The organism is Paenibacillus sp. 19GGS1-52, assembly GCF_022369515.1.
Taxonomy (GTDB): Bacteria; Bacillota; Bacilli; order Paenibacillales; family Paenibacillaceae; genus Paenibacillus_AQ.
Map to the genome: position 1 here is coordinate 692,060 of NZ_CP059724.1, position 922,746 is coordinate 1,614,805.

General features: G+C 45.7%; 831 protein-coding genes, 33 tRNA genes, 9 rRNA genes, 15 pseudogenes, 7 riboswitches and 3 other annotated features (2 of these 898 only partly in view). Of the genes and pseudogenes, 713 read left to right on the forward strand and 175 right to left on the reverse strand.

Annotation, left to right across the window (positions count from 1 at the left end; genetic code table 11):
- The 4 genes from H1230_RS03170 to H1230_RS03185 all read left to right on the forward strand — a co-directional run.
- Positions 1-396 carry the 3' end of a molybdopterin-containing oxidoreductase family protein gene (locus tag H1230_RS03170; RefSeq protein WP_239714194.1) on the forward strand. The gene continues 1,671 nt to the left of window position 1, outside the view, so only the last 396 of its 2,067 coding nucleotides appear in the window; its start codon lies off the left edge, out of view; it ends in the stop codon at positions 394-396.
- A 112-nt stretch (positions 397-508) separates the two neighbouring features.
- A complete protein-coding gene (locus H1230_RS03175) occupies positions 509-1,741 on the forward strand; it encodes an MFS transporter (RefSeq protein WP_239714195.1) in 1,233 nt (410 codons plus the stop codon).
- Between the two features lie 37 nt (positions 1,742-1,778).
- Positions 1,779-2,309 carry a GNAT family N-acetyltransferase gene (locus H1230_RS03180; RefSeq protein WP_154119203.1) on the forward strand — a complete coding sequence of 177 codons (531 nt, stop codon included), beginning with the start codon at positions 1,779-1,781 and terminating at the stop codon, positions 2,307-2,309.
- Positions 2,290-2,934, forward strand: a complete 645-nt coding sequence (locus H1230_RS03185; RefSeq protein WP_239714196.1) for an MOSC domain-containing protein — start codon at positions 2,290-2,292, stop codon at positions 2,932-2,934. Before H1230_RS03180 ends, H1230_RS03185 begins: the two co-directional genes overlap by 20 nt.
- Positions 2,935-3,057: 123 nt before the next feature.
- Here H1230_RS03185 and H1230_RS03190 read toward each other — a convergent pair whose 3' ends face one another.
- The gene (locus H1230_RS03190) at positions 3,058-3,606 is read right to left on the reverse strand and encodes a GNAT family N-acetyltransferase (protein ID WP_239714197.1); all 549 of its coding nucleotides are present in this window, start codon (positions 3,604-3,606) and stop codon (positions 3,058-3,060) included.
- 36 nt (positions 3,607-3,642) lie between these two features.
- Positions 3,643-3,891, reverse strand: coding sequence for a DUF2164 domain-containing protein (locus H1230_RS03195; RefSeq protein ID WP_239714198.1), 249 nt, complete (start codon positions 3,889-3,891; stop codon positions 3,643-3,645).
- 226 nt (positions 3,892-4,117) lie between these two features.
- On the opposite strand from H1230_RS03195, the gene H1230_RS03200 reads away from it, so the two are divergent.
- Positions 4,118-5,827, forward strand: coding sequence for a glutamine--tRNA ligase/YqeY domain fusion protein (locus H1230_RS03200; RefSeq protein WP_239714199.1), 1,710 nt, complete (start codon positions 4,118-4,120; stop codon positions 5,825-5,827).
- A gap of 246 nt (positions 5,828-6,073) precedes the next feature.
- Here the strand turns inward: H1230_RS03200 and H1230_RS03205 are convergent, their stop codons facing one another.
- Positions 6,074-7,297: an MFS transporter gene (locus H1230_RS03205; RefSeq protein WP_239714200.1), complete on the reverse strand. Its 1,224-nt coding sequence runs from the start codon at positions 7,295-7,297 to the stop codon at positions 6,074-6,076.
- A gap of 143 nt (positions 7,298-7,440) precedes the next feature.
- Here H1230_RS03205 and mobA point away from each other — a divergent pair, with 143 nt between their 5' ends.
- The 4 genes from mobA (at position 7,441) to H1230_RS03225 (ending at position 11,716) form a co-directional block, all read left to right on the forward strand.
- Positions 7,441-8,079 carry a molybdenum cofactor guanylyltransferase gene (gene mobA / locus H1230_RS03210; protein ID WP_239714201.1) on the forward strand — a complete coding sequence of 213 codons (639 nt, stop codon included), beginning with the start codon at positions 7,441-7,443 and terminating at the stop codon, positions 8,077-8,079.
- A gap of 115 nt (positions 8,080-8,194) precedes the next feature.
- Entirely contained in the window at positions 8,195-10,060 is a 1,866-nt protein-coding gene (locus H1230_RS03215; protein ID WP_275591095.1) for an ABC transporter ATP-binding protein, read from the forward strand.
- Positions 9,990-10,670 (forward strand): response regulator transcription factor, encoded by a 681-nt coding sequence (locus H1230_RS03220; protein WP_239714202.1) that lies wholly within the window; start codon positions 9,990-9,992, stop codon positions 10,668-10,670. Before H1230_RS03215 ends, H1230_RS03220 begins: the two co-directional genes overlap by 71 nt.
- The gene (locus H1230_RS03225) at positions 10,667-11,716 is read left to right on the forward strand and encodes a sensor histidine kinase (RefSeq protein ID WP_239714203.1); all 1,050 of its coding nucleotides are present in this window, start codon (positions 10,667-10,669) and stop codon (positions 11,714-11,716) included. Before H1230_RS03220 ends, H1230_RS03225 begins: the two co-directional genes overlap by 4 nt.
- Positions 11,717-11,744: 28 nt before the next feature.
- Here the strand turns inward: H1230_RS03225 and H1230_RS03230 are convergent, their stop codons facing one another.
- Both H1230_RS03230 and H1230_RS03235 read right to left on the reverse strand, forming a co-directional pair.
- Complete coding sequence (locus tag H1230_RS03230; RefSeq protein WP_239714204.1) at positions 11,745-12,350, reverse strand: TetR/AcrR family transcriptional regulator; 606 nt, start codon at positions 12,348-12,350, stop codon at positions 11,745-11,747.
- Positions 12,351-12,417: 67 nt separating this feature from the next.
- Positions 12,418-13,887 carry an aminotransferase-like domain-containing protein gene (locus H1230_RS03235; protein ID WP_239714205.1) on the reverse strand — a complete coding sequence of 490 codons (1,470 nt, stop codon included), beginning with the start codon at positions 13,885-13,887 and terminating at the stop codon, positions 12,418-12,420.
- A 190-nt stretch (positions 13,888-14,077) separates the two neighbouring features.
- On the opposite strand from H1230_RS03235, the gene H1230_RS03240 reads away from it, so the two are divergent.
- Both H1230_RS03240 and H1230_RS03245 read left to right on the forward strand, forming a co-directional pair.
- Positions 14,078-14,689, forward strand: coding sequence for a LysE/ArgO family amino acid transporter (locus H1230_RS03240; RefSeq protein ID WP_239714206.1), 612 nt, complete (start codon positions 14,078-14,080; stop codon positions 14,687-14,689).
- Positions 14,690-14,907: 218 nt separating this feature from the next.
- A complete protein-coding gene (locus H1230_RS03245) occupies positions 14,908-15,600 on the forward strand; it encodes a TorD/DmsD family molecular chaperone (protein WP_239714207.1) in 693 nt (230 codons plus the stop codon).
- A gap of 98 nt (positions 15,601-15,698) precedes the next feature.
- Here H1230_RS03245 and H1230_RS03250 read toward each other — a convergent pair whose 3' ends face one another.
- Together H1230_RS03250 and H1230_RS03255 are read right to left on the reverse strand one after the other, a co-directional pair.
- Positions 15,699-18,833, reverse strand: a complete 3,135-nt coding sequence (locus H1230_RS03250) for an efflux RND transporter permease subunit (protein ID WP_239714208.1) — start codon at positions 18,831-18,833, stop codon at positions 15,699-15,701.
- A 121-nt stretch (positions 18,834-18,954) separates the two neighbouring features.
- Positions 18,955-19,869, reverse strand: coding sequence for a TetR/AcrR family transcriptional regulator (locus tag H1230_RS03255; RefSeq protein ID WP_239714209.1), 915 nt, complete (start codon positions 19,867-19,869; stop codon positions 18,955-18,957).
- A gap of 225 nt (positions 19,870-20,094) precedes the next feature.
- Here H1230_RS03255 and cls point away from each other — a divergent pair, with 225 nt between their 5' ends.
- Positions 20,095-21,612, forward strand: a complete 1,518-nt coding sequence (cls, locus tag H1230_RS03260; RefSeq protein WP_239714210.1) for a cardiolipin synthase — start codon at positions 20,095-20,097, stop codon at positions 21,610-21,612.
- 95 nt (positions 21,613-21,707) lie between these two features.
- On the opposite strand, the gene H1230_RS03265 is transcribed toward cls, so the two are convergent.
- The gene (locus H1230_RS03265; RefSeq protein WP_239714211.1) at positions 21,708-23,207 is read right to left on the reverse strand and encodes a phospholipase D family protein; all 1,500 of its coding nucleotides are present in this window, start codon (positions 23,205-23,207) and stop codon (positions 21,708-21,710) included.
- A gap of 225 nt (positions 23,208-23,432) precedes the next feature.
- On the opposite strand from H1230_RS03265, the gene H1230_RS03270 reads away from it, so the two are divergent.
- From H1230_RS03270 to murA, 37 genes are all read left to right on the forward strand, one after another.
- Positions 23,433-24,356, forward strand: a complete 924-nt coding sequence (locus tag H1230_RS03270) for a MerR family transcriptional regulator (protein WP_239714212.1) — start codon at positions 23,433-23,435, stop codon at positions 24,354-24,356.
- Between the two features lie 270 nt (positions 24,357-24,626).
- Positions 24,627-26,174: a phytoene desaturase family protein gene (locus tag H1230_RS03275; RefSeq protein WP_481857111.1), complete on the forward strand. Its 1,548-nt coding sequence runs from the start codon at positions 24,627-24,629 to the stop codon at positions 26,172-26,174.
- Positions 26,171-27,682 (forward strand): phytoene desaturase family protein, encoded by a 1,512-nt coding sequence (locus H1230_RS03280; protein WP_239714213.1) that lies wholly within the window; start codon positions 26,171-26,173, stop codon positions 27,680-27,682. The genes H1230_RS03275 and H1230_RS03280 overlap by 4 nt, the downstream gene beginning before the upstream one ends.
- Positions 27,654-28,526, forward strand: a complete 873-nt coding sequence (locus tag H1230_RS03285; RefSeq protein WP_239714214.1) for a phytoene/squalene synthase family protein — start codon at positions 27,654-27,656, stop codon at positions 28,524-28,526. The genes H1230_RS03280 and H1230_RS03285 overlap by 29 nt, the downstream gene beginning before the upstream one ends.
- Positions 28,526-29,302 carry a carotenoid biosynthesis protein gene (locus H1230_RS03290; protein WP_239714215.1) on the forward strand — a complete coding sequence of 259 codons (777 nt, stop codon included), beginning with the start codon at positions 28,526-28,528 and terminating at the stop codon, positions 29,300-29,302. The genes H1230_RS03285 and H1230_RS03290 overlap by 1 nt, the downstream gene beginning before the upstream one ends.
- Positions 29,271-30,008 (forward strand): lysophospholipid acyltransferase family protein, encoded by a 738-nt coding sequence (locus H1230_RS03295; RefSeq protein ID WP_239714216.1) that lies wholly within the window; start codon positions 29,271-29,273, stop codon positions 30,006-30,008. Before H1230_RS03290 ends, H1230_RS03295 begins: the two co-directional genes overlap by 32 nt.
- Positions 30,005-31,162, forward strand: a complete 1,158-nt coding sequence (locus H1230_RS03300) for a glycosyltransferase family 2 protein (protein ID WP_239714217.1) — start codon at positions 30,005-30,007, stop codon at positions 31,160-31,162. The genes H1230_RS03295 and H1230_RS03300 overlap by 4 nt, the downstream gene beginning before the upstream one ends.
- Positions 31,150-32,634 (forward strand): phytoene desaturase family protein, encoded by a 1,485-nt coding sequence (locus tag H1230_RS03305; protein WP_239717072.1) that lies wholly within the window; start codon positions 31,150-31,152, stop codon positions 32,632-32,634. The genes H1230_RS03300 and H1230_RS03305 overlap by 13 nt, the downstream gene beginning before the upstream one ends.
- A gap of 152 nt (positions 32,635-32,786) precedes the next feature.
- The gene (gene fni / locus H1230_RS03310) at positions 32,787-33,893 is read left to right on the forward strand and encodes a type 2 isopentenyl-diphosphate Delta-isomerase (RefSeq protein ID WP_239714218.1); all 1,107 of its coding nucleotides are present in this window, start codon (positions 32,787-32,789) and stop codon (positions 33,891-33,893) included.
- A 46-nt stretch (positions 33,894-33,939) separates the two neighbouring features.
- Positions 33,940-34,410, forward strand: coding sequence for a GNAT family N-acetyltransferase (locus H1230_RS03315; protein ID WP_239714219.1), 471 nt, complete (start codon positions 33,940-33,942; stop codon positions 34,408-34,410).
- A gap of 315 nt (positions 34,411-34,725) precedes the next feature.
- Complete coding sequence (locus tag H1230_RS03320; protein ID WP_239712073.1) at positions 34,726-35,946, forward strand: IS110 family RNA-guided transposase; 1,221 nt, start codon at positions 34,726-34,728, stop codon at positions 35,944-35,946.
- A 304-nt stretch (positions 35,947-36,250) separates the two neighbouring features.
- Complete coding sequence (gene ychF / locus H1230_RS03325) at positions 36,251-37,351, forward strand: redox-regulated ATPase YchF (protein WP_239714220.1); 1,101 nt, start codon at positions 36,251-36,253, stop codon at positions 37,349-37,351.
- Positions 37,352-37,596: 245 nt separating this feature from the next.
- Complete coding sequence (gene prfA, locus H1230_RS03330; protein WP_154119226.1) at positions 37,597-38,664, forward strand: peptide chain release factor 1; 1,068 nt, start codon at positions 37,597-37,599, stop codon at positions 38,662-38,664.
- 25 nt (positions 38,665-38,689) lie between these two features.
- The gene (gene prmC, locus H1230_RS03335) at positions 38,690-39,556 is read left to right on the forward strand and encodes a peptide chain release factor N(5)-glutamine methyltransferase (protein ID WP_481857161.1); all 867 of its coding nucleotides are present in this window, start codon (positions 38,690-38,692) and stop codon (positions 39,554-39,556) included.
- Positions 39,557-39,670: 114 nt separating this feature from the next.
- Positions 39,671-40,855 carry an FtsW/RodA/SpoVE family cell cycle protein gene (locus H1230_RS03340; RefSeq protein WP_239714222.1) on the forward strand — a complete coding sequence of 395 codons (1,185 nt, stop codon included), beginning with the start codon at positions 39,671-39,673 and terminating at the stop codon, positions 40,853-40,855.
- A 255-nt stretch (positions 40,856-41,110) separates the two neighbouring features.
- A complete protein-coding gene (locus tag H1230_RS03345) occupies positions 41,111-42,301 on the forward strand; it encodes an FtsW/RodA/SpoVE family cell cycle protein (protein ID WP_239714223.1) in 1,191 nt (396 codons plus the stop codon).
- A 92-nt stretch (positions 42,302-42,393) separates the two neighbouring features.
- Positions 42,394-43,158 (forward strand): stage II sporulation protein R, encoded by a 765-nt coding sequence (gene spoIIR / locus H1230_RS03350; protein WP_275591100.1) that lies wholly within the window; start codon positions 42,394-42,396, stop codon positions 43,156-43,158.
- A gap of 351 nt (positions 43,159-43,509) precedes the next feature.
- Positions 43,510-44,724 (forward strand): L-threonylcarbamoyladenylate synthase, encoded by a 1,215-nt coding sequence (locus tag H1230_RS03355; RefSeq protein WP_239717076.1) that lies wholly within the window; start codon positions 43,510-43,512, stop codon positions 44,722-44,724.
- Positions 44,725-44,882: 158 nt separating this feature from the next.
- On the forward strand, positions 44,883-45,455 hold the full coding sequence (locus H1230_RS03360) for a manganese efflux pump MntP (RefSeq protein WP_239714224.1): 573 nt from the start codon (positions 44,883-44,885) through the stop codon (positions 45,453-45,455).
- A 47-nt stretch (positions 45,456-45,502) separates the two neighbouring features.
- Positions 45,503-46,090: a low molecular weight protein arginine phosphatase gene (locus tag H1230_RS03365; protein ID WP_239714225.1), complete on the forward strand. Its 588-nt coding sequence runs from the start codon at positions 45,503-45,505 to the stop codon at positions 46,088-46,090.
- Positions 46,091-46,139: 49 nt separating this feature from the next.
- Positions 46,140-46,222, forward strand: a riboswitch (ZMP/ZTP riboswitch).
- 95 nt (positions 46,223-46,317) lie between these two features.
- Positions 46,318-46,971: a TIGR01440 family protein gene (locus H1230_RS03370; RefSeq protein ID WP_239714226.1), complete on the forward strand. Its 654-nt coding sequence runs from the start codon at positions 46,318-46,320 to the stop codon at positions 46,969-46,971.
- Between the two features lie 52 nt (positions 46,972-47,023).
- Positions 47,024-48,271: a serine hydroxymethyltransferase gene (locus H1230_RS03375; protein WP_239714227.1), complete on the forward strand. Its 1,248-nt coding sequence runs from the start codon at positions 47,024-47,026 to the stop codon at positions 48,269-48,271.
- A 295-nt stretch (positions 48,272-48,566) separates the two neighbouring features.
- The gene (locus H1230_RS03380) at positions 48,567-49,787 is read left to right on the forward strand and encodes an IS110 family RNA-guided transposase (RefSeq protein ID WP_239714228.1); all 1,221 of its coding nucleotides are present in this window, start codon (positions 48,567-48,569) and stop codon (positions 49,785-49,787) included.
- Between the two features lie 591 nt (positions 49,788-50,378).
- Complete coding sequence (upp, locus tag H1230_RS03385) at positions 50,379-51,008, forward strand: uracil phosphoribosyltransferase (protein WP_239714229.1); 630 nt, start codon at positions 50,379-50,381, stop codon at positions 51,006-51,008.
- A 61-nt stretch (positions 51,009-51,069) separates the two neighbouring features.
- Positions 51,070-52,224: a non-hydrolyzing UDP-N-acetylglucosamine 2-epimerase gene (gene wecB / locus H1230_RS03390; RefSeq protein WP_239714230.1), complete on the forward strand. Its 1,155-nt coding sequence runs from the start codon at positions 51,070-51,072 to the stop codon at positions 52,222-52,224.
- A 193-nt stretch (positions 52,225-52,417) separates the two neighbouring features.
- A complete protein-coding gene (locus H1230_RS03395) occupies positions 52,418-52,672 on the forward strand; it encodes an AtpZ/AtpI family protein (RefSeq protein WP_239714231.1) in 255 nt (84 codons plus the stop codon).
- Complete coding sequence (locus H1230_RS03400; RefSeq protein WP_239714232.1) at positions 52,665-53,042, forward strand: ATP synthase subunit I; 378 nt, start codon at positions 52,665-52,667, stop codon at positions 53,040-53,042. Before H1230_RS03395 ends, H1230_RS03400 begins: the two co-directional genes overlap by 8 nt.
- 29 nt (positions 53,043-53,071) lie before the next feature.
- A complete protein-coding gene (atpB, locus tag H1230_RS03405) occupies positions 53,072-53,866 on the forward strand; it encodes a F0F1 ATP synthase subunit A (protein WP_239714233.1) in 795 nt (264 codons plus the stop codon).
- An 87-nt stretch (positions 53,867-53,953) separates the two neighbouring features.
- A complete protein-coding gene (gene atpE, locus H1230_RS03410; RefSeq protein ID WP_239714234.1) occupies positions 53,954-54,178 on the forward strand; it encodes a F0F1 ATP synthase subunit C in 225 nt (74 codons plus the stop codon).
- 111 nt (positions 54,179-54,289) lie between these two features.
- Entirely contained in the window at positions 54,290-54,778 is a 489-nt protein-coding gene (gene atpF / locus H1230_RS03415; RefSeq protein ID WP_239714235.1) for a F0F1 ATP synthase subunit B, read from the forward strand.
- Positions 54,775-55,317: a F0F1 ATP synthase subunit delta gene (locus H1230_RS03420; protein ID WP_239714236.1), complete on the forward strand. Its 543-nt coding sequence runs from the start codon at positions 54,775-54,777 to the stop codon at positions 55,315-55,317. The genes atpF and H1230_RS03420 overlap by 4 nt, the downstream gene beginning before the upstream one ends.
- Positions 55,318-55,347: 30 nt before the next feature.
- Positions 55,348-56,859, forward strand: a complete 1,512-nt coding sequence (gene atpA / locus H1230_RS03425; RefSeq protein WP_239714237.1) for a F0F1 ATP synthase subunit alpha — start codon at positions 55,348-55,350, stop codon at positions 56,857-56,859.
- A gap of 69 nt (positions 56,860-56,928) precedes the next feature.
- Entirely contained in the window at positions 56,929-57,798 is an 870-nt protein-coding gene (gene atpG, locus H1230_RS03430) for an ATP synthase F1 subunit gamma (RefSeq protein WP_239714238.1), read from the forward strand.
- 163 nt (positions 57,799-57,961) lie between these two features.
- Positions 57,962-59,359, forward strand: a complete 1,398-nt coding sequence (gene atpD, locus H1230_RS03435; protein ID WP_239714239.1) for a F0F1 ATP synthase subunit beta — start codon at positions 57,962-57,964, stop codon at positions 59,357-59,359.
- 141 nt (positions 59,360-59,500) lie between these two features.
- Positions 59,501-59,917, forward strand: coding sequence for a F0F1 ATP synthase subunit epsilon (locus H1230_RS03440; protein WP_239714240.1), 417 nt, complete (start codon positions 59,501-59,503; stop codon positions 59,915-59,917).
- A 183-nt stretch (positions 59,918-60,100) separates the two neighbouring features.
- Entirely contained in the window at positions 60,101-60,340 is a 240-nt protein-coding gene (locus H1230_RS03445; RefSeq protein WP_154119246.1) for a DUF1146 family protein, read from the forward strand.
- A gap of 198 nt (positions 60,341-60,538) precedes the next feature.
- Entirely contained in the window at positions 60,539-61,915 is a 1,377-nt protein-coding gene (murA, locus tag H1230_RS03450; RefSeq protein WP_239714241.1) for a UDP-N-acetylglucosamine 1-carboxyvinyltransferase, read from the forward strand.
- 34 nt (positions 61,916-61,949) lie between these two features.
- Here murA and H1230_RS03455 read toward each other — a convergent pair whose 3' ends face one another.
- A complete protein-coding gene (locus H1230_RS03455; RefSeq protein WP_239714242.1) occupies positions 61,950-62,273 on the reverse strand; it encodes a hypothetical protein in 324 nt (107 codons plus the stop codon).
- Between H1230_RS03455 and spoIID the strand changes: the two genes are divergently transcribed.
- The 51 genes from spoIID (at position 62,254) to argH (ending at position 125,532) form a co-directional block, all read left to right on the forward strand.
- Positions 62,254-63,228, forward strand: a complete 975-nt coding sequence (gene spoIID / locus H1230_RS03460) for a stage II sporulation protein D (protein WP_239714243.1) — start codon at positions 62,254-62,256, stop codon at positions 63,226-63,228. The two genes, H1230_RS03455 and spoIID, sit on opposite strands and share 20 nt — an antisense overlap.
- 61 nt (positions 63,229-63,289) lie before the next feature.
- Positions 63,290-64,039 carry a M23 family metallopeptidase gene (locus tag H1230_RS03465; RefSeq protein WP_239714244.1) on the forward strand — a complete coding sequence of 250 codons (750 nt, stop codon included), beginning with the start codon at positions 63,290-63,292 and terminating at the stop codon, positions 64,037-64,039.
- A gap of 206 nt (positions 64,040-64,245) precedes the next feature.
- Positions 64,246-64,533 carry a sporulation transcriptional regulator SpoIIID gene (gene spoIIID / locus H1230_RS03470; RefSeq protein ID WP_239714245.1) on the forward strand — a complete coding sequence of 96 codons (288 nt, stop codon included), beginning with the start codon at positions 64,246-64,248 and terminating at the stop codon, positions 64,531-64,533.
- Between the two features lie 230 nt (positions 64,534-64,763).
- The gene (gene mreB, locus H1230_RS03475) at positions 64,764-65,762 is read left to right on the forward strand and encodes a rod shape-determining protein (protein ID WP_239714246.1); all 999 of its coding nucleotides are present in this window, start codon (positions 64,764-64,766) and stop codon (positions 65,760-65,762) included.
- Between the two features lie 51 nt (positions 65,763-65,813).
- A complete protein-coding gene (locus tag H1230_RS03480) occupies positions 65,814-66,692 on the forward strand; it encodes a flagellar hook-basal body protein (protein ID WP_239714247.1) in 879 nt (292 codons plus the stop codon).
- Positions 66,693-66,738: 46 nt separating this feature from the next.
- Positions 66,739-67,560 carry a flagellar hook-basal body protein gene (locus H1230_RS03485; protein WP_239714248.1) on the forward strand — a complete coding sequence of 274 codons (822 nt, stop codon included), beginning with the start codon at positions 66,739-66,741 and terminating at the stop codon, positions 67,558-67,560.
- An 8-nt stretch (positions 67,561-67,568) separates the two neighbouring features.
- Positions 67,569-67,796, forward strand: a complete 228-nt coding sequence (locus tag H1230_RS03490; RefSeq protein ID WP_239714249.1) for a DNA-directed RNA polymerase subunit beta — start codon at positions 67,569-67,571, stop codon at positions 67,794-67,796.
- A 291-nt stretch (positions 67,797-68,087) separates the two neighbouring features.
- Complete coding sequence (fabZ, locus tag H1230_RS03495; RefSeq protein ID WP_154119255.1) at positions 68,088-68,510, forward strand: 3-hydroxyacyl-ACP dehydratase FabZ; 423 nt, start codon at positions 68,088-68,090, stop codon at positions 68,508-68,510.
- Between the two features lie 42 nt (positions 68,511-68,552).
- Positions 68,553-70,271: a phospho-sugar mutase gene (locus tag H1230_RS03500; RefSeq protein WP_239714250.1), complete on the forward strand. Its 1,719-nt coding sequence runs from the start codon at positions 68,553-68,555 to the stop codon at positions 70,269-70,271.
- Positions 70,272-70,437: 166 nt separating this feature from the next.
- Positions 70,438-72,474, forward strand: coding sequence for a DUF5693 family protein (locus H1230_RS03505; RefSeq protein ID WP_239714251.1), 2,037 nt, complete (start codon positions 70,438-70,440; stop codon positions 72,472-72,474).
- Positions 72,450-73,595 (forward strand): polysaccharide pyruvyl transferase CsaB, encoded by a 1,146-nt coding sequence (gene csaB / locus H1230_RS03510; RefSeq protein WP_239714252.1) that lies wholly within the window; start codon positions 72,450-72,452, stop codon positions 73,593-73,595. Before H1230_RS03505 ends, csaB begins: the two co-directional genes overlap by 25 nt.
- A gap of 6 nt (positions 73,596-73,601) precedes the next feature.
- Positions 73,602-74,360, forward strand: coding sequence for a WecB/TagA/CpsF family glycosyltransferase (locus H1230_RS03515; protein WP_239714253.1), 759 nt, complete (start codon positions 73,602-73,604; stop codon positions 74,358-74,360).
- A 113-nt stretch (positions 74,361-74,473) separates the two neighbouring features.
- Complete coding sequence (locus tag H1230_RS03520) at positions 74,474-75,601, forward strand: glycosyltransferase family 4 protein (RefSeq protein ID WP_239714254.1); 1,128 nt, start codon at positions 74,474-74,476, stop codon at positions 75,599-75,601.
- 161 nt (positions 75,602-75,762) lie between these two features.
- Positions 75,763-79,671 (forward strand): S-layer homology domain-containing protein, encoded by a 3,909-nt coding sequence (locus H1230_RS03525; protein ID WP_239714255.1) that lies wholly within the window; start codon positions 75,763-75,765, stop codon positions 79,669-79,671.
- A 269-nt stretch (positions 79,672-79,940) separates the two neighbouring features.
- On the forward strand, positions 79,941-80,282 hold the full coding sequence (locus tag H1230_RS03530) for a hypothetical protein (RefSeq protein ID WP_239714256.1): 342 nt from the start codon (positions 79,941-79,943) through the stop codon (positions 80,280-80,282).
- A gap of 524 nt (positions 80,283-80,806) precedes the next feature.
- Positions 80,807-83,530 (forward strand): S-layer homology domain-containing protein, encoded by a 2,724-nt coding sequence (locus H1230_RS03535; RefSeq protein WP_239714257.1) that lies wholly within the window; start codon positions 80,807-80,809, stop codon positions 83,528-83,530.
- A gap of 83 nt (positions 83,531-83,613) precedes the next feature.
- Complete coding sequence (locus H1230_RS03540; protein WP_239714258.1) at positions 83,614-84,162, forward strand: hypothetical protein; 549 nt, start codon at positions 83,614-83,616, stop codon at positions 84,160-84,162.
- A gap of 183 nt (positions 84,163-84,345) precedes the next feature.
- Positions 84,346-84,618 carry an alpha/beta-type small acid-soluble spore protein gene (locus tag H1230_RS03545; RefSeq protein WP_239714259.1) on the forward strand — a complete coding sequence of 91 codons (273 nt, stop codon included), beginning with the start codon at positions 84,346-84,348 and terminating at the stop codon, positions 84,616-84,618.
- Between the two features lie 230 nt (positions 84,619-84,848).
- On the forward strand, positions 84,849-86,051 hold the full coding sequence (metK, locus tag H1230_RS03550) for a methionine adenosyltransferase (protein WP_239714260.1): 1,203 nt from the start codon (positions 84,849-84,851) through the stop codon (positions 86,049-86,051).
- Positions 86,052-86,286: 235 nt separating this feature from the next.
- Positions 86,287-90,330, forward strand: a complete 4,044-nt coding sequence (locus H1230_RS03555) for an Ig-like domain-containing protein (protein WP_239714261.1) — start codon at positions 86,287-86,289, stop codon at positions 90,328-90,330.
- Between the two features lie 202 nt (positions 90,331-90,532).
- The gene (locus H1230_RS03560) at positions 90,533-93,250 is read left to right on the forward strand and encodes a stalk domain-containing protein (RefSeq protein WP_239717078.1); all 2,718 of its coding nucleotides are present in this window, start codon (positions 90,533-90,535) and stop codon (positions 93,248-93,250) included.
- A gap of 57 nt (positions 93,251-93,307) precedes the next feature.
- Positions 93,308-94,468, forward strand: a complete 1,161-nt coding sequence (locus H1230_RS03565) for a sensor histidine kinase (RefSeq protein ID WP_239714262.1) — start codon at positions 93,308-93,310, stop codon at positions 94,466-94,468.
- 4 nt (positions 94,469-94,472) lie between these two features.
- Complete coding sequence (locus tag H1230_RS03570; RefSeq protein WP_239714263.1) at positions 94,473-95,195, forward strand: response regulator transcription factor; 723 nt, start codon at positions 94,473-94,475, stop codon at positions 95,193-95,195.
- A gap of 293 nt (positions 95,196-95,488) precedes the next feature.
- Entirely contained in the window at positions 95,489-95,932 is a 444-nt protein-coding gene (locus H1230_RS03575; protein WP_239714264.1) for a glycosyltransferase family A protein, read from the forward strand.
- A gap of 124 nt (positions 95,933-96,056) precedes the next feature.
- On the forward strand, positions 96,057-98,309 hold the full coding sequence (locus tag H1230_RS03580; protein ID WP_239714265.1) for an ATP-dependent helicase ComFA: 2,253 nt from the start codon (positions 96,057-96,059) through the stop codon (positions 98,307-98,309).
- Positions 98,306-99,166, forward strand: a complete 861-nt coding sequence (locus tag H1230_RS03585) for a ComFC family protein (RefSeq protein WP_239714266.1) — start codon at positions 98,306-98,308, stop codon at positions 99,164-99,166. The genes H1230_RS03580 and H1230_RS03585 overlap by 4 nt, the downstream gene beginning before the upstream one ends.
- A gap of 115 nt (positions 99,167-99,281) precedes the next feature.
- On the forward strand, positions 99,282-99,689 hold the full coding sequence (locus H1230_RS03590; protein ID WP_239714267.1) for a TIGR03826 family flagellar region protein: 408 nt from the start codon (positions 99,282-99,284) through the stop codon (positions 99,687-99,689).
- Positions 99,690-99,796: 107 nt separating this feature from the next.
- Positions 99,797-100,084, forward strand: coding sequence for a flagellar biosynthesis anti-sigma factor FlgM (gene flgM, locus H1230_RS03595; protein WP_239714268.1), 288 nt, complete (start codon positions 99,797-99,799; stop codon positions 100,082-100,084).
- Positions 100,085-100,096: 12 nt separating this feature from the next.
- Complete coding sequence (locus H1230_RS03600) at positions 100,097-100,597, forward strand: flagellar protein FlgN (protein WP_239714269.1); 501 nt, start codon at positions 100,097-100,099, stop codon at positions 100,595-100,597.
- Between the two features lie 47 nt (positions 100,598-100,644).
- A complete protein-coding gene (gene flgK / locus H1230_RS03605) occupies positions 100,645-102,255 on the forward strand; it encodes a flagellar hook-associated protein FlgK (protein WP_239714270.1) in 1,611 nt (536 codons plus the stop codon).
- A gap of 24 nt (positions 102,256-102,279) precedes the next feature.
- On the forward strand, positions 102,280-103,200 hold the full coding sequence (gene flgL, locus H1230_RS03610) for a flagellar hook-associated protein FlgL (protein ID WP_239714271.1): 921 nt from the start codon (positions 102,280-102,282) through the stop codon (positions 103,198-103,200).
- A 103-nt stretch (positions 103,201-103,303) separates the two neighbouring features.
- Positions 103,304-103,750: a flagellar assembly protein FliW gene (gene fliW / locus H1230_RS03615; RefSeq protein WP_239714272.1), complete on the forward strand. Its 447-nt coding sequence runs from the start codon at positions 103,304-103,306 to the stop codon at positions 103,748-103,750.
- Between the two features lies 1 nt (position 103,751).
- Positions 103,752-103,985: a carbon storage regulator CsrA gene (gene csrA, locus H1230_RS03620; RefSeq protein ID WP_239714273.1), complete on the forward strand. Its 234-nt coding sequence runs from the start codon at positions 103,752-103,754 to the stop codon at positions 103,983-103,985.
- A gap of 145 nt (positions 103,986-104,130) precedes the next feature.
- Entirely contained in the window at positions 104,131-105,453 is a 1,323-nt protein-coding gene (locus H1230_RS03625) for a flagellin N-terminal helical domain-containing protein (protein WP_239714274.1), read from the forward strand.
- Positions 105,454-105,732: 279 nt separating this feature from the next.
- Positions 105,733-106,131: a flagellar protein FlaG gene (locus H1230_RS03630; protein WP_239714275.1), complete on the forward strand. Its 399-nt coding sequence runs from the start codon at positions 105,733-105,735 to the stop codon at positions 106,129-106,131.
- A gap of 15 nt (positions 106,132-106,146) precedes the next feature.
- The gene (fliD, locus tag H1230_RS03635; protein WP_239714276.1) at positions 106,147-107,625 is read left to right on the forward strand and encodes a flagellar filament capping protein FliD; all 1,479 of its coding nucleotides are present in this window, start codon (positions 106,147-106,149) and stop codon (positions 107,623-107,625) included.
- A 19-nt stretch (positions 107,626-107,644) separates the two neighbouring features.
- A complete protein-coding gene (fliS, locus tag H1230_RS03640; protein ID WP_239714277.1) occupies positions 107,645-108,037 on the forward strand; it encodes a flagellar export chaperone FliS in 393 nt (130 codons plus the stop codon).
- A complete protein-coding gene (locus tag H1230_RS03645; RefSeq protein ID WP_481857112.1) occupies positions 108,030-108,365 on the forward strand; it encodes a flagellar protein FliT in 336 nt (111 codons plus the stop codon). Before fliS ends, H1230_RS03645 begins: the two co-directional genes overlap by 8 nt.
- Before the next feature lie 225 nt (positions 108,366-108,590).
- The gene (locus H1230_RS03650) at positions 108,591-108,788 is read left to right on the forward strand and encodes a cold shock domain-containing protein (RefSeq protein ID WP_036721237.1); all 198 of its coding nucleotides are present in this window, start codon (positions 108,591-108,593) and stop codon (positions 108,786-108,788) included.
- Between the two features lie 220 nt (positions 108,789-109,008).
- Positions 109,009-110,421 (forward strand): S-layer homology domain-containing protein, encoded by a 1,413-nt coding sequence (locus tag H1230_RS03655; RefSeq protein ID WP_239714279.1) that lies wholly within the window; start codon positions 109,009-109,011, stop codon positions 110,419-110,421.
- Between the two features lie 204 nt (positions 110,422-110,625).
- Positions 110,626-111,177, forward strand: coding sequence for a ribosome hibernation-promoting factor, HPF/YfiA family (gene hpf / locus H1230_RS03660; protein WP_239714280.1), 552 nt, complete (start codon positions 110,626-110,628; stop codon positions 111,175-111,177).
- 262 nt (positions 111,178-111,439) lie between these two features.
- Complete coding sequence (gene secA / locus H1230_RS03665; RefSeq protein WP_239714281.1) at positions 111,440-113,950, forward strand: preprotein translocase subunit SecA; 2,511 nt, start codon at positions 111,440-111,442, stop codon at positions 113,948-113,950.
- 336 nt (positions 113,951-114,286) lie between these two features.
- Positions 114,287-115,400, forward strand: a protein-coding gene (gene prfB / locus H1230_RS03670) for a peptide chain release factor 2 (RefSeq protein WP_239714282.1) whose coding sequence is annotated in 2 segments (ribosomal slippage) — positions 114,287-114,358 and positions 114,360-115,400 — 1,113 coding nt in all. Because the reading frame shifts where the segments join, the coding sequence is not laid out codon by codon here.
- A gap of 12 nt (positions 115,401-115,412) precedes the next feature.
- On the forward strand, positions 115,413-116,297 hold the full coding sequence (locus tag H1230_RS03675; protein WP_239714283.1) for a YitT family protein: 885 nt from the start codon (positions 115,413-115,415) through the stop codon (positions 116,295-116,297).
- A gap of 195 nt (positions 116,298-116,492) precedes the next feature.
- Complete coding sequence (argC, locus tag H1230_RS03680) at positions 116,493-117,548, forward strand: N-acetyl-gamma-glutamyl-phosphate reductase (RefSeq protein ID WP_481857113.1); 1,056 nt, start codon at positions 116,493-116,495, stop codon at positions 117,546-117,548.
- A 21-nt stretch (positions 117,549-117,569) separates the two neighbouring features.
- Entirely contained in the window at positions 117,570-118,802 is a 1,233-nt protein-coding gene (argJ, locus tag H1230_RS03685) for a bifunctional glutamate N-acetyltransferase/amino-acid acetyltransferase ArgJ (protein ID WP_239714284.1), read from the forward strand.
- 41 nt (positions 118,803-118,843) lie between these two features.
- Positions 118,844-119,674, forward strand: a complete 831-nt coding sequence (gene argB, locus H1230_RS03690; RefSeq protein WP_239714285.1) for an acetylglutamate kinase — start codon at positions 118,844-118,846, stop codon at positions 119,672-119,674.
- 417 nt (positions 119,675-120,091) lie between these two features.
- Positions 120,092-121,378: an aspartate aminotransferase family protein gene (locus H1230_RS03695; RefSeq protein ID WP_239714286.1), complete on the forward strand. Its 1,287-nt coding sequence runs from the start codon at positions 120,092-120,094 to the stop codon at positions 121,376-121,378.
- Complete coding sequence (gene argF, locus H1230_RS03700; RefSeq protein ID WP_239714287.1) at positions 121,375-122,343, forward strand: ornithine carbamoyltransferase; 969 nt, start codon at positions 121,375-121,377, stop codon at positions 122,341-122,343. Before H1230_RS03695 ends, argF begins: the two co-directional genes overlap by 4 nt.
- Positions 122,344-122,762: 419 nt before the next feature.
- Positions 122,763-123,998 carry an argininosuccinate synthase gene (locus H1230_RS03705; protein WP_239714288.1) on the forward strand — a complete coding sequence of 412 codons (1,236 nt, stop codon included), beginning with the start codon at positions 122,763-122,765 and terminating at the stop codon, positions 123,996-123,998.
- Between the two features lie 118 nt (positions 123,999-124,116).
- The gene (argH, locus tag H1230_RS03710; protein WP_239714289.1) at positions 124,117-125,532 is read left to right on the forward strand and encodes an argininosuccinate lyase; all 1,416 of its coding nucleotides are present in this window, start codon (positions 124,117-124,119) and stop codon (positions 125,530-125,532) included.
- A 110-nt stretch (positions 125,533-125,642) separates the two neighbouring features.
- Here argH and H1230_RS03715 read toward each other — a convergent pair whose 3' ends face one another.
- The gene (locus tag H1230_RS03715) at positions 125,643-126,110 is read right to left on the reverse strand and encodes a MarR family winged helix-turn-helix transcriptional regulator (RefSeq protein WP_239714290.1); all 468 of its coding nucleotides are present in this window, start codon (positions 126,108-126,110) and stop codon (positions 125,643-125,645) included.
- A gap of 137 nt (positions 126,111-126,247) precedes the next feature.
- Between H1230_RS03715 and H1230_RS03720 the strand changes: the two genes are divergently transcribed.
- Positions 126,248-127,147: an SDR family NAD(P)-dependent oxidoreductase gene (locus H1230_RS03720; protein WP_239714291.1), complete on the forward strand. Its 900-nt coding sequence runs from the start codon at positions 126,248-126,250 to the stop codon at positions 127,145-127,147.
- 86 nt (positions 127,148-127,233) lie between these two features.
- On the opposite strand, the gene H1230_RS03725 is transcribed toward H1230_RS03720, so the two are convergent.
- Positions 127,234-128,019 (reverse strand): alpha/beta hydrolase, encoded by a 786-nt coding sequence (locus tag H1230_RS03725; RefSeq protein ID WP_239714292.1) that lies wholly within the window; start codon positions 128,017-128,019, stop codon positions 127,234-127,236.
- 190 nt (positions 128,020-128,209) lie between these two features.
- Here H1230_RS03725 and H1230_RS03730 point away from each other — a divergent pair, with 190 nt between their 5' ends.
- The 3 genes from H1230_RS03730 to H1230_RS03740 are packed head-to-tail and all read left to right on the forward strand — an operon-like array spanning position 128,210 to position 131,061.
- The gene (locus H1230_RS03730; RefSeq protein WP_239714293.1) at positions 128,210-128,776 is read left to right on the forward strand and encodes a type IV pilus modification PilV family protein; all 567 of its coding nucleotides are present in this window, start codon (positions 128,210-128,212) and stop codon (positions 128,774-128,776) included.
- The gene (locus H1230_RS03735) at positions 128,760-129,308 is read left to right on the forward strand and encodes a PulJ/GspJ family protein (protein ID WP_239717083.1); all 549 of its coding nucleotides are present in this window, start codon (positions 128,760-128,762) and stop codon (positions 129,306-129,308) included. Before H1230_RS03730 ends, H1230_RS03735 begins: the two co-directional genes overlap by 17 nt.
- A gap of 13 nt (positions 129,309-129,321) precedes the next feature.
- On the forward strand, positions 129,322-131,061 hold the full coding sequence (locus H1230_RS03740) for a hypothetical protein (protein WP_239714294.1): 1,740 nt from the start codon (positions 129,322-129,324) through the stop codon (positions 131,059-131,061).
- Between the two features lie 91 nt (positions 131,062-131,152).
- Here H1230_RS03740 and H1230_RS03745 read toward each other — a convergent pair whose 3' ends face one another.
- Positions 131,153-135,613, reverse strand: coding sequence for a choice-of-anchor A family protein (locus H1230_RS03745; protein ID WP_239714295.1), 4,461 nt, complete (start codon positions 135,611-135,613; stop codon positions 131,153-131,155).
- Between the two features lie 224 nt (positions 135,614-135,837).
- Between H1230_RS03745 and H1230_RS03750 the strand changes: the two genes are divergently transcribed.
- The 8 genes from H1230_RS03750 to H1230_RS03785 all read left to right on the forward strand — a co-directional run bounded on the left by H1230_RS03750 (position 135,838) and on the right by H1230_RS03785 (position 144,301).
- Positions 135,838-137,502 carry a GspE/PulE family protein gene (locus H1230_RS03750; protein ID WP_239714296.1) on the forward strand — a complete coding sequence of 555 codons (1,665 nt, stop codon included), beginning with the start codon at positions 135,838-135,840 and terminating at the stop codon, positions 137,500-137,502.
- 26 nt (positions 137,503-137,528) lie between these two features.
- Complete coding sequence (locus H1230_RS03755; RefSeq protein WP_239714297.1) at positions 137,529-138,578, forward strand: type IV pilus twitching motility protein PilT; 1,050 nt, start codon at positions 137,529-137,531, stop codon at positions 138,576-138,578.
- Positions 138,578-139,783, forward strand: a complete 1,206-nt coding sequence (locus H1230_RS03760; RefSeq protein ID WP_239714298.1) for a type II secretion system F family protein — start codon at positions 138,578-138,580, stop codon at positions 139,781-139,783. Before H1230_RS03755 ends, H1230_RS03760 begins: the two co-directional genes overlap by 1 nt.
- A 95-nt stretch (positions 139,784-139,878) precedes the next feature.
- Positions 139,879-140,352, forward strand: a complete 474-nt coding sequence (locus tag H1230_RS03765) for a type II secretion system protein (RefSeq protein WP_239714299.1) — start codon at positions 139,879-139,881, stop codon at positions 140,350-140,352.
- A gap of 145 nt (positions 140,353-140,497) precedes the next feature.
- Positions 140,498-141,247, forward strand: coding sequence for a prepilin peptidase (locus tag H1230_RS03770; protein ID WP_239714300.1), 750 nt, complete (start codon positions 140,498-140,500; stop codon positions 141,245-141,247).
- Between the two features lie 14 nt (positions 141,248-141,261).
- A complete protein-coding gene (gene pilM / locus H1230_RS03775) occupies positions 141,262-142,899 on the forward strand; it encodes a pilus assembly protein PilM (RefSeq protein WP_239714301.1) in 1,638 nt (545 codons plus the stop codon).
- Entirely contained in the window at positions 142,883-143,488 is a 606-nt protein-coding gene (pilO, locus tag H1230_RS03780; RefSeq protein WP_239714302.1) for a type 4a pilus biogenesis protein PilO, read from the forward strand. The genes pilM and pilO overlap by 17 nt, the downstream gene beginning before the upstream one ends.
- 207 nt (positions 143,489-143,695) lie before the next feature.
- Entirely contained in the window at positions 143,696-144,301 is a 606-nt protein-coding gene (locus tag H1230_RS03785; protein WP_239714303.1) for an IseA DL-endopeptidase inhibitor family protein, read from the forward strand.
- A gap of 48 nt (positions 144,302-144,349) precedes the next feature.
- On the opposite strand, the gene H1230_RS03790 is transcribed toward H1230_RS03785, so the two are convergent.
- On the reverse strand, positions 144,350-144,757 hold the full coding sequence (locus H1230_RS03790; RefSeq protein WP_239714304.1) for a CBS domain-containing protein: 408 nt from the start codon (positions 144,755-144,757) through the stop codon (positions 144,350-144,352).
- A gap of 273 nt (positions 144,758-145,030) precedes the next feature.
- Positions 145,031-146,458 carry a VanW family protein gene (locus tag H1230_RS03795; RefSeq protein WP_239714305.1) on the reverse strand — a complete coding sequence of 476 codons (1,428 nt, stop codon included), beginning with the start codon at positions 146,456-146,458 and terminating at the stop codon, positions 145,031-145,033.
- 237 nt (positions 146,459-146,695) lie between these two features.
- On the opposite strand from H1230_RS03795, the gene ftsE reads away from it, so the two are divergent.
- The 5 genes from ftsE (at position 146,696) to H1230_RS03820 (ending at position 152,959) form a co-directional block, all read left to right on the forward strand.
- Positions 146,696-147,382, forward strand: coding sequence for a cell division ATP-binding protein FtsE (gene ftsE / locus H1230_RS03800; RefSeq protein ID WP_239714306.1), 687 nt, complete (start codon positions 146,696-146,698; stop codon positions 147,380-147,382).
- Complete coding sequence (gene ftsX / locus H1230_RS03805) at positions 147,372-148,286, forward strand: permease-like cell division protein FtsX (RefSeq protein WP_239714307.1); 915 nt, start codon at positions 147,372-147,374, stop codon at positions 148,284-148,286. Before ftsE ends, ftsX begins: the two co-directional genes overlap by 11 nt.
- A 54-nt stretch (positions 148,287-148,340) precedes the next feature.
- Positions 148,341-149,630, forward strand: a complete 1,290-nt coding sequence (locus H1230_RS03810) for a murein hydrolase activator EnvC family protein (RefSeq protein WP_239714308.1) — start codon at positions 148,341-148,343, stop codon at positions 149,628-149,630.
- A 121-nt stretch (positions 149,631-149,751) separates the two neighbouring features.
- Positions 149,752-151,218 (forward strand): S41 family peptidase, encoded by a 1,467-nt coding sequence (locus H1230_RS03815; RefSeq protein WP_239714309.1) that lies wholly within the window; start codon positions 149,752-149,754, stop codon positions 151,216-151,218.
- Between the two features lie 424 nt (positions 151,219-151,642).
- Positions 151,643-152,959, forward strand: a complete 1,317-nt coding sequence (locus H1230_RS03820; protein WP_239714310.1) for a PDZ domain-containing protein — start codon at positions 151,643-151,645, stop codon at positions 152,957-152,959.
- 98 nt (positions 152,960-153,057) lie between these two features.
- Here H1230_RS03820 and H1230_RS03825 read toward each other — a convergent pair whose 3' ends face one another.
- Both H1230_RS03825 and H1230_RS03830 read right to left on the reverse strand, forming a co-directional pair.
- Complete coding sequence (locus tag H1230_RS03825; protein WP_239714311.1) at positions 153,058-153,714, reverse strand: response regulator transcription factor; 657 nt, start codon at positions 153,712-153,714, stop codon at positions 153,058-153,060.
- A gap of 41 nt (positions 153,715-153,755) precedes the next feature.
- Positions 153,756-154,913: a sensor histidine kinase gene (locus H1230_RS03830; protein WP_239714312.1), complete on the reverse strand. Its 1,158-nt coding sequence runs from the start codon at positions 154,911-154,913 to the stop codon at positions 153,756-153,758.
- Between the two features lie 177 nt (positions 154,914-155,090).
- On the opposite strand from H1230_RS03830, the gene H1230_RS03835 reads away from it, so the two are divergent.
- From H1230_RS03835 to H1230_RS03875, 9 genes are all read left to right on the forward strand, one after another.
- Positions 155,091-156,026 (forward strand): ABC transporter ATP-binding protein, encoded by a 936-nt coding sequence (locus H1230_RS03835; RefSeq protein WP_239714313.1) that lies wholly within the window; start codon positions 155,091-155,093, stop codon positions 156,024-156,026.
- 20 nt (positions 156,027-156,046) lie between these two features.
- A complete protein-coding gene (locus tag H1230_RS03840; protein WP_239714314.1) occupies positions 156,047-157,216 on the forward strand; it encodes an ABC transporter permease in 1,170 nt (389 codons plus the stop codon).
- Positions 157,209-158,369, forward strand: coding sequence for an ABC transporter permease (locus tag H1230_RS03845; RefSeq protein WP_239714315.1), 1,161 nt, complete (start codon positions 157,209-157,211; stop codon positions 158,367-158,369). Before H1230_RS03840 ends, H1230_RS03845 begins: the two co-directional genes overlap by 8 nt.
- A gap of 230 nt (positions 158,370-158,599) precedes the next feature.
- Positions 158,600-158,866 (forward strand): hypothetical protein, encoded by a 267-nt coding sequence (locus H1230_RS03850; RefSeq protein WP_239714316.1) that lies wholly within the window; start codon positions 158,600-158,602, stop codon positions 158,864-158,866.
- Positions 158,867-158,992: 126 nt separating this feature from the next.
- Positions 158,993-159,316, forward strand: coding sequence for an L-rhamnose mutarotase (locus H1230_RS03855; protein ID WP_239714317.1), 324 nt, complete (start codon positions 158,993-158,995; stop codon positions 159,314-159,316).
- 162 nt (positions 159,317-159,478) lie between these two features.
- A complete protein-coding gene (locus H1230_RS03860) occupies positions 159,479-160,633 on the forward strand; it encodes a cation:proton antiporter (protein WP_239714318.1) in 1,155 nt (384 codons plus the stop codon).
- 122 nt (positions 160,634-160,755) lie between these two features.
- Positions 160,756-161,343 (forward strand): TetR/AcrR family transcriptional regulator, encoded by a 588-nt coding sequence (locus H1230_RS03865; protein WP_239714319.1) that lies wholly within the window; start codon positions 160,756-160,758, stop codon positions 161,341-161,343.
- 64 nt (positions 161,344-161,407) lie between these two features.
- Positions 161,408-162,541, forward strand: coding sequence for a glycosyltransferase family 2 protein (locus tag H1230_RS03870; protein ID WP_239714320.1), 1,134 nt, complete (start codon positions 161,408-161,410; stop codon positions 162,539-162,541).
- Positions 162,542-162,877: 336 nt separating this feature from the next.
- Complete coding sequence (locus H1230_RS03875) at positions 162,878-165,886, forward strand: efflux RND transporter permease subunit (protein ID WP_239714321.1); 3,009 nt, start codon at positions 162,878-162,880, stop codon at positions 165,884-165,886.
- Positions 165,887-165,974: 88 nt separating this feature from the next.
- Here the strand turns inward: H1230_RS03875 and H1230_RS03880 are convergent, their stop codons facing one another.
- From H1230_RS03880 to H1230_RS03940, 13 genes are all read right to left on the reverse strand, one after another.
- Entirely contained in the window at positions 165,975-167,714 is a 1,740-nt protein-coding gene (locus H1230_RS03880; RefSeq protein ID WP_239714322.1) for an ABC transporter substrate-binding protein, read from the reverse strand.
- 74 nt (positions 167,715-167,788) lie between these two features.
- A complete protein-coding gene (locus tag H1230_RS03885; protein ID WP_239714323.1) occupies positions 167,789-168,691 on the reverse strand; it encodes a carbohydrate ABC transporter permease in 903 nt (300 codons plus the stop codon).
- A 13-nt stretch (positions 168,692-168,704) separates the two neighbouring features.
- Positions 168,705-169,661 carry an ABC transporter permease gene (locus H1230_RS03890; protein ID WP_239714324.1) on the reverse strand — a complete coding sequence of 319 codons (957 nt, stop codon included), beginning with the start codon at positions 169,659-169,661 and terminating at the stop codon, positions 168,705-168,707.
- A gap of 166 nt (positions 169,662-169,827) precedes the next feature.
- The gene (locus tag H1230_RS03895; RefSeq protein WP_239714325.1) at positions 169,828-171,378 is read right to left on the reverse strand and encodes a response regulator transcription factor; all 1,551 of its coding nucleotides are present in this window, start codon (positions 171,376-171,378) and stop codon (positions 169,828-169,830) included.
- Positions 171,371-173,161 (reverse strand): sensor histidine kinase, encoded by a 1,791-nt coding sequence (locus H1230_RS03900; RefSeq protein WP_239714326.1) that lies wholly within the window; start codon positions 173,159-173,161, stop codon positions 171,371-171,373. The genes H1230_RS03895 and H1230_RS03900 overlap by 8 nt, the downstream gene beginning before the upstream one ends.
- 954 nt (positions 173,162-174,115) lie before the next feature.
- On the reverse strand, positions 174,116-174,994 hold the full coding sequence (locus H1230_RS03905; RefSeq protein ID WP_239714327.1) for an ABC transporter permease: 879 nt from the start codon (positions 174,992-174,994) through the stop codon (positions 174,116-174,118).
- Positions 174,931-175,731, reverse strand: coding sequence for an ABC transporter permease (locus H1230_RS03910; RefSeq protein WP_239714328.1), 801 nt, complete (start codon positions 175,729-175,731; stop codon positions 174,931-174,933). Before H1230_RS03910 ends, H1230_RS03905 begins: the two co-directional genes overlap by 64 nt.
- 5 nt (positions 175,732-175,736) lie before the next feature.
- Positions 175,737-176,765 carry an ABC transporter ATP-binding protein gene (locus H1230_RS03915; RefSeq protein ID WP_239714329.1) on the reverse strand — a complete coding sequence of 343 codons (1,029 nt, stop codon included), beginning with the start codon at positions 176,763-176,765 and terminating at the stop codon, positions 175,737-175,739.
- Positions 176,766-176,979: 214 nt separating this feature from the next.
- Complete coding sequence (locus tag H1230_RS03920; RefSeq protein WP_239714330.1) at positions 176,980-178,161, reverse strand: copper amine oxidase N-terminal domain-containing protein; 1,182 nt, start codon at positions 178,159-178,161, stop codon at positions 176,980-176,982.
- 135 nt (positions 178,162-178,296) lie between these two features.
- On the reverse strand, positions 178,297-179,580 hold the full coding sequence (locus H1230_RS03925) for a TolC family protein (RefSeq protein WP_239714331.1): 1,284 nt from the start codon (positions 179,578-179,580) through the stop codon (positions 178,297-178,299).
- Between the two features lie 18 nt (positions 179,581-179,598).
- Entirely contained in the window at positions 179,599-181,257 is a 1,659-nt protein-coding gene (locus H1230_RS03930) for a beta-barrel domain-containing protein (protein WP_239714332.1), read from the reverse strand.
- A gap of 4 nt (positions 181,258-181,261) precedes the next feature.
- Complete coding sequence (locus tag H1230_RS03935) at positions 181,262-183,472, reverse strand: peptidase domain-containing ABC transporter (RefSeq protein ID WP_239717085.1); 2,211 nt, start codon at positions 183,470-183,472, stop codon at positions 181,262-181,264.
- A 693-nt stretch (positions 183,473-184,165) separates the two neighbouring features.
- Positions 184,166-184,387, reverse strand: coding sequence for a hypothetical protein (locus H1230_RS03940; protein WP_239714333.1), 222 nt, complete (start codon positions 184,385-184,387; stop codon positions 184,166-184,168).
- A gap of 367 nt (positions 184,388-184,754) precedes the next feature.
- Here H1230_RS03940 and H1230_RS03945 point away from each other — a divergent pair, with 367 nt between their 5' ends.
- On the forward strand, positions 184,755-185,555 hold the full coding sequence (locus H1230_RS03945; RefSeq protein ID WP_239717087.1) for a LuxR C-terminal-related transcriptional regulator: 801 nt from the start codon (positions 184,755-184,757) through the stop codon (positions 185,553-185,555).
- A gap of 130 nt (positions 185,556-185,685) precedes the next feature.
- Here the strand turns inward: H1230_RS03945 and gcvPB are convergent, their stop codons facing one another.
- From gcvPB to gcvT, 3 genes are read right to left on the reverse strand one after another with little or no spacing between them, the layout of a single operon-like run.
- Complete coding sequence (gene gcvPB / locus H1230_RS03950) at positions 185,686-187,146, reverse strand: aminomethyl-transferring glycine dehydrogenase subunit GcvPB (protein ID WP_239714334.1); 1,461 nt, start codon at positions 187,144-187,146, stop codon at positions 185,686-185,688.
- Positions 187,143-188,495, reverse strand: coding sequence for an aminomethyl-transferring glycine dehydrogenase subunit GcvPA (gcvPA, locus tag H1230_RS03955; protein ID WP_239714335.1), 1,353 nt, complete (start codon positions 188,493-188,495; stop codon positions 187,143-187,145). The genes gcvPB and gcvPA overlap by 4 nt, the downstream gene beginning before the upstream one ends.
- A complete protein-coding gene (gene gcvT / locus H1230_RS03960; RefSeq protein ID WP_239714336.1) occupies positions 188,496-189,617 on the reverse strand; it encodes a glycine cleavage system aminomethyltransferase GcvT in 1,122 nt (373 codons plus the stop codon).
- A 192-nt stretch (positions 189,618-189,809) separates the two neighbouring features.
- Positions 189,810-189,908: riboswitch (glycine riboswitch) on the reverse strand.
- A 184-nt stretch (positions 189,909-190,092) separates the two neighbouring features.
- On the opposite strand from gcvT, the gene gcvH reads away from it, so the two are divergent.
- Positions 190,093-190,482, forward strand: coding sequence for a glycine cleavage system protein GcvH (gene gcvH / locus H1230_RS03965; protein WP_239714337.1), 390 nt, complete (start codon positions 190,093-190,095; stop codon positions 190,480-190,482).
- Between the two features lie 125 nt (positions 190,483-190,607).
- Here gcvH and H1230_RS03970 read toward each other — a convergent pair whose 3' ends face one another.
- Together H1230_RS03970 and H1230_RS03975 are read right to left on the reverse strand one after the other, a co-directional pair.
- A complete protein-coding gene (locus tag H1230_RS03970) occupies positions 190,608-191,483 on the reverse strand; it encodes a flagellar motor protein MotB (RefSeq protein ID WP_239714338.1) in 876 nt (291 codons plus the stop codon).
- A complete protein-coding gene (locus H1230_RS03975) occupies positions 191,480-192,262 on the reverse strand; it encodes a flagellar motor protein (protein ID WP_239714339.1) in 783 nt (260 codons plus the stop codon). Before H1230_RS03975 ends, H1230_RS03970 begins: the two co-directional genes overlap by 4 nt.
- Positions 192,263-192,441: 179 nt before the next feature.
- On the opposite strand from H1230_RS03975, the gene uvrB reads away from it, so the two are divergent.
- Positions 192,442-194,433, forward strand: a complete 1,992-nt coding sequence (uvrB, locus tag H1230_RS03980) for an excinuclease ABC subunit UvrB (protein ID WP_239714340.1) — start codon at positions 192,442-192,444, stop codon at positions 194,431-194,433.
- Between the two features lie 418 nt (positions 194,434-194,851).
- Positions 194,852-197,725, forward strand: a complete 2,874-nt coding sequence (gene uvrA, locus H1230_RS03985; RefSeq protein WP_239714341.1) for an excinuclease ABC subunit UvrA — start codon at positions 194,852-194,854, stop codon at positions 197,723-197,725.
- 165 nt (positions 197,726-197,890) lie between these two features.
- Here the strand turns inward: uvrA and H1230_RS03990 are convergent, their stop codons facing one another.
- On the reverse strand, positions 197,891-199,525 hold the full coding sequence (locus tag H1230_RS03990) for a nitrite/sulfite reductase (RefSeq protein WP_239714342.1): 1,635 nt from the start codon (positions 199,523-199,525) through the stop codon (positions 197,891-197,893).
- A 417-nt stretch (positions 199,526-199,942) separates the two neighbouring features.
- Here H1230_RS03990 and H1230_RS03995 point away from each other — a divergent pair, with 417 nt between their 5' ends.
- The 6 genes from H1230_RS03995 (at position 199,943) to galU (ending at position 208,516) form a co-directional block, all read left to right on the forward strand.
- Positions 199,943-200,152, forward strand: a complete 210-nt coding sequence (locus H1230_RS03995; protein WP_239714343.1) for a DUF2759 family protein — start codon at positions 199,943-199,945, stop codon at positions 200,150-200,152.
- A 168-nt stretch (positions 200,153-200,320) separates the two neighbouring features.
- On the forward strand, positions 200,321-201,490 hold the full coding sequence (locus H1230_RS04000; protein WP_239714344.1) for a S1C family serine protease: 1,170 nt from the start codon (positions 200,321-200,323) through the stop codon (positions 201,488-201,490).
- Positions 201,471-203,435 carry a copper amine oxidase N-terminal domain-containing protein gene (locus tag H1230_RS04005; RefSeq protein ID WP_239714345.1) on the forward strand — a complete coding sequence of 655 codons (1,965 nt, stop codon included), beginning with the start codon at positions 201,471-201,473 and terminating at the stop codon, positions 203,433-203,435. The genes H1230_RS04000 and H1230_RS04005 overlap by 20 nt, the downstream gene beginning before the upstream one ends.
- A gap of 176 nt (positions 203,436-203,611) precedes the next feature.
- Positions 203,612-204,283, forward strand: coding sequence for an endonuclease domain-containing protein (locus H1230_RS04010; protein ID WP_239714346.1), 672 nt, complete (start codon positions 203,612-203,614; stop codon positions 204,281-204,283).
- 627 nt (positions 204,284-204,910) lie between these two features.
- Positions 204,911-207,433 (forward strand): U32 family peptidase, encoded by a 2,523-nt coding sequence (locus tag H1230_RS04015; protein ID WP_239714347.1) that lies wholly within the window; start codon positions 204,911-204,913, stop codon positions 207,431-207,433.
- Between the two features lie 192 nt (positions 207,434-207,625).
- Positions 207,626-208,516, forward strand: coding sequence for a UTP--glucose-1-phosphate uridylyltransferase GalU (galU, locus tag H1230_RS04020; protein WP_239714348.1), 891 nt, complete (start codon positions 207,626-207,628; stop codon positions 208,514-208,516).
- Positions 208,517-208,641: 125 nt separating this feature from the next.
- Here the strand turns inward: galU and H1230_RS04025 are convergent, their stop codons facing one another.
- Positions 208,642-211,098, reverse strand: a complete 2,457-nt coding sequence (locus H1230_RS04025; protein ID WP_239714349.1) for an O-antigen ligase family protein — start codon at positions 211,096-211,098, stop codon at positions 208,642-208,644.
- Between the two features lie 172 nt (positions 211,099-211,270).
- Between H1230_RS04025 and H1230_RS04030 the strand changes: the two genes are divergently transcribed.
- The 26 genes and pseudogenes from H1230_RS04030 (at position 211,271) to ligA (ending at position 242,441) form a co-directional block, all read left to right on the forward strand.
- A complete protein-coding gene (locus tag H1230_RS04030; protein ID WP_239714350.1) occupies positions 211,271-212,563 on the forward strand; it encodes a glycosyltransferase in 1,293 nt (430 codons plus the stop codon).
- Between the two features lies 1 nt (position 212,564).
- Entirely contained in the window at positions 212,565-213,641 is a 1,077-nt protein-coding gene (locus tag H1230_RS04035) for a mannose-1-phosphate guanylyltransferase (RefSeq protein WP_239714351.1), read from the forward strand.
- Positions 213,642-213,686: 45 nt separating this feature from the next.
- Positions 213,687-214,679 (forward strand): GDP-mannose 4,6-dehydratase, encoded by a 993-nt coding sequence (gmd, locus tag H1230_RS04040; RefSeq protein ID WP_239714352.1) that lies wholly within the window; start codon positions 213,687-213,689, stop codon positions 214,677-214,679.
- Position 214,680: 1 nt separating this feature from the next.
- Positions 214,681-215,634, forward strand: a complete 954-nt coding sequence (locus H1230_RS04045) for a GDP-mannose 4,6-dehydratase (RefSeq protein ID WP_239714353.1) — start codon at positions 214,681-214,683, stop codon at positions 215,632-215,634.
- Between the two features lie 12 nt (positions 215,635-215,646).
- A complete protein-coding gene (locus H1230_RS04050) occupies positions 215,647-216,423 on the forward strand; it encodes an ABC transporter permease (RefSeq protein ID WP_239714354.1) in 777 nt (258 codons plus the stop codon).
- Positions 216,424-216,436: 13 nt separating this feature from the next.
- Positions 216,437-217,708: an ABC transporter ATP-binding protein gene (locus H1230_RS04055; RefSeq protein WP_239714355.1), complete on the forward strand. Its 1,272-nt coding sequence runs from the start codon at positions 216,437-216,439 to the stop codon at positions 217,706-217,708.
- A gap of 16 nt (positions 217,709-217,724) precedes the next feature.
- On the forward strand, positions 217,725-218,822 hold the full coding sequence (locus tag H1230_RS04060; RefSeq protein ID WP_239714356.1) for a class I SAM-dependent methyltransferase: 1,098 nt from the start codon (positions 217,725-217,727) through the stop codon (positions 218,820-218,822).
- A 15-nt stretch (positions 218,823-218,837) separates the two neighbouring features.
- Complete coding sequence (locus tag H1230_RS04065) at positions 218,838-220,043, forward strand: glycosyltransferase family 4 protein (RefSeq protein ID WP_239714357.1); 1,206 nt, start codon at positions 218,838-218,840, stop codon at positions 220,041-220,043.
- Positions 220,040-222,400 carry a glycosyltransferase gene (locus tag H1230_RS04070; RefSeq protein ID WP_239714358.1) on the forward strand — a complete coding sequence of 787 codons (2,361 nt, stop codon included), beginning with the start codon at positions 220,040-220,042 and terminating at the stop codon, positions 222,398-222,400. The genes H1230_RS04065 and H1230_RS04070 overlap by 4 nt, the downstream gene beginning before the upstream one ends.
- A 14-nt stretch (positions 222,401-222,414) precedes the next feature.
- Positions 222,415-224,538, forward strand: a complete 2,124-nt coding sequence (locus tag H1230_RS04075) for a hypothetical protein (protein WP_239714359.1) — start codon at positions 222,415-222,417, stop codon at positions 224,536-224,538.
- Positions 224,539-224,663: 125 nt separating this feature from the next.
- Positions 224,664-225,032 (forward strand): GtrA family protein, encoded by a 369-nt coding sequence (locus H1230_RS31575; RefSeq protein ID WP_481857162.1) that lies wholly within the window; start codon positions 224,664-224,666, stop codon positions 225,030-225,032.
- Between the two features lie 5 nt (positions 225,033-225,037).
- The gene (locus tag H1230_RS04080) at positions 225,038-226,177 is read left to right on the forward strand and encodes a glycosyltransferase family 4 protein (protein ID WP_239714360.1); all 1,140 of its coding nucleotides are present in this window, start codon (positions 225,038-225,040) and stop codon (positions 226,175-226,177) included.
- Positions 226,178-226,267: 90 nt separating this feature from the next.
- A pseudogene (locus tag H1230_RS04085) lies at positions 226,268-227,829 on the forward strand (IS3 family transposase).
- Positions 227,830-227,891: 62 nt separating this feature from the next.
- Positions 227,892-228,290 carry a divergent PAP2 family protein gene (locus H1230_RS04090; RefSeq protein WP_239714361.1) on the forward strand — a complete coding sequence of 133 codons (399 nt, stop codon included), beginning with the start codon at positions 227,892-227,894 and terminating at the stop codon, positions 228,288-228,290.
- 14 nt (positions 228,291-228,304) lie between these two features.
- Positions 228,305-229,201 (forward strand): decaprenyl-phosphate phosphoribosyltransferase, encoded by an 897-nt coding sequence (locus H1230_RS04095; protein WP_239714362.1) that lies wholly within the window; start codon positions 228,305-228,307, stop codon positions 229,199-229,201.
- Positions 229,202-229,252: 51 nt separating this feature from the next.
- On the forward strand, positions 229,253-229,996 hold the full coding sequence (locus H1230_RS04100) for a sugar phosphate nucleotidyltransferase (RefSeq protein WP_239714363.1): 744 nt from the start codon (positions 229,253-229,255) through the stop codon (positions 229,994-229,996).
- Positions 229,997-230,017: 21 nt separating this feature from the next.
- Positions 230,018-230,566: a dTDP-4-dehydrorhamnose 3,5-epimerase gene (gene rfbC, locus H1230_RS04105; RefSeq protein WP_239714364.1), complete on the forward strand. Its 549-nt coding sequence runs from the start codon at positions 230,018-230,020 to the stop codon at positions 230,564-230,566.
- Positions 230,567-230,601: 35 nt separating this feature from the next.
- Positions 230,602-231,624 (forward strand): dTDP-glucose 4,6-dehydratase, encoded by a 1,023-nt coding sequence (rfbB, locus tag H1230_RS04110; protein ID WP_239714365.1) that lies wholly within the window; start codon positions 230,602-230,604, stop codon positions 231,622-231,624.
- An 8-nt stretch (positions 231,625-231,632) separates the two neighbouring features.
- A complete protein-coding gene (gene rfbD, locus H1230_RS04115) occupies positions 231,633-232,496 on the forward strand; it encodes a dTDP-4-dehydrorhamnose reductase (RefSeq protein WP_239717089.1) in 864 nt (287 codons plus the stop codon).
- 131 nt (positions 232,497-232,627) lie between these two features.
- Positions 232,628-233,620, forward strand: a complete 993-nt coding sequence (locus H1230_RS04120) for a glycosyltransferase family 2 protein (RefSeq protein ID WP_239714366.1) — start codon at positions 232,628-232,630, stop codon at positions 233,618-233,620.
- A gap of 219 nt (positions 233,621-233,839) precedes the next feature.
- On the forward strand, positions 233,840-234,739 hold the full coding sequence (locus H1230_RS04125; RefSeq protein ID WP_239717092.1) for a glycosyltransferase family 2 protein: 900 nt from the start codon (positions 233,840-233,842) through the stop codon (positions 234,737-234,739).
- Positions 234,736-236,142, forward strand: a complete 1,407-nt coding sequence (locus H1230_RS04130) for an undecaprenyl-phosphate glucose phosphotransferase (protein ID WP_239714367.1) — start codon at positions 234,736-234,738, stop codon at positions 236,140-236,142. Before H1230_RS04125 ends, H1230_RS04130 begins: the two co-directional genes overlap by 4 nt.
- 85 nt (positions 236,143-236,227) lie before the next feature.
- Positions 236,228-237,088, forward strand: coding sequence for a phosphatidylinositol-specific phospholipase C/glycerophosphodiester phosphodiesterase family protein (locus H1230_RS04135; RefSeq protein WP_239714368.1), 861 nt, complete (start codon positions 236,228-236,230; stop codon positions 237,086-237,088).
- A 158-nt stretch (positions 237,089-237,246) separates the two neighbouring features.
- Positions 237,247-237,966 (forward strand): heptaprenylglyceryl phosphate synthase, encoded by a 720-nt coding sequence (pcrB, locus tag H1230_RS04140; RefSeq protein WP_239714369.1) that lies wholly within the window; start codon positions 237,247-237,249, stop codon positions 237,964-237,966.
- Positions 237,967-237,995: 29 nt separating this feature from the next.
- Positions 237,996-240,353 carry a DNA helicase PcrA gene (gene pcrA / locus H1230_RS04145; protein WP_239714370.1) on the forward strand — a complete coding sequence of 786 codons (2,358 nt, stop codon included), beginning with the start codon at positions 237,996-237,998 and terminating at the stop codon, positions 240,351-240,353.
- A 75-nt stretch (positions 240,354-240,428) separates the two neighbouring features.
- A complete protein-coding gene (gene ligA, locus H1230_RS04150) occupies positions 240,429-242,441 on the forward strand; it encodes an NAD-dependent DNA ligase LigA (RefSeq protein ID WP_239714371.1) in 2,013 nt (670 codons plus the stop codon).
- Positions 242,442-242,568: 127 nt separating this feature from the next.
- Here the strand turns inward: ligA and H1230_RS04155 are convergent, their stop codons facing one another.
- Both H1230_RS04155 and H1230_RS04160 read right to left on the reverse strand, forming a co-directional pair.
- Positions 242,569-243,840, reverse strand: a complete 1,272-nt coding sequence (locus H1230_RS04155) for a molybdopterin-dependent oxidoreductase (protein WP_239714372.1) — start codon at positions 243,838-243,840, stop codon at positions 242,569-242,571.
- Between the two features lie 93 nt (positions 243,841-243,933).
- Positions 243,934-245,190, reverse strand: a complete 1,257-nt coding sequence (locus H1230_RS04160) for an MFS transporter (RefSeq protein WP_239714373.1) — start codon at positions 245,188-245,190, stop codon at positions 243,934-243,936.
- A gap of 400 nt (positions 245,191-245,590) precedes the next feature.
- Here H1230_RS04160 and H1230_RS04165 point away from each other — a divergent pair.
- From H1230_RS04165 to pssA, 12 genes are all read left to right on the forward strand, one after another.
- Positions 245,591-247,148: ribosomal RNA gene (locus tag H1230_RS04165) — 16S ribosomal RNA — on the forward strand.
- A 100-nt stretch (positions 247,149-247,248) separates the two neighbouring features.
- Positions 247,249-247,324: transfer RNA gene (locus H1230_RS04170), tRNA-Ala, on the forward strand.
- A gap of 290 nt (positions 247,325-247,614) precedes the next feature.
- Positions 247,615-250,544, forward strand: a 23S ribosomal RNA gene (locus H1230_RS04175).
- 198 nt (positions 250,545-250,742) lie between these two features.
- Positions 250,743-250,859, forward strand: a 5S ribosomal RNA gene (rrf, locus tag H1230_RS04180).
- The 16S, 23S and 5S rRNA genes sit together here with 1 tRNA gene alongside, the layout of an rRNA operon.
- Before the next feature lie 420 nt (positions 250,860-251,279).
- On the forward strand, positions 251,280-252,452 hold the full coding sequence (locus tag H1230_RS04185; RefSeq protein WP_239714374.1) for a GNAT family N-acetyltransferase: 1,173 nt from the start codon (positions 251,280-251,282) through the stop codon (positions 252,450-252,452).
- 285 nt (positions 252,453-252,737) lie between these two features.
- Positions 252,738-253,199 (forward strand): CtsR family transcriptional regulator, encoded by a 462-nt coding sequence (locus H1230_RS04190; RefSeq protein ID WP_239714375.1) that lies wholly within the window; start codon positions 252,738-252,740, stop codon positions 253,197-253,199.
- A 29-nt stretch (positions 253,200-253,228) separates the two neighbouring features.
- Complete coding sequence (gene mcsA, locus H1230_RS04195) at positions 253,229-253,753, forward strand: protein-arginine kinase activator protein McsA (RefSeq protein WP_239714376.1); 525 nt, start codon at positions 253,229-253,231, stop codon at positions 253,751-253,753.
- Positions 253,754-253,783: 30 nt separating this feature from the next.
- Positions 253,784-254,848 (forward strand): protein-arginine kinase McsB, encoded by a 1,065-nt coding sequence (mcsB, locus tag H1230_RS04200; RefSeq protein ID WP_239714377.1) that lies wholly within the window; start codon positions 253,784-253,786, stop codon positions 254,846-254,848.
- A 35-nt stretch (positions 254,849-254,883) separates the two neighbouring features.
- The gene (gene clpC / locus H1230_RS04205; protein WP_239714378.1) at positions 254,884-257,352 is read left to right on the forward strand and encodes an ATP-dependent protease ATP-binding subunit ClpC; all 2,469 of its coding nucleotides are present in this window, start codon (positions 254,884-254,886) and stop codon (positions 257,350-257,352) included.
- 231 nt (positions 257,353-257,583) lie between these two features.
- Positions 257,584-258,951: a DNA repair protein RadA gene (radA, locus tag H1230_RS04210; protein ID WP_239714379.1), complete on the forward strand. Its 1,368-nt coding sequence runs from the start codon at positions 257,584-257,586 to the stop codon at positions 258,949-258,951.
- A gap of 12 nt (positions 258,952-258,963) precedes the next feature.
- Positions 258,964-260,040 carry a DNA integrity scanning diadenylate cyclase DisA gene (gene disA / locus H1230_RS04215; protein ID WP_239714380.1) on the forward strand — a complete coding sequence of 359 codons (1,077 nt, stop codon included), beginning with the start codon at positions 258,964-258,966 and terminating at the stop codon, positions 260,038-260,040.
- 65 nt (positions 260,041-260,105) lie between these two features.
- Positions 260,106-260,843: a CDP-diacylglycerol--serine O-phosphatidyltransferase gene (gene pssA / locus H1230_RS04220; protein ID WP_239714381.1), complete on the forward strand. Its 738-nt coding sequence runs from the start codon at positions 260,106-260,108 to the stop codon at positions 260,841-260,843.
- Between the two features lie 79 nt (positions 260,844-260,922).
- Here pssA and H1230_RS04225 read toward each other — a convergent pair whose 3' ends face one another.
- Positions 260,923-261,318 (reverse strand): nucleoside triphosphate pyrophosphohydrolase family protein, encoded by a 396-nt coding sequence (locus tag H1230_RS04225; protein ID WP_239714382.1) that lies wholly within the window; start codon positions 261,316-261,318, stop codon positions 260,923-260,925.
- A 212-nt stretch (positions 261,319-261,530) separates the two neighbouring features.
- Between H1230_RS04225 and H1230_RS04230 the strand changes: the two genes are divergently transcribed.
- The 64 genes from H1230_RS04230 (at position 261,531) to H1230_RS04545 (ending at position 310,916) form a co-directional block, all read left to right on the forward strand.
- Entirely contained in the window at positions 261,531-262,619 is a 1,089-nt protein-coding gene (locus H1230_RS04230; RefSeq protein ID WP_239714383.1) for a PIN/TRAM domain-containing protein, read from the forward strand.
- A gap of 94 nt (positions 262,620-262,713) precedes the next feature.
- The gene (gene ispD / locus H1230_RS04235) at positions 262,714-263,412 is read left to right on the forward strand and encodes a 2-C-methyl-D-erythritol 4-phosphate cytidylyltransferase (protein WP_239714384.1); all 699 of its coding nucleotides are present in this window, start codon (positions 262,714-262,716) and stop codon (positions 263,410-263,412) included.
- On the forward strand, positions 263,409-263,897 hold the full coding sequence (gene ispF, locus H1230_RS04240; RefSeq protein WP_239714385.1) for a 2-C-methyl-D-erythritol 2,4-cyclodiphosphate synthase: 489 nt from the start codon (positions 263,409-263,411) through the stop codon (positions 263,895-263,897). Before ispD ends, ispF begins: the two co-directional genes overlap by 4 nt.
- 51 nt (positions 263,898-263,948) lie before the next feature.
- Positions 263,949-265,412 carry a glutamate--tRNA ligase gene (gltX, locus tag H1230_RS04245; RefSeq protein WP_239714386.1) on the forward strand — a complete coding sequence of 488 codons (1,464 nt, stop codon included), beginning with the start codon at positions 263,949-263,951 and terminating at the stop codon, positions 265,410-265,412.
- A gap of 505 nt (positions 265,413-265,917) precedes the next feature.
- On the forward strand, positions 265,918-266,610 hold the full coding sequence (cysE, locus tag H1230_RS04250) for a serine O-acetyltransferase (protein WP_239714387.1): 693 nt from the start codon (positions 265,918-265,920) through the stop codon (positions 266,608-266,610).
- A 51-nt stretch (positions 266,611-266,661) separates the two neighbouring features.
- On the forward strand, positions 266,662-268,068 hold the full coding sequence (gene cysS / locus H1230_RS04255) for a cysteine--tRNA ligase (RefSeq protein WP_239714388.1): 1,407 nt from the start codon (positions 266,662-266,664) through the stop codon (positions 268,066-268,068).
- A complete protein-coding gene (locus tag H1230_RS04260; protein WP_239714389.1) occupies positions 268,065-268,502 on the forward strand; it encodes a Mini-ribonuclease 3 in 438 nt (145 codons plus the stop codon). Before cysS ends, H1230_RS04260 begins: the two co-directional genes overlap by 4 nt.
- Before the next feature lie 32 nt (positions 268,503-268,534).
- On the forward strand, positions 268,535-269,302 hold the full coding sequence (gene rlmB / locus H1230_RS04265; RefSeq protein ID WP_239714390.1) for a 23S rRNA (guanosine(2251)-2'-O)-methyltransferase RlmB: 768 nt from the start codon (positions 268,535-268,537) through the stop codon (positions 269,300-269,302).
- 2 nt (positions 269,303-269,304) lie between these two features.
- Entirely contained in the window at positions 269,305-269,823 is a 519-nt protein-coding gene (locus H1230_RS04270; RefSeq protein ID WP_239714391.1) for an NYN domain-containing protein, read from the forward strand.
- 161 nt (positions 269,824-269,984) lie between these two features.
- Positions 269,985-270,629: an RNA polymerase sporulation sigma factor SigH gene (gene sigH, locus H1230_RS04275; RefSeq protein ID WP_239714392.1), complete on the forward strand. Its 645-nt coding sequence runs from the start codon at positions 269,985-269,987 to the stop codon at positions 270,627-270,629.
- Between the two features lie 354 nt (positions 270,630-270,983).
- Positions 270,984-271,133, forward strand: coding sequence for a 50S ribosomal protein L33 (rpmG, locus tag H1230_RS04280; protein ID WP_154122616.1), 150 nt, complete (start codon positions 270,984-270,986; stop codon positions 271,131-271,133).
- 20 nt (positions 271,134-271,153) lie between these two features.
- Entirely contained in the window at positions 271,154-271,345 is a 192-nt protein-coding gene (gene secE, locus H1230_RS04285; protein WP_239714393.1) for a preprotein translocase subunit SecE, read from the forward strand.
- A 27-nt stretch (positions 271,346-271,372) separates the two neighbouring features.
- Positions 271,373-271,906, forward strand: coding sequence for a transcription termination/antitermination protein NusG (gene nusG, locus H1230_RS04290; protein WP_239717094.1), 534 nt, complete (start codon positions 271,373-271,375; stop codon positions 271,904-271,906).
- Positions 271,907-271,980: 74 nt separating this feature from the next.
- A complete protein-coding gene (gene rplK, locus H1230_RS04295) occupies positions 271,981-272,406 on the forward strand; it encodes a 50S ribosomal protein L11 (protein WP_239714394.1) in 426 nt (141 codons plus the stop codon).
- 79 nt (positions 272,407-272,485) lie between these two features.
- Positions 272,486-273,178, forward strand: a complete 693-nt coding sequence (rplA, locus tag H1230_RS04300; RefSeq protein WP_154122614.1) for a 50S ribosomal protein L1 — start codon at positions 272,486-272,488, stop codon at positions 273,176-273,178.
- Positions 273,179-273,245: 67 nt separating this feature from the next.
- Positions 273,246-273,399, forward strand: a sequence feature (ribosomal protein L10 leader region).
- A gap of 61 nt (positions 273,400-273,460) precedes the next feature.
- Positions 273,461-273,964 carry a 50S ribosomal protein L10 gene (gene rplJ / locus H1230_RS04305; protein ID WP_154122613.1) on the forward strand — a complete coding sequence of 168 codons (504 nt, stop codon included), beginning with the start codon at positions 273,461-273,463 and terminating at the stop codon, positions 273,962-273,964.
- A 66-nt stretch (positions 273,965-274,030) separates the two neighbouring features.
- The gene (gene rplL, locus H1230_RS04310) at positions 274,031-274,390 is read left to right on the forward strand and encodes a 50S ribosomal protein L7/L12 (RefSeq protein WP_154122612.1); all 360 of its coding nucleotides are present in this window, start codon (positions 274,031-274,033) and stop codon (positions 274,388-274,390) included.
- A gap of 148 nt (positions 274,391-274,538) precedes the next feature.
- Entirely contained in the window at positions 274,539-275,135 is a 597-nt protein-coding gene (locus H1230_RS04315; protein WP_239714395.1) for a class I SAM-dependent methyltransferase, read from the forward strand.
- Between the two features lie 424 nt (positions 275,136-275,559).
- Positions 275,560-279,105, forward strand: coding sequence for a DNA-directed RNA polymerase subunit beta (rpoB, locus tag H1230_RS04320; protein WP_154122610.1), 3,546 nt, complete (start codon positions 275,560-275,562; stop codon positions 279,103-279,105).
- 114 nt (positions 279,106-279,219) lie between these two features.
- Entirely contained in the window at positions 279,220-282,831 is a 3,612-nt protein-coding gene (gene rpoC / locus H1230_RS04325; protein ID WP_239714396.1) for a DNA-directed RNA polymerase subunit beta', read from the forward strand.
- A gap of 180 nt (positions 282,832-283,011) precedes the next feature.
- The gene (locus tag H1230_RS04330; RefSeq protein WP_239714397.1) at positions 283,012-283,263 is read left to right on the forward strand and encodes a ribosomal L7Ae/L30e/S12e/Gadd45 family protein; all 252 of its coding nucleotides are present in this window, start codon (positions 283,012-283,014) and stop codon (positions 283,261-283,263) included.
- A 139-nt stretch (positions 283,264-283,402) separates the two neighbouring features.
- Positions 283,403-283,822: a 30S ribosomal protein S12 gene (rpsL, locus tag H1230_RS04335; protein ID WP_154122607.1), complete on the forward strand. Its 420-nt coding sequence runs from the start codon at positions 283,403-283,405 to the stop codon at positions 283,820-283,822.
- A 44-nt stretch (positions 283,823-283,866) separates the two neighbouring features.
- Complete coding sequence (gene rpsG, locus H1230_RS04340) at positions 283,867-284,337, forward strand: 30S ribosomal protein S7 (RefSeq protein ID WP_154122606.1); 471 nt, start codon at positions 283,867-283,869, stop codon at positions 284,335-284,337.
- Positions 284,338-284,376: 39 nt separating this feature from the next.
- Positions 284,377-286,455: an elongation factor G gene (gene fusA / locus H1230_RS04345; RefSeq protein ID WP_239714398.1), complete on the forward strand. Its 2,079-nt coding sequence runs from the start codon at positions 284,377-284,379 to the stop codon at positions 286,453-286,455.
- Positions 286,456-286,562: 107 nt separating this feature from the next.
- Positions 286,563-287,753, forward strand: coding sequence for an elongation factor Tu (gene tuf / locus H1230_RS04350; protein WP_154122604.1), 1,191 nt, complete (start codon positions 286,563-286,565; stop codon positions 287,751-287,753).
- A 262-nt stretch (positions 287,754-288,015) separates the two neighbouring features.
- Positions 288,016-289,362 carry a globin-coupled sensor protein gene (locus H1230_RS04355; protein WP_239714399.1) on the forward strand — a complete coding sequence of 449 codons (1,347 nt, stop codon included), beginning with the start codon at positions 288,016-288,018 and terminating at the stop codon, positions 289,360-289,362.
- A gap of 225 nt (positions 289,363-289,587) precedes the next feature.
- Positions 289,588-289,896 carry a 30S ribosomal protein S10 gene (rpsJ, locus tag H1230_RS04360; RefSeq protein WP_036652923.1) on the forward strand — a complete coding sequence of 103 codons (309 nt, stop codon included), beginning with the start codon at positions 289,588-289,590 and terminating at the stop codon, positions 289,894-289,896.
- A gap of 43 nt (positions 289,897-289,939) precedes the next feature.
- The gene (gene rplC / locus H1230_RS04365; protein WP_154122602.1) at positions 289,940-290,563 is read left to right on the forward strand and encodes a 50S ribosomal protein L3; all 624 of its coding nucleotides are present in this window, start codon (positions 289,940-289,942) and stop codon (positions 290,561-290,563) included.
- 25 nt (positions 290,564-290,588) lie between these two features.
- Positions 290,589-291,212 (forward strand): 50S ribosomal protein L4, encoded by a 624-nt coding sequence (gene rplD / locus H1230_RS04370; protein ID WP_239714400.1) that lies wholly within the window; start codon positions 290,589-290,591, stop codon positions 291,210-291,212.
- Complete coding sequence (rplW, locus tag H1230_RS04375; protein WP_154122600.1) at positions 291,212-291,505, forward strand: 50S ribosomal protein L23; 294 nt, start codon at positions 291,212-291,214, stop codon at positions 291,503-291,505. The genes rplD and rplW overlap by 1 nt, the downstream gene beginning before the upstream one ends.
- A 27-nt stretch (positions 291,506-291,532) precedes the next feature.
- Complete coding sequence (rplB, locus tag H1230_RS04380; protein ID WP_239714401.1) at positions 291,533-292,363, forward strand: 50S ribosomal protein L2; 831 nt, start codon at positions 291,533-291,535, stop codon at positions 292,361-292,363.
- A gap of 76 nt (positions 292,364-292,439) precedes the next feature.
- Positions 292,440-292,718: a 30S ribosomal protein S19 gene (gene rpsS / locus H1230_RS04385; RefSeq protein WP_154122598.1), complete on the forward strand. Its 279-nt coding sequence runs from the start codon at positions 292,440-292,442 to the stop codon at positions 292,716-292,718.
- A gap of 33 nt (positions 292,719-292,751) precedes the next feature.
- Positions 292,752-293,084, forward strand: coding sequence for a 50S ribosomal protein L22 (rplV, locus tag H1230_RS04390; protein WP_036680546.1), 333 nt, complete (start codon positions 292,752-292,754; stop codon positions 293,082-293,084).
- A gap of 14 nt (positions 293,085-293,098) precedes the next feature.
- Complete coding sequence (gene rpsC / locus H1230_RS04395) at positions 293,099-293,764, forward strand: 30S ribosomal protein S3 (protein ID WP_239714402.1); 666 nt, start codon at positions 293,099-293,101, stop codon at positions 293,762-293,764.
- A gap of 2 nt (positions 293,765-293,766) precedes the next feature.
- Positions 293,767-294,201 (forward strand): 50S ribosomal protein L16, encoded by a 435-nt coding sequence (gene rplP, locus H1230_RS04400; protein ID WP_087918342.1) that lies wholly within the window; start codon positions 293,767-293,769, stop codon positions 294,199-294,201.
- The gene (rpmC, locus tag H1230_RS04405; RefSeq protein WP_019908232.1) at positions 294,191-294,388 is read left to right on the forward strand and encodes a 50S ribosomal protein L29; all 198 of its coding nucleotides are present in this window, start codon (positions 294,191-294,193) and stop codon (positions 294,386-294,388) included. The genes rplP and rpmC overlap by 11 nt, the downstream gene beginning before the upstream one ends.
- 43 nt (positions 294,389-294,431) lie before the next feature.
- Positions 294,432-294,698 (forward strand): 30S ribosomal protein S17, encoded by a 267-nt coding sequence (gene rpsQ / locus H1230_RS04410; protein WP_154122597.1) that lies wholly within the window; start codon positions 294,432-294,434, stop codon positions 294,696-294,698.
- Between the two features lie 39 nt (positions 294,699-294,737).
- Complete coding sequence (gene rplN, locus H1230_RS04415) at positions 294,738-295,106, forward strand: 50S ribosomal protein L14 (RefSeq protein ID WP_036680556.1); 369 nt, start codon at positions 294,738-294,740, stop codon at positions 295,104-295,106.
- Between the two features lie 50 nt (positions 295,107-295,156).
- Complete coding sequence (rplX, locus tag H1230_RS04420; RefSeq protein WP_229522524.1) at positions 295,157-295,510, forward strand: 50S ribosomal protein L24; 354 nt, start codon at positions 295,157-295,159, stop codon at positions 295,508-295,510.
- 31 nt (positions 295,511-295,541) lie between these two features.
- Positions 295,542-296,084 (forward strand): 50S ribosomal protein L5, encoded by a 543-nt coding sequence (gene rplE, locus H1230_RS04425; protein ID WP_239714403.1) that lies wholly within the window; start codon positions 295,542-295,544, stop codon positions 296,082-296,084.
- A gap of 51 nt (positions 296,085-296,135) precedes the next feature.
- Entirely contained in the window at positions 296,136-296,321 is a 186-nt protein-coding gene (locus H1230_RS04430) for a type Z 30S ribosomal protein S14 (protein ID WP_154122595.1), read from the forward strand.
- Between the two features lie 32 nt (positions 296,322-296,353).
- Positions 296,354-296,752, forward strand: coding sequence for a 30S ribosomal protein S8 (rpsH, locus tag H1230_RS04435; RefSeq protein WP_036652964.1), 399 nt, complete (start codon positions 296,354-296,356; stop codon positions 296,750-296,752).
- 30 nt (positions 296,753-296,782) lie between these two features.
- On the forward strand, positions 296,783-297,325 hold the full coding sequence (rplF, locus tag H1230_RS04440; protein ID WP_154122594.1) for a 50S ribosomal protein L6: 543 nt from the start codon (positions 296,783-296,785) through the stop codon (positions 297,323-297,325).
- A gap of 84 nt (positions 297,326-297,409) precedes the next feature.
- Positions 297,410-297,778: a 50S ribosomal protein L18 gene (gene rplR, locus H1230_RS04445; RefSeq protein ID WP_154122593.1), complete on the forward strand. Its 369-nt coding sequence runs from the start codon at positions 297,410-297,412 to the stop codon at positions 297,776-297,778.
- Positions 297,779-297,805: 27 nt separating this feature from the next.
- Positions 297,806-298,303 (forward strand): 30S ribosomal protein S5, encoded by a 498-nt coding sequence (rpsE, locus tag H1230_RS04450; protein ID WP_239714404.1) that lies wholly within the window; start codon positions 297,806-297,808, stop codon positions 298,301-298,303.
- Positions 298,304-298,317: 14 nt separating this feature from the next.
- Positions 298,318-298,503, forward strand: a complete 186-nt coding sequence (gene rpmD, locus H1230_RS04455) for a 50S ribosomal protein L30 (protein ID WP_154122591.1) — start codon at positions 298,318-298,320, stop codon at positions 298,501-298,503.
- A gap of 40 nt (positions 298,504-298,543) precedes the next feature.
- On the forward strand, positions 298,544-298,984 hold the full coding sequence (rplO, locus tag H1230_RS04460; protein ID WP_239714405.1) for a 50S ribosomal protein L15: 441 nt from the start codon (positions 298,544-298,546) through the stop codon (positions 298,982-298,984).
- Complete coding sequence (secY, locus tag H1230_RS04465; protein WP_239714406.1) at positions 298,984-300,282, forward strand: preprotein translocase subunit SecY; 1,299 nt, start codon at positions 298,984-298,986, stop codon at positions 300,280-300,282. Before rplO ends, secY begins: the two co-directional genes overlap by 1 nt.
- Positions 300,283-300,377: 95 nt before the next feature.
- Positions 300,378-301,022: an adenylate kinase gene (locus tag H1230_RS04470; protein ID WP_239714407.1), complete on the forward strand. Its 645-nt coding sequence runs from the start codon at positions 300,378-300,380 to the stop codon at positions 301,020-301,022.
- Between the two features lie 4 nt (positions 301,023-301,026).
- The gene (map, locus tag H1230_RS04475; RefSeq protein ID WP_239714408.1) at positions 301,027-301,779 is read left to right on the forward strand and encodes a type I methionyl aminopeptidase; all 753 of its coding nucleotides are present in this window, start codon (positions 301,027-301,029) and stop codon (positions 301,777-301,779) included.
- Between the two features lie 11 nt (positions 301,780-301,790).
- Entirely contained in the window at positions 301,791-302,099 is a 309-nt protein-coding gene (locus H1230_RS04480; protein WP_239714409.1) for a KOW domain-containing RNA-binding protein, read from the forward strand.
- Between the two features lie 2 nt (positions 302,100-302,101).
- Complete coding sequence (gene infA / locus H1230_RS04485; RefSeq protein ID WP_036652996.1) at positions 302,102-302,317, forward strand: translation initiation factor IF-1; 216 nt, start codon at positions 302,102-302,104, stop codon at positions 302,315-302,317.
- A gap of 53 nt (positions 302,318-302,370) precedes the next feature.
- On the forward strand, positions 302,371-302,484 hold the full coding sequence (rpmJ, locus tag H1230_RS04490) for a 50S ribosomal protein L36 (RefSeq protein WP_026688601.1): 114 nt from the start codon (positions 302,371-302,373) through the stop codon (positions 302,482-302,484).
- A gap of 19 nt (positions 302,485-302,503) precedes the next feature.
- On the forward strand, positions 302,504-302,872 hold the full coding sequence (gene rpsM / locus H1230_RS04495) for a 30S ribosomal protein S13 (protein ID WP_239714410.1): 369 nt from the start codon (positions 302,504-302,506) through the stop codon (positions 302,870-302,872).
- A 19-nt stretch (positions 302,873-302,891) separates the two neighbouring features.
- Positions 302,892-303,287: a 30S ribosomal protein S11 gene (gene rpsK, locus H1230_RS04500; protein WP_154122586.1), complete on the forward strand. Its 396-nt coding sequence runs from the start codon at positions 302,892-302,894 to the stop codon at positions 303,285-303,287.
- Positions 303,288-303,418: 131 nt separating this feature from the next.
- The gene (locus H1230_RS04505; protein ID WP_239714411.1) at positions 303,419-304,363 is read left to right on the forward strand and encodes a DNA-directed RNA polymerase subunit alpha; all 945 of its coding nucleotides are present in this window, start codon (positions 303,419-303,421) and stop codon (positions 304,361-304,363) included.
- A 33-nt stretch (positions 304,364-304,396) separates the two neighbouring features.
- On the forward strand, positions 304,397-304,762 hold the full coding sequence (gene rplQ / locus H1230_RS04510; protein ID WP_154122585.1) for a 50S ribosomal protein L17: 366 nt from the start codon (positions 304,397-304,399) through the stop codon (positions 304,760-304,762).
- A 211-nt stretch (positions 304,763-304,973) separates the two neighbouring features.
- Complete coding sequence (gene truA, locus H1230_RS04515; RefSeq protein ID WP_239714412.1) at positions 304,974-305,756, forward strand: tRNA pseudouridine(38-40) synthase TruA; 783 nt, start codon at positions 304,974-304,976, stop codon at positions 305,754-305,756.
- Between the two features lie 220 nt (positions 305,757-305,976).
- Positions 305,977-306,414 carry a 50S ribosomal protein L13 gene (gene rplM / locus H1230_RS04520; protein WP_239714413.1) on the forward strand — a complete coding sequence of 146 codons (438 nt, stop codon included), beginning with the start codon at positions 305,977-305,979 and terminating at the stop codon, positions 306,412-306,414.
- Positions 306,415-306,434: 20 nt separating this feature from the next.
- A complete protein-coding gene (rpsI, locus tag H1230_RS04525) occupies positions 306,435-306,827 on the forward strand; it encodes a 30S ribosomal protein S9 (RefSeq protein ID WP_154122582.1) in 393 nt (130 codons plus the stop codon).
- A gap of 163 nt (positions 306,828-306,990) precedes the next feature.
- On the forward strand, positions 306,991-307,683 hold the full coding sequence (locus tag H1230_RS04530; RefSeq protein WP_239714414.1) for a phosphoadenylyl-sulfate reductase: 693 nt from the start codon (positions 306,991-306,993) through the stop codon (positions 307,681-307,683).
- Between the two features lie 38 nt (positions 307,684-307,721).
- Positions 307,722-308,891 (forward strand): sulfate adenylyltransferase, encoded by a 1,170-nt coding sequence (gene sat, locus H1230_RS04535; protein ID WP_239714415.1) that lies wholly within the window; start codon positions 307,722-307,724, stop codon positions 308,889-308,891.
- A gap of 76 nt (positions 308,892-308,967) precedes the next feature.
- The gene (gene cwlD / locus H1230_RS04540) at positions 308,968-309,708 is read left to right on the forward strand and encodes an N-acetylmuramoyl-L-alanine amidase CwlD (RefSeq protein ID WP_239714416.1); all 741 of its coding nucleotides are present in this window, start codon (positions 308,968-308,970) and stop codon (positions 309,706-309,708) included.
- A 95-nt stretch (positions 309,709-309,803) separates the two neighbouring features.
- Positions 309,804-310,916 (forward strand): Mrp/NBP35 family ATP-binding protein, encoded by a 1,113-nt coding sequence (locus H1230_RS04545; RefSeq protein ID WP_239714417.1) that lies wholly within the window; start codon positions 309,804-309,806, stop codon positions 310,914-310,916.
- Between the two features lie 77 nt (positions 310,917-310,993).
- Here H1230_RS04545 and gerD read toward each other — a convergent pair whose 3' ends face one another.
- A complete protein-coding gene (gerD, locus tag H1230_RS04550) occupies positions 310,994-311,683 on the reverse strand; it encodes a spore germination lipoprotein GerD (RefSeq protein WP_239714418.1) in 690 nt (229 codons plus the stop codon).
- A gap of 125 nt (positions 311,684-311,808) precedes the next feature.
- On the opposite strand from gerD, the gene H1230_RS04555 reads away from it, so the two are divergent.
- Both H1230_RS04555 and H1230_RS04560 read left to right on the forward strand, forming a co-directional pair.
- The gene (locus H1230_RS04555; RefSeq protein ID WP_239717096.1) at positions 311,809-312,399 is read left to right on the forward strand and encodes a KinB-signaling pathway activation protein; all 591 of its coding nucleotides are present in this window, start codon (positions 311,809-311,811) and stop codon (positions 312,397-312,399) included.
- Positions 312,400-312,574: 175 nt separating this feature from the next.
- Positions 312,575-313,396: a PPK2 family polyphosphate kinase gene (locus H1230_RS04560; RefSeq protein WP_239714419.1), complete on the forward strand. Its 822-nt coding sequence runs from the start codon at positions 312,575-312,577 to the stop codon at positions 313,394-313,396.
- An 18-nt stretch (positions 313,397-313,414) separates the two neighbouring features.
- Here the strand turns inward: H1230_RS04560 and pdaB are convergent, their stop codons facing one another.
- A complete protein-coding gene (pdaB, locus tag H1230_RS04565; RefSeq protein WP_239714420.1) occupies positions 313,415-314,218 on the reverse strand; it encodes a polysaccharide deacetylase family sporulation protein PdaB in 804 nt (267 codons plus the stop codon).
- 114 nt (positions 314,219-314,332) lie between these two features.
- Here pdaB and H1230_RS04570 point away from each other — a divergent pair, with 114 nt between their 5' ends.
- From H1230_RS04570 to H1230_RS04665, 20 genes are all read left to right on the forward strand, one after another.
- Positions 314,333-314,944 (forward strand): stage II sporulation protein M, encoded by a 612-nt coding sequence (locus tag H1230_RS04570; RefSeq protein WP_239714421.1) that lies wholly within the window; start codon positions 314,333-314,335, stop codon positions 314,942-314,944.
- Positions 314,945-315,180: 236 nt separating this feature from the next.
- Positions 315,181-315,411, forward strand: coding sequence for a hypothetical protein (locus H1230_RS04575; RefSeq protein WP_154122573.1), 231 nt, complete (start codon positions 315,181-315,183; stop codon positions 315,409-315,411).
- Between the two features lie 395 nt (positions 315,412-315,806).
- Positions 315,807-317,364, forward strand: a 16S ribosomal RNA gene (locus H1230_RS04580).
- Between the two features lie 127 nt (positions 317,365-317,491).
- A 5S ribosomal RNA gene (gene rrf, locus H1230_RS04585) occupies positions 317,492-317,608 on the forward strand.
- 42 nt (positions 317,609-317,650) lie between these two features.
- Positions 317,651-317,727: transfer RNA gene (locus tag H1230_RS04590), tRNA-Ile, on the forward strand.
- Between the two features lie 23 nt (positions 317,728-317,750).
- A tRNA-Ala gene (locus H1230_RS04595) sits at positions 317,751-317,826 on the forward strand.
- A 235-nt stretch (positions 317,827-318,061) separates the two neighbouring features.
- A 23S ribosomal RNA gene (locus H1230_RS04600) occupies positions 318,062-320,991 on the forward strand.
- A gap of 124 nt (positions 320,992-321,115) precedes the next feature.
- Positions 321,116-321,232: ribosomal RNA gene (gene rrf, locus H1230_RS04605) — 5S ribosomal RNA — on the forward strand.
- A gap of 5 nt (positions 321,233-321,237) precedes the next feature.
- Positions 321,238-321,313: transfer RNA gene (locus H1230_RS04610), tRNA-Asn, on the forward strand.
- A gap of 1 nt (position 321,314) precedes the next feature.
- Positions 321,315-321,390, forward strand: a tRNA-Thr gene (locus H1230_RS04615).
- An 11-nt stretch (positions 321,391-321,401) separates the two neighbouring features.
- Positions 321,402-321,476, forward strand: a tRNA-Glu gene (locus H1230_RS04620).
- A gap of 42 nt (positions 321,477-321,518) precedes the next feature.
- Positions 321,519-321,594 (forward strand) — tRNA-Val (locus H1230_RS04625).
- Between the two features lie 51 nt (positions 321,595-321,645).
- Positions 321,646-321,719 (forward strand) — tRNA-Gln (locus tag H1230_RS04630).
- Between the two features lie 5 nt (positions 321,720-321,724).
- A tRNA-Lys gene (locus H1230_RS04635) sits at positions 321,725-321,800 on the forward strand.
- A 16-nt stretch (positions 321,801-321,816) separates the two neighbouring features.
- A tRNA-Leu gene (locus tag H1230_RS04640) sits at positions 321,817-321,900 on the forward strand.
- A 7-nt stretch (positions 321,901-321,907) separates the two neighbouring features.
- Positions 321,908-321,982, forward strand: a tRNA-Gly gene (locus tag H1230_RS04645).
- Between the two features lie 12 nt (positions 321,983-321,994).
- Positions 321,995-322,071 (forward strand) — tRNA-Arg (locus H1230_RS04650).
- A 31-nt stretch (positions 322,072-322,102) separates the two neighbouring features.
- Positions 322,103-322,176 (forward strand) — tRNA-Pro (locus H1230_RS04655).
- Positions 322,177-322,188: 12 nt separating this feature from the next.
- Positions 322,189-322,262 (forward strand) — tRNA-Gly (locus H1230_RS04660).
- 19 nt (positions 322,263-322,281) lie between these two features.
- A tRNA-Pro gene (locus H1230_RS04665) sits at positions 322,282-322,355 on the forward strand.
- Between the two features lie 79 nt (positions 322,356-322,434).
- Here H1230_RS04665 and H1230_RS04670 read toward each other — a convergent pair.
- Together H1230_RS04670 and H1230_RS04675 are read right to left on the reverse strand one after the other, a co-directional pair.
- Positions 322,435-322,848, reverse strand: a complete 414-nt coding sequence (locus tag H1230_RS04670; protein ID WP_239714422.1) for an ImmA/IrrE family metallo-endopeptidase — start codon at positions 322,846-322,848, stop codon at positions 322,435-322,437.
- A gap of 39 nt (positions 322,849-322,887) precedes the next feature.
- Positions 322,888-323,331 (reverse strand): helix-turn-helix domain-containing protein, encoded by a 444-nt coding sequence (locus tag H1230_RS04675; RefSeq protein WP_239714423.1) that lies wholly within the window; start codon positions 323,329-323,331, stop codon positions 322,888-322,890.
- A gap of 285 nt (positions 323,332-323,616) precedes the next feature.
- Between H1230_RS04675 and H1230_RS04680 the strand changes: the two genes are divergently transcribed.
- The 29 genes from H1230_RS04680 (at position 323,617) to glmS (ending at position 350,828) form a co-directional block, all read left to right on the forward strand.
- A complete protein-coding gene (locus tag H1230_RS04680) occupies positions 323,617-324,144 on the forward strand; it encodes an ArpU family phage packaging/lysis transcriptional regulator (protein ID WP_481857114.1) in 528 nt (175 codons plus the stop codon).
- A gap of 387 nt (positions 324,145-324,531) precedes the next feature.
- The gene (locus H1230_RS04685) at positions 324,532-324,918 is read left to right on the forward strand and encodes a phage tail terminator family protein (protein WP_345773430.1); all 387 of its coding nucleotides are present in this window, start codon (positions 324,532-324,534) and stop codon (positions 324,916-324,918) included.
- Positions 324,915-325,097 (forward strand): hypothetical protein, encoded by a 183-nt coding sequence (locus tag H1230_RS04690; RefSeq protein ID WP_239714425.1) that lies wholly within the window; start codon positions 324,915-324,917, stop codon positions 325,095-325,097. The genes H1230_RS04685 and H1230_RS04690 overlap by 4 nt, the downstream gene beginning before the upstream one ends.
- Positions 325,097-326,419, forward strand: a complete 1,323-nt coding sequence (locus tag H1230_RS04695; protein WP_239714426.1) for a phage tail sheath family protein — start codon at positions 325,097-325,099, stop codon at positions 326,417-326,419. Before H1230_RS04690 ends, H1230_RS04695 begins: the two co-directional genes overlap by 1 nt.
- Before the next feature lies 1 nt (position 326,420).
- Positions 326,421-326,891: a phage tail tube protein gene (locus tag H1230_RS04700; RefSeq protein WP_239714427.1), complete on the forward strand. Its 471-nt coding sequence runs from the start codon at positions 326,421-326,423 to the stop codon at positions 326,889-326,891.
- Positions 326,892-327,003: 112 nt separating this feature from the next.
- Positions 327,004-327,426 carry a phage tail assembly chaperone gene (locus H1230_RS04705; RefSeq protein ID WP_239714428.1) on the forward strand — a complete coding sequence of 141 codons (423 nt, stop codon included), beginning with the start codon at positions 327,004-327,006 and terminating at the stop codon, positions 327,424-327,426.
- A 195-nt stretch (positions 327,427-327,621) separates the two neighbouring features.
- Complete coding sequence (locus H1230_RS04710; RefSeq protein ID WP_239714429.1) at positions 327,622-329,661, forward strand: hypothetical protein; 2,040 nt, start codon at positions 327,622-327,624, stop codon at positions 329,659-329,661.
- Between the two features lies 1 nt (position 329,662).
- Positions 329,663-330,409, forward strand: coding sequence for a LysM peptidoglycan-binding domain-containing protein (locus tag H1230_RS04715; RefSeq protein WP_239714430.1), 747 nt, complete (start codon positions 329,663-329,665; stop codon positions 330,407-330,409).
- A gap of 11 nt (positions 330,410-330,420) precedes the next feature.
- On the forward strand, positions 330,421-331,383 hold the full coding sequence (locus tag H1230_RS04720) for an XkdQ/YqbQ family protein (protein ID WP_239714431.1): 963 nt from the start codon (positions 330,421-330,423) through the stop codon (positions 331,381-331,383).
- Between the two features lie 6 nt (positions 331,384-331,389).
- Complete coding sequence (locus H1230_RS04725) at positions 331,390-331,683, forward strand: DUF2577 domain-containing protein (protein WP_239717100.1); 294 nt, start codon at positions 331,390-331,392, stop codon at positions 331,681-331,683.
- A complete protein-coding gene (locus H1230_RS04730; RefSeq protein WP_239714432.1) occupies positions 331,680-332,111 on the forward strand; it encodes a DUF2634 domain-containing protein in 432 nt (143 codons plus the stop codon). Before H1230_RS04725 ends, H1230_RS04730 begins: the two co-directional genes overlap by 4 nt.
- Complete coding sequence (locus H1230_RS04735) at positions 332,104-333,162, forward strand: baseplate J/gp47 family protein (RefSeq protein WP_239714433.1); 1,059 nt, start codon at positions 332,104-332,106, stop codon at positions 333,160-333,162. Before H1230_RS04730 ends, H1230_RS04735 begins: the two co-directional genes overlap by 8 nt.
- A gap of 2 nt (positions 333,163-333,164) precedes the next feature.
- Positions 333,165-333,578, forward strand: coding sequence for a phosphoglucomutase (locus tag H1230_RS04740; RefSeq protein WP_239714434.1), 414 nt, complete (start codon positions 333,165-333,167; stop codon positions 333,576-333,578).
- A 2-nt stretch (positions 333,579-333,580) separates the two neighbouring features.
- Positions 333,581-334,603 (forward strand): DUF2793 domain-containing protein, encoded by a 1,023-nt coding sequence (locus tag H1230_RS04745; RefSeq protein WP_239714435.1) that lies wholly within the window; start codon positions 333,581-333,583, stop codon positions 334,601-334,603.
- Between the two features lie 12 nt (positions 334,604-334,615).
- Positions 334,616-334,954 (forward strand): hyaluronate lyase N-terminal domain-containing protein, encoded by a 339-nt coding sequence (locus H1230_RS04750; RefSeq protein ID WP_239714436.1) that lies wholly within the window; start codon positions 334,616-334,618, stop codon positions 334,952-334,954.
- 3 nt (positions 334,955-334,957) lie between these two features.
- Entirely contained in the window at positions 334,958-335,569 is a 612-nt protein-coding gene (locus H1230_RS04755; RefSeq protein ID WP_239714437.1) for a putative phage tail protein, read from the forward strand.
- A 12-nt stretch (positions 335,570-335,581) separates the two neighbouring features.
- A complete protein-coding gene (locus H1230_RS04760) occupies positions 335,582-337,075 on the forward strand; it encodes a hypothetical protein (RefSeq protein ID WP_239714438.1) in 1,494 nt (497 codons plus the stop codon).
- Positions 337,076-337,088: 13 nt separating this feature from the next.
- Positions 337,089-337,448, forward strand: coding sequence for an XkdW family protein (locus H1230_RS04765; protein ID WP_239714439.1), 360 nt, complete (start codon positions 337,089-337,091; stop codon positions 337,446-337,448).
- Positions 337,448-337,558 carry a CD1375 family protein gene (locus H1230_RS04770; RefSeq protein ID WP_239714440.1) on the forward strand — a complete coding sequence of 37 codons (111 nt, stop codon included), beginning with the start codon at positions 337,448-337,450 and terminating at the stop codon, positions 337,556-337,558. Before H1230_RS04765 ends, H1230_RS04770 begins: the two co-directional genes overlap by 1 nt.
- An 80-nt stretch (positions 337,559-337,638) precedes the next feature.
- A complete protein-coding gene (locus H1230_RS04775; RefSeq protein ID WP_239714441.1) occupies positions 337,639-338,091 on the forward strand; it encodes a phage holin family protein in 453 nt (150 codons plus the stop codon).
- A complete protein-coding gene (locus H1230_RS04780; protein ID WP_239714442.1) occupies positions 338,060-338,761 on the forward strand; it encodes a M15 family metallopeptidase in 702 nt (233 codons plus the stop codon). The genes H1230_RS04775 and H1230_RS04780 overlap by 32 nt, the downstream gene beginning before the upstream one ends.
- A 243-nt stretch (positions 338,762-339,004) precedes the next feature.
- Entirely contained in the window at positions 339,005-339,898 is an 894-nt protein-coding gene (locus tag H1230_RS04785; protein WP_239714443.1) for a LysR family transcriptional regulator, read from the forward strand.
- A 219-nt stretch (positions 339,899-340,117) separates the two neighbouring features.
- Complete coding sequence (ppc, locus tag H1230_RS04790; RefSeq protein ID WP_239714444.1) at positions 340,118-342,910, forward strand: phosphoenolpyruvate carboxylase; 2,793 nt, start codon at positions 340,118-340,120, stop codon at positions 342,908-342,910.
- 231 nt (positions 342,911-343,141) lie between these two features.
- The gene (gene sigW, locus H1230_RS04795; protein WP_239714445.1) at positions 343,142-343,708 is read left to right on the forward strand and encodes an RNA polymerase sigma factor SigW; all 567 of its coding nucleotides are present in this window, start codon (positions 343,142-343,144) and stop codon (positions 343,706-343,708) included.
- A 121-nt stretch (positions 343,709-343,829) separates the two neighbouring features.
- A complete protein-coding gene (locus tag H1230_RS04800) occupies positions 343,830-344,444 on the forward strand; it encodes a zf-HC2 domain-containing protein (RefSeq protein WP_154122543.1) in 615 nt (204 codons plus the stop codon).
- A 210-nt stretch (positions 344,445-344,654) separates the two neighbouring features.
- Positions 344,655-345,485, forward strand: coding sequence for a diadenylate cyclase CdaA (cdaA, locus tag H1230_RS04805; protein ID WP_239714446.1), 831 nt, complete (start codon positions 344,655-344,657; stop codon positions 345,483-345,485).
- Complete coding sequence (locus H1230_RS04810) at positions 345,478-346,944, forward strand: CdaR family protein (RefSeq protein WP_239714447.1); 1,467 nt, start codon at positions 345,478-345,480, stop codon at positions 346,942-346,944. Before cdaA ends, H1230_RS04810 begins: the two co-directional genes overlap by 8 nt.
- A 110-nt stretch (positions 346,945-347,054) precedes the next feature.
- Positions 347,055-348,395, forward strand: a complete 1,341-nt coding sequence (glmM, locus tag H1230_RS04815) for a phosphoglucosamine mutase (protein ID WP_239714448.1) — start codon at positions 347,055-347,057, stop codon at positions 348,393-348,395.
- Positions 348,396-348,995: 600 nt separating this feature from the next.
- Positions 348,996-350,828 (forward strand): glutamine--fructose-6-phosphate transaminase (isomerizing), encoded by a 1,833-nt coding sequence (glmS, locus tag H1230_RS04820; RefSeq protein ID WP_239714449.1) that lies wholly within the window; start codon positions 348,996-348,998, stop codon positions 350,826-350,828.
- A gap of 472 nt (positions 350,829-351,300) precedes the next feature.
- On the opposite strand, the gene H1230_RS04825 is transcribed toward glmS, so the two are convergent.
- A complete protein-coding gene (locus H1230_RS04825) occupies positions 351,301-352,356 on the reverse strand; it encodes an aldo/keto reductase (protein WP_239714450.1) in 1,056 nt (351 codons plus the stop codon).
- Entirely contained in the window at positions 352,353-353,423 is a 1,071-nt protein-coding gene (locus tag H1230_RS04830; protein ID WP_239714451.1) for an aldo/keto reductase, read from the reverse strand. Before H1230_RS04830 ends, H1230_RS04825 begins: the two co-directional genes overlap by 4 nt.
- Positions 353,424-353,571: 148 nt before the next feature.
- Here H1230_RS04830 and H1230_RS04835 point away from each other — a divergent pair, with 148 nt between their 5' ends.
- From H1230_RS04835 to H1230_RS04845, 3 genes and pseudogenes are all read left to right on the forward strand, one after another.
- Positions 353,572-354,231 (forward strand): TetR/AcrR family transcriptional regulator, encoded by a 660-nt coding sequence (locus H1230_RS04835; RefSeq protein WP_239714452.1) that lies wholly within the window; start codon positions 353,572-353,574, stop codon positions 354,229-354,231.
- A gap of 21 nt (positions 354,232-354,252) precedes the next feature.
- Positions 354,253-354,374 (forward strand): annotated as a pseudogene (locus H1230_RS31580) (aldo/keto reductase); the annotation flags it as partial.
- Between the two features lie 581 nt (positions 354,375-354,955).
- A pseudogene (locus H1230_RS04845) lies at positions 354,956-355,264 on the forward strand (tyrosine-type recombinase/integrase); the annotation flags it as partial.
- A 248-nt stretch (positions 355,265-355,512) separates the two neighbouring features.
- Here the strand turns inward: H1230_RS04845 and H1230_RS04850 are convergent.
- Positions 355,513-356,251: pseudogene (locus tag H1230_RS04850) on the reverse strand (SDR family oxidoreductase).
- A 159-nt stretch (positions 356,252-356,410) separates the two neighbouring features.
- Between H1230_RS04850 and H1230_RS04855 the strand changes: the two are divergent.
- The 3 genes and pseudogenes from H1230_RS04855 (at position 356,411) to H1230_RS31585 (ending at position 358,344) form a co-directional block, all read left to right on the forward strand.
- Complete coding sequence (locus H1230_RS04855) at positions 356,411-357,286, forward strand: AraC family transcriptional regulator (RefSeq protein WP_239714455.1); 876 nt, start codon at positions 356,411-356,413, stop codon at positions 357,284-357,286.
- Between the two features lie 380 nt (positions 357,287-357,666).
- Positions 357,667-357,978, forward strand: a pseudogene (locus H1230_RS04860) (IS3 family transposase); the annotation flags it as partial.
- A 30-nt stretch (positions 357,979-358,008) separates the two neighbouring features.
- Complete coding sequence (locus H1230_RS31585) at positions 358,009-358,344, forward strand: integrase core domain-containing protein (RefSeq protein WP_481857115.1); 336 nt, start codon at positions 358,009-358,011, stop codon at positions 358,342-358,344.
- 62 nt (positions 358,345-358,406) lie between these two features.
- On the opposite strand, the gene H1230_RS04870 is transcribed toward H1230_RS31585, so the two are convergent.
- From H1230_RS04870 to H1230_RS04885, 4 genes and pseudogenes are all read right to left on the reverse strand, one after another.
- The gene (locus H1230_RS04870; RefSeq protein ID WP_239714457.1) at positions 358,407-358,658 is read right to left on the reverse strand and encodes an Atu4866 domain-containing protein; all 252 of its coding nucleotides are present in this window, start codon (positions 358,656-358,658) and stop codon (positions 358,407-358,409) included.
- Positions 358,659-359,434: 776 nt separating this feature from the next.
- Positions 359,435-359,584 (reverse strand): annotated as a pseudogene (locus H1230_RS04875) (IS110 family RNA-guided transposase); the annotation flags it as partial.
- A 546-nt stretch (positions 359,585-360,130) separates the two neighbouring features.
- Positions 360,131-361,051, reverse strand: coding sequence for an AEC family transporter (locus H1230_RS04880; RefSeq protein ID WP_345773397.1), 921 nt, complete (start codon positions 361,049-361,051; stop codon positions 360,131-360,133).
- A gap of 27 nt (positions 361,052-361,078) precedes the next feature.
- A complete protein-coding gene (locus H1230_RS04885; protein WP_239714459.1) occupies positions 361,079-361,771 on the reverse strand; it encodes a metal-dependent hydrolase in 693 nt (230 codons plus the stop codon).
- A gap of 114 nt (positions 361,772-361,885) precedes the next feature.
- Between H1230_RS04885 and H1230_RS04890 the strand changes: the two genes are divergently transcribed.
- Together H1230_RS04890 and H1230_RS04895 are read left to right on the forward strand one after the other, a co-directional pair.
- Positions 361,886-362,686: a PaaX family transcriptional regulator C-terminal domain-containing protein gene (locus H1230_RS04890; RefSeq protein ID WP_239714460.1), complete on the forward strand. Its 801-nt coding sequence runs from the start codon at positions 361,886-361,888 to the stop codon at positions 362,684-362,686.
- 454 nt (positions 362,687-363,140) lie between these two features.
- Positions 363,141-363,599 carry an SAM-dependent methyltransferase gene (locus H1230_RS04895; RefSeq protein WP_239714461.1) on the forward strand — a complete coding sequence of 153 codons (459 nt, stop codon included), beginning with the start codon at positions 363,141-363,143 and terminating at the stop codon, positions 363,597-363,599.
- 652 nt (positions 363,600-364,251) lie between these two features.
- On the opposite strand, the gene H1230_RS04900 is transcribed toward H1230_RS04895, so the two are convergent.
- Positions 364,252-364,620, reverse strand: coding sequence for a VOC family protein (locus tag H1230_RS04900; protein ID WP_239714462.1), 369 nt, complete (start codon positions 364,618-364,620; stop codon positions 364,252-364,254).
- A gap of 679 nt (positions 364,621-365,299) precedes the next feature.
- Here H1230_RS04900 and H1230_RS04905 point away from each other — a divergent pair.
- The 9 genes from H1230_RS04905 to atzF all read left to right on the forward strand — a co-directional run bounded on the left by H1230_RS04905 (position 365,300) and on the right by atzF (position 375,669).
- Positions 365,300-367,039 (forward strand): ABC-F family ATP-binding cassette domain-containing protein, encoded by a 1,740-nt coding sequence (locus tag H1230_RS04905; protein WP_239714463.1) that lies wholly within the window; start codon positions 365,300-365,302, stop codon positions 367,037-367,039.
- Positions 367,040-367,469: 430 nt separating this feature from the next.
- Positions 367,470-368,183 carry a biuret amidohydrolase gene (gene biuH / locus H1230_RS04910; protein WP_239714464.1) on the forward strand — a complete coding sequence of 238 codons (714 nt, stop codon included), beginning with the start codon at positions 367,470-367,472 and terminating at the stop codon, positions 368,181-368,183.
- 2 nt (positions 368,184-368,185) lie between these two features.
- A complete protein-coding gene (locus tag H1230_RS04915; protein ID WP_239714465.1) occupies positions 368,186-369,220 on the forward strand; it encodes an ABC transporter substrate-binding protein in 1,035 nt (344 codons plus the stop codon).
- An 11-nt stretch (positions 369,221-369,231) separates the two neighbouring features.
- On the forward strand, positions 369,232-370,029 hold the full coding sequence (locus H1230_RS04920) for an ABC transporter ATP-binding protein (protein WP_239714466.1): 798 nt from the start codon (positions 369,232-369,234) through the stop codon (positions 370,027-370,029).
- Positions 370,026-370,778: an ABC transporter permease gene (locus tag H1230_RS04925; RefSeq protein WP_239714467.1), complete on the forward strand. Its 753-nt coding sequence runs from the start codon at positions 370,026-370,028 to the stop codon at positions 370,776-370,778. The genes H1230_RS04920 and H1230_RS04925 overlap by 4 nt, the downstream gene beginning before the upstream one ends.
- A complete protein-coding gene (gene atzD / locus H1230_RS04930; RefSeq protein WP_239714468.1) occupies positions 370,775-371,845 on the forward strand; it encodes a cyanuric acid amidohydrolase in 1,071 nt (356 codons plus the stop codon). The genes H1230_RS04925 and atzD overlap by 4 nt, the downstream gene beginning before the upstream one ends.
- Positions 371,842-372,279: a cupin domain-containing protein gene (locus tag H1230_RS04935; RefSeq protein WP_239714469.1), complete on the forward strand. Its 438-nt coding sequence runs from the start codon at positions 371,842-371,844 to the stop codon at positions 372,277-372,279. Before atzD ends, H1230_RS04935 begins: the two co-directional genes overlap by 4 nt.
- A gap of 4 nt (positions 372,280-372,283) precedes the next feature.
- Complete coding sequence (locus H1230_RS04940; RefSeq protein WP_239714470.1) at positions 372,284-373,900, forward strand: PucR family transcriptional regulator; 1,617 nt, start codon at positions 372,284-372,286, stop codon at positions 373,898-373,900.
- A gap of 23 nt (positions 373,901-373,923) precedes the next feature.
- A complete protein-coding gene (gene atzF, locus H1230_RS04945; protein ID WP_239714471.1) occupies positions 373,924-375,669 on the forward strand; it encodes an allophanate hydrolase in 1,746 nt (581 codons plus the stop codon).
- A gap of 228 nt (positions 375,670-375,897) precedes the next feature.
- Here atzF and H1230_RS04950 read toward each other — a convergent pair whose 3' ends face one another.
- Positions 375,898-376,518 carry a TetR/AcrR family transcriptional regulator gene (locus H1230_RS04950; protein WP_239714472.1) on the reverse strand — a complete coding sequence of 207 codons (621 nt, stop codon included), beginning with the start codon at positions 376,516-376,518 and terminating at the stop codon, positions 375,898-375,900.
- A 144-nt stretch (positions 376,519-376,662) separates the two neighbouring features.
- Here H1230_RS04950 and H1230_RS04955 point away from each other — a divergent pair, with 144 nt between their 5' ends.
- Both H1230_RS04955 and H1230_RS04960 read left to right on the forward strand, forming a co-directional pair.
- Positions 376,663-377,601: an MBL fold metallo-hydrolase gene (locus tag H1230_RS04955; RefSeq protein ID WP_239714473.1), complete on the forward strand. Its 939-nt coding sequence runs from the start codon at positions 376,663-376,665 to the stop codon at positions 377,599-377,601.
- Positions 377,591-378,541 (forward strand): SDR family NAD(P)-dependent oxidoreductase, encoded by a 951-nt coding sequence (locus tag H1230_RS04960; RefSeq protein WP_239717102.1) that lies wholly within the window; start codon positions 377,591-377,593, stop codon positions 378,539-378,541. Before H1230_RS04955 ends, H1230_RS04960 begins: the two co-directional genes overlap by 11 nt.
- A 96-nt stretch (positions 378,542-378,637) precedes the next feature.
- On the opposite strand, the gene H1230_RS04965 is transcribed toward H1230_RS04960, so the two are convergent.
- The 4 genes from H1230_RS04965 to H1230_RS04980 form a co-directional block, all read right to left on the reverse strand.
- Positions 378,638-378,847, reverse strand: a complete 210-nt coding sequence (locus tag H1230_RS04965) for an ATP-binding protein (protein WP_345773431.1) — start codon at positions 378,845-378,847, stop codon at positions 378,638-378,640.
- A gap of 187 nt (positions 378,848-379,034) precedes the next feature.
- Complete coding sequence (locus H1230_RS04970; protein ID WP_239714474.1) at positions 379,035-379,529, reverse strand: arsinothricin resistance N-acetyltransferase ArsN1 family A; 495 nt, start codon at positions 379,527-379,529, stop codon at positions 379,035-379,037.
- A gap of 19 nt (positions 379,530-379,548) precedes the next feature.
- A complete protein-coding gene (locus tag H1230_RS04975) occupies positions 379,549-380,385 on the reverse strand; it encodes an arsenite methyltransferase (RefSeq protein WP_239714475.1) in 837 nt (278 codons plus the stop codon).
- A 63-nt stretch (positions 380,386-380,448) separates the two neighbouring features.
- On the reverse strand, positions 380,449-380,898 hold the full coding sequence (locus H1230_RS04980) for a MarR family winged helix-turn-helix transcriptional regulator (RefSeq protein ID WP_239714476.1): 450 nt from the start codon (positions 380,896-380,898) through the stop codon (positions 380,449-380,451).
- 135 nt (positions 380,899-381,033) lie between these two features.
- On the opposite strand from H1230_RS04980, the gene H1230_RS04985 reads away from it, so the two are divergent.
- From H1230_RS04985 to H1230_RS05015, 7 genes are all read left to right on the forward strand, one after another.
- Positions 381,034-381,360 (forward strand): ArsR/SmtB family transcription factor, encoded by a 327-nt coding sequence (locus H1230_RS04985; RefSeq protein WP_239714477.1) that lies wholly within the window; start codon positions 381,034-381,036, stop codon positions 381,358-381,360.
- Between the two features lie 31 nt (positions 381,361-381,391).
- The gene (locus H1230_RS04990) at positions 381,392-382,681 is read left to right on the forward strand and encodes an arsenic transporter (protein WP_275591117.1); all 1,290 of its coding nucleotides are present in this window, start codon (positions 381,392-381,394) and stop codon (positions 382,679-382,681) included.
- Between the two features lie 20 nt (positions 382,682-382,701).
- Complete coding sequence (arsC, locus tag H1230_RS04995; protein ID WP_239714478.1) at positions 382,702-383,121, forward strand: arsenate reductase (thioredoxin); 420 nt, start codon at positions 382,702-382,704, stop codon at positions 383,119-383,121.
- The gene (locus tag H1230_RS05000) at positions 383,122-383,547 is read left to right on the forward strand and encodes a protein-tyrosine phosphatase family protein (RefSeq protein ID WP_239714479.1); all 426 of its coding nucleotides are present in this window, start codon (positions 383,122-383,124) and stop codon (positions 383,545-383,547) included.
- Between the two features lie 160 nt (positions 383,548-383,707).
- Positions 383,708-384,616, forward strand: a complete 909-nt coding sequence (locus H1230_RS05005; protein ID WP_239714480.1) for an SDR family oxidoreductase — start codon at positions 383,708-383,710, stop codon at positions 384,614-384,616.
- 19 nt (positions 384,617-384,635) lie between these two features.
- Positions 384,636-385,379 carry an SDR family oxidoreductase gene (locus H1230_RS05010; protein WP_239714481.1) on the forward strand — a complete coding sequence of 248 codons (744 nt, stop codon included), beginning with the start codon at positions 384,636-384,638 and terminating at the stop codon, positions 385,377-385,379.
- A 78-nt stretch (positions 385,380-385,457) separates the two neighbouring features.
- Positions 385,458-385,521: riboswitch (Fluoride riboswitch) on the forward strand.
- A gap of 106 nt (positions 385,522-385,627) precedes the next feature.
- Positions 385,628-386,962, forward strand: a complete 1,335-nt coding sequence (locus H1230_RS05015; protein WP_239714482.1) for a voltage-gated chloride channel family protein — start codon at positions 385,628-385,630, stop codon at positions 386,960-386,962.
- Between the two features lie 45 nt (positions 386,963-387,007).
- On the opposite strand, the pseudogene H1230_RS05020 reads toward H1230_RS05015, so the two are convergent.
- A pseudogene (locus tag H1230_RS05020) lies at positions 387,008-387,370 on the reverse strand (cupin domain-containing protein); the annotation flags it as partial.
- A 124-nt stretch (positions 387,371-387,494) separates the two neighbouring features.
- Between H1230_RS05020 and H1230_RS05025 the strand changes: the two are divergent.
- The 3 genes from H1230_RS05025 (at position 387,495) to H1230_RS05035 (ending at position 390,876) form a co-directional block, all read left to right on the forward strand.
- Complete coding sequence (locus H1230_RS05025) at positions 387,495-389,051, forward strand: SAM-dependent methyltransferase (RefSeq protein WP_239714483.1); 1,557 nt, start codon at positions 387,495-387,497, stop codon at positions 389,049-389,051.
- 87 nt (positions 389,052-389,138) lie between these two features.
- Positions 389,139-389,333 (forward strand): DUF2933 domain-containing protein, encoded by a 195-nt coding sequence (locus H1230_RS05030; protein WP_239714484.1) that lies wholly within the window; start codon positions 389,139-389,141, stop codon positions 389,331-389,333.
- Between the two features lie 235 nt (positions 389,334-389,568).
- On the forward strand, positions 389,569-390,876 hold the full coding sequence (locus tag H1230_RS05035; protein WP_481857116.1) for an Nramp family divalent metal transporter: 1,308 nt from the start codon (positions 389,569-389,571) through the stop codon (positions 390,874-390,876).
- Between the two features lie 76 nt (positions 390,877-390,952).
- Here H1230_RS05035 and H1230_RS05040 read toward each other — a convergent pair whose 3' ends face one another.
- The 3 genes from H1230_RS05040 to H1230_RS05050 all read right to left on the reverse strand — a co-directional run bounded on the left by H1230_RS05040 (position 390,953) and on the right by H1230_RS05050 (position 394,110).
- Positions 390,953-392,260: an ABC transporter substrate-binding protein gene (locus H1230_RS05040; RefSeq protein WP_239714485.1), complete on the reverse strand. Its 1,308-nt coding sequence runs from the start codon at positions 392,258-392,260 to the stop codon at positions 390,953-390,955.
- A 123-nt stretch (positions 392,261-392,383) separates the two neighbouring features.
- On the reverse strand, positions 392,384-393,220 hold the full coding sequence (locus tag H1230_RS05045) for a carbohydrate ABC transporter permease (protein WP_239714486.1): 837 nt from the start codon (positions 393,218-393,220) through the stop codon (positions 392,384-392,386).
- Positions 393,220-394,110, reverse strand: a complete 891-nt coding sequence (locus H1230_RS05050; RefSeq protein ID WP_239714487.1) for a carbohydrate ABC transporter permease — start codon at positions 394,108-394,110, stop codon at positions 393,220-393,222. Before H1230_RS05050 ends, H1230_RS05045 begins: the two co-directional genes overlap by 1 nt.
- Positions 394,111-394,290: 180 nt before the next feature.
- Here H1230_RS05050 and H1230_RS05055 point away from each other — a divergent pair, with 180 nt between their 5' ends.
- The 8 genes from H1230_RS05055 to H1230_RS05090 all read left to right on the forward strand — a co-directional run bounded on the left by H1230_RS05055 (position 394,291) and on the right by H1230_RS05090 (position 405,078).
- On the forward strand, positions 394,291-396,123 hold the full coding sequence (locus tag H1230_RS05055; protein WP_239714488.1) for a sensor histidine kinase: 1,833 nt from the start codon (positions 394,291-394,293) through the stop codon (positions 396,121-396,123).
- A gap of 12 nt (positions 396,124-396,135) precedes the next feature.
- Positions 396,136-397,713: a response regulator gene (locus tag H1230_RS05060; RefSeq protein ID WP_239714489.1), complete on the forward strand. Its 1,578-nt coding sequence runs from the start codon at positions 396,136-396,138 to the stop codon at positions 397,711-397,713.
- Positions 397,714-397,815: 102 nt separating this feature from the next.
- Entirely contained in the window at positions 397,816-398,172 is a 357-nt protein-coding gene (locus H1230_RS05065; protein WP_239714490.1) for a response regulator, read from the forward strand.
- Positions 398,173-398,192: 20 nt separating this feature from the next.
- Positions 398,193-398,654: a chemotaxis protein CheX gene (locus H1230_RS05070; RefSeq protein WP_239714491.1), complete on the forward strand. Its 462-nt coding sequence runs from the start codon at positions 398,193-398,195 to the stop codon at positions 398,652-398,654.
- A gap of 41 nt (positions 398,655-398,695) precedes the next feature.
- Positions 398,696-401,125 (forward strand): ATP-binding protein, encoded by a 2,430-nt coding sequence (locus tag H1230_RS05075; RefSeq protein WP_239714492.1) that lies wholly within the window; start codon positions 398,696-398,698, stop codon positions 401,123-401,125.
- The gene (locus H1230_RS05080) at positions 401,094-401,411 is read left to right on the forward strand and encodes an Hpt domain-containing protein (protein WP_239714493.1); all 318 of its coding nucleotides are present in this window, start codon (positions 401,094-401,096) and stop codon (positions 401,409-401,411) included. Before H1230_RS05075 ends, H1230_RS05080 begins: the two co-directional genes overlap by 32 nt.
- A gap of 166 nt (positions 401,412-401,577) precedes the next feature.
- Complete coding sequence (locus tag H1230_RS05085; protein ID WP_239714494.1) at positions 401,578-403,938, forward strand: ATP-binding protein; 2,361 nt, start codon at positions 401,578-401,580, stop codon at positions 403,936-403,938.
- 72 nt (positions 403,939-404,010) lie between these two features.
- Positions 404,011-405,078 (forward strand): HD domain-containing phosphohydrolase, encoded by a 1,068-nt coding sequence (locus H1230_RS05090; protein WP_239714495.1) that lies wholly within the window; start codon positions 404,011-404,013, stop codon positions 405,076-405,078.
- Between the two features lie 72 nt (positions 405,079-405,150).
- Here H1230_RS05090 and H1230_RS05095 read toward each other — a convergent pair whose 3' ends face one another.
- Positions 405,151-405,837, reverse strand: coding sequence for a response regulator transcription factor (locus H1230_RS05095; RefSeq protein ID WP_239714496.1), 687 nt, complete (start codon positions 405,835-405,837; stop codon positions 405,151-405,153).
- 274 nt (positions 405,838-406,111) lie between these two features.
- On the opposite strand from H1230_RS05095, the gene H1230_RS05100 reads away from it, so the two are divergent.
- From H1230_RS05100 to H1230_RS05125, 6 genes are all read left to right on the forward strand, one after another.
- Positions 406,112-406,906, forward strand: coding sequence for a CheR family methyltransferase (locus H1230_RS05100; protein WP_239714497.1), 795 nt, complete (start codon positions 406,112-406,114; stop codon positions 406,904-406,906).
- A 112-nt stretch (positions 406,907-407,018) separates the two neighbouring features.
- Positions 407,019-407,654: a TrkA C-terminal domain-containing protein gene (locus H1230_RS05105; protein WP_239714498.1), complete on the forward strand. Its 636-nt coding sequence runs from the start codon at positions 407,019-407,021 to the stop codon at positions 407,652-407,654.
- Positions 407,655-407,848: 194 nt separating this feature from the next.
- A complete protein-coding gene (locus H1230_RS05110; RefSeq protein ID WP_239714499.1) occupies positions 407,849-408,985 on the forward strand; it encodes a betaine/proline/choline family ABC transporter ATP-binding protein in 1,137 nt (378 codons plus the stop codon).
- Entirely contained in the window at positions 408,982-409,638 is a 657-nt protein-coding gene (locus H1230_RS05115) for an ABC transporter permease (protein ID WP_239714500.1), read from the forward strand. Before H1230_RS05110 ends, H1230_RS05115 begins: the two co-directional genes overlap by 4 nt.
- A gap of 38 nt (positions 409,639-409,676) precedes the next feature.
- Entirely contained in the window at positions 409,677-410,594 is a 918-nt protein-coding gene (locus H1230_RS05120; protein ID WP_239714501.1) for a glycine betaine ABC transporter substrate-binding protein, read from the forward strand.
- 176 nt (positions 410,595-410,770) lie between these two features.
- Positions 410,771-411,778: an HD-GYP domain-containing protein gene (locus H1230_RS05125; RefSeq protein WP_239714502.1), complete on the forward strand. Its 1,008-nt coding sequence runs from the start codon at positions 410,771-410,773 to the stop codon at positions 411,776-411,778.
- A gap of 54 nt (positions 411,779-411,832) precedes the next feature.
- On the opposite strand, the gene H1230_RS05130 is transcribed toward H1230_RS05125, so the two are convergent.
- The 5 genes from H1230_RS05130 to H1230_RS05150 form a co-directional block, all read right to left on the reverse strand.
- Positions 411,833-413,227, reverse strand: coding sequence for a sensor histidine kinase (locus H1230_RS05130; protein ID WP_239714503.1), 1,395 nt, complete (start codon positions 413,225-413,227; stop codon positions 411,833-411,835).
- Positions 413,224-413,919: a response regulator transcription factor gene (locus H1230_RS05135; RefSeq protein ID WP_239714504.1), complete on the reverse strand. Its 696-nt coding sequence runs from the start codon at positions 413,917-413,919 to the stop codon at positions 413,224-413,226. The genes H1230_RS05130 and H1230_RS05135 overlap by 4 nt, the downstream gene beginning before the upstream one ends.
- Positions 413,920-413,935: 16 nt before the next feature.
- Positions 413,936-415,405, reverse strand: coding sequence for an FG-GAP repeat domain-containing protein (locus tag H1230_RS05140; protein ID WP_239714505.1), 1,470 nt, complete (start codon positions 415,403-415,405; stop codon positions 413,936-413,938).
- A gap of 104 nt (positions 415,406-415,509) precedes the next feature.
- A complete protein-coding gene (locus tag H1230_RS05145; protein WP_239714506.1) occupies positions 415,510-416,619 on the reverse strand; it encodes an N-acetylmuramoyl-L-alanine amidase family protein in 1,110 nt (369 codons plus the stop codon).
- Between the two features lie 119 nt (positions 416,620-416,738).
- On the reverse strand, positions 416,739-417,836 hold the full coding sequence (locus H1230_RS05150; protein WP_481857117.1) for an LLM class flavin-dependent oxidoreductase: 1,098 nt from the start codon (positions 417,834-417,836) through the stop codon (positions 416,739-416,741).
- A 240-nt stretch (positions 417,837-418,076) separates the two neighbouring features.
- On the opposite strand from H1230_RS05150, the gene H1230_RS05155 reads away from it, so the two are divergent.
- The 3 genes from H1230_RS05155 (at position 418,077) to H1230_RS05165 (ending at position 422,560) form a co-directional block, all read left to right on the forward strand.
- Positions 418,077-419,363, forward strand: a complete 1,287-nt coding sequence (locus tag H1230_RS05155; protein WP_239717112.1) for an arsenic transporter — start codon at positions 418,077-418,079, stop codon at positions 419,361-419,363.
- A gap of 84 nt (positions 419,364-419,447) precedes the next feature.
- Positions 419,448-420,785, forward strand: coding sequence for an outer membrane protein assembly factor BamB family protein (locus tag H1230_RS05160; RefSeq protein ID WP_239714507.1), 1,338 nt, complete (start codon positions 419,448-419,450; stop codon positions 420,783-420,785).
- Between the two features lie 179 nt (positions 420,786-420,964).
- A complete protein-coding gene (locus H1230_RS05165; RefSeq protein WP_239714508.1) occupies positions 420,965-422,560 on the forward strand; it encodes a copper amine oxidase N-terminal domain-containing protein in 1,596 nt (531 codons plus the stop codon).
- Positions 422,561-422,694: 134 nt separating this feature from the next.
- Here H1230_RS05165 and H1230_RS05170 read toward each other — a convergent pair whose 3' ends face one another.
- On the reverse strand, positions 422,695-422,841 hold the full coding sequence (locus H1230_RS05170; RefSeq protein WP_239711185.1) for a hypothetical protein: 147 nt from the start codon (positions 422,839-422,841) through the stop codon (positions 422,695-422,697).
- Positions 422,842-423,209: 368 nt separating this feature from the next.
- Between H1230_RS05170 and ltrA the strand changes: the two genes are divergently transcribed.
- The 6 genes and pseudogenes from ltrA (at position 423,210) to H1230_RS05200 (ending at position 428,509) form a co-directional block, all read left to right on the forward strand.
- Positions 423,210-424,502, forward strand: a complete 1,293-nt coding sequence (gene ltrA, locus H1230_RS05175) for a group II intron reverse transcriptase/maturase (protein WP_239714509.1) — start codon at positions 423,210-423,212, stop codon at positions 424,500-424,502.
- Between the two features lie 182 nt (positions 424,503-424,684).
- Entirely contained in the window at positions 424,685-425,968 is a 1,284-nt protein-coding gene (locus H1230_RS05180) for an ArsB/NhaD family transporter (RefSeq protein WP_239714510.1), read from the forward strand.
- A 281-nt stretch (positions 425,969-426,249) separates the two neighbouring features.
- A pseudogene (locus H1230_RS05185) lies at positions 426,250-426,477 on the forward strand (ATP-binding cassette domain-containing protein); the annotation flags it as partial.
- Between the two features lie 53 nt (positions 426,478-426,530).
- Positions 426,531-427,070: pseudogene (locus tag H1230_RS05190) on the forward strand (pyridine nucleotide-disulfide oxidoreductase); the annotation flags it as partial.
- Complete coding sequence (locus H1230_RS05195) at positions 427,067-427,399, forward strand: 4Fe-4S dicluster domain-containing protein (protein ID WP_239714511.1); 333 nt, start codon at positions 427,067-427,069, stop codon at positions 427,397-427,399. The pseudogene H1230_RS05190 and the gene H1230_RS05195, both read left to right, overlap by 4 nt.
- A gap of 39 nt (positions 427,400-427,438) precedes the next feature.
- Positions 427,439-428,509 carry an ABC transporter substrate-binding protein gene (locus H1230_RS05200; protein ID WP_239714512.1) on the forward strand — a complete coding sequence of 357 codons (1,071 nt, stop codon included), beginning with the start codon at positions 427,439-427,441 and terminating at the stop codon, positions 428,507-428,509.
- Between the two features lie 176 nt (positions 428,510-428,685).
- Here the strand turns inward: H1230_RS05200 and H1230_RS05205 are convergent, their stop codons facing one another.
- Positions 428,686-429,228, reverse strand: coding sequence for a glutathione peroxidase (locus H1230_RS05205; RefSeq protein WP_239714513.1), 543 nt, complete (start codon positions 429,226-429,228; stop codon positions 428,686-428,688).
- 224 nt (positions 429,229-429,452) lie between these two features.
- Here H1230_RS05205 and H1230_RS05210 point away from each other — a divergent pair, with 224 nt between their 5' ends.
- The 12 genes from H1230_RS05210 (at position 429,453) to H1230_RS05265 (ending at position 447,606) form a co-directional block, all read left to right on the forward strand.
- Positions 429,453-431,729 carry a PAS domain-containing hybrid sensor histidine kinase/response regulator gene (locus H1230_RS05210; RefSeq protein WP_239714514.1) on the forward strand — a complete coding sequence of 759 codons (2,277 nt, stop codon included), beginning with the start codon at positions 429,453-429,455 and terminating at the stop codon, positions 431,727-431,729.
- A 467-nt stretch (positions 431,730-432,196) separates the two neighbouring features.
- Positions 432,197-433,273, forward strand: a complete 1,077-nt coding sequence (locus H1230_RS05215) for a bifunctional 3-deoxy-7-phosphoheptulonate synthase/chorismate mutase (RefSeq protein ID WP_239714515.1) — start codon at positions 432,197-432,199, stop codon at positions 433,271-433,273.
- Between the two features lie 169 nt (positions 433,274-433,442).
- Entirely contained in the window at positions 433,443-434,897 is a 1,455-nt protein-coding gene (locus H1230_RS05220; RefSeq protein WP_481857163.1) for a SulP family inorganic anion transporter, read from the forward strand.
- 205 nt (positions 434,898-435,102) lie between these two features.
- Positions 435,103-435,933 (forward strand): prohibitin family protein, encoded by an 831-nt coding sequence (locus H1230_RS05225; RefSeq protein WP_239714516.1) that lies wholly within the window; start codon positions 435,103-435,105, stop codon positions 435,931-435,933.
- A 120-nt stretch (positions 435,934-436,053) separates the two neighbouring features.
- Positions 436,054-436,731: a deoxyribose-phosphate aldolase gene (gene deoC, locus H1230_RS05230; protein WP_239714517.1), complete on the forward strand. Its 678-nt coding sequence runs from the start codon at positions 436,054-436,056 to the stop codon at positions 436,729-436,731.
- A 296-nt stretch (positions 436,732-437,027) separates the two neighbouring features.
- On the forward strand, positions 437,028-438,317 hold the full coding sequence (locus H1230_RS05235; protein WP_239714518.1) for a homocysteine synthase: 1,290 nt from the start codon (positions 437,028-437,030) through the stop codon (positions 438,315-438,317).
- Between the two features lie 214 nt (positions 438,318-438,531).
- Positions 438,532-439,590, forward strand: a complete 1,059-nt coding sequence (locus H1230_RS05240) for a hypothetical protein (RefSeq protein WP_239714519.1) — start codon at positions 438,532-438,534, stop codon at positions 439,588-439,590.
- Between the two features lie 594 nt (positions 439,591-440,184).
- Complete coding sequence (locus tag H1230_RS05245) at positions 440,185-441,897, forward strand: methyl-accepting chemotaxis protein (RefSeq protein WP_239714520.1); 1,713 nt, start codon at positions 440,185-440,187, stop codon at positions 441,895-441,897.
- Between the two features lie 209 nt (positions 441,898-442,106).
- Entirely contained in the window at positions 442,107-443,822 is a 1,716-nt protein-coding gene (locus tag H1230_RS05250) for a methyl-accepting chemotaxis protein (protein WP_239714521.1), read from the forward strand.
- 213 nt (positions 443,823-444,035) lie between these two features.
- A complete protein-coding gene (locus tag H1230_RS05255; RefSeq protein ID WP_239714522.1) occupies positions 444,036-446,003 on the forward strand; it encodes a heavy metal translocating P-type ATPase in 1,968 nt (655 codons plus the stop codon).
- A 187-nt stretch (positions 446,004-446,190) separates the two neighbouring features.
- On the forward strand, positions 446,191-447,132 hold the full coding sequence (trxB, locus tag H1230_RS05260; protein ID WP_239714523.1) for a thioredoxin-disulfide reductase: 942 nt from the start codon (positions 446,191-446,193) through the stop codon (positions 447,130-447,132).
- Between the two features lie 240 nt (positions 447,133-447,372).
- Positions 447,373-447,606, forward strand: a complete 234-nt coding sequence (locus H1230_RS05265) for a glutaredoxin family protein (RefSeq protein ID WP_239714524.1) — start codon at positions 447,373-447,375, stop codon at positions 447,604-447,606.
- A 79-nt stretch (positions 447,607-447,685) separates the two neighbouring features.
- Here H1230_RS05265 and H1230_RS05270 read toward each other — a convergent pair whose 3' ends face one another.
- Entirely contained in the window at positions 447,686-447,886 is a 201-nt protein-coding gene (locus H1230_RS05270) for a hypothetical protein (protein ID WP_239714525.1), read from the reverse strand.
- Between the two features lie 135 nt (positions 447,887-448,021).
- Positions 448,022-449,182, reverse strand: coding sequence for an ROK family transcriptional regulator (locus tag H1230_RS05275; RefSeq protein ID WP_239714526.1), 1,161 nt, complete (start codon positions 449,180-449,182; stop codon positions 448,022-448,024).
- A 396-nt stretch (positions 449,183-449,578) separates the two neighbouring features.
- Here H1230_RS05275 and xylA point away from each other — a divergent pair, with 396 nt between their 5' ends.
- From xylA to H1230_RS05295, 4 genes are all read left to right on the forward strand, one after another.
- The gene (gene xylA / locus H1230_RS05280) at positions 449,579-450,895 is read left to right on the forward strand and encodes a xylose isomerase (RefSeq protein WP_239714527.1); all 1,317 of its coding nucleotides are present in this window, start codon (positions 449,579-449,581) and stop codon (positions 450,893-450,895) included.
- A gap of 684 nt (positions 450,896-451,579) precedes the next feature.
- Entirely contained in the window at positions 451,580-453,076 is a 1,497-nt protein-coding gene (xylB, locus tag H1230_RS05285) for a xylulokinase (protein WP_239714528.1), read from the forward strand.
- A gap of 151 nt (positions 453,077-453,227) precedes the next feature.
- A complete protein-coding gene (locus tag H1230_RS05290) occupies positions 453,228-455,015 on the forward strand; it encodes a sensor histidine kinase (RefSeq protein WP_239714529.1) in 1,788 nt (595 codons plus the stop codon).
- Positions 455,012-456,562: a response regulator transcription factor gene (locus H1230_RS05295; protein ID WP_239714530.1), complete on the forward strand. Its 1,551-nt coding sequence runs from the start codon at positions 455,012-455,014 to the stop codon at positions 456,560-456,562. The genes H1230_RS05290 and H1230_RS05295 overlap by 4 nt, the downstream gene beginning before the upstream one ends.
- Before the next feature lie 72 nt (positions 456,563-456,634).
- Here H1230_RS05295 and H1230_RS05300 read toward each other — a convergent pair whose 3' ends face one another.
- The gene (locus H1230_RS05300) at positions 456,635-457,393 is read right to left on the reverse strand and encodes a creatininase family protein (RefSeq protein ID WP_239714531.1); all 759 of its coding nucleotides are present in this window, start codon (positions 457,391-457,393) and stop codon (positions 456,635-456,637) included.
- Positions 457,394-457,685: 292 nt separating this feature from the next.
- On the opposite strand from H1230_RS05300, the gene H1230_RS05305 reads away from it, so the two are divergent.
- The 5 genes from H1230_RS05305 (at position 457,686) to H1230_RS05325 (ending at position 465,358) form a co-directional block, all read left to right on the forward strand.
- A complete protein-coding gene (locus H1230_RS05305; RefSeq protein ID WP_239714532.1) occupies positions 457,686-458,666 on the forward strand; it encodes an ABC transporter permease in 981 nt (326 codons plus the stop codon).
- Between the two features lie 16 nt (positions 458,667-458,682).
- Positions 458,683-459,591: a carbohydrate ABC transporter permease gene (locus H1230_RS05310; protein WP_239714533.1), complete on the forward strand. Its 909-nt coding sequence runs from the start codon at positions 458,683-458,685 to the stop codon at positions 459,589-459,591.
- A 115-nt stretch (positions 459,592-459,706) separates the two neighbouring features.
- Positions 459,707-461,440: an ABC transporter substrate-binding protein gene (locus H1230_RS05315; protein ID WP_481857164.1), complete on the forward strand. Its 1,734-nt coding sequence runs from the start codon at positions 459,707-459,709 to the stop codon at positions 461,438-461,440.
- 91 nt (positions 461,441-461,531) lie between these two features.
- Positions 461,532-463,922: a glycoside hydrolase family 95 protein gene (locus tag H1230_RS05320; RefSeq protein ID WP_239714535.1), complete on the forward strand. Its 2,391-nt coding sequence runs from the start codon at positions 461,532-461,534 to the stop codon at positions 463,920-463,922.
- 296 nt (positions 463,923-464,218) lie between these two features.
- Positions 464,219-465,358, forward strand: a complete 1,140-nt coding sequence (locus H1230_RS05325; RefSeq protein WP_239714536.1) for a transglutaminase domain-containing protein — start codon at positions 464,219-464,221, stop codon at positions 465,356-465,358.
- Between the two features lie 86 nt (positions 465,359-465,444).
- Here H1230_RS05325 and H1230_RS05330 read toward each other — a convergent pair whose 3' ends face one another.
- The gene (locus H1230_RS05330; protein WP_239714537.1) at positions 465,445-466,926 is read right to left on the reverse strand and encodes an amino acid permease; all 1,482 of its coding nucleotides are present in this window, start codon (positions 466,924-466,926) and stop codon (positions 465,445-465,447) included.
- 167 nt (positions 466,927-467,093) lie between these two features.
- A riboswitch (Lysine riboswitch) is annotated at positions 467,094-467,303 on the reverse strand.
- Between the two features lie 101 nt (positions 467,304-467,404).
- Entirely contained in the window at positions 467,405-468,541 is a 1,137-nt protein-coding gene (locus H1230_RS05335; RefSeq protein ID WP_239714538.1) for a virulence factor, read from the reverse strand.
- Between the two features lie 409 nt (positions 468,542-468,950).
- Between H1230_RS05335 and H1230_RS05340 the strand changes: the two genes are divergently transcribed.
- Together H1230_RS05340 and H1230_RS05345 are read left to right on the forward strand one after the other, a co-directional pair.
- Positions 468,951-469,940, forward strand: coding sequence for an MBL fold metallo-hydrolase (locus H1230_RS05340; protein ID WP_239714539.1), 990 nt, complete (start codon positions 468,951-468,953; stop codon positions 469,938-469,940).
- Positions 469,941-470,055: 115 nt separating this feature from the next.
- Complete coding sequence (locus H1230_RS05345) at positions 470,056-471,681, forward strand: ABC-F family ATP-binding cassette domain-containing protein (RefSeq protein WP_239714540.1); 1,626 nt, start codon at positions 470,056-470,058, stop codon at positions 471,679-471,681.
- 511 nt (positions 471,682-472,192) lie between these two features.
- Here H1230_RS05345 and H1230_RS05350 read toward each other — a convergent pair.
- Positions 472,193-472,375 (reverse strand): hypothetical protein, encoded by a 183-nt coding sequence (locus H1230_RS05350; RefSeq protein WP_154122490.1) that lies wholly within the window; start codon positions 472,373-472,375, stop codon positions 472,193-472,195.
- A 141-nt stretch (positions 472,376-472,516) separates the two neighbouring features.
- Here H1230_RS05350 and H1230_RS05355 point away from each other — a divergent pair, with 141 nt between their 5' ends.
- A complete protein-coding gene (locus H1230_RS05355; RefSeq protein WP_239714541.1) occupies positions 472,517-473,398 on the forward strand; it encodes a cation diffusion facilitator family transporter in 882 nt (293 codons plus the stop codon).
- Positions 473,399-473,596: 198 nt separating this feature from the next.
- Positions 473,597-474,430 carry a C40 family peptidase gene (locus tag H1230_RS05360; RefSeq protein ID WP_239714542.1) on the forward strand — a complete coding sequence of 278 codons (834 nt, stop codon included), beginning with the start codon at positions 473,597-473,599 and terminating at the stop codon, positions 474,428-474,430.
- A gap of 326 nt (positions 474,431-474,756) precedes the next feature.
- On the opposite strand, the gene H1230_RS05365 is transcribed toward H1230_RS05360, so the two are convergent.
- Together H1230_RS05365 and H1230_RS05370 are read right to left on the reverse strand one after the other, a co-directional pair.
- Positions 474,757-475,143, reverse strand: coding sequence for a hypothetical protein (locus H1230_RS05365; protein WP_239714543.1), 387 nt, complete (start codon positions 475,141-475,143; stop codon positions 474,757-474,759).
- A gap of 128 nt (positions 475,144-475,271) precedes the next feature.
- The gene (locus H1230_RS05370) at positions 475,272-475,439 is read right to left on the reverse strand and encodes a DUF1328 domain-containing protein (RefSeq protein WP_239714544.1); all 168 of its coding nucleotides are present in this window, start codon (positions 475,437-475,439) and stop codon (positions 475,272-475,274) included.
- 200 nt (positions 475,440-475,639) lie between these two features.
- On the opposite strand from H1230_RS05370, the gene H1230_RS05375 reads away from it, so the two are divergent.
- From H1230_RS05375 to H1230_RS05420, 10 genes are all read left to right on the forward strand, one after another.
- A complete protein-coding gene (locus tag H1230_RS05375; protein WP_239714545.1) occupies positions 475,640-476,146 on the forward strand; it encodes a DUF948 domain-containing protein in 507 nt (168 codons plus the stop codon).
- A gap of 63 nt (positions 476,147-476,209) precedes the next feature.
- Positions 476,210-476,752, forward strand: coding sequence for a hypothetical protein (locus tag H1230_RS05380; RefSeq protein ID WP_239714546.1), 543 nt, complete (start codon positions 476,210-476,212; stop codon positions 476,750-476,752).
- Between the two features lie 90 nt (positions 476,753-476,842).
- Positions 476,843-477,190, forward strand: a complete 348-nt coding sequence (locus H1230_RS05385; protein ID WP_239714547.1) for a YflT domain-containing protein — start codon at positions 476,843-476,845, stop codon at positions 477,188-477,190.
- Positions 477,191-477,395: 205 nt separating this feature from the next.
- A complete protein-coding gene (locus H1230_RS05390) occupies positions 477,396-478,568 on the forward strand; it encodes a SpoIIE family protein phosphatase (protein ID WP_239714548.1) in 1,173 nt (390 codons plus the stop codon).
- Complete coding sequence (locus H1230_RS05395; RefSeq protein WP_239714549.1) at positions 478,565-482,239, forward strand: response regulator; 3,675 nt, start codon at positions 478,565-478,567, stop codon at positions 482,237-482,239. Before H1230_RS05390 ends, H1230_RS05395 begins: the two co-directional genes overlap by 4 nt.
- 84 nt (positions 482,240-482,323) lie before the next feature.
- Positions 482,324-483,193 carry a CheR family methyltransferase gene (locus H1230_RS05400; RefSeq protein WP_481857118.1) on the forward strand — a complete coding sequence of 290 codons (870 nt, stop codon included), beginning with the start codon at positions 482,324-482,326 and terminating at the stop codon, positions 483,191-483,193.
- A gap of 20 nt (positions 483,194-483,213) precedes the next feature.
- On the forward strand, positions 483,214-484,884 hold the full coding sequence (locus tag H1230_RS05405) for a response regulator (protein WP_239714550.1): 1,671 nt from the start codon (positions 483,214-483,216) through the stop codon (positions 484,882-484,884).
- Positions 484,885-484,977: 93 nt separating this feature from the next.
- Positions 484,978-485,316, forward strand: coding sequence for an STAS domain-containing protein (locus H1230_RS05410; RefSeq protein ID WP_239714551.1), 339 nt, complete (start codon positions 484,978-484,980; stop codon positions 485,314-485,316).
- Between the two features lie 18 nt (positions 485,317-485,334).
- Complete coding sequence (gene rsbW / locus H1230_RS05415; protein ID WP_239714552.1) at positions 485,335-485,787, forward strand: anti-sigma B factor RsbW; 453 nt, start codon at positions 485,335-485,337, stop codon at positions 485,785-485,787.
- Positions 485,784-486,554, forward strand: a complete 771-nt coding sequence (locus tag H1230_RS05420; RefSeq protein ID WP_239714553.1) for a sigma-70 family RNA polymerase sigma factor — start codon at positions 485,784-485,786, stop codon at positions 486,552-486,554. The genes rsbW and H1230_RS05420 overlap by 4 nt, the downstream gene beginning before the upstream one ends.
- A 69-nt stretch (positions 486,555-486,623) precedes the next feature.
- Here H1230_RS05420 and H1230_RS05425 read toward each other — a convergent pair whose 3' ends face one another.
- Both H1230_RS05425 and H1230_RS05430 read right to left on the reverse strand, forming a co-directional pair.
- The gene (locus tag H1230_RS05425) at positions 486,624-486,956 is read right to left on the reverse strand and encodes a DUF5665 domain-containing protein (RefSeq protein ID WP_154122475.1); all 333 of its coding nucleotides are present in this window, start codon (positions 486,954-486,956) and stop codon (positions 486,624-486,626) included.
- Positions 486,957-487,076: 120 nt separating this feature from the next.
- Positions 487,077-487,547, reverse strand: a complete 471-nt coding sequence (locus H1230_RS05430) for a YtxH domain-containing protein (protein ID WP_239714554.1) — start codon at positions 487,545-487,547, stop codon at positions 487,077-487,079.
- A 337-nt stretch (positions 487,548-487,884) separates the two neighbouring features.
- Between H1230_RS05430 and H1230_RS05435 the strand changes: the two genes are divergently transcribed.
- Positions 487,885-488,886 (forward strand): asparaginase, encoded by a 1,002-nt coding sequence (locus H1230_RS05435; RefSeq protein ID WP_239714555.1) that lies wholly within the window; start codon positions 487,885-487,887, stop codon positions 488,884-488,886.
- 118 nt (positions 488,887-489,004) lie between these two features.
- On the opposite strand, the gene H1230_RS05440 is transcribed toward H1230_RS05435, so the two are convergent.
- The gene (locus H1230_RS05440) at positions 489,005-489,229 is read right to left on the reverse strand and encodes a DUF1128 family protein (RefSeq protein ID WP_154122472.1); all 225 of its coding nucleotides are present in this window, start codon (positions 489,227-489,229) and stop codon (positions 489,005-489,007) included.
- A 151-nt stretch (positions 489,230-489,380) separates the two neighbouring features.
- Here H1230_RS05440 and yyaC point away from each other — a divergent pair, with 151 nt between their 5' ends.
- Both yyaC and H1230_RS05450 read left to right on the forward strand, forming a co-directional pair.
- Entirely contained in the window at positions 489,381-489,908 is a 528-nt protein-coding gene (yyaC, locus tag H1230_RS05445; protein ID WP_239714556.1) for a spore protease YyaC, read from the forward strand.
- Positions 489,909-489,979: 71 nt separating this feature from the next.
- Positions 489,980-490,774: an alpha/beta fold hydrolase gene (locus H1230_RS05450; protein ID WP_239714557.1), complete on the forward strand. Its 795-nt coding sequence runs from the start codon at positions 489,980-489,982 to the stop codon at positions 490,772-490,774.
- A gap of 90 nt (positions 490,775-490,864) precedes the next feature.
- Here H1230_RS05450 and H1230_RS05455 read toward each other — a convergent pair whose 3' ends face one another.
- Entirely contained in the window at positions 490,865-492,187 is a 1,323-nt protein-coding gene (locus H1230_RS05455; RefSeq protein WP_345773398.1) for an MFS transporter, read from the reverse strand.
- Positions 492,184-492,747 (reverse strand): winged helix-turn-helix domain-containing protein, encoded by a 564-nt coding sequence (locus H1230_RS05460; protein ID WP_239714558.1) that lies wholly within the window; start codon positions 492,745-492,747, stop codon positions 492,184-492,186. The genes H1230_RS05455 and H1230_RS05460 overlap by 4 nt, the downstream gene beginning before the upstream one ends.
- 222 nt (positions 492,748-492,969) lie before the next feature.
- Here H1230_RS05460 and H1230_RS05465 point away from each other — a divergent pair, with 222 nt between their 5' ends.
- From H1230_RS05465 to H1230_RS05570, 22 genes are all read left to right on the forward strand, one after another.
- Positions 492,970-493,644: a DUF6483 family protein gene (locus H1230_RS05465; RefSeq protein ID WP_239714559.1), complete on the forward strand. Its 675-nt coding sequence runs from the start codon at positions 492,970-492,972 to the stop codon at positions 493,642-493,644.
- A gap of 90 nt (positions 493,645-493,734) precedes the next feature.
- On the forward strand, positions 493,735-494,928 hold the full coding sequence (locus H1230_RS05470; protein WP_239714560.1) for a class I SAM-dependent methyltransferase: 1,194 nt from the start codon (positions 493,735-493,737) through the stop codon (positions 494,926-494,928).
- A gap of 129 nt (positions 494,929-495,057) precedes the next feature.
- Positions 495,058-497,244 carry an O-antigen ligase family protein gene (locus tag H1230_RS05475; protein WP_239714561.1) on the forward strand — a complete coding sequence of 729 codons (2,187 nt, stop codon included), beginning with the start codon at positions 495,058-495,060 and terminating at the stop codon, positions 497,242-497,244.
- Positions 497,245-497,496: 252 nt separating this feature from the next.
- Positions 497,497-498,111: an undecaprenyl phosphate transporter UptA gene (gene uptA / locus H1230_RS05480; RefSeq protein WP_239714562.1), complete on the forward strand. Its 615-nt coding sequence runs from the start codon at positions 497,497-497,499 to the stop codon at positions 498,109-498,111.
- The gene (locus tag H1230_RS05485) at positions 498,108-498,674 is read left to right on the forward strand and encodes a thioredoxin family protein (RefSeq protein WP_239714563.1); all 567 of its coding nucleotides are present in this window, start codon (positions 498,108-498,110) and stop codon (positions 498,672-498,674) included. Before uptA ends, H1230_RS05485 begins: the two co-directional genes overlap by 4 nt.
- A gap of 4 nt (positions 498,675-498,678) precedes the next feature.
- Positions 498,679-499,308, forward strand: coding sequence for an MBL fold metallo-hydrolase (locus H1230_RS05490; protein ID WP_239714564.1), 630 nt, complete (start codon positions 498,679-498,681; stop codon positions 499,306-499,308).
- Positions 499,309-499,459: 151 nt separating this feature from the next.
- Complete coding sequence (locus H1230_RS05495; protein ID WP_239714565.1) at positions 499,460-499,783, forward strand: hypothetical protein; 324 nt, start codon at positions 499,460-499,462, stop codon at positions 499,781-499,783.
- 83 nt (positions 499,784-499,866) lie between these two features.
- Positions 499,867-500,403, forward strand: coding sequence for an RNA polymerase sigma factor SigY (gene sigY, locus H1230_RS05500; RefSeq protein ID WP_239714566.1), 537 nt, complete (start codon positions 499,867-499,869; stop codon positions 500,401-500,403).
- Entirely contained in the window at positions 500,393-500,722 is a 330-nt protein-coding gene (locus H1230_RS05505; protein ID WP_239714567.1) for a YxlC family protein, read from the forward strand. Before sigY ends, H1230_RS05505 begins: the two co-directional genes overlap by 11 nt.
- Positions 500,723-500,985: 263 nt before the next feature.
- Complete coding sequence (locus H1230_RS05510) at positions 500,986-501,177, forward strand: PLD nuclease N-terminal domain-containing protein (protein WP_239714568.1); 192 nt, start codon at positions 500,986-500,988, stop codon at positions 501,175-501,177.
- A complete protein-coding gene (locus H1230_RS05515; RefSeq protein ID WP_239714569.1) occupies positions 501,177-502,091 on the forward strand; it encodes an ABC transporter ATP-binding protein in 915 nt (304 codons plus the stop codon). Before H1230_RS05510 ends, H1230_RS05515 begins: the two co-directional genes overlap by 1 nt.
- Entirely contained in the window at positions 502,088-502,861 is a 774-nt protein-coding gene (locus H1230_RS05520) for an ABC transporter permease (protein WP_239714570.1), read from the forward strand. The genes H1230_RS05515 and H1230_RS05520 overlap by 4 nt, the downstream gene beginning before the upstream one ends.
- 159 nt (positions 502,862-503,020) lie before the next feature.
- Positions 503,021-503,404, forward strand: a complete 384-nt coding sequence (locus H1230_RS05525) for an ATPase (RefSeq protein WP_239714571.1) — start codon at positions 503,021-503,023, stop codon at positions 503,402-503,404.
- A 184-nt stretch (positions 503,405-503,588) separates the two neighbouring features.
- A complete protein-coding gene (locus H1230_RS05530; RefSeq protein WP_239717120.1) occupies positions 503,589-504,086 on the forward strand; it encodes a sigma-70 family RNA polymerase sigma factor in 498 nt (165 codons plus the stop codon).
- 24 nt (positions 504,087-504,110) lie between these two features.
- On the forward strand, positions 504,111-505,358 hold the full coding sequence (locus H1230_RS05535) for a DUF4179 domain-containing protein (protein ID WP_239714572.1): 1,248 nt from the start codon (positions 504,111-504,113) through the stop codon (positions 505,356-505,358).
- Between the two features lie 127 nt (positions 505,359-505,485).
- On the forward strand, positions 505,486-505,773 hold the full coding sequence (gene gatC, locus H1230_RS05540) for an Asp-tRNA(Asn)/Glu-tRNA(Gln) amidotransferase subunit GatC (RefSeq protein WP_239714573.1): 288 nt from the start codon (positions 505,486-505,488) through the stop codon (positions 505,771-505,773).
- A gap of 28 nt (positions 505,774-505,801) precedes the next feature.
- On the forward strand, positions 505,802-507,259 hold the full coding sequence (gene gatA, locus H1230_RS05545) for an Asp-tRNA(Asn)/Glu-tRNA(Gln) amidotransferase subunit GatA (protein WP_239714574.1): 1,458 nt from the start codon (positions 505,802-505,804) through the stop codon (positions 507,257-507,259).
- Positions 507,260-507,290: 31 nt separating this feature from the next.
- Positions 507,291-508,724 (forward strand): Asp-tRNA(Asn)/Glu-tRNA(Gln) amidotransferase subunit GatB, encoded by a 1,434-nt coding sequence (gene gatB / locus H1230_RS05550; RefSeq protein WP_239714575.1) that lies wholly within the window; start codon positions 507,291-507,293, stop codon positions 508,722-508,724.
- 91 nt (positions 508,725-508,815) lie between these two features.
- A complete protein-coding gene (locus H1230_RS05555; RefSeq protein ID WP_239714576.1) occupies positions 508,816-509,286 on the forward strand; it encodes a GNAT family N-acetyltransferase in 471 nt (156 codons plus the stop codon).
- 44 nt (positions 509,287-509,330) lie between these two features.
- Entirely contained in the window at positions 509,331-511,241 is a 1,911-nt protein-coding gene (locus H1230_RS05560; RefSeq protein ID WP_239714577.1) for a DUF4097 family beta strand repeat-containing protein, read from the forward strand.
- Between the two features lie 126 nt (positions 511,242-511,367).
- Positions 511,368-511,799, forward strand: a complete 432-nt coding sequence (locus H1230_RS05565; RefSeq protein ID WP_239714578.1) for a Fur family transcriptional regulator — start codon at positions 511,368-511,370, stop codon at positions 511,797-511,799.
- A 260-nt stretch (positions 511,800-512,059) separates the two neighbouring features.
- Positions 512,060-513,781 (forward strand): glycosyl hydrolase family 18 protein, encoded by a 1,722-nt coding sequence (locus H1230_RS05570; RefSeq protein ID WP_239714579.1) that lies wholly within the window; start codon positions 512,060-512,062, stop codon positions 513,779-513,781.
- 68 nt (positions 513,782-513,849) lie between these two features.
- Here H1230_RS05570 and H1230_RS05575 read toward each other — a convergent pair whose 3' ends face one another.
- Positions 513,850-514,215 (reverse strand): YgzB family protein, encoded by a 366-nt coding sequence (locus H1230_RS05575; RefSeq protein WP_154122449.1) that lies wholly within the window; start codon positions 514,213-514,215, stop codon positions 513,850-513,852.
- Between the two features lie 127 nt (positions 514,216-514,342).
- Here H1230_RS05575 and H1230_RS05580 point away from each other — a divergent pair, with 127 nt between their 5' ends.
- The 21 genes from H1230_RS05580 (at position 514,343) to H1230_RS05680 (ending at position 524,839) form a co-directional block, all read left to right on the forward strand.
- Complete coding sequence (locus tag H1230_RS05580; protein WP_239714580.1) at positions 514,343-515,221, forward strand: nucleotidyltransferase-like protein; 879 nt, start codon at positions 514,343-514,345, stop codon at positions 515,219-515,221.
- A gap of 465 nt (positions 515,222-515,686) precedes the next feature.
- Positions 515,687-517,244 (forward strand): 16S ribosomal RNA (locus H1230_RS05585).
- 355 nt (positions 517,245-517,599) lie between these two features.
- Positions 517,600-520,529 (forward strand): 23S ribosomal RNA (locus tag H1230_RS05590).
- Between the two features lie 66 nt (positions 520,530-520,595).
- Positions 520,596-520,671 (forward strand) — tRNA-Asn (locus H1230_RS05595).
- Between the two features lie 5 nt (positions 520,672-520,676).
- A tRNA-Ser gene (locus tag H1230_RS05600) sits at positions 520,677-520,769 on the forward strand.
- A gap of 18 nt (positions 520,770-520,787) precedes the next feature.
- Positions 520,788-520,862: transfer RNA gene (locus H1230_RS05605), tRNA-Glu, on the forward strand.
- A gap of 55 nt (positions 520,863-520,917) precedes the next feature.
- Positions 520,918-520,993, forward strand: a tRNA-Val gene (locus H1230_RS05610).
- Between the two features lie 33 nt (positions 520,994-521,026).
- Positions 521,027-521,103, forward strand: a tRNA-Met gene (locus H1230_RS05615).
- A gap of 4 nt (positions 521,104-521,107) precedes the next feature.
- Positions 521,108-521,185, forward strand: a tRNA-Asp gene (locus H1230_RS05620).
- A 15-nt stretch (positions 521,186-521,200) separates the two neighbouring features.
- Positions 521,201-521,276 (forward strand) — tRNA-Phe (locus H1230_RS05625).
- Positions 521,277-521,295: 19 nt separating this feature from the next.
- A tRNA-Thr gene (locus tag H1230_RS05630) sits at positions 521,296-521,371 on the forward strand.
- 5 nt (positions 521,372-521,376) lie between these two features.
- Positions 521,377-521,462: transfer RNA gene (locus tag H1230_RS05635), tRNA-Tyr, on the forward strand.
- Between the two features lie 5 nt (positions 521,463-521,467).
- Positions 521,468-521,541: transfer RNA gene (locus tag H1230_RS05640), tRNA-Trp, on the forward strand.
- A 24-nt stretch (positions 521,542-521,565) separates the two neighbouring features.
- Positions 521,566-521,641: transfer RNA gene (locus tag H1230_RS05645), tRNA-His, on the forward strand.
- Positions 521,642-521,685: 44 nt separating this feature from the next.
- Positions 521,686-521,758 (forward strand) — tRNA-His (locus H1230_RS05650).
- A 22-nt stretch (positions 521,759-521,780) separates the two neighbouring features.
- Positions 521,781-521,854: transfer RNA gene (locus tag H1230_RS05655), tRNA-Gln, on the forward strand.
- Positions 521,855-521,862: 8 nt separating this feature from the next.
- A tRNA-Gly gene (locus H1230_RS05660) sits at positions 521,863-521,937 on the forward strand.
- 5 nt (positions 521,938-521,942) lie between these two features.
- Positions 521,943-522,016: transfer RNA gene (locus H1230_RS05665), tRNA-Cys, on the forward strand.
- A 20-nt stretch (positions 522,017-522,036) separates the two neighbouring features.
- Positions 522,037-522,115: transfer RNA gene (locus tag H1230_RS05670), tRNA-Leu, on the forward strand.
- Between the two features lie 478 nt (positions 522,116-522,593).
- A riboswitch (purine riboswitch) is annotated at positions 522,594-522,696 on the forward strand.
- Between the two features lie 117 nt (positions 522,697-522,813).
- A complete protein-coding gene (gene allB / locus H1230_RS05675) occupies positions 522,814-524,226 on the forward strand; it encodes an allantoinase AllB (RefSeq protein ID WP_239714581.1) in 1,413 nt (470 codons plus the stop codon).
- Between the two features lie 52 nt (positions 524,227-524,278).
- Positions 524,279-524,839, forward strand: a complete 561-nt coding sequence (locus tag H1230_RS05680; RefSeq protein WP_239714582.1) for a cysteine hydrolase family protein — start codon at positions 524,279-524,281, stop codon at positions 524,837-524,839.
- Between the two features lie 145 nt (positions 524,840-524,984).
- On the opposite strand, the gene H1230_RS05685 is transcribed toward H1230_RS05680, so the two are convergent.
- From H1230_RS05685 to H1230_RS05740, 12 genes are all read right to left on the reverse strand, one after another.
- Positions 524,985-525,602, reverse strand: coding sequence for a DUF1989 domain-containing protein (locus H1230_RS05685; protein WP_239714583.1), 618 nt, complete (start codon positions 525,600-525,602; stop codon positions 524,985-524,987).
- Between the two features lie 19 nt (positions 525,603-525,621).
- Positions 525,622-526,305, reverse strand: a complete 684-nt coding sequence (locus H1230_RS05690) for a cyclase family protein (protein WP_239714584.1) — start codon at positions 526,303-526,305, stop codon at positions 525,622-525,624.
- Positions 526,306-526,437: 132 nt separating this feature from the next.
- Positions 526,438-528,252, reverse strand: coding sequence for an adenine deaminase (ade, locus tag H1230_RS05695; protein WP_239714585.1), 1,815 nt, complete (start codon positions 528,250-528,252; stop codon positions 526,438-526,440).
- Between the two features lie 3 nt (positions 528,253-528,255).
- Positions 528,256-528,537 (reverse strand): EutN/CcmL family microcompartment protein, encoded by a 282-nt coding sequence (locus H1230_RS05700; RefSeq protein ID WP_239714586.1) that lies wholly within the window; start codon positions 528,535-528,537, stop codon positions 528,256-528,258.
- Positions 528,538-528,553: 16 nt separating this feature from the next.
- Positions 528,554-529,297 carry a hypothetical protein gene (locus tag H1230_RS05705; RefSeq protein ID WP_239714587.1) on the reverse strand — a complete coding sequence of 248 codons (744 nt, stop codon included), beginning with the start codon at positions 529,295-529,297 and terminating at the stop codon, positions 528,554-528,556.
- A gap of 14 nt (positions 529,298-529,311) precedes the next feature.
- A complete protein-coding gene (locus tag H1230_RS05710; RefSeq protein ID WP_019908484.1) occupies positions 529,312-529,593 on the reverse strand; it encodes a BMC domain-containing protein in 282 nt (93 codons plus the stop codon).
- Between the two features lie 19 nt (positions 529,594-529,612).
- On the reverse strand, positions 529,613-530,053 hold the full coding sequence (locus tag H1230_RS05715) for a BMC domain-containing protein (protein WP_239714588.1): 441 nt from the start codon (positions 530,051-530,053) through the stop codon (positions 529,613-529,615).
- 2 nt (positions 530,054-530,055) lie between these two features.
- Positions 530,056-531,072 carry a hypothetical protein gene (locus H1230_RS05720; RefSeq protein WP_239714589.1) on the reverse strand — a complete coding sequence of 339 codons (1,017 nt, stop codon included), beginning with the start codon at positions 531,070-531,072 and terminating at the stop codon, positions 530,056-530,058.
- A 40-nt stretch (positions 531,073-531,112) separates the two neighbouring features.
- Positions 531,113-531,379, reverse strand: a complete 267-nt coding sequence (locus tag H1230_RS05725) for a BMC domain-containing protein (RefSeq protein ID WP_239714590.1) — start codon at positions 531,377-531,379, stop codon at positions 531,113-531,115.
- A 517-nt stretch (positions 531,380-531,896) separates the two neighbouring features.
- Complete coding sequence (locus H1230_RS05730) at positions 531,897-533,240, reverse strand: UbiD family decarboxylase (protein ID WP_239714591.1); 1,344 nt, start codon at positions 533,238-533,240, stop codon at positions 531,897-531,899.
- Positions 533,241-533,242: 2 nt separating this feature from the next.
- The gene (locus tag H1230_RS05735) at positions 533,243-533,797 is read right to left on the reverse strand and encodes a UbiX family flavin prenyltransferase (RefSeq protein WP_239714592.1); all 555 of its coding nucleotides are present in this window, start codon (positions 533,795-533,797) and stop codon (positions 533,243-533,245) included.
- Between the two features lie 266 nt (positions 533,798-534,063).
- Positions 534,064-534,426, reverse strand: a complete 363-nt coding sequence (locus tag H1230_RS05740) for a Na-translocating system protein MpsC family protein (RefSeq protein WP_239714593.1) — start codon at positions 534,424-534,426, stop codon at positions 534,064-534,066.
- A 389-nt stretch (positions 534,427-534,815) separates the two neighbouring features.
- Here H1230_RS05740 and H1230_RS05745 point away from each other — a divergent pair, with 389 nt between their 5' ends.
- The 4 genes from H1230_RS05745 to H1230_RS05760 all read left to right on the forward strand — a co-directional run bounded on the left by H1230_RS05745 (position 534,816) and on the right by H1230_RS05760 (position 541,776).
- The gene (locus H1230_RS05745) at positions 534,816-535,577 is read left to right on the forward strand and encodes a methionine ABC transporter ATP-binding protein (protein ID WP_239717122.1); all 762 of its coding nucleotides are present in this window, start codon (positions 534,816-534,818) and stop codon (positions 535,575-535,577) included.
- Complete coding sequence (locus H1230_RS05750) at positions 535,570-536,232, forward strand: methionine ABC transporter permease (RefSeq protein WP_239714594.1); 663 nt, start codon at positions 535,570-535,572, stop codon at positions 536,230-536,232. The genes H1230_RS05745 and H1230_RS05750 overlap by 8 nt, the downstream gene beginning before the upstream one ends.
- 42 nt (positions 536,233-536,274) lie before the next feature.
- Positions 536,275-537,114, forward strand: coding sequence for a MetQ/NlpA family ABC transporter substrate-binding protein (locus tag H1230_RS05755; RefSeq protein ID WP_239714595.1), 840 nt, complete (start codon positions 536,275-536,277; stop codon positions 537,112-537,114).
- A gap of 375 nt (positions 537,115-537,489) precedes the next feature.
- A complete protein-coding gene (locus H1230_RS05760) occupies positions 537,490-541,776 on the forward strand; it encodes a glycosyl hydrolase (protein ID WP_239714596.1) in 4,287 nt (1,428 codons plus the stop codon).
- Between the two features lie 116 nt (positions 541,777-541,892).
- On the opposite strand, the gene H1230_RS05765 is transcribed toward H1230_RS05760, so the two are convergent.
- The 4 genes from H1230_RS05765 to H1230_RS05780 form a co-directional block, all read right to left on the reverse strand.
- Positions 541,893-544,415, reverse strand: a complete 2,523-nt coding sequence (locus tag H1230_RS05765; RefSeq protein ID WP_239714597.1) for an ABC transporter permease — start codon at positions 544,413-544,415, stop codon at positions 541,893-541,895.
- The gene (locus H1230_RS05770; protein ID WP_239714598.1) at positions 544,412-545,110 is read right to left on the reverse strand and encodes an ABC transporter ATP-binding protein; all 699 of its coding nucleotides are present in this window, start codon (positions 545,108-545,110) and stop codon (positions 544,412-544,414) included. The genes H1230_RS05765 and H1230_RS05770 overlap by 4 nt, the downstream gene beginning before the upstream one ends.
- Before the next feature lie 95 nt (positions 545,111-545,205).
- Complete coding sequence (locus H1230_RS05775) at positions 545,206-546,240, reverse strand: sensor histidine kinase (protein WP_239714599.1); 1,035 nt, start codon at positions 546,238-546,240, stop codon at positions 545,206-545,208.
- Positions 546,240-546,923: a response regulator transcription factor gene (locus H1230_RS05780; protein ID WP_239714600.1), complete on the reverse strand. Its 684-nt coding sequence runs from the start codon at positions 546,921-546,923 to the stop codon at positions 546,240-546,242. The genes H1230_RS05775 and H1230_RS05780 overlap by 1 nt, the downstream gene beginning before the upstream one ends.
- A gap of 233 nt (positions 546,924-547,156) precedes the next feature.
- Here H1230_RS05780 and H1230_RS05785 point away from each other — a divergent pair, with 233 nt between their 5' ends.
- The 10 genes from H1230_RS05785 to H1230_RS05830 all read left to right on the forward strand — a co-directional run bounded on the left by H1230_RS05785 (position 547,157) and on the right by H1230_RS05830 (position 556,886).
- Positions 547,157-547,459, forward strand: coding sequence for a LiaF transmembrane domain-containing protein (locus H1230_RS05785; RefSeq protein WP_239714601.1), 303 nt, complete (start codon positions 547,157-547,159; stop codon positions 547,457-547,459).
- Between the two features lie 57 nt (positions 547,460-547,516).
- Positions 547,517-548,194, forward strand: coding sequence for a PspA/IM30 family protein (locus tag H1230_RS05790; RefSeq protein WP_239714602.1), 678 nt, complete (start codon positions 547,517-547,519; stop codon positions 548,192-548,194).
- A 4-nt stretch (positions 548,195-548,198) separates the two neighbouring features.
- Positions 548,199-548,666, forward strand: a complete 468-nt coding sequence (locus H1230_RS05795; protein WP_239717124.1) for a PspC domain-containing protein — start codon at positions 548,199-548,201, stop codon at positions 548,664-548,666.
- A 3-nt stretch (positions 548,667-548,669) separates the two neighbouring features.
- The gene (locus H1230_RS05800) at positions 548,670-549,374 is read left to right on the forward strand and encodes a PspA/IM30 family protein (RefSeq protein ID WP_239714603.1); all 705 of its coding nucleotides are present in this window, start codon (positions 548,670-548,672) and stop codon (positions 549,372-549,374) included.
- Positions 549,375-549,922: 548 nt separating this feature from the next.
- Positions 549,923-550,570 (forward strand): cell wall-active antibiotics response protein LiaF, encoded by a 648-nt coding sequence (gene liaF, locus H1230_RS05805; protein ID WP_239714604.1) that lies wholly within the window; start codon positions 549,923-549,925, stop codon positions 550,568-550,570.
- 52 nt (positions 550,571-550,622) lie between these two features.
- The gene (locus tag H1230_RS05810; RefSeq protein WP_239717126.1) at positions 550,623-551,648 is read left to right on the forward strand and encodes a sensor histidine kinase; all 1,026 of its coding nucleotides are present in this window, start codon (positions 550,623-550,625) and stop codon (positions 551,646-551,648) included.
- A gap of 15 nt (positions 551,649-551,663) precedes the next feature.
- On the forward strand, positions 551,664-552,317 hold the full coding sequence (locus H1230_RS05815) for a response regulator (protein WP_195724480.1): 654 nt from the start codon (positions 551,664-551,666) through the stop codon (positions 552,315-552,317).
- A gap of 83 nt (positions 552,318-552,400) precedes the next feature.
- Complete coding sequence (locus tag H1230_RS05820) at positions 552,401-553,225, forward strand: YwmB family TATA-box binding protein (protein WP_239714605.1); 825 nt, start codon at positions 552,401-552,403, stop codon at positions 553,223-553,225.
- A 207-nt stretch (positions 553,226-553,432) separates the two neighbouring features.
- Positions 553,433-554,983, forward strand: coding sequence for a glucose-6-phosphate dehydrogenase (zwf, locus tag H1230_RS05825; RefSeq protein ID WP_239714606.1), 1,551 nt, complete (start codon positions 553,433-553,435; stop codon positions 554,981-554,983).
- Positions 554,984-555,296: 313 nt separating this feature from the next.
- Positions 555,297-556,886, forward strand: coding sequence for a peptide chain release factor 3 (locus H1230_RS05830; protein WP_154121952.1), 1,590 nt, complete (start codon positions 555,297-555,299; stop codon positions 556,884-556,886).
- Positions 556,887-557,018: 132 nt separating this feature from the next.
- Here H1230_RS05830 and H1230_RS05835 read toward each other — a convergent pair whose 3' ends face one another.
- On the reverse strand, positions 557,019-557,255 hold the full coding sequence (locus H1230_RS05835) for a small acid-soluble spore protein SspI (protein ID WP_239714607.1): 237 nt from the start codon (positions 557,253-557,255) through the stop codon (positions 557,019-557,021).
- A 141-nt stretch (positions 557,256-557,396) separates the two neighbouring features.
- Between H1230_RS05835 and H1230_RS05840 the strand changes: the two genes are divergently transcribed.
- The 3 genes from H1230_RS05840 to H1230_RS05850 all read left to right on the forward strand — a co-directional run bounded on the left by H1230_RS05840 (position 557,397) and on the right by H1230_RS05850 (position 560,435).
- A complete protein-coding gene (locus H1230_RS05840; RefSeq protein WP_239714608.1) occupies positions 557,397-558,056 on the forward strand; it encodes a potassium channel family protein in 660 nt (219 codons plus the stop codon).
- Between the two features lie 29 nt (positions 558,057-558,085).
- The gene (locus H1230_RS05845) at positions 558,086-558,880 is read left to right on the forward strand and encodes a TrmH family RNA methyltransferase (protein WP_239714609.1); all 795 of its coding nucleotides are present in this window, start codon (positions 558,086-558,088) and stop codon (positions 558,878-558,880) included.
- Between the two features lie 736 nt (positions 558,881-559,616).
- Positions 559,617-560,435 (forward strand): copper amine oxidase N-terminal domain-containing protein, encoded by an 819-nt coding sequence (locus tag H1230_RS05850; RefSeq protein ID WP_239717130.1) that lies wholly within the window; start codon positions 559,617-559,619, stop codon positions 560,433-560,435.
- Positions 560,436-560,717: 282 nt separating this feature from the next.
- Here H1230_RS05850 and H1230_RS05855 read toward each other — a convergent pair whose 3' ends face one another.
- Positions 560,718-561,269 carry a helix-turn-helix domain-containing protein gene (locus H1230_RS05855; RefSeq protein ID WP_239714610.1) on the reverse strand — a complete coding sequence of 184 codons (552 nt, stop codon included), beginning with the start codon at positions 561,267-561,269 and terminating at the stop codon, positions 560,718-560,720.
- A gap of 143 nt (positions 561,270-561,412) precedes the next feature.
- Here H1230_RS05855 and H1230_RS05860 point away from each other — a divergent pair, with 143 nt between their 5' ends.
- The 12 genes from H1230_RS05860 (at position 561,413) to H1230_RS05915 (ending at position 575,667) form a co-directional block, all read left to right on the forward strand.
- Positions 561,413-561,817 (forward strand): DoxX family protein, encoded by a 405-nt coding sequence (locus H1230_RS05860; protein ID WP_239714611.1) that lies wholly within the window; start codon positions 561,413-561,415, stop codon positions 561,815-561,817.
- Positions 561,818-561,841: 24 nt separating this feature from the next.
- On the forward strand, positions 561,842-562,492 hold the full coding sequence (locus tag H1230_RS05865; protein WP_239714612.1) for an alpha/beta hydrolase: 651 nt from the start codon (positions 561,842-561,844) through the stop codon (positions 562,490-562,492).
- Positions 562,493-562,505: 13 nt separating this feature from the next.
- Positions 562,506-563,276, forward strand: coding sequence for a DODA-type extradiol aromatic ring-opening family dioxygenase (locus H1230_RS05870; RefSeq protein WP_239714613.1), 771 nt, complete (start codon positions 562,506-562,508; stop codon positions 563,274-563,276).
- A 674-nt stretch (positions 563,277-563,950) separates the two neighbouring features.
- Entirely contained in the window at positions 563,951-564,991 is a 1,041-nt protein-coding gene (locus tag H1230_RS05875) for an ABC transporter substrate-binding protein (RefSeq protein WP_239714614.1), read from the forward strand.
- An 8-nt stretch (positions 564,992-564,999) separates the two neighbouring features.
- A complete protein-coding gene (locus H1230_RS05880) occupies positions 565,000-567,060 on the forward strand; it encodes an iron ABC transporter permease (protein WP_239714615.1) in 2,061 nt (686 codons plus the stop codon).
- A 494-nt stretch (positions 567,061-567,554) separates the two neighbouring features.
- Positions 567,555-567,842: a hypothetical protein gene (locus H1230_RS05885; RefSeq protein WP_239714616.1), complete on the forward strand. Its 288-nt coding sequence runs from the start codon at positions 567,555-567,557 to the stop codon at positions 567,840-567,842.
- A 24-nt stretch (positions 567,843-567,866) separates the two neighbouring features.
- A complete protein-coding gene (locus tag H1230_RS05890) occupies positions 567,867-568,568 on the forward strand; it encodes a metallophosphoesterase (protein WP_239714617.1) in 702 nt (233 codons plus the stop codon).
- Between the two features lie 29 nt (positions 568,569-568,597).
- A complete protein-coding gene (locus H1230_RS05895) occupies positions 568,598-568,984 on the forward strand; it encodes an iron chaperone (RefSeq protein ID WP_239714618.1) in 387 nt (128 codons plus the stop codon).
- Between the two features lie 290 nt (positions 568,985-569,274).
- A complete protein-coding gene (locus tag H1230_RS05900; protein ID WP_239714619.1) occupies positions 569,275-570,618 on the forward strand; it encodes an APC family permease in 1,344 nt (447 codons plus the stop codon).
- Between the two features lie 133 nt (positions 570,619-570,751).
- Positions 570,752-571,507 (forward strand): hypothetical protein, encoded by a 756-nt coding sequence (locus H1230_RS05905; protein WP_239714620.1) that lies wholly within the window; start codon positions 570,752-570,754, stop codon positions 571,505-571,507.
- A gap of 34 nt (positions 571,508-571,541) precedes the next feature.
- Entirely contained in the window at positions 571,542-572,798 is a 1,257-nt protein-coding gene (locus H1230_RS05910; protein ID WP_239714621.1) for an aminotransferase class III-fold pyridoxal phosphate-dependent enzyme, read from the forward strand.
- Between the two features lie 130 nt (positions 572,799-572,928).
- On the forward strand, positions 572,929-575,667 hold the full coding sequence (locus H1230_RS05915; protein WP_239714622.1) for an AfsR/SARP family transcriptional regulator: 2,739 nt from the start codon (positions 572,929-572,931) through the stop codon (positions 575,665-575,667).
- A 64-nt stretch (positions 575,668-575,731) separates the two neighbouring features.
- On the opposite strand, the gene H1230_RS05920 is transcribed toward H1230_RS05915, so the two are convergent.
- Positions 575,732-577,795: a methyl-accepting chemotaxis protein gene (locus tag H1230_RS05920; protein WP_239714623.1), complete on the reverse strand. Its 2,064-nt coding sequence runs from the start codon at positions 577,793-577,795 to the stop codon at positions 575,732-575,734.
- A 334-nt stretch (positions 577,796-578,129) separates the two neighbouring features.
- Here H1230_RS05920 and H1230_RS05925 point away from each other — a divergent pair, with 334 nt between their 5' ends.
- The 7 genes from H1230_RS05925 (at position 578,130) to H1230_RS05955 (ending at position 588,050) form a co-directional block, all read left to right on the forward strand.
- Positions 578,130-578,744 carry a pentapeptide repeat-containing protein gene (locus H1230_RS05925; RefSeq protein WP_239714624.1) on the forward strand — a complete coding sequence of 205 codons (615 nt, stop codon included), beginning with the start codon at positions 578,130-578,132 and terminating at the stop codon, positions 578,742-578,744.
- A 113-nt stretch (positions 578,745-578,857) separates the two neighbouring features.
- Positions 578,858-579,871 (forward strand): LacI family DNA-binding transcriptional regulator, encoded by a 1,014-nt coding sequence (locus H1230_RS05930; RefSeq protein WP_345773400.1) that lies wholly within the window; start codon positions 578,858-578,860, stop codon positions 579,869-579,871.
- A 14-nt stretch (positions 579,872-579,885) separates the two neighbouring features.
- Entirely contained in the window at positions 579,886-582,174 is a 2,289-nt protein-coding gene (locus H1230_RS05935; protein ID WP_239717134.1) for a helix-turn-helix domain-containing protein, read from the forward strand.
- 288 nt (positions 582,175-582,462) lie between these two features.
- Complete coding sequence (locus H1230_RS05940; protein ID WP_239717136.1) at positions 582,463-583,383, forward strand: ABC transporter permease; 921 nt, start codon at positions 582,463-582,465, stop codon at positions 583,381-583,383.
- Between the two features lie 14 nt (positions 583,384-583,397).
- On the forward strand, positions 583,398-584,336 hold the full coding sequence (locus tag H1230_RS05945) for a carbohydrate ABC transporter permease (protein ID WP_239714625.1): 939 nt from the start codon (positions 583,398-583,400) through the stop codon (positions 584,334-584,336).
- Positions 584,337-584,632: 296 nt separating this feature from the next.
- Positions 584,633-586,198: an extracellular solute-binding protein gene (locus H1230_RS05950; protein WP_239714626.1), complete on the forward strand. Its 1,566-nt coding sequence runs from the start codon at positions 584,633-584,635 to the stop codon at positions 586,196-586,198.
- A 448-nt stretch (positions 586,199-586,646) separates the two neighbouring features.
- Entirely contained in the window at positions 586,647-588,050 is a 1,404-nt protein-coding gene (locus tag H1230_RS05955; RefSeq protein WP_239714627.1) for a glycoside hydrolase family 30 protein, read from the forward strand.
- A gap of 95 nt (positions 588,051-588,145) precedes the next feature.
- Here H1230_RS05955 and H1230_RS05960 read toward each other — a convergent pair whose 3' ends face one another.
- From H1230_RS05960 to H1230_RS05970, 3 genes and pseudogenes are all read right to left on the reverse strand, one after another.
- The gene (locus H1230_RS05960) at positions 588,146-588,511 is read right to left on the reverse strand and encodes a hypothetical protein (RefSeq protein ID WP_239717138.1); all 366 of its coding nucleotides are present in this window, start codon (positions 588,509-588,511) and stop codon (positions 588,146-588,148) included.
- A gap of 36 nt (positions 588,512-588,547) precedes the next feature.
- A pseudogene (locus tag H1230_RS05965) lies at positions 588,548-589,081 on the reverse strand (guanylate kinase); the annotation flags it as partial.
- Positions 589,082-589,135: 54 nt separating this feature from the next.
- Positions 589,136-590,128, reverse strand: a complete 993-nt coding sequence (locus H1230_RS05970) for a LacI family DNA-binding transcriptional regulator (protein WP_239714628.1) — start codon at positions 590,126-590,128, stop codon at positions 589,136-589,138.
- Between the two features lie 179 nt (positions 590,129-590,307).
- Here H1230_RS05970 and gtfA point away from each other — a divergent pair, with 179 nt between their 5' ends.
- The gene (gtfA, locus tag H1230_RS05975) at positions 590,308-591,750 is read left to right on the forward strand and encodes a sucrose phosphorylase (RefSeq protein ID WP_239714629.1); all 1,443 of its coding nucleotides are present in this window, start codon (positions 590,308-590,310) and stop codon (positions 591,748-591,750) included.
- Between the two features lie 254 nt (positions 591,751-592,004).
- Here the strand turns inward: gtfA and H1230_RS05980 are convergent, their stop codons facing one another.
- Positions 592,005-592,868, reverse strand: a complete 864-nt coding sequence (locus H1230_RS05980; protein WP_239714630.1) for an AraC family transcriptional regulator — start codon at positions 592,866-592,868, stop codon at positions 592,005-592,007.
- Between the two features lie 160 nt (positions 592,869-593,028).
- Between H1230_RS05980 and H1230_RS05985 the strand changes: the two genes are divergently transcribed.
- The 5 genes from H1230_RS05985 (at position 593,029) to H1230_RS06005 (ending at position 598,416) form a co-directional block, all read left to right on the forward strand.
- The gene (locus tag H1230_RS05985) at positions 593,029-593,865 is read left to right on the forward strand and encodes an amidohydrolase family protein (protein ID WP_239714631.1); all 837 of its coding nucleotides are present in this window, start codon (positions 593,029-593,031) and stop codon (positions 593,863-593,865) included.
- Between the two features lie 24 nt (positions 593,866-593,889).
- Complete coding sequence (locus H1230_RS05990) at positions 593,890-595,431, forward strand: tagaturonate reductase (RefSeq protein ID WP_239714632.1); 1,542 nt, start codon at positions 593,890-593,892, stop codon at positions 595,429-595,431.
- Positions 595,432-595,502: 71 nt separating this feature from the next.
- On the forward strand, positions 595,503-596,435 hold the full coding sequence (locus H1230_RS05995; protein WP_239714633.1) for an aldo/keto reductase: 933 nt from the start codon (positions 595,503-595,505) through the stop codon (positions 596,433-596,435).
- Positions 596,436-596,470: 35 nt separating this feature from the next.
- Complete coding sequence (locus tag H1230_RS06000) at positions 596,471-597,484, forward strand: zinc-binding alcohol dehydrogenase family protein (RefSeq protein WP_239714634.1); 1,014 nt, start codon at positions 596,471-596,473, stop codon at positions 597,482-597,484.
- Positions 597,485-597,705: 221 nt separating this feature from the next.
- Positions 597,706-598,416, forward strand: coding sequence for a hypothetical protein (locus H1230_RS06005; protein WP_239714635.1), 711 nt, complete (start codon positions 597,706-597,708; stop codon positions 598,414-598,416).
- A 513-nt stretch (positions 598,417-598,929) separates the two neighbouring features.
- Here H1230_RS06005 and H1230_RS06010 read toward each other — a convergent pair.
- Positions 598,930-599,949, reverse strand: a complete 1,020-nt coding sequence (locus tag H1230_RS06010; RefSeq protein ID WP_239714636.1) for a LacI family DNA-binding transcriptional regulator — start codon at positions 599,947-599,949, stop codon at positions 598,930-598,932.
- Between the two features lie 370 nt (positions 599,950-600,319).
- Here H1230_RS06010 and H1230_RS06015 point away from each other — a divergent pair, with 370 nt between their 5' ends.
- From H1230_RS06015 to H1230_RS06045, 7 genes are all read left to right on the forward strand, one after another.
- Complete coding sequence (locus H1230_RS06015) at positions 600,320-601,585, forward strand: extracellular solute-binding protein (protein WP_239717139.1); 1,266 nt, start codon at positions 600,320-600,322, stop codon at positions 601,583-601,585.
- Positions 601,586-601,600: 15 nt separating this feature from the next.
- Positions 601,601-602,476 carry a carbohydrate ABC transporter permease gene (locus H1230_RS06020; RefSeq protein ID WP_239714637.1) on the forward strand — a complete coding sequence of 292 codons (876 nt, stop codon included), beginning with the start codon at positions 601,601-601,603 and terminating at the stop codon, positions 602,474-602,476.
- Positions 602,463-603,302, forward strand: coding sequence for a carbohydrate ABC transporter permease (locus tag H1230_RS06025; protein WP_239714638.1), 840 nt, complete (start codon positions 602,463-602,465; stop codon positions 603,300-603,302). Before H1230_RS06020 ends, H1230_RS06025 begins: the two co-directional genes overlap by 14 nt.
- A gap of 46 nt (positions 603,303-603,348) precedes the next feature.
- Positions 603,349-604,296, forward strand: coding sequence for a DUF1861 family protein (locus H1230_RS06030; RefSeq protein ID WP_239714639.1), 948 nt, complete (start codon positions 603,349-603,351; stop codon positions 604,294-604,296).
- A gap of 20 nt (positions 604,297-604,316) precedes the next feature.
- Positions 604,317-605,378, forward strand: a complete 1,062-nt coding sequence (locus H1230_RS06035) for a BtaManbiosPhlase (RefSeq protein ID WP_239714640.1) — start codon at positions 604,317-604,319, stop codon at positions 605,376-605,378.
- Between the two features lie 82 nt (positions 605,379-605,460).
- The gene (locus tag H1230_RS06040) at positions 605,461-608,016 is read left to right on the forward strand and encodes a beta-mannosidase (protein ID WP_239714641.1); all 2,556 of its coding nucleotides are present in this window, start codon (positions 605,461-605,463) and stop codon (positions 608,014-608,016) included.
- A gap of 130 nt (positions 608,017-608,146) precedes the next feature.
- Entirely contained in the window at positions 608,147-609,160 is a 1,014-nt protein-coding gene (locus H1230_RS06045) for a ketoacyl-ACP synthase III (RefSeq protein ID WP_239714642.1), read from the forward strand.
- A gap of 99 nt (positions 609,161-609,259) precedes the next feature.
- Here the strand turns inward: H1230_RS06045 and H1230_RS06050 are convergent, their stop codons facing one another.
- Entirely contained in the window at positions 609,260-610,288 is a 1,029-nt protein-coding gene (locus H1230_RS06050; RefSeq protein WP_239714643.1) for a LacI family DNA-binding transcriptional regulator, read from the reverse strand.
- Positions 610,289-610,943: 655 nt separating this feature from the next.
- Here H1230_RS06050 and H1230_RS06055 point away from each other — a divergent pair.
- The 4 genes from H1230_RS06055 (at position 610,944) to H1230_RS06070 (ending at position 616,704) form a co-directional block, all read left to right on the forward strand.
- On the forward strand, positions 610,944-611,555 hold the full coding sequence (locus H1230_RS06055; protein ID WP_239714644.1) for a TVP38/TMEM64 family protein: 612 nt from the start codon (positions 610,944-610,946) through the stop codon (positions 611,553-611,555).
- 157 nt (positions 611,556-611,712) lie between these two features.
- Positions 611,713-612,792 carry a sporulation protein YunB gene (gene yunB, locus H1230_RS06060; RefSeq protein WP_345773401.1) on the forward strand — a complete coding sequence of 360 codons (1,080 nt, stop codon included), beginning with the start codon at positions 611,713-611,715 and terminating at the stop codon, positions 612,790-612,792.
- A gap of 125 nt (positions 612,793-612,917) precedes the next feature.
- Positions 612,918-613,580, forward strand: a complete 663-nt coding sequence (locus H1230_RS06065) for an alpha/beta hydrolase (RefSeq protein ID WP_239714645.1) — start codon at positions 612,918-612,920, stop codon at positions 613,578-613,580.
- 178 nt (positions 613,581-613,758) lie between these two features.
- Positions 613,759-616,704: an alpha-amylase family glycosyl hydrolase gene (locus tag H1230_RS06070; RefSeq protein WP_239714646.1), complete on the forward strand. Its 2,946-nt coding sequence runs from the start codon at positions 613,759-613,761 to the stop codon at positions 616,702-616,704.
- Between the two features lie 123 nt (positions 616,705-616,827).
- Here the strand turns inward: H1230_RS06070 and H1230_RS06075 are convergent, their stop codons facing one another.
- On the reverse strand, positions 616,828-617,850 hold the full coding sequence (locus tag H1230_RS06075; protein WP_239714647.1) for a LacI family DNA-binding transcriptional regulator: 1,023 nt from the start codon (positions 617,848-617,850) through the stop codon (positions 616,828-616,830).
- A 119-nt stretch (positions 617,851-617,969) separates the two neighbouring features.
- On the opposite strand from H1230_RS06075, the gene H1230_RS06080 reads away from it, so the two are divergent.
- On the forward strand, positions 617,970-619,670 hold the full coding sequence (locus tag H1230_RS06080) for an alpha amylase N-terminal ig-like domain-containing protein (protein ID WP_239714648.1): 1,701 nt from the start codon (positions 617,970-617,972) through the stop codon (positions 619,668-619,670).
- 7 nt (positions 619,671-619,677) lie between these two features.
- On the opposite strand, the gene H1230_RS06085 is transcribed toward H1230_RS06080, so the two are convergent.
- Positions 619,678-620,760 carry a M23 family metallopeptidase gene (locus H1230_RS06085; protein WP_239714649.1) on the reverse strand — a complete coding sequence of 361 codons (1,083 nt, stop codon included), beginning with the start codon at positions 620,758-620,760 and terminating at the stop codon, positions 619,678-619,680.
- A 282-nt stretch (positions 620,761-621,042) separates the two neighbouring features.
- Between H1230_RS06085 and lipA the strand changes: the two genes are divergently transcribed.
- The gene (lipA, locus tag H1230_RS06090) at positions 621,043-621,951 is read left to right on the forward strand and encodes a lipoyl synthase (RefSeq protein WP_239714650.1); all 909 of its coding nucleotides are present in this window, start codon (positions 621,043-621,045) and stop codon (positions 621,949-621,951) included.
- A 345-nt stretch (positions 621,952-622,296) separates the two neighbouring features.
- Positions 622,297-622,947: a YutD-like domain-containing protein gene (locus H1230_RS06095; RefSeq protein ID WP_239714651.1), complete on the forward strand. Its 651-nt coding sequence runs from the start codon at positions 622,297-622,299 to the stop codon at positions 622,945-622,947.
- 84 nt (positions 622,948-623,031) lie between these two features.
- Here H1230_RS06095 and H1230_RS06100 read toward each other — a convergent pair whose 3' ends face one another.
- From H1230_RS06100 to ylbJ, 4 genes are all read right to left on the reverse strand, one after another.
- On the reverse strand, positions 623,032-624,468 hold the full coding sequence (locus tag H1230_RS06100) for a S41 family peptidase (RefSeq protein ID WP_239714652.1): 1,437 nt from the start codon (positions 624,466-624,468) through the stop codon (positions 623,032-623,034).
- Between the two features lie 22 nt (positions 624,469-624,490).
- A complete protein-coding gene (locus tag H1230_RS06105) occupies positions 624,491-625,669 on the reverse strand; it encodes a copper amine oxidase N-terminal domain-containing protein (RefSeq protein ID WP_239714653.1) in 1,179 nt (392 codons plus the stop codon).
- Positions 625,670-625,878: 209 nt separating this feature from the next.
- Entirely contained in the window at positions 625,879-626,676 is a 798-nt protein-coding gene (locus H1230_RS06110) for an NAD kinase (RefSeq protein ID WP_154121994.1), read from the reverse strand.
- Between the two features lie 119 nt (positions 626,677-626,795).
- A complete protein-coding gene (gene ylbJ / locus H1230_RS06115; protein ID WP_239714654.1) occupies positions 626,796-628,052 on the reverse strand; it encodes a sporulation integral membrane protein YlbJ in 1,257 nt (418 codons plus the stop codon).
- A gap of 442 nt (positions 628,053-628,494) precedes the next feature.
- Between ylbJ and H1230_RS06120 the strand changes: the two genes are divergently transcribed.
- Positions 628,495-628,878, forward strand: a complete 384-nt coding sequence (locus H1230_RS06120) for a globin domain-containing protein (protein ID WP_239714655.1) — start codon at positions 628,495-628,497, stop codon at positions 628,876-628,878.
- A 33-nt stretch (positions 628,879-628,911) separates the two neighbouring features.
- Complete coding sequence (locus tag H1230_RS06125) at positions 628,912-629,616, forward strand: DUF2225 domain-containing protein (protein WP_239714656.1); 705 nt, start codon at positions 628,912-628,914, stop codon at positions 629,614-629,616.
- A 98-nt stretch (positions 629,617-629,714) separates the two neighbouring features.
- Here the strand turns inward: H1230_RS06125 and H1230_RS06130 are convergent, their stop codons facing one another.
- A complete protein-coding gene (locus H1230_RS06130; RefSeq protein WP_239714657.1) occupies positions 629,715-629,945 on the reverse strand; it encodes a hypothetical protein in 231 nt (76 codons plus the stop codon).
- Positions 629,942-630,133 carry a YycC family protein gene (locus tag H1230_RS06135; protein WP_239714658.1) on the reverse strand — a complete coding sequence of 64 codons (192 nt, stop codon included), beginning with the start codon at positions 630,131-630,133 and terminating at the stop codon, positions 629,942-629,944. Before H1230_RS06135 ends, H1230_RS06130 begins: the two co-directional genes overlap by 4 nt.
- A gap of 150 nt (positions 630,134-630,283) precedes the next feature.
- Here H1230_RS06135 and H1230_RS06140 point away from each other — a divergent pair, with 150 nt between their 5' ends.
- Both H1230_RS06140 and H1230_RS06145 read left to right on the forward strand, forming a co-directional pair.
- Positions 630,284-632,083: a M3 family oligoendopeptidase gene (locus tag H1230_RS06140; protein WP_239714659.1), complete on the forward strand. Its 1,800-nt coding sequence runs from the start codon at positions 630,284-630,286 to the stop codon at positions 632,081-632,083.
- A 291-nt stretch (positions 632,084-632,374) separates the two neighbouring features.
- Complete coding sequence (locus tag H1230_RS06145; protein WP_239714660.1) at positions 632,375-632,785, forward strand: O-methyltransferase; 411 nt, start codon at positions 632,375-632,377, stop codon at positions 632,783-632,785.
- Between the two features lie 132 nt (positions 632,786-632,917).
- Here the strand turns inward: H1230_RS06145 and H1230_RS06150 are convergent, their stop codons facing one another.
- Positions 632,918-633,157 (reverse strand): alpha/beta-type small acid-soluble spore protein, encoded by a 240-nt coding sequence (locus tag H1230_RS06150; RefSeq protein ID WP_154122002.1) that lies wholly within the window; start codon positions 633,155-633,157, stop codon positions 632,918-632,920.
- 109 nt (positions 633,158-633,266) lie between these two features.
- Positions 633,267-634,241, reverse strand: a complete 975-nt coding sequence (locus H1230_RS06155; protein ID WP_239714661.1) for an aldose 1-epimerase — start codon at positions 634,239-634,241, stop codon at positions 633,267-633,269.
- Positions 634,242-634,374: 133 nt separating this feature from the next.
- Positions 634,375-634,615, forward strand: a binding site (T-box leader).
- A 61-nt stretch (positions 634,616-634,676) separates the two neighbouring features.
- Between H1230_RS06155 and trpS the strand changes: the two genes are divergently transcribed.
- Positions 634,677-635,666: a tryptophan--tRNA ligase gene (gene trpS, locus H1230_RS06160; RefSeq protein ID WP_239714662.1), complete on the forward strand. Its 990-nt coding sequence runs from the start codon at positions 634,677-634,679 to the stop codon at positions 635,664-635,666.
- Here the strand turns inward: trpS and H1230_RS06165 are convergent.
- Positions 635,663-635,854: a hypothetical protein gene (locus H1230_RS06165; RefSeq protein ID WP_239714663.1), complete on the reverse strand. Its 192-nt coding sequence runs from the start codon at positions 635,852-635,854 to the stop codon at positions 635,663-635,665. The two genes, trpS and H1230_RS06165, sit on opposite strands and share 4 nt — an antisense overlap.
- Before the next feature lie 194 nt (positions 635,855-636,048).
- Positions 636,049-637,053 carry a metal-dependent hydrolase gene (locus tag H1230_RS06170; RefSeq protein WP_239714664.1) on the reverse strand — a complete coding sequence of 335 codons (1,005 nt, stop codon included), beginning with the start codon at positions 637,051-637,053 and terminating at the stop codon, positions 636,049-636,051.
- 222 nt (positions 637,054-637,275) lie between these two features.
- On the opposite strand from H1230_RS06170, the gene cyoE reads away from it, so the two are divergent.
- Positions 637,276-638,208, forward strand: a complete 933-nt coding sequence (gene cyoE, locus H1230_RS06175) for a heme o synthase (protein WP_239714665.1) — start codon at positions 637,276-637,278, stop codon at positions 638,206-638,208.
- Between the two features lie 17 nt (positions 638,209-638,225).
- Positions 638,226-638,846, forward strand: coding sequence for an SCO family protein (locus H1230_RS06180; protein ID WP_239714666.1), 621 nt, complete (start codon positions 638,226-638,228; stop codon positions 638,844-638,846).
- Positions 638,847-638,917: 71 nt separating this feature from the next.
- On the opposite strand, the gene H1230_RS06185 is transcribed toward H1230_RS06180, so the two are convergent.
- Positions 638,918-639,265, reverse strand: coding sequence for a DNA primase (locus tag H1230_RS06185; RefSeq protein WP_239714667.1), 348 nt, complete (start codon positions 639,263-639,265; stop codon positions 638,918-638,920).
- A 165-nt stretch (positions 639,266-639,430) separates the two neighbouring features.
- A complete protein-coding gene (locus tag H1230_RS06190; RefSeq protein ID WP_239714668.1) occupies positions 639,431-640,627 on the reverse strand; it encodes an MFS transporter in 1,197 nt (398 codons plus the stop codon).
- A gap of 373 nt (positions 640,628-641,000) precedes the next feature.
- Here H1230_RS06190 and H1230_RS06195 point away from each other — a divergent pair, with 373 nt between their 5' ends.
- From H1230_RS06195 to H1230_RS06260, 14 genes are all read left to right on the forward strand, one after another.
- Complete coding sequence (locus tag H1230_RS06195; RefSeq protein WP_239714669.1) at positions 641,001-641,435, forward strand: hypothetical protein; 435 nt, start codon at positions 641,001-641,003, stop codon at positions 641,433-641,435.
- Positions 641,436-641,477: 42 nt separating this feature from the next.
- Positions 641,478-642,623 (forward strand): transglutaminase domain-containing protein, encoded by a 1,146-nt coding sequence (locus H1230_RS06200; protein WP_239714670.1) that lies wholly within the window; start codon positions 641,478-641,480, stop codon positions 642,621-642,623.
- A gap of 89 nt (positions 642,624-642,712) precedes the next feature.
- Positions 642,713-644,806, forward strand: coding sequence for a peptidoglycan D,D-transpeptidase FtsI family protein (locus tag H1230_RS06205; RefSeq protein WP_481857119.1), 2,094 nt, complete (start codon positions 642,713-642,715; stop codon positions 644,804-644,806).
- Between the two features lie 37 nt (positions 644,807-644,843).
- A complete protein-coding gene (locus H1230_RS06210) occupies positions 644,844-646,979 on the forward strand; it encodes a peptidoglycan D,D-transpeptidase FtsI family protein (RefSeq protein ID WP_239714672.1) in 2,136 nt (711 codons plus the stop codon).
- A 51-nt stretch (positions 646,980-647,030) separates the two neighbouring features.
- A complete protein-coding gene (locus tag H1230_RS06215) occupies positions 647,031-647,807 on the forward strand; it encodes a Cof-type HAD-IIB family hydrolase (RefSeq protein ID WP_239717143.1) in 777 nt (258 codons plus the stop codon).
- Positions 647,808-647,948: 141 nt separating this feature from the next.
- Positions 647,949-648,431 carry a DUF456 domain-containing protein gene (locus tag H1230_RS06220; RefSeq protein WP_481857120.1) on the forward strand — a complete coding sequence of 161 codons (483 nt, stop codon included), beginning with the start codon at positions 647,949-647,951 and terminating at the stop codon, positions 648,429-648,431.
- A gap of 26 nt (positions 648,432-648,457) precedes the next feature.
- Positions 648,458-650,086, forward strand: coding sequence for a putative polysaccharide biosynthesis protein (locus tag H1230_RS06225; RefSeq protein WP_239714674.1), 1,629 nt, complete (start codon positions 648,458-648,460; stop codon positions 650,084-650,086).
- A gap of 75 nt (positions 650,087-650,161) precedes the next feature.
- Positions 650,162-650,506: a thioredoxin family protein gene (locus tag H1230_RS06230; protein WP_239714675.1), complete on the forward strand. Its 345-nt coding sequence runs from the start codon at positions 650,162-650,164 to the stop codon at positions 650,504-650,506.
- Between the two features lie 213 nt (positions 650,507-650,719).
- Complete coding sequence (locus tag H1230_RS06235) at positions 650,720-651,649, forward strand: COX15/CtaA family protein (protein ID WP_239714676.1); 930 nt, start codon at positions 650,720-650,722, stop codon at positions 651,647-651,649.
- A gap of 76 nt (positions 651,650-651,725) precedes the next feature.
- The gene (locus tag H1230_RS06240; protein ID WP_239714677.1) at positions 651,726-653,510 is read left to right on the forward strand and encodes a UbiD family decarboxylase; all 1,785 of its coding nucleotides are present in this window, start codon (positions 651,726-651,728) and stop codon (positions 653,508-653,510) included.
- Positions 653,511-653,528: 18 nt separating this feature from the next.
- A complete protein-coding gene (locus H1230_RS06245) occupies positions 653,529-654,239 on the forward strand; it encodes a Cthe_2314 family HEPN domain-containing protein (RefSeq protein WP_239714678.1) in 711 nt (236 codons plus the stop codon).
- Between the two features lie 118 nt (positions 654,240-654,357).
- A riboswitch (SAM riboswitch) is annotated at positions 654,358-654,500 on the forward strand.
- A gap of 96 nt (positions 654,501-654,596) precedes the next feature.
- A complete protein-coding gene (locus tag H1230_RS06250) occupies positions 654,597-655,613 on the forward strand; it encodes a methionine ABC transporter ATP-binding protein (protein WP_239714679.1) in 1,017 nt (338 codons plus the stop codon).
- Entirely contained in the window at positions 655,613-656,281 is a 669-nt protein-coding gene (locus H1230_RS06255; RefSeq protein WP_239714680.1) for a methionine ABC transporter permease, read from the forward strand. The genes H1230_RS06250 and H1230_RS06255 overlap by 1 nt, the downstream gene beginning before the upstream one ends.
- Positions 656,282-656,341: 60 nt before the next feature.
- Positions 656,342-657,208: a MetQ/NlpA family ABC transporter substrate-binding protein gene (locus H1230_RS06260; protein WP_239714681.1), complete on the forward strand. Its 867-nt coding sequence runs from the start codon at positions 656,342-656,344 to the stop codon at positions 657,206-657,208.
- Between the two features lie 125 nt (positions 657,209-657,333).
- On the opposite strand, the pseudogene H1230_RS31590 reads toward H1230_RS06260, so the two are convergent.
- Positions 657,334-658,601, reverse strand: a pseudogene (locus H1230_RS31590) (transposase).
- Positions 658,602-658,730: 129 nt separating this feature from the next.
- Between H1230_RS31590 and H1230_RS06275 the strand changes: the two are divergent.
- A complete protein-coding gene (locus H1230_RS06275; RefSeq protein WP_239714683.1) occupies positions 658,731-658,940 on the forward strand; it encodes a hypothetical protein in 210 nt (69 codons plus the stop codon).
- 78 nt (positions 658,941-659,018) lie between these two features.
- Here H1230_RS06275 and H1230_RS06280 read toward each other — a convergent pair whose 3' ends face one another.
- Positions 659,019-659,267: a NifU family protein gene (locus tag H1230_RS06280; protein ID WP_154122020.1), complete on the reverse strand. Its 249-nt coding sequence runs from the start codon at positions 659,265-659,267 to the stop codon at positions 659,019-659,021.
- 81 nt (positions 659,268-659,348) lie between these two features.
- On the opposite strand from H1230_RS06280, the gene H1230_RS06285 reads away from it, so the two are divergent.
- Positions 659,349-659,603 (forward strand): YuzB family protein, encoded by a 255-nt coding sequence (locus H1230_RS06285; RefSeq protein WP_239714684.1) that lies wholly within the window; start codon positions 659,349-659,351, stop codon positions 659,601-659,603.
- A gap of 10 nt (positions 659,604-659,613) precedes the next feature.
- Here the strand turns inward: H1230_RS06285 and H1230_RS06290 are convergent, their stop codons facing one another.
- Together H1230_RS06290 and mqnE are read right to left on the reverse strand one after the other, a co-directional pair.
- Positions 659,614-660,675, reverse strand: coding sequence for an NAD(P)/FAD-dependent oxidoreductase (locus tag H1230_RS06290; protein WP_239714685.1), 1,062 nt, complete (start codon positions 660,673-660,675; stop codon positions 659,614-659,616).
- Positions 660,676-660,726: 51 nt separating this feature from the next.
- Positions 660,727-661,833 (reverse strand): aminofutalosine synthase MqnE, encoded by a 1,107-nt coding sequence (gene mqnE, locus H1230_RS06295; protein WP_239714686.1) that lies wholly within the window; start codon positions 661,831-661,833, stop codon positions 660,727-660,729.
- A gap of 280 nt (positions 661,834-662,113) precedes the next feature.
- On the opposite strand from mqnE, the gene H1230_RS06300 reads away from it, so the two are divergent.
- Positions 662,114-662,473, forward strand: coding sequence for a HesB/IscA family protein (locus H1230_RS06300; protein WP_239714687.1), 360 nt, complete (start codon positions 662,114-662,116; stop codon positions 662,471-662,473).
- 106 nt (positions 662,474-662,579) lie between these two features.
- Here H1230_RS06300 and H1230_RS06305 read toward each other — a convergent pair whose 3' ends face one another.
- Complete coding sequence (locus tag H1230_RS06305; RefSeq protein ID WP_239714688.1) at positions 662,580-662,789, reverse strand: hypothetical protein; 210 nt, start codon at positions 662,787-662,789, stop codon at positions 662,580-662,582.
- A 344-nt stretch (positions 662,790-663,133) separates the two neighbouring features.
- Here H1230_RS06305 and H1230_RS06310 point away from each other — a divergent pair, with 344 nt between their 5' ends.
- Together H1230_RS06310 and sda are read left to right on the forward strand one after the other, a co-directional pair.
- Complete coding sequence (locus H1230_RS06310; RefSeq protein ID WP_239714689.1) at positions 663,134-663,796, forward strand: YheC/YheD family protein; 663 nt, start codon at positions 663,134-663,136, stop codon at positions 663,794-663,796.
- Between the two features lie 312 nt (positions 663,797-664,108).
- Positions 664,109-664,252 carry a sporulation histidine kinase inhibitor Sda gene (gene sda, locus H1230_RS06315; RefSeq protein ID WP_154122027.1) on the forward strand — a complete coding sequence of 48 codons (144 nt, stop codon included), beginning with the start codon at positions 664,109-664,111 and terminating at the stop codon, positions 664,250-664,252.
- Positions 664,253-664,393: 141 nt separating this feature from the next.
- Here sda and H1230_RS06320 read toward each other — a convergent pair whose 3' ends face one another.
- Positions 664,394-665,395 (reverse strand): NAD(P)/FAD-dependent oxidoreductase, encoded by a 1,002-nt coding sequence (locus H1230_RS06320; RefSeq protein ID WP_275591134.1) that lies wholly within the window; start codon positions 665,393-665,395, stop codon positions 664,394-664,396.
- A gap of 291 nt (positions 665,396-665,686) precedes the next feature.
- Here H1230_RS06320 and H1230_RS06325 point away from each other — a divergent pair, with 291 nt between their 5' ends.
- Both H1230_RS06325 and H1230_RS06330 read left to right on the forward strand, forming a co-directional pair.
- Positions 665,687-666,880 (forward strand): NAD(P)/FAD-dependent oxidoreductase, encoded by a 1,194-nt coding sequence (locus H1230_RS06325; RefSeq protein ID WP_239714690.1) that lies wholly within the window; start codon positions 665,687-665,689, stop codon positions 666,878-666,880.
- A 1-nt stretch (position 666,881) separates the two neighbouring features.
- Positions 666,882-667,163 (forward strand): hypothetical protein, encoded by a 282-nt coding sequence (locus H1230_RS06330; RefSeq protein WP_239714691.1) that lies wholly within the window; start codon positions 666,882-666,884, stop codon positions 667,161-667,163.
- Between the two features lie 96 nt (positions 667,164-667,259).
- Here H1230_RS06330 and hemQ read toward each other — a convergent pair whose 3' ends face one another.
- A complete protein-coding gene (gene hemQ / locus H1230_RS06335; RefSeq protein WP_239714692.1) occupies positions 667,260-668,012 on the reverse strand; it encodes a hydrogen peroxide-dependent heme synthase in 753 nt (250 codons plus the stop codon).
- Positions 668,013-668,421: 409 nt separating this feature from the next.
- Here hemQ and H1230_RS06340 point away from each other — a divergent pair, with 409 nt between their 5' ends.
- The 3 genes from H1230_RS06340 (at position 668,422) to dnaI (ending at position 671,419) form a co-directional block, all read left to right on the forward strand.
- On the forward strand, positions 668,422-668,718 hold the full coding sequence (locus tag H1230_RS06340) for a YuiB family protein (protein ID WP_239717150.1): 297 nt from the start codon (positions 668,422-668,424) through the stop codon (positions 668,716-668,718).
- 187 nt (positions 668,719-668,905) lie between these two features.
- Positions 668,906-670,444, forward strand: a complete 1,539-nt coding sequence (locus H1230_RS06345; RefSeq protein WP_239714693.1) for a replication initiation and membrane attachment family protein — start codon at positions 668,906-668,908, stop codon at positions 670,442-670,444.
- A gap of 18 nt (positions 670,445-670,462) precedes the next feature.
- Positions 670,463-671,419 carry a primosomal protein DnaI gene (gene dnaI / locus H1230_RS06350; RefSeq protein ID WP_154122032.1) on the forward strand — a complete coding sequence of 319 codons (957 nt, stop codon included), beginning with the start codon at positions 670,463-670,465 and terminating at the stop codon, positions 671,417-671,419.
- Between the two features lie 112 nt (positions 671,420-671,531).
- Here dnaI and H1230_RS06355 read toward each other — a convergent pair whose 3' ends face one another.
- Positions 671,532-671,690, reverse strand: coding sequence for a YqzM family protein (locus H1230_RS06355; RefSeq protein ID WP_239714694.1), 159 nt, complete (start codon positions 671,688-671,690; stop codon positions 671,532-671,534).
- A gap of 331 nt (positions 671,691-672,021) precedes the next feature.
- Here H1230_RS06355 and trxA point away from each other — a divergent pair, with 331 nt between their 5' ends.
- A complete protein-coding gene (trxA, locus tag H1230_RS06360) occupies positions 672,022-672,339 on the forward strand; it encodes a thioredoxin (RefSeq protein WP_239714695.1) in 318 nt (105 codons plus the stop codon).
- A gap of 233 nt (positions 672,340-672,572) precedes the next feature.
- Positions 672,573-674,537: an excinuclease ABC subunit UvrC gene (gene uvrC, locus H1230_RS06365; RefSeq protein WP_239714696.1), complete on the forward strand. Its 1,965-nt coding sequence runs from the start codon at positions 672,573-672,575 to the stop codon at positions 674,535-674,537.
- A 59-nt stretch (positions 674,538-674,596) separates the two neighbouring features.
- On the opposite strand, the gene H1230_RS06370 is transcribed toward uvrC, so the two are convergent.
- On the reverse strand, positions 674,597-676,276 hold the full coding sequence (locus tag H1230_RS06370; RefSeq protein WP_239714697.1) for a CPBP family intramembrane glutamic endopeptidase: 1,680 nt from the start codon (positions 676,274-676,276) through the stop codon (positions 674,597-674,599).
- A 260-nt stretch (positions 676,277-676,536) separates the two neighbouring features.
- Here H1230_RS06370 and H1230_RS06375 point away from each other — a divergent pair, with 260 nt between their 5' ends.
- Together H1230_RS06375 and H1230_RS06380 are read left to right on the forward strand one after the other, a co-directional pair.
- Entirely contained in the window at positions 676,537-677,895 is a 1,359-nt protein-coding gene (locus H1230_RS06375) for a TrkH family potassium uptake protein (RefSeq protein ID WP_239714698.1), read from the forward strand.
- Positions 677,896-677,910: 15 nt separating this feature from the next.
- Positions 677,911-678,579: a potassium channel family protein gene (locus H1230_RS06380; RefSeq protein WP_239714699.1), complete on the forward strand. Its 669-nt coding sequence runs from the start codon at positions 677,911-677,913 to the stop codon at positions 678,577-678,579.
- A 91-nt stretch (positions 678,580-678,670) separates the two neighbouring features.
- Here H1230_RS06380 and H1230_RS06385 read toward each other — a convergent pair whose 3' ends face one another.
- The gene (locus H1230_RS06385; protein ID WP_239714700.1) at positions 678,671-679,570 is read right to left on the reverse strand and encodes a LysR family transcriptional regulator; all 900 of its coding nucleotides are present in this window, start codon (positions 679,568-679,570) and stop codon (positions 678,671-678,673) included.
- Between the two features lie 468 nt (positions 679,571-680,038).
- Here H1230_RS06385 and H1230_RS06390 point away from each other — a divergent pair, with 468 nt between their 5' ends.
- The 7 genes from H1230_RS06390 to H1230_RS06420 all read left to right on the forward strand — a co-directional run bounded on the left by H1230_RS06390 (position 680,039) and on the right by H1230_RS06420 (position 690,052).
- Entirely contained in the window at positions 680,039-680,713 is a 675-nt protein-coding gene (locus H1230_RS06390; protein WP_239714701.1) for a succinate dehydrogenase cytochrome b558 subunit, read from the forward strand.
- A gap of 80 nt (positions 680,714-680,793) precedes the next feature.
- Complete coding sequence (sdhA, locus tag H1230_RS06395; protein WP_239714702.1) at positions 680,794-682,536, forward strand: succinate dehydrogenase flavoprotein subunit; 1,743 nt, start codon at positions 680,794-680,796, stop codon at positions 682,534-682,536.
- Positions 682,537-682,598: 62 nt separating this feature from the next.
- Complete coding sequence (gene sdhB / locus H1230_RS06400) at positions 682,599-683,363, forward strand: succinate dehydrogenase iron-sulfur subunit (protein WP_239714703.1); 765 nt, start codon at positions 682,599-682,601, stop codon at positions 683,361-683,363.
- A 557-nt stretch (positions 683,364-683,920) separates the two neighbouring features.
- The gene (locus H1230_RS06405; RefSeq protein ID WP_239714704.1) at positions 683,921-684,844 is read left to right on the forward strand and encodes an ABC transporter permease; all 924 of its coding nucleotides are present in this window, start codon (positions 683,921-683,923) and stop codon (positions 684,842-684,844) included.
- A gap of 12 nt (positions 684,845-684,856) precedes the next feature.
- On the forward strand, positions 684,857-685,750 hold the full coding sequence (locus H1230_RS06410) for a carbohydrate ABC transporter permease (protein ID WP_239714705.1): 894 nt from the start codon (positions 684,857-684,859) through the stop codon (positions 685,748-685,750).
- A gap of 341 nt (positions 685,751-686,091) precedes the next feature.
- Positions 686,092-687,684 (forward strand): extracellular solute-binding protein, encoded by a 1,593-nt coding sequence (locus H1230_RS06415; protein WP_239714706.1) that lies wholly within the window; start codon positions 686,092-686,094, stop codon positions 687,682-687,684.
- 139 nt (positions 687,685-687,823) lie between these two features.
- The gene (locus tag H1230_RS06420; RefSeq protein ID WP_239714707.1) at positions 687,824-690,052 is read left to right on the forward strand and encodes an AraC family transcriptional regulator; all 2,229 of its coding nucleotides are present in this window, start codon (positions 687,824-687,826) and stop codon (positions 690,050-690,052) included.
- A 208-nt stretch (positions 690,053-690,260) separates the two neighbouring features.
- On the opposite strand, the gene H1230_RS06425 is transcribed toward H1230_RS06420, so the two are convergent.
- Positions 690,261-690,986 carry a hypothetical protein gene (locus H1230_RS06425; RefSeq protein WP_239714708.1) on the reverse strand — a complete coding sequence of 242 codons (726 nt, stop codon included), beginning with the start codon at positions 690,984-690,986 and terminating at the stop codon, positions 690,261-690,263.
- 227 nt (positions 690,987-691,213) lie between these two features.
- On the opposite strand from H1230_RS06425, the gene H1230_RS06430 reads away from it, so the two are divergent.
- The 4 genes from H1230_RS06430 to H1230_RS06445 are packed head-to-tail and all read left to right on the forward strand — an operon-like array spanning position 691,214 to position 694,224.
- A complete protein-coding gene (locus tag H1230_RS06430; protein WP_239714709.1) occupies positions 691,214-692,014 on the forward strand; it encodes a DUF3891 family protein in 801 nt (266 codons plus the stop codon).
- A 19-nt stretch (positions 692,015-692,033) separates the two neighbouring features.
- Positions 692,034-692,696 carry an ion channel gene (locus H1230_RS06435; RefSeq protein WP_239714710.1) on the forward strand — a complete coding sequence of 221 codons (663 nt, stop codon included), beginning with the start codon at positions 692,034-692,036 and terminating at the stop codon, positions 692,694-692,696.
- Between the two features lie 16 nt (positions 692,697-692,712).
- Complete coding sequence (locus H1230_RS06440; protein WP_239714711.1) at positions 692,713-693,648, forward strand: metallophosphoesterase; 936 nt, start codon at positions 692,713-692,715, stop codon at positions 693,646-693,648.
- 36 nt (positions 693,649-693,684) lie between these two features.
- Positions 693,685-694,224, forward strand: a complete 540-nt coding sequence (locus H1230_RS06445) for a GNAT family N-acetyltransferase (RefSeq protein WP_239714712.1) — start codon at positions 693,685-693,687, stop codon at positions 694,222-694,224.
- A 120-nt stretch (positions 694,225-694,344) separates the two neighbouring features.
- Here the strand turns inward: H1230_RS06445 and H1230_RS06450 are convergent, their stop codons facing one another.
- The gene (locus H1230_RS06450; RefSeq protein ID WP_239714713.1) at positions 694,345-695,157 is read right to left on the reverse strand and encodes a histidinol-phosphatase; all 813 of its coding nucleotides are present in this window, start codon (positions 695,155-695,157) and stop codon (positions 694,345-694,347) included.
- 35 nt (positions 695,158-695,192) lie between these two features.
- Positions 695,193-696,095 carry a LysR family transcriptional regulator gene (locus H1230_RS06455; RefSeq protein ID WP_239714714.1) on the reverse strand — a complete coding sequence of 301 codons (903 nt, stop codon included), beginning with the start codon at positions 696,093-696,095 and terminating at the stop codon, positions 695,193-695,195.
- 253 nt (positions 696,096-696,348) lie between these two features.
- On the opposite strand from H1230_RS06455, the gene H1230_RS06460 reads away from it, so the two are divergent.
- The 5 genes from H1230_RS06460 to H1230_RS06480 all read left to right on the forward strand — a co-directional run bounded on the left by H1230_RS06460 (position 696,349) and on the right by H1230_RS06480 (position 701,204).
- A complete protein-coding gene (locus tag H1230_RS06460; RefSeq protein WP_239714715.1) occupies positions 696,349-696,804 on the forward strand; it encodes a chemotaxis protein CheX in 456 nt (151 codons plus the stop codon).
- A 28-nt stretch (positions 696,805-696,832) separates the two neighbouring features.
- Positions 696,833-697,609, forward strand: coding sequence for an SDR family NAD(P)-dependent oxidoreductase (locus H1230_RS06465; protein ID WP_239714716.1), 777 nt, complete (start codon positions 696,833-696,835; stop codon positions 697,607-697,609).
- Positions 697,610-697,706: 97 nt separating this feature from the next.
- Positions 697,707-699,242, forward strand: coding sequence for a DEAD/DEAH box helicase (locus H1230_RS06470; protein ID WP_239714717.1), 1,536 nt, complete (start codon positions 697,707-697,709; stop codon positions 699,240-699,242).
- Entirely contained in the window at positions 699,239-699,985 is a 747-nt protein-coding gene (locus H1230_RS06475; protein WP_239714718.1) for an ABC transporter ATP-binding protein, read from the forward strand. The genes H1230_RS06470 and H1230_RS06475 overlap by 4 nt, the downstream gene beginning before the upstream one ends.
- 1 nt (position 699,986) lies before the next feature.
- The gene (locus H1230_RS06480; protein WP_239714719.1) at positions 699,987-701,204 is read left to right on the forward strand and encodes an ABC transporter permease; all 1,218 of its coding nucleotides are present in this window, start codon (positions 699,987-699,989) and stop codon (positions 701,202-701,204) included.
- A gap of 162 nt (positions 701,205-701,366) precedes the next feature.
- On the opposite strand, the gene H1230_RS06485 is transcribed toward H1230_RS06480, so the two are convergent.
- The 3 genes from H1230_RS06485 to H1230_RS06495 all read right to left on the reverse strand — a co-directional run bounded on the left by H1230_RS06485 (position 701,367) and on the right by H1230_RS06495 (position 703,716).
- Positions 701,367-701,480 carry a YjcZ family sporulation protein gene (locus H1230_RS06485; RefSeq protein ID WP_239714720.1) on the reverse strand — a complete coding sequence of 38 codons (114 nt, stop codon included), beginning with the start codon at positions 701,478-701,480 and terminating at the stop codon, positions 701,367-701,369.
- 157 nt (positions 701,481-701,637) lie between these two features.
- A complete protein-coding gene (locus H1230_RS06490) occupies positions 701,638-702,939 on the reverse strand; it encodes an aminotransferase class I/II-fold pyridoxal phosphate-dependent enzyme (RefSeq protein WP_239714721.1) in 1,302 nt (433 codons plus the stop codon).
- Positions 702,940-703,101: 162 nt separating this feature from the next.
- Entirely contained in the window at positions 703,102-703,716 is a 615-nt protein-coding gene (locus H1230_RS06495; protein ID WP_239714722.1) for a pyridoxamine 5'-phosphate oxidase family protein, read from the reverse strand.
- 108 nt (positions 703,717-703,824) lie between these two features.
- On the opposite strand from H1230_RS06495, the gene H1230_RS06500 reads away from it, so the two are divergent.
- The 3 genes from H1230_RS06500 (at position 703,825) to gpmA (ending at position 707,964) form a co-directional block, all read left to right on the forward strand.
- A complete protein-coding gene (locus H1230_RS06500) occupies positions 703,825-705,462 on the forward strand; it encodes an aminotransferase-like domain-containing protein (protein ID WP_239714723.1) in 1,638 nt (545 codons plus the stop codon).
- Between the two features lie 456 nt (positions 705,463-705,918).
- Positions 705,919-706,704, forward strand: coding sequence for a helix-turn-helix domain-containing protein (locus H1230_RS06505; protein WP_239714724.1), 786 nt, complete (start codon positions 705,919-705,921; stop codon positions 706,702-706,704).
- A gap of 510 nt (positions 706,705-707,214) precedes the next feature.
- Positions 707,215-707,964, forward strand: coding sequence for a 2,3-diphosphoglycerate-dependent phosphoglycerate mutase (gene gpmA, locus H1230_RS06510; RefSeq protein ID WP_239717152.1), 750 nt, complete (start codon positions 707,215-707,217; stop codon positions 707,962-707,964).
- 115 nt (positions 707,965-708,079) lie between these two features.
- On the opposite strand, the gene H1230_RS06515 is transcribed toward gpmA, so the two are convergent.
- The 3 genes from H1230_RS06515 to H1230_RS06525 form a co-directional block, all read right to left on the reverse strand.
- Entirely contained in the window at positions 708,080-708,997 is a 918-nt protein-coding gene (locus H1230_RS06515; RefSeq protein ID WP_239714725.1) for an AraC family transcriptional regulator, read from the reverse strand.
- A gap of 164 nt (positions 708,998-709,161) precedes the next feature.
- A complete protein-coding gene (asd, locus tag H1230_RS06520) occupies positions 709,162-709,953 on the reverse strand; it encodes an archaetidylserine decarboxylase (protein ID WP_239714726.1) in 792 nt (263 codons plus the stop codon).
- 103 nt (positions 709,954-710,056) lie between these two features.
- Positions 710,057-711,142 (reverse strand): YheC/YheD family endospore coat-associated protein, encoded by a 1,086-nt coding sequence (locus H1230_RS06525; RefSeq protein ID WP_239714727.1) that lies wholly within the window; start codon positions 711,140-711,142, stop codon positions 710,057-710,059.
- A gap of 276 nt (positions 711,143-711,418) precedes the next feature.
- Here H1230_RS06525 and H1230_RS06530 point away from each other — a divergent pair, with 276 nt between their 5' ends.
- From H1230_RS06530 to H1230_RS06555, 6 genes are all read left to right on the forward strand, one after another.
- A complete protein-coding gene (locus H1230_RS06530) occupies positions 711,419-717,007 on the forward strand; it encodes a WIAG-tail domain (RefSeq protein WP_239714728.1) in 5,589 nt (1,862 codons plus the stop codon).
- A gap of 179 nt (positions 717,008-717,186) precedes the next feature.
- A complete protein-coding gene (locus H1230_RS06535) occupies positions 717,187-718,041 on the forward strand; it encodes a glycosyltransferase family 2 protein (RefSeq protein ID WP_239714729.1) in 855 nt (284 codons plus the stop codon).
- Positions 718,041-718,532, forward strand: a complete 492-nt coding sequence (locus H1230_RS06540) for a glycosyltransferase family 2 protein (protein ID WP_239717156.1) — start codon at positions 718,041-718,043, stop codon at positions 718,530-718,532. The genes H1230_RS06535 and H1230_RS06540 overlap by 1 nt, the downstream gene beginning before the upstream one ends.
- Positions 718,487-718,987 carry a hypothetical protein gene (locus H1230_RS06545; protein ID WP_239714730.1) on the forward strand — a complete coding sequence of 167 codons (501 nt, stop codon included), beginning with the start codon at positions 718,487-718,489 and terminating at the stop codon, positions 718,985-718,987. Before H1230_RS06540 ends, H1230_RS06545 begins: the two co-directional genes overlap by 46 nt.
- A complete protein-coding gene (locus H1230_RS06550) occupies positions 718,984-719,721 on the forward strand; it encodes a glycosyltransferase family 2 protein (RefSeq protein ID WP_239714731.1) in 738 nt (245 codons plus the stop codon). Before H1230_RS06545 ends, H1230_RS06550 begins: the two co-directional genes overlap by 4 nt.
- Positions 719,722-719,769: 48 nt before the next feature.
- On the forward strand, positions 719,770-720,501 hold the full coding sequence (locus tag H1230_RS06555) for a sugar phosphate nucleotidyltransferase (RefSeq protein ID WP_239714732.1): 732 nt from the start codon (positions 719,770-719,772) through the stop codon (positions 720,499-720,501).
- On the opposite strand, the gene H1230_RS06560 is transcribed toward H1230_RS06555, so the two are convergent.
- A complete protein-coding gene (locus H1230_RS06560; RefSeq protein WP_239714733.1) occupies positions 720,498-721,016 on the reverse strand; it encodes a GNAT family N-acetyltransferase in 519 nt (172 codons plus the stop codon). The two genes, H1230_RS06555 and H1230_RS06560, sit on opposite strands and share 4 nt — an antisense overlap.
- Positions 721,017-721,175: 159 nt before the next feature.
- Between H1230_RS06560 and H1230_RS06565 the strand changes: the two genes are divergently transcribed.
- From H1230_RS06565 to H1230_RS06610, 10 genes are all read left to right on the forward strand, one after another.
- Entirely contained in the window at positions 721,176-721,469 is a 294-nt protein-coding gene (locus H1230_RS06565) for a nucleoside-diphosphate sugar epimerase (RefSeq protein WP_154121557.1), read from the forward strand.
- 23 nt (positions 721,470-721,492) lie between these two features.
- Positions 721,493-721,837: an alpha-helical endospore appendage domain-containing protein gene (locus H1230_RS06570; RefSeq protein WP_239714734.1), complete on the forward strand. Its 345-nt coding sequence runs from the start codon at positions 721,493-721,495 to the stop codon at positions 721,835-721,837.
- Positions 721,834-722,145 (forward strand): hypothetical protein, encoded by a 312-nt coding sequence (locus H1230_RS06575; RefSeq protein ID WP_239714735.1) that lies wholly within the window; start codon positions 721,834-721,836, stop codon positions 722,143-722,145. The genes H1230_RS06570 and H1230_RS06575 overlap by 4 nt, the downstream gene beginning before the upstream one ends.
- Entirely contained in the window at positions 722,142-722,567 is a 426-nt protein-coding gene (locus H1230_RS06580; protein WP_239714736.1) for a hypothetical protein, read from the forward strand. Before H1230_RS06575 ends, H1230_RS06580 begins: the two co-directional genes overlap by 4 nt.
- 177 nt (positions 722,568-722,744) lie before the next feature.
- Positions 722,745-723,284 carry a GNAT family N-acetyltransferase gene (locus H1230_RS06585; protein ID WP_239714737.1) on the forward strand — a complete coding sequence of 180 codons (540 nt, stop codon included), beginning with the start codon at positions 722,745-722,747 and terminating at the stop codon, positions 723,282-723,284.
- Between the two features lie 155 nt (positions 723,285-723,439).
- A riboswitch (purine riboswitch) is annotated at positions 723,440-723,538 on the forward strand.
- Between the two features lie 65 nt (positions 723,539-723,603).
- Complete coding sequence (locus H1230_RS06590; protein ID WP_239714738.1) at positions 723,604-724,941, forward strand: 5'-deoxyadenosine deaminase; 1,338 nt, start codon at positions 723,604-723,606, stop codon at positions 724,939-724,941.
- Positions 724,942-725,061: 120 nt separating this feature from the next.
- Positions 725,062-725,817 (forward strand): DeoR/GlpR family DNA-binding transcription regulator, encoded by a 756-nt coding sequence (locus H1230_RS06595; RefSeq protein WP_239714739.1) that lies wholly within the window; start codon positions 725,062-725,064, stop codon positions 725,815-725,817.
- A 186-nt stretch (positions 725,818-726,003) separates the two neighbouring features.
- Positions 726,004-727,902, forward strand: coding sequence for an LTA synthase family protein (locus H1230_RS06600; RefSeq protein WP_239714740.1), 1,899 nt, complete (start codon positions 726,004-726,006; stop codon positions 727,900-727,902).
- 9 nt (positions 727,903-727,911) lie between these two features.
- Positions 727,912-729,333, forward strand: a complete 1,422-nt coding sequence (gene wsfD / locus H1230_RS06605; RefSeq protein ID WP_239714741.1) for a glycan biosynthesis hexose transferase WsfD — start codon at positions 727,912-727,914, stop codon at positions 729,331-729,333.
- Between the two features lie 154 nt (positions 729,334-729,487).
- Positions 729,488-729,661, forward strand: a complete 174-nt coding sequence (locus H1230_RS06610; protein ID WP_154121564.1) for an aspartyl-phosphate phosphatase Spo0E family protein — start codon at positions 729,488-729,490, stop codon at positions 729,659-729,661.
- 150 nt (positions 729,662-729,811) lie between these two features.
- Here H1230_RS06610 and H1230_RS06615 read toward each other — a convergent pair whose 3' ends face one another.
- A complete protein-coding gene (locus H1230_RS06615; RefSeq protein WP_239714742.1) occupies positions 729,812-730,567 on the reverse strand; it encodes an AAA family ATPase in 756 nt (251 codons plus the stop codon).
- Between the two features lie 290 nt (positions 730,568-730,857).
- Here H1230_RS06615 and H1230_RS06620 point away from each other — a divergent pair, with 290 nt between their 5' ends.
- From H1230_RS06620 to H1230_RS06660, 9 genes are all read left to right on the forward strand, one after another.
- Positions 730,858-731,955: a CgeB family protein gene (locus H1230_RS06620; protein WP_481857121.1), complete on the forward strand. Its 1,098-nt coding sequence runs from the start codon at positions 730,858-730,860 to the stop codon at positions 731,953-731,955.
- A gap of 30 nt (positions 731,956-731,985) precedes the next feature.
- The gene (locus H1230_RS06625) at positions 731,986-733,119 is read left to right on the forward strand and encodes a CgeB family protein (protein WP_239714744.1); all 1,134 of its coding nucleotides are present in this window, start codon (positions 731,986-731,988) and stop codon (positions 733,117-733,119) included.
- Between the two features lie 386 nt (positions 733,120-733,505).
- Complete coding sequence (locus tag H1230_RS06630; RefSeq protein WP_239714745.1) at positions 733,506-735,053, forward strand: glycosyltransferase; 1,548 nt, start codon at positions 733,506-733,508, stop codon at positions 735,051-735,053.
- 588 nt (positions 735,054-735,641) lie between these two features.
- Positions 735,642-736,736 carry a non-hydrolyzing UDP-N-acetylglucosamine 2-epimerase gene (gene wecB / locus H1230_RS06635; RefSeq protein WP_239714746.1) on the forward strand — a complete coding sequence of 365 codons (1,095 nt, stop codon included), beginning with the start codon at positions 735,642-735,644 and terminating at the stop codon, positions 736,734-736,736.
- On the forward strand, positions 736,726-737,712 hold the full coding sequence (locus H1230_RS06640; protein WP_239714747.1) for a polysaccharide biosynthesis protein: 987 nt from the start codon (positions 736,726-736,728) through the stop codon (positions 737,710-737,712). The genes wecB (H1230_RS06635) and H1230_RS06640 overlap by 11 nt, the downstream gene beginning before the upstream one ends.
- Positions 737,709-738,548, forward strand: a complete 840-nt coding sequence (locus H1230_RS06645) for an SDR family oxidoreductase (RefSeq protein ID WP_239714748.1) — start codon at positions 737,709-737,711, stop codon at positions 738,546-738,548. Before H1230_RS06640 ends, H1230_RS06645 begins: the two co-directional genes overlap by 4 nt.
- Positions 738,545-739,576, forward strand: a complete 1,032-nt coding sequence (locus H1230_RS06650; RefSeq protein WP_239714749.1) for an NAD-dependent epimerase/dehydratase family protein — start codon at positions 738,545-738,547, stop codon at positions 739,574-739,576. The genes H1230_RS06645 and H1230_RS06650 overlap by 4 nt, the downstream gene beginning before the upstream one ends.
- On the forward strand, positions 739,573-740,289 hold the full coding sequence (locus H1230_RS06655) for a glycosyltransferase (RefSeq protein WP_239714750.1): 717 nt from the start codon (positions 739,573-739,575) through the stop codon (positions 740,287-740,289). The genes H1230_RS06650 and H1230_RS06655 overlap by 4 nt, the downstream gene beginning before the upstream one ends.
- Positions 740,290-740,403: 114 nt before the next feature.
- Positions 740,404-741,336 (forward strand): YhcN/YlaJ family sporulation lipoprotein, encoded by a 933-nt coding sequence (locus tag H1230_RS06660; RefSeq protein ID WP_239714751.1) that lies wholly within the window; start codon positions 740,404-740,406, stop codon positions 741,334-741,336.
- A gap of 113 nt (positions 741,337-741,449) precedes the next feature.
- Here H1230_RS06660 and nagA read toward each other — a convergent pair whose 3' ends face one another.
- From nagA to H1230_RS06675, 3 genes are read right to left on the reverse strand one after another with little or no spacing between them, the layout of a single operon-like run.
- Positions 741,450-742,664, reverse strand: coding sequence for an N-acetylglucosamine-6-phosphate deacetylase (gene nagA / locus H1230_RS06665; RefSeq protein ID WP_239714752.1), 1,215 nt, complete (start codon positions 742,662-742,664; stop codon positions 741,450-741,452).
- On the reverse strand, positions 742,652-743,380 hold the full coding sequence (gene nagB, locus H1230_RS06670; protein WP_239714753.1) for a glucosamine-6-phosphate deaminase: 729 nt from the start codon (positions 743,378-743,380) through the stop codon (positions 742,652-742,654). The genes nagA and nagB overlap by 13 nt, the downstream gene beginning before the upstream one ends.
- Entirely contained in the window at positions 743,381-744,253 is an 873-nt protein-coding gene (locus H1230_RS06675; RefSeq protein ID WP_239714754.1) for a MurR/RpiR family transcriptional regulator, read from the reverse strand.
- Positions 744,254-744,629: 376 nt separating this feature from the next.
- Here H1230_RS06675 and H1230_RS06685 point away from each other — a divergent pair.
- Positions 744,630-745,804 (forward strand): annotated as a pseudogene (locus tag H1230_RS06685) (IS3 family transposase).
- Positions 745,805-746,063: 259 nt separating this feature from the next.
- On the opposite strand, the gene H1230_RS06690 reads toward H1230_RS06685, so the two are convergent.
- The 4 genes from H1230_RS06690 to H1230_RS06705 form a co-directional block, all read right to left on the reverse strand.
- Positions 746,064-747,875: an FTR1 family iron permease gene (locus H1230_RS06690; RefSeq protein WP_239714756.1), complete on the reverse strand. Its 1,812-nt coding sequence runs from the start codon at positions 747,873-747,875 to the stop codon at positions 746,064-746,066.
- A gap of 87 nt (positions 747,876-747,962) precedes the next feature.
- Positions 747,963-749,234, reverse strand: a complete 1,272-nt coding sequence (efeB, locus tag H1230_RS06695; RefSeq protein ID WP_239714757.1) for an iron uptake transporter deferrochelatase/peroxidase subunit — start codon at positions 749,232-749,234, stop codon at positions 747,963-747,965.
- A 5-nt stretch (positions 749,235-749,239) separates the two neighbouring features.
- Positions 749,240-750,136, reverse strand: coding sequence for an iron uptake system protein EfeO (gene efeO, locus H1230_RS06700; protein ID WP_239714758.1), 897 nt, complete (start codon positions 750,134-750,136; stop codon positions 749,240-749,242).
- Positions 750,137-750,438: 302 nt separating this feature from the next.
- The gene (locus H1230_RS06705; RefSeq protein ID WP_239714759.1) at positions 750,439-751,416 is read right to left on the reverse strand and encodes a LacI family DNA-binding transcriptional regulator; all 978 of its coding nucleotides are present in this window, start codon (positions 751,414-751,416) and stop codon (positions 750,439-750,441) included.
- Positions 751,417-751,795: 379 nt separating this feature from the next.
- On the opposite strand from H1230_RS06705, the gene H1230_RS06710 reads away from it, so the two are divergent.
- From H1230_RS06710 to H1230_RS06745, 8 genes and pseudogenes are all read left to right on the forward strand, one after another.
- A complete protein-coding gene (locus tag H1230_RS06710) occupies positions 751,796-752,020 on the forward strand; it encodes a helix-turn-helix domain-containing protein (RefSeq protein WP_019908812.1) in 225 nt (74 codons plus the stop codon).
- Positions 752,021-752,183: 163 nt separating this feature from the next.
- Positions 752,184-752,549: a hypothetical protein gene (locus tag H1230_RS06715; protein WP_239714760.1), complete on the forward strand. Its 366-nt coding sequence runs from the start codon at positions 752,184-752,186 to the stop codon at positions 752,547-752,549.
- 146 nt (positions 752,550-752,695) lie between these two features.
- Positions 752,696-753,373: a hypothetical protein gene (locus H1230_RS06720; protein ID WP_239714761.1), complete on the forward strand. Its 678-nt coding sequence runs from the start codon at positions 752,696-752,698 to the stop codon at positions 753,371-753,373.
- Between the two features lie 166 nt (positions 753,374-753,539).
- The gene (locus H1230_RS06725; protein WP_102711449.1) at positions 753,540-753,962 is read left to right on the forward strand and encodes a GNAT family N-acetyltransferase; all 423 of its coding nucleotides are present in this window, start codon (positions 753,540-753,542) and stop codon (positions 753,960-753,962) included.
- A 555-nt stretch (positions 753,963-754,517) separates the two neighbouring features.
- Complete coding sequence (locus H1230_RS06730) at positions 754,518-755,744, forward strand: TolB family protein (protein ID WP_239714762.1); 1,227 nt, start codon at positions 754,518-754,520, stop codon at positions 755,742-755,744.
- Positions 755,745-756,010: 266 nt separating this feature from the next.
- Positions 756,011-756,772 (forward strand): SagB/ThcOx family dehydrogenase, encoded by a 762-nt coding sequence (locus H1230_RS06735; RefSeq protein ID WP_239714763.1) that lies wholly within the window; start codon positions 756,011-756,013, stop codon positions 756,770-756,772.
- Positions 756,773-757,079: 307 nt separating this feature from the next.
- Positions 757,080-757,463, forward strand: coding sequence for a PH domain-containing protein (locus H1230_RS06740; protein WP_239714764.1), 384 nt, complete (start codon positions 757,080-757,082; stop codon positions 757,461-757,463).
- 103 nt (positions 757,464-757,566) lie between these two features.
- Positions 757,567-759,128 (forward strand): annotated as a pseudogene (locus H1230_RS06745) (IS3 family transposase).
- A 112-nt stretch (positions 759,129-759,240) separates the two neighbouring features.
- Here H1230_RS06745 and H1230_RS06750 read toward each other — a convergent pair.
- The 3 genes from H1230_RS06750 to H1230_RS06765 all read right to left on the reverse strand — a co-directional run bounded on the left by H1230_RS06750 (position 759,241) and on the right by H1230_RS06765 (position 760,972).
- Positions 759,241-760,125, reverse strand: a complete 885-nt coding sequence (locus tag H1230_RS06750; protein ID WP_239714765.1) for an IS3 family transposase — start codon at positions 760,123-760,125, stop codon at positions 759,241-759,243.
- A 44-nt stretch (positions 760,126-760,169) separates the two neighbouring features.
- Positions 760,170-760,496 (reverse strand): transposase, encoded by a 327-nt coding sequence (locus tag H1230_RS31355; RefSeq protein WP_275591143.1) that lies wholly within the window; start codon positions 760,494-760,496, stop codon positions 760,170-760,172.
- 233 nt (positions 760,497-760,729) lie between these two features.
- Complete coding sequence (locus H1230_RS06765) at positions 760,730-760,972, reverse strand: hypothetical protein (RefSeq protein WP_239714766.1); 243 nt, start codon at positions 760,970-760,972, stop codon at positions 760,730-760,732.
- 791 nt (positions 760,973-761,763) lie between these two features.
- On the opposite strand from H1230_RS06765, the gene H1230_RS06770 reads away from it, so the two are divergent.
- The 33 genes from H1230_RS06770 to H1230_RS06920 all read left to right on the forward strand — a co-directional run bounded on the left by H1230_RS06770 (position 761,764) and on the right by H1230_RS06920 (position 784,358).
- Positions 761,764-761,934, forward strand: a complete 171-nt coding sequence (locus tag H1230_RS06770; protein ID WP_239714767.1) for a hypothetical protein — start codon at positions 761,764-761,766, stop codon at positions 761,932-761,934.
- Between the two features lie 96 nt (positions 761,935-762,030).
- Positions 762,031-762,321, forward strand: coding sequence for a tyrosine-type recombinase/integrase (locus tag H1230_RS31360; protein WP_275591242.1), 291 nt, complete (start codon positions 762,031-762,033; stop codon positions 762,319-762,321).
- Positions 762,322-762,388: 67 nt separating this feature from the next.
- Entirely contained in the window at positions 762,389-762,556 is a 168-nt protein-coding gene (locus H1230_RS31365) for a tyrosine-type recombinase/integrase (protein WP_345773433.1), read from the forward strand.
- A gap of 225 nt (positions 762,557-762,781) precedes the next feature.
- Complete coding sequence (locus H1230_RS06780; RefSeq protein WP_239714768.1) at positions 762,782-763,189, forward strand: hypothetical protein; 408 nt, start codon at positions 762,782-762,784, stop codon at positions 763,187-763,189.
- A 789-nt stretch (positions 763,190-763,978) separates the two neighbouring features.
- A complete protein-coding gene (locus H1230_RS06785; protein ID WP_239714769.1) occupies positions 763,979-764,311 on the forward strand; it encodes a hypothetical protein in 333 nt (110 codons plus the stop codon).
- The gene (locus tag H1230_RS06790; protein WP_239714770.1) at positions 764,301-764,609 is read left to right on the forward strand and encodes a hypothetical protein; all 309 of its coding nucleotides are present in this window, start codon (positions 764,301-764,303) and stop codon (positions 764,607-764,609) included. The genes H1230_RS06785 and H1230_RS06790 overlap by 11 nt, the downstream gene beginning before the upstream one ends.
- Before the next feature lie 149 nt (positions 764,610-764,758).
- On the forward strand, positions 764,759-765,088 hold the full coding sequence (locus H1230_RS06795; RefSeq protein WP_239714771.1) for a hypothetical protein: 330 nt from the start codon (positions 764,759-764,761) through the stop codon (positions 765,086-765,088).
- 166 nt (positions 765,089-765,254) lie between these two features.
- Positions 765,255-765,722 (forward strand): DUF2691 family protein, encoded by a 468-nt coding sequence (locus H1230_RS06800; protein ID WP_239714772.1) that lies wholly within the window; start codon positions 765,255-765,257, stop codon positions 765,720-765,722.
- Between the two features lie 76 nt (positions 765,723-765,798).
- Positions 765,799-766,329 (forward strand): hypothetical protein, encoded by a 531-nt coding sequence (locus tag H1230_RS06805; RefSeq protein ID WP_239714773.1) that lies wholly within the window; start codon positions 765,799-765,801, stop codon positions 766,327-766,329.
- 635 nt (positions 766,330-766,964) lie between these two features.
- Positions 766,965-767,495, forward strand: a complete 531-nt coding sequence (locus H1230_RS06810) for a hypothetical protein (RefSeq protein ID WP_239714774.1) — start codon at positions 766,965-766,967, stop codon at positions 767,493-767,495.
- 282 nt (positions 767,496-767,777) lie between these two features.
- The gene (locus H1230_RS06815) at positions 767,778-768,173 is read left to right on the forward strand and encodes a YxiJ-like family protein (RefSeq protein ID WP_239714775.1); all 396 of its coding nucleotides are present in this window, start codon (positions 767,778-767,780) and stop codon (positions 768,171-768,173) included.
- Positions 768,174-768,331: 158 nt separating this feature from the next.
- A complete protein-coding gene (locus H1230_RS06820) occupies positions 768,332-768,754 on the forward strand; it encodes a hypothetical protein (protein ID WP_239714776.1) in 423 nt (140 codons plus the stop codon).
- 243 nt (positions 768,755-768,997) lie between these two features.
- The gene (locus tag H1230_RS06825) at positions 768,998-769,267 is read left to right on the forward strand and encodes a hypothetical protein (RefSeq protein WP_239714777.1); all 270 of its coding nucleotides are present in this window, start codon (positions 768,998-769,000) and stop codon (positions 769,265-769,267) included.
- Positions 769,267-769,914 carry an NHL repeat-containing protein gene (locus H1230_RS06830; protein WP_239714778.1) on the forward strand — a complete coding sequence of 216 codons (648 nt, stop codon included), beginning with the start codon at positions 769,267-769,269 and terminating at the stop codon, positions 769,912-769,914. The genes H1230_RS06825 and H1230_RS06830 overlap by 1 nt, the downstream gene beginning before the upstream one ends.
- Before the next feature lie 159 nt (positions 769,915-770,073).
- On the forward strand, positions 770,074-770,571 hold the full coding sequence (locus tag H1230_RS06835) for a DUF2199 domain-containing protein (protein ID WP_239714779.1): 498 nt from the start codon (positions 770,074-770,076) through the stop codon (positions 770,569-770,571).
- 904 nt (positions 770,572-771,475) lie between these two features.
- A complete protein-coding gene (locus tag H1230_RS06840; protein WP_239714780.1) occupies positions 771,476-771,982 on the forward strand; it encodes an HIT family protein in 507 nt (168 codons plus the stop codon).
- Between the two features lie 265 nt (positions 771,983-772,247).
- Positions 772,248-772,487 carry a DUF3977 family protein gene (locus tag H1230_RS06845; RefSeq protein ID WP_239714781.1) on the forward strand — a complete coding sequence of 80 codons (240 nt, stop codon included), beginning with the start codon at positions 772,248-772,250 and terminating at the stop codon, positions 772,485-772,487.
- 301 nt (positions 772,488-772,788) lie between these two features.
- Entirely contained in the window at positions 772,789-773,688 is a 900-nt protein-coding gene (locus tag H1230_RS06850) for an ATP-grasp domain-containing protein (protein ID WP_239714782.1), read from the forward strand.
- A gap of 181 nt (positions 773,689-773,869) precedes the next feature.
- A complete protein-coding gene (locus H1230_RS06855) occupies positions 773,870-774,328 on the forward strand; it encodes a hypothetical protein (RefSeq protein ID WP_239714783.1) in 459 nt (152 codons plus the stop codon).
- Positions 774,329-774,540: 212 nt separating this feature from the next.
- Positions 774,541-775,035 (forward strand): CHAP domain-containing protein, encoded by a 495-nt coding sequence (locus tag H1230_RS06860; protein WP_239714784.1) that lies wholly within the window; start codon positions 774,541-774,543, stop codon positions 775,033-775,035.
- Between the two features lie 164 nt (positions 775,036-775,199).
- A complete protein-coding gene (locus H1230_RS06865; RefSeq protein ID WP_239714785.1) occupies positions 775,200-775,664 on the forward strand; it encodes an Imm50 family immunity protein in 465 nt (154 codons plus the stop codon).
- Positions 775,651-775,908, forward strand: a complete 258-nt coding sequence (locus tag H1230_RS06870) for a hypothetical protein (RefSeq protein ID WP_239714786.1) — start codon at positions 775,651-775,653, stop codon at positions 775,906-775,908. The genes H1230_RS06865 and H1230_RS06870 overlap by 14 nt, the downstream gene beginning before the upstream one ends.
- A 25-nt stretch (positions 775,909-775,933) precedes the next feature.
- Positions 775,934-776,473: a HEAT repeat domain-containing protein gene (locus H1230_RS06875; RefSeq protein WP_239714787.1), complete on the forward strand. Its 540-nt coding sequence runs from the start codon at positions 775,934-775,936 to the stop codon at positions 776,471-776,473.
- Between the two features lie 453 nt (positions 776,474-776,926).
- Positions 776,927-777,199 (forward strand): hypothetical protein, encoded by a 273-nt coding sequence (locus H1230_RS06880; RefSeq protein WP_239714788.1) that lies wholly within the window; start codon positions 776,927-776,929, stop codon positions 777,197-777,199.
- Positions 777,200-777,582: 383 nt separating this feature from the next.
- Complete coding sequence (locus tag H1230_RS31370; protein ID WP_275591145.1) at positions 777,583-777,711, forward strand: hypothetical protein; 129 nt, start codon at positions 777,583-777,585, stop codon at positions 777,709-777,711.
- A gap of 36 nt (positions 777,712-777,747) precedes the next feature.
- Positions 777,748-778,164, forward strand: a complete 417-nt coding sequence (locus H1230_RS06885; protein WP_275591244.1) for a Type 1 glutamine amidotransferase-like domain-containing protein — start codon at positions 777,748-777,750, stop codon at positions 778,162-778,164.
- 628 nt (positions 778,165-778,792) lie between these two features.
- Complete coding sequence (locus H1230_RS06890; RefSeq protein WP_239714790.1) at positions 778,793-779,287, forward strand: SF0329 family protein; 495 nt, start codon at positions 778,793-778,795, stop codon at positions 779,285-779,287.
- 215 nt (positions 779,288-779,502) lie between these two features.
- The gene (locus H1230_RS06895) at positions 779,503-779,949 is read left to right on the forward strand and encodes an oxidoreductase (RefSeq protein WP_239714791.1); all 447 of its coding nucleotides are present in this window, start codon (positions 779,503-779,505) and stop codon (positions 779,947-779,949) included.
- A gap of 253 nt (positions 779,950-780,202) precedes the next feature.
- Positions 780,203-780,520, forward strand: a complete 318-nt coding sequence (locus tag H1230_RS06900; protein WP_239714792.1) for a hypothetical protein — start codon at positions 780,203-780,205, stop codon at positions 780,518-780,520.
- A 299-nt stretch (positions 780,521-780,819) separates the two neighbouring features.
- Positions 780,820-781,308: a GNAT family N-acetyltransferase gene (locus H1230_RS06905; RefSeq protein WP_239714793.1), complete on the forward strand. Its 489-nt coding sequence runs from the start codon at positions 780,820-780,822 to the stop codon at positions 781,306-781,308.
- A 549-nt stretch (positions 781,309-781,857) separates the two neighbouring features.
- Positions 781,858-783,210 (forward strand): IS4 family transposase, encoded by a 1,353-nt coding sequence (locus tag H1230_RS06910; protein WP_239714794.1) that lies wholly within the window; start codon positions 781,858-781,860, stop codon positions 783,208-783,210.
- Positions 783,207-783,527, forward strand: coding sequence for a HEAT repeat domain-containing protein (locus tag H1230_RS06915; RefSeq protein ID WP_239714795.1), 321 nt, complete (start codon positions 783,207-783,209; stop codon positions 783,525-783,527). The genes H1230_RS06910 and H1230_RS06915 overlap by 4 nt, the downstream gene beginning before the upstream one ends.
- A gap of 159 nt (positions 783,528-783,686) precedes the next feature.
- The gene (locus H1230_RS06920; RefSeq protein WP_239714796.1) at positions 783,687-784,358 is read left to right on the forward strand and encodes a metallophosphoesterase family protein; all 672 of its coding nucleotides are present in this window, start codon (positions 783,687-783,689) and stop codon (positions 784,356-784,358) included.
- Positions 784,359-784,446: 88 nt separating this feature from the next.
- Here the strand turns inward: H1230_RS06920 and H1230_RS06925 are convergent, their stop codons facing one another.
- Entirely contained in the window at positions 784,447-785,331 is an 885-nt protein-coding gene (locus H1230_RS06925) for an IS3 family transposase (protein ID WP_239714765.1), read from the reverse strand.
- 44 nt (positions 785,332-785,375) lie between these two features.
- A complete protein-coding gene (locus H1230_RS31375) occupies positions 785,376-785,702 on the reverse strand; it encodes a transposase (protein ID WP_275591146.1) in 327 nt (108 codons plus the stop codon).
- A 393-nt stretch (positions 785,703-786,095) separates the two neighbouring features.
- Here H1230_RS31375 and H1230_RS06935 point away from each other — a divergent pair, with 393 nt between their 5' ends.
- From H1230_RS06935 to H1230_RS07065, 27 genes are all read left to right on the forward strand, one after another.
- Positions 786,096-786,845, forward strand: a complete 750-nt coding sequence (locus tag H1230_RS06935; protein ID WP_239714797.1) for a hypothetical protein — start codon at positions 786,096-786,098, stop codon at positions 786,843-786,845.
- A gap of 235 nt (positions 786,846-787,080) precedes the next feature.
- Positions 787,081-787,398, forward strand: coding sequence for a hypothetical protein (locus H1230_RS06940; RefSeq protein WP_239714798.1), 318 nt, complete (start codon positions 787,081-787,083; stop codon positions 787,396-787,398).
- A 294-nt stretch (positions 787,399-787,692) separates the two neighbouring features.
- Positions 787,693-787,929, forward strand: a complete 237-nt coding sequence (locus H1230_RS06945) for a hypothetical protein (protein ID WP_239717160.1) — start codon at positions 787,693-787,695, stop codon at positions 787,927-787,929.
- An 821-nt stretch (positions 787,930-788,750) separates the two neighbouring features.
- The gene (locus H1230_RS06950; protein ID WP_239714799.1) at positions 788,751-789,188 is read left to right on the forward strand and encodes a hypothetical protein; all 438 of its coding nucleotides are present in this window, start codon (positions 788,751-788,753) and stop codon (positions 789,186-789,188) included.
- 193 nt (positions 789,189-789,381) lie between these two features.
- Positions 789,382-789,714: a hypothetical protein gene (locus H1230_RS06955; RefSeq protein ID WP_239714800.1), complete on the forward strand. Its 333-nt coding sequence runs from the start codon at positions 789,382-789,384 to the stop codon at positions 789,712-789,714.
- Positions 789,715-789,962: 248 nt separating this feature from the next.
- Positions 789,963-790,337, forward strand: coding sequence for a hypothetical protein (locus H1230_RS06960; RefSeq protein WP_239714801.1), 375 nt, complete (start codon positions 789,963-789,965; stop codon positions 790,335-790,337).
- Between the two features lie 229 nt (positions 790,338-790,566).
- Positions 790,567-791,010, forward strand: a complete 444-nt coding sequence (locus tag H1230_RS06965) for a hypothetical protein (protein ID WP_239714802.1) — start codon at positions 790,567-790,569, stop codon at positions 791,008-791,010.
- Between the two features lie 10 nt (positions 791,011-791,020).
- Positions 791,021-791,185, forward strand: a complete 165-nt coding sequence (locus tag H1230_RS06970) for a hypothetical protein (protein WP_239714803.1) — start codon at positions 791,021-791,023, stop codon at positions 791,183-791,185.
- Between the two features lie 88 nt (positions 791,186-791,273).
- Positions 791,274-791,450, forward strand: coding sequence for a hypothetical protein (locus H1230_RS06975; RefSeq protein WP_239714804.1), 177 nt, complete (start codon positions 791,274-791,276; stop codon positions 791,448-791,450).
- A gap of 400 nt (positions 791,451-791,850) precedes the next feature.
- Positions 791,851-792,033, forward strand: coding sequence for a hypothetical protein (locus tag H1230_RS06980; RefSeq protein WP_239714805.1), 183 nt, complete (start codon positions 791,851-791,853; stop codon positions 792,031-792,033).
- Between the two features lie 325 nt (positions 792,034-792,358).
- Positions 792,359-792,886, forward strand: coding sequence for a hypothetical protein (locus H1230_RS06985; protein WP_239714806.1), 528 nt, complete (start codon positions 792,359-792,361; stop codon positions 792,884-792,886).
- Positions 792,887-793,601: 715 nt separating this feature from the next.
- A complete protein-coding gene (locus tag H1230_RS06990; RefSeq protein WP_239714807.1) occupies positions 793,602-793,883 on the forward strand; it encodes a hypothetical protein in 282 nt (93 codons plus the stop codon).
- Between the two features lie 124 nt (positions 793,884-794,007).
- Positions 794,008-794,436: an SF0329 family protein gene (locus H1230_RS06995; RefSeq protein WP_239714808.1), complete on the forward strand. Its 429-nt coding sequence runs from the start codon at positions 794,008-794,010 to the stop codon at positions 794,434-794,436.
- 134 nt (positions 794,437-794,570) lie between these two features.
- Complete coding sequence (locus tag H1230_RS07000; protein WP_239714809.1) at positions 794,571-794,945, forward strand: hypothetical protein; 375 nt, start codon at positions 794,571-794,573, stop codon at positions 794,943-794,945.
- Between the two features lie 453 nt (positions 794,946-795,398).
- Positions 795,399-795,860 (forward strand): GNAT family N-acetyltransferase, encoded by a 462-nt coding sequence (locus H1230_RS07005; RefSeq protein WP_239714810.1) that lies wholly within the window; start codon positions 795,399-795,401, stop codon positions 795,858-795,860.
- 445 nt (positions 795,861-796,305) lie between these two features.
- Positions 796,306-796,992: a HEAT repeat domain-containing protein gene (locus H1230_RS07010; protein ID WP_239714811.1), complete on the forward strand. Its 687-nt coding sequence runs from the start codon at positions 796,306-796,308 to the stop codon at positions 796,990-796,992.
- A 264-nt stretch (positions 796,993-797,256) separates the two neighbouring features.
- Positions 797,257-797,586, forward strand: a complete 330-nt coding sequence (locus tag H1230_RS07015; protein ID WP_239714812.1) for a hypothetical protein — start codon at positions 797,257-797,259, stop codon at positions 797,584-797,586.
- 220 nt (positions 797,587-797,806) lie between these two features.
- Positions 797,807-798,127 carry a hypothetical protein gene (locus tag H1230_RS07020; RefSeq protein ID WP_239714813.1) on the forward strand — a complete coding sequence of 107 codons (321 nt, stop codon included), beginning with the start codon at positions 797,807-797,809 and terminating at the stop codon, positions 798,125-798,127.
- Between the two features lie 819 nt (positions 798,128-798,946).
- Positions 798,947-799,372 (forward strand): YrzE family protein, encoded by a 426-nt coding sequence (locus H1230_RS07025; RefSeq protein WP_239714814.1) that lies wholly within the window; start codon positions 798,947-798,949, stop codon positions 799,370-799,372.
- A gap of 141 nt (positions 799,373-799,513) precedes the next feature.
- Complete coding sequence (locus H1230_RS07030; RefSeq protein WP_239714815.1) at positions 799,514-799,852, forward strand: ribonuclease E inhibitor RraB; 339 nt, start codon at positions 799,514-799,516, stop codon at positions 799,850-799,852.
- A 208-nt stretch (positions 799,853-800,060) separates the two neighbouring features.
- Complete coding sequence (locus tag H1230_RS07035; protein WP_239714816.1) at positions 800,061-800,246, forward strand: hypothetical protein; 186 nt, start codon at positions 800,061-800,063, stop codon at positions 800,244-800,246.
- A 175-nt stretch (positions 800,247-800,421) separates the two neighbouring features.
- Positions 800,422-800,967, forward strand: coding sequence for a DUF2716 domain-containing protein (locus H1230_RS07040; RefSeq protein ID WP_239714817.1), 546 nt, complete (start codon positions 800,422-800,424; stop codon positions 800,965-800,967).
- A 237-nt stretch (positions 800,968-801,204) separates the two neighbouring features.
- A complete protein-coding gene (locus H1230_RS07045; RefSeq protein ID WP_239714818.1) occupies positions 801,205-801,636 on the forward strand; it encodes a hypothetical protein in 432 nt (143 codons plus the stop codon).
- 311 nt (positions 801,637-801,947) lie between these two features.
- A complete protein-coding gene (locus H1230_RS07050; protein WP_239714819.1) occupies positions 801,948-802,397 on the forward strand; it encodes a hypothetical protein in 450 nt (149 codons plus the stop codon).
- Between the two features lie 260 nt (positions 802,398-802,657).
- A complete protein-coding gene (locus H1230_RS07055) occupies positions 802,658-803,086 on the forward strand; it encodes a hypothetical protein (RefSeq protein ID WP_239714820.1) in 429 nt (142 codons plus the stop codon).
- A gap of 331 nt (positions 803,087-803,417) precedes the next feature.
- Positions 803,418-804,047, forward strand: coding sequence for an SRPBCC family protein (locus tag H1230_RS07060; protein ID WP_345773402.1), 630 nt, complete (start codon positions 803,418-803,420; stop codon positions 804,045-804,047).
- A gap of 318 nt (positions 804,048-804,365) precedes the next feature.
- A complete protein-coding gene (locus tag H1230_RS07065) occupies positions 804,366-804,890 on the forward strand; it encodes a GNAT family N-acetyltransferase (RefSeq protein ID WP_239714821.1) in 525 nt (174 codons plus the stop codon).
- An 844-nt stretch (positions 804,891-805,734) separates the two neighbouring features.
- On the opposite strand, the gene H1230_RS07070 is transcribed toward H1230_RS07065, so the two are convergent.
- Positions 805,735-805,995, reverse strand: coding sequence for a hypothetical protein (locus tag H1230_RS07070; protein ID WP_239714822.1), 261 nt, complete (start codon positions 805,993-805,995; stop codon positions 805,735-805,737).
- 263 nt (positions 805,996-806,258) lie between these two features.
- Here H1230_RS07070 and H1230_RS07075 point away from each other — a divergent pair, with 263 nt between their 5' ends.
- From H1230_RS07075 to H1230_RS07165, 19 genes and pseudogenes are all read left to right on the forward strand, one after another.
- The gene (locus tag H1230_RS07075; protein WP_239714823.1) at positions 806,259-806,807 is read left to right on the forward strand and encodes a GNAT family N-acetyltransferase; all 549 of its coding nucleotides are present in this window, start codon (positions 806,259-806,261) and stop codon (positions 806,805-806,807) included.
- A 47-nt stretch (positions 806,808-806,854) separates the two neighbouring features.
- Positions 806,855-807,193: a hypothetical protein gene (locus H1230_RS07080; protein WP_239714824.1), complete on the forward strand. Its 339-nt coding sequence runs from the start codon at positions 806,855-806,857 to the stop codon at positions 807,191-807,193.
- A 41-nt stretch (positions 807,194-807,234) separates the two neighbouring features.
- Positions 807,235-808,796 (forward strand): annotated as a pseudogene (locus H1230_RS07085) (IS3 family transposase).
- 33 nt (positions 808,797-808,829) lie between these two features.
- Positions 808,830-809,045, forward strand: a complete 216-nt coding sequence (locus H1230_RS07090; protein ID WP_239714825.1) for a hypothetical protein — start codon at positions 808,830-808,832, stop codon at positions 809,043-809,045.
- A 207-nt stretch (positions 809,046-809,252) separates the two neighbouring features.
- Positions 809,253-809,897 (forward strand): DUF4253 domain-containing protein, encoded by a 645-nt coding sequence (locus H1230_RS07095; protein WP_239714826.1) that lies wholly within the window; start codon positions 809,253-809,255, stop codon positions 809,895-809,897.
- Positions 809,898-810,216: 319 nt separating this feature from the next.
- Positions 810,217-810,579: a hypothetical protein gene (locus H1230_RS07100; protein WP_239714827.1), complete on the forward strand. Its 363-nt coding sequence runs from the start codon at positions 810,217-810,219 to the stop codon at positions 810,577-810,579.
- Positions 810,580-810,785: 206 nt separating this feature from the next.
- The gene (locus H1230_RS07105) at positions 810,786-811,070 is read left to right on the forward strand and encodes a hypothetical protein (RefSeq protein ID WP_239714828.1); all 285 of its coding nucleotides are present in this window, start codon (positions 810,786-810,788) and stop codon (positions 811,068-811,070) included.
- A 171-nt stretch (positions 811,071-811,241) separates the two neighbouring features.
- Positions 811,242-811,640 (forward strand): DUF4279 domain-containing protein, encoded by a 399-nt coding sequence (locus H1230_RS07110; RefSeq protein ID WP_239714829.1) that lies wholly within the window; start codon positions 811,242-811,244, stop codon positions 811,638-811,640.
- Positions 811,641-811,711: 71 nt separating this feature from the next.
- Positions 811,712-812,302, forward strand: a complete 591-nt coding sequence (locus H1230_RS07115) for a DinB family protein (protein ID WP_239714830.1) — start codon at positions 811,712-811,714, stop codon at positions 812,300-812,302.
- Positions 812,303-812,539: 237 nt separating this feature from the next.
- Entirely contained in the window at positions 812,540-813,238 is a 699-nt protein-coding gene (locus tag H1230_RS07120; protein ID WP_345773403.1) for an aminoglycoside phosphotransferase family protein, read from the forward strand.
- Positions 813,239-813,433: 195 nt separating this feature from the next.
- Positions 813,434-813,799: a hypothetical protein gene (locus H1230_RS07125; protein ID WP_239714831.1), complete on the forward strand. Its 366-nt coding sequence runs from the start codon at positions 813,434-813,436 to the stop codon at positions 813,797-813,799.
- A gap of 435 nt (positions 813,800-814,234) precedes the next feature.
- The gene (locus H1230_RS07130) at positions 814,235-814,774 is read left to right on the forward strand and encodes a histidine phosphatase family protein (protein WP_239717166.1); all 540 of its coding nucleotides are present in this window, start codon (positions 814,235-814,237) and stop codon (positions 814,772-814,774) included.
- Between the two features lie 14 nt (positions 814,775-814,788).
- Complete coding sequence (locus tag H1230_RS07135) at positions 814,789-815,469, forward strand: spermine/spermidine synthase domain-containing protein (protein ID WP_239714832.1); 681 nt, start codon at positions 814,789-814,791, stop codon at positions 815,467-815,469.
- 113 nt (positions 815,470-815,582) lie between these two features.
- Positions 815,583-817,358, forward strand: coding sequence for a sensor histidine kinase (locus H1230_RS07140; protein WP_345773404.1), 1,776 nt, complete (start codon positions 815,583-815,585; stop codon positions 817,356-817,358).
- Positions 817,355-818,155 (forward strand): response regulator transcription factor, encoded by an 801-nt coding sequence (locus tag H1230_RS07145; RefSeq protein ID WP_239714833.1) that lies wholly within the window; start codon positions 817,355-817,357, stop codon positions 818,153-818,155. Before H1230_RS07140 ends, H1230_RS07145 begins: the two co-directional genes overlap by 4 nt.
- A gap of 202 nt (positions 818,156-818,357) precedes the next feature.
- Complete coding sequence (locus tag H1230_RS07150) at positions 818,358-819,770, forward strand: ABC transporter substrate-binding protein (protein WP_239714834.1); 1,413 nt, start codon at positions 818,358-818,360, stop codon at positions 819,768-819,770.
- Between the two features lie 62 nt (positions 819,771-819,832).
- Entirely contained in the window at positions 819,833-820,816 is a 984-nt protein-coding gene (locus H1230_RS07155; RefSeq protein ID WP_239714835.1) for a carbohydrate ABC transporter permease, read from the forward strand.
- Positions 820,806-821,660 (forward strand): carbohydrate ABC transporter permease, encoded by an 855-nt coding sequence (locus tag H1230_RS07160; protein WP_154121615.1) that lies wholly within the window; start codon positions 820,806-820,808, stop codon positions 821,658-821,660. The genes H1230_RS07155 and H1230_RS07160 overlap by 11 nt, the downstream gene beginning before the upstream one ends.
- A 172-nt stretch (positions 821,661-821,832) precedes the next feature.
- Entirely contained in the window at positions 821,833-822,528 is a 696-nt protein-coding gene (locus H1230_RS07165; protein ID WP_239714836.1) for a GNAT family N-acetyltransferase, read from the forward strand.
- A 7-nt stretch (positions 822,529-822,535) separates the two neighbouring features.
- On the opposite strand, the gene H1230_RS07170 is transcribed toward H1230_RS07165, so the two are convergent.
- A complete protein-coding gene (locus tag H1230_RS07170) occupies positions 822,536-823,450 on the reverse strand; it encodes an SDR family oxidoreductase (protein WP_345773405.1) in 915 nt (304 codons plus the stop codon).
- A 171-nt stretch (positions 823,451-823,621) separates the two neighbouring features.
- Here H1230_RS07170 and H1230_RS07175 point away from each other — a divergent pair, with 171 nt between their 5' ends.
- Positions 823,622-824,197, forward strand: coding sequence for a TetR/AcrR family transcriptional regulator (locus H1230_RS07175; RefSeq protein WP_239714838.1), 576 nt, complete (start codon positions 823,622-823,624; stop codon positions 824,195-824,197).
- 77 nt (positions 824,198-824,274) lie between these two features.
- On the opposite strand, the gene H1230_RS07180 is transcribed toward H1230_RS07175, so the two are convergent.
- On the reverse strand, positions 824,275-824,460 hold the full coding sequence (locus tag H1230_RS07180) for a hypothetical protein (RefSeq protein WP_239714839.1): 186 nt from the start codon (positions 824,458-824,460) through the stop codon (positions 824,275-824,277).
- 465 nt (positions 824,461-824,925) lie between these two features.
- Between H1230_RS07180 and H1230_RS07185 the strand changes: the two genes are divergently transcribed.
- Genes H1230_RS07185 through H1230_RS07195 form a run of 3 tightly spaced genes read left to right on the forward strand, consistent with a single transcriptional unit; the run spans position 824,926 to position 827,421 of the window.
- Complete coding sequence (locus tag H1230_RS07185; RefSeq protein WP_239714840.1) at positions 824,926-825,918, forward strand: ABC transporter substrate-binding protein; 993 nt, start codon at positions 824,926-824,928, stop codon at positions 825,916-825,918.
- Complete coding sequence (locus H1230_RS07190) at positions 825,899-826,675, forward strand: ABC transporter ATP-binding protein (RefSeq protein WP_239714841.1); 777 nt, start codon at positions 825,899-825,901, stop codon at positions 826,673-826,675. The genes H1230_RS07185 and H1230_RS07190 overlap by 20 nt, the downstream gene beginning before the upstream one ends.
- A 50-nt stretch (positions 826,676-826,725) precedes the next feature.
- Positions 826,726-827,421 carry an ABC transporter permease gene (locus tag H1230_RS07195; RefSeq protein WP_239714842.1) on the forward strand — a complete coding sequence of 232 codons (696 nt, stop codon included), beginning with the start codon at positions 826,726-826,728 and terminating at the stop codon, positions 827,419-827,421.
- Here H1230_RS07195 and H1230_RS07200 read toward each other — a convergent pair.
- The 3 genes from H1230_RS07200 to H1230_RS07210 all read right to left on the reverse strand — a co-directional run bounded on the left by H1230_RS07200 (position 827,418) and on the right by H1230_RS07210 (position 830,314).
- A complete protein-coding gene (locus tag H1230_RS07200; RefSeq protein WP_239714843.1) occupies positions 827,418-828,182 on the reverse strand; it encodes a hypothetical protein in 765 nt (254 codons plus the stop codon). The genes H1230_RS07195 and H1230_RS07200 overlap by 4 nt on opposite strands.
- A 107-nt stretch (positions 828,183-828,289) precedes the next feature.
- Positions 828,290-829,354, reverse strand: a complete 1,065-nt coding sequence (gene hisC / locus H1230_RS07205; protein WP_239714844.1) for a histidinol-phosphate transaminase — start codon at positions 829,352-829,354, stop codon at positions 828,290-828,292.
- Positions 829,355-829,357: 3 nt separating this feature from the next.
- Positions 829,358-830,314 (reverse strand): serine hydrolase domain-containing protein, encoded by a 957-nt coding sequence (locus tag H1230_RS07210; protein ID WP_239714845.1) that lies wholly within the window; start codon positions 830,312-830,314, stop codon positions 829,358-829,360.
- A gap of 189 nt (positions 830,315-830,503) precedes the next feature.
- On the opposite strand from H1230_RS07210, the gene H1230_RS07215 reads away from it, so the two are divergent.
- The 13 genes from H1230_RS07215 to H1230_RS07275 all read left to right on the forward strand — a co-directional run bounded on the left by H1230_RS07215 (position 830,504) and on the right by H1230_RS07275 (position 847,694).
- Positions 830,504-831,685 carry an ROK family transcriptional regulator gene (locus tag H1230_RS07215; RefSeq protein ID WP_239714846.1) on the forward strand — a complete coding sequence of 394 codons (1,182 nt, stop codon included), beginning with the start codon at positions 830,504-830,506 and terminating at the stop codon, positions 831,683-831,685.
- A 14-nt stretch (positions 831,686-831,699) separates the two neighbouring features.
- Positions 831,700-832,677: an ROK family protein gene (locus H1230_RS07220; protein WP_239714847.1), complete on the forward strand. Its 978-nt coding sequence runs from the start codon at positions 831,700-831,702 to the stop codon at positions 832,675-832,677.
- A gap of 14 nt (positions 832,678-832,691) precedes the next feature.
- Positions 832,692-833,870, forward strand: coding sequence for an MFS transporter (locus H1230_RS07225; protein ID WP_239714848.1), 1,179 nt, complete (start codon positions 832,692-832,694; stop codon positions 833,868-833,870).
- Positions 833,871-833,933: 63 nt separating this feature from the next.
- A complete protein-coding gene (locus tag H1230_RS07230) occupies positions 833,934-836,171 on the forward strand; it encodes a helix-turn-helix domain-containing protein (RefSeq protein ID WP_239714849.1) in 2,238 nt (745 codons plus the stop codon).
- Between the two features lie 368 nt (positions 836,172-836,539).
- Positions 836,540-838,144, forward strand: a complete 1,605-nt coding sequence (locus H1230_RS07235; RefSeq protein WP_239714850.1) for an extracellular solute-binding protein — start codon at positions 836,540-836,542, stop codon at positions 838,142-838,144.
- Positions 838,145-838,225: 81 nt separating this feature from the next.
- Complete coding sequence (locus tag H1230_RS07240; protein WP_239714851.1) at positions 838,226-839,128, forward strand: ABC transporter permease; 903 nt, start codon at positions 838,226-838,228, stop codon at positions 839,126-839,128.
- A 42-nt stretch (positions 839,129-839,170) separates the two neighbouring features.
- Positions 839,171-840,043 carry a carbohydrate ABC transporter permease gene (locus tag H1230_RS07245; RefSeq protein ID WP_239714852.1) on the forward strand — a complete coding sequence of 291 codons (873 nt, stop codon included), beginning with the start codon at positions 839,171-839,173 and terminating at the stop codon, positions 840,041-840,043.
- Positions 840,044-840,061: 18 nt separating this feature from the next.
- The gene (locus tag H1230_RS07250) at positions 840,062-841,759 is read left to right on the forward strand and encodes a hypothetical protein (protein WP_239714853.1); all 1,698 of its coding nucleotides are present in this window, start codon (positions 840,062-840,064) and stop codon (positions 841,757-841,759) included.
- Positions 841,760-841,831: 72 nt separating this feature from the next.
- Positions 841,832-842,113: an FAD/FMN-containing dehydrogenase gene (locus H1230_RS07255; protein WP_239714854.1), complete on the forward strand. Its 282-nt coding sequence runs from the start codon at positions 841,832-841,834 to the stop codon at positions 842,111-842,113.
- A gap of 62 nt (positions 842,114-842,175) precedes the next feature.
- A complete protein-coding gene (locus H1230_RS07260) occupies positions 842,176-842,892 on the forward strand; it encodes a response regulator transcription factor (protein WP_239714855.1) in 717 nt (238 codons plus the stop codon).
- Positions 842,879-844,219 carry a sensor histidine kinase gene (locus H1230_RS07265; RefSeq protein ID WP_239714856.1) on the forward strand — a complete coding sequence of 447 codons (1,341 nt, stop codon included), beginning with the start codon at positions 842,879-842,881 and terminating at the stop codon, positions 844,217-844,219. Before H1230_RS07260 ends, H1230_RS07265 begins: the two co-directional genes overlap by 14 nt.
- A 168-nt stretch (positions 844,220-844,387) precedes the next feature.
- Positions 844,388-846,742: a YcdB/YcdC domain-containing protein gene (locus tag H1230_RS07270; protein ID WP_239714857.1), complete on the forward strand. Its 2,355-nt coding sequence runs from the start codon at positions 844,388-844,390 to the stop codon at positions 846,740-846,742.
- A gap of 109 nt (positions 846,743-846,851) precedes the next feature.
- On the forward strand, positions 846,852-847,694 hold the full coding sequence (locus tag H1230_RS07275; RefSeq protein WP_239714858.1) for a methyl-accepting chemotaxis protein: 843 nt from the start codon (positions 846,852-846,854) through the stop codon (positions 847,692-847,694).
- 65 nt (positions 847,695-847,759) lie between these two features.
- Here the strand turns inward: H1230_RS07275 and H1230_RS07280 are convergent, their stop codons facing one another.
- The gene (locus H1230_RS07280) at positions 847,760-848,584 is read right to left on the reverse strand and encodes a TerC family protein (protein ID WP_239714859.1); all 825 of its coding nucleotides are present in this window, start codon (positions 848,582-848,584) and stop codon (positions 847,760-847,762) included.
- 738 nt (positions 848,585-849,322) lie between these two features.
- On the opposite strand from H1230_RS07280, the gene nifB reads away from it, so the two are divergent.
- The 10 genes from nifB to H1230_RS07330 all read left to right on the forward strand — a co-directional run bounded on the left by nifB (position 849,323) and on the right by H1230_RS07330 (position 860,507).
- Complete coding sequence (nifB, locus tag H1230_RS07285; protein ID WP_239714860.1) at positions 849,323-850,702, forward strand: nitrogenase cofactor biosynthesis protein NifB; 1,380 nt, start codon at positions 849,323-849,325, stop codon at positions 850,700-850,702.
- A 5-nt stretch (positions 850,703-850,707) separates the two neighbouring features.
- On the forward strand, positions 850,708-851,574 hold the full coding sequence (gene nifH, locus H1230_RS07290) for a nitrogenase iron protein (RefSeq protein ID WP_239714861.1): 867 nt from the start codon (positions 850,708-850,710) through the stop codon (positions 851,572-851,574).
- Positions 851,575-851,704: 130 nt separating this feature from the next.
- Complete coding sequence (gene nifD, locus H1230_RS07295) at positions 851,705-853,162, forward strand: nitrogenase molybdenum-iron protein alpha chain (RefSeq protein ID WP_154121641.1); 1,458 nt, start codon at positions 851,705-851,707, stop codon at positions 853,160-853,162.
- Positions 853,159-854,718 carry a nitrogenase molybdenum-iron protein subunit beta gene (gene nifK / locus H1230_RS07300; protein WP_239714862.1) on the forward strand — a complete coding sequence of 520 codons (1,560 nt, stop codon included), beginning with the start codon at positions 853,159-853,161 and terminating at the stop codon, positions 854,716-854,718. The genes nifD and nifK overlap by 4 nt, the downstream gene beginning before the upstream one ends.
- Before the next feature lie 256 nt (positions 854,719-854,974).
- Positions 854,975-856,336 (forward strand): nitrogenase iron-molybdenum cofactor biosynthesis protein NifE, encoded by a 1,362-nt coding sequence (gene nifE / locus H1230_RS07305; protein ID WP_239714863.1) that lies wholly within the window; start codon positions 854,975-854,977, stop codon positions 856,334-856,336.
- Positions 856,326-857,654 (forward strand): nitrogenase iron-molybdenum cofactor biosynthesis protein NifN, encoded by a 1,329-nt coding sequence (gene nifN / locus H1230_RS07310; protein WP_239714864.1) that lies wholly within the window; start codon positions 856,326-856,328, stop codon positions 857,652-857,654. Before nifE ends, nifN begins: the two co-directional genes overlap by 11 nt.
- The gene (gene nifX / locus H1230_RS07315) at positions 857,629-858,024 is read left to right on the forward strand and encodes a nitrogen fixation protein NifX (protein ID WP_239714865.1); all 396 of its coding nucleotides are present in this window, start codon (positions 857,629-857,631) and stop codon (positions 858,022-858,024) included. The genes nifN and nifX overlap by 26 nt, the downstream gene beginning before the upstream one ends.
- A complete protein-coding gene (locus H1230_RS07320) occupies positions 858,008-858,574 on the forward strand; it encodes a DUF269 domain-containing protein (protein WP_239714866.1) in 567 nt (188 codons plus the stop codon). The genes nifX and H1230_RS07320 overlap by 17 nt, the downstream gene beginning before the upstream one ends.
- Before the next feature lie 38 nt (positions 858,575-858,612).
- Positions 858,613-859,368, forward strand: coding sequence for a HesA/MoeB/ThiF family protein (locus H1230_RS07325; RefSeq protein WP_239714867.1), 756 nt, complete (start codon positions 858,613-858,615; stop codon positions 859,366-859,368).
- On the forward strand, positions 859,365-860,507 hold the full coding sequence (locus H1230_RS07330; protein ID WP_239714868.1) for a homocitrate synthase/isopropylmalate synthase family protein: 1,143 nt from the start codon (positions 859,365-859,367) through the stop codon (positions 860,505-860,507). Before H1230_RS07325 ends, H1230_RS07330 begins: the two co-directional genes overlap by 4 nt.
- A 54-nt stretch (positions 860,508-860,561) precedes the next feature.
- Here the strand turns inward: H1230_RS07330 and H1230_RS07335 are convergent.
- Positions 860,562-860,762 (reverse strand): annotated as a pseudogene (locus H1230_RS07335) (FMN-dependent NADH-azoreductase); the annotation flags it as partial.
- A 231-nt stretch (positions 860,763-860,993) separates the two neighbouring features.
- Between H1230_RS07335 and H1230_RS07340 the strand changes: the two are divergent.
- Complete coding sequence (locus tag H1230_RS07340; protein ID WP_239714869.1) at positions 860,994-862,682, forward strand: glycoside hydrolase family 13 protein; 1,689 nt, start codon at positions 860,994-860,996, stop codon at positions 862,680-862,682.
- 1 nt (position 862,683) lies between these two features.
- A complete protein-coding gene (locus tag H1230_RS07345; RefSeq protein WP_239714870.1) occupies positions 862,684-863,562 on the forward strand; it encodes a pentapeptide repeat-containing protein in 879 nt (292 codons plus the stop codon).
- 368 nt (positions 863,563-863,930) lie between these two features.
- Here the strand turns inward: H1230_RS07345 and H1230_RS07350 are convergent, their stop codons facing one another.
- Complete coding sequence (locus H1230_RS07350; protein ID WP_239714871.1) at positions 863,931-868,721, reverse strand: glycosyl hydrolase 53 family protein; 4,791 nt, start codon at positions 868,719-868,721, stop codon at positions 863,931-863,933.
- Positions 868,722-869,077: 356 nt separating this feature from the next.
- Between H1230_RS07350 and H1230_RS07355 the strand changes: the two genes are divergently transcribed.
- The 3 genes from H1230_RS07355 to H1230_RS07360 are packed head-to-tail and all read left to right on the forward strand — an operon-like array spanning position 869,078 to position 870,862.
- Positions 869,078-869,812 (forward strand): class I SAM-dependent methyltransferase, encoded by a 735-nt coding sequence (locus H1230_RS07355; RefSeq protein WP_239714872.1) that lies wholly within the window; start codon positions 869,078-869,080, stop codon positions 869,810-869,812.
- A gap of 39 nt (positions 869,813-869,851) precedes the next feature.
- Complete coding sequence (locus H1230_RS31510) at positions 869,852-870,031, forward strand: MBL fold metallo-hydrolase (RefSeq protein WP_345773406.1); 180 nt, start codon at positions 869,852-869,854, stop codon at positions 870,029-870,031.
- Positions 870,032-870,040: 9 nt separating this feature from the next.
- Entirely contained in the window at positions 870,041-870,862 is an 822-nt protein-coding gene (locus tag H1230_RS07360) for an MBL fold metallo-hydrolase (protein ID WP_345773407.1), read from the forward strand.
- A gap of 108 nt (positions 870,863-870,970) precedes the next feature.
- Here H1230_RS07360 and H1230_RS07365 read toward each other — a convergent pair whose 3' ends face one another.
- Positions 870,971-871,549: a phosphatidylglycerophosphatase A family protein gene (locus H1230_RS07365; protein WP_239714873.1), complete on the reverse strand. Its 579-nt coding sequence runs from the start codon at positions 871,547-871,549 to the stop codon at positions 870,971-870,973.
- Positions 871,550-871,662: 113 nt separating this feature from the next.
- Between H1230_RS07365 and H1230_RS07370 the strand changes: the two genes are divergently transcribed.
- From H1230_RS07370 to H1230_RS07400, 8 genes are all read left to right on the forward strand, one after another.
- Positions 871,663-872,784 carry a GerMN domain-containing protein gene (locus H1230_RS07370; RefSeq protein ID WP_239717171.1) on the forward strand — a complete coding sequence of 374 codons (1,122 nt, stop codon included), beginning with the start codon at positions 871,663-871,665 and terminating at the stop codon, positions 872,782-872,784.
- A 152-nt stretch (positions 872,785-872,936) separates the two neighbouring features.
- On the forward strand, positions 872,937-873,698 hold the full coding sequence (gene rph / locus H1230_RS07375; RefSeq protein ID WP_275591158.1) for a ribonuclease PH: 762 nt from the start codon (positions 872,937-872,939) through the stop codon (positions 873,696-873,698).
- Between the two features lies 1 nt (position 873,699).
- The gene (locus H1230_RS07380; RefSeq protein ID WP_239714874.1) at positions 873,700-874,350 is read left to right on the forward strand and encodes an XTP/dITP diphosphatase; all 651 of its coding nucleotides are present in this window, start codon (positions 873,700-873,702) and stop codon (positions 874,348-874,350) included.
- A 98-nt stretch (positions 874,351-874,448) separates the two neighbouring features.
- The gene (locus H1230_RS31515; protein WP_345773435.1) at positions 874,449-874,592 is read left to right on the forward strand and encodes a carbohydrate-binding protein; all 144 of its coding nucleotides are present in this window, start codon (positions 874,449-874,451) and stop codon (positions 874,590-874,592) included.
- Between the two features lie 240 nt (positions 874,593-874,832).
- A complete protein-coding gene (locus tag H1230_RS07385; protein WP_239714875.1) occupies positions 874,833-875,375 on the forward strand; it encodes an NfeD family protein in 543 nt (180 codons plus the stop codon).
- Positions 875,266-876,201 carry an SPFH domain-containing protein gene (locus H1230_RS07390; protein ID WP_481857122.1) on the forward strand — a complete coding sequence of 312 codons (936 nt, stop codon included), beginning with the start codon at positions 875,266-875,268 and terminating at the stop codon, positions 876,199-876,201. The genes H1230_RS07385 and H1230_RS07390 overlap by 110 nt, the downstream gene beginning before the upstream one ends.
- 142 nt (positions 876,202-876,343) lie before the next feature.
- Entirely contained in the window at positions 876,344-876,799 is a 456-nt protein-coding gene (locus tag H1230_RS07395) for a cupin domain-containing protein (protein ID WP_239714876.1), read from the forward strand.
- Positions 876,800-876,986: 187 nt separating this feature from the next.
- On the forward strand, positions 876,987-877,823 hold the full coding sequence (locus H1230_RS07400; protein ID WP_239714877.1) for an aldo/keto reductase: 837 nt from the start codon (positions 876,987-876,989) through the stop codon (positions 877,821-877,823).
- A 143-nt stretch (positions 877,824-877,966) separates the two neighbouring features.
- On the opposite strand, the gene asnB is transcribed toward H1230_RS07400, so the two are convergent.
- Positions 877,967-879,811, reverse strand: coding sequence for an asparagine synthase (glutamine-hydrolyzing) (asnB, locus tag H1230_RS07405; RefSeq protein ID WP_239714878.1), 1,845 nt, complete (start codon positions 879,809-879,811; stop codon positions 877,967-877,969).
- A gap of 144 nt (positions 879,812-879,955) precedes the next feature.
- On the opposite strand from asnB, the gene H1230_RS07410 reads away from it, so the two are divergent.
- Positions 879,956-880,315 (forward strand): hypothetical protein, encoded by a 360-nt coding sequence (locus H1230_RS07410; RefSeq protein WP_239714879.1) that lies wholly within the window; start codon positions 879,956-879,958, stop codon positions 880,313-880,315.
- A 194-nt stretch (positions 880,316-880,509) separates the two neighbouring features.
- A tRNA-Arg gene (locus H1230_RS07415) sits at positions 880,510-880,583 on the forward strand.
- Positions 880,584-880,680: 97 nt separating this feature from the next.
- On the opposite strand, the gene H1230_RS07420 is transcribed toward H1230_RS07415, so the two are convergent.
- Positions 880,681-882,543, reverse strand: a complete 1,863-nt coding sequence (locus tag H1230_RS07420; protein WP_239714880.1) for an arginine--tRNA ligase — start codon at positions 882,541-882,543, stop codon at positions 880,681-880,683.
- Between the two features lie 41 nt (positions 882,544-882,584).
- Positions 882,585-882,809, reverse strand: a binding site (T-box leader).
- Between the two features lie 151 nt (positions 882,810-882,960).
- Entirely contained in the window at positions 882,961-883,374 is a 414-nt protein-coding gene (locus H1230_RS07425) for a DUF4183 domain-containing protein (protein WP_239714881.1), read from the reverse strand.
- Between the two features lie 213 nt (positions 883,375-883,587).
- On the opposite strand from H1230_RS07425, the gene H1230_RS07430 reads away from it, so the two are divergent.
- Positions 883,588-884,337 (forward strand): DUF4183 domain-containing protein, encoded by a 750-nt coding sequence (locus H1230_RS07430; RefSeq protein WP_239714882.1) that lies wholly within the window; start codon positions 883,588-883,590, stop codon positions 884,335-884,337.
- A gap of 197 nt (positions 884,338-884,534) precedes the next feature.
- Positions 884,535-886,175, forward strand: a complete 1,641-nt coding sequence (locus H1230_RS07435; protein ID WP_239714883.1) for a glycosyltransferase family 4 protein — start codon at positions 884,535-884,537, stop codon at positions 886,173-886,175.
- 67 nt (positions 886,176-886,242) lie between these two features.
- Here the strand turns inward: H1230_RS07435 and H1230_RS07440 are convergent, their stop codons facing one another.
- The 6 genes from H1230_RS07440 to H1230_RS07465 form a co-directional block, all read right to left on the reverse strand.
- Positions 886,243-886,632 carry a hypothetical protein gene (locus H1230_RS07440; protein ID WP_239714884.1) on the reverse strand — a complete coding sequence of 130 codons (390 nt, stop codon included), beginning with the start codon at positions 886,630-886,632 and terminating at the stop codon, positions 886,243-886,245.
- A 194-nt stretch (positions 886,633-886,826) separates the two neighbouring features.
- Entirely contained in the window at positions 886,827-887,216 is a 390-nt protein-coding gene (locus tag H1230_RS07445; protein WP_239714885.1) for a hypothetical protein, read from the reverse strand.
- Positions 887,217-887,524: 308 nt separating this feature from the next.
- Positions 887,525-890,875 carry a DEAD/DEAH box helicase gene (locus H1230_RS07450; RefSeq protein WP_239714886.1) on the reverse strand — a complete coding sequence of 1,117 codons (3,351 nt, stop codon included), beginning with the start codon at positions 890,873-890,875 and terminating at the stop codon, positions 887,525-887,527.
- A 177-nt stretch (positions 890,876-891,052) separates the two neighbouring features.
- The gene (locus H1230_RS07455) at positions 891,053-891,742 is read right to left on the reverse strand and encodes a TetR/AcrR family transcriptional regulator (protein ID WP_239714887.1); all 690 of its coding nucleotides are present in this window, start codon (positions 891,740-891,742) and stop codon (positions 891,053-891,055) included.
- Positions 891,743-891,801: 59 nt separating this feature from the next.
- Positions 891,802-892,833 carry an ABC transporter permease gene (locus tag H1230_RS07460; RefSeq protein WP_239714888.1) on the reverse strand — a complete coding sequence of 344 codons (1,032 nt, stop codon included), beginning with the start codon at positions 892,831-892,833 and terminating at the stop codon, positions 891,802-891,804.
- Positions 892,830-893,561 (reverse strand): ABC transporter ATP-binding protein, encoded by a 732-nt coding sequence (locus H1230_RS07465; RefSeq protein ID WP_239714889.1) that lies wholly within the window; start codon positions 893,559-893,561, stop codon positions 892,830-892,832. Before H1230_RS07465 ends, H1230_RS07460 begins: the two co-directional genes overlap by 4 nt.
- Before the next feature lie 232 nt (positions 893,562-893,793).
- Between H1230_RS07465 and H1230_RS07470 the strand changes: the two genes are divergently transcribed.
- The 6 genes from H1230_RS07470 (at position 893,794) to H1230_RS07495 (ending at position 900,799) form a co-directional block, all read left to right on the forward strand.
- Positions 893,794-894,267 (forward strand): hypothetical protein, encoded by a 474-nt coding sequence (locus H1230_RS07470; RefSeq protein WP_239714890.1) that lies wholly within the window; start codon positions 893,794-893,796, stop codon positions 894,265-894,267.
- Between the two features lie 193 nt (positions 894,268-894,460).
- Complete coding sequence (locus tag H1230_RS07475) at positions 894,461-895,900, forward strand: TolB family protein (protein WP_239714891.1); 1,440 nt, start codon at positions 894,461-894,463, stop codon at positions 895,898-895,900.
- Positions 895,901-895,963: 63 nt separating this feature from the next.
- Positions 895,964-896,824 (forward strand): phosphate ABC transporter substrate-binding protein, encoded by an 861-nt coding sequence (locus tag H1230_RS07480; protein ID WP_239714892.1) that lies wholly within the window; start codon positions 895,964-895,966, stop codon positions 896,822-896,824.
- 83 nt (positions 896,825-896,907) lie between these two features.
- Positions 896,908-897,855, forward strand: coding sequence for a phosphate ABC transporter permease subunit PstC (gene pstC, locus H1230_RS07485; protein WP_239714893.1), 948 nt, complete (start codon positions 896,908-896,910; stop codon positions 897,853-897,855).
- Positions 897,852-898,733, forward strand: coding sequence for a phosphate ABC transporter permease PstA (pstA, locus tag H1230_RS07490; protein WP_239714894.1), 882 nt, complete (start codon positions 897,852-897,854; stop codon positions 898,731-898,733). The genes pstC and pstA overlap by 4 nt, the downstream gene beginning before the upstream one ends.
- A gap of 218 nt (positions 898,734-898,951) precedes the next feature.
- The gene (locus tag H1230_RS07495) at positions 898,952-900,799 is read left to right on the forward strand and encodes a FapA family protein (RefSeq protein WP_239714895.1); all 1,848 of its coding nucleotides are present in this window, start codon (positions 898,952-898,954) and stop codon (positions 900,797-900,799) included.
- A gap of 346 nt (positions 900,800-901,145) precedes the next feature.
- Here H1230_RS07495 and H1230_RS07500 read toward each other — a convergent pair.
- Positions 901,146-901,219, reverse strand: a tRNA-Arg gene (locus H1230_RS07500).
- A gap of 189 nt (positions 901,220-901,408) precedes the next feature.
- Here H1230_RS07500 and H1230_RS07505 point away from each other — a divergent pair.
- The 5 genes from H1230_RS07505 (at position 901,409) to ispG (ending at position 907,186) form a co-directional block, all read left to right on the forward strand.
- Positions 901,409-902,302, forward strand: coding sequence for a hypothetical protein (locus H1230_RS07505; protein WP_239714896.1), 894 nt, complete (start codon positions 901,409-901,411; stop codon positions 902,300-902,302).
- Between the two features lie 107 nt (positions 902,303-902,409).
- Positions 902,410-903,756, forward strand: a complete 1,347-nt coding sequence (gene tig / locus H1230_RS07510; protein ID WP_239714897.1) for a trigger factor — start codon at positions 902,410-902,412, stop codon at positions 903,754-903,756.
- Positions 903,757-904,072: 316 nt separating this feature from the next.
- Entirely contained in the window at positions 904,073-904,663 is a 591-nt protein-coding gene (gene clpP, locus H1230_RS07515; protein WP_239714898.1) for an ATP-dependent Clp endopeptidase proteolytic subunit ClpP, read from the forward strand.
- Between the two features lie 12 nt (positions 904,664-904,675).
- Positions 904,676-905,932, forward strand: coding sequence for an ATP-dependent protease ATP-binding subunit ClpX (gene clpX, locus H1230_RS07520; RefSeq protein ID WP_239714899.1), 1,257 nt, complete (start codon positions 904,676-904,678; stop codon positions 905,930-905,932).
- 111 nt (positions 905,933-906,043) lie between these two features.
- On the forward strand, positions 906,044-907,186 hold the full coding sequence (gene ispG, locus H1230_RS07525) for a flavodoxin-dependent (E)-4-hydroxy-3-methylbut-2-enyl-diphosphate synthase (protein WP_239714900.1): 1,143 nt from the start codon (positions 906,044-906,046) through the stop codon (positions 907,184-907,186).
- Positions 907,187-907,300: 114 nt separating this feature from the next.
- Here ispG and H1230_RS31380 read toward each other — a convergent pair whose 3' ends face one another.
- Entirely contained in the window at positions 907,301-907,432 is a 132-nt protein-coding gene (locus H1230_RS31380; protein ID WP_275591159.1) for a hypothetical protein, read from the reverse strand.
- Between the two features lie 431 nt (positions 907,433-907,863).
- On the opposite strand from H1230_RS31380, the gene H1230_RS07530 reads away from it, so the two are divergent.
- From H1230_RS07530 to H1230_RS07585, 13 genes are all read left to right on the forward strand, one after another.
- The gene (locus tag H1230_RS07530; RefSeq protein ID WP_239714901.1) at positions 907,864-908,535 is read left to right on the forward strand and encodes a hypothetical protein; all 672 of its coding nucleotides are present in this window, start codon (positions 907,864-907,866) and stop codon (positions 908,533-908,535) included.
- A 161-nt stretch (positions 908,536-908,696) separates the two neighbouring features.
- Positions 908,697-910,406 (forward strand): ATP-dependent protease LonB, encoded by a 1,710-nt coding sequence (gene lonB / locus H1230_RS07535; protein WP_239714902.1) that lies wholly within the window; start codon positions 908,697-908,699, stop codon positions 910,404-910,406.
- A gap of 373 nt (positions 910,407-910,779) precedes the next feature.
- Entirely contained in the window at positions 910,780-913,179 is a 2,400-nt protein-coding gene (gene lon, locus H1230_RS07540; RefSeq protein WP_239714903.1) for an endopeptidase La, read from the forward strand.
- Between the two features lie 12 nt (positions 913,180-913,191).
- Positions 913,192-913,848: a ribosome biogenesis GTP-binding protein YihA/YsxC gene (gene yihA, locus H1230_RS07545; protein ID WP_239714904.1), complete on the forward strand. Its 657-nt coding sequence runs from the start codon at positions 913,192-913,194 to the stop codon at positions 913,846-913,848.
- A 207-nt stretch (positions 913,849-914,055) separates the two neighbouring features.
- Positions 914,056-914,643, forward strand: a complete 588-nt coding sequence (locus H1230_RS07550; RefSeq protein ID WP_239714905.1) for a non-ribosomal peptide synthetase module — start codon at positions 914,056-914,058, stop codon at positions 914,641-914,643.
- A 106-nt stretch (positions 914,644-914,749) separates the two neighbouring features.
- Positions 914,750-915,532, forward strand: coding sequence for a tyrosine-protein phosphatase (locus tag H1230_RS07555; RefSeq protein WP_239714906.1), 783 nt, complete (start codon positions 914,750-914,752; stop codon positions 915,530-915,532).
- A gap of 158 nt (positions 915,533-915,690) precedes the next feature.
- The gene (locus H1230_RS07560; protein WP_239714907.1) at positions 915,691-917,694 is read left to right on the forward strand and encodes an S-layer homology domain-containing protein; all 2,004 of its coding nucleotides are present in this window, start codon (positions 915,691-915,693) and stop codon (positions 917,692-917,694) included.
- Positions 917,695-917,796: 102 nt separating this feature from the next.
- Positions 917,797-918,576, forward strand: a complete 780-nt coding sequence (locus H1230_RS07565) for a YveK family protein (RefSeq protein WP_239714908.1) — start codon at positions 917,797-917,799, stop codon at positions 918,574-918,576.
- Positions 918,557-919,243, forward strand: coding sequence for a CpsD/CapB family tyrosine-protein kinase (locus tag H1230_RS07570; protein WP_239714909.1), 687 nt, complete (start codon positions 918,557-918,559; stop codon positions 919,241-919,243). Before H1230_RS07565 ends, H1230_RS07570 begins: the two co-directional genes overlap by 20 nt.
- 42 nt (positions 919,244-919,285) lie before the next feature.
- Positions 919,286-919,456 carry a hypothetical protein gene (locus H1230_RS31520; RefSeq protein ID WP_345773408.1) on the forward strand — a complete coding sequence of 57 codons (171 nt, stop codon included), beginning with the start codon at positions 919,286-919,288 and terminating at the stop codon, positions 919,454-919,456.
- Positions 919,457-919,479: 23 nt separating this feature from the next.
- Positions 919,480-921,117 carry a polysaccharide biosynthesis protein gene (locus H1230_RS07575; RefSeq protein ID WP_345773409.1) on the forward strand — a complete coding sequence of 546 codons (1,638 nt, stop codon included), beginning with the start codon at positions 919,480-919,482 and terminating at the stop codon, positions 921,115-921,117.
- A 24-nt stretch (positions 921,118-921,141) separates the two neighbouring features.
- Positions 921,142-921,828, forward strand: a complete 687-nt coding sequence (locus tag H1230_RS07580) for a hypothetical protein (RefSeq protein WP_239714910.1) — start codon at positions 921,142-921,144, stop codon at positions 921,826-921,828.
- A gap of 2 nt (positions 921,829-921,830) precedes the next feature.
- Positions 921,831-922,746: the 5' portion of a copper amine oxidase N-terminal domain-containing protein gene (locus tag H1230_RS07585; RefSeq protein ID WP_239714911.1), read on the forward strand. It continues 110 nt past the right edge of the window; 916 of the gene's 1,026 nt are visible here — the first part of the coding sequence; the start codon lies at positions 921,831-921,833; its stop codon lies off the right edge, out of view.

Below are 922,746 nucleotides of genomic sequence, written 5' to 3' on the forward strand. Positions count from 1 at the left end.
GGTTATGATGGGGTGCGGAGACCGGAGGTGGGAACTCCCTATCCACTGATGTTTATCTCTCCACCGAATCATAATTTCTTGAATTCCACCTTCTCTAACTTGGAGAAGCATCAGAAATTGGAAAAGGGTCCCCTGCTGCAGATTCATCCAGAGGATGCGGCAGCGCGGGGCATAACCGATGGCGATGAAGTTACCCTATTCAATGATAGAGGTATCGTAGAACTTGCGGCTATGGTGACAGACAAGATGCTGCCCGGCACCGTCATCAGTCAGGGGCTGTGGTGGGAAGGAAAAGGTCGCAGGCAAAGAGTGAATGTACTAACTCCGGACCGGCTTAGCGATATGGGAAACGGAGCAACCTTTTTCTCAACGACAGTGGAAGTGAAACGACGGTGAAATTGCGTATTAATGCGATAAAGCGTCAATGTACAGGCTTGCCCTGAGCTCTGTTATCGGATAATACTGGATGGGATTAATGACATATATATAACAGGGGATGTACATTACAATGAAGTTTTTAGATGCTTATCCTAAAGAAGTAAAAGTATTTCTGATTGCCAGCCTTATAAACGCTATAGGCAGTGCGATCATGTGGCCGCTTGTGACGATGTATGTATTTGACGAGCTTGGCCGCAGTATGAAGGATGCCGGGCTCGTTATCGTTATCCAATCTATTGGCGGAATTGCAGGCCAATTGCTCGGCGGTTCACTTTATCATAAAATAGGCGTAAATAAGCTGATTGTTGGAGCGTTGGCGATGAATGCGTTGGCCCTGTTCACTTTACCGGCCGCAAGCACCAACTGGAACTTATTTATGGCAATGATGGGACTGGTAGGATTATTTAACTCACTCTCGCTGCCGGCCATACAGGCATTCATCGGCTTCCGATTCAGGGAGCAGCGCGGTGAGCTGTTCAATGTTATTTATGTCGCCAATAATATAGGAGTAGCCATCGGTACCGCGCTAAGCGGGTTCCTCGCAGACTTCTCCTATATGCTGAGTTTTGTGCTGAATGGCGTGTCCTCGGCTGTATTTGCGGTTTTTTTCTTTGTTTATTTGCGGAAGGTGGGTACAGAACCCTCATCTGAGACGATGGATCACAGAAGAGTCCAACCACGCACGGATTCCAACTGGAGGCTGATGGGTCATGCGCATATTTATTTATACATGGCTATTGGCTCGCTGTTCCTACTGATCGGTAATTCCATCTGGAATACAGGTGTATCACCATTTATTATTTCCGAAGGCTGGTCCAAAAGTATTTATGGCTTTCTCTGGACGCTGAATGGTGTGCTTATCTTCGTGGCACAGCCACTCGTCAGCCTGATTAAACGCTGGTTCGCATCGACGACAACAGCCCAAATGACAGCAAGTGCTGTATTTTACTTTAGCGGCTATGTCGTTATATTATTGCTGCCGAGTTACCCCGGTCTGCTGCTGGCGATGCTGCTGACTACGCTAGGCGAAATGCTTATCTCACCGGCGATGCCCTCCTTTATTTCGGAGCATGCAGACCGCAGCGCTCCATTTTATCTCGGATTAACGGGGGGGATTGGCGCAGTGGGTAGAGTCATTGGTCCTTTTTTCATGGGCAGTCTATTTGATAGTGGCGGCTTAGCCCCCACAGCTTGGTTGGCCTGCGCAATGGCAGTGCTGTCCATAGGGTCCTTCGTTTTACATGCGTTTGTCAACCGGCGAGGTCGTAAAGCTTGGACTAATAGTACGGAACAATCTGCTTAGAATGATTGAAGCAGTAACGCAAGGGGTGCAATAAGGAATGCAACACATCAATAGAGATACGCTTGATATTAGACCTTCTGAATTCAAGGATGCTCGTGAACTGATTACACTGGACAATATGATCTGGACGGAAGAGACTACACCGGGTCCTTTAATGTGGCGTTCACGTGAGGATTATCTGCTGCACGCTCCCCCGGGTTCTCAGCTCGTGGCTATGCAAGAGGGCCAGCTCTGCGGGTATGTCGGCTTTGGCTGTCCCAGTGGAATGGTAAGCAATAGACATGTGTGCGAGGTTAATATTGCCGTTCATCCGCGCTGCCAGCGAGTGGGCATTGGGCAGCAACTGATGGTAGCGATCAAACAGCATGCCGCAAACAATGGAATTCGCAAGCTTCGTCTGCGTGTATTATCCTGTAACACGCCGGCACTCTCCTTCTACCAAAAATGCGGGTTTCAGGAAGAGGGACGTTTGCGGGAGGAATTTTATCTGGGCGGTCGTTACGTGGATGAGGTATTTATGAGCTGTATGCTGACAGGAGGTCAGGAACATGGAAATCATCTCGCTTAACTTGGGTCAGCCGATAACGGTCGACTACCGCGGCAAACCAGTGGAGACAGGAATCTATAAAATGCCCGTGAAAGGCCCGGTACAGCTGTGCAGCAACGGCTTCGAGGGTGATGGACAGGCGGATCTGGTGAATCACGGCGGTCCCGACAAGGCGGTTTGTGTATACCCTATTGAGCATTATTCGTATTGGGAGAAATACTTAGGCAAAAAGTTGGAATTCTCCGCCTTTGGTGAGAATATAACGACAAGCGGGCTATTGGAGACAGAGGTCAACATTGGAGACATTTATGAAATAGGGTCGACGCTGCTACAGGTGAGTCAGCCGCGTTATCCTTGCTTCAAGCTCTCGCAAAAGCATGGTCCTGTTGATATGCCTGCCCAGGTGCTGCAAACGGGGTATAGTGGTTTCTACTTTCGCGTACTGCGTGAAGGCAAAATCTCTGCCGGCGACGTTATCCTGAAGAAGGAGAGCGGTGCGGGCGGTATAGCAGTGTCACGGGTATTGCATTCTATGGAGGTCGGACGTACGGACAAGACGGGCTTGGCCGAACTGCTGGAGCTTGAGAGCCTGGCTGAAGGAATCCGCACGAAGTTCCGCAATTGGCTGGAGCTGGCGGAGAGCTAGGTTTAACGAAGTAACAATGAAACGTGGTCGAAATGATCATGATCCGGCAAAACAACCCTGGCGGCATATCTACCCACCAGGGTTGTTTCACGTCTTATGCCCGTGAGTTCGAGGCTGGAGGCCTCAGCTCAGCAGTTTCCATTCGCTGCGCAGCAAGCCATACACAGCATGATTCACATAGCCGGCAGGCAGCTTTTCCGCCTGTCGGACAATACCTTCGAGTACGAACCCAAGCCGCTCGGGTATGGCTCGGCTGGGGGTATTGCCGGTGGCGCAACGAATTTCCACACGGTTTAGCTCTAATTCCAGCAGTGCGTAGTCCACAAGAACCCGGCAGGCACTGGTCATATAGCCTTTTCCTTCATAACCCTCACCCAGCCAGTAGCCGATGCCAACAGAACGGTTGCTCCAGTCGATTTCGTGATACCCGACAATGCCGGCAAGCTCACCGCGGACCCACAGTCCGGCGGTAAAGCCGCCGTTGTCAGCGCCTTGCTTAATCGCATTTTTGACAAAGCTGACGATGTGGGTCTGCTCCGTAACGGCATCTACCCAAGGTAACCATTGCCGCAGTCGAATCCGCGAGCGCTGCACCAGCGCAAACATTTGACGGGTATGCTCCAGCACCAGTGGCTTTAGCATAAGCTCTTCATCAATGAGATAATTGAACAAGCAGCAGCCTCCTCAGCGGCATAGGACTTGTTGTGCTTACTTGCGCTTCTTCCATTCCAGTGCGTAAATATCTTCCTCCAACGATTGCATTCGCTGTCCTACAAGGGTGCGGCAATCCCCTAACGCCCCATTATAAATGGAGGGTCCGAGTTCCTCTAAGAAGAACTCCAGCAGGCTGTCTGCTGCCAGGTGGCCAATGGTTTCCCCACGTTCGGACTCGAAGTAGGCGCGGATGTTCTCTACAATGTTTTCCCGCTGCTCCTTAGGCAGTTTAATTAACTTCACGGCTCTAAAGTCTCCCCTTTTGTGCAGATAAAAGCTAAAAGTCCCTATGTTCTTCATGCTACTCCATCGCCGGGAGAGAAGTCAAAGGATAGGGTGATTAACTTGGGATTAGTGGATGGCCTGTGTCTACTTTTATTGAACAATCGCTGTTTAACGGGTATATTAGTAGGAAACATGTTTATACAAGAAAAGTGATGTAATATTCCAGAACGAAAGGTTGATAACTGTGGAGAACCGTAGCACCCCCTCCAATTTCATTAAGAATGCCATTACCGAAGATCTACGCTCGGGTAAAGTAAAGGAAGTTGTTACCCGCTTTCCACCAGAGCCGAACGGTTATTTACATATCGGACATGCCAAGGCGATTTGGATTAACTTTACACTGGCTGATGAGTTTGGTGGGAAGACAAACCTGAGATTCGACGATACCAATCCTGCTAAAGAGGACACGGAATATGTGAATTCCATTCAAGAAGATGTGAAGTGGCTAGGCTACGAATGGGATGAGCTGCGCTTTGCTTCGGATTATTTCGAAGAGATGTACAAGCGGGCTGAACTGCTGGTGACCAAGGGCAAAGCTTATGTAGATGATCTTAGTGCTGATGAAATCCGTCAACTGCGGGGAACGCTGACGCAGCCAGGTCAGAACAGTCCGCATCGCGAACGCAGCGTAGAGGAGAATTTGGATTTATTCCGGCGTATGCATGCTGGCGATTTCAAGGACGGCGAGAAGGTGCTGCGCGCCAAAATCGATATGTCTTCCCCGAATATTAACCTGCGGGACCCGGTTCTTTATCGTATTTCTCATACGCATCATCATAATACAGGCGATAAGTGGTGTATCTATCCCATGTATGCTTTTGCCCATCCGTTGGAGGATGCTATCGAAGGTGTGACCCATTCTCTCTGTTCGCTGGAGTTCGAGGATCAACGACCGTTCTATGATTGGGTTGTAGCGGAATGTGAGATGCCGTCCGTGCCCCATCAATATGAATTTGGACGTCTTAATGTAGCTCAGACGATGACCAGCAAGCGCAAGCTGAAGTTGCTGGTAGACGAGGGGCATGTGGACGGCTGGGATGATCCGCGTATGCCAACGATTTCCGGCCTGCGTCGTCGTGGCTATACTCCGGAAGCTATTCGCAGCTTTGTCTACGAGGCAGGCATCTCCAAAAGCCAGGGTCTAGTGGACTTGCAAATGCTGGAGCACTTTATCCGTGAAGATCTTAAGCTTACCGTACCGCGTACCATGGCTGTACTGCGTCCGCTCAAGGTCGTTATCACGAACTATCCCGAGGGCCAAACCGAAATGTTTGAAGTGGAGAATAACATTGAGAATGAAGAAATGGGCACCCGCCAGGTTCTGTTCTCACGTGAGCTTTACATTGAACGCGACGACTTCATGGAGAATCCAGCGCATAAATATTTCCGGTTGTTCCCCGGCAATGAAGTTCGCCTGAAGAATGCCTACTTCATCAAATGCAATGAGTTCATCAAAGACGAACACGGTGAGGTTGTCGAGCTGCATTGCACGTATGACCCGGAAACCAAAAGCGGAAGCGGATTTACGGGCCGCAAAGTGAAGGGGACGTTGCACTGGGTAGAAGCAAGTCAGGCTGTACCTGCGGAATTCCGTCTGTACGAGCCGCTGATTTCTGCCGAGGCACCGGATGAGGTAGTGGCGGATCTGGAAGGTCTGGATGCTCCTGCTGAGAAGGCAGAGCCAAGTTTCCTCGATCAGATCAACCCGAAATCCATTGACATTCTGCAAGGATTCGTAGAGCCAGCGCTTAGAGAAAGTGTGGCGCAGGATAAATATCAATTTTTCCGGCATGGCTATTTCAATGTGGACAGCAAGTATTCCGCTCCAGGCCATCTTGTATTTAATCTCGTAGTTCCACTGAAAAGCTCATTTCAGCCGCCTAAGCAAGGCTAATTGGAGTGAAATGTAGGGAAGTGTTCTGGGCGGACGCTCCGCGAACGGAACGTTGCTTCAATCGCTGTGCGACCGCTGGCGCTTTTCCGCAATCGTTCCGTTCTCTCCGCTGCTTCCAGCGGGAACCGTTTCATAAGCAAGCACAATAAACCCAAAAAAAACTAGCAAGTCCCCAATGACCGGAGGCTTGCTAGTTTTTTAGCTTTATTGAATTTTAAGAAAGTTGCCTTAGCCTCAGCCAGATGATCACAGATCAATATCCGCATGCTCTTCTTCGACCTCAGAAGGGGGGCGATACCCACCACGAATGACGAAGAGCCACATGGAGCCGAAACCGAGAGCGCCTATCAGGGCTAGAAATACTCCAGACTGGTACATGCTTTGTGCACCGAGATTCTGAAACAGCCAGCCGCCAAGAACACCACCAAGAATGCCGGATATCCCGCTCCAAGTTAGCGTATAGAGGGCTTGTCCGGAAGAACGGTAAGCACGTGGAACTAACAGCATCGTCAGTTGGGTCCCAACATAGAAGAAGCCCCCGAACGTGACACAGTGCAGAATTTGAATAAGCGCAACCTGAAGTGCTGTTGTCGCATCAGCCATCAGCCACCAGCGCAGTGCGAATAAGGCACTGACGAACGCCAGCCAGCCTAGAAGCACCGAGATCTTACGTTTGAGAAACCGGTCACAGAGGATAAACACGCCTACTTCCAGAATGGAAGAGAGGAATACAGCGAGCCCGATCATTGATTTTGAGCCGCCAAGGTCCGTAATGTACAGCGACATAAATGTATTGTTCATTGTATTAGGAATAGAGACCAGAATGCCGAAGAGAATAAAACATAGGAAAAAGGGATTGTAGAAATTTCGACTGAACCCTTTAAATGGCAGTGGAGCCATTCCAATCGACTGGTCCAGCTTTGGCAGCGCAAGCAGGGCTATCATCGAGGCGCATAGCAGCGCTGTAAATAGATAAGACAATACAGACACTCCAGCCCAATTCAGAATTGGCCCGGCGATGACCGCAGTCAGCGCCCATCCCATGGAACCCCACAACCGAAAAGAGCCGAAACGGTGAGTCGTGCCGTTAATATAACTTAGAATCATCGTGTTGCTCTGGGCAAACAGAGGGCCTTGAAAGAAATAGAATAAAATAATGGAGACGTAGATCATCTCATATGTATTGGCCTGAAAAACAAGCTGGGATATCACAAGTGTTCCCGTCAGCATAAGCATTACGATTCGCCGAATATTCTGAGACCGGTCTGTCCATATGCCCCAGAATGGATTGGCGAAAATCGACACAAGCGCTCCTATGGACATTACACTGCCTATCTCCAACTTGTTCATCCCGGCATCCTGCAGGTATAGTTGGAAGAAGCTGGTGAAGAGGACTATAGTACCATATACAAAAAAGTTGAACCATTTCAAAGACGTGAAAGAAGGTTGCTTGTCAAGGTTTTCCCGCAAATTGGGCACTCCTTTCCCGCTAGATGCTTGGTAACAGCAGCGCGGCATTTAAGGCCGCTTCTATCACTGTAACACGTGTTGAAAAGGGATACAAACCAACTTTTGAGCGGTTTTCCAAATGTCTGGTAAAGAGGTGACTAAAGATGGAGATTACCGGAATCATTTTAGCTGGAGGGCACTCCCGACGAATGGGTACTGACAAAGCACTGTTAGAGTTGGGTGGAATTCCTCTCGTCGCACTCACGGCAGCCCGATTATCACAGGTAGCGGATACCGTTGTAATCGCTTGTGGTGAAGAGGAAAGGAAAGACTACCAGTTTCTTAGATTGCCCATGGTAATCGACCGTTATCCCGACCTCGGCCCACTTGCGGGCCTACATGCCACACTACGCATATCGCATACGGAATGGAGTGCTGCCGTGGCCTGTGATTTGCCCTTTGCAGGCGTAGAGCTTCTTAATTTCATGAAAGAGATTGCCTCAACTGAGTCATCTATTCAAGCGGTCGTCCCCGTGAATGCCGCGGGTAAAGCCCAGCCGCTATTGGCTTTCTATCATAGAAGCGTTCTCCCTAGTCTGGAGGAGTCGCTTATGCAGAAGCGTCTACGGGTGATGGAGTGGCTTGACAACCTAGCGGTTCGTTATGTTCAAGAGAAAGACTTCCCCCTTAGTATGAGTGACAGAGGTCAAGGCATGGAGCTGCTTAATATGAATACACCTGCTGAATATCTTGCTGCTGTGAAGCTTGCCTCATTTCTTTTTAAGGGCGACCATGAAGTTTAATCAGGCTTATTCAATCGTTTAACTTCAGTTTACATAGCAGGGTTATTGTAGATTTATCGCAGGATAGAAGCAGTAAGGCTCCTGCCATTTATCCAAGAAGAAAAGGGGAGCAATCATGAGCAGCATAACAACTAAGCGGGGGAAGGGAATCGCGATCAAGCCTTTCCTGACCTTGCTGAAGGATACCAAACCTTCCTATGGCCTACTGGCTATAGCGATTGGTCTTAGCATAATATCAACATTGGTGGGATTGGTAATTCCGATGTTCACCAAGAATCTAGTGGATGGTTTCTCACTGGCTTCTATCAGTAAACTGCAAATTGTCGGAATAGTAGGGGCCTTTATTGCCCAGACCATTGCCGCTGGAGTCTCCATTTATCTGCTGAATTATGCCGGACAAAAAATGGTTGCCGGTTTGCGGGACCGGCTGTGGCGCAAGTTCCTTGTTCTTCCGGTAGCCTATTATAATGAGAACCGGACCGGAGAAAGTGTCAGCCGTATGACTAACGATACGGGGATCATTAAGACCCTGATTTCTGAGCATTTAGCCAGCCTATTTACAGGAGTAATCTCCATTGTGGGCTCGATTGCTGTTCTGCTCTACCTGAACTGGAAAATGACCCTGGTCCTGTTCACCGTACTTCCGCTCTCTGCGCTCATTTTGGTACCGCTCGGGCGGCAGATGTACAAGATCTCAAAGGGGATGCAGGACGAAACGGCCTCTTTTACCGCGACACTCAGCGGGGTATTGTCAGAGATTAGACTGGTGAAATCCTCCGGGGCTGAAGAGCGTGAATATGTGGCCGGCAAGACTGGAATTATGAACCTGCTCTCCTTCGGTATCCGTGAGGGTAAGATCAGTGCAATGATTAGTCCATTAGTTTCGTTCGTGTTTATGCTGCTGCTGGTTGTCATTATTGGCTACGGTGGGATGCAGGTATCAGCGGGTGTTTTGACAGCGGGGGAACTGGTTGCTTTTATTCTCTACCTGATTCAGATTATCATGCCGCTTACCCAATTGACGACGTTTTTCACGCAAATGCAGAAGGCCAAGGGTGCGTCTGAGCGTATTATTGAAACGCTGGCTGAGGCAGAGGAAATCTATGAAGGGGAAGAGGAGGCGAGCGGAACAGAGGGTCCGATCTCGGTAGAAGACTTGAGCTTCGGCTACAAGAACGGCGAGAATGTGTTGAGCAATGTAAGCTTCCGTATGCACCCAGGTGAGGTGACCGCTATTGTAGGACCTAGTGGAGGCGGCAAAACAACCTTGTTCTCCCTGCTGGAGCGCTTCTATGAGCCGCAGACTGGCATGATCAGACTTGGTGAGAAGCCGGTAGCCGCGTTCTCGCTGCGTTCCTGGCGTAACCTGATCGGCTACGTATCCCAGGAGAGTCCTCTGCTGGCAGGTACGATTGCTGAGAATCTCAGCTATGGGCTGGAACGGGAAATCAGCAGTGATGAGATGCGCAGCGCAGCAGCAATGGCTTACGCAGATGGCTTTATCGACGAGCTGCCGAATGGATATAATACCGATGTCGGAGAACGTGGCGTGAAGCTGTCTGGCGGACAGCGGCAGCGGATTGCGATCGCCAGGGCGCTGCTGCGAAATCCGCGGATTCTGATGCTTGATGAGGCGACTTCCAGTCTGGACAGCCAATCCGAAGCTGTGGTGCAAAAGGCGCTCTCCAATCTGATGGAGGGCCGGACAACGATCGTGATTGCTCACCGCCTGGCGACAGTCGTGAACGCAGACCAGATTATTTTTATGGAAAAAGGCCGGATCACCGGCACGGGAACACATGCGGAACTGCTGCAGACTCATGAGCTTTATAAGGAATTCGCTACCCAGCAGCTGCAGCTGAATACACCAGAGATTCTCGCTGGCAGTGAAGAGGAGGTTGCAGTAGCAGATGACAAGAATACTGGTAGTGGACGACGATCCGCACATTCGCGAATTGGTGGAAGTCTTTCTGAGGGCTGAGGGGATCGATGAGGTGCAGGGAGCTTCTGATGGCTTGGAGGCTTTACATTATCTTGAAAGTGCCAGTGTAGACATGGCTATTCTTGATGTGATGATGCCGAATATGGACGGCTGGGAGCTGTGCCGACACTTGCGGAAGAGCTATGATTTTCCGATTCTGATGCTGACCGCCAAAGGCGAAGCCACACAAATTGTAAAAGGCTTTGAGCTCGGGACGGATGATTATTTGGTGAAGCCGTTTGAGCCGACGGTACTTATTGCGAGGGTTAAGGCGTTGCTCAAACGGTACCAGATCTCGGCTGCACAAAGTGTGACCATTGGTCTTTTGCACATGAACCGTAAGACATATGAGGCGTCCTCTGAACATGGGGAGATTACATTGCCGCTCAAGGAATATGAGCTACTGTTCAAGCTCGGCAGCTATCCGGGACAGACATTGACAAGAGACCGGCTGATTGAGGAGATCTGGGGTTATGATTTTGAGGGCAATGAGCGGACGCTGGATGTGCATATTAACCGCCTGCGTGAACGCTTTCCTCGGGAGAAGTATGGATTCGCCATCCGTACGATCCGCGGGCTGGGTTACCGGCTGGAGGGGGATATGGAATGAAAAAGTTCAGACTGACTGCTAAGATTATATTGGGCATATTGGGTGTTTCAACAGTGATTGCGGCCGCTTGGACAGGGGCCTATTTCGCGTCTAAACTGATTTTTCATAAATTTGGGGCGCCTTCTACGGAATATGTAACGCAACTGATTATTATGCTGCTTCAGTTTGTGTTTCTTTTTTGCCTGATGGCTATCATCAGCTTTGCTACCCGTGGACAAGAGAGAGTCTATATTCCGATTATTACCGCGATCCGGCAAATTTCCAAAGGTGATTTCAAGGTGGTATTGGATAATGATAGAAGATATGGTCAGTTTAACGGAATCGTCGAGGGGATCAATGAAATGGCCAGTGAGCTGAGCCGAATGGAGACGATGCGCCAGGACTTTATCTCCAATGTATCGCATGAGATTCAATCGCCGCTAACTTCTATTCGCGGATTTGCACGGGCACTGCGCAATGAGAGCTTGAGTTCCGGCAGCAGGAGTCATTATCTTGACATTATTGAAGCAGAGAGTACCCGTCTATCGGGTTTAAGTGAGAATCTGCTGAAGCTGTCGGCGCTGGAAGCAGACAGCTTTCCGTTCGAGCGCAAGGCCTACCGTCTGGACAAGCAACTGCGGGAAATGATTCTGGTCGCCGAGCCGCAGTGGCTCGGGAAAACTATAGAAGTTGAGGCTGAGCTGGAAGAAATCCATGTTTACGCGGTGGAAGATCTGATGAGTCAGGTCTGGACCAATCTGCTGCATAACAGCATCAAATTCACCCCGGAGGGTGGATGCATCCATATTCGGCTGTACTCCCTGGAGAAGACGATTGAGGTGGAGATCAAGGATAGCGGTATCGGGATTGCTGAAGAGGAACTGTCCCGTATCTTCGAACGCTTCTACAAAGTGGACCAAGCCAGAACAACCAGTGAAGGCGGTAGCGGGCTTGGTTTGTCACTCGTGAAGAAGATTGTTGAAATTCATGAAGGAAGTGTAGCTGTAAGGAGTCGTCCTGGTGAAGGAACGGTATTTGTGGTGAGTCTGCCGCTGCAGATAAAATAATTGCCATTTACGCTCAGGGGTTCCCTCGTTACTTAACGGGTGCAGTAAGTCCCTTCTCCAACAGGTACCATAATCCGCGGAATTCCTGCTCAATGTCTGTACTCAGCCACTGATAGGCATGAGCGGGGTGGTGGAAACGGGCAGTCGCATTAAAAATAGAACGTGCCAGGACTTCAGTCTGAACTGACGTATGAATGAGATTAGCCTCAACACCCCTAGCGATAAGGGTACTCATCTGCTCAATAATGCGCCCTACATGGGCGTCAATGAGATCAGCGGATTCTGCTGTGACGTCCGCATACATCTTGAACATCTCAGGGTCTTGCTCCGCGTATAGATGTTTCAGCTCTATTAACTTTAGTATATAACTCTTCAGTTGCTCCAAAGGACTCTCTACTGCAAGATTTACTATTTCTGTAAGGGGAACGATGATACTATCCTCCAGCCATCTTTCCGTTACAGCCTCTCTTAAAATCGCTTTGCTCGGAAAATGCCTGTATAGAGTGCCATGACTGACTCCCAGCAGCTTGGCCACATCGGTGACTGATGTCTTGTCAGGGCCGAACCGGCGCAGGGTTTGTTCAGCGGCATCCAAAATTTCGGTTTTACTCAAAAAAGTATTTGGTTTGATCATAATTCCTCTCTCCTCTCTGTGAATATAGCTTAGCACAAACATTCGAAATGACAACAATTATTATTTGTCATTTGATTTGTTCTTTTAGTATAGCGGATAGAGTAATCAACCCTGCCTCCAGCTCAGAGAGCGGTGCATACGCATAAGAAAGCCGCAGGTGCCTGCCATCGCGGCGATCGTAGAGATCGCCTGTGTTGAGCAGCAATCCTGCTTGCAGTGCCTTTTTGAAGAGTAGCTGCAGCGGTATTGGCTTGTGAAGGGACAGCCAAATATAGAAGCCTCCTGCTGGATTGTTCCATGAAGCCAGGTCAGTAAAATGAGTGCGAAGGATTTCCAGTACAGCAGAGCGTCGCTTGCGCAGCTCTTGACGTAAGGTATGACAGTGCAGTTCATGATAACCGCTCTCCAACCATTTTGCGGCAGCGAGCTGTGACAGAGAACTTGCACCATAATCACTCTGCATCTTGATGTCGGCCAGCCGCCGAACCACTGGCTCGGGACCGACTACCCAACCAATGCGCAGTCCTGGACTGGCTGATTTAGACAGCGTGCCGAGATAAAGAACACGGCCTTCGTTGTCCAGCGCTTTTAGCGGCAAGGGTGGTGGAGTATCCAGCCATAATTCCTGATAGGCAGCATCTTCGAGGATGGGCAGTCCAAGGCTGCTGGTGACCGCCATCAACTCCTGTCGTCGTCTTGCATCCATCAGAATCCCAGTAGGGTTGTGGAAGGTAGGAATGCTGTAGAGCATGGCGGCAGCGCTCCGCTGTACTTCAGGTGTAATGCTCTCTGTAAGCACTCCACGTTCATCCATGGGCAGACCGCTAAATTTCACACCTGCAGATTGAAACGAATGAATGGAGTACAGATAGGAAGGTTTCTCCAGTAGAATCGTTGAGCTGCGTGGCAGCAGCCCCAGAGCAATCAGTTGAAGGCCCTGCAGTGAGCCGGAGGTGATCAGAATAGAATCAGGTGCTGCATAAATCCCTATCTTGGACAATTGGTGGCTTATAGCTGTGCGCAACTGAAGACTGCCAAGCGGCTCTTCATAGGATAGAGGTAGGTGTGTTTGCTGTGCGAGATCAGCAAGAATGCTCTGCATCATGGCACTAGGCAGCAATTCAGGGGCCAGTTCACCGGTGCCAAGACGAATCAGCCCGCGTTCATATTCCAAGCGGTTGATGGACTGTATGGTGGGCAAATTGGGATAGTGGGTGCCTTCCTCGACATAATCGTTCCAATTGCCCGCTTGGCTTTCGAAGTCACCAGATTTCAGAAGTGCGACGAGGGTTCCGCCGCCCCGTTTACCCTCGATTAGACCCAAAGCCGTTAGCTGCCCCAGCGCAGTTACAATAGTACTACGGTTGACTCCAAACTGTCTGGCGAGCTCACGCTGTGGTGCGAGACGCATCCCTGTGGGCCAAGCGCCACTCCTGATCTTGCCCAAGAAGTAAGCGGAGATTTGGGCATGGAGAGGCAGCGGCGAAGAACGATCTAGCTTCCAGTTTTCTGTTATGGAGGCGGAGGGAACAGACACAGCATGACCTCCTTGTTTTTGCCTTGAGTATATCATAATTTGCTTGCTACTCTTTAGCTTGGTTGGGTATGCTGCGATCATTTGGATGGTTACGAAAGCTATGCTGGACAGTACTATCAGTGTTACGGCCATAAGTAGTGACTAGGCTGGTAAAGCTGACGTACATAGAATGCGTAGAGGAGAATCTAATATGATCGTAGCCATCATACATGGAGTTATATTGGCCTTGGGACTTATTTTACCGCTGGGAGTGCAAAATATATTCGTATTTAATCAGGGAGCTTTACACCCCAAATTCCGCAGCGTGCTGCCGGTTATTCTGACCGCCGCTATGTGTGATACGCTGCTTATTGCCGCCGCTGTGGGTGGTGTTTCGCTGGTTATCATTTCAGTGAGCTGGGTTAGGCCTGTTGTTTATGGGGCAGGGATTCTGTTTCTAGCCTTTATGGGCTGGAAAATTTGGAGAAGTGTTCCGGCAAAGAGAGAAACGAAGCTGCTTTCATTAAAAGGCCAGGTGGGATATGCATTGTCAGTATCACTGCTGAATCCGCATGCATTAATGGATACGGTAGGGGTTATCGGTACCAATTCCTTGCAATACACAGGTGGGGAACGCTGGGCGTTCGCCGTTGCCACAGCGGGAGTTTCCTGGATTTGGTTCATCGGTCTTGCCGCAGCAGGAAGAATGCTGGGGAAGGCTGATTCCACTGGAGAAGCTGTTCGGCTGCTGAATGTTATTTCTGCATTGCTAATCTGGGGTATCGCGTTTTATATGGGCATTCAACTGTTGGGAAGCCTCTAGCCGTGATTGATTAGCATGAATTTGACAGTAATACGACAATTATAGGGAATGGACATAGAATGCTCACGGAAAGCGCTTTGAATGTTCGTTATAATTTTGAGTGTAGAATATTACTTTCACTTTTGCGAAGAGCACAGCTACGATCTCGGAATGCGTTGCGGCGACCATGGCTCTACAGGCGCGGCGCCCGAGCAAACCAATTGAGGGGGATTTGCAGAATGACCAATCAAACAGTTCCATTACTTGCCGTGCCAGAGGCGCTTAGCCGGTGGCTGAAAAGCCGGGGATTAATATACCAACTGCTAGTAGATTTCTTTGGAAGAAAACCAACACTTTCACTGGTTGCCCAGTGGAGTCGTAAAGCACAAATGAGCGTTGCAGCAGAGATGACTGAAGGTGGACGGGAGCTCAAACGCTACCTCTGCAGCCAGGAGCCAGGTGAGCTGATGCACATCTGTGAGAAAGAGACGTTTGAATACAAGCGACTGATGAATGAGCGGGCCGCCATTGTCCCGCGTGAAGCTGCCCACATGGGCTGTGCGGATGAATTCTGTAACGTGCTGTCCGATGTCTACGCTTCAGCAGGAATTGTCTTTAAGAAATGCAATGGTGATGAATCCGATGATCATATTGCCATTGAACTGGAGTTCATGGCAGTGCTGCATGAACGTATGCTCTACAACAGCTTTTCCATTAGAAGTGCTATGGAACTGCTGGAAATTCAGGAAACCTTTCTGGAAGAGCATTTACTGAAGTGGACGCCGAAGTTCTGCGAAAGACTGAATGCTGCTACAGAAAGTCCATTGTATCTTGGACTCAGCCATATGCTTGAAGAATTTTTGCCTCAGGATCTGCAAATGCTGCGGATCTGGAAGGCTTCGCTGGAGAGCAGCGCAACTACAATGGCCTAGGCAAGTAGCAGATTCTGCTGCCTGTACCAGGTTCTAATTAGTAACAAAACAAATAAAGGCACCTTCCCTAATCGGAAAGGCGCCTTTTATTTGTTTTGTTATTCTTCTACTCGTTTGCTGCGGAATTTCATCAAGAATTCGTACACGACCGGTACAACAACTAGTGTCAGCAGCGTGGAGCTGATCAATCCGCCAATGACAGTTACACCAAGTCCTTTGGAGATGATCCCGGCACTGTTTTCAAGCCCCGTAACTAGCGGCAACAGAGCGCCTATAGTAGCAAGAGCTGTCATCAGAATTGGACGCAGGCGGGTTCCCCCAGCTTCAAGCAACGCTTGACGGGTGGATAGCCCTTCCTTCTCCTTATGAATAACACGGTCGATTAGCACGATCGCATTTGTGACGACAATACCAATTAGCATCAGCGCTCCCATAAGGGAGGAGACGTTCAGTGTTTCACCTGCCAGCAATAGAGCAACGAGTGCTCCGATCACGGTGAAGGGAAGCGAGAACAGAATGGCGAAGGGGGCCAGCCCGCCACCAAAGGTAACGACAAGCACGAAATATACAATGGCGATAGCGGCTGCCATGGCAATGCCCAGTTGGCCAAAGGTATCGTTGATTTGCTCGGTCACACCACCGAAGGTAATGGTTACACCATCGGGCAGATCCATAGCATCAATCTTATCTTTTACGCTGTTTGAAGCACTGTTGACGTCAGTTGCTATAATTTCAGCAGTAACGTCTACCTTCATTTTACCGTCCATACGAGTAATGGAGTCAGGGGAAGTACCATTTTTGATGGTTGCAACTTCTCCAATAGGTACTGTAAAGCCTAGTGGCGAAGTCAGTGTAGCATCCTCCATTTCCTGAATACTGCTGTACGTATCTTTATCAGTCTGGATGTATACATTATAGTTCTTGCCGTCCACGCTCACCTCGGTCAGAACAGGAAGCGCACCGGCAGGACTTAGCTTCATGGCGATTTGTCCAGCGGTTAAACCGAGAGCACTTAGCTTCTCTTGATTTGCTACAATCGTGTATTGATCATAAGATTCCTTGAGGCTTGTTTCCCCGTCTTTAAAGTTGGCTTTGTCGGCCTGGACGATTCCAGCGATCTCATCGGCAACCGGCTTCAACTGCTCCAGAGTGTCACCGAAGATATTTACGGTTAGTGTGCTGCCGCCAAGTCCTCCACCGGACGTACCGGACAGATCACCCCACACGCCTTCTGGAACTTCTTTAGTCAAGCCTTCGATTAATTTTTCTTTAACGGTATCAAAATCAGCAGTGTCACTATCATAAGCGACATAGAACAGGCCCGAATTGCCGGAGCCTATTCCGAACGGGCTGCTACCACCGATGGAATATTGCATTTTGTCCAAATGCTGTTGGGCCAATATATATTTCTCGGCCTTCAGTCCCTGTTCCTTCACGTCTTCCAGCCGTTGTCCAGCTTTCGGGGAGTAGGTCAGTGTAATATTCTTCTCTTCTTGGGAAGGCAGGAAGCTGACACCGATCGGTTTGATCAGGAGCAAGCTGCCGGCAAGCAGAAGTACGGCTACCCCGAGCGTAATCAGCTTATGAGAGAGACACCAGTTCAGAATTCTTTGGTAGCCGACGGCCATTCTTCCAGGTTTTTCACTGTGAATCTTCTTGCTGTTCTTAAGTCCATTGCGGAACAGCGTGTGAGCCAATGCTGGAACCAGCGTAATTGCAACTACCAGTGAAGCCAGCAGAGCAAATACCATAGTAAGGGCAAACGGCAGGAACAGTTCACCTACCATACCACTGACAAAAGCAAGTGGCAGGAACACGGCGATCGTTACAATCGTAGAGGATAGGATTGGCACGAACATTTCGCGTGTCGCCGCGCTAATCAATTCCCGACCACGCAGTTTCTCGCCGGATAGCGATAGCCGCCTGAATATATTCTCTATGACGACAATAGAGTCATCGACTACCCGCCCGATGGCTACGGTCATCGCCCCGAGCGTCATCATGTTAAGGGTAATATCCATCTGTCGCAAGCACAGAATAGCAATGAGGAGCGACAATGGAATGGAGATGATTGAAATAATGGTAGAACGGATATTTCTTAGGAAGACCAATATAATAATAACAGCGAACAGAGCTCCAAAAGCTGCTTTGGACAGCATCGTACTTACGGAATCCTCAATCGGCTTGCCTTGATCCAGAAGAACTGTCAGGTCAAGTCCCTTATACTGCTGCTTCAGTTCCTCCGTCTTGTCCTTGACGCTGTTTACAACGTCGACGGTGTTGGCATCATTGCCTTTGACGATTTGAATGCCGATGGATTCTTTACCGTTCGTGCGGGAGATGGATTCAGACTTTCCGGTAACCTTAATCGTGGCCAGCTCTCCGAGCTTAACGGTTGGCAGTCCCAGATTAGCTGAAGCACCAGTAGCTGTTCCAGCGACGTCGGTAGTATTAGCGACGCCAGCAGCGCCACTACCGGCAGCTTTTGGCACAATCGGGATACTTATATTTTTAAGATCCTCAACTGTAGTGATGTTGCCATCCACAACTACTGCTTTCTGGGCCTTCTCCATCTCGAACAGTCCAAGTGGAACGCGGATAGAGGAGCCTTGGACGATACCTTTAATAGTATCTTCTGTCAGCCCGTATTCCTTCAGCTTGTCTTGGTCGAACTTGAGTGTGACTTCCTTGACATATTGTCCGGCAATTTGCACGGAGGCTACACCTTCAAGATCTTCCAGGGCAGGGCGGATATCATTCTCGGCAATTTTCGTTAGTGCTTCAAGGTCCTGGGAGCCGTCAGTGGAAAGACTGAGCGAGATAACGGGCAATGAGCTCAGGCTGAAGCGGGTTATGGAAGGCTTCTGCGCATTCTCTGGCAGAGTGACCTCATTCAATGCCTCGCGCACGGCAGCTGTTGCGTTATCCAGATTGGTACCATAAGCGAATTCAATTGTAATGCTGGAGGCGTTCTCCAGTGAAGTGGAGGTCAGTGTCTTGACCCCATCCACATTGCGCAGCTTCTGCTCTAGCGGTTTGCTGACATCATTAACGACGCCCTCTGGTGCAGCACCCGGATAAATCGTTGTAATGCTGAGATAGGGTATATTAATATTAGGCAAGGTCTCTTGCTTCATGGTTAGGCCGCTGTATAAGCCAGCAAACACAATAATGATGGTCAGAAGCCAAATGGCGAATTTGTTTCTGAGTGAGAAATTAATTAAGCTTTTCATAAGTTACGTTTCTGCTCCTTTTAGACCTTCCGGATACGGAAAAGTCATTTTTTTTGGGTTGGCGTATGAAGCTCGCTATCTATGTTGAACTCTCTCTAAAAGTTCCTGCTGAATCCGTCCGTTAGTGAAATGCACATAAGTTATGCATATAAGGTGTAATCAGCTTCTGTAGCTCCTCCACTTCTTTGGCCAATTCAGGAAAGGTACGCAGATTGGACAGCATCCCTTGCATAATAGCTCTCCGAGGATGGGGCACTAGCATCTCTCCCTCCAAAATGGTGAGTGATTCCAGCATATCTTCCTTAGGTTGTGGCTGCATGGCAGTGGATGCACTCAATAAATCCTTTATCTCTTTGATCAACTGAAGTGGATTCCTGCGCTTGTTATCCTCGTGAACTTCCATCCAGCTTGACAGGATAGCAGAGGAGATGAGCGGGTCGGGATGGCGGGTGAGCAGACCCGACACAATGATATCCAATAGATCTACCAGATGATCAGCCATGCGGGCTATTGATATAGGACTCTCCTGATAAAACATAACACGCACATAGGAGCTGATCGTACCATGAGCTATCAGGCACAAGTCACCGGTGTACGGCAGAATTTCTTTTCCATACAGGCTCTCCAGCTTGGCCTGGAACCAGTTGAATAGAGTTAGGTTGCTATTGCGCAGCCATTCCGGTATCTCGGTTTGCTCTCTTCCGGACAGTTCCTGAATCTGTCGTTGTAGAAACTCTCGTAACTCATAGACGTGATGCAACAGGATTTCAATTTGATTGCGCAGCTTCTCTTGGGGGGTTCTCCGACTTTCCTGCTCCTCACGTAACAGGGGATCACGAATCATCCGGAAGCAATATATGTAAATGCTGCGTTTTAGCTCTTCCTTGGATTTGAACACCAGATAGAGACTGCCTTTGGACATCCCACATAGCTCGGCAATCTCCTGCATGGAGGTGGAGGAGGAGCCTTTTACGGCGAATAATTGCATTGCTGTCTTGATAATCTGTTCTTTTTTGTCCACGCTTCGCTCAGCCACTATGCTACTAGCTCCTTTTTGACTATTGAGTTCTGTAATTGACTAGTAAGTCAGATCGATTATATTATATTATTTGTAGCATTACAAATCTCCCACAGAAGAGGTTACAGTATTGACGCAATTCTATTTTGTAAGCTTTTCCGGTAGGAAGAAAGAGCTTCTTCAGGTAATATATAAATGTGTCGATTACGTGAGGATTGCTAGAAAGAGAAGGTAGGTTGGCAAATGAGAAGAGGATTACAGTCTACAGTCATTATTGGGGCTTTATTAGCATTTTATTACTTCGGTTTCGGGCTATTTGGCAGTACCGGAGGTACAATTATTAGTATTTTTTCTACATTAACGGTCATTTCCATTGGCTTGGCTATTTTTATGGAGAATCGTAATCCTTCTACAACGATGGCTTGGATTCTGCTGCTTGCCCTAATTCCGGTACTGGGACTTGTCTTCTATTTCCTGTTCGGACAAAATGTGTTCAAACGCCGTAAGTACGACAAAAAAGCCCAGCGCGACCTGATGGCTTACGAGCGGATCGAGAATGACGCGCTGCGAATGCATCAGGACTGGTCCATTTTTGATCCTTCACGCCAGAAGTTGCTCGGACTGGCTCAGAGATTGGCACGTACGCCTATATCGTTTACTTCGGAGACGCGTATATTGACCAACGGTGAAGAGACATTTGGTACCCTGCTGCTTGAGCTGCGCCAGGCTCAGCATCATATTCACATGGAATATTATATTTTTCGTGCAGACCATATCGGGACCCGTATTCAGCAGATTCTGATCGACAAGGCTCGTGCGGGTGTGGTCGTCCGATTTATGTATGATGCGGTCGGCAGCATTCAGCTTTCCAAAGCTTTTCTGAAGGAAATGAGTGATGCGGGGGTGCAGGTTGCGGCATACGGTAGTTCCAAATCCTTCTTCTCCTTTTTCTCCAGTCGTGTGAATTACCGGAATCACCGCAAGATTGTTGTTATTGATGGCGATGTTGGATTTATGGGCGGACTGAACGTGGGCGACGAATATCTGAGCCGCAGCAAGACTTACGGCTTCTGGCGGGATACGCATATGCTCGTTAGAGGTGAGGCAGTGCGTACGATGCAGATTATCTTTTTACAGGATTGGATGCATACAACGGGTGAGAAGATTCTGGAGCAGGATTATCTTTCACCGCAACTGCGGTTTATGTCAGGTGATGGAGCAGTGCAGATTATAGCGAGCGGACCGGATAATGAACGTCGGGCGCTCAAAAATATATTTTTCTCCATGATCACCTCTGCCGAGAAGTCGGTGTGGATTGCCAGCCCCTATTTCATTCCCGATGAGGATATTCTAACGGCGATCAGAGTTGCGGCGATGTCCGGGCTTGATGTGCGCCTGTTATTTCCGGCCAAGCCGGATAAATGGATTCCGTTTCTGGCCTCACATTCCTATTTCCCGTCTCTGCTGGAAGCAGGGGTGAAGATTTATGAATATGAGAAGGGCTTTATTCATTCCAAACTGCTGATTATTGACAGTGAGATAGCCACGATAGGCACGGCAAATATGGATATGCGCAGCTTCCACCTTAATTTTGAGGTCAATGCACTGCTGCTTAAGACAGAGAGTGTAGCCCGGATTGTAGCTGATTTTGAGCGGGATTTATTGTCTACCAGCCAGATAGAGCATACGGAGTTTATGAACAAGCGTTTGATAGAAAGGCTGCTGGAATCAGGAGCCAGACTGATGTCGCCGTTACTCTAACCAGAAATATAAACCGCCTGCTTAGAGGCACAATAAACACCACCGGGGAAAAAGGTTCCTCGGTGGTATTTTACTTTTACATTGTTCATTATGTCCTAAAATGTGGTGAAGCCCAAAGTGGTCTGCAACCGGAACAACAGGTATTTTAGCCATGTCACATCAGTTTGATAATCTTGAAGCGGCAAGCTGTATTCGGCACCTTCATTATTCCATAGCCGGTTGAAGTAGGCATTCATCTCGGTATAAAGCGGCTGGTCCTGTTTCACTGCTACCCACAAATCGTTCTCCAGATTGTAATCATCCAGATTCCGTGTCGTAAAATTAGTAGAGCCGCCAAGGATAATGGAATTGCCGCTTTGTTTAGCAATGAAGAGCAGTTTGGGGTGGAATTGCTCTTTGGTCGTATTGTACCAGCGGATGGCAATCTTTCCTGCGGATCGTCGGTTCAGGTCCATAGCTACCGGACGGTTGGGAATGCCGATTTTGTCCCGACCAAAGGCATTCTGGTTCGGGTCTAGCAGGAGATTGACTTTAGCACCACGGGCAGAGGCATCCAGAAGTGCGTCGATGATGCCGTCATCGGCAAGATAGAACATAGCCATCCATACAGTATCTCCCTTCTGGGCGCCACGAATTCCTTGCAGTGCATACTTGTATACTTTTCCCTCTGTCACATAGCGCACCTCCGCCAGCCCTGCTACTTCTCCCTTATCTTCCTGCGTGAATACAGGTTCTTTGCTCAGCAGAGGACCTGCCCCGGACAAATTGGCGGCTGCCTGCTCCGTTTGTAGAATATCCGCTAGTATAGGACCCTGTACCTCAAGGGCGATATTGGAATGATAGGAACTGGCATCATGGACGTTCCCGGAGGAGATCAGTGCTGTCTTCTCGCTGACAATCACTTTGCGGTGATTAGCCTTCACATTTAGCAGTTTCAGATAGGAACGTGCTGTGATATCAGGCCCTTTACTTGCCATAAGATTCGGAATCCAGCCGGTTCCCGCTTGTCCAAACCACTGAATGAAGGTACGCCAAACGGCCGAATAGGCAGGAGTAGAGTCGCGCAGTGGATCAACGTCAGTCATAATGACGTTGATGCCTGCAGCCTTCATTTCCTCAAGTAGAGCATTGGGAGCGGAACCGTAATTGGTGTTAACCTCGTCCGTAATGAAGACAATGTCCATCTTTGGATAAGCTAATTTTTGCGCGATAAGCTTAGTAGTTAGCGTTCTGCTGACTGGCGGAAACTGCTGGTCTTTATGAGTGTAGTCATTGAACAAAAACAGGTCGATCACCAAAAACTCCCTAGAGTCCTCAATAATCTGTAGGATCCTCGGTAAAATCTGACTCTCTTGTTTTCCTGTGGGGCTGCCATCCGAATACGTTAGGTCATGCCAGAAGGTCACATGATCCACCTGGTATAGAGGACTCTCGTAGGAAATTCCCGGAGGAAGAGGTTTATGTGTCTGATATATCATTACACCCGTTAGCCAGAGAATGAGCATAAGGGTTAATCGTAATATCCAGGTGCGGCGGCGTGAAGGGCGTTTCTTGTTATGGGATTTGGGCGGAATAGAGAAGTGGCCTAGTTTCATGGAAGTCCTCCTGTATGTGTAGGAGCATATACCTCCATCACGATAGGATGTGGTTATGCTCGGGAATTTATCAATTTCTATATAACACCCATAAGGAGAATTGAAGCAGCGAGGACCCCGGACTAACGTCTGATGACATTATACTTAGGCTTATGTATAATGAGTGTAAATAATTTGTATAAGGTTTGAGACATTAAAGGTATATAGCGGCAATTGGGAAAGTGAGTGAGTTACAACGTGTATTCCATCAAACAGGTCGTCGAAATGCTGGAGATTCCATCGGTTACGTTAAGAGCCTGGGAAAGCAGGTATCAGGCGGTGACCCCAGAGCGAACCGAGTCCGGATACAGGCTATACAGCCATGATAATGTTGAAGATCTGCGCTGGTTGAAGGAGCAGATTGAGCAACAGGGCATAAGTATTTCGCACGCTGTTCGATTGTTGAAGGCACAGAAAGAGAAACATCTGGAGGACAATATTGCCGTTAGTGGAACTACACAGGATGCCTTCGAGAAGATGAAAGAGCAAATTTATAATGCTCTACTTGAATTCCAAGGGGAGCGGGCCAATGCGCTAATTGATTTTGGTTTCTCCATGTATGGCTACGAAGCGATGTTCCATCAGGTATTGGTGCCAGTTCTGATCAAGGTCGGGGATGCATGGGAAGTAGGTACGGCGACTGTAGCGCAGGAGCATTATATGACCCATATGATTTCCAATCGATTTTATCAATTTTTTAATGTCTTTCCCGTTTATGCGCATTTGCCAAAGGTGCTGGCGTTTTGCCCAGCTGGTGAGCATCATCAGGTTGGATTACTATTATTTTCACTCTTTTTACGGAAGAATGGAGTGGAGGTTATCTATCTCGGTGCCAATACGCCTGAGGAGGGCATCCTGTCGATACTGGAGCAGCAAAAGCGTATTGGTGCCCTATGTCTGTCAGTTACAGATAAAGCGCTAATTCCATACTGTGAGGGCCTAATCAAGCATCTAAAGGGTGCTTGTCCAGAAGCAGAGTTCATTGTGGGTGGTAAGGCTTACGAAGCTTTTCCCAATTCTATCGGGGCGCGTTTCATTATGAATGAGCCGCCGGAGCACTGGCAATCGTGGTTTGACAAAATGTTTATTGGCATGAAAAGCAAGATTTAAAGGCCATCTGGCGTGGCTGATAATGAAATGAAGAGTCTGTAGTGTCACTTATTAGTGATGCTGGAGGCTCTTTTTTTGAATCCAAATAAAATTATTAAACAACTAGCAAACATATCCTATTGAAATAGTAAAAACTAGCTATATTGGCCTCAGGCTTTGCTGAATGAGATAGCTATAGTTGGTCATTTACATAAGCACATAATAATTGTATAATGTTTGTAAAGGATTTGTATAATGTTTATAGATTGTGGGATTTGAGGGGGAGTAGGCTTGATCAGTACAAAGAGTGCCGCAAAGGTTGCTGTTGTCGGAGCTGGACCAGGCGGACTTGCCGCTGCTATGCTGCTTGCTGCAGAGGGATATGATGTTGAGGTTTATGAGAAGCAGGAAGTAGTTGGAGGACGTTCGGGCGAGCTTCGACTGGGGAGTTATACCTTTGACCGCGGGGCTACATTTCTGATGATGCCGCATCTGCTGAGAGAGTTGTTTACCTCTGCAGGCCGCTCTTTAGATGATTATATTTCCTTGAAAGAGCTTGATCCGCTGTATTCACTACATTTCGGCGATACCGTATTCAAACCTTCTACAAATCAGAACCAAACCGCGAACGAGGTGGAGAGGTTGTTTCCAGGTAACGGTGAAGGCTACCGTCGATTCATGGCTGATGAAGGCGATAAGCTGGACAGAGTACAGCCTTTGTTACAGCGTCCGTTTCAATCTCTTGGTGATTATCTCAAAAAAGATGTTCTGCATGCACTTCCTAAGCTGCATGCTACAGATACTGTGTACAATCGTCTTTCTAAATATTTTTCGGATGAGCGCCTCCGGTTTGCCTTTGCCTTTCAGGCCAAATATTTGGGGATGTCGCCTTGGGAATGTCCAGGAACCTTCACAATTCTTTCCTACATGGAGCATCGTTACGGACTGTATCATCCGATTGGCGGAATCAATCAGGTTTTTCAGGCGATGGCGGATGTGATAAAGGAGCATGGCGGTAGGGTTCATACCTCCTGCGGGGTAAAGCGTGTGCTGCTTCATAACGGCCAGGCCACGGGGCTGTTGCTCGATAATGGAGACAAGGTAGAAGCGGACTATGTTGTGATTGGTGCTGATTTCGGTTCAGCCATGACGGAGATGTTTGAGCCTGGAGTATTGAAGAAATATACGCCGAAAAAGGTAGCTAATAAACGATATTCATGCTCTACAGCAATGCTGTATCTGGGAGTGGATGGTGCCGTTGATCTGGGCCATCATTCTGTGCATTTCGCAGAGGATTATCGGCGTAATGTGGAAGAAATCACGAAATTAGGTACCTTGTCTGCGGACGCTTCGATTTATGTGCATAATCCGTCCGTTCTCGATCCAACACTGGCACCAGCTGGCAAATCTTCGCTGTATGTGCTGATGCCAGTTCCTAACCTGACTGCAGACATCGACTGGAAGCAAGAAAGTGCACGGGTAGAGGAAGAAATGCTTGAGCGCTTGCAGCGTATTCCGGGACTCGCGAATTTATCTGGGCGGATCGAGGAGAAGCTGTTCTTCTCGCCGCTGGATTGGCAAGGCAAGCTGGACGTGTATAACGGCGCGACGTTTAATCTGGCCCATAATCTGGGCCAGATGATGTATCTGCGGCCTCATAATACCTTTGAGGAGGCGCGGGGGATATGGTTGGTCGGGGGCGGAACGCATCCCGGCAGCGGGTTGCCGACGATATTCGAGTCGGCCAAGATCAGTGTGCGGCTGCTGAAGGAGCATGACCGTGCAGCCCGTTCCAGAACGTTCAAGGCAGGAGTGGCTGGAACGGGGGCTTCGCTGTGAGCCGGGTCGCCATCGTTGGCGGCGGAATCGGCGGGCTTACGGCAGCGCTGCTGCTTAGCCGCAGCGGGCAGGAAGTTACGCTGTACGAACGCGCTTCACAGATCGGTGGGCGTGTAGCTTTTGAAGAGCATGGACCTTACCGGATAGACCGTGGACCTACGATTGTGCTGCTGCCAGATATGCTGCGGAGCATCCTTGAGGAAGGGGGTCTGCCGCCGGAAAGTGTAGAGCTGCTGCGCTGTGATCCACTTTACCGAGTTCACTTCAAGAGCGGACGGACCTTAACCAAGGTAAATGGAATTCAGGAGCAGGCTGCAGAGATCGAACGCTGTTTTCCCGGTGAAGGTAAGGGATTTATCCGCTTTATGCATGACATGTCGATCTTATATCCACTGGGTAAGGCTTCATTTCTTGAGCGGAGTTTTAAGAACCGTAGAGAGTTCTTTAGCTTTGGCAATCTGTCGCTGATGGCTCGGCTACAAGCTTACAAGAGTCTGAAAGATGCAGTTGGGCGCTATTTTCATAGTGAAGAGCTGAAGGATGCCTTCTCCCTACAAAGTTTATACATCGGCGGGGCTCCTTTCCGCACACCTGGAATCTACACCATGCTTCCTTATGCGGAGCAGGCCTTTGGCATCTGGATGTTGAAGGGGGGGTATGGTGAACTGCCGCAGATTATGCTCCGAGAGCTGGAGCGCCGTGGAGTTATTATTCATACTCATACTGAGGTTCAATCTCTGCTAGTAGAAGGCGGACAATGCCGAGGTGTAGTTATAGAGGGAGAAGCCATTCCATATGATGCCGTGTTATATAACGGGGACTTTCCACATTTGGAAGGACTCCTGCCGCAGGGGATTATTAAGAAAGCCCGTAACTCGCAAAAAGCTAGCCAGCCGGCCAGCAAGTTTCTCCCCTCATCCGGTTGTCTGCTTATCTACGTGGCCGCCACCAAAAGGTGGGAGGAATCGCTGACACACCAGTTTTTTCTGCCAGATAGTCTGAATGACAGCTTGCGGGAGGTATTTGATCAGCATACCATTCCCGATAAACCCTCCTATTATGTCTTCAATCCGGCGGCGCTGGATGAAAGTGCTGCTCCGCCAGGAGAAAGTATATTGTACTTTCTTGTTCCTGTTCCTACTTCCCAAGGCATCGACTGGAAAACTGCCGCTGGCCCGTTAGCCGACAAAGTGCTAGCGGATGCAGAGTCTCGCGGTTTTCCCGGACTTGCTGACAGTATGGTTTGGCGCAAAGTACGTACTCCTATGGACGCTGAGCAGGAAGGGATGTTCGGTGGAGGGAGCTTTGGGATTGCCCCAGTGCTGTCCCAGTCGGGGGTATTCCGACCTCAGCCGAAGCCTTATAAAATAGACGGATTGTATGCCGCCGGCGCTTCTGTGCACCCCGGGGGTGGGGTGCCGATTGTAATGCAGGGAGCGAGACTGGCCGTACATGAACTGATAAAGGAGCTGAATATAAATGAAGGAAGACGTATTGCAAAAGTGTGAGGAAATGATCAGAATTGGGTCCTCTTCGTTTTACAGGGCCTTTGACGGACTGCCTAGCCCGCGCCGTGAGGCGGTTCATGTTATTTATGCCTTTTGCCGCATCATTGACGATAGTGTTGATGAGCCGGAGAAGTCGCCCTTCACGATCCATGAGCTACGCAATCAGTTTCAGGACTTGGAGCAGGCAGATGGACACTTTATCTGGCCTGCGCTGCGCTGGCTGTTCCGCAGCTTCCCGCAGTTGGGGAAGGAACCGTTTCTATTGCAGATGGAAGGCCAGCTAACAGACCTCTCTTTCACCCATTATGAGACGATGGAGCAGCTCGAATCTTATTGTTATCTCGTAGCGGGTACCGTCGGAGAAATGCTGCTGCCTGTTCTTAGAGATGACGGCAGTGAAGAAGCGCAAGCCGCAGGTATTGCTCTTGGGATAGGGATGCAGTTTGTGAACATCATTCGTGATGTGGGCGAGGATCTGGAGCGTGGCCGCCGATATCTTCCACTTGAGGTGCTGAAGAAGCATGAGTATAGCCAGCAGGAGCTGGAAAAGGGCATAGTGAACAAGCCGTTTAAAGCGGTATTGCATGAGCTTAAAGAAAGTGCGCTATATTGGTTCGAAAAAGGGCTGGAAAATCTCGATACCTATCCACCAGAGAGTGGCATGGCAGTAGAATTAGCAGCAGCTTTCTATGCAGGTATACTCGATGCCGTGGCCGCGATTGATTATGATGTATTTCGTAGTCGGGCCTATGTCAGCGATGAGGCCAAGCTGCAAATGTACCGGCGCACAGCTGCACGTTATGCCGCAGGTTTTAACAGCAAGGGCAAGACGGCGGCATTTTAATGATCAGGTATTTATTCTGGGCTTGGTATTTTATAGGCGCGCTGCTCTTAATCGTGTTCAGCATACCGGAGAGCCTGCAATTCTCCAATGGCTTATTTCTAATTTTTTATGCAGCATATGCTCTGGATTTAACGAACAAGGGAATAGAGCAACCTTTCCTGTCCGACCAGTCAGTCAGCAGTTGGCGAGGTCTTCCAAGCTGGCTGTCCGCTATAGTGATTTGGTCGGGAGGCATGGGAGTAGAGTGGATTGGTGTTCATTCTGGCAGGTTGTTTGGCAGTTACGAATATTCTAATATTTTGGGACCGTTGTTATTTGGCGTCCCTGTCACTTTAGGTTTTGCCTGGATAGCTGTAGTCTGCGGTGCAGTCTTGATCAGTAATGATTTTGGCCTGACTGGTGTCCGTTTGTCTTTGGTCCGGGCTCTTCAGACAGGCTTTTGGAGCGTTTTATTGGATTTGGTCCTCGATCCTGTGGCACATGCCAAAGGTTTTTGGCATTGGGGCAGCAGTGGGGGACTGTATGGTGTTCCCTGGAGTAATTTTCTCGGCTGGTTCATCGTCAGTGCAGCTTTGTCGCTGTCCTTGCAGGTCTTTAAGATTTCCCGTCTGAGCGTGCGTCGGGGTACCCGATTGTATCAGGCAATTCTAATCATGTTCGGGCTTATGGCTGTGCGTGAGGGATTAATGCTCTGTGCTGGGATAGCGGGGCTGGGAGTTTTACTGGCAGAAGGGAGTTTGTATTATGCTGGAAGCCGTCAGATCAAAAAGCTTTGATAAGTTATTCTACCGTTACAATTATCATTATTTAATTCGTAGACATTTCCGGTATCTCGGGGTGGCCGGAGAGCTGCAGCCGCCTTCTATAGAGGGTAGACCGGTGCTGTATATTATGAATCACAGCTCATGGTGGGATGGACTGCTCGCATACCATGCGGCTAGGACGCTGACGAATCGGGAGCACTATTTCATGATGGAGGAAGAGCAACTGCGCAAGTATGCTTTTTTTCGCAAGTTGGGAGCGTATTCAATTAATCGGCATAGTACGGGAGACATCAGCACCTCGCTGCGTTATACCACGAGACTACTCCGGGCTGGAGGCGGTGTGTGGATGTATCCAGAGGGTGAAATCCAACCCTTAGAGCATCGCCCGATGGTATTGAAGGCGGGTGTTGGCCTTGTGCTGCGATTGTGTCCGGAAGCGGTCGTGGTGCCAGTAACGTTGTATCATGGCTTATTTCGGCATTCCAAGCCGGAGGCGACATTGTTGGCTGGGGTTCCGCTTGCCCATTCCTGGAAGGACATGAACCGCAACAGCATCGGGGAGGAGCTGCAGACTGTGCTGGAAGAACAATTGAATAACCACCGCCAAATGATCATCAATAATGGTGGGTTTATACCCGAACAATTCCAACCTCTGATGAAACAGAGTCGTTCCACCAATGAATGGTTTGATGCTGTGCTTGGCAGGCGAAGACGATGATTCTACTGCTGCAGATCATCAGCGGCTGTCTGCTGCTTCAACTGCTGTTCGCGCTATGGAACACTACACGGCTGCCGAAGCTTGGAGTGGTAGAGCGGGTAGTCCATTCAATTTCCGATAGCCCTCTGATTCAAGAGGGAGTTCCGCGCTTGTCCGTATTGATTCCGGCCCGTGACGAGGTGGATAATATTGCCGCTTGCCTGGCATCTGTGCTGGCCTGCCGAAGCGTGGGTTGGGACTTTGAGGTGCTCGTGCTGGATGACCGTTCCAGTGATGGAACTGGTGAACTTGCTGCCGCGACTGGAGATCACCGGGTTAAGGTGCTAGCCGGTCGGGAGCTGCCAGAGGGTTGGTTGGGCAAGTCCAATGCCTGCGATCAGCTAGCGGAAGCAGCGAGAGGGACTTGGTTGCTCTTCTTGGACGCAGATATCAGACTCCGTCCGGAGGCGCTGGAAGCGGCTATGCTGACAGCTAATGCTCAAGGAGACGGCTTGGTGACCGGCTTCCCCGGGCAGGTAACGAGGACATGGCTCGAAAAGCTGATTGTGCCGTTAATGAACTTCACCATCATCTGCCATCTGCCCATTCCACTGGTTCGCGGCGTAAGAGATCCCCGATTTGTAGCCGCGCATGGAGGATTTATGCTGATTCAGCGGGACAGTTATTCACGTAGTGGAGGCCATGCCTACATTCGTACCGAGCTTGTGGATGATATGGCTTTAGCCCGTGCAGTAAAGATTTCGGGAGATCCGGTGACACTGGCTAATGTTGTGGATTATACGGAAATGCGCATGTACCATAACGCAACAGAGGTGTGGAATGGCTATCGCAAGAACATTTACGCCGGTCTGGGTCGCCGTCCTCTTTTGCTGCTAGGTTTACTAATTGTCTATACACTAATGTATGTTCTGCCTATTGTGATACTTACTCTAGCTTGTCTGACAAATCAGGGAACACTGGCGTTATGGGCGCTTCTTGCAGCTCTGTTAGGTATGGCTATCAAACGGACTAGTGATGCATCTGCTAAACAGGCGGTTTGGTTATGTCTGCTGGTATCCGTAAGCATGCTCTGCTTGAGTGCTATTGCGATCAGCTCTTGGCGGGGCGCTCAGTCCGGGCAAGGCTATGAATGGAAAGGGAGATGGTACCGTTGAAATCGAAAGCTGTGATTATCGGTGCCGGGTTCGGTGGACTATCCTGTGCGGTAACACTTGCCTCCAAAGGATGGGATGTAACCGTGTTGGAACGCCAGCACCATCCCGGCGGCAAGCTGCAGCGTATTGAGACTGGAGGGTATACCTTTGACCGTGGACCCAGCACTATTACAATGCCTCAGGTTTTTCGCTCGCTTTATGAGCTTGCTGGAGTTGCAATGGAGGATTATGTCCAACTTTATGAACTAGAACCGCGTACGCGCAATGTTTTTGCAGATGGAAGAGTGGTAGATTTGTCTCGCGATGCCAGATATATGAAGGAACAAATTGCTGCATATAGCCCCGCTGATGCTGCACGTTACACGGATTTTATGACTGAAGCCGCTGTAATGTATCGCCTTAGTGAGAAGCGGTTTCTGAACAAGCTGTTACTCTCCTGGCGGGACAAAATTTCTCCGGCACTTGTGCGTGACCTGCTCCGTGTTCGGCCTTTTCTTAGCCTGCACGCCCTGCTGTTGCAGTACTTCAGCCACCCGCATACACTCGCAATGTTGGGACGTTATGCTACTTATGTTGGATCATCGCCTTACCGTTCTCCTGCTATCTTTGCCATGCTGGGGTATTTGGAGAGTGAAGAGGGCGTATTTGGTGTGAAGGGCGGTACATATAAGCTGGTGGAGGGTCTTGTGTCCCTGGCTGAAAGATTAGGTGTGAATATCGTAACGGATACGGAAGTAACAGCAATCTCGGTGGTGAATGGTGCGGTAGAAGGGGTGGAGACGGTACAAGGTTTCTACACTGCTAAGACGGTGATCGCCGGGGGCGATGTGCTTAGTATTAATCGGATGTTGCTGCCAGAGCGTAGTCGTCCGGCTATGAGCAATCGCAAAATCGCTGCCTATGAGCCCTCACTCTCAGGCCTGGTTACGCTCGCTGGTGTCCGGCAGAAGTATCCTGCACTGCTGCATCATACGGTATTTTTCCCGGAGCATTATGAGCCGGAGTTTAAGGATATTTTTGAACAGAAGCGCCCTCCGCTAGACCCCACCGTATATGTGTGTCACTCCGGTTATTCCGAGCCAAGTATGGCTCCTGAAGGTGGCAGCAATCTGTTCATACTCGCTAACGCGCCGTATGTGAATGAGGCCTGCGACTGGCGGGAAGAGACATCCACCTATGGAGCGCGAGTCTTATCAACACTAGCAGGACATGGTATTTCCGGTGTGGATCAAGGAGATGTTCTGCTGCATTACACGCCACAGGATATCGCCGATGATACGCTCTCGCATAAGGGAGCCATCTATGGGATTTCTTCGAACTCCATTCGCCAGACCTTCTCTAGACCAGGCAACCGCTCCAGTGATGTGAAAGGTCTTTGGTATGTAGGTGGCACCACACATCCCGGTGGCGGAACACCGATCGTATCATTGTCCGGACGGCTTGTAGGCGAACATATTGCCAATAAATCGTAGATTAGAAGTAAACAAGCGATATCCTCTAATTGTAAATTCAGACACACGGATGTGTTATAATGAAGCGTATTGCGCGGAAAAATAGTATGTAGATGGGCCAAGCGCCAACTACCGTACTTCAAATATAGGGTAAGGAACGGGAGGAAGATATCATGAATGATACGCCACAGGATGCCGTGCCGCAGGAAGTGAACGGGCAGCCTGGCGCGGATCATGGCGGTTCCTTGCTGCCAACCTCCAAGACAGGTGAGCGAAAGATTGAACATGTTCGTCTCTGCCTGAATGAGGAAGTGGGCGGCAGCGGGATTACTACAGGTTTTGAGCACTACCGGTTCCGGCATAACGCTCTTCCAGAACTGAATTTTGACAATATCTCGCTGCGCACGGTCTTTCTGGAACGCCAGTTGCGCACACCGCTATTAATCAGTTCCATGACGGGTGGCAGTGCAGCTACCGGGGCCATCAATGCCCGGTTGGCCGAGGCTGCTGAACGGCGGGGCTGGGCGCTTGGTGTAGGCTCTGTTCGGGCGGCGGTAGAGCGTTCTGAACTTGCTTCTTCCTTTCGTGTGCGAGACAAAGCACCAAGCATTCCTGTTATCGCAAATATCGGTGCTGTGCAGCTATCCTATGGCTTTGGTGTAGAGGAGTGCCGCCGGGCTGTAGAGATCGTCGGTGCAGATTATCTGGTACTGCATCTTAACGGACTGCAGGAGGTCTTTCAACCGGAAGGCAACACCGGATTTGCTTCCCTGCTGTCGCAGATTGAGCAGGTATGCCGCATGCTTGAAGTCCCGGTAGGTGTGAAGGAGGTTGGCTGGGGTATCGATGGCGAGACCGCAGCCAAGCTCTACAATGCCGGAGCGGCTTTCATCGATGTAGCTGGTGCAGGCGGCACCTCCTGGAGTCAGGTGGAGAAGTTCCGCAGCACGGACCCTGTTCGCCGCGCTGCGGCTGAGGCTTTTGCCGATTGGGGGATTCCCACTGCTGAATGCATCGCTGAGGTGCGGGCGGTGTCACCGAATGGTGCTTTGATTGGCAGCGGTGGATTAAAGCATGGTGTGGACGCGGCTAAGGCCTTGGCACTGGGTGCGAATCTCGCCGGTTTCGGTCGAAATCTGCTCGGTCCAGCTGTTCATTCGGAAGAAGCGCTGGATGCAGCGCTGGCTCAGATAGAGCTGGAGCTGCGAACGGCCATGTTCGGCATCGGTGCTCCCGATCTCGCAGCACTGCGCGGCACTTCTCGCCTTGTCCGCGGTTAGAAGCAAGAAGATGAATACACAGAAGTAAGGAAAGGGTCTAACAATCATGATCAAACTGGTCCAAATGGACGAAACAACATTCCAATTTTTTCTAGGTCATTCCACTCGCGATTATGCTGAAGGTAAGATGAAAGCAGGGGCTTGGGATGTAGTTAGCGCGCTGAAGCAATCCAAGGAAGAAATGACGCAATTTCTGCCTAAAGGTCTGAATACGGAAGGCGCTTATTTATATTCTGTAGTGGAGCTTGAAAGTGACACTCAGGCCGGATACATCTGGTTTAATGTCAATGAAGGACGCAGCGGGCTGGAAGCCTTCATTTATGATATTTATATTTTTGAACCCTTTCAGGGTAAGGGGTACGGCAAGCTAGCGATACTGGCGCTGGATGAAGAAGCTCGGGAGATGAATATCACCAAAATCGGCCTGCATGTCTTCGGCCAGAACAACCGTGCCTTTGAGCTGTACAAAAAAATGGGCTACCTCGTAACCGATATTACTATGTCCAAAGAGCTGTAAAAAGCTGTTGCTTGGCAGGCACTATATTATAGGAGGGCCTCTGGGATGAGGTCTTTTTTATTTTTTTGAAATATAAGACACCCATGCCGCTGCGCGGCATCACTGAGGAATGAAAATATTGTCTATACTGGTTACTGGGCTGGCGAAGGTAGGTCGGAAATTCTTGGTGTCACGAACCCGCATATAAGACGGACCCCAACGACCCGGTGCATCACAGATTGTTGCTCCCTACGGGGAAGCACGCAGGGCAGAATAACCTTAGCATTGGTCTTTGCACCAGCCTTAATTACCGCCAGCAGGCAGGAGACGCAAACCGTGGAAATACTCATTGAACGTTGCTGTGGATTGGATGTGCACAAGAAGAGTATCACAGCATGTATCATCACCTCGAAAGGAAAGGAGATTCGGAGTTTTGAAACATTGACTCGTCGGCTGATTGATCTGGTAGATTGGATCAAAAGCGAACGGTGCACCCATGTCGCGATGGAGAGTACCGGAGATTACTGGAAACCCATTTATAATCTGCTAGAAATGGAAGACCTTGAGCCACTGGTCGTAAACGCCCAGCATATCAAAGCCGTGCCAGGACGCAAAACGGACGTGAAAGATGCAGAATGGATAGCGAAATTACTCCGGCATGGGTTGGTGCAAGGCAGCTACATTCCGAATCGGGATCAACGAGAACTTCGGGAAATTATCCGTTATCGCCGAAGTATCATTGAAGAACGCACGCGTGAAGTGAACCGGCTGCAAAAGGTACTAGAAGGCGGCAATATCAAACTTTCGTCGGTAGCGTCTAATGTGCTAGGCGTGTCTGGACGAAACATGCTGGAAGCGATGATTCAAGGAGAAAGTGATCCGTCCATCCTGGCTGACTTTGCGCAAAAGAAGTTAAAGGCCAAGAAAGAGCAATTGAAACTTGCACTGGAGGGAAGCCTAGGTCCCCATCAATTATTAATGCTGGAAAAACAGTTGTCGCATATCGACCAATTGAATGAGTTAATCACGGAACTGGATGAAGAGATCGAGCGCCGAATGAGCCCTTTTGCTGAGGATCTGAAGTTGTTGGATACCATCCCCGGTGTCGGTAAGCGAACCGCTGAGCAAATTCTGGCGGAAATTGGGACAGACATGACACGGTTTCCAAGTGCAGGACATTTATGTTCCTGGGCAGGGATGACTCCAGGTCACGATGAAAGTGCGGGGAAGAAGAGATCCGCCAAAACCCGAAAAGGGAACAAAAAACTACGAAGTGCACTCGTAGAATCAGCGCGAGCCGCAGGACGAAAAAAGAACACCTACCTGTCGGCGCAATATCACCGAATCGCAGGCAGGCGAGGGAAAAACAGAGCGGCCGTGGCCGTTGGACACAGCATTTTAGCGATTGTATACATCTTGTTAACGCGAAGACAAGAATATAAGGAACTAGGATTTGACTACTTCGACCAACGAAACCACGATATGGTAATGAACCGTTCTATTAAACGTTTGGAATCCTTGGGATACCAAGTGAATCTGAGTGAGCAAACGGCCTGACGGCCGAAATTAAAAAAACAAAACATGGGGTTTGTTTTCGTATGCGTAATTTTAGTGTTCTAGAGCAATTTTATTTTCAGGGCAGAATTTATATGCTTCACGCAATAATGTATCCTTATATTTCTCGAAGAAACGGATGCCATCCCTAAAAGGACGGCAAAGCCGTTTCATCTTATTTCTTGATGATCCGTCACATCCGCTTGACATCCGGTGTTGCTGGAGCATATGTTCTAATATATAATGGTTTAGATCGTGTGGCTTGTTCGGATGATCAATCCAACTGAAAATAGGAGTTGTCATATAAATGGCTTTGAAAGCTGGAATCGTTGGACTTCCCAACGTCGGGAAATCTACATTGTTTAATGCTATAACGCAAGCAGGAGCAGAAGCTGCTAACTATCCGTTTTGCACCATTGACCCTAATGTGGGTGTCGTTGAAGTTCCGGACGAACGTCTGGTAAAGCTGACAGAATTGGTTCAGCCTAAGAAAGTGGTTCCGACCGCTTTTGAATTTGTAGATATTGCCGGGCTTGTGCGCGGTGCTAGTAAAGGTGAAGGTCTTGGCAACAAGTTTCTGGCTCATATCCGCGAAGTAGACGCTATCGTACATGTTGTGCGTTGTTTTGAAGACGAGAATGTTACACATGTTGATGGTAAAGTGAACCCGCTTAGCGACATTGAGACGATTAATCTGGAGTTGATCCTTGCGGATCTAGAGAGTATCGAGAAACGTATTGATCGTGCCCGCAAAAACCTCAAGGGCGGCGAGAAGAAAATCGTTCAGGAAGTCGAGCTGTTGGAGCGCATCAAGGAAGCTCTCTATAAAGACAAGCCCGCACGCAGCCTAGATTTGTCTGAAGAGGAACAACTTATCGTGCGCGATCTTCATCTGCTGACGCTGAAGCCGGTACTTTATGCGGCTAATGTGGGCGAAGATGAAGTGGCTGATGCCGACAATAATCCTTTTGTACAGCAGGTACGTGAGTTTGCGGCCTCTGAGAATGCGGAAGTTGTGCCAATCAGTGCCAAGATGGAGGCAGAAATTGCCGAGCTGGAAGGCGAAGACAAGGCGATGTTCCTGGAAGAGCTTGGACTACAGGAATCCGGTCTGAACCGTCTGATCAAAGTGGCTTACAAACAGCTGGGCTTGTACACCTATTTCACAGCAGGCGTACAGGAAGTACGCGCTTGGACGATCCACCGCGGGACCAAAGCGCCTGGAGCAGCTGGTGTCATTCACACCGACTTTGAGCGTGGTTTTATCCGTGCTGAAGTTGTGGCCTATGCGGATCTGCTGGCTGCCGGTTCGATGAACGGAGCCAAGGAACGTGGTCAATTGCGTCTGGAAGGTAAAGAATATTTGGTGCAGGACGGCGATGTTATGCATTTCCGGTTTAACGTATAAACTGCTATCAGCCATATAATATATAAAGACAAAAAGATCATCCCACGATTAGATAGAGCTCATGGGATGGTCTTTTTGTGTACGAAAGGATTTCCTTATAACAGCAGAAAAAACTTTACGATACCCACTGTAGCCAATTCATCATATCAGTGGTATAATATAAAGTCGTATATCTATTTTTATTAGATGACGATTTAAATACTTAATTTGTCAATATGAAATTGAAACAGGAGAGGTGAATTCCCTTGTTGGACCGATTGCAATCCCTGGCGGGCCGCTATGAGAAACTCAGTGAACTGCTTTGTGACCCGGATGTTGCAAGCGATAGTAAGAAACTGAGGGACTATTCCAAAGAACAATCAGACCTGCAGCCAGCCTATGAGGCGTATGCTGAATATAAAAATGTAATGGAAGAGCTTGAAGCCGCTAAAATTATGCAGGGCGAGAAGCTTGATGATGACATGAAGGAAATGGTCAAGATGGAGATAGATGACCTTTCTTCGCGTCAGGTGGAGCTGGAGGCTAAGATTCATCTGTTGCTGCTGCCTAAAGATCCAAATGATGACAAGAACGTGATCGTGGAAATCCGCGGCGCAGCTGGCGGAGACGAAGCGGCCTTGTTCGCGTCTGATCTCTACCGGATGTACACTCGTTTTGCCGATACTCAAGGCTGGCGCGTCGAGTTAATGGATGCGAACACGAATGATCTCGGCGGATTTAAAGAGGTGATCTTCCTCATCAACGGACGTGGTGCATACAGCAAGTTGAAATATGAAAGTGGCGCACATCGGGTACAGCGTATTCCAACGACTGAATCTGGTGGACGTATTCATACTTCTACTTCTACAGTATCGGTTATGCCGGAAGCGGAGGAATTTGAAATCGAAATTCACGATAAAGATATTCGTGTAGATACCTTCTGTTCCAGCGGCGCGGGCGGCCAGTCCGTTAATACAACCAAGTCTGCAGTGCGTGTAACCCATATCCCTACGGGTATCATGGCTACCTGTCAGGATGGCAAGTCGCAGAACTCCAATAAAGACAAAGCTCTGCAAGTGCTTCGGGCCCGGATCTCGGATATGAAGCGTCAAGAGGAAGAAGCAAAGTATGCCGGAGAACGGAAGAGCAAAGTCGGCACTGGTGACCGCAGTGAGCGTATTCGTACCTACAATTTTCCGCAGAGCCGGGTTACGGATCATCGGATCGGCCTTACCTTGCACCGTTTGGAGCAGGTCATGAATGGAGATATTGCCGATATTATCTCGGCACTGTCCATTGCAGAACAAGCAGATTTGATGGAAAAAGGAGAATAATGCTTTGAAACACGGCGCATATGTTATGTCGGAAGTGCAAAGCATTCGGGAAGCCTTTGCGGAGGCTTCTTCTTTTTTAAGCCGGAGTGGTGCAAATGAGCCGCAGCGGAGTGCTCAACTGCTGCTTGAGCATGTGCTTGGCTTGTCCGGCGCGGCGTATTACATGGCGCTGGCTGATCCATTTCCAGGCGCGGACCGGGAAGTGTGGGAAGCCATGGTGACCCGCCGCGGCGCAGGCGAACCTGTGCAATATATTATAGGCGAGCAAGAGTTCTACGGACGGGTCTTCGAAGTAACACCGGAGGTGTTGATTCCCCGTCCGGAGACTGAGCTGCTCGTCGAAGCTATTCTGCGCTACAGCGCGGAGCTGTGGCCCAAGGAGCAGTCGCTCAGCGCCGTCGACATCGGCGCCGGCAGCGGAGCGATCTCCGTCACGCTGGCGGCCGAAGCGCCGGCGTGGCGGGTCTGCGCCGGCGACATCTCGCCGGCGGCCCTAACCGTGGCTGCGCGCAACGCAGCGCGTCACGGCACAGCCGTGGACTTCCGGCTCGGCGACCTGCTCGAGCCGTTTGCGGGGCTGGAGACGGATATCCTCGTCTCCAATCCGCCCTACATTCCCGGCGCAGACATCGCCGGGCTGCAGCGTGAGGTGCGCGACCATGAGCCGCGCACGGCGCTGGATGGCGGCACGGACGGGCTGGACCCGTACCGCCGCATGATGGAGCAGCTGCCGCTCTTTCCGGCACCGCCACGGCTGGTCGGCTTCGAGCTCGGCTTCGGCCAGGCGGAGCAGGTGGCTGCGCTGCTTACAGCGACTGGTCACTGGAGCGAAATCATCACGATCCATGACCTCGCGGGGATTGCGCGGCATGTAATTGGCATAACGCGCTGAGGCTAGTCCTAGTAGCGCAGAAATTGCATTTTCACGGAACCTTCCTTTACAATAGAAATATCTATGCGCGAGATGCGTATCCGGATAGCCCACTCTAGAGCAAGGAGGCACAGCATGCTTCAGAAGATAAAAAAGATCGATGGCGTCATCATACTTATACTAGTATTACTGATGGTCGTCAGCATCTTCTCCATATACAGTGTCACCCATGGGAGAGACAAGCTGGATGGGTCCCATATCAAAATGATCAAATTTTATATCCTTGGCTTTATTGCCTTTTTTGTTCTGACTTTTGTAGATTATCGATTGATTGTTAAATATGCTCTCTATATATATGCATTTGGTATTGGAATGCTGGTGCTAGTCAGCTTCATCGGCAAGGAACAGAACGGTGCCCAAGGCTGGATTAAGTTCGGAGGACTGGGCCTACAGCCTGCTGAGCTGTTCAAGCTGATTCTGATTCTCTTTTTGGCAGCAGTGCTTGTCCGAAAAAACAAAAACAAACTCTTGTTCTGGCGTGACGTCTTTCCGCTTGGGTTGCTCACTATTGTCCCTTTTCTGCTTGTTATTTCCCAAAATGACTTAGGAAACGCACTCTCCTATATCGTGATTCTGGTCGGGCTGTTATGGATTGGGAATATCAAATTTACGCATGCGCTGATCGGGTTGCTTATTATTGGTTCCTCTGCGGCAGCCGGAATTATGAGCTATATCCATTATCATGATGAAATCGAAGGGTTTCTTGTAGATATCGGCCGCTCACACTGGGTGGAGCGCTTTGACCCTTGGCTTGTGCCGGACAAAGCGACAGCAAAAGCGAGCTATCATACGAAGAACGCCAAGCTGGCTATTGCCTCAGGTGGGATGAGCGGGGAGGGTTACATGCAAGGCAGTTCTGTGCAAACGGACCGTGTGCCGTATACTTATTCTGACTCTATCTTTGTGCAGATTGCCGAGGAGTTTGGATTTGTAGGTTCTGCGCTGGTATTGCTGCTGTATTTTATCCTCATTCACCGGATGATTCTGATCGCTCTGGAAAGTCGAGATAGGGGTGGGCCATTTCTGATTGTGGGTGTGGTTGCCATGATGCTGTACCAGATTTTTGAGAACATCGGCGCTTTCCTCGGACTCATGCCGTTAACAGGGATTACGTTGCCCTTCATCAGCTTCGGCGGTACGTCATTGCTTATCAATATGGCCAGTATCGGGCTGGTAATGAGTGTTCGCTTGCATGGCCAGGAAGTAGAGGATGACTTGCCGAAGTCTAGACTTTATTCCGCTCCAGCCAAACAGGGTTAAGCAGCTAGCGAGTAAACTAATTTAAACCAGGAGATTTCATCGATGTGGATGAGATCTCCTGGTTTTTTTGAAATATAATTTATATGCTTCACGCATAATTTATCCTTATATTTCTCGAAGAAACGGGTGCCGTCCATATAAAGGACGGCACCCGTTTCATCTTGTTTATTTATGGATATTATTCCTATACAATGTAAAGAGTGGCTATTCGATCGTTAGGGTAGTTGTAAATCTAGCAGAATAAGGAGTATCCATATGCTGCAAAAGCTTAAGAAAATTGATGGTGTAATTGTAATTGTGCTGATTATGCTAATGTGTGTCAGTATATTTTCTATATTCAGTGTAACTCATGGCAGGGAATTGGACGGCTTTCATCTGCGAATGCTCAAGTATTACATATTGGGTTTTGCTGTTTTTGTAGTGCTTGCCTTTGTTGATTACCGGATATTTATCAAATATGCCCTCTATTTATATCTATTAGGAATTGGACTATTGGTTCTGGTGAGCCTATTTGGCCAAGTACATAATGGGGCTCGAGGCTGGGTAGAGATAGGAGGATTAAGCCTGCAACCAGCTGAATTGTTCAAACTGGTGTTAATTCTTTTTCTTTCTTCTGTAATAGCCCGTAAACAAGGTTCCGCGCTTACCTTCTGGAAAGGGATTGTTCCCCTAGGTTTGTTGACGCTGATCCCCTTTGCAATAGTTATTGTACAGAATGATCTGGGTAACGCGCTCAGCTACATTGTTATTCTGTTAGGTTTATTATGGATAGGAAATATTAAATTTTCCCATGCCCTCATAGGCTTAATTATTGTAGGTGGACTGAGTCTGCTGTTCGTCTTCAGCTATATTCACTATCATGATCAAGTGGTGGATTTTATTGTGGAAACTACGGGACGGGATCATTTGATCGACCGGTTTGATCCGTGGCTTGTCCCGGATCTGGCAACTGCTGATGCAAGTTATCATACCCGGCATGCTAAGCTGGCTATTGCCTCGGGTGGGATGAGCGGTGAAGGATATATGCAGGGAAGCTCTGTACAGTCCAATCAGGTGCCCTATACCTATACTGATGCCATTTTTGTGCAGATTGCCGAAGAGTTTGGTTTTTTAGGGGCCGCACTTCTACTTCTGCTCTTCTTCATTCTGATTCACCGGATGATCCTGATTGCTCTGGAAAGTAAGGATCACAGCGGGTCGTTTCTGATCATCGGGATGGTAGCCATGCTGCTGTATCAGATTCTTGAGAATATCGGGGCCTTTATTGGACTGATGCCGTTGACGGGGATTACGCTGCCTTTTATCAGTTATGGAGGGACTTCAGTGCTGATTAATATGGCTAGTATGGGAATAGTGATGAGCGTACATCTGTATGGACAGGATATAGAAGATGAGCTGCCAAGAGCGATGGATTATGCGGTAAAGGTTAAAGGGCTAAAGGGCTAAAATCAACATTTAATAGATTGCTAGGTTTGCAGACTCTCCTCCCCGGGCATACTGACTCACATAAGAGTTCAGAGGGAGAGGGGCCGCTAAACATGGATATGAACCAACCGAATCACCGAGATTCGTTACAGGATTCCTTACGCGTGACTTTTAAGTATACTGCCATTTTAATTTGTTTCTTTATGGTAATCATGATGGCCTGGGAAGGGCAAAAAAGCGATGCAGCAGTAGCAGAGGTAGCAATTCCGAAGGATTCGATCCGGCTGCGCATTCTGGCTAATTCAGATGGGACGACGGATCAATTGGTCAAGCGGCAAATCCGCGACAAAATCGTTGAGCAAATGAACCAGTGGGTGTCCGGTCTTGCCGACCCGCAGAGCTTGGAGCAGGCACGAACCTTGATCAGAAGCCATCTGCCGGAGCTGAATGTGCTGGTTGGAGCGGAGCTTGCGAAACGGGGAATAGAGTATTCTTATAATGTGGAGTTAGGAGTCGTCCCTTTTCCGACAAAAATGTATGGGGGCACGGTGTACCCAGCTGGCGATTATGAAGCGGTACGCATCACCTTGGGTGCGGGCCAGGGACAAAATTGGTGGTGTGTATTATTTCCTCCATTATGCTTCATAGATGCAGGTTCAGGAGATGCGGCTGCGCCTGCATCTACCAAGGGGGCAAAGACAGTTGCTGCTTCCGCAGCAGATGATGGCAAAGTGCAACCAGCGACTGGCAAAGCGGTGCAGAAGGCTTCAGCAACTGGGGATGATTCAAATGCTGCGGGCAAGAAACCGAAAGTACGTTTCTTCTTCTGGGAGCTGCTGCAAAACATCTGGAGCTGGATCAGTGGATTATGGTCTTAAAGTAATAATGTAATTCACCATATACCAAGTTCTATAGTTTTGTTTCTGGATATGTTACTATTTTATAAGCAGATCACACAGCGGCTCCCCTCGTGGGGCCGTTTCTTCTTGAATACAGAAACCGAAAGTTTGTTAGAATTAGAGGGAATTCATCCCTCTAATTTTCAAGGATAGCTACTTTGCAGTGATATAGAGGGATTTCCTCCCGCTAATATGCCGGAATTCGTTCTGAATAGGGATATTCCCGGAATTTAGCGGGAGGAAATCCGCCTAATCCTTAATTTAAAGCCAAAAGTGATTAATTAAAGGGACTTTTTCCCGCTAACTTTTTCTAGAAAGCCTGTGATGAGTATGGAACAACCTGATGATTCTTTATTTGCTGTTCAGCGGCAGACTGGGGATATAAACACTACCGTATATTGGGAGCTACATTCAGCTGTGGAGGCTTCTTTATTAGTGCAGACGGAGGAAGACCGTTCAGTTATAGCGGAAGCAGCACAAATGCTACGCGCGGGGGGTACGGTGGCATTTCCCACCGAGACGGTTTACGGTCTGGGGGCAGACGCTCGGAATACAGCAGCTGTTGAAGCTGTATTCGCGGCAAAAGGACGCCCGTCCGACAATCCCTTGATTGTGCATATTGCCGATCGGAGTGCTCTGGACGGGCTTGTTACTACTGTGCACCCTATGGCTGAAGCACTAATTGATGCTTTTTGGCCCGGCCCGTTAACGCTGGTGCTGCCGGTCCGGTCGGGTGTTCTGTCGCCCCTCGTGACGGCAGGTCTGGATACAGTCGGCGTACGTATGCCTGACCATCCGGTGGCGTTGGCACTATTAAGTGCGGCAGCCTGTCCGGTTGCCGCACCAAGCGCCAACCGCTCCGGCCGGCCAAGTCCGACCTTGGCCTCGCACGTAATGGACGACCTGGCCGGCTATATTGGCGGTGTCCTGGACGGCGGCGCCGCTGGGGTTGGTCTGGAATCGACCGTCGTGCAGGTGCAGCCTGACGGCACGATCGCTGTGCTGCGCCCGGGTGGCATCACCACCGAGCAGCTCGCTGCTGTAGCGGGTGCGGATGCTGTTGATACCGCGCCTGCCGCTGTTGTGGAGCTAGCAGCTGTGGAAGCAGATGCTAGCTTTGCCTCCGGCCCGGACTTCGCGGCCGGGAACAGCAGCCCCGGCCCACGCGCGCCGGGCATGAAGTACACGCACTACGCGCCGCGCGGCTGGCTCGGCGTAGTGCGCGGCGTTTCGCCGCAGCGCGTGGCGGCGGAGGCCACGCTTCTGCTGCAGGCGGCGCAGCAGGACGGCGAAATCACGGGCCTGCTCCTCTTTACGGAGCATAAGGCCCTGTATCCCGCCGACGCTGCCGCCTGCGTTGTCTCTCTTGGCTCGTTATCCTCGCCAGAGGAGGGAGCCCGCTCCCTGTATGCCGCGCTGCGGCGCTTCGATGAAGCGGGAGCTACCTACATTCTGGCCGAGGCTTGTCCGGAGACCGGCCTCGGCGCAGCGATCATGAACCGGCTGATGAAAGCCGCCGGTGGATCAGTGATCGACGCGGGTTAACCCGCGTGTTCCGGAAGTTTTTTGGACTATCCCTTTCTTTACTAAAGGGTGTCTCCTAATCCTGCACTCTCCCTTCCCTCATTCCTCATACTGTCATGATTACCATCTTGTCCGCATATCGTTGTAGTACAAGATATAACAGACTTGGGGGTAGGGGAATGGGCATAGGGGAAGTATATGCCGGATGGGGGCAGACCCTAACAATTGCTATAATGGCAGTTGCGCTGGGCATGGATGCTTTTTCGCTCGGTGTAGGCATCGGGATGAAGGGCATTCGTCTGCTACATGTGCTACAAATGAGCCTGCTTATTGCCTTTTTCCATGTGCTTATGCCTCTTCTGGGCTTGTTTGCGGGAAGTTATGTTGGGCATTTGCTCGGTCAGGTGACAGCTTATGCGGCTGGAGGCCTGCTTGTCCTACTGGGGACGCATATGGTTTTCAACTCCTTTCGTCCGTTTTCCAGTGAGATGCGGGGGGCAAATCACCGGACATTTTGGGGCATGCTGCTCATTTCGTTAAGTGTAAGTGTAGATTCGTTTTCCGTTGGAGTATCACTAGGCATGTTTGTAAATAGCGTATTTTTGACTGTGCTGGCCTTTGGAATCTGCGGAGGATTAATGTCGACTATCGGCTTGCTGCTGGGGCGGCATGTTAGCCGCGGACTTGGTGAATACGGTGAAGCCTTGGGTGGGGCTATACTTTTGGCGTTTGGCTTACTGTTCATCTTCTGATACAATAACGGCGAAAGTATCTTTCAATATTCATGGGGGTGGAAAGCATGCTGCATATTTTATTCGTCTGCACCGGAAATACGTGCCGTAGTCCAATGGCCGAAGGGCTTCTACGGAAACTAGCAAAGGAACGCGGAATCGACCTGGAAGTGCGGTCTGCAGGTGTATCTGCCATTTCCGGTACTTCGATTTCACGACATGCCGCAGCTATTCTGCGGGATGAAGGCATTAATGATCCTATTCTTTCCTCGCAGCTAACGGGGCAAGCTGTTTCCTGGGCAGATCTTGTATTGACGCTGACCGGTGGGCATAAAAGGCATTTGCTGCAGTATTTCCCGGATGCGGTTACGAAGACTTACACACTGAAGGAATACGTACATGACGAAGATGCTGTAACTGAAGATATTCAAGAGCTGGATAGCCTATATGCTGATGCGGAGCTTAGCATGGCGCTTGGTGGAGAACCGAAAGCTGAAGATCTGCAGCGGATCATTGAAATCCGCCAACGTATTCCTAGCTTCGACATCTCAGATCCCTTTGGAGGGAATCGCGAAGATTACGAGCTAGCAGCTGCTGAGATTCGTACAGCATTGTTCGGTCTGCTGGATAAATTGGAATCCTTACGCCGTTTGTAATGAAGGTTGATTTTCAGCGGCCTTTGCATTAATATGAAAGAACAAATATCGGTTCCGGTGTAACTGGCGACAAGTGTGGATCAAACCACGATGGAGCATCGGAATAAACGGCCGGTCGCCTGGGCAAAAGAGCAAATCCGCAGCTACCTGCGGACTGCTCTTTTTTGTTTAAAATGAACAGGATTACATCAAAAGAAATCCTCACAATACTTATGGGAGGTAAGGCGATGGACGAAGTCGTGAAGCAGGACCCTTGGGAAGAACGTGTATTCAGTAATGTACCCGTAAGTACAGATTCTTCGGCGGAAGTAGAGCTTTCTTGGACTGCTGCAACTGCTACCGTAGTGCGCGAACTGGCAAATACGGGCAAGCTTGGGCCTGGCAAAGTTCTTGTTGTTGGAGTGAGCACTAGCGAGGTTGCGGGTGTTCGGATTGGCACTGGAGGCGCACTGGAAGTGGCAGAGCAACTGCTTGAAGGGGTGCGCCAAGTGGCTGAAGAATGGGGCTTTCATCCTGTATATCAATGTTGTGAACACTTGAATCGTGCACTTGTAATGGAACGTTCTTTGCTTGCGTCGCTTGGGCTGAAGGAAGTTGCTGCTGTACCTATACCCGGGGCCGGGGGTTCTATGGCTGCCGCTGCTTACCGTTCGATGACAGATCCTGTTCTGGCCGAAAGCGTACAAGCTCATGCCGGAATAGATATTGGAGAAACATTGATTGGTATGCATTTGCGCTCTGTGGCAGTCCCTTTCCGGCCCACACAACGCTATATTGGCGCCGCCAGAGTGAATGCAGCGTGGACTAGACCGGCATTGATCGGTGGTGAACGTGCAGTATACCGTACACCGGAAGTTAGTGGTTCTCAGCTCTGCGATTGACCTGCGAGCTTCAATAAAATATAAACACAAACACTAGGAGGAAATAAGAATCATGGAACAATTGCGTAAGAGTGACCCGGCAGTACTGGAAGCGATGGGACTGGAATTAAGACGTCAGCGTGCCAACATTGAGCTTATTGCCTCAGAAAATATCGTCAGTGAAGCCGTTATGGAAGCCATGGGCTCCGTGCTTACGAACAAGTATGCAGAGGGCTATCCCGGCAAAAGATATTATGGTGGTTGTGAAGATGTGGATATTGTGGAGAACCTGGCCCGTGATCGTGCCAAACAACTGTTTGGTGCCGAACATGTAAACGTGCAGCCGCATTCCGGTGCTCAGGCGAATATGGCAGTTTATCTGGCTGCACTTAACCCAGGGGATACTGTGCTGGGTATGAACCTGGCGCATGGTGGCCATTTAACGCACGGCAGTCCGGTCAATGCCTCTGGTTTGCTGTATAACTTTGTAGCCTATGGTGTTCAAGAGAATACATTCCTCATCGATTATGATGAAGTGCGCAAAGCAGCGTTTAAGCACCGTCCTAAATTGATTGTAGCTGGTGCGAGTGCTTACCCGCGTATCATTGATTTTGAAGCGCTAGGCTCTATCGCAAATGATGTCGGAGCTCTGTTTATGGTAGATATGGCGCATATCGCCGGATTGGTCGCGGCAGGCCTTCATCCAAGTCCGGTTCCCTATGCTCATTTTGTTACAACAACAACACACAAGACCTTGCGCGGTCCCCGCGGAGGCATGATTATGTGTAGACAGCCATGGGCGGCTGCAATCGATAAGGCGGTATTCCCTGGGTCTCAAGGTGGCCCACTGATGCATGTGATTGCATCCAAAGCTGTGGCATTCGGAGAAGCGCTGCAGCCATCCTTTAAGACTTATGCTGAGAATGTAGTGAAGAATGCTAAAATACTGGCAGAAACGCTTATAGGCGAAGGAGTGAACATCGTATCTGGCGGTACGGATAATCATTTGATGCTGCTGGATACCCGTAATCTCAATATCACTGGCAAAGTAGCGGAAAAAGTGCTGGATTCCGTCGGAATTACTGTGAATAAGAATGCAATACCGTTTGACCCTACAAGTCCGTTTGTAACGAGTGGCATCCGGATTGGTACACCTGCGGTGACCTCGCGTGGCATGGACGAGCAGGCAATGGTAATCATCGGCCGTATTATCGCCAACGTTCTGAAGAATCCAGAGGACGAAGCGAAATTGACTGAGGCTGCCCGCCAAGTAGCGGAACTTACGGAGCAATATCCACTTTACACTGACCTGAAATATTAATATTAGCTGCAGTGTCGTATGTGTGTATAATCGAGCTTATCTTTTTGCAAATATAAGACACCCATGCCGCTGCGCGGCATCACTGAGGAATGAAAATATTGTCTATACTGGTTACTGGGCTGGCGAAGGTAGGTCGGAAATTCTTGGTGTCACGAACCCGCATATAAGACGGACCCCAACGACCCGGTGCATCACAGATTGTTGCTCCCTACGGGGAAGCACGCAGGGCAGAATAACCTTAGCATTGGTCTTTGCACCAGCCTTAATTACCGCCAGCAGGCAGGAGACGCAAACCGTGGAAATACTCATTGAACGTTGCTGTGGATTGGATGTGCACAAGAAGAGTATCACAGCATGTATCATCACCTCGAAAGGAAAGGAGATTCGGAGTTTTGAAACATTGACTCGTCGGCTGATTGATCTGGTAGATTGGATCAAAAGCGAACGGTGCACCCATGTCGCGATGGAGAGTACCGGAGATTACTGGAAACCCATTTATAATCTGCTAGAAATGGAAGACCTTGAGCCACTGGTCGTAAACGCCCAGCATATCAAAGCCGTGCCAGGACGCAAAACGGACGTGAAAGATGCAGAATGGATAGCGAAATTACTCCGGCATGGGTTGGTGCAAGGCAGCTACATTCCGAATCGGGATCAACGAGAACTTCGGGAAATTATCCGTTATCGCCGAAGTATCATTGAAGAACGCACGCGTGAAGTGAACCGGCTGCAAAAGGTACTAGAAGGCGGCAATATCAAACTTTCGTCGGTAGCGTCTAATGTGCTAGGCGTGTCTGGACGAAACATGCTGGAAGCGATGATTCAAGGAGAAAGTGATCCGTCCATCCTGGCTGACTTTGCGCAAAAGAAGTTAAAGGCCAAGAAAGAGCAATTGAAACTTGCACTGGAGGGAAGCCTAGGTCCCCATCAATTATTAATGCTGGAAAAACAGTTGTCGCATATCGACCAATTGAATGAGTTAATCACGGAACTGGATGAAGAGATCGAGCGCCGAATGAGCCCTTTTGCTGAGGATCTGAAGTTATTGGATACCATCCCCGGTGTCGGTAAGCGAACCGCTGAGCAAATTCTGGCGGAAATTGGGACAGACATGACACGGTTTCCAAGTGCAGGACATTTATGTTCCTGGGCAGAGATGACTCCAGGTCACGATGAAAGTGCGGGGAAGAAGAGATCCGCCAAAACCCGAAAAGGGAACAAAAAACTACGAAGTGCACTCGTAGAATCAGCGCGAGCCGCAGGACGAAAAAAGAACACCTACCTGTCGGCGCAATATCACCGAATTACAGGCAGGCGAGGGAAAAACAGAGCGGCCGTGGCCGTTGGACACAGCATTTTAGCGATTGTATACATCTTGTTAACGCGAAGACAAGAATATAAGGAACTAGGATTTGACTACTTCGACCAACGAAACCACGATATGGTAATGAACCGTTCTATTAAACGTTTGGAATCCTTGGGATACCAAGTGAATCTGAGTGAGCAAACGGCCTGACGGCCGAAATTAAAAAAACAAAACATGGGGTTTGTTTTCGTATGCGTAATTTTAGTGTTCTAGAGCAATTTTATTTTCAGGGCAGAATTTATATGCTTCACACGATAACCTATCCTTATATTTCTCGAAGAAACGGGTGCCATCCTAAAATGACGGCAAAGCCGTTTCTTCTTGCTCCGCAAGGTCATTTTTTGACCTTTGCGGAGTTTTTTGTTGTTGCATAATGTTCACACTTAACATTAAAAATCTCAGCTTTCCTAAATGATTACGCTCATGAAAGTTCATGAAAATTTCATTAAATTAATGAAAATTAGTGAAAGAAATGTGAAAAGTATAAAAAACATGAATTCGTGCAAATTTAAACACGTTATATATCCAGCAAGTTGAGCAAACTCCTAATCTTTACCGAGTACCTACAGGGACTGCAGCAGATTGCTGCAAATAACAGTGTCAGCTTCTTAACTAAAAGTGTCAGTCCCTACATAGGTGAAAAGCAGTGAAGGGAATGCTATAATAGACAAGATTTAGCCGCAGAGAAGTATAAACGCTTTCTATGGCTATAAGACTCACAATTACCGGAGGGACAAGTTAATGGGAAAATTGGTGATTTGCGATCATCCTTTGATTCAGCACAAACTAACATTTATACGCGATGTGAGAACGAACACGAAAGAATTCAGAGAACATGTCGATGAAGTTGCTACCTTGATGGCTTATGAGATTACGCGTGATATTCCGCTCGAGACCATTACGGTGCAGACACCGGTTGCTGAGACACAGAGCAAAGTAATTTCTGGAAGGATGCTGGGCCTTATTCCGATTCTTCGGGCGGGACTGGGTATGCTTGAAGGCGTGCTGAAGCTTCTTCCTGCAGCTAAGGTAGGACATGTTGGATTGTTCCGCGATCCAGACACACTGCAACCGGTTGAGTATTATATTAAACTTCCTACTGATGTGCAAGAACGCGAACTGATCGTAATCGATCCGATGCTGGCTACTGGCGGCTCTGCAATTGCTGCTATTACAGCACTGAAGAAGCGGGGATGTACCCAGATCAAGATGATGAACCTGATTGCAGCTCCAGAAGGGGTTGCTGCTGTGCAAGCGGCTCATCCCGATGTTGATATTTATGTAGCTGCACTTGATGACCATTTGAATGAGCATGGTTATATCGTACCAGGACTCGGCGATGCCGGTGACCGCTTGTACGGAACGAAGTAATACACATAAGGTTCTTATTCAACAGGGAAACTTCGAAGGATTTAAAGAAAGGATAGGGGTTATGTCTAAAATTAAAGTAATGACGATTTTTGGTGTGCGCCCCGAGGCGATAAAGATGGCGCCCTTGGTGCTGGAACTGAAAAAACATTCCGAGCATATTGAAACGGTTGTATGTGTAACGGCCCAGCATCGCGAGCTACTCGATCAGGTATTGGAAGTGTTCAAGATCACTCCAGATTACGATCTGGATGTGATGAAGGACCGTCAGACACTGAATGAGATTACCATTCGTGTGCTGGAAGGACTGGAACCTGTACTGAAGGAGGCCAAACCTGATCTTGTGCTCGTGCATGGGGATACGCTGACAACATTTCTGGCCAGCTACGCTTCATTTCTGCAGCAAATTCAGGTAGGGCATGTAGAAGCAGGACTTCGGACCTGGAATAAGCTGTCTCCATATCCCGAGGAGATGAACCGTCAGCTGACAGGAGTGTTAGCCGATTTACATTTTGCTCCGACCGATCTTTCAGCTGATAACCTGAGACACGAGAACAAAAAAGAATCAAGTATTTATATCACAGGCAATACGGTAACCGATGTGTTTCAATATACCGTACAGCCGGACTATCGGCATCCTGTACTGGACTTTGCTTCAGGAAAAAGACTTATTTTAATGACGGCGCACCGCAGAGAATCACAAGGCGAACCGCACCGTCATATTTTCCGTGCTATCAGAAGAATCGCTGATGAATTTGAAGATGTGGCCATTGTTTATCCTGTGCATCCGAGCCCTGCGGTTAGGGAGCCGGCACATGAAATTTTAGGCGGACACCCGAGAATTAAGCTAATTGATCCGCTGGATGTCGTAGATCTGCACAATTTTTATCCGCATACCCACTTGATTTTAACCGATTCCGGCGGCCTGCAGGAGGAAGCTCCCTCTTATGGTATTCCTGTGCTTGTGCTGCGTGATACGACCGAGCGCCCGGAAGGGATAGAAGCCGGAACGCTGGAGCTGGTGGGAACGGACGAGGAGAAGGTGTATCAACGGACACATGCTCTGCTGACTGATCAAGCACTCTATCAGTCCATGAGCCGGGCCGCCAACCCGTATGGAGATGGTAAAGCCTCCGAAAGAATTGTCAATGCGATTTTGCACCATTTTGGAGTGATTCAAGAACGTCCAGAAGAATTTCACAGAATGTTCACAAAGTAGTCTAGTGACATTGAAAGCGATATTTTCAAAGACCAAATTTAACATACAGTGAAACTGTACGGTTTATATGGTTTTGGAATGTTTTGCTGTGATTATTTTCATATTTTCATCCGAAAAACCCGCGATTTTCGCTGGATTGACAAACTCTTGTAACATTCAGTAAAATGAATGGGACTTCTAAGGGTGGGATAAAATGAAAGAACCTGATCAATCCGATAAAAAGGGTCGAAATACAGGTAAACCGCTCCAAGCAATGGGTCTTGTTACCGCAATTGGGGTCGATCTGGCTGGCTGTACAGTGGGAGGATTTCTCTTGGGCAGATGGTTGGGCGGCATGTGGGGCAACCCAAGTCTGTGGATTGGTTTAGGTGTGCTCTTCGGCATGGTGTCAGGAGCGGCCAGTATTGCGGCTGTTATTAAATCAGTGATGAGGGATGGCGATGAATGAGGTTAACAAGTTAAACAAGCTGCTGATTTGGACCATTATAGGAACTATTATTGCTTGTTTTATCATCGCGGAGTTAATGCCCCATCGCCGTACTGTTTTCCACGGTATCGTACTTGGCGCTTCGGTCAGCTGTATCAATGTAATTTACATGGCCTACAAGGTGCGGAATATCGCAAAAGCTGCGGCGGGTGAGATTAAGAAAAGGGCCAGTCTCGGCTTTGGAGTAAGAATTGCGACCTCCATATTGGCGATAGTATTGGCCTTGGAGTATCCTCAATACTTTCACGAGCTCGCAGTGTGTGCCAGCCTTGTAGCCGGTCAATTCATGCTTTATATAATAGCGTTTATTATGGTGCTCAACGAGGATTGACGCTACAGCTGAGAAAGGGGTGAAAAAACATGCATGAATCACCAATTATTGAACTCCTGGGATTAAAAGTCGACCTGTCCATCGTACTGATGCTGCTGGTCACTTGTACCATTGTTTTTGTATTTGCACGACTAGCAACAAGAAATCTTTCCGTGGAGAATCCTGGGAAGTTGCAGAATTTCATGGAATGGGCGGTAGAATTTGTCCAGAACCTTATATCCGATAATATGGATATGAAAAAGGGCAAACCTTTCCTTTCTCTAGGGTTGACGCTTATCCTGTTCATCTTTGTAGGGAACATGTTAGGCCTTCCGTTCGGGATTGTTACGGAGTACCATGATGCCAGCAGCGCTCACATCTTCGGGAAAACAATTATTCCGGTGGTCGAACAGCTTAAGCTGCATGAAGAGGTGGGTGTGAGTTGGTGGAAATCACCGACAGCTGATCCTGCTGTAGCCATGGGACTGGCTGGAATGATCTTTGTTCTGGTTCATTTCTTGGGTATAACACGCAATACCAAAAATTATTTCAAACATTATTTCCAGCCGTTTTGGTTCTTCTTCCCAATTAATCTGATCGAACAATTCTCCAAGCTGCTGACACATGGCATGCGGTTGTTCGGTAACATTTTTGCGGGTGAGGTTCTGATCACCGTGCTGATTCAGCTAGGATCAACCGGGATCATTGGGGGTATTGCTTCTATACCGCTTCTGATGGTATGGCAGGCCTTCAGTATATTTATTGGCTCTATCCAGGCATTTGTATTTACAATCCTGGCGTTTGTATATATCTCACAAGCACTCGATACACATGAAGAACATTAGTTCTAAGCTGAATGCAGTACAATTGCATCTGGCTTTGATATAAACTAAAATTCACAATAATACAGATATCTAAGGAGGATTTCAGTAATGGGAGCTATGGCATTAATGGCAGCTGCGATTGCAGTAGGTTTGGGCGCACTTGGCGCAGGTATTGGTAATGGTTTGATCGTAAGTAAGACAGTAGAAGGTATCGCTCGTCAACCCGAAGCGAAATCCACACTGCAAACTACGATGTTTATCGGTGTAGGTCTGGTAGAAGCATTGCCGATCATCGGTGTAGTATTGGCCTTTATTTTCTACGGAAAAGCGTGATTTAAATTTGAATCTTTGGCGGGGAAGGCCATGGCCCTCCGCGCTTTCTTTTTTGGCCATGAATCCTTCTACATTGGATAAAGAATGTTTACCGGAAAGGAGTGACCCTAAGTGAATTTTTCAATTACGTCTCTCGTCTTGGCGCTGTTTGCTTTCCTTATTTTGTATTTCTTGCTTACCAAGTATGCTTTCGGGCCGCTATTCTCTGTGATGGAGAAACGCCGTGAGCTTGTGATGCAGCAAATGGATGAAGCAGCTAAAACTAGAGAGCAAGCCATCTCTTATGTAGATGAACAGAAACTGGCTCTTCAGACTGCACGTAAAGAAGCTTATGACATTATTGAGCAGTCCAGACAGACAAGCAGTAAGCAATCCGAACAGCTGCTGGATTTGACCAAGGCTGAAACCGCAAGAATCAAAGAAGAGGCTGTTCGCGACATCGAGAACGAGAAGAACAAGGCAGTAGAAGCACTGCGCAGTGAACTCGGAACTGCATCTGTTCGTATCGCGTCCAAGCTTCTTGAAAAAGAAGTTAAAGCTGATGGTGAACAAGAACAACTCGTTGATCAATACCTCAAAGAGGTAGGAGGCCGATCATGAGCCGCGATACGGTAGTTGCCAAACGTTATGCCAAAGCCTTGTACAGCGTAGCTGTGGAAAAGGGAATCACTCTTGAAGTGGAAGAACAGTTGAAGGCGGTTGTCGAAGTACTTCATTTTGACCAAGAGGTAAAACGGTTTATTCTTGCACCGCGCGTCTCGGAGTCCGACAAGCTGAATGTGCTGCGTTCAGTACTTCAAGACAAGGTATCCCCTACGGTAATGAACACTGTAGAACTGCTGGTAGAGCGGGGCAGAACCGATATTTTTGCAGAATTGCTGGAAACTTACATCAAAATAGAAGGAGACGCACTCGGCATCGGCGATGCGACTGTGTACTCCGCATATGCTCTGAATCAAGTGGAGCAAGACAGTGTAGCTGCTGAGTTCGGCCAGTTGGTGAAACGGACTATTCGTGTCACAAATGTGGTGGATACAAGCTTGTTGGGCGGACTTAAAGTCGTAATCGGCGATACGCTGTATGATGGCAGTCTATCCGGCAAATTGGAGCGTCTCGAGAAATCCTTTAACAAAAAGTAATGTTAAGTATAGAAGATAGGGGTGAGGATATTGGGCATCAGACCTGAAGAGATCAGCACTTTGATCAAAAGTCAAATTGAGCAATATAAATCCGATATCGAAGTTGCTGAAATTGGCACCGTCATTCAAGTCGGCGACGGTATCGCCCGTGTCTACGGTCTGGAAAACGCAATGGCAGGCGAACTGCTAGAGTTCTCCAACGGAGTAGTGGGTATGGCACTCAATCTGGAAGAAAGCAACGTCGGCGTTGTTATTCTGGGTGAGTACACAGCAATTCGTGAAGGCGATCAAGTAAAACGTACAGGACAAATTATGCAGGTTCCGGTTGGCGAAGCACTGCTGGGACGTGTAGTCAATGCACTTGGCCAGCCGCTTGACGGCAAAGGTCCAATCGTTACGAATGAATTCCGTCCGGTAGAGAACAATGCACCGGGTGTTATCGATCGTAAATCGGTTCATGAACCGATGCAGACAGGTCTTAAAGCGATTGACGCCATGGTGCCGATTGGTCGCGGACAACGCGAACTTATCATTGGTGACCGTCAAACAGGTAAAACAGCAATCGCGATTGATGCGATTATTAACCAAAAAGGCAACGGCATGAAATGTATCTATGTTGCCATCGGTCAAAAACAATCCACAGTAGCACAGGTTGTAGAAACTCTACGCAAGCATGGTGCTCTGGAATATACAATTATCGTAACTGCTTCGGCTTCTGAGCCATCTCCACTGTTGTATATTGCTCCATACGCAGGTTGTGCAATGGGTGAATACTTCATGTACAAGGGTGAGCATGTACTGATCATTTATGATGACCTTTCGAAGCAAGCGTCCGCTTATCGAGAATTATCCTTGCTGCTTCGTCGCCCACCGGGCCGGGAAGCTTTCCCTGGTGACGTGTTCTACTTGCACTCCCGTCTTCTAGAGCGTGCAGCTAAGCTTAGTGATGAGCTTGGTGGTGGTTCATTAACCGCTCTGCCATTTATCGAAACACAGGCCTCCGATGTATCGGCTTACATTCCTACGAACGTAATTTCGATTACAGATGGTCAAATTTTCCTTGAATCAGACCTTTTCTACTCTGGTCAACGTCCGGCTATTAACGTGGGTATCTCTGTATCACGTGTAGGTGGTTCGGCGCAGATTAAAGCGATGAAGAAGGTTGCCGGTTCACTCCGTCTGGATCTTGCCCAATACCGTGAACTTCAGGCGTTCTCACAATTCGGTTCCGATCTTGATAAATCTACACTAGCCCGTCTAAATCGTGGTGCCCGTATGATGGAAGTTCTGAAGCAAGGTGTGAATCAGCCATTGTCTGTTGAGCATCAGGTCATCAGCTTGTACACAGCTGTAAAAGGACATCTTGATGATATCCCTGTTAAGGACGTTAAACGTTTTGAGAAGGAATTCCTGGCATACATGGAGAGTAATTCATCTGAAGTCATTAAATCCATCACAGATACAAAGGATTTGACTGCAGATAATGAAGCTGCTCTGATTGCTGCTATTGATAAGTTTAAAAAAGGCTTCGCTACTAGCTAAGTATTAGTTGATGATTGAGAACTTATAAAGTTAGCTTTGACTTCGTCAAAGCTTTAAGGTGGTGAAATCATGGCAAGAAGCATGCGTGATATTAAACGTCAAATTAAGAGCGTTCAAAACACCCGACAGATCACAAAAGCGATGGAGATGGTAGCTGCCTCCAAGCTGAGAAAGGCACAGGAGAAAGCGGAAGCGGCCCGTCCTTACTCAGAGAAGCTCAAAGAGGTCGTAACGAGTATTGCTGGTAGCACTGAAGGCATTCAGCATCCAATGCTGGTCAGCCGCCCTGTGAAGAGAACAGCTTATTTCATTGTCACCTCAGATAGAGGGCTTGCGGGGGGATATAACGCTAATATTTTGCGTAAATTGACATTGCTCATCGCGGAGAAACACAAATCCAAAGACGAGTACGGCATATTTGTGATCGGCCGTAAGGGCCGTGATTTTCTACGCCGCCGTGAATATCCGATTGTAGAAGAGGTTACCGAACTTTCTGATACACCGAAGTTTGCCGATATCAAGTCGATTGCCTACTCTGCAGTACAGCAGTTTGAATCGGGCGTATTTGATGAGCTGTACCTTTGTTATAATCAATTCGTCAATGCAATGACTCAAGTGCCAACCGTTGACCGGCTTCTGCCGATGGAGACCGTTGGGAAGAAAGAACAGCATGGAGTAACTGCAATGTATGAATATGAGCCATCACCGGAAGGTGTATTGGAAGTATTGCTTCCTAAATATGCCGAAACTTTGATTTATAGCGCAATTCTGAATGGCAAGGCCAGCGAGCTGGGTGCGAAGATGACAGCGATGGGCAGTGCTACGAAGAACGCCTCGAAAATGATCGGAGAACTTACTCTTACGTACAACCGCGCACGTCAAGCGGCAATTACGCAGGAAATCACCGAGATTGTGGCCGGAGCGAACGCGCAGTCCTAAAGTACAAGAGAGGTAAAGCTGAGTGCATAACTTTGCCTTTTATTTTATGGGAAACGGGTGCCGTACAAGCGGATGCGCTGTAACTACCCTCGGGTGAGGATGCACCTAAAATACGGTACTGTAGTTTCTTCTTAAGTAACAGCTTTCAAGGAGGGAATTTAAGATGAATAAAGGACGCGTTGTAAGCATTATGGGTCCGGTTGTGGATATTGAATTCGAACGCGGCCAGCTGCCCGAGATATTCAACGCTATTAAAATTGAAACCAGCTTGGATAATGGCCGCAAGATTGATCTGACCCTTGAGGTTTCCAATCATCTGGGAGATAACGTGGTACGTTGTATTGCCATGTCTTCCACAGATGGACTGGTTCGCGGTCTAGATGCGTTTGATCAGGGAAGTCCAATTTCGGTTCCAGTGGGTGTCGCGACGTTAGGCCGGGTGTTTAACGTGCTGGGCAATCCAATTGATAACGGTGGCGAAGTTGTTGCTGATAGAAATCCAATTCACCGTCTTGCTCCGACATTCGATGAATTGTCGACCCAAGCGGAGATTCTGGAAACTGGAATAAAGGTAATCGATCTGCTCGCACCTTATGCCAAGGGTGGTAAGGTTGGCCTGTTCGGCGGTGCCGGTGTTGGTAAAACGGTAACCATTCAGGAGCTAATCAATAACATCGCTCAAGAACACGGCGGTATCTCCGTATTCGCAGGTGTTGGTGAACGTACGCGTGAAGGTAATGACTTGTATCATGAAATGACGGAGTCAGGCGTTATCAAGAAGACAGCAATGGTATTCGGACAAATGAATGAGCCTCCAGGTGCACGTCTGCGTGTAGCTCTGACAGGTCTGACTATGGCGGAATATTTCCGTGATGTAGAAGGCCGCGATACGCTGCTCTTTATCGATAATATATTCCGCTTTACCCAAGCGGGTTCCGAAGTATCCGCACTGCTTGGCCGTATGCCATCCGCAGTAGGTTATCAACCAACGTTGGCTACAGAAATGGGCCAATTGCAAGAACGTATTACCTCTACCAAAAAAGGTTCTGTTACTTCCATTCAGGCGATCTACGTACCGGCGGATGATTACACTGACCCCGCTCCGGCAACGGCGTTTGCCCACTTGGATGCTACCACCAACTTGGAACGTAAAATTTCTGAGAAGGGGATCTTCCCAGCGGTTGATCCACTGGCTTCCAGCTCGCGTTTGTTGGCTCCAGAAATTGTTGGCGAAGAGCATTATAATGTGGCACAAGGCGTTAAACAGCTGCTTCAGCGCTACACAGAGCTTCAGGACATCATTGCCATTTTGGGTATGGATGAATTGAGTGAAGAAGATAAGGTTATTGTGGCCCGCGCTCGTAAGGTTGAGCGTTTCCTTTCACAGCCTTTCCACGTAGCTGAGCAGTTCACCGGTTTCAAAGGTAAATATGTGCCGATTAAAGAAACCGTACGCAGCTTCAAGGAAATTTTAGAAGGTAAGCATGATGATCTTCCGGAAGTAGCTTTCCTTTTTGTGGGCGTTATTGAAGAAGCAGTTGAAAAAGCAAAAACGCTGTAACCTGAGCAAAGATGATGCTTTCGATGTAAGCTTTACTTCGTAAAGTTGAAATGATGCTTTCGATGTAAGTATTACTTCGTAAAGCTAAGACGATGCTTTCGATGCGAGCTTTACTTCGTAAAGCTTTAAGGAGGAATGGAAGTGAATACCTTTTTGTTGGAAATTGTCACGCCGGAGCATCTTGTCTACTCCAAGCAGGTTAATAGCTTGACGGTAAAGGGAGCCGATGGCGATTTGGGTATTTTGCCGGGACACATTCCGCTTGTGACTCCACTTCAGGTTGCTCCGATGTCCGTCAAAGCGGATGGTGTTACAATCACTGTTGCTGTTCATGGCGGTTTCGTTGAAGTGCACAAAGATAAGGTGACGGTACTGGCTGAAAGTGCTGAGCTGCCTAAAGATATCGACATTGAGCGTGCTGAAGCTGCTAAAGAACGGGCACAACGCCGTCTGCAGTCGCGGAGTAAACAGGATGATGTTGATCACCGCCGTGCAGAATTAGCGCTGCAACGCGCTGTTACACGGATTAAAGTTTCCACAGGAAAAGGACAACAGTAAAATACCTAACGGTCAAGCCTATGGCTTGGCTGTTTTTTTTACAAATATAAGTGTACATCTCGTGTTATCCTTGGATATTGCGGGTAAATTGTTTAAAAATGTGTAAAAGTACTGGATTCTTTTCCCCTACGCAAGTATGATGTAAGAGTCGATTTCCGAGTAATGCAGACACGGGGGGTTAACATGGAGTTGTTAAGCACAATCGGCAGCAGTGGTGTGGTCTCAATGACCGTATCTCTGTTCTGTGTGGCAATATCTTGGTGGGCTTTGCAGAACCTAAAGCTCGAGTTGGTCATAAGATATCCCAAGAGTCCTCAGGGGCGGCTGTTGCATTTGCTGCTGGCTATTGTCCTGGGCCATTTCGTGGCGGGGTTTCTGCTGGAGTACATGGGCTGGAGCGGACAGATCCGTAATATGTTTTAATGACTGCTGGTTTGGTTATATGTCTCATAGACCTATGATGCAAAAAGGTGTCGAATAATAATATTTTATTATGTCAACACTGAACTTTAAGGAATGTATTTGACTCATGACAGCAATATGCGATTATTTAGTAATTAATTTATTAACAGGGAATTCAACATTGTATTCGAGAATAATGAACGCGGAGGGAAACCGAAAATGAGTAAATTTATCGTCCGCGGTGGCAACAGATTGACCGGGACCGTGAAAGTTAGCGGCGCGAAAAATTCCGTACTACCGATCATAGCCGCCTCTTTATTGGCCGAAGAAGGAATAAGCATTATAGTGGACGCACCTCCGCTTGATGATGTAATGACGATTAGCAAGGTATTAGAGTCACTGGGTGCAGGTGTTACATACCACAATGATATTATTGAGGTCGATGCCAGAAATATTACCTCATGTGAAGCAGATTATGAATGGGTACGTAAGATGAGAGCTTCTTTTTTAGTAATGGGTCCTCTATTATCAAGATTTGGTCATACACGTATTTCCTTACCTGGCGGCTGTGCAATCGGCACACGACCTATTGACCAGCATTTAAAAGGATTTGAAGCGCTTGGTGCTGAGATCAGTCTTGGCCAGGGCTACATTGAAGCGAAAATTAACGGTCGGCTGCGTGGAGCTAAATTGTACTTGGATGTAGCGAGCGTAGGAGCGACTGAAAATATAATGATGGCGGCATCATTGGCTGAAGGCGTGACCGTAATAGAGAATGCTGCTAAAGAGCCGGAGATTGTTGATTTAGCAAATTATATTAACGGCATGGGCGGCATTGTCCGTGGTGCTGGCACAGGCGTTATTCGTATTGAAGGTGTTGAGCGGCTTCATGGCACAAGACATCATGTGATCCCGGACCGCATTGAGGCGGGTACCTATATGGTTGCTGCAGCAATTACGGGCGGCGATGTATACGTGGAAGGCGCGATTGCCGATCATTTAGGCCCAGTTATCTCCAAGATGGAAGAAATGGGTGTAACGATTATCCCTGACGAGAATGGTATTCGCGTAATTAGTGACAAGCCGCTTAAGGCTGTGGATTTGAAGACTTTGCCATATCCGGGTTTTCCTACAGATATGCAATCCCAAATGATGGCTTTGCTGCTTCGTTCGGAAGGTACCAGCGTGGTCACTGAAACGGTATTTGAGAATCGCTTTATGCATGTAGATGAATTTCATAACATGAATGCAGAGATCAAGATCGAAGGCCGCTCCGCCATTGTTACGGGGAATGCCAATTTGGTTGGGGCCAAGGTATGTGCTACAGACCTGCGTGCAGGCGCGGCACTTATTCTGGCTGGGCTTGTGGCCGACGGCACTACGGAAGTTAGCGGCACTCATCATATTGATCGCGGATATGTGCATTTGGCTGAGAAGTTGTCAGGAATTGGTGCTGATATTTGGCGTATTTCAATGGAAGAGACAGCAGTGCCTACTGTGAAAGAAGAAACTCTTAAAGTGGAAGCTGTCAAAAGTGAATCGTTCAAAAGTGAAGAGTCTAAGCTACGTTTTCAGATTCAACCGTCTTGGGTATAATATCAATTAATTTGTCGATCAGACCAAACTGCAATTATGCGGTTTGGTCTTTTTTTTCGTGTTTATACAGAGGTTCGCCCCACTCTCTTTCTCTTAGATGTGTTCTAGTAGTTGTTAGAAACTCATATCTATAAGAATCACCATTGAGCGAGGAAGGAGCCATAGAGATGAAAGATTCCCGCCATTTCCGGCGTAAAATGACACCGCCGTGGCATTCGCGCAGAGGCGCTCCCCGCTTCAGGCGGCTGCGAGTTGCTGCTTGGCTCGCAGCGCCTCTCCTGGCGGCGCTGCTGCTGCCGCTGGCGGTTGTCCCGCTACGCCACGGACGACCCGTGCCCGTGGCCGTGCCGGCCGCCACGGCCACCCCGGCGCAGCCGGGAACGGCTGCGGACGCCGCCGCGCAGCCGCAGGTCTCCGTCTATTTGTCGCAGAGCGGACAAATAGAGACGTTGCCGCTGGAGGACTACGTCAGCGGCGTGATTGCGGCCGAGATGCCGGCCGACTTTGAGCTCGAAGCGCTCAAAGCGCAGGCCGTAGCGGCCCGCACCTTTATCGTCCGCCGCCTGCGGGCAGGCGACGTCAGTGGCGTTCCCGTTCCGGGAGCGGATGTAACCGATACAATAAGCCATCAGGCTTATGTATCGGCGGCCACGCTGGAACGGGAGTGGGCGCACGGCGGCAAGAGCGCCGAGCTGGCAAAGCTTCGCCGCGCGGTCCTGGAGACGCGCGGGATCATAATGACCTATAAAGGAGAACCGATTACGGCATCCTTTTTCGCCTCCAGTGGCGGATACACCGAGAACTCGGAGGATTACTGGAATGCGGCTGTACCATACCTGCGCAGCGTGGCGAGCCCTTGGGAGAAAGGAATTACGCCCAATTATGCAGTCACTTATACATTTAGCACTTCAGAATTACTAAATAAACTGGGTGTAGCGGATAAGGCAGTCCCTGCCTCCAAGGATATTAACCACTCTGCCAAAGCACAGTCAGTTGCTTCATCGTCATCCGGAATAACCATAGAACTACTATCGCTCACTACTGGACACCGGATCAAGCAAATCTCGATCGGGGGGACTCTTTTCACTGGACGAGAGGTTCGCGAGAAGTTGGGACTAAGGTCCAGCCAGTTTACCTGGAAGCGTAAAGGCAATGAAATTTTCATTACCACATACGGTAATGGGCATGGAGTTGGCATGAGTCAGTGGGGGGCGAACGGGATGGCAAAAGAAGGCAGCACGGCAACTCAGATTCTCAAACACTACTATAGCGGAATATCATTTTGCCAAGTCTCAACTCTTCTGAAAAAATAACTTGGAAGATACGTATAAAAGACGAACACCCGGTAACACTGGTTACTGAGGTGATAAACATATGAATGAACAAGACAAAAACAAATCAAACCATGATGAATCTCTCAAAAAAGTGCAGGGAGATTTAGGCGCAAAGCCTTCTTCATGGAGCAGACTGTTATCCAAACGGTGGGTATTTCCGGCAGTCTACACGGCGGCAGCGGCAATTATACTAACCATGGTGTGGGTCTATCAGGATGATGCGGGCCAGAAGCCGTTGACTCCGGACACCGCCGCCGTCGTTTCACAAGATGCGGGAACTAACGCTGGAGAGACTGGTGCTGTGAGCAGCAATCCAGATGCTTTGGAGGTTGTTGCTTCAGCAGAAAGTATGGCTTGGCCGGTTGATAATCCCGGTGATGTAGAAGTGGTTAAGCCATTCTATGATGAGAATGGTACGGAAGAGAATCATGTTGAGGCCATGGTGCAATATAACGACACCTTCGTGCCGAATGTCGGTGTTGATATCGCTCGTGAAGACAATAAGACGTTTGACGTTAAGGCAGCGCTCAGCGGTGAGGTAACAAGGGTAGAGAAAGATGCCACAATTTTCGGAACAGTGATCGAAGTTACCCATCCAGGCAGTCTGAAGACGGTATATCAAAGTTTGGGTGATGCCAAGGTCAAGCAAGGTGATGTTGTAAAGCAGGGAGATACTCTTGCTACAGCTGGCCGTAATGAAATTGAGAAGAGCCTTGGAAATCATGTACACTTTGAGGTGTACGAGGATGGTAAGGTAGTAAATCCTACAGATTTGTTGCCGCAGCGTTAATGCAATATCCGCAGGAAGCGAAAGCTTCCTGTTTTTTTGCGTCCCAAATGACTAATTTACGATTTAAGCAGGCCTATTTAACCATTTTTATAGTTGTCCATTAAATAAAATGAGCCTCCCCCAGCTTGTCATGTCTTGAAAGCGTGAATATATAGGCCCGCCCCTCATATAATGTACCAAACTATCCACAGTTGGGAGGCGGGAGCGTGCACGATTACATCAAGGAACGTACGATCAAAATCGGACGCTGCATCGTGGAAACCAGGCACACGGTCCGGACCATAGCCAAGGAATTTGGTGTTTCAAAAAGCACGGTGCATAAAGATTTGACCGAGCGTCTGCCAGAGATCAACCCAGATCTGGCTGATCAGGTAAAGCACATTCTTGAATATCACAAATCAATCCGTCATCTTCGGGGGGGAGAAGCCACAAAAATTAAATATAAAAAAACGACAGGTAAAAAGCGCGAAGTTGCAGTAGCCTCAAAGCAGTAACATTTTCGGGAATTTTAAGCAATAATTCAGTTTTAATGCATTGTATACTTCCCCTAAAGTATGGTATTTTTAAATTTAGTACTATATATGATGAACTCAAGATTAAGGCAAGGCGTTTACGGATTTTTCTAAGCTAAATAGTGTCCCCAAACGCTAGGATTTAAATTCTTGAGTTCTGTCTATATAACTTCTGGCTTTATCTAAAATAACACTTTGGGGGCTCTTTCATTATGTTTAGCAAGGATATCGGAATCGATCTCGGCACGGCCAATGTGCTCATTCATGTTAAAGGGAGGGGAGTCGTTCTGGATGAACCCTCCGTGGTCACACTTGAAAGTGATACGAAGAGAGTCCTTGCGGTGGGAGAGCAGGCACGTCGCATGGTTGGACGCACACCTGGGAATATCATAACGATCCGTCCTCTTCGGGATGGCGTCATTGCAGATTTTGAAATCACGGAAATGATGCTGAAGTATTTCATCGACCGCGTTGGCGGCCGTACTTGGTATGCACGACCCCGTATTTTGATTTGTGCCCCTACGAATATTACATCTGTCGAACAGAAATCCATCCGGGAAGCGGCGGAACGCAGCGGAGCTAAGGAAGTCTTCTTGGAGGAAGAGCCTAAGGCCGCTGCGATCGGAGCAGGAATGGATATTTATCAGCCAAGCGGGAACATGGTCGTCGATATCGGCGGCGGAACGACGGATGTAGCCGTGTTGTCTATGGGCGACGTCGTTACCGCCTCCTCTATTAAAGTCGCAGGGGACAAGTTCGATGAGGCCATTTTAAGATATATCAAACAGAAGTATAAATTGTTAATTGGTGAACGCACCGCAGAGGATATCAAAGTTACAATCGGTTCTGTTCGCCCTGGCGGAATGCAGGCTGAAATGGACATTCGTGGTCGGGATATGGTTAGCGGACTTCCCCAGACACTTACCATTTCTTCTAGCGAGGTAAAAGAAGCGCTGTGGGACCCCATTTCTGCAATCGTGGCAGCAGCCAAATCCGTGTTGGAGCGGACTCCGCCAGAACTGTCGGCGGATATCATTGATCGTGGGGTAGTTCTGACTGGTGGTGGGGCATTGCTTAACGGGTTGGACGAGCTATTGTCTCAGGAATTGCGTGTTCCGGTTTGGGTGGCGGAAGATCCCATGCACTGTGTAGTAAAGGGAACCGGAATTATGTTGGATCATTTGGACAAGGTCATTAAGAAAAAGTTCTAAGCAGCCGATAATATAAGATATCAGAAGAATTAGGAAGGGGAATTGCCTTCAATGATAAGAGGATTATATACGGCCGCTGCTGGGATGATTACGCAACAGCGTAGACATGATACAGCAACTCAAAATATTGCCAATTTAAATACAACTGGCTACAAGCAAGTTGACAGCATAAGCCATGCTTTTCCGGATGTGCTGATCTCTGCTATGAATAGCAATGGTACAAGCAAACCTATCGGACGTCTGAATACAGGCGTATTCGCTGAACAATCGGTATCTCAGTATTTGCAGGGTGATTTGATTCAGAGCGGCAAATCTATTGATTTCGCTTTATCTACCGATTTGCAAGTGGCAGATCCTACTACGGGTGCCAATATGTCTTTTGATGGTTCAGGCAAGAATATAAATGCTAAAGGCGAGGTTACCTACCAGCCGCAGGCTTTTTTTACGGTTCAAGATAATGAGGGTAACAACCTGTATACACGAAACGGCAGCTTTTCAGTGAGTGCAACCGGTGATGTACTTAGTGCAGGAGGGTTCAAGGTCCTTGATGCTAACGGTAAACCGATAGTCTTGACAGAGCCACAGGACAACCTTAAAGTGGACGGACAGGGTAACCTGCTGAATTCGGCTACAGGGCTTCCCTCAGGGATTAAGCTAGGTGTAAGTGTAATCATGAAACCACAAGAGCTGGTGCGTGACGGTAACGGAGTATTCCATGCTGATGACGTTGCCGCTGCAGGTATCCGAAATTCAACTGCCACCGATAATATGCAGGTTCGTCAAGGATATCTGGAGAATTCCAACGTAGATGCTACTCAGGCTACCGTAGATTTAAATGCTGCGTACCGTGCGTATGAAGCGAACCAGAAGGTTATACAGTTTTATGATTCTAGCTTGCAGAAGGCTGTTAATGAAGTTGGCAAAGTATAGCTCACAAAGTGAGCTTTATTCGTTAAGCTTTGAGGAGGTTTGATCTATGAACAATTCGACGATCGGTGCAACAGTCTCTATGTCCAGTCTTCAGCAACGGCTTGATATTATTGCAGACAACATAGCCAATGTGAATACGAACGGCTATAAGAGCAAAGAAGGCTCGTTTGAAGATGTGCTAACCCGTGTACAGCAACAGTCGGCTGATTATGAGCAACCAGGCCGCAGCACGCCGCTCGGCTTTAATATTGGCTATGGTGTCCGTGTACCCACGGTTTCAAGCAACTGGGATGAGGGCCCACTGAAGGAAACGGGCAAACCGACCGATTTGGCGCTGCAGGGCAACGGTTTGTTCGGAGTTCAGGTCAATGGAGCTACCGCCTATACTCGCCAAGGTGATTTTCATTTTATTCCGGATACAACCAATGCTAAGAATATGGTGCTGGTAGATAATACGGGCAATAAGGTATTGAACACTGAAGGCAATCCATTAACGGTACCTGTGGGTGTAAGTGCGGCTATCGATGAGAGTGGACGGGTATTGACGAAGACAAACGAAAGTGATCCTGTTCAGGTGGCAGGTAGAATAATGATTGTAGAGCCGCTGAGCAAGAACGCTCTGCAGGCGGTAGATGGGAATTTCTATGTGCTCGCCGACGGAGTCACGGCACAGCAGGCTTTTATACAAAGAGCTGCAGGTGAGGCTTCGGCAGTCGGAGTGCGATCAGGATGGTTAGAGCAATCTAACGTCGATTTGAGTAAGGAAATGACCGAATTGATGCAGATCCAGCGCACATACCAGCTGGCGGCACGGGCACTTACCTCCAGTGACCAAATGGCTGGTCTGGCTAATAACTTGCGCGGGTAGGTGAAGGAATGAGTCGTCAGGAAAATGACAAACCGGAAGTTGACCAAGAGCCGGTGCGGAAACGCGGAATATCAAAATGGACTATTATCCAGTGGATTTTGATTCCTTTGCTGCTTGTAGCCGCTCTGGCAGGTGGGCTGGTGACCGGTTATGTTGTGCTCGGTAAGAGAGAATTTAGCGATGTGCTTCTATGGAGCACTTGGAAACATGTCTATGATTTAGTTTTTGCTCCATAAATATGGCGGATTCAGAACTCCCTTGTTGTATAAGGGAGTTTTCTTTTTTATACTGAAAAATGTATAATGATGGGGGACTTAGACCAAGCAAAAAGGGCCCTCTCCGCCAGGCTGCCGCGTGCGGTGGAGAAAGCCCCTTATCTCAACCTCCACTTCTGCAGGTGGTGAAGGATATATATAGTTTTTGCCGAAGCTGCCTATATTTATGCAGACCGGTATAGAATAACTGTAAGAAGTTGCAGCGGCAGTTTGTTCTAAGACGCGGTTACATCCGAAAGGAGTTTTGTTATAATGCTGGATATTAAACAAATTCAAGAAATCATCCCCCATCGGCCCCCATTTCTGCTGGTGGACAAAATCACCGAAATTGAGATGGGTAAAAGAGCTGTCGGGATCAAGAATGTAACAGTAAATGAACCCTTTTTTGCAGGTCATTTTCCGGGATATCCGGTAATGCCAGGTGTACTGATTACAGAAGCGCTGGCTCAGGTTGGGGCAGTTGCGATTCTGGGACTGGAAGCTAACCGGGGAAGAATCGGTTTTCTGGCAGGATTGGACGGCTTTCGATTCCGCGGTCAGGTAGTGCCAGGGGATACGCTTGTACTGGAAGTAGAGATTACCCGACTTAAAGGCAGCATCGGAAAAGGACAAGCTACAGCCAAGGTAGACGGTAAAGTTGTCGCTTCTGGAGAAATTATGTTTGCGCTTAGCTAAACCCATATTATTAAATCATACTTGGAGAAGGAGAGATTTCATATGACTCAATTAAGCCCAAAAGCCGCAGAGACGTTAGCACGCTGGCTGCAGGACCCTTCTGTTGATGCGAACACTAAGGCGGAGCTGCACGCTCTGGAGAATGAGCCTCAGGAGCTGGAGGAACGCTTTTACAGAGATTTGGAGTTTGGTACAGGCGGTTTGCGCGGTGTCATTGGTGCAGGTAGTAATCGCATCAACCGGTACACAGTAGGCCGGGCAACTCAAGGCTTCGCTAAGTATATTCTGGAGAAGCATACTGGAGAAGGCAGACCCTCTGTTGTGATTGCCCACGACTCCCGTCGCTTCTCACCGGAATTCACATTGGAAGCTGCTCTGGTACTGGCTGGTAATGGAATTGAAACTCACCTATTTCCTTCCTTACGCTCTACACCACAGCTGTCGTTCAGTGTTCGATATTTGAAGGCGACTGGTGGCATAGTAATTACCGCAAGCCATAATCCTCCTGAATATAATGGCTATAAGGTATACAATGCCGAAGGCGGACAGCTTGTGCCAGACGAAGCTGAGAAGGTCATTTCTTACATATTACAAGTCGATTCTTTCGATGCTGTGAAACGCATCTCTCAGGAAGAGGCTGAGAGACTGGGTATGCTGCACTGGCTGGATGAGAGGGAAGATGAAGCATTTACAGATACGGTGGCTGCAGTTAGTGTTGCTCACGAAGAGATTGCAGCTACTCTAGGCCGTGATTTCAAGATTGTCTATACTCCACTGCATGGTACGGGCAATCTTCCGGTCCGCCGTGTACTTAAGAAGATCGGCTTCACAGAGGTATATGTTGTTCCTGAACAAGAGCAGCCTGATTCCGAGTTCTCTACAGTGAAATCACCGAATCCCGAGGAGCGGGAGGCTTTTACACTAGGTATGAAGCTGGGCGAAGAACTGAATGCCGATCTTCTGATTGGTACCGATCCTGATGCAGACCGGATGGGCGCTGTAGTCCGCGATAACGAAGGCAAGTTTGTAGTTCTGTCTGGTAACCAATCTGGCGCGCTGATGATTCATTACTATCTAAGTCGTTTGCAGGAACAGGGCAAGCTGCCAAGTAACGGTGCGGTTGTGAAGACAATCGTGACCAGCGAGATGGGTGCTGCTGTAGCTGCGCATTATGGTGCTACTGTATTCAATACATTGACCGGTTTCAAATACATTGGGGAAAAGATGACCCAATTCGAACAGTCCGGTGAGTATACCTTTCTTTTTGGCTATGAAGAGAGCTATGGTTACCTTGCCGGTAACTATGCGCGAGATAAGGATGCTGTTCTAGCCGCTATGCTTATTTCTGAAGCAGGGGCTTATTACAAGGCGCAAGGAAAAACTTTATATGATGTTCTTCAAGAGCTGTACGAGCAGTTCGGCTATTTCCTGGAAAGCTTGGAATCCCGTACTTTAAAGGGCAAAGACGGAGTCGCACAAATCCAAGGAATCATGAATGATTGGCGTAGTAATCCACCGCAGGAAATGGCAGGTTCAGCCGTAAGCGAGATTTTGGATTATTCGTTAGGACTTAATGGGCTGCCGAAAGAGAATGTATTGAAATATTTGCTGGCTGACGGTTCGTGGTTCTGCTTGCGTCCTTCCGGTACCGAGCCGAAGATCAAGGTCTATTTTGCGGTACGTGGGGAATCTCTACAGAACGCCAAGGATAAGGTAGCCACGCTAGCACAGCAGGTTATGGCCCGTGTTGACGGGAACTAATATACAATAAATTAATCTTTTACCTAAAAAGTCTGGTGCTGATGTGGTGAAGCAGGGGGCCTGAGCTGAAGACACGACAATATGCTCATAACCTCTTGGTAGCTGCGCTCGGTACACCAGGCTTTTGCCCTGAATATAAACAATTTTCTAGAAGGAGGTACATTTGGTGCAACAAAAATGGAAACGTTGGAGTATATCTTCGCGGAAGTGGCTATGGATTATAGTCGTGGTGGGCTTAATAGCAGCCTTGCCTGTCGTCTATGACCGCCTGCAAACGGAGAAATCTTCCAAAACGGTTGAATTTGTATTTGATTATCGCGATCTGGTTGAAGTCGCCAGTTACCGCGCTAATCCACAGACTTATATTGCAGAGCAGCTTGTCCGTTTGAAGGATGCCGGCGTACAGAGTATGGCTATTTATGAGAGCACGCTTGATGATTTACGCAAGGCTCGTCGACTAATGCTCTGGGGTGCCACGGATATCGCTAACCTTACAGAGACTGTTATTCCGGAGAATGAGAACTATACATACGTCCTCTTTAGCAGTCCGGAGAATAATACGGCCTTGTCGCCGTTGATTCGTGAGGCATTTAGTTCTCTAGGTATTGCTACAAAAGATTGGACCTTTCGCGGACAGCAGGGGCTTATCATCGAGACTCCACTTGAAGATGCTACGCTGAAACCGCTGCAGCCAGATCCGTTCACACTGGAAATGCTGCATGACCAAGGATTCAATATCGTCCCTCGTCTGGTAGACTCACTGACGTACAATGAGGCCTCTGTAGAGAAGCTGTTGAATCGTTACGAGGAGCTGGGCGTCAAACGGATTCTGTTTGAAGGTGAATCTGTCAAGGGATATACAGATGACGAGGATTTGAACAGTGTGACCCAATTTGCAGACCTGCTTAAGCAGCATGGAATGGGAATTGCAGCCATTGAGAACATTAAGAAACAGCAAAAAGGTTTTAATAAGTTAGCTTATTTGCTGGACTATAATGTGACACGATTGTATTCACTTAGTGAAGGTGATTCCTCCTTGTCTCCTGAAGTGATTGCCGACCGCTTCGCACTTGCAACCAAGGATCGCAATATTCGGATGATCTATCTGAATACAATTCCTTCGCGTGATACTACGAAAGCACAGATTACAGACTCACTCGACAACCTGATTACAAGTCTTAGTGAACCAGGGGGAGCTGTTGAGCAAATAAAAGATAACGGCTTTAACTTAGGACAAGCTACTGCCTTTGAGGTTGTTGATTCATCCTTTCAGCGTTATTTCAAGCTAATTGCGGTTGTTGGTGCAGTGGCACTAGTAGCCTTGATGATTTCTTATTTCATTCCGTTGCTTACACTCCCGGCTTTTGTGTTGGGACTGCTTGGCGGTGCAGGGCTGATGGTATTGAAGCCAGACCTTTTTGCACAGGCCCTTGCCCTTGCTGCAGCGATTAGTGCACCAACAGTGGCTACCGTGCTTGCGATTCGTAAAATCAATGAAAATGGCCCTCCGCTGCGAAGCAACGCGCTCACCTATGTGGTTATGAGCCCACAGCGGCGATTAGCCCACAGTTTGGTGCTTTTTGTGAAGACAGCACTGATCTCACTGAGTGCAGTTCCCTTTGTGATAGCCCTGCTTAACAATATTACTTACAGTCTGGTGTTGGACCAGTTCCGTGGTGTGAGTCTATTGCATATAGCACCTATTGGTCTTGTTGCCTTGTATGTACTTTTGTACCGTGGTGAGTTTGCCTTTAATAAGACTGGTAAACTGCTGCGTACACCGATCACACTATCTTGGGTAATTGCTGCGGGAATTCTGGGAATTCTCGGTATGTACTATATAAGCCGTACTGGCAACGGAGGTAGCGTAAGTTCTTTGGAAATGTCATTCCGCACGTTCCTGGAGAATACCGTTGGCGTCCGACCGCGTAATAAGGAATTCCTGCTGGCACATCCGTTGTTTATACTTGGAGCATTTCTGGCCTATAAATACCGAAATGCCGCTTTCATCATGATTATCGCAGTGATTGGCCAGCTTTCTATGGTAGATACATTTGCGCATATTCATTCACCGGCGCTGATCTCCTTGGTCCGCGGATTATTGGGACTTGGACTCGGTCTAATCCTGGGTGTAATTGCAATAATTATTTGGCAAATGGCAGAAGGGTGTTGGAAAAGATGGTCGCCGCTCCTCAAAAGATAGTTATCTCTGGATATTACGGCTTCCGTAACAGTGGAGATGAGGCGGTATTGCAATCTATTTTGATTGCGCTGCAGAAACAGTCTCAAGCTGCGGGGATATCTATAACACCTGTAGTGTTGTCTATAGATCCTGAATGGACAACTGCAACTTATGGTGTCGAATCTGTGCACCGGATGAAGCTTGGTGAGGTTAGGCGGGCGATCTTGGAGAGTGTCGGTCTGATCAGCGGCGGTGGCAGTCTGCTGCAGGATGTGACGGGTAGCAAAAGTATTCCTTATTATCTGGGTGTTATCAAACTTGCGCAGTGGATGGGTAAACCGACCTTTATTTATGCTCAAGGAATAGGTCCGGTGAACCGGAAGTTGTTCCATCCTCTAATCAAAGCAGTGTTTCGCAAATGTACCTATGTATCCGTGCGGGATGAACAATCCCGCCAGCTTTTGCAATCCATGGGATTGCGGGAGGGGAAGATTGAGGTAGTACCCGATCCTGTAATGGGATTATCCCTGCCAGAGGATGAGGGAACAGATAAGACTCTGGAAGTTACTCCTCAAATTATCGATGCATTACCAGTAGTCGGGGTATCGGTTCGTTATTGGGAGCAGGACCGTAGAGAACTGGACAGCCTTGCTCAAGGCCTGCTAGAGGCATGCAGCGTGGCTCCTCTTCATTTGCGCTTTTTGCCGTTTCACCAGCCTATCGATAACGAAGCATCACGTTATGTGGTGGAGAAGCTGGAGAAAGGGATTGCACAGCATGGTGGTATCATCAGCATTTGTGAGGATTCACTCCATCCGCAGAAGATGCTGAGGGAGGTTGGTCGATGTGATGTGTTGATTGGGATGCGCCTCCACAGTCTGATCTACGCTGCTGGAAGGTATGTACCGCTCATTGGAATCTCTTATGATCCCAAAATTGATCATTTTCTGGACAGAATTCATTGTCGTCCTGTGGGTACAACTGTTGCGTTAGCAAGCGGTGATGTGGCTTCCGAGGTACTCCATCTTTTGCAAGCAGGAAGGGATTGGAGAAGTGAACGCGAGCTGCTCATTGCCGCTTTAATTCAAGAGGCAGAGGCTCCAGCACGGCAGATTGTTCAATATTTAGCGCATAAAGGGTGATATATAGTGAAAGCTGAAAGTGTGATTCCCACAGTTCCGATTTTTGGCATCCGGGTATCCAAAGTCGATATGGCGGCAACGGTCTCTTTTTTGACCGAGGCGGTTCATACGCGTGAGCCGCATCAAGTCATTACTGCAAATCCAATCATGGTTATGGCTGCATTGGAGAATCCGGCTTATATGGATATCATGAAGTCGGCAGAACTTGTTGTACCTGACGGTACTGGAGTGGTATGGGCAGCTGGTTATTGCCGTGAACCTGTGGCAGAACGTGTGGCAGGCTTTGATCTGTTACATGAATTGTTGCGGCAAGGAGAAAGATATAGCTGGAAGGTATATCTCCTTGGCTCAACGTCAGAAGTGATTCAGGAAACAGCACGTAGGTTACAACTACAATATCCAGGTATCATCATTGCCGGCTACCGCGACGGATTTTTCAGACCTGAGGAAGATGAGAAAGTCGTAGAGGGAATTGTTGCTGCCGGACCTGATCTGCTATTCGTGGCTAGAGGGGCGGATAGTCAGGAGCCTTGGATTGCAAAGTACAAATCTCAGCTCGCTGTACCGATCATGATGGGAGTCGGCGGCAGCTTTGATGTCATTTCAGGCAAGAGTCGTCGTGCTCCTAAATTGTTCCAAAGTTTGCGGGCGGAGTGGTTATATCGTCTATTGAAGGAACCTACTCGCTACAAAAGAATGCTTGCGCTGCCGAAATTCGCAGTAAAAGTGCTGCGAGAGAAAGATAAAGTAACAAAAGTAGGCTGAAATGCGGATATTCACTGAGAAAATCAAAGAAATAGCCTAGAAACCGAATTGGAATTTATTTTCCTAACAGCGTATAATTCAATGCGGTAGAGAAATGGGGGTCGACTGATCAAATGTTAATTATATACATCGCCGGATTTATCGTGTGCATGGGACTCGCACTGTGCTTGACGCCTTTGGTGAAGAGATTCGCTATTAAGATAGGTGCAACTGATGTGCCGAATGCCCGTAAGGTGCATACGAAGATTATGCCCCGCCTTGGCGGACTTGGTATTTTTCTGGCGTTTGTGTTAGGCCTGCTTGCCGTATTACCGATTATTCCTTATGAGTTTACTCCGCGGGAGGTCAACTTCATCAAAGCGCTGCTGTGTGGTGGCGGACTAATTGTTCTAATTGGTGCTCTGGATGACCGTTTTGAACTTTCAGCAAAAGTGAAGCTACTGGGCCAAATTGCCGCAGCTTGTATCGTTGTCTTTGGTTTTGGTATTACTGTTTCTTTCGTGAATATTCCATTTAATAATACGTATTCTTCATTGGAAAGCTGGATATCTATCCCGCTGACGATTTTCTGGATTGTTGGTGTGACGAATGCTGTGAATCTGATTGATGGATTGGACGGGCTTGCTGCTGGTGTATCGGGGATTGCAATTGCAACAATTGCTGTGATGGCTTTGCTGATGGGTAATACCATGGTAGCGCTCCTCTGTCTGTTGCTGCTAGGCAGCATCATAGGGTTTCTATTCTTCAACTTTCATCCTGCCAAAATCTTCATGGGTGATACCGGTTCCTTGTTCTTGGGCTTTTGCTTAGCGCTCTTGGCGCTCCTTGGGTTTAAGCAGATAGCGTTGGTATCCTTTATTACGCCGTTGCTTATTATCGGTGTGCCATTGTCAGATACATTCTTTGCTATTGTGCGCCGCAAGTTACAGAAGAAACCTATTTTCGCACCTGATAAAGGTCATCTCCATCACTGTCTCCGTGAACTTGGCTTTAGCCACCGTCAGACAGTACTCATTATTTACGGTATTGCTGGTTTCTTTGGTATTTTGGCTGTTATTCAATCATCTGCAGCACTTTATGAAGCTAACTGGGTTACTTTCGTTGTTATCTGCGTGATGTTGTTCTTCCTGCAGATAGGCGCGGAAATCACCGGCGTGATCAGCAAGACCAAACGTCCTCTGATTAACTTCTTTCTAAGAATGCGTATGAAGCTTGATCCGGAAAGAAGCTCTAAATCTTAAGTGACAAAGGTTTCAATTTTGTATTATTTTCCTTTATTAACAAAACTCATCCGAATTCGGGTGAGTTTTTTGCTGTCTTCTCTAAAAATATGTCTTCCTATGACCGATAAAGAACACAGTGAAGATTTACGAGAACCTAAACTCAAAGGAGAGATATACACATGCAACGCTTTAAGAGACCATTCGTTTGGCTGCTGCTAGCGGCTCTGATCGTTTCTATGTTTCCCGGCAACTACACTCCCCAGGCGGCGGCGGCCTCCACGACTTATTTCAGCCCGGATGATCTCACACTGCGGAATACAGTTGCTTTGAATCAGGATGTCGTAGCAACTACTGCCATTCCTAATCCAGCAGGTTTGATTAACCGAAGCAGCGTATATAAGACAAGTAATCAAAACCTATCAGTTACAGGGACCTACTCGCAGGTAACGGCATCGACGATGCAAGTGACGGTAGAGCAGCTTACCCAGAATAGTACAACGTTAAAATGGACAACAGATTCTACTCGATTGACTAATGGGACAGTTACGACTGATAGCAACAGTCCAAGCAATCGTTTCACTACTAGTGGTGTTGTTTTGTATACAGGTTTTAATAAAGTCACCTTTTCAGGTATGCAAGGAAATCTGAAACGCTCTGAATCTTTTTATGTTCTTTATGATAAGGTTCCTTATGTAAGCTCGCTGAAGGTATTGGGTGGGCCGACGGCTCTTAACCTGAATGAGGGTACGCAGGTTGTTGTGCCAGTAGCTTCAATCACAGTTCAAGGTACTGTTACAAATGCTACTAGTGTGAGTGTTTCGGTCAATGGTGGAGTTGCACTACAGACTTCGCTATTGGAAGACGGAACATTTTTTACGCCTGCATTGACCTTAAAGCCCGGGCTTAGTACGTTAAGAATTATTGTGAAGAATGCTTCGGATTCTATTACGATAGATCGCTCCGTATATTTCTTTGATACGAATCAACCCTATGCCTCACTAAATATTGTACATGATGGGACAGCCTACAATATTCTAGATAACATACCGACACTAACGGCGCCCGCTGTTACGAAAGCAGGCCTCTCGGGACAGATTCTGGTACCGTACAACTCGGCGCAATTTGCGACATCTGTCAATCCCTTGTCTGCAAAATTCACAATAAATAAAGGAAATACAAATGCTGTGCCGATTACACAAATTACGACTAGTCAAGAATTAACCATTCCAGGTGCTGATGGAGTAACAGCTGCATATAAGCTGGTAAGCTTTACAACAACGGTCGATCTACCTATTGCTGCGGGATCGAATGATTTTACACTGGCAATAGATTATGGTACCTACAGTAGTTCAATAGTATATTCTTATAAATATTTGCCTGGCGAAACAGTAATTACAAATGTGTATTATTTACCAGACTATACTGCTGGTGGTAGTTTATTAAATCTCTCAAAATTGCCTTTGAGTGGTCAGGAAATGGAAAAGGATAATTTCTATATTATGGTTAAGACGAATAGAGCGCCAAATGCAGGAGTTTCACTTACGGCTAATTATTTGCCTCTAAGTAACAAACCATTAACCTTATCGCCCCCCATTTCCGGTGCTGGAACAAATGAATATATTTACAGAATCACTGGATTCTCAAATGGACAGCAGAAGGTGCAATTCCGCTATGAATTGTCTCAGTCTTTCTACAATGCAGATATTTCTTATGTGTCCAAGAACTATATTTATGTAAGTAATTTGCAGGATGGACAAACGTATGAGTTTGATTCAGGCCAAACAAATAAGTTGGCAGTAGCTGGCGAATATATTGGTTTTGAAAATATCTCCAGTGCACAGGTGCAAATCAACGGGATTGATAGCCTGTCTTTGCCTAATAATGGATCGAATATCATTAAATTCGACATTACCGCTGCTCCAATATTCCCTAAATTCAGTTTTGACTTGCCCATTACCCAATCAGGCCCGCTTGTATATGGCGAGAACAAAATCGTGTTTTCCGGGGTCTCAATGGATTCAGCGGGGAATCAACGACTAATTACTAAAGAACTGCGAATCTATATCATTGATACTAATGTTTCTAATTTGACGCAGTTCCACCCTGCTCTAGGAGATGGCCGTACCCAATTCACAACCAATTCTCTGACAAACGAGACGGAACGGAATAAAATTCTGGCATTGCCGGCAGAGTTTGTATATAAAGACGAGAAGTATACAACCAATCAAGAGAAGTACGATTTAGTGCTTCGTGGCGGTGGTGCTACGATTCTGAATCTGTATAAGGGTTCGGATTTGGTGTTTAGCTCTGTAGGTCAGCCTGATATGCTAACCACCGATGATAATACTATAGGGCCAATTGTATACGCAGGTACTGGTAAATATTTTGATTACAAAGGTAGCAGTAAGGATTTCCTCTTGCGTATTCGTGATATTGAATTTGATGCGCCAGGGAGTCATGTCTATACGCTAGAGTTAATTAACAAGACCGGAGCAAGAACAACTCAAAGACTTGAAGTTGTTCGGGAAGTATCACCATACCGCATTCTATCGCCTGTAGCGACAGTGGGTGACCAGATTGTCGTAAACAAAAACTTTGTTCGATTTGATATTGAAGCAGAGGGTGCTACCAAGGTTATTATCGATAAGTACGAAGCTATACCTCGTACGGATCTGGCTAATCGTTTCACCTACGACTATGTGGGCTTGAAACCGGACAAGACAACAGCGATAAAAATCCAAATTGTTCGAGCGGGTTCAACATTAAGTGATACGATCAGTGTTTATTATGCGAGTGCAGTTCAGATTGACACGCAGTTTATGGCAGAAAAAGTTGCTACTAAGTATAGTGTATTTAATAAAGGACTTGAATTAACATTCCCGAAAGGTACCATCATGGAAGGCTATACCACTACTGGCGCTTCCAAATATTACCCGGATACTAAGATATTGTTCGGCATAGCAGATCCTGCTGATGGCGTAGTTGAACGGAAGAATGATTACGGGAATATCATAAATGTCAGTGCTGCAGATGCCAGAACACCTGAAGGAAAGAGTCCACTTGTTATTCCGCAGGATTTGGTACTGCGCTTTACTTCAACAGCTTCCACCAATAACTTTTCAAGGATTTCCGATGTGTACTGGGTTAATGGAGGCTTAGGAGAAATAGGAACCAAAGGAACAGCGAACTATACCCCTGCTACTAATGGGATTGCTCCTTATTCTATAGAAGGTTATTTTACTCAATACAGTCAGACTAGAAAGATTGTTCCTTCTCAGCGTGGGGAACTTACCCTTACTTTCAATACTAATGTTGTAGATGAGGTGGGTTCCTCAGTAACGGTTTTCCGTTATTCAGACGCAGGGAAATGGGAGAATATTGGTGGTGAAGTTAATACCAAGAATCACACAGTTACAGTTCCTTTCGATGAATTTGGTTATTACACCGTTATGAAGCTGCGTCGAGGCTACACAGATATCACCAATCATCCATGGGCTAGAAATATATTGAACGGTCTTTATTCCAAAGGAATTATGACTAACCTTCGTGCTGATACCTTCGGCGCAGACGATACAACAACTCGCGGTGAGTTTGCTACCCTGTTAGTCAAAGGATTGAATATTCCTTTAAACTACGATGCTAACAAACAAACGTTCTTCGATATTGTTCCAGAGGCAGTTTCGACAACCTGGAATTTCAAAAGTATAGAGACAGCAGCTAGAGCAGGGATTGTAACGGGACTAAGTGATGGATTCTTTGGCCCAGACCAACCACTTACACGTGAACAAGCAGCGGTGATGATTGCACGGGCGCTTAAGCTGAAGATGTCCACTAATGATGCCAAATTGTTAACCAGTCTTTCCAAATCCTTTGTAGACAGTGGCGGAATGGATTTCTATTCTCGCCCAGCTATTGAAGCAGTCGCCAAAGCGAAAATTATGGAAGGTAGTGCATTGACCATCACAGGGCAGACGAAGCCAGTATACAACTTCAATCCCAAAGGCAAGCTGACACGTGCTGAAGCCGGTAAGATTGCCGTAGAACTCCTGAAGAAGAGTACAGCTATTTTCCCAAAAACTTTTAACTAAGAATGCTGTATTGAAAAACGGCCAATCTCGTAGAAATTTATTTACGAGGTGGCCGTTTTAGTATTATATTGAAAGTGAATTAGTCATCGACAGCTTGGTATTGCAGGGTTAGATTATGAGACTGGATTATTATAATGAATTTCACATAAGATACAGTAGCATCCAAAAATAAAGCTTAAACTTACCAATGACATTAGTTTTGTAATCTGTTCGGGTTTACGTTACAATAACTTAAGAAGATAATATTTTCCGAAAGGTGAAAGCCATCGATGAAACCGATTTTATCAAAAGCACAACTGGATTACATGAAAGCAAAGAATACGTTTGAGAATAGAGCAAAAGTCATGGAGAAGGATATTGCGGCAAAGCGGGCTTTGCAGGAGATTACGCAGGAAGTAATGGAAGAGCTTGTACAAGCTACTGGCTTCCACGATGCCTACAATGATCTTGTTGTTGCCGAGAACGCATTGATCGAATGGTCGCATTCCACGATTAAGCATGAGAAGAGCTACCGAGAGAATCGGGGAGCGATTGATGCAATGTATGACAATGTGAATGCTACTCCTGAGAAGCGTCAGGAATTAATTCAGCTATCCATGAAGATTCGTTAGACCATATGCTATAGAAGCGAGCGCCGGCAACGGCGCTTTTTACTATGTATGGGATCTTTCTGAATTATGGTTACAGTATCTAATTCGTTTGAAAAAGTCGTATTGTGGGTATTAACTTAACATATATTGTTTAATGACGCTTGGTGGAAAGCTATGTTATACTATTTCCGTAGTCCCCCATCATTAACAATACTTAGTAGAATATACATATGTATCTTCTATGAGCTTAGGTAACTTAAGAAAATTAATTTTTTTTTAGGGAACCGCAACTTTTCCAAAGCATCTGCGTTTAAGGTGTAGAGTCATTTACACATGAGGTTGGAAATCAACATCATTAGTAAAGCTAATTGACCAATTGGAAAAATTAAGCTTTACGTGACTTGAGGCGCATTATATAATACTTAGGTGGAATTAGTAATCTAGTATTGTTATGCCTTGAATTCGTTTACCGGTTTCTGTGATACCCGTCACAGACATTATTTATACTTAATATGCTCAACTCGGGAAAGGGGGTGTGTATGCTAATGAGTAACATGAGCTACCCATCTAAAGAAGAAACTAAGTTTATGAACGTCCAAGGAGGAGAAAAAAAGGTTATGAAGAAAATTTTATCTGTAGCTTTATCTACAGCAATGGCATTCTCAATGTTTGCTTCTGTAGCGTTTGGTGAAACAGCAACAACTCCGCAAGCTAAATTTGATGCTTTGGCAGCTAAGGGTGTTCTTAATGGATATCCGGATGGTCAAGCTCACCTTGAAAAAGATCTTACACGCGCTGAATTCGCTAAGATCGTTACTAAATTGTTTAATCTTACTGAAGTAACTAACAAATTGTCTTACAAAGACAAAGGTTACACAGCAAGCAACTGGGCAGTTCCTTACATCGAAGCTGTTACTGCAGCTAACTTGATGCAAGGTAAAGATACTGTCAAAGGTATCTTCGACTACAATGGTAAAGTAACAGTTGAAGAAGTAGCAGCTGTATTGTTCCGCGCTTTGAAACTTGAAACACCTACTACAACAGATAACACTGCATCTGCATGGGCTAAAGGTTATGCTCAAGCAGTAATCAACAAGGGTCTGGTTGCTCAAAGCACTAACTTCAAAGGCAATGCTACACGCTCTTTAGTAGTAGAAACAGCTTATGCAGTTAGCCAATTGTCTGCATTCCCAGCCATTGCTTCTGCTGAAGCATTGAGCCCTACTAGCGTAGTTGTAACTTTCTCAGACAAAACTACAACAACAGTTACATTAACAACTGCACTTGTAGAAGGGGTAGCAACACCTGTTACTTTCACAAACAATGGTCATTCTTACACTACTACCGTAACGTTGACAGCTCCTAAGGTTGTTTCTGTAACTGTTCCAAATGCTAAACAGCTGGTTGTAACTTTCAACCGCGCAATTGATGATTCGACTTTGGCTTCCAGTGGTAAGCTGAAAGCTGGCGTAATCAAAGTAATTCCTTTGGGCAATCAAGCTGCCGTTACAACAGATGGAGCTGAAGTTAGCTTGAACGCTGCTGGAACAGAAGCAACAATTACTCTACCGAACCTTGAGTTCCTTAAAGGTCAATATACTGTAGTTGTAAGTGACAGCTTGAAGACAACTGCTGGAACAGCATTTACTGCTTACAGCGCTTTGGTAACTGTTGCTGATACTGTAGCTCCAACAGTTGTAACTGTGAATTCTGCTGCTAAAGCAACAACTAACAAAGTATATGTTAAATTCAGCGAGCCAGTTAAACCAGCTGGAATTATTGCTAGCGTGAACGGTGTATCTGCTACAGTAACTCGTGAAACTTACGATACTTTCAGTTTGACAGCAGGCACTTTGAATGCAGGCACTACTTATGATGTTTCCTTGCTGAATGTTACTGACTTCGCTGGTAACCTGGCAAACCCTAATCCTATCAAAACATCTGTAACAGTAACTTCGGATACTGCAGCTCCAGCAATCACTTCTGTTACACCTGTAGGTGATACAGCAATCACTGTTAAGTTCAGCAAAAAAGTAAGCTACGAATCCCTTATCGGTAACGTACGTTTGTTGAGTGCTTATGGTGATGCTCAAGGCACAATGGTCGTAGATGCAGACGCAGATAGCGATACTATCAAGTTCAAAGTTCCTGCAGGATTCAAACTGCCTGATTCCGGTACTTTCAACGGTTCTCTAGTATTTGGAGCAACAGTTAGAGATACACTGGGTAATACACTGGGTACACCGGTAACGCAGTCGATCACATTTGTAAAAGATGCTACAGCTCCTACAGTTGCTAGCGCAGTATTCAGTAGCGATAAAGGTTTGGTTGTAACATTCTCTGAAGCTGTTGCATGGGTAGGCGGAACACCAACACTAATTAAAGATTCTACTGGTAAAGTGTTGGATACAGCAAATTACAGTGGTCAAACAGTTGACGGTGCTAAGCTTACTTTCCCAAATGTGAAAGGTCTTGATGGATCTTACACCCTGCGTCTTCCTGCAGGTCTGGTAACTGACCTTGCTCTTGCTAAGAATAAAGTGGCTGCAACAACTGTTACTGTTACAGCGGCTGCAACAACAACAACTGATTCTGAAAGACCTGTAGTTACCAGCATCACTTACCTTGAACCTACTGGTGATGCTCCGGAGATTATCTTCACTATAACTGCTACAGATAACGTTGGTTTGAGTGTTGCATCATTGCGTGATGTGAACAGCTATACTCTGGGTAGCAGAGCGCTTCCAAGTGGTTCTTATACACAGGTAATCAGTTCCATTGGAACTGAAACTTCCCCTACTAAAGCAGTAGTTGAAGTGCGTGTTCCTAAAACTGCAATCAGCAAAACTGAAGTAGTTGAATTCATCGCATTTGGTGTTACTGATACTGCTGGAAGTGCATCAATTGCTAATTCCATTAAGCCTGAGCTGAAAGATCGTGTTAAACCAACACTAGATTCAGCAGCTGTTTCTACTGGAGATAGTTCGCTTCTGCAATTGACATTCTCCGAGGCTATCGAATTTGGTACCCTTAATGCTAGTGACTTCACAATTATTGTCAACAACAGTACTACAGCAGCAACAATTTCCGGTGGCTTTATCGCTGGTGTTGGTAACGATGCAGGTAAATTCTATGTTAGACTTGCAGGGTACCCTGACCTGAATGCTAACAATGTTAACAGTATCTCTGTTAAAGTTAACGCAGATGCAACTATTCAAGATAAAGCAGGTAACAGCGTCGTTGGAGATAAGACAGTATACGCTAAGTAATCTCCGATTACCGAAGCAAAGAATAGCCTCTTCGGAGGCTATTTTTTTTATAGCCATTTACCCCAATATGAGGAGGGATTTAGTTGAAAACAGCTTGGAAAATCGTGATGTCTGCGGTGTTATTGGCAGGTGGCGTATGGGCAGGCTCCCTGCTGAATGCTACGGCTGAAGGTGCAAGTATCGGTTCACAGCCGGGGACAGCAGATGATCCGGTAGTTACCAAAAGCTATGTGGATCAACAGATTCAGAAAGCATTACAAGGCGGAACGATTAGTACACCTACCCAAACCGCACCCATTGCACCTACCGCTATAGCAAGCCCTACAACTGCACCAACTCAAGATGCCGGCAATAAAGGAAATGCGATTGAGATTGTTGATGTGAAACCAGGTCAAACGTTAATCGCGGCTGCCGGTGCAGAATTTATTGTTCGCGCAGGTAAGGCTGTTATTTATTCTCAAGACAGTAATGGCGTTGCGGATTTAACAGATGGAAAAGATCTAACGAATGGACAGGCTGCACCATCGAATCATTTATTGTCTTTTCCCCGTGATGGACGTGGGATAGCAGTTCAGAGTGATCAAACGCTAGCACTTGTAGTTATGGTTCGTGGTGGATATACGTTAAAGTGACTTCTTGATTTAAGAATACCAATATAGATTAAGTTTGCCCTTTAGATTGGAAATCATACTATAATTGAAAAAAAGTGATATGCGGAACTCTTTTCCACACTTAACAAACATTGAGACGATTGAAGGCATCATAATCCGCGCACAATATTCCTGTATTCTTACAAAACTCAGGAGGTGCAGCTCATGGCACGTAATAATCGTGTGGTTATACCGGAAAGTCGGACAATGCTGAAACAGATGAAATATGAGATTGCTGCTGAATTTGGTTTATATGGGGCTAACTATGGAGGGGGAGCAGATACAGAATTTGCTTCCGAATTAGGAGCACTTGGGGACTCCAGTGGCTCTAGTCATAGTCCATATCTTGGACATCTTTCATCCAGAGATAACGGTTCTGTTGGCGGCGAAATAACGAAGAGACTTGTAAAGCAAGCAGAGCAAGCCCTTTTTCTATAATCTCTGAGAATTAATGTTGAAGCTGAGTTATTCTTTTATACAGCCTGCTAAAATTGACACCATCTCATAAATAAGATAATATGACTTTTGAGGAAAGCCATAAACCTTTTCCACTATGGGAAAGGTTCATTTTTTGCAGAAATTGCAGAAATATTAGCGAAGTGGCTACTGGAGAATCGAAGGAATTTGATTATACGTCATTATACTATCCATATAGGAGGTTGTTATACATGTCTATTACAGGGCGCCATTTATTCACTTCCGAGTCTGTAACGGAAGGGCATCCGGATAAAATTTGTGACCAGATCTCTGATGCGGTACTGGATGCATTTCTGGTTAATGATCCAAACGCACGTGTAGCCTGCGAAGTTGCAGTAGCAACGGGTCTTGTATTGGTTATCGGAGAGATTAGCACCAAGTCGGAATATGTTGATATTCCAGCGATTGTACGTAATACGATTAAAGAAATAGGTTATACCAATGCCACTTATGGCTTTGACTACAATACTTGTGCGGTATTAACTTCTCTTAATGAACAATCCGCTGATATTGCCCAGGGTGTAAATGCAGCACTGGAGAACCGCGATCCTGCACAGCTGGCTCAAGAAACGGCCAATATCGGAGCTGGTGATCAAGGCTTAATGTTTGGTTTTGCCACTAATGAGACTCCAGAATTGATGCCATTACCTATTGCTTTGTCTCATCGTATAGCGCGTCGTTTAGCAGAAGTACGTAAGAACGGAACTTTGGAATACCTACGTCCAGATGGCAAGACACAAGTAACTATTGAATATCTGAATGAAAAACCAGTTCGCGTAGATACCATCGTTGTATCCACACAGCATGCTGAAGAAATCACACTTGAGCAAATTCAAGCAGATATCAAAGAACATGTAATCTTGCCGGTTGTGCCAGCTGGACTGCTTGATGAGGATACTAAGTACTTTATTAATCCTACAGGTCGTTTTGTTATTGGTGGACCTCAAGGGGATGCTGGCTTAACGGGTCGTAAGATTATTGTGGACACGTATGGTGGTTATGCTCGTCATGGCGGCGGTGCATTTTCCGGTAAGGATCCAACTAAGGTGGACCGTTCGGCAGCCTATGCAGCCCGTTATGTGGCTAAGAACCTTGTAGCTGCTGGTCTTGCTGATAAATGTGAGATTCAATTGGCTTATGCCATTGGTGTTGCTAATCCCGTTTCAATTAGTGTAGATACATACGGAACAGGTAAGATCAGTGAAGAAAAGCTGGCTCAGATGATCAGCGAGAACTTTGATCTTCGTCCTGCCGGTATCATCTCTATGCTTGATTTGCGTAAACCGATTTATAAACAGACTGCTGCTTACGGCCATTTTGGACGTACAGATCTGGATCTGCCTTGGGAACGTATCGATAAAGCAGAACTTCTGAGAGCACAAGCAGGCCTTTAGTTCGAAGTGTGGAACCAGTTAGTTTTCATCAAGATGAATTACATTATGACCCGCAAGGAAGGCACTTCGGTAGAAGTACTTTACTTGCGGGTTATTTTTGTGTGCAGATAGGGAATTCAGCTTTGTGTTTTTTCTTCGGGATGAGATGATTACTAAACTTTGGAAGACGTTTAACCGAAATAAAAGAATATATACATAAAGACGACAGTATGGCTTGAGAGGAGTTTATCACGGCATGAAAAGAAAAATTTCAATATGGACGGTGCTCATTCTGGCTGGAGATTTGTTACTAGGGGCAGGAAGTGCTTCTGTCGGAATTGGCGCATCCGCAGTATATGCTGCAGCTGACTTTGGCATGGTAACCGCACCAACTGCAGGTGCAACCTATGTGAGTATAGGCTCATCTCTTAGATTGAGCTTTGATCGGCAGGTAAATCCGCAATCTGGGAATATTATTATTACCCCACAAGGCTCCAGTGATCCGTTTGTAACTATTCCTATTGGCACCTCGGGATTAATTGGCAGTTCCAAAGACTATGAAATTAAGTGGGATGCTAATCTGCATTTCACACCCAATATGACATATACCGTAACCGTACCGAAGGGCTTATTCAAGGATAGTGCAGGGGCTGATTCTGTATTCACAAGCTGGTCTTTTACTACCGCACCGGAGGTCAATACAGGAATAACAGCGAGTAATTTCATGCCTGCTAATAATGCCCGGGTAGATGCGGGAACTTTAGCTCAGCTCAGCTTGAAACTGAATAAACCTTTGCTAAAGGGCGGAGGTTCCATCCGACTTATTGCTTCTGCTGATAATTCTACTATTCAGGAATTTAAAATTAAAGATGGCGAGACTGGTGTTACTGTGTTGAGTGACGCGTCCTCAACAACCGTTACTTTGACTCCGACAAATAAATTAGCGACCGGAACTAATTATTATGTACTTATTGATTCATACGCCTTCAAGGGTACAGACAATAAGACCTTCTCAGGCATATCCAGTAGTAATGTGTGGAGCTTCTCCACTATAGGTGCAGCAGCTATCCCAATGACGGCAAATCCGGCAGCAGGAGCAGTAGGTGCATCTGTTACTGGAGCGTTACAGCTTAACTTTGATCGTCCTATGATGCCAGCAACAGGAAATATTACTGTATCACCAGGTACTGTAGATGATGGGAGGACACGATGGCTCAATGTGAATTCCACAGCAGTAACGGGTGGTGGGAGTAAGAATATTCTGCTGTCTCCGGCATCGACGGCAAACCCACTTCTCAGTAATACCTTATATACGGTTACTATTCCACAGGGGGCATTTTACGACCAGGATGGAAATGTGTTTCCTACTGCACCTTATTCGTGGAGCTTCACCACGGCGTCCTCGACGGGTCTTGGAATAACTACGTTGATGCCTGCAGACCGAAGTGAGTCCGTGGATATCAACAAAGCTTTTACCCTTACCTTTAACCGAGATGTAATTTATAATAGCTCTGTTGCAAAAAGCATTACACTCTACAAAAGCAGCGGGCTACAGCTTCCTGTAACCGTAACACAGAGTGGGACTGCGGCTGGAACAAAAGAATATACGATAAATCCTGACAATGCACTTGAATATAATACTACCTATTACATTGATATTGCTAAAGGCGCCTTCTCGGAAGCAAGTGATCCCACTTCTATTTATGGTGGACTAAGTGGTGCTAGTTCATGGAGCTTCCGTACAATGGCTCTAGATACAACAGCACCCTTACTCACAACAGCACAACTGGATAATAATAGGACGATACGCTTGAAATATAATGAAGCTCTTAATTCGTCGGTAGCGCTGCTGCCTTCAAGCTTTACGGTTACGGTGAACGATGAAGCTCGTGCCATTGATAGTAGTTACATTCAGGGAGATAGTGTCTTAGTGGTGCTAAGCACAGGTGTCGCGGTAGGTCAGAATATTAAAATCGGGTATTCAGGCGGTCTGCGAGTCATTAAGGATACTAGCGGTAATGCAGCAAGCACTTTTTCACTTCGACAGGTGACTAATTCTGTAGTGTCTGCACTTCCTGCTCCTATAGAGGGCAGAATTACTGGCAAGAACCTAGTCTTGAATTTCAATGATTCACTAAAAGCAGTCTCTCCATATGCGTTCAATCAATTCTCCGTGACGGCGGATGGTTATTCACTTGGGGTTAATTCTATTAGTTCCAGTGGAGGAACTGTTAATCTGGGATTAACGAGCGAAGCTGCGAGCGGACAGACTGTTCGAGTATCCTATTATGCAGGGTCCTATCCACTACAGGATGTTTTTAGCCAGAATATAGCCAACTTTAGCGCTTTCAATATTCGTAACAGCAATGATACGACTCCACCTGTTCTCCAATACGCGACCGGAACCGGAAGTACAATCGTATTATCTTATAATGAAGGAATGACTTCAGCTAATTTACCGATGAACAGTCAATTCTCTGTGCTTGTTGGAGGTACACCTAATTATGTTACTAGTGTAGCAGTGAGTGGTAGCGAGGTTACTTTATCCCTTCAAAGCGCCTTGACGGTGAGTCAAGTGGTTACTGTGTCCTATGTGCCAGGAGTTTATGGGCTTAGCGATCTGAATGGAAACCGTGCGGCATATATTAATCTGCAGCCAGTGTCAGTAACCGGAAGCAGCACAACTACAGTACCTAATATAAGCGGAGCAACAGTTACAGGTGATGAACTAACGGTAACATTCACCAAAAACATGCAGGCCACTTCTTCCTTATATGTTAATCAGTTTGGAGTTCGAGCGGATGGCAGCACTCTTGGCGTCCAGTCCTATTCTATTTCGGGTAGTGTACTGAAGATAATGCTATCTTCAGTAGTGAAGACGGGACAGAGTGTCGACTTGTCGTTTATGTCTGGTGGGGGAGTCATTCAGGATCTGAACGGCAATGCGCTGTCTTCTTTCACTGCACTTTATGTTCAGAATCTTACAGGATTAACTACAGGAACTGGTAGCCGGCCATCTTATTTGGGAACATTGGCAGTGAGTGAGTTTGGAGAAGGATATCCACTTTTAAAAAGTGATTCTTCGAGTGCAACAGATGATCGATCCGTATACAGCCAGTCTGTAAAAAAATATAACCTGACTGCTGATCGTTTAAGCTCCAGTTATGATTATCTATATAAAGTGGGTACATCCACATTAGCCTTTGAAGTGCCTTCCACAGAACTAGCGGCTTATGTGACTATACCGCTGAAACCACTACTTGATGCTGTAAATCGCAACAGCAAGGCTAAACTGGCAATACGCTATGGGGATAGCCTGTATAGTGTGGCTCTAGGTGATATCGATATGAATGGACTAGCCGCCAGTTTAATTGCGGACAGCAATAATATTTCGCTTGTATTCCGCATGGAAAAGGTTCCAACAGGGACCTTCACCCCACTGGAGCAAAAGCTGCAAGCGCAAGGCTTGCAGAGTGTGACTAGTCTTGTTGATTTTCGTCTGACAGCCATGATCACTGGGAACACTTCTAGTGCAAAAGTGCTGAGTGTACCTGGAGAGTATACCGTCCGCACTACTTCTACTTTGAATAGTCCGCAAACTTCAATTGCCCGGCTGGAGCTGACTTATAATGATGCAGCTTATCTTCCTACAAAAATCAGTACGCAAGGTAGCTATACTATACTACGCGCTCGTACGGTCGGAAATCAGGTCGTAGGATCATTTTTGTCAACGCGGACCTTTACAGATATGAGTAAACATTGGAGTAATACCATTGTTGCAGAGCTTGCCGCCAAGAATATTATTGATAGTAGTTATGGCAATACGTTCAAGCCAGAGCAAAAGATCACCCGAGCGGAGTTTGCTGTTATGCTCAGCCGAGGCCTCGGACTGCAAGGTGACCGTGATACTGCACAACGCTTCAGGGATATACAACCCTCAACGCAAACAGGGGATTACATTGGAGCGGCGGCCAAAGCGGGTATTATCACTGGGAATACAGATGCTACCTTCCGCCCCAATGAGAATATAACTCGTGAGCAACTGGCCATTATGATGATTCGGGCGATGGAATACACCAAAAATCCGATTACATTAAGTGGTACGTCAGCATCTGCACTAACAGCTTTCAAGGATAAATCCAAAATCCAGAGTCAGAGTGCTGAGTTTGTTGCCAAAGCTGTACAATCAGGTATTATTCTTGGCATGACAACGACAGAATTTCAACCACAAGGAAACGCCACCCGTGCTCAAGCTGCTGTTATGCTGCAAAGAATGTTAGACAAAGCAGATTATTTATAGATGATAATGTAACACCCGGCTTGTATAAGCTGGGTGTTTTTTGTGCTGCTATCCTCTCTAATCTGCAGTTTGTCGCAACTTTTTTGCTAGAATTCAGTCTATTAAAAGAGTAAAAGGAAAATAGAGTCCAGATTTCCAGACTTTGAAATTTACCAAATGAGTAAAGAGATGGGAGAGTTACGCCGAAATGAATGAAGATTTTATGGAGAAAAAGACTAGAGAAGTATTGCGGGAGATAAAAACAGTATCCGCGAAGAAGTGGGTTGCCGCCTCATTGGCGGGTGTGTTATGGATTATGCCGGTGATCGGCAGTGAGGGTATGATTCAATTCGGGCAAGGATCTTCACCAGTAGCCTCCGCGGCAGCCTCTGCTTTTACGGTAACCAAACTAGGCGAAGAAGTTATTACTTCAGGCGCCATGATGATGAAATATAAATATACAACTTCTCGTTCCGGCAAACAGGCTACCGGATTGGCAGACGTAATCCGTGTAGATCTGAATAATCCATATGTTTCCTTGGATGTTATGACCGGTAAAGGTGGCGATTTGACGACACGCCAGAGTACCGGGGGCATGGCTAAAGAAACCGGGGCAGTTGCTGCAGTAAACGGTGATTATTTTAATACAGGTGGCGAAGGGGTACCTATTGGAGGCCAGGTGTCTGCGGGGGTCGTTGTTTCTACTCCCTCACAGTTGGATGGAATGTATGCTTTTGCCGTAACCAAAGATCGACAGCCTGTTATTGATGAGTTTTCTTTTGAAGGGACGATAACGGCAGCGGACGGTGCTCAGTTTGCCCTTTCCGGGATCAACAAAGGTGCCTATATTCCAGAAGGTGGAACCTCTACGTATAGCCATGCTAACGCGATGTATATCTATACCGATGCCTGGACAGCGCTGGAGCGGCCCAAGAACAGCTCAACTACTCCTACTGAGGTGCTTGTTGAGAATGGAATAATCACCCAGATCTCTCCAAATGCTGCGTTGCCAATGGCTGTTCCTGAGGGCGCTTATATTCTGCGTACACACGGTCTTGCCGCTCAGTTTGTCATGGCACATCTTGCTGTTGGGCAAACGTTGACGAGTACGACTTCGCTGCGCTCCAAAACTACACAGCAAGCGCTGGACCCTGCTAGTCTGCAAATGATGATCGGGGGGCATACCATTCTGGTGAATAATGGAAAAGCGGCAACGTTCTCGCGTTCAACCAGCAGCATTGGCGGCTACCGTGCACGGACAGCACTTGGTTATTCACAGGATGGCCGGTATGTGTATGTTATAACCGCTGAGAAGAATAACAATAGCGCAGGGATGTCGCTGACCGAGCTACAATCCTTTATGACGAACATCGGTGTCTGGAAAGGTTTAAATCTGGATGGTGGCGGCTCTACTACGATGGTTGACCGGCCCCTCGCCGAGACGACCGCAACCCTCACCTTTAATACAGAGTATGGTACGGAACAGCGTAGTATTGTTAACGGACTTGGTGTCTATACATCTGCTCCGCAGGGTGAAGTTAAGGGGATTACAATCAGCGGGAATTCTGTACTTCTGATCGGTCAAAAGGCAACCTATTCATTAAAAGGCTATGATACTTACTATAATCCTATAGATGTAGCAGCGGGAAATCCGGCATGGGTTTCAAGTGGTGGCAGCGCGACTGTAAGCGCAGGGGAAGTGACAGGAGTGAAGCCTGGCACTGTGACTTTGACAGCCACCAGCGGCACGGCTAGCGCTTCGACAAAGGTTACTGTGCTTGGAGGAGATGATCTGAGCAGTATGGCAGTAGGTACAGCTACAGCGCCGTTGATAGCGGGTGCATCTGTCTCTGTTCCTGTAACAGCAGTTACAAAGAATGGGGCGAAGATTACTGTTCCAGATTCTGCACTGAAGTGGGAATTTGTTGGCTTTCAAGGCAATGTACAGGCTGGAAAGCTTACAGTTGACGCCGTGAATACAGGTGTAACGACTGGCTACGCTATTGCCCGTTATAACGGCTTCAGTACTGTGGTTGTTCTATCAGCGGTGGCCGCCACTCCTTGGGAAGATTTCGAGAATGTGAGTTATCCGGTCGCCTTTACTACTAATGTAGCTAGTGTACAAGGGACAGCCGCCATAACGGCTGGCAGTGCTGAACGTGCAGGTTCTAAAGTGCTGTCGCTCAGTTACGATATGACAGCTGGGAGCGGCAAAATGTATGCCTATGCCCAGTTTAATGGTACGACCGGTAAGTCCATTCCAGCAGCGGCTACTTCGATGTCGCTTGATGTGATGGGGGATATGAGTCTGAACTGGCTGCGGGCTGAGCTGGTAGACAGCAGCGGAGCCACCGTTTATGTTGATCTTGCCAAGATCATCGATTGGAACGGCTGGAAGAGTCTTAACCTTGATTTGTCAGGCTCTGGAATCAAATTTCCAGCAACCCTGAAGAGACTCTATGTTGTAAATGTAGAGGAAGGGCAGGATGAACGTGCCAAGACGGGAACGGTCGCCTTTGATAACATTTCATTTACAATGCCTTCCCTTTCCAGTGAAGCAGGGCTTCCAAAAGGCACAGCATCGATGGTCATTGGTTCCAAGTCAATCCTGGTTAATGGTACAAAGCAAGCTATAGACGTAGCGCCAATTGTCAAGAATGGCAGTACGTATGTGCCCATTCGTTACGTACTGGATGCTTTTGGCGGCAATGCAATTTGGAATCAGGCAACTAAGAAGATTATGGTACTGCGCGGAGCTAAAGCGTTGGATCTTACTGTAAACAAGAAGGAATATTTGTTGAATGGTAAGCTCCAAAGTGCAGAAGTAGCGCCTTTAATCCTACAAGGCAGGACTTTAGTACCGCTTAGATTGGTTTCAGAACAGCTAGGATTGATCGTAAAATGGGAACAGAAAACGAAGACCGTAACTATCGAATCGTGATATGTTAATATAAAGGTAAGCCTTTAATATGATCCGATAGAAATGGGGCAAGCATCCGTGGAATTTCAAGCCGATGCGATTGATCGCGTGATTAAAAACACCATCGAAGTGATGGTCAGCAGCAAGTATCAGATTTTCGAAATATTGCAGGTTGCACGCGATGAGCTTATCGCACTAACTAAAGAACTGCAGCGGGTTTTGGAAGAAACGGATGAAACAATACTAAAGGTTGACAAACTGGAGATGAACTATCACCGCTCCCGAATCCGGCTGACCGAAGTCAGCCGGGATTTTGTCCGCTTTTCGGAGAAGGATATCCGTATTGCTTATGAAAAGGCGACGGAGCTACAGCTTGAGCTCATGATGACGAGGGAGAGAGAAGTTTATCTTCGTAGCAGGCGTGATGAGTTGCAATTACGTGTACGCAGTGTAGAGAATTCGGTGGAACGTGCGGAATCGATAGGTTCGCAAATGAGTGTTGTTGTTGAATATTTATCTGGAGAACTGGGACAAGTGACGAGAATTGTTGAATCCGCCAAGAATCGACAAATGATTGGACTCAAGATAATCCTGGCTCAAGAGGAAGAACGTAAAAGAATTGCCCGGGAAATTCATGATGGTCCTGCTCAAATGCTGGCGAATCTAGTCCTTAGGACGGAAATTGTAGAAAGAATGCTGGTAAAGCAGGAATTTGGGCTAGTGCAGGCCGAAGTAGTAGACTTGAAAGGGCAAGTTCGTAACAGCCTGGAGGAAATGCGCAAGGTTATTTTTAATTTGCGTCCGATGGCACTCGACGATTTAGGACTGATTCCGACAATGCGGAAGTATGTGCATGACTATGAGGAGAAGACGAAGATCCGGACCACTTTTGAAACAAGGGGTAAGGAGCATAGGCTGTCGTCAGCAATGGAAGCGGCCGTATACCGTCTCATTCAGGAAGCACTATCCAATGCGGCGAAACATGCCTACCCGAGTTATGTATTGGTGGAAATAACATACCAAGCGCAGTTGATCAAGATCGTCGTCAAAGATAATGGTTTAGGCTTTAATGTGCAAAAAGTGAAGACTGACTCAGGCAATCGTGAGAGCTTCGGTCTTGTAGGGATGCGGGAGCGTGTGGAACTGCTTGAAGGAAGACTCGAAATTGAATCAGCCGAGAATCAAGGCACTACAATCGTAATCCATATTCCGACGAATGTGGAAATGGGAAAGGAGTAATGTAATGGAGAATCAAAGTTTAGGAAAATCGCCTATTAAAGTGCTTTTGGCTGATGATCATCAACTGTTTCGTGAAGGACTCAAACGCATTTTGAATATGGAGGATGATATTGAGGTCATCGGTGAGTGTGGCGACGGTATACAGGTACTGGAGTTCTGTAATGGGAATAAACCTGATATTGTTCTGATGGACATTAATATGCCTATTGAGAATGGTGTAGAGGCCACTCAAAAGCTCCGGGAAATGTTCCCCGATGTTAAAGTAATTATTTTGTCGATTCACGATGATGAGAGTTATGTCTTCGAAACACTGCGTAAAGGTGCTAATGGATATTTACTGAAGGACATGGAGGCGGAGTCACTCATCAATGCGATTCGTTCAGTCCATGAGGGACATGCTTTTATTCATCCTAAGGTTACCGGCAAGCTAATTAACCAGTTGCGGCGCATGACCTATCTTAACGAAACGGGTGCTATGACCGAGACTCCGGTTAAAGAAGCTGGTGTTAAATTCGTAGCGGGTGACAATAATCCTTTGACTCGCCGCGAAGCAGAGGTACTGCGGTTGATGGCGGAAGGCAAGAGCAACAAGATGATAGGCGAACACTTATTTATTAGTGAAAAAACCGTCAAGAACCATGTTAGCAGTATTTTGCAAAAAATGGAAGTGGACGATCGTACACAAGCTGTTATCAATTCTATCAAATTTGGCTGGGTAACCCTGTAAGATAGCATAATCTTTAACTGAGCGTTTTGGAGAATCCAAATCATCTGGGAATATGTTACATATATTCGATTACGATTTACGCATACATTCGAATTTTGCAAAATGCTGATTTAAATGATACATCAGGCGTATCTGCATGTAGAAGAGCACAAGCAATGATTTAGATCATGCAGTGTATTCGCCAGATTGAACAATAAGGGAGAGCGAAGGTTGTTTTCCCTTAGGAACGCTGGGCAGTCACCGACCTTTTGCAGCCGGCATATATTGTCGGTATACAGAGGAGGTGCATCTCTATGGTAGCCCAGTTGATATGGATTGCGGCTGTATATGCATCCGCGGTAGCCATTATTCATATGCTGCATAGCCGGGAGCAGACGCGGCAGACACCGCGAGCCAGAAAGTGGATTCATTATATTCTCATTACCCGTAATCATGAAAGTGTTGTGGAAGGCTATATCCGAGCACTGAATGTTTGTGCGTTGCTAACAGGAAAGCGATTGCGTATGACCTTTATGGATGATAGCTCAAGTGATGGGACTCTGGAGATTGTATCCAGAATGGCCCTCAACGGCAGCCCTATTGATCTGGCCAAATCCATGCCTACTCTTCAGGTGGATGAAGTCTTGATGCAGCAGGGAATTGTAGTTGACTTGCGATTGTCCGAGCAGCAGATCAAGCTGCCTTTTATGCGGACGACAGGAAGTAGGGGATACGGATCGAAGCGTGGCGGAAGGTAAGTAAATATGTAAGTAACGGGTGAAGCACACTCTCCATTTGGATGGGGGAGTGTGCTTTTTTGCGTTTTAAATATAGGGAAGCGAGAAGAAATAAAACCAAGGTAATAAGGAGGAGGAAGATTTTATGAGGGTAGCTGTATATGCTGTTCGAGGCAATCAAGGCTGGAGTTTGTGGATTTCATTAAATCTGGCTGTGGACAGGTTATGGTGGTCTGGAGCTTTAAGAGGAAGAGAAGGCTGGAACAGTAGGGCAGCGGTCAGTATGGTTATTCTTTCGACTTCTCTGCCACTCGGCTGGGCTGTGAAACTGCGGGATAGCTTTAGATCGAGGGCCTCTATGCAAGCATGGGGAAGTAACGAGTGGAGACATTATATTACTGGCACATTAGCACCAGAAATGCAGGAAGAGGCGGCTATAGGAGGGGGCTGGCCCATTAATGAAATTTCATTGTGGCAGCCAGTATGGAATGGCTGGACCTCTATAGAGGCGATAGGGGAAGGTCATGAACGACAGAAGAACAGAATTGCGGGCACGTTAGATTTTTTGCCGCATCAGGAGGAGCTGGCGAGGTTGAATCTCACCTTAGCTGCCGAACAATTGGCCGAAGCGTTAACCGGTCGTTCCTTGCTGCAGCCGGAATTGGAAGCACTGCTGGCAGAACAGATGCCGGAGCTATCAGGGGACTGGCGTAGCACGGCCCAGCTGGCGCATTTGCAGGGAAAGCTAATACTAACGGCCGGTATCACGGCTATAAGGGAGTGTAAGGATGGAAAGAGGAGCATGGGATTACGAGAATCGAGGGTGTGGAGTACGGGAGTGGATGAAGCTGGATTACGAGAATCGAGGGTGTGGAGTACGGGAGTGGATGAAGCAGAATTACGTGAATCGAGGGTGTGGAGTACGGGAGTGGATGAAGCGCAATTACGAGAATCAAGAGTACGGAACACGGGAGTGAATGATGCGGGAGTACGTGGAACGAAGGTGCTGATAGGCGCCCGCCAGCTCCCTGCGGGTGCTGGCGTAATGGCGCGCGCGGCGACAGCTTGGCTGTCACGCGTGGCCATGCCCTGGCGCGGCTTCGCCAAGCGCCGCGTACTCCCGCGCTGCCAGCGTTGCGGCAGCGTCGCCACAGGCCACACCGCTTGCGCCGCGTGTGGCCTCATGGGCTGCGCCTATTGCGAGGCCTGCCTCGCACTCGGGCGCAGCCGGGCTTGCGCGCTGCTGCTGCGTAGCGCAGCGCTTCCTGCCGTGCGATGCACGGCAGGTTCTACCCCCACCGCGGCCCGCCGGTGGGGGCTTAGCGCGGCGCAGGCGGGAGCCGTGAGCGCTGCGCTGGGCTTCTTGGCGGAGCCGCGCCAGCGCTCCGCGGTCCAGGGCCCAGAGCGGTTCCTGCTCTGGGCGGTGACGGGAGCGGGGAAGACAGAGATGGTCTTCCCGCTCCTGGAGGCTGTGCTCGCTGCCGGAGGGCGAGCGCTCGTAGCGACGCCACGGCGTGACGTCGTACTAGAGCTGGCGCCGCGGCTCGCCAGAGCATTCCCGGCGGAGAACCTCGCCGTGCTCTATGGTGGAAGCCCTGACCGTTGGGGAAGCGGCCGTTTAATACTCGCAACGACTCATCAGTTGCTGCGGTTCAACCAGGGATTTGATCTAGTAATCATTGACGAGCTGGATGCATATCCCTACCATAATGATCCTATGCTGGCCTACGCCGCTGGCCAAGTCTGCAAGCGGGATGGCTCCTTCATCTTTCTGTCGGCAACACCGCCCAAGGAAATGCAGCGGGAGGCTAATTCCGGCAGACTTCCTCACGCTAAAGTACCTGTCCGTTTCCACGGCCATCCCTTGCCGGTGCCACAGCATTTGACGATTGTACCTGTTCGTATATTCCTGAAGCATGGTGCTATACCAAAGTCGCTCATACAGATGCTGCGTAAGTCCCTAGCAAGGAAGGCTCAGATCTTTCTGTTTGTGTCACGTATTGTTCATATTGCTGGACTGATCCAGCTCCTCCGCCAGAGCTTTCCGGATGTCGCTATTGAGGGTACTTCCTCTCAAGATCCTGAGAGGGCAGAGAAAGTGGCTGCATTTCGCAGCAAGATCATCTCTTTGCTGGTGACAACTACGATTCTGGAACGGGGTGTGACCGTCCCGCACAGTGATGTGTTCATTCTGGATGCAGACAGCGGTCTTTTTGACGAAGCCTCGTTAGTGCAGATGGCGGGGCGCGCTGGACGCTCCACAGACGATCCCGCAGGGAGTGTCGTATTCGCCTCCTCCCAGTGGAGTCGATCACAGCGAGGGGCGATCTCCCAAATCCGGTCAATGAACGGTATTGCCCAGCGAAATGGTTATATCAGCACCAAGAGGCCTTTATGAGCACCCAATCTATATGGTTAAAAGGTTTCAAGTCGCTGTTTATCCCTTCTGTCCCCCTGTGTCTAACCTGCGGGAAGCACAGACAGCCTTCATCACAGTTGCCCGGTATATGTGTAAGCTGTGCAGCGGCCATTCCCTGGATCATGTCGCCTCGCTGTCTCAAATGCGGCCGTCATGTCGGCTGCCCTGACTGCAACCGTGGTGGGGAGACTTCACCGATCATCTGTAACCGGAGCGCAGTAGCCTATAATAGTGTGATGCGTGAAATGCTGGGCCAGTATAAATATCGCGGGAATGAACGTTATGCCACTGTACTCGGCTTAATGTTGGACAGAGCGTATTTGACTCTGAAGGAAGAACGAGAGAAGGAGAGACGGGTTGAACTATCCTCCGCTAGCTCAACTATAAGTTATTTTTTCCAAAATAAACGAGCTGCCTCGGGAATCCACTGGGAGGCTGACTTGTTAGTACCGGTTCCTGTCAGTGATTCCCGGCTGGAAGAACGTGGCTTCAATCAGGCAGAGAGACTTGCCGATGTCGTATCCCGGCGCAGGGGTATTCCACAACATCCACTGCTGATCCGCACGCATCATACGGGTAAGCAGAGCTTTAAAGGCCGAGCGGAACGGCTGACTGCTATGAAGCATGCTTTTGCCGCTAATCCCGCGATGATAGAACTATTTCCTGACTGGTTGGGCGCACTGAAGCCACTAAGCCGCCCCCCGCGAATTATTATTGTGGATGATATATATACAACAGGCAGTACCCTCCGTGCTTGTGCGGGAGTTATACAGCAAATGACAGAAGCCTGCGGATATGATGTGGAAATCTATAGCTTGACTTGGGCCCGTTCATGAATTGAGCCTAATCCGCTAATTTGCAAGCATAGACGAAATCCTTGCTATCATGTAATCTAGGAGCATACGAATACTATACGTTGCACAAAATGTAAGGGGAGGAGCCGCTGCTTTTATGAATCTAGATAATTGTCCAAGGTGCGGTCGGTTGTATGTAAAGAATATCATGGATTTATGCCAGCCTTGCATCAAAGAACTGGAGTATGAATATGAGACCTGCGTGAATTATTTGCGTGAGTTTAGAGGAACCACCATTCAGGAATTATCTGATGCCACGGAGATTTCCATTAAAGAAATCACCCGTTTTATTCGGGAAGGCCGCATTTCTATAGCAAATGCACCTAATATGATGTACCCCTGTGAGGTGTGCGGAACACTGATCCGCGACGGGCATATGTGCGACAATTGCCGTAACCGTCTAAGGAAGGATCTCACGAGTCTCACCAGGGAAATTACTGAAAAGGAACCCCCTAAAAAGACCTCCGAGGGTGCCTATCGTGCCCTTGACAAACGCAACGACTAATAAAATCTGCAAAAAAAACGTTTGCAGCTATAAAGAATGTTTCAATACAAGCCGATAAACTTATTAAAGATTATCGGTTTTTTTATATTAGAAGGAAGGTGGAAGTTATGAAAATTAACGAGACCGGACGAATTAACGCGATTAATCCGTACCAACGCAGCGCGGAATCGCAAAGGCAGGAACAGATGAAGAAGAGTACACGCAAGGATGAGGTATCTATCTCTGATGAGGCTCTTAAGCTGCAACAGGCACAGAACAGCGGCAAGATTGACACTGAACGTACACTTAAGATCGATAGCTTAAAGCAACAGGTCTCCGCAGGTACTTATCAAGTAGACGCAGCCCAACTCGCAGAGAAACTCGCCCCATATTTTAAGCAATCCTCCGAGAATTAGGTGAAACCATCCATGGCATTAACAACATTGTTAGAACTTCTTGAGCGGTTGGACGAAGCACATATTCAAATGCTGGATCTGGCCGCTAGCAAGAAACAGAGCATTATGGACAACAAAGTGGATGCTCTAATCGAAATCCTAAACCGTGAGTCTAAATTTATGAAGCTGATTGGACAGCTTGAGGAACAGCGTGCGCAGGCAGCTTATGCCTTCCTGCAAGGGGTTGGTATTCGTTCTAACCTTCAACTGAACCTAAGTGAGCTGTCCCGGCTTGTATTTGATCCCGATGACAAATCGCGACTGCTGCATATTCAGCAGAAGCTTTCAGGCACATTGCAGCAACTGAAAGCTGCTAACGAACTAAATCAGAAGCTGATCGAGCAGTCGCTTACGTTTATAGATTATTCCCTAGATCTGTTAGTCGGAAGACCCAACCAGGAGATCACGTACCATCATCCGTCCGACAAGGGCAGCAGCGCGAAACGGCCCGGCCTTTTTGACGCTCGCGGTTGATTGTTTAGTAATTTACCAGAGCACAATGCAAGGGAGGAACTAGTAACATGACATCTACTTTTCATGCTATGGAGACAGCACGACGCAGTCTCTTTACCCAGACCGCAGCGTTAAACACGACTGGACATAATATCGCTAACGCAAATACGGAAGGCTATACCCGCCAACGTGTTAACATGACTGCATCCAAACCTATTGAAGCCTACGGATTTAGTAATTCTACGGCTCCGGGTCAGCTTGGAACAGGCGTGGAATTCAGTTCTATAGAACGTATACGTGAGAATTTTCTGGATAACCAGTTCCGCGATGAGAACTCCGCTCTGGGAGGCTGGACTATTAAGTCGGATACCATGGACAAGCTGGAGGCAATTTTTAATGAGCCTTCGGATACAGGGATTAGCACCGTAATGGATAACTTCTGGAAGTCTTGGTCAGATTTAAGCAAGAATCCCGAAGATAGTACTTCTCGCAAAATCGTGGCACAGACTGCGCAATCCATGACCGATGCTTTGAACTATATGAGCAGACAATTGGACAATCTGGATAGTGACTTATCTTCCAATATTGCTGTAAAAGGTACAGAAATACAGACTTACCTCTCTTCCATTGCTAATCTGAATCAGTCCATTTATAAGATCGAAAGCATGGGCGACAAAGCGAATGATCTGCGCGATCAACGCGATCTCATCACAGATAAGCTTTCCAAGATTATAAATGTAAGTGTAGTAGAGACGGATAGCGGTTATAATGTCTCGTTGGGCAGCCAACAGCTTGTCCAAGGTAATGCGGTAACAGCGACTGTGGATAGTGCATTTTTGACAAGTGCCTACGGGGATGGCAGCACAGGTGATCTGAAATCTGGCGAGGTCTATGGTATGTTAGCCTCCAGCAAGGTTTATGTAGCCGATTTTAAGAAGCAGCTTGACAATATAGCTAATACTATTGCTACTGGTGAGGTTGGAATTACGCTGCCTAAAGGTTCTGTACCTCCAGCGGGAACTATTCTAACTAATGATGCTGCGGTGATCAATGCAGATGGAACGTCTTCAACAATAACAGCCGGAACGGCATTTCCTGCTGGCGCTACCTTGAACGCTGACGTGAAGACAACGGTAAAAGGATTAAATGGTCTTCATCAGTTGGGTTATACCATGGATGGAACGCTTAATCCCGGCAAGCCCTTGTTCACAATTACGGGAGATGGTTCTACTATTACAGCAGGTAATATTACTTTTAATCCTGAAATTGCCGGGGACACTAACCTTTTAGCCGCTTCTATTCGCACTACCGGAACTGGTACTTCTGAGAAGGTAGTTAACGGAAACAATACATTGGCCCTCTTACTAGCCACTCAGCAGGTAGGTTCTTTTAAATCCGCATCAACAGGGATTACGGCAACTCCGGGAACTTTCTACAAATCACTGGTCGGACAGTTAGGTGTGCAGTCTCAAGAAGCTACACGCCAGACCGACAACGCCAACTATTTAGTGGAACAGGTGGATGCGCGCCGTCAATCCGTAAGTGGAGTATCCCTCGACGAAGAGATGTCCAATATGCTGGTCTACCAGCATGCCTATAGCGCCGCAGCACGGTTTATGACTACTTATGATGAGTTGCTCGACAAATTAATTAACTCTACCGGAACCGTAGGCAGATAATATAAAGGGAAGGGGGAATGACCAATGTTGAGAGTTACCTCCAATATGATGAACTCACAGCTGCTGCTTAACCTGAACCGCAATGCCCGTACTATGAATCATACCCAGGTACAGTTGGCTACTGGCCGCAAGCTGAACACTCCATCCGATGATCCAGTAGGCATCACGTATTCACTGCGTTATCGTGCAGAGCTGTCAGCCAATGAGCAGTATCAGGATAATGTGGATGGCGCCGTTTCCTGGTTGGAATTTAATGATACAGTATTGACTCAGACAGGTTCTGTTATGCAACGCTTGCGTGAACTAACCGTTCAGGGAGCGAACGGAAGTAATCCGCAAACCGCGCTCAACAGTATCAATGAAGAGGTTAAACAGCTTAAAGAGCAGCTTGTCGATATTGGAAACAGTCAATTTAATGGGAAATATATCTTTAATGGCCAGCAATATGATGTGAAGCCTTTTGATTTTTCAACAGGCATAAATGGGGTCCTGGATACCTCCGGAGCTGCCCTTGTCACCACAGATGATGGACTAGTGAATTATTCAGTGGGAGAGAGCGTCCAACTGCCCATTAATAATACGGGAAATGAAGTTTTTGGTGGGACTGACGCTGATAATATCTTTAAAGTTATTGACAGGATATCTACTGCCTTGACTACTGGAGACACGGCTGGATTATCTAGTGAGTTGGCCAATATTGATACTCGTTCGAACAAAATGTTAACCGTACAGGCGAATATTGGGGCCAAGACAAATCGCATTCAACTAATGCAGAATCGTTTGAGCGATTTGGGTGTTAACCTGACAGACCTGCAGTCCAAGACCGAAGATGCGGATTATGCCGAGTTGGTTATGAATTCCAAAGTTCAGGAGAATGTATATAATGCGTCTCTAAGCGTGGGTGCCAAAATCATTCAAACATCCTTAGTTGATTTTATAAGATAACAAATTATCTAAACATATATATCTAAGCTATAGATTAGGTTGCTAGTGACCGAACGTCTATAGCTTTTTTGTTAGAACAAATGATAAAGGAGTGTTTGTGATAATGATTATAGAAACGTTGACTTGGGGAACGCTTGATATAAATGAGGATCAGGTTTACCATTTTTCCAAAGGAATCCCTGGTTTTGAGGAAGAAACAGAATTCGCCTTGATCATAGGGGAGGAGGGGCCGTTCTCTTATCTCCAATCATTAAATAACCAGAGCTTATCTTTTCTCTTAAGTGATCCCTTTGTCTTCTATCCATCCTATGAATTCCAATTGCCGGATAGTGATAAGGAAGAGTTGGAGCTCGAAGATGATGTTAGTGTTTGCTGTATTGTGACTATTAAAGATGAATTAGAGCAAGCAACATTGAATTTACTTGCTCCAATTGTGCTGAATCCGGTTAAACATACCGGTAAACAGGTAGTGCTACATAAATCGTCCTACGGGACTAAACACCGTTTGTGGAATGCTGTGGAAGAGGTACTTCAGAAGGGCGGCGAATGAGATGCTTGTACTTACTCGTAAAAAGGGCGAATCCATCATTATCCAGGATAATATTGAAATCACCATTCTAAGTGTGGACGGAGATAGTATCAGGGTAGGGATTTCTGCGCCGAAGCATGTCGATATCTTTCGCCAAGAAGTCTATTTATCAATCAAGGAATCTAACGAAGAATCTGCTACTTCAAGTACTACTAATCTGAGTGCACTCATGGATCGTTTGCGTGAGCAAAAATAAATTAAAGAAATTTCATAATAGCTATAAACAATCCGTGGCTGACGTCGATATATATAACAGGTGCTGATTCGAAAGGGACGGCCGGCCTTAACGGCAGCACTTACCACATGGATGTGGACAAACTATTTCAAGGAGGAATTTTATTATGATTATCAACCACAATATGGGCTCCATCAATGCTAACAGAAACATGAACATCAACGCAGGTAACGCCAGCAAATCAATGGAAAAATTGTCTTCAGGTCTTCGCATTAACAAAGCCGGCGACGATGCAGCAGGTCTTGCAATTTCCGAAAAAATGAGAGGCCAGATTCGTGGTCTTGATCAAGCTTCTAGTAACTCCCAAGATGCAATTTCCCTATTGCAAACTGGTGAAGGTGCATTGAACGAAACAACCTCCATTCTGCAAAGAATGAGAGAACTGGCAGTACAAGGTTCCAATGATACTTTGAACTCCAACGATAGAGGCCAAGTACAAAAAGAATTGGATCAGTTGACTTCCGAAATAGATAGAATTGGTAATAACACAGAGTTCAATACTAAGAAACTCCTTAATGGTGGAGCTAACGTAACTGGTACTTCTTCAGCTCCTGCGAATGCAGTGATCACAGGCGGAACTGGGGATACAGTAGTAGGTGGAGCTACGGTAGCAATAACTGCTTCTGTACTTGCAACAAAAGCGACGGACACAAGAACGGCTGCTTTTACAGCTGGAGTTACAGCTAGTACAGATGCTGACATGACTATAAATGGTACTCAGTTTAAATTTGCGGCTGGTACTACTGCTGCAGATACCATTAAAACCATTAATGATGCAGGTCTTGGGGTTAAGGCTTCAATATCAGGAAATGATTTAGTATTAACATCTACTGCAGCGGGTAGTGCTTCTAAGTTTACTTCAGATGCAGCTACGGCTGGAACTCAGGTACCTCAAGCTGGTACTGACGCTGTTGTAACTGGTGCAGGAAGTTACACAGCACAAGGTAATACAGTTACAATTACAGCTGGTGCTAATAAAGGGTTGCAATTTGAAGTAAAAGGTACTGGAGCTACAAATTTGGATGTAACGGGTAACGGAACTCTGAACTTCCAAATTGGTGCTAATGAAAACCAAATGATGAACGTTGGTATTGCTGACATGAGAGCAACGGCACTTGGTGTTCAAGGAATTCAAGTTACTGATTCTGCTACAGCAACTACAGCAATCACTACAATCCAAACAGCAATCGATGCAGTATCTTCCGAAAGATCCAAGCTTGGTGCATACACAAACAGACTTGAACACACCATTGCCAACTTGGGTACTGCTTCCGAGAACATGACTTCTGCTGAATCCCGTATCAGAGACGTTGACATGGCTAAAGAAATGTCTACATTCTCTAAGAACAACATTCTTTCGCAGGCTGCTCAAGCAATGTTGGCGCAAGCTAACCAACAGCCACAACAGGTTCTGCAGTTGTTGAGATAATTAGTTAGTAACGTACTAGCAATAGAATGGAGTCAGAGCGAAAGCTCTGGCTTTTTTTCGTATTATTCGGCATGTAGACCAAACGCCAGTAGCTGGAAAGTAGCTACTGGCATTTGTTTTTTTATCGAAGTTGGTGGAGACTTAACAAGAAACTGTTGGAAAGTTATAGTTCTAAGCATTTTTATCAATCTGCAGGATAATTCTTCCGCTGTATATTCATCTAACGCACCGAATAACCGATAAATAGAGTATGAATGAAAGCTATCGGGGGGATTCGGTATGGAGATTCGTCTTTCAGGTTCAGGGAACTATAGTAATAAATCAATAGATGCGGTGAGTGCACCCATTACATCCTCAAAGACCGAAGTTAAGGAAAACACTAGCTCGCTAGCGCAACTACCAAGCTATGTTGAAATCAAGGGGTTGGAGACTCAGGGTGTCTCTGTTTCTACGGCAGATGAACAGGTCGTCAAGGCACTTGATCGTGCGCTCAAGGCTTTGCAGGGGCCAACAGTGGATTTTGAAGTCAGCGTACACAAACCAACCAATACAATAATGATCAAAATGCGGAATAAGGATACCGGCGAGTTGATCAGAGAAATCCCTGCCGAGAAGACGCTTGATCTTGTGGCTAGTATGATGAAGATTGCAGGAATTCTAATTGATGAAAGAATATAAATAGGAGGGTATTATATGGTAACTCGAATCAGTGGGTTGGCTTCTGGTATGGATGTAGACACACTAGTGAAACAAATGATGACCGCAAAACGCGTGCCTTTGGACAAATTAGCTCAACAAAAACAGACGCTCACCTGGCAGAGAGACAATTATCGTGATATAAACAGTAAACTTGTCGATTTCCGTAACTCCAAGCTAATGACGTATAATAAATCTACGGAGTTGAATACTCAGACGGCTGTTGTAAGCGGAAATACAACTGCACTGAAGGCTGAAGCAACAGCCGATGCTAACGGGATTCCTATCTCAATGGAAATCACCCAACTTGCCAAGCCAGCTTCATGGGAGTCCGGGATTGTACCTGCTCCTTCGACGGGTACAGCCAAGACTACTTCACAATCCAGACTAAGTGCACTTACGGGCGCCGACGCTACAACTCAAACCTATAATATTGTAATCAATGGTAAAACCTTGGATTTTGACAAGGACCTGACCATAGGAGAAGTCGTTTCCAAGATTAATACAAGTGCAGCTAATGTGACGGCTACATTTGATGAAGTTTCAGGCAAGTTCTCCATCGCTTCGAAGACCTACGGTTCTGAAGGTAAGGTTGCAATCAGTGATCCAAGTACCCTGCTGACGGTACTCGGATCAACTGGGCCATACACTCAAGTTGATCCCCAGTCTGCACTGGTGAAGATCAATGGCAGTGCATCAACTACAAGCTTTGATAGTAACCGCTTTAGTCTGAATGGCGTACAGTTTACATTACTGACAGTTTCAGGTGGCAACGCTACAACAGTAACAACACAATCAGACCCCGCGAAGGCAATTGATACGATTACTAGTTTTGTGAAGGATTACAACGATTTGTTAGGTGCACTACAAACCAAGGTTGACGAAGCACGTTATAAGGATTTTCCTCCCCTTACGGATGAGCAGAAGAAAGACATGAGTGATAGTGATATTACACAATGGGAAGCCAAAGCAAAAAGTGGATTGCTGAAGAATGATGACATTCTGAAATCTACTATCTCTTCAATGCGTGAAGAACTAACGAAGAAAATTGGCGATCTTAGTGCCATTGGAATAACAGCAGGGCCTTATTACGAGAATGGGAAACTGCATATTGACCAAACCGTATTGAAAAAAGCAATACTGGACGATCCACAAAAAGTTATCTCTATCTTTCAAAGCTCTACAGGCGGCTCAGACGGATTATTTGATAAATTGACAACGAAAGTCGATGCTGCTCTGGACAAGATTGTAACCAAAGCAGGGACTTCGAAGTTCTCATCAGACATAACCATTGCGTACAAGAAGGACAGCTTGATAGGGAAAAGTTTATCAGATTATACTAATCGAATTAGCGCTTTTCAGGACAAACTAACCGATTTGGAGACAAGTTACTACAGGAAGTTCACATCCATGGAGACAGCTATGAATAAATACAATAACCAGTCCAGTATGATAACTAACTTCATGGCACAATAATTGATAGAGGTGAATTCACATGATGACTTCTCCATATGAGAAATATCGTCAATCTTCTGTTCAGACAGCAACACCTGCACAATTGCTAATTATGCTTTATGATGGAGCGATACGTTTTGCCAGAACGGCAATGGATGGAATCAACAAACAGGATTATGAGAAGTCCAACTTGAACCTTGGCAAGGCACAGAACATCGTAAAGGAACTAATGATTACTTTGGACCAGACTTACGAAGTTTCCAAGGGCCTTTATGCACTTTATGAATACATTAATTATTTGCTTGTCGAAGCAAATGTCCACAAGAGTCACGAGAAAGTCGAAGAAGCCATTGGCTATCTCACTGAACTTAGGGAAACTTGGCTGCAGGCATCCAAAATTGCTGCGAATCAGCCTGAAATTACCCATGGATGAACTCATACGGAGTTTAGGTCAGTTGACCCAGGGGATTATGGATCGCCTATATGAAGTCCCATACGAGGAGCTTGAGTCCTTCGTAGAGGAACGGCAGGATATTGTCGATTCTATCGGCGAGAAGGCAGCAATTTGTCAGCTTACTTCTATGCAGGAACAGGAAATAAATCGAATTTTGGAACATGATTCTGCAATTCTTGCCGCCATGAACGCGCATCGTCTTGAAGCGCAGGATTGGCTGCAGAAGCGTAATCAGGCCAAGGTACAACGTAACGCATACGATATGCATTATGCGCCGGATAGCATTTTAATGGACCGCAAAAAATAATATATTCTTCTTGATTCACCTCAGGAGCAGATGGGTTATATAAATCATCTGCTCTTTTTTCTGCTATTAAGCTGCTTTTTTATTCTTTTTATTGTTAAATTAATGAATGGTAATTTATTGCATGTAAACATTTACTATTCCAATTGACAATCGAGAAGTTGCGGTGGTATAGTCGATTTGTGAGCAAGACTCACGTTCATCTGATGACGAAGGGAATGTTTATCAATGGAAGGTAAAGTAAAGTGGTTTAATGCAGAAAAAGGTTATGGTTTTATCGAGACTTCAGACGGTGGCGACGTATTCGTACATTTCTCCGCAATTCAAACAGATGGTTTCAAGACATTGGATGAAGGTCAATCCGTAGAATTCGACATCGTTGAAGGCGCACGCGGACCACAAGCAGCTAACGTAATCAAATTATAATCATCCGGCGAAGCCGACCTACATATATGGTAGATGGTTAGCAATTGAGGACAACGCTAGCGAGGACTTTGGGACTATTCCCAAGGTCCTTTTTTCATAGGAAAATATCTTTTTTTATAATAAATGTTAACATCCGCTAAAATATGGGTAATAAAGAAGGTTGGGCTTTTTATCTTGCCTCGACGTACTCTAACTTTTGCACAGGAGGATGATTAGCAACATGAACAAGAAGTGGCGTGGTATTATGACCGGAATATTGGGGATCAGTATGTTATTGGGATCTCTCGGCAGTGTTTCCGCTGCACCAGTACCCAAGGATATCCAGGGTCATTGGGCACAAAGCCAGCTGCAGGAATGGCTGGATGCAGGTTACTTGCACGGGTATCAGGATGGTACCGTCAAACCCAACAAAGCTATTACTCGCGGGGAGTATGTAGCACTTGTAAACCGTCTGTTCGGTTTCACAGAAACAACGACTATTAGCTTTAAGGATCTTAAGAGCTCTAACTGGGCTTACACTGAAGTTGCCAAGGCTGTAAAAGCCGGGTATATCGGTGGGTATGAAAATAATACGTTCCGTTCGAACAATGCATTAACCCGACAGGAAGCAGCTGTCATTGTGGCAAAGGTGCTTGATTTAAATACAAGTTCAACGTCCACTAATTTCAAAGACAGTGCTCAGATTGCTTCGTGGAGCCGGGGCGCAGTGTCTGCGGCCGCAGCAAAGAAGATCATTAACGGATATCCGGACGGAACTTTCGGTCCGAAGAAAGCGCTAACACGCGCAGAAGCAGTAGGTATTATTAGCAACTCGGTAATCTATAAGCCAACAAACCCAGGTGGTGTAGTTACACCTACTCCAACTCCGACTGCAACACCAACAGCTAGCCCTACACCAACAGCAACAGCTACCCCAGGTAGTGGATCTGGTGGAGGCGGAGGAACAGTCACTACTCCGACAGTAAGCGGTGCAACCTACGGTAATGTTGGCGTCGTTACGGCGGATGTCTATCTAACTCCTTCCGTAACTGGCACAGTATATTATGTAGTAGCACCTTATAATAGTAGTGCTGCTGTTCCAAGTGTCCTGCAGGTGCGGGATGGATTGACGAGTGCCGGAACGCTAGGAGTGAATCACGGAAACAAGGCGACTTTAGCCAATACTTCAGTCTCGTTCTCCGTTTATGGATTGGTGGCTGGCACAGAGTATGCTACTTATGTGACAGTTGCTGATGCTTCTGGCAATTGGTCTACGGTTTCAACAGTACAATTTACGACTGTCTCAGGGACTGCAACCTCGATATCACAGTTTGAACCGGGGAATGTAGGCACCGTAACTGCAGATGTGTATGTTACTTATGGACAGATTAGCGGTTCTCCAGAGTCGTTAAGATATGTTGTGTTGCTTGATAGTGCTGTAGACCCTAGTGCAGCGCAGATAGCAGCCGGACAAAATAGTTCGGGAGTTGCTTTAACTTCTCCATGGACGGGAATGATCTTAGCCCTACCAGGAGTTGAACGCACTGTTACATTGAGTGGACTGGCTACCGATACTGGGTATAAGATTTATCTTATTAAGGGAACTGGCAGTACATGGTCACCCGTAGAAATCATTCGTATCCATACGAAATAAACAATAATTGTTAGTTAATGTGTCCGGGACAGGCGATTCTTATGCTAATTCCGGACATTTTTTCATGTTGTGGAGAGAACTATAACTAAATTGTCAGCTTTATGTCACCTTTTATTAACTAAATGTAAAGGCTGTCATCATTTGCTTTTTACTTAGCTCTAACAATTTGGTATACTAGATTTGTACAACAAAGGAGGAGTGCCCATGCAGTTCAGCATTCGAGGTCAACAAATTGAAGTGACCGAGGCTTTGAGAGAATATGTTGATAAGAAGCTCAGCAGACTTGAGAAGTATTTCGATGCACCCCCAACCTCAGAAGGAAATGTGACGCTTGGCGTCGTTCGTGGCCTTCATACGGTGGAAGTAACCATACCGCTTGCCGGAGTGACGCTTCGTGCCGAGGATCGTAGCGATGATATGTATGCATCTACAGACGCTGTAGTGGACAAGCTGGAACGCCAGATTCGTAAACACAAGACCAAACTTAATCGTAAGTTCCGCACGGAGGGAAGCCTGAAGACTTTGTTTGTGGAAGGTGTTAATGGCACTGTTTCTGTAGAAGAACAAGATTACGATGATTTGGAAGTGGTACGGAATAAGCGTTTTACTTTGAAGCCAATGGATGTGGAAGAAGCAATTCTGCAGATGAACATGGTTGGACATACATTCTTTGTTTTCTCTAACATTGACACTTCTGAAGTGAGCGTTGTTTATAAACGCAATGATGGTAAATATGGCTTAATTGAGCAGGACTAGGCCGAAGCGCCGCCAGTAATGCGGCGAATGGCAAAGGTAGATCAAGAAAATTAAACCGAGCCCCTATTCGCATGAAGCGAATAGGGCTCTTGTGCGTATATATAGAAGTTGTGAAAATAAAGCTTCATACTGCTTGTATTGCGGCATCTCTTACAAACTGTTACAATTTATGAAGCAGCGGAATCGAATTTATAAATGGCCCTTTCAATTTTATGAGGATGGGCTCGATTCCACCATCTGTGTTGCATGAAAGGGGTTAACCATGCTAGGACTTGTGAAGAAAATATTCGGCGACACCAACGAACGCGATGTCAAACGTCTAATGAAGACGGTCGATGTAATTAATGGATTGGAAGCGGAATTTGCAGTGCTCTCGGATGAAGCGCTGACGGCTAAAACAGACGAATTCCGTGCCCGTATTGAAAAAGGCGAAAAACTGGAGGAAATCCTTCCCGAAGCATTTGCTACCGTACGTGAAGCTTCCAAACGGACGCTGGGCATGCGGCATTTTGATGTACAGTTAGTCGGAGGTATAGCACTGCATGAAGGCAGAATCTCTGAGATGAAGACAGGTGAAGGTAAGACACTGGTAGGTACCTTGCCGGTTTATTTGAATGCGTTGCTCGGTAAAGGGGTACACGTTGTAACCGTTAATGATTATCTGGCTCAGCGTGATAGTGGGCAAATGGGACAAATCTATAACTTTCTGGGCATGACGGTTGGGGTGAACCTGAGCGGAATGGACCATGATGATAAACAAGCAGCGTATGCCTGCGATATTACGTATGGCACGAATAACGAATTTGGCTTTGATTACTTGCGTGACAACATGGTGCTCTATAAAGAGCAAATGGTACAACGTCCTTTGTATTTCTGTATTATTGATGAAGTGGATTCTATCCTTATTGATGAAGCGCGGACTCCTCTTATTATTTCAGGCCAGGCAGAGAAATCTACTGAACTGTATTTTGCAGCAGACCGTTTCGTGAAGAAACTGACTGCTGAAGAGGATTATACGGTGGATATTAAAGTGAAATCCATTGCTCTTACAGAGAAGGGCGTAGCTATTGCTGAACGCGCTTTTGGAATTGAGAACCTCTATGATCATAGTAATGTCACTCTGAATCATCATATTGTCCAAGCGCTCAAGGCGAACGTTATAATGCGCCGTGATGTGGATTATGTTGTGAATGAGGAAGAGGAAGTTGTTATTGTAGATGAATTTACAGGTCGCCTAATGGCCGGACGGCGTTACAGCGACGGGCTGCATCAGGCTATTGAAGCAAAGGAAGAGATTGAGGTACAGAATGAGAGCATGACGCTGGCCACAATAACCTTCCAGAACTACTTCCGGATGTATCGTAAGCTCGGTGGTATGACCGGTACTGCAAAGACGGAAGAAGAGGAATTAAAGAACATTTACGGCCTGGAAGTTCTACAGGTGCCGACGAATAAACCGAACAAGCGTCTGGATCATCCTGACGTGGTCTACAAGAGTGAGAACGGTAAGTTTAACGCTGTTGTAGAAGAAATTGTTGAACGGCATAAGAAGAATCAACCAGTGCTGGTTGGTACTGTTTCTATCGAGAACTCGGAGCGTGTCTCTGAAATGCTGAAACGCAAAGGCGTCAAACACCAAGTGCTTAACGCCAAGCATCATGCTGCGGAAGCAGAAATTATCTCCTACGCTGGGCAACCAGGTACAGTAACGATTGCGACTAATATGGCTGGACGTGGTACGGATATCGTTCTGGGTGAAGGTGTCACGGATCTTGGTGGCCTGCATATTATTGGCACAGAGCGCCATGAATCTCGGCGAATTGATAACCAGTTGCGCGGACGGGCGGGACGTCAAGGCGACCCAGGCTCCACACAATTCTACTTATCACTTGGTGATGTACTGATGAAACGTTTTGGTGCAGATAATGTGCTGAACATGATGGATCGCCTTGGCTTTGAGGAAGACCAGCCGATTGAGAGCCGGATGATTAGCCGTGCGGTTGAATCTGCACAGAAGCGGGTTGAAGGCAACAACTTTGATGTTCGTAAAGTTGTATTGCAATATGATGACGTTATGAACCAGCAGCGGGGAATTATTTATAAACAACGCCGCGAAATCCTGGAGTCTGACAATATCAAAGATGTTGTCATTGAAATGATTAAGCCGGTCATTGAACGTATTGTCAATGCACATTGCAGCGACGATATTCCTGAGAACTGGGAGCTGCAGGAGGTTGCTGATTACGTGAACAGCAAGCTGCTGGACGAAGGCTCCTTGACCCGTGACGATATGTGGGGCAAAGAAGTAGAAGAGATTATTGAATTTATCTTTGGACGCGTGCTGGAGAAATATGCTGCCCGTGAAGAACGTCTTGGCTCAGAGCTGGTACGCGAATTTGAGAAAGTAATCGTTCTGCGCTCCGTAGACAGCAAATGGATGGATCATATCGATGCAATGGATCAATTGCGTCAGGGGATTCACCTGCGTGCATACGGCGGTACAGATCCGCTGCGCGAATATCAATTTGAAGGCTTCGAAATGTTCAATGAGATGACTGCTACCATTCAAGAAGAAGTAGCGACTTATATTATGAAGGCGCACATTGAGACGAATCAGGAGCGGCAGTCGGTTGTGGAAGAAGATAAAATTTCCACAAATAGTGAGCCTGTTGAGAAACGTCCGGTACACATTGAGTCAACAGTTGGACGTAACGACCCATGTCCTTGTGGAAGTGGCAAGAAATATAAGAATTGCCACGGTCAGAACGCGTAAGACGAACTGCCCGATAAGTCTTGAGTATTAGTCTTGTGGGGGATAATGACAATAAGAGCGGCTGGGCCCGGGGTTACCCGTTTGCGGCCCAGCCGCTTTTTTGGGCTTTATGCATTTTGGTGATAATAGAGCGCAGCAGGCGGAATTGTTCTGGAGAAGCGTAGCGTTTGCCTTTATCCCCGGATTTCATTCATTGAATATTAATTCAAGAAATCAGGGGATAACAGCAATCGGAAGAATAATCCGCAAGCGGAGCGGCAATATATCACCTGTTCTTTTTAAGAGTCCAATAGCGAAAGACGCAACAACCTATTTTGAAAGGTGAAGTGAACTCCCATGATAGATCCGAATGTAAAGCACGACCTGCGTGAAATAGGCAAGAAACTAACTAATCTTAGGGGGTCACTTTGACTTAGACCTGAAGCAGGAGATGATTGCCAACTTCGAGGAGAAGATGGCGGCACCTGGTTTTTGGGATGATAGTGACAAGGCCCAGGGCGTAATTGCCGAGATGAATGCGGTGAAGCTATCCGTGGACCAATATGAGAAGCTGCAGCAAGAGTATGATGATGCCGAGATGATGACTGAGCTAGCGGATGACGAAGGTGACGAGGATCTGGCAGCCGAAACAGGTGCAGCGATCCGTGAACTGATGAAAAGACTGGATGAGTTCGAGCTACAACTGCTGTTAAATCAGCCTTACGATAAGCTTAATGCGATTCTAGAGTTGCATCCGGGTGCAGGAGGAACGGAATCTCAGGACTGGGGTCAAATGCTGCTGCGTATGTATACGCGTTGGGCAGAGAAGCATGGCTTTAAGGTTGAGGTTCTCGATTATCTTGCAGGTGATGAGGCCGGAATCAAGAGTGTAACTCTTCTTATCAAAGGCTTCAATGCTTACGGGTACCTGAAGACGGAAAAAGGTGTACACCGCTTAGTGCGTATTTCTCCATTTGATGGTTCTGGACGACGCCATACCTCATTTGTATCCTGTGATGTTGTGCCGGAAATTCTGGATGATGTAGAAGTGGAAATTCGGACGGAGGATTTGAAGATCGATACTTACCGTGCGACAGGAGCGGGCGGTCAGCATATCAATACAACCGACTCTGCGGTACGGATTACCCATCTTCCGTCAGGGATTGTTGTGACCTGCCAGAATGAACGCTCCCAGATTAAGAATAGGGAACAAGCAATGACGATGCTGCGCTCCAAGCTGTATGAACGTAAGCTGCAAGAGCAACAGGCGCATTTGGATGAGATTCGGGGCGAACAATCGGATATAGCCTGGGGCAGTCAGATTCGCTCCTATGTGTTCCATCCTTATAGTATGGTCAAAGATCACCGGACTTCCGTGGAAACAGGGAATGTAGGAGCGGTAATGGATGGCGATTTGGATGCATTTATCGATGGTTATTTGCGCAGCCAGATTAAGACAGAGGCAGAATAAGGAGATCCATGCATGCAAAAAATGAATTCGCGCAACAAGCCCCCGCTTATTCCCTTAAACGGACCGTTGCGTCATACCGCTGATATCACATTAATCCTGATTGGTTCGCTAATCACTGCACTTGCTTTTAATCTGTTTTTTCTGCCGAACCGTATTGCTTCAGGTGGTGTATCCGGTCTGTCGGTGTTGGCTGAGGCTTGGTTTGGAGCAGAACCGGCCTTTACCCAATGGGCGCTGAATATTCCTTTATTTGTGCTAGGGATACTGTTCCTTGGCAAACAATACGGAATTCGTTCTTTGCTGGGGAGTTTCGTGCTGCCATTGTTTATCTTTTTGACGAAAGACGGACCGATTCCAACGACCAATCCACTGCTCGCTTCTATTTATGGCGGAATTGGTGTGGGATTAGGACTTGGACTGGTATTCCGCGGGCGTGGCTCGACGGGCGGTCTGACGATTTTGGCGCAGATTATTCAAAAAATATCCGGTCTCAGCTTCTCCATGTCTGTAGTGCTGCTGGATGGAACGGTAATTACGCTGGCTGCTTTTGTACTAGGCATGGAACAGGCGCTGTATGCGCTAATCGGACTGTTCGTGACGGGCAGGGTCATTAATGCCTTGGAGGTTGGCTTCAGCAGTACAAAGGTTGCCTATATTATCTCGGATCAGACAGAGGAAATATCGCAGGCTATCTTGAATGATCTGGATCGTGGCTTAACGAAGCTGAACGCTCAAGGTGGCTATACGGGGGACGACCGTACGGTGCTGATGGTAGTGGTAGGCCAGAATGAGATTGCCAGACTTAAAGCGATTGTCCGATCGGTGGACCCGGGAGCATTCGTTATTATTACCGAGGCGCATGAAGTGCTGGGCGAAGGATTCAAAAGAGAAGCATAAATTCTCCATTAAGGAGGGGTTGTGCTTCTCTTTTTTTCTAGGAAAGTTGACTTAACGTGTTGTATTTATATTAATTCAGTCGTATAATAATACATATTTGCAGGATGGTATACAGGGTTAATTTCCGAGAATGAAGCTGCTTGGCAGCCTTTAGATAGATTCTAGTTTATGGTAAATTAGAAGTAGAAAGCGGGGATGACAGTGGAAGGCAAGCTGAGGGCGGCTATTGTAGGGTCAACGGGTTATGGGGGCGTGGAGCTGATTCGGCTGCTGCAAAACCATCCTAAGGTAGAGATTACTTCGGTAATTTCCTCGTCGAGTGCTGGTGTATCTATTGAGGAAGGTTTTCCACATTTGACCGGTGTTATAGAGCGTAATCTGGATGGTGTCGACCCAACTGAGATCGCAGGTAAGGCGGATGTGGTGTTTACGGCAACGCCGTCAGGAGTGAGCGCCAAATTGGTGCCGCAGCTGCTCGAAACTGGACTCAAGGTAGTGGATCTATCCGGCGATTTCCGGTTGAAGGATGGTGCCGAATATGAGCATTGGTATAAGCATCCTGCGCCAGCAGATGTCTATCTGCAACAGGCTGTATACGGACTGTGTGAGGTATTTGGAGAACGTGTGGCAGGTGTGGATTTCGTATCCAATCCTGGCTGTTATTCAACCGCTGCGCTGCTGGGATTAATTCCGGCTCTTCAGGCAGGCTGGATTAAGCATGATAGTATCATTATTGATGCTAAATCTGGAGTGTCCGGAGCAGGTCGGGGAACGAGCCTGACGGTCCATTTTGCCGAAATCAATGAGAATTTCAAAGCTTATAAAATGAACAAACACCAGCATATCCCAGAAATCGAACAGACGCTTACTGAGATCATTGGGGAAAAGGTTACAGTAACGTTCACCACCCATCTCGTGCCGATGAACCGCGGAATTATGAATACGATGTATGCAGGGATGAATAGCCATTATACCGAACAGGATTTTGTGGAATTATATCGTGAGTATTATGCAGGTCGCCCGTTTGTGCGCGTTCGGGATGTTGGTGTAGTTCCGGCGACGAAGGAAGTTAGCGGCTCTAATTATTGTGATATCGGTTTTGCAACAGATGCCCGTACAGGACGGGTTACGATTGTGTCCGTCATTGATAACCTCGTGAAGGGTGCAGCAGGGCAAGCGATACAGAACCTGAATTTGATGATGGGATGGGAGGAAACCCTTGGACTTGGCTACACACCTGTGTATCCATAAGGTTCAGTGGTAACGATAATTATGAGCGAGATTGATGTATATACCGTTGTCGAAGGCGGGAGTATTACAACACCCAAAGGCTTTACGTCCGGAGGTCTGCACTGCGGCTTGAAAAAAACAGAGCGCAACGATCTCGGTATGATTGTGTGCGAGGTTCCGGCAACGGCAGCGGCAGTGTATACGACGAATGTTTTTCAGGCGGCTCCGCTGAAGGTTACGCGAGAAAGCCTAGCTAACGGCACACTGCGTGCAGTTATTGTGAACAGCGGAAATGCCAATGCCTGCACAGGTGAACAGGGCGAACAGGATGCGTATGAGATGCGTGCTGAAGCTGCCCGTTTCTTGGGTGTAGCGGAAAGCGACGTTGCTGTGGCATCGACGGGCGTAATCGGCGAGCTGTTGAAGATGGACCGTGTTCGCAGTGGTATTGCCGGACTGCCGGAGAAATTAAACGGAGGCGCTAGCGGAGCAGATGATTTCTGCCAGGCGATCCTGACTACAGATTTGATCAAAAAAGAATGCTGCGTGAAGGTACTCATTGGCGGCGAGGAAGTTACGATTGCCGGGGCCGCCAAAGGCTCGGGAATGATTCATCCGAATATGGCGACCATGCTGGGCTTTATGACGACTGATGCGGTCATTGCAGCAGAAGATCTGCATAGCCTGTTGCGGGCAGCGACGAATGTTACTTTTAATATGATCACTGTAGATGGGGATACGAGCACCAATGATATGCTGGTTACGATGGCAAGTGGGCTTGCCGGCAATGAGACATTGACCAGGCTTCATCCGGATTGGGCTGCTTTTGCGGCTGCGTTCACGCATGTCTGCCAGAGTCTCGCTAAAGCGATTGCCCGTGATGGAGAAGGTGCGACTCATCTAATCGAGGTTCAAGTGAATGGTGCAGTGCATGACGATGCGGCGGCAGCTATTGCCAAGACGGTTGTCGGTTCTAGTCTTGTGAAGTCAGCCATATTCGGCGCGGATGCGAACTGGGGACGAATCATTGCTGCAGTTGGACGCGCGGGAGTTCCGGTATCTCCGGACCGGGTAGATATTTCGCTCGGCGATATTGAGGTGCTGCTGCAGTCGCGGCCGGTTGTTTTTGATGAAGAGAAGGCCTTGGTCTATTTACAAAAAAGTGAAACGGTGCTCATTACAGTAGATTTGCATGACGGAAGTGGAACGGCAACAGCTTGGGGCTGTGACCTCACTTATGATTATGTGCGTATCAATGCTGCATACCGTACCTGACGGATGGCTTATGTGAGCCATAGGGGAAGGATATCAATACTATGACGCAAAATACAACCAATGAAATTATAGAAAAGAAGGACACGTTGAGTTTATTCGTGATGAAATGCGGTGGCAGCACGCTGGCGGCACTGCCTGATTCATTCTTCGATGATTTGCGGGAACTGCAGCAAGCGGGCGTTCAGCCAGTCATTGTACACGGTGGAGGGCCGGCCATTTCTGAGAATCTAGCTAAGCTAGGTATTGAGAGCAGCTTCGTTAATGGTCTGCGGGTGACGACCGAGGCTATTCTGGATGTAGTAGAAATGACGCTCGCTGGAAGTATTAATAAAGCGATTGTACGGCGAATTCAAGGACGCGGGGGGAAAGCTCTGGGACTTTCGGGTGTCGATGGCAATCTTATTGTGGCTCGTCCGATAGCTAATAGTGCTGAGATAGGATTCGTTGGAGAGGTAGTTGGGGTACAGGCAGAGATTGTGACAGGTATCCTCGCTATGGGTTACATTCCTGTAATTGCACCTATTGGTGTGGATGCAGCAGGACAGCGCTATAATATTAATGCGGATACAGCAGCAGGGGCCGTAGCCTCATTTGTACAGTCTCCTAAAATGATCGTAGTCACGGATGTGCCGGGTATTATGCGTTCGGTAGAAGGCCGGAAAGAAGTGCTTCCGAGAGTGACGATACAGCAAATTGAAGACTTAATTGACAGCGGCGAAATCTACGGCGGGATGATTCCCAAGGTGCGTGCAGCGATGGATTGTATCCAAGGAAATGTCTCGGAGGTCGTCATTGTCGATGGCAAAGAGCCGCGGGTGCTTAGCCGGGTGCTGCAGGGTGAAGAGCTGGGCACGCGGATCGTGCGACGATAAAGCTAGACGGCAAGCGAGCGCGGGTGTATAGGAATAAATGTGAAACAGAGGCTCAACACCGTTCAAAGGTGAATAGAGCAACTTCCAACCGATGTAATGGAAGGTTGCCTATCGAAATAGAGGGAAATGGTCCCTCTAATTGCACTGTAATCAGGCTATTTTAGAGATTAGAGGGAAATGGTCCCTCTAAATTTATTCATTTGGGCTTAATAATGTGATTTGGCAGGAATTAGAGGGTGTTTTTCCCGCTAACTCCTTAAAAGTGAAGGTTATGGCGAGATTAGAGGGAGGAATTCCCTTTATCTCAAAAGTTCAAGCTCAGTTATCGAGGATTATGAATAGGGTTAGGCGAAAAAGGTAGAACAAATTATAAGCGCTGTCGGGTAACCGGATCAGCCGTTGGGAGAGTGACTTAGAATGAGTAAGCTTACGCAAGCAGAACAGGATTCCTTGATGGAAGCACAACAGACCCACACCGCAGAAGCGGGCAATCCGAATACAGCTAAGAAGAAGCTGAGTTCGATCTTCCCCTCTTACGCTAGATATGATCTTAGTTTGGTCAAAGGCAAAGGCAGCTGGGTATGGGATGACAAGGGCAATAAATATCTCGATTTTACCTGCGGATTGGCTGTAACCAGTCTAGGTCACGCTCCGGAAAAAGTGGGTGCGAAGCTGAAGGAGCAGATTGATACGCTATGGCATGTATCGAATCTATTTCACATCCCCGGACAGGATAAGGTTGCGGAACTGCTCACAGACAACAGCTGTGCTGATCAAGTATTCTTCTGCAACAGCGGAGCAGAGGCGAATGAGGCGGCAATTAAGCTGGCGCGCCGCTACCATCAGAAGGTGAAGGGCGCTGACCGTTATGAGGTCATTACGTTCGAACAATCCTTTCACGGCCGGACACTGGCTACACTGACGGCGACTGGACAGGCCAAAGTCAAGGAAGGTTTTTTGCCGCTTCCAGCAGGTTTCAAGACTGTGCCTCTCTATGATCTTCCAGCACTGGAAGCAGCCATTGGAGAGCATACAGCAGCAATTATGATCGAGATGATCTTGGCTGAAGGCGGCGTGCTTGTGGTGGAACCGGAATTTCTGCACGCTGTAGCTCAGCTGTGTAAGGATCATGGACTGCTGCTGATCGTAGATGAAGTGCAGACAGGCATGGGCCGTACAGGCAAGCTGTTCGCACATCAGCATTATGATCTGGAGCCGGATATCTTCACACTGGCTAAAGGGGTAGCCAGCGGCTTTCCGGCTGGTGTAATGTTGGGCAAGGGATATCTGCGCGAAGCCTTCTCGCCAGGCAGCCACGCGACCACCTTCGGCGGAACGCCGCTGGCGGCAGCGGTAATGGCGGCGACAATCGAGACGATGCTTGAAGATAAGCTGCCGCAGCGCGCGGCTGAAATGGGCGAATACCTGACCGGACTGCTGAAAGAGAAGCTGGCAGATTGTTCTTTTGTTATAGATATTCGTGGCAAAGGTCTACTGATCGGGATTGAATGCCAGACACCGGTAAGTGATATCGTGCTGGCAGGACAAAAACGGGGCTTGCTGTTCGTAAACGCAGGACCTAATGTTCTTCGTTTACTTCCTAATTTATATGTTAGCAAAGAGGAGATCGACCAAGCGGTGGACATCCTTTCGGAACTCATTCATACTTATGCTAAACAAGCAAACGGGGAGGCAAGTTCATGAGCCAGGGCGTACAGAGCGATCTGCAAAAGATTGCAAAGCAGCTGAAAGGCCGCGATTTACTGGAGCTGAACGACTACAGCACGGAAGAAATCACTTATTTGATTGAGCTGGCGATCGAACTGAAGCGTAAGCAGAAGAACGGTGAGGAATACCAGCCGCTGAAGGGGAAGACGATCGGACTTATTTTTGAGAAATCCTCCACACGTACACGTGTTTCATTCGAAGTTGGAATGTATCAACTCGGCGGACATGCGCTGTTCTTAAGCAGCAATGACATTCAACTCGGACGTGGGGAGACGATTGGTGATACAGCACAAGTAATGTCCCGTTATCTCGATGGAATCATGATCCGCACCTTCGGTCATGATAAAGTAGAGGAGCTTGCGCGTTTTTCCTCTGTTCCTGTAATCAATGGCCTTAGTGACCAAGCACATCCGTGCCAGGTACTGGCCGATTACCAGACAATCTATGAGCATAAGGGACAGCTTAAGGGCCTAAAGCTAGCATATATCGGGGACGGCAACAATATGGCGCATTCCCTCTTAATCGGCGGTGCCAAGTTGGGTGTGCATGTATCGATAGCTGGTCCGGAAGGTTATGAACCGGATGCTGCTGTTGTAGCAGAAGCTCGTGAGATCGCTAAGGAGACTGGTGCACTAATCGTGATCACCCGTAGTCCGCAGGAAGCGGTGCTGGATGCCGACATCATCTACACAGATGTATGGGCGAGCATGGGTTTTGAAGCAGAGCAGTTGGCGCGCGAAGCGGCGTTTAAGGATTATCAGGTCAATGAGGAGCTTGTAAAAGGCGCGAAGAGCGATTACCTGTTCCTGCATTGCCTGCCGGCCCACCGTGAGGAAGAAGTCAGCACAGGCATCATTGACGGTCCGAACTCGGTTATTTTTGATCAAGCTGAGAACCGCCTGCATGCCCAGAAAGCACTGATGGCCGCGTTGATGGGCTAAGGTGATCTGTACACCCAGTACAGCACAGTAACAGTGACAGTGACAGTATCTGCACCACCTTAAAGTGGCATTACTGGCTGTTAGCCAGGATTAGAGGGAATTTCTACCCTTATTCGAGCTGAAATAAGGCTGCAATCAAGAATAGAGGGAATTTCTCCCTCTAAATTTGCCCATTTGGCCTTCAATAAAAGATTTCTCCACAATTAGAGGGAGTTTTTCCCCCTAAAGCCTCAAAAGTAACGATTTTGACGAAAATAGAGGGAGAAATTCCCTCTAATTCACAAAGTACAGTCGTACTTTTTCGAAAACACTGCCGTTTCATCGAATACATTCGAATTTAGATGTGCTCCGGATATTCCGCGAATTACGCTAAGCTTTAAAATATTAGAACCTGACATACGAAAGGAAGTTGCTGATTCATGGCTAAAGAGAAAATTGTACTCGCCTATTCTGGAGGGTTGGATACGTCGGTCATTCTGAAATGGCTGAAAGAAACTTATGATGCGGAGATTATTGCCTTCACAGCCGATATCGGCCAGAAGGAAGAGCTGGACGGCTTGGAGGAAAAAGCGCTCGCTACCGGCGCGTCGAAGGTATATATCGACGACCTGCGCGATGAGTTCGCGAATGACTTCATCTACCCGATGTTCCAAGCGGGCGCACAGTATGAAGGTCAGTATCTGCTCGGCACTAGTATCGCGCGTCCGTTGATCGCCAAACGTATGGTTGAAATCGCCATCGCCGAAGGTGCAACAGCTATCGCGCATGGCGCGACTGGCAAAGGCAACGACCAAGTGCGTTTTGAGCTTGGCGCCGCGGCACTTGCTCCGAATATCAAGGTGATCGCACCTTGGCGTCTTGAGGAATTCCGCAATCAATTCCCAGGCCGTGCAGAAATGATCGCCTACGCGGAAGCGAACGGCATTCCGGTACAAGCCTCAGCGGCGAAGCCGTATTCGATGGACCGCAATCTGTTACATATCAGCTACGAGAGCGGCGTGCTGGAAGATCCTTGGTTTGATCCAAGCGCTCCGGAGAACAAAGAAATGTTCCTGCTGAGTAATGCCCCTGAGGATGCTCCGGATCAATCCGAATATTTGGAGCTGGATTTCCTGAAGGGCGATTGTGTAGCGCTGAATGGTATAGCTTTAACTCCGCTACAGGTGATGGAGAAATTGAATGAGCTGGGCGGCAAGCATGGTATTGGCCGGGTCGATATGGTGGAGAACCGTTTTGTCGGTATGAAGAGCCGCGGCGTGTATGAAACTCCGGGTGGAACGATCCTGTTCACAGCTCATCGCAAAATGGAGTCCATTACGATGGACCGTGAGGTAATGAACCTGCGCGACAGCTTGATTACCCGTTACAGTACCTTAGTGTATAATGGCTTCTGGTTCGCGCCTGAGCGTCTTGCACTGCAAGCTCTTGTAACAGAGAGCCAGAACAACGTAACCGGCACCGTGCGCCTAAAGCTGTACAAAGGCAACATCATTGGCGCTGGTGTAAAGAGTCCAGTCAGCCTGTATAACCCGGATATCGCCACCATGGAAGCTGATCCGACACAAGCCTATGACCAAGGCGATGCTACAGGCTTTATTCGCTTGAATGCACTGCGTCTTAAGGTTTCGGCAGGAGTTGCGGAGTCGGCAAAGTAGAACGAATATGAAGTTTCGACTGAACTAACCATACATTTAAACAGATACACTAGAGAAGGCCGTTCCTCCCGTCAGGATAGGAGCGGCCCTCTGGCGTCATAAGAGGAGGAAGCAACGGGTGAGCAAGCTGTGGGGTGGACGTTTTACGAAAGGCACGAACAAGCTGGTGGAGGAGTATACGGCTTCCATCGGATTTGATAAGGCTTTGGCCGAAGAAGATGTGCAGGGCAGTCTGGCACATGTCACGATGCTGGGCAAATGCGGCATCCTGCCGCAGGATGATGTGGAGATTATTAAGGATGGGCTGAATAAGGTGCTGGGCAAAGTACGCGCGGGCGAGGTTCTGTTCTCTGTAGCGGATGAAGACATTCATATGAATATCGAGAAACAGCTCATCGAAGAAATCGGCCCAGTCGGTGGCAAGCTGCACACAGGACGCAGTCGCAATGATCAGGTGGCGACCGATATGCATCTGTATTTGCGTAACCGAGTGGTAGAGCTGGTTGCTTTGTTGCATGAGCTGCAGGAAGCCTTAATCGAACAGGCCAAAGATAACGTGGAGACGATCATTCCGGGCTACACACATCTACAGCGTGCCCAGCCTATCCTGTTCGCCCATCACTTGTTAGCATATGTATCAATGTTCCGCCGCGACGCGGAGCGCCTGACGGACAGCTACAAGCGTATTAACGTACTGCCACTGGGGGCTGGAGCCCTTGCCGGAACAACGTTCCCGATCGACCGCCATTATGTGGCTGAGCTATTGGGCTTCGACAGTGTCTATGAGAACAGCCTGGATGCTGTCAGCGACCGCGACTTTATTGTCGAGTTTCTGGCGAATGCAGCGCTTGTAATGACTCATCTGTCCAGGTTCAGCGAAGAGCTGGTACTGTGGAGCAGCACGGAATTCAGCTTCGTTGAGCTGGATGATGCCTTCTGCACAGGCAGCAGCATTATGCCGCAGAAGAAGAATCCGGATGTGCCGGAGCTGGTTCGGGGCAAGACAGGACGTGTCTACGGCAACCTGATCGGTCTGTTGACCGTGCTGAAATCACTACCGCTGGCCTATAACAAGGATATGCAGGAAGACAAGGAAGGTATGTTCGATACGGTGGCGACGCTGACAGGCGCACTGCAGCTGTTTGCACCGATGATTACCACTATGAAGGTGAACAAGCTTCGCATGCGTGAGGCGGTCAATACGGACTTCTCCAACGCAACCGACATCGCCGACTTCTTGGTGGGCAAAGGCTTGCCTTTCCGTCAAGCACATGAAGTCATCGGTAAAACTGTGCTGTACTGCATCAACGAAGGGAAATTTCTGCTGGACTTGAAGCTTGAGGAGTTTAAGCAGTTCTCGCCGTTATTCGACGATAACATCTATGCTGTACTGCAGCCAGAAGCAGTAGTGAATGCACGTAACGTCTACGGCGGTACAGCTACTGTTCAAGTGAAAGCTGCAATTGAACGAGCCGAGGCAGCGCTGCGTGAGGCTAATGAATGGGTAGTGAAGCACGGGGATAAACTTCTGTAAGTGAAGTTGCTATAAAAGAAAACTGATAAAGAGAGCCTTAAATAGAAAGACTGTTTTTCCACCGCATCTTGGAGATGAGAGGGAAGACAGTCTTTTTTTTATGGATTCCTTCAGGAAGTTGTGTGAGTAAAGCCATTAAAGTGGCGAAGCATTTGCATGAAATCATTCAGCTCGGCATCGCTCCAAGTGGCAATCCGTTCGAAAAAGACAGAACCTTTCTCCTCAAGAGCTCTAATAATTTTTTGCTGTCCTGTCTCGGTCAAGGAAATCACTATGCCTCGACGATCCTCAGGGGCCACCTCTTTTTTCACATATCCCAAGGTTTCCAGCTGTTTGATAAGCCGGCTGATCGAACTGCGATCCATAGCGGTGGATTCCGCTAAAGTCGCAGCGCTTGTTGGTCCATAAGCGTAGAGCCAACGAACGATATGGAATGCAGCAGGCTGTAGGGAAGAATCAAACCGCGCTGAGGTTGTAACATTCAGTGCATGTGAAGCGCTGAGAAGTGCATTAAGCTGCTCACCTAGCGCTCTCTCCAACAGCTCTCTCCGGTTACTTTGGATGTCTTCATATTCCATCTTCATTCACCTTTCCGTGACTAAAATAAACCCTTTGAATATAGTTGACATATATCCATTAAACTATTATTGTTGACATATATCAATTATATACTTAAATCTCTATTAAAAATAGTATCACATAAAGGAGAATGATTATGAGTAAAAAATCAACTGTGGTTATCACTGGGGCCACCAGTGGTCTAGGGCAGCTTGTTGCAATAGAATTGGCGAAACGTGGTTTTGATCTTGTATTGACAGCCAGAAGCAAGGAACGTGCGGAGGCAACCAGACAAATAATACAAGCCAACAGCTCTTCGGTTAAGATTGACTTTTTCTTCGGGGATTTATCGCTAATGAAGGATGTACAACGTGTGGGTAAACAAATCGCGGCTGCATATCCGAAGATCGACGTGCTTTTGAATAATGCAGGTATTCATGCCTTTGAGCCACGTACCACTTCCGAAGGATTTCCAGAAATGATCGCTGTGAATTATTTAGCGCCATGGCTATTGTCACATACTCTGAAGCCTTCTCTACAGAACGCAGACGGCGCAAGAGTAGTAAATGTGGCCTCTCAGGCTTCACGCAATCATGGAGTGTTGAAATTGCCTGATGATCTAACAGATACAACACCCTTTACAGCTCGGGGTTCATCACCCCTCTATGGCAAAACCAAATTGTTAAATATTATGTTCACTGCCGAATTGGCTCGGCAATGGGAAGGAACCAAGATTAGCATCAATGCACTAAATCCGGGATTTAATGTGACTGGACTTGGACGTGAGCTTAGGTTTGCCTCCGTCATCGAACGTATTTTGAAATTTCTGCGTCTTGGAGATCCTCGTAGAGGCACGGATATTATTACTAGATTAATCGTGGAACCGAAATATGGAAAAGTGACTGGCGGGTACTTTAACGTGGGAACCGGAAATTCAATTGAACCGGTATCACCAGGCGGGGATACTGCGATGCAGAACAAATTGTGGGAAGCCACAAAGAATGTACTAGAGCAAAAGGGTTTTCTTGAGCATCAAAGTGTGAGGGGAACAGAGTAAATACAATGGATAACATATCCTTATAATTCTCGAAGAAACGGATACCATCCATAAAGGACGATACCCGTTTTTTTCTTGCTATCTCTTTATTTACTCAGAGGCAGCCAGTTCAGCACATCGCGGATTTTAGTATCCCAGTAGCCCCATTCATGTGAACCAGGCCCTTCTTCGTAGGTCAGTGATAGTGATGTTTCTAGACAGGCTTCGCGGAAAATCTGGTTGTCTGCATACAGGAAATCCTCTGTGCCACAGCATTGATAAAGCGCTGGTTTAGGTCCCTTGGAGCGGTCCAGTTCTTGTAGCAGCCATAATAGATCATCGTGTGTTCCAGCAATATCCTCTTTGCCAAAAATCTGCTCGTACTCTTTCGTCTTAGCGGTAGGATCTTCCCAGTTCATGAAATGATGCGCCATATCAAGTGCCCCAGACAGACTTGCAGCCGCCGCAAAAACCTTCGGTTTACGCAATCCCAGCTTGATCGCCCCGTATCCACCCATCGACAGTCCGGCTACGAAGTTATCCTCACGTTTAGGTGACAACGGAAAGAACGAACGTGCCAATGCTGGCAGTTCTTCGCTAATGAAGGTCCAGTACTTCCCACCTTCTTCCATATCCGTGTAAAAGCTGCGGTGTACCTGCGGCATCACGACCGCAATCCCCATTTCCGCAACATAACGTTCAATCGAAGTCCGGCGCAGCCAGATCGAATCATCATCAGATAAGCCATGCAGCAAGTACAGTGTAGGGTGAAGCTTTCCCCTCGTAACGTTGCTCATTCCAATCTGTGTGGTCGTTTTTTGCGGCAAAATGACGGTCATCGAAGTGCTAAGCCCCAACACCTCTGAATAAAATTTGCATTCTACTAATGCCATTCCCATTCATCCCCTCTCAGCACAAATGATAGCATAATCGAAAAGCGAGTGACATTGGATAAATCTCTAGAAATATTGTGAGTAGGAGGATTGCTGGAGCTGGATACGAAAGAATATAATGGAAGCAGGACAAACCGAACGAAACGTGCAAACATGAAAGTGATTAAGGTGTGAGAGGCGGAAAAGCAGGATGAAAGCGGGCCCTAAGCAGGAGCAAGGATTTACACTTATTGAAGTATTAGCGTCTATCATCATTTTGTCGATAGTCTCTCTAGTACTTACGTCATATTTCATCAACGCCATGTCCTACTCCAAATCGAACCAGAACAAGACGATTATGGTTAATCTGGCGCGGAACGCGCTTTTTTATGTGGAGAAACAGGACTTTGTGAAGATGCAGGAATATTTCATAACAGACAAGCATCCGATAATAGAAGCAAACAATTGCCTGTCCGCTATTTCATGCACCAGTTATAACACCTTGTTCTCGAATACGACAGCTTTAGCTGCTATTTTGAATCCGACAGTTAATAAAGTTGAATACCATATTAATATTATATATCAGGCACAGCTGCATCAGGATATGCTGGATGGAAAGCTCAGTGAGAGTGATGAAGCTGCACCGGATAATCGCAAAATCGAAATGGCTCCTTTTCTGATTCCCGTCCAGGTAGAAGTGAGTGGAGATGGGGGCCCTAGAGGACAAGCTTACACAACGGTGGTGGAGGGATATATAATTGATGAGAAAATTCGCTGACCGCCTGAGGTCTGAGCGGGGATTCACCTTGATTGAGATGATCGCGGCGATGACGCTATTTTCGATGATTGTTGGGATCATCTCTATGGTGATGATGTTCGGTTTCCGCAGCTATCATAAAATAACGATTGAAAATTCGCTGCGCGATGAAGCAGACCTCATTATGTCCTCTGTTATTAGTGAATTGTATACCTTCGCTCCGCAAAAGGTGGTGAATACCGCCGGAGGTATTCAGTTAATCAAAGAAGATAGCGAGGGGATAGTCTCCACACGGACGCTTGCGTTCGTTGAAGAAAATACCGATGGCCAATTATTCACAAGGATGGAAATTGATAATGCACCCAGTGATCCCCGGACCACGATTGAATCCGATCTCAGTGGTTCTACGGTAACTTCGACAAGTTCTAGTGACAGAGCGTGTACAGTACAAACGTCTTGTGAGAGCGGACTAATTAACATTAATCTGATACTGACCCAACATTATGACGGTAGGCCTTATGAAATGGAGTTAGAGAGCAAATTCGGATTTTAGGAGGTTACCCTCAGTGTCCATACATAGATTCAAGAGGCGATTTAAGCAAGAACAGGGATCAGCACTAGTATTAGTCATGTTTATCGTCCTGCTGCTTACCATTCTCGGGATAAGTGTACTCAGCGCTGCGGTGGGCGGTGCACAGCGGACGGAGACCCGCAAGAACGATGTACAAAGCCTGCATCTGGCCGAGAAAACGTTAGATGAAGCAGTCGCTTATATTACCTCTAGTTTGAATAAAAAAGTCAGCAGTAGCGTGGATTTAAGTCAAGATGAGCTGGATCAAGCCATTAAGCTGTTCTTAAATACTCTGACAACAGATCTCACTGCCAGTACAGACCTGAACCATGCCAGTGGTAGAATCGTTGACGTAAAGACCAGCACTATAGGCTCGCTCGATAGCGGTCAGTCAGTCAGCTATGAGCTCACCATTAAATCGGAGGCGGAGGTGAACGGGGTCACTCGTAATCTGACGCAAAAGGTAATTATTGATACGTTTCCGGACTTCCTGAAATACACTTTAGGCTCGGAAAAGAATCTTACAATTAACGGATCTCCATTCATTACTGGGAATATCTATGCTGGAGATACGCTGACTGTAAATGACAAAGTTCCGTATAGGTTTAAGGGGAATCATACCATGATATCCAAATCCTTTGAACTGAAGGGTGAAGCACATGTCCAATCACTGGATAAGCTAATCTATCTGGAGAATGGATTGGACGAATTAAAGGCCTCTGAGATTACAGATACAACCCCCATGACGGGTAAAATCGACCAAAGTAAGGTGAAGATCAGAAGCCACCGTAAGTTTGTAGAGGTGAATGTAGAGGAATCCTTTATTGATAAAGTAGCGGAAGCTTTAGGAACGACGAGTGCGAATGCAGGTACTTACCGCAGTGCGATCCGCAGTGAAATCGCAAAAGGTACCTTGGCTGAATACCTGCGTACTTCGGGGCTGTTCGATTATATGAATCCACCGATTAAACCAGTGCTTGCGGGAGACACCCCGGAGCAACTAGCCACGTATAACCAACAGCTGATTGATTATCAGGCACAGGTGACCAGGCTAACAGCTCCGCAGAAATCAGTCGTCGTCAAAGGGAATCTAGCATTAGACGGTACGGATCTACCCGGAATTATTTATTCGGAGTCAGTTAAGAACAGCACTTCCCTGCCTCGTAAGTGGTTTGTTGTTGATGGTGATTTAATTATTGATAATTACGGACAAGCCAACCCGATTCAGGTACGCGCCAATATTCTCGTCACTGGGAAAGTTGAGATTCGGGGCAATGTGCAATTTGATTCCACCCTATTTGTGCTAAAAAAACCCGCCACTATTAATGGGGAGCGGGAGAATACAACCCTTGTTGAGGATGCGGAGATTACAGGGCTAAACGGTAAAGAACTGGTTCTGATGTCACAGGGACCTATTCTGATTAATCGCTTAGCTGCATTCAGCAATGACAAGCCGGCTCCGCTTGATGCGTTCTTTTATACAGATTCGGATGCAGAGTTGTATGGAGTGGGTTCGATCTTTTCTTTGAGCGGTGGTTTTTTTGCCAAAGGAAATCTTACGATAAATGCGGTCCGAGGTACGGCAACGGCAGGAGTAGACGATATTGTTATTGTAGGTAGTAACCTGATTCGGTTTCAGGCAGCATACAATGATCAGATTTTCAAAGACCAGAATGCTGGACTGCCACGGGTAAATACCGTTAATATCCACATTGAAGAGATGCAATTGGAGTAAGTATTCTCTAGATAAATAGAATAACAAAAAACGATAGGCTAGGAGATGTACTCCTGGACCTATCGTTTTTTTTGCTTCTTAGTACATATAACTAGTATCGGTCTTCGTTTGATACACTAACCTCACTAGTATCTCTAATTAAAGGATTGTCGGCGTATACAACGGTAACGATTGCTTTACCTTTTTTGAGACCTGTTATTTGGCCATTCGCAGATACCGATACAATAGCAGTGTTGCTGCTACTCCAGATCAGCTTGCTAGACACATCAGCAAGGGTCATGTTCACCGGAAAGAGTCTAAGATCCAGATTCAACAAATCTCTAGTCTCATCAACGCTAATCCCGATCGATTCTGGCAACGTTACATTGGTTAGTTTGGCACCTACCGCAATATCAGCATAAGCGACGATATTAACTGCGGGTGCAGGCCAGTTCGTGGAAACCTTTATCCTCACGGATTCTGCTGCGATATGATCTCCCTGTAGGGTGATCGAGGAAGTATCAGTGCCTTTAATAATGGTGGCAAAAGAGCTGCCTGTTCCCTCTAGGCTCCAGGTGTATGGTGTTGTATCCGCATTACTCGCAGGCTGTACAACAGACACCCTTAGTGGGATTTGTTCCCCTACATTAACGTATCGCTCACCCTCAATTCGAATCTCGCGAACTGGGTTTGTGATTGTTATTGTATGCTCGCGGGTGAGGGCGCCATTTGGATTTAGGTCCGTCTTGACCGTGACTACTATCGTTACTGAACCAGACTTAGTGGCCTGGAGCGTTGACTTGCTTCCAATAGCAGGCGTTTCATCTTTGGTTAAGATTGCTCCGGCGGTATTGGCACCTGGCTTGATGGACCAGTCATAACCCGTTATGGCCTCTTCTGCAGTCATATAAACGGCCTCAAACGGAACCCGTTCGCCTACAGTGGCCTGATCTGCACCAATAATCGTCAGGTTTGGAGAAATAACCTCTACAGTTGCTGAAGTCTTTATCCCACTGCCATCAGTAGCAGTAATCACAATAGTCGCAAGTCCCTCTTTAATTCCCTTAATGACACCAGTGGTGCTGACCGTGACGATCTCAGGCTGCTCGGAAACCCAGGTTAATTCTTTGTTATTCGCATCATCAGGTGTGACTATAGGGATCAGCTTCAATTCAGTGCCTACTCGAATTCGGGAGCTGTCCAACTGAAGTCCACTGACCTTGACAAGGGCTTCAAAAGAGATCGGTGTAAAGTAAATGGTCTTTCGTTCCCGTGCTACAGGAGTAGGAGAAGGCATTACTATTGGTGATGCTGGCACTGTCCCTGTGAAAGTGTTTAAAAATACCTTGTGTCCCCCGCCAGTCATTGACTTACCGATCATTTGTCCGTGGATATCACCCTGGAAGGTTATATTGGCTTTGGGAGCAATCACTGTTCCCAGAACATCGATACTCTTGATATCTATGGAAGTAGCTTCATAAAAGTTATAAATTACATGCCGTGAGTCTACACCGCCAATAAGCTTCAAGCCATTACTGAATGTAGGGTTAATGCCGCTAACATTAACAACAACGGATGAGCCTGCAGGAGCACTGACGATGAGATTATTAGATTTACTTAGGTCATTACCTGAAACACTGAATACATTGAGAGCACTATTAGTACCTGTAAGCTCAATAGTGCAGGTTGGATTATTGTAATAGTTGGCCACAGTATCTGCTGTCTTCGTTAATGTAGCCAACGAGGAGCTGCGGGCGAGCCAGTATTGGCTAGCGGCTGCAAAGTCAAGGGGAGTTCCCTGTTTCACCTTTGACTTCATATAATCAGGAACAACAGCAGTACCACCATAGACGGCCCCACCATAATTGATAGTCCCGCCACCTAAAGTTAAGTTGCCCCCGGCAATTATGATATTGGTTCCAGTTGCGCTACTGCCAAGCTGAGCGCCCACATCATAATAAGAGAGAGCAATATTTCTTGCTGCGGCCATGCGGCCTTCATTAGAAAATCCTGATGAGGCTAGATTAATATCTTCCAGCATGAATACCGTGTAATCACTACTCATTGTATAGTCTTCACCAGGAAGCAATGTTGTTGTTGCCGAATGGATATCCTCAAAGCTCAGTTTGGAGTTATCCAGCAAATACGATTTCTTATCGTTAGGAATGGCGGTCAGATTAAAGGAGATATTCTGACCACTATCCGGTACGTAGGATCTCACCCCATTGGTCTCTGACAAATGGTACGTTATATTTCCAAGACTTCTAGTCAGTGTATAACCTTCACTCAAAGTCCCACTTTTCGTAGTTCCCTCAGGCAGTGTACTGAATTCAAGATTCGCTGGGAATTTCTCCTCATATTGGATATTCGAGATAATCAAAGAAGCTATTCCCTGCTCTCCAGAATCTACAGCCAGATAAGGAACGGCATTGGGAGTGATCGAATAGGAAATCACTATCGGCTTGCCTCTTTCGACTGTGTCAGAAGATAACGTACAATTAATAGAGAGATTAGAATCTATCCGCTGAACTGTTACATTTACCGTTTGGGTTGAAATGGCGCCAGCAATGTCACGGGCTGTAATCTCAATCTGCAGGTTTCCACCGGCTGGAAGAGGATTATTGAAAGTCTGGGTAACCGTCTGCCCGGAGAGAATAGCCTTCTCATCCATTTTGAAACCGGGTATATCAACGTTATCCTTTTTGAATTTAATACTGGTAAATAAATTCTTATCCTTTAAATCCCAGTCATCAACCGTATAGCTTACGACCAGTTTATCCTGATAAGAAGGCTTTACACTGTTATCCAGTGGCGTATGAACGGTAATGTCAGGCGCATGGTTGGCACCAGTAAAAGCACGGTACATCGTGTTTACGAACAATCTTTGTTCCCAGACCGGAAATTTCACACCCGATTCAGCAGAGAAAAAGTGGCCTGAGCCCGAGTAGGTTACATTGCCTTTGGAGTAGGTGTAATAGTGATTCCAGCTGTCTTCCACATCCCGCTTATCAGTGCTGGTGGATTCACTCTCAATGTTGTACCAGGAAATAACCTCCGGATCGTTCAAATCCAGCGTGAAATACTGGTCATGCGTTGTAGCTACGGTATTTAGCGTAATGTTATTAGCGGTATCACCGGCATAAAGATTCTTAAGATCAAAAGGATATTGTGTTAATAAGCCGTCATTTACCGACTTAACCCGAGTGGACTTATTCGGGGCATTTAATCCCATATTAGTCTCAGGTTGAATCTGCCCAGTAATGGTCTGAAAGCGACTTACCCAAAGGCTGCTGTTCTGATAAACCGTATCATGCGTGAACATAACGCTCTGCTTAGTATCTTTAATGAAATTTGTAACTGCATCAGCAGATAATGTACTAATAGGTGATTTATCGTTATAGACGTCCCGAAATCCGAAGATGATCATATCATAGGTACCATTTAAGCCATATCGTGGTGTCTTAGTATCATTGGCAGCTACATAGGCATTGAATTGATCCATGGTTTTGGTAGTTATTACAAGCTGATAGTCATCTTTGTTCAGGAAGCTTTGATCCATGTTGCTGGCTTTGAGCAAGCTGCTTTCGTCTCCGGTGTTGGGCAAAACTTGTAGAATATTAACAATTGTCTTTTTGCCGCGGAAGCGAATAGTTCCGGTGCTAAAGTCTTTTAAATTGCTTTGGTTCAGAGAATCTGAGATTTCCAACTTCCAATAAAGCAATCCTGAATAGGTCTTGGGGAGTTTGTAAATAATCTCGCCCGTAGAGCTTTGACTTAGACTTGCTGTGGCCACCACCTGGTCCTCAGTCATCTTAATGGCTTTATCTACACCGATGTAGAGCTTTACCAGAATCGGACGATTCTGAAAGCTAGTGACGTTAGAGACATTAAACTTGAAGCTGAGATCATCACCAGGAACATAGATCTTATCTTTGTTCTCGCTATAATCAATAATGGCTTCTTTATTCGTAATTTGCAGACGCGGGCGTTGCTGTAATCCAGCTAAATAGGCGGAAGACCCATTATTAAGGTTCGTGATCAATGTTGTTAATTCGGCATCATTGACGAACAGTACATTGGACTTAGGAGAGAGAACTCGGTACTTATTAAAGGTGGCGTAGAGAATTCGGCTTGAGCTTTCTTTCGGAGCATCAAAAGCAGCTTTATTAAAAATGACATAAAGGCCTTTATCAATGAAGGAATCCGTAATTTCTTTGGCTTTTAGAACGGTTATATCATTCATTACATTTTTGGTGTTATGGGTTTTACCTTGTACACCGATATTAGTATAGACTCCTTTGCCTATGTATACTGCATCGTACTTTCCATCGAGATCATCCCGCAAGGCGACAAAATGCTTCATGCTCATGGTGTCGATAGTGACACTGGACATGCCTGACTTCAGTGTCGCTAAATCGGTTGCACCAGATTCAGTAATCTCTAAGATACGGATCTGATAAATGACATCTGTTGCATTCACATTCATGATGAAGTTTCTTAACGGGAGAAACAGTAATAGCAGTATAATCAGGGCTGGAAATAAGTACAGTTTTTTATTCTTGGAAAACTTCATTTCAATCTCTCCCCGAATGTTAGATGTTAATAGAAGAATTATATTATCAGAGACCTTATAATGCTAAAATACGACAGGATAGCGGTCGATATCGTTGTAAATTTATCCAATCTATGTTATATATCATTTTAGGATAAATAGCATAGATAGGCAATGATAATATATGAGAATATACCTAAAAAATTGAGGTCTAGGACCTAAAATATTAATGGAGTTGATTAGAATTGGTCAGTGCGAAAAAGAGACTGGGCGATCTACTGGTAGAGAACGGTATTATTTCGCAGGAGCAGCTAATCGAAGCATTGGGTGAACAACGTAAAAGTAAAGGAAAACTCGGTGACCTTCTTATTTCGCAAGGCTATATTACGGAGCAGCAACTGATTGAGGTGCTGGAGTTTCAATTGGGAATTCCGCATGTCAGTCTCTTTAAATATCAGATTGATTCTGCCATCACACAGATTATTCCGGAGAGTATGGCGAAACGTTATCAGGTTCTTCCATTTAGGAAAGAAGGCGGCAAGCTGATGGTGGCTATGGCTGATCCCCTTGATTATTTTGCCATTGAGGACCTCCGTATGAGTACAGGCTTCCGAATTGAACCGGCGATTTGTACCCGAGATGAACTGCAGCGGGCGATAGCCCATCACTATGGTATGCGGGATTCTATGAGCCAGATGATGATAGAATTGCCAACGCAGGAAGAAATAGACGAGACAGAGATCACCGATGAGGATTCTCCAATTGTACGCCTGGTTAATCAGATGATTCAGCAAGCCATTGCGCTGCGTGCCTCTGATATACACGTCGATCCAGGTGAGAATAATCTTACAATACGTTATCGCATAGACGGCACATTACGTACAGAGCGTATCATACCTAAGCAGATGCAGGGTTTTATTACCGCCCGTATCAAAATCATGGCCCGCCTGAATATAGCTGAACGGCGTCTGCCGCAGGATGGCCGAATCAAGATGCAGTTTGATTATAAAATGGTCGATATTCGGGTATCCTCGTTGCCCACGATGCATGGGGAGAAAATCGTGCTTCGCCTGCTAGATTTAAGCACTGGTGTTAAGAGCGTGGATAATCTTGGCTTCAGCGATAGCAACGCTGAAAGATTCAAGGATATGATAGAACGGCCTTACGGCATTCTGCTGATTACAGGACCCACTGGTAGTGGGAAAACAACGACCTTATACGCTGCTCTTAATCAGCTCAATGTGGAGAGCACCAATATTATAACTGTTGAGGACCCCGTGGAGTACCAGCTTGAAGGTGTAAATCAGGTGCATGTAAATGCGGCTGTTGGACTGACCTTTGCTGCCGGACTTCGTTCGATTCTGCGTCAAGATCCGAATATTGTTATGGTCGGGGAAATTCGGGATACGGAGACGGCAGAAATGGCTGTTAGGGCATCACTGACAGGACATCTTGTATTGTCTACATTACATACAAACGATGCTGTGAGTACAATTTCACGATTGCGTGATATGGGGATTGAACCTTATTTGATCGCCTCCTCACTAATAGGAGTAGTAGCCCAGAGGCTTGTTCGTAAAATCTGCAACGAATGCAAGGAAACGTACAAACCGTCAGAGCAGGAAGCTATCCTGCTTAGCAATCAGGGTCTGACGACCACAGTGCTGCATCGAGGCCGGGGCTGCGGTAGCTGTAATAACACTGGCTATCGGGGGCGTATTGCGATCCATGAAGTCCTGACTATTGATGATCAATTACGTCATTTAATTATAAACTCTGCAAGTGTTGAAGAGCTTCGGACCGCCGGAGTAGAGCGTGGTTTAATTCAACTTATGGAGGATGGGCTGCTCAAGGTTAGTCAGGGCGTAACTACATTGCAGGAGGTTATGCGCGAGACGGTTTCACAATAGTAAATCTGGCAGGAGGAAAGAAGAGTATGTCGACATTCGCAAGGGATATAACACAGCTATTGCATATGACCTATTCCTCCAAAGCGTCAGACCTGCATATCTCTGTAGGTTCTCCACCAGTTATGCGCATTGACGGCAAATTGCATCCTATTGAAGGTGGTGTAATTGTACCGGAAGAAGCGTTGGAAATGGCTGAAGTGCTGATGGGTAGTCAGCGAAGCGAGGCTTTCCGTAGTGAAGGAGAGGTCGATTTCTCTTATCCGCTGGATAGCGGGGTACGATTTCGGGTGAATGTGTATCGTCAGCGAGGCGGAATAAGCATTGCTGCCCGAGCCATCCCGGCGGAGATTCCGAACTTGGAGCAGCTCTCTATGCCTCCGCTATTATCCACACTGGCGCTTAAACCGCAAGGTCTAATTCTGGTAACAGGTCCAACAGGGAGTGGGAAATCGTCCACCCTTGCAGCGATGCTGAATGATATTAACCGGACGCAGAGTAAGCATATTGTGACGCTTGAAGATCCGATTGAATTCTTACACAATCATGGTACCTGCCTGATTGATCAGCGCGAGATTGGCAGTGATACCGCAAGCTTCGCGATGGGGATAAGGGCAGCTTTGCGGCAAGATCCAGATGTAATAATGGTTGGCGAGATGCGTGATCTGGAGACAATTTCGGCAGCAGTTACAGCAGCAGAGACGGGACATCTCGTGTTGGCTACATTGCATACGACCGATGCGCCACAGACCATAGATCGAATTATTGATACATTTCCAGGGCATCAGCAGGGGCAGATTCGTTCGCAGCTGGCTTCCGTATTAATCGCGGTTATTAGCCAACGGCTGTTTCCTAGAGCAAGTGGTCGTGGCCGCCTAAGCGCGACCGAAGTGATGGTCAATACTCCGGCAGTAGCGAACCTGATTCGCACAGAGAAGACGCATCAGATCAAGAATGTAATGCAGACCGGACGATCGTTGGGCATGCACACTCTTGAGATGAATATTCGTGAGCTAGTACAGCAGGGACTTATTCATGCTTCGATTGCTAAGGCGTATCTGACGGAGGGGAGTAGCTGATGCCTCTTTTTGAATACCAGGTCAAGACATCTGCAGGTAAGCAGATTAAAGGAAAGCTTACAGCGACGGATAAACCGAGTGCAATGGAAGAGCTTCGGAAGCGGGGACTTACGGTGTTCTCGCTGATCGAGCGCAAGACCTCGATTTTGTCGATGGATATTTATATTGGTAATCCGGTGAAGACCATCCATTTTATTATTTACTGTCGACAGTTCGCGACCTTGATGCGTGCCGGAGTCTCCATTGTCGACGCCACGCGAATTCTGGCCGAACAGACAGATAGTAAACCTTTACGTAAAGCGCTGCAGGATGTGAACTCCAGCCTGCTGCGTGGTATAGCCTTTTCTCAAGCGGTTCAGGATCACAAGAAAATCTTCCCGCCGCTGTTCGTCAGCATGATACGAGCTGGTGAAGAATCAGGTGATTTGGAAGGGACGCTGGAGAGGTTAGCCGTATTTTTTGAGAAGCAGCACACCACTACGGAGAAGATTAAATCTGCACTTACCTATCCGATAACCGTTGGAGTTATGGCCATTGGTGCAGTGATATATCTGCTCTGGGCAATCGTTCCCCAGTTTGTGACGATGTTCGAATCAATGAATGCTGAGCTTCCAGCGATAACGAAGATGGTACTCGCTCTAAGCAAAAGTATTCAGGGTCAATGGTACATCTGGGTACTTGCAGTTGTGCTAATAATCGTGGCTTATCAGATAACTAAGCGTACCGAGAAGGGAGCTTACGCACTGGATTATGCCAAGCTGAAGGTGCCTGTCTTTGGCAAGCTGAATCAGAAGGGGTCCATTGCCCAGTTTACGCGCACCTTCTCCTCATTGTACGCCAGTTCAGTACCTATTCTACAGTCGCTAGCAATTGTGGAGGAAGTAGCGGGCAATAAAGTTATTGGGCGTTATATCCGCAGTGCCGCTGATTCTTTGCGCAAGGGCAATCCGCTCTCCGAGCCGCTGAAGAAGGCCTGGGTATTCCCGCCACTGGTTACCCAGATGATTGCTATAGGCGAAGAGACGGGTGCGCTGGACCAGATGTTATCTAAGGTAGCGGATTTCTATGAAATGGACGTAGAGAATACCGTTGACCGACTAAAATCATTGCTTGAACCGTTGCTAATCGCTTTTTTGGCTGGTGTCGTCGGGGTTATCGTAGCGGCTATTATGCTGCCGATGTTCAGTCTATATGGTAATATGTGAACCTTCTGGTTTCTCATAGATATTGTAGTTGCAGACGGATTCATTGAAAGAAGCATAGAACGATTAGTATCACACCATTCTAAGGGGGAAATAACATGTTAGCAGAAGCAGTTAAGAGAAGATTGGGCAAAGAGGAAAATCAGAAGGGCTTTACACTGATTGAGTTACTGGCGGTTATCGTTATTTTGGGTATTATTGCGGTTATTGCGATTCCTTTGATTGGGAATGTTATTTCGAATGCTAAAGAGGATTCTGACGTTGCTACTGCTCGTCAAATCTATGATGCTTCGAGATTATACATCGTTGGTGAAAGCAATGGGAAGTTTAATAGTACAACTCCAGTTACGGTAACTATTGCACAAATGCAAGACAAAGGTTATTTGGATAGTCCTTTGAGTCTCCCAAGTTCAAAAGTCACAATTTCCGCAGGAACAGTTTACTATACAGCGGAAGGACAATTGGATTATATAGTTATATCACCAAAACCAGAGGGTTCATCGGCTGTTACTGGAGACACTACTTCAGGGAAGTTTTCAGCTGAACAGGTTTTAAAATCTAAAGCAAAATAACAGTATTTCTTACACATTTAATTGCACTCTGAAAAAAATTAACTTGGAGAAAAACATGCAGTCTCTACTTTGCGTGTTTGAATTCATTAGGAATCGGAACTCCCGATTCCTTTTTTAAAATTCATAAAGCGAACAGGAACAGCCAATGACAATCTTCATCTCTATTTACATCACGCTACTCGGTGTAATTCTCGGTTCCTTCTATAACGTGGTGGCGCTGCGGGTGCCGGTAGGGGAATCACTGCTGCATCCACCGTCACATTGTCCGAACTGCAACACACGATTGAAGGCGCGCGACTTATTGCCGGTGATTAGCTATCTGCTGTCCGCAGGCAAGTGCCGCTATTGTGGCACCAAGGTGTCACCATTATATCCGCTGGGAGAAGCTGCGACAGGTTTGCTCTTTTTGTGGGTGTATTTGCAATTTGGTCTGACCGTGAATGGGTTCCTTGGGTTACTGCTTGTTAGTCTGGCGGTTATCGTGACGGTTGCTGATTTGAAGTATATGCTGATTCCGAATAAGGTTTTGTTGTTTTTTTTGCCACTGCTGCTTATTCTGGTTCTGTTCTTTCTAGAGGGTCCGTTATGGCAGCATTTACTTGGTGGAGCTATTGGGGGCGCGGTTATTTTACCCTTTGCACTGCTGGGCGGTATGGGTGTTGGGGATGTGAAGCTGTTTGCACTGTTGGGTCTGGTTATCGGCTTTCCTAATGTTATTCTGGCATTTTTGCTGGCTTGTCTGCTGGGAAGTGTTGTTGGTGGAATACTCATCCTGCTCGGAATTGTACAACGTAAACAGCCTGTTCCGTTTGGCCCGTGGCTGGCATTAGGCACGCTGATAGCTTACGGTTACGGTTCACATCTTATCGGCTTGTATCTCTCGTTCATCGGTTAGGAGGATTTTGAAGCATGCTTGGATTAGGCTCCAGAACGGCTGGTCTTGCCATTGAGCAAACCGGTATCCACTATATTAGTTTAAATAATAAATCCTGGGAAGTACGCAAGAAAAAGTTCCTTCCCTTGCCACCAGGTATGATCGTCGAAAACCAGGTTGCAGACAACCAGGCGCTTTTGGATTGGATCAAGCAGTGGGTAAAAAAGGAAGGCCTACGCGGTTCGCGGGTATCCCTATCCATTCCTCCCTCACAGGTCATTATTCGTAAGATGAGTATTGCTAGCATTATCGACAAGCAAGTAGAGCAACTCGTCAAGCTGGAAGTGGAGACAGGTCTATATCTGCCTTTTGAGAACCCTGTGTACGACTATGTTACAACTGAAGTAGATGAGAATGAGAGCCACCTGCTCGTGTTCGCCGCACCGCGCCAATGGATTCAGGACTATGTAGATGTGCTGGAGAATGCAGGGCTGAAGGTAAATAATGTTGAAGTATCTGCAACGGCATTAGCTCGAAGTATCGCAATGGGACATGGCGAGGATTTTACCGAAACGCTGCTTATTCAACTGGAGCAGTCTCTGCTGGATATTTACATGTTTCACGAGGGGAATCCCGTATTTATTCGGACGATTAACCTATATGATTTGAATCAGGGCAGTCCTGTCGTCGGGAATGACAATCTGGGTAACGTGGATTACATGGCTGAGGCAGCTGCCACAATGACCTTAGAAGAACATCCTGAAGAACATCTCTCACCTGAGCAGATGGTGGAGATTACAGCCGAAATCTCACGCATGCTAAACTTTTATCAATACAGTCTGCACGACGGATCAACACGGATTAAAAATGTGCTGATCACTGGCTCGCCGCAAGTGCGTAAACAGCTGAATGATGAGTTAGTGAAGTCACTGACTGATATAGAAATTATCCCAATCAGCCTGGATCAGCTTTCTGATTCCGCCGTACCTGATCCGGAGTTAAATCATTATCGTGTAGCGGCAGGGGCTGCCTTAAGAAGCGAAAGCACCAAGGCTATTGATCTTCTTCCAAAAGAAGACCGGGAGGCCTTGCTGTTTCCTTATGTAGCTATGGCTCTTGTTGGAATCTGGCTGCTGGCAAGCATTGGGACAGGCATTTATTATGCTGCCAATAAGGGTGAAATTTCGAATGGGAAAGAACAAATTCAAGGGCTGCAGGATCGTACGACTCTGATGCAGGTAGAACTAGCGAAGCTCACGAATGGCGGGACCGGGCAATTGGATCGGAACGCTGTTATCGAAGAGCTGTTGAAGCACAAGACGGATGCGGTCTCGATACTCGATGAACTGTTAAAGGGGCTGCCAAAGGGCGCCGTATTCCGCGATATCATGTATACGCAAGGAGCTTCTGTAGCTCTAACCGTTAATGTTGTAACGATGGAGGACGCCTCAAGCTATCTGAAGCAACTTCACGGCATGTCTTTTGTTAAGGGGGCTTCTATCCAGAAGTTGACTGAGGAAGGTATTGCAGTAGGTAACGGTAGCTCTGTAGAAATGACCTCTACAATCATGTATTCGGCCATTTATCAATTAGATTTGTCAGCAGTGCAGCAGCAGGATAATGCTGTGGCTGCAAGTCAAGGGGAGGTGGACAGCAATGGAACAGATCAATAAGTATCGTTCACACATCGTACTTGGAGTGCTCATAATGTTCCTGCTGCTCTTCGCTTTCTTCATGCTTAGTATACAGCCGGCGAATAAACAAATATCCACACAGCAAGCAGAGCTTGAGCGTCTTAATCAGGAAACTGCGATCTTCCAGAACAAAATTAATGAATTAAAAAGTAATAGTAATTCCGGTAATTCAGAGCAAGATAAACTTCTTGCAGCACTTCCGAAAGGCGATGACAGTGAAGGACTCATTCTTAATTTAAGCACAATAAGTTCGTCTGCACAGGTGCGATTAACGGATATTAGCTTTATAACGGATGAGCTCAACCCGTTTCAGGATACGACAGGTTCCACCGAAGTGCTATATCCTACAGTCAAACAGATGAAAATGGCTGCGGCAGTGCAGGGTACTTATACGAGCATTCGCAAATGGATGAGCGAACTGCAGGATATACCCCGTATCGTCAATATAGATTCATTCAGTTTCCAAGAGCCGTATGATCAGCCGGAAACGGGAAGTCCTGAAAGCATCCTAACCGCTAACATCACCTTCACAGCCTATTTTGAAACGACAGCAGCAGCTCAGCAATAGGCTATGCAAATAGGTCTTTTCTCAGTACTCTAATTTCAATCAGCAGGCTCCGCGTTCTCTTATAATAAGAGGGGTGGAGTTTTTTTTGTTGTATTTGGAAATGATCCCCTTTTCAATGTTCTGTGGATTGGGTACTTTTACTTACGGGGTATTGTAAGCACGTTATAGTGCCTAACGTCTGTACTTGGAAAGCAGGAGAAATTTAAGATGAATAAAAAGATAATGATAGGTTCTTTAGCACTTTCACTGGGTTTGGTATCTGCAGGGAGTGGAGCGATGGCCGCTTCAGCACCACTGGTAAACCCTACCGTGATAAAGACTGTAGCTGTATCCGTTCCAGGCAAGGAAGGTCCAGCCACCATTAATAATTTGACGGTGAAGAGTATTATTCCACTCGTAGTCCATGCAAAAGCGTTATATATTTATTCTAATCATGGTGGAAATGCATACAACCCAGAGACTTTTCAATATAACGGTGCAGAATACCGCTATCTGTCGAGTGACATTGGCACGAAGCAGAAGTTGATGAATTACATAAAACGGGGCTATACCTCCAATGCGGCAGCCTTTTATGTGCAAACACAGTATTTGGAGCGGAACGGGAGAATGGCGCAAGTCAATGTGGATTTAGGGAATTCTTTGGCCTATGAGAAGGCAACCGCAAAAATGGTCTCGAAGAATGCAACAGCAGCTGTGTTTGAGCTGACAGTTCCACATCAGGGAGGCCAAGGAGCAAGCGAGTTGGTTACGGTGAAGCTGAAGAAGGTTAGTGGGTTCTGGAGAATCGATGTGTCTCCGGATACCCTTTTATAAAAGAGTGCTAAAGGGAAGTTAGACTTGCGGGTGGATGAGGAAGAGGCTTTAGTGCTGGAAGCGGAGCAGATCTGAGGTATAGGCGACTCCGGCGAACTTGCCGTTTCGGGTGATAATGACGCAGTCATTCTTCAGGGGTTCAGGGCGTTTCTGGGCTTCGGCGAGTATAGATTCTGGTGAAGCGGAGATGTCAAAGATCAGTGGTTTTGTATTCATAAGCTTCATTACTGGCTCGCGGTAGAACAGATCTATCCCATTCCGTCCTGTAGCCCTCAGGAAAAACCGTTCGCTCATAAGTAGTCCAAGTGGTTCGTTAGTAGCATCGCATACAACGATACATTTGGATTCTGGATGCTGGAACATGACGCGTAATGTTTCCCGGCAAGTACGGGTGGCAAAAACGGCAGGAGCGCTGCGGATAATTCCAGCTAGTTCGTTTAGTTGAGCTGTAGTCATAAGGATCATCCTTTCTGATGTAAGTCTACTTCTACTGTACTCCTGGATCGTAAATTCTAACGGCCGCACAGGTAAGCTGTATGTAAAGTATGCGTTGAAATCTTTGCGCTAAAAAACGGTCAGACCTCTCAGCACATGAGGTCCGGCCGTTTTTTTTATGAAAATATAAGAATTTATATGCTTCACGCAATAATTTATCCTTATATTTCTCGAAGAAACGGGTACCGTCCATAAAAGGACGGCGAAGCTATTTCTTCTTGATAACAAAGATACTTATTCGCTGCGAATTCCATCTTCCACTAGCGGCTTTCTCAAATTATCCGGTGTTGCAGATTTGCTAATACCGGCACGATTTACAGCAATTATCTGTTTCTGCGCGGGATAGACATCGCGGGATAGCTTTTTCTTCTCAACGGCCTTGCCGTCAACGAATCGGGTAATGTAGGTTTCTACAACATACCCGGTCCTGCCGCTCTGTATCACCCGCGAGCTTCCAGGCGAGAGGGAAGAGTCACTAATGTATTTATCACTAGCAGGGAGTTCCTCAACCGTCTGTGAGTGTATTTGATAGCTGGTGTTCTGCGGAAATGTGCCAAACAGCTTCACGGTCAGTGACCGTCCCTGTACGGCGGCTTTGATGATGAGATATTTGCCGGTCGTATTGCGAAAGCGGAAGTTAATATACCCTTCTGCGAAGGTAGCATCCTGTCCTTTGGGCAGATAGCTGACCGGAAGAGAATGATTGTGCCGCTCGACGATTTCAAGTCCCGAACGCAGCGCGGCATTATACAGGGTGCTGGAAACCTGGCAGATCCCTCCGCCCATCCCTGGCTGCAGCTTTCCATTCACAATCACAGGTGCTTGGCGAAAACCGTATTTGGTCTTGGCTTTTTCAATAGCTTTGCCATAATCAAAAATGGCACCCGGTGGGAGGACGGTGCCGTTTACGGCTTTGGCGGCTGAATCGACATTGTATGTTCGCCCGGGTCCGCTTGCGCCGAGATTGGTGCTGAATTGTGCTATTTTTCGTTCAATCCCTTGTGCTTTCAATGCCTTTAAGGTTATATCCGGTGGCAGAACTGCTAAAGGAACCTCAAGGGTAATTCCCTTGCCCTGCAAGGCTTTCAGTCTACTTAATCTTGTGGGGATAGCAGCCCGCAGCGTTGTCTCAAGAGTGTTCCAATCCACCTCATATGAGGTAGTCTCAGGCGTATACACTACTCGGTCATCACTGGTAATCCGCCGCGTTGCATCCACGGGAATGCCGAATGTTTCTCTCTCCCAGGCTGGGCTGAGACTAGTCTGCAGCGCTTCGATTTCCAGGTGTGCCCCGAGACTCCAACTTACTTGGAAGCTGTGGCGTGCCTTCACCCGGTCCATAAGCCTGCCCTCATCGAGCTCTTTAAGACTCCGCAGAAAGTCCTCTGCCTCGAATGTCACTCCAGCCTGCTTCAATGTAAGGGTCAGCTCAGTATTCCCCTCTGCCTTCAGCACCAAGGGGAGTGATTGCATAGCCTTCAGCCGTTCATCGAGTCCGGCACGGACTTCAACAAAGCTCATTCCACTGATGTCCCAGCCTGCAAGATCTGTGTCTTCAGGCAATGTATTCTGACTGCCGTATAAATGAAGCCCTCCCAATACAAGTGAGCCGGCCAAGAGGAGGCCGATCATTCCAATGAGGGCGATGTGAATTTTTTTCATGAACAATCTCCTTATTGGGTCTGATTTGCGCTAAGGCAGGCGCAGCCCATGATTACATAGCAGAAAAGATGATATTTCTATGTATATGTACGGTCCTAGCAAAACTTTCGGGTACTCAAGCAGTTACGTATTTGTTACAATAGATACGGTGCGGTAATATTGAAGTTTATGGAAACCTGCGCTGGACCTTGTCGAAGGGCCAAGTAGCGGAGAATGTCAAACTCGGGAAGTGATAAAATGATTGAAATGCAGGATGTGTGGAAGACCTACGCAAATGGGACCCATGCTTTGCAAGGTGTATCTGTCAAAATCGATCGCAACGAATTCGTGTATATCGTCGGACCGTCCGGCGCAGGTAAATCAACTTTCATGAAATTAATTTATAGAGAAGAAGTTCCGACCAAGGGGCAAATTTCTGTAGGCGGCTTTAATATTGGTAAACTTAAGCCTCGTAAGATTCCTTATGTTCGCCGCAATATTGGCGTTGTCTTTCAGGATTTCAGGCTGTTGCCGAAGATGACGGCTTTTGAGAATATTGCCTTTGCCATGGAAGTTATCGAAGCGCCGAAGAAGGTCATCAAGAAGCGTGTGAATGAGGTGCTCGATCTCGTGGGTCTGCGGAGCAAGGCTAATCGCGAGCCCTCCCAGCTGTCCGGTGGAGAGCAGCAACGAATTGCTATCGCTAGGGCAATCGTCAATAGTCCTTCTGTAATTATTGCGGACGAGCCTACAGGCAACCTGGACCCGGAGACCTCATGGGGCATTATGCAGCTGCTTGATGAAATTAATTTTCGGGGGACAACGATCGTAATGGCAACCCACAACAGAGATATTGTGAACCGCATGCGCAAACGGGTGCTCGCCATTGAGAACGGAAACATTGTTAGAGACCAAGTGAGAGGGGATTACGGTTATGAGTTTTAAGACCTTCTTGCGGCATGTGCGGGAAGGCTTCAAAAACGTATTCCGCAACGGGTGGATGTCGATAGCGTCCATCACCTCCATTGTCGTGTCTCTGTTCGTGCTAGGAGTATTTATACTGCTTGTGCTCAATGTGAATGCTGTAGCTGATAAGGCGGACAGTCAGGTTCAGATCAATGTGCATTTGGCTCTGAATACCGATCAGAAGATGCGCGAGACGTTAGAGAACGAAATTGGCAGTATGCCGGAAGTCAGCAAGATTGAATTCATCTCCAAGGAGCAAGGGCTGAAGGATTTCCGTAAAGACATGGGCAAGGATGCGGCTGAGCTTCTGGAAGGGTTCGACACAGATAATAATCCGCTGCCGGACAAGCTGCTGGTAGAGGTTGTTGAGCCGACGACGGTTGCGTTTGTCTCTGAGAAGATTGAAGCGCTCAACAAAATTCACCCCGAGCAGCCGATATATAAAGTGAACTATGGTAAGGGCTCCATTGAGACATTATTTAAGGTCACGCGTGCCGTGCGCAACATCGGTTTTATTTTTGTAGCGGGACTGGCGCTGATGTCGATGTTTCTGATCTCGAATACCATTCGGGTTACGATTCTGGCCCGGCGCAAGGAGATTGGCATTATGAAGCTGGTAGGCGCAACAAACTATTTTATTCGCTGGCCCTTTTTTATAGAAGGCGCACTGATTGGGATGATTGGATCATTAGTCACCTCAGGTGCTTTGTATATCGGCTATACCAGCTTGGTAGCGTCCGTACAGGGAGATCCAATGCTTGGACTCGAATTAGTTCCCTTTAACCATATATGGATGCAGCTGTGCGGTTTGCTGGTAGGTCTCGGCGTGCTGATTGGTGTCTGGGGAAGTACCGTATCTATTCGCAAGTTTTTGAAAGTATAACAAGATCCAATTTGAAATGATCTATACTTATGAATAAAGGATGGGGAGTGCGAGTTGAAGAAGATTGCCGCCGGCTTAGCTGTATTGTTACTGGCTGTCACCATATTCCAACCCTCTGACGGTTATGCCAAGAAGACTAGTGTTACTGAGATCGACAAGCAGCTGAAGAAGCTGCAGCAAGAAGTACAGACTGCCAAGGCACAGCAGGAGAAAGCCGCTTCGCGCAATCAGGAAGCACAGCACTATAAGAACAAGACCAATCTCAATCTGCAGTATGTACTGGAGCAAGTGGATCTCGTAAAGGGTAAGATGACCGATATTTCCTCCAAGATCGCCAAGACGGAAGATTCATTGAACGTTACAGCTACCGAATTGGACGAAGCGGAGGCACGTGTAGCTTCAAGGGAGAAGCTGCTGGAGTCCCGTGTTCGGCTAATGTATACGGATGGTGCAGTGTCTTATCTGGATGTCTTGCTCTCATCCACGAGCTTTTCTGACTTTCTGGATCGAGCGGACTCTCTGAAGATGATTGTGGATCAGGATCAGGATCTGTTGGTGCAGCATAAGCTGGACAAGCAGACAGTTGTTGTCAAGAAGCAGCAGCTTGAAGGGCAATATGCGCAAGCTAAACAGCTGTATACAGATTTGGAATCCCAGCGCAGCATGCTGAAGGAGAAGGAAGACGAGAAGCAGGAGCTTATCGCTTACTACGACAAGGAAATTCAGGAGTCTGATGAAGTCAGCGAGGAGCAGAATGCCAAGCTGGTAGAGCTTGCAAGCAATCGTTCAGCCCTGGAGCAGCAAAAGGATAAGATAAAGGCTGAGGAAGCGGCCCGCAAAGCAGCGGCGGTCAAAGCGGCTGCGGCCAAAGCGGAAGCGGCTCGCCAGGCTAAAGCGAATTCTTCCAGTAGCGGAAGCAATAGTTCCAGTTCAGCCTATGAAGGTGGGAATGGACCTTTCCTGCTTCCTGTAGGGTCCGTCAGAATTTCGTCAGGCTTCGGCCCGCGGACACATCCGGTTACGGGTGAGGTAGGCAAGATGCATACCGGGGTTGACTTTGCAGTTCCACAGGGAACCGATATTCATGCGGCTGATGCCGGAACGGTACTTGTGGCTGAATGGTGGAGCGGTTATGGTTATTGTGTGATTGTTGACCATGGCGGAGGCGTGTGGACACTGTATGGACATATCCGTGAGGGCGGCATAAAGGTTAAGGTAGGGGATCACGTTGATCGCGGTCAGACAATTGCTGAATCTGGTGCGACAGGCCGTGTAACAGGCCCACATCTTCATTTCGAAGTACGGATTGATGGTAAGCCGGTTAATCCTATGCCTTATCTCTAATTTAAAGCATGCATAAATATTAATTGAAGCTGCGGCATATACTGGAAGAGATACCGTCCCTTCGTAGGATGGGGTTAGGTTGTAATGGTCAAGATGGACAAGAGGGGACGGTGGGAACATCATGTTAAAAAAAAGCACAGCGGCGTTTATGATAATCGCTGCCTTGCTATGCGGCAGCTTATTGACCCTGAGTGTGACTGGTTACAGTTCTGTTTTTGGACAAGCCGCAGGTGAAGGGATAACATCGGTTTTGCAGACTACTGGACTGCAGGATAAAGAATCCAAGAAGCTCGGAACTGCTCTGGATCTGATTGAGGGCAATTATTATAAGACTGTAGATCGCGACAAGCTGATAGATGGTGCTGTCAATGGGATGATGGAAGCATTGGGCGATCCGTATTCCAACTATATGGGTAAGGAAACAGCCGCACAGTTTGAGGAAAGTATTGAAGGTTCCTTTACAGGGATAGGAGCGGAAGTCTCCTCGGATAATGGCAAGGTAGTTGTGGTTTCACCGATTAAGGGCTCACCGGCTGAGACCTCCGGGATTCAAGCCAAAGATGTGATTCTGTCTGTTAATGGAGAATCGCTGGAAGGCCTGGAATTAAATGCTGCGGTGGCCAAGATACGTGGTCCTAAAGGCAGCAAGGCGACCTTGAAGATACAACGTGCTGGCGCTACAGAGCCGCTGCAATTTGTGATTACCCGGGATGACGTGAAGCTGGAAACCGTGTATGCCACTATGGAGAAGGATGGGGTTGGCGTCATCGAGGTCACCCAATTCTCCCTGAATACTGCGGAGCGTTTCAAAGAAGAGCTAGGTAAACTGGAGAAGCAGGGCATGAAGGGCCTCGTCATCGATGTTCGAAATGACCCAGGTGGTGTTCTTCCGATTGTCATTGAGATGGCAGAACAGTTCGTACCGTCAGGCAAAACAATCGTGCAGGTAGAGTATAAGACCAAAGAGCGTGAGGTCAGTACCTCCAAGGGTTCACGCAAAGCCTATCCAGTCGTTGTACTGATGAATAAAGGTAGCGCAAGCGCCTCGGAAATATTGGCAGGAGCTCTGCAGCAATCGGCAGGAGCTAAGCTGATCGGGGATAATTCATTCGGCAAAGGCACTGTACAGACCAGCTTTGACAAGCAACTGCAAGATGGTAGCTTACTGAAGATTACCATTGCCAAATGGTTAACACCTGATGGCACGTGGATTCACGGCAAAGGGATTAAACCCGATATTGCCGTTGCACAGCCAGATTACTTCTCGGTAGCACCGATTAACAAAAGTGTAATTCTGCAATATAACATGAATAGTGCAGATGTGAAGAGTGCACAAACGATGCTGGATGGTTTGGGATACAAGCCAGGGCGTAAAGATGGCTATTTCGATGTGGATACGAAGAATGCAGTCAAGAAATTCCAAAGCACAGCGAAGCTGAAAGTAACTGGAATAATTGACGCAAAAACAGCGGAGTCGCTTGAACTTTCATTGATCAAGGCTATTCAGGACCCTGTCAATGACAACCAGCGGAATAAGGGAATTGCAGAGATTCAGAAGGAAATCAAGGCGGCAGCGTCGAAAAAGTAAGAAGGCTGAGTTCAGCCTTCTTTTTTCTTTAGAATATAAGTACTTATATGTGGCTCCATACCATAAAGCCACTTCCAACCCATGTAACTAAGGTCAGTATACCGAAATAGAGGGAAATCCGCCCTCTAATTGCACTTAATTCAGGACATTTTAGAAATTAGAGGGAAATTATACCTTTAAATTTATTCGATTGGGCTTCATAACATGATTCGAGATGAATTAGCGTGTGATTTTCCCTCTAATTCCTTGAAAGTGAAGATTTCCATTAAATTAGAGGGACAAATTCCCTTTATCTCAAAATTTCGGGCTCATTTAAGGAAGGGTATGAAACATTACAAAAAATTAGTTTCATAATATTTCCTTCAGCTCTATACTTCTGTGGTCCACTTATTGATTTCATAGGCAAAGGAGTGTGACGAAAGGTTTGAATGGGATAGCGGAACTGTTGGGAAGCTTGGGTAATGCACTTTTACATTTACTGATTCAGCCATATTACTATATTGCTCTTGTATTCATAGCACTGTATTACCGCCGGCAGGTAGCTTTGGAACGAAAGTTAATTCATGTGAAGCTGCATAGCTGGGGCCAGGAGACATGGCGGACGGTATGGAGTGGTCTCGTTATGGGGCTTCTGGTTTCAATGGCTGCTGTTCTGCTAGGGATATCTTTATCCGGCACAGCTGTAGCCTGCATTTGGGTAGTCAGTTTACTGCTGCTGCTGATCCGAGTACGCTATTTATGTTTTGCCTATTCTATAGGTTTGCTTGGCATCATTCAATTTGTACTTTCTTTCTTTCCACATGCGTTGCAGAGTGGGGAAATAGGCACGATTGCTGCTGCACTAAGGGAGATGGATATCCCGGCGCTGCTGGTGCTGGCAGCCTTGCTGCACATGGCCGAAGCCTTGCTGGCCCGTTGGCAGGGGGCTAGGCTCGCCACGCCATTGTTCCTGAAAGGTAAGCGCGGCAAGGTCGTCGGCGGCTACCAGCTGCAGGCCTTCTGGCCGCTGCCGTTGTTCCTCCTGGTTCCTGCGGGAGCCGGAGCCGGGGATTTGCCATGGCAGACGCTGCTCGGCGGCGGGCTTGGCATCGTATCTCTGCCCGTCATCATCGGCTTCAGCGAGATGACGCAGAGCATGCTGCCAGGGCGCAAGGCGGCCCGCACGTCAGGACGTCTGCTGTTATACAGCATCGTCCTGTTGGGCTTAGGCCTACTTGCGTTCTGGTGGAGCCCGCTGACCGTGGTCGCGGCGCTCGCAGCAATGACGCTGCACGAAGGCTTAAGCTGGTACAGCGCTCTGGAGGAGCGCAGTGTCAGCCCCGTCTTCGTGCATCCGTTAGCCGGCCGCAAAGTGCTGGCCGTGCTGCCGGGCAGCCCCGCGCAGGATATGGGCATCCTGCCGGGCGAGATCCTGCTGAAGGTCAACGGGGTCCTGTTGACCAATGCCTCGCAGCTGCATGAGGCGCTGCGGATGAATCCGGCGTTCTGCAAGCTGGAGCTGCTGAACGCCGAAGGTGAGAGCAAGTACCTGCAGCGAGCCATCTATGATGGTGATCATCACCAGCTCGGCATCATTCTCGTGCCGGAGCAAGATGGGTATCTTACGGCGGAGACGAAACCCTCAAGTATCTTCAGCATTGTTATGATGAAGACGGGTACCCGCAACCGGAGTCTGCCCGTGAGCGAACTCAAACGGCCGACAAAAAGCGTAAAGACTAAGGCGGATTCAGCCGAGGTCTAACACTGCTATGATGGAAATTGACCTCTTTAACGAAAAGCCCGGACTCCACTGATCAGTGGGTCCGGGCTTTATATGTAATGTGAGTGAACCAACGTACCTTACTCCTGGCAGTTTTTTAAATAAAAAATAGCAATTTGTGTACGATCGCGCAGGCCCAGCTTGCTTAAGATATCGGTAATGTAATTTTTGATGGTCCCCTCGCTCAGGAACAGCTCTGCGGAAATTTCCTTATTAGAATGTCCCTCCGCTATGGAGGCAACAACGGCAATCTCTGCCTTGGTTAACCCGTAACTCTGAAGCGTCGGAGACACTTGCTCGGCTTCAGGACGGGAGGCAGGCTGCAGAAAGGTAGCCAGCTTCCGGGCAATGTCGGGATGGATCAGCATGTTGCCCTCATGTACGGTCTTGATGCCCTGTATAATACGGTCGGGTGGAATGTTCTTCAGTAAATAGCCGCTGGCTCCGTTTCGCAAGGCTTCAATAATATATTCGTCATCATCAAAGGTGGTCAGCATCAGCACAGATACCTGTGGAAATGACTTTTTGATGGCTAAGGTACCTTCAACTCCACCGCAGCCTGGCATGCGAATATCCATAAGCACCACATCTACCGCAAGACCCTCCTTAAGAAAGGCCAAAGCCTCGTTGCCATCACTAGCCGTTCCTGCGATTTCAATTTCAGAATCTAGGCCCATTAGCACCTTAAGGCTTTCGCGAATAAAAGAATCGTCGTCAACAATTAGAAGCTTAATCATCAGTTGGTTATACTCCTTTCGATACTTTCAAATCCTCTTGATTACCTAATCTCTCCCTGCCTATATACCGGCAATCTGGTCACTACTACGAACTGTGGTACCTGCCGCAGCTCAAGGGTTCCGCCGATCAACCGTGTTCGTTCTGTCATTCCTTTCAAGCCAGATCCGCCACTACACTGCAGTCTGTGCAGCGCTTCTCCTGTGGGAAGAACTCCATTGTTGCTAAGCTCCATTATAATCTCAGCTTCACTATAGGTTAGCTGAATCCATACTGCTGTAGCTCTTCCGTGACGTAGGGCATTGGTGATGGCTTCCTGGGCATTCTTGAAGAGGACAATCTGAATACTGGGATACAGCGGATAAGGTATGCCTTCTACAAGGTACGAGGTCTCAATTCCGGTATCGCGGCCGATCTCCTCTAGCAGTCGGTCCAGCGCATAGGCACCCTCCAATTGCGGGGCGTAGTTGATACGCTTCACAGCTGCGCGCATATCATCCATGCTGGCAGACACTTGGTCACGAATCTGAACCATCAGCTGCATTCCAGTTGCGGGTGCGGCAGGAAGCGTCTGAATCGCGGCCTCCATCATCATTTTGATGCGGATCAGGCGGTGGCCGATATCATCATGCAGTTGGCGGGAGATTCGCACCCGCTCCTCCGATTGGGCGGCAGTCTCTACTTGGGAGGTGAATTGCAGCAGTCGGCTACGGGCTTCCTCCAGCTCGAAATGTTTTTTGCGCAATTCATCATACACTAGTAACGTTTCCGCACGGCCTCGTCCAGCCCTCCGCAGAAGCTCGTTCAGGGAGTAGGTAAGCAGGAAGGCAATATTCATGTTGACCCACAGAAGCGGGATGGAGTGCTTGAAGGCAAGATTCAACGCAATCAGGTGAATCGTGGTGAACAAGACCGACACCGAAGGCGATTTCAGCCGAGAATAGCACAGCAATGCGGAGAGCGCTGGAAAGATCATCAGACTGCCATACTGGTAGCATAACCAAGCGGTGAACAGTATTTCTAAGGCGCTAGCCAGCGCGGATAGCGAATCAGGCAGCTTAGCACCAAGCGTTACCAGCAGCATAAGCAATAAAAAGTGCATGGTGAATAATTGGTAATCGGCATATTGGTAAATGTAAATGGTAATAGAAGCAGGAATAATAATGAGTCCGTAACGCAATAGGTTCAGTTCTCTGGTCACGCCGGTTCATCCTTTTTGTCGATAGACAGTTTTCTTAGCTTTTATCTTAGCATATTTACCCGCTGCTTCAGGAGATGACTTTAGTCACCTTCAGAAGATGACTTTTTGTACGTCCGATGGAGCTTCTTGTGAGCTACAATTTAGGATATAGAAGCACACAGACAGGAGCGAAACAATATGTCACTTGCGGTATTGACGGATGTAGTGAAACGCTATAATGACAAACTAACAGTGGATCATGTGAATGTTACGATTCAGGCAGGTGAAATCTTTGGTCTGCTGGGTCCGAATGGGGCGGGCAAGAGTACTACAATCAGCATGATTTGCGGCCTTCTTAAGATCGACGGTGGCGACATTAGGATTGACGGCCTGTCGGTATCTGCGAACTCGCTAGAGGTCAAGAAAAGAATTGGCCTGGTTCCCCAAGAGCTGGCACTGTACGATATGTTGACAGCGGAGGAGAATGCGACTTTTTTCGGCAGGTTATACGGCTTGCGCGGCAAGCTGCTGAAGGAGCGGGTAGCGGAAGCACTGGCGTTCACTGGTCTCAGCGACCGGGCCAAAGAGAAACCATCCACCTTCTCGGGAGGGATGAAAAGACGGCTGAACATCGCCTGCGCCATTATGCATCGTCCCAAGCTGATCATTATGGATGAGCCGACCGTAGGGATTGATCCCCAGTCACGCAATCATATTCTGGATTCGGTAAAGGCGCTGAATAAGCTCGGTTCAACAATCATCTACACAAGTCACTATATGGAGGAGGTCGCAGCCATTTGTGATCGGGTCGCCATTATGGATAAAGGTCATATTATTGCCTGCGGTACGGAAAAAGAATTGCGGGAACGAGTGGCCCAGGAAGAGAAAATTGTGATCAGAGCTACGCAGATTACTCCTGAGCTAATCCATGAGCTTAAGCTGCATCCGCGGATCAGTCGAGTGGAAGTGAAGGAGGGTGTGATAGAGCTTTATCTGCCTTCTTCGCAAGGGGAGCTGCAGGATATTCTATTTATTTTTGCCAAACATGAGGGGATTATTGGTTCCCTGCATATTGAGGAGCCGGATCTGGAGATGTTGTTCCTGAGCCTGACCGGACGGACCTTGCGCGATTAAAGGAGGAGGGAAAAGCGCTGATGAATACATGGACAATTATGAGCTATGAGCTGCGCAGGCTGCTCCGATCACGCTCGATGCTGCTGAATATGTTTCTGCTGCCGTTGGTATTAATCTTTCTGCTCGGTTCCTCGCTTTCAGGTGTCATGGGAAACGGTAAGGATTCTACTATAGCTCCAGTGAACGTAGGCATTGTCAGCCTATCTGGAGAGGGGCTCGCCAGCTCAGCAATAGTAGCAAGCTTTCTGAAGACACCGGAGATTTCGAAGATTATCGTTCCGCGGGAGGTAGAGAGTCGTAAGGTTGTGGAAAGCGGACTGCGCAGCGGGAAATATGGCTATGCCGTTGTCATTCCTGCTAACTTCGACAGCGAAGTGCAGAGCGGTGGGGCAGCAAAGCTTGAATATATTTTGGGCAAAGATCGTACGGACAATATGGTCGCCGGGACCGTATTTGATAATTTTTTGAGCAATATCAATGCTAAACAGGCCGTGGCGCTGATGCTTGGACCGGAAGCTTTAACGGCTGCGGCAACAACTTCTGGAGATCACGCGCTGGTTACACTAGGTAAGCTAAGTGAAGGAGGGGCGACGTATACGGCCTCGCAATTCTATGCGGTCTCGATGATGCTGATGTTTTTGCTGTATAGCGGGCTTACCGTAACTTCGTCTCTTTTTAACGAAAAAGAGAACCATACCCTCTTCCGAATCAACTCGATGCCGGTTAAAGGATCGCAGCTATTTATTGGAAAAATGCTCGGCGTAGGCATCGTTTCTATCTTCCAATGTGTTGCTATTATTCTCTTATCGCACTGGTTCTTCGGCGTGGATTGGGGCAATCGTCCTGGTCTGCTACTGCTGTTCTGTCTGATAATGATCATAGCCTCTATGACGTTATCCATCATTATTTCATTGTTTAGTAAAAATATGGCCGGTGCAAGAAGTGTAATCACAGTAATCACGGTAATCATGACCTTCATTAGTGGGGGGATGGCCCCGCTTCCAGATTCGTGGGTGAACTCTGTGGGAGCCTATACCTTGAATCATTGGGCAATGCAAGCCATTTTACGGATGATGCTCCATTCCGGACTGTCGGAGATTCTGCCAAATTTAGGGGTTCTGTCACTGATCTGTCTTGTGCTGTTCAGTGCGGCGTTTATCTCATACAAGAAGGTGGGTTATCATGAATAATATCCTTACGATTGGCTTGAATATGGTTAAGCGAATTATCGGTTCCCGGAGGGGTATCCTTACTTTTATTATTCTGCCCAGTATTGTATTGGCAGGAGTGGTATCCGTTACTGGAAGTATGGGCGAGAACCCCGCGATTGTGCTATATACGAATATGGACAACGGTGCTGGCGGTAAACACCTTCTTGCTGAATTGGAGAGTACCGGTGATTATAAGCTCGTGCAGAAGACGGATGAAGCGGTTCTGAAGGAGAGTATCATTGGGCAGACGGGGGAGGCCGGGGTCATGATTCCGGCTGGATATACCTCGGAGCTGTTGGCCGGAAAACAGCCGCAAATTAGCTTATATGAGCTCAAAACGACAGAAACTTCGATAATGGTCAAAATGAAAACAAATGCGATTGCTGATGAGATGCTGAGTACCGCCACACTTATTCGGTCTGCTGATGGAGGTTCCACCGACCCTGAAGCACAGTTCGCCGCTATATTGGCAAAAACGGAGCAGCATAGTGTCGGCAGCATCCGAACAGATTATAATTTATATCCCCGAGAAGGCTTGGGTGTCGTAGTCGGGTTAACGTTAATGTTTCTGATGGGGCTGGTGACCAGTTCCGTATCGATCATTATGGATGACCGGAAAGGGCGCACTATGATGCGGATGTTCAGTGCTCCTGTGCGCTCCTACGAAATTGCTTTAGGTAATTTTCTGGGGAGCTTTATGGTAGGCCTGATTCAAATTATCGTAGTTCTTGTCTTAGGCCGTTGGGTGCTGCACTATGATTATGAAATACCGCTTTATCTTTATTTCCTGGTGCTTGCAGCATTTATGCTGGTGTCCATGGGGATTGCCAGCACCATAGCTGGGTTGGTCCGCAACCCCAATAATGCCGGAATGCTGAATATGTTGATCCTGACTCCGACCTGTATGCTGGGCGGCTGTTTCTGGCCGCTAGCCATCATGCCGGACTATATGCAGAAGGCCGCTAACTTTGTCCCGCAAAAATGGGCGATTCAGGCGGTTGATATCGCCGCAACCGGCGGAGGCTGGAACGAGCTGTGGCTGCCCTTCGCCATACTGGGTTTGATGGCCGCAGTACTGCTGGCAATCGGCTCTGCTATTCTTCGCCCAAGTGAGGCAGGAATAAGCGCGTAAGTAGTGGATATTCCTACGAACTAGATTCATAACTGCCCCTTTAGTTCATCCATTGACGTAAGTTCCTTATATTTCTCGAAGAAACGGGTACCGTCCATAAAAGGACGGCGAAACCGTTTCTTCTTGTTCACTAGAGTATGGGAAATTAGGCATATTCAGGTTCAAGCTAAAATGATATGATCACTATAATTGAGTTTATTGGAAGCGATATCATTCCGGGGGGAACATGAATGACTTTTACAATTGATTACAATGCACGAAAGAATCGAATTGAGGTAATTACTAACGGAATTACCGAAGAGAATGCAAATGACTACAATGAACAATTTGCAGAAATTATGGAATTAGTAAAGCCAGGCTTTACTGGTATTACGGATGTACGTACATCCAAATCGGTATTATCTCCTGAGGTTGCTGCTTTATTGGCACCAACTGGGGAGATGGTTACTGTAGCCGGTGTAGCGGGTTGGGTATACATTGCAAATGCTCCTGTGTAGATCATGCAAATGAAGAGACTTTTTGGTAAATTTGCAGTACACTATAAAACTCGTGAAGAGGCTATTGCCTATCTGGATAGTCTTACTGTATAAATACATACAATTTATAACTAGGAGGACTAGAAGATGAGCAGCAACAAACTGGCTTGGACATGGAAGGTAAAGGAAGAATGTCTGGAAGAGTACGTGGCAATGCACTTGAACCCTTGGACAGAAATATTGGAGGAACACAGCAAAGCCGGGATTTCTAATTATTCCATCTTTCAGAATGGCAATCAATTTTTTTACTGCTTTGAATGTGAAGATACGGAAGCGGCTTTTGCTTACATCGCTCAGAGTGAGGCCTGCAACAGATGGAATGATATTACCTCGAAGATGGTCGAGGGCTCCTTTGATTTCAATGAGGAAACGCCTATGGTACCACTGCGTGAGGTATTTTATCTGAAGTAAAGGTAGTTATCATAGCGCCTTAGTTTACAACAATTCTAAATAAGGTTATAATTTAATTATATAATTTAACTGAATATTTATTTGTTTTTTGGAGGAGCCTGTCAACAAGGGCTCCTCTTTGTGTTTTTTAGGGAGAAGTTGAGGAAAAGGGAGTGGATGACCATGGAGTTTATTTTTTATCTTATGCTGATCTTGCTGTTCACCAAGCTTGCTGGAGATTTATCTGTACGGCTAGGACAGCCTGCGGTGTTGGGCAAGCTGATTGTCGGCATTGTGCTAGGACCGGCAGTGTTGGGTTGGATTCAAAACGGAGAGTTTATTCACTACATCTCAGAGATTGGTGTGCTGCTGCTGATGTTTATCGCCGGTCTGGAGACAGATCTGGATCAGCTGCGTAAGAACTGGAAATCAGCCTTTGCCGTAGCGGTTGGAGGTATCGTACTACCCTTTCTGGGAGGTTTAGCCATTGGGGAACTGTTTGGCTTTGCCTACTATAACGCTTTATTTATGGGTGTCCTGCTGAGTGCGACCTCTGTCAGTATATCCGTGCAGGTACTGAAGGATATGAACAAGCTCAACTCTCGTGAAGGCTCTACCATTCTGGGAGCCGCCGTGGTGGACGATATATTGGTAGTCATTTTGCTAGCTGTATTAATGAGCTTTTTCGGGACAGGAGCGGAAATATCTCTAGGTCTGCTCATCGGCAAAAAAGTGTTGTTCTTTGTAGTCGCCATTGCTGCTGGCTGGTTCCTTGTGCCTTGGGTGATGAAATGGCTGGCTCCGCTGAGGGTAACAGAAGCAACCATCACGGCGGCCTTGGTGATCTGTTTTACTTTTGCGTACTTCGCCGAACTGATGGGAATGGCCGGGATTATCGGTGCTTTTGCCGCGGGGATTGCCATCTCACAAACGTCTTTCAAGCATACCGTAGAAGAGAAGCTCGAACCGATCGCATATTCCATTTTTGTACCCGTATTTTTTGTGAGCATCGGACTCAGTGTTTCTTTTGCCGGCGTAGGAAGTCAGATCGGTTTCGTTATCGCGCTTACCCTTGTGGCAGTCGTGACCAAAATGCTGGGTGGCGGACTGGGTGCGCGGCTTACCGGCTTTAATAACCGCTCCTCGGCAATTATTGGCTCAGGAATGATCTCGCGGGGTGAAGTGGCTTTGATTATTGCTGCGACAGGGCTGCAGAGCGGACTATTGCTTCCGGAATATTTCACCTCCGTTATTATTGTAGTGATTGTAACTACACTGGTAACACCACCACTATTAAAGTATATGTTTCGCGAGCCTGCCAAGCAGGGTTCTGAATGAGTCGCTGAGAGATTAAAAGGATCTTGGAGGCAGCAATCTCAGATTATTATTGTAAAATAAAGGATATGCTGTATACTTATCATTAGTACAGTCGTTCTATTTAAGGGGAAAACTATTACTGGATGAATAAGAGAAGCTATGACAGTGAGCAAGTCCGGCAAGAGGTGCTGAGGGAAGCTGAAAGCCTGTTCTCCCTGAAGGGATATAACGCCACATCGATAGCGGATATTTCCAGGGCATCAGGTTATAGCAAGGGACATATTTATTATCATTTTAAAAGTAAGGAGGAACTGTTCGTCTCGTTGGCCCAACAGACCATGCGGCATTGGGGAGAACGCTGGTATGCGCAGGCTTCAGGATGTGCAACTCCAGCGGAGAAGCTGTACGCCATCGCCGAATTTGTGATCCACAACTATGAGCAGGACCTGTTGAGAGCAGGACAAGAGCTGGCAGCACTTCCGAATGTTCAACCCACCTCCGTTCAGGCGCTGTATGGCCTGGCGGTCACTCCGATAAAGGCCTATCGGGAGATTATTGAAGAAGGAATGGCAATAGGGACATTCAAACCAGGAGATGGGCAGAAGCTAAGTCTGCTGTTTGGAGCCTGGTTAGGCGGGCTAAATGCTTTTTCGAGTACAATGGATCATGAATCGTTGAGAGGGCTGTACCGGGATACGGTTTCTTTGTTTTTACAGGCGGTCTCTGTTTAGAGACCGTAGTTATTTAGAAACATTAGAACGATCGTACAAATTTGACGGAGGGCGGGAATTAGAGATGAACTGGATCTATTGGATTCTGGGCGGGTTGAATGTAGTCATGTGGGGAACGATTGCTATTATCTTTACAGGGAAGGCTGCCCAAATCGGCAAGCTATACCAAACAGAGGATAAGCTGAAGGATGAACCACCTTTGATCTCTGTAGTCATTGCCGCTAAGAATGAACAGAAAGCATTGGAGCGATGTGTTGAATCGTTGATCAAGCAGACCTATACCCGGCTTGAGATCATTCTGGTCAACGATCGTTCCGAAGATGAAACGGCGAATATTATGCAGCGGCTCTCAGATATGTACCCGAATGTGAATGGTCTGGATATTACGGAGCTGCCGGACAATTGGATGGGAAAGAGTCATGCCTTATTCCAAGGCAGCAAGAGGGCTAACGGTGAATGGTTGCTGTTTACGGATGCCGATATTCTTTTTCATCCAGAGTGTTTGAGTAAGGCTGTTGTGTATTCTCAAACGCATCAACTTGATCATCTAACTTTGATTCCCGAATTTCAGGGACCTGAAGTATTCTCCAAATGGTACGGGGCTTTTATCTTCATGAGCGCCGCTTCATTCGGTATGCTGTGGAAGGTCAAGGACCCGAAGGCTTCGCAATCTTTCGGGATTGGCGCTTTTAACTTGGTCAAGCGGGAGGTTTATGAAGGGATTGGCACACACGAGGGGTTCTCCTATATCTCTACAGATGATTTCACTCTAGGTAAGCTTATTAAACAGGCGGGTTACCGCCAGGATGTGCTATTCGGTACGAAAATGCTCGGCGTCTGGAACTGGTATGAGAGCTTGCCACAGCTTATTGGAAGTGTAGAGAAATCGGTATTTCGTTATCCGAACGCACTCATGACTACTACTTCCAGTCTACTGACCATGATTTATCCTTGGTTTGGCCTGTTCATGGGACCTCCTTCTGCAAGAATATTGTGTGCCATAAGTTTGTTATTTGTTTTCTGGCTTTATTATGTGTATTCACGGCATTCGGGCAGTGGTGCCTGGTACGGTATTGCTCACCCGATTATCGGAATGTGTCTGATCATTGGCGGTCAGCGCGGTGCCTTCCGCGCCTCCACTCGGGGTGGCATGACCTGGCGCGGAACAACGTATGACCGCAGAAATCTGAAATCTTAACTCGCGAATAAATATATGTACGCTGCTTAAGCTGTCTCTCTGTGTGGGGCAGCTTTTTGTTCAAATTTAAGAATTTATATGTTCACACGATAACTTATCCTTATATTTCTCGAAGAAACGGATGCCGTCCATATAATGAACGGCGAAGCCGTTTCTTCTTGTGACCTCAGTAGGGGGAGAATCCCCGACTTAAGGCTGAGAGCGAAACCCGCCGCCGGACCGTTTTGACACATGCCAAAAGACCTTAAACTAAAATCAAGGGATGGCGAATTATACATAAGTTAGCAGTCATACAATAGAAACCACAAATTAGAGCGTGGAAGGGGTAAAAAAGAAATGAATTGGTTAACCAAATGGTCGTTTGGAAACAAGGGTGCGGTAGGGTTGTTAGTCGTGATGGCGTTAATAGTGGGGGGATTAAGTTATACCTCGCTGCCGATGGAATTTATGCCGGAGGCGGATAATCCGCAGGTTACCGTAACTGTACTGGGGCCCGGACAGGATGCCCAATCGATGGAGACGAACGTCACTAAGCCGATTGAGGCGGCCACTGCATTGGTGAAGGGCAAGACAGAGCAGCAGTCGACTTCCGGAGATGGATATGCGAAGGTCGATATTTATTTTGAAGGTACAACCAATATGAAGGATGCTGCGCAGGAAGTTCAAAAAGCTGTTGATTCCTTACAATTCCCTGAGGGCGTGATGGACCCCTTCGTCCTGCAATTGAACACTTCGATGATTCCGATTTCCCAGGTGACTCTTTCGTTTGATGAAGGATTAACTAAGGATAACCTGGAGCTTGCGGAGAACAAGATTATTCCTGAGTTTCAGAAGATTAAAGGAGTATCCAATGTGGCTTTATACGGAAAAGTGGACCCGCAAGTCAAGGTTAAGCTTGATCCGAAATTAATGGCCGACAAAGGTGTATCTTCAACGCAGGTCATGGGCTTGCTCCAGGGGCGCAATGTATCGGCTTCGCTTGGAGAGCAGACGATCGGCGGGCAGACGGGTAATGTAAACGTGATTTCTACCATTGATAGTATCGATACCTTGAAAAAGCTTCCTGTAGTCCCTGGAGTTGCTTTGCAGGATATTGCTGCGGTGACCTTAAAGCAGGATCAGCAAAGCGTTAGCCGCTCGAACGGCAAAGATGTGCTGTTCGCAGTGATAACTAAAGAAGCTAATGCGAATGCGGTCGATGTCGGCGATGAAGTGCAGGCTACAGTGGACAAAATTAATGATACCGAAAAAAATGCAGAGGTAGCCGTAGTGTTCAGTACCTCAGACATGGTTGTCACTTCGGTGAATAGTATGATGCGAGAAGTATTGCTCGGTGCTTTATTTGCGACTATCGTAATTCTGTTATTCTTGCGCAACATACGGGCAACACTCATTACAGCAATATCCATCCCGCTGTCACTAGCTGTCACCTTGTACTTACTGAATATCTCTGGCATAACATTAAATATTATCACACTCGGGGGTGTAGCCGTTGCGGTTGGGCGTCTGGTTGATGATAGCATCGTGGTTATTGAGAATATATACCGCAGATTGCAGAAAGAACCCTTCTCTCGTGAAATGATAATTAGTGCTACTGGGGAAGTAGCCAGAGCCATTACTTCATCGACCATTGCAACGGTCGCCGTGTTCCTGCCCATGGGTCTTTTACGCGGTGGTTTACAGGACTTCCTGCTTCCGTTTGCGCTAACGGTTACCTACTCCTTGCTCACCTCGCTGGTGGTGGCGTTAACCGTTGTTCCTCTGCTAAGCGCAGTTCTGCTGCGGAAGTCTTCTATGAAAGAGCATGAGCCATCCAAGTGGTTTACCCGCTTCCTGAGTTGGAATCTTCAGCGTAAATGGGTAACGTTGTCTTTGGGGCTCATCTTGCTTATCGGTTCAATTGCTGCCTATGTATCAATGCCCAAGGCTGCACTGGATGCATCTGATGCCAGTTATGTATCGATTCAGCTGAACTACCCAAATGATGTTCCCGTTACTGAGGTTATGAAGAAAGGGAAGCAGCTGGAACAGGAGTTGATGCAGCAGCCACAGGCCGAAACCGTTCTGATGCAGTCCGGCAACAGTGCCGATTCGGCGAAGTGGGGAAGTGTTACCTCGGTGACGTTGGTTGACTTCACGGTTGTCATGAAAAAGGATGCAGATGCACAAGCCTTTATTGACTATGTCCGCGGTGCAGCGAAGTCTTATACTGGCGCTACCTTAACCGCTAACGAAGCCAGTATGATGGGCTCAGGCTCAACCAATGAATACATCGATATTGTCGGTGATGATCTGGCCGCTGTGACTTCGGTCGCCCAAGAGGTTGCGGCTAAAGTGAAGACAGTGAAAGGCGTTCAAAAGGTCAGCAGCAATATGGAGGATACCAAGCCTGTATTTGCTTTCAATGTTGACCCTACACAGGCTAACGCACAGGAAATCTCGATGCAGCTAGGCGGAATGTTAAGAGCTATTCCGCTGGGACAGATGGAGCTGGATGGATCGCCAACAACAGTGATATTAGACCCTCTTGTAGAGCCGAAGACACAGCAGGATTTAGAAGGAATTACACTGATGACCGCCAGTGGCCCGCAGCCATTGTCTCAATTGGCAACCCTGAAGGTTAGCAATGAGCCAGCTATGTTGTACCATAAAGACGGCAAGCCTTATGTCAGAATTACTGCAGATGTCGATCCGAAGAAGGTTTCGGAGATCGGTGCGGACATTGCCAAGCAAACAGATAGTATGAAACTTCCCGAAGGAGTAACTTTATATGCAGGTGGAGCCTCCGTCGATCAATCAGGCGACTTCAACGACCTGGGAATGACAGCACTGATCTCTATCGGTTTGGTCTACCTAATCATGGTGCTGACTTTCAAAACGCTGCGCGCACCACTGGCTATTATGTTCTCCCTGCCACTTGCAGCGATAGGGGCTATTGTTGGCTTGATCGTCTCAGGTGTTACACCAGACTTTACCGCATTGTTCGGAGCGCTAATGTTAATCGGGATCGTGGTCACGAATGCGATTGTGCTGGTAGACCGGATCAAGCATAACGAGGAGCGCATGAGTGTCCGTGAAGCGATTCTCGAAGCGGCGGGAACGCGGATGCGTCCGATCCTCATGACGGCTATTGCCACGATATGTGCCATGCTCCCATTGCTGTTCGGACATCCCGAGCAGGGCAGCATCGTTTCGCAAAGTCTGGCGATTGTAGTCATCGGCGGTTTAACCGCCGCAACGCTGTTGACGCTGATTGTCGTACCGGCTATATATGAACTGTTCTACTTCCGTAAATCGGCTAGAGAGCGCAAAGGAGTTGTTAAGGCAGAAGTTGAGGCGCTTTAGAAGAGCGGAAGACAGCGGTTGAAATCAATAAAAAGAGTGCCAGCCTTAATGGCTGGCACTCTTTTTGTTGAGAATTTATAGGTTTTTTTTATTTAGCAGTCCATAACGTAACTCGATCCTGTACGTATTTGGTGTAGCCCGCTTCCATTTTTTTCACGCCTGCTTTTTCCAGATCAGCCATGTACGCATCCCAAATCTTATCAAAGTCGGTTGGTTTGGCTAAGATGGCTTCCGGGATACGTTTCCAAGTAATATCTTTCATTTTGTTGCCCAAAATGGATACTTCATCTTCGCCTGGAATCGCGATATTCCATGCCGCACCGTAAGCTTTTTCTTTGAATTCTTCTTCTTTCGGGAATAGGTCCTTCCAAGTAGTTGCCTTGTAAGCGGCAAGAGTTTCTTTTTCAACATCGCTATAGCCCAATACCAATTGCTCAGGGAAATTCTTGGTATAATAATTGTCTGTTGAATCTTTGGCTCCATCACCATAATGCACCATCATATTCCAGTAGAAGCCGATTCCGGATTCCTTGGTGAAGGCGGTATTGTCATTGTTGATGCGATCCTGAATGGCTGCAGGCACTGTGCGTTTACCGTTCTCCACTGTATAATGTTTGCCTTCAATCCCCCAGTTGTTAAGAATCTGGCCCTCGTCAGAAGCAAGGTAATCTAAGAATTTAATAGTGCGAACAGGATCAGGATTCGTGCTGGAAATGGAGATTCCATAGCCGCCCATGAAGCCGGTTGGCCAGAAGCTTGTTTCTTTATATTCTGCTGACAGAGTTACAGGGAAGTGGCCGTAGGTCTGCTCGAATTTGCCTGCTGTCTTCAAAGCCTGCTGAGCATCATTGTAATCCCAGTCCTGGTCAATCAGACCAAGTACCCGGCCTGTGGCTACTTTTGCTTTGTATTGATCGTATTTTTGCACAAAGCTTTCTCTATCGAGTAGGCCAATATCGTTCATATGGTTGAGCCAACGGAAGTATTCTTTTTCTTCAGGACGGCGGAAATGGTATATAGCTTCATGCGTGTCCTGATTAACGAAATATTCACCATCATCAGATCCGCCTGTAGTCGCAACCGCAGGGTTAGTAACAGAGATGTACATATGCCAATCATCCGCATTTAAGGATACGCCGATATTCTTGTTTCCATTTTCATCGGTAGGATGCTTCTCCAGATAGGCTTTAATCACATTCTCATAATCTTGCACGGTACGAATCTCTGGATATCCAGCTTCTTTAAGCACACGATGCTGCAGCTCGAAACCCCCGCCAGCAACGAACTTCTTCTCATTTACGGCAGCCCAGGTAGGAATGGAATAGATGGACTGGTCTTCATTTGTATATTTGGCCCGGGCCAGATTGTCGCCAAGCACCTTCTTGATATTTGGGGCATATTTATCAATAAGGTCGGTAAGGTCGATTACCGCACCTGCATCCACAAGTTTCCCTATGTCGCCTTTGGCGGAAATAATATCAGGATATTCGCCACCAGCGGCAATCAAGGCAATCTTTTGCTGTGGATCGCCTACGGCGAATTCGGCATCCAACGTGACGCCTGTTTTCTCCGTAATGACTTTGCTGATGTCATCCTTCATATTATTCCAATTTGGATTCGGGTCTTCGGCGAAGAAGGAAAGTGTAAGTGGAGATAAATCCTCAGGCGCAGCCGTTGCTTCCGCCTGTGCTGTTGGTTCATTGGTACTTTTTCCGGCATTGCTTTCTTTATTCTCTGCATTATTTCCACCACCGCAGCCAGACAATAAGCTGAGAAGTAGAACGAACAGAAGAATTGCAACGTACGGTTTGAATGTCTTAGTCTTCATGAATATAAACCCTCCCTTTATGGACTGAATTAATATTGTATAAACAGGCATAACCTGCAGATACCGCAAGTGAACTAACTCTTAACCGAACCCAGGGTCATACCCTTCACGAAATAGCGCTGCAGGAATGGGTAGACGATCAGGATCGGAACCGTAACGACGATTGTAATCGCCATTTTGACGGATTCAGGCGAGATTTGAGCCATGACCTGTGTCATATTCCGGCCGCGGAAACTGTCTGCGTTCGTTGTCGTACTCTGAATGACCTTCATTAATTCATATTGCAGGGTGGTTAGAGAATCTTTGGAGCCGTTATACAGATAAGTATCGAACCAGGCATTCCATTGCCCTACGGCTAGAAATAAAGCGATCGTAGCCAGAGCCGGTTTGGTCAGTGGGAGAATGATTCGCCAATAAATCGTAAAGTCGTTCGCTCCATCGAGCTTGGCGGATTCCTGAAGAGCGTAAGGCAGGCCGTCAATAAAGGAACGGATGATAAACACGTTGAAAGCGCTGACAAGACTCGGTAAGACATATACTGCAAAGGTACCCATCATATCGAGATTTTTGATCAGAATATAAAAGGGGATTAGACCTCCCGAGACATACATCGTCAGTGCAAGAAAGGTGGAGACGAATTTGCGCGCCTGGAAGTCAACCCGGCTTAAGGTGAAAGCAAGCATGGATGCACTGATCAAGCCGAGTATAGTGCCAATTACCGTGCGCAGAATTGAAATCTTTAGTCCGGTCATTAGCCCAGAGAAGGCAAAGATGGTCTCATAATTCTTGAAGGTGAAGACACGGGGGAAGATAGTGATTCCGCCCTTGATACTGTCTGTCGAGTCATTGAAGGAAATAGCTAGCACATTGAGAAAGGGATACAGTGTGGCTATGGTGACTATAGTGATGGCTACATAGACAACGAGATCGAAGAGACGATCCTGCCAAGATGTGGTGGACAGTTTTTTGCTTAGCATAGAAGTACCTCCTTTAAATGATGCTTTCCTTCGTGATTTTCTTGAAGATACCGTTGGCTAGAAGAAGCAAGAACACACTGACAACGGAATTGAAGATGTTGATGGCTGTACCGAACGAGAAGCGTCCCATGCCAAGCCCGTAGTTCAGAGCGTATAAATCAAGAGTTTGTGAATAGTCGCGGACCAGATTGTTGCCAAGCAGAAACTGCTTCTCAAATCCGATGCTGATCAGATGCCCGATGGAGATAATCAGAAGGATAATGATTGTGGTCCGAATCCCGGGCAGTGTAATATTCCGCACCTGTTGCAGTCGGCTGGCGCCATCTACTCTGGCCGCTTCATAAAGCTCTGGACCAATTCCGGATATCGCGGCCAAATAGATGATCGTGTTCCAGCCGGTTTCCTTCCAGACATCAGAAGCGGTCACAATTCCCCAGAAGAAGTTTCCTTTGGCCATGAACTGGATCGGCTCACTGATCAGATGCAGGCTCATTAGCAGATCATTCACGGCGCCGTTGTCCGTAGACAACATCTTGGTAATAATGCCGGCGGCTACGACCCAGGAGACAAAGTGAGGCAGATAGGATACGGTTTGTACGAAACGTTTGAGAGTCTGAAGTCTGAGTTCATTGAGAAGTACGGCGAAGACGATAGGGATGATAAAGCCGGCTAGCAAGCCCATGATGCTCATGGCTAATGTATTTCGCAGCGCATTATAGAACTGCTCGTCATGGAACAGTTCGCGGAAATATTGCAGGCCAACCCACTTTTGTTCAAAAAAAGATTTTCCTGGTTTGTACTTTTGAAAAGCCATGGTCCAGCCCCATAAAGGTAAATAACTGAACACAAAAGCCCAGACTACAAAGGGCATAGCCATCATATAGAGATATTTTTGTTGTGAGAAAATAGGCCAGAAACGTGCTGCCGTTGGCTTCGGCTCCAGTTGATTTTTTTTGGTAATCGCTTTCATATATGTCCCTCCTCCTATATAAGCCAATCATAAATAAAAAGAAGGCAAGGAAACACCCGAAGATTTCATCTAAAAAACAGGGGAAAATTAGCTCTTTTCGTAAGCGCTTACAGAAAATGACGCAAAAAAAGACGCCCTAATAAAAAAGGCGCATTTTCTTAATCATTTATTTTTTTCGATACACAGAGGGGGAGATCCCTTCGTACTTTTTAAACTTTTCGCGAAAATAATCTACGTCGCTGAACCCAGTCTCCTTCGCAGCCTGATGAATCTTACAGCCTTCACTCAAGCGCTCTTTGGCCTTCTCGATGCGTACTTTATCCAAGTAGGTATTAAAGGAATAACCGGAAATGATTTTGAATAGTTTCCCTAAATAAGCACTGCTATAATTAAATACGTCTGCTAATGCTTCCAATTTTAAATTTTCAGAATAATGGCGGTTAATGAAATCAAACATTCTCTTCATTAAGACGTCCATATCATCACGGTTGATTTCGCTTGCATTTTGGTGAAGCAGTTGAATGATATGACGCTGTAATACGGATAGCGAGATATGTTTATAGATCTGTTGTACCTGTTCCTCCAAGAGGTTGTTCCCAGATTCCAGCTGTCTGTATTGAATCGATAGTTTATTGAATAGGCAGGTGACGATTCTCACATATCTGGATTTGATAGCCATTTCGGATAATCCAGCGGCAATCATGATGGCACCAGCTTCTCTAATCAAGGCAGGCAGAACTTCTGTATTGCCAACATCCATCGCGAAATAAAGTCTGTCTGTTACCGCCTCCAGCTTCGTCTCCAGCTCCCCAGCGTTTACTGGCAGCAGCTCTTTCAGCTTCAAGGAGTCTGGTCCAATAATCCCGGATTCGTCGTAGAAAAAATGATCCATCATCCGAACAAGTGCGGAATTGTAGGATAGGCTGAGGAGGTCAAAGCTTTCTACGGTATCCCCTGCGGTTATGATACATTCCAGTCCTTGCGCGGTTACCGCTTCTTGTACATCCTGATACATTAATTTACGAACCAGCTCCTTCTGGAAGGAAGGCTGAAACAATATGCCTAAATACGAATCCATAGAGAAGATAATGCCGCGGTCATGATCTTCAAAGCTCTTCGCCAGCCGCGCCTTAACAGCTGTAGACGGTCCGCTGTCTGCATAGTCCTGAAGCAGGAGTTTGATTAATACAATTTGATAGGAATCCCAGATCAGACCAGATTCAATGACGGATAATTCCAGAGAGGAGAGGGCCTGATTATTATTCTCCAGCAGTGCAGATTGGACCAGCATCTCCCGGCTCCACTCTTTAACAGCATCATTTTTTCGATGTGATGCGCTTCTACCCATAAGCTCTCCAGCAAGCTTAACTAAATATAGCTGCAGCTCATTCTCATCGACAGGCTTTAGTAAATAACAGTCGATACCATAGGCCATCGCACGTTTGGCATAGCCGAAATCAGCAAATCCACTAAGAATGATGATGTGGAGCTCCGCATCCCCAGCGCGTAGCTCTTCTATTAACTCTAAACCATCTTTACCGGGCATGCGGATATCTATAATCATTAAGTCAGGAGAATAGAGATCGTATTTCTGCTTAGCCTCTATGGCATTTGCCGCTGTATCAATCACCATGAAGCCGAGTGCTGCCCAATCCAATAAGCTACGGAGTCCTTCACGGATGGCTAGTTCATCATCGACAATTAATACACTATACAAATGAATCACTCCTCAGGGGAAGCGCAAAGCTAATTTGCGTTCCGAATCCGATTTGGCTGGCAATGCTCAGACCATAGTCGGGGCCATAGGTTAATTGGAGCCGCAAATGTACATTGCGAAGTCCGATATTATTCGTCTCAAAGTCATCCTTGCTCTCCAGCAACTGCTGGATTTCAGACATGCGCGGCTCGGATATGCCGGCTCCATTGTCGGAAACCTGCACTATAACCTGCTGTCCCTCTACCCGTACATCTACCCGTACAATTCCGCCTGTTATCTGTCGCTCCAAGCCATGAATGACAGAGTTCTCAACAAGTGGCTGGATGATCAGTGGAGGAATCGGTATATGTACAGCTCTTGGATCTACATGCAGCTCATAAGTAAGCCTGTCATCATAACGGAATTTCTGAATGACCAGATAACAGTTTACCGTCTCCATTTCGCGTTGCAGCTCGATTTTACCATTCCCGACCTCCAGATTATTGCGCATCATTTTACCTAGCAGACGGACGACCTGGGCAATATCTCCGTGTCCCCGCAAATGGATCTTCATGCGTATGGTCTCCAAGGCGTTGAAGAGAAAATGAGGATTGATCTGGCTGGCCATCATTTTAAATTTGATTTCATTCTGTCGAAGTTCAATCTCGCTCTTCTGACGGTTGGATTCCTGTACCTCGACCACCAATTCGTTGATATTACGGACCATATGATTAAACTGCCTGGCTAACTGGCCGATTTCGTCTTTGCCGTCAATGACAAGGGTAACCCCGAGGTTCCCAGAGGCAACTTTCGAGATATGCTTGCTAAGATGAAGCATTCTCTTAGCAAGCAATCGCGAGAAGTAGTAAATAAGCACAATGGCCATGACTAAAGCGGCTGAAATGACCGAAAACGCCAAGAGGATAATATGATTAGCTTCGCTTACAATACTTTCGACTGAAAAAATGGAGATGATCCGTAAGGAGTTCAAGCTTGCTCCGGGATGCCAATCATCAATCAGCATTTTCGAATGTTTACCTTCTATAGTAACGTCATAGGGTCCTTGCCCTGCAAAATGACTTACAGACTTTAAGTTAATATCAAGCAGGGTTTTGCCTAGCATATCTAGGCGGTTAGAAGCAACGATATTGTCATGCTCATCAACAATGATAGTTTCAAAAGCTTCCTGATTCAGGATTGAATTCAGCATATCCGTATTCACATTAATAATCAGAACACCGTGTGTCCGCTGCTCCAGAAAATCAATCTTTCGGATTAAACTGAGATAATATTTATTGTTTCGACTATCCCGAATATAATTCCAAGAGATCAACCCTCTCTGAGCGAGAGCCGTCGTATACCAGTCTTGTTGAGTCACGGCTTCATCCGGTTGCAGGAACTCCCAATTATCAATAATTGTCGGATTGTCTATATAGAGGCGGACACTGGATACTTCCCTATACAGCCGGACAAATTCCCGGAAGTCAGGGTAGTTCCAGTAGGCCTGAACCACATCATAGACCGTCTCATAACGGTGATTTGCCGCTTCCTCCAGCCGATTGTCATTGGAGAGGCGATAGGAAATATCGTAGGGCACATTAAGCATATCACCAGTTCTTTTCTTAACACGTTCAACATTTGCTGTGATTTGCTCCAGGGCATTATTCAGCGCCATATTTCGCAGCTCGCGGGTCAGGAACACGCCAACAATCAATACGGGGATAAGCACTACACAACCAAATGATAAGAATAGTTTTGTCCTGAGCTTCAGATCATTCATAAAACGGATGATATTGGTATACACAGCAGGACCATCCTTTGGCTTGATGGAATGGGTAATTTATTCGTTCGACGGATTGGACAATAACAAAATCTAACTAGACAATAAGAAATACCTCCTTTCCTCCAAAAGGTGATAACGCTTACAATGTATTATAACGTTAAACTCTATTTCTTGAAATATAGCCAAATATACATTCATTGTATTATTTTATCTTTTTTGTAATGGACGAGCATGCCTTATCGAGATAACATTCCTCTAACAATACTAAATGAACAAAAAAGAGTTGATAGAGACGGTCTGAATTACAACTCCGGTATCAACTCATCACCTGCTTGATTTCCTTGAATAACCAATGACCAGAGCTCTAATACTAATTCCGATGAGGAAAGGGAACACCAATTGGACGCTAATTCTCCAATTCACCGCATATAAATCGACTCCCATTATTTTTTTTAGAGGGATATATATGATGTTGTAGAGGGTGAAGAAGATATGGATCGTAAACAGAGGGATTAGATTTAAACTTTTTTTCCCTTTGAGAAATCTGTAGCCGAGCAGGAACAAGAGGGAATAGCTGGACATTACCAAGAAGGCGTAGTTTCCACCTAATAAAATATAAGAAAGAGCAGCAGTAATTATACTTAAAGCTACGAGTGAATAGCCGGTACGAAGCATTGTGCACCTCTTTCTTTGCGATCTAGTAAACAGTCACGGAGGCGGAAAACTTGAGTTAGCAGTACAGGGCACAAAAGGTAGATTGGACGACTTAGGCGGACACAGCAGACGCTATTTACTCCAAATACACCCTATTTCTATTTTGACGGACAGAGAAACCGCTATGGAGCCAAATTTGGTGCAAAAAGACGTTGTATCCACGTAATAGCGGAACCTCTGTCCGCAAGGGTAATGAAATAGGGGGTATTTATGAAAATAGTGGATTCTCAGTCCACCTATGAACTTCGATGCCCTATGTGCCTAATTTCCCGTACTCTCATAACGCGTAAGCCCGAACCGGAAAATGTTATAGGCTGCAGCAGCACTTCCAATAGCAACGACGGGGGCTAGCATCCACCAACCAGACCATCCGCTTTTCTCAAAAATATAGGTCGCAGGATAAAAGCTGATGAAGGCATAAGGAAGCACCGTGGAAATAAGGATGCGTACTCCCTGATTGAACAGGGTAACTGGATATTTAGCCAGATCAGCCATACTATGTACCATTAATGGGAAGGCGTTGCCGGCATTGCGAATCCAGAAGGCCGCCGAGTTGCCGACCAAATTGATGGATACCCGGATAATCACGGCGGACACCAGAAGCAATAAAGTAACAGCTATTTTGGCAAAAGACCAATGAATATGACTATGTATCAGCGATTGCCAGATAATCACACCACCAATAAGCAAATTGCCCAATCCATTGACGCCAATCCCCGTACAGAATACTTGGAGAACGATGGGCACAGGTCGAAGCAGATAACGATCCAGCTCGCCGCGGTTCACCAAACCACTTAATCTCCAAGTTCCCTCAAAAAATAATGAGCCAATTCCTTCGGTAAGAAAGATCATCGCGTACATAAACGAGACTTCCCAGAACTTCCAGCCGTTGATATCGGGTATTTGATTATAAATAACGCTTAAAAAAATAAATCCGAGCACCTGAGTTAATGCGGCTGAACACAATAAGATGTAGAAATCCTTGTTATATTCCATAATCGCTTTTAGCTGTTGGGCATACATTCTTTTATAGAGATAAATGACACGTGAAAGCTGCATTGTATAATTCCTCCCCTCTAACCCCCATGAATGGTCACTTGCCGAACCGCCCAGTTCCACATGCATTTTCCGGCGATCCACAAGGCAATCCCCCAGAAGCATTGGACACCAATCAACGCTAAACTCTCCCAGGCAGTAGCTTGCTCTAGAAAGATTACAGTAGGGGTGTGAATGATACTTTGAAATGGCAGCAGTAACGCCACCCGCTCTAACCAATCTGGGAAAAAAGCCAACGGAACCAATGCCCCAGATAATAGATTTGTGACGGCAATTCGCGCCCAGACAATACCCATAGAACCTGTGGACCAGAAGCATAATAAAGCGGCTAGATAAACAACGCCAAACTTCACGAGCATAGCCCCCAGTAGACTAATCGCAAATAGCACGTAGACCAAAGGCGAATGCGGAAAGTTCACGCCTGAAGTGAAGAGGATAAATATACCAATAAGGACTGTGCTCATGCCTCCTTCAAGCAGGCTTGTGCCTAACGTTTCAGCGAAGCGGGCACTTTGGAAATCGATCGGCTTTAGTAAATCGGCAGCGACACTTCCATCCAGAATCTTCGTGGAAATAGCGGTTTCGGAATACCAGGACAGAACAGAATTAGCGAGGAAGGTAATAAGCAAATAAGTCCTCATCTGATCCCACGTATATCCACCGACTGATGCCCGGCCATTAAAGATCCCTTGCCATAAGAAATAGATCGCCAGCAGGTTCACGAAATTGGATAAAAAGGTAATGACATAAGAGGTGCGGTAAGCCAGCACATTCTGTAACGAACGATTCGTAATACTGCTATACTTCTTGACTACGGACATGGAGATTAGGCTCCTTCCTGTGGTCTGCTATGCTTCAGATCCAAATTTCCGTCATAAACGGCTTTGATCACTTGCTCGATGTTGGCATCTTCCATTCGGAAGTCGAGGACCTCACCATGCTTCATGACCCGGCCTACAATTTCACTGGCGGTATATTCAAACCGGTCAAAGGATAGCGAGAATTCCAGTTCACTTTGAATTTCCAGCTTTATATCTGGAGCTTGCGCTAATTGCTTAAGCAGGGCAGGCAGTGGTGAGGCAACCTGGAAGAAAACGATGCGTTCTCTGGCGAAATTAGATTTTACTTCTTTCAGGCTTCCATCATAGATGATCGCTCCATGATCGATAATTATAAGCCGTTTGCATAAATCCTCAATGTCACCCAGATCGTGGGTAGTCAACATAACGGTAGTCTGCTGCTCTTGATTTATCTTTTTAATGAACTCGCGAATTTTCTGTTTGACGGATACATCTAGGCCGATAGTAGGTTCATCCAGATATAGAATCGGCGGATTATGTAATAAGGAAGCAGCGAGATCGGCGCGCATCCGTTGACCCAAGGAGAGCTTTCGTGCTGATAAGTGAATAAATTCACTCATGCCCAGCAGCTCAATAAACTGATCCATATTTGTCTTATAGACAGCCTCGGGAATTTGATAAATATCCTTAAGCAATGAAAAGGATTCTAGGATCGGAATGTCCCACCATAATTGTGTGCGTTGTCCGAAGACAGCCCCGATTTGGGCGGCATTCTCCATTCTTTTCTTATAAGGATTGATACCGTTTACAGAGATGGTGCCTGAAGAAGGTGTCAATATTCCGGTTAGCATTTTAATCGTGGTTGATTTGCCTGCACCATTGGGCCCTAAGTAGGCGACCGTTTCTCCAGCTTCAACAGTGAGGTCGAGCGGCTGAACCGCAATCTTCTCGATATGCCTAGGGGCAAATAGATGCTTGACCGCCCCCTGTAATCCAGGCTCCTTGACCGCTTGCCTAAAAGATTTAGATAGCTCTCTGGCTTCAATAATACTCAAAAAATACCCCTCCCTAATACTATTTATCCCAAAAAATGATCATTAAGTAAATATAGCACAGGCAAATTGTCGGAAACTAGCACTTTTTATCGACAGCATAAACATATTTACTTGACCATGACGAGTTCTGCAAACAAAAGCAGCTACTCACCAGATCTTTTTCAGACTGGGAATAGCTGCTCTTCGTTTATCTGTAAAGGTTATAGTTTAATTCTTAGAGTTTGTCAGTTTTTATGACAAAGCTTTGCTCGAGTTTCCACAAGCCATCTGCTGATTTCTTCAGTGTACTAACGATTATGGAACGATTATCTTGAAATTCGGGACCTTTAAGTTTCTTCGTTGTCTGAACAACATACACAGCCGCGGTATCCTCTGTATAATTAATGATTTTGGTGGATTCAGTGGTGAATAACAAATCGTAGGTGTTGAAAATTTGACTGTAGGCCTGTTTATTCTGTTCCTGGACGAGCGCTTCTCCATCAATTGTTGCTAATACACCATCCAGATTTTCTTCATTTGTATATTTCGTGTTGGCTGCAAGCATGGATAATATTTGGTTCTCCTCAGTCTTCGGAATGGAAATATCGGCGGATAATATTCCCTCAGGGAGCGTGTACTGGATCGCGTTAATTTGCAAATTGCTGATTTTCCAGCCAGTCCCACTTACATCTTTGGTTAGCCCATATACATAATCCGCTGTGTTGTCCAGCATGAAAGGGCCACTGATCCGTTTGGTAGTTTCAACAGTATGCACCGTTGCTTCCTTGGGTTGCAGGTCAATAATCTCTAATTGCTTTATCGACGAAGTGAGATCGAATGCCTCCATTTGACTCTTTATTTGCGGGCCAATCCCGGCAAGTGGAGATTGTGGATCAATAAGAGCCATGAATCCGTCGTAGTTCTCATTATTGGAATAGGTAATGTATTTTTCAAAAAAAGAATTGATTTCTTTCGGATCAACGCTGGCCTGCAACACATTAATAGCAACGGCTTGTTGCTTCGCATCCCAACTGATTTCGTTCCCCGTCGCTTCGCCCACAAATCGCAGGGGAATGTAAGTGGCATTATCAATCACTTTTGGAGCAAGGGTTAGCTGCTTAACGACACCATTGATGCTGGCCTGTTTGCTGCCAATTCGCAGTTTAATGACGAGGCCCGCTTTGGTACCTGTAATAGAGCCTGTTGCGGCATCCCAGGATACCTGTAAGCCCAGCTTCTCAAAAATAGGACGAAAGGGAACCATGACGGTGCCGTGATCATTTAGAGGTGTGTATTTTGATAAATCAAGCTTTTGCTGATTGATTTGGACGGAAATAGGCTGTCCTGCAGCAAAGGCGGGTAAACTTAGCATACTGGATAACACGAGGGTTGCTACTAAACCGGGTATTATTTTCATTCCTGGATAATCTCCTTTTTTGTGCGAATATGAACATATCTTCTAATCCTATAGACCGATTCCAGTATTGGGAATATCCAGTGTTGTATGTTCTTTGTTAATAGGAATTATGTTATGATAGTATGCTGTGCTTTTTTAGAGAATAATCCCGTTATTGGCTAGTTTTATTTTCTCCAGAAAAATAGCATAATCTGATTTTTGTTTATCTATTTTCTGGGCTAAGGTTATCAATTCCAGTTCGTTCTTATCTTTCTCAGCAACTGATATTAACCCTTTACTAAATAGTGTATTACTGTCCTCAACAGTCTGGAAAAGCTGTTCATGTTGTTCTTTAAGTTGTGAATATTGGGCATAGAATGCATTAGCCTCAGCTTTATACTCCGCCAGCTTCTGTTCACACTGTTGCTGCAAAATGTTTTTATTCCCGATCTGGCTGGACCAAAGAATTGTGTAGTAGGTTTTAAGTTCGGGTTCGGAGGATTTGACTATATCTAAATTTTCTTTGGCCAGCTTGATCTTGGCATCTGCCTCTTTTAAATCGAAATTATCCTCAAGTTTGAAGGCCATACTCCAGCTTCCGGGTTCCGGAATGTCTAGCAGGGGAACTTCTTCCAGAATTACTTCTTTGTACTCAGATAAGCCTAGTGCTTGTGTAAAGAAGTCTATTTGGGACTGGAAGCTACTGGTATCAAGTTCTAATGCTGCTTCTTGCTGGCGCTCTTTAACCTGGCTATCCTCTAATTCTTTTTTTGATATTAATCCGTTGCTGTACAATTTTAGAGCATCCTTAACTTGAGTACTCCAATATTGTTGTTCTTTCTTACCGTATTCAATAGTAGCTCTCAAAGAGGATAACTGGTAGTACTTCTGGATTGTATAGTAGCGAATAAGAGCCTGTGATTTCTGTAATTCTAATCTGCTTAACACTCTATCGGTTTCTAAAGATCGCAGTTGATCATTAAAGTCCTGAAGCTGACTTTCTTTTTGCTGCTGGTTATAGCTATTTTGGCTAGCGGTTTGGGCATTGATCAATTGATTCATGGAGGAATTAATCATAATTTGGATAGCAATAGATTGATTAATGGCCGCTTTATCTTCATCGCTCAATCGGTCATAGTTAGGAATACTATTTAAATAATACTCTGGAGCAGTGGGTAGGTTTCCACTTGTTACAGCTACGTCTTTCCCCTCTAATTTCCTCTTTTCCGAGTCTACATAAGAGAGCTGAGCATCACTTAGTACCACCTTCCAATTCGCCAACTGGATATCGGCATAGTTTGCGATTGATAACTGAACTGCTTCCTCTATGGAAAGAGCCTTTGTACTTTTTAGTTCCAGAGGGTCGGCAAATATTGTCATCGCCTGTGGTATAGAAAGAAGAAAGCAGGTTAGTAAAATAAGTACTGATTTTTTAATCATTTGGCCGTCATTCACCCCTTACTCTTTCAAATTGATTTTTTCGAGAATGAAATCAATAATTTTCTTGGAGTCCGTGATGATAGATGCATTTGCGGTCATACCTACCCGAAGCTCTCCTCGTTCTCCCCGGCGATTCTCAAGTGGAGTGTTTGGAATTGTCGCTTCTACAAGGTAATAGCTTAATCCGTTTTGCTGCACCATTGAATCTGTACTAATAGAGGTAATGGTTCCCCTTAGTGAACCGAAACTTTGTTTCGGGAAGGCCGCAAAGTTCAAATCCACTTGATTGCCTAGCGATATTTTTCCTGCTTCAGAATTGGGAACTGCGATGCTCATCTTATATTTGGACTCATTAGTCGGAATGATTGCCATTAAAGATTCGCCTGGCTGCACAATGTCACCGGCATTAGTCTCTTTTAGAATGTTAACGGTCCCTGTTATGGGAGCAACAAGGATTTTCTTCTCTTTTTCTACCTCAAGCTGCTTTACATTCTCAAGCAAAATATTCAGATTTTTCTGCTCATCTTCAATTACGGAATGAATCTGTACAATGCGATCAAGTTTCAGCTTTTCCAAGGTGGTTTCTTCGGATGTTGTACCAAGCTCTTTCTGTTGCAGCAGATCCGTTTGTTTCTCAGATAATTGTTTTTGCTGCAACTTCAGAGCTTCCCGCTCTGAGACAGAGGGATCTTTACCTTCTGTCAGAAAGGTTAAGCTGGCCTGCAACTCTTCTAACTGGCTGCTATAGTCAGTAATATTGCTCGCTGTACTTAATAGAGCTTCGTGCTGATATTGGCTAGTCTGTAGTAGAGCGGAATTATATTGCTGTTGATCTTCTTCAATTTGTGACTTTGATACCAGGCGTTCTCCTAAGCTGAGAGATCGGTCATAAATCGCTTTTTTTTCTGCAGATAGCTTTGTTAGCTGTACATACTTAATCTGGTATGTCTTATATTGCTCCGTTCGCTTGGTATCAAAGGGAGGTAGCAAATTCCGATTTTCGTTGATCGATTGTGCAAGCTGCTTCTCATTCGTTAACTCTGTCACCAGAATTTTCTTTTTCCTCTCTAGATCATTCTTATCCTGTAGTGATTTATTCTCACTTGAATGCAAGTTTCCAAGAATCGTTTCTTGTGATCCGGTATTCTCTTGGATGGCGCTTGCAAGCTGATTTTTGGTGGTTTCATAAATTTGTTGTTGTTGTTGGTATTCCAATAGAAATTGTTCTACCATATCGTAGTAGTATGCTTCATTCGCTTGGTGCGGCGAAAAAAGATTGTTCAGATCGTTAATGCTTTGCTTATACTGTTGGAGGTACTGAAGTTTCCGTGTTAGCTTATTTAATTCCGATTGTTGATTCAAGAGTTCAATATCCAAATCTTTATGCTCAAAGCTGATTAGCTTAGCTCCACGTTGCACCTGCATTCCTTCATGGATATAAACGTCCTCTACTTTCCCAATCAAGGAAGATTGGATAGTGCTAACCTTCTCGTTGGGTCTAACCACTGCTGAAGCTTTCGCTACTACATCCATCTGTCCATAGAAGGACCATGTGAAAGCAGCAGCCAATAGAATAAATACAATCAGTATGAACACAGAAATTACAGGATTGGTTTTGGACTCCATAATTTCTCTGCTGTCGGACATTTCCGAGAGATCACGAATCATTCCGTTCATGTTGTTATACCTCTATTCCCACAGCGTACTGCAGCTGATGTTCTTGCTTATGTTCAATTCCGGGAAGCTGATCTTTCCATAATCCATAGTATTTACCTCGATTACTTAGAAGCTGTTCATGTGTTCCATGCTCAATGATTCGCCCTTGATCCATTACATAGATTCGGTCACAACGCATAATGGTACTTAGCCGATGAGCAATAATAATAATCGTCATATCTTCAAAGGCGTTAATGGTCTCAGATACGGCCTTTTCCGTTGTAGAATCCAGATTGCTAGTGGCTTCGTCCATGATGAGGATGTCAGGCTGCTTGAGAACCGCTCTTGCTATAGCCAGCCGCTGTTTCTGCCCTCCGGAAATATTGGTGGCATTCTCTTCTAGCAGGGTGTTATAACGGAGCGGAAGCTGATTAATAAACTCATGGGCCTGGGCTGTCTGGCATGCCTGTATAACACGTTCCAACTCTATTTCATTCTCTATACCCAAGCAAAGGTTCTCTCGGATGGTTCCGCTAAAAAAGAAGGTATCCTGAGAGATATATGCAATCCGCTGCCTTAAACTATCGAGGTGAATGTCCTTGATGTTGTAGTCCTTAATTAGGATTTCGCCCTTCTCATGGCTATAAAACTGCATAATCAACTTAATCAGTGTTGTTTTACCTGAACCACTCTCGCCAACAAAGGCAATTTTCTCACCCTCTCTGAGGGTAAGATCTATATCTTGAAGCACGAGTGAGCGCGTTCCATAGCGGAAGCTGACATTGTTAAATTGAATATCACCCTTAAGGGAGGAAGGCTGGATTTTTTTATCTTCGTCCTCATGCTTCTCCGCTTCCAAATCAAGAATTTCTCCCAATCGGTCAGCAGCTACGACTGCCGTCTGTAGGGTGGGCTGAAGGTTGATCAGATTCTGTATGGGTTGCAGAAAGTAGGCAAGCAAGGAGTTATAGGTGATCAGTTGCCCCATTGTCATATTGCCCTTAATTACTTGATTAGCTCCGACCCACAGGATAGCTGCGCCTCCAACAAGTTGCACGAAGCTTTTGAGGGAAGCTTGAATATTGTTGAAAAGACCGAAACTGAATACCGACTTCAGGAATGAAATGAATTTCTGTTCGGTTTCAAAACCTACTTTTGCTTCTGCGTGATAGGCTTTTACAGTTTCAATACCATCTATCGATTCAACAATATATGAAGTGAGTTGGGCGTTTTTCTCCATTTGTTCCCGGTTCAAGCGATCAAAGGGTTTATGAAAACCCCATACTAATGCTAGATATAAAGGAACCATAACAATAGTCACCCCAAATAAAAGGGAGCTTTGCATATAAAGAATAATTCCCCCTGCGATAACCATAATAATATCGATCATCATGGTTAGTGTGGCGCTGGAGATCGCATCACGTACTTTCGAAGCATCCATAAGCCGCGAGATAATTTCCCCAGTCTTACGTGTGCCGAAAAAGTTCATGGGCAGTTTTAATACATGGTGGTAATAACCAAGGATGAGCGAAATATCGAGTTTTTGGCTCAAATTCAACAAAATATGACTACGAAAGGCATTCAGTAATATTTGAAAGGCATAAAGGATAATGACCCCTGCAGATATAATGTTAAGCGTTTTTTTTAATCCAAAAGGAAGGATTTCATCTAGAAGAAACTGAAAATAGAAGGCTGATAGTATACCCAACACTGTATATAGCATGGATGTAAAAAATATCCCCAGAAGCATTCTTTTTTGAGGGATAAGCAGTCCAAAAAAACGGGAGAACAAGCCCTTAGTAAGGTCGCCCTTTTTAAATTGTGGAGTGGGCACCATCAGAATAAGAACACCAGTCCAGATATTAAAGAAATCCTCAGGAGTGTATTTAACAATTCCTTTGGCTGGGTCGGCTACAAGGACTTCTTTCTTTGTTATTTTATGGATCACAACGTAGTGTAATAAGGATTGATCTATAATGACATGGGCAATGGCGGGGAGGGGGAACTTTTCGAAGAACACTTCTTGGTTCCCTTTTACAGCCTTTACTGTGAAACCCAGTTTTTCGGCAGCTTTTATTAAACCATAGGCATTTGTGCCTTGTTTATCGGTACCTGCTGCTTCACGGATTTTCGAGATCGGATATTTAAGCCCATATTGTTTGGATATTGTTGCAAGACAGGCAGCTCCGCAATCTTTTAAATCATACTGTTTAATGGATATGTATTTTTTAAACAGGAGAATCCCCACCTAAGTTATAATTAAATTCAAAGAAATCAGGTTTTAATCTTAAGCTTTTGATCATAAAAGAAGAAAAACCGCGATGTATAACCCACGGTTTAATTTAAATATATATTGTATAAAAGGTTATGTAGAGTTCATTGTCTAATGAGTAATCCTCTCCCGGTACATCGCCTGTTGCTGAAATGAGTATCCTTAATCCCTATCTAAATTACCAAACTTTTTTTCACATAAATAGACAACTACGATTAAGAAAGAAATTAAGATCCACGAATAGATTACAGATGAATTGGTAAATGGATTTTGTTCCGCATGAATCCCTTCAATTAAAGCAAATGAAACAAATAACAGATCCGTCCAACTTAATAAAATAATTATTCGGGTTAATTTCCGTACACTTTTTTCTCCATGTGTCAATTGTTGGGTATAAATAGACCGCGAAAAGAGAAAAAGCAATGAAGAGATAAAGAGAAGGACCAGAAGCGAACTCATAAAGTCTGCTTCTTTAGTGTAATCTTTAATAATGAAATTAATAAAAAGTATAATATTTGATAAAATTGAAAACAACGCTAATGAAAATATATAGGGTAAATTTCTTTTCATAACATGCACCTGATTTCACTTGGAGATAAGTTTTATAATATACTACACAATAGAAAGCGATAAGTACTACACAAGTCTAGCGTTTGTTTACTTCATTCCGTTATAGAAATAATCCCCAGCAGCGCCCAATCCGCTATAATATGCCAAGACAACTGGAACAGTTATTTCAGGTGCTGCTACTAATGCAGCTACAGAGCCAACTAAAGTGATAGCCCCAACAGCGACTTCAAACCAGTTCTTACCACCATCAATTGAATGCAGTTCATTAATATCGAGATCTGTAAAATTTGGACTCATTGTAAGTTCCATTTAAATTCCTCCTCTTTTTATAAACCAGACTTGTGTAGTATAGTATAAAACCAATTTCTTTAATTTCTTGCCTCCTCTAAAATTATTGATAATAAAAAAAGTATCAGCATGTCCCAATAAAGCATTCCACTTAGCAAACTTTATACTTTAATATTTAATCCAAGAATATCCTTTACCACATATTTACTATAAATCTTTAATATGATAGAATAAACATTTTCAAAAACCATTAATAAAAGTTTTGGTTCTACAAACGGACAACCTTTTAGTGACTATTTTTTCTGATATATGCAATTTGATTTCCCAGAAATAGGGTGATATATTCTTATTATGCAATTGATGGATTTCAGGAGGCGTGATTTTTTTGGTGACAATTGAAGGAAATGCAAAATTATGGTATTTATTAGATGACTTAGAAGAACAGCTATCCAGCTCCTTTAAACAAATAGAGTTTGCTGATTTGAAATTACATAGTTCCTTCAATGCATTTTCTGTGAATGAAAAAAAATCGGTCTATCATACAGCAATGATTCAAGCCATTCGCACTGAGATGATGAAAATTAGTGGGTACATATCTATTCCTTTTATAATCTTTCTGGCCGATGAATATGGTTATATTCTTGATCTAATAAGTTCTTCGCCAGACATGCAAGAGGATATGAATAAGGTTGGTCTAGATACAGGAGTATGTTTATCCAAGCAATATTCGGGTTTAAATGCTGTTTCGCTTGCGATGGAGATGGATTGTATTGGAGTTGTGAGAGGGGAAGAGCACTCAGATGCTACGTTTAAGGACTGGAACTGTGTATGTGCTCCGCTATATTTGGATGGAGCTGTACAAGGATACGTGGATATCTCCTTTAATAGAGGGCAACAGATCGAATTCGCTATTCCTTTTGTACAGCAGATAGCCGAGAATATTATGGAGAAATGGATGAATAAGAATTCAGATCTGCAACGCTACAGACTTGAGACTAGCTTTAACGATTATAAGCTGACTGCAAGAGAGAAAGAAGTAGCTCTTTTATGGTTAATGGAAAAAAGCGCACTCCACGCCTCGACTGAGTTAGGGATCAGTGAAGGCACTGTGCGAAATATGATCAAGAGTATTTATGCGAAGCTGAACGTTAGTGACAGATGGCAGTTCGCCAAGAAGCTTGCACATTAATTCAATCACAGTAACTAGTGCCACGGCTCATTTTAGTCATAAAAAAGCGGCTAATCCTCCATGTCTACTACTGACGTGGGGATTAGCCGCTTTATTTTATTTGTTCATCGGAACGAACCTCAGCTCAGTCTCAACCGCAAGAACAATTCAACACTGGCTTACGCGCTGCTTGTGTCTCATCCAAACGGCTGATCTCCGTGGTATGAGGTGCATTGATGACAATCTCCGGCGTTTCTTGGGCTTCCTTGACGATCTGGATCATCGTATCGATGAAGCCGTCGAGCGTTTCTTTGCTTTCCGTTTCGGTTGGCTCAATCATCATACATTCCTCCACCGTAATCGGGAAATAAATGGTTGGTGGGTGGTAGCCGAAGTCGAGCAACCGTTTAGCTACATCTAATGTGCGCACACCGTATTGCTTGAGGTTCCTGCCAGACATGACGAATTCATGCTTGCAGATGCCTGGAAAAGGAATTTCAAAATATGGCGCTAAACGGTGCATCATATAATTGGCGTTCAGCACAGCATTTTCGGACACTTCGCGCAGACCATCCGGACCGTAGGTGCGGATATAGGCATAGGCCCGGACCAGAATGCCGAAGTTGCCATAGAAAGCTTTAACACGGCCGATGGACTGCGGGCCACCAAAGTCGAGTGTGAAGCTGCCATTTTCTTTTTTCGCTACGGTTGGCTGTGGCAGGAAAGGAATAAGTCTAGCCTTCACGCCGACAGGTCCGGCTCCTGGACCCCCGCCACCATGCGGGGTGCTCATCGTCTTGTGCAGATTCAAATGCACCACGTCGAAGCCCATATCGCCGGGGCGGGTAATGCCCATAATGGCATTGGAGTTGGCTCCGTCGTAATAGAGCAAGCCGCCTGCTTCGTGCACGATTGTAGCAATCTCTACGATTTGCGTCTCGAATAATCCTAATGTACTTGGGTTAGTCAGCATCAGTGCAGCGGTGTCGCTGCCGACGGCGGCTCTGAGGGCTACAAGATCGACCATTCCCTTATCATTGGAAGGAATCGTTACCGTATCCAGTCCGGCAGCAGAGGCGCTGGCGGGGTTGGTACCGTGCGAGGAATCGGGCACGATAACCTTGGTACGGGTCTCGCCGCGGCTCTCGTGATAGGCGCGGATCATCATTAGGCCGGTCCATTCCCCGTGAGCACCTGCCGCAGGCTGCAGGGAGACGGCATCCATGCCGGTCAGCGCGGTCAGATCTTTTTGCAGAGTATACATAAGTTCAAGTGCACCCTGAATACTTTCTTCCGGCTGGTAAGGGTGGATCTTGGCCAGACCGGGGAAGCGGGCCACATCTTCATTGATCTTCGGATTGTATTTCATCGTACAAGAGCCGAGTGGATAGAAGCCGTTGTCGACCCCGAAGTTACGGCGGGAAAGGGCGGTGTAGTGGCGGATGACATCCACTTCGGACACTTCCGGCAGAACTACCGGCTGGCTGCGCAGCAGCCCTTCAGGAATCATGGAGGATATACTTTGTTCCTCAGGCACATCGCATAGAGGCAGGGAATAGGCCGAGCGGCCCAGGCGGCTTAATTCAAAGATCAGACTTTGTTCCGGTTTCATACACAGCCCTCCAGTACGCTAGCGAATTGGTCGATTTCAGTCTTGCTTCTCTTTTCTGTGACGGCAATCAACATATGTCCAGCAAGCTCAGGATAGTCGAGGCCCAGATCGTAGCCGCCGATATAACCTTCCTTAATCAGCTTGGAATTGATAGCTTTGACATTGCTTCCTTCAGGAAGCTTCAAGACAAATTCATTAAAGAACGGAGCAGTGAAGGTTAGCGTAGCACCTGTTAGCTCGCCGAGCTTGCCAGCGGCATAATGGCTTTTGCGAATGTTCAGCTCGCCTACCTCACGCATGCCTTCCTTGCCCATCACGGACAAGTAGACTGAAGCGCAAAGTGCCAGCAGCGCCTGATTGGAGCAGATGTTCGATGTCGCTTTCTCGCGCCGGATATGCTGCTCACGCGCCTGCAGGGTTAGCACGAAGCCGCGTTTACCGTTGCGATCAACGGTCTGGCCCACGATCCGGCCTGGTATGCGGCGCATCAGCGGTTCAGCTACGGCGAAGAAGCCGCAGGTTGGACCGCCGAGTGAAGCTGGAATACCAAGAGGCTGGGCATCGCCGACCACGATATCGGCGCCGAGCTTGCCTGGAGTTTCCAGTACACCGAGCGCAATTGGGTTGGCGCTGACAACGAACAGGCCTTTAACGGCGTGGATCAACGGCTCGACCGCGCGAAGATCCTCGATGCCGCCAAAGAAGTTCGGTGATTGCACCAGCACAGCGGCGGTATCGCCATCAATCGCGGCAGCCAGTTTAGCCAGATCGGTCACGCCATCTTTATAGTCAATTTCCACAACCTCAAGACCCCAAGCATTGGCAGAAGTGCGCAGTAATTGGCGAGCTTCTGGATGAACTGTACGGGAAACGATCAGTTTTTTACGTCTAGTCGCACCGGCCGCGAGAACTGCTGCTTCAGAGAAGGCGGTGGCGCCATCGTACATACTGGCATTGGCTACCTTCATACCCGTTAACTCGCAAATATAGGATTGGAATTCAAAAATCGCCTGCAGCTCACCTTGGCTGATTTCCGGCTGGTAAGGTGTATAGGCAGTATAGAATTCGGAACGGGAAATGACATGGTTGATCACAACCGGGATATGGTGATCGTAAAGTCCAGCCCCGAGAAAGCTGGCATGAGTATCAAAATCGGCATTCTTGTCAGCCAAAGCTTTCATATGGCGCAGCAGTGCGTATTCGTCCAGTGGTTCTGACATGGGCATAGTTCCCTTGTAGCGAACGGCCTCCGGAATATCGGAAAATAGCTCATCGATGGACTGAATCCCGACAACTTCCATCATTTCGCTGCGGTCTTGCTCGGTCATAGGCAGATAACGGTGCTTCATTTATGGGTTCACTCCTTGACTTTTTTTGTAAAAAGGGGCCTTGATCACGACAGCCTTAAGCTGCTTGCCGCGGATCTCTACGAGAATTTCTGTGCCTATTTCAGTATAGGCAGCATCCAGCAGCGCCAGTCCAAGATTGCGCTTCAGCGTAGGGGATTGGGTTCCAGTTGTAACTTCACCGATCTTCACACCATCGGCGTACACAGGATAGTGCGAACGGGCGATCCCGCGGTCGATCATCTCCAGGCCGACAAGACGGCGGGGAAGACCTGCTGCTTTTTGCTGCACAAGAGCCTCGCGGCCGATGAAGTCCACTTTGTCCAGCTTTACAAAAAACTGAACTCCGGCTTCAAGCGGCGTAATGTCTGCCGAAAGCTCCTGACCGTAGAGCGGCAGCTTCGCTTCAAAGCGCAGTGTGTCACGGGCGCCAAGACCTGTCGGTGTTAACCCGTACGGTGCACCGGCTGTCAGCAGACCATTCCATAGTGTTGCCGCAGTATCCAGCGGTGCGTAAAGCTCAAAGCCGTCTTCACCGGTATAGCCGGTACGGGAGAGCAGCACTTCAACGCCGCAGACTGTAGCATGTTCGATAAAATGAAAGGGCTTCAGCTCACCGATTGGAGCGTCGGTAACCGTAGCGAGAATCTTCTCTGCGAGTGGACCCTGTAGCGCCAGCAGCAGCGTATCGTCAGAGACATTGATAAGCGTGACGTCACCGAAGTCAGAGGATAGATGTTCTTGCAGCCATTGAAAGTCCTTGTCAATATTCGAGGCATTTACCACCAGCATGTAACGACCTTCAGCGAGGCGGTATACCAGCAAATCGTCAACTACACCTCCGGTCGGATAGCAGAGCAGCGTATATTGCGCCCCGCCGTCTTGGAGGCGGCTGACATCATTGGTCGTCATTTGCTGCAAAAAAGCTTCTGCGTCACTTCCTGTTACCATGAACTCACCCATATGTGATACATCAAACAGCCCAGCCTGCTGGCGGACCGCATCATGCTCCTTCACGATACCTGTAAACTGAACGGGCAGTTCCCAGCCACCGAAATCAATACACCTGGACTCGGGAAATTGCGCGTAGAGATCATAAAAAGGCGTTCTTTTCAAAGCATCCATGTTGTCACTCCCCTTGGTTGATTACAGACAAAAAAGGACAGGCGGAAGACAAATATGCTAACGCATATTTTAATCTTCCGCTCTGTCCTTTGTACCTGAGAGTTACCCTGCCGCAAGCCATAATTGGGGCAGGTTTCCCCGTTGGTGACCAGAGTACTACTGTGTGGCAGTACTTGATGCTCTCCAGAGATGCGTCCGGCAAAGGTCCTTTTGCCTGAGAGATTCACCCTTATCAGGCTTACTCCTTCGGCGCTGTCTTCTTATCGAGACAGTCTCTCCCTATGCCATCATTCGCAAACCGTATAATTTTCTACTGTCTCCATTAAACTTGGTATACAGTATCGCTGTCAACAAAAAAACGTCAAAAAGATGACAAATTTAAATTTCCTGTTAGTTATGTTGACATGTTGCAGGTCGATAACTTAGGCTATAACTAAATTTGTAACTCCACATTTACGAAAAGAGGCGGCTTGGAATGAGCGAAGTATTAGACAATCTGCTATACAGCGAAGAGCATGAATGGGCAGAGGGACAAGGACGGATTGTACGTGTAGGAATTACGGATCATGCTCAGCATTTATTAGGCGATATCGTATTTGTAGAATTCCCGGAGATCGGAGCAGCCATAACAGCTGGTGACAGCGTAGGCAGCATTGAATCTGTTAAGACTGTCTCTGAATTATATTCGCCTGTATCGGGCACAGTGACTAAGATTAATGACGCGCTGGAGGCCAGCCCGGAACTGATCAACGACCAGCCATACAGCGGGGGATGGATTTTTGAATTGGAGCTTGAGGGTGACTTTGCGGACGCTGCTTCGGGCTTACTTAATGCGGCTGCTTATCGTGAATTAGTCGGCGAATAATTAAATTTAGTAACTAAATTTCATTGAAAAAGACAACTCTCTCACATTGGATGTAACTAATGTTTGAGCGCTGTCTTTTTGTGTTTTGTATTCTACTAATTAAGGAATTTTGTCTTGGCTGCTGCTTATTCTTCTGCCTGCAACTGTCGCAGCACTGTGATGGCTACACGACGGTTTTTTTGTCGACCCGCTGGCGTATTATTGTTCGCCGTTGGTCGAGTATCCGCATATCCTGCATACTGAAAGTCAGCCGGATTCAGCCCTTCAGTGTCCAGAAAGAAGCGCAATACAGAAAGTGCACGGGCGCCGGACAGCTCCCAGTTATCGTTATAACGTGAACCCGCGGATACCGGTATATTATCGGTATGCCCTTCGATGCTGATTGTTGCACCAATCCCGTTGAACAGACCGCCCAGTTGATGGAGAACAGGTAAGGAGATGGGTTTCAGGTCCGCCTGACCGATATCAAACAGAAAGCGGTCGCTCAGTGTAATAGCGATGCCCTGCGGCTTGTCCGCTACGAAAATCTGGTCCCCCAGATTGTTATCCTTCACATACTTGGTGATGACACCCATCAGGTCAGCGAGTTTGGCCTCTTGCTCGCGAAAAGCTTGCTCACGTGCCGAAGGTGTACCCATATCAGTTTCAGAAGTAGCGCTTCCCGCTCCATTACCGATACTGCTTCCGGAAGTTGGTTTAGCTCCACTTGTACTTTCCGGCGTCTGGGTAGGCTTTACTCCATTGTTCACTCCGCTATTGTCTTTTCCTTGTCCGGCATCCAGAATCCCGTTGCTCCCATCTAAGATAGAACCACCAGCCTTAAAAGTATCTGATAGTGATCCCGTTACAATTTTATATTTCTCCGTGTCAAGGCTGCTCATGGCAAACATAATCACGAAAAAAATAAGTAAAAGTGTAATCAGATCAGCGTATGTGATCATCCAGCGGTCACGGCTTTCATGGCCGCTTGTTCGCCGCTTGCGCCGCTCTTTTCGTCTCATAAGAAGCCTCTTGCCACAGAACGCTCATCACTGGAAGATTCGGTCATGAAGGAACTCAGCTTCTTGCGCACCAAGTGCTGCGGATCTCCATTCTGCAGAGAAAGAATACCGACGAGCAGCATCTCCATACTATGGACTTGGCTTTGACTCTGCGCTCTGATCTTGGAAGCGATGGGAAGGAAGAGTAGATTGGCGCTTGCGACACCGTATAGTGTGGCTGTAAAGGCCACAGCGATCGAAGCCCCCAAGTTGGAAGGGTCAGAAAGATTGCTGAGTACACGTATAAGTCCCATAACCGTACCAATTATGCCCATTGTAGGCGCGTAACCACCGGCTGCTTCAAAAATTTTGGCGTAGCTTTCATGTTGTAGTTCCCTAGCGTCCATCTCCAGCTCCAAAATCTGCCGGACTTGATCAGGATCAGTACCGTCGATAATAAGCAGCAGTCCTTCGCGGGTGAAGGGATCGGGATGCGCCTCTGCTCTTTTTTCCAAGGCCAAAACACCACCGCGGCGGGTAATAGCTGCCATAGAGATGATTTCTTCGGCTTTCTCTTCATCATTATTGGGATTGCGGCCGAAGGCCAAACGTAATGCTGCAGGTATGGAGCGCAATCTGGAAGCGGTAAAGCTGATCATCACAGCGGCGAAGGTGCCTCCAAACACAATTAATGCAGCATTCAGCTGTAGCAGACCGGATAGGCTGCCGCCCTCCCAGATAAAACCGCCGATTAATGCAATTACGCCTGCTAATAAACCAATTATTGAAGTGATATCCATGATTCAAGCTCCTTAAATTTCTCTGTATTATGGTTTGCATCGATCTGGGCAACAATGTATAATGAACGGGAACACGTATTCCTATCTTCCATATTTTTCACTTTAGTATGGAGTGATAACATTCAGACAACAATTATAATATATTCATATATTTTAGACGATAGAGGGGAGACGGGCAAATGAACGATATTGTCGTTAGTACGAAGACTTTCGAATTGGAGTCCGAGTACACACCCCAGGGCGATCAGCCTCGTGCCATTGAGGAGTTATTAGAAGGCATCCGGCAGGGCAAGAGAGAACAGACGCTGCTGGGAGCAACGGGTACAGGCAAGACCTTTACCATCGCACAAGTGATTTCCAAGTTAAACCGTCCAACGCTGGTGATTGCACACAATAAGACCTTGGCTGCACAGCTAGCGAGTGAGTTCAAGGAATTTTTCCCGCATAATTCGGTAGATTACTTCGTCAGCTACTACGATTATTACCAGCCAGAAGCTTACATTCCCTCCTCTGATACTTACATCGAGAAAGACTCCAGCATAAACGAAGAGATTGATAAGCTGCGCCACTCCGCGACCAGTTCTTTATTTGAACGACGCGATGTGATCATAGTAGCCAGTGTATCATGTATTTACGGTCTTGGTTCTCCGGAGGAATACGGAAGCCTTCTATTGTCACTGCGAGTAGGGATGGAGAAGCCACGCGCTCAGATTCTGAGCCGGCTTGTGGATATTCAGTACCAGCGTAATGATATCAATTTTGTGCGCGGAACCTTCCGTGTGCGCGGTGACGTAGTTGAAATCTTCCCAGCTTCGCAAGGTGAGCATGCGATCCGAGTAGAACTGTTCGGGGATGAGGTAGAGCGGATTACCGAGATTGATGTTCTGACAGGTGAGCTAATTGCGGAACGTGATCATATCGCTATTTTTCCGGCTTCTCACTTTGTAACCAAAGAAGAAACGATGCGAGTGGCGCTCGTTAACATTGAGCGGGAACTGGAAGAAAGGTTGACAGTGCTCCGTGATGCCGGCAAGCTTCTGGAAGCTCAACGGTTGGAGCAGCGGACACGTTATGATATTGAGATGATGAACGAGGTAGGTTTCTGCTCTGGGATTGAGAACTATTCCGGCCCGCTCACCTTCCGTGAGCCTGGAGCAACTCCATTTACCTTAATGGACTATTTCCCTGATGACCTGCTGATTGTTGTGGATGAGTCCCATGTGACATTGCCGCAGATTCGCGGAATGTACAACGGTGACCGGGCGCGTAAGACGGTCTTGGTGGAGCATGGCTTCCGTCTCCCGTCTGCGCTTGATAATCGACCGCTCCAGTTTGAGGAATTCGAGAAAAAGGTGAAGCAGGTTATATATGTCTCCGCTACACCTGGACCCTATGAAATAGAGCACTGCGAGACGATGGTGCAGCAGATTATCCGACCGACGGGTCTCTTGGACCCGACGATAGAGGTTCGCCCTTCAGAAGGTCAGATCGATGATCTGATCAGTGAAATCCACGACCGGGTTGCACGTGATGAGCGTGTGCTGGTTACGACCTTGACGAAGAAGATGTCTGAGGATCTGACCGATTACTTTAAGGAAATTGGCATCAAGGTACGCTACATGCACTCTGATATCAAGACTCTGGAGCGGATGGCGATCCTGCGTGATCTCCGGCTCGGTACATTTCATGTGCTTGTGGGTATTAACTTGTTAAGAGAAGGATTAGACTTACCGGAAGTATCATTGGTTGCTATTCTGGATGCCGACAAAGAGGGCTTTCTTCGCTCAGAGCGTTCGCTAATCCAGACCATGGGCCGTGCTGCCCGTAACTCCGAGGGTCGCGTAATTATGTATGCAGACCGAATAACTGACTCTATGGAAAAGGCTATCGGTGAAACCACACGCCGCCGTATCATTCAGGCTGCTCATAATGAGGAGCATGGTATTACACCCACAACGATCAATAAGAAAGTACGCGATATTATCGAAGCCACAAAGGTTGCCGAAGCCAAAGCCGATTACCTCACAGGTGTCGGCGGCAAGATGAGCAAGAAGGATCGCCAGAGTCTGATAGTGCGTCTGGAAGCCGAGATGAAGAAAGCCGCCAAAGACCTACAATTCGAACGCGCAGCCGAGCTGCGCGATGCATTGCTGGAGTTGCGGGCAGAGTAATTATTTCTATTATTCCACCCGCGTTTGATGTAAAGCCCGAACGGCGCTGTCCAGGCCGTTCTTTTTAAATAATGATGACCTGTTCAAAATTTAGCGTTTTCCGCAGGGATAGCAATCTTGTGTACGTTACAGTTTTTAGAGCGTCACCGCGTCTGCGGTGAACAGTCGATTCCCGACGGGAGAGCCGCTCTTCGCACCGCACTTAACCGCGCCTAACGTTCAAGCGGTCCCGTAGGGACAAGCGTTCCAAGCACACAGTAACAAACAACGTTCCCACCATTCTCCTTCGCCAACCATGCGGGTGTCCAGAGGGCGCAGCCCTTGGGGCCCTCCCTTGGCTAAGGGAGGGTTTGGGAGGGATCGAAAATATTTCAGAAAATATCTTTTAATTTTTTTTAACTGAGGAGATGTTATACCGTTGGCGATCGAAAATATAGTAATTAAAGGCGCGAGGGCGCACAATCTCAAGAATATCGATGTGACGATTCCACGTGACCGCTTCGTCGTGCTGACGGGGCTGAGCGGTTCAGGCAAATCTTCACTCGCGTTCGATACCATTTATGCGGAAGGCCAACGGCGTTATGTCGAATCCTTGTCGTCTTATGCGCGCCAGTTTCTAGGTCAAATGGAGAAGCCGGATGTTGATTCTATAGAAGGTTTATCCCCGGCCATATCCATTGATCAGAAAACTACGAGCCGTAACCCACGTTCCACGGTAGGTACAGTGACGGAGATTTATGATTATTTGCGGCTGCTGTTTGCCCGGATTGGCCATCCTCATTGTCCGGACCACGGCATTGAGATAACCTCCCAGACCGTTGAACAGATGGTTGACCGGATTACGCAGTATCCTGAGAAGACGCGTCTGCAGATTCTGGCTCCGATTATTTCGGGGCGTAAAGGGGAGCACAAGGGTCTGTTTACCGATATTTCCAAGCAAGGGTTCGTCCGCGTTCGTGTGGATGGCGAGCTGCGTGATTTATCTGAGGATATTGAACTGGAGAAGAATAAGAAGCATACGATCGAAGTGGTTGTGGACCGTATTGTGATTAAGGATGATGTTGAGACACGTCTGACGGATTCGATCGAAACGGCGCTGAAGCTGTCGGGAGGCAGGATTCTTGTCGATATTATTGGCCAGGAGGAGCTGTTGTTCAGTTCCAATTTTGCTTGTCCGGTCTGCGGGTTCAGCATTGAAGAGCTGGCACCGCGTATGTTCTCTTTCAACAGTCCGTTCGGGGCTTGCACAGAGTGTGACGGTCTTGGAATGAAGATGGTAGTTGACCCGGATCTACTGATCCCGGATGCCGAGAAAAGCATCGCAGAAGGCGCATTTCTAGCCTGGACGGGCAGTACATCCAATTACTATCCGCAATTTCTGAAGTCGGTCTGTGAGCATTTCGAGATTCCACAGAACGTTCCGGTTAGCAGCCTGACCCCCGAGCAAATGACTAAGCTGCTGAACGGCACGGGCAGCGAGAAGATCCGTTTTCGTTATGAGAATGACTTTGGCCAGAAGAAGGATGCCATGGTTGCCTTTGAAGGTATTATTCCCAATCTGGAACGGCGTTACCGCGAGACCGCGTCCGACGGCATCCGTGAATTCATCGAAGGCTTTATGAGTGCCAAGCCTTGCCATGTCTGCAAAGGCAAACGTCTAAAGAAAGAGATATTAGCAGTGACGATCAACGATCAGAATGTTGCCGATGTGACGGATCTTTCTATTGGGGATTGCTTGGGATTTTTTGAAGAGATTATGCTGAGTGAAAAAGAGACAGCTATCGCTAACCTGATTCTCAAGGAAATTCGCAGTCGGCTCGGCTTCCTGGTAAATGTGGGGCTGGATTATTTATCGTTAAGTCGTGCAGCAGGTTCATTGTCTGGCGGTGAAGCACAGCGTATCCGCTTGGCTACCCAGATTGGTTCGAGTCTGATGGGAGTATTGTATATTCTGGATGAGCCTAGTATTGGCCTGCATCAACGGGATAATGAACGCCTTATCTCCACGCTGGCACATATGCGTGACCTTGGCAATACGCTGATCGTTGTGGAGCATGACGAGGATACGATGATGGCTGCTGATTATATTATAGATATCGGTCCAGGTGCTGGCATCCATGGCGGGCAGATTATTGCTCAAGGGACACCGGCAGAGATTATGAATGATCCGAATTCCTTGACTGGTGATTATTTAAGTGGACGCAAGTTCATCCCCGTCACCTCCAAACGGCGTCCTACCGATGATCGTTGGTTGGAAATCCGTGGTGCTAGAGAGAACAACCTGAAGAATGTGAATGTTAAGATCCCCCTTGGGGTATTTACCGCAGTGACAGGTGTATCCGGCTCCGGTAAATCCTCGCTCATTAACGAGATTCTGTATAAGAGTCTGGCACGGCAGCTGAACAAGGCAGTGAAGGTACGTCCGGGTCTCCATAAGGAAATCAGAGGGCTGGAGCATCTGGATAAGGTAATTGAGATTGACCAGTCGCCAATCGGACGCACACCACGCTCCAATCCGGCAACCTATACAGGGGTATTCGACGATATCCGTGATTTGTTCTCCAAGACCAATGAGGCCAAAATCCGCGGTTTTCAGAAGGGCCGGTTCAGCTTTAACGTGAAGGGCGGTCGTTGTGAAGCTTGCCGTGGAGACGGAATTATCAAGATCGAGATGCACTTTTTGCCGGATGTATACGTTCCTTGCGAAATCTGTAAAGGCAAACGTTATAACCGCGAAACGATGGAAGTGAAGTATAAAGGGAAAAATATTTCGGACGTCTTGGAAATGACGGTAGAGGATGCAGTAGACTTTTTTCAAAATATTCCACGTATTCACCGTAAAATGCAGACTCTGCTAGATGTCGGTCTCGGCTATATTAAGATTGGTCAATCGGGAACAACTCTGTCCGGCGGCGAAGCGCAGCGCGTGAAGCTTGCTTCCGAGTTATATCGCCGTAGCACTGGCAAGACACTCTACATTCTGGATGAACCAACAACAGGTCTGCATGTGGATGATATTGGTCGTCTGCTTGAGGTACTGCACCGCTTAGTAGACTCTGGCGAATCTGTGCTCGTGATTGAGCATAATCTGGATGTTATTAAGACAGCCGATTATATCATCGATATGGGACCAGAAGGTGGAAGTGGCGGGGGAACTGTACTGGCGGTAGGAACACCAGAGAAGATTATAACGGTTACGGAATCTTACACTGGCAAGTATTTGAAGCCAGTACTGATCCGCGATACGGAGCGGACTGAAGCTCTTATGCTGCAGACCTCGCAAACAGTCTGAGACGAGAGCCGCAGCACTAAGCGACTAATGTGGAAGCAGAGCCAGATTCAGTCACAGACAACTATAAACATAAATAGGGCCACGGCGAGATACCGTGGCCTTTAATATGCCGTACGTCTGAAAAGCTAGAAGATTTCCCCTTAGTGATGTTAGAGCAATCAGCTACTAGGAGGCCTCAGCCGCTAGAATTGCGGTCAGTTGCTCCTGAATAGCGGGGATGCCTACTCGTTCGGTAAACTCATGGAAGTTCTCATCAGGAATACGTTGTTCTTTATAGAAGGAGATTAGCTGCGCAAGTACGGGTGCCACACGGTCACCCTTTACACGCCCTTTTAGTGGACGGGCGAATTGGGCCGGAGGGCGCAGATCGCCACCCCCTAACGTACCGCCAACGGCGATGTCGAAGGCATCAATCATACCGTCAGGTGTCTTGATCAGTGAACCCTGAAGGCCAATGTCAGCTACCTGCTTTTGTCCGCAGGCATTAGGGCAGCCAATGAAATGAATGCGCAGCAACTCATCAAGCTCCACATGCTCATCGAGGTATTCGGCGACACTGACGGCACGTTTCTTCGTCTCAACGATAGCGAGACTGCAGAACTCGTTGCCGGTGCAGGATACCGTACGGCTGATGAAATTTGGCGGCGTTGGACTTAGGCGCTGCAGGACCGGCGCTTGCAGCAGGGCCACAAGCTTATCGTCTGCTATACCGCTAAGAATGATATTTTTCGACATGGTGGTGCGGAGTCTGCCGTCACCGTAAACTTCAGCCAGCTCTGCCAGTTGCAGCAGCTCTTCTGTATTTAAACGTCCGACCGGAACATTCAGGCCAACGTAGTTAAGCCCTTCTTGTCGCTGCGGATGGATACCATCGAAGTAGGCAGCTTGCCAGCCGACAGTCTTGTCCTCACCACGTGTCGGAAGCTCACCTACAAGCTTAATCAATTCTTCCTGGAATTTCTCCGCACCCCAGTCAGCAACAAGGAATTTCAGGCGAGCATGATGCCGTTTCTCACGATATCCATGATCCCGGAAGAGGGTAATGACGCCAATGGCGACCTTGAGTGTTTCCTCTGGCCGAACGAATACATCGAGCTTTTGGGCCAAATGCGGCTTGGCGGACAGTCCACCACCCACCATTAGATGGAAGCCGGCAACTTCGTTTCCGTCGATGATTTTGACAGCTGGAGTATAGGCAAGGTCATTGATCTCCGCTTGTGCGTTGTTATAAATATTGGCTGAGATGGACATTTTGAATTTGCGCGGCAGGTTAGAGAAGTCACGATTCAATACGAAAAAGCTATTGATCTCTTCCACAAGCTCCGTAGTGTCCATGAGTTCATGCTTGTCGATACCTGCCAGCGGGTTGCCCACGATCGTTCGCGGACAATCGCCGCAGGCTTCGTAGGAATAAAGAGAAACAGCTTCCAGACGTTTGAAAATATCCGGCAGGTTCTCAACTCTCAGCCAGTGGAACTGGATCGCTTGGCGGGTTGTGATGTCGATGAGCTCTCTGCCGTACAATCTGGCGATCTCGGCAAGTGCCCGCGCCTGCGCAGCGGTCATGATGCCTGTATTGATCCGCACCCGCATCATGAAGTGGCCATCTCTTGGTTTCTGCTGATAGACACCCGCCCACTTGAAACGGTCCATATCTTCAGCGGTGATGGAGTCATAGCCGTTTATTGCATATTCTTCGATAATGGTGCGAATAACGTCCAGACCGTCTTTTTCCAGTTTAACGAATTCAAACTTGCTCAGTTTATCTGGATTAGCCGTCCAAATCGGATCGTAAGCCATAGGTGAACCCTCCTCAAATCTAGCTTGAATCAATATAGTTGCTCTATATTTCTCAATGAAATCAGTAAGATAACATGTTCGATGGTAACATAATTAGGTTTTACCGTATGTGAAAGTTGTAGCAATGTCCATAACGATTCCTTATACCAAATTAAGGAATTTCTAATAAATGAAATAGGTATATCTGGGGCATGTCCGTAGTAAGATTCATAGAGAGACTTCGTTCCTTGAAAATTAGACTTTTATTCAACTCGTCAATGATTAATGTCATTATTGACGCTGAAAAAAATGCTCATAAGTATATTTTTGCGACAAAAAGATGTTTTTTTATGAATTAACTATTGCGTCACCGAAATGGTAGCGATAACATAGAAGGTAATATGGGGACTTTGACAAAACTTTCGAGGAGGTAATGCCATGCTGCTTGCAGAAGCTGCCGCGCAAGGACCGTCTAAATTTCATACCTTCGATGTATTCATGATTTTGTTCACCATTCTTATATTAGTCGGTGTCGTCCGGTTGTTGAAAGCCCCGCAGAAGAATAAATTTGCGATTGCCTTCGGAGCTGTAAGCTTGATTGTGTTTGTGATCTCCGATTACGCCATGGTTATGAACTGGGTAAGTTAACTTAAGAGCACCGCCTGTCTAGGCGGTAATAATTGCACAGTTTTCTACTAAAAGACACCTTTAGCGCCCTCGGCGGCAGTTGAAGGCGTCTTTTTAAAAATATAGAGAGTTATAGATTTCACACAAAAGATGTATCAGGGATTAAGAGAGAGGGTCCGGTGAAGGGTGATGGGGAGAGAGAAACGCAGGGGGAAGACAGGCTTAAGCTTATTGCTGTGCGGAATACTGTTGTCCGTAGGTTGGGGAGGAGATGCTTCAGCGCTTGGTTTCGCTTCTACAAATGGATTACAGCTCAGCGAAGGCATCTCAGGAAAGGTTATCAAAGAGTTTGGCGTTGCTGCATCAGTTAGCAAGTTGAAGAATCTAGTAAATTCTGAGGACCTAGTGCCACAAATTATAGAAGCTACTGCTCCATCAGTAGTTGGCATTATCGGTAAATCCGCGGGAGAACACTCTAGTGGACCCGATGACCGTTATAATCTAACCCATGGGTCTGGCATAATTGTCAAAAGCAATGGCTGGATTATAACCAACGCACATGTGATCAAGGATTTGCAGAATGTCGTAGTGGTGACCTCGGATGCCAAAAAGTACAGTATTACTGAGAGCTATGCAGATGAGTATAGCGATTTGGCGCTGATCAAGATCAATGCTAAGTCCCTGAAGCCAGCCAAATTTGCCGCAGCAGCAATCGATCCTCTGGTTGGAGAAAAGGTTATTGCTATTGGGACACCGATATCCTTTTCGCTAAGAAACTCGGCAACCGTAGGCGTTATTAGTGGACTTAATCGCAAAGTAGATGCAGCCTATCGGCTTATCCAGAGTGATACGGCGATTAATCCCGGCAATAGCGGGGGACCACTGCTTAATATGAAAGGTGAAGTGCTGGGAATTAACAGCCTGAAGTATTCTGCGGTTGGCGTGGAGAACATGGGCTTCGCTATCCCGGCTGCAACCGTGCAATATATTATGAATCAGCTGTTTAAGTATGGTGAGGTCAAACGCCCAAGTCTGGGTCTGGAGCTGGAGGAAAGCTGGTCCGCCATAGTGGGGATTCCTACGGGAGATCCATTGAAGGTAACCAAGGTGGATGCAGCATCGGCGCGAAAGGCAGGCATTACTGCGGGGGATGACCTGTACAGCATTGATGGTCACCGTGTCACCTCCTTGATTGATATTAACGAATTGTTCAAAAGCTACGTACCGGGCGCAACTGTCCGGTTGCTGATGCAGAGTGATGGCGATATCGTTGTCCGCAAGTTAGTGCTCGGTCAGGGTGATCCCCTGATGGGCGGAGAAGACTCTGGAGCGGATGGCGATGGGCAAAAAGATGAGTAAGGTGGATGCGGATCAGGGGGAATGGAAGATGGGAAGTAAAATCGCAGTGCGGGGGATGTCTATTCTGCTGGCTTTACTAATGTTGCTGACTCTGCTGCCTGCAAAGACAGTACAAGCGGCAGAAGTTGCTAAGCTCCAATTCAGTTTTAAGGTTGGCAGTACTGCGGCTACAGTAAATGGGAAAAAAATCGTGATCCAGCAGCCTTTTATAGAGAATGGAACCGTAATGGTCCCCCTTGGTGTTTTCAAAAAAGCATTTGGCAGCACAGTTTCCCTAGAAGAGGATAATGTAGTGAAAGTCATGTATGGCCCGCACACAGGGGCAATGACGATTGGCAGCTTAACCGCTTGGAAGGATGGAGTCAAGATTAAGCTGACCGCACCACCGCATATGGTTGGAGATGTGCTGATGGTGCCGCTGCGTTATGTGGCAGGAGTGCTGGGAGCGAGAATTTCTCCAGGGAACGGTGGAGAGCTTCGGGTTACTCTTGTTCCCGCTGAGAGCGATGAAGAGACTCCAGTCGAGAATGGAATAGACAGCGATGTAGGCAAGACTCGAATAGGGAACAGCTACTTCCAATGGAACATGAATTATCCTTCTGGACTTATTGTGGGTGACAGTGGCGGAAATGAGAGTGTAGCTACTTTTATGAGTGCGGAGAACCTTTATTATCTGGAGGTTCATGCAACGCTGCAGGAGGTTTCGGTAGAACCTGAGGAAATGCTGGAACAGCTGGTTCGTGATGCAGAGGAGGGCGGGGAAACAGTTCTTGACCGGGAGACATTCCCGCAAGGTCCCGTTCCGTATGCGCGAATTGTTAGTAAAGATACCAGTGGAGCCATATGGGAAAGCAGACAATACTACGCTGACGGGAGATTATATGAGATTTATCTGACGGATGATAAAGCCGTTAATTATAAAGATCTCGATAAATATAATGGACTACTGAACTCCTTCCAGCCTTCTTTTGACACCAAGGATAAGAAAATTCGTGATCTTTCCACCGTAGTGAATGGCCTGCGTCCAGCCTACAATGAAGATTATGGAATTTCCCTGCAAATTCCCGCCAACTGGAGCATGGATGAACAGCATCTGCTTTTTGAAAGTAACCAGGGCAGCCAGTTAAATGTGAAGGTAACGTCAGCGCCCTCTGGTTCTACTCTGAACACCTGGTCAGAGGAACTGGGAGCTAAGACTCGCGAGAGTTTTGTCCCAACTGCTTATGCACTAAAAGGAAGCACTATGGCCGATGTATCCGGTGTGCAGGCGCAGATCAATGAAATGCAGCTTAATTTCGGCAATGGCTGGGCAACAGAATATCAGGTGCTGCTGTTAAAGAATGGTTACCGCTATTATTTTCAATATATGACACCTGCGGGTGAGGAGGCCGATAAGGCTCGATTCGCAGATATTTTAGCTACTATTGATATTGATTTTGACCTTATTAAAAAGAACTTTGGGCGGCTGGACGTGGATGATTACACCGCACTCAAAAATAAATCAATCACCAAAATATCCAAAACCTACAGTTTCGTCGTAGATATTCCGCGTCTCTGGACCCCTTATCAGGATGCCTTTGAGATGCAGAATATAGAATATCGTTTCACCGGCGGGCGGTTCCAGATCTATGCGAACCCGGAGGGGTCCGTAGAATATGCCGTGAATCTGCTCAAGGATTACTATCAGAACAAAAACGCTGATCCCAAGGGTCCGCGAGTTGAAAGTGTAGTAGAGTCAACTTTTGCCGGTCAACCCGCTACGACCCTTATTGTGCATCAGAGCAAAAGCGGCATTCCTAGCCTTATCAAGCAAATAATTTTCAGTAAAAATGAAGTGGTCTACACGATCACTCTTTCGCTGGATGATGCCAATGCTACTGCGGAGCAGCAAGCCATCCTCGACCAAACGCTGCAATCGTTCCGGTTTACGGGGGATGGGAGCTAAGAGGCAAAACGGATGAAATACCGCAATTATTCTGCGATTGTGCATTGTCCATTGTGGTGACAATTGCCGCTCTAATATTCGAATGATATAATTTACTCAGACGAAGAACGTCCTTTCATGCCAAATTCGGCAGAGGGGCGTTCTTTTTTATGGATAAAAAGGAATAAATGAGGAGGATGACTGTGGAATTTGAAGAGGCGCATCAATTATTGCTGGATCGACACTTAACCCTTAGAACAGGGGAACGGAGAGGGCGTTTGCAGAGAGGACATTCGTATGCGGAAAAGCTATTTCTGCACAATGTCTGGTGGCCATTGTTCGGTAACTTCAATGATTTGCATCCGGAATATGAAGTGTACGATTGGAACCGGAAGTCGCAATTTATGGATTTTGCTTTCCTTCCGCCCTTTGGTCGCTTTGGGCTGGAGTGTGACGGGTTTCAAAGTCACATCAAGGACATGGATCGGGAGAGATTCAGTTACTCCTTAAACAGGGACACTTTTTTGGCGGGGATGGGCTGGAAAGTCATTCACTTCTCAGTCGATGATGTGCAGAACCGCCCCGAGATCTGCCGGATGCTGTTGCAGATGGTGGTTGGTCCTTCGCTGATGAGGAATAGTACTACAAATCCGGCTACTCCCATAGAGCATGAACTTATACGTCTGGCGTGGAATTTAGGGAAGTCCATCCGTCCCAAGGATGTCATAAATCGATATGAGGTGGACTTTCGTACAGCCCGCAAGTGGCTGCAGCGCATGGTTGTTAAGGGCATGTTACGACCGATTATCAAGAATAAATATATATGTGCCTATGAACCAGTGGAAGGACTCTCCTCGAAGTTTTTTTAAGAGGGGGAGTTAAGGATCTGAGGCAGGGGAAAAGGAAAAGGCAGAGCAGAGGGTGGCTGAGCATGATGGATGCTTCCGCAGAAATCCTGTATTTTTTACAACATTCACCGTGAAAAAAGCCGTGATTCAACGTATTGTTGTACTAAATACAGGATTCCTCTCTAACGATGCCATCGGAGAATGGAAATGTTGGATTTCGTACAGTATTTAATCGTTGTAGGCAGAATATGCCTCGCAAAGCTGGATTTTATACAACATTTTGAGGAAGGCTAGCTAAAAATCAGGTTACTTATAGGCTGGTTTATGAGATGCATAAGTCTGCGCTTCTAACGAGGGAGGCTAAGTGGCAACTATTCAGCGAGTGCTAAAGATATTGGGGGCATTTAGGAAACCTCAGGTGTGTGTATGCCTCTGGATTCGAAGATATACGGACATGCGATGTACGATGTTCAATGTGTAATGTGTGATGTGTACTTCTAGCAGCATATGTATACGGTTGATTGTGAATATCTCCACTTTTTCTATAAAAATGTGGTAAATACGTGGCGCGGAGGTGTGATATTTGATACAATCAATAAGTTAAACATCTAGAAATGACCCGCCTTGCGGCGGTTTGGGAGGATATAAATGAATAAGCAAGAAATACGCAGACAAGACGTGGAGCTGTTAGCTCCGGCAGGTGACTGGGAGTGCATGCGTGCAGCGGTGGCGAACGGGGCGGACGCGGTCTTTTTTGGCGTAGAGAAATTTAATGCACGGGCTAGAGCGAACAATTTCCGCTCAGACGAGTTGCCGGAAATTATGGCGTTCCTGCACAGTTATGGTGTGAAAGGGTTCCTGACCTTTAATATATTGGTGTTCGAGAATGAACTGCTTGAGGCAAAGGAACTGATTGATACCTGCGTAGATGCTGGTGTGGATGCAGTGATTGTACAGGATTTAGGTCTGGTCAAAATGATCCGTGAAATCTCACCGGATTTCCCGATTCATGGCTCGACGCAGATGACGATTACTTCGCCGGAGGCGGTGGAGTTTACGAAGCCGTTCTCGCTGGAGCGCGTGGTGCTGGGCCGCGAGAACAATCTGAAGCAGATCCGTACGATTGGAGAGCAAGCCCGCCTGCCCATGGAAGTATTCGTGCATGGTGCGCTATGCGTCTCTTATTCGGGTCAATGTCTGACCTCAGAGATGTGGGGTGGACGTTCCGCGAACCGTGGCGAATGCGCACAAGCCTGCCGCTTGCCGTATGACCTGATGGTGGACGGAGTGATTAAGCCAATGGGCGACGTGACTTATTTGCTCTCACCTAAGGATTTGGCCGCGATTGATCTTATGCCGGAGCTGATCGAGGCGGGAGTAACCTCCTTCAAAATCGAAGGCCGGCTCAAAAGCCCGGAATATGTAGCCAACGTGGTTAGCAAATACCGCAAGGCGATCGACCGTTATTTTGACGGAGTCTGGTCAGAGCCGTCCAAAGAAGAGATGCGCGAGCTGGAGCAGAGTTTCTCCCGTGGCTTCACGCATGGCTTCTTGGACGGAACGAACAATAAAATGCTGGTGGACGGCACCTTCCCGAAAAGTCGGGGTGTCTATATGGGAACCGTTGAGCAAATTCTACGCGATGGCGTAGTCTGCCGTATTCATGCCCCACTTAAGCGGGGGGATGGTATTGTTTTTGACGCAGGCGATCCGGCGAAAAAAGAAGAAGGCGGACGCGTCTACGATCTGCGCCGTAAAGGCGTGAAGCTGGAAGGCGAAGCCGGAGAAGGTTGGATCGTAGACATCGTGGCTGGCCGCAACGATGTGGATCTGCGTCGCCTGCATGTCGGCGACCGTATCTGGAAGACAAATGACCCTGCGCTCGACAAGGCGCTGCGTCAAACGTACGAGACCGAGAAGCCGTACCGGGTCTTCCCGGTTGATATTAAGGTCGAAGGTCGCGTCGGCGAACTGCTCGCGACCTGGTGGACGGACGTGCAGAAGAACACGACCGTCCGTGTGGACTCGGAGCTTGCGCTGGAATATGCGCAAAAGCGCCCGATGGACACAGCGCTGCTGGAAGAACAATTCGGCCGCCTCGGCGGGACCGTCTTCCAGCTTGGCGCGTTGGAGTCGCACCTGGAAGGCGACGTCATTGTGCCCATGCGCGAGCTGAACAGCATCCGCCGCCGCGCGGTGGAGCTGCTTGCGGGCGAGCGCCCGAAACCTCCCGTCTACGTGAAACGGGAGGTCGAGATCTACAGCGACGCTGCCCCTAGGGGCGTCGCGGGTGTCCCGCACGGTGAAGCGGAGCTCACCGTGCTGTGCCGCAGCCTGCCGCAGGTGCAGGCTGCACTCGACGCCGGCGTGCACAGCATTTACGCCGACTTCGAATTCATCAAGCAATTCCCGGCAGCAGTCGATGCTGTGCGGGCTGCGGGTGCCAGCATTACGCTGGCGACGCCACGCATTCATATGCCGGGCGAGAATGGCTACCACGCCAATATTCTCCGCCTGCAGCCGGATGCGGTGCTCGTTCGTAACACAGGCGCGCTGTATTATTATTTGCGCAGTCGCATGGAGCACCCGGATGTCGTTCATCCGCGCCTCATAGGCGACTTCTCACTGAACATCGCCAATCATAAGGCGGTAAGTCTGTTCCTGGAAGCAGGCTGTGATGTGGTAACTCCATCATATGACCTGAACATCCAACAGATGGTCGATCTGCTGGGCAACAGTGATACATCACGCATGGAGATTGTCATCCACCAGCATTTGCCAATGTTCCATACAGAGCATTGCGTATACTGTACATTTATGAGTGAAGGCACAGACTTTACGAACTGTGGCCGCCCTTGCGAAGAGCAACGGGCTTCGCTGCAAGACCGAATCGGGATGGCTCATCCAGTCCGTGTAGATGAAGGCTGCCGCAACACCGTGTTCAACGCTGTTGAACAGTCGGGTGCTGAATATCTGAGCAATTTCCGCGAGCATGGAGTCTCCTCCTTCCGTGTCGAGTTTCTGGAAGAGACACCGGAGCAGGTGGCGGAAGTCATCAGTCTATATAGCCGTGCGCTGCGTGGCGAAATCTCCGGCACACAGGTATGGAAGAGTCTGAAGGCGACCAACCAACTTGGGGTTACACGCGGGCAACTGGTGAACGCCAAGTAGTAATGAGTTAATAGATATAGAGTCAGGTGGACAAGCAGGAAGTTATTCCTGCTGATTCTATCTGGCTCTTTTTTTGTAACCATATCTAACAATCACCCTGCCAAATATCGGCTATAACTGCTATAATTAAAAGTAATATGCCATTATATGATATCTGAAGGGTTAAAGATCAAGTTAGAAGGAGCCTATGTCATGAAAATCCGTAAAGCTATAATTCCTGCTGCCGGGCTGGGCACGCGCTTTCTGCCCGCCACCAAAGCTATGCCTAAAGAAATGCTGCCTATTGTAGATAAACCGACGATCCAATATATTGTCGAAGAAGCGGTTGCTTCCGGAATTGAGGATATCATTATCGTAACAGGCAAGGGCAAACGAGCGATTGAAGACCATTTCGATACCTCCTTTGAGCTAGAGTTTGGTTTGGCGGAGAAGCAGAAGTGGGAGCTGCTTGAATCTGTCCGCAAATCGTCTGAAATGGCCGACATTCATTATATTCGCCAAAAAGAACCACGAGGCCTCGGACATGCGATCTGGTGCGCGCGCAAATTCATCGGCAATGAACCTTTTGCAGTACTGCTTGGCGATGATATTGTTGAAGCAGAAACGCCTTGTCTGAAGCAGATGATTGATATTTACGACCAATACAAATCTTCAATAGTCGGTGTTCAACCTGTACCTTGGGAAGAAGTGTCACGCTACGGTGTCGTAGACGGCACACTGTTGGCTGACCGTGTCTACAAGGCCAATCGGCTCGTGGAGAAACCGAAGAGAGAAGATGCGCCTTCCAATCTGGCCATATTGGGCCGCTACATATTGACTCCGCGCATCTTTGATCTACTCGGTGAGCAGCAGGTGGGAGTGGGCGGAGAAATTCAACTCACAGACGCCATAGCCCGCCTAAGCGAAGTAGAGCGAATTATTGCTTATGATTTCGTGGGTCAGCGTCATGATGTCGGCGAGAAAATGGGCTTCATCCAGACCAGCATTCATTACGCGCTTCAGCGTGAGGAGCTTAGAGATGGCTTGCTCCGTTATCTTAAAGAGGTCATTGACAGCGAAGCGGAGAAGGCTATTAACCAATAATACTTGTACCCAGAAACCTAAAAATAGCGACTCCCTGTGATGAACAGAGAGTCGCTATTTTTTAATGTGAGACCTTCATATAGACCACTGTTAGCTTGAGGTACTGTCAATGGCTTATAGAAGTCTTAGTACTTCGTCGCTACGATTGCATCAATCTGAGCTGCTTCCGTTGGATCGGCAGCGATCAAGAGATCATATGCTGCCTGATCCTGACCGCTATCTTTCTTCAGCGCAGCCAGATACCAGCGGGCAATTTCCCGATTCTGCACATCTGTATAATCCGTACTCAGACCCAGCTTCAAAGTTGCCGCTGCGGTTTTGATATCCCCTGACATAAACTGTATTTTTCCAGCATTTAGTGCAATAGCCGGAGTAACCGAGAACGGACGTCCCTGCATTTGTTCGGGAGGGAGTGTTTTTAGATGCTCCACACCGTCAACTACATGTTTGTAGGCTTCCAGTCCTGTTTTGAAATATTGTTGTTTCTTAGCATCGTCCTTTTGTACAAAGGCCGCATTTCCTAGTGTAAAGGAACGACTGATCAGAGTATTGTACCAATCAATATCCCAGTTGAACTTATCAGCATTGTCGAGGTATACGCCGTAAGCCAGGTCGCTTTGTCCTTTCAGATCATAATAACTTACTAATTGGGCCAAAAGACTCTTATTATAAGGCTCATCCTTTAGAGCGCGCGTTAATACACTGTAAGACTCGACAAGGTATTTTTCATCTTTAGTCTGGCTAAATACCTGCTGATCCAGCGATGATAGGTACATAGCCGATTCAGGATGATAAGGGCGATCCTTCAAAGCCTCAACCAGAGGCGCTTTGATCTCTTCGTAAGATTGACTGACACCCAGTAGGTTTTTCGCCTTCAGAGCCGCAGCACTAGAACTGATAGCTCCAATTGACAGAAAGAGCAGAAACACAGTTCCGATCGCAATGACAGCGAAGTAACTGTTACGCAGCCAAGATGTATTCCAATTTCGGCGGAGAGGTTTACTTTCCATGACAGCTGCCATACCAGCCAGGCCAAGAAAGACCAGAATACCCATAAACGCATAACTCATATTGAAATCCAGTAGACTGTGGATGAGAATAGACAACGCAATGATCAGATAAAAGAAACCATTATTGAACTCATCTTTATCCCGTTTTACATATCCACGAATATATTTATAGAAGATATAGAGGATAAAGCCCATAAACACGATAAATCCAAGAATACCGACCTCAATCAAGTATTGGAGGAAGAAGTTATGCACCTGACGGCTTGTATAAGGGTTGTTCTGATAATGCTCATACAATGAGGACCAGCCCCCGCCTCCGGTACCGAGAATTGGGTAATCTTTAATAACCTTTACGGCATCTTTATAAAAAGTAATCCGTTCGAGTACACTGTGCTGTTTGAAGTTGATATTCTCCAGACGAGTTTCCATATTCGCAGGCAATATCTTGCTTGCACTTGTGCCGATGAGCAGGAACGCAACAATTGCGACCAGTACAACCGATCCGAGCGGAATCCACAAGCCAGTCAGCTTACGCGAACCCCAGCTTCCCAACTTCTGTTGCAGCCAAGGGGCCACGAAACGCTGAATGACCCAGCCGATGCCAGCCACAATTAAGGAAGCTCCCAGCAGGTATCCCCAACCCTTGAGAGCAGCGGAAGTAGTATACTTTGTACTCAGCTCTAATCCCAGATCAGTTATTGGAGTTGTTATCGCCAGCGCAGCAACACCCGCTACTCCGAGCTGTAGGATCCACAGAAGCTGCTGTGCAGGCTTTAGGAATAATAGCAGCAAGATGAACACAACAGGCAGCAATACGAGTCCACCGCGTGAGAGCGTCAGCAGGATCGATACAATGATGGGTACAAGCATAAAGCCATGTGTCAGCGTTCCATACCATTTACGGGAGCGAACCAGCGCGAAGACAGCTACAAACAGAAAAGCCATTAGGAAGGCTGCATATGTATTCGCATATTGGAAGATAGAGGTGAGCCGCAGACCGTTAGAGTCAGTCATTACCGCATCCAAGTATTTACCACCCTGCACTGTGTTTGAGAACCAGCCCACTAAAGAACCGGCGAAACTCCAGCTACCTAGCCAATTCAGGAGTCCAAAACCCACAATAAAGTAAGCAATAGCAAGCAGAGCGTTCTGAATGACAAGATTTAGTTGCTTTTGCTTCAAGAGATATAAAGCTATAATGAATATTGCGACATACATGCTCTGGATAAACAGCATATTCATCGCCATATAATGCGAAACAGCGACAAACAGCGACAGGGCATACGTTAGAGGCAGCAACAGTGCGGACACCGCTACCAAGTCCCTCTGCTCTTCCAACTTGAACTTTTTGTAGTACAGGCCAACCCAGACCAGCAGCATAAACCCGCTTAGCAAGGCCGCTACATATATTGGCTTCTCAAAGTCCACCTGCTGCCCATTAAACAATCCTACTTGAAATGGGGTCCAGATCAAAAACAAAATTAAAGCAACAACCAACGCCCATATCGAGGCTGGGATTTTTTCAACAATTCTCGACTGAGCGGCATTTTTACCGTATACTGGTTTCGACACGTTATAATCTCCTTTTCCTGTAGGTACGAGAATATTTTAGCATATTGAATAATCATTGGGCTACTTTAATCCGATTCTATGATGTTATTAGTTATATGTAAATGGCTTAACTTACCAAGAAATCGCATGGAGGCTTTATAAATGAAATGTAATAATAACCTGGATGTTGTCTATGACTAATGCCAAATCTCTTATTTATAAAAGACTTTATAAAATTGCAGTTAGATTTAAACCTATAGCGGTGAGGATATTCTCTTTTGAGACTAGGCAGCGCGTTAAGCAAAGGCTGCTCAAGACGGCTTTTCCTATCCATAGGAGTGTTAAGTTGTCACCTACAAAGGATGAGCTTACTGGTGTAAACCTTGTGGGGTACTCCAGAGCTGAGATGGGAATTGGTGAGTCTTGCAGAATAGCAGCTAAAAGTATCAGCGCTGTTGATATCCCATTTGGTATTATAAATTTCACCGGCACGAATTCAGCAAGTATGAATGATGATACTTGGGTACATAAGGAAATACTAGAGCCTAAGTATAATCTTAATATCTTTCATATTAATGCGGAACAAATGATTGAAATCTATGCTCACTATGGAAACTCCATTTTTAAAGATCGTTATAACATCGGTTATTGGCATTGGGAGCTACCTGATTTTCCTGATGAGTGGAAAGAAAGCTTTAATTTAGTGGATGAGATCTGGGCACCTTCTACGTTTGTTGTGGACTCTATTGCTATGAAAAGCCCAGTTCCTGTTGTTAAGATACCACATAGCATCGAAGTGAGGATCAACATTAAGCGAAATCGTGCTTACTTTCAATTACCTGAACACACTTTTCTCTTTCTTTCTATGTATGACTTGAAAAGTTATCAGGACAGAAAAAATCCACAGGCGTCCATTAAAGCTTTCCAATTAGCTTTTCTACCTGAAGATGAGTCTGTAGGTCTAGTGATTAAAGTAAACAGTGCTCAGCAACAGCGATCGCCAGAATTGGATGAGCTTCATTCACTGATTGGTAATTACAAGAATATTTACTTGATAGAGAAGACGCTATCGAGAAATGACACCAATGCTTTGATTTCCGTAACAGACAGTTACATATCCCTTCATCGGAGTGAAGGCTTTGGTCTAGGATTAGCAGAAGCTATGTATCTTGGGAAACCCGCTATAGGTACTAACTGGTCATCAAACACTGATTTTATGAATCACAGTAATTCTTGCTTGGTGGATTATACTTTAGTACAGCTTAACCATGATCACGGTCCCTATAAATCTTATCAATACTGGGCCGATCCTGACGTAGAACATGCAAGCCGCTATATGCGTAAACTTTGTGACGACAGAAACTATTATAAAGAAATATCGTCAAAAGGTGAGGAACATATAAAGAAAAATTTCTCTCCACAAGCAATAGGTGAACTGATAAAGAGTAGACTGCATTATATTTCTTTGTGGAAATTTGGAGGATGAAATGACAATCACATGTGTAATCATGGCAGGTGGCAAAGGGGAACGATTTTGGCCTAAAAGCCGGACTAACCTCCCAAAACAGTTTCTAAATATCTCAGGCACGAAATCAATGATTCAACAGTCGATAGCGCGACTGGAGAAACTGATTGATATTAGCCAAATCTTCATTGTTACCAATGAACTGTATGCTGAATTGATCAAGGCGCAAATCCCGCATTTACCACTAGCAAATATTATTATTGAGCCAGTGGGACGCAATACTGCACCATGTATTGGACTTGCATCCATAATTATTGAAGACCGTTTTCCAGATAGCACAATGATCGTAATACCTTCAGATCATATTATTGAGAATGAAGAGGGTTTTGTGAGAATCTTGAAAACTGCAGTAGAGGTTGCACAGGATAATAGCAATTTGGTAACACTCGGTATTCAACCAACATACCCTGAAACTGGGTACGGCTATATTGAGAGCAGCGATCAATCGCAGCAAATTAATGAATTACCAGTTCATAAAGTTAATAAGTTCGTTGAAAAGCCTGATCTAGCAACAGCCCAGTCCTATCTGGAATCGGGTAATTTCTACTGGAATAGCGGAATTTTTATTTGGAAAATAGAGACAATTAGAGGTTACATAAAAGAACTTATGCCAGAAATGCATGATATATTAGAGACAATGAAGACCGTTCTTAAATCCAAGGACCGCGATGCAATCATTCGGTCGGAGTTTCTAAAAATGCCAGACCAGTCCATTGACTATGGAATTATGGAAAAGGTCAATAATATATATGTTATCCCTTGTGTATTTGGCTGGGATGATGTCGGGAGCTGGACCGCTCTAGAACGGATTAGCGACCTTGACGAAAATGGAAATGTCATTAAAGGTAATATTTTAAACCTCGATACTAAGCGCTGCATCATAGAGAGCAATGGAAAGTTGATTGCTACTCTTGGAATTGAGGATCTAATTATTGTAGATACTGAAGATGTTACTTTGATTTGTACTAAAGACAAAGCTCAAGAGGTTAAGTTATTGCTCAAAGAGTTGCGTATGCAAAAGCTTGAACAATATCTGTAAGCTATAGATATTCAATTATTTTTAATAATAAAGGGGAACTATGAAATGACTAAACACGCACTAATCACAGGAATCACAGGACAAGACGGTTCATATTTGGCAGAACTTTTGCTCTCTAAAGGATATAAGGTATTCGGTTTACGTCGCAGAACGAGTGTGCCGATTCTTGAGAATCTTGAACACCTGAAGAATGAAATAGAATTTATTGACGGTGACCTGCTAGATTTAGGCTCCCTAATTAATGCGGTACGTATTTCTAATCCTGATGAAGTATATAACTTGGCAGCTCAATCATTTGTAGCAACTTCATGGATTCAACCAGTCTCAACTGGACTGGCAACAGGTATTGGAGTAACAAATATGCTGGAGGCTGTACGCTTAACGAAACCCGATGCAAGATTCTACCAGGCCTCAAGCAGTGAAATGTTTGGTAAGGTAGTAGAAACACCACAAAAGGAAACAACACCTTTCTACCCCCGCAGCCCATACGGAGTTGCTAAAGTATATGGCCATTGGATAACTGTGAACTATAGAGAAAGCTACAATATGTATGCTTGCTCAGGTATCTTATTCAATCATGAGTCACCACGTCGTGGTATTGAATTCGTAACCCGTAAGGTTACTGATGCTGCAGTAAGAATCAAACTGGGAATGCAAACCGAGCTGCGTATGGGCAACTTGGATGCACAAAGAGACTGGGGTTTTGCCGGCGATTACGTAAAAGCTATGTGGCTTATGCTTCAGCAGGACAAACCAGAGGACTTCGTGATTTCAACTGGCGAAACCCACAGTATTGAAGAATTGGTGGAAATCGCATTTACTCATGTTGGCTTGAACTGGAGAGATTATGTTGTTGTTGATCAGAAGTTCGTAAGACCGGCTGAAGTGGATCTGTTACTTGGTGATTGCACCAATGCTAAAGAGAAACTGGGCTGGAAACTAGAAGTTGGATTTGAACAGTTGGTGAAGATGATGGTTGATAGTGATATGAAGAAGGTATCTTCAAATTATAAAAACGACATAAAATCGGGTCTCTAATATGCGTGCACTAATTACAGGGATAACGGGATTTGTAGGTGCTCATTTAGCTGAAGAACTACACAATCAGGGATATGAAGTGTTTGGGACAACTAGAAAAAGTTGTCCTAATGCTATGTTTGCAAACTCTGCAATTCAAATTATTCCGATGAATTATAATAGTGAAGAAGATATTTTAGAAATACTAAATAAAATAAAACCTCATGAAATATATCATTTAGCCGGACAAAGTTCAGTTAAAATGTCTTGGGAAAATAAAGTGGATACATTAGAAACCAACATAATTTTAACAGTTAAACTCCTAGAAGCTCTTCGTAAAAGTGATGTGGCTGATAGTGCGAAGTTGCTTATGATTGGATCTTCAGAAGAATATGGTTCCATTGACAATGAAAATACGCCTATCACTGAAGAAGCTGTTTTAAGGCCGATAAGTCCATACGGGGTATCGAAAGCCAGTACTTCATTGTTATTTCAGCAGTATGTTAAAGTATATGGCTTGAAGCTTCTTTATGCGAGACCCTTTAACCACATTGGACCAGGACAGGATATTGGTTTTGTTACTTCTGATTTTGCAAAGCAAATAGTAATGATAGAAAAAGGTATTCATTTACCGAATATTTCTGTGGGGAATTTAGAAGCACAGAGAGATTTTACAGATGTACGTGATATTGTAAGTGCCTATACGATGTTGGTTGAAAAAGGCCAAATCGGAGAAATATATAATATATGTTCTGGGAAACCTCACGCGATAAAATATATTTTAACTTATTTATTAGATTTGAGTTTCAATAAGAATATCCAAGTCAAACAGGATGAAAATAAAATGAGACCATCTGAGTTTCCAATTTACATAGGGGATTCAACAAAAATTCAAGAGCATATTGGTTGGGAAACTACTTACTCTATCGAAAAATCGTTACAAGATATTTTGAATTACTGGAGAATTATGATTTAAGGAGCTAGTTAAATGTTAAAAAAAATCAAGGAAATATATAATTATCGACAAATGCTTGAAAGTATGGTTTTAACAGATCTTAGAACCAGGTATAAAGGATCATTTTTAGGATTCTTTTGGACGCTTTTAAATCCATTGTTAATGCTCGCCGTGTATTCAATGATTTTTAAGTATGTCGTGCGAATATCCCTAGAGAACTACACGTCTTATCTTTTTATTGGGATTATTAGTTGGAACCTTCTAAGTCAATCTCTTACATCAGGAGCTACAGCTGTTGTTCGAAATGCCGGTTTAGTAAAAAAAATATACTTTCCTAAAGAGATACTTCCGCTGTCAGTTGTTATCGGTGGGATCATTAACTTTTTATTGAGTTTAATTGTTCTCTTTCCAGTCCTTCTATTCTCTCATATAGAAATGGGATGGCCTTTATTGTTTCTTCCCATACTCTTAGTGGTATTTTCTATATTCACACTAGCTTTAACAACATTGGTTTCTTGCTTAAATGTTTATTTTCGCGATTTAGAACATATTATAGGTGTTTTTATTATGGCATGGTTCTACTTAACACCAATTGTTTTCACATCAGATATGATTCCCGCAGGTTTGAAAACTGTATTTAATCTTAATCCGATGACCACTATAATGGAAGGCTTCCATGATGTGTTCTTTTACAACAAAGTACCTGATTTATCCATTTTGTCAGTAATAGCAGTTCTTTCAATAGGACTATTGATCATATGTTACGCTACATTTGCTAAGTTAAGTAGAAATTTTGCAGAAGAGATCTAAGGAGTGTGCTCTAATGGATGCAATTTCCATTAAAAATGTTACCAAATCTTTTAAAATATTCTCTGAAAGAAGTGCGACCTTAAAAGATAGAATTGTTAATCGAAGAAGGAATAACTTTCAACAGTTTTTTGCATTAAAAGATGTGTCATTGGATATTCAGAAAGGCCAGACCTTAGGGTTTGTTGGACGAAATGGTTCTGGTAAAAGTACCTTACTTAAGTTATTGACAGGAATACTGTATCCTGATAGTGGTGAAATAGAAGTGAAGGGGAAGGTTTCAAGTTTATTGGAGCTTGGAGCTGGTTTTCATCCCGATTTTACAGGGAGAGAAAATATTTTTATGAATGCCGCTATACTTGGGTTGAGTAAAAAAGAAATAAAAATGAAATTAGATAAAATAATTGCATTTTCAGAGCTGAAAGAGTACATTGACAATCCAGTTAGGAACTATTCATCTGGTATGTATATGAGACTCGCTTTTTCCGTGGCAATAATGGTCGAACCAGATGTCCTATTAATAGATGAAGTACTGGCCGTAGGAGATGCTGCATTTCAACAAAAATGTATGGATCAATTATTAAAAATGAAAACAAGAGGTGTAACAATAGTCTTTGTATCACATGACTTAGGTGCCATGGAAAAACTGTGTGATCGAGTAGTTTGGATTAATAAAGGCATTGTGTCGAGTGATGGCAAGCCAAAAAAAGTTATTGATCAGTATCTCTCCCATCTAGCTGCTGAGGAGAACAATCGATTGATTCAAGAAACTTCAACTGTTATGGATGAGAATAAAACAATAGAAGAAACTCAAACAGAAATTATTATAAGTGAGACAGAACAGAAGTCCGATCCACAAAGATGGGGGAATCGGTTCGTAGAGATCACTAATGTTTATTTCACTGATTACAATAATCAAAATAAGCTGAGTTTTTTATCAGAAGATGAAATGATTCTTAAGATTAGATATAAAGGTAATAAAAAGGTGGAAAATCCAATATTCGGACTAGCGATTCACACAATTGATCATATCCACTGTTATGGTACAAACACGTTTATTGACTATTATAAAATTAAAGATATTTATGCTAATGATGAAGGGGAGATTCACTTTAAAATCCCTACATTAAATTTAGGTTCAGGAACGTACCTAGTAACGACAGCAGTACATGATGAACATGGGAACCAGTATGATTTTCACGATAAGAGGTTTTCGTTTCAAGTCACTAGTCTTTCTAAAGATTTAGGGATTGTGAAAATAGCTCATACTTGGGAACAAAGTGTTTAAAAAGGAGGAGTCTAGGATGTCTGAAAATAAAATTACCCCTGCTAGTATAATGCATCAGATACGCTCAGGAGTTAGAAAACAAGAACTTCAATTGAGTTCAAATGATAAAATTAAAGAACTCATGATTGATACGATTACATTAGATAGTGATTTACACGAATCCCTTCATTTATTAAATTCCAAAATCAATAGATTAGTTCACCGAGTCACTCCAAACATGCCAGTAGCTTTTATGGAACCGCGGTTGGTATCGCGTTATAAAATTTTGAATAAATTCATTACACCACTAAGGAAATTTGGGAACAGATTATTCACGAAATGGTATGTCGATACAATAACAAATCAACAGAAATATTTGAATAATGATATATGGTTTGGATTGAACAATTCAATTGAAATTATTGTGGAGCAGAACAAATTAATTACACATTTAGTTGGACAAATTTCTGGTTTGGAAAAAAAAACTGATAATTTTCAAGAGTTTATAACTGAGTTTAATCAGAAGTACACGTTGAAAGATTTTCATTATTCGGATTTTGCAGAACGTTTCAGCGGATCTGGGGAAGAAGTGAAACGGATTTTCACGCAGTACTTACAATATTTTAAGATAACCGATACAATTATTGATATTGGATGCGGTAAGGGGTATTTTTTGGAATTATTGAAGGAAAATACCTTTAAAGGTATTGGAGTCGATACTGATTTGCGTTTAATTCAAGTATGTAAAGATAAAGGTTTAGAGGCCTATGTACATGAAGGTGGCGACTATCTTTTTGAACAAAATGATTCTAGTATTGATGCTGTATTCTTCGCTCATGTAATCGAACACTTGACCGTACCTCAAAAAATTGCTTTCTTAAATCTTTGTTATCAAAAATTAGTAGTTGGAGGAGTTTTAATAATTGAAACCCCAAACACAACCTCTAACTACGTAATGAATAACTTGTACTATTTAGATCCAACTCATGAAAAACCATTATTTCCTGAAGCACTAAAGCATTTAGCAGAGATGGCGGGATTTAATGTTATTAATTCTTATTTGAGTGAAAAAGTTGAAAATATAGAATCAGAAATACAATACTATAATTTCTCGTTAATATTGGAAAAAAATTAGGCAAGGGGATTCGGGATGAAGATAGCAATTGTAACTCCTTGGTTTACAGATAGTATTTCTGGAGGAGCGGAAAGATTTGCAGGCGGAATTGCAAAAAGTTTACATGATGCAGGTTGTAATGTTGAAATATTAACTACCTGCGGCAAAGATTCTTTTTGGGATTGGGATAAGAATTTCTTCGAAGAGGGGATCAATGAAATAAATGGATTGTCAGTTCGTAGATTTCCGCTTAGAAAAAGAAATAAAAAAAAATATGAAGAAATATTAGGTAAACTCCTTAATAAAGAAGAAATTAAATATTCTGAGGAAATGCAATTGTTTCATGAAACTGTAAATAGTGATGCAATGTATAGGTACATTACTGAAAATGAGGATGAATATATATTTCTCTTTATTCCGTATATTTTCGGTACTTCTTACTGGGGTAGCAAAATGGTTCCGGAAAGGAGTTTTTTAATTCCTTGTCTCCATGATGAAGATATGGCATATTTGGAATCTATAGGACATATGTTCGCTAGAGTGAAAGGGATTCTTTTTAATACAATCGAAGAGCAACAACTTACAGAAAAACTTCACAATATTGATATAGAGGATTCAGTTATTTCTGGAGGAGGAGTAGAACTCAATTATATTCCTGATAATACCGACTTCAGAAAAAAATATGGTATAGAAAGTGACTACTTCATATATGTAGGTAGACTAGTTGGTGGAAAAAACGTTCCTCAAATGCTTGAGTTTTTTAATAGATATCATAATGAGAATAGAAATGATGTAAAGCTTTTGGTGGTAGGAAAAGGCGAAGAACAGATAATAGAAACCATAAAACAATCCAAGGGTATCATTCATATGGGAGAATTAAATGATGGAGATAAATTTAATGCTATTGCAGGAAGTATAGCGTTAATACAACCTTCATTAATGGAGAGCTTTTCTATAGTTATTATGGAGAGCTGGCTCTGTGAAACTCCTGTAATTGTTCATGAAGGTTGTGCAGTAACCAAGGGACACTGTGACCGAAGTGAAGGTGGGTTTTACTACAAAGACTATGAATCGTTCAAGTCAGTGTTGAATATTTATCTATCATCAAAAGGAGATGCGGTGGAGATAGGAAAAAAGGGCAAGGAATATGTTGAGAAAGAATATACCTGGGAGCATACAGCTAAACGAATAATTGAATTTCTAAATAAAAAAGGGTTTAGCAAGGAGGATCTTTTATCTTGAGAATTTTAATAGATATTCAAACACTATTCACAGATGAAAAAAAAAGAGGGATTGGAATATATACGTATCATTGGCTTGAGACTTTAACCTGTCAGAGTGTAAATGATAGATTCTATTTAATGAAGAAGAAAGAGAATAAATGGTATTTTTGTTTCATTTCAAAATTTGTTGATTTTGATGTAAGGCTAATTGATGAGAGATATTGGTTTGAACAAGATTTAGAGGAATTCATAATACGAAAGGCTATTGATATTGTCCATTTTACTAGCCCTTATATGTTTGATGTGGATATTCCTAATATAAAGAATAGTAAAGTGAAAAAGTCATATTTGGTTTACGATCTTATTCCTCTAGCGTTGGAACGGGATTATTATTTGAAATGGCCTAAGAATGTGCAATCTCTCTATGATGAGAGATCACAGAAATTAAAAGAGGCAGATCTGATATTAACAATATCAGAGACATCAAAGCAAGATCTTATTAAGTTTTTAAAAATTGAATCAAAAAAGATTAATGTTATATATGCTTCCACTAATGAAATATTGTTTAATCCCAAAGAGAAATCTAAGCAGAAGGAATTATTGGAAGATGAATTAGGAATAACCACCCCCTTCATATACTCTTTAACTGGATATGATCCCCGCAAAAACAATAAAGGGCTTATAAGTGCTTTCTCGAATTTGTCACGAAATCATAGCAATTTGAAATTGGTCATCGGTGGGATAAAACAACCTATAGAACAGAAGGAATTTATTGATTTCGCAATTAGTAAGGGATTGAGTACGGATCGCTTACTATTATTAGGATATGTTTCTGAAGAGTCTTTGGTTGCACTGTATCAGGAATGTGAGATGTTCGTTTTTCCTTCCTTATATGAAGGATTTGGATTGCCAGTTTTGGAAGCAATGAGATGTGGTGCCCCAGTTATTACAAGTAATTGTTCTTCATTACCTGAAATAGTAGGTCAATCTGCTATACTTGTAGATCCTAGAAGCGAACAAGCTATAGAAAGTGCAATGGAAAATTTGCTTTCAGATAGTGTGATGCGAGACAAACTCATTGCACAGGGATATCAACAATCTCGCGATTTTTCTTGGGATTTTGTCGTTTCTAAGAGCTTATTAAATTTTAAAGAATTGGTATATGGGATAATTAATACAAAAGAGGATAATATTAATAAACCTAAATTAGCATACCTTAGTCCGTTTAACCCTCAAACATCAGGGATCTCCGATTATAGTGAAGAGTTGCTATTTTTTTTAAAAAATTATTACGAAATAACTATTTTCGTTAACGATTATACACCAAATAACAAATTTATTAGCGAGACATTTGAAATTATTGACATTAGTGTACATCAAGGGGCATTGGAGCATTTTGAAAAAAGGCTTTACCATGTGGGTAATAACGAATACCATAAATGGATCATTGAAGCACTAGAAAAGTATCCAGGCTATATTGTACTGCACGATTATAATTTATTCGGATTCTTTATGTATACTACTTACCTAAAAGGAAATACGGATGCGTTTGTTCATGAATTAATATATAATAGCGGAGCTGAAGGTGAAGCTGCGGCAAGATCATTATTAAATTCAAATACAATTCCTGAAAGTCAACAGTTTCCACTTAGCAACAGAGTTGTTGATTTAAGTAATGGTGTCATCGTTCATAGTAATTGGGTTAAGAAGTCAATACTTTTAAATAACAGCTATAATGGTGTAATCGAGGTGATTCCTCATGGTTTTACTTTAGAACCTCTTGAGGATGAAGATACTACAAAACCACGCAAATTGAAGAACACAAATGAGTTCACAATAGGTGTTTTTGGAAATGTTATCCCAAATAAAAGAATTGATGTTGTTATAAAAACGGTATCAAGACTTTTGGAAACGAATGAAGAAGTGCATCTATACATTATTGGTCATGCTGAAGAAAGCTATAAAAAAGAATTATTAAAACTAGTAGACGATTTAAAGCTTAAAAGAAAAGTCACATTTATAGATTCACCAGATATTGATAGTTTTAAAACACATATCAAAGAAAGTGACTTATGTATTAATTTGCGTTGGCCTTCAATGGGAGAAACCTCAGGTACTTTAATGAGATCATTAGGATATGGCATTCCTTGTATTGTATCTAACACTGGTTCATATATGGAATATCCTGATGAATGTGTTTGGAAAGTAGACATAGACGGGTATGAAGAGGAATTATTATTAGCTTACTTAATAGAGTTATGTAATAATCCTAGACTACGAAATGAAATGAGCTCAAATGCAACTAGATATGTAAAGGAAAAATGTGATTTTAGTATTACTGCAGGTTTATACGAGAATTTCATAAATTTTTCATAGTAAGGGGAATATAAATGCTATTTATTATTATTTTATTTTTGTTTTTTCTTACTATATCCTCTGCATATGGCAGCTTATTTAAAATACTTATAGAGAAAGGTTATATTAGCAATATTCAAGGGATATGTTTTTTGTATCCCTTCTTTGGTTTTTCCATCTTATCGGGTATCTCACAGTTTTTTGGAATTTTTATAGGAGCTAAATTTTTTAATCCATTTATTATTATTGGTGGAATTATTATTATGTTAATGAGATTTTTCAAGTACAGATTTAAAAATGAGTTGGTAATGGGAAAGGTAGCTAAACTAAATACTATTAATATTTTTATTTTCGGGGTCATCTTTTTAATATATTTATTTCCTAGTATTTATGTTGGCTTCCCTACATCTTTTGCAAGTATTAATAATGACCTTATTTTTTACTTATCTATACCGGAATGGCTAATCGACAAAGGATATTTCTCAACAGCTATATCTGACAATCTACATCCCTTTTTCTCAATAGCTGAACTACATTTTTCTAGATTCTCAAGAGTAGGAGCAGATTATTTTAATACTCTAGCTATGACTTTCTTCAATACTGATGCGGTTCACACCTTTAATGAAATTTCCTGCTTTTTTGTTCTTTTATTTTCACTTTCTGTATTTTACACATGTAAATATAGTTTTCAATTATCTAATTGGATTGTGCTAACAGCTGTTGCTTTATCAACAGTTAATACACTATTATTTTGGATGTTTACAACACAGTATATGCCACAAATTGGTGGTAATGCATTTTATGTATTATCGGCTGGGTTTATTTATCAGATTATTCATGAGAAAAAGATCCATTTAGTTATTCCCACAAGTTTATGCATCTCTGGTCTTATTGCTATTTATAGCGAATATACTTTGTATTTATTGATACCAACAATGATATTTTTAGGTATTTCGATTTTAAAAGATTTTAAGAATACTAAAATTTATATGAAAATATTACTCTATACTTTCTTGATCACTGCATTATTGAATCCAACAAGCACATTTTTAGCTATAAAATATAATATATTCGCTTATACAACTACTCAAAATGCAATTGGCATCGTGGAGTATATTCCTTTCTTTAACCAAATACTGATGGTGTTCGGGATTAAAACTCTTGACTATGCCATTCCACCGCTATTGCCTACTTTTGTTGGTTTATTATTGTTAGGTTTCGTTCTATTAGGATTATTCAAAGTGAAAAGAGGTTTAAGGGAATATTTATGTGTATATTTTTCCTTTATAATTATTCTATTATTGTATTTGAATTTTATTAATAAGTTTCCATATGGATATTATAAAACATTAATGTTTGCTCAACCATTTGTAATAGTATTATTTTCAATCGGTGTAAATTCATTCAAACTTAAATATAATTATTTCAGGTATTTTACATATGGGGCATTGGTCATAATTTTATTGTCTAATCTTCTCCAAATTGGAAAGTTAGAAAATATTATTCTTAATAAAGGGCTTCTAGTTACAAAAGAGTATACTGAGATGAGAGAAATAAATAAATTAATACCAGAAAATGAAGTGCTATCTATCGAAGATGTAACAAAAGATGAACAACATATACTTGCATTTTTCTTAAAGGAAACAAAAATATCATATAAAAATCCAAACTCTTACTTCACTCCATATACTGTTCCTGAACTGCAATCGATTTACACTTTAAAGGGCAGTCAAGATATATTGAATTATAATAATGCCTTGATTTGGCATAATGAAAAATTTCGTTTGTACAAAAACTTTAATATATCAATGATCGAAGGTTGGCATGGTTTGGAGGACTGGAATGGGGTCCCTACACGATGGACAAAATCCGAATTTATTCTTTCTGCAAAATCATTAAATACGAGTGAATTCTTTATTAGTTTCAATCCTATCTTCCCACCAAATGTTACAGAAAGAACTATTCAAATTTATATTAACGATAAACTTATTGAGGAGAAAAAAATAAAGAATAATAAGGTATTCACAACATCAAAGTTAAAAATTGAATTGAACATAATAAATAATATAAAGTTTGTAGTCAAAGAAGGAACGGTACGTGTCGGGCAAGATACTAGAGAATTGGGGATTGCATTGCAAAATGTGGAAATAATTAATTAGTGCTACTTAATGATAGTATGTTATAAACTTTAATATATTATAACGATAGTTGGTGTTTTATTTTGTCAAGGTCAACTCTTACCAGTGAGAAAAGAATTAAAAGGAGTAAGAATATTAAAGAATTTGTGAAATACAGCTTTTGGGGAGCTGTGACTACAGGCATTAACCTTTTACTGTTTTTTTTATTGGAGAGTTTGGGTTTATATTATATTATTGCGAATATAGTAAGTTATATATTTGCAGTTTTTGTAAACTACATTCTAAACAGAAGATTTGTCTTCAGTAACCATTCATCAGAGAATAATGGTAAACAATTCTTTAAATTTTTCATTGTGAGATTAGTATCTTTATTAATAGATAACAGTTTGTTTTATTTATTGGTATCAACTTTACATTATAATGTGAATATTTCTAGAGTGGTTCTTAGTTTGGGTATTATTATTGCGACTTTTGGTGTAAATAAATTTTTTGTATTCAGTATAAAGAAGAGGTGAACAAAATGAGATTAAAGATATTAATTGTTCTTAATTATTATTACCCATATATAAGTGGCCTCTCTGAATGTGCTAAATCATTGGCTGAGGAATTGGCAAAAGAACATGATGTTACAGTGCTGACGGCTAAACACGAGAAGAATCTTTTGGGATTTGAAATAATTAATGGAGTTAAAATAGAGCGTGCTGATTTATTATTTAAAATAAGTAAAGGTTATATAAGCTTGGATTTTTTGAGCAAGTTTTATAAGCATCAAAAAAATGCTGATATTGTAAATCTCCATCTACCAATGGCAGAGGCGGCTTTCATAAGTCATCTAACGAGCAAAGAAAAACTAATTCTAACCTATCAATGTGATGTGAATTTACCTCGATCTATGGCGAATTCAATTATAGTGAATCTAATGGATAAGTCCTCTCGATCTAGCTTTAAAAGGGCTAGGGGAATTGTAGTTAGTTCTTATGATTACGCACGAAGTTCCAGAGTTTTACCGAAATTTAAAGATAAATGGTTGGAGATACACCCTACTTCTTCATTCTACAAAGAATTTAACTCTTCTCATAACAGATCACAAAGAGAAGAAATATATGTGGGTTTTTGTGGTAGGATTGTTGAAGAAAAAGGCATAGATATTCTACTTCAAGCAGCTCCCATTGTTAAAAAGGCATTACCAAATGTTCGATTTTTAATAGCGGGTGATTTCAACAATGTAGCTGGCGGAAGTATTTACGAAAGTTTAAAGCTTAAAATTGGTTGGGATGAATCGTATGTGGAGTTTTTAGGAAGGTTGTCAACTCAACAATTGATTGATTTTTACTATTCTCTTGACTTATTTGTACTGCCTAGTACTAATTCTCTAGAAGCTTTTGGAATGGTGCAAATCGAAGCCATGCTTGCCGGAGTTCCTGTAGTTGCATCTCATCTGCCTGGTGTTAGGGAGATAACCAGAAGGACTGGCATGGGAGAAACAGCAAATCCTAAGGATGTTGAACAACTGGCTGAAGTAATAATTAAAGTTCTAAAAGACAGAGATCATTATATTAAGGAAAAGTCATTTATTAACGAAATATTTGGTGTAGAAAGTGCGGCGGCTAAATATAATGTTTGTTTTAAAGAAGTCTTAAATCTGAAAGCTAAAACTTAGCTTTCGCGAACACCCCCTGTGTCATGCTAGTTGTCGTACCTCTCAATAGTATGTAAAGTAGATTAAAAGAGAGACTGAGGTGGAGCGACAATGGCTAGATACAGTGACGAACTCAAACATAGGATTATGCAGCGGATGATGCCCCCAAACAATGAATCGGTGAGTCAGATCGCAAGGGACAGCGGCCTCGGGGAAGGCACCTTGTATAAGTGGCAGAAGGAAGCCCGGGCGACCGGTGGCGTTTTCCCTGGTGGTGAAAAGGAAACAGAGAAGTGGAGCACCCGAGACAAGTTCGCCATTGTTGTCGAGACAGCCACACTAAGTGAGATCGAATTGTCTGAGTACTGTCGAGCAAAAGGTCTGTTTGTTGAACAAATCGAAGCCTGGCGTGACGCCTGTATGCAAGCCAACGGAGGCGTTGCTGAACAAGCCACCCGGCTGCAAAAAGAACTACGTAACAAAGAACGAGAGAACAAGAACCTTGCCCGCGAGTTAAAACGAAAAGAGGCCGCCTTAGCCGAAACCGCTGCCTTACTGGTGCTTCGAAAAAAGGCCCGAGCGATTTGGGGGGACCCCGAGGACGAATGATTCCTGCCTCAGATCGTCAAATCGCCATCACCCTTATCGGGGAAGCCGTACAGGCAGGAGCAAGAGAAAGAAAGGCTTGTCTAGAGCTCTCTTTGACCCAACGAACGTTACAGCGCTGGCGTAGTGAGCGAACGCCGCTCGAAGATCAACGACCCCATGCCATTAAGCGAGCGCCTTCTCATCAACTCAGCGAACCCGAAGTACAGCAGATTGTTTCCGTAATCAATCAAGTGGAATTTAAGAGTTTACCACCCAGTCAGATTGTCCCTAGACTCGCAGATCAAGGGATCTATCTCGGTTCCGAGTCTACCTTTTATCGGGTCATGCACAAGTATCAGCAACAGCATCACCGTGGGCGTAGCCTAAAGCCTACCTCTAAACCTCTGACTAGCCACTGCGCCACCGCACCCAATCAAGTCTGGATGTGGGATATTAGCTGGTTGCAGGGTCCGATCAAAGGCGTGTTTTACTATCTCTATCTCGTGCTCGATTTATACAGTCGTAAAATCGTAGGCTGGGAGATTTGGGAAGAAGAATCCTCCGAATATGCCAGTCAGCTCATGCGGAGAACCGTGTTGAGTGAGCAATGTGCCGTTCGAAAAAGCCCGCTCATTCTGCATTCGGACAACGGTAGTCCTATGAAAGGCGCGACTCTGCTTGAAACGTTATACAGTTTGGGCATTATTCCATCCCGCAGCAGACCGCGAGTCAGCAATGACAATCCCTATGCGGAATCTATTTTCAGAACCTGTAAATACCGCCCAAACTACCCTCTCAAAGGCTTCGGATCAAGGGATGAGGCACGGGAATGGACCCTACGATTTGTCCGTTGGTACAACACCGAGCATCGCCACAGTGGGTTAAATTTCTTAACCCCCAATCAAAGACATTCAGGTCTTTCTGAAGAAATTTTTGAGAAGAGAAAGCACGTCTATGAGGCAGCAAAAGCGAAAAATCCTAGCCGTTGGTCTGGAGAGACACGCAACTGGAAACTGAATGAAAAAGTATGGCTCAATCCTGAAAAAGACGGAGTTATGGACACCGATGAAGAACAATTAAAATGACTACATACATTCTATGAAATCACGACAACTGTCTTGACAATTACCGAACAGGAGATACGATAATGTACTATTGTTTTGTTCCTTTTGTGGCTTGGTTCATTGCAGGCACTCTTAAATATCTAATTAATAAATTCAGGTTTGGCGAACAAGCAGCACAGCTCATTGGAAACGGGGGCTTTCCAAGTAACCATACGACAATTGTGACTACAACTACTTGGTTAATAGGATTAAGAGAAGGCTTTGAATCTCCAATGTTTGGTTTGGGAGTGGCTTTAGTGATGGTAGTTATTTTTGATGCGACAGGATTGAGAAGGTATGTTGGACAGCACGCTAAAAATATTAATATAATTAACTCAGAATCAACAATTAAACTTCGTGAAAGAATAGGACATACTAAAGTTGAAGTGATCGGCGGTATTTTGTTGGGTATGTTATTAGGGTATTTAATATATATTTTTTAGTAGGAGTGTATAAATTGAATCACAATCTTGCTTTGCCAAAGAAAAAAACTTTATTCACTATTATTTTAGATATATTGTATGAAATGCGCATAAAACAATGGACTAAAAATCTTCTCGTTTTTGCATCTGCTATTTTTTCTGGAGCAATTCTTAATCCCTCCACTTTAATTAATGCTTTCATAGCATTTATTTCCTTTTCATTTATGGCAAGTACAATTTATATAATTAATGATATTGTTGATGTTGAAAAAGATCGACTTCATCCTGAAAAACGCCATAGGCGAATTGCATCTGGTGCTATTAGTATTCCAGTAGCAATATCCATAGGGATTATTACTTTTTTAATTGCTGTAGGATTGGCTTATACTATTAATTACTATGTAATAATGGCCGTACTTGTTTATTTCGTGATGAATCTTTCCTATAGTCTATATTTAAAACATGTTGTGATAATCGATGTAATGATTATTGCAGCAGGATTTGTGCTGAGGGCTGTGACGGGAGCGTTGGCTGTAGACGGAGTTCTTACTTCATGGTTTATCCTATGTACGCTTGGACTTTCTTTATTTTTGGCACTTGGAAAGCGAAGACATGAATTATTATTATTTAAGGATGATCCCACTAACCAACGAAAAGTATTGACCTTCTATAGTGTGGAATTACTAGATCAACTAATAACTATTATCACTGGAGTTTTGATTATGTTTTATTCTATGTATGCCGCCTCAGAAAAGCCAGCCATGATGTTTACGATTCCCTTTGTACTTTACGGTATTTTTCGATATTTTTATTTGATTCATATGAAAAATGCTGGTGGAAAACCTGAGGAGATACTATTAAATGACAAACACATTTTGGTTACTGTCCTTCTTTTTTCTATTTTAGTAGTTGTTGTGAAAAAATTTGTATAACACAAATGAAGTATAAAGCTGAAGAACTAGTTAGATAAGGGGGCTATTTTAGTGAAAGGCATAATCCTAGCAGGCGGCACTGGATCACGGCTGTATCCTCTAACCAAAGTGACCAACAAACATCTTCTCCCTGTTGGGAAATACCCCATGATCTTTCATTCCATCTACAAACTCAACCAAGCCGGTATTCAAGACATTCTCATAGTCACTGGCAAAGAACATATGGGAGATGTGGTGAATCTGCTTGGAAGCGGAAAATCTATGGGCGTATCCTTTACTTATAAAGTGCAGGATGAAGCTGGCGGAATTGCTCAAGCTCTTGGATTAGCAGAGCAATTCGTTGGAGAAGACCAAAGTGTTGTTATTCTTGGTGATAACGTATTTGAGCTGAATATATTACCATATGTTAAGAACTTTGTGACTCAACGAACTGGTGCTAAGATTCTAATTCAAGAAGTATCTGATCCACAGCGTTTTGGTGTGCCTGAACTGCAAGAAGATAAGATCATTTCGATTGTGGAGAAGCCAGATTCTCCTAAAAGTGGATATGCTGTTACCGGCATTTACATGTTTGATAACAAAGTGTTCGAAATTATTAAGACGCTAACTCCCTCAAATCGTGGAGAATTGGAAATAACGGATGTAAACAATGCATATATTAAAAGAAATGAACTGACATATGATGTCCTTGGTGGTTGGTGGACGGACGCTGGAACACACGCCTCCCTAGCTAAAGCGAATGAACTAGCTAAGGATATTCTGTATAATGATGATTTTGGTAAATTAAAATTATAGGTATGAGGAGGAACTCCCAGTATGCATGTCACTCCTTTAAGGTTACAAGGCGCAAGCCTTCTGGAACCGGTGGTCCACGGCGATCATCGGGGTTTTTTCATGGAAAGCTATAACGAAGAAATAATGCATAAACTTGGAATTAACAATCATTTCATCCAAGATAACCAATCTCTCTCCGCAGAAGTGGGTGTACTGCGTGGTCTGCATTACCAGTTGAACCCTAAGGCTCAAACTAAATTAATCCGCGTATTATCGGGTGTTATTTACGATGTGATTGTGGATATCCGCCGGAACTCTCCAACGTTTGGACAATGGGTCGGTGTTATTCTTAGCGAATACAATAAGCGTCAACTGCTCGTGCCTAAAGGATTTGCCCACGGCTTCTGTACATTGGTTCCGAACACCCAAGTCTTGTATAAGGTGGACGAATACTATTCCCCAGAGCATGACCGCGGCATATTATGGAATGATCCAGCACTGGGTATTGATTGGCCGACTTCGAGTCCTGTATTATCGGACAAAGACCAACGTCATCCATTGCTGAAGGATGCAGAGTTGAACTTTGAATAGTAAATTATTTTAAAGAATAAAAGGTGGGTTTTCACATGAAATTGCTAGTTACCGGCGGAGCCGGGTTTATCGGCAGTAACTTTGTAATATATATGCTGCAGCAGCATCCGGAATATAAGATTCTCAATGTAGATGCGTTGACTTATGCTGGGAATTTGGAAAACCTGAAATCGGTTGAAGGAAACCCGAATTATACTTTTGCGAAGGCAGATATTACTGATGTACAGGCAATGGATGCACTATTTAGTCAGGGTGTAGATGTGGTTGTCAATTTTGCAGCTGAATCTCATGTGGATCGGAGTATTTTGGAGCCTGAGGTATTTGTGAAGACGAACGTACTTGGTACTCAAGTTCTCTTAGATGCGGCTAAAAAGTATAGTGTAACTAAATTCGTTCAGGTCTCTACGGATGAGGTTTATGGTTCGCTTGGAGCTACAGGTTTATTTACGGAAGCAACTCCGTTAACTCCGAACAGTCCATATTCCGCCAGTAAGGCCGGTGGAGATCTGCTCGTGCGTGCGTACCATGAAACATTTGGACTACCTGTTAATATCACTCGCTGCTCGAACAATTACGGTCCATACCAATTCCCTGAGAAACTGATTCCGCTGATGATCTCACGTGCACTTGTAGATCAAGCTTTGCCGGTCTATGGCGATGGGATGAATATCCGCGATTGGCTGTATGTTGAGGACCATTGCAGTGCGATTGATCTGGTTATTCATGAAGGTGTGAATGGTGAAGTCTATAATATCGGCGGCAATAACGAACGTACGAATGTGCATATTGTGAATACAGTGCTGCAGGAACTGGGCAAACCAGATTCTCTGATTACTTATGTTCAGGACCGTCCAGGTCATGACCTTCGTTATGGAATTGATCCAACCAAGATTACTAAAGAGCTGGGCTGGAAACCAAAGCATACGTTTGAGACGGGAATTAAAGAAACTATTCAATGGTATCTGAATAACAGAGACTGGTGGACCCGTATTCAATCTGGTGAATACCAGAAATATGCTGAGCTGCAATACGGCAGTCGTTTGGGAGATTCGTTATAATGCCTACGATGAAGGTGCTTGTTACTGGATCGGCTGGACAGTTAGGTCAGGATGTTGTTTTGATGCTGCAGCAGCAAGGTCATGAAGTTTTAGGCTGTGACCGGTTAGAGATGGATATTACTGATCTTGATGAGTGTGTCAAAGTCATTGGTGACTTTGGTCCTGAGGTTGTCATTCATTGTGCTGCCCACACTGCAGTAGACGCGGCAGAAAGTGACATTGATGCAGCTTATCTAATCAACGCTACAGGAACGCGCAACGTAGCACTAGCTGCAGAGAAGGCTGGAGCCAAGCTGGTGTATATCAGCACGGATTATGTTTTTGATGGTTTGGGTACACAGCCTTACCACGAATACGATAATACTGATCCGCAGAGCATATATGGCAAGTCGAAACGGGCCGGAGAAATAGTAGCCCAAAGCTTATCCTCCAAGTATTTTATTGTACGCACCTCTTGGGTTTACGGTAAATATGGAAATAACTTTGTGAAGACGATGTTGAAGCAGGGTCAGGAGAAGCCTTTACTGCAAGTGGTGGATGACCAGAAGGGTTCACCTACGTATACCGTAGATTTGACGAGATTCATTCTTGAACTAATCCAGACGGAGAAATACGGGGTCTACCATGCTTCTAACAGTGGAGCCTGCACGTGGTATGAGTTTACAGGTGCGATTTTTGCCGAGGCCGAAGATATACTGGGCTTGAGCTTTACAGCCAAGCTTGAACCTTGCGGTACGGAGCAGTTTCCACGGCCAGCGCCGCGTCCGCGCAATTCGGTAATGGAGCATTTGTCTATCCGGACAAACGGGTTCCAGGATATACGTCACTGGCGTGAGGGTCTTAGAGATTTTCTACTGGAACTAAAGGAATAGAAGAGTATCATGGACAACTCCCTATCGTTTATAACGGTACGGGAGTTTTTTGTTTATATTCGCTATAATAGAAAGAAACAGTCAGAGAATAATAGTTTCCGCTTTTGAAAAAATGAATTCGAGGATGAGTCATGAATAACAAAACAGTAAGCATACATATCGTTGCCTACAACAGCGCGGACGACATCATCGAATGTCTGACGGCAGTACTTGCACAGGATTATCCAATTGAACAAATTGTTGTGGTGGATAATGCATCGGGAGATGGATGTGCCGAGAATGTGAGAGCATTCTTCAGTAAGTCTGAGGTAACTTCTTCAGGAGTTAGTGAGGTAGCTTCCGCACCGAGTGTCGAAGTCAAACGTCCCAGCCTCCTCCTCCTGCCAAACCTAACCAACACCGGCTTCGCCCCTGCCCACAACCAGGCTATAGCCGCGTCGAAGTCAGACTATTGTCTTGTCCTTAATCCCGACCTGACGCTTGCCCCTGACTATGTGTCGAGACTCGTTGCGAGGATGGAGGCCAATCCGCTAATCGGAAGTGCTACAGGCAAGCTTCTATTGAAGGCTGATCCTCAGCTTGTCGATAGTACAGGACTACGGATGAATAAGGCTCGACGTGCTTTTGATCGTGGTGCTGGGGAACTGGCGGTTAATTGGCAGCAATCCGGGCCTGTATTCGGGGTGTCTGGGGCGGCGGCGATGTACTCCAGGCGAATGATCGATGATATTAGTGTCGACGGTGAGTTTTTTGACAGTGACTTTTTTGCCTATAAGGAAGATGTGGATGTAGCTTGGCGGGCGCAACTGCTGGGCTGGCAGGGATATTACGAGGCAGAAGCTATTGGGTATCATGAGCGCGGTTGGAAGACATCTGGGCGGGATAGCAAGCCGCTGTTCATCCGCCGGATTTCTTATATTAACCGCTATAAAATGATCTATAAAAATGAACGAGCGCGCACATGGCTGAAGACGCTAATCGTTTCGCTACCGTATGAGCTTGCAGCACACGGGTATATGCTAATTAAGGAGCCTCAGCTAATCAAGGCGTGGACATCCTTTTTCACCCAGCTGCCACAACTCAGAAAGAAACGACGAGCTATACAGGCTAGAGTATCCCGGTAGAGATCAGGCTAATTTAGAAGGATCACGCAGGAGATATAGCTGGTCAAGCTAACTAAACCCAATACACTTATGGAAAAACCTCCCTGAAAAGGCCTCTCCTTTCAAGGAGGTTTTGTGTTATAATATTTGTCGATAGATTACTATTTTTGTCAGGAGATTACCACAGTGAATGTAGATGTCAGTATACTAATTCTCAATTACAACACATGCCGGTTGACGATGGATTGTTTGAGGTCGGTGTATGACTCAGAAACAAATTTTTCCTATGAGATTATTTTGATAGATAACAACTCCCATGATGATTCAGTAGAAACGATATGTAGAGAATTTCCGAGTGTAATGTTGATAGCTAACCAAGAGAACATCGGTTTTGCCCGTGGGAATAACCAGGGAATTGAGGTGGCTTCCGGGCGTTATGTACTGCTGCTGAATTCGGATACGGTAGTGCGCAAGGATACGCTGGAAACGATGGTTGCCTTCATGGATAGCCGACCTGATCTTGGGGCATCTGGCTGCAAGGTGATTTTGCCGGATGGTTCGCTGGACAAGGCATGCAAGCGGGGTTTTCCTACTCCGTCCGCATCCTTCTATTATGCGTTTGGCTTTAGCAAGCTTTTTCCGGATCGTCCTAAGTTCAATGGTTATCAGCTGGGCTATCTGGACCCCGATCTCGATTATCCGGTAGATTGTCTCGTCGGTGCGTTTATGCTGCTGCGGCGGGAGACGATAGAACAGGTTGGTGGGCTGGATGAGGAATTTTTTATGTACGGTGAGGATCTCGACTGGTGCTACAGGATTAAAGAGGCAGGTTGGGGGATTCATTATTATCCGCAGACCTCCATCATCCATCTTAAGGGTGGAAGTGCCAGACGCAGACCTTTTAAGATCGTCTATGAATTCCATCGGGCCATGATTTTATTTCACCGTAAGCATTATAGCAAGCGATACAACAGTATGATAAATGGAGCAGTCTATGCAGGTGTCGGCTTGAAGTTTGCAGTGTCGCTGTTACGCAATGCACTGACCTTTCCAAGAACCGTTCCTCTACCTGCACAGAGCTTGTCTGCTTCTGCAGACACGGGTTCCCGCACTGAATCGAATACTGAGGTGAGATTATGATTCGCCGTAATCAGAGGTTTTTAACACAACTGTATATGGTTACTGACTTTATTGTCATCCAGCTGTCCTTTCTGGCGGCCTGGTGGCTGAAGTTCAAGAGCGGTTGGATGAATTTCGAGAATCCGCTGCCTGTGGAGTCCTACTCTTATTGGAGCCTTATTTATGGTGGTATTGCCGTGTTTATCGGTATTATAATGTCACTGTATTTACCGAAGCGTAAGAAACGTTTTGTCGATGAATTTCTGAAGATTTTCCAGGTGCATGTTTTAGGCATCTTTATCCTGCTGGGCGTGATGTTTTTTGTCAAAGAAATCGACATCTCCCGCGCTTATCTTACTATTTATATGGTTTTCAATTTACTTTCAATTATGCTGTACCGCTATGTGCTCAAGAAGATGCTGAAGTCTTTGCGTGAGAAAGGCTTTAACCGTCAGTTTGTACTTATTCTCGGTGCGGGTACACTTGGCAAAAGATTCTACAACAACTTGGAGCAGTATCCGGAGCTTGGATATGAGGCGATTGGTTTCCTGGATGATTATCATACCTGGGATGGTATTGAGGAACAGCGTTATAAGCCTATTCTCGGAACGGTGGATCAGCTGTCAGGAATGCTTGAGCTGCTGCCTGTGGATGAGGTCATTCTGGCGCTGCCACTGGATGCTCACTCCAAGTATCCTGCTATTATTGGAGCTTGTGAGCAAGCCGGAGTACGTACACTGATAATTCCGGACTTCTTCGATTATTTGCCGGCCCGTCCATATTTCGATAACTTTGCGGGTATGCCTATGATTAATGTGCGAGATATTCCGCTGGATATGGCAGGCAACCAGATGGCCAAGCGACTGTTTGATATTGTGTTCTCACTATTTGCGATTATTGTGATGTCGCCCGTGATTCTGATCGTTGCGCTGGGTGTACGTCTGACTTCTCCGGGCGCGGTAATATTCAGACAAGAACGGGTAGGCTTAAATCGACGCCATTTCTTAATGTATAAATTCAGATCGATGAAGATGCAGCAGGATGGGGAAGAAGATACGGGATGGAGTACACCGGAAGATCCTCGCAGAACCCGGTTCGGCACGTTTATCCGCAAGACGAGTCTGGATGAACTTCCGCAATTCTTTAATGTATTGATGGGACATATGAGTGTGGTAGGTCCACGGCCGGAACGCCCCTACTTTGTGGAGCAATTCCGTGACGAGATTCCCAAGTATATGGTGAAGCATCATGTGCGTCCTGGAATTACGGGCTGGGCTCAGAGCAATGGATTACGTGGTGACACCTCGATTGAAGAACGGATTAAACATGATATCTTTTATATCGAGAACTGGTCGCTGCTGTTCGATATTCGCATTATTTTCAAAACCATCCGCAATGGATTTACGAACAAGAATGCCTATTGAATTCTCACACTACTGCAATCATCGCTAATGTTTGATATAAATTCCCTGTTTTGCCTATGGCAGAGCGGGGTATTGTTCTTTTACTATGAAAAATAAAAAGATTATCTTATCTGTAGTCGTCATTTTGTCTCTTATACTCTTACTTATTGTTACTCTGGCAAAAGAAGATAAACAACCAGCCACCGGCTTCGCGGCTAGTCGAATCGTAGCTCATGCTATGGGCGGAATTGATGGTCATGCCTATACGAATGCTTTCGAGGCTTTTGTGGCTAACTACGAGAAGGGAACGCGGATATTTGAAACGGATTTGCTGTTCACCTCCGATGATAAGTTGGTGGCTCGCCATGAATGGACGGGCAATATGAGTAAAGAACTGGGACAACAGAAGGTTCTATCTGCCAAGGAGCAGGGGTCAGCGCTCGGGTATGCTGAATTCATGAACAGTCCGATCCTGGATATCTACTCGCCGCTGGATTTCGAGAAGATTCTTGATCTCCTGCAGCATTATCCTGATGCCTACATTGTTACGGACACGAAGGAATTCGATTCCGGTCTGGTGATGAAAGAGTTCAACAGGCTGACAGAAGCTGCCAAGCGTCGAGATCCGGAACTGCTGAATAGGATTGTTCCACAAATTTACAGTCGAGCTATGCTGGAGGAGTTGAAGGCAGTATATTCTTTTCCTACAGTGATTTACACGCTTTACCAATCGCAGGATACGGATGAACAGGTCATTGATTTTGTCCGCACGACAGGGGTGGATATTACAATGCCTGCCGAACGTGCCACAAGCAGCTTTGTGAATAAGCTGCAGCAGGCTGGAGCCCGTGTGTATGTGCATACTATTAATGCTGAAGAAGAAATTCAGAAGATGGATAAGTTGGGTGTGGACGGTTTCTATAGCGATTTTATCTCTGAGGATGATTTGGATTTAATATTTAAATAATTCACACTAATAATTCAAAAAAGGCGAAAAAACGTTCGCCTTTTTTTTCTGTTTAAATTGACACTCCCCTTTGTGCTGGCTTAGACTAGAGTTATATCTTTTGCGGGCAGCAAGGGAAATTTTGATCTGCCCATATTGAATAATGAGGATGGACGATCATGAAATTAGTGCAGCAAATGATAAAGCCTTGGCGGCACGTATTTAAGCTGGACCCAGACCGTGAGCTGGGGGATCAGGATCTGGAGGCCATCTGCCTTTCGGGAACAGATGCTCTGCTGATCGGTGGCTCAACGGGTGTAACCTATGTGAACACAGTGAAGCTATTGTCCAGAGTTAGGCATTATGAGCTGCCGTGCGCCTTGGAGGTATCTGATCTGGAAGCGGCTGTACCTGGGTTTGATCTATACTTGATCCCTATGGTACTGAATACGCCGGACCCGGATTGGATTGTAGGCCAGCATCGTAGAGCTATCGAACGTTATGGTTTCCTTATTCCGTGGGACCTGCTGCTGACAGAGGGCTACATTGTGCTGAATGGCGATTCCTCTGTCGCTCGCCGAACAAGTGCTGAAGCCTCACTTAGTGCTGCTGAAGCAGCTGCTTATGCGCAGGTTGCGGACAAGCTGATGTCGTTGCCGATCGTTTATCTGGAATACAGCGGGATGTTCGGGGATATGGATACAGTGCGGACGGTGCGTGAGACTGTAGAGTATGGTCAGCTTTTTTATGGAGGCGGAATTACTTCCGTGCATGAGGCTGAGCAGGCAGCTGCCCTGTGCGATACCGTAGTTGTTGGAAATATTATTTATCGTGATGTGCAGCAGGCGCTACTTACTGTTGAGGCTGTGCAGAAGACGCAGCAACTGAAATATGATTAGTAGTTTATTTAGAGAGGAGCATGGTACACATGCAACCTGTTAACATACAAGAGGCCGTAAGCCGGCTCAATCCCCCGCAGCGGCAAGCTGTCGAAGCCACCGAAGGTCCATTGCTAATTATGGCCGGAGCGGGCAGCGGCAAGACGAGAGTCCTAACCCACCGCATCGCTTGGTTGATCGCGAATCGAAAGGCACCACCGTGGGCGATTCTCGCGATTACATTTACGAATAAAGCAGCTCGGGAGATGCAGGAGCGTGTATCCAAGCTGGTCGGGCCTGAGGGCAGGGATATTTGGGTATCTACCTTCCACTCTATGTGCGTACGTATTTTGCGGAAGGATATCGAGCGGATCGGGTTTACCTCCAATTTCTCAATTCTGGATTCAACAGATCAGTTATCCGTTATCCGCAATTGTATGAAGGACCTGAATATCGATACGAAAAAATTTGAGCCAAAGGCTGTGCAGGCGGTTATCAGCGCATCCAAGAATGAGCTTATCACTCCGGCACAATATGAGCAGAAGGTCGGCGATTATTTTGAAGGCCTGATTGCCAAAGTGTACGCGCTATACCAAAAAAAGCTAAGATTCAACAATTCGCTGGATTTTGACGATCTGATTATGAAGACTATCCAATTGTTCGATGAAGTACCAGAAGTACTGGACTTCTATCAGAAGAAATTCAAATACATTCATGTCGATGAGTATCAGGATACGAATAGAGCCCAATATATGCTGTGCAAGATGCTGGCTGAAGGCCATCATCGTATTTGCGTCGTAGGCGATAGTGACCAGTCGATTTATCGCTGGCGCGGAGCGGATATTACGAACATACTTAATTTCGAACAGGATTATCCTGAAGCCAAGACCATTTTACTGGAGCAGAACTATCGTTCAACTTCCAATATTCTGAATGCGGCTAATGGGGTTATCGCGCTGAATACCGGCCGTAAGCCGAAGAAGCTGTGGACAGACTCTGAGGAAGGCCAGAAGATCAAGGTGTACCGGGCGGATTCGGAGCATGATGAAGGGTATTTTGTAACTGGAGAGATTAGTAAAAGTGTCAAAAAAGGCCAGGCCTATCAGAATCACGCGATTCTGTATCGTACTAATGCTCAGTCGCGCGTAATCGAGGAAATTCTGATCAAATCGGATATTCCCTACCAGATCGTGGGCGGCATCAAGTTCTACGATCGCAAAGAAATCAAGGACATTCTGGGTTACCTACGGTTGTTGTCCAATCCCGATGACGATATCAGCTTGACGCGCATTATCAATGTTCCTAAGCGGGGTCTTGGCGATACAACAGTTGGCAAGCTAGCCGCGGCGGCTGGTGAACGAGGCATTTCGATCTTCCGATTGCTGCAAACGGTGGATGATCTCGGTTTTGCGGGACGGACACGGAATACGCTGGTGGAGTTCTACGATATGATTGAAGCCTTGCACCGCATGGTGGAATTTCTGTCCGTGACCGAACTGACGGAGAAAATACTGGAGCTCTCCCAATATCGACTGGAGCTGCAAAATGAGAACACGCTCGAATCCCGTTCCCGGCTGGAGAATATCGATGAGTTTCTGTCCGTGACCATGGAATTCGAGAAAAATAATGAGGACAAGTCGCTGGTCTCCTTCCTTACAGATCTGGCGCTCATCGCCGACATCGACAGTGTGAACGACGATGAAGAGGATCGCAGCGATGCTGTAGTACTGATGACGATGCATAGTGCGAAGGGGCTGGAGTTCCCAACGGTATTTATCGTTGGGATGGAGGAAGGCGTGTTCCCGCACAGCCGCGCCTTTCAGGATAACGACGAGCTGGAGGAAGAGCGACGGCTCGCGTATGTGGGCATCACCCGCGCTGAGAAACAATTGTTTCTCTCTTGTGCAAGGGTGCGTACACTGTTCGGACGGACGAATGCCAATCCGCCGTCCCGTTTTCTGGAGGAGATTCCGGAGGAGCTGAAGGAAGATACCGACATGAAATCAGACCGCTTCCGGCGCGGAGGCGCGGAGGTAGGCGGTGCCTATGGCGGCCGCGGCTTCAGTGGCGGCGGCCGAGGGAACTTTGGCGGCCAAGGCGGGGCCGCAGGGGCAATGCCAGCAGGCGGCGTGCGCGCCGGTTCTGGCGGAAGCACCGCATCAGCGGCGCCGGGGCAGGGCCGCGTGGTCGTGACCACCGGTGCGCAGCGCGCTCCCGGTGCGGCGGATGCAGCAGCATCCGGCGAATACAAGGCCAGTGACAAGGTATCCCACGGCAAATGGGGCATTGGTACGGTAGTGTCCGTGAAAGGCAGCGGCAACGATACGGAGCTGCAGATTGCCTTTCCAGCACCTGTTGGTGTGAAGCGTCTCTTAGCGGGTTTTGCACCGATTACCAAAGTCGAATAATGGGTCTGCGATTACCGAATATGTTTTTGAAATATAATAACCGCAGGGAACTTATTGACGGAGGGATGTGGCTGTATGGATATTATGCATACAATGGAAGAGCTTGTTGCGGAACTGAATCAGTATAATTACCATTACTACACGCTGGATGCACCGCAAATCAGCGATAAAGAATACGATATTTTATACGACAAGCTTGTGGCACTGGAAGCGGAGAGTGGTTTTGTTTTGCCGGATTCGCCTACTCAGCGAGTAGGGGGCGAACTGCTGAAAGGCTTTACGCCACACCGGCATCTGGCACCGCTCTGGAGTCTGGACAAGGCACAGAATATTGAACAGTTGCGCAGCTGGAATACTCGGGTGCTTCGTTTGGTCAATGATTACAATAGCAAAAACCCCGAGAATCCTCTGCCCGAACCCTGTTATGCGGTAGAGCTGAAGTTCGATGGTCTGACGCTGAATCTGACTTACCGTGACGGAGTGCTTGTGCAGGCGGCGACACGGGGCAACGGGGTAACGGGTGAAGGTATACTGGCACAGGTGAAGACGATCCAATCGGTGCCGTTAACAATTCCTTATAAAGCGGGCATTATTGAAGTGCAAGGCGAGGGAATGATGAATCTGTCTGTGCTGGCCGACTACAATACACGGGCTGCTGAGCCATTGAAGAATGCACGTAACGGTGCAGCCGGTGCGCTGCGCAACCTTAATCCCAAGACGACAGCCAGTCGCCGGTTGACCGCATTTTTTTATAATGTAGGTTATGTGGAGGGGCAACAGTTCACAGATCATCAGGAAATGATGGCTTTTCTGCGGAATAATCGCTTTAAGGTGAATCCTTATCTTACCTACTATAATACCTTTGATGAAGTCACTGAGCAGTTGGCTGAGATCGAAGAGAGTCGCGCGGGTCTCGACTACCTTATTGATGGTGCAGTGATTAAGGTGACGGATTTCCGTATTCGTGAAGTCCTTGGCTACACAGATAAGTTCCCACGTTGGGCGGTTGCTTACAAATTTGAGTCTGAAGAAACAACGACCATACTAGAGTCCGTGAGCTGGAATGTAGGCCGTACGGGTAAAGTCACTCCGCTGGCCCGAGTTGAGGCGGTGGAGTTGGCGGGTGTGACTGTCCAGAATTGTACACTGAACAATGTTGGCGATATTGAACGTAAGAACCTGAAGCACGCGCTGGGAACACGGGTCTTCATTCGGCGTTCTAATGATGTTATCCCGGAAATTCTGGGCAAGGTAACCGAAGAGAGTGATGGGGAGGAGATTATTTTCCCTGAGAATTGCCCCTCCTGCGGGTTCCCGCTGGAAATGCGCGGCGCGCATCTCTTCTGCAATAACAAGCTGGACTGCAAGCCGCAGATCATTGGCCGGATCACTCATTTTGCTTCACGGGATGCGATGGATATTGAGACATTCAGCGACAAGACAGCTGGGCAACTGCATGAGGAATTGAATGTTCGTGAGCCTGCTGATCTATACGAGCTGAACTTTGAGCAACTGGTGAAGCTGGATCGTTTCGGGGAGAAGAAGGCGGATAACCTGCTGAAGGCCTTGGAGGATAGCAAAGGGCGGGATCTTGCCTCGTTCCTCTTTGCACTGGGAATTCCGAACACAGGCAAGGCTACGACCAAGATGCTGGCTGAACATTACCGTGATTTACACGCTGTGATGAATGCAAGTGCGGAAGAACTGGCCGGATTGCCGGACATCGGCGGTATTGTTGCTGAGAGCATTGTGAACTTCTTTGCAGATCCTTTTGTGGTAACAAGTATTAATCGGATGCTGGACTTGGGTGTGCAGGCGAAGGCGCCAGAGGCCCCGCGTCCGGTAAATACGAATTCTTTTTTCAGCGGCAAAACAGTCGTCTTAACCGGCTCCCTACAAAAGCTTACGCGCGAGGAAGCAGCAGAACGTCTGGAGGCGCTTGGTGCGAAGGTATCCGGCAGTGTCTCTAAGAAAACGGATCTGGTCATCGCCGGTGAGAAGGCAGGCAGCAAGCTGGCCAAAGCACAGCAGTTGGGCATTCAGGTCATAGAAGATGAGGATGAACTGCTTAGGTTGCTGGAAGGTTAAACAAACAAGGTATGGAATATTAAATATCGCAAGCAAAAAGCCCGTTCTCTTCGTCTATATGAAGAAGGCGGGCTTTTCATTTATTCTCAAATTTTAACGTCAAGTGGTTGTGACTGCAGATCTTCTGTTACACTTTATTTGCACCAGGTAACCAAGCATCTGTATCATAGCCCCGCTGCTCCCAATAACCGACATGCTCCTCTTGGATCAGTTCAATCCGGTTCAGCCATTTTACCGACTTATAAGCATACATTTGTGGGGTGACAAGACGTACTGGGCCGCCGAGTTGATTCGAGATTGGCTTGCCATCATGCATCACAGCAACCATAACATCTTCCATGCGAGCTTGAGCTATGGTTAGGGAGTCCGTATAGACTCCATCGCCGGAGTATAGCTTGACGGTTGCGGCTTGATTCTGAACACCTGCCATGTCCATCAGCTTGGAGAGAGGTATACCCTCCCATGTATTTTTGTAGACGGACCAGCCGGTGACACAGTGGAAATCACTTACTTGAACTTCGCGCTGTAATGCCACGAATTGCTCCCAATTCCAGCTTAGCTTCTTGTCGACTAGACCGTCGATGGTAAAGGACCAGTTGGAGTTATCAAAAGAAGGAATATCCGTTACAGTATATACCCTGAAGCTGCCTTCTGCGCCTCCGCCGATGGGTGGAGCAGACTGTGGTTGTGGGACAGGGTCGGGAAGCAGGGAGTTGGCATTGTTAGCTGCATATTCTTCCGTACTCGGAAGCTGAAAAGCTCTTCCCATCCAACGGACAAAGGTTGGTCCTAAAGTTACTGCTATTCCTGCTCCAACAGCGATTTTAATAAAGCCACGGCGTGAGTAGACAGGCTGGGGTCTGGAAGGTGGAGTGGAGTTTCCGTTTACACCTTTGAGGGTCTCTCCGGTGACATTCTTTTCGGAGGTGATAGACCGTTTTTGCGGCTCTTTCAGCCATTTGGTTCTGGTGATGGAGTGGTAGATGATAACAGGAAGTCCGACCCAAGTCAGAAGATCATGGACAAATAGCGCAGCGTTGGAAGCTCTTGGCCCGGTTAGTCTGAATTGCCAGAGCACAATGCCGGATACAATCCAACCTACCAGTAGTACAAGCACAAATATTACGTTGGCTTTTTGCGAAGTTTTCCCTTTTAGCCTGCGCCAGTGCTTGGCTGCCAGCAGCAGATAATAGACTACCGGAATAAGCAGAACTAGTCCAAAATAAATATGAGCCCATTTTAGCCATACCCGTCCTTCACCCAGCAGTTCACGCCAGAAGCCTCCCAACAGCAATAAACCACTTAAAGCCAGGAATAGAACTAGCCATGCATTCCACATATGAATAGAGACCAATTTTTTTCCATAGCCTCTACGGAGCCGCTCTAATCCTTTTTTCATCTGTTATTCCTCCTCTCCTACTCGAACTATGAAGATCATTTAAGTTTTAACTAATTGTACAGCAAAAATTGGCCGTTGAATAATATCTTCTAATTAATCAGCTGCCCAGCCCTCCAGCTTCTTGTCACTAGGAAGTCGCAGCGCAAGCAAGCCAAGAAGTGGGAGGAAGCCGCAGGCCACGAATACCTTCGAGATGCCAATGTAGTCAATGAGATTGCCGATGACCAGCGAACCAATCCCTCCAAGTCCAAAAGCCAGACCTGTAATAAGACCGGAAACGGTACCAATGTTACCGGGATAAAGCATCTGTGCGTAGATAACGGTAACTGAGAAGCTGGACAAAAGTACGAAACCACCGATCAGCAGTAGAACAGCAGCCCAGAATGGATTGACAAAAGGCAGAGCCAACGCGAACGGTACAGTACCCACCATGGAGATCAGGATGAGGTTTCGTCGTCCGAAACGGTCGGCAAGTGGGCCGCCAAAAAAAGTCCCCACAGCCCCCGCCGCCAGATACATGAAAATATAGATTTGGGCGTCATCCAGGTTCATGTTGTATTGATCCATTAAGTAGAAGCTATAATAACTTCCTATAGATGCGCCATACCAAGACCGCACAAAGACGAGAAAAACGAGAATAATAGTTGCACTCAGAATACTTTTGCTACGGGCAGCATCGAGTTTATGCGTAGTCGATTTTTTACGGAAGGTATAGCCCGAATCCAACATTTGACGATACCAGCGTGCGACATAGGTTTGAACAGCGATTCCGGCAGCAGCAACTAAAGTAAAGCCCAATGCCCCGATTTGTCCATAAGGAATGAAGATCCATTTCATCAGAAGGGGACCGAGGGATTGTCCAGCATTACCACCCACCTGAAAGATAGATTGAGAAAGTCCCTTCCGCAAGCCTGCAGCCATATGAGCGACACGCATACCTTCTGGATGGAAAGCAGCAGAGCCGAATCCGACAAGCATGACCGAGAAGATCACCAATATGTAATTGTCGGCAAAAGCCAAGAGCAGCACTCCCGCGAAGGTGCAACACATACCTAGTGGCAGTAAAATAGGACGGGGTTTGCGGTCTGCAGCATAACCGATCACAGGTTGGATCACTGAGGATGTCATATTTAGGGCAAAAGAAATCCACCCGATCTGGGCATAGCTGAGCAGCAGATTGTTTTTAAGAATAGGAAACATCGCGGGGATCAACGCCTGAATAGAATCATTAAATAGATGAACAAAACTTACTGCCAGCAAAATGCGATATATAGTAGTCTGCTGTAAATTACGCTGTTCCTGATCTACTCCACTTAAATGAGATGTAGTGGGGCTCGAATTATTTTTCATCTGAACTCCTCTCCGTACTGTTTATAGACTGCAATGAAATGAAATTACGATAAACTCTATATACCCATATGTAAGGGAATATGGGAATCAATTTGTGCTGTATCAAGACTGTTTATACACCATGATATTTAATTTCAGAAAAAGGTTGCAATCATCCAACCAACATGATATATTATCTCTTGTGCTTACGAGACATTGCATATACGAAACACAAGCAATGAAGAAATAAGTTGACAAGATATAAGTTAACATGATATGATCTAATTCCTGTGCAAGAAACAAAGCATTCATTTGCCGGGAGCAAGTTCTTTGAAAACTGAACAAATGGAACGCGTTAATTTTTAAAAGATTCATTTAATGAATCGTCAGTTTCAAAATGAGCAATCGCTCTTTTCAATACAAATTGGAGAGTTTGATCCTGGCTCAGGACGAACGCTGGCGGCATGCCTAATACATGCAAGTCGAGCGGAGTTTTGTTGAAAGCTTGCTTTCAACAGGATTTAGCGGCGGACGGGTGAGTAACACGTAGGCAACCTGCCCCATAGCCTGGGATAACTACCGGAAACGGTAGCTAATACCGGATAATTCCTTTTCCCACCTGGGAAGAGGATGAAAGACGGAGTAATCTGTCGCTGAGGGATGGGCCTGCGGCGCATTAGCTAGTTGGTGGGGTAACGGCTCACCAAGGCGACGATGCGTAGCCGACCTGAGAGGGTGAACGGCCACACTGGGACTGAGACACGGCCCAGACTCCTACGGGAGGCAGCAGTAGGGAATCTTCCGCAATGGGCGCAAGCCTGACGGAGCAATGCCGCGTGAGTGATGAAGGTTTTCGGATCGTAAAGCTCTGTTGCCAGGGAAGAACGTCTTATAGAGTAACTGCTATAAGAGTGACGGTACCTGAGAAGAAAGCCCCGGCTAACTACGTGCCAGCAGCCGCGGTAATACGTAGGGGGCAAGCGTTGTCCGGAATTATTGGGCGTAAAGCGCGCGCAGGCGGCTATTTAAGTCTGGTGTTTAAACCTTGGGCTCAACCTGAGGTCGCACTGGAAACTGGGTGGCTTGAGTACAGAAGAGGAAAGTGGAATTCCACGTGTAGCGGTGAAATGCGTAGATATGTGGAGGAACACCAGTGGCGAAGGCGACTTTCTGGGCTGTAACTGACGCTGAGGCGCGAAAGCGTGGGGAGCAAACAGGATTAGATACCCTGGTAGTCCACGCCGTAAACGATGAGTGCTAGGTGTTAGGGGTTTCGATACCCTTGGTGCCGAAGTTAACACAGTAAGCACTCCGCCTGGGGAGTACGGTCGCAAGACTGAAACTCAAAGGAATTGACGGGGACCCGCACAAGCAGTGGAGTATGTGGTTTAATTCGAAGCAACGCGAAGAACCTTACCAGGTCTTGACATCCCTCTGAATCCGCTAGAGATAGCGGCGGCCTTCGGGACAGAGGAGACAGGTGGTGCATGGTTGTCGTCAGCTCGTGTCGTGAGATGTTGGGTTAAGTCCCGCAACGAGCGCAACCCTTATGCTTAGTTGCCAGCACATTATGGTGGGCACTCTAAGCAGACTGCCGGTGACAAACCGGAGGAAGGTGGGGATGACGTCAAATCATCATGCCCCTTATGACCTGGGCTACACACGTACTACAATGGCCGGTACAAAGGGCTGCGAAACCGCGAGGTGGAGCGAATCCCAACAAAGCCGGTCTCAGTTCGGATTGCAGGCTGCAACTCGCCTGCATGAAGTCGGAATTGCTAGTAATCGCGGATCAGCATGCCGCGGTGAATACGTTCCCGGGTCTTGTACACACCGCCCGTCACACCACGAGAGTTTACAACACCCGAAGTCGGTGGGGTAACCCGCAAGGGAGCCAGCCGCCGAAGGTGGGGTAGATAATTGGGGTGAAGTCGTAACAAGGTAGCCGTATCGGAAGGTGCGGCTGGATCACCTCCTTTCTATGGAGAATCGTTTCCTGTAACGGAAACATTCGAACGGAAACGTAAGTTTCCAGATACACTAACGCGTATCCATTTGTTCGGTTTTGATGGAATTTGCGGGGCCATAGCTCAGCTGGGAGAGCGCCTGCCTTGCAAGCAGGAGGTCAGCGGTTCGATCCCGCTTGGCTCCACCAACAAACTTCATCAATTTAATATTTTTTTGACAACTTGCCAGAATATTTCCATCTCACATCCGTGATGTGGTTAATAATCTGAACCTTGATCCTTGAAAACTGGATACCGAAACGAATTTGCGTTTTAGAACATTTTATCTGTCGCTTGTGTAAACGAGCGAAAGTGTATTATGGCTTAGCGAAGGTTTTCGATGGTGAAGCGACTTTTGGCTTTGAATGACCTGCGAACGGAGTGATTCGGTAGCAACATTCAAAACAAGATGAGTGAACAAGCGAAACACCGGAGCATTGGTTAAGCTAATAAGAGCACACGGAGGATGCCTAGGCGCCAGGAGCCGACGAAGGACGTGGCGAACAACGAAACTGCCTCGGGGAGCTGTAAGCAAGCTTTGATCCGGGGGTGTCCGAATGGGGAAACCCAGCTGTGGTAATGCACAGTTACTCATACCTGAATACATAGGGTATGTAGAGGCAGACCAGGGGAACTGAAACATCTAAGTACCCTGAGGAAGAGAAAACAATAGTGATTCCGTCAGTAGCGGCGAGCGAACGCGGAACAGCCTAAACCTAAGAGCTTGCTCTTAGGGGTTGTGGGACGTCTCACATGGAGTTACAAAGGAATATGGTAGGCGAAGAGGTCTGGAAAGGCCCGCGATAGAGGTAAAAGCCCTGTAGCCTAAACTGTGTTCTCTCCGAGACGGATCCCGAGTAGTGCGGGGCACGTGAAACCCCGTATGAATCCAGCAGGACCATCTGCTAAGGCTAAATACTACCTGGCGACCGATAGTGAAACAGTACCGTGAGGGAAAGGTGAAAAGCACCCCGGAAGGGGAGTGAAATAGAACCTGAAACCGTGTGCTTACAAAAAGTCAGAGCCCGATCTATGGGTGATGGCGTGCCTTTTGTAGAATGAACCGGCGAGTTACGTTTACCATGCAAGGTTAAGGTGAGAAGCCGGAGCCGCAGCGAAAGCGAGTCTGAATAGGGCGACATAGTATGGGGGCGTAGACCCGAAACCGTGTGATCTACCCCTGTCCAGGGTGAAGGTGCGGTAACACGCACTGGAGGCCCGAACCCACGCATGTTGAAAAATGCGGGGATGAGGTGGGGGTAGCGGAGAAATTCCAATCGAACTCGGAGATAGCTGGTTCTCCCCGAAATAGCTTTAGGGCTAGCCTCGGTATGAGAGTAGTGGAGGTAGAGCACTGATTGGGTGCGGGGCCCGCAAGGGTTACCAAGCTCAGTCAAACTCCGAATGCCATATACTTATTACCGGGAGTCAGACAGTGAGTGCTAAGATCCATTGTCGAAAGGGAAACAGCCCAGACCATCAGCTAAGGTCCCCAAGTGTGTGTTAAGTGGGAAAGGATGTGGAGTTGCACAGACAACCAGGATGTTGGCTTAGAAGCAGCCACCATTGAAAGAGTGCGTAATAGCTCACTGGTCGAGTGACTCTGCGCCGAAAATGTAACGGGGCTAAACACACCACCGAAGCTATGGCTAGATACATTGTATCTGGGGTAGGGGAGCGTTGTATATACGTTGAAGGTATACCGTGAGGAGTGCTGGAGCGTATACAAGTGAGAATGCCGGTATGAGTAACGAAAAGATCAGTGAGAATCTGATCCGCCGAAAGCCCAAGGTTTCCTGAGGAAGGCTCGTCCGCTCAGGGTAAGTCGGGACCTAAGGCGAGGCCGAAAGGCGTAGTCGAAGGACAACAGTTTGAAATTACTGTACCACCGTAATCCGCTATGAGCGATGGGGTGACGCAGGAGGGTAGTGACGCGGACTGATGGAAGTGTCCGTCTAAGCAGTGAGGCTGATGTGTAGGCAAATCCGCACATCGTTAAGGCTGGGCTGTGATGGGGAGCGAAAATTGTAGTAGCGAAGGTCATGATCTCACACTGCCAAGAAAAGCCTCTAGCCAGGAGAAGGTGCCCGTACCGCAAACCGACACAGGTAGGCGAGAAGAGAATTCTAAGGCGCGCGGAAGAACTCTCGTTAAGGAACTCGGCAAAATGACCTCGTAACTTCGGGAGAAGAGGTGCCTCGGTAGGGTGAATAGCCCGAGGGGGCCGCAGTGAAAAGGCCCAAGCGACTGTTTAGCAAAAACACAGGTCTGTGCGAAGCCGTAAGGCGAAGTATACGGGCTGACGCCTGCCCGGTGCTGGAAGGTTAAGGGGAGCGGTTAGGGGTTAAACCCGAAGCTGTGAACCGAAGCCCCAGTAAACGGCGGCCGTAACTATAACGGTCCTAAGGTAGCGAAATTCCTTGTCAGGTAAATTCTGACCCGCACGAATGGCGTAACGACTTGGGCGCTGTCTCAACGAGAGATCCGGTGAAATTTTAATACCTGTGAAGATGCAGGTTACCCGCGACAAGACGGAAAGACCCCATGGAGCTTTACTGCAGCTTGATATTGAATTTGGGTACGATCTGTACAGGATAGGTGGGAGCCTAAGAAGCAGGAGCGCAAGCTTCTGCAGAGGCGACGTTGGGATACCACCCTGATCGTATCTAGGTTCTAACCTAGTGCCCTCATCGGGTACGGGGACCGTGTCAGGCGGGCAGTTTGACTGGGGCGGTCGCCTCCTAAAGAGTAACGGAGGCGTTCCAAGGTTCCCTCAGAATGGTTGGAAATCATTCGCAGAGTGCAAAGGCATAAGGGAGCTTGACTGCGAGACCTACAAGTCGAGCAGGGACGAAAGTCGGACTTAGTGATCCGGTGGTACCGCATGGAAGGGCCATCGCTCAACGGATAAAAGCTACCCTGGGGATAACAGGCTTATCTCCCCCAAGAGTCCACATCGACGGGGAGGTTTGGCACCTCGATGTCGGCTCATCGCATCCTGGGGCTGAAGTAGGTCCCAAGGGTTGGGCTGTTCGCCCATTAAAGCGGTACGCGAGCTGGGTTCAGAACGTCGTGAGACAGTTCGGTCCCTATCTGTCGTGGGCGCAGGAAATTTGAGAGGAGCTGTCCTTAGTACGAGAGGACCGGGATGGACGTACCGCTGGTGCATCAGTTGTTCCGCCAGGAGCATAGCTGAGTAGCTACGTACGGACGGGATAAGCGCTGAAAGCATCTAAGCGTGAAGCCCCCCTCGAGATGAGATTTCCCAATTAGTAAGACCCCTTGAAGACGACGAGGTAGATAGGTTGGAGGTGGAAGTGCAGCAATGCATGGAGCTGACCAATACTAATCGGTCGAGGGCTTATCCACAAACAAGCAAGAACGCAGATTCGATTCGGATTCAGTTTTCAGGCGATTCAAGCCTGTATGTCTTTTCTAGTGTTGGTTATTTTCCTGAAGAAATTCGGGGAGCTAAGCGACCGGAAAAAACCAATTGTTTTGAAATTCATTCACACAGTTGTGATGAACCAAATTTCAAAACGCCAGCGCTTGTTACACAAGCGCATGTTTGGTGGCGATAGCGGAGGGGTTCCACGCGTACCCATCCCGAACACGACCGTTAAGCCCTCCAGCGCCGATGGTACTTGGACCGAAGGGTCCTGGGAGAGTAGGACGTTGCCAAGCACTTAAGACCATTGTTGATCTTTCAACAGTGGTCTTTTTGCGTCTTTTATAACCTGTGGAAATGTTGTGGATAGTTTTCAAGAAAGTACAGAAAACTTACTAACATGTGGATACAATCAATAATCAAATATTCCTCCCGATTTATATGAACAGAGGACATGTTTAGGTGTGTATGTCAAGAGAAACCTAAGTAATACACGGGTTTATGTGGATAGATACTGAAAAATGTGGATACATTGCTGGAAACGTGGATAACTAATTATTATTAGAGAACTGACAAATTTAGTGTTTGAGGTTTCTGTGTAGAAGCTGTGGATAACTAAATAATATTTTGAAATTCAGTTATTGAATTAGCATACATGTACCCTCTCTTGTTATACTCACCTTAGGTTGATTTCTTAAATTGATGAGGTGAGTTTATTGGAGATTAGGCAGTTGAATTCTGAAGAATTCGAAACTAGTTTAAGCTTGTCCGAATATGCTTTTCAGTACAAGTTAGCAGGGGAGGATAAAGTCAAGGCCAAGAGTAGATTCAAGCCAGAACGAGTATGGGGTATTTTTGAGGATGGTCTTTTAGGTGCTAAGCTGACCCTGCTCCCACTGCAAGTATATATACAAGGGCGGGCAGTACTTATGGGGGGAATAGCCGGTGTAGCGACATGGCCAGAGAACCGCAGGCAAGGACTGGTAGCTAAGCTTCTATCCCATACACTGCAGACGATGAATGAAGCCGGACAGACGTTATCTTTTCTGCATCCCTTTCTTATTCCCTTTTATCGCAAGTTTGGGTGGGAGATTTATTGTGAATACAAGAAATATACGATTCCCATTGCTAAATTCCCATTAAAGGCAGAAATTGCAGGGAATATACGTCGTAATTTATTTGATATTGAAATATTGGATGAGCTATATAGTCATTTTGCAGCCCAATATAACGGTACGCTAAAACGTGATAAGGACTGGTGGGAGCATGTGGTTCTGAATCAGGACACGTTTAATGCTATTTTTTATTCACCGAAGGGCAATCCTGAAGGATACGTGCTGTATAAGATAGAGAAAAGTGAGTTAGTTATTAATGAATTTGTATTTATGAATGAGCAAGCTCGCCAAGGCTTATGGACGTTTCTTGCCAACCATGACTCCATGGTGACAGGAGCTTCTCTGAAGCGGGTTCCATCCGATGATATTTTGCCCTTTTTGTTGCCGGATCCGCGGATTTCGCAGGAGAGTCATCCATATTTTATGGCGCGTATTGTTAATGCCAAGGCATTTGTAGAGAATTTTTCTTTTGTGGTACAAGGTGCTCAGCAGAAGCAGATCATCAATATTGAAGACAAATACGCTCCATGGAATGATGGGTTGTGGGAGTGGAGTATAACCTTAGAGGGGACTCCTACATTAATAAAAATTGATGGCGACAATATTGAGGCAGATCTTTCTTGCGATATCGGTACATTAACAGTGTTGTTGCTCGGCTATAAACGCCCAGGTGAGCTGTCCCGCTTTGGGCGACTGACCGGAAATGAAGCTGCAGTGCAATGGCTGGAGGGAATCATTCCGCAGGCTCAAACAAGCTTATTTGATTTTTTCTAAAGGCTGGGGAGTTGTTTCATTCCGAATCCGAATACAATGAACATTAAAAGTAAAAAATAAGAGAACCCTCTTGGAATTGCTTGAGATTATGTTATACTATTAAATAAGTCAAAGAAAGTCAAAGTCAACGCAGCCTGAAGTCAGTGCTCTTTAGAACTATCCATTCCCAAACTATTCAGTGCGATTCGCTTTACTGCTCTTGGATTAAGTTCTTTTGAGATCACCGCCGGATGGACGTTAAACAGCATGCGGTATTATAAAGTTGTAAACACTGGAGGATAAGTGATGCGCAATATCTCCGATATTATTGAACAATATCTGAAGAATATTTTGCATGAAAGTCCCGAAGGTACGGTGGAGATTCAGCGTAATGACCTGGCGGATCAGTTCTCATGTGTACCGTCACAGATCAATTATGTCATTAGCACACGCTTTACTCTGGAAAAAGGCTACGTGGTGGAAAGTAAGCGCGGCGGCGGTGGATATATTCGTATTCAACGTTTTGAGTTGCCCCAAAATGTGGCTCTGTACGCGCATCTCAATCACACCATCGGAAGCGGAATTGATCAGAACACCGCTGAAGGGCTGATCTATCAGCTTGAAGAAGCCTGCTTTCTATCCAAGCGAGAAGCATGCCTCATGCGAGCCGCTGTTTCCCGGGATTGCTTGACGCTCAAGCTACCGTACCGGGATGAGATTCGTGCCAAGCTTATGAAAGCTATGCTGATCTCTTTGTTAGGCAAATAATTGTCAACCATAAGGGAGGGACTCCGCTTATGCTTTGCCAGGAATGCGGTGTCAAACCGGCAACGCTCCATTTTACCAAGATTGTGAGTGGAGAGAAGACGGAATTTCATATTTGTGAAAGCTGTGCCAGAGAGAAGGGGGAACTTATTCCCGGAACTGCTGGAGGGTTTTCAATTCACAGTTTGTTGTCAGGCTTGCTTGATCTTGAAGGAGCCGATAAAGAGAAGTCAGCTGCTACAAGAACTACGCAAAGCCTACAGTGTGAGAATTGCGGCATGACCTATTCGCAGTTCAGCAAGCTTGGGCGTTTTGGCTGCAGCTCCTGTTATAAGTATTTTAACAGTGCGCTGGACCCACTTTTTAAGCGGGTGCATGGCAGTACCACGCATGTAGGCAAAATTCCAAAACGAGCCGGAGCACAAATTGTGTTCAAACGGCAAATTGATGAATTGAAGCAGGAATTACAGCAAAGTATTACGCAAGAGGAGTTTGAGACCGCTGCTCAGTTACGGGATCAGATACGCCGACTTGAAAAAGAAATCGCACAAGAGTAAAGTCTTTCATATATAAAGGGGGGATAAGACATGTCAAGTCTCCGGTTTACCGAACAGGCGCTTAGTGATTGGATGCGTTGTGGCGGCAGTGATTCCGAGATTGTAATTAGCAGCCGTATGCGTATAGCCCGCAACTTACAAGATCTTCCTTTCCCCCTGCTGGCCTCTTTGGAGCAGTCGGAAGAAGTACTGGAACAGCTTACTCCTGTATTTCATGAAGAAGTCTCAGCGGAATACGGCTCTTTTCAAATGCTGAAGCTTGATGATTTAGATGAACTAGATAAAAAAGTACTGGTGGAGAAGCATCTCATCAGTCCCAATCTGGCGAATGATTCACGAGGTGGAGCTGTAATACTGAACGAGGACGAGTCGGTTAGTATTATGATTAATGAGGAAGACCATCTCCGGATTCAATGTCTGTTCCCTGGTCTTCAGGTTAGAGAAGCATGGATACGTGCGACAGCAATCGACGATATTTTCGAAGCTGCAGTCAACTATGCTTTTGATGATAAAAGAGGATATTTGACAAGTTGTCCCACCAATGTTGGAACAGGACTCCGTGCCTCAGTGATGCTGCATTTGCCGGCTTTGGTAATGACTCATCAAATTAACCGGATATTATCAGCAGTAAATCAGGTGGGATTAACTGTTAGAGGAATTTATGGTGAGGGCAGCGAAGCAGTAGGGAACATCTTTCAAATATCCAACCAGATCACACTGGGTCAGACCGAAAGTGAAATCATTGAGAATCTTCACAGTGTAGTTACTCAGATTATCGATCATGAACGAAATGCACGCGAGAGATTGCTTACCGATTCCGCTCTGCGAATTACCGATCGGGTGAAACGCTCCTACGGAATTTTATCTTATGCAGCAGTAATGGAGCTTAAAGAATCGGCACAACGCTTATCGGATATACGGCTTGGGGTTGACCTTGGAATTCTGGAAGGCCCCTCCATTTCCGTATTAAACGAGCTGAATGTTAAGACGCAGCCAGGCTTCCTTCAAAAAATGTTCGGCGACGAGATGAATGCCACCGAACGAGATATGTACCGGGCGAAGCTGCTCCGGGAGACACTGGGAACACAACATTAATATAGATATTTATTATTCATGGAGGTGCAGGAGATATGATGTTTGGAAGATTTACGGAACGGGCACAAAAAGTGCTGGCGCTGGCGCAGGAAGAAGCTGTTCGTTTAGGACACAACAATATCGGCACAGAACATATTTTGCTCGGACTTATTCGTGAAGGTGACGGCATTGCTGCTAAAGCATTAATCGGTTTGGGTTTAGGCCTGGAGAAAATTCAGGATGAAGTGGAAACACTGATTGGCAGAGGGCAAGAACAACCTACGAACATTGCTTATACTCCTCGCGCCAAAAAAGTTATCGAGCTGTCGATGGACGAAGCCCGCAAGCTGGGACATACTTACGTTGGCACAGAACATATCCTGCTCGGGCTCATCCGTGAAGGAGAAGGTGTAGCTGCACGTGTGCTCAATAACCTCGGCATTAGCTTGAATAAAGCCCGCCAACAGGTATTGCAACTATTGGGTAGCAGTGAGGCAGCGTCCAGTCACAGTGGTGCTCCAGTCAATGTCAGCACACCTACGCTGGATGGTCTTGCACGTGATTTGACCGCTTATGCCAAGGATGGCCATCTTGATCCGGTTATCGGCCGCAGCAAGGAAATAGAACGTGTTATACAGGTTCTGAGCCGCCGGACCAAGAACAACCCGGTGCTGATTGGTGAACCTGGTGTAGGTAAGACGGCTATTGCCGAAGGCTTGGCACAGAAGATTATCAATAATGAAATCCCTGAGACATTACGCGACAAACGTGTTATGACCCTCGATATGGGATCAGTTGTTGCTGGTACTAAATACCGCGGTGAGTTTGAAGACCGTCTGAAGAAAATTATGGATGAGATTCGTCAAGCGGGTAACATTATACTCTTCATTGATGAGCTGCATACGCTGATCGGTGCAGGTGGTGCTGAAGGTGCAATTGATGCTTCTAACATTCTGAAGCCGTCTTTGGCCCGTGGCGAACTGCAGTGCATAGGTGCAACAACGCTGGACGAATACCGCAAATATATTGAAAAAGACGCAGCCTTGGAGCGTCGCTTCCAACCCATTACGGTGGATCAGCCTTCCCCGGAAGAAACAGTACAAATTCTGTTCGGACTTCGTGACCGTTATGAAGCCCATCACCGTGTGAAGATTACGGATGAAGCCATCGTAGAAGCCGTGAAACTGTCTGACCGCTACATTCCAGATCGTTTCCTACCTGACAAAGCCATTGACTTGATTGATGAAGCCGGATCCAAAGTCAGACTGAACTCTTATACAATTCCACCGAATCTGAAGGAATTGGAAATGCGTTTAGACGATATCCGTAAGGAAAAGGATTCTGCAGTGCAAAGCCAGGAATTCGAGAAAGCGGCTGCGTTACGTGATACTGAACAAAAGATCCGTGAAGAACTCGATACCACTAAGAATCAGTGGAAAGAGAAGCAGGGCCGTACCGATTCCGAGGTTACACCTGACGATATTGCACAGATTGTAGCTAGTTGGACGGGCATTCCTGTTAGCAAGCTTAAAGAAGAGGAGACTGACCGTCTGCTCAATATGGAAGCGATACTGCATGAACGTGTAATTGGTCAGGACGAAGCCGTTAAGGCTGTCAGCCGGGCACTCCGTCGGGCGCGTGCGGGTCTGAAGGATCCGAAACGTCCAATGGGTTCATTTATCTTCCTCGGACCAACAGGTGTAGGTAAAACTGAGTTGGCTCGTGCACTTGCAGAAGCAATGTTTGGCGATGAGAATGCGGTGATCCGCATTGATATGTCAGAGTACATGGAGAAACACTCCACTTCTCGTCTGGTCGGAGCGCCTCCAGGGTATGTTGGATATGAGGAAGGCGGCCAATTAACGGAGAAGGTTCGCCGTAAACCGTATTCAGTAGTACTACTTGATGAAATTGAGAAGGCCCATCCCGAAGTATTCAACATCCTGCTGCAGGTACTTGAAGATGGACGTCTGACGGATTCCAAGGGACGTGTAGTGGATTTCCGAAATACGCTGATTATTCTGACCTCCAATGTAGGTGCACAAGCGATCAGAAAGAATTCGACGCTTGGGTTCACTGCTGTACAAGATGCGGGAGCAGATTATGGTAATATGAAGGGCAAGGTTATGGAAGAGTTGAAGAAAAGCTTCCGCCCAGAGTTCTTGAACCGGATCGATGAAATTATCGTCTTCCATTCACTGGACCAGGAACATATCGCCGAAATCGTCACGCTGATGTCCGAAGAGTTGCGCAAGCGACTGCGTGAACATGATGTGGACTTTGTCCTCACGGATGGAGCGAAGGCGTTTCTGGCCAAAGAAGGATATGATCCAGCCTTTGGTGCACGTCCGCTGCGTCGTGCCATTCAAAAGCACATTGAAGACCGTCTATCCGAGGAGTTGCTGAAAGGCAATATCCAGAAGGGTGATTCACTCAACATTGATGAAGTCAATGGTGAGCTTGTGGTCACAAAGATTGATGTGCCTGTAGCTGTATCTTTGGAAAAAGAAGTGGAAGCTGAATAAAGTAGAAACTTGTGACAAAACCGCCACTCCTCCGTATAAGAGGAGAAGGCGGTTTTTTTTATTGGGAATTGTTATTCTAGATGTTTATTTCACTGCAAATACAGGCAGGTTAAAGGTAGGAGTATTTAATTCAACTTCCGATTGACCTTTCGTTAAACGAGCAGAGATGGTAAACTTTGAATAACGAGAAATTTATCCGCAATTTTAGAAGTTCGGACGTAAGGAGAGCACATGGCTAAAGCAAAAACCAAATTTAACTGTATCGAATGTGGATACGAATCACCGAAATGGTTCGGTAAATGTCCGAGCTGCCAGGCTTGGAACTCCATGGTAGAGGAAACGGAAAGCGTAGTCAAAACACAGGGTATGAGTTCCCCTATTTTTCATAGTAAAGAAAAGGCACAATCCATCATAAGTATAGAAAGTGACAAAGAGCCGCGCATACTGACAGGCATCGGTGAACTTAATCGTGTTCTTGGCGGAGGTATCGTTCCCGGTTCGCTGGTGCTGGTAGGGGGAGACCCCGGTATTGGTAAATCCACATTACTGCTGCAGACCTCACATGCTCTGACGAAACAGGGATTACGTGTGCTATATATATCCGGGGAAGAATCGGTGAGGCAGACGAAGTTGCGCGCAGATCGCCTCGGTGCGTTGTCAGCAGAGCTATATGTACTTTGTGAGACGAATATGGAAAGTATCGAGGAAGCTATTGAACAAATTCAGCCCCAATTTCTCGTTATTGATTCCATTCAAACTGTTTATATGCCGGAGGTAGCAAGTGCACCCGGCAGTGTGACACAAGTACGGGAATGTACGACAAGATTTATGCGGATCGCCAAAATTCGCGGAATCGCTACTGTATTGGTAGGGCATGTCACCAAGGAAGGGGCTATCGCAGGACCACGGATGCTTGAGCATATGGTAGATTGTGTACTTTATTTTGAAGGAGAGCGGCATCATACGTACAGGCTACTGCGGGCTGTAAAGAATCGTTTTGGTTCCACCAATGAAATCGGCATCTTTGAAATGGGTGAAGTTGGGCTAACCGAGGTGGAAAATCCTTCAGAGCTCTTTTTGTCAGAGCGCCCTCTTGGTGTAGCTGGATCTACGGTCGTAGCAAGTATGGAGGGTACACGACCGGTTCTTGTAGAAATACAGGCGCTTATCGCTGCTACTCATTTCCCTTCTCCGCGGCGGATGTGCACAGGACTCGATCATCAGCGCATGGCGCTTATCATTGCTGTTCTTGAGAAACGGATGGGTATGTTCCTGCAGAATCAGGATGCATACCTGAATGTAGCTGGCGGAGTTAAGCTTGATGAACCGGCAATTGATCTAGCAGTTGCCATCAGCATTGCTTCCAGCTTTCGTGATATTTCAACAAAGCCTTATGATGTTTTCTTCGGTGAGGTAGGGCTTACCGGTGAAGTGAGGGGTGTTTCTCGCGCAGAGATGCGTGTCAAAGAGGCCGCAAAGCTGGGCTTCCGTCGAGTAATTATGCCTGAGAAGAGCATGAAGGGCTGGAAGCACCCACAGGATATCCAGATTATTGGCGTCAGCACCGTAGCAGATGCACTTGCGGTCGCGTTAGATTAGGGGGCACAGAATATGAAGGAACATAATCAATTAGAGAAAATGAATGATCTGCTCAGGATGGCCGCACCCGGAACACCTTTCCGTGATGGATTAGAGAATGTGCTACGCGCTAAGACGGGAGCGTTAATCGTTGTCGGATATAGTCCTGAGGTGATGGAAGTTGTCGATGGCGGATTCTCCATTAACTGTGATTTTTCACCCAATTATTTATATGAGCTAGCTAAGATGGACGGTGCGATTATTCTGAGTGAAGACTTAAAACGGATATTGTATGCCAATACGCAGCTTATTCCGAATTCCTCTATCTCATCGATTGAGACAGGTATTCGCCATCGTACGGCAGAGCGCGTTGCTAAGCAGACTGGGAAGTTGGTTGTTTCTATTTCTCAGCGCCGCAATATTATCACCTTATATCAAGGGAACATCCGGTATGCTTTGAAGGAAATTGGTGCTATTCTGGCTAAGGCTAATCAGGCGATACAAATGCTTGAGAAATACAAATCAGTACTTAATCAGGGTTTGACCAATCTCTCTGCTTCCGAATATGAGGGGATTGTAACTGTAGCTGAAGTGGTCGGAGTTATCCAACGTGTGGAAATGGTGCTGCGCATCAAGATGGAAATTAAACGATATATTAATGAATTGGGCAATGAAGGGCGCCTAATCAGCATGCAAATGGAAGAACTGGTCGGAAATACAGAGGAAGAAGCATGGCTTTTATACAGAGACTATGCAAGGGAAGAAGACGAAGACAAAATTCGCGATATTATTGCGGGGCTTAAACGGACGAGTGATGACGATCTGATGGATGATAATCATATTGCCCGTCTGCTGGGATTTTCCGCTACAGCCATTGTTTCCGAAGAAGTGGTAACACCGCGCGGCTATCGCCTGCTTAACAAAATTCCGCGGCTGCCGAATGTTATTATTCATAATCTTGTGGAGCGCTTTGAAATATTGCCTAATCTAATGCGGGCGACTATAGCTGAATTGGATGAGGTGGACGGAATCGGTGAAGTACGGGCACGCAATATCCAGGACGGACTTAAACGTCTGCAGAAGCAAGTTCTTATTGACAGACAAATGTAAATATCATACAATCACGTAATATTGGAGAACATTAAAGGCCAAAGTGAAGATATAGAGGTGAAGAAATGATACAAAAATCAATTCCAAGTCTGTTTACAATAGGTAACCTGATGCTTGGAATGTTTGGTATCATGATGGCGTTTGATGGAAAGCTTAACATGGCCGCCATCATGGTTATTATTGCGATGCTGTTAGACGGGCTTGATGGTCGGGTGGCGCGTGCCCTTAAATGTGAGAGTGAATTTGGCAAAGAACTGGACTCGTTGTCGGATGTCGTTTCTTTTGGAGTAGCGCCAGCACTAATTATGTACGTTACAAGCCTTCATGATTTAAATTCTGCACTGGGAATGACCGTTACTGCAATTTTCCCTGTGTTTGGAGCACTTCGCCTAGCCCGTTTCAATGTTCGCCCAGGAATTCCTGGTTATTTCGTTGGACTGCCAATCCCTGCAGCTGGTGGTGTTTTGGCCACATTGGCTCTTTTTCATAAAGATGTTTCTGCACCTTTTATGATTATTGCTACATTGCTCTTGTCTTATCTAATGGTCAGCACCGTTAAATATCCTAATTTCAAAAAAATTGGTTTGCCCAAGAAAGCAGTTATAGGAGCGCCGGTTGTTATTGTAGTTGCCGTAGCTTTAGCCGTTGTATTTCCTGAACAGATTGCTAAACTAATCTTTGCTCTGCTGGCGCTTTATGCTTTATATGGCTTTAAGCAAAATATTGACCGACTCACTGCCAGACGCCGTCATCGTCGCAGAAGACGTTCCGAGGAGAAAATTTATCACTCCAAGAACGGATAAATGTAATGATCATAGAAAAGGCTTTGCCGTCCCTATTGGGCAGCAAAGCCTTTTTTGCATTTGGGAATTTATTATTTATCTAGGATAAGTTAAACAAACCGAGTGTAGCGCATTTCTGTGACTCTTTGACTACGACCTCGTCCATGTTAATGTCAAGCAGGTTGCAGAGTGCGGACATATAGAACAGTTCACGACCTAGTTCAGAGCCGATTACCTCGCGGCAGTTCTCGCATAGCTGGCCCTCTACATGAGTTCCTGCAAGTTCCTTAGCATATTCGAGACCTGCACCGGGTTCGAAAACTTGCTTTGTTGCATGAAGCTGAATACAACCACATTCAGTAATTGCTTTGACGACGGCACGATTAACAGATGCGCTACTCTGTCCATTCTTGGACAGCACATCCAGAAGACTACGGTGACGGAGCAGCAGTTCGGAGACTTGATCCTGAAAGGCCTGTAAACTTGGTGCGCTCATTTTCCATTCACCCCTAGGTTCGTAATTGAGTTCATTATATGCTACGGCATTACCTATTTTCAACCGCTAAAGGGATATACATGTAGCTTTTCACTCCACTTGGGTTCCTCGTTTCCGAAAAAATAACTTCACCTACGATTATCGTCAACAAAATTGGAACATACTGGTGAGGAATAGATCAATTTAGATGAATAAAAGGAGGTGTGTAAGTTATGTGGAGAAAAATAATTTTGGGCTTTGCTTTAATTTGTGGAGCCTGGTCAGGTTATTCGTTATACTTTGCGGCTGAAAGAGGATTTCCTATAGGAATGGGGAAATTAGGAGATAACTTACCCGTGGAAGGAAGCATTTTGTTTGCGGTACTGGGAGCCATTATTTTTTTGTTTGCGGGAACTTTATGCGCGGAATGGGCAAGTGCGAAACTGCGTGAGGTGGTCTTGTTCTGTTCACGTATACCGATGAATGAATTGGCTGCAGGTGCTGCTGGGCTTACAGGTGGGCTGTTACTGTCTCTATTGCTATATCCAACCATGAGTTGGATGGGGAAGGCAGGACAGCTGCTGCAGGTAGCTGTTACGATAGCCTTAGGTTATACGGGACTACGGATTAGTTTGGAGAAGAAAGCGGAGCTGGCTTCACTGTGGACTTCCGGGCGCTTTGGGCAAACCGCAGAACCGGAAGGGCGTGGGCTGGAGGAGCATAAGATTCTCGATACGAGCGTCATCATTGACGGACGGATTGCTGATATTTGCAAGACCGGTTTTATTGAAGGAACTATTGTTATTCCAGAGTTTGTTTTGGAGGAACTCCAGCATATTGCAGATTCTTCAGATTTGCTGAAGAGAAATCGGGGGCGGCGTGGACTTGATATTCTCAACAAAATCCAGAAAGAGCTGGATGTGAAGGTATTGATCTACGAAGGAGATTTCGAGGAAATCTCCGAGGTAGATAGTAAACTAGTCAAGCTGGCCAAAGTTCTGCATGGTAAAGTCGTTACCAATGATTTTAATTTGAATAAGGTATGCGAGCTGCAGGGTGTGTCAGTACTAAATATTAACGATTTGGCAAATGCGGTTAAGCCGGTTGTACTGCCTGGAGAAGAGATCATTGTTCAGGTTATTAAGGATGGTAAGGAACATGGACAAGGTGTCGCTTATCTCGATGATGGAACAATGATTGTTGTAGAGGGTGGACGCGAATATATCGGCTCAACGATGGAAGTTCTGGTAACAAGTGTTCTGCAGACATCAGCTGGACGGATGATATTTGCCAAACCGAAGCTCTTGGAAAAAGCACAATAAGGATTTAAAGTATGTTGAAGCTGTCCTACGGGTTGGAAATGCCCGCCAAACACGTTATGATGGGAATATACGTGAAGGACAGGAGTCTGAAGTAATGTCAAACAGTGTGGGCGTCGTCATAGTGGCGGCAGGCAAAGGGACAAGAATGGGAACCACGGAGAGCAAGCAATATTTGCTGCTGCAAGGCAAACCGATTCTCGTTCATACGCTAGAGGTATTTCAGCAGCACGAACTTATCTCTGAAATCGTGCTGGTAACCGGCGAAGAGGATTTAGAGCGTTGCTGGGAATGGATACAGGTCTACAAGCTCGGCAAAGTGAAGGCTATTGTTCCTGGGGGTACTGAGCGCCAGCATTCAGTGTACAGTGGACTGATCAAACTGAACACACAGTGGGTAATGGTACATGACGGTGTCCGTCCGTTCGTACAGCCCAGTGAAATCTTGGCCTGTTATGAACGGGCCAAGGAGATCGGAGCAGCGGTGCTTGCTGTACCCGTTAAGGATACGATCAAGCAGGTAGACGTTGGAGGCAAGGTACTGTCTACGCCGGATCGGCGAAGTCTGTGGGCGATTCAAACCCCGCAGACTTTTCGTCTTTCTGATCTGCTTGTTGCTTATGAAGCGGCGGAGAGGGATGGTATTCTCGGAACTGACGATTCCAGTTTAGCTGAGCGAGCGGGTATTCCAGTTTCAGTGGTTGAGGGAAGCTACAGGAATATTAAGATTACGACACCGGACGATCTGGATTTTGCGGAATTCACAGTAAGAAACAGGGGAGAGAGACAATCATGATTGCTGTAGGACAAGGATTCGACGTACATCAGCTCGTAGAGGGAAGGCCTTGTATCATTGGTGGTGTTACTATTCCCTATGACAAGGGATTACTAGGGCACTCCGATGCAGATGTGCTGCTGCATGCTATAAGTGATGCTATTCTAGGTGCATTAGGATTAGGCGATATTGGCAGGCATTTTCCTGATACCGATCCGACCTTCAAGGATGCAGACAGTCTGAAGCTATTGGAGCAGGTCTGGGCGCTTGCCCGTGAGCGGGGTTATAAGCTTGGGAATATTGACTCTACCATAATTGCCCAGAAGCCTAAAATGGCTCCGTATATTCCGCAAATGACCGAGATTATCGCCCGTGCTTTGGGAGCGGAGACATCGAAGGTTAATGTGAAGGCAACTACTACTGAGCAGCTTGGCTTTGCGGGACGCGGCGAAGGAATTGCAGCACAATCTATTGTCTGTCTACTCCAAGATGTGATATCATCTTGAGATGGCTTTAAGTAGAATCTAATTATAACCATATGAAGCGGAGGGAATGAAATGGCGGATGAAGTCCGGGTGCGTTACGCACCGAGCCCTACGGGACACTTACATATCGGAAATGCCAGAACAGCGCTATTTAATTATCTATTTGCCCGTAACTTGGGCGGTAAATTCATTATTCGGATCGAAGATACAGATGTAAAACGCAATGTTGCCGGAGGCGAAGAAAGTCAGCTTAAATATTTGAAATGGTTGGGTATGGATTGGGATGAGAGCGTTGATGTGGGCGGAGAATATGGACCCTACCGCCAGACGGAGCGGCTGGACCTATATCGTATTTATTGGCAGGATTTGCTGGACCGCGGTCTAGCGTATCGCTGTTATTGTACGGAAGAAGAACTGGAGGCAGAACGTGAAGAACAGACTGCCCGCGGTGAGACACCTCATTACTCAGGCAAACATCGTAATTTGACAGAGGAACAGCGAGTGGCTTTTGAAGAAGAAGGTCGAGTGGCGAGCATTCGTTTCCTAGTACCAGAGGACCGTACGTTTACCTTCGATGATATCGTAAAGGGCAGTATTTCTTTTACTACCAAAGATATGGGCGATTTTGTTATTGTGAAGAAGGATGGGATTCCGACTTATAACTTTGCGGTAGCTGTCGATGATCATCTAATGGATATTACACATGTATTGCGTGGAGAAGATCATATTTCCAATACACCACGTCAGTTGATGATTTATGAGGCTCTTGACTGGACACCACCTTTATTTGGCCATATGACGCTCATTGTTGGGGATAACCATAAGAAGCTTAGCAAGCGTGATGAATCCGTTATTCAATTTATTGAGCAATATGACGATTTGGGGTATTTACCGGAGGCTATGCTTAATTTCATTTCTCTGCTCGGCTGGTCTCCTGAGGGAGAAGAGGAAATATTCAGCAAGGAAGAACTTATCTCTATTTTCACAGCTGACCGGTTATCCAAGAGCCCTGCTGTGTTTGATAAGAATAAACTGGCACATCTGAATAATCACTATATTAAACTTGCTGATCCAAAGCGTATCACTGCCTTGGCTATACCACATTTGCAGCAAGCGGGAAGATTGCCAACAGAATTGAGTGAAGAACAGCAGGCGTGGACAGAAAGCCTAGTTGCCTTGTATCAAGAACAAATGACGTCAGCTTCTGACATCGTGGAATTATCTGAGTTGTTCTTCCGCAGTCATCTTGAGATGGAGTCAGAAGGCTCCTTGGTTCTGGCCGAAAGCTCCGTATCTGTGGTTCTATCCGCATTTCTTGCCAAGGTTGAAGCTTGCGAAGAGTTCACTGCAAGTAATATGGCGGTCTTAATCAAAGAAGTGCAGAAAGAAACAGGACATAAAGGCAAAGCGTTGTTCATGCCGATTCGTGTTGCTTTGACTGGACAAACTCATGGGCGTGATCTCAATGCGACGATTGCTCTGCTTGGCCGCAACCGTGTCATTGAACGTTTGAAATCGCAGATCAAAGGAGCTTAACTCCTTATTTTCTCCTGTCGAACCCTCTTGTCAGTCTCTAATCTTTTCGCTAAGATAGAAGAATACTATTAATAGCTGTGATCAGGAAAAGTACGTGTATTAGACAATTGTCAGAGAGAATAACCACGAAAAGGTTTTCCTTTTCAGGCTGGGAGTTATTCATTTGTCTGCCGCGGAACATGCGCCTGTGAGCTGCACGGTTGAGCGTTCCTTCTAAGGTTCGTTAGGCCGCGCCGGGAACGTCGCCGTTAAAGATGCCAAGTGGGACAAGCATAATTTGTAGTTAGCAATAATTGCAGAGATAAGATGACTCGTCCAAGCAGAGTGGAACCGCGGTTAAACGTCTCTGCAGCTTTATGCTGCAGGGGCGTTTTTTGTTGAAATTTAGCAAAATATAACTTTCACGAGATCTTATTCTGTAGAATAGGATGATGGGCTGGAGACAATACCTTCTTTGCATTACCTGTAAACAGGAGGCAAAGAAGTCAAGAAGAGGGGAACCGCGATGTTCAAGCATATCAAATCAGACATTCGGGCAGTATTCGATAACGATCCCGCAGCCCGTAGCTGGTTCGAGGTTGTCTTCACTTATGCCGGGCTACATGCCATTTGGGGACATCGGATCGCCCACTCTTTTTTTAAACATCGCTGGTATACACTGGCTCGTATTGTTTCGCAGATCAGCAGATTCATGACTGGTGTTGAAATACATCCCGGAGCGGTCATCGGTAACAGACTATTTATTGATCATGGTATGGGGATCGTCATAGGTGAAACCTGTGAAATCGGTGATGATGTTATCATCTATCAAGGAGTTACACTCGGGGGAACCGGTAAGGAAAAAGGGAAACGCCATCCCACAGTTGGCAATAATGTTGTTATTGGCTCAGGTGCTAAGGTATTGGGATCGTTTCGGATTGGCGACAATTCTAATATAGGCTCAAATGCAGTTGTTCTGCGTGAAGTGCCTAATAATAGTACTGTTGTGGGTAACCCAGGCCGTGTCGTGAAACGCAATGGGGAGCGGGTATCAGACCGTCTGAATCATTCGCAGATGCCAGACCCACTTGTCGATTCACTCCGCTTTTTGCAGAAAGAGATCGAAGAGATTAGAGAGAAGCTGGGTACGGAAGACAAACAAAAGACGGAGCAGCGACGGATAGAGAGCCAGCAGTATATTGGTGATTATGAGATTTAAGCATACCGGGATTTCAGGAAATCTGGGTTAAGAGAAAGGATTGGGAACAGTATGGCCTTGCAAATATATAATACTATGACACGTAGTAAGGAACAGTTCGTACCTCTGGAGTCGGGCAAGGTAAAAATGTACGTATGTGGTCCGACTGTATACGGGTACATGCATATCGGGAATGCCAGACCTGTTATTGTTTTTGATATGATACGTACCTATTTGGAGCAGCTTGGTAATGAAGTGCGCTATATTACTAATTTCACAGATGTGGATGACAAATTGATCCGTAAAGCAGAAGAAATGAAGACTACAGTAGCAAAGGTGTCGGAAATATTTATTGATGCCTACCGCGAGGATATTGAAGGTCTTGGTGTAAAGCCGGCAACGATGAATCCACGGGTGACAGAAAGCATGGATCTCATCATCGAGTTCATTAAAGAGCTTGTGGATAAGGGTTTTGCTTACGAAAGTGGTGGGGATGTGTATTTCCACACTTCCAAATTTCCGGAGTATGGCAAGCTCTCTGGTCAGAATTTGGAGGAGCTGCAGTTCGGCATTCGTATTGACGTTGATTCGCGAAAAGAGAAGCCGGAGGATTTTGTACTTTGGAAAGCGGCCAAACCGGGCGAAATTCATTGGCACAGTCCTTGGGGAGAAGGGCGCCCAGGATGGCATATTGAGTGCTCCGCTATGGTTCGTGAGTTTCTGGGAGAAACTATCGATATTCATGGTGGTGGACAGGATCTGCAGTTCCCGCATCATGAATGCGAATGTGCACAGACAGAGGTACTGACCGGCAAGCCAATGTCGAACTATTGGATGCATAATGGATTTATCAACATCGGAGACGAAAAAATGTCGAAATCGCTCGGTAATGGCCTGTTGGTTAAAGATATCCGCCAGCGCTTTAAAGCGGGCACGATCCGGTATTTTATGCTCTCAACGCATTATCGCAACCCGCTGAACTTCACTCAAGATTCGTTGATCTCGGCTGAGAAAAGTGTAGAGCGTATCTCACTGGCTGAGAGTAATGTTAAGCACCGCCTTGAACTTGCGGAAGCGGGACCTCAAGGTGATGAAAGTCCGCAGATAAAAGAAAAGTTGTCGGCAATCATGGCTAATTTTCATGCCAAAATGCAAGATGACTTTAATACTCCTGATGCGATTACAGCCGTATTCGATTGGGTGAGTCTAACAAACCTGACACTTACGGATAATGCTGCAGCTCCTGGAGATCTTGCGGCACTGCTCGAAGCTTACGCTGAAATGAATGCGTTGCTTCGTTTGACTGATGAACAAGAGAAGGAAGTAGCAAGTGAAGAAATCGAACGGCTGATTGCGGAGAGAGTGGAAGCTCGTGCGAATAAGAATTGGAGCCGCTCCGATGAGATTCGTGATGAACTGAGCGGTATGGGCATATTGCTCGAGGATACTCCGCAAGGAATGCGGTGGCGGCGTAAATGAATGGGGATTCCAAAATAGACAGTCCGTGGTTTCCGTATGAACCCTCTAAGCCGATAAAGCTTCTTTCGCCTATTGTGCTTGCCTATGTGGGGGATGCTGTTTATGAAGTGGCTGTCCGCCAGTACATGGTGTCATTGCCGAATCTGCGCCCGAATCATTTGCATCGTTCGGCAACGGGGCTCGTATCCGCGAAAGCACAGAGTAAGATTCTTAGCTTTCTAGAGCCAATACTCACTGAAGAGGAAAAAGATATTGCCCGTCAGGGGCGTAATGCTAAATCGGGTTCGGTACCCAAAAATGCAGATGTGCTGGAATATCGTCATGCTACCGCATTTGAATGTCTGATAGGGTATCTATATTACACAGGGCAGCAGGCCAGGATGCAGGAGCTTGTGCATAACAGTATAGAGTTTATGATGAATCGGCCTTCATAAGGCTTTAAGAATATAGAACAGGAGGCATGAACATGGAAGAAGAAGATTTGCAGACAGAAGAGGAAATATTGGCCGGAAAGCATTCAGTGCTGGAAGCGCTTCGTGCCGGCCGGACCATTAATAAAATATGGATTGCTGAAACGGCGCAAAAACATTTAACAGCACCGATCGTGGCTGAAGCTCGTAAAGCGGGTATTGTCATCCAGCATGTAGACAAGCGTAAGCTTGATCAGCTAGCACCGGGAATTCAGCACCAAGGGGTTGTCGCACAGGCAGCACCTTACGCCTATGCCGAGGTAGACGATCTACTGGCAGCAGCGGAAGCTAAAGGAGAAATACCCTTTCTTATTTTGCTTGATGAGATAGAGGATCCACACAACCTGGGCTCCATCCTTCGGACTGCAGATTGTACCGGAGTGCATGGGGTAATCATACCTAAGCGCCGCTCTGCTCAGATTACCGCTGTCGTATCCAAAACCTCAGCTGGTGCAGTGGAATATGTTCCAGTGGCTAGAGTTACAAATTTGGGCCAGACGATTGACCGTCTAAAAGAGCTAGGTATTTGGGTCGTTGGAACAGACGTGGATACCGATCAAGATTTGTATCAATCGGATATTTTCACAGGACCGGTAGCTGTTGTAATTGGTAACGAGAATAAAGGAATGGGGCGCCTGATTCGGGAAAAATGCGATGTGTTGCTTAAACTTCCGATGCATGGGAAGATCAATTCGCTTAATGCCTCTGTAGCTGCCGGCGTTATAATGTATGAAGTGCTGCGCCGCCGGCGTCAGCAGGGATAGATATGACCGATGGGCGCGATCTGCTGCTAGTAGACGGATACAACATGATCGGTGGCTGGCCGGAACTCGCCGCGCTGTCATTGACCGGAATGCAGGCAGCTCGAGACCGGCTGTTGGATTTACTGGCGGATTATCAGGCTTATTCAGGACGGCGTGTAATTGCCGTTTTTGATGCATATCGTGTTCCAGGACTGGGGCGGTCGTTTGATCAAGGCAAGGTGCAGGTATTTTTCACCAAGGAAAAAGAAACAGCAGATGAGTGTATTGAAAGACTAGTACGAGAATTAACCCAGCGTCGTCGTCAAATATACGTGGCTACAAGTGACTCCACAGAGCAGCATGTTATTTTTGCACAAGGGGCGTTGAGAATTTCGGCTAGAGAATTGCGGTTGGAAGTTGAAGAGAATCAGAAACAAGTTAAAAAGGCCATTGAACCCGACAGTTTATCTTCACGCCACTCGTTAGAAGATAAACTGCCGCGTGATGTGCGTAACAAGTTGGAGGACTGGCGTCGGCAATGATTTAACAAAAACGTCTAAAGATTATCGGCAAATGCCATATTATGCTATTGATGATTTTTTTTGGACAAACTTCGGTTGACTGTGTAAGGTAACATAATATATACTGATCCTATATTTCGCAAGTAACGATGTGTCTAGCGTTGCAGCCGGGGGGATTCTTGGTGAGTGTCGACCTCAAGCAATTAATGCTGTCAGAGTATGATTTCCTAAGCGATGAAGATATTGTCGAGGTTTTCCGTGGTGGCGACAGTGGCGCATTGGAGTACTTGATTAACAAATACCGTAATTTTGTACGTGCTAAGGCTCGTTCTTATTTTCTGATTGGGGCGGATCGAGAAGATATTGTGCAGGAAGGTATGATTGGCCTATATAAGGCTATTCGTGATTTTAAAGGGGACAAGCTTTCCTCCTTCAAAGCATTTGCCGAACTGTGCATTACACGCCAGATCATTACTGCCATAAAGACAGCTACACGCCAGAAGCATATTCCACTCAATTCTTACGTTTCATTGGATAAGCCCATTTATGATGAAGATTCCGACCGGACACTTATGGATGTCATTTGTGGAACTCAGGTGCTTGACCCGGAAGAACTGATTATTAATCAGGAGGAATTCATTGGGCTTGAAGACAAGATGGCAGAGATCCTAAGTGATTTGGAACGCAAGGTTCTGATGCTGTATTTGGACGGACGATCCTATCAAGAGATTGCAGAAGACTTGAAGCGGCATGTGAAGTCGATCGATAATGCTCTTCAGCGAGTGAAGCGTAAATTGGAGAGATATCTGGAAGTGCGTGACAATTGATGATATAATGAACAGAAGAGACTCGGACAACGAGTCTTTTTTTAGTGGGTTTATGGTTCTGTAAATCACTTTTTAGTAGTTTGCGAAGACGTCAGGTTTATACACAGTCGGAATGTTCCATAATGATAAGTAAGACAGCGCAGTATGAGGAAGAGCAAGACACAAGCCAAGACAAGGGACACGGATATACTGAAATTCGGAATTACCTATTGCTGAGGCGAATTCTTTCGTTGACACAGACCTTGACACTATGCTAAAGTGTATTAGGTAGGCCTAAATTCACGGCTTTTTTAGTATTTAATATTGCGTCTTCTAATTTTACTGTTAGAAGGACGTCCTCGGGAGGTGCAGATCATGCGGGTAATTATCACTTTGGCTTGTACTAGTTGTAAACAAAGAAACTATGCTACAACCAAGAATAAACGAAATCACCCCGACCGCATGGAGATGAAGAAATTTTGCAAGTATTGTAACGAGCAAACTCCTCATCGCGAAACCAGATAGTCTTTGGAGGTGTAGTCGGCGTGAAACGTAGTTTCAAGTCCTTGTTTTCCTTTTTCACTGAGAGCTGGAGTGAACTCAAAAAAGTTCGCTGGCCTAGTCGGAAGGAATTGCGGAACTATACATTGATCGTTCTTGGTACAATTATAGTTATCGCTCTTTACTTCTGGGTTCTGGACATCGGTATTTCCGCTGTGATCGAAAGGATTATTTAGAGAGGTCCCAGGTGGCTTGGTATGGATATGGAAAAAAGATGGTATGTCGTTCATACCTATTCAGGGTATGAGAATAAGGTCAAAGCCAATTTGGAAAAGCGCGTTGAGTCCATGGGCATGGAAGACAAAATATTCCGCGTTCTTGTTCCTATGGAAGAAGAAATTGTAAACAAGGATGGCAAGAAAAAAACTGTCATGCGTAAAGTTTACCCGGGTTATGTTTTGGTGGAAATGGTTCAGACTGATGATTCCTGGTATGTTGTCCGTAATACACCGGGTGTTACTGGATTTGTTGGCTCAACAGGCTCGGGATCAAAGCCTACTGCTCTTCTTCCTGAAGAAGTAGAACAAATTCTGAAGCATATGGGTATGGTTGAACCTAAGACGAAGATTGATTTCGAAATTAAGGAATCAGTGCGTATTATGGTAGGTCCATTTGCGAATTTTGTAGGATCCGTCGAAGAAATTTTGGTGGACAAGAGTAAGATTAAGGTTCATGTTAACATGTTTGGACGGGAAACCCCGCTGGAGTTGGATTTCACTCAAGTGGAAAAGATATAACAAATGCAAGGGTTTCTTGTGGGAGAGCGCTAATGGCGTTCGAAGACCACTATTGATGCAAGGAGGTGTCACTCATGGCTAAAAAAGTTATTAAAATGGTGAAATTGCAGATTTCTGCAGGGAAAGCGAATCCAGCGCCTCCAGTAGGTCCGGCGTTAGGTCAAGCAGGTGTCAACATTATGGCATTCTGTAAGGAATTTAATGCTCGTACTGCCGACCAGGCTGGTCTGATCATTCCGGTTGAAATTACAGTATTTGAAGACCGTTCCTTTACATTCATCACCAAAACTCCACCGGCTGCTGTTCTGCTTCGCATTGCTGCTAAAGTAGAAAAGGGATCCGGAGAACCAAACAAGAAGAAAATAGCAAAGCTCGGCCGCGCAGCGGTTCGTGAAATTGCTGAACAAAAAATGCCCGATCTAAACGCTGCTTCTATCGAAGCTGCTATGCGTATGGTTGAAGGTACTGCTCGCAGTATGGGTATCACAATCGAAGATTAATACTTTTCGATGAATCGGTTATTTATGACCGTAATATGTGGGAGGAATTTCCGCTAACACCACAAAGGAGGAACATTTCATGGCTAAACATGGTAAGAAATACCAAGATGCTGCTAAACTGATTAACAGTGAAGCAACTTATGAGCCTTCAGAAGCTGTAGAGCTTGTGAAAAAGGCAGCAACTGCAAAATTCGACGAAACCGTTGAAGCAGCAGTTCGTTTGGGTGTAGACCCACGTAAACAAGACCAAGCAGTTCGCGGTGTAGTTGTCCTGCCACACGGCACAGGCAAAACGCAACGTGTGCTTGTATTTGCAAAAGGTGAAAAAGCGAAAGAGGCTGAAGCTGCTGGAGCGGATTTTGTCGGTGATGCTGACATGATTAATAAAATCCAACAAGGCTGGTTCGATTTCGACGTCTGCGTAGCTACACCTGATATGATGAGTGAAGTCGGTAAACTGGGTCGTCTGCTTGGTGGTAAAGGTCTTATGCCTAACCCTAAAGCTGGCACAGTTACATTTGATGTTACCAAGGCTGTGAATGAAATCAAAGCCGGTAAAATCGAATATCGTCTTGACAAAGCAGGTCAAATTCATGCGCCAATCGGCAAAGTGTCTTTTGATGCTGTCAAATTGAACGAAAACCTTAAATCTCTTATCGACGCTCTTAACCGTGCGAAACCGGCTGCTGCTAAAGGTATCTACCTTAAAGGCATCTCGATTTCCTCAACTATGGGACCGAGCGCACGTGTGAACACAACCGTATTCAAATAATTAGGGATTGACTCGATGAGTCATCTTTGATACTCTGTAACAGTTGTGATCTTAAGGTTCTAATTCTCGAACTTGAATATGCTTACCGTAGACAGTAGGTGCCGTAGGGCTTAATTTCCTACCGAGGTGTTATGATAGAAACAAGAAGTGCCGGGCCTTGCCTGTGTAACTAACGTTTTATCAAGCCTTCGTGATTCTGCGGAGGCTTTTCTAATGCCTGCGTAGGAACGGTGTGGAATCCTCGGAGAGATCACCGTCACATAAAATTAGGAGGTGTATACATTGGCAAATACAAAACTAATCCAAGCTAAACAGGATGCAGTTGATGTCGTTACCGGCAAATTGCAAAACAGTATTTCTACTGTTGTTGCAGATTACCGCGGATTGAACGTTGCCCAAGTGACCGAACTGCGCAAGCAGCTTCGTGAAGCTGGTGTTGATTTTCAAGTCTTGAAGAACACATTGCTTCGTCGTGCAACTGCTGCGGCTGAATTGACTGAGTTGGACTCTGTTCTAACAGGTCCTACAGCGATCGCATTCAGTGCAACTGATGCAGTGGTAGCAGCTAAAATTTTGAATGATTTCGCCAAAAAGAACGACGCTTTGAAATTAAAAGGCGGCGTTGTAGAAGGTCGTGTCATTGACGCGGATCAGTTGAAAGCATTGGCTGAGCTTCCATCCCGCGATGGATTGCTGTCCATGTTGCTTAGCGTGCTTCAAGCTCCAATGCGCAACTTTGCGCTTGTTGTTAAAGCAATTGCTGAAAAAGAAGAACAAAGCGCGTAAGCCTTTGATTTTCGCGATGTAATGAATAACACAAAAACAATTTAAATATAAAATGGAGGTTCAATCATGAGCAAAGAAACAATTTTGGAAGAAATTAAAGGCATGAGCGTATTGGAACTGAACGACCTGGTTAAAGCAATCGAAGAAGAATTTGGCGTAACTGCAGCAGCTCCAGTAGCAGCTGGCGGCGCAGTAGCAGCAGTAGAAGAAGAACAAACTGAATTTGATGTAATTTTGACAGGCGCTGGCGCTTCCAAAATCAACGTTATCAAAATCGTTCGCGAAATCACAGGTCTTGGCTTGAAAGAAGCTAAAGATGTAGTAGATAACGCACCAAAAGCAATCAAGGAAAAAGTGAGCAAAGAAGAAGCTGACGCTACTAAAGAAAAATTAGAAGCAGCAGGCGCAGCAGTAGAAGTGAAGTAATTCCCTTCTATTTCAACAAACCCCTTGAACTTGTTCAAGGGGTTTGTTTTATAGAGTCAACGCATGAAAATATTTAACTGACAAAGACGGTCTAGCTATTTGTAGATTCTTCTATCGAGTAGTATGACTTATGAAAGGGAGAATAGGGATGTCGCAGCATTATTACTCGCAGCAGCCGGATGCTCGTCATGACAGACGTACTATCAGCGCAGTTCTAAGAGGAAAGGATCTTCGCTTTACGAGCGATGCTGGTGTTTTCTCTAAGGGGGACATCGACTACGGAAGTCGAGTTCTGATTGAAGCTATGATCATTCCAGAGGGTTCAGCAGTGCTAGATGTGGGTTGCGGTTACGGACCGATTGGAATTAGCGCAGCTCTTCTAGCTCCCAAAGGACATGTTACGATGCTTGATATCAATAGCCGTGCGGTAGAACTGGCTCGTGAAAATGCTCTGCATAACGGAATCCGGAATGTTACAGTAATGGAAAGCGATGTGCTCAGTGCATTGGAAGGGCAGCAATTTGATGTGATCCTTACCAATCCTCCGATTCGTGCAGGTAAAGCTATTGTACATCAGATTTTTGAAGAGGCTTATGAACATTTAAAAGAGGGTGGAACGCTGTGGGTTGTTATTCAGAAGAAGCAAGGTGCTCCCTCTACTGCAGCTAAATTGGAAAGCTTGTTCCCGATAGTGGAAGAAGTGGGGAAAGACAAAGGCTATCGTATAATGAGAGCGAAAAAATAAAATCAATTAATCATTGACATGCGATATTGATAGTGGTATTATTATAAAATGTCAGTATTAAGATAGGCTCCATGTCTTTAGTTTGCTGAAATGTCAAGTGATATATTGTCGCTCGGTACGCGCATGCCGTACGGCAAGTTTTTGCGAATTTGGTTCCTAATACTCTGTCGCGACAAAGTTCGCCGGAGTAATAGTCATAGCGCATAAACTATTGCTTGCTGACGTATAATATGTACGTTTTGGGCAAATCTATTGGATAAGGAGTATTTTGGCCGTGGATAAGTGCGCTCTTTTTTCGGAAAATTTCGATCAAGGGCTTTTCTTTATTTATGGCTGAATCCTTGCGGTATGGTTCCATTATACGGGTCCAAACAAGGGTTCGCAATCAAATTTTTAAGTGAGTAGACATGAGGGGTGAGTAAAGTTGGCAGGACATCTTGTTCAGTATGGTCGACGCACTCGGCGAAGCTATGCGAGAATTAACGAGGTACTCGAGGTCCCGAACCTGATCGAGATCCAACAAAAATCTTATGACTGGTTTTTGGAGGAAGGATTGCGGGAAATGTTTCAGGACATCTCGCCGATCCAGGATTTCACAGGTAATTTGGTACTAGAGTTCATTGACTACAGCCTGGGTGAACCGAAATATACGGTTGACGACGCTAAAGAGCGGGACGTAACGTATGCGGCTCCTCTGCGTGTGAAGGTGCGGCTCATCAATAAAGAGACCGGTGAGGTCAAAGAGCAGGAAGTGTTCATGGGAGATTTCCCTCTGATGACGGAAACCGGCACTTTTATTATCAATGGTGCAGAACGGGTTATTGTCAGCCAGTTGGTTCGCTCTCCAAGCGTCTATTTCAGCACAAAAGTGGATAAGAACGGCAAAAAAACCTACACCGCCACAGTAATTCCAAATCGCGGAGCATGGTTGGAACTTGAGACTGACGCTAAGGACATCATGTATGTTCGTATCGACCGGACTCGTAAGATCCCAGTTACCGTACTTCTGCGTGCTCTCGGTTTCGGTAGTGATGCCGAAATTCTGGAATTGCTTGGCAATGATGAATATATTCGCAATACGCTGGATAAAGACAACACGGACTCTACGGAGAAGGCGCTTATTGAAATTTACGAGCGTCTGAGACCAGGCGAACCGCCGACACTAGACAATGCTAAAAGTTTGCTAGTCGCGCGCTTCTTTGATCCAAAACGTTACGATCTGGCTAACGTAGGTCGTTACAAAATCAACAAAAAGCTTCATATTAAGAATCGTCTGTTTAATCAACGTCTTGCCCAACCATTGATTGATGACTCTACAGGAGAAATTCTGGCAGAATCTGGCCAAATGGTTGACCGTCGTTTGCTTGATGAGTTGATTCCTTATTTCGAAAAGAATGTGGCTTTTAAAAGTTACCGTGTCAACGCTGGTGTTTTGGATAGCGACGATATTCCGCTGCAAGCAATTGATGTATTCTCACCAATTGAAGAAGGCCGGATTATTAAGCTGATTGCCAATGGCAATATCGATAAGTCAGTGAAACATATTACCCAGGCTGATATTATATCCTCAATCAGCTACTTTATTAATTTGCTGCACGGTATTGGCAACACGGATGATATCGATCACTTGGGTAACCGTCGTCTGCGTTCTGTAGGTGAACTTCTGCAGAATCAGTTCCGTATTGGTTTATCCCGTATGGAACGCGTTGTTCGTGAAAGAATGTCTATTCAGGATGCCAATGCGATTACACCGCAGGCGCTGATCAACATTCGTCCCGTTATTGCATCCATTAAAGAGTTCTTCGGTAGCTCACAGCTGTCCCAGTTTATGGATCAGACGAACCCGCTGGCTGAATTGACGCATAAACGTCGTCTGTCTGCACTAGGACCCGGTGGTTTGACTCGGGAACGTGCTGGCTTTGAAGTTCGTGACGTCCATCACAGTCACTACGGTCGGATGTGTCCAATTGAAACGCCGGAAGGTCCGAATATCGGTTTGATCAACTCCTTGTCTACTTTTGCTCGCATCAATGAGTACGGCTTTATTGAAGCACCGTATCGTTGGGTGGATCCAAAGACAGGTAAAGTGACTGAGCAGATTGATTACCTGACAGCGGATGAAGAAGATAATTATGTAGTAGCGCAAGCTAACGTCAAGCTGGAAGAAGACGGCTCCTTTAAGGAAGACATGGTTATCGTTCGTTACAACAAAGACTCAGATAACATTACAACGATGCCAAGTAATCGGGTCGATTACATGGACGTATCACCGAAGCAGGTTGTATCTGTTGCGACGGCGCTCATCCCGTTCCTTGAGAACGATGACTCCAACCGCGCACTGATGGGATCTAACATGCAACGTCAAGCCGTTCCACTTCTTATTCCGAAAGCTCCACTAGTTGGAACAGGAATGGAACACAAGTCTGCTAAAGACTCTGGCGTATGTATTGTTTCCAAGTACGACGGAATTATCGAACGCTCGTCTGCCAATGAAATTTGGTTGCGTCGCGTCGAAACTGTCGAAGGCAAGGAAGTTAAGGGCGACATCGTTAAATATAAATTACACAAATTTATGCGTTCGAATCAAGGTACCTGTATTAATCAGCGCCCGATTGCAAAAAGAGGCGAAGTAGTTAAGAAAGGTGATATTCTTGCAGACGGTCCTTCCACGGAATTGGGCGAGTTGGCTCTTGGCCGCAATGTAGTTGTTGCGTTCATGACTTGGGAAGGCTACAACTATGAGGATGCAATCCTGCTTAGTGAAAAACTGGTTAAAGAGGATGTTTACACTTCGATTCATATCGAGGAGTACGAATCCGAAGCTCGTGATACGAAGCTGGGGCCTGAAGAGATTACACGTGATATTCCAAACGTAGGTGAAGAGGCACTGCGCAATCTTGATGAGCGCGGTATCATCCGCATCGGTGCGGAAATTAGTGCTGGCGATATTCTCGTTGGTAAAGTTACTCCGAAGGGTGTAACTGAACTGACAGCTGAAGAGCGCTTGCTGCACGCAATCTTTGGAGAAAAAGCTCGTGAAGTTCGCGATACCTCTTTACGCGTACCTCATGGTAGTGATGGAATTATCGTTGACGTTAAAGTATTTACACGCGAGAACGGTGATGAATTGCCACCGGGTGTGAATCAACTGGTTCGTGTCTACATCGCTCAGAAACGTAAGATTTCTGAAGGTGACAAAATGGCCGGACGTCACGGTAATAAGGGTGTAGTTGCCCGTATCCTTCCTGAAGAAGATATGCCGTTCCTTCCTGATGGTACACCGGTCCAGGTTGTTCTCAACCCGCTGGGCGTTCCTTCACGTATGAACATCGGACAGGTGCTGGAGGTTCATATCGGTATGGCCGCTATGCGTCTCGGTATTCATGTAGCAACGCCAGTATTTGACGGAGCGCGTGAGTATGACGTATTTGATACGATGGAAGAAGCAGGCATGCAGCGTAATGGTAAGACCATACTGTACGATGGCCGGACAGGTGAACGCTTCGAACGTGAAGTTACTGTTGGTGTCATGCACATGATCAAACTGGCGCACATGGTTGACGATAAGATTCATGCTCGTTCTACAGGACCTTACTCACTCGTTACGCAGCAGCCACTTGGCGGTAAAGCTCAGTTTGGTGGACAGCGCTTCGGGGAAATGGAAGTGTGGGCTCTTGAAGCTTACGGTGCTGCATATACATTGCAAGAGATTTTGACTGTTAAATCCGATGACGTGGTTGGTCGCGTGAAGACGTATGAATCCATTGTCAAAGGTGAAAATGTACCAGAACCGGGTGTACCGGAATCGTTCAAGGTACTGATCAAGGAACTGCAGTCACTCGGTATGGATGTTAAGATCCTTGCGGGAGACGAGCAGGAGATTGAGATGAAAGAATTGGACGATGAGGATGAGACGTCAGGCGACAAGCTAAGCCTCAACCTTGAAGGCTCAGAAGTCGGAGTGGAATAAACACCCAAGAACACATTAATATCATTTAAAAAGGACCGTGCCCTCTTTTGATCTCACGATTGAAGGAGGGCAAATGCGGTACTAAATCAGGATTAGGTTAAGGAGGGTTGCTCCTTGTTGGACGTTAACAATTTTGAATTTATGAAAATCGGACTTGCTTCTCCGGAAAAAATTCGTTCTTGGTCCCGCGGAGAAGTTAAGAAGCCGGAAACCATTAACTATCGTACTTTGAAACCGGAAAAAGAAGGTCTTTTTTGCGAGCGTATCTTCGGACCGCAAAAAGACTGGGAATGCCATTGCGGTAAATACAAACGCGTCCGTTATAAGGGCGTTGTCTGTGATCGTTGCGGCGTGGAAGTTACACGCGCTAAGGTTCGTCGTGAACGTATGGGTCACATCGAGCTGGCAGCTCCGGTATCGCATATCTGGTATTTCAAGGGTATTCCAAGCCGTATGGGTCTAGCACTGGACATGTCTCCAAGATCTTTGGAAGAGATCATTTACTTCGCATCATACGTTGTAACTGATCCGGGTGAAACACCGCTTGAAAAGAAACAGTTGCTGTCCGAAAAAGAATACCGCAGTTACCGTGAAAAGTATGGCTACGGATTCCAGGCTGGCATGGGTGCTGAAGCAGTCAAAAAATTACTTCAGGATATCGACATTGATAAAGAGTTGGAATTCCTCAAGGAAGAACTGCGTACAGCCCAAGGCCAACGCCGTAACCGGGCGATCAAACGCTTGGAAGTCATTGAAGCATTCCGCAACTCCGGTAACAAGCCTGATTGGATGATCATGGATGTTCTCCCTGTTATTCCTCCTGAGCTTCGTCCAATGGTTCAATTGGATGGTGGACGTTTTGCTACGTCTGACTTGAATGACCTTTATCGCCGTGTTATCAACCGCAACAACCGTCTGAAAAGACTGCTTGATCTCGGTGCACCTGATATTATCGTGCAGAACGAAAAACGGATGCTGCAGGAAGCTGTCGATGCATTGATCGATAACGGCCGTCGTGGTCGTCCGGTAACGGGTCCTGGTAATCGTCCATTGAAATCGCTCAGCCATATGCTGAAAGGTAAACAAGGACGTTTCCGCCAGAACTTGCTCGGTAAACGGGTCGATTACTCCGGACGTTCCGTTATTGTCGTAGGCCCGTATCTTAAAATGTACCAATGCGGATTGCCGAAGAAAATGGCTCTGGAATTGTTCAAGCCGTTTGTCATGAAAGAATTGGTCAATAAAGGGCTTGCCCACAACATAAAGAGCGCGAAACGTAAAGTAGAGCGCGTAAGTCCTGAAGTATGGGATGTACTTGAAGAAGTTATTAGAGAGCACCCAGTTCTGTTGAACCGTGCCCCTACACTTCACCGTCTCGGTATTCAAGCATTTGAACCGATCTTGGTAGAAGGTCACGCTATCCGTCTTCACCCACTCGTATGTACGGCCTATAATGCCGACTTTGATGGTGACCAAATGGCGGTACACGTACCTCTATCAGCAGAGGCGCAAGCAGAGGCTCGTATTCTCATGCTGGCATCTGGTAACATCTTGAACCCTAAAGATGGTAAACCGGTTGTTACCCCTTCACAGGATATGGTTCTGGGTACTTTCTACCTGACCATGGACAACAATGAAGAAAAGGGAACAGGTATGATTCTGCGTACCGTGAATGAAGCTGTTTCAGCTTACCAACGCGGAACTGCAGGTCTGCATGCACGTGTGGCTATTCCAGTTAAAGCGCTTGGCAAAACCTGCTTTACAGAAGCACAACAGGGAGCCTTGTTGATTACTACAGTCGGTAAGATTATCTTTAACGAAATCTATCCGAGCAGTTTCCCGTACATCAATGAAGCGACCAAAACAAACCTGTTGCAGGGTACACCGGAGAAATACTTTATCTATGAAAAGGGTGCGGATATCCGTGCACTGATCATGGCTGCTCCGGAAGCGAGTGCTGTAGGTAAGGAATATTTGGGTCTGATTATCGCCCGTTGTTTCGAAACCTATCACACGACCAAAACATCTGTAATTTTGGATAAAATTAAACAACTCGGTTTTACCTATTCCACACGTTCCGGTGTAACAGTTGCTGTATCGGACGTAATCGTGCCTGAGGAAAAGGCAGGGATTTTGAAAGAGTCAGAAGATAAGGTCGATGTGGTTGCTAACCAATACCGTCGTGGACTGATCACTAATGAAGAACGGTACGACCGTGTCATTGAGATTTGGTCGAAGACTAAAGATGATCTTACTAATGTCCTTTTGAAATCGATGGACCGATTCAATTCCATCATGCTCATGGTAGATTCCAAAGCGCGTGGTAATAAATCGCAGATCACTCAGTTAGGTGGTATGCGCGGTTTGATGGCAACACCATCCGGCCGAATTTTCGAACTGCCGATTAAGGCGAATTTCCGCGAAGGACTAACCGTCCTTGAATACTTTATCTCCACTCACGGAGCGCGTAAAGGTCTTGCCGATACAGCGTTGCGTACAGCTGACTCAGGTTACTTGACACGTCGTCTAGTCGATGTGGCACAGGATGTAATCGTCCGCGAAGAAGATTGTGGAACAGATAAAGGATTCATGGTTAGCCGTATTCAGGATGGTAAAGAGGTTATCGAGGATCTGTACGACCGGATTGAAGGTCGCTATTGCTTCGAGACTGTTCGCCATCCAGAGACTGGTGAAATCCTTGTTCATCGCAACGATTTGATTGATTCTGACAAGGCGGAAGCGATTGTTGAATCTGGAATAACTAAATTGCAGATCCGTTCTGTATTGAGCTGCCGTGCCCGTCACGGTGTCTGCAAGAAGTGCTACGGACGCAATTTGGCTACTGGTAAGTATGTTGAGATCGGTGAAGCTGTAGGTATTATAGCTGCCCAATCCATCGGAGAACCAGGAACCCAGCTTACCATGCGTACGTTCCATACTGGGGGCGTAGCGGGTGATGATATCACTCAAGGTTTGCCGCGTATTCAAGAGCTGTTTGAAGCCCGTAACCCAAAAGGTCAGGCAACAATCAGTGAGATTGATGGTGTAATCAAGGAAATTCGTGAAACTAAAGACCGTCGAGAAATCGAGGTACAAGGTGAAGCTGAATCCAAAACTTACTCCATCACTTACGGATCACGGTTGCGTGTTACTGAAGGTCAAGAGATCGAAGCCGGCGATGAGCTGACTGATGGTTCAATTGATCCTAAAGAAATGCTGCGTATTAAAGGGATCCGTGGGGTACAGAACTACATTCTGCAAGAAGTGCAGCGTGTATACCGTAACCAAGGTGTTGAAATCAATGATAAGCACATTGAAGTAATGATTAAGCAAATGTTGCGCAAGATTCGTATCATTGACGCTGGTGACACAAGTCTCCTGCCAGGTGCATTTGCGGACATTCATGAATATGAAGCAGCTAACAAAGAAGCTATCCTTTCTGGTAAAGAGCCTGCCGTTGCCAAACCGGTACTGCTTGGTATCACCAAAGCTTCTCTTGAGACAGATTCTTTCCTGTCAGCTGCATCTTTCCAAGAAACTACGCGTGTTTTGACTGATGCTGCTATTAAAGGTAAAGTCGATAAGTTGCTTGGATTGAAAGAAAATGTTATTATCGGTAAGTTGATTCCTGCAGGAACAGGTATGAATCGTTACCGTACTGTTAAGCTAAGTGATCCGAATGCTGAAAGCAAAAGAGAGTCTTTAGAGACTGTCCCTGCTGAGTAGTTTAATTATCACTGTCAAGTGGCTAATCGCGTCACAACTACTTAGTAGTTGTGACGTGACTGCTTGCAGTGAATTATAATATTTTATTGCTTAAATTCTTGACATAATCCTATGATAATGCTAAAATATCTAAGGTGCGTGAGTAGCCATGCTATTCCTTGTTCATTGGAGGTATTGATAATGACTAATGATAGAGGACTACAGGATGCTCAGGTCAAGATCGGTACCAAGCAAACCGTCAAGGCGGTAGAGTTGGGCCATGCCGCAGAAGTCTATGTGGCGGAAGACGGAGATCAACGGCTTACTTCCAGGATTGTTATGCTTTGTAGCAAACATGGTGTCAAGGTCACATACGTAGATACGATGCTAAATTTGGGCAAGGCCTGCGGAATAGAAGTGGGCGCTGCGATGGCAGCCGTCTTAAAACAATAGCTAGAGAACTGTTTTTGTACCGGGGGTACACTTCGGAGGCAAGAGCTTTTCATTTGTCTTTTTATGAACCACCTGGGTCTGTGGACTTAATAATGGTGTTTGTAAATGGATTATTATATCAGGAAGGGGGTGGCACAACATGCCAACAATTAACCAATTGGTTCGTAAAGGCCGTCAAGCCAAAATCGAAAAATCTAAATCTCCCGCTCTTCAAAAAGGGTTCAACGCCCTTAAGCGTGAGGCTACAAATTTGAGCGCTCCGCAGAAACGCGGCGTGTGCACTCGTGTAGGCACAATGACTCCACGTAAACCAAACTCAGCACTTCGTAAATATGCTCGTGTTCGTTTGACTAACCGTCTGGAAGTTACAGCTTACATCCCGGGTATCGGACACAATCTTCAAGAGCACAGTGTAGTATTGATTCGCGGAGGTAAAGTAAAGGACCTTGCAGGGGTTCGTTACCATATCGTTCGTGGAGCACTTGATACTGCAGGCGTAGCTAACCGTATGCAATCTCGTTCTAAATACGGTGCGAAACGTCCTAAAGTGAAGAAGTAAGATAACGTATTCGAATAATAACAATATAAGAAAGGGGGATATCCATGCCACGCAAAGGTCCAGTTACTAAGAGAGACGTTTTGCCAGATCCATTGTATAATAGCAAGTTGGTTACTCGTTTGATCAACCGCATTATGCTGGGTGGTAAAAGAGGTGTCGCTCAAAGCATTTTGTACAATTCATTCAAGCTTATTGCAGAACGTACAGGTAAAGAACCGATGGAAGTTTTCGAAGCTGCCATCAAGAATATCATGCCAGTCTTGGAAGTTAAAGCTCGCCGTGTCGGCGGTGCCAACTACCAGGTACCTATTGAAGTTAAACCTGAAAGACGTACTGCTTTAGGATTACGTTGGCTTGTAAACTACTCACGCAACCGCGGTGAGAAGACTATGGAAGAGCGTTTGGCGGCTGAGATCATCGACGCTTCCAACAACACAGGCGCTTCTGTCAAGAAACGTGAAGATACACACAAAATGGCTGAAGCAAACAAAGCGTTTGCTCACTACCGTTGGTAGGATTTTAAATAACTTATATTTTGAAGGGAGATCCATTTCATGGCTAGAGAGTTCTCCTTATTTAATACACGTAATATTGGGATCATGGCACATATTGACGCTGGTAAAACTACAACCACGGAGCGGATTCTTTTCTACTCAGGCCGTACGCACAAAATCGGTGAAGTTCACGAGGGTGCTGCTACAATGGACTGGATGGAGCAAGAACAGGAGCGCGGAATTACTATTACTTCCGCTGCTACAACTGCTGCTTGGAAGGGCCACCGCATCAATATTATTGATACCCCGGGCCACGTTGACTTTACTGTTGAAGTTGAACGTTCCCTTCGTGTATTGGATGGAGCAGTAGGCGTTTTCAGTGCAAAAGAGGGCGTTGAACCTCAATCCGAGACTGTTTGGAGACAAGCTGACCGTTATAGTGTACCGCGGATCGCTTATGTCAACAAAATGGATATCATTGGTGCTGATTTTCTTAATGTAATTCAAGCTATGCGTGAGCGTCTAATGGCGAATGCAGTTGCTATTCAACTGCCAATCGGCGCAGAGAATGACTTCATTGGTATTATTGACCTGGTTGAGCAAAAAGCTCATATTTTCAAAGATGAAATGGGTCAAAATATTGAAGTGACAGAAATTCCTGCTGAATATTTGGCACAAGTTGAAGAGCTGCGTCTCGAGTTGATCGAGAAGGTTGCGGAACTTGACGAAGAGCTCACTATGAAGTATCTGGAAGGTGAAGAAATTACAGTTGCGGAAATCAAAGCAGCATTGCGCAAAGGCGTATGTGAAGTTAAGATTTTCCCTGTAATTGTCGGATCTTCCTATCGTAATAAAGGGGTTCAGCTTATGCTGGATGCTGTTGTGGATTACTTGCCTTCACCTCTTGATGTACCAGCTATTATTGGTCATCTTGATGATGGGACAGAGGGAGTTCGTCATTCTTCTGATGAAGAGCCATTCTCAGCTTTGGCATTTAAAATCATGACTGACCCTTATGTTGGTAAACTTACGTTCTTCCGTGTATACTCCGGTGTTCTGGAGTCCGGATCTTACGTTGTAAATGCTACCAAGAACAAACGTGAACGTATTGGACGTATTCTGCAAATGCATGCGAACAGCCGCCAAGAGATTTCTATTGTATACTCTGGTGACATCGCAGCAGCTGTAGGGTTGAAAGATACAAGCACTGGTGATACATTGTGTGATGAGAAGAATCCAATTATATTGGAATCAATGAACTTCCCTGATCCAGTTATCGAAATTGCAGTAGAACCTAAAACCAAAGCTGACCAAGATAAATTGGGTGTTGCTCTCGGTAAGTTGACCGAAGAGGATCCTACTCTTCGTGCTCATACGGATGAAGAAACAGGCCAAACTATTCTGGCAGGTATGGGTGAGCTTCACTTGGATATTATCATTGATCGTATGCGCCGTGAATTCCATGTTGAAACTAACGTTGGTAAACCACAAGTTGCATATCGTGAAACTTTCAAACAACCTGCTCGTGTCGAAGGTAAATTCGTTCGTCAATCAGGCGGACGTGGTCAGTATGGTCACGTATGGGTAGAATTCGAACCCCTTGAACCAGGTACAGGCAACCAATTCGAAAGTAAAGTAGTCGGCGGTTCTGTTCCTAGAGAATATGTCGCTCCTGCACTTGCGGGTATTGAAGAGGCTATGAAAAATGGTGTCATCGCAGGCTTCCCGCTTGTTGATGTTAAAGCCACTGTAGTAGATGGTTCTTATCATGATGTTGACTCCAATGAAATGGCATTTAAAGTTGCCGGATCTTTGGCGCTCAAGGCTGCTAAAGACAAGTGTAAACCTGTACTTCTTGAGCCAATCATGAAAGTAGAAGTAACTGTTCCTGAGGAATACATGGGTGATGTAATGGGGATGCTTAGTTCCCGTCGCGGCAAGATTGAAGGAATGGATTCTCGTGGTGGAGCTCAAATTATTCGGTCTAAGGTACCTCTTTCCGAAATGTTTGGTTATTCTACAACTCTTCGTTCCGGTACTCAAGGACGCGGTGTATTCTCGATGGAGCTTTCTCATTATGAAGAAGTTCCTAAATCCATTGCAGAAGAAATCTCTGCCAAGAATAAAGGCGGAGAATAATCATTGTTTTAACTCGTCGTCCGGGTATAACCGGTCAGTCATCTAAGATAACATACAACGGACGGCTCAAAATATTAGGAACCCCACATTAAGGAGGAACTGTTCAAATGGCAAAGGCAAAGTTTGAACGTAACAAACCGCACGTTAACATCGGTACTATTGGTCACGTCGATCATGGTAAAACGACTCTGACTGCTGCAATCACTACTGTATTGTCCAAAAAATACGGTGGCGCTGCTGTAGCATTCGACCAAATCGATAAAGCTCCTGAAGAACGCGAACGTGGTATCACTATCTCCACAGCTCACGTTGAGTATGAAACTCCTAACCGTCACTATGCACATGTAGACTGCCCTGGACATGCCGACTATGTTAAGAACATGATCACTGGCGCAGCACAAATGGATGGAGCAATTCTGGTTGTATCCGCAGCTGATGGCCCTATGCCACAAACTCGCGAACACATCCTGTTGTCCCGCCAAGTAGGCGTTCCTTACATCGTTGTATTCTTGAACAAATGCGACACTGTAGAAGACGAAGAGCTTTTGGAATTGGTTGAAATGGAAGTTCGCGATTTGCTGAACGAATATGATTTCCCAGGTGACGATACTCCAATCATCCGTGGATCTGCTCGTGAAGCTCTTGCAAACCCTGATGGCGAATATGCACAAAACATCATCGATATGTTCGAAACGATTGATGTATATATTCCGCTTCCAGAACGCGATACTGAAAAACCTTTCTTGATGCCTGTTGAGGATGTATTCTCCATCACTGGCCGCGGTACTGTGGCAACTGGTCGCGTTGAACGCGGAAAAGTTAAAATTGGTGAAGAAATCGAAATCGTTGGTATTCATGAAGAAAGTAGAAAATCAGTAGTTACGGGCGTTGAAATGTTCCGTAAACTGCTTGATTCTGCTCAAGCTGGCGATAACATCGGAGCATTGCTTCGTGGTGTTGACCGTACTATGGTTGAACGTGGTCAAGTATTGGCTAAACCAGGTTCCGTTAAACCACACACAGAATTCACAGCACAAATTTACGTTCTGACTAAAGAAGAAGGCGGACGTCACAAACCATTTTTCACTGGTTACCGTCCACAGTTCTACTTCCGTACAACTGACGTAACTGGCATCATCAACCTGCCAGAAGGTACTGAAATGGTTATGCCTGGTGACAACATCACCGTAACTGTTTCCCTGATCTCCCCAATCGCAATTGAAGAAGGCACTCGCTTCTCCATTCGTGAAGGCGGACGTACAGTTGGAGCCGGTACTGTAGCATCTATCCAAAAATAATTTTGGTTCTATCCATTATGGATAGTTACTGAAACAATAAGACAGGAGTACTTCTTATGAAGTGCTCCTGTTTTTTTGTTTTGGATATATGAATATCGCCTATATTTCGACATTAAATGACAATTTACAATATTTATATCATATATTTTCTACAAATTTCTACAAAATAATCACTATTTATATATACAATGATTAATGTCATAGAGTAGAATATTTTTATGAAGATATTGTAAATAATTAGGAATATAGGAGAGTGGCTTAATTGGGAAAATGTCCTTTTTCTTTTATGCATGGTGTAACTTCTCGAAATGATAATGTGGAATCTCCTGCAGCACAGCCCATGCAAGCAAATTTTATGAAATCTGCAGCAGACACTTTTCACACTCTAGATGGTCATGATGAACTCAATGAACAGATGCGAATGATAGATTTAACAGAAGAGGATCTGAAATTGCTACGCAGAACGAAGCCCATTGTAGAGCGGAATATCGACTATATAACGGATCAATTTTATAATTCGGTATTGGGTGTAGATAAATTAGAGGCAATTATACTCGAACACAGTACTATTGAGCGATTAAAAAAAACGCTGCATGAACATATCATTGAAATTTTTGACGGCAATGTTGATGATGCATATATCGCAAAGCGTCTTTTGATAGCAAATATTCATAAAAGAGTTGGGCTTGAACCTAAATGGTATCTATCTGCTTTTCAGAATCTGCAAAATGTGTTTATCCATGTTATTTATAATGAGACTACTAACGACGATGATCGTCTCCTAATAGTTCAGACTGTAACTAAGTTGCTTAATTTGGAACAGCAGCTTGTATTGGAAGCTTATGAGAAGGAGAATATTAAGGAGAAGGAACAGCAATATCAATCAGTCAAAAATGAATTAAAACAAAAAATTGCTGAATTCAGTGGTGAACTAATAGATCTAAGCATCGATACTAATGCTGCTGTAGAGCAGCTGGTGGCGAGCAGCAACGAAGTGAACAATACATTTCAACGCACAGCTTCTTCTGCACTAGAGTCTCAGGGGATGGCCAAGAATGGACGAGAACATCTCGACAATCTAACAGGTCAAATTAATCGTATATATGAGAGCACCAATGAAATGGAACTTTCAGTAAACGAGCTAAGTAACTCGTCTAAACAAATCCAAAAAATTGTTGCTGCTGTAAAGGATATTGCCGATCAGACTAAGATCCTTTCATTAAACGCTACAATAGAGGCAGCAAGAGCAGGAGAACATGGGAGAGGCTTCAGTGTGGTGGCACAGGAGGTCAGTCGTCTCGCGGAAGATACCAAAAGTACAGTAGTCCGTATTGGAGAATTGACACAGAAGTCAGGGGATCTTACAGGCCAGGTCGTAGAAGAGATCCGTAAAGTTCAGGAATTAACAAGGAGTGGCAAGCTTCAATCAATTGAGACTAGCAGACTGTTCACTGATATTGTGGATTCCATGCAAAGCAGTACACAGGAAATTGTTACTGTAGAGGAAGAGATTAAAATATTAATTCAAACTATTGAAGGAATAGGGTCGACAACAGCTCAAACAGCGGCTTCAGCCGAGTTCTTCAAATCTGCTACAGATGGTCTTTAAAGCTATATATAGGAAAAAAGAGCATATGAAATAAATCATGTCTTCTTTTTTATTTTCACTTGCAATTCCACCGTATATTATATATAATAATAAATGTTGTTCTGAGACGTTGCGATGATGTGAGAGGTTACTGACACACCCGGCCCCTTTGCCATGGGGACGAGGTCAGAAAATTTTCACGGAGTATGTCCGATACCAAATTGGGCGATAGAAGGAGGGACTAAAATGGCAAAGCAAAAAATTCGTATTCGCTTGAAAGCATACGACCACAGAATTCTTGATCAATCCGCAGAGAAAATCGTTGAAACAGCAAAACGTTCGGGTGCAAGTGTATCCGGGCCGATCCCGCTGCCAACTGAAAAACAAATCATTACTATTCTCCGTGCGGTACACAAGTACAAGGATTCCCGTGAGCAGTTTGAACAACGGACTCACAAACGTCTAATCGACATAGTGAATCCAACACCACAAACTGTGGATGCCTTGATGCGCTTGGACCTGCCGTCCGGTGTAGATATCGAAATCAAATTGTAATTCTATCATTAAGTAATTTAGGAAAAGAAAAGAGGTGTCAACATTGAAGGGTATCTTAGGAAAAAAACTCGGTATGACTCAAGTCTTTACTCCAGAAGGTAACGTAATCGCGGTTACGGTTATCGAAGCTGGCCCTTGTGTCGTTCTGCAAAAGAAAGACCTGAATATCGACGGATATGAAGCAGTGCAGTTGGGCTTTTCCGATAAGAAGGAAAGTCGCTCCAACAAGCCTGAACAAGGTCACGCCAAAAAGGCAAATGCAACACCTAAGCGCTACGTTCGAGAAATTCGCGGTATTGACCTCGCTTCATTCGAGGTTGGACAAGAGTTGAAGGCTGATGTCTTCGCTGCAGGCGAATTTGTTGACGTGACTGGTACATCAAAGGGTAAAGGTTTCCAAGGCGTTATCAAACGTTGGGGACAAAGCCGCGGACCAATGGCACACGGATCGCGTTACCACAGAAGACCGGGTTCAATGGGTTCTATCCAAGCTAACCGTGTTCCTAAAGGCAAACGCCTTCCAGGACATATGGGCCATCATGCTGTGACGGTTCAAAAGCTTGAAATTATCAGAGTAGACGTAGAACGTAACGTGTTGCTGATTAAAGGCGCTATTCCAGGTCCTAAAAACAGCTACGTGAAAGTTAAACAAACCGTTAAGAAATAATTCCTGAAGAAAGGAGGAACATGAAATGCCAAAAGTAACACTTTTTAATATCAGTGGCAACGAAGTGGGTGAAGTTGAGCTGAGCGATTCTGTATTCGGTATTGAACCGAATGAGCACGTTCTGCACGAAGCTGCACTTATGCAGAGAGCTTCCCTTCGTCGTGGTACACATAAAGTAAAAGGACGTTCTGAAGTGCGTGGCGGCGGACGTAAGCCTTGGAAACAAAAAGGTACAGGTCGTGCTCGTCAAGGCTCCATTCGTTCTCCACAATGGAAAGGCGGCGGCGTTGTCTTCGGACCAACACCACGCAGCTATTCTTGGAAATTGCCTAAGAAGGTTCGTCGTTTGGCCATCAAATCTGCGTTGTCATCGAAAGTACTCGATAATGACATTATCGTATTGGATAGCTTAACAATGAACGCTCCGAAAACGAAAGAATTCGCGGCAATCTTGAACAACCTGAAAGTTGATCGCAAAGCGTTGATCGTTTCTACAAACTATGACGATAACGTTGCACTATCTGCTCGAAACATCCCTGGGGTGAAGTTCGTAGTAGCTGACGGCATTAATGTTCTTGACGTACTGACGTACGACAAACTGATTATCACTAAAGAAGCAGTTCTGAAGGTAGAGGAGGTGTTCGCGTAATGAAAGATCCTCGTGATATTATTAAACGCCCGGTGATTACGGAACGCACATCCGAATACATGAGCGAATTGAAATACGCTTTTGAAGTCGATATCCGTGCTAACAAAACCGAAATCAAAAAAGCTGTCGAGGCTATTTTTAAAGTTAAAGTAATCAATGTGAACACAATGCGCGTACCTGGCAAATTGAAACGTTATGGTAAATATTCTGGTTATACTCCAGAGTGGAAAAAAGCCATCGTTAAACTTAGCCCGGACAGCAAACCGCTCGAATTCTTTGAAGCGGTAGAATAATACTCTTAAAGTAAGGAGGAAACTATAGTGCCAATTAAAAAGTACAAACCGACCTCTCCGGCAAGACGCAACATGTCTGTGTCTACGTTTGAAGAAATCACAACAAACCAGCCTGAGAAATCGTTGCTGTCGCCGCTATTTAAACATGCGGGACGCAACAACCAAGGTAAAATTACGGTTCGTCACCACGGCGGCGGACACAAACGTAAATACCGGATCATCGACTTCAAACGGACTAAAGACGGCATACCAGGTAGCGTTGCTACAATCGAGTATGACCCGAACCGTACTTCTAATATTGCTTTGATCCACTATGCTGATGGAGAGAAACGTTATATTATCGCTCCTAAGGGCCTTAAAGTTGGGGATAAGATTGAGTCCGGCCCTGCTGCGGACATCAAAATTGGTAACAGCCTTCCGCTGATCAATATCCCGGTAGGTACAGTTATCCACAACATCGAGTTGAAACCAGGTAAAGGCGGACAACTTGTGCGCGCTGCTGGTACAGAAGCTCAATTGCTTGGTAAAGAAGATAAATATGTTTCCGTTCGCTTGACATCTGGTGAAGTTCGTAGAATTCTTAGCGTGTGCCGTGCAACTATCGGTTCCGTTGGTAATGAAGATCACGAATTGATCAAGATCGGTAAAGCTGGACGTAGTCGCTGGCTTGGCCGTCGTCCTGAAGTACGCGGCGTAGTTATGAACCCGAACGATCACCCACATGGTGGTGGTGAAGGCCGTGCTCCAATCGGACGCAAATCGCCTATGTCTCCTTGGGGCAAACCAACCCTTGGTTACAAAACGCGTAAGAAAAATAAGGCTTCTGATAAATATATCGTTCGTCGCCGCACGAAATAAGACGCTTCTGGCAAGTTAGCTTAGCGCGAAGCGTCGATTCGCGGTTTAAAGAACTGAATGAAGGGAGGATTCACACATGGGTCGCAGTTTAAAAAAGGGGCCGTTTATTGATGGCTACCTGCTGAAAAAAGTTGAGGATTTGAACGAGACAGAAAAGAAAGTTGTAGTTAAGACTTGGTCCCGTCGCTCAACCATTTTCCCTCAGTTTATCGGACATACGTTTGGTGTATATGACGGACGCAAACACGTGCCTGTATACGTAACAGAAGATATGGTAGGTCACAAGTTGGGCGAGTTCGCGCCAACACGTACTTACAAAGGCCACGCGGGTGACGATAAGAAAACAAGAAGATAATTAAAAGGTCTTCGTTTGAGAGGAGGGAAAACAATGGAAGCAAAAGCACATGCAAGATCAGTGCGGATTTCCGCTCGTAAAGCGAAACTGGTTGTTGACTTGATTCGCGGTAAGCAAGTGGGGGAAGCAATTGCAATTCTTCGCCACACTCCGAAATCCGCTTCTCCAGTAGTTGAGAAGCTGCTTAACTCAGCGATTGCGAATGCTGAGCACAACTATTCTTTGGACGTGAACAGCTTGTTCGTTAGCGAAGTTTTCGTTAACCAAGGTCCAACGATGAAACGTTTCCGTCCGCGCGCCATGGGCCGCGCAAGCCGGATCAACAAACGCACCAGCCACATTACTTTGGTGGTATCTGAGAAATAAAGGAGGGATAACACGTGGGTCAAAAGGTAAATCCAGTCGGACTCCGAATCGGTATTATTCGCGATTGGGAATCTAAATGGTATGCAGGCAAAGATTTCGGGACTCTTTTAATGGAAGACGTTAAAATCCGGGAATACCTTAAAGGCAAATTGAAGGATTCCGCTGTTTCCCATATTGAAATTGAAAGAGCAGCAAGCCGCGTGAATGTTACAATTCACACAGCTAAGCCTGGTATGGTTATTGGTAAGGGCGGAGCTGAAGTAGAAGTACTTCGCAGCGCAGTTACTGCAATTGCCAAAGGCAAAAAAGTACACATCAACATCAATGAAATCAAACACCCTGAACTGGATGCAATTCTTGTTGCTGAAAGCATCGCACAACAATTGGAGCGTCGTGTATCGTTCCGTCGTGCGTTGAAACAAGCGATTCAAAGAACTATGCGCTCTGGTGCTAAAGGGATTAAAACTCAAGTAGGCGGTCGTCTTGGCGGCGCTGAGATAGCTCGTTCAGAAGGTTATAGCGAAGGAACAGTTCCACTTCATACGCTTCGTGCCGATATCGATTACGGTACAGCAGAAGCACATACAACTTATGGCCTTATCGGCGTAAAAGTATGGATCTATCGTGGAGAAGTTCTTCCCCCAGCTAAGAAACAAGCTGCTCAGGAAGGAGGCAACTAATCATGTTGGTACCAAAACGCGTTAAACACCGCAAGCAACAGCGCGGTCACATGAGGGGTATGGCAAAAGGCGGTACGGAACTAAACTTCGGCGAATTCGGCCTGCAAGCATTGGAACCGTCATGGATCACTAACCGTCAGATCGAAGCTGCCCGTATTGCAATGACACGTTATATCAAACGTGGAGGTCAAGTTTGGATCAAGATATTCCCTGATAAGCCAGTTACTCAGAAGCCTCTTGAGGTTCGTATGGGTAGTGGTAAAGGTAATGTTGAGAAATGGGTTGCTGTAGTTAAACCGGGCAAGATTATGTTCGAACTCGGAGGCGTGTCGGAAGAAATCGCGCGTGAAGCGATGCGTCTTGCCGCTCACAAGCTGCCTGTAAAAACTAAGTTTGTGAAACGTGAAGAATTGGGTGGTGAAGCAAATGAAAGCTAATGAACTTCGCAACTTAACCACTGCTGAGATTGAACAAAAGATCGCTGGTTTTAAAGAAGAACTTTTCAATCTCCGTTTTCAATTGGCAACTGGCCAACTGGACAACCCGACTCGGATACGTGACGTGCGCAAGGAAATAGCTCGTGCTAAAACCGTTATCCATCAAAGAGTACTTGGGATCAGTTAAGTGAGACGGATGTAATCATCCGTATTCAGGAAGGAGGCTAACTATGAGCGAAGAACGCAATGCACGTAAAGTGCTAGTCGGTAAAGTAGTCAGTGACAAAATGGACAAAACCATTGTAATCGCTGTTGAAACCTATAAGAAGCATAACCTGTACCATAAACGCATCAAGTCTACGAAGAAATTCAAAGCACATGATGAGGAAAATGTTGCAAAAATCGGTGATGTTGTAAAAGTCATGGAGACTCGTCCGTTGTCCAAGGATAAACGTTGGAGACTAATTGAAGTGATTGAAGCAGCGGTTATCCTTTAAGATAATCACAAGATTCCTGATCGGAAGGAGGAAATTAAAATGATTCAACCATTTACACGTTTGCATGTGGCTGACAACTCTGGTGCGAAGGAACTGATGTGTATCCGCGTACTGGGTGGTACTGGACGCCGTACAGCAGCAATCGGTGATCTGATCGTTTGTTCCGTTAAACAAGCAACACCAGGCGGCGTTGTCAAAAAGGGTGATGTTGTTAGAGCGGTTGTTGTTCGTACTAAACGTTCTGTCCGCCGTAAAGATGGATCTTACATCGCATTCGACGAAAATGCAGCTGTTGTTGTTAAAGACGACAGAAGCCCACGCGGAACACGTATCTTCGGACCAGTTGCTCGCGAACTTCGCGATAAAGACTACATGAAGATCGTTTCCTTGGCACCGGAAGTTATCTAATAAAAAAACGGCGATAATAAGCTGAAGGTTAGTCATAGGAGGTGTAATAAATGCCTAGAGTGAAAAAAGTTCTGGAATCCCACAACAATAAACTGCATGTAAAGAAAGATGACGTAGTTCTTGTGATCAGTGGAAAAGACAAAGGTAAGAAAGGCCGCGTTATCGCAGCTTATCCTCGTCAAAACCGCGTTCTTATAGAAGGCGTCAACATGATGAAAAAACACCAAAAGCCGAACCAGCTGAATCCACAAGGTGGAATCATTGAGCAGGAAGCTTCGATTCATGTGTCCAACGTAATGCACATTGATCCGAAGAGCGGTAAAGTAACCCGTATCGGTTACAAGGTATTGGAAAACGGTAAAAAGGTTCGGATAGCTAAAAGATCCGGAGAAATTATCGACTAATATAGCCTTAAAGAAAGGAGGTTAATTCCTCATGGCAGCAAGAATGAAAGAACGTTTTCTTAATGAAATCACACCTGCTTTGATGCAGAAGTTTAACTATACTACTGTTATGCAAGTACCTAAAATCGAGAAAATTGTTATCAACATGGGTGTTGGTGATGCAGTGCAAAACTCGAAGGTAATTGATTCCGCACTTAGCGACATGCAATTGATCGCTGGTCAAAAGCCAGTTATCACTAAAGCAAAAAAATCTATCGCCGGTTTCAAACTGCGCGAAAACATGCCGATCGGGGTTAAAGTAACACTACGCGGTGAGCGTATGTATTACTTCTTGGACAAATTGATCAACGTAACACTTCCACGTGTACGTGACTTCCGTGGTATTTCCGCTAATTCATTTGATGGACGCGGTAACTACACACTTGGTCTTAAAGAACAATTGATTTTCCCAGAAATCGAGTATGATAAAGTAGATAAAGTACGCGGTATGGATATCGTTATCGTAACAACTGCAAAGACGGACGAGGAATCCCGTGAGCTGCTAGGTCAGCTGGGAATGCCTTTCGTGAAATAAAGTACGTTTCATCCTTTTCTTTTGAAAATGTTTGGGAGGTGTCAGGCAAAAATGGCAAAGACTTCGATGGTAGTAAAACAACAACGCACACCAAAGTTTAAAGTGCGTGCATATACTCGTTGCGAGCGTTGTGGTCGTCCACATTCCGTATTGCAAAAGTTTAAAATTTGCAGAATTTGTTTCCGCGAATTAGCTTACAAAGGCCAGATCCCTGGCGTGAAAAAAGCAAGTTGGTAAGAAGTTTATAAACGGGAAGGAGGTTTACACACATGACTATGTCTGATCCTATTGCAGATATGCTTACACGTATTCGTAACGCCAATACTGTGCGTCACGAAACGGTAGAAATGCCTGCTTCGACTATGAAAAAACAAATCGCTGATATCTTGAAGCGTGAAGGCTTCATCCGTGATGCGGAATATGTTGAAGATAGTAAACAAGGGATTATCCGTATCTTCTTGAAATACGGCCCTAATCAAGAGCGTGTTATTACAGGCTTGAAAAGAATTAGTAAACCAGGCCTTCGCGTTTACACGAAGAGCAATGAAGTTCCTCGTGTACTCGGTGGCCTTGGTATCGCGATTGTCTCCACATCTAAGGGAGTTATGACCGATAAAGAAGCTCGTCAATCAAAATCGGGCGGAGAAGTTGTCTGCTACATTTGGTAATAAACGTCACAAGATAAGGAGGTGCAATACATGTCTCGTATTGGTCGCAAACCAATCGCAGTACCTAGTGGTGTAGATGTCACTTTGGACAACACTACTATTACAGTAAAAGGTCCTAAAGGCTCTTTGACTCGTGAGCTTCATAAAGACATGAAGGTTACAGTTGAAAATAACGAAATTACCGTTGTTCGTCCTTCGGACAATAAAATGCATCGTTCACTTCACGGTACTACTCGCTCCGTTGTTAACAACATGGTGAGTGGCGTAACTGAAGGGTTCACTAAATCTCTGGAACTAGTTGGGGTTGGATATCGTGCAAGTAAAAACGGTGATAAAATCGTTTTGAACGTTGGTTTCTCACACCCGGTTGAAATTTCACCAGAAGCAGGTATCGAGTTCGATGTTCCAGCTAACACCAAGATCATCGTTAGAGGGATTGACAAAGAACGCGTAGGCGCTTATGCTGCTAAAATTCGTTCCGTACGTGAACCAGAACCATATAAAGGTAAAGGTATCAAATATGAAGGCGAGCGTATCATCCGCAAAGAAGGTAAAGCCGGTAAGAAGAAGTAACCGGTTTGAACTTAATTGTAAGATACCCCGTGCATCTTAAAGTGAAGCTGTTTACGGCAAACTGAAGGGAGTGAAAGGGAAGTCATGATTACAAAAGAAGATAAAAATAAGGCTCGTCTCAAAAGACACCTGCGTGTTCGTAAAAAGATCCAGGGAACTACTGAGCGTCCCCGTTTGAACGTATTCCGTTCATCCAAACACATCTATGCTCAATTGATCGATGACGTGACAGGCGTTACTATCGTAGCTGCCTCGACACTAGATAAAGGTCTGAGTGCTGATATCGGCAATGGCGGCAGCGTTGAAGCTGCTCGCAAAGTAGGCCAATTGGTTGCTGAGCGTGCCAAAGAAAAAGGTTATGCTGTGGTTGTATTTGACCGCGGTGGATACTTGTACCATGGACGAATTCAAGCATTGGCTGATGCAGCTCGCGAAGCTGGTCTTGAATTCTAGAATATTTCTAAAAAGGAGGTTAACGACTTGCGTGTAGATCCGAACAGTTTAGAGCTGACAGAAAGAGTTGTGCACATTAACCGTGTTGCTAAAGTTGTAAAAGGCGGACGCCGTTTCAGCTTTAGTGCACTTGTTGTTGTGGGCGATGGCAATGGCTACGTCGGTGCTGGTATCGGTAAAGCCGGAGAAGTTCCGGATGCCATCCGTAAAGGCATTGAAGACGCTAAGAAAAACCTGATTCACATTCCGATCGTAGGAACTTCGATTCCTCATCTGGTTACTGGTCATTTCGGCGCAGGACTCGTCCTGTTGAAGCCAGCATCAGAAGGTACTGGCGTTATCGCTGGTGGTCCAGTTCGTGCAGTATTGGAATTGGCAGGCGTTGGCGACATTTTGACAAAATCTCTGGGTTCTTCGAATTCCATGAATATGGTCAATGCAACTTTGGAGGGTCTATCCCGTCTGAAACGCATTGAAGAGGTCGCGAAACTTCGCGGCAAATCTGTCGAAGAATTGCGCAGTTAAGGAGGGGAATGTCAATGGCAAAATTGCAAATTACCCTCGTACGCAGCATAATTGGACGTCCAGAAACACAACGTGTTACTGTTAAGACGCTCGGCTTGCGTAAACTCAACTCGTCCGTAACTCACAATGACAATCCTGCGATTCGCGGAATGATCAATAAAGTGAGTCACTTGATATCTGTAACAGAAATCGAAGGCTAAACGCCTCGTATAAATTAACAAACATAAGGAGGTGCAAACGATGAAGTTACATGAACTTGCTCCGGCACCTGGTTCCCGCAAAGAACGCAACCGCGTTGGTCGTGGTCCTAGTAGTGGGAACGGTAAAACTTCCGGCCGCGGTCATAAGGGTCAAAACTCCCGTTCCGGTGGTGGTGTTCGTCTAGGCTTCGAGGGTGGACAAAATCCGCTCTATCGTCGTCTGCCTAAACGTGGTTTTGTCAATCCTACCCGTAAAGAGTATGCGATTGTGAACCTGGATGATCTGAACAGCTTTGCAGAAGGAACTGAAATAACTCCTCAGCTGTTGCTTGAAACTGGTGTAGTCAAAAACTCCAAGAGTGGTATTAAGATTCTTGGTAACGGCGAATTAGCCGTTAAATTGACGGTACAAGCAAATAAGTTTTCTCAATCTGCGGTAGAGAAAATTGAGGCTGCCGGCGGTAAAACCGAGGTGATCTAATGTTCAAGACGCTTAAGAATATATGGCATATTGAAGATTTGCGCAAAAAGATCCTGTTTACTCTTTTCGTTCTGTTTATCTATCGTATCGGCTCATTTGTGCCGGTACCTGGTGTAAACAAGGCAGTTTTGGAATCAACGAATCAAAGTGGAGACGCTTTGATGGGTCTTTTAAACACCTTCTCGGGCGGAGCGCTCAAAAACTTCTCTATCTTTGCGATCAGTATTTACCCGTATATTACCGCATCCATCATCGTACAATTACTGTCGATGGATGTGGTACCTAAGTTTGCTGAATGGGCTAAACAAGGGGAACATGGTAAAAAGCAACTGGCGCAAATCACACGATATGGCACTGTAATATTAGGTATGATTCAGGCTTTTGCCACTTCAATCGGGTTTAACCGAATTTATGGTACTGAAATGATTCCTAATGCGACTTTTGCAGATTACCTGTTAATAGCCATTATATTGACGGCAGGTACATCTTTCCTGATGTGGCTTGGTGAACAAATCACAGAAAAGGGAATTGGTAACGGGATTTCGATCCTGATTTTTGCGGGTATCGTCGCTGCCATCCCGGGATATATCACGACTACGGCACAATCAAGTTTCATTCAGCCGGATCAGGTGTTCCTAAATATTCTTAAAGTTGTTATTGTACTGATTGTGATTGCAGCGATTATTACAGGAGTTATCTTCGTACAGCAAGGCATTCGGAAAATTCCTGTACAATATGCCAAGCGTGTCGTCGGTAACAAAATGTATGGTGGACAGAATACACACATTCCGATGAAAATCAATTCGGCTGGTGTAATTCCAGTTATCTTCGCCGTATCACTGCTTCAGTTTCCAATTGTAATATCCAGCTTCTGGGCTAGTCACGAATGGGCTAAATGGGTCACTGCTAATCTTTATTATGACAAGCCGCTCGGCATGCTCCTTTATGTGATCATGATCATCGGATTTACGTTCTTCTATACGTTTGTTCAGATGAACCCGCAGCAAATGGCTGAGAACATGAAGAAAAATGGTGGTTACATTCCAGGTATTCGTCCAGGTAAAGCTACAGAGAAATATTTGACTCGGGTGATGTCTCGTCTGACGATGTCTGGCGCGATATTCCTAGCACTTATTTCTGTACTGCCTGTATTCTTTGGTAATCTATCTGGTCTGCCCCGGTCTGTAAAGATTGGTGGTACTTCACTGCTGATCGTAATCGGTGTAGCATTGGATACAATGAAGCAGATCGAGAGCCAATTGATTAAACGCCATTACAAAGGCTTCATCAATAAATAGGCGATAGGTTCCGGCGAAGAATGACTCTCAGACTTCCCGGCACCTATTGTGCTGTTTCTTGCTTGGTGGCGAATTTTTGGGGGTAGAGAAGAAACGTGAACATTTTATTCATGGGCCCTCCTGGGGCAGGCAAGGGAACACAAGCTGCTGTGATTGTGAAAGAACTGGGAATTCCTCATATTTCTACTGGTGATGCTTTCCGCTTGGCAATCAAGCAGGAAACACCAGTTGGGTTAAAGGCCAAATCATTCATCGATCAAGGTTTGCTTGTACCGGATGATGTGACCATCGGAATTGTAGAAGAACGGCTGCAGCAGTCCGATTGCGAAAAAGGTTTTTTATTGGACGGCTTTCCAAGAACTCTTTCGCAAGCGGAAGCGCTGGAAGAAATTCTAAGCCGCTTAAACACTTCATTGGATCATGTAATCAACTTGAATGTAGACCGTGGCCTTCTGATGGCGCGTCTTACCGGACGTCGTATCTGTAGTGTTTGCGGAGCATCCTACCATTTAATATTCAATCCGCCGAAGCAAGAAGGAATTTGCGACATTGATGGCGGTGAATTGTATCAGCGTCCAGATGACAACGAAGAAAGTGTTGGCAAACGTCTGGATGAGTATGATAATAAGACAGCGCCTTTGCTTGCGTTTTATGATGAAAAAGGTATTTTGCATCAGATAAACGGAGAAAACGAAATCAATGTCGTTTCTTCCGAAATAGTATCTTTACTGCGAGGTTAGTGTAATGATCATTTGTAAGTCCGAACAGGAACTCTCATTTATGAGGGAAGCTGGTCGAATTGTTGCTGAGAGTCATCGTCTTATCAAACAGGCCATTGAGCCTGGAGTTACTACTGGTGAACTCGACAAAATCGCCGATCGTTACATTCGCAGTCAAGGTGCTATGCCATCTTTCAAAGGCTACAACGGTTTTCCTGCCAGCATTTGCGCTTCAGTTAACGAACAATTGGTGCATGGATTTCCAGGTAAACGCAAACTGATTGAAGGCGATATTATTACGCTGGACATTGGTGCAGAATACCGCGGTTATCACGGCGATTCCGCCTGGACCTACGGTGTGGGCAGCATTTCCGAAGAGGCTCAGCACTTGCTGGACGTAACGGAAGGCTCCTTATTCGCAGGACTGGCTTTGGTTAAGCCGGATGTGCGCTTGTTTACAATCTCCCATGCTATTCAGAAGTATATCGAGGAGGCTGGTTTCTCAGTCGTACGCGAGTATGTTGGTCATGGCATTGGGGCAGAACTGCATGAAGAACCGCAAATTCCGAATTATGGCATAGCTGAACGCGGACCACGCCTAAAGCCGGGCATGGTACTTGCGATTGAGCCGATGGTAAACGTCGGGAGCAGGTATGTCAGAACGCTGGAAGATAACTGGACAGTCGTTACGGTAGACGGCTCATTGTGTGCTCATTTTGAGCATACAGTAGCAGTTACTCCGGACGGCATGGAAATTTTCACAAAACTGAATGCGTAGGTGATCTTCACGTGAGTACTGAGAGCAGCCCGCAGGTTGGTCAATTGGTGAGAATTCTCAAAGGCAAGGATGCCGGAGAGGCTGCCGTTGTTATCGCAGTTATTGATAGCAGATTTGTATTCATTGCGGATGGGGACAAACGTAAGTTTGATGGACCGAAGAAGAAGAATGTTCTTCATCTGGAGTTCATACCCTTTATCAGCAGTGAGGTTGTAAACAGTTTGGAAGAATGCGGTCGGGTTACAAACGGAAAGCTGCGTTTTGCAGTTATGAAGTTATTGGAATCTGCCGACAAAAGCGCTGGTGAGAAAGGAGATTAACTGTGGCTAAAGAAGATGTTATTGAGGTAGAAGGTACGGTCCTTGAACCGTTGCCAAATGCAACGTTTAAGGTTGAACTAGAGAATGGTCATCAAATACTTGCCCATGTATCCGGTAAATTGCGGATGCACTTTATCCGTATATTGACCGGAGACAAAGTGGTCGTGCAGTTATCGCCTTATGATTTATCAAAAGGTCGTATAACTTACCGTAAATAGATGGGAACTACGAAGAAAGTTTTGCTCTGCAAAACTTTGAGGAGGTAATTAACATGAAGGTAAGACCTTCTGTAAAGCCCATGTGCGAAAAATGTAAAGTAATCCGTCGCAAAGGGACTGTTATGGTGATTTGCGAAAATCCGAAACACAAACAAAAACAAGGTTAAGAAGGGGGTGTAGCGTAAAATGGCACGTATAGCTGGAGTAGATTTGCCACGTGATAAACGCGTTGAGATCGCCTTGACTTATATTTTCGGAATCGGTAAAACGACTTCCCAGAAAATTCTTAATGATACAGGCATTGACGTTAACACACGTGTCCGTGATTTGACGGAAGATGAAGTCAGCAAACTGCGTGAAACTATCGATAAGTCGGTCAAGGTTGAAGGCGACCTGCGTCGTGAAGTTTCATTGAATATTAAACGTCTTACTGAGATTGGCTGTTACCGCGGTGTTCGTCACCGTCGTGGATTGCCTGTTCGCGGTCAACGTACTAAAACGAATGCCCGTACCCGTAAAGGCCCGCGCCGTACGGTAGCTAACAAGAAGAAATAATAAGGGGGGATAAGAGACAATGGCTAAACCGAAAAAAGTCGTACGTACCAAACGTCGCGACCGTAAAAATATCGAAACTGGCGTGGCACATATTCGTTCCACGTTCAATAACACTATCGTTACGATCACAGATCCTCACGGAAATGCAATTTCCTGGGCAAGCTCTGGCGGCCAAGGATTTAAGGGTTCCCGTAAATCGACCCCATTTGCAGCGCAATTGGCAGCTGAATCAGCAGCAAAAGCAGCTATGGAGCACGGCATGAAGTCTGTTGAAGTTATGGTTAAAGGACCAGGCGCGGGTCGCGAAGCAGCCATCCGTTCCCTTCAAGCCGCTGGCTTGGAAGTTAACCTCATTAAAGACGTAACTCCGGTTCCTCATAATGGATGCCGTCCACCGAAACGTCGTCGCGTGTAGTGAAATCAGTATTGTAATTGTGGTATAATTCTGACGCATCTGCTAATAATAGGTGTTTAGGCATACTACATGATGCACCTGATGGGGTGACAGTTTCATATAGGAGCGACGTTTGAAGGAGGGGTACACTCGTGATAGAAATCGAAAAGCCGAAGATTGAGACCGTAGAAGCCAATGATGAAGGAACCTATGGGAAATTCGTAGTTGAACCGCTGGAACGTGGATATGGCACGACTCTGGGGAACTCGCTTCGCCGGATACTGCTTTCCTCCCTTCCGGGAGCCGCAGTAACATCGGTCCAAATTGACGGCGTTCTGCATGAGTTCTCAACCGTTCCTGGCGTAATGGAAGATGTGACCGAAATCATTTTGAACCTGAAAGCTCTCTCTCTGAAGATTCATTCAGACGAAGAGAAAGTGTTCGAGATTGATGCTGAAGGAGAAGGCGTCGTAACCGCAGGTGATATCCGTGCGGACAGCGACGTTGAAATTCTGAACCCGGATCTTCATATTGCAACGCTAGGACCTGGTGCGAGACTTCATATGCGTATTTTTGCAGGCCGTGGTCGTGGCTACGTCCAAGCGGACCGAAACAAACGCGACGACCAACCAATCGGTGTTATTCCGGTTGATTCCATCTACACTCCAATTTCACGCGTTAATTACGGCATAGACAACACACGTGTGGGTCAAGTGACCAACTATGACAAGTTAACAATGGAAATTTGGACAGATGGCAGTATCAGACCAGAAGAGGCTGTAAGTCTCGGAGCCAAAATTTTGAACGAGCACCTCGTATTGTTCGTAGGACTTACGGATGAAGCGAAGGACGCCGAAATTATGGTTGAAAAAGAAGAAGACAAAAAAGAAAAAGTGCTTGAGATGACAATCGAAGAACTTGATCTTTCTGTTCGTTCTTATAACTGCCTCAAACGTGCCGGTATTAATACCGTGCAGGAGCTTACCACTAAAACTGAAGAGGATATGATGAAGGTGCGTAACCTTGGTCGTAAATCTTTGGAAGAGGTTCAGGAAAAGCTTGAGGAACTTGGTTTGGGACTTCGTACAGAAGAATAGTGTTCAGATTGCTAGAGTAAAGGAGGGAATAACATGGCATACCAAAAATTGGGCCGTGATTCCAGTGCGCGTAAAGCATTATTTCGCGACTTGGTGACGGATCTGTTCTTATATGAACGCATCCAGACAACGGAAGCCAAGGCGAAGGAAGTTCGTTCCATCGCTGAGAAATTGATTACAAAAGCAAAAAAAGGCGATCTTCATGCTCGTCGTCAAGTTGCAGCATTTGTTCGTCGGGAGACTATTGATGGTGAGCAAGATGCAATCCAAAAATTGTTTGCTGACATTGCTCCTCGTTACACAGAACGTCCAGGCGGATACACTCGTATCCTGAAACTCGGACCTCGCCGTGGCGACGCTGCGCCAATGGTTTACCTTGAATTGGTAGACCGCGCGTAGTAACTTGTGATTTTCAATGATCCCCTTAATTCCATTCTCTGAACAGGATGGATGAGGGTAAGATCAGCGTGATTATGCTGTAGTGCGTAAGCTCTGCCGTATAAATTACGTTGGGGATCAGCTAGCTTCAATAGAAGGAGCTCCCGCAGGGGCTCTTTTTTTTTGAAATAGAAGGCTCCATAAGCTTGAAAGGTTTGAAAAGGAGATCAGAATGCGTAATCTATTGATGAAGGTCAATTATGACGGAACAAATTATGATGGCTTTCAGACCCAGCCTAAGGGCAATACGATTCAGGACCGGCTGGAACATGCCATATTCCATTTAACGGGTGAAGAGCTCAAGATCATAGCTTCAGGCCGGACTGATGCGGGAGTACATGCTTATGGCCAGCCGTTCAACTTTGTGACCTCCTCTCAAATTCCGCTTGAGCGCTGGTGTTTAGCGCTTAATGCAAGGCTTCCGCAGGACATCGTGGTTACAGAGGCAAGGGAGGTACCGCTTTCGTTCCACTCTAGAAGAGGAGCTAAGCGTAAAACTTACCGATACACGATTAGCGCAAACAGATTTCCAGATCCATTTCAGCGGCGCTGGCAGCTGCATCATCCGGTGAAGCTTGATATTTCTGCAATGCAACAAGGGTTACTTCATATTCTGGGTACCCATGATTTTACATCATTCGCATCACGTAAATCTACGAAAACCTCACACGTTCGTACGATCTTTGAAGCTCATATGGAGATAGACCGCACCATGTGTCGTTCTGATTCTACTGATCAAGGAGTTATTCATACTTATATAACTGGCAGTGGATTTCTTCAGCATATGGTTCGCATAATTATGGGTACTTTGATTAATGTGGGGGAAGGTAAGTTTCAGGCAGATGAGGTTGCAGGAATATTGGCGGCATGTGATCGTGCAGCAGCAGGACCGACTGCAATGGCTAGTGGGCTGGCCCTGTGGAGTGTAGAATATGACGATCAGACGAATGGATGACCTTACTCTTGGAACATCATGAAAAAAACAGAGTGAATGTCTAAAAATCACTTGCACTTGTCATGTTTATACTGTAATATAAAAATTGTGTTTTCTTAATGGCTATCCCACAGCCCCGATTAAGAAAATGCCAAAAAATGCTTTACCTAACACACATAATCGTAATTCAATGAGAAACTAGATATACGAAACATCGTACGAGAACAAGGAGGAAACATTCATGCGTACCACTTATATGGCTAAGCCGAACGAAGTTGCTCGCAATTGGCACATTATTGATGCCGAAGGCAAAACACTTGGTCGTTTGGCCAGCGAAGCCGCAGCATTGATCCGTGGCAAGCACAAGGTTCAATTCACACCACATGTTGATACAGGGGATTTCGTAATTGTTATCAACGCTGAGAAGATTCACTTAACCGGTAAGAAAATGCAAAACAAGAAGTACTACCGTCACTCCATGCACCCAGGTGGCTTGAAAGTTACTGTTGCTGAAGATTTGATCAAAACTAGACCTGAACGCATGATTGAATTTGCTGTTCATGGTATGATTCCTAAGACTCGTCAAGGCGATCATATGAAGCTGAGATTGAAAGTCTATGCGGGCGCTGAGCATCCACATGAAGCACAAAAACCTGAAGTTTACGAACTTCGCGGATAAGAATAGAGGAGGACAGTTTCATGGCACAAGTACAATACTATGGGACAGGTCGTCGTAAACATTCGGTAGCACGTGTTCGCCTTATACCGGGTGAAGGACGCATTGTCATTAACAAACGTGAGATGGATGAATATTTTGGTGTTGAAACACTCAAGATGATTGTTAGACAACCATTAACACTGACTGAAACTTTAGGAAACTACGATGTACTCGTTATCGCTCATGGTGGCGGAACATCTGGTCAAGCTGGAGCAATTCGTCACGGTATCTCCCGTGCATTGCTGAAAGTAGATCCAGAATACCGTGGTTCCCTGAAAAAAGCTGGATTCCTGACTCGTGACCCACGCATGAAGGAACGTAAGAAATACGGCCTGAAAGCAGCACGTCGTGCTCCTCAGTTCTCGAAACGTTAAGATTCTATGTTCACGAATTCAACCCTTGGCCTTCATTGGTCAAGGGTTTTATTTATTTTGCCAAGTCAGTTGGAGGTTGAAATGGATTGACTTCCACTGTGAAAGCTTTATACTATTCCGTATAAGATTAGTTGGAATTGTAGTATTTAAGGGGGATAATATAATGAATTTGCTTGAGAAAGAAGACCTGATAAAGATTAAAGCAGAGGAACTAGAAAATGCTGCACCGGAGGAAATTATTCGCTGGGCGGTTGAAACATTTCCGAATATAACATTTGCCTGCAGCTTCGGTGCTGAAGATGTGGTGTTGGTTGATATGCTTCACAAAGTGAGTCCTTCTACTGATGTATTTTATTTGGATACAGACTTCCACTTTAAAGAGACCTATGAAACAAGAGATATGATGTCTGAAAAATATGGTTTGGAGTTCGTACGGGTGTCTCCGCAGATCACTCCGCAGGAGCAAGCACTTCAGTACGGTGATGCGCTATGGACAGTAGATCCTAACCAATGTTGTGGAATTCGTAAGGTAGAGCCGCTTACGCGTATATTGTCTCAATACGATGCTTGGATTACAGGAATTCGCCGTGATCAGGCACCTACTCGTGCCAACTCGAAAAAGGTTGAGTATGATTATAAATTTGGTTTGGTTAAGTTTAATCCGATCGCTCATTGGACAACAGAGGATGTATGGAACTACATTCGCGAGAATGATGTTATATACAATCCGCTTCACGATCGTAACTTCCCAAGTATCGGCTGTGAACAATGTACACGGGCGGTTATGCCTGGCGAAGATCCACGTGCTGGTCGTTGGGCTGGATCGGAAAAAACGGAATGCGGACTGCACAAATAAAGTCTAATAACGCGACAACACAGAAGGAGAGAATAGAAATGACGTCAATACTCCCACATGGTGGAACACTGGTTAATCGCGTATTGGGTGGGGAAGAGCGGGAACAATTGTTGCTGGACTCCAAGAATAATAAATCGTTAGCAATTAATACTTGGATATTATCTGACTTGGATCTTATTGCAGTTGGGGCATTTTCTCCACTTAGCGGTTTCTTGAATGAAGAAGACTATCACTCAGTAGTTAAGGATATGCGTTTATCAGATGGCACGGTCTGGAGTATACCTATTACCCTTGCTGTGGAAGATGAAATCGTATCAGGTCTAGCCGTTGGTGATAGAGTGTCATTGATTGGTGAAGAAGATGGTGTCGTATACGGATTACTGGATATTGAGAGTATTTATACTGTCGATCAAACACTGGAAGCAGAGAATGTATTTGGTACTACTGATCCTGAACACCCTGGGGTTAGTAAACTTCTGGCGCGCCCTACAACATATGTTGGGGGTCCTATTACAGTGTTGAATCGTCCGCAACCTGAGAAGTTTGGAAAATTTTATTTTGATCCCTCCGAGACACGTAAGATCTTTGCTGATAAGGGGTGGAGAACGGTTGTAGGCTTTCAGACGCGTAATCCTGTCCATCGGGCTCATGAATATATTCAGAAGTGTGCTATGGAGGTTGTAGACGCTCTTTTTCTGAATCCCTTAGTAGGTGAGACCAAATCGGATGATGTTCCAGCCAATGTACGCATGAAGAGCTATCTTGCTCTATTAGAGAACTACTATCCAGAAGACCGAGCATTTTTGGGAGTCTTTCCGGCTGCTATGAGGTATGCTGGACCTAGAGAAGCAATATTCCATGCTATGGTCCGTAAAAATTACGGCTGTACCCACTTTATTGTAGGGCGTGATCATGCAGGTGTAGGTGATTATTACGGCACTTACGAGGCACAAGAAATTTTCAGCAATTTTACCGCTGAGGAAATTGGCATTACTCCATTATTTTTTGAACATAGCTTCTTCTGTAAAAAATGTGGGAATATGGCTTCCAGCAAGACATGCCCTCACCCAAGCGAACATCATATGGCATTGTCTGGTACAAAGGTACGGGCGTTGCTGCGTGACGGGAAATGTCCGCCGCCAGAATTCACTCGTCCTGAAGTTGCGCAAATTCTGATTGAAGGAATGTCGCAGGAAGTAACAGCTTAATATAAGAACTAGTACTATTTGACCCTCTTGTCCCATATAGATGAGTAGAATCTATCGGGACGAGGGGGTCTTTGTTATGTCTGGCCGTAAGCAGAGTAAAGTCTCGGTCTGGATCTCATGGAGCAGCATCAAAAAGGGAATTCTGGGCATTGCCTTATTGGCTCTTATGATCGGTATTATAGCGTATGATATGCCAACTGCTAAAACGTTGAACTACTGGAGTCTACCGCTGTCCGGTCAGATCATCGCTATTGATGCTGGCCATGGAGGTCCCGATGGGGGAGCAGTTAGCCGTGAGGGCTTAATAGAGAAGGACATAAATCTGGCAGTGTCTCTTTATCTGCGTGATTATTTGCAGCAGGCAGGGGCTATTGTTGTCATGACTCGTGAAGCTGATAATGACCTGGCTCAAGCCGATACAAAGGGTTACTCCAAACGTAAGACAGAAGATCTTAAACAAAGGGTGAGAAGCATCGAGGAGAAAGGAGCCGAATTATTTGTAAGCATCCATATGAATAGTGTTCCCTCCAATCGCTGGAGTGGGGCACAGACCTTTTACTATCCGAATAACGAACATAATAAAACGCTGGCAGGATATGTACAGGGAGAGCTAAGAAGCACTTTGGAAAATACAGACCGTGTCGCTAAGACGGTAAATACAGTATACCTGCTGAAGGCACTGAAAATGCCTGCAGTACTAGTAGAAGTAGGGTTTCTTTCTCATCCCCAGGAGTCACTTCTACTAGGAGATGATGTTTATCAGCGCAAGGTTGCGACAAGTATATACCGTGGCATTCTCCGATATGCCTCAGAGTAGTGGACGCAGGACTATTCATCTGCAGAAAGGGAATGCTATAATAGACAGAAATACCGGGGATTTGCCCGACCGGAAGTGAAAAAGAGGTGCTTTCCATGCTGACCAGGGAACAAATTCAGAACTTATTGCAGTCGATCACAGACCCGGAATCGGGAAAAAGCCTAGTTGAGTTACAGCTGATTCGCGATATTATGATTAAAGAAGATCGTATATCATTGTCTATAGTTTGTCTTGATACGGATGAGCAGCTTCGTATGGATTTGGAGCAACGAGTGCGTGAGCTTCTGGATAAAGGTGGAGCCGGAAATGTACATATTCGGTTGCGCGATGCAACGGCGCATGAGCGCTCTCTTATACGCGGAGAGGGCGCTGATGTTGAGCAGCAAGCTGAACAAGGGACGAGCCTTAAAGGACACGCAGCGGGCCTTGAGGGCATTGATTTGATCAATGGGAGCTCTGGCGTCAACTTCATCGCTGTGGCCAGCGGTAAGGGTGGAGTTGGGAAGTCGACGGTCACCGTTAATCTGGCGGTGGCTCTTGCCAGAAAGGGTAAAAAGGTTGGACTGATCGATGCTGATATTTATGGTTTCAGCATACCCGATATGATGGGGATCGAAGAAGGACCGATTGTTGAAGAAGGAACGATAATCCCTGTAGAACGTTTCGGGGTGAAGGTCATGTCTATGGGTTTCTTTATCCGTGAAAATAGTCCTGTCATCTGGCGTGGTCCGATGCTCGGTAAAATGCTGCGACAATTTTTCAGTGATGTAGGCTGGGGAGAACTTGACTATATGCTGTTGGACTTACCACCTGGTACAGGTGACGTGGCTCTAGATTTGCATCAGATGTTGCCGCACAGCAAAGAAATCATCGTCACGACTCCTCATGCTACCGCGGCTTTTGTGGCAGCCAGGGCTGGTTCTATGGCTTTGCAGACAGATCATGAGATTATAGGGGTCATTGAGAACATGGCCTATTACGAATGTTCTGCATGCGGTAAAAAGGACTATATATTTGGCCGCGGAGGCGGAGCAAGATTGGCGGAGACGCTTCATACGGAATTGTTAGCTCAGATTCCCCTTGGAGCACCAGATAATCACATATCCGAAGTGGATTTTTCACCTTCAGTATACAAAGCGGAAACACCAACAGCACTTTTGTTTGCTGAAATCGCTGATAAGCTGATTACTAAATACGAGCAGCACTAAAATTAATATAGTAAAGAGGCCATCCTGCACCTACTAGTGGGATAAGGCCTCTTTTGTTTATAAAAGGATGTATTTTATTAGGAACCGGAGTTGTCTCCGCCGCCACCGCCTTCTTGTTTCTGGCTATCTCCGCCGCTACCCTGATTCTTTCCCCCTGTCTTCTGAACTTTGGGCTGTAGTTCCTCCTGTACAACCGTTTTAAGCAAGTCCAATACCTCCATACGGAATAAGGGATTTTGCATGGCTTCTTGCATAACGGTCATTGTCTGTTTGCGATAGTCTGATGATTTAGTAAGATCCAGGAACATTTTCATCATTTCAGGTGACTTCATAATTTCTTCAACCGATTTTTGATATGAAGGATCTTTAATTAATTGAAGGTGTAGCTCCTTGCTTTGCGAATTGATCGCTTTAGCGAAGTCTCCTGCAAATTTGGGGTCCGTCATTATCTTTTCGATTTCTTTCTGATATTCTGGAGCGGTGAGCGTATCCTTGACCGCCACTTTTATTTGTTCAGTGGTCTGGAGCGGCATCATTTTCATACTAATACCACTGCTGCTAGCGCCACCTTCAGAGCTGGGAGTTGATAATGCCTCTTCTACAGCTTTTTTTCCCTCTTCGCTTTTCAATATATCTACAACCATGGTCTTCATTTCTTTATATCCCCCTTGCCCGGAAGAGGAACTGCTCTGTTCGCCTCCGCAGGCCGTTAAGGCTAAAACGAAGCCTAATGCAAATCCGCCTGACCTCAAAACCCTCCATTTCATTGGCACTGCCCTCCTTTTAGGATTCCTGCTATGTAGTATGCCGCTTAAGAATACATTTATGTTGCTGCCGAATGGTTTTTTGCAGGTAACCTTGGTAAAATAAATCTGACACGGGGGTGGATAAGCTGAGTATAAGAAAATGGTTTTATTTATTTTGGACCACGCTTTTGATTGGCGCAGGAGGTGCGGTTATTGCCGGGCTTGCTTTGCAAACGGTGAATGGGCGAATCGATTTTAAAAGCGTTGCTGATTTCTGGCTATATCCACTTATTTTATTTGGTTACGGTATACTTGTAAGCGTCTATGCCCAGCTTGGATTCTTCGCATATCTGATTCTGAATTATATGGGGATTGGAGTGTTTCCGCGGAAGATTTGGCAGTACATTCAACTGGTGCTCGCCGTGCTCGCTCTGCTTGAATTAATTTTTTTGCGTACGTTTGTGGGTGGAGACAGAAATGTCATTTCCGATCTAATCTTGGGGATATTCATCTTGCTTACCGCCCTAATGGTGACTTATTTTAAAGTGAAAAGTACTAATGCATCTGCTTGGATTCCAACCTTTTTCTTTATGTCGGCAATTTCAATTGTCGAGATCATCGGCGTGCTTCGTATTGGCGTTGATAGTGCTACCGTATTTATTGTTGTTCCACTCGTTGCTTGCAATGCATTCCAAATTTTGATGCTGCACCGTGTTTTGAAACCGTCCACCGGTTGAGGGAAGGGACCAGCAACAGGAATAACCCCGCTCATCTGATATATCAGAAATGAACGGGGTTATTTATTAGATATTGAGTGCCGAAAAGATTAAAATCCGTCAAAGGAGGTTAATCCTAAGAGCAGCATACATATTAAGATATCTATACGAAGCCACTATTTTAGGAGGAGAATAAATGAACATCAAGCGTTATATGATAAAAGACACAAATGAAACTGAACTTAAGCATCTGGATCCGGATGAAAAAGGTGAATTTAAATCCAAAGAAGAAGCCAATGCAAAAATGGAGAAGCTTAAGGAACGGCTTATCGAGCTACAGGATATATTATTTGCCCAGAAAAAGCACTCACTGCTTGTTATCCTTCAAGGAATGGACTCAAGTGGTAAAGATGGGACAGTTAAACATATTTTCTCAGGTATTAATCCACAAGGGTTCATGGTCACCAGCTTCAAGAAACCTTCTTTAGAGGAGGAAGCTCACGAATTTTTGTGGAGAGTTCACCAGAAGACACCGCCTAAGGGCTATATCGCCGCCTTTAACCGTTCCCACTATGAAGATGTATTGGTACCACGCGTCCATGGTGGCCTGAAAAAGGACGATATGAAGCGCCGCTTTCGTTACATCCGCCAGTTTGAGGAAATGATGGTGGAAGAGGGCACCACGATCATTAAGCTCTTCTTGCATATCTCTAAGGATAAGCAACTCAAGAAAATTCAGGAGCGACTGGAAGATCCTAAGAAGCACTGGAAATTCGATGCTAGTGATCTTCAGGAGCGGGAATACTGGGATGAATATCAAGAAGCCTATGAAGATATTTTTAAAGAAACCAGCATTGAAAAAGCGCCTTGGTACTGGATCCCAGCCAATCATCAGTGGTACCGCAACTATTTGGCCCTGGCCATTGTTGTAAAGACATTGGAGGGTCTAGATCTGAGTTATCCGAAGCTGGATACCCCCACACCCGAAATTTCGGAGCTCATTTCTCCACGTCATTAATACTTTTAATAGTGGCCATTACAATCCGGCCGCATCCTCTAAGCTATCGTTCAGCCATGCAGAATCGCGGACTTCCTTACCGTCGGCACTGCTTTGGCTGAGCAATTCGGAGACCGTTACAAATTCATAACCCTGCTTGCGAAGCTCATCAATGATGAGTGGAAGGGCCTCGTGAGTCTGTTTACAGGAGTCGCTGGCGTGCAGAAGGACAATATCTCCTGGGTGAGCTTTGGTCGTAACCCGTTTCACAATATTATCTACCCCAATATTTTTCCAGTCCAAGGAATCCGTATCCCACTGAATAACCTTATACCCAAGGTCGTTGGCAATTTGGAGTACCCTTTTGTCAAAATCGCCATTAGGCATACGAATTAAATTTGGCTCTTTCCCGGTTAATTCAGTTAATACGGAGTGTGCAGTTGTAATCTGTGTACGGATTTCCTCATTGCTGAGTGTGCTGTAATTAACATGCTTATGACCATGGCTACCGATTTCAAAACCTGCATTTTTAATGCTTGTCACTATCTCTGGATGGGTTTTGCTCCATGGTGAAGACAGAAAGAAGGTGGCTTTATCCACTTTTTTGTCTTCAAGTACCTTTAAAATCGGTTCCGGCCGTTTCTCTCCCCAGCTAATATCGAATGTCAGGGCAATAAGCTTCTTCTCCGTCGGCACACTGTAAATCGCAGAAGGGGCGGCTTCAGAAAATACGGTAATGTTACCCCTCTCGACATAGACAACTCCAGCGGCCAGAAGCGCAGCGGCAAAGATGTAGATGAACCGTTTTATTTTTTTGCCACTGAATACATAAAAAGAATTCATAAATAACTGTGCTCCTCTCCCATGCTAATGCTTGTTTGTTTTAAATGTATGCTCGTACCGTCCGCTTATGACCCAAGATTAAGATATGGCAGATATCAATATCAGGAGGTATATATGTTATCGTTCTTCACTTTTATTAAGGATCTAACAACAATTCGCAAGGCGTTACTACTTTCACTTATTCTGTTTGCAGGGGGTGTGGTCATAGGTTGGATAGGAACTGATTCTCTGGAAAAATTGCTTGTGCAGCAGCTTCGGGGATTAAGTGAAATAAGCGGTAACCTTAGAGAGTCCTCCCATCCGCAATGGAGCTTCTTTGTGTTTATATTTATGAACAATAGTATCAAAGGCGTGCTCATTCTCTTTTTAGGGGCGTTGTTTGGGATACTGCCTGCTATATTTTTATTGATAAATGGAGCGGTTATCGGATACTTGGTCCATTACTCAGCATTGCAGGGACAAGATTTGTTTGCTTTGATAGTTAAAGGGCTGTTGCCACATGGAATTATTGAGATACCAGCTATCATCATCGCTAGTGCCTTCGGACTACAGTTCGGCGGTAAAGTTGCTTCAAGCCTATTTAGCTCGGCAGCACGAAAGAAGGAACGGGGAACAGACTGGTCGCTCTTTATGCGTCAGACTCTCACTGCATCCATATGGATTGTTCTCTTGCTATTTATTGCTGCCATTATAGAAAGCACAATTACATTTTCCCTTTTATCATAAAATTTAGGGGAATTGAGCATAACATTAAAGTCGTGCTCAGGGGGAAAGAAAAATAGATTGAGCATGGCTGTACCATATAGGGGATTTTACATAATTATGGTTATAGATGCGATCCTCCGGTTAATCTAATTAGACAGAGCAAAACGCAGCTTTCCCCATTTGGACTAACTTCTTTTGCACAAGAATTAGTAGTTGGAGCATTTGATCATTTCAATTTGATGAAGGAGGCCAAGCATATGCTGGGAATGTTGTTTAATGATAAGGAATGCAAAGAACTAGACTATGTTTTGCGTAAAGAGCTTGACGAAATGCTATTAGATTTGAGCGATCAACGCTTGGACCAAAATATTAGACATGCTATCGCCAACAGATATAAGACCGTATTTCGTATGTATGCACGCTTCGCTCCCCAGAAAGAGCTTTCTAAGTATGCATGGGGTGGACGTACCTCTCAGATCAAGCATTAATGCCGCAGGAATATGCCAAGGTCTTATGAGATTTACAATTACTTAACAAAATAGGTTGACTAAAAAGGTGGCGCCGTGATACATTATATCTCGCGCCCCTTTTCGTTGTATGAAAGGTGGATGCAAGCAAGTACTTTTAATAAAATGTTTTTCAAAAAAAAGCTTGCCAAATTATGATATGCTGTGATATATTATAAAGGTCGCCGCTGAGACGCGGTGAAGAGCTAAAACGAGAATTTGATCTTTGAAAACTGAACAACGAGTGAGTGGGATTTTACGAAAGTAAAATCCAAAAGAAGATGAGTTTCACGGCATTTATGCTGGAGTAAACTTGTCGGTTGAGAATGTAAATTCTCGTCAGAGGTTTCAAAATGAGCAATCGCTCTTTTCAATACAAATTGGAGAGTTTGATCCTGGCTCAGGACGAACGCTGGCGGCATGCCTAATACATGCAAGTCGAGCGGAGTTTTGTTGAAAGCTTGCTTTCAACAGGATTTAGCGGCGGACGGGTGAGTAACACGTAGGCAACCTGCCCCATAGTCTGGGATAACTACCGGAAACGGTAGCTAATACCGGATAATTCCTTTTTCCACCTGGGAAGAGGATGAAAGACGGAGTAATCTGTCGCTGAGGGATGGGCCTGCGGCGCATTAGCTAGTTGGTGGGGTAACGGCTCACCAAGGCGACGATGCGTAGCCGACCTGAGAGGGTGAACGGCCACACTGGGACTGAGACACGGCCCAGACTCCTACGGGAGGCAGCAGTAGGGAATCTTCCGCAATGGGCGCAAGCCTGACGGAGCAATGCCGCGTGAGTGATGAAGGTTTTCGGATCGTAAAGCTCTGTTGCCAGGGAAGAACGTCTTATAGAGTAACTGCTATAAGAGTGACGGTACCTGAGAAGAAAGCCCCGGCTAACTACGTGCCAGCAGCCGCGGTAATACGTAGGGGGCAAGCGTTGTCCGGAATTATTGGGCGTAAAGCGCGCGCAGGCGGCTATTTAAGTCTGGTGTTTAAACCTTGGGCTCAACCTGAGGTCGCACTGGAAACTGGGTGGCTTGAGTACAGAAGAGGAAAGTGGAATTCCACGTGTAGCGGTGAAATGCGTAGATATGTGGAGGAACACCAGTGGCGAAGGCGACTTTCTGGGCTGTAACTGACGCTGAGGCGCGAAAGCGTGGGGAGCAAACAGGATTAGATACCCTGGTAGTCCACGCCGTAAACGATGAGTGCTAGGTGTTAGGGGTTTCGATACCCTTGGTGCCGAAGTTAACACAGTAAGCACTCCGCCTGGGGAGTACGGTCGCAAGACTGAAACTCAAAGGAATTGACGGGGACCCGCACAAGCAGTGGAGTATGTGGTTTAATTCGAAGCAACGCGAAGAACCTTACCAGGTCTTGACATCCCTCTGAATCCGCTAGAGATAGCGGCGGCCTTCGGGACAGAGGAGACAGGTGGTGCATGGTTGTCGTCAGCTCGTGTCGTGAGATGTTGGGTTAAGTCCCGCAACGAGCGCAACCCTTATGCTTAGTTGCCAGCACATTATGGTGGGCACTCTAAGCAGACTGCCGGTGACAAACCGGAGGAAGGTGGGGATGACGTCAAATCATCATGCCCCTTATGACCTGGGCTACACACGTACTACAATGGCCGGTACAAAGGGCTGCGAAACCGCGAGGTGGAGCGAATCCCAACAAAGCCGGTCTCAGTTCGGATTGCAGGCTGCAACTCGCCTGCATGAAGTCGGAATTGCTAGTAATCGCGGATCAGCATGCCGCGGTGAATACGTTCCCGGGTCTTGTACACACCGCCCGTCACACCACGAGAGTTTACAACACCCGAAGTCGGTGGGGTAACCCGCAAGGGAGCCAGCCGCCGAAGGTGGGGTAGATAATTGGGGTGAAGTCGTAACAAGGTAGCCGTATCGGAAGGTGCGGCTGGATCACCTCCTTTCTATGGAGAATCGTTTCCTGTAACGGAAACATTCGAACAGAAGCCGCAAGGCTTCTAGTAAACCCTTAGGGTTTACACACACTCACTCGTTGCTCAGTTTTGAGAGAGCAAGTCTCTTTCGTATGCGTTTGGTGGCGATAGCGGAGGGGTTCCACACGTACCCATCCCGAACACGACCGTTAAGCCCTCCAGCGCCGATGGTACTTGGACCGAAGGGTCCTGGGAGAGTAGGACGTTGCCAAGCGCACCCTTATGATTAACTTCATGAGATGCATTGATTGAATAAGGGCCTTTAGCTCAGCTGGTTAGAGCGCACCCCTGATAAGGGTGAGGTCGGTGGTTCGAGTCCACTAAGGCCCACCATTCAAATTTCATAAACCTCTTATGGGGCCATAGCTCAGCTGGGAGAGCGCCTGCCTTGCAAGCAGGAGGTCAGCGGTTCGATCCCGCTTGGCTCCACCAAAACTTTTTAAAATGAATATGGTTTTAAACTTGATCCTTGAAAACTGGATACCGAAACGAATTTGCGTTTTAGAACATTTTATCTGTCGCTTGTGTAAACGAGCGAAAGTGTATTATGGCTTAGCGAAGGTTTTCGATGGTGAAGCGACTTTTGGCTTTGAATGACCTGCGAACGGAGTGATCCGGTAGCAACATTCAAAACAAGATGAGTGAACAAGCGAAACACCGGAGCATTGGTTAAGCTAATAAGAGCACACGGAGGATGCCTAGGCGCCAGGAGCCGACGAAGGACGTGGCGAACAACGAAACTGCCTCGGGGAGCTGTAAGCAAGCTTTGATCCGGGGGTGTCCGAATGGGGAAACCCAGCTGTGGTAATGCACAGTTACTCATACCTGAATACATAGGGTATGTAGAGGCAGACCAGGGGAACTGAAACATCTAAGTACCCTGAGGAAGAGAAAACAATAGTGATTCCGTCAGTAGCGGCGAGCGAACGCGGAACAGCCTAAACCTAAGAGCTTGCTCTTAGGGGTTGTGGGACGTCTCACATGGAGTTACAAAGGAATATGGTAGGCGAAGAGGTCTGGAAAGGCCCGCGATAGAGGTAAAAGCCCTGTAGCCTAAACTGTATTCTCTCCGAGACGGATCCCGAGTAGTGCGGGGCACGTGAAACCCCGTATGAATCCAGCAGGACCATCTGCTAAGGCTAAATACTACCTGGCGACCGATAGTGAAACAGTACCGTGAGGGAAAGGTGAAAAGCACCCCGGAAGGGGAGTGAAATAGAACCTGAAACCGTGTGCTTACAAAAAGTCAGAGCCCGATCTATGGGTGATGGCGTGCCTTTTGTAGAATGAACCGGCGAGTTACGTTTACCATGCAAGGTTAAGGTGAGAAGCCGGAGCCGCAGCGAAAGCGAGTCTGAATAGGGCGACATAGTATGGGGGCGTAGACCCGAAACCGTGTGATCTACCCCTGTCCAGGGTGAAGGTGCGGTAACACGCACTGGAGGCCCGAACCCACGCATGTTGAAAAATGCGGGGATGAGGTGGGGGTAGCGGAGAAATTCCAATCGAACTCGGAGATAGCTGGTTCTCCCCGAAATAGCTTTAGGGCTAGCCTCGGTATAAGAGTAGTGGAGGTAGAGCACTGATTGGGTGCGGGGCCCGCAAGGGTTACCAAGCTCAGTCAAACTCCGAATGCCATATACTTATTACCGGGAGTCAGACAGTGAGTGCTAAGATCCATTGTCGAAAGGGAAACAGCCCAGACCATCAGCTAAGGTCCCCAAGTGTGTGTTAAGTGGGAAAGGATGTGGAGTTGCACAGACAACCAGGATGTTGGCTTAGAAGCAGCCACCATTGAAAGAGTGCGTAATAGCTCACTGGTCGAGTGACTCTGCGCCGAAAATGTAACGGGGCTAAACACACCACCGAAGCTATGGCTAGATACATTGTATCTGGGGTAGGGGAGCGTTGTATATACGTTGAAGGTATACCGTGAGGAGTGCTGGAGCGTATACAAGTGAGAATGCCGGTATGAGTAACGAAAAGATCAGTGAGAATCTGATCCGCCGAAAGCCCAAGGTTTCCTGAGGAAGGCTCGTCCGCTCAGGGTAAGTCGGGACCTAAGGCGAGGCCGAAAGGCGTAGTCGAAGGACAACAGTTTGAAATTACTGTACCACCGTAATCCGCTATGAGCGATGGGGTGACGCAGGAGGGTAGTGACGCGGACTGATGGAAGTGTCCGTCTAAGCAGTGAGGCTGATGTGTAGGCAAATCCGCACATCGTTAAGGCTGGGCTGTGATGGGGAGCGAAAATTGTAGTAGCGAAGGTCATGATCTCACACTGCCAAGAAAAGCCTCTAGCCAGGAGAAGGTGCCCGTACCGCAAACCGACACAGGTAGGCGAGAAGAGAATTCTAAGGCGCGCGGAAGAACTCTCGTTAAGGAACTCGGCAAAATGACCTCGTAACTTCGGGAGAAGAGGTGCCTCGGTAGGGTGAATAGCCCGAGGGGGCCGCAGTGAAAAGGCCCAAGCGACTGTTTAGCAAAAACACAGGTCTGTGCGAAGCCGTAAGGCGAAGTATACGGGCTGACGCCTGCCCGGTGCTGGAAGGTTAAGGGGAGCGGTTAGGGGTTAAACCCGAAGCTGTGAACCGAAGCCCCAGTAAACGGCGGCCGTAACTATAACGGTCCTAAGGTAGCGAAATTCCTTGTCAGGTAAATTCTGACCCGCACGAATGGCGTAACGACTTGGGCGCTGTCTCAACGAGAGATCCGGTGAAATTTTAATACCTGTGAAGATGCAGGTTACCCGCGACAAGACGGAAAGACCCCATGGAGCTTTACTGCAGCTTGATATTGAATTTGGGTACGATCTGTACAGGATAGGTGGGAGCCAGAGAAGCAGGAGCGCAAGCTTCTGCAGAGGCGACGTTGGGATACCACCCTGATCGTATCTAGGTTCTAACCTAGTGCCCTTATCGGGTACGGGGACCGTGTCAGGCGGGCAGTTTGACTGGGGCGGTCGCCTCCTAAAGAGTAACGGAGGCGTTCCAAGGTTCCCTCAGAATGGTTGGAAATCATTCGCAGAGTGCAAAGGCATAAGGGAGCTTGACTGCGAGACCTACAAGTCGAGCAGGGACGAAAGTCGGACTTAGTGATCCGGTGGTACCGCATGGAAGGGCCATCGCTCAACGGATAAAAGCTACCCTGGGGATAACAGGCTTATCTCCCCCAAGAGTCCACATCGACGGGGAGGTTTGGCACCTCGATGTCGGCTCATCGCATCCTGGGGCTGAAGTAGGTCCCAAGGGTTGGGCTGTTCGCCCATTAAAGCGGTACGCGAGCTGGGTTCAGAACGTCGTGAGACAGTTCGGTCCCTATCTGTCGTGGGCGCAGGAAATTTGAGAGGAGCTGTCCTTAGTACGAGAGGACCGGGATGGACGTACCGCTGGTGCATCAGTTGTTCCGCCAGGAGCATGGCTGAGTAGCTACGTACGGACGGGATAAGCGCTGAAAGCATCTAAGCGTGAAGCCCCCCTCGAGATGAGATTTCCCAATTAGTAAGACCCCTTGAAGACGACGAGGTAGATAGGTTGGAGGTGGAAGTGCAGCAATGCATGGAGCTGACCAATACTAATCGGTCGAGGGCTTATCCACAAACAAGCAAGAACGCAGATTCGATTCGGATTCAGTTTTCAGGCGATTCAAGCCTGTATGTCTTTTCTAGTGTTGGTTATTTTCCTGAAGAAATTCGGGGAGCTAAGCGACCGGAAAAAACCCGTTTGGTGGCGATAGCGGAGGGGTTCCACGCGTACCCATCCCGAACACGACCGTTAAGCCCTCCAGCGCCGATGGTACTTGGACCGAAGGGTCCTGGGAGAGTAGGACGTTGCCAAGCGATTTTCCCTGATAGCTCAGTTGGTAGAGCACTCGACTGTTAATCGAGTTGTCACAGGTTCGAGCCCTGTTCGGGGAGCCATGCTCTCATAGCTCAGTAGGTAGAGTGCATCCATGGTAAGGATGAGGTCACCGGTTCGAATCCGGTTGAGAGCTCCACAGATTTATTAGGCCCGTTGGTCAAGGGGTTAAGACACCTCCCTTTCACGGAGGTAACATGGGTTCGAATCCCATACGGGTCACCAAATTTTCACTTATCGTTACCCTTTGAGGGTCACCATACATACGGAGGCTTAGCTCAGCTGGGAGAGCATCTGCCTTACAAGCAGAGGGTCGGGGGTTCGAACCCCTCAGCCTCCACCATTATCGTCATTATATTCTATGAGATTATGGGCAATATAAGGTATCCAACATTGGGGTTTAGCCAAGCGGTAAGGCAACGGACTTTGACTCCGTCATCATAGGTTCGATTCCTATATCCCCAGCCAAGTGAGAGCCATTAGCTCAGCTGGTAGAGCACCTGACTTTTAATCAGGGTGTCGAAGGTTCGAATCCTTCATGGCTCACCATTTTTATTTGTATTGTGCGCGTGTGGCGGAATTGGCAGACGCACTAGACTTAGGATCTAGCGTTTATGACGTGGGGGTTCAAGTCCCTCCACGCGCACCACTTATTTGCGGACGTGGCTCAGCGGTAGAGCATCGCCTTGCCAAGGCGAGGGTCGCGGGTTCGATTCCCGTCGTCCGCTCCAATAGTTTTATATGCGCCCTTAGCTCAGCTGGATAGAGCGTTTGACTACGAATCAAAAGGCCGGGGATTCGAATTCCTCAGGGCGCACCATTTTTTTGGAACAATCTTAACTTTATATTGTCGGGACGTAGCTCAGCTTGGTAGAGCACCTGGTTTGGGACCAGGGGGTCGCATGTTCAAATCGTGTCGTCCCGATTTTACACCTTTGCGGGTGTAGTTCAATGGTAGAACTTCAGCCTTCCAAGCTGATAGCGTGGGTTCGATTCCCATCACCCGCTCCATATTTTACTTTTATAGTTTCGGGACGTAGCTCAGCTTGGTAGAGCACCTGGTTTGGGACCAGGGGGTCGCATGTTCAAATCGTGTCGTCCCGATACACTTACAGTTCATAGCTGGCAAAGAACTCTTACTTAGGTAAGAGTTCTTTGTTGTTTATTTAGAAAGAAATATTCATTAGTCTTGTGTGTAAAATCTAACTTCCGGAGGAATTCCAATCCGTAAGTAATAGCTGTTCAATGACTCATCCTGATCGGGAAGACTGTTGGCAGATAGTAGCTTCAAGGCAAAGAGGTTGGCTTGACGTTCCAGCTTACCTGGTGAGAAGTAGGAACTCTCTTCCAGAAAAAAGCGGTTGATGCCTTTGTGGAGGCGATCATGTCCTAATTCATGTGCACAAACAAAGCGCTGCCACTCTATAGGTAGCTCATTATGAATGACAATAAATCTTCTTCTTAATTTTCTGTAATATAATCCCTTCGTAACTGCCCCCAGATTCATGAAACGAATGTGTATCCCCAGCGCTCTGGAAAGCTCAAATGGACAGTTGGTTTTATGTTTTTTAAGCAAATTATTGATCAATTCATCCATTTTCTTCACCTGCAGCATGTTAATGTAATAGTAATAGTGTTATTTACTGGACTCTGGATCATTCTTCTGTTGTTTTCTTTTGTTCATTTGCTTGGCCTCCCAGAACAAGCCAGTCAGCACATCCTTTATCCTCTGCTTGTCTTCCTGATCTAACGGTATCCCGTCAAACATTAGTTCTCCGTCATCCTCCAGCATCTTTCGAAAATCTCGCTTATCTTTGCTTGTAGCCCACTCTGGAACGACATTAAGGCTGGGTGGAGCCTGCTGCGGTAAATAACCGGCATGTTCCATAAGCTCCTCATAAGAGACTTCAATAGCTTGAGCAATTTTACGCAGTGTATCTGGCTTAGGAACGCCTCTTAGTCCATTTTCTATCCTTGAAATCTGTGACCCGCTGATACCGGCTGCTGTTGCCAAATGGTTAATAGTCAGTCCCTTTGCCTCCCGCAGCTGTTTTAGATAATCCCCAAATTCCGCTTTCATCTTGACCGACTCCTTATCTGCTATTGGCTATTGTTAATAATATAAGCCTTTTTTACCAAAAGGTAAATACGAAAAGAGCAGTATAATGCCAAAAGGCAAGATAAAATGGAGAAGTATAGCATATTTGGACTAAAACAGCCTTAAACGGCATTTTACGGGATTGGTAGATAAGTGGTATATTATATAAAAATACGAACACTATACGAACAAGAAGAATTCTACCATATTTCTCTAGAAATTTCTGCTAATTTAATTTCAATCCATTAATCACAAAGGAGTGCATACATGATGAACTTATCAACTTCAACGTTACCAGAACTGGATCGCCGCCAGACTCAAATTGCTATAGAGGGGCTGTTAGAGAAATACCGTATTTTTAAGACAGTCACTTTTGAGGCTAAGGAGGCTGGAATCACTTATTCATATACCGAGCGATTCCATGGTCCTACTAATACTATTACTGATCAGACCGCTGCGCTTGCTGCGCATAATGTAGATGTGCCTGCTGCTAGGAGAGCTTTTTGTACGGCGATTGATTCTGTTGTGGAAAGGCTGGAGACGAGAGAGCAGCAGTTAGTGCGTGAAAGGTATATGAAACGGGATGAGACATACGATTATACGGTCTATAATCATGTATTTGATCCGCCTGTCAGCAAGGACACCTATGTAAAGATACGCTCGAAGGCTTTTTATAAGATGGCATTGGCTTTAATGGATCTTGGACTGCTGTCTCTGAATTCATTAACAAAAGCAGCTCCTAAAACGCTGACGGAACAGAAAGAGTATATAGAGAGAATAGGCATCACTTCTTAACTAGAGGATGAAATCAGAAACATGATAAGGAAGGTTGGGTTTCAAAAATAGCAATCCTAGCTGTATTGTCCTAAAAGGATGATGCAGCTTTTTTTTCGGTGAAAAGGCGCTCTAAGTCATCCCTAATCTCTCCCAAATATCGCCGGATTACCGTCTCCAGGCGGAAGTTGAGGGGGTATGATTATAACATGGCAAATGAAGCAGAAGAACACCGCAAGAGCATGAATGCTCTACTAAAAACTATAGCGGTGAAAGATTCTTCTCAACAGCAGCCTAATCAAGAAGTGGATATTATCCTTAGCGGATGATATCCATTTTTAATTCCTAGTTCAAGAAGGAGGTTGAGTATTCATTAACAGGTCTGCACAACAACAACTGCGGGTTAACATCACAAATGCGCTTGAACGGTATTTTCCGGATACCCCCGTATATGTGGATGGAGAGAAACCGCTGGCAGCTTATTTTCATCCAGTAATGATCTCTGCAACCTTTGATCGGCAGCGTGAGGGAAGATATCTGGCTGTTTATCACTTCGGTATCCGCTATGAGCAGGGCAGCGTGCTAAGAGGTGAGGAAATGGCTGATGAGCTTCGAGAAGCGCTGGCAGTGATTGAGAAGGAGAACGTTTCTGTACGCAGTGTTAGGCATGCCTGGGAGGCAGGAACAGCTGAGCAGGGGCCGCTTTTTACGGTGGATTATATGCTTTATCTGCAAAGTGTTCAACCGGAAGCGGTGAAGATGGGCCAAATGACAGGAGGAGAACAACTGAAATGAGTACAAATGAGACAAGCAGTAACAGTAATGTATTCGGCAAAGGACAGATTCTGGAATCAACGCTTTTTTTACCAAAGGAAAAAGATGTGCTGAACGTTATTTTGCAAGATGAACAGAGCTATACGGTGGAAGATGCGAAAGAATTACTGGTGCTTTTTTTAAATAAGGAGGTTATTTAATGGCTGGAGGAACATGGACCACGCAAAATAAGGTGCGCCCCGGAGTTTACGTAAATGTAGCAACGAATCAAAGTGCCATCGGTAAAATGGGGGAACGTGGAATCACCGCACTGGCGCTTACACTGCCTTGGGGGCAATCGGGAGTGATTGTTAAGGTTACAGCGCAGGACGATGTGGCCAAGCTGCTGAGCTATGATCTGACCCATCCTACGCTGCTGTCGGTGCGTGAAGCGCTGAAGCGGGCAGGAACCTTGCTGCTGTACCGTCTGAATGTGGGTGTTAAAGCGGCGGCGACTAATAACGGACTGCAGATTACTGCAAAATACGGTGGCGCTCGCGGTAATGATATTTCTGTGGTCATTGAGAAAAACATTGAAAACAATGTGTTGTTCGATGTGTTGACGCTCCTTGATGGCACAGAGCAGGATAAACAAACGGTGGGCGCTGCTGATGCGCTGCTACCCAATGATTATGTACAATTTCAACCGAATGGTACGACTGGCTTATCGCTGACCGCAGGTTTGCCGCTAATAGGTGGAGCGAACGGTACAGTGACTAATCAGGAACATAGCGATTTTCTATCGGCTCTGGAGGTTCAGGACTTCCAAACGGTAGGGTTATTGTCTCAGGATAACTCGCTGAAGGCATTATATACCTCTTTTGTGAAGCGCCTGCGTGATGTCGAAGGGAAAAAGGTGCAAACAGTATTGTCGGATTATGCTACGGCTGGACATGTTGGGGTAATCAGCGTCAAGAATGGTGTGGTGCTAAGTGACGGCACAATCATTGACAAAATGGGTGCGGTTGCTTGGGTAGCCGGTGCTACCGCCGCTGCTGCGGTGAATGAGTCGCTGACTTATCAAGCCTATGATGATGCGGTTGACGTCGATGTACGTCTTAGCCATTCCGAGACGATAGCAGCCCTGTTAAACGGTGAACTTCTCTTTACTTACACCGGAGGTCGGGCTGTGGTGGAACAGGACATTAATACATTTACGGCTTATTCCCCGGATAAGGGCAAAGCCTTCTCCAAGAATCGCGTGTTGCGTGTGTTGGACGGGATCGCGAATGATATGAAGATTATTTTTGAGAGCTATTTTATTGGCAAGGTGGCTAATAATGAGGACGGCCGTGCGCTGTTCTGGTCGCAATGTGCGACTTACATGAATGATCTGCAAAATATCGGGGCCATTGAAGGCTTTAATTCGCAAACGGATATTGTGGTCGTGGCTGGTGTGGATAGTGACAGTATTGTGCTGGAGGTTGCTGTGAAGCCAGTGGACTCGGTTGAAAAAGTATATATGAAAGTGAAGGTGGTTTAAGATGGCGTTCTTGAAAGCTAGCGATACCATTTCCGGCCAAGAGGGCCGTGCTTATGCTGTAATTGGTACCCAAACGGAGGAAATGTTCTACGTGAAGACGCTGGAAGCGACCGTAGAGAAGCAAAAGGCTGAAGTGAAAACACTAGGCCGTCGGGGTGTTCAACATAAAGCGACTGGGTGGTCGGGCAGCGGGTCGATGACAATTTTCTACATGACCAGCCGTTTCCGTCAGATGATGCTGGATTATATGAATACAGGTGTTGATCAATATTTTGATATTGAAGTCACGAATGAAGATCCTTCATCCAGCGTTGGAGCGCAGCGGATTTTGCTGAAGGGTGTGAACCTCGATAGCGTCATTATGGCTTCTCTCGATACCGAGTCGGATGCGCTGGAAGAAGAAGTGAGCTTTACCTTTGAGGATGTGGAGATTGCACAGGCCTTTGGGGCAGCGGCAGGAACTGGTCTGTAAGCTGCTTAGGAATATCTATCGACATATAGATGTGAGTAAGAACGGCCCGAGTGTGAGGTTGGCAGCGGGCCTCTTCTCTATCTGTAATTAAATCAATTTAAGGAGGATAACAATGAGTGAATTGAGTTTATTTTTTGCACAAAATGTGGCATGTGATACGACGGAGGAGTATGTAGTCTCCCAGCGATTTAAAGATAAGGAAGGGGCCGCTGTTGCTTGGAAGCTGCGCAGTATGACCGAGGATGAGAATCAGGAATGCCGCAAAGCTGCTACACGTAAGGTGAAGGGGAAGAATGGAGCTTACACTCCTGAAATTGATCCCAATGATTATATGGCCAAGCTGATGACGTCTAGTGTTATGCATCCGGATCTGAAAAATGCCGAACTGCAGCGCTCTTACAGTGTTCTTGGTGCTGAAGCACTGCTGCGCAAAATGCTGCTGCCTGGTGAGTTCGCAGCGCTTGGTGAACGGGTACAGGCACTGAACGGCTTTGGTACTGACATGAATGAGCTGGTAGATGACGTAAAAAACTAATCAACGGGGGCGATAGTGAAGCCAATCTGGCGTACTACGCCCTCCACGAGCTGCATATTTTACCGCATGAGCTGATGAAGCTGTCTACACGTGAACGAGCGGCTATTTATGCGATGATCGTTGTTCGAGTAGATAAGGAGAAGAAGGAGCGGACGAAAAGTAAGGGGAAGAAGAAATAAGTGAGGAGGTGAATGAATGGCAGGTATACAGACTAATATGGCTGGAATACAGCAGGTCTCGAATCAATGGCTTACAGATATTACGAACCAGATTACAAATCAGGTTTCTGCGAATATATCGAATTCCTTTTCCGCCACACTGAACCGAATTAGCATGAAAGTAGTCAATAAACCGGTATATAACATTATTAATGATTACAGTTCTGCTTATACCAGGATAGAAACTTCAATTGGAGGAGCTGTCGAAGCTCAAAAAAGACTAAATGCTGCGGCGGGCAGCGGAGTCGGAGAGGCTCAAAAACAAGTGAGTGTATGGGAGAAGCTTACCGGAGCTTTTGATAAGGCTAAGGGTGTTGCGGAAAAAGTTAAAGGTGTAATGGAAAAGGTTCTTGAGCCAGCCGCGGAACAGCAAAAATGGGGAGACATGTTTAAAGCCAAAACCGGTGATTCTGCTGTCGGCTTGGCCATGTTTGATAAATTTAAAGAAAGAGCACTTGAGACCGGACAGGATGTAAGCAAGTCGATGGAGAGTGCCTTATCCTTTTATCCCAAAACCCAAAATACGGACCAATTGGACAAGTTAATGGACTACTCCACAAAAATGAGTATGTTATCTCCGGAAGGTAAGGACATCGGGGACACCTCATCAGCGATTAGTTCTGCTTTTGAGGGGGATTCCGGTGAGCTGGCTTCTATGCTGCAAGTCGATGAAGAAGATCTGGGCGGGCTGGATCTGGTAGCCAAGACGGGGAATATGGAAGCTTTCCTAAGTACCTTGGGCGATATCATGAGTACGGCGGGAATGACTAGCGCTGCGCTGCAAACAATGATGGATTCTCCTGTGAACCAATGGCAGACGCTGATGGGTAATTACAACAACTCTTTGGCTTCTATGGGACAGGGGGCTTTGCAAGCTTTTGCTCCGTTACTAAGTATTCTGAACGATGCTTTTTCGGATGGAACCTTTCAGCCGATCATCGATGGCATGGCAATTGGGCTGGCCCTATTGGCGCAAGGTTTCTCAGCAGTAGTGCAGGGAGCGCTATTCTTATGGAGCGTGCTCAGTACTACATTACCGTTTGTATTACCAATCATTCTAGGAATTGTTGCTGGTGTATTAGCCTACCAAATAGCCATGGGAGTAGCCGCCATTGCTACTAATATGGCTGCAATTGCCACAGGTATTGCAACGGTAGCACAAGGCATTTACAATGCCGTGATGAATGCTAATCCTATTGCGCTAGTAATCGGGCTAATTATTGCGCTGATTGTGGCTTTCTTGGGAATTGTTGCGGCTCTTCAACCGGTGAGAGATTTCCTGGCTAATCTGTTCCGGTCTATCGGGCAAATCGTAGCTGATTTTGTTGGATTTGTGATTGATATGTGGGCAGGGTTTATTAATGGTGTTATTGACGCTGCCAACTTTCTTATTGGTGGTATTAATAAAGTAGTTGGGGCTGTTGGGAAGTTCATCGGGATTGATACGGCGATTAATATACAGCTTGAGCATGTGGACAGCAGTGAGTTCAAGCAGGATATTCAGGCCAATATTGAGGGAACTTTTAATGCAGCTGCAGAGAATACCCAAGATTTCAATATGGATAATTTAAAGAAGAGTCTGAATATTGGAGGCAACAGCTCAAATAATGAGAGCACTACCAACCAGTGGAATTCTACCCATCCTGGGGATGTCTCCATCGTTCCGAAGACGCCACTTCCCCAAAGCATACCCGTCCCTAGCGTACCGGATGGTATGAAGAATTTCACGGGTAATCCGGGTCTGCCAGCAGCAGCACCGACAAATATTAACAACGTAAAGAGTGTAAACGAATTAGGCTCCATCAACGACACCGTAGACATTTCCAGTGATGATTTGAAAATGCTGCGTGAGCTGGCGGAGATTCAGGCCATTCAGAACTTTGTCGAGCTTACGCCGACGGTACAGGTGACGACTGGCAACATTAACAATGCTGGAGACATCGATGCCATTATTAACAAAATCGGGCAAAAGTTGAATGAGGAGTTTGTCTCTACGGCTCAGGGGGTGTATACGTAAAGTGGAAGAGTATGGTATTTTTCTGAGCTTTAACAATCAGGAGGATCTGTTCAGGCTGCCCGTCAATCCGGAAACGCTGGAAATAAAGGAGTCAGGGGAAGGGAAAAGTTACAGCATTATTGATTTGGGTGAAATCAATGCGATTGCTTATCCGAAGCTGACGGAGATCAGCATCGAAAGTATTTTTCCGGCGCAAAGGTATCCCTTCGTGCTTGTGCCGGATGCGGAACTGTGGAAGCCCTTCGACTACGTGGAGCTGATTAAGAAATGGATGGTGAGTCGCAGGCCGATCCGGTTTATTTTTTCCGGGGTAAAGATCCCGAAAATGGTAAAGGATGAGCAAAAGAATAAGGTACAGAATTGGCTTGAGGAATCCAAGCGTAGTGAGGATCAGTCCTTTGCGAATGATTTTGCGATTAATATGGCGGCCAGCATCGAAGGATTCACCTGGAAGCTTAGCGCAGGGACGTCGGGTGATATTGAATACACGCTATCCCTCAAGAAGTACGTATTCTACCAGGCCGTCGCTGTAAAAGTCGTCAATGGTAAAGTAAAGGCGGAGCAGAAAAGGGCAAGTGAAAAAAAAGCCCCCGCTACCTATACCTTGAAGGCTGGGGACAGCCTGTGGAGCATTGCCCAAAAGATCCTTGGTGATGGCAATAAGTATAAAACCATACAGAAGCTGAACGGCATTCCTGATAGTGAGCTGAAGAAGCTTCCAATCGGCAAAGTCATTAAGCTGCCGTAGGAGGGGGAGATATGGAGCTGCTTGTGAAGAACAAGGAGGGTAGGATCTGGGATATCTCCGGCATTGTGACGGACATCTCGCTTAAGACAGCGCGAACTGGCAAACCAGCAACGCTAGAACTAACATTGGTGGACAGCGGAGTGTACCAGCACCCGAAGTTCGGCATTAGTAACGGCGATATTGTCCAGTTCAGTAAAGATGGAATGGATGTATTTTATGGCTTTGTATTTAGCTTAGACACGGGTTCGGATGAGCAGATTAAGCTGACGGCGTATGATCAGATTCGCTATTTGCTGGGCAACGGCAGCTATGTACTGCAAGATGTAACCGCAAGCGAAGTCATTCAGAAAATCGCCAAGGATTATGGACTCAAGACCGGTCTGCTGGACCAGACGGAGTATCGTATCCCTTCACTGATCGAAGATGATAAAAAGTTGCTCGACATTATCATGGGAGCCATTGGCAGTGAACTCCAGTACAAGGGGAAGCTGATGGCTTTTTACGATGATTTCGGCAAGCTGACCCTGCATAAACCGGAGGCGATGCTGCTGAATCTGGTGCTGGGAGCGGGACACTACTTATACGACTATTCGCTAAAAAGAAGCATTGATGACGATACGTACAACACGATCTTTCTGTATAAGGACAATGAAGAGATCGGACAACGTGAATTTTTCCCGGTTAGTGATAAGGAAAATGTGAAGCGTTGGGGGATTCTACACCTGTATCAAAAAGCGGATGACAAGGCAAACGACGCACAGATCCGCGAGAAAGCGAACAATCTGTTAAAGCTGCATAATCGGGAAAAATTAAGTCTCTCCGTGCAGGCGATTGGCGATATGCGGGTAAGGGCAGGCAACTTCATTTATGTACTGGTTGCTGATTTTGAGACCCAGCTGTTCCTGGTGGACCAATGTACACATAAGATTTCTGGAGGGGAGCATACCATGTCCCTCGATATAAAGGTGGTGTAGCATTTGATGTTGGATATTATTAAAAAAGCGAGCCTCGGAGCCGTCGGCAGTACGAATCCGGTGGCTTTTTCCTATGGAACGGTAACCGCTGCATTTCCGCTGCAAATTCAGATTGACCAACGTTTCATTTTGTCAGGACCGGCGCTTGTTCTTCCCGAATCCGTAATGGAAAGCAAGCTTGAGCTAGATGGCAGAGAAATAGTGCTGCGGCGGGGTCTGGATTCTGGTGACCGTGTGTTATTGGTTCGCATGCAGGGCGGACAGAGCTATCTCGTATTAGATCGGTTGGTGAACCTATGATACCGGCGATTGGGGCGACAGGACCGATAACAACGCCTTTGGCAGGAGATTCGACGCTAGAGAGTGCCGAAGTTACGAGTCTTACGTATAGGATGGATTGGGATGGGAAAAGGATTCTGAGCCATGTGGATGCGCTTAAAGCAGTTGAACAAGCAGCAGTGAAAATTTTGCGAACCGATCGTTATGAGCATTTGATCTACAGCTCAAATTATGGAACAGAGTGGAATTTGGTGCTCGGAAAAGATCGGCTGCTGGCAAGATCTGAAATCAAGCGTATCGTTACCGAAGCTTTGCTGCAGGATGAACGAATAACTGCGCTCGAAGCGCTGGATGTTGCCTTTATCGGTGACACCCTGAGTATTTATTGTAATGTCATTACACGTTATGGCAATTTTCAGTTGAGAAAGGAGCTGAAGGAAAGTGTATGAGGATCAGACTTTTGAAGTCTTGCTGGAACGGATGTTGGACAGGGTTCCGGAAGGAATGGACAAGCGCGAAGGCAGCATTATTTATGATGCATTGTCTCCGGCGGCAGCTGAAATGGCTCAGATGTATATTGAGCTTGACGTGAATAATAATCTGAATTTTGCGGATACGGCTACCGGTGAGTATTTGGAACGTTGTATTGCGTGGTCAGGTATTCAGCGGCGTCCGGCAAGTAAAGCGCAACTGCGGGGATTATTTTATAACAGTGGTGGAGAATTGATAGATGTTCCTCTGGGCAGCCGATTTTCCCTGGAATTGTTGAATTATAACACCGTGGAGAAGCTGTCCCCAGGCACTTATCGTTTAGAGAGTGAAACCGCTGGTGCGGACGGGAATCGTTACTTTGGTGCGCTATTGCCGGTAGATTATATTCCCGAGCTGGCGCGTGGGGAGATAGCAGCATTGCTGATCCCTGGTGATGATGTAGAGGACGACGAAGCGCTGCGTCAGCGCTATTTCGATTCGGCTAGACGCCCAGCGACCAGCGGCAATAAATATCATTATATGGAGTGGGCGCTGCAGATTGCGGGTGTGGGGGGAACGCGTGTTTTTCCACTCTGGAATGGTCCCAAAACGGTGAAGGTAATTATTGTAGATAGTGAAATTCAGCCCGCTTCCGAGCTGCTGGTGTCCAAGGTTCAGCAATATATTGACCCGCTGCCTGGTGAAGGCGAAGGACAAGCCCCGGTTGGCGCAGTGGTGACCGTAGCCTCGGCAGTAGGGAAAAGTATCAACGTAAGCGCTAAGGTCACACTAGCTCCGGGTTATGCACTGCAGTCAGTCAATGATCAATTCAAGGCAATTCTGGAGAATTACCGCAAGCAGAAAGCTTTTGCAGCAACTTATGTTAGCCAGTCCGTAATCGGTGCTTTGTTGCTCTCTACGGAGGGCGTTGTTGACTATACAGAGTTGAAGTTAAATGGTGGGGTTGGGAATGTGCTGCTAAATGAAGCTGAAGTGCTGCTGTTCGGCATTGTTGCGCTGGAGGTGTAGCCATGGGGTACCCGGACCAGATCGATCTTTTTAAGGATAAGCTTAATAAAAAGGTGAGCGGCGGCAGCTATGTCATTGAAGAAAAACTGCTGCTTACGAATGGTGTATTCAGTGGCCCCCTTGCCCATGACAATATTAACAATCAGAGTATTAGCGTCTACACAGGGACAAAGTATAGCGGCGAGCAGCTGCGGAATTTCACCGTCTCTTTGCCCGACGAGATGCCCTGGCAGCGTATGATCAGAATTTTTGCCGAGGTGCCTGAGGTGTATGTTACTTACGAAACTCCGGGTGACACGATAGAAGCTGATGATATTAATGCACTGCAGTGGGGAATTACAGCTGTACAGAGCGAGCTGGAACGTTACAAGGCAACTGGACAAATTGACGGAGGATCTTTTAGAAGAGAGGCATGAAAATGGCACAAACGCTCCAAATCAAACGTGGAACTACAGCAGAGCTTTCAACCTACGGGGTTCTGAAAGCGGGCGAGCTTGGGTTCTGCACAGATTCTAAGGAAGTTTATATCGGTGATGGGTTGTCCAACTCCATGGTTGGCCGGGCTCTTTCCGGGCCAGAGGCTTCGCGTCCAGTAGCTGGAGCAGTGGGGCGTTTATATTATGTGACCAGCGGGACGAACGGCGGGTATCTGTATACAGACGACGGATCAGTTTGGAGACGGGTAAATACGCAGAAGCTGAGCGACCTGACAGGCACGGTAGATGATATTGCCGATGGCTCCACCTTTGCGAAAGTGCTGAAGGCGGATATTAGTGCGGGACATATCAACAAGGTGTCGGATGGCACCAATGTGAAGACGGCCGCTGAGATTAAAGTCCATATTGACGATGTTGCCAAGCATCGGTCGATCAATGATACGGGAGCCGCTATTACAGATCTATGGTCCGCACAGAAAATTAGGAATGAGATCGAATTGGCCAAGCATAACTTAGAGCCGCAAGCCTCAGTAAAAGATCAGAACCTGACAGCCCCACCGACCAGTCCAGTGGAGAGTGATCGTTATATTATACCGACGGGAGCTACCGGCGCCTGGTCAGGAAAAACAAATCAGATCGCGGAATACCAAACCTCCGCTTGGGTGTATTATATCCCAACTGTAGGCTGGACCGTCTATGTGGATGACGAGCAGAAGATCTACAGCTGGAATGGCAGCGCATGGGTCCGTACTGGGGGAGCTCTGCAGACTATTACGGCTGGGAACGGCCTGACTGGAGGCGGCCAAGCCGATACTGTGACACTGAGTATTGGCACGGGATACGGCATTAACGTAACAGCAGACGCTATTGCAGTTACTGCCAGCAAAGGGATTATCGTAGATGCGGCAGGAGTAGCTGTAAATGTGGATGGCAGCAGCATTATTTATGACGCTGCAAATGGTAATAAGCTGATGGTAGCCAGTATAGACGGCGGCACATTCTAGGGGGCGAAGATAATGGCTCTAAAGACATTAATTCAAATTCGTCGCGGGCTCGAAAGTGCATTGGGGACGCTTGCTGTCGGTGAGATGGGCTATTGTACAGATACAAGCAAGCTGTATATCGGGAACAGCAGCGGTAATATGCTGCTAGTGTCGGTGCAAGGTGTCGGCGATATGATCAAGAGTATTTATGACACGAATAACAACGGCAAGGTGGATTATGCACAAGCAGCGGACAGCGTGTCTTGGGCGGGAGTGGATGGCAAGCCGACGGTATTTCCTGCAGCGGCGCACACACATCCTGATTATTTGAGTAAAGGTCCGCTGACATGGAATCAACTCAAGGGGGTGTAACGAGTGAGTTATAGTTATTCTTTATACAGCTCCTTACTTTACTCAGCAGAGACGAACACTGCCGATCCGGGAGCAACTGAGGCATTGGATCTTATGCACTATCTGCCTGACTATTATCAGGGTATTCAGGAAATGGAGGAGCTGCAGGCAATACTCGGCACTGAGATCGGTGGTCTACAAACAGGTGCAATAGATGTACTGAATCAGGCATTTGTGGAAACGGCTACGTGGAGTCTTGGACGCTGGGAACTGGAGCTAGGCTTAAGCAGTGATCCCTCGAAGTCGCCAGTCAGTCGCCGGGAGATGATTAAAGCGAAGCTGCGGGGAAGCGGGACGACAACGCCGGAAATGATCCAGCGGACCGCATCGGCTTTTTCCGGAGGGGATGTAGAGGTTATCGAAGTCCCGGGAAAGTACAACTTTGAGATACGTTTTGTCGGAACTCTGGGCATCCCGCCGAACATGGCGGGACTGATTCAGATCATCGAAGAGATTAAGCCGGCGCATCTAGCCTATGAGTTTGTGTATAGCTATACCTGGTGGGCTACGCTCCAATTGATTCATTGGAATACTGCCCATGCTAAGACATGGAATGAATTAAGAACCTATAAATAGGAGAGTGAGATAATGCAAACAACAGGAAATTTGGGACTAAAGAAGCCAGAAGGAACAGATATTGTAGATATTACAGATTTAAACGGCAATATGGATATCCTGGATAGTTCCGTGAATGGAAAAGTGGATAAGATAGCGGGAAAACAGCTGTCCACAAACGATTACACTACAGCTGAAAAAACAAAGCTAACGGGGATTGCACCGGGTGCGAACAATTACACGCACCCGAATCACATCGGGGATGTAACCAGCGCTGGAGATGGCGTAACAGCTATAGCCGCCGGGGTTATTGTGGACGCTGATGTGAATGCGGCAGCAGGTATTGCTGCAACTAAGATCGGAACAGGTGTGGTATCCAACGCCGAATTTGGTTATCTGGATGGTGTGACAAGTGGAATTCAGGCGCAGCTCGCGGCGCGGCCGTTGCTGATAACTACGCCGCAGCAGACGACTGCGGCACTAACGTACTATGTGCGGACGGATGGGAACGACAGTAATACGGGGCTGGCGAATACGGCGGGTGGGGCTTTTAAGACAATAGGTAAAGTCATCGGTATGATTCCCCAGATTGTTAATCATGCCGTAATTATTAATATTTCAGCTGGGACTTATAATGAAAATGTTCTCATTTCTGGAATCATTGGTGGCGGTTATATTGATTTTGTTGGTACAAATGTTATTGTATTGTCATTTCAAGCAATGAGATGTAATCGCATCATCGTTCGAAATATAACAGCAACATCTACAATTTCTTCAGGTTTTGCGGCTTATGATGGTGGTTTTATATCAATATTAAGTTGCTCTTGTGTTGCAACAAGTACAAATGCTATAGGATTTGATATTCAAGCCCAGAGAGCCGATATTTCAACAAGCGTTGCGTCAAATCGTAGCATAGGTATATACGGGGTTGACGCAAATATCCAATTAACAAATAATTCTGGAACTGGAAATACCAGTGGTATAGTTGGTGGTTTGGGTGCTGTATTTACAAAATCCGGCACGCAGCCGACAGGTACAACGCCAGAGGCAGTATATGCTGCTATTATTACCAACGGGGTTATTAATCCATGGGGAGATAATACACAGAATTCACGCCCTGCTTCTAGAGCCTACGCATCAGGAACTGTTTCACAAGCGTTATCAACAGCGGTATGGACAAAGGTACAGTTTCCGCAAGAAAATATGGATATGCTAGGGAATTACGACCCTTCACTCCACCGTTTCACAGCACTACAAGCTGGCATATACCAAATAAATGCCACTGTAACTTTTTTGAATCCGACAGCAAATGCGGCCTGTGAATCATATTTATATATCAATGGTGGGGGATATAGACGGCTGGCCTATAGCCCTGCAAGTTCTGTCAGTAAGAGCATAGCGGTGTCGGGTTCTGCATCTGTTTTTCTCTATAAGGGTGACATTGTAGAAATATACGCAGTCTGTGAGAGTGCTTGCAACTTGTCTCAGGGTGTGGATAGTAACTTTGAGATTGTCAGAATAGCATAGGAGGAAAATAAAGATGAATATAGCACTATCAATCATGCATCTATACCCTGACTCTGACCCGATGAAAGACTTCATCGTACAAGACGATTCGGACGGTAACGGCCCCTACATCGCACTTTGGAATCTGGACAAGCCCCAACCAACTGAGTCCGAATTGCTGACAGCATGGGAAGCCTACCTGGAAGTGGAAGCCAACAAGCCTCCGGTGCTGACGGAGATCGAGCAGGTTCGGGAAGAGCTGGCACAGACAAAACTTGCTCTTACTGACAATTATGAGCAACTGTTGGCCACTCAGGATGAAGCTACCAGCGCGCAACTAGCTTTAACAGAAATGTACGAATGGGTTCTTACAAGGACTGGGGGTGAGGAGTAATGCCGAAGATTTATGCGAGCTTGATCCGTAAAGGACTAAAGACGATAGAAGAGGTTCCTACTGTAATCCGTGAGGAAGTTAAGTTGCTATTGGTTGATGTTCATAACTAACAACACCCATGGAGGTGTTTTGATTTTGCCCTCGGGATTGCCCGAGGGCTATTTTTGTCTTAGAGAAGGGGGGGAGCGATATGGATGAAAAGGGTCACATCGGAATAGCTGTAACTGCCGCAGTGGGGGCTGCTGTGTGGTACCTATTTGGAGGATGGACCATTATGCTACAGGCATTGCTTATTTTAGTATTCGTGGATTGGGTAACAGGTTGGGCGGCTGCATGGATACACGGGGAATTGCGGAGCATGAAAGGATTCATTGGAGTAGCCAAGAAGGTATCTATTTTTGTTTTTGTTACAGTAGCCCATGTCATTGATGCTGTGCTTGGAGATATGCACTACTTGCGTGATACAGTAGTGTTTTTTTATTTGGCTAATGAACTATTAAGTATCATTGAGAACGCTGGGAAAATGGGGGTGCCGATGCCTCCGATTTTTAAAGATGCATTGGCTCTACTTGAGAGTAAATCAGGCACTAAGCAGGAGAAGGGAGGCACTAATGATGTTAACGATGAACCAAGTGAAAAATAAATCAACCCCGCATTTACTCAATTTACATCCCGTAGTACTAATCGCTGCTACGTTGCTAATAGAACGCTGTTATAAGCGTGGGGTCCCGATTCTCATTACCCAAGGGCTGCGCACAATGACTGATCAGGATGCATTATACGCACAAGGTCGCACGAAGACCGGTTCAATTGTAACCAATGCTCGTGGGGGCTATAGCTACCACAATTATGGACTGGCTATAGATTTTGCTCTGCTACTGCCCGATGGGAAAAGCGTTTCATGGGACATGTGCCGGGATGGAAATGGGGACCTATATGCAGACTGGCAAGAGGTGGTGCGTGAGGGGAAGGCTGTGGGTTTGGAATGGGGAGGAGATTGGACCCGCTTCAAGGATTACTCGCATTTTCAACTGACGTTTGGACTAACAATTACACAGCTACGAGCTGGGTTTAGACCCTCTGCCTCTGCAGTAGAAGCAGCGAATAGGATCATCAATCAGAAGGAGGAGGACCCGGAAGTGGAGAAGGAGGTCATCGCAATTGTAAAAATTAATGGGGTTAAGATAGTGGATGGATTTCTGGATAATGGCATAACTTATGTGCCGGTACGCATCCTTGCAGAAGCACTGGGAGCACAGGTAGGCTACGACTCTACAACTAAAACGGTCGAGATTACAGCGCGAGCCAAGTAGGAATGCAGTAAGAGTCAAACGTATCTTTCGAAGTAGTTGAGCTGGATAAGTAGGTGAATAATTTCAGGGGCTTTTCTAAAGGTCTTGATTGGCCTAAGGAAAAAGCCCTATTTTACTCTAAATGAAGAATTCCCACTATATTTACGGGGTGTAATGCAGATATTAACTTTTTCAGCGATTTGTTTTAACATACATAGAATTTTTCAATGCTATCGTTTAGTTATTAGGCGGGGAGTGTTGAATGTGAATCTAAATTTAATTAAACTGCAGATCGTGGAGCTGCTGAATAAACATAAGAAAATAACGGCAGTGGCCGATGAACTCGGACTAAAGCAGCCTACGGTTACATATCACCTGAAGAATCTGGAGCAGCAGTTGGGTGGGAAATTATTTGAATCCAGAATGGACAAAATGATTCTGACGGAGAGCGGTAGAGCGTTTCTTCATTATGCAGTCAAGATTAATGCCCTCGCCGCAGAGGCGGAGCGGGTCGTTAAGGAATTTAGTAACGCAGGACGGGGAACACTTAAGATTGGTGCTAGTTATGTACCCGCTACTTATATCCTCCCAAGAATATTGAGCCAGTTTGGGGAACAGCATTCAGGGGTAACTATCTCTTTATCCGTTAAGTCGTCTCCTATCATTAAAGAGATGCTGGTGAGTCATGAGATTGATCTTGGTATTTTATCTACAGAATCCTTTTATCTGCCTAATCTGCATAATCAGGCGCTCTGCGAGGATGAGCTTGTGTTGGTGTTTGCTCCCAGTCATGAATTCGCTGCCCTCTCTGAACTCAGTCCGTTGAGTATTGCTTCGGCAAACTTCATTCTGCACGAAAAGGAATCAAGCACGCGCCAAATGACAGATAAATGGTTCGAGCAATGTACATTACAGCCAAAAGCCCCAATTCTGCTGGATTCTCTCGAGGCTATTAAACAAACCCTGCTGAGCGGGAAGCATGTCTCCTTCATTTCAAAACTGGCTGTAGAGGATGAAGTAGATAGGGGGATACTAATGATGAGGAACATTCCGGACTATAACTTCCACAGGCATATTTTTTATTCCTATAACCGTGATCGGCATTACTCTCCTTTAATTGGACTGTTTATAGATTTACTCCGCACATTTCGCCTGTAACTACATAAATAGTCTATTATGGAAGCTAGATAGCTAACAGACGTCGTTAAATATTTTTGACTGTATAAATACTCAAATAGGTGTATAATCTTAATTGCTGTAGCGCTTTACAGTGTAATATAGTTGGAGATTTCCGAGCGGTTTTATTGTATGATATGAGGAAAGCTTCAAATAGACAATGCTAAAAACATTGATCCGGAAGAGGATGGGGGGAGCAGAATGACCGAACTTACGACTACCGTTAGCAAAAGCAACTCCAACAATCTGCTGCGGCGGGACGTACGGTTCCTGGGGAATATTTTGGGCGAGGTCTTGGTTCACCAAGGTGGTAACGAACTGCTGGAGATTGTGGAGAAAATCCGCGAGACTAGTAAATCATTACGCTCATTGTTTTTGCCTGAACTGCACAGTGAATTTAAGGAGTTAATCAGTTCTCTGGACCCAGAGAATCGTCATCAGGTGATACGAGCATTCGCCATTTATTTTCAATTGGTGAATATTGCCGAACAGAATCACCGGATTCGCCGCAAACGTGACTATGAACGTTCAGCGGGGGAGACAGTACAGCCTGGTTCGATCGAAAGCGCGATTCAGGAACTCCGGGAACGTGACTTCTCCCAGGAGGATGTGCGTGAGATTATTAAAGGCATGTCGCTGGAGCTAGTTATGACGGCTCATCCAACAGAAGCCATGCGCCGAGCTATTCTTGATATTCATAAGCGGATAGCTGACGATGTGACGGGCCTCGATAACCCAACCTTAACCTTCCGGGAACGTGAGCAACTTCGGGAGAAGCTACTTAATGAAGTAATTACATTATGGCAAACGGATGAGCTTCGTGACCGCAAGCCTACGGTTCTAGATGAAGTTCGTAATGGAATGTATTATTTCCATGAGACGATCTTCCATGTTTTGCCGGATGTTTACCAAGAACTTGAACGATGTTTAAGTAAATATTATCCTGGGCAGAACTGGCATGTGCCAACCTATCTACGCTTTGGATCATGGATTGGCGGCGACCGTGACGGTAACCCTTCCGTAACTTCTTCCGTAACTCTGGAGACGCTCCGTATGCAACGTAAGCTGGCTATCCGAGAATATCAGCGTATCATGCGTGAATTGATGCAGTACCTAAGCTTTAGCACAAGTATTGTAAATGTAACACCGGAGCTGCTCGAATCCATTGAACTGAACCGGGGCATTCTCAATATCGATAAGGGTAAAATGTGGCATAATGACAATGAACCCTACCGAATTAAGCTTAGTTATATGATCGCCAAGACGCAGAACGTGCTGGATGATGAGAAAAAAGGCACGCTGGAGCGCTATGCATCACCTGAGGAGTTTATTGATGATTTGAATGTTATCGACCGCAGTCTCCGGCATCATTATGCCGATTATGTGGCCGACACTTATATAAAGAAGCTAATCCGTCAAGTAGAGCTGTTCGGTTTCCATACCGCAACCCTTGATGTTCGCCAGCACAGTCAGGAGCATGAAAATGCGATGACAGAGATTTTGGAGAAAATGAATATCACACCGGATTACTCCAAGCTGACAGAGAAGGAAAAGGTCGATCTTCTGGAGAATTTGCTTAATGATCCGCGGCCTTTAACTTCACCTTATCAGGCTTATAGCGAGAGTACGGAGGAGTGTCTGGGAGTGTACCGGACAATATTCAAGGCTCAGGATGAATATGGAAAACAATGTATTACGAGTTATCTCATTAGTATGGCTGAGGCTGCCAGTGACATTCTTGAGGTTATGGTATTCTCCAAAGAGGTTGGTTTATTCCGCAAGGATAACGATGGTACAGTCGTTTGCACCCTGCAGGCTGTGCCGCTCTTTGAAACTATTGAGGATCTACATGAAGCCCCGCAAATCATGCATACGCTGCTTAGTCTGCCTATCTACCGTGATGCAGTAAGAGCGATGAACGATCTGCAAGAAATTATGCTTGGCTATTCGGACAGTAATAAAGATGGCGGTGTGGTGACTGCTAACTGGGAGCTTCGTGTTGCTCTGCAGCAAATTACAGCTACAGCTGACGAGTTTGGCATCAAGCTGAAGTTCTTCCATGGACGCGGCGGAGCGCTTGGACGTGGTGGCATGCCGCTGAACCGCAGCATCTTGGCCCAGCCAGCTTCAACCATTGGTGGAGGCATTAAGATTACCGAACAGGGTGAGGTTATTTCCTCCCGTTATTCGATGCAGGGTATTGCCTATCGCAGTTTGGAACAGGCTACTTCAGCACTTGTGACGGCAGCAATTAATGCCAGAACGCCACAAACGGATCTGTATGAAGCCAAGTGGGATGAGATTGTCGCCAACATTTCCGAAGTCTCACTGAACAAATATCAGGATTTGATCTTCCGTGATCCGGACTTCCTCACCTACTTCAAAGAATCAACGCCACTGCCTGAGGTCGGAGAGCTGAATATTGGCTCACGTCCTTCCAAACGGAAGAACAGTGATCGTTTTGAGGATCTACGGGCTATTCCATGGGTATTTGCTTGGACGCAGAGCCGCTATTTGCTACCGGCTTGGTATGCCGCTGGAACAGGGCTGCAAAGCTTCTACCAGGGTAAGGAAGAGAATATGAAGATCATGCAGCATATGTATGAGAGCTTCTCCTTCTTCACTACTCTGATTGATACCCTGCAAATGGCTATTGCCAAAGCGGATTTAGTAATCGCTAAGGAATATGCCAGTATGGGTAAGAATGAAGAAGCACGTCTGCGGATCTTTGGACAGATTGAAGAGGAATTCAAGCTGACTTCAGAGCTGATTCTCAAAATTACTAGACAGCAGGATATTCTGGATAACGTACCTGTTATTCAGGAGTCGATCCGGCTGCGCAATCCGTACGTCGATCCGCTGAGCTATCTACAAGTTCAATTGCTATCCGAGCTTAGAGAACTGCGCGACGGTGACGGTGACGACCCAGATCTGCTGCGTGAGGTACTGCTTACAATTAACGGAATTGCTGCCGGCCTTCGGAATACGGGCTGATGTCCTGACCAAATAACCTATACCACAACCGTCCGCCCGAATTGGGCGGACGGTTGTTTGTATGTTGATGGATTTTGGCACATGATACTTAGAAGTAAATTAAATTGTATAGAAGGTAACAATACATGCCTTGATTTTTGCACAAACTTGAATTACGATTTAAGTGCTTGTTCTATGGATATTTTGTAAATGCTGGAATACCAAGGGCGGCAAGTCTGGGGGAGTTAACAGGTGGAGAATCCGGAAGGCAGATTGACAAAGCTCGCCTTGAAAGGCGACCAAAGGGCATTTGCCGAGCTTGTGGAACTATATAAAGACAAAATATATCATTTAGCTTACCGAATGCTGAACAACCGCCATGAGGCGGAGGACATTGTTCAGGAGACCTTTTTGCGTGTATATAGAAACTTGGATCGTTATGATGATAAACAGAAGTTCTCAACATGGATATATCGGATTGGCACAAATCTTTGTATCGATAGGTTGCGCAAGCGGAAACCAACTTTTTCTCTGGATGCCGAAATGAACGACCAGGAGGGCGTTGATGGCTATTCACTGATTCCAAGCGATAATGTGACGCCTGAGACGGAATTACTTCTCTCCGAGACACAGAGACTGATCTATGAGGCCATCGACAGCCTACCTGTTAAATATAGGTCGGTAATGATTCTGAGGTATCTACAGGATTTGTCGCTTCAGGAGATTAGTGACGTGATGGATATACCTGTAACAACGATTAAGACCCGTGTACATCGCGGTCGTGAATTTTTGCGCAAAAAATTAGGCCCCAAAATGTAAAAATAGATTTATTTTTGTGAAACGTCTTCCTAACAATGGCGTATGTAAGTTAAGCAAGTCTTATGTACCTGTCACTTTGTCTTAGGATAATTAAATAGCACTCATGAAAGGATTGGCTCCTATGGAATGCAAACTGGCCGTCTCTATGATGCATGATTACTTGGATGACGACTTGCCCGGACAGCAGCAGAGAGAATTGAAGGAGCATCTTCTATCCTGTACAGATTGCCGTGTGAAGTTCAAAGAATTGGAACAGACCGATATGCTGATGTTCTCCCTGATGCACCACAATCCTGTGGCCTCAGAGGATCTTGTAGACCGGATTATGAATTCAATACCGAAATCCAAGAAAGAAAGAGGCTTTGTCACCTGGATAAAGAGACATCCTGCGCTTACAGCAGCGTCCCTATTTCTTGTTGTCATGCTGATGAGCACAGTTACTCTTGGAAATTCGGACAGACAGCTAGTAGTCAGGGGTTCCGATCTTGATCAGGTCGTCATCAAAGGAGATACGGTTATTGTACCTTCCGGCAAAGTCATTTCTGGTGATCTTACGGTGGAGAACGGCAAAACTCAGGTATTCGGGGAAGTAAACGGCAATGTAACAGTCATCGACGGTTCTCTATATCAAGCATCAACGGCTCATATTTCCGGGCAAGTCAAAAGCATAGACCAAGCGGTAAGCTGGATCTGGTATAAAGTGACAAATATGTTCTCTGAAGTCGCCTACCGTTAATGAATGTCGGTTGCTTTAAGCAGGAATATCCTTTGCGCCTCTTTTTCCGGAAAGATGGCGCTTTTTTATGTCTGAAATGGCATATTTTATAAATGAGATTTGTGCTAAACTTGCAACCTAAGCGGGAACGTTATAACCTAGGTATAATACAGAGCTAACAGATATTTTACATAAACCCAGCTTATTATGAAATGACGGGGGTTTTAGGCAATGAGTTATTTTACAGACTTAACATGGAAAGAGTCCATTAAAGATATAATCGATATCCTGATCGTCAGCTATATTATTTATAAAGTGCTCAACATGGTGCGTGGTACCCGTGCAGTTCAGCTGCTGAAGGGTATTCTGGTGCTGGTTGTTATTTGGGCACTTAGCACCCTCTTAGATTTGTACACACTGAAATGGCTAATGAATCAGATGTTTACGTTTGGAGTGCTGGCGGTATTTATTATTTTTCAGCCGGAAATGCGAAGGGGGCTGGAGCAGCTGGGTCGAGGGAAGTTTTTCGGACGAGCTGTGGAGAATGATGAGGAAATTGGGAAGTTAATTGGCGAAGTTATTAAAGCTGTGAATTATTTAGCACAGCGAAAAATAGGGGCGTTAATTGTATTCGAGAGAGCCACGGGGCTTAATGAATATACAGAATCCGGTATCCCTATGCGTTCTTTGGTCAGCTCCGAGCTGCTGATTAATATTTTCATACCAAATACCCCTCTGCATGATGGGGCCCTTATTATGCAGGGTAACCAGATTGCGGCTGCCGCCTGTTATTTACCGCTATCGGAGAACCCATTTATCAGCAAAGAGCTGGGGACTCGGCATCGTGCGGCTATCGGGATTAGTGAAGTGGCAGATTCCGTGTCTGTGATTGTATCAGAGGAGACTGGACAGATTTCGCTGGCCATTAATGGTCAGATCGTGAGAGATATTAAAGAAGAATCGCTGATTTCCAAGCTGTATCAAGAGTTGCGTTCGAATTCTCCATTAAAGGATAAAAGTTCTGCTTTCTGGAAACGGAAGGGGGACAAGAACAATGGATAAGTGGATGAAGAACAACAATTTCAATAAAATCCTTGCACTTGCGTTCGGAATTATGCTCTGGGCCATGGTTCATGTCGATACCGCACCTGTTTCGCAGACGACAGTAAGTACGCAAACGAAGATTATTGAGAACGTGAAAATCAATGTTAGCGGCTTTGATGAAGATAAGTATGTTATGGATATGGATGTGGATAGCGTAAGAATGGAAGTTCAGGGCAAGCGCTCGGATATCACCTATAAAGTATCGGATGCTTATGAGGTGACGCTTGACCTAAGTGATATTCAACCGGGGGATACGACACTTCCGCTGCAGTATTCGCTACCTAAGGGTGTAGAACTTGTCAGAATGACACCTGAAGAAGTGAACGTGCATGTAGAACTGCGGAATACGAAATCTTTTCCGATAACGATGATTACTAAAGGTAAACCTGCGGATGGATATCAGCTCGGTACTCCTGTCCTTCAGCCGGTAGGTACGGCCGAGGTTACCCTTGCTGCCAGCGAACTGAGTAAAGTGGCGAAGGTGCAAGGAACAATCGAGCTGGATGGCGAAAGTGATACATTCAAAGAAAATAAAATGAAACTGTATGCCTACGACAGCAGTGGCAATGAAATTCCAAATGCAGTAATCGAGCCTTCAAGCGTATCTGTCGAAATACCGATAACCTTACCATTCAAAAGCTTGCCGCTGGAAATTGGCTATACGGGTCAGCTTCCGGATGCGCTGGTATTATCCAGAGTCACTCCGGAAATTGAGACGATCGTAGTGTATGGGCAGAAGGACGTTTTGGCAGCCTTATCTTCATATGAAGCTACAATTGATCTTAGTTCTATTGATGCCGCTGGAACAGTACAGCTAAAGGCGGAGCTAAAGCCTCCGGCCGGTATTGAGAAGATTGAGCCTGCAACGGTGAATGTAACGGTATCCACTTCTAAGATAGCAGAGCGGACTATTGAAGGCATTCCAATTAAACTGCAGGGTGTAAGCAGAGGACTAGAGGCGGTTATCACTACTCCTGAGAGCAAAGCAATTACACTTACGTTAGCTGGGGCGCCGACTTTATTGGACCAGCTGGATCAGGACAGTATTGGTGTAGTTGCTGATGTTAGCGGCCTTGCCGCTGGGATTCACGAAGTGGCTCTGCAGGTATCTCTGCCCCGGTTCATCGCACTTGGCAATTCTAGTGAACGTCTAACTGTGACTGTGCAAGTGCAATCACCAGCAACTCCAGTTCCCTCGAAAGCACCGGAAACGGGGAGTGGAGTCACTCCGGAGCCAAGCGCTGAACCTGCCGTAGGCAGTGGAGACGTTACAGAGGCGCCGACGCATAGCACTGGAGCTGTTGAAACGACAGCGCCGACCCCGAGCCCAGTTCAGTCTGATAGCGCTGGTGGGAACAGTGGAACAGCTAGCGGTAATGAGATTACAGGGAACGCCGCAAGTACAGGCGGAACGTAACTTTTTGGATAATTTCACGTCTATTTATGTGTTCTATTTGCACATAGAGCAGGTATTAAACCATACAATAATTCATTAAGCTAAAGCAGCATAATCAAAGGAGAAAAGACATGGGTAAGTATTTTGGAACTGACGGCGTGCGTGGAGTCGCAAACCGGGAATTGACTGCAGAAATGGCCTATAATATTGGCCGCTGTGGTGGATATGTACTAGCGGGTGACCTAGAGAAGCCCAAAGTAGTAATTGGAATGGACACACGTATCTCCGGCCCAATGCTGGAATCGGCACTTGTAGCTGGTCTGCTGTCTATTGGGGCAGATGTTATCCGTCTGGGAGTGGTAACTACACCTGCAGTTGCTTATATTACAAGACTATTGAAGGCTGATGCGGGAGTGATGATCTCAGCTTCGCATAATCCGGTTGAAGATAATGGTATTAAGTTCTTTGGCGGGGATGGCTTCAAGCTAACCGATGAAACTGAGCTTCGCATTGAAGAACTGATGGATGCTGAGATCGATGAACTGCCTCGTCCTATAGGCTCAGGGTTAGGAATACTGGCAGTTGATAATGATGCTAAGTATCTATATCTGGAATATTTAAAGACAACAATAACTCAAAGCTTCAAAGGCTTCAAAATCGTATTGGACTGTGCTCACGGTGCAGCTTACGAGCTTGCACCACGTTTGTTCAGAGAACTGGGCGCAGAGGTTATTGCCATTGGTTCAGAGCCCAATGGGCTGAACATTAATGACGGATTCGGCTCCACACATCCGGCTACATTGCGTGCGGAAGTATTGCGACACGGGGCAGATTTAGGACTTGCTTTTGACGGAGATGCCGATCGCCTGATTGCTATTGATGAAACGGGAGAAGAGGTCGATGGAGACTTTATCCTCTGTATTTGCGGAGACGCAATGAATCGTGCAGGCAAGCTTAAGGACGGTACGATTGTTTCGACCGTAATGAGCAATATTGGATTCTACAAGGCAACTGAGAAATTATCGCTTAACACGGCCAAAACAGCAGTTGGTGATCGGTACGTCATGGAAGAAATGCGCCGTGGCGGTTATAACCTGGGTGGAGAGCAATCTGGACATGTTATTTTCCTCGATTACAACACAACTGGAGACGGTATTCTGACGGCTATTCAACTGGTAGATACCATGAAGGCTTCAGGAAAGAAGCTAAGTGTACTGAAATCCATGATGACGAAATACCCACAGGTGCTAGTGAATGTTCGTGTGCTAGATAAGACTAACTATCCGAACAATGTGGCTATTGAAGCGGCAATTAATGAAGTTGAAGGTAAACTAGGCGACAATGGCCGAGTGTTGGTGCGTCCGTCGGGTACAGAACCACTGATCCGCGTAATGGCAGAAGGTCCTGACAAGGCCGAATTGGATCTATATGTAAGTCAGATTGTAGATGTAGTACAGCGTGAGCTGGTATAACTGCATATCTTCGTAAAGATTTTTGGCTGGTGAGTGGAGTGCTTTTGCTTCGCTGCACCGGCTCTTTAAATATATTCCTGAGGCACAGCATTGCCAAAGCAATGTAAGGTGCATATAATAGACTAAGTGTCATTCCAGAAGGAAAGCGGGGATTGTGAGGTTAGCATACAAGCGCCAGAGCTTGGTTTTGCGCGGGGGAGATGTGTTTGCCATTGTATGCCTAATATAGGCGAGGCAGGCACAAATCACGGCAGAACGTAAGTTGACGAGGTGGGGGTGTTCGAAATGTTCGGCGGGGACCTCCCGGTGATGCACCAGAGCCGTAAATGGAAGCGGAAAATGGAAGGGCGACCTTTCACACAACGCTTGTGTGGGTGCAATATAGAAATGTATGATTCGAGGGTATGTGCATCGGAAGGAAACATTGTAGTTCTGCCACGGTAGAGAAGAAGGCTGGACTTCATGAATATAAGATGACAGTTTATTTTGTTGAGCCATAGCTTGCAACAGAATATTTTCTTTTTCTCAAAAACATGCCGTGAGGTACGTTTCTTTCCGTATGCCGCCCACATTACGATAAATTGGACGGAGGAAAATAGTATGTGTGGTATTGTAGGATATATTGGTAATCAGAATTCGCAGGGTATCTTGGTTGAGGGTCTGAAGAAGTTGGAGTATCGTGGGTACGATTCCGCTGGTATTGCTGTATTTACCAAAGACGGACTGCAAATCGTAAAGGCACAGGGACGTCTGGTGAACTTGGAAACGAAGCTGGAAACCCATCCTCTTACAGGCAGTGCAGGAATTGGACATACACGCTGGGCTACGCACGGCAAACCTTCTGATGAGAATTCACATCCTCATACGGATGATAGCCAGAAATTCTCGGTAGTTCATAATGGTATTGTCGAAAACTACCTGGATCTCAAAGAAGAACTGATTGCTGGTGGATGCCACTTCACATCTGAAACGGATACTGAGGTTATTTCTCACCTGATCGCCCGTGAATATGATGGAGACATCGTAAAAGCTGTTCAAAAGGCAATTACTTTCATGCGCGGTGCGTTTGCACTGGGTGTTCTTACAGAATTGGAACCAGATAAATTGGTAGCAGTACGTCAGGCCAGTCCGCTGATTATCGGTCTTGGCGAAGGAGAAAACTTTATCGGGTCAGATATTCCTGCTCTGCTTGAATATACCCGTAACGTATATATTTTGAACGACGGCGAAATGGCTGTATTGACACGGGATGCTGTCGAATTGATGACGATTGAAGGCAACTTTATTTCTCGGGAAATGATTACTGTCGATTGGGATGCAGTTACCGCAGAAAAAGGCGGCTACGAGCATTTCATGTTGAAAGAAATCCATGAGCAGCCTAAGGCTTACCGCGATACAATGCGCGGCCGCATCAACGCTGAAGGAAACAAGGTTATTTTGCCTGAGCTTAATCTGACTGCTGAACAAATCAAAAATATCCGCAATATTCAGATCGTCGCTTGTGGTACTGCTTATAACGCAGGCCTTGTAGGACGTAACCTGATCGAGTCATTAGTACGTATTCCTGTCGAGAATGACATCGCCTCAGAATACCGTTACCGTTCACCTATCGTGACACCAGAAACTCTAGTGATCGTGGTCAGCCAATCCGGCGAAACTGCAGATACTCTGGCTGCTCTGCGTGAAGGTCAAGCGAATGGTGCGCATGTACTGGCCATCACCAACGTGGTAGGTAGCTCCATTGCTCGTGAAGCTAATGATGTATTGGTAACATTAGCTGGACCGGAAATTGCTGTAGCTTCGACTAAAGCTTATACTTCACAGCTGATCGTGTTCACTCTGTTGGGTCTATACATGGCTGAAATACGTGGTACGCAGTCTGAGGCACAGGTTGCTGAAATTCTGGCAGCGATGCAATCATTGCCTGAGCAAGTGGAAGAAGTTCTGACACAAAAAGAAGCCATTAAGAACTATGCAGAAGAAATTTCCAAGCATGAACACTTATTCTTCATCGGCCGCGGCGTAGATTATGCTGTAGCTCAAGAAGGTTCGCTGAAGCTGAAAGAGATCTCTTATATTCACTCCGAAGCTTATGCTGCAGGAGAGTTGAAACATGGTACGTTGGCTCTGATCCAAGAGGGTGTTCCGGTTATTGCCATGGCTACTCAGGAGTCCGTCCTTGAGAAAACCGTCAGCAACATCAAAGAAGTGAAAGCCCGCGGCGCGGACGTTATGGCTATCACGCACCAAGAGCATGTAACTGACCTGCTCAGATCGGTCGATCAAGTATTTGTTATCCCGAAAACCCTGCCGCTACTGACACCTGCTCTGTCCGTAGTAACCCTGCAATTGCTGGCGTATTACGCCTCGCTGGCTTTGGGCCATGATGTGGATAAACCACGGAATTTGGCGAAGAGTGTAACTGTGGAGTAGGTCTGTTATAACATTTAAACAATATTGAATGCGTTAAAAATTGTTTGTAACTGAAAAATAAATATTGTAACTGCTAAATAAAAACTGTAACTGAGTAATAAATTCTGTAACCAAATAGGCATTAATAAGAGGATAACCAAAGATTAATCGGTTGTCCTCTTTTTTTAAAGGGAGATAGCTACATGGCAGAGACCATTGGCCAGAAGATAAAAAAAGTAAGAATAGAGAAAAATTTGAATCAAATTGGGTTCTCATCAGAGCTTGGTGACTGATTACAATAAAGTGTTGTTCTGAACAATAAAGTGCAATTCTGACGAAAATTATTACAATAATGTACAGTTCTGATGAAGTTAGAAGATAAAGAAGTATTAAACTGAATAATAATAAGGTCTATCTGTTGGAGTATTCGAGGATGCTCCCCCATTAACACGATGGCTCCAGTAGCGTACTTATACCGGTTGAGTTGAATTGTTTACATCCAGCCCTGAACTGAGGAGCCAGCAAAAATTCCTCGGTTTATCTTGTCCGTATAGATCATGTAGGTGTGATCAAGTGCACTACTTTCGTCCAAAACCTGTAGTTGTTCCTTAGTGAGTTCAATGTCCAGAGATGCCAGATTATCTTGGAGCTGCTCCAGTTTACTCGCTCCCAGTATAAGCGAGCTTATACCAGGCTGGGCAGAAGCCCAAGCGAGTGCAACCTGTGCCATAGGTCGATTAACTTCTGCCGACACTGTCCGTAAAGCAGAGAGTGTATTCCAGTTTTCTCCTGTAATCTTTTGAAAACGATTGTTGCCACCCTTCAATGTGTCGAGCCGGCCTTCTCCAGCAACATTTTCACCCTCAAGCTGATATTTTCCAGCAAGTAAACCACCGGCTAGCGGGCTCCATGAGCAGACTCCAAGTCCACATTCTTTAGCAGCGGGCAGATGCTCACGTTCACAGCTGCGCTCTACTAGTGAATACTCAAGTTGAAGAGCGATTGGACCTGGAATGTTGTGTGCCGTTGCTAAGACGCTTCCTTTGGTAACGTACCATGCGGGCAAGTTTGAAAAGCCGAAGTAACGAATCTTTCCAGCGCGCACTAAATCACCTAGCGTTTGCAACACTTCTTCGATAGGTGTCACAAGATCCCAAACATGAAGCCAATATAGGTCAATATAATCGGTGCGTAATCGCCGAAGTGAACCTTCGAGTGCTCGATAAATGTTCTTGCGGCCATTGCCACCGCTGTTCACGTTTATTGGGTCTCCTCCTTGAAAGCCAAACTTGCTCGCAATTACAAGCTGATCACGTAAGCCACGGTCAGCAATATAACTGCCAAGCAGTTCTTCGCTTCGCCCCTTTGCATACACATCCGAGGTGTCGATGAAGTTACCACCTGAATGGATATATTCGTCAAATATAGCCTCGGATACATCATCTGGTGATCCCCATCGTGCATTACCAAAAGTCATGGTTCCCAAAGCGAGTGGACTTACAATTAAACCTGAGCGCCCTAAGGTGCGGAAGTTATTGGATTGACTCATGATTTACTTCCTCTATATGATCCAAAGCTACGAATGCTTTCTATTTGCTTAGCTCGTGCTTGGCTCCAATTATCTATCATCCAACCAGGATATTCAGCAGGAATCTGACTCACTTGATCGAGAATTTGTAGCTCTTCATCAGATAGTAGTACCTCAACAGCACCAATATTGTCGTTCAATTGCTCCAATCTTTTAGCTCCGATTATCACACTTGTAACGCGTGGTTGATGTAAGAGCCATGCAATAGCGAGCTGTGCCACTGTGACTTGCTTCTGCTCTGCCATCTCAATCAACACATCGATGATATTATAAGCACGCTCCATATTTACTGGTGGAAACGCCATTGCAGCTCTGCGACTTCCTTCTTCAGCTTTCTGCTCGCGAACAAACTTTCCACTCAATAGTCCTCCAGCTAAGGGACTCCATACCAATAGTCCAAGGTCTTCGCTTGTTAGCATGGGAATTATTTCGCGTTCTAGATCTCGGCCAGCTACAGTGTAGTAAGCTTGAAGTGATGCAAATTTTTCAAATCCATGTAAGCTGGAAATGCCAAGAGCTTTAGTAATTTGCCAAGCAGCCCAATTCGAAACGCCGATATATCGCACGTATCCTTGGTGGACTAAATCATTCAAAGCCCCAATAGTTTCCTCAATTGGAGTTGCAGGATCAAAGCCATGTAGTTGATATAAATCGATATAATCTAATTGCAGCCGTGCCAGGCTAGCTTTTACACCGTCCATAATATGACCGCGTGAAGAACCTCTTATATTCGGTCCTGAACCTACAACTTCACCAAATACCTTGGTCGCAACGACGATTTCATCCCGCTTAATCCCTAAATTCTTTAACGCCTGTCCGGTAATCCGCTCTGAATTGCCCTCAGAGTAAGTATCAGCAGTATCAATAAAGTTAATTCCTGCTTCAAACGCACGAGCCACTAGCGCATCTGCTTCTGCTTGCTGCACGTTACCCATGACGCTATAGGCCCCGTCACCGCCAAAAGTCATTGTGCCTAAGCAAAGCTCCGAGACGAATAGCCCTGTAGATCCTAATTTATTATAATGCATTATTATCATCCTCTTTCTTTTGTCTTTCATGGCAAATAATATATCATCAGATATATACAAAGTAAACAAAAATATGAATTTCGTATAGTTTGTATTATAATATTATGGATCATGATATACTAATGCTACACAAGATAGGAGGCTTTAGATGAATAGACCAAGTAATGTCGATAAATACTTTAATTTAATTCTTCCACATATCAGAAAGCATGGATTTAGCCATTTGAAAATAGAGGAAATTCTTAAATATATGAATATTAGCAAAGCTACCTTTTATAAGCATTTCACATCTAAGGACGATTTAATTAAACAATTGGTGAGCAATTATACTGCTTACGTCATTAATATAGATCCCTTAGTGTTAGATGAAACATTAACATTTGAATATCGTTTTGGTAAAATATTTTTGAAATCGGTATTAAGTATTATGATCATGACTGATGAATTCTATGAAGATATCAAACAATTTCAACCGTCACTAATTTCGCTGATAACCGCAGCCCATCAAAATCGATGTGAACTTTTACAGCGATTTTACTTCGCAGGCTTTGAAAAAGGGAGCTTTAACCCGATTAATCCTATCATATACTTTTATCAGGATGACGCAGTGATTCGTAGTTTAATGAATCCTATGCTCATAAATCACTATAATACTTCGCAGAAACAGCAGCTCATCGATTTCTATATACTAAAAAAATATACACTGTTCAAAGCAGATAGAATAGGCACAATGGATGATTCAGCAATGGAATTGGAGATCAGTCAAATTCTTCAGACCATTTCATTTGAATTACAGCCTCTGACCTAAAAAATTAGCAAATAAAGAGTAGAAGAAAAAGATGCGTTTAGAATTATGAATGCCGCCTTAGATGCGGGGATTAATTTTTTTGATGCCGCAAATGTATATGGTGAGTTGAGAAAAGCGGTTGGACAGAGGAAATCGTTGGACGGGACAGGTTTACGTAGTGTGCGTTCAAATCGCGTAGAAAAGCAACGCAGTCAATTAGATAACGGAAAGGGGTATGAGAACAATACTTTATTGTAATTGACTAAAGGGTAAATTTAAATAATAAAACCACACAGGACTGTACTTTAATGTAATTTAAATTTTGTGGATGGGTAATAAAACTCATTAGAATCAGGTGGTTGAAGAACTGCACTTTATTGTAATCTGTCAACTAAAACACTAGATGAGTTACCCTAAAAACAAACTAACGCTGGCGCGCATAACGGTGAATTAATGGTTAATCTTTCTGATGATACAGATTTAACGTCTAGCAACATTGGATTTTCACTGGGTGGGATGCACTTGGAGGTATAGATCAAGCGGAAAACCACTGGTGCTTGGTCCGTTTCGGAAGTTGCTAAAAGCTTATTTGTTCAAAAGACTAACCCGGCCGCTTTCGGCTCTCATTGACGGGATTATACAGCTGGCTCATAAAAACTATCAGGTGCAGTACTTGTGATTTTACGGTCGAGGAAATACGGAATTACGCAGAAATCATTGAACGAAAGTCGCACGGAAGGGCAACAAAGAGCAGTATGTGTATTTTAGTGAGCAGGCATTAATGGATTTAGATAATTATCTTGAAATTAGAGAATCAAGAGATAAACCTGATAAAACAGCAGCATATTTATTTTTGGCTCCGCCGGTAGGGCGTAAAGGAACTAATCGCCGCTTAAACCAAAGATCTATGGAGAAGCTCGTTGAAAAATATGCAATTGCTTTTGGCAATTCGGTTTTGACCTTGCATGCGTTAAGACACTCATTTGCAAACCGATTTCATAAAGAGAATAACGATGTCCCTAGGTTAAGAATTCAAAAGGGGCACCGACTTTGATATGATAAATCCATGAAATCTGGAAGCATTGGTAAAAGCCCGTCAACCTTAGCTGGTTGGCGGGCTTGTTTTTGGGTTATACAATAAACTCTGTAAAGACTTGAATCAGGGCAAACTACATTTGGCCGGTTATCATCTGGACCTTTGCTTGTAATTAGTACCGCTTTTGTTCGTCGCAGTCTCTAAGCGCAGTAACGGAAGTCACTTTTGGTAGCCGTCAAGTCTTATTTCCGAATCTACTTAGCGGTTTAAGCCGGATGCCCCATTGGGCGCACAATCAATTCATTTACATCCACTTTCTGCAGGTTGTTCAAGGGCATAGGCAATGGCGCGGGCAATACCGGAAGAGGGCAAAGGATTGGCCCGGAAGGATTTCATCATCTCGAGGGCTGACTCATCCGTGATGGTATCAGACAGTTCGGATTCGGTTACGCCTGGAGAAATAACCGTCGTACGGATTGTTGCACCCATCTCCTGACGTAGGCCCTCTGTAATCGCTCGGACCGCGAACTTGGTGGCACAATAAACCGATGATTTCGGAAAGACAGTATAGGCGCCAACGGAGGCGACATTGATGATATGGCCGAAATTCTGTTCCTTCATTACAGGAATAGCAGCTCCGATCCCGTGCAGCACTCCACGAATATTGACATCAATCATACGGTTCCACTCCTCGATCTTTAATGCATCAAGTGGCGATAACGGCATCACACCTGCGTTATTTACAAGGGCATCAAGGCGTCCAAATTGATTAACTGTAAATTGGACGATTGATTTCATTTGCTCAAAATCCGTTACGTCGAGGGGATGGTATTCAGCAATCCCTCCCACTTTTCTGATCTCCTCCACCAGCTTTTCTAGCCTGTCCGTCCGTCTTGCACCGAGTACCACCTGCGCTCCGCGCTTAGCGAGCCATTTGGCGGTCGCTTCTCCAATGCCGCTACTGGCACCGGTAATAAGCACTACTTTATCTTTTAATGTCCACATGTCATACCACTCCTTTTATGAATGAAATACGTTGGGTGTTACATGTTCATTATGCTGCCAACTTCAAAGCTTGAGGTAGCCGGAAACTGTAAAGGGATTGCCTAATCCTCCAAAATGCAATACAGTAAATTATAGAAGTCGCAGAATGGAGGAATTCGCTTGACTGAATTGACCGAACGAATCGAACGTATTGCCGTACAAAATGGGACCATCCTGACCGCCTATCCTGCACTTTCTTTTATTCGTTCTTCCGACGTATCCGCGCCAGTGCCTGCGGTATACAAACCATCCCTGTGTGTGATTGCTCAAGGTGCCAAGCGAGTACTGCTGGGACCGGAAAGCTATCTTTATAATCGCGGCAGCTATCTAGCCGCTTCCGTGCACCTGCCAATTACCGGACAAGTAATTGAAGCCTCTCCAGAGACCCCGTACTTGTCCCTGCAGCTACAGTTCGATATGGATCAGATTATGGATGTGATTCAACAATCCAATTTCACAGAAAACATAAGACAAGAATCTCCTCGCGCTTTGGTCATCAGCCGGATGAGCGATCCGCTTCATGAGGCTATCATGCGTCTAATCCGTTTGCTGGATACGCCGGATGACCTACCGGCGCTGGCTCCTTATGCAGTGCACGAGATTCTTTACCGTATGCTGCAGACTGAACAGGGGGACTCTATACGGCAGTTCGCTCTCTTGGGTAGCCGCGCCCATCAAATTGCCCACGTGATTGAATGGATGAATTTCTACTATGCGGAACCAATGCGGGTGGAGAAGCTCGCGAAAGCAGCCGGAATGAGCAAATCATCTTTTTTTACCTGTTTCAAAGAAGTGACGGCATTGACCCCCCTCCAGTATCAAAAACGCCTGCGGTTGACAGAAGCTCGGAAAATCCTCCTGGCGACAACGAGTGACGCGACAAGTGTCGCTTATCAGGTTGGCTATGAGAGCGCCACGCAGTTCAATCGTGAGTATGCGCGCTTATTCGGCCAGCCGCCTATTCGAGATGTACACCGATTCCGGGAAACGATATAGTTGCATCACAAAAAAAACCGCCAATTCTCCTTGAAGTGCACCCCTTAGAATAGGGCATTGGAAACCCCCTCTGGTTAATCCGATGAAATTCTAGGGGATGCATTTTAATTATGCCAGCGAAGAAAGGTCAGAAGTTTAAGCATTATCCTGAGTCTCTTAAGTTGGAGGCTAAACGGTTACATGTTGATGAGGGGTGGAGCTAAAGCAAGATCAGATCACCTAGAATTGCATGATAAGAATCGAGTAAAGGTCTGGATGAGGAAGTACCGGGAAAAGGGAGCAACGGCATTCGAGGATAGGCGTGGAGATCCACACAGGGTTGAAACTGAACAAGAACGTGAACTGCGTCGTCTATACCTGGAGGTAGAGGTCCTAAAAAAGTGGTTGCAAATCTTGATTCGGGAGGGTTGAAGAGCAAGCATACCGTCATTGATGAACTGAAGCCAAAGAGAACAGTAAAGGAACTTTGTAGCTATCTGGGTATCAGTCGAAGCGGTTACTGCGCCTATCTAAAGCGCAAGGATAACGATCCTGATGAGGAGTTAAAACTTAAGATCCGAGCAATCTATGAGCAACGTGACAAAACCGTAGGGTATCGCCTTATACAGGATGAACTGTACCGTCAGTACAGCCTTGTAGTAAATCGTAAGAAGGTTCGACGGTTAATGCAGCAACTTGGTATTAAAGCGATTACGCCGTAAGTACCGCCCGCAGAACAAGCTATGAAGCCGCTGTATCCCGGATACTATATCAGCAGACGCAACGACAACCCTCTTGTCTTAGAAACATTTAGAAAGGCATTTGAAACGCAAGGACGTGACTGGACTGATCGTTCACAGCGATCAGGGATACCACTACACGTGCCATGCATACCACGGCTGCCACAGGTTGGAGCCCAAATCAGCATGTCACGCCGAGGAAATTGTTATGACAACGCCTCAATTGAGAGCTTCTTCTCACATCTTAAAGTCGAAGCACTCTATCCTTATGATATACGAAGTCTCGATGAGGCAAAAAGAAGAATTGAGGAATATATACGTTTTTACAATATCTACTAAATGGGGTCTTGACCACACCTGAGAATGCGGTGTTTTTTTATTCCTGTTAAGTGGAAACTTATTTACTCCCGATACAAGACCATGCCTCCGTGATAGAGCACCGAATCGCGAAAATCACCATCGGCGGTGAAGCCAGTATCATCTATATATTCAATATGATCACCTGTAATAGAATAGCTTCCTTGATAAGCGCTTTTTCTGTTTCCACGTGCTTCATCATAGCGACTGTTAGGCAGCAATTCATGCCTTATATAACCATCTGTGGTCACCCACATCCCAATATAAGGATGGGAGGGCTTAATGTTATCTTCCATTATATATTCATCCTTTCTGTATTTAGTTCCGCATGTTTATTATCCTACTTCAATACAATGGGGTGGTAGCCCGATTCAATGAGATTGTTGCCTAATCCTCCATTTTAGAGATTGAGAACAAACATACTATGGGCTTACAATTTAAAACATTTAGAATTTATTGAAGACTACGTGAAAGCAATAAACATGAAATATTAGGATGGTATAATCAAGGGATTTTTAGTAGATTACCTAAATGGATTAAAGAAAAAAACAACAGAGAAGCAATATTAAAAACGATTAAAAAACTAAAAGAATCAATAAATTTAGAACTCAAAGAATAAGGATTCTGAGGTTTATCCAAGAGTCCAGGAACAGCGTATAACAATATATTCACGCTGCGGGTCATTCAGCCCTGGGTCAGCCAGTAGATAATTCGGGAAGCGGGATCAAGCAGACAACCCTACGGGTTCGTGAATACGGGAACGTTAGACGAAATTGCCTTAAAACATGAAATGAGGAATGATCAAGTGCTAATAATGAAAAACTATCATAGACTCATATTAAATTTTTACATAAAGGACTTTGAAGAAGCACTAATCTTGAAATGTTTCACAAATACAGAGAATTACTTGCTGTTTCCCTACTACGGGTTGGAGTATTATGAAACCGATCTGCACAGGTAGTGGATTACATCAAGTGCCGATCATTATATGTAGAGAATAACTTTATATATTGGTTTCATCCAAAAACTATTAATGAAGTTACGGCATTTATTAAAGATAACTGGCTTACTTATACTCGAGCGGCGATCCCAAAGCAATTCCCCGATAGCTCACTGTGCGAGCGACATGCATCTGCTGGGCAATATCTACACCCACAACTAGATGCAAAGAGGAAATATTTTCAATGAGTTTATTTTGCTTGTCCTGAGATTTAAACTTCATAGTAGAGCGACCTCCTAAATGGTGAGATTAAAAGGGCTGTAGACCCGTATCCAACTCCCATGTTACAGAGGCGCTCCTTTTTGTTCAAACTGCAAATTAATCAGTTTATAGGAATTCTAACGGGAAACACTAGTTTAATACAGCAGACAGATTAAATCCTCTCCTTAGAAGCAAACTAGATTTAATTGCTTCTAAAGGGAGGCCTTGTAGTGAACTTAAATGAGTTGTGGAGTTTGTATGAGGCTGACAAACGCATTCAAGGGTTCAGTCCAAAAATTAAAAGCATTCGCCTCACAGCACAAAATGTTAATGCTGGAGCTAGGCAATCTCGATGTCACAGAGATAACGTTAACCATACTGAAGGAGTACTTGGAAAAAGCAAACAGTAAATCTCATGTCAGTCACTCAGTAAAGGGCAGGATAACGTAACAAAACAAAAATGACCCCTAATTATCCGGGACCACTTTGTGCGGCGTTTTATCTAATAAGACATTATATAGTATCTGACTTGGACACACCCTTCACCAAGCCAACGTTGCAGTTTTTTCAGAAGATTTCCATAGCAAGATTAACGACAATGGTAAGAGTAATGCTGCTTAAAAGCATCGACACAAGAACTGCTTGTGCAGCGAAACCTGGCTCGTTGCCATATTCGAGAGCAAGGGCGGCACTATTACGCGATGTCGGGATTGCGCTGGCGATAAACAAGGCTTGCGCAGTAATACCATCAAGGTGCAGAAGCAGAATTAATCCATAGGCACAGATTGGTGATATGACGAGTCGTACGATACTGCTGAGTAGAACTGCCGAAGTATGCTGCTGCAATTTGGAGGAAGCGATCTGGGCCCCGATTGAGACGAGTGCAAAAGCGAACATTCCAGTGGAAATTTGATCCAAAGGGAGAAGAATCGGATCGGGAACATTTATTTGACAGAACCGTAATATCGTACCGATTAAAATGGCGTAAAGAACCGGCATTTTAGCAAATTGTGCTAGCGATCCTTTTAATCCCGAGACCGTTTTGCTCGCATTTAGAAGTCCGAATGTGAACGTAACGAAGAGCTCAAAGACCACCACGATGACTTGGATCGACATAGCCAAGGCATCCTGCTTGAAGGCTAAGGCGTTAACGGGTATTCCCACATTGCCGTTGTTTGTTAAGGAGACGCTGTTGGAAAAGCTTGCGGCTAGCGGCCTAGAATAGCCCATGATGCGGCTAATGGCATATCCGATTATAACAATGACTATAAATTGGATAATTAGAAATCCGAAAACTGACGCGATTAGTTTGATTGACAACTCCGCTTCATATATTTTAACGAATGCTAAAGCAGGCACATAGTAGTTTATAATGAGCTTTGAAAAACTTTTCAGGTCAAACTTGTATTGCCGATGAAGAAGGGCACCAATCCCAATTGGAATCAGGATAGGAAGCATGATGTGATAGAACGTATAAAGGATGGACATGTAACCACTCCGTTCGGGGATATTCGCTCAGTTGATCTCTATCATCTCGCCAGGTTGCATGGCGGTACCTGAAATGCCTTTTCGGGACAAATTTTCAATAAAGTGTACTCCGTCCTGCTGGATAAGAGGAAACGTTCCGTAATGAATAGGAACGACATGCCGAGGCTGAATCCACTCCGCAGCTAACAGTGCGTCTGAAGGTCCCATTGTAAAGCGGCCACCGATGGGAAGAAATGCGATATCGATATCGAATCGTTGGCCGATCCATTTCATATCGCTGAATAATCCCGAATCACCGGCATGATAGATAATCTTGCCCCCCATTTCAATTACATAGCCTACAGGAACACCTGCGTAAAGTCGTTGTCCATCAAGAGTCCGTACGGATGAAGTATGAAGGGCTGGTGTAAGATAGACTCGGCCGAAATCAAAAGTCCAATCGCCGCCCACATGCATGGCTTCTGTTTTTTTTACTCCTTGTGAAGCCATGTATTCCGCCAGCTCTTCTACAGCAATTATCGGAGCATCATTCTGCTTTGCAATGGGTACTGCATCGGTGATATGATCGTCATGACCATGCGTTAGCAAAATATAATCGGTTACAATGTCATTTGCTTTTACGACTGCTACGGGATTGGCGTCAATGTAAGGGTCAATAAGAATTGAATGAGAACTGCTAAATAGTTGGATACAAGAGTGTCCATGGAATAAAATTTTCATAAGATCTCCTTTTCATTTTATAATAATTTAATTACGTTCGTTGTTTTTTATATTATAATTATTTTATAACTGATGTCAATAGCTTTCATTTGATTTTTCGGGGGGATTTCTACCTTGTTATCGCTAGAAAAGCAAATTCTATTTCTGATCTCGTCTACGGAAGGTATCGAAGTCAAGCGGCTTGTCGAGATTTATGAAGCACGGGGAGTGGACCACCAAGTCATTCGAAATGCACTTCTCCGTATGAAAAAGGAAGGGTACCTATGTTCGAAGGAACGCTCGAAATACGAAATTACGGCTCAGGGCCTAGATTTTATAACGACAATAAATCAAAAGCCGATACTGATTGGAAAACCTTGGGACGGAAAATGGTTAACGGTTATGTTCGAGGTGCCTGAATCAGAGCGCAAAAAGCGGGATTCTTTGCGGAGCGATTTGCTGCAGCTGGGATTCGGGGCGTTGTACAAGAGTGTATATGTTTCCCCATGGGATTATGTTGAAGAGGTTCTACGTTTTGCTAAACAATATGACTTAGAGAATCGTTTGACCTTACTAAAGGGATCATTCATTCCACAAGAGCAACCACAGTTTTTGGTTAAGAAACTTTGGCCTTTGGATGACTTAAATGAAGTCTATGGATCCAAAATTAAATGGTTTCGTTCCGAGTTCTCTTCAGAAATTGAGCCATTAATACGTGCACCTTCTGATGGTCTTGCCTTGTTTGTCCGCTTTTTAGAACTGGGCGAACTGTTAGCGGATTTAACTCTCAAAGATCCTATGCTTCCTGAGGAGCTTCTGGATAAGAATTGGCTGGGAAAAGCGTGCATCCAAGAGATGCAACAATGTCTGCGACAGCTGGCGAATGCCATTCCTTTACAATCTCCGTATCGATCATTCGTTGACAGTTTTCTATAAGATCACGGGGATTCAACGGAACAAGTTAGTTCAATCAAAACATGACGGCAGACGGCCACATGATCGCTGCAGATGTGAAGTAACGGACAGTTACACGCAATTGTAATGCGAAACGAATCCTTACGGCTTTCCACTAAACTGTAGCGTTAAACAAGACACTACCTTGGGCAAGACGGTCAAACGATCGGTTGAATAAATCATTGATTAAGCTAACAGGAAACGATAGCACCATTACAATAGGCAGCCGAGATCATCGGCTGCCTATTCAGCTAACAGGCAGTTTTGTTGAATAATTTGAATTTTCACTGTATATTTGAAGTATATATCCCATCATTTCGAAACTATGTTTTATCTAGTGAAACAAATTAAAAAGAAAGCGATTCAAAGTATTATTTTGCGAACGTAGGAGACTGACATTGCTCTTTTTCTGCTATGAGAATAGGAGGATAACATTATGATTGACATGAAACCAATGGCTTATGTCAAAAACAGTAGAGAAACAACAGAAGATGATTATTGGGGTGAAATTATATCCTCTATTGAGCTTACAGATGGATATACTGAACAAAGTCTTTGGGGCATTGAGGATTTCTCACATGTGGAAGTCATCTTTTACTTTGACAAAGTAAAAGATGGAAAAATTGAAATTGATGCAAGACACCCACGAAATAACAAAGAGTATCCGAAGGTAGGAATCTTCGCCCAACGCGGTAAGAATAGACCCAACAAAATCGGACTAACTACAGTAGAATTAATAAAGCGTGAGGGCAAAAAGATTTATGTTAAAGGTCTTGATGCCATAAATGGGACACCAGTACTAGATTTAAAACCTGTAATGAAGGAATTTACTCCTCACGGGGAGATTAAACAACCGGTCTGGGTCTCAGACCTCATGAAAAATTACTGGGGGTAACCATTCGATCGGGTAAAGAACTTCATCTATTATCAGGGAAACTGACCATTTAAGGAGATTGAGGGTTTCAATAAGGATTATGATAGCTGCCGATTCCCAGCCGCGTCAGCCCTATTATGGTAATCCAGCTTTCTGATACGGATGTCATTATTACTCCAATCGGGAGTATTTTTCGAATCCTTATTATTGGCTGGCAAAGCATACGAGTAAATAAAACATCATTGCGCTAACGGGAAACTAGAGCTCATCGATGATACGATGTCTTCTTTGCGTTGAAGGGATGGAAGTAAGCAACAAGGGGAAGCCTAAGTTGAGTCATTTACTGAAATCAAATAAAGATGAAAAATTACCACGAATTATTACCAGGTGTTTCAGCAAAAGGTTATATTATGTATCGAAATCTATCCAAGGTACTGTATAAGATGACTTAAATAAACACGGCATTCAACGACTTGTGTAAATCGGGAAATTTAGCTTGATAATTCGTCGACATGAAAAAACTCCCCTCACAGTAACAGGGTTTATTATTTCACCTGTTTACCGTATGGGGAGCATATCACTTTTAGGAACACGGTCTTAATGTTGTAATAATCACTGGGCTCCGTGTGACAGAGGAGGTTATCACTATTATTAAGCTGGATACTTTTGCGTATTAGGCTTTACTGTGAAGAGTAACCAGGTAACCGTCTGGGTCGGCAAATGTAAAGGTTCGCCCGAATGGTCCATCTATTGGTGCGGATGTAATCTTTAGGCCTGCTGCAATAAGCTTGTCGTGGATTTCTTGCGTATCAGGGGCATGAAGCCACAGAGCGACACCAAGTCCAGGTTGAGTACCTGAACCGAGTTCTATTCCAGGCATTAGGTCACGAAGAGCAAATGCGATAGGCTTTGTTTCAAAGACTACAGCATGAGGTGGTCCCGCCTGTGAGCGGACCAGTCCTAGATAGTTCTGATAGAATTCCGCAGAGCCTTCAAGATTGCTCACTTGAAGTGAAATGAAGTCGGGTCCAATTACTGACATAATTAATGTCCTCCTTTGTATATGGGGGTGGATTTAGATACCTCGCTTGGTTATCTTTTTAAGGAAACCGCCAGTACACTACGCATGTCAATGGAAGCTGTTTTGCGACCATACGGCATTACCATAACGCACTATTCGTGTCTGAAGCTTTTGTCTCAAAGGCCAGAGCTCTCTAACTCATAACTCACTCGTGGGTTATTCGCCATCGCCTCAAAATAAGCATTTGCAATCTTTAGTGCACCATTCGTTTCATTATAAAGTCATGTAAATAACCTCACTTTCATTTTGTATGTCCTCATTATACAAGCCCCCTACTGCCAACAGGATGTCAGTAGCGTTCTTTCATTTTTTCGATTTCTTCTCTTACTCGGTTTTGATTTCAGAGGAGTTTAAACGGAGAAATATTCTCGATTGGGAGTATATATTCAGAAAAATTCTTCCAAACACTACGCCCGAGACTATAACCTGGATTTCTCAAGAGGATATTGTTTGTATAAAAAAAGTTAATGATTTTTCGATTTAAGGCACAGATCGAAGGCGATCTCTTACAAGTTATATGAAAGGATTGATGTTGGCTGTGAAAAGTGTTATTCTAAACTATTGACGGTAAACTCTAAATCTATGCTCTTCAATACAATTAATAATAGTCACTAATTTATTTATAAAGAAAGGTAATACTATGATAAAAGTTGATAACTTATCCTTCTCATTTCCGCAAAAAGAACTATATAAAAACATTTCATTTACGCTTGAAGAGGCACAACATTGCGCTTTTATAGGCACAAGTGGCAGTGGGAAAAGTACGCTGATTGATATACTGATGGATCCAGAACGATATTTGTTTGATGGCAGGTTAGAGATGGACCCCACTTGCAAAATTGGGTATGTAAGTCAGTTCTCACAGCCAGACAAAACTAAAGAAATAACTGTTTTCGAATATATTGGAGAAGAATTTATTAAGATTCAACATGAAATACAACTGATTTGCACCGAAATGGAAACATCATCAGATATTGATTCGTTACTTGAACAGTATCAATTAGCTTTAGATGCATTTGATTCAATGGATGGCGATGATTTTGAAAGCAACATTAATAAGAAACTAAATCTAGCAAACCTCATGAAGCGAAAAGATGTTAGGGTATCCGACCTGAGTGGTGGGGAATTCAAACTTGTTCAAGTGATGAAGGAAATGCTTAGAAGTCCTGACTTAATGATTATGGACGAACCAGATGTATTTCTAGACTTTGAAAACCTGAACTCGCTTAAAAATCTTATTAATTCGCACAAAGGAATACTGCTAGTTGTTACGCACAACCGATATTTATTGAATCATTGTTTCAACAAAATTATACACCTTGAAAATATGGAGCTCCAAGAGTTTGATGGGCGATATATTGATTATAACTTCTCATTACTTCAGACTAAAATTGAATCACAAGAACTTGCAATCGCTGAACATGAAGAAATTGAGAGAAACGAGATCGTAATCACTAATCTTAGAGCGATCGCAACTTATAATTCAGAAGCCTCTAGAGGGAGAGCATTAAAAGCTAGAGTTAAATTTCAAGAAAGATTGGAAACGCGTAGAATTAAAGCGCCATTCGTAGATATTAAACAACCGGATATCAGTTTTGGCATTGATCAAGAAATGGAAGACAGCATTGTTTTAAAGGTCAATAATTATAGTGTGGCCTTTGATGAGTTGCTGTTAGAAAATGTTAACTTTGAGATAAAATCTACGGATAAAGTAGCCCTTATCGGTGCAAACGGTACCGGGAAGACGACTTTACTTCGAGAAATTTTTAAAAATAATCATGATTCCATTGAAATCAATGCTGATGCTAAAGTGGCTTATTTATCTCAGCTTCAAGGCGAAATGTTAAAGGATTCTAATACAATACTAGAAGAATTTATTGAAGCTGGGTTTGCAACTTATGAAGAGATTAGATCATATATTTCAAACTATGGCTTTGAAGGAGAAATCCTTGATCAAAAGATAGAATTGCTATCAGGCGGAGAAAAAAACATGCTTCAATTGGCTAAAGTTTCTGCCAGTAAAGCAAACGTATTGCTTCTTGATGAACCGACAAGCCATTTAGACACCTATACACAAATAGCACTGGAGAAAGCCATCCAAGACTATAAAGGTGCGATCCTCATGATTTCTCATGATTTCTATTCTGTGGTCAATGGTATGGATTATGTATTAATCATTGACGATAAGACAATTAGAAAAATGAGTATACGAAAATTTAGAAAGATGATTTATGCAAGTCATTTTGACAGAGACTATTTAGAGACGGAACAAAAGAAAAAAGCAGTTGAAACGCAAATAGAATTGGCTTTAAAAGATACGGATTTTGTACTTGCAAAAGTATTGCTTGATGAGCTGGAAGAGCTGATTAAGTTGCTTTAAAGAGACCTGAACCATTTCCTGCACAAAAACAGGTGCCACCCATAACCGGGCGGCACCTGTTTTTGTTGTGCGCACAGCAGGAGCGCTATCTATAGGGTGGAAGTCCCGAATGGTGAAGGCAGTAGTAGCCATTAGCTTAAGACAAGGGTGTCCACCGTGAGGTGGAGTCTGCAGGAAGTCGGCAGCAACCTCCGGTTCGTGAAGTCAACATTTGATTTTCAGATAAAGGGAGTTAATTGGCTAGATATGTAATATAATATAACGTTAAATGATATGTTTATAAAAATTAACAAGTAAAACATTAAGATTTTCGTAAAAATCATAAAGACTTTCGCTTTTTTTTGTAATATACTTTAACACATGAACAACTAACTGAATTAATGTTATGTAATATAACATTGAATAATGAATGAAAGGGGAACGATTAATTATGAAAATTGAAGCTATTCCCTATCATTGGCCCTACGATGGTGTTATTGATCCTCGAAAGACAGCACTCATGATTATTGATATGCAGATTGATTTTTGTGGAAATGGTGGGTATGTCGAACAAATGGGTTATGATCTGTCGTTAACTTCTCAAGCGATTGCACCCATAAGAAAACTTTTAGCGCATGTTCGACAGATTGAGGGCTTTACGGTCATCCATACTAGAGAAGGGCATAAACCGGATCTTTCGGACTTGCCTGCGAATAAGAAATGGCGTAGTAAGCAAGTCGGGGCAGAAATCGGTTCCTTGGGCCCTGCGGGTCGGATTCTTGTGAGAGGTGAGCCCGGTTGGGGGATTATTGAAGAACTAACGCCGCTTGAAACAGAGCCTGTTATTGATAAGCCGGGTAAAGGCAGCTTTTATGCTACCGATTTGGATTTGATTCTAAAGAATAGAGGAATTACACATTTAATTCTAACGGGAATTACAACTGACGTATGCGTGCATACCACCATGCGGGAGGCGAACGACAGAGGATATGAATGTTTAATTCTCGAGGATTGCACGGGTGCTACAGATAAGGGTAACCATTTGGCCGCTTTAAAGATGGTGACAATGCAAGGTGGAGTCTTCGGAAGTGTCAGCAACTCCATCCATGTGATGAAGGCTTTACAACAGTTTCAGGAATTACCAATAAAATTAACGGAGGAATGAATATGTGGATCAAATCATCTAAGAAGTCATCGTTAGTCCTAGCAACCGTCCTTATGTTTCTTTTAACAGCATGCGGAGCGAATAATAACATCAACAGTGCATCGACGGATTCAGCAACTGCAAATTCGACGACAACGGAACCTGAAAGTTTGAAAAAAGTGGTGTTGCGACTAAAGTGGGTGCATCAAGCTCAATTTGCTGGATTTTATACGGCTGTGGAGAAAGGGTTTTATAAAGAAGCTGGTTTAGATGTGGAAATTAGACCAGGCGGATCTGACTTTCCTGCAGTACAAATGGTAGCTTCAGGTAGTGAGGAGTTTGGGGTTACTGGGGCAGATCAAATCATATCAGGACGTGAAAAAGGAGTGCCAGTCACCGCTATAGCTACTCTTTACCGCCAAACTCCTTTCGTGCTGTTTAGCTTGAAATCATCAAATATCACCACTATGAAGGATCTTGAAGGTCAAGAGGTGGGCGTGAAATTAGGCGGGAATGAAGAGCTAACTTATCGGGCTATGGTCCAAAGTTCCGGGATAGATGCTTCAACTATAAAGGAAATACCCGTGAAATTCGATTTGAGTCCATTGTTAAGCGGTCAAGTGAAGGTGTGGCCTGGATATTTAATTAATGAGGTTCTGGCTGTTGAAGAAGCGGGAGAAGAAGTAAATATTATCAAGCCAATAGATAGTGGCATTAACTTTTATGCAGATACTTTATTTACCACACAGGGACTAATCGATAAAGATCCGGCACTGGTCAAAAGCTTTGTGCAGGCATCCATGAAGGGCTGGGAGTACGCTATCAAGAACCCAGAGGAAGCCGCGGGCTTTGGATTGAAATATGGAGACTCGCTGAACCTTGAACATGAAGTCAATATGATGAAGGCCAGCATTCCTATGTTGCAGCCTGACAGTCCCCCTCTTGGAAAAATGGAACTCGAAGCATGGAGTACGTTGCAACAAAGTTTATTGGATTTAGATTTCCTGAAGAAGGAGCAAGACTTAAGTAAAGTATTTACAAATGAATTTGTGGAGTAGGAGGTGAGCATATGACAAATCTGAAGGAAATAAACGTATCTTCGGCACTTAAGCGTGAAGTGGCAGTTACTCTAAAGAATTGTTCGCTCTCCTTTGACACCGTACAGGTACTGGATAATGTGAACCTAGATGTTTATAAAAATGAATTCCTAACGATTCTAGGGCCAAGCGGATGTGGAAAATCAACCTTGCTGCGATTAATGCTCAATCAACTTCATCCGGATAAAGGAGGGGAGGTGACTTTTGCTTCGGATTCCACTTCGCTTGGAATGGTCTTTCAAAAACCGATATTAATGCCTTGGCTAACCGCCATAAAGAATATTGAGTTATCTCTAAGTTTAGGAACGAATAAAAAGATTTTCTCGAAGAAGGAAGCTCGAGAGAAAGCTGAAGGAGCTCTACAACTTGTGGGTTTGCAGGATTTCAAAGATCACTATCCGCATCAATTGAGCGGAGGCATGCAGCAGAGGATCGCGATTGCGCGAGCCTTGGCTGCCGACCCAACGGTATTGTTAATGGACGAGCCTTTTGGAGCTTTGGATGAATTCACACGAGAGAAACTGAATTTCGAACTTCTTCGTCTATGGGAAAGCTCTGAGACCAGCCTGAGTACAGTTGTTATGGTCACCCACTCTATTCATGAATCGGTGATGATGTCGGACAGAGTCGTCATGATGTCTCCACGGCCTACAGGAGTAGTGGATATTATTCCAGTACCTCTTCCGCGTCCGAGGGAAGTGGGGATGGAAGATCATCCCGAGTTTTCTCGGACGGTTCATGAACTAAGAAAGCAGGTCAAACACCTATGATAAATAAGATGAAAAACGGTATGTACCCTGTTGGTTTTGCTCTGGGATTTCTAATCTTGTGGGAGCTTGCTGTACAAATATTTGATATTCCCCTATACCTGCTACCTGCTCCTACGGCAATCATTTCCGTCATTGATCTGAAGCTAGGCTCACATATGCTGGTTACGCTATCGGAAGCTTTAACCGGGTTTATTCTTGCTAATATCCTTGGGTTTATCACCGCAATCCTCTTTGTCCATTCCAAAACGTTGGAGAAAGGCATGTTTCCGTTAGCGATTGCCTTGAAAACGACACCGCTTGTGGCTTTAGCTCCATTGCTGGTGGTATGGCTGGGCACTGGGTTTAGCTCGAAAGTGGTGGCCTCTATGTTGATTTGCTTTTTTCCGATTCTCGTAAACAGCGTTAAAGGATTAAAGGCGATAGAGTTTGAAGCTTGGGAGCTCTTCTCTACTTATAAAGGTACGAAGTGGGAAATTTTTTGGAAGCTGCGTTTACCGACTAGTCTGCCTTATGTGTTCTCTGCCTTGAAGATATCAACCTCGCTAGCAATTGTAGGTGCGATCGTTGGTGAATTCGTGGGTGCAAGTAAAGGATTGGGTTATGTCGTTCTGGTCTCTTCCTATCATATGGAAACTCCGCAAATGTTCTCGGCGATCATAGCTTCAGCGGTGTGTGGCCTGCTTCTATTCTGGTCCATTAGCTGGATAGAGAAGAAATTAATATTCTGGCAAAGGGCGGATGAAATATGAAATGTTCAGTCACACGTGTGCCTATTAACTCACCAAGTGATGTGTTGACGCTCAAAGAATATGTAGATCAGGCAGTAATCCATCCCGGTGAAGTCATTGCAGTATTGGGCAAAACTGAAGGGAATGGCTGTGTAAATGATTTTACACGTGGCTATGCAGTTCGTTCGGTACAGGATTTCTTTGCCGGCTATATTGGAGAGAAGGCTAAGCATATATCCTATGTAATGTCAGGTGGGACGGAAGGGATATTAAGCCCCCACCTAGCTGTTGTCAGTCGGAACCCGGTAAGTGAACATCTGAAGTATGACCGAAAGTCACTAGCTATAGGTGTGGCCAAGACGCCTGAATTCCTGCCGGAGGAGATTGGACGTTTAACGCAAGTAGAGCAGGTTGCTGCTGCCGTCAAACGAGCTATTTATGAAGCGGGGATTACAGATAACGCTGATGTTCATTTTGTGCAGGTGAAGTGCCCATTGTTGACTACAGAGCATCTACGGGATGCGAGCAGCAGATCGGTGACAGTGGTAACGGAAGATACTTATAAATCTATGGGGTATTCACGGGGAGCCTCTGCGCTCGGGGTAGCGATTGCCTTAGAAGAGATCGCTGCAGCAGATTTAAAGGAAGCAGATATTTGTCAGGACTGGGAACAATACAGCTTCGTGGCCTCGACCTCAGCCGGGAGTGAACTGAACTACTGTGAAGTGATTGTGTTTGGCAACTCGGATTGTGCCGAAGGCCCATTTTATATTGACCATGATGTCATGAAGGATTCGATTGACGCGGATGTTTTGAGGAAGCTTTTAGCTAAACATGAGGAGGATGAGTGGGTCCAAGTATTAGCCAAAGCAGAAGCGGACCCCACCGGATATGTTCGGAATCGCAGGCATACCATGTTAAATGATTCAGATATTAATCATACCCGACACGCACGTGCTGTCGTAGGTGGCGTTCTTGCTTCCGTATGTGGGGATCCAATGATTTACGTTTCAGGGGGAGCAGAACATCAAGGCCCGGCAGGCGGTGGTCCGGTGGCGGTTATTTTCAAAAGGGGGATGAAATCATGATCACAGCAAAAGAAACGAAGGTTCTCCTTGGTGAGGCAAATCCGTGGGCACTTATGCCCAATCATATTCACTTATACCATCGGGAGATCTTGTCAGCGGAAGAAGCGGACGGCATGGGTATTAGAGCGAGTTCTATTCTTTGGGAGCGAATTGATGTAGGTGGGCAAGTCCTCCCACATTATCATGATGTAGCTGAAATTATTCATATTACTGTAGGTAAGGTGAAGTTGTTATGCAATGATGAATGGAAATCCTACAAGGCGGGTGATACCTTTCATGTTCCTGCTGGAGTTATTCATTCCGTAGCTAATGACGATGAACAGCCGACGGAGCAAATAAGTATCTTCTTGCCTGCTGAGCAAGAGACAGCACCGCCTAATACATTCTTTAATACGAAGCTTGTGGAAGATATATATTCCATGAAATTGAAATGAAGCTATGACTAACAATAAGATCGGCTTTACCTGCGGGGATGTTCTATTAATACCCGACTTTAAGGATGCGCTGATTTTAGCGGGGGCGAATGGTATGCAGCGTACCATCACGCGGGTCAATGTAATGGAAGTACCTGATGTAATCGATTGGGTGAGGCCGGGTGAATTCTTAATCACTAGCGGATTTCCATTTCGAGATCAACCTGAGGCAATTTCTGATATTATTCCACAACTGGTGGAAAGAGGTGTAGCGGCATTAGGGATTAAAACGAAAAGGTATATTGATAAAATCCCACAGCGTGCGCTGGAATTGGCGAATCAGTTGGATTTTCCTATTTTCGAACTGCCCTTATCCGTCTCCTTCTCCGATGTTGTTAGAGATATTATGGAGAGGGTCTTAGTTCAAGAAGCTAGAGAATTATCCCTTTTGCAGAGTCGTTTTCAAAAGCTGTCCCAAAAGCTGCTCTATGGAAAAGGAATCGAAGAGTTCTTGCAGTCGCTTGATGCGATGGTGAATAATCCGATCATCCTGCTGGATGACTCGGATCATTTGTTTCTTTCTCCCCAAGCCGAGCAAGTAGTACAGTTGATGGATAATGCTCTTATTTGGTCTCAAATGCGTGACGATAGTAATTTAGGGATTAGCTTCATTACTATAGGTGAACGTCGAACTCGCGTTTATATCTCTGCAGTTAATGATAAACAATACAATAATTGTCTGCTTATTCTCTTAGAGTGGAATCAAGAGTCATCAGTTGTGGATCAATTGACCATTGATCGGGTAGGTGTTCTGGTAGGATTGGAAATGATTAATGCCCACGCCCGCCGGGAAGTGGAATCCAAATATATTGATCAATTTCTACAAGATTGGATATCTGGCCGAATGGTCACGATGGAGGACCTCAATATTCGAGCAGAGGCTTGTGGATGTCCCTTGGAGAAGGATCATCGACTTTATGTGGGATTAGTCCGCTGGTTGGACAACAAGCCAACAACGAAGGAACTGCTGCAGGCTGTCAAGAAAATTCGGATCAAGTCCTTTTGTCCAAATATTCAAGTAACCCTATTGGAAGGCGACTTGACCTTTGTTGTATCTCTCCCCCCGCAAAGTAATTTGAATACAACCTTAGATATGATTTTTGCGGACATCCAGGCACAATTTGGCACAGAGAAATATTCTATATGCTTGGGGAATGGGGTAGAGTATCCGGATAAATTGTTTAAAAGTTATAGCGATGTGAAGAAAATTCATCATATCAGTACGATTTGTGATTATAGAGAAGCTTACATTGATTATAAGAAGCTTGGTATATTTCAATTGCTGTATCTCTTGCCGGATGTTGAAGAAATAAATGATTACCGGGACCGATATATTGTCCCCATGTTGAATTATGATGCCAAGCATAATACCTTGCTATTCCATACTCTGAAGGTGTATCTGAAGCATAATAGAAATGCGAAGAAAACTTCTCTGGAGCTGTTTACTCACTATAATACGGTAACCTATAGAATTGAACGAGTGTGTGAGATTCTAGGTATAAGTTTAGATAGCGGGGATGATATGCTGCAGCTTCATTTTGCAGTGAAATTAAATGAGATGAGACCGGTAGAAATAGAATGAATTCCAAAGGGGAAGGTGTCGCTATGAACTCCATTGCTATCCCGCGTGTATTATCTATAAAGTGGTTACGGGACATGTATACAGCCCAATTGATCACGCCTGAAGAGATTATTCAAGAGATCATTAACCGTTCGATTGAAGATGCTGATATGAATATTTGGATTGTTCCGCCTACAATGGTTCAACTATCGTTCTATTTAGACCGACTGAAAACACTGGATCTTGCGACTTCTCCACTGTGGGGCATTCCGTTTGCAATCAAAGATAATATAGATTTGGAAGGGGTAGAGACAACAGCAGGTTGTCCCGAATTCTCTTATCTCCCCACTGAACATGCTGTAGTAGTGGATCGAATGATACAGGCCGGAGCGATACCTCTTGGCAAGACCAATCTGGATCAGTTTGCCACAGGTTTGGTGGGAACACGAAGTCCATATGGTGAAACAAATAATGCGTTGCGCAAAGAACTAATAAGCGGTGGGTCCAGTTCCGGCTCGGCGGTTGCTGTTGCGCGCGGCCAGGCGGCTTTTGCTTTTGGGACGGATACAGCAGGTTCTGGTCGAGTTCCAGCTGCGCTGAATAATCTAGTGGGCTATAAACCAAGTTTAGGTGCTTGGCCGACAAAAGGTGTAGTTCCGGCCTGTGCTAGCCTCGATTGCGTGACTGTATTTACCCACTCCATAGAGGAAGCTTTAGAGGTAGATGCCGCAGCACGCGGTATAGACAAGTCAGATCCCTGGTCCAAAGATTACCCACAACCCCACCTAAGACTTCCGAAAATGATGTATTTACCGAAGACAGCACTCGATTTCTATGGCCCCCATGCGAATGAGTATCGTAGTGCATGGAATGCTGCGATAAAGAACTTGCAAAAGATGAACCTGGTGATCGAATACATTGATTATGATATCTTCGCGCAAGCGGCTGCGATTCTTTATGAGGGTCCATGGGTCGCTGAACGTTGGGCCGATTTGGGCCCCTTTATAGATTCGCACAGAGGGATATCCAATCCTGTAACCGAGAAAGTATTACGTTCTGGTGCGGATGACAAACATACGGCTGCTTCTGTGTTTCAGGCCATGCATAAACTGCAAGAGATGAAGAGGATTACCAGAAATCTGATGAACAATGCTGTGATGATCATGCCTACTTGTGGTGGAACCTGGACCCGGGATCAGGTTCGGCAGGATCCGATAGGCACCAACAGTGATATGGGGCGGTATACGAATCATTGTAATCTATTGGATTTATGTGCAGTTGCTGTTCCAGCAGGTCATGCTGCGGAGGACACTCCGTTTGGGATCACGTTTTTTGCGCTTGCTGAGAACGAAGATTTAATTTGTGGCGCTGCGGATTTGTTTCAGGATATCTTACAACGCTTTAGCCCATTGCGGGTAGAAACAACTTTAGTGGCTGTATGTGGTTTACATATGCGAGGGTTTCCATTAGAGAAACAAATGCATGAATTTGGAGCACGATTTATCCGCGAAGAGCATACAGCGACCAAATATCAGATGGTTAAGCTACCGACGACCCCCTCTAAACCCGGTCTTATTAAGAAGGCAAGAGGGGGAGCTTCTATTCATTTGGAAGTATGGGAAATGCCTCTAGATCGATTTGGTTATTTTGCAGCTTTAATACCTGCTCCGTTGGGTATGGGTAAAGTTGAACTCCAAGATGGTTCGGAGATTCCTGGATTTGTCTGTGAAGCTTATGCAGAGACAGGGGCAGAGGATATCACTGCTGTCGGTAGTTGGAAAAATGTGTAGCTGTGGGCTAATATTTCAATTCTTGCAGGCCTTGCTTCATTAACTATAGGTGTTCATTATCTGGTGAAAAGGAGTCAGAAGGAGTCACGTAGTAAGCTAGCTCATAGCAAAAAAGGCTGCCGAATTCATTCGGCAGCCTTTTCGGGATATACAAGATATGTAGCGAACCCTACAATAACAAACAATCGACTAGCAATGTTCTAGGTCATAGGTTCGATTTCCCAGATCTTAGCTAGCTCCTAGACCCAGAATCAAGGAATCCATACAAACTTCGGTAATATGTTCAATTCCGTTAATTTGCATGGTAACGGGCTTTAGTTGGTTCTCGATAATTAATATGGCTGTGCCATGCATCATGGACCAAATGGCGCAGGTTAGCTCATTGCTGTCACTTTTTTTAATATTACCTGTCTCTTGTCCGATGATTACGACGGTTTCGATCATGTGAAACAGCTTTTTGGAGACGTCATAGAGAGAGGGATAAGCTTCACGCTCAATAGTTAATCCGCTGAACATTTCTCTTACCAGTGATGGGTTTGTGATCGCAAATTGAACATAGGCATGTCCCATACCTCTTAATTGTTCATGAGCACTGCTGTCCTTCAATGAGATAGCTTGTTCCATTTCTAGCGCTAGCAGGTTAAAGCCCTCTTCGCTGATTGCCGCAATTAAGGCCTTTTTATCAGCAAAATGCCGATATGGGGCGGCATGGCTTACTCCCGCCATACGGGCTACTTTGCGTAAATCAAGACTGGATGCACCACTCTCGGAAATTAATTCTATTCCTACATGAATCAGTGTTTGGCGAAGATCGCCGTGATGATAGTTTTTTTTATTTGGTGTATCCATAAGAAGACCGCCCTTATTATTTGTTGAATTAATGTTGACATTGTCTACATGTCAGGAGTATGATGTTTACAATGTAATCATACAATAGGCGAAGATGATATAGCAATTTGGGAATCTAACTAAAACTGAAGGTGGAATAACGAAATGCCCAAGAAGATTTATGAAAATGTAGACGGCGTCGCATTGGACAACTCTATGAAGCGGTTTCAGCAGTGGCGCAAGGAGCGGAGAACCAAGCAGAAAGATCTTTTTTATATTATTCCTCAAGTGAGTTCGCTAGATATTGAAGGGATGTTGAGTCAAAACTCGATGACTTGGATAGGGCATGCAACTTTTTTATTGCGATATTGTGGGTTAACCATCGTAACAGATCCCGTGTGGGCGAAGAGTATGGCCTTTAAGAAACGGCTGGCCGAACCAGGTATTCCGTTAGAAAGGATGCCTTCGGTAGATGTTGTACTCATCTCACATGGGCATTATGATCATTTGGATTTCCCGTCGCTAAGGGCTCTTAAGGGAGATCCCGTGATTCTCGTGCCAGAAGGACTCAAAGCGAAACTTCTACGCAAAGGTTTTCGAAAGGTTGAGGAGCTAGCCTGGTGGCAGAGTATAACCATCGCAGGTGTTCAGATCGATTTTGTACCGACGCAGCATTGGACGAGGCGTACGCTACGGGATACCAACCGCTCTCATTGGGGTGGATGGGTCATACAAGAGGAGAAAAGAGAGCTAGGAAGTGCGCCTTCAATCTATTTTGCCGGAGATAGTGGGTACTTTCGTGGATTCACAGAGATCGGCCAGCGTTACAATCTGGATTATGTGTTGATGCCAATTGGGGCGTACGAGCCAGAGTGGTTTATGTCTAAACAGCATGTAACACCAGAAGAGGCGATCCAAGCGTTCCTAGATTCAGGAGGTAAACATTTTATTCCAATGCATTACGGCGCATTTTTCCTAGCGGATGATACACCAAAGGAAGCGCTAGATAGGCTTTATGCGGAATGGGAGCGACGGCAATTGGATACGGCTGCATTAAATGTTCTAATCCATGGGGAGATGTTGAGGATTGAAAATGGAAAATGAAAGAACTTCAAGTGAAAAAACATTTATAATAACAGGCGGGAATACGGGATTAGGTTATGCATGTGCTAAAAATATTGCGAAAGATAATAAAAAAAATCAAATTGTCATAGCTTGCCGTAACGCAACGAAAGCACAAGAAGCAGTGAATTCGCTGATTAAAGAAACGGGAAATGACAACATCATTTCGTTAGAGCTTGATCTTTCCTCTATAGAATCTGTTAGAGATTTTGTGATCCGATTTTCAGATGCTAAATTGCCCCCTTTATATGCGATTGTATGTAATGCAGGAATTCAGGTCGTTAACAAAGCACAATATACAAAGGATGGATTCGAGCTAACGTTTGGGGTAAACCATCCGGGTCATTTTTTACTAGTAAATCTGCTGCTTGAAAATATATCGGATGCAGGAAGAATCGTTTTTGTTAGTAGTGGAACGCATGATCCGTTACAAAAAACTGGAATGCCTGAACCCAAATATGAAAATGCGAGATTACTGGCCTATCCTAAGGAAATGGGTTCAAAAGAAGAGACAGGTTCAATAGGAAGACGCAGCTATACGACTTCGAAATTATGTAATATTTACTGTACTTATGAATTAGCAGAAAGAATAACACAGCAAACAAATAAAAACATTACAGTAAATGCTTTTGACCCAGGATTGATGCCTGGAACGGGGCTTGCTCGAAGTTACTCTCCTTTTCTGAGATTTGTCTCGAAATATATTCTATCTTTATTAATTTTAGTTCATCCCAAGGTGCATACGATTGGCAAATCAGGCAAAGCATTAGCATCTCTAGTTACTAAACCTGAATTGGATACAACGACAGGGAAATATTTTGAAGGTACAAAGGAAATCAAATCTTCAGTCCTTTCTTATAACAAGGAGAATAGAAAAGATTTATGGAGAACCAGTGTGGAATTAACAGCGCTTAATCAATAGAACACTGCAGGTAATAAAAAGAAAGCAAAAATAATCACCTTATCCAAATCGTATCCACTATTCGGCAGATGGCTAGGTTTATAATTTTAGTAGTACTTAATATAATTGATCACGGCGTACCCATGGTAAAATAACCGTCACATTCGTTCCTATCCGTACTTCTGAATCGATCTGGATTCGTCCGCCATACATTTCGATCAGTTGTTTGCAAATCGACAATCCTATACCTGTCCCTTTTCCCTTTGTTGTAAAGAATGGATCAAATATACGGTTTAATGTATTCTTCGGGATTCCTTCTCCATCAATTCATTTTCGCCAAATTCCACTCTTATCCTCCCTCTCTGTTCTTTGTCAATATTTCTATATGAATGTTTAATTTTCTCCTATATAGACTGTTTGTTTTTGGGAGGAGATGACTGCTTTGACGACGAACAAGCCGAGTGGATCTCAGGTGGTTACTCCTGATTTTCACTCGGCTTTATTCCTGAAGGCGTTAAAGCATTTTCTCCATAATCATCACATCGATATATTGATGGTCCATCAGTCCTTGTTTTTCAAACACACCTACCTCGCGGTAGCCCATTCTCCGATACAAACCCTGACCAAGTACATTAAAAGGAAAGGTGAATAGTACGATTTTATGGAATTGTTCCTCTTTCGCTTTGGTTTCCAAGACTTGAAGCAGAGCAGATCCAACACCCTGCCCACGAACCTCGCGGTCAATATAAATAGAAAGGTCGGCTACACCGTTATAAGCACAGCGATGGGAGTAAGGATTCAGGGAAGCCCAACCGATAACCTTGCCGTTCGTTTCCACTACCATTGGACGATAGCGTCCTTGATGCTCCTGAAACCAAGCTTCCATATAAACCCGATCCTTGGGCTCCGTTTCGAGCGTGGCCACCCGATCCTCAATTCCCTGATTATAGATGCAGCGGATTTGCTCGATATCGTGGGAAGCTGCAAGTCGAAATGCTAATGTAGACATCCTATTCATCCCCCATAGCTCAGCTATAAGCTTTAGTTGCTTTAATAATCGCGGAGATGATGTAGTTGTCTATGTTAGCACCGGGAACCCAGTCTTTGATAAAAGACTTGGATTCATCTTTAGGCTCGATAGAAATGTTGGAGAAGCCGCTTTGCTGAAGCATAACCTTCACTTCGCTGATGGAGGATGCGCCCGAGATGCAGCCCGAATATAACTCATTCATATCATTTTTAATTTCCGGCGGCAGTTCAGCGGTAGTTACGATGTCGGAAATGGCGAGACGGCCACCTGGCTTAAGAACCCGGAAGGCTTCATGGAAGACCTGCTGTTTATCAGGGGAAAGGTTAATTACACAGTTGGAGATAATGGCATTCACTGTATTGTCGGCAACGGGGAGATGTTCGATCTCTCCCAACCGGAACTCTGTATTGCTAAAATGCCCCTTTATGGCATTATCGCGTGCACGGCTAATCATCTCCGGTGTCATATCGATTCCCAAAACATGACCGTCTGCACCGACCTGGCGAGAGGCCAGAAAACAATCAAACCCACCGCCGCTGCCTAAATCCAGCACGGTCTCACCGGCTTGCATATCGGCGATAGCACCGGGATTTCCACAGCCTAATCCCAAATTCGCCCCCTCGGGAACTGCCTGCAGTTCATCTGCAGAATAACCCAGCTTAGTAGAGATGGTATTAAAATCTGTGGGAGTACTGCAGCAGCTTCCGGAACGTTCTGCACTGTCTTCACTGTCTGTAAAACAGCGAGATGAGTTGGGTTCCACAGTTTGCACGGCAATTTGTTGATACCGGCTGCGGACCTTTTGACGGATTTGGTCATTTGTGAGCTTGTTCATACGTAATCACTCCTCCATAATATTGAAATATATTTGCAATTTGCAACTATATGATAAGAGAAATCACCCGGTGATGGGTGCACAACATCTGCTTGATTTCCCCATAGCCTCATTAAAAATCTGCACGGAACGCAGTACGGTTTCTTTCTCAAACTCGCTCATATACGAGAATACTTCATTCAGGTAATCATTCATCTGCTGATCAATGGTTGTGGCCACGAATTTACCCTGAACCGTGAGAGAGAGTGTGAATACTCTGCGGTCACTGGGATCAGCTGTTTTTTTGACCAGGTCCATCTTTATTAAGGATTGTACTTGCCGGCTAAAAGTTGTAATATCGATCGCCAAGGTTTCGGCAACCTGCTGCATGGAGGGATTTTGCCGTCGATCAATCTCATACAGCAGATGGCTTTGCGCTAAGGAGATATCGCAACCGCCAACGCTGCAGCAGTTCTTATTTAGCAGGCCGAAGCGCCGGGTCATGATCTGAAACAACTCGCGTGTGTTCTCCATTATGTGTCACCTCATACTTCAGTTATAACTCATATTATTGCAATGTGCAATTAATATTTTGCTTATTGATTTTTGGGAACACTCCCTTTAGTATATAATCAAACGCTTATATAAGGAATGGAAGGAGGACCAGGCATGGACCTATTGACGGAGATTGCGGATGACTTAAAGCTGCTGGGTGACAGGACACGGCTGACTATGCTTGCGCTGCTGAAAGAGCGGGAATGGTGTGTATGTGAATTTGTAGAAATTTTTGATATTTCGCAGCCCGCGATTAGCCAGCATTTAAGAAAGCTGAAGAGCCAAGGTATCGTAAAGGAGAGCAAACGTGGGCAGTGGGTACACTACTCTTTGAGTATTGAGAATAAGCCTTTTCTGCAGGCGGTTCTGAATCAGATGCCCGATTCCAAAGCTATCCTGTCTTTATTGAATAAAGAAGAGATTGTTGCTTCATGTAAATGATGAGATTAGAAAAAAAGTGGGGGTTTATACAGTGGTGTTTCTATCCTGCCTAATATTCGTAACAACCTTAATATTTGTCATCTGGCAGCCGAAGAATCTATCCATTGGCTGGTCCGCATGCGGCGGCGCGATATTGGCATTACTTGTTGGCGTAGTGAATTTCAGTGATGTTATCGATGTGACTCTGATTGTATGGAACGCTACATTAGCCTTTGTAGCCATTATCCTAATCTCCTTGATTCTGGACAAAATCGGCTTTTTCGAATGGGCTGCGTTACATATGGCCAGAGCCGCTCGCGGAAGCGGAACAAGAATGTTTATTTATGTCACCTTGCTGGGTGCGGTCGTCGCTGCTTTTTTTGCCAATGATGGAGCGGCGCTGATCCTGACTCCGATTGTGCTTGCCATGGTACGAGCCTTGAAATTTGATGAGAAAAAAGTCTTCCCGTTTATTATCGCCTGTGGATTTATTGCGGATACTACCTCATTGCCGCTAGTGGTCAGCAATTTGGTCAACATCGTATCGGCCGACTTCTTCGGACTGAGCTTTATGGAATACGCGGGCCATATGATTGTGCCAACACTGTTTTCCTTGGCTGCGAGTATTCTGGTACTTTATTTATTTTTCCGCAAAAGTATTCCAAGGCAGTTTGACAGCTCTCAGCTGAAGAATCCGTATGAGGCAATCAAGGACAAGCAGATGTTCAAGGTATCCTGGATTGTGCTGGCTGTGCTGCTAATAGGATATTTCGTCAGTGAATTCCTGAATATTCCAGTTTCAGCGGTAGCCGGAGTTATCGCGATCTTCTTTCTGCTTATGGCCAGAAGAAGTCCTTCCGTGAATACGAAGGAGGTGCTCAAAGGAGCACCTTGGGCCATCGTTTTCTTTTCCATCGGGATGTATGTCGTTGTGTACGGATTGCGCAATGCCGGGCTTACAGATATATTGGCTGATGTGATTCAGGCGACTGCTGAACATGGACTATTCGCCGCAACGATGGGGATGGGCTTTATTGCAGCTTTTATTTCATCGGTGATGAACAATATGCCTACGGTTATGATTGATGCGCTGGCTATCGATGCAACGCACACGTCAGGAATCGTTAGAGAAGCTTTAATTTATGCAAATGTGATTGGTTCCGACTTAGGGCCCAAAATAACCCCGATCGGTTCGCTTGCCACACTGCTGTGGCTGCATGTTCTCTCCACCAAAGGCGTGAAGATCTCCTGGGGCGCCTACTTTAAGACAGGGATTATCTTGACCATCCCGACGTTGTTTATTACCCTATTGGGACTTTATCTATGGCTGACCATCATTTAACTTAAAGGAGATAATCACACATGGACAAAAAAACTCTTTATTTCCTATGTACAGGCAACTCTTGCCGGAGCCAGATGGCTGAAGGCTGGGCCAAGCAATATTTGGGAGATAGCTGGAATGTATACAGCGCCGGTATTGAAGCGCATGGTCTGAATCCAAAGGCAGTGCAGGCGATGAATGAAGTGGGGATTGATATCTCCGCACATACATCCGATATTATCGACGCTACCCTTTTGAATCAGGCGGATTTAGTTGTAACCTTATGCGGAGATGCCGCAGATAAATGTCCGATTACACCGCCAAAGGTGAAGCGTGAGCATTGGGGCTTCGATGATCCAGCCAAAGCACAAGGAACGGATGCCGAGAAATGGGCGGTATTCCAGCGTGTTCGTGATCAGGTCGGCGAGCGTATTAAACAGTTCGCTGAAACGGGTGTGTAAATGGCTAATTATCATGAGTTAGTTGAAGGGAAAATATATATAGGCGGGGAGGCCGCTCTGCTGCAGGCATTACAGGAGCAGACGATCTCGGATGTCTATGATCTGCGAGATCAGGGAACTCAGGCAGAAGGCTTTCCCGCACATGTAACCCGCCATCATTATCCGATTGTAGAAGATGCCGCAGGGCAAGAAGCCTCGGTACAGGCTGCCATACTGGCTGTTACAGAGGCGGTGAATAGCGGTCGAACCGTATATTTTCATTGTTCGGGTGGACGCAATCGCACCGGTACTGTAGCTACGGGAGTGTTACTGGAATTGGGATTGGCGTCCAGCGTGGAGGAAGCGGAGCGTATAGCCAAAGAGAAACGTCCGGACATCAATATTAAACCGGAGATGCGCCAAGTATTGCTGAGTTTCTATCCATAGAAGTTGTCTGAGAAGTCCGCTCATTACGAGCGGGCTTTATTTGTCTTTTTGCTGGGTGAAATATTCGAAATTAAAATAATGACAATAATCAATATTTGTTACTTGATTATTGTCATTATCTGAATTATACTCAAATCAACAAGTAAAGGAGATGTTAATCATGAAGCAAAACGTGAACAATGTAGTGCTCATAACGGGTGCATCCACAGGGATTGGAAATCTGTCGGCTAGGGCAATGGCTGCAGCAGGACACACGGTTTATGCAACAATGCGGGATGTGGAGGGGCGGAATGCAATACGGGCGAAAGAACTTCATGATTACGCAGCAGACCATGGATTTCAGCTTAAGGCTTTGGAACTTGATGTGTTATCCCAAGAATCTGCTGACCAGGCGGTACAGACAATTGTAAGTGAGCAAGGGCGTCTGGATGTGGTCGTGCATAATGCAGGTCATTTGGTAGTGGGGGTGACGGAGGCCTTCACACCCGAGGAGATCGTTAAAGTGTTGGATACCAATGTACTCGGTACGCAACGGGTTAACCGGGCAGCGCTGCCGCAGATGAGAGCCCAACAAGCGGGATTGCTCTTGTGGATCAGCAGCACAACTGTGCGTGGAGGTTTCCCACCATTTCTTGGACCTTATGTAGCGGCGAAAGCGGCCATGGACTCCTTAGCGCAGACCATAGCTTATGAAGTTGCCCGATTCGGCATCGAAACGTCCTTCGTCGTACCTGGCGCCTTCACTAAAGGCACGGCACACTTTCCAAGTGCAGGTCATCCCGCAGACGAGCAGGTTACGAACGCCTATGCACGGATCAATCATCTGTTGGAGGAGGTCGGAGATCGACTGAGTGCACTCACTCCAGAGGAGGCCGACCCGCAAGCTGTTGCTGATGAGATTGCCCGAATTGTCAGTTTGCCACTTGGCACTCGACCAGCCCGTTCGGTCATTGATTATGTAGGTGATGGCGCAGCAGAAGTTACAGAGCTCTCGGAGAAAGTACGGATTGAATTCGTACAGCGGCTAGGTTTAGGAGATCTGCTTGTCCCACAGGCGTTTAACAATTAAATTCGAGGAGGAATAAATAATGGACAATAAATTAGCAGGTAAAGTAGCGTTGGTAACAGGTGCGTCGAGGGGGATGGGACGGAAGATTGCCGAGGAGCTGGCTCATCATGGAGCAAAGGTCATTGTTAATTATGCGAGTAATCCAGGTTTGGCCGAAGACGTGGTGAACGGAATTAAGCAGAGCGGTGGGGAAGCATTAGCTGTTCAAGCAGACATCAGCAAAGTAGCAGATCTGGAAGTGCTGTTTCAAAAAACGTTGGATGCCTATGGCCAGGTCGATATTCTCGTCAACAATGCCGGCATTATGATCACGAAACCCATTGTGAATATGACCGAAGAAGATTTCGACAGACAGTTTGCGATTAATGTGAAGGGGACCTTCTTTAGCTGCCAGCTAGCGGCTAAGCATATGAGCGAGAACGGTCGCATTATCAATTTCTCGACCTCTGTTACCGGCCAAATCTTCCCTACCTACAGTGCCTATGCCGGAACCAAAGGAGCAGTGGAACAAATCACCCGTCAGCTGGCCAAAGAGCTTGGACCGAAAGGGATCACCATTAATGCCGTCTCTCCTGGGCCCATAAATACAGAGTTGTTCACGGTTGGCAAGACTGCAGAGCAGATCGCAAGTGTTGGGAGTATGAACTCCTTCGGACGTTTGGGTGAACCTGAGGATATTGCGAATATTGTCCTATTCTTGGCCAGTCCCGAATCGCAGTGGGTTACGGGTCAGACGATTCGTGTTAACGGTGGGTTTATTTAAGAAGTAGCAGATATTCATTAAGCGCTAGTGTAGTTAAACTCTTTGACTTTTACCCCGTTCTTATCTAATATGGGTTTAGAGCAATTTGGCGATGGAGTTCGCCGTAACCGTCTTTCTAAAGACTAATGACTCCTACCAGTGAGCATGATGCTGGTAGGAGTCTGTTTTGTTTAAATATAAGAAAATTTATACGTTGCACACTATAACTAACCTTATATTTTTTATTTTAACAATAGGAGCTAAATGCGATGGGAAACTGGCAGAGACAATGGATCAATTTCGCTGAAGGGAGAATTCAGCTGGCGCTGTGGAGCACTTTTGTGAAATGGATTATTTTAGGTGGGATTGTGGGGATCTTAAGCGGCACCGCCTCAGCCTTTTTCCTGAAGAGCTTGGATTACGTCAGTGAGTTGCGGGTGAGCCATTCCTGGCTGCTGTACTTGTTGCCGCTGGGGGGAGCGGTAGTCAGTTATTTGTATATGCGCTTCGGGAAAAATAGCTCCAAAGGCAATAACCTCATCCTGGAGCAAATTGGCGAAGGGAACGAAACGATACCTTTGCGCATGGCTCCTCTGGTCTTAGTCGGAACGCTGATTACACACTTGTTCGGAGGATCAGCGGGTAGAGAGGGAACAGCTGTGCAAATGGGGGGGAGTCTCGCGGAATGGTTTGGCCGACTGATTAGAATCAACCCTATGGATCGTAAAATCTTGTTAATGTGCGGGATAAGCGGTGGTTTCGGCTCTATATTTGGGACCCCGCTGGCCGGAACCCTCTTTGGCCTTGAAGTGATTGCCATCGGATTAATTAGTCATAAGGCGCTCCTGCCTTGCTTTGCAGCCAGCTTTGTCGGGGATCAGGTCACTACCCGTTTCTGGGGTGTGCATCATATCCATTACCTTGTTGGTGAAGTTCCTGCGATGAGTTTTACAGTATTGATTAAGGTGATAATAGCCTCTATCTTGTTTGGTTTGGTGAGTATTCTATTCAGTGAACTGACGCATTTTCTGAAGCGGACCTTTACGGCCCTGTTTAAGAATCCTATGTTAAAAAGCGCCATAGGCGGCTTTATTATTATCGCCCTAGTATTCATCGTAGGCTCCCGGGACTATCTCGGACTGGGGATTCCGCTGATTCAGGATTCTTTTCAAACCGATGTCTCCCCATTCGCTTTCTTATGGAAGCTGATCTTTACCTCCTTTACGTTGGGAACCGGATTTCAAGGTGGAGAGGTAACACCTTTGTTTGCGATTGGAGCCACCTTAGGGAATGCACTGGCGGGCATATTGCATGTCTATGGTCCCTTTTTAGCATCGCTTGGCTTCATTGCCGTATTTTGCGGAGCCACCAATACTCCAATCGCCTGTTTTCTCATGGGGATTGAGCTATTTGGTTCGACGAGTGCTATTTATATGTTCATCGCCTGCTTGGTCAGTTATTTGTTCTCCGGCCATAGCGGAATCTATACGTCACAGCTGATAGGCATATCCAAAAGTCATCTGCTATCTATCCCTGAGGGTACCACACTTGCTTCTGCTCACAGCCTGCGTAAGAGAAAATCGGCAGATAAGGAGAAGCAATGAGATCGTCCTAGAGTGCAATCATTTGGATGGATGTCCGGGATATTTAATGAAGTTGCTGCCTTTCTGATCCACAGCAGTAATGCGGGCTCGGCCTAACAGCATGTAGGACCATTCTGCCTGCTGATGCCAATGCAGTTCACGCACTCCACCAGGGGTGAGACTCATATTGACGGCGGCAAGGGTGGTGGCGATGGGCAGTTCCCGGACGGTCACTTCGCGTGACCAGCCCCCATGATTCAGCTGAATGTGGGTATCGGAGAAAGAGAATTTTAGATTTGTAATCAGTCCGGAATCCGTAACCGGAGGGACGAACATATCCGGGTTCTCCCGATCCCGCATAACATCACGGGGACCTCTGTCTAGCGCACCTGTACCATCGCTTCTAATGGGTTGAGGAATAGAATCCATGGGTTTGCGCCTCCCTCTAGATATACTTAATAGCAATTAACCCAATGAGAATATATGCGGACTGCTTTTTTTTATGATAAGAGAGCAACATTAACAGATACAAGAGAGAGCGGGTTTAGCGTAAATGACAAGCCATGAACAACAGCAGTACCGCTTCAGTGAAGCGCCGATTTGGGAGCTGCAGCGCGCGTATTTTGAAGAACAGGGAATGAAGGCTTGGGAGAATGATCAGGTCCCGCAATATATAACGAGTAATCCGATGATCGCAACGGCTTATGCGGAGATGATCTTCGGATTTCTACAGGATCGAGCCGGGCTTGGGCGTACTTCTGAACCGGTTACTATTCTTGAGCTGGGGGCGGGAGCGGGACGATTAGCCTTTCATGTGCTGCAGAAGCTAGTCGAACTGAGGGATTATGCCGGTATTTCACTGCCTCCTTTTCGATATGTAATGAGTGATTTAGCTTTCAAAAATATTGCCAGCTGGCAGCAGAATCCTGGCTTACGTTCCTTTGTTGAGCAAGGAATACTGGATTTCGCCCGCTTTGATGCTGTCCATGATACCGAGCTAAAGCTGACAGAAGCTAATATCAGCGTTCGCTCAGGTGAGCTGCAGCAGCCACTGCTGATTATTGCCAACTATTTCTTTGATAGTATTCCGCAGGAATTAATCTATGTAGATGAAGGAAAGGTCTATGAGTGTGAGGTTTCACTGCATTTTCCGAATGAAGTTGAGGGCACAGAGCCAGCGAACAGACTAGAAACCGTCATTCCTGAATACCATTATGTACGAGCTACCCTATACGAAGAGGAAACATACCCTTATCACGATCTGATGGCGCTGTATCAGGAGAAGCTGGAGGACGCACATATTCTATTCCCGGTCGTAGGACTTACCTGTCTGGAGCGACTCAGCGGGCTGTCCCAAGCGGGCTTCCTGCTGCTCACCGCAGATAAAGGCGACCACCGGCTGGAGAATTGGGAATTTGCCGAACCGCCCCAGCTTATTCATCACGGAAGCTTTTCACTGACGGCGAACTATCATGCGCTACAATTTGTTTTTGAGCAAAAAGGTGCGTTGTCTCTATTCACGACACATCACTATAAAGACTTAAATGTAGGCAGTATTCTTATGCTGCAGTCGCCTATGCATTACGCGAATACCCGACTGGCGTACCGCCGATTTATAGACCGCTTCGGGCCGGATGATTTCTTCAGTATGAAGGAATGGATCGATCAGCATTTCGATATTATGGGTCTACAGCAGATTCTGGCCTTTTGGCGATTGGGTCGCTATGATGCGGAATTATTCATCCAAAGCGCTGAACGTATTTCAGACTTGCTGCAGGATGCCAGTGACGAAGAAATGCTCGATATTCAGAGCGGCATCCACTTGATGTGGAAAGGCCACTATGCCATGGAACAGAGCTACGATTTAGCGCTGGACTGTGGACTGCTGCTGTTCGAAATGGATAAGTTCGAGGATGCGCGGTTATTCCTGGAACGTTCATTGAGCGCTAATGAGGAAGAACCTTTATCAACGGTGCTCTTTAGTCTGGCCATCTGCAACTATGAGCTTGGCGCCGAAGCGGCTGCACTGGATTATACGCGTAAAGCATTAGTCCTCGAACCCGGGCATGAAGAGGCTTTGGAGTTACTGGCGGCACTAAACGAGCAATAGAATAGATAGCGCATCGCTTTCCACATATTTTCTCCACAAAGGTTCTTTATGATAAAGCTATGATTAAGAACCTTGAGGAGGCAGCTTATGAATTGGTCATGGTTAATAACTCTTGTCTGTCCGTTAATGATGATATTTATGATGTTCGGCATGCGCGGGTCCCATGGACATGGATCGAAGGGGCAGCATTCCCCGAGTAATGAAGACCTAGTGAAGCAATTGAATGAATTAAAGCTGCAGAATGAAAAAATGAGTAAAGATATCCAGAGTCTCACACCGTAAAGCAGTCAGAGTAACTGGATATATCAAAAAGAACCGGGCAGATACAGGGATTATTCCTGCATTCTGCCCGGTTTTTGGTTATATACAAGAGTAAGGATATCTGTACAAGCTATTGAAATATAAATGAAAAGATATTTACATTTTTCATTTCTCAGCATATAATTTAAATATAAGTTGCACTGAGGAAACTTTCGTGTGTATAGACAACTTTTTTCGGGCAAGAGGAGGGATTGAAATGATGGAGCAAAGTGTAGTGGAACAAGGCATAGTAGAACCTAAAATAATAAGAACTCATAGAAATTCGATATCCGCACAAGCTGTGTTAAATGGGGAAATTAAAGGTCTGAAAAGGATTCTTCCTTTCCTGGGTCCAGCCTTCATCGCCGCAGTCGCGTATCTCGATCCCGGTAATTTTGCCACTAATATTACAGCAGGCTCGAAATATGGCTATCTCTTATTGTGGGTAATTGCCGGATCTAATTTAATGGCTGTCCTAATACAATCTTTATCTGCGAAGCTGGGCATTGCTACAGGAAGGAACTTGCCTGAAGTAGCACGGGAACGATTTCCCAAGGGTGTATCCTTTTTCTTATGGATTCAAAGTGAACTGGTCATTATCGCCACGGATTTGGCGGAATTTATAGGAGCGGCTTTAGGGCTTTATCTACTGTTTAATATTCCCATGCTTCCTGCCGCACTGATCACAGTTGTTGGGTCCTTTGCCATTCTTGAGCTTCAGCGACGGGGATATCGCTCCTTGGAGGCTGGTATTGCCGCGATGGTGCTGATTGTGGTCTTAGCATTCGCCTTTCAGGTGATTGTGGCCCAGCCAGATATAGGTTCGGTTGCTGCCGGAATATTCACTCCAAGATTTGAAGGTGTAGACAGCATTCTTCTAGCCGCAGGAATTCTAGGTGCTACGGTGATGCCGCATGCGATTTATCTTCATTCTTCTCTGACACAGAGTCGTGTAGTCGGGGTTGATGAAGCGGAGAAGAAACAAATCTTCAAATTAGAATTCATTGATATTATGATCGCGATGATTATTGCAGGCGCAGTGAACATGGCCATGGTCATTGTAGCTGCCGCTTTGTTTTTCAAAAATGGTCTTGTCGTTGAAGACCTGGGAGTTGCCTTTACGCAATTCGGTCACTTGGCCGGTCCAGTTACAGCGATTTCGTTCGGATTAGCGTTATTGATTGCAGGTCTGTCAAGCTCTTCTGTAGGGACTATGGCTGGTGATGTGGTCATGCAGGGGTTTATCAACAAAAGGATTAATTTGTATCTACGGCGTGCTATTACCACACTTCCACCGTTAGTGATCATTTTCTTAGGAGTGAATCCAACGAAGGCGCTGGTTATGAGTCAGGTGATTCTATCCTTTGGGATTGCCTTTGCCTTAATTCCCTTGGTTATCTTCACCAGCAACCGTCAACTGATGGGCGGGTTAGTGAATCACCGGATTACAGCGGTTCTTGGCTGGATCGTCTCCGGTTTGGTTGTTTCGTTAAATCTGTTTCTCGTATTTGAAATGATTACTTAATAAGCAATAAAGAACCCAGCCCCCGAAATACACTCAGGCACATACCTGAAGTATTCCGGGGGCTGGGCTTTTATTATTATTGTTTTACAATATCCTGTACAGCTTTATCCAGCTTCTCTAACAATTGATCGTGGCTCAACTTGCCACCCAGATATTCCTGCATTGCTGCACCGAAACCTTGAGTTACGCCGTCAGGGAACATATCCCAGTTCCAACCAAGTGCAGCAGCTGATTTCTCTTGAACAGCAACCGCGACTTGACCGATATCTGCTGCTTTGGTTTCAATATTGGTCTCAGCTGGAATGAACTTGAATTCCTTGGTCAGGTACTGTTTACCTGTTTCTGAAGTTACCAGCCAGTTCAGAAAGGCTTTGGCTTCTTCAGGATGCTCGGACTTGCTATTGACTACATAGTTGTTAGGCACGCCGACCAGGATGGTACCTTCTTTATCGCTGATGGGAAGGGGTAGAATTCCCAAATTGAGCGCCGGATCAATCTTATCAATATCACCCTGCGTCCAGTTGCCCTGCAACATCATCGCCGCTTTGCCAGATGCAAAATCAGCAACCTGAGTGGCATAGTCAGTGGTCATTTTGTTATCCTGGGCATTGTCGAAAATCACGTCAACCAAATCCAGCCATTGCTTGAATACTGCATTGCCTTTAATGGTTTCTGTTCCTGCTTTAACATCTTCGATAAACTTCTTCGGATCAGGCTGATTCGCCAAGCCTACATTGACAAGGTGAATCCCCATGGACCACCATTCATTGGTCGCTTCAAAAGGGGTAATGCCAGCCGCCTTCAACTTCGCAGCAACTTCCTTAAGCTGTGGCAATGTCTTTGGCTCTTCGGTAATTCCAGCTTTTTCAAATAAGGCCTTGTTGTAAATCAATCCATAGCCTTCGACATTCATCGGCATACCATACAGCTTGCCGTCTACGGTAGCAGGGACTTTAGAGGTTGGAATCAGATCCTTAACCCATGCTTCCCCTGATAAATCCGTTGCCCGGTCCATATAAGGAACGAGGGCGGTATAACCACCGTTGTTGAATATTTCGGGTTCTGAGCCGGAGGCAATCTCAGCTTTGAGCAGAGCGCCGTAGTCTTCGCCACCGCCGTGCGTCTCCACCTCAACCTTTACGCCAGTTTCTTTTTCATATTCCTCAGCCAGGGCATTCAATTGCTCCGCAATTTCCACCTTGAACTGAAACATTTTGATCGTAACATTTTTTGCAGGTGCTGTGGTTGCTGCAGGAGCGGCTGTCTCTTTTTGCGTGTTGTTAGCGCTATCATTGACTGCTGAATTGTTATTGCCACCGTTGCCGCATCCTGCGATAATAAGTGTGCAAACGATTGCGAAAGTAAATGCAAGCCTTTTCTTCATAATATAACCTCCCTGGTTTTTTATTTCTACAACTTGATCGTAATGCAATTGGGAATGAACTTGAACTTAATATTTTGCTTGAAAAAGTGGATATTGTTGCAGCATAGATAAAGTGTTGTTGCACTATCCTTTAACAGACCCAGCGGTTACCCCCTCAACAATGTATCGCTGTAGCGACAGGAAGAAGATCAGAATAGGAGTGATAGCCATAACAAGACCCGGTAGGGCAAGATCCCATTTTTTCGTATATTGTCCAAAGAACTTGGTTACGGCAACTGGCAGTGTGGTCAGATCCTTATTGCCGCCGATGACAAGCACGGGTAAGAGATAGTCATTCCAAATCCATAAGGTATTCAGGATAACAACCGTCACTACAATCGGCATAAGCAGCGGGAAGACGATCCGGAAGAACACTCCATAGGGATTGGAACCATCGACCCGGGCAGCTTCTTCCAATTCAAAGGGAACGGTCTTGATAAAACCATGAAACAGAAATACTGACAGCGGCATCCCAAAGCCGAGGTAGCAGGCTACGATCCCATACAATTCTCCGCGCAGTTCCAGAATACTGGTTACCCGAACCAACTGCAACATCAGGGACTGGAAAGGAATGATCATCGCCGAGATCAACAGCAGAAATACAAATGAGTTGAAGCGCGAAGGCTGTCTCACAATCCGGTAGGCCGCCATGGCGCTGAACAGGACAATAAAGATTACGCTGAGTACTGTAATTTGCAGCGAGTTCCAGAAGGCTTGCGGGAAATCGATCGCTTTCCATACATCAGCATAATTTGTCCACTTAAAGACCTGGGGGAATGAGGCGGCATCCATCAGGATTTCCTTCAGGCCCTTCACCGAATTTGTCAGTACCAGGTAGAAGGGGGAGAGAAAGATAATCGCTAGCAGAACGGCGGCAATTTCCAGAATGAAGGTGCTAAGACGATATCTGCTGGTCTGCATTATGCCGACACCTCTTTTCGTTTGGTTAACCATACTTGGGTTATAGTGATCACAGATACAGCGAAGAAGAAGAGCAGTGCTTTGGCTGTACCCAGACCATAACGGTTATTGATGAGCGCTTCCGCATAGATGTTATAGGCAAGCGATTGGGTGGAGGTTCCCGGCCCGCCTTTGGTCAGCGAAAGGTTGAGATCGAACATTTTAAAGGCATTTGAGGTAGTCAAGAACAGACAAATTGTAATTGCAGGCATGATCAAAGGTACATAGACGCTTTTGAATAATTGGGGAGCACGGGCGCCGTCGATCTTTGCCGCTTCAATCAAATCCTTGGGAATTCCGGCAAGTGCGGCAATATAAATGACCATCATATAGCCGGCAGTCTGCCAAACAAACACAATGACAAGACCCCAGAATCCAGTGCTGGATGTACCCAGCCAAGGCAGCTGGAAGAAGGAGATGCCAGTGATTTCACCAATGGTGGCGAATCCCTTCGTGAAGATGAATTGCCAGATATACCCAAGCAGAATTCCGCCGATTACATTGGGCATAAAGAAGATGGTGCGAAGCAGCTTTTTGGTCTTCAAGGACGTCATCAGAATAAAGGCGAGTGAGAGCCCTAGAATGTTGGCAGCTACTACGGATACAACTGTGAAGCGGAGCGTAAAGGACAGCGAAGCCCAGAACTTATCATCATTAGTGAAGATACGTTTCCAGTTAGCAGCGCCAGTCCAGACGGCTTTGTTCAGATCCAGTCCATTCCAGTCGGTAGAGGAGTAATAGAAGCCGAGAATAAAAGGTGTGACCACAATGGCCAGAAAGAAGATGAGGCAGGGTCCCAGAAATACAATTTGCTGGCCCCAGCCTCTTTGCATGCGCAGAGCTTTTCTCATATGGAATCTCCTTTGTCTGTTTTCTTACAGGTTTACACCTTTATTATAGGAAGGACCGCTTGCCTTCAACACTCAATTTGATGATGATAAAGGTGGATTATATTGCGCGAATGCTTACGAAGTAGTTTTGCGAAGTAATCCATGTTGTCTATGCTGATATAACTTTTGGGAGGAATAGGAATGTTCAGAAACAGCATACGGACCCGACTCATGACACTTGTGCTCTTGGCTTCTGTCATTCCGTCAGGGATTTCCGTCACCTTCTCGTATCTATATACCAAGCAGTCCGTAACTGAGCAATCGGTGAAGCAAAATACGAAGCTGCTGACGCTGGGCGAGACCAATCTCAGCAACTATTTCAGTGGGATGAATCAGCGTGCCATGTCGCTATATAGCGGCATCAATGTCCCAGGCTCTTTTTATACGGCACTTCTCATCGCCAAGAGTCCGGACAAGGTCCCTGCTGGTTCTACGGTGTCGGATAACCGCGCAATCATCTCCACCCAGCTGTATAATATGTTTCTTTCCGATCAGAATACGTATCAGATCCACTTATTTGTTAAGGCTCCCAAACAATCCAACACGCTGCGCGGGGGATTATTTCGCCAAGAAATTAACAACCAATATACAGAGGCAGCCAATCCAAGTGGTACGAACCGACCTTTTGTCGAAGTCACGCATATGGATCATAAGTATGGGGTGAAATCCGGATTTCTGAATCTAAAGTCAGGCATAGTTCCAGTATTCACGGCGCATTTCCCCATCTATCGCACGCCAAGTGATGAGGTACTGGCAGACCTGGCGATTGATTTCCGATTAACAGAGCTAGAGGGGATCGCCAGATCCATGTACAATTCGGATACGGAGGAGCGACTGTATGTCCTGAATGAACAGGGGCAAGCCTTGTTTGCCTCTGATCCGCAGTGGATCGGTAAAACGTTCGCGGCAGGCTGGAGCAAGCTTCCGGCAGGGAAGGAACTCGGCCATTTCACCTGGACAAAGGATGGGTTTAAAGGCATCGTAATGTTTAGACATATAGATGATCCATTGTTCAAGGGCAGCATTATTAAGCTGGTTCCTTATGAGGATCTATATGGTGATGCCAGAATCATTACCAGAATCAATACCGGAATCGGGATTGTGTTCCTTATCCTTGGAGGCATTATGGCGGTTCTGATATCGATCGGTTTTACGAGACCGATAAAGAAATTGATCTCTTTTACACAGAAGGTTCAGATCGGGCAGTTGGACGCCTTTGTGGATGTGGAGCGGGAGGACGAATTCGGACTCTTAACCCGTAAAATCACCGGAATGACCCGGACGATCAACAATTTGATCGTTAAGGAGTACCGTTTGGAGATTGCCAATAAGACGAATCAGCTCAAGGCGCTACAAGCTCAGGTCAATCCGCACTTTTTGTATAATGCCCTGCAGTCTATCGGCAGCTCCTCTCTGCGCTATAATGCACCGCAGGTATATGAGCTCATCTATTCACTTGGCAGTATGATGAGATACTCTATGAATACTGAACGGACGCAGGTTCCGCTGCAGGATGAGATCGAGCATGTGGAGAATTATATGGTTCTGCAAACGGAACGGTTCGGAGAGGACAATCTGCGGCTCGATATCGATATAGAGGAAGCAGTGCGGGATGTAGTAGTACCCAAAATGATACTGCAGCCTATCGTGGAGAATATTTTTAAGCATGGCTTCGTCGATGGAATCAGCCAAGGGGTTATTTCTATAACCTGCTTCTTGGATGCTAACCATCGATTGGTTATTGTTATTCAGGATAACGGCAAAGGAATCACATCTGCACGGCTGGAAGAAATCGAAGCAAGCTTGGCAACTATTGATAAGACTGAGCAGGAGGAGATCGGATTACGCAACGTGCTAGCCAGACTGCGGCTGCAGATTAGTGGAGAGGCACAGCTATTACTGCAGGGAGATGCCGGTAAGGGAGTCGTTGTCACATTGATCATTCCACTGGCTGAAGATATTGGAGAATTGTAAAGGAGTGATGAAATGATGAAGGTGCTGATTGTAGATGATGAGAAGCATGTGCGTGAGGCTATCCGTTATTTTGTTCCATGGGAGAAGTATGGAATTTCTGATATCTGTGAAGCAACCAATGGCCAAGAGGCGATAGATATGATTATGGAGCAGCAGCCTGCGATTGTCTTCACTGACATGCGTATGCCTCTGGTAGACGGGGCGCAGTTGCTAGAGTGGCTGCATCAGCATTCTCCTAATACAAAAACAATTGTTATTAGCGGTTACCAGGATTTTAATTATGTGAAGCCCGCGATAGTCTATGGAGGCACGGATTATTTGCTCAAGCCGCTGAACAGCAAGCAATTGATCGCTGCCGCTGAGCATGCCTTTAAGCTATGGCAGGAGGAAGAACGGGAGCGGGAGCAGGCTTTTCGCCAGAATATGCAGTTGAATGTGCTGCGTCCGTTGTATTGGGACAAAGTGCTATCAGATCTACTCTCCTGCAATGCCTCCTTTCAGGAGCTGCAGCCTGCACTATCCGATGAACTCGGCATGTGTAGGGATGCGGAGAGCTGCAGCATTGCAGTCATTTCCTTACAGGCAGCCAACTGCCGTTTATTGCAGAGATTTCATGGTGATTTGCAGCTGACATCTTTTGTTCTGGCAAATGTCTGCAACGAAGTACTCTCTCCGCAGAGGAATGGGTTCGCTTTCCGTTACTGGCAGACAGGCGTCGATATAGTAATTCTGTTCTGGGATGATGCGTCAGAAGCGCACAAGTGGCTGCTACGCATTAATGAGGCTATTAGATTAGCGTACGGAGTAGAAGTGGATATGGGTTTAAGTCTAGTGAATTCCTTCCCGCAGCAGTTACACACTGCTTTTATGCAGGCACAACAAGGCTTAAGTGAGCGGAATCTTCTCCATAGAGCGGAACGGATTCATCTCTACAAGGATGAGCCCAGAGAGGGTGGGTCTGTAGAAGACCACGCTTTTCAAGCCTACATAGATAAGTTGAAGATAGCCGTCCTGTCCGGAGAAACCGATCGAATGAACCTAACTGTCGAGGATTGGACAGAGCAGCTTGCCGGGATGAGCATGCTCACGGAGAGCAACTTTCTGCGCATGCAGGAAGAGATCAGGGGAGTTCTTCTGCGCCTCCAGCATGAGGACAATACCCAATTTGAGCTTTGTTATGATGAAGAGGGATTGTTCTCTGTGGAAGGCTGGAGGGATCAATTAAAGGCACTTCTGCTGCGACTATCCAAAGAAAATAAGCTCTCCGAGACTTCTGACAGTCGGCTTGTGCTCGAAATCAGAGATTATCTGGATCAGAACTATCAACAGGACATGACACTTCAGCATATCGCCGAACGCTTTTTTATCAGCAGGGAGAATGTATCGCGCAAGTTCAAGCAGATCACCGGTGAGAACCTGTCCGATTATTTAACCAATCTAAGAATAGCCAAAGCTAAGTCTCTACTGCAGAATACGAACTTACGGCTATCTAAGATTTCAGAACTGGTGGGTTATGAGGATGAGAAATATTTCAGTCGGGTCTTTAAGAAAGCCACCGGACAGACGCCGAGGGAATACCGCAAGCAATAAATGTAGCATTTTTACTTTTTTATTTTTTATTCATAATTTCGTCATCTTCCCTATAGGAATGCCTACTAGAATGAAGTTATAAATCAGATGGGGAGTGCTAAAATGGCTAGAATATTAATTACAGACGATGCAGCTTTCATGCGGATGATGGTCCGTTCAGCACTAGAATCCAAAGGGCATGAAATTGTTGGTGAGGCAGCAAACGGTGAGGAAGCAATAAAAGCATATAAACAATGTAAACCAGATGTGGTTACCATGGACATTACAATGCCAGATATGGATGGTGTTACGGCGGTGCGGAGTATCATTGAATTCGATCCCAAAGCCAAAATTATTATGTGCAGTGCTATGGGGCAAACGGTAATGGTTATGGATGCTCTGAAGGCGGGAGCCAAGGATTTTGTTGTTAAGCCTTTTCAGCCTGATCGTTTACAGCAAGCTATCGATAAACAATTATAGAATTGAAAGGGGATGCCGATATGATTAATGTACAGGATACTCAAGTGAAGGCAGTTCTTACGGGTTTAGAGAAGGTATTGACAGGGTATTTAGGCCTTACTGTCAGCGTGGGTACTCCTTCGACTCAACAGCCATTTGTGAATACAGATAACGTTTCGGTTATGGTTGGTATGACTGGAGATATTCGCGGCGAGATCATTTTAAGTCTGGATTATGATGTTCTAAAGAATATTGTCAGCACGATGTGCGGTTTTAAGGTTGAAACGATTGATGAAATGGGCTGGAGTGCATTTGCCGAGTTTGGTAATTGGGTTGGAGCGGCCTGCTGTTCGGCATTTAATGATCTTCAACTAAATACGAATATCACCCCTCCGGTAATTCATGAAGGGAAAGGCAGTCTTAGAACAAGCAGCAAATTTATCAGCGTACCGGTTTATGCCAATGATCAAATCATCGTAGCACATCTCAGTTTAGGTGAATGATGGGCGCGCGCAAGGTACCGTATGAATGGGGAGAACTGTTCATGAATCATTTGAAAATGTTGCGTTTATATGTGGGACTGTCCTTAATAGCAATCTTTGTTATGGGCTTTCTGGCTACCTGGCTGAATCCGAAAGATCCCAATTTGGATGTTACAGAAATCGTCTTCCTATCAATCGGCGCACTTTTCCTGATGGCTACCTTCTTCTCAGAGAAGATAAAGCAAAATTCTGAACTTTTGTTGTTTGGATATCTCTGGATTATTTCTGCAGGAGCTTTCGTCTCTCTGATGCAGCAGCATTATAATTCGATGCTGTTGATTGGTGTACTTATGATGTATTTCATTATAAGTCAGATTCTCCCTTCCCTGAATCATCTGAAGATCTATATGGTAGCCATTGAGCTGGAATTGATTTTGTTTTTATTCATCTCGGCTGATTTTAAGGAAGCTGTATTTGCGCTCGTCATATTTATTTTGGCAAGTACCATTATCTACTTGTCCACAGGCAAGCGTTTACAGATGATTACGAAGTATCAGGAGACTGAGAATGCTCTGCGTGTAATGGTGCAGGAGAAGAATCTATATGAACGAGCTGTTCGTGATGTTGGAACAGGAGTTGTCATTGCGGATGCGTTAGTGTCTGGATTTCCAATCATTTACGTTAACGATGCCTTTACATCTATTACGGGCTATACGAGTGAAGAAGTTGTGGGACGTTCCTGCAAATTTCTGCAGGGCAAAGACACTAAAGAGGAGCACAGGGAACAAATCCGTGATGCTCTGAATTATCATTCCAAGGTAAAGCTGGAAATCTTGAATTACCGAAAGAATCATGAGCCGTTCTGGAATGAACTTGTAATTACTCCCCTCAAGGATGAGACAGGAATTACGACACATTTCATCGGACTTCAGACTGATGTAACGAAACGTCAGCAGTTAATGCAGAGTGAGCAGCAATCACGCGTTATGCTGGAGCGGGTGCTCCGAGATTTGAAAGATGCAGTCATCGTAATGCGTCCAGACCAGCTACAGCTCCAACCTGTCATGATGAATGCCGCTGCACAAGCGATTTTCAAATCTCTTGACAGTTCGATCCTCCCACAGCTGGATGCCTATAAAGAGCTGATCTACAGCCTAATGTCAGGGGACAAAGCAATTGAACAGGAAATACAGCTGCAGGTTGATGAAGGTATTCACTACTATCGTGTTGTGATAAGCAGACTTGATGAGTTAGTCATGCTCACGTTTAATGATATTACTATTCACAAGGAAAGCGAACATCAATTAGTCATGAATAAGATTGATTTGGAGCAGAGAAATCAAGCGAAGGATCAATTCATGAAAATGCTCAGTCAAGAGTTTCGTACCCCTTTGAATGCGATGAGAGACATCGCGCGGGAACAAGAACACGATATGTTTACTTCCGAGGAAAAACTTAAATTAAAGTACTCCTCCGAGCATCTGCTATCCTTAATCGATCGTTTCCTGGATTATTCCGCCATGGAGAATGGTGAGCTGCATATTGCTGCCCTTCCGTTCAACCTCCATGAACTTGTATTGGAAGTATCCGATAATTATCGCAGTGATATCGAAAATAAGTTGCTTGACTTTCGGGTGAAAGTTGAACAATTGCCAAACATACTGGTTCTCGGTGATTCCCAGAGAATCATGCAAATTGTGGAGACACTTCTTGACAATGCCGTGAAATTTACGCAACAAGGGTATATAGAAATCGTCGCGGCGGTTCGTCCACACCGGGAACTCGGTAAGTTATGGTTCATGCTTACAATTAAAGATACAGGCGTTGGTATTTCCGAAGAAATGGCTGATGATATTTTCCAACCCTTCTTCCAGTTGGATGCGGCGTCACCGAGAGAATATGAAGGTATGGGGTTTGGACTTGCTCTTTCTCGGAAGCTTTCGGAAACGCTTGGAGGAACGATTAGCTATCAAAGCAGGCTAGGGGAAGGTACAACATTTGTCATGAAGCTCCCGGTTACCCCCGCTTCGCCGGAGGATTCAAAGTTGCGTCTTGACCGGAAGTTAAGCATATTGCTGGCAGAGGATAATATAGACAATCAGAATTTATTTCTGGCCTTTGTGAAGAAAATGAATTGTTCGGTAGATGTTGCCGTTAACGGATTTGAAGTGGTGAAGGCATTTACCGAAGGCTCTTACGATATGGTCTTTATGGATATCCAAATGCCTTTAATGGATGGCTACGAAGCTACAAGACTGATCCGCGCTTGGGAATTAAGTGAAGGATTTGAGCCGACTGCGATTATTGCGCTTACTGCACACGCATTTGAGGAGCACCGCAGAGCCAGTTATGAAGCTGGATGTACGGACTTCCTGGAGAAACCAATCTTTATGGATCAATTGTTTCAAATGATCCGGCGATATGGTTTGGGCAGCGCTAGAGAGACTGGAGGCGAGCGGGATGTCTGGACAACCGATAGAGATTTGGATTGACGAGGATATAGCTGATCTTATTCCAGGGTACCTCGAACGACGTGAAGAGGATTTAGCTACAATTACTACAGCCTTTCAACAAGGTGATTTTGAGAAAATCCAGAATATCGGACATTCTTTAAAGGGGAGCGGTGGCGGATATGGATTGCAGATGATTTCAGTAATCGGGCGCCATTTGGAAGAATCCGCGGCTCTTGAAGATATTGACTGCATTCAATTATGCCGCTATCAATTACAGCATTATCTAAATAACCTGGTGATATTTATTAAACCATGCGCACGTTAGGAAACGGGGAAATGCAATGAGGAGAGATACGTCATTATCCTTATTTCAATGGATATGGAGAACGTATATAAAAACGGCTATCGTACCCTTAGTGTTAGTTGAAATAGTATTTATCAGCATATTTTTTGTGACAAATGAGTGGTCACGACAACGACAGATACAGAGTATGAAGAATGAAGTATTAAATGAGCTGCAGATTGTTGCCGGACAAGAGGCAGGTATGATTGGAAATCAGACACATCGGATATCTATACTAACCGATGTGTTCCGAGATTCTGTTTCTGATGCGTTGCACTCCGGACAGGCGATTTCTGCAGAAGATCGCGAGCGGCTGAAGCAGAATGCAAATGGTGCTTATTATTCAACAGCAAACAGTTCTACTGGTGGAGCTGCTGTATTTTATAGTGGCGTCACAAAAGTTGGAGTTGAAGAGAAGAACAAGGTGGGGCGTCTGTTATCGCTGCAGCCGGTTATGAAGTCGATGGTAACGCGCGAGCCGCTTGCGACAGCGATATACTTTAACACATTTGATTCCTTGAATATCATTTATCCATATATGGATGTTATTAATCAATATGCCCCCAAACAAAATATCCCTTCGTTTAATTTCTATTATGAAGCAGATGCCAAGCACAATCCGGAGCGAAATGCGGTCTGGACAGATGCCTATTTAGACCCTGCTGGAAACGGCTGGCTGGCCTCCTCTATTGCCCCAGTGTACAACAACAATGTACTAGAGGGTGTAGTAGGGATAGATGTTACAGTGGAGAACTTAAGAAAAGATGTTCTGGAGTTGGATATTCCCTGGAATGGTCTTGGCATATTAGTCGGCAAAAACGGTAAGGTACTGGCTATGCCTGAACAAATAGAGAAGTTGTTTGGCATCAAGGAGCTTACCTCTCATAATTATCGGAACCCCGTTCTTGAAGATACGTTCAAGCCTGACGAATTCAATCTATTTGCTCATAAAGATCTCAAGAGTATCGCTGCTAAACTTGCCTCGAATAAGAATGGATTGAGTGAAATAGAGATTGGCGGTAAGATGCAAATTTTGGCTTGGTCTACAGTAGATACTACTAATTGGAAATTCGTGGTATTATCTGAAGAGGATACTATATTTGCTGAGACGAACCGCCTGGAACTCAAACTGGATCAAATCGGAATGTATCTGATTTTTGGACTCGTTTTTTTCTACACTATATATTTTGCCATCCTGTACTGGCGCGCCCGGGTCATGAGCCGGAAAATGTCCAAGCCACTCCATATTATCAACAATATCGCTATTGGCATTGGAAATGGTAGATATGAACAGCTTATTCCTGATATTGAAGTCTATGAGATGAAAGAGACAGCTACTATACTGGCTGCAGTGGGTAGGAAGCTTGGAAATAGTAATAAGAATTTGCTCGAAGTAAGGAATGAACTCGAGGATCGGGAAGCAGATATGCAGGCTATGATTCATTCCCTCGATGATATTATTATGGAAATTGACGAGAAGGGACTAATAGAAAAGGTCTGGACTGTAGGCAAGATATTTAAAATAGAAACCGCTCGAAGTATGGAAGGAACCCACATTACTAACCTGTTCGATGAAGAAACCGCGAAGAGTTATTTGGATACATTACATAAAGTGCTCAGGACAGGGGAAACGTTAGGACTTGAATTTTCAGTACAAACCAGCATTGGTCTAAGGTGGATGCAGGTAAACATTACGCCTATTCACAAAAAGAATGAGATTTCACGAAAAGTTTGTATGATCGCGCGAGATATTACAGATAGAAGACAATATGAACATTCACTACGCCGCTCTAAAGAAATTGCTGAGAAAGCTAGTAAGGCGAAGTCTGAATTTCTATCCAATATGAGTCATGAATTACGTACGCCCATGAATGCAATACTTGGCTTTTCTCAGTTGCTTGAATATGATACGGCTGAGCCATTATCCCTCTCTCAGAAAGAGAGTGTAAGAGAAATCATTAAAGCAGGTAAACATTTGCTGCAATTAATTAGTGAAATCCTTGATCTTTCGAGAGTTGAATCCGGCCGTTCATCTGTCTATATGGAGAATGTACGTTTGGGGGATATTTTGGAGGAGTGCTTCTCTTGGGTTCAACCCATTTGTGATTTGAGTGGTATTCAACTCCATAATGATTCACGGGCCATGTATGAGGAATCTATTTCTTGTGATCGAGTTCGGATGAAACAGGTATTGCTGAATTTACTTTCGAATGCAATCAAATACAATAAGCCCAATGGTTCCGTCATCATCCGAGCAATGCTGGTGGAGGGTAATCAAGTAGCTATTATTATTGAGGATACAGGGATTGGAATACGATCCGAGGATTTGGTGCAGATTTTTGAACCGTTTCAACGCATCTATCAGGGTAAACAGGTTGAAGGTACGGGTATAGGCTTAACGGTATCCAGTAAGCTGTTGGAGATGATGGGTGGCAAGATTCAAGTGACAAGTATTTTTGGAGAAGGCAGCCTATTTAAAATTCTGATTCCTCTAAGCTCACTTGCCTGATGAAATCATACGCCGATGAAGGAATAGTGAATAGCGCTCAAATATATCTTTTAAAAGAGCGAGGGAATGCATATGTTAGAGATAGGACTGCATAGTATAGACAATTCGGCAAAAATTATGATTATTGATGATATCAGGGCCAATACCCTATTGCTGGAAAAGCTGTTTCGTATGGAGGGGCATGAGCAAATTTCTGTTATTAATGACTCTACAAAGGCACTAGAGGCAATAGAGAGGGAAGATCCGGATGTTCTTTTGCTTGATTTAAGCATGCCTATCGTAAGTGGATTTGATATTATGTTGGCGTTAAAAGCGCGTAATCATCCATTGCTGCATTCTATATTGGTCATTACAGCCTATCACGATACGGAACATCGGCATCGCGCCCTGCAGTTAGGTGCAAGCGATTTCCTGACCAAACCGTTTGATCCGCTGGAGGTCGCACTTAAGGTACGTCATTTACTGGAAACCATCCGTCAACGCAAGCTTCAGGAGAAGCAGAATTTGCGATTGGAGAATATGCTCATGGAGCATACTCTCCAAATTTCGGAACTCCAGGAGGAGTATGTTTTGCGGCTGATTCAGACGATGAAACATCGGGATAACGAAACTGGCCGACATTTAATGCGGATGAGTCAATATGTATATGAAGTAGCCAAGCAGTTGGGACTTGAAGAGGCTTTCTGTATTAAACTTAAGCATGCAAGTTCAATGCATGATATTGGTAAGGTGGCCATTCCGGATGAAATATTACTCAAAAAGGGGCGGCTAACTCCCGAAGAGTTTGAGATAATGAAGCAGCATACGATCATTGGTGCGGAATTGTTATCGAAAAGCAAACATGAGGTATTGATATTAGGTGAGAAGATCGCATTAAGCCATCATGAAAAGTGGGATGGAGGCGGCTATCCCAATCATCTACAAGGTGAAGAAATTCCACTTGAGGCAAGAATTGTTGCCGTATGTGATGTCTTCGATGCCCTGACTTCAGTAAGACCCTATAAACCCGCTTGGACTGTGGAGAAGGCTTTGGCAGAGATTCTGCAGCTAAGTGGAGTTCATTTTGATCCGACAATTGTTGAGGCTTTTTACGAGGTTTCTGCGAAAATCGTTAAGATAAGAAATATATGGGTAGACTGAAATGCGAAGAGCCAGCCCAAAAGCTATTCTTGATCCAAGGCCGGCTCTTTTATAAATCTAAATCTCCGCACTTCAAATTACGAATTTATACCCAATCCCCCAGATCGTGATAATCATTCGGTGGTCCGGATCAATTTTCTTGCGAATATTCTTCAAATAAACGGTTACTGTATTAATATCCCCGTTATCTTCAAATCCCCATACCGCGTTGTAGATCTGCTCTCTGCTCAATACGAGATTCCTGTTGCGTACTAGGTGGAGTAGAATTTCAAATTCTTTCCCGGATAAATGTACGGTTACCCCATCCACAGAAACCTCATACGTTTCTCCATTAATTATTATACCCTCAAATTGAAATACCTTCTGATTCGAAACAGGAGTACTGACGCTGCGCATTTCCCGCCTAAGATGCGATTTAATACGTGCAGTTAATTCGTCGATACTAAACGGTTTGGTAATATAATCATCCGCGCCTAGTTCCAGCCCCACCACCTTGTCAATCTCACGATCCTTTGCACTAAGCAACAGGATAGGTGCGCTGACGAGATTACGGATTGCCTTGCAGATATCTAACCCATTCATACTGGGCATGACAATATCAAGCACGATCAGAGCAAAGTTATTAAGCTTGACTTGTCTTATCACTTCCTCACCTTCAGAAACTGTAAAGACCTCGTAGCCTTCCATTTCTAGTCTTTTTCTCAAGAGTATAAGGATGTCGCGGTCATCATCTACAACAAGGATTTTAGGTTTCTCCATAACAAGGTGACCTCCAAAGGTATACATTTCTATTTATAATTTTACCACATATTGTACAAGAATTTTAATTTTAAAATCATTTATCGCTAGAAATGCTTGATATAACTAGATTGTAAGAACTATTGGATATCTCTCTAGGGCAACCACGATTTGGTGGAATCCGCAGTACAGCCCAATAAGTCATTGAAACGTTCCGGATTTCTTGAAATATTTCTTTACAGATCGAATCCAACAGATCAAACTGTTAGTTTATAGTCCACAGGAGGAAGCTCCATTGAATATACAAATCAATTCACTTTATAGCAATTTCATTCTTTGGTTTATGAAGAAATCAGGTATTGATCTATCGCTTTATAAGGAAGAGCAGATGAAAAGAAGAATTAGTTCATTCTATCAGAAATACGGTGCATCAGGCTTTCCAGATGCCAGTCGGATGATGGAGAACGATACAGAGATGTATAAGTCCTTTGTGGAACATATCACCATAAACGTGACTGAATTCTACCGCAGTCCTGAACAGTGGAAGCAACTCAGAAATTCTATCATTCCCGAGCTGATTCTAGATACTAAGAAAGTAAGCTGTTGGAGTGCAGCCTGCTCCAGCGGGGAAGAACCGTATTCACTTTCTATGGTATTCGCCTACAACTTTCCAGGTATCCAGGTAAGTATTCTAGCCACGGATCTAGATTCAGCCATTCTTGATCAAGCGCAATTGGCTGTCTATCCACAGGCGGTACTACGTAGACTGCCATTAACGCTTAAAGAGGGATACATGTACCCTCAAGGAATGGAGTGGAAAGTTGCAAACATGATCCGGGAGAAGGTTGAGTTCCGTAAGCATAATCTGCTGTCTGATCCCTTCGGCTCGAATCTCGATCTGATCCTGTGTCGAAACGTAATGATCTACTTCACAGAAGAGGCGAAGCATCAGATTTATGAACGATTCAGTGCTTCACTGAGAGTAGGCGGTTTTCTATTCGTTGGAGGAACGGAGCAGATCAATAATCCTGGACGGTATGCACTTGAGGCTGTTGGCAGCTTCTTTTACCGTAAGAAAAGGATCGAGTGAGGAACAAACGAGGGATATCCGCGTATCAACTGTTGACGCTTCTGCTTTACGAAATTATACTAGAGCAAAGTTTTAGATCAAATAAAATTTCCACCTGAGTAAGGGGTCGACAATGTCCATGCAGGAGATGGCCAGTTACAAATCAATAGCCCTTGATATTGCGCAAAGAATCGTATGTGGGGAATTCCCTGTAAACAGTAAGATTTCTGGGCGTTCTCTATTAGCAGGGCAGTACCATGTTTCTCCGGAGACCATTCGCAAAGCAATGGGTTTATTGAAGGATGAGAACATCATTTTTGTCTCACAGGGTAAAGAGATTATTGTCATCTCAGATCAAAAAGCGCATGAGTACATTACCAAAAATCATTATTTGAAATCAGCCTATTCACTGAAACAGGATTTGCAGCAATTATTGCTGGAGAAGAAAGAGATTGACCGGAAGTTTGAGAAGCTCTTGACCGAGATTGTAGAGGCGTCAGACCGACTTCAGAATCTAAAGCCATACCATCCGGGAGAAATAACTATCCATGAGGAATCTCATGTTGCCGGCAAAACGATTGGCGATCTGCAGTTCTGGCAGAATACAGGAGCTACAATAATTGCACTCCGTCGAGGAACAAGCATTTCCATTTCTCCAGGCCCTCATGTTATTTTGCGGGAAAATGATATATTGGTTGTCGTTGGGGATGACAAAATGTACCAAAGAACAGAACAGTTTATTAATCAAGGATACGGAAATAATATATAATATCAGGTTGAAAAAAGGTTATCCAATGGTACTTATACCTGGATAATCTTTTTTTATGCGGATAATTTCCAACATAATACATACAACCTAATTCTGTTTCACAAGTTGTATGTTAGGGTTATCTTTGTTATAGTGGGTTAATTAAGTCTCCTGTACGGCGATTTAGGAATGAAAATAAAGAGAAGGAGTATCCAATGCTAAAATTTGAAGGTGTAGGAAAAAAATATCCCAACGGTTTTGAAGCCGTGAAGAATATCAGCTTTGAAATAACAGCTGGTGAAATACTTGTCTTAATCGGTCCAAGTGGCTGTGGGAAAACAACGACAATGAAAATGATTAACCGTCTGGTGCCCCACACATCCGGTACAATTACTTTACATGGCAAAGATATAACGAAGGAAAACGTGGTTACCCTCCGCAAAAACATTGGTTATGTCATTCAACAGGTAGGCTTATTCCCCCATTACACCATCGAAGACAACGTAGGTCTGATTCCAGTGTTAAAGGGTTGGGATGTCAAAAGGAAAAAAGAACGAGTCCTTGAAATGCTTAAGTTGGTTGGACTAGATCCGACTGTATATGCTAAACGGTATCCAAAGCAATTGTCGGGTGGACAGCAGCAGCGTGTCGGTGTAGCGCGGGCATTGGCAGCAGACCCCGAAATCGTACTGATGGATGAGCCGTTTGGAGCGCTGGACCCGATCACACGGGAGCAATTGCAGGATGAATTACTTCGACTACAGCAGGAAGTTAAGAAAACGATTGTATTCGTAACACATGATATGGATGAAGCACTTAAGTTGGGTGACAAAATCGCCATTCTAAAAGATGGGGAGATCGTACAGTTAGATACGCCGTATGAGCTGCTCAGCCGGCCTGCTAATGATTTTGTAGAGTCCTTTATCGGAAAGAATCGCATCTATCAGAATCCTGAGTATATTCATGTAACTGAAGTTATGCGGGAGAATCCATCCACAAGCCTTCCCGGGCGTTCACTCGCAAAAGCACTCACGTTTATGCGCCAACGCAAAATTGAAACACTGCTCGTAGGCGACGAATCAGGTAAACTGCTCGGTATTGTCTCGGCTTATGATGTAGCCGCCAAAATTGAAGTAGTTCGTACAGTTGAGGAAATTATGACACCACCACAAGTGGTGCTGCAGGATACAGCTACAGCAAGAGATGCCCTTGGATTGATCACGCAAGCTCCGCACGGAATCATTCCAGTCGTTAACTCAGACGGTAAGATTACGGGTATCGTCACTAGAGGCAGTCTGTTAACGGCATTTGCCTCACAATGGGAAGGCGAAAAGGAGGAGACGGCGGAATGAAGGATCAATCCTTATGGCAACAACTGATGTATCAATTAGACATACGCAGAGACGAGCTGTTGCATTCTCTGGGAATTCATATTCAACTGGTGTTTTTATCCATGTTATTTGCCGTTATAGTTGGGATTGTACTGGGGATCATGATTACTCGACTACCCCCTTTAAAAGGAGTTACGCTCGGCACGGTTGGAATCCTGCAGACGATTCCCAGTCTGGCGATGTTAGGCTTTATGATTCCCTTGTTTGGGATAGGAATGAAGACGGCAGTCGTAGCATTGTTTCTTTATTCGCTTCTGCCGATTGTCCGTAATACGTATACGGGAATCACCGATGTGGATAAGTCTATTGTGGAAGCGGCCCGTGGGATGGGAATGAAGAGCTGGCAAATTCTGTTTCGGGTTCAGCTTCCGCTGGCATTAAGCGTCATTATGGCAGGCATTCGAACAGCTGCGGTCATTAATGTCGGTACGGCCACGCTTGCTGCCTTTATCGGAGCCGGGGGCTTGGGTGAATTTATTTTTCTCGGAATACAGCGGAATATTGATGCTCTAATCCTGTTAGGAGCAATTCCGGCTGCCTTACTGGCATTGGTTCTGGATTATTTATTAGGCTTGCTTGAAAAGGTAACTACCCCAAAAGGGTTGAAGGTATAATCGCGCACATTAGAAATAAAGGGGAGAAAATCATAGTTATGAAGATTAAGAAATTAACGACTTATCTATTATTTACAGTTATGTTAGGAACATTGCTTGCTGGATGCGGAAGTGGAAAGAATAATGAGGCTGCAGCGGGAAATGGCGGAGAAATCACTATTGGCTCCAAAAATTTCACGGAAAATGTATTGCTTGCCCATATGATGGCTGACCTGATCGAAGATAAGTCTGATATTAAAGTCAAACGTCAGGTCAATTTGGGCGGTTCTAACGTGGCTTGGACTGCGCTGGAGAATAATGATATTCAGCTGTACCCGGACTATACAGGTACAATTGTAGCGAATTACTATCAAGAGAAAACAGGGACTTCAGCGGAATCTCTCGCCAAAAGCAGAGAATTAATGAAAGCAGACGGCTTGGCATTTCTGGAGCCTATCGGCTTCAATAATACGTATACTTTGGCTGTTAGCAAAGAGACTGCGGCAAAATATAAACTCAAAACATTCAGCGATTTGGCTAAGGTATCAGCAGACATGGTCCTTGGAGTGGAATTTGAGTTTCTGGACCGTGAGGATGGCTATCCGGGCATCAAAAAGCTGTACGGGATGAACTTTAAAGAAGCAAAGGGTATGGATCATGGAATTATGTACCGTGCTATTGAAGATGGTGAAACGGATGTAACCAACGCCTATGCGACTGATGCGCAAATTAAAGTGCATAATCTGGTGATCCTGGAAGATGATAAACAGTTCTTCCCACCTTATGATGCAGGGCCGGTTATTCGCCAGGATACCTTGGATAAATATCCTGAGCTGGAAGCGATTTTGAATCAGATGAGTGGTTTGATTACTGCGGAAGAAATGCAGGCATTGAATGCTCAGGTAGATGTGGATGCACTGAAGGAACAGGATGTAGCTCATGATTTTCTAGTTAAAAAGGGATTAATTAAAGGTTAAACTCTATATATGCATAGAAAGAGCAGGTTGGGGGAAATTCCCTTAGCCTGCTCTTTTTATGTGAAGTGAATTTCAGGAAATATGCCTTTATGCCGATAAAGTAATTATAAATAGTCTTAGGATATTTAGGGCATACATAGTTCACATATTGAAGCGTTATCATTGGGAGGGCAGGCATGGACAGCTACTTAGGAAGGAAAATAAAGAATGACCTTATCAACTCGTACGGTGTAACGGTTGTCCCCGCTGGAAGCGTTCTTAACCATGAGCATATTCAATTACTGAAGAAGCACAAAATCGATTTCATGGATATTATATTCGTTTATGGAGAGGGATTCGAGGCTGTTTCCTGCAGTAAAACTGTTCATCAAGTGGTTAATGTAACGAAGGAATTATTTAATTCTTTCATGAATTCCCGCAAGATCCCCTTGCTGGATATTAGAACTGGGGTTATTCCAATTGTTCAGCAGGTCTCCACAAATCCGGATGTATTTCAACTGTTTGAAGCTGTCCGCGGTACGGATGATTATACACATCAGCATAATATTGCTGTAGGTGTAATATCTACGCTAATTGGCAGATGGATGAATTTGGAGGAATCTGAACTAGCCATTCTTTCACTTGCTGCTACTCTGCATGATGTAGGTAAGCTGAAGGTTCTTCCGGAGATATTGAATAAACCGGGCAAGCTAACCGAAGAGGAATTTACCGCAGTTAAAAAGCACGCTATCTATGGCTACGAAATGTTGAAGGAGACAGCGGGGGTAAACTCTCGCATTGCCCTTGTGGCACTTCAGCATCACGAGCGTAATGATGGCCAGGGTTATCCTTTTGGTTTAAAAGAGGATAAGATTGATCTATACAGCAAAATTGTTGCTGTTGCGGATGTTTTTCATGCCATGTCTTCCAAAAGGCCCTATCATGATCCACTTGCCTTCCATATCATTGTGGATCAAATGAGACGGGGGAGCTTTGGAGCACTTGATCCGCATATTGTCTCGCTCTTCCTAGAGAATATTGTGAAAAGAACTGTAGGTAGGGATGTAGTATTAACTGACGGACGAATAGGTCAAGTAGTATATTTAAATCCGCATGACATTGAAACTCCGTTAATAAAAATCGAAAATGAATATATTGACCTTAGCAAATGGAGCAACCTTAATATCAAAGAGATCAGTATTTAAGGCCACAGCAAACAGCAAGTCTCCCTAGGTATTGGAGGACTTGCTGTTTGTTGTTCAATAAATGGGATATAAGGGTAGCTCAACAATAACTGTGGTTCCCTTCATTGGCTCACTTTCAACTTTAAGCAGACCATTGTGCAGCTCGATAATCTCTTTACAAATCGCAAGACCCAGCCCACTTCCGGACTGGCGTGATCTTCCTTTGAAGAACTTTGTTCCAAGCTTCGCCAAGTCCTCAGCCTCAATCCCCTCGCCGTTATCGACGACCTTAACCACAATGTGCTTATTATCAATAACAGCCGTGAACCGGATGGTGCCTTCTACAGGGGTGAATTTAAAGGCATTATCCAGCAGATTAACAAAGACCTGCTTGAGACGGTTGAAATCACCGTTTACCGGCAGCGGCAATTCTGGAATATCAGCAATGAGTTGGATCTGTTTGGCTTGACCACGGTATCTAAATTGCAGAAGCAGTTCCTCAAGCAATCCACGCAGGTCATAAGGTTGCAGTACGAACTTCATTTCACCTGCCTGGAACTTGGAGAAGTCGAGCAGATCCTCCACGAGACCAATCAGGCGGTCCGTTTCTCCGGTCATGACTTCAAGCCCCTGCAGGGTCTCCTCCTTATCTGATAAATCACCGACCAGGAGTGTTTCACCCCAGCCTTTAATGGAGGTGAGGGGAGTTCGTAGCTCGTGAGTGACCGAGGAGATGAAATCGTATTTCATTTTTTCATTTTTGGCCAGTTCCTCTGACATAAAGTTTAACGTTACTGCCAGTGTGCCGATCTCATCATTATGCTGTTTGTTGGCCCGTATGGTGAAATTTCCGGTAGCCATCTCTTTGGCAATCTGGGTCAACTGATGAATCGGTCCAACAATACGTTTAGCAATAATAAGACTCAAGCCAAAACCGAAGAGGATGACGAGCAGCCCTACTCCGGCAGCATTAAGCGCAATTTTCATGATCACATTATATAAAGGCTCAGCAGAGACGGAGAAACGAAGAACACCTATGGTTGTGCCGAATTCCTGCAAGGGCACAGATACGGCCAATATTCGTTCGCCGTTAAGGGTCTTCATATTTTGATAGGTTCCGGTATGATTTCCTAGTGCCGACTTTACATCTGGAGTATCAATAGGCTCTGGACTGGAGAATCCAAAAGAGTTGATAATCACAGCCCCCTGCGAATTCAGCACTTCAACCTTGCTGCTCTCTTCACGAGACAGGTTCTCTAAGATATATCTAGCTCTTTCATTGATGGAGTAACCTTCCAAATATTTATTGAAAAAGGTAGCGGAGGTAGTAGCACGGGAAGTGAGGGTCTCCATTGCGGTACCTAAATAGTAGGAGTGCATAGCGCCAATAAATACGCCTTCCAGCAGCAGAACAATTAACAACAATACAAGGGTGATATAGACAATTAGCCGCGACTTAATTCCTTTCATGAATGCTGGACCCTCCATAGATAGCCAAATCCCCAGACCGTCTCCAAGTATTGTGGCCCCGCAGAATCCTGCCCGATTTTTTGGCGGATACGGCTAATATTTACATCTACAATCTTCAGCTCCCCCATAAAATATTGTCCCCACACGGAGCTCAGGATGACATCTCGACTAACGGCTTTATTGGGCTGTTCCATAAGCAGCTTCACAATGGAGAATTCCGTTGGGGTAAGCGGAATATCGTCCCCGCTCTTCAGTAATCTACGTTCATCAAGCATCAGTGTGAACGGAAGGCGCTCGATGGAGCTTTCTTGCGGGGGAATATCCCCCGGATACATGCGCCGAACCAGCGATCTGACTCGAGCGACCAGTTCAACCGGACTGAAGGGTTTCACCACATAATCGTCCGCGCCGCTTTCGAGCCCCATTACCTTATCCACTTCTTGACTCTTGGCTGTCAATATAATAATCCCAAGTCTAGGGAAATTCTTGCGTAGTCTTTCGCATACATGGAAGCCGCTAATACCGGGAAGCATTAGGTCCAGAATAGCAATATCGAAATCTTTCTGTTCCAAAGCGACGGATAATGCGTATTCACCAGTCTCTGCTTCTACGACATCAAAGCCTGCGCGCTTCAGATTCACTCGAATAAAGTCGCGAATAGGCTTCTCGTCCTCCAGTAACAGCACTTTCATGGATCGGTCCTCCTTGTTATTCTATGGGCTTCTGCGGTGTACCCGCCAGGTTCTGCACTTCGTCCAGCGTCAGCTGCAGTTGTTGATACTCTTGAAGCGCAGCTCCCGATAGCTTACTGGCTTCTTCTACTGCTGGCAGAACTGCAACGACAACATTTGTGGCTGTAATATCTTCCGTATTTGGCACCTCATACAGCATCTTATAGGAAGCGTGCTCCGCGCGCAGCTTACTTTCAGCTGCATTCCAATCCTTTTTGAGCAGCAGACGTAGCTTCAAGAGGGGGACAGGTTCACCGCTAGCTCCATTAGTGTAACTGAACTGAATACTTTCCCAAGGAGCTGGAGATTCTGTAGGAACCTCTAGTGTATACTTACCGGCCCAATTCTCTGGAATATGGAAGTTGAAGCCCCATCTGTCGAACTGCTCCTTTTTAAATTTCAGTTTGGAGCCGCCATCCCATTGATAATATTTGCTGATAAAAGGGGTGGCGAGTGGAGCCATGGACTCCATGCCGGCAGGAGGCACTAGAAATCCGACTTCGATAATCCCGTCACCGTTTATGTCTGTACTATATAACGGATAATCCTTAACAGCCATATTATGCTCACCAATAATGCCTGCTTGTGCAGTGTGTTGGGGACCGAGTTCAATATCCTTGCTGTTTGCCAACTCCAGGTGGTGGTAATCGTTTGCTGCCAGTTTATCCATAAAGGCACCATGATCCCAAGTCATTAGGGCGGTGTAAGAGGAATGTGCACCAATCGCGACATCCACAAACAGGCCGGAACCTGCAGGAGAAGCCTTGTCGAACAACACCTGTATCACTGTTCCGTCAATGCTCTGGCTGGACAAAATTTGTAGCTGGCCCCCACTTAAGTCAATAAGTTGGAGGTTAGACCCAGGCTGCGTGTCATTTGTGACACTGCTCTGGAACAGGGCGATTTCGCTCTTTCCTTCATTAGTGATATCCCCAACGACCATATAGTCATAAGGCTGCTTCAGAATTTCGGTAAGCTGTGAGTTCTTAAGGCTGTACACAGACAACTCCTTGCTTAGTCCTGTCCCGCCGCTAAACCCTAGCAGCATATCGGTGGAACCATCTGCAGTAACATCGATAAACTGCACATAATCCAGTTCACTGCCAACCCCGGTAATGGTCGTAAGTTTCTTCCATGCTCCGTCTTTTTGGGACAACACCAGGGCATTGACTTCATAATCTGTTTTGTCTGTCTTATAGAAGGCCAAAATTTCATCCTGTCCGTCCTGGTCTAAATCCTGCAATTGAATGGCACTGCCTGATTGTGATTGAACGGGCACGGTGAGGTGGGCGTTAGCAGGCAGAAAAGGGTTCACAATTCCTGAAATAGTTCCATCTGCAGTATCTTGCAACGGGGCGCGAAGTAAATCACTGGGAGTCTTCACAGCGCTGCAGCTTGTTGCAAGTACGGTCAATAATAGTAAGGCACTTAGCCGGGTTGTTTTCATAAGATAGGCTCCTTTGTTCGATCTTTGGCTAGTATATCCCACAAAGGTCCGCAAAGTAGTTTCAAAATGGTAAAGGCAGTTTACTTTTGTCTATCGCGACATCATTATCTCCTGAAATAGTCTGCCAGCCCATCTGCGATAGCCTTGGCTGCTTTCTTCTGATAGGAGGTTTTGCGAACAATGGCCTCATCGGTAGGATTAGTGAGAAATCCGAGCTCAATCAGTGCTGCAGGTAGACGATTTCCCCTCAGAACGCGGTAGTCGCCGAACGATAATCCATTGCTCTTAAGGCCTATGCCTTGTCCAAGTCGAGTCTCGATCGCTCGAGCCAGCAACAAATCATCTGCTTCTGAATAAAAAAAGGTCAGCGTACCCGATACCTTCTTCGGCGAGGAATTATAATGGATGCTTACAAATGCATCTGCACCGAGTGCTTCGCTGAACTGCACCCGCTGGGCAAGAGAAGGCTTTTGATTATTCCGCGTGCGTGTCATTTCGACACGAGCGCCCCTGGATTCCAAGTAATCTCGAACGTAAATAGCTGTCTGGAGATTCAGATCCTTCTCCATAGTGTTATAGGTAGTGCCGAGCATTCCCGGATCGCTGCCACCATGACCGGGATCAATAATGATCAGCTTGCCACTGAGGCCACCGCTTGATCGCACTATACTGCTCTTCGATGACCCGCTCCGTACATATTGCTCTGCCACCCAGCCGGTTCCACCATTCACCGTCCGAATCCGTATCCATCCGCTTTGTCGCTGGATAATCGTAACGGAATCAGGTGCTTGTAAAGATCCGAGTACGTTATAATGCGTTCCCGGGCCACTCCTGATGCGCAGGGAATTGGCGGTGACCGTTCCCTTTGTTGCAACGCTTCCAGAGTTGGAAACCATTACGTTAGTGGCAACGGAGCCAGATGCCTGACCCGAACCGTTAACCTTCTTGAGGTAATAACCCGCGACCCAGCCGGATGTGCTTCCAGCCCTCACCTTTAACCAGCCATGGTCTTCATCGGTAACCGTAACAAGCACACCATTCTTTAAGCTTCCCTTGATGGCCGAGCCCGCAGCCGGTTCACTACGTACATTTAAGGAATTGGCTTGTACTTTGGCTGAATAATTTCCCGCTGCGGCTGCACTTGCTGGTTGGATTGCTGCTAGCAGGATGAAGAAACCTGCAATAAATGCGGTGTAACTTGTTATTTTATTCATAGGAACCTCACTTCTAGGGTGTGTTTTCTGTAGCCAGCCGTTAAAGAGGCAGTACCTAGTTATTTACCCCATTCAGCGGGTTTAGAATAAATTAAGAGGATATATAAAGAAACTAGCTGTCAGCGTGAAGAGATACTTGTCTTCTTGGCGATCTCCTGCCGGACGACTGGGGCAACCTTGGTTGCCAGCAGTTCAATAGCTGCCGCGACTTTGGAGTAGGGGAGACCCCCGATATCAAGCTGGGTCATAAAGCGGCTATGGCCGAACAGCTCATGCTGGTAAAGAATTTTCTCGATGATCTGCTGTGGGCTGCCGACCGCCAATGTATTATCAGGGGAGACGAACTTTCCGAACTCGCTGCGTGATACGCTATATTCTTGAATGCGTTGTGGACTGATAGAGTTGCGGTAGCTATAGTAGTAAGGATAATATTCATCCAGCGCTTGGCTTGAAGTTTGGGCAATATAGCCGTGGCTCGTGATAGCGATCTTCAAAGCTTCGGGAGCATGACCGGCCTTGGCACCTGCATTTCGATAGATATCTGCGAGATGCTGGAGTGGTTCCGGGCTGCCATTCAGGATGGCGATAGCCATACCGATCCCTAGCGTACCTGCTTTTTCAGCACTTTCAGGAGAGCCGCCGATACCCACCCAGAGCGGGAGCTTATGCTGCAACGGACGCGGAGCAATTTCGGCATTCTTCAGTGAAGAACGGAACTCGCCATCCCAATTCATAATCTCATGCTTATTTAGCTCCAGCAGCAGGTTGAGGTTCTCGGAGAACAGTCGGTGATAATCCTCAAGCTCATACCCGAACAGCGGGAAAGACTCCACAAATGCTCCACGCCCGGCAATAATCTCGGCACGGCCATTTGAGAGCAGATCAAGTGTGGCAAAATCTTCGAATACCCGCACAGGGTCAATAGTGCTCAGTACAGTTGTGGCGCTGGTCAATTTGATTCTGCTAGTCACCTGAGAGATCGCTGCCAGAACGACAGGGACCGAGGAGATCACAAAATCAAGCCGATGGTGCTCACCCACACCAAACACATCAAGACCGGCCTCATCGGCAAGCTTGGCTGCAGCTATAACTTCATTCAGGCGTTGCCTTGGGCTGATCGTCTGTCCTGTATGGCAATCGGAGACGATATCCCCCAGTGTATAAATTCCAAATTCGAAGTCAGGTGCAATCTCTTTATTTGCTTCGTTTTCCATCATCAGAAACTCCTTGTTATTCATATTGTTTATGTACTTATTAAAGCTTGTCCAGCATACAGAGGATTGTGAACATTATATCATTTTTGCTTACTAAATGTAAGCTTGTGAATAATATTCATCTTTGTGCTGCTATTTATATTCATTATATACGTTTATTGTTTTATGATTAAATCAAGGGATAGAAATAATTGATATGGATGTAAGTTAGGCAGCAGATAGGAGAGTGGAACAGTAGTGTTAGTGGTGTGGGCTTGTATTATTTTTGTTGTAACCATAACGCTTGTGATTTGGCAGCCTAAGCAGTTATCGATTGGATATTCCGCTTGCGGCGGTGCATTGCTGGCATTAGTGCTGGGTGTCGTAAGTTTTCAGGACGTATTTGATGTTACGCTGATCGTGTGGAATGCCACGTTAGCTTTTGTAGCTATCATATTAATATCGCTTATATTAGACAAAATCGGCTTTTTTGAATGGGCGGCTCTACATATGGCTGCTGCTGCAAGAGGCAGTGGCGTTCGAATGTTTCTGTATGTGACCGTCTTCGGAGCGATTGTAACAGCACTTTTTACCAATGATGGCGGGGCGTTAATCTTAACTCCGATTGTATTGGCTATGGTTAGAGCTCTGAATTTCGATGAGAAAAAAGTATTTCCGTTCGTCATCGCCAGCGGCTTTATTGCCGATACTACCTCGCTGCCGCTTGTCGTCAGCAACTTGGTCAATATTGTGTCGGCGGACTTTTTTGGAATATCCTTCATGGAGTACGCGGGACATATGATCATTCCTGATCTATTCGCACTTCTTGCGAGCACGGCGGTATTGTATTTTTTCTTCCGGACCAGTATTCCGAAACGCTTCGATATTACACATTTGAAGTCTCCCGTCGAAGCGATCAAGGATCGTAAAATGTTTGTTCTCTCCTGGTATGTACTCGGTGCTTTACTTGCCGGATACCTGGTCAGTGAGTTCCTTCATATTCCGGTATCGGTCATTGCCGGTGTCATAGCTGTAGTATTCCTGATTATGGCAGGAAGAAGTCATGTCGTACCTGTTAAAGAAGTGGTTAAAGGTGCGCCGTGGGCGATCGTCTTTTTTTCCGTAGGTATGTATGTGGTAGTCTATGGCCTGCGGAATGCTGGACTGACGGAGTTGCTGGGTACCGTTATTCAGAATGCTGCTGAGCATGGGGTATTAGCTGCCACAATGGCCATGGGCTTTATTGCTGCCTTTCTCTCCTCGGTAATGAACAATTTACCAACAGTTCTTATTAATGCGCTCGCAATTCACACTACTAGTGTTGCCGATCCTGTTAAGGAAGCCTTAATTTATGCCAATGTGATTGGCTCTGATTTGGGGCCAAAGATCACACCTATTGGTTCACTGGCTACGCTGTTATGGTTGCATGTGCTTGCGGGCAAAGGAGTGAAGATCTCCTGGGGGACCTATTTCAAGACAGGAATCATTCTTACCGTTCCCACACTATTTATTACTTTATTAGGCTTGTACCTATGGTTAGCCCTTATCTAATTGACAACAATCCGGCACATGGAAAAATATTGAATAATGTGGAAAACAGGATATACTCAAGAAGGCAGAGGAGGCGTTCTAATCGTGAATAAAATAAGAATGAAATTCTTTATCTATGCTGCTGTAATTGGAGTTGGTGTAATGTTGCTTGCAGGCTCTGCCCAATCCGCCGCGGTTGATCCGCATAGCTCTTACATAGGCTCAAATACTGAGGACTACTATGTAAACATTCCTGCGGCTAAGGTGCAGTGGTCCAGCTCAATGGATATTCAGGCTGACAACTACCTTATGGGTAAAGGTGTTATCGCTGTTGGTGGAGGTCAGGTTTTTGCGCTTCAAAAAGGTCAGTTGGTCGCCTTTAATGTACAGTCGGGCAAATTGTTATGGAAGTACGGCTCTAAGCTAAAGTCACCCCTTCTCTATCAGGAGGGAATACTCTACGTCACTTCGGATGCGGGAACAATTTACGCTGTGAATGCAGGTACAGGCAAAAATAAATGGAGCTCCAGTGTGAAGACCCAAGGGGTGACACAGCTTACAGTGGATAAAGATCAGTTATTTGTGGCCAATGGAGATATTGGGGCTTACCGTCTTAAAGACGGTGTTTTTCAATGGCGCGACGATTACAGCGAAGGATTTTACGAACCGCTTATAGTTGAGGGTAATCTGGTATTGGCTGAAAATACGATCTCCGGAGCCTATATGTATGATGTTTTACATGCACTTGATCGGACAACAGGCAAACAGCTATGGGAGAGTAGTAATCATGCCCTGCCAATTGCAGCTACCAGCGGGACGCTTCTCTCTCAAAGGATGGCGAACTTAATGGATCTTCTTCCACTGACGACACTGGATAGCCTGGATGTGAAGACGGGCAAAATTGTGAAGACGGTAGAATACAATCCGAAATCTATCAATCCGAATAATCCGGAACCAGTGAATGGACTTATAAGCAGTGGTGGTAAAGCCTGGATCAATGGGAATCGAATTTATATTAATGAAGGGGCCACTATTTACGGGTATCCGGCAAATAGGGACCCCGCCACTGTAACACGGGACACCTATTCATCAACGGGAAGTGGACAATTATTAACTTATGCAGCCGGTCCTTATGATGGAAGGGTACTCTTCAGTAATGGTGAATCCATCTATGGTGTCAAGACTCTCAATAAGTCGTTAGTCTCTTACGGAGGACTGAGCAGACCGATTGCCCGCTTTGATCTGCTTGGTCACGGCATGTATGTAGCCCAGACGGATGGGAAGCTGGTCGCCATCAATTTACTTACAGCTGCTCTAGTAGTGCAGTTGCAAACGTCCGGTAGAGTATTTGGACCTACTATACTGGAGAACGGCATGATTATCGTACAGAGCAAAGGAAAGCTGACGGTGTTCAAGGAGCCGCAGATTCTAAGCATGAAATAAGATCATGGTTATATCAAACAAGCGGTGAGCCGGATTATCGGTGAGCCGTTTTTTTGTTATTCGGGGGCTGTGAATGCACCGTGATGATTTGGTTGAAATTTTTTTTTTAGATAAAGTGATCCAAGATCCGACTCTCTGCGTTTCATCACTGTAAGCAACAAAGAGGAGGATGAAAGATTATGAAATTCAGAAAATTACTAGCTCCAATGCTAAGCTTGACTCTATTGTTACCCACGCTGGCGAACGCGGCGGTGGTAGCCCCGCCGATGGCAACGGTCAATACACCAGCCGTTGAATTAAGAGCGGCACTCGACCATCTGTTGTCAGAACACTTTGTATTAGCGGTAGCGGCAATGACCAAAGCCTATGATGGTTCAGCAGATGCAGCAGCAGCCTATCAGGCTCTTGATCAGAACGCATTGGATATGCAGCCAGCGATCGCTTCCCTATATGGTGAGGCGGGCGGCGTAGAATTCGAACGAATCTTCCGTGCGCATAACCAGTTCACAGATGAAGTTGTCAAAGCAACCAAAGCGAAGGATACCGCTGCTCTTCAAAAAGCAAAGCAAGAGGTAGAAGGGTTCGTACAAGAATTCTCAGCTTTCCTAGGCTCAGCTACTGCTGGCAATCTTCCACAAGCTACTGCAATGCAAGTGCTGCGGAGTCATGAAGATCATGTGCAGCAGACGTTTGAACAATATGTTGCCGGAGATTATGCTGGAGCATACAGTACCTACCGCATCGGATATAAAGAAATGTTCACGATCAGCAAAGCCTTGTCTGTGGCAATCGTAAAGCAGATGCCGGATAAATTCGACAACACTAAGGCTGATACCAAGGCTGCAGATTTGCGGTCTGCACTGAATAGTGTAGCTGCTGAGCATTTTGCCTTGTCGGCTCTGGAAATGCAGAAACAATTCGATGGCAAAGCCGATTATATGGCTCTGATCAACGCTGAGGCCGGCAATACCGCTGACTTCAAAGCCGCAGTTGCCTCTGTTTATGGTGCTGCTGGTGGGGATGCCTTCGAGAAGGTCTGGGTAAGCGACCATATTAACGCACAAAGCGATTATGTTAAGGCCGTGAAGACTAACGATATGACTGCCAAAGCAGCTGTACTGGCCCGCATTGATGGATTTACACAAGAGCTAGGAACGTTCCTTGGTGCAGCCACGGCAGAGAAACTGCCAACAGCTGGAGCAATCACTGCTTTGAAGGCGCATGAAGCTCAGGTACAAAGCACCTTTGATCAATATGCAGCTGGTAATTACACAGCATCCTATACAACGAATCGCGAAGGCTACAAAACAATGTTCGGAGTAGGGCTGGCGTTATCCGGTGCAATTGTGGCCCAGTTCAACGATATGTTCAAGGAAGCGGCTGTTCCAAGCAGCATGACTACCGTGTGGATGAAGATTAACAGCAACCAGTTGAATATTAATGGTACGGTGACACCTATGGATACAACCCCCATGAACATGAATGGAACAACGTATATCCCGCTGCGTTACTTGAGTGAAGGTATTGGTGCTAACGTGAAATATGATAAGACCACTAGTACTGTTTGGGTAATGGCTGGTAATGACACCTTGAAATTCTGGATTGGTAAGAATGTTATGGAATTGAATAGTGTACAAAAATCGGTTGGCGCCAAAGTATTCATTAATAAAGATGGCAGAACAATGGTTCCACTGCGCTTTATTGCTGAATTGCTGCAATGGAATGTAGCCTGGAATCAAATGAATGGTACGATCACGCTGACCAAATCCATGTAACAGACAAGAAGATAAACTGAATGAATCATTCATACGAATAATCTATACCTGAAGATTCCTTACAAATATACATTTATGTATAACTTGTAAGGGGTCTTCAGGATTTTTTTATTCTGCGTGCCCAGAGGCACGCATTATCTAGTTGGTGAAAGTCCAACCCAAGGAGGGGCCAAGCCACCTTGGTAGCTAGGATGCTTGCGCATGGAGAAATCTGTGTGTAAAAGCGCATCGACAAAAGTACCTGTCAGAGACAGGGCGAGCGACAATCCAGGCCGCAACATGAAGTGAATCCTGCCGCGTCGTCAAAAAGGCCCTGCAAAGGGGAAAAGAGGGTGCCGAGTCTCGAGAATATAGACGAAGGCCATGGAAACTGTGCAGAACTTGGAGCAGCAGTGAAGAATCCTCCGGCGTATAGGGAACGGCATGGGTTTGAAAGATAATGCAGTGAACTGGGGAGACCCTCCCCCACACGAATTTTTTTTTTTTTAGGAATCCGTAAAGAGACGCTCTATAAGTCCAAAAGACGAAGTGAAACGTCTGTGGGAAGGGAGTCCGAGGGGCTCATAGTACCGAAGAACCTAAGGACAACATAACCTTAGGGAGGGAAGGAGCCCTGCTTTGTTTATGCTTTTGGAGGAGGTACGAGTGAGTGAATGCCAACCGGCTAACGACACCCAAGGAAAAAGTTCAACAACTCCAAGAAAAGCTAGGTCATGCGGCCAAGGCGAACAAAAAGCGTAAATTCCATGCATTGTATGACAAGATCTATCGGTGGGATGTACTGTGCGAAGCGTGGAAGCGAGTGAAAGCCAATAAGGGTGCCGCAGGAGTAGATGCCGTGACGCTAGCAGATATTGAGGAACAAGGAGAAATACCGTTTCTCAAGGCCTGTGAGCGAGAGCTTAAAGAAGGCAACTACCATCCGCAACCTGTACGGCGACACTATATCCCGAAGAAGGATGGCAAGCAAAGGCCATTAGGTATACCCACTGTGCGCGATCGAGTCCTACAGATGGCAACCAAACTAGTAATTGAGCCCATCTTTGAAGCCGACTTTGAGGAAGTATCCTTCGGTTTTCGCCCGAAACGAAGTGCTAAACAAGCGTTGGAACGTATTCGTAAAGCCTGCAACCGCAAAGGAAATTGGGTAGTCGACGTCGATATCCAAGGCTACTTCGACAACATTAATCAAGAAAAGCTTATGAAATTGGTGCAAATGCGTATCAATGACAGGCGGATACTGAAATTAATGAGGAAGTGGCTACAAGCGGGAGTTATGGAAGAAGGAACGGTAAGACGCTCGGATTTAGGGACTCCGCAAGGAGGCGTGATTTCACCGCTCCTTGCGAATATCTATCTAAATTACTTCGACCAATTGTGGGAGAAACACGGGAAAGGAGTAGGGGAGCTCACGAGGTATGCAGACGACTTTGTAGTGGTTTGCAAAACGAAAAAGGACGCCGAACATGCGTATGAGCTCATACGCAAAATCATGGAGCGTTTGGAGTTAACCCCACACCCGACCAAAACCCGCATTGTAGGATTATGGACGGGAGACGAAGGATTCGACTTCTTGGGGATGCATCACCGAAAAACGAGAGCAGAAACATCCCAAGGCAAGGTGTACTACACCACACAACAGTGGCTAACGAAAAAGGCAGAGGAACGCATTCGAGAGGTGGTCAAAGAAAGATTGGCTCCCCCGAGCATGCGCTCGAAATCGTTTGCGGAACAGGTGAAATGGCTCAATCCAAAGATCCAAGGATGGAGAAATTATTACTACACGAACTACAGCCAAAAGAGATTAGCCAAGTTGGACTGGTATATTTTGCAGCGATTAACCCGGTGGTATGCCAAGAAAAGACAACGTAGAAGATGGATGGGTTCACTGAAAGAGGTTAGATATATTGCCGTCCAGTATGGACTTAAAACGCTATTGTAAACTGTATGCCCATGAATGACGAACATCGGAAAGCCGTATGAGGGAAAACCTCACGTACGGTTTGATGAGGAGGGGCTGGTCAGGCCAGCCCTTTACTCTAGAGGAATGGATAATATTATTTCTATCTATTATTGGTATAATAAAACTCTGAGAAATTATAGAAAAAGTACGGGGGAGAAATAATGGAACAGCAAGCGATTTGGGCGATTGGTATTTTCCTGCTGACTTATGGGCTGATCATCTCCGAAAAGATTCACCGTACGATCCTGGCTATGGTTGGAGCAATACTCATGATAGGGCTGGGCATTCTCGACCAGGAAACCGCCTTGCGGCACATCGATTTCAATACGCTGGGGTTGCTGGTGGGGATGATGATGATTGTTGGCATTACTGCGGATACAGGTGTGTTTAAATACGTAGCGGTGAAAGCGGCCAAAGTGTCCAAAGGCAAGCCGGAAAGAATACTGATTGCACTAATGGTTATTACAGCTGTGGCCTCTGCCTTCTTGGATAACGTTACAACGGTGCTTCTTATCGTTCCCGTTACCTTCAGTATTACGAAGCAGCTGCGCATCAATCCGCTACCATTTCTGATCTCACAGATTATCGCTTCTAATGTTGGCGGCACGGCAACACTGATCGGCGACCCGCCTAACATTATGATCGGCAGTGCAGTGAAAGAGCTGACATTCATGTCATTTATCATGAATCTGGCACCGGTAATCATCATTATTGTTCTGGCGTACATTCCGGTATTCCTACTGCTGTTCCGCAAGCAAATCAGGTCGACACCTGAACTGCAGCAAAGCATTATGGAGATGGATGAGAAAGCGATGATTACCGATCATAAGCTGCTGAAAAAATGTCTGATCGTACTGGGCCTCACTATTTCCGGTTTCTTCCTGCATCAGAGTCTGCATTTGGAGTCAGCTACGGTTGCCTTGGCAGGTGCATTTCTACTGCTGTTGTTGACCGGAGGGGAGAACATGCTGGAGAAGGCTTTTTACAGTGCAGAATGGATCACAATATTTTTCTTTATCGGCTTGTTTGTTCTGGTAGGAGGTCTGGTGGAGACTGGTGTAGTTGCCAAGCTGGCAGCTAAGGCTGTTGAACTCACTGGCGGGAACCTGTTGGCCAGCTCCATGCTGATCCTGTGGATGAGTGCCATTACGTCTGCATTTCTGGATAATATTCCTTTTGTGGCTACGATGATTCCTTTGATTCAGGAAATGGGAAAGATGGGGATTACGAATCTAGAACCATTGTGGTGGAGTTTGTCCTTGGGTGCTTGTCTGGGTGGGAATGGAACACTGATTGGTGCAAGTGCAAACCTGATCGTTGCTGGCCTGGCTGCCAAAGAAGGTCATCCGATTACGTTTATGAAGTATTTGAAGGTCGGTTTTCCGTTGATGATTCTATCCATTGCCATATCGAGTGTGTACATCTATTTAAGATATTTGATCTGAGATGTGGATTTTTGTTGACAGATTTTTAGATAGATGATATTTTAAATATACAAATTCCAATTGATTTACTTTGAATTATATTTACCGACTGTTCAGACAGAGGTATTCGCGGGTGTTACATCGCGATGCCTCTGTTTTTTTTGTGAATATAAGAATTTATATGCTTCACGCAATAATATATCCTTATATTTCTCGAAGAAACGGATGCCGCCCATATAAAGGACGGCGAAGCCATTTCATCTTGATGCATTCAAGTCGTTTGGGTAGAAGGAGGAGTAGGGATGGGAGAAGCATTGCTTGCCATATCGAATCTGAATAAACATTTTGATACCACAAGCGGGCATATACAAGCCTTGCAAAATATTGACCTGCATGTGCAAGAGGGAGAATTCATCACGGTGATAGGACCCAGTGGTTGCGGAAAAAGCACGCTGCTGCGCATCGTGGCCGGCCTGGACAGTAACTATTCTGGCAGTGTTACGCTGGAAGGAGCGGAGATCCGTGGACCCGGAATTGACAAAGGCTTTATTTTTCAAGAGCATCGCCTCTTTCCTTGGCTTACGGTTTTACCGGTGGTGGCAGTCATAATGCGGCTTGGGCCATGTCCTCCGGCTCCTTTGCCGGAGAAGGTGCAGCCTCTTATGCGCAGCGCCTTGGCCAACATGCCGGATTGCGTGCACCTGTGGGGTTATCCTCATCACCGCTCGTTCATCAAGAGGTGAAGGCAGGTGCAGCGGAGAGAACGGCAGAGTATGTAGCTGCGGTGCAGGCTGAAGTCAAGCCCTATGACATTAACCTGTTCCGTACGGAGAAAGGACTGACTTCTTCATTGAGTCGTCTCGACGGACTATGGAAAGAGCAGCGCAGCCAGGAGATTCAGCGGACACCGGAAGGTGTCAAAGCGCGTGAAGCGGAAGCTATGACAGCCACCGCCCGTTGGATGTACAATTCCGCGCTGGCCCGCACGGAGACCAGAGGTATGCACAAACGTGAGGATTACAAAGAAATAGATAACGCTCAGCATCATCGCCTAATCAGCGGTGGACTGGATCAGGTCTGGGTGAAGACAGAGGAAGTGGCGAAGGAGAGTGTTCTGCTGTGATTGAAATCATCAGTGCTGACCGGTGTATCGAATGCAACCAATGTGTATCGGTCTGCCCAACTAATGTATTTGACCGGGTAGAGAACGGGATTCCTGTTATCGCCCGGCAGAGCGATTGCCAAACCTGCTTCATGTGTGAGCTGTATTGTCCTGCAGATACCTTGTATGTGGCGCCGGATTCGGAAGGCTTAACCGGTATAACCGAGGAAGAGCTGGAAGTGCAGGGATTGCTAGGCGGATATCGGGAAAAGGTCGGCTGGGGCAAAGGCGGACAGCCGGTGGCAAGTCATGATTTTATGTACAAATTAGCGGCGAGAGCCGGGTTCTAAACACACTGGATCAACACCTATTAAGGAGGAGCAATAACAATGAAAAAGGCAGACAGAGAGATTCAAGGGGGACGTTTGAAAAGGTTCAGGTTTGCACTTGTTGCAAGTGTAGTTATGGTAATGCTGGTGCTTCAGGCTTGCGGAAATAACGCAGGTACAGCAACTAATGGGGCAGCGAGCGCAGCAGGTGGGGCGAATACTGCAGAAGCAACAAGCACGGAGACGCCAAGCAACGTTCCGGCTGTGCTGAATTTTGGTTTTATCGGCTCCAATAAGCTGAACGTGCCGGGCGGCGCAGAGGGCTGGGGCTTATATAAAGGCATTATTCAAGAAGAATTGAAAAAGTACGGCATTACTGAAGTGAAGCTGACCGGCTTCCCGAATGGTCCGGATCAGACGGAATCCTTAATCAGCGGACGGTTGGATTTTGGAAGTCTCGGGGATACCCCGGCTATTATAGCCTATGCTTCCGGTGCGAAGACACGCCTTATTACACAGTCAATGACTAATAATATTGGTTATCTAATTGGCAAGAAGGATGGACCCAAAACGATAAAAGACCTGCAAGGCAAGGCTATCGCCATTCAGAAAGGTTCTTTTATGCATCGTTATATTGTCGGCTTGTTGCAGGAGGAGGGCGTGACGGATTATAAACTGGTTCATATGCTCACTCCTGACGGTACGGCCGCACTGGCACGGGGAGATATTGACGCTATGACCAATACAGGAATACCTGCGCTGAAGCAAATTAGTGAGGGATACACCCATCTGGATGATGCATCTACACATCCTACTTTACTAGGCAGCAGCGTAACCGTAGCTTCCGAGGAATATTTGGCTAAGTTCCCGGATTTCCCAAAAGTATGGAACGAAGCGCGGGAAAAAGCGCTGGCGGATCTGAAGCAGCATGAAGACGAATATTATCAGTTCCTTGCTGATATTGGAAATACCACCCCTGAACTGGCGAAGCAAGTGAGCCCGATCAGTGATATTAAGGATACTGCCTTTACGGAGGATGGACTGAAACTGCTGGATGGCACCAAAAATTTCCTGGTTGAAGAAAAGCTGGCGAAAAAAGACTTCAATATTAGCAATTGGCAGTTGCAATAAAATCTGACAAAAGGGAGAGTTCATTGAGCAAAGAGACGTTGGCGGAAAGAGATCCTACACCTTTTTTCGAAGTGTTCACTGGCTACACCGTGTTAAATGAAGTAGGTCACTATGGATTAAAAACAAAAACGAGCCAATCTCCAATAACCCGGAGACTGACTCGTTTTTGTTAGCTTTTACAGCAGTGCTTCAATATTAGGCTCAATATCCATAGGGTCAACGGGGGTTTCGAACCGATGCACTACATTGCCCTGACGATCAATCAGGAATTTAGTGAAATTCCATTTAATCTCGTCAGTAGCTAAAGTTGCAGGGTCCTGTGTTTCAAGCATATTTTGCAGCAGCTTTCCTGTAGATTGACTCACATCGAAGCCTTTAAAGCCAGCTTGCTCTGTTAGATAGTTAAATAGAGGATGTTTGTCGTCACCTTTCACATCAATCTTCTCGAATAGTGGGAAAGAAACACCATAGTTGATCTGACAAAATACATGTACTTCTTCGTTGGAGCCGGGCTCCTCTCCGAACTGATTGGAAGGGAAACCAAGAATGATCAGGCCACGATCCTGATATTTCTCATACAGCTTCTGCAAATCAGCATATTGTGAAGTGAAGCCGCATTTGCTGGCTGTATTCACGATCAGCAAGACTTTATCTCTATATTGTTCAAGATTGATTTCTGTACCACGAATGTTGCGGGCTGAATAATTATATACGCTCATTGCTGTTTCATTCCTCTCAGTATGCATAAAATATATTTATAATAATTAAATTGTACACAATGTAATATACGATGTCAAATATGCTAAAGGTAACCCTAGCTTATATAGCTGAAAAGAAGAGGATTTGCATTGACTTTCACTCGATTATGCAAGATATTTATTATAAATATTTAAAGTATATTCAAAGCAATCCTTATTCCACAAACGGGCGGTGGGTAACATTGTTGAAACAACCTATAGAGGGTGGTTCCCTGTTTGAACGTTTGTACAGAACGTCGAGCGTTGGAGTAGCTTTTCTTTCCTTGGAGCAGAAATGGACAAGTATTAATCCTACCGTATTAGCAGCACTAGGCTTCACTGAAGAGCAACTATTAGGTCATGATTTCAGAGAACTCTTGTATGGGGATTCTACACAGATACATACAGAGATGATGGAGGATCTTAGCAGAGGTGCGGTCCCTTTTGTTGATGGTGAATTGGAGTTGTTGAATGTCTGGGGCCTGCCTGTTCCGCTGCTGCTGCGAGTGATGCTTATTAACAATCCGTCTGCGGGATTTCCACTTTATTATGTTGTCCATATGATTGGACTTTCAGGTCAACAACCTAATCTTGAGAAAATGATGCCAATGGATGAACTCTACCAGCTGATTGCTTTCAAAATGAGGGATATCATTTATGTGGCTACGCCTGAACATATTTGTCGGTATTGTTCTCCGTCTATTCAAGAAGTACTTGGATATGAACCAGAGGAGCTGATTGGGTGTGATGTTCGGGGATTGATTCATCCGGAGGATCTTGTGGTATTGGGATTCCCGGAAGTGTCAGACATACCCAGTGTTCAGCTACGGATTCGTCATGCAGACGGAGATTATATATGGATAGAATTCACTTTTCGCATAGTTGAGACCAGCCGTGAAGAACGGAATATCATTGCGGTCGGACGTGACATCACAGAGCGCAAAGCAGTAGAGCAGAAACTGCAGGAATCTGTGGAGCGCTATACTTCCCTCAAAAAATATAACCATGATGCCATTATATCCCTTGATCGGCAAGGGAATATCATCAACGGCAACGAAAAAGCCTGCCAACTAACAGGCTATTCCATATCCGAACTGACAGGATTAAATGTGGAGCGGATTGTTGGTGCTGGACATTTTGCTACTATTATTGCCTACGCTAGGGAGGAAGGCTCTGAGGAACACAATATAAACTCCATCTGGCACAAGGATGGACATTCTGTTGAAGTAATGACCACGGTCGCTCCTATCATTATTAATGCCTCTAATGTAGGATTTTATATTATCGTGAAGGATATTACCGAACAGAAGAAGCTGTTGATCGCCAAGGAAACCGCAGAGAATACGAATCATGCCAAAAGTGAATTTTTGGCCATGATGAGCCATGAGATTCGTACGCCTTTGAACGGAGTTATTGGCATGACTGATCTGCTGCTGGAGATGAGTGAGCCGAATTCACAGCAGCGTGAATATTTGGAGATCATCCGGCAGAGCGGGGATACGCTGCTGTCAATCATCAATGATATTCTGGATTTTTCCAAGATTGAAGCTGGTAAAACCGCTCTGCACGAAGAGTCCTTTCAACTTAGAAACTGCATCGACTCCACGATTGATGTACTGAGCTATAAAGCAGAGACCAAGGGATTGGAGATTAAGGTTTCGTTAAGTCCCGATGTGCCGGAGAACCTGATGGGTGACGAAGAACGCTTGAAGCAGATTTTGCTTAATTTGGTTGGCAACGCGATTAAATTTACTTATGTTGGTGGTGTGAAGATTAAGGTAGGCCTTGCAGCGAGAGAACGAGACCAGGTTACCTTGCAGTTCTCCATTGCTGATACTGGAATAGGGATTCCCGAGAAGTTTCGAAGCCGTCTGTTTGAGCCTTTTTATCAACTGGATCATTACCTGAATGGGCGGCATGAGGGGACTGGCTTGGGATTAGCTATTACGAAGAAACTCGTCGAGCTGATGGGTGGACAGATTACACTTCAGGAGCGGGAGCCGGCTGAGGAAGCTGGGACTACTTTTGAATTCAGTATAGTTGTCAGGGAGGAAGTAGGTAGCGATTCATTAGCAGAAAAGGCAGGTGATTCTGGGTTAGAGATGGTCTCAGCTCGCCGCCTGCTGCGGATTCTGGTGGCTGAAGATAATGAAATTAATCAGATCGTGCTGCGCAAGATTCTGGAAAAATGGGGACATTCTGTGGATGTAGCCAATGACGGAATAGAGGTGGTACAGCGCGTAACCCATGAAGCTTTTGATCTTATTTTTATGGATGTACAGATGCCACGGATGAATGGAATAGATGCGACTAAGATTATCAAAGAGAATCTTCCAGCGGATCAGCTCCCGGTTATCATTGCTGTAACAGCCAATGCGCTGAAAGGTGACCGGGAGTTTTGTCTGGAGGCGGGCATGGATGAATATATCAGCAAGCCGGTGAAAAGGGAGACGCTTAAGAATATCATCGACAGTTTTTTTTGAAATATATTGCGCTGCGTTAATGCTAAGAAGCGTTGCACTGATATCTTGCATCGAGTATTGATTTTGTTTAAGATAACAGAAACCAGCCAGAAAGATTTGGTTGTGGATACATGTAAAGACAATGACGAAGAGAGTACGTGCTATAAGCGGATCTTAACAGGGAAGGTGTGCCAGAGACTGAGAGCACCCTCATGAGACGATTAGCACCGAAGTTCACTTCCGAGTCGGCACCTGAAGTGCTTTGCTGCAGTAGGCAGCAAGTATGAGTAGGGAGGCCCGCGCCCCGCGTTACCGGGTGAAAGACAGAGTTAATCTCTGGCAAGAGGAAATATAGTAGCTGTATTATTCCTCGTTGCCGGTTAGGGATTAATTCTAAATAAGGGTGGTACCACGGCTCCTCGTCCCTTGCGGCGGGGGGTCTTTTTGCGTCTGAATAATTACTAATGAAGAAGAGGGAGTGGAAGGTAATGAGTAATGAAGAATTGGATAAGCTTAGAGCTCGTCTGGACGAGATTAATGGACAATTGCTGGAGTTAGTATCTGAACGGGCGAAGGTTGTTCAGGAGATCGGAGTTGTTAAAGAGAAGCAGGGTGTGCCTAAATTCGATCCTGAACGTGAAAAGAAAATGCTTGATAAGCTGGTTGAGAGCAATAAAGGACCCTTCACGAGCGGAACGATACGCAGCCTCTTCAAGCAAATATTCGCAGCTTCACTGGATCTGCAGAGTGATGAACATAAGAAGTCACTGCTAGTGGCCCGTAAGAATCATAAGCAAGATACGGTTATAATCCTGCCTGGAGATGTTACAGTCGGTGGATTATCATCGTTAATGGTGGCAGGACCTTGCTCCGTGGAAAGTGAACTACAGACCCGTACTGTAGCTGCCGCATTGCAAAAGGCTGGCATTCGTGTAATGCGTGGCGGTGCCTTTAAACCTCGTACTTCGCCTTATGATTTCCAGGGGCTCGGTATGGATGGTCTAAGAATATTGCGGGAAGCTGCGACTGAATACGGTTTGCTGACCATCAGTGAAATTGTAGATCCTAGACACATTGATCAGGCCTTGGATTATGTAGATATCGTCCAGATTGGTGCCCGGAATATGCATAACTTCGAGCTGCTGAAGGCTGTCGGAGAATTGAATAAACCAGTATTGCTGAAGCGAGGACTCTCGGCTACGCTGGAGGAATTCCTGCATGCGGCTGAGTATATTATGTCCCGAGGCAATACTCAGGTTATGCTCATTGAACGAGGTATCCGTACTTACGAGAAATGGACCCGCAATACGCTTGATATCTCCGCTGTACCGATTCTGAAGCAGGAGAGCCATCTTCCAGTATTGGTCGATGTTACTCACTCCACAGGCCGCAAGGATATCCTTATCCCTTGTGCCAAAGCCGCATTGGCTGCGGGAGCCGACGGTATCATGGTTGAAGTTCATCCTGATCCGGCAACCGCGCTGTCAGATGCCGCACAACAGCTGAACATAGAGGAGTTCAATACCTTCTTCGACGAGGTAAAGGCTTCAGGCTTGTTCCGGTAATTTAAATATATCGAATTTGGACGAAATCTGCTGTAAACACTCGATAAGGATGTTAATAAGCGCTTACAATACTCTGTTTACTTTTTGTGAAGGCTGGGCTGGGTCATGTACAATTAGAAATATTGGCATTGTTCCGGACCCATGCCTTAACCGATCAGGAGGAAACACGATTTTGAAGCAGCTCACCTTAAACAATGGGTGGTTTTCTAACACCCGCAGCGATATTTTGTCGGGGATGACGGTGGCCGTTGCACTGATTCCCGAAGCGATCGCTTTCTCGATCCTTGCCGGAGTAAGTCCCATGGTGGGCTTATATGCCTCCTTTTGTATTGCCATTATAACAGCGTTTGCCGGTGGCAGACCGGGCATGATCTCGGCGGCAACGGGTGCTATGGCGCTGCTGGTTGGCAGCCTTGTGCTGCAGCATGGAATTGAGTATTTGTTCGCAGCTACTGTATTGGCTGGCCTCATTCAGATCCTGATGGGCACGCTGAAGCTGGGCAGATTTATCACGTTTTTGCCGCAGCCCGTCATGACTGGGTTTGTAAATGCGTTGGCGATTCTTATTTTCATGGCGCAGCTGACGCATTTTATAGGCCAAGGCTGGATCATGTACGCTCTTGTAGCGCTGACGTTGGCTATTATCTATACGGTTCCGCTGATTACCTCAGCAGTTCCTTCTGCACTAGTAGCCATTATTATAGTTTCAATACTTACTATTACTCTTCATCTAGATGTGCGAACTGTAGGCGACATGGGCTCGATTACGGCATCGCTGCCACTGTTTCATTTGCCACAGCTTCCCTTCACATGGGATACGCTGCTGATCATTTTGCCGTATTCGCTCTCACTAGCTGTAGTTGGGCTGCTGGAATCGCTGATGACGGCGACGCTGATCGATGATATTACGGGTACTGGAAGCGATAAGAACAGGGAGGCGAAAGGCCAGGGCTTAGCCAATGTGGTCACTGGATTCTTCGGAGGAATGGCTGGTTGTGCCATGATTGGCCAATCGATGGTTAATATGAAGTCTGGCGGACGGACTCGTCTGTCCACGTTCGTCTCAGGCATATTCCTGCTGTTCCTGATTCTTGTGCTTGGGGATGTAGTGAAACAGATTCCGATGGGCGCGCTCGTTGGAGTAATGTTTATGGTGTCTATCAGTACTTTTGACTGGAGCTCTCTGAGATCGATGCTCCGCATTCCGTTAAGCGACGTACTGGTTATGCTTGTTACGGTGGTCACCGTTGTTGCTACGGATAACCTGTCTATCGGTGTACTATTTGGCGTATTGCTGAGTGCCCTATCGTTTGCCTGGAAAATAGCTTCTATTCGCTTAACTGCGCAGGTAACGGGTAATTCAACAACCTATACCGTTACTGGCCAGCTGTTTTTCGGCACGACGAGCCACTTTTTTCATGAATTCGCCTATGATAGCGACCCGGAGCAGGTGATCATTGACTTCACCCATTCGCATGTGTGGGATCAGTCAGCGGTGAATGCGATTGCCAAGACGATTAGCAAGTACGCTCAACTCGACAAAAAAGTAACTATAACTGGGCTGAATGAAGAAAGCTCGCGCCTGGTTAAGCGGGTTGGGTTATCCTTATCAGGTGGACATTAATCTGGAATTATAATTGAGAGTTATATCATAAAGAGCAGCTCTTCCCTTATGGGCGGGTTGCTCTTTTTTTGGCATCGAGCCTGCCCTTCAGCAAGGACAATCCGTCTAAGAAAAAGGCGGTTTCTATGCGACCCTGAAACCCTGCCATCCGTATAAAAGGTTCATAAGGGAAATTATCTAAAATTGTGAAAGGGGTCAGAACCCAATGGAAATTAACCCGAATATGAAGCCTTTGCATCCCCGAAGAATAATTAGCTGGGTTGCGGCAGGGCTAATTGTATTGTTGATCGGAGGGAATTCATTCGCATCAGTAGAATACGGTCATATCGGATTGTACAAAACTTTCGGTAAGTTGAATAACAATATGTTATCTCCGGGCATTCATTTCAAAATACCGTTCTTCCAGTCTGTAATTCAGGTTAACACGCAGGTAACGAAGGCGGAGACAGACACATCAGCATCTTCGAAGGATTTGCAACCCGTCTCAACCCATGTGGCGGTCAATTATTCCGTTAATAAAGCCTCTGCTTATAATCTGATGAATAATATCGGAGGTAATTTCGATACGGTAATTATTAATCCAGCTACTCAGGAAATTGTGAAGGAAGTGACCGCTAAATACCCGGCGGAAGATTTGATTACGCGGCGTGATGTAGTGGCGGGTGAGATTAGTCAGCTTCTGACTGCCCGGCTGGCAAAATATGATCTGGTCGTGAATGATATTAACATTGTTAACTTTAAATTCTCGGAGGCCTTCAACCAGTCGATTGAAGCCAAACAGGTAGCCCAACAGCAAGCGCTCAAGGCGGAGAATGACCTGCGACGAATCGAAATTGAAGCCAAGCAAAAGGTCGCGCAAGCCCAGGCAGAAGCGGAATCACTAAGGCTCAAGAAGCAGGAGGTTACAGCAGAACTGATTCAGCTGAAGCAAATTGAGGTGCAGGAGAAAGCGCTGGAGAAATGGAACGGAGTGCTGCCGACAGTGACAGGTGGAGCCACTCCATTCGTGGATATTCAAGCGCTGACTCAGAAATAAAATAGGAATAGAGATGTTGTCTCAATAGATGCAGAACCCTGACTTTTCAAGTCAGGGTTCTATTGGTATGATTACAGAGAATGAAAGCAGAAACCAGCCCAAATTATGGAGGAATTAACAATGAGTGAAAATACACTATCCCGGAGTATTGACCATACGCTGCTTAAAGCGGATGCACGTAAAGAAGACATCATCAAATTGGCAGAAGAGGCCAAAACGTATAAATTTGCCTCTGTCTGTGTAAATCCGGCATGGGTGGCGGTTGCCTATGAAGTATTGAAGGATACCCCTGAAGTTAAGGTATGTACAGTGATTGGTTTCCCACTAGGCTCATCTACCACTGAAACAAAGGCGTTTGAAACAACCAATGCGATTGCTAACGGTGCAGGAGAAGTTGATATGGTTATTAACATCGGCGCTTTGAAGGATGGCAACAATGAACTGGTTAAAAGCGACATCGCTGCAGTTGTAGAAGCAGCCCGTGGTAAAGCACTGACAAAGGTCATTATTGAGACCTGTCTGCTGACTGAAGAAGAGAAGATTCGTGCCTGCAAGCTGTCAGTCGAAGCTGGCGCAGACTTTGTGAAGACTTCAACCGGTTTCTCTACAGGTGGTGCAACGAAAGAAGATATCGCCTTGATGCGTGCGACAGTGGGTCCTACTATCGGTGTTAAGGCTTCCGGTGGTGTACGCAGTGCAGAGGATGCACTGGTAATGATCGGGGCAGGTGCAAGCCGCATTGGGACAAGCGGTGGTGTAGCTATCGCCAAAGGTGAACAAAGCCAGAGCAGTTACTAAACAAAAATAAGTTAATCCGATGCGGTGGGGACGAATATGATGTTCCCACTGCTTTTTTTCTAAAAATAAAAGAACATAAAGGTTATAAGATATTCTAAATTCACACAATTACAGCCAATACTGTAAGCGCTTCAAATGTTTCTTGTTGTTCTGGCCTGCTTGTTTTAAATAAATATAACAATTCACACTGGAATAATGAGAATTTATCTTTCCAAATGGCCTAGTTTGTGAGAGAATGGTTACAATTCTTGGATGTCAAAGATTGCTATTATTCATAATTTGGGGAGGAAATACCTATGTCAGAAGACCGCAAGCTGTCGTTTGAAACATTGGCTATTCACGCAGGCCAGGAGATTGATCCCACTACTTTTGCTCGTGCAGTGCCGCTTTATCAGACAACCTCCTATGGTTTCCGCGATGCTGAGCATGCCGCTAACCTGTTTGGACTTAAAGAATTCGGCAATATCTATACCCGGCTGATGAATCCGACTACCGATGTATTCGAGCAGCGGCTTGCCGCACTTGAGGGTGGGGCGGGCGCACTTGCGACAGCTTCCGGGGCAGCGGCTATCTCCTTTTCCATTCTAAATATTGCCGGGGCCGGCGATGAAATTGTATCAGCAGCCAGTCTATATGGCGGTACCTATAATTTGTTCTCCACAACATTGCCTAAGCTTGGGATCAAAGTACATTTTGTTGATTCGGATAATCCGGAGAATTTCCGCAGTGCGATCACGGATAAGACGAAAGCGTTGTTCGCAGAAACGATTGGCAATCCTCAAGGTAATGTGCTGGATATCGAGGCAGTGGCCGCTATCGCTCATGAGTATGGGATTCCACTCATTGTGGACAACACATTCCCGAGTCCGTATCTGCTGCGTCCGATTGAACATGGGGCTGATATAGTAGTACATTCGGCAACCAAATTTATCGGTGGACATGGAACATCAATCGGCGGCATCATTGTGGACAGTGGCAAGTTCGACTGGAAGGCTAGTGGCAGGTTCCCTGGCTTGACGGAGCCAGACCCAAGCTATAATGGCATTGTGTATACGGAGGCAATGGGCCCGATTGCTTATATTATTAAAGCTCGTGTTCAATTGCTGCGTGACCTGGGAGCCGCCATTTCACCCTTTAACTCTTGGCTCTTATTGCAGGGTCTGGAAACACTCCATTTACGCCTGGAGCGGCATAGTCAGAATGCGCTGAAGGTGGCACAATATCTGGAAGCACATGAGGATGTGGAGTGGGTTAGCTATGCGGGTCTGCCAAGTCATCCGTCCTATAAGCTGGCGCAAAAGTATCTACCTAAAGGTCAGGGGGCAATTCTCACCTTCGGAATTAAAGGCGGAAGTGATGCCGGACGCCGCTTGATTGAGAATGTGAAGCTGTTCTCCCATTTGGCGAATGTCGGTGATTCGAAGTCGCTGATTATTCATCCAGCCAGCACTACCCATCAACAGCTTTCCGCTGAAGAACAAAGCTCAGCAGGTGTTACACCTGAGTTGCTGCGTTTGTCTATCGGTACGGAGTCGATTGACGACATTCTGTATGATCTGGAGCAGGCCATCGCTGCCAGTAAATAATAGAATCATAACATTGAGGAAAGGCATCTCTCGTTTGTGTGAAAGCGCAGCGGGGATGCCTTTTTGAGGTTAGAGCATCACTCATTTGATACCGCTTGCATATTTCTGCCGCAATCCCCGTATTTATAAACGAAGCTTTATAAATGCCGCTGACATTGTATTCTCTAAATGTAGCAGGCGGCAGGAATCCAAAGCCAAAAAGGTGGGTGCGGAGATGAAGGGTGAACGTCAGCAGGATGGTTTATGGGGCAATGAAGAGCGCTCGTTAAAGTATACCATTGGTGATCGGGCAGCAGGGGTGGAGTTGAGCCAATCTAGCTCAGTGGCTTCAGCCGCGGCAGAATTTATCATCACCGGAGGGCAATACTGGGAAGCAACGGGACAGATGAAACGTACTTATGTTAACCATGCCGCAGCGGAGCCGGCATTTCTGGTGCTGCGTGAAGGACGGGAAGACGGCCCTACCCCTCGGGCGGAGAGTGGATTCCCCGCTGGCCCTTGTCTGGTGCGAAGCGAGGAATGGCTGCGCACTCCAGAGCTTGCCACCCTTATGGAGAGCTGGTTAGCCAGTGAAGACGAAAGGCAGGCCGAACGGGTTCTGCAGCGGATTTATTATCGGCTGCGGGCTGAAGCAGCGGCGCTGCTTGAATCTCCGGAGGGTGACTGGGCAGTCGTCACCCTGCTGTTTACGCCGGAGCTGGCTGCGCAGCCGGCAAGGCTTGCTGCGCTTCAGGATGCACAGCTGGAAGCGCTGTTCACCGAGCTTACGGAGAGCCTGCGGCGTGGTGGCGACAGCCGCCTCGACCTGGTGGCTCCCTATCCCGCCAGCGCAGCCGAATTCGCGGATTCCCGCGAATTCATCGAAGAGGTGGCCGAACAGACGCTCGGCCACGCTTATGCGGCGACGTGCCGCATCGGGGCGCTGATCGCCCCCGATGTCCAGCACGCCACCGCCGGGGAAATCGCGCGCATCGCCGATTTCCTTGTGCTGGACGGCGCGGCGGGCGAGCCCGCGCCGGAGGACACCGCCGCAGAGGGCTTCGCCCAGGCGGCGGGCGATATCCTGGCCGCCGTGCGACGCGTGAAGCCGGCGGCGATCCTGCTCGCCGCGGGGGCACCGGCGGCAGTGGCTTTGGCCGATCTGTACCTCCTCGGCCTGAATGGGATCTTTTGCAGCGCCGCTCAGCGGACCGAAGCCCTGCTTAGAGCTGCTTGCCTGATCTGGATAGCCCGGCAGGATGGCGTGGATTCAGGCGCTAGCAGTAGACAATGACAGCTGCTTTTTGTAAGTTCTGCTATCGTTCTGCTATTCAATAATACTATCTATAGGTTTCACCCGATAACTTATGCTTATATTTCTCGAAGAAACGGATACCGTCCATAATAGGACGGTATCCGTTTCTTCTTGTATTCGGGAGTTGTCCAGCGGCACACCCATAAAGGCCTCAGTTGATGGCGGACCCCAGTTCTGTTATTTGTAATCGGTTATCCCTCTGAGGAGAATTGGCGGATTCCAGTTCCAATTTTCTATGAATAACGGATTCTCAGTCCGCGAAAACGCGAAATTCGAGAATTTCACGAAATCAGCGTCTGCTGTGTCCATCGCCAGCCTTTTTTATTTTTCTTACATAATTCTGTCATAATCCTGTCATAATTCAACTAGATTTCTATTCTAGACTGAATTTAGAAAGCAGACAGGAGCTTTGGTATGTCCAGAATTTTAATTGCGAACTAACGCTGCGGTCATGGATGGTAATAATATCGGGTAAGTTCAAAAATCGTTTCCGCGATAATCGTATTACGACGCTGTAAGAGGGCGTGGATCAGGATGATAGATAATTGATTTGAATTTGAGGAGTGGGAAAGTATGAAATGGTTCAATAATATGAAAATGATCCAAAAATTGTTGTCGTCTTTTCTTGTGGTTTCTCTGTTTATTGGTATCGTTGGAGTTATCGGGATCATTAATATGAAAAATATAAATAAGAGTACAGATGAAATTTATAATTTCGATTTGATAGGTGTTAAAAGTGCTACTAGCATTAAGGTCAATTTGTTAGAAATTAGAGGCAGCATGCTTTTAAGTATTGATCCTACCCAAAAAGCTGATTTACAAGCAAATAAAAAAAGTATTGAAGATATGCAACTTGGGATAGATTTGCTCATTAAAGAATATAAGACTACGATTACAACCGATTTAGATGAGCAACAATTTGCGGAATTCGAAAAATTACTTGTGTCTTATATTACAAGCAGAACAGAAATTATCAAACAAGTTGATGCCGGGGATTATGGTAAAGCAAATGAGCTATATCTAGCGATGTCAGATATTAGGGTTAAAATGATTGCGGTTCTGGACAAGGAGATTAAGCTATCCACTGATATGGCCAAAATCGATTTTGACGATAGTAATGTATCCTATAATAAAGCCTTTACGCAAATTGTAGTAATCATTGCTCTGGGATTAATGATTGCTATTGCCTTAGGCTTAGCTATCTCTATCACCATCTCGAAGTCGTTAAAGAAAGTGTTAATCGTTGCTGAAGCCCTTGAAGCAAATGATTTAACCCATACCGTGAATATTGATTCAAATGATGAGATTGGTAGTTTAGCGAAAGCTCTAAACAAATCTATAACGAGTCTGAAAAAAGTGATTGCAGAAATCGCAGACAGTGCTACTGATATTAGCGCCACAAGTGAAGAGTTATTTGCTACAACCGAAGAAATCTCGGCGAAGATGGAGATGGTAGATGATGCAGTAAGACAAGTATCTTTAGGAGCCGTGCAATTAAGTGCCACCACAGAGGAAGTCAATGCGACTACAGAAAGTATTGCCGAAAATGTGGCTAACGTAACAGAAAGAGCACGTAAAGGAAATGAGATTGCCAAAAATATCGAGGTCAATGCCAGACAAGTGAGAATAAATGCCGAAACCAGCTCTAAGACTGCAAATGAATTGTATTTTGAAAAGCAGGTCAGTATCCTAAAAGCAATTGAAGAAGGTGCGGTGGTTAACGAGGTTAAGATCATGGCCGATGAAATCGAAAATATCGCCAGTCAGACTAATCTGCTCGCCCTGAATGCAGCTATTGAAGCCGCAAGAGCAGGCGAACACGGTAGAGGATTCGCAGTCGTGGCTGATGAAGTTCGGAAATTAGCTGAAAAATCTTCTTCTACAGTCAAGAGTATCCAAGAGGTAACGGGACGAGTGCAGCAAGCCTTTAACAATCTTTCGAGTAATGCGCAGGATGTTTTAGGCTTTATTGATGATAAAGTTAAACCGGATTATGATGCCTTTGTAGATACAGGCAAGCAATATGGTGAGGACGCGGTAGAGTTCAATACACTATCCTCGGATATTGGGGATTCGATGCACACCGTCAATTTAACGATCAATGAAATTCAACATGCCATTGCGAATGTATCAGCGACAGCAGAGCAATCCGTGGCTAGCTCACAGGAGATATTGGCAAGTGTGAATGAATCGGTTATGGCCATTCAAGATATTACCAAGGCTTCACAGAGTCAAGCTATTCTTGCAGAGAATCTGAATACTATGGTTAAGCAGTTTAAATTGTGAATGTTGTTGGTGCTTTGCTTTTCAATCACTCCATCCGCCTGAACCCGTAATCGAGGTTCAGGCTTTTTTATTTTTCTTACATAAATCTATCATAATCCTACTAGGATTCTCTTCTAAACTAACTTTAGAAAGCAGATAGGGACGTTGAAATTAGAGATTTACAATTACTTTGGAAATTTCAGAATGATCTTAAACTTGAGGAGTGGAAAATGATGAAATGGTTTTATAATTTGAAAATGATCCAAAAATTATTGTCGGCGTTTATAGTTGTTTCCTTGTTTATTGGTATTGTTGGAGTAGTTGGGATTAATAATATGAAAAAGATAAATGGAAATACGGATAATATTTATAATATCGATTTGGTGGGTGTAGAAAAGCTTCTTAATATTAAGCTGAATCTGGCACAAATTAGAGCTGATATGCTGTTAACGATTGACCCTACCCATAAAGCCAACTTACAAGTAAACAAAGATGATATGATCACTCAGAGAGCGGAATTAGACCAGTATGTTAAGGATTATAAACCAACGATTACAACCGAACTGGATAAGACACAATTTGCTGAATTCGAAAGATTGCTTGAGGTTAATCGGGTAAGCAGAACGGAAATTATCAAACAGGTTGATGCCGGTAACTATGTTAAAGCAAATGAATTATTTCCAGCTTTCTCGAAACTTAGAACGGATATGATTGTAATTTTGGATAAAGAGATTAAGCTAGCCACTGATATGGCCAAAGCTGATTTTGATGCTAGTGATACATCATTTAGAAAGGCTTCTACGCAAATTATAGAAATTACTGCTCTGGGATTATTGGTTGCTATTGCCTTAGGTTTATTTATCTCGATCACAACCGCTAAGCAGATCAAGAAGGTTTTGGTTGTTGCTGAAGCCCTTGGAGCAAATGATTTAACTCATACCGTAGATATTGATACAAAGGATGAGATTGGTGGCTTAGCAAAAGCTTTAAATAAATCCATAATAAGTCTGAAAAAGGTAATTGGAGAAATTGCAGATAGTGCTACTGATATCAGCGCTACCAGTGAAGAGTTATTTGCTACAACCGAAGAAATTTCGGCAAAAATGGAGATCGTAGATGATGCAGTAAGACAAGTATCTTTAGGAGCCGTGCAATTAAGTGCCACCACAGAGGAAGTTAATGCGACTACAGAAAGTATTGCCGACAATGTGGCTAGCGTAACGGAAAGAACACGCAAAGGAAATGAAATTGCCAAAAATATCGAAGTTAATGCCAAACAAGTTAGAAGAAATGCCGAGACCAGTTCTACGACTGCGAATGAATTATATTTGGAAAAACAAACAAGCATCTTAAAAGCAATTGAAGAAGGTGCAGTGGTTAACGAGGTTAAGATCATGGCCGATGAAATCGAAAATATTGCCAGTCAGACCAATCTGCTCGCCCTGAATGCCGCTATTGAAGCAGCAAGAGCAGGAGAACACGGTAGAGGGTTTGCAGTTGTAGCTGATGAAGTTAGAAAATTGGCTGAGAAATCATCTTCTACAGTCAAGAGTATCCAAGAGGTAACGGGACGGGTGCAGCAAGCCTTTAATAATCTTTCGAGTAATGCTCAGGATGTACTAAGCTTTATTGATGATAAAGTAAAACCAGATTATGACTCCTTTGTAGATACTGGCAAGCAATATGGTGAGGATGCGGTCGAGTTTTCTTCAATCTCCTCGGATATTGGAGATTCAATGCACACTGTCAATATAACGATTAATGAAATTAAACAAGCTATTGAAAATGTATCAGCGACAGCAGAGCAATCCGTGGCTAGCTCACAGGAAATATTGGCAAGTGTGAATGAATCGGTTATGGCCATCCAAGATATTACCAAGGCTTCACAGAGTCAAGCTATTCTTGCAGAGAATCTGAATACTATGGTTAAGCTGTTTAAATTGTGAAGAGGGCTAATCCAAGGGTTTACATTTCGGTATTTGGTGTTATAGTATAAGTAGAAGTTGCATTAAGGAAAAATATTTGCACCATTGCAACAATGATTATCATTCTCACTACCTATATTCGTTTATCATGCTGTCCCGGCTAAGCCGGGGCAGCATGTGTCATTTTAGGGCTGTTAATAATGGCTCTCATTCTCACTAAGAAAGGTGATATTAATGCAAACATCATCCAGACAACTACCACATCACAAGGCTCTATCAGGAGGCAAACAGCAACCGCGTTCTCCGCAGCCACGCAGATTCGATCCGATCGCCATGCTGAGCAACTCTGAAATGCAGGCCGCGCTGGGCAGCGGTGCGCTTATGCTTATCGCTTGGGCGGTTGGTGGCTGGTCAGAAATCCTATCCATTGTGATATATGTGATTTCCTATACGCTAGGAGGTTGGAGCAAGGCGAAGGAAGGCGTAGAACTACTGGTCAAGGAACGTGATCTCGACGTGAACTTGCTGATGATCGCCGCCGCTTTGGGAGCTGCTACGATCGGTTATTGGAATGAAGGAGCTATGCTGATCTTTATCTTTGCGCTGAGTGGCGCACTGGAAAGCTATACGATGGAGCGCAGCAAAAAAGATATTTCTTCACTTATGGCGCTGAAGCCGGCAACGGCAGTGCGGATTGAAAAAGGGGCGATGAGTGAGGTTGCTATTGACCAGCTCGTCATCGGTGATCTGCTCCTCGTGCGTCCAGGCGAGTTAATTCCCGCTGATGGCAAGGTATGTCAGGGAGAGTCTTCTGTGGATCAGGCTTCCATCACTGGGGAATCACTGCCCGTAGAGAAATCAACAGGCAGCGAAGTTTTCGCAGGTACGGTCAATGGTGAGGGTCCGCTATATATTGAAGTAACAAAATCTGCTGCGAATACTCTTTTTGCCAAAATCATCAAAATGGTTGAAGAAGCAGAAACGGAATTGCCGGATTCGCAGCGCTTTATTAAACGTCTGGAGGCTATTTATGCCCGGGTAGTTGTAGCAGTTACACTGTTGCTTATCACACTGCCACCACTTCTAATGGACTGGAGCTGGAGTGCTACGTTCTACAAAGCAATGGTCTTTCTCGTTGTAGCTTCTCCATGTGCCTTAGTTTCTTCGATCATGCCAGCGATGCTGTCAGCCATTTCCAAAAGTGCGCGCAAAGGGATTCTCTTTAAAGGCGGAGTCCATTTGGAGAATATGGCCCGGACGTCAGTAGTCGCCTTTGATAAGACAGGTACGCTCACAGAGGGAACTCCCCAGGTAACAGACTTCATTGCAGGCGATGGTTATAACCGTAATGAACTGCTGGCGATCAGTGCCTCCATTGAGAATATGTCGCGCCATCCACTGGCGGAAGCGGTTGTGCGTAAGGCTGCGGAAGAAAATCTGGAGCTGCACGGTGTGCTGGAGAGCAAATCGATAACAGGCTGGGGGATTGAAGGGGAAATTGACGGACAACTCTGGAAGATTGGTAAATCGAATCTGCTGGATGAGTTGGTTAAGAGTACTGAAGGTGCTGGACTAGAGCACTGGAGATCTTTGCGGCAGCAACTGGAGAGCGAAGGTAAGACCGTCTCGATTATTCTGACTGACGATCAAGTTGCGGGGATGATTGCTCTACAGGATACTGTGCGTCCGCAAGCCGCAGCTGCTGTAAGGAAGTTGCAGGAGCTTGGGATCAAAGTGGCAATGCTTACGGGAGATAGAGTAGCTACGGCCCAAGTGATTGCTGGAAAGACAGGAGTCGACCTGGTATTTGCTGATCTTTTGCCGGAGGATAAAGTAATTCAAATTAAAGCACTGCGTGAACAGTATGGTCATGTGGTTATGGTTGGTGATGGCGTAAATGATGCTCCGGCACTAGCGACAGCGACTGTTGGTATAGGAATGGGAATGAAAGGTAGTGGGGCGGCGCTGGAGATCGCAGATGTCGTGTTAATGAATGATAATATCGAGGAGATTGCCTCGACTATATCGTTAGCCCGGCGTTCGCAACGCATTGTGAAGCAAAATATGATTTTTGCTGTATCAGTAATCACAGTGCTCATGATCAGCAACTTTGTCCAGGGGATCGCTCTTCCATTTGGTGTAATCGGTCATGAAGGCAGCACGATCCTCGTTATCCTGAATGGATTAAGACTTTTGCGCTAAAAAAAGAGGTCTAATCAATCCAGTATCGTTAATTAATTACTTGAAATTAAATTGTTCACAAAATAAATTAGTTTTTGGAGTCTGGCATATTGACATATTCGTCTTCTGTTATCATAATTAGTACTAGATTATAATTATTTTAAATAAGCAACGACGTCATTGCCGTCATTCCAAGGAGGATATCATTATGTATAAATCAATTATTGTTGGCACCGGGCCAGCCGGATTGACTGCAGCCATCTACTTAGCACGGGCTAATCTGAGCCCGTTGGTTATTGAAGGACCCCAACCAGGCGGTCAATTGACTACCACAACGGAAGTTGAGAATTTCCCAGGGTTCCCTGAGGGAATTATGGGCCCAGATTTGATGGATAATATGCGCAAGCAGGCGGAACGTTTTGGAGCGGTATTCCGTACGGGCTGGGTAAACAGCGTTGAATTGGGCGAGCGTCCGTTCAAGCTGACTGTTGAAGGGTTGGGTGTTCTTGAGACAGATACCCTGATTCTTTCAACGGGTGCTACAGCAAAATACCTGGGTATCCCTGGGGAGCAGGATAATGTGGGACGTGGTGTCAGCACTTGTGCTACCTGTGACGGATTCTTTTTCCGTGGCAAAGAGATCGTGGTCGTTGGCGGTGGAGATTCAGCGTTGGAGGAAGCAGGTTTCTTGACTCGGTTTGCTTCTAAAGTAACCTTAGTGCACCGTCGTGGTGAACTGCGTGCTTCCAAAATCATGCAGGATCGTGTACGCGATAATGCCAAAGTAGTCTGGGGCTTGAATCGTACGCCGCTGGAAGTAACCTCTGGTGACAAAGGCGTGAACGGACTTAAAGTGCTTAATAACGAGACTGGTCAAGAAGAGTTTATCGAAGCAAGCGGTGTGTTCGTGGCGATTGGTCATCATCCGAATACTGCATTTCTGGGCAGCCAGATAACAACAGATGAGAATGGCTATATCGTTACGAATCCAGGTAGCTCCGAGACGAACATTCCGGGCGTATTCGCTTGTGGCGACGTGCAGGATACCCGTTATAAACAAGCGATCACTGCAGCGGGCAGTGGTTGTATGGCTGCGATGGATGCTGAGAAATACATCGAGAGTCTGGAGCATAGCGCGGTAATCTTGTAATATAAGAAGTGAAGTTCCACAAAACTAAGCATAGGCTTACGAAGTAGTTTTGTTGCAAAGCTGTATTCGAAGAAGTGAAGTTCCACAAAACTAAGCCTATGCTTACGAAGTAGTTTTGTTGCAAAGTCGTATTCGAAGAAGTGAAGTTCCACAAAACTAAGCCTATGCTTACGAAGTAGTTTTGTTGCAAAGTCGTATTCGAAGAAGTGAAGTTCCACAAAACTTTTAGGAGGTAATAACATGGAAAACGTAATTGTGTATACATCGACTAATTGTCCGCATTGCCGTCAGGTAAAGAGCTTTTTGAGCGACAAGGGTGTAGCTTATGAAGAACGCAATATTGAGCAGAATGATGATTATGCACAGCAGGTATGGGATATGGGTATGAGAGCAGTGCCCATAACCGTAATCGGTGAATACAAAATCGTAGGCATGAACAAGACGCAGTTCGACAAGGCTCTTGCGACTGTATAATTCGTTTATTAAACTTTGCATTTATAGAAAAAAGGCTGCCCCCAATATGTCTCTGGAGGCGGCCTTTTTGTCGATTATCTCAAGCTTGAGTCAAGGAAGTAATGATCTGAAAAAAGATATACACGGCGATACCGCCGCCAATGAGCATGAATCCCGAATTTTTTCTGGATTGAAACAAACGCAGAACGCCAAGGCTAATCAGAGGAGCAATAATGAGTAGAAATAGCAGCACAGTGATGAACATCCGTGCCGAAATATCCGATGTATCCACATAGGTCATGAACGCTCTCTCCATTTCAGAAAAAGGTGTTTTGGTGATAAATGTCACACTGCTATGACCTTCATTATATAGGATTAGGAATCTTTTTGCTGCATCTTGCCACCCTCTAATTGCGGCGATTTATCGTCGATTTATTTATAGGGTTACCCGGATATTTCCGAGGAAGTGCATAACTGCCGAGAAGCCGGCACCAATCATTGTGCCGCGGCTACCCAGCCTGGAGAATGTAATCTCCAATTGCTGCTTGTGATAAGGAAGTGTACGCTCCGCGACCACTCTGCGCAGCGGCTCTCCCAACCATTCCTCAGCTTCCGATAAAGCCCCGCCGATGACAATCAGCTCCGGATTGAAGCTGTTAATCAGATTGGTTACCCCAATGCCCAGATACTCACCCATGAACGAGAAGTGGCGCAAGGCATCCTCCTGTCCATTGGCTGCATAGCGTACCAGCTCGGGAGTCGTGCGTGCAGGTAATGTAAGCCCAGGATTATCATAGGTTTTCTCTGAGGCATACAGCTCCCAGCAGCCGCGACTGCCACAGCTGCAAGGTTTGCCTTTGGACTCAATGCTCATATGTCCTGTCTCTCCCGCATACCCACGCGCGCCCTTATAGAGCTCTCCACCGATAATGATCCCAGAGCCGATCCCAGAACCCGCACTGATATACAGTAAATGTCGTACATCCCGAGCCGCCCCAAAGTTCAATTCACCTTGTGCACCAGCATTAGCTTCATTATCAATTGTGACCGGTACGGAGAACTCTTGCTCCAGAAGACCCCGCAGATTGACCATTTCCCAGCCAAGATTGGGGGCAAATAGCACGATCCCATGTTCGTCTACCATCCCTGGTACGCCAACACCGATACCAACGATGCCATAAGGTGTAGCAGGAGCTTTGGCAATTAGATCGGAGATAAGGATTTTCATCTGTTCCAGGACGTAGGGCAATTCATGGGCTTCGAGAGAGAAATCGCTTTCGTGAAGAATGCTGCCTCCCAAGTCGCAGAGAACAGCAGTTAACTGCTTCACCCGTAACTCTATGCCGATTACACTGCCAGCCATAGCGTTGAAATTCAAAATAAGCGGTTTACGACCACCGCTGGATTCTCCAGGTCCAACTTCTGTTACCAGTTCTAGTCCGCACAGCTCGGCTACCAGATTGGATACAGTGGCTTTATTAAGTCCGGTCATCTCCGATACTCTGGCACGAGAGAGCGGTGAGTATCTTCGGATAGTATGTAATATAATGGATTTGTTTATTTTTTTAACCAGCGCTTGATCCCCGGTAACCTTCACGAATGACACATCCTTCTTGGCAACGTTCTCATTTGTCGTTATGCCACTTAGTCTAGAGTGATGTGCCGAAAATTGCAATATGCCTGCGCATAGGCTAGGGAATTGCAGGGAATTGTATGCTAATAATAAATAGGGATTGGAGTGATGCAAAAACGATTATATTCTAAAATATAAGAATTTATAGGTTCCACACGATAATTTATTCTTATATTTCTCGAAGAAACGGCTACCGTCCATAAAAGGACGGCAAGTCTGTATCTTCTTGTTCAGAAGACAAGAAATAGACAAATAAAAGTTGTCCAAAACTTTGTTTAACCAATATACAAAGTTCGAAAGATATGTTAAGATGGTCCTGTAAACGCTTGCGGGCGAGCACAATATGAGGAGGATTACTCAATGGCTTATTTTGAAACAGTGAACAAGATCTCTTACGAGGGAAGCCGTTCCACAAACCCTTATGCCTTTAAATCTTACAACCCTAAGGAAATTATTGCTGGAAAAACAATGGAAGAGCACATGCGTTTTTCAATGGCTTATTGGCATACATTAACTGCTGGCGGTGCTGATCAATTCGGCGCTGAAACAGCAGTTCGCAGTTGGAATAATTTATCCGTTCTGGACAAGGCTAAGGCTCGTGCTGAAGCTGCTTTTGAATTCATGGAAAAAATGGATCTGCCATTCTACTGCTTCCACGATGTGGATATCGCACCTGAAGGCGCAAATTTGCGTGAGTTCTACAAAAACATTGATACCATCGTAGATATTCTCGCTCAAGGCATGAAGACTTCCGGCAAGAAATTGCTGTGGAATACAGCTAATATGTTCACCAATCCACGCTATGTGCATGGTGCAGGCTCCACTTGCAACGCAGATGTATTTGCTCATGCGGCTGCACAAGTGAAGAAAGGTCTGGATGTTGGTAAACTTCTTGGATCTGAGAACTATGTATTCTGGGGCGGACGTGAAGGCTACGAAACGCTGTTGAACACAGATATGGGATTGGAACAAGATAACATCGCTCGTCTGTTCCACCTGGCTATCGACTACGCGAAGGAAATTGGTTATGAAGGACAATTCCTGATTGAGCCGAAACCAAAGGAACCAACTAAACACCAATATGATTTCGATGCAGCTACCACTATTGCATTCTTGCAGAAATATAATCTCGACAAGCACTTCAAACTGAATCTTGAAGGTAACCACGCTACCCTTGCTGGTCATACGTTTGAACATGAGATTCGTGTAGCTCGTATCAATGGCATGTTGGGATCGCTTGATGCGAACCAAGGTGATCCGCTTCTGGGCTGGGATACAGATGAATTCCCAGTTAACATTTACGATGCAACCCTGGCAATGTATGAAGTATTGAAGAATGATGGCCTGGGCAAAGGCGGAATTAACTTTGACTCCAAAGTACGTCGCCCATCCTTCGAGCCTGAAGATCTGTTCTTGGGACACATCGCTGGTATGGATACTTATGCTAAAGGCTTGAAAGTAGCCGCTAAATTGATCGAAGATCGCGTATTCGAAAACTTTATCGACAAACGCTACAGCAGCTTTACTGAAGGTGTTGGCGCCGATATCGTATCCGGCAAAGCTACTCTGGCTTCATTGGCTGATTATGCCTTGAACAATGAGAACCCACGCCCTAATGAATCCGGCCGTCAAGAATACTTGAGAGCCGTTTTGAATCAATACATTTTCGCTGAGTAGGACTAGCACGATACAACCGCAACGGGGGTTGCTGAAGAGAGCATTCTTCGGCAACCCCTTTTTTCTGAAAGATAATAAATTTATAGGTTTTACATGATGACCTATGCTTGTATTTCTCGAAGAAACGGATGCCGTCCACAAAAGGACGGCGAAGCCGTTTCTTCTTGGGTGAATCCCATAAATAAATTCAAATGAAGTAGAAAGAATAAATTAACATGAATTTCTGCTGCTAATTGGAGTCTTATCTCGCGTAAGAGACACATTAACATGAATTTCCGCCTCTAATTCGGTACTTGAAAGCTGATTACCTAAATCTAGAGCGAATTAACGGCATAATTTGCTGTTAATTGCCTAAATGGGCCAGATTTCAGCGAATTAACGGCATGATTTGCCTTTAAATTTATTCAACATCTCGAATCTCGGCAAGCTCCAAAAAAAATAAGCGAATGCTTACGAAGTGATTTTTATGACGTAGTATTCCAAGTAGCTTAGCTCCATAAAAATTAAGTTGATGCTTACGAAGTAAGTTTTGTACGAATATAAGAATTTATAGGTTTCACATGATAACTTATCCTTATATTTCTCGAAGAAACGGGTACCGTCCATAAAAGGACGGCGAAGCCATTTCTTCTTGGAAGCTATTCAATGAAGATTATCCTAACAAAACTTTTTAGGAGGATTAATATGAAATATGTAATCGGTGTCGATCTGGGTACCAGTGCAGTGAAGACGGTTCTTGTAGACCCGCAGGGCAAGGTAGCTTTTGAGCATTCTGAGGCTTATCCACTTAGTAGACCCCAGCCAAACTGGAGTGAACAGAATCCTGAGGATTGGGTTAAAGGTACGATTGTCAGCCTGCGTCGTCTAATCGAGACTTCAGGAGTGGACCCTTCACAGGTAGACGGTCTAAGCTTCTCGGGACAAATGCACGGACTGGTGCTGGTAGATAAAGAGGGCAAGGTTCTACGCCCAGCGATTCTCTGGAATGATACTCGCACTACAGCACAATGCCGGAAAATTGAGCGCACGCTTGGACCGAAGCTGCTGGAGATTGCCAGAAACTCTGCGCTCGAAGGCTTCACACTGCCGAAGATTCTTTGGGTGCAGGAGAATGAGCCTGAAGTGTTGTCTCAGGCCGCTCTGTTCCTTCTGCCGAAGGATTATGTGCGTTACCGTTTAACCGGCGATTATGCGATGGATTATTCCGATGCTGCTGGCACGTTGTTGCTCGATGTTGGCTCCAAAGTATGGAGTGCTGAGATCGCTGAAGCCTTCTCATTGCCGCTTTCACTTTGTCCGAAACTGGTAGAGTCCTTTGATCTGACTGGCACGCTGCTGCCTGAGATTGCTGAGGCATCCGGACTTCTGCCTTCGACGAAGGTTTTTGCCGGCGGTGCCGATAATGCTTGCGGCGCACTGGGTGCAGGTATTCTGGGTGAAGGCCGCACCATGTGCAGTATTGGTACATCCGGTGTTGTGCTCTCCTACGAGACGAACAAGGATTTGGATTTAGAAGGGAAAGTCCATTTCTTTAATCACGGTGAGAAGGATGCCTATTACATTATGGGGGTTACACTTGCTGCAGGATATAGTCTTACCTGGTTTAAAGAAACCTTTGCTGCAGACAAAAGTTTTGATGAATTACTAAAAGGTGTAGATTCCATACCGGCAGGAAGTGGGGGTCTGCTCTTCACTCCTTATATTGTTGGGGAGCGTACTCCACATCCAGACCCGAATATCCGCGGAAGCTTCATCGGTATGGATTCCGGACATACGCTGTCCCATTTTACCCGTGCAGTCTTGGAGGGAATTACCTTTTCATTGCGTGAATCGATTGAAATCGTCCGGGTATCCGGCAAAGAAATCACTGAAATCGTTGCGATTGGTGGCGGGGCCAAGAATGAAGCTTGGCTGCAGATGCAGGCGGATGTTTTTAATGCTTCCATCGTGAAGCTGGAGAGCGAGCAAGGCCCGGCGATGGGAGCGGCAATGCTGGCAGCTTATGGCAGTGGCTGGTTCGCCTCACTTGGCGAATGTGCGGAAGCTTTTATCCGTCCTGCCGAAGTATTTACACCGAATCCACAGCAGGTAGCCATTTATAACGGTTTATTCGATCTCTATCAGGAAGTGTACGGCCAGACCCGTGAACTGAACAACAAACTGGCAGCATACCGTCAATAGAATGTTTGTTTCATCCCTCAATATGGAGAGCCTTTCGCTAATGGCGGAGGGCTCTGTTGCCGTTTTTATTGTTCTTATGTAAAGTAGGGGGTAATCTCTAGCCAGCAAATGCCTGTTTGAGAGATAGAGAAGGTTATGGGGGGGCTGAACTATGTTCCAGCGGTTGGTCAAGCTGCTGAATGATATCAAAATACGCAATAAGCTGCTGTTGGCCTTTTTACTAGTTACAATGCTGCCGGTGCTGCTTGTGGGTGGTTATCTTACGATCGAGATGAAGACAATGGCGTTTGAGAACGCGCTTGAACAGGCTTCAATTAACGTAGATCGGGTAAAAAAGAGAACAGAGGAAGTAGTAGACGTATCTCAGGATATTTCTTACCGCTTGAATAATGACGCTCGGCTGAAAAAATTGGCAATTCGTATCTATGAGAGTACCTATGATGTCGTGGAGGCCTATCAAGATTATCCGGATTTTCGCGAGTATCTTAGATTATATAAAGAAATATCGAATATACGGCTATATACTGACAATACTACCCTGCTTAACAACTGGGAACTGCTCAATCCCTCGACTGCTGTCAAGGAAAGCCAGTGGTATCAGAGAGCGCAGCGGTATGATAGTCTGGTGGGCTGGGAATATATTGAGGATGAGCGTGACCACCATAAATACCTAAGCCTTATCCGCAAGATTGAGCTGGAGGGCTCTAACAAAACAGGTGTGCTGATCATCAATGTGAATAGCAGTCAGCTGAATTCCATTCTGGGGCAAGAGTCCTTCGAAACGATGATTGTGGACGATAAGAATAATATTATTGCAGCTAACCGAAAGCAAAGGGCTGGCAAAACGCTGGCCGATATCTCTTTTGATACAAAGCTTATGGGTCAGGGCAGCGGCAGTTATGAAGCAGTAGTGGATGGTGAGGCTTCCAAAATAGTAATTGAGGAGCTAAAACCGCAGTCCAGCCGCAACGCGCTGCGGATTATCTCTGTTTTCTCTAACGAAAGTATTGTTAAGGAGCCGAATCGGATTATTAGGCTTGCTATTATGGTCATAGTCATAAGTGTTGTATTGGCCTTTTTATTAATATACAGCTTCTCCTCGTTGTTCTCACGCCGGATTCTGCATCTGAGCAAGCATATTAACCGGGTCGGTACAGGAGACTTTGATACCTCGCTCAAAATTGATGGTAATGATGAGATTGGTCTGCTGGCCCGCCAATTCAATGCCATGGTTCGCAGCATCAATGATTTGATGCTTGAGGTGCAGAATTCGAATGAACAGAACAGCCTGCTGGAGCAGAAACAGAATGATATTCGTTTTAAGATGCTGGCGAGCCAGATCAATCCACACTTTTTATTCAATGCGCTCGAATCTATTCGTATGGAAGCCCATATGAAGGGTCAGGTGGAAATTGCCCGAGTTGTGCGTCTGCTCGGCAAAATGATGCGTAGTAGTCTTGAGGTAGGCCGAAGCAAAACTCCACTGAAGCAGGAATTGGAAGTAGTCCGTTGTTATTTAGACATACAGCAATTCCGCTATGAGGAGCGGCTGAAATATCAGTTTATCGTAGATCCTGCTACGGAGTCGCTCTATATACCGCCACTTATTGTTCAGCCTCTTGTTGAGAATGCCGTTATCCATGGACTGGATAACAAGATGGAAGGAGCGTTTGTAACTGTGGAGATACAACAGGCTGGAGACTATGCCTTGTTTACGATCACTGATAACGGGGTCGGAATGACTCCGGAAAGGCTGGATATGCTGCGCAACAGGCTGGATATTCAGGAGGAACGTGAAGGTGAACGGATTGGGCTGCGTAATGTGCATGACCGCTTAAAGCTATCATACGGTGAAGAATACGGTCTGACGATAGATAGTCGTCCTGATGAAGGAACGATTATTTCCTTCCGTATTCCAATGGAGGACTTAAGTCTATGATAAAAGTATTGATCGTTGATGATGAGCCGAAGCTACGGGAGGGTCTGAGAACTCTTATACCCTGGGAGTCGCTCGGTTATACAGTGGTTGCTACGGCGGCTAACGGCTTGCAGGCACTAGAAAAATATCATACTTACTACCCGGAGCTTATAGTAGTAGATATTCGTATGCCTGGAATGGACGGGCTGGAGCTGATTGGTGAACTGCGGGAAGAAGGCTCTGGCAGTCATGTGCTTATTTTGAGCGGACATGCCGATTTCGAATATGCCAAACAGGCGATTGCCTATCGAATTGATGGATATTTACTAAAGCCGGTAGATGAAGAGGAAATGATAACCTATCTGGAGCAGCTGCGGGAAACGATTGACCAAGAGGATCGGTTTGCGCTCTGGAATCAGGCCGAACCCGCACGCAACAAGGAAACACTGCTTCGTGCATTGCTGCAGCCGTCTGCAGGAGATGAGGGGAATAACGATCCCAGTAAGTATACAACTGCACTTGGACTTGGGCCTGGTAGCTATGAGGTAATCTTAATAGAGCTGATAGAACCCGCTAAAGCTAGCGAAGAGGACACGCAGAGAATTAGAACGACAATGGAACAGCATTTCTGTGGGAGTGAGGAACAGCTATTCTTTACACTGCCGCCGTTTATGGGGTTGCTGCTGAAGGAACCTCTACAAGATAACAACAGCAGGGATAAGTTGTATAAGGAACTCTCAGCAATGATTCACGAGAACGAATATGACTTCATAGCAGCGGCAGGAGGATCTGTACTCCGTCCAGAAGAGGCTGCAAGTTCATTGATGATTGCCCGCGAACTGTTGCGTAAAGCATTCTTTTTTCAGAAGGGGATCATCCTTAGCACGGATGTTTCAGGAATGCTGCTCACGGGTGCAATAAAGACAAACGTGGAGGAGGGACAGGACGCGGAGAGTCTGCTGCTGCTCGCGGTCGAGACTGGAAGCCGTTCAGCAATTGGGCCTTTAGTGCAAGAAATTTGCACGGAGCTAGTGACGCTTGGCCGAGAAGAGCTGCTAATTAAAGAGACATTTGTACGAATACTTAGTACTGTATTAGCCCGGCTGGAACCCTCCTATCCAGAAATCCGCGCTTACGCGGCAGAGCATTCGCCTCCGATTGGAGAGCTTTACCAGAGCTTATATCTGAGTGATCTGCAGACGCAGTCCGTGTCCTTTCTGGAGGAGATCGCCGGGCAGATGACCAGTGGAGGGCGGGGTAATGAAGTCAAGAAGATAACTGAGCTGATTCACCGCCGTTACAACGAGAACCTGAAGCTGGAAACTTTGTCCGAGTTGTTTAACTATAACAGCGCTTATCTGGGTAAAATGTTCAAGAACACAACGGGTGAATATTTTAATACGTATGTGGATAAAGTGCGGATCGAGAAAGCCAAGCAGTTTCTGGCGCAAGGCATGAAAGTATATGAGGTAGCTGAAAAGGTTGGCTACATGAACCCGGATTATTTTAACGCCAAGTTTCGCAAATATGAGGGTGTTTCTCCGACCTCCTTCCGCAAAAACACCTAATCTGTAAGCCAATTGCTGCACAAACTCCAACTAATGTTAACAATGACGTGCAAACTGGCAACAGTTAACGCGTCATTTTTTTAATTCTACTTTTCGACGATAGCCCTCTTCCAAATATTCCTTTAATCCCTCACATTGTTTATGAATTAAAGTCATCCATAATGTTTCCCCCTTTTTAGCCAGTTCCTCAGAGGTGTATTGACCTTTCGTGTAATGTCCCCAATTTCCGTCTTTGGTGAGTTTATCCCAACCTATGTAATCGGCAAATCCCTTCAGTTCTTCCGGTATTTCCGAACCCATAGTCTCTAATTTTACAAGTTCAGGGCAAAGCCACATCGCTGTACATACTCCAGTTAAACCACCGTGCATATCATTTCGTCCGGTTAACCCGGCAGCCTTTACAGCTACCTCCCAGGCATCTGTTTGATATCCTGGAAAGATAACAATGATATCAGGGTACTTGTAGTTCATCTGTTTGATAAATGCGTTAAACCAATAGGCTCCACCATGGCCTGAGCATAGAAGGAATTTCTTGAAACCTTGTCTGTGGAGGTTAACTATAATTTCTTCCAAAAAAGCAGTTAGTATATTCGGACTGACCGTAACCGTACCTTTAAACCCGGCATGTTCTTCTGAAGTATTAAAGGGGAGTACAGGTAGAACATAAGCATTTATTGCTTTACCATATTCGTTCGCATACAGTTCTGCAATTAATGAATCGATATGCATAGGTAAATAGGGTCCGAATTGCTCCGTAGCCCCCACTGATATTACCGCCGTATCAATGTTGCTTTCTGCTAATTCTGCGGTTGTGTTTCTATAATCCAACATATCTGTCACCATTCCTCATTTGTAATTATTTACCTATCTTATAATACTACATAAAATCATGTTCACAAGATGCGCTGAGAAAAAAGTCATCTTATTATGTAGTGAATGATTTATGCAGTTAAATAAACACCTGCTTAAGTGAAAGGGTTGACCTTCAGGGGTCTTTTCAACAAATTGCATCATTCATCTCGCACGAAAATCTCTAATTTTCACCTGATTTTAGGTCGAATTTATAGGGTACTGCAATCGCTTACAGCCCATTAAAATATAGACATAGAGAGGAGGGGGCTTCATGAAAGCGGCAACAACCTTACAAGATATCCAGCCTGCTAACGACAAGCTAAATAAAAAGCCTGCTTCAGGGGGACGGTTTTGGAAAACCTTTAAAAATCAGAAATATTTGTACATGATGTCATTACCCTTCATTGTTTGGGTGTTCGTATTCAGTTACCTCCCGCTTTGGGGATGGACGATGGCTTTTCAGCAGTACAAGCCCGCAAAAGGATTCTTCGAACAGAAATGGGTTGGCTTAGAGCACTTCAAGACTCTTTTTGCAGACGATCAATTTCTCTTGGCGCTACGCAACACGCTAGCAATGAGCGGAATGGGCCTGGTGGCAGGCTTCATATTTCCGATAACGTTTGCAATTTTATTGAATGAGGTTCGCTTAAACTTTTTCAAACGTTTTGCACAGACGATTTCGTATCTGCCTCACTTTGTATCATGGGTTGTCGCTGCGGGCATTGTAACCAAAATGCTATCCGGCGAAAACGGTCTTGTAAACGATCTCTTAATGGGTGTCGGCTTTATTCACACACCTATCCAGTTCATGGCTCAGGGCCATCTATTCTGGGGAATTGTTACCTTTTCGGATGTTTGGAAAGAAACTGGATGGAACGCGATTATCTACCTTGCGGCCATTGCGGGAATTGGACCTGAACTTTACGAAGCAGCCCGTGTAGACGGTGCTAGTCGGTTGCGCCAAGTATGGCATATTACGATTCCGGGTATTCGCCCAACGATTACCGTTCTGCTGATCATGTCGATTGGGAATTTGCTTAATATCGGCTTTGAGAAGCAATTCCTGTTAGGAAATAACCTCGTTACCGACTATTCGCAGGTGCTTGATCTGTACTCTTTGAAATACGGACTAGGCATGGCGAGATATTCATACGGTACCGCGATCAATATATTTAACTCAGTGATTAGTGTAATCCTCTTGTTCACCATCAATGGAATATTCAAACGTACTACTAAAGAAAGTCTTCTGTAGAAAGGGGGGCATCATTTTGGGAAGTTCTACATTTGCTAATCGGAAATCTTGGTCTGACCGAATATTTGATATTATCATTTATGTTGTTGTGACCTTCGTTGTCATAGTTACCTTATATCCGTTTTTGAATGTACTCGCTATATCACTGAACGATTCGATCGACAGTGTGCGTGGTGGAATCACTATTTTCCCACGGGAGTTTACAATTGATAACTATATCAAAATATTTTCCTTTACCGGCCTGCTTACCGGTCTGAAGATATCGGCCTTACGTACGGTTATCGGAACGTTTCTCGGATTATTGACGGCCTCGATGCTGGCGTTTACGATCGCCCGTGTAGATTTCCAAGGTCGCAAATTCGTCTCTACATTTCTTGCTCTAACCATGTATGTATCGGGTGGATTAATTCCAACCTACATGCTGATGCGTGATTTGCATCTGATGAATACCTTCGCAGTCTATATTCTACCTGGTGCAGTCAGTGCCTTTAATGTATTCGTTATCCGTTCCTTTATCGATGGTATACCTTATGCGCTTCAGGAATCGGCTACACTGGATGGAGCTAATGACTTTACGATCTACTGGCGTATCATTCTGCCACTAGCCAAACCAGCGCTGGCAACTATTGCCTTGTTCTTGGCTGTGGGACAATGGAATGCTTGGTTCGATACTTATCTCTATAATGGCTCCAATGAAGCCTTAACTACCTTGCAATTCGAGCTGATGAAGGTGTTGCAGAGCACGACGGCAGGAAGTGGCGGAGACTACCGCTCCAATATTGTCAGTCAGGCTACCAATCAGGTCTCACCTGAATCTATCAAGATGGCAATTACCATTGTCGTTACAGTACCTATTCTGCTAGTATATCCCTTCTTGCAAAATTATTTTGTGAAGGGCATGACGCTTGGAGCCGTAAAAAGCTAGTATTACAACCTAGGTATTCCGTAGCAGAACTGCTACGGAAATACCTGAACATTTGGTATCTACAGGGGTTACTCCTGTTATACAATAGATAAATGAATCAAGGAGGGTTTACATGATGGCTAGCAATAGAAAAAAAGCTTCCGCATGGTTGTTGGTTTCGACATTAATGCTCGGTATGCTTGCCGGCTGCGGTGGAAATAACAATAATAATGCGGCAACCGAAGAGAACACAGGCAATACAGGCACGAATTCGGCCACTGCAACAGCTGCACCTGAAGATACAAGTCCTATGACATTCTCATTCTTCAGTGCTGATCCAAGTCCGAACTGGACAGGCATGCAAGATGAAACAGGTAAGATCCTTACCGAGAAAACAGGTGTAACGCTTGACGCAGAATTTGCCGTTGGTGATCCTGGGCAAAAAGTGGCTCTGATTGCTGCAAGTGGTGATTATCCAGATATCGTCGCTGCCAAGAATGATGTCAGTAAGCTAGTTGATGCAGGTGCGATGCTTGACCTTACTGATTTGATCGATAAATATGCTCCGAACATTAAAAAGGTACTTGGCGAAGAAAATATGAAGCGTGCCCGTTACAGTGATGATGATCATGCTATTTATGCGATTCCAACGAATGCTGGAGTGGACAACACTTATTTTAACGCAGGTGGCGGATTTGAATTGCAGCACCGTGCGGTAAAAGAAGCTGGTTACCCAGCAATCAAAACAGTTCAGGATTATGAAAACGTAATCAAAGCCTATTTGGAAAAACATCCTACTGATGAAAATGGTAATAAAAATATTGGGATGACACTGAATGCAGATGACTGGTATATGTACATCACAGTTACCAACCCTGCCTTCTTAACTACAGGCTCATCAGATGATGGAGAGTACGCAATCGATGTAGATACACAGAAGGTAACTTATCACTTCCGTCGTCCTGCAGAGAAAGAATACTTCCGCTGGTTGAACCACATGAACGATATTGGCTTGCTTGATCCAGAAAGCTTTGTACAAAAATATGACCAATACAAGGCTAAGATTGCAACCGGCCGCGTTGTCGGCCTGATTGACCAAGACTGGGGTTACGGCGATGCTGAAAAAGCGCTGAAAACTGCTGGTAAATTCGATCAAGGCTATGGTCACTATTCTGTAACCTTGTCTGAAGAATACAAAGATGCTTCTTTCTGGCCAACAGGTTTCATGGCTGGTTACGGTGTCGGTATCACTACATCATGTAAAGATCCGGTTCGTGCCATCAAGTTCCTGGATTACCTTGCTTCTGACGAAGGTCAAGTTCTGTTGAACTATGGTGTTGAAGGTAAAGATTATAAAGTTGAGAACGGCAAACGTGTCATTCCTGATGATGTAAATAATCGCATTGTAAATGATAATGCCAACTTCACCAAAGAAACTGGTATTGGCTTGTACAATACACTGGGCGTTCACTACGGCGACGGCGTTAAGGATCCTTCAGGCAACTACTACACTACGAAATTCCCTGAACAAATTACTGCCCAATTCAATGATGTTGAGAAGGAAACACTGGCTGCTTACCATGTAACCAACTGGAAAGAACTGTTCCCTAAAGAAAGCGAGTTCAAGGTTAAACCTTGGGGTGCTGCTTGGAATATCACAATCCCTGGAGACAGTGAAATCGTGGTATTGGATAATAAGCTGAAGGATATCACTTGGAAACGTATTCCAGAAGCAATCTTGTCCAAACCGGCTGAATTTGATAAAATCTGGGATGCTTATATGGCAGAACTGGATAAAGCTGGCGTAGCCAAAGCAGAAACATTGCGTGAAGAACTGGTTAAAAAACGTGTTAAACTGTGGACTGAATAAGCATCATTAATAATCTTAAATAAGTTCAATATGGCGGGGAGTCCGAATGAAAATTCGGGTTTCCCGCCGATTGATGTTCAGGGGGCAGAAAATGGGAGAAGACGTGCGAATGAAGGACAGCAATACTAATCACAAAATACTATGGTATAGCAAACCCGCAGCAGTATGGGAAGAGGCCTTGCCCATTGGTAACGGTCGTCTAGGTGGTATGGTATTTGGCGGAGTCGATGAGGAAGTTATACAACTGAACGAAGATACGTTATGGTCTGGATTTCCACGGGATACCGCCAATTATGAGGCACTGCGGCATGTAGCTCCAGCTAGAAAGCTGGTTGCAGAGGGTAGCTATACTGAGGCGGAGACATTAATCGAAGCTAAAATGCTGGGCAGACGTACGGAATCCTACCAGCCGCTTGGCGATCTGCGCATTAAGCTGCAGATGGACAGTCCTGCCGAGAATTACCGGCGGGAACTGAATTTGGATACTGGAATAGCTTCCGTATTCTACACTGTTGGCGCTGTAAGTATTGTACGTGAAGTATTTTCCAGCAGACCGGACGGCCTAATTGCCGTGAATATCCGAGTTGTAGGGGAGGATCCTGCCGTGATCCTGCCACAAATCACGGTTGAACTGACCTCACCGCATCCAAGTGATGTCCAGGTCATTAAGGGAAGCATACTCCTGCTAACAGGGCGTGCTCCATCTCATGTCGCCGACAATTATGTAGGCGATCATCCGAGAGCTGTACTGTATGAGGAGGACCGTGGGCTGAGCTTTGCCGCAGCTCTGGAAGTCCGTGCTGAGGGTGGAATGTTGAGCGCGGAAGACGGGCGCTTGATACTCACAGGTGCACACTCGGTCACATTCCTGCTTCCAGCCGCTACAGATTATGCTGGTTATGATCGTATGCCGGGAACCAGCGGCATTCTTCCTTCAGCGCTTTGCCTGGATCAATTATCAGTGGCTCCTGCTGCATATACAGAGCTGCGAGAGCGGCATGTTAGCGACCATCAATCATTGTTCCACCGTGTTGACCTTACGCTAAACTCTCCAGAACGTTCATTCACCGATGAACCAACAGATGTACGGCTGGAGCAATATCGCGGAGGACAGAGTGATCTTGAACTGGAGGCTTTACTGTTTCACTATGGGCGTTATCTGATGATCGCCGGTTCCAGACCGGGAACTCAGGCACTTAATCTGCAGGGAATCTGGAATCCCTCTATCCAACCACCCTGGAACAGTAATTATACGACCAATATCAACACCGAAATGAACTATTGGCCAGCAGAAATCTGCGCATTGGGCGAATGCCATGAGCCACTGATAGATTTAATTTCCGAGCTTAGTGTAACGGGAGGACGGACGGCAGCAATTCATTATGGTGCCCGTGGTTGGGTGGTTCATCACAATACCGACTTATGGAGGATGTCCTCGCCATCAGACGGCAGGGCTATGTGGGCCTTCTGGCCGATGGGTGGCGTCTGGCTCTCCCGGCATGTATGGGAGCGTTACGCATTCCGCCCTGATCACGATTACTTGCAGGACACGGCGTATCCTTTGCTTAAGGGAGCGGCGCTGTTCTGCCTTGACTGGCTGGTGGAGCTTCCGGATGGCAGACTGACTACGGGTCTTTCCACTTCACCAGAGAATGTATTTTTGACCGCTGACGGGGCACCTTGCAGTGTGTCTGCCGGATCGGCCATGGATTTGTCGCTCGTTGCCGAGTGTTTCCACCACTGCATTAAGGCTGCGGAAATTTTGCGGATTGATGCTGAATTGCGACAAGAGCTTATCCAGAAACGGGCGTTGCTGGCTCATCCCGGAATCGCACCGGATGGGCGGATGCGGGAATGGAACGAGGATTTTGCCGAAAAAGAACTAGGGCATCGTCATGTTTCCCATCTCTATGATTTATTTCCAGGAAACGAAATCAGTTCATCCAAGACGCCGGAGCTGGCACAGGCAGCTTCATTATCGCTTGCGCAGCGCTTGAAATCCGGTGGTGGACACACGGGCTGGAGCGCAGCTTGGCTGCTTAATCTTTATGCACGTCTGAATGAAGGCGAGAATGCCTACCAATGCTTGCGCCGTATTTTGCAGGATTCTAGCCTGCCTAATCTATTCGGCAATCATCCGCCTTTTCAGATCGACGGCAACTTTGGTGTGACAGCAGGCATTGCTGAAATGCTGCTGCAGAGTCATCAAGGACAACTTGAGTTATTGCCAGCCCTTCCGGAGGACTGGAGTGAAGGAAGCGTCAAAGGTTTGGTGGCACGTGGTGGTTTTGTTGTCGATATCGAATGGAGCGGAGGCCAGTTAACCAAAGCTGAACTTACTTCAACTCATGGCCAGCCGTGCAGAATAGATTATCATCAGCCGTTAAGTGTATTAAGTCAGGATGGGTTGCCAATAGACGCAGCGAGTGAATTTAGAACTGTGATAGGAGAAGTCTATAGGATTACACCAGGATTGAAGTAGCATTAACGAATAGAGAAGATTATATGGTGGATAATGGGCAAGACTGTCCCCCTGTGTAGAATCATCTGCACAGGGGACAGTCTTTTTTTATAAAGTATTTATATTTCTCTAAGAAACGGATTAGACCTTATTACCCAGTCATGGTGTGCCGATATTAATAATCAGAACGCTACAAACGTAAGCTTTGGAAATTTACAGTTGTGCAGATAAGGTTTAACGCATCTAATATATAGTAAGACTATTTAATGAACAAATTTAATAGGTATGATACTGACTGCAGGAGGCGCTAAACAGATATGAATAAGAAACGCTTCACGCTGATAAAAGCTGTTCTTGGAGGGATGATTATAGCCAGTGTAATTCCACCAATGATTTACTGGGGCTGGGGGCGTGCCTATGCCGCTTCTACTTCGGCAGCGCTTCATAGTGTAGGTGAAGTCGCGCAGAAGCTGACGGGCGCTATGAACAACCGTAGAGAGACGATAACCTTTACCTATGAAGGTAAAACTACGGGCCTGAAATCCAAACTGCAGTCGGCGCTTGATCAAGCCATGGAAAGCGACCCTTATCTGTATTACATTGTAGATAGCTACGGTTATTCTTATCGCGGAAGCGGAAGTTCTGCGAATGTTACGGTACAGGTTAAGTACCGTGAGTCGCTTGCACAGACTGCCGTTGTGAACGAGAAGGTGAAGGCTGTCTTAAAGAAAATCATTACACCAGGGATGAACAATCATGAGAAAGTAAGGGTTATCCATGATTGGGTCGTGCTGAATCTGAAATATGATAAGTCTTACCGTAAATATACGGCGTTTGAAGCCATTCAGAGCGGCAGTGCGGTATGCCAGGGATATTCTCTGTTGACTTATAAATTGTTGAAGGAAGCTGGGATCACCAATACCATTGTCGAGGGGACAGCGAGACAGAAGGGAGGAGTCCGGGAATCACATGCCTGGAATCTGGTACTGCTGGATGGGCGTTGGTATCATTTGGATACAACCTGGGATGATCCAACACCGGATCAGGCTGGAGTTGTCAGCTCTTCATATTACCTGAGGACGGATGCGCAGATGCGGGTGGATCATAACTGGACCAAGTTTTATCCGGCAGCCTCCATCGGCTATCACCAAACGTTAGCAGAGCTCGTTAAACTTGGGGGACAGAAAGTGGCCGTTTATCAGAAGCTGCAGAAGGAACTGGACTACAGTTTGTACGCAGAGGATCAGGTTATCCATTCTGCAGCAGAGCTTTCCCTGCTTGCCAATAAAGGAATTGCCTCCGGGAAGAAGTCCTTATTATTCCGTTACAGGGGTAGCGAGAGGATGCTGGAGAATGATCTGCAGGAGCTTTATAAGCTCGGGTTGGATCAATTATCATATTCCAGTTCTAGGTTTGATAATACAGGTGATCTTAAAGTGTATGTTACCTGGAAGTAATGCAGCAACTTACAGCTCTATATGTAAAGAAGGGATGCTCCAAAGCCAACATGGCTTGGAACATCCCTTCTTTGTTGATAAGCTGATTATTCAGCAGGTGTACTGAGATCGCATTGATCCAGTGGAATAATGCTGCTCTTTCTGAACCAACGGTAGCCAATCCAGGTTAAGGCGAAGATCGGCAGACTGACGTAGGAGACGAGAATGCCGTACCAGTCAATGCTTTTTCCGGAAAAAGCACCGAGATTCTGCCCAGCTATAGCTACCAGGCACAATGCGAAGGCAAAGAGTGGCCCGAACGGGAACCATTTGGCCCGGTAAGGCAGTTCATCCAGAGAATGACCTTGCGCTACAAAGGCGTGTCGGAAACGGTAGTGGCAGATGGCTATGCCAAGCCAGTTGATAAATCCGCACATTCCAGAGGCGTTAAGCAGCCAGTTGTAGACAACGCCGTCGCCAAAGAAGGAAGCCAGAAAGGCCAGCATGCCGACAGCTGTAGTGACCAGCAAGGCTGCGACAGGCACGCCGCGGCGATTCAATTTACCTAGTGCGCGCGGTGCCATGCCATCCTTAGCCATCGCATACAGGATACGAGTAGAGGCGTACATTCCGGAGTTTCCGGCTGAGAGCACGGAGCTGAGAATAACGGCATTCATCACAGATGCTGCAATAGCAAGGCCTGCTTTATTGAATACGATCGTGAACGGACTAACTCCGATAGCATCGATGCCGCCGCGCAGCAGATCCGGATTCGTATAAGGAATCAGCAGACCGATTACGAGAATGGCAAGGATATAAAAGATTAGAATGCGCCAGAATACTTGGCGGATGGCGAGCGGTACGTTACGGCGCGGATTCTCGCTCTCGCCAGCGGCAACACCGACCAGTTCGGTACCTTGGAAGGAGAAACCAGCAGCCATAAAGACGCCAACGAAGGCAAAGAAACCACCGTGGAAAGAGGTTCCGCCAAGTTGGAAATTGCTGAGGCCGACTGCTTTTCCACCCATGATGCCAAAGATCATCAGCACCCCAACAACCAGGAAGACGATGACGGTAATGATCTTGATAATAGCGAACCAATACTCCGATTCTCCGTATCCACGGGAAGAGAGGAAGTTAAGGCCAAACATCACCAGCAGGAACAGCAAGCTCCAGAGGATGGAAGGGCTGTCTGGAAACCAGTATTTAATAATAACTGTCGCGGCAGAAAGCTCTGCTGCAATGGTAACCGCCCAGTTATACCAGAAATTCCAACCAATGGCGAAACCGAAAGCGGGGCTCACGAAGCGGGTACCATAAGTACTAAATGACCCTGAATCAGGTAAATAGGTCGCTAGTTCTCCAAGACTGGTCATCAGAAAATAGACCATAATGCCGACAGCCGAGAAGGCCAATAGTGCCCCTCCGGGTCCGGAGGATGCAATGGCCCCACCGCTGGCGAGAAATAGCCCGGTCCCGATGGATCCACCGAGCGCAATCATAGTTAAATGTCTTGCTTTGAATGTCTTACGGAGTCCCGGACTGCTATTAGTGCTGACTTGTGTAATATTCTTTTGCTTGCCTTGCATGAATCTGACACTCCTTCTGTTGATCTCATGTTTCTGTTCATGAACGGGGAGTGCTGAGCGCCATAGATTATGTGGAATAGAGTGAACATATAATTTCTTATATTTGCACAAAAAAACCGCAGACTATAGCTGCGGTTTCTTATATTTCAGCTCCGCATCATACTCCCTGTGAAGATAGCGCAACACTGTGCAGCCTGCTGTTATTGACAGGCCAAGCACGGTGACAGTTCCGCACCTTTCGGTAACGGCCCCAGCCCGCGCCGCAGGAAGAGCGGCAACGCAGGCTTCGGCGGATATTCCTTTCAGCTACGCTTCATAGACGGCTCTTTAACGTCTCCACGTGCTTACTCTTTATATCCGCGACCTCTACCTCATCGTAGGTATGATGAGGCTATCTTTATTTCGTTTATAAACACAACAGACATTAGTATAGAACAACTTTTGTCCTCAAGCAATGACAAATTAAGGAAGGTGTGTGTCAGGTACGGCGGCGTTCCGACATTTGCTGCCAGACCGTTCCGGCAGCTTCCTCGCCGGAAGCGATGCGTTCCAGCGCCATCCGGGCCTGCAGGCCGACTTCGAATTCCGGGTCTTCTGCTGCGAGTGTCAGTGCATCCAGCGCATCGGCGGTGCCAACTTCGTATAGAAAGCGGGCTGCCCGCCAGCGGACGAGCTTGCTCTTATCCTGCAGCGCGGCCGTCATAACCGGTGTGGCCGCAGGATTGCCGATGTCGGACAGCGTATCGCCTGCGGTGCGGCGTACGGCCGGGGCGCTGTCTGCCATTGCCTCATAGAGCAGCTCCATCGCCTCGGGCGTGCGAAGATCGCCTAGATAGACCACCGCAAGCCTGCGAATATGCAGCTTGGGATCATGCAGCGCCGCCTCAAGCTCCGGCAGGAGCTCCGCCGTCGGCGCAAGATCCTCCAGCGCGGCGTAGCGCACGCGCCAATCTTCATTCTTCAGGTCTCGCAGCAGCTCGCCCTGATCCCGCGTTCGTCTCTGCTCGACGAACTCGCCGGCTGCCCCGTGCGCGATGGCCTGCTGCACGAGGGAGTCGAGGCGTTCCTGCGGATACGCCGCTTCCAGTTCCTGCTCCACCTCGCGCGCTATTTCCGCGGGCTCGCCGTAGCGCACGCCGTAATCGGTGAGCTTGCGCTCTTTGATCATCACGGCGCTTGCCACATCCATCACCGCTTTGGTGAAGCGTGTGGACAAGGAGATACGTTCTTCATTGGCGCCAGTCTTGACGCGAATCTGCATCGGGATTTCCCGGAACAATTGTACAAATACTTGTGCTTCCCCGAAATGGGACCCGGCATTCTCATCCGTCAGGCTCCAATCCGCTATTAACCCTTCACCGTTGCCGAAACGGTGCTGTACCTCACGAAGAATCGCTGCCCAGTCGGCACTACCTTTACGCTCCAAAGCCGCAAAGTCGGCGGCGTGATAGACACTGGTTACGCCTGGAATGGTTAGCATATCCCGCGCCCAAGCCGGTGCGGAACGCTGGCTTTCCGGTGTATAGGTTCGACGAATTCCAGGTTCCAGACTTTCGTCCAAATGAAGCTTCATCGTATTTGGACTTGGAGTCGGTTCAATAAATGTGATCTTCATACGTGTCTCCTCCTTGAACGGCTTGTACACCGCTGCCATTACCCGCATTTTACATCATAGAAGGTGGTGAACACAAAAGGACTATTTCCATAATCCGTTTAAGCCGATAAATAACTATATAAGTTGAACTTAAGATTTTGCTGAATCGGCTTTTATCGTAACGCGGTGAATGTTTGGGCTTCCGGAGACTGCCATGCCTCCGAAGCGAGCTTTCCTACAGAAAGCTTTCAGGCGATCGCTATCGCTCCTACAGTTCCAAAATTCCCCTCCGTTACTTTTGCCTTTTGCTAAGTTTTCTAGTTCAACTTATATAAGCAGTATTTTGCAATGAAGTCTGTAGAATCATATAGTTGAAGTATATTCGTTTAAGACCATTTTTGCCCGTCAGACCTTATAAGGAGAGATACCTATGGCAAAAACTCGTTATAACAACATTGATAATGTAAGTACCGATAAAACGCTGAAAGAATTTCGGCAATGGCGTGACGAGCGGCGCCGCAAGAAGAAGGATTATTCTTTTGTTGTGCCCAATGTTCCGCCAAAGCTGTCTTATCTCAAGGATAACAAGTTGGATACTACGATTACCTGGATCGGGCACTCGACATTCTTTCTGCAATATGAAGGACTGAATATTATTACTGATCCCATTTGGGCGCGCAGACTGGGCTTTGAGAAACGATTGGGAGAACCGGGAATTCCCGCCAGTGAGGTTCCGCCAATTGATCTGATTCTAATCTCCCATTCCCATTATGATCATCTGCACATCGCCTCTATTCGCAAATTGTACCGGACGGGAACGACGATTGTTGTTCCGGCGGGGCTTAAACGAAAAATGCTGCGCAAAGGGTTCCATAACTGTGTGGAAATGCAGTGGTGGCAGGAGATTACTCTTCAGGGAATAAAGCTAGCCTTTGTGCCAACCCAACATTGGACCCGACGGACTCCGTTTGATACGAATACTTCACATTGGGGTGGCTTTGTCCTGCAGCCTTCTCACCTTGAGAACAATCCTATAGATGAAGGGAGCGGAGAGAAGCAGATGCTGCCTCCGAACCTGTATTTCGCCGGTGACAGCGGTTATTTTCCCGGCTTTAAAGAGATTGGAAGCCGTTACAAGGTGGATGTCGCGCTCATGCCGATTGGTGCTTATGAACCGGAGTGGTTTATGACTTCTCAGCACGTGAATCCCGAGGAGGCCCTGCAGGCTTTTATAGATGTAGGCGCAGAGACGATGATTCCAATGCATTACGGGACCTTCAGACTTGCCGATGATACTGCAAGGGAAGCGCTGGACCGGATGGAAGGCGCCCGGGCAGCCCACGGGATAAGTGAAGAGCGAATCCAGACGCTTGGCTATGGCGAGACACTGGTGGTACATCCAAGGGGTGCGTGCTTCTAGACAATAATGTAAAAAGTGCAACAAGAGTAGAACAAACAGCGTACTTTACGGGATTTTTGCAATGAATTTATGATATAATGAGCCGGAAACCTAAGAAAAAGGATGGTAATGCTTAATGATTAGCACAAGCGGTGTAACACTCCGCTACGGAAAACGCGCACTTTTTGAGGATGTAAACATAAAATTCACACCTGGTAACTGCTACGGTCTGATTGGTGCCAATGGCGCCGGTAAATCAACCTTTTTGAAGATTTTGTCTGGCGAGATTGAATCAAACTCGGGTGATGTTCATATTACCCCGGGTGAACGTCTAGCTATTCTCAAGCAGAACCATTTCGAGTACGATGAATTTCCGGTACTTGAAACGGTTATTATGGGGCACACACGGCTTTATGAGATTATGAAGGAAAAAGATGCGCTATACGCCAAAACCGATTTCTCGGAAGCGGATGGCCTGCGTGCGGGTGAACTCGAAGGTGAATTTGCCGATGTAAATGGCTGGGATGCCGAGCCTGATGCAGCTGCCATGCTGATCGGTCTGGGTATTGTACGTGATCTGCATGACAAGAAAATGATGGAGCTTAGCGGCAATGAGAAGGTACGTGTCCTCTTGGCCCAAGCATTGTTCGGCCGTCCGCACAACCTGCTGCTGGATGAGCCTACCAACCATTTGGATCTTGAATCCATTGGCTGGCTGGAGAACTTCCTCATGGACTATGAAGGTACTGTTATCGTCGTATCTCATGACCGTCACTTTCTGAATAAAGTATGTACGCATATTGCGGATATTGATTTTGGCAAAATCCAGATGTATGTCGGCAACTACGATTTCTGGTACGAGTCCAGTCAGCTTGCCCAGGCATTGCAGCGCGATTCGAACAAGAAGAAGGAAGATAAGATTAAGGAGCTACAGGCGTTTATTCAACGCTTCTCCGCCAATGCTTCCAAATCCAAACAGGCAACATCGCGTAAGAAGACACTCGATAAGATTACTCTGGACGATATTCGTCCTTCGAACCGTAAATATCCATTCCTCAACTTCAAGCCTGAACGCGAAGCCGGCAAGCAGTTGCTGACAATCAGCGGAGTAACCAAAGCCGTTGATGGCGAGAAGGTACTGGATGAGATCAGCTTTGTAGTGAATAAAGGGGATAAGATCGCGTTCGTAGGTCCGTACTCTCAGCCTAAATCAATGCTGTTTGATGTCCTAATGGGCGAGAAGGAATTAGACGCCGGAGAATTTGCATGGGGGATTACAACAACCCAAGCGTATTTCCCGAAAGATAACTCCAACTATTTTGACGGCGTAGAGATGAATCTCGTAGAATGGCTTCGCCAGTATTCAAAGGATCAGGATGAAACATTCCTGCGCGGATTCTTGGGCCGGATGCTGTTCGCCGGAGAAGAAGCATTGAAGAAAGCAAGCGTGCTGTCCGGTGGCGAGAAAGTTCGCTGTATGCTGGCTAAAATGATGCTCAATGGCGCGAACGTGCTGATATTCGATGAACCTACCAATCACTTGGATCTGGAGTCGATCACAGCACTGAACAATGGTCTGGCCGATTTTGATGGCACGATTCTGTTCACCTCCCATGACCATCAGTTTATTCAGACTATCGCTAACCGAATCATTGAGATTACACCAGCTGGCGTAATCGACCGCGTGATGAGCTACGACGAGTATTTGGAGAACCCGGAGATCAAGGAAATGCGTCAGCGCATGTATCCTGTAGAAGTATAATTTTCAAAAATATAAGAATTTATATGTTCACATGATAACTTATCCTTATATTTCTCGAAGAAGCGGGTACCGTCCATAAAAGGACGGCAAAGCCGTTTCTTCTTGTATAAAAAGAGAAGAGTTAGCAGACAGCGGCTTGTCCACTCCCCAGGGAATGGACGGCTGCTTTTTAAAAATATAAGAATTTATAGCTTTTAGGCGATAACTTATCCTTATATTTTCTCGAAGAAGCGGGTGCTGTTCATACAGAGGTCGGCAAAGCCGTTTCTACTTGATATTTATCAAGAGGTTGGAATCATTCTAAACGAACAACGGCTGCGTCTTCCCCTGAGGGATTACGCAGCCGTTTATCTCAAAATATAAGAATTTATATGTTTCACGCAATAATTTATCCTTATATTTCTCGAAGAAACGGGTGCCGTCCATATAAAGGACGGCGAAGCCGTTTCATCTTGTTGCTGTTTCTTCGTGTAACCAACTTGCGGTTAATGCTCTCTGCCTTGGAAGCTAATTATGAACCGCCGGCACGGCGGCGCTGTTTGTTAGGCATTTTGTTATTCTGTGATTTCAATGGTTTAGCAGAACCAGCCTGAAATGAAGATTCGGGTTTGAAGCCTTGTTGCTTCTTCTGTTCAAGCTTTTGGCGGATTGCATCTGCCAAATTGATTTTTCCTTTTTCATTGCTTTCGCTCATTTTATTGACCTCCTTCGAAGCAAATCCCTAACTCTATTCTAATTGTTTTTAAATGCTGCCACAAGGGCAAGAATAATTGAAGGAATTCTTTACTTCCAGAAATATTGTAATTAAAAGGCTACATAGAGGAGGTGAAGGGAAATGAATGATATTTACGAAGATATACGTAAGGGCGAACGAGGGGCCTGGGTAAGCATAGCAGCTTACCTCATCCTATCGACCTTCAAGTTAATTTGTGGTTATTTGTTTGCATCGAGCGCGCTGCTGGCGGACGGCTTTAATAACCTCACAGATATTGTTGCTTCTGTAGCGGTGTTGGTGGGTCTGCGTATATCACAGAAACCGCCGGACTCCGATCATCACTATGGACACTTTCGTGCGGAGACGGTAGCTGCGCTGTTGGCTTCCTTTATTATGGCGATGGTAGGCATTCAGGTTATTGTGGAAGCGATACGTTCTTTATTCGCAGGAGCAAAGGAAACACCACAACTCTGGTCGGCGGGTGTGGCTATTGTGTGCGCGGTGGCGATGATGGGTGTATATATTTACAATAAGAAGCTTGCCATACAAATTAATAATGGGGCACTTATGGCTGCTGCCAAAGATAACTTCTCTGATGCTATAGTTAGTGTTGGTGCTGCGATAGGCATTGTTGGGGCACAATTTGGACTGCCGTGGATTGATTCTGCTGCTGCAGTCGGGGTCGGATTGCTTATCTCCAAGACGGCTTGGGATATTTTTCGTGACTCTACCTACCGGCTCACGGATGGCTTCGATGAGCACAAACTGATGGATCTGCGCAGCACCATTGCGCGCACTCCAGGGGTAGAAGGCATTAAGGATGTGAAAGCTCGTGTTCACGGGAATCATGTGCTGGTGGATGTCGTTGTGGAGGTGGACGCAAACATTACTGTTCTTGAAGGTCATAAGATCAGCGACTCCATCGAAGAGCGGATGAGTAAATTACATAACATCATGAATGTGCAGATTCATGTTGAACCCAAAGGCATAACTAAGATGTGATTTCTATTATTATACAATGATAGACATTTTCAAGGAGGATTCAAGACTATAGACCTGTATATTACCATAAAGTGGAAATCTAATTTGTGAAATTTGGAGCATGTTCCAAATCCCGGGTAGGCCTATAATGAGGGCAGAAAGCAATAAATGTTGTGCGCACCTTTGTTGTATTTCTCAATTTGTTATTCGGGGGAACGTATGATCAAGTCACATAAGCACCTTACAGCATCGCTTTTGGTCTCAGCCGCACTTGCCGTATGCTTAGGCGTTATCAGTCCTCAGCTGGCAGTTGCAGCTTCTCTTTCTTCCAGTTCTTCTTTAACGGCTTCTGCCGTAACGGGGATCATTGAGTCAAGTGTCCGTTTGCGTATTACTCCTTCTACAAGTGGAACTGTATTGTCCTACTTGAAAGAGGGTGAAATAGTAACGATCCTGGAGAAAACGAATAGCTACTGGTACAAAGTGAGAACTGCAACAGGCACCGTTGGATATACCAGCTCCGGAGAACAGTACATCTCTCTTGTGGCTGCCAACCCTGGAGGTTCAGGAACGGTAACGCCAGTACCGACAGCGCCGTCCACTCCGCCGCAAGGGACTACTATCGAGAGAGTGATTACGGCTGGCATGAAGTATCTCGGAACCCCGTATGAGTTCGGCTCCAGCCGTAGTAATACCAATACCTTTGACTGCTCCGATTTCATTCGGCAAGTGTTTTTGGATGCAGCGAATTTGCAATTGCCTGCAGATTCACGGCAGCAAGGTGATTGGGTGAAGCAGAATGGTACGGCGGTCACGAATATTTCTGCTTTAAAGCGCGGCGATTTAATGTTCTTTATGGATTATAAAGGCAGTTCAGTCTCTGCATATGCAGGAATCGATAAGTCTACAGCAAGAATCTCGCATGTAGCGATGTATCTAGGAAATGGACAGATTCTGCATACATATTCCATATCTTCTGGCGGGGTAAGAGTAGATAATTTAAGCGCTTCTTGGATGAATCGTTTTCTCTTCGGAGGTTCGGTCATCCGCTAAACATACAGGTTTCAAATGTTGCAGGAAGCGAAAGCATCGCATGTTTGTGACGGGTGAACTAGGGCGGGTGTAATCGTGAGGTCATCCTTTCAGTGGAATTGCTGAAGGGCTGGCCTTTCCTTATTTAAAATATAAGAATTTATATGCTTCAAGTGCATAATGAAACGGCTGGCCAAGACCTTTAAGAAGGTCCTGATCAGCCGTTTTATTTTATGTACGCCTTGGAGGGCGTATTTACTTATAAAGAAAAGCCCTTAGATTCCCGCCGTGGTGTTAAAATAAACGATATAGACGGGAACTATTTGTGTAGCTAAGTTGTGGAGTGATTACATAGATGGATTGATTACATAAGCGGAGGCAGGAACTTTAATCCATGCTTTTCCAAGCCAAGTATAGATTTCTCTCCATTCATTACCCCATTTATCAGTCATGATTTGACCTGTAGTATCGATCGTTTGAGCACCAAGCCAACCTGCTGGGGTAGTTGTACTGCCAACAGTGAAGTGGAATGCTGTCGTTTTGGTCAGGATAATCATTGGTGTAGCCGGATGAATATCCGCTGGTGTGATAATAGTCTCAAATTGATTTGTATAAGTTGCTCCTGTTACTGTTGCTGAACCTGAAGTAGTACTTGTTACGTCTGCGGCGGAAGCTGTGGCTGCTATGCAAGCCATAAGTCCGACGGCTACTGTAAAGCTGGCGATTTTTTTCATGTGTAGTTCCTCCTGTTAATGGGTTTTGGCTTTGGCGTTTTTTTCCATGCACGCTGTTTGCTATTAAGCTAATAAACATAAACTGGGTACGATGAACCAAAGAGAAATATATATTTATTTTTCCATGTCTACATCGATCTGCCCCTGCGCCCTGTGAAGAGCGATATTATAAATACCACCAGAAAGATATAGAACAATACTTTGGCAATTCCTGCAGCCGCAGCCACAATACTAAAGAAACCAAAGATTCCGGCAATTAAAGCAATTACAAGTAGTATAATAGATACTTTTAGCATTAGATGTCACCCTTTCTTTTTAACTTGATTACTTGAGGTAGATATATTTTAAACGACACTTTTGGAATTGAAACAAGCTAGAAGGGAGGACTGAAGAGGTTCGATTAGTTGTTTCGGCCCATTAGTGAAGGGGTAACTATGCAGTATTAGGGCGGTTCATTTTTAGCCAGCCATTTATGATTTGGAAGGGGTTATTGGATATGATCATTCAACTTAGCGTAGCGCTTGCAGCTGTCGCATTCACAGTACTCGTTTTCTTTTTAATTACAACCTTGAAATCAGCAAAGGGATCTCTCGACAAAGTTAGTCAAACGTTGCAGGAAGTACAGAAGACTATGGATGAGCTAACTTATGAAGTGAAAACTACAGTCAGACACGCTAACGATATTACGTTAGATGTGCAGGGCAAAATTCAAAAAATTGATCCCATTATGGATTCCGTGCAGAATTTGGGTGATGTTATGAATGAATTAACACTGACCGTTAAGCAAGTATCCGTAACAGCCATTGAGAAGTATCGTAAATCGCGTGAGCTGAAGGCAAAAGCCAAAGCTGTTTCCTTATCGAATGAGATAATGACACCCTCTGAAGAACGTACAGTAAATTCCTATGAAACGGTGTATGCCAAGAAAAAAACAGGGAAAATAGGTACAGTCCTGAAGAGTGTAGATTTAGCAGCAACCGTCTGGCAGAAATTCCGCCATTAGGACAAGAAGGGCTTACACTTTGGTATTGGTAATGGATGCAGATCAGAAGGGTGGGACAACAACATGAACATTTTAATTCTTTTGCTAAGTCTCCTTTCTCCATACTTTAATGCACCGCCAACTCAGAGTGAGCCGATTCCTGTCGTTTCCTTTGCGCTGCAGCCTTCGATTGCCTTGGCTTTTCAACATGATCTCAGCTCCAGTTCAAATGCCTACATAAACAGCTTTGATTCTTTGGCAGGCGTCCCCCTTTATGCGACCAAGGAAGAACTTATACAGACTAAAGGCAAGCCGCTTAATATTGTGAATGAACTCTGGGAGGACTGTCTAGAGTATCAATACGCGGATATGTCTGCTGGGGTCTCTAACGGGGTTGTGATCTATGTTCATGTCACTCCATTGCAGGCACAGCAGTATGGTATGCAGCTTAGTGGAGTTGAGATTGACCCTGGCAAGGGCAAGCTTTCGGAGCTACTGGGGAGCCCTGATTTTATCGCTGAGGATGGCGATGTATATATGAGGGGAAGTACAGCTCTCAAGATTTATCGTAATTTGGATACAGGTGAATGGGATGGAATTGATTTATTTGATGGTATTTCTTCCTAAGCTGTTTCAACCTCATCCTTTATGGTTATAAAAGATCAGTTATCTTTTTGTCGCACTGGCCCTTTATATAACCTAAGGAGAGTGAACTCTATGGATTCAATCAACGCACAGTCTTATGCAACAGTGCTGGAAAATGGCGTTCAGGCTATTGAGGAAGTGAAGCGGCTTGGCAGCAGTGGCTATAGCAAATCGGAGATTTATGTAATTAGTCATGATGTGGATCGTGAAGGCCGGATTGTTGATGCCGCAAAGATTAATGAGGTCGGTTTGCACGAAGAAGGATTATTTGGGGCCATAGCCAATCTTTTTCGTTCACGGGGGGAGGCACTCCGCTCCAAGATCACATCATTAGGATTTAGTGGAGCAGAAGCAGCCTTTTACGAGAAAGAGCTTGATTCGGGTAAGGTTCTGGTGATCGCCAAAAAACCGCTATTCTAAGCATGAATTGCAGCAAATATATGCCCATACTTCAATAGCGTAACCTCTAGAACCACTGTGTGTTTAGTGGAGCTGGAGGTTACTTTGTTGAAGAACGAAGAGAAGAATGACTTTATTTAACAATCGTTTGTAAATGGCCACAGACTACTTGAATATGTATGATAGAGATAATGCAATACTACATAATTAATGCGAGGTGAGAACGATGAGAATATTAATTGTAGATGACAATCCAACTAACGTAATTATTATCCGTGAAATTCTGAAAAAGGAAGATTACCGGAATTTTATAACCGCATCGTCTGCAAAAGAGATGCTAGAGCTACTCGGCATTCGTTCCCATAATGAAACAGGGCGTACTCGAATGTCTGACGTGGATCTGATTCTGCTGGATATGATGATGCCAGAGATGGATGGAATTGAAGCTTGTCGAGTTGTACAACAATACGAGCATCTGAAGGATATTCCGATTATTATGGTAACCGCTGTAGGTGATTCCAAAAAATTGGCGGAGGCCCTTGATGCTGGTGCCGTGGATTATGTCACAAAGCCAATCAACAAGGTGGAGCTCATGGCCAGAATCCGGCTGGCGCTTCGGTTGAAACGTGAGAAGGATTGGCATAAAGAACGGGATCAGCGGCTTCAGGATGAGTTGAAGCTGGCTGCTCTTGTACAGAACGCAGTGCTGAGTCTACCGCTAGAAGAGGAATTTTTTGAAGTGCATGCAATCTATCAGCCCTCCGCAGAACTGGCCGGTGACTTATATGCTTGGTACTCACTTGGTGACGACCGTTATGGAGTTATTCTGCTGGATATGATGGGGCACGGAATTTCGTCCTCACTGTTCTGCATGTTTCTGGCTTCAGTGCTGAAGGACACCGTGACTACCTATGTGGAGCCGGAAAAAGTCATACAGGAGCTGAATCGGCGATTTAACCAGCTCTATATTGAGAAGAAGTTGGTTCAGTACTATTTCACAGCTATTTACCTTGTAATCGATACTCGCCTGAAGCGAATTGATTATGTAAATGCAGGACACCCGCCAGGAATGCTCTTTGAGGGTGCAAACACGAAGCCGGTACTGCTTGAGAGCAACTGCCATCCAGTAGGCCTGTTTGATCGGATCGATATTCAGCCGCAGACCCTGAACTATGAGGACGATGGGCATCTAGTATTGTACACAGATGGCCTGTTGGAACTGGTTGATGGTGGACAGCAGCAGCAGCTTAACTTTATGGTTCAGCATTTGAAAGGTGAGCATAAGTGGCAGGAAGAGCTTGTATATGCTTCTTTTTTTAATAAGAAAGCTGTTGAAGAACGAGATGATGATAAATGCTTAGTATGGATATCACTGATGAAGGGATCAGATAGAGGATGAAGATTAAAGCCAAGCTGCTGATCGGCTTTAGTGCGATGCTAGCAATTATGCTTGCGCTAACAATGATTGGATATGATCGACTGAATTATATGCATAACCAGCTGGATGGCTTTCAAGATAGATATATGAAGGGGCGCGCTTCTTCGGGAATGCGTGGCGAAGTGAATGATATGGCGCGGATACTGACCACATCCATGCTGAATGCCGATGCGCTGACCGTGGAGTCCCAGAAAAGTGAAATTAGTAAAAAGGTCACCAAAGCAGAAGATTATTTTGCTGACATAAAGTCTTCAATGGCCAATGCGGAAGAAATGGAAATCGTCAATCGGATCGAAAGTGCCTATACGGCTTATTTAGATTATCAGAATAAGGAGCTGGAGCTGCTCTCGGCCGGGTTATTTCAGAATGCCAATACCTACCGGAATGCCAAGGGACAGGATATTCAGAATGAGGTGTTGAACAGCTTAAACAGTCTCTCTGATTACAACGTCTTCATGATGAATGAAGAAAGTACCCAAGCGAAGACAGCTTATGAAAGCTCCATTCAGACGGTGACCTTAATTATGATCTTGGGCCTGCTGCTTGGGCTTGGGGTTATATTATGGGTGATACCAAGTATTACGCGTGGTTTGAATGTTGTATCGATGATGATCAGCAGCTTTGGCAATGGAAAAATAAGAGCCATTCGACGAATAAAGGTTACTTCTAAAGATGAAATCGGTGATGTTGCACGTGTCTTCAAGGAGATGGCTGAGGATATCGAACAGAAGCAGCAGATGGAGAAAGCTTACGCTCAGGCGCAAAGTGACCAGTCTTGGTTAAATGCTAATGTAGCTAGGGTAACTGAGCTGCTGCGCGGAGTGAGTTCACTGGATCAGATCGCTCAGACCTTTATCAATGAATTTACTCCGGTGCTCAGCGCTCAATACGGCGCAGTCTATTTAAAGGATATTCATAACCCGGAATTGCTCAGAAGCAGTGGGTTTTATGCTGCTGATGGTGATAAATTGCCGAAGGATGGCTTTATAATCGGTCAAGGACTTGTGGGGCAGAGTGCACTCGACAAGATGCCTATCAGACTTAATAAGGCACCTGAGGATTACATTTCAGTTTCTTCCGGATTAGGAAACTCACAACCAGAAAACATTTCAATTTATCCACTTTTGTTCGAAGATGAGCTTTTGGGGGTTATCGAGTTTGCTTCGTTTACTCCTTTTAGCAGCCTGCATAATGAGTTGCTGCATCAGCTAGCAAAGAATCTGGGAGTGGTGCTTAACAACATTAACCGCCGACTCAACGTGGAGGAACTGCTTCGGGAATCTCAGGCACTCACGGAGGAACTGCAGTGTCAGTCGGAAGAAATGCAGACACAGCAGGAAGAACTTCGTCGTTCCAATGAGAATCTGGAGGAGCAGACGGATGCGCTTCGGCGTTCCGAAGAAATGCTGCAGCGCCAGCAGGAAGAACTGGAGCATTATAATACTGAGCTTGTCTCCAAAACTCGTGCCTTAGAGGAACAGGTACAGGAGGTTGAGGAGAAAAAGGATGAGATTGAACATGCGCGCAGTCAGTTAGAGAAGCAGGCTCTGCAACTGGCCGTTACCAGTAAATATAAATCGGAATTTTTGGCAAACATGTCCCATGAATTGCGGACACCGCTTAATAGTCTGCTTATCCTGTCTCAATTGCTTACAGAGAATAAAGATGGCAACTTGACCGAGAAACAGGTAGAGTTCGCACATACAATCTATATGTCCGGTGCTGATCTTCTGAAGATGATTGATGAAATTTTGGATCTGTCCAAAGTCGATGCAGGCAAAATGAGCCTGAATTATGAAGAGGTGCGGTTAACTGAACTGAAAAGCTTCGTAAAACAAAATTTTGCTCCTCTAGCTAATAAAAAAGGCCTAACGTTGCTCCTCTCCTTTGCAGATACGCTGCCAGAGATTTTATATGCTGACAACCACCGACTGAAGCAGATCTTGCGTAATTTATTATCTAACGCATTCAAGTTTACAAGTGAAGGATTCGTTGAATTCTCTGTAAGCCTTGCCGACAGCGAACATCTCCCGTATGGACTGCCACGCGAGGTAGCATTTATGGCCCTTGTCGTGAAAGATAGCGGTATTGGTATTCCAGCAGATAAAATGGATATTGTGTTCGAAGCCTTCCAACAGGTGGATGGTACTACCAGCCGCAAATATGGCGGTACCGGGCTCGGACTTTCGATAAGTCGAGAATTAGCACGTCTAATGGGTGGGGCTATTGTGCTGGAATCCCTTGAGGGAGAAGGCAGCAGCTTCACTTTATATTTACCGGTTAAAGCCGATTATAGTGTGCTGCCGGGATCTGCTGAGGTTGCTGCTGTCCAAGAGGCCGCTACTTTGAAAGAGTATGTCGAAGATAGGCTACCTCATACCATGGCTGGGACTTTCCCGCTGCCTTTATCTCAGGTACAGACAGTGATAGCAGATGACCGGAACGAGTTGACCTCAAAGGATAAGATTCTGTTAATCATTGAAGATGATGAGAGCTTTGCCAAAATATTACTCGATATGGCCCGCAGTCGTGGCTTCAGGGGACTGGTGGCTCTACAGGGAGATATAGGATTGCAGATGGCTAAAGCCTATTTGCCAGATGCGATCATTCTTGACATTCAACTGCCAGTGATAGATGGCTGGTCGATTCTTAGCGAGCTGAAGGGCGCGGCACAAACCCGTCATATTCCAATTCATGTCATCTCCGTTAGTGATGAAGTGAAGCAAGGACTTATGATGGGTGCGATGGCGTTCTTAAGAAAACCTTCGTCGAGAGAAGCACTGGAACGGGCCTTCTCGCAGATTGAGAGCTATACATCCAGTACTTTGAAACAACTGCTGATTGTAGAGGATGACGAGATTCAGCGCCGTTCGATTATGGAGCTGATCGGTCATGATGATGTTGCAATTACTGCTGTTTCCTCGGGCCGTGAGGCACTGGAAGAACTGCGTAAGCAGAAATATGATTGTATGGTGCTTGATTTGATGCTAGACGATATGAATGGCTTTGAACTGCTGGATCAGATTCGGGATGATGAGAAACTGAACGATCTGCCGATCATTATATATACCGGTAAAGATCTGGATGCCAAAGAAGAGACACAGCTACGCAAGTACGCTGAGTCGATTATTATAAAGGATGTACGTTCGCCGGAAAGACTGCTTGACGAGACCACGCTGTTCCTCCATCGTGTAGAAGCAAATCTGCCGGAGGACAAGCGTAAAATACTGCAGAAGCTTCATAATAAAGAAGAATTATTTGACGGCAAAAAAATATTACTTGTCGATGATGATATCCGTAATGTATTTGCACTTTCTAGTGTGCTGGAAGGATATCATATGGAAGTGAAATTTGCGGAGAATGGCCGTGAAGCGTTGGAAATGCTAATAGAGCACGAGAATTTCGATCTTGTACTCATGGACATGATGATGCCGGAAATGGACGGATACGAGGCCATGCGCCGCATTCGCCAGATGCCGCAATATCAAAAGCTGCCGATTATTGCCCTTACGGCCAAAGCCATGAAGGAGGACCGCGCCAAGTGTATTGAAGCCGGAGCCTCTGATTATATGAAAAAACCGATCGCCACGGATCAGCTTCTTTCCTTAATGCGTGTTTGGCTGTATTCGTAACTCTAATTTTGGGGTAATGAACTCATAACACTACAAACAGCCAGTCTAAGAAGATATGGCAGGTGGCAAGGGAGTAGGATCACAATGGGAGCAATGAAACCTGAATATGAGGAAAAGACTAGTATAACGGATGTCAAAAACGAATTGGAGCAGATCGAAATTGAACTGCTGCTTAACGGGGTACATCGTTTATATGGGTATGATTTCAGGAATTATGCGTTGCCCTCCTTGAAACGGCGTATCTGGCATCATGTTCATGCGGAGAATGTAAATAACATATCCGCACTGCAAGAGAAGGTGCTGCACGATCGTGCCTGCTTCGAACGTTTTATTTATAGCCTTTCTATACCTGTAACGGAGATGTTTAGAGATCCGGGATTGTTTCTAACGTTTCGACAAAAAGTAATCCCGTTGCTGCGTACCTATCCTTACATTCGAATATGGCATGCAGGCTGCTCCACAGGCGAAGAAGTTTATTCCATGGCTATTCTGTTGCATGAAGAAGGACTGTATGACAAAGCACGCATTTATGCCACAGATATGAACGAACGCTCTTTACAGCAGGCTAAAGAGGGTGTGTACGATATTAGTAAGATGAAACAGTATACCAAGAACTATCTGGAGGCGGGTGGAACACGCGCGTTCTCAGAATACTATACAGCAAAGTATAATTCGGTGATTTTACAGCCTTATTTACGCAAAAACATTATTTTTGCAGAGCATAATCTAGCCACTGATACTTCATTTAATGAATTTAATGTGATCTTATGCCGTAATGTAATGATCTATTTCAATGATGAGCTTAGGGATCATGTCCATGGCTTGTTCAATGAAAGCCTGAGTCGTTTCGGAGTACTCGTGCTCGGTTCTAAAGAATCAATTCATTTCACTGGGTACAGCGATAGCTACGAACCCCTGGACAGAGTGGAGAAAATCTATCGGAAGATTAAATAGCAGCTTTGAGGGAGGGTCCTATGGGGTTTCAAGAACCGGTTCATATACTACTGGTAGACGACCGTCCGGAAAATTTGCTGGCGCTGGAGGCAGTGCTTGAGAATCAGCAATATAAGCTAATAAAAGCCATCTCCGGCGAAGAAGCGCTGCGATGTCTATTGAGATATGAGTTTGCAGTGATCGTACTGGACGTACAGATGCCGGATATGGATGGAATAGAAACCGCCAAATTGATTAAGGCCAGAGACAAAACGAAAGATATTCCGATTATTTTCATTTCGGCTAATAGCAAGGATGCGGAGCATCTATTCGCAGGTTATTCAGCAGGAGCCATTGATTATATGGTCAAACCCTTCATTCCACAAATTCTGAACTCTAAAATTGAAGGTTTTGTGCAAATGTATCTGACGAGCAAAAAACATCAAACCCAATCCATGCTGCTGCAGCAAAAAACACAGGAACTGGAAAGAATTAATGGTGAACTGGTCAAGGCTAAGGAAGATGCGGAAATTGCCGCCAAAGCCAAGACAGAATTCTTGGCCATGATGAGCCATGAGATTCGCACACCTATGAACGGTGTAGTAGGAATGACTGATTTGTTAATGGAGACTGAGCTTGCCCCAGAGCAGAAGGAATATACGGAAATTATTCGGAAAAGTGCCGATACACTCATTGCCGTAATTAATGATATTCTGGATTTCACGAAGATGGAATCGGGAAAAATGGAAATGGAAGAGCAGCTATTTGAACTTCGTTCCTGCATTCAGGAGGTATTTAATCTCTTCTCTGTGGAAGCAAGCAAGAAGAATTTAGAGCTTATCTTTTTTATCGATCAGAAGCTGCCAAAGCTTTTATATGGAGATATGGCCCGTCTACGTCAGGTATTAATTAATCTGGTTGCTAATGCAGTTAAATTTACCAACCAGGGCGGTGTCTATTTAGTTGCTTCAAATTCACAAACAGCGGATAATAAGATGGTATTAGAATTTACTGTTAAAGATACTGGCATTGGTATTTCCCCAGAAAAATGCGATCGTCTGTTTAAACCGTTCTCCCAGATTGATTCCTCTATGACACGGAAATATGGAGGGACTGGCCTTGGACTTGCTATCTGCAAATCTCTTGTCGAAATTATGGGTGGTGATATCCGGGTAGAATCAATGGAAGAAAAAGGGGCAACCTTTGTTTTTACCATTCAAGTGTCTGCGCCTGAGGAAGAACTGGTAGGGATTAACCAGGAAGAGGAACCTGTTGAGATTTTATCTAGTGGGAATGAACAAAGCAAAGCACTGATTGTGGATGACCACCCCATCAACCAGAGATTAATGGCTAGTATGCTGCAAAAGCTAGGTCTTAAGGCAGAGATTGCCGAAGATGGCGCTCAAGCGGTTGCGATGGCACTTACACATGCTTATGATTTCATCTTTATGGATCTGCAAATGCCTGTAATGGATGGTCTGGAGGCTACTACACAGATTCGTCTCAGTGGGGGCCTATCGGCCCAGAATGCTGTGATCATTGCGATGACGGCTAATGTGATGGATGGAATTCAGAGTCGATGTATAGCCTCAGGGATGGATGACTATATTAGCAAGCCGCTCAAATTGAGCAGCATTAAGCAGATTATCACCCGTTATTCCCCTAAGAATAAATTGTTTCCCGAGCGCAATACGTCTATTTATAATGCCTGACCTAATTTATACTAGTACTAGCAGAATGATTTGTTTCAAGAGTAGGACTTTAGGGTTATTGGTAAAGAAAACACTTATCAGGAGAGATTGTATATGAATACACATAAAAGCGAAAAGTTCCAGGCAATAACCGAAACAGAAGGTAGTGTATGTACAGTTTTTCTGATTGGAGAACTTGATTTGTCAGTTGCTCCCGATTTCCGGCTAGTTATGGAGCCGTTGGTAGGTGATAAGGGACTTGATCTTGTCATTAATCTTAAGGAATTAAGATACATCGATAGCACAGGTATTGGAATTTTGTTGTCAATACTGAAAGCAAGGCACGGACTGGAAGTGAAATTTACAGTGGTCGAAGTTCCTTCGCAAATACAGAAGCTGTTTGATATGACTGGTATTTCCAAATTTTTCGCCCCCCAAGAGGACTCCCACTAGGAAAGGATCGAACTTAGAATGAGTGATGATGGACAAAAAGTGATTCTACAGTTACCTGCCAGCGCAGAATATGTCGATATTGTCAGATTGAACTTATATGGTATTGCCTCAAAGATGGGTTTTACATATGAGGATATTGAAGATATGAAGGTAGCGGTATCAGAAGCTTGTAATAATTCTGTATTATATGCTTACGGTCAGAAAGATGGAGTAGTGGATGTCATTTTTGAAGTTGGAGCAAAGTCTTTATCCATAACTGTCAAAGATGAGGGGGAGAGCTTTGATGGAATGGATTCGTCCGAAGAGCGTTTGACGCTGCACGATAAAGAGCTGAGTGACGTTCAAGTCGGAGGGCTGGGGTTCTATTTGATGCAGGCACTCATGGATGATGTTAGCGTCGTGAGTGAAACAGGGAAAGGAACAGTTGTTACCTTGACCAAGCGACTTCATTTCACCGAGGAGAAAGTATGAACGAAAAGGTGACTCCCCCAGAGTCCATGAATGAAGCAGTAAGCCTTATTTGGGAGTACCAGCAAACAAAGGATAATGATATTGCTACAGTACTGATCAAGAAGTATGAGCCTATGGTTAAGATGGCTTCTGGCAAAATTGCCCGTAATCGTCCTGACCTATATGAGGATTTGTATCAGGTGGGTCAGATGGCGCTCATAAGGCTGCTGCAGCAGTATGATATCAGTATGGGTATTCCTTTTGAACCGTATGCCATGAAGAGTATGATTGGACATATGAAGAATTACCTGCGTGATAAATCCTGGTACATACAGGTTCCGAGACGGATCAAAGAAAAAGGGGCTCTAGTTCAGCAGGCGATCGATGAATTAACAATTAGGTTAGAACGTTCTCCTGCAGTAGAAGAAATCGCTCATTATCTTGAACTATCTGTTGAGGAAACTGTAGAGATACTGGCAGGTAGGGAGTGCTATCACTACGTATCACTGGATTCACCTATCTCGCAAGAAGAGACCGGCGCTACGCTTGGTGAGCTTATCAGTTCAGATGCCAATGATTATGAATCGCTTGAGAAACGGATGGATCTCCAGCAAGCCCTTGGACAACTCAAGGAACAGGAGCAGCAGGTGCTGTTGTTGGCTTTCCAGGATGGCGAATCACAGCGAGCTATCGCACAGAAGCTGGGTGTTTCACAAATGAGCGTATCACGGATTCAGAAGCGGGCTACCGAGAAGCTTAAACAGATTATGTCGAATTCTTCCTATTAAATTACCAGTAACGACTATGGGCATGCTTTTTCTCCTTAGAGGAGAAGAGCATGCCCTTTATTTTTAAACCTAACTGTTAGCATCAATATACTTTTTGATCTCACCAAGATATTCCCCAATAATTGGTACATTAAGAAATAGACTCAGGATATAACCCAGCAAACCGAGAATGACGAAGGTGCCAATAGAAAGACCTAAACCGCGGGAAATTCCAGCCATAAGATTCGTAATGATTCGCTTTTTGGGATCTGTATAGTTCTCAAGAATGTCTTTGAATTCAGACTTTTCCAGTGAATCTGCAATTTTATCTAGACGAGCATTTAACCTTTTCAGCTCATGCCGCAGCTCAAAGGGATGCTCCTCGACTTCGTAAACCTTGGTTCTATTTTCCAGATCTCCCATAAGTATTCCCTACTTTCTGTAGCCCGAAGGGCTTATGATCAATCTTTATTACGCACCAATAGCCAGCTACGGTCAGCTGGCTATCGGCAGGGTAGAGCGTAGCTTGTGTATTAAGGTAACTTAATAGTTTGTTTTATAGGTATCTTTGACTTGTTCTTTGGCATCGGATGCTTCATCAGCTACATCTTTGGAGGCATCAGTTACATCAGCAGCTATACTTGCCGAAGCGTCACTTACCGTTTCGCCGATCTTCTTACCAGTATCGTGTAAAGTAGCAGCAATTTGCTGTTTACTATCACTGACAGTAGTGTAGATATCGGAGGCCTTAGCGGACACCGTACTCGCCAAATCACTTGCTTTTTCTCCAACAGTAGTAGCGATCGATATCGTTTTGTCAGTCACTGCACCGGCAACCTCTTTGGTCTTGTCAGTCGCAAGTGCAAGCTTGTCGGATAAATCATCGCGCAATTCACGACCTGGTTTTGGTGCAAACAGCAGGGCTGCTGCAGCCCCAATTAAACTACCTATAAAGATTCCTTTTAGTAAAGTACTTCCGCTTTGTACCGGGTATTCTGTTTCTGCTTTATTCATCACAAATCACTCCTTAAGAGAATATTGTATTCCAAAATCAGTCGGCGGGCCGAAACGGCGTTTCGAGTTTCTGTAACGGTGCCTTCTTCATTTAGATATCAGGATAACCTGAAGTTCTTACTTCGTATATAAACGTTAGTATGTAAGCTGAAACATTAGAAGCGCAAGAGAAAGATTTCTGGAGTAAGGAGAAGGATGTTCGAAATAACAAGGCATTATCACCTTGAAACAGTCCGTTTTGGGACTTTACAAACTACCTTACATGAAGGAAAGATTATAGAGTTTTCTATTATTAATCATCTAGGATCGGCTATATAGAGAAAAGAGGAGAGACATCATGGAAACTGTGTTAGTGCGGGAATATCGGTCGGATTTGCTAGAGTGTGTTCATAGCGGGCATATCGCGATTGTAGGAGAAGGCGGACTGTTAAAGGGTTATGCTGGAGACCCCGGCTTTGTATCCTTTACCCGTTCTGCGGCTAAGCCGCTGCAGGCGATTCCAGGTATTCGAGGGGGGATTGCCGAGCAATATGGACTTACTTCAGCCGAAATCGCTCTGATGACTGCTTCTCACCGTGGGGAGAGCTATCATATTGATACATTGGAAAGTATTTCATCCAAAATTGGTATTGAGGAATCTCAAATGATTTGCGCAACAAGTTATCCGCTGGATCTGAATAGCCATGAACAGGCTATACGCGGCTTTGGCAAAAGAAGATTTTATCATAATTGCTCAGGCAAACATATGGGGATTCTGTCCTATAGCAAACTGAAGGGTCTGCCGCTCGACGAGTATTCACAACCAGAGCATCCTGTGCAGCGTGAGATCCTTAGCACGATTGCTTATATGGCTGATGTTGCTCCGGAAAGTATTGGCCTCGGCACGGACGGCTGCGGCTTGCCGGTATTTGCGCTACCTCTGACAGCGCTGGCGAATGCTTATTTGAAGCTGGCCTGTCCTGATTTGATCAGTGATGAGCCAACGCGTAAAGCGGTTAAAGTGATTACTTCTGCGATGAACACCCATCCAGAGATGGTTTCTGGACACGGACGGTTGGATTCCATTCTGTTAGAGGATGGGAATATCATTGCCAAAGGTGGTTTCAAGGGTGTCTATTGTTTCGGCTTGCGCCAGGAACGGCTCGGGATTTCCTTTAAAATTCTAGACGGTTCGGAAGAAGAGTGGGGTCTTATTGTACAGAGTATTCTGGAGCAGTTGGGATATAGCCAGAAGAACACTCTGGAAAAGCTCCGTTCCGCCTTTTCAGGGGTTATTTATAATGATGGAGGTAGACAGGTGGGTCATGCCGCTCCAGAATTCCAGCTGGAGCTAATCTAGTTAGAGAAGCTGTCCTGTCCTGACGTAACAAAGTGCACAGCAAAGGAGCCCCTTACCCTGCTAATCCACCGACTTGGATGGAAGCAGAGCGAGGGGCTCCTTTGCAAAAAAGCTTGATTTATTTTTGCCGCAGACGTCCGAGCTCGGACACGAGCGCTTCCACCTGGGAAATGCTGAGTCTGTCACTGCCCATAGTTACTTCGTAAACATCAAGAATATCCTCATAGTTATTCACCGAGAATGCGGATGCCTGCATAGCTGCGGCACTGGCCATCTTAAGTTTGGTTTTGATGCCTTCAATCATATATTCAACATTTTCCTGACTAGGCTTTGTTAAATCCATTGGGTTACTAACATCCTCTCTGCTCGGTGTATTCATCTTTTATTTTATCATGTTTGGGTGCTATACCACCATTTTTTTGTGAGGTCAGCTGAAATCATGTAAAATTAAAGATAATTTAAGGTGGTTATTCACATCGGAGGGAGCGAAGGCATTGGCGATTAGGGAGCAGGGGAGCGGAAAACGAAGTAGGCTGAAAGCTGAAGAGCTAAGTTCCTTCTTTCGTAAAATCTCGGAACAACATACGGTAGAGCAAATCACCTTTCTTTGTATTGGAACGGACCGTTCTACAGGGGATGCTCTGGGTCCGCTGACGGGCAGTAAATTACTGGAGTACGGCTTTCCAAATGTGGTCGGTACGCTTCCGTCTCCGTGTGATGCTGATAATCTGGTGGCCCGTATAGGTGGTATACCTGCTGGGCATATTGTGATAGCAGTTGATGCCTGTTTAGGACCTCCGCTTGCGCTTGGCTTCTTTTTTGCCTCTCATGAGCCATTGCAGCCAGCCCAATCGGTCGGACTACATCTACCGGCTGTAGGGCATTATAGTCTCGCCGCCATTGTTGATATTAACGGTCCCAAGCCCTATCGGACATTACAGACGACCCCGCTGTACAGAGTCATGCTTATGGCTGAACAGATTGCCGATGCGGCAGCAGCAGGATTCGGGCGGGTACGTTAAGAAAGTTTCAAGGAGACTGTATTAGCTTAATAATAGATATCACTTTTTACATAGAAAGAAGGAATCATCTAATGGAAATAGTTCATTCAAACGGAAGTAATATTGGCTACAGTGATCAAGGGGAAGGCGAAGTTATCGTATTGCTGCATGGTTTTTGTGGAAGCGCTGATTATTGGGAGAAGGTCATTCCCGCCTTAAGCGGCAGTTACCGCATCATTGCCCTTGATTTGCGAGGTCATGGCACTTCGGATGCTCCGCTTGGAGCTTACAGCGTTGAACAGATGGCAGATGATGTGTTATCCGTATTGGATGCCCTGGAGATTCCGCAGTTCACTTTGCTGGGCCACTCACTTGGCGGTTACATAACATTGTCTTTTGCACAGCGTTATGCCGCCCGGTTGCGGGGTTTTGGACTAATTCATTCCACTGGATATCCAGATAGTGAAGAGGCTAAAGAGAAACGTCTGAAAAGCGTCAGCACGATTCAAAATGAGGGGATTACCGCTTTTGTAGATGCGCTGGTACCTGGACTATTCGCTCCAACAACCGCTGAAGCCGCTCCACAGCTGTTGGAGCGTGCGAAGGAGATTGGTTACAGAACGCCTCCACAGGGTGCAGCAGGAGCAGCGCTGGCTATGCGTGAGCGTCCGGACCGCCGTGATGTGATCTCAGCCAGTGTGCTTCCGATATTGCTCGTTGCCGGAGAAAAGGACACACATGTACCTCCTGAAAAAATCTTTACTTCGGACAAACCCAATGTAACGCAAGCGACGATTCCTGGGGTGGGCCATATGAGCCTGTTTGAAGCGCCCGAGCAATTAGCTGGCATCATAAGGGACTTTGTGCAAGCTGCTACTCAGAAATAGCAGTTGTGGAATTCGATTAATAGTTACACTTAAGAAAGAGGCAGCCCCCGCTGGATTTGGCGAGTGCTGCCTCTTTCTGCTCCTAACTAGCTATTGAAACTTGCGGATGGCTGGGATGCATAGAACCAGCGCAATGCAGGTCATGCCGGCTCCGGCAAAAATAGCAATAGTAGCGACGCCGCCTATGAGGTCGGCCAGCCATCCAACAAGAACATACCCCACTGGCAGCAAGGCGAAGGAGCCAAGCATATCCAGACTGGCTACACGTCCGAAGGCCTCCTGCGGGACAAGCTCCTGCAGGCTGACCTCCCAGATGAGGCCGAAGATCATAAGGCCAAAGCCTTCTAGGGCGAATAGGGTGATTGCCCCTGCTGCAGTAGGGACAAAGGGCAGTAGCAAAAGCGCCAATCCACTTAGAAAAGCTCCCCCATAAGCCATAAGACCCCGATGATTCCATTGTGGCCTCATGCCGTACAGCAGTCCTCCAACGATAGCGCCCACACCAGAGAAGGTGACAGCAAGGCCGTAAAGGTAAGGCTCCCACCCATGATGAATCTTAAAGAGCCAAGGAATAAGAATACTTGTAATTCCCGCGTAACAAATATTGATAAACGAAAAAGCCAAAATTGTAATCCACAGCCAGGGATTGCTCCGCAGCACTGCTACTCCTTCTTTGAAGTCTGCCTTCCAGTTCGGTGCGGATGGAACTTCAGGTGATGCCGTAGGAGACTGAGACTGGTTGCTGAGCGAAGATGGGGTAGAGAGTTCAGGCCTTAATCTGACGATCAGGAATTTGCGCAAATAGATAAGGCAGAGAAAGGATAATAAATAAGTTAAGGCATCCATGCCGAAGCCGAAACCTGCGGACAGATGAGTGATCAGTAATCCGCCGAGCGCTGGGCCGATCAGCCGTACCGTTTGCGTGGTCATTTGTGTTAGTGAATTGGCTGCATTTCGAATGTCAGGGGTGAATACGGTAGCGCGGACCGCGGCATAAGCGGGTTGAAATAATCCGTCAAGCAGACCATAGAAGCCCACTAATACGAAGAGCAGCGGAATACTGAGCAGTCCAGATAACGAGAGGACCGCTGTTGTCAGCATGATGACACTGCGGGCGATATCCGCCAGCATCATAATCCTTACCCGGTCATACCGGTCTACAATGTGTCCAGAGATCGGGAGCATGAGCACATTTGGCAGCATATAAGCAGCCATGACGAAGCCCATGATAGTTGTAGAGCCAGTCATTGAATAGACTAATACTGGGAGAATAACCATCGTTATTGAACTGCCCAGAAAAGAGATAAGGTGACCGAGCCATAGATAAAGGAAGGCCCGTGAGCTCGCAAAAGGAGCGGCAAATCCTCGTAGCGGATTATTGCTGGCTTTTTCAGGCGTGCTGACTGGTATCATTTCAAGGATTCACCGCCTAAGCTTGGAGTAGAATCGGTATTTAAGCGTCCAATGACGATATCCACACCGTACTCTTCACCATGGGTGATTTTGGATTCCCAAATGGAGATAAACTGTTTCAATTCCTGCTGAAAGTTCTCCAATTCGCGTTCGGATAACGTCAGTCTTGTGGTGAAATGTTCGACAGTGTCCTCCTTCTGAAACTGAAAGCCGCTAAAATTTGCTGAGCGGAACCAAGTAGCTTTGGAGCGATAGAACTTCTGGACAATTCCTCCGGTCACTTCGGTACGGACGAGATCAAGCAATCCGCCTTCAAACAGCTTGATGATATGGTAATGGATGTTTCCTGGTGTCTTCTGTAGATCTTCAGCAACTTGTTTGGAAGTAAGAGGTTCTCCAGCAAGAGCATGCATAATCTTAATTCGTAATGCACTTTCCAATAATTTATCCTGCTCAGGTGTAACCGGCAGTGGAGTGGGAGTGTTACTATCTTGCAGCTGGATTTGCGGTTGAAGGTTATCATTATCCGCTTCTTCTTGTCCATGGGTGTTATTGTTCATGGTTGTTTCCTCCTGTTGAACGATAAATTGGAACGATCGCCATACGATCTGTTTAATAGTTCGATCTGTAATGCAGATCGAAGCTGGATCTAGTGTATTATAGCGATTGTTTTTCTGTCAAGGTCTTAGAATTTCCGTCTATAGAATGGCATAGTACTCGGGAATGGTTTAAGATTAATTAGAGAGATTTACAGCCAAAGTAACCAAAAAGGGGTGTGCAGCATGTTTCGAAGAGATTATATTGTCCGGATGATTGAGGACATGACGGCGATGGTAGCCAAGGTAATGACTCTGAAACAGGAGCGGAAGACGACGGAAGCGTTATGGGAAGTCGATGAGCTGCTGAACCGGCACTTCCGGCTGAACTCCCGACTTTTGAATTCACTGTCCGTGGAGGACATTATAGATATGTATCGTCTGGGCGGTGTGATCGAATCCGACAAATTGCAAGGAGTGGCCCGGCTGCTGAAGGAAGAGGGCAGCATTTATGCCGGGAACAACAATAAGGAAGCAGCGCTATTCAGAGGCATGCGGGCGTTGCATTTATATTTGTACGCGGATCTGAATGGTGCTGACCGCGGACTGCTGAGTATGACGCAAGATATCAATGAGCTTCTGCAGGAAGTGCAGGCTTACCGGCTGCCGGTCAAGACGGAGCGGCTGTTGCTGGCTTATATGGAATCGGTTGGACGTTTCGGCAAAGCCGAGGATAGCCTTTACAGGCTGTGGGAACAGGGTGAAGATATGTCAGTGGCGGGAGCGGAGCTGTACGAGCGGCTGCTGCTCATATCTCCTGTCGAATTGGAACAAGGTAATCTTCCCTTAGAGGAAGTGAAACAGGGAATATCAGAATGGAGCAGGCTTAACATGATACATGCCGAGTCGAATATTCTTTAAATACGCCGATACCAATATTTATGAAGCTAAGTGCTCTCTTGGTAGAGCATGATATAATGTGTTAATCGAATTTTAAATCAGGAAAGTGAGATGTGCGTTGTGGAATCTTTAAAAGCTCTTATTGAACAACTAATTAGGGACCGAACTTTGATTACGGCGACCTTAAGTCAATTGCGTAATAAAGGAGAGGCCTCCTACACGAAGGTGCAGGTTAAACCTGTTGAATTAAAGGGCAAGCTGCATCATCAGTTTGCCTATTATATTGGAGCAAAGGTTGAGCATCGCAATGTACCCGTGGAGTTAGCGGCGGAGGAACTGACACTGTTACTGAGAGAGACGTTTCGTCAAGGCCTGATCTGTACGGTAGAGGCTGATTACCAGGTATTGGTTAGCAAAAAATACAAAGTCTCGATACTCACTAAATCCCCAAGTAAGCAAGAAGTACCGGATTTGGCTCACAATCGTCGCAAGCGTTATGTATTGGAGGATGGGCAGCCGGTTCCGTTTCTGGTAGAGCTGGGCATTATGAATCTGGAAGGCAAAGTGCTGGCCAAGAAATACGATAAGTTCCGGCAGATCAATCGCTTTCTGGAGATGGTGGAAGATGTGCTTGCTGATCTGCCAACGGGCCGACCGTTGACCATTGTTGATTTTGGCTGCGGTAAATCCTATTTAACGTTTGCGCTTTATCATTATTTAGCAGTCCGTGAGAAACGGGAGCTGAATATTGTGGGTCTGGATCTGAAAGCGGATGTCATTGAACACTGCGCGCAACTTGCTGCAAGGCTGGGTTACGACAAGCTTCATTTCCTTGTTGGCGATATTGCCGAATATAATGAACTGGAGCAGGTGGATATGGTCGTAACCCTTCACGCCTGTGATACCGCAACAGACGCAGCCTTGGAAAAGGCTGTACGCTGGGGTGCCTCAGTCATTCTGTCCGTGCCCTGCTGCCAGCATGAATTATTCAACCAAGTCGAGAGTAACGTGCTCAGCCCCTTGCTGTCACACGGCATACTGAAGGAGCGCTTCTCAGCTCTGGCTACCGATGCAATCCGTGCCAAGCTGCTGGACCTGATGGGTTACCGCAGCCAGTTGCTAGAATTCATCGACATGGAACATACACCAAAGAACATCCTGATTCGTGCGGTCAAAAGCTCAGGTGGCGATAATGCTGCTAAATGGCGCGAATACAGCGCATTCCGCGATTTCCTGGGCGCGAAGCCTTATCTTGAACGGGTATGTGCCGATCTGCTTCCCACTGAAATTCCAGTGCAGGGATAAATAATTGTAATTTGTAATTATACCTTTTTGCAACCAAAACGGGCTACTTCCTTACAGGAGGTAGCCCGTTTTGGTTGTGGACAAATATGGGCAGAATAGAGATAACTTAAGCAAACAGGGGAAATTAAAATGTGGCGTGGAAGAATAGAGTATGGTTTGGAACCCGTAGTGAATTATATTGCTGCAACTGCAGTTATAGTGGCCGGAGCAGCTGCTTGTTGGCTGCGCGGATTCTTTTTTGCTGAGGAGATGTACGCTTTCTTAGCAGTATGGTTTGTCTTGTGTGCCGTAATTATAGCTCTTAAATTCTTTGTTGCTGGCAGGAGAGGGAATAAAGCGGCGTCCAGAAATGTATTTGCGTGGGAAAGTGCAGTGGAGAGCAACAGCAGTATACGAAGAACTCAGAGAGCAGGATTGGTGATGCTGAGCGGTTCTGTTTTGATTCTCGCACTCTATGCCATCCATTGGCTGCGGGGTTCTATATCAGTCCAAGGCACATTGAACGAACTGTTACGTTGGGGGCTTTATGCCAGCTTTGCTGTTGTGGCCTACACCTGTGCAGGAAATCGGCGAGTGGGTCGATTACTCATCGCCGCTTGGCACGGAGTAGGAATGACGTTATGCCTTACTGCTTTATTGGCTGTCTGCGGAATTGTTCCGCTCCCATTTGCGGTAGCCTACAGTGATGCACTGGGAGTTAGTGTTACTGGGGCTAGATTGGGCGGACTGCTTGAATATCCCAATACATTTGGTGCTGTAATGGCTGTTTTTCTGCTGGAGCGGTTGTTCGCCACCTTAGGCGATGCCTATTCAGCAAAGGACAGCACGGCAGTTGCGCTGCTGCGCCAGCTGCCGCTATTCCCTTACGCCGCCGCGCTGCTGCTCAGCGAGTCGCGCGGCGCTTGGCTGGCGGCGGCCTGCGCCGCAGCCGCCGTACTGCCCTGGAAGCGGCGGCTCCTTGCGCCGCTTCTTACCGCTGGCGCCGCGCCCGTGGCCGCAGCGGCGCTGCTCTACCGCCAACTGGCCCGTGCCGGGTTGGCGGTAGAGCCCTTGCCCGGCCTGCTGGCGCTGGCCGGGCTCTGGGCCGGCGCGCTGCTAGCCGGCCTATGGCTGTGCCGCCGCGAGCGCTGCGCGGCGGCGGGCTGGACCCGCGCCGCCGTGCTGGCACCGGCAGCGGCAGGCTGGACGGCGGCGGGCACCGCCGTCCTCTTGCACGTGCACGCGCGCATCACCGGACCGTCGTCGACGGTATCCGCGCGCGGGCTTTTTTACCGCGACGCTTGGAAACTCGCGGCAGAGGCGCCCTGGCTGGGTCGCGGAGGCGAGACCTGGGCGAGTACATACCTCGCCATTCAGTCCCACCCCTATGTAGGCAGCCAGGTGCATAACGGTTATCTCGACATCCTGTTAAACCTAGGTATTGTCGGCTTGACAGCTACTGCTCTGCTACTGTTGGCGACAGGCTGGCTGCTGACCCTGGCAGCACCACAGCTGTTGCCGCCATTTCTGGTCTTGATTTTGCACAGTGCCGTTGACTTTGATTGGAGCTACGGGTTGGTCTGGTTATTGCTGCTCTGGCTGCCCGCGCTTGCTGTGGCTTGCGCGGGCCAAACGGCTAGTGCTACTGCCCAGCTCAAGCCTGTCAATCAGTCAGCTTTTATAGATATAAGCCGTATCAACTGCCAAACTGCTCTGCGTGGATTTCGCTATCCGGGCCAAGTCATGGCTACTGTAGCCTGCTGTGCTTGTTTAAGTCTGGGCCTGTTGTCTTTGCATGCTTATAAAGGTATAGATTTATACAAGCAAGCCGGCAAACAAGCCCTAACCTTCACGGAAAGAGCAGAACTGCTGCAGCAATCCTTGGACTGGGGTCCGTATGTGCCCAGAACGGCTGTGGCTTTATCGCGAATGCTACCGACGGAACAAGCGGCCCGCTTATTGCAGAGCAGTTTGAATTATTCTCCGAGTTCTACCGTTTTAAGCTGGGAACTAACGGAACGCATGACGAGGGAAGACAATCCTGGAGTTGCGCTGTATTGGATACGCCAAAGTCTACAATTGGATGTCTACAACTACGTCAAACGGGTGAGAGTTATTGAAGATCTGCTGGCGATGGGCCAGCGTAGGCTCGCGGCAGGGGATATAGGAGAGGCGAAGAGCAGTGCTGCTGCAGGGATGGGGCTTCTCCGGCAATACCGTTTGCTGGTGGAGCAGGAGAACAGAAGTGGGGGGCAACATAATGACCGCCATTTCAGAGTTGCCAAAGAAGCCGACAGCTTAAACTGGCAACTGAGAGGGTTGCTGCTTGCTCATTAATGCTAATGGTGGTGTAAATGATGGGGACGGTTCGCTTGAATTGTATTCCCTGAATTTTTGTATTGGAACTTATTTACTTATCCTTTTAGATTAAGAGAATAGGAGAGGCCTTTTACAGAAGTAGAAGTCGTAAGCTTTCCTATGCTAGAATAGGCTAAGAGAAACTGGCGACATAGAGCAGGAGCGGAAATGTTGTAATTAACCATGCAGCAATGACGTATTTTGCCAAGAAACGGGAGGAGGAACTTAAGAATGCATTTTATTTCTGATCTGATCTCGCAATTATTTGAATGGATCCAGAATCTAGGTTATTTCGGGATTATGATCGGACTAATGATTGAAGTCATTCCTAGTGAAATTGTTTTGGCTTATGGTGGTTATCTGGTCTGGTCTGGGGATATTAATTTCTTTGGCGCGGTTCTGTTCGGTACAATAGGCGGCGTTATTGCCCAAATCTTTGTTTACTGGATTGGCCGCTATGGTGGCAGACCTGTACTGGAGAAATACGGCAAGTATATTTTTATTAAAAAGAAGCATATCGATCATTCCGAAGTATGGTTCGAAAAATACGGCACAGGCGTAATTTTCACGGCCCGTTTTATCCCGATTGTGCGTCATGCTATTTCGGTTCCGGCAGGCATATCCCGTATGCCGCTGGGTAAGTTCACATTGCTAACTACGCTTGCTGTTATTCCTTGGAGTACATTATTTGTTTTTTTAGGATACAAATTGGGTGACCAATGGGAGAATATCGATGAGAAAGCTGCTCCCTACACGAAAGAGATTATTCTAGTGGCACTTGCCGTCATTATCATTTACTTCCTGTTCAAGTGGTATAAATCCAAAAAGAAAGGTAGTGCGATATGAAACAGAATGTAGCCCCTAAATATGGTCAAGGTCTGACGCCCCGTCAATTTGTAGAAGGAATGACCCGTAATCAGCAGGCGTTCGAAACCTGGTATGAGAAATTCACTTGGGAAGATGAGAGCGACCATGAATATTTTGAAAGTCTGAACCATCGTGACGATTTGCGTGTGCTCATTCTTGCGGCAGATTGGTGCGGCGATGTAGTGCGTAATGTTCCAGTTGTCTTCCGTATTCTGGAGACAGCGGGTATTAAGACAGAAGTATTGATTCTGGAAGAACATCCAGAAGTAATGGATGACTATCTGACTATGGGCGGCAGAGCCGTGCCGATCGTAATTTTTGCAGATTCAGGCGGATATGTGCTGGGCCATTGGGGTCCTCGTCCGGAGCATGTGCAGAGTCTAATGAATGCGTTCAAACGGGAGAATCCCGACCGTGAAGCCGCCGATTATGAGAGCAAAATCACGGAAGTACGCAAGGCGATGGGTCAAGCCTACGGGGAAGGAACGGAATCACATGCTGTTATTGTTAAAGAGCTGCGTGCGCTGATCTCCGGATTCTAAATACATGTTGAATATTCGCTCATTTAATCTTGGGCCTCTTCAGACGAATGCCTATCTACTGACTGGAGCAGATCCTGCCAAGGGAATTATTATCGACCCCGGTATGAATCCAGCTGCGCTGGTGCGGAGTATTGAAGGCATGGAAATTGAGGCTATTTTGCTGACGCATGCCCATTTTGATCATATGGGTGGTGTGGATGAGATCCGTAAGCTTAAGAAATGTCCTGTATATTTGCATGCGCTAGAAAGTGAATGGCTGACCAGTGCCAAGCTGAACGGTTCACTGCTGTGGCCGGATGTTGCACCACCCTTAACTACAGATCCGGCAGAATATGATCTTGCAGAAGGCCAAACCCTGAAGATGATTGGACATACCTTCCGTGTATTTCATACACCTGGCCATTCCCCAGGCAGTGTAAGCTTCCTGTGCGGTGATGATCTCTTTTCTGGCGATGTGCTGTTCAAGTTGGGTGTCGGACGCACTGATCTGCCCGGCGGCAGAGAACGGGATTTATTCGACTCTCTCCGTGGGAAGTTATATAAACTGGATGAAGAAGTCAAAGTGTATCCAGGACATGGCCCGCGGACAACGATTGGTTTTGAACGAGTTCGCAATCCTTACGTAACGTTGTAATTTATGGATAGACAAAAGGATACAAACTTGATACAATATTGTTAATTAAATGTAACATTTACCTCGCGAAGCACGCAGACTGTGGAATAATCCCGGTTTGCGTTCTTTTTTTTTGTCTACATATAGCTTTAAATGTATGGGAGGAAGTAGATTGAAGAACGATATACGTTACCGCATGGACTATGGGCAGTATAATGCAGCAGCTGAATCGGATAACTTTTGCATTGCAAATTGCCGTTTTTTTTCGGATTGTCCGGGAAAAGGCGGCTTCTGTTCGTTTATTGAGCGAAGAGAACTGCTGCCAGAACAAGAGGCGCTGAGCAATTCATTGCTTCAGGAAAGTGGGGAAGGGGGCAAGTATGCCCGGATGGTTTCCGCTACACCGGCATTGACATCATTTTGGAGTTTCCCTACAGGTAGAGGGGCTGTCCAGCCTTGGCGGCGCAAGCTATGGGAGCTCAAAAATAAATTATAAGTGGAATTGAACGATTCGGCATACTCAATCGTATTACAGAGGTCAAGAAGAAACGGCTAACAAAATCGTAGATGGAGAGGCAGATGAGTGACCAGGTGCAGGAGCAGATCAGACAAGCGCAGCAAGGCGATGCTTCGGCGCTGGCTGGGCTACTGCGTGAACACTATACTTTTTTGTACAAATATTTAGTCAAGGTCACCATGGACCCCTTGCTTGCAGAAGAAATCGTCCAGGATACGATGGTTCGGTGTATGGAAAGAATCAGTACCTATAATGGGTCTTCCGCCTTCTCATCATGGTTGATTACGATTGCGACTAGGCTTTATATCGACCGGAAGCGGCGTTGGAAGCGGGAAGCGGAGTGGAAGCAGCAGGAGGAGCAAGGTGCTCGTTCCATCCGTTGGCGGTTTGAGAGCCGAGGTGAGGAGTGGAGTGTAGTGCTGGATGCTCTCTCTCGACTGCCAACTGCCCAGCGGGTGGCTCTACTGCTGAAGCATTATTACGGATACAGTTATGATGAGATCGGAGCGATATTGCAAATTCCATCCGGGACGGTCAAATCACGGGTTGCCTATGGGATAAGCCAAATGAGAAAGGAGTTGAATGAGGATGGAGAATGAGCAGGATCAGGAGTTGTTTTTGCAGAAGCTGACAGGGGAACTTCACCGCCTGGATGCACAATTTGATGACATCAACGCACCTTCACTACAGGAACTTGAGCGCTTCCTTGTCGCGGAAACTGTCCGGAGCAATCGCCAAGCTCGTAAAGAATTGCTGTTATTCTGGCTGATATCATTAATTCTCCTCAGTTCATGTCTGGCTGTCCTTAGCTCTGCACCAGCTATATATTGGGTTGTTCAAGCACTTATACCTGTTGTGGGGTTGAGTGGACTGGCGGGTGCCTATATAAGACGAAGAAGAGAGGGTGCAGAAGATTGAAAGAGCTGCAGGAACTCCCTCTATGGTTATGGATTTGTTTAGCAGCCGGCTTAATGCTGCAGGGAACATGGTTGTTTCAGAATGCGAGGAGTAGAGGCAGGAGAGCGTGGTTTTGGGGGTTATGGGGGATTACAACAATGCCTACACCAACGGTTGTATACCTACTCTTTGTCATTTTTCCAGAGAAACGCAGACAGAGGACTAAATCCTGAATAGATACAATAAGGTACTCCTAAATAAACTATGGAGAGGATGAGGCAAGCATGGATAGTGTGAATTGGGGATTGATCATGCCGTTGCTGATATTGCAGGCATTGCTGGCGATCATTGGTTTGATCTCATTGGCCAAAGCAGAGCATACACGCGGTCCGAAGTGGCTATGGTTAATTATTATTATTTTCGGCAACATTCTGGGCAGTATTGTCTATTTTACGGTAGGAAGGAAAGATTTCTGATGCCGCTGCTTCAGGTCAATAAATTATGCAAAAGCTATGGCAAGCATACATCTGTCGATGGCATCAGCTTTGAAATAGAGCAAGGGAGGTGTGTTGCTTTGCTGGGTCCCAATGGAGCAGGCAAAACAACCACACTGCGTATGCTTGCCGGATTGCTGCAGCCTACTGCGGGGGCCATTTCTTTTGATGGCAGCCCTCCTGGAATGGATTACCGCAGGGCACTGGGATATTTGCCGCAGGCTCCAGCTTTTTATGGCTGGATGAGCGGCATGGAGTATGTTACCTTCGCCGCTAAACTTAGCGGCAGCGGATCAAAGGAAGCAGCCAGCATGGCAGCAGTGGCTATTGAGCGCGTAGGTCTCGCTCAAGATGCCCGCCGGCGGATCGGCGGTTATTCTGGAGGAATGAAGCAGCGGCTTGGTCTTGCACAGGCGCTAGTGCATCGACCTCGTTTACTGCTGCTTGACGAACCGGTATCAGCGCTTGATCCACTGGGCCGCCGGGAGGTCATGGAGCTGCTGCGAGATATTCGTGAAGAGACGACCGTGCTGTTCTCTACACATGTGCTGCATGATGCTGAAGAAATATGTGATGACATTATTTTGATGAACCGTGGACTAATTGCGGAACAGGGAGCCTTATCCCAGCTTCGCTCGAAATACAGTCTTCCAGTTATTCGTATGCGCACGGAGAAGAATGACGTTGCGTTGCAGTGGCTGGAAACTTTGGCTTCGAAGCCCTTTATAGTAGAGGCCCGTATATCAGGCGATGGAGCAGTTTTTAATGTTAGCGATGTAGAAATTGCGCGCCGGAGTATTTTACAGGAAGCGGCAAGTCTGGATATCCCATTGCTGCAATTTGAAGCAGGTTCTTCTACGCTTGAAGATCTGTTCATGAAAGTGGTGGGAGCATGAGGAGTGCTTGGATATTTTATCAAAAAGAAATGCTGGAATCACTGCGCAGCTATAAGCTGCTCTGGATACCCGTAGTGTTCATAATATTAGGCATTATGCAGCCGCTAACGACCTATTACATGCCGGAAATTCTGAAAGCCTCCGGAAATGTACCGCCAGGGCTTCTGGAAGGTTATGTTATCCCGGGTGCGGCTACTGTTATGGCGCAAGCGCTTGGTCAGTATGGTTCTATAGGTATGCTGGTATTGGCGCTGGCAACAATGAATAGTCTTTCTGGTGAACGGCATAGCGGGACTGTGGAGATGGTGCTAGTAAGACCGCTGACTCCTATAGCTTTAGTCATTGCCAAATGGGCAGCTCTGTTGACTTTGCTTATGATTGCGCTTGGATTGGGAGCTGTTGCTGCTGGGTATTACATAGAGCAGCTGATTGGTTCTTTGTCATGGAGCACCGTTTTGGCTGCTGCGTCTATATATGGACTCTGGCTGCTGTGTGCGGTTTCTATGACATTGCTGTTTAGTGCTTTTCTGCGCGCACCCGTCGCTGCTTTTCTGGGCCTCTTATTAACAGCGGGGTTGGCGTTGGCTCATGGTTTGTTGCCATCATGGTTGGACTGGACGCCCGCGGCACTTCCTGACTTATCCGCCCAGGTTCTTTTACAAGCTGGTAGTGTATCTTTGATGGGTCCTTGCCTATCTGCAGCGGTTTTGATCCTGATTTGTATTGCCGGAGCTTCGCTCATGATCCGTAGGAATATATTGCCGAATTAAGACGGGAATAGAGCGGCAGCCCTCTTTCTATCTATAAAAGTGAATATATTGGAAAAATATTTGAATTGGCTCTCCTCCTGCTGGACAGCACTATCTTTTTTTAGTAGACTGTTGAAACAAGCAAAACCATTAATAGATTTTGGGGCAGGAGGTAGGACGATGCTGCATTTAGGAGAGAAGATTGTCATAGTCGCGGACGCTTTCGAGCAGAGTCTTCCTATCGGAGACTACGGCTATCTGATTGCTTACGATCGCAATCCGGATAACGCGTTTGATTATGTCATTCGCGTACCTCAAGCAAACCGGAACTTTTATGTTACGGCAGAGGATGTTGAGGCCGAAGAGAATCTGCTGGTAGTAGAGGCTGAGAGAGCTACGCACGAAGCGTTAATCGATTATGCTTTGTCCACGTATAATGAGAAGCTGTTTCATCATTTGATGAACGGTGAAGATATGGAAACAGAAGAGACGGAAACTACGTCAAAAGAAGGTCTGTCTCAAGCGGAATTTATCAAACAAGTAAATCTCCGAGCTTGGATTTAAGTGAAGCTGGCGCAAGTCGGATTTTTGTTGAATTAATAGACATCTGCTAGGAAAGGTATCCCTTGCCAATTTGGCTTGAGGGATACCTTTTTTTATTTATTTTCTAGGAAATACAACCGTTTACCTATTTTAGGTATCTAAACTATTGTGAGCCATATCACTTAAAGGAGAACCCTATGTGAAGATGATAACAGCTGTACAACAAGCGCAGAGCGGCGATAGCGAGGTCTTTATTCAGCTGTGCCGGCAAATTGAACCTGAAATGTACGGCATGGCCCGTTCTATTCTGAACAGGGATGAGGATTGTGCCGATGTCATGCAGGAAGCTACACTCAAGGCCTATCAAGCTATCCGGAGTTTACGTCAGCCAGAGTTCTTCAAAACATGGATGCTGCGCATCCTCATTAATGAATGTCGCCAGCATCTGCGCAGGCAGAAAAATATAGTTGAGGCAGATGCAGTTGTAACTCAGCTAGAATCTCACACCACAAGTGCCGAATATGAAAAGATTGAGCTGCGTGAAGCAGTAGAGAGGTTGGATGATCCGCTGCGAACCGTAGTTTTGCTTCATTATTTTCAGGATATGCCTATTCGGCAAGTTGCGGAAGTTCTGAACATATCCGAGACGGCAGTGAAGTCGCGACTCTTCAGGGCACGGAAAAGTCTGCTGAGTGGAATGTGAAAGAATCTGGAAAGGACGAAAAAAATGAAACGTAGAGAATTGGAACAATTGGAGCAACGGTTGAAAAGTATCGAAATTCCTATGCTTGATGAGCTTCCCCAGATGATTCGTCAGCGTCAGGACCAAACCTATGCCATGCTGGACCACTTAAAGATAAAGACTCCTCAACATAGACAGCAAATGCTTAAGCAGACTCTGAAAGGTTTTATAGCAGCTATTATCTTTGGAATTATTTTACTCGGAAGCAGCTTCGTTTCTCCGGCAATGGCTAATACGCTGGGACGTATTCCTTTCGTAAATAGCATTTTTGAAATGGCGGGAGATTTGGGACTCAGGCTGGCGAGCCAAAAAGGCTTAACTACAGCAGTTAACGTTAGTGATCAGATTGATGAGATCAAGATTGCCGCAAACGAGGTTATTTATGATGGGACACGGCTATCCGTGGCGTTGAAACGATCCGGCGGAGAGTTTACGGGATCGTTTCAGGGCTTGCGCCTGAATTCAGATGGGACATCAAAGACCGCTGCGGACGGCAAACCCATTTTTAATACAATTGAGGATACTGGTGAAAGCTATGATCTTCAAATATTCATTGACGGCAAACCGCTTAACCCGGACGATAACGAAGAAGATTCCTTCAAGCACAGTATTTCACCTATAATAATGTCTGGTTCTGATGAACAATCTATGCTTGTGCTTTTTGCGGAGAAAACCTATGTGGAGGGCGGCTTAATTCTGCCGGATCAGTTTCAATTGACGATAAAGACCAAATTGACCGGGATGCCTGATGACGAGTTTATATTAGACATTCCCGTGAAAAAGGATACCAGCCACAATGTTGTGCTGCAGCCCAAGCAGAGCCGCACTTACAATAGGGTAACGACCACGGTCCAGAAGGTAACTTTGGCGCCATCCACCACTCAGATTAGGATTAATGACCAAGCCGTGGCAGGCTTCCCCACTTCCTATTTACAAGGACAAAATCTGGGACTGAACCATGAAATATGCGATGATAAAGGCAAGCGGCTAGAAATGGTTAATGGAGGGGGCGGCTGGTCTGAGTCGGTTAACAAAGACAACACGGTCAAGTACAGCCTTGTATCAGATGTCAATGTTGCGCCATTGGAGCATGATGTGAAATTCATTATCGTCAAAACGTATCTTTACAAATATGTTGGCACTGGCAGGGAGAAGCGAAATTTGCTGGACAGTAGCGGATTTCCGGTAGTGGAATACATTCCACAGCTAGAAATGACAATTCCTGTCCATTGATTGAATGCATTCGGAGTCATCCGGATTTATCCTGAATTCAAGCCATCATTGAATTGTCGAGGCTTCTACAATATAATTAGAAACGTTATCCGGGCACTTTAGCCCTTTACACTGGAGGGATATATTGATGAGTATTACCACAAAAGATGTGCAGCATGTGGCCAAGCTGGCCCGCCTGCAATTAAGCCCGGAAGAAGAGGCTACTTTTACAGAACAAATGAATGCTATTTTACAATATGCCGAGAAATTAAATGAACTGGACACCGACAATGTGAAACCAACTACGCAAGTATTGCAGGTTAGCAACGTCATGCGTGACGATGTCGTGAAGGAGAGCCTTTCCCAAGAGGATGCATTGCTTAACGCACCAGAACATGAAGATGGGCATTTCAAGGTTCCTGCTGTACTGGAATAATTAATATCAATTGAGAGGAGGAAGAATTTTGAGCTTGTTTCAATATCGCTTACCTGAAATACATAACATGCTGCATAACAAAGAGATATCTGTCAGCGAGCTGACTGAAGAATCATTTGCTGTCATTGCACAGCGGGACGAGAAGGTCCATGCATTTTTGACGCTAAATGAAGAGGGGGCTCGGGCTACGGCCCGTGCCTTGGATGAGAAGCTGGCTTCCGGAGGCGCGCGTGGGTTGTTGTTTGGTCTTCCTGCCGGGATTAAAGATAATATTGTTACCAAGGGACTACGCACGACTTGTGCCAGCCAATTCTTGAAGAACTTCCAGCCAGTATATGATGCTACTGTTGCCAGCAAGCTGCAGCAGGCCGATGCAGTAACCATTGGCAAGCTGAATATGGATGAGTTTGCTATGGGTGGCTCCAACGAGAACTCCAGCTTCGGACCTGTTCGCAATCCGTGGGATCTGCAGCGTGTTCCAGGCGGCTCCAGTGGTGGATCGGCTGCGGCAGTTGCTGCCGGTGAAGTGCTATTTGCCCTAGGCTCTGATACGGGCGGTTCGATCCGTCAGCCTGCTTCTTACTGCGGTGTTGTTGGCCTCAAGCCGACTTACGGACTAGTATCACGCTACGGTCTGGTAGCTTTTGCTTCCTCACTTGATCAGATTGGCCCGGTTACGCGTAATGTAGAAGATTCTGCTTATGTGCTGCAAGCCATTGCCGGATACGATGCCCAGGACTCCACCTCGGCTAAAGTAAATATTCCTGATTATTTGAGTGCGCTCACCGGTGATGTCTCCGGGCTGCGCATCGCTGTGCCGAAAGAATACTTGGGCGAGGGAGTAGACTCTTCCGTTCGTGAGACCGTACTGTCTGCACTTAAAGTACTGGAAGGTCTTGGCGCAGTCTGGGAGGAAGTCTCCCTGCCTCATACCGAATATGCGGTAGCGGCGTATTATTTACTCTCTTCTTCGGAAGCTTCCTCCAATCTGGCTCGCTTTGACGGCGTACGCTACGGTGTACGTGCAGATGATGGTGGTGGCCTGCTTGATTTATACCATAACTCTCGCAGCCAAGGTTTTGGACCCGAGGTTAAGCGCCGCATTATGTTGGGTACTTATGCGCTCAGCTCCGGTTACTATGATGCTTATTATTTGAAAGCGCAGAAGGTGCGGACTTTAATTAAGCAGGATTTTGATGAAGTATTCAAGAAATATGATGTAGTTATCGGTCCAACCGCGCCAACAACAGCCTTCAAGCTGGGTTCGCAGACTGAAGATCCGCTAACCATGTATTTGAACGATATTCTTACTATTCCAGTCAGCCTGGCTGGTATCCCTGCCGTTAGTGTTCCTTGCGGATTTGCTGAAGGTTTGCCTGTCGGTCTGCAAATTATCGGTAAGGAATTTGATGAGAGCACGGTTCTGCGCGTCGCGCATGCCTTTGAACAAAATACAGATCACCACAAGCAGCGTCCACAGCTGTAATAAGCTATTGAAGGAGGGACTGGAATTACTTATGTCTAAATACGAAACGGTCATCGGACTGGAAGTTCATGTGGAGCTTCATACGAAGTCCAAAATTTTTTGCGGCTGCTCCACTGAATTTGGCGCTCCGCCTAATACACACACCTGTCCTGTCTGTCTGGGACATCCCGGCGTCCTACCGGTGCTGAACCGCCAGGCGGTAGAATATGCGATGAAAGCAGCAATGGCGCTGAATTGTACTATCGGTGATGTCAGTAAATTCGACCGCAAAAATTACTTTTATCCTGATTCACCGAAGGCTTATCAAATTTCGCAGTATGATCAACCAATCGGCCTGAATGGCTGGATTGATATTGAAGTGAACGGAGAAATCAAACGAATCGGTATCACACGTCTTCATTTGGAGGAAGATGCCGGTAAGCTGACCCATGTTGATGGCGGGTTTGCTTCGCTCGTCGATTTCAACCGGGTTGGAACTCCACTCATTGAGATCGTATCCGAGCCTGATTTGCGCTCCCCGGAGGAAGCACGTGCCTATTTGGAGAAGATTCGGGCTATTATGCAGTACTGTGACGTATCCGATGTCAAGATGGAAGAGGGTTCGATGCGCTGCGATGCGAACATCAGCCTGCGTCCCGAAGGACGGGAAGAGTTCGGTATTCGTGCAGAACTTAAGAATATGAATTCATTCCGTGGAGTACTGCGCGGTTTAGAATATGAACAGATCCGCCAAGCCGAAATATTGGATGATGGCGGAATTGTTATACAAGAAACACGCCGCTGGGATGAAGCTGGAGGCCAAACCTTATCCATGCGCGGTAAGGAAGAGGCTCATGACTATCGTTATTTCCCGGACCCGGATCTGATTGTACTGCATATTGAAGATACATGGAAGGAATCAATCCGCGCTACCATTCCAGAACTTCCTGATGCACGCCAGGTTCGTTACAGTGAGGAATATGGCCTCACAGCATATGATGCTGGTGTAATAACATCCTCCAAGCTGCTCGCAGATTTCTTTGAGGGAAGTCTTGCCTACACGCAGGATGCCAAAGCTGTGGTTAACTGGATTACAGGTGAACTGCTGGCCTATCTGAATAGCAACAATCTGGAACTTTCGCAAGTAAAGATTACTCCCCAAGGAATGGGTGAGATGATTGGTCTGATTGCAAGCGGAACTATCAGTAACAAAATTGCCAAGATTGTCTTCAAGGAGATGCTGGAGAACGGGAATTTGCCAGGGGCAATCGTAGAGGATAAGGGATTGGTTCAGATCAGCGATGAGGGTGCGATCAAAGGGATTGTAGAAGCGGTCGTAGCGGCCAATCCGCAATCTGTAGAAGATTATAAGGCTGGGAAACAGAAAGCGATTGGTTTCCTTGTTGGACAGGTTATGAAAGAAAGTAAAGGAAAAGCTAACCCGGGCCTCGCGAATAAGTTGCTGGCTGAGGTGCTAAACAGCTAATTCTTAATTTTAGGGTATATACTTTAGTAACATAAGCTTAGGGCTTGTCGGCAACGGCAGGCTCTTCGTAGTATATAAGGGGAATGTGCGGATGAATACAATTGTGAAACTAAACTTGCAGGATGATAGTACTGTTAACGAGCTGTGGAGCCTTCAGCATAAGGCCTACCGTCTGGAAGCGGAGCTTATAGGATTCCATGAGATACCGCCGCTGCTGGAGACCAGAGACATGCTGAGACACGTTAAAGAGGAATTCTATGGCTGTTTCGATAGTAACGGCGAACTGATGGGAGCTGTTGCCACAGAGGAAGAGTCGCCGGGGAAACTGACCATTACCCGGATGATGGTTGGGCCGGACCATTTTCGCAAAGGAGTGGCAGGCAATCTCTTAGAATATGTCTTCAAGCACTATGACGAAATGGAGCAGTTTATAGTATCTACTGGCAAACTGAATATCCCGGCAGTTACTTTATACACCAAACACGGATTTGTTGCCGTTGGACTGGAGGAAGTGGCTCCTGGGGTGGAATTAATTGAATTTCATCGGAGTGGTACACATTGAACAACGAGGCTTATACCCCCATTTATGAAAGGAGGAGTCCTAAAATGAAAGATGAACCCACAATGCTACCAATAGAGGAAGACCAGCATGATCCTGTCGAGCCGGAGTCTAGAGATCCCGAATCTCAAACTCAACTAATACCGCCGCGTCTGAAGAGACGTACCCGCAAACGCAAATTTATTGCCGGATTACTGGCAGCGATCATTCCTGGCAGTGGGCATCTATATTTCGGGCTTCTTCGCAAAGGGATTTCATTTATTTTTCTTATTCTGCTGGATATCGCAGCATTACTCTATTTCTCCTCAATAGGGATGCAGATTAATGTTCCATTGCTTATTTTACTTGCACTGCTGATTCCGGCACTATATTTCTACAATGTGTTCGACGTGCTGCAATCCGCAGACCGGATTCTTCGTTTCCCTGAGGATCAAGATTCTGAAATTCTGATAGTAAATAAGACGGATATAAAACGGCATAGATTGGTTAGCGAACCGGGCATTTCGTTTGGGCTGATGCTGCTACTAGGAGGAGTTCTGCTCTTTCTTTTTCGAACAAAGCCAGAATGGCTGCAGTTCTTTATTGAGCATTATGCAGAAGCGGCAACTGCAGCAGCTTTAGTGTGCTTTGGCTTATTGCTTGGAGCTAGAGAGATTGCTAGAGGATTTCTCCGGCGTAAGAACGCCGAACGTCGTAACCGTCGAGTCGGTAGATTTACGGCGTCCCTGCTGCTTATTGGTGTCGGAGTTCCCTTGTATCTGGATTGGCGAGAGGGAACTGATCTTACGCTTCTGCTTCTGAAGTGGTGGCCGATTATACCAGTGCTATGGGGAATTGAGTACCTGCTAATATTCTTTTTCAACCGTCGCCGTTCGAATTCGAGCGTAACAGGAGCCAGAACCAGACTGGATTTGCGCGGATTACTGTCTGCCATATTATTAGCAGCTAGCATATTTATCGTAGCCGAGCAAGAACATTACTTGCATTTGTGGAATCGAGTCAGTCTTAACCTGACTGCAGCAGCAGTTGACTACGGTGAGGCAGAAGGCAGCAAGTTTCAGAAAGCGCCATTAATTATTCCTGTTGAACTGGATACGGCCAAAATATCGATCGATGGCATCAACGGTGATATTTTAGTACATCGTGCTCCGGTAGAGGATATTGAGATCGTGACTACAGTCTGGGTCGATCAACTAAAGGGAGTTATGGCTGAAGCGATCTCGGACCAGTCCTTTGTTGATGTTACACCAGGATCAACCATCAAGATTACCCCCCAGGGCAAGGCATACGGGGATTCCGGCAAACGCCAGCCACGCATGAATTTGGATATTTCTCTTCCGGAGGACCGTCGATTTAATCTGGAAATTAGGACCATGAATGGTGGTATTACCTTGCAAAACGTGGAAGCAATTGAGAATATCTCACTGGAAACCGGAAATGGGCAGCTTATTCTGCATCGCATATTAGGTGAGGTTAAAGGAAAAACACTAAACGGGGCTGTGCGGGCTAGAGGGGTTCAAGGAAGTGTTGACCTTTCAACGAGTGGCGGCGATATGAATGCCTGGGATGTAACGGGCGCCCTCAAGTTGTCGACAGCTGTTGGTAATGTAAGTGCAATCAATAATGGGGATAAAGTGGATATTTCCAGTAAGAATGGAAATTTGAAGGTCGATGGAGCCAGAACGAATCTGCAAGCAGAATCGCTGAATGGCGGAATTAATGTGCGCTCGGATTTACTTGGAGGAGATTGGGATATTTACAGTGCGGTTGGCGATATCAGCGTCTTTTTACCTTTGGTTGGAGATTATAAGGTGGAAGGTTCCAGTGGATATGGCGATATCGTTTCTGATTACCCAGGACTGCTTATTGATAAAAAGACGATCTCTGGGGAAGCTGGAAATGGAGAGCACAAAGTCCATATTGAAGGAAACAGTAGTTTAAATGTGATGAAATATTGAAATAAGTAATTTTTATTATATAATAATGAATATAATGTACGGACCTCGTTGACAACGTTCAAAGACCGGTCTTACAATTAAAAGTAGAGTTAATATTATGTTTTCTAAAAGAAGGCGGTGGCATTGATGGGTAGTGGCGTACAACATGCTTTGGAACAATTGAAGACAACCGGTGTCCGTATTACGCCCCAGCGTCATGCGATTCTTACGTATTTAATGGAAGCTATGAATCATCCTACGGCGGATGATATTTACCGGGCGTTAGAGCCGAAGTTTCCGAGTATGAGCGTAGCAACCGTATATAACAATCTAAAAATGTTCATGGAAGCCGGTATGGTCCGCGAGTTGACCTACGGTGATAACTCCAGCCGTTTCGACGCCAATGTGTCTGATCATTATCATGTGATCTGCCAGGTATGCGGTAAGATTGAAGATTTCAGCTATCCATCACTTCATGATGTGGAGCTTCGTGCGGAGCAAGCTACAGGCTTTAAGATTAATGGATTACGGATGGAACTTTACGGAATATGTAAGTCTTGCAGAGATAAGCAGCATTAAGAGGGACAGAATAACAGAATGGCGTAGGTCCTGTTGCACCGTGTATTCTGTCTATAGGACATATTGTTCAACTATTAATAACGTGCGGAATCCGAAGACGGAGGACTCACGTTATTTATTTTTAAATCACAGCTGTTTCTGAGCGTTAACTGCCAATTATTTGGGTTATGCGAAACCAAACAGGTTATACAAGCGTATATTTAAGGTCGGCAAATACCCTTTCTATTTTAAATTCAGCTACGATCTGGAGGATATATATCTTGAACAGAAGACAGAGACAAAGACGTGTCAACAAGCGCGGACGTCTTTTTCGCCGCCTGCTTGGACTTTTGATCGTTGCAGCCGCAGCTTACTGGATTGTCTTTTACGTATTGCCAAACCGACTGCATATTGACCCTGATTGGAAAGGTTTGGAACATCCTATCTTTGTAAAAGGGGAACTTACTGGTTTTTCAGCCTCGGGTACAGGTGATAGCTTGCTTTTGCCACTTCCGCTATTGCAGAAATATGTAGATTCATCTATTCGTTATGAAGAGGAAACCAAGTCTGTCATTCTATCAACAGATACCAGTCTTTTGTATATGCAGGAGGATTCGAAAGATGCGAGCCTGAACAATAAACCGCTGCAACTGCGTCTTGCTCCTGAAGAAAAGGGCACGGTAACGTATCTTCCTGCAGACACCTTGCAGGACCTGTATGGGTTCGAGGTACAAGAAGATACAGAAACAGGTGCTGTTCTCTTAATGACCGCTGGAGAGTCTGTACCGCTTGGTAAGGTAAAGGGAGAGAAGGGCGACAAGGCGAAGGCTTTGCGCAGTGAGGCATCGATCCATGCGCCAATTGTAGCTAATATGTCTCCGGGTGCAGTTGTGAGAGTCTGGAACGGGGATAATAAGGACTGGTTGTATGTTCAGATGAGCAATGGCTATACAGGCTATGTCAAGGCAAGCTCGATAGCCCTTGATGGTCAAAAGACTGTGGAACAGAAGCCTTCCACTCCAACGCGGGCTGAACGGAGCTGGAAGGGGAAGGCGGTTAACCTGTTCTTCGAGGCTGTCTATGAACGCAAGCCTGATCCGGATTCAATAGGGAAGCTGCCGGGAGTGAATGTCGTTAGCCCAACCTGGTTTAGCATTATTGATGTTAAGGGGAATGTACGGAGTAAGGGCGATACTACCTATGTAAAATGGGCTCATAACCAAGGTATGGAGGTCTGGGGCTTACTGAGCAATAGTTTTGAATCCGATTTGACTACTGGTGCGTTATCCAGCTATGAGAATCGGATGAACACCATTGTACAGATGCTGAAGTACGCTGATTTATACGAACTGGACGGAATTAATATTGATTTTGAGAATGTGTACACCAAAGATGGAGAGAATGTCACGCAATTTATGCGGGAACTGAAACCCATGGCTCAAGCGAAGAATTTGATCGTCTCAATGGATGTTACACCTAAATCCAATAGTGAGATGTGGTCCTTATTTCTTGACCGGAGAGCACTAGCAACAGTGACTGATTTTCTAATTGTCATGGCCTACGATGAACACTGGGCATCCAGTCCTATTGCGGGCTCAGTTGCTTCACTACCTTGGGTGGAAAGCTCCCTCAGCCGTATTATAGAAGAAGACGGTGTAGCGCCTGAGAAGCTGATTCTCGGTGTCCCATTGTATACACGCATCTGGTCGGAGACTGAGGCGAAGGGCAAGACGAAGGTAAGCTCCAAGGCTGTCGGCATGAAGGCTGTCCAAGAAATCCTTACTGATAAGAAGCTTAAGCCAACACTTGATAAGGATACAGGGCAGAATTATATAGAGTATAAGGAAGATGGTATTCTACGTAAAATATGGATAGAGGATAAGGTATCTCTTAAGGCGAGAGTTGAGTTGGCCCAGTCTTTAGGACTTGGAGGGATCGGAGCCTGGAACCGCAACTTCGCCATTCAGGATGCTTGGGAAGCTTTGAAAGAAATTCAGAAATAATATATTCACATACACAAAACTAAGGGGCTCCCATCGTGGGAGCCCCTTAGTTTTAGACTGATATTGTATTAATGCTTCAGTTGCTGTTTTTCAAGCTGCTCAGCTGTAATATTTGCCTGCGCAGGATCAAGAGTGAGAATGGTATGACAGAACATACAGCGGTCGGTTTTACCGAGTATTTTGGTCAGCTTATGACATTCAGGACACTCTACTTGTACAGCACTGGTTGATAACATGCCAGCCCAGAAATAAATGGCAAGACTGGCCATCATAGTGATTAGACCGATAACGAGTCCAATCGCGGCAAATACTTTGCCTGCGGAACCCCAAAATACGATACCTGCAGTCCCAAAAATCATAAGGCCCATTCCAAACATTGTAAGCAGTAATCCCCATGTACGGAAAGCATTGATTTTGGCCGATTTAAACTTCATGAGTATTTACTCCTAACTAAATATAGTTGGATTTACCAGAAGGAATTTGTATCAATTTGTAGAATAATATTATTAAGTGAATTATAACTGAATGGACGCAAAATCGCCAAATTTGATGGAGGGAAGCATGGAACTGTCCAATATGACCTTATTAAGTGGAGAAACGTTTGATGAGAATGTTCTAGGGGCTGTCGCTTTACGGCGGAATGGTAACGCACCATACCAAAGCGTGCTTCTTCATGAATTTGATATGGTGGTATTGGTGCTGCACGCGGAGTTGGAGCAGCAACACATTGTCACTCACACCATTGCTGGTGCGAAGCGCACTCAAACGCTGCATGTGGGCCTTTCCGCTTTGGAGCGGGCTGTTATGGCAGGTGATAATAATGAACTCATAACCAGTCTGATGGCGGGCGAATTAATTTGGGACCCTAAAGAAATACTGAAGGATATGCGGCAGGAGATCTTACACTTTGACGGGCCGCTTAAAGAACGGGTGCTTTTTATGGAATTTGCCCGTTTTTTGCATATGTACGTGAAATCCAAACGATATCTAGATGCAGGCTGCATTATGGATGCTTATAACTGTATATTAATGGCTTTATACCATTGGGCCCGTATTGAAGTGGGTGAAGGTGGGCGCTTTCCGGATCCGGCGGTATGGGAGCAATTAAAGAGTCTCAATACTTCAGTTCATAAATTGTATGAAGAATTAACGATTAGTACAGAAACGCTGGAGCAAAGAGTAGAACTTGTGTTGCTGGCTTGCGAATTTGCAATTATGTCCAAAATGGCTGATTGCTGTACAATGCTTCTTAAGCTTCTAAACGGACGTAAAGAGCCATGGAGTATAAAAGAGTTGCTGCAACACTCGGGCCTGAGCCACCTGGAAGCGGAATTGCCACTGGTCTTACGCAAGCTGGTGTCCCGTTCGCTAGTCCGAGAAATAACATTTTGGGCCGATTCTGCGGATGAAGATGGACATACTATTCGTTATACATTGTAGTTACATGCTTTAAATAAATAGAATAAAATAGAGATAAAATGTTTAGGATAGGGAGAGTCTGAGCACTCTCTTTTTTTGTTTATACCTTATAAAAGTGAGCTATAGAATTTGTAGCGAATATTATAGTTGACTCATTCCTAGATGATGTGTTAAATTATAACTCGTGCCTCTGAAACGACGAATTGCTTCAAAAGCAATGGGAAGTTAACCGAAAAAAAGGAATTAAAAAAAGGTTGACTAAAACAAAGGTGCTGTGATATATTATAAAGGTCGCTGCTGAGACGCAGCAATGACATGAAGAGAGAACTTGATCTTTGAAAACTGAACAACAAGTGAGTGGGATTTTACGAAAGTGAAATCCAAAAGAAGATGAGTTTCACGGCATTTATGCTGGAGTAAACTTGTCGGTTGAGAATGTAAATTCTCGTCAGAGGTTTCAAAATGAGCAATCGCTCTTTTCAATACAAATTGGAGAGTTTGATCCTGGCTCAGGACGAACGCTGGCGGCATGCCTAATACATGCAAGTCGAGCGGAGTTTTGTTGAAAGCTTGCTTTCAACAGGATTTAGCGGCGGACGGGTGAGTAACACGTAGGCAACCTGCCCCATAGTCTGGGATAACTACCGGAAACGGTAGCTAATACCGGATAATTCCTTTTCCCACCTGGGAAGAGGATGAAAGACGGAGTAATCTGTCGCTGAGGGATGGGCCTGCGGCGCATTAGCTAGTTGGTGGGGTAACGGCTCACCAAGGCGACGATGCGTAGCCGACCTGAGAGGGTGAACGGCCACACTGGGACTGAGACACGGCCCAGACTCCTACGGGAGGCAGCAGTAGGGAATCTTCCGCAATGGGCGCAAGCCTGACGGAGCAATGCCGCGTGAGTGATGAAGGTTTTCGGATCGTAAAGCTCTGTTGCCAGGGAAGAACGTCTTATAGAGTAACTGCTATAAGAGTGACGGTACCTGAGAAGAAAGCCCCGGCTAACTACGTGCCAGCAGCCGCGGTAATACGTAGGGGGCAAGCGTTGTCCGGAATTATTGGGCGTAAAGCGCGCGCAGGCGGCTATTTAAGTCTGGTGTTTAAACCTTGGGCTCAACCTGAGGTCGCACTGGAAACTGGGTGGCTTGAGTACAGAAGAGGAAAGTGGAATTCCACGTGTAGCGGTGAAATGCGTAGATATGTGGAGGAACACCAGTGGCGAAGGCGACTTTCTGGGCTGTAACTGACGCTGAGGCGCGAAAGCGTGGGGAGCAAACAGGATTAGATACCCTGGTAGTCCACGCCGTAAACGATGAGTGCTAGGTGTTAGGGGTTTCGATACCCTTGGTGCCGAAGTTAACACAGTAAGCACTCCGCCTGGGGAGTACGGTCGCAAGACTGAAACTCAAAGGAATTGACGGGGACCCGCACAAGCAGTGGAGTATGTGGTTTAATTCGAAGCAACGCGAAGAACCTTACCAGGTCTTGACATCCCTCTGAATCCGCTAGAGATAGCGGCGGCCTTCGGGACAGAGGAGACAGGTGGTGCATGGTTGTCGTCAGCTCGTGTCGTGAGATGTTGGGTTAAGTCCCGCAACGAGCGCAACCCTTATGCTTAGTTGCCAGCACATTATGGTGGGCACTCTAAGCAGACTGCCGGTGACAAACCGGAGGAAGGTGGGGATGACGTCAAATCATCATGCCCCTTATGACCTGGGCTACACACGTACTACAATGGCCGGTACAAAGGGCTGCGAAACCGCGAGGTGGAGCGAATCCCAACAAAGCCGGTCTCAGTTCGGATTGCAGGCTGCAACTCGCCTGCATGAAGTCGGAATTGCTAGTAATCGCGGATCAGCATGCCGCGGTGAATACGTTCCCGGGTCTTGTACACACCGCCCGTCACACCACGAGAGTTTACAACACCCGAAGTCGGTGGGGTAACCCGCAAGGGAGCCAGCCGCCGAAGGTGGGGTAGATAATTGGGGTGAAGTCGTAACAAGGTAGCCGTATCGGAAGGTGCGGCTGGATCACCTCCTTTCTATGGAGAATCGTTTCCTGTAACGGAAACATTCGAACAGAAGCCGCAAGGCTTCTAGTGAACCCTTAGGGTTTGCACACACTCACTCGTTGCTCAGTTTTGAGAGTTGAAGCTCTCAATTTTGTTTTGTCTGTAAGGACGAACAAAACCTTGATCCTTGAAAACTGGATACCGAAACGAATTTGCGTTTTAGAACATTTTATCTGTCGCTTGTGTAAACGAGCGAAAGTGTATTATGGCTTAGCGAAGGTTTTCGATGGTGAAACGACTTTTGGCTTTGAATGATCTGCGAACGGAGTGATCCGGTAGCAACATTCAAAACAAGATGAGTGAACAAGCGAAACACTGGAGCATTGGTTAAGCTAATAAGAGCACACGGAGGATGCCTAGGCGCCAGGAGCCGACGAAGGACGTGGCGAACAACGAAACTGCCTCGGGGAGCTGTAAGCAAGCTTTGATCCGGGGGTGTCCGAATGGGGAAACCCAGCTGTGGTAATGCACAGTTACTCATACCTGAATACATAGGGTATGTAGAGGCAGACCAGGGGAACTGAAACATCTAAGTACCCTGAGGAAGAGAAAACAATAGTGATTCCGTCAGTAGCGGCGAGCGAACGCGGAACAGCCTAAACCTAAGAGCTTGCTCTTAGGGGTTGTGGGACGTCTCACATGGAGTTACAAAGGAATATGGTAGGCGAAGAGGTCTGGAAAGGCCCGCGATAGAGGTAAAAGCCCTGTAGCCTAAACTGTGTTCTCTCCGAGACGGATCCCGAGTAGTGCGGGGCACGTGAAACCCCGTATGAATCCAGCAGGACCATCTGCTAAGGCTAAATACTACCTGGCGACCGATAGTGAAACAGTACCGTGAGGGAAAGGTGAAAAGCACCCCGGAAGGGGAGTGAAATAGAACCTGAAACCGTGTGCTTACAAAAAGTCAGAGCCCGATCTATGGGTGATGGCGTGCCTTTTGTAGAATGAACCGGCGAGTTACGTTTACCATGCAAGGTTAAGGTGAGAAGCCGGAGCCGCAGCGAAAGCGAGTCTGAATAGGGCGATAGAGTATGGGGGCGTAGACCCGAAACCGTGTGATCTACCCCTGTCCAGGGTGAAGGTGCGGTAACACGCACTGGAGGCCCGAACCCACGCATGTTGAAAAATGCGGGGATGAGGTGGGGGTAGCGGAGAAATTCCAATCGAACTCGGAGATAGCTGGTTCTCCCCGAAATAGCTTTAGGGCTAGCCTCGGTATAAGAGTAGTGGAGGTAGAGCACTGATTGGGTGCGGGGCCCGCAAGGGTTACCAAGCTCAGTCAAACTCCGAATGCCATATACTTATTACCGGGAGTCAGACAGTGAGTGCTAAGATCCATTGTCGAAAGGGAAACAGCCCAGACCATCAGCTAAGGTCCCCAAGTGTGTGTTAAGTGGGAAAGGATGTGGAGTTGCACAGACAACCAGGATGTTGGCTTAGAAGCAGCCACCATTGAAAGAGTGCGTAATAGCTCACTGGTCGAGTGACTCTGCGCCGAAAATGTAACGGGGCTAAACACACCACCGAAGCTATGGCTAGATACATTGTATCTGGGGTAGGGGAGCGTTGTATATACGTTGAAGGTATACCGTGAGGAGTGCTGGAGCGTATACAAGTGAGAATGCCGGTATGAGTAACGAAAAGATCAGTGAGAATCTGATCCGCCGAAAGCCCAAGGTTTCCTGAGGAAGGCTCGTCCGCTCAGGGTAAGTCGGGACCTAAGGCGAGGCCGAAAGGCGTAGTCGAAGGACAACAGTTTGAAATTACTGTACCACCGTAATCCGCTATGAGCGATGGGGTGACGCAGGAGGGTAGTGACGCGGACTGATGGAAGTGTCCGTCTAAGCAGTGAGGCTGATGTGTAGGCAAATCCGCACATCGTTAAGGCTGGGCTGTGATGGGGAGCGAAAATTGTAGTAGCGAAGGTCATGATCTCACACTGCCAAGAAAAGCCTCTAGCCAGGAGAAGGTGCCCGTACCGCAAACCGACACAGGTAGGCGAGAAGAGAATTCTAAGGCGCGCGGAAGAACTCTCGTTAAGGAACTCGGCAAAATGACCTCGTAACTTCGGGAGAAGAGGTGCCTCGGTAGGGTGAATAGCCCGAGGGGGCCGCAGTGAAAAGGCCCAAGCGACTGTTTAGCAAAAACACAGGTCTGTGCGAAGCCGTAAGGCGAAGTATACGGGCTGACGCCTGCCCGGTGCTGGAAGGTTAAGGGGAGCGGTTAGGGGTTAAACCCGAAGCTGTGAACCGAAGCCCCAGTAAACGGCGGCCGTAACTATAACGGTCCTAAGGTAGCGAAATTCCTTGTCAGGTAAATTCTGACCCGCACGAATGGCGTAACGACTTGGGCGCTGTCTCAACGAGAGATCCGGTGAAATTTTAATACCTGTGAAGATGCAGGTTACCCGCGACAAGACGGAAAGACCCCATGGAGCTTTACTGCAGCTTGATATTGAATTTGGGTACGATCTGTACAGGATAGGTGGGAGCCAGAGAAGCAGGAGCGCAAGCTTCTGCAGAGGCGACGTTGGGATACCACCCTGATCGTATCTAGGTTCTAACCTAGTACCCTCATCGGGTACGGGGACCGTGTCAGGCGGGCAGTTTGACTGGGGCGGTCGCCTCCTAAAGAGTAACGGAGGCGTTCCAAGGTTCCCTCAGAATGGTTGGAAATCATTCGTAGAGTGCAAAGGCATAAGGGAGCTTGACTGCGAGACCTACAAGTCGAGCAGGGACGAAAGTCGGACTTAGTGATCCGGTGGTACCGCATGGAAGGGCCATCGCTCAACGGATAAAAGCTACCCTGGGGATAACAGGCTTATCTCCCCCAAGAGTCCACATCGACGGGGAGGTTTGGCACCTCGATGTCGGCTCATCGCATCCTGGGGCTGAAGTAGGTCCCAAGGGTTGGGCTGTTCGCCCATTAAAGCGGTACGCGAGCTGGGTTCAGAACGTCGTGAGACAGTTCGGTCCCTATCTGTCGTGGGCGCAGGAAATTTGAGAGGAGCTGTCCTTAGTACGAGAGGACCGGGATGGACGTACCGCTGGTGCATCAGTTGTTCCGCCAGGAGCATGGCTGAGTAGCTACGTACGGACGGGATAAGCGCTGAAAGCATCTAAGCGTGAAGCCCCCCTCGAGATGAGATTTCCCAATTAGTAAGACCCCTTGAAGACGACGAGGTAGATAGGTTGGAGGTGGAAGTGCAGCAATGCATGGAGCTGACCAATACTAATCGGTCGAGGGCTTATCCACAAACAAGCAAGAAACGCAGATTCGATTCGGATTCAGTTTTCAGGCGATTCAAGCCTGTATGAATTTTCCCTGATAGCTCAGTTGGTAGAGCACTCGACTGTTAATCGAGTTGTCACAGGTTCGAGCCCTGTTCGGGGAGCCACATATGGAGAGGTGTCCGAGTTTGGCCGAAGGAGCACGATTGGAAATCGTGTAGGCGCCACAAGCGTCTCGAGGGTTCGAATCCCTCTCTCTCCGCCATATATTTATTAAGACTAAGGCCCGTTGGTCAAGGGGTTAAGACACCTCCCTTTCACGGAGGTAACATGGGTTCGAATCCCATACGGGTCACCATTTTTCACTTGATTTTACTTCGTGAAATTTGGTATGATAACAATTGTTCTATTATGGAGGCTTAGCTCAGCTGGGAGAGCATCTGCCTTACAAGCAGAGGGTCGGGGGTTCGAACCCCTCAGCCTCCACCATATTATTACACAATCTAGCTGTATAGCTAATGACGCGGGGTGGAGCAGCCCGGTAGCTCGTCGGGCTCATAACCCGAAGGCCGCAGGTTCAAATCCTGCCCCCGCAACCAATTTGGAACCGTGGTGTAGTTGGCCTAACATGCCTGCCTGTCACGCAGGAGATCGCGGGTTCGAATCCCGTCGGTTCCGCCATTTTTAATTGTATATGGCTCGGTAGCTCAGTCGGTAGAGCAGAGGACTGAAAATCCTCGTGTCAGCGGTTCGATTCCGTTCCGAGCCACCATATTTTTACACAGCAATACGCCGGTGTAGCTCAACTGGTAGAGCAACTGACTTGTAATCAGTAGGTTGGGGGTTCAAGTCCTCTCGCCGGCACCATCCTTGGAGGATTAGCGAAGTGGCCAAACGCATCAGACTGTAAATCTGCTCACGTGAGTGTTCGGTGGTTCGAATCCATCATCCTCCACCAGTTTTAGGGGCATAGTTTAAGGGTAGAACAACGGTCTCCAAAACCGTTGGTGTGGGTTCAATTCCTGCTGCCCCTGCCAATACAATTTTTGAAGTTAAATATGGCGGTCGTGGCGAAGTGGTTAACGCACCGGATTGTGGTTCCGGCATTCGTGGGTTCGAGACCCATCGGTCGCCCCATTTTCTTTAAAATGAACTATTGGAGATTGATTAAGTATTGTATGGCGGTCGTGGCGAAGTGGTTAACGCACCGGATTGTGGTTCCGGCATTCGTGGGTTCGAGACCCATCGGTCGCCCTTTTTACTTTTAAATTTACATTGGGGTTTAGCCAAGCGGTAAGGCAACGGACTTTGACTCCGTCATCATAGGTTCGATTCCTATATCCCCAGCCATTTTTTTTGCGGACGTGGCTCAGCGGTAGAGCATCGCCTTGCCAAGGCGAGGGTCGCGGGTTCGATTCCCGTCGTCCGCTCCATTTGTGGCGCCATAGCCAAGCGGTAAGGCAAAGCTCTGCAAAAGCTTTATCCCCAGTTCGATTCTGGGTGGCGCCTCCAAGTTATTTTTATGTATATATGCCGGCGTGGCGGAATGGCAGACGCGCTCGACTCAAAATCGAGTGGGAGACCGTGGAGGTTCGAGTCCTCTCGCCGGTATCATGAAAAAGGTGTAAAAGATTTGCTTGTAAAAGCGATCTTTTACACCTTTTTCTCATTTCAGGCTTTTTGAGAAGCTCTATTTAGATAATTAATTGAAGGCGTGGAAGTGACTATTGTCGCTGCAGATCGATAAATATTTTAATGAATAAGTAATATCTCGTACATCAAAGTTGTTCTAGATTACAAAATTTCTAACTAAGCAGAAGAATTGGAAGCGAATTTTGTTGCTGCATCAATGATTTGTGTTCTGAATTAATATTTTAATAATAACTTAATAGAAGAGACCGCTCTCTCAATTAATGCTGCACGGAAAATTGAGTTATATTACATAACATCAATTTCGACTTTTCTTTGACAATACAGTTTTCAATATTGACGTTAGACCTTGAGATGGTATGATATAGGTATTGAAGGAGTTTTATCCTTTAGATTGTGTCAATAAACATTACATTAAACTTATTTACTCCCGAGTAAATGGGTTAACAAAATAGGCTCTTGTATAAGCTCATTGATTGGTTTGAGCGTTTCGACCAGGCGACCGTAAATTGCCCCAGGCTACAAGAGGTATAGGCTTGAGATTGCTGTTCACCGTGCAGAATTGTGCTTGGGAACGTATATTTCTATCGTATACCTTTTGTGACCCGGGGTTTTTTGTTGTGCTTAAAATTACAATATAAAAGAAGAGGTGTGTATCGATGAGTTATAAATTGATAATTAAGAATGCAAGTATTCCCCAAGGTGACAGACAGGTATTGACTGATATTCTGGTGGATAAAGGGATTATCGTTGGGTTTGCCAAAGATATTGACGCTGGGAATGCAGAGGTTATTGACGCTAAAGGAATGCTGGTGCTGCCGGGTGTTATTGACTCACATACACATTTTAATGACCCTGGATTTACTCATCGCGAAGACTTCGTTACTGGAACAAGCAGCGCAGCGGCGGGAGGAGTTACACTCATTATCGACATGCCTTGCTGTAGCGTGCCTTCGGTCCGTTCGGTAGATAATTTGCACAATAAGCTTAACGCCTTGGAAGGTAAGGGAGTTATCGACTATGCGATGTGGGGAGGAGTTACCGGCGAAGATGTGCGGAACGATGTTTTGAACATCGTTAAAGAGCAGGCGGCAGAGGGTGTCGTAGCCTTTAAGGTGTATATGACCCCGTCTGTTCCCACCTATCCGCGTGTAACTGACCCGGAAATGCTGGAAGCCTTCTATGCTGTGGCTGAAACAGGAATGCCGATCGGTATTCATGCCGAGAATTTTGCGATTTGTGATTTCTACACGAACAAGTTGAAAAAAGAAGGACGCATGGATTATCCCGCATGGGCGGAAGCACGTAAGATTTTGGCGGAAAAAGCTGCAATTCAGCTTGGTATAAGCTTCTCTGAGGAGTCAGGAGCCCGTCTGCATATTGTGCACATGAGTACTGCTGCAGGTAATGAACTGATTAAGGCAGCAAAGATTAAAGGGCTTAAAGTGACAGCGGAAACTTGCCCGCATTACTTGACGCTGAACGCTGTTGACTCGATGACTGAGTTCGAGGCATTTGCGAAGATTGCTCCTCCTTTGCGCCGTACAGAAGACAATGAAGCCTTGTGGCAAGGTCTGGTTGATGGAACCGTTGATTTCATGGCCACTGACCATGCACCTTATGAGATCGCCACTGAAAAGGATGCTCCAGGAATGGATGTCTGGACCTCTTTTCCAGGGATACCAGGTGTTGAAACATTGGTTCCAATCATGATCAGCGAAGGCTTTAATAAAGGCAGATTAAGCCTTTCACGGCTGGTAGAGGTGCTGTGCACCAATCCGGCAGTTCATTATGGTCTGTACCCCAAAAAAGGGGCTATCGAAATTGGAGCAGACGCCGATTTTACAATCGTAGATTTGGAGAAGGAATGGACGCTTGATAAGGACAAAATGCACTGTAAACCGAAATATACTCCTTTTCACGGCATGAAGCTTAAAGGTAAAGTTGACAAGACGATTGTCAGAGGCACGTTGGTTTATGATGATGAACTGGGTGTGGTAGGTAAACCTGGATACGGTGAGTTCGTGAAACGCCAGACCATTAGTGAACTTCCGCGCTTGTTAAAATATTAAGCAGATCTTGCTGGAACATTAATGAGATACACTTGAGAGGAACGTGACTGCTATGGGCAAACACGCCGTAGTTATTATTGATATGTTAAATGATTTTATCAGCCCGGAAGGTGCACTCTGTTGCCCAAATGGCGAGAAGATTGTGCCGGCGCTGCAGGAATTAATCGAATTCAGCCGTGAGAATGATATCCAGATCATCTTTGTACAGGAAGCTCATCGAAAGAACGATGCGGATTTCAGAGTAAGACCGATTCATGCGATCAAAGGAACCTGGGGTTCCGACTTCATACCGAGTCTGACTCCGCAGATCGACAAAGGCGATTATATTGTGCAAAAAAGACGACATAGCGCCTTTAGCTACACGGATATGGACCTATTCCTTCGTGAAGAGGGCATTGATACTGTAGTAGTTACTGGCGTATGGACAAATGTATGCGTCCGGTCTACAGCATCAGACGCGATGTATCATACGTATAAGGTGATGTGTATCAGCGACTGCTGCGCTTCAAAGGATGAAGATATGCATGTATCTGGCCTGCGGGATATCGGTATATTTGGAGAAGTCCTAACACTTGAGGAATATAAAGCAAGGAACACTGTTGTGAGAGGCTAAGGAATTCAGATTGCGTATGAGGGTTTAGAGAAAGCTCCTGTGGCGACGGATTATCCCGGCGGTGCAGGAGCTTTTTCCTAATTATAAGAAAGTTGCCAATTGTTCATATAGCTTAACGCCGACGGAACGTGCTACAATACCCGAGTTATACGGGCTTTGATTCTGTGATCTGCATTTTGAGCGCGGTTACGTTGTAGGCATTAACAGGCGCGAGGTCCTGTGAACAGGAGGAGAGGGCTACGATCACATCTGTGAGGGCAAGCAAGGCGACATAATCACCCGGCTTGGACAAAGGTTCTTCAATCACATAATCCAAGTTCTCGTCGAGGGAGTTATTCATGAACCAGTTGATGGGGTCAGGGATTTCTTTATGGCCAAGCTGGTATTTACCGAGCGCTTTTTGTAAATTGTCATGACAGTTGGGATGCTCCTCCAATCCAAAATCAACCTTATAGCGATAATAGTCGCAGGCTGGAAAAAAGAAGTCATGCCGACCAACGGTATCTTTGGTCATCTGCATAAGGGGTCTGCGGTAATTGCTGTAAAGGCCGTCACCTTCTTTGAGTCTGATGCTGCTGAGCGACGATCTCATATGAACTGGCGACACATGCTCCTCTGGATTCTCCGCATTAAAGCAGACAAAATCACCTACCTGCTTGCCTTCCACATCTATGATATAGAGCGTCTGCCCTTTGCGTACCCGCGCACTTCTTCCTTCATACGCAGGTACGATGATTTCCTCAACTACAATTTCGTTTCTCACTGTTATTCACCCAATTTCTTTATTCTATGAACACGGCCACAGCTCGGATAGGGGAACCAGTGCCTTTGCGGATTTTGAGCGGAAGCCCAAAATACAGAAAGCGTTTCTGCGCTATTTTATCGAGGTTGCATAAATTTTCGGTATTGGTCATTGCGTATTCCCGACAGATTAAATGTCCAGAGAAACGTGGATCATTCGGATTATCGATGGAAGGGGCATCTACGCCGATATTTACGATACCTTGCTTGGCTAACCATTCCGCTGCCTCATAATCTAATCCTGTGTAGCGGGTCAACCATTCCTCTGTCCCGTAAGCGCGGTTATAATGACCGGTGTACAGCAGCACGATATCCCCTTTGTCGAGATGGAGATAACCTTTTTGTAAGGCCTGTTCCAGATCCTGGCGGGTAATGTAGCTATCCGGCGAGATATGGGAGACATCCAAACAGATGGCCGGTCCATAAAAATATTCCAGCGGCATTTCATCGATCGTCTGTCCCTGTGGATCATATTCGTAGATGGCATCGCTATGGGTGGGACCGTGCTCATTAATGAGCAGATTATTGGTAGCAAATTCGAAGCCGAGTTTGTGTTTACTCTCTGCATGACTCATATTGGGGAAGATCATGGTCTTCTGATGCGGAGGGAAGACCGGCATCCCCTGATAGATTTCCTGTGAGAGATCTACAACCTGAATGCCCATTTCGTCACCTCTTAAAAGTTTTATGGAGCGCTGCTACCTGAGAATCTTCGCAATAAAACTACTTCGGAAGCATAGGCTTAGTTTTGATAGCAAAAGCTTCCTAGATCGCAAAACTAGTTCAGTAACCTAGCCTTAAGCGAGTGTTGGCAGCACGGTGAAGGCATCGGCATCAATCAGGCCGATATCGGTTATTTTCCACGCCGGGCTGGTGACTAGTGAGAGGAAAGAAAGATGCATAAATGGTACATGCAGGCTGCATCCTAGCTCCTCACGGGCTAGCTGATGCAGCTCGGTAATCCGACTGCTCATCTGCTTGCCTGTCAGTTCGTCAGTCATTAGCCCACCAATGCGCAGCGGCAGATCCCCTACAACTTTGCCCCCTGCAATCATGGCGATGCCTCCGTCCATGGCAATAACCCGATTCACGGCGGTTACCATATCTGCATAGTTAGTGCCTGTGACAATGATGTTATGCGTATCATGGGCTACGCTCTCGGCGATCGCTCCTACTTTAAGCGTCATACCGCGAACAAAGGTTTTACCGATCTTGCCGCTGCGTCCATGACGTTCGACTACGAGCAGGGGAAGAAGGTCGTCTGCGACCGAAGGCAAGACGACATTATCCTTGACGGAAGCGATATAGATTCCGGCTCCGGTCAGGTTTTGATCTGGAATAACCTCGATGGTCCGGATCTGAACGGTGTTATGAGCGCCTTCAGCAGAAATTTGCAGGTCCTCCAGTTTGACGGGTTTACGCTTAACGGAATTTTTGACAGAAGCGGGATAAATATAGGAGGGGATATCCCGGGTGAGCTCGCCGTTCTCGGCGATTTTGACTCCGCTTATATAGACTTGAGCGATCTTCATCTGGGTTAAATCGCTGATTACGGCGATATCGGCTTTTTTACCTGGGGCGAGCAGGCCGATATCATCGAAGCCAAAATGTGTAGCCGGGTTAATGGTGACCATTTGGATGGCCTCTACTGGATCTATACCTACGGCAATGGTTCTGCGGACAATATCATTCATATGCCCGTATTTCAGCAGATCCTCAGGAACCATATCATCGGAGACGAGGATGGCTCGTCGTGAATCCATTCCCTCCTCAGTAATGGCCCGGATGCATTCAGCCATATTGCGCTGGGAAGAGCCTTCGCGCATAAATACACTGACCCCGTAACGCAGCTTCTCCATCATTTCTTCCTTCGTCGTTGTCTCATGGCAGGAGACATGGCCACCTCCACATATGATATGGGCGGCAAGCTCGCGGCCAAATAAGCCGGGGGCGTTGCCTTCAATGCTTTTGCCAATAGCTTTGGCGTAAGAAACAGAGGCAAGCAGATCATCAATAAGATAGGGGGCATTGCGGTATACCGGATGAACATTGCTGAAGCCCTGCAGTTCTCCGATTCCCTGTACATGATCATCATTCAGCAGTTCCTGCATATCCTTCGAGCTAATATCAGCACCAGCAGTTTCTAGACCAGGCACATCCGGCGTGAGACAGGGTACGGTGAAAAGAACACGGTTCGGTAAGGTTTTGGCTTCCTCGATCATCGCTTTCATTCCCGGCACTCCCAGAACATTGCCTATTTCATGCGGATCTGCTACTAATGTTGTGGTTCCCGTTGGAATGGATAATTTGGAAAATTCGGTTACAGTAAGCATCGCGCTTTCGAAATGCATATGTGAATCAATAAAGCCCGGACTTATGAATTTGCCGCGCATCTCTTCAATGACGGTAGAGGGACCAATCAGCTTATCCGCTTGGCCTACAAGTAGAATGCGATCCCCTTTTATAGCTACATCGCCTTCGTAAATTTCCCGGGTAACTACATTAATGATATAGCCGCCTTTAAGTACAAGGTCGGCGTGAACAGTGTCGGAGAGCAGCACATCAATCATCCGCCGCCGCTGAATCGCATCTTTGATATCTGTCGTTAGCATATGTTATGAACCTCCCGCCTTGGCGCAATCCACGCTGTCTACAATACCGACAATAGCGGCATCTATAGGGGCATTCGGATGTAACGTCGCTCGTGAAGCCACGCTGCCGACTACGAAGATGATCGTTTCGCCAATTCCGGCTCCCACCGTATCGACCGCAACGATCGTTGCTCCAGAAGGTGTATTGTCCGGGTGAATCGGCTGAACGATCAGTAGTTTGGCACCAACCAGAGTCTCATCCTTTCTAGTTGCAACGACGTATCCGATAATTAGTCCCAGCTGCATGTGATTGTCACCTCTTCTATTTAAATTGAAGCTCTATTCTATATTCTCTGGCCATATCTGCGGCAAGCGGAGTGATTACGGCATGTCTGCTCAATACAATGATTGTTCTATCCAGCTTCCGTGCTGAGCGGATATCCTCGGCGGTTAGTATCTGTTTCTTGAGTGGTGCTTCCGCAGAGGACAGCCAGTTCCCCACTTTATCCGGTTCTAGCAGCTTAATGCCGAAGCCTTCTATTGTACTAACCATAGCCAACATCTGCTCTTTCAAAAGCGGACTGGCCTGCGAGAGACCCTGCTCACCCCAACGATAATGATCTGGTTCTGCCCCTAGCGTTAAAGCGGCGACCGGTTTTCCTGCACAAAGAGCCAATACTATTAATTGTACGAATGGATGTCCGGTATCCAATTGAGTTAGACGGGACAACAGGGATAGTGAAAGTACGGGTATGAATAGGGCATCTGCTTCGGAGGGAGAGGGGGGCAGGGAGTTGGCGGGAAGTATAATATCGTCAACTCCGGACTGCGCTACTATCTCTTCGAGGGCCATTGTGTTGAACAGATTCTCCTCTACCCATATCCGTAATCTAACGTTGCTTGCCCCCAGCTTCCGAATAGCCGCGAACCCATCCTCCATACCGATAAAATGATTGGCCAGCAGTGTTAAGACTCGGGGATAGTCTTTATTTAACTCTGCTGCTCTGGAGCCGTAAGACATCTCCAGTAGGATATTTGCAGCAACCGTGCTATGCCGGCTGTCCATGGTGACTATTGTTCCTATTCAATGCCTTTGGATAACAAGGCCCGTTCAACTTCACTATGTGGTCTTGGGATGACATGTACCGAAACCAGTTCTCCGACCCGTTTGGCTGCTGCTGCCCCTGCATCGGTTGCTGCCTTTACAGCACCTACATCCCCACGAACCATAACTGTTACGAGACCAAAGCCGATTTTTTCATAACCGCAGATTTCTACGTTTGCCGCTTTCACCATTGCATCCGCAGCTTCAATTGCCCCTACAAGACCTTTTGTTTCGATTAATCCCAGTGATTCTCCCATTATAAAAACCTCCATCAATTTAGTTTGGTTTGTCGTCTGAATCGGTTGATTCGGTTGAATCTGTAGGGCCAGGTGAAGCTGGTAAAGTATCCGACTTCAGCTTGTTAGTCTTTGTGAGCGGGTCAGTAGCAGAGGAGATAGTAACAGATGCGGGAGCGGCGTTTTCTTTTTCCAGTAAATATTTCGACAATATCTTGTGAGTCACATCCTCGTGAGCTTTTGCGATGACATGGGCAGAGATTACCTTGCCGACTCGTTGTGCTTCTGCCTTTCCAGCCTCAACGGAGGCGTTGACTGCAGCAACATCCCCGCTTAGATGAATAGTCACACCCAATGAACCGCCAACACCGATAACCTTCTCTACGGCCACTAGTCGCACATCTGCTGCCTTAAGTGCAGCATCTGCTGCTGAAACGGCGGTTGTGAACCCAAGAGTCTCAATTAATCCCAGCGCTTGCATGTTCAGTCCTCCCTCATCATGGTCTTAAGCTCTGCCTCTACAGCTGTTATCTGAGCAGAAGTTCCGGTTATTGTTACATAGCTGTGCTCCGCCCTAATTTTCAGTTCAGGATGGGGACAACGGTAGAGCAGTTGCTGTACCAGTCCGATGCTGTTCCAGCGTGAAGCGGCATCTACAACCGCAATGGATTCTTGCTGCCCTGCCCCCAAATGTTGGCGGAGGAGCGGGGTGGGGCTCAGGCTGACGAACAACTGCACTCTGCGAGTAGAAGCGACCTGTAAAAGATCAACTATTTCCTTCAGCTTGATGGCTACTTTGTGAAAATGATTGCTGAACAGCTTAAGCTCGAAACGAGGATCAGCTTCTCCCCAGTAAATCTCGGCTTCCAGCGTAGGGTCATCTGCTAGAATCTTCTCTGCAGCAAATAGCTGTCCCGGATGGCAGGATCGTGTACTGATGACACCAGCTGCACTGTAATTTCGGCTGGTGATTCCCAGTAGAGGACGAAGCGCGGTAGAGATATCCGGGAAGAGCCAGGCGTCCATATCCCTCGCAGTTGAGAGACGGAAAGGCTCAGAGGTCTCAGGTGTATGGAGTTGAGCCTTTATGTGTGAATTTCCAGGTGAACTAACCTCCACATTCTTGTGCGATAAGGTGCGCAGAAGCAGTGGAGATAAACAATGCTCGACAAAATGTTGAGTATGGAGTGCTCCACTAGTGGAGCTAATGGTGCCGCCAGAGTGGGTAGAAAGAGTATTGCTACCGCTGCCAATGGAGTTGCCCAAGCTACTGGAATTGCCAGAGTTGTTGGAAAGGTTGGAGCTGCTGGAGCTTGATGCAGCAGCACCGGCAATTAGGGCCAGCCGTTTGGCAGCTTGTTCCTTCTGGTAATTAGTCCTCTTGACTGGCGGCTGTGGCTTGCTATAATCCTCCGGATGGGCGGGAGTGACACCGGAAAAAGGAATAGCATGGTTTCTTTGCAATACCTCTGAAACAACATTTCTCATAAAATCGGACAAATGTAATCACCTCCTTTAAGAAACTTTTGTTTTATCTTGTTTAGTAGAGCATTGTGGCTAAATCCGGATGCGGGCGCGGAATGACATTTGACGAAATGAGCTCACCGCCGGTTCGTGCATAAGCAGCAACGCCAGCCTCAACCGCTGCTGTGACAGAGGCGACATCGCCTTCGACGATAACCGTCACCAAGCCGGAGCCGATCCGCTTGAAGTCCACCAGCTTAACATTTGCTGCTTTGCACATGGCGTCGAGCGCTTCTAATGCTGGTGTCAGCCCTCGTGTCTCAATCAATCCGATTGCTTGCATAATCCACCTCCTTAAAGTTTTGCGGAACTTTACATCTTCGAGTATGACTGTGCAGCAAAACTACGTCGAAAGCATAAGCTTAAAGTTTTGATAGCAAAACTACATCGAAAGCATAAGCTTAGATTTGCGCATCCACGCTGAAATCAGTGTTCGCCAGAACATAACTGGTTAAATCGCATGTACAGCCTCGGTAGCGGATGAGGAGAAAGGTTAGCACAGAGATTAGCAGGAATTTCTCCCTCTAAAAATGCATCCTAGTAGGCTATTAATAGATTAGCGGGAAAAACTCCTGCTATATTTGCCCCTTTGGACTGCAACAGCCGAAATGCCAATATTTAGAGGGAATATTTCCCTCTAAATCCTCTAAATAAATGATTTTACCAAAATTAGCGGGAGGAAATCCCTTTAGTTTCAGAAACGGATCTCAATTACCGAAGAAAAGTAGAGTCATTCGGTGTCTGTTCAACGGCAAGTGCTGAGTGTGAAGTAGAGAAGAGTCCTAGAACCCTCTATACCTCTATAAATAGTTCGCCAGCTCAATCTCATCCTGTCCAGGAATATGAGTTCTGAGATAATGCTCCGCTTGCGATAACGGGTACGTAGCATCGATGCCCATCTTAGCAGTGACCCCGCGAAGATTGTGGGAAGGTTCCAGCGGAGAACCCTTGGCGCCAGGGACAATGAACAGATCCAGATCGGCTTGAACCCGGGTGGCAATGGCCCACTCCACATCAAGCGGATTCAAGAGGTCAACATCTTCATCGACGACAACCACATGCTTCAAGTCCTTGTCACCGGCAAAGGCAGCTAGCAGAGTAGTTTTGCCGTCACCCTCGCTTACTTTGCGAATCCTAACGACTGCATGATACCGTCCTACGCCACCCATTGTGATATGAACGTCTTGAACGGTAGGCACAACCTGCCGGATGGAGCTGATTAAGGCTACTTCACGGGCAATAGCCATAGGCAGCTTCTCTTCATAGCTAGCTGGGAGAATAGTCTGCCAAATGGGATGGTTCCGGTAAGTTACGGCGGAGAACTCTACCACTGGCTGTTCTGAACGTGGTCCATAATATCCGCCGAGCTCTCCGAATGGTCCTTCGGGTACGCGAATCCCAGGAAGAATCCGCCCCTCAAAGACAACCTCAGCTTCAGCCAGAACCTCAAGATTAACGCTCTTGCAGGGAACTACTGCAAGTGCCTCGCCGAGTAGGGCAGAGGCAACATCCAGCTTATCTACATGAAACAGATGTGTGCTGACCTGTGAAGCCAGAACAACAGCCGGGACGATGCCAAACATAAACGCGACTTCCAGCGGCTCATCACGCTCTTCAAACTCTTTGTATTGTTGAAATAATTCTGGTGAAGAGATTAAAATACTGGTCCGGTTGCCATCCAGCAGCTGCATCCGCCGGATGGAAGTATAACGTGTATGTCCGTCCCGGCCCTTAACGACCATGACTCCTGAGACGTAATATGCTCCGCTGTCCAAAGCATGATAAGTGCATACAGGAAAGTAATCTTTCAAGTTAAGCAGGCCGGTAATAACGTTGTCATGGACCGAAGCGTGCTCCACTTTGCGGGTCGCAAGCGGATGCACGAGGGCCTCGATAAGGCGAGGAAGCATGTCGCCAGGCTGCATATCCATACTTTCAGCCATCAGCGCTTTGGAGCCGCCAAGCCCAACAGTCATGTGTACGTTATACCCTTTGATCTTCTCGAAGAGTATGGGTTGCGCACCCTTTACCGCTTTAACTACTGCTCCGAGCTCGAAGCGGGGGTCAACTTCTCTACGTATCCGCAGCAGCTTGCCGTTCCTCTCCCAATGCTCCAGTAATTGTCTAATATTCAGCGCTGCCATCTTTAAGCCTCACCCCATCTTTTCATTAATTGATGTTCAATCCCCAAAGCATCGAGGACACGGGCATTCATAAAATTAACCAGCTCCCAGATCTCTGTGGGATGATTGTAGAATCCTGGTGAGGCAGGCATAATGTCTGCTCCCGCGCGGGCAACCCTAAGCATATTCTCCAAATGAATGAGATGGAGTGGCGTCTCGCGGGGCACGATAATGAGCCTGCGTTTTTCCTTCAGCACCACACTGGCCGCACGGCTCAGCAGAGTATCTCCCAGCCCATTGGCGATAGCACCCAGTGTGTTCATGGAACAGGGGATAATGACCATTCCGTCAGTTTTGAATGAGCCGCTGGCTACAGGTGCGAACAAATCACTGTTTGGCAGCACCGTCGCATATTCCGCGATCTCAGCCATGTCGATGCCACATTCATATTGGAGCACATTCTCTCCGGCGCTAGTGGCGATAACATAGGTGTCTATGCCTAATTGATGCAGGCTGCGGATCAGGGAGTAGCCGTATATGGCTCCGCTTGCTCCTGTAAGAGCGACTATAATTTTCATGATTGGAGTTCTCCTTTAGAAAGGGTACTGGCTGGGATTCTGTATAAAAAAACAAAAGGAAGCCGTTGACATAGAGATGTTCTCTAATCAACGGCTTCCTTCAGTCTGTAAACAGAATTCGGGCAAACCTTATTTATGTGGCAGCTCATCAGGATGAAATCGAGATAAGCCGACTATGCGGAATAACAATTACTTGCTGGTTATAGGCAGATTAACATGACGAGAAGTAGGCTATATTAAAATCCGCGAGATAAATCCCGTTTCATTTATCCTTTCTCGGCATCCGTGATAACTACAGTACAAGCCCATGCAGTTTGTGGCTCATAATCCCGTAATACGCCAGTGACGGCCAGCTTCATTTCTTCGGCCAGCTTCTTCTGGATTCTACGTTTGAATTCCTGATGCAGCGCAGCATCAACAGACTGCTTCAACTCTGGATAATGTTCTTCTAGGGCACGAAGTGCGGTAACCCGCTGATGCTTCACCAGAAACATAATCATCGTATCATTTACGGCATCAATCTTAAGCTGTGTAACACCAACACCATACAACTCTTTGTGTACTTCATTATAACAGCGGGACAGCTTCTTCTTAAATTCATTCGATGAGAGAAGTAAGGTTACCGACAAGGAGATCACTTCCCTATGCTGAAATCATTGATCTAACTATAATTATGTTACTAATCATTACATATCGTGGAGATCATGATGGAACTAAGTTATAAACATCAAGTTTAGACTCAATTATAAGCATAATATTCGAAAAGTAAATGATATATGTTACATTATATAACTTTGCTGTGGATATGGAAGAAGTGTGGAGAAATGCCGATCTCACATTTGAACCTATTGTAGAATTGGACATCACTCTTGTTATAATTTGAGAAAAATAGTGACACAGTAAAGGAAATACCTTATTATTTAAAGAGATTTTTAATAAAACAGTTTTTAAATAATTATGATACAATAATCATCCCAAATAGGGCTCATTGCAGTCAGGACTGGAAGGGGGGCTTGGCATCCTAGAACTGAGACGGGTAAGTAAAAAATTTAAGCTGAAGAATGGCATATATCAGGCGGTTGACGATGTATCGCTTGAGGTTAAGGCAGGAGCTATCTATGGCATTATTGGCGCAAGTGGTGCCGGAAAGTCTACGCTGCTGCGTATGATCAATCTACTGGAGGTACCAGATTCGGGTACGGTTACTGTAGACGGACACCTTCTGACAAGTATGTCAGACAAACAGCGGCGAAAGGAGCGGCAAAAGATCGGGATGATCTTTCAGCAATTTAACCTTGTATATAACGTGACAGTCAGCAGTAATGTCGCCATTCCGCTTGAACTAGCTGGTCTACCAAAACGTGAACGGATCAATCGAGTGCAGGAATGCCTCGACTTCGTCGGCCTTACGGATAAGGCAGAACAATATCCTGCCCAACTGAGTGGAGGCCAACGGCAGAGAGTAGCTATAGCCCGCGCGTTAGCGAATAGTCCAAAGTTGCTGCTCTGTGATGAGCCAACCTCATCGCTCGATCCGGTGACTACGGCAGATATATTGAGTGTATTGAGACATATTAATGAAAGCCTCGGTGTAACGATCGTGATTGTCACACATGAGATGGATGTAGTCAAAACCTTATGCGGTCATGTATCTGTAATGGAAAGAGGAATGATCATTGATTCATTCTCCCGAGAAGACGGTGACTTCCAGCCTGCTGCGACTAGCTCAGGCTCGTATCGGAATCAGATTCTTGGCAAAACGGAGGAAGTCCATGTTTGAGAGTGCAATTAAATACCAAGCACAAATGTGGCAAGCCATTGGTGAGACCTTTGTGATGGTGGGAATGTCGGTTGGAGCTGCGCTGCTGCTGGGACTTCCGCTTGGGACGCTGCTGTTTTTTTGCCGGAAAGGCCAGCTCTATGAGAATAGGATGATGTCCTTGGTGCTCAACAGTATCGTCAATATTGTCCGTTCCTTTCCGTTCCTGCTGTTGGTCGTAGCGCTGATTCCGGTGACCCGATTTATCGTGGGGACGGCGATTGGCACAATGGCTGCAACAGTTCCACTATGTATTGTGGCGATCGCGTATTACTCACGTCTGGTGGAGCAATCTTTGCTGGAGGTTCCCAAAGGAACGATTGAGGCAGCTTTATCAATGGGAGCTTCGAAGCTGGGGCTTGTCTTTAAATTCTTATATGTGGAAGCTCGTTCGGGACTAGTGCTCGGACTGACAACTTCTACGATCAGCTTTATTTCCTTCTCAACCGTGATGGGGGTCGTCGGTGGGGGCGGAGTTGGCGATTTCGCTATCCGCTATGGTTATCAACGCTTTGAGACTGAGGTAATGGCATATGCCATTGTTGTGATGATTGTGCTGGTGCAGCTTGTGCAGTTCACAGGAGGCACCTTGTCCAGACTGTTGGATAAACGATAAGCAGAAAATTTATATAATCTATAATGGGGGTTAATTGTATTTATGAAAAAATCAATGATACTGCTACTGACATTAATGGTAATCCTCATTGCAGGCTGTGGAGCAAACACGGCATCAGATACGAATGCAGCAAACAGTTCAGCTGAGAATAGCGGGGAGCCTATCAAACTAAAGGTAGCCACACTTATTCCGCCTATGACGGATATTCTGGATATTGTGAAACCATTGTTGAAGGAAGACGGTATCGAGCTTGAAGTCGTGGTGCTATCTGACAATGTGCAGCCAAATGAAGCTTTGGCGAATAAGGAAGTGGACGCTAACTTTTTTCAGCATGTGCCTTATATGGAGCAATTTAATGCCAGTAAGGGTTCAGAGCTTGTAGCGGTTCAGCCCGTTTATAATGCCATTTACGGTGGGTATTCCAAACGTTTCAAAGACATTGCCGAGCTGCCGGATGGAGCCACACTGGTGATGGCGAATGATCCGTCGAACATTGGGCGTTCGCTGGAGATGTTCGAAGCAGCTGGATTGATTACTTTGAAGGAGGGCGTAGGCATTAAGGCTACGCAGGCAGACATTACTGCTAATCCAAGAAAATTTAAATTTGCGGAAGTCGATTTGCTGATGCTGGCCCGTATGCTGGATGATGCTGACCTGGTGGCGATGACGCCTGCTTATGCTAGTCCGCTTGGGCTAACGCCTAAGAAAGATGCCTTGATTACGGAATCCGAGGATGCCAAATTCGCGATTACATTGGTTGCCCGCAGCGATAACAAGGATTCCGCAGCTATTAAAAAGCTGGCTGAGCGGATCAGTGGTCCAGAAGTGAAAAAATTCCTGGAGGATAATTACGCGGATATCGCGCTGCCGGCCTTTAAATAAAGGTATAAATAACAGCTAGTCAGGCGCTATATATTAGAACAAGCAAGCTTTCCGATTCATGGGGAGCTTGTTTTTTCTTTTTAGAGGATGAAAAATCCAATGAAAAAATAATTTTGTCGTATTTTGTTTGTTTATTTTACTAAAATATATATAACAAAAACACAAGCGAGGACTATAAAAGTAAATAGGGAGCATATTCATATGATTTTTTGCTCTGTATAATATATAATTAAGCGCTTACATTTTAATTAATTGGTATCTGTCACTGTTTTACTACAATTATTACTAAAAAATCGAAGAGAGAAGGTGATAACAAAATATATATTTGTTATTTAGGACGAATAAACACATTAAAATATATTTGGGAGGTTATTCATGAAAGTTTCAACAAAATGGCTGGCTTCATTTATGGCTGCGGCAATGATTGGAACCTCGTTGGCTCCGGCCTATGCGGCAACAAGCGGAACATATAACATCACCTCTTCTGTTTCAGATCTGCAGGGTCACTGGGCTGCTGCTGATATTAGCAAATGGATGAATAACGGTGTCATTAACGGATACCCGGACGGGACCTTTCAGCCTAATAAGAGTATTAACCGCGCAGAATTCGTAACGATAGTAAATCAGATATTTGGTTTCACAGCTGCAGCGCCTGTCAATTTCACAGATGTCTCAGCGAACAGCTGGTATGCACAGCAATTCGCTATTGCGAAGGAAGCTGGCTATTACCAGGGCTTTGAGAAGGGTCAGGCACGAGCAACGACAGAGATTTCCCGTCAGGATGCAGTAACTTTGCTTGCACGGGCATTTAGCTTGGCGAGTGGAGAGAATACCTCTTTTGCCTCGTCATTTAAAGATTCAGCTGATATTCAGAAGTATGCGTTGGATGCCGTGAATGCCTTCGCGGGTAAGATCAGTGGCTATCCGGATGGTTCATTCAAACCCAAAGGTGAAATGACACGTGCTGAAGTCGTTACGCTGCTGGACCAGCTAGTAGCAGGCTATTATACAACAACAGGCAGTAATGAAGCCGCAACGATTGATGGAAGCGTCATCATCAATAAGGATGGGGCAAACCTGAAGGGGGCGACTATCAACGGCAACCTGTATCTCGCTCCTGGTATTGGCAACGGAGAGGTCAAGCTTGATGGGATTACGGTCAAAGGAACCACGTTCGTATGGGGGGGCGGAGAGCATACGATTGTTTTTAATAACGCCACTCTCGGTAAAGTACAAGTTAATCGTCCGGATGGTTTGGTCCGTGTGCTGACCACTGGTGCAACGCAGATTGACAGTATCTCCATTGAGAGCAAATCGCGCCTAGAGCTTGGTACAGGCACAAAGGTGGATGAGGTCTTAGCAAATAACACAGTCGCTTTGGTTATCGCAGATGGGGCCTCAATTTCAAACTTGATGGTCAACCAAGAGGCAACGGGTACGACGATCGCCGGTCAAGGCGATATTACGAACGCAATCCTTAAGGCTGCGGGCATTACCGTAAACGGTGCAGCTGTATCTGTTGGAACGATTGCTGTGGTCAATGGCGTTTCGGCGCCGGTTACGACGGGCATGCAAACAACAACGCCAACGACGAATAACGGCTCAGGGGCAGTAACGCCGACACCGACACCGACACCTTCGGTGGATAACGGCTCTGGAACTGTAACTCCGGCACCAACTCCTATCGTCGACTTCGTCGATATGAATGCTACAGCCGAGACTAGATCTCTTTTTGCTTATCTCGAGGATATCCGTGGGAAGCATATTTTATTTGGACAGCAGCATGCTACGACAGAAGGGATGTCGATCACAGAAAAGAATGGCACCCAGTCTGATGCGTATAATGCTGTTGGTGCTTATCCTGCCGTTTTCGGTTGGGATACGCTCAGTCTCGAAGGGTATGAGAAGCCAGGAGTGTCTGGTAACTTTGAGCAAAGCCGCGATAATCTGATCGATGTTATGAAAAAGGCATATGCCCAAAATGGTGTACTGAACCTGAGTTCGCATATGCCAAACTTTGTAACGGGTGGAGATTTCTACGATCTTAAAGGAAGCGTAGTTTCGACTATTCTGCCAGGTGGCTCCAATAACGAGAAGTTTAATCTCTTTTTAGACAACATTGCGGATTTCGCAAATCATCTTAAGACTGATGCGGGTCAGCCGATTCCGGTTATTTTCCGTCCGTTCCATGAGCAGAGCGGTAGCTGGTTCTGGTGGGGTGCTGCTTTCACGACCAAAGACCAATACAAAGAACTCTACCGATATACCGTGGAATACCTGCGTGATCAAAAAGGTGTTCACAACTTCCTGTATGCCTACTCGCCAGGGGGCGGCTTCGGAGATAATGAAGAGAAATATCTGGAGACTTATCCAGGTGATGATTATGTAGATATACTTGGCTTCGACAGCTACTACAACGGCGAAGGCCAAGGTTGGTTCGACAGCGTAGTTAAGGAAACCAAGCTTGTCTCCAACATAGCTGATCAGAAAAATAAAGTTGCAGCGCTCACCGAGTTCGGATATCAGAAGATGCAGGTAAGCGGCAATACAACGCCTGACTTCTATACCCGCTTAGCGGCTGCCTTGAAGAGCGACCCAGACTCCAAACGTATGGCTTATATGCTGACTTGGGCAAACTTTGGTGCGGACTCCATCTATGTGCCATATCCAACGGGTGACCCTACGAAGGAACATGAAATGCTGGCGGATTTCAAAGCATATTATAATGATGATTATTCGCTGTTCAGCGACGGTGTAATCGGCGCCTACAACCGCAATGTGAATGCGGCAGTCGAAAAACCATTCATGCACATCGCTTCACCTACGAACCAAGGCACGATCAGTACGAATACCACGAAGGTTCGGGCACGTGTTTTGCATGAAACACCGGCGAGTGTTGTGTACACTGTGTATGGCTCTACAACCGAAACCCCAATGACGCTCGATGCGAATGGCTTCTACTATACGGCAGACTGGTCGCCGGCAGCTAGCTTGAATGGGAAAATGACCACGATTACCGTAAAAGTGTATGATGCTAACCATACGGTTCTGCAGGAGCAAACCAATACGGTTTTTGTGAAAATCGCTGAAGTATTGCTGCATTCCTATACGTTTGACGATGATATTGCAGGTATCCAGAATAATGGAGGTTATCAAGCGAATATTTCCTCTATCGCTCACCAGACACTGGATGGCAATGGCGTGCTTGCTTTAAGTGTTACCAATGCCGTTTACAGTGACACCTGGCAGGAAATGAAGCTGGAGCTGACCAACGTCAAATCTGTCGTCAACAACGACATGCTCACGGATGTTTCCCGCGTTAAATTTGATGCATGGGTTCCGGTATCTGCGGGCAGTACAGAAGCAACCCCAAGCTTACGTACTGTAATTCAGCTACCCCCAGATTGGGATGCTAAATACGGAATGGAATCACAGGTTGCTTTCTCAGCTATGCCGAAAGTGACGATTAACGGCGTGGAGTATGTGAAATACTCATCAATTATCGATTTGCCGGATGCTGCCAAACGCGAAGCGGCGAGTGATATTGCACTCTCTCTGGTAGGGAGTGGACTCGACAGTGGTAATACTTCCTTTCCTATATATATTGATAACATTCAACTCTATAGCACGTATGTAGAAGCTAGCTCTGATCCAGCTATCGTTGATAATTTCGAAGATTATTTGGGCAGTACGCTTGCGCTTCAGACCAAGTTTGTTCATGCTGGTGGCGATATTGCTGCGGCTTCGCTGGATGCGGGTCATAAATATAGCGGAAGCTATGGCATGAAATACACGTACACACTGGGTGGTAATGGATATACGGGTATTACCAAATCCATGGGTGGTGCAGACTGGTCCGGATTCAATGCCCTTCAGTTCTGGTACCAACCGGATGCTCTAGGTCAGAAGCTGGTGATTCAGATCAACGCCAACGGCAAAACCTATGAGTATTACCCTGATACTACGACAACAACGACACAATTCGTAACCGCCAAATTCAGTGATTTTAAACCGGCTAACGGTGCCACAGGCACTTTAACCAAGTTGAACCTGAATGCTATTCAAGCGTTCTCGATTTATACGAATGCCGTACCAAGCGGCACTACACTGACGTCAGAAATGTATTTTGACGATATCAAAGCAGTAAATGATCCTAATGCTGGAACTGTACCGAACGGCAGCGCTGGCGGTGGAATTGCCCTTGGCACGCTGTTTAACTTTGACGATTCCCTGCAGGATTGGGCATTTGGCCAAAACACTGTGGGGGCAACAAACCTTGCCAACTCTACAGATGGCAGCAGCAAGGTGCTCAGCGTTGATTTTCCGAACACTTTTATAGCGGATGCCAACTTTGAGCTGAATTACATCGGCAATAAAGATCTGAGCAGCGGGAATACACTGAAGCTGAAAGTCCGAATTGCAGCCGGCTCAGCTAAGGCTAAGTTGTTCATCAAAACGGGTGGCAGCTGGGCATGGGCTGATTCAGGTGAGTTTGCGCTGACGACTGATTATCAGTGGATTACCCTTAATTTGAACGGCATGGACGTCAACGGGAACACGATCGACAAAACGTTGATTCAAGCGATGGGGCTTCAAATCTCTGCGCCGAGTGGAAGTAGCTCCCCACTTACGGTTTATGTGGATGATATAAGCTTAGAGTAGGGCTTGTGAATTTCGAAGATTGATTTAAAATAGCTTGAATACAAAAAGGACAGGCCCCGAATTATCGCGGGCTTGTCCTTTTGTGTATTCAATGTAACTTTAGCTTAAGAGATATGCTATTCGACTTCTCTAAGTCTCTCGACAATGGTGGCTTTGTTCAACGTCTTGTAGGCGCTCAGGGTTACCGTGTAAGCAATGACTAATAGAATAGGTATGACTAGGATAAACGGCAGCCAGCTCATATGAAATACCGTAAAAGCCATGATCCCTGTTATATTTTTAGAAATGCTATAGGTAATTAGCACGCCCAAGGTAGAAGTGATAGCCACAGTCAAGAGTACATTATACAGTCCTTCGTATACCAGCATTTTTTTAAGTTGTTTCTTGGTCATGCCGATACTCTCCAGTATGGCAAATTCATTTCTGCGGGAGATGACTCCGGTTAGTACAGTATTAATATAATTCAGCACACCGATGAGCGCGATCACGAAACTGAGACCGTAACCTACCGTTTGAAAAATACGGATGAATCCACCGAGTTCCTGCTTGTAATCTTCTCTGGATTTGAAACTTAGCTCATCGATAGGGGCAGTAAGAGCTTTGGCTGCTTCTTCCACCTCGCTCAGCTTGGTCGGATCAGCGTGGATCGTGGCCGAGAGGATCCTGGAAGGATTGTTCCCCATAGGTAGCATCTTGTTCAGTTCAGAAGAAGGAAGAAAGACATTATAACCGTTTGATGAAAAAGATTTTGTAGTTGCAGCATATAGGCCATCATAAGGTAACACTGCCATTACTTCATAGCTTTTACCTAAGGTTTCGTAGGTGATTTTGTCGCCAGGATGATAATAGGTTGCATTACTATCCTCTGCTAAAATGCTTTCGGTAATAATTGCGTAATCTCCAGACATAAATTTTTGCTTGTCGAATGTGCCTTCGAGGATGTCCTTCTTCACCCAGTCTAGCCAACCTGTATCTAGTCCATAAAGATTAATGAAAATAGCTCCGTTTTTTAATGTATAGATAAGACCAGGATCTGGTGAAGCAACAAAGGGTTGTAACACAGAGCGAATAGCCTCATCTAAAGGATAGAATTCGTAATTGAAATATACCTTATCAACACTCTTTACATTGGGTATCTTGCTTAGGCTGCTGCAGAATGGTTCGGAGAGGGCCAGCGGATCGCCTCGTTCTCCTTCATGGAGGATCATCGCCTCATTGTTCACTACAAAATCCCCAGATATAAATGAACTTAAGTACTTGTTAACATCCAATGAGGAGATCACCGTAAAGATAATGCTGAACAAGACAATACTTAGCGAGAGAGAGGACAGCATAAGCAGCAGCTTTTTTTTGTTTCTAAAAAGGTTGGAGAACGCCATGCTGTATATTCTGGCTCCGTGTTTGGACTGTTTCGTAATCTTCCTGCCGCTGTGCCTTATCCCAGCGAACTTTACAGCCTCCACTGGGGAGATCCGCGCGGCGATCCTGCTCGGCTTACTGGCAGCAATCCATACTGTAAGGTAAGAGAAGAGGGCTGCCCCTAGGAAAATGAATGGACTGGCTGAATACGAAGTTTCTACAGTCTCACTGGACATCGAGTTTGCCATGGGGGTAATCAACTGTCCGATGGCATAGCCAATGGCCATTCCGAACGGGAGGGCAATTACGTATAACATTTTGGCCTGAATAGATATAATTCTCTTCAGCTGTCGTGGCGTGGTTCCAATCGTCTTCAGTAAGCCATAGAACTTTACGTCCCGTACTACAGAGATATAAAAAATATTATAAATGAGTAAATAACCACTAAGCATAATGATAAAGACTACAGCCGCATAAGGGATCAGGTTCATGATATTGTCGGATAAATAGGCAGTAGAATAGGCCCAATTTACTCCAATGGGGGCATCTAATCCCGTATCAGCCAACACTTTGTTCAGCTTCTTCTCAATATTGATGGAATTGTTAAACATCACACTTAAATCTGAGGTATTAATATAAGTAGCGTCGGTCTTGGAAATGAGCGGATCGATTTGGGCTAAGTTTTTCTTAGCAAAAGCCTCAGAGACGAAAGCCATCCCCGCTAGAGCCAAATGCTCATCCGCTTCGTAGTACCCCGACAGTATAAAGTCCTGACTTATGGTCTGCTTCCCAATCTCAATCTCCAAATTTAGCCGCTGGCCCAGTTTATGCTTCAGGCCTAGTTTATCCAACTCCCAAGTGTTCAAGGCGATCTCATTTTCTCCGGAAGGCAGGCCACCTGCAATGAAATTAACAAATGAATGTTTAGCATAGCTTTTATCAATCTGATGAACTTCTATCCGAGTATCCTTGAAGGCAGGGTTGCTTATCGTTCCAACATTGAGAGAAATCCCGTATTGCCGGATAGAGGGGTGTTTCTTCAGTGTCGCTACCTCAGATGGAGTTAGATATTTGAATCCTCCATGAAAATCAGTTCCTACGGTTCTCATCTGAGTATATTCCGACGATTTGCTGAGGCTGAAGGATAAAGTGAACATACTGGTAATTAAAAGCGTAGTCAGCACGATGGCACAAACAATAGCGAGACTACGCGTCTGATTGGCCTTTAGGCTTTTGAAGGCAAGGCGCCGCACGATCTTACGGTTATTCGTTCCGATCATAATGGGGGTACCTCAGTGGCTAGCGCGTTGCCGGAAACAATCTTTCCGTCCTCAATCCGGATAATCCGGTCTGCACTCTGTGCAATACTCTCGTTATGCGTGATCATTACAATGGTCTGATTGAATTTCTCACTCATCTGCTTCAATAGAATAAGTACTTCCTGGCTGGTCTTGTTGTCCAGATTGCCTGTGGGTTCATCCGCCAGGATAATGGACGGTTTAGTAGCCAAGGCTCTGGCTATCGCTACCCGCTGCTGCTGTCCTCCCGAGAGGTTGGAAGGCAGGTTATGTACTTTTTCTTGAAGACCCAAGGTTCGAATAACTGTATCGAGATACTCCTTGTCTATCTTGCCTCCGTCCAGTTCGATGGGAAGGACAATATTCTCCCGTACATTTAGTATTGGAACCAGATTGTAGCTCTGAAACACGAATCCGACCGATCTGCGCCTGAAAATGGTTAACTTCTCATCGCTCATCGTATAAATATCATGCTCATCCACATATACCTTGCCTTCTGTAGCCCGATCGAGACCGCCGAGCATATGCAAAAGTGTACTTTTCCCACTGCCGCTGGTGCCGACAATAGCCAGAAATTCACCCTTCTTCACCGAGAGCGACACGTCATCCAGGGCTTTAACCGTCTGTTCACCTTTCCCATAATACTTCTTCAGATTTTCTACTCTTAAAATAGGCATAAGCTTTTCCCTCCAATGATGGTACCTTATTTACCATTAAAGGTAGCAAATAAAACTGACAGGATCATGTCTGAAATCTGACGGTATAGTCACATTCAGATGTTGGACAAGTAAATCGAGAATACGGTGCCCTTGCCAAGCACAGAGTCGACTTTAATGTGGCCGCCTTGTGCGGTGACAATCTCCCGAGCCAGAAATAAACCAATACCGATACCGTCGATTTCACCTACGTTATTTCCCCTGTAAAACCGTTTGAATATATGTTTGAGCTCCTCAGGCTCAATTCCTATGCCCGTATCCGAGATATCAATGCGTGTGAACATTTCGTTTCTCTCAGCCGAGAGATGAATGTTGCCGCCTTGCTGTGTGTATTTCACTGCATTCTCCAGTACATTGAATAGCGCTTCACTTGTCCATTTAAGATCATAACAGGCTGATATTAGAGTGTTACAGGTTATGCTAATGTCGATACGTTTGCTTTCTGCTTGACTAAAAACTTGGGCTACACTCTTTGTAATCATCTGAATTACAGGATGTAAAGCAATTTCAAGTGAAATCATACCCGTCTCCAGACGGGAGAGCTTAATCAAGGACGCAATCAGCCAATCTAGCTTTTGGGATTGAGCTTGAATACTGTTTATAAAATGCCTGTTTTCCTCATCTAGTCCAGGTTTCTCCGCTAAGAGCTGGCTGTATACCATAATATTGGACAGAGGTGTTTTGGTCTGATGGGAAATGTCGGAGATGAGTCCTTTGATTTTGTTCTTTTCAATGATTATGTTCTGTTCGTTGGACCGTGAAATGTCTATGTAACGCATTAGTTTATGTTCCATTAAGGACAGGCTGGTCTCTTCATAATGGCTTTTTAGTTTCCGGCCATTGACAGCACTGTCAACCAATTCATTCATACTCTCCGTGAAGGCAGTAATCTGTCGTCTGAGTGACCAGACCCATGCGACTCCAACTGCTATCATACAAGCTATAAACAGGGAGGATATCCATAAAATTGTGAGATCGAATCCTTTTAGAATAATGATAGTGCTCGTATAAACGAAGATAAGCATAATCAAAAGCAGCGAAAATATAATGTTCACCTGTTTGGAGTGACGTACTTGGCCATCTTTGTTCATTAACTCTGCCCCTCTGCCCACATATAACCTAAGCCATAGATGGTTTTTATATATTTTGGAGAAGAAGGTTCGTCTTCAATTTTAGCCCGCAGCCGTTTAATGGCTACTGTCAGGGCATTCTCATCCACAAATTCAGCCTCTTGGCTCCAGATCTTGTCGATTAGTTGTTCTCTAGTTAGGATGTTTCCGGAGTTAATCACCAGAATCTTTAGCAGCTTCTGCTCGGTTCTGCTCAGTACTAACTGGCGGTTGTGCTTGTAATATTCCATCTTCGCGAAGTCAAAGGTTAGAGGACCTATCGTAGCTTTATTCTCACTATGCAGATCTGTTCTTTTGAGAACAGCCAATACTCTGGCGCGTAGGACCATCAGGCTGAACGGTTTAGTGATATAATCATCACCCCCTAGTTCAAAACCCATGACAATATCCGACTCCATATCATTAGCGGTCAGAAAAATAATCGGTATCCTTGATGTTTTGCGGATAGTCTCGCAGTAATCTAAACCACTTCCGTCAGGAAGATTGATATCCAGAATGATTAAATCAATCTTAATGGAAGCGAGGAGTTGCTCTGCCATAGCTAAAGAATAAGCTTGTTCTATAACTAGATCATTCTGAGAAAGCGTTAAGGCGATTCCCTTATTCAAACTGCGGTCGTCTTCAACGATCAGTATTGTCTTCATAGGCGACTCTCCTTAATAATGCTCAAACCTAATAGCATCAGATATCTAAAGTAAGTATACACTTCCAGATATTCCTTCGGAAATGCTATTTATAGCCCCCAAGTGGTCTGCAGTCTCATAGCCTCCCCGACTAAGGTCCAGTACTAAAAACCGTCTGTGGTCTGTTTTGAAAATCAATGGATTGCCCTAGAATAAGGTTATAAGGTTGAGGACAACGAAAGGCGGTGAGAAAAATGCAAAGAAGAAATGGAAACGGATTGGCGATTGTGCTGATTGCTATCGGAGCGATTATGTTGTTGGGAGTATTACCTCATCTGATTCACGGAATCTTCGGAATCCTGTTCCCGGTATTGATGGTGGCTCTTGGATATTACGGAATTAAGAGCGGACACAAGATAATCGGCTGGGTGGTGCTGTTCATTGGTGTGATGACTCTGATCGCGAAGCTTTCCTGGATCATCGGACCACTGCTCGGTATAGCGCTGGTGGTTTGGGGGATCTCAGTATTGAAGGGCAAGAGACGCGGTACTTATTAAGATGATTAATGATGTAGAAATTTACTTAACTTAGAAGCAGGGAGGGAGCAGGAAATCATGAGTGTTTTTCGCCGCATGAGGGATATTACCGTAGCTAATCTAAATGAACGTCTGGAACAAAGCCAAGACCCCGTAAAGCTGATTGATCAGTTTCTCCATTCAACCCGTGAGGAAATTGGTGAGGCTGAGAGATTGTATCAGCAATACGCTTCCCATACGAAGCAATTGCAGCAGCAGGTGAATCAGGCGACAGCCATGAGAAATAAACGTGAAGAGCAGGCACTGCTAGCATTGAAGGCCGGTGAGGATAATCTGGCGAAGCTGGCCTTGCAGGAAAAGATCATTCACGAGGAAAAGCTGGAGCAGTACAGCGGGCTTCTGGAACAGAGTCAACAATCACTGTTTGATCTTGAAGGTCAGCTGAATGAGCTGAAAATAGAGTATCAGACGGTGTACAGCAAACGTCAGTATTACGCGGCACGGATGGAGTCGTTGCGATTGCAGCAGCGCATGAATCAAAGAGCTACAGCATACGGCAACAGCGGTGACGTTCCCAAAATGTTCGGTAGGCTGGAAGACAGGCTGACTGACTGGGAGCTTGAAGCGAAAAGTCTGAGCGACCTGCGTCGGATGGGGCAGGAATATGTAGTGCAGGCTGGAGAAACAGTTGCAACTATACTCGAAAGAGAAATGGCTCGCCTAAAGGAGAAATTGAACAATGGCGGAAAGGAGTAGCACAATGACCCGATTGTATCGTTCTACCCGTAACCGGGTAATGACAGGGCTGGCTGGAGGATTATCAGAAACGTTAGGGATTGATTCAACGCTGTTCCGGATTCTGTTGTTGGTCAGCATCCCTTTTACAGGTGGTACCACAATCTTCGTGTACCTTATCGCAGCGCTTATTATTCCCAAAGAGCCTACTCAGTATAATCCCTTCGGTCCTGGTCCTGGTGCGCCAGGCGGCCCTTATGGCGGTCATTTCTCCGGCAGATCTGAGCATGGACGCGGACCGCAGGGACATGGAGGATACGGCCCATATGGACGTCAGCCTAACCAGAATCCCGGTTTTGACCCGAACAACGCATATTCAGCTCCAGACTCCGGCCTGGATGCCATGATGAAGGATATTGAGAAAAAAGCATTGCAAAAAGAAGTAGAACAGCTCAAACAAAAACTGTCTAAATACGAGAAGGGAGAAGTGTAAATCATGGGAGTATTTCAGAGAATTAAGGATATGACTAAAGCGTCAGTAAATGACTTGTTGGATAAAGTAGAGGACCCAATCGTAATGCTGAACCAATATCTGCGCGATATGGAGGCCGAAATTCACGAAGCGGAAGTAACTGTAGCGAAGCAAATGGCGAACGAACGCCGGATGAAGCAGCGTGTAGATGAGGCTGCCAAGGTATCCGGACAACGTGCAGCACAAGCCGAATTGGCGCTGAAGAACGGTCAAGAGGAAGTTACGCGCAAGCTGCTGGAGGAAAAAATCTACTTCGACCAAAAGCATGCGGAGTACAGCGAGCTGCACGGCCAAGCCGAAGCGCAAGCTAAGGAACTGGTAGCTCAGTTGCATGAAATGAAAGATGAGTTCTACAAGCTGCGCAACAAGCGCAATGAGCTTGTGTCCCGTGCCCAAATGGCCAAAGCCAAGAAACAAATGTCGCAAATCAGCAGTGTGCATGCTATTGAGAGCGGTAGTGCATCACTAGGCTTCCATCGTATGGAAGAAAAGATCATGCAGCTTGAAGCAGAAGCTGATGTTATGCGTGCCCCTTACAGCCCTTCGGCTGCTGCCTACAGCAAACCGATTGATGCTGAGAAGCAGTTGAAAGTGGAAGAACAACTCGCTGCACTCAAAAGCAAGCTGAATGATAGTGCTGCAGCACCTTCTCTGAACAAAGAAGAATAGTAATTGCTTGTTTCTAAAACTTAAGCGAATATGATATGCTAAATAAGGTAAAGCCATACGGTAGGGGATTCCCATACCGGTATGGCTTTTCCAGCGGTATAGGATGGTGGGATAGATCCGATTCCGTGCAATTTCTCCATGAGGAATAGTATTCTATACTGGCGGATGTTTTTTTGAGAATAAAGGGAATTCATCCCGCTAATTCTCTCTAAAAGTTCATTTTTTATGAATTAAAGGGAAATGTTCCCTCTAATAGTTAGGAAATCAGTTATAAAAGCCCAAAAGAGCAATTATAGAGGGATGAATTCCCGCTAATCTACGTAATAGTCTAGTTGACGTGTATTTAGAGGGAGGTTTTCCCGCTAATCGTGCGCGCTGATCTTCCCCACCCGTAGAGGAGAATCTACAAGCGGCTTGAATGCTTACGAAGTTAGTTTTGCTCTGCAAAACTCAAAGTTAATGCTTACGAAGATAGTTTAGCTACGCAAAACTCAAGGTTAATGCTTACGAAGTCAGTTTTGCTACGCAAAACTTTCAGGAGGTGCGAAATGGATAAACGAAACCGTTTGATTGCCATCGGACTAATTGGGATTGGCTGCGTGATGATTTTTGGTAAATGGATCGGCTCTTTCTCCATTATCGCGCTTCTGTTCCTGCTGCTGGGGATTTACCGTACGACGTCAGGCAAAGTGAAGCAAGGGTATAAGCTGCTTGGTATTGGTGCAGTACTGCTCCTGCTGGATCATTTACTGCTCGTGCTCGGAATTTGCTTAATCTCATTGGGAATGTTTTTTACCAAATCCAAAAGAGTGCAGCGCAGAGAAGGGTTTATGCAGAAGCAAAACTTCTCGTCCAGGTTTGACTGGGACCGCGCACCTTGGGTGATGCACAGTCTCAGCGCATGGCATGTGCTTGGTGAAGCTAATCTTGATCTTTCGTTGGCTATGGCGGAGGATAAGGAGACAGTGATGCTGTTTCAGGGAATATTTGGTGATATGGATATCCATCTATCTGACGAGTATGCTGTGGAGATAGAGGCATTTGTCCTATTTGGTTCGATCGAATTTGGCAACCAACGCGATACAGGCATGCTGAATCGGTTGAATTGGAAATCAGCCAATTATGATAGCTGCGAACAGAAATTGAAAATAAGCATCTCTTATCTGATGGGAGATTTGGATCTGCGGTTGTCCTAAATCGCGTAATATATGAAGGGTGGGCCCCCGGGTGGAAAAAAAGCATGCGAATATGGTAGCGCGCAGCATGGGTGAGGGGGCTCTTTTCTCTTTAGTCATGCTGCTCGTAATATTGTACATCATGTATACATATGGTTATTTGCAGCCCTTTGAGGACTGGAAAATAGGAGTTCGTACGGCAGTCACGTTAATTCTGCTGCCCATGGCTTTTGGGATTGGTTTTGGATTCCATCAGAGCTTTCGTATCAAGCTAAAGCTGGAAAGGCTGCGGGAAACACTGGTACTGTGGGAAAAGGGCAATCTGACGTTATCTATGCCGGAGCTTGGTAACGATGAGCTGGGTCGACTGGGAGAGCAGTTGGGCCGGATCAGTGAGAAATGGGAGAATCAAGTGTCAACACTGCAGCGGTTGTCTACGAATAACGCGAAGCTCGCCGAGCAGGCGCGGGTTACGGCCATCATGGAGGAACGGCAGCGGCTGGCCCGTGAGTTGCATGATGCTGTCTCTCAACAGCTGTTCGCCATCTCCATGACCGCAACAGCGGTAGGACGGACACTCGATAAGGATTTCGATAAAGCCCAGCGGCAGATTGCGCTTATTGAGGAAATGTCCGCTGTAGCCCAGTCAGAGATGAGGGCGCTGCTGCTGCATTTAAGACCGGTATATCTGGAAGGCAAGGGGCTAGCGCAAGGACTGCAAGAGTTGATAAAGGAGCTGAAGGTTAAGGTTCCGATTGAAATTGTGTTTGAGATGGACCCTGACGTGCAGATGTTAAAAGGCATCGAGAACCATTTGTTCCGAATTGTGCAGGAGGCGATTTCCAATACGCTCCGGCATGCCAAGGCAGAGAAGATGGAAATCCGCTTGCATCGTCGAGGGGATACCGTTCGGTTAACGCTGCGTGATGATGGGATCGGCTTTGAAATGGACGATAGCAAACAGACTTCCTATGGGTTATCGAACATGAAGGAGCGTATTACTGAAACCGGAGGCTCGATTCAGTTTATTACTGCTCCAGGTAAAGGGATGCGGATTGAGATAACCGTTCCGCTAGTGAATGAATTAATCAATGAATAGGAGGAAAGGGCAATCATGGGGATGGAAGGACCGATTAAAGTGCTGCTGGTAGATGATCACGAAATGGTGCGGATCGGATTGGCTGCAGTCCTCGGTACCGAGGACGGAATTGAAGTGGTGGGCGAAGCAGGAAGCGGAGAAGAAGGCATTCGACTGGCTAAGGAATATAATCCTGATGTTGTGCTGATGGATCTCGTGATGGATGGGATGGACGGAATTGAAACAACGAGACAGCTGATGAAGCTGTACCCGGAATGCCGAGTGATTGTGCTGACCAGTTATTTGGATGATGAAAAGATGTATCCAGTCATTGAAGCTGGCGCCTTCAGCTATCTCCTGAAGACCTCACGCGCGATTGAAGTTGCAGATGCGATCCGTGCTGCGGCTAGAGGACAATCTGTGCTTGAATCCCAGGTAGCTTCCAAAATGATGAATCGCTTCCGCACGAATGCTAATGGCGAGACACCTGCATATAAAGAGCTTACTGAGCGTGAGATGGAAGTGCTAAAACTGCTCGCAAAGGGCAAATCCAATCAGGATATCGCCGATCAATTAATCATTGGTATCAAAACAGTGAAATTCCACGTGACGAATATTCTCGCCAAGCTGGGTGTGGATGACCGGACCCAAGCGGCAATTTATGCATATAAAAATGGACTGGCTGAATAATTCGTAAGTGTAAGGTTTAAAATCTCTCTCGTAGGACATCCTGTTTAGTAGATTACTAGACCGGATTGAGAGGGAGATTAATAGTGAGAGAGAGAAATAGAACTAGAACTAGAACTAGAACAGGTGCTAAAGGGAAACTGCTTATGTGGATGTGCATCACAATAGCCATGTTGGTAGGATTCCGCTACGCTGCCGGTACATCGACCACAGTAGCTGCCGCGAATGCTTCTCTAGCTGCTAATGCTGGACTTAACGAATCGCTTCTGTTATTAAGCTCTCTGGGCCAGGAGGTTACAATGTCTGGAACCCCACTCCGTCTGGTTATGAAATGGCAGGGAGAATTCATTCAGGTTAACCCTGATACTGCAGAAGCTGCACAAAAGCTGTCAGCGGAGCTCGGACTTGGAGAGGTCAGTCAGGCCGAAGAGGATGGACATATGACCTATCGCGCTGTCGCTGCTCCGAATTCATCCTATCGGACTTCAATGTTCTGGAGTGAGCTTGGGAATGGCAGCAGTTATGTTATCGTAACTTTGGAGACTGCAGATTTGCTCAAGGCAACCGGGCTTCAGAATACGGCAGAAGAAGCTGGAGTAATTATGCACAAGGCTGGCATTACAGCCGAATGGAACGTTTCCCTACAAGGTATTGCCAAAGCGCAAGGAACTCCCCAAACAGCTTTGAATCATTCGGAGGAGTCCATGGTCGGTCATTTGTCAGGAATCATGGCAGTAGAAAGCTACGAAGATGAGACTACCTATAGCAGATCTTATGCTGTACCTGGCTTTGAACGATACGTTAGCAGCGGTGATCATGCCATCGCCTTACAGGCAGCTATTCATAAGAATGGCAATGATGAGCGTAACCGGATCACACTTGGTTTTCCTTTAATAACCATCGAATACTAGCACGAAGTGCTTAATATAAGCTTAGATATGGTTTCTAATAAGAAAGAGTAATCAAACTTTACGAAATCCCGAGAGTATTTGTCAGGAATGTGATAGCATCCTTTTTATGAATATGATAAAATGACATAACGTCGTCGTACATTTTTATGATGCAGTCGACGCTGAGAATAAACGACAACTATATTACATAGAGAAAGATGAGGAGCCATGGCTGAAAATCAAACCCTTGATACACTGCATACACCCGGTGCTGTATTTTTTATCTTTGGGGCAACCGGAGATTTAGCCCGGCGTAAGCTTTTCCCGGCGATTTACAGCTTGTACCGTGAAGGTAAGCTGACACAAGATTTTGCGGTAATTGGCGTGGCGCGACGCCCGCGTACTCAAGAAGAGTTCAGAATTGATGTGAAGGAATCCATCCTGGAGTTCTGTCGTTATCAGGCAGGGGACGAGAGTGAATGGAATGAATTCGTACAGCATTTTGAATATAAGTCGCTGGACATCAACAATATTGACGGTTTCCGTGAGCTGAGAGCTCAAACGGAGGCGCTTGAAGAGAAGTTCCATATTCCAGGCAACCGTATGTTCTACCTTGCTCTTGCTCCTGAATTGTTCGGCAGTGTTTCGTTCAACCTTAAGGCTGGTGGCATGCTGGATAGTCAAGGCTGGAACCGCCTCGTTATAGAGAAACCCTTCGGATATAATCTGGAGTCAGCGGAGACGTTGAACGGACAAATTCGTGAGGTGTTCAAGGAAGAGGAAGTCTACCGGATCGACCATTATCTGGGTAAGGAAATGGTGCAGAACATTGAAGTTATCCGGTTTGCGAATGCCTTCTTCGAGCCGCTCTGGAACAATAAGCATATTGCCAATATTCAGATTACACTTGGTGAAACTGTAGGTGTAGAAGAGCGCGGGGGCTACTACGATAATGCCGGTGCTCTGCGGGATATGGGACAGAACCATATTTTGCAGCTGCTGACGATGATTGCAATGGAGCCGCCTAGCCGTCTGTTGGCTGAAGATATTCGTGATGAGAAGGTGAAGGTATTACGCTCGTTGCGTCCATACGCTTCACCGGATGAAGTTCGTAGCCATGTAGTGCGCGGACAATATACTCAAGGAATACACAAAGGCAAGACCCTTCCGGCGTACCGCCAGGAGGAGAAAGTGAATCCGGAATCCAATACGGAGACCTATTTTACTGCACGTGTATTTGTGGACAATTTCCGCTGGGCAGGCGTTCCTTTCTACATTCGTACCGGCAAGCGTCTTCCCGTGAAGACGACGGAAGTGGTTGTAGAATTTAAGGGTATGCCAACCAATGTCTATTTGGGACAAAAGCATAAACTGGAGCCGAACCTGCTCGTCATTCGCGTCAATCCGATGGAAGGCATCTACGTTAAGATTAACGCCAAGAAGCCGGGCTCGGAATCGGAAATTCAGCCGTTAGCGATGGATTTCTGCCAGAGTTGTATGGTAGGCATTAACTCGCCGGAAGCTTATGAACGCTTGCTGCATGATGCAGCACGAGGCGATTCCACTTATTTTACCCGTTGGGATGAGGTATCCTCAGCTTGGTCGTTCGTGGACCGTATTGCCAAGGCTTGGAAGGAAGAATCCAGTGATTTGGCTTCTTATCCGGCTGGTTCATGGGGTCCGGTTGAAGCGGATCAATTGCTCGCTCAGGATGGCTTCCATTGGTGGCCAGTAAACGGCCAGGAAGAAGACAATGTAGTATGGCAGGTTAATAGCTAATACTAATCAGCACACGTGAATACCACTCCCTGCAGCGTCTGCAGGGAGTATTTTTTTAGAAATAAGGGAGCCAAAAGGCCAAAATGACGTATTGCCGATATTAAATTTTTACACTGCGGGCTTTTTTGTAGATAATGCTTGCCGGATTTTGGTATACTTTAAAGGATGCACTTGAAGCGGCCTGTAGCGAAATTTAAAATAGATATTAATTCAGCAATGAAGGGATATGTACAATGAGCAAAGCGCCGATTTGATGAGAACTGTAGTCTAATTGAAGCAGAAGCAGGAATCTATAGATGAAGGGATATGTGTAATGAACAAAGCACCGGATCAGAAACTGCAGATGGAAGTGGATCGACGCAGAACCTTTGCGATCATTTCTCACCCGGATGCGGGTAAAACAACTTTGACGGAAAAGCTGCTGCTGTTCGGCGGGGCCATCCGGCTCGCGGGTTCGGTTAAAGCCCGTAAGGCAAGCAAACATGCGACCAGTGACTGGATGGAAATTGAGAAGCAGCGCGGGATCTCCGTTACTTCCTCAGTGATGCAGTTCGACTATCTGGACCATAGAGTTAATATTTTGGATACACCAGGTCACCAGGATTTCAGTGAGGATACCTACCGTACGTTAACTGCTGCGGATAGCGCCGTCATGCTGATTGACGTGGCAAAGGGTGTGGAAACACAGACGATCAAGTTATTTCAGGTCTGCGCCAAGCGGGGCATTCCAATCTTCACTTTCATTAACAAGCTGGACCGCGAAGGTCGCAGCCCGTTTGATCTGATGGAAGAGCTGGAACAGGTGCTGGGTATTCGTGCGGTGCCGATGAACTGGCCGATAGGTGGAGGCCGTGAGCTATGCGGCGTATATGATCGGATGAAGAGTCAGGTAGAGCTGTTCCAGGGAGATGATCACTCAGTGATCAAAGTCCAGAAGGTTGAGGGCTACCGCGATCCGATTATTCGCGAAATGGCTGGAGATTACCTGCATGACCAGCTATGCCAGGATTTAGAGCTGCTTGACGTAGCTGGAGATCCTTTTGACTATGAGAAAGTGCTGCGGGGAGAGATCACACCGGTGTTCTTCGGCAGTGCGATCAACAATTTTGGCGTACAGACTTTCTTGGACAATTTCCTGGAGCTTGCTCCGAAGCCGGAGCCACGCCGCAGTTCTGCGGGTACGATCGAGCCGACGAATGAGAAGTTCACCGGTTATGTGTTCAAGATTCAAGCCAACATGAACCCCGCTCACCGTGACCGGATTGCGTTCCTGCGTATTGTATCGGGTAAGTTCGAGCGCGGAATGAGTGTTAAGCACGTCCGTATTGGCAAGGACATCAAGCTGTCCCAACCCCAGCAGTTTCTGGCTCAGGACCGCGACATCGTTGAGGAAGCCTATCCAGGCGACATTATTGGTCTGTTCGATCCAGGGATTTTCCGCATTGGAGATTCGCTGAGTCAAGCTGGAGATATTCAGTTCGATGAGCTGCCAACCTTCTCACCGGAGATTTTTGCCAAGGTAACTGTTAAGAATGCCCTGAAGCAAAAGCAGTATCAGAAGGGGATTGACCAACTGACCGAGGAAGGCACGATTCAGGTGTTCCGTACGACCAGCTTTGATGATACGATTCTGGGTGTAGTTGGACAGCTGCAATTCGAGGTGTTCGAATACCGCATGAAGGGTGAATATGGCGTGGATGTTCAACTGCAACGGATGACCTACCAGTTCGCACGCTGGATTGTAGATGATGTGAATAAGCCTGATCCAGGTAAGTTCCGCATTAACTCGACGCTGGTGACGGATAAGAAGGGCAACTACGTTGTACTGTTTGAGAACGAATATGCCATGCGCACCGCGATGGAGAAGAATCCGACGGCTAAGTTCCTGGAGACGGCTCCTTGAGCAGGGCTGGCTAGGGTAGCTGCAATTTAGAATAAAATCAAGCTCAAACGTTTGCTTACTACCAAAAACCTCCGCCTCGTGTGTGCAGCTGCACCTTGAGTTACGGAGGTTTTGTGCTGATTTTATTGCATGCTAGGATGTTATGGAGCCTAAAGGAATCGTCTTCAGGTGCTCATGCAGCAAAGTAACCAGGTTATCCTGCTTGGCGGTGTCGAGGTTCTTCCACATGATTTCAAACACAGCCCCAAGCCCTGGAAGCGCTGCTTCTGGCCCATCTACGGAGCCTTCAATCATATGCCGCAGATCGGCCTCAGACTGACCATGCACTTTATGAATGATCGCCTGGCGTAAATCAATTGTAACTGGCATTACACACCTCCCTGAAATTTTGTTAAGCTGTTCAAGCACTTCGTTATAATATGTCCTGGAGAAGATCGGAAAATTCAAGTTTTTCAGACCTTATGATATACTTGTTGGAGTTATAGAATTGCTTTCGGGAGGTACATAGACATGGCTAAAAAACAATATGCCGTCATTGGAATGGGGCGTTTCGGGTCCAGTGTAGCTAAAGCGCTCAGCGGCATGGGGTTTGATGTCTTAGCGATTGATACAGATGAGCAGCGTACACAGGAAATATCGAACATAGTAACCCACGCCGTATCCGCAGATTCAACGGATGAAGAAGCGCTGCGCGCACTGGGCATCCGCAATTTTGACGTAGTGGTAGTAGCCATCGGTGAGGACATTCAAGCGAGTATTTTAACGACCCTTATATTGAAGGATCTTGGAGTACCCTCGATTATCGTCAAGGCCAAAAGTGAACTGCATGGTAAAGTACTAAGCAAGATTGGCGCAGATAAGGTGATTTATCCTGAACGTGATATGGGACTGCGGGTCGCCCATCATCTGGCCTCACCTAATATTCTTGATTATATTGAGTTGTCACCGGATTACAGTATTCTGGATATGAAAGTGTCCGGTTCCATGCTGGGCAAGAATCTGCAGGAGCTCGACATCCGGGCAAAGTATGGCTGCAACGTAATGGCTATTCGGAAGGATGAGCAGATGAACATCTCTCCTCGAGCTGAGGATCGTCTGGTTGATGGGGATATCCTCGTTATCGTTGGGCATAAGGACAATTTAACCAAGCTTGAACGGGCATATCAATAAATAGACAAGAGATGATGAGAGGATACCTTATGGAAATTATATCTCCGCAAAATTCGCGGGTTAAAGAATGGGCTGGGCTGCAGGAGAAGAAACATCGCGACAAAGCCCAAAAATATATTCTCGAAGGAGTTCATCTGGTACAGGAAGCATTACTTGCCGAGGCTGAGGTAGAATGTCTGGCTTATGACCTGGAAAGAGGAATGCCTAGTGAACTAAAAAAACTGCTGCAGTCGGTTCAGGGGATGGAGGTTATCGGGGTCTCGGCGGCGGTAATTTCCAAGTGCAGCAGCACGAATACGCCGCAGCCGGTCTTTGCTATTGTGCGTAAAGAGCAGCAGGGAGCAGAAGCCATCTTGTCGAAAAAAGATTCCCTGGTCGTTGTTCTGGACGGAGTCCAGGACCCCGGTAATGTCGGCACCATCATCCGCAGTGCGGATGCCGCGGGTGCGGACGGAGTGATTCTCGGTCTTGGCTGCGCCGACCTCTATAATCCGAAGACCATCCGCTCCACGATGGGCTCGATGTTCCACCTCCCCGTAGTGGAGGGGAATTTAAGTGAAATCCTACCGCAGGCACGCGAACGCGGTGCGCTGCTGGTCAGTACCTCGCTGCATGGAGAAGAAACATGCTACAGCCATGATTTTCATGGCAGCCAGTGGCTGCTTATCGGCAGCGAAGGTAAGGGTATCTCGCCAGAAACGGCCCGACTCGTCGACAAGAGCATCATTATCCCGATGGCCGGCCGCGCCGAGTCGCTGAACGCGGCGATGGCGGCGACGATTTTATTGTTTGAAGGGATGCGGCAGCGGGGCTTTAAACAATAAATAATTCCTGTCCAATTTCAATAAAACTGTCCAGGAATAAAAATTAGTATCCACAAGAAGACCAAAGACTGGAGAAGATCGATCCTTTCCTCGATCCATTTCCCAGTCTTTTTGTCGTTGCGGTAGAACATAATGGAGGATTTCTCAATCTTTTCCCGAATAATTACTCCATCAGAAACCCAAGCAGCTCAAGGGTTCAGAGGTTGTGAGAGGTCTTTACTTAAGCTTTTACTCAAGCCATTGCCCTGGTTTATAAGAACCTGATCCCAGTTTTCTGCTCTTGTAACCTGACATGACGGGACACGAATTATTATCTCGAAAATGAAGGGGAAGGTTTGTGGGGCAAGGGATTGGGGCATGTTGGAGAGGGGCAAAATTTGAGACAAAATTTTTTATGTTTTTACAGGGGCTGTTAAACAACAATAACTCCTACTGTGAGTTGTAATTCAGTTTGGTATTGATTTGGAACGTAGTTTTGGACCAACGAAGTCAGTCCTGATGATCAAGAAGATCTTGATGTATCAGGACTTTTTTTTATCCTTAATCTTTTCAAGTACTGAATTTGAGGTTCGGAATTCCTGTAAGGACAATTGGCACAAAGCGTGCTCGGAGGTGGTTGTTATTAACGATATTGGACAAATATCAAACGTTTACGAAAGCTGCATAACCTTAATCAAGCTGAATTTGCTAAGATAGTGAACAAAGATAGTTATGTAAAGGATGGTGCACTGGATTGATGAAGAAAATGCGTTATTTGCTTGGTCTATTAGTCGTATTAGTTTCTGTTCCTGCTTTATCTGTTTCAGCCGCCAATACCCCATCTCAATCAACAGTACTTTTAAAACTCAATCAATTTTATGTGATCTATACTGCTCCTATGGCGCCTTATGTCGATAAAGAGAACCGATTAATGGTTCCTTTGCGCAGCCTTTCGAATTTATTATCGGCGGATGTAACCTATAATGCAGACAGCAAAACGGCACTCATTTCAAGAAAAAATTATGGGAAGATCAGCGACAAATTCTATACGATAAAGATGACCATAGGCTCCCCAAAAGTTGAGATCAATGGGGTTTCATCCGAAATGGATACACTTCCCACTTTGTATAAAGGAAGTATGTTTGTTCCTTTGAGTATTATTTCAACCTCATTCCACATCGATACGGGTTGGGATCAATCCAAGAGAATCGTAACCCTAAAGGTTGATCCGGCTTATTTGCCATCTGGAGTTGTCAGCGATGAATTGCATTTTTTATCAGATAAACTGAACAAGGATATCAGGCCCCTTAAAGCTTCTGTTACTACACACACTAATTCAAGTGGAATAAATGTAACAAACGTCCAACTGACTGCTGTAAATGAAGGGGAATCGGCTGTTTTGAACGACCAACTGTACCTGCACTTTTATGTACAAGATCCCAGTTTTCATATCATTGACATCTCTAACCTACCCGGAAAGATAGAGCCGGGAGGGACATTTACAGTAGAAACGGCACCTTATTCAATTCTATCAGATTCCCTTCAATATATTCTTGTTGGAGCTTATAACAATTAATAAGAAGCACCGAATAATTACTCAATCTGAAACCCAAGCAGTTCAAGGGAACCAACGGGATCGTATCGATCAACCTAAAGACGAGGAAGATCAATTGGTCCATAACGATAAATCCCAAAATGGAGAGCCCAGCAATCATCGGCAAAGACGGAACAATAGATGGGTGAGGCCAGAAGCTATTTGCTTACGGCACCTATAAACATCTTGAATTCTCTCTACAATGGTTTTAAAAGATATTGAAAAGCCCGCACTCAGCCTAACTGCTGATTGTGGGCTTTTGTCTTAGATGAGGTCCTGTCCGTTCTCATTCTCTGTATAGATGGAGATTAGCACGATTGCCGTATCTTCACCAATATTTCTTACTAAATGGGGCGTGCAAGCATTCCAGCTAAAAGAATCTCCTTCACCAAATTCAGCCCCGTCTTCCCCTTGTTCCGCATATATTCTCCCTTTAAGAACCACATGTACCTCCTGTCCTTCATGTGCATGGGGAGCATCTCCAATCATAGCACCAGGAGGAAACTCTACTATTGTCATCCGTACGTTCTTTGTGGAACTCAAGTGTTCTACTTTTAGATGGGCTGAACCGCTAGTTGTGATTGTCCGTTCGTCTTTTCGAACAATTCGCATACGCTCTTCTTTCTTTAACAGCAAATAGGCTAGTGGTACTTTCAGAGCTTGGGCTATGTTTTCCAGCGTTGAAATGGACGGTGAGGTCTTATTCGTTTCAACCTGACTCATAAAGCCTTGGGACAGGCCGGTCATTTCGCATATTTGAGCGATAGTGATATTTTTTCGTTTCCGGATTGCTCGTATAGTAGAGCCAATATCCATCTGATCACACCTCCGGAATATTTGTAATACAAAACTTAATTTTATATTATCAATTTTTGTATTGACAAGTCAATGTGATTCGCGTTAAATTACACATATAGAAAATATATTCTTATTACTAATATTTTAGGGGCGAGAAATGAATGAATAGAACAACTGTTGTTTCCATTATTATGCGTGTGGTGCTGGGCATCATATTTGTATTCCATGCTGTAGATAAGTTTCAAATGGGTCTTGGCAATGTAGAAGCATGGTTTACCTCATTAGGTATTCCGGGATTTGTAGCTTATGTTGTGGTGGTGATTGAACTTGTCGGCGGTATTATGCTTATATTGGGATTATTTACTCGTTATGTATCAGCATTGTTTGTGATTGTGCTCATCGGTGCCATTATGACTGCTAAATTATCAGTAGGACTTCTGGGCAATGGTCAGATGGCAGGTTATGAGCTGGACCTCGGATTTATCTTGATCTCGTTGTATCTGATTGTTGCCGATCGAACACCGCTATCTGTTGACCATCTTGTTATGGGCAAGCGCAGCAGATAACTTTCAACTAAGGAGGGAACGAAGATGAATCCTATTTATCAATATGACGTTCATTTACCGGTTAATCTGGCGCAAGGCAAGAAATATCCAACGATTTTCACCTTCCACGGCAAAGGATCGAATGAACAAAATATGTTCGGCTTGGTCGCTCCATTGGCTAAAGATTTCATTATCATCGGGGTTCGCGGTAACTTGCCGCTTGGTGCGGGGTACCAGTATTACGATTTAAAAAGCTTGGGAAACCCCATTCGGGAGATGTTTGACCAAGCAGCTATAGATCTTGAAGCATTCATTCATTACGCAACGGAGAAGTATCCAATCGATTCTGACAAACGTTATTTGCTTGGTTTCAGTCAAGGTGCAATTCTGTCCATGACACTTGCGCTTACGATGGGAGAACAATTAAAGGGAATCGTAGCGCTGAGCGGATATATTCCTGTATTTGTGAAAACAGAATACTCCCTTCGCAGTATTAAAGATGTTTCCGTATTTGCCTCACATGGTGAATACGATTCTGTATTTCCGGTTCGTATCGGGCACGAGACAGCGGCCTATTTAAAAGAACAAACGGAGCACTTAACTTTCAAACTATATCCGACCGACCACGGCGTATCTGAAGAAAACCAACTCGATTTGGTGAATTGGTTGAAGCAGGATGCCGAATTAAGCAAATAAGGAGTGAAAACACATGATACCATCCTATTTTTTCGCACACGGCGCACCCTCAATCGTGCTCGAGGATAACGAATATACCAAGCTGCTTAAGGAGTTTAAAGACCACACGCCAAAGCCAAAAGCGATTGTGCTCTTCTCCGCTCATTGGGAGGAATCGGTACAGACGATTGGTGCCGCTGCAACGTATGAAACCATTTATGATTTTGGCGGATTCCAGGACGAGCTGTACCAGATGACGTATCCGGCTCAAACTGACCTACCGCTTGTGGAACAGATTCAAAGCTTGTTTACAAAGTATGGTATTGAGAACAATCGAAATGAACAAAGAGGTTTGGACCACGGGGCATGGGCCATTCTAAAACTCTTATATCCAGATGCAGATATCCCAGTCGTAGCGCTATCCGTAAATCGGTATTTATCTAATGAGCAGCAGTATCAGATTGGCAAGGCATTGGCGGAGCTTCGCGAGCAGGATGTGCTTATTATCGGAAGCGGAGGAACCGTTCATAATTTAAGGAAATTGAACTGGCGGTCCGAGGGCATTGACAATTGGGCGGAGCAATTCGACAACTGGATTCAAAGTAAGGTGGAGTCATGGGATACGAAAGCCTTGTTTCAATACCATGAGCTTGCTCCCCATGCAGGGGAGGCCGTCCCGACGAGTGAACATTTCATTCCACTTCTACTTGCCATGGGAACAGGTGACGCTAACCGGGAAGCGAAGCTGCTGCACCGCAGCTATCAATACGGCAATCTGAGTTTGAGTTGCTGGCAGTTTAATTAAGGTAAAATGAAAGAGGGCCGATCAGGAGGTATTGATCAAATGCTTAATTACACATACCTAAAGCCTAAGTCGTTAAGACTAGGCTTTTTTCTCATGGGCTATGGTCTATTAAGCAAACGAAAAATGTTATTATATCTAACAAAATGTGAAGGGGAATTCTCTCGTGTACGACTAGAACAGTTTCCAAACCCTACCCGAATTTTCAGAGGCAGCATGTGCGGTCTCATAATCCGTTTTGAAAATCCCCTCAAATTTGGATTCAAATATCTCATAATTCAAAAGTTCAATATCTTGTGTGGTTTGTGTACCATTCTCTAACCTTTGCCATGCCTGAGCAATTTCATAGTCAGGGTCCAACCTTCCGTTTCCGCTTGACTTGATATGCTAAGCTCTCCGTTTTTTTTGTATCTTCTCTGATCTCTAAATAGCGTAAGAGATATATACAATTAGTTAGGATTGTGAAGGCCAGTGTTAGTATTCTACATTTCTTGTTTATGAAGTTTGTTTCGCAGCTGTTTCTCTCAGCGCAGAGTTCTTTAAATTTTAACTTTGACTTTTGAGGAAATCGAATATATTATAGCTAATAGAGTTAATAATGATAATCATTATCAGTTTAGAGATAATGATTATCATACGAATTAATTTAGTTAATACATAATAGGGGGATATACAAAGTGAACAAAAGGTTAATGGGTTTAATTATGGTTATCGTTGTAATGCTGATTGCAGCAGGCTGTGGATCTAACAACACGAATAATTCGGCCGCTAACGGAGAAGCAGCTAGCAACGCAACTCCTGCTGCAAATGCAACGGCTACAAATGCGGGCACTGAAGCGGCGAGCGGTCCTATTATACTAAAGGATGCTAAAGGCGAGGTTAAGTTGGATAAGCCTGCGCTAAAGGTTGTAGTACTGGAGTGGACCTTTACGGAAGATGTTATTGCGCTCGGTGTACAGCCGGTGGGCAATGCCGATAACGAAAACTATAAGCTGTATGTGACTTCTGAAGCATCACTTGATGCAGGCGTGACTGATGTTGGTGCTCGCGACGAGCCGAATCTGGAGACGATTGCTTCTTTAAAGCCAGATCTGATTATTGCCAATACCGATAGCCACGAAGCAATATATGATAAATTGAAAAGTATTGCGCCAACGCTGATTTTTAGTCTGTATCCGCTTGAAGGAAAAGGCGATCAATATACTCAAATGGAAGATACTTTCAAAACGATTGCAGCTGCTGTTGGTAAAACTGCTGAAGGCGACAAGGTCCTTGCTGATTTGGATACGCATTATACGGATGCGAAAGCGAAGCTGGCCGCAGCAGGCAAGGAAGGCCTGAATTATGTACTGACGCAAGCATATAGCTATCAGAATGCAGCGACGATGCGTCTTTTTACCAACAACTCACTGGCAGTACAAACGTTGGATCGGATTGGCCTGAAGAACGATTGGAACCCTGAAAAATTCGAGATTTACGGATTTAGTACATCAACCGTTGAATCCTTGCCTGCGGTTCAGGATACTAATCTGCTCTATATCGTCCAGAAGGATGATAATATTTTCACGAAAGAACTAAAGGATAACTCTGTTTGGAACGGTCTTAACTTCGTTAAGGAGAAACGCACCTTCGGATTAGATAGCGCGACTTGGGTGTTCGGCGGTCCAATCTCCTCCAAAGTTATCGTTGATGAAGTTGTGAAAACATTAACGAAATGAGTACTTTGATGATCGACAAGAGTAAAAAAGAAGCCTCGATAGGAATGACCTGGCGGCTAATTGGAATATTTGGGGGCGGCCTTGCCGTCCTCTTTGTTCTATTCATTCTAAGCCTCTGTTTCGGAGAGGCCAAGATCCCGGCAGTCACCGTATTGGAGGGGTTACTTCACCGCCGCCAAGATGTGATGGAGCATAATCTGTTGTGGGATATCCGCATGCCCCGCACGGTTATTGGCATTCTGGCCGGGGCTGCTCTTGCTGCGGCTGGCGCCTTACTGCAAACGATAACGAAGAACCCGCTCGCTTCCTCAGATACACTGGGGATCAATGCTGGGGCTTATTTTATGGTTGTTTTTGGCATGGTTGCTTTCCCGGCTATGCAGCATCAGTACCCCTTGTTGCTGGCCGCAGCAGGAGGATTGCTGGCTGCACTAGCTGCCTATTTCCTGAGCGGAGGCAAGACCGCCACACCTGTGCGACTGGCTTTATCGGGTATGATCGTGTCCATGGTGCTTGGTGCGTTTACATCGGCCCTTCATATTTTCTATAAAACAGAAACGCAAAATTTATTCTTATGGGGTGCGGGTTCCCTAATTCAGCTTGACTGGGACGGCGTTAAATATGCTTGGCCTTTCGTCGTTGCACTCCTTGGGGTAGCAGTGTTCGCAGGAAGGCAATTCGATGCGCTGGAGCTTGATGAGTCAACCTCCCGCTCACTCGGACAGCGCGTAGGTTTAACTCGGGCGGTGGGCCTTGGCATATCGGTGTTAATGGCTGCGGTCGTGGTCAGCGTAGTTGGACCGATCGGCTTCGTGGGTCTGGTCGCTCCCCATCTTGTCCGGCTCAGTGGTATCCGCAAACACCGTCTGCTTATTCCCGCGAGCGCGTTATGGGGAGCGTTGCTTATTACGGCAGCGGATACGCTTGCGCGTATGGTGCGGAGCAATGTGGGAGAGATGCCGGTCGGCGCGGTCATGGCGATTATTGGCGCGCCTTGGCTCATTTGGCTGGTGCTCACTAAGATGAAAAATATATCCGGTTCAGGCGCTGGGCAGTCCTCCATGAGTATAGGAGGAGCAGCGTTGCGACTGCGCTTTGTTCCAACGGCGATATGTATGACTGTACTGCTCATCGTTATTATCCTTGTAAGCTTGTCGCTTGGGGGGACGAGAATACCGATTGCCGATTTGCTGGGCAGTCTAGTCCACGGGGGAGATCAATCGTATTCCGTTCTGCTGAATTTGCGGCTTCCGCGTACACTCGTTGCGGCTGAAGGTGGTATTGCACTTGCCATCAGCGGTGTCTTAATTCAAAGCGCTGTCCGAAATCCCTTGGCTGACGCCTCCATTATAGGCGTGACCTCGGGTGCCGGGTTTGGCGCGATGATTGTGCTGGTCGCATGGCCGGGGTTAACGATATTCGCACTTCCGTTTGCCGCGATTGCGGGTGGAGTTGTCGCAGCGGCCTTTGTATTTTTTCTAGCCTGGCGCAAATCCTTGAATCCGTCTGTGCTCATCCTGCTCGGAATCGCAATATCGGCAATCTTCTCTGCGGGCATACAGGTCATGATCGTCAAGGCTAGTCTATGGAGCAGCAGTTCCTTTATTTGGTTAACAGGTTCGACCTATGGCCGGGGCTGGGATCAATTTAATAGTCTTTTTATATTTCTACTTATACTGGTGCCGACTGCTTACTATTTGGGTAAGAAATTCGATTTGCTGGCGTTTGGCGACGAGAGTTCCACAGGTTTTGGCTTACCGGTTCGGAGAACCCGGCTCTGGGCGATGATTCTCGGCGTTTTGCTTGCAGCGGGAGCTGTTGCCAGTGTAGGAACCATTGGTTTTCTTGGACTGATGGCGCCGCACGCAGTGCGGATCATGATTGGGCATAATACGAGACGCTCTATTATTTTGTCAGGACTGCTTGGCGGATTGCTGCTCGTCATTGCTGATACAATTGGCAGAACCATCATGGCGCCGACAGAAATTCCGTCAGGCCTGATTATTATGCTGATCGGAGCTCCGTATTTCCTATTTCTCATGTACCGCTCGTTGGTTCGTAAGGGGTAAAACGTTTCTGAGACTGATACTTAGTGCATAGTTAAGGCAAAGCAAAAACTCAAGACAAATGAATGAGCATTTCACAAAAGACTGGTATATGATGATCGGCCTTCTACCGATCTATTATCCAGTCTTTTTTCTTTTCCTAAGCTCTCCAGTGATATTTAGTTGCTCAACATCTTCGAAGCACTTAGCTGCACTCTGTACACTTATTCTGGGGAAATGAACCGTTAAAGTGCCTTTAGTTGTATTTCGTGCAGCTAAATCTCGACAAAATCCTGTTTCACGCCTTTGCCAATGAATATAACTGCAGATAATGCAGTTAAAGCGTCCGTTCTTGGGAAAGGCGATGTTTTAAGTGTACAAACTACAACTATTCCTCTCATAGCAAAGGTGTACACTTTCCCATCCAGTGTAACAATTAAAGAAGAGATCAAGAGTATTGGCAGCTCGGAGATGTTAGACTTAGTAAGGTATCCTAAAGCTCAATTAATTACTTTGATATGCTTATCGCAGGAAAATGGAAAGCACCATCCCTTCAAACATTACAAACTGATTTAAAGACATTTAACGAAGATCAAATAAGTATTATGAGAAGGGCTTTAGTTTCTAGTATCGATACAGGCATCCATGATTTTTTATTTAAATTACAACAGCAAGATGAGGAAGGAATAACAATAGTAGTCAATGGGAAGAACCTAGCAGAAATAAGTGATGGTTTGCATGGAGAGCTCTTTACGGAAGACGGATGGTATCAAAGATTTAGCGAATATGGTGAAAATCAAGAATAATGCGGATTTCGATGGAGGGATTCAATGAGAAAGTTCTTCATGACTGACATTCACGGGGATTATTTGGGTTTGGATCTTCTTCTGAATCATGCAGAGGTCGATCTTAATCACGATCAAATGGTTTTTGGTGGGGATATGATTAATCGGGGGGAGAACTCTGCAGGAGTAGTTAAGCGGATCAAAGCCTTGGCCGAAAAGTATCCGAACACAGTCCATGCTCTAGTCGGGAATCATGAAGAGATGATGGGGGACTATATGAAGCACGGTGATCGGACTTGGCTGAGTCACGGTGGATATGAGACGCTCCAAAGCTTCACAACTATGTTCCCAGATGAAAAAAGCCGGCAGGAGCATATGGAGTGGGCATGTGCTTTGCCTCTTTATTTCGAAGATGCGGAGTACGTGTACACTCATGCTGGACTTGATCCAGTGGAATCCCTGGTCAATCAAAGCCGGGACATCCTCTGGATGTCGGAGTTCGACTTCTATAGTATCCCAAGAGATAAACTGCTCGCCTTAACGAATGGTAAAGCCATTGTGCATGGGCACACTCCGGTCGAGAGGATTTTTCATGATGGAGTTCGAATAAACTGTGATATGGGTTCAAATACGTATTCAGTCGTAGAAGAAAGAGGTTTAGGAATTATAAATCTGAGTGAACAGATATATTACGTGTTCAAGCCAGCTACTAATAAGATTGAGCAGCGGAGAATTAGTCGATTCTAAAAAATTCTGGAACATCGAAAGGAGATCTCATGGAAGAAAACAAAATAACCTTTGAATCCATCGATGAGTACATTTCACAATTCGCTCCTGAGGTTCAGGACAAACTAAAGATGATAAGAACCGTTATAAAAGAGGCGGCCCCAGAGGCAGAAGAAAAGATAAGCTATCAGATGCCTACTTTTGCTTTGCATGGGAATCTGGTGCACTTCGCGGTGTTTAAGAAGCACATCGGATTTTATCCGGCTCCTCGGGGAATCGAGGCTTTTCAAGAAGAATTATCTGTATATAAAGGGGCAAAAGGGTCCGTGCAGTTTCCTTTGGATCAGCCGCTTCCCTTTGAATTAATTAGCAGGATCGTTCAATTTAGAGTGGCTGAGAATATCAAGAAAGCAGAAGCCAAATCGAAAAAGAAGTAGTCGTATATTCGAAGAAAAGAGACTGGTACCTGTGGGGGATACTCCTCACTGGGTTACTGGTCTTTTTTTGTTTTTTGATGATGTGGAGTATTCCATTTAATTTCATGTTATATATACGAACATGAATAATGATTTTGAGACCTATCGTGTAAGGTATATGTGAAAAATGAATATATGATTCCATGTTACGAGCTTATTTTGTAAGGTTCCAGTAAGGTTTACTCTGTATTATAATTATCATGTTAACATTAATGACATTAAACTATCTCGTTGAAGAGGAGTGATACCGTTTGGAGAAGGCAGAAGAAGCGAGGGTTCCACTTAGAGTCATGACGCAAGGCAAACAAATCATCTTTGGCATTTCTTTGATGGCGCCGATCGCCATCTTTGGGACGTATGGGATTGCCACCGAAATCTCCAAAGGGATGCTGCCTACCGCTTATTTGTTAGCTTTTCTAGTCATGCTGATTACGGCTTTCAGTTATGGAAAAATGGTCAAGGTATACCCGACCTCGGGTTCTGCCTATGGTTATGTTCAAAAGACGATCCACCCCTATGCCGGATTTTTAGTGGGCTGGATGCTGTTGCTTGATTATGCTTTTGTACCGATGTTATCGGTCTTGTTCCTGGGATTGGCTCTGCATGAGATGATTCCGGCGATACCGATAGTGGTCTGGGTTGCTCTATTTATTGCGCTTAGCACCTTTATTAACATCAGAGGCATGCAAATGGCGATTAAGGTCAATCAGGTTATGGTTGGTTTGCAGTTTTCCGTGATACTGGTATTTTTCGGCGTATGTATGTATAAGATTGTCAATCATTCAGCAGCAGGTGCTTTAATCTCAGCCACTCCTTTTTGGAATTCAGATTTCACTTTAATCAGCGTAATTGCCGGTACCGCTTTGGTCTGCCAATCCTTTCTCGGCTTTGATGCAGTGACTACCATTGCTGAAGAATCGGTGAAACCGGAGAAGACCATCCCTCGCACGCTGATCATCGTGACGCTGCTGAACGGTATTGTGTTTATATTGATTGCTTATTTAGGCGGGCTTGCGTACCAGGGCCATGCTTTTACCACTTCGGAGACGGCAGCGCTGGAGTTGGTTGGATTTCTGGGCGGGTCGGTCTTTCAAACCCTGTTTCTGGTAGTTACTGCAGCTTCTATCTTTACACTTATCGTCTCGCAACAAGCCGGAATCTCACGCCTATTGTTTGTGATGGGCAGAGATCGTGTCTTCCCGCAGAAGCTATTCTGTTATATGCATCCACGATATGTAACCCCTGTAGGTGGGATTGTATTCATCGGCGTGTTGACCGTTGTTGCTTCAATGCTGTTCGATTTAGTCACACTGGCTTCGCTGGTTAACCTTGGCGCATTTGTGGCTTTTGCTTTTGTGAATTTATCCGTTATCGTTCATTACTATTTCAAAAACAAGCTTCGTTCACCAAAGGCCACGCTACTGAATCTGCTGCTACCCCTTTGCGGAATCCTCTGCAACGCCTGGCTGCTCGCTAACCTGAGCCATCAAGCGTTCCTGGTAGGCGGGATATGGTTCGGTGCGGGACTGCTCTTCTTGGTCGTCAAGACCCGCGTGTTCACACAGGTTCCGGAATGGGGCTATTTGGAAATATAAGAATTTGTTTGTTTCACACCATAAATTAGGCTTATATTTTTCGAAGAAACGGATACCGTCCATTAAAGGACGGCGAAGCCGTTTCATCTTGATACCTCGTTATAAAATATGGGTTGAAAAGGGAGGAATCTTTGTGTCGGTCAGCTACACCAAAGCAGCAATCAATCTTTATGCGGTTCTAAGAAACCTTGAGGAATTATGCCGCTTAGATCCGCAATCCATATCTCTTATTCGTGGCAAACAGCTTTCTATCCAATTTGTAATCCAGGGTGGGCCGTCGGTATATCTACTGTTTGCGGATGGAACCTGCAAGATGAGTGAAACCGCCGGAGTTCGTCCGATCAAGCTGTATTTTCGCTCCACCGAGCATTTCAATCGCATGATTGACGGCCAGGCAACTCCGGTCCCTTTACAAGGCTTCACCAGACTCAGCTTCCTCACTAAAGAGTTCACTGCGCTTACGAAACGGCTGGAATACTATTTGAAGCCCAGTGATGAACGGCTGAAGGACCCGGAATATTTTGATATTCATACCCGATTGCTGCTCAATACAGCAGCTTTCGCTGTCGCGTGTATTGGGAATTATGATGCGATCGGACAAAAGATTGCGCAGAGAATCCCGGATGGGGTGATCTCCATCTCGATTCAGGAGAGCGGCCAACAGGTCTTCCTGCTCTGTGAGCATGGGGTGCTGAAAGCGATGACTAGCACTTCGTTAACCCCGCGCGCTTACATGATTTTCGATACAATTCAAGCGGCCAATGACGTATTAAGTGAGAAGGTAAACGTTCATGAGCTGATTGTCAAAGAGAATCTGCTGTTAAGAGGCATGCTGCCGATGATCCAGCACATGAATGATATTTTGGCTAAAGTACCTGCATTTGTATAAATTCCCCCGGATAAATGAAAAGAGGAGAGAAGATATGGAAACCTACACGTACGCCAATAGCAGAAAGCTCTTTGAAAGGGCAATGAAAGTGATTCCCGCAGGTGTATACGGACATCTGGGTCCCGTTGAGGGCAGTATGGTTCCGCCGAGTGCCTTTCCGTTCTTCTCGAGCCATGCGGAGGGTGCCCATCTCTGGGACGTTGACGGCAATCGTTTTATTGATTATATGTGTGCATACGGACCCAACATTCTGGGCTATCGCGATGAGGATGTCGATCATGCAGCCAGAGAACAAGCCCAATTGAGCGACTGTGTAACACTGCCTTCGGCAACAATGGTCGAATTCGCGGAGCAGCTTGTCGACACCGTGGACAGTGCGGATTGGGCTTTTTTCGCTAAAAATGGTGGGGATGTGACAAGCTTTGCTTTGATGATTGCTCGTGCCGCAACGGGTCGAACCAAAGCGGTTTTTGTGAATAAGGGCTATCACGGTGTCGCTGCCTGGACGAAGCTGCCCGGAAATCCCGGTATCGCTGAAGCCGAACTTTCGAACAATTTATATGTCGATTGGAATAACTATCAACAGCTTGAAGAGCTGGTCAGCCGTTATCCCGGGCAAATTGCCTGCTTCATGGCAAGTCCCTATTTCCAGGGCAATTTTGTGGATAATGAGCTGCCGGAAGCGGAGTATTGGAGCAAGGTGCGGGCGCTCTGTACGAAACATGGCATTGTGCTGGTGATTGATGATGTACGCTGCGGTTTCCGGCTGGATCTGGCGGGCTCCGACTATCATTATGGCTTCAAGGCCGATTTGATCTGTTTCTGCAAAGCGCTCGCTAATGGCTATAATGTTTCGGCACTCTGCGGGATCGATGCTCTAAAAAGCGCCGCCTCATCAGTCTTCTATACTGGCAGCTATTGGTTCTCGGCCGTCCCGTTTGCGGCTGGAATCGCAACACTGAAGAAACTGAAAGAGATCGATGCGCCCAAGCGCTTATATGAAATTGGCAAAAAGCTGACGGATGGTTTGGTTGATGTAGCCAGAACGCATAGCTTTAATCTGAACATCAGCGGAGAGCTGCCGATGTGGTATATGAGAATCACCGATGATGAGAGCCAGATCATACACCAGGATTGGATTGCGGCCTGTGTGCAGCGTGGGGTCTTCTTCACCAATCACCATAACCATTTTATTAATGCCGCTTTAACGGATGAAGACATTCTCTATACCTTGAACGTTGCAGACGACGCCTTTAAGGCCGTAAGAAAATTGCATCCCCAATTCGTATAATCCAGTCCAGAAGCGAATGGATGTCTTAGCAAATTCAACCCTCACAAATGATTCTTATCCCTCGGCGGCCCTGCAAAGGTTATTGGTGGGGCCATGTCGAATTAGGCAAGAACAGTGAGGTGATTGATGCTTGGATATTCATTCCTTTTATTTGCCCCGAAATCGTCTTTATGAACTTCTGGATCAGCAGCAGCAGGTGAAGCTGCTGACGGTAGTCAGTGAACCTGGTTATGGCAAAACAACCTTAATCTCCAGTTACATTCTGGAGCGGAGTTTACCTGCCATTTGGGTTCAGCTGCGTGAAAGCGACCGTTTTGCCCATACTTTTATCACGCATTTGCAGGTGGCCCTCTGTAAACACATGAATCTTCCAGAGCCCAAGCCGGTTCTGCCGGAAACGATTCAAGAGGAATTGGCCGGGATTATTGTGAGGTTAGGGAATTGGCCAGGTAAGCTGCACCTTGTGTTTGACGATGTACAAGTTATCCAGCCTATTAAAGATATTCTCGATATTATAGAAAGCTTGCTGTGTGAGACTTCTCCGAACATTAACTTCATATTTATCGGCCAGAAACTACCGACTTTGCCTTACGCAGCTTACAAAGTACGCCGGAATTATGCGGCAATTACGAATCTGGAGCTTGCCTTTACGCAGGATGAAATCGGCGCTTTCTTTCAGGAGTTGAACGGTCCCCCATTAGAAGACTATGAAATTGAGCTTATTTATCATAAGACGGAGGGCTGGCCAGCTAGCCTGGAGCTTATTCGCGATGCGATTCAAGAGCGAGATAAAGAGGACCGTGTGCGTATTTGGAGTCGCTTTCCGGTGATTCCGCATCTTTATGATTATCTGGCGAGTGAAGTATTGGATCTGCAGCAGCCGGAAATCAAGCGATTTCTGCTGAAGACAAGCATCCTGAGAGAGCTGGACACGGTAATTATTCAGCAGTATTTGGAACCCATTAAGCAGGACGTTCCAGAATTTCTGACCAAACGTTTCATGTTCATCTATAAGAACAAGGAAGGTTTATTTAGATACCATAAATTATTCCGTTCTTTTCTATTCGAACAGTATCGTAAAGAAACCAGCCGCAGCGAAAGAGATCAGGATCATCGTAAACTTAGTGTGATCTATGAGCAGGGCTATCAGTTCTTCCCTGCTTTTGCGCATGCGATCTTAGGCCGAGATTTCGTGAATGCTGGACGATTGATGAAAATTCTGGAAATTCGCTACCAGCCACAGCAGTTTATAGTCTTAATTGAAAATTGGCTGGAGGAATTTTTTGCCTACCAATCGATTGCTTCTTCCATCTTTCTGTACCGCTGTATCCCGCTTTCGATCCTGCAAAATCTGATTCAGCCGCTGCAGCAAAGTCTGGCCAATCTGGAGAGCAAACAGCAGCATATCTGGCTGGCAATGGTGCAGCAGCAACTAGCTGGCATCTATATGCTGCTTGGTGATCTGGAGCGAGCCCGGCAATTATTCGAGGCAGCGCTACGCATCTTTGAGCGGGTGCAAGACCGGCATATGGTCATGTTGAACTTAAATATTCTGGCGGATGTTCTGCTGAATATGAATCGGATTACGGAGGCCAAAGCTTGCGCTCAGCGCTGCTTATTTCTGGCGGAGTCGGAAGGTACGGAGCATTTCCATCTTTACGCCTTGAGCGGGATGGCAGATGTTCTAATCGAAGAGGGTGCTTCACAGGCTGTCGAATATCTGGACAAAGCTTTTGAAGGCGGGTCGCGCAATGATGATACGCTCAATTTGTTTCTTTATTGCAGTAAAAGTAAATTCTATAGTCTGAATGATGATCCAGCGGCAGCGATTCATTGCGCGCAACAAGCGGTGGCCATTGCCGAAGAGTTTGGTTTTGTCTATGATATCGGCTTCGCCAACCTGCATTTGGCAAGAGCTTATATGCGGGACGGACAGTGGGAGACTGCGGCGCATAGTCTCGAAAAGGCTTATCAGGCTTCGCAATCCTATAAGTTTCATTTAACACAAGTTGTAGCCGCTCAGTACGAGTTGTTGCTGCATAAGCAAGCTTTGGAAGCCGCGCAGCTTAAATGGCTTGAAATGACCGAGCTGTGCCAACAGAATCATTATCCCTGGATAATGGAGCGCTATAAGCAAGAACAACGACAGCGGAATATTACGATTGTTGAGCCGGATGTCTTACCCCTGCTTAGTATCGAGGCGCTCGGTCCACTCAAGATTATTTTTAATCAGCAGCCAATTCTGATCAAACGTAAAGCAAGCTTGAGACTGCTGCTCTTTCTGCTCGTGAATCATAGCGGGAGAATCCCCCAGGATCTGCTGATTGAGGAGCTCTTCAAGGATCAAGCGCTCGAGGCGGCGCAGAATCAATTATATGTAGCCTTATCTGTGCTCAGGAGCACGCTTGAACCGGGTCGCGAATCCGGGCGTAATTCCACTTATATAGGGCATACCGAAGGTCTTTATTATCTTCATAACACTCGGATAAACCTTGATTTCATTACCTTTTTGGAATTATGCCGTGAAAGTGAGCGGAATGACAATGGAGTTCAGGAGCTTATTCGTGCAGAGCAATGTTATAAAGGTGATTTACTGGAGGAATACAGGTATGAACCTTTTATTGAAGTTGAACGTGAGCACATTCGTCTGAAGTATTTGCAGATTCTCAACCGCTTAGCGGATTATTTCGCCACACAGGGCGATTATTATCGAAGCATTGAATATTATGAGTTGCTCTGCGCGAAAGATCCCTATAACCAGAAGAATTATCAGGCGTATATCGACATGTTAGAGCGGTTTAATATGCGGTCACATGCGTTAGCTGTTGCGGAGCGTATGCGGAAAGGGTCGGTGGAATGGATAGAATAACCTTTTTTATACAGAAAAGAGGCCATTCTCCTTTGTACAGAGTAATGGCCTCTTGGTGTATACGTTATTCCACTTTGAATTTTGCTGCCGCTTCCCCAAGCTCTTTAGTCAGATGATCAATCGTCTCAACCATATCAGCCAGCTGTTGGACAGTTGCGGATTGCTCCATCATCGTAGCGGTGACTTCCTCAATTGATGCAGATACTTCTTCTCCTGAAGCCGAAAGGCTTTGTGCCGACTCCAGAACCTCATTTTTATCTTTCTCCATATGGGCGACCTCGTTTGCCATCGCTTTAATTTGATCCGTAATTTCCGTAATTTTTTCCAAAATGATTCTGAATGCAGCTTGGGTTTGACCCACAAGCTCATTCTGCTGAATGGAGATGTTGTTGATTTCCGTTACACTTTGGTTATTCTCAGCTACAAACGAAAGATTCTGTTGGATAATCGAGTTAATCTCATTCGATTGCTTCGAACTTTGTTCTGCAAGCTTCCGAATTTCAGAAGCAACAACAGCAAATCCTCTGCCGTATTCACCTGCTCTCGCTGCCTCGATAGAAGCATTAAGGGCAAGTAAATTGGTTTGGTTTGCAATTTCACTAATGGCTCCTGTAATCGTGCTAATGCTGTTTGAACTTTCTTGAAGTTTGAGTGTGATTTCCGAGATTTTGTGAACTTCCTGTTCATTCTTATCATTAATTTGAATAAGGTCCTCAACGACTTGATTGCTTGTATGGAATACCTCGACAATTTCTTCTGCTCGATTCCTAACCAATTGGGAATTGCCGTTCATCGCAACAAATTTCTCGCCAAATCCATGGAACTTATCTACTATTTGCTCTGTATCATTGGATTGAGATTCCATGGCCCTGGCAATTTCCATTGAGGTAACCGAAGTTTCGTTGATAGATTGAGCAGTCTGCTTAGAAGACTCCTCAAGCTCATTCGTGCTGGCATTGAGTACCGCAATAGATTTGTTCATATTGGTAATTAAATCCCTATTTTGGGCCACCATACCATTAAAGCTGTCGGCTAAGTCTTTGAACTCACTATCATATTTCCCGCTAGCTGTAACGGTTAAATCGCCCTTAGCTAATTGTTTGAACAGCGTAGTTAAGCTCAGAATCGGATTAGTAATATAACGGGAAAGCAGTAATCCAAATCCTATCGCCACAATAATAGCTACAAGAGTAACTATTAACATCTTCGTAAACATATCATGAATAGGACGGTTGATATCATCGTATGAATCAATAACTGAAATGATCAGGTCAGCATTTGGGATTTTATTTATTCGCAGATAGTCATTACCGATCTCAGTGGTTTGTATTTTAATCTCTCCGAGTGCTCGATCGGCTAGGAAAGCTATAATTTCCGGACTGTCTCCGAGGCTTTGTCCATTTCTGGATGGATCAGTACTGTTATATAGTATAATTCCACCACGACTCAGTATCTCAATCTTCCCTTGACCATTAATTTTGATTTCACCTAATTTTTCTACAAAAAAAGTGCTATTTACTGTCATGGCAAAGACGCCCAGTACTTTTCCCTCTTTATCTTTGATGGGCTGGGAAAAAGCCAATAATAGTTCTGTGCTACTTTTAGATACAATAGCATCACTGATAAATGATTTCCCTTTTAAAGCTTCAGTAAAGTATTCGCGATCTGATCGGGATAAACCGATATTCTCAGTTTTTGTTCCGGCAATAATCGTTCCTTTGGCATCTAGCACCAACATGGACTCATTTCCTCTTGTTCCTTCTAAACTTTTGAGGAGAAGTTCATTTGATTTGTTGAAATACGGATTGCTAGAAGATAAAAAGTCTGATTCAGACATTGTACCTTGTGCTCTTAATAGTAATAATTGTTGGAATGTATTATGAACTGAAATCAAATAAGCTGTCTGTTCTTGCAACTGCATCGCAGTGTAAAGACCTTCAGCTATACGGTCAGCACTTGCATTGATTTCATCTTTACTCTTTTTCAGTAATAAATCGGATGAGAACATGTAAGTTGTAATGGATGTTGCTAGAAGAACCACAGCAACTAGTAAGCTGATTAAAGCTGGGAGCTTTACCCGTAAAGAAATATTTCTTAATTTGTGAAATAACTCTGTCTTTTTCCCCATGATGTCTAATCTCTCCTATTTTCATTTTCCACTGACCCTTTCTAAAGAAGGTCACTTATCTTTATCGGTTGCGAGTCTTGCTAATGAAGGGCGAATAATTTGAAAATTTATCCAATTAACGCTTTTGTGAAATTAATTAATATTTAAAATCGATTTCATTAACATTTTTCTGGTAATTAGTATTGACATTCATGTGATACAATTAAATTTAGAGTGAATGTTAATAGAGAAATATATGGGTGAAGAATAGTCACATTGTTCGGAGGAATCAGTTACACCAGTAACTATTTTTGGGGAAGAGTTGGGGGAAATATTACTTATGTCGGAGGAAACTATGTATCAACACAAGGATAAGGAATTTGTAGATATCCATTTTGATGGGCAGGATTTGCGCTATGGAGAAATAATACACTGTGTTTTTAAAAATTGTACATTTATGAATACATCAATGGAAGAAATAGATACAAGCAATTGCCGATTTATTGAATGTGATTTTAAAGGTGCTTCGTTAAATGCCTCTATTCACACGGAATCAGCCTTTGAGAATTGCAAATTTAGTGGTGCCAATCTCTTCGTCTCCAAGTTCATCTCTTGTAAAATGACCGGGTCAGACTTCTCCGGGGCGCAAATGGATGGAATTACGCTGAGAGATGGCGACTGGTCTTATACGAATCTGCGGCATACCAAATTAGGCAAGCAGGATTTGAGAGGGATTCGATTCTATGAAGCTGATTTTACGGACTCTGATTTGGCGAAAGCTGACTTAAGGGACTGTGACCTGACTGGAGTGATTTTTAGCAGAACCAAACTGATGAGTGCTGATCTGCGAGGTGCCAATCTGGATGCGGTTGATTTGAAATCGCTGGATATTAAAGATATAAAAGGTGCGCGAATGGACAGAGAACAAGCGGTCCTTTTTCTACGCTCCTATGGTGCCAAGGTAGATTGAAATCAGAGCGCATCCCACTTCCAGCGAAGTATGGGATGTTTTTTTATTATTTTGTTTGAAATCGATTTCATTCACATTTATAATAGTTTTATCCAACGATGAAAGCGTGTGAAATGATGAAGGACAGCAAGATTATCGATGTTGCTCAGCAAGCTAGGGTATCTCCGGCCACTGTATCCCGGGTATTGAACGGAAGTACGCTGGTCACAGAAGAGACGAAGAAGAAAGTGCTGCAGGCTGTTCAGGAACTGAATTATACACCTAATGCCATGGGGAAACAGCTGCGCTCCCGGAGAACGATGACTCTGGCTGTTGTTGTGACTGATATCGGAGTGTCTTATAATGCGGAAATCATCAAAGGCATTGAGAACACGGCCAACATGCTCAAATACAAAATTCTGATCTGCGATTCGCAGAACAAGAAAGGGAAAGAATTGGAGTTTCTCTCACTCCTACAGAATCGTACGGTTGACGGTTTAATTCTGGTTACACCCCAGTTAACCGACGAGGAGATTATCTCGTTCGCGGACGAGGATTATGCCATTGGGTTAATCGGGCGTAGACTTGAACATCATGGCATTCCTTGTTCTTATACGGACAACCAAAGGATTGGACATGAGGTGGTGGAGCATCTGGTGGAGAGGGGACATCGTCGGATTGCTTTTCTCAGCGGATATGATCAGGCGGTTGACAGCATGGGGCGACTGCAGGGCTATCGAGCTGGACTTGAGGCAGCGGGCTTGCCGATACTATCCGAGCTGATCGACAATGGGGATTTCTGTGAAGAGGGCGGATATGAAGCGTTCAAGCGGCTGTGGGAAATGAATGGAGATTTTACGGCTGTATTTACGGCAAATGATGAAATGGCACTGGGTGTGTACAAGGCTTGTGCGGAGCTCGGCATTGCTATTCCGGGGGATATGGCCGTTGTTGGCGTGGACAATATCCGGATCACCAACTACGTTAAGCCGAAGATTAGCTCCGTGGAACAGCCGCTTTATGATATGGGAGCTTTGCTTGCAGATCGGCTTATTGATCAAATGAACGGTAATGTCCGGACACAGAAACAGTTAATCAAGATTCATTCCACGCTGATAGTCAAAGGGTCCTCGGGGAAGGAGGGATAACAATCGTGTCTAAAATGCCGCGCGAAAAAGATAACAAATACTATGGGAAATTTTTCTCCGTGATGACGATTACGATTTTTCTTACGATTTCTATTTTGTCAGGTATTTTGTATCTGAATTTTGAGCGGATTGCCCTGAACCAGTCGTATGATCAGACGATGGATAGCTTAGCCCAGACCACGCAGGAAGCCTCGGTGATGGCGGTCACTGCGGCAACCTTTGCCAAACAGATTCACAGTGACCAGAATGTGGCCAATCTGCTCAATTTTGCGAATGTAAGTGCAATAGATATCTCTTCGGCAGTGAAGCAACTATCAAATTACCGGGAGACGTCTCCCTTCATCGACTCCATTTATGTCTATAATGCGGAAGCGCGTACATTTTACGTCAGTTCGGACATGAGTGTACCTTCAGTCTTCAGTGAATCTGAATTTTATGACCTGGAAATGAAGGGGATGCTGCAGCATATTGAGGACTATGAGACGTTGATGCCAATTCCCCGCAAGCTGCGGATCGAGGGGCTGGTCGGCAATATAGCGGAGAAGGAACGTGATACGTACACCTTTTTGCTGTATGACACACTGACGAAAAGCAAACGCAGAAACGCTGTCATTGTAAATATCAAAGAAACGCAGCTGCATAAGCATATCGACGGTTCACTGACTAGTGACCCCGCGAATACGTTTCTAATCGACAAGAACGGCATTCTAGTCTCCAATAGCTGGACGACTCCAATGCTGACCGACATGAAAGGTACTGCTTATATTGATTGTATTCTGCAGGATGGGCTATCTTCTGGTTATTTCGCCACGCGTGTTGACGGCATCAAGTCCCTCGTCACCTATAGTGAACCCGATTATCTGGGCTGGCGGTATATCCGCATCGTTCCTTACGCGCTGATTAGCGAACGTATTGACAATATGCGTACCAAAACCTTTTTAATTGCCGGTACGATTCTACTTGCTGGCTTGGCGCTCTCTTATCTCATATCGCGGCGCTTGTTCTCAGGTCTCAACCATAAGCTCTCCCGACTTGGCAATCTGGAATCTGAACAACGGGAGAGTCTGCAAGCTATGCGTTCGGATTATTTGCGGGGCTTGCTGAACGGGTATACGCAAACTGATTCCGAGCGGGCAAAAGCTATGTTCCAGCGCTATGGAATTCAACTGGACCCAGCGCGGCCGTTTCGTCTGCTCCTGATTACGGTGGATGATTACCGTTCGCTAATTGATCTATATTCGACGGAAGACCGCAAGCTGCTGCGGTACGGCATTCTGAATATTGCCCAGGAGCTGCTGCACGGCGAGGGACTGTCTGCGGCAGCCGCTGATCTGGAGGAGGACCGCGTGGCGATCATAATACAAGCTAAGAAAGAAGAAGTGGCAGAGAATGGCGCTTACCGATATTATTCAGGTCTGATCCAAGAGGCAGTTTCCCAGTATTTAAAGCTGTCCATAACCATTTCGGCGAGCATGAACGGAACGGGCGTACAGTCGTTGCATAGCTTATTTCAGCAGGCGGCAGAAGCTTCCTTCAGTCGTGTATTTAGCGGAGCTGGCAGCTATATTGAAGCCGAAACCATTGAACAGAACAAAGCAAAGCACTATGAATACCCGCTGCACCTAGAGAAACAGCTGATTGACGAGCTTATGCTCGGGCGCATCCAGGAAGTGAAACGGCTATTCAACGATATTATTGGGGACACAGCCAACTATTCATATATCTCGTATCAGCTGGCTGTTTCGCATGTAACCTTTGCACTGCAGAACGCGATTCGTACGATCAGGCAGCATTCGTCTTCTTCCGGAGAACTGTCTATTCCATCACTCCAGCTGTATATGCATTCACAAGTAGAAACGCTTGAAGAGCTTACGGAACGTTATGTGACCTTGTTCGAGCTGCTGGAGAAGCATATGGAGGAGCGAAGAAAGAACAGACAGGATGATATGCCTGGCCGTATTAAGCGAATTCTCGATGAGCGGTATGCGGACCCGAATCTTTCTCTTGAAATGCTTGCGGATGAACTTGGCATGTCGGCCACCTACATTGGGCGCCTATTTAAACAGCATACATTCCAGACCATTCTTAGCTATATACAGGAGGTACGAATGAATAAGGTCCGTGAGCTGCTCATCCACAGTGATTGTTCCATCGGGGAAATTGCGGAGCAGACAGGATTTGCGAATAATCCGTATTTCTTTAAAGCCTTTAAGAAGTATAACGGTGTGACGCCAGCAGAGTATCGGAAGAATGGCAGACAACAACAGAATGCAGTAAACGGAGATAGTGTTATTTCAAATTGATACCGCTTACATTAGTGTGAGAGGAAGGCTGGGGGCGGTTACCCTGACCTTCCTTTTGTTGTTCAGCATGCACTGCAAGGTACAAGAACCCTTGGTATGACTGGGCTGTATCGGAAAAGGAGAGTGAGTTCGCAAAAGAGTAGTCCCGGTTGCGGGTAAAAAGTGACTTATATCGGGTATGGTTAGTTGCCCGTTTCTCAGCTCTCTCCTAATATGAAGCTTGCAGCCGGATACAGATAACGGCGGCATTATCCTATTGAGATGAAGGTTGAGGGAGGCTGTGAAGTGATGTCTGGAAAAAGCGGAATTCTCCGCGAGTTGAATCGAAATAAAGTGTTGTTCCTAATGATTGCGCCAACACTGCTGTTTTTTATTATCTTCAGCTACATTCCAATGGTCGGCGTATATTACGCCTTTACGAAATTTGATTTCGACGGTGGACTGTTCGGGAGTGAGTTTATCGGGCTGAAGAACTTCGAGTTTCTGTATAAGTCGGGTATCCTCTGGAATCTGACGAAGAATACCGTGCTCTATAATCTGGCTTTCATTCTTCTCGGCAATATCATGCAGATCATATGCGCGATATTCCTGGCGCAGCTTTCCAGTAAGTTTTTTAAAAAAACCGCGCAATCGCTGATGTTTCTACCTTATTTCCTTTCCTGGGTATTGGTTGGCGCCTTCGTGTTCAACCTGTTCTCAGACCTCGGGGTGGTCAATACGATGCTGAAGCAATTTGGACTGCAGCCCTACGATTTCTACCTTCAGACGGCACCGTGGAAATACATTATTGTGTTCTTCAATATCTGGAAAGGCATCGGTTACGGCACCGTCATTTATTTGGCAGCCATTATGAGCATTAGTGACGAGTATTATGAAGCCGCCAAAATTGATGGAGCCAACATTTTTCAGCAGATTCGCCGCATTACGATGCCGCTGCTAATGCCTACCTTCATTCTGCTCATTCTGTTTAGTCTTGGTGGGATTCTAAAAGGCCAGTTCGATCTCTTTTATCAGATCATTGGGAATAACGGCATGCTGTACGACGCCACGGATATCATTGATACCTATGTGTTCCGTTCGCTCACGGTCAATTTCGACATTGGCATGGGAACGGCGGCGGGCCTGTACCAGTCCTTCTTCGGCTTTGCGCTGATCATGCTGGTTAACTACGTTATCAAGAAGACACGCGAAGAATACGCACTGTTCTAAAGGGGGGGATAAGGATGAGTACCGAAGCACAAAAGCTAGTAACTGTACGTGGAAAAAGAAAAAGCACAAAGATTAAGGAAGATAAAGAGACTGTCATCTTTAACATTATCGGCTATACCCTGCTGACCCTTATTTCATTAATCTGTCTGATTCCGTTCTGGCTAATCGTAGTGGGTTCGTTCACGGATGAATTGGAGATTATCTCCGAGGGCTTCAAGCTGTTCCCGAGCGCCATATCATTTGAAGCCTACAAGTCGGTGTTCAGCACACCGGAGCAAATTTACCATGCCTACGGTGTAACCATTGGAGTTACGGTAGTGGGCTCCTTACTGGGGCTTTTTCTGACCTCGATGGCTGGTTATGTCCTGTCCCGCAAGGATTTTGCCTACCGCAACAGCTTATCCTTCTTCATCTACTTCACCACTCTGTTCAGTGGCGGACTGATTCCCTGGTATATCATGATGACGAAATACTTGGACCTTAAGGACAGCTATTGGGCTCTAATCCTGCCGCCCTTGCTCAGTGCCTGGAATATCATTCTGATGCGCAGCTTCATGAAATCTATTCCGGAGTCCATTGTGGAGTCCGCAAAAATAGACGGAGCCGGAGACTTCCGGGTGTATTGGAAGCTGATCCTGCCTTTGTCCACACCAGGTCTGGCTACAATTGGACTGTTCCTCGCCCTTGGCTATTGGAACGATTGGTTTAACGCCAATATGTTTATTACGTCCGACGAGAGGTTTCCTTTACAGTTCCTGCTCTACAAAATCCTGTCCAGCGCCGCGGTGCTGCAGACAAATAACGGCTCTTATCTGGCCGCGAACGTTGTGCCGCCCACCGAAACACTCAAGATGGCTGTTGCTGTTGTAGCCACAGGACCGGTTATTCTACTCTATCCGTTCGTCCAGCGTTTTTTCGTAAAGGGACTTACGGTTGGAGCTGTCAAAGGTTAGAACCGGGTGACCGGCTAACAATAGCATCATTATTTTATAGCTTATTCAACACAAGCGTATGAAACAGGAAGCAGATGCTAACAAAACACAAGCGTATGCTTTCGAAGCAGTTTTGTACGAAGCTGAAACAGGAAGTAGATGCTAACAAAACACAAGCGTATGCTTCCGAAGCAGTTTTGTACGAAGCTGAAACAGGAAGTAGATGCTAACAAAACACAAGCGTATGCTTTCGAAGCAGTTTTGTACGAAGCTGAGTCAGGAAGTAGATGCTAACAAAACTTTTAGGAGGAGTCAATGTGAAAAGGGGAACAAAGAGGTTAACGCTCGTGCTGCTAATGTCTTTACTGATTTCGCTGGTAGCGGGCTGTGGAGGCGGAAATAACAACGCGGCCCAGGAAAACGGAGTGAAAGAAAATGCGACTGCCGTTCAAGGTGAACCGACTGCAGAGCCGCTGAAGAAAGTGAAGCTGACCTGGTATCTGGTTGGTGATGCGCATAAAGATCAAGATAAGATCATTGCGGAATGGAACAAAATGCTGGAGAAAGACCTGAACACCACCATTGATGTGAAGTTTACGACGTGGAACGACTGGTTGACTAAATATAATCTGCTGCTGACCTCCGGTGAGAAGATTGATATGATCTTCGCCTCCAATTGGGCTGATTTCTACAAGCTGTCTAAACAGGGAGCTTTTCTGGATCTGAAGGAATTATTGCCAACTTATGCTCCTGTAACCTGGGGGAATGTACCGAAGCAGGACTGGGAATCAGTAACGGTAGCTGGTGGAATCTTCGCGGTACCGAATACCAATTCAGAGTATACACCTGACGGCTACGTATATCGTGCAGACTGGCTTAAAGAATTCGGTTTGCCGGAATTCACGGATCTGGCTTCCATTGAAGCTTATATGGATGCAGTGAAAACCAAAAAGAACGTAACTCCAATTAACGGCGCAGCTTATGAGAATGTTAACCGCCTGTTCCGTTTCTCGAGTGATTTCCAAATGATTAGCGGCGAGATTATTGGCGCAACATCGTATGATAATCCGCGCGATATTCAGATTGTACCGTTCACCGACGAGTACGAGGCTTGGGTGAAGAAGATGAAGGAGTGGGAGGAAAAAGGCTATTGGAACAAAAACTCTCTTTCCTCGAAGCAGGAAGCTGGCGATTTCATTAAGACTGGACAAGGCGCTCTTTACTGGCGGAACCCGTCTAGTGCGGGTGGGTTTATTAATGAAGTGAAGGCCAAGGGATTGAAGATGGACATCGGGTATTTCCCGTTTACTCGTTTCCACAACTATGTAATCCCGACACTTCCAATTGCCAACGGCATGGCTGTACCAAAGAGTGCAGAGAACCCGGAGCGTTCGCTCATGGTGCTCGACAAGCTGCGTAACGATCCGGCATATTTCAACCTCATGACTTATGGAATCGAGGGCACGCACTGGGCTAAAGGCGAGGACGACAAGACCATTGTCATTCCGGCACCTGGTGTGGATCTGAACGTAACACCACGATATGACATCGCAAGCTGGGGCTGGCGGTACGAACCCAACATGAAGAAAGAAAAAGGAGGCTGGGATGGGCTAGACGCATTGAAAGAAGAGTTCAAGCCGATCAGTAAACCGGATATTTTTGGACCGATCTATCTGGACTACGAGCCGGTGAAGACAGAGTTGGCTGCAGTCAATCAAGTCTTTGAGCAATATGGCAAACCGCTGATGCTGGGCTTGACTCAGGATGTAGATGCTTCCTTAACAACCTACCGCGAAAAGCTGAAGTCAGCCGGAGTGGAGAAGCTGCTGGCGTATGTGAAAGAGGAATCCACGAAATATTTTGATGAAAAGGGAATTCAATAGATTTGGATTTAGTGGAAGCGGCGAGGTTTATTTCGCCGCTTTCTTTGAATTATAGGAGAAACGGAAGTTTACGCTCCAATTCACAGGTGAAGCCAGTGCTGGTTTTTCAATAGAAAACAGAGTTTACTGTAAGATTTTTTAGTAAGTGAGGTGTACTTTTGAATTTAGAGGGAAAACCTCCCGCTATTTCAGCGAAAATCTATGATTTTTGGGGATTAACGGGAAAAGCTCCCGCTAATTATAGACATATCGTTAATTTATCCTCAAATAGGTGAAATTAGAGGGAGAAATTCCCACTAATCTTCATAATAGCTAGATAATCGTATATTTAGAGGGAGAAATTCCCGCTAATCTGCTGAAATGTTCTATATTCCCATCCGTTGGAGAAGGCTGTACGGCGATTTAATGAAGGGACGAAGGTTCAGTATAAAAGGAGAGATTACTCACGATGAAAAGCACAATGAATAGCAGGGACAACACACCACGCCAAGTAGAGGTTTGGCTTAGTTCCGAATCCATGCCTGGACGTAACTCTTGGTTTCAAGGACCGCAGGAACTGCCCCATCAGCTGAGCCAGCAAGCTGCTCTGAATTGGAGTCTTCCGCAGGTGTCAGAGCTAACAACTCTCCATGTGACGCCTGAGCAGACCTATCAGGAAATTCTGGGGATTGGGAGTTCGCTGGAAGAGACGACGGTACATAATCTGTCTCGAATGAAGGCTTCGGAACAGCTGGATATCCTGAAGCAATTAACGAATCCACAGCTCGGCATTGGACTGAATTTATTTCGTATTACGCTGGGCACCTCAGACTTCACCGCGCAGCCCTTCTATACCTATGATGATCTTGAAGCTGGAGAGACGGATTTCCAACTCAAGGATTTCTCAATTCAAAAAGATATCGATCTGGCGATCATCGCGACCCTTCGGCAGCTACTAGATGTTGCTCCCAACACTATTTTTTTCGCTTCTCCTTGGAGTCCTCCGGCCTGGATGAAGACAGGTAACAGTCTAAAAAAAGGCCGTCTAAAAGAGGGCCAGGAATACACCGCGGCCTTGGCCAAATATTATCGTTTGGCGATTCAGGCCTATCAAGAGCAGGGGATTCCTATCCATGCTATGACTCTGCAGAATGAGCCGCTGCTGGAAACCGATTATCCCAGCTGTTATATGCCTCCGGAAGTGCAGCAGGAACTGGCTGTGGCGTTGAAGAAAGAGCTTATTGAGCACGGATTGCCTACGAAAATCTGGATGTTTGATCATAACTTCAGCGATGTCTGGTCATATATTACCCCGATCCTAAATGCTGAAGACGGGTACGCTGTGGTCGATGGAATTGCGCTTCACGATTACGAAGGAGAACCTGAGGTCATGAGTGAAATCCATGCAGCCTACCCGGATAAACCGCTCTATTTGACGGAGAGATCATTATGGGGCACACAGGGGGCGGATCGGATGGCGCGATATTTCCGGAATTATGCCAGCAGCTACAACGCCTGGGTCACCATGCTCGACAGCAATATCGGAACCCATCAATGGCCCGGAACGCCGGGTCCAACGATGCTTATCCAAGATGCGTCACAAGTGGATCTGTATTGGAAGACTCCTGAATTCTATCTGCTGGGACAATATAGCCGATTTGTTGAACGGGGAGCGGTAAGAATCGGCAGTTCTTATGGTTCGGTGGATACGGTAACCAATGTAGCCTTCCGAAATCCTGACGGTGGTCTTGTTATGGTAGTTATCAATCAGACTGAAGTGGAGCAGAGCTTTCGGATTATATGCGAGGGCAGCCAATTCACGGCTGCGTTGTCGGCCAAAACAGTCGGAACCTACTGCTGGCAAGGCCTCTGAGTAGAATTTGAGGCTGAAAAAACGAATGATGCTAAGTCCCCGAGAGTTCTTCGCAAAGGAGCTCAGCATTATTAGGGAATTTGTAGAGAGAATAGTTATTCATTGGAAAGATCATCAATCGCTTGAATAGCAAGTTCAAATGCTTTAATTCTTCTTTCTAAAAGCGTTCTTTGAGGACTACCTGCCTTTGACTTAGCGTAAGTGCTCTCAATTGAAGGGAATAAACCAGTAAGAACATTGTGAGTTTCTGCTAAATCTTCCTCGGTGTAATGATGGGGTCTTTGATTCCAAATGTTTTCTAGCATGGTTAAGCCGATGTGAAGAGCTTTGAGTCGTTTTATTAATAAAGTAGTATTTGCGCCTTTCTCAGTCATCTGAGCCAAGGCCTTTTCGGATTTACGGATTGTCGACTGGAATGATTTTATTGATTCCAATTTATCTACACTGGATACATTTTCCATGTTGGTGCTCATCCCTCGAACAGCAATAATCTTCTTCACCTGACTTAACGTTTCGGCAAAATCAGTGTCGTCGTTGTTCCAAACAACTGCGTTAGCGGCTTCCATATAACGACTGTTCAGCTCTTCTTCCTCTGCTTTTCGGAGTCTGGCGGCGACTTCAGCGAGGTCGCTGCCTCTCTCCGCAAGCCGGCGGCTTAAGCTGGAAAGATCAGCTCCAATATAAATGGCGGTAATATGCTGCGCATAATATTTTTGCAGCGCCAGCACGCCAGAAAGATCCAAGATAATGTTGGCATTATGCGGCCCGGATATGACCTCCTCAATGCTCGAACGCAACGTTCCGTAATATTGTCCGTTATAATTTGTCCATTCGACTAGCGCATTCTGCTCCATTTTGTCCAGAAACTGCTGGTTGTCCAGAAACCAATAATGAACACCATCAACCTCACCTGCTCTTGGCTCCCTGGTCGTTGCTGTAATGATTTTGGGGAGCTGCGGACTGGTCAGTTGTTGTTGAATCTGTGTTTTGCCGGATGCAGAAGGCCCATACAATACAACAATTTGTCCCACTTATGATTTCTCCTTCTTCAACGCCCTAGGTCAGCGTGATCTTCTAAACCCAATTCAAGTGGTATCCCCTTGTATCAGCGTTACATCCACCGTGATGTTGTTCATTAACTCTCCGCTCTTGTGCTCAATCATTTGAATCAATGTGCTGGTTAACGTCTTGCCGATCCGCTCACTAGGCTGCATGATGGTCGTTAATTTAGGGTTTTGCAGCATACGTGTAAAGCTATGATAGTCATAACCGATAATTTTCAGTTGCTCTGGTACCCGAATCCCCTGTTGCTCGGCATAAATAAATAAGGCATAAGCGGCGATATCATTACTGCAAAATACACCGTCATAGGTATGGAGTTTATCTGGAGAAAGGTTCTCCGTGATAAAGGACCAGAAATAATCAAAGGTCAGCTTATTGTGAGCACCCTCGATAATATCGTAGTCTAGGCCATGTTTCATACAGGTAATAACAAAAGCATCCCGCCGCCGATTGGATAGAACATCCAGATTCAGTGGACCAGAGATATGCAGCAATCGTTTACAGCCATGCTGTATAAGGTGCTCGGTGGCAAGCTCGCCTCCGCGGTAATTATCTGAACCCACACACGGAATATGGGCAGCAATGAATCGGTCAAAAGAGACGATCGGCAAGTTAACCTTCTGATAGCTTTCAATATTCATCGTATGGCTGCACATGATAATACCATCGACTTGATTCTGGCGCAACATGCTAATATAATGGGCTTCCTTCTGAGGGTCCTCCAGAGCATTGCAGATCAACAGCTTATAGTTCTGCTCATTGGCGCTCATTTCTACATACTTGATTAGGTCGGAAAAGAAGGGGTGGTTGGAATCAGGCACAATGATGCCGATGAAGAAGGTTTGATTCTTCTGCAGCGCTCTGGCAATTTGATTGGGATGATAATCAAGTGTCTCAATGGCTTTCTCTACTTTTTTGCGGACCTCTTTACTGAGATATCCCCGGTTATTCATCACTCTGGACACGGTAGTCACTGAAACTCCTGCCTCTTTGGCCACATCCTTAATACTAGCCATATCCTCATCCTCGTTTCATAAAACTGTACATGAACTTCAATCCTAATATAATAACGTTACCATAAAAATGTTTATTCACAAAATTAATTGATGAATATTCCCTTTTATATATGATATGATTCGTATGAAAACGTTTGACATACAATGAGTGAATAATGCAAGTAGAGAGGAACTTCAACATGCAGATCAAGAATGAAGCCATGCTGATCACCTATGCAGACAGCCTAGGCGCAAACCTACAAGAATTAAACGAAGTGCTGGATAAGCATTTGCAGGGTGTAGTAGGGGGGGTTCATCTATTGCCTTTTTACCCTTCTTCAGGTGATCGGGGATTTGCGCCGATGGATTATACCCAAGTAGAACCTGCCTTTGGCGACTGGACGGAAGTGGAAGCGATGAGCCAGAAGTTCTACATGATGTATGATTTCATGATCAATCACATTTCCCGGCAGTCTCCCTATGTGCAGAATTTTCTTGAGCTGAAGGATGCTTCCCCCTATGCTGATTTATTCATACGATATAAAGATTTCTGGCCTGGCGGCGAACCGACGCAGGAGGATGTGGATCTGATCTATAAACGCAAGCCGCGTGCCCCTTACGCCGAGCTTACTTTTAAAGATGGCACTAGTGAAAAGGTCTGGTGCACCTTTGATGAGCAGCAAATTGATCTGGATGTAACCACAGACACGACCAAGAAATTTGTCAAAGACAATCTGACCTTTCTTGCGGACAAAGGAGCTTCGATTATCCGTCTGGATGCTTTTGCCTACGCCAACAAAAAAATCGGCACCAATTGCTTCTTCGTGGAACCGGAGATCTGGGACATGCTGAAATATTCCGCAGCGGTTGTTGCGCCTTATGGCGTCACGGTTCTCCCGGAAATTCATGAACATTATAGTATCCAGCTGAAAATTGCCGACCAGAATTATTACGTCTATGATTTTGCGTTACCTATGCTAGTCTTACATGCCTTGTATAGTGGACAAGTGCACCGGCTGGTGCATTGGCTGGAGATCTGTCCAAGACAGCAGTTCACTACGCTAGATACCCATGATGGGATTGGTGTGGTCGATGTCAAGGATCTGTTATCCGATGAAGAGGCAGAGATGACGCGGGAAAGCCTGTATAACCAGGGAGCCAATGTGAAGAAGATATATAGCACAGAAGCATACAACAATCTCGATATCTATCAAATTAACTGCACGTATTATTCCGCACTGGGCAATGACGATCAGGCTTATCTGTTGGCGCGGGCGATTCAATGCTTTGCACCGGGAATTCCACAGATTTATTATGTGGGCCTGTTGGCAGGTGAGAATGATATTGAGCTGCTGGAGAGTTCAAAAGAGGGGCGGAATATCAACCGCCATTATTATACGCAAGAGGAAATTGAGGCCGAGGTCGAACGTCCGGTTGTGCAGCGTCTGTTCCAATTGCTGAAATTCAGAAACAGCTGTCCGGCTTTTAATGGGGACATCACGATTGAACAGATCAATACCCATGAGCTGATCATCACTTGGAAGAATGAAGGCGACGAAGCGAAGCTGGAAGCTAACCTGTTGACCAAACAATTCGCGATCTTTGCGGCGGCGGATGCAGCCGATTTCAAAAAGGTCTTCTAAAGGTTTTTTGGCTCAAAGCCCAAATCAGCGGCTGACCTGTTGTGAGTAGAGCTGCTACGGTTCGGAGGGTTCTTACGATCGCTGTTAAAGCCCGATTTCCTGATTGAACAATGAATATAGGGTTTCTCCAGAATCCCTCCGACCCTCCGCTCAATCCGCACGTTTTCATCTGATATCAATAGACTCAAAAGATAAGACCGGAGCAGTCTTAGATGATCCAAGGCTGCCCCGGTCTTATTGCTGTTCACCCACCCTTACCCCTGCTGTTTCTTATATTCCGTAGGGGTTGCCCGGGTAATCTTCTTGAACACCCGGTAGAAATGCGGCAGGCTCTCAAAGCCGCAGCTCATGGCTATGCTGCTTACGCTGCTGTCGCTTTCGCGGAGCAGCTCTTTGGCATGAATAATTCGTTTGGTCGTGATATAGCTGGTCACATTCATGCCTGTTAATTGCTTGAAGACGCGGCTGAAATGTGCGGCGCTTACCGCCGCCTGTTTCGCCAGCACCGCCAGACCGATATCCTCGAACAAGCGCATATCAATATCCCGCAACGTTTCCTGCATCCATAAAGGACCGTAATGGGAACCAGCCAGCTCCGGCTGATGCTCCGGTTCCGTTTCCCTGATCAGTCCAAACAAAATATACTGGAGATGCAGCACAATGGCTTGCCGGTAGCTGCTGCGTTTGGTCAGCATTTCCTCGTAGATTTGCTCCAGATACTGCTCTAAATGCGTCTGAAAGGAAGGAGGGCAGGCGAATTTATAGCTTTTGCGCTTCTTGCTCTGCTCAAAGGGGTGCAGGTATGAGAAGGGATCGCCGATTAAAGACGGCCTTACGAACACAGGATTAAAGAAAATCGCCGTTGAGGTGACTGGATTAGCTGCATCCGGAAAGGCCCGATGGATCGTATCTTCGGGGATGATGAACAGATCTCCGGCGTGCATATCATAAAGAGTCTGATCTATAAAAAAGCTTCCCGTACCGCTGTATACATAAATCAGCTCGCACCATTCATGAAGATGATGCGGGAGCTCGTCATGGGATTGCTTGGTGTCCCTGTAAACGATATCAAAAGGAAAGGTCGCATCGGAATGAAACTGCTTACGAATAGGTTCCATAACTATAATCCTTTCGTGGTTTTCTTGAAAATAGCATAACAAATATCAAAAAAGAGTACAATCCTGCATAAATAAGTTATTTTAATATTTATTATTGCTGCTAATATAAAGTACATAGAGACTCATTGCAGGATAGCATTATGAAGGAGGCTAAGCCAAAATGCGCATTGATTCACATCAGCATTTCTGGAAGATTGAACGGGGTGACTACGGCTGGATCACACCTGAACTGCCGCTGTTATATCGGGATTACCTGCCGGAGCATTTACTCCCCCATTTGGAGATGCATGAAATAGACGGGAGCATCGTCGTTCAAGCGGCGCCAACATTGGCGGAAACAGAATATATCCTTTCCCTTAGCGATCAGTCGGAGCGCGTCCTTGGAGTTGTGGGTTGGCTGGATCTGACAGATCCTGCTTATCGGGAGCATTATATGAGGTTCAGCAAGCATCCCAAGTTTCTGGGAGTTCGCCTCATGATTCAGGAGCTGGTGGATGCGAATGTGATCCTTGAACCAGCATATATGGAAGCGGTTAAATGGTTGGCAGATCGGAATAGTTGTGTGGATTTGCTGGTGACCGCAGACCAATTAGGCCCGGTGCTGAAGCTGCTGGAACAGGTTCCACATCTGCGCTGCGTAATTGATCATATAGCCAAACCGCAGATTGCGAATAGCGTATTGGAACCGTGGAGCAGTCAGCTTAGTGAAATATCCACTTACTCCAATGTCTATTGCAAGCTCTCTGGTATGGTGACTGAAGCTAATCCGCATACTTGGCAGACGGCAGATTTTCTGCCTTATATCCGACATGTGCTGCACTGCTTTGGGTCTGAGCGGGTGATGTTTGGCAGTGACTGGCCAGTATGTCTGCTGTCCGCAGGCTATGATGAAGTGATGGAAGTGCTGGAGAGAGGTCTGCCTGAAGGGTTCACGCAAGAGGAACGAGAGAATCTATTCGGGCGGAATGCGGCTGATTTCTATAGATTACCATTATAGCTAGCGCGAATTGGAGCTGAAGGAATGGGAATGGATGTCGCAGAGCAGAGATTGAAGCTGTCCTGCTTGCAGAGCACGGATCGCCAAGGAGCCGAAGAAATCAGGCGTATGCCAGTGAAAATACTGCAAATCGGCGAAGGGAACTTTTTACGCGGTTTCTTCGACTGGATGATTAACGAGTGTCGCAAGCAGGGGAATTTCGAAGGCAGTGTGGCTATAAGCCAGCCTCGGTCTTCAGGAAGTTCAAAACTTGAGACGCTCAAGACGCAGGACGGACTATATACCTTGATCATTCGCGGTCTGGAGCAAGGGAAAGCAGTGGAGAAGTTGGAGATTATTCCAGTGCTGTCCAGAATGATTGATCCCTATCAGGAATGGGTGGACTTTCTGAGTATTGGTCAAAGTCCAGAGCTGGAGATTATTGTATCGAATACAACGGAGGCAGGTTTGATCTACCGTCCTGAGGTGCTTGTGGATGGGACACCTATTGAGTCGTACCCCGGAAAGCTGGCGTATTTGCTGCATAAGCGCTTTACGGCTTTTGCGGGCGATCCCGTTAAAGGTCTGCTGATCCTACCGCTGGAATTGCTGGAGCGAGGTGGCGATGAATTAAAGCGCTGTGTGCTGCAGTACAGTCAGGATTGGGGCTTTTCCACAGCTTTTATGGAATGGGTAGAACGGGATAATCGCTTCCTGAACAGCCTGGTAGATCGAATTGTAACCGGCTACCCCGCGAGTGAGGCAGAGGCTTGGTTTGCCAAACTGGGTTACCGTGATGAGTTGCTGAATGTGGCGGAGCCTTATCATTTCTGGGCTATTGAAGGCGAAGTTGAGCTGGAGCAGCAACTGCCACTGCAGAAATCCGGGCTGAATGTGCATTGGGTGCAGGATCTCCGGCCTTATCATCAGCGAAAGGTGCGTATTCTGAACGGCGCACATACCTTAATGACTCCGCTGGCTCTGCTGCATGGCTTGAGTCATGTAAGAGAGGTTATGGAGCATGCTGAATTTGGTGTTTATGTAGCGGCTGCGGTAGAGCAGGAGATTATTCCGTCGATGTCCAGGACAACGTCAATGGAACCCTCTGAGCTGCTTTTGTATGCGGATAGTGTCTATGAGCGCTTCAGTAATCCCTTTATCCAGCATAATCTTGCTGATATCGCGCTGAACAGCCTCGTGAAATTCAAGGTTCGGCTGCTGCCTTCGATCGTGGCTTATGTGGAACTGGGCTGCGGACTGCCTGAACGTTTGATTCAAGGGTTTGCGGGTCTGCTGCGCTATTATAAGGTGCAAGAGACAACGACGGGGTTCCAAGGGATAACCTTGTTGGGTGAACAGTACCCACTGCGTGATGATCCGGCACTTCTCTCAATCCTCGCGGGGATTTGGTACGGTGCAGAGGATAGAGCGCTGGTCGATACGACAGCTATGATATTGGATAATCAGGACCTGTGGGGCAGCAGCTTATGCCGGATTGAAGGATTGTTGGAAGCGATTACTTACTACCTAGAAGAACTGGAGGGAAGTTCCTCTGAAGCAGTGGATTTTTTTGCGCGAAAAAAATGATGTCATTATGTAATTCTGTAATTCTATAATTCTATAATTCTGTAATTCTATCTTAAGGAGTGTGTGAACGAATGAAATACAGACCGCTGGGTACAACCGGATTGGACGTTTCCGTCTTAAGCTTTGGAGCTTCCTCGCTGGGCTCGGTATTCAGAGACATTAACGAAGAGGAAGGCATTCGCACCGTCCATACGGCAGTGGAGCAGGGCATTAACTATATTGATGTGTCTCCTTATTATGGATTGACCAAGGCAGAAACCGTACTGGGCAAAGCGATAAAAGGCTTATCCCGGGATCAATTCCTCTTGTCCACCAAAGCAGGCCGGATCGGCGCGGAGGAATTTAATTATACAGCAGCGCATATCACAGCCAGCTTAGAAGCTAGTCTGAAGCGGTTGGAGACGGATTATGTAGATATTTTGCTGCTGCATGATATGGAGTTTGTACCTTTTGAACAGGTGATCGAAGAGGCAATTCCGGCATTGTATCGGTTAAAGGAGCAGGGAAAGGCTCGGTTTGTCGGTGTATCAGGCTTGCCGCTGCATGTATTTGAGCATACCTTGGCTAAGGCTGATCTGGACGTGATTCTCTCCTATTGCCATTATTCGCTGAATGATACTTCCTTGCTTCATATACTGCCGCTGCTGCAGGAAAAAGGGGTTGGACTTGTGAGTGCTTCACCTATCTCGATGGGTCTGCTCAGCACAAGACCTGTAGCCGATTGGCATCCTGCCCCTGAAGAGTTGAAACGGGTCTGCAAGCTGGCTGCTGCGCATTGTGCGGCCAAAGGAGAGGATTTAGCCAAGCTGGCTGTCCAATTCTCGGTGGCGAATGAGCAAATACCGACCACTTTGGTCAGTACGGGCAGTGTAGTGAATATCACTAATAACATCGCTTGGACGGATGAGCCTATGAATGAAGAGCTTCTGCAAGAGGTGCTGGAGATTCTGCAGCCGATTCATAATCTTACCTGGCCGAGCGGAAGAACGGAATATAATCTGTAGCTGAAATTATCCTAAACAGAGCGGAGTGGTGAAACGTGAAAAGTATTGTGTGTGAGCAGCCGGATCTATTTATATTCAAGGAGATGGAGGAACCTAAGCTCACTCAGGGGTCTGCGCTGGTGCGCATTCAGCGCATTGGCATTTGTGGAACTGACCTGCATGCCTACAAAGGCAAGCAGCCCTTCTTTACATATCCGCGAATTTTGGGCCATGAGCTGGCTGGCATTATTGAGGAGATCGGAGACAACGAACTGGGCCTGCAGGCAGGCGACCAGGTCAGTATTATTCCATATATGCACTGCGGGAAATGCATCGCCTGCCGCAATGGTAAAACCAACTGCTGCACGGATATGCAGGTGTTCGGAGTGCATATTGACGGCGGCATGAGAGAACGGGTATCCGTGCCGCTAAGCCATCTCATCCAGACCAACGGCTTGACGCTGGATCAAAGCGCTCTGCTTGAGCCGTTCAGCATTGGCATGCATGCAGTACGCAGATCCGAGCTGCGCGCCGGCGAGGTTGTGCTTGTTATTGGAGCGGGGCCGATTGGCCTCGGGGTGATGGCTTTTGCCAAGCAAAAAGGGGCGACGGTGATTGCCATGGATCTCAATGAGGAGCGGCTGGACTTTTGCCGGAAATGGGCGAAGGTTGATTATACCGTCAACGCAGGGCAGAATCCAACTGAGCAAATCGCTAGTATTACAGGCGGGGACTACCCTACAATTGTATTCGATGCTACCGGGAATCAACGTTCGATGACGGATGCGTTCCGATACGTAGGGCATGGCGGCAAGCTGGTGTATGTCGGGCTGGTTCGTGAGGAGATTACCTTCAATGATCCGGAGTTTCATAAGCGGGAAATGACGGTCATGGGCAGCCGGAACGCAACGCTGGAGGATTTCGATCAGGTGATGGCAGCGCTGAAGAGCGGAAGCATTCATGTGGAGCCATACATTACGCACCGCGTGCCGTTTGGGGAGATGATCGCTCATTTCGACAGCTGGCTGCTGCCGGAAGAGAAGGTCATCAAGGCTATGGTAGAGTTGTAGTGGAGCTATAGAAGCAGGGCAGCATTTAGCTGGAATAGTATCGCCAGACGAGAGAGTTTCCGCGGGTAGTGAGGCGGAGGCTCTCTTTTTGTTGTTCAGGATAGAATTTCATAGGGATAGGAGTCTCAGGAAGCACGTGTTATAATCTTGCAATATAAACATCATGACATAATGGAGTATTAATAGAGAAATTTTGCTGCTAGGAATAGGAGGAAGTAGTCTTGCACAAAAGATTGTTATGGCTCATTATAGGGCTGCTCTCCATGCTCCTTCTGTTATCGGGCTGCGCCAAAGGTACGGCTCATGTCACGGTGAACAAGAATGGAAGTATTGATGTTGCGGTCAAGCTCCGGTTGGATGCCAGTACACAAGCGCTGTTAAGCGGGAAGATGGAAGATTCGCTGGTCAGCAAGCTGCAGGCAGCAGGCATTCCGCTACAGAAGATTCAGGATGGCAAAGCCACAGAATATCAATTTCTGAAATCCTATGCTTCCGTTGAGGAAATGAAGTCATTCTCAGGGAAATGGGAAGGTGTCGATACGAAGGTAAGTACGCAGAATAGATGGTTGTATACCAAATATAACGTTGAGGCCCAGCCTCAAATGAATGTTTATATGGATAAAGCTATGGATAATATAGGCACTCTTGGCATACCAAAGTCTCTGGCCCGGCTACTCCTGAAAAGTTTTGCTATTGATTTCAAATTAACCTTGCCAGTAGATCTGTTTGGGGATAATAATGCGACTGTTCAGGAAGGCAGGACTCTGACCTGGCATATTACGCTGGCAGATACTGAGCCCATTCAAATGGAAGTGTACGTACCCAATATCAAGAATATTGTAATCGCTGCAAGCGTTGTAGCCTTGATATTGGTCGTGCTCGTTGTTCTTTGGTTCAGAAGAAGAAAAAGAAGAACCTTGCGGAAGTCATAATCTATTAACCTCCGAGGGAAGGCTTGATGCTGAATCCTATGTATAACGCAGGAACCTTTTGATTGCAGAAAGTGCAATTGAATGATCTGATTTCATCTTAAAAAGACATTACGTTGTATTTCGTACAGTAGATTTTCGGCAAATAGACGTAAAGCGATGTATTTCCTCTTTTTGAATGTACAAAGTGCAATCAAATCCAAATTCTCCTCCGCCTAGATGAATTCTATTGTACAAAGTACATTAGAATAGGCTAGGGTGACGATCCCTTCATTAATTGCGGTATTCATACTTTAATTTTGGTGTTGAACCTGAATAATGGTGTTGAACCTGAATAATGGTGTTGAACCTGAATAACTAGCAAGTCTCCGATATGGAGGCTTGCTAGTTTCTGTTTTCAGCCTATTACGTGCGGTTTGAGTAGTGATCAATGGTGCGAAAACCCGGAGGTTAACAATCAGCCAACCAACCAACCAGCCAATAATCTTTTATCAACTCTTGGGGCAATCCCCCACTTTACTCCGGAGCAGGACCAGTCGACTGGCGGACCAACAGCTTCGTTGGCAATAACAGCTCTGTGAAGGGTTCGTTTGGGTGATCGATGCGCCACATCAGCTGTTCGACCGCCTTATGTCCGTATAGTTTTAAATTAACGTCCATGGTAGTAATAGTAGGCGTAGAGATCTGAGAGAGATAGCCATTGTCGAAGCTGACGATAGATACCTGTTCAGGGACTCGGACTCCTAACTGCTGAAGTGTAGAACATAACAGGAAGCCTAAGCCATCATTCATGCAAAACCAAGCACTAGGTTGTTCTTTCAGCGATTGTATGGATTTCAATATGTAGCCTGCGCTTTCTTCGGCATCTTTAAGAATCCATTCCTCCCGAACAGGAAGACCGAATTCATTCATCGCTAACTGGAAGCCTTCGGAACGCTCATAGTAGCTGGGTGAGAGAGAAGTATTGCCAAGCATTCCGATCTTGCGATGACCTAACTGAGCCAAATGATGAATAGCCTCAAAAGCGCTGAATCGGTTGTTGGTCAGGATCGAGTCTGCTTGAATGTAGGGGTGGTGATGGTCGATCAGCACGGTAGGCTTGCCTGTTGCAATAATGGAATTAATATAGTCGGTTGTGATGTGGGATAAGATCAACACCCCCTCAACGGACGGATTCTGCAAAATCCCAGGGATTAATAATTGCTCTGCCGCCTTCTGGCTAATGGATTGAATTTGCAGATTCATGCCCCGGGCGGTTGCCTCTTGTTCAACCGTTAAGTAAATTTCCCCGAAAAAACTCTTCATAGAAAAGGCGAAATCCGAAGCGATTAGCGCAATAGTTCCGTTTCTCTGGGCCGCTGGGGCTGGGCTTCTGAGAGAGGATGAATATACATATCCCATCTGATTTGCGGTTTCCACGATCAATTTGCGAGTGTCCTCGCTTACTCCATCTTTGCCAGACAAAGCCTGAGAAACAGAGTTCTTGGAAAGGTTCAGACGTTCGGCAATATCCTGCATCGTTACTTTATCTTTCATGGAGAACACCTCATGGTTTCAAGTTCTATTATCATTCAAAGTTAGTGCAGATCAGTATAAAAAAATGCTAGCTGCAGAAACTACAGGAAAGGAAAAGAGTACTATTAGATTACAACATTTTTTGTAACGTTACAAGATAATCTTATTAAATAGGGTATTCTATAATGCTATTAAGGTTGACAAATAGATTGTAATGCTCAATAATAAAGTTATTCAAGCGCTTTCAGAGTTTCAGTAATCTCAATTTGTAACGTTACAAACTCTGGGCATATCATTATAAAGGCTTTTGCTTTTAACAGAAAGAATGAGGAGGTCTACAATCGTGAAAAGAAATATTTGCGGACTGTTTGCCATCATTATGGTATTCTCCATGCTGGCCGCATGCGGATCGAAGAAAGACAATGCAGCCACAACCGTTGACGGAGTTACCACAATCGAATTCTGGGCGGCATCGAACCCCACACAGCAGGCATATTGGCAGGAAATGGCCACAGCGTATGAGAAGACTAATGCAAAGGTCAAGATTAATGTTAGTGTCATTAAAGAATCCCCAAGCTCAGAGGCTACTATTCAGGCAGCAATTGCCGGAGGAAGTGCTCCAACTCTTTCAGAGAATATTAACCGTGGCTTCGCTGCTCAATTATCAGCGAGTAAAGCATTAGTACCTCTGGATACGTTAACTGGCTTTAGCGATATCATCACTACACGTAAAATGACAAGTACCATCGAACCATGGAAATTTGCCGATGGTCATCAATATGTACTTCCGATCTACTCCAATGCCATGCTGTTCGGCTGGAGATTGGATCTTCTGAAAGAACTTGGCTACGATGCGCCACCACAGACTTACATTGAAATTCTGGAATTGAATACTAAATTGAAGGCGAAATACCCGGACAAGTTCATCTGGGCCAAGGCTGATCTAGCCGATCCGACCGCTTGGAAGAGATGGTTCGACTTCTTCATGATCTACGATGCCGCTTCAAACGGCAACAAATTCATTGAAGGTGATAAATTCGTTGGCGATGACAAGGCAGGCATAGCTACACTTCAATTTATCGATGATCTCCGCAAGAACAAAGGAATTCTGGCCGAAAATGTGGCCGATCCTTTTGAGACAGGTACCAGCTTATTCATTGACTTGGGACCTTGGACGTTTAAGAACTGGGTTGAGAAGTTCCCTGATATGAAATACAACGAGAACTACACATTGTCGATGCCTCCAGTGCCTGATGGCGTAGATCCGAAAACATCGAAAACTTTTGCGGATACCAAAGGCTTAGTTATTTATGCTTCTGCTACCAAGGAACAGCAAGCGGCAGCCTTGGAATTCATCAAATGGGTCTATTCCGACCCAAATAACGATGCGAAATGGTTCGAACAAACCAATCTGCCACCTGCTCGTGATGACCTATCCACCAATGAATCCTTTAAAGCTATTCTGGATAAGAGTCCGGAACTGAAGCCTTATGCAGAGAACGTTCCTAATGCTGTTCCTCCGATGGACAATGCCAAGTTCAATGATCTTCAGACTATTCTTGGACAAGAAGCGTGGACGAAAGTCGTCCGTGGTGAACTTGATCCTGAGACCGCTTGGGCCAATATGAAAACAGCGATTGAAGGGGCACTAAAATAAGGGGGACTCTTCAATATGAAAGAAAATAACAATCGGTTGGGCTGGTTATTCACCAGTCCTTACCTTCTGTATTCCATCGTTTTTTTCTTTATTCCGTTGATCTGGTCCTTCTATCTGTCCTTTACCAACTGGGACTTGATCGCACCAGACTTTCAATTTGTCGGTTTTGATAATTTTGCGAAAGCTTTACAATCACCAAGCGTCCATGCCGCATTCTGGGTGACCTATAAATTTATGCTGGTATTCGTGCCATTAGTCTCTGTAATGGCCTTGATTGTATCCGTGTTGGTTCATAGTCTTCCCAAGTACAAAAGTCTGTTTCTAGTGGGCTTCTTCTTGCCTTATTTGTCTTCCGGTGTGGTTTCTGCCTTGATTGTTAAGGGCTTTCTATCCTATAACAGCCCTTTAAACATGAGCCTTCGGAAGATCGGAATTCGCATTGACTGGTTAGGTACCTCTTGGTCCGCATTATTCATCGTCGGACTGATTATGGCTTGGAAATTCACGGGTTATTACGCCCTTATCTTAACCGCTTCTCTGGAGAGCATAGATCATGAAGTGTATGAAGCCGCTGCTATTGATGGTGTGAACAGCAAGCAGCGTTTCTGGAGAATTACTCTGCCGTTATTGTATCCGGGTTTCTATACAACGCTAATCCTGGCGTTTGGTGTGACCTTCGGGATATTCACCGAGGTCTACCAGCTGACCGGCGGCGGACCGAACTTTGCGACAAATACATGGCAGATGGAAATTTTCAGCCAAGCCTTCAAGAACCTGCAGGCAGGTTATGCTTCAGCGGTGGCGCTGTTAGCTTCTATAGCTACCTTTGTTTCGATCTATATCATCAGAAAACTGCTTGAAAAGTGGGGTGCGCGAAATGGTTGGGTCTAAAGATCATAGAAGAACCAGGCTAATCCTGCTCTATTCCCTAGCGACTGTTCTTCTGTTCGTTATGGTATACCCGTACTTGTATATGGTGCTTAATTCATTTGCGGATTGGGGTCAGGTTGACCGCAAGTTAATTCCAACTTCATATTCTTTGAAATCCTACTCCTGGTTGTTTACAGGTGGAGAATCCGGCGTATCCCGTCCGTGGCTGGGGGCATTTCTTAACAGCGTGATCGTTTCGATCGGCTCCACGGTGCTGATGATGCTGTTTGCAGTGATGGTGGCTTATGCGCTTTCCAAGCTTCGATTCCGGGGACGCGATACCGTCAATAACTTTATTCTGTTTCACATGTTTTTTCCGTCCATTATCCTGCTGATTCCGAGCTTCCTGATCATTCAGAAGCTGGGTTGGTATGACACCTACTGGGCGCTGATCATTCCCAAAGGGATGAGCTTATGGGCGATCTTTATGTACACGAATTTCTTCAAGGCCGTTCCGACCGTGTTCATTGAAGCAGCCAAGCTGGATGGAGCCAAGGATTTTCAGATTCTGTACAGAATTATGATCCCCATGTCCAAATCCATCACGAGCGTCATTTTCCTGTTCTTGCTAATGGAACGTTGGACGGAATTGTTATGGGATATGATCATGGTTCGCAGCGATAACATGCTGACACTGAACGTATTATTATCACAAATGTTCGGCCCTTACGGTACGTACCCGGGTCCATTATATGCTGGTTCTGTACTGCTATCCCTACCGATAATTATCCTCTTTATTATATTCGGTAAGAACTTCCAACAAGGGATGCAGGTCAGTTTGAAGTAATCAACTGTACGAATAAATAACAATCCCAAGGGAGGGGAAGTTTGCCATGTTTCAACATCGGCCAAGTTTGAAATCAGTCGAAGAACTCTTACAGGAGTTCATGTCGAAAGATTTCAATATTATGAATGCTGCGAAACTGTCTTTTACCGGAATAGGTGATAAAGACGTATACAATATTTCCGCTCCTTTTGAAGATGCAGGGGAGTTCGTCATTGCCGGGCGAGTCGAGTCAAGAGATAGTGAACATTCTGAAGTATACTTTTTTGTGGAAAAAGAAGGGCAATGGCTACCCCGCGAAGATGCCCCAGTGTTGAGACTGCAGGACCCCTTCCATACGCGGATCGGTCAGGAACTCATAGTGGGTGGTGTACAGACATTCCCTCATCCCAAGAAAGCAAATCGGCTGATGTGGAGAACGGTTTTCTACAAAGGTACAGAACTTGCTAACCTGAATCTTTTCTTTGTCGGACCCGATGGAATGAAGGATCTCCGGTTGGTCGAACTCCATGACGGAGAGATTGGCGTATTTACTCGCCCGCAATGGAAGGGGAAGAAGGGTGGACGCGGCAAGATAGGCTTCTTCCAAGTGTCCTCTTGGGAGGAATTAACGATGAGTACCATCGTGGAAGCTCCACTGTTGGATCAGCTGTTCTATGATTCAGAGTGGGGAGGAGCCAATGAGGCCCACCGCTTACGGGGCGGCAAGATCGGTGTGCTGGGTCATATCGCCCGTTATGACAAACGGGGGCGCAGCTATTACCCGATGGTATTCACCTTGGACCCTAAGACGGGTGAACGCACGGATGTGGAACTTATTGCTGTCCGAGCTCATTTTGTTCCGGGACCGTCCAAACGTCCGGATCTGGAGGATGTAGTGTTCAGCGGAGGACTCCTTCGTCATGAAGATGGCACCGCCACTCTATATGCGGGAACAGGCGATGCTGAAGCGCAGCGGATTACGATTGATGATCCTTTTATCAAATATGAAACTTGACCTCTGAGGAGTTTACACTAATGAATATACACAGATATGCGGAGAACCCGCTGATTACACCTGCGGATGTGTTTCCACACCGGGCAGATTTTGAAGTGATTGGAGCGTTCAACGCAGGGATAACCACCTATAAAGATGAAGTGCTGATGCTGCTGCGAGTAGCGGAGCGTCCAATCAGTCTAGATCCCAATATTATAAAAGCACCCGTGTATAACCCGGACACCCACGAATTGGAGCTGCTCGAATTTCGCAAGGATGATGATCGTTATGATTTCAGTGATCCGCGTGTGATTCGCAATAAGTATAAGAGTGGGACCTTTGAATATTTGACGTCCTTGTCCTATATTCGAATTGCCAGAAGTACAGATGGTCACCAATTTACGGTGGATGAGTCCCCTTTCATCTATCCGTCTAACCTTCAGGAAGTATTCGGAATCGAAGATCCGCGGGTTACGCAGATCGGCGATACGTATTATATATACTACTCGGTAGTTTCACCAGTCGGGATCGGAGAATCGATGGTTTCGACAACAGACTTCATAACCTTGAAGCCGCATGGAATGATTTTTGGACCGGACAATAAGGATGTGCTCATCTTCCCTGAGCCAATCAACGGCAAGTATTACGCCCTGCACCGACCTACGATGAAGAGCATTGGTGAGCCGAATATCTGGATCGCTGAATCGGATAATCTGCTGTATTGGGGCAACCATAAGCATCTTCTGGGACTTCGGGAGGGCATGTGGGACAGTGGCAGAATCGGCGGCGGTGCCGTTCCTTTCAAGACGGAGAAGGGCTGGCTGGAATTGTATCACGGAGCCACGCTGGATCACCGTTATTGCATGGGGGCTGTATTGCTCGATTTGCATGATCCAACAAAGGTGCTCGCCCGCTCGAATAAGCCTGTTATGGAACCGGAAGCGGACTATGAGAAGAATGGATTCTTCGGCGATGTGGTCTTCTCCTGTGGAGCGATTGTGGAAGGCGATATCGTCAAAATGTATTACGGCGTCGCTGATACGTCAATGGCTTGTGCAGAGCTGAGTCTGCAAGAAATTCTAGACAGTCTGGACTACCTGTAGTCTATAGAATAGCCAAAAAGAACGCCAAAACAATGTGAATCTGTTTTGGCGTTCTTTTTAAATTAGGGAAGGGAGTACGCAAATGAGAATACAAGAGCACTGGAAGCTGCGTGATTTTGATCTAGGAGAAACTAATGACCTGGAAGTGGCAGCACCCCAATATGATGATTACTTCTGGATGGCTGCGGAAGTGCCGGGAGATGTTCATTCAACACTTAAAGAGCATGGACTCATTGAGGACCCCTTCTTCGGACATAACGACCAGAAATGCCGCTGGGTGGAGGAGAAGGTATGGTGGTATCGGACGGTATTTCAATATAGTGGAGACTTGATTCCCGGCGAGAAAATAGCGCTTATCTTTGAGGGCTTGGATACATTTGCCACCGCTTATTTGAATGGGGTCGAGCTTGGGTCCACGGAGAATATGTTTATCGCTTTTTCTTTTGAGGTCACCAGAGAATTGCAGGCCGGAGCTAATACCCTTGCTGTGAAATTTGATCCGGTACATTATCGGGTGGGAAGCCAGGCTGTGTCGAGCTATTGGTCCGGTTACAGCAAGGAGCGTGTGTGGACACGGAAAAATCAGAGTCATTTTGGCTGGGATTGGGGGCCGCGTCTGGTTACAGCAGGTATTTGGAAAGAGGTACGCTTAGAGAAACGGCGATATGCGAAGCTGGACAATGTCTATGCACGAACGGTAAATTTGAATGAAGGGCAGGCCGACATTGAGATATCTATGGATCTGCTGGTCTGGGAGCGGAATAAAACATATAAGGCCCTTATTGAGTTGAAGGCTGAGGGAGAGACCGTCAAGAATAGTATATTGCCTATAGAGATGAGCCAAGGCTTCCACTCGGACGGTGCGATTATGGGCACTCTTCTTCATGGCACTACCAACATGGTGATCGAAGAGGCTAAGCTATGGTGGACTCATGATCTGGGAACTCCTTATCTCTACGATTTAGTGGTTACGGTGTTGGCGGATGACGAGGCCATAGATACGTATAAACAGCCCTTTGGACTTCGCCTGATCGAGCTTAAGCAAAGTGATGAGAACGGGGAACCCGCGTTTACTTTTTTCCTAAACGGAGTCAAAGTGTTCGCCAAAGGAGCCAACTGGATTCCAATCGACAGCTTTGTCGCAACGGTACCGGAGCAGCGCTATAAGCACTTGATCGCCATGTCAAAGGACGCCCATATGAACATGCTCCGCGTATGGGGCGGGGGCATTTACGAAAGAGACATCTTTTATGATGAGTGCGACCGGTTAGGCATCTTGGTCTGGCAGGATTTCATGTTCGCTTGTGCGCTATACCCCGATTACAATCGAAATTTCATGGATATGGTGCGCCGTGAAGTGGAGCAGGTGACCAAACGGCTGCGGAACCGGACTTGCCTGGCCTTATGGTGTGGCAATAATGAGAATGATTGGCTCTATGAAGCGCTTCACAGTAACGGAGCGATCCCCCATCCCTACTATGGAGAGAAAATCAACCATGAGCTTATGCCTGCTCTTCTGCAGCAGTTGGATTTATCGCGGACCTTCTGGCCGAGCTCACCGTATGGAGGGAACGACCATAACTCCAGACAAGTGGGAGATTCTCATAACTGGCAGGTATGGCATGGCAACAGAGAGCCGCGTATTTTTGGTGAGCCACAAGTGCAGGATTATAGCGTAGAAGGCTTGTCCTTCAAAAAGTTTAAAGAGGACGATACTAAATTTGCCAGTGAGTTCGGGATGCATGCCTCAGCTAATCGGTACACTTTACAGCGAAACGTCCCTGATTCCAAGCTGATCTGGGGCAGTAAGGAAATGATGAACCGCAACAAGGATATTAACCATCTTAAAGGGATGATGATAATGGAAGGTTATACAGGTGTTCCGGCAGACTTGGAGGAGTACATCAATTATTCCATGCTTACCCAAGCGGAAGGTTTAAAATACGGAATCGAGCACTACCGCCGACATAAACCGGAGACAAGCGGGGCCTTGTTCTGGCAGTTAAATGACTGCTGGCCGGGTACTAGCTGGTCGGTCATCGATTACTACGGTTTACCGAAGGCAGCTTATCATTATGCCCGGAAATTCTTCCATCCGGTGCTGCTTACCGCCGAATATACCCCAGGTGATCAAGAGATTATGCTGTGGGCTCTGAACGATACACGAGTAAGATTCGTGGATACTGCACATTTGGAAGTCTTCAATATGCTGGGACAAAGCTTGTTTCATACGTCATATGCAGTTTCTGTAGAAGCTGTGGGCAAATGCCAGCTTGTCCTTTTGAAAGTGGAGGATTTACTTCAAGGATACGCAGCCTCCGAGGTAGTCTGTACTTTGCGCTGGGCAAGTGGAACGGGGGAGGAGCAATTCTTTTATTTGCTGGATTATAAGGAGATGCAGTATGAGCCTGCTCATGTTGAAGCTACAGTGAATGAAGCAGAGCAGACCGTTACTGTGACCACGGATCGGGTGGCCCGGATGGTGAGGCTGGAAATCGCCCAGGAGTGGTTGCAGTGGGAAGATAATTTCTTCGACCTGATCCCTGGCAGTTCGCGCACGATTAGGGTTAAGCAGGCGGATGGACAGACGATTCCCTGGAATACTCTGAGCATTTCGGCAATGAATAGCCAACGCTAAGATAGCCAATCTGTATTTTTTATTAAACGTAGAGTGAATTTCCCTGTTAAACATTTTGCTTTTTTAGCTTCAGCATCATATAATTAGTACCAAGTACTAATATCTGATACTAAGTTGAGGGGTGAAGCTATTGATAGGCGCAAGAATTACAGCTATTGGTTCTTATGTTCCGGCCAAAAGACTGACTAATGCCGATCTGGAGCGTATGGTTGAGACTAACGATGAGTGGATTGTCCAGCGGACCGGAATCCGGGAACGCAGAATCAGCCGTGAGGATGAATATACCAGTGATTTATGTACGGCTGCCGTTCAGGATCTGATGAAGCGTTATGGAAAAAGCGTTCAGGATGTGGACATGATCCTTGTGGCTACCAGTACACCTGACTTTTCTTCTTTTCCTTCAGTAGCCTCATTAATTCAACATCGCTTAAATATTCCACTAACTGCAGGGGCTATGGATTTGAGTGCGGCTTGCGCAGGTTTCGTATATGCATTGCATACTGCCCACAGCTATGTAGCTTCCGGAATGCACCGCAAGGTGCTGGTTATTGGCGCGGATACGATCTCCAAGATTACAGATTATACAGATCGTAGTACATGTATCCTATTTGGCGATGGGGCTGGGGCTGTACTTGTAGAAAGTGATGAGCAGTCTACGAGCTTTATGGGCTTCAATTTGGGCAGCGATGGCAGCGGTGCGCAACATGTATACCGTACAGGCCTATCCCGCACCCTGCAAGATATCGAGCTGATCGATTCACAGCTGCTTGTGCAGAATGGGAGAGAGGTTTTTCGGTGGGCGGTAAGAACCGTACCCCAGGGTGTTCAGCAGTTGCTTCATCAGGCAGGGGTTGACCTAGCAGAAGTGGACTGGTTTATTCCGCACAGCGCGAATATGCGGATGATTGAGCCGATCTGCGAAAGAATGAATTATCCTATAGAGCAGGTGCTGCATAGCCTTGTGAATTATGGCAATACTTCTGCAGCTACGATTCCCTTGGCACTTGATTTAGGTATCCGTGAAGGCAAGGTTCAGAATGGCCAGCGGATTCTAATGTACGGCTTTGGAGCAGGACTGACCCATGCCGGACAGCTGGTCCAACTCGATCTGGACGAACAGAAGTCCCAGCCTACTCAAGGATAATTACAGCGAATAATTTCGCACCTTCCTTAAAGAGACAATAAAGGACACCTCTCGAAGGCTTGATGGAGGTGTCCTTTCTATATTTGCCAGTTATAAGATTTATTGCGGGAAGTAATTACTTAAGCTGCTGCCGCAGGATTCGCGGACGATCAGTGCAGGTTCAACTACGAAAGAGCCACCCTCTGACTGATTATTAATGAGGTCAAACAGCATGTGGGCGGCGAGAACACCAAGCCGTTGTTTGTTCTGGCGGATGGTAGTCAGCGTAGGACTTGTATATTTGCAGGCTTCAATATCATCACAGCCGATAACGGCCATATCCTCAGGAATACGGAGGCCGTGTTCCTTCAAGGCGCGAATAGCTCCCAGTGCCAATAAATCTGAGGCGGCGAAGATTGCTTTGGGCAGACTGCCGGATTGAATTAACTGCTGCATAGCAGTATAGCCGCTGGGCTCAAAAAAATCGTCGCCATGCACAAACCACTTCTCATTGACATTCAGGCCAAAACCTTCGATAGCCTTGATATAACCTGCTTCCCGCTGGTTGGAGATATCTGAATCTGAGGTACTGCCGATAAAACCCAGTTCTCTGTAGCCAAGCAAATAGAAATGCTCTACGACCTTGGAGGAGATCTGGAAATTATCGGACATCACATAACCCGACTTCTTGCCTTTAAGCTCAAGATCAACGCCAATACAAGGAATGCTGCTCATGTCGAGGTCACGGATCGCGGTTTCCATCTTCTGCCCGGAGATAATTACGCAGCCATCCACATGGAAATGAAGACACCTGGAGAAATAATCCCCACCACTAATAAACTTCTCGTTCGAAAAGAAAATGAGATCGTACCCCAGTACACCCATCTGCTTCTTGAAGGAATTGAGGACCTCTACAAAAAAAGGATGCGTAAAATCAACATTAAACTCACCGGCAAAAATAACACCGATCAGATTCGACTTTCTGGTAGCCAGTGTTTTGGCCGAGTTGGAAGGCGAATAACCAGTCTGTTCGATGATCTCCAGCACTCTTTGTTTTGTCTTTTCGGAAACATCCGTATAATTATTCATAATCTTCGAAACTGTGGAGACAGAAACGCCCGCCATTTCGGCAATTTTTTTAATATTCAATTGCAACGCACAGCCACCTTCCGGCTAGAAATCAATTACAATTAAGTTTATTCGTAAAGGTAAAACAAGTCAATTGGCTAACGACGATACTATTTTCGAAAATAATTTCGTCTTTAATACTTATCCTATAAGCTTAACGAAAACCACGAAACATGAATATGTCTCTGCATGGAGTAATGCTATTTGCATAAGATAGTAATGGATGCAGAGAATAATCGCATTCCCTTTTCAAGTTTATTAAAAAAATAATAATTTATAGGTTTCACACGATAATTTATCCTTATATTTCTCGAAGAAACGGGTGCAGTCCATATAAAGGATGGCGAAGCCGTTTCATCTTGTTTTACAGCTTATTATGAAATATGCTATGATGAGTGGATAATTAGGCTACAAAAATGTAACTTGTACGCTAACTACTGTTCTTTATATACACATCATAAGGAAGCTCATTTAACAAACACCCCGTGAGGGGTGTTTTTCTTGAAATATAATAATTTATAGGTTTCACATTATAAATTATCTTTATATTTCTCGAAGAAACGGATACCATCCCTAAAAGGACGGTGAAGCCGTTTCATCTTGAAATATAATAACTTATGCTTTGTCGTAAATCAGGAAGCAGCTGCTGCAAGGAGTCAAGAGAGGAGACTGCTTCATGACAGAGTCTATAAATGCCTGGATTGATTGGCTGCTGCAAACATTAGGGCTCTCGGGGCCGTCCATTTTGTTCGCGACCCTTCCGCTCGCATTGCTGCAAAGTTTGTTTGGATTTTTCCCATTCGCGATTCTGATTGTCTTGCATGTCTCCGTATTTAACGTAATCGGGGGCATGCTGATCAGCTGGCTGGCCTGCAATGTAGGCGCGGTGCTGGTGTACTTCCTTTTCCGGCGTTACTTGTATAGCTGGTTTGACAAGAAGTGGGGCTCGAAGCTGAAGCGGTATGATAAATGGCAGCGTTATTTAGACCGGTATGGCATATGGACCTTGGTATTGCTGCGGACAGTTCCAATTATCCCGAACAATGTTATTAACTTTATGGCGGCAGTATCGCCGATTAAAGCTTCGGCCTTTATTTGGGGAACGGTGCTGGGCAATATGTCATACATCTGGCTGTTCGGAACGATCAGTTCTACCCTCATTGTGCCGCGGGAAGAGTGGAATGGCTTTCTAACCTGGTACGCTGTGTTCATGGTGATTCTTATCGGCATCTTTATCCGGAGACACTGGGGCCATCTGCAGGAAGATAAACGGAGCAGAATGAACTGAATGCAGCAGTATTAATATCATGATAATGGCTAAGAAGAATGTTTCCCTAGTGAGTTCTTACGCGGGGTTACGTTCTTCTTTTTTGTCTTCTTTCTGAATACCTTATACCAATGTAGGCGGCTTGACCGCCTTGTAAGGCGGGAGGGATAAGGGAGCAATGGGCAGAACAAAAAAATGGGGGAGCCGAAGGCTGAGAATACCCGATCTTGGCCGCCTAAGGCTGCCGAAAATGAGCTGGGACGGCATACCAAGACCTGCAGGGAGAAGCCCGGCGTTTAAGGCGAGACCCAGCAAGGCAGGGATTTGGCCAACGGGGACACGCTTTGAAGCTAAGCGGGGGCGGAATAGGGTGAAATTGACCGGTAGGGAAGAAAGAAAACAAGCAACTTCCAGCGGAATACAGAAGATACGTAAGCCACGTAGCCGTCGTAAGTTCTGGTTGATCATCTCTCTATTGCTGATAGTAGTTGTACTGCAGAGCCTGCGCTATGTTGAGCTGCATTTGAAGCCGCCCATCTTGTATTTGGCGCAGATTCGTGTGAAGCAAATCGCCACGGAGTCGATTAATAAGGCGATTTCCTCTCAGGTCGCGAGTGGAGGCAATGCCGAGGAGCTGATTGACTGGAAGACCGATAAGAATGGGAAAATATCGGGTTTTATGCTTAACTACGCGGAGCATATGCGTATTACTTCCAAAGCGGCAGAAGTGATTCAGTCTACATTGCAGCAGCTCCATAATCAGACAGAGTATATTCCACTCGGTCAGGCGCTGGGCAGTCCGTTGATCGCTTCTTTTGGACCGGATATCCCGATCAAGATTCAGCCGCAGGGTGCGGTTAAGGTTGAACTCAACACCCGTCAGCAAAATGCCGGAATCAATATGATTCTGGTCGAGGTCTTTATTCATATCGTGACCGAAGTCGCGGTGGTGATTCCCTTTGATATGGAGCCACAGGTTGTCGATACAGAAATTCCCGTATCCTATCTGATGGTGGTTGGTGATGTGCCGATGTATTATTACGATAACCAAGGCCAGCCTGTGGGTACAAATGGAAGCAGTGCACCTGGCATTGCGATTCCGACCCCTTCGCTAAACGGGAATAATTCAGGGACATCGGAAAGTTCAACTAATAAAGAGGGGAATAGCACCACCAATCAGAGTAGCGGTGTAGTAGCAGTTCCAGAGACCGATGTGAATAACACGGGTAATAGTAATGCTGGGACGGTTACGCCATAGAGTGTGAAAAGTACTGTAGCGTGAGCACTCCCGGAGCATGTAGTGGCTTCCGGGAGTTTTGTGATATATTGGATAATAAGTATTTTATATAGAAATGATACCTGAATAATGAAAAGAGGGACATCATGGATAGCTGTTTATTTATTCACGGCTTCACCGGTGGCGAATACGAAATCTCTCCGTTGTCCGAGTATATGGAGCAGCATCATTACCGTTCGATAACCTTTACACTGAAAGGACATGGTGGAAGCAGGCAAGATTTGCTGCATTCCGACAGACATGATTGGCAGCGGAGTGCTGAGAATGAATTGACCAAGCTATTAAAGACGAATGAAGCAGTTCATCTCATTGGCTTTTCCACCGGAGCACTGATTGCCTCCCAGCTATCTGTACAGTATAAACCACGGATTAAATCGCTCACTTTATTGTCTACCCCTGTTTTCCCGCTGAATCCAATCGAACTGCTCAAGACCTTTGCCAGCCTCTCCATGCTTAGAAATTATATTAGCAAATTTGGTTCCACCCCTGCTAAGGCGACCAGAGAGTTTCAACGTCTAGTCCGTGAGAGCTTTGATGTGTATCCACAGATTGAAACTCCGACCTTGATTGTACAGGGTAAACGTGACCACCTTGTAAAGTCCAAAAGTGCTAATTACTTGCAGCAAGTAATCCCGACTAGTCACAAACAGGTACTAATGGTGGACAATAGCGGTCATATGGTTTGTCATTGCGAGGACAAGGACTGGATCATGAATGAAGTGCTGAAGTTTATCCAGCGAGTAGGGTAGTTGAAGAAATTCTTCTATTTTCCCAAGAAACGGATACTGTCCCTAAATGGATGGTGTCCGTTTCTTTTTGGTTGTGCAGCAAATATTTTTAAGCTTGACAACGCATACATACGCATGGTAATTTCTAGTAGGGAAACCGGTTTCCCTATGACGTTCTAATATGAGAGGGAGATGAGGAATGAAACGCAAGTTATGGTTTATACCTATTCTGATTACGTCCATGATTCTTTCTATTGTCATTAATTTATTCGTCGTATCACCGGTTAAGGTGAGTGCAGCCAGCATAGGTACAGTTACCGAGAATGACACTATTTACCAGATTATGGTTGACCGCTTCAACGATGGAGACTCTTCCAACAATGCGACCGGCACAGCTATTCGCTACGGTGAAACCTCGGAAGATGACTTCCGATATATGAAAGGCGGCGACTGGCAAGGGATTATTGACAAGCTGTCCTATATCAAAAATATGGGTTATACAGCCATTTGGATTTCCCCAGTAGCCGAGCCGCAGATGACCAACCGGGATAACAATGGAACCGGAAAAAACACAGCTTATCACGGGTATAACGTGAAGGACCCTAACGCAGCAAATCCCTACTTTGGAACGAAGGAGAAGCTGAAGGAACTGGTTGATTCGGCACATGCACTCGGCATCAAGGTAGTTATTGATGTGGTTCCGAATCATATCGGGGATTATATGCTCGGCAGCCAGGCGTATTATGATATTCCTACACTACAACCGGTAGCCCCTTTTAACAATCCGGCCTGGTATCATCACAATGGGGATATTAACTGGTCGCTTACAGACGGAAGATATGATCAGTGGGCGCAGGATTATTTGGAGAATCACGACCTGGGCGGGTTGGATGATATCGACTTTGATGTTCCTGCAGCCAAGGAGGCTGTATTCAATTCCATCAAAGGGTGGTTTGACTATACGGGAGCCGATGGAGCTCGTGTTGATGCTGCCAAGCTGATAAAACCAACGGATATTGGGGCCTTGCAAAATCTGCTTGGTGTCAACACGTTTGGCGAGAATTTTGACGGTAATGCCGAATTTGTCTCACGCTGGGTTGGCAGCGGGAAGGAATGGGGAATGCTGGATTTTCCGCTGTTCTTCTCAGTTCTTAACAGCTTTGCCTACGGACAATCCTTTGATTCCAATATCAAAAGTACGTTGGCACTAGACTCCTACTACAATGGAAATGCCAACCATATGGTTACCTTTATCGACAATCATGACCGCAACCGTTTTCTGACGGAAGCCGGGGGAAGCGTAGAGAAGATGCAGAATGCCTTAACCTTCATCTTTACGGTACGAGGCACCCCAGTTGTTTTTCAGGGAACGGAGCAGAACAAAGGGAATGGCAACAGCCAGATTATGACGGGGGGAATTGCCGATACTTGGAACCGCTGGTCGATGGTGAAGCGGGATGCTAGTGGCAATGTTATTGAGAATTATTTTAATGAGAATACAAGCACTTATAAGTATGTAGCCAAGCTGAACGAAATCCGTAAAAACAATCCGGCCCTGCGTACAGGCACACAACGTGAAATGTGGTCGGCCCAGAATCTCTATGCCTTCTCACGGCGTATAGACAGCGGAAGCAATCTAGGTCAGGAGGCCATCTCCGTATTTAGCAACGCTGCCAGCGGTTCACAGACCGCAACGATTCCACTGCGTGCTGAGAGTACGCTCTCGGTAGGAACCGTACTGATTAACCAGTTGAATACTTCGGATACAGTTACTGTGCAAGCTGGAGGTGCAACCGGCAAACAGATTACAGTGACTGTCGGAGCCAATGCTGCGAAGATCTATGCTAAACAGCAGCAGCCAGTAGATACAGTGGCTCCTACTGTCCCAACGGGCGTGAATGCCACAGTGCAGAGCGCTTCAAGCGTTCAAGTAAGCTGGACGGCATCCACTGATGTTGTGGGTGTAACTGGCTATGAAATTTACCGCAATGGTGTAAAGGTTGGGACCTCTGCAACAACCTCTTATACGGATACTGGGTTATCTGCGAACACGACCTACACCTATACTGTAAAAGCTTTTGATGCCGCAGCCAATCTATCGGTGCTAAGCGCAATTGCAACAGTGACGACTCCTGTGGGGAACAACGTTACCATTTATTATAAGCAGGGCTATACTACACCGTATATTCATTACCGTCCTGTGGGAGGAACCTGGACGACATCGCCGGGTGTGGCTATACCGGCCTCGGAAGTGAGCGGATATAACAAAATCACGATCAATATCGGCTCCGCAGCCCAGCTTGAAGCCTGCTTCAACAATGGCTCCGGCACCTGGGATAGCAACGGTGGCAGCAATTACCTGTTCGGCACCGGAACATGGACCTATACGCCGACTGGAACGATTGTATCGGGCGGACCAGCGGTCCCTACCGCGACGCCGACAGCTACACCAACCCCAACGGTGACACCGACAGCAACACCAACACCGACGCCAACCGTGGCGCCAACACCAACGGTCACACCAACACCGACAGCTACGCCAATAGGAAACACCGTGAAGGTCTACTATAAGAATGTTGCCTTTAGTAATTCTTATATCCATTACAAGCTAGATGGCTCAACAGTCTGGACGACGGCTCCAGGCGTACAGATGACAACTTCCGGCTTTGCGGGTTATGCAACAGCGGATATCCCACTGGGCACCTCAGTCGGGCTGACGGCAGCCTTCAATAATGGCAGTGGAACGTGGGACAGCAACGGCGGCAGCAATTATCATTTTGCCGCAGGAACCTGGAGCCTCGTGAATGGCAGTATTGCAGCCGGTGAGCCACAGGCGGACAGCGTCACCTTCCGTGTAAGCGTTCCGGCAACTACACCAGCCAGCGGGCCGATCTATCTCACGGGTTCGTTCAACAGCTGGAATGCGGCAGATGCGGCTTACCAGCTAACCAAAGGCAGCGATGGGGTATATTCGATTAAGCTGAGTCTCCCCGCTGGAACTGCAGTGCAGTATAAGCTCACGCGGGGAACGTGGGCAACCGTGGAGACTGCAACGGGTGGTGGAGATATCGCCAACCGGGCGCTGACACCATCCGGTGGCGCACAAACAGTAACACTGACGGTGCAGCGCTGGAAGGATCAATAAATTTAAAGGTGTACTAAAAGCCAAGGAGCGGCTCCCGTGGGGAGCCGCTCCTTGGAAATTCCTGTATTTTTTACAATAATGACAGACAGTATTTTATCCAGCGTTTCCACGAGTGCCCACAACTTAGCAAGAAGAATTTCTCAGGGTTGATTCACGTGGTATAAGCTCCGGCTCTAGCAGCAGATAACGGGAAGGCAAATCGCTGTTGCGGATTCGGTCCATCAGCAAATGGCCTGAAGAGACACCTAGACTGAACGTATCAATATTTAATGAAGTTAAGGGTGGGGTTGTATAACGGGATAGAGGATATTCGTCGAAAGCAGCTATCCCCAGCTGTGTGGGCACGTGTATTCCTAATTCCTTGGCTGCCTGAAGCACTCCGAAAGCAACGTAACTGCTCATACACACGATGGAGTCCGGCCGTTCTTCGCTCTGCAGAAGCTTTAGCGCTGCCTGATAGCCACCATGCTCGTCGGATTGTCCATTTACGATCCAGTTGCTGTTAACGGTAATTCCTGCCTGCTGAAGCGCCTGCCGGAAGCCATTGCAGCGATGGGTAAAGATGGTTTCGAACTGCTGGCCGCCGATAAAGGCAATAGCGGAATAGCCCTGTTCCAGCAAATGGCCAGTTAACATTCTTCCACCTAATACATTGTCAAAATCTACCCAGCTTGCAGGAGGAATGATCTCGCCAATGGAGATATAAGGGAACTGAAGCCGGTTCAGTTCTATAGACAGTTCCTCAGTCAGCACTGAGTTGTTGGCAATGAGGCCATCCACACGTTTGCTCCGCACAAGCCTGTTCAGAAAATGTCCCTCCGGATGGTCATGCTGTACATTGGAGAGGGTTAATTCGTAATTCAGGGGACCGATGACGCTCTCGATTCCACCGATGATGTTGTAGAAGAATTGATTCAAGAATTCACTTTCTTTGGACATGTCAACCAGTAAGCCGATATTTAGGCTGCTTTGTCTGGCTAGACCTGTGGCGATGCTGCTAGGTATGTAGTTCATCTGCTGCATGATATCCTTGACTTTGCGCTTCGTATCCTGAGATATTTTGGGTGAATCGTTCAGCACCTTGGATACAGTGGATTTGGCTACATTAGCTGCTTTGGCAATATCCGAAATCGTAACCTTCATCATTTTCCCTCTTGACCTGAATCGATATTTGTAACCATAATAACACAAATTTAGCAGGCCCTCTAATCATACTGCCTCAGATAAATATAACGTAAACAAGGATAGAAGGAGTGTAATATTTTATGTCTCAGAGATGGTTTTTGTATCATGCCAGTGAAGATCCGTTTGCCTTTCCCGTCGGCCCAGGAGCTTTGAAGCTGCGATTATTTGTACAGAGTGGACAGCACTTATCCTGCACCGTGGTCCATTCGGATAGATATGATTCGCCGGGCAGTGAAGTCCCTATGCCAATGGAAAGAATCGGTTCAGCAGGTGCCTACGATATTCATGAAGCGATTATAATGACAGATACCAAAAGAAGCAGATATTTGTTCCATGTGGGAAATCCGGCCGGTGATTACCTCTGGTACGGGGAGAGAGGGATGTCGGAGAACCGCGAACGTGCTGGTACTTTTCAATATGCCTATATTCATCGCTCACTAGCGATGGAAGTGCCTACATGGAGTGCAGATGCGGTAGCTTATCAGATTTATCCCAGCAGCTTCAATCAAGGAACCCTACAAGGAATTTCTGACAAAATGCCTTACTTACAGGAGCTAGGCGTAAGCGCCATTTATATGACGCCAGTATTTGAGTCACCTTCCGAGCACAAATATAATACCTCGGATTATTATAAGGTTGATCCGGCATTCGGGGATATGAACGGCTTGAAGGAGCTTGTGAGGGACGCCCATCAGCGGGGGATCAAAGTGATTTTGGATGCCGTGTTTAATCATGCGGGCGATACTTTTTTTGCCTTCAAGGATGTATTGGAACAAGGTGAAGCCTCACTATATAAGGATTGGTTCTTCATTCACTCTTATCCAGTTGAACAGTCTCCCCTACTTAATTATGAAACGTTTGCCAAAGCTGAAGCTACGATGCCCAAGCTGAATATGGATAATTCGGATGCTGCTGATTATATGATAGCTGTTGCTAAGCATTGGGTGCGTGAAGCGGGAATTGATGGCTGGCGCCTGGATGTAGCGAATGAAGTGAATCCGTCATTCTGGTCCCGTTTTCGGCGAGAGCTGAAGTCTGAATATCCTGAATTGCTGCTGATCGGTGAGATCATGCATGCTTCTGGACCTTGGCTAAGAGGCGATCAGTTCGATGGTGGCATGAACTATTTGCTGCGGGAGGCGATGCTGGAATTTTACGCTCAGCAATCGACGGGACCCGTGCGCTTTATGGAGCAGTTGCTGCATCTGGAGGCGCTGTATAACGATCAGGCCAATCAAGCGATGTTCCAGCTCATTGGCAGCCATGATACGCTGCGCTTCTTGACAGCCTGTAAGCAGGGTGGACGCGGCTGGGACCGGGAGAGCACCGCTGAGCAGCGGATGAAGCTGGCCGTTTTTTTTCAGATGACCTATATCGGTATTCCAATGATCTATTATGGCGATGAGATTGGGATGGAGGGAGCCACCGATCCTCACTGCAGAAAACCGATGATTTGGCTGGAGCAGGAGCAGAATACAGTACTGCATAATTGGTATAAACAACTGATTTCTTTAAGAATGGAGCATGACGTCCTGCGAAAGGGTTCATTCCGTCCCTGGTTTACGGATGAAGTCCGTAATGTGCTCGGATATCTTCGGAGCAGTGGGCAAGAGAAAATGGGCTTAATCATCAACAATTCTCCAAATTCATATCAACTAGAGCTGTGCCGCTTCCGTTCCGATAAGAACGTGCTGACCGATCTATTGTCCGGAATGACCATCAGGAACTCTGACCGATTAATCGTCGAGGTTGAACCATTTGGCTGTCTGATGCTTCATTAAAATTCGATTAATGTACGTTCTTTTTGTTTGTGAGCGCCCTATACTCCTTATTCTCCCATTGTTTAAGCAAGGGGTAGGGGTCGAAAGCCCATTCAATAATGCCTCGATCTCGATATATTCCATAATGGAGATGCGGGGGGAATTTGCCCTGCGTACCGGGATTTCCATAGCCGGAGCTGCCGACCCAGCCAATGGTCTGCCCTGGTGTAACAATATCTCCACGTGAGACGGATTTGTCATAGCCAGCCAGATGAGCGTAATAATGGTAGCGGTTCTCGATATCCCGAATACCGATCCTCCAACCTCCGTAGCGGTTCCAGCCTTTAGTCTCCACTATGCCGTAACAGGTGCTGCGTACAGTCATGCCTTGTGGTGCAAACAGATCTGTACCTTCGTGGATACGAGCCCCTCCCCAGCTTCGGCCCGTGCCCCAGGTGCTTCGGTATGAATACAGAGTTCCGAGCGGCAGCGGGAACGCATTACCAGACAGATCAAGCCGTCCGAAATGCTCAAAAAGCTTGGCAAATTGATTAATCCGCTGCGCAGCACGGCCGTTATGATAGTATTCCCAAATGGCAATGCTGAAATCACTAGCGGAATCTCCGTATTGCAGCAAATGGTTGGCTACACTATATAGAACATCAGCATCATTCTCGGGATCAGCGAGACCGTCTCCCGAGCCGTCGCGGCCGAAGCCGCCGAAGAAGCTGATAGATGCCGGTGAAGTATCTTCTTGATCGGGGTTGAGCGGACCAGACCATACGGCTGGAGCTATGGTAATTCCGGTAAGACGGGTTGCAGCAGGACTGTCTGTTTTGCTCTTTTTTGTAATCGTACGTTCATATTGATCTACGGCTGCGAACCTGAACCAAGGAATTCCAGTTGCCGCGCTCATTTGCTCATAAAGTTCTTTACGGGCAGCTCCAATGTTTTCTGAACTGTTATAGGAATTAACACTGCTGTTTTTCAACGCTGGGAGACCTTGGGCAATTGTGAGGTCGGGTATTCCATAACTTCCCCATAGGATCACGGTTGCACACAGACACAGCATAGTTCTGCGGACTATAAGATTCTGAAACAGGGAGAACATGATAATAACCTCCTATTATTAGGCGTACGACTACTGAGTGAAGTAATCTTTTCAAAAGACATCGGGTAGGCCATTTATTATAGATTGAAGCAAAAGGGTGTTTTTTATCCGTTCTTGCCTAAAGGAACCATTCTGCTCGGAGCTTCCTCGCTGATGAGTCTGTTGTTTTTCTGCTTTGCCTTTTTCACAAAAACAGGCAATTGCGATCTGCACATGCTATAATATGAGGCAACAACTTTTAACTACAGATATTACATTCAGGGGAAAGCGGGGTTTACCACTTTGACTAATAGGACAGCCAAACAACCCAAGCCGGACTGGATTAAGATCAAGCTAACCACCGGCGATAGCTACCAGGAAATCAAAAGTATGATGCGTTCCAAAACTTTACATACCGTATGCGAGGAAGCCCGCTGCCCGAATATTTACGAATGCTGGGCAAGTCGTACGGCTACCTTTATGATTCTTGGTGATATCTGCACACGCGCTTGTCGTTTTTGTGCTGTGAATACCGGATTGCCGACTGAACTGGATCTGCTGGAGCCTGAACGTGTAGCAGAAGCAGCGGAGGGTATGAACCTTCGTCACTGTGTGGTGACAAGCGTAGCTCGTGATGATCTTAAGGATGGGGGTTCAACGATCTTTGCCGAGACGGTGGCTGCAATTCGTAAGCGCCTTCCTTTATGTACCGTAGAAGTACTTATTCCCGACTTTCTGGGAGAGCGGGACAGCTTGCAAATCGTTATGAACAGCAATCCTGATATTCTTAACCATAACATTGAGACTGTTGAGCGGATGTCGGACCGTGTGCGGGCCAGAGCCAAATATCGTCGTTCCTTAGAGCTGCTGCGCAGAGCCAAAGAGATGAAGCCTGATATTCCTACCAAGTCGAGCATTATGCTTGGGGTGGGTGAGGAGTGGGACGAGATCCTGCAGGCGATGGATGATTTACGAGCAGTGGATTGCGACATTTTGACTTTAGGTCAATATCTGCAGCCTTCACCAAAGCATCTAGACGTTGAGAAATACTATCCACCTGAGGAATTCGCTATACTGAAAGAAGAGGGAATGAAGCGAGGCTTCAGCCACGTGGAATCAGGCCCGCTTGTCCGCAGTTCTTATCGCGCACATGAGCAAGTGAAATCAGCTGCAGATGCACGTGAGAAGAAACGCAGTGTAGTTTCTGGTTAATACAAGTTATTGAGGTAACGAACGAAATCACAAATTTTTATGATTTTGGTTTGGAGAGAGTTTAAGAAGCGTTCAGTTTTGATGAACGCTTCGGGTTTATTCTTTTAACCCTGTTGATAAAGTCATGGAGAGAAATCTTGGAACTGTAGGAGCGAAAGCGTTCGCCCGAAAGCTTTCCGGAGGAAAGCTCGCATCGGAAGCATATGCTGTTGTATGATTTTAACCGCAGACAGCGGAATAAATTCAAAAATATTAGATATCAACAGCGGCCGAAAGTCCAAGATTTCTCGTAATGACGCTTCATCAACACCTATCCCATCATTTTGAAAGGCAGGCGACATTGGCTTGATCGTTATAGGCGGAAAAGGCTACGAGCTTATGTTGGATCATAAGGACGGTTGGAATCCGGAGGCGTTTCGCGGCAGGTACAGCGAGGTGCTGGATCGATATGATTATATTATCGGTGACTGGGGTTACAGCCAATTGCGATTAAAGGGCTTCTACCGGGATAATCACCCTAAGGTGAACCGGGATACAGCAATTTCAAGCATGGTGGACTATATTAATGAATATTGTAATTTTGGCTGCGCTTATTTCGTACTGCATAAATTAAAAGAAGCGCCGATAGAAGGAACCTTCAGGGATATTCTGATCAAAGAAATCCCTGAACCTGGTACGGAAGAAGCTTTGGAGGAAGAGTCTGCAGCACTTCTGGCGGCTGCCCCAGCGAAGGAGAGTTCTAGCAGGGAAGCAACAGGGAAGCAGAACTCGCATCAGGGTTCTCCAAGCAAGGATGCTTCGGCTAAAGACAATATCGTGAAGGACAGACCTGTGAGAGAACACCAGAGCAAGAACCATCGAAGCAAGGACGCGCAGGGTAAGAAATCTAACAGAGAATTTCAGGCCAGACCGCCGCAAGGCCAGCCTCAGAACTCTCAGAATTCACAGCCTGCACAACCTCAGCCCGTTCAACCTCCACAGCCACCTCAGGCGTAAAATGAATTCTTCAAAAAAGGGAGTATCTCTTAGCCATTTGCATGGCTGCTGAGATACTCCCTTATTTTTTTGTGGAATTTAGAATTATTTTACGGATAATTTCAATTGATTTGAAGCGGCATTATAGCTCCATACCAGCGAAGGGAATTTCTTCTTGAACGCATTTAATTCTATGAAAGTCTCACCGTTCTGAGAAAGCGCCTCTTTAGAAGATAATGAGAAGCCGGATGTCTTGCCGGCTCCGTTCGTGACAAGCACCTTCTTGTTCTTGGCATCCCAGGTAACATCGCTCTCCAAGAGAGCAGACAATACTCGTGAAGAAGCATAAATTGCATTGCCCTGCTTCACTAGGCCTACATTGCCAGCAAATGAGCTTCCGTTGATATTCAGAATATGATTGTCACCGGAGGCTTCAAAGCTGGTCATACCAGCAATCTGCAGGGCAGTAATTAGCTGGGCACTCTTACCTTGAATTTCAATATCGGGAGAAAGCCCAATATGGTTGAAGTCCTCTTTGTTTGGTGTTAAATATTTCTGAGTCGTCAGCTTCAGCATATCTCCATTGGACATCGGCAGAAGGCTTTGTATGCGTGCTTTACCAAATGATCGGGTGCCAACAACAGTAGCGAGTTTATTATCGCGTAGTGCGCCTGTCAAGGCTTCGGAAGCACTGGCAGTATATTCATTCGTCAGGATAACGACTGGCACATTAATTTTGCTGCCATCCGTGATGGTGACTGGTGTCAATGTGCCACTTTGATCAGAGGTATACATCATGATTCCTTTATCAATAAAGTTAGAGGCAATATTGTAAGCAGAATCCATATAACCACCCAAATTGTCTCTTAAATCAAGCACCATAGATTGCATGCCTGCTGCGCGCATATTCTTAAGTACCGCTGCAAACTCTTCATCAGAGGTCTGTGTGAAGCCGCTAAGTGTAATATAGGCGATCTTCGGTCCGATGATTTTGCCGGTAACAGAAGTAGAGGCGATATCATTTCTGGTTACGCTGTAGGATTTGGTAACTCCATTTCTGAGGATTAGCAGCGTGACTTTTGTCCCTGCAGCTCCGCTCAGTTCATCTCCCTCGGTATCATCAATGGCTAAACCATTGATTTTGACAATGGTATCACCACGCTTCAGGCCCGCTTGCTCTGCTGGTGAACCAGGAATGATTTCTTCAATATACAGCTCTTTACCAGTATATTGGAGTTTGATTCCGATACCGACATATTCGAGATCGACTTGATTCTCGAAATCAGCGGCTTCTGCCTTGTCGAAATATTGACTGTACGGGTCATCAAGAGTGTTCACCATGCCGTCAATGGCACCGCGAATTAGGGTATCCTTGTCGATTCCCGACAGGTTATAAGTCTCCAAATAATTCATAACCTCATTAATCAGGTCGCTATTCGAAGAAGCCTGAGCCTCATCTGCAGCGAAAGCGGATGGAGCAATAACGATGGATAATGCCAGGCAGCTGCTGAGAAGAGCGGTCATTATTTTACTGGATTTCATGGGTTCATACATCCTTTTATATTTATTTAGAAAGCTCATAAGAAACATTGTAAGTATCATTGATAGTCCACGAACCATTATCTGCTTTGGATAGAATAAAGATATTTCCTTGCTCGTAAGTCTCTGCTTCACTAGCTTCTTTATCCTTGCTTTCTACATAAATGGCTGCTTCGCCAGCACCGTAGTAGTAGATGTTGGAGATTCCAGGAGTATAGGTAATATTGTAAGAAGTGAAGAACTCATTAAGATTTGCTTTGACGGAGGCGTTATATTCCTCTCCGTATGAAGTCATGGTGGAGATTACACCCTCCGTATTCTCTGCATTTAAATATTGATAATATTTATTGATATTGTCCTTAATTGCTGTACTGTCAGCCTGAGGAACATCGGCGGCGATTAGCGCTTGGTCACGTGTCAGCAGCACTGTGGAGTTCTGCGATTTAAAATCCGAAATTTTCCAGACTCCATTTTTGCGGACAAGTGTATACAAATATTCAATTTGTTGATCTGGCATGTAATAGCCACCCGTGCGCACCGAATGCTCTATCGTATAGACTGTAGCTTCATTGGCCTTCAGACTAAGAATCTCCAGATTGTCAATGGTATTCTTAAGGTCATATTGCTCGAAGGTTGTATTCAGATCAGAGACAGACTCTGTGTAAGAGGATTCCGAATCCATCAAGGAGTAGAAGCTAATGGCTTTTTCCTCGTTATAATATTGGTTAGATAAGTTGATTAATGCTGTTATGGCAGCTTCATCCGCTGTTTTGGAGACAGCCGTATCAATCTGTACACTTCTGTTAGCGGGATTCCAGACTGCCGTTCCACCGGTTGCTTCGGCAATGAAGCGTAAAGGTATGTAGGTTGTACCGCTCTGAGAGACGGGCGCTAGAGTCAGTTTTTTGACTGTTCCGTTAACGGTTGCGCGGTTGCTGCCCACTTTAAGGCTGATTACCAGATCCGCACTTTTACCTGTTACCGTTTGGGTCTTGGCATCCCAGAGTACCTGTAGTCCAAGCTTCTCAAAAACGACCCGGAAAGGTACGAGTACTGAATTGTTCTGCAAAAACGGTGATCCTGCGGTAAAGGTAACTTTACTGCCGTTAATATACACATCAATTGGTTTTGCAGCGGCAAAAGCCGGAACTGCAAGCACCAGAGCCAGCAGGCTGATGCTTAAGAGGGACAATAATTTCTTCAACAATATTCTCTCCTTTTATATACATCTCTTTGTAAAATAGCCTCATTATACCATTTGATTTCTCTCTATGTCTATCCAATCATGTTAGCTGTAATGCTGTATTTTGTTAATGTGCTGCAGCGCAAAAACAGGCCGGAGAGAAGGCTTCTCCGGCCTGTTTCAATTTCTTGCTGGTTGAGGATCGTCCCATGATATACAGAGTGAAGTTTCTAGATTAGAAAAGCATCGCGGACACGATTCCAGAACGGAAACGGACGGTATCTGGCAAAACTGATCTTCTTGTCCGAGACTTGGCAGCGTACGGAAATGAGGTCATCCACTGGGATATTATTATGGTCAATGGTAAGCAGTAGACGCTGGTCTTTACGCGAGAAAATATCGCAGTGATGATGCTTCGGCAGCAGCAGCGGTGAACCCATAGTTCGAAATACACGATTGTTAATAGAGGCAATTTCAGAAATCTGCAAGGCTTCGATTGAAGGATGCACCATAGCGCCCCCAAGGCTTTTGTTATAAGCCGTGCTGCCGGAGGGAGTAGATATACACAGGCCGTCACCCCGGAACATTTCGAAAGTAACGTCATTAATGTCCATCTGAATCACAACGGTTCCGTCAACACCCTTAAGGGTGAATTCGTTAAGTGCAATGTGGGACGAAGAACCTGATTTCTTATGGATTTCCAGCTCCAACAACGGGTATTGTACCATACGTGCCTTGGTCGGTTTGGACTCACCACACATATAATCAATTAAGGTCGGCAATTCTTCTGCCTGCCAGTCTGCATAGAAGCCAAGATGACCGGTATGCACGCCTACGAAGGCCAGATTCGGGATCTGATCGATAAAAGTATGAAAAGCGTGCAGCATGGTACCGTCTCCGCCAATCGATACAACGATTTCTGGAGACTCGGCATCCAGTTGCAGGTTCCGTTCCGCCGCTAGCTTGTGAAATTGCTCCGCAAGATTCGTAGACAGTTGGTCACCGCGGTCCAGAACATAATATCTCAAGATGTACAGGCTCCTTTGTTTTACTCAGTCATACAAAGATCATAATCAATCTTGACGCGGAACACAATATTTGCAGGTGTAAAAAATTGCGGATATAGGAAAGTATGGCTTACCGATGTTCATCCATTCCGCCGGATCATTCTAATTATCGCGCCGAAAGCCGGGATAAGCAGTGATAATAGCAGTCCGATAGCCAATAATATACTTAGTAGCCCAAGACTTGCAGCGATGCCGGAAGCAGAAGGGGCAAAGGCAGTGGCGGCAGGCAGGGAGCTCCAGGCACTGGACAGCCCTGTACCCATTACGGGGCGCCAGAGCAATAGCGCCAATCCAGCTGCAAGCACAGCATGAATCAGCCTTGCAGTCATGAAAGGCAGGTAACGCAGTCCGGTACCGTTCAGAATACTGGAGACTTGGGCATGCACAGACAGGCCACCCCAGGAAAGAATAAAGGCAGCAGTGGCAACCTTGAAATGAAGCGGTAGTGAAGCGGCTGCTTCACCGGCGGAGCGAGCACCGAGGGTAACTTCGAAGAAGCCATTTCCCAAAGCTCCTGCCAGCTCCGGGGGGAATCCGCCTAGAGAAAGTAGCAGACCCATGAAGCGGAAGAGGTAAGACATGATTCCGGCGCGGGCGAGCAATTCCATAAGCACATTGAAGAATACAACCAGGCCACCTACGATAATAATAAGCTGTAGTGAGGATTGAATGGCGCCTTTCATAAGCTCGCCAAGGCTTCGCCCGTCCTTACGCCTAGCTTCGGCCATGGAGATTAATGCAGTCCGCAGTCTAGGCCCACTCTGAAGTGCTGGAGTCTGTTCTCCAGGAACAGTTGAATCTGGAGTGGAGATAGCCTCTTCGCGTCTTCCGTGAAAAGACATTAACAGTCCGACGAGTAAACCGGCCCCATAGTGGGAGAGGGCCAGAATCAGCCCTAAAGAGGCATCATGAAAGAAGCCGACCGATACCGCACCAAGTAGAAATATGGGATCGGAGGAGGTGGTGAAAGCTACCAACCGCTCCCCTTCAATTCGACTAATCAGATTCTGCTCCCGCAGTTTGGCGGTTAATTTTGCGCCAACGGGATATCCTGATACATATCCCATAGCAGCAACGAAACCACCGCTGCCCGGAATCCCGAATAGAGGGCGCATAAGCGGATCAAGCAGTGTGCCGAAGAGATGAACAACGCCGAAGCCCAGCATGACTTCGGAAATGACGAAGAAAGGAAATAGTGACGGGAAGAGCACGTCCCACCATACGGTTAATCCGCGCAGTGCTGCGCTGAGAGATGCTTCTGGGTGAATAAGCAGCAGCAGCATACAACCCGCCAGCCCCAAAGCCAGTAGCGGGCCGTGAATTTTTTTAACGTTCATGATTTCCGCCTCCTGATCTATGGTAAGATGTATGCGAAAATAGGGACAAACAGCACAAAAAAATAGAGAAAGCGATTACAGTAGGCGGTGCATTTTCGCTGAAATTATGATATTATAAAATTAATTAATGCACACCTCTGTTACGTCTATAAATAGGGATGGAGTGATGGTGATGAGTATAGTTGCCGGAGTTCTCGTTTGTGCTTTTGTTTATGTAATCCGGGTCTCTCTTGTCGCTCCCGGTGATGAGGAATTTCGGACCTATTAAAAATATGCTTGAAAAATACTAAGGGCGCTAAACAATTGTTTAGCGTTTTTTTCTTGAAATATAACAACTTAGTCTTAGATTCAGGGACACTGTGGAAGAAATCCCTGTAGCACTTTTTTTTTGGTATAATAAATAGACCGTTACATTAATATGGCAGAAAGTTGGTAACCTCCAATGAACCCAAATGACAGTATATACGATAATCTGGGGGGCGCTAAGGGACTTCACCATCTGGTGGAACTGTTCTATGATAAAGTAAAGCAACATCCCCAGCTAAGCTTGTTATTCCCTGCAGACATTGCTCCTGTACTGGAGAAGCAGTATCAATTCCTTAGTCAATTCTTTGGTGGTCCAGGTCTTTATTCGGAACTTCATGGTCACCCCATGATGAGAGCAAGACATATGCACATTCCCATTACACCGGAGCGTGCGGTGGAATGGCTGCAGTGCATGAAGGAAGCATTGGAAGAAACGAATGTACAGGAACCACTGCGTTCACTTGTAATGGATCGCTTGGCGGGACCTGCGAATCATTTTGTCAACATGCCCGAGGAATAAATGCGAGGATGATTGTGAAAGGAATGAGGGTATTTGTCAGAATTAATACCGTTGTACTCCATTAAGGTTAAGTGCTGCAACTGTGAACATGAATTTTCAACCTCTAGGGTACGGCCAAGTCTTAAGAAGGCCACTCGCCGCGATGCTGATTTCTGCTCCTATTACAAGGATGAGAACCCAGACTATTATGTTGTGCGTGTCTGCCCGAACTGTGGATTTGCTTCTACGGAGAATTCAGCGGACAAGCTGGCCGACTGGCAGCGCAAAGCCTTCGATGAACAGATAAGAAAACGCTGGAAGAGCCGAGACTTCGGTGAGCAGCGAAGTTGGGATATTGCCCTTGAAACATACAAGCTATCGTTAATTTGCGCCCAGTGTATTAATGACAAGGATCGGATCATTGCCAGTCTGCTGCATCATATTGCCTGGTTATATCGTTATCAGGGAGATAGTGTGCAGGAGCAGCGCTTTTTGCGATTCTCGCTGGAAGCCTATATTAAGGTTTATGAAACGGATGGGGTTGGGGGTAATGACGCCCGCCTTATGTATCTGATCGGTGAGTTGAACCGGAGAATAGGCGAGTTCTCCACTGCAGTAAAGTGGTTCTCGCGTCTGGTGAATGATCAGAGGATTGTGGATGCGGCAATGATTCGGGCAGCACGTGAGCAATGGGCTGTTTTGCGTGAGCAAATGCGGGGAGAAGGGCTGGATGCCGATGGGCTGCCTTCAGCTACTTAGTCATTGAGAAATAAATAGCGCAGAGAGGAGAATCATTCTCTCTGCGCTTCGCAGGTACCCATTGTGATGATTCTGCTACACTAGTGTGTTCTCCATACCTAACGGACAGCCCGGTCAAACAGCAGGTAATCTCCATCCGTATCCACCACAGTGGGGCTGGTATGGCAGCAGGGGAAGACAAGCAGCTTCTTCTTGCCATCCCGTATGATTTGCAGTTCCTTAGGCTTCATGGGGAGAAGCACATTCTCCCCATTGCAGAACGGGCAGTACTGTACATACATATCACCTAGAATAATGTCATAGGGCCAGGTATGACTGAAGGGGATCATTCCCTATCCTGCTCAGATTGAGGAACTTCAGTTTCGCCACCGGATTCTGGGCTGCTCTGCTTCTTGGATAATTCAGCTATTTTCTGCAATAGAATATGTTGAGGCATATGCATTAGGTGTTCCAGTGGAACGCCAAGTTGTTTGGATAACGTAATAGCCGTTTCCGGCGAAATTTGCAGCGGCTTCATAATGATACCCTCCTAAAATTTTGTGAGCCTCGAAAGCATAAGCTTAAGTTTTGTTATATCGAATATATCGGTATCGTTATTCACTTTACCATGGCCTTAAGCCAATTACAAAGAAAACTATCAATGAAAGCAAAGGAATGGTGAGAACTGATGAAACAACCTTTATCGCTAAATTGGGAACTGGAGTCTATCTTTCCGGGAGGCTCTTCATCTCCGGAATTTGCAGGCTTCTTAGCAACGCTGGAGGTGGATATTGAGAGCTTGGGTCAGCATGTCAAAGATGCCGTATCACCAACCGATATCCACTCTACCAAGGATCTGGACATCGTTATAGAACTGCTGCAAAGCTGCTCAGGGCGTCTTGTACAGGCTTCCGAATTCGTTGGCTGCTTAGGTGCACAGAATCAGCAGGATAAGGGAGCAATACGGCTGTCAGGCAAGGTAACGGGAATGCGTGCCGGTTTCGAGGGAATAGGCTCGCAATTCGATAATGTGCTGCGGGAAACCTCAGATGAGGTTTGGGCTGCGTGGATGCTCCGCCCCGAGATTGCCCCACTTACCTTCGTGTTGAGTGAAAGCCGGGATTTAGCCCGGGAGAAAATGAGTCCCGAGCTGGAAAGTCTGGCTTTGGAGCTGGCCGTTGATGGTTATCATGGCTGGAGTGAGCATTACGAGACGATCGTTAGCTCGATAAAGATCCCTTTCGAGGATCAGGATGGAAGCAAACTGCTGTCTGCAGGCCAAGCTTTTAACAAGCTGGACGATCCTGATCCTTTGGTTCGTGAAGTGATGTTCCACAAGTGGGAAGAAGCATGGAGCGGGGCAGCGGACTATTGTGCGGATGCCTTGAATCACTTGGGCGGTTTCCGCCTGAAGCTTTATAAAGGCCGGGGCTGGGAAGACGTATTAAAGGAGCCGCTAAGCATAAACCGCATGTCGCATGAAACACTCAATGTGATGTGGGATGTCATTACCAATAGCAAGCCGGCCCTGGTTGCCTACCTTCAGCGCAAAGCAAAGCTGCTCGGTTTGGATTCTCTGACTTGGACCGATGTCGAAGCTCCGGTTGGTAAATCGACGCTTAAGATCCCTTACGAGACTGCGGCAAAAGACATCGTTACACAATTTCGCAAATTTAGCCCGAAGCTGGCGGAATTTGCCGAGCATGCTTTTGACAACAACTGGATTGAAGTTGAGGATCGTTCTGGCAAACGGCCGGGTGGATTCTGTGTCTCTTTCCCGGAGAGTAAAGAATCGCGGATATTTATGACCTACAGCGGTACGCCATCCAATGTCTCGACATTGGCACACGAACTGGGCCATGCGTATCATTCCTATCTATTGGATGATCTGCCGTTGTTCAATCAGAACTATGCCATGAATGTAGCTGAGACTGCCTCAACCTTCGCCGAGGTCATTGTATCGGATGCCCAGGTAAAGGCAGCAAGCAATGATGCAGAAAAGCTGGTATTGCTAGAAGCAAAAATACAGAATAGTGTGGCTTTTTTCATGAATATCCACGCCCGCTTCTTATTTGAAACCCGCTTTTATGAGAAACGCAAGGAAGGTCTGGTGAACGCGGAGGAATTGTCGGCGTTGATGGAAGAAGCACAGAAGGAAGCCTTCTGCGGCGTACTTTCCGAATATCACCCTCACTTCTGGGCCTCCAAGCTACATTTTTATATTACGGATGTACCCTTCTACAATTTCCCGTATACGGTTGGCTACATGTTCAGTACAGGCTTGTATCGTCTTGCTTTGCAAGAGGGTGCAACATTTGCCGATAAATACGATAATCTGCTGCGGGATACAGGCGTGATGACCCTGGAGGATCTGGTGGCTAAGCATTTAGATGTTGACCTGAAGAAGCCAGATTTCTGGCAGGGAGCAACAGATTTGATTATGGCTGATATTACCGAGTTTTTGGAGATGACGAAGCATTTAGCATAATATTTTGTCGGAAAATTGACAAATGACAGCTGATGAATAGATTAAATAAATAACTAATAAAATGTATGAACACGCAAAGATCCCTGTAAAGGGGTCTTTTTTTGGATGGATAATGTCGAAAAAACTCGATTTTCAGAAAGCTATACACAATTAAATAATGAATTTTGCGCATTTATAGGGATAATCACCCAATTATGTTGAATAATGTTGAAGGACGAGAAGTAGTATCCTATAATGAGCCTTAAGCCTTATATTAGGCAAGCTAGAACGATTATTTAAGGAGGAAGGCGTATGCTCAAGACGGAACAACTTTCACTGGTAAGACAGATGGATATAGTGTTTAAGGAACTGCAGGAGGAATTATCAGCCTTGTCTTCAGGCACTGTATTTGTGCAAATACGAAATAATGTCATTGGGAAGTTTGGCATTCGACACAATCCTCTATCTGGACGGAACGGGGTATTTACAGCAGAGAATGAAGGGTTGACAGCAGTACAGCAGTCGTCCTTTCGATTAATGGCACTGGAAAGTCTGAAGTATAAACGGCGTTGGACACATGGTGAGATAAGTTATGAATTCGCAATTAGGCAGGGAATAGTCGTTGTGGATGCTACACTGGAGTCCAATTACAATATGGCCAACCTATTGATCCGATATCCGCGAAATGCCCACACTGAAAGCTCAGATCAATCGTACGGTTGAGAATAGTACATAAACTATATACATTCAAAAGCCCTCTTACGCTTCGACGAGAAGCGTAAGAGGGCTGAAAAGCTGTCCGGCATTAGGCGATTACATGCCTAACCGGTTAAGGCCACTAAAGATAAGGCTGCACTAGTTCGAACGACCGGACAATTGTTGCTCTGCCAGTTGTACGAGACGTTTGGTGATGTATCCTCCTAAAGAACCGGTTTCGCGGGAAGTATAGTTCCCGTAATACCCGTCCGCTGGGATGGTTACACCCAACTCTTGTGCTGCTTCATATTTCAATTGTTGCAGAGCTGCATTTGCTTGAGGAACGACCAGATTATTGGAACGGCTGCTACGACCTTGGCTTTGACCTGCTTGACCCATGTTTGTCACCTCCTTCGCCCGTTGTGAAGATAGTATGGGCGTTAGGAGGTTAATTCATGCACCATTTCAGAAGGTTTTAAGGATGGTAATTATTAGTTGATTAACAATGTTATTGATTAGGGTAAATCATCTCCAGAGTAGTGTACAACTCCAGACTCTGCCCAGGTTCAAGCGTTAGCAAGCCTGTGAAAGAAGCATCTTTGGGAATGTTAGGTGCATCCGGCAGCCAAGTATAAGGTTCTATACATAGAAATTGCTCTGCCATTCCTTTCGTATATACAACCCAGTGGCGGAAGAGATTCTTATCAGCAGTATAACGAAGACCATATCCGTCATCACGCAGTAGCAATGCCTCTACAGGCTGCTGGTCTCCAATCCGCAGCGCAGTGTCAAAGTTAGTTCCTTGAAGGTTCATTCCTTGGTTAAGGGAATCCAGATGGCCGAGAGGAAGCACTTCACCGCTCGGTAGCAACTCATTATTCAGCTCGTAGATACTTTCTACAGGTAGGGAGAGTTTCCAACGCTCAGGTTCTCCGTCAATCATAAACCAGGTGTGATAACCGATTCCAAAAGGAATGCGATGCTCACCCAGATGCGTAACCTTCAGCGTTTGTCTTAGCCGTGCTCCCTCCAGCCGATACGTCATTTCGAATTTAAGTGGAACGGGAAATTGCTCCATCCAGTGAGCATCATCTACTGTGCGGAACTCTGTTGTTACCGCGCAGCCTTCCTCGTCTTCTTCAATATCGCTGACACACCATGCTTGGGTTCGGTGCAGACCATGGATGTGATTATCACCGGCAGTATTCTGGTCGAACTGATAGTTTATGCCCTCAAACTTAAATTGCCCTTTGCGTATGCGGCCGGGTGGAACCAAGAGTGGAATGCCAAAATGATACGGTTTTTGCATAAAAAAGGTTTGGTCACTTTCATCAGGTTGTCGCAGAATTTGCCGTTCTTCCTTACGATCCCATAAAGAAATTACGCTATTTCCTAGTCGCGGCAAAAGCGTGACTTCCAGTTCGCTGCTATGCAAAATATAGGTATCATAGCCGCCCCACTGCCCTTTGGTCACCTGTTTCATGAGATATGCTCCTTTGTACGTAACTGTTATCTAATTAAACACGGATAACCTTATCATAGCAGATAATGTTCCTATGGTTAAGGGATTTGACAACTTCCCTGCATAGTTCTATGATGAAGGCATTATGAAGATGGTCAATGTGATGACGGGGATAAGTAGACAGGAGAGGTGCTTTCAGAAAGCCGGTGGTTGATGTGAACCGGTAGTACCCTCCTGCTGAATGGACCCCTGAGCGCCGTGCTTGAACGGGAGAGTTAGTGTCCTCAGTAGACCGGACGGTTCTTCCCCGTTAACGGAAGTTTAAGGCTGCTTGCTTATGTTTGCAAGTTATGAAGCAGCGAATAAGGGTGGCACCACGGTCTCACGTCCCTTGCGGACGGGGGGGCCTTTTTGCGTTCTCAGAAATACAGAAACCAGATGATGGAGGGGTATATCATGGTCAAGAAAGTATTATCAGGCATACAGCCAAGTGGGAAGCTCACGCTTGGAAACTACATTGGTGCTATTAAGAATTATGTGAAATTGCAGCATGAGAATGAATGTTATTTCATGGTGGTTGATCTACATGCGGTTACCGTTTCCCAAGAACCAGCAGCATTGCGGGAGCAGTCAGAGTCCGTAGCTGCGCTTTATATTGCCGCAGGAATAGATCCTGCCCATGCGAATGTGTTCATGCAATCGCATGTGCCGCAGCATGCAGAGCTGGGATGGTTAATGACTACACTCACTTCAATGGGTGAGTTGGAACGGATGACACAATTCAAGGATAAATCTTCAGGTAAAGATTCCGTTGGCGCAGGGCTCTTCGTATATCCATCGCTGATGGCGGCTGATATTCTTATCTATAACGCAGACCTTGTTCCTGTCGGAGAAGACCAGAAGCAGCACCTGGAGTTGACCCGTGATTTGGCTGGACGTTTCAATCATCGATACGGTGAATTTTTCACTATTCCAGAGCCGTTTATTCCAGAAGTGGGCGCACGTATCATGTCGCTTGATGATGGTTCCAAAAAAATGAGCAAAAGTAGTCCGAATCCGGGCAGTTTCATAGCGCTTTTGGATCCGCCGGATGTGATCCGTAAAAAAATCAGCCGAGCCACGACTGATTCTGGTAGCGAGGTTCGTTATGATCCATCCGCGAAACCAGAGGTTAGCAATCTGATGGTTATCTATGCTGAATGTGCGGGAATGACTCTGCAGCAAGTAGCAGATCGTTATGAGGGACAAATGTATGGTGGCTTCAAGAAGGATTTAGCCGGAGCTGTGGTGGCCATGCTAGAACCGCTGCAAGAGAAATATCATGAGATTCGCAGTTCAGGCACCATCACAGATATATTGGCCGAAGGTGCGGCAAAAGCCCGTATCGTAGCAACTGAGACGCTAACAGGTGTTAAAGAACGAATGGGCTTTCTGCCCTATCGTTAAAGGATTTCTTGTTTAGCTTCCTGCTGACGTCGCAAACGAGCTTTGAGAATAAAGCCCCAGCCAATATTCATCACACATAAGAAGCCAAGCAAAAGCGCTAGCCAGATGTTGTAGCTGATCATGATCGAGGCTACCGTGAGGAGCAGAATAGAAGAACAAGCGAACCATAGAGAGAGTCCCTTACCCATAGTACACAACCTTCCTTTCATACTGATAAAGTTCTCCCGGAGCAATTTATGCTCCGGGATTTTTTTGAAATATAAAAATTTATAGGTTTCACACGATAACTTATCCTTATATTTCTCGAAGAAACGGATGCCATCCCTAAAAGGACGGCAAAGCCGTTTCTTCTTGTGAATATAAGACTTTACTGTGAAACAGTCTATAACTTCATGGAGCCGGGGTCAATGGCAAACCGTTCATCCAGCTTCTCACTGCTGAGCCAGCCCACATAGGTATTAAGAGGGTGATACTGGTTATCCATTACTAATACGGCAACGAACGGGAATTGCTTGCGGTGTAAATAACGTACATCACCCCAGCGTACAATATAACCTGACGGCAGTACCTCCACCTCTGCTACAGCATAGGAAGTGAAATACAGAAAGGCTTGAATATCGGGATGGGACTTGGAATGATCAACAGCCGGATGCTGTGAGCAGACCGCATGCTTAAACCATTCCAGACGACCGTTGTTCAGTTGGCCTACATCATAGCTCTTATCCGTTTTGGCCTTGACTACATTCCAGCGTCTTGGTGAGATGGTGGGGATAACAAAATAACGGTCGCCAGCATCATGTTTTATGTCCTTCTTTTTGATATTGCGGGTAATACGGGAATGGACAACAGTTCTCCAGATGTAATAAAGCGCGGTACAGACATAAAGTGTAATAAATAAAGGTGCTGGTGGAACAATCCCGCTGATCCAGAGGATAATCGCCGCCGTATGGCTGCCAAATATAAACGGATCGAAAATGTGGATAATGTTCCAAGCAATCCATTTCTCGGTGAACGGACGGGCCGCTTGAGTACCATATGTGTTAAAAAGATCAGAAAACACATGAACGGACACACCGATGAAGCTCCAAAGCGCTATATGGCTCAGGGCCTGCCAATCCGTAAACCCAAAGATGGGTCCCAGAACAAGCGTGATCAACGCAGGCCATAATAGCAGAAAGGGCAAAGAATGGGTAATCCCCCGGTGATTACGAATATAAAGCGCGTTATCTTTAAGGCGAAGCGCAGTATCGGCATCCGGGGCCTGTGAGCCAAGTATGGTGGCAAGCATCACAGCTCCAGCCAGTACAGGATCTGAGGCAATAGCGGGGTCCACGAAGGAAAGTCCGGCCAATCCGAGGCCCATAACAAAATGTGTAGCAGTATCCATAGGTAAGTTCTCCTTTGTGCAGATTTCTCTATTAATAATTACCCAATTTCTTGTCCAGTTATTAATGAGTACAAAATAAATGTTGTCACGAAATTGTCGAATTCATGAACATCATGGTCAATGATTGTCAAAGTCTTTAACGGTTTGTTATGATAAAGTTAATAGCGGAGCTTTTTACTCCGGCGGAAACGTTAGAGTACCTTAGAAGGAGGATCATTAAACGTGGATAATCAATTGAGATATGAAGCTTCTTCCGATTCCGCAGCCATGTCTGCTAAATCGCCCCCTGAAGGTGCTAGCTGGCGTGATTTTGTAACTGTTACGAAGCCTGGAATTATACGGTCCAACCTGATCGCTGCATTTGCGGGTTACTGGGTGGCCTCAGGCTGGGATGTTCAATACGGCAGATTAATTCTGACCTTGATGGGTACAATGCTGGTCATGGCTTCTGCTTGTGTTTTTAATAACTTTTTTGACCGGGATCTGGATATGAAAATGGAACGAACCCGTGATCGCGGATTGCCTACAGGGCGGCTGAAACCAACAACAGTGCTGCTGTATGCTATTGGACTCGGCATTTTGGGTTTGTTCGTGCTCTTTGCTTTTTCTGGAATACTTGCTGGGTTGTTCGGCATTGTTGGAATGTTCGTCTATGTTGTAGTATACACCCTATGGCTGAAGCGGACATCAACCTGGAGTACTTCGGTCGGTGCCATTTCCGGGGCGATGCCTCCTGTAATCGGTTACGTAGCCGTAACTGGTAGGGTTGATTTGGGTGCTTGGCTGTTATTCGCTATGCTGTTTCTATGGCAGCCTCCACATTTTTGGGCGCTTGGGATTCGGCGTAAAGAAGAATACCGGGCAGCAGGTTTTCCACTCCTGCCGGTAGTTAAGGGAACGCGACGCACACAGTTTCAGATGATACCTTACGTAGTGCTATTGATACCCATCCCCTTTATAATGTACGCGTATGATTATGCAGGGATCTTTTACCTCATTATATCTGCTGGTTTGTCCATTGCCTGGTTAATCCTGAACTTGAGAGGGTTCCAAGCGAAGGATGAAGAAGCTTGGGCCAAAAAAAGCTTTTTCTTCTCCATTAATTACTTAACGATCAGTTTGATCGTGCTGGTGCTGAATACGATACATGGTTGAGGGGGAGCGGGTATGTATTGAACACCTTGAAGCGTTATAAATGGACATGGATGCTGCTCCTGCTTGCTTTGATCATGGCTGGTTATTTAGCCGCCAATTCTTTAACCTTCGGCAAGAAAGAGCTGCCGGTTATCGGGGAAGTGCAGAATTTCTCTCTTGAGAATGTGAACGGAGATCAGGTTACGCTGGCTGATACACAGGGGAAGGTACGTCTGGTGTATTTCTTTTTTACAGAATGTCCGGATGTATGTCCCATTACTACCTTCATGTTGTCAAAGACGCAGGATTTGCTTATCAAGGATGGCAGCTTCGGCAAGGATGTAGGATTTGTCTCCATTTCCTTCGATCCGGAGAATGATACACGTGAGGCTATCAAAGAATTTGCCGATCGGTTTCATGCCGATTATGCTGGCTGGTATTTCTTGCGGGGAGATCAGGAAGAGATTCGAAATCTGGCGGCCAAGTCCTTTAAGGTACTAATCGCCGGGAATAATAAGGATAATTTCGCTCATGCCAATCTGATTGGACTGGTGGATCGCGATAATCGCCTTCGGGCACTGTATGACGCCGGAGATACTGAGAATGTGACACCGGAATTCCTTGCCGATACTGTGAAGGCATTAGCTGCGGATAAATAATTATTATATGAAGAAGAACAGGAGCCACCTCTAAAGTCATGAACATGGCTTTGGAGGTGGCTCCTATTCTTTCAGAAGGGTAAGGGTTCAGGATAGACAATAAATTCCTCAAGACCCGCCTTTTCGAGCTGGCTGATATTATATTCATCAGGAGTGCCCTCAACTCCGGCATATCCCCGACGGGTATAAATATGACTGGCGTCTGGAAAAGCATCACGCAGAACACCACGGATTTTTTTGCCGGAGCTGTCGTTGTCCATGTACAGGTAGACTTCTCCGTCTCCCACCTTACGCCGCAAGGACTCCAGCTTGAGTGAGTTGAGTGTGCCAAAAGTACAGAGGATTTCAATTTCCGGTACTAATAGCCGCCGTAATCTGCTGCGGTCATTCTTGCCCTCAACAATAATTATAATGGACATTATCGGATAGTCACCTCCGGAGAAATAAGCCTAGTGCAGGTTGTGGTTTTATTCTACCTAAGGTTCGCCATTTTTAACAGAGGTTCGTCCATTATGTGTTCATTCCCCGGGAAATGTCGTAAAAAGAAATAAACACCCGAGGCTCGGGTGTTTATATGTTGTGTCTTAGGCGGGACGTCCATTCCAATCGGGCTGTAATGCAGGTTGTTTGCCAGTATTTCTGGGCGGGAGCAGCAGGAGCGCTGTCATGAGCAGCAGAAAAGCAATGAAATAAGGAGAGACGAATGTCCGTAACTGCCCAGCTGCTACCGGACCCGCAAAAGCACCAAGTGACATGGCAATCGACTGCAGCGAGAACGTTCTGCCCATCCGGCCTGGACCACCAAGACTGATAAACAATGAGGCCATCGCCGGGAAAAGCACTCCTTTGGCTGCACCAAGCAGAAAGAGGATAGCTGCAGCGGGAACGCTGTGAAATGAAGCGAGCATGAAGAAACAGAGCGCCATGCCTAAGAGGGCGGAGGCTATTCTTCCAGCTGGTGTTAGACGATTCAGAAAAAACATACTGAGTGTTAACAAAGCGCCCAGACTTAGAAGCGATAGCAGTATGCCTGTCGAAACCATACTCCTGCTCCCGGTCTGTGTCAGAGGAAGCTCGAAGAAGAGTACTCCCTGTGAACAGGAAACGAAGAAGGGCAGAAGATAATATCGTCTGGACACTTTAAAGGTGGGAGTTATTAGACTATTGGAGATGGAGTTCTCCTTTGGCGATAGTGGTATTGGAGTATTAGAAGTTGCACCAACTTTGCTGTGCTTAGGTACACTGAAGTAAGCCATTACTCCAGTGAATATCAGCAGATAACCAAGACTTCGGAAGGTGACGGAAAACCCGGCTTCAGCAACGATAAAAGCGCCAGCGGCCGGAGATACAACGGAAGCTAGTGTATGGACGATGCCGTGGCCGGACATGTATTTGCCCTGAACTGCCGCATCAGACGATAGTGAAGCAAGCAACGTCATGCAAGCCGGAGAGAGGAAGGCCAAGGCAAAGCCGCTGGCCGCCCGCAACATCAGCAGATGCCAGGGAAGCTGTGCATGAGCCTGCAGCAGCAGGATTACACCTGCTGTAATCAGGCTGAAGACAATGTAACGGCGGCTGCCATTACGATCGACCAGCACACCTGCGAGCAGATTTCCGGGAAGGTGTGTCAAGGAGTACATGCCCATCATCCAGCCGATAAAAGCGGGGCCTGCGCCAAGAGAAAGAGCAAAGGGAGTCAGGATAGGATATTGGGCATGTAAATCGAAGAATGCCAGAAAGAGAAACAGATACAGCCACAGTGCGGTTTTTACAGGGAACACCTCCGTAAGCTTAGCCCCAGCAAGGTCAGAAAGGCACAGGGCTGCTGTTATATGAATTGTGTATTCAGTGACCAGGAAAAGCAGCTACTTGTACTTTACGTGGGACGGGAAGGGCTTATACCGTTTTTTAAAAATGTAAGAATTTATAGGTTTCACCCAATAACTTATCCTTATATTTCTCGAAGAAACGGATGCCGCCTCTTTCAGACGGCAAAGCCGTTTCATCTTGACATCATTAGATAGCCTTCTGTCCACCCGGCTGTGCAATCATGAATTATGAGGTTCTATCATGTATAATAATTAATATTGAGATAATGCCTACGGGATAACTCATCCTGTGGGACGAAATTAGCGATTGGGGTGTTGTGGGTTGATGGATCCAGAGGTATGGTCACAGTTCATAAGAGAGAATTGGTTAGTGATTGTTATTGCGCTTGTTGTACTATTTGCGGTAATTAATCTGGTTAAAACTGTTCTGAAATGGGCGATTGTCATTGTTATTGTTGTTGGTTTATTCATTTATGGTGGGGTTACTATGGATCAAATTGGCAACGCTGTGAATAAGGTGGCGGATGGTACAGTAAGCACACTGAAGAGTGAAGCGCAGGAAGTCATGCTTAAAGAGGCACAAGACGCCAAGTATACTTCTGGCGAAGATGGGACGTTTACGATCACAACCCCGAATATTGAGATGAAGGGCAAGGCTGGCGAGGATAAAGTAGAGGTTACTTTCCGCGGGGTAAGCCTTGGGAAATGGAGCGTTACCGATACGACAAAAACATTTATTGAAGCAGCAAAGAACAATTAGAACACTGCGGAGAATGCATAAAAATGAAAGGAGAGGGCTGATATGCTGAACGGGTGGATCGAAAGTCTGAGTGATGCTAATGTCATCTCAATCACCCTTCTGCTGGTTGTAGTCTTCTCGCTGCTGCAAGGCTGGAGCAGAGGATTCTCACGCTCGACTGGAAGATTATTTGGACTTTTGGGTACTGGATTATTTACTATTGCAGCATTGATATTGGCGATTCCAGCCACTGTTTATCTCTCGCCTTATGTTAAGGACTGGGCTTCGGGAGTTGTTCTTCCCGTTTCCGAGCTCAAGCAGTGGCAACAAATTTATTATACTGCAGTGTCGGTGCTGGCAGGCTCGCCTTTGGTGCGATTTCTGCTGCTGTTGTTGTTCACGTATAGCTTGATTCGTATATTGTTGGGACTGTTAACATTCCTGCTTCCATTTCGTCTCCCTCGGCATACAGCGAGATTTGCGGACAGAAAGCTTACGCAGATAAGCCGCTTAGGCGGAGCTGCTATAGGATGTGTAATTGGATTAGTACGGAGCCTAGTGCTTGTAATTGCTCTCTTTATTGCCATCGGACTGAATCCGGATAGCAACTTTAGTCGTTATGTGGAGTCATCCCCCGTCTACAGCCAGAGTGCTGCTGCAGTTATTGAGCCCTTTGCAGGTGAGGCTATGCAGAACAAGCTGCCTATTCTGACTAAGGCTGTTGCTGCGGAAATGAATGATATCCTTCGCCGGAAATACGAGGTTATTGATCATGACATTTCGCCGGATATTGTTGTAGCTGCCTCAGATATTGCGGGTCAAGCAAAGGGTGATGAGAAGAAGGCCAGACTGTTATACGACTGGGTGGGCTCGCGAATAGCCTATGATTATGCCAAGGCTGCTAACTATGAGCAGAACAGAATTTGGCATGAGCAGACCCCTCAGAACACATTCGATACCCGCTTGGGTGTCTGTATCGATTATGCCCGTCTCTATGCGGTAATGGCTCGTTCACAGGGGCTGCAGGTGAGGGTAGTCACCGGTCAGGGGTATGATGGTCAAGGAGGACATGGACCTCATGCTTGGAATGAAGTCTATATTAGTGATCGGAAAGCGTGGATTCCACTTGATTCTACATGGGCCAGTAGTGGCGATTGGTTCGACTCCAAGGACTTTGCTGACACACATATCACGGAAAGCGTGCTCTGACCAAAGGCGCGTGGGACATTAGATGTATGGTACAATACCAACATATTTAAAGATAAGGCTGAGGGGGATTGTCAGCCTAGTTTCATCCTATGAATAACGAGGAGAGAACAGCTGTGAAGAGGTTCGGTAAATTGGGCTCGCAACCCGACAGAACTCTTACAACCACCCTAGATCTGCGGATTAATCTATTTTTCTTCAGTACATTTTTTATATTTTGCGTTATTATTGTACGTTTGGCTGGACTACAGTTCGTTGAAGGCCCTACACTAACGGAGGTAGAGACCAACAGGGAGACCAAGAATGCTCCACTTGCTGCTATGCGAGGGATCATCTACGCTGCCGGAGGTGAGAAGATTGCTTATTCTACTCCTGTTCAATCGCTTTATATTACGCTAACTAATGAATATACAGCGAAGTCTACCGATAAAGAAACAGGCAAGGTTGCTTTTACTGAGGCAGCTATGATCAAAGCTAATGCGCTGGCAGATAGACTGGTAACTGATTTTTCTAAATATGGCGACCCTAATGCACCAAAACTTACCCGTCAGGAAGTCAAAGCATCACTGGACTTGGAGTTTAAGAAATATCTTGGCTATATCCCTCGCCGAATAAAGGCAGGTTTGACTTCTCAAGAAGTAGCCTATTTCATGGAACATAAGAATCAATATCCAGGACTTTCTATCGTTGAAGAAAGCTTGCGCCATTACGATAAGAATACTGTAGCGGTGCAGACTGTGGGTTTTATCAAGCCCTTTAAATCAACTGAGGATTTGGCTGTTTATCAGAATATTCGCAGTGCTATGAAGAAAATCAATTCTTCTCCCGGCTTATCCTATAAAGTTGATGAATTTGTTGGATTCGATGGTCTTGAACTGCAGTATCAAAGAGAACTGCGGGGAGAAAATGGCTATCAGGTCGTATCTGTTACTCCACAGAACATGGCAGAGAAGGTAGAGAAAGTGGTTGCCCCTGTAAAGGGTAAAGATATCTGGATGACCATTAACATGAATATACAACTGAAGACAGAGCAGGCGATTACCGAACAGATTAAATGGCTGCATACTAATGCTGTTCAAGGGAAGACCCATCCAGATGCCTTGACAGGGTATGCCGTAGCCATGGAAGTCGATACGGGTAATGTTATCACGATGGCCAGTATGCCGGATTATGATACGAATGTATGGATCGCAGACTCTTTTCCAACCGAAATCTGGAACAAAATTATAAATAATTACCAGAATGGTACAATAACCTCAATTCAATCCGGCAGTTCAGGCCATGATATCAGATCCGTGCCGTTTCTTGGCTCCACGATCAAGCCGTTAAGTGTGCTGATTGGTTTAAATGAGGGCTTTTTCACAACATCGACTACGTATAAGGATAAGGGAATTGCTTATTTCGGTAAAGATGATAAATCATCCGTGCGAAATTCATCTGGTCACGTTTATGGCCCCATGGACCCCGCCAAAGCGATTGAGAACTCCTCTAATGTTTTTATGGTGGATATGGTTGGCAAGCAGCTGTACTTGAAATATCAGGATAAAGGTGTCGAAGTCTGGGACAAGTATATGAAGGATTTTGGTCTGGGTGTATCCACACAAAGCGGTCTGCCTAAGGAAGCAGCAGGTATAATTGGCTATAAAGATATAACGGCTGCAGGCAGTTCACAGGCTGCGCTAGTCTATGCTTCCTTCGGCCAACAAGCTGGATATACAACACTGCAACTGGCCCAATATGCTTCAACGCTTGCCAATGAAGGAATACGTATTAAGCCGCAGCTAGTTAGTAAGATAACAGATGCGCAAGGCAATGTAGTGAAAGAATTCCAACGTGAAGTGCTGAATAAAGTCACGTTTGCCCCTTCCTATTGGAAAGAGGTTAAACAAGGCATGAACAGTAAAGTCAGTGCCTTTGATGACTTTCCGTATGATTTTGCCCGTAAGACGGGTACTTCACAACAGATGGCGGATCGTGAGCTACGTGACAATGGAGTCTTTATTGCATATGCTCCACGTGATAAACCTAAGCTGGCCGTAGCGGTTATAATACCAGAGGGAGGCTTCGGCTCTAACAGTGCAGCCCCCGTAGCCCGTAAAATATTCGATGCCTATGACTGGGAATATGGTCTGGATGGCGTGCCAAAGAAGAATCTTCAACCTGCAGTAAACGTAATTAAGGAATAATAAATATATTATTTTAGAGTTAAAGGAGAGAAAAACTGTGAGTGTTTTCCGAAAGCAGGCCTCACCTCCAGACGAGTCTGACAACAAAAGTTCCCTTGGCCTGCGGATCAACGTGTTTTTCTTCAGCACGTTTGTTATATTCTGTGTCATTATTATACGCCTTGCAGTGCTTCAATTCGTAGAAGGGCCTACGCTAACTGATGTTGAGACTAGTCGTGACACCAAAAATGTACCGCTGGCCTCTATGCGTGGTGTGATTTATGCAGCCGGTGGTGAGAAATTAGCGTATTCGACACCTGTTCAGTCGCTATACATTACCTTGACCAAAGAATATACAGCAAAGGTCACTGATAAGAATACGGGTGTAACTACCCTTTCGCCAGATGCTAAAGCTAAGTCAGAGGCACTGGCAGCCAGTCTGGTAGCCGACTTTAATAAGTATGGCGATCCAAACGCGAAGAAGTTGACCAAAGAAGATATCATCGAAACGATGGATTTGGATTTTCGTAAATCTCTGGGTTATATGGCTCGGCGGATTAAGGCGGGTCTGACCTCCAAAGAAGTGGCCTATTTCATGGAGCATAAGGATGACTATCCGGGACTTGAGATTGTGGAGGAAAGCACCCGCCATTATGATACAGATACGGTTGCAGTACAGACCGTTGGTTATATCAAGCCTTTTAAATCCTCCAGCAGTTTGGATATTTATCAGAATATTATTAATGCGATGAAGAACACTCAGGACCCAGGTCTAACCTACAAAGATGATGAATTTGTTGGGTTTGACGGTCTGGAACTGCAATATCAAAGAGATCTTCGTGGACAGAATGGCTATCAGGAAATCTCTGTTAATCCGCAGAACATGGCGGAGAAGATCGAGAAGGTAGTTCCACCTGTAAAGGGCAACGATGTCTGGACGACGATTAATAAGAATATTCAACTCAAGACGGAGCAAGCAATAACGGAGCAGATTAGTTGGCTCCATTCGCATGCTGTACAGGGCAAGACTCATCCGGATGCTTTGACTGGCTATGCAGTAGCAATGGAAGTGGATACAGGTAATATAGTAGCTATGGCAAGTATGCCGGACTATGATACAAACATTTGGACCACTGGTTCATTGCCGACAGACGTCTGGAACGATATTATTAACAATTACCAGAACGGAACGATTAATCCTATTTCTTCGGGAACTTCAGGAAATGGCTTGAGATCCGTACTGTTGATGGGTTCAACCATTAAACCGCTCAGCGTGCTTGTTGGATTAAATGAAGGTTTCTTTACGACCACCAGCGGGTATTCAGATAAAGGATTCGCCACTTTCGGTAAAGCGGGACATGAGACGAAGGTGAGAAATTCTTCAGGACATGTATATGGATATTTGGATCCGGCTAAAGCCATTGAGAAGTCCTCAAATGTGTTTATGGTTGATATGGTTGGCAAGAAGCTTTATGAGAAATATCAGGATAAGGGTATTGATGTCTGGGATAAATATATGAAAGAGTTCGGTCTTGGCGTATCTACACAAAGTGGTCTGCCCAATGAATTCTTGGGACAGATTAACTATACCAATATTAAGGCTGCCGGTAGTTCACAGGCTGCACTCGTCTATGCTTCTTTTGGACAACAAGGTAGTTATACGGCGATGCAGCTTGCTCAGTATGCTTCTACACTTGCCAATGAAGGACAACGGATCAAACCGCAGCTGGTTAGTAAGATTACGGATGCGAATGGGAATGTAGTTCAGAAGTTCGATCGCGAAGTACTCGATGAGGTAACTACCTTTGATAAATCCTTCTGGAAAGAGATCAAGCAGGGCATGAACAGTGATGTTACTGCATTTGCCGATTTCCCTTATGACTTTGCCCGTAAAACGGGGACCTCACAGCAGCTGGCGAAAGGTCAATTACGCGATAACGGTGTCTTCATAGCCTTTGCTCCGCGTAATCATCCGAAGCTGGCAGTAGCGGTAGTTATTCCTGAGGGTGGTTTCGGTTCCAACAGCGCTGCGCCAGTAGCGCGTAAAATATTTGATGCTTATGATTGGGAATATGGGCTGGATGGTGTACCCAAGAAGAATCTTCAGCCTGCTACTAACGCAAATGGTGATGCTACTACTAAGAAGGGAGATAGCACGACTACAAATGCTGCCGATACTACTAGTACTCATTAAAAATAAATAGCTACTCATAATGGAGAGCATACAAGAATGGAGGGGTGGCAAATGATTGCCAAATACCGCCTGCTTGCATTGGATATGGATGGAACATTACTGAATGATGAACAGCTGATTACCCCCGAAACGGAAAAATGGATCAAAAAGGCTGTGGAGGCAGGCGTTCATGTCTGTCTGTCTACAGGACGTGCGTTCAGAAGTGCATTACCTTATGCAGAGCAGCTTGGCTTGCAGACACCAATGGTCACCGTAAACGGCAGTGAAGTGTGGCGGGCGCCGCACGAGTTATACCGCCGTTCCCTGATGGACCCGGAGTTAGTTACACAGATGTATGAAATTGCTCAGCAATATGATATCTGGTTCTGGGCGTATTCTTTGGATGAAGTTCATAAAAGGGATAATTGGGATGGGAATGTGGAAGGCAGGGAATGGCTGAAGTTTGGTTATCAAACGGAAGATGATGATATCCGCCATAAGCTGCTGCTGCAGCTTCAGGATATGGGGGGACTGGAAATTACAAATTCCTCCCCGTATAATCTGGAGATTAATCCACAGGGTGTGAATAAAGCGGCAGGAATACGGGAAGTCTGTCGTCTGCTGGGAATAGATATGTCTCAGGTCGTTGCTGTTGGTGATAGTCTGAATGATCTCTCGGTAATTCAGCAGGTGGGATTAGGCGTTGCTATGGGCAATGCTCAGAAGACCGTTAAGCAAGAGGCCGATGTTGTAGTGGCCTCCAACAATGAAGACGGAATTGCCGAAGTGATCCAAAAGTATATTTTGACGGAAGCAAAGATCACTGCGGCTACTGTTACAGTGAAATAGTGTCTTAACAATCCTTACAATGCAAAACTGGCTTATGTTCGTGAAGCCAGTTTTGCTGTGAAATGTGCTAACAAAACTGCTATCAAAACTTAGTGTATGCTGTAGCTTATGCTATCAAAACTTTAGGAGTTGAGGGAATTGATGATCCTGGGTTGGGTTCTGATTATCGCATTATTTGCGGTAGGTCTGGTCGGAGCAGTATATCCGATATTACCGGGCGCATTGGCGATTTATCTGGCTTTTTTCGTATATGGCTGGTTCTTTTCCTTTCAATCCTTCGGAGTATGGTTCTGGATCATTCAGACGCTGATTGTTGTAGCACTCTTTGTATCTGATTATGTCGTAGGAGCATGGGGTATCAAAAAGTTCGGTGGCTCGCGTGCTTCGGTCATTGGCAGTACAATTGGCTTGATCTTCGGTCCGTTCGTCATTCCGGCGTTTGGACTGATTCTCGGTCCGTTTATAGGTGCTTTTGTGGGTGAGTTACTAGCGGGTTCTAATCCAGGTAAAGCTGCTAAGGTGAGTGTAGGCTCATTGTTGGGTTTGTTTAGCAGTACCGTAGTCAAAATCGTGCTGCAGGTAGTGATGGTCGTTCTCTTCTTTATCTGGATCGGCCGGTATTAAATTTACAGTGAAGAAGGCGAAATAGCTTGTCCAAGAAAGAATCTTTTGTAAAAGGTACGCTTATTCTGGCTGCCGCAGCTTTAGTAGCACGCGTACTCGGGCTTGCCCAGCGTGTTCCGCTGGATCATATATTCAACGATATTGGGAGAGCCTCGTTTGGGGTATCCAACAATATTTATTTGATGCTGCTAACTGTAGCGACAGCAGGCATACCCAGCACCCTTAGTAAAATGGTATCTGAGCGTTATGCATTGGACCGTCCCGAAGAGGCAAGACAGGTGTATCATGCTGCGCTGCTGTTTTCGGTAGCAGCCGGGGTTTTCATGACTGCCTTACTGTACTTTGGAGCTCCATTCTATGCAACCCATATCGCTGATGTTCCTGAATCGGCAATGGCAGTTAGAGCCATTGCACCTGCACTACTGCTGTTTCCCGCCATTGCAATGATGCGCGGCTATTTTCAGGGTCGCAATAATATGATGGCTGGTGGTATATCACAGATCGTGGAGCAAGTTGCCCGCGTATTTACTGCCATTCTTATTGCTTTCATTTTGCTGCAGCAGGGCTATAGTAATACGACTCTTGCGGCTGGTGCATCTTTTGGTAGTGTACTAGGCAGTATTGCAGCCTTTGGTGTGATGATTTATTTTGCAGTAAAACTGCGTCGGCAAGATAAGGAACAAGGGTTAAATTATGATTCTGCACAAAAAATGCCCATGTGGTCTATTTACAAAGATATCTTCACTCTATCTATTCCGATCGTACTCTCATCTCTTACGATTCCTGTAGTGAATGTTATTGATACCTCGCTGGCAGTTCCGCTGCTAATCGACCAGATTGGGCGGGCTGATGCAACGGCAGCGCTTGGTATACTAACCACTCGCGCTCAGAGTGTGGCGGGTATCCCTCCTGTTCTGGCTATTGCGCTTGGCACTTCGCTGATTCCGATAATTTCAGCTGCCTTTGCCCGTCGTGACGAGGTTCATCTCAAACGACAAATCACACTGGCCTTACGCATCTCTATCTTGACAGGAATGCCGATTGTAATTGCACTGTCTGTGGCTGCATACTCTGTCAATGGTCTCCTGTTTAGTGGATTGGGAGGCAGCGGCATTGTAGCCATGCTAACGATTGGAACTATATTCCAGATCACGATGATGACAACCAACTCGATCCTCTTGGGTATGGGAAAGTCACGCATTTCCATGTTTTATGTGCTAGCCGGTATTATTGTTAAACTTATAGCGAGTTTTTTCCTAAGCAAGGTGTTTGGTATTTACGGAATTATTGGAGCGACCGCTCTGTGCTTCGTAGTCATTACCTTACTTAATTTACGTATGCTGAAATCGATCGTGCCCTTTGAGATTATGGGTAAGCGCTGGGGCGGTTTTGCTGTTGCGGTACTGGCGTCTGGCGGGATTGGTTATGGCCTTAACGAAGCTGGTATTATGATGACACAGCTGATGCCTGCACGCGTGGCGTTTCTCATTACTTGTCTTGTGGTGGGAGTGGCGGTTGTGGTTATCTATCTGGTGCTGCTCATCGTGCTGGGTGTGCTTAGCAGACAAGAGGTTGCCAGCTATCCACGTGCGCTCCAAAAGCTGTTGAAACCCCTTATGAAGCTGCAGCCTGAACGTGTTCGGGCGCGAGAATAAGTTGACTTCCGTTGTACATTTTGCTTCACTTAAGAGGACAGGAAATAGACTGCTGAAGAAGGGACTGGATAATGCATGGATAAGATTAGTTCTCCCGCTGAATTTCAGGTAGCTACTCAATCCCCCCGTCTAACGGTGGCGGTATTTAAGGCGGATTGGTGCTCCGATTGTAAATTTATTGATCCCTTTATGCCTGAGCTTGAACAGAATTACACAGGCCGGCTTACCTTGGTTGAAGTTGATGTTGACGCTGTTGGAGATGTCAGCCAGAAACAGAATATTCTGGGTATTCCCAGTTTTGTAGCCTATACAGACGGGCGGGAGCTTGTCAGGTTCGTCAACAAGCTACGCAAATCCCGTGAAGAGATTGAGAATTTCCTGAACACTGCGCTTGATGTTTACCAGAGCATTCACAAATAAATTTCATTACACCGCTTTCGCCCGTTAGAGCAGAAACGGTGTTTTTTTTGGAATATAAGAATTTATATGCTTCACGCAATAATTTATCCTTATATTTCTCGAAGAAACGGGTACCGTCCATATAAAGGACGGCGAAGCCGTTTCATTTTGAACCACAGCTCGTGCCTGTTTCGGTTATAATAGGAACAAATCATGATACAGCGGGTGATAACAATGACAATGAATCAGTTAAAATGGCTTAGTTACACAACCTGTCTTATCATGTTCCTGGCTCTGCTGGGAGGAGCGATTGTAACAAAGACGGGTTCAGGATTGGAATGTGGAAATGAATGGCCACTTTGTCACGGAAAGCTGGTTCCGGCTTACACCTTAGGTTCAATGATTGAATACACACACCGCTTGTTCAGTGGGCTGGCAGGTTTATTGTCTCTTGCTTCTGCAGTTGCCTTTTGGCGTTATGCGCGTAAGCGGCGTGATTTACGGGTCTATTCCGTTCTGACTTTGTTATTTGTAGTAGTCCAGGCAGGTATGGGAGCGCTTGCAGTGGTCAAATCCCAATCAGCTGCTGTAATGGCGTTGCATATGGGGTTTTCTCTGATTGCTTTTGCGAGTGCGCTGATGCTGGCGCTTGGAACGAAAAGAATGCAGGAAGCGGGAGAACACGATAATCGGCTCACCAGAGTGCCAGTAAGTCCTGCTTTCCGCAACTTAACGTGGATCACGGCGTTATATTCTTATATCGTCGTTTATATTGGGGCCTATGTAAGCCATACAAGTTCACAGGGTGGGTGCACCGGTTGGCCTCTATGTAACGGAGAGTGGATACCGGAGCTTTCTGGTGGGGTTGGTATTGTATTTATGCACCGGATTGCAGCCCTGCTCTTATTCGTTCTGATCGCGGTGCTTGGGCATCTAGCTTTCTGGAAACATAAGGATCATCCAGAACTGAGAACTTTAGGCGTCTGTGCCGTTCTGTTATGTCTGATGCAGGTACTTAGCGGTGCCGCTGTTGTCTATACCTTATATAACGAGCAATTGTATATTTTTGCGGCCTTGGCTCATATTTTGCTCATTGCCGGATTATTCGGAGTTCTATGTTATATGAGCGTTCGGGTATGGCAGTTGGGTAGAAGTGAGCAATAATCTTATTGATCAAGATAGGCCGACAGCCCCTTTTGGATAGGCCGTGGATAGAGTCGGTTGGAGGAGGAACAATAGTTTGGGATACGGTAATTTACGTCAATGGATAGAACAACTACGGAAGGATAAAGATCTTGCTGTGATCGACACACCAGTTGATCCTTATCTGGAGCTGGCGGAGATTCATCGGCGTGTGATACAGGAAGAAGGACCTGCCCTGTTGTTCACCAATGTAAAAGGGACACCCTTTCCCGTTGTGACTAATTTATTCGGAACGGCTCGCAGAGTAAATCAAGCGTTCGGGTCCCGTCCAGAACAGCTGATACAATCGATGATGGGCGCGGTAGAAACACTTCTGCCACCTTCATTCAGCGGAGTCTGGAAAGAAAAAGGAATGCTCATTGATCTGCTAAAGATTGGGGTGAGACAGGTTCCACAGGGTGAAGCGCCTGTACTTGGTATATGTCGCAGTACGGACCCATTGAAGGAGCTCCCGCGAGTAACGAGCTGGCAGAAGGATGGCGGACCGTTTATTACCCTTCCGCTTGTATTCACGGAGAGTACCTCCAATCCGAAGGATAATAATCTGGGGATGTACCGGATTCAAATTTATGATGATAGTACTACCGGTATTCATTGGCAAATACATAAGGGGGGCGGATTCCACCACCATGAAGCTGAATTACGCGGAGAGCCGTTGCCGGTTTCTGTCTTTATCGGCGGTCCTCCAGCCTTAATTGCGTCAGCTATCGCCCCCGTACCTGAACGTATGTCTGAATTGCTGTTGGCCTCCATGCTGCTGGGCGGCAAGCTGCCGATGGTTAAGGACCCGATGGGCGGACATCATATTCCCGCCGAGGTCGAATTTGCCATTCGTGGACTGGTTCCCCCGCATGAGCGGCGTATGGAAGGACCTTTCGGCGATCATTACGGCTATTATTCATTACAGCATGATTTTCCTGTAATGCATGTGCAACGAATGTGGCATCGCAAAGATGCAATCTATCCAGCGACTATCGTCGGCAAGCCACGCCAGGAGGATTATTATTTAGGTGATTTCTTGCAACGTCTGCTCGCACCAGCGTTTCCGTTGGTAATGCCATCCGTCCGCTCCTTGTGGGCATACTCGGAATCAGGCTCGCATACGTTGGCCGCGGCAGTTGTACGCGAAAGTTACTCGCGTGAAGCGCTGGTATCGGCCTTCCGTATTCTTGGTGAAGGCCAGCTCTCGTTAACCAAATTCCTGTTATTGACCAATGAGCCGGTCGATCTTACGGATTTCCCTAAATTGTTGGAGACGGTGCTGGAGCGGTTCAATCCTGCAGTCGATCTGTTTGTATTCAACCAGACCTCGCAAGATACACTAGATTATACAGGTCAGCAAATGAATCGCGGTAGCAAAGGCGTATTGATGGGAATCGGCAGCCCGATTCGGGATTTACCCCGCAGCTATGAAGAGGGGCTCCTTTCTGGAATCCAGAATGCAATTCCGTATTGCGGTGGTTGTTTAACTGTTTCTGGTGCATCCTATGAAGAGGACCCACAGTTGCCTTCGCGGCTTGTAGCTTCGCTGCGCGAGGCGGATACCGTCTGGCCCCTGGTCATTCTGGTGGACAACGCTGCAGAAACGGTTCGCACGCAGACCACCTTTCTCTGGAGCGTGTTCACTCGCTTCAACCCGGCCACAGATATTTATGCCGAATCTGAGGTGAAGAATCACCATATCGGCTATAAACTTCCAATTGTAATCGATGCCCGCATGAAGCCGGGATATCCGGACGAGCTGTTCCCACGCGAGGATATCGTGGAGCAGGTTGACCGCAATTGGAAACACTACTTCAGCGGGAGTGTAAACTCCATATAACTTCTAGGAGGATGGGCTATGCTGCGAATATTACTCGGGGAGCCGCCCCGCAAGAACAGTGGTGTGCTTGCTGAAGCTATGGACAACATGGCCAAAATTGCGGCACTATTGCGTAAGGAAATGAGCATGCATGAGGATCGTGACCATGAATTCCGCAAGCTGGAGGTTTGGACACGAGGGCTGATCTCTTCTCTGGATGAACTGGAGCAAAGCTGGTTCGCAGCGGCTTTTTATCGAAAATTAGTAATTGCGGGATATATGGACGATATGTCGACTATGGAGCAGGGCGAATATGCGCGGTATGTTTATTTTTATAAAAATGGGTTTATCCGTGTATTCTCTCTGCTGGACAAGTTCGGAACGGTGCTGAATAGTCTGTATGACCTTAATACCTCTAAAGTTAAAGCACATTTCTCCTATTTTACGGTGCTGCGGCAATTTCATTCGCTGAAAGAGCACTCTGTACTTGCCGATCAGCTCGAGAATATTAAGAATAATTATCGGGAACCGCTGGAGAACCTGCGCAAGCGCCGAAATGCGGAAATTCATTATATGAATGCCGAAATGCAGGATGATCTGTGGCAACGGCACCAAGGATTACATGACAAAATACACCTTGAGGATCTGGATAGCCATCTTGAGGATTTGCGGCAAGGGCTGGAGATGGTCTGTAAATCCTTAAGTGTGGCTTTCAGGTACAGCAATGAGCAATGGCATAAGAATCGGTAAAGTCTGAGATCAAGACCCTGTTACTCACAGGAAGTTCTCTTTGACAAAAATCCTTAAACTTACTATACTTATGGTTGCATTGTAACTTCACATTCGATGACATCAATTTCATATCTATATCTTATCGAGAGCGGCGGAGGGATAGGCCCGATGAAGCCCGGCAACCGATTTATATTCAGTCTGTTTACTCGGCTCTATATAAATGTCATGGTGCTAATTCCTACAATAGCCGCTACTTTTGCGGTCATTGGCAGATGAGAAGGCATTGTCTATACACGCACAGGGCCTCTTGCGATCTGCATCCGATCGTACGAGGTCTTTTTCTATGCAGCTACAAACTTTTAGGAGGGTGACAGATTGATAGAGATCAGAGGTCTAACAAAGGTATATGGAAAAGGTGATAAGGCTGCCACGGCACTTTCCGGACTGAACCTGTCCATCCAAAAAGGTGAAATATTCGGAGTAATCGGACATTCCGGCGCAGGAAAAAGCACATTGATCCGCTGCATCAATCTGCTGGAGCGACCAACGGAAGGAGAAATCTGGGTTGATGGCGTGGAATTAACCAAGCTTAACCGCGGACAGCTGCAGGAGCAGCGGCGTAAGATTGGGATGATCTTTCAACACTTTAATCTGCTGTCTTCAGCGACCGTTTATGATAATATTGCCTTTCCACTGCGGCTTACCGGATCTGCAAGGGCAGATATTGATCTTAAGGTTAAGGAGCTGCTAGCCTTGGTAGGGCTTGAAGAACATAGTAATAAGTATCCTGCTCAATTATCGGGTGGGCAAAAACAGCGGGTAGGCGTAGCCCGGGCGTTAGCCAGTGATCCGGATGTACTACTCTGTGATGAAGCTACCTCAGCGCTTGACCCACAGACGACAGATTCCATTTTGCGACTGCTGCTCGACATCAATAAGAGGTTCCATCTGACAATTGTACTGATTACGCACGAAATGCACGTCATTCAGAGTATTTGTGATCGGGTAGCTGTTATTCATGGTGGTGGAATTGTTGAACAGGGCGAAGTCACAGAGGTATTCCTGAAGCCGAAGCATGAGATCACACGTGATTTTATTCGTAGTGAAACGCAAAATGACGGGCCGCTGCGGGCAGCCATTGACGCCAAGCCAGGGGAGTATTCCCAAGCCGTCAAGATTACCTTCCTCGGGCAAAAAACATATGACTCTACCCTTTCACAGGTAGCTCGTGAGACAGGGGTTAACTTTGCGATTCTGCAAGGAACCATCTCGACACTCAAAGATGTACCCTATGGTCAGCTGATTGTGCGATTCGAGGGACCTGCTGCAGCCATCGAGATAACGATAGCAGAATTAACAGCCCAAGGTCTTGATGTGGAGGTGATTTCTTAATGGGCAGCTTAAACTTTGCAGATCTGAATTGGCAAGAAATGCTGGATGCAACGCTTGCAACAATAAAAATGTTAGCTTATTCCGGATTGTTCACAATTATTCTTGGTTTACCACTTGGAATTGTGTTATATTTATGGGGCAGATCAAATAGTTCAGTTATCAGAGCGATTTACTCGGTATTATCTTTTGTAGTGAACATTCTCCGATCAGTACCGTTTATCATTCTGATGGTGGCCCTAATTCCCTTTAGCAAGTCGATCGTAGGAACATCCATTGGTGTACTGGGTACGATTCCTGCACTGGTGATTGGTGCTTCGCCTTTCTTAGCCCGTCTTGTAGAGACGGCACTGCGCGAAGTTGATCGTGGTGTGATTGAGGCAGCTCAAGGTATGGGGGCATCGACAAGTCAGATCGTAACACGCGTGCTGCTGCCGGAGGCTCGTCCAGGTCTGTTTGCAGCAGCGACAATCACATTAGTAACTTTAGTCTCCTATACAGCTATGTCTGGTATGGTGGGCGGCGGCGGACTGGGCGATCTTGCGATCCGTTATGGGTATTATCGCTATCAGAAGGAAGTTATGATTATCTCTGTAGCCCTGATGGTATTGCTAGTACAGTTATTGCAAATGGCCGGTGATCGGCTCGTAAAACATTTTACCCGGAAATAAGGTACATCCATATAGAACCTTATTCATACAAAATCATACTGAACTGAGGGGGATTTACAAATGAAGAAAGTATTATTAACCTTTTTTAGCCTGACACTGGTGTTGGTGCTTGCGGCTTGCGGCAACAATAATACAACCAATAATGCAGCTAACTCAGCTGCAACAAATGCACCAGCAGCAGAGGCCACAACTGAACCGGCGGCAGAACCAATAACACTGGTAATCGGCGCTTCGCCTGTACCGCATGCAGAAATATTGAAGGCTATTGCTCCACTGCTTGAAGCACAGGGCATTAAACTTGAAATCAAAGAATTCACTGACTATATTCAACCCAACGTACAACTTGCTGAGAAGCAGCTGGATGCCAACTTTTTCCAACACCAGCCTTACCTGGATCAACAGAATAAAGATAACGGCACGGACCTGGTAGCTGTTACTGCAGTTCACGTTGAACCCTTCGGTGCCTATTCCAAAAAAATCAAAGATATCGCCGAGCTTGCTGACGGCGCAAAGGTTGCTATTCCGAATGATGCTACTAACGGTGGACGTGCATTGATCCTGTTGGCCAAAAATGGCCTGATTAAGCTGAAGGATGATACGAATATTACCTCCACCAAAGCAGATATTACAGAAAACAAGAAAAACCTTGATATTATCGAGCTGGATGCAGCTATGCTGCCTCGCCAACTGGATGAAGTTGACCTCGCTCTGATCAACACTAACTACGCACTTGAAGCGGGTCTTGTTCCAACCAAAGATGCTTTGTTCATCGAAGGAACGGATTCCCCTTATGCTAACATTCTGGTAGCACGCCCGGACAACAAAGATTCCGATGCGATCCAGAAGCTGGCGGCTGCGCTGAATTCTCCGGAGGCTAAAGCTTTCATTGAAGAGAAATACCAAGGTTCCATCATTCCTGCATTTTAAGGTGAAGGACCACTGCTTGTCAGCTTACAGAACAAAGGGCTGTCCCATAAATAGATTTTCTATGACGGGAGATAGTTCTCTTCATTCTTAAAACCATAAAAAACAGCAAAGCAGCGATTCACCCGTTAATGGGGAATCGCTGCTTTTCGTTTTTGGTCATTGGTTGCTTGCTCCAGCAGATTGTGAGCAAGCGAAAGCCACCCGATCTCAAGCGTCACTTTCTCCATGCCACGAAGCAGAAATCGCCGGAAGCCCTTGTTGTTCATCAGTTGTCCAAACACACTCTCCGGTTCCGTCATTCTTCGCACGGCCAAGGCGTAACCTTCCTCACTCCGTAGAATTTCTCGAGCCTGTTTCTGGTATCGCAGTCGTTCCAAACTAATGACCACTTCCCGATTTCCTGCCGCTTTTGTACAACCTTCCCTCAATGGGCAACTTTCGCTGCGGTAATGACGTTTTCGAATTTCATATCCACTCTCTACAATTTCCTTGCTTTCTTTGCGGAAATGCAGCGTTTGTCCGGCTGGGCACGTCCATGTATCCTCGGTTTCAGTGTACGTCCAGTTCTCAATCTTTTCGACATTCTCTTTCCAAGCTTTACTCTATTCTTTGTGATAGCTGCCGTATTTCACTATCGCTTGAATCTCTTTCTTTTCCAGATAGGCGTAGTTTTTTCACTCCCGTAGCCTGCATCCGCAATCACCGTCTGCGGGAGTTTCCCCAAGATCTGCCTTGCTTTTTCCATATGCGGCTGTAAACAACGGGTATCAGTAGGTCTCGGATGTAGACTGTAGGTTAAAATAAACTGGTTTTCGGTTCGGATCTGTACATTGTATCCCGGTTTGAACTGACCGTTTCGCATGTGATCTTCCTTCATCCGCATAAACGTTGCCTCCGGGTCTGCCTTGCTGAAGCTGTTCCGGTCACCGAGCAGCACTTGGTACTGTTCGTACTTCAACAGCCTGGGCAGCAAATCCTTGCGAAGCTTCCGAACGACTTTCTTCAGGGGCTTGTTTTTGGGTTTCTCCAATAACTGGGCTTTAAGCTTCTGTGTTACTTGTTCGAGTTTCTCGCTGCTCAGTTTGGAAGACTCCCCGAGTTCAGGGAGGTCTCTACCGAGGCACTCGTGTTCTTCTCGAAGGGAATGTTTTCGCGTACCGCTGGCGATTTGTCGAGAGGAGTAGATTCGCTGAGTATAGGCGTAAATGATGATTTTGGTGAGCATTTTGGGGTGGTAGCTGTCGCGGCCACCGCCGGGATAGGCAGCGTCAAAGATGGCGTCGTCCAGCCGATGGACGGCTTCGTTAACGACACGAACGAGGTGGTTTTCTGGAATATCTTCTTCCAGATCCATTGGCAAGCAAAATGGGTCCATGGTATATTGAATGTACAAAAGAAACCTCTCCTTGATTTAAAATGGTTGGTCGCACTTCCATTTTACCAAAGAAAGGTTTCTTTTTTTATGATTTTTAGAAGGATTGTAGATACGATTCCCGCTTAAACAGCGGAGAGGACGGAACGATTGTGGAAAAGCGATAGCGTTCGCCTTTGTCTCCGGATTTTCACCGCTAAGGGGAATGAAAAAAATCTGGAGACCACAGCGATTGGAACAACGGTCCGTTCGCGAAGCGTCCTCACAAGCGCAACCGTCTATCTGACTCCAAAAAAAGAGCTGTCCCAAGCAGCCATTTCATGGCTTATGGGACAGCCCTTTGTATTGCGTATGTTGTAGGAGGAGGACAAATCCTCTATAATGAAAAAACCCCGGTTCCTCTGCAAGCAGAAGAACCGGGATAATTATAGAACGGGATTAGAATACTTGAATAACTTCTTCGACGCCTTCTACTTCTTCAAGAAGAGCGCGTTCGATCCCGGCTTTCAAGGTGATCGTGGAGCTAGGGCAGCTGCCACAAGCACCCATGAGTTTCAGTTTAACGATGCCGTCTTCAACATCAATCAGTTCCACGTCGCCGCCATCGCGTTGCAGGAACGGACGAAGTTTATCGAGTACTTCCAGCACTTCATCATACATGGTAGGGCTTTGTACATTCTCACTCATTTCTCAATCACTCCTTTCGTATGTTTATTATAGTACAATTCCTTCAAAAATAAAATGGTTAGCACAGAAAAGGAGATCATCATGAGACCAATTATTGAATTTTGTGCCAGTAACCTCGGACATGGCACAGAACAGCTAATGAATAAACTGGAGCAGAACCTCGAATATGATGTTATGGAATACGGCTGCCTGAACAATTGCGGACAATGTTACTTGTCCCCATTCGCTATGGTGAACGGAGAGATTATTGAAGCCGATTCTCCAATAGAACTAGAAGCTGCCATCGACAACAAGATTAAAGAGCTGGAAGCATGGGATAATCTGGAGATCGATTAAGGGCTTAGCCCTAACCGAAGTGGCGTTTAGACATCCAGAGCACACCGCTCTTCAAGAGACGCGGTACCCGCCCCATGACGGAACGATGTCCCATAAGTCCAAAACCTGTATTTTTGCCTAGGGAACCTAGAGTTCCTTTTAAGCGGATGGCTTGGAGCTTGGGTGTCTCATTCCGCCATAGGGCTTGTATAATATGAGCGACTTGCTCCCCTTGGGCTCCTGCCGCCTGTGCACTGGGTGCGAATGGCAGACTGGCGCAATCCCCAATCACATATACCTCTGGGTAATCAGGGACATGATAGAATTCTCCCAGAATGATTCGTCCTCCGCGATCCTTTGGCAGATTCAAATCCTGAACAACCTTTACCGGTTGAATCCCCCCGGTCCATACCGTTACGTCAGACGGGATAGCCTGCATTCCATTATAGATGGCATCCTTCTCCACATGGGACACAGCGATACGCCCTAATGTCTCCACCTGATGTTCACTGAACCATTCCTCTACAAATTGGGACAGCTTGGCCGGAAAAGTAGATAGTACACGTTCTCCACGATCAAGAATGGAGATGTTTAGATCAGGTCGGCTTTCACGCAACTCTGCCGCTAACTCCACCCCACTTAAGCCGCCTCCCACGATATTGACAGTCCCATAAGGCTTCACATCATTGAGACGACGATAAGTTTCCCGGGTATCTGAGAAGGTCTGGATACCGCAGGTATATTGCTCTGCCCCAGGAATGTTATGGTAATTATCCGTAGAGCCTAGGGCAATCGCCAGAATATCATAGGAAATCGGCTCACCGCTGTCCATAAATACAAGTTTGTTCTCCAGTTCAATAGAGCCTACCTCGCCATAACGTACACTTAGGCGGGGATGCACTGGAAATTGAATACGCAGATGATAATCGGTAACAGTACCGGCGGCAAGTGCATAATATTCCGTCTTAATTCCCTGATAAGGCATCCGGTCGATCAAAATAATTTCCACATCATGGGGGAGATGGTTATCGAGTAATTTTTGTATAAGGGCTAGGCCGCCATAACCGCCGCCCAGGACTAATAGTGTTCTCATGCTTCCCGATCTTCCTTTCAAATATGGACTTAACGGATTTCCTGACGCTTATTATTCGTAAACCTTAATCTCGTTGTAGAACGTATCACGTTCAACGGGAATCCGCCCTGCACCTTTTACCAGCCAGATTAGCTCGTCCCGGGTCAGACCTTCCGGTGTCAATGCTCCTGCAGCGTGGCTAATGCGTTCTTTCAGAATCGTACCATGCACATCAGAGGCTCCAAAGCTGAGCGCAACTTGGGTTAGCTGAGCGCCGATATTAATGAAGTAAGCTTTAATATGATCGAAATTATCCAGCATTAGTCGGCTGACAGCAATCGTCTTAAGATCCTCATACGCGGAGTTACGGCGCATAATCCCTGCATTCTTATTCTTCGGTTGCATCGATAAGGGAATGAATACCATGAAACCATTGGTTTCGTCCTGCAGGTCGCGAATTTGCAACATATGTTTAATGCGGTCTTCGCGCGACTCAATAGAGCCATATAACATCGTTGTATGGGTCTTCATACCAAGCTTATGTGCGGTCCGGTGGACCTCAAGATATTCTTCGACATTTGCTTTATCTACACGCATTTTTTTGCGATATTGGTCGGACAAAATTTCTGCACCGCCGCCGGTAAGTGTCTTGAGCCCTGCTGCACGCAGCTGTTCCAGCACTTCGGTAATGCTCAGTCCGCTAATCCGGGTGAAAAAGTCAATTTCAGCCGCTGTATATGCCTTTAAAGTAACCTCAGGAAAACGTTCATTCAGAGCTTTTAAAGAATCAACGTAGTACTGAAAGGGTACCTTATCATTATGTCCACCCACGATGTGGAACTCGCGTACTCCCGGATGAATATGTTGTTCGACGTATTTCACCATTTCCTGACCAGATAGTGTATATGCGCCTTCTTCACCGTCATCTTTGCGGAAATTGCAGAATGCGCAATAGGATTCGCAGACATTGGTGAAATATAGACTCATGTTTTCGATAAAATATACCTTATTCCCGTTCTTTCGCAGATTGACCTCGTTTGCTAACTGGCCAACCGTAAGCAGATCATTGCTTTCATATAAATAAACGCCATCTTCCAAGTTTAATCTTTCACCGCCGCGAACCTTTTCAATAATGTTCGCCATGCGGGCATCCGTGTGTGGTGTGATAAGAGTAGACATATAATTTCCTCCTGAATGTATTAAGTGACAAAATTCCGAATTTTTATTGCCTGTGCTTTCCTATTATAAACCTCTCTCAGAGGGGGAGCAACCGCTTGAGATCAATCGTGTATTCAGGAATAAATGACCCATAAGGGAGTAGGTATAACTTGAGGGAGAAGAGATAGTGGAGTATACTTAATTTTATCTATAGAAATAACATTGATGCAAAATTAAACTAGTCCCCTGACTACCAATGGAGGACAATAGATAGTCAACACACTTTTAGGAGGTTATGATCATGATTAATATCAGCGAAACAGCGGCAGGACAACTGAAGACGATGCTGGCTGAACAAGAAGTGCCGAACATGTTCCTCCGCCTTGGAGTGACGCCTGGTGGCTGTAGTGGGTTCTCGTATGCCATGGGCTTCGATGATAATGAAAGCGATCAGGACGTCTACATGGACGTTGAAGGCTTGAAGGTTGTAGTGGAGAAAGAGAATATTCAATACCTTGATGGTCTTGAAATCGACTTCGAGGAATCCGGCATGACTGGCGGCTTCACCATAAACAATCCGAACGCGTCTGCAACATGCGGCTGTGGTTCAAGCTTCAGAACGGCTACGGCTGCGGGCAAGCCGAATGAGGAGCCTTGTTAAACAATTGATGCTTTAAATTTACAAATTCTCTCCCGAAGGTGTATGAACCTATACACTGTTCGGGAGTTTTTTTATGTTGAATGATTCGATTTGTAACCGCATACAGTTAAGCCGGAATAATAAACTTATAGTTAATCATGAACACGATCAAAGCTGCAGCTCCAAGGGAGAAGGCGATACAGCCTGTACCCAGCACCCTGCGGCGATCCTTAATGAACTTGAAGCCAAGGGCACAGACAAGTATAGTGGTTCCCGCTAATACAACAGACATGCCCACCATGGCCACCCAATACAATACCTCGAAAAATTGTGCCAATGTGATCCCTCCCCAGCTGGATATAGTACGGAATATAAAAGTAGCAGTGACAAAGGTAATATACAATGATTTTGATAATTATTCTACAATAATGTGATAAATTCCTTTTTATCTATTCTCAGCAACTGTCGAATTCCCCCAGTAGAAGAATCAGCAAATTCTGCTCTAGCTGTTTATTATGCTGCAACTGCTGTCGATGAATCGGATTCGTCGGATTTTGGCGCCGAGTGAAAGGCCCTTTTTTGCTGTGAGCGCCTTCTTACACGGACAATCATACAAGAGGGCGGGACCTCTGCTGAGTAATCTATAAGGTAGGTTGCGAAAGCGAAAGGAGAGGGAGGACGATGGCAGGAAGACAACTGGCCAGCAAGTGGCTGAAAACCGAAGCGCTGCTTAGCGATGCACGGGTTGCCGGTTACATTCCGAGAACGAGGGAATATAGTGCTGCAGGATTGCTGGCGATGCTGGGGAGATATGGGAACGTCGTGATTAAACCCATAGTAGGCGGTGGGGGTTATGGCGTCATTAAGGTATTCCGAAATCAGCGCGGTTATGGCTTTACGTATATGGACAGAACCCGTGTGTATGCTGATTTCGGGTCGATGAGACATGCTCTGGATAGGGTCAAAGTAAGACGTAAATATTTAATCCAGCAGGGTATTTCCTTAGCACGTATTGCAGGGCGTCCGATCGATTACCGCGTCAAAGTTGTTAAGAATGGAGAGGTTTGGGAGTTTCGTTCCATGGTCGGAAGGCTTGCCCGGCCGGGTCTGTTTGTTACTAACTTATGTAAAGGTGGCACCATGCTCAGTTGCCGTAAGGGTCTTGGGAAATCATTGCCCAGGATCAAATCGTCAGCTAAGCAAGCGGAGATGCGGCGACTTACTCATGTATGCATAGAACTGCTGGAGCGACATTTTCCGGGAATAGGAGAACTGGGCTTTGATTATGCAGTAGATCATTCAGGAAAGATATGGATTTTGGAAGTGAATACAAGACCTCAATAATTAAACAATTTTTAAGAATTGACGATAATAGAGTAGTAGGCTAAAATAGCGTTTAGTGTGCTCCTTAATGGTAATAAATTCCTGAGAATATGACAAAATGCAAAATTTTTTTGCTAAATATTAGGTGGTATTATCCTGTGTATAACTATTATCCCCAATTTCCACTGCGTGGTTATAGCCTGCGTATCCCTTACGCACATCTTATACACAGGATCTCCACATGCACTTGTGGATACAGAGAACACTTGTTCGAAAAATGATAGTTTGCTATGATAGATTCAGATCCGGAAAAAGGAAAGGTAGGTGGACGTTATGGTTGAATTGTCTGATGAGATGCTGCTTGATTCATACCAAAGAGCAATAGAGCTGCAACTAGAGCATGATTTCATTGCTCTTTTACTTGTGGAAATTCGCAAACGAAACTTACACTCTCCATTACATGCGGTCCTGCATTAAGGCTCAAAGTAAAACTTTGCAGCAAGCTACATAAATTAAACCGCGAGCTACACCAAATAGGGTATCCGTATAGGTTGACGATAAATCAGCCTGTTTGGATACCCTTTTATTTTTCTATATTGTGGTAATACATCAGGAGACTTAGAGCTTGAGGTTACTGCTGTGTCCTGGGGACAGCTTCGCTTCAGGATCGATGTAGACTTTGGCGTTATTCACTGCAGTTGGAGCTTCTCCAAATCCTACAGCAATCAGCTTTAGTTTACCAGGGTAGGTAGTGATATCACCAGCTGCAAATATTCCAGGAATACTCGATTCCATCCGGGAATCAACCACAATGGAATTGATATCAATCTCCATGCCCCATTCAGCAATCGGACCTAGTGAAGACACGAAACCAAAATTGATGATAACGCTATCTACTTCGATCTCCTGGGTTTCCTTGGTCTTGATATGCGACAAGGTAACTTTGGTAATGAATTCCTCACCATGCAACTCGGTAATCTCTGAAGGTGTGATTACATTGACCTTAGAGGCCATCAAGTTCTCTACACTATGCTCATGTGCGCGGAATTTATCCCGGCGATGAATTAGCGTTACTTGCTCAGCAATCGGTTCGAGCATCAACGCCCAGTCAACTGCGGAATCTCCGCCGCCGCTAATCAGTACTTTTTTATCTTTAAAGGCATTTAAATCGTTTATGAAATAATGCAGATTGGCTTTCTCAAAGTGCTTTGCTTCCGGCAGCTCCAAACGCCGGGGTTCAAAGGCGCCTACACCAGCGGTGATGATGATTGCCTTGCTGTGATATTCCGCTTTATCGGTTGTAACGACAAAATGACGCTCGTCCCGTTTTTGGACGGAAACGACTTTCTCATCCAAGCGGATATCCGACTTGAACAGTTCCATTTGACGGGAAAGATTGTCAACCAGCTCTTGAGCGGTTATTTTTGGGAAACCTGCCACATCGTAAATATATTTTTCGGGATAAAGCGCGGCAAGCTGTCCGCCCAGTTGGGGCATACTTTCAATAAGTGTTACCGATGCCTGGCGCATTCCACCGTAAAATGCGGTAAACATGCCGGTCGGACCGCCGCCTATGATTAATAGGTCGCTAATAGGAACGCCGGGTTGCTCTAGTGTCACAGGATATTACACCTCCGAGTTGATAGTTTCAATTTGCCATACTTGTGTTACCTTCTCATTATAAACATAGTATCGGTGACCTGCAAAGGCTTTGAAGTTCCAGAAAAGTGTGACTTTTTTTTGTATTATTATATTTGATTAAAATGAAACTAAGGTTTACAATGGATATGATTATTTTAGAAATCCTTTAAGTTTAATTGGAAATTCATCCAAACTTAAGTGTATAAATTCACAAAAAGATTCACAAAAAATAACACATAGACAGATTCGCCTGTTGGAAGGAGCCGGAACATGAGCAGTATTCCCAAAATCGTAATCCTAGGAGCGGGGTACGGAGGTATTTTGACCGCCCAGAGGTTACAAAAAGCTTTAAATTATAATGAGGCAGATGTGACACTGGTGAACCGCCATGAGTACCATTACTTTACAACCCACCTGCATATGCCAGCTGCGGGAACAGACAGTATTGAGCATACGCGGGTATCTATTTCTAAATTGATTGATGAATTCAAAATTGATCTCGTTAAATCATCTGTACAGGAAATTCGAACTCAGCAAAAGAAGGTTATTCTGGAGGACGGAACGCTTTCCTATGATTACCTTGTTATCGCTCTGGGCGGTGAACCCGAAACGTTTGGTATTCCAGGACTGGATAAATATGCACTGACGATTCGCAGCATCAATTCTGTGCGCCTGATTCGTGAGCATATTGAGTATCAATTCGCCAAGTATAAGAATGAGAATAATGCACAGGAGCACATCAATTTTGTAGTTGGCGGCGCCGGGTTTAGCGGGATTGAATTTGTAGCTGAATTGGCTGATCGTATCCCGGGCTTGTGTAAAGAATATGATGTTGATCCAAGTATGGTTAATATTTATAATATTGAAGCTGCTCCTACAGCACTGCCGGGCTTTGCTCCTGAACTAGTCGAGCATGCGATGACTGTCCTTACGAAGAAAGGTGTTACCTTTAAGATTGGCGTCGCTATTAAGGAATGTTTGCCAAACGGGGTTATCCTCGCAACCGGTGAAGAAATCAAGGCATCCACCATTGTCTGGACTGGCGGTATTCGCGGCAATCATCTGATTGAGGCAGCAGGCTTTGAAGCAATGCGCGGACGGGTGAAGGTGGATGAATATCTACGTGCACCAGGACATGAGAACATCTTCATTATTGGCGATGGCTCTCTGATGATTAATCCTGAAGGACGTCCTTATCCGCCGACTGCTCAAATTGCCATGCAGCAGGGAGAATGTTGTGCACATAATCTCGTGGCTTCTATACGCAGCCAGCAGCCGAAGAAATTCGCCTTCAGCAACAAAGGAACAGTAGCTTCCCTCGGCAAGGGACAAGGTATTGCTGTAGTAGGAGACAAGACATACAAAGGCTGGAAAGCGGCACAATTAAAAAAAGTAGTTGATATGCGTTACCTGCTTATTATCGGGGGCATTCCACTAGTGCTCAAAAAAGGTAGATTCCTATAGGATGCGCCATTGCAGCGTTCAAGTACGGGGACTCCTGACACGTGAAGAGTTGGACCGTTATAACAGTCTTATAGAGGTGGGTTCCTTTCTGGAGGATCAGAGCCAGTACGATTTGGCCTACATCATCCAGAAGGAAATTGATCTGCTAATTCTTCCGGCAATAGAACGGCTCAAAGATAAAGGTCGCGCACGTGACCGGGCTACGGCCGAATATCTGAAAAGTCTGCAGGAGGATAACGATAGCGAGGATGAAGAGGATGAAGAAGGTCCTTCGTCGGTATGAAGCAGGATCAAACAGAAATTTCCAAGAAGAAACACAAAAGGGTGTGCCTCTGCAAAACAATGGAGGCGCACCCTTTTTGTATTGTATATTGTGTAATTATAGCTTGAGCATTTCTTCGAAGGTCTCTGGTGTAAGCAGATTACCAACATAAAAGGAACCAAATTCTCCATAGCGGGCGGTGACTTCATCAAAGCGCATTTCGTAGATCAGCTTCTTAAATTGAAGTGCATCCTCAGCGAATAAGGTGACGCCCCATTCCCAATCATCAAAACCGACAGAGCCGGTAATGATCTGTTTCACTTTACCAGCGTAGCTGCGCCCAATCAATCCGTGCGAATGCATGAGCTCCCGGCGTTTATCCATCTCCAGCATATACCAGTTGTCGGCGAGATCGCGTTTCTTGCTCATGGGATAGAAGCAGAAATGCTTGGCTTTTGGCAAAATAGGCTTCAGGCGCGAGATTACATGTGGATTCAACATGGGATCACTTCCGTCGCCTCCGCCTGCAGCATAGTTGCTTAGTTCAACAATGCTGACATAGGAATAAGCTTTGGTCGTATATTGGGCAAAGGCGATTTTATTGAAGGCAGTCTCCAGTTGATTCAGCTCTTCCAGACTTTCACGCAAATGCATCAGCACGAAATCGGCTTTCTGGCCGACAATGGCATAAACTGTGGAGCTTCCAGTATTAGAGGCTTCAACAGCGTCCCATTCATGTATAAAAGCATGTAACTCTTCCAGAGCTACGGCGCGTTCCTCATCATCTGCAGCCGTCCAGGCGGTCCAGTTCAGCGAGCGAAAGTCATGTAGTGCGTACCAGCCTTCCAGTGTCAAAGCGGCTTCGTTCATTATCTCACTCCTTAAAAGTTTTACGAAGCATAAGCTCCGTTAGATTCCACAACACGTAAAACTTGCTTCGAAAGCATATGCTTAGTTTTACGAAGCATAAGCTCCGTTAGATTCCACAACACGTAAAACTTGCTTCGAAAGCATATGCTTAGTTTTACGAAGCATAAGCTCCGTTAGATTCTACAACACGTAAAACTTGCTTCGAAAGTATACGCTGTATGTATGATCCATTTGATCTATTTGCATTGTAGCGCATGCAACCTGCCAAGAGCAAACGAAGAGACTGTAATTCAAAGCGTCTGCGCTGCGAACAGTAATAAGTTCATTGCTTCGTTACATTTTTTCTAGTAAACTTACTAATATCTGTTGATAGATGTGCGGTTCTTTATAGAGAGGGGTGAAGAAGCAGGTGGGATTTATTCCTGTATTTGTTCTTGCCGTGTTGTTCTTTGTGATGATGTTCGGTATTGGCTTTATCCTTAACATGTTAATGAAGACTACCTGGTTTCCCGCTTATCTGTTTGTGATTGTTATTTTACCGGTCGTGGTCTATTCCATCTGGGACAGAAATGCTATGACGCTCTGGGAACATCTCTCTACCTTCCACGTGGTTGACTATCTGACAGGTATTGCCGGACTCATCGGTGCGTTGCTCAGCGGCTGGACGATCCAGAAGTTGCGTATTGGCGGCTATAAGATGTTTTAATCCATAAGTTGTGAATTAAGGCGGCTCCCGTAACTGCGTGAGCTGTTTTTTTATGATCATAAAGAATTCTTATCCTACTGCGAAAAGAGTCGAATTTGGACCTTTTTTTACATTTCGGGCTGTGTTTTTTGTGATAGAATAGAAATCTATATGAATTCGTCAAGACAAAGGGGGAGTTATCAAGCAGATGCGTATGAGTCATTTACATCATTTTACAGAACATCATCGGTACTGCGTTTCCCGCGAATTCGGTCTTAGTGTGATGGACGGTCGCATGCTGGGCTCTGTGTATCAGCCAATGGTTGGGGCATTCGCCATCAGTCTTTATCGGCTGTTATTTGAGCATGTCCCAGCTGAGAGTATTGGCTACTCTGGAGTGGAGCAGCAGCGCAGGCTGTTTATGACGCTTGGGATTGAACCCAACGAGAAAGGCCGCAAATATTTAATTGATCAGTCCTCTCGGCTGGAGGCAGTGGGGCTATTGCAGACCTGCCGCATCTATGTGCCGGAAACGGATGACTATATGTATGAGTACGAGCTGATGCCACCACTGTCACCGGCTGATTTTTTTGCAACCCAGCATCTGACGCTGCTCTTGCGTGATAAAATCGGCAAATTCGCCGTTCTGTCACTGCGGGAACAGTTCTGGAATCGGGAGCCGGAGGAATGGAGCCGCAGATCGATCGGCAAAGAGAATATATCCCTGCCTTTTTATGATATTTTTCAGCTGAATACCCATGTAATTGACTACGAGCTGGAGCAGGCGTTGGCAGAGGTTGCTACTGTTCGTCAACCAGGCATGCGTGAAACGGGTGAACCGGCTATCGGCTATAGTGACATTATTTTGCGTTTCCCCCGGGAATCGGCTAATCGGGGCCATGTGGAGAAGCTGCGCTTTGATCATGCCCAGATGGGAATCATCAATTATGTAGCACATAAGTATGAGCTTAACCCGCAGGATTTGTGCCGCTTGCTGGATGAGGATGGAGTCTTCTCGCCAGAAGGCGAGGTCATTCTGGATGCGCTGCAGTACAAGGCGAGCCAGCATTTCCGTCAGGATATGAAACGTCAGGAGAAGCGGGAAGTTGCCGCTGCCAAGGTTGTAGCCATTCGCCCCAGTAGCAATGAACAGAGTGATGATTCGACAGCTCCGGTAGAGCAGTCCGTCGAGATGGAGTATTACGTAGAGGTACCTCCGCAATTTATGACTAAGTGTGATATTCATCAATATAATATGATGCTGCGTAATGAGCCTTATACACGATTGCTGCAGACTTTTTTTCCAGGGGCTGTTCCAACGCAGTTGATGGATATGTTCGAAAGAATTGATCTGAACTACAAGCTGTCCGGAGAAGTGATCAATGTACTCATTCATTATTTGATGACCATGGTAGCCTCTGGTGGGGATCAGCGTATGAATCGCAATTTCGTGGAGGCGATTGCCAGTAATATGCTGGTAAAGCAAATTAATACGTACGAGAAGGCGGTGCATTATATCCGCGATCAGTCCAAGGTTAAGGGCAAGGGGGCTGCTGCAAGTACGGCAGGGGCCCGTCCGCGTCCTTACGCTGCCAAGAATGGTGGCCGCTCCGGCAAGCAGGAGATTCCGATTGCCGTTGATGACGGAAGCGTTGGAACCGTATCGGATGAAGAATTCGCGGCGATGATGAAGATGGCTGCTGATATTAAGGCAGGCAAAAAAAAGGGCGTATCTGACGCCACGTAACGAAAAGAAGGTGTGAGAATGGAGTCGATGGGCGAAGTGCTGCGCTCGATGAATAATTCGGCTTTGCGCCAGCGTTCCCGGGATTTAGAGCAGAATCTGCTGAATAATCCTTTGGTGAAGCAGTTGCAGGCCGAGCATCCTGAATTGGACGAATCGCGGCTGCGGCTTCATTTAAGCCGCCTGTATCAATATGTCGAGGAAAGCCGCCACTGTGCCAATTGTCCCGGCCTTGAGAAGTGTCCGAATGATTTCCCCGGACATTACAGCAAGCTTACTGTAGAAACCGTTAACGGTTCAACAGATCTGTATGAACGCAAGACGGCTTGCAACCTTAAGGTTGCCAAGGATAATCAGGATAGTATCCGCAAACGCATCCGCAGCTTTTATGTAGATGAGCGGGTTCTAAATGAGGGTTATGATGAGATTGATATTATGGGAAAAGACCCGCGCCGGGCTCCAGCTGTCAATCAGCTGTTCCGTTATATAGAGAATACTAAGGAGAATGGTCTTACCTCCCGTGGGCTCTATTTATATGGCACCTTCGGAACAGGCAAGACCTTTCTGATGTGTTATTTGCTTCATGAGCTTGCGGTTGCCGGGCATAGCGGAGTAATTGTGTATATGCCGGATTTCATCGAGGACTTGAAGTCGATTATGATGGATGGGCAGAAGCTGAAAGAAACTGTGGACGCCATGAAGAACTGTGATTTGCTTATTTTCGACGATATCGGTGCTGAGAATTTGAATCCATGGGCCCGTGATCATGTGTTGGGAGCCATCCTAAATTACCGTATGAATCGCAAGCCAACCTTCTATACTTCAAATTATCCGCTGGATGGGCTAGAGAAGCATCTTAGCTTTACGAGCAAGGATGGCGAAGAAATGTATAAAGGCCAACGTCTGATGGACCGGATCGCTCCATTTGTTGATGTTATTCCTTTGCATGGAGAGAATCAACGAGGGACTAACAGATAAATTGGTATCCTCATTTCGGCCATGACAAACACAGAAGCCCGGGCTCTTCCTAAGGAAGGACCGGGCTTCTGTATATTCATAAGAGGCAGGAAACAGATAAGCGGAAGGATGCTTAATCTGAAAGCATAAACTTGACGATGACCATCCCAAAGAACACAACTGTCATAAAAGCCGTCATTCCGAAAAAACCGTTCATCAAATCGCCTAAATCGTTGCGGGGTTCTTCATTGACATGATCCCGCGGGTCCCGTGCTTGCGCGTTGACATCCATAGTTCCGCCTCCTTGCAGGTAGAATTTCTGTATTGTTAAATAAGTCATTGACAAATAATGCGCTTTCCTTGAGTATACGAAAGCTTTGAACTGTTGTAAAGATAAGAGTTATTCATAAAAAATGCCTTTGACACAATATAATCGCACAATATATTTCACAAATGTACTTTAAATATGTTATAATAACAGTGTGTTGGTAATTGGTAATTTGGTTATCATATTACAGGTTACAATTTATCTCTCTATAATTACGAAGTTGCTTCGCCAGACCCAAGTCATTAGGCTTGAGAAGCGGGTGTCGCTTCGCAAAACTTAAAGGAGGAACAATATCATGGCTATCGTTAACGTGTCTGACCAATCCTTCGGTAACGAAGTGGAAGGTCAAGGTACTGTAGTAGTAGATTTCTGGGCACCTTGGTGCGGACCTTGTAAAATGCTTGCTCCTATTCTCGAAGAATTGTCTGCAGAGCTTGGAGACGGAGTGAAGATTGCGAAATTGAACGTGGATGAGAACCCGGAAACGGCTTCCCGTTTTGGAGTGATGAGTATTCCAACCCTAATCTTCTTTAAAGACGGTCAACCCGTTGATAAAGTTGTAGGATTGAACTCCAAGGAATCCCTGAAGAATATCGTAGCTAAACATCAATAATTTCTATAGTGAATGCTACTGACAAGGCCTTAGGCCCTGCCAACTTAGCGCCTTCGGTGTATGCCGGAGGCGTTTTGTGTGCTGAATACTGAACTTATATGCTTGTGTTAGAACACCTGTTCCGTTACAATTAATTCAATCCGCAGCTCTCCTTTTGGTAAGCCAGTTCAGGCGTTCAAGAGGTGATGCCCCGGGGTCCTCCCCAGGGAGAGGATTTAGTTGGGGGAGAAATTATGGACTACATGGATAATATCCGCAATAAATTGGCATTGTTGCCGGACTTGCCCGGGTGCTACCTGATGAAGAATGAAGAGGGGACCATTATTTATGTGGGCAAAGCAAAAGTGCTCAAGAATCGGGTCCGTTCTTATTTCACCGGCAGTCACGACGGCAAAACTCAGCGGCTTGTCGCTAATATTGTAGACTTTGAATATATTGTTACCGCTAGTAATATGGAAGCACTCATTCTTGAATGCAATCTGATCAAGAAACATATGCCGCGCTATAACGTTCTACTGAAAGACGACAAGACATTTCCGTATATCAAAATAACGAATGAAGCTCACCCGCGTCTGGAAGTTACACGCCGGGTGATTAAGGATAAAGCGAAATACTTTGGCCCCTATCCGAATGCTTATGCCGCTCATCAGACGAAGAAGCTCCTGGACCGCATGTACCCGCTGCGCAAATGTGGTGTGATGCCCAAGGAGGTCTGCCTTTATTATCACATGGGCCAGTGCCTGGCACCCTGTGAGAAAGAGGTGCCGAAGACTGCATATGAAGAAATTACGTCAAACATTGCTGCTTTTCTGGGTGGAGGTCATGACGCGGTTAAGAAAGATTTGCAGAAGAAGATGCATGAAGCGGCTGAGGAACTATATTTCGAGCGGGCCAAGGAGCTGCGGGATCAGATTATTCATATTGATGCCTTGATGGAGAAACAGAACATCAACACCCCGGATACCAAGAACCGCGACGTATTTGGTTATGCTGTAGATAAGGGCTGGATGTGTGTACAGATTCTGTACATGAGACAAGGGAAAATGATTCAGCGACATTCCTCCGTATTCCCCTTCTACGGGGAAGCCTACAGTGACTTTATGTCCTATGTGACGCAATATTACAGTGATAATCCAGCGCTGCCGCAGGAAATTTTGCTTCCAGATGCTTGGCGGGAAGAGGCTGCCCCCGATAAGGAGGCAAAATCGGGGATTAGCGTGGCTATGGCAGCCGGCAAAGTAGAATTGCCAAACGAGGAAGAAACACCGGAATCTGCTGAGGATGCTGCGTTACGGGAAGCAGCGTCAGCGGAAGCCTTAGCAGCGGGAACGGTTGACGCGCTCGGTGGTGCCGCTGCCCTGCAGGAGTGGTTGAGTACTAAGGTGCTTGTACCCCAACGTGGTCTTAAGAAGCAGATGGTGGGCATGGCTTGTCAGAATGGGCGGGTAGCCCTTGATGAGAAGTTCCGCCTGATCGAAAGGGACGAGGAGCGTACCTCTGGGGCCGCTGCCAGCCTGGGCGAGAGTTTGGGGCTTAAGAACTTAAGCCGGATTGAGGCGTTCGATAACTCGAATATTCAGGGCACCAATCCGGTATCGGCGATGGTTGTCTTCATTGACGGCAAACCGGTGCGGAAAGAATACCGTAAGTATATAGTCCGCACAGTAGTGGGGCCGGATGATTATGGAACCATGCGTGAGGTGATTCGGCGGCGTTACGAACGGGTGCTGAAAGAGAATTTGCCGATGCCTGATCTTATTGTGGTAGATGGCGGTAAGGGGCAAATTTCTTCAGCTATCGATATTCTGGAGAATGAGCTGGGTCTGTTCATTCCGGTCTGCGGCCTCGTCAAGGACGAGAAGCATAAGACGGCTCAACTGTTAGTCGGTGATCCGCCGGAGCCAATCGTTCTGGCCCGGGATAGCCAGGAATTCTATTTACTGCAGCGCATCCAGGATGAGGTTCATCGATTTGCGATTACCTTTCACCGCGAGCAGCGCGGCAAGTCAATGGTTACGTCGAAGCTGGACTCCATTCCGGGTATCGGCGATAAGCGCCGGAAGCTGCTGCTTAAGCATTTCGGCTCGCTCAAGAAGATAAAGGAGGCATCGATCGAGGATTTCCGTCCATTATCCATTGGCGACAAGCTCGCCGGACAAATCCTTGAGGCACTGAAGGATGAGGAGATCTCTTTATAGTTGTTATTCTCATAGTAAAAGGCTAACCCGATCGTGCGGGTTAGCCTTTCTTTGACAGTTTAAACTAAGGGATTTGATGGATCTGTCTGCGGCGGCTTCTGCGAACGGTTAAACAGGTACACGATGTAGCCGACTAGGAATGGCATGACAATCGCGAAGATCCCGGCACCGATATTAACACTCTCTTTCATGAAGATCAGCGTAGCGCCCATCAGGATGCTGTCAAACACGACATGGCTGAACATAACAGCTATAAAGCCGTAGCGAAGAAAAATATAACTGAATAACAACCCAATTACGGTTAGCTCGATGGGGCGGGAGCTGACAGGGTAAATCGGGTATAACGTATGGCCGAACGCCCAGATGAGTGTGGTAATCAAGGAGGCGGCGAAGGTGTTGCGTACGATTTTCTTGAGCATTCGAATGCCGAACAAACGGTAGATGGCCTCCTCGGACAGACCGGCAAGCCAAGCCACGATCGGCAGCAGCCAAGCATATCTCATATTGTAAGGAGACTGGCTGGCATCTGTGGTAGACCAGTTATTCAGTGTGTACGATAAAATGATGAACATAATCGTCTGTACTCCAAGCAGTATGAACGCCCAGACATAGCCAACCCGGATGCTGTCCAGCACATATTTGGCGTAACCGGGTTCTTTGGCGCGGGGCCATGGATTCAGACCTTCCTCTTGACGCCACAGCCCATTGCCGCCAACCAAGGAGAAGTAGAGCAGAGAAGACATCAGCAGACTGTATAGAGCGTAAATGATAAACATGACGACAGCGGTGATCCGCGCTTCAACGCTATTTCCGGTGGTTTCGGGCAGCATATTATAGGTGCTGACCATCATGATCACAAAGTGGGCCGAGCTTAAGAATATGCCGCGGGTGAAGGAGGTCTTCCCTCTTCTCAAGATGCTATAGATGAGGGCTAGAATACCGAGCGCCAGCGTAGGTATGCCATAACCGTACAGAGTAAGCTTGGTGGCTAGAGAAGTCTGGTCTTCCACATAAGAGATGTGCCAGCTGGGGGCAGAGAACCCTGCCTTTAAGGATGAAACGTCCCCTTCGGAAAACATGAAATCATAATGCAGCAGTGCTTCCCCTACCTTTACTGATTTGTCCATATAGACCAGTCCGTAGTCTTCTGCGTTGGGTTCAATCTGCAGTTGGGCAGGATTGACTCCCCACTCCTCTAGCCACGGTAAAGCGAGCTTCTCCTTCTGCTCCAGAGTCAGTGAAGTGTCGCTGCTGGCTTTAACAGCTGTTGTGGCACTTCCGGCTGCCTGTCCGGAGTCTGTTTCGGCTCCACGTGCGAAGGCCACTATCTCACCTGTATACATATTGAGGTCTACGGACAGGCTGCTGTCCTTCGCTTCTGAAGAATAAAGCGCTGCCTGATAGACGTCAAATGGATAACGCTGATCCAGTTTGTTCTTCGTGTAGTCATCCAGGAGTTTTTTTCGGGACATATAGCCATAGAAGGAGGAGTCTGTCTTATAGACAACCTGCCAATTCTCATCAGCTGACTCTGTGTAGCCGAGTTTTTGTGTTGCGAACGTCACTGCCTTCTCACGGGCCTCAGCCTTGCTGATTACCGTGGTATCTTCCTCTGCAGAGCTGGCCAGCAAAGATGGATATACCTGGAACATAATAAATAGAATGAGACCGATGATGCCAAAGAGCAGAAGCCCTCTGGAGAGAGCACGCTGCTGTAAGGGCTGGCCGACGGAATTCATGAAACGCCTCCTTGAAATGATCTGAACTGGCAATGTTATGCTCCATTATAATACTAGTGCCTTGGCAGTTACAAAAATTGTTGTATTATCCTTTTACGTGGAACAGGCTGTTCTTATGCTTTTTTTGTGCATTCTCTCTATAATACATTCTTATAAACAAATAATCTTAAATAATGTCTTTGTGAAGTCAGGTAATAACGTTTATAATTTGTATGCAATTGCCTACTTGGAAAAATGATTAAAGTGAGAGGGTGAGAAGTTTGGCTTCACAGTTTCCCAAGATTTCTGAATTCAGGTTTCTTAAGCTCTCCCCACCCCAGATTCTAGTACTCGGTTTTGCTTCTATTATTCTGATCGGTGCCTTACTATTAATGCTGCCCATTTCCAGTACATCGGGTCAATCCATACCCTTCATTGATGCGCTGTTTACCTCGACCTCGGCCACCTGTGTGACAGGTTTAGTGGTGATGGACACGGGGACGTCATTTACGATCTTCGGTAAAATTGTCATTATGGTGCTCATTCAAATTGGCGGGTTAGGTTTTATGACGATGGCGACTTTATTTGCCTTGGTGTTGAAACGCAAAATTTCACTGCGGGACAGACTTATTCTACAGGAAGCCATGAATCAGAACACAATGGAAGGGATCGTAAGGCTAATTCGGCGGATGCTGATTTATTCATTGGTCATTGAGGGAACTGCTGCAGCATTGCTGTCGTTCCGCTGGGCCTTTGATATGCCGCTCGGCAGAGCTATTTTTTTCGGGATGTTCCACGCGGTGTCCATGTTCAATAATGCCGGTTTTGATATCTTTGGTGATTATCGCAGTTTGACCGGATATGTCTCAGACCCGCTCGTGAATATTGTTGTAATGTTCCTGATCATTTCGGGGGGGATTGGATTTATCGTTATGGTAGATCTCGTAGAGTATCGCCAGAAGCGCAGACTCTCCCTGCATAGTAAGGTTGTATTGTCTATGACTGCAGCCCTTATCCTGATTGGTACACTGGTTATATTTATATTCGAATTCACAAATCCGCAAACGCTGGGTCCATTAAATTTTGGCAGCAAAATATTAGCGTCCTTCTTCCAGTCGGTCACTCCCCGTACCGCAGGGGCCAATACGGTGGACATTGCCGGCCTGCGTCAGGCTTCACAGTTTTTTATAGTTATTCTAATGTTTATTGGTGCTTCACCAGGCTCTACCGGCGGCGGGATCAAAACAACTACCTTTACCATAATGATCGGTGCTGTTATTGCCATGCTGCGCGGACGTGATGATATTGTATTGTTCCGTTATCGGCTGGCGCAGGAGCGTATCTTTAAGGCGTTGACCGTAACGCTGCTTGCCCTGCTGCTGATCGTCTCTGTATCGATGGTGCTCTCCACCACAGAGGACCGCAATTTTCTCATGATTTTATTTGAGACGACTTCAGCCTTTGCAACGGTGGGACTTAGTATGGGACTCACTCCTGAGCTGTCGCTCATCGGTAAAATTCTGATCTGTCTGACGATGTTCGCCGGACGTCTGGGCTTGTTGACATTGGCGTATGCACTGGGGCCAAAACAGGGTAAACCATTGTATAAATACCCTGAAGGTAAAATCATTATTGGATAAGGAGTTAACCGGAAAATGAAAGCACAGCAATTTGTAGTCATTGGGCTGGGCCGTTTCGGTTCTAGTCTCGCGCTTGAGCTGATGGAAATGGGCTACGAGGTGCTGGGCATTGACCACCAGGAGGATCGGGTGGAGGAAATGAGCAATCATCTGACACATTCAGTAATGGCGGATGCTACAGATGAGGAAACGATGCGCTCGCTAGGTGTGCGGAACTTTGACTGTGGAATTGTAGCCATCGGCGACAATATGGAGCGCAGTATTCTGGCAGCCATTACACTCAAAGAGCTGGGCGTAAAGAAAGTAGTCGCCAAGGCGATTACGATACTTCATGGGCGGGCATTGTCCAAGCTGGGTGTGGATCGGGTTATTTTTCCAGAAAGAGATATGGGGGTTCGTGTGGCGCATCAGCTGGTCAGACCCCATCTACTGGATTATATTGAAATCTCCAAGGACTTCAAAATTGTTGAGCTGACCGTGCCCGCCTGTATGGATGGCAAAAGCCTGTCAGAGCTCAATACACGTGCCAAATACGGCTGCAGCATTATTGCCCTCAATAGGGATAGTGGAATGATTGTCGCTCCGACAGCACTTGATTATTTGCATAATGGCGATATTATGGTAGTCATCGGCTCTAATGAGAGCATTGCACGCTTTGAGGATGAGGCCGTGAATCTGGATTAGTGTTTAGTTCTGGTTATGGCAAAATAACCTCGCGTTCTTCGATGATGAAGGACGCGAGTTTTTTTATTTTGGAATGGAGCGTGTCACAGACTTACTCCCGATCCGGCAGAAATACCTCTTCCGTGACCTGAACGAGACTGCGGGCTGCCGTACTCAGCCCACCATCGTCGCGGAAGATGAGGCAGGTGGTTCGCTGAGTCTGCTCCAGCTCCTTAATATGCAAGGAGACAAGCCCGCCACCGTTCAGCAGCTCCGGGCGCAGATAAGACTTTGGCAGCAGCGCTGCGGCTTTGATCGTTGGCAGCAGCCGGACGATAGCTTCGAAGGAATCGATTTCGAGGCGCACATCGGGATCAATGTTGCAGCGCTGGAACAGGTCATCGGTCAGACGGCGGTACCAGGTGCCTTTGGAGAAGAGAATCATCGGCAGGTGCGAGAGATGCTCCATAGTCAGCTTTGGGAACTGTGTCAAAGGGTGATGCTCGGAGACAACCAGCCGCAATTGGTCCTCGAACAGCGGAATGCAGCGCAGACCTGGCTCCTGTATGGAGGAAGCGATAATTCCGACATCTGACTTCCCTTCACTGACCGAAGAGACGATCTCGTGCGTTCTGCCGGTGATCAGCTTCAACTCAGCTAAAGGGAATTTCTCCATGTAGGCGTTCACAAGTGGCGGCAGGGTAGTCTGCAGGGTAGTAAGACTGGCTCCAAGTGTTACAAGGAGCGGTTCGCCCTCCTTAAAGATGGAAAGCGCCTCCAGAAACTTGGAGCGCTGCTGCCGTTGTTCCAGCGCATAAGTATAGGTGAGTCGTCCGACTTCGGTTAGCTCCAGGCGTTTGCCGTGACGGGTGAACAGAGCAACGCCTAGCCGTTCTTCCAGCTTGGAGATTTTGCGGGATAGGGCGGGCTGGGACAGGTTGAGCTGGCGAGATGCCCGATTGAGACTGGAATGCTCCACAACCGCTGCAAAAATATCCAAATCGTCAAACATATCAGGTTCCTCCTTCGTATAGAACTACTTTTAAAGCAGACGCTTAATTACACAGATGGATGGGTAATAGTATTCGGCTGTATTTTGAACATTAAATACGTGATGGAGATCATAGCTAAGCCTGATGGTTTTTCTTGATACCTAAAGGAAACGGAGCATTAAATAACGTTTTACCCTAGGTAAATGAGAATTATTATCACATGAAATTTATTCTTATGCGTTTATTGTATAACGATTAATAATTATATTGCAATTCCCTTATAAGCAAAAAAAGAGTAACATGAAAAGTGACACAAGATATTCACATATTGTGAATAATAAAGCAAAGTCCGGGAAAACATGGAATAGCGGTTAAAATGGACACCCAGCCATCTAAAAATAGCTGAAGTTAGCTATTTCAACTGTAGCCCCGGCAGTGTATGCTCAATAATGAAAACGCTGTTTTAATTGGAAAGGGGACACCGCAGTATGAGAGGATTTTATTCCAGAAAGATTCATTCCTTGCTTGGCGTTATCCCGCTTGGGGGATTCTTCCTCGAGCATATGCTGACGAATTTCTCGGCAGTAGAGGGTGGCGCTTCCGGTTTCAATGACAGTGTGCTGTGGCTGAATAGCCTGCCGCTTGTCTTCTTCCTGGAATTGTTCGGTATATGGCTGCCCTTGTTGTACCATGGGGTTTATGGGCTGTATATTGCCTATCAATCGAAACCGAACCTGAACCGGTATAATCTGGAGCGAAACTGGCGTTATACCTTGCAGCGTGTGACCGGAATTGTGACCTTCATCTTTATTGTCTGGCATGTATTTGAAACCCGGTTTCAGGTGGCGCTTGGCAATGTGAAGCATGAACAGCTAGGTGGCGTTATGCATGACATTGTTACCCAGCCCTTGCTGCTGGCGTTCTATGTCATCGGTATAGTATCGGCTTCCTTCCACTTCTCTAATGGTCTCTGGTCATTCCTGATCAGTTGGGGAATTACCGTGGGACCGCGGTCGCAGAAAGCTTCCTCTATTCTGTGCCTTGGCCTCTTCGTGCTTGTTACTTTAATGTTCCTTGTTTCGCTGGTCACTTTCCGTGACAGTGAATTCCAATCTGCAGCATCCGCAGCATCTATTGTACAGTCTTTAAGCACTGCAATATAAGCGTGAGCTTTCGAAGCGAGTTTTGTACGAGGCTTCTTGTTGCAGCTTATGCTGACGAAACTTTTAGGGAGTGAACTATCATGGCAACAGCCGATATCATTATCGTGGGCGGCGGCCTGGCCGGTCTGATGGCTACCATCAAAGCGGCAGAGTCCGGTGCGCATGTTCATTTATTCTCGTTAGTCCCTGTCAAAAGATCACATTCGGTCTGTGCGCAGGGCGGCATCAACGGGGCCGTTAATACCAAAGGCGAGGGTGACTCGCCTTGGGAGCATTTTGATGACACCGTCTATGGCGGTGACTTTCTGGCCAATCAGCCGCCGGTTAAGGCGATGTGTGAAGCTGCTCCAGGGATCATCCATCTGATGGACCGGATGGGTGTTATGTTTAACCGGACGCCGGAAGGGCTGCTCGACTTCCGCCGGTTCGGTGGAACGAAACGGCACCGTACGGCATTTGCCGGGGCGACGACCGGCCAGCAGTTGCTCTATGCGCTTGACGAGCAGGTACGGCGCTGGGAATCCGAAGGTCTCGTGACCAAAAGCGAAAATTGGGAGTTCCTGGCCTTAATCATCGATGATGAAGGTGCCTGCCGCGGCATAAGCGCCCAGAATCTGAAGACGATGGAGATCGAGACGTTCCCTGCAGATGCTGTTATTCTGGCCAGCGGGGGACCTGGTATTATTTTTGGCAAGACGACCAACTCCGTTATCAACACAGGTACAGCAGCAAGCGCTGCCTACCAACAGGGTGTGCATTACGCCAATGGAGAATTCATTCAGATTCACCCCACGGCTATTCCTGGTGATGACAAGCTACGCCTGATGTCCGAATCGGCACGCGGCGAGGGCGGACGGATCTGGACCTATAAAGATGGTAAACCATGGTATTTCCTTGAAGAGAAATATCCAGCTTACGGCAACTTGGTGCCGCGCGATATTGCTACCCGTGAGATTTTTAACGTCTGTGTGGAACAAGGATTAGGCATTAACGGCGAGAACATGGTGTATCTGGATCTTTCCCATAAGGACCCGAAGGAGCTTGACGTCAAGCTGGGCGGAATTATTGAGATTTATGAGAAATTTATGGGCGATGATCCCCGTAAAATACCGATGAAAATCTTCCCGGCCGTTCATTATTCCATGGGTGGCATGTGGGTGGACTATAATCAGATGACGAACATCCCGGGCCTCTTCGCAGCGGGAGAGTGTGAATACCAATATCATGGGGCGAACCGCCTCGGCGCCAACTCCTTGGTATCGGCCATTTATGGTGGCATGATTTCCGGGCCGAAGGCCGTAGAATACATTAAAGGTCTGAAGAAATCGGTGCAGGATATCTCCTCCACCGTGTTCGACAGTTTCCATAAGAAGCAGGTTGATAAATACGAGTCCCTGCTGTCCATGTCCGGAACGGAGAATGCTTACGTGATCCACAAGGAGCTGGGCGAGTGGATGACGGCTAACATGACCGTGGTGCGCAACAACGTCAAGCTTGAGGCAACCATCGGTAAGATCAAAGAGCTTAAGGAACGCTACCGCGGCATTAACATGAACGATACTTCGCGCTGGAACAACCAGGGCGTAGCTTTCACCCGTCAGCTGTGGAACATGCTGGAATTGTCCGAGGCGATGACACTGGGTGCGCTGTTGCGGAACGAAAGCCGTGGTGCACATTACAAGCCGGAGTTCCCGGAACGCAATGACGCAGAATTTCTCAAGACTACTAAAGCTACCTGGAGTGCGGAGGGTCCGCAAATTTCTTACGAGGCCGTTGATGTCTCACTGATTCCTCCGCGGATACGCGATTATTCGAAGGATTGAGGAAACTTAGGTTAGAGTGCGTATCAGAAGAAGAGTTGCCAATTAATGAGGAGGGAATCAAGATGGCGGAAACAGCTGCAACTCCCAAAATCGTAAAATTTATCATCACTCGCCAGGACGATCCGCAAAGCTCGTCGTATGCGGAGGAATTTGATCTTGCTTACCGTCCGGGAATGAATGTGATCAGCGCTTTAATGGAAATCCAGCGTAATCCGGTGAATGCCAAGGGCGACCATACGGTACCGGTATGCTGGGATTCCAACTGTCTGGAAGAAGTATGTGGTGCCTGCTCTATGGTGATTAACGGGAAACCTCGCCAAGCCTGTGCAGCACTTATAGATAATCTGGAACAGCCTGTCCATATTGAGCCAATGAAGACTTTTCCTGTGGTACGTGATCTCGTCATTGATCGCAGTCGGATGTTCAATGCGCTCAAACAAGTGAAAGCCTGGATTCCAATCGACGGCACGTATGATCTGGGACCGGGACCACGGATGCCGGAGAAGAAACGGCAGTGGGCTTATGAACTATCCAAATGTATGACTTGCGGTGTCTGTCTGGAGGCTTGTCCGAATGTTAACGAGAAGACTAATTTCATCGGACCGGCAGCGATTTCTCAAGTGCGGCTCTTCAATGCGCATCCAACAGGAGAAATGAATGCTGATGAGCGGCTGGAAGCACTGATGGAGGACGGCGGTATCGATGGCTGCGGCAATTCGCAGAACTGTGTACGCGCCTGTCCGAAGGGTATTCCATTGACTACCTCTATCGCTGAAATTAACAAGCAGACCACGAAGCATATGTTCAAGCGGTGGCTGGGCGTTTAAGGATTAGGATTGAAGAGTATAGTTACACAAAAAGAGCTTAGCCAACCTAGTTGGCTAAGCTCTTTTTGTGCGATTACTAATTATGTTTTTGTATTTACATCAGGCACTATCGGAAACAACAAATTAATTCTATTGCAAAAAGTGCAATAGATTATGTTTGATGAGGCCCTAAAAGATATTCTAGTGTATTTCGTACAGTCAAATTCTTGATTATTGACCTAAAAGCAGCTTTTAAGAAGATTTTAATGTACAAAATGCAATAGATTTCAAAAAGGATGATTTCTCAGAACAATCTATTGTACAAAGTGCAATGAAGGGCAGCATGACTAAGCAGAAGCAACTTATTGGAGTAGTTCATAGGTGACTACCTACCCATCCAGCTACAGTCAACTGCCTCTTTTTCCAAATAACTTCACCAATCACGAATTTGTTCACTATGAAATTGCGTAAATCGTTCACTCTAGGCTCAATCTTGCTCTATCTGGGAGGTATTCTCGGAACGTACACTAATTTCGAACCCACCCTAATAGAGAAATATAAGGAGGAGACAGTAACGCATGACGCCCCGTAGAGGATTGATTCGTGAGCTTGTTGCTAACCGGATCATGTTTTTAATGCTTTTGCCTGTAGTTGTATTCTTCATTATTAATTCGTACGCCCCGATGGTTGGTATCTATTATGCCTTTACCCGCTTCGACTTCACGAGGAGCCTGTTCAACAGTGAATTTGTCGGCATGGAGAATTTTAAGTTTCTATGGAATTCCGGGATTCTTACGAAGCTTACAATGAACACACTGGGATATAACGCGGCCTTTATTTTTTTCGGAAATACGCTGGCGATATTCTGCGCAATCCTGCTCAGTGAGATCAAGCTGAAATGGTTTAAAAAGCTCACACAATCCATCATGTTTCTCCCCTATTTTATTTCATTTGTCATTCTCAGTGTCGTCGTGTACAACCTGTTCAATTATGACAGCGGCTTTCTGAACACGATGCTGAAGTCGCTCCATATGAATCCTGTAGATGTGTACAATACCCCTTGGGTATGGATTCCGTTGATCATTATTTTTTATCTGTGGAAAAATCTAGGGTACAGCATGGTCATTTATCTCGCAGCCATAACGGGAATCAGCGACGAATACTATGAAGCGGCCAAAATCGATGGAGCGAATATTTTTCACCGGGTCTGGTACATTACAATTCCCATGCTCAAAAATACATTTGTGGTCCTGCTGCTCTTTGCACTCGGCAGTATTATGAAAGGCCAGTTTGATCTGTTCTATCAGTTAATCGGCAATAACGGCGTCCTATATAATGCTACGGATATTCTGGATACGTATGTCTACCGCTCACTCAAGGTGACCTTTGATATTGGGCTTGCGACCTCGGCCGGTCTTTACCAGTCCCTGTTTGGCTTCATTCTGGTGATGACGGTCAACACGATTATCCGCAAAATTAATGATGATTACGCGCTATTCTAGGAGGCGACGCTGATGAAGATCAAGGATGAGAAATTCACACTGTTATTCAAGGTGATCGCTTATACCGTTACGATCATGGCCACGGTGATCTGCCTGTTCCCCTTTTTGTTAATTGTATCCGCTTCCTTTACACCCAATGACGTGATCGTCCGCGAAGGCTTCCATCTGATTCCGTCCCAGTTCTCGCTGGAGGGATATAGAATGGTATTCCGTTTTCCAGAAACGGTGCTGCGGGCTTATTGGGTCACTACGTATACGACTGTAGTTGGTACGGCGCTGGGGCTGTTTTTTATAACCATGTCCGGTTATGTGCTGCAGCGCAAGGATTTCAAATACCGCAACTACTTCTCTTTCTTCATCTACTTCACAACCCTGTTCGGCGGGGGGCTGGTGCCTTGGTACATCCTGATGACCCGTTACCTGAACCTGATGGATACGTATACGGTGTTGATTTTTCCCGGCTTGATGACGCCCTTTCTCATTATTCTGATGAAGAACTTTATCCGTTCCGCCGTGCCGGAGGAAATCTTCGAATCGGCCAAGATCGATGGAGCCAACGATTTCAAAATCTATTACCGGATCGTGCTGCAGCTGTCTATGCCAGGAATAGCTACGGTGGGGTTGTTTCTAGCTCTTGCTTACTGGAACGACTGGTTTCTATCTTCATTATTCATCAACGACCAGAGTATGTACCAGCTGCAATTCTATCTCTACAACATTATTAACAGCATCGAGTTCATCTCACAGATGGGCGCCGGAACTGGGGTGTCGCTTGGAACCGATCTCCCAACCGAATCGACCAAGATGGCGATGGCTATTATTGTGACAGGACCGATTCTGTTCCTGTACCCCTTTGTGCAGCGTTATTTTGTCAAAGGCCTGACGATCGGCGCAGTAAAAGGTTAAGACCGAAGGCAGGACCGGAAGTTATTGTATTTCTTTGGCTATATATGATGAACTAAAGAAAAGAGCAAAGTCTATGAAGGTGAGATAGTAACGGTGGGGAATTTGGAACTGGAGGAGCGATAGTGACCGCCCGAAAGCTTTCCGTAGGAAAGCTCGCATCGGAAGCACAGGCTGTCCCCGGATTTCATCCGCAAAAGGCGGTAAAATTAAAGAAATCTGGGGACAACAGCGGCCGGAAGTCCAAATATCCCCGTAGCTACACTATCACCCAATAATCTTTCGTTAGAATCTTTAGTTCAATCAATATAACATATACATTTAGAAGATAAGGGAGGATTCAGATGAGAAAGAAAGGGAAAATGTTTGGAGCAATGTTAGCGGGCTGTATGATGATTTCAGCAATGGCGGGGTGTTCCGGTTCTAACAATAACAACAAGACGGCAGATGCCGGCAATGCAGGTAAGGCCAGTAACACACCGACTACCGAGGCTACTGCTGCACCTGCAACCGGAATTGATACCTCGAAGAAGGTTGAATTGCAGTTCTACATGCTGGGGGACGCGCCAAAGGACTTATCCATTATCCAAGCAGAAATCAATAAGTTAGCCGAGAAAGATCTAAATGCTACCGTGAAATTTAACTATACGAGCTGGACGGACTGGGATCAGAAATATAAGCTCCTGCTCTCTTCAGGGCAGCCGATCGACCTGATCTTTACTGCAGACTGGACCCAGTATCAGGCTTACGCGAAGAGTGGTGCTTTCTTGGCACTGGATGATCTTCTTCCGACGGCAGCTCCTGCATTGCAGAAGTTCGTACCTGCAGACATGTGGGAAGCGGTCAAAATCAATGATAAAATCTACACAGTTCCAGCTACCTATAAGGAGTACGTAAACAACGGTTTTGTATACCGTGATGATCTGCGCGAGAAATATAATTTACCGGTTCCAACAGACATTGCTACTTTTGAGCAGTATCTCGATGGAATTAAGGCAAATGAGCCTGAGATGCAGCCTTTATCTGCGAATTCCGATGTGAAGACGAATCTCATGGATGTATTCCGGGAGATCAGTGACGATACGATAGGTGGCCCACTGCCTTACGGAATTGGTATTAAATACAGCAAACCTGGTGAAGTGTATTCCTACTGGGGTTCGGATGAACAGAAGGCGGACCTGAAGACACTGAAGCGTTGGGCTGATAAAGGATTTTTTGCGAAAAATGTGCTGAACGTCAAGGATACGATGCAGGCTCCGCTTGTAAGCGGCAAGGTCGCTTCCATACTGGGAGATAATCCGACACGGTACAATGATTCACAGCTCAAGATGCAGTCCACTCATCCAGAGTGGAAGCTTGGATATACGTCTTTTGCGGAAACACGTGGATTTGCTACCCCGGTGCATCCGATTCATAACGGCTTTGCAATTCCAAGAAGCAGCAAGAATCCTGAGCGTGCGCTTGCTTTCTATGAGAAACTTGTGACGGATAAAAGCTACAATCAATTGACGCAATACGGCATTGAAGGCAAGAACTATGAAGTGCAGGATGGATATTATAAAATGATCGGTGACAGCACCTCCAACGGCTTTGCACGGGAGGGGATGAACGGCTGGGCTTGGCGGAATCCCGAATATATGCTGTTTGATAAGAACTTTGACGGGGTGAAAGCTATTTTTGCCGAGCTGGACAAAGTGGCCAAACCGGATATTTTCACCGGCTTTGCCGAGGATTATTCTACGTATCAGTCTGAACGAGCCGCACTGGAGCAGGTGGAGAAGCAGTATTTCTATCCCTTGTACGCAGGGTTGATCGACAATGTTGATGAAGGTATTGCAACGGCGATGGCTAAAGCCAAACAAGCGGGCCTGGAGAAGGTTCAAGCTGCTTACAAGCAGCAATGGGAGGCTTATATTGCGGAGAATGGCATTCAATAAATATCGCTGATTACAGCACATAATCATTATTAAGTTATGCCGGACTTTCTGGAAGTGGAAGGTCCGGCAATTGTTCTTGTTGCATGTGTTGGTATGTATTATTATCGAATAATACGAAGCTATCAGGAGGGAACAAGCCTTGCGTCTAAATGATGAGAAAAAATGGGGAGTTTACGCAAAGCTGCTGCTTGGAATTGTATTATGTACGGTGCTGACAATAACGATCTCCTCAACCATTCTTTTTATTTATTTTGACCGAATTGCGCTACAGCAGGATTATAAGTCCGATCTCAGAGATCTAACCCAAACCAGTCGCGAGGTTATCCATATGACCGACAGTGCGCAGTCGCTTACCTTTCAGCTGTATCGCAACATGAATATAACCAAGCTGATGTTTTATCCAGAGCCGAGCATCTACGATAGTATCGCAGCCATGAATGAGCTGACGAATTATTTGAGCTCTATGCCTTATATCGAATCCATCTATGTGTATAATCCAGACTCCAAATATGTATATATCGCTGCGGATAGCGGGCAGAATGGCCTGCTGACCAAGCAGGAGTTGAGTGATAAAGGGATTCTGGATTTGCTTGAACATTATCGGGAATATACACCGTTTACTCCAATCCCGCGAACATATAAAAGCAATGATGAAAGCGGAACCAAAAGTGTTTATACCTATCTTTGCTACGATGGTATTGGCAGGAGAGAAACCTTGAATTCCGCTATCATTGTTAATATCTCCGTTTCCTGGATCAACAAGGAGATGGCTGATGGAAATCAGGGACAGGGCCGCTCGTTCATCATAGATAATCGTGGGGAGCTGCTTTCTGGCGATGATCTCTCCCCGGTTCCCTTTACTGCTGAAGGTGAAAAAATACTTCGAAGCATTACGGACAACGGAGTGGAAGGGTATTCTTTAAGCCGCATTGACGGCCGAAAGTATCTGGTCTCCTACACCAAACCGGATGCACTGGATTGGCGATATGTCCGGGTGACCCCCTATGAACTGGTCACGCGGAATATCAGAGGGATTCGTACAACAACGATTCTGATTACGCTGGCTATTCTGGCAGCGGGTATTCTTGTTTCCTGGCTGCTCTCCCGGAAGCTGTATGTGCCGTATGGCCTGATCGCTTCCCGCATGCAGACATTGGAGACGGCAAACCGGAATAATGTATATACTCTTCGCCAGCACCTGCTCCGGGAATTGGTTATGGGAAACGAACCAATAAACCTAAAATCTCTGCGGGCCAAGCTCAGCCATATGAATATCAGCTTTGAATTTCAGAAGCCGTACCGACTGGTGTTGCTCAGAATTGATCAGTTCCAGCAATTCTCCAGCCTCAGGGGGGCTGATCTGAAGGCTTACCGATATGCCATGATGAATATAGCCTCTGAGCTCGGGATGAAGTTCTACAGTGTAGAGACGATAGAAATGGAGGAGGATACTATTCTGTTGCTTTTCGGAGATTCGGATACGCTCGATATGGAGGATGAAACGGCCCTCATGCTGCTGCTGCGGCAGATTCAACAAGCGATTAGAGAGCATTTGCATATTGAAATCTCGATGACTTATTCAGCACTGGAACAGCAGGTGCTGCACCTGAAGGCTCTTTATAATCAAGTGATTTCTGCTTCTGGTCATCGTTTCTTTCATGGATTAGGGGCTGTCATCAAAGCTCAGGAAGTCGTTAGGCCAGATTCCAAGGCTTATGTGTTCCCGGTTGATAAGGAGAAGCGGATGGTTGATGCTTTGATGGCAGGGAAGACAGAGGAGGCTGTAGTCTGTGTGAAGGCAATTATGGAAGGAACGAAAGCTTATCCAATCGGGGCTGTGCAGTCTGCCATAGCACGTCTTACCCTCACGCTGAACAACGTGTTGTACACCTTCCACAAGAACAGATTGATCGACGCTGATTCCGTTCCTGTTCTTGTTACCTCAGCTGTTGAGGAGTTAGAAACAATGGAGGAAGTGAACGTTGCCTTTCAGACGGCCATTGAATATTTGCAAGGGTTGGTTCTGGAGAAACGGAGTACGAAGCAGGAAGATCTAATCCGTAGAATCAATGCTATTGTAGATGAAAAGTATTGCGATCCTAACCTGTCCCTGAACGCCATCGCTTATGAACTAGACTTGACTCCAAGTCATCTCGGGCGTATCTATAAGCAGATGACGCTGGAGACACTGGTGGACGTGATTAACCGAACCCGTGTGGAGAAATCGGCGGAGCTGCTGAACCGGACTCATGAGCCGGTCTCCGAAATTGCCGAGAAGACCGGCTTTACGAACACGTCGTATTTCTACCGCATGTTCAAAAAATATTACGGCCTAACCCCAAATGACTACAGGAAGAATTTAATGTAGTTTTTAAGCTTTATAATGATCTGTCTGGCTGCGCGCCTGTCCGAAGGGGATTCCACCACTTACTATATCAATCGCTGAAATTACAAGCAGACCACGATGCATCAGATGTTCAAACGGTGGCTGGGCGTTTAATTGGAGCTCTTATGACAATTTCTAAATATACTGAAAGAAGCCTTGGAGTTAATTCCTCCAAGGCTTCTTTCAGTATTTACTTTACTAATAATAAATCCAGTTGATGTTGCAGTTGTTTATTTGCGGGATCTTTTTCTAAAGCGCTGATTATCTTTTCAATTTGATCCATATCTTTAAAGTTTTCATTATGAACGAATTTTTCGTGTACCCGTGTTTCAAGAGTATAACCGTAATCAAATTCCAGAGTGGAGAAAGTTGAAAGGGCAGCGATTTTGCTAGCCTGTTCTACTGCAAGAATGCTTGGTGTCGGATTATGTGCTAATTCTAATCTTAAACTGTCTAATTCAGATAGTAAATTACTGTCCAGTCTATGAACAACTCTATTATTGCTTACAGTATTACTGAGTTGAACCAAATTTGCTGTTAACAATAAAGCAACTAGAAGTAAAAATAAGATAAGCATTTTTTTATTTTTCATCATTTTTTCTCCTACCATTGAATACTTGAATTTATCCGCTGGAGTAACCCTTACACTGCCTCCTCCAGGAAAGGAAACAGAAGGTGTAACCGATAAGGTGGATTCGGCATGTGCATATAATGAATAGGTGTCTGCCACAGTAAGAGTACTTACGTTAGGTTGGAAGCTGAATTTCATATAACCTGCATTGTATAAGCTATTGCTAGTTTTTGTCAAACTCATGTTATAAGAAATACCAGCTGAAGCATCGGGTTTGGGCTGTGTATAATCAATTTGATCTGTTACAAGGGTACCTGAACTAGTGTAAAAGGTGTATTTATACAAGGCTGGAACTTCCAGGGATAACGCTTGAGTTAGCATTTAATCCCAGAGATAGAGCATCAGTATCCGGAATAATGGGGAGGTAAGACGGGTCACTATATTGGAAAAAGGGTAACTATTAGCACTATGAGTTACTCAGCCTCCACAGAAGAATTACAAGACCCAAATATGATATAATCTCCATAGTTATTGTAAGATTCGGGTAGAGGAACATTTAGGGAGGAATTACAGTGATTTGTCGGGAGCAGACGAAAGCGTTCGTAATGGTGAAGCAGCATGATCATGGGCTGCTGTCTGGAAAGCTTGCCGTGAAGTTTAAGGCAGAGCATGTGCCGGCAGAAGGCCGCAGGGATGAGGTATTGCGGGCGGTAAGCAATCATGACCGCGGCTGGATCGATCTGGATGCTACTCCCTTCTGGAACGATGCGGAGCAGGCGCCTTACAGTTTTATCGATTTTCCGGTTGTGCCGAAGCTGACTTTCTATAGTCGGGGGCTAGATGAGATAGAAGCGGATACGCCGTATGGAGCATTGTTATGCAGTCTGCATTTCGAGCGTCTAATTGAAACCTCGGGTGAGGATTGCCCCGAGTTAACGGTATATCAGGAGCAGGAAGAAGAGCGTAGGGCCCGTATCCGCCGTGAACTCGAACAATCAAGCCCGCTAGGTGAAGACGAGCTGTATTATGATGCTCGGCTTCTGCAATTTAGTGATGACCTGTCGCTATACATGGCATTAAATGAGCCGGGGAGTCCGAAATCTGAGGAGCATCCATGGTGGGTAGATGGCTTCTCCGGTACTGAGGATTTCAGCTTTACATCCGGTCGACGGATTACAGCCGAATGGAAGGACTCAACAACATTGATGCTGGACCCTTTCCCATTCACTGAGACCTTCGAGGTATCGTTCATGTTGCGCAAGGTGCTTAAATCAGCAGTTGCAGCAAAAGGTCTTGCTCGCGCATACAGCGAAACGCCTGAAGATGAATGCAGAATTTTGGTGTCAGATCGTCGTGGAGGAAGCATAGAATAAGGACAGGGATGTGGAGGCCATGGCTTGGTGGATGTGGACCCTGAATGTTTCAGTAGTGATACTGCTGGTATTTTTATCCTATCGGATGAAGTATAAGTGGCTGGGCAAAGGAATGTTGCTGGCTCCGATACTGATCTATGTGCTTTTTTCGGTGGAGGATTTGCTGAACTGGATTGATTTGGGTACTCTCTTGACAGGTAGCAGAGGCATGCGTGGTCTGATCTTAATCTTCTGTCTGGTCTCAGTCCTGTTTTATATTATTTTCATTTTTAATGAAATTAAGGAATCCAACAGTAAGGAAGTTAAGCTGCAGCAGACGCTGGTCCGTATCAGTGTGGCTGCCTTCACCTGTATTATTTTTTTTACTATTGTATATACATCTATCTATAAGCTGTTTGGACAATCCTCGTTTCAGGGAAAAGGTCTAGGAGAAGATTTGCTTAGCCAACTCATCACATTTCTGTACTTTAGCGTAGCTACCTTTGCAACGGTTGGGTACGGAGATATTGCCCCGATAGACAATACTTCGCGGCTCGTAGTGATTATGCAGATTAGCTTTAGTTTTATTACCGTTGCCTATGCGCTGTCCATGCTGGGCTTGTTCCGTAAAATTCTGGGACCACACTCGGAAGAAGCGGTAGAGGCAGAAATCGAGGTTAAACTCGATACGGAGTTGAAATAAGAAAGGAGAAATCCCTATGAATAAAAGAAAGCCTGGGGCTTCTCCCAATAATGATCCTGATTTAGCTACGGGGGGCAGCCCATATCCTTCCCGTACTCCAGGAAACGGTGACAAACGGAAGATCTCGCGTCGTCAGTTTCTGGCCCGAGGAGCGGCTACCGTAATTGGCGCCGGCTTGTTCACAAGTGGATATGCCTGGCAGGGAGAACCACGCTGGCTTGATGTCACAAGGATGGAATTGCCACTGCGCGGTCTTCCCACTGCATTTGCTGGAATCAAAGTGGTTCATTTCAGTGACACTCATCTTGGTTTCAACAAAGGTGTCCATGATTTGGCTAAGCTGGTTGCTCATATCAAAGAGGCTGAGCCGGATCTGATTTGCTTCACCGGTGATATTGTAGACAGTAACCCTGAGGATCTTGTGGATTCGGTGTCAATTCTTGCAGAATTAACTGCTCCTTTAGGGAAATTTGCAATTCTGGGCAACCATGACTACAAGAATACCGCAAGTGTCACCGAAATGCTGCAGTCAGCGGGTTTTAAGGTACTAAGGAACGAATCATATGTGCTTAAGCGGGGCGGAGAAGTTATGGCGGTTACCGGATTGGATGATCTGCTAAAAGGCATGCCGGACCCTGAGGCTGCACTGTCTGGTGTTCCAGCGGGAACGTTCACACTGCTGCTGATGCATGAGCCGGATTATGCCGATACAGCGGAGGCTTATCCATTTCATCTGCAGTTATCAGGACACAGTCATGGCGGACAAATTCGCCTGCCCATTGCCGGTCCAATGTACACTCCAAACGGAGCACTAAAATACATAGCAGGACTGTATTATACGGAGCATAAGGCGATGCCTGTTTATGTTAATAGAGGTTTTGGTGAGACTTATTTGCCCTTTCGCTTGCTATGTAGACCGGAATTGACGGTTATTACCTTGCGGCGGGCATAACATGAAGAATGGTAAGCTACAGGAAGGGGCAAGAAAATGAGTACCTACGGAGTAGAATGGTTCCAGCCACAGCAAGGAATAGCGGTTGAGCTAAGGCCAATGCTGCGCGAGGATACTTATCTATTGCGAACACTGCTCTCTCGACCGGAAGTACAGCCGCATATTATGATGCGCAGTGGAGCAGGGACACAAGCCTACCTGGACAAACTTGTACAGCAGATGTTATCCTGCTTCGATCCTGGTGCACTGCATATAGGCATCTATATAAATGGGCAGCGGGAGCTGATCGGAACCGTCTCTTTACAGAATTGGAACCGCCGAGAAGGGTCGGCAATACTTGGCTACGTTATTGATCCGGCATGGTGGGGGCACGGGTTTGCGACTGAAGCGGTCGGACTATTGCTGAATTACAGCATTCAAGAGCTTGGAGTGAAGAAGGTGGAGGGGCGCTGCCGAGGAGATAACTTCAGGTCAGAACGGGTGATGGTGAAGAATGGAATGACCCTGGAACGAATCTTGCCGCGGGCGGGTTCTCTAGTGGATGTAATGAAAGTATTCACATTGTTACACAAATGAAATAATGTCGTTATCAAACTCTAACAGGCCTAGGCTATACTAAACCCATGACCCCCTTTTAAAATATATATACTTTGGGACCCGTTGATTCGGGTCCATTTTTTTGTCTATTCTGATCCGCTATTCTAACGGAACGGTTATCTTCTCGCGTTGTTTGTAGTACACCCATTCGGTATAGCCAATTTCTTTCAAACGTGTCGCCACCAATTCCCGTTCATCTGCCACTCGGGAAGGCTTATGGGCATCAGATCCGAAGGTGACCTCCACTCCCCAAAAGAGCGCCCGCTCCAGAATGGCATCGGAGGGATACCAGCCCCCACATAGTTTAGTGCCCCCAGATGTATTAATCTCAATAGAAACACCACATTCTCCGATAACACGGAGACACTCATCAATCGGTCCAGGGGTAGGAATGTCCGAAAAAGGAGGGTAATTCCCCTTCATAGCGTCAATGTGGCCGAGAATTTGAAACATACCACTGCGAGCCGATTCTGCGATCATCTGGTAATATTCAGTTTTGTCAGCGATTTGTTCTTGAGGCGTGCGGTTTTTCCAGCGATTTTTGTTAAAAATACTGATCCCCTTAACATTATGTACCGAGCCGATTACATAATCAAAAGGATATGCAGAGAGAATCTTCCGATAAACTTCAGCATACTCGGCAAAATAATCAGATTCGATGCCTAACAGAACATCGATAGTGCCTTCATACTCCTTTTTTAAGGAGAGCACTTCATCTACGTAATGAGTAAGTTCTGATTTGCCCATGGCTATGAGGGGGAAAGCTTGCTCAGATGGGCTTCCAAAATACGGAGAATGGTCAGAAATACCTATAGCGCCTAGTCCAGCAGCGAGTCCGGCTTCAATATAATCCCGAATATTCCCGTCAGCATGACCGCAGCGGAAATGATGTGTATGCAGATCGAATTTCATGGATAATCATCTCCTTTGAGCCTAATGATCTATTGTTATTCTGAACCGATAAACTGTGTTTCCGGCATGCCTTTGAGGTCGCTCAGGAATTGCCGCATAGCTGAGTTGACGTATTTGCCAGACTTCGTAATGACACCTACAGGATGAGTAACCTCAAGCTCCATAATGGGAACGATTTTGAGGGAGCCGGCTCGGACCTCTGCGGTAACCGATAATTTGGAGATGATGGCAGCGCCAAGATCCAGCTCTACCATTCGTTTCACTTCCTCACTGCTGGTCAGCTCCATGATGACCTGCGGTTGGATGCCATGTTTGACAAACACCTCGTCTGCAAATCTGCGGCCCACCGTGTCGGGTGAGAGCAGGATTAGCGGGGTTCTCCCCAAAGCCTCAATTCCGGCTGATTTGACCAATGCGAGAGGATGCCGCGGAGAGACCACTAGCTCGAACGTATCGTAATACAGAGTTGAGGTAGTCATAGTGGGACTGCGCCCGATCAAATAACCTATCCCTACATCTACTATTCCACTCTCCACTTGCTGATAAATCTGGGATGAAGACATCGATGAGATGGATGTTTTGATGTGAGGGAACTGGTCCTGAAAATAGGAAAGGATACGCGGTAAAATTTGAATAGCGATGGATGTAGTGGTACCCAGAATAATATGCCCTTGAGGATTCTCATCGAGATCCGCAAGGCGCTGCTTAAGCTCATCGACAATATTCACAATTTGCACCGCATGCTCGAGAAAGACCGTCCCTCTGTCGGTAAGCGTTACCGGCTGGTTCCGGTCAACCAATTGTGTTTTGAACTCCTCTTCGAGGCTTTTGATTTGTGCTGAGACTGCAGGTTGGGTCAGGTTAAGCAGTTCTCCTGCTTTGCGAAAGCTCATTGTTTTGGAGATCGTGATCAGCGTCTCCAGCTGGCTGATGTTCATGGACTACCTCCCTTAGGTCAACCGTTTGTGAGTGCCGATTATTTATATATCTTACGCTCAATGTTGGCATTTGATTAAATTATAGGAGATTACTCCCGGTAGGGCAATGTTAAGCAAAAACTATCTTGGGATTTCGATCGACAAGACCCTTAATTTTTGGTGAATTGTGCCGATATATAAAGTATAATGAATCAATATTGCTTGGGACTTTTGATATAGTCTTAAAGCCCGGTAAAGGGGGGACAACACTTTCATGAAAGCAGAAGTAATTAATCCGTTTTTAGAGTCTGCACGTATTGTAATTGAACAGGTGATTCAGATCTCACCATCCACTGGTATTCCGGGTATCAAAGAAATTGAGCTGATCGACAATCATATATGGATTCAAGTCGGAATGTCAGGTCAGTTAACTGGAAATATTATCTTTGGTATCGCCGAACAAGTAGCACTTAAGATTGTGTCAGCGATGATGGGCGGCTATCTCATCACTGAAATGGACGAGATGGGAAAAAGTGCGATTTCAGAGCTGGGCAATATGATCAGCGGCAACGCCAGTACAATTTTATCGAACCAGGGAGTGTTGGTGGATATTACCCCGCCTAAGCTAATGCATATGGAAAGCATGTCCATTTTACCCCGCAGAGCGCTAAGCATCCCATTGCTGATGGAAGGAATCGGAGAATTGGATATTCAGGTGATGATCTCTTAATAGATACTGGGGAGCTGAAATACAGTCCATGATATTAAAAGATAAGGTTGTTGTTATCACAGGGGCATCAAGCGGTATTGGTGCTCTTACGGCACAAATGCTCGGTAAGCGTGGCGCAATTCCTATTCTTGTAGCCCGCTCTACAGACAAGCTGAAAGAAACAGCGGCCGGCATTCCGGGCGTTTTTGGTATGTATTCCTGCGATGTAAGAGATGAAGCAGCAGTCAAGGGGACTTTTGCACAGATCTTATCCACATATGGCCAAATTGATATTTTACTCAATAACGCCGGATATGGAAAATTCGCATTTTTTACCGACATGGAAGTTCAGGAATTTGATGACATGATGGACGTCAACTATATGGGGATTGTCCGCTGTACGAAGGCTGTTCTACCATCTATGCTGGAACGGGGAAGCGGTCAGATTGTCAATGTGGCCTCCATGGCAGGCAAGATTGGCACAGCCAAATCGGTTGCCTATACAGCTACCAAGCATGCTGTATTAGGCTTTACGAATGCGCTGCGCCAAGAGCTGCGGGGAAGTGGAATTACCATATCGGCTGTAAATCCCGGCCCGATAGCGACTGATTTCTTCAAAACCGCTGACCCTTCCGGTAAATATGAGAAAAGTATGGCCCGAATTATCATGACACCAGAGCACGTCTCTTCCAAGATTGTAAAGCTCATGGAGAAGGGCAAGGAAGAAGTTGATCTTCCAGGTCTGGCGGGGTTCGGCATAAGGTTGTACGGTCTGTTTCCCCGCCTGGCAGATAAGCTTACCTACAAGGCGATGAACAGGAAATAGAATGTTGCATCGGATTAAGCGGCCTTCCATTTGGTGGAGAGGCCTTTTTGGCATATAATAAAGATATTATCTCAATCGAAAAGGATGAATTACAATTATGAATAAAGCTTCTTTTGCGGCTATCGGCATTCAGGAAGACCTCATTGCCAGATTGTCAGAATTCGGCATTAACGAACCATCCCCGGTACAAGAGCAGAGTATTCCCCTTCTGCTGGAGGGTAGAGATGTTCTTGCTGCATCACAGACAGGAACAGGCAAGACGCTGGCATACCTGCTGCCGCTGCTCCAAAATATTAATCCGGAGCAGAGAGCCGTGCAGAAGATGGTATTGGCGCCTACTCAGGAACTGGCGATGCAAATCGTACGCGAGGCAGAGCGTTATGGGGCACACCGTGGTATCCGAGTGCTGGGTCTCATCGGCGGAGCGGCCATGAAGCGCCAAATTGATAAGCTGCGCGATCATCCTCAGTTGGTTGTAGGTACTCCCGGGCGTATACGGGAACTGATTGGTATGCGTAAGCTGAAGATGCATGATGTCAGCACGATTGTGATTGACGAAGCAGACCAAATGTTTCAGCTAAGCGGTGCAGGTGAAGTAACCAAGATCGTCAGCAGTGCACAGCGTACGCGTCAGTTGGTGATGCTGTCCGCGACGATTGGTCTTGAGACTAAAGCGATGGCTTTTAAGGAAATGAAGGATATGGCTGAGATTGGTATCGACCCTGGCGTAATGACAACTCAGAGCTTGGAGCATCATTATGTAGTCGCTGAGGAACGCAACAAGATTGACATGCTGCGCCGTGTGATTCGTCATTATAATCCCGACCGGGCACTGGTATTCGTGAATACTAATGATGACATTTCAGATATAGTGGGCAAACTGAACCACTTAGGGCTGACTGCAGCCTCTATCTCTGGGGATGCAGACAAGGTAACACGCAGCAATGTGTTAGCTGGTTTCCGGGGTGGGAAATTCCGTGTGCTGGTGGCCAGTGACGTAGCTGCAAGAGGGTTGGATATTGAGAATCTTGCGCTTGTAGTCAGCTTTGATCCAGCATTTGATTCCGAGCATTATGTGCATCGGGCTGGACGTACAGGGCGTATGGGACGCAAAGGCTTGTCGGTAAGCATCGTGACCGAGCAACAGACCTTTATTATGCGTAAATTTGCCAAGGAGCTGGATATTTCACTAGAGGAGCGTGAAATGTTCGCAGGTAAGGTATTCGCTGCCGACGAAGCCCGTGGGTCTGCCCGCAGCGAAGGAAATGGACCCCGCCGCGAAGGAACGGCTGCGCGTAGTGAGGGAACTCCGGCCCGCCGCGAAGGAATAACTGGACGCAGTGAAGGAACACCTGCCCGCCGCGAAGGAATTACAGCGCGTAGTGCCAAGCCGCCAGTACGGACTGCTGGCGTAGAACTGGATGCAGGCACTGTGAAGCGCGACGAGCCTATGATGCCAGAGAAGACGATTGCGCCTTCAGGCGGAGAACTGCGGCGCGACCCACAGCGCAAGGTGAATCCAGCCGCGCCTGCGGGCAAGCGCAGCAGCAATGCAGAGCGTGAGCGCGAACGCAAGAACAAGGGCGCGCCAAAGTGGCTGAAGAACAAAACCCCGAGAGGTGACGGTCAATGAATCAAACTCCCGTATTGCAAATTACGGGCTTAAGCGGAGGATATAGTCTGAATAAGCCGGTGCTGCATGATATTGCGCTACAGGTACAGCCTGGCGAAATGGTCGGACTAATTGGTTTAAACGGAGCTGGAAAAAGCACGACCATGAAGCATATTCTCGGCCTGATGTCCCCTCAGAAGGGGGAAATCACCGTACAGGGCAAGACCCGCAATGAAGACCCGAAAGGGTATCATAGTGCGTTGTCTTTTGTACCCGAGTCTCCTCTGTTATATGAAGAAATGACGGTGCGCGAGCATATTGAGTTTACAGCCAGAGCTTATGGTGTAGATCGTAACGATTATGAGACCCGCAGCAGACATCTGTCCGAGCTGTTTCATATGGATGACAAAATGGACACCCTTTCATCGCATCTGTCCAAAGGCATGAAGCAGAAGGTGATGATTATGTGTGCATTCGTCGCACGTCCGGCACTATATGTGATTGATGAGCCCTTTCTCGGTCTGGACCCATTGGGGATTCGCTCTCTGCTTGATTTCATGCTGGAGCTGAAGAAGACAGGCGCTTCAATCCTGCTCAGCTCCCATATTCTTTCTACCATTGAGAACTATTGCGATCGCTTTATAGTGCTGCATCAAGGCAAGGTCATTGCTGAAGGCACGCTGGCGGAAATCGCAGCAGCATCCGGTCACCCGGGACTGCCTTTGGAACAGCTGTTCTATGAGCTGGTTCAGGGGGGGAAATAATATGGATTTGAAGGAGCTGCGCCGACAGCGGCGTGGCCGTTTCATGGGAAGCATGCTGCCTTATATGGGTTATATTATTCAGAGCGGTGTGGCGATGATGTTCCTCTTCGTATTAATCATATTCTCTGCTTGGTATACTTCGCTGCTGCGGGATGTTCCGACGGGAATTCCGATCCGCTGGATCATGCTTGCCCTTCTGGGACCAGCAGCGGTGCATAGCGGCTTTCGGACGTATTTGCAGAGTCCGGATACAGTATTCCTGCTGCCTCAGGGTCACCGGATGAGGGAATATTTTGCTCCTACCTGGGTAAGCGGGAACGTGTGGAAGATTCTGCGGATGTTATTTGTATTGATTACACTTTGGCCGTTGTACATACGTACCGATGTTTCCCCTAAGCAGCTCTTGGTAACGGCATTGCTGCTGATAGGCGTGAAGCTGCTGGCGAGCTATGGTTTATGGCGCGAGATTGCGATGCTGTCACGCCCAGCTGCAATGGCTTATGCCCTGTTGCGCTGGGCTGTAGGGGGTCTGATGGTTGCTGCTTGGCTGTGGCAGCCATCCGGACGGGGTCTGATCTTCATTGTACTCTTGGCCGCAGCATATCTAGCAGCGCTTACCGTCCCTGGACGTCACTCTGTACCGTGGGAGAGACTCATCGCTGTGGAGAAGAATCAGGGAGGCCGTGCACTGATGGTTCTGGGCTGGTTCGTAGATGTGCCTGGCCGTGAACAGCGGGTATATACCCGCCGCTACCTCTCTAAATGGGGCAGTCGCATCTTGTGGTTGCCAGATACAGCTTACCGCTACCTGTTGACCAAAAGCTTTGCCCGAGGCGATATCTTCGGTATTATTATGCGAGTTACCGTTTTAGGCTTGCTGCTGAGCTGGTGGAACCATGGCAGCTACCTTGGCAGTGGTATTTATTTGTTCTTCCTATTCATCATAGGTGTGCAGCTATCCGCGCTGCGTAAACTGCATAGCGAATCGTTCTGGCTCACGGTCTATCCTTTGCCGGAAGGCAGTAAAGGAAGGAATACCACACAATTTGTATTTCGCGCTCATCTGGTCCTGGCTGTGCTGATCGCTCTTCCTTTTCTGGCCTCAGTAGGAGAGCGTCCGCTGCCAGTAGCCGGAACCTTCGTTGCCGGCGTCTTGCTGGCCTTTCTGTTCAAGGGCTACTTGTCCCGTAAAGAGGCACACTTGGATGACGATATATAAGGATAAGTTTTCGTGAGAAACCTATAAATTCCTATCTCTTAAGAATACGGCTCCGCCGTCCTTTCATGGACAGCGGAGCCGTTTATTCTTAAGATCAGGGAATGTCTGACTAAGGGAAGTGGGAGAGAGCATGGAGCTCCCTCCCCAGAATGTCATTCCCGTTTAGACAAAGAGTGAACGGCTGATGATGACCAACAGGATAAAGAGAACCAGGATAGCACCAGTGCTTGTAAAAGGGACAGGGTGTACGTATCCGCCTCTAACTTCTTCGCTCATGTTCATTCCCCTTTCGTGCGATGAGTTGTTGTACTTGTGTACATCGTATTGTATGTGCGGGGGGCAATTCGTGTATGGGCCAATGACTTGAAAGGCAAATAAAAAAAGTCAACCCCGATTAATCGGGGTTGACTTTGGAAAGTAAAGACTTGAAGGATCAGGCTTTTTCCAGATCGCGGATTCCCGCATATACAAGGTCGAACAGATCTTCAAGCTGCTCCTCTTCAATACAGGAGAAGGCAATACGCAGATCCGATTCACCTAGAGCGATAGTGCCGAGACCGTAATTATGGATCAAATGCAGCCGTAAGTCTTCAGCCGGAACGGTATGCAGCTTCAGACACATGAAGTAGCCGGAGTTAAAGGGATAATAGGTCCATACTTTATCTCCGTATTTGCCGCTATCGAGTAATGCCTTCACTTTATTCGCGCGGCCTTTCATGATCTGGAACTTCTCTTCTTTCTGTTCGGTGAATTCCGGTGCCTTCAGTGCATCGAGCACGAAGGTCTGGGACGGATGCGGTCCACTAGAAATGGTGGCGCGGATGATACCCATTGTTTTTTGTTCCAGAGCCGCTAATAACTCTTTGCTATCCGATGCGTAGGTGATGAAGCCGACCCGGAAACCCCAGACGAACTCTTCTTTGGTGGCTCCGTCAATCTTAATCGCCAGTATACGCGGATGCAGATTGGCCAGCTTGCCGAATAAGGATTCCTTGAGCGATTCCTCGAAAAAGAGTCCAAAGTACGCATCATCGCTGACAACTACAACATTGATGCCTTCTTCGGCAGCACGGAGGATAGCCGCAACGATTGCTTCTCCTTCTTTAACGCCAGGAGTATAACCTGTAGGGTTGTTCGGGAAATTCAGCAATACGATCGCTTTACCGCGTTCCTTCTGAGCCAGCAGCGCTTCTAGCAAGCCAGCACTGTTAAAGTTCATATCTTCCGTGAATAGCGGATAGTTAACGGTTTCCCCATGACGGCGAATGCCGAAGGTTAGCTCGTAGTTTTCCCAGTTCTTGTCGGGGTAAATGATGGCATCGCCTGATTCTGCGAACAGATCGGCAACAATGCTAAGCCCGTGCGTCAGGGCATTGGTAACGATAGGATTGCTAAACGATTTGCCAACGAGCGCAGGGTTCTCGCGCAGCATCTTCTCCCGCCATACCGTACGCAGCTCCGGTTTGCCTGCCGGTGGGGCATAGCCATACAGGTCTTTGGGACTAAAGGCGGAAAGCTTCTCTTGGATTACGGCAAGGTGCATAGGCATGCCACCTTCGGTAGCGATACCGATGGTTGCGTTGTATTTCTTGGCATGAGCGGTAGCCTCAGCGGATTGGCTCAGGATGCCTTCTTTCGGGAAATAAATCTCTTTGCCGAGAGTGGAGAGCATATCGTATACATGCTCATTTCCCGTTTTGATACTTTCGTTCAATTGTCCAGCCATTGAATTCATCAGTTTCATCCTTCCAGGGTTCTTGGGGATACATACTGCTAACATTGCCTAACATTATATCACCGTGGCCTGCAACCGTCACTGTAGAAAGCAGCGGTTTTAGCAATACTTTAAGAACAATTCTGGTGGTTTTCACAGGTAAGGATGAAGTTGAGGAGAAACTCAGCGGTGATAGGGACAATATTTTTCCATCATTTCTATGGTTTCGGCATCACGTGCCCCGTTTCTTTCGGACAGACCGTCGATGACATTCGCTCGTGCCTCTTCTTTCAGATTCTGACCAAACTTGAATTTCGCCGTAATTTCTTCAGGCGTTATGCGTATAACGGCGACCCCCTTCAAGCGGGATTGGTACTGGGGATCTGCTGCGTCAATAGGATCATAGCCGCCCTCCGGTTGGAGCTTGTTCATGAATAAAGAGAATATGATGGCTTTTTCCGAAGAGTCTTCGACAGCTTCAGCCTTACCGTAGGCTGTTACACTTTTGAAATAAGCAGTCGCAGGGCAAGCCAACTGGGGATCGCTAAAATAGGATGGGATGAGCGCATACTCATCAGCTACCGTGAAGCAGACGTTCTGCTGGCTGCGGATGGCCTCCATTTTGCCACCTGCATGACTGCCGTGGAAATAAAAGCAGCCCTTTGCATACACGAAATTCAGCGGCGTAACCCGCGGGTGCCCCTGTTCATCACTTGTTCCAAGAAAGCCGAAGCTCATCCCGCTCAAAAAAGTCTCTAATTCCTCTTCCTGATCTATCTGAAATTCTTTTCTGCGCATAACAATCCATCTCCCTTTTCAAAATAGAATAGAGGATTGCTTGACAATAAAAAAGGACCCATTTAGATTATTATTTATGGTCCACTTGGTGGAGAAGGGGGTGGGGGTGTGGATATTACATTGGCATACGACCAGTATCTGGCTGTGCACCGCTATAAATATTTAGCATTATATCACGCCCTCCGCGCAGCAATATTGGAGGGGACGCTTCCGGGAGGAACAAGGCTACCGTCTACGCGACGGTTGGCTGTTCTCTATGATCTATCGCGAGGATCGGCGTCGCAGGTGTATGACATGCTGTTGGCTGATGGTTATATTAAGGCGAAGACAGGCCAGGGGACTTATGTCTCCGATGACAGCTTTGCTGATTCTAGCGGAAACGGTGAAAGGTCGTTAGCGATGCGGCACATCGACGGAGGAAGGGCAAATACGACTGTAAATGAGTTTGCAGGAGAGGCGAGAAGTGGGGCAAATGCTAAGGATACGGCCAGTCTGGACGAGGCTGGGTTGAATGCAGGTGGAGCAAACGGGGCTGTTGTAAATGCGGCGGTAGAGGTCAGCGGAAGGGATAGTCAATATGCCACTATCCCACTCTCTGCATGGGGGGAACGCTTGATCAAGCGGCAAGTGTCGCTATACGACAACACCCCAGAGGACTTTGTCAGCTTCCGCAGCAGTGGGGTGCTGATGGAGCACTTTCCCTACGCTGAATGGCGGAGTGCTCTGGCCTATGCTGGGGGCAAAGGCGGCGGACGCCTGGAAAATGTCTGCCCACCCCAAGGTGATGAGGGCTTACGGCGGGCACTTGCCGCCCATTTGCGGATTACCCGCGGCATTCATGCCGAAGCGGAGCATATCGTACTGTTCAGCGGCTCGATGCAAGGAATTGTCCTTCTGACCCAGTTGCTGCTGGAAGTGGGGAGTCCGGCTGTCGTGGAGGACCCTGGCTTTCATGGAATTCGCAGAGCCATCGAGACTACGGGCGGCCGCTTGCTTACCGGGAAGTTAGATAGCAGCGGGCTGCAGCCGGAGGATTGGGACGCACAGCTGCTGTTTGTAACGCCAAGCCGCCAGTTTCCTACCGGAGCGGTGCTGCCTTTGGAGCGGCGGCGGACACTGCTGGAATGGGCGCAGCGGCATGATGCGGTAATTGTGGAAGACGATTATGACAGTGAATTTCGTTGGGCTGGACGTCCCATCGAACCCTTGAAAGCACTCGACCGGGGAGAGCGGGTCGTGTATGTCGGTTCTTTCTCCAATAGCATGTTCAGGGGACTGCGGATTGGTTTTGCCGTGCTGCCCTCGTCGCTGGTGCAGCCGGTTATCGCTGCCAAGGCGCTCTATGAGCCGCTCCCGGCCGGGCTGCTGGAGCAGCGGGCATTGGCGCGGTTCATGAATACCGGCGGCTACAGCCGGCATCTGCGGCGTATGACGCGCCTATACGGCGAGCGTAGCCGCAGCTTCCGCGCACTACTGGCCGAGCGCCTCGGCGGCCTGTTCGCACCGCTGCCCGGCGACGCGGGCTTGCACATCTACGCCCGCTGGCTGCGCAGCAGCGAGGAGTTCGCTGCTTTCCAGTCGGCGGCACGCAGGCGTGGGACGGACTTTAGGGACGCGGCGCTATACCGGATTATGCCGGGCGGGCCTGCGGCCTGCTTTTATTTTTCCCATCTGAATGAGCATGCACAGAAGGAGGGAATAACTCGCTTGCTTCTGGCGTGGAAGGATATGCAAAATACCACATGACAAGGTATTATGGAAAGTAGGGAAACGGTGTGACACGGGGGTTGTAAGGAAGCGTCCATTTTTTGAATAAGGTCATGACAGAACTGAACAAGATGTGCTAAAAATAGAAGCATTTTCTGACGTTAATCAGCTGGATTTCACGTTCAGAAACGACTTAGCAGCATTCACTGCCTCTAAATCTGCACTGGGTAGCTAATTTTCGGGAATCCAGTTGGAATAACGGCATTATTTACTGCTAATTAGAGAAATGAGTTTAAATCCTGCGATTTAACAGCATAAACTATCGTTAAATAAGTTGAGGCGACTCTCCTGATCTCCTAGGGGGGACGCGTTATGCTTACGAAGTAGTTCAATGAAGTATATGCTAACAAAACTTAAGCGTATGCTTACGAAGTAAGTTTTGCGAAGTGACTACACAGAAGTATATGCTAACAAAACTTTTTAGGAGGGAACGTTATGCTGCATGCATCGCCGTCCTCATTTGTCATCCTGCCGGCTTTGGCGAAGATTGTATGCGAACCGGGCTGGAAATGGCAAAAAAGAGAGAAGCCGCTGCAAAATTATGATTTGTTTTATGTGTGGAGTGGGGAAGGCACGGTTGTGTGCAAAGGTGAGCCCTTTCAAGTTGGCAAAGGTAGCTGTTTCCTGTTTCGGCCGGGAGAACATACTAGTGCCACACATAATCCGCAAAAACCGCTCGTACTTACATATATCCACTTCGATGTTATTGGAGAGGTGACGGATATCCCGCAGCCTTACCGTGAGCTTACGGAAACTGTGGAATTCGAGCATCTGCTCGCTCGGTATGTTCGGCTATTTCTGGTGAAGACTTACGCTGCGGAGGAAGAGGGGCAACTGATTCTCAAGCAGTTGATGATCCATTTGCTGCGGGAGGATCAAGTCATGCCTGTGGAGCGCCACGTGAGCAATCAGCTGGCTGAGGTTATCCACGAGATTGCCAATTACGTGAGCCAGCACCCTGGCGCTTCACATCGGGTGGAGGATTTGGCGGCACGAGCGGGCTTGTCGCCACGTTATTTTTCGATCAAATTCAAGGAGCTTACAGGCTCCTCTGTCCAATCCTATGTTATTCGTGCCCGGATTGAACGAGCCCAGCATTTGCTGTTATATGCCGGGATGAACGTCACGGAGGTGGCGGATGCGCTTGGCTATCGGGACATTTTCTTTTTCAGCCGCCAGTTCAAGCAGCACACCGGAAAAAGCCCGTCCGAGATCCGCTGATTCCTTCGTCTTTGTTTCAGTTATTTCCTACTTGGGTAATACGTTTCAGCCTAGTTTACAGAGAATTTACATAACAGCTTGGAAGGGGAGACACTAGGAATGATGCTCAGACGCCGGATATGCAATACAGAATGTAAAGGTGGAGGCGGCGGAATTTTTAGAAACCGCTTAAGCAGATTGAAACGGTCCAGTGGAATTATCGCCAACTCCTGGTTCTAAGCATAGCGTATAAAGAAGAACCGGGGCCCTATAGGGTGTCGGTTCTTCTTAAAAATATAAGAATTTATGCGCTTCACGCAATAACTTATCCTTATATTTCTCGAAGAAACGGATGCCGCCTCTTTCAGAGGACAGCGAAGCCGTTTCTTCTTGCTTACTGAGGAGTCTCATTTGTATCCGAATACGAGGCTACATTTGCTTTATGAGCACAGGAAGTTGATAGTACTAATTAGATGAGGTAGAATCCGTTAATCCAGGTTGCAAGCTATAAGTCCAAAGGAGAGTGAAATGATGTACGAGGTAGTATTGATACGGCATGGAGAGAGTGAGTATAACCGCCAGAATCTGTTTACAGGCTGGAGCGATCCCGATTTGACGGAGAAGGGTGTTCAAGAAGCGAAGGCAGCGGGGAAGCTTCTAAAAGAAGCGGGATATACCTTCGATCTGGCTTTTGCATCTGTACTTAAACGTTCGATCAAAACGCTCAATTATGTGTTGGACGAGATGGATCTGTTGTGGATTCCCGTACAGAAATCATGGAAGCTGAATGAGCGTCACTATGGTGCCTTGCAGGGACTAAGCAAGAGTGAAACGGCCGTGAAATACGGGGAAGAGCAGCTGCATATCTGGCGGCGGAGCCTATCGGTCCGCCCGCCACAGCTGGAGCCGGATGATCCACGGTACGCCAGAAATGATATCCGCTATAAAGAGGTTCGAGCCGGAGATATTCCGCGGGGCGAGAGCCTCGAAGATACGGTTCACCGTGTCGGCGATTTTTGGGTCAACCGTATTGTGCCGCTCATTCGCAAAAAGGAACGGGTGCTTATTTCTGCACATGGGAATACCCTGCGGGCGCTGATCAAATATATGGAGAATATCGACGAGGCAGCGTTGCTGGATCTTAATATCCCGACAGGTGTTCCACTGGTCTATAAGCTGGATGAGAATGTGAAGCCGATCAGCCGCTTTTACCTCGGGGTACCGGAGGAAGTGCAGGCGAAGGCTCTAGAAGTAGCCAATCAGAGTAAGGTGACGGAATAAATTACAAGTGAATGTGCCTATTACATTAAAAAAACTCACAGCTCTGTGGAGAAATCTGCAGGGCTGTGAGCATTTTAGGAGACGGGAGCAGCAAGCTCTCGCCTAGTATATTACTTTACTTTTTTGCAAGAACGGGGACGTAAATCTCCATCACTGTATCCGGGCGGAAGTGGCAGCGCTCATCATAAAACTCAAAGTCCAGCTTACTCTCATCGTACTCATAGCCGCTAGTTGCAAACCACTCCTCAAAAATGTACTTCCACGTCTGGCCAATTACCTTTGGGAAATCCTCTTCATTCGGTTGACCGTCTTTTCCTATGGCTGTTACATCCACGGGGGGAGTAGTGAATACTGCGTAAGTCGCTTCAGGAACTTCAAGCGTAATCATCTCAGGCGTCACTTTATCAAAATTGTCCACAATGACACCCAGCAAATAGATCAGGTTTCCGCTGTCTTTAGAGTCGGGCACACAAATGCCAACTTCACCATGCTTCGGTGGCTGGAGCTGTGCATACATTTTATTCTCCCAACCATTAGTATCGTAATTGTTCCAGAAGGCGGAGACATCCTTGGTATAGCTGCCATCGGCAATAGTAGTCTTGATTCCATAACCTGCAATTTTAAACGATGATTTTGTAATCATGCTTGGCTTCATCAAATAACCTCCAAATTCAATTGTGAAGTGTTCCCCAGCTAAATAATCTCGGACACCAGCCATTCTTGCGGTATATTGTGTCGGGTTGTAGCCATATTCCTTGCGAAAGGCTTTAGTAAATCCACTTTGGGTCACGAATCCATAGTCTGCTGCAATATCAATAATTTTTCTGCCTTTAAAAAACTCAACTGCGGCAAGGGACAAACGTCTTTTACGGATATACTCCATGATCGGCATTTCCATACAGGCTTGAAATACTCGGCAAAAATGGTACAGAGAATAGCCTGCAAGAGAAGCAATATTTTCGGGTATTAATTCTTCCTTGATGTTGGCTTCAATAAATTCGATACAACGTTCTATATCAGATCTATAGTTCAAACATTCACTTTCCTTTCCCCGTACGGTTAATTACATTGTATCAAGATCATGTATGAATGATTGTTCCTGCGTTGCTGTTATGTAAAATACGAAAAGGTATCCTCGCTTCAGCTTTATGCCTGCGGGATACCTTTATATGTTCATCCGTATATGAAATTCATCCTCTAAAGAGGACGGTGGAGCGTTCCCAGCCATTCGCCCATCTTGACCTTTGTATCCGTCCCTAATCCGGGGCGCGGAGTAAAGGTACCGCTCTCGGTAAGCAGCACAACCGTCGAACCGAACTCGAAATAGGCCAGATCGCCGCCCGCCTGCCATTCTTTAGCGTTGTCATCGGTGTAGCGGATACTGCTGACGTTCATCGCCCCTACCTTAACAACTGCAGTTTGGCCGCAGTCTCCGGCAATATAAGTAATGAGACGTTCGTTGCGGCTCAGCACACTTGTCATTTGTCTCATGCCGAAATCATTGACAGGATAGGCCCGCCCGCGAATATGCTCGCTCTCTACCTTGTGTCCGGTAATAGGAGCGTGGATTCGGTGATAATCAGTAGGACTCAGATAGAGCACGAAGAAAAAGCCCTTCTTGTACAGCTCTAGATGCGGAGAGTGATTAAGCAGCTCTTCCAGCTTATAATCTTGACCTTTTACATTCATAATCGTTCCACAGGAAATATCGCCCATAGCGGTAATGGTAGCGTCAACTGGGCTAACCACGACGTTGGCTCCAGTGGCGATTGGCCGCATGCCCGGCCGCAACTGACGGCTGAAAAATTCATTAAGCGTACGGTATTCTCCAGGATTCTTCTCCGCCTCAGCGGCAGGAATATGGTAACTCCGAATAAATGCCGGAATAAGAAAACGGCTGAGTCTGCTATGGGAAAAAGAACCCATTAACCGGGAAAGCCATCTGTGCGAGGATAGCTCGGTCATCAGCCGCAGCAATTGTTTAACCATGCCCATCTCCCTTCCATAGTGCAGCAGTAAGGTCTCGCATGGAAGCCAGACCTTTTCCGCTCTGCATTATATTGACATAGAATAGAGGACAAATCAATAACAGTTATCCTAGGGACCCGTTCTCCAGCAGAAAACGGGCATAGCTCATGGGCCGGCGGTAGCTGTCTTTCCAGATCTCTGTGAGCCCGGCTTTATGAAACCCATAACGCTGGTCGCGGCCATTGCATTCAATGAAAAAAAGCTGCCCATCCTTGGTGATGCCAATATCCAGCCCAATATCAGCCAGGCCGGGGAGGCTAAGCTCCAGCCAACGTGCTACGGCAAGACTTAATGTCCCCACGGACATACGGATATTTGCCGCCTCCGCGCCTGTAAATACCTGCTCCAAGGCATAGGAAGAACTGAGAGCTACACCGCCCCGAGCGAGGTTGGAGACGAAGCCGCCTGGGGCTGCGAGCTTGGCGAACAGGCCAGTGGTCTGCCACTCTCCACCCCAACCTCGCTGAACGGTGACGCGTAAATCAAAGGGACGGCCGCCAATCTCGGCCAAAGGGATTCGTTCTTGTACCAAGTAGGGCATAGCTGCCAGACGCGCCCGCAGCATACCTGACAATCCCTCCTGTTCAACAGGAACGCTTATCCAGCGCCGTGCACTGGGCGACAGGTAGAATAAGATCCATCTCTGTTCGCCTATGTGAACCATTCGCATGATGCCTTTGCCTATACTTCCCCGACAGGGTTTGAGAATGAGATCCGGATAAAGGGTCATCATTTTTTTTAGCCCAGACAGACCTGTAGCGCTTGCTGGCAGAAAAGACTTCAGCTCCGAGCTTTGCTCCAGCAGTCGATGAATTTCATTCTTGCCGTAACGGTTACAGGTATTGAACACCAGTGGACCCTGCTGGATCAGTCGCTCCATGCTTGCGTTATTCTGCTCATAAATCGCCCGGTTATGGATAACCTCAGGTGTCGGGATCACAGCATATCTATATCCCTGAGCTCCTTTTATATAGGCGGCACTGTAGCCTGAGTCTGGATCAATATCAGCGAGCTTCAGGAAGCAGGGGGTTATTCCGTATGCTGCCGCGGCCTCCTCATAGTTATTAAGAGACTCCTGTCCCGTTTTGTGTCGGGGAACGCCCCGGTGCATAGCGGAATTCAGCAGTATTCCAACGTGCTTTTGCCCCATGTTCGTTCCTCCCGTTATGTTGAGTAACTTTATTTCGCTGTTCTCTTCTTCTGTCAGTGTATGTTTGTACGCGCCTGTCAGGATGGACGAATGCGCGGCGGCAAAAGCCCTTTTTTTGAAAAATAAGAATGTATAGGTTTCATACGATAACTTATCGTTAGAAAACGGCTTTTCAGACATTACTCCTTTCCGCAAGCTTTGCTCTAAGGGTGTCATCAGCCCAGTCCGCTGCATATGATGCCTACGAGAAACAATAGTTGGAAGGAGGAGACTCTTATGAGGAGCTCCAAAAGAAAGCAGCCGCGCATTCCGAAAAAACGACTCTATTATGTGGATAACCCCAATACAGAGGAACTGAGCATGCTGGTAAGCGGTCCGAAATTCACAGGAAATGTTGAGATCGTCAGCAGTGAATCAGGGCTATTGCCAGTTCAGGCCATGCAGGTAAGCGGGGTCGGGGCAGGTGTAGCAGAACTAGAAGAGGTAACACCGCATTCAGCAAGTATTGTGCCGCCAGAGCCTAGTGTGGAAGCAGAGCTTCAGGAACAGGCGGATCATTTATCCGCAGCTCCATTATCCGTTCCCGAGAAGGAACGCCTGCAGCCGGTGTATACGGATGATCTGTCCGATGGAGCTGTTACCGGAACTAAGATCGCTCCCCGTACCATCGACGGGTCAAGGCTGAAATTCGGGATCATCGGTACACCTTGGTTGCAGGATTACGCAGTGCAGAGCATTAATATCGCGGACAAGGCAGTGACTTCCTCCAAAATCGCCCCGGAATCCATTTCGGGCGAGCATTTAGCGGAAGGCAGTGTTAGCGGAGGCAAGCTGCTGGACCATTCGATCGGTGGTGAGAAGCTGAAGAATGGCAGTATCGGTCCGGAGAAGCTGGCTGATCGAATCATCGGCGGGAGCCAAATCGGGGATAAATCGATAGAGAGCCGCCATCTGAGCGAGTTTATTATTACGGCTGATTTACTGGAGGACGGTGCAGTTACCGGCGACAAAATACAGAGCAGCAGCCTATCAGGCCGTCACTTGGCCAACGGAAGTATTGACCGTTCCAAGCTGGCAGATGAAGCGATATCCGGCGACAAAATCGCTGATGGTGAAATCAGCGGCGCAAAGCTGGGTGATGCCGTCATTGAGAGTCGCCACCTTAGTGACCATGTCATCAAGTCACAGCATCTGGCGCCGGGGGCCATTGGACGGGAGCAGCTTGCTATCCGGTTGATTGGCAAGGAGCAGCTTCAGCCCGGTGTGATAGAGAGTACGCATCTGGCAGAAGGGGCGGTAGGTTCTAGACAACTCGGGATGGAAGCTGTCCGAAGCGTACATTTGAGTTCGGAAAGTGTGACCGGCGGCCACATTGCTGATGGGGAGATACTCAGCCGTCATCTAGCCGACCGTAGTATTTCTTTTGTGAAGCTGGCAGAGGGAGCTGTGGGTACCGCACAGATTATCGAGCAAGCTGTCACCTCTTCGAAGATCGCCGACCAGAGTATACTGGCCCATAAATTGGCAGATGAAGCCGTGACTACCCGGCATATCGCCAAATCTGCGGTGCGCAGTCCGCAGATTGCTATGCAGGCCATATCCTCTGTTCATCTGCAACGGGAATCCGTGGACAATTCTCATTTAACAGCAGAATCGGTGGGATCTGAACAACTGCAGGATGAAGTCATTTACACCCGTCACCTGTCCTCAGGGGCAGTCACTGGCGAAGTACTGGCTTGGGATTCGGTGACAGGAGAACATCTCCATTCATCCAGTGTTACTACCACCAAATTGGCAGATGGGTCCGTGAGCTCAACAAAGCTGGCAGCGGGTGCGGTTGTCGGCAATGCTATCGCTCGTGAAACCGTGAGCGGGGAACATATTGCTATTTGTGCAGTGGAGGAGAAACATCTGGCCGATGCCAGTGTCAGCGGGCGAGTTCTGCAGGAAGCCGTAGTGGATGCTGAGCATTTGGCCCCGGGCGCCGTGGAACGAAGACATCTTGGAGAGAATAGCGTGACCTCTGCAGCTCTTCAGTCTGGCGCAGTGTCCGGAGATAAGCTGGCTTCCGGTTCGGTTAGGGAGATTCATCTTGCCGCTGGAGCGGTCCAACCGCACCATCTGGCAGATCATGCCGTGACCTCGCTGAAGCTATCGCCGGAAAGCATATCAACGGATAAAATTAACGACTTGTCGGTCACCTCTGCCAAGCTCGCAGATGGTAGTGTGGATTCCGTCAAGCTAGCTGTCTCAGCTGTTCAAACTGAACACTTGTCGTCGGGAGCGGTCGTCGGAAATTCGATTAGTGATAGTGCTGTGCAAGGTAGGCACTTGGCTCCGGCGAGTATTGGCGGAGTGCATGTCCGCCCGTTATCCATCGGCAATGGGCATATCACCCCGAACGCGATTTCTTCTATACAGATACAGAACGGAAGTATTGATAGCGGGAAGCTGGCGAACCATTCCGTGAATTCCCTTCATCTGGCTGCAGACAGTGTGGGAAGCAATCAACTGATCCTTAAGTCTATTGAAGGCCGCCACATTCGTTCAGGTGAAATTACACTTCAGCATTTGGCGGAAGAGGTTAAGAGCGCCAATCTGCTGCCTGATGGCAGCGTCTCAGGGAATAAACTGGCAGAAGGCTCTATTCACGCACATCATCTGGCACCGGACAGTGTATATGGCACTCACTTGGCTATGGAGACAATTGAAAGCCGGCACCTTACTCCGGGAAGTATCACAATGGAACACCTTGCGGAAGAGGTACGAACTTCCGAGTTGCTGCCAGATAGCAGTATTACTGGAGAAAAGCTGGCGAAGGGTTCGGTCGGCTCCATTCATATGTTACCTGGAAGTATACATGGCAGTCACATAGCGAGGGGGAGTATAGATAGTCGGCATATGATTCCTGGCAGCATCAAGTTGGAGCATCTTGCAGAAGAGGTGCGAACCTCAGAACTGCTGCCAGACGGTAGTATTACTGGTGAAAAGCTGGCGGAGTGCTCGGTGGGTTCGCTTCATTTGGCGCCGGGCAGTGTATATGGCGCTCATCTGGCTGGGGAGATGGTGGAAAGTCATCACATCCGTACCGGCAGTATTACGCTGAAACATCTTGCAGAAGAGGTACATGGCACCGAGCTGCTGCCAGACGGCAGCATTACTGGAGAGAAGCTGGCGGAAGGTTCGGTGGGTTCACTTCATCTGGCGCCGGGCAGTGTATATGGCGCTCATCTAGCTGGGGAGATAGTGGAAAGTCATCATATCCGTACCGGCAGTATTACGCTGAAACATCTTGCAGAAGAGGTACATGGCACCGAGCTGCTGCCAGACGGAAGCATTACTGGAGAGAAGCTGGCGGAAGGTTCGGTGGGTTCACTTCATCTGGCACCGGGCAGTGTATATGGCGCTCATCTGGCTGGGGAGATGGTGGAAAGTCATCACATCCGTACTGGCAGTATCACGCTGAAACATCTTGCAGAAGAGGTACATGGCACCGAGCTGCTGCCAGACGGCAGCATTACTGGAGAGAAGCTGGCGGAAGGTTCGGTGGGTTCGCTTCATCTGGCACCGGGCAGTGTATATGGTGATCACTTGGCTGAGGAGACGATAGAGAGTCGGCACCTAACTCCGGGAAGTATTACTTTGGAACACCTTGCAGAAGAGGTTTATGGCACCGAGCTGCTGCCGGACGGCAGCATTACTGGAGAGAAGCTGGCGGAAGGTTCGGTGGGTTCACTTCATCTGGCACCGGGCAGTGTAAATGGCACTCATCTAGCTGGGGAGACGATAGAGAGTCGGCACCTAACACCGGGAAGTATTACCCTGGAACACCTTGCAGAAGAGGTTTATGGCACCGAGCTGCTGCCAGACGGCAGCATTACTGGAGAGAAGCTGGCAGGAGGTTCGGTGGGTTCGCTTCATCTGGCACCGGGCAGTGTAAATGGTGCTCACTTGGCTGAGGAGACGATAGAGAGTCGGCACCTAACTCCGGGAAGTATTACAATGGAACACCTTGCAGAGGAAGTGCGAACTTCCGAGCTGCTGCCAGCCGGCAGCATTACTGGAGAGAAGCTGGCGGAAGGTTCGGTGGGTTCACTTCATCTGGCACCGGGCAGTGTAAATGGCGCTCATCTAGCTGGGGAGACGATAGAGAGCCGGCACCTAACACCGGGGAGTATTACAATGGAACACCTTGCAGAAGAAGTGCGAACTTCTGAGCTGCTGCCAGACGGCAGCATTACTGGAGAGAAGCTGGCGGAAGGCTCGGTGGGCTCGCTTCATCTGGCACCGGGCAGTGTATATGGCGATCACTTGGCTGAGGAGACGATAGAGAGTCGGCACCTAACTCCGGGAAGTATTACCCTGGAACACCTTGCAGAAGAAGTGCGAACTTCCGAGCTGCTGCCAGATGGCAGCATTACTGGAGAGAAGCTGGCGGAAGGCTCGGTGGGTTCGCTTCATCTGGCACCGGGCAGTGTAAATGGTGATCACTTGGCTGAGGAGACGATAGAGAGTCGGCACCTAACTCAGGGAAGTATTACCCTGGAACACCTTGCAGAAGAGGTTTATGGCACCGAGCTGCTGCCAGACGGCAGCATTACTGGAGAGAAGCTGGCGGAAGGTTCGGTGGGTTCGCTTCATCTGGCACCGGGCAGTGTAAATGGTGCTCACTTGGCTGTGAATATCGTGGAAAGCCGACATATCCGTCCCGGAAGCATCAAGTTGGAGCAATTGGCAGAAGAGGTGCGAACCTCTGAGCTGCTGCCAGACGGCAGTATTACTGGTGCTAAGCTGGCAGAAGGCACGGTTAATTCTTTCAATCTCGCACCAGCCAGTGTATATGGCGGTCATATAGCTGTAAACACGGTAGAGAGCCGTCACATTCGTTCCGGCAGCCTTAAATTGGAGCATTTGGCCGAAGAAGTACGGACAGCTGAACTGCTGCCAGACGGCAGCATTACCAGTGCTAAGCTGGCGGAAGGTTCGATCCAATCGTTTCACGTAGCGCCAGGTAGTATATATGGGGGTCACTTAACCAGAGATTCAGTAGAGAGCCGTCATATCCGTTCTGGCAGCATTACCTTGGAGCATCTAGCTGAAGATACCCGGACCTCCGAGCTGCTGCCAGACGGTAGTATTACTGGAGAGAAGCTAGCCGAGGGAGCAGTGAATTCTCTGCATTTACAGCCGAATAGCGTATTCGGTGAACATCTTGCTGACGAAAGCTTGGAAGAGCGGCATTTGCGACCTGGCATCGTTAGGCTGGAGCATCTTGCCGAAGATACCCGGACTGTGGAGCTGCTGCCCGATGGCAGCATTACCGGCGCGAAACTGCAAACGGGGAGTGTGGGTACAACTCATCTATTAGCAGGTGCGGTAGGTGTGACGGAAATTCAGGACGAAGCTATAGATTCCTCCAAAATTGCTTCATTCGCTGTTCAATCCCGTCATCTGGAGGAAGAGAGTGTGCAGGGCTACCATATTGCCCCTGGTGCAGTAAGCGGGGAGCATCTGGCAAACGGGACGGTGAATACAGAACATCTGTCTTTTAGTCCTGTACAGAGTGCCGGGAAACGAGAGACGCTCCAGCAGTTCGGGATGACGGCGTTCATGTTCAATGGAGACGCAGAAAGCGTAGAAGTGACCGTATCATTCGATGAGAGCTTTGGCCATACTGGCTATGTGCTGGTTGCCATGACGAATCAAGCTTACTTCTATGCTTCCTTGAAGAGCCGGGCAATCGGAGAAGCTGTGATCCAAGTGGTTCGACTGCGCGAGACCCCACATTTCTATGGTGTGATCTCCTGGATCGCCATCGGTGCACCTTTAGCAAAACCGCTGTTTGATGATCGGTTATTTGACTAGTACAAAATGCGAGCGCAGCCTATGGCTGCGCTTTTGTTGTATCTAGATTAAGTCGGTGCAGGAAGCCTTTTGTCCTCTTTTCTATGTGCAGGGTGACATTGGCCGTTACCCTGTGAAGCGTATTACATAAACTGTGTTGTACCCTAAAGCCCGATGAAGAAGCCCTGTAAGGAAGGTGGATGAGCTTGAAGCCAAAAAGAACTTCAGCCCGCCGCACGGGGCGGCGGGTTTCACCAATAATACGAACGCGGCGATCTTCCCGTCCGGTACGGCCAACCGCTGCATTGCCTGCAGCTAATCACCCGGAACCTTATGTATCGGTTGTTATTCCAGCTATGAATGAAGCTCGGACTATTGCCAGAGTGATAGCCGGAGCGAGAGGTGTTCATTCGCGCTGTGAGGTTATTGTGGTAGTCAACGGTTCCGTCGACAACACGGCAGAGGTTGCCCTTTCGTCAGGTGCACGTGTCATTTTCTTTGAACAGCCGCTTGGACACGACGTTGGCCGCAGCGTCGGAGCAGAAGCAGCGAAAGGTGAGATTGTGTTATTTACAGATGGAGATCTGGTCATTCCCGCTTCACAGCTGCGCCCCTTTGTGACGGCGGTTAGCCGTGGTGCAGACATAGCTCTCAATAATTATTCCGGACCGGTTCGTAACGTTGTGCCCCATCCAGTGGTGCTTGCCAAGTATTCGTTGAATATTCTGCTAGGTCGCTCAGATCTGAACGGCTGTTCAATGACAGCTGTTCCGCATGCGATGAGCCGCAAGGCGCTTGAAGTTCTAGGAAGCGCATTGTTATCCCGTCCGCCCCTGGCACATGCCCGTGCAATCATGGACGGTCTACGGATTGAGACTGTGCACAAAGTGCCTGTAGGGAAATTAAACACCGTTCGTCGTAAGGCAGGCAGTTATGATCCCTTGCAGCAGGTTATCATCGGGGATCATCTGGAGGCTGTGTCCATGCTGTTGCAGCGACAGAGGGACAGAGCGGGGTTTAGTGACGGGAGCCGACGCCGGGAGATGGTGAGGTGATGGTATTGATGCCTAGAGCTAAGCTGGGTAAGAAGTCACGGCGGCGAAGTGGCTCATCAGCCACATCCAAATCCACTGTCCGCCGGGCTGTGGCAGGCACAGCGACAATCAGTAAGTCGGTCGCCCGCCGCCCGCCTCAATCTCTGGTGCTGACAGTGGGTAAGACATCACAGGCACTTCCCGTATTCCACGGAACGTTATCGGTAATTATCTCAGCGCGGAATGAGGAAGAGACCCTGCAGCGCCTGCTGAAGCAGGTTGCGCGTCTGAAGCCCACGGAAATAATTGTTGTGCTAAACGGGTGTAGGGATAGCAGCTTTGAGCGAGCTCGGTTATCCAGGCAAGCTATTGTTGTACACTGCCCGGACTCTGCCGGGCATGATGTAGGGCGGGCGATTGGTGCGAAGCTGAGCAGGGGGATATTCTGCTGTTTCTGGATGGGGATATGGTTATTCCTGCTCCACAATTGGCCTCATTCGCAGCCGCTGTAGACGGCGGAGTAGATGTTGCGCTTAATGATCTGGACTCGCTGCTCCCTCCGTTTGGATCTAGTGATGATGTGATACGCTGCAAGCTATTCTTAAATTTCGTGCTGGGCCGGAGTGATCTCGGGGTCAGCTCAATGACGGCTGTTCCTCATGCGCTTTCCCGACACGCCCTAGAGAGCATTGGCTATCGTGAATTAATGGTTCCTCCCAAAGCGCAGGCCATCGCCATACTGAATAAGCTGCGGGTGGAAAAGACACGTTTGGTAAACGTCATCAAGCATAATCGGCTGCGCCCGGCGAATACGGGGGTTGGCAACCCTGTGGAAAAGCTAATTGTCGGTGACCATGCTGAAGCATTGTTTACGGTTCTTTCACAGCGGGCTACGAGTAATTTCCTGCATGGTGAGAGTCTTCAAGAGCAGCGTCGGCAATTGGCCCTCTGGAGGAACGGATTATGACGCTGACGAGTATTATTATTCCTACCTATAACGGTCTCGATCTGCTGCGTCGCTGTGTGGAAGCGATCAGAGCCCATACGGCGACGCCTTATGAAATTATCGTTGTGGACAATGCCTCACAGGATGGGACGGACGCTTTCTGCCGTCTGGAAAAGATTACATTTATCTCCCTGCCTGACAATCGCGGATTCCCCTCGGCCTGCAATCTCGGTCTGCTACTGGCCCGCGGTGATGAATTGCTGCTGTTGAATAATGACGTAACGGTCTCCGAGGGCTGGTTAAACAATCTCAAGGCTGTGTTATACAGTGCGCCTGATATTGGTATTGTGGGACCTGTAACGAACTACGCCAGCGGACCGCAGCAAGTAAAGACCCATTATGAAGGACTTGCGGAATTTCATGAAGCTGCGAAGAGAGCGAATATCCCTAACCCGTTCAAGTGGAAGGAGACGCGGCGGCTGATAGGATTATGCTTTTTGTTAAAAAGAGAAGTGCTGGAAGCTGTGGGTTTGTTGGATGAGAGGTTTTCACCGGGACATTACGAGGATGATGATTATTGCTTGCGTGCCCGAATGCAGGGTTACCGGTTGCTAATTGCCGGGGATTGCCTGGTGCATCATGAAGGAAGTGCCAGCTTCAAAGAGGTATATCATTCCGGCTGGCAGGAGCTGGTAGAGCGAAATCGCAAGATTTTTATGGATAAGTGGGGCGTGGACCCTGCAATGTTCATCTAAAATGCAGACCTGGGTAGCTAAAGACGTAGACAAAGAGGAGGAAAGTAAGTGAAAGGAGTCATACTGGCGGGCGGAACAGGATCAAGACTTCATCCGCTGACCCGGCTTATGAACAAACATTTGCTTCCGGTCGGCAAATATCCTATGGTGTGTTACGGCATTGACCGACTGCGCCGAGGAGGTATAAACGATATCCTTCTGGTCATCAGCAAGCAGTCTGCAGGGCTGTACACGGATTTTCTGGGCAGCGGTGCTTCCTTTGGTGTATCTCTGACTTACAAAATCCAAGAGGCCGCTGGAGGCATTGCAGAAGCACTGGAGCTTGCGAAAGGATTCATTCCCAAAGGTGAACGGTTTGTTGTACTGCTGGGTGACAATCTTTTTATGGATGATCTGACTCCTTATGTGGAGAGCTATCTCCGGCAACCGTCAGGCACAGCTAAAGTGCTGTTGAAACCGGTAGAGGATGCGCGCAGATATGGCGTTCCTGTATTTGACAGTCAGGATTCAGCATGGATTGCCTACATTGAAGAGAAGCCGCAGCACCCTAAGAGCAAATACTGCGTTACCGGTATATATATGTATGACGAGGCCGTGTTCGACTTGATCCGGCAAATATCTCCTTCCAAAAGGGGGGAACTGGAAATTACCGATGTGAACAATATTTATGCTGCTGATCGCAAGCTTAGCTACGATGTGCTTAAAGAATGGTGGAGTGATGCAGGTACGTTCCAGTCCCTGAGTGAAGCAGGGGAGAAGCTTAAAGACGCGCTGCCTTAAGGGCGGCGCTTTTTTTTGGCGATACGCCACCAGAAAAGATCCTCGGTTTCCCGATACTGCTGTGCGCCCAAATGTTTCAGAACTTGATGTGAGGCCACATTATCCTTCTCGGTATCGGCAATTACAGATTGTGTTCCGGGATGGCTGAACATCCATTGTATGAGGGTCTGCAGCGCCTCTGTAGCATATCCCTTTCTTCGATATTCTTCATCTACCACGTAGCCTACGATGACTTCACCCTGTTCATTCGGGCGTCCCTTCAGGATGATGAAGCCAATGATACACTGATCTTCCTGCTGAATAATCGCCCAATTGGTCAACCACAGGTAATTCTCCTGATCCTGCAGTACTTTGCTATGCCTTACTCTCATTGCATATAACATCTCTTCGTCTAAAGGTGTACTGAGGGTTCTGAGGCCTAGTTGGCGCTGAAGTTCTTCATAATCATTAACAGCTAGAGAGAGCTCGGCTGCTGTTAATGGCGCTAAATCGAGGCGAAGGCTGTGCAACTTCATACAATTCACTCCATTTCTGTGTAAAAAAATCCCAATATATTGCTTCCATATTTTAAACCTGTTGGAGGCTAACGGCAATCCAGAACTTACCGACTTTCCGTAGCACCGTCAGGGCTTCTGCCGCATATGCTGTATTCAGGGCGTTTGAGCAAAGGAGACATGAAGGTGCAGAGTAAAATAACTAAGGTCCTGCAGCACATGGCCCATACGCACGAACAGATGGCACGGATTCTCGACGCTGAACGCCACGTGGCCGTCCGTATGTCGCAAATTGTCCACGATCTGCCTGATGCGGACCCTGATTTTGGTGATTTCAGCGGGTTGGTCGAAAGCTCGAGTCAAGTAAACAAGAATATCATTGCCTACTTGAACGCGCTTGCTGATCTGGAAGAAGCGATGGCTGAAGGGGTAGGAAGAGTCATTAAGGAATTGAACGGACAGGAAGAAGAGTAACGCTAAAGAGCAGGAGGCGGAAGATGAGCAGAGAAAAGGCTTATCTGCAAATGCTGGAGTCGACCGCAACCATCCAGTGGAACATCGCGATGATTCTGGAAGCCAAGGCGGTGGAAGCGGAAAAGGTGAAGCAGTGGACACAGCATCATATCCACGCTAGAGCGTTCGACTCCCATGAAGAGCAACTGAAGGAATCTCTCTCCATTCACGAAGTGATCGTGGAGCTGGTGGAGGGTCTGACCAAGCTTGAGAACGGGCTGTACAGTAATTTAAAAGCAGTGCTGGGCAGCGGTGAGGATGACGCTGGAGGTGAAGGCTTTGGTGGCGGCTCGAGTGATGGATTTGGCTTTGGAGATGACAGTAAATGAGCGGCAACAAGCTATCGGAACATGCGGTTAAGCTGGAGATGATCCGCTCCATAGCTCGCAGTCAGGCCGCTTTGGCAGCTATATTGGAGAGCATCGCTGAGCTTACAGGTCAATCCGAGCTGACGGCTCGCAAGCTGAGCGACAATATCAGAATCCTAAGCCAATATCAAAGTGCCATGTGCCGGATGATGTCCGGTATTTCGCTGCACCGGCCGAAACAGGGAATTCCTGCTGCGCCATGGCTGAACCCTAACATGCGCCAGAGGAACCTCCACAGCACACGGAGTACAGGAGGAGTAGAAAAATGAAGAAAATAGGACTGCGTTCGGGCAAAACGACCCGCAGACGCACATTGTTACTGTCACGGAGGGCTAAAGTTCGTAGAGGCCCCGTCCGCAAAGGTCTTGTCCGTAAAACCCGCAGACGGATTATCCATAAAGTCGTCCGTTATGGAAAGAGCAAGAAAACGCTGCTGCCACGCAAGAAGAGAAGAACTCGCCGCCGGGTCATTCGGAGTATACAAGTGATCCAGCCACCGATCCAGATCATACCCGTTGTTGAGGCGCAACAGGCCCCGCAGGTCATTCCACTCCCCCCGGATCTTGGCGTCCCTCCGGAAACGCCACCGGGAGACGCCTATCAGCAGGGCTACACCGAAGCATACAACGTGGGGTTCGACGCCGGTTTCGCCAAGGGCTTCGAGGACGGGAATAAGCTGGAGTTAAAGTGAGGCGGGCAAAAAGATAACGGGAGAGGGAACCCAGAGACGCAAGTCCAGAGGAGCAATTGTTCTTCACGGGTTCCCCAACACCACGAATATCTAAGTTTCGAATTTCTTCCCCATATGATAGACTTCATTACAGAATCTTGCTGGGTTCAAATGTCGATATGAAAGTGGGGATTAGGAGTGGGTAATGAGATTCGGAATGCGCATAAGGAAGAGATTGCAGAGATTATGGACCTGATTTCCAGATGTGTACAAGTCATGCAGGACGGCGGGAGCGATCAATGGGACGCACTCTATCCAAACAAAGAGATTATCGCTCTGGATATTGAACGCGCTACTTTATTTGTCTGTGAGCATAATAACGCTGTTGCTGGCATTATTGTGCTAGATGAGAATCAAGCAGAAGAGTATAAGAGCATCCAGTGGGTACACAATGAAGGGCCACATCTGATTATGCACCGCTTGGCTGTTGATCCCCAGGTTCAGGGAAAGGGGATTGCCCGGAGGCTGATTGTTTTTGCTGAGGATTATGCAGCGCGTAACGGGTATAGAAGTATTCGCCTTGATACATATACTAAGAATGCCAGAGCGCTGGAGCTATATTCCCGTTTGGGCTACGACCGCAGAGGAGAAGTGAATTTCCCGGGCCGTACAGCTAGTTTCCCTGTGTTCGAGAAGGTATTGAATATAGGTAACGGACAAGAAGTAGCCCCGAACTAAACGAAATAGTGGATTCATGTCATATTATATCACCTGTTAAAAGCTAATTTTATATAAAACGTCGAATATTTGTGTTTAAATAATCTTTGTGTCATTTTAACTAACTTATGTTGACAATAAAGCTGTCTCTAATTTATGATTGGATTATTCAGATTGAATTGAATAATCCTTTTTTTCGTATATCCTTAATAATTGGTTTAAGGGTCTCTACCGGGAACCGTAAATTTCTGGCTACGAAAATATGCTTTGGCATATTTTTGTGGCCTTTTTGTGTTACTTGCAGCTATAAACTGATCGACGATTAAGGGGGATTAAGGCTATGGGGAACATATTGATCAAGAATGCGGAGATCGTTACGATGAATAAGCAGGAGGAAATTCTGCACGGAGACATAAGAATCAAGGATAGCCTTATTGTGGAGATCGGCACGGGTCTGGTCCCTCAGAGTGATGAAACGATCATCGATGCCACCAATCGCACAGTCATCCCCGGGTTTGTACAGACCCATATTCATTTATGTCAGACGCTCTTTCGTGGCAAGGGGGATGACTTGGAGCTGATGGATTGGCTGCGTAACCGGATCTGGCCGCTTGAAGCGGCACATGATGAAGAGTCGCTTTATTATTCGGCTATGCTTGGCATAGGCGAGCTAATCTCCAGCGGGACGACAACGATTGTTGATATGGAGACGGTGCATCATACAGATTTTGCATTTCAGGCTATTGCCAAAAGCGGCATCCGGGCCTTATCCGGCAAGGTGATGATGGATCAGAAGGGTGGAGATGTTCCTGCGGCTCTGCAAGAGGATACGAATTCGTCTCTACAAGAGAGCGTAGATCTGCTGGAGAAATGGAATGGGTATGGAGAAGGTCGGATTCAGTACGCGTTCTCACCACGTTTTGTCATTTCCTGCACGGAACAACTGCTAATGGAGGTACGTGATCTGTCAGCGCATTATGGGGTGAAGGTGCATACCCACGCTTCTGAGAATTTGGGGGAAATTGAAATTGTGCAGGCGATGACCGGCATGCGCAATATTGTCTATCTGGATCATTTGGGCCTGGCTAATGACCGGCTGATCCTGGCACATTGTGTGTGGCTGGATGCAGAGGAACGACGGATATTGCGCGATCGTGGTGTACATGTCAGCCATTGTCCCGGCTCCAATCTGAAACTGGCTTCCGGGGTTGCGGATACACCAGGTATGCTGCACGAGCATATCAATTTAAGCCTTGGAGCGGATGGAGCACCTTGCAACAATAATCTGGATATGTTCAACGAGATGCGGTTGGCAGCAATTATTCAGAAGCCGCAACACGGGCCGACCACGATGGACGCCCGCAGTGTATTCCGGATGGCGACCATAGGCGGGGCGAGAGCGGTCGGGATGGAAGACAAGATTGGCAGTATTGAAGTAGGTAAAAAAGCCGATCTGGCTATTCTCAATCTGTATAACTTTCACACTTTTCCATCCTATGATGTAGATCCCATCTCCCGAATTGTCTATTCCGCTACTCGGGCTGATGTAGAGACGACGATTATTGACGGTGTAATTGTGATGGATAAAGGCCTTATGAAGACCGTTGATAAGGAGATTGTACTACATGAGGCCAATCGTTCTATAAAAAGACTGCTGCTGCACACTCCCCTGACGTAATTATTGACTAACGTTAATCTACGTGCGCTATAATTTACGTAGACAAATGCTGGGCTGTCGGGAGCCATCGCATTGTTATACACTTCGCCCGTGAGGACGATGAACGAGGGGTCTTTACCTGTGCTGAAAGAAGAACGGCAGCAACTTATTATGGGGATACTTGCTAAAGAGGGGAAATTGGTCGCAGCGGAGCTCGGTAGCCGCCTGCGCGTATCGGAAGATACGGTACGTCGTGATTTGCGGGAGATGGATTCCGGGGGGCGGCTACACCGGGTGCATGGTGGTGCTTTGCCGTCATCACCTACACTGGTCAGCTTCGGAGATCGGGAGCGACTCTCTGCTGAGGAGAAACGTTCGCTTGCCCAAAGCGCTATTGCGTTAATCCGCAGCGGTCAAGTCATTCTGATGGATGGCAGTACATCTTCGCTGCAGGTTGCAAGATTAATTCCACATAACATTACGGCAACGGTAATTACCAATAGTCCTCCAGTAGCTGTGTCGCTCGCGGTCCATCCCGGTATTGAAGTGGTTATGCTCGGTGGGAAATTATTTAAGGATTCCTTAGTCAATCTAGGTCCTTCCACGATTGAGGAACTGAAATATATTCGTGCAGATCTGTGTTTTCTAGGGGTGTACAGTATTCATCCTGAGATCGGCATCACTCTGCCGAATGGTGAGGAGGCTTATGTCAAACGAGCGATGATTGCTAACTCGTCAGAGATAGTCGCGCTGGTGACTTCTAATAAGCTTGGAACCTCTGCCCCCTTTGTTGTTGCGCCTGCTTCTATATTGACCTATATGGTGACTACGCCAGACGTTTCCGAAGAGGTGCTTGCTCCATATAGGAAGTTGGGTATCACTGTTATTCAGCATTGATCATCAAAAAAAACACCAGTAGATGGAAACAAAAAGATCCTAGCGACAATACGCTGAGGATCTTTTTGTATGTAGAAATAACATGCAATATCAATTATAAATATGCATGTATGATTAGGGTTATTTTTGATAAAGCAGTCAAGTATTGTTATACTAGGGAGATCTGATATTTTATGAGGTGAAAATATGAACAAGAAAAAATACGGGCCTGTAAGAGCTCCCTTCTATATTGTATTGGGTCTGCTGTGTTTGAAGCTGCTGCTGCTGAGATTCCTGTTCTTTGATATGATCGCCTGGGAATGGATTGGGGCGGAGATCGCACCAGTGCTCCTGTTGATGGGGATATTGGCTGTCATTACACCTGCCAGGATCAAAACGGCTGTCTACTGGATCTTTAATGGGGTGCTAACGCTATTGCTGTTCGCGGCAAGTGTCTATTACAATCATTTTGGTTCGGTGCCGACTTATCAGGCTTTGACAGAGCTTGACCAGGTATTTCAGGTGAAGGAGAGTGTGAAATCGACGATTCAAAGAATTGATTATTTGTTCTTCATTGATTTCGTAGCTCTTATCATTGTGCTTGCTGTACGCAGATGGAAACGAGGACCGGCCGTTTCACGTGAGCGATATATTTCACCGCGAGCGCGGAGAACCCATTTAATTGTCATTCTGGTGGCTATTATTGGGGGTTCCTCGCTCTCGGCATACACGATCCATGCTTCCCAAGGGATTACGAACGAGCTTGTGCAAGCGGAAAGCAGTGGATTTCTGAACTATGAGGTAGTGGCGGCGATTAGAGCCAATGAAGATAGAGGTTTGATAGGCACAGGGGATATTAAGGAAACGATAGCGAAGGTTAACGAACTTGAAGCCACCTATTCGTATAGTGCTAAACCAGTGGGCACAACCCCGGATTATTTTGGCTCGCAAAAGGGTAAAAATGTAATAGTAATTCAAATGGAAGCTTTTCAGAACTTTCCGTTGCACCAATCACTAGATGGTCAGGAGCTGACACCTGTGCTGAATAAGCTTGCTGGAGAGGGTTTTTATTTCCCGCATGTGTTCCAGCAGATTGGTCCAGGCAATACGTCTGACGCTGAATTTATGAGCAATACATCGATTTATCCGATCGCGACGCTGGCTATGTCATCGGGGTTTGGGGACAGGGAGCTACCCAGCCTGCCGCGGTTGCTGCGGGATAAGGGCTATGAGGCATATACCTTTCATGTGAACAAGGTGAGCTTCTGGAATCGCAACGAGCTATATCCAGCACTTGATTTCAACGGTTATTATGACAAGGATTACTATAAGAATGACCATTTTAATGCCTTTGGCGCTTCCGACGAGCAGCTGTATATTACAGGTGTGGAGAAGCTCGCGGAGCAGCAGAAGAAGGGCATACCTTTTTATGCGCAGATGGTCACAGCTTCCAGCCATCATCCTTTTAAAATTCCAGATTCCTTCAAAAAAATAACGATGCCCGATGATTTGAAAGATACCATGCTGGGTGATTATCTGACAGCTATTAATTACACGGATTATGCTATCGGTACGTTAATCGATGGACTGAAGAAAAACGGCCTGTGGGACAATACAGTGCTGGTAATGTACGGTGATCATTTTGGCCTGCAGCCTAAGGATGTTCCGCCGGAGCAGGTGGAGAAAGCACTTGGTATCCAGTATGATGCACGGATTAGCCGCTTTAATATTCCGCTGATTGTACATGTGCCGGGAATGGTGGAAGGGAAAGTAGTGAACAGAACGGGTGGACAACTGGATGTTCTCCCTACTATTGCCAACCTGTTGGGTGTATCCTTACAAGGGGAAGGTTTTACAGCGTTTGGGCATGACTTGCTCAATATTGATCGTAATGTAGTAGGGATGCGTTATTATTCGCCGACGGGCACCTTTTTCAACGATGACATTATGTTTGTGCCCGGCAAAGAGTTCCAGGATGGTGAGGCGGTCTCGCTTACTACATTGGCACCGGTGGCCGATTTCAGTAAATATAAAAATGATTACGATTATATATTGAAGCTAATGAAGTTGTCTGATGAATATGTAAAGCTGCTTCCGCAGCGGTAAGGGGAGAGCATGAAAAGACTGGTTAAACCGCAAAATCTCATAGTCCTTGCTGGCTGTGGGCTCATTATTTATCTGCTGTTCTTCCGGCCTTTTATTGGAGTCGCCGATAACGGGGATTTCCTGCGTATGATGAACACGATCGGACTGAACTATTACGATGCAGCTGAGACATATGCTGACCGCTTTTTCAGCTTCAGCCATTCCCGTTTTTCCTATGAGAATTTGTTTAAGGGATTCTATCCTTCCTCACAGATTCTGCTAGTGCTGGTGCCAAGACTGATTGGCGGGTTATTCCACGGCAGCTATTTTGATATCCGTCTGCTAGGAACAGTCTACGCGCTGCTGCTGCTGGCGGCTACCTGGCTGCTCGTTAAGCATAATGCCCGCGGCTCCTATATCACAGGTCTGCTGCTAGGTGCTGCCCTATTGTTCGTATTCTATGATATTGGCTATTTGACCTATTTTAACTCCCTGTTTGGAGAACCCGTGTCGATGGTATTTATGCTGCTGACGTTTGCGCTCGGCTTGAGACTTACAAGCCAGGAGAAGCCAACAACCAAGGGGTTGACGTTGTTCTTCATAGCGGTGCTCTTTCTAATTTGCTCCAAAATTCAGAACGCGCCAATTGGTATTGCTTTTGCTCTGATCTTCCTGCGGTTTGCGACGCTTAAAGGTGCGGGTAATTGGAGAAAGCTGGCACTGCGGTTCTCTGTAGCCGTGTGTCTGGTCTCTGTTATTATGTACGTGGCCGCGCCTAAAGAGCTGAAGCATATTAACCTCTATCAGACGGTATTCTTTGGTATTCTAAACGAATCGCCAGATGTTCGGGGAGATCTGCAGGATCTGGGGTTGCCGGAGCGGCTGGAGGTTCTGGCGGGAACGAATTATTTTCAGAGTGATACAGTAATCAAGCAAAATGATCCTTCACTAGAGCCAGATTTCTATGACCGGGTTTCGCATAAGGACGTATTGTTCTTCTATTTGAAGCATCCGAATCGCTTAATAAATAATATGAAATATGCAGCAAGCAATAGCATGTCCATTCGTCCTTATTATCTTGGCAACTATGAGTTGGGGGAGCATAAACCGGTAGGGGCATTATCCTATACGTACAGTGCTTGGAGCCAGTTTAAAAATAATCATATCCCACATACACTTGGCTTTTTAGTCATTTTTTACTTGGTGTATTTTGCCGGGGCGTTATTCCAGTATTTCCGCAGTAAAGAGCTTCGCGGACGGATTGCAGGTGAGCTGCTGATGTTGCTCGGGCTAATCGGAATATTCTCCTTTTTGGTACCGATCCTTGGGGACGGTCGAGCTGATATCGGCAAGCATTTATTCTTGTTCAATGTATGTTTTGATATGATGGTCGTGGTTATATTTGGTTTTATTTTACAAAAAATGGTTGGAATAGGAAAGCACAGATCCTAAGAATGATAGGTTTCACAATATCCTTTATTCTTATGTGCTTTCGGTAGTTTTATCAATTGACCACTCTTCAATAATAGAATACAATGTTGTTTGGAACTTTAGTAAATAAATAGAAAATGACTTTAAAAGAGTCTCATTCTATAAGGAGACCGCTATGAGTACTGATGATCATCGGGATAAAATTGAGCAGGCCCGGCGGGAGCTCAATAGATTAGCATTAGAGTTTGGAATGAGTGATTCAAGAGTGCTTCGCCAATCTATAAAACTAGATGCTCTCATAAATGAGTATATTGATGTCAGCACAGATAAGGATAGCCAACTGTTTTAGAGAAGGACGTTGTACATAGGTCGAGCTAGCATGGCAAGTCAAAGGGAATGAAGGCGGACAATAGAACGGAAGCTTGAAACAGCCAGTCTCCAAGTAACAGGGGGACTGGCTGTTTTTCTAACTTTTAGAGTTATAAGAATAGAAATCTCGTCACTCTTCTCCCAGTAGCTCGTGCAGCATATTCTCTCGGTTATTCATGAACGCTTTGGTCACGGTATAATGCTCTGTTTCCTCCAAAGCGACGGAACGGATACTCTCTCCTTCCAGTAGGAAGATTTCTGCACCGGGGTAGGACATTAGAATGGGCGAATGGGTAGCAATGATAAATTGCGAATGCTGCTGCACGAGCTCATGCATGCGCACGAGTAGCGACATTTGCCGCAGAGGGGATAAAGCTGCCTCTGGTTCATCGAGAATGTAGAGGCCACGGCCCCCAAAGCGGTGTAAGAACGCTGCGAAAAAGGACTCACCATGGGACTGCTCGTGCAGAGACTTGCCGCCGTAGGAGTTTCTGAGGGGCGGATAGGAACCGGGCTCCGCATCCAATTGATCAATATAAGTGGCTACATTATAATAGCTCTCCGCACGTAGGAAGAAGCCATCTCTCGGACGTTTGACCCCCCTGGCAATTCTGAAAAACTCATATAACCCCGAATGCGAGGATTTCGTATTAAAGGAGAAATTAAGTGTCCCTCCCTCAGGGTTAAACCCCCAGGCTGCAGCGACTCCTTCAAGTAAGGTGGACTTCCCCGTGCCATTCTCTCCTACAAAAAAGGTAACCTGTTTCTCAAACATAAGCCGCTCCAGAGAACGAATCACAGGCAAATTAAATGGATAATCGTGAAACGAAGGAACCTTATCACGAAGCAGTTCTGCATGGCGCAGGTACAGCAAGCTGTTATTCATTGCTTCCTCCTCATCACTTCGGATAATTATTTCGGGTACCGTCCATTAAAGGAAGGCGAAGCCGTTTCTTTTTAATGATAACAGAATTTGTAAACTTTCTGAAAGGGTTATCTCCTACTTCCAGAATAATAATCCACTAGACTTCCGTGGATAGATTCTAGAAAGGTTCGGGCAAGCCGGGCGTAAGACAGGGGACATCAGCCAATTTCGGTCAGTTACAGACAGATGTCCATGAGGCGGATGCTGACTCCGCATATAGTTATACTGTCTTGAGAATATGACGGGGCAGGGTGAAGGCCGTGAGAGTAAAGAAGAGAGAAAAACGTCCACGGGAATACCGTGACGGTTATCAGGATGGATATCATCTAGGCAGGTGCGAAGCAGTGCAGCGGACGAATTCCATGAATGTGGAGGCATGCCGGACACTGAAGCTGATGTATGTTCCTCAAGGGTTTGAGGCCATTGACGCAGGTGTAGCAGAGGCTTTGCGGCAGCTCGTAAGCGAGCTTGTAATTAGCACTCCGGAAGATATGCTGGAAATCGCAGCGCGGGAGTTGCCGGATGCTGTACTGGTCATGAATGGGCTGCATGTGTTCCCGGAGAACCATTTAGATCAGATTTCGGAAATGCGTAAGCTGGGGATTAGAACGGCAATTTGGTTTGTAGATGATCCCTATTTTACAGAGTTTACTTCAGTCATTTGCAAGCATTACGATTACGTATTCACGCATGAACTGGGTTGTGTAGATTGGTATCGATCCCTTGGAGTGGTGTCCGTTCATTACTTGCCGCTGTGTGTTAATCCCAAAATGTTCTATCCGCGACGCACAGGACCCCAATATAAATACGACATTGTGTTTATCGGAAATGCTTTTCGTAACCGGACGGAGTTGTTTGATAAGCTTGCCCCTTTTCTTAGCAGTAAAAAAGTGCTTATCGCCGGAGGATTCTGGGAACGACTGGCGACTTATGACCAATTGTCTCCCTTTATCAGCAACGGCTTTATTCCGCCGGAGGAGACAGCCAATTACTACAGCGGTGCCAAGTTAGTCATCAATATTCACCGTCCGTGGGGGGCGGGACAGGATAACCGGAACTCGTTCGATCTTCCCTCGCGTTCTATTAATCCTCGCACTTATGAGATCAGTGCTTGCGGTACCATGCAGCTTACGGACGTCCGGGACGATCTGGGGAACTATTACCGGCCTGGCTATGATCTAGACACTTTTGGCTCTGCAGAGGAGCTGCAGTCCAAAATTGAATACTATCTGGAGCATGAAAAAGAGCGCCGTCTGTTCGCTTTACGGGGGTTGCGTACGACGCTGCTGCATCATACATTTACCGCGCGTCTACCTCATTTGCTGAATGTTATAACTGCACATGAATGAAATTTAATACGAGATAAAGGAGCGATACGTATGGAAAACCAATTTATATTACCTACTCCCCCGCTGCCTCTGACAACTGCAGAAGAAGAAAAGCTGCGGGGACGGTTAACTGGCTTTAAGGGTGGATATGATGAAGGCTATTTGCGGGGAAGGTTGGCTATTTTGGATGGGCGGCCAGAAGCACCACTACCAGTACGTAATATTCACGTCATGTATGTTGCCTCGGGAAAAGGGTATCCCTATTCACCGCTGGATGACGCAGTTCTCTTTGCAATTCAGAGGTTGGCAGCTCAGGTCACGATCACCGATGTGCGTCAGAATTTAGTGGAACTTGCTGCGGCGCAGCGACCAGATTTAGTGCTGGTTCTAGACGGTATGGATTTACCACTTGAACAAATTGCATCATTGCGAGCTTCGGGCATCAAGACAGCGATTTGGCTGACGGATGATCCCTACTATACCGACTTCACTATGAAAATTGTCATGCACTACGATTATGTGTTTACACTTGAACGCAATTGTATTGATTTCTACAAGGGGCTGGGCTGTTCCGAAGTGCATTATTTGCCCTTTGCTGCTCATCGGGAGCATTACCGTCCAACCACGACCCGCTCACCTATAAATCGGGATGTCAGCTTTATCGGTTCTGCTTACTGGAATCGGGTAAACTTCTTCCGCGAGATTCTGCCGGAGCTGATGAGCTACAACACTGTGATTAACGGAATTTGGTGGGATCGCCTGCCGGAGGCCCCGCTGTATGGTGAACGCATAGAGATTGGCAAGTGGATGTCACCGCAAGAGACGGCCGTAACCTACAGTGGCTCCAAAATTGTCATTAACCTGCACCGTTCCCATATTGACGAGGTCGCCAATAACAATAGCCTGTTAATACCTGCGGTTTCACCGAATCCGCGCACCTTTGAAATTGCGGCAAGTGGCACGCTGCAGCTGTGCGATGCGAGAGATGATATGGGTTCCTTCTATAAACCGGGTGAAGAAATTGAGACGTTTGCCAGCCCGAAGGAAATGATGGATAAAATCAGTTACTATCTGACGCATGAGGAGGAACGCCGGGCCATTGTACTGCGTGCCTATGAGCGCACTCTGAAGGATCATACGTATATCAAACGCCTGGATCAATTGTTTTCCATTATTTACGGTTAGTCCAGTTGTGGAGAATGGGCAAAAAAGGAATTGTGCGCTTAACGGGGGACAGGTGTCGTGCCGCATCTGCACACACTCAATATACTGAAGTACCGGATTCACGGCACTTGCCTGTTCGTTCCAAGGCTTCGTAAAACTAAGCGCATGCTTTCGAAGCAAGTTTTACTGCGAAGTAGCACAGAGCAGGTTGGCTTCGTAAAACTAAGGGTATGCTTTCGAAGCAAGTTTTACTGCGAAGTAACACAGAGCAGGTTGGCTTCGTAAAACTAAGGGTATGCTTTCGAAGCAAGTTTTACTGCGAAGTAACACAGAGCAGGTTGGCTTCGTAAAACTTTTAAGGAGGTGAATGGCTGCTCCAGATCCTTGTAAAGGAGCGCCAAGACGCCATGGCCGACAAAGCAACAATTGTCCTCTTTTCCCATGTTTCTAATACACACAGCATTACTGGCGCGGAGAAGCTGCTGCTGTTCTTTGCCCGGGAGCTATCCCTATATTTCAACTGTATTCTTGTGGCTCCCCAGGAAGGTAAACTGACACGCCAGGCCCGCAAATTCGGCTTGAATATTCAGCTGATGTCAATTCCACTTGTGTATGGAATTTACACTCCTTATGCAGGACTGGAGGCGGATGTGCGTAAGTTCCAGGAAAGCAAGGAGTATCACGAACTGACAGATTGGTTGGCAGTTATGCGTCCAGCGTTCATTATTACTAGCACCTGTGTGCATTTACTGCCGGCACTAGCGGCAAAGTTGCTTCATATTCCGGTGGTATGGAAAATATCAGAGACGATTACGGAGAATGAGTATACCTCAATAAGTGTGGATTTGATTCATCGCAATAGCGACGAGATTCTTGCTATTTCGCAGACAACTGCAGCCTGTTTTCCAGAGTATATACGGGAGAGTAAGGTTACTCAAATTCCCCCTTCCTGGAATGATCAAGAGATGATGGTTGAGGCATGGAGCAAGCTGCGGGGCGAGCGGCGGAGGGAGCTGAAGGTACGGCCGGAGGAGCCGCTTATCGGATATATATCTTCCTTCATCAATAAGGAAAAGGGCTTGGAGCATTTCGTGAAAATGGCAGTCTTCGTGTCAGCCGTTCATCCGAAGTCTAAATATCTTGTTATCGGTACACCCGGTGACAAGAGTTATTATGAACGCTGTGTGCGTAAGGTGAAGCTGGAAGGACTAACCTCCCGTTTCAAGTTTGTTGGATATGAAGAGTGTCTTCCGGCTGCTTATTGTGCCATGGATGTGCTGGTCGTACCCAGCCTCATTCGCGAAGGTTTCGGCATGACTGCCATGGAAGGTATGTCCTTCGGCAAGCCTGTAGTGGCTTATGATTCCGGTGGGTTGCGCGAAATTTTGCATACTGTAGGCTGTGGCGATTATCTTGTGCCTGCAGAGAATATTGAAATGCTGGCCGAAAGGGTAAATACCCTGCTGGCCGCACCGGGACTGGCGGCGGCCATAGGTGCTCAGGCCCGCGAGTACGTCAATCTTATCTACGGGCCGGTGGCTTACCGGGCCCGCATGCTTGGTCTGGCGGAGCGGTGGAGCCTCCGCTACTGCACTGCACTGCCCCAGCTTGCGGGTCCCCCCGCAGCGGTGGCAGTGCCAGACCCGCCCGTTGGCGAAGCCACGGGCGAGAGCAAGCCCGCAGCACCGGCGGCACCGCAGCCGCGCAAGGGCAGTGCACGCCGCGCCGCCCGGCTGCGGCGCGGCAAGCTCCGGCGCGGCAAGCTCCGGCGCGGCAGGCTGCGCCGCGCCAAGTCTCGGGCGCGCCGGGGCGAGCGCCCGAGGGCTGTGCGCCGCGCGGCGCGCAAGCGGCGCAGCGCGGTTGCAGCCCGGCGGCGGGGCACCGCCAGGGGCAAACGGGCGCGCGGCGGCGTTCGCCGGGGGCGCCGCGCCGGAAGCCGCCGCAAGGCGGCTTAAGCTCCGCTGGTCCAGCGGAAGCAACACGAACTTCATGATGCGTTGCGAGTTCAGTTAGAGCTGAGCGGACAAATTTATTATAAAGTGTACATTCGTCAATATAGACTCCAATACTCTTACTCAGTTACTCACAATTCCCATTTCGATCCAATGCTCAAACTTGTCACCCGCACCCGCACCCGCACCCGCACCCGCACCCGCACCCGCACCCGCACCCTTGGTTCATCCCAAATAGCGTAGAAATATGCTGTTAATTAGATCTGAAACCCCCTAGTGAACAATATTAAATGACATTTATGCCTCTAATATCGACATTTATACCGATTAGGGGACAAAAAGCTGAATTTAACAGCACTAAATGCTGCTAAATCAGTCTAATAACCAAATTTACGACTATTAACAGCACTAAATGCTGCTAAATCAGCGGATTAAACTAAATTATTGTCCAGTATCAGCATATTTTGAAATATAACTCACCATGAAATGAAGGTTATCCTGTTAGACGTACTCCTGACGATTAGCATATTTAACATTTATTAATAAATTTCAGCCAGCCCATAAACAACGAAGAGAGGGGAGAGTGAATTCATGAAGATCATGACGATTTTGGGCACACGTCCCGAAATCATCCGCTTAAGCGTGATCATTCCGCTTCTCGACAAGTATGCCGAGCGTCATGTGCTAGTGCATACAGGGCAGAACTTTACAGCCAGTCTCAGCGGCATTTTCTTCGCTGAATTGGGGCTGCGGGCCCCGGATTATGTGCTGCAGGATAAGCAGGCCGGTCTAGGCGGTCAGCTTGCCGCCATGTTCAGCAGCTTGGAAAACATCCTGTTGCAAGAACAGCCGGATCGGGTTCTGCTCCTAGGCGATACGAATAGTGCATTATGTGCGATCTTGGCTGAGCGGATGGGCATTCCGGTAGTGCATATGGAAGCGGGCAACCGCTGCTTCGATTTGAAAGTGCCGGAGGAGAAAAACCGCCGTGTCATAGATGCCGTCTCAACCATAAATATGCCATATACACAGCAGAGCAAAAGACATCTGATCAGCGAGGGTTTTCCAAGTGCGCGTATTGTGTTAACTGGAAATCCGATTCATGAGGTTATGACTCATTATGCTCAGAGAATCGAAGCTTCTGATATTCTGAACCGTCTGAAGCTGTTGCCAAAGCAATATTTTCTCGTGACCGCACATCGGGCAGAGAATGTAGATGATCCTGATTCTTTGCAGCAAATTATGTCTGGTTTGAATGCCGTCGCTGAGCATTTTGGAATCCGTCTGATCTGCAGCATACATCCCCGCACTCGCTCCAGACTAACGGAGCAATCCTACCTTCCTATGCACCCACTTGTTGAGTTTCACGAGCCCTTCGGATTTTTTGATTTTGTCCAATTGGAGCAGCAGGCCTTATGTGCTATTTCGGACAGTGGAACAGTTCAGGAGGAATGCTGTCTGATGGGAGTACCTACCGTAACGATCCGCAGGACGACAGAACGTCCGGAAACAGTGGATTGCGGCAGTAATATCGTGTCAGGTGTGAAGCAGGATAGCATTTTTCGTTGCGTCAAAGTAATGACGGCGCTGAATCGAAATTGGGAAGCGCCGGAAGGGTATCGGACACCGGATGTCTCAATCAAGGTAGTCAAATTTTTGCTTGGAGGGAACCTGCATGTTCAATAATAAACGAATTATGGTCACAGGTGGCACCGGTTCCTGGGGGCATGAACTGATTAGACAGTTACTGCCGCAACAACCGAAAGAAATTATTATCTTCTCTCGCAGTGAGTCCGCTCAGGTAGCGATGAACCGCGAGTATGAAGATAGCCGCCTCAATTTTATTATTGGCGATATCCGCGACAAAGATGCGCTAATTGCTGCATGTCGCGGTGTTGATTATATTTTCCATCTGGCGGCGCTTAAGCATGTTCCTGTCTGCGAAGACCAGCCTTATGAAGCACTTAAGACAAACGTCATAGGTACTCAGAATGTTATTGAAGCGGCAATTGTGAACGGTGTGGAGAAAGCCATCTATATTTCTACTGACAAAGCCGCCAACCCATCCAACTTCTACGGCATGACCAAAGCCATCGGCGAAAAGCTATTCGTATATGCCAACCTGCTCGGTTCCAGTACCCGGTTCGTCACGGTACGCGGCGGCAATGTGCTCGGAACCAACGGCAGTGTCATTCATTTGTTTATGAAGCAGATCCAGGATAAGGGTCAGGTACGCATTACCGATATGAAAATGACTCGATTCTTCTTCACGCTGCGCGATGCGATTACGCTGTTGTTCAAAGCCACCGAGGTTAGCATTGGCGGTGAAATCTTCGTCATGACGATGCCGACCTGTCGGATTATTGATCTGGCCGAGGTGCTGATTAAAGCTTCCGGGAAGCCGAACGTAACGATTCTTGAAGCAGGTATTCGCCCTGGTGAGAAAATTCATGAAATTCTGATGAGCGATTTCGAGAGCCAGACGACGGTTGTATACGACGAGCAGTATCTGGTTATTCTTCCAACGCTGGATATGCCTGAGCTAAAGACCCACTACAACGACTATCCTCATGTTTCCTTTAGCAGCTTCAGCTCGGAGAACAATCTGATGAATCAGCAAGAGATCAAGAGTATCCTCGTTCGGGGAGGTTTTCTGCAATGAAGCTGCTTATTCTCGGCGGAAACGGTATGGCGGGACATATGCTGGTGGATTATTTTCACCGTCTGGGCAAGCATCACGTCTTCTATACAACCCGGGATAAGCGAGATCTCGGCGGGCTGTATATAGATGCCGATGATATAGCTGGAGTGGAGAAGCTGGTCGACATCGTCTCCCCCCACTGCATAATTAATGCGATGGGAGTGCTCAACCAATTTGCGGAGTCTGACAAAATAGAGGCTTATCATGTGAATGGCTTCTTTCCTCATCGGCTGCGGCGTGCGGCGGACAATATTCATGCCCGACTCATTCATATTAGTACCGACTGCGTGTTCGAAGGCACACGCGGTAGTTATATGGAAGAGGATATTCCTGATGGAACCTCCGTCTATGCCATTTCCAAAAGTCTTGGAGAGGTCCGGCAGCCAGGGCATCTGACCATTCGCACTTCCATTATAGGGCCGGAAATTCGCACAGGCGGGATCGGTCTGATGGAATGGTTTCTGGCGCAGAGAGGACAAATATCCGGCTACCGGCGGGTAATGTGGAACGGAGTAACTACCCTGGAATTAGCCAAAGCTATAGATTCTCTGCTGGATTCCACCGTGTCGGGTCTGATCCATTTGGCACATCCAACGCCAGTAAGTAAATATGAGCTGCTTCAACATATTCAGGCGATTTTTAATAAAAAAGATATCGAAATCATTCCAGACGACCTGCATATTCAAGACCGTACTCTGGTAAGTACGAGAGAGGATGTTACCATACAGCTGCCGACATATCCTGAAATGCTTGCAGAACTGGCTGACTGGATGATGCACTCAGGACAGTCCTCATGACAGGTCGGAGATTGTTGATTACCGGGGCGGCTGGTTTTACTGGACGTCATGCTGTTAACTATTTTTCGGCTGCGGGTGCAGAAGTTATAGCGGTAGTGCGCTGTGCAACAAACGTATCTTTCTCTGCTGCCTCTTCTACCGCAGGGATTTCAGCTGTCTCCGCGGCTTTTTCAGATGACGTGCAGGTATATAATTGTGATTTAAGTGACCGACAGGCGGTAGACCAGATGATTAAGGAAATGGCACCAGAGGAGGTGCTTCATCTGGCAGGCAAAAATTCAGTACCGGAGTCATGGAACAATCCATTGCTCTATATGGAGACGAACGTAATGGCTACGCTGTACTTGCTTGAGGCGATGCGGAGTTTGCCAGCCAGCCGAATTCTGGTGGCTGGCTCCCGCCTGAAGTACAGACCAGGTCTTGCAGCAGGACCGCCGCATCCCTATAGTCTCAGCAAGACGCTGGAGGAGCTAATATCGCTGGCTTGGGGAACAATGTTTCAACAGAAGGTTCTGCTGGCAGAGCCTTGCAACCTGATTGGTCCCGGACCTTCTACCGGTTTTTGCTCATTATTAGCTCAGCATATAGTGCGTAGTGAAGCTGTAGCTGTCCTTGACTCTAGCTCAGATTCAGTCATAAGCGCGATGTTATCTCCGTTCAGGCTGTCCTCCCGCTCCGCGCTACGGGACTTCCTTGATGTTCGCGATTGTATCAGAGCTTATGATTATATATTGCGCAAGGGGGAGAACGGAACGATCTATCGAATTGATTCTGGAACGCAACGACAGCTGGGGGAAATTGCGGAACAGCTGCTAACACAATCCATTGCAGCAGTCCCGATGGATTGGGGGCAGGACTCTGGGGATCAGCTTGCTGAGAATCCGGTTAAACCTGCTGCTTTGCCATCGGCAACTACACCTGAAGCTGATGTAGCAGTCCTAGGGTGGACACCGGAAATCAAACTTACCCAGTCCCTTACTGATATTTTGGAGTATTACCGCGCAAGCAAGGAAGGGAGGCCAATATGACTCCGAAAGTTTCAGTAATCATACCGTTTTACAATTGTCCCTATATCGAACAGGCGCTGCAAAGCGTCTTCTCTCAATCCAGAAAAGCTCATGAAATTATCGTTGTCGATGATGGATCAACCATGCATGCTGACCGAATAACACCTTATCGTTCCCGAATTCATTATTTGGGCAAAAGCAACGGTGGTACCGCTTCTGCACTAAATCATGGCATTACCTTCGCCTCAGGTGATTATATCGTCTGGTTAAGCTCAGACGATATGCTCTATCGTGACAAGATTAACAATCAGCTCCAGTTCATGGAACAGAACCAGCTTTTAATTTCCTATACCAACTTCAATTATATTAATGGGCAATCCCAGCTGCTTCAGCTGAATGCCCTTGACCCTTTTCCGAATCAGCTGGAATATCTACGCAGTTTTCTGTACGGTAATCCCATCAATGGCTGTACAGTTATGATCAAGAAAGAGCTATTCGGAGCCATTGGTTTGTTTGACGAGTCACTGCCTTACACGCACGACTATGATTTATGGTTTCGGGCACTGCTGAACGGATATCCACCAGTCTTTCTGAATCAGTCATTGACCGCCTACAGAAAACATGACGGGATGGGAACTATAAAGTATTCCGATGCTGTGGCAGCAGAGGCAGCAGCAACCAATAACCGTTATAAGGTCCAGCTCAGAAGTCTGCTCACCTCCATGGGAGGTTGACCTGTTCGCGAGAGCATTATGCCAAATCCTTTCAGGATAGCTTGATCTTAAGAAGGCCATTCTAATGATTGTTACGTTGCACACATAACAACATTAGAGATGGAGGATGAATTCATGTTGCGATCAAAGATCAGCTGGTCAGTTTCTGCCGCATTGCTTCTCGGCATGGTAAGTATTACGGGCTGTGGAACTAACAATGCGGCGAATACTGGTGTTCAGACCAAGAGTGTAAAGGGGATACATGACGGTCGTATCGGCATGAAATCCGTAGATGGTGGAATGATTCGGACGAAGACTACAGATAAGATGGAAATAAGCCGAGACTTGGCTGACCGCATAGCGGCATTGCCGGATGTTCGATCAGCGAACGTTGTACTGCTCGGCAAAAGCGCTTATGTCGCCGTAATACTCGATGAAGCTGCAGCTGGACCTCATGCCAAGAGTACAACACGCTATAATGCCCGTTCTTATTCCACACCGAATACTTATGGAACTGGAAATGGGCCTACTGGAATGTTGCCCGGTACGGGCAGATCAGTGACAGGTACCGATAGAACCATGGGAAGCACAGGTGTAATGCCGGGAACATTGGGAACAACAGGAACAACAGGTACTACAGGAACTACAGGCATTACAGGAACAACAGGAACTACAGGAACAACAGGGATTACAGGTACTACAGGTACTACAGGTAATAGAACCACAGATGTTATGGATGGCCGCGGAATGAAGCGTGAAATCGATAGAGGCATAGGCAAAGGAGTAGGTACAGGATTGGGAATGGGAACCAGAAGTACCACTCCGGGCTATAACATGACGGCAACGAAAGCCGATACCGTGACCAAGGAAATGAAGGACAAAATTGCTGCTGAAGTCAAGAAACACGCGCCGCAGATTAATGCTGTGTACGTCTCAGCCAATGCGGACTTTGTACAACGTGTCAATGTCTATGCCGAAGAGGCCCGCGCGGGTCATCCACTGAAAGGCTTTGCTGATGAATTCCGCATAATGGTTGATCGCATCTTTCCGACTCGAAGTGGTAGATAATCTGGCCATAAGATAATTCTAATATTCATGTAAGGGACAGCAATAAGCGCAGCAACTTCTCCGGATGACTGGGAGAGTTTGCTGCGCTTTGTTGTTAAGTAATAAGCTATTCCTTAATTTACATCAGTAGGCGTAATTCTGCGGCCGCCAATCCATACATTCTGCAGATTAAGCTCAGCATCAAGCAGCAGGATATTGCCCCGCTTCCCGGCTTCCAAGGAACCGATACTGCGCTGCATGCCAAGCGATAAGGCGGGAGTTAGACTGGCAGCGCGTGAGGCTTCCTCCAGACTGAGTCCAACTTCCTGTATTAGGTACCGGAATCCACGAATCATAGTTAGTGTGCTTCCAGCCAGAGCAGCAGGATTATCTCTTAGGGTGGCTATACCTTCACGGACCACAACAGGTAAATCACCGATCATATATTCACCATCACTGAGGCCAGTTGCAGACATGGCATCTGTGATGAGCAATAGATTATTTTCACTCTTGAGGCGAGCCATTATATTAATCGCTGAAGGATGAACATGAATCCCGTCAGCGATAATTTCCGCGCGTATCCGCTGATCATACATTATAGCGCCTACAGTCCCTGGTTTACGGTGATGCAGGGGTGTCATGGCATTAAACATATGCACAGCTTGATTTAAGCCAGCGTCAGCGGCATTAATAACTTCCTCATAAGACGCATCGGTGTGACCGAGGGCTGCAGTTATGCTGTGTTTGCGAAGCCAGGTAATGGCCTGCAGTGCGCCTTCACGTTCCGGAGCCAAGGTTACTTGCCGGATTAGTCCTGGATATTGCGCTTCCCATTGTTCAAGCCACTCGATGTTGGCAGGGACAATATGCTCAGGATTCTGGGCACCAGACCATTTCGGACTGATGAAGGGTCCTTCCAGATGCAGGCCAGCAATTTGAGCAAAAAGCATGTTGCCTGCGGTGCGGAATGTATGGACCTCTGACAGCACGCGGTCAATTGCGGACTTTGCTGCAGTCATGGTGGTAGCAAGCATGGTGGTTGTTCCGTGTGAGCTATGGAACTTGGTAATAGCCTCCAGAGATTCTGCATCACAGTTCATGAAATCGTGGCCAGCTCCACCATGAACATGCACATCTACGAAACCTGGAATGAATAGGCCTTCTGCCTTTTGTACGCTGACCGGCCAATGTGCATAACATTCAGGCAACCAAGCTGCTTCACCGACATAATGAATCTCATCGGTGGATACCGCGATTACACCCGTTGTAACCAGACCAAGGGGAGTTAGTACTTTGCCGAAGAGCAGTTCGCCTGTACCAACGGTGGTTTCCGTATTTATTTCAACCATTTTCCTGCTCCTTCGTCCAGCAGAACAACTATGTTCGGATGGCTTTGCAGCAAGGAGGCTGGACATTGTGTGGTGATTGGACCTTCCAGCGCATTGCGGACAGCCTCCGCTTTCTCTTCACCGCGCACTAATAGTACAATTTGGCGCGCCTTCAGAATGCCGCCAATGCCCATGGTTACGGCTTGGCGAGGAACATCTTCAAGCTTGTCAAAGAAACGGGCATTGGCTTCCAGTGTCTCTTCCAGCAGATCGACCACATGTGTGCCGCTGCTCAGGTTAGCATCCGGTTCATTGAACCCGATATGACCATTGCTGCCAATGCCAAGGATTTGCAGGTCCACTGGACCGTTGTCTTCGAGCATCTTGTCATAAGCGAGACATTCAGCGTCGAGATCCGCAGCATTTCCGTTAGGGACATGCGTGCGGGCTAGGTCGATGTCCACGTGGTTGAACAGATGCTCATTCATAAAGCTCCGGTAGCTCTGCGGATGGTCGACAGGCAAACCTACATACTCATCAAGATTATAAGAAGCGGCTTTGGAGAAGCTGACCAGCCCTTTATTATGCATTTCAACTAATTTGGCATACACTCCAACCGGAGAACTGCCTGTTGCCAGACCTAGTACGGCCTTGGGGTTGCTCTGCAGCAGACTGACAATAAGATTGGCGCCTGTCTGTATGAAATCCTCGTCATTGTGGAACTTTAAAATATTCATTTAAGATTGACCTCCTCGTTTATGGCGATAATGTTGGACGTTGAGATAAGACTGCTCCAGCTTGGGAATAAAATCTCCAAAACGGGTGCTGACCATTCCTGTAAACAAAATATCAATAATATGCAGCTGGGCGATACGTGAAGCCATGTCACCACGCCGCATTCCCTGCTCCAGCGATGAAGAGAACAAAGGGATGTCGGCTAAGGTAGCTAATCTGCTGCTGCCGTAGGAAGTTAAGGCAATTGTGCTGGCCCCACTGGCCCCGGCGCAGGTTAGCGCATCAATCGTTTCCGGCGTTTCCCCAGAATAGGATATCGCAAATGCGACATCTCCTGCGGAGAGCGTCGAAGCAGAGGTAATCTGCATATGGGAATCAGCAAAAGCGGTACAGTTCACGCCGATGCGAATCAGCTTCTGGTAGAAGTCCTGAGCAACAATAGATGAAGTTGCCATCCCGTATAGATCGACACGCCGTGCCCGGCATAATAAATCCACCGCCGCCTGTAGCCGATCAATATCCAAGAGCGAGGTTGTATCCCGGATGGAAGCCAGATGATTGGCCTGCATGGCCTCCACGATAACCGATAATGGATTCCCGGCCACGATATCCTGGTAGGAACCATCTTGTGGCGTTGCATCACTGTGAGCGATTTCGGAGGCTAGCTTTACTTTGAAATCTGGGAAACCCTTGAAATGGAAGGCTTTGCAAAAGCGTGTGACTGTTGCCGGACTAATACCGCATTGCTCCGCCAGCTCCGTAATGCCCATATGGACAATTTCGCTAGGAGAGGAAAGAATCCGTTCGGCCAGCTTTCGTTCCATCTGGGATAGCTTGGGACTCTCATGCTCTAGGGCATGCAGGATTGGGGACATAAATTCACCTCTTCTTCTAATGGGTGATTGAAATTATTTTTATTATTATACATATATACAAGAAAATTATTTTCATATTTAGAATAATGCAAAATGCTGCCGGATGCAATAGTGACTTTTGTAAATGGATATAGCATTTGAAGGGAAGGAGTCATATTGGGCAATATATAGCGGCTAGGCGGACATAGAAGGCGTTATGTAATGGAAATTCACGAAATTCTTGTGTTTGCGGACAGAGAAGCCGCTATTCAACATATCTAGTGCCCAAAAAGCTGGTTTCTCTAAGATTAACGGAACGTCTGACCTAGACTAAGAAGTGGACACGGAAAGTAGAACCCATGGATAATAGAATAATACTCCAGAAGAGGTGATTGCCGTGACCGAACGTCAACGTTATAACAAAGAATTTATAGAACAAACAGTAAAATATGTCCAAGAACAGCAGAAGTCCATTACCGACATTGCGGAAGAATTGAACATTCCTAAAGGAACTTTGAAAAATTGGATGGTGAAGTACCGGCAGTTCCCCAACGAACCGTTTGTAGGCAGTGGAAAGCTACGTATCCAGGAACAGCAGATCCACGATTTGGAACAAAAGAATAAGGATCTGGAAGAGGAGGTCGCTATTTTAAAAAAAGCGATGCACATCTTCAGCAAAGACCGGAGTTAAAGTTCCGATTTATTGAGGAGCATCGCTCCGAATTCCGGATTGAGAAGATGTGCAGCCTATTAGAAGTATCTAGAAGTGGCTATTACAAGTGGCGACTCTCCCCTCCCAGTGACCGAAAAATGCATCGTGAACGGCTCTTAAAGCGCATTGAATATCACTTTTACGACAATGATGAAATTTACGGCAGCCCCAAAATCACAAAGAAATTGCAGGAAGAAGGATTCGTCGTCGGTGAGAAAACGGTAGGCCGAATCATGCGTGAGAACAAGCTTCGCTCCCAAGCAACCGGCAAATTCAAAGTCCAGACGACCGATTCTAACCACGACTTTCCTATTGCCCCCAACTGGCTAAACCAGCATTTCGACGTGTGTACGATGCCGAATCAAGTATGGGTAACGGACATTACCTACATTCACACACGCCAAGGTGTGTTGTATTTAGCGAGCGTTTTGGATTTGTACACACGTAAGATTGTCGGTTGGGAGCTTGGAAACCGTATGAAGGTAGACCTCGTTTCAGCAGCTCTGGAAAAGGCCTACAAGTCGCAGCAACCCGAAAAAGGGCTCATTCACCATTCGGACCGAGGCAGTCAATATGCCTCCACAGATTACCGAAAAAAACTAAAAGAATACCATATGATCCGAAGCATGAGTCGCCGAGGGAATTGCTATGACAATGCCTGCATCGAATCGTTCCACAGCATCCTCAAACGAGAACTCGTTTACCGCAGAAGGTTCTTAACGAAAGAAGAAGCAAAGAATCACTTGTTTAGGTATATCGAGTTTTTCTACAACCGGAAAAGAATACACAGTAAATTGGACTACCTCTCACCGGATCGTTTTGAATCGCTGTATTACAAGAACCTAAAGTTTGCCAACTGACCCTTTTACCGTGTCCACTCTATTGACAGAAGGTCAGTCAGTCCGCTGAAGCTACTTATGAAGCCATTCGTACGACAATAAGGGATTTACAGTCCGTTCGCCCTTCTGCGCCTGTTCCGTCGACTTGAGTCTCAGAAATTGGATTACTGCGGAGGAAGCATGAGAGTTTGGAGGTCAAATAAAAACGGCTCTCTTCGCAGATGCTGCGGAAGAGAGCCGGGTGGATTTTATTTTGGTGACCGATACAATGTCCTTTGTTCTATTCCGCTATCCGTGAAACGCGCGAGGTTTTGCGGTGCAGCAGCTCCCAGAGAATAAAAGCGAGAACCAGCAACTGAGGGAGCAGCGTTTCCCAGGTCGGGTACAAGCCGAGCCAGCTTACCGAGGGCAATCCTTCCTGTACATGTGCAGGTATCTTACCGGCTACCTGGAGAGAGTGAATACTCTCGCCGAGAAAGCGGAAGACAAAATAATAGATGAGCACTGTAGCTGTGCGGAAGAAAGCGGCAATCGGCAGCCGAGCACTTAATGCAATGATTGCGTAACCGAAAATTACGAGAATGACCAACGCGCTCCCGATGCCAAGCAGTAGCTGGGAAGTATGTATAGAGGGGGCCATGCCTACATAAAATATAGTGGTTTCCGCACCTTCACGCAAAATGGCCAGGGCGGCAATGGAGAACAGTGACCAAAGATTACCTTTGGCCAGCGCACCGTCTACCTGCCGTCCCACATAGTTAGTCCAAGCCGTTGCACTAGATTTGCTGTGCAGCCAGCGCCCGATGGTCAGCATCATGATGACCGCAACCAGGCCAGTAATACCTTCGATCATTTCCCGGGCTCCCCCGGAGGCCGCTCGTGAAATTGTATAGGTGAGCAGGACGGCTAAGCCGATACTGCCCACGAGACCAGCAGCTGCGCCAGACCAGACCCATTTCTGAGTATTCGCAGTACCGTCGCGCTTCAGATAAGCAAGCAGGGCAGCCAATACAAGAATGGCTTCTAAGCCTTCACGCAGCAAGATCAGGGCAGCATCCCAAGCATTGTAGCTAGTCTCTCCAGCTAATGGGGTCAGTTCGGAAAGCATATTGTCCATAACTGCCATCGCTTCAGTAAGCTTAGGTGGAGCGGATAATAGATAGCCAGTTACAGCAGCACTCTCATTCTCGATATTGTTATAGACCGCTGGTGAGGCAATCTGTACTTGACCTTCGGCAGAGGGCCAGGCGACAATAAACTGCTCCATAATCACTGCGGCTCCAGCACTGTCTCCGCCTGTAGCTGCGTTGGAGGCTTTCTTCAGGTAGTTAATCAGTCCTTCAATAGATGCTGGCTCACCGGAAGCATTCCCGGTGTCGATTGCTTTGCCCTCACTGTAATCGGCCAATAGCTGGTACAGCGCTGCGGCCTCCGATTTCGCCGACTCTGCGCGGAGCGGCTCTGCCTGCAGTGCGATGCGCAGCAGGCTCATCTTCGTCTCCAGCAGGCTGTAGACGGCGGGATTATCCCCACGGATGTCGCGCTCCGCTGGCTTCCAGCCGTCTACGATGGCGCGGTAAGCCTCCGCTGCCGTCGTCCAATCGGCGCTTTGCGCCGCTGCCCGCGCGCGCTCCGCCGCGGGCAACAGCTTCGCCGCAGCTTCGCGTCCGGCGAGACCCGTGTCACCGCCTTCGCCAGCGGCGGCGGTGATGTACGCGTCCACGGCTCTGGCGAGCGTGGACAGCGCGGTCTTGGCGGGCGTGCCGCCGCCCGCCTGTAGGGCAGACGCCGCATCTGCGAGTGCGGCGTCTACAGCAGCAGCCGGACCGGCGAGTGCCGGGTCCGGCGTGCCCGCGTTCGCGGTGCGCCACAGCGCGGCGAACGCTGCAACATCGCCGGCCGCCGCGTCCCAGCGGCTCTGGCCGGCTTCGACGAGCGCGCTGCCGATCGGCGGCAGCAGCTCATCATGCTGCGGCGTTGCACCCGCCGCGGCCAAAGCTGCTGCTGGCTGGCAGAGCAGCAGCACACAGAGGAAGCTGAGCAGCGCGGCTGCCTTCAGCGCCTGCCATTTATGATGCATAAGAGAGAACATCGGGATAATCCCCTTTCAATAATAGACACTCATAAGAGCAGCTTAAGATCTGCTCCATATCTTTCTTGTTCGTGCAGCAAGCTGCACTCAGCCGAGCAGAGATTCACCGATAGTCCCGCCTTCACGAATGCCGGGGAAACAGGCGAATACCGCGCTGCCGGTGTGAACCATATATTCATTCAGTCGGTCATTCTTCGAGAGCCGCTCCTGGATCGATACGAACTGCTTCACCAAATCCCGCTGGAAGCTGATGAATAACAGGCCTGCATCCAGCTGTCCGGTCGTAAGATCCATTCCGCTGGAGTAAGAATAGGAGCGACGCAGCATTTTGACCGTACCGTCACCATGTGCCAATGCGGAATGCGAATCGGGCGGGACAATCGGTTTGCCGGAGTCGTCCGCTGCTTTCAGATTCAGCTCATCGAATTCGTCCTTGGCGCCAATGGGAGCGCCGCTATGGCGATAACGTCCAAAGGTCGATTCCTGATCATTCAGTGTGGAGCGATCCCAGATCTCAATACGCAGGCGTACCCGGCGTACAGCCATATAAGTGCCGCCGTTCATCCAGGCGGGTCCGTCACCGCTGCTGTTCCAGACAATCTTCTGCATCTCAGCGGCGTTGGTAACATCGGGATTGCCTGTGCCGTCTTTGAAGCCCAGCAGATTGCGTGGTGTTGTTCCCTTGGGATCGGCTCCGCCCGTCCGCTGAAACCCTTCCTGCGTCCAGCGCAGAACGGCCGTGCCACGAGCTATTCGCGCCAAATTACGGATGGCGTGAAAGGCTACCTGCAGGTCGTCAGCGCAGGCTTGGACACATAGATCACCCCCGGACCATTTTGGCTCCAAGTCGTCTCCTTTGAACGAAGGAAGATCAGCCAGCGTTGCCGGACGCTTCGAGGCCAGTCCGAATCTCCCATCGAAAAAGGATGGCCCCACCCCGAACGTAAGCGTGCAACGTGCAGGCGTCAACCCTGCGGCTTCACCCGTATCGGAAGGTGGCAGATGAGGATTGTCATTTACGTTGCCAATGAGGCTGCCAGAAGTCAGCGCGGCTGCGGCGGTAGTCCACGACTCTAGCAGCTTTTTAACATCTGCTAGTTTGGTCGTAGTCAGATCAAACGTTGCAAAATACAGGAAGTTTTGCGCTGGAGTAAGAATTCCAGCCTGATGGCTTCCGTAGAACGGGATAGAGTCATCGTTTGGTGCTACAGCTGGAGCTTGGGCTGCTGCACCACGTGTTGCCATAATTCCACCTATCCCTCCACCACCTAGCAGCAGGCCAAGACCGCCGACGCCGGTGAGCCGCAGCATATCGCGGCGGCTCAGCTTTTTACCTAATAAGGGGTCACTCTTCTTCATACCGGTCACACTCCTAGAATAGTTCCCATATTGGACAATGGCTCAGCCAATGCGTCCAGGTTCTGGCTCAATGTACGAATTTCATCTTCCTTCAGCGCCTCGTAGGAAACATAACCCTCCCCTGATTTAAAAGGAGCCAGCTCAGCTTGCAGGGCTGCAAACTTTTCGCCGATCGTTTGTTCTAGTGCTGGATCTTTTTTCGCCAATTCCGGCTTTAACAGTTCATATATTTTTTGGGCCCCTTCGACGTTAGCGACGAAATCATACAGGTCCGTATGGGAATAACGTTCTTCTTCTCCGGTTACTTTCGAGGAGGAAACCTCGTTCAGCAATTCAACAGCACCGGTAACGAGTAGATTGGCATCAATCTCGGCCGTCTCAACTTTGGCACGCAGCAGTTGGGCATCCTGTAATAGTCGGTCTGCTACTTCTGCTGTACCTTCAGTTGTTTTGGCCTCCCAGAGTGATTTCTCAATCTTATGGAAGCCACGCCAATCCGCTGCATCTACATCATTCTCACGAGCATCTATGTTGGGGTCCAGATCACCAAGCGCTTCGGCAATCGGCTCAATCCGCTCATAGTACATACGGGCTGGAGCATACAATGCCTTTGCTTCTTCAAGCTTGCCCGCTTTAACTGCATTCGTAAATGTTTCCGTTTCCTTCACAAACTGATCGCATTGCTCGATTACATAAGCGCGGTACTGCTCAATGGCTGATGTGAAATCCACAGCCTCCACGTTAGTAGCGGGTTCAGCAGAAGCTACAGGCACGTTCAAAGCCGTATTGTTGCTTGCTGCAGCAGCTTCATTTCCAGTGCCGTTGTTATCATTATTGGAACATCCAGCAAACAGAATGGAGGCTGCGAGCAAACCTGCAGGAACTACATAATTAAACTTCAATTCAAACACCCCTTTTTAAAAATTTATGTATTTATGTGGTTTACACTATAAATCATCCTTTTATTTTCCTCGCTGAAATGAATACCGTCCCTTAAAGGGCGGCACACCGATTTCACTTGTATGAAAATGATAATCGTTATCAATCATACTTGGTTTATCATAAATCCCTACACAAGGACTGTCAATATAAAATTGTGATATTTATCATAGCTACAATTAAAAACAAAAAATCCCCCGACTGAACTTGAGACTACTGCTTCAAGTACTTTCGGGGGATTGATAGAATTCTTATGGATCAAACGTTAAACAGTTAATCGCTCTATTATGCTGTACTGGAGCTTAAGGTGTACCGGAGGTCCACCGTCGCCATTGATCTGGTCATGGATGATCCGAAAGGCGCAAGCGCCCATCTCAAAAAGCTGATTATCGATCGTTGTTATTCCCAGCAATCTGCCGATGGGCTGATTATCGAACCCGATGATTGCCAAATCCGCAGGGATACGGAGATTGTGCTTTTGAGCTTCAATCATGAGACCAGCAGCGACATGATCTCCGGAAATAATGAGGGCGTCAGGACGCTTGGTCATATTCAGCAAGCGGTGCAATACTGCTGCACCATCCTCTTCAGTTATACAATCAAAGATCATCCACTCCTCTATAAAAGGGAGCCCTGTTTCTGCGAGGAAATCCCTGTAGGCAGATAGTCTGATGGAGCTGCTGCTGCCATGCTTTCTTCCCTCACAGTAGCCGATATTGCGGTATCCCTTGGCGGCTAAATATTCGAGACCGTGCCGAAAAGCGGAATAATGCTCAATATATACGGAAGAGAAGCGACGTTCACCGCTATCCTGGCAGGTTACAATGGGGCCATATGCTGTGTATTCTTCGATGACCTCAGGCTGCAGAGCTGTAGATACAATGATAATGCCATCAATCTCCTTATTGCGCAGCATATCCAATACCTTTAGCTCCTCCTCCGGACGGTAATCGGTCTGGCACAGGATCAGCCGGTATTGAGCCAGCAGTGCTTCTCGAGCTAGACCTTCCACAATGACAGAGAAATAAAAAAAATGGATATAAGGCAGAATCACAGCGATAGCCTTCGTACGGCCGGTAATCAGATGTACCGCATTCATGTTCCGAGTATAGTTCAATTGCTCAATAGTCTGCAGGACTGCGGCTCTTTTTTCCTTGCTGACATAAGGATGATTATTGAGTACGCGCGATACGGTAGTTATGGAAACGCCAGCGACACGGGCGATTTCTTTAATATTAGCCATCTGTAGGAGCAGCCTCCCTGAAGTGCGAAATGATAATGCTTTTATTTTAGCACATTGTCCACATGGCCTTGCGAAAAAAAGACTTGCTGTGAAATCCATTCCATATTTTATACTGAGATTGCAGTAGCCTGCCGGACTAAACCAGCGTGACCGCAAGGGCGTGATGGACCGGATAGGTATCATACGATAACTTATCCTTATATTTCTCCAAGAAACGGGTACATCTCTAAAAGGATGGTATCCGTTTCTTCTTGATTCCGCTAATGCCCATTTTTAGACCGCTAACGTCACCATTAACATTGCCATAACATAATATATTTTGACTGTATCCCTTTACCTTGTTATACCAAACAAACCCGAGCAAGGAGGGGTGACACCATTGAAAGGGAACGAACATCACAGTAAATTTCTCTTAACTCATCGTGAACGCGAAGTCTTTGAGCTTCTCGTGCAGGACAAAACGACACGCGATATTGCAGGCCTGTTATTCATCAGCGAAAAAACAGTCCGCAACCACATCTCCAACGTCATGCAAAAACTAAACGTAAAAGGCCGTTCGCAAGCGGTTGTCGAGCTGATCAAGCTTGGGGAGCTGAAAATATAGCTGCCGTGCTTCTGCAGTGAAGAATGCGTTTAAGCCTTCTTTTGCCTTAGGGTGAGGGGAGGTTTTTTGTTGTGTAGGTGAATATGGGAGTTACAAATAATGCCTGCAAATTGAGACTACAACTAACGAAAGCAAAGATAGAATTCTGAAAAGAAAGTCATCTATGGAGATGGATAGGGAGTTTAAAAAGTTAGAGAAGACTATGCAGGGGAACCGTAAGTTGCTGTTCGAACTGAGGAAGCAAAACATGCTTGGAGAAATCGAGGAAGACAGTATCAGTACGAAAAAACAACAATATGAACATGAAATTGCTTCACTACAATCACAGCTAACAAAGTCATCTCAGAACAAGGAAGAACAAATCAATTTGGACAAAGTTTACGATGAGATTAGAGCAGCATTGGAACATCTTGTTGATCTGGATTTCACTCATTTAGACGAAATGAGACTAGTCTTAATTGAGAAGTTGGTTGTGAGTGTAGATGGGGAAGTGGAGATTTATACACCTTTGGGTCAGTTAGATTCGTAAAGTCATTCACAACGACCTTATCTGTTTAAATTTTGATCCAGTTAAATCCCATTGTTTATCTTGATGTTGAGCTAACGGGCAGGTTAGTCGAATAAGCCGATGTGGTAAAATATAAAAATAAATTGAATTTTAAGGATGATTAGCACATGGACTTCTGGAGAAATAATACTATTTGGTTTGACGAAGTTCCCATCAAGCTGTTTCGTAACATCGATTTAAAAGATGAAAAGATAACTGAAATCACACATTTAGATTTAGAGTATTTAATTTTATGGCATTACAAACATAGTAAATTAGGCAATTTTGCGAATATTCCTGAAGGTCTCCGTTATTTAGAGCTTAACAGTTCTAATATTCAGAACTTCATTGGACTAGAGCGATTAGGTAAGTTAAATCGAATGGAATTGCACTATTGTACCAAATTACAAAACGATGACGGTCTATCAAAAGTAGCTAATACCTTGGAGTATTTGCATATTAATCAATCGAAAAAGTTCGTACCAACGAAAGAATTATTTTCGCTAAAAAATCTTCGTGTACTTTGCCTTAATTCTTGTGGTGATCTTGAAAGTCTTAAATTTCTAAATGAGTTCCCTAATTTGATTGACTTTCGATTTGTTAACACTAATGTAATCGATGGTGACTTATCTCCAATAATTGAACACCCAACAATTAGAACCGTGGGTTTCCTAAATAAAAGACATTACAACATCAGTGAAAAGGAAATGGATACTAAGTTATCTGAAAAGAATCATGGTGAAGAATTTAAAATAAAAATTAATAAACAGGGTACGGAATTTTCTACTTTCAGATATAAATATTAAACCTACGAATGTTCAACTAACGAGGAACGATAGCGTAAAGAGCAGACTGCTGATACAATCTGCTTTTTATATTGCAGTAACGGGCAGGATAGTTGGGTATTAATGGTGAATATTTGAAAAAGGGGCATATATCATATTAAAACTTACGTGCAGAGGGAGTGAGCAATTGAATATTAGAGAGGCTCATGAAGGGGATTACCCTGAACTAAGAAAGCTGTATCTCGAATCACGGCACAATACCTTCGTATGGGACAATATTATTGAAATGACTTTGGAGGATTTCGACAAGCATACGGAGGATGAATTCATCATCGTAGCAGAAGAGGCCGGTATCCTTAGGGGCTTTACCTCCTTGTATTTGCCGGATAACTTCATTCATAATCTTTTTGTTCACCCGGATTTCTCAGGGAAAGGAGTCGGCAGTCGTTTGCTGCAAGCAGCTGACGTTAAAATGACTAAACCGATGCGACTAAAATGCGTATCTAAAAATCAAAAGGCATTGACATTTTATGAACGCAACGGATGGAAGAAGGTTGTTGAGGAAGGCCGTCCGGGAGAAGAAAAGTACTGGGTTATGGAATATAAATAAAACAAGGAACCACATTTGGTTCCTTGTCAGGCTGTCGAGAAAGTCTCGACAGCCATTCTTTTTGCTTAATATTTTTATACGACAAGATAACAGGCAACCTCAAAGAGTTTCATTATGTTTATACCTCCGATAACCGACTTTATAGTGACCAAACAGTGCATTTCGTTCAACTAACGGGTAACCATAGCGTAAAGAGCAGACTGCTAATGCAATCTGCTTTTAATATTGAAGTATCGGGCAGGTAAATGTGACATTAGGGGTCACATCACGAAAATGGGGAAAACGTACATTATCGGCGACCTGTCAGATTGAGTCCTAAGAAGTTGTCATGAAATCGTCAGATAAATCATAAATCAACTCTAATCAGACGCTATTGTTCCCTACAGCAGACGTCCAGTTGAAGTACAGTTTATTATGACACATAGAGTGTGGCTGAGTTGCATTTCTCTACTCTACATAGAAAGTCCAGTTCACGACTCTTTATTTAAAGGGTCTTTTTTTAATGGATATATAGATCAATTTTGGGGAATATAACATTGAATTGGAGGTGGTGAGGTGAAGAGATTTTTATTGATCCTGATTTTTCTATTTTGTTTCCAGGGATCACTCATTGCTCATGCAGAAAGTACATTGAAAGCTGCTTTTATCCGCGGAGGCAATCTTTGGTTGAAAGTCTATAAAGTCGAAAAACAAATAACAAATGAGTCCCGTGTTGATTCACCTGTTTGGTCATATGATGGGAAATGGATTGCTTATACGAAAAAGGATGGGATATGGGTTTATGATACCCTGGGCAAGAAAAGCTACCAAGTGTATCACGAGGGAGGATCAAACTGTCAATGGGCACCAGATAAGAATGTTCTTGCGTTCCAAGATCGTAGCATCCTGGACATTTCCGACATTTGTTCGGAAAAACCTAAAAGTTTTACGAATGTAGCCCTAGGTGTCAGTAGCTTCTCATGGATGCCAGATGGAAAAGGCTTTTTGGTTTCATCAAGTGCAAATCTTCTTCCAAATGGATGGACAAACCCTATACTTTTTAAGGTTCCCTTAGGAAAGGACCTAAAAGTTGAAGACTTAACTAAAAATGTTCAGCAATTTTTCACCATCCCTGGGAATTTGAAGGAAGGTAATATTGAAATATTGGCAATAGGTACGTCTAGTTTCGAATGGTCTGCTGATAAAAAATGGATTGCTTTTATTGTCCATCCAACTGCTTCATGGTCTATGGATAGCAATATGCTTTGCGTGTTATCTTCGGATGGAAAGAAGTTTGAACCGCTCGATGAGATGGCTTCGGGGTTTGTATTTAATTGGGCACCCACCAGCAATTTATTGGGATACATTCAAGGTGGCGGTAGGATGATCTTTGGATTTAAGAACAAAAATTTGAAAGTAAAAGAACTCCCTGCTTTGCAATCTCCTATTTTGACACCCAAAAATTTTGTTGATCTAAGTTTTACATGGCAGAGCGATAAGAATGTAATTGTTTCCAGATCACCTGAAATAGAATGGTCAAATATACCCTCCAAAAGGGCACTGCCGATTTTATTTAGTATTGATATTCAAAACAAAGATCAAAAGCAAATAAGTTTCCCTCCTATCGGGTATGGTGATTTTAACCCTAAATTTCTGTATCTAAATCAAAAATTAACTTGGACTCGATCGAATTGGGAAAATAATGATGTTTGGATTTCCGAGCCAGACGGAAAGTCGGCAAAAAAATGGATCGAAAACGTAGATTATCAACATTCAGTAAGTTGGTATGCTCCAATGGAGTGAATAGCATAATATTTAACCGTCGGGTAGTCTTGGCGGTTTTTATTTTAATTGGTCAGGGTTACTCCAAATGAACTGCGGAGAGCCTTCTTTTGCCTTAGGGTGAGGGGAGGTTTTTTGTTGTGTTCATTTTGTTAAAGGGACAATAACACAGACTGTAATAACGTTTTTGTGTACTCATTAAAACAACTGAATAGTGAGTCAGATCACAATCTATTTTTGATGACATGATAAATTGAAGCTATTAAGGTAATCCAGGAGGATTTGTTATGACAAGATACGAACAACAAAGGCACTTTCTAAAATCTAATTTTCATGAATTTAAACATATAAAAACAGATAAGATCAAAGGATTTGCACAACCGCCAATTGTTAAGCCCGCCCATTCGGATTCAATAATTATTGATTTGCCAAAGGTCAGCAAAGACGTTGTGTGTAAAGAAAACATTTTTGATTGTATAAATCAAAGAAGGAGTACGAGGTTTTATTCTGCGGAAACTTTAAGTCTGGATGAGTTATCATATTTATTATGGGCTACCCAAGGGATCACAAGTATTAATAAGAATGGACTTACGCTGCGAACTGTACCATGCAGTGGTGCGACACACACATTTGAAACTTATTTAATTATTATGCGGGTAGAAGGCATTCAACAAGGAATCTACAGATACCTTCCTGTCGAACATAAGCTATTATTTATGTTTGAATTAGATGAACTTGAACATAAAATTGATGCTATTACTTTAGATCAGCCATTTGTCCCTAACTTTGCAAAAAAGGCTTCTGTACTGTTTGCATGGAGTACAACACCATATCGCTCCGAATGGAAGTATGATATTTCAGCTCACAAAAAAATCCTTATCGATATTGGACATGTATGCCAAAACCTTTATTTATCCAGTGAATCTATCGGTGCAGGTGCTTGCGCAATTGGAATCTATGATCAAAAGTTGATTGATGAGATTTTAGAATTAGACGGTGATGAAGAATTTGTTATCTATCTTGGCGCAGTTGGGAAGAAACGAGAATAGCTACTCGAAAATGGCCCACCCATCAACACAATTGTTGCATATTTCAAAACACAGTACGAATTATCATGCAAAAAATAAACGTAAAAGAGCTGATCAAACTTGGGGAGCTGAAAATATAGCTGCCGTGCTTTTGCAGTGAACAATGCGTTTAAGCCTTCTTTTGCCTCAGGTGAGGGAGGTTTTTTGTTTTATGTTGAAAGATTCAGAAAAATAATATTATTTTTTGATTTGTAAACATGATAAATATCGCATAATAATGGTAATTAAGTTATTATATTAAATTCATTAAATTATTGGAGGTGAATTTATGTTAATAAGAGTCCAGAAAAATCCGATTTTTTTAATTATTCTAATAGCTGCATCCACTGAGGTTTTCTTAACAATGTCACCATTTAAAGCAGATATTTATATCCTTTGTTTTACTGCTATCATCCTGATAATTTTCGCTTTGCTTATTTTCACTTATTTTCGGAGCTACTTTAAATTAGAAAGGGAACATTTTATTTATGTATTTGGATTTTCCAAAAAAGCTATTCCATATAGTTCAATACAGAAGGTGAATCTGTCTGATAATTTAACAGCATCTCCAGCATGGACTTTAAAACGTCTGGAAATTGTTACTTATGAACGTTCATATTTGTTGTCCCTTCCATTACAAAAAGATAAATCTAAATTAATTGAAACCGGTTGAACACCCTTATGCTGGACACTGCACCCCCCCTGTGTCATGCTAGTTGTCGTACCTCTCAATAGTATGTAAAGTAGATTAAAAGAGAGACTGAGGTGGAGCGACAATGGCTAGATACAGTGACGAACTCAAACATAGGATTATGCAGCGGATGATGCCCCCAAACAATGAATCGGTGAGTCAGATCGCAAGGGACAGCGGCCTCGGGGAAGGCACCTTGTATAAGTGGCAGAAGGAAGCCCGGGCGACCGGTGGCGTTTTCCCTGGTGGTGAAAAGGAAACAGAGAAGTGGAGCACCCGAGACAAGTTCGCCATTGTTGTCGAGACAGCCACACTAAGTGAGATCGAATTGTCTGAGTACTGTCGAGCAAAAGGTCTGTTTGTTGAACAAATCGAAGCCTGGCGTGACGCCTGTATGCAAGCCAACGGAGGCGTTGCTGAACAAGCCACCCGGCTGCAAAAAGAACTACGTAACAAAGAACGAGAGAACAAGAACCTTGCCCGCGAGTTAAAACGAAAAGAGGCCGCCTTAGCCGAAACCGCTGCCTTACTGGTGCTTCGAAAAAAGGCCCGAGCGATTTGGGGGGACCCCGAGGACGAATGATTCCTGCCTCAGATCGTCAAATCGCCATCACCCTTATCGGGGAAGCCGTACAGGCAGGAGCAAGAGAAAGAAAGGCTTGTCTAGAGCTCTCTTTGACCCAACGAACGTTACAGCGCTGGCGTAGTGAGCGAACGCCGCTCGAAGATCAACGACCCCATGCCATTAAGCGAGCGCCTTCTCATCAACTCAGCGAACCCGAAGTACAGCAGATTGTTTCCGTAATCAATCAAGTGGAATTTAAGAGTTTACCACCCAGTCAGATTGTCCCTAGACTCGCAGATCAAGGGATCTATCTCGGTTCCGAGTCTACCTTTTATCGGGTCATGCACAAGTATCAGCAACAGCATCACCGTGGGCGTAGCCTAAAGCCTACCTCTAAACCTCTGACTAGCCACTGCGCCACCGCACCCAATCAAGTCTGGATGTGGGATATTAGCTGGTTGCAGGGTCCGATCAAAGGCGTGTTTTACTATCTCTATCTCGTGCTCGATTTATACAGTCGTAAAATCGTAGGCTGGGAGATTTGGGAAGAAGAATCCTCCGAATATGCCAGTCAGCTCATGCGGAGAACCGTGTTGAGTGAGCAATGTGCCGTTCGAAAAAGCCCGCTCATTCTGCATTCGGACAACGGTAGTCCTATGAAAGGCGCGACTCTGCTTGAAACGTTATACAGTTTGGGCATTATTCCATCCCGCAGCAGACCGCGAGTCAGCAATGACAATCCCTATGCGGAATCTATTTTCAGAACCTGTAAATACCGCCCAAACTACCCTCTCAAAGGCTTCGGATCAAGGGATGAGGCACGGGAATGGACCCTACGATTTGTCCGTTGGTACAACACCGAGCATCGCCACAGTGGGTTAAATTTCTTAACCCCCAATCAAAGACATTCAGGTCTTTCTGAAGAAATTTTTGAGAAGAGAAAGCACGTCTATGAGGCAGCAAAAGCGAAAAATCCTAGCCGTTGGTCTGGAGAGACACGCAACTGGAAACTGAATGAAAAAGTATGGCTCAATCCTGAAAAAGACGGAGTTATGGACACCGATGAAGAACAATTAAAATGACTACATACATTCTATGAAATCACGACAACTGTCTTGACAATTACCGACCCCTTAACCAGATGCTTTCATAAAATAACTCGAATTTGCTCTTCTTTCCTTCGATTTCTGCATTTTAGACCTTGATTTCTTTAGGTTTTACCAAGTTTTTCTGTAGGGCATCGATATATTCGTAGGGAGATAGGTCGTAAATACTCCCATGAATCCGTTGCTGATTATAGTCCTGAATAAACTGCGTAACGATCTCGTAGGTCTCAGGATACGACTCGAATTCATGCCTTTGATAACATTCCGCCTCCAAAATAGAATGGAAAGATTCGATGTGCGCATTCTTATTTGGCGTTCGTGGAGGAATTCGTTCATGAGTGATTCCAAACGTTTCACAAGCTTCTTCAAACCGGTGACTGATGAACTGTGGACCATTATCAGAGCGGATGAACGGCTTCTCTTCCTTGGGCTTATCAAATAGCTGACGCTTCATCAGGGCTTCCTGTGTAATCTGAACCAGATGCCTCGCTTCACAAGTTAAGCCGAGGTGATACGAAATAATGGCACGATCGAATACGTCTAAGATGCACATTATGAAGAAAAACCGACGCTCACCCGCCATCCAGCCATACTTTATATCCGTCTCCCACAACTGATTAGAGCCCGTAATCACACGGTTGTTTGCGAGTCTTCGGGGATGTTTCAGTTTCAACTCACGCTGCGGACGCAAGACATTCAACTGCGTACACAGCCTGTAGATTTTCTTCTTGTTAATCACAAGTTGGTGGCGTCTTTTTAGAAGAACGGTCAGCTTGCGGTACCCAAACGAGGCTCCCTCACCCGCCAAGAACTCCATAAGCCATTCACAGATTTCTTCGTCGCTCACGCGAGTTCCAGTGGTGGTATACGAGTATCCGGGTGCAGGACGCCCTACCCTTTGAATCGGATTCTGTGCCGTTTCTTTGACATGGGCATAGTACGTTGAGCGTTCGACTTCGAGTACACGGAGCACCAGGCTAATTGAATGTCCTTTATCGATATATTTACGAGCAATTTCTATTTTATCCGTAAGTTTGGGTTCGTTTTTTTTAGTAGGTCTTTGAGAATTTCCCTTTCGAGGGCTTGTTCCGCGAGTAGCTTCTTCAGTTTTTCATTCTCATGCTCAAGCTGTTTAAAATCTTCAGCCGTGGGGATAAACTGGGCTTGTCTTTTGCTCGTACCGTCTAACTGATCTACATCTTTACGATTCAGATCTCTTGCCCATCGTAATACCATCTTGGGATCTAGTTCATGCTGTCTAGCAACCGCTGTAAAGTTCCCAATCTCTTTCCCTTTTCGAACGATTTCCCGCTTGAAATTCAGATCATATTGTACACGCTTCATAACGTTCCCCTCCGTCTACTATTGTATTTGAATAAGGGGTGTACTGTCCAAATCTTCTAGGGGGCTAAATAGAAACCTTAAAGGGAAAGTGCCCCAACACTCCAATTGAAATGGACCAACTGTAAGGAGATTCTTTTGTTGTGGATTTGGTTTTCGATATTTCACTTTTATAATCAAAACAAGCGATTGCCTTGTGCGACATCGCTTGTTTTTGAGGATGTTAAGTTTGTATCTCAGACTTCCATAAGCTGTTCCTGACAGTTAGTTATCCTGACCAGCTCTGATTTGGGATAGCCCAGACGTTTAGTCTTTTTGCAGCACCACCAGCAGGAACAATGGATTTTTCCTTTGGCAAAGCTGCCGTCGTGTTTGTAGGCCCAACCCCACTGTGCCAGCTTTCGCTTTTTGCGCTTGATAATTCGCTGTCTGTAGTGCCGAATATAGGCTTGATTTCGATTTGTTCGGTAAGGTTTCATGACCATCACGCTCCCTTGGGATAAGGCTCAGCCCGCAGGAGTTCCAAGGGTGAAAGGATTCTACGGGCAGAGCATGATGGGAATCTTCTCTATATTCAAATGTATATACACCACCTATTGGGAAGAATTAAGGTTAAGCTGTGTAAAGAATCAGCATCGTTTCAAAGTCGGCGTTTAATTTTGTTTTCATCATAGAATCAATATGAATGCCTATTTAAGCAAGTACATCAGTATCAAACATGGTTGTTGATCTGCTATGTTCTAATATATCATAAACATTTAGTGGTAAGGAATTGGAAGAACCATGTAATCAAACTTGGGGAGCTGAAAATATAGCTACCGTGCTTTTGCAGTGAACAATGCGTTTAAGCCTTCTTTTGCCTTAGGGTGAGGGGAGGTTTTTTGTTGTGTGAATAAGCTCACAATATGCTATCCAGGGAGAACTAGAAATTAATGATGTTATTATTGATACGGGTTCGTCGCTTCAAATTGTAATCGATGCATTAAGGATTGACAATGTGGAGATTGATGAGGGTATACTTCCGAAGTCGCTTAAAGGCTTACTCGGTTTGGACATTTTAAAAACATATGGATTTATCGTGGATATGGAGAAACTGGAGTTGCACTATCCGCACAGCCATGCTACGCCTTTTCGAAATAGATTTCTGAATACATTGACAGCTTAATAGATGACTCCAAAAGCATTGGAGCCTTTGAGGTTGAACAACCTCGAGGGCTCCTTTTTAATTCCCAATATTTAGAATAGTTGATATACTAGAGGAGGAAATGAGATGCAAATCCAGCTGAGTATGCGTGACGAGAGAACCATTGCCATAAAGCTTGAGAAATTCAGTCCAGAGCATATTGCGAGAATAAAGAATATACCTAATATGCCTGCGATGACTTTTCCAGACAAGTGGTTTAGGTTTGATGATAAGCAGAAACAAATCTTGAGGGGATGACACATCCTATTCAGGGTTATGCGCTTTTTCTGTTGCAGCAGGGCTATTCTCATGCATACGTAAATCAGGCCGAAAAAAGAAAATAAATTGCCTAATGTGCTGTCACTTGAAGAAGTAATGCTTGTTCTCAAGACTGTGAATAATCTGAAGCATCAGGCACTACTTTACTTAACTTATTCTTCCGGTTTACGAGTCGGAGAAGTGGTTCGGCTTCGGATTGGGGACTGTGACCATTCACGGGAAATACTGCTCGTACGGCAAGGTAAGGGAAGAAAAGACCAGATTACACTGCTATCCGATGCTCTTATTCTATTGTGCGTAAATATATTGAGCAGCAGAAACTTGATCCATGGTTATTTCCCGGGCAAAGCCTTGGCCGGCACCTGACTGAACGTACTGTACAAAAGGTGTTTGAGAAGCTTTATCCACCTCTGGTGTTACACAGAAGGTTAGCATTCACGCACTCCGGCACTCTTTTGCAACTCATCTGCTTGAAAGTGGGATTGATCTCCGCTATATCCAGGAACTGCTCGGACACCAAAGCTCCCGTACTACAGAACGATATACGCATGTGAGCGTGAAAGACATCCGCAGGATCCAGAGCCCTTTGGATCAGAAGTGAAGAAGTAAAACAAGGGCAAGTGCAATGGAGAAGGGATGCAAGGGAAAACGCGGGCCGTTTCGTAGAAAACCTTGCAAGAGTGTAGCCACGAGGTTCAGAAACGCCCGGAATAAGTTGGGTTTACGAAGTTCGTGTAATAACATTCGTAAATATGACGTTATCGAAAATCCCCGAAACAATTAATCGAACAATGAATTACCAATGACAAAATCAAAGAGGTATGAAATGTCTAAGCGCACTAAGCTTATTTTAAGGACAATAATTGCCTTGATAGGCATCGTAGTTCTCGTTACGCTAAGATATATTTTTTTAGCAAATTTGAACCTAAGCTATGAAGGAACAACTCAAAGAAACGATAAATTTACACCTGAGTATACTTGGATAGAGATAACTTCTGAAAGTCAAAAACAATATTATCTAGATGAATATCAATTGAAACTTCCCATTATAGATTTTAATAAGAATTATATGATTATTTCTAAATATAAAATTTATAAAGCGTATTATACAAAGCACGAATGTATATGTGAAGGAGCACCAGAGGGCTTGGCCATTTTTAATTATTTTTCCTCACAGAAAAATTACTACATATATAGAATACCCAAAATATTAATAAGTCAAGGAATCGGATAAACAATCAGGAGATATATAGGAAATCCTTCGAAGTCGGGGACATCATATAACACAGTATTCACGCTGCGGTCCTAACGGCCCTCGGTCTGCAGAGGATTTTCGAAGAAGAGGAATCAGCAGACAACCCTGCACTGGCAAAAGGCAGCTGGTGCTGCCTTTTGCCAGTGAGGGTTCGTGAATACAACAACGTTAGACGAAACATCTGCATTATATTTATAAGTACTTAAAAACGAAATTCAAAATGACATCTAAGTCTTAATAGTAAATTCTAAAAGTTGGTGAACTTAATTGGTACTTATAAGAAGATTTATCTACGTCATTTTATTAGTTGGTATAAGCATGATAATTTATGGTATTTCTAAGAATCCTTTAATTCCATATCAAGATCCAACACCAGAAATGATTCAAAAATTCAATCATGAAGCAGAAGTATCAGAAACTATAATGACATATGGATTTTGGGTTAGTACTATTAGTCTTGGTATTATCATAGTCCTTGGTTTCTTAACAAAAAAATTAATGAAAACTAGATAAGACTTTTAAAGTCGGATTTGAGGGTTATTCGATGAGGGCAGATGCATTGTCGAGTAAGTGGAATCAGCAAGACAACCCTGCACTGGCTAAGTCCGTTGGACACGAGGCATATGCCCCTTAAGCCAGTGAGGGTTCGTGAATACAACAACGTTATGCGAAACCTCGGAAAGCTTGAAGGCACGCGCTTCGGTGCGAGTTATTTAAAGAAGAACGCTGAAAGACATTATACACATATTTAATTTGGAGTTGAATATTATGTCAGAAATTAATGTTGCATATACAAATGAATATCAGGAACATAAGAAAAAGTACGAATATATTTTCAATAATAAGTTTATGTCCAAAGATACCGATGAAATTCAATTACCCGATGGGAAGCATATACTTAAAACATATTATTACTCTGATGATAGCCATCAAGTAATAGAATACAATGTAAGAGCTTCAAAAACTGAAGTGTTGGACCTAAGCGGAAATATAGTAACAGAGTTAAAGAACATTGACTACCATGTTAATTTCTTTTCAATGGTTGAGCATTCCAACGGTAAGAATTATCTATTTTTTTCGACTGAGCTATATGGAACATAAAGAAACATTTATTTGGACGAGTGTTTTATACTGTGCTCAAAATAATATTCTGGCAGTTGATGGATGCTATTGGGCTTGCCCGTCAAGTACATACTTTTTCGACTTTTCCCATCCTACAAAAATTCCACTTAAAGAATTATATAATTCCTATGATATGGACGGCGAGGTAAATATAGATACGGATGTAATACCTTTACGTTGGAATAATGATGGGACGATAGTTTTAAAATGTTATATAGATGAGGAAGGCGAGAAAGAAGTAGAAAAAACAATAGATGTATTATCACGCATTAAATAAGCAGTTTATGTTTTTTGATAGTAAATAATTTGTAGTCGATTCAGAGAAGTCCAAGGCATCGCATAATGACGTTATAAGAAATCCACGCAAAGACGGATAAACATATGAAAACAAACAAATTAAATTAATATAGAGGAGCGAACATAGTTATGGCATACGAAGTACATATAAGAAGGAAAGATGAAGCTAATCCATTAACAATGAAAGATTGGCTGAATTATGTAGAGAAAGATAAAGAACTAACGTATACAAACCACGTTGAAATTACACTGCCAAATGGGATGACTATGGGAATGTCGGGAGAAGGAATGGCGGTTTGGAAGACAGAGGTTGAAGGCGAAGAATATAAAATTACATTTACTTTTAGGGATGAAGAAATATCAGCTAGATATGTGGATGATTTTCAAATCGAAAAAATGAAAGTAATTGCGAATAAGTTAAATGCAGTAGTAGTTGGTGACGAGGATGAAGAATACTAAAAATTAATGAAATGAAGTAAAGAATATGAATATTCATGCATCGGGCATACGCCCTCGGTCCGGCAGAGTTTTTTCGGGGAAGCAAAGGCAGCCGGACACATCCGACTCCGTCGGACGTTGTGAATACGGGAACGTTAGCAGAAATCAGCGTAAAGGCGGTTTAATAATGAAAAGAGGTATAAGCTTTCAAATACCAAATAAATACGGTAGCTTTCTTGGTGAGATTTTGAGGCCAATAAATACATCTTCATACAATTGGTATATTGGAGGTGAAGAATCATATCTCGCAATCAATGGGGAGTTAGATGAACCGCTTTTTCCAAAGATGATATGTGGGATGAACGGAGGAGAATTGAAGAATATAATCGAAAACAGTACATATTATCTGATTTTTGCAAATCTAAATGCTTTTCCGATTGGAAAGAGTGTTACTGAATTAACGACGTATAAAGAATATATTGAAAGTGAATGTCTATTATCACTATTGGTCATTGATAGTAGTTATGTTTCTATTTATTGCAAAGATCCAGATTTAATTGAAAACCTATATAAAAACGCACTGAATAATAATTTTGAAAAACTTAAATATGTAACTGATGATAATGATACTAGAACAAAGCTTTCTGTATGGTAATTGAATTATTTTGAAAGTGGCTTTTAAGTTGATTCGTGGAAGTCGCTGACATCTGCTATCTAAAGGAGCATAAAAGATGGGAAATACAATTTCAATGCCTAATGAACAAAGACATTTAGTCGAATCAATATCTATGTCCAATGGACTGACATCAGTATTTCTTGATTTGCTCGTAATAAGTGGATCATTAATTGCCCAAACAAATCGTGAGCGGGAACTGATAATCTGGTTGGCTCAACGAGATCAACCTGTAGTTGGGATTGGAACAGTTGGCTTTGATATTGATGAAATTCCTTGGAGCTTGGAGAATTTTGAGATGGAGAGAAATTTTATGAGCAGAACAATAATATCAGCAATAAATGGTCTTGGCTGGGAACGATTGAATTACGAACCTCGAAGGGACTGGGTAATTGAACGATTTGAACAATTTCAACAAATGATCAACACATTTGATAGCAACCATATTAATGAAATTCATTACAGAGAATGGTCAAAGATTGATGAAGATGATGATGAACCTAAAATACTAATCGGATATCCGAAATGTAACATACACTTTGTGTATCTGTCCTGTCATGGATGTATCTTGTGTAATAACGGAAATTAAAAGTAATATTTTTTTGAGTTGATCAATGATGTTAGTAACTTCATCTAACAACGTATTCAAGCTTCGGCCCTTTCAGCCCTTGGTCTGCTAGAGGATTTTCGAGGAAGCGGAATCAGCAGACAACCCTGCACTGGCTAAGTTCGTCGGACCCGGTGCTGTCACCCCTTAAGCCAGTGAGGGTTCGTGAATACGGGAACGTTATATGTAATCGGGGCAAATGAATAAAACAGATTTAAGCCGCTAACATTTTATAGTAGGGGTAATATATTTTTTAAAAGTGACATTGACTTGAGTAAGGCCGAAACTACAATCCTGTTGAAGACCTAAGAGCGTTGAAGACCGAAGGGTGACTGAAGGTCGAAGACCAATTGAAGACCGAAAACATGTTGGAAGAACAGAAAATTTGAAGGTGATTCAAGGCTGTCCCCGACTATATATAACAATGTATTCACGCTTCGGGGCCTGCGGCCCCTCGGTCCGCCAGATGGAATTCGGAGAAGGGACACACCTGCGAGGCTAAGTCCTGTCGGACCCAGTCGATACGCGACCTTAAGCCTCTCGGCGTTGTGAATACGGGAACGTTATCCGAAATTCGATTAATTTAAAACTAAACTAAATAACAAGGGGAATATTCTATGAATGAAGCAATTGAATTAAAGAAAGAAATAATTAATGACTTACTTAAATTAATTCCAGAAGCTATAAAAGAGATAAGTACTCCTCAAGACCAGAAGATTTGTTTTGTCGCACTTTACAGAAGTGATTATGATCCGCTGGTTGGATTAATTCAAATAGGATTTGAAGATGTAAGACAATCTAATTTTGAAGAAGGTGGAATATGGATGGCCTGGAACTCAGGGGACCAACCATATAAATACCAGAATGATTTAAAGGAACAATCATTGAAAGAGAAAGAAAAACGATTTATTAATTTGTTTGACCCAGATGAATACTATGGCGAGTGGTGGAAACAATGCATTGATGTTATGAATCAAGTATCTATGAAACTTAATGACTATGATTGGAATAGTGTTTTTAAGGATATTACAGATGATTTTGTTGTGTATATCGATTGGGAGGGATTGGATGTTGAGAATGGAGAACTAGAGAGCTGTATACCAAAAAATAAACTGATGAAACTTAAAGAAAAAGGTATTGTTAAATAAATTCTAGAGTAGAGACTGGCGTAGGTATTTCATAGAAGAATCGAACTTCGGATAACACCATATTCACGCATCGGGACATTCGTCCCTCGGTCCGGCCGGAGTTAGAAATGGATTCGAGGATGAGAATTTCATAGCAGGGAAGCGGAATCAGCCGGACACATCCCTGCACCAAACCGCTTCGCGGCCGCCCTTCGTGCTTAAGGTGCAGGGCCGTCGCGAATACAAGAACGTTATCTGAAATAACACAAATCGAAAAAACACAATCCAAATTGAGGTGAAATTTTGAAAGAATTGATAGAAGAGATTAAACAGATCTATTCTGTTGAAACGAGTAACCCATTTCCTTACGAAGATTTTAGGCAACTTCAATCTGATTTTGCAAAGGATTTTAAGAAGAACGTTCCCAATGAGATAATTAATGCTGATTTTAGTACTTATATGATGTTTATTTATGGGCTTTCAACTGGTGGAATTATAAAGAAACTCGAAGATCCCTTAGAACGTTATAAGACGAAGGAATGGCTGAATAAATCGTTTTTTGAATGGTTTCCTAAATACAGATTTTTAGAAGCATATGATTTCTCGATTTATAAGGAATTGTATAAGGAATGGAAAGTCATAGAAAAACTTAGATTAAAGCTTATTGAATTAATTAAACATAGGGAAAGTCATAAATAATATTGCAGGTAATTTAGGAAGTGTGTACTTCAGATAACACGATATTCGCGCTGCGGGCCATACGGCCCTTGATCTGCCAGAAGTATTTTCAAAGAAGTGAAATCAGGCAGATACGTCCATTCCCCTAAGATAAGAGCTATCTAAGGGGAATGGACGTCGTGAATACAAGAACGTTATCTGAAACATCCGCAAAGACTAATAGAAATAATAAAGACTATAAAGACTATAAAGACACAGATAAAATCCTAAAAATTAGGAAGTGGTATTCAGTGAAGAAAATAGCGGTAGTTAGTTTGTATTTTTTGAGCGAGGAAGAGGGCGGTCAAAAAAGATTAATTACTGGAGATTTCTCAACACCCATTGTTTTTGACTCAGATAAGGATTTGAAATATGGACTTTGGAGTGCGGTAGTTGAGTTACGTATTAAGCCTAATGAATATAGAAATACCAAGGCCGATCTATATTTTTTATGTCATGACTCAAGTGAAGTGCCGAATCATTTATTAGAACCTGGAAATAGCTTTTCTTTAAGGACTAATAAGCTAATAGCTAAAGGGAAGATAGAATATATAAAAGATTGATGTATCAATAGGGAAGAAAACACTTTGAAAGTGAATTCGAAGAAGTGGAATCAGCAGACAACGCTGCACTGGCTAAGTCCATCGGACCCGGGGCTGGCGCCCCTTAAGCCAGTGAGGGTTCGTGAATACAACAACGTTATGCGTAACTTCCGAAAAACGTATATAAACATATAGAACACCGAAAAAGGAATACTTGGGTGAAGAATAGAGAATATACCAACGGCACTTAAGAACAGGAAGAACATGCCGGGGCGAGAACTCGAAGAGGCGACAGCCAACGGCACTTTTTTTCGAGGTAATACAAAGAAGTCGGAAGCAACGTATAACAACGTATCCACGCTGCGGGCCGTTTGGCCCTTGGTCTGCGGAAGAAAATTCGGGGAAGAGGAATCAGGCAGACGACCTTTCGAGGCTAGGTGGCTACGCCACCCGGCAGTAAGCTGCCTTAAGCCTCTCGGCTTCGTAGATACAAGAACGTTAGGCGAAACTGAGCTTAAGGAAGAAGGAATATAATGCGGCTAATACAAAGAAAAGGCTGGGGACTATTCGAGGATGAAGAAGAGGTTTATTTTCATCTAATGGGTAAAAAAGGTGAAGATCTCGGTTACGCTAAGTGGTCCAATTCACAGGTGAATACTATCTCTAAAGAAGATTACTTTCATCATAAGTATGGTCCATACTATGTTGAAATTATGAATTACTTTCAGGACACAATAACTAATTCATGCAGGTCATTAGATGGCTCCGTCTATGTATCACACTATCAAGAATCAGACATCCATAAGTTTGATAGTAACGGAAATCTAGAATTTATCCATCAAGATATGTTTGATACAGTCTACGGTTTTACTGTTTCTGAGGATCTGATATGGGTTGCGTACCCAACAAGGAATACTATAAAGTGTTATAACCTTAAAACATATAAAGAACTATATTCTGTAGGAGACATTGAAGGAACCTTATTTAACTTACCTGAAAGCATATACTTTTACGATGAACTTCTTTATGTCTGTGATATGTGGAATCGACGAATATGTACTATAGATCCGAAGAGTAAAGTAATAAGTACGTATAAAGTATTTAGAGAACCGGTATGGGAATATATAAGATTTAATAACTATGAGATCGTAAGATTGAAGTCAGGAATATTTCGGGTATAACTGTTCGCATCGCCTAACAATATATTCACGCTGAGCCGCTTACGCTCCTTAGTCTGCTGGAAGTTAAGTCGAAAATGTTGAGGCTGGCAGACTACCCTACGGGTTCGTGAATACAAGAACGTTATAAGAAATCGGAATATATAAAGACAGGTGCATAACATGAAATGCTCGCACTGCAATGAAGAAATCGGAGAATTATCATTATTTTTTGGTAGTAAGACTCCATATCATTATCTAGTTCTTGATGAAGCTGCAAGACAAAATAGATGCGAGATTAATAAAGACTTGTGTGTAATAGACCAGAACCAATACTTTATTAGAGGGGACTTAGAGATTCCAATCTTGGGAACAGGTGATATTTTTATTTGGAGCGTTTGGTCTTCAATTAGTGAGTGTAATTTTACGAGGGTTAATGATCTATGGAATTCAACGGCGAGACAAAATGAATCAGCATACTTTGGTTGGTTTTCAACTCAACTTCCGATCTATCCAAATACACTTAATTTGAAATGTGAAGTTCAAACAAGAGAAGTAGGAGTATGTCCAAAGATATTATTAGAATCTACAGATCACCCACTAGCAATTGAACAAAGGAAAAGAATAACTATGGAAAGAGTACATGAAATAAATCACTTAATAGGACATGAAACGAAGTGACCTTTATGTGGGTATTTCAGGAAGTCGCCGACATCTTATAACAATGTGTTCACGCTTCGGCGGACAAGCCGCCTCGGTCCCGGAAGATAAGTCTTAGAAGTGATTGCCAGAACACATCCGCACCACCTAAGCGCGTCGGGGCCGCTCACTAACGTTCGCTTAAGGTGGTCCGACGTCGTGAACACGGGAACGTTATCTGAAAGATTGACAATAGCTTAAAAAAAGAAAATTTGAGGAGGATTATCATTTCAGTTGAAATCCAACATATCGAGATATCCAACAATGGCTTTTATGAAACGTATGAATTAGCTCTTAATGATGAAGTGTTAAATCAAGAAGATCACGTTAGTATTGAACTCACAATTCATGATGAACATATCTTATGCATTAAAGAGAATTATTTTGATGCTCTTCTAGAATTAAGATCAAAACTAGAACCAAAAGGAAAGCAAATACTATGTAATGGGCAGGTCTAAATATATATCCTTCTACAATGCAGTTATCAATGGGTTATGGAGAACAAGCTTACAAAATGTATAAAGGCAAACCAGCAAAGTTAACTGATGTAATTAACATTTTTGATCGAGATAAGGACATTGATTTTGTAGACATTAAGAGACAGAAGAAATTCTACGATGAATGGTTAAAGAGCTTATAGATTAAGAGAGTTTTGTAAGTATCTCGGAGAAGTGTCAATCCTTCAGATAACACCATATTCACGCTTCGGGGCATTCGCCCCTCGGTCCGGCAGAAGTTAGAAGTGGATTCAGCGAGGTATTTCAATAGCAAGAAAGCATATTCAGGCGGACACACCCCCACCACCTTAAGGTGGTGGGGCGTCGTGAATACAAGAATGTTAGATGAAATTACGAAGCAATTTTTTTATAAAACCAGGAGGTGAATTATGCCAAGACATATTACATTGGCAGACGGAAGATCACTAGAAGTCGAATGCTTAAGTTGCGCTTTAACAAGTGGATTAATCACACCAACGGGTGGAACGATTTATGAGAGTACCAATTTTCATGTACATCAAGATGTTGCTTACCCAATTAGAGGTCTAATGATACTAGCCTCGAAAAGACATTTTTACTGTATGGATGAGTTAACGGCGGAAGAACAAATTGAATATATTACATTAATACATAAGATAAGGAAAGAACAAAGGACATTATTGGGAATCGATAAAGTGTATTACTTTTATAATGAAGATACAACACATCATTTTCATTTGTGGATGGTTCCAAGATATGAATGGATGTATCAATTTGGTAGTTCAGTTGAATCACTAAGACCCGTTTTGTTGCATGCAAGAAATAATATGAATGATGAAGAAAATATGAGAAGCGTGATTGAAGGAATTGAAATATTACGAGATGGACTAATGGATTTTGCAAGTAATTCAAGGTAACTTCATCTAACAAAACATTCCTGCATCGTCGCGTTCGCTCCTCGGTCGCCAAGGTGAGTTTCAGAGTAGTGAATTCAGGTGACACATTCAATCAGCTAAGTCTAACGAACCGTTCTCTTCGGTCACTTAAGCAGCTTGAACGTCAGGAATGCGCATACGTTAGGTGAAACTCTTGCATGATTTATGAACCCATAAGAACAGACAAATAATTTAAAACATAAAAGATGTGAATAAACTGAGGGTTGGATTCAAGGAGAGAATAAATTTGAAGAAATATGTCGAGGTAGGATATGGGAATAAGTGGTTTATCCGTACCGAAATTGAATATCCCGATGGAACAGAAATTGAAGTCAAAGGGATCGACAAACCCATTAAATTACAATCAATTTATTTGAGGGTATGGTTAGGTTACAAAGTTTTTATACTTGATCTGAAATCAGGGTTACAAGTACAAACAAAAACCAGAAAATGCACTAAATTTATTCTCGGTTTCTCAGGGATTTGAGGCAACTACTAAAAGAAGGGTATATATAGTACAGAAACTAATAAAGAATGGAATGCAAGAGCGGATTTTTGAATGTCATTTCAGAGAAGGAACACGCATCACCTAACAACGAATTCACGTTGCGACCAGCTGATGCCGACCTTGGTCCACCCGAGGAATTTCGAGGAAGCGGAGTCAGGCGGATACATTCAACCGGCTATGTGGCAGAGCCACCGGGATTAACGGCCTTAAGCCGCTTGAACGTCGTGAATACCCAAACGTTAGCTGAAACTTCTGCAAGATTAAAAAAGGAGTGAGTATAATGATTATTCTTTTTTGTAATGACCCATTAAATGAAAAGCGTGTAGATGTTGATTATGAAAAAGAGTATCTTACTGCAAAGAAAATAGGCTTTTCTGTTGCACTTATATCTTTAGAAGAATTACTTTCTGGTAGTGTTGACAAAGCCACAAAACGAGTAGAAATAAAAAGTACTTTAGAAACTGCAATTTATCGAGGATGGATGATGAAGCCCTCATTTTACAGAATGTTATATAATGGGTTACTTGAAAAGAATGTAAAGTTAATTAATTCCCCAGAGGATTATGAATCTTGTCATTACTTCCCCAATTCATATGAGATCATTAGCGAACATACTCCTAGGAGTTTATGCTTAGAAATTAATGATGTTTGTGAGGGCACAATCTATAATATATTAAATGAATTTGGCAGTAAAGCTATCATCATTAAAGACTATGTGAAATCTCGTAAGCACGAGTGGGAAGAAGCATGTTATATCCCAGATTCTTCAAACAAAACTCATGCTGAAAGAGTCATTCAAAATTTCATTAGCAGGCAAGGGGAAGATTTATGTGGCGGGTTAGTATTTCGAGAATTTATTCCACTTAAGAAGATAACTAACCATCCAATTAGCGGTATGCCATTAGCTGAAGAATATAGATTGTTCTTCTTGAATAATAAGCTTCTGATCAATTTTGAGTACTGGGACGAAGCTATTTATGATAGAGAAGATCAACCAAATCTTGATATATTTATTGATCTGGCAGAAAGAATCAACAGTGCTTTTTTTACAATGGATATAGCTAAGACTGAACAAGGTAGCTGGTGTGTTATAGAAGTTGGCGATGGACAAGTATCTGGTTTGCCGGATAAAACTAATATGGAAGAATTTTATAAAGCAATTAAAGATGTTGAAGGGTAATTTGTTGAAGGCAGAAGCATCAGCTAACAGCGCATTCAACGCACACATCCCACCGCCTAACTGCCGCAAGCGGCAACCGGCAACCGGCTCCTGGCGGAGCCTTAAGGCACTGGGACGTCGTGAATGCAGAAATGTTAGGTGAAATGACCGAGTACTATATTCAAATAAGGATGACACAGGGATGCAAAATGATGAGATTCTGAAGCCAGGAATAACTGGATTCACAAGATATCCTGATAAATTTGATGAGCAAGATTATAAAGAATTCGAGATGTATCTTTATCATGCATTAAGGTTGAAAAGAGGAAAAGTAATAAGTAAAGAATTATTGGTCAACAACAAGAGTTTTTTTACATACCTAATTAAGATAAATCAAAACCAATATTACTTATTGTTAAATTCAACCTATCCGTTATTAGCATTCGCCACAAATGTTGATTATTCTGGTATTGAGTTCATTGATCCAATTGACTTATTTGATACTAACTTGTTAAGTCCATACAAAATACTGAGAAAAGAATTATTAAATAAGCTAATAAACATGAGTGAAATAAAAAGGTTAAGAGACTATGAGATAAAGAATATAAGATATTGGAATCCGGGAACAATCGGAGAAGTTATATTCAATTACTGGGATTGACGGTTGAATCGAAGAAGTAAGTCACTTCACATAACACCATATTCGTGCTAAGGGCCATTCGGCCTTGATCTGTCAGAAGTATTAACGAGGAAGATCAATCGGATAGATACACTGTTCCCCTAAGATAAGAGCTATCTAAGGGGAATAGACGTCGCGAATATCATAACGTTATGTAAAATTATCGCAAATGAAAAAAAATGGAGGGAGAATCGGTGAAGAGAAGAAAGCTTCTAGTTGAAATTGCTGAAAGACTAGCTTCAAAACCATTGATAGGCAATGAAGATAAGTATGGCCCAGATTTGGAACCAATTCTTTGTTACTTTCCCAGAGAGAACCCTAATATAGGATTCGATTGGTGTGCTGCATTCGTGTACCATTGTTGTTCTGAAGCAGGTGTGAAATTACCTGTTCGATATCCTGAACCAGTCACACGAAATTTCGCATGGGTGGAAGCTTGGTTAGAATGGGGACAATTAAATGGCTTTTATCATCATATAAGTGATCAGTCATTCGTCCCTATTGAAGGGGATCTTATAATATTTGACAACATTGTAGGTAACGGGCCGAATGATCATATCGGAATAGTATTGAGAACAGAACAGGATAAGATAATAACAGCAGAAGGGAATTACTATAACAAATCTGGAATATTTCAAAGAAATCGAGACCAAGTAAATGGATATATAAGAATCGACGAGATGTATTAGTGTATTCATAGGTGGCGATAACATCACATAACAATGTGTTCACGTATCGGCGGACAAGCCGCCTCAGTCTCGGAAGTAAAGTCGAAGAAGTGATTGCAGGGATACATTCATTAACCTAACCGCATTGCGGCCGGACCTAAAGGTCCTTAAGGTGAATGGACGTCGTGAACACGGAAACGTTAGGTGACATTGCTCAAATACATTTTCCAAGGAGCCAAACTACCATGTGGGCTGATGAGCTTGATGAACATCAACAAATATTTCTTGAGTCTTTATTTGATACTGTTCCACAATTAAATAGTGTCAGCATTATAGAATTAAAAATTGAATATGGTGATAGTGTTTCAATAAGATTCGATTTACCTGAATATGCAGAAAATCCACCTCAAAAATGGACGAGTCAGGGATACAATACAGTTCAAATTCAATTGGATTTTTCTGAAGTGATAAATATCGATATTCAATTAAATAGAAGTTCAAATATCAATAAACTGATAAATAATATTGAAATTTATAAAGATAAAGAAGAGATAATTAATATTAAACTTGATGGGTCCTTTAAGGGGATTATTACAGCAAAGTATGGATTCATTCAATCAATTCAGGGATATATAAATGAAATTAACTAGATCATTGTGGTATTTCAAAGAAGGAGCAACGTCACATAACATCATTTTCACGCTTCGGGCCATGCGGCCCTCGGTCCGGCAGAAGTTAGAAGTGATTCGAAGGGGCATTTCTGGAGCAAAGAAGCATATTCAACCGGACACATCCGCACCGACTAACCGCATCGCGGCCGGCGACTTCATCGCCTTAAGTCGGTGGGACGTCGTGAATACCATAACGTTATGTGAAATGCGGAAGGACAAATAAATAATGATAGTTCAAAGGAGGAAAAATGTTTATTGACTTGTTTAGCAGACTCAACATCATTTTACCTGATGCACTATTTGAAGAATTAGAATCTCATTATATTAAGCAAAAAGAACAACCATTTTTATTAAGACTCATGGAATCAGTAGAGATAACTGAAACAGTTCAATTTATGTCTAATATAGAAGTTTATCATGGCATTATTCCATTATGGACTGATAATAACTCAAATTACATTGGTATTAATATTCAAGGTGTTTGTAAATACAGGATAAGTTATTTGAATCACGAAGAAACCAATCTATCTCCAGGTTTTAGAAGCATAAAATCATTTACTACACAAATTGAACAACATCCCAATTTTGATTGGGATGAATTAAAGAAAGACTACCCTACCGAAATTGAGACTAACAATAATAACATTATTGAAGACTTGAATTGTATTAATGAGTTAAATAATTTTATTAGGGCCAATTTGCTAAATACTGAAATCCGATGTCAATTTGTTTTTTCCATCATGGCATTAACACCAAGGACACATCTGGATACATTAGTTAAATATTAGATGATGAAGATATGTATGTTCAAGAAAGAGCATGTGAGATCTTAGGGTTTCACAGATACATTCCTGCTAGAGAAAAGTTGATCGAGGTATCCACAAACGGGATGCATAATGGGAAATTAGCTGCTAAAAGAGCATTGGCAAGAATAAGAGAGAAGTTAAAATGAAATATTTGAATGGTTATTTTATGTAGTCCGCAGTTCACATAACACCATTTTCACGCCTTGAGCCATTCGGCTCTCGGTCCAGCAGAAGTTAGTAGCGGATTCAGGAGGCAATTAGCAGCAGCAGGGAAGCGGAATCAGCCAGGCACATCCCACTACCTAACCGTATCGAGGCCAGTCGATTCGCTCCTTTAAGGTGGTAGGACGTCGTGAATACCAAAACGTTATAAGAAATCCCCGAAACAATTAATCGAACAATGAATTTCCAATGACAAAATCAAAGAGGTATGAAATGACTAAGCGAAACAAGCTTATTTTAAGAACAATAATTGCCTTGATAAGCATCGTAGTTATCGTTACGCTAAGATATATTTTTTTAGCAAATTTGAACCTAAGCTATGAAGGAACAACTCAAAGAAACGATAAATTTACACCTGAGTATACTTGGATAGAGATTACTTCTGAAAGTCAAAAACAATATTATCTGGATGAATATCCATTGAAACTTCCCATTATAGATTTTAATAAGAATTATATGATTATTTCTAAATATAAAAATTTATAAAGCGTATTATACAAAGCACGAATGTATATGTAAAGGAGCACCAGAGGGCTTGGCCATTTTTAATTATTTTTCCTCACAGAAAAATTACTACATATATAGAATACCCAAAATATTAATAAGTCAAGGAATCGGATAAACAATCAGGAGATATATAGGAAATCCTTCGAAATCGGGGACATCTTATAACACAGTATTCACGCTGCGGTCCTAACGGCCCTCGGTCTGCAGAGGATTTTCGAAGAAGAGGAATCAGCAGACAACCCTGCACTGGTTAAGTCCGTCGGACCCGGCAGCTGGTGCTGCCTTTTGCCAGTGAGGGTTCGTGAATACAACAACGTTATACGTAATTACGGAAATCTTATGTATTGAGGGGGGAATCAATTATGCCAATTCTCTTAAATTCTAATGGCTTGTACCATGCAGACGGGGTAGCTCTTATTAATGACATTATTCAAACGCTAAAGATTGAGAAGAAGGCTTGTATTATTACAACTGCTGACAAAGATTATTAAGGAAAAAATTATCATGCTGTAAGAACGAAGATTCTACTGGAGAGTTTGGGAGTCCAGGTCGATTTTTTGGACGTAGAATTTGAGGATGCCGAGCGTCTAACTGAGTATAAATTGATCTATTTGAATGGAGGCAACCCCTTTTATTTAATGTATCACTTAAGGAGTTCAAAGGCTGACCAGATTATATATAAGTTAAGAGATCAAGGACATTTAATAGTGGGTCAAAGCGCGGGAGCAGCAGTACTTGGGCAGTCCCTGGAGCATGCTAATGTACTTCATCCGGATTGGAATGAAATTCAACTAGAAGACTTAACAGGAATAGGTATAGTGAGTGGAAGTGTTCTTCCACATAGCAATCGATATAGAGGACAAGAAAGTATTTTAAAGAAGTATGATGAAGAGAAATCGTATAAACTTATTCGAATAGAAGATGGGAACTGCTTAGTACTGTAAGTATTTCAAGGAGACCGTAACTACGTATAACAATGTATTCACGCTGCGGAGCCTGAAAGCTCCTTGGATTGCCAGAAGGTAGGAAGCAAGGAAGCGAAGCCAGGCAATCAACCTCTGCGAGCCTAAGTCTACGACCCGTTCGCTAGGCTCACTTAAGGCTCTCGGGTTCGTGAATACAGGAACGTTATCTGTAATCGGGGCAAGCGAATAGATCAGATTTAAGCCGCTACCATTTTATAGTAGGAGTAATATATTTTTTAAAAGTGACATTGACTTGAGTAAGGCGGAAACTACAATCCTGTTGAAGACCTAAGAGCGATTGAAGGCCTAAGAGCGTTTGAAGACCGAAGAGCGACTAGAAGAGCGAAAACACGTTGGAAGAACAGAGAATTTGAAGGTAATTCAAGGATGTCCCCGACTACACATAACAATGTATTCACGCTTCGGGGCCAGCGGCCCCTCGGTCCGCCAGATGGATTTCGGAGAAGTTGATTCAGGCGGACACACCTGCGAGGCTAAGTCCTGTCGGACCCGGTCGCTACGCGACCTTAAGCCTCTCGGGTTCGTAAATACGGGAACGTTATACGAAATGCAAATAAACACGATTTTTTGAAAGGATAATTCATAGATGAAGTGGTCAAAGCTAAGAGTGAATTTAAAGAGTTTCATTATACCAGAACTAAGAGATAGAATTGACTTTCATCTAACTTGTTATCACGATGCTCATGATAATTATGGGGAAGTTTGGGTTACAGTTGATGGTGAGAAGATATTCGGAGGCGGATATTATCATTGGTATGTAACGCCACTGCTACCTGAATTATTGAGTACATTTGAGATCCAACACGGCTTTCAAGGAGATTTTTATAAAGCGAAAATTGAGAACAAAAATGTTGAAGAGATAATGAATTTGGGAATACATGAAACAAGTCATATAACAGATAATTTATTCAACTATTTGAACACACCATTTGAAGAGTGTATTAATTCAAATAATCCAATCTATAAAGCTTTCTCAATAATCGATCGAAGGCTTGGGAAACGAAGATTCAAAAACATTCAAATTGAAGATCCCGCACATCCCCTAGTAAGTGCGTTATATAAATTAAGATCAGAAGTGTAAAGCGATTTGAACGCTATTTCTAGAGGATTTGCACTTCGCATAACAACATATTCGCGCTGCGGGCCATTCGGCTCTTGATCTGCCAGAAGGATATTCGAGGAAGAGGATTCAGGTAGATACATCCATTCCCCTAAGATAAGAGCTATCTAAGGGGAATGGACGTCGCGAATACACCAACGTTAGGTGAAATCCCTGCAAGAAATTTAGGAGGAAAAATGAAAACCATCAATCACTTACAAACTAAGTCTTCAAGTCGATATAATGATTTTGATCCTGAACAAGATGGAAATAAAAACACTAAATTTGCTGATCTAATAATTGATGGAAATTCGCTTTATCAAATACTTAAGAAGTATGATATGGTTCCATCTCTTGGTTGGGGCAGTAATAAGTATCAAAGGCAAATGATTGATTACTTTTTACTCAGACAAACACATCCATATTTGTACTACAGATATCCAATTTTAGTCTGTCCTTGGTGCGGAGATGAAGAGTGTGGTTTTATTTCAGTTTTTATCGAGAGAAAAGAAGACGTAATTATATGGCAAGATTTTAAATTAGAACCCGATAATAAACCTATCAATATAGGACCTTTTTATTTTAAATGGGTAGACTATGAAAGAGTAATAAATGATACATTCGGGAGCGCAGGGATTCAATAACAATTTGCAAAGCATTTCGAAGAAGGCGGGGACATCACCTAATACAGTATTCACGCTGCGGGCCATATGGCCCTTAGTCTGCGGAGGATTTTCGAGGAAGCGAACGCAGGAGACAACCCTGCACTGGCTAAGTACATCGGACCCGGGGGTTATGCCCCTTAAGCCAGTGAGGGTTCGTGAATACAACAACGTTATGTAAAATTCTCCATGAAATACATTAAAATACAAAGCTTAATTACTCGAGGTGATTCTAATGACAGACTTTCATGTTAATCTTAATTTTCTTGAACCATGGGAAGAAGACAATAATTTATTCTTTGTTAATGAACTAGAAAATGAAGTTGTCGATGATCATGAATTATCAGGAATAAGATTAAAGACAATTGCAAGAAGAATGGATCAAGATGATTTCTTGTTTCAATTAATTGAGGAACCAAATAAATATGTTGAAGTGCATTTGACATGGACTAAAGAAAGTAGCAAAAATTATCCAAGATATAAGTTTTTCAGTACGTTTCAAGAATGGATAAATAATAGAATGATACCAGATAATTTTGAATATAAGGACTGAAATAATAGACAATATGATTGTAATTCGATGAAGCGGAGAACTTCACATAACAACATATTCACGCATCGGGCCATTCGGCCCTCGGTCCGGCAGGAGTTAGATGCGGAATTGGGGATGTAATACGCAGTAGCGAGGAAGCATATTCAGCCGGATACATCCCTCAATCTAACCGCATCGCGGCGCCCTTCGTGCTTAAGGTGAGGGACGTCGTGAATACGGGAACGTTAGAGGATACAACAACGTTAGGCAAAACCACTAGAGGATAAAAAATATTAACCTAATGAATTGAGGAACTTATAATGACTACATATATTATTCGATCAATAACTGAACAAGACATAACGTTTTTATGGGAGATGTTGTTTGAATCAATTTATACCCCTGAAGGTCAAGAACCAGCGAGTAGAGATATTATTAATAATCCTTCCATCTCTAAATATGTTAAGGACTGGGGACGTGATGGAGATATGGGTTATATTGCAGTGAACGACTTGGGACAGTCATTAGGTTCAATTACAATACGATATTTTAATAAAGATAATAAAGGCTATGGATATGTAAATGATGAAACACCAGAATTAGGGATGGCTATACGAACTGAATATAGGGGGAGAGGTATTGGAACAGAATTATTAAAAACCCTATTGGAACAAGCGAAAATGGAAGCGATTAATACATTATCATTAAGTGTAGATCCTAACAATCCTGCAATCAAACTATATAAACGTTTTGGATTTAAAGAAGTAGGAATGGAAGGAACTTCTATAACGATGATAGTAAACTTATAATACATGTTAGGGTAATTCATCGTGGCATCGCCTAACAATGTATTCACGCGCGGAACTAACGCTCCTTGGTCTGCAGGAGTAAGAGCAAAGAAGCTATGTCAGCACACAACCCTGCACTGGCTAAGTCCGTCGGACCCGGGGCTGGCGCCCCTTAAGCCAGTGAAGGTTCGTGAATACAAGAACGTTAGGTGAAATTACCGTGAGAAACAAATTAATAAAGAAGGTGAGTAAATGGATGATTTATATTTCGTAATCTATGATAAATCGAAAGACATATATACAAAGATTGATGAGCAAGTAGACGAATTTTGGAAGTGGTCTAAAAACGAGAAGCAAGTTAAGGAATGGGAAACCACCTATGAACATTGGACCTTAATTTATACATTGATTTCTAAGTTACTCAACTTTCGCACCTGGAATATTGTCTTAAACCCTTGAGGGCGTAAGAAGAATTCAATACTTTTGTTGCTATTGACAAAAAACACCTTACTTGTTTGGTATCATGGAAGTGTCGAATCAACCATGCCAACAAGAAAGGTGCGTAACCCTATGTTACAACAACATTCCCTGTCTGAACAGTCTCGCTTTTCCAAACTTTTTGTCACTCTCCATATCGGGAAAACCTTACGACACGCAGGTATTTCCAAATCCTTTGGTCTTTCGAGTCTCGCGGTTTTTCAAATCGTTTTCTCTTTAGTCTTCGAAGGTAAGAACTGGTTTCGACTCCTAGAGAGTGACCGTGGAGCAGATCTTCCAGGCAAAGATGTTATCTATCGGTTTTTAAATCAAGCTTCTTTTGCTTGGCGGCGCTTCTTGCAGACCTTAAGTCTTCGCATTGTGCTCTATTTCGAATCGCTTATTTCATCTTCGCGTGTACGAGTATTCATCGTTGACGATTCCGTGTTGAGCCGAAACCGTAGTAAAAAAGCAGAGTTACTGGCACGAGTATTTGACCATTCCACGGGCAAATTCATTAAAGGCTACACCCTGTTAACGTTAGGCTGGTCGGACGGGTTTAGCTTCGCTCCGCTTGACTTTGTCATGCTTTCTTCGGCCAAGCTGGCCAATCGTATTTGCGAAATGGCTTCGAATCTCTCGAAACGCAGCGCCGGGTACAAACGTCGAATGGAGGCTTTTTCTCGGAAGCCGGATGCCGTTGTCGCCTTGCTGGAACGGGCTTTGAAAGCGGGATTCACTGCCGACTATGTGCTTATGGATAGCTGGTTTACCCAAGTTCCACTCCTTCGTCAGCTCACCGGCAAAGGCCTTGGTGTGATTGGCATGGTCAAGGAAATGAAACAACACTATCTGGTTCAAGGAACACGAATGACGCTGCGTGAAGTCTTTCAAAGCCTTCCCAAATCGAATGCCAAAGACATTAAAGGCTCTGTCATCGTACAGACGACCTGCGGTCTACCCGTGAAACTTGTTTTTGTGCGCAACCGAAATAAAAAACGAGAATGGCTCGCGATTTTAAGTACAGATGTGACGCTAGATGCAGCTGAAATCGTACGAATCTACGGCATGCGCTGGAGTATAGAGACCTTTTTCAAAGTCACCAAAAGTTATTTGAAACTGGGAACCGAGTTTCAAGGTCGTTCCTTCGATCAACTGATTAGCCATACAACGATTGTATTCAGCCGTTATTTAGCGATGGAGTACGAACGGCGTCAATCGAGTGATGACCGAACACTTGGAGGTCTCTTTTTTCTCTTCGCGGATGAAGTCCGCGATCTGGATTATCAGACCGCCCTCCAGCAACTCATGAATTTATTTCTTGAAATGTCCCAAGCCAATACTAAGAAGAACAAAACGTCCGTTTTTTGTCAACTAGAGGAATGGATCTCTAGTTTACCCAGCTATATCAAGGGTTTGTTTAGAGATTTGAGCTGCGAAAGTTGAGTAAGTTAATTGAGAATACGGAATATGAAGAATGGAATCGAAAGACATTAAATAATCTCCTCTATATAATCGGTAGAGATAATGAATGTGAAGAAATTATCGAACAACTAACTAGAAAACCTTCTATATTTTATCCACTGGCCGAAGAAGCACTTAACTATAATGATAGTGATACAAGATGGCAATTCGCTCATCATCTTGGAAGTATCACTCAACAAGAGCCGAAAGCTAGCGATCTTATAATAAAATTCTCGAAGGACTATGTTGAATACGTAAGAAGAAGAGCGCTTAGAGTTCTAGACTCACTAAATTTGTAGGTGTTTCAAGTAGTCGGTAACATCACCTAACACAGTATTCAAGCTGCGGGCCATTCGGCCCTGGGTCTGCCAGAAGATAATTCGGGGTAGTGAAAACAGGCAGATAACCCTACGGGTTCGTGAATACAATAACGTTAGGTGAAATATGACTAGAACGAGGTGAAGACAATAATACATTTTGATCTCATATCTGATATTCATTTAGATTTTTGGGTGGAATATTCAAGTAATCATATAAAACAAAATCAAAGATTAGATAAGTTCGTGCATATAATTCTTCCTGAAGAGTCTTCAGAAGTTTTGGTGATAGCTGGTGACCTAGGTCACTATAACAAACAAAATTTCATTTTTCTCGAAAAACTCAAGGAATATTATAAGTATATTCTGCTGGTAGCAGGGAATCACGACTACTATTTAGTTACTAAATCAATAAAAAACAAATACAAACGTAACTCAATACTTAGATTTCAAGAAATGAAAATAATGGCAGAACAAATACCTGGAGTATTATTTTTAGATGGGGATACAATTGAAATTGGCGGAATTACTTTTGGTGGTGCTGGAATGTGGTATGACTTTCAATATGGAATTCATCAACTAAACATAGATGTTAATAAAATCTATGATAGTTGGAAGTCGATATCAAATGATTCTGTTTTAATAGAGGGATTGGCGCGATTGGTTGAAGCAATGTATGTGCAAGAGTTAACAAAACTCAAGAAGATACTTGATATTTCAGATGTGGTGGTTACTCATATTTCACCCGATTGGTCTAACGTTCCATTAGATAAGATAAATGATATTAGCAACAGCTTTTATTATTTCGGTTGAACACCCTTATGCTGGACACTGCACCCCTTAACCAGATGCTTTCATAAAATAACTCGAATTTGCTCTTCTTTCCTTCGATTTCTGCATTTTAGACCTTGATTTCTTTAGGTTTTACCAAGTTTTTCTGTAGGGCATCGATATATTCGTAGGGAGATAGGTCGTAAATACTCCCATGAATCCTTTGCTGATTATAGTCCTGAATAAACTGCGTAACGATCTCGTAGGTCTCAGGATACGACTCGAATTCATGCCTTTGATAACATTCCGCCTCCAAAATAGAATGGAAAGATTCGATGTGCGCATTCTTATTTGGCGTTCGTGGAGGAATTCGTTCATGAGTGATTCCAAACGTTTCACAAGCTTCTTCAAACCGGTGACTGATGAACTGTGGACCATTATCAGAGCGGATGAACGGCTTCTCTTCCTTGGGCTTATCAAATAGCTGACGCTTCATCAGGGCTTCCTGTGTAATCTGAACCAGATGCCTCGCTTCACAAGTTAAGCCGAGGTGATACGAAATAATGGCACGATCGAATACGTCTAAGATGCACATTATGAAGAAAAACCGACGCTCACCCGCCATCCAGCCATACTTTATATCCGTCTCCCACAACTGATTAGAGCCCGTAATCACACGGTTGTTTGCGAGTCTTCGGGGATGTTTCAGTTTCAACTCACGCTGCGGACGCAAGACATTCAACTGCGTACACAGCCTGTAGATTTTCTTCTTGTTAATCACAAGTTGGTGGCGTCTTTTTAGAAGAACGGTCAGCTTGCGGTACCCAAACGAGGCTCCCTCACCCGCCAAGAACTCCATAAGCCATTCACAGATTTCTTCGTCGCTCACGCGAGTTCCAGTGGTGGTATACGAGTATCCGGGTGCAGGACGCCCTACCCTTTGAATCGGATTCTGTGCCGTTTCTTTGACATGGGCATAGTACGTTGAGCGTTCGACTTCGAGTACACGGAGCACCAGGCTAATTGAATGCCCTTTATCGATATATTTACGAGCAATTTCTATTTTATCCGTAAGTTTGGGTTCGTTTTTTTTAGTAGGTCTTTGAGAATTTCCCTTTCGAGGGCTTGTTCCGCGAGTAGCTTCTTCAGTTTTTCATTCTCATGCTCAAGCTGTTTAAACTCTTCAGCCGTGGGGATAAACTGGGCTTGTCTTTTGCTCGCGCCGTCTAGCTGATCCACATCTTTACGATTCAAATCTCTTGCCCATCGTAATACCATTTTGGGATCTAGTTCATGCTGTCTAGCAACCGCTGTAAAGTTCCCAATCTCTTTCCCTTTTCGAACGATTTCCCGCTTGAAATTCAGATCATATTGTACACGCTTCATAACGTTCCCCTCCGTCTACTACTATTGTATTTGAATAAGGGGTGTACTGTCCAAATCTTCTAGGGGGCTAAATAGATTTTAACGGTAGAGAGTTATTAAATAATCTAAATAGAAAAATCTGGTGTTTTGGTCATATTCATAGAAGAGTGGATTACATAAATGAAGGATGTAGACTTATAAATGCCTCTTTGGGGTATCCAGATGAGAATAATAATATACCGAAGAAGATTATGAAGGTAACTCATTGAAGAGTCATACATCACCTAACACCATATTCGAAGAAGAAGAATTAGGCAGATACATCCATTCCCCTAAGATAAGAGCTATCTAAGGGGAATGGACGTCGCGAATACAAGAACGTTATACGAAATCATACAAACATAGGAGATGAATATGAAACCACTAAAAAAAAGAAAAAAAGTTACTATTCTATTTATAATATTTTTAATCTCCATAATTGTTATTTCACTTAATATATACTCTAAACCAGTAAGTGCAGTTCTAGTTGATTATTCAAGATTGAACCAAGTTACACCGGATGTTTATATGGAACCAGACTTGCAAGATACAATAAAAGAAGAATTATTAAATTATGTGCAGGCTTCGGTGGCTAGAATTTCAGATGTATTTGGTGACAGAGATTCTTATCCATATCTAATCTATGTCGAATTGCAAAAATTTATCAGAAGATATGCGGAGAATTCAACAGGGCAAACTTATTATTATCCTTGGAAAAATTATATTGTAATTGGCCCTAGAGGGTTCAATGAGAATGTGATTTCTCATGAATTTACTCATGCAGAACTGAGGGATAGATTACACAATAAAAATAAAGTCCCAGTCTGGTTTGATGAAGGTTTGGCGGCAATGATTGACGGTAGATTTTCAAATAACGAAGCAATATGGAATCAAATAACAAATGATGGAAAGTCCCCTATCGATTTCGATCTTTTGGACTCACATAAAGTATTTAATTACGGAACAATAGAGGCAAGTAATAATTACTATTTATCATGTCATGAAGTTACGAGGTGGTTTACAATCGTAGGGAAATCTGGACTCTTAAAATTAATAAATGAATTAAATCATGGGGGAAATTTTAAGGATCAATATAAATTGATAGAATTTGAAAGCAATAAATGATGACTATATGACATCGCCTAACACCATGTTCCCCCTTCGGTGCTAACGCCCCTTGGTCTGCCAGATGATATTCGGAGAAGTGGATTCAAGAAGACACATCCTCCTAAGATAAAAGCTATCTAAGGGGGATGGACGTCGCGAACTCACAAACATTATCTGAAATCAGCGCTTTAAGAGATAATAAAAATTGAAGATCTACTTGGAATAGGTGGTGTTTTATCTGTATGACTATATAATGATTTATTCCGAGCAATACAGGACAACAATTAAAACCAATGATATCGAACAATTCTTAAGTCAATCACTTGGTCTCACTAAAGTTGATAGATTAAGATTTTCAAAAGAAATATGTGGAGAACTGATTAGAATAACTGGATTGATAGCTAACTTAAATGGAAGCTATGCATTTGATACACTTGATGGAATTGAAGAGATTAATTTAATAGAAATCGATCTTCCAGTAAGAACGAATAAAGAAATAGAGAATACAATCTTACAAATTACTAATGAAATAGCTAAAGAATATAACTGGATAATTGATTTGAGAGAATGATTTATTGTGGGTAAATTCGAGAAGGCGCTGACATCATATAACAACGTATTCACGCTGCAGGCCTTTCGGCCCTTGGTCTGCAAGAGGCTTTTCGAGGAAGTGTAATCAGCAGACAACCCTGCACTGGCTAAGTCCGTCGGACCAGGGGCTTACGCCCCATAAGCCAATGAGAGTTCGTGAATACCAGAACGTTAAGTGAAATCAGCGTAAACAATTACAAAAGCATTGATTCAGAACAAATTAGTTCTCATATACGCTTTTTACTCTTTACTTATTGAGAAAGGAAGTGATCGTATTAGTAATATTGACAAGCGAAATAGACTTAGTGAAGAAGTGTTCACTTATAAAACTACTAAAGACAATAAAGTATTCATTTACTGGAAGGGAAAGCAAGTTACTATACTCTCTGGTAAGGCGAGTGATAAATTTTTAAAAGCAATAGAAGGAAAGGATCATAAGGATACCCAATTAGTAATGGCTAAAATTACTGGAAATTTCAAACATGGAAATGAGAAAGATAATAAATCATGAGTAATGAATTGAAGGCAACTCAGGAAGGCGCTGACATCACTTAACACCATATTCACGCTTCGGGCCATTCGGCCTTCGGTCCGGCAGAAGTTAGAAGTAGATTAGGGGATGAATTTTCAGTAGCAAAGGAGCAGGTTCAGCCAGACACATCCCTCCACCTAACCGCATCGCGGCCGTCCTTCAGGCTTAAGTTGGAGGGGCGTCGTGAATACAACAACGTTAACTGAAATCTTCGGGGATAAGAATAATTTAATGAACAACAACATTTTCAAATGATTAAGTAATTCAATAATGAAGAAACCAAAGCATTGTTTTAAAGACAAAGTTAGTTTGAATAAATGAAGGGGCTAAGTAGATTTCCGTATAGAATGTATAGGGTTATCTAGAGACTGGGTGATTTGGAAATAAGAAGAACGAAAATTGCCCTTGGCCGAAGAAATGGACCAAGGCATTTTTGTTTTAAAAGAAGTAGTGAAATAAAAAAATGGATGGGATACAATTCCAAATAAGGGCTTGTTTAAGAGCTTGTTAAGGGCATTTTAAAGGCTTGGATAAGGGCATATAAGAACGTGTTGTGAAAGTAATTCGAGATGTCGGAGACATCAGTTAACAATGTATTCACGCTGCGGAGCCTGGCGGCTCCTTGGTTCGCCCGAAGTGATTGGCAGGGAAGCGGAATCAAGCGAACACACCCACGAGGCTAAGTCCTTTGGACCCGGTCGCTACGCGACCTTAAGCCTCTCGGCGTCGTGTATACAAGAACGTTATACGCAATTCCTGAAAACAGAAAAATCTTTAATAATAGATGAGGGTGATTTCACATGGTATTTCGATTTAAAGATCCAAGATTTCATCTTTATGATTTTGCTGATTCTTTTTTAGTTAAGTGCCCTTCTTGTCATAAGTGCGCAACTGTAACAACAAGTAATGAAGAGAAAGTATTTAATCTTTTTAAGAAGAAGACTTTTGTTTGTAATCATTGTGGCAGAATAGAAGTGAACTCGAATAATCATCAACTATGGCTAACAGCAAATTGTAAAGGAAATATACTATGGGCTTACAATTTAAAACATTTAGAATTTATTGAAGACTACGTGAAAGCTAAACTTCGTGAAAGCAATAAACATGAAAAATTAGGATGGTATAATCAAGGGCTTTTTAGTAGATTACCTAAATGGATTAAGGAAAAAAACAATAGAGAAGCAATATTAAAAACGATTAAAAAACTAAAAGAATCAATAAATTTAGAACTCAAATAATAAGGATTCGGAGGTTTATCCAAGAGGCCAGGAACAGCGTATAACAATATATTCACGCTGCGGGCCATTCGGCCCTGGTTCAGCCAGTAGATAATTCGGGGAAGCGGGATCAGGCAGACAACCCTACGGGTTCGTAAATACGGGAACGTTATGTGAAATACCCTAATTGCGATATAAGGAGGATCTGATAGGTATGGGTGCTACATACCAATTAATGAACTTATCAAAGAAAGAAGTTATTAATTACTCTCACCTACCGGCTTCAAAACTAACGGAAATCGTTGGGAATCCAGTCGCTTCCGCGATTACTACCTGGTACTTAATAAATAACATAGGCGATACTATTACGTTTCTTTCAGAACTAGATGAATCTCCACAAGACATAGAACACTATAAAGAAGTAACAGATAGAATAATCAATGATTTAATTCAGAATCAGATTCTAAAAGATGAAGGATTAATGTATGTAGATGAAGATGATTCTAGTATATATATTAGAAATTTAAAGAATATTTGGATTGACTGAGTGCAGGTACTTCACATAACAATGTATTCATGCTGCCGAGCCTGTGGCTCCTTGGATTGCCAGAAGGGAAGAAGCCATGAAGCAGATTCAGGCAATCAACCCTGTGAGGCTAAGTCTACGACCCAGTAACTTTGCTCCTTTAAGCCTCTTGGATTTGTGAAGACAATAACGTTATAGGAAATCGGCGGTGTATGAGGATTCGGGATTATAAGAATTAAGAGATAATTAATGAGAGGAAATTTATCAATATGAGTTTGATAATTAGTGTAATTCCAAAGGACAGTATATTTATAGATACTAATGTTATGGAAGAGCAGATACGAGCACCACACAATAATTCATTTGGTTTTGAGTCATGCAGGAAAACTTTATGGGGAATTGATTTAATTAGAGAACTTGGATGTGAGATGATATATTCTTTAAAAAGTATGGATATTTTTGTATTTGATGGAGAAATAGAAAAACTTAGAAACGAATTACTTATTTTGTTTGATAATTTAGATATTATAAAGCTACATACAATCTATGATAAGGACTTTATTGAATTTAGAATTAGAAATGCCTTGGAAATGATAAAGGTAATACTTGAAGAAAAAGATAAGGTTGGAATAGCGATTTGGTGAGTATGATTCGAGGAAATCGCCGACATCTTATAACACGCATTCACGCATTAGGAGCAGGTCGGCTCTTTAGTCCGTAAGAGGAATATCGGAGAAGTGGATCAGCGGACAACCCCGCACCGACTAAGCACATCGCGCCCAGGCCTTTTGCCTTTAAGCCAGTCAAGGTTCGTGAATACAACAACATTATCTGCAGTCGGGTATAGCACAATAACAAGGAGATCAGTTACCTATGAAGCTTAAAATTTTGTTTACAATGACCATAATTATATTACTTTGCTCCTGTGGGGCTAAAGGTGCCACAAATAACGTAGTCAATGGAAAAGACACTGATATTCCAGAACTAAATATTGTTATCAACAACTACTTTGAAAATTTTGACGATATAACCAATTGGAGTCCATATGCCACAGATGAGTTCGTTAAACGAGTATATTCGTGGTGTTCTAGCGACACCTCGGAAACAAAAAGTATTAAAGAAATGAAATCAATTTATTTTGAAATCAACAAAAATTCATTAAAATTGACCGGATATACAATTGAAGAAGTTCAGAAGGAAAGTTCAGATAACGTAATAATCTTTGTTACAAGAGAATGGGAAGATGGACAAAAGGATCAAACTTACTATTCCTTCTTAAAAGTAAAGGGAAAATGGAAAGTCGATGACCGATTTTGAAGGTATTTTAATGAAGTCCTCGACAACAGATAACACCATATTCACGCATCGGGCATCGCCCTCGGTCCGGCATGAAGTTAGAAGTGGATCAGAGAGGCATTTCAGCAGCAGGGAGCAGAGTCAGCCGGATACATCCGCACCAACTAACCGTATCGCAGCTGCCCAATGGGCTTAAGGTGGTGGGACGTCGTGAATACCAGCAAAGATTTAAAGTACTGTAAAGTATAAAGTGAATTCGATGAAGTAATGAGGAGAGCTATTGAATGGAACTTGATACATTCTATCAATCAATTACAGAACAAGAACGTAATACTTTTTCTGAATTAGCTCATGCTGCAATGCTATTCGGATACAAACCCAAGAAGGCAAAAACGCAAGCAGTAAATTATGTATTCGCTAACAACAGAACAAAACACCATATAAATGTACTGATGAACTGAAAGGATATGTATACAAATATAATGATGGACGAACATATTTTAGATGTGGTGTAGAATTGATAAGTTTACCCCAATAAGTCAAAACGATATACCTGAAATAATAAAGGTCTTAGAAAGACAACATGAATATTACTTAACTAAGAGAGAATAAGTGACAAGATATTTACTAGTAGATTTCGAAGAAGGCTGGGACTACATATAACAACGTGTTCCCACTGCAGGTCCTGACGGACCCTTGGTTTACGAGAGGAGTTTCGGAAAAGTGGATTCAGCAGGCATACCAGCATCACCTAACCGCATCGTGGTCGGACCTAACGGTTCTAAAGGTAGTGAGGCGTCGGGAACACAATAACGTAATGTGAAACCTCGAGAATGCTAGAAAATCTTAGAAGGAGAATTAATGAATAAATCACAATACTTTGAAGAATTAAAGGACATAATCACAGATCCTATATACCAAGCACAAACTACAAGTGACATAAAACAAGAAATTGCTAAGAATATGTGGTGCATTTCAATGCCGTCTGAATTAACGGAAGAAGTTAATAGCGAAGATTATATATGGAATTTTTTAGTAAGGTGATTGAGTACAGACAAGAACAGGTAAACATTGTTAAAGGCTCGGGTATGATATTTTACTTATGGTTTGATGTGATGGCCAACCAATTAAGATTCAATTTAATCTCAGACTTTAATAAAGAACTACCTTTTAAATGTGATATACAAGAAGTAACAACAATTAATGAAGTCATCTCAGAGAGCCTGAGTCGAATAACATATAAACTACAAGAGGACATAAAACAAGATATTGAAGAAACGAAGGAGCGTTATACATTAAAGATTTACAAGACCATATTACTACCTCAATAAATATGCTTGATTTCAATTCAGTTATCGGAGGAACCCTTATGTTATTCAAAAAGTGGAACCAAACAAAAGAGTATGCTTTACCAATAGAGTGGGAACCTTCATGGGATGTAGGAGCACCGATCCCTCAAGTTATTTCTTCAGGGTATCAAACCTATTTAATTTATTACATAGGAGAAGCAAGCGATGACTGGGATGGAATAAACGTAAAAGTGATTGATCCCGATAGTAATGAAGTTCTACCAATTGCTGTAGTAAAGTTTAACGGCTGCTATGCTTATAAATTTGGAGGGGCAAATGATGAAGTGATGTATGGCCACCCCTTATATAAAAAAGGTCTAAAGTTTTATAGTGCACATAAGGTAATAAATTCAAAATGGATTAAAGCTGAAGAAAAGATAAATAGCATTCATGATTACTACAAACCAGAAAGATGGAAAGACCGGATTCATTATTTATTACTTTTCCATGATGAATTATTTGAATGTATTGCAGATGGGTATGAAATAACAATGTATAAAGAATCAATAGAATCGGTGCTATTTAAAGTTCTAAGTGAAATGAATTGACGTAGGAACAGAAACTTCGCCTAACAATATATTCACGCTGCGGGTCGTTCGGCCCTGGGTCTGAAAAACAGATAACTCACTAAAGTTTCTTGGATTCGTGAACACAGTTATGATAGGTGAAACTCTCGAAGATCTTATAATAATTCTATTTGTTTGGGGGGACAGCAAATTCTAAAGAAGTGGTTAAACATATTTAAAGTGAGGCGTCGAAGAACTGAATTCTATTTATTAAAGCCTGTTTATGAGATATTAAATTACAATGATGAATGGTTTGATGAGAATTGGAATAAACAAAAGACAGATGGCAAGTCTGAACCACCAAGTGATGATGAAATTGAATTGGTCATGTCATATACTCAATTGAAATTAAATGAATTGTTGAATTATTTCAAGACAATAGACCTCACCAATAAAATATCAAATCAAACACTATTTTTTTATACAAATTATGTAGATCACTTAATGGAATACCATAAAGATAATTTTGATAAGGAATATTTTTTACAGTACATGTTTTTTTATAATGAATTAATTTTGGGATCCCAAAGATATGAAGCGATTAAGAACTACTTAAATAAGTTTGAATAGTATTTCAATGAAGTCGGGAGCATCCATAATTCCATACAGATAATCTAAAAACTACTATATTGGAGGGTAATCCGTGGACGTTTATTATATTAATTCGCTAATTCTCCTTACTGTAATGAGATACAAGATGAAAAATATCAAGCCTCAACAAGAAGACGTAATTAGTTATATCACTACAGATCTATATCAAGAACTAACCAATATTCAATTTAAGACCTCAATCAAACATATAACGGATAGTGGGATTTTAATTAAGGATAATGATGGGTACGATGTTCATATCGGATTATGGCATATATACGTAGAGATTCTTCAATACGATGATATTAATAATACAAAGGAGAATTTAAAGATTGTAGAAAATCGAATGAAAATACTTGAGGATATAATCAAAAACAGAAAAGCATAAGGCCCAAAATCTCATAACACAGTATTTACACTGCGGGCCATGTGGCCTTGGGTCTGAAGCTGACACACCTGCACCACAAGTTGGTGCGGCGTTGTGATTAACACTGTAAATGAGTGTGATGAAAATGCTATGGAGCAAATTAAAAAAACGAATTGAAAGTAACTTCTGTGAAGAATTAAAAGATAGAGTTACTTTATTTAGCACTTGGTATAAGCAAGGTGGAAGCCCGGGAAGAGGAAGAGCTGCAGTATTACTGGATAAGATTGAGATTTATGAAGCTAATACTGATAAGTGGTTGATGAATAAACTGGAGACGAATGATAATATTTTAATTGAAAGATTTGAATTTCATAAATTACTGGAAGAATATTCGAGTTGTTCAATTGAAGAATTGTTATTATCTAAACATGAATTAATACGAGGACTAGCAATAATTGATAAGAGAGTAGGGAAACGTAGGCTAATAAATATGAACAATCTAGAAAGTGAATTCATGAGGAAATTATATAAAGTAAGATGCGAAATAGAAGGGATTAATATAGAGGATTTGTAAGTCGGAGTCAGATGTGGATTCCAGGATGAAATTAGCAGCAGCAAAAAAGAAAAATCAGCCGGATGCATTCGCATTACCAAACAACTTCGCGGCGAACGTCGTGATTACCAGTAACATATATACATGCAATGACAATGAAAGAAGTGATGAATTTGCCTGAATACTCACATATTCAGACTTATGTAAAATGCTGTAAAAATAATTTTAGTGAAGTCATTAGTAACTTTTCGCAAGCATTATCTGATTTGAATATAGATAACGCATATTTTCTGACAGAATTAGTCTGGGAATTATCGGATAATGGTTTTATGTATGTCGGCGGTGGTGCAGAATCGAAAGAATACTCTATTAATAACCAATTGTTGCATATCCGACCTTATGTTATGGGTTGGACTCCAGAAGTAATAGAGGAACTAAATGAGTCTTGGTTAGAGATCGATTTATTATTATGGACAGAAGAGATTGAACTTGATTATCGGATGGGTCAACTTAAAGAGCCTATAAACTAATAATATGGAACTTGTTGAAGGGTGTCTCTAACCGCTTTACTGAGACAGGAGTGTTTTTTACAAATGAAGTAACTGACGGTAGACCATGGGAATCGTTAATAATGAATAATGAGAATGAACTTTGGTCTTTTGATGCTGCTATAATTCCTATATTTCTATTTGAAAAGTATAAAGATATTAACGAGGAGAACTTTTTTAATGATTATGTAGCTGACAAGCTGTACATAGCAAGAAAAATTGTATGGAATGTACAACCTTGGTAAGTACGGTATTATATCGATACACTTGAAAGTTTAATCGGTGATGACCACGACTGCATATAACACAATATTCGCGCTACGGGCCATGCTGCCTTGGTCTACCAGGAGTAATTTCGAAGGAGAGAATACAGTAACGTTATACTGCAATTCGTTAAATCTATTATAACCAAAATCATAAACGTGGGTGATTTCTTTGAAGATTGAATACTTTGATACAAATCAAGCATCTCTTGAATTAATCAAGACCTTATGGGAACGGCTTAGAGATCACCATATCTCATTATCGACCCACTTTTCAGAGCAAATAGCGAGTAACACTTTTGAAAAAAGATCTAAAGACCTACGAGAAAAATCTATTCAAGGACAAGTAAAGATAATATTAGCTCAAGAATCAGAAACCAAGAGTTTAATCGGATATTGTATTAGTTCGATTGATAAAGAGGGTCAAGGTGAGATTGATTCAATATATATATTGGATGAATTCAGAGGCAAGGGCGTTGGGAACATATTAATGGAACGTACTCTGAATTGGATTAAGAACCAGGGAATAAAGAATATTTGTATATCTGTTTTGTTGGGTAATGAACAAGCAATTAAGTTTTATGAGAAGTATGGATTTTACCCCAGAACCTACCTTTTGAAGAACAGAAATTAGAGGGAAACTCGAAGAAGAAGGAATCATCGATAAGTTTGAAGATAACGGTTTTATTCCGGCGAAATCTTCATACATAATCTCTCCTACCAGGACGACTTTCAATATAAACACAGAGAACATGGAACTATTATGGAGATAACTACCATTAAAGAATTAATATCTATTCATAACACCGTGATTTTCTCAAACACTTTCTCATAAAGACCATCATTAAGCACCCTACTAAATAAGGATGATATTTTTGTGGATTTAATACTGGGAGTAGATATTGGATTTCATGATGGATGTTTATTGCTAGCAAAGTCACCCTAAATACTCGGATGAAACAAATATTGAGTAGTCTTAACAACTTAATAGAACAATATGAATCAAGATCTGCTGAGCTTAAAAACTTAATTGAATTTGAGGAAGAACTTACTAAGAGATATTTGAAAGTAGGGACTAAATGAAGAAGTTCATGAGTTTTTTGAATATTATTTCTGTAACTGAAGGCAAAGATAGATACATCCGAAATCTTATTAATCGAATGTCTACAGTTGATAATGCTAAAAGTTCAGGCGAATCTATCAGTTTTAAAGCACATAGAGAAGCAGAATCATTAAGCGATAAAGACTTGATTCCAATATTAGTTGATCATATTAGCAACTCAAGTAGTCAAGGGTTGAAGTCATTTAGAAATGCTGCATATTTCATACTTTCAAAGTTGCTTCAAAAACACGAAAACCTTGAGGCACTACAGTTCTTAATTAATCAACTAAAGCTAGAAATTGATAAGTATGTGATTAGTAGCATGTTAGATCGAATCTCAGAATTAAATAAAACTGAATCTATTGAATTAGCCCCGATTTTTCAGTTTGTACAACATCAAGATTGGACAATTCGACATTCTGCAATAAGGGCTCTTAAGAAATCTAGAGACCCGCAAGCTAGAAAAGTAATTCTAGAGATTATTTTAAGGAGCAAAGGTGATTTTAGAAAGAATAAAGAAGATATTATTTATTCTGTTTCTACATTATCTGATATTGGTACTATTGAAGACTTGGAATTATTAGAAGAGTTATCAATTAATAAAATACGTGATATTAGAGATTCATCTACTTATGCTATAGAAACTATAAATAAACGTCAATAAACAAGCGGATGGTATTTTTCAAAGAAGTCAGTTCCTTCAGATAACACCATATTCACGCTTCGAGCCATTCGGCTCTCGTTCCGGAAGTTAGAGGTGGATTTAGCGAAGCATTTTCAGCAGCAGGGAGCGGAATCAACCGGACACATCCTGCTACCTAACCGCATCGCGGCCAGTTGCTTCGCTCCTTTAAGGTGGGAGGACGTCGTGAATACCAAAACGTTATGTGAAATACCCTAAATGCGATATAAGGAGGATCTGATAGGTATGGGTGTTACATACCAATTAATAAACTTATCAAAGAAAGAAGTTATTAATTACTCTCACCTACCGGCTTCAAAACTAAGGGGAATCGTTGGAAATCCAGTCTCTTCCGCGATTACTACCTGGTACTTAATAAATAACATAGGCGATACTATTACATTTCTTTCGGAACTAGATGAATCTCCACAAGACATAGAACACTATAAAGAAGTAACAGATAGAATAATCAATGAATTAATTCAGAATCAAATTCTAAAAGATGAAGGATTAATGTATGTAGATAAAGATGATTCTAGTAATTTATATAAGGGATTTAAAGAATATTTGGATTGACTTAGGGTAGGTACTTCACATAACAATGATTCAAGCTATCAGCCCTGCGAGGCTAAGTCTACGACCCAGTCACTTTGCTCCTTTAAGCCTCTCGGGTTCATGAAGACAACAACGTTATAGGAAATCAGAGAAAGACTATAAATTTCAATTGAAAATACATTAATAAACCTAAAATTAAAATTTAATTGGAATAATTACCCTTATGGAGAGGCGAAAGTTCATGAATAGGACTGAGATTGAAGAAGCAATTAAAGATATTTGTGGGAAAATAATACTTTCATTAAGAGGTAATCAAGGTGAAGATGGTAATGCTCTTATTGATGCAGAATTAATTGAATCACTCCACAGAAACTTAGAGAACTATAAAGAAGTAATAGCTAATGAAAAAATGGTTTCGAAAGATGTTGTTAGTTTAGTATTCTACACGTGTGGACGATTTCAAAGTCAAAGTAATTATTCAAAGAACTCGATAGAGTTATTAAGAGAATTTGAAAGATTATATTTTAAGATTCAAATGACCTTTTCAATTGAGGGATTATAAAGACCTAAATGGCCAAGGGGGCCCTTAAAGGAATTTCAGGAAGTCGCTGACATACTATTCACACATTGGGCCATAAAGGCCCTCGGTCACAGATAGCATTTTCGGGGAGGTGGATTTAGCGGATAACTCTGCACCGGCTAAGTCTTATGACCCGTTCCCTGCGGTTCACTTAAGGCTCTCAGATTCGTGAATACAACAACGTTAGGTGAAAACGGTGAAGAGCACTTAAAACATTTTCTGAGGGAAGGTGGGTTTAATATAATATTAGTAATCATCATTATGTAGGGGACCTGCTCATTTCTATATGGAGTTTAATTGAAGGAATTAAACATAGAAATAGATTTATCTTTAGAGAGAGAATTAAATATTACCTAATGAGTTTGATTTTTTCAATTATTGTCGGAATTCTAGGAAGTCTTGCATCACACGATACAGATATAGGATTATTAATTTCAGTCGTAATCTCACTGACATTAATACTTGGAAACACTATGTACTATGTAAAAGTTGAAAGAATTAAAAGTAGATTAGAAATACAATTTAGAATGTGGAAATACATATTACTTTCATTCATTATATTGATTTTGAATTTGATAATAAATGAAATGATAAAGTGAATTTAAGAAAATTCGAAGATGTCACCGGCATCACCTAATACCATATTCACGCATCGGGCCATTTGGCCCTCGGTCCGGCAGTAGTTAGAAGAGGATTCGAAGATGGATTTTCAGTAGTTAGGAAGCAGATTCAGCCGGACACATCCCACCACCTAACCGCATCGCGGCCAGTCGCTGCGCTTCTTTAAGGTGGTGGAACGTCGTGAACACAGAGACGTTAGGCGAAGCACTGATAAATTATATATTGGAGGAACAAATGATTAAAAACATTGGAGCTAGTCTAAAAGCTATAATTGCCGGTTACCTCTTTGATGTAATTGGAATAATAGTAGTATCTGGTTTGCTTTCTTTTACGCCATTGAAAGGATCGTATTGGACATATCTAGTAATAAGTATGATTTTTATAATTTTTGGTGGTTATATAGCAGCGAGTGTTACAAGAAATTATAGATTTATAAATGCAGGATTTGTTGGAACCATACATATTTTATGGGCTTTGTACATGGGCGGGTACTCAGAAACTCTAAAGATTTTTATTATTCAGGTATTGGCTATTCCTTTAGCAGTATTGGGCGGGATTATTTCAAAAAAGAAAAAACCAATTATTAGAGATATAGAACAGATTTAAGTACATGTTTTGAAAGTGATTTGAAGAAGTTAGTGCCATCGCCTAACACCCTGTTTACGCTGCGGGTCTGGCGTCCCTTAAGCCGAATACAAGAACGTAATACGTAATAACTGAGAATACTAATTAGGAGCCCTACAGTTCATGAGACATATCTATTTATTCGCAATAATGGTTTTATTATTAATTGGATGTAGTAAACCCGATTCTCTTACAACTAAACAAGAGGATAAATTAGTAATTGAACAATATTTCTATTCTCAAGATGAAGAACCATTAAAAAAACTAGCAGAAAAAATGAAGTTAGAAGGTTGTAAAATAAATGACTTCAAATCTTATGAATTGGAAGGAATAGAGGAATGGTACTTCTATTCAAGTAAAGAGATTAACAAAAATGAAATTGATGAGGAAGATCTAAAAAGCGAACAATATGCTAAAGAATATAATGTGAAATATGATGGGCATGGATTTCCACTTGATTAGAATGAAGAAAGTCTTTGAGAGTAATCCATGAAGCCAGTTACTACGTATAACAAAGCATTTACGCCGCGGTCCTGACGGTCCTTGGTCTGTAGAAGTTAAGGCGAGGATGTTATGGCTGCAGACAACCCTGATAGGCTAAGTCTTCGAACCGATGCTACGCGTCTTAAGCCTCTCGGGTTCGTGAATACGGAAACGTTAGGTGGAATTATTGCAAACCGGTAATAAATATAAGGGTGTTCAACCGATAATAGGGAATATGAATATCAATGAATGGAAGTATAAGTTTCAAGTAGTTGAGGAGATAGAGGATACAAGTTTAGAAATTGTGGCTAATAACAACTATGAACTACAAGTAGAAGCAATTGAAGAAATATTAAGAAGATATAATGCATGATAAATCAATGATGGCATTAACATCACCTAACATTGTATTTAACACTGCGGATCGGCAAGCCGATCCTTGGTCTGCCCGAAGCATTTCGAGGAAGTGAATCAGGCAGACCTATACGACCGCCTAACTGTCGGAATCACAGCTGGTTCCTGGCGGAACCTTAAGGCGGTAGGACGTCGTGAATGTGGAAACGTTATATGCAATAGGCCGAGATCATGAATATTGTGAGGTGTTTTCAATGGAGAATTGGATTGAACTCGATTCAAAAAGGTATCGGATTGTCTGGGATAAATTTTATAATGATTTAAAGTTTAACCCTAGCGGGGTTAGGGAAAATCTCCGTACCTTCACATTACCCAGCCCATTTAAAGTGTTTGATATCACAGGTCTATATGGAACAAACTTTGAAATTCAATATAAAGAATTAGAGGAAAGTATTATAAAAGCATTTCTTGATTGCACAGCTGAAACTGAATATATTTATGCACTTGATTGGCAACATACTTCATATCTATTCAATCCACATCTAGAGAGTCGCTTAAATGAGTGGGGAGAATGGCCAATTACTTTATATCCGAACGGTGATTATTATCTCTTTCTTAATCAATCAATGTCGTGGGGATATTTAGGCCACCCATGGGAGAAAACAATAAGTATTTTTGGAGAAGAGTTTTTGAAAGCAATTGTGAGACATAAACCAAAGTTATTTGATAAAGAACTATGAGAGAATTATAGAACTATGTAAATAACTCTAAGAAGCGGTCTACAGCATATAACACAATATACACACATCGGATTCTCCCTCGGTCCGGACCGGAGAAGTGTAGTCAGCCGGACACACCCACACTACCCAACCGCGTCTCGGCCAGTCACTACGCTCCTTTAGGGTGGTGAGGCGTCGTGAATACAACAACGTTATCTGAAACTGACGAAGAACAAATTGATAAAGAAGGTCATAACTTTGAAGTTATCAAAATTACATGATTTAAAACGATTAAATTACATTGAGCTTTTTCCTGGTAGTCTGTTTAAAGGTTATCTTAATGAAGAATCTATTTATATTGATGATGATTCTTTTAGCTTTGTAGTAGCAGCAATCAAGAAAAGCTTTGAACAATATAAGCCTTTTGAATGTTTAGAAATCGAGAAGGGTCAATGGCTTTCAATCATACAAGAATTACTGAATCTAAGGGAAATAATAATTTCAAAAGATTGGATAAAACTAGAAGAGTATATTTCATTATTTTATATAGAAGAATCAGTTTGCAAATGGAAGTTAGCAGAATATTTAAAGATCAATATTTTAGAGCTAGAAGCATTAATTAATGAACTGATAGGATGGATCGAAGCACAACTTATAGTAAATGAAAGAATTACATTAATAGGGCTCTGATGTTTGTAAGCATCTCAAGGAATCTTCTTTTTATGGATAGGGAAGATATTTTGTTGGAACGATACGGTTTAGAACCCGAACTTAAATATTCACAAGAAATTAGGTCGTTACTAATTTAAGAAATAAATAATGATAATCATGAAGTTAACTTAAAAAAAGAAGTGTATGAGGGCAAGTTCATGGAGTCGGTAACATCTGCTAACCCCGTCGGACCCGGGTCTGGCGCTCCTTAAGCTAGTGAGGGTTCATGAATACAAGAATGTATGGCGAAACCGCTTTAAAATAGTTCATTAAATACTAGGAGTAAATCAATGAAGATATCAAAAATAGAAATACAAAAAAGAGAAAGGGAAGGATATCCAGGCACTATTATCTTTGCAGATTTTATTATCGATGGTGTCTCCTTGTATGAAGAGATAGCTCAAACTTATGATTATGTATCTTGTCTCGGATGGGGAAGTAAAGATTTTCAACTAAATCAAATAGAGCGTTTATTACTTCGTTGCGAATCAGATTTCCCCAATAATCGTAACTCACTTTTCATATGTCCAGCATGTGCAGACTTAGGTTGTGGTGCAAATACAGCAAAAATTGATAAACAAGATGGAATTGTAATATGGTCCTTATTTGGTTCACAAAATAACATTACTGATAAACTGACTATAAATGATCTAAGAACTTATTATTTTGAAGTTGATGAGTATAATAGAGTTATTGAGGGTTCACTAGGAATTGGTTCATATAAATGGCCATGGAATTAAAGACTTTAACATTTTTAGATTATTTAATGAGGAAGCGGAATCACCTAATAATGCATTCACGCTACGAATTCCGGCAATTACGTATTCGGATTCACTTCCGGGACCGAGACGGCTTGTCAGCCGAAGTGTGAACACATTGTTATAGGATGGATCGGACTTCATCGAATTACTTTCATGCTGTTCCTAATCTCTGTTTGAAAAAAATATCTGTGACGAAATTGATAAACAATATTGATAAATGAAAGGAAGATAAATAATATTTGAATATTTTATTTTTACTATCAGCTCCTATGCACACAATCCTTTATCTTTTCATTATTATTGTTTGCATTCGATCAATATTTAGAATAGATCTTTTAAGATGGACAAATCCAAGGATTTCTGCGAGAGTACAAATCATTTCAGTATTTATAGGCAGAGTATTATGCTTAACGGCTACAGGAATTTTCATTTGGATTTCTATCCCATATTGGAAAGATGATTTTTTGTTGATAACAAAGAAGTATATCGTAACGGAAAGTTATCCTCTGGCAAAATATAATGAATCTAAAGATTTAAATGAATACGTTGTTTTTAATACTAGGACGTTAACATTTTTATTTGACTCAGAGATGGATATTGGTAAAAAATATGAAATTAAATACTTGCCTAACACTAATATTGGAATATACAGAAGAGAGATCAAATAACGATTGTGCTATTCGAAGAAACCTTCAAACTTGCCTAACATTACATTCCTTCATGGTCGCTTACGAAATTATAGATGAATACAAGGACTAGTTTGATAATCACCGGACTTGGGGAAGCCCGGATTGCTAACGAATGTAATGGAAGGTATTGAAATAGACTATTCTGGAGAATTCCTCGGTTATGAGGTATTGGGTCATGACATGATTTAGGAAAGGATTTTATAAATAAATAAAAATCAAAATAAATGCTAATGGATTAACATATGACTATGAAGATGCGAAACGAACTTGCGAATACTGTTATAGTGATGAGTCAGGGGTGGAGCCTGCTTTGTGGCAACCTTGGTCAATATTACAGTACAATTATAAGCAACCCGAGGAAACGCAAGCGGCATTAAGGCGCCAGGACATCGTGAATACAGAAACGTTAGCTGAAATTAGTGGAGCGTTTAAATACATGAAGGGCGGGAATCGATTGATTACTATTCGAACACAGATTGAGATCTCTGCTCCTATAGACCTTTGCTTTGATTTAGCCAGGGATATAGCTATTCATACTCAGACCGTTTGGAAACATACAAAGGAAATAGCAATTGGAGGGATCACAGCTGGTCCTATTGGTTATGGTCAAACCGTAATTTTCCAAGCAACTCATTTTCATGTGAGGCAAACACTTACTTCAAAAATAACGAAATATGAAGAACCCTTTATATTTGTAGATGAAATGCAAAAAGGCGCTTTTAAGACGCTCAAACATATTCATGAATTCAAAGAAGTAGAAGGAAAGACTTTAATGATCGATACCTTGCATTTTGAAGCCCCATTTGGGTTTCTAGGAAAGATCGTTGAAAAGTTAATACTTGAGAATTATATGAAGAGATTTATAGAATATCGAAATGACCAATTAAAGAAGATTGCAGAAGAACATGTGAAAGAAGCTCGTGAGAATACTAACTTCTGATAACAACATATTCACGAATTGGGGCATTCGACCTGTTCTGTTGTGACTCCAAAAGCATTGGAGCCTTTGAGGTTAAACAACCTCGAGGGTTTCTTTTTTATTCCCAATATTTTGAAACGCTGATATACTGGAGGAGGAAATGAGAGACAAATACAGCTGAGTTTACGTGTCGAAAGAGGGATTCCATCAAATAGAAATATGCGAAAAACAGTGCATTCCTGAAGAATCAATATGGACAATTCGTAAGTAGAAAAGACCGCTAACACTGCTATCCACTGTAATAACCCTTGCAAAATCATACAAAAGGGAGTTCCTATTATGATTATTAAAATGACAATTTCAAACATAAAGGATTATAACAAGTCAAACGAGAGCTTCACTGTTATTGGACGAATCATCCCTAAGTATGAAGACGGTATTTGGTCATATACTGAAGAGCTTTTTTCAGAACAATATTATAAGCAGTATGACAAGGAAGACATCGATATAAGTTGTATAGATGATGAGAACAAAGCCGTGTATCTTTATTATTTTGACAACAACTGTATTGGGCAAATAAAACTTCGTGCACATTGGAATGGCTATGCTTTTATAGAAGATATTTCGGTTGCAAAAAAAATGAGGGGGAAATCTATTGGAACTGCATTATTAAACAAGGCAGCCGAGTGGGCAAAACAAAACAAATTAATGGGTCTTGTGCTCGAAACTCAGGATGTTAATCTTTTAGCTTGCCGATTTTATGCAAAAAACAATTTTATAATTGGTGCAGTAGATACTATGATGTATTCTAACTTCCCGACGGCTAATGAAATAGCTATTTACTGGTATAAAAAAATTTGCTAGAAGATTGGCGTGAGTAATATAGAACAGATACGAAAGAAGCGAATTACTTCGACTAAAACTATATTCACGCTGTGGGCTATTCGGTCCTTGGTCTGCTAGAGGTATTTCGGGGAGGGAGAATATGGAATAAAAGCGACAATATTGATGCTAAAAGAATTGGAAAACAGATTGGAAAACTTAGGTGGACAGGATTGCTTAATTGGAAATTGTACTGAAGGTGATTTTAAAAGACTCAAAAAAACAACAAAATTAAATTTTGAATACCTATATTGAGTGAATTCGAAGAGGGAACATAACAATATATTCACGCATCGGCGAACAAGTGGCCTCGGCCAGGAAGATAACTCGAAGAAGCTATTGCCGGGAAACATCCGCACCGACTAACTACATCGCGGCTGCTCACTACGTTCACTTAAGTCACTGGAACGTCGTGAACACAACTACGTTATACGCAAGTTAGTAATAGATTGTATAAAACCTCTAAGTTCACAAAATCTATCTTAAAACCAAAATGCAACATGATATCTAAACCAAGTATTGCTTCGAATCCATATGATTCTTTTGTGATTCCAAGCTGGATGGTGAAGTTTTGAAGTGAAAGGTGATCTATAAATAGATTAGAAACTGCTTTTTGGTAGCATAATTCACTTTGTCCACAATACCAAACATGCGAACTGACTTACCACTAATAAAATCGATTTCTAAACCGATTTTGTCAACAACATCGGTGTCAAAGATGGTGGTGGAACATCCTGTATCTAAAAGGACATTATTCAAGAAAATGGTTTGATTATTGTAAGTTAATGGGAAATAGATAATCAGAAACCGTTGATTAATTGAATTTTCATTGAAGACCTCTAATTCCAGTGAATGGCTGTTCAATTACTTCAATGTGCTCATTACTTGTATAGAATACATATAATTCTCTACTCGGATCTGATAAGTGAAGTTTTTTATATGAACTCCAAGCTTCTTTAGGGATTAAGAAGTCTGATATAACTGACATATTATTAATACTTCTTTTATGATTTAAGGATTGAGTAGATAAAGCTTCGACTAGGACCCATTTTCCCGGATATTTTTCTCGTACAGTTGGCCAATCCATATTCAAAAACACCTCCAAAACATATATAAACATTGTACAATCGAATAAAGAAACAAGCAATGTGAGTGACTCAAAGAAGAGCGTATAAAATTTCAGCGAAATTTTTGAGTTTGTGAATACAACAACGTTAAGTGAAATACCGCTAGAGAAGAAACACATAAGAGATGGAGAAATAGTGTGATATGGCGCTCACTTAAGCCTCGTGAATTCTTGATTACAATAACGTTAGGCGAAATGGCCTAACCCATCAAAGGAGAAATAATGTGTCTCATTTTCCTATATTAGAAACAGAAAGATTTGTGCTACGACAGCTAACACGAGACGATTCCATAGCAATATTTCAATACTTCTCTTTGGATGAAGTTACGAAGTTTTATGATTTGGAGAGTTTCACAAATATTGAACAAGCAGAAGAACTAATTCAAAAATGGAATCAAAGATTTGAAAGAAATCAAGCCATTCGCTGGGGAATCACTTTGAAGTCGGAAAACAGAGTAATTGGAACATGTGGATTTCATGGTTGGATGAAAAATCATTCTAAAGCGGAAATTGGATATGAATTAACACCACAATATTGGCGACAAGGTTTTATGACTGAGGTGCTTGAAAAGATAATAGAATATGGATTTAATGATCTTGGATTAAACCGCATTGAAGCATTTGTAGAGCCAGAGAATAGGGGATCAAGAAAGGTGCTCAAGAAAATTGGATTCAGTGAAGAAGGGACATTGAACGAATATTTTTATTGGGGAAATCGGTTTGTGGATACTGTGATATATGCATTACTTAAGAAAGAGTATAAAGTGCATTAATAACGTTAGGCGGAACGATCGAAGAATGAACCCAAGGAGAGCAACCAATGAAAAAATCAAGAATAATCATAGTTCCATTATTTTTGATCATCTTATTTGGATGCAGCAATAATCTAATTAGTGAAAATTCAAAAAAAGAATGTAGCAAAGCAGAACGGTTTATTACTGATAAGGGCTATTTGATAACTAGTAATGAAGGAATTGTTTCTGAATATTTATTAGATGAAAAACTGCTAACGGAAATGCCATATTTACAATATTGGAGTGTTCAAAGCGCTGATCCTATCTCGTATGTAGGCAAGAGAATAACTACAAGTAAGTTCATTGTTAAAAACCACCCCTTAGATAACCCCCTGTGTCATGCTAGTTGTCGTACCTCTCAATAGTATGTAAAGTAGATTAAAAGAGAGACTGAGGTGGAGCGACAATGGCTAGATACAGTGACGAACTCAAACATAGGATTATGCAGCGGATGATGCCCCCAAACAATGAATCGGTGAGTCAGATCGCAAGGGACAGCGGCCTCGGGGAAGGCACCTTGTATAAGTGGCAGAAGGAAGCCCGGGCGACCGGTGGCGTTTTCCCTGGTGGTGAAAAGGAAACAGAGAAGTGGAGCACCCGAGACAAGTTCGCCATTGTTGTCGAGACAGCCACACTAAGTGAGATCGAATTGTCTGAGTACTGTCGAGCAAAAGGTCTGTTTGTTGAACAAATCGAAGCCTGGCGTGACGCCTGTATGCAAGCCAACGGAGGCGTTGCTGAACAAGCCACCCGGCTGCAAAAAGAACTACGTAACAAAGAACGAGAGAACAAGAACCTTGCCCGCGAGTTAAAACGAAAAGAGGCCGCCTTAGCCGAAACCGCTGCCTTACTGGTGCTTCGAAAAAAGGCCCGAGCGATTTGGGGGGACCCCGAGGACGAATGATTCCTGCCTCAGATCGTCAAATCGCCATCACCCTTATCGGGGAAGCCGTACAGGCAGGAGCAAGAGAAAGAAAGGCTTGTCTAGAGCTCTCTTTGACCCAACGAACGTTACAGCGCTGGCGTAGTGAGCGAACGCCGCTCGAAGATCAACGACCCCATGCCATTAAGCGAGCGCCTTCTCATCAACTCAGCGAACCCGAAGTACAGCAGATTGTTTCCGTAATCAATCAAGTGGAATTTAAGAGTTTACCACCCAGTCAGATTGTCCCTAGACTCGCAGATCAAGGGATCTATCTCGGTTCCGAGTCTACCTTTTATCGGGTCATGCACAAGTATCAGCAACAGCATCACCGTGGGCGTAGCCTAAAGCCTACCTCTAAACCTCTGACTAGCCACTGCGCCACCGCACCCAATCAAGTCTGGATGTGGGATATTAGCTGGTTGCAGGGTCCGATCAAAGGCGTGTTTTACTATCTCTATCTCGTGCTCGATTTATACAGTCGTAAAATCGTAGGCTGGGAGATTTGGGAAGAAGAATCCTCCGAATATGCCAGTCAGCTCATGCGGAGAACCGTGTTGAGTGAGCAATGTGCCGTTCGAAAAAGCCCGCTCATTCTGCATTCGGACAACGGTAGTCCTATGAAAGGCGCGACTCTGCTTGAAACGTTATACAGTTTGGGCATTATTCCATCCCGCAGCAGACCGCGAGTCAGCAATGACAATCCCTATGCGGAATCTATTTTCAGAACCTGTAAATACCGCCCAAACTACCCTCTCAAAGGCTTCGGATCAAGGGATGAGGCACGGGAATGGACCCTACGATTTGTCCGTTGGTACAACACCGAGCATCGCCACAGTGGGTTAAATTTCTTAACCCCCAATCAAAGACATTCAGGTCTTTCTGAAGAAATTTTTGAGAAGAGAAAGCACGTCTATGAGGCAGCAAAAGCGAAAAATCCTAGCCGTTGGTCTGGAGAGACACGCAACTGGAAACTGAATGAAAAAGTATGGCTCAATCCTGAAAAAGACGGAGTTATGGACACCGATGAAGAACAATTAAAATGACTACATACATTCTATGAAATCACGACAACTGTCTTGACAATTACCGATAATGAGAATGATAACAGAAAAAAACAAACTATTATTTTTCTGATGGAAGCAGATAATGAAGTGGTAGGAGGATATAGCTTACCAGACTTCGATGAATTACATATGGGCTGGGTGTACACAATTGATGGGAAAACACTCGAAGAATTCACAGGAATCTCTTATCCAAAATGGTTGAATCAATGGAATTTAAAATATAAATAATATATTGGAACTATCCCATGGTCGCCATCGAGATTCTCTGAAAGGCAGACTCAGACGACACATCCAAGCGGCTAAGTCTATCGACCCGTTCTCTTCGGTCAAACGTTATGCGCAATCTCAAGAGTCAGGTGCAGCACATAACACAGTATTCACGCTAAAGTTATAGGAAATCAGCGCGATAAAAACCATATTAAAAGCGAGGGGAACATGATAAAACGTCTTTTATTAATAACAATGTTGTTTGTTACCGCTTGTAGTAATAATAATAATAATACAGATCCAGATCCAGATCCAAGACTAACAAGTAGCGAGGGACTATTAATAGCGGAATTGGGCTTTGACAAAGAGGTGTTTAAAATACTTAAACAAGCGACAAACAATGAGATTCATCAATTTACAGGTTACGATGAGAATAACAAACCTAACAAAGCAGAAGGTATAGTATCACCTACTGAACATGGAGTAGAAACATTGAAAATACTAAGAAAGAAACTAAAAGGGAAAGATTACATTGTATTTTTGGAATCATCTCAAAGTATAGGGATCATTAAGGGTAGAGATCAAACCAAAATTATACAGATCATGGGGACTGAAGGGCCAAATTATGATGTGCTTAATGAAGATATAATTAAGTTCTTTAAAGACTGGGAGAGAAAATATAATTTCAATATTCTATATGCAGATGATAGTGCGGTAAATATTGAACTGAATGAGTTACCAACGGATTTTGTCTTGTTTGCGAATGAAATTTATAAGATTTGTCCGGATACCGTTGATTCGGGTAGTGGGAGTATTGAAGGTCTAATCGAAGAAATAAAAATGACAAATGGAGTAGCATTTTGGTGGGACTAATCGGAGAAGGTAAGGGATATCGAGTACTTCTATCAACTTGCTGCTTTGATGAGAGATACGATATTACTGATTGATTGTGATACAGAGTTAGCTATTAATGGTTTTTTTTGGTTCCTAGGAAGCTCGGCGGGACAACATTTGGAAAGAGTTTGGAATCTTGGGACAATTGGAGAGGTTATATTTAATTACTAGGACTGACGGGAACTCGAAGAAGTCAGTGAATTCACATAACACTATATTCGAGCTGCCGGACATTCGGTCCTTTATCTTCCATAAGTGTAAACGAGAAATATAAATTGGGTAAAATAGGAGAATCTTAATGCTATTTAAAAACGAAAAACTGAATAGTTTGTTTCAAGAATTAGAGGATATTAAAGAAACATATGTAGATCTAAGTATAGGAAGTCTAGACAAAAAATCTAAAATGCCATGGACAGAATATAAAAAGGAATATGAAAAGCTTGGAGAAATAATCGATTATGCAGAGTTTCAATCCATTCAAAGGGAATTAATTGAAGAGGTTATATACTCAATTATGGAAATGTTGGATGGTTATAGAAATTTAAATTTTGAGGCGGATATAGTGGATAAGAACACCGGAGAATTGATAACAAAGAATATTCAACTACATGATAAATATAGGGATTTTATAGAGGCTAAGAAAAAATTGTTAGGATTTTGAGAAGACGATAACATCATCTAATACAGTATTCAAGCTGTGGACTACGCCATGGGTCTACTAAAGAGAATTCAAGGGCAATTGGAATTGGATTAATCAGAACTTAGTATAGGAAGTGAATATATGGATGTGAGAATTATTACCTGTACCAGTATTGGGGTTTACGGACAAGTAATTGGATCAATAAATACTATTTTGTTGAGGGGAAAGTGGATATACCGATACTACAAAGTTGGAAGTTCGATGATGAATTGGAGTCTTTTGATCAAATTGAAGTAACCATAACTTTTAATAATGGAATGAAGAGATGGTGTTTGATAACCACGCCAGAAAGATTAATAAAACATTTTGAACAACCCAATCTAGATCCACCAGGATGTAATATTCAGCATTTGATAATTGTAAAGACTATGAATAAAGAAGATATTGATAGGACTTTGAAATACCTTGATGAACAAGGGGAAATCGAAATAGCAACAATATTATTAGGGTAGATGACTCGAAGGAGGCAAGTTATCGCATAACACAGTATCCACGCTAAGGGCCTGATCGTACTTGGTCTGCATGAGGCATTTTAGCCACACCTTAAGCCAGTGAGGGTTCGTGAATCCAATAACGTTAGGTGAAACCCTGCTAGCTGTATATTAATTTAGGAGAACTCAAAGATGGACAAAACAAACGTGAAAGTCGAATTTAGTATATTCGGAGATGGGTTTGATCCAAATATAATTACAGACACATTACTAATTACACCTACAAGAACCTGGCTCAAAGGCGATTATATAAGAAGAGATCTATTTCGTAAGGAAACTTGTTGGGAGCTAGCCACAGAATATGAAGAATCATTTGATATCAATGACCAGATAGATAAGCTTAAAAATTTGATTCAGAATCGAAAAGACGAAGTAGTAAAATTAGTTAGACAGAACAATCTTGAATGTAAACTTGAAGTTGTAATTAATATAGAGAATAATGAAAAGCCAGCAATGTACTTAAATAAAGAAACCATAAAGTTCGTCCATGATATAGGGGCGGAAATTGACTTTGACCTATACATTTTATAACTAGAAATTCGAGGAATACACACCTGCAAGGCTGAGTAGCTGGCTACCCGGTGGTATAGGAGGGAAGAACAATGACGGTAAAGCAAACCATTAATTTTATTGACCAAGAACTTTCACGGATATTGAATGATTATTTAACGTGGTTTGATTTAAGTCCAGAGTTGCATAGTTATAAAGCTAAGGTAGGATGGAGTATTGAACAAATTTTAGAACACGTTACATTGACCAATCAGTTTTTATTAATTCTGATTCGAAAAGGTAATAAAAAGGCTAAAGAACTTTCAATGAAGGTTGACCTGTCTCAAGCAATAGCTAATTATCAATACAATTTAGGGGAACTTGAGAAGATAGCAGAGCACAAATCCTTTGAATGGATACGACCAGAGCATATGGAACCGAAGGGCGAAAAGACATTAAACGAAGTTAAAGTATTATTGGAAGAGCAGATAAATGAATGTAAAGAAATACTTAAAGAAATACCAAACGGTGAGGGAATCTTATATAAGACTACAATGACAGTGAATGAACTAGGTAAGATTGATGTTTACCAGTATATTTACTTTTTATGTAAACATGCCAAACGACATATCACTCAGATGCAAGGTCTGAAAGAAGAGTTTAGTAGATTCAAGGATGTCGATTTGCTTCAGATAACAACATAATTCATGCTTCGGGCCATTTGACCCTGGGTTCGGCAAACGAATTTCGGAGAGCAAGAGCAGCCAGACACATCGAATCCCTAAGATATGAGCTATCTAAGAGGGGCGACATTTATGTAGATAAAATCAAAAGGAGGAACAGACCTGTCAGAAATCGAGGAAGTTCTTACTGGTGGAAATATAAATAAGGTCGTAAAGGTAGGGAATACAGTTCGTAGGGAGGCTAATTCCAATCCTTATGTGCATGAATTGCTAATACACCTTGAAAAGGAAGGTTATCCCTATTCACCTAGATATTTAGGATTAGATGAAAAGAATAGAGAGATTCTATCTTACCTTGAAGGAGTAGTTCCAGGGAATATCTACCCTGAACTTGAAGGCTACATGTGGTCGGATGAGGTTTTATACAAACTTGCTAAGCTCTTAAGAAGATATCATGACACAACTGTAGGGTTTATACCAAATTCGAAATCTAAAAATGAATATCCAGTGAGATCTTTACAAGAAGTTGTTTGCCATAATGATGCTGCTTTGTATAACGTGGTATTTAAAGACAAACTTCCTGTGGGAATCATCGATTTTGATATGGCAGGTCCAGGTCCACGTATATGGGATATTGTGTACACTTTATATACATCGGTTCCACTTGCAGAGTTTGAACCAAGTCAAAATGACCACGAAGTTGAAAAATATAATAGAGAGAATCATGCATCAGCAAGGAAAAGACGTGTGGAAATATTCTTTGATTCCTACGGAATGGTTGTTCCAAAAGACCTTCAGGAGTGGACGATTTCCCGTATTAAATTCATGTGTACTACATTATCTGAACGTGCTTCTTCCGGAGATCCCGCATTTATAAAATTAGTTGAGGAGGGTCATCTTGCTCATTATGAGAAAGAGATTGAGTTTCTTGAAGAACATTTCGATGACTGGATGTAATTAAATGAAGTTTATATCAATAAAAAAGAAGATAAGAGGCATGAGAAGGAGAGCAAGAAAGCTTCCTTTATGGGGGACCTATCATAAAGACCTTGATATTGAGTCATTAAATAGGAACAAAAAAGATTATGTAGAAAACAAGTGATTTATCAATTAATTGAAATATACCTTGAATGGCAGAGAAAGTTAGATCAAATGAATGAGCATTACTATTTAAAGATTTGGTTGGGAAACCCTGAGTTTATGGATTCCCAAGTAGTTGCGGCTTTAGGGACAGAAATTCAGTATTATGAGCAAATCTTTCTTAAAAATCCAGAAACAGCGTTATTCCCATATAATAATATTCACCCCTGCTTTAATTTATTTACTTGGGAGAGATGTGTAAATGGATATTATGTGTGGGAAAGCGATCTAGAATCAGAAGAAGAAATAAAAGAGATGAAATGTAAAGCATTTAAAGTCTGTGAAGACATAATTAATGGTCAAACTGAACGATCTTACTTTATGAGTACTGGGGATATGTGGATTGGGCAGATACGGGGAGACATCAACATCCCCTAATATAGTTGATAAAGTTCCTTCCCTCGGGTGGGGCAGTGAAGAGCATCAAAGCCAAATAATTAATTATTTTCTATTAAACCAAACTCACGAATATTTATACTACAGATACCCAATATTAGTATGTCCCTGGTGTGGAGATGAAGAATGTGACTTTATATTAGTATTTATTGAGAGAGATGAGGAAATTATTATATGGAGAGATTTCAAACTGGAACCCGGCAATAAAGTTATTGATATAGGGCCTTTTTATTAAATGGGAAGAATACGAAAAAATTATAAAAGGCACATTTGGAACTACAGGGAATCAATAAAGTATTTTTTTGTTTTTCGAAGATAACAGAGGCATCAGTTAACAACATATTTCCGCTGCGTCGCTGATACTCCTACCCTACAGGTTCGTGAATACCAGAGCACTATACGAAATCACAGCAATGAATATTTTATCAAGGAGAAGGAAATGAACGGAATCGAGGATTAACTGATATGGGTAAGCAGGATTCCCGTACAATAACCGAACTATTGAGGAATGAGGTAATTGATACTTTTATTTCAAGTCCTTATAGTCGCGCTATTATGACCATTGAGGAACTGGCTCAACTAAGTGATAAAGAGATTATAGTGTTTGAAGATCTTAAAGAACTGGTATTTTCAAGAGAGGACATGATTATTCCGGATAAGGAAGTATACTCACTTGTAAGTAAGATGTTTATAGACTCAAACTACAAAGAACCTTATGGTGAGTCCATAAGTGACTGTCAACGGCGATCTGTAGCAAGATTGAAAGAAATACTAAAGAACTATAAAGGACAGAAAATAGCAATAGGAACACATGGATTAGTTATGACATTAATGATGGGGTATTTTGATGGTCAATACGGGTATGAGTTTTTAATGAAAACATCAAAACCAGATGTATATAGGATGGAGTTTAAAGGTGGAGAATTAATAAATACCCAAAGAATATATAAGATATAGGAGGACTCATACATATGCTAGAAATAGTGGAGCGCTGCACTACAGACAGGGGAGAAATACAGCTTCAAAGAAGAGGTCAACATTATGAAATCATCTATAATGGTACCTTTCTTATGTCGACTTATAATGGAGAATCTGAGAGATTACTAGTAAAAGCAGCGTTTGATCGATGTGATAATGTCAGTAGTGTACTGATTGGGGGTCTAGGTGTAGGCTTCTCATTGGCTGAATCGTTACTATCTTCCAAAGTTGTGAAAGTTGATATAGTAGAAATTGAAGAGGTTATTATAAAATGGAACAAAGAATATCTTCAAATATTCTCTTCATCTGCGCTAGATGATCCACGGACAAACATAATTAATACAGATCTCATTAAATGGATTTATAGTACAGAGAACAAATATGATGTTATTTGTTTAGATATTGATAATGGTCCAGACTGGGTTGTATCTAACTCGAACAGTAATTTGTATGCAGATCATGGAATTCATGAACTCGTGAGATTGTTAAATCCGGGAGGCGTTATTTCGTTTTGGAGTGCTAATGAATCATCAGATTTCATGGGGATATTAAAAGAAGTATTTGAAACAGTAGAAGTAATCCTAATTCCCCAAAAGTTAGGCGAACCAGATTATGTTTATCTAGGCAAATCTCCTACAGCGAATCTAGCGGAGCGTTCCATAATTCTCCCTTAGCGGATAAATAGCAAACATGCTATATTATGACAGAAAGGCTTGAAAGCCCTTACTTAATCAGATGCGGGTGATCATTCCATGATCCTACTATGAGGAAGAAAGGAAGAGGCTGCGTGCGGCGAATACTATCGAGATTAAAGTTAAATACGCTGCGGAATCAAATGCTGCTCGGTTTTCTCGCCGTTATGCTCATCATTCTGACGTTCGTCGGGGGGATTACGTTTCATTCAGTCTCGACGATGCTCAAGAACAACGCGGAGAAGCATATCCAGCAAACCGCGATTCAGGCCAATGGCCGCTTGGAGGGCATTCTCGAACAGATCAATTCTCTGACGACCCTGGTATCGACCAACGAGTATATCCAGCAACTGCTTTTACGTGATATAGAGGGTCAGCCCGCTACCTTTGCAGAACGGCAGGCGCTGCCACCCATCATCAACCTGGTCCAAATGTATACGGACGGCATCAAATCCGTAGAGCTTTACAAGAATGACGGAGCGAGATTGTACCCTCTCGACGGCAGCAGCCTGAGAGATAAGGTGCCTGAGGATTGGATTAAGCAGGCGACAGAGAAGAAAGGAGCTCTCGTCTGGTTCGGCATCGATCCGCTCGATACTACATCGGTTTTGGCAATTCGGCAGATCAGCCTCATCGATCGGCATTTCGCTACAGGTGGGTATTTGCTCATTCGCTCAGACCGCAGCAAGTTTGCGCTAAAAGGCTCCTTGTCTGGAGAGGGAGAAGAGGATGCGGAGACGATCTTGCTCTTAGGTTCCGATGGCCAGTTCATCACGTCCAATGATGATACTATTTCGCAAGAGACAGCAGGCAAGCTGCTGGAGGGGACCAACGATCATGTCGCATCCATTGGCAAGAACTCCTTTATCGTCGTCAAGCAACGGTCTTTCGTAACTGGATGGACGCTGCTTATCTTAACGCCAGTTAACGTCATCACCAAAGGAATATCGGTCTTGCGCACGACCATTCTCGCATCGGCCATCATGGGTACCTTGCTGTTCACCTTGCTTTCTTTTTTCCTGTCTACGCTCATCACCCGGCCTGTGTTCAAGCTGATCAAAGCCATGAGAGATACTCGTCTTGGGATTCTGAAGCCCATCGAAAACATATCGTTCACTATGGAAATTCAGGAACTGAATTATTCCTACAACAAAATGGTTGATAACATCAATGAGCTGATCCAGTTGGTTTATGACAAAGAGGTATCTCGGAGCCATACGGAGTTAAAGGCACTCCAAGCTCAAATCAATCCGCATTTTTTGTTTAATTCCCTTGATGTTCTGCACTGGTCACTACTGGAAAAGGATGAAGACCAACTGGCTGAATATGTGGTCGCCATGTCTGATTTATTCCGTTATACCATCACTGGATCGAGTAAAGGTAGATGGGTGAAGCTGCACGACGAATTGGAGCATGTGAAGCGATATTTGCTCATTATGAAAATGCGCTTTGAAGACCGTTTGGTTTGGGAAATTGAGGCTCCTCCCGAATTTGCAGATGTGGAACTACCTCGACTGTTGCTGCAGCCGCTAGTGGAGAATGCTATATTGCATGGAGTCGAGAGCAAGATTGAACCCGGTTTGGTAAAGTTGACGGTTACTCGTGACGGAGAACGGATCACTATTATGGTGGAAGACGACGGGGTGGGAATGGATGAGGAGAAGTTACGCTCTCTTCTGGAAGGGCTGGATAGCGGCAAGGTGTCTTCTTCTAAAGATTCCGGTCTCGGAATCGCCAATGTGCAGAAGAGGCTTCAACTGTTATTTTCGGGAAAGAACGAGCAGAGCGCGGTAATGGCTATTGATAGCCAGAAGGGCCAAGGCACTCGTATAAGTATTCAAATTCCTGTCCGAGGAGGCAGAACGTTATGAGGAGCCGAACGATTCTTATCGTCGAAGATGAACCGAGATCGAGAGAAGGAATGAAGAAAATATTGGGGGTTTGGGCTGCTGGTCAATATGAGATTCTAACGGCAAGCAATGGGGTGGCCGCTATGCAAATTCTGGAGGAGATTCCCATCGAACTCATGATAACGGATATCCGTATGCCTGAAATGAGCGGACTTGCTCTGGTTAGTAAAATGAGGGAGAAAAGGATCCAGCGTCAGCCATCCGTTATTCTCATCTCCGGACATGCTGAGTTCGAGTATGCCCAGCAAGCGATTCATTTGTCCGTAGTAGACTATTTGCTCAAGCCGGCCAGCCGGGAAAAGCTGATCGAATCCGTGGAGAATGCCTTGAAGGCAGGGCAAGAGCAGGAACATATTGGTTTCATGCGGAAGATGGCAGATCCTCATTTGATGGCCGTAAGGGAAGAAGAAGCCGCGTTAAGAGATCCGATCCGCCAGGCGATGCACTATATGGAAATGCATATTATGGAGCCGATCAGCCTGCAGGAAGTCGCCCTGCATGTACATCTGAATGGGAGTTATTTCAGTGCACTTTTCAAAGAGCAATGCCAGATGAATTTCAGCGAATACGTCGCCCGCAGAAAAATGCAGAAAGCGAAGGAAATGTTGCTGAAGACAAATCTGCCCATAGCGGAAATTGCCAGCCGCACCGGTTATCAGACCGTCAAATATTTTAATAAGCTGTTCAAGGAATACGAAGGAATGAGTCCGGGGCGGTATCGAACGATGAGGAACGGAATGGAAGGCCATATCCAGTAAATGTTCAATGATCTATTAGACAAATGGAGACACCAAGGTAGAAATCCTTTGGTGTCTTTTTTTATGCCTTGTTCGGTGCGAAATCCAAAAATAGTGGAAGTTTTCCTATAATTAGGTTCCTTATGCCAGAGAGCCATAGGCTTTATACTATGTATGCGGTTACATAAAACCGAGGTTTCAATATAAAAAGGGGAGGCAAAGTATGAAAAGTATGAAACGTGTTTTAGCGGGGGTTTCTACGCTGGTCTTGATGTCATCTGCTCTAGCAGCATGTGGAGGCAACTCAAACTCATCTAACGCAAACGCAACTACAGCTCCAGCAGCCACAACAGCAGCAGAGGCTACAACAGCACCAGCAGCCGGAACTGGTGAAAAAGTCACCATCAATCTCTATAGCTTCACGGATGAGATTCCGAACATGACCAAAAAGTATATGGAAGTCCACCCTGAGGCGAATGTAGAGTTCAAAACTACGATTGTCGCAACTACAGATGGAGCCTATCAGCCAGCTCTTGACCAGGCCCTGGCCGCTGGCGGAAAAGATGCACCGGATATATATGCAGCTGAAGGGGCGTTCGTACTCAAATATACACAAGGCGATGCATCCACTTTTGCCGCCAACTACGCTGACCTGGGCCTTACCGATCAAATGGTTAAGGACGCAGGCATTGCTCAATATTCTGTAGATATCGGCAGCAAAGACGGCCAGCTGAAAGGTCTTGGCTATCAGGCAACAGGTGGAGCCTTTATCTATCGCCGCTCGCTTGCCAAGGAAGTATTTGGAACAGATGACCCGGCTGCTATCAAGACTGAAATCGGTCCAGGCTGGGATAAATTCTTCAGTGCAGCTGAAAAGCTGAAAGCTAAAGGATATGCCGCAGTTTCCGGCGACGGCGATGTTTGGCACGCGGTCGAAAACAGTTCTGACAAAGGCTGGATTGTCGATGGCAAGTTGCATATTGATCCGAAGCGTGAAGAATTCCTTGATCTCTCCAAGAAGCTGAAAGACAATGGCTACTACAACGATACGACAGATTGGCAAGAAGCCTGGTTCGCCGATATGAACGGCACTGGCGCAAAACCTGTCTTCGGTTTCTTCGGTCCTGCTTGGCTCATTAACTATACGTTTAAGGACCATGCAAAGGATACATCCGGTGACTGGGCAGTTACTGAGCCGCCAACAGGCTTCTTCTGGGGAGGCACCTGGTTGCTCGCTAACAAAGACGTAACCAAGGACGATGCCAAGAAACAAGCTGTTGCAGACTTCATCAAGTGGGTAACGCTCGATACTTCTGAAACCGGACTCCAGTACAACTGGGCTAACGGAACGATGAAAGATGGCGAGCAAGGTACGAAGGACAGCGTTGCTTCCTCCGTTGTTATGGATAAATCTAATGGCGAAATAGCAATGCTTGGCGGACAGAACATGTTCGACATCTTTGTTCCGGCTAACGCCAACGCTTCCGGCAACAACTTGACCGCATTCGACGAAACGATCAACAAGCTCTGGCGTGATCAAGTACGCGAATATACTGCAGGCAACAAGGACCGTGCTAAAGCGATCGAAACTTTCAAACAGCAAGTCAAAGATCAACTTAATATCGATAGCGAATAAAAAGCAATCGAAGGGGCGGGGGAGTCATCCCGCCCCTTCATATCAACTAAAGAGGTGAGAGCATGCGCCGCAAAGGTGTGAACTACTCTAAATTCGGCTATATTTTTACATTTCCGTTTGTTTTGGCATTTCTGATTTTCTCGTTATATCCTATTTTGTACACCGCATTCATAGGGTTCACCGATTTGCAAGGATTAATACCAAAACCAATACATATTTTGGATAATCCTTTTCAGAACTTCAAAGATCTTATCTTTGATAATGTTTCTTTCAGAAAGTCTCTAATGAACACCGGGTTGCTCTGGATCCTAAACTTCGTTCCCCAGATCCTTCTTGCGCTTTTACTCACTGCATGGTTCACTAACCAGCGTCTTAAAATTAAGGGACAAGGCTTTTTCAAGGTTCTGCTCTATATGCCTAATATTATTACTGCAGGTACAATCGCCTTGCTTTTCAGCACTCTGTTTGGCTATCCAATGGGTCCGGTAAACAGCTTTTTTGAAATGATGGGCTGGTCTGACGCACCGATTTTCTTCCTTCAGGATAAGACAACAGCAAGGGGGATTGTGGCGTTCATCCAGTTCTGGATGTGGTACGGTAACACCATGATCATTCTTATCGCAGGCGTTATGGGTATCAATCCAGCGCTCTTCGAGTCTGCGTCAATTGACGGTGCAAACGGAGTTCAAACCTTCTTCCGTATCACGCTGCCAAGTTTACGTACGATTTTGTTATTCACGCTGATTACATCGATGGTCGGTGGTTTGACCATGTTTGATATTCCGCAGCTCTTCCTTGCAGGCGGACCGGATGACTCTACGCTTACCACGTCCATGTTTATTTATGGGCAAGCCTTTAAGGGAAGCTATTTGTACAATCGTGCTGCAGCGGCGAGCATGATCATGTTCGTGATTTCAGGGATATTGTCTGCATTTGTGTTCTATCTAATGCGTGACCGCGACGCGGAAAAAATGAAAAAAATACTTAAAATGGAGAAAAAATCCGCCAAGAGCAGCCATAAGGGGGGCGTAGCACATGAACAATAATCAAAAAGGCGGAAACGTCACCCGGAGGATCAACAAGACGATTATCTATATCGTCTGCATCTCTCTGGCAGTGCTCAGCATCCTCCCGTTTTGGATCATGTTTATAAATGCCACCCGTTCTACGGCGGAAATTCAAAGCGGTCTCTCACTGCTTCCTTCGTCCCATATGATGACCAACCTGAGGGCGCTGCTCGACAAGAGTTTCGATCCCATTCAAGGGTTCATGAATTCGTTTATTATCTCTGCTTCAGCAACCCTCTTAACGGTCTACTTCTCATCCCTGGCGGCTTACGGGCTGGTGACCTATAGCTGGAAGCTGCGTGGGGCATTCTTTACTTTTATTTTATGCGTGATGATGATTCCTTCCCAGGCAAGTGCAATTGGATTCTATCAGTTCATGTATAAGATACATTGGACCAACAGCTTTCTTCCGTTGATTCTGCCTGCGATTGCAGCGCCGGCGGTAGTGTTCTTTATGCGCCAATATCTGCTGGCAACGCTGTCGATAGAGATCGTGGAAGCAGCACGTGTAGACGGATCCAATGAATTCAAAACATTTAATCGGATCATCTTACCGTTGATGGTTCCGGCAGTGGCGACGCAGGCGATCTTTGCCTTCGTGGGGAACTGGAACAACCTGTTCATGCCGCTGATACTGCTTACACAGAAAGAAAAGTATACGATGCCAATCATGGTCAGCTTGCTGCGCGGGGATATATACAAGTCGGAGTTCGGCTCAATCTATTTAGGACTCGCGCTGACAGCCTTACCGCTGTTCGTGGTTTACTTCCTGTTATCCCGTTATATTATCGCGGGCGTAGCGCTGGGCGGCGTCAAAGAATAACCCCATCAAGCAGGCTTCGAAGACGAGACCTGGGGATCTACCATACCTAAATAAATGAGCCGTCCTGCACATACAGGGCGGCTCATTTATTTAGGTTGCGTATCTACTCTATAAATGCAATTCAGATAACTGGAATATTGTTATATAATTACAATGAAAAAGGAGGGTTAGTATGAATTCAGGATTCACCTTTGTTGAATTCCCCCAGTTAAAGACAGAACGATATACATTAAGGAAAGAGGAAGAGAATGATCGTTATGATATTTTTGAGCTTTATTCAAACGAAGATGTTGTGAAATATATGGAGTTCGAACCCTTCGATTCTGTTGAGGATGCAGTAAATGAAATGCAATGGTATCAGAGGATTTTCAAAGAACAAACTGGATTACGGTGGATGATTGAAGATAGTGAGTCCAAAAAAGTGATTGGGACATGCGGTTTTTTGAATTATGAGAAGACACACAATCGTATAGAAATTGGTTATGACTTAGTTCCTAACTTTTGGGGCAAGGGTATCATGACAGAGGTAGTTAATTGTATCTTGGATTTTGGTTTTTTGACTATGGAGTTAAATAAAATTGAGGCGAAAGTGGAACCGGAAAATGAGGCGTCGATCCGATTGATGTCTAGGCTTGGTTTCCACAAAGAGGGAGTATTGAGGCAACATGAGTTCGAAAAGGGGAAATATGTTGATCTTGCTATCTTCTCAAAGTTGAAAGGTGAGCATGAATCTTCTTACACGAGAACGACCGCTTTTGGATGCTACCGATCAAGGGATAGCCTGCAGGAACTAGCATTGACCTATAAAGGCACTAATAGAAAAAATCCCGATGATATCTTAGACACCATCGAGACTTACTTTTATTGAACTTATGTCATTCGTTAGTATGGAGAGAAATGGACTTTTTCAAGACTTCTCTAATATTCATCGGGGCTCGACCGATTAGGTTAGCTAGAGCGGTACTGGTTTGTGCGAATTCTTTATTACGGCTCGCAAGAAACATACCCATTAGCATGTTAACCCTATCCTCAGGTTGACCTTGAGATTGTAAAAGGGCCTGATATTCTTTGTCCGACACGACAATTCGGCGTAAGGGTTGGCCGATGATCTCCGAAGCAATCGCCGCGAGACCGTCCATATCCATCGCCTCGGAGGCTGTAAGGTTAGGAGTCGGGCCATCGAATTTCTGCTCACTTAGGATAGCTGCAGTGGCTTCGGCCAAATCGGAGTGAGATGTCCAGGCAACTGGACCGTCCTCAGGAGTGATCAATTCCCCTACTTTGATTGCTCTTCCGATTAACATACCCGCTAACATTGTGTAGAAGCCGTTACGTAGCGACGTGTAGGCAATGCCTGAAGCTTGTAACAATTCTTCTGTTGCAGCATGGTTGAGCATAGGAGGAAAGTGTGACGTCGGGGAAGAACCCATGTGACTTGTGTATAACACCCGACTAGCACCGGCCTTCTTTGCAGTTTCAATCGCTGTTTGATGTTGACGAATACCCGCCTTCCCCATGATTCCGGAAGATACGATGAGAACCTGTGCTGCTCCTTCAAAGGCGTGGAGGAGACTATCGGCATCGTCGAAATTACCCTGACGGACACGAACTCCACAATCCTTAAGTTCCTGTGCGTTATTCAGGTCGCGGACACTCACAGCAATCTGCTCGGCCGGAACACGCTTAAGCAGTTGCTCTACAACCGCCCTTCCCAATTTCCCGTTGGCTCCTGTAACAATAATCATGACAATAATCATCCTTTCTCTACTTAAACGAATGGGTCCATCCATCTGAAGATAACAGTGCAGTGTTGTTTATACGAATGATGACGTGTAAAATACATTTTATATATAAAGCATAAGAAATTTGAGCATTTCGGACAACCAGCAAAAAGTAGTTTTCGTTGCGTTAGCAACATTTTATGTAGTTTTGTTGGTTTTCATAAGTAGGGGAGATAGAGTATGCCAATGAACCTTAATGATCCTCGAGTAAGGCGAACGCGTCAATTACTAACGCAGGCCTTTACGGAACTGCTCGAGCAAAAGAAGAATATCTACTCCATTTCTGTGCACGATATTACGACTAGAGCGACAGTGAATCGCGCTACTTTTTATGCCCATTTTGACGATAAATTTGCGTTTCTCGAGAACTGGATGTTGGAAAAGTCCCAGATTATCTTGAAGAAAAGGTTACCCCACCAATTTAATTTCGAATGTTTGCCTACCCTCATCCAAACCGTATTCGAATTTCTTACCGAATTTAGACAATATATAACTCCAGGAGATAAGCAATTTGAACCGATGTTTGAAATTGCAATGCAAAAGGAAGTTCACCGAATCCTGCTCAAATGGTTAAAGGAGGAGAGCGATATTGGCGTTTCGCAAGTGGAAGCTACAGCTCTTGTCATTAGTTGGGGCATATTCGGGTCGGCATTGTATTGGAGTCAGAATACTCAAGGTCTCAAAGTGGAAACAATGGTAAAAGACGTACTGGAGGTTGTAGTGGCCAGTATACCTCAAAATAAAAAGACCACATAAGTCGGAATTTCTTCCGGCTTAGGGGCCTTATGTCACTAAATCGCTATTTGGTTAACCTGTATCTATTGTAGGAGAAATTAATGGTATTTAACAATCTTATTGCGGGCCTCTTCCTCATAGGTGAGTCTGTTTGGCGATTGAGGATTGTGCAAATGACGCTCTACGGTGTACTCCATATTCCGGTAATCTTCATCTCCTGAAGCCATCCAAGGCTGCCAAATTCCTGATACCCAATTTTTAAGCTCTTTAAGTCCTGCTAGCATGTTCTCCATCCTCCTTGGGCGATGAAATAATAGTATCTCAACCACTTTGGCTACGCTTTCATTATAACATGAAAAGTAATATTTAAAAGATATGTCCACGAGGAAAACACAGATTCATTAGTGAACATTGTGTGTTAATAGGGTTTTGTGCTTATACAGAAGAACAATGTCCCCTGATGGGAGACATTGTTTAGAGTAGTATTAACCCAATTGTTTACCGCTAATGTCCAAGGTTTCTGCTGTTATTTTATGCAGTTCACTGCGATATTCAAATCGGTCTATTCTTATGCGGTATCTCCTGAACTATATCAATTTATAAATATACAAAATATTATGTTTAGTGTAAAATTGCATTACTTGAAACTTACCACACAAGTTTGAAGGATTATTCACATGCCTATTTGTGAATTTTTGCGCAAAGAAATGCGTTGATTACAGACAAGAATATGGAGGCTGGAGAGATTCATGAAGAGAACATCAATGAAAAAAATACTTATGCTGTTTATGCTCGTAGCTATCATTAGTACCCTTGCAGTTGGCTGCAGTACAGCGAAAAATGTCAATACGGAAGGTACAGGAGATGCGGCAGCATCCCCGGCGGCAGAAACGCCAACGTTGTCACTGGGATTATTGCCCTCAATTGATGCCATTCCTTTTATAGTTGCTCATTCCCAAGGCTTTGATAAGGAACATGGTGTGAATCTGGCGATTCAGACGTTTAAGAGCGCTAAAGATCGCGATGTGGCTTTTCAAGCGGGTAAGGTGGACGGGCTCAGCGCAGATCTGGTCGCAATAGCCATTTATAATGAGGCCGGGCTTGATGTGAAGATTACGAGCACAACCTTTGGTGAATTCGATTTGCTGACTGGCAATGATGAGATCAAGGATGTGAAGGATCTTAAAGGAAAGTCCGTGATTTTGTCCAAAAATACGTCTACACAATATACGGTGGCCATGATCCTGAAGCAGGCGGGCCTGACGCAAGACGATGTTAAGGTAACAGAGGTACCACAAATTCCGACCCGGCTTGAGCTGCTTAAGAATAATAAGGCTGACGCGGCTATTTTGCCGGAGCCTTTTGTGACCATGGGTAAAGCTGCGGGCCTGCGTGTATTGAGCTCTACTATAGCGGCTGGCGTGAATCCGTTTGTGCTTGCTTTCCCACAGAGCGCCATTGATGCCAAAGGGCCGGCTATTCAAGCCATGTATGCTGCCTATGATGAAGCGGTTGGCTTTATGAAATCCCATGACCAAGCCGATTATATCGATCTGATCATCAAAGAAGTTGGGTATCCTGATACATTAAAAGCTGATATTAAAGTGCCTGACTACCTGCCAGCCAATCAAGTGGATGTGAAACAAGTGGAGGCCGCTTTTGCCTGGGCGCGAGAAGTGGGACTACTTACTAAAAATATAGCGGCTGAAGATGTGATCTCTGATGTCCAATTCAAGAAATAACGGACTGAGCATCAAAGATCTGAAAGTGGAATACAAGGGCGGACAATTGGCGTTAGGGCACGTTGAATTGGTGTTGCCGGAGCATGGGATTTATACGATTATCGGACCGTCCGGCAGCGGAAAGTCTACGTTATTGCGAGCCATTGCCGGCCTGCTGCCGAGCTATACGGGAGAACTGCTGTTTAACGGGAAATCGGTGCATGCCAAAGAAACGCTGATCGGCCTTGTTCCGCAGAACTACGGATTGTTGCCTTGGAAAACGGTTCAAGCCAACATCGGGATCGCGATGAAGATAACTCATCCTGCAGGGCGGCCTAAACGCGAGCAGGAAGCGCAGATCAAGCATTGGCTAACGTCTATGGGAATCGCTGAATTAGCGGGACGTTATCCACTTTCACTTAGTGGGGGTCAGCAGCAAAGAGTGGCGATTGCCCGCGCTTTTGCAATTCTGCCGACGATTCTATTGCTGGACGAGCCATTTTCCGCGCTCGATGCGATCACACGGGAAACGCTCCAAGAGCTCTTTTTGGACAATTGGCTGGCGAACCCGGCTACGACGTTATTTGTGACCCATGATGTGGAAGAAGCGATTCTGCTCGGTCAAAAAGTAATCATCATGCCCTCCAACAAGGAAGAGATGCCGGAGATTGTCGATAATCATTCCGTATTTCAAATGAAGCATGAGCAGAAACGGGACAGCGATGAATTCTTTGAGCAGACTAAGGTAATCAGAAAGGTAATGCAGGAGAAATGGTAAACATACGGCGGCTCCATCATCTAGCAAGGCTGTTATTGGTGTTTCTATGTATGAATGTGGTCTGGTATATCGCCTTTTTGCTGATGCATCATCCCATCCTGCCTAGTCCCTTGGCTGTTTATAATGCAATGGCACATTTGGAAGCGAAGGACCTTTGGCTTAATATCAGCTACAGTCTGTTTCGTATTTTTGCCGGGGTGATTATAGCGTTAATTGTGGGTCTGCTTATTGGCCTGCTTATGGGGCGCTCCCAGGTTTGGAATAAGCTCTTGGACCCGGTGGTCTATCTGACGTATCCCGTACCCAAGATTGCTTTGCTGCCCGTGGTGATGCTGTTCTTCGGACTTGGTGAGGTTTCCAAAATTCTGATGATTATGCTGATCCTGCTCTTTCAAGTCATCATTTCCGTGAGAGATGGAGTCAAAGCGATTCCCGACAGCACTTATGATGTCTTAACCAGTATTGGAGCCAGCACCGCGCAGAAATTCTGGAATGTAACGCTGCCCGGCGCGTTGTCCGTTATTCTCAGTACGATCCGGATTTCACTCGGAACAGCGATTTCTGTTCTTTTTTTCACGGAGATTTATGGTACGGAGCACGGCATGGGCTTTTTCATTATGGACGCCTGGTTAAGGCTCGATTACCCGGAGATGTACGCAGGGATTATGCTGTTCAGTCTCGTGGGTTTTGTATTGTTTCTGCTAGTGGATGTGCTTGATTATAAGTTTATGAAGTGGCGGAATTAAATGCTGCTGCGTAACTGCAGGTGAAAGAGCCTGCCTTTGTCCTGTTGGGGATGAGGGCAGGCTCTTTGCTTGTAATTAGTTATTTTTAATTTTTGATCTTCGATTTCAACGCTTCCTCCATCAATGACTTCGGTCTGATTGCTGTAATAATCAATAGTCCTATTTTCAGCGTTGTTTAGCTCATCAAAGGTTTTAAGTTCATATTTTGCATTGGCAACATTGTCGTTTAGCGGTTTGGCAAGTGCAACATTGTCATCGCTATCAGCAATGAAGAAGTACCCGCCAATGGGCAAAATTACAGGTGGACTACCATTAAGCTGACCTAATGCATCTGAAATGGCTTTTGCAAAATTTTCATTCATCACATATGTAACTGCATATTCAGCATTCTGTTTTTCCACCGTAAATACAGCTATTGGCTTGTTGTCCGCATTAACGATAAACTGCCACCCTGAGTGCTTTAGTTTGCTCTTGAAATCCTCACCTTTCTTATAATTAACGTTTGTAGCCAAAATGGGAAGAGGTTCGGAAAGTGTTGCGGCGGTTATCGCTTGGTCGGATACGTCTGAATATACAAGATCTTGTCTGCGGGCTATGAGTGAAGGCGCTATTTCGTTTTTGTATAATTTAGATATTGAGTCATCAATTTCGTTTTGATTTATTTTGTCAATTTTGCTTTTTAAATTATTTACATTGTTGGCTTTTGCAAAGACAGTTGCAGAACTAAGGCATAGGGTAAAAACAACCATCGTTACAAACATTGGTTTAAGGAATTTCTTAACTTGTATTTAGGTCCACCTCTTTTCTAATTAAAATTTGCAAGAGAATTGGCTACCCACACCGTGGTATCAAGATGTGGGCTTTTTGTCTAACCTTCCTTCAAAATAACCTTCATGGCCTCAATCAACTTCTGCATCTCATCATCAGTTCCTATAGTAATCCGCAGATGGTTATCGATGCGCGCTTTAGGCCAATATCGCACCAGAATTCCATGCTCTCGCAGCTTCTGGAATATTCGCTGGGCGGGAACGGTGGAATGTGAGACAAAGAGGAAATTGGCTGTGGAAGGGGTGAGCTGAAACCCTAGTTCTGATAGCTGTGCCGTTGTCCAGTCTCTGGTACTCACAATCCGCATAATATTCTCCTGAATATGAGTCTTGTCCGCGAAGCTCGCTTCTGCTCCTGCCAAGGCCAAACGATCCAAGGTGTATGAATTAAAAGAGTTCTTGATACGGTTTAATCCTTCGATCAGCTCAGGCGGGCCGATAGCGTAACCTACCCGCAATCCAGCCAAAGAGCGCGACTTGGATAAAGTTTGCACTACCAGTAGGTTCGGATATTCATGGATCAACGGGATGGCGGATTCGCCTCCGAAGTCAATATAGGCTTCGTCCAGAATGACAACTTGCTCCGTATTCTTGTCGAGCAGCTTCCTAACTTCGCTAAGGGGCAAATGGATTGCGGTTGGAGCATTGGGATTGGGCACAATCACTCCCCCATTCGGGATAAAGAAGGATTCAGGGACGATCTGAAAATGCTCATCAAGCGGAACTGCCGTATAGGGCAAGCGAAATAGATCGGCATATACGGTATAGAAGCTGTAAGTAACATCCGGGAACAGCACAGGCTGATCGTGGTCAAAAAAGGCTTGGAAGGCAAATGCTAAAATCTCGTCCGAACCATTGCCAACGAATACCTCATCTACGGCCACCCCGTAGGTTTGGGCAATGGCATGGATCAATCGGCTGCCGTGCGGATCAGGATATAAGCGTAGGCTGTCGTCTACTGCACTACGAAGCGCTTGTAATACAGCCTCTGAAGGAGGGTAAGGATTCTCATTGGTATTCAGCTTGATGATATTGCGGTCTTTGGGCTGCTCACCGGGAACGTAGGGAGTGAGGGAGGCAGTCGTTTTACTCCAGTATTTGCTCATCTATCATCTTCCTCCTTGGTATAGAAAATAAGGCGCGATGTACTGACGGAATACGTCAACAGGCGCACTCTTCTTCCGATGTTTATTCTTGGTGATGACGCACACGAGTTCAGAGGAGGGCACAACGATGATAAATTGACCTCCGAAGCCGCGTGCATAATGATAAAAAACCTCATCTTGGTGCTCTATCCCGCTGGAAAAGGAAGAAATCCACCAGTGCCAGCCATAAAATCCCGTATGCGGTGGTTTCACTTCAATAAGTGGAGAAGTGGAATGCTGTACGGTTGCAGAAGTAATGAGCTGCTCTCCTTCCCAGCGTCCCTGCTGCAGATAGAGCTGGCCGAATGTGCTCATATCCTGTGGTTTAAGATACAGCCCGAAGCCGCCAGTATGAATACCCTGCGGATCGGTATCCCAGCGGTAGTCCGTAATACCAAGCGGCTGGAACAGCCGTTCTTCCGCAAATTCGGCTACTGATTGTCCCGTGGCTTGTCTCAGAATAGCCGATAATAGCTGGGAGTTACCGGAGTTGTAGACCATTCGTGTCCCTGGTAAATCGGCGAGCGGCTGGGACAGTACAAATTGTACCCAGTCCGCCGTCTTGGTCATTGTAGGGAAAGAATTTTGCCCGCCAAATTCGGTCCAGTTAAAGCCGGAGGACATCGTTAACAGATGGGCAAGGGTGATCTGACGTTTTCGAATGTCACTATCTTGTTCCAACTGGGGGAAGAACTCAAGAATGGGCGTATGGGGAGGCGGCACCATATGTTGATCTATGGCTATGCTGATCAGTGCTGCGAGTACACTTTTAGTGCAGGAATTTATTTTGCTGAGTTCTGTGGCTGCTTGGGGTTCATCGTAGTATTCCAGCACTGCTGTACCTTTTTCGGTGATCAGACAGCTGCTTATTTCCAGGTCAGTGAGGCCGCGAATGAGCGGCTGAAGTTCCACGCTATGCAAATCTAATCATCTCCTTGCTGCTTCCATGAATATTATCGCTTGTTCTGTGTTAGTCGACTTGGTGGACAGTCTACCAGATTCATGGGCAGAGTTCAAATATTCAGGATTGACGCTTTCGATCTTATTTTCGTATAATAGCATTCATATAGTTAGTAAAGTTTCTTTACAATATAAGAGAAGAGGTATTTGATGTCTGTTCGTAAAGGAGACCCCCAATATATCCGTGGGTTAAATGATCAATTGGTGCTTGATCGGATCTTTCATCACGGTAAGGTATCGAGGGCAGAGATAAGCCGTGTTACAGGACTCAGTAAGCCAACAGCCTCTTCTGCCGTGCAAAGGCTGATCGATAAGAACTGGATTCGTGAGGTTGGAAGAGGAGAGAATGCGCAGGGCCGTAAATCTACTTTGCTTGAATTTAATCACGCGGCGTATTATGTGTGCGGGATCGACCTGGGCGCTACCCGGGTCCGGCTTGCGCTTGCCCGGCCGGATGGCTCACTGCTTGACGAAGATAATTTTGAAATACCAGCTGGATCACCTGAATCATTACAACATTTGCTCTTGGAACGAGTGGAGCAATTACTCCTCCGCCATGGAGCGGACTGGGGGCAGGTTCCTTATATTTCAGTCGGAACACCAGCTGTAGTCATGCCTGAGACGGGAAGCTCCTCTCTAATTGTGACAGGGCTGAAGCGCTTTGAGGAGGCGATTTCCCTTCCAGCCCTGACCCAGCTATTTCCTAGCAAGGTCATGCTGGAAAATGACGTTAATTTGGCAACTATGGCGGAGCAAAGCGATGGGATTGCTAACGGGATCAACCTGTTTGCCTACTTAGCGATTGGTGCAGGTGTGGGCGCAGGAGTAGTTGTGGAAGGACGCCTCTTAAGAGGGATGGGTGGAGCAGCGGGAGAGCTTGGACATATGCTGCTAAGTAAAGAGACCAAAGTGGAGGATGTCTTGTCCGTAGACGGATTGCTACAGTTAGCACGGGATTATCTGAACTCAGAGCAGCAGTCTTCCTTGCTTCGCCAGGAAGCTGAGTTAACGCCTGAACTTATATTTCGGGCGGTGCGCCAGGGGGATTCACTGGCGATTATGATTCATGAAATCTATTGTGAATTCTTAGCACGGACCATCCATAATTTGAGTGTCATTGTCGCTCCCGAACTTATCGTTCTGGGTGGAGAAATTGGCGCATATGCAGATGTCCTAATTTCAGGTCTGCAATTGCTCACTGACAACGGCTTCCCAGTCAAACCAAAGCTTGCCGGATCACTGCTTGGGGAGCGGGCAGTTGTTCTTGGAGCAGTCAATACTGCGGCCCGGGCGGCTTACGGGCAGATCCGTGATGAATTAAGCGATAATTAAAGGAGAGATCAGTTTTGACATCAGAGAATATGACAGGATATAAGGCGGGCATTGATATTGGAGGAACGAAGACGATGTTCTGCATTACGGATGCTCTTGGTGAAATTGTACTTATAGAGCGGAGGGCAACTACTGCACATTCCCGTCCAGAGCGATTCTTTCAGTGGCTCTTTGGAGAATTGCAGGTCTTATTAGCAGGATTCCCACTTGAGATCGAACAGCTTATCGGCATCGGTATCGGCTTTCCCGGGGTGATAGGTGATACCGAGGGTATTCTGAGCCATGCACCAGCTCTGCCCTGGCCTGCTGTGAACATTAGGCCGCTGATACGCAATTATTATAAAGGCCTGCTTTATTTGGATAACGATGTTAATCTTGCGCTTCTTGGTGAGCGCGATAAGGGTGCAGCCCAGAATAAAGAGCATGTTCTGATGATTACAGTGGGAACCGGCATTGGCAGTGCGCTGTTGTTAAATGGCCAGCTGTATAAAGGTGCGGATTATACAGCAGGTGAAGTTGGGTATTTCGTAGTTGAAGTCAGTGAAACTCAGCAGGCGTCTGCTTCGGGGACTTCATTCGGCCCGCTTGAAGCTGTAGCATCAGGCACCGGAATTACTGCTCATGCCAGAGCTTATTTTGCAGCAGGCAGCAGGGGATCGCTGATTTCGGAACTGGCTGCAAGCAGGGAAGAGCAGATCGGTGCCAGGCATGTGCTGGAAGCTGCAGCCAAGGGAGATGCCGCTGCTCTGCAGATTATGGACAAGCCGCTGAACCATATGGCGGCAGGCATTGCCAACGCGGTGTCGCTGCTGAATCCGCAAATGGTAGTCATTGGCGGAGGTGTGGCTGATTCTGGCAGCTATTACGTAAATGAAATAAGCAACAGAGTACGATTGTATACCCCGTTCCCAGTGGTTATCAGACCGGCATTACTAGGAAATACAGCCGGAGCCATCGGTGCGGCAGCAGCCGTTACAGCTAAACCTCAGTGAGGGGAGAAACAATCATGGAGAATGTGGCGGTAGTGGCAACAGAAGCCAAGGTGGAACTCGTTAAGCTACGTGTGTTATATTTACTGACTGGATTGGCGGGAGGGATGTTTAATCCTTATTTGACGACCTTGCTTGTACATCAAGGCATGGCCGCCAATTATGTAGGCGTGATGATGTCCATTGGCACACTGCTATCGATTCTCGTGCAACCCATATGGGGCCTGTTGGTTGACCGGTTTCGCCAAACGAAGCTGGTGCTTGTACTTAGTATATCGGTGCCGGCCATCATGTCTTATTTTTATAACATTGAACTATTTGTCGTGATGGTGATGGTTTATACTCTATCGATTATTTTTCAGTCCACCCAAAGCCCGATTGCTGATTCCTATGCCGTTTCTGCTGCACGCAAGGGGCAGACCTCTTATGGTACGGTCCGCAGTCTGGGCAGCTTGGGAACAGCTTTGGGTGGTTATGCGGGCGGACTTTATCTATCTAGATTTGAGATTACCCAGCTTTGGATGCCCTTTCTAGCTTTAAGTCTTGCTGGTGCTTTTACGGTTCTAACTTTGTCTAAACGTTCGGAGGGCTATTCCGCAGTTGTTCCTTTAGCCCAAGGATTGAAGGTGCTATTCCGGAATCGTTCTTTTCTCCTATTTCTTATCGCTTGCATATTCGTCAACCAAACGCTTACGGCTTATAATTCGTTCTTTGTGCTTTCCTTTAAGAGCGCTGGTGGCAGCTACTCATTAGTGGGCACTGCACTATTGCTCGCTTCCCTAACGAATGTGCCTTCCATGCTGCTGGCAGCCAAGATTCTCCGAAGAATCGGTCACGAACAAACCCTGCTGCTTGCAGCTTTTTTCTATGCGCTCCGCTGGGCTATTCAGTGGATGTTCCCCATTCCATCGGTCATGGTTGGCATTCAGGTGCTGCATGGATTATCTTTCGGTTTGTTCTACGTAGCAGCGGTTGAATATGTGGCTAATGTGTCAGGTAGAGAGATGCAGGCCACGGGACAAAGTATATTCAATATGGTATTTGTTGGGGTCGGAGGTATCGTCGGCAACCTGTTGAACGGCTATTTGTTCTATACTGGAGGGGCACAAGTCATGTATCTGGCTTGTACCATTAGTGCGTTGATCGGGGCAGGCATGCTATATTGGATAAACAGAATAGCGAAAATGTCACCTTAAATCCTTTTGTTAAAGTACTAGGCGGCATTTCTCGGATTCAATTGGAATAGACGGGGGATGCTTATGAAGCGGAATTGGTCCAGCAGAATGATGTTTTCCTACTTCCCGATCTTTCTGCTAACAGTGTCCATCTTGATTTTCCTCTCCTTTCTAATTGTAGGGGAGCTATCGCGTAGTGAAACGAATAAAGCTAACCGTATTTCAACAGGTTACGTCGTCGACTCTGTGCAGAATGCTTTGAAGGAGACGGAATTATCAGTACTTCAGGAGATGGAGACCAACCTGGAAATCGGTGGCTTCTTAAGCGGAGTTAACGGCGAAGGCGATGGCAGCCGCCTGTATAATACCGTAAATGATCTGCGGAGAATTCTTTATCGTAACCAACTGATCGACTCTATTTATATTTACCGTACCTTGGACGGGAAGGTGCTGACGCTGAACGGACTTACGGATTTGGAGGTTTTTCCTGACCGTACCTTTCTGCAGCAGGCTATAGCGAATAAGAATGTGCGAACTTGGAGCGGAGTGCGCTCCTCACAGCTGATAAGCTCTGAAAGTTCGACACAGGTGATCAGTATTTATAAGCAGTTGCCGATTCCTTTTGGGGCTGAGGGGATTATCGTAGTCAATATTAATATGCACCGGATCGAGCGGATGATTGACGATATGACCAACAGCCAGATTTCTTTTATGCGGATTGTGGATAATGAGGGTGGACTGGTCTACGCTGCACATCCTGAAACTGAACTGCCTAAGGGCAACATTCTGACTACTATCCATTCCAAGGAGATAGGCTGGACTTTCGAGAGCGGTATTCGGTCCGGTCAGTTATTCGCTTGGGTGTCAGTAGTCTCTTACATTTGGATCGTCATTGGTATTCTTACTGTCGTGCTGGGTACAATATATATTCTTTACATTACACGCAAGAACTATCGCCCTATCAAAGCTATGATGAATCGACTTCAGGCGCTGCAGTTTCGTCAGGAAGGCCTAAATGCCCCATCCAGAAATGAGCTTGTAATCATTGACCAGGCGCTGGAAAGCTTAATTGAACAGACAATGGATTACAAAAAGCAGCATGATGAGAATCTACTGGTTCATCGCCGCCAGCTTTTTCTTGATTTGCTAGAAGGGGAACGCTTAACTTTTCTGGAAGACAGGCTGGAACGTTTCAAGCCTTTACCGGCCAACTTCACACAATTCGTCTTCATCGCCGCTGAAATTAATCAATATAATGATTTTCGGGTAAACCATTCGGATAAGGACCAGAATATGCTGAAGTTTACACTGATGAATCTTTTTCAGGAATTGACGAATGAGGAAAGTATGCAAGGCTGGTCCGAGTGGATTAACGGCAATCGCATAGGGCTGATTATTGGCTCGAATCAGAATCTTAAGAAAGATAGAGAGAATCTGCGCATGCTGGCGGAGAAATGTTTAAGTTGGGCATACGATAATTTGGGCATATCACTGGCTATTGGGGTGGGGCCGGTAGTAGAAGGCTTAGAAGCTATTCCTGAATCCTACAATGCCGCGGATATGGCACTCCAGCATAAATTGTCGCTTGGACAGGGTATGGTCGTGATGAGTGATGAACTGCCAGACAAATCGATGCTGCAATCCTACAAGTATTTGCAGTTGTTCAGTGAACTGGTGCGGGAATTTCGGATCGCAGATGAGAATTGGCGGCATAAGCTCGATGAACTGTTTAGTTCATTCCGCAAGGATCACATCAGAGATGAGGAGATTCATATGCTGCTGCATACCTTAATCCAGATGATGGGACGCGAATTGGGAGAGCTGTCAGATAGTATGCGCAAAATCTTCGGGGAAGCCAGTTTACAATCATATTATACGGAAATTGAAGCAGGCTCCACATTGAATGAGCTAGAGTCCATTGTGCTGAAATGGCTGACTGAGATCTACCGGATCTATGTATTTGTTAATGAGTCCAAGAGCTACCGGGCGATGATTAACGAGATGAAGGTATATATTGAGGAGAATTTCGATAATCCGGACTTATCCCTGAAGCATCTCAGTGACCGGTTTCAAATATCGGGCAAATATGCCAGTCATTTATTCAAGGAAGAATTCAACATGAAGTTTGTGGATTTTCTGACGCAGCTGCGAATGCAGCGGGCGGAATATTTGCTGGCTACTACGGGGGATAACCTGCAGGAGATAGCCCAGAAGCTGGGTTATGCAAATTCCATCACCTTCGGCCGTGTGTTCAAACGAATAGTTGGAGTCACGCCAGGCGATTACCGCAAGCTCAAAATGAAGCCGGGAGCATCCGAATAACGTTGCAGAAGTTTATTGGAGTTAGCCTAATGGCACAACTTCAGTAAGCTTCTATTTTTTTGAAAATATAAGAATGTATATATTCCACACGATAACTTATCCTTATCTGTCTCGAAGAAACGGGTGTTGTCCATGTAAAAGGTCGGCGAAGCTGTTTATTCTTGTAAGGAAAGCAGTTTGCTTTTGCGAAAATAGTTTATCTCGTCATATTATATGACACAAATACTGCCAGTCTATCATGAGAAAATGGTTTATTGTGCTTATTAAAGTTAATATGTGATACTTGTTGACATCAAGAAGGTTGATCACGAATTGATCAGCTAACGAAGATAACTATACTGACATTATAAGGGGAAGGTGTTGAGAGAATGACTAAAAGATGGTCTAAGAAAATGGCAAGCCCGGCGTTAGCGGTTGTGTTAATCTCCACAATGTTGTTGTCCGCATGTTCTTCTAAAGAGGAGTCCACGAATGGGGGGGCTTCCGCAGAGACGGCTTCTACATTAAAGGTAGAGTTGTTCGATCGGGGGAATACACCGGCTGGTTACTCCATTTCAGACAGTTATTTGACTAAACTTGTGCAGGAGAGATTCGGCAAGCCTAACAACATTGATGTTAAATTCATACCGGTACCACGTTCTGAAGAGATCCAGAAGCTTAATGTGTTGATGGCAAGTGGAAGCGAAGTGCCGGATGTCGTGTTCACCTACGATTCAGGAACCTTTAATCGCTACGCAGAACAGGGTGGGCTGACGGAGCTATCAGATCTCATTGATCAATACGGTCCCAACCTCAAAAAATTCCTGGGCGAGGATACCTTGGCCTACGGACAGTATAATGGAGAACAATTCGCAATTCCCGGCAGAAGACTTGTGCTTGGTAAATACGCTGGGTATGTTCGCCAGGATTGGCTCGATAAGCTGAAGCTGCCAGTTCCGCAGACGACAGATGAGCTGTACACCACGCTCAAAGCGTTTAAGGATCAGGACCCAGGCGAAACAGGGGGCAAGGTTATACCCTTTGGCGTGAGTCTTTCGTCGGCACAATATGAACCGTTGCTCTGGTCCTTTATCAAGCCCCTTACAGAGGAACAACAGTATACGCTGACTCAGCAACTCGGTTCCAATGACTATCCGGTTCTGCTTCCAGGCTTTGAAGATGCTCTGAAGTTCATGAACAAATTATACAATGAGGGCCTGATGAGCAAAGACTTTGGCCTGGATAAAGATAAGAAGCAGCTATGGCAAAGTCTGCAGAATGGTCAGGTCGGTTTCTATACCGAGGATGCCGGAGAATTGTACTTCAGTCAGAACGATACTTACAAAAATCTGCAGGCAACCGTTCCTGGCGCTGTGATGACGCCGGTAGATGCATTCACCAACTCAGAAGGCAAGCATGCCAAACCGGCATATGCTCCTAACGCTATGTATGTGATGATTCCTAAATCCAGCGAACATGCTGTAGAGGCGATCAAATACCTCGATTGGATGGCATCTGGCACGAATCTCTTCGATATTCAGTTCGGAGTTGAGAACGAGAACTTCACATTGGTAGATGGTGTTCCGGTTGTTAAGCCAGATGCCACTCAGGAAGCTATTGATAAGATTTATAATTTTGGTGACATTGCCGTAATTGTGAATGGTAAATTTGCCGGTGACGATGTGAAGAATGAAGCGGCTTATATTGCCCAGACACCAGCAGAGTTCCAAGCAGACATGCGCAAATCGGTAGAAATCTCCAATACGGATACCATTCAACCGATACGGTTTGATCACCCGATTGAAGCAGAGGCGAAATACGGAACAGCTCTGGCTGATAAATTCCAAGAGATAATTGTGAAGCTGACAATGGTGAAGACAGATCAATTCGATAGTACTTACCAATCGGTAATGAAGGATTATATGTCAAGCGGAGGTCAGGCCATTCTGGATGAACGTACCGCAGCTTATAAAGAAATGAGCACTAAAAAATAGTTGGCCCGCGAGATGGATGGGGAGTCAGATTTGGCTCCCTCCCAAATCCTGGTGCTCCAGTCAAGAAGGGGAGTGATAGCAGTGAAGAATACCGTCTATTTACGCAGAAACTGGCAGCTATATGCTCTGCTTACACTGCCGCTCATTTATTTCGTTATTTTTAAATATGGTCCGATGTATGGCGTGCAGATTGCATTTAAGGACTTTAATTTCTTTCAGGGCATTTCCAAGAGTCCATGGATCGGTCTGGATACCTTTAGAGAGGTATTTCAGAATAATGATTTCTTTAAGGCACTGCGCAATACACTGCTGCTCAATCTGCTGGATCTGGTTGTATCCTTTCCTGCTCCGCTTATACTGGCCATTCTACTATATGAGCTGCGGATCACCTGGTTTAAAAAAATAGCCCAGACGATTCTTTATATTCCCCATTTCATTTCCTGGGTGATTATCGGTGGGATTGTTCTGCAAGTATTCGGCACACAGACTGGTTTCATTAACAATATGCTCTCTGGCCTGGGCTTAAATGAAATTCCGTTTTTGTCAGACAAAAATTACTGGCTTGTCACATATCTGCTTGTTGGGGTCTGGCAAAGTGCGGGTTGGGGGACGATCCTCTATCTGGCCTCCTTGGCAGGCATTAATAAGGAATTGTTTGAAGCGGCAGAAGTGGATGGAGCGAACCGTTTTAAGCGGATCTGGCATATTTCATTGCCGGGAATAAAGACAACGATTGCCACCCTGTTGATTATTAATCTTGGAAACATGATTTCCATTGGCTTTGATCGTCCGTTTATTATCGGCAACGTGGCTGTGCGTGACTATTCCGAAGTGCTGAGCACCTTTGTATACCGGGTGGGTATTCAGTCCGGGCAAATTTCGCTGGCAACAGCGGTAGGCTTATTTCAGGCATTGGTAGGACTTTTATTTCTTCTCGGTGCAAATTACGCTTCCAAGAAACTGGCAGATGAGAGTATTCTCTAGCTCTTGCCTGAACTATCTATTATTAACCGAGGGGAAATTAAAATGAGCGAACGAATGTCCAACCGGGTATTTGATTGGTTCAATAACTTGTTCATCATTGCTGTTATGATCCTGTGTCTAACTCCATTTATTCATATCATTGCGATCTCCTTAAGCTCCAATCGTCCGATTGTGGCGGGCTTGGTATCCTTTTTACCTGTAGAATTCAGCATAGAAGCATATAGCAGAGTGTTTACCGATATGTCGATGATCCGCTCTCTTGGCTTCACTGTGTTCCTGACTATTCTGGCTACTATTCTGTCCATGGCCTTGACCATAGCGGTTGCTTATTCTTTATCCAAAAGAGAGCTGAAGGGCCGCAAATGGTTCATGCTGATCATTGTGATTACGATGTTCTTCAGCGGTGGGATCATACCGGAATATATTCTGGTTCGGAACCTCCATCTTCTGGATACAATCTGGGCTCTTGTATTGCCGGGTCTCATTAGCCCCTTCTACATGATTATCCTTATTTCATTCCTGAATAATATTCCCTCAAGCCTGGAGGAAGCTGCGGAGATTGATGGGAGCACCCATCTGGGTACCCTGATTCGTATCATTCTTCCACTATCGATGCCTGCCTTGGCAACGCTAAGTCTCTTCTATGCCGTGGGACGGTGGAATGGATTTCAGGATGCGCTTATGTACATTACGAAGCCGGAGATCTACCCGCTACAATTAAAGCTGTACCAGATGATTCAGAACAACCAGGTAAGTGATCTGATGCAAGCTGAAGGAATTAGTGCAGCAACCGTGCTTCCAGAGAGTCTGAAAGCAGCAAGCGTTATATTTTCTACCCTGCCGATTCTGATCGTCTATCCATTCCTCCAGCGTTATTTCATTAGCGGAATGATGATGGGTGCAGTCAAAGGTTAAGGAGAAGGGGAGAGGGTTGTGACTTTGGTTAACATAGAGAGGCTTACGGAAGAACAGCAGTATCTGGTAGTTCAATCTATGACAATGATGGACAGTTACTATGATGCTGAGATGCAACTGTTAAAGGATGAAGAGCAGCCAGACCGGCATGATACTCGGGGCAGTGCACATTATGCGTTGGGGCTCTTGATCAGAAGGGGCCCTGGCGATCTGGAACGGGCTTGCGGGTTGATTGCAAAAGTGATAGATCTGCAATTTGATTATCCTTCCGAAATCTATCATGGCACCTTCCGTACTTCGCCTACAGCAGCTACCCCGCCTGTTGGCAATTATGACTGGAAATCGTTTGCGCCAGGCTTTGCTTATTTTCTGAATGATACGATGGAGAAGATAGGCCAGCGGTTAACCAATAGACTATCCCGCGCGGAACATCCGGCAATTTCTGGCCTTGATCCTAAAACGATCAAGCAAAGCTTGCAAGACGCTATAGATGAAGTGCTGCCGCCGGTATGGAGAAGTTATGATCCTAATTGGCGTGAATTTATTGCCTGTGCCTTTGCGATGATACTGGATCATTTCGCCGAAATATTGCCGCATGAGCTGGTAATGCGGATGGACGAATCTATGGATAAAGCTGTCGGAGCCTCCATTGATCGGCGTTTATCCGACGCTGTACCGATGAATTCGAACATCGAATTAATGCATATTTTTATTGCCCATTACTATGGTCACCGCTTAGGAAATGCCGCGTGGATTCAACATGCAGATCGGGAAGCGGTTAGCTTCCAGGCTGCTTTTGCCGAGTTTGGTTCCTTTGCGGAATTCAATACGACTACCTACTATGGTGTGGATTTGACGGTGCTGGGCATGTGGAGAAGTTATGGCCGATCACCTGAGTTCGTAAAAATAGGAGCTGAGCTTGAGCAGGGCCTGTGGGTAAATATTGCTCTGTTCTATAACCCTAACCTGGAAAACCTATCGGGCCCGTTCTCCCGTGCCTATGAGATGGAAATGAGAGGCCATAGCTCTATAGGAGTATTTCTATATCTTGCCCTAGGGAAGGGTTATGAATATTTGGCAGGTCTTAACTGTGAATCCAGTCATGATCCGTTGATCGCGCTTGTGGGCGTGGATGTGCCCGAAGCGCTCAGACCGCTGCTTGTTGCTCATCGGGAGGACCGAAGAATAGAGAAGCAGTTCCGGGAGCTTTGCGAAAGAGACAAGCCCGGCCAGAACCGGAATCTATGCACCGCTGCAGCCTGGATCGAACAAGATTTGATGATCGGCGCAATGTCTGGCAGCCGGAACACGAACGGGCAGATGCACTCGGGAACCATTCATTGGAAAGCTCAGGATGGTGAAAAGTATTATTTGCGGCTGATCCGCCGAGAGGTTGGAAAGGGCTGGAATACTCATCTTCGCGGAATCAACTTTGAGGCAAGAGTGGCTAAGGATTTGTTGGCTGTTGATGTCAGCCTGAATACGGAGCTGGAGATAGAGATCTATTTTGAAATCAGAGGAGCTAATATTTCTGCTGGTTCTTTTACACCGGATATCTGGAATATGCCTGGACTCACCTTAAAGGTAGAGGTTTCAGCTCCAGAGCCCTCTATTATTCAGAAGGAAGGCTTTGTGGAAGTCGTATATCTTTATCGCCCTCAGAATATCAGTCCTGATATGAGTTTCACACTGCGGGTAGCCCCGGCTCCTTTATAACTTCTTCACATCTTGCCAATTAGTTCTTCACATCTTTGGGTTATGCTATATCCATAAGAGGGGGGAACGACAATGAAAAAACTAGGATTGGCTATTATTGCATTGGTTTTGGTAATGGGTATTGGCACGAGCGTCTATGCAGCGAGTACGGATAAAGGTGAAAGCTTTTTTGAACGAATGCTGCCTATTGCGAAGCAAATGCATCCCGATTTGACTGATGCGCAGATCAAGGATATGGCGGATAACTGTCAGAAGAATAATGGAACAGGTACGGGAAGCATGATGAATAACTCGAGCAATCGCGGTAGTATGATGAATAATTCCAAGAATCGCAGTAATATGATGAATTTTTAAGGGAAGCCTGATACGATAGACCTCTGAGCTAGTGCTGAGGTCTTTTTTTTATAGTTGAAGGGATGATGAGAGTGAATACGGCGACAATTCTAATTGTGGATGATGAAAATGATATTCTTCAGGTAATCAAGGCTTATCTGGAGAAAAGTAACTATATTGTGTATGAAGCCGATTCGGGAAAAGGGGCGCTGCAGCTCTTTGAGAACCTCCGACCCGATCTGGTGGTGCTTGATTTAATGCTGCCGGATATTTCTGGTGAAGAGGTGTGCCGTGCTATCCGCAAGAAATCCAACATTCCCATTCTTATGCTAACTGCCAAGAGCAGTGAAGATGATATGGTGAATGGTCTGCTAATGGGAGCGGATGATTATATTACGAAGCCCTTTAGTCCGCGCGAACTGCTTGTCCGAGTAATCAGTCTGTTGAGAAGAGCACAGCTGCAGACGGAGCGGGGAGGCGAGAATACAGTGGTCTTCGGTGGTGGACGCTTGAGCATTGATCCAGATCTGCATGAGATTAGGGTGGACGGAGAAGCGGTCTCCTTTACACCGATCGAATTTAAACTGTTGGAGATTCTGTCCAGGCATCCCAAGCGAGCTTTCAGCCGCCTTGAACTAGTCAATCTGATTCAAGGCGATACCTTCGAGGGGTTTGAACGTACGATTGATGTACACATCAAGAATGTTAGGCAAAAGATAGGTGATGATCCCAAACGACCTGTATTTATAGCGACAGTGTTTGGAATTGGCTATAAATTTCAGGTGAATGAAGATGTTTAGAGGCGGACTTCGCAAAAAGCTGCTACTGTCCCATATGAGCATAGCTTTATGCTCACTGCTGATTATCATGCTTCTGGTGAACCTGGTGATGAATATCTCGTTTGGCAAATACATCGAGAACCAACAGAAGACAGAAGCTGGCTATCTACTGGAAGACCTGCAGGCGTCCTATGACCCAGCGAATCCCTGGGCAATGAACACGTTGATGGGGGTTTCTCATCAAGCCATGCAGCGCAATTATAATATCAGCATCTTTGATGCGGATGGCAAGCTGGTTTGGAATGGGGCACAGATGGGCATGTCTATGCCTTCGACAGCAGCAGGAGCTATGGCCAGCTATCCCATAATGAAGGATGGGCTAAGAATCGGAACCTTAGAAATGCGCGGCAATGGCGGGGCTATGCAAATGCAAAACCAGAGTTTCCTGCAAATGTTCAACAGGTTTTCCTGGGGAGCACTTATTCTGGTGCTTGCCGGGGCGTATCTATACAGCAGATTTATTGCCCGCGGTATCAGCCGTCCGCTTATTCAGATCAAGGAGATTGCAGTGCGAATGCGGGAGGGTGATTTATCACAAAGAATTACGCTTACGGAAAGAGAAACAGAAGTGGAAGAAGTGGGCCGGGCGCTTAACTTTCTTGCCGATACCTTACAGCAGCAGGAGAGACTACGGAAGAATCTGACGGCAGATGTAGCCCATGAACTGCGTACTCCATTGACTACCATTCAGAGCCATATCGAAGCTTTTCAGGATGGAGTGTGGGAAGCAACACCCGACAAGCTGCAGGTTTGCCATGATCAAGTGATCCGGCTGGTGCAGCTCATTAGTGATCTGGAGAAATTGAGTGCAGCCGAGAATCCGATGATACAGTTGCGACAGGAGAGTCTTATCCTCAATCATGTGATCCATGATTCTGTGAATTCGGTAGTGGTGCAGTCAGACAAACGGAGCCTGTCGCTGACCGTTCATGAGGATACTGAGGTACATATGACAGGGGATTACGAACGTTTGGTACAGGTGTTTGTGAATTTGCTGAATAATGCCTTCAAATATACCAAGGAAGGTCGGATTGAGGTGTGGATCACCGAAGATCCCTCTGAGATCAAGGTGACCATTACAGATACAGGGCTTGGAATTTCGCCAGAGGAATTGCCGTTTATTTACGAACGCTTTTACCGTGGTGAGAAGTCGCGCAACCGGAAGACTGGTGGAGCGGGAATTGGCCTGGCTATTGTAAAAGCAATTGTGGAAGCACATGGCGGCAAAGTTGCAGTTCAGAGTACTTTAGGCAAAGGTTCAGAATTCAGCGTGTTTTTCCCTAAATGAGGAGAAAGACAGAATATTCATAGATTTAGCCTTCTTTTGTCCCTTTTTAGGACGAAAGTGGGCTTTTTTTGTTAGGTTAGGTAATTTCCTGTCATCAATTAATTATGGAAAAATAATGAAATTATCTTTATAATTAGAAGAATATCAGATTAGAGAGGATGAAATCTTTTGAAGAGCAATAGCACTCATCATATTCATCAGACTACCAGAGCAGCACTTATTACCTCAGTGGCACTTGCCCTGCTTTTACCGGCGGGGTTGGCTGGGGCAAGCTCAAGTACCGCAACATCAGCTGCTACTTTCGTATCATCAACAACAAGTAGTGCGCAAACTACTGCTACAACAGATAAGGCAGATCCGACAAAGGTGAAAATCACGAAGGAAGAAGCAATTGCCAAAGTGAAGGAGCTGTTTCCCGCGCTAAAGGAGGCGACTGCTTCCAGTGTAGAGCTAGGCTCCAGCACCAGCTATCCCCCTTTGCCCAATCAAATGGCCTGGACTATTCAGTGGCAATACCGAGTTGGCAATTCGACATATGGGTTCAGCAGTACAGTGGATGCAAACAACGGAGATCTAATCAATACCTATATCTCCATGCCTTTGCAGGAGAATGCGTCCTATTATCCACCTGAGTTATCACAAGCGCAGGCATTGAAGAAGGTGGAAGCCTTTATTGTCAAAGCAGTCCCATCCATTAAGAGCAGCGACCTGCAGTTGGATGAGACTAGTCTTTATAATATAAATAATGCTGCACTATTTGGGCCGGTTCAATATAATTTCATTTACAAGTTGCTTAAGAATGGTATTCCTTCTGCGGCGGAGGGTCTGCAGGTTACAATAGATGGCAGTGGTAATGTGTTGCAATTCTACAAGATGACAAATGGATTTAATTATCCGGCAGCTAAGCCGACTATGACACAGGCAGAAGCGGACAAGAAGTTCACAGACAGCTTTGAGGTAGCGCTTTATTACATTCCGATTTACAAGAATGGAATGATGAACAATTGGATTATGGGCTGGCGTCCAGTCGAGCAAGCTCTATATTCTGTAGATGCAGTCACTGGAAAAAGGATTGATAATGAAGGGGCCGACTCTACTTCACCAATGACCTATGCCGATGTGCCGCAGAGCAAGAAGGTTTTTCGGTTAAGAAGTACCAGTACAGAACTTTCCGCAGAGGAAGCGGCTAAGTTGGTGGAGCAGGTAGCCTTTATTCCGGCAGGTCGAAAGCTGCTCTCCAAATCGCTAAGTGACGATTACCAGACGCCGGGCAGAAAGATCTGGAGATTGACTTGGTCAGAAGGTAATAATTTCTATGGGGGAACCGCACAATCCACAGCAGAGGTTGATGCGCTAACAGGTCAAATATTAACTTTCCAGGCTGAGCAATTGAACTATCCAGAGGTAACCAAAGCTCAGGCTGCTCCTACGGGAGGCAAGAAGATTACCCAGGCTGAAGCCAAGCTAAAGAGCTTAGAGCTCGTTAATCTTCTATATGACAAGGCAAGCAGTGAGCTGAAGCTTGTCCAGTATGGGGGAGATTGGAACGTAGTGCCGGGCGGAACAGGTTACCGATACCAATTTATTCGTTACTACAAAGGAATCCCTGTCAGTGATGGCAATGTTAATATTACTTTAGATCTTTATGGAAGATTGCAAGATTACAGCATATACCGAAATACAGGTCTTGAGAAGATAGCTCAAGTACCTGCGGATGCAACGGTAACGAAGCAGGAAGCGCTTGCGATTTATAAAAGTCAATATAAAATGCAGCTGCAATATACCCAAATTGGCGGTTTTACTATGAATAATACGTATGCGACACCGTCAGTTAAGCTAACCTATACGCCCGTTCTAATGGATTCAGGGAAGTCTTTAGAGGTGCTGGACGCAGTCACGGGGAAATGGGTATCGTATTATCCTATCATTGCACTTCAGGGGACTCCAATCACCGCGACCGACCTGAAAGGACATTGGGCAGAAAAAGAACTGTCAGAGCTGGTGAAATATAACGTGCTTACGCCTGAGGCTGATGGCAAAGTGAATCCGGAACAGGAAATAACCGTAGGTGATTGGCTTACCATGATTGCAAAAGCCACTACACCGAATTATACAAGCTACTATAATGGTAATGAACGCAAAGCAGTAGCTGGAGTGAATCTGGAGAATCCATATTATGAAGCAGTCAACTTTGCTGCAGAGCACGGTTGGATCAGCAAAGATGTTGTGTTGCAGACAGAGAGCAAGCTTACCCGGGAACAACTTGCTGTTCAGCTGACTTCATTCTTGAAGTACAACAAAATTTCGGCATTCATGGATAAAGATGCAACAGTGAGCCAATTCAGTGATAATGCATCCATAATAAATAAGGGAGCAGTAGCCGTTGCTGTGAAACTGGGGTTGCTGCAGGCTGATAATGGTAAATTTAATCCGCAGCAAATTGTAACAAAAGCACTGGCAGCCTCTGTCATCATGAAGCTAGTGGAACTGCAAGGCAAGACTGATCAGACGATCGGGCAATAATTAGTTTGCACTTTTGGAGAAGCCTGCTTTCCGTCTTTATGGCGGGTAAGCAGGCTTTTTCCCCTTATGTTATAATTGGCACAAATCTTTACAGGGAGTGGTTAGGAAATTGAATAAACAATATGAGAATGAGGTTGAACGGTTATTGGATTCCTTGGGAGTCTCTCTACCTTTAGTGCAGAAGCTGTTTCCGATTGATGTCATGTTCGCATTAGCCAATACGGAAACTTTTATCTATTATCTGCCGGGTAATGAAATAGATATAAAGATTCAAACCGGGATGCCCATTCCACGGAGTGGTGGTATCAGGCAGGCACTGGACAGTGGGGAAAATGTCAGCGCGAATATTCCGAAAGAAATTTATGGCTTGCCCTTTAAATCTTCTTCGTTACCTATAAGAGACGAAGCTGGAGTGGTTATTGGTGTTTTTACCATAGGAATCAGCCTGAAGAATCAGGAAACCTTAAGTTACGCGGCCAATTCTCTGGCGAGAACCTCGGAAGAGATTAATGCAACCTCTGAAGAAATAGCGGTTACTGCGTCTGACTTAGCCAATACGATAAGTGACCTCAAGCGCTTGGGCCAAAATGTTGTACAAGAACTGCGTAAGACTGATGAAATTCTGGATTTTATAAAAAAAGTGGCGGATAACTCCAATTTGCTAGGACTCAATGCTGCTATCGAAGCTGCACATGCCGCCGAGCATGGTCGGGGGTTTGGTGTAGTAGCTCAGGAGATTCGCAAAATGGCAGTCTCCAGTGCGGAATCTGCTAAGGAGATCGCAAGTATCTTGCTTACAATTAAGAACAACATCAACCGCATTGATGAAACTCTATTTGAATGCTTGTCACAAAGCGAGCGCCAGGCCGCATCTACGGAGGAAATATCCGCATCCATGCAGCAACTGTCTGCATCTGCAGTTGAAATTGAGAAGATTGCTCGACTGATATGAATGAAGAAACCGCCCTCTGTTAAAGCTAGAGGGCGGTTTCTTGTGTAATACAAATTTCAGATGCTTTATTTTCCGAGTTGTTTATCCACTTCTTTAATTGGATTCTCTTCGGCATGCTCTTCAACCACTGTGCTGCTCAGGAACCAGCCAAGCGTAGCAATTAGAACGAGTACGACATAGAAAGTGAGTTTCCACCAAGTGCTATGTGCGAATGACTCCGATAGAACGCCTAGTGAAGGGTGAGCTAGAGTAATGACTGTTAGCTTAATGCCGACCCAACCGACGATGAAGAAGGCTGCCAGTTCAAGACCTGGACGGGAATGAAGCAGCTTGACGAAAAAGGAAGCGGCGAACCGCATAATAACCAATCCGATAAATCCACCCGCAAAGATAACAAGGAACTGTCCGCCGTCAAGGCCGCCGATATTAGGAAGTCCACTTGCCGGAAGCGCAACAGCCAGAGCAACAGCTGCCAGAATGGAATCAACAGCAAAGGCGATGTCGGCAACCTCAACCTTCAGTACTGTGAACCAGAAGCTGGATTTCTTTTTGACGACGGCCTGCGTACCACTCTCATTGGCTTCTTCCGTAACTGTCTTCCTGAATATCAGCTTTCGGAAGATATGGTTCAAGGCGATAAATAACAGATAGAGGGCACCGATAGCTTGTACCTGCCAAATATCCACCAGATAAGAGATGATGAAGAGTGAACCGAAACGGAACACAAATGCACCGGCCAATCCGTAAAAGAGAGCTTTCTTTCTTTCCTCATCAGGAAGGTGCTTAACCATAATTGCCAAGACCAATGCGTTATCTGCGGCGAGCAACCCTTCAAGTGCTACAAGAACGAGCAAGACCCATCCGTATTCTAAAAACAATCCCAAATCCATTATTAATTCCTCCCTTTCAAATGTAAATATCTTCAAAAATGAGACTTGTTATACCATTATTTATCAAAACTATATAAAAAAGACCTTTACCAAACAGATTAACCTTTGGAATAAAGGTAACCTGGTTGGTAAAGGTCTCGCTAACAATAACTAATTGCCAATAAAACCGGGGAATATCCTCATACTCCCGTATTGACGGCTTTATTTAACAGCTACTCCCCTTTACGGGATGATATATTAAATTTTATTGAATACGAAATTGATTTAAAACTATCATATACGACTTGAGAATCGTTGTCAACACCTATGAGAACAAATATCATTAGAAAAACATATGTAATGGAAACGGAAACATGATATGTGCAAGTTAGATAAGATGACATGTCATATGACGAAACAGCAAACATAAGGAAAAACAGTACTTTTTAAACGTGATGCTAATTGACGATACCCTTGTTTGAAAATATGATGAAGCTATAAAAGCGAGTTGAACAAGATTGTTGTAAGGAAACATGACATAAGTAAAATTACAAACTTGCAAATGAGTTTTACTACGAAGCAGAATCAAGAAGTGAATGCTCCGTAAAACTTGGATTATGCTTTCGGAGCGAGTTTTACTACGAAGCAGAATCAAGAAGTGAATGCTCCGTAAAACTTGGATTATGCTTTCGAAGCGAGTTTTACTACGAAGCAGAATCAAGAAGTAAATGCTCCGTAAAACTTTAAGGAGGTGGGAAAATGAAGCCGTCGCCGTCGTCGTGTATGTCTAGTGAAGCAGAGGAGGAGCTTAGTCGCCACCCTTGCTACAGCGAGGAAGCACATCGGTTTTTTGCCAGGATGCACATCCCGGTTGCTCCCGCCTGTAACATCCAGTGCAATTACTGTAACCGCAAATTCGACTGTGTGAATGAAAGCAGGCCGGGTGTGGTCAGTGAGGTACTCACTCCGGAACAAGCGGAGCGCAAGGTCAAAGGGGTAGCGGCGCAATTGATGCAGTTGTCAGTGGTTGGTGTTGCCGGACCCGGTGATCCGCTGGCCGATCCGGAAAGAACATTTGATACATTTGAACGTGTGAAGCAGCATGTGCCCGATGTAGCCCTATGTTTAAGTACTAATGGCTTAACAGTGTACCGCCATGTGGATGAAATCGTGAGACTGGGTATCCGCCATGTGACGATCACAATCAACGCTATCGACCCTGATGTCGGCCGTGAGATTTACCCTTGGGTAGTTGATGAGGGTGTGCGGTATGAAGGCAGAGAAGCAGCAGAGCTATTGATAAGCCGCCAGCTTTTGGGTCTTGAGTTGTTAGCCAAGCAGGGTATTCTTGTCAAAGTGAATTCCATTATGATTCCAGGGGTCAACGATCATCATCTTCCCGCAGTGTCCAAAAGAGTAAAAGAGCTCGGGGCCACACTGCACAATGTTACACCGCTAATTATCGCACCAGGCAGCCAGTATGAGAAGGACGGTCGCAAAGCTCCGCGTCCAAAGGAACTGAACAACCTGCAGGAACTGCTCGGTCGTGATGGAATGAAGGTCATGCGCCACTGCCGACAATGTCGAGCCGATGCTATTGGGCTGCTGGGTCAGGATCGCAATCAGGACTTCGGTCTGGATACGATGGAAGCAGATCCAGTCATTAATCATGAAGCTAGAGAATTATTCCAGGTTGATCTGGACACCAAGATTCGCCAGCGTATAACAGCGAAGCAGGCAAGACTTGGCTCCATAGAAGCAGGAACGCAAACGATTAGAGTCGCCGTTGCTACAAGAGGCGGAGACAAGGTCAATCAGCATTTTGGCCACGCCACAGAGTTCATGATTTACGATACCGATGGAGCGGAAGTAAAGCTGCTCGGTGTCCGCAAGATACAGGCTTACTGCCACGGCACAGCCGATTGCAATGGTGACAAGGACGCAACGCTGCAGGAGATTGTTTCGATATTAAAGGATTGCCGCATTCTACTCTGCTCCGGTATTGGTGACGCCCCACGCGCCAGCTTGAATAAAGTCGGAGTATTGCCTCTAGTTCGCAAAGGTGATGTACAGGAAGCCATTCTCGAAAGTGTGAAGTACAGCTCTTATTTTGAAAATATAAACATTTCGAAGGGATGATAACAATGAGACAAATAGCTTTCTACGGTAAAGGCGGTATCGGTAAATCCACAACTTCCCAGAACACTTTAGCTCAATTGGCAACAAAATTCAATCAAAAAATTATGATCGTAGGTTGTGACCCTAAGGCAGACTCCACACGATTGATCTTGAACACTAAGGCTCAGAACTCGGTGCTTCAGCTGGCCGCAGAAATGGGAACCGTTGAGGATCTGGAACTTGAAGATGTACTACAAACAGGTTACGGCGATATTCTAAACGTAGAATGTGGCGGACCAGAACCAGGTGTTGGCTGTGCAGGCCGTGGTATTATCACAGCCATCAACTTCTTGGAACAACAAGGTGCCTATGAAGGACTCGATTTTGTATCTTATGACGTACTAGGCGACGTAGTATGCGGCGGTTTCGCAATGCCAATACGTGAAGGTAAAGCGCAAGAGATCTACATCGTATGTTCCGGTGAAATGATGGCTATGTATGCTGCTAATAATATCGCTCGCGGTATCTTGAAATATGCAACTACGGGTGGCGTTAGACTGGGTGGTCTGATCTGTAACAGCCGTAACACTGACCGTGAAGATGAATTGATCATTGAGCTTGCACGTCGATTGAACACGCAAATGATTCACTTTGTACCTCGTGATAATGTCGTTCAGCATGCGGAACTTCGCAGAATGACAGTAGCTCAATATAGCCCCGAGCATCAACAAGCGAAGGAATACGAAATTCTGGCTGAGAAAATCCTGAACAATAAAATGATGACTATCCCTACTCCTATTACGATGGAAGAGCTGGAAGAACTGCTCATGGAATTCGGTATTATTGAAGACGAAGAAGCTGCACTCAAGAAACTGCAAGCTGCCGGTCAATAATATACATGCCGTATAAGTTGTCCGGTGAACGAGAGTGGAGAGACGGTCGATTCACCGGATGAACTTTGAAGTGACGCAAGTGGCCACGCAGGCGGTGTAACGCCTGCACCATGAGAAGGAGGGTTAATTAATGGGACTGGATATTGAGGCAAATAAAGAGTTAGTCGAAGAAATACTAGAAGCTTATCCCGTGAAGGCACGGAAAGACCGCCAAAAACATTTTCAGGTGAGTACTCAGGAAGCTATAGATTGCGGTACATGCGCCGTAAAATCAAATATTAAATCGCGTCCCGGCGTTATGACGCCACGCGGATGTGCGTATGCAGGATCTAAAGGTGTCGTATGGGGTCCGATTAAGGATATGGTTCATATCAGTCACGGCCCAGTCGGCTGCGGACAATATAGCTGGGGCACACGCCGTAACTTTGCCAACGGTACGCTCGGTATCGACAACTTTACGGCTATGCAAGTCACAAGTGATTTTCAGGAGACGGATATCGTCTTTGGTGGAGATAAGAAGCTTGAAGTGATTATGCGTGAGATTACGGAGATGTTCCCGCTTGCTAAAGGGATATCCGTTCAATCTGAATGTCCTGTCGGTCTGATCGGTGACGATATTGAGGCCGTATCCAAGAAGATGTCCAAAGAGCTCGATATGCCAATCGTTCCGGTACGCTGCGAAGGTTTCCGCGGTGTCAGCCAATCGCTCGGTCACCATATCGCTAATGATGCGATTCGCGATTTCGTAATGGGCCGTGCCGAACTGGCTGAAACGGGTCCATACGATGTTAATATCATCGGCGATTACAATATCGGCGGCGATGCTTGGGCTTCCCGTATTCTGTTGGAAGAAATGGGCCTGCGCATTATTGCTCAGTGGTCCGGTGATGGTTCGCTCAATGAACTGGAAGTTGCCCATAAGGCTAAATTGAATCTGATTCACTGTCATCGTTCCATGAACTACATGGTTGATCATATGGAGAAAGCATACGGTATTCCTTGGATTGAATATAACTTCTTTGGACCTACCAAGACCTATGAAAGTCTCCGGGCTATCGCGGCTCTGTTCGACGAAACGATTCAGGAGAACTGTGAGAAGATGATTGCCAAACACAAACCGGTTATGGATGCCATTATCAATAAATTCAAGCCTCGTCTGGAAAATAAAAAAGTAATGCTGATGATTGGTGGATTGCGTTCCCGCCACACCATCGGAGCTTATGAAGATCTGGGCATGGATATCGTGGCTTCAGGTTATGAATTTGCTCATAAAGATGACTATGAAAAAATGCTTCCTATGTTAAATGAAGGAACGATCGTCATGGATGACCCGACTGCTTATGAGCTGGAAGAGCTCACACAGAGATTGGGTGTTGATTTGGTAGGATCGGGCGTTAAAGAAAAATATGTATACCATAAGATGGGTGTTCCTTTCCGTCAAATGCACTCATGGGATTATAGCGGTCCGTATCATGGATTCGATGGCTTCAAGGTTTTTGCCAAGGACATGGATATGACGGTTAACAGCCCAGTGTGGAATTTGGTGAATAAGAAGGAAAAAATCCAACCAGAGGGGGCGAGCATATGAGTAAGGACAATCTGGACATTAAAGACAATAACAATCTGTTCAAAGAAGAACGCTACGTGCAGCAGCGGGAGAACAAAAAACAGTTTGAAGCGCCTTGCAGTGAGCAGGAAACTGCTGAAGCTCTCGCCTACTCCAAATCTGCTGAGTATATGGAGAAGAATTTCGACCGTAAATCAGTTGTTATTAATCCCCACAAAGCATGCCAACCGCTTGGATCAGTTATGGCAGCACTCGGATTCGAAAAAACACTGCCGTTCGTTCACGGTTCGCAAGGCTGTAATGCTTACTTCCGCAGCCATCTAAGCCGCCATTTTAAAGAGCCTACGCCTTCCGTTTCATCTTCGATGACTGAGGATGCAGCCGTATTCGGCGGTATGACTAACATGATTGATGGCCTTGAAAATAGTATCGCGCTGTACAAACCAGAAATGGTTGCTGTATGTACTACCTGTATGGCCGAGGTTATCGGTGATGACCTGAACTCTTTTATCGGCAACGCCCGTATTAAAGGGGCTATCGCGGAAGATTTCCCAGTGGCTTTCTGCAATACGCCAAGCTTTGTTGGTTCGCATATCACGGGTTATGATGCCATGCTCAAAGGAATTCTGAGCTACTTGTACACCCGCTCTGGCATTCAAGCTACACCAGGTAGTGGCGAAGGAACGGGAGAAAAGCTTAATGTGATGCTGGGATTCGAGCCTTACACCGGAAATTTTGCTGAAATGCGTAAAATATTGAATGCTTTTGATACGGAGTATACTATTCTCGGCGATCATAGCGGCAATTACGATTCGCCGGCAACGGGAGAATACGAGTACTACTATGGTGGTACCAAGCTTGAAGATGTACCATTGGCTGCTAATGCACTGGGTACACTATCGCTGCAAAAGTACACTTTGAAAAAGACGCAGGAATATATTAGCGGAACTTGGAAGCAGGAAATCTCTGCACTATCCACGCCGCTCGGCATCAAAGGAACAGATAAGCTGCTGGAAACCATCAGTGAAATGACAGGTCTTCCTATTCCGGCATCACTCACCGAAGAACGTGGTCGGGTAGTAGATGCACTCATGGATAGCCATCCTTATCTTCACGGTAAAAGAGTTGCGCTTGTAGGTGATCCGGATCTTCTGATCGGTCTGATTGGGTTATGTCTGGAAATCGGCATGGAGCCGGTGCATATCGTATGCTCCAATGGCGAAGTTGATTTCAATGATCAGAAATTCAAGATTGAAGCCGAAGCTCTTCTAGCTTCCAGTCCTTACGGTTCGGAAGCAACTGTTCATATCGGCAAAGACTTGTGGCATATGCGTTCATTGCTGCTCACTGATCCGGTTGATCTGGCTATTGGCAGTTCTCATTTAAAATTTGCCGCTAAAGACGCTGATGTGCCGCTGATTCGTGTAGGGTTCCCAATCTTTGATCGTCATCATATGCACCGGTATCCTATTATCGGCTACCAAGGAACTTTGAATCTGCTGAGTTTAATTGTGAATACCGTCCTGCAACAGTTGGATGATAATAATTCCGGTTTTAACTTTGAACTGGTGCGCTAAGAACAATTAACGAGAATTATTGGAAGTGATTTTTATGAGAAAGTGATGAAAATTACTGAAAGTTTCTGCAATAATATTTTATAATTAGAATAGTATTAATTTGAATAAATGCAATAAATCGTAAGTTACCCGGCGTCTCCTAGTCCCTCGGTTTCCGGCAACGGATATTCTTTAAATCCGGGGACAATGGTAGGCCGGGATTCTTGTAATATTGTATGAAGGAATCATCCACCCTAGCGAAGGAGATGAAGTGCCGATGGAGCCGATTCGAAAAGATGAGATTGATGCGCAAGAATGCGGGAGCGTAACTCCCAAATCCAAGCCATGTCCACGGCCCAAACCTGGAGAGGCAGCCGGAGGCTGCTCCTTCGATGGAGCGCAAATAACATTATTGCCTATAATGGATGCCGCACATCTTGTCCATGGACCTATTGCCTGCGCCGGTAACAGTTGGGAAAGCAGAGGGACTCTTACTAGTGGGCCCTCGCTTTCTCAATATGGCTTCGCTACAGATATGAACGATACCGACATTATTTTTGGCGGTGAGAAGAAACTACGTGATAGCATCAACTATATTGCCGAGCGCTTTGCGCCTCCGGCAATATTTGTATATGCAACTTGTGTAACAGCATTGATCGGTGAGGATATGGACGCTGTATGTAAGGAAGCGGCTGAGCGGCTAGCCATTCCGGTTATTCCGGTGAACAGTCCCGGATTCGTTGGTAGTAAGAACCTTGGGAATCGCTTGGCAGGCGAAGCGTTACTTCAGTACGTTATCGGTACAGGTGAACCTGAGCGGGAGATTTCGCTGGGTGTAAATTTGATAGGTGAATATAATATTGCCGGTGAGATGTGGGATATCGAGAAGCTGATGAATAGCGCAGGCATTACGCTTATGTCTCGTATTACAGGGGATGCAAGATACAAAGAAATCACATGGGCACATCGAGCTAAGGTCAATATGGTGGTCTGTAGCCGCGCTTTGCTTGGTTTGGCTAAAGAAATGGAATCCAGATACAAAATCCCCTACTTTGAGGGTTCGTTTTATGGGGCTAAGGAGACGACTTATTCCTTGCGGCAGATGGCCTTTCTGATGAATGACCGCGAGATGGAGCGGCGGGTGGATCGGCTGACGGAACGCGAAGAAAGCCGTCTGATTCAGGATCTGCGTCCGTATCGCAAGCTGCTGAAAGGCAAAAAGGCAGTGCTTTATACGGGTGGTGTAAAAAGCTGGTCCATTATATCTGCGCTGAAGGAGCTAGGGGTTCAAGTAGTTGGCGTAGGTACGAACAAAAGCACAGAAGATGATGTACGTCGTATTGCTGACCGGGTAGGCGATGATACCGAGTATATTCCCGAAGGGGGAGCCAGTCGGATTATCAAGACGGTACGGGAGCGCAAAGCTGATATTATGATTGCTGGCGGACGTAATATGTATGTTGCGATGAAGGAGCAGATTCCGTTCATTGATATTAATCAGGAAAGACATAAGGCATACGCAGGTTATGAAGGTCTGCTCAGACTTGCTAAGGAACTGACTTATTCACTTGCTAATCCGATCTGGAAGCTGGCCGCAAGTCCGGCGCCTTGGGATAAGGAGGACTCTTATGACCATTAACAAAAGGAAGAAACCGACTTCTGTTAATCCAATTAAGATAGGTCAGTCACTAGGTGCTGTACTGGCGATGCAAGGCTGTTACCGGGCGATGCCGATTGTGCACGGTTCGCAAGGCTGCTCTGCTTTTTCCAAAGCGCTGTTAACCCGGCATTTTCGGGAGCCAATTGCGGTACAAACTTCGGCACTGCAAGAAATGGATGTTATTTTTGATGCGAATCGTAATTTGGAAGAAGCACTGAATACGGTCCTTAGCAAGCATCGCCCAGATATTATCGGCATTATCGGTACTGAACTGACTGATGTAGCTGGAGTAGACTATCAATCGATGTTGAAATCGTATAAACGAGAACGGAATATGCGAGGGGGTCTCGCTTTTTCAGTAACGCTGCCAGATTTTCGCGGTTCACTTGAATCCGGTTTTAGTTCCACGGTAGAAGCGATAATTGATGAGATGATTCAGCAGGTAGGTCCTCGGGGGTCGAGGAATGTGAATACTCGCCAGATTACGCTGCTGCCTGGATCTTTTCTGACACCGGGTGATGTGATGGAATTGAAGGAAATTATCTCAGCCTTTGGCTTTGAGGTTATCGCCGTACCTGATATTTCAACTTCTCTATCCGGTCATTTATTGACTGGGTTTTCCCCACTGACAAGAGGTGGCGTGCCGCTCGATTCGATGCTGCAAAGTTTGCAATCCGGCCTTACCATTGCCATCGGCGGGAGCATGGAGCGTCCGGCAAGAAGATTGCATAACGCGCTCGGTACACCCTACAAGGTATTTCAAGGGGCGATGGGATTAAAGGCTGCAGATGAACTGCTGCATTTCCTGCATCAAATCAGCGGAGAGCCGGTGCCGCTGCGTTACTGTTGGCAACGGGAGAATCTGCTCGATAGTATGCTTGACGCCCATTTTCAATTTGCCGGAATGTCTGCGCTAATTGCCTTGGAACCGGATCATCTCTACTCCGTGTCACATTGGCTGGAAGAGCTGGGTGTTGAGCAGAAGGCGCTGATTACTTCCTATGAAACTCCAGTGGTAGTAGAGATGGAACGGGAGATATGGGTTGGGGATCTCGATGACGCTGAATATCTAGGTAGGGGTGCCGATTTATGGATCGGGAATTCTCATGGGATTAGCGGAGCTGAACGGATTGACGCAGCTTTTATGGCAGCAGGATTCCCGGTCTGGAATGAACTGGGTGCTTATATGTCAACCTCTGTCGGTTATCGGGGCGCAATGGAATGGACGAATAAAGCAGGGAATTTGTTAATGCAAAGGGAGGCTAGGCATCGTGAAAGTAGCATTCGCCACAGATGACGGAATTCGGGTTAACGCTCATTTTGGGCAAAGCCCAATGTTTGCCGTTTACAATGTAAGCAAAAGAGGTGGGGAGCTTGTAGAGTTGCGTAAGCTTCCGGAAATTCAGTACCAGGATGAATCAGGTAAAATTGACAGCCGTCTAGAGGCGGTTGCTGATTGTACACTTATTTTTATTATGCAGATTGGTGCTTCAGCAGCTGCGAAGGTGACACGTCGCAAAATCATGCCAGTTAAGGTGCCCTTAGGCAGTTCGATAGAAGAACAGGTAAAGCGGCTCGTTGAAATGCTGCAAGGCAAACCCCCGATGTGGCTTGCCAAGATACTTCGTGCGGAAGAGGAGGAGGAAGCGGATGGAATCCATGGCTAATGAAGGTGGAATGCTGAACGCGCGGAGTATTCAGGAGGGGACGGCAGTGAAGCGCCGTAGTCGTCCAGCTGAGAAGGAACTGGATCAGAACATGGTGGAAATCTTCGTCCGGCGCTTGTGTAATCTTTTGGATACCACTGATCACTTTGGAAGATATGCCACCCTCTCACCCCAAGAGAAGATTGAGCGTATGTTTCTGGCTTCTAAGGAAGATAAAGTTCAGTCTGATTTCAACTGTGCGGTTTCCCCTAAAGTACGTCTACAAGTACCCGTGTTATTCCAGGCAATAGCTGGAGTTATGGAGGAAAAAAGTGGTGCGCTAATCCAAAGCACAGCTGAGATTAACGGAGAAGGCTTCGGACGTGCGCTAGTATATAGCGGGCGGATTATTCTTGTTCTAAAAAGCTTGCGGGCAGGTTTTCCTTTCCCGTTTACTTCCGAGGATAAGGTCATTCGGTACGGTCTAGCTTGTGTGGAGGAAGGCTTGGCCTTTTTAGATAAATATAAGGATATGACGGCTGTCTACGGTTCGTTTAGCTTAGAAGGGTAAATTCGGATTTAACAGATCAGTCACAGGAGGAGAACGCGATGGAGCAGCAGCTTGCCGGAGGAATAGAGCTGGAACGGTATGCCCGGCAACTGAAGCTGCTGGGGAATAGCGGACAGAATGCACTGAAGGAAGCGACAGTGATGATCGCTGGAATCGGTGGTCTTGGGGGAACTGCCGCTCTTTATCTGGCAGCAGCGGGAATCGGCAAGCTTATTTTGGCACATGAAGGGATTATTCTTCCACCGGATCTGAATCGGCAAATCCTGATGGATAGCGATCATTTAGGGATGGAACGCATGAGTACGGCGATACAGCATCTTAAACGGCTTAATCCAGAAGTCGAAATTGAAGGTTATAATTCCAAAATTGCATATGATAAATCTAAGTCTTGGGTAGAGAGCGCCGATATCGTTATCGACGCTCGCTATGATTTTCCGGAGAGATATGAATTGAACCGTCTTTGTGTAGATACAGGAACACCTATGGTAGAGGCAGCCATGTATGGCTTTGAAATATCGTTAACGACGATTATTCCTGGAGAAACACCTTGTCTGGAATGTCTTTACCCGGATGTTCAGCCCCAGTGGGAGCCGTTTGGGTTTCCAGTTTTGGGAGCTACTTCTGGTATAGCGGGTTGCCTGGCAGCTCTGGAAGCCGTAAAATGGATTACAAGGGTAGGGACGACATATGCAGGTGTAATGCATCGCTTCAACTCACTCGACTTCACCTGTTACAGTGTCCATGTTACCCGTAATCCGAAATGTGCTTGTTGCGGAGAGGAAGGTAAACTGTGAAAAGTCTCAAGCTTTGTGACACGACACTTAGGGATGGTGAGCAGGCAGCTGGAGTCTCGTTCACGAGGGCAGAGAAACTGGAAATTGCAAAAATGCTGTCGGAGTGCGGAGTAGAACAAGCGGAGGTAGGCATCCCTGCCATGGGTAAACGGGAGCAAGAGGATATTGCGGCCATAGCAGAGTTGGATCTTCCCATGAAGATCATGACCTGGAATCGAGCAGTAGTGAGCGATATTGATAAAGCACGGGCAACAGGTGTGAGCTGGAGTCATATCTCCATTCCGACCTCGGAAATTCAACTGCAGGGCAAGCTTTCACTAACGCCCGCGGAAGGGCTGAACAAGCTACTGCATGCAGTGGAATATGGTTTGAGAATGGGAATGACAGTCTCGGTAGGCATGGAGGACTCCTCCAGAGCTAATATGGGATTCTTGATAGAACTGGTGAATGCTTTATATAAAGAAGGTATCCGCTGGTTCCGTTATGCGGATACAGTATCTGCACATCATCCGGGACAAATGGCAGAGCGGGTACGTAGTTTGCTGGGGGCTGTTCCTGCTGATGTGGAGCTTGAGGTGCATTGCCATAATGATTTTGGATTGGCTGTTGCCAATACACTCAGCGGAATTTCTGCTGGTGCGACTTGGGCTAGTACCACAGTTGCGGGAATTGGCGAACGGACCGGCAATGCGGCGATGGAGGAAGTAGCCATGGCTTGGCGTTATCTGTATGGCGGAGAGTGTGTGGTACGGCCGGAGCATCTCAAGGCGCTTGCTGATAGAGTTATTACGGCTTCAGGTCGTAGCTTAAGCGATGCCAAGCCGATTGTAGGGAAGTTAGCATTCACACATGAGTCCGGAATTCATGTAGATGGCCTGATGAAGGAGAAAGCTACCTATCAGAGCTTTGATCCGTCAGAGGTAGGTAGAGAACACCATTTCGTGCTGGGTAAGCATTCTGGCAGCGGTGGTGTAGTGCATGTGCTGAAACGACAGGGATTGGAAGTCAGCCCAGATATGGTTGGACGTCTGCTTGAGCGGGTTAGGCAATATGCCGAGGTCTATAAAGGGAATGTTCCGGATTATTTGCTGGTAGAATGGGCGCTGGAGGATCAGCAGCGGGAAAGAGATGCAGGTTGAACTTGAATAATAGGATAGGCACAAGCTGATTATACTTGGTGATGTCTGCCAGTTGGTCAGCTTTTTTGACGTTCCTAGGCTTGCCACGGAGACAGCATCAAAATACGCCTTCAGCACGGGTGGGAATAGAAAGTTCCAGACCGGACCACTCTGTAGAATTCCCCATCCGCTAAAAACATCGGCATCCATATGAGGGATGTTTGTTTGGTATAAATCAAGACGAATGACTTCATCCTGTGGATGAGCGGTAATGTATAACAGAGTGGACCTATTTTTTTCTCTCCTTAACATTTGTATAATTAAACGTGTTATGACTCGGATTTTAATTCAAATTTTATGTATGTGGCTACTATTGCTCATATTATCTTCAATTAAATCACAAAGCAAACACTAACAACCTAATAGCGCTGATTAATAATTATTTTGTTATTCTTCTGGTCTGTGTGGTTAAAATATAGTAATGTGCTCGGCATAGGAGGCAGTGAGATGAACCCGAAATGGTGGAAAGAAAGTGTTGTTTATCAAATTTATCCGATCAGCTTTATGGACAGCAATGGAGATGGTATTGGAGATTTGCGCGGGATGATGTCAAAGCTGGATTACCTGCAGAATCTGGGTGTGGATGTGATCTGGGTATGTCCTATTTATAAATCACCTAATCATGATAATGGCTATGATATTAGCGATTACTGTGACATTATGAAGGAATTCGGAACGATGGATGATTTTGATCTGCTACTACAGGAAATGCATTCGCGCGGGATGAAGCTGATGATGGATTTGGTGCTGAACCATACGTCTCACGAGCACCCATGGTTTATAGAATCTAGGTCATCAAAGGATAATCCAAAACGAGACTACTATATATGGAGAAAAGGTAAAAATGGAGGCCCGCCGAATAACTGGGAGTCTTATTTCAGCGGTTCGGTCTGGGAGCTAGATCCAAAGACAGATGAATATTATCTGCATCTGTATTCCAAATACCAGCCCGACTTGAATTGGGACAATCCTGTCGTAATTGATAAGCTGCATGAAATGGTACAGTGGTGGCTGAAAAAGGGGATTGACGGCTTTCGCTTCGATGCGATTGCTCATATCGTAAAGACGGAGGGTTTCCCGGATGCCCTTAACCCGGGTGGGACCCAAACTGTGCGGGCCTATGACATGTTCTCTAATCTGGCGAATGTACATACCTTGTTGCAAAATTTGCATGACCAAGTGCTCTATTTTTATGACATTATGACTGTAGGAGAGACCTCGGGGCTTGGACCGGAGCGGGCTCTGGATTATGTAGGAGACGGCCGCCGAGAACTCAACATGACCTTTCAGTTTGAGCATATGTTCTTGGATGCTGCTTCAGCGGGCAGTGGCAAGTGGGATGTGGTGCCCTGGAGCCTGCTTGAACTCAAAAAAATCATCAGCAACTGGCAGACGGTTCTGCATAACCGCGGCTGGAATGCGAACTATTTATGCAACCATGACCAGCCGCGGTCGGTATCCCGTTTCGGAAATGATCTCTTTTACCGGATTCCTTCTGCCAAGATGCTTGCGACCTTTACGCACATGCTGGAGGGCACCCCATATATTTATCAGGGTGAAGAAATTGGTATGACGAATATTGCCTTCGATTCCATTGACGATTATCGGGATGTGGAGACGTTGAACTATTATGAAGAAAAGCGTCTGAACGGTATTCCTGAAGCGGAGATTATGGCGGCCATTCATAAAAAAAGCCGGGACAACGCCCGCACCCCGATGCAGTGGGATGATGGTGACGAGGGCGGATTCACGACTGGTGTCCCTTGGATTAAGGTAAACTCGAATCATATGGAGATCAATGCAGCGAACGCGGTTAAGGATCCGGACTCGATCTACAATTACTACAAGAAACTGATTGAGCTCCGCAAAAAGCATAAGGTGATTGTGTATGGCGACTATAAGCTGTTGCTGCCCGAAGACACCGAAATTTATGTCTACACCCGAACGCTGGAGGATCAGCAACTGCTGGTCATTTTGAATTTTTTTGAGCGGGAACCTGTATTCGAGCTACCGTCCGAGATTGCACCGGGGACTCTGGAGCTGTTGATATCCAATTACATTCCCCAAAAAGAAGAGAATTTAAGCTACCTGAAGCTTCGTCCGTACGAGGCTAGGGTGTACTTACGGAGGTTATAGAGTGTCTGAGAATTATGTATATTCAGGGTCTTTCCCTGACAATAGCCGCCTTAGTCTTCAAGCTGATTGTGAGAGCTGCTTTGGCTTGTGTTGTGCCGCGTTGCCTTTTGCAACTTCGTCAGACTTCGCGATGGATAAAGAAGCAGGAAATCCCTGTGTGAACATGCAGACGGATCACCGCTGCAGCGTTCATAACAACCTCCGGCAACTGGGCTTTCGAGGATGTACGGTGTATGACTGCTTCGGTGCAGGGCAAAAGGTCTCTCAACACACCTTCGGCGGCAACGACTGGCGGCAGGTTCCAGCCTCTGCGAAGCAAATGTTCGAGGTGTTCCCAATCATGTGGCATCTCCATGAGCTGCTGTGGTATCTTACCGAAGCGCTTACGCTGCAACCGGCTTATCCAGTTCACGCTGAACTCAGCGCTGCACTAAATGAAACGGAGCGTCTCACGCTCCTTAGTCCAGACTCTCTTATGAAGTTAGACGTAGCGGCACATCGAGCAGCTGTGAACGTCCTACTCCTAAAGACCAGCGAACTCGTACGAACTGAAGCTCGTCGTCAGCAAAAGGATAGTTCCAGGCGTCAGAAAACCTACGAACGGGGAGCTGACCTCATCGGTGCCAAGCTCAAAGGAGCCGATCTTAGAGGGGCCAACTTAAGAGGGGCCTACCTTATTGCCGCTGACCTCAGAAATGCCGATCTTAGAGTGGCAGATCTTATTGGGGCTGATTTACGAGATACTGATCTCAGAGGTGCCAACCTCACGGAGAGTATCTTTCTGACCCAAGCCCAGCTCAACGCGGCGAAGGGTGATGCCAACACATTGTTGCCTCCGGCCTTTACTCGGCCCACTCACTGGTCCACCATTAACCCCTAATAAAGCCGGGTAGGGAACGTCAAAGATGTCGTCATCCAGCCGATTCACAGCTGTATTAACGACACGAACGAAGTGGTTGTCTGGAATATCTTCTTCTAGATCCATTGGCAAGCAAAGTTGCTCCACAGGGTATATTGAATGCACAAAGAAACCTCTCCTTTGAAATGGTTGGTCCCACTTCCATTTTATCAAAAGAGAGGTTTCTTTTTATGTTTTTTAAAGATTACAGAACCACCTCCCGCTTAAACAGCGGTCCGTCCACAGAGTGTTCACTCACAAATCCTAAGTATATCCTACGTAAAAAAACAGGGCTGACCCAAGCAGCCATTTCATGGCTTTTGGGTCAGCCCTCCAATGATAAAATGTGTTTATTGTGCTTGATATAGCCGGTAGACAATAACGGCTGCTTCGGCGCGGCTAGTCTTCGCCAATGGTTCGAAGGCTCCATTTCCAGCTCCGTTTATAAAGCCTGCTGTCTGCAGTTTATTCACTGCGTCTGCTGCATAGCTGGCGATGACTGCAGCATCGGTGAATTTTACAGAAGCTGTATTTGCAGTAGTTTGCAATTCTAGCAAAGAAGCTGTCTTGTATACTAACAGGGCCATATCCTGTCTGGAGATAAACTCATTTACACCAAAGCTACCATCTGTCCTGCCGGTTACAATCCCCAGCTTTTGTGCCGTAGCTACTGCGTCATAGTACCAGGAATCTTTCAATACATCGCTGAATTTAGCTGTGTTTCCAGCTTCAGTAAGGTCGAAGGCATCCATCAGCATAGAGATAAATGCTGTTCGGGTCACGCTGCCACCCGGATTAAAGCTATCGTTGCCTACGCCTTGAACAATACCTCTGGCACTCAAGGCGGCGATGCTGTCTGCTGCCCAGGCTGCATGGGTCATGTCTTTGTAAGAGACCTTAGCATAGGAAGCTGCATACTTGCTGAAATGCTTCGGAGAGAACTGTACTCTGCCAGTTGCAGCATTATATTTCGTATTCTTTACGACCTCGAGATTACCCTCGTCACTTACAAAATATACGACTACTTGTTGCGGATTTTCGTTCGCTTTCGCCGTATAGCCCATTTCTACCGAAACATCGCTGCTTCCGTTAAAGTCAGTCAGCTTGCGGCCATCTACGCTTAAGTTAAAGTCATAGACGCTGTTGCCATTCAACAGCTTCAGTTGGGTGTCCGTAAGCGCTGAAGGGTCTACTTTTGTAACTATAAGCTGCAGGTTAGTTGAACCAGCATCTGCTTTAAAGAGAAGAGCGGTAGATACCGATAGAGTCGCAAAGCCGGTATCTATCTTTAGGGTTTCAATGTTGGTTCCGCCTGCTACAGACTTCAGCAGCTGAATAGGAATATTCACCAATACACTTTGGGTTCCCTCTGCAGGTTTGAGCATGATCGCAATCACCGAGTCAGTTGCATTTAACCCTGCCTGCTTAATATCATCCGCAGTCACGGTGACAGAGGCCAAGCCTTGTCCGTCAGGCTTAGGTTCAGCTGAAATGGTAGATTGATTTACCGTAGTTAGTTTTGGAGGTGTCGTTGTTTCGCTAGTTACAACTGGAACGTAAGGAATATTAGGTGCAGCGGGTGTTCCCGTTAGTTCGATGCCTGCTGATTCGTTCCCTTGGGTATCAATTGTCTGAATATACAGCTTGTATAGGGTCCCGTTCATCAAGCTGTTAAGGTAAGCGGTCTGAGTACCTTTATTGAACATGCTTGTGGCATAGACAGCATCGCTGACAACCGTAACCTTGATCTGGGCAAGATCAGCGTCAGCGGGGTCCTGCCAGTACACACTCAGATATCCGTTGCCTGCAGTAATACTTGCATTTGTTACCTCACTTGGTGCGATCGTATCCGGTTGCTGAACATCGATTCCTGTGATGGTGAAATGAGCTGCTGCCGTTTGGCCGCCGTCGGCACTTGTGGCGGTGATGGTTGCTTCTCCTGCTGCTACCGCCTTGACGGTGGCGAGTGTCGTGCCATCGAGCTCATTATAGGTAACAGAAGTGACTCTTGCTATACTGCTGTCGCTACTGTTGAATAGTACCCGCTTAATAGTTGCATCAACCGGACCCACCGCTGCAATCAGTGAATAGCTGTCTCCTGCTTGCAGGGCAATAGGGGTTTCTTCAACATTCAAGAAAATTGAGCTTACAGCAGGTGTTCCGGTCAGAGTCAAATTCACCTGATCTGTGGAAGAACCCGTTGCCGTAGTAATATCTTGTAATTCTGCACTTATGAAGCCCGCTTTAGAGGCTGTGACGGTGTAGCCTGATCCTTCTTTAACACCGCTCAGGAGGTAGCTGCCGTACACATCCGTTACGACCGAGCCATACAATCCTGAAGCTTTACTAACGGTCACACTTGCACCGGCAACGGCTTGGCCGGTATTATCCTGAATTTTACCAGAAATAGACCCGCTCAGATAATCACCAGTCTTCGTTAGTGTCAGGTGATCGAGGTAACCCCAATAACCGGCGCTTCCTGTTCCCTCAAATGCTATCAGAAGCGTACCGTCCGTAACCTCAAGGTCAGCAACCTTGTAGGGCTGCCAAACATTCCAGCCCTGATTAATGACGTTAACGGATTTTTGCGTCGCAGGTGTGGTTCCACTTAATTGAAGCGAAGCAATAGCTGCAGTATTCGTATATTTGCCGTACACGTCTGTTGTTACATTAGTTTGCCCCGAAGCGTAAGCAGCCAGGGTATATTTACCATTCGGCAAACCAGTCACCTTCTGTGACAGCTTAAAGGTATAGGCTGAAGCCGAGTAGTAATTGAAGGCATTTTCACCTGAGAAGGTACCTTTATTATTGGTATCGAACGTAAAGACACCTTCATTATTTCCTTTGGTGGCGCCTTCCAACGTCCATTCCTCTAGATTACCTGCCGTGTCAAACTCTCCGCCTGGTACCCGTGAAGAGGCTTGGGGATAGTTGGCTGTGAAATAAAGGGTAGACACTTCACTTTTTATATAACCGGGTACAGTTGCATAGGCTTTAATGGTGGTATTTCCTGCCACTGCAATCGGTCCTGTGTAATATTGCGTTTCGCTGGACCCGCTTGAATAAGCTGGTGTGTCACCGTCGGTTGTATAATAGATTTTTGCTCCTGGCGTTGCTGTTGAGAGAGTAATATATTTCACGCCAGCAGGAACAGATGAACTGTCTGCTAACGCAGAGCCGTCTGGAGCGGAGGCTGTTACAGCTTGAACTGCTGTTGAGCCATCACCTGGTACAGGAGGCAGACCGAAATAACTATCATCGAAATCTCCATATAGGCCGGCTGCCCCTGTTACGCTTACACCAATTGTTGCTTGTCCACTCGTTACGGGAACAGTAACGGAATATTGTTTCCAGGTGCCCCAACTTCCCAAGGTTACGCTCTGGGATACTTTTTTAGTTGTGTCTGCACTATCGAAGCCGGTAGCGTAGATGTTAATATCTGCGCTGGTCACTCCATAGGCCTCTGCCCAAATGGAATACGTATAGGTTCCATTTGCGATACCTGTGAGGGTCCGTGTTGCTGTTTTTGCTGTTGCCGCGCTGAAGTGCAGCGCGTAGCTTCCAGAATGAGCATCACTTGTGCTTTTCTTCACGGAAAATGGAGAAGATACACCAGTCCAGCCTGAAGCTGTCCCGAGCTCAAAGCCCGGATTCGTCGTAATTAAGTTTGTGGGCTGAGCAGGTCCAACGGTTATAATGGCTTTGGCCGCCCCAGTGATACCACCAATTGTGCCATAAGCCGTATAGATTCCTTGTGTCGTTGAATCAACACTTGAAGTATCCCATACGCTCACTGTTGCCGTCCTATAATAGCCGTCACTATACTGTCCCGCAACCGTTGTTGGCAAGGTGAGTACACTTCCGGCTACTGCAGTCACGAAAGCAGTATCTGTCCCTGTAAGCTCCGCGGCTGGAGCGGTGGCAGCTCCTCTGACCAGATTAAATACGTCTAAGGATGGCAGGGCCTTGCCATTGAAGTCGAACAATGCCTGGTTCTCCCAACCACTGCCTTGGCCGGTAATCCAGCCGGTGTCCACACCAGGAAGCCAATCCGAACCCCAATAGAACACACCGATGCCCTTTTCATTTGGAACATTGGCCACGTTGTTGATTACATCTCTGACCTCGGCTGCTTGACCTTGTGGTGTTGGTATATAACCTGCTGCAGTCGCCAGCGACTGCCCAAAAGTATTGAGCTGTTCGTCGCCTTCGTCCAGAGTCCAACCGTATGAGGTTTCAGCTACAGCAACCTTTTTATTGTAGGTGCTTGCTAATGTATCCAGAATGGTTTTGTTCTGAGCCATGGTTCCGTGCCAGAACGGATAATCAGAGATCCCGATGATATCGAAATCTACAAGTGTTGCGCCAGTGGTCCAGGTAGTTAAGTTACCCGTGAAGCTGGACGCAAGTCCGTTAGAGTTACCAGCCATATGAATCATGATCTGAATTGCAGGGTCAGTATCTCTTACCGCTTTTGAGGCCTGCTGCAGGAATGGAGCTGCTTTCGCGGCTCCGCCACCGTCAGGAAGCAGCAACCCGGGATTGATCTCATTGCCGATCTGCACCATGTCAGGCAGAGCGTTCACAGCCTTCATCGCCTGCAGAGATTGATAGGTGAAATTATAGACATCTTGTTGAAGCACAGTTCCAGTGTGGTTGGTCCACGCTTTAGGCTTCACCTGAGCGCCGGGATCAGCCCAGAAATCACTATAATGAAAATCTAAAAGGATGCCCATCCCGAGTCGTTTGGCTTCCTTCGCTGTCACTATCGCACTGGCAAGATCAGTGTTGCCGCCGCCAATAGGATTGCCGAATTTGTCAGTAGGATCGTTCCATACCCGCAGGCGAATGTAGTTTACGCCGTGCTTTTGCATCACCTCAAGGGCACTCATCTCGGTGCCGTCGGTATCATAGAATTTCTTGCCTGATTGCTCAAGGGCATACAACTCGGATACGTCTGCGCCCATGATGAAGTCAGGCCTTTTTCCGTCCTGCAATGCTGGAATAGGTGATACGGTTACTGTATCTCCAACGGCCGCCGCGAAAGCGGAGGGCTGTGCTGGCCAGAGGCCCAATAGAAGTGCTGCTGACATCAAGAGAGATAAGACGGTGCGAAGCTTAGTTTGCTGTTTGTATTTCATGGACTAATCTCCTTTGAGAATAAAATGTAAACGAATACATAATAGGCGTTTGTTTAAAAATACTATCTGTCCCAGCTATCCATGGATACTAGGGAATCCTATGATTTCCTTCGTTAATTATCGTTGCAGTTTCTGGTCGATAACAGAAAAGGAAAATCCAAGGTTTATTGTCATCATATAAGCTTTCTAGAGGAGGGGAATTCAGATTTCGTTTGAAAAATTTCAATGTTTTTTTGCAGTAGGCATGGAGAAATAAGGGATTATTTTGAGTTTACGAGGAAAAGGCGGTACAATTGCGTTACATAATCATACATAGAGTGGTGTGGCAGGAAGCAGCCTGCGGGAGGAGAAGCAACATGAGCGAATGGTATGAAGAGAGCTTTGGAGAGGATTATCTGATCGTATATAGACATCGGGACTTTGGTGGAGCACGTCGGGAGGTAGAGCAAATGATCGGCTGGCTGGATCTATCCCTTGGTGCTAAGGTGCTCGATTTATGCTGTGGTATGGGGCGTCATTCGCTGGCGCTCTCGGAAGCAGGATACGAGGTTACTGGTGTTGATCTGTCAGAGCCTTTGTTGCGCGAAGCACGTTCCCAGGATGGAGCTGAAGAAGTCACCTGGGTGCGCTCCGATATGCGAAAGCTGCCGCTAGAAGGAGGCTTCGACGCAGTGGTCAATCTGTTCACCTCTTTTGGTTACTTTGAAGAAGATGAAGAGCAGGTAAAGGTACTGCGTGAAATCCACCGCATGCTGAAGCCTGGCGGAAAGTTCATTATTGATTTTCTAAATCCTGCGCATGTGATTCGCCACCTTGTCCCCCATTCCACCCGTGAGGACGGAGAGAACCTGATCGACGAGTCGCGTCGAATCGAGGACGGCTATGTGATGAAGGATATTGTTCTTACTTCCAAAAGTGACGGAACGCCTCGCCAATACCATGAACGTGTAAAGCTGTATTCTCTGGAGAAATTTCAGGAGATGATAAAGGAAGCTGGCTTGCAGCTGAAGGCAGTGCATGGCAGCTATAATGAAGATGTCTATATTGCAGAAGATTCAACACGAATGATTTTTAGAGGCTTGCGGCTATAGATGGTTTCTGGAAGAAGTTATAGGAGAGAGGTTGGTACCATGCCGAAGGCGGACATTATTCCTTGGGAAGGAAATATTCTGCAGGTTTCCGTACCGATGGACTCGCCGCTGCGCCAAGTGAACAGCTACATCCTGCCTGATAAGGATGGAAGGATCACCATCATTGATCCTGGACCACATGATCTGGAGACCGAACGGGCTTGGGAACATGTCTTGTAGGAGCTGGATTTGTCTTGGGATAGGGTACGGGATATCGTCGTTACGCATCATCACCCCGATCATTATGGTTTGGCTGGCTGGCTTCAAGCTCGTTGTGAATGCAAGGTTTGGATGTCGGAACGTGCTTATGCTGAGGCTGCGCTGATGTGGGGCCAGACTGCCAGTATGAATAAAGTCTTGCCTCTTTATTTTGCCGGGCACGGAATGCCGGAGCATTTGACGAGTGGAATTAGAGAGCATTTAGAGAGCTTCGAGCCTCAGGTCACACCTCAGCCTGACGTATCCTATATAAATCCTGCGGAACCTTTTAGAATGGGCAGCCGAGAGTGGCTGCCACTTGTTAGTGGCGGGCATGCGCCAGGGCATGTGTCATTCTATCATGGTGAAAGTGGGCAAATGCTGTGTGGCGATGCTGTATTGCCGCAAATCTCCCCCAATGTCAGCCTGCTGCCGGGCAGTGATCCGCAGCCGCTGCGGACCTTCCTGCAAGGGCTGCAGGAGCTCCGCAGCTATACGGTTAGCATGGCGTTCCCGGGCCATCGCGAGCCATTTTCTGACTTCGCGGGCAGGATCGACAGCTTGCTCCTGCATCATGAGGAGCGGCTGGAGACGGCGGAAAGGTTGCTTGCCAGCGGTCCTTTAAGTGCCTTCGCTGCTTGCGAAGCTCTGTTCCGCAGCCGGGTAACCACTGTGCATCAGCTGCGTTTTGCCATGAGTGAGACATTGGCTCATTTGGTGGAATTGGTGCGCAGGGAACGGGCAATAGTGACCGAGTTGGGCGGTTTCATTGTATTTGCAGCGGCAAGCAAAAGTGATATTAGCATGGATTAGCCCATTACATAGTCTCCGCCGATTCGGTGTAGATCATAATAGGCCTAATATTAAAGAAGCCATCTCCCATGTTACAGTGAGTGATGGCTTCTTTGCTTTGTTTTAGGTTTAAAGGGATTTCGAATGAGACTCATCACTTTCCTCGGGGGGATGTGGCAATCCAAGCTGTTGCTCACGCTCTGCCTGCTTACGATGTGCAATCCGGCTGCTGGCAGCAGCGGCTACGGCTCCCACAATATCATCAAGATAGGTGTGGATTTGCCCGGTGGTTTTGTCGTTCAGGCGTCCTAGCACACCAGGCTTCAGCTTGTCCACATAGCCATAGTTAGTAAATCCTATACTGCCATACACGTTAACGATAGAGAAGGCTAGAATTTCATCGACCCCGTACAATCCTTCATCATTTTGGATCATTTCCTGCAGAGGGGAGAATAGCTTGCCCTCTTCAGCGAGCACATCCAATTGAATCCCGGTTAGCACCGCATTTTGCACCTCTCGCTTGCTCAGCACCATCTCTACGTTATGGATACATTCCTCCATTGTTAAATTCGGATAATATTTCTTTTGCAGCAGGATGACAAGCTCGGCAATTTCCTCCAATCGTACACCCCGTTTAATTAGCCAGGCATTAGTCGCTTCTGCGACGGCTTTGCTGTTCAGACTGTAAGGCATTTTGGCATCACCCATAATCAGTCACCTCTCCATCCACAATTTAGGATAAGCTGTTGTTATTTTTTGGACAAAGGTTTCGTATACATAGCAGTACAAAGGATATCTAACCTTGAAAGGGGTAATAAATGATGAAATCTATGAAGCAAATCCGCGGAGCCTCCGTTGCCTGCCTGCTGGCAGTTCCGCTGATTCTGTCCAGTTGCAGCCTGTTTGGGTCGGAATCAGCCTCTGTAGATCCGCCGCCAAGCGAGGTAGAAGCGCAAATGCTACAGGTAAGTGGTGAGACTACATTAGACACTGGAGTGCTGGGCCCAGTCGCTAAGGAGGATGCACAGACGGCTGCGACCAGTGGTGAACGGTCTGGGAACAGTGATTCGGGATCACGAACGACTGTATTTCTGGAGGACAATAACGGATTACTTGCCCCGGTATCACTCAGTCTGCCCAAAAGCGACGAAACCACGATGCTTAAGGATTCACTAACAGCACTGGTGAGCAAGGGGGCATATGCCTCGTTACTGCCCACTGGCTTCGAAGGACTTCTACCCACCGGTACTGAAGTTAAAAATGTCACGGTAGACAAAGCGAGTGGACTGGCTGTAGTCGAGTTTAACTCGGACTTTAACGCCTATGATGCTGCGAATGAGCGCGAAATACTGGAGGCAATCACCTGGACACTGACCGGAGAGAGTGGAATTAAAGGTGTTCAGCTCTGGGTAGACGGCAAAAAGCTTACCGAGATGCCGCTGAAAGGAACTCCATTAGATCGCCCACTGTCGCGCAGCATGGGAATTAACCTGCCGAAGCACAGTCAGCTTCTTATGAATTCAAGTGCGGTTACTGTATATTTTTCCGCTGCTTCACCTGACGGTATTCAGTATTATGTTCCGGTTACCCGGTTTGTACCCGCAGGGCAGGATACTTTGAAGGCGGCACTCAGTGAACTGATCGCTGGCCCAGAATCCGGAGATGGTCTGGAGATGGTGATGACGCAGGGAACCGTACTGGATAGTGTAGAAGCTGGGCAGAACGGTGTGGTTACTGTCTCTTTGACTGACGATATGTTTGCTGACGGCACGGGTGTACCTACAGAAATGCTGGAATCCGTGGTGCTGACGGTTGCCCAAAATACAGAGGATGCCTTGGTCCAGATTCGGATGAACGGCAAAGAAACGGTTACGGGTACCGATAATGTTGACTATGGAAAACCGGTGTCAGCACCGGAATATGTGAACGAGCTTCCGCTATAGAATGACTCAAACGGGTTGGAAAGATGCTTTTGTGCCTGCTCTTTGGTAGAATAAAAGGTAAGATGTGCCTCCCTTGGCAGTTCACTGCGGGAATATTAGGGGAAGCAGAACGAACACTAAACTTTTAGCTACTTTCAATGTAGGAGGCAGAAATGATGAGATCAAACGGGAGAAACGACGACCAACTCCGGCCGCTGACGATAACGACCCAAACGAATAAATATGCTGAGGGCTCCGTGATTATTGAAATGGGGGACACCAAGGTTATCTGTACGGCAACAGTAGAGGAGAAAGTTCCCCCATTTCTTAAGGGACAGGGAAAAGGCTGGGTGACAGCTGAATATTCCATGCTTCCCCGGGCTACGCAAACGCGTAACCAGCGTGAAGCCGCTCGCGGTAAGCTTACAGGTCGCACCATGGAGATCCAACGGCTGATCGGCCGGGCGCTTCGTTCCGTTGTGAATTTGCAGGCTCTCGGTGAACGCAGCATCACGCTCGATTGTGATGTCATTCAGGCAGATGGAGGTACACGGACGGCTTCCATTACAGGAGCTTTTGTGGCCATGAGTTTTGCCATTAATAAAATCGCATTGCAGCACAAGCTGAGTGTATTTCCGATTACGGACTATCTTGCAGCAATCAGTGTCGGCGTTGTTGGCGACAAAACACTGCTTGATTTGAACTATGAAGAGGATTCCAAAGCGAAGGTCGATATGAATGTAGTAATGACTGGCGGCGGTGCATTTGTGGAAGTGCAGGGTACCGGTGAAGAAAGACCGTTCTCGCGTCAGGAGCTGGACCTGCTGTTGGGTCTTGGAGAGAAGGGGATTTACGAGTTGATTGCTGTCCAGAAGGAAGTTCTGGGAGCGATTGCGCTCAAAATCCCCACCGGTCAACCGGGCCAAGTGGTATAGGATGAAATCTTCGACTGGCATTCTTATTGTTGCAACGAAGAATAAGGGCAAGGTGCGCGAGTTCCAGCACGCCTTCGCTCCGCTTGGACTAACGGTTAAGAGCATGTTCGACTACGCAGATCTTCCGGATGTTGAGGAGGATGGGGCTACCTTTGCCGAGAATGCGCTGAAAAAAGCCAAGACCGTGGGTGATATTCTTGGACTGCCAGTGCTTGCGGATGATTCTGGTCTTTGTGTAGATAGTCTGGATGGCAGGCCAGGTGTCTACTCTGCACGTTATGCAGGAGAAGGTGCGGCTGACAGTGATAACAATCTGTTGCTGCTTAGTGAGCTGGAGAAACTGAAGCTGGGCGAGGATACAGATCAGCCACTGCTGAGCACAGCCCGATTCGTCTGTGCCTTATCCTTGTATGACCCGGGCACTGGCCGGGAACTGACTGCTGAGGGTTCTGTGGAAGGCTGGATTACGTCTGAGCCAGTGGGTGCTGGCGGTTTTGGTTATGATCCATTATTTTATTTGCCGGATTATGATAAGACAATGGCAGAGCTCACACTGGAAGAGAAGCAGAAGATTAGCCACCGGGGCGCAGCTTTGCGGCTGCTGACGGAGAAACTGGCGGCTGCGGCGCTTACGGACCCTGGAAATTTGTAGGTATATGTGGAACTGCAACACCTGCATCAACTCCAACACCGGCACCAACAGCCATACCGACACCGTCGGCAACCCCAACGTCGACTCCGACTCCGGGTATCTCTGCTTGGGCAGCGGGAGTTGCGTACAATGTGGGTGTTATTGTGACTTATAGTGGACATACGTATACTTGCCTGCAGTCCCATACTTCCCTCTTAGGCTGGGAACCAGTCAGCACACCAGCTCTTTGGAGGTTGAACTAGCAGGAATTCATCTGCAATTGATAAATGAATGAAAGAAGCTTGTAGCTAAAGGTGTAACCCTTTATGCTGCAAGCTTTTTCATTATGCTGTATAGAATTATAAATTACGTACTGAACTCATAACCTCACATACACAGAAATATAATATATACAGGCTGAGCTTGTGAACAAATAAACTTATGGAACGTATTGCTGTTTTTTTCGTTATAGTAGTATATAGCGGAAGGTGGTGGGTTCACCGATGGTTGTCTGGGTCTTTTGGTTAATTGCAGCCGGTGTCCTGTTTGTAGTAGAAATGATGACGCTTACGTTTTATCTGCTTTGGCTCAGTATCGGCGCTTTGGTTGCCGGTCTGTTGTCGTTATTATTGCCAGAGGCTATTTTATTTCAGGTGGTGCTTGGCTCGCTGGTCGCGCTAGGTCTGACACTATTCTCGAAGCCGCTCGTAGCGAAGTTTCGTAATTCCCGTGGGTTCAAAGATACGGGTACGGATATCGTCGGCAGACAAGGAATAGTTACGGAGCCGATTGAGCCAGGACGTTACGGGCAAGTTAAGGTAGGCGGGGATACTTGGACTGCAACATCGCTGCAGACTCTGGGTAAAGAAGATGTCGTTAGGGTATTAAAAAGAGGTACTGCTATTATTGAAGTAGAATTATGGGGGGCACGAACTGATGGAATGGGCAATTGTTGTAGTAGTTCTTGTTGTAGTAGTGGTGTTCATTGGATTAACAGTCAAAATCGTACCACAGCAGCGGGTTGGCGTAGTGGAACGTCTTGGTAAATTTCACCGGCTCTTGACTCCAGGTCTGAATATTCTAATTCCAGTGATTGATCAGGTACGTACGTATCATGATCTGCGGATTCAACAGGCAAATGTACCTCCACAAACGGTAATCACGAAGGATAACGTACAGGTACAGATTGACACCATTATTTTCTATCAGGTAGTGGGTCCGGAAGAAGCAACTTATGGTATTTCTGATTATGTATACGGGGTACGGAACATCTCAACAGCCACGATGCGACAAATTATTGGTAAGCTGGAGCTGGATGAGACGTTGTCTGGCCGGGAAAAAATCTCCGTTGATATTCGTATCGCGCTGGATGAAGCTACTGAGAAGTGGGGCGTACGGATCGAGCGTGTGGAAGTTATCGATATCAAACCGCCGCTTGATATTCAAGAAGCGATGGACAAACAGATGAAAGCTGAGCGGAGCAAACGGGCGATTGTCCTGGAGGCGGAAGCAGCGAAGCAGGATATGATCCTGCGTGCAGAAGGTGATAAACAAAGTAAGATTCTGAAGGCTGAGGGCGACAAGGAAGCTCGTATTCGTCAAGCCGAAGGTCTGGGTCAGGCCCAGGAACTAGAAGCACTGGGTCAGGCAAAAGCCATTCAGGCCATCGCCGAAGCGGAGAAAATCCGTATTCAATTGCTCAGTACTGCGGGGCTGGATGAGCAGGTACTTGCGTATCGTTCCTTTGAAGCACTGACTGAAATCGCCAAAGGTCCAGCGAACAAGGTCTTCCTGCCAACTAGCGCAGTTGAGACACTGGGTAGTCTGGGTGCAATTGCTGAAGTCTTCAAGGCAAGCAAAGACGGTAAATAAGGAACGTTTACAATTACCACGTATTCCGTTAAAGTAAATAGCAAAACTATTACCGGCTTACGTAGCGGGGGTTTCGATCCTGAAGCCCCTATGCTTACGAAGCCCGTTTTGTTTATGTAGAACTTTAAGGAGAGAAGCAACTGTGACACAAAAAGAGATCTCACCGCTAGTGGAGCTGCTGGAACTGCAGCCTCATGTTGAAGGCGGCTGGTACAAAAGGCTTTGGAATTCTTCATTTGAAATTCCGCAGGACGTATTGGGCGAAAGCTATTCTGGCCCCCGCGCTTCGGCATCCTCCATTTATTTTCTGCTGCATGCAGATGAAACCTCTGCTTGGCATACGGTACTCTCGTCGGAGATATGGCTGTGGCATTCCGGTAGTCCGATTGTGTTAAGTCTTGGCGGCAGTGGTGATAGACCAGAGGATGTAAAAGAAATTATTCTGGGTCTGGATATCGCAGCTGGCCAGCAGCCGCAGGTAGTTATACCAGCAGGTGTATGGCAGGCGGCTAGACCGCTAGGTGAAGAGCCTGTGTTGGTTTCCTGTATTGTGTCACCTGAATTCCATTTTGATGATTTTAAACTAATCGAGAAATAAAATGAGCGGAGGCGAATATGCCTCCGTTTTTTCTTTTGGGCATTGATCACTGAAAGCATGTTTTATTGGAAACTTTTTGGGAATGCTAACGTGATCTGCCATACTTATTTTTGGCAAGTGCTTCTAAAGTGTCTTTTGCGGTTAAGGAAGTTTGAATAAATAAACAGTAGGCTTGGAGGGTTAATACATGAGTCAATTGAATGGACCATTTTCAGGTGGCCCCACTTTAAATGATGGAGTAACAATGCCATGGCTGGGGTTGGGTGTATGGCAGACCAAAGACGGCGATGAGGTAATCCATGCAGTTAATGCTGCGGTAGAAACCGGATATCGCAGTATTGACACCGCGGCAGGCTACAATAATGAAGAGGGCGTTGGACAAGCCATTCGAGAATGCGGAGTTTCCCGAGATGAGTTGTTTATTACAACTAAACTACGGAATCCGGATCAAGGTTATGAATCAACGCTTAAGGCATTCGAGGTTAGCCGTCGCAAGCTGGGCTTGGATATGATTGATCTGTATCTGATTCACTGGCCGGTTGCAGGGAAATATCGAGAGACTTGGAAAGCTTTGATTCACCTGCAAAAGGAAGGTCATATCAAATCAATTGGGGTGAGCAACTTTCAGGTTCATCATCTGAAGGATATTATTGAAGACACCGGAGTAATACCCGTGGTCAATCAGGTAGAGTTCCATCCCTTGCTGACTCAGCGCGAGCTGCTGAAATATGCAAGTGAGCAGGGCATTCAGATAGAGGCTTGGAGCCCGCTGATGCAGGGCCATCTTGATCTACCGCTCTTAAAAGAATTGGCAGAAAGGTACGGCAGAACACCAGCTCAAATTGTACTGCGCTGGGATTTGCAGCAGGGGGTAATCACGATTCCGAAATCGGTGCATACAGAGCGAATCAAAGAGAACGCCGGATTCTTCGATTTCACACTCAGTGATGAGGATGTTAAAGCCATTTCAGACTTGAACGAAGATCATCGCTTCGGCCCGGACCCGGATAACTTTAATTTTTAAACTGGCAAATAAACAGGGTTAGAGTAAATACTGTATTAAATCCAACAATAGCAAGCCTCCAGCATTCGGAAGCTTGCTATTTAATGTGTCCACTCTTGCGAGAGCATGATCAGCCTGCCTAGTCAGTCAGAAGATTCAGCAGACTAACGAATCACCACGTTATAGGTCCGCAGCCAGAGATCAATTTGGGCCAGATAAGCAAAGAGCTGAGGACCGGACATCAGCTGACCGAACCAGGGCAGGTTGCTGGAGGATTCTGGAGAGGCGGCGATTTCACGGATTTTGGCAGCGTCAATCAAAGGAAGGAGCGGAGACGTAGAATCTTCGAGAATAGCCAATACCTGTGTGCGAACGGCATTTAAGTAGGCGGGATTGTGTGTTTTGGGATAAGGACTTTTTTTGCGGTAGAGCACATCGTCGGGCAGGACACCCTCTAGTGCTTTGCGCAGAATGCCTTTTTCGCGGTTGCCTGTCATTTTGATCTCCCAAGGAATGTTCCATACATACTGGACCAGACGGTGATCGCAATAAGGGACGCGAACCTCAAGCCCTACGCCCATGCTCATCCGGTCTTTGCGGTCCAAAAGAGTGGGCATGAAGCGGGTAATATTAAGGTAGGACATTACGCGCATTTGTGCCTGTTTGCCTGTTTCTCCATCGAGTTTGGGCACCTCTGCCACGGCATCACTGTATCTGTCACCCAAATACTCCAAGGGACGTATCCATTCGTTTATTTCTGGGGACAGTAATCCTGCCCGCATCTTGGGTGCAACTGACCATGGAAAAGTGCCTGAAGAAAGCATATCCTCGCGATGGAACCAAGGGTATCCGCCAAAGATTTCATCAGCAGCCTCGCCAGAGATGGCTACAGTCGCATGTTTTTTAATCTCGCGGCAAAACAAATAAAGGGAGGAGTCTACGTCAGTCATCCCAGGCAAATCACGTGAGTACAGAGCGTTGTCCAGCGCCATAACAAGCTCTGGCGTATCAAAAGCAATATAATGGTGGTTCGTATCCAACTCGTCGACCATCCGCTTAATCCACGGTCCATCTGCTCCGGGCTGAAAAGAATGGCTCTTGAAATGCTTGTCATTATCTACATAATCGACGGAAAAAGTATCCACTCGGCCCTGACCGGTCCGGTTATAGTAATCTACGGCCAATGCCGTCAGCGCGCTTGAGTCCAGTCCTCCAGAGAGTAGTGAGCACACCGGAACATCTGACACAAGCTGGCGCTCCAGTGTATCCTGCAGCAACTCACGCACCTTAGCCGCTGTCTCATCTTCATTATCAGTATGTGTAAAGCTTTCCAGCTTCCAATAGGCATAGCTGCGTAAGCCTTCCCGGTTGTAAATCATGGCATGGCCCGGACGAAGTTCGTGCATATCCTTATATACACCGTGTCCTGGAGTACGAGCCGGACCGATAATGAAGATCTCCGCCAGTCCCTCCGGACCTACGGTTGGTTGTACTTTGGGATGCTGCAACAGAGCCTTGGGTTCGGAGCCGAATACAAAGACATCATCTACCTGACTGTAAAAGAGCGGCTTCACGCCCAAACGGTCACGTGCCAAAAACACCTGATCCCGCAGGCCGTCCCACACGGCAAAGGCAAATATACCATTTAGCTTATCGGTACACTCTGCTCCCCATTCGATATAGGCATGCAACAGAACCTCGGTATCGCACTGGGTGCGGAATTGATGTCCCCGCTGCTTCAATTCATTCTTAAGCTCAGGGGCATTGTACAATTCCCCGTTGTAAACAATTGCGTACACATTTTCCTCATGGCGGGTGATCATCGGCTGTGCACCATTTTCCGGGTCGATAACGCTAAGTCTACGGTGTCCGAAGGCACAGGGGCCTGAGATCCAAGTTCCGGCCGCGTCCGGTCCGCGATTTGCTAAGGTTTCAGTCATTTTGACTAGCAGTTGCGAGTGCTGTGTAAGATCGCCGCGCCACTGAATAAATCCGGTTATTCCGCACATGATGGTTCATCCTCTCTATCGTGCGATTGTTGTCCTTTCTTTTTTGCCAAGTAATACAGATATATGCCGAAGGAAGGGATAAAATGTATGTCCTTATCCGAACACTAGGGGAGAGGGAAATTTGCCAGAGAGGGATGGATGCAGGTGTATTACATAAAGGACGCCAAAATTCGCAGAATGACGGAGTATGACGGTGCACCCTGTGCAGAAGTCGGCGTATTGCCAGGGGCTACTGGCGACTCTGCGCTTTTGGTGTATATCGTTGAAGATCGGCGTGAAGAAGGCTACGAAATTGTACGCATCCTGACGAATGACGCGGATACAGACACCGATTGGTTTGATAACAATATGCATGATGCTTTCACAGATGTGACGGTCAGTGGATTTGCTGGCAGTCCCATCATGACCCCTGAGGATGAACGCTCCAAATTCCAACGCGAGCTGCTTATCTTCGGGAATTTGAAAAAACAGCTGGGGCAGCATTTTAATAGAGAATTCAAATAAAGAAGCAATGCGGAATTAGCTGTTAAGAGTCTTGCCAGTAGTCTGGTAAGGCTCTTTATTGTTCAGTAGTAGAAGGGTTGAAGTACGTTATTTTTAAATTCCTTTGTTCTGCCCTTGATATATTTCCTGAATAAGGTATAATAGAAAACGTTGCACTAATACATATCGCATCAAACCGTATGTTTTTCTTATATGTCCCGGTAGCTCAGCTGGATAGAGCATGCGCCTTCTAAGCGCACGGTCAGGGGTTCGAATCCCTTCCGGGACGTCATAAAACAGCCTCTCCTCGGAGAGGCTGTTTGTGCGTTCGGGGGGTGAGAACCCCAAATGGTTCGTTGGAGCATAGGCTTCGTTAGCTGGTTCAACTACATCCGGCTCGGTGTCGGAAGCCCCAGCACCTCAAGAACATCGCCTAAGGTAACTTGGCATTTGCAGGTCAGCCAAAGACGGAATTGGATGGTGGCTTCTTCGCCTTTAAGGATGGGACATACAGCATAGAAATTATTGAACAGCGTGGCTAGGGTATGCGCATAGTTGCAGAGCGAATTCGGTGTTAGTTCTTTGCTTGCTGTATATAACGTATCCTGCCAAGTACTGAGATGTCTTAAGAGCGCCGCCTCGGCTTTTTCCAGTTCTGCAGGGAACTCCAGTCGAGATATGTCTGTTGTGACAGGCAACGTAGCTTTGCTTAATACACTGCTGGCACGGGCATAGGTGTACATAAGATACACTCCGGTATTACCGGATATTTCTGTAGCCTGCTTGAAATCAAAAATAATCTCAGTTCCCAGATTGAAACGTAGCAGATAATACCGGATGGCAGCGGTGGCGATTATACGACTGGGAATTCCGTTTTTATCAGAACGGGCTAGCTCAATAGCTTCCTCCATTAGCAGAATGAGATCGCTCACTTTAACGCCGATTCCCTGCCGGCCGGACATGGCGTAAGAGCTTTTACCATCAGCGGTGTTAATGCCAAGCTCGGCAGCGGAGGCCGGACTAAGTGAGACTACTCCATAGCTTACATGATGCAGCTTCTCAGCCTGATTATTGTACCCCAGTACCTGTAAAGCCTGCTTCACCATCGCCTGCGGATATTCCTGTCTATAATCAATAACATTAATAACCATGTCCGCTTGTCCATAAGGTAGGCGTTGTCCGGTCAAACCCGTTGTCCATAGTTCTGACGTAAACTCAGTGTATGAGAAGTCCTTTTCGAGGAGGCCAAATTTCCATAGATGATAGGCAATATCTTTAGCGGTATACGTCAAAATACCATTGGAGCGCACTAGTACCTTGTCCAGAGTATACTCATCTGATTCCCCCTCGCTGTCCCCTCCCTTCTGCTTCAGTACCCAGCAGCCAGCCAGCTTGCCTTCATGCTCCTGCACAAAAAACGCTGTTTGCGCAAGCAACTGAGAGGCTGCCGACCAGAAGCCTTCTCTAACGATACTGCTCTCCCATACGAGCAAGTCATAATGTATTCCAAAGCTTTTCATTTCCTCCACATGCTCTCGCACAATCCGCTCGGCAACCAGCTTACCCAGCCAGGCCTCGTTGCCGCTGCCTTTCTCTAGAGCATGCAGGATGTCCGTCCGTTTGTGGGTCATCTCCGGATTAAGTGTATACTCTTTATTCACTTGGGCATAAATATCCCAGCAATAATCACCAAAGCGGACATGCTCCCCTTCTAAAGGCACATTAAATAATCCAACCACGGTATCCGCCAGCTGATTGCCTAGATCATCAACATAGTTATGAACCTCGACGTTATACCCCGTTCTTTTCAAAATCCGTACCAGCGCGTCTCCGATACAAGCATTTCTCAGGTGACCTACATGAGCGGCTTTGTTGGGATTAATCGAGGTATGTTCGATCACCACTTTTTGTCCAGAGCTTTGCGGGAGCGTCAAGGGTTGTCTGGCCCACTCTTGCCAATGGATGTACAAATTAATGAAACCGGGAGCGGCAACTTCGATCCGCTGTACAAGTCCTGTGATACTTCCTTGCAGCTGAAGTTCTGTCTTCACCAGCTCTGCGATGGCCATAGGCGATTTGCGCAGTAGCTTTGCGAGCTGTAAGGCAATACTGCTGGAATAATCGCCATGCTCCGCATTGGCAGGTTGCTCGATCAGAAGGGCAATATCGTTGGGGTATGCCAACTCCAGCTTCATAAATACGCTTCTTACACTTTGTTCCAGACTGCTTTTGATGATTTGACTAATCACTTGGATGACCTCCTTTAAAATGCAAAAAAAGCCCCCGTCTCAAAAGAGACGAGGGCTTTAGCGCTCGCGGTACCACTCTCGTTGCTAAACTAGGCAAGTTTAGCCACCTCAAAAGGTTAACGGTCTTCAGCCGGGGCTTCCTACTGTTTCGTTCAGAAGTCCATCTCACGGGTGCGCTTCATTAGCTGATCTGTACCGGCTTTCACTCTCCCGGCTCGCTATTGGACTAGATCAAAGGTAACTACTCTCCCGATCATCGATTGTAGATTGATTTTTACCATTATAACGAAATTAAGTAAGAAAGCAATAGCTTATTATTCGATCAGAAACAGTTTTCACAATTTACTTCGCGCAGTTATAAAGACAATTGTTATATTGAATTGAACCGCGGAGAAGCCCACGGTTCAATTCTTGTTCTTAGCTAGTGACTGTGATAGTCGGTGCCGAAATTGCTGGCGGGGTCGTCAGATCTGAAGTTGTATTTGTAAAGTTGGTTACTTCAATTGTGACAGGTGTACCCACTAGCAAATCGATAGTAGCAAGCACCAGACTGGCTGTTGTCATTGTGGACAAGGTGCTTTGTTGAAGCACTCCATTAAGATAGACATTTAAGGAATCTTCAGCCGAAACAGTTGGTAATGCACCTACAGGAGCATCAGCATCATCCGTAAAGCTCGCTGCCAGAACAGTTGTATTCGTTGCCCCGATCATACCGGCGGTTATGGCTGCAAAGTATCTGGTTACTACCGGATTCACTGTAGTAGCGATAACCCCTCCAGTAGCTATTGGCGCAGAGGCGACTGCTGTGAAGACTGGTTTGATGACTGGCATATGATCACCTCCCTTCTTGTGTTACTAAATCGAAGATTATTTCGACTCATCATAGTAAATGAATAATTATTAATAATGAAACGGCATTAGTATGTAGATAACCTCATTTGGGTTGTACATTTATTTTTTCTGGTCAGATGTCCATTCACGACAAGGCATATGTTCATATGCTAGTGTAGCTAAATTTAGAAGTTGGGAATGGGAGGTGTAGGATTGGCTTCTTCTATCCGGGATAAAAAATATTGTGGAAAAGCAAAAAACAAAAAAAGAGTGCTTCATTTAAAAAAGAAAATCCGGCCTACAGATTGTTTATCTAAGAAAAGACTACGCTTCAAGCGTTGCCCGCGAAGATTGGTAAGCCATAAGATTGGACGAGGGCAAACCCGCACCATTGGTTCGCAGGCACCTAACAATACACAAGGCACTCCTGGTGCCCAAGGACCTCAAGGACCACAAGGACCACAAGGACCACAAGGACCTCAAGGACCTCAAGGTGCTTATGAGGTTCAAGCAGCAGGGAATTATCAGGGACTTATAGGTCCCGAGGGGGCTCGAGGATTCTCAGGCCCAGCGGGCCCGCAAGGACTTATAGGTCCCGAGGGGGCTCCAGGATTCTCAGGCCCAGCGGGCCCGCAAGGACCTACAGGTCCTCCAGGAGAAATACCGGCGATAACCATTGTACCAACCGTTTATCGGTATTTTTATTTGCCACTTTCGATGATTGATTCCACTGTTGATATTCCTGTCAATCAATTTACTGATGATAACGGAGGAGTTGCTGCCGAATTTGAGGGGATTGGAGCAAATAGCTATACCAATTTATATATTAATGGCGTTTTGCAGGAAGGCAGCTTGTACAGCCTAAATGAGCAGCTTCTGAGACTCTTTTTGGACGGAGATATGTTAATTGCGGGGACGCCTATCATCGTTGAGAATGTGGAGTTTTTAGCACGAGTAGCATAGCATTCGTTTAGCACTTGGCTCCACGGTAGCGCATGATGCACATATGCCCATGCGCCCGCCGATACATAGATACTTTTGTCCACACCGAGAGAACGGAAAGGGAATATTAGTAATTGGATACATTGAGTATTATAAGTTACACCTATCCTAAGGAGGTGACTCACCATACTTGAGAAACGCATAGGGTATGGTACGCCATGGGCTTAAGATCTAAGGTAATGTTATTTTCTCATATTTGCGAACCGGATCGGATTACAGGTGCCGAGAAGTGGTTGCTTTTCATAGCTACAACCCTTAGCCGGAGATATGAGGTTATTCTGGTTGTCCCCCGTTTCGGCAAGCTATTTCTTGAAGCAACGGAGAATCATATACAAGTCATCATCCAAGATTATCCGTTGTTATGGTCCTTATATGAGTCTTCTCCTGCTATGCATCAAGAACTGGCGAATTTCATGGCCACAGATACCTACCGGTTATTAGTAAACCAACTGCAGACATATCGACCGGACTGGATTGTGGTTAATACGTCTGTATGCGCATTGCCTGCGTCTGCGGCAAAAGAACTCGGACTCCCCGTCGCTTGGATCATTAATGAAATATTGTATCCTACGATTCATCAGATTGAAGCGGTACAAATCATAAATAAATATGCGAATTGGATCATTGGTATATCAGAATCCGTGCTAGCCCCCTTCAGTATTCCTCTAATAAATGATAAAAAAAGACTGATATTCCCCTCCTGGAATGATGCTGCTCTGTGTCCTGAGAAGTGGGAGAAGAATCGTCGCAGTTTGCGGGCGGCGTATGGGATTAACGATCAAGAGATACTGATTGGATCAGTTTCAGCTATGCTGTCCCCTCATAAAGGGATTGACCAATTTATCCGTATGGCCGGGATACTGATGTCAAGATTTCCACAAGTGAAATTTTTGATTGCTGGTAGTCTGGAATTGACCGGGTATGTTGAGGAATGTAAAAGCCTTGTCCAAGCAACACCCGACCCATCCCGCATTCTATTTCACTCCTTCGAAGACCGGATTGAACAGCTATATCCAGCACTCGATGCTGTTGTTGTACCAAGCATGATTGATGAAGGATTTGGAATGACTGCCCTTGAAGGACTCATATTTGGTAAAGCTGTCCTTGCATATGGCTCTGGAGGGATTAACGAGGTGCTTACGAATACGGGCAACGGTGAATTTCTGGTGCCTAAAGGAGATTTACACCAACTGGCCCAAACTGCTTCCAATCTGATACAAAGTGAAATAGGGATGAATAAAATCAGAAATAGAAATCGCCAAGCTGCAGTAGATACTTTTGGTGAAGCGGTGTTTCAAAAGCGGTTTGATACTTTACTTCAACAGGTTGATCTTGTTGTGAACGACTTGAACAAACGTCATCAGATGGCCAAGTTTCGTTATTCTGAAGGCTCTATTCTACGTGGGGATTTATCCTATGTGGTGTTTCTTTTGGAGGAGGGTGTCAAACGTCCTTTCTGTAATGAAGCAGCGATGGCTCGATACCGGTATAACATAGTGAGCGATGTCCAGGTTGTAAACGATGCCGAGCTACAAGCTTATCCCACAGGACATGTGCTATCTACTGAGGAGCCTTTTGAAGTAAACAGCCCGATGAATATGATGCTCATGGGTTCAGGAACAGGTGTTTACTGGCGGAGAGGGGAAACAATTCACCCTGTGGTATCGCTAGAAGCCTTGCGGGCTACCGGTTGGGACCCAAATCGAATTGTGAGCGTATCAGATGATATTCTGGCCCGATTTAAGCAAGGTTCCTTAATCACTACGTTTGCTCCCTACCCGCAGACGATTGCAAGGTGAGGGGCATAAAATGATGCAATATAAAAATAAAAAAACCAGGGATGAAATCCCTGGAAGTTGTGAAATCTTAAACGGTTGTAACGAATTTCCAATCTCCAAATGGGAATACCTGATCAGCCACTAAGTTTCCAGCAGCATCTCTTCCTTGTGCGTAAATTGAAATATCACTTACGAAGCCTGCAGCAGCTGGAGAAGAAACGGTAATAGCGTAACTCGGTACTACTGTTGGAATATTAAGAGTTACTACACCGTTTGGTGCACCAATAGCAAACGTGGTCGTGAAATATAATACCTCAGCCGCGCCTGTAGGTGTTGCACCAGTACTATTATAAACATTGACAACGATCGGAGTGAGTGGAGCGGCAGTCGTATTAGTAATACGCAACTCAACGGATGATGCATGGAAAGTAAGAGTCGGATTGAGGTTGGCAACTGCTCCTAACGAATAAATAGCCATAATCTTTCACCTCCTTCTGTATTGATAATGCTAGTTTATGAAATATAGATAGAGTTTGATTGTGTTAATAGTATAGGAAATACAATAAAGGCGATTCTCCTAAACAATCAATCACAGACTTAATGTCAGTACCACACCACAAGTCAGCTCCTTAGGGTGGCTTGTGGTGCGTTACTTTGTAAAGTTGGGAGATCTTAAGCGGTTGTAACGAAATTCCAATCTCCAAATGGGAATACCTGATCAGCCACTAAGTTTCCAGCAGCATCTCTTCCTTGTGCGTAAATTGAAATATCACTTACGAAGCCTGCAGCAGCTGGAGAAGAAACGGTAATAGCGTAACTCGGTACTACTGTTGGGATATTAAGAGTTACTACACCGTTCGGTGCACCAATAGCAAACGTGGTCGTGAAATATAATACCTCAGTCGCGCCTGTAGGTGTTGCACCATTGCTGTTATAAACTTTGACAACGATCGGAGTGAGTGGAGCGGCAGTCGTATTAGTAATACGCAACTCAACGGATGACGCATGGAAAGTAAGAGTCGGGTTGAGGTTGGCAACTGCTCCTAACGAATAGATAGCCATAATCTTTCACCTCCTTCGGTATTGATAATGCTAATTTATGAATTATAGATAGAGTTTGATTGTGTTAATAGTATAGGAATACAATAAAGGCGATTCTCTTAAACAATCATTCATAGACTTGAACCTGTCGACAACAATGCTGTAAGCAGAATCAGACCCACGCCGTTATAGCAGCTTTACCGCAGTGCCGGGCGCAGTAATAGCATGCTGTACAATAGAAAATACTTTCAAAGACTTTTGGGCCCTGAATAAGATTGCATGAGAAAAACGCCTTGCCCCATTTACTACGGGAGCAAGGCGTTTTTGAATTAAACCATCAGAATCTCGCGGATATCCTGCTCGGTTAAGCTGGACAGTGCTTCCTGTCCGGGCTGGATGATTTCATCAATCAGATTTTTTTTCTTCTGTTGCAGCTCGTACATCTTATCTTCCACGGTGCCTTGCGTAACGAGGCGGATAACCTGCACTACGTTCTTCTGCCCGATTCGATGAGCACGATCGGCAGCCTGCTGCTCGACGGCGGGATTCCACCACAGATCGTACAAGATTACGGTGTCTGCTCCAGTCAGGTTCAGCCCGGTGCCACCTGCTTTAAGGGAAATCAGAAATAAGTCGCGTTCGCCTTCATTAAATTTATTACACAGGTCAACACGCTGGGAGACTGGAGTCTGGCCATCCAGATAGAAATGCGGTACTCCTTGAACTCCGAGCTCCCGACTGATCAGACCCAGCATTTGGGTGAATTGCGAGAAGATCAGCATTCGTTTGCCCGAGCTGCGGCATTCCCCGATGATCTCGAACAGTTGCTCGAACTTGGCAGAGCTTCCGGTATAACCTTCAACGAATAGAGCAGGGTGGCAGCAGAGCTGGCGCAAGCGGGTCAATCCAGACAGGATTTTGATTCGATTGCTGTTGAAGTCGTCGTCATTCAAGTGCTTGAGGGCTTCTTTCTGCAGCTTGGTGAGATAGGCGACATAAAGCTTCTTCTGCTCGGGCAGCAGTTCTGAGGCCTGCAATGTTTCGATTTTATCGGGCAGTTCTTTTAGTACATCGCTCTTTAGGCGCCGCAGTAGAAAGGGACGTGCCCGTCTGGCTATGGTTTCCCTAGGCAGGTCATGAAAGGCTTTCTTGCCTGGGAACAGCTCGGGAAAGACTGCGCTGAAGATAGACCATAAATCCTCCAGAGCATTCTCCACGGGGGTACCAGTAAGCGCGAAGCGATACCGGGCCTGCAGTACTTTTACAGCCTGAGCTGTCTGTGTAGTATGGTTCTTAATCACCTGTGCCTCATCTAGAAAGAGGGTGTGGAAGGACTGCTTCGCATACAGCTCGGCGTCTCTGCGGAGCAATGGATAGGAGGTAATAATGACGTCAGCCCCTACCGTATTCCTTAAAATCGAGCTGCGCTCTGTTAGAGTTCCGTCAGCAATGACCGCTTTAATCTCGGGAGCGAACTTCATTAGCTCGTTATGCCAGTTATAGACAAGTGAAGCAGGAGCAACGACAAGCGCGGGTTGGCCCCCATGCCGGATATCCGGCAGCTCAGAGAGCAGGAAAGCGATGCTCTGCAGCGTTTTGCCCAGTCCCATATCATCAGCCAGGATACCACCAAAGTGATAGTGGGCCAAGGTCTTCAGCCATTGGAACCCATACTGCTGATAATCCCGCAGCACGGGAACCAGACTGTGCGGTATAGGGAAATCCAGATTTTCCGGATTAAACATATTGGCAAGCAGCCTTCGGAAGGATCTATCAAGCTTCACGGAGTCGCCATGATTATGTGTAGACGTTAAGTTCAACCCGCGAATAACAGGCAGAGAGAATTCTGAGCCTTTAATTTCGTTCTTACGGATGCCCAGCTCATTCATATAGGTAATAATCTCTTGGAATTCCTGACTTTCCAGTGGCAGCAAGGCACCGTCCGGCAGGCGGTAGAATTTACGCTTCTCCTGAACCGATTGCAGGACTGAGACGATTTCAGACTCCGGTATCCCTTCCATGTTGAACTTGAAATCCAACCAATCGGTTTTCTCGTTCCAACTGATGCTAACCTTGGGGGGAGTGGTAGCACTGAACAATCGTCCCTTGACAGCAGTAGTGGCATATACCTCTAAGAGCGGCTCGAGTAGTGGAACCGTATGGTATAGGAAATCGAATTCGGCATCTTCGTCGCTCATAATATAGCCGCCCTCAGTCTTAGTGAAGGATTCATGCTCCATATGCTCTAGAATCCGGCGCTCTCCTTCACTATCCCGCATGAGAATAACCTCAGTGCCGCGTCCATGCCCCCTTACATCTAAGGGGTTAATGACAATATCTCCATATTGGAACTCCAGTCCGGCGAGCAGCCGATCTCTTACCCGATCCAGATAGAGCCGGGCATGAAGCCGGGCATGTACGATACGATCAGCGATAGCATCGGCGATGTGGACACGTCCCAGCTTCATTAAGCCGGGGATTACCTTGTCCATAAAAGGTTCCATTTGCTCTGGAGTAATGCCGATTCCGTCTCTGCGGGAGGAGGTTAGCATTTTTTTCATTTCTGCCAGACGGCTGCATTCCTGGACTGACAGCTTCAGCAGCTTGCCCTCTGATAGAACAAGCCCATAATCCTCCATGACCGTAATCTGTTCCAATCCCTGAACATTCAAGCGGTAGCCTTCGTCTTCTGCCTCACCGAACTCAAAGCTCAGCGGCAGCGCCTCCTCAGACAATACAATCCCTTCAATCACTTTATCCCCTTGCTGGAAATGAACGGAAGGGGCGACTGCAAGAGCGGGTTGAAGAGTATTCCAGAAAAAAGGTGGGACTGGCAGCAGTCGATCTCCGCCCATCATACTGCTTGTATAAGAAGAATAATGACTGATATTATCTCGGTACATCCGCTCATTTAACAAGATTTCAATAAGCATCTGCAGCACAGTATTATCTTCCTTCCGAAAGCTGTGCAGAGACGGATCATAACTGAAATGTTTGGAGAATTCAAAAACTTCTCCGCGGTGCACATGCGTAAGAAAGGCTCTTATTTTCTGTACAATATAAAGACGCTTCGGACCCAGCTTTATTTCTATACCCAGCATGCTATTCCCATAGCTATAGGAGAACGGCCTGCAGGTGAATTCTATCGTAAGCGGTATCCTTGCATCCATAAAGGTTCCGGTTCCGCTTGATCGCGTCGGGTGGTTTCCGAACATCCCCAGCATACTGTTCACGAGCTGTTGATCACGCGTGGAACTGCCTGTGCTATCAGTAGGATTTTTAAAAATCCGTTGGGTAAGGACTCCGACCTCATCCACGGAAGGAGCTCCTGCATGAAGACTGGAAGCAACTGTCTGGCTGGAAGGGTCGCTGATATTTTCAATCTTACGAATGGATACTAGCACTGCTGCTATATGCTGGCAGTAAGGACCACCGTGATAATAGGCGGGGCAATTGCATGCTGCATGGACATCCCCGTCGCCATCTATTTCGACCCAGACCTCGTGACTGCTGTGAACGATGGCTTCGTAACGGGATCGCTCGGAGCTTTGGCCGGATTCGGATTCCGAATCCGAAAAGGTCATTTTTACTTTTCCCGAGTAGTAATAAGCTTCGCCTTGCTCAAAAGCGAGCTTGCCGCAGAGTAGCTTGATTACCCGTTCTGACACACTAAAACCCATAGCGTTGTTCCTTTCTGGTGACCACACACACAGTCTGAAATTTATATAGTGTCTATGATAACAGAACAGGCGTACGCTTCAAAGATGCAAGCCTACAGTTATGGAGAATGCCGCTGTATATTAAACAGGACTTGCTTATGGGGGGCCCATAGGCAAATCCTGTTTTTTTGATATAGTTCACTCCGACGGCGATCCACCGATCCCATGCAAAATAAATCGGACGATCAGGTTGATCTCTTCCTCATCGTTCCAATCCTTCTCCGGCTGCAGCAGCAGACGGGTAAGCAAATAGCCGACAGCAGAAGAGATGGTGAAGCGAAGAATAGCAGGCGTAGGAACATCAATGAGCTGGCCTTTTTCCTTAAAGTGCTCTGTAATAGCGACTACACGCTCCAGTACCTTACTCATGACATTCTCCATAAACTCTTCTCTGAGCGCAGGTTGGAAGGGGATTTCCTGGATGACAATCTTGATAATTTTGAAGTTCTTACGAGCGAATTCAAGCCGGTTAACGATAAACGCCCGCAGAAACTCTTCATAGCTGTCAAAAGGAACATCCAAAACGCCATTGAAATTACGCAGCACAAAAGGGGCGATCATGCGGCTCATCGTGGGTCCGACAATAGCGAGCAGCAATTCTTTCTTCGTCTTGTAATAGCGGAAAATCGTCCCCTCTGCTACCTGCGCCTTTTGAGCAATTTCGCTGGTAGCCGTGGCCGAAAACCCCTTTTCAGAGAACACATCAATCGCCGCCTGCAGTATAGAAATCTGCTTGGGGGTCATTTTCTCTTCTTTACTAATGGATAGCAGTTCTTCAACCCACTGCTCATCCGCTGAGTTCTGCCCAGCAGTACTATCTTCCGCCATGATGGCAACCCTCCAGACATTATTCTATCCACTTATCGTAACATAGTTACGGACTATACTTACATTTTGCGGTGCTTGCGCAGAGCTAATACATTCAGCAGCATGAATAGCAGCGAAAAGCCGATCAGCACGTATACATCCAGTGCGATCGCACTCCAGCCTTTGCCACGAATCATGATATTCATCAGTGCTTCTGCACCATAATATAGAGGTGTTGCAAGACCCACCCGCTGCAGCCAGAGTGGGAGAGTATCGAGCGGGAACAGACCGCTGAGGAATATTTGTGGCACAATAATGAGCGGGATGAATTGGATCATCTGCAGCTCATTAGCAGCAAAAGCCGACAGTAATGTGCCAAGCGTCAAAGCCGCCATGGACAGCAGCAGCGTCATAAGCATGACATACCCGAAACTCCCCGTCATAATAATGCCGAGTACTTGTATGGAATACCAGGAGATCAGCAGTGCCTGCAATACAGTGAATATCCCGAAGCCACACACGTAACCAAGCACAATTTCCCAACGCTTAAGCGGTGTGGAGAGCAGACGCTCCAATGTACCCGTAGTTCGTTCTCGCAGGAAGGAAACACCGGCGATCAGGAATACGAAAAAGAATACGAATACGCCGATCATAATCGGACCGAAACGGTCAATCGTCTTCATATCGGCAGAGCCGTACAAGTAGCTAATCTGTGGTAGTACCTGAACTTGTGTAGCAGGGAGAAGATTCTGCGCAGTAACTTCCAGCACCATCATTACCGCCCGATTCGCGGTTGGGTTGCTTCCTTCCAGTTCAACCTGTATTGCGGTTCCATTCATCGTGATTAAGGCATCAATCTTACTTTCTTTAAGCGCAGTCTGAGCAAGCTCCGCTGTGGTATATGTCGTGACCTCCGCATCGTGTTTCTCCAGAGTGGTGGATAGAATCGTTGCTTGGCCGGAAACGCCGAACTTCGGGACATAAGTTTTCCCGTTGAAGACGAGACTCATCAGACTTAGGACGAGTAGTGGAGCAAGAAACATCAGCGCCATCGTTCGTTTATCGTGAATAAACTGCTGTAGAATACGCAGAGTTATCGCTTTGATTCTCATGAACGGACACCTCCATAATATAAAAAGGCTTCCTCAATGGAGGCTGTACTAGTAGCCTGCAGCAAACCTGTTGGAGTATCGACTGCAAGCAGCTTGCCATCCCGGATCATAGCGAGCCGATCACATTTCTCCGCTTCATCCATCACATGGGTCGTCAACACGATCGAGGTTCCTTTGCGGTTCAACGCTTTGAGTTCCTTCCAGATCGACAGACGCAGCACCGGATCGATTCCTACCGTCGGTTCATCTAAGATGAGTAGCGGCGGTTCATGCAGCAGGGCAATAGCCAGTGACAAACGGCGTTTCATTCCCCCAGAATATTGGTCCACTCTTTTACGCAAATGCTCCTCCAGATCTACTAGCTCCATTACAGCCTTAATACGGCGGGAGCGTTGTTCTCCTTTCAACCCGTATAACGCAGCGAAGAACTCCAAATTCTCTTTCGCACTTAGTTCTGTGTATAGAGCATCGGATTGAGCCATGTAGCCAATTTGCTGCAACATAGCGAGTTTAGGCATTTTGACGCCAAGCACAAATACCTCCCCCGAAGTGGTTTCGTCAATTCCTGTCAGCAGCTTCACCAGAGTTGTTTTGCCAGAGCCGGAAGGGCCTAGAATGCCGAAGGTTTCTGCTTGCTCTACTTCAAGCGAAATGTCCTCCAATACTTGTTTGCTGCCAAAGGCCCTCCCTACATTGCGTACTGAAATAACAGGCTTTCCTGTGTCCATTTCGATCTCCTCGATTCTTACAGTAATGAGTGAGCACTCACTCATTACTGTAAGGCAAATGAAAGTAATTGTAAATCTTTATTTGCTGCACACCATAAAACCATGAAATTTTAAGTATTAAGATTTGGGAATGGTTAGTTTGGTTAAATATGGTATGAACTCTTAAACCTTCATTGAACTTTTGTTAACTATAAATGAATTCCAAAAATGACAATCGAGAGGATGCTGCTCAATGTACGGTATGAAACTTGTCACTACGGCGGTGATGGTTCTTATGGCTACAGTAAGTATTACCTCCTGCAGCAGTTCGAACACGGCTGCTGATAAAGCGCAGAGTCAGAGTAGTTCTGCAAGCGGAGTTGAAGTCGTACGAGGAGACGCTAATGTTCCAAAGCCGGCATACTTGCCCACTGATTTCCCAATCCCGGACGGTGCCGATATCACACATTCGGGGGACGATTTGGGAGGCGGGAAGAAATCGGCAATGTTGATCTATGAGACGGATGAGAGTATGGATAGACTGGGAACTACCTATAGAGAGTATGTCAATGATAAAGCTCTTGAACTCGACACTCAAATTGTCGATAGGGATAACATGATTATTAACGGTAAAGTCGAAGATGCGTATTCCTACTCCATTATTGGCAGCAAGCTATCCTCCAAGTCTGGGAGTAGTGAAATAATTGTGACCTGGATTTCCAATTAATTAGGTTGTTTTACGTGTTTTGAACCTGAAAAAGTCCTTTTTGGCTAAATGACTGCCCTTACAGTCCTTTAGCTCAAGGGGATTTTTTGTTTTTTTTACACTTAATATTTCCATAACATTCCTCTGGAACAGAATTAACAATTGTAGACGAGAATTACATTAGCAGTTACCTACATGAAAAGGGTGAGTCTAATTGAAAAATAGTAAATGGTTAAGCGCAACACTGGCTTCGGCACTTCTCGTAACAGTGGTTGCAGGTACTGTATCAGCAGCAAGTAGTTCCAAAAGTGTAAAAGCTGTAGCTGTGAATACGGCTGCTGCCAAGACATCAACGGTTAAAGAGGGTATCACTACCTGGACTGTGAACGGTACACCAATTGCGTTCAACACTATCGATACGAGTGGTTACAAGCTGTATTCGCTAAGCCAGGTCGCAGGTGAGATTGGAGCCAACCTTATTCTGGGAGCAACCGGATTCGAACTGAATGACAGCAAAGGGCTACATAGTGTTCTAATAAATACGGGTTCCAAGAGCTATCAAGTAGATGGCGCTACGCAAGAATTCACAGTTGCACCTGTAATATATAAGGGGAAAGCCTATGTTGAACTGACTAAGCTTGTGACAGCATTGGGTGGCGAACTGCAGGCTGGTCCTAATACAATTCTCAGCTTTGCACGTCCTGAGGGCCAATTCGATACTCTGCATTGGACTGCTGATGGAAGTATTGTTGCTAATAAGAGTGATGCTGAGACTGCTCAGTTGCTTAAATTCAGCACACAACCAGGCAATTATGAAATGTTTTCTTCAGATGATAGCGCAGCGGACTTTGCAGTTTCCGCCGACCAAGCTTGGGGTGCCTACAATGATGACACTGGCCTGCTTAATCTGATTAACCTGTCCAGTGGTGCTATCAAGAAACTGGGTACAGATAACAGCGTGAAGACGGATCTGGTCTGGTCGCAAGACGGTAAGAAGATCTACTTTGTCCAAGGAGACAAGCAGGAGAAGATCGGTGTAATTTCTGTGGAAACTGGAGTGGTTTCGACCGTTCTGGCTGACAAGGTTGAGAATAAATCAGCATTAAGTATTTCAGCAGATGAGAAGAGCGCTCTTTATATCGTTAACGTAACTGGTGTAGCCAAGAATGACGCTGACAGCACGGAAGATTCTTTGACAGTAGACTTCAGCGGTGCAGGCGAACAGCTCTACAAGCTTGATTTGACCGTCAAGGATGCTAAACCGGCTGCATTGACAACTACACCTGATAACAAGCTGTATCCTGAAATCTTAACCGATGGTAGTATCGTCTACCTGAGTGCAGATCCGGATGGCAATGCTGCGAACACATTGAAGACAGTTAAAGCCGATGGAACTAGCGCTGCTATTGCTTTGAATGTTGAAGTTAACTGGTCAACCGCTGTCAGCAATGGACTGATCGCAGCCGGTACTGCAGCAGACGGTAAAACAGTCATTTATTCCATTAACGCGAGCGGAGCACCAACAGAGCTGTTCCATACAGCTGAAGACGTCTCAGAAGTAGCTGTATCCACTGACGGAAGCAAGCTTGCTATCGTAATTGACGGTAAACTGTGGATCATTCAGAATGGCGTCGCTCTCCAATTGTCCAAATAAAACGTAATGCACATCATAAACCATCATAATTTATCGGCGTAGAGCCGGGAGGAGAAATATTTCATGAAAGTTTTCAAAAAATTCACAGCAACGGCTCTTACAGCTATTATTGTAGTAACCGCATCATTTGCTGGGATCGCAGCAGCAGCAGACTCAGTTAAAGGAAAAATCACAGTAAATGGTTCCACAGCACTTCTTCCACTGACACTGCAGGCAGCTAAGGAATTCCAGAAATTGCACCCTAAGGTGAAGATTGCGGCTTCCGGTAAAGGATCAGTTACCGGACCACAAGCAGTGAAGAAAGGCATCGCTGATATTGGCGCTTGCGACTGGGATGCAAGTATGGACGTTCCAGGCTTCAAAGCCTTTGACGGACAGGTGGCGAATAAAGTAGCCGTAATTCCTTTTGCTACTATTGTGAATAAAAATGTTGGTGTGGATAGCCTGACTACAGAACAGCTTCAAGGTATTTTCTCCGGTAAAACAACGAACTGGAAAGAAGTTGGCGGAGCAGATGCAGATATCGTAGTTATCACTCGTGCCTTCGGTTCAGGAACACGCGTTAACTATCAAGCCAAAGCTCTGGCTGGCGGCGACATCACCAAGAAATCTAAGAACTACAAAGAAACCGGTTCAAGCGGTGACATGAAGACAGCCGTTGCAACAACACCTAACTCTATCGGTTATATTGACCTTGTCTATGTAAGTGGCGGCGATATCAAGGCTGTGAAATTCAATGGTGTAGCAGCTTCTACAGATAATGTTATCAACGGTTCTTACAAGATTTGGGCTTATGGTTACTACATGACTAAAGGTCAGCCTACTGGCGTTACCAAACAATTCATCGAATACGTTCAAAGCAAAAAGTTCCAACAAGGTTCCCTGAAAAAGCTTAAATTCATTCCGATTGCAGCAATGAAATAAGGTTTATCCAAACATCATATTGAATGGTAACAGCGGCCAGCTCCAGACTTCATGTGGAGTTGGCCGCTTACAGGAGGGAAAGTATGGGGGCACCAGTCCACAACCTGGCATCCAGGGTAAAGGGGAGCGTTACTGAGGTAACCGCAGACTCCAAACGTCATGGCAGACATCTGCTAAGCAATACGATATTCAAATACTATTTTTTATTCAGCATCCTTGCGCTTTGTTTCGTGCTTGGACTTGTCATTATATTTATCGGCAAAACGGCACTGCTTCTGTTCGGCCATATCTCACCTGCGGACTTCTTTCTCTCTTTCAACTGGACGCCAGAGGATGAAGCCTTCGGAGCAGCTGCCTTCATCGTAAATACACTTTCATTGACTGCTATAACACTGTTGATTGCTGTTCCCATTTCTGTAGGCATGGCAGTGCTTTGTGCAGAAATTGCTCCGGTATGGATGAAGACCTTTATTCGGCCTGTGTTAGATTTGCTGGTCGGGATTCCTTCCATTGTTTATGGTTACCTCGGTCTGACGGTGTTATTGCCCTTCCTCCGTCAAATCAGCGGACAAAGCTTGGGTGATGGCCTGCTGGCAGCAGCGCTTGTTCTGGCATTAATGGTTCTGCCGACGATTTGCCGGATTAGTGACGATGCCATTGTTTCTGTTCCACGCAAATATCGCGATGCCGCATATGCTCTTGGTTCTACCCGCTTACAGGTAATTGTTCGTGTCGTACTGCCTGCGGCAAGCAGAGGCATTATCTCAGCCGTGATTCTTGGCATGACTCGCGCAGTGGGGGAGACGATGGCTGTAGTAATGGTTATCGGCAACACCCCTCAACTGGCGAAGACGCTGTTCACACCAACCTCTGTCCTGACTAGTAACATCGTTATGCAAATCTCCAATGTGGAGTTTGATTCCACCTGGAATTACGCGCTGCATATGATGGCATTTTTGCTGCTTATTATCTCATTTGTACTGATTCTGATCATTCGGATATTGGGCAGAAAAAGGAGGGATGCAGCATGAACGGCTTCTCACGTACGAAATATACTGCACGCGCGCAAAGGAATAACCGACTCGCAACAATAGGATTCTATATCCTTGGTGCATTGGTGATGCTGCTCATCTTCTGGATGCTCTTCACCATTCTAAGCAAAGGTTTGCCTTCGCTTAGACCTGATTTCCTGATCAAGAATACGGAAGAAATGGATGCAGGCGGCGGTATTGGCCCCGTGTTGTTCAATTCCTTCTATATTCTGTTTATTTCCCTGCTGATATCGATTCCTCTCGGAGTTGGAGCCGGGATTTATATGGCCGAGTATGCACCTGATAACAAGTTTACCGGTGGCCTGCGCATCTGTGTAGAAGCCTTATCTTCAGTGCCTTCTATTGTGTTCGGTCTGCTAGGCCTGGCTATTTTTGCTGAATACTTTGATGTCGGCCTGACCATTCTGGGAGGCGGCGTCAGCTTGGCACTGCTAAATCTACCAATGCTGGCACGGGTTACGGAGGAAGCCATACGTGCGGTTCCTGGCGAGATCCGGGAGGCTGGCTATGCACTCGGCATGACCAAATTCCACGTCATCCGTACTGTCGTAGTACCGGTTGCTTTACCCGCTATTGTTACCGGAGTCTGTCTTGTTGCAGGACGCGCTTTCGGGGAGTCCGCAGTCATTATTCTCACGGCTGGTCTCAGCACCTCAGGCGAAATGTGGGACTTCAATCTGTTCTCGCCTGGTGAGACACTGGCTGTACACTTATGGTATGTACAATCTGAGGCGATTGTAGAGGATGCGAAACAGATTGCTGATAAGTCAGCAGCAGTGCTCGTATTTGTAGTCTTGTTAATCAATTTCGCCTTCCGGTTTCCATTATGGCTTGGAAATCGCCGTCGTGGACGCTGATATTTCATAAGAGGGATGGGAGTGCTGCAGTCTCATTTCATATTAAGGCTGTCCTCAGTGAATGAAATCACACTGGAGACAGCCTATTTGTTTGGGAGAACTGGACAGGGTCAATTGATTAAAACTTCCAATACGACTAGAATGAAAGCAGTTACCAAATTTTATTCTACTATATGGAAATGGACTGACCCATGCGCGACCCGGGAGGTGTAATAAAGATGCCTGATCGTATGTCTGAGCAAGAAATAAATAAGTTAATTAATATGTTAGAACTGGAACCTGAATTAGATACTCATATAGCTGCATTTATGCCGATGGATAATTCTAAAGAAGAATACAACGGACGATTGCTCGTTCGGGCTGATAAAATATTTGTACAGGACCCTCTTCCCGGCGGAACACCTGCAGTGATATCAGCTGTACTTCCTGTTCATATCCATGTGAATGGAATTGTCATTTCGATGCCAACCGAGGTTACCTCACAGGATACGATTGAATGGGAAATTCTCGAACCCCCGTTGTATGCGATTACCGTTTCTGAAGATAAGCTGCAAGCTTTTTTTACACTGTATTCTACAAAGCGTTATTCATGGAAATTGAATGATCATTCTCCGGTGAGCTGGCTCGAAGTAGATGCAGGAATGAATGCGGCAGTAGTGATCGGGAGTCTTAACCTGAATCAGATTATTTCCGATTTTGAGAAAAGGAAGATTATTCAGAATCTGAACATTTCCGGTATTCATGCCGAGCTGCAGAACCCAACCTATCAGCCGATTGGTGTGGTTAAGGGGAGAGCGGCTGTGCCTGGGGATAGCGCACATGTTGAACTATTTTTCTCTGAGACCATCGAGAATGAGTTCAGTGAAGTCGAAGGGCAGGTCGATTATCGTAGTCATCTCCGCATTCCTTCTGCTGTTAGAGGTGAGGTGATTGCCCGCAGAATCCCTGTTGTTGAAGGGATTCCAGGATATGATGTTTACGGAGAAATATTGTACCCGCCACCGCCAACGGATATTATCATCATCGCCAGCAATAATACCGTACTGCTAGTGAATAATGAAATTCGCGCGCTGCGTGAAGGCAGACCTCGAGTTACAGGGGACAGGATTAAGAGCTTTGACATCTGTACCTCATACATCGTACCAGGCAATGTTAATATTAAATCCGGGAATATATTATTCTCAGGAGATGTTATTGTCCATGGCGATGTGGAAGACAATATGATTATTGAATCGCTGGGCAATGTGTATGTTGCAGGTAGTGTGTATACCTCAACTATCACCGCAACTGGGAGTATTCTGGTCAAAGGAAATGTGGCCAACAGCAAGTTGTATTCCGGCTACTTTGGAGTAATGTACAATCGAATTTACAATAGTTCCCAGTTGCTGATAGAGGAAGTGACGCAGCTGCAAAAAGCCGTGCGGATGCTAATTCAGGCCGTCGAGAGCCGTAAACAGAGTGTGAATTATGGACAAGCAGTCCTTCTCCTGCTGGAGAGCAAGTTCCAGAAGATCCCGCAGATCATCAAGGATCTGCTCACGGTTCTTACCAATGTGCAGGCCATGTATCATCAGGATCTGCACCAAACCTTGCACTTTTTGAATATCTTCCTGAAGCCGACACAATTGGTAGATTTTCTGAATGATGCATCGCTCAGCGGATTCATTAATATGCTGGAGGAACTGCATGGTGGTGTGGCCCGGATGCAGGAGAATAAGGTTGAGGTTAATATCGGTAAATGCCAGAATAGTACTCTTAAATCAAACGGTGATATTTTGATTCATAGAGACGGAATTGTTCAGAGTGACCTGTTCTCCTCCGGAAACATTTCATTTCTTAAGACCTATTCCGTATGCCGTGGCTCCAAGCTGGAGGCGGGCGGAACTATTACAGCTTTTCTAGTAGGCGGGGAAAGTGGAGCACAATCCTACCTCAAGGCCAAACGCAGCATCACAGTCCGCAAAATGTATCTCGGCAGGATAACCATCGACCGTTATTCTATTGACATAACAGAGCCAGTAGAGAATAAGGTCTTCGACATTGAAACCGTGCGAATGGTTCGCTGAGCGGCTATACTTTTTAATTACGAACCAGACCATATAACGATTGCTTGAGCATCGTCACTTTTCCAAAGACTCGAGTGTTCGATGATTCAGCCTGCAGAGAACTCTAGCCATTCTCTTAAGCGCTCATTGGCTAAATAATTTTATTTTAACAGCATATTATGCCGCTAAATCGATAATTCAAGCTAAATTCGCTAAATAACAGCATTTCATGCCGTTATTCACCTCTGAATCCAGCCGATTTTGCTTCCAAGACCCGATTTAGAGGCATAAATTCACGTTAATTTAATCAAGTAGACACCCTCCAGAACGCAGAAATAGCCTTTCCGAAGAAAGGCTATCTCAATGATGTCCCGGGAGGGATTCGAACCCCCGACCGTGCGCTTAGAAGGCGCATGCTCTATCCGGCTGAGCTACCGGGACATGACAGAAAGACTGAAAAGCAAGCAAAATTTATGTTATCATACATAGAGATCAATTTCAACTTGTTTTTTTGAAGCTTGTCGTGGATATGCTATAATCTACAATTGATAAAAGTTTCGGTGAGTTAATATATTGGTGCAAGGAGGTGTCCTTATTAAGAATTCGAATTCCCCCGCCAAAGAGAATATCGTGCTGTTTCCGAAAACGCTGGATTATTATCAAATTCAGCTGACGGTGATGCTGGAAAGTGAACGTTACGGGGAAGCGATAGAACTGCTTCGTTTTTTACTGTTGTGTCAGGGACAGGAAGAACGGCATTATGAGGAATGGAAATCTTTGCTGGAATGGCTGGTAACAGCATTTCCGACAGCTGCCCGGAACGGGGAAGTTGAAGGAGAATTTCAACGCGAGGAAGAAGATCTCAGGGAAGAGGATATGGCCCGGATTCTTGCCAAGGCGAAGTATGACGAAGATGCGGATTATCCTAATAAGCTGTTGCATCGAGTAATGAACGAACCTCTCTCCGAGGCTACGATTCTGGCACTGGAGCAGCTATCCTACCTAGAGGGCAGCAATGTTGACGAGGCACTGACTCTCTGGCTGCAGGGGAAGAATATCCATCCTCTGCTGCAATTCCGCACGCTGCAGACACTTCGCCGACGCGGAGTACAGGGAACCATTCAGTTAATTCGCGGACCTGAAGCTGCGCTGGTGGAAATTGAGAGCGTACCGTTGCAGAACGAAGAGTTTCCACCACAGGTAAGTCAGGTGCTGGAGCGTGTGGCTGTACAGGCTGAGATACACGAGCCTACACTGTATTATTTTGCCCAGGAGCTCTGGGGACAGTTTGTCATGTCGATCTATGGGTCGACTGAGTACCGGACGCTGCTAGGTGGAGAAGATGCACTGCTGGACATCTGGGCAGGGGCATTGCATCAAATGGTTTCTGAGAGCCTAAATGGCACTCGTCTCGAGGAAGAGACCCGTGGTATGTACGGGATTACGGATGGCATGCGCTTTCAATTTGAAGGGGCATATCGCTCTCTCAAGGGATTCGTAAAGACTTCTCTACTTGATAAATAAAGTAATGTTGTATATAATATAATGGTTATTCTGTGCGTAATTTGCGTGATTATTTTGTAGTGAATTTGTAGTAAACATGTAACCTATTTTGGAGGGAAAAGTATAATATGAAAGCAACCTGGGAAAAAATAGAGAAGAACCTTGGAGTTCTTGAAGTCGAAGTAGAAGCAGAGCGTGTAACTGCTGCACTAGACAAAGCTTTTAATAAAGTGGTTAAGAAAGCAAATGTACCTGGTTTCCGTAAAGGTAAAGTGCCGCGTCCGATTTTTGAATCCCGTTTCGGTGTAGAAAGCCTGTATCAAGATGCTATCGACATTCTCCTTCCTGAAGCTTATGGCGAAGCGGTTGAACAAACCGATATCTTCCCTGTAGACCGTCCTGAAGTAGATATCGAGCAATTTGCTAAAGGTCAACCATTTATCTTCAAAGCGAAGGTTACGGTTAAACCAGAAGTGAAACTTGGCGAATACAAAGGCTTGGAAGTTCCAGTTCAGAAAGCAGAAGTTACTGAAGAAGAAATGGCTGCTGAGCTTGCTCGTCTGCAAGAACGTCATGCTGAACTCGTTGTTATTGAAGAAGGAACGGCAATTAACGGTGATATCGCAGTTATCGATTTTGACGGATCTGTTGATGGCGTGCAATTCGAAGGCGGACAAGCAGAGCGTCACTCCCTTGAACTAGGCAGCAATTCTTTCATTCCTGGTTTTGAAGAACAGGTTGTAGGCATGGGCACTGGAGATCTTAAGGATGTTGAAGTTACCTTCCCTGATACTTACCATGCAGAGAACCTTCAAGGTAAAGTAGCAGTATTCAAAGTGAAGCTGCATGAAATCAAACGCAAACAGCTTCCTGAACTGGACGATGAATTTGCTAAAGATGTAAGTGAATTCGAAACTCTGGAAGAGTATTCTGCAGACCTCAAAGCACAGCTTGAATCCCGTAAACAGGATGAACTGAAGGGTGTTCGCGAAAATGCTGTTGTAGATTTGGCTGCATCTAACGCTGAAGTTGAAATTCCAGAATCGATGATTGCGAGCGAAGTTGAAACAATGGTTCGCGACTTCGACAACCGTCTTCGTCAACAAGGTATGAACATGGATATGTTCCTTAGCTTCTCGGGTCAGACTCGTGAAGATTTGCAGAACCAAATGAAGGGCGATGCTGAGAAGCGCGTTCGCAACAACTTGGTACTGGAAGTTATCGCTAAACAAGAGAACATTGAAGTTTCTGAAGAAGAAGTAACTCAGGAATTGGCTGATATGGCTGAATCCTTCAAACGTACACCTGATGAAATCCGCAACATTCTGGCAGCTAACGGTACATTGAACAGCCTGAATGATGAAATTTCGTTGCGCAAAACGATTGAATTCCTCGTTAGCAATAGTGTGGAAGTTGAAGCACCGGCTGCTGAAGTGGTAGAAGAAGCTGTAACTGAAGAAGCAAACGCTGAGTAATTAGCGACAGAATTGCCAGAACGGTCAAGTAAGTAGGCCTCCATAAACAATAGAGAAGGCACGTATTTTTTAGTACGTGCCTTCTCTATATAATTTGGGGAGCCATAGTCTTCTTGGGTATAATCTTGGAGTGTAAATTTAGGTACATATCTGCAGTTATGTAGCATTGGCATTTGCGGGAGAAATGAGTTATACTCTCATCCACATAAGCAATTTAAATATCCACAGCAGTGAAAAAATGACATGGCGCTGTGAACGTGTTAAAATATTTTTGAAACGGAAAGACTAATTTATATAGAGAAAAGAGGTTGGTGGCATGAGTCTGGTACCAATGGTTGTGGAAACGACAAGTCGGGGAGAACGCTCATACGATATCTATTCCAGATTGCTGAAGGATCGCATCATTTTCCTGAGTAGTGCGATTGACGATGATGTCGCCAATCTGGTTATAGCTCAATTGCTATTTCTTGCAGCAGATGACCCTGAAAAGGACATTCACTTGTACCTCAACTCGCCCGGTGGTTCTGTAACAGCCGGTATGGGTATATATGATACAATGCAATATATCAAACCGGATGTTTCAACGATTTGTGTGGGTATGGCAGCAAGTATGGGATCACTGCTGTTGACAGCTGGGGCTCCAGGTAAAAGATTTGCTCTAACCAACGCTGAAGTGATGATTCATCAGCCGCTTGGCGGAGTTCAGGGTCAAGCATCCGATATTCGTATTCATACGGACTGGATTATCAAGACCAAACAGAAACTCAATCAGATTTATGTAGAACGCACAGGTCAGACCCTTGAAAAAATCGAACGGGATACAGACCGTGATAACTTCATGAGCGCGGAAGAAGCCAAGGAATACGGGCTTATTGATCAAGTACTTTCTTCACCGATCAAATCTTAAAGGGGTGGTTAGATGTTTAAATTTAATGATGAAAAAGGTCAGCTGAAATGTTCCTTCTGCGGCAAATCACAAGAGCAGGTTCGTAAGCTTGTAGCAGGACCAGGCGTTTATATATGTGACGAATGTATCGAATTGTGCACTGAAATTGTGGAAGAAGAGCTTGGATCTGAGGAAGAACTGGATCTTAAGGATATTCCGAAACCAATGGAGATTCGCAATATTCTCGATCAATATGTAATCGGCCAAGAACAGGCGAAGAAATCATTGTCCGTGGCAGTTTATAATCACTATAAGCGAGTGAACAGTCAGAGCAAGATTGAAGACGTTGAACTCACGAAGAGTAATATTCTATTGCTCGGTCCAACGGGTTCGGGTAAGACACTGCTAGCGCAGACGATGGCGAAGATCATCAACGTTCCTTTTGCCATAGCGGATGCTACTTCCTTAACGGAAGCTGGTTATGTTGGTGAAGATGTAGAGAATATTCTGCTGAAACTGATCCAGGCTGCTGATTATGATGTGGAGAAAGCAGAACGCGGTATCATCTATATTGATGAGATTGACAAAGTAGCACGCAAATCCGAGAACCCGTCCATTACCCGTGACGTATCTGGAGAAGGCGTACAACAGGCGCTCTTGAAGATTCTGGAAGGAACTGTAGCTTCCGTACCTCCGCAAGGTGGACGTAAGCATCCGCATCAGGAATTCATTCAGATCGATACGACGAACATTCTGTTTATCGTTGGCGGTGCTTTTGATGGTCTGGAGCAAATGATCAAACGCCGTATCGGCAAAAAAGTCATTGGCTTCAATTCAGCAGTTGAAGGACAAAAGGATCTGAAGACTGGCGAATACCTCTCTATGGTATTGCCGGAAGATCTGCTCAAATTCGGACTTATTCCTGAGTTTGTAGGTCGCCTGCCGATTATCTCGACTTTGGAGCCGCTTGACGAGAATACACTGGTACGTATTCTTTCCGAGCCGAAGAACGCGCTCACGAAGCAGTATATCAAGCTGCTGGAAATGGATAACGTTGCGCTGAAGTTTGAGCCGCTGGCCCTGGAAGCTATAGCCAAGGAAGCGATCAAACGCAATACGGGAGCCCGTGGACTGCGCGCCATTATCGAGAGCATCATGCTGGATGTGATGTATGAGGTTCCTTCACGCGATGATATCAAGGATTGCATCATCACAGAGAAGGTCGTTCAGGATAAGTCTATGCCTGAGCTAGGGATCAAGAAAGACAAGAAGCAAGAGGAAAGTGCCTAAGCTTTCCTTACGTTTTAACAATACATGCCACAGTCTCCACCTTTCTTCCGCTTTCCCGCTTCAACGGCGGGAGCGAAGGGGTGGAGCTTTGGCGTTATGGGGGAGAAAATCATGTTCTTGAGACATCAGACACGTCCTGTCAACGTTGGCGGGCTCATTATTGGGGGAAACAACGAGGTTGCTATTCAAAGCATGTGTACCACCAAAACTGCAGATGTCGAAGCGACTGTAGCTGAAATATTGCGGCTGGAGGAAGCCGGCTGTCAACTGGTGCGAGTAACGGTCAACAATGAAGAGGCCGCTGCAGCCATTAAGGAAATCAAGAAGCAGATTCATATCCCGCTAGTAGCAGATATTCATTTTAACTATAAGTTAGCACTGTTAGCTATAGAGAACGGTATCGACAAGGTACGTATTAATCCCGGTAATATTGGCCGTCGTGATAAGGTAGAAGCCGTGGTTCAGGCTTGCAAAGAGAAAGGTATCCCCATCCGGATCGGCGTAAACGCCGGTTCCTTGGAGAATCATCTGCTGGAGAAATACGGTTACCCCACACCGGAAGCTATGGTTGAGAGCGCCCTATTTCATATTGGAATTCTAGAAGAGCTGGATTTCCACGACATTATCGTTTCTTTAAAAGCATCCGATGTACCTATGGCCATCGAAGCCTATCGCCAAGCAGCACAAGTTATCCCGTATCCGCTGCATCTGGGCATTACTGAATCCGGCACGTTATTCGCCGGTACAGTCAAGAGCTCGGCAGGTATAGGTGCGCTGCTCTCTATGGGCATTGGCAGCACCGTACGTATCTCGCTCAGTGCTGATCCAGTCGAAGAGGTCAAGGTAGCACGTGAGCTGCTCAAGACTTTCGGTCTGATCTCGAATGCGGCAACACTGATCTCTTGCCCGACCTGTGGACGCTTGGATATTGACCTGTTCTCCATCGCTAACGAGGTGGAAGAATACATCTCCAAGCTCAAGGTGCCGATTAAGGTATCCGTACTAGGTTGTGCCGTTAACGGCCCTGGTGAAGCCCGTGAAGCCGATATCGGTATCGCCGGCGCCCGTGGCGAAGGATTGTTGTTCCGCTATGGAGAAATGATCCGCAAAGTACCGGAAGCGGATCTCGTTTCCGAGCTGAAGAAAGAGATTGATGCTATCGTTGTGGAGTATGAGGCGACGGGTGAGATCCCTGGCCGTAAGCATGCTAATCTTGCACCGCCGGTGCAAGCGGGAAATGCAGGGAAGAACTGACAGGATCTAAATTTATTGCTTATTGAAATTTTAGTTATTTCATAACTGCTGTGGCGAAGAACGCCCCATTGTGCACCGGTTTATCCGGCTGCGCTAATGGGGCGTTTTTTTTATCTAACGGTCTACCGTCGTGCTGTTACCCTGAACCCAGTGTCCAGTGGTGCCCATTGCGCCGTGCACATTGTGCCGTGCCCAGTGCCCAATGCCCAATGCGCTGTGCTGTTTATCTACTGCCCAAGTACCCACTGTGCTGTTTACCCAATGCCCATTGCGCCGTGCTGTTTATCCAGTGCCCAAGTACCCACTATGCTGTGCCGTCGACCCCGTACCCTTTACTCTGTACTCTTTACTCTGTACCGTCTACACCCATCGCGCCTAGCCGTCGTAATCAACCACTCGGGGTCGCCTTAGAAGGACATTATTGAATTAAAGGGAATTTCTCCCTCTAAAATCACGAAAAAGAGCTTTAAACGGTCATTAGAGGGAATTTCCCCCTCTAAAATCAGGATATATAGCTAAAACGGGGTATTTCCTGAAAATTAGAGGGAGAAATCTCCGCTAAATGTGCTTTTCTAGATAATTCTTAATATTTAAAGGGAGAAATTCCCTGTAACTCGACAGGGTTTCTACATATGCATTTGTTTTTTTCACTTATATCTTGAATGGAGGAAGAACAAATGAATTACGAACAAGCGCATGAGGAATTTATTCAGCAGTATGTGGCCTGTAGAACAGGAGAACGACGTGGGAGGCTGGAGAGAGGGCATCGGCATGCGGAAGAGTTGTTTTTAAGGAATGTTTGGTGGCCCCTGCGTAGTAATTTCGATGATTTGCACCCTGAGTATGAGATACTGGATTGGCGTGGACGTTCTTATTTTGCAGACTTTGCTTTCTTGCCGGGTCCCGTCAAGATCTTATTGGAGATTAAAGGCTTTGCTACTCATGTAAGAGACATGGACAGGCAAAAATATAGCAATGAGCTGAATCGCGAAACTTTTCTGAGTGGATTAGGGTATCAAGTCCTTTCATTTTCTTACGAAGACGTGGAGCAACGTCCTGAACTGTGCATCACGCTGCTGCGTATGGTGCTGAGCAGATATCAGACCCTAGGGGCGCCGATAGGTAGAGTATTGCTTATTGAGAAAGAAATCATCCGTTTCGCCGTTCAACATACTGGAATGATTCGGCCCAAAGATGTGGCGGACTATTTTGAAATGGACCCCAAAACGGTACGTTTAATGCTCTCGAAATTATGCGATAAAGGCTGGCTTAACTCTGTGAAAGTGGGGAGAGGTATCAGAATAGTTGGGTACATGCTGGCACGTGATGTTCTTTATTATTGGGATTGATACTTATGGAGTGGGTCATACTTTATTGAATACTCTGCAACAGTTTGCCCGTGGGTAACAAATCCGCCTAGAAACGTTTACTAATTACCGAAACGGCTATACTACCTAGTAGTAGCCGAGGTTTAGGAAAGGTAGACTGAAATGAAACAGGGGGATGACCTATGGGATTAAGTTTATTGCTGATGATCGTGCAGCTCTTTTTTGCACTGGTTATCGGCGTTTATTTTTGGAACCTGCTGCGGGGACAGAAGAGCAATAAGACAGCGGTGGACCGGGAGTCGCGCAAGGAGCTGGATAAGCTGCGGAAAATGCGGATGATCTCCCTGACCAAGCCATTGTCGGAGAAGACACGACCAGCTTCAATTGGAGATATTGTTGGGCAAAAAGATGGCCTGCGCGCCTTAAAGGCCGCTTTATGCAGCGCTAATCCGCAGCATGTGATCATCTACGGTCCGCCGGGGGTAGGGAAAACTGCTGCCGCACGTGTAGTTATGGAGGAAGCGAAGAAAAATGCTTTCTCTCCCTTCAAGAGCGATGCTAAGTTCACTGAGATTGATGCTACCACTGCCCGCTTCGATGAGCGGGGTATTGCCGATCCGCTCATCGGTTCAGTGCATGATCCGATCTATCAGGGGGCTGGAGCGATGGGAGTGGCAGGGGTGCCGCAGCCGAAGCCGGGCGCTGTAACCAAAGCGCATGGAGGAATATTGTTTCTTGATGAGATCGGAGAGCTTCATCCGATTCAGATGAATAAGCTGCTTAAGGTACTGGAGGACCGAAAGGTGCTATTGGAGAGTGCTTATTATAACTCAGAGGATAGCAATACACCTGCTTATATCCATGATATTTTTCAGAATGGGCTGCCCGCGGATTTCCGGCTGGTCGGGGCAACTACGCGCTCACCAGACGAGATTTCGCCTGCGCTACGTTCCCGCTGTATGGAGATCTATTTCCGTCCGCTGCTGCCGGATGAGATTGCGGTTATTGGCCGGGATGCCATACAGAAGATCGGCCTGAAGCCGAGTCCGGAAGCCGTTATGGTAGTGCAGCAATATGCCACGAATGGTCGCGAGGCAGTCAATATGATCCAGTTGGCTGCGGGATTGGCGTTGACAGAGCAGCGGGATACGCTGAACGCTGCTGATGTTGAGTGGGTAGCGGGCAGCAGCCAGCTGCAGCTGCGTACGGAGCGCAAGATTCCGACTACTCCGCAGATAGGATTAGTGAATGGGCTTGCGGTGTACGGGCCCGGTATGGGAACACTACTGGAAATTGAGGTATCAGCCGCACCCGCCGCCAAAGGTCAGGGCAGGCTGAATGTGACCGGAGTTGTCGATGAAGAAGAGATTGGTGGAGGCTCGCGCACGATCCGGCGAAAGAGCATGGCCAGAGGCTCAGTGGAGAATGTGCTGACTGTACTGCGCAGAATGAATTTGGAGCCGGATCGTTATGATCTGCATGTGAATTTTCCTGGCGGAACACCGATTGATGGACCGTCGGCAGGAGTTGCAATGGCGGTGGCCATCGTCTCCGCAATCCGGGGTTTACCGGTGGATAATACAGTAGCAATCACCGGGGAGATCGGTATCCATGGGCGGGTGAAGCCAGTCGGAGGAGTCATTGCCAAGGTGGAGGCAGCTTTTCAAGCGGGAGCCACAACAGTGCTTATTCCAAAAGAAAACTGGCAGACACTCTTCGCCGATCTCGCACCGCTGCAGGTCATTCCAGTGGAGACCGTGGAGGAAGTGTTCCGTCACCTGTTTGGCGCCCACACCGCCGATGTGAGACTGCCTGCGGTGGCAGGAGAGACGTTCTCGACTGCGTCTTCACTTCTGAAGGCTGATGCTGCGGGAGAGATAGCAAAAGGCTGACCGACGATAACTATAAAGGAGAAGCGGCAGATCATCTGTCGCTTTCTTTTTTTGAAATATCAGGGTTGATATGTTTCACAGATAATTTACTTAATCTGATAGTTCTCGAAGAAGCGGGTACCGTCCATAATAGGACAGCGAAGTCGTTCTTCTTGATACATCGTACATTTTAATATAGATTAGCCTGCTGAAGTACGTTAAGATAAGGCGTTGCCTCATAAAACAAGGGTCATAGTTGAGTTAAGGGCAACGCCTAATGGAAAATGTTAGAACACTATCGCTTTGAGCAGCGAGGCCGTTGGTGTTTTGAGGCTGCTTTTGTTAGAATGAGTACATATGACACTACTTAAGAACCATGGGAGGTGCGAAAGCGATGATACCCAACAAATCCAAAGGTCGTCGTTTTCCTTTATTGCCGCTTAGAGGTCTTCTTGTGTATCCTAGCATGGTTCTTCACCTAGATGTGGGACGCGAGAAATCAGTTCGGGCGCTGGAAAAAGCTATGGTTGAAGATAACTTAATTCTCCTCTGTTCTCAGTCAGAAGTTAATATTGAAGAACCGGGGCAGGAAGATATATTTCGGGTTGGCACCGTTGCAAACGTACGGCAGATGCTGAAGCTGCCCAATGGCACGATTCGTGTGCTGGTGGAGGGTGTGGAACGGGCCGAAATTCTTCATTATACAGACAATGAGGAGTACTATGAGGTCATGGCGCGTGAGCTTCCGGAAGAAGAGGGCGGTGACCAGGAGAGTGACGCATTAATGCGTTCTGTTCTGAATCAGTTCGAGCACTATATCACTTTGTCTAAGAAGGTTACACCGGAGACCTTAGCTGCTGTATCGGATATCGAAGAGCCTGGCCGGCTTGCCGATGTGATTACGAGTCATTTGGCGCTGAAAATTAAGGATAAGCAGGAGATTCTGGAGACGATCGATGTCCGCAAACGTCTGGAGAAGCTGCTAGATATTCTAAATAACGAGCGTGAGGTGCTGGAGCTCGAACGTAAGATTAACCAGCGTGTGAAGAAACAGATGGAAAAGACGCAGAAAGAATACTATTTGCGTGAGCAGATGAAAGCCATCCAGAAAGAGTTGGGCGAGAAGGAAGGCCGAGCTGGAGAAGCGGATGAGCTGCGGGCTCAGATGGAAGAAAAGGATATGCCGGAACGCGTGAAAGAGAAGATTGAGAAGGAAATCGACCGTCTGGAAAAAATGCCGGCAAGCTCGGCTGAAGGCGGCGTAATCCGTAATTACGTGGACTGGCTGCTGTCTCTCCCTTGGAGCGAATGGACCGAGGATGATCTGGACATCCAGAAGGCAGAGCAAGTGCTGGATGCGGATCATTACGGACTGGAGAAGCCGAAGGAACGTGTGCTGGAATATCTCGCAGTTCAGAAGCTGGTCAAGAAGCTTAAGGGTCCAATTCTGTGTCTGGTAGGGCCTCCTGGTGTCGGCAAAACATCACTGGCTCGCTCTATCGCTCGTTCACTGGATCGTAAGTTTGTCCGCATTTCGCTCGGCGGCGTGCGGGATGAGGCGGAGATTCGTGGTCACCGCCGTACCTATGTAGGCGCGATGCCTGGCCGGATTATCCAGGGCATGAAGACAGCGGGGACCATTAATCCCGTCTTCCTGCTGGACGAAATTGATAAGATGGCGGCAGATTTCCGCGGCGATCCTTCAGCAGCGCTGCTGGAGGTGCTCGATCCGGAGCAGAACAATACATTTAGCGACCATTTCATCGAGCTGCCTTTCGATTTGTCGAACGTCATGTTCGTGACGACAGCCAATGCTGTGCATAACATCCCGCGTCCTTTGCTGGACCGCATGGAAATGCTGTACATTCCCGGATATACGGAACTGGAGAAGCTGCAGATTGCTAGTCGTTATCTGCTGCCGAAGCAGAGAAAGGGCCACGGGCTGGAGGAAGAACAGTTGACAATCAAGGACGATACCCTGCTGCGCATTGTCCGTGAATACACTCGGGAATCCGGTGTGCGTAATCTCGAACAGCAGATTGCGGCCTTATGCCGCAAAGCCGCGAAGCAGATCGTGTCCAATGAGAAAGAAACTGTGACTATTCTACCCGATGACATCAAGGATTATCTTGGTGCATCGAAGTACCGGTACGGCATGGCGGAGCTGGAGGATCAGATCGGTACCGTGACCGGGCTGGCCTGGACTGAGGTCGGTGGCGATACGCTATTGATCGAAGTAACGGTTGTGCAGGGGACCGGCAAGCTGACGCTTACTGGCCAGCTTGGCGATGTCATGAAGGAATCGGCGCAGGCCGCTTTCAGCTATACCCGTTCAAAGGCGGAGGAGCTGGGACTGAAGCCTGATTTTTATGAGAAGATTGATATTCATATCCACATTCCTGAAGGAGCAATTCCGAAGGATGGTCCGTCTGCAGGAATTACGATTGCTACAGCCTTGATCTCCGCACTGACGAAACGTTATGTCTCGAAGGATGTGGCCATGACCGGAGAGATCACATTGCGCGGACGTGTATTGCCTATCGGAGGTTTGAAAGAGAAGATTCTTGCAGCCCACCGGGCTGGATACAAGAAGATTCTGCTTCCCAAGGATAATGAGCGCGATCTGAAGGAAATACCAGAGAGTGTACGTAATGACATGGAGTTTGTACCAGTATCCCATATGGATCAGGTATTGCTGCACGCGCTTGTAGATCACAAGAAACACAAGGAACATAAGGAACACCAAGAACATCAGATAGAGATTAGCATTGAGCCACCTAGCAGTGTGCATTAGAAAGGAAGACCTATGAAAGTTAACAGTTCCGATTTCATAATCAGCGCCGTCGGCCCTGATCAATACCCTGATGATGGCCTGCCGGAGATTGCTCTGGCAGGGCGCTCCAACGTAGGGAAATCCTCCCTAATCAATAAGATGATTAACCGCAAGAATCTGGCGCGGACAAGCTCCACTCCGGGTAAGACACAGCATATGAATTATTACCTTATCAATGAATTAATGTATTTCGTCGATTTCCCAGGTTACGGGTATGCCAAAGTGTCCAAGACACAGCGTGCATCCTGGGGCAAGATGGTCGAGAAATATATGTCCGAGCGTGAGACGTTAAGACTCGTGCTGCTCATTGTAGATCTTCGCCATCCGCCGAGTGCGAATGACAAGATGATGTTCGATTGGCTAAAGCACTATGATCTTCCGATGTGTGTAGTGGCTACCAAGGCCGATAAGATTCCAAAGACCCGCTGGGACAAGCATATTAAGATCATGAAGCAGGGGCTTGGCGTTCTGCCAGGAGATAACTTCATACCTTTCTCTGCGGAGATTGGTCTGGGTAAGGATGCGTTATGGGAATTAGTCGATGGGTATATTGTACCTGACGCAGAAGAGGCTTCAGGAGTGAACGAGGACGAGGCTCCGGTAGTTCAGGACGCTGGAGACGAAGCTTAAGTACGGAATTCCCTGTGAACTAGCTAGGAATAACGCGTTATTCTAACAGAATAGTGAGTAAGTGTTATGAATTGACTAGCTGAACCGTAATCCTCCCGTTTTAAGATCAATTATGGGGGAATTTCATAATCCTTCGTAAGAGAAATGAAAAGGCACTTCATTGTATAATCATGCTATTAGATTGTTACAAAGAATTGAGGGATTATTATGGCTCAGCGATTAGCTACGGAATATGTGAACGCCACTTTGCAGATGACAGAATTTCAGTTGAACCAGTTCCTGCTGTCAGCAGATACTTGTTATATTAGCCACCGTGTGAAGGTGCTAGGGGGCGGAGAACAAGAGATTGTGCTGGAGGAGGCTGAGGGAGAGGAAGTTCACTTGTCCTTTGAACGCAAAGGAAGTATTTACGTCTGTGCGCTTTCCTGCCAGGTGGTGAATCCTCATCTGAATAACGCAGTCCGCAAACTATTCATTACTTACAAGGGCACCGGAACGGTGAACAGAATTTATAAAGGATTCACAATGATGTATTATTATGAGCAAGGCTCGGTCCGCCGAATCTCTGAGCTTACACAGCACGGTAGCAAGACGGTATATCAACATAAGCACTCCGTGGCCGAAATGATGCGGTTATATCAATCCGAAGCTGTAGAACGGGAGATTGAGGAGTTGCGCCGGAAGACCAATGTATTACTTGATATGCGGAATGTTATCTATCTTGAAGCCGAGCTCATAGAAATTGACCGTGAATTACAGATTATAACTCAGCGTTTATTTCAGCTGGAGGCCTAGGTTTAACAATAGAGCGAGTCCATTTGTCAATCATTTCCTAGTGAAATGGTTGTATTTTTTTGCCGTAAACCTTTAGATTTAGCAGGGAAGGACCGATAGAAAAGATATGATAGATATTCATAGCCATATCTTACCCTTTAGAGATGACGGAGCCGCTGATTGGGAAGCCGCTCTCGCCATGGCACAGGATGCCAATAGAGACGGGATAACAACCGTCATTGCCACGCCCCATCATGCCAACGGAATGTACATGAATCCAGCCTCTGAGATCCGACAAGCTGTAATCGAACTGAATGAGAGACTTCGTCAGATCGGCAACCCACTGATCGTTCTTCCAGGTCAGGAGATTCGGATATATGATGATCTTTTTAATGATCTAGAGCAGGGGCAATTACTTAGTCTCGCGGGTTCACGTTATATTTTATTAGAAATGCCCTCGTCGCGTGTTCCGCGCAATATGGAGGAAGTCTGCCATGAGTTGATCATTCAGGGCTTCATCCCGGTCATCGCCCATCCGGAGCGTAACGCTGGCGTTGCTGCCGATCCTTCCCAATTGGAGAGATTAATAGAGCTGGGTGCACTGGGACAGGTAACTGCACAGAGCCTAGCAGGGGTGCTAGGGAACAAGCTTCAGAAGCTGTCACTGGAGCTGTGCTGCAAGAATCTCGTCCATTTGGTAGCTTCAGATGCTCATGATAGCGCTAATCGTCCTTTTGGACTAAGGGAAGCCTACTCAATCCTGGAGAAGGAGCTAGGTTTAGAGATTTGCGGTTATTTCCGCAAAAATGCGCAGAAAATAGTGTTGAATGACGAGATTATTCAAGAGAATTATGCACAAACGAGAACAATAGTTCATAAATTGTTCGGATTTTTTTCTCGCAAAGGCTGACCAATCGCTAGATTGATGGTAGAATGGGTATTACTGGATTATTGTTATAATTTGTTGAAATGTGCAGACATTAGGACAGAATGAGCTTCACAAGGGGAATTTAAGCGTAAATAATGGCAATTCCGAATTACAAATACAATAAAGAGGTGGATGAACTAGTGAATTTGAAGAAGAAATTAGCCGCATCAACGTTAGCAGTAAGTATGGTAGCAGCATCAGTTGCAGGATTTCCGTTCAGCAGTAAAGGATTGGCTCAACAGTTTGGAATCGTCGGAACAGCATCAGCAGCAACTAGCAACGCAGATGTGACTACTAAGATTAAGAAAGTGTATGCACAATTGACGGCTACAGATGCTACATACCTTTACAAGTTTAAACAAGAGGTTGCAGGAATTTCACAAGATACTTTCGAAGAGATCTTCGCACCGATTCTGAACAAGCTTAAGACGAAGGTTGAATTGACTCCAGGTGATGTTACAACTTCCTATGATCTATTCAAAAGTGTTTCCAGCGTAGTCTATGATGTCTATGCAGATGGCACTGATGTAATTAAGAATACTCTTTATATCGATAAGAACGTTGAACTGCTGAACAAGATTGCCCTGGCAGCTAACGTGCAAGATCTTACATTTGCCGATCTTAATGATTTCTTGTTCGGTACGAGCGGCGTTGAAGTCGAGCTGGTTAAGTTGGTAAGTAGCAAGACTTTATCACAGTTAGTAGATATCATCGCCAATCCTACAAGTCAGGATGCTTTACTTGATGAAGCTATAACTAAAGTACTAAGCCTCAGAACAGGATCTGGAGCATTGACAGTTAGTCAGGTAGTTTACAATCTGGGTATTACTTCAGCTGACGTGAAGCAAACTTTTAGTAATCTGAATACAGAGATTGTAGCTGCTAAGCCTGCATTACAGGCACTTGCTCTTGCTTATGTTAAGGCTTATGGATTAGGTTATGTTGCTCCTACTAATCCTGGTACAACTGGCTCTACAACTACAACTACAACAACTACGACTACTGCACCAGCAATCTACAATGTTGCCAGCCTGGTTACTACTGTAAACGGAGTAGCTACTTTGAAACTGGTTGACGCTGATGTACTGAAAGCCTTTGATGCACTTGTTGCAGCTAGCACAGTCAAGACAGGCCTTACATTAACACTTGATCTTGGAACTGTTACCGCAGCATCCGTTGAAGTTCCATTGTCCCAAGCTATCATTGAAGCTGCTAAAGCTAAAGGTATTGCTAATATCGCTGTTACTGTCAATGGTCTGACCATTACAATTCCAGTAGGTCAATTCAGTGCAGCAGTTAAATTGACTGTTGCTACTATAGCCGATACCACAGTAACTTCTGTTACTAAGCTGAAGCTGGCTTCAAATGTATATGAATTTGATCTGACCGTTGGCGGAGTAGCAACAACTAAATTCAAACAACCACTGACAATCAAATTGCCGCTTAAGAATGTAGATGGACTAGATAAAGAACTGCTATCTGTAGCGAAGCTAGTATACGGCGACTTGCAGTTCCAAGGTGGCGTAGTTGACGGCGCGTTCATCATTGAACCACGTGACACCTTCTCTTCTTATGCAGTACTTGAGAACAAGGTAACGTTCACGGATATTGCAAGCGTTCAAGTATGGGCTGGAAGACAAATTCAAGTCGTAGCCGCTAAAGGTGCGATTGAAGGCATTGGCGCAGATAAGTTCGCTCCTAAGAGCAACGTTACTCGCGCTGAATTCGCGAAGATGCTCGTTCGTGCTCTGAATCTGGAGAACACTACTGCAACAGAAAGTTTCTCAGATGTGAGTTCTACCGCTTGGTACGCTCCATATGTAGCAGTTGCCGCTGAGAAGGGTATCATTACTGGTCGCAGTGCTTCCCAATTTGATCCTAACGCTACGATCACTCGTGCTGAAATGGCGACTATGATCTCCCGTGCAGTGAAATCAGTTAAGGGATTGACTGAAGCAACACCAGCATCCGCACTTAACAGCTTTAGCGATGCTTCCAAGATCGCTGCTTCCCTGAAAGATGGCGTTGCCTTCGCAGCAAGCCATAACTTGGTCATCGGCAATGCTGGCAAGTTCAATCCGAACAATACAGCTACCCGTGCTGAAGCAGCAGTCATTATCTACCGTACAATTAACTTCAAATAAATAAATAGGCCAGTGAAGAGCCTCCTTTCATGCAGGTGAAAGGGGGCGTTTTTTTGGAATTGGTAATGAAATATTACAGAAACACTTTGGAGGGAATTTCACTTGTCATCACAAGAATTGGATCTTCGCGATTATTTCCGGATCGTTAGAAAGAGACTATGGCTGATCGTTAGCATAGTAGTAGTAGTGTGTATTCTTGCTGGGGTATACAGTCTGTACATCAAGAATCCGGTATATGAAGCTTCTACGAAGATTATTGTCAACCAGACTCCAACTCAGTCAACGGCTGGACAGCTTGACTTGAATCAGATTAATACGAATATTCAATTGATTAATACGTACAAGGAAATTATTAAGACACCTGCTATCCTGGATATTGTTACTAAGAACTATCCGCAGTTCAATATCACTTCAGAAGAGTTATTAGGTAAAGTGAATGTCAGCTCTGTAAATAATACGCAGGTGATGACACTTGTCGTTCGAGATAATTCATATCCAAGAGCCGCTGAAATTGTAAATGCCATTTCACTTGTGTTTAAGCAAGAGATTCCTTCTCTGTTCAATGTTCAGAATGTATCGATCCTGAATGAGGCCAAGGTGAATCCACCTGTGCAACCTGGTCCAGTAGAACCGAATGTAATGTTAAACCTTGCGATCGCCTTTATAGTCTCATTAATGATTGGTTTAGGGATAGCCTTCCTGCTGGAATATCTGGATGATACCTTGAAGACGGAAGAAGATATTGAGAAGATTCTAGGACTGCCAACGCTAGCGATGATTGTTAGACTGGGACAAGAAGAGACCAAACAGACAGATTCACAGCTTCAGGCACAACAGTCCAGAAAGGCGGGTGAACTCGAACATGTCACAGTTGCCAAATAAACAACGACACTTGATTACGGTTACGAATCCACGTTCTCCTGTATCCGAAGCCTTTCGGGCGCTGCGTACGAACATAGACTTCTCCTCTGTAGATGAGAGAATCCAGATCATTATGGTGACCTCTTCGGGTCCAGAGGAAGGGAAATCTACTGTAACAGCTAACCTCGCTGCTGCTTATGCACAAGCTGATAAGCATGTACTGTTAATTGATGGAGATCTGCGTAAGCCGACATCACATAAGACATTCTCATTGAGTAACCGCTTGGGATTATCCTCCTTGCTGTCTCAGCAAGCGAATCTGGAAGATACAATCCAAGAATCAGGGGTTCCTAATCTATCTATTATGACTTCCGGACCGATTCCACCGAACCCGGCTGAGATGATGGCCTCCAATCGGATGAGTGCTGTCCTGCAGGAGCTTCGTCATCGGTTTGATATTATTCTTATTGATACGCCTCCATTATTAGCCGTTACAGACGCACAGATTGTCGCTTCCAAGAGTGACGGTGTCATTATGGTCGTTAGCTATGGCAAGGTGAAGCGGGATATTGCTGTGAAGGCCAAGGCTGGACTCGACCGGGTTGGCGCACGGATTCTGGGTGTGGTACTGAATAATGTGAAACGTAAGGCCAGTGAAGGCTACTACTATTACTACTACGGAAATTAGAGTATTGCACGAAGAAATATGTTGTTTTTGGAGGCACTAAAAATGACAGCGAAATCCAGAGTGTTTATGTTGTTCCTGATTGATATGGCCATTATCTGGTTCAGTATTGTGACATCCTATGTGTTCCGGTTCTATGATGCTATTCCTCCAGAGTATATCATCCAAATGTTTCAGTTTGGTCTGATCTCCACCGTAGCTACGGGGGGAGTCTGATCTATTTCGGTCTGTACCGACGGATGTGGCAATATGCGAGTATTGGAGAAATTGTATCCGTCCTAAAGGCTATTCTAGTAGGAGCTGTGCTCTCTTACGGCATAGCCTTCATTCTTCTTCCGGCACGGGTGCCTTTTGGAGTAGAAGTACGCGCAATGGAGACCATTCTGGTGCTGGTGGGTGGAGTTCGCTTCTTGTGGAGGATATTCCGTAATGGTCGGATCAATTATAAGGAGACTCAGACCCATACACTTATTGTAGGTGCAGGTGACTGTGGGACGCTGATCGCCAGAGAAATGATGGGACCTTCGTTTGCGCATACCAAGCTGGTTGGCTTTATCGACGATAGCGCGAATAAGTATCATATGTCTATATTAGGTATCCCTGTGTTAGGTAATCGCTATACCATTCCCTCCATCGTGAAGGAACGGGAGATTCACGAGATTATTATCGCTATGCCCTCAGTCTCGCGTACCGAAATTTCCGAGATCATTAAACTGGCTAAGAAGACTGGAGCCAAGCTGAAGATCATTCCGGCGTTTAATGACCTGATTACTGGCAAGATATCCGTTAAGAAGCTGCGGGATGTTAGTGTGGAGGATCTACTGGGACGTGAGCCGGTTGTTGCTGACCTGAATAGTATTTTGGGGTATGTCCACAACAAGACGGTGCTGGTAACGGGGGCAGGTGGATCTATTGGCTCTGAACTGTGCCGCCAGATTGCCCCCTTTGCTCCTGTTAATCTCCTGCTGCTAGGACACGGGGAGAATAGCATCTACACGATTGAAATGGAGCTGCGCAAGAAATTCCCAGGGCTGAACATTGTTACGGTTATAGCAGATGTACAGGATCGGACGCGGATGATGGATGTCTTCCGCAGTCATACGCCACAGCTGGTCTTTCATGCGGCAGCGCATAAGCATGTTCCCTTGATGGAACGCAACCCATCTGAAGCGATTAAGAATAATGTGTTTGGTACACGGAATGTTGCAGATTGTGCAGATAGATTTGCGGCAGAGCGATTTGTAATGATCTCTTCAGACAAGGCGGTTAATCCCACCAGTGTAATGGGGGCGACTAAGCGAATAGCGGAAATGTATGTACAGAGCTTGAACACAACAAGTGAAACAAAGTTCTCAGTCGTACGCTTCGGTAATGTGCTTGGCAGCAGAGGTAGTGTAATCCCGGCATTCAAGGAACAGATTGCAGCTGGTGGTCCAGTCACTGTGACCCACCCAGAGATGGTACGTTACTTCATGACCATTCCGGAAGCTGTCCAATTAGTGATTCAATCCGGTTCTTTTGCCATAGGTGGGGAAGTATTTATCTTAGATATGGGACAACCAGTGAAGATTCTGACACTTGCGGAGGATCTCATTACCCTCTCGGGTTATGAGCCGTATAAGGATATTGAGATTACATTTAGCGGCATTCGTGCTGGTGAGAAGCTGTATGAAGAGCTGCTGACTGATGAAGAGAACTTAAGCTCTACGCAGAATGATCGGATCTTCATTGGCAGACCCAATGTCATTAGCCAAAATCAGCTGGAGCTGGAGTTCAAGCGTTTGGAACGTGTGTTGGCTGAAGATGGAGCAACTATACGTGAAGTGATTAATCAGATTGTACCGATGCAGCCAGTATCGCAAGTGGCCATCAGTTAACTAATTCGTAATGGAGGATACTCAATGTTCAACAAGAGATGGAAGAAGATATTGCTATGGACTCTATCAATCATTGTAGTGCTAGGCGTTGCTGGATTGTTTGCAGCTAATTATGCTGTGGACAAACTTATGAATTCCATGGCTGGAGGATTTGACTTGGAATCAGAAAATAACGTAAAAGGTATCCCAGAAGACGGCATAACGCCTCCTGCTACAGTGGCTAACGATAATAGTACCACCATGGAAAGCACAGCAAACCCAATGGCAGACCCGACAGCGTTACCTACAGAAGGTAGCCCGGTTACGGGAAACACTACAGGAGAGAATGTAGCCTCTGCAACCAGCAAGCCGACAAATACTCCAACCACAGATAAAGGAACTACTAAAGATGGTTATGCCGCACAGGTATCTACGGATAAAGCTCAAGAAATTAAAAAGAATGTAACTGTCAAAGAGAAGGCAGATGTAGCTACTATTGTGATGGGACAATTAAGTGTATCTGATATTAAACGGCTACAGGAACTGGCCAGCGGTGGCTTATCCATCGATGAGAAACGTGAGGCTCGCAGTATCATCCTCGGTAAAGTAACTGAGGCTCAATATAACGAGTTGTCACAGATCGCCAAGAAGTATGGAGTAAGTCAAGGGAAGACACGTGATCAAATATTAGTAGAAGAACAATCACAAGCAAAAGAAGAGGGAAGTGAGTAAGCATGTCTAAAATGAAATTTCCAGCCGCAGCTTTATTGCTGGTTATGCTAATCGGAATAGCACCCTTAACGGCATCCGCACCCTTATCTGCATCAGCTGCAGCAGTAAGCGCAAGTACAGCTGCAACTATCAAGTCAATCAAGGTACAGAATATGAATGTGAAGATGGTATTTGACGGTGTAAGCCTGTTGCCTCCTGAAGGACAATATGTATTCATCCATAATAATACAACTTATGTTCCCCTACGCTTTATGTCATATGCTCTGCAGAAGAGTGTGAGCTGGGATGCCAAGAATGTTAAAGTTACGGTGGCTGAACCAAGCTCTGCAGAAATGGTTGTTATTAAAGAATACTTAATGAATGCATCGAATGGCACTACAGTCGCGACGAAGAGTATTGCCTTAAATAATGTTATGGCGAGCTATGAATTTAATGGCACAGCTAAGAGTGTACCGACGGGTCAGGGAAGTTATATATTGAACGGATCATTGTATGTTCCCCTGCGCTTTCTATCAGAGTCAGTAGGTAATAACATTACTTGGGATCAGAAATCGAAGACTATAACTGCTGCTTCAAAGGCCTATATAGAACAGACCGATGGTAATAGCACCAATCCTGGGCAAGGAAACAGTGGTAGTGGAAATCAAGCAGTGACAGCTACCCCAGCTCCAACAAATTCATCAGGATCAGCCGGTAGTGGAGCTGGAACTGGAACTATCACCTATGAAAGTATAACCAGTGCCACGGAAGGTAAACTTAATGCGCTTAGAGCTCAAAGCCAATCCACGCTTATAGGTATTGCTTTGGAATATGTTGCAGCTAAGGACGATGCCAGCAAGCAGAGCATTATGGCGAAGGGTAAATCACAGCTAGCATCCTTTACGGCTAGTTTCAATAGTATAGTAGCTGACGCAGAGC

Excerpts from the sequence above, each read along its gene's own strand:
- H1230_RS03175 (WP_239714195.1), top strand. The coding sequence starts at position 509 with ATGAAGTTTTTAGATGCTTATCCTAAAGAAGTAAAAGTATTTCTGATT.
- H1230_RS03180 (WP_154119203.1), top strand. The coding sequence starts at position 1,779 with ATGCAACACATCAATAGAGATACGCTTGATATTAGACCTTCTGAATTC.
- H1230_RS03185 (WP_239714196.1), top strand. The coding sequence starts at position 2,290 with ATGGAAATCATCTCGCTTAACTTGGGTCAGCCGATAACGGTCGACTAC.
- mobA (WP_239714201.1), top strand. The coding sequence starts at position 7,441 with ATGGAGATTACCGGAATCATTTTAGCTGGAGGGCACTCCCGACGAATG.
- H1230_RS03215 (WP_275591095.1), top strand. The coding sequence starts at position 8,195 with ATGAGCAGCATAACAACTAAGCGGGGGAAGGGAATCGCGATCAAGCCT.
- H1230_RS03220 (WP_239714202.1), top strand. The coding sequence starts at position 9,990 with ATGACAAGAATACTGGTAGTGGACGACGATCCGCACATTCGCGAATTG.
- H1230_RS03225 (WP_239714203.1), top strand. The coding sequence starts at position 10,667 with ATGAAAAAGTTCAGACTGACTGCTAAGATTATATTGGGCATATTGGGT.
- H1230_RS03230 (WP_239714204.1), bottom strand. The coding sequence starts at position 12,350 with ATGATCAAACCAAATACTTTTTTGAGTAAAACCGAAATTTTGGATGCC.
- H1230_RS03240 (WP_239714206.1), top strand. The coding sequence starts at position 14,078 with ATGATCGTAGCCATCATACATGGAGTTATATTGGCCTTGGGACTTATT.
- H1230_RS03245 (WP_239714207.1), top strand. The coding sequence starts at position 14,908 with ATGACCAATCAAACAGTTCCATTACTTGCCGTGCCAGAGGCGCTTAGC.
- H1230_RS03250 (WP_239714208.1), bottom strand. The coding sequence starts at position 18,833 with ATGAAAAGCTTAATTAATTTCTCACTCAGAAACAAATTCGCCATTTGG.
- cls (WP_239714210.1), top strand. The coding sequence starts at position 20,095 with ATGAGAAGAGGATTACAGTCTACAGTCATTATTGGGGCTTTATTAGCA.
- H1230_RS03265 (WP_239714211.1), bottom strand. The coding sequence starts at position 23,207 with ATGAAACTAGGCCACTTCTCTATTCCGCCCAAATCCCATAACAAGAAA.
- H1230_RS03285 (WP_239714214.1), top strand. The coding sequence starts at position 27,654 with ATGAAGGAAGACGTATTGCAAAAGTGTGAGGAAATGATCAGAATTGGG.
- H1230_RS03290 (WP_239714215.1), top strand. The coding sequence starts at position 28,526 with ATGATCAGGTATTTATTCTGGGCTTGGTATTTTATAGGCGCGCTGCTC.
- H1230_RS03295 (WP_239714216.1), top strand. The coding sequence starts at position 29,271 with ATGCTGGAAGCCGTCAGATCAAAAAGCTTTGATAAGTTATTCTACCGT.
- H1230_RS03300 (WP_239714217.1), top strand. The coding sequence starts at position 30,005 with ATGATTCTACTGCTGCAGATCATCAGCGGCTGTCTGCTGCTTCAACTG.
- H1230_RS03305 (WP_239717072.1), top strand. The coding sequence starts at position 31,150 with ATGGTACCGTTGAAATCGAAAGCTGTGATTATCGGTGCCGGGTTCGGT.
- fni (WP_239714218.1), top strand. The coding sequence starts at position 32,787 with ATGAATGATACGCCACAGGATGCCGTGCCGCAGGAAGTGAACGGGCAG.
- H1230_RS03315 (WP_239714219.1), top strand. The coding sequence starts at position 33,940 with ATGATCAAACTGGTCCAAATGGACGAAACAACATTCCAATTTTTTCTA.
- ychF (WP_239714220.1), top strand. The coding sequence starts at position 36,251 with ATGGCTTTGAAAGCTGGAATCGTTGGACTTCCCAACGTCGGGAAATCT.
- prmC (WP_481857161.1), top strand. The coding sequence starts at position 38,690 with ATGTCGGAAGTGCAAAGCATTCGGGAAGCCTTTGCGGAGGCTTCTTCT.
- H1230_RS03340 (WP_239714222.1), top strand. The coding sequence starts at position 39,671 with ATGCTTCAGAAGATAAAAAAGATCGATGGCGTCATCATACTTATACTA.
- H1230_RS03345 (WP_239714223.1), top strand. The coding sequence starts at position 41,111 with ATGCTGCAAAAGCTTAAGAAAATTGATGGTGTAATTGTAATTGTGCTG.
- spoIIR (WP_275591100.1), top strand. The coding sequence starts at position 42,394 with ATGGATATGAACCAACCGAATCACCGAGATTCGTTACAGGATTCCTTA.
- H1230_RS03355 (WP_239717076.1), top strand. The coding sequence starts at position 43,510 with ATGGAACAACCTGATGATTCTTTATTTGCTGTTCAGCGGCAGACTGGG.
- H1230_RS03360 (WP_239714224.1), top strand. The coding sequence starts at position 44,883 with ATGGGCATAGGGGAAGTATATGCCGGATGGGGGCAGACCCTAACAATT.
- H1230_RS03365 (WP_239714225.1), top strand. The coding sequence starts at position 45,503 with ATGCTGCATATTTTATTCGTCTGCACCGGAAATACGTGCCGTAGTCCA.
- H1230_RS03370 (WP_239714226.1), top strand. The coding sequence starts at position 46,318 with ATGGACGAAGTCGTGAAGCAGGACCCTTGGGAAGAACGTGTATTCAGT.
- H1230_RS03375 (WP_239714227.1), top strand. The coding sequence starts at position 47,024 with ATGGAACAATTGCGTAAGAGTGACCCGGCAGTACTGGAAGCGATGGGA.
- upp (WP_239714229.1), top strand. The coding sequence starts at position 50,379 with ATGGGAAAATTGGTGATTTGCGATCATCCTTTGATTCAGCACAAACTA.
- wecB (WP_239714230.1), top strand. The coding sequence starts at position 51,070 with ATGTCTAAAATTAAAGTAATGACGATTTTTGGTGTGCGCCCCGAGGCG.
- H1230_RS03395 (WP_239714231.1), top strand. The coding sequence starts at position 52,418 with ATGAAAGAACCTGATCAATCCGATAAAAAGGGTCGAAATACAGGTAAA.
- H1230_RS03400 (WP_239714232.1), top strand. The coding sequence starts at position 52,665 with ATGAATGAGGTTAACAAGTTAAACAAGCTGCTGATTTGGACCATTATA.
- atpB (WP_239714233.1), top strand. The coding sequence starts at position 53,072 with ATGCATGAATCACCAATTATTGAACTCCTGGGATTAAAAGTCGACCTG.
- atpE (WP_239714234.1), top strand. The coding sequence starts at position 53,954 with ATGGGAGCTATGGCATTAATGGCAGCTGCGATTGCAGTAGGTTTGGGC.
- H1230_RS03420 (WP_239714236.1), top strand. The coding sequence starts at position 54,775 with ATGAGCCGCGATACGGTAGTTGCCAAACGTTATGCCAAAGCCTTGTAC.
- atpG (WP_239714238.1), top strand. The coding sequence starts at position 56,929 with ATGGCAAGAAGCATGCGTGATATTAAACGTCAAATTAAGAGCGTTCAA.
- atpD (WP_239714239.1), top strand. The coding sequence starts at position 57,962 with ATGAATAAAGGACGCGTTGTAAGCATTATGGGTCCGGTTGTGGATATT.
- H1230_RS03445 (WP_154119246.1), top strand. The coding sequence starts at position 60,101 with ATGGAGTTGTTAAGCACAATCGGCAGCAGTGGTGTGGTCTCAATGACC.
- murA (WP_239714241.1), top strand. The coding sequence starts at position 60,539 with ATGAGTAAATTTATCGTCCGCGGTGGCAACAGATTGACCGGGACCGTG.
- H1230_RS03465 (WP_239714244.1), top strand. The coding sequence starts at position 63,290 with ATGAATGAACAAGACAAAAACAAATCAAACCATGATGAATCTCTCAAA.
- mreB (WP_239714246.1), top strand. The coding sequence starts at position 64,764 with ATGTTTAGCAAGGATATCGGAATCGATCTCGGCACGGCCAATGTGCTC.
- H1230_RS03480 (WP_239714247.1), top strand. The coding sequence starts at position 65,814 with ATGATAAGAGGATTATATACGGCCGCTGCTGGGATGATTACGCAACAG.
- H1230_RS03485 (WP_239714248.1), top strand. The coding sequence starts at position 66,739 with ATGAACAATTCGACGATCGGTGCAACAGTCTCTATGTCCAGTCTTCAG.
- H1230_RS03490 (WP_239714249.1), top strand. The coding sequence starts at position 67,569 with ATGAGTCGTCAGGAAAATGACAAACCGGAAGTTGACCAAGAGCCGGTG.
- fabZ (WP_154119255.1), top strand. The coding sequence starts at position 68,088 with ATGCTGGATATTAAACAAATTCAAGAAATCATCCCCCATCGGCCCCCA.
- H1230_RS03500 (WP_239714250.1), top strand. The coding sequence starts at position 68,553 with ATGACTCAATTAAGCCCAAAAGCCGCAGAGACGTTAGCACGCTGGCTG.
- csaB (WP_239714252.1), top strand. The coding sequence starts at position 72,450 with ATGGTCGCCGCTCCTCAAAAGATAGTTATCTCTGGATATTACGGCTTC.
- H1230_RS03520 (WP_239714254.1), top strand. The coding sequence starts at position 74,474 with ATGTTAATTATATACATCGCCGGATTTATCGTGTGCATGGGACTCGCA.
- H1230_RS03525 (WP_239714255.1), top strand. The coding sequence starts at position 75,763 with ATGCAACGCTTTAAGAGACCATTCGTTTGGCTGCTGCTAGCGGCTCTG.
- H1230_RS03530 (WP_239714256.1), top strand. The coding sequence starts at position 79,941 with ATGAAACCGATTTTATCAAAAGCACAACTGGATTACATGAAAGCAAAG.
- H1230_RS03535 (WP_239714257.1), top strand. The coding sequence starts at position 80,807 with ATGAGTAACATGAGCTACCCATCTAAAGAAGAAACTAAGTTTATGAAC.
- H1230_RS03545 (WP_239714259.1), top strand. The coding sequence starts at position 84,346 with ATGGCACGTAATAATCGTGTGGTTATACCGGAAAGTCGGACAATGCTG.
- metK (WP_239714260.1), top strand. The coding sequence starts at position 84,849 with ATGTCTATTACAGGGCGCCATTTATTCACTTCCGAGTCTGTAACGGAA.
- H1230_RS03555 (WP_239714261.1), top strand. The coding sequence starts at position 86,287 with ATGAAAAGAAAAATTTCAATATGGACGGTGCTCATTCTGGCTGGAGAT.
- H1230_RS03560 (WP_239717078.1), top strand. The coding sequence starts at position 90,533 with ATGGAGAAAAAGACTAGAGAAGTATTGCGGGAGATAAAAACAGTATCC.
- H1230_RS03570 (WP_239714263.1), top strand. The coding sequence starts at position 94,473 with ATGGAGAATCAAAGTTTAGGAAAATCGCCTATTAAAGTGCTTTTGGCT.
- H1230_RS03575 (WP_239714264.1), top strand. The coding sequence starts at position 95,489 with ATGGTAGCCCAGTTGATATGGATTGCGGCTGTATATGCATCCGCGGTA.
- H1230_RS03580 (WP_239714265.1), top strand. The coding sequence starts at position 96,057 with ATGAGGGTAGCTGTATATGCTGTTCGAGGCAATCAAGGCTGGAGTTTG.
- H1230_RS03585 (WP_239714266.1), top strand. The coding sequence starts at position 98,306 with ATGAGCACCCAATCTATATGGTTAAAAGGTTTCAAGTCGCTGTTTATC.
- H1230_RS03590 (WP_239714267.1), top strand. The coding sequence starts at position 99,282 with ATGAATCTAGATAATTGTCCAAGGTGCGGTCGGTTGTATGTAAAGAAT.
- flgM (WP_239714268.1), top strand. The coding sequence starts at position 99,797 with ATGAAAATTAACGAGACCGGACGAATTAACGCGATTAATCCGTACCAA.
- H1230_RS03600 (WP_239714269.1), top strand. The coding sequence starts at position 100,097 with ATGGCATTAACAACATTGTTAGAACTTCTTGAGCGGTTGGACGAAGCA.
- flgK (WP_239714270.1), top strand. The coding sequence starts at position 100,645 with ATGACATCTACTTTTCATGCTATGGAGACAGCACGACGCAGTCTCTTT.
- flgL (WP_239714271.1), top strand. The coding sequence starts at position 102,280 with ATGTTGAGAGTTACCTCCAATATGATGAACTCACAGCTGCTGCTTAAC.
- fliW (WP_239714272.1), top strand. The coding sequence starts at position 103,304 with ATGATTATAGAAACGTTGACTTGGGGAACGCTTGATATAAATGAGGAT.
- csrA (WP_239714273.1), top strand. The coding sequence starts at position 103,752 with ATGCTTGTACTTACTCGTAAAAAGGGCGAATCCATCATTATCCAGGAT.
- H1230_RS03625 (WP_239714274.1), top strand. The coding sequence starts at position 104,131 with ATGATTATCAACCACAATATGGGCTCCATCAATGCTAACAGAAACATG.
- H1230_RS03630 (WP_239714275.1), top strand. The coding sequence starts at position 105,733 with ATGGAGATTCGTCTTTCAGGTTCAGGGAACTATAGTAATAAATCAATA.
- fliD (WP_239714276.1), top strand. The coding sequence starts at position 106,147 with ATGGTAACTCGAATCAGTGGGTTGGCTTCTGGTATGGATGTAGACACA.
- fliS (WP_239714277.1), top strand. The coding sequence starts at position 107,645 with ATGATGACTTCTCCATATGAGAAATATCGTCAATCTTCTGTTCAGACA.
- H1230_RS03645 (WP_481857112.1), top strand. The coding sequence starts at position 108,030 with ATGGATGAACTCATACGGAGTTTAGGTCAGTTGACCCAGGGGATTATG.
- H1230_RS03650 (WP_036721237.1), top strand. The coding sequence starts at position 108,591 with ATGGAAGGTAAAGTAAAGTGGTTTAATGCAGAAAAAGGTTATGGTTTT.
- H1230_RS03655 (WP_239714279.1), top strand. The coding sequence starts at position 109,009 with ATGAACAAGAAGTGGCGTGGTATTATGACCGGAATATTGGGGATCAGT.
- hpf (WP_239714280.1), top strand. The coding sequence starts at position 110,626 with ATGCAGTTCAGCATTCGAGGTCAACAAATTGAAGTGACCGAGGCTTTG.
- secA (WP_239714281.1), top strand. The coding sequence starts at position 111,440 with ATGCTAGGACTTGTGAAGAAAATATTCGGCGACACCAACGAACGCGAT.
- H1230_RS03675 (WP_239714283.1), top strand. The coding sequence starts at position 115,413 with ATGCAAAAAATGAATTCGCGCAACAAGCCCCCGCTTATTCCCTTAAAC.
- argC (WP_481857113.1), top strand. The coding sequence starts at position 116,493 with ATGACAGTGGAAGGCAAGCTGAGGGCGGCTATTGTAGGGTCAACGGGT.
- argJ (WP_239714284.1), top strand. The coding sequence starts at position 117,570 with ATGAGCGAGATTGATGTATATACCGTTGTCGAAGGCGGGAGTATTACA.
- argB (WP_239714285.1), top strand. The coding sequence starts at position 118,844 with ATGACGCAAAATACAACCAATGAAATTATAGAAAAGAAGGACACGTTG.
- H1230_RS03695 (WP_239714286.1), top strand. The coding sequence starts at position 120,092 with ATGAGTAAGCTTACGCAAGCAGAACAGGATTCCTTGATGGAAGCACAA.
- argF (WP_239714287.1), top strand. The coding sequence starts at position 121,375 with ATGAGCCAGGGCGTACAGAGCGATCTGCAAAAGATTGCAAAGCAGCTG.
- H1230_RS03705 (WP_239714288.1), top strand. The coding sequence starts at position 122,763 with ATGGCTAAAGAGAAAATTGTACTCGCCTATTCTGGAGGGTTGGATACG.
- H1230_RS03715 (WP_239714290.1), bottom strand. The coding sequence starts at position 126,110 with ATGGAATATGAAGACATCCAAAGTAACCGGAGAGAGCTGTTGGAGAGA.
- H1230_RS03720 (WP_239714291.1), top strand. The coding sequence starts at position 126,248 with ATGAGTAAAAAATCAACTGTGGTTATCACTGGGGCCACCAGTGGTCTA.
- H1230_RS03725 (WP_239714292.1), bottom strand. The coding sequence starts at position 128,019 with ATGGCATTAGTAGAATGCAAATTTTATTCAGAGGTGTTGGGGCTTAGC.
- H1230_RS03730 (WP_239714293.1), top strand. The coding sequence starts at position 128,210 with ATGAAAGCGGGCCCTAAGCAGGAGCAAGGATTTACACTTATTGAAGTA.
- H1230_RS03735 (WP_239717083.1), top strand. The coding sequence starts at position 128,760 with ATGAGAAAATTCGCTGACCGCCTGAGGTCTGAGCGGGGATTCACCTTG.
- H1230_RS03745 (WP_239714295.1), bottom strand. The coding sequence starts at position 135,613 with ATGAAGTTTTCCAAGAATAAAAAACTGTACTTATTTCCAGCCCTGATT.
- H1230_RS03755 (WP_239714297.1), top strand. The coding sequence starts at position 137,529 with ATGTCGACATTCGCAAGGGATATAACACAGCTATTGCATATGACCTAT.
- H1230_RS03760 (WP_239714298.1), top strand. The coding sequence starts at position 138,578 with ATGCCTCTTTTTGAATACCAGGTCAAGACATCTGCAGGTAAGCAGATT.
- H1230_RS03765 (WP_239714299.1), top strand. The coding sequence starts at position 139,879 with ATGTTAGCAGAAGCAGTTAAGAGAAGATTGGGCAAAGAGGAAAATCAG.
- H1230_RS03770 (WP_239714300.1), top strand. The coding sequence starts at position 140,498 with ATGACAATCTTCATCTCTATTTACATCACGCTACTCGGTGTAATTCTC.
- pilM (WP_239714301.1), top strand. The coding sequence starts at position 141,262 with ATGCTTGGATTAGGCTCCAGAACGGCTGGTCTTGCCATTGAGCAAACC.
- pilO (WP_239714302.1), top strand. The coding sequence starts at position 142,883 with ATGGAACAGATCAATAAGTATCGTTCACACATCGTACTTGGAGTGCTC.
- H1230_RS03785 (WP_239714303.1), top strand. The coding sequence starts at position 143,696 with ATGAATAAAAAGATAATGATAGGTTCTTTAGCACTTTCACTGGGTTTG.
- H1230_RS03790 (WP_239714304.1), bottom strand. The coding sequence starts at position 144,757 with ATGACTACAGCTCAACTAAACGAACTAGCTGGAATTATCCGCAGCGCT.
- H1230_RS03795 (WP_239714305.1), bottom strand. The coding sequence starts at position 146,458 with ATGAAAAAAATTCACATCGCCCTCATTGGAATGATCGGCCTCCTCTTG.
- ftsE (WP_239714306.1), top strand. The coding sequence starts at position 146,696 with ATGATTGAAATGCAGGATGTGTGGAAGACCTACGCAAATGGGACCCAT.
- ftsX (WP_239714307.1), top strand. The coding sequence starts at position 147,372 with ATGAGTTTTAAGACCTTCTTGCGGCATGTGCGGGAAGGCTTCAAAAAC.
- H1230_RS03815 (WP_239714309.1), top strand. The coding sequence starts at position 149,752 with ATGTTAAAAAAAAGCACAGCGGCGTTTATGATAATCGCTGCCTTGCTA.
- H1230_RS03825 (WP_239714311.1), bottom strand. The coding sequence starts at position 153,714 with ATGATTAAGCTTCTAATTGTTGACGACGATTCTTTTATTCGCGAAAGC.
- H1230_RS03835 (WP_239714313.1), top strand. The coding sequence starts at position 155,091 with ATGTCACTTGCGGTATTGACGGATGTAGTGAAACGCTATAATGACAAA.
- H1230_RS03840 (WP_239714314.1), top strand. The coding sequence starts at position 156,047 with ATGAATACATGGACAATTATGAGCTATGAGCTGCGCAGGCTGCTCCGA.
- H1230_RS03845 (WP_239714315.1), top strand. The coding sequence starts at position 157,209 with ATGAATAATATCCTTACGATTGGCTTGAATATGGTTAAGCGAATTATC.
- H1230_RS03850 (WP_239714316.1), top strand. The coding sequence starts at position 158,600 with ATGACTTTTACAATTGATTACAATGCACGAAAGAATCGAATTGAGGTA.
- H1230_RS03855 (WP_239714317.1), top strand. The coding sequence starts at position 158,993 with ATGAGCAGCAACAAACTGGCTTGGACATGGAAGGTAAAGGAAGAATGT.
- H1230_RS03860 (WP_239714318.1), top strand. The coding sequence starts at position 159,479 with ATGGAGTTTATTTTTTATCTTATGCTGATCTTGCTGTTCACCAAGCTT.
- H1230_RS03865 (WP_239714319.1), top strand. The coding sequence starts at position 160,756 with ATGAATAAGAGAAGCTATGACAGTGAGCAAGTCCGGCAAGAGGTGCTG.
- H1230_RS03870 (WP_239714320.1), top strand. The coding sequence starts at position 161,408 with ATGAACTGGATCTATTGGATTCTGGGCGGGTTGAATGTAGTCATGTGG.
- H1230_RS03875 (WP_239714321.1), top strand. The coding sequence starts at position 162,878 with ATGAATTGGTTAACCAAATGGTCGTTTGGAAACAAGGGTGCGGTAGGG.
- H1230_RS03880 (WP_239714322.1), bottom strand. The coding sequence starts at position 167,714 with ATGAAGACTAAGACATTCAAACCGTACGTTGCAATTCTTCTGTTCGTT.
- H1230_RS03885 (WP_239714323.1), bottom strand. The coding sequence starts at position 168,691 with ATGCTAAGCAAAAAACTGTCCACCACATCTTGGCAGGATCGTCTCTTC.
- H1230_RS03890 (WP_239714324.1), bottom strand. The coding sequence starts at position 169,661 with ATGAAAGCGATTACCAAAAAAAATCAACTGGAGCCGAAGCCAACGGCA.
- H1230_RS03910 (WP_239714328.1), bottom strand. The coding sequence starts at position 175,731 with ATGTCCGTAGTCAAGAAGTATAGCAGTATTACGAATCGTTCGTTACAG.
- H1230_RS03920 (WP_239714330.1), bottom strand. The coding sequence starts at position 178,161 with ATGAAAATAATACCCGGTTTAGTAGCAACCCTCGTGTTATCCAGTATG.
- H1230_RS03925 (WP_239714331.1), bottom strand. The coding sequence starts at position 179,580 with ATGATTAAAAAATCAGTACTTATTTTACTAACCTGCTTTCTTCTTTCT.
- H1230_RS03930 (WP_239714332.1), bottom strand. The coding sequence starts at position 181,257 with ATGAACGGAATGATTCGTGATCTCTCGGAAATGTCCGACAGCAGAGAA.
- H1230_RS03940 (WP_239714333.1), bottom strand. The coding sequence starts at position 184,387 with ATGGAACTTACAATGAGTCCAAATTTTACAGATCTCGATATTAATGAA.
- gcvPB (WP_239714334.1), bottom strand. The coding sequence starts at position 187,146 with ATGAAACCGGAACAAAGTCTGATCTTTGAATTAAGCCGCCTGGGCCGC.
- gcvPA (WP_239714335.1), bottom strand. The coding sequence starts at position 188,495 with ATGAAGCACCGTTATCTGCCTATGACCGAGCAAGACCGCAGCGAAATG.
- gcvT (WP_239714336.1), bottom strand. The coding sequence starts at position 189,617 with ATGGATGCTTTGAAAAGAACGCCTTTTTATGATCTCTACGCGCAATTT.
- gcvH (WP_239714337.1), top strand. The coding sequence starts at position 190,093 with ATGAGCGAAGTATTAGACAATCTGCTATACAGCGAAGAGCATGAATGG.
- H1230_RS03970 (WP_239714338.1), bottom strand. The coding sequence starts at position 191,483 with ATGAGACGAAAAGAGCGGCGCAAGCGGCGAACAAGCGGCCATGAAAGC.
- H1230_RS03975 (WP_239714339.1), bottom strand. The coding sequence starts at position 192,262 with ATGGATATCACTTCAATAATTGGTTTATTAGCAGGCGTAATTGCATTA.
- uvrB (WP_239714340.1), top strand. The coding sequence starts at position 192,442 with ATGAACGATATTGTCGTTAGTACGAAGACTTTCGAATTGGAGTCCGAG.
- H1230_RS03990 (WP_239714342.1), bottom strand. The coding sequence starts at position 199,525 with ATGGCTTACGATCCGATTTGGACGGCTAATCCAGATAAACTGAGCAAG.
- H1230_RS03995 (WP_239714343.1), top strand. The coding sequence starts at position 199,943 with ATGCTGCTTGCAGAAGCTGCCGCGCAAGGACCGTCTAAATTTCATACC.
- H1230_RS04000 (WP_239714344.1), top strand. The coding sequence starts at position 200,321 with ATGGGGAGAGAGAAACGCAGGGGGAAGACAGGCTTAAGCTTATTGCTG.
- H1230_RS04005 (WP_239714345.1), top strand. The coding sequence starts at position 201,471 with ATGGGCAAAAAGATGAGTAAGGTGGATGCGGATCAGGGGGAATGGAAG.
- H1230_RS04010 (WP_239714346.1), top strand. The coding sequence starts at position 203,612 with ATGACTGTGGAATTTGAAGAGGCGCATCAATTATTGCTGGATCGACAC.
- H1230_RS04015 (WP_239714347.1), top strand. The coding sequence starts at position 204,911 with ATGAATAAGCAAGAAATACGCAGACAAGACGTGGAGCTGTTAGCTCCG.
- galU (WP_239714348.1), top strand. The coding sequence starts at position 207,626 with ATGAAAATCCGTAAAGCTATAATTCCTGCTGCCGGGCTGGGCACGCGC.
- H1230_RS04030 (WP_239714350.1), top strand. The coding sequence starts at position 211,271 with ATGACTAATGCCAAATCTCTTATTTATAAAAGACTTTATAAAATTGCA.
- H1230_RS04035 (WP_239714351.1), top strand. The coding sequence starts at position 212,565 with ATGACAATCACATGTGTAATCATGGCAGGTGGCAAAGGGGAACGATTT.
- gmd (WP_239714352.1), top strand. The coding sequence starts at position 213,687 with ATGACTAAACACGCACTAATCACAGGAATCACAGGACAAGACGGTTCA.
- H1230_RS04045 (WP_239714353.1), top strand. The coding sequence starts at position 214,681 with ATGCGTGCACTAATTACAGGGATAACGGGATTTGTAGGTGCTCATTTA.
- H1230_RS04050 (WP_239714354.1), top strand. The coding sequence starts at position 215,647 with ATGTTAAAAAAAATCAAGGAAATATATAATTATCGACAAATGCTTGAA.
- H1230_RS04055 (WP_239714355.1), top strand. The coding sequence starts at position 216,437 with ATGGATGCAATTTCCATTAAAAATGTTACCAAATCTTTTAAAATATTC.
- H1230_RS04060 (WP_239714356.1), top strand. The coding sequence starts at position 217,725 with ATGTCTGAAAATAAAATTACCCCTGCTAGTATAATGCATCAGATACGC.
- H1230_RS04065 (WP_239714357.1), top strand. The coding sequence starts at position 218,838 with ATGAAGATAGCAATTGTAACTCCTTGGTTTACAGATAGTATTTCTGGA.
- H1230_RS04075 (WP_239714359.1), top strand. The coding sequence starts at position 222,415 with ATGCTATTTATTATTATTTTATTTTTGTTTTTTCTTACTATATCCTCT.
- H1230_RS04080 (WP_239714360.1), top strand. The coding sequence starts at position 225,038 with ATGAGATTAAAGATATTAATTGTTCTTAATTATTATTACCCATATATA.
- H1230_RS04090 (WP_239714361.1), top strand. The coding sequence starts at position 227,892 with ATGTACTATTGTTTTGTTCCTTTTGTGGCTTGGTTCATTGCAGGCACT.
- rfbC (WP_239714364.1), top strand. The coding sequence starts at position 230,018 with ATGCATGTCACTCCTTTAAGGTTACAAGGCGCAAGCCTTCTGGAACCG.
- rfbB (WP_239714365.1), top strand. The coding sequence starts at position 230,602 with ATGAAATTGCTAGTTACCGGCGGAGCCGGGTTTATCGGCAGTAACTTT.
- rfbD (WP_239717089.1), top strand. The coding sequence starts at position 231,633 with ATGAAGGTGCTTGTTACTGGATCGGCTGGACAGTTAGGTCAGGATGTT.
- H1230_RS04120 (WP_239714366.1), top strand. The coding sequence starts at position 232,628 with ATGAATAACAAAACAGTAAGCATACATATCGTTGCCTACAACAGCGCG.
- H1230_RS04125 (WP_239717092.1), top strand. The coding sequence starts at position 233,840 with ATGGATTGTTTGAGGTCGGTGTATGACTCAGAAACAAATTTTTCCTAT.
- H1230_RS04130 (WP_239714367.1), top strand. The coding sequence starts at position 234,736 with ATGATTCGCCGTAATCAGAGGTTTTTAACACAACTGTATATGGTTACT.
- H1230_RS04135 (WP_239714368.1), top strand. The coding sequence starts at position 236,228 with ATGAAAAATAAAAAGATTATCTTATCTGTAGTCGTCATTTTGTCTCTT.
- pcrB (WP_239714369.1), top strand. The coding sequence starts at position 237,247 with ATGAAATTAGTGCAGCAAATGATAAAGCCTTGGCGGCACGTATTTAAG.
- pcrA (WP_239714370.1), top strand. The coding sequence starts at position 237,996 with ATGCAACCTGTTAACATACAAGAGGCCGTAAGCCGGCTCAATCCCCCG.
- ligA (WP_239714371.1), top strand. The coding sequence starts at position 240,429 with ATGGATATTATGCATACAATGGAAGAGCTTGTTGCGGAACTGAATCAG.
- H1230_RS04155 (WP_239714372.1), bottom strand. The coding sequence starts at position 243,840 with ATGAAAAAAGGATTAGAGCGGCTCCGTAGAGGCTATGGAAAAAAATTG.
- H1230_RS04160 (WP_239714373.1), bottom strand. The coding sequence starts at position 245,190 with ATGAAAAATAATTCGAGCCCCACTACATCTCATTTAAGTGGAGTAGAT.
- H1230_RS04190 (WP_239714375.1), top strand. The coding sequence starts at position 252,738 with ATGCGCAATATCTCCGATATTATTGAACAATATCTGAAGAATATTTTG.
- mcsA (WP_239714376.1), top strand. The coding sequence starts at position 253,229 with ATGCTTTGCCAGGAATGCGGTGTCAAACCGGCAACGCTCCATTTTACC.
- mcsB (WP_239714377.1), top strand. The coding sequence starts at position 253,784 with ATGTCAAGTCTCCGGTTTACCGAACAGGCGCTTAGTGATTGGATGCGT.
- clpC (WP_239714378.1), top strand. The coding sequence starts at position 254,884 with ATGATGTTTGGAAGATTTACGGAACGGGCACAAAAAGTGCTGGCGCTG.
- radA (WP_239714379.1), top strand. The coding sequence starts at position 257,584 with ATGGCTAAAGCAAAAACCAAATTTAACTGTATCGAATGTGGATACGAA.
- disA (WP_239714380.1), top strand. The coding sequence starts at position 258,964 with ATGAAGGAACATAATCAATTAGAGAAAATGAATGATCTGCTCAGGATG.
- pssA (WP_239714381.1), top strand. The coding sequence starts at position 260,106 with ATGATACAAAAATCAATTCCAAGTCTGTTTACAATAGGTAACCTGATG.
- H1230_RS04225 (WP_239714382.1), bottom strand. The coding sequence starts at position 261,318 with ATGAGCGCACCAAGTTTACAGGCCTTTCAGGATCAAGTCTCCGAACTG.
- H1230_RS04230 (WP_239714383.1), top strand. The coding sequence starts at position 261,531 with ATGTGGAGAAAAATAATTTTGGGCTTTGCTTTAATTTGTGGAGCCTGG.
- ispD (WP_239714384.1), top strand. The coding sequence starts at position 262,714 with ATGTCAAACAGTGTGGGCGTCGTCATAGTGGCGGCAGGCAAAGGGACA.
- ispF (WP_239714385.1), top strand. The coding sequence starts at position 263,409 with ATGATTGCTGTAGGACAAGGATTCGACGTACATCAGCTCGTAGAGGGA.
- gltX (WP_239714386.1), top strand. The coding sequence starts at position 263,949 with ATGGCGGATGAAGTCCGGGTGCGTTACGCACCGAGCCCTACGGGACAC.
- cysE (WP_239714387.1), top strand. The coding sequence starts at position 265,918 with ATGTTCAAGCATATCAAATCAGACATTCGGGCAGTATTCGATAACGAT.
- cysS (WP_239714388.1), top strand. The coding sequence starts at position 266,662 with ATGGCCTTGCAAATATATAATACTATGACACGTAGTAAGGAACAGTTC.
- H1230_RS04260 (WP_239714389.1), top strand. The coding sequence starts at position 268,065 with ATGAATGGGGATTCCAAAATAGACAGTCCGTGGTTTCCGTATGAACCC.
- rlmB (WP_239714390.1), top strand. The coding sequence starts at position 268,535 with ATGGAAGAAGAAGATTTGCAGACAGAAGAGGAAATATTGGCCGGAAAG.
- H1230_RS04270 (WP_239714391.1), top strand. The coding sequence starts at position 269,305 with ATGACCGATGGGCGCGATCTGCTGCTAGTAGACGGATACAACATGATC.
- rpmG (WP_154122616.1), top strand. The coding sequence starts at position 270,984 with ATGCGGGTAATTATCACTTTGGCTTGTACTAGTTGTAAACAAAGAAAC.
- nusG (WP_239717094.1), top strand. The coding sequence starts at position 271,373 with ATGGAAAAAAGATGGTATGTCGTTCATACCTATTCAGGGTATGAGAAT.
- rplK (WP_239714394.1), top strand. The coding sequence starts at position 271,981 with ATGGCTAAAAAAGTTATTAAAATGGTGAAATTGCAGATTTCTGCAGGG.
- rplA (WP_154122614.1), top strand. The coding sequence starts at position 272,486 with ATGGCTAAACATGGTAAGAAATACCAAGATGCTGCTAAACTGATTAAC.
- rplL (WP_154122612.1), top strand. The coding sequence starts at position 274,031 with ATGAGCAAAGAAACAATTTTGGAAGAAATTAAAGGCATGAGCGTATTG.
- H1230_RS04315 (WP_239714395.1), top strand. The coding sequence starts at position 274,539 with ATGTCGCAGCATTATTACTCGCAGCAGCCGGATGCTCGTCATGACAGA.
- H1230_RS04330 (WP_239714397.1), top strand. The coding sequence starts at position 283,012 with ATGACTAATGATAGAGGACTACAGGATGCTCAGGTCAAGATCGGTACC.
- rpsL (WP_154122607.1), top strand. The coding sequence starts at position 283,403 with ATGCCAACAATTAACCAATTGGTTCGTAAAGGCCGTCAAGCCAAAATC.
- rpsG (WP_154122606.1), top strand. The coding sequence starts at position 283,867 with ATGCCACGCAAAGGTCCAGTTACTAAGAGAGACGTTTTGCCAGATCCA.
- fusA (WP_239714398.1), top strand. The coding sequence starts at position 284,377 with ATGGCTAGAGAGTTCTCCTTATTTAATACACGTAATATTGGGATCATG.
- tuf (WP_154122604.1), top strand. The coding sequence starts at position 286,563 with ATGGCAAAGGCAAAGTTTGAACGTAACAAACCGCACGTTAACATCGGT.
- rpsJ (WP_036652923.1), top strand. The coding sequence starts at position 289,588 with ATGGCAAAGCAAAAAATTCGTATTCGCTTGAAAGCATACGACCACAGA.
- rplD (WP_239714400.1), top strand. The coding sequence starts at position 290,589 with ATGCCAAAAGTAACACTTTTTAATATCAGTGGCAACGAAGTGGGTGAA.
- rplW (WP_154122600.1), top strand. The coding sequence starts at position 291,212 with ATGAAAGATCCTCGTGATATTATTAAACGCCCGGTGATTACGGAACGC.
- rpsS (WP_154122598.1), top strand. The coding sequence starts at position 292,440 with ATGGGTCGCAGTTTAAAAAAGGGGCCGTTTATTGATGGCTACCTGCTG.
- rplV (WP_036680546.1), top strand. The coding sequence starts at position 292,752 with ATGGAAGCAAAAGCACATGCAAGATCAGTGCGGATTTCCGCTCGTAAA.
- rplP (WP_087918342.1), top strand. The coding sequence starts at position 293,767 with ATGTTGGTACCAAAACGCGTTAAACACCGCAAGCAACAGCGCGGTCAC.
- rpmC (WP_019908232.1), top strand. The coding sequence starts at position 294,191 with ATGAAAGCTAATGAACTTCGCAACTTAACCACTGCTGAGATTGAACAA.
- rpsQ (WP_154122597.1), top strand. The coding sequence starts at position 294,432 with ATGAGCGAAGAACGCAATGCACGTAAAGTGCTAGTCGGTAAAGTAGTC.
- rplN (WP_036680556.1), top strand. The coding sequence starts at position 294,738 with ATGATTCAACCATTTACACGTTTGCATGTGGCTGACAACTCTGGTGCG.
- rplX (WP_229522524.1), top strand. The coding sequence starts at position 295,157 with ATGCCTAGAGTGAAAAAAGTTCTGGAATCCCACAACAATAAACTGCAT.
- rplE (WP_239714403.1), top strand. The coding sequence starts at position 295,542 with ATGGCAGCAAGAATGAAAGAACGTTTTCTTAATGAAATCACACCTGCT.
- H1230_RS04430 (WP_154122595.1), top strand. The coding sequence starts at position 296,136 with ATGGCAAAGACTTCGATGGTAGTAAAACAACAACGCACACCAAAGTTT.
- rpsH (WP_036652964.1), top strand. The coding sequence starts at position 296,354 with ATGACTATGTCTGATCCTATTGCAGATATGCTTACACGTATTCGTAAC.
- rplF (WP_154122594.1), top strand. The coding sequence starts at position 296,783 with ATGTCTCGTATTGGTCGCAAACCAATCGCAGTACCTAGTGGTGTAGAT.
- rplR (WP_154122593.1), top strand. The coding sequence starts at position 297,410 with ATGATTACAAAAGAAGATAAAAATAAGGCTCGTCTCAAAAGACACCTG.
- rpmD (WP_154122591.1), top strand. The coding sequence starts at position 298,318 with ATGGCAAAATTGCAAATTACCCTCGTACGCAGCATAATTGGACGTCCA.
- rplO (WP_239714405.1), top strand. The coding sequence starts at position 298,544 with ATGAAGTTACATGAACTTGCTCCGGCACCTGGTTCCCGCAAAGAACGC.
- secY (WP_239714406.1), top strand. The coding sequence starts at position 298,984 with ATGTTCAAGACGCTTAAGAATATATGGCATATTGAAGATTTGCGCAAA.
- map (WP_239714408.1), top strand. The coding sequence starts at position 301,027 with ATGATCATTTGTAAGTCCGAACAGGAACTCTCATTTATGAGGGAAGCT.
- rpmJ (WP_026688601.1), top strand. The coding sequence starts at position 302,371 with ATGAAGGTAAGACCTTCTGTAAAGCCCATGTGCGAAAAATGTAAAGTA.
- rpsM (WP_239714410.1), top strand. The coding sequence starts at position 302,504 with ATGGCACGTATAGCTGGAGTAGATTTGCCACGTGATAAACGCGTTGAG.
- rpsK (WP_154122586.1), top strand. The coding sequence starts at position 302,892 with ATGGCTAAACCGAAAAAAGTCGTACGTACCAAACGTCGCGACCGTAAA.
- rplQ (WP_154122585.1), top strand. The coding sequence starts at position 304,397 with ATGGCATACCAAAAATTGGGCCGTGATTCCAGTGCGCGTAAAGCATTA.
- truA (WP_239714412.1), top strand. The coding sequence starts at position 304,974 with ATGCGTAATCTATTGATGAAGGTCAATTATGACGGAACAAATTATGAT.
- rplM (WP_239714413.1), top strand. The coding sequence starts at position 305,977 with ATGCGTACCACTTATATGGCTAAGCCGAACGAAGTTGCTCGCAATTGG.
- rpsI (WP_154122582.1), top strand. The coding sequence starts at position 306,435 with ATGGCACAAGTACAATACTATGGGACAGGTCGTCGTAAACATTCGGTA.
- H1230_RS04530 (WP_239714414.1), top strand. The coding sequence starts at position 306,991 with ATGAATTTGCTTGAGAAAGAAGACCTGATAAAGATTAAAGCAGAGGAA.
- sat (WP_239714415.1), top strand. The coding sequence starts at position 307,722 with ATGACGTCAATACTCCCACATGGTGGAACACTGGTTAATCGCGTATTG.
- cwlD (WP_239714416.1), top strand. The coding sequence starts at position 308,968 with ATGTCTGGCCGTAAGCAGAGTAAAGTCTCGGTCTGGATCTCATGGAGC.
- H1230_RS04545 (WP_239714417.1), top strand. The coding sequence starts at position 309,804 with ATGCTGACCAGGGAACAAATTCAGAACTTATTGCAGTCGATCACAGAC.
- gerD (WP_239714418.1), bottom strand. The coding sequence starts at position 311,683 with ATGAAATGGAGGGTTTTGAGGTCAGGCGGATTTGCATTAGGCTTCGTT.
- H1230_RS04560 (WP_239714419.1), top strand. The coding sequence starts at position 312,575 with ATGAACATCAAGCGTTATATGATAAAAGACACAAATGAAACTGAACTT.
- pdaB (WP_239714420.1), bottom strand. The coding sequence starts at position 314,218 with ATGAATTCTTTTTATGTATTCAGTGGCAAAAAAATAAAACGGTTCATC.
- H1230_RS04570 (WP_239714421.1), top strand. The coding sequence starts at position 314,333 with ATGTTATCGTTCTTCACTTTTATTAAGGATCTAACAACAATTCGCAAG.
- H1230_RS04575 (WP_154122573.1), top strand. The coding sequence starts at position 315,181 with ATGCTGGGAATGTTGTTTAATGATAAGGAATGCAAAGAACTAGACTAT.
- H1230_RS04670 (WP_239714422.1), bottom strand. The coding sequence starts at position 322,848 with ATGGATGAATTGATCAATAATTTGCTTAAAAAACATAAAACCAACTGT.
- H1230_RS04675 (WP_239714423.1), bottom strand. The coding sequence starts at position 323,331 with ATGAAAGCGGAATTTGGGGATTATCTAAAACAGCTGCGGGAGGCAAAG.
- H1230_RS04680 (WP_481857114.1), top strand. The coding sequence starts at position 323,617 with ATGATGAACTTATCAACTTCAACGTTACCAGAACTGGATCGCCGCCAG.
- H1230_RS04690 (WP_239714425.1), top strand. The coding sequence starts at position 324,915 with ATGAGTACAAATGAGACAAGCAGTAACAGTAATGTATTCGGCAAAGGA.
- H1230_RS04695 (WP_239714426.1), top strand. The coding sequence starts at position 325,097 with ATGGCTGGAGGAACATGGACCACGCAAAATAAGGTGCGCCCCGGAGTT.
- H1230_RS04700 (WP_239714427.1), top strand. The coding sequence starts at position 326,421 with ATGGCGTTCTTGAAAGCTAGCGATACCATTTCCGGCCAAGAGGGCCGT.
- H1230_RS04705 (WP_239714428.1), top strand. The coding sequence starts at position 327,004 with ATGAGTGAATTGAGTTTATTTTTTGCACAAAATGTGGCATGTGATACG.
- H1230_RS04710 (WP_239714429.1), top strand. The coding sequence starts at position 327,622 with ATGGCAGGTATACAGACTAATATGGCTGGAATACAGCAGGTCTCGAAT.
- H1230_RS04720 (WP_239714431.1), top strand. The coding sequence starts at position 330,421 with ATGGAGCTGCTTGTGAAGAACAAGGAGGGTAGGATCTGGGATATCTCC.
- H1230_RS04725 (WP_239717100.1), top strand. The coding sequence starts at position 331,390 with ATGTTGGATATTATTAAAAAAGCGAGCCTCGGAGCCGTCGGCAGTACG.
- H1230_RS04730 (WP_239714432.1), top strand. The coding sequence starts at position 331,680 with ATGATACCGGCGATTGGGGCGACAGGACCGATAACAACGCCTTTGGCA.
- H1230_RS04740 (WP_239714434.1), top strand. The coding sequence starts at position 333,165 with ATGGGGTACCCGGACCAGATCGATCTTTTTAAGGATAAGCTTAATAAA.
- H1230_RS04745 (WP_239714435.1), top strand. The coding sequence starts at position 333,581 with ATGGCACAAACGCTCCAAATCAAACGTGGAACTACAGCAGAGCTTTCA.
- H1230_RS04750 (WP_239714436.1), top strand. The coding sequence starts at position 334,616 with ATGGCTCTAAAGACATTAATTCAAATTCGTCGCGGGCTCGAAAGTGCA.
- H1230_RS04760 (WP_239714438.1), top strand. The coding sequence starts at position 335,582 with ATGCAAACAACAGGAAATTTGGGACTAAAGAAGCCAGAAGGAACAGAT.
- H1230_RS04765 (WP_239714439.1), top strand. The coding sequence starts at position 337,089 with ATGAATATAGCACTATCAATCATGCATCTATACCCTGACTCTGACCCG.
- H1230_RS04770 (WP_239714440.1), top strand. The coding sequence starts at position 337,448 with ATGCCGAAGATTTATGCGAGCTTGATCCGTAAAGGACTAAAGACGATA.
- H1230_RS04775 (WP_239714441.1), top strand. The coding sequence starts at position 337,639 with ATGGATGAAAAGGGTCACATCGGAATAGCTGTAACTGCCGCAGTGGGG.
- H1230_RS04780 (WP_239714442.1), top strand. The coding sequence starts at position 338,060 with ATGATGTTAACGATGAACCAAGTGAAAAATAAATCAACCCCGCATTTA.
- ppc (WP_239714444.1), top strand. The coding sequence starts at position 340,118 with ATGACCGAACTTACGACTACCGTTAGCAAAAGCAACTCCAACAATCTG.
- H1230_RS04800 (WP_154122543.1), top strand. The coding sequence starts at position 343,830 with ATGGAATGCAAACTGGCCGTCTCTATGATGCATGATTACTTGGATGAC.
- cdaA (WP_239714446.1), top strand. The coding sequence starts at position 344,655 with ATGAGTTATTTTACAGACTTAACATGGAAAGAGTCCATTAAAGATATA.
- H1230_RS04810 (WP_239714447.1), top strand. The coding sequence starts at position 345,478 with ATGGATAAGTGGATGAAGAACAACAATTTCAATAAAATCCTTGCACTT.
- glmM (WP_239714448.1), top strand. The coding sequence starts at position 347,055 with ATGGGTAAGTATTTTGGAACTGACGGCGTGCGTGGAGTCGCAAACCGG.
- glmS (WP_239714449.1), top strand. The coding sequence starts at position 348,996 with ATGTGTGGTATTGTAGGATATATTGGTAATCAGAATTCGCAGGGTATC.
- H1230_RS04825 (WP_239714450.1), bottom strand. The coding sequence starts at position 352,356 with ATGAGTCAATCCAATAACTTCCGCACCTTAGGGCGCTCAGGTTTAATT.
- H1230_RS04830 (WP_239714451.1), bottom strand. The coding sequence starts at position 353,423 with ATGCATTATAATAAATTAGGATCTACAGGGCTATTCGTCTCGGAGCTT.
- H1230_RS04835 (WP_239714452.1), top strand. The coding sequence starts at position 353,572 with ATGAATAGACCAAGTAATGTCGATAAATACTTTAATTTAATTCTTCCA.
- H1230_RS31585 (WP_481857115.1), top strand. The coding sequence starts at position 358,009 with ATGAAGCCGCTGTATCCCGGATACTATATCAGCAGACGCAACGACAAC.
- H1230_RS04870 (WP_239714457.1), bottom strand. The coding sequence starts at position 358,658 with ATGGAAGATAACATTAAGCCCTCCCATCCTTATATTGGGATGTGGGTG.
- H1230_RS04880 (WP_345773397.1), bottom strand. The coding sequence starts at position 361,051 with ATGTCCATCCTTTATACGTTCTATCACATCATGCTTCCTATCCTGATT.
- H1230_RS04885 (WP_239714459.1), bottom strand. The coding sequence starts at position 361,771 with ATGAAAATTTTATTCCATGGACACTCTTGTATCCAACTATTTAGCAGT.
- H1230_RS04895 (WP_239714461.1), top strand. The coding sequence starts at position 363,141 with ATGATTGACATGAAACCAATGGCTTATGTCAAAAACAGTAGAGAAACA.
- H1230_RS04900 (WP_239714462.1), bottom strand. The coding sequence starts at position 364,620 with ATGTCAGTAATTGGACCCGACTTCATTTCACTTCAAGTGAGCAATCTT.
- H1230_RS04905 (WP_239714463.1), top strand. The coding sequence starts at position 365,300 with ATGATAAAAGTTGATAACTTATCCTTCTCATTTCCGCAAAAAGAACTA.
- biuH (WP_239714464.1), top strand. The coding sequence starts at position 367,470 with ATGAAAATTGAAGCTATTCCCTATCATTGGCCCTACGATGGTGTTATT.
- H1230_RS04915 (WP_239714465.1), top strand. The coding sequence starts at position 368,186 with ATGTGGATCAAATCATCTAAGAAGTCATCGTTAGTCCTAGCAACCGTC.
- H1230_RS04920 (WP_239714466.1), top strand. The coding sequence starts at position 369,232 with ATGACAAATCTGAAGGAAATAAACGTATCTTCGGCACTTAAGCGTGAA.
- H1230_RS04925 (WP_239714467.1), top strand. The coding sequence starts at position 370,026 with ATGATAAATAAGATGAAAAACGGTATGTACCCTGTTGGTTTTGCTCTG.
- atzD (WP_239714468.1), top strand. The coding sequence starts at position 370,775 with ATGAAATGTTCAGTCACACGTGTGCCTATTAACTCACCAAGTGATGTG.
- H1230_RS04935 (WP_239714469.1), top strand. The coding sequence starts at position 371,842 with ATGATCACAGCAAAAGAAACGAAGGTTCTCCTTGGTGAGGCAAATCCG.
- H1230_RS04940 (WP_239714470.1), top strand. The coding sequence starts at position 372,284 with ATGACTAACAATAAGATCGGCTTTACCTGCGGGGATGTTCTATTAATA.
- atzF (WP_239714471.1), top strand. The coding sequence starts at position 373,924 with ATGAACTCCATTGCTATCCCGCGTGTATTATCTATAAAGTGGTTACGG.
- H1230_RS04950 (WP_239714472.1), bottom strand. The coding sequence starts at position 376,518 with ATGGATACACCAAATAAAAAAAACTATCATCACGGCGATCTTCGCCAA.
- H1230_RS04955 (WP_239714473.1), top strand. The coding sequence starts at position 376,663 with ATGCCCAAGAAGATTTATGAAAATGTAGACGGCGTCGCATTGGACAAC.
- H1230_RS04960 (WP_239717102.1), top strand. The coding sequence starts at position 377,591 with ATGGAAAATGAAAGAACTTCAAGTGAAAAAACATTTATAATAACAGGC.
- H1230_RS04970 (WP_239714474.1), bottom strand. The coding sequence starts at position 379,529 with ATGTCTACATTAGCATTTCGACTTGCAGCTTCCCACGATATCGAGCAA.
- H1230_RS04975 (WP_239714475.1), bottom strand. The coding sequence starts at position 380,385 with ATGAACAAGCTCACAAATGACCAAATCCGTCAAAAGGTCCGCAGCCGG.
- H1230_RS04980 (WP_239714476.1), bottom strand. The coding sequence starts at position 380,898 with ATGGAGAACACACGCGAGTTGTTTCAGATCATGACCCGGCGCTTCGGC.
- H1230_RS04985 (WP_239714477.1), top strand. The coding sequence starts at position 381,034 with ATGGACCTATTGACGGAGATTGCGGATGACTTAAAGCTGCTGGGTGAC.
- arsC (WP_239714478.1), top strand. The coding sequence starts at position 382,702 with ATGGACAAAAAAACTCTTTATTTCCTATGTACAGGCAACTCTTGCCGG.
- H1230_RS05000 (WP_239714479.1), top strand. The coding sequence starts at position 383,122 with ATGGCTAATTATCATGAGTTAGTTGAAGGGAAAATATATATAGGCGGG.
- H1230_RS05005 (WP_239714480.1), top strand. The coding sequence starts at position 383,708 with ATGAAGCAAAACGTGAACAATGTAGTGCTCATAACGGGTGCATCCACA.
- H1230_RS05010 (WP_239714481.1), top strand. The coding sequence starts at position 384,636 with ATGGACAATAAATTAGCAGGTAAAGTAGCGTTGGTAACAGGTGCGTCG.
- H1230_RS05015 (WP_239714482.1), top strand. The coding sequence starts at position 385,628 with ATGGGAAACTGGCAGAGACAATGGATCAATTTCGCTGAAGGGAGAATT.
- H1230_RS05025 (WP_239714483.1), top strand. The coding sequence starts at position 387,495 with ATGACAAGCCATGAACAACAGCAGTACCGCTTCAGTGAAGCGCCGATT.
- H1230_RS05030 (WP_239714484.1), top strand. The coding sequence starts at position 389,139 with ATGAATTGGTCATGGTTAATAACTCTTGTCTGTCCGTTAATGATGATA.
- H1230_RS05035 (WP_481857116.1), top strand. The coding sequence starts at position 389,569 with ATGATGGAGCAAAGTGTAGTGGAACAAGGCATAGTAGAACCTAAAATA.
- H1230_RS05040 (WP_239714485.1), bottom strand. The coding sequence starts at position 392,260 with ATGAAGAAAAGGCTTGCATTTACTTTCGCAATCGTTTGCACACTTATT.
- H1230_RS05045 (WP_239714486.1), bottom strand. The coding sequence starts at position 393,220 with ATGCAGACCAGCAGATATCGTCTTAGCACCTTCATTCTGGAAATTGCC.
- H1230_RS05050 (WP_239714487.1), bottom strand. The coding sequence starts at position 394,110 with ATGAGAAAAGCTCTGCGCATGCAAAGAGGCTGGGGCCAGCAAATTGTA.
- H1230_RS05055 (WP_239714488.1), top strand. The coding sequence starts at position 394,291 with ATGTTCAGAAACAGCATACGGACCCGACTCATGACACTTGTGCTCTTG.
- H1230_RS05060 (WP_239714489.1), top strand. The coding sequence starts at position 396,136 with ATGATGAAGGTGCTGATTGTAGATGATGAGAAGCATGTGCGTGAGGCT.
- H1230_RS05065 (WP_239714490.1), top strand. The coding sequence starts at position 397,816 with ATGGCTAGAATATTAATTACAGACGATGCAGCTTTCATGCGGATGATG.
- H1230_RS05070 (WP_239714491.1), top strand. The coding sequence starts at position 398,193 with ATGATTAATGTACAGGATACTCAAGTGAAGGCAGTTCTTACGGGTTTA.
- H1230_RS05075 (WP_239714492.1), top strand. The coding sequence starts at position 398,696 with ATGAATCATTTGAAAATGTTGCGTTTATATGTGGGACTGTCCTTAATA.
- H1230_RS05080 (WP_239714493.1), top strand. The coding sequence starts at position 401,094 with ATGTCTGGACAACCGATAGAGATTTGGATTGACGAGGATATAGCTGAT.
- H1230_RS05085 (WP_239714494.1), top strand. The coding sequence starts at position 401,578 with ATGAAGAATGAAGTATTAAATGAGCTGCAGATTGTTGCCGGACAAGAG.
- H1230_RS05090 (WP_239714495.1), top strand. The coding sequence starts at position 404,011 with ATGTTAGAGATAGGACTGCATAGTATAGACAATTCGGCAAAAATTATG.
- H1230_RS05095 (WP_239714496.1), bottom strand. The coding sequence starts at position 405,837 with ATGGAGAAACCTAAAATCCTTGTTGTAGATGATGACCGCGACATCCTT.
- H1230_RS05105 (WP_239714498.1), top strand. The coding sequence starts at position 407,019 with ATGTCCATGCAGGAGATGGCCAGTTACAAATCAATAGCCCTTGATATT.
- H1230_RS05110 (WP_239714499.1), top strand. The coding sequence starts at position 407,849 with ATGCTAAAATTTGAAGGTGTAGGAAAAAAATATCCCAACGGTTTTGAA.
- H1230_RS05115 (WP_239714500.1), top strand. The coding sequence starts at position 408,982 with ATGAAGGATCAATCCTTATGGCAACAACTGATGTATCAATTAGACATA.
- H1230_RS05120 (WP_239714501.1), top strand. The coding sequence starts at position 409,677 with ATGAAGATTAAGAAATTAACGACTTATCTATTATTTACAGTTATGTTA.
- H1230_RS05125 (WP_239714502.1), top strand. The coding sequence starts at position 410,771 with ATGGACAGCTACTTAGGAAGGAAAATAAAGAATGACCTTATCAACTCG.
- H1230_RS05130 (WP_239714503.1), bottom strand. The coding sequence starts at position 413,227 with ATGAAAGGAATTAAGTCGCGGCTAATTGTCTATATCACCCTTGTATTG.
- H1230_RS05135 (WP_239714504.1), bottom strand. The coding sequence starts at position 413,919 with ATGAAAGTGCTGTTACTGGAGGACGAGAAGCCTATTCGCGACTTTATT.
- H1230_RS05140 (WP_239714505.1), bottom strand. The coding sequence starts at position 415,405 with ATGAAAACAACCCGGCTAAGTGCCTTACTATTATTGACCGTACTTGCA.
- H1230_RS05145 (WP_239714506.1), bottom strand. The coding sequence starts at position 416,619 with ATGAATAAAATAACAAGTTACACCGCATTTATTGCAGGTTTCTTCATC.
- H1230_RS05150 (WP_481857117.1), bottom strand. The coding sequence starts at position 417,836 with ATGATGGAAAACGAAGCAAATAAAGAGATTGCACCTGACTTCGAATTT.
- H1230_RS05165 (WP_239714508.1), top strand. The coding sequence starts at position 420,965 with ATGAAATTCAGAAAATTACTAGCTCCAATGCTAAGCTTGACTCTATTG.
- H1230_RS05170 (WP_239711185.1), bottom strand. The coding sequence starts at position 422,841 with ATGTTGCGGCCTGGATTGTCGCTCGCCCTGTCTCTGACAGGTACTTTT.
- H1230_RS05180 (WP_239714510.1), top strand. The coding sequence starts at position 424,685 with ATGGAACAGCAAGCGATTTGGGCGATTGGTATTTTCCTGCTGACTTAT.
- H1230_RS05200 (WP_239714512.1), top strand. The coding sequence starts at position 427,439 with ATGAAAAAGGCAGACAGAGAGATTCAAGGGGGACGTTTGAAAAGGTTC.
- H1230_RS05205 (WP_239714513.1), bottom strand. The coding sequence starts at position 429,228 with ATGAGCGTATATAATTATTCAGCCCGCAACATTCGTGGTACAGAAATC.
- H1230_RS05215 (WP_239714515.1), top strand. The coding sequence starts at position 432,197 with ATGAGTAATGAAGAATTGGATAAGCTTAGAGCTCGTCTGGACGAGATT.
- H1230_RS05225 (WP_239714516.1), top strand. The coding sequence starts at position 435,103 with ATGGAAATTAACCCGAATATGAAGCCTTTGCATCCCCGAAGAATAATT.
- deoC (WP_239714517.1), top strand. The coding sequence starts at position 436,054 with ATGAGTGAAAATACACTATCCCGGAGTATTGACCATACGCTGCTTAAA.
- H1230_RS05235 (WP_239714518.1), top strand. The coding sequence starts at position 437,028 with ATGTCAGAAGACCGCAAGCTGTCGTTTGAAACATTGGCTATTCACGCA.
- H1230_RS05240 (WP_239714519.1), top strand. The coding sequence starts at position 438,532 with ATGAAGGGTGAACGTCAGCAGGATGGTTTATGGGGCAATGAAGAGCGC.
- H1230_RS05245 (WP_239714520.1), top strand. The coding sequence starts at position 440,185 with ATGAAATGGTTCAATAATATGAAAATGATCCAAAAATTGTTGTCGTCT.
- H1230_RS05250 (WP_239714521.1), top strand. The coding sequence starts at position 442,107 with ATGATGAAATGGTTTTATAATTTGAAAATGATCCAAAAATTATTGTCG.
- H1230_RS05255 (WP_239714522.1), top strand. The coding sequence starts at position 444,036 with ATGCAAACATCATCCAGACAACTACCACATCACAAGGCTCTATCAGGA.
- trxB (WP_239714523.1), top strand. The coding sequence starts at position 446,191 with ATGTATAAATCAATTATTGTTGGCACCGGGCCAGCCGGATTGACTGCA.
- H1230_RS05265 (WP_239714524.1), top strand. The coding sequence starts at position 447,373 with ATGGAAAACGTAATTGTGTATACATCGACTAATTGTCCGCATTGCCGT.
- H1230_RS05270 (WP_239714525.1), bottom strand. The coding sequence starts at position 447,886 with ATGACCTATGTGGATACATCGGATATTTCGGCACGGATGTTCATCACT.
- xylA (WP_239714527.1), top strand. The coding sequence starts at position 449,579 with ATGGCTTATTTTGAAACAGTGAACAAGATCTCTTACGAGGGAAGCCGT.
- xylB (WP_239714528.1), top strand. The coding sequence starts at position 451,580 with ATGAAATATGTAATCGGTGTCGATCTGGGTACCAGTGCAGTGAAGACG.
- H1230_RS05290 (WP_239714529.1), top strand. The coding sequence starts at position 453,228 with ATGTTCCAGCGGTTGGTCAAGCTGCTGAATGATATCAAAATACGCAAT.
- H1230_RS05295 (WP_239714530.1), top strand. The coding sequence starts at position 455,012 with ATGATAAAAGTATTGATCGTTGATGATGAGCCGAAGCTACGGGAGGGT.
- H1230_RS05300 (WP_239714531.1), bottom strand. The coding sequence starts at position 457,393 with ATGTTGGATTATAGAAACACAACCGCAGAATTAGCAGAAAGCAACATT.
- H1230_RS05305 (WP_239714532.1), top strand. The coding sequence starts at position 457,686 with ATGAAAGCGGCAACAACCTTACAAGATATCCAGCCTGCTAACGACAAG.
- H1230_RS05315 (WP_481857164.1), top strand. The coding sequence starts at position 459,707 with ATGGCTAGCAATAGAAAAAAAGCTTCCGCATGGTTGTTGGTTTCGACA.
- H1230_RS05320 (WP_239714535.1), top strand. The coding sequence starts at position 461,532 with ATGGGAGAAGACGTGCGAATGAAGGACAGCAATACTAATCACAAAATA.
- H1230_RS05325 (WP_239714536.1), top strand. The coding sequence starts at position 464,219 with ATGAATAAGAAACGCTTCACGCTGATAAAAGCTGTTCTTGGAGGGATG.
- H1230_RS05330 (WP_239714537.1), bottom strand. The coding sequence starts at position 466,926 with ATGCAAGGCAAGCAAAAGAATATTACACAAGTCAGCACTAATAGCAGT.
- H1230_RS05335 (WP_239714538.1), bottom strand. The coding sequence starts at position 468,541 with ATGAAGATCACATTTATTGAACCGACTCCAAGTCCAAATACGATGAAG.
- H1230_RS05340 (WP_239714539.1), top strand. The coding sequence starts at position 468,951 with ATGGCAAAAACTCGTTATAACAACATTGATAATGTAAGTACCGATAAA.
- H1230_RS05345 (WP_239714540.1), top strand. The coding sequence starts at position 470,056 with ATGATTAGCACAAGCGGTGTAACACTCCGCTACGGAAAACGCGCACTT.
- H1230_RS05350 (WP_154122490.1), bottom strand. The coding sequence starts at position 472,375 with ATGAGCGAAAGCAATGAAAAAGGAAAAATCAATTTGGCAGATGCAATC.
- H1230_RS05355 (WP_239714541.1), top strand. The coding sequence starts at position 472,517 with ATGAATGATATTTACGAAGATATACGTAAGGGCGAACGAGGGGCCTGG.
- H1230_RS05360 (WP_239714542.1), top strand. The coding sequence starts at position 473,597 with ATGATCAAGTCACATAAGCACCTTACAGCATCGCTTTTGGTCTCAGCC.
- H1230_RS05365 (WP_239714543.1), bottom strand. The coding sequence starts at position 475,143 with ATGAAAAAAATCGCCAGCTTTACAGTAGCCGTCGGACTTATGGCTTGC.
- H1230_RS05370 (WP_239714544.1), bottom strand. The coding sequence starts at position 475,439 with ATGCTAAAAGTATCTATTATACTACTTGTAATTGCTTTAATTGCCGGA.
- H1230_RS05375 (WP_239714545.1), top strand. The coding sequence starts at position 475,640 with ATGATCATTCAACTTAGCGTAGCGCTTGCAGCTGTCGCATTCACAGTA.
- H1230_RS05380 (WP_239714546.1), top strand. The coding sequence starts at position 476,210 with ATGAACATTTTAATTCTTTTGCTAAGTCTCCTTTCTCCATACTTTAAT.
- H1230_RS05385 (WP_239714547.1), top strand. The coding sequence starts at position 476,843 with ATGGATTCAATCAACGCACAGTCTTATGCAACAGTGCTGGAAAATGGC.
- H1230_RS05390 (WP_239714548.1), top strand. The coding sequence starts at position 477,396 with ATGAGAATATTAATTGTAGATGACAATCCAACTAACGTAATTATTATC.
- H1230_RS05395 (WP_239714549.1), top strand. The coding sequence starts at position 478,565 with ATGAAGATTAAAGCCAAGCTGCTGATCGGCTTTAGTGCGATGCTAGCA.
- H1230_RS05400 (WP_481857118.1), top strand. The coding sequence starts at position 482,324 with ATGGGAGCAATGAAACCTGAATATGAGGAAAAGACTAGTATAACGGAT.
- H1230_RS05405 (WP_239714550.1), top strand. The coding sequence starts at position 483,214 with ATGGGGTTTCAAGAACCGGTTCATATACTACTGGTAGACGACCGTCCG.
- H1230_RS05410 (WP_239714551.1), top strand. The coding sequence starts at position 484,978 with ATGAATACACATAAAAGCGAAAAGTTCCAGGCAATAACCGAAACAGAA.
- rsbW (WP_239714552.1), top strand. The coding sequence starts at position 485,335 with ATGAGTGATGATGGACAAAAAGTGATTCTACAGTTACCTGCCAGCGCA.
- H1230_RS05420 (WP_239714553.1), top strand. The coding sequence starts at position 485,784 with ATGAACGAAAAGGTGACTCCCCCAGAGTCCATGAATGAAGCAGTAAGC.
- H1230_RS05425 (WP_154122475.1), bottom strand. The coding sequence starts at position 486,956 with ATGGGAGATCTGGAAAATAGAACCAAGGTTTACGAAGTCGAGGAGCAT.
- H1230_RS05430 (WP_239714554.1), bottom strand. The coding sequence starts at position 487,547 with ATGAATAAAGCAGAAACAGAATACCCGGTACAAAGCGGAAGTACTTTA.
- H1230_RS05435 (WP_239714555.1), top strand. The coding sequence starts at position 487,885 with ATGGAAACTGTGTTAGTGCGGGAATATCGGTCGGATTTGCTAGAGTGT.
- H1230_RS05440 (WP_154122472.1), bottom strand. The coding sequence starts at position 489,229 with ATGGATTTAACAAAGCCTAGTCAGGAAAATGTTGAATATATGATTGAA.
- H1230_RS05450 (WP_239714557.1), top strand. The coding sequence starts at position 489,980 with ATGGAAATAGTTCATTCAAACGGAAGTAATATTGGCTACAGTGATCAA.
- H1230_RS05455 (WP_345773398.1), bottom strand. The coding sequence starts at position 492,187 with ATGATACCAGTCAGCACGCCTGAAAAAGCCAGCAATAATCCGCTACGA.
- H1230_RS05460 (WP_239714558.1), bottom strand. The coding sequence starts at position 492,747 with ATGAACAATAACACCCATGGACAAGAAGAAGCGGATAATGATAACCTT.
- H1230_RS05465 (WP_239714559.1), top strand. The coding sequence starts at position 492,970 with ATGTTTCGAAGAGATTATATTGTCCGGATGATTGAGGACATGACGGCG.
- H1230_RS05470 (WP_239714560.1), top strand. The coding sequence starts at position 493,735 with ATGTGCGTTGTGGAATCTTTAAAAGCTCTTATTGAACAACTAATTAGG.
- H1230_RS05475 (WP_239714561.1), top strand. The coding sequence starts at position 495,058 with ATGTGGCGTGGAAGAATAGAGTATGGTTTGGAACCCGTAGTGAATTAT.
- uptA (WP_239714562.1), top strand. The coding sequence starts at position 497,497 with ATGCATTTTATTTCTGATCTGATCTCGCAATTATTTGAATGGATCCAG.
- H1230_RS05485 (WP_239714563.1), top strand. The coding sequence starts at position 498,108 with ATGAAACAGAATGTAGCCCCTAAATATGGTCAAGGTCTGACGCCCCGT.
- H1230_RS05490 (WP_239714564.1), top strand. The coding sequence starts at position 498,679 with ATGTTGAATATTCGCTCATTTAATCTTGGGCCTCTTCAGACGAATGCC.
- sigY (WP_239714566.1), top strand. The coding sequence starts at position 499,867 with ATGAGTGACCAGGTGCAGGAGCAGATCAGACAAGCGCAGCAAGGCGAT.
- H1230_RS05505 (WP_239714567.1), top strand. The coding sequence starts at position 500,393 with ATGGAGAATGAGCAGGATCAGGAGTTGTTTTTGCAGAAGCTGACAGGG.
- H1230_RS05510 (WP_239714568.1), top strand. The coding sequence starts at position 500,986 with ATGGATAGTGTGAATTGGGGATTGATCATGCCGTTGCTGATATTGCAG.
- H1230_RS05515 (WP_239714569.1), top strand. The coding sequence starts at position 501,177 with ATGCCGCTGCTTCAGGTCAATAAATTATGCAAAAGCTATGGCAAGCAT.
- H1230_RS05520 (WP_239714570.1), top strand. The coding sequence starts at position 502,088 with ATGAGGAGTGCTTGGATATTTTATCAAAAAGAAATGCTGGAATCACTG.
- H1230_RS05525 (WP_239714571.1), top strand. The coding sequence starts at position 503,021 with ATGCTGCATTTAGGAGAGAAGATTGTCATAGTCGCGGACGCTTTCGAG.
- H1230_RS05530 (WP_239717120.1), top strand. The coding sequence starts at position 503,589 with ATGATAACAGCTGTACAACAAGCGCAGAGCGGCGATAGCGAGGTCTTT.
- H1230_RS05535 (WP_239714572.1), top strand. The coding sequence starts at position 504,111 with ATGAAACGTAGAGAATTGGAACAATTGGAGCAACGGTTGAAAAGTATC.
- gatC (WP_239714573.1), top strand. The coding sequence starts at position 505,486 with ATGAGTATTACCACAAAAGATGTGCAGCATGTGGCCAAGCTGGCCCGC.
- gatB (WP_239714575.1), top strand. The coding sequence starts at position 507,291 with ATGTCTAAATACGAAACGGTCATCGGACTGGAAGTTCATGTGGAGCTT.
- H1230_RS05555 (WP_239714576.1), top strand. The coding sequence starts at position 508,816 with ATGAATACAATTGTGAAACTAAACTTGCAGGATGATAGTACTGTTAAC.
- H1230_RS05560 (WP_239714577.1), top strand. The coding sequence starts at position 509,331 with ATGAAAGATGAACCCACAATGCTACCAATAGAGGAAGACCAGCATGAT.
- H1230_RS05565 (WP_239714578.1), top strand. The coding sequence starts at position 511,368 with ATGGGTAGTGGCGTACAACATGCTTTGGAACAATTGAAGACAACCGGT.
- H1230_RS05575 (WP_154122449.1), bottom strand. The coding sequence starts at position 514,215 with ATGAAGTTTAAATCGGCCAAAATCAATGCTTTCCGTACATGGGGATTA.
- H1230_RS05580 (WP_239714580.1), top strand. The coding sequence starts at position 514,343 with ATGGAACTGTCCAATATGACCTTATTAAGTGGAGAAACGTTTGATGAG.
- allB (WP_239714581.1), top strand. The coding sequence starts at position 522,814 with ATGAGTTATAAATTGATAATTAAGAATGCAAGTATTCCCCAAGGTGAC.
- H1230_RS05680 (WP_239714582.1), top strand. The coding sequence starts at position 524,279 with ATGGGCAAACACGCCGTAGTTATTATTGATATGTTAAATGATTTTATC.
- H1230_RS05690 (WP_239714584.1), bottom strand. The coding sequence starts at position 526,305 with ATGGGCATTCAGGTTGTAGATCTCTCACAGGAAATCTATCAGGGGATG.
- ade (WP_239714585.1), bottom strand. The coding sequence starts at position 528,252 with ATGCTAACGACAGATATCAAAGATGCGATTCAGCGGCGGCGGATGATT.
- H1230_RS05700 (WP_239714586.1), bottom strand. The coding sequence starts at position 528,537 with ATGCAGCTGGGACTAATTATCGGATACGTCGTTGCAACTAGAAAGGAT.
- H1230_RS05705 (WP_239714587.1), bottom strand. The coding sequence starts at position 529,297 with ATGGACAGCCGGCATAGCACGGTTGCTGCAAATATCCTACTGGAGATG.
- H1230_RS05710 (WP_019908484.1), bottom strand. The coding sequence starts at position 529,593 with ATGGGAGAATCACTGGGATTAATCGAAACAAAAGGTCTTGTAGGGGCA.
- H1230_RS05715 (WP_239714588.1), bottom strand. The coding sequence starts at position 530,053 with ATGCAAGCGCTGGGATTAATTGAGACTCTTGGGTTCACAACCGCCGTT.
- H1230_RS05725 (WP_239714590.1), bottom strand. The coding sequence starts at position 531,379 with ATGCAAGCAATCGGATTGATTGAGACACGAGGGCTGACACCAGCATTA.
- H1230_RS05730 (WP_239714591.1), bottom strand. The coding sequence starts at position 533,240 with ATGGCAGCGCTGAATATTAGACAATTACTGGAGCATTGGGAGAGGAAC.
- H1230_RS05735 (WP_239714592.1), bottom strand. The coding sequence starts at position 533,797 with ATGAAAATTATAGTCGCTCTTACAGGAGCAAGCGGAGCCATATACGGC.
- H1230_RS05750 (WP_239714594.1), top strand. The coding sequence starts at position 535,570 with ATGTTTGAGAGTGCAATTAAATACCAAGCACAAATGTGGCAAGCCATT.
- H1230_RS05755 (WP_239714595.1), top strand. The coding sequence starts at position 536,275 with ATGAAAAAATCAATGATACTGCTACTGACATTAATGGTAATCCTCATT.
- H1230_RS05760 (WP_239714596.1), top strand. The coding sequence starts at position 537,490 with ATGAAAGTTTCAACAAAATGGCTGGCTTCATTTATGGCTGCGGCAATG.
- H1230_RS05765 (WP_239714597.1), bottom strand. The coding sequence starts at position 544,415 with ATGATCGGAACGAATAACCGTAAGATCGTGCGGCGCCTTGCCTTCAAA.
- H1230_RS05770 (WP_239714598.1), bottom strand. The coding sequence starts at position 545,110 with ATGCCTATTTTAAGAGTAGAAAATCTGAAGAAGTATTATGGGAAAGGT.
- H1230_RS05775 (WP_239714599.1), bottom strand. The coding sequence starts at position 546,240 with ATGAACAAAGATGGCCAAGTACGTCACTCCAAACAGGTGAACATTATA.
- H1230_RS05780 (WP_239714600.1), bottom strand. The coding sequence starts at position 546,923 with ATGAAGACAATACTGATCGTTGAAGACGACCGCAGTTTGAATAAGGGA.
- H1230_RS05785 (WP_239714601.1), top strand. The coding sequence starts at position 547,157 with ATGCAAAGAAGAAATGGAAACGGATTGGCGATTGTGCTGATTGCTATC.
- H1230_RS05790 (WP_239714602.1), top strand. The coding sequence starts at position 547,517 with ATGAGTGTTTTTCGCCGCATGAGGGATATTACCGTAGCTAATCTAAAT.
- H1230_RS05795 (WP_239717124.1), top strand. The coding sequence starts at position 548,199 with ATGACCCGATTGTATCGTTCTACCCGTAACCGGGTAATGACAGGGCTG.
- H1230_RS05800 (WP_239714603.1), top strand. The coding sequence starts at position 548,670 with ATGGGAGTATTTCAGAGAATTAAGGATATGACTAAAGCGTCAGTAAAT.
- liaF (WP_239714604.1), top strand. The coding sequence starts at position 549,923 with ATGGATAAACGAAACCGTTTGATTGCCATCGGACTAATTGGGATTGGC.
- H1230_RS05810 (WP_239717126.1), top strand. The coding sequence starts at position 550,623 with ATGGTAGCGCGCAGCATGGGTGAGGGGGCTCTTTTCTCTTTAGTCATG.
- H1230_RS05815 (WP_195724480.1), top strand. The coding sequence starts at position 551,664 with ATGGGGATGGAAGGACCGATTAAAGTGCTGCTGGTAGATGATCACGAA.
- zwf (WP_239714606.1), top strand. The coding sequence starts at position 553,433 with ATGGCTGAAAATCAAACCCTTGATACACTGCATACACCCGGTGCTGTA.
- H1230_RS05830 (WP_154121952.1), top strand. The coding sequence starts at position 555,297 with ATGAACAAAGCACCGGATCAGAAACTGCAGATGGAAGTGGATCGACGC.
- H1230_RS05835 (WP_239714607.1), bottom strand. The coding sequence starts at position 557,255 with ATGCCAGTTACAATTGATTTACGCCAGGCGATCATTCATAAAGTGCAT.
- H1230_RS05840 (WP_239714608.1), top strand. The coding sequence starts at position 557,397 with ATGGCTAAAAAACAATATGCCGTCATTGGAATGGGGCGTTTCGGGTCC.
- H1230_RS05845 (WP_239714609.1), top strand. The coding sequence starts at position 558,086 with ATGGAAATTATATCTCCGCAAAATTCGCGGGTTAAAGAATGGGCTGGG.
- H1230_RS05850 (WP_239717130.1), top strand. The coding sequence starts at position 559,617 with ATGAAGAAAATGCGTTATTTGCTTGGTCTATTAGTCGTATTAGTTTCT.
- H1230_RS05855 (WP_239714610.1), bottom strand. The coding sequence starts at position 561,269 with ATGGATATTGGCTCTACTATACGAGCAATCCGGAAACGAAAAAATATC.
- H1230_RS05860 (WP_239714611.1), top strand. The coding sequence starts at position 561,413 with ATGAATAGAACAACTGTTGTTTCCATTATTATGCGTGTGGTGCTGGGC.
- H1230_RS05865 (WP_239714612.1), top strand. The coding sequence starts at position 561,842 with ATGAATCCTATTTATCAATATGACGTTCATTTACCGGTTAATCTGGCG.
- H1230_RS05870 (WP_239714613.1), top strand. The coding sequence starts at position 562,506 with ATGATACCATCCTATTTTTTCGCACACGGCGCACCCTCAATCGTGCTC.
- H1230_RS05880 (WP_239714615.1), top strand. The coding sequence starts at position 565,000 with ATGATCGACAAGAGTAAAAAAGAAGCCTCGATAGGAATGACCTGGCGG.
- H1230_RS05885 (WP_239714616.1), top strand. The coding sequence starts at position 567,555 with ATGCTTATCGCAGGAAAATGGAAAGCACCATCCCTTCAAACATTACAA.
- H1230_RS05890 (WP_239714617.1), top strand. The coding sequence starts at position 567,867 with ATGAGAAAGTTCTTCATGACTGACATTCACGGGGATTATTTGGGTTTG.
- H1230_RS05895 (WP_239714618.1), top strand. The coding sequence starts at position 568,598 with ATGGAAGAAAACAAAATAACCTTTGAATCCATCGATGAGTACATTTCA.
- H1230_RS05910 (WP_239714621.1), top strand. The coding sequence starts at position 571,542 with ATGGAAACCTACACGTACGCCAATAGCAGAAAGCTCTTTGAAAGGGCA.
- H1230_RS05920 (WP_239714623.1), bottom strand. The coding sequence starts at position 577,795 with ATGGGGAAAAAGACAGAGTTATTTCACAAATTAAGAAATATTTCTTTA.
- H1230_RS05925 (WP_239714624.1), top strand. The coding sequence starts at position 578,130 with ATGTATCAACACAAGGATAAGGAATTTGTAGATATCCATTTTGATGGG.
- H1230_RS05930 (WP_345773400.1), top strand. The coding sequence starts at position 578,858 with ATGATGAAGGACAGCAAGATTATCGATGTTGCTCAGCAAGCTAGGGTA.
- H1230_RS05935 (WP_239717134.1), top strand. The coding sequence starts at position 579,886 with ATGCCGCGCGAAAAAGATAACAAATACTATGGGAAATTTTTCTCCGTG.
- H1230_RS05940 (WP_239717136.1), top strand. The coding sequence starts at position 582,463 with ATGTCTGGAAAAAGCGGAATTCTCCGCGAGTTGAATCGAAATAAAGTG.
- H1230_RS05945 (WP_239714625.1), top strand. The coding sequence starts at position 583,398 with ATGAGTACCGAAGCACAAAAGCTAGTAACTGTACGTGGAAAAAGAAAA.
- H1230_RS05955 (WP_239714627.1), top strand. The coding sequence starts at position 586,647 with ATGAAAAGCACAATGAATAGCAGGGACAACACACCACGCCAAGTAGAG.
- H1230_RS05960 (WP_239717138.1), bottom strand. The coding sequence starts at position 588,511 with ATGGAAAATGTATCCAGTGTAGATAAATTGGAATCAATAAAATCATTC.
- H1230_RS05970 (WP_239714628.1), bottom strand. The coding sequence starts at position 590,128 with ATGGCTAGTATTAAGGATGTGGCCAAAGAGGCAGGAGTTTCAGTGACT.
- gtfA (WP_239714629.1), top strand. The coding sequence starts at position 590,308 with ATGCAGATCAAGAATGAAGCCATGCTGATCACCTATGCAGACAGCCTA.
- H1230_RS05980 (WP_239714630.1), bottom strand. The coding sequence starts at position 592,868 with ATGGAACCTATTCGTAAGCAGTTTCATTCCGATGCGACCTTTCCTTTT.
- H1230_RS05985 (WP_239714631.1), top strand. The coding sequence starts at position 593,029 with ATGCGCATTGATTCACATCAGCATTTCTGGAAGATTGAACGGGGTGAC.
- H1230_RS05990 (WP_239714632.1), top strand. The coding sequence starts at position 593,890 with ATGGGAATGGATGTCGCAGAGCAGAGATTGAAGCTGTCCTGCTTGCAG.
- H1230_RS05995 (WP_239714633.1), top strand. The coding sequence starts at position 595,503 with ATGAAATACAGACCGCTGGGTACAACCGGATTGGACGTTTCCGTCTTA.
- H1230_RS06010 (WP_239714636.1), bottom strand. The coding sequence starts at position 599,949 with ATGAAAGATAAAGTAACGATGCAGGATATTGCCGAACGTCTGAACCTT.
- H1230_RS06015 (WP_239717139.1), top strand. The coding sequence starts at position 600,320 with ATGCTGGCCGCATGCGGATCGAAGAAAGACAATGCAGCCACAACCGTT.
- H1230_RS06020 (WP_239714637.1), top strand. The coding sequence starts at position 601,601 with ATGAAAGAAAATAACAATCGGTTGGGCTGGTTATTCACCAGTCCTTAC.
- H1230_RS06025 (WP_239714638.1), top strand. The coding sequence starts at position 602,463 with ATGGTTGGGTCTAAAGATCATAGAAGAACCAGGCTAATCCTGCTCTAT.
- H1230_RS06030 (WP_239714639.1), top strand. The coding sequence starts at position 603,349 with ATGTTTCAACATCGGCCAAGTTTGAAATCAGTCGAAGAACTCTTACAG.
- H1230_RS06035 (WP_239714640.1), top strand. The coding sequence starts at position 604,317 with ATGAATATACACAGATATGCGGAGAACCCGCTGATTACACCTGCGGAT.
- H1230_RS06040 (WP_239714641.1), top strand. The coding sequence starts at position 605,461 with ATGAGAATACAAGAGCACTGGAAGCTGCGTGATTTTGATCTAGGAGAA.
- H1230_RS06055 (WP_239714644.1), top strand. The coding sequence starts at position 610,944 with ATGACAGAGTCTATAAATGCCTGGATTGATTGGCTGCTGCAAACATTA.
- yunB (WP_345773401.1), top strand. The coding sequence starts at position 611,713 with ATGGGCAGAACAAAAAAATGGGGGAGCCGAAGGCTGAGAATACCCGAT.
- H1230_RS06065 (WP_239714645.1), top strand. The coding sequence starts at position 612,918 with ATGGATAGCTGTTTATTTATTCACGGCTTCACCGGTGGCGAATACGAA.
- H1230_RS06070 (WP_239714646.1), top strand. The coding sequence starts at position 613,759 with ATGAAACGCAAGTTATGGTTTATACCTATTCTGATTACGTCCATGATT.
- H1230_RS06075 (WP_239714647.1), bottom strand. The coding sequence starts at position 617,850 with ATGATGAAGGTTACGATTTCGGATATTGCCAAAGCAGCTAATGTAGCC.
- H1230_RS06080 (WP_239714648.1), top strand. The coding sequence starts at position 617,970 with ATGTCTCAGAGATGGTTTTTGTATCATGCCAGTGAAGATCCGTTTGCC.
- H1230_RS06085 (WP_239714649.1), bottom strand. The coding sequence starts at position 620,760 with ATGTTCTCCCTGTTTCAGAATCTTATAGTCCGCAGAACTATGCTGTGT.
- H1230_RS06100 (WP_239714652.1), bottom strand. The coding sequence starts at position 624,468 with ATGAAATCCAGTAAAATAATGACCGCTCTTCTCAGCAGCTGCCTGGCA.
- ylbJ (WP_239714654.1), bottom strand. The coding sequence starts at position 628,052 with ATGAACGTTAAAAAAATTCACGGCCCGCTACTGGCTTTGGGGCTGGCG.
- H1230_RS06120 (WP_239714655.1), top strand. The coding sequence starts at position 628,495 with ATGAACCCAAATGACAGTATATACGATAATCTGGGGGGCGCTAAGGGA.
- H1230_RS06130 (WP_239714657.1), bottom strand. The coding sequence starts at position 629,945 with ATGATCCCCTTCAGTCATACCTGGCCCTATGACATTATTCTAGGTGAT.
- H1230_RS06135 (WP_239714658.1), bottom strand. The coding sequence starts at position 630,133 with ATGAAGCCGCTGCAAATTTCGCCGGAAACGGCTATTACGTTATCCAAA.
- H1230_RS06140 (WP_239714659.1), top strand. The coding sequence starts at position 630,284 with ATGAAACAACCTTTATCGCTAAATTGGGAACTGGAGTCTATCTTTCCG.
- H1230_RS06145 (WP_239714660.1), top strand. The coding sequence starts at position 632,375 with ATGCTCAAGACGGAACAACTTTCACTGGTAAGACAGATGGATATAGTG.
- H1230_RS06150 (WP_154122002.1), bottom strand. The coding sequence starts at position 633,157 with ATGGGTCAAGCAGGTCAAAGCCAAGGTCGTAGCAGCCGTTCCAATAAT.
- H1230_RS06155 (WP_239714661.1), bottom strand. The coding sequence starts at position 634,241 with ATGAAACAGGTGACCAAAGGGCAGTGGGGCGGCTATGATACCTATATT.
- trpS (WP_239714662.1), top strand. The coding sequence starts at position 634,677 with ATGGTCAAGAAAGTATTATCAGGCATACAGCCAAGTGGGAAGCTCACG.
- H1230_RS06165 (WP_239714663.1), bottom strand. The coding sequence starts at position 635,854 with ATGGGTAAGGGACTCTCTCTATGGTTCGCTTGTTCTTCTATTCTGCTC.
- H1230_RS06170 (WP_239714664.1), bottom strand. The coding sequence starts at position 637,053 with ATGGATACTGCTACACATTTTGTTATGGGCCTCGGATTGGCCGGACTT.
- H1230_RS06185 (WP_239714667.1), bottom strand. The coding sequence starts at position 639,265 with ATGTCCATTATAATTATTGTTGAGGGCAAGAATGACCGCAGCAGATTA.
- H1230_RS06195 (WP_239714669.1), top strand. The coding sequence starts at position 641,001 with ATGGATCCAGAGGTATGGTCACAGTTCATAAGAGAGAATTGGTTAGTG.
- H1230_RS06200 (WP_239714670.1), top strand. The coding sequence starts at position 641,478 with ATGCTGAACGGGTGGATCGAAAGTCTGAGTGATGCTAATGTCATCTCA.
- H1230_RS06205 (WP_481857119.1), top strand. The coding sequence starts at position 642,713 with ATGAATAACGAGGAGAGAACAGCTGTGAAGAGGTTCGGTAAATTGGGC.
- H1230_RS06215 (WP_239717143.1), top strand. The coding sequence starts at position 647,031 with ATGATTGCCAAATACCGCCTGCTTGCATTGGATATGGATGGAACATTA.
- H1230_RS06220 (WP_481857120.1), top strand. The coding sequence starts at position 647,949 with ATGATCCTGGGTTGGGTTCTGATTATCGCATTATTTGCGGTAGGTCTG.
- H1230_RS06230 (WP_239714675.1), top strand. The coding sequence starts at position 650,162 with ATGGATAAGATTAGTTCTCCCGCTGAATTTCAGGTAGCTACTCAATCC.
- H1230_RS06235 (WP_239714676.1), top strand. The coding sequence starts at position 650,720 with ATGACAATGAATCAGTTAAAATGGCTTAGTTACACAACCTGTCTTATC.
- H1230_RS06245 (WP_239714678.1), top strand. The coding sequence starts at position 653,529 with ATGCTGCGAATATTACTCGGGGAGCCGCCCCGCAAGAACAGTGGTGTG.
- H1230_RS06255 (WP_239714680.1), top strand. The coding sequence starts at position 655,613 with ATGGGCAGCTTAAACTTTGCAGATCTGAATTGGCAAGAAATGCTGGAT.
- H1230_RS06260 (WP_239714681.1), top strand. The coding sequence starts at position 656,342 with ATGAAGAAAGTATTATTAACCTTTTTTAGCCTGACACTGGTGTTGGTG.
- H1230_RS06280 (WP_154122020.1), bottom strand. The coding sequence starts at position 659,267 with ATGAGTGAGAATGTACAAAGCCCTACCATGTATGATGAAGTGCTGGAA.
- H1230_RS06285 (WP_239714684.1), top strand. The coding sequence starts at position 659,349 with ATGAGACCAATTATTGAATTTTGTGCCAGTAACCTCGGACATGGCACA.
- H1230_RS06290 (WP_239714685.1), bottom strand. The coding sequence starts at position 660,675 with ATGAGAACACTATTAGTCCTGGGCGGCGGTTATGGCGGCCTAGCCCTT.
- mqnE (WP_239714686.1), bottom strand. The coding sequence starts at position 661,833 with ATGTCTACTCTTATCACACCACACACGGATGCCCGCATGGCGAACATT.
- H1230_RS06300 (WP_239714687.1), top strand. The coding sequence starts at position 662,114 with ATGATTAATATCAGCGAAACAGCGGCAGGACAACTGAAGACGATGCTG.
- H1230_RS06310 (WP_239714689.1), top strand. The coding sequence starts at position 663,134 with ATGGCAGGAAGACAACTGGCCAGCAAGTGGCTGAAAACCGAAGCGCTG.
- sda (WP_154122027.1), top strand. The coding sequence starts at position 664,109 with ATGGTTGAATTGTCTGATGAGATGCTGCTTGATTCATACCAAAGAGCA.
- H1230_RS06325 (WP_239714690.1), top strand. The coding sequence starts at position 665,687 with ATGAGCAGTATTCCCAAAATCGTAATCCTAGGAGCGGGGTACGGAGGT.
- H1230_RS06330 (WP_239714691.1), top strand. The coding sequence starts at position 666,882 with ATGCGCCATTGCAGCGTTCAAGTACGGGGACTCCTGACACGTGAAGAG.
- hemQ (WP_239714692.1), bottom strand. The coding sequence starts at position 668,012 with ATGAACGAAGCCGCTTTGACACTGGAAGGCTGGTACGCACTACATGAC.
- H1230_RS06345 (WP_239714693.1), top strand. The coding sequence starts at position 668,906 with ATGCGTATGAGTCATTTACATCATTTTACAGAACATCATCGGTACTGC.
- dnaI (WP_154122032.1), top strand. The coding sequence starts at position 670,463 with ATGGAGTCGATGGGCGAAGTGCTGCGCTCGATGAATAATTCGGCTTTG.
- H1230_RS06355 (WP_239714694.1), bottom strand. The coding sequence starts at position 671,690 with ATGGATGTCAACGCGCAAGCACGGGACCCGCGGGATCATGTCAATGAA.
- trxA (WP_239714695.1), top strand. The coding sequence starts at position 672,022 with ATGGCTATCGTTAACGTGTCTGACCAATCCTTCGGTAACGAAGTGGAA.
- uvrC (WP_239714696.1), top strand. The coding sequence starts at position 672,573 with ATGGACTACATGGATAATATCCGCAATAAATTGGCATTGTTGCCGGAC.
- H1230_RS06370 (WP_239714697.1), bottom strand. The coding sequence starts at position 676,276 with ATGAATTCCGTCGGCCAGCCCTTACAGCAGCGTGCTCTCTCCAGAGGG.
- H1230_RS06380 (WP_239714699.1), top strand. The coding sequence starts at position 677,911 with ATGAAAGCACAGCAATTTGTAGTCATTGGGCTGGGCCGTTTCGGTTCT.
- H1230_RS06385 (WP_239714700.1), bottom strand. The coding sequence starts at position 679,570 with ATGTTTGACGATTTGGATATTTTTGCAGCGGTTGTGGAGCATTCCAGT.
- H1230_RS06390 (WP_239714701.1), top strand. The coding sequence starts at position 680,039 with ATGAGAGGATTTTATTCCAGAAAGATTCATTCCTTGCTTGGCGTTATC.
- sdhA (WP_239714702.1), top strand. The coding sequence starts at position 680,794 with ATGGCAACAGCCGATATCATTATCGTGGGCGGCGGCCTGGCCGGTCTG.
- sdhB (WP_239714703.1), top strand. The coding sequence starts at position 682,599 with ATGGCGGAAACAGCTGCAACTCCCAAAATCGTAAAATTTATCATCACT.
- H1230_RS06405 (WP_239714704.1), top strand. The coding sequence starts at position 683,921 with ATGACGCCCCGTAGAGGATTGATTCGTGAGCTTGTTGCTAACCGGATC.
- H1230_RS06410 (WP_239714705.1), top strand. The coding sequence starts at position 684,857 with ATGAAGATCAAGGATGAGAAATTCACACTGTTATTCAAGGTGATCGCT.
- H1230_RS06415 (WP_239714706.1), top strand. The coding sequence starts at position 686,092 with ATGAGAAAGAAAGGGAAAATGTTTGGAGCAATGTTAGCGGGCTGTATG.
- H1230_RS06435 (WP_239714710.1), top strand. The coding sequence starts at position 692,034 with ATGGCTTGGTGGATGTGGACCCTGAATGTTTCAGTAGTGATACTGCTG.
- H1230_RS06440 (WP_239714711.1), top strand. The coding sequence starts at position 692,713 with ATGAATAAAAGAAAGCCTGGGGCTTCTCCCAATAATGATCCTGATTTA.
- H1230_RS06445 (WP_239714712.1), top strand. The coding sequence starts at position 693,685 with ATGAGTACCTACGGAGTAGAATGGTTCCAGCCACAGCAAGGAATAGCG.
- H1230_RS06450 (WP_239714713.1), bottom strand. The coding sequence starts at position 695,157 with ATGAAATTCGATCTGCATACACATCATTTCCGCTGCGGTCATGCTGAC.
- H1230_RS06455 (WP_239714714.1), bottom strand. The coding sequence starts at position 696,095 with ATGAACATCAGCCAGCTGGAGACGCTGATCACGATCTCCAAAACAATG.
- H1230_RS06460 (WP_239714715.1), top strand. The coding sequence starts at position 696,349 with ATGAAAGCAGAAGTAATTAATCCGTTTTTAGAGTCTGCACGTATTGTA.
- H1230_RS06465 (WP_239714716.1), top strand. The coding sequence starts at position 696,833 with ATGATATTAAAAGATAAGGTTGTTGTTATCACAGGGGCATCAAGCGGT.
- H1230_RS06470 (WP_239714717.1), top strand. The coding sequence starts at position 697,707 with ATGAATAAAGCTTCTTTTGCGGCTATCGGCATTCAGGAAGACCTCATT.
- H1230_RS06475 (WP_239714718.1), top strand. The coding sequence starts at position 699,239 with ATGAATCAAACTCCCGTATTGCAAATTACGGGCTTAAGCGGAGGATAT.
- H1230_RS06480 (WP_239714719.1), top strand. The coding sequence starts at position 699,987 with ATGGATTTGAAGGAGCTGCGCCGACAGCGGCGTGGCCGTTTCATGGGA.
- H1230_RS06485 (WP_239714720.1), bottom strand. The coding sequence starts at position 701,480 with ATGAGCGAAGAAGTTAGAGGCGGATACGTACACCCTGTCCCTTTTACA.
- H1230_RS06490 (WP_239714721.1), bottom strand. The coding sequence starts at position 702,939 with ATGAATTCAATGGCTGGACAATTGAACGAAAGTATCAAAACGGGAAAT.
- H1230_RS06495 (WP_239714722.1), bottom strand. The coding sequence starts at position 703,716 with ATGCGCAGAAAAGAATTTCAGATAGATCAGGAAGAGGAATTAGAGACT.
- H1230_RS06505 (WP_239714724.1), top strand. The coding sequence starts at position 705,919 with ATGCTGCATGCATCGCCGTCCTCATTTGTCATCCTGCCGGCTTTGGCG.
- gpmA (WP_239717152.1), top strand. The coding sequence starts at position 707,215 with ATGTACGAGGTAGTATTGATACGGCATGGAGAGAGTGAGTATAACCGC.
- asd (WP_239714726.1), bottom strand. The coding sequence starts at position 709,953 with ATGGTTAAACAATTGCTGCGGCTGATGACCGAGCTATCCTCGCACAGA.
- H1230_RS06525 (WP_239714727.1), bottom strand. The coding sequence starts at position 711,142 with ATGGGGCAAAAGCACGTTGGAATACTGCTGAATTCCGCTATGCACCGG.
- H1230_RS06530 (WP_239714728.1), top strand. The coding sequence starts at position 711,419 with ATGAGGAGCTCCAAAAGAAAGCAGCCGCGCATTCCGAAAAAACGACTC.
- H1230_RS06535 (WP_239714729.1), top strand. The coding sequence starts at position 717,187 with ATGAGCTTGAAGCCAAAAAGAACTTCAGCCCGCCGCACGGGGCGGCGG.
- H1230_RS06540 (WP_239717156.1), top strand. The coding sequence starts at position 718,041 with ATGGTATTGATGCCTAGAGCTAAGCTGGGTAAGAAGTCACGGCGGCGA.
- H1230_RS06545 (WP_239714730.1), top strand. The coding sequence starts at position 718,487 with ATGGTTATTCCTGCTCCACAATTGGCCTCATTCGCAGCCGCTGTAGAC.
- H1230_RS06550 (WP_239714731.1), top strand. The coding sequence starts at position 718,984 with ATGACGCTGACGAGTATTATTATTCCTACCTATAACGGTCTCGATCTG.
- H1230_RS06560 (WP_239714733.1), bottom strand. The coding sequence starts at position 721,016 with ATGAAGTTGCACAGCCTTCGCCTCGATTTAGCGCCATTAACAGCAGCC.
- H1230_RS06565 (WP_154121557.1), top strand. The coding sequence starts at position 721,176 with ATGAAGGTGCAGAGTAAAATAACTAAGGTCCTGCAGCACATGGCCCAT.
- H1230_RS06570 (WP_239714734.1), top strand. The coding sequence starts at position 721,493 with ATGAGCAGAGAAAAGGCTTATCTGCAAATGCTGGAGTCGACCGCAACC.
- H1230_RS06575 (WP_239714735.1), top strand. The coding sequence starts at position 721,834 with ATGAGCGGCAACAAGCTATCGGAACATGCGGTTAAGCTGGAGATGATC.
- H1230_RS06580 (WP_239714736.1), top strand. The coding sequence starts at position 722,142 with ATGAAGAAAATAGGACTGCGTTCGGGCAAAACGACCCGCAGACGCACA.
- H1230_RS06590 (WP_239714738.1), top strand. The coding sequence starts at position 723,604 with ATGGGGAACATATTGATCAAGAATGCGGAGATCGTTACGATGAATAAG.
- H1230_RS06600 (WP_239714740.1), top strand. The coding sequence starts at position 726,004 with ATGAACAAGAAAAAATACGGGCCTGTAAGAGCTCCCTTCTATATTGTA.
- wsfD (WP_239714741.1), top strand. The coding sequence starts at position 727,912 with ATGAAAAGACTGGTTAAACCGCAAAATCTCATAGTCCTTGCTGGCTGT.
- H1230_RS06610 (WP_154121564.1), top strand. The coding sequence starts at position 729,488 with ATGAGTACTGATGATCATCGGGATAAAATTGAGCAGGCCCGGCGGGAG.
- H1230_RS06615 (WP_239714742.1), bottom strand. The coding sequence starts at position 730,567 with ATGAATAACAGCTTGCTGTACCTGCGCCATGCAGAACTGCTTCGTGAT.
- H1230_RS06625 (WP_239714744.1), top strand. The coding sequence starts at position 731,986 with ATGGAAAACCAATTTATATTACCTACTCCCCCGCTGCCTCTGACAACT.
- H1230_RS06630 (WP_239714745.1), top strand. The coding sequence starts at position 733,506 with ATGGCCGACAAAGCAACAATTGTCCTCTTTTCCCATGTTTCTAATACA.
- wecB (WP_239714746.1), top strand. The coding sequence starts at position 735,642 with ATGAAGATCATGACGATTTTGGGCACACGTCCCGAAATCATCCGCTTA.
- H1230_RS06640 (WP_239714747.1), top strand. The coding sequence starts at position 736,726 with ATGTTCAATAATAAACGAATTATGGTCACAGGTGGCACCGGTTCCTGG.
- H1230_RS06645 (WP_239714748.1), top strand. The coding sequence starts at position 737,709 with ATGAAGCTGCTTATTCTCGGCGGAAACGGTATGGCGGGACATATGCTG.
- H1230_RS06650 (WP_239714749.1), top strand. The coding sequence starts at position 738,545 with ATGACAGGTCGGAGATTGTTGATTACCGGGGCGGCTGGTTTTACTGGA.
- H1230_RS06655 (WP_239714750.1), top strand. The coding sequence starts at position 739,573 with ATGACTCCGAAAGTTTCAGTAATCATACCGTTTTACAATTGTCCCTAT.
- H1230_RS06660 (WP_239714751.1), top strand. The coding sequence starts at position 740,404 with ATGTTGCGATCAAAGATCAGCTGGTCAGTTTCTGCCGCATTGCTTCTC.
- nagA (WP_239714752.1), bottom strand. The coding sequence starts at position 742,664 with ATGGTTGAAATAAATACGGAAACCACCGTTGGTACAGGCGAACTGCTC.
- nagB (WP_239714753.1), bottom strand. The coding sequence starts at position 743,380 with ATGAATATTTTAAAGTTCCACAATGACGAGGATTTCATACAGACAGGC.
- H1230_RS06675 (WP_239714754.1), bottom strand. The coding sequence starts at position 744,253 with ATGTCCCCAATCCTGCATGCCCTAGAGCATGAGAGTCCCAAGCTATCC.
- H1230_RS06690 (WP_239714756.1), bottom strand. The coding sequence starts at position 747,875 with ATGTTCTCTCTTATGCATCATAAATGGCAGGCGCTGAAGGCAGCCGCG.
- efeB (WP_239714757.1), bottom strand. The coding sequence starts at position 749,234 with ATGAAGAAGAGTGACCCCTTATTAGGTAAAAAGCTGAGCCGCCGCGAT.
- H1230_RS06705 (WP_239714759.1), bottom strand. The coding sequence starts at position 751,416 with ATGGCTAATATTAAAGAAATCGCCCGTGTCGCTGGCGTTTCCATAACT.
- H1230_RS06715 (WP_239714760.1), top strand. The coding sequence starts at position 752,184 with ATGGAGATGGATAGGGAGTTTAAAAAGTTAGAGAAGACTATGCAGGGG.
- H1230_RS06720 (WP_239714761.1), top strand. The coding sequence starts at position 752,696 with ATGGACTTCTGGAGAAATAATACTATTTGGTTTGACGAAGTTCCCATC.
- H1230_RS06735 (WP_239714763.1), top strand. The coding sequence starts at position 756,011 with ATGACAAGATACGAACAACAAAGGCACTTTCTAAAATCTAATTTTCAT.
- H1230_RS06740 (WP_239714764.1), top strand. The coding sequence starts at position 757,080 with ATGTTAATAAGAGTCCAGAAAAATCCGATTTTTTTAATTATTCTAATA.
- H1230_RS31355 (WP_275591143.1), bottom strand. The coding sequence starts at position 760,496 with ATGAAGCGTGTACAATATGATCTGAATTTCAAGCGGGAAATCGTTCGA.
- H1230_RS06765 (WP_239714766.1), bottom strand. The coding sequence starts at position 760,972 with ATGAAACCTTACCGAACAAATCGAAATCAAGCCTATATTCGGCACTAC.
- H1230_RS06770 (WP_239714767.1), top strand. The coding sequence starts at position 761,764 with ATGCAAATCCAGCTGAGTATGCGTGACGAGAGAACCATTGCCATAAAG.
- H1230_RS06780 (WP_239714768.1), top strand. The coding sequence starts at position 762,782 with ATGTCTAAGCGCACTAAGCTTATTTTAAGGACAATAATTGCCTTGATA.
- H1230_RS06785 (WP_239714769.1), top strand. The coding sequence starts at position 763,979 with ATGTCAGAAATTAATGTTGCATATACAAATGAATATCAGGAACATAAG.
- H1230_RS06790 (WP_239714770.1), top strand. The coding sequence starts at position 764,301 with ATGGAACATAAAGAAACATTTATTTGGACGAGTGTTTTATACTGTGCT.
- H1230_RS06795 (WP_239714771.1), top strand. The coding sequence starts at position 764,759 with ATGGCATACGAAGTACATATAAGAAGGAAAGATGAAGCTAATCCATTA.
- H1230_RS06800 (WP_239714772.1), top strand. The coding sequence starts at position 765,255 with ATGAAAAGAGGTATAAGCTTTCAAATACCAAATAAATACGGTAGCTTT.
- H1230_RS06805 (WP_239714773.1), top strand. The coding sequence starts at position 765,799 with ATGGGAAATACAATTTCAATGCCTAATGAACAAAGACATTTAGTCGAA.
- H1230_RS06810 (WP_239714774.1), top strand. The coding sequence starts at position 766,965 with ATGAATGAAGCAATTGAATTAAAGAAAGAAATAATTAATGACTTACTT.
- H1230_RS06825 (WP_239714777.1), top strand. The coding sequence starts at position 768,998 with ATGCCGGGGCGAGAACTCGAAGAGGCGACAGCCAACGGCACTTTTTTT.
- H1230_RS06830 (WP_239714778.1), top strand. The coding sequence starts at position 769,267 with ATGCGGCTAATACAAAGAAAAGGCTGGGGACTATTCGAGGATGAAGAA.
- H1230_RS06835 (WP_239714779.1), top strand. The coding sequence starts at position 770,074 with ATGAAATGCTCGCACTGCAATGAAGAAATCGGAGAATTATCATTATTT.
- H1230_RS06840 (WP_239714780.1), top strand. The coding sequence starts at position 771,476 with ATGCCAAGACATATTACATTGGCAGACGGAAGATCACTAGAAGTCGAA.
- H1230_RS06850 (WP_239714782.1), top strand. The coding sequence starts at position 772,789 with ATGATTATTCTTTTTTGTAATGACCCATTAAATGAAAAGCGTGTAGAT.
- H1230_RS06855 (WP_239714783.1), top strand. The coding sequence starts at position 773,870 with ATGCAAAATGATGAGATTCTGAAGCCAGGAATAACTGGATTCACAAGA.
- H1230_RS06870 (WP_239714786.1), top strand. The coding sequence starts at position 775,651 with ATGAAATTAACTAGATCATTGTGGTATTTCAAAGAAGGAGCAACGTCA.
- H1230_RS06875 (WP_239714787.1), top strand. The coding sequence starts at position 775,934 with ATGTTTATTGACTTGTTTAGCAGACTCAACATCATTTTACCTGATGCA.
- H1230_RS06880 (WP_239714788.1), top strand. The coding sequence starts at position 776,927 with ATGACTAAGCGAAACAAGCTTATTTTAAGAACAATAATTGCCTTGATA.
- H1230_RS31370 (WP_275591145.1), top strand. The coding sequence starts at position 777,583 with ATGCCAATTCTCTTAAATTCTAATGGCTTGTACCATGCAGACGGGGTA.
- H1230_RS06890 (WP_239714790.1), top strand. The coding sequence starts at position 778,793 with ATGAAGTGGTCAAAGCTAAGAGTGAATTTAAAGAGTTTCATTATACCA.
- H1230_RS06895 (WP_239714791.1), top strand. The coding sequence starts at position 779,503 with ATGAAAACCATCAATCACTTACAAACTAAGTCTTCAAGTCGATATAAT.
- H1230_RS06900 (WP_239714792.1), top strand. The coding sequence starts at position 780,203 with ATGACAGACTTTCATGTTAATCTTAATTTTCTTGAACCATGGGAAGAA.
- H1230_RS06905 (WP_239714793.1), top strand. The coding sequence starts at position 780,820 with ATGACTACATATATTATTCGATCAATAACTGAACAAGACATAACGTTT.
- H1230_RS06910 (WP_239714794.1), top strand. The coding sequence starts at position 781,858 with ATGTTACAACAACATTCCCTGTCTGAACAGTCTCGCTTTTCCAAACTT.
- H1230_RS31375 (WP_275591146.1), bottom strand. The coding sequence starts at position 785,702 with ATGAAGCGTGTACAATATGATCTGAATTTCAAGCGGGAAATCGTTCGA.
- H1230_RS06935 (WP_239714797.1), top strand. The coding sequence starts at position 786,096 with ATGAAACCACTAAAAAAAAGAAAAAAAGTTACTATTCTATTTATAATA.
- H1230_RS06940 (WP_239714798.1), top strand. The coding sequence starts at position 787,081 with ATGATTTATTCCGAGCAATACAGGACAACAATTAAAACCAATGATATC.
- H1230_RS06950 (WP_239714799.1), top strand. The coding sequence starts at position 788,751 with ATGGTATTTCGATTTAAAGATCCAAGATTTCATCTTTATGATTTTGCT.
- H1230_RS06955 (WP_239714800.1), top strand. The coding sequence starts at position 789,382 with ATGGGTGCTACATACCAATTAATGAACTTATCAAAGAAAGAAGTTATT.
- H1230_RS06960 (WP_239714801.1), top strand. The coding sequence starts at position 789,963 with ATGAGTTTGATAATTAGTGTAATTCCAAAGGACAGTATATTTATAGAT.
- H1230_RS06965 (WP_239714802.1), top strand. The coding sequence starts at position 790,567 with ATGAAGCTTAAAATTTTGTTTACAATGACCATAATTATATTACTTTGC.
- H1230_RS06970 (WP_239714803.1), top strand. The coding sequence starts at position 791,021 with ATGAAGTCCTCGACAACAGATAACACCATATTCACGCATCGGGCATCG.
- H1230_RS06975 (WP_239714804.1), top strand. The coding sequence starts at position 791,274 with ATGGAACTTGATACATTCTATCAATCAATTACAGAACAAGAACGTAAT.
- H1230_RS06980 (WP_239714805.1), top strand. The coding sequence starts at position 791,851 with ATGAATAAATCACAATACTTTGAAGAATTAAAGGACATAATCACAGAT.
- H1230_RS06985 (WP_239714806.1), top strand. The coding sequence starts at position 792,359 with ATGTTATTCAAAAAGTGGAACCAAACAAAAGAGTATGCTTTACCAATA.
- H1230_RS06990 (WP_239714807.1), top strand. The coding sequence starts at position 793,602 with ATGAAAAATATCAAGCCTCAACAAGAAGACGTAATTAGTTATATCACT.
- H1230_RS06995 (WP_239714808.1), top strand. The coding sequence starts at position 794,008 with ATGCTATGGAGCAAATTAAAAAAACGAATTGAAAGTAACTTCTGTGAA.
- H1230_RS07000 (WP_239714809.1), top strand. The coding sequence starts at position 794,571 with ATGAAAGAAGTGATGAATTTGCCTGAATACTCACATATTCAGACTTAT.
- H1230_RS07010 (WP_239714811.1), top strand. The coding sequence starts at position 796,306 with ATGAAGAAGTTCATGAGTTTTTTGAATATTATTTCTGTAACTGAAGGC.
- H1230_RS07015 (WP_239714812.1), top strand. The coding sequence starts at position 797,257 with ATGGGTGTTACATACCAATTAATAAACTTATCAAAGAAAGAAGTTATT.
- H1230_RS07020 (WP_239714813.1), top strand. The coding sequence starts at position 797,807 with ATGAATAGGACTGAGATTGAAGAAGCAATTAAAGATATTTGTGGGAAA.
- H1230_RS07030 (WP_239714815.1), top strand. The coding sequence starts at position 799,514 with ATGAGACATATCTATTTATTCGCAATAATGGTTTTATTATTAATTGGA.
- H1230_RS07050 (WP_239714819.1), top strand. The coding sequence starts at position 801,948 with ATGAAGATATCAAAAATAGAAATACAAAAAAGAGAAAGGGAAGGATAT.
- H1230_RS07065 (WP_239714821.1), top strand. The coding sequence starts at position 804,366 with ATGATTATTAAAATGACAATTTCAAACATAAAGGATTATAACAAGTCA.
- H1230_RS07070 (WP_239714822.1), bottom strand. The coding sequence starts at position 805,995 with ATGGATTGGCCAACTGTACGAGAAAAATATCCGGGAAAATGGGTCCTA.
- H1230_RS07080 (WP_239714824.1), top strand. The coding sequence starts at position 806,855 with ATGAAAAAATCAAGAATAATCATAGTTCCATTATTTTTGATCATCTTA.
- H1230_RS07095 (WP_239714826.1), top strand. The coding sequence starts at position 809,253 with ATGATAAAACGTCTTTTATTAATAACAATGTTGTTTGTTACCGCTTGT.
- H1230_RS07100 (WP_239714827.1), top strand. The coding sequence starts at position 810,217 with ATGCTATTTAAAAACGAAAAACTGAATAGTTTGTTTCAAGAATTAGAG.
- H1230_RS07110 (WP_239714829.1), top strand. The coding sequence starts at position 811,242 with ATGGACAAAACAAACGTGAAAGTCGAATTTAGTATATTCGGAGATGGG.
- H1230_RS07115 (WP_239714830.1), top strand. The coding sequence starts at position 811,712 with ATGACGGTAAAGCAAACCATTAATTTTATTGACCAAGAACTTTCACGG.
- H1230_RS07125 (WP_239714831.1), top strand. The coding sequence starts at position 813,434 with ATGAATGAGCATTACTATTTAAAGATTTGGTTGGGAAACCCTGAGTTT.
- H1230_RS07135 (WP_239714832.1), top strand. The coding sequence starts at position 814,789 with ATGCTAGAAATAGTGGAGCGCTGCACTACAGACAGGGGAGAAATACAG.
- H1230_RS07145 (WP_239714833.1), top strand. The coding sequence starts at position 817,355 with ATGAGGAGCCGAACGATTCTTATCGTCGAAGATGAACCGAGATCGAGA.
- H1230_RS07150 (WP_239714834.1), top strand. The coding sequence starts at position 818,358 with ATGAAAAGTATGAAACGTGTTTTAGCGGGGGTTTCTACGCTGGTCTTG.
- H1230_RS07155 (WP_239714835.1), top strand. The coding sequence starts at position 819,833 with ATGCGCCGCAAAGGTGTGAACTACTCTAAATTCGGCTATATTTTTACA.
- H1230_RS07160 (WP_154121615.1), top strand. The coding sequence starts at position 820,806 with ATGAACAATAATCAAAAAGGCGGAAACGTCACCCGGAGGATCAACAAG.
- H1230_RS07165 (WP_239714836.1), top strand. The coding sequence starts at position 821,833 with ATGAATTCAGGATTCACCTTTGTTGAATTCCCCCAGTTAAAGACAGAA.
- H1230_RS07170 (WP_345773405.1), bottom strand. The coding sequence starts at position 823,450 with ATGGATGGACCCATTCGTTTAAGTAGAGAAAGGATGATTATTGTCATG.
- H1230_RS07175 (WP_239714838.1), top strand. The coding sequence starts at position 823,622 with ATGCCAATGAACCTTAATGATCCTCGAGTAAGGCGAACGCGTCAATTA.
- H1230_RS07180 (WP_239714839.1), bottom strand. The coding sequence starts at position 824,460 with ATGCTAGCAGGACTTAAAGAGCTTAAAAATTGGGTATCAGGAATTTGG.
- H1230_RS07185 (WP_239714840.1), top strand. The coding sequence starts at position 824,926 with ATGAAGAGAACATCAATGAAAAAAATACTTATGCTGTTTATGCTCGTA.
- H1230_RS07190 (WP_239714841.1), top strand. The coding sequence starts at position 825,899 with ATGTCCAATTCAAGAAATAACGGACTGAGCATCAAAGATCTGAAAGTG.
- H1230_RS07195 (WP_239714842.1), top strand. The coding sequence starts at position 826,726 with ATGAATGTGGTCTGGTATATCGCCTTTTTGCTGATGCATCATCCCATC.
- H1230_RS07200 (WP_239714843.1), bottom strand. The coding sequence starts at position 828,182 with ATGTTTGTAACGATGGTTGTTTTTACCCTATGCCTTAGTTCTGCAACT.
- hisC (WP_239714844.1), bottom strand. The coding sequence starts at position 829,354 with ATGAGCAAATACTGGAGTAAAACGACTGCCTCCCTCACTCCCTACGTT.
- H1230_RS07215 (WP_239714846.1), top strand. The coding sequence starts at position 830,504 with ATGTCTGTTCGTAAAGGAGACCCCCAATATATCCGTGGGTTAAATGAT.
- H1230_RS07225 (WP_239714848.1), top strand. The coding sequence starts at position 832,692 with ATGGAGAATGTGGCGGTAGTGGCAACAGAAGCCAAGGTGGAACTCGTT.
- H1230_RS07230 (WP_239714849.1), top strand. The coding sequence starts at position 833,934 with ATGAAGCGGAATTGGTCCAGCAGAATGATGTTTTCCTACTTCCCGATC.
- H1230_RS07235 (WP_239714850.1), top strand. The coding sequence starts at position 836,540 with ATGACTAAAAGATGGTCTAAGAAAATGGCAAGCCCGGCGTTAGCGGTT.
- H1230_RS07245 (WP_239714852.1), top strand. The coding sequence starts at position 839,171 with ATGAGCGAACGAATGTCCAACCGGGTATTTGATTGGTTCAATAACTTG.
- H1230_RS07255 (WP_239714854.1), top strand. The coding sequence starts at position 841,832 with ATGAAAAAACTAGGATTGGCTATTATTGCATTGGTTTTGGTAATGGGT.
- H1230_RS07260 (WP_239714855.1), top strand. The coding sequence starts at position 842,176 with ATGATGAGAGTGAATACGGCGACAATTCTAATTGTGGATGATGAAAAT.
- H1230_RS07265 (WP_239714856.1), top strand. The coding sequence starts at position 842,879 with ATGAAGATGTTTAGAGGCGGACTTCGCAAAAAGCTGCTACTGTCCCAT.
- H1230_RS07280 (WP_239714859.1), bottom strand. The coding sequence starts at position 848,584 with ATGGATTTGGGATTGTTTTTAGAATACGGATGGGTCTTGCTCGTTCTT.
- nifB (WP_239714860.1), top strand. The coding sequence starts at position 849,323 with ATGAAGCCGTCGCCGTCGTCGTGTATGTCTAGTGAAGCAGAGGAGGAG.
- nifH (WP_239714861.1), top strand. The coding sequence starts at position 850,708 with ATGAGACAAATAGCTTTCTACGGTAAAGGCGGTATCGGTAAATCCACA.
- nifD (WP_154121641.1), top strand. The coding sequence starts at position 851,705 with ATGGGACTGGATATTGAGGCAAATAAAGAGTTAGTCGAAGAAATACTA.
- nifK (WP_239714862.1), top strand. The coding sequence starts at position 853,159 with ATGAGTAAGGACAATCTGGACATTAAAGACAATAACAATCTGTTCAAA.
- nifE (WP_239714863.1), top strand. The coding sequence starts at position 854,975 with ATGGAGCCGATTCGAAAAGATGAGATTGATGCGCAAGAATGCGGGAGC.
- nifN (WP_239714864.1), top strand. The coding sequence starts at position 856,326 with ATGACCATTAACAAAAGGAAGAAACCGACTTCTGTTAATCCAATTAAG.
- H1230_RS07320 (WP_239714866.1), top strand. The coding sequence starts at position 858,008 with ATGGAATCCATGGCTAATGAAGGTGGAATGCTGAACGCGCGGAGTATT.
- H1230_RS07325 (WP_239714867.1), top strand. The coding sequence starts at position 858,613 with ATGGAGCAGCAGCTTGCCGGAGGAATAGAGCTGGAACGGTATGCCCGG.
- H1230_RS07340 (WP_239714869.1), top strand. The coding sequence starts at position 860,994 with ATGAACCCGAAATGGTGGAAAGAAAGTGTTGTTTATCAAATTTATCCG.
- H1230_RS07350 (WP_239714871.1), bottom strand. The coding sequence starts at position 868,721 with ATGAAATACAAACAGCAAACTAAGCTTCGCACCGTCTTATCTCTCTTG.
- H1230_RS07355 (WP_239714872.1), top strand. The coding sequence starts at position 869,078 with ATGAGCGAATGGTATGAAGAGAGCTTTGGAGAGGATTATCTGATCGTA.
- H1230_RS31510 (WP_345773406.1), top strand. The coding sequence starts at position 869,852 with ATGCCGAAGGCGGACATTATTCCTTGGGAAGGAAATATTCTGCAGGTT.
- H1230_RS07365 (WP_239714873.1), bottom strand. The coding sequence starts at position 871,549 with ATGGGTGATGCCAAAATGCCTTACAGTCTGAACAGCAAAGCCGTCGCA.
- H1230_RS07370 (WP_239717171.1), top strand. The coding sequence starts at position 871,663 with ATGAAATCTATGAAGCAAATCCGCGGAGCCTCCGTTGCCTGCCTGCTG.
- rph (WP_275591158.1), top strand. The coding sequence starts at position 872,937 with ATGATGAGATCAAACGGGAGAAACGACGACCAACTCCGGCCGCTGACG.
- H1230_RS07380 (WP_239714874.1), top strand. The coding sequence starts at position 873,700 with ATGAAATCTTCGACTGGCATTCTTATTGTTGCAACGAAGAATAAGGGC.
- H1230_RS07385 (WP_239714875.1), top strand. The coding sequence starts at position 874,833 with ATGGTTGTCTGGGTCTTTTGGTTAATTGCAGCCGGTGTCCTGTTTGTA.
- H1230_RS07390 (WP_481857122.1), top strand. The coding sequence starts at position 875,266 with ATGGAATGGGCAATTGTTGTAGTAGTTCTTGTTGTAGTAGTGGTGTTC.
- H1230_RS07400 (WP_239714877.1), top strand. The coding sequence starts at position 876,987 with ATGAGTCAATTGAATGGACCATTTTCAGGTGGCCCCACTTTAAATGAT.
- asnB (WP_239714878.1), bottom strand. The coding sequence starts at position 879,811 with ATGTGCGGAATAACCGGATTTATTCAGTGGCGCGGCGATCTTACACAG.
- H1230_RS07425 (WP_239714881.1), bottom strand. The coding sequence starts at position 883,374 with ATGCCAGTCATCAAACCAGTCTTCACAGCAGTCGCCTCTGCGCCAATA.
- H1230_RS07435 (WP_239714883.1), top strand. The coding sequence starts at position 884,535 with ATGGGCTTAAGATCTAAGGTAATGTTATTTTCTCATATTTGCGAACCG.
- H1230_RS07440 (WP_239714884.1), bottom strand. The coding sequence starts at position 886,632 with ATGGCTATTTATTCGTTAGGAGCAGTTGCCAACCTCAATCCGACTCTT.
- H1230_RS07445 (WP_239714885.1), bottom strand. The coding sequence starts at position 887,216 with ATGGCTATCTATTCGTTAGGAGCAGTTGCCAACCTCAACCCGACTCTT.
- H1230_RS07450 (WP_239714886.1), bottom strand. The coding sequence starts at position 890,875 with ATGGGTTTTAGTGTGTCAGAACGGGTAATCAAGCTACTCTGCGGCAAG.
- H1230_RS07455 (WP_239714887.1), bottom strand. The coding sequence starts at position 891,742 with ATGGCGGAAGATAGTACTGCTGGGCAGAACTCAGCGGATGAGCAGTGG.
- H1230_RS07460 (WP_239714888.1), bottom strand. The coding sequence starts at position 892,833 with ATGAGAATCAAAGCGATAACTCTGCGTATTCTACAGCAGTTTATTCAC.
- H1230_RS07465 (WP_239714889.1), bottom strand. The coding sequence starts at position 893,561 with ATGGACACAGGAAAGCCTGTTATTTCAGTACGCAATGTAGGGAGGGCC.
- H1230_RS07470 (WP_239714890.1), top strand. The coding sequence starts at position 893,794 with ATGTACGGTATGAAACTTGTCACTACGGCGGTGATGGTTCTTATGGCT.
- H1230_RS07480 (WP_239714892.1), top strand. The coding sequence starts at position 895,964 with ATGAAAGTTTTCAAAAAATTCACAGCAACGGCTCTTACAGCTATTATT.
- pstC (WP_239714893.1), top strand. The coding sequence starts at position 896,908 with ATGGGGGCACCAGTCCACAACCTGGCATCCAGGGTAAAGGGGAGCGTT.
- pstA (WP_239714894.1), top strand. The coding sequence starts at position 897,852 with ATGAACGGCTTCTCACGTACGAAATATACTGCACGCGCGCAAAGGAAT.
- H1230_RS07495 (WP_239714895.1), top strand. The coding sequence starts at position 898,952 with ATGCCTGATCGTATGTCTGAGCAAGAAATAAATAAGTTAATTAATATG.
- tig (WP_239714897.1), top strand. The coding sequence starts at position 902,410 with ATGAAAGCAACCTGGGAAAAAATAGAGAAGAACCTTGGAGTTCTTGAA.
- clpP (WP_239714898.1), top strand. The coding sequence starts at position 904,073 with ATGAGTCTGGTACCAATGGTTGTGGAAACGACAAGTCGGGGAGAACGC.
- clpX (WP_239714899.1), top strand. The coding sequence starts at position 904,676 with ATGTTTAAATTTAATGATGAAAAAGGTCAGCTGAAATGTTCCTTCTGC.
- ispG (WP_239714900.1), top strand. The coding sequence starts at position 906,044 with ATGTTCTTGAGACATCAGACACGTCCTGTCAACGTTGGCGGGCTCATT.
- H1230_RS07530 (WP_239714901.1), top strand. The coding sequence starts at position 907,864 with ATGAATTACGAACAAGCGCATGAGGAATTTATTCAGCAGTATGTGGCC.
- lonB (WP_239714902.1), top strand. The coding sequence starts at position 908,697 with ATGGGATTAAGTTTATTGCTGATGATCGTGCAGCTCTTTTTTGCACTG.
- lon (WP_239714903.1), top strand. The coding sequence starts at position 910,780 with ATGATACCCAACAAATCCAAAGGTCGTCGTTTTCCTTTATTGCCGCTT.
- yihA (WP_239714904.1), top strand. The coding sequence starts at position 913,192 with ATGAAAGTTAACAGTTCCGATTTCATAATCAGCGCCGTCGGCCCTGAT.
- H1230_RS07550 (WP_239714905.1), top strand. The coding sequence starts at position 914,056 with ATGGCTCAGCGATTAGCTACGGAATATGTGAACGCCACTTTGCAGATG.
- H1230_RS07555 (WP_239714906.1), top strand. The coding sequence starts at position 914,750 with ATGATAGATATTCATAGCCATATCTTACCCTTTAGAGATGACGGAGCC.
- H1230_RS07570 (WP_239714909.1), top strand. The coding sequence starts at position 918,557 with ATGTCACAGTTGCCAAATAAACAACGACACTTGATTACGGTTACGAAT.
- H1230_RS31520 (WP_345773408.1), top strand. The coding sequence starts at position 919,286 with ATGACAGCGAAATCCAGAGTGTTTATGTTGTTCCTGATTGATATGGCC.
- H1230_RS07575 (WP_345773409.1), top strand. The coding sequence starts at position 919,480 with ATGTGGCAATATGCGAGTATTGGAGAAATTGTATCCGTCCTAAAGGCT.
- H1230_RS07580 (WP_239714910.1), top strand. The coding sequence starts at position 921,142 with ATGTTCAACAAGAGATGGAAGAAGATATTGCTATGGACTCTATCAATC.